Source organism: Halomonas chromatireducens, from assembly GCF_001545155.1.
Lineage (GTDB): Bacteria > Pseudomonadota > Gammaproteobacteria > Pseudomonadales > Halomonadaceae > Halomonas > Halomonas chromatireducens.
The window spans coordinates 1,770,164-2,685,501 of the sequence record NZ_CP014226.1 but is presented as its reverse complement, the minus strand read 5'-3'; the positions used below and the strand labels follow the sequence as shown (position 1 = coordinate 2,685,501).

Sequence of the window (915,338 nt, the reverse complement as noted above, 5' to 3'; positions counted from 1 at the left end):
TATGAATTTGGCCTATGGGAAGTGGGAAGGCCCATCAAATTTTCTGATAGTTTTCATCAGGGCCTTGCAGGCGAGACCAGCGCTATTCAGCGTTGCCGATCACCAGCCAACCGTCGTCATCGACGCTCAGCGGTACCGGGTCCAGGGCGCAGCCCTCGCCGTGGCCGCTAAGCCCCTCACCGGTACGGGCGGAGAAAGTGGCGTCGTGATTGGTGCAGCGAAGTGCTTCACCATCCTGGCTGAGAACGCGCTTGCCTCGTTGGTCCAGGGGCAGGTACTGGTGAGGGCAGGCGTTGACATATGCGAGAGGGATCTCGTCCAGGCGCAAGAGCAGCAGCGGAAAGCTGCCATTCTCGCTCTGAAGGGTCAACGAGCGAGTATCTCCGGGCGGTAGCTCCTCGAATCGCATGAGGCGCGTTCCCGGCTGTGGAGCGCTACGATACTGCTTCCATGCCTGTGACATGCCGATTCTCCTATTGCCATCGGGGGGCCGCATTGTCGCGGATCCCGGCCCGCTTGTCAGCGCTCATACCGTCCCCGGATCAACCAGGCATGGCTGGCCTCGTCAGGTTGAAAGGTGCTGTTTACCACGGCGATGTCGCCGTTGTGGTTCACCGCGAGCTTGCGGGTCAACAGCCCCTGAAGGTTGCCGTTGAAGCCGATGTCCACCACGCTTTCCGGCACGATGCTGGGGGACGAAAATGTCTCGCCGCTATCCCATGAGTGCATGATGCCCAGCCCGCGAGGCCGCTGGCGTGGGTCGGGGAAGCGCTCCCAGGTCAGGTGGACATGACTTCCGGCCACTGCAATCGATGGATACCCATGCCCGGCAGCGTCTTCGCTCTGCTCCTCGACCAATGGCCGAGGGGTGGCAAAACGTTCGCCATGGTCGGCACGGGTATAGTAAAGGCGGGAAGGCTGGCCGGGTCCGTCGGCGGCCTCGGCATAGGCCAGGTGCAAGGTACCGTTTGCATCTACCGCCAGGGAGGGGGCGTCCGAGTGCCCCCGAGAGGTAGCGACGACGGCAGGCTCTGCCAGGATGGCCCCGCTGCTGTCTGACAGTGTGTAGTGAATGTTGGCGGCCGGGTCTTCGCCAACGCTCCAGGCCAGATGTACCCGTCCTTCGTCATCCACGGCAAGGCTAGGAGCTCGGGCGGGGCGGGCGTCGTCCCTGGCGACCGGCTGGGGTTGAGCGAAGGTGTTGCCGCCATCCTGCGAATGGCTGATGTACAGGTCGCCTTCATAGGTCGTCCAGGCGGCCCAGATGGTGCCATCCGGGCCTTCGGCCAGATCCAGGCTGCCATTGTCCCAGCGCTGCTCGGTCAGCCGCCCCTTGCCGGCGCCTTCCCGTGACCGGGAGAGGTTCAGTGGTTCGCTGAACGTCATGCCGCCATCCTGCGAACGGGCGAACAGGATGTCGCCGCCATGGCTTCCGCCGGAAAAGATAATCTCCTGCCAGAGTACGTAGAGGGTGTCGGGATCGTCGCCAGCGATCACCAACCGGGGCAGCCAGGAGAAGGTATCGCCGCTGCGTGATACGTTGGTGGGCTCGTCGTGCTGTGGTTCGCCGTTACGATCGATAGCCTGGAAGAAAACGTCCTGTTGCGCCTGGTCGACCCAGAGTACCGCTGCGGTGCCGTCCTGGTGCAGGGCAACCGTTGGGTCGTCCACGTAGCGAAAGTCCGACTTGTTCATGCGCCAGGGCCCCACATGGGCTTCACCGCTGGCGATCTGCAGGGCCGGCTGCCAGGTAATGGGGCCTTCATCGGCGATACTGGGGGCAGCTAGTGTCAGCAGCAGTGAAGCGGTCGCCAGCAGGGCCGTTTGTCGAAGAGAGGAGCACGACAGGTGCAGGGCCAGGCGGTGTTTCACGACATCGGACATGCTTGTCCCTCGCATGATTGAGGTTGTTACCAACGCAGTGTAGCAGCGAGGTGGAAGCCGCATGAGGCATGGACAGGCGACAGCGAGTGGGCTCAACGACGGGCAGGTGTATGCTGTCGCCTAGCCGCTACGCTGGTAAACGACTGGGGTAAAGGACATGGGGAGGTCGACGTGAAGATTTCGGGAATCCATCTGTATCCGGTCAAGTCGCTGAGTGGAATTACCCTGGAGCGGGCGGAACTCGGTGAACGAGGTATCGCCCATGATCGAAACTGGATGGTGGTGGACGATGTGGGGCGTTTCGTGACCCAGCGGCAGATGCCGGCCATGGCTCGGATCGCAGTCCGCCTGGAAAGCGACCGGCTGCTGCTGGAACATCCCGAGGTGGCGCCGCTGGCCATCGAGCTGGCACGCAGCGGCCAGCCGTCGCTGACGGCCTATGTCTGGGAAGATGCCTGCCGGGCGCTGGACGAAGGCCCCGAGGCGGCGCAGTGGTTGAAAACCGTGCTGGGCGACTGGAAAGGCAGCGGGTTGCGTCTGGTGCGCTTTGCACCGGACGAGCGTCGTGCCGTCGAGCCCTTCTACCAGCAGGGCGAGAACGCCCACACCGCCTTCGCCGATGGCTACCCCTTCCTGATTGCCTCGGAGGCGTCGCTGGCAGCGCTCAACCAGACGCTGCAGCGCAAGGGGCTTTCGCCACTGCCGATGAACCGCTTTCGCCCCAATATCGTGGTGGAGGGAGCCGCCCCCTTTGCCGAGGACGGGTGGAGTGAGCTTGGTTCTCCCGAGGGCTACCGCTTCGGCATACGCAAGCCCTGCCAGCGCTGCAAGATCACCACGGTGGACCAGGCGACCGGAAACATCGCGATCCCCGGCGAGCCGCTCAAGACCCTGATGGAAATGAAGACCCAGCCGTTTCGCCCAGGGGCATACTTCGGCCAGAATGCCACCCTGCTCGAAGGCCGGGGCCAGTTCATCGCCGTCGGTGACAGCCTGCTTGATTGAAACGGTACAGTCCTGAATTCGAAAAAAAGCCCGCAGGGAGCGGGCCTAAATGCAAGGGAACTCACGACTGCTGTGCAGGGGACTGTGAGTCGTGGCTAGTGTAGCTGGCTGTTTGCGGTTCGCCTGTCAGCCTACGGATTCTCTTTCTGTAGGCTATGGCTTACGCCTTGGGAATGCACCGACTGGAAGTCAAGAGCGGTTACCTAGGCTATGATGGTCGCCCAAAATTCAACTCTGCTGGAGGAATCATGAGCTTTTACGTCTATCTTTCGGGTGAAATTCACACCGACTGGCGCGACGAGATTCAGCGCGGCGCCGAGGCGGCCGGCCTGGACATTGTCTTCACCTCGGCGGTGACCGACCATGCGGCCAGCGATGCCGCCGGAGACCACCTCGGAGAGGAGAGCAATCCGTTCTGGCGCGATCACAAATCATCCAAGGTCAATGCCATCCGCACCAAGACGCTGATCGAACAGAGCGACCTGGTGGTGGTTCGTTTCGGTGACAAGTACAAGCAGTGGAATGCCGCTTTCGATGCCGGCTACTGTGCGGCACTGGGCAAGCCCTATGTCACCCTGCATGGCGAGGAGATCATCCATCCGCTCAAGGAAGTCGATGCACAGGCCATGGCATGGGCTACTACTACCGACCAGGTCGTCGAGATTCTGCGCTACGTCACCAAGGCCTGACTCCTGGTCTAGCCTGTCTCAGGCGTGAGCGGGCCATGTCACTTCGTGAGCGAATCGACTAGCACCAGGCCTTCTTCTATCTGCTGGCGGTGCTCGCCTTCAGCCGATACCTGGTCACCAATTGGTAATCAGCCGAAGGCAGGGCTAGGGTGGATGAGAGCCTAAATTTACTGGACTCCATAGAATTCATTCATTGGGGCTGGTTATTGCAGGCTGCTATTTTGCCCTCGTCTTTCATTACCGAGTCTGTTTCCAACGATGTCTACACAGGAACAGGAACGTCTGTACGCGCTTCATCAGCTCAACCTGCTGGATACACCACCCTGCGAGAGTTTCGATCGGCTTACTCGTATGGCAAGTCAGCTGTTCGACCTCCCGATTGCGGCCGTGTCGCTTACCGATGAGAACCGCCAATGGTTCAAGTCGAGGGTGGGTGTCGAACACCGCGAAATCCCGCGTCACAAGGCACCCTGCGCCGAAGTGTCGGACTCTTCGCAGGTTCTCGTCATCCCCGATCTTCTGAAATCCAGCTGCTACCGAGATAGCCCACTGGCTCAGTCGGGGATACGCTTTTACGCTGGTGCACCGCTGTTGACGCGTGATGGCCACACGCTGGGTGCCATGTGCGTGCTGGGTCATGAGCCGCGCGCGGTCACCGAGAAGGAACAGGCCACGCTGCGTGACCTTGCCGCCATGGTCATGGCCCAGATAGAGCTGCAGCATGCCTTTGGGAGAGTCGACCCGCTGACCGGTTTGTCGAACAGGCATCAGCTGGCTGAGGACTTGCTGGACCTTGAGCGGGATGATCCGGGCTCTCTTCGGGCTGTGCTATTTACGGAGGTCGTCGAGGCCGGCGAATTGAGTGCGCTGCACCGTACCATGGGTCCCGCCTTTCTGGATGAGCTGTGTCGGGTTTCTGCTCGCTGCCTGCAGGCCACGCTTGGTATGCAGAGCACCCTCTATCATCTTGGTGGATGCCAATTCGCCCATCTGACCGAGCTTGACGACGGGGCGAAGCTGCTGAAGGAAGCGCTGCGCCTGCGCCGTGCCCTGATAGGGCAGGAGTCGGCAGGGGCCGTGCCGGTTCTGGTGCATCCGGCTATTGGCATCGCTCCCTTTCGTCTGGGTGAGTCGACCATAGATGAAATCCTGCGTAGCGCCCATGGCGCCTGTCTCGATGCACGCCAGGCCGAATCAGGTGTCGGGCTGTTTTCGGAAGCCCTGGACGATAGCTTCCAGCGTCGCTTTACGCTGCTGACCGATATCAGGCAAGCCTTGAGTTCCGATGACCAGCTTCACCTGGTTTTCCAGCCCAGGGTTTCCCAGGCAAACGGTACGTGCCTGGGAGCCGAGGCGCTGCTGCGCTGGCACCATCCGACGCTTGGCGATGTATCGCCTGCTGAATTCATCCCCCTCTAGTAGAAAATACACCCATGGTTCGGCCATTGACCGGTTGGGTCGTACGCCATGCGGTCCACCAGGCGGCTGCCTGGCAGCGGCAAGGGCTGGCCCTGCGTCTCTCGATCAACGTCTCGGCGACCAATCTGGAGGCGGATGACTTTGCCGAGCGTCTGCTCTCGGAGATGGCACATGCCAACCTGACGAGCGATGCCATTGAACTGGAGCTGACCGAAAGTGCATTGATCGGCCAGGGTAGGGCGGCTGCGTCTCAGCTTGAAACACTCATCGCGGCAGGCATCCGAATTGCCATCGATGACTTCGGTACCGGCTACAGCAGCCTCTCGTACCTGCATGAAATCCCGGCCCATGTGGTCAAGATCGACCGCTGTTTCATCAGTGAGCTAGGCGTGAATCCCCGCACCGAAACGTTGGTCAAGTCCATGATTACGATGGCGCACGACCTGGGCTACAGCGTCGTTGCTGAGGGCGTGGAGAATGCGCGTGCTCATCAGCTGCTTGGCTCAATGGCGTGCGATGAGATTCAGGGCTACTACATCGCCAGGCCGATGAGAGCGGATGCCTTCGAGACCTGGCTAAAGAACGATTGTCACTGAGGTAGATGGAACGCGCTCCCGTTTGTTGAACGAGACCAACCCCTCTCTTTCCTGCCATGCAGTCGACCTGACTGGCGGGCAGGCTTTTTTTCGGATTTTTTAGACGATGGCGTGATGTCATGTCGGCTTGCGAGTGGTGGGCTCGGGTTTTACTCGGATTGTCATGGGCGAAGACGGCATGTTCGAACAGCGAAGGCTGCATCAGCGGCTCGGTTATCAATGGCGGAGCTGGGCACCGGTCCTCAAGGTGTTGTCGGTCCTCTGGATGGTCCTGGCCTTGTTCATGGCGTTACCCTGGGTGGTGTTGTTGATCGAGGGGGAGCCCGACGCCACGGCATTCGGCCTATCGATGTTCATCGTGCTGAGTGCGGTGGCGCTGAGCTGGCTCGCCACGCTGAAGGTGGCGATAGAACTCAAGCCCTGGCAGATGTTCGTACTGACGACCTTCAGTTGGGTCAGCATCAGTGGTTTTGCCAGCTTGCCCCTGGTGTTGGGTGCTCCCCAGCTTTCTTTCACCAATGCCGTCTTCGAGTCGGTGTCTGCGATTACCACCACCGGCTCGACGATTCTCGAGGGCATCGAGTTCCTCTCCGATGGCCTCAAGCTGTGGCGGGGGATCATGCAGTGGCTGGGGGGCATCGGTATCATCGTGATGGGAATCGCCATCCTGCCGTTCCTCAAGGTCGGCGGCATGCGACTCTTCCACACCGAGTCCTCGGACTGGTCCGACAAGGTGATGCCTCGCACCGGTGGTATCGCCAAGGCCACCCTGGGCGTCTATTGCGGCTTCACCCTGATCGCCATGCTGACCTACTGGCTGGGTGGCATGGCGCTGCTCGATGCGGTAGTGCATGGCATGACCACGGTGGCTACGGGGGGCTTTGCCAATTCGGATGCCTCGTTCGGGGCGTATGGCGATCGCCCCTTCCTGCTCTGGGCGGCCAGCCTCTTCATGCTGGCAGGTGCGCTACCCTTCGTGCTCTATATCCGTGTGTTGCGCGGTTCCCGGCTGGCACTGTGGCGCGACCAACAGGTGCAGGGGCTGCTGCTGCTTCTGCTGATCGTCATCCTGAGCCTTACCCTATGGAGAGTGTGGCTGGGTACGCCGCCCTTCGAGGCGCTCACCCATGTCGCCTTCAATGTGATATCCGTCGTTACGACCACCGGCTACGCCTCGGATGACTATAGCGTCTGGGGACCGCTGGCCTTCGTCGCGTTCTTCTACCTGACCTTCGTCGGCGGCTGCAGCGGCTCCACCAGTGGCGGCATGAAGATCTTCCGCTTCCAGGTGTCGACCATTCTGCTGCGCAACCAGCTGCGTTACCTGACCCACTCCAGCGGTGTGTTTGCCTCACGCTACAATAATCAACCGCTGACCGATGAAGTCACTCGCGGCGTGGTGGCCTTCTCTTTCTTCTTCTTTCTCACCATTGCCGGGTTGGCCCTGGGGCTCTCCTTGCTGGGCCTCGATTTGGTCACCGCGCTTTCCGGTGCGGCCACCGCCGTGGCCAACGTCGGGCCGGGGCTGGGTGACACCATTGGCCCGTCCGGTAACTTTGCACCGCTACCGGATGCGGCCAAATGGCTGTTATGTGTGGGTATGCTGATGGGACGGCTCGAGATACTCACCGTGCTGGTACTGCTCACGCCAATGTTCTGGCGCAGGTAGTTTGAAGAACTCCCCAACCCCGAGGACGACCGGATCGATGAACGCCACTCCCGATTCACGCCACGCCAGTGATCCGCCGCCGGCAGCGGCGCCAGGCGATGTCGAGCAAGTTCGCCGAGGGGCGGCGAAAAGTGTGCGTCTGCTGGTGGCGCTCAGTGGCGGCAGCGAGGACGCGGCCCTGGTACGCACCGCCCATCGCCTGGCCGAGCGCGATGACGTGCGCTGGCGCGCGATACACGTGGACAACGGCCGTGACGACGCCGAACGTCGGCTGGTGCTGGAAAAGGACTTCGCCATGGTGCACCGGCTGGGCGGCGAGACCCGAGTGCTCCAGGGGCAGGACCGGGCCGCGGAGCTGCACGACTATGCCCGCGAGCATCGCATTGCCACCCTGCTGGTGGGCTGTTCCCGGCCTTCCGGTTGGCGTGTCTGGCGCCGCACCCTCGCCGAGCAGCTGCTGCGCCGCGGTGGGACCTTCGACCTGATGGTGGTGGCGGAGGCCCGGCAGCGCTCACGCTTCCGGCCGCGGCACGTCTGGCAGCCGCTGCGATTGCGCGAGCCGGTGGTGGCTCTGCTCAGTGTCCTGGGTGCCCTGGTGGTGGCCTGGGGGCTGGAGTCCTGGTTGGAGCTGGCCAACCTGTCGCTGGTGTTCCTCGCCGCGGTGCTGGCCAGTGCCACCCTGGCCGGTACCCGGGCGGCGATGCTCAGTGCCGGGCTCGGCTTCCTGGCCTTCAATTTCTTCTTCACCCAGCCGCGCTTCTCCCTCGCCATCGTTGAGCACGGACAGCTGCTCACCGTGGTCTTCTTCCTGCTGGTGGCGGTGGTGGTCGGCCAACTGGCCGGCAGCGGGCGACGCCGGTTGCTGGCGTTGCGCTCCAGCCGTGAACAGACTTATCGGCTGCTGACCTATGCCCGGGCCTTGTCGGCCGCCACCGACCGGGACCAGGTGGGCGATATCGGTGTCACGTCGCTGGAGCGCTGGCTGGGCGTTCCCGTGGTGCTGCTCGACCGGGATGAGAAGGGCGTCGACCTGACGATCCGCCACGCGGCCCCGCCCGGCATGACCCTGGACGCGGGAGCCCTCACGGCGGCGGGCTGGAGCTGGCAGCATCGGCAGCCCAGCGGCCGCGGCACCGAGAACCTGCCCGACCAGCAGTGGCGACTGCTGCCCCTGGTGGAACAAGGGCGAGTGCTGGGTATCGTGGGCCTCAAGCTGGCGGTTCGCGAGACGCCCCCGGGTCCTGATCAGGAGGCGTTGATCGAGGCGCTGTCCAGCCAGCTCACCATGGCCCTGGAGCGGACCCGGCTGGTCAGCGACCTGGGGACTGCACGGCTGTCAGAGGAGAACGAGCGGCTGCGATCGGCGCTGCTTTCGTCGGTTTCCCACGACTTGCGCACTCCTTTGGCATCGATCATCGGATCGGCCAGTACGCTGCGTGAGCTGGAGGCTCAGCTCAGCGACGAGGACAAGCATGAGCTGCTGGATGGCATCCTGTCCGAGAGCGAGCGGCTCAATCGCTATATCCAGAACCTGCTGGACATGACGCGATTGGGGCATGGCAGCCTGAAGATCGAGCGTGACTGGATTTCCCTGGAGGACCTGATCGAATCGGCCATCAAGCGCCTGGGGCCCTCCCTGGAGCACGTGAAAATCGAGCGCAGAGGGATCGGTGAGTTGCCGCTGCTCTTTGTTCACCCTGCACTGATTGAACAGGCACTGGTCAATGTCATCGACAACGCCGCCCGCTTTTCGCCGTCAGGGGGCAGGGTCATCATTGCCGGCCGTCTGGACGAGACCGACCGGCAGTTGGAGGTCCGGGTGACCGACGAGGGGCCGGGCATTCCCCCGGCACAGCGCCAGGCGGTATTCGACATGTTCTTCACGGGGGGCGAAGGCGACCGTAGCCGCTACGGCAGTGGCCTCGGCCTGGCCATTTGCCGTGGCATGCTCGGCGCCCACGGGGGCAGCATTGCGGCAGAGCCGGGGCCGGCGGGCAGCGGCACCAGTATCGTGATGCGCCTGCCGCTCAGCGAGAGAGAAGAGGACGCGCAGGATGATGGCTGAGAATCGGCATGTGCTGATCATCGACGACGAGCCCCAGATTCGTCGTTTCCTGCGTATCAGCCTTGTGTCGCAGGGTTTCAGGGTGAGCGAAGCGGCTACCGGTGGCGAAGGGCTCGCTCGTGCCCTGAACGAAGTGCCCGACCTCGTGTTGCTGGATCTTGGGCTACCCGACATGGACGGCCAAGCGGTACTCGATGAGCTGCGGTCAGGCAGCGCGGTCCCGGTCATCGTGGTGTCGGTGCGCGGGCACGAGGCCGAAAAGGTTCGTGCCCTGGACCGGGGGGCCAATGATTATGTCACCAAGCCCTTCGGTATCCAGGAGCTGCTGGCACGGATACGCTCGCTGTTGCGGCGCCATGGGGAGCCAGGCGAAGGCCCTGGGTTGACGCGTTACCGCCGCGCCGATCTGGTCATCGACCTCGCGGCTCGGCGGGTCACACATGGTGATTCGCCGGTTCACCTCACGCCCAAAGAGTACGCCGTGCTGGATCGCCTGGCACGCCATGCCGGCCGGGTGGTGACCCAGACCCAGTTATTGCGTGATGTCTGGGGGCCGACCCACGCTCACGACACCCACTACCTGCGCATCGTCATCAGCAAATTGCGCCATAAGCTCGGCGATGACCCCCAGTCACCGCATCTTCTCCAGACCGAGGCGGGTATTGGCTATCGGCTGCTGGTAGAGCCCGAAACGGCTAGGGAGCAATAGCAATGAAGATCATCATTCTTGGCGCCGGCCAGGTCGGCGGTACACTGGCCGAGCATCTGGCCCGCGAGGAAAACGACATCACCGTGGTGGACACCGACGGCGAGCGGCTGCGCGAGCTGCATACCCGGCTCGACATCCGCACCGTGGTGGGCCCCGGCTCCTACCCCGTGGTGCTGCGCCAGGCCGGCTGCGAGGACGCNAAATCGTCCAGCTCGGTTTCGATGGCGGCGATGTCGGCATCCACCCCCTCTTCCAGCAGGCTGATCTGCAGGACGTTGAGCTTCTCGCTGCGCTTGCCGAAGGCATGACGTTTGAGCAGCGCCAGTTCATAGGTCAGCTTCTGGTTGACCTGCTCGGTATGACGCAGCGTTTTCTGGCTCTGCTCGAGTGCCTGCCCCTGCTGCTCGACCTGCGACATCAGCGTCGCCGCCAGGTGGCGGAGCTGATCGGGAGAGAGCTGAGACAGGTCGGAAGGCGCGTTCATTCAGCGAGTATGCCAGCCTGCCGAGGGCAGTGGGATTAGCGCATCAGCGAATAGCCTGCCCGTTGTTTCTATGCCGTCCGTGGCAGATCCCTCAGACCACCGAGATCACGCCACCGGCGCCGATTCGCTGCCAGGGCAAGCCCTGCACCAGAGCGCTGACCTGCTCGGGCGACAACTCGACCCGATCCCCGCGCCAGGTCGCCGCCCAGTGAAACTTGCCCTGATTCAGACGCCGGGCGCATAGCCAGATCCCCAGGCCATCGTGAACCAGTACCTTCATCCGGTTGCCGCGCCGGTTGGCGAAGAGATAGGCGCAATGCGGCCGGGCGGCGCCAAACACCTTCACCACCCGGGCCAGTGACGTATCGGGTCCGGCGCGCATATCCAGGGGCTCGGTGGCCAGCCAGATTTCGTCGATGCGAATCATCACAACAGCCCCTTCAGCCACTGCGCGCACTGGGCTGCCTCGGCTACCGGCCAATGCACGCTGATCGTGCCGCGCGCCGTGGGCATCTCGATGCGGATCTCGGCGGTGGCAGGAGGCGTTGGCCGATCAGCTGCTACGGACGGCATCGGGAGTGGCACGAAGTCCGGCACGGCTGGCAACTGGCTCTGACGCTTGGCCTTGCGGATCCAGGTCTGGACGAGGTTAGTGTTGAGCCCGTGCTGCAGCGCGACCTGGGCGATCGAAGCATCGCCTTGCAGGCAGGCCGCCACGATCTTGGCCTTGAAGGCCGACGCGTAGCGACGACGACGGCGAATCTCACCCTGAGTGCTTGGGGTAGTCATGATAGGTGCCCATCTATTAATAAGTGGGCACCTAACGTCACAGAAGGCGAGCCTCTCCGGTAGATGGGTTCACCAGCCGGTTACGGAGGCATCGCAAAATGGCCCTGTATCATTTTCATGTAAATGTCATACAGCGCAGCCAGGGCCGCATGGCGACTGCTGCAGCTGCGTATCGAGCAGGGGAGTGTATCGTCGATGAGCGTACTGGAATTCAGCACGACTACACTCGCAAGTCTGGTGTGCAAAGCACAGCACTCCTCCTACCAGGCGGCAGTACTGAGGCGCGTGCAGCGTTCTGGAATCGCATCGAACATCATCACACGCGGATAAACGCAGTCGTGGCCCGTGAGATTGAGGTGTCGCTGCCTGCTGAGCTGGACGATGATCAGCGTTACGAGTTGGCTGTCACATTTGCCCGTGAGCTTGCCGACAAATACCGCGTTGCGATTGATGTCGCGCTCCATGCCCCGCGAACGATCACCGACCGCGACTTAGATCTGAACCCTGAACAGTTCCACATGACCGATCCGAAAACGGGCCGTCGGCACAACGGTAATTGGCACGCGCACATGCTCATTGCTGCCTGCCATGTCGAGTCCGATGGCACCCTAGGGAAAAAATGCCTCAATCTCGATCCGATTCATTGTCAGCGTCACAAAATTCCCAACGTAGCAGAGCGTGAGAGGGGGAACTGGGCAAGGATGCAGAATTCTGCTCTGCAGCGGGCATACAAAGCTGATCGTGTCGATCACCGCAGCTACGCGGATCGTGACTGCGATCGCGAGCCGACTGCACATCTAGGGGGCTTTGCAGCGCGGATGCTACGCGAGGGGACTCCGCAGCACAGCGAACTGGCGATGCTGAATCGCGAGATAATGGCAGCAAACCATAAAATAGCAAGGCTGCGTGAGCAAGCCCGCCAAGAGCGGATCGAGCAAAGCCTGAAGAAACGCCACCAATTACAGATCTGCTGTGATCTTCAAGATCTGGAGCCTGCCCTATGCCGGCGATGGGAGCGCATCGAAAAGCATGAATGGGAGGCATGGATCAGTCTGCCGGGTGTATGTCCAGCTTCAGGACGGATTGTCTTCGAGTCTAGGATGATGGACAAACTCGAGCGCAGTTATCATCAGTCCAATGCTATCGAGGCAGCAGAATGTGACGCTCGTGGGAAATCCCGAGTCCATTGTAAAGCAGCTGAGGAGCGTGCCCGGGAGCTGCGTGACATAGAATGGCGAACTCTAACGCAGCCCGGGCAGCCATCCCGATATGCTTCTCGTGAATCCCCACAATCGGCTTTTATGCGAGCGGAGCTAGCAGTACGTCGATTGCTCCGCTTGGAGGCGCAGTGTGACAGGGCGGCTGCAATCAAGGACGCGATGATCGATCCAGACGAAGCATTTGCTAACGAGTTCCAAGAGCTCTTGGTTGTGAACGGTATAGGAGCTCATGGTGAGCTATCGCCGACTAATCAACGTGGCTTGGAGGGGGGAACTCAGCCCGACACAGAGCCTTCCGTCCCTGATTTTGTCAGGTCAATGGATCGATAGCTGGCGACCTGCGTGATGCCCGAGAGATGAAAATTCAATGTTGGGTGCGCACGGTGCAGGGCAGGTACAGGCGGCGACAGCCTTTGAAGGTGGATATGCAGGAGCTGGCCCTGTAATCGATGGTGGCCAAAGATGCCAATGTGGTCGTCCCGCTCCCACCCATTGCTGCTTCGACGATGATCGACGCACAGCTGTCTACTGCCGCCCTGATTCTCGTGCTCAATTAGCGCTGCTTCGCAAAAAACATAAGCTCCCCTCCAGTGCATCATCATAGCCTGTGCTGCCCAAGACGGGCGCTTCATCCGATCCTGCACATACCTTTAATGCACCATAACCTAAATTATGTTGCATTTGGGTGTGATTGCACCTTTGCGACAATGCCTCTTTCTTGCAGATAGTGGTCAAGTGTTTTTTGACCATTGAATTTCTAGCATTTCAGTGGTTCTTTTGATACATTCGGCTACACTCTATTGCTTCGATTTTGCGGCCTAAGGGTAAGTGGCCGGCCAGGGCCTTCCGCGTAAGGTGTGTTCACCCGGCGGCTACGCCTAGGGCTGCTGTGGGAACCGAGTTTATAATCAGTGAATGATGGCTTCGCCCGTTGCAACATTGGGTTAGCCAATGCTGGTGGTATCAAGTTCCAAGCGCAACACTATTGAAGGGTGCTCGGTGTACGGTCCAAGTGAGTTGCGATGGCGCGGATCGTGTGAGTGGCTCTGACCTTCCCCCTGTTTTAGGTCCGTCATCAATGTGAGAAACCGCTCTTTCAGGCACATTGCTGGGCATAGGCCACGGGTGGCAAATAGCCTAGCGAGCTGTGCGGTCTAACATGGTTGTAGTGGGTTCTCCATTGGGTGATTTCGTGTCATGCATCCGCCAGGCTAAGGAACCAGTGCTGATTGAGGCAGCTGTCTCGGAACTTGCCGTTGAAGCTCTCGATGAACGCATTCAGCGTCGGCTTGCCTGGTTGAATGAAGGCCAGCGTCACCGTCCGCTCACGCGCAGAAGAACATCGCCTTGCTGGTCAGCTCAGGTCCGTTATCGCAGATAATCGAGGCCGGCAGTGAACGATGGTTCGCGATCTCGTCGAGGAACCGGGCCAAGCGACGTCCCGAGATAGACGTGTCCACCAACTGGCCGACACACTCGCGGCTGAAATCGTCCACGATGTTCAGCACACGAAATCGGCGTCCCGAGGCCAACTGGTCCGACACGAAATCCATCGACCAGTGCTGGTTGGGCCTGTCCGGCAGTGGTATCGCTGTTCTCGGCCGAACCAGCCGCTTACGACGCCGGGTTCGGACCTAAAGACCCTGCTCGCAGTACAGCCGGTAGGTCCGCTTGCGATTGATCACCAAGCCCTCCTGACGCAACAAGGCATGCAGCAGCAAGCAGCCATAGCGGGGAAAGCAAGTCGCCAAGGCTTGTAGGCGGGCCCGAAGCGGCGCATCGTCACACGGCATCGCCTGGTACCGGGCTACCGACCTTGCCAGGCCCAGCAATCGGCAGGCACCTCGCTGGCTGAGCCAGCCGCCTACCACCAGGTGTTTCACCGCACGCCGCTTCGCTTGGGGCGTCACCACTTTCCCGAGACAATCTCCTTGAGCGCAGCATTGTCGAGGGCGTTTTCCGCCAAGAGCTTCTTCAGCCGGGCGTTCTCGGTCTCCAGCTCGCGCAGGCGGTTGGCCTCCGAGACTTCCATGCCGCTGTACTTCGCCTTCCAGCGGTAGATGGTCTGCTCGGTCACACCGTTCTGCCGAGCCAGCTCGGCGATCGAGACGCCGCGCTCGTTGGCTTTGAGGATGCTGATAATCTGCTCTTCGGTATGACGGTTACGCTTCATCGCGAGATCTCCTGCTATCAGGATAAACGTAGCGGAAAACTCACATTGGTGGTGGACCGGCTTCTGGCGGGAAGGTCAACGGTGGCAGCGGATCTGTTGCTTGCGAAAATGCGCGAGGGGCAGCTCTCACCGGTTCAACGCTCCCTGCCGGTCGTGCCGATTCTGAGGGGGAGCGTGCGCCAAATAAGGCTGAACCCTGGCACATAGGAGGTCAGAGATGCCTCATAAATGATCAAATTTCGTATCCAATTTCCCTAACCGACGATAAGCGAGAATCCGAAGGCGCAGTTTCGGACACCTGCTGATGCCATGCCCTGTCCTTGGCTATCCGTCTGTCAGGAGCGCCTGGCGGTGAGGCTCCAATTTATCTCTCTGATTTTAATGTGGTTTAATCAGAAATGAATAGCGCGGCACGAGGGTGCATGATTAGCAATGTCTGCTTGCCGGTGATTAGACAAAAGTAGAGCAACAGCCTTTCTTGACTGATCGTATCCAATAAACTAGTTTGGGATACAAGATAGGAGAAGCTCCCGTCACGGAGAGACTCGCTAGAAACACTCATATTGCCAAGAACAATCCCGATGCACATGGAATGGCACACAGGAAGCCATCGCGAAAAGTGGTATCGCAAAAAACAAGAGAGAGGAGCAAGTATGACCGTCCAGCCGAAGAAGAAAATGACCTCCAAGGCGCTCTTTGCCGGTGCTGTCCTTGTGGCCGCAGTGCCGGGCATGGCTCTTTCAGCCAATGCTGCCGAATGGCCAACGGAAAACGTTCGGCTCATTCTTCCTTTCAGTGCGGGCGGTTCCATCGATCGCTTTGCTCGCGGGTTGACCCAGCACTGGGAGGAATACCACGATTACGCCATGATCGTGGACAATCGTGGTGGAGCCTCAGGCTTGCTGGGATCGAGAACCTTCCTCGGCTCGCCGACCAACGGGCACTACCTGTTCGCTGGCATCCAGCCGACCCTGAGCATGAACATCGTTGCGCAAGGGGCCGACTTCGATCTGGAAGACTTCACCTTCATCAACATCGAGCAGCGCGACTATACATCGATCGTCGTTCGGGCCGATTCCCCCTACGAAAACATCGAAGACCTGGTCGAGAGCATTCGCGAGAACCCAAGCGGCGTTACCATGTCGATGGCGACTGGTTCCGGGACGCATCTCTTTGGCCTGGCTTTCCTCGATACGCTTGAGCTGAACCCCAATATCGTGACGTTTGACGGTGGTGGCGAGCAGCGCACAGATTTGCTGGGCGGTCACTCGGACGCAGCGTTCTCTTCGGCATACGGTGATATGACGCTTGGTGACCAGGTGCGTGTGCTGGCCGTCTCTTCACATGAGACCTTTCCCGGATGGCCGGATGCCCCGCCGGTGAACGAAGCCTTTCCAGAGGCCGACCTTCCCGCTATCGGCGATAACCGGTTTCTCGCCGTACACACTAGCTTTGCTGAAGAGAACCCTGAAATTTTCGATGCCATCGTTGCCAGTTATAGAGAGGTGTTTCACAGCGATGCTTACCAGGCACATATCGAAAATCTCGGTTCGGATCTCATTTCCGGCTTCTATGGACCTGAAGAGTCCAAGGAAATCATTTATGAGATTCATGAGGTCGTAGAAAGATACGGCGACATGCTGTCAGGAAACTGATCGATGGGGAGGGGCGCTGATGTGCCTCTCCTTTTTCTTGGCGGGTGGAATCGCTTGAGGTGAGAGTTATGGGTTTTCTCAGGGAGCTGGGCAAGAAGGGCGGTGAGTTCATCGTGCCTTCGATCATGCTGGCTTACGCGACCTATTATTATCTGGAAGTAAGCGCTTTGCCGAGACGTGAGGTGAATTTACTTCTGATCCAGCCCGTATATTTTGTCATACTTGCGGCGTTCCTGGTTTTGGTGGCTGCTTATGTGTGCAGATCACTGGCTGGCAAGAATAGTCAAGCTTCCAATGGGGAGGCGAGTGAAAGGAAAATCACCAACAAAGCAGCAACGCTGTCTTTTGCGGTACTGACAGTGGCTTATGTTTATGGAATAGAGTGGTTGGGGTTTGTAGCGTCGTCTTGGCTATATATGACTCTGCTGCTCATGGTCTTCTCGGTTAAATCCTGGTTGATCGTTGCTGTATTTCCAGCAGGTACAGCCTTGTTCATTTATTTGACTTTCGATATGTGGTTGAGCATCCCCCTTCCGAAAGGCATTTTGTCTTAACACATGGCCGGAGACATGATTCATGTTCGATGCTGCTCCAATCATGGAGGGTCTTGCTCTTCTAGCCGACTGGAAGGTCATGGCCATTCTTCTTCTTGGTGTTTTCTTCGGTATCATCACCGGTGCAATACCCGGGTTCAGCACCCCACTGGCCATCAGTATCATGCTTCCGCTGACTTACCCGATGAGTCCTGTACTGGGGATAGCTTTTCTTACCGCAATCTATGCGGGCGGTAATTTTGGCAGTTCCATATCCTCGATCTTGCTCAACATACCTGGTTCCCCCCAGGCAATCGTGACAGGTTTCGACGGCAATCCCATGACGAAGCAGGGAAGAGCCAGTGAGGCGTTGGGCATGGCTGTTGCTTCATCTGCCATGGGCAACCTGCTTGGTGCTATCTTTCTGATTCTTGTCATGCCGCTCATCGTCACGGTTGCGTTGATGTTCGGTCCACCCGAGCTGTTTTTGGTCGGTGTGCTTGGGCTGACGGTTATCGCTGCCTTGCATAACAGCTTTCTCAAAGCCATCATCGCAGGTGGTTTCGGGGTGCTGTTGGGGACCGTGGGCATGACATCGACCGGGGCGATTCGCGGTACCCACGGCTACTTTGAGTTGATGGACGGCATTCCAGTCATTCCCGCTTTGATAGGACTGATCGGTTTTTCCGAACTCTTTTATATGCTACAGCAGCGCTATGTTGCAGGAGGAAGCGGGAGCAAAGGCGATAGTCAGAAAAATCTGCATCAGCTGTTGTATGGTTTCGGTCGTGTGTTGAAACACCCCCTGACCGTGCTCAAGTCAAGCACAATCGGGGTCATTATCGGTGCGCTGCCCGGCGCCGGTGCCACAGTGGCAAGTGTGGTGAGCTACAATGAAGCAAAGCGCAGTTCAAGAAAGCCGGAAGAGTTTGGTACAGGAGCGGAAGAGGGTTTGATCAGCGCTGAATCGGCAAACAATGCTTCTGAAGGCGGCGCGTTGGCCACCATGTTGTCCCTGGGCATACCGGGTGGGCTGGCGACCGCGGTTATGGTAGGTGCCTTCATGCTGCAAGGCCTCATCCCCGGGCCGCGGTTGTTCATCGACCATCAGGGACTCGTCTACGGTATCATGTTCGCCCAAATCGTTGCTTCTGTTTTCCTGTTCATGGCGGGCCTGCTGGTCTCCTTGTACGCGGCGAAGGTGATCAACATCCCGACTATCGTACTGATTCCCTTAATAGCCGTATTCTCGGTGGCGGGGACTTATGCGATCAGTCTGCAAATGTTTGATGTGAAGATCATGCTCGTTTTTGCCGCACTCGGCATTTTGATGAGAAAATACGATTATCCTTTGATAGCGGTCATTCTGGGCATCATTCTTGGCCCAATTCTGGACCGCCAGTTGATGAGAACCTTTCAGGGGGCAGGAGAGCTTTCTCTGGGAATTTTCCTGAACAGGCCCGTCAGCCTTATCCTGCTTTGCATGATCCTGTTCTGTTTGGCCCCCATCGCCCTTAAAATATATCGCAATGCAAGAGAAAGCCTGGAGTATCTCAAGCGTACATGAGGTTAATTGTGGTTTGTCAGAAAAATGGTGCAAGGTGAGAATATGGAAGTTTTAGACACAGAGAGTCCAAAATTCACTAACCTTCCCGCCCCTGAAAGGGCATACATCATCATACGAGAGGCGATTCTTGCCGGTGAGTATCAGCCCAATAACAGGTTGCGTGAGGATGAGTTGGCTAATCGGGTGGGAACCAGTAGAACACCCGTTCGTACGGCACTGCATCGCCTTTCGCAGGACGGGTTCGTGGTTTTTCATCCCAATTCCGGTGCCGCAGTAAGAGGTTGGACTAGGAAGGATGCCGTCGAGATTTTCCAGGTAAGGGCATGCCTGGAAAGCTGTGCTGCGGGGCTTGCCGCGCGAAATGCCACTCCCAGGGATATTCGGGATCTTGAGCTCATCTGCGAGGAAATGGAAAGCTATCGACTGGCACCAGAAACCGTCGAGTCCCTATCGGTATTGAATCGGAAATTCCATACGAAAATTCTGAAATTGGCAGGCAACTCCAAGCTCGAAGAAACAGCATTGTCACTGATGGATATAGGGTTTCTTATCAGGTCCTATCGATTCTTTTCAGCCAAGGATGAGCAGCGTAGCTTAATACACCATCGCGATCTCGTAGCCGCTATCGCGGCAGGAGATGGTGACTGGTCCTCATCGATCATGAAGTCTCACATCATGGCGGCGTGCGACCTTGTGAGAACGAGCGAGGAGGAATGATGCTCAGTTTCGAATTCAATACCACACGAAAGCTGATTGTCGAGCAGGGCGCGTCTGCGCGCCTTCATGAGGTGGTGAGCCAATTCTCGGCCAAGCGGATCTTTTTGATCACCGATCCCGGCATTTCCGATTTGGGATTGCATGAGACCTCGGTGTCAGGTCTGGCAGATCATGGGGCTTCGGTAGAGGTCTTCGGTGGCGTGGTGGCAGACCCGCCCGAAACGGTCGTGCTCGAGGCTATCGAGCGAGCCAGGCAAATGCGTGCCGAGCTGGTCATCGGTTTTGGCGGCGGTAGCTCCATGGACGTAGCAAAGTTGGTGGCGTGCTTTGCTCATCCGCACTGCCGCCAGCCGCTGCAGGAGGCCTACGGCATTGGAAATATTCAAGCCGATAGGCTGCCGCTGGTGCAGGTGCCCACGACTGCGGGCACTGGGTCCGAGGTGACGCCGATCTCCATCGTAACGACAGGCGAAACGACGAAGTCGGGCATTGTCTCGCCGGTGTTGCTTCCGGACGTTGCCGTTCTGGATGCCGGCCTAACGGTCGGGCTGCCGCGCCATGTGACGGCGGCCACGGGTATCGATGCAATGGTGCATGCGATAGAGGCTTACACGAGCAAGGTTCGCAAGAATCCGATGTCCGATCTGCTGGCCAAGGAAGCCTTGCGCCTTCTCTTTGGCCATATCGACCGGGTGCTGCAGGACGGGAACGATATCGATGCGCGGCAAGGCATGCTGCTGGGTTCCTGTCTTGCCGGCCAGGCGTTCGCTAATGCGCCGGTAGCGGCAGTGCATGCCTTGGCTTATCCCCTCGGCGGCCATTACCACGTACCCCACGGATTATCCAATGCCCTGGTGCTGCCGGCGGTGCTTCGCTTCAATGCGGTGGCGGCAGCCGAACACTATGCAGAGTTGGCGCCAATTTTGACTAGAGAGCCATGGTCTCCCTCGGTTGCTGACGATTGCGAACGCTTCATCGTGGGCATCGAGGCCCTGTTGAATGGAAGCGGCTTGCCCTTGAGACTACGTGATGTCGGGGTTCACGAGACCGCCCTCGGGGCATTGGCCGCGGACGCAATGCAGCAGCAGCGTTTGCTGGTCAATAATCCTCGGGATGTAACAGAGCAGGATGCTCTCGAGATCTACCGGGCCGTCTATTGATGTCGCTCTCTGACTGCGAGGTCATGAGACTGCGATAGGAGCTTCACTCGTCGGTGACCATTAGTCTAAGCAGCAGAGGGAAGCTGATCGCCATGAACATCAGCCTGGCCAGGTGATGTATGCCGACGAAGCCAGCATCATGACCGACAGCGAGTGCGATCAGTGCCATAACTTCTGCCCCGCCGGGCGCATAGGCCAATAGCAACTGCGTGAAGGGTACGTCGATTGCCATGCTGATGGGGAAGGCGATTGCGCTGGTTGCGAATAGCGTCAGTGCAACGGAGAAGCACGATACGGGAAGCAGTTTGGCCATGCTTCTCAGGCTGCTGCCGCTGAAGCGCGTTCCGACCATCGCGCCGGTCAGGATGAAAATCGACGTCTGCAAGCCCGTTGGCAGCCTGCCAGCCTCGAAGCCGCTGATGGAAACCATAGCTGCTCCCAGGATCGATCCCAGAAGAACGGCAGCGGGAAGCCGATAGCGTTTGCATATGGCTGCCCCCAGAACGGCAGCGAGTATCATCATCGCGAGCGCCGTGTAGTGAGTTTCCTGTGCTTCCAATACCCTATCCCCGCCGGCTCCCTTGGCAAGTAACGGAAAAAGCACGACGAGAAATAGTAGCCGTATGCTTTGAATCATCGTGACCTGCGGTATGTTGCATGGGTACTGCGATGCCGTTTGCAGTATCAACACCATGTGTCCGGGATAGGCCGAGAGAAAGCTGGTGTTTCCGGATAGCCTGGTGAGCCTGGAAAGTGCGTGAGAGACGGTGAAGGTGATCGTTAACATGGCGGCCACCAATCCCGCCAGGCTTGGCAGCCAGGAAGCCGCTTCAGAAAAGAACCGTGGGCTCAAGGAGCTGCCGATACTGATGCCGACAAGCAGCAGGACTAGTGCTTGCATCTCGCTGGGATAATTCAGTCGAAGGCCGACGAGGCTACCTGCCAAGGTTGCGACAATGGCGCCAAGTAGCCAGCCAGCAGGCAGGCCGGCAATATTGCCGACTAGCCCGCCTAAGGCGGCCAACGCCAGGGTTCGGGTCGTACTCGAAATTTGGCTGTACAAACCTTGAATCCTGAGTGGCTATGTCGAGAAATGCTCACCGGGGCATACTCCCGGTGAGCGGTTGCCAGCGCTCAGGCTTTGACAAAGCGCAGGCACTTTTCGGGTGAAGCCTAGCCCATGTAGCGCTTTTCAAACTCCCAAACCTCTGGGAAGCCGATTAGCTCATTGAACTCGCTGAAACTATACAGCAGGGAAGAGTCGGTCACGCCGCCATTCTCTTTTAGATCGGTATAGCTCTTTTCCAGGGCTGCGGCAGTGGCCAGGAAGCCGGCGGCGGGGTGGATGGCCAGTGCAAAGCCCAGCGACTGGAGTTTGTCGGCCGAGAGCAGCGGTGTGCGGCCTCCCGGTACCATGTTGGCTATCAGTGGCTTGTCGATGCGCTTGCCTATGGTTTCCATTTCCTGCTCCGATTCGGGCGATTCGATGAAGATGGCGTCGGCACCCGCTTCGCTGTAGGCCTGTGCGCGTTTCAATGCCTCATCGAGCCCCAAGGCCGTTCGGGAATCCGTGCGTGCGATGATTACGAGATCGTCGCTACGCCGAGCATCGCAGGCGACTTTAATTTTTTGTACCATGTCTTCCAGGGGAATGACTCGGCGATCGGGCGTATGGCCGCACTTCTTCGGGAATTCCTGATCTTCGAGTTGAATGGCGGAAGCTCCTGCTTCTTCATAGCCCTGCACAGTATGATGGACGTTAAGCAATCCGCCGTAACCGGTATCGGCATCAGCGACGATAGGAGTATTAGTCATTTTCGCCATGGTGGCGATTCTGCTGACCATGTCGCTATAGGTGGCAATGCCTGCGTCGGGTAAGCCCAGGTGAGAGGCAACCGTGCCATAGCCGGTCACGTAAAGAGCCTTGAACCCCATGCGGTCGGCGATCAAGGCTGAAATCATGTCATAGATACCGGGTGCAACGACGATCTCCCCGGAGTTCAGCTGTTCTTTAAGTGTCTTGGCTGTCATTGTTCATCTCCTTTATATTCATTTTTAACCGGGTTATTGATGTAGGCTGGACGCGCCAGGTGATAATCAAGATGTTTCTATCCAAGGGTTTCCTGTGATATGTCGTGCTTCGAATTCCTTGATTTCATCAAGTAATCGAAACGTCATTTGGACTTCTGATTCGCCCTTGAGGAGTGCCTCTTTTCGATAGGAATCGATTTCGAATGAGAGGGTTATGCCATCTCGATTGGTGATGCTCTGGTGAGGCAAGTCTACGCTCAGGATCGTGGAGTCGCTTTCCACTTGCATGAGCGATTCGATGCTTTGCTCATCCATGCGAATCGCTAATAGGCCATTCTTGAGGCTGTTATTGAAGAATATGTCGCCAAAATCCGGCGCAATCACTACGCGAAAGCCATAATCCAGCAATGCCCATACGGCATGCTCTCGTGATGAGCCGCATCCGAAGTTTTTTCCTGCCACAAGAATGCTAGACTCGGCCTTGGTTGGGTCATTGAGGGGGAAACCGACTCTGAGCTTGCCATCGGGCGTGAAACGAAGGTCGTGAAATAGTTGGTCCCCATACCCGGCATCACGAGGGCGGTGCAAGTACCGTGCGGGTATGATCTGATCGGTATCGATGTTTTCCCAGGGCAAGCGAAGGACTAGGCCGCGGTGTTCGGTAAAAGCTAGCATTTTGTACCCTCCAGCTCCCTGACGTCGGTAAGGTGGCCGGTGATGGCAGCAGCAGCTGCCATGGCGGGGCTCATGAGGTGCGTTCTGCTGCCCGGGCCCTGGCGGCCGGCGAAGTTGCGATTAGAAGTGGAGGCGCAGCGAGCACCGGCAGGTACCGAGTCTCCGTTCATGGCGACGCACATGGAGCACCCCGGCTCTCGCCACTCGAACCCCGCCTGTAAGAAGATCTCGTGCAGTCCCTCCTGTTCCGCTTGGCGACGAACCTGTTGTGAGCCGGGTACGACAAAGGTGGGGACCTTGGCTTTGCCGAGCTTTGCAATCTTTGCAGCTTCGCGCAGGTCTTCCAGGCGGCTATTGGTGCAGGACCCAATGAATACGCGGTCGACTATGAGGGTGGTGAGTTTTTCGCCCGGCTCGAGCCCCATGTACTCGATGGTGGCATTGTACTGTTCCCGCTTGTTGAGCTCGATCTCTTCGAGGGCGGGAATGTGGCCAGTGATAGGCAGGGCGGTTTCCGGTGAATTGCCCCATGTTACCGTTGGGGCTATTGTGCGGGCCTCTATCGTGACTTCCTTGTCATGCTGCGCATCGGCATCGCTCTTGAGTTCTCGCCACGCTGATACGGCACGCTCGAAGAGCTCTCCTTGCGGCGCAAAGGGCTTGCCATTCAAGTAGGCGAATGTCGTTTCATCGGGTGCAATCATGCCGGCCCGTGCGCCGGCTTCGATCGACATGTTGCACAGTGTCAGGCGGGACTCAATGGACAGTTCATCTATGACCTTGCCTGAGTATTCAATGACATGCCCTGCGCCGCCATTAGCGCCGATGGTGCCGATGATAGTCAGAATCAGGTCTTTTGCCGTGACGTAAGGGCCGAGCTCGCCGTCGATGCGAATGTGCATCGATCTTGGGCGCTTCTGCCAGAGCGTCTGGGTGGCGAGTACATGAGCGACCTCAGAGGCACCGATACCAAAGGCTAGCGCACCTAGCGCACCGTGAGTGGAAGTATGGCTATCGCCACACACGAGTAGGGTGCCCGGCAGGGTGAGTCCTAGTTCGGGGCCTGCTACGTGGACGATGCCTTGGCGCTCGTCACCCGCACCGAAAGACATGATGTTCTGATCGCGGGCATTTTCCGCCAGCGTCGTCACCATGTTGTCATGTACGGGATCGCGATCGGGGTCGTAATGAGTGGCAATGTAGTGGTCGGCCATGCCGAACGTCAGGTCGGGCCTTCGTACCTTTTTTCCCTCGGCCTTGAGCTGATCGAACGCCTGTGCCGTTGCATCGTGCACGAGGTGCCGGTCTATGAAGAGAAGTGCAGTGCCATCATCCCGCTCGGTGATGACATGCGACTCCCATATCTTGTCGAAAAGCGTTTTTCCCATCGCTGCCTGCCTCGCTGTCGTTGGCCTCGCTGTCGTTATTAGCCATGGCTGAGCGTGTGATGCCAGCTATAGTATACATATACCACAGATCGTATCCAATCAAGTGAGGCGCGTGCAATCTGCGCATGGAAGGTCTCTTCTGCGCTGTCATTGTTCTTGTCATATATGAATATGAGCGTGCTGTGCAAACATCCATAAGTCATTGAAACCAATGGGGATTAACTTTTATTTGAGTAGTGTAAAGGAACTTTTTAGGTAGGACAGGCGACTTGGCCGTTCGGGTCGAATCAAGCAGTATTTGACAAACCGTATCCAATGAGCAAGGCTGTAATTCACCAGTATACAGACAATAATCGACACACTGGAGATGAGGCATGGCACAGCACGGTTCAGGTCTTGAAAATGAAAAAAAGAGCTTTGCCGACAATGGCTTGTCGCATTCCGTTCAGTCTGCTTCCTACACAGGCAACTCCGTCGGCGCCATGCCGAAAGCTTGGAAAAGCAAGGAGTTGGTTGACGATCAAGCCTGGGTTAGAGCGCTATCATCCAAAGAGCGGGAAGGTTTGATCGCGGGCCTGGCGGCATTCGAGGATAGCGGCAAGTCCCTTTTGCAAAGCAGCGCTAAGGACTTCCCGTTCGACAACCTCATACAACTGATTGCTGATGTTAGGCAAGCGGTATCGAGCGACCTGGGTTTCGTGGTACTGCGTGGGCTGCCTATCGAGTCGCTGTCGGTCGATCGTATCCGGGCGCTCTACTGGGGGTTGTGCAACCACCTTGGAGTGCTGCGGCCGCAGGGGGTCAAGAGTGACCTAATTGGCGACGTACGTGACGCCGGCGGCAACTATCGATCTGCGAGCGGTCGGGGATACAACACGAATGCCAGGCTCGACTACCACACCGATATGGCGGATCTGGTTGGTCTGCTTTGTATCAACGCGGCAAGAACCGGCGGTGAGAGTCGTATTGCATGCTCCGTATCATTGAAAGACGAGATTGCCTCTACGGCTCCTGAACTGTTTAAGGCGCTGTGCAGGAATATTCATTATTCCCGTAAAGGGGAAGAAAGCCCTGAGGAGGCGCCATATTATGCGGCTCCTATCTTCTCGGAACGTGATGGCTTTTTTTGTTGCCGATACGTTCGCAATCATATTCGCTACGCACATGAGTTTGATGGGGTTCCTCATCCTGATGAATATCAGGTCGAAGCAATGGACATATTGGATCGTCTGGTGGCATCCGATGAATTTACTTTCGAGATGACTCTCCAGCCGGGGGACATGCAAATTCTCAACAATCACGTAATTCTGCATTCACGTACTGATTTTGTCGATTACGAGGAGGAGAGCAAGAAGCGTCATCTATTGAGAGCCTGGATTTCAACGCCATACAGCCAGCCGCTTTCCCCTGCGCTGGAGGCAGCTTACCACGACGTCGGCGCCGGTGCCGTGCGCGGGGGGATCGTTGGCCAGCAATTCGATAAAGTAAAAAGAGGATACACCAAAAAAGCTGCTGAGTTTCACGGTATGCCTTATCGAATATCAGCCTGAAACCCATGAATTGACAATATCTCAGGAGAAAACAATGAAACAACTACCTGTACTTTCCGCACTCGCTGTAGCCGTTGGCTTGAGTGGTATATCAACGGCGCAAGCCAACAACTACCAGATGCTCGTTCCATTTCCCACCAATCACGCTCTGAACGATATTGCCCATTTGTTCGTCGAGATGGTCGATGAGCGTTTCGACGGGCGTTATCAGATCAGCCTGGTGGGTGAGGATGCGATTCCAGGGTTTGAGCAATTCGACCCGGTGAGCTCTGGTGTGTTTCCCATGGCTCTTTCCACGGGCCCTTATCACACCGGTGTTACGGGCGTGGGTCTGGCTGCCGACGCCATAGATGCCGACCCGGAGGCGCGCCGTGAGTCAGGAGTATGGGAGGCCTATCAGGATTACTACCTGACTCATAATGTGCGGATGATCTCGTTTCCCTCCGCCAATCCCGGCTATCATTTCATGCTGACAGACCCCATCGGCGATGACGGTGGATTCGAAGGGCGCATTATCCGTGGCACTCTGACTTATCATGGCCCTATTCGTGCCTTTGGTGGTTCTCCCACCGTGATGCCCGTCTCGGATATTTACACCGCGGCAGAGCGAGGTGTCATCGAAGGCGCGGGCCACAATATTTTTGGTAATTACCAAATCGGCTTGCATGAAGTGCTGCCCTACCTGGTCCGCCCTGGATTCGGGGTAACCAGTTTGATGGTGGTCTTCAACGAAGATTACTGGGCAGAGGTTCCCGAGGAGGACCAGGCAACGTTTCTGGAAATTGGACGTGAGCTGGAGGATGCCTCTCTCGCTCATTACGACCGCCTCATTGCCGAAGAAACAGAGTTAATGGAGGAGGTGGGAGCCGAACTCACGTATCTGGGGGACGAGCAGCAGGAGGTTCTCGATCAAGCTTTTGCCGATGGCCTGTGGGAAGAGGCCATCCGTATTTCAGGGAGTCCTGCCGAGCGGATGCGCGAGCTCGCCCGCGAGGCTGGCCTGACGCCTTGAGAATGTATCCTTGACGGGAGTTCATCGTCACTGGCCGTGCGCGGCCAGTGACGATTTGAATTTGTCGTTAATATTTCTCTAATAATCTGGGGGCTGAGAAATAATGAACAAGCTATGCTCCGGCCTTGGCAAGACACACGATACGTTGACGGATATAGGCTACTGGATAGGGGTGTTGGCCTTGTTTGCAATCTTGGTCATGTTTTGCTATGAAATAACGGCTCGCTATTTTTTTCGCAGTCCTACGCAGTGGATTAATGATTTTACGGGTTATTTTCTCCTCTTTTCGACCTTCCTTTTGGCTCCAAGATTGACTAGGGAGCGAGCCCATATAGAAATAAGCTTCGTCAAAGATGCTTTGTCTGAAAAACCCCGAGGCTATTTTAGTTCCGTGCTTTTCCTGCTTGCAGCCGTGGCTTGTGTGTGGGCGGGGTGGTATGCCTTCGAAGAGGCCGTGCGCCAATACAGCCGTGGCATCAGCACCATGGCCGTTGTATCGGTTCCCAGGTGGTGGATGAGTGCTGTGATTTCTTATGGCTTGATTAACTCGGGTGTATATTTCTTACGGGCAAGCATCATGGAGTTTCAGAGTTCTTTGACGATAGAAGATCGTTGATGCCGCACAACAAAACTAGATGTGGGAGATGAAAATGGAATGGCTTCAGATCTTGCTTGCAGGCTTGGCGGTTCTTCTTTTCTTGTTTGTTATTGGCGTGCCGGTATTTGTGGCATTTCTCTTCACGAACCTGATCGGTGCCATGTACTACTTTGGTGGCCGCGGGTTTAGTATTTTTACCAACAGTATTTACGATACACTTGCCTCTTCTTCACTTGCAACCATCGCGTTATTCATATTGATGGGGGAGGTTTTGTTTCGTTCGGGAGCAACAGACGCCGTCTTTCGTTCGACCGATACATTGATTGGTCGCGTTAAGGGGCGAGACTTCGTGCTCTCAGCTGCGTTGGGAACAATATTTGGAGCGCTTTCAGGTGCTGCTATGGGAGTCGTCGCCATGCTAGGACGCTCCCTTCTCCCACAGATGCTGGCCAGGGGCAGCGATCGTAGGCTCTCCATAGGCGCCATTCTGGGTGGAGCCAACCTAGCCCCCATCATCCCACCCAGCGTACTCATCATCGTTATCGGGATGCTGGCCAATATCTCCATATCTCGATTTCTCATCGCAGGTATAGTGCCTGGTCTCATTATTGCTTCTCTCATTCTCTTATATACGTTTGTTAGAATTGCGATCAACCCCGGTTTGGCTGGCAAGGCTTCCACAAATGAAGTTCCTGTCAGGAGTTTCAGAGATAAAGTGATTGCTGTCCTTCAGCTACTGCCTTTCTCCGTCATCATTTTTTTTGTGATGGGGTTTATCCTGCTGGGGATAGCTACTCCTTCCGAGTCCGCCGCTTCCGGTGTGGTGGGGGCGCTCCTCGCCGCGGCGTATTACAGGAAACTTTCATTTAAGATGGTTCTGGAGTCCGTTCAGTCTGCAGCTGCAGTTTCGGCTGTCATACTGATTATCATGGCCAGTTCGAAACTGTTTAGTCAGCTTCTTTCCCTGAGCGGTGCGACCTCGGCCATCGCACAGCTTTCCGTTGCGACATCTCTGGACCCCCTAGTCATGTTGTTGATTATGATGTTAATACCCTTCATATTCTGCATGTTCATGGATCAGATAGCGATCAGTATAGTGATCATTCCTATATATACTCCTGTCATAGCGGCGCTGGGTTTCGATCCTTTGTGGTTTTGGGTTCTTTTCTTAATCAATGTGACTATAGGTGGGTTTTCGCCACCGTTCGGATATGTCTTATTTGCTTTCAAGGCGGCAGCGCCGGAGCTCAAGATAAGTGATCTTTATGCTGCTGCCTGGCCTTTCGTGGGCGTTTTTATTCTGGCCATGGTAATTATTGCTATGTTTCCCGCAGTGGTTACCTGGCTGCCCGGTATGCTGTGATAAGCACACTATGATAGAGAGGATGTGTAGATGGCTGACGATGATCTTCAGAAGAATTACCGTAATACCTTCAATGGCGCGACTGGGTTCGGAAAATCAACGGCCGTTCTGGCGATAGACTTCATGAAGGCGTATACGCATACTGATAGTGGTCTCTATGCGGAAGGCGTTGTCGAGGCGGTCAAGCATGCAGCGGCGTTATATGACTGTGCGCGTCGATGTGATGTGCCTGTCATTCATACGCGCGTCGTCTATTCTGAGGATGGAGCTGATGGTGGAATTTTTATAAAGAAATTGCCTATTCTCCGTCAGATGACAGAATCCAGCATTTATTCGCAATTCGATGACAACGTGCTGCCTGCCGAAGGCGAGCCTGTCATACGCAAGCAGTACCCAAGCGCCTTTTTCGCTACCCCACTCGTCTCGATGCTCGTCGCCAGGGGGGTAGATACGGTTGTCATGACCGGCTGTTCTACGAGTGGCTGCGTTCGTGCCTCGGTGGTCGATGCCATTTCATACGGATTTCGTGTCGTCGTGCCCCGTGAGTGCGTGGGAGACCGCCATCAAAATCCACATGAAGCGAATCTGTTCGACATCCATGCCAAGTATGGCGATGTGATGAGCATGAGTGAGGTGATGAGGCACTTCGAGGAGCGCGACAAACATGGATTATAGCGATTATGTCGAGCGCAATTTCCTTCTTTTGTCTGGCGTCGAGCCTCGAGAGGGCGATGTTGAACGGACGGCAGAGGTGCTTTCTCGGGTGCTTGGCGCTATCGATTACTCCTTTGGCTTTGTGGTTGATGCCGATCTCGAGGAGTTTGATTTCGAAGATTTGATCTCAAGACACAAGTGAGGGTGGTCGCGATGAGTGATCCGATGGCCTGGACGCTAAAGGAGGCTGCTTCAGCCGTACGCAAAAGGAAAATCGGCTGTGTAGAACTAGTTTCGGCGAGCCTGGAGGCGGCCCGACGCATCAATCGAGTATCGAATTGCTTTATCCGCATCGACGAGGCGTTCGCTCTGGATTCGGCACGTGTAGCCGACCGTCTTGCTGGCCGTGAGCAGATGCTCATGACAGGTATCCCTATGGCCCACAAGGATATGTTCCACCGCAAGGACATGCCCTGTTCCTACGGGTCGTCACCTGAGCTGGCCCAGGTTCCAAAGCGAACTTCCCGCCTGCTGGCCGCCCTGGACCGCTCGGGAGCTGTTCAGCTTGGTAGTTTGAACATGTCTGAGTTTGCTTTCGGCGCAACGGGGCATAACGATCATTTCGGCACTTGTCGCAACCCTTGGAATTCGGCCTATATCTCAGGCGGCTCGTCCAGTGGCTCGGGAGCTGCTGTAGCGTCGGGTGCGGTATTTGCGGCGCTGGGCTCGGACACGGGAGGCTCAGTGCGCATACCGGCGGCAGCTTGTGGGGCCGTTGGCCTGAAACCGACACATGGGCTGTTGCCCAGCGACGGTGTCATGCCCATGTCGCGCTCGCTCGATTGTTTCGGGCCGATTGGCCGCACTGCGGAAGACGTTGCGTTGATGATGGATTGTCTGACATCGGCTAGCAGTGGGGTAGATGCCCGGTTTTCCCGGTCTTTGGAAGATGATGTCAAGGGGCTGCGCGTCGGGATTCCGGAGAATTACTATTATGAGGATATCGATCCCACGGTTGAGTCTTTGATGGAAGAGAGCCTGCAGCATCTAGAACAACTCGGCTGCAAGCTGGTCAAGGTCAAGGTGCCCGGTCACCAGGAGCTAACCAGTTTGTCCTATATCGTTCTGGGTGCTGAATCTGCAGCCTATCATGCTGCGCGGTTCGCCAGGCACGAGGCCAGTTACGGTCACCAGACGCGGGCCCGGTTATTGCACGGCTTCTTCATTCCTGCTTCGGCCTACGTTCAGGCCAGGCAGCTCAGAGGCCTCCATTTCAAACGATTCATGAATGACGTCATGAAGCAGTGCGACGTCCTGCATACCCCTGTCTTTCGACGGCCTACGCCGACGCTCGCAGAGACTGATCTGGGAGACTCGCTAGAGTCGACAAAAATGATCACGAATCTGAGTCATTGCACCCGGCTGACAAACTACCTGGGTCTTCCGGCACTGTCTCTACCATGCGGTTTTTGCCCCAGCGGCCTGCCAGTCGGCTTTCAGCTGGTTGGCAAACCATTCGCTGAGTCGACACTGCTTTGCCTGGCTCACGGTCATGAAAAGGTGTCGGGTATTCGTAATCTTATCGCTGATGGCCCCCATCTTTCTTAAGGATACGGCCCACACCCGGCGCAAGTTCGTCGATCTGCCCAGACCGCCGAGCAGGCCATCGAGCTCATCGGCCAGCTGTACCAGGTGGAGCGCGAGGCGCAGTCGCTGACCGCCGAAGCACGCCAACGACTACGGGATACAGCTGCGAGGCCCGAGTTATTGTCAATTCTGGTGGATGGCGAGGCCGATCGCTGACGCGCTGCACCGCTGGATGTTGGCCCCATCGGGAGAAGGGTACCGAGTGGCTCGGCGACGGGCAAGGCGCTAGACTACAGCCTGAAGCGCTGGGCGGCACTGACGCGCTACCTGCATGACGGCGGGTTGCTGATTGATAACAACCGGGGGGAGAACCTGATTCGCCACTGGGCGCTGGGGCGCTCGAACTGGCTATTTCCCGGCCCGCTGCGCAGCGGTCAGCGTGCCGCCAACATCATTAGTCTGATCCAGACCGCTAAGCTGAATAGCCATGATCCACCGCCTACCTGAAAGATGTTCTAGTTCGCCTGCTAACAAAGAAGGCTAGTCAGATCCACGAACTCCTGGCGCAGCACTGGAAGCCGGTCGACTGATCACTCGCAAAGGGTGATGGCCGACTGCTTACGGAACACCGCCACTGATGTGCAAAACATCTGTACCCATGGGTGCAACTTGAGGGCGCAGGATTGCGCTAGGATTGGGGAATGCGAGACCTATCGGATCCGAATATGGCAGATCACTCAGTGACACACCTCTCTCTCGAGCAGCAGGCCCGATGGATCGTGGAGCGAATAACTCCCTGGTCCGGTTCAGAAGGCGCCGCCTGGGCGTGGTATCACAACTACCCAATCGCCGCGCTTGGCGGTCGCACTCCCCAACAGCTGGTCAAGGACAGGCATGCCGACGATTTGCTGGAGTACCTGTCACATGCTGACAGAGGAGGGTACTCATGACACGGGCCACTCCTGACGTCCCCTTTCGCGCTGGCTGCGCAATGGAGAACGTTCATGGGGGGCATCGGCTACGAGGTGCTTCGCACTGCCGAGCAGATAAGCGGCGACAGGAAGAAGGCATTGGCATGGTATCGCCAGCCGCTGCCTATCCTCGATCACCAGACGCCAGAGCAGTTGGTCAACGCAAGTCGCAAGACAGCCCTTCTTCGCTATCTCAGGTCGCTTGAAGCTGGGCCGGCTGGCTGAGTCGTTCATGAACGAACCGAAGGAGAGGGCAATATGGGCTACCGCATTATCCCCGAGGACTACCCGGAGCTACACCTGACATGCTGGTTCCGCCGCACTGATTGATCAGCCAATCGAGGAACGAGAGGCCTGGGAAATCTATGAGCCGAATTGGCGCTATTTGTATATAAACTGGCTGACCGAAGAAGAAAAGGCGCTCATCGATAGACTCAGGGAAAAATACGGCAACGGTGTCAACGCCAGATCACCCGACTTGCCGGGAGGTATTTGGTAACCAGGAAAAGGACGCCGGGTGGTTGAGCAAGCCGAGTCGGGCACTAGGGGGTATCAGTGCGCTGGAGGCCAACACAACGCCGCAGGGCTACGCTGCTGCGGTGAAGTTGTTGGAACTGCTACGCCATGGCTTCGCATCATGAGAGCCGATACTTGGCAACCCCTAAGGATTTCTCAGTGCTTCGAGATTATGTGTAAACCCCATGCTCGATTCGGCAAATCAGGTCCAGCACCTACTGAGGGTCGTCTTGCATGACATCGATGGGGCGCTTCCACCCAAGTCCCATTGCCTCATGATGTAGCCATCGGTCTGCCGCTGTTCGATCACCCCCGAACAGATCGATTGCTGCCCGCCAAACTGCGATTGCACCATCCTCCTGTGTGGGCTCCAGTGGTTTCTCATCTATCGCTGAGCTGAAGACCGGCAAGAGGAGCGTTCCTTTGCCGGCACTCTCCTCCAACTTTCCCGCCATTAGCATCTCCTCCTGGGAAGGGTAATGGCGCAGCAGGCGCCGGGCTTCCTGGCGGATAGCCTCGGGGAGTGATAGGTCGCGGCCAATCTCAACCAGGAACGCTCGTGCCTGGATCACGGTGCGTGTTAGCTCATCAGGTGTAGTCATGCGGCCCGCCCTCCTGGCCGGCTATGCTCGCATGCCCCGTCGCGCTGTCAGGGCGGCGATGGTGCAGCCAAGCCAGCCAGTCTGTCTCGAACGCTACCGGACCCGCCTCGCCTTCGACGACGGGCACGGCCGCGCCGCGCAGGTAGCGAATAAAAGCGGTGCGGTGCGGCTCGGGTATCTTGGACAGCCGGACATATCGCGTGCCGGTGACATTACAATGCACTTTCACGCTTATAATTTTCGCGGCCAAGTGTCGAACTTAACCTGCCGTCCGTCGCCCAGGTTTGTTTGGATTTCCCAGAGCTCATGCGCGACAGCAAGGGCAGTGTTAGCGGTTTCGGAATCTATATCCAGCAATCGCAGCCCGAGCTTTTGAAGCACCAAAGCGTGTTCGCTAATCTCATCCATGGCATTCTCGAGCAGACTGTCAGGCATAGTGGCCATCAGCTCATCTCTCCTTCAGCTTTGGGGAAGTGCGCTGGAGCGGGGCTCCACCTGGACGCCTTGGTATAGCGTTTTGTCGCCCAGGGTTATTGCATGAATGAGCCTCTTTTTGGCTACTGGTCAGCAATTACTGCACAGTATGCCGCCGCGTACCGTTCGGCGTCTTCCCGTGCCCGGTGTCAAGCGCCAAGGCGAGCGGCTATTCGTCGCTACTTGGTGGCCATCGGCCGGCATCCACTCGCTTTTGAAACCAGCTTATCATAGCAGTGTCATCGACGGCGTACTCCCCACGGCTTGATTTCCAAGCAAGAGGCGGCTTCCGCTCCCGTAGGATTTCCAGAGCCCGCTGGGATCATAACGTTGATTATGTTGCATTTGGATTGGGATCGGAGTGAACAGTTAGAATATTCGCCTGACACATGCCCCGTGTGGCCAGATGGCGCCGCTCGGTGCTGTAGACACGGTTCACACGTCATAAATCCTGGCGCTATCGGTGCCCGTCTAATCGAGAGCGGAATGGAGGAGACGCAATGGCCACTGTCGATATTGAGCACAATGAGCGAGCTTGACGAACACGCGCAGACTTTGCGGGCGCTGAGCGAGCGGTTGTCTAGCTCCGACCTTGAGGCAGCGCATACCACGCAGGTGATCGCGCAGGAGCTATGGGCCGGATAGAGCACGGGATAAGCTGATGACCCCTGTACCCCCATGGTTAGAGCTTAACCCGGCCTTCATCATCAATGATCGCTGGGCGTTCCATGTTCACGCGCAGCCACGTCTCGCGTAGCGTGCCAATGTCGCCGCAAGCGATATCTTGCAGTGGCGACCGGCCATCAAAGCCATCGTTGTCATTGGCCTTCGACATGAAACCATACAAGTTATCAGGATTATCAAAAAGCACACGCAGCGCCGCATGAATGTTCAGCACGTAGCTGATGCGGGCGAGCTGACCATCATCCAGAGTGATCTGCCATTCGGGATCTCGCTGCTTTGCCTGAGCGTAAGTGTTGGTTGCAACGCGCAGGATCGCTGTCCCCTGCTCAGTGGTGGCACCCCACTTTTCCAGGATCGTCACGGCTACCTGTAGCCCCGTGGCTGCCTTATTCTTCATAGCTATCCTTCCATGTCACTTTGTTTGTCATCCAAGGAAGCCGGCTTCCAGCGATTGCAGATAATGGCACAGAACCGCGGTACGGCCGTCAGCCACTAGCTGCTCAGGGGTTCAATAGTCGAACACATCAATCGGCTCGTGGTGGAGCCAGGTGCGAGCCTGCGCCCTGGCGCCGCAGATCTGCGTGGCGACATCCAGCACAGCCTTTGTGTCTCTTTCAATAACGCTGGGTTCTGCCATGGACCTCATCCTGATTGTGATGCTCACGGTCACATGACCAACATGGCACGGCCACCGTATTGACGCCATGCTGTAGAGTAAACGAAAGGTTGCTTTCTCAGAGGAAAGGGCAATGCATCGGTATCAAAACATATTGGCAGCGCTTGGCGGCATGCCGCTTGATGACGCCATCGCGAATACAGAGTACGCCCTCTCAAAGCAGTTGGATGTCTCTGGCTTCGAGATCAGGGGAAAAAACGGAAGCGTCGTACTGACGCTGGAGGAAAAGTACACTATCGCAAAATACGTGAAGGAAATCCTCGGGACACGGCTGGATGTGCTGGTCAATGAAAGTGATGATGGCAAGTGGGAGGCTGGGCTAGCCGGCATGACCGATGAAACCGCCATCAACTGTGGGCAGCCTTTAGAAAGGTTGAAGGGCACTGTTGATCAGTATGATGAGCCTCTCGAGCCCGTGGGTGAAGAGGACTGGGAAGCATCCGAGCATGAGCTTGACAGTCATGTCCAGGATGACATTCCCATTCACCGCACGCCTGCAGGTACGCGCTACGTCAGGATCCGAGACCTGCCCGGTGCGGCCCAAGACGATTTCATGCGCTATCTGCGCGGCTCGGCCATGCCGGTTGTCGATGGTGAGCAGGGTCCGGTAGCGTTCGAGACAGACTGGCTAGATTGGCGAGACAGGCGCCGGCCAGACCGGATGGCTTAGTCTTACGTTGGATACAAAGTATGTGTGGCCGCTTCGCTTCCTACAACGCCTACCCCAAGCTTGCTCGGCGGCTGGGCGTTGTGGTGGCCGAGGAAGGGCCACCGGCTCGCTATAATATCCCGCCGGGTACCTGGATCACTGGGTTCCGGCAGGTTGCCCATAACGTCCCGCCTGAGCAGCTCAAGCTGTGGTGGGGCTATCGACCGAAATGGGCCACGGGCAAGGCCGCACAGCCGATCAACGCCCGGGCCGAGACGGTTGCCACCAGCGGCTACTTCAAGCAGGCCTTCGCGCGACAGCGCTGCCTTATCCCTGCGGATGGCTGGTTCGAGTGGCTGGCCACCGAAACCGGCAAGCAACCGCACTATCTCACCCGCGCCGACCGCGAGCCGATTGCCTTCGCCGGTATCTATGCCGAGCGCGAGGATGGCAGCCTGGGATGTGTCATCTTGACCGAGCCTGCTCGCGGTAGCGCCGCCGAGGTGCATGACCGCATGCCGCTGATCCTCGACGACGCCAGCCTCGAGCCGTGGCTCGACCCCGACCTGACGGACCGGGAGACGATCCGCCAAGTGGTGCGTCACCTGGATGCGGGGTTGATCGAGCATTGGCCGGTGAGCCGGGCCGTGAACCGACCCGGCAACGACGAGGATGCGGGGCTGATCAATCCGGCCTGACTGCTTGTAAGCGATCTCTTACAAATGCGGCGCAAAATACTTACGCGCTGGCTTATCGTGGGTTAAAGCTGTATTTGCTCACAGCTACTATCTTGTAGCTAACGGGCTAGGGAGAGCCCTTCAAGGAAGGCCGAGCGATGGAACGCTCTGAACCAAGGAGGCTTGGGCAGGAAGCCTGAGGTTGGTTGGATAGGGAAGCGTCAATTGTAAGCTCGGCCCCTGTGGCCGGGCTTTTCTTTTTTAGAAATTTTCTGCCATGGGAACGTGCTTTTTACCGTTTTGGTTCTCGCCTGACTTGGTATCATGAAGCGTGAGATGCCCGGGAGTTTGCGTTCCTACGGGTTCGCCAGAATATCGCGTCTCGTCGCAACTGAGCCCCGGCTACGGCCGGGGCGCTTTCACTTCGCAAGAGCCTGCAATAGCTCGTCCCAGCGGGTTGAGTATCGCTGCGTGAGGTGGCGCACCGCAAATGCCATGCCGCCCCGGGGCTCGGGGTACCCAATTTCACTGTGCCTCGACCCATCCTGGCGTTCAGCTCGTCCATCACGTCCATCAGCTTCGCGCTACGTTGCCGCTCGGCGTCGCTCTGGGGCGTATCGAGAAGCGAGAGCTGCTGCCGGTCGGCGTTGATCAGGTCGAGCAGCATCACGCCGCCTTTTTGGTAGAGGTAACCCTTGCGGTAGATTCGCTCCAGGGCATGGCCGGCGGCTTGCAGGATCTCTCGGCTATCGTCAGTGGGGCGGGGGAGTTCAAGCACCAGGCTTGGCGAGTATTGTGGCAGGTCCTGGCGAAACGGATTCGTCTTGAGGAACACCAGCACTGCCTTGGCAAGCCCCTTCTGGCGGCGCAGTTTCTCAGCACCGCGCTGGCCATGCTGTCGAATCGCTTCGCGGATCTCGCCGATATCATTGGTCAATTTACCGAAGCTTCGGCTGGTCATGATGCGCTGTCGGGCTTCGTCGAAGTCGTTCATCTCGATGCAGGGGATGCCGCGCAGCTCCAAGGCGGTGCGTTCAAGGGTGACGCTGAACTGTCGCCTGATCCGCTTGGGGTCGGCCTGGGAAAGGTCCCATGCGCTCTTGATTCCGATGATGGCCAGGTGCTCGACAAGCCGCCGCCCCACGCCCCAAACGTCACCTAGCTCGATCTTCTTCAGCAACACCTGGGTTTCCCGGCTTTCAGGGTGCAGGATGCACACGCCGCGGTAGGCCGGAATTTTCTTCGCTGCTCGATTGGCCAGCTTGGCCAGGGTGCGGGTAGGCGCGACGCCGACGCAGACGGGTATGCCGGTGTACTGTCGCACACGATCATGGAGCTGGCGGGCATGTTCGAGCAGCTGCTCACGCGAGAAGCCGCCGAAGCAGACGAACATCTCATCGATGCTGTAGGGCTCGACGCCGGGTGAGAACTCTTCGAGCACCGACTGCACGCGCTGGCTCATGTCACCGTAGAGTTCGTAGTTGCTCGAGAGGAGATGGATGCGGCCCTGGCGGACCATATGCTGGATCTCGAATGCCGGTGTGCCCATGGTGATACCAATCGCCTTGAGCTCGTTCGAGAGCGCAATGACACAGCCGTCGTTGTTCGACATTACGCCTACTGGCAGGCCGCGCAGCCGCGGCTGGAACACGCGCTCGCAGCTGACGTAGAAGCTGTTGCAGTCGACCAGGCCGATCATGCTCATACCGGGTACTCGTGGATGACCGCGCGCACCACGCCCCATACCTGGCAATCGAGGTCCTCGAGGGGGATCGGAGCATAGCGGGGGTTGCCCGAGCAGAGATAGGGCACGTCGCCGCGCAGCTCATAGCGTTTCACCGTTATCTCGCCGTCGACCATGGCGACAATGATATGCCGGGGGCGAGGATCGATGGAGCGATCGACCAGCAGCAGGTCGCCTTCGTGGATACCCAGGCGTGTCATGCTGTCGCCGGTGACGCTCATGAAGAACGTCGCCGAGGGGCGCTTGACCAGGCGCTCGTTGAGGTCGAGGGTGCGGCCTTCGTAGTCCTGAGCGGGGCTTGGAAAGCCGGAAAGCCCGGCGCGGCCCAGGGCCAGTGGGTAGGGCAGCGCGAGTATTGGAGGCTCGGGATGAGCCGGAATGAGCTTTGCCAATGTCATGGTGAGTCCCTTTGTTAACCTGTAATTCTATACAGAATTCTCGACATCGTCGCTTCCAGGCAACAGGCAATCGCTAATGGAAATTTACCTTGGGTGGCTTGGTGGTAAGAAAAGAGCGGGTGAGGTAGGCGTATGTGCGTGTTCTATCTGGGCCTGCTGAGAGCTGGCATGCTTCCAGCGATGGAGGGTTCACCCCGTTCAAGGCGGGCTGCGACTTGGCAGAGGTGAGCGACGAAGCGGGCGTGGATGGCCCCGCTCCGTCACCTTCTTGACGGCGTCGATCTTGAATTCTTCAGTGTCTCGTTGACGGCTCATGGGAACTCTTGGGTGCCTTCAGGATAAGGCCTGGGGTGTCTACGAAACCCGGCGCTCTTCAGTGCATGCCCCCCAGATCATCAGTTCCTCGCCATCGATCAGGACAGTCGGTTGATACTGAGGGTTTGCGGACTTGAGGGTGGCACAGCTTGGTACCGCCTCACACGAAGCATCAAGCGATACCAGTATCTCGTTTATGACAGGGCAGGGCGACGTTACCAGGCCATAAGCCAACAAAAACGCTGTAAAAGCACCCTTATGGCGTGATAAAAGCGTCAGATGACGTATTTTTTAAAGCAAGGTGGCACATATCAATTGAGCCCACCATGGGCAGGGTGGGAGATAGCAATGGAACTCCTGGAGCGAAATGGCGCGTCCCGCAAGGGCATTATGAATAAGATCGATCTCCCGCGTGAGTTATATAGCGACCCAGCAGTCTACATTCAGGCGGTCAGGGAGGGTATCTCAGGGCAAGTGTTACGCCAGGTAGTGCAGGCGCTAGCTGACGATAGGGAGATCTTCGCCCGTCTCATGGAAACCAATTCGAGCGACCTCCACCGCTATTACACGCGCAAGTCGCTTGGCCGCTCGCAGAGTGAAAATCTGCTCGACACCCTCAAGCTCTATATCGAAGCAGAGGAAGTGTTTGGCGATCGAGAAGTTGCATTGGAATGGTTGCATGTAGAGGTGCCGGCTCTGTCCGGTTCGCGCCCTGTCGACCTCTTCGACACCTTTGCAGGTAGGGGAATCGTGCGTCAGATCCTGCGTAAGATCAGCTACGGCGAGTTCAGCTGATACGATTCCTCGTATGACACTCACACTGCTTCGCATCGTGCCGGTGCGATTTATTGGCAACCTCAACGGTCATGGTGGGAGTTATCACGATGGCGCTCGCTGTAACGATCCCGGTCATCCTGTTATGTATTACGCCACAAGCGCCCCGCTCGCGCCGTTAGAGATGGGCAGCTATATCCCCAGCCCTCGTGTGGTCCCGAGGGACTATATGCTCGGTGTGTTCGAATTGGAAACCGACGACATCGAAAGGATAGAGGCCAGCAGTCTGCCAGAGGGATGGGGCCAGTACCCCCCCCCTACGCGGCGGAAAACCCAGGCGACCGGCACTCATTTTTGCAAGTGACGCGTAACATTATATTGCTGGTGCCAGGTCCGTTTGCGAAGTGAAGGCGGCTTTTTATGCAACTGCTGATTTGACCCCGAAAGCCTTCTTGGCTGACGATAACGACAGGGTCCTGCCCATTCCCCTGCTGTGCCACCACACGCGTCGCTGGGGACCTAGGTCTATTTCTCGTTCCCCGAGCATCGGCGACTAGAATAAGCGTAAGGCCACAAGACGCTCATAAAACGCCTGAGAGAACGCCACATCATGGGCAGCCGCTTCATGGCTGCCCGCTGCCATTGCCACATGTATCGGCTCATCTTGTGCTTGGCCAGCAGCGGAGGGTGCCGAGCTCGATTCACTTACTCCAAAACCAGAGGGGTTACCTGTTTCCTCTCCAGTGGAATATTCGGCGCTGCTATTGCCTCGAGGCGGTGCGGCTGGGGCCGCAAGGGAAACGGTGGCCAGGTCATCAGGCAGGTCATCGCTCAACCGTCGGGCAAAGTGACGAAGACATTTCTCGTTCAGGGCGTAGAAGTAGCACTCGGCGTCATCGTTCCCGATCCGGCGGATGATGCGACCCAGTACCTGTCTAAAATACTGTTCGGTTCGGATATGGCTCAGGTAACAACATACCTGAAGGCGCGGGATATCGACGCCTTCGCTGACCATACCCACCGAGACGATCCACTCTGTGCTGTCTTCCCGAAACCTCTCCAGGTGTGCGTGAGCCCTGGGTGCCTTGCTGGTGACCAGACACACCGATGCTCCCCGTTCTTCCAGGCGCTGTGCTACTTCTTCGGCATGCTCGATGTCCGATGCCACGACGAGCCCTGCAGCGCAAGGATTCCGCTGACGCAGTGCGTCGAGCTGTTCGCATCCCCGATGCAGCACGCGTTGGAGCGGGGCATCGAGCCGCACAAGGCTGCGGTAATCGATGGCAGGATGCTTCAGAAGATGAGGGATGCTGGGGTAATGGCGGGTTTCCCGTCGGCCGGTGCGCGGATGGAAGCGCGTCATTTCGATGGATCGGTTGTCCACCAGTTGCAGCCGAGGGTAGCGGCAGATCCCATCCCGGATCCCTTCTTGAAGCGTGTAGACATAATCCGGTTGAAGTTGACGAGTTTTTGAGTCGCGGGACTCATCCTCCTCCTTGCTTTCATTAGGCGAGCTGACTTCCAAATAACGGAGCAGCGGTAGGCAACTGCCATCGGTGCGCCAAGGCGTTCCCGACAGGGCCAGCGTAAAGCGAACATGTCTCTCCAGGGCAAGTAGCGCCATGCCCCACTGGTTGGCCCCTGCTGATTGTCCCTCCAGGCCAGCGGCGTGGTGGCTTTCGTCCCATATCAACAAAACTTGCGCCCGAGTGCACAGGCGCTTGAGCTCTTCCAGGCGATGCTGAAGGGCATGATAGGTCAGGCCGGCACCTATGGCGCCTAACTGGCCATGCATGGGCTGACCGGTTACCTGGCTTAGGGCCTGGACAGCGCGTTCGACCACTGCTCGGGTCGGACCGAGATAGATGACATATTCAATATCACCCTGGCCAAGCAGCTCATCAGCCAGCACCGCTGCCATCAGCATCTTGCCGGCACCCGGCGTAGCCTGACAGAGAAAGTGAGGCCGGTTATCCGACAAGCTCTTCAATGCCTGCTGAAGGCAGGTGGCTTGCCAGGAGCGTAACGGGGGCAGGTTGTTCCCAGAGAATTGGTGGTTATGTGCCGATCGGCTCATGTGTTTGCCCCCTCGCTGTTCAACATCGACCTCACCGTTGTATTGGCATCCCATTGTCCTTTGAGCCGACTACCGCGCTCGATGGCCGTTTCCAGCAGCGGGGCGATTCGCCCACGTTCTGCCGGAAAATGGTTCAGCAGGCTGCGGTAATGTTCTGCTTCACCCAAGGCTGTCTGCATCTCGGCCCGCAGCCGGTCACGCTCATTGGAGAGGTAATCCGCCAGCGCATCGGAAGATTCAGATGAAGAATGGGTGGAGGACGGAGAGACAGGCGAACACTCAGACTCGTCGTCGGTGTCTTCCAGCGCTACCTGGTAGATGACTCGCCGTTTGCCCAGAAGCCCAACTCGCTCCGCAAGCCCGTCGCGCTCCAGGGTATTCAGCCGATCACGAACTCGATAGCGCAGCTTAACGTGGTTCATCGAGGCGAGCTCGGGAAGCTTTAGCAGGTGATCGCGTATTTCACTGATGGTGAAGGGCTGGTTGTGACGGGAATAGTGCAGCAACTGCTGGTCCAAGGCTTCGGTGACCATACAGTTCACTGACGCGTCAGGCTGAGAAGTGGTGCCGCTTTCTGGGGTGATGGAGGGCGCCGGGCTCATCATGCTTTTACTCCCGCCAGGTCATCCTTGCCTTGAAGGTCGGCGGCAAGCGCTAGAGCTTCTGCCTTGCTCATGTGCAGGTGATAGCGGCGGTAGCGAACGCGAGCGCTGCTGTTGGATGCCAGTGCGGCCATAGCCATGGCACGGTGTGCGGCAGCGCGCGCACGGCGACTGCTGCGGAGTGGGGATACGGTCGGATGGACCATGAACACGCCTCCTAGAGTTGAGGAGCCGTCCCCGCTGTCGCCAAACAGTGATGGGGGCGGCCGTACGCAGGTTGGCGAACCGGCACTCTAGGAACCGGCAGACCCGAAGGTCTCCCACGCACGACCGCCATAGACATGGTTGGCAAGAAAAAAGCGCCAACCATGACAGGGGCGCTTGTGCGCCTAGAGTTATACGAGTCGCCAAACCCGGCCGAGTAATTGGACTCGGCAAAATCAAATTACCAGCGCGGGTTGGCTTTGTAAAGCCCTGATAGAGTTGCCGTAAACGCAGTCCTTAGCTGTATGAATATTTTGTCCATTAAGCGGCAAGCTGTGCTGTGCTCCCAGCAGTATGAGCACACGGCCATATTCTCGGGCTCATTAGCAGACACCCATGCTCTCGAATTTATTGGCAGACTGCCGTGTATTGAGGTTACTTGGCGCATGGCTGATTGTTCACGTTTGTGAGCACACCTTCGATAGTTCACGTTCGTGGGCACACAGCCATGTTCAGATCTCCGAGTACAGCACGCTCTTCATAGGGTCATGAAACTTTTGATCGCTGAAGCCTGGCCTTGGAAGCAGCGCTCGTCATTGCTCTGCATTGCGACATGAGATGTTACATCTCCTCCCTATGCTGGTGCCTTTACGCTGCGCCTTGAAACGAGCAAGCAGCGATCTGAAGCGATCTAGAGCCCTTCCAGCTGATATGAGGGTCATGTTTTTGGAGCCTCGCGTGACAGGATCTCGCGGGCGGTGGCCAGAATGTCGCTTTGCCATGAAAGAGGCTCCAGTACCTCAACGTTGGCTCCGAGTCCTTTGAGCCACCACAATGTCTGTTGATCATCCGGAACCCTACACTTAGGGACGAAACGTGGCGGGTCCGTGGCTTATTCAAAAGGAGCGGGGACTTCCAGTGCCGTCATGAAGGTGCTCACGCCTTTTCGCTGTACAGCCCTACTGAGCCGAGGGGCATCCGACGAATTGATCGATCAAAATGCTGCTGTATCTCCTGTGAGACTGCTCATGCCGGTGATAACCTAAGTTAACTGGGTGGCTACTCAAGGCAACAGATGGGCTTAATGCGACATGCGATGTCGGGCCTGCCTGCCACCCTTTCCGGTACATCACACTCGCATCCGGCAGTTGAGGTGGTTTTGGAGCCAGTTCAGGAGACAAGTATGCAGGCCTTGTACGTCCCGGTGCGCGGGTGGTGATCCGCGATTACGAGTGGACCGTCAGCCGGGCCGACCCCAGCGATGACGGCGGCTATGTGCTCACCGTGGACGGCTTGTCGGAGCTGGTCAGCGGCAATGATCATGTGGATACCGTCTCCGCCTCGAAACCCGAGGGGGCCGTGGCGCTGTACCTCAAGGGGCGGCATGCAGATGAATAGCCATGGAAAGACGTAATACGCAGGGAGTTGGACAACCATGAAGATTTCGACGCTGCTCGACCAGATCGATAACGGCCAGACGGCGCTACCCGAGTTTCAGCGCGGCTATGTGTGGAACCGCGACCAGGTTCGCGGCCTGATGACCTCCCTCTACAAGCGCTATCCCGTGGGTAGCCTGCTCTCCTGGGCGACCGATGCCACGACGGTAGGGCACAGGGGCGAACAGCAGCTCAATGCCGGCACGGTCAACCTGCTCCTGGATGGCCAGCAGCGCATCACGTCGCTCTACGGCATCGTGCGCGGCAGGCCTCCGGCCTTTTTCGATGGCGACGAGCGTGCCTTCACCGACCTCTATTTCAATGTGGAGAACGAGGAGTTCTCCTTCTACATGCTCAGCAAGATGGCCAACGATCCCAAGTGGATCAGCGTGACTCGGCTGATGCAGGACGGCTCTGAAATAATGCTACAGGAGATGCTGGTCCGAGGCGTGGTCGACCACGGTGAAATCGCATCCGTCGTCACACGCTTGACCAGGCTTCGCGATGTCCGTGATATCGAGGTCCATGTGGAGCAGATCTCCGGTCAGGACAAGACCCTGGACGTAGTCGTGGAGATCTTCAACAAGGTCAACAGTGGCGGCACCAAGCTCTCCAAGGGTGATCTTGCACTGGCGCGAATCTGCTCTACTCAGCCGGATGCACGGGCCAGGATGCGCAAGGCCCTGGATGACTGGCGGGCTCAGGGCTTCCAATTCTCCCTTGACTGGCTGCTTCGCTGTATAACCACCTTGACCACCAACGAAGCCAAGTTCTCCTTCATCCACGACCTGGATGGCCAGCAGTTCGTGGTGGGGCTGAACAAGGCGATCAAGCACATCAGCTATCTGCTGGATGTGATCGGCGACCGCCTCGGCCTGGACCATCAACAGGTCCTCACAGGGCACTACAGCTTCCCGGTGCTCGTGCGCTTCGTCGAGGAGCAGGGCGGTAAGATCACCGACAAGGCCACCCTGGATGCGACGCTCTTCTGGTTCATCCATTCGGCCATCTGGGGGCGCTACTCTGGCTCGACCGAGAGCGTGCTCTCGCGTGACCTCGATATCCTGCTCGACAACCAGCCGCATGGGATCCAGGTGCTGATCAAGGAGTTGCATCTCTGGCGTGGCAGCCTAAAGGTTCGCGCCGACCATTTTGCCGGCCATACCCGTGGCAACCGCTTCTACTCGCTGCTCTACCTTCTTACCCGTACCGGTGAGGCGCAGGATTGGGGGCTCGGGATTGCGCTCAAGAAGAACATGCTGGGAAGCAACTCATCCCTGGAGCTGCATCACATCTTCCCCAAGCATCGGCTTCGCGAATACGGCTACGACCACAAGCAGGTCAACTCTCTCGCCAATTTCTGCTTCCTGACCAAGGGCTCGAATCTCAGCATCTCCAATCGCCTCCCCGTGGAGTATTTCGAGGAGGTGCTCAAGAGCTACCCGGATGCGCTACAAAGCCAATGGGTGCCGATGCAGCGTGAGCTCTGGGTGATCGAGCACTACCCCGATTTCCTGAAGGCGCGGCGTGAGCTCCTCGCCGAGGCGACCAATCGACTGCTTGAAGAGCTCTATCATTTCGATGACAGCCAGGACGCCACGGTTATCGCTGAGTCTGTACGTGTCGTCCCGGGCGGTATCGAAAGCGAGGAGGAGGAGCTACAGCTGCGTGAGCTGCAGGAGTGGATGGAAAGCCACAAGCTGCCGCCTGGTGAGCTCGAGTTCGAGCTGGATGATCCCAAGAGTGGAGAGGCCATGGCGATTCTCGACCTGGCCTGGCCCGATGGAATCCAGCCAGGCCTGAGCGCCCCTGCAGTGCTGTTGCTGAACGAGGATGGCGACGTGATCAAGATCGCTAACCGTGCCGGCTACCAGGTCTTTGAGGATGTTGACCAGTTGAAGCGTCATGTGGCGGAGCAGGTCCTCGATGACCCCTTGGCGGTGCTTCCTGCCTGGGCGCAGCACCTGGACGATATGGCAGCCGTGCCCATCGTTGAGTGGATCATCGACCAGGATCTGCCCGAGCCGGTCATCGGGCAGGACGTGGAGGATGCCAAAGGGGAGGTCGTGGGGAACTTCGAGCTTGCCTGGCCGGAGCACCGAGTGGGCATCTGGAACGAACATGGCAAGGCGTCTCCAATCCCGCCAACCCTGGCTGGCTGGCACCTCTACCACCTGGAAGAAGTGCGCCAGGCACCTTACCTGCTGTCACACCAGCTGGTTCAGAAAGCCACTGCATGAAGGAGGGCTCGCCAGTATGAAGATTACCCAACCCTCAGTTCTGATACGGATTTCCCGCAGCTGGCATGAAGGGATCTCCGATCAGGAGCTCTATGAAGTGACGCGTGGGGTGTGGAGGATTGGCGAGCGACGCGAGCGGGTCGAGCTGGCCTTTGCTGTCGCGGGCGGTGTCGTGCGCGAGGTCTACCGGGTGCTGTCATGGCACCCGGCAGGTTCCACTCCCTACCATACGAGGCCTCTAGGCGATGTCTGCATCGACGGTCGCTGGGAGTTCGTGGGGGAGGTCGCGGGTGCACGCGAGAGGCATAGATACAAGGGCATGGATGTGTCAGGGTGGTTCGAGAAAGGCAGCAGTAATCCGATACTGTACTTCAATATTGGGTGATATCTCTTTTAAAGTTATCGGGTAGTGTAAAGAATGATTGAGTCAGTTTCGCATCTTCTTCCCAATTTTCATGCCATGAATATTTCCCGGCATCAGGAGCTTGTGGTGAGCGACTGGTTCTGGCTGGGAATGATGGCGATCATGATTATCGCTATTATCTCACTTTCTCACTATTACATTAAGTATCGTAAAAGTGTCAGGCTGGTTGAAAGTTTGATAAAAGACCAGACGCGAGAAGAGCTGGCTTGGAAGCGCCAGGAAATCCTGGAGAAGGCGCAAAGCTCACGCGTCAAGGCTGGAAAACTGTGGGAAGAGTTTGACGAAAGCCTGGTGTACTCTCCTGACAGGGACAAGCTCTACAATACTCTGGATGCCGACCATTTCTTCAATGGAAGAACATTAGCCTACGGGTTGACGTCAAGCCGTCTGCTGGCAGCCACACCGACCTTTCTGACTGCGATCGGTGTGCTGGGTACCTTTATTGGCCTGACAATTGGTTTGAGAGGCCTTCAGGTCGATGCTGATGATGTCGATACCCTCAGGGTGGGTATTGCGAGCATGATAAACGGCGCCGCTATTGCCTTTTTGACATCAGTATGGGGGATTGGGTTAAGCCTGCTACTTAATGTGATCGAAAAGCTTGTGGAAAGAAGTGCCCTGAGGCGTATCAACAAGCTCCAGCATACTATTGATTTTCTCTATCAAAGAATGCCAGCTGAGCACTCGCTGATCCATATTGCTGAGTCCAGTCAGGCAAGCAAGGAGGCACTTCAGGAACTTCACGAGCGCATTGGAGACAGGCTTCAGGAAACCGTTTCGGGGATGAGCGAGGCCATGCAGGAGGCTATTTCAGACTCGCTTAACAATGTCATGGCCCCAGCCATACAGGCTCTGGTTGATAATGCAAGCAATCAATCAAATGAGGTTCTTGAAAAGCTTGTTTCGAATTTCATGGAGGGTATGAAGACAGCAGGAAGTGAGCAAACCAAGGCGCTTGGAACTGCTGCTGAAGAGGTGAATCAGGCAGTAAGTTCAATGAGTACAAGGATGGACGAACTCTTTACGAAGCTAACTGAGCAGCAACAGAAAAGCGGTGAGCATGTAGAGACCACATCTCGCGAGCTGTCCGAGCACCTTGGGAGGCAACGCGAGACAGCCATGGACCAGCAGTCTGCGCTGGCGGAGAAGTTCGAATCCTTCATGGAACGCATGACAGAGTCGATGGATACACAGTTTCATCAGGCATCTGAGCGGGATGAGCAACGGAAGCGAGCACATGAAGAAAGTCTACAGAAGATATCTGAAGATCAGGCTGCGGCGCTTGAGCGCCAGGTTGCCTCGGCAGAGGAGCGGGATCAGGTGCGCGCAGCTCAGTTTGATGAGCAGCAAAAGGCAATCGAAGAACGGTTCAGTGGTCTGGTAGAAAAGCTTGTCAATGAGCAGCAAGAGCTGATGCGACAAGTTGGAGAGGCATCCAGAAGCGCCAATCAGCACTTGACAGGCATATCGTCCCAATACGAAAAGCTTTCCACTTCGCTAAGTGAGGTGGCAAGTTCTGCCGAACGTAGTAGTCAGAACATGACAAATAGCTCTACCCAGCTAGGCACCTTGTCGGCCAATCTTCACAAGGCCACAGTACTTCTTGATGAAAGGGTCAGTGCCGTCACAGAAAGCCTGGAGCAAGTGTCAACCAGGAATAGTGAAGTGCTTTCTGGTATCTCCGAGCACGCGCGTACACTTGCGAACATGCAGGAAGCCATCAGCGACGCTGCTCGTCAGCTTGATTCTGCTGCTAAATTCGCCAATGAAGGTTTCAGCGAGCTTGGGAGCCGTAATGATGAGTTTATCCGTAAGTTGCGTGAGGAGTTTACGCGGCTGGGTGACTCTCTGAGTGAGCAGGTGGAAAATATTGAGAAGCAAGCCGAGGAGTGGCTTAAGGCATATAGCCAGGAGGTTCGCGAGCAGGTTTCGGAGAGAATGGAAGCTTGGAATACCAATACGATATCGTTTGCCGATCAGATGAAGAGGACAGTCACAGCAATAAGTGGTGTTGTGGATGATCTGGAGCGTCGCTAATGAGTTTTCATAGGCGTGGAAAGTCTCAAGTAGACGAAGAGAATCCATATTGGATGTCTTTTGCAGACATCATGTCGGTGCTGCTGATAATTTTTATTCTGGCGTCAGTCGTGCTTATTGTGCAGCTGATGGAGATCAGGGAGCAGTTGGAGGAGCAGCAGCAAGAGTTTACCGAAGAAATTCAGATGCTGCGTCAGGCTGAAGAAGTGAGGAGAACGATATTGCATGAAGCAGCCGAGGAGCTGCAGCGTAGGGGAATACGTGTTTCAGTCAGCGAGAACGACACAGTTCTGAGTATACCGAATGACATTCTCGGTTTTGAGACAGCTGAATTTGATCTTGGTCCCCAGTATCAGGACACAGCGACTCAAATTGGTAATGTTCTTGCTGGCGTAATACTTCAGGATGACCGGGTAGATTATCTAGATACCGTTTTTGTTGAGGGTCATACCGATAATCGACCGTATCAGGGAATGATGGGCAAGGGAAACTGGGGGCTTTCGGCTTTCCGTGCAATTTCCCTTTGGCAGCACTGGTTAGAGGTCCTTCCTGAGGGGCGGCGGCTGGATAGCTTGATAAACCAGGATGGGCATCCAATATTTTCTGTCAGTGGTTATGCTGAAACTCGGCCTGTTACAGAGTTTCAAGACACGGATGCAGAGCTCAGAGCTAACCGGCGAATTGATATAAGGTTTACCATCCGACGCCCCACGGTGGAAGATTATAGAGCGGTGCAGGATGCATTTGCAGGTGATTCGCAGTGATTTTGCCACCTCTTGAGCTTGTCAAGATAAGCTGGAAATCCTCGTCTCTTGAACCGTGGGTCGAGCTTACTGAATCGACAAAAAAGGTTCAGGCCGATGTAGGCCGAGGTGATGCCTACCTCATGGCTGAAGGGAAGCTGCTAGATGTGGTAAGGAGTCGAAACTTCGGGGTATTGCCAGCTCTGCTCCAGAAAAGGGTAGCCGTTCGGGCCCTGACCCAGCTGTGGCTTGATGACTCAGACGTGCTCAAGAGGCTGATGAGCCCCAGGCTACTTGAAATCATGGTTGACGCTCAGCAACCCAGGCTAGGCAGGGTGCCGCTTCTCAATATGCTCCAGCTATACTTCCAGGAATTTGACAGACTGGATCGCTATTCCTCGGAAAATGATGATTCACTGAGGGAAGTATTTGAGGGTCTCCTTGTTGACCAGATACAAAAGGTTGAGATTCAGGGCGAAGAGCTGACAGCAGATGATCTGATCTCGGTTGTAAAGCAAAAGGGCGACTGGATTCTAAAGATTGACGGGCCGGCACAGCTTGTCAAGCTTGCCATCAAGAATGGTATGACACTGGAGGATGCATTATTTAAGTTTGGCTTGAAGGGGTTTGATAGCGGCCGATATGCTGATGTCTGTCGTGCTCACTACTATATAGAAAAACTTCATGAGATAGATGAGCAAGAATGGTCTCCTGTCTTCGATGAGCTGTTGCATCACGATGTCTCCAAGGCTCCATATGGTAATCATGGAAAAAGAATAGGCCACGCTGCGCTAGAGGTACTGATTGACCGTGTCATGGAGGCCAGTGAAGCCTGGCAGGATTTCATGTTGAGCTTGGCCGGCGATCCGCGTGTCTCTAGCAGGGTCAAGAGCTATCGGGAGTGGTGGGCACCCCTTGGTGAGCAAAGGGTCGAGAAGGTGCGAGGCTGGTTTGCCAAGCAGGACCTGCGCCTCTTTCTGCAGGCGCTTGAACAGTATGGAGAAACTACTGATAACGCTGAGTTGAAGAGAATGTTCCCTGCTAGAAAAACTTTTCTGGAAGGGCTTTTTCGTCTGAAGATGATAAAGAACACCAGGCTGATGCTTGGAAGCAAGGCCGAGTACTCAGTCAGGAAGATTTTGAAAAATGAGTTGAAGGTAAATTATATTAAACTGGATGGTCAGCTTTCCGATAAGGCAGTTATCTATCTGGATTGTGGTGACTTTTACTTGATTGAAGGTTCGCATAGCTTCAAGCTTTGGGTATATCTGGCTCCGCCAAGCCATAAGCATCTTAGCTATGAAGTGGCGAGCCTCTCGCACTTCGACTTAACAAATATGGTGCCTAAGGCCTACAAGAAAGAGAACCCCAGTCTGGAGTATACTTCCATTGTCCATAGTCCTTCGACTTGGCAGAATAAGGTATTTGAATTCCTGGCAGAAAATGGCATTAGTCTGGATGTCGAGGCCCTCCTCAGCAAAGAGGATTATAGAAGGTATGTTGCGAGGTTTGGGCTTCCCGTTGTGAGGCCGGCGAAAAGGCATGTGGTACGGCCATCTCGTGAAGCTTCCAGTGATGCCGGTGCTGATCGAAAAGAAAGCCATTCAAATGATAGTCGCGCTCATAATGTGCTCTCACCTCTGGCTATTCAGATATTGCTTTATCTTCACAGGCACCCCGATAGCAAGGCAAGAGATATTTCCAGGCATTTGGGTCTTCCTTTAAAAGCTATCAACCATGTGCTGTATTTGGACCTGAAGGGGTACTGCATGCAAGTCTCCAACTTCAACTGGATCAACTCGGGCGAAGGCGAGAGGGTACTGAAAAATAGCGGGGTGATGGGTGATGAAGAATAGGCTTGCTGAAATCATCAAGAGGATTCTTCCTGACGCTGCTGATCGTCAAGGCGGTCCGGAAGGCTTTGAGGTTAGGTTTGATGCAGATGGTGTCAAGCTATACCTTGAAAAGTCAGAGTTTGAAAGATTTCTTTCCGGAGGAGGTACGCCAAATATTAATTTACAGGGCGTTGTCCTCCGTATGCTTGAAGAGCAGGGGCTTGCCTCGCGTTTTCCTAATGGATTCAGCCTCGACGCTAGTGTTGCTGCCTCTCTTGATAATGAACAGGCAGAAATCCTTGGGCTTCCTCCGCGTTTTTCTGGTGAGTTCAAGGTTTCCATTCGAGGGCACTCAAACAACAAGGCTTTTTCTGTAAAGATATTTCCAGAGCATGGTGGTGGGCAGGCGCCGTGCAGTATCAAAGGTGCGCTGATGGAGGTAGGTTCTGCTAATCGCTTTCTTCTAGATCAGTCACAGCTGCAAGCCTTTCAGGCCGTGGAGCGGCACTCACAGCTTCCCGAAGCATTGAAGACAAGCAGCGAGAACCTGTTGCTTCTGGCAACATTACAACTGTCCAAGCGCAGTGGCATGAATATTGATCTTAGCCACTTTGAAAGAATCAATGTGGAAACGGCCGAAGATGTCGGTGTTATTGCAAAGCAGTTGCCCGATGGCAGCCTGGAGCTTTTTCCCAGTGTAGGTGACGGTTATGGGCTTGATGAGATAGAGGGTCGATTAGGACAGCTGGACCTGGATGAGCGTGGTGGCGTAATTAGAATTAAAAATAATGTTGTAATACTTGACGAGCAGAAGATGAGTGCCGTCAGGGAGGTCATGAATAATCGGCGAATTCCCGCAGAGGGCGTTGCCGATTTTATCAAATCTCCTTCTGCGTTCCTTGATGCCTCTCTTGTTAATCTGGATCTTGGCTTCTCGGTGCTTCGCTTTTGATAGACGCCCGGAGGCGCGAGGCTGTTACGATATCCTAGAAGACGCATGAGAGATTCGCGCCCGACTGTTATGCCGTTCCAGGCGCTGTCTATTGAGAAGTGGGGTAAGGAGACCGAACGATGACCATGACCGAACAGATCGAGCTGGTATCCGCCAACAAGAGCTTCGGCGGCTGGCACAAGCGCTATCGGCACCGCTCGCGGGCGCTGGACTGCGAGATGGTATTCGCCATTTACCTGCCACCCCAGGCCGAGACCGAGCGGGTGCCGCTGTTCTGGTGGTTGTCGGGGCTGACCTGTACCGACGAGAATTTCATGCAGAAGGCTGGGGCTCAGCGTTTGGCAGCAGAGCTGGGAATCGCCATCGTCTGCCCGGACACCAGCCCCCGCGGAACCGACCTGCCGGGCGAGCATGATAGCTACGACCTTGGCTCCGGTGCCGGATTCTACGTCAATGCCTCCCGGGAGCCCTGGAAGAAGCATTACCGGATGTATGACTACGTCACCGAGGAGCTACCCTCGGTGGTTCGACAACACTTTCCGGTCAACGGTCGTGAAGCCATCAGTGGTCACTCCATGGGCGGCCACGGCGCCTTGATCATGGCGCTGCGCAGGCCCGGTCACTACTGCTCGGTCTCGGCGTTTGCGCCGATCGTCAATCCCAGCCAGTGCCCCTGGGGGCGCAAGGCCTTCCACGAGTACCTGGGCGACGACCCCGGCAGCTGGACCCAGTATGATGCCTGCGAGCTGGTGGCCAAGGGGGCGTCCAGTCAGCCCCTGTTCATCGACCAGGGCGAGGAGGACGATTTTCTTGTGGAGCAGCTCAAGCCCGAGCGACTCGAGGCGGTGTGCAATACACACGATCACCCACTGACGCTGCGGCGTCAGCCGGGGTATGATCACAGCTATTATTTCATCGCCAGCTTCATCGAGGACCACCTGCGCTATCATGCCGAGTATCTATTCAAACGCTGATCAACGAACGCTGTCAGGCGTGGCATGATTCGCGCCCTTCTCTTTCGTGTACTGCGCTGGGCGGCCCTGGTCGGGGCCGCCTTTGTCGTGTTGTCGCTCGTGCTGGTGCTGATGATGCGCTATGTGCCGGCCTATGGTTCGATGGTGATGCTGGAGCGCAAGGCCGAAGCCTGGCTCTCCGGTGAATCGCTGACCATCAGGCATCAGTGGCGCCCGTGGGAGGAACTCTCCGACCACGCCAAGCTGGCGGTGATTGCCGCCGAGGATCAACGCTTTCCCGATCACCGGGGGTTCGATGTTGCCGAGATGCGACGTGCCTGGGAGGCGAGCCGCTCCGGCGCGCGTCTGCGCGGAGCCAGCACCATCAGCCAACAGACTGCCAAGAACCTGTTCCTCTGGACGGGGCGCAGTTGGACCCGCAAGGGGCTCGAGGCCTGGTTTACCCTGCTGATCGAAACGCTTTGGCCCAAGGAGCGAATCCTCGAGGTCTATCTCAATATCGCCGAGTGGGACAATGGCGTGTTCGGCCTTGAGGCAGCCTCACAGCACTATTTCGGCGTATCGGCCAGCCAACTCAATGAAGTGCAGGCGAGCCGGCTTGCCGCCATACTGCCCAATCCCCGGGCTTGGGACGCCGCGCGACCGGGGCCTCAGACGGAGCGCCGCAGTCAGTGGATACGCCAGCAGATGCGCAACCTCGGCGGTCCGAGTTACCTGCAACGACTGGCCGCCGACTGAGTCGATGATGGCGTTATGCCTGGCCTGCTGGCTTGTAGCGGACGGCCAGCACGACACCGATGATGGTAACCACCATGCCGACCAGCCCTATCAGCGGCAGTCGTTCATCGAACAGCCACCAGGCCTGCAGCGCCGTGACCGGTGGTACCAGGTAGAACAGGCTTGCCACCCGCGAGGCCTCGCCGCGACGGATCAGCGCCATCAACAGCAGGATCGCACTGATCGAGAGAACCAGCACCAGCCAGGCCATGGTCAGCACGAAGGTGGGACTCCAGTCGATGCTGCGCTCCTCGAACAGCAAGGCGCCGAGGCCGAGCAGGCAGCCTGCGGCCAGGTACTGCACCACGGTGCCGGAGAGCAAGGGCATGCCGGTGCAGAAGCGCTTCTGGTAGAGGGTGCCCAGGGTAATCCCCGCCAGTGCGGCCAGGATGCTGGCCAGTGCGCCCAGGCCGAAGCCTTGAAACAGGGCAGCCCCGGGGTCGAGTTTGCTGCCCAGCACCATCACGATCCCAGCGAGCCCGAGTAATAGCCCGATCCACTGTATTGCAGTGATTCTTTCGCCAAGCAAGGGGCTGGCCAGGGTGGCCGTCAGCAGTGGCTGCAGGCCCACGAGCAGCGCGGCCAGACCTGCTGGCATGCCCAGGTAGATCCCATAGAAGACGCCTCCAAGGTAGGCGCCATGCACCAACATTCCGGAAACGCCGATGTGCCCCCATAGTCGCAATCCCTGTGGCCAGCCGCCCTTGAATAGCCTGACCAGCGGCACCAGCAGCATAAGGGTCAGCACGAAGCGCACGAAGAGGAAGGTGAAGGGTTCGGCGTGGGGCAGGCCGAACTTGGCGCCGATGAAGCCGGTACTCCAGAGGGCGACGAACAGTACCGGCATGCCTGCCAGTAGCACGGTGTCGAACCGGGAGTGGTTGAGGGTACTCATTGACAGACAGCATCCTTATTCGAATAAAGCAGCAGCGACAGTAGCGACGATACTGTGTCCCGGTGTCAGGGAGAAGCTAGCAGGGTAAGTATTTCTTCCATGAGAAGTGTTACACTCCGTTACATGAAAGTTTTGAACCCAAGGTTCCCTGCCTAGTCACAATTCCACGTAACGCAACACACCCACGCAATACGTTTGGAGGTATTTCATGCAACGGATGACTGCACTGTTCTCGGCCGCCCTGCTCACCGCCGGCCTCATGGCCGTTCAGGCACACGCCCAGGACCCAGCGCAAGATCCGGCGACCGATCCGCAGCAGCCGCAAGCCGCCGCCCCAGCCCAGGATTTCTCTGATGACCAGCTGCAGCAGTTCGCCGATGCGTCTCAGGATATCGCTGTAATCTCCCAGGAGTACACCGAGCGCCTGCACGCTGCTGAGGATGAGCAGACTCAGCAGGAAGTGCGTATGGAAGCCAACGACAAGATGGTGGAAGTGGTCGAGGATAGCGGTCTCGATGTGGATACCTTCAATGCTATTGGTCACGCCATTCAGCAAGATCCCGAGCTGATGCAGCGCGTGCAACAGATGGCCGAGCAGTCATGATGTGATGCCGCCACCGGTAGCGTGAAGACGAAAGGCCACCTTCGGGTGGCCTTTCTGCTGTTTGCGATTCGCATGAGACGCTTTACAGCTGGGCAGTGCCCTTACACACTGGGCTGCAATTCAATCGTGTGCTGACAGTGGGGTGACGCATGGAAGTGGAGCTGCTGGAAATTCGTCAGCACATGAGCCGCTTTCCTCCCTTCGAGAGCCTCTCCGACGACCTGCTCGACGCATTGGCAGGGCAGGTGGAGGTGAGCTATTTCAAGGCGGGTAGCGATATCCTGGTACTCGATCAGGAATTGCATGACCTGTGCTATATCCGCAGCGGTGCGGTGGAGGTCTATCGTCGCAACGGCGATCTCTACAATCGCCTGGGTGAGGGGGACATCTTCGGCCACTTCAGCCTGCTGCGAAATCATCGGGTGCGTTTCCCGGCGCGGGCACTGGAAGACACCCTGATCTATTTCATTCCCGAACCGCTGTTTCATAAGCTCTGTGAGGCCGACGTGCATTTCGCCGACTTCGTGGAGCTTGGCCGACCACGCATGGAAGCGGCTGTGGAACAGCACAAGCAAGCCAACGACATGATGATCACCCGAGTGCGGAAGCTGCTCACGCGCTATCCCGTCATGATCGAGGCTGGCACGACGGTACAGGAGGCGGCACGCCAGATAGGCGAGGCCCAGGCTTCGGCGGCCCTGGTGCTGGATTCACCGGATGACAATCCACGCTTCACCTTCACCGATAGCGAAGACCGGCCCTGGAGGGTGTGTGGCATCCTGACCGACAGCGACTTTCGCACGCGGGTTGTGGCCGAGGGGCTTTCGCCCGAGACTCCCGTTGGCGAGCTGCTCGGCGAACGACTGATCACCATCCAGTCCGATGAATCGGTGCATGAGGCGATGCTGAGCATGTTGCGCAACAACATTCATCATCTGCCGGTGCTGCACCGTCGCCGGCCGGTGGGTATCGTGCATCTCTCGGACATCATCCGCTACGAAACCCATAGCAGTCTTTACCTTGTCAGTAATATCTTCAACCAGTCCAGCGCCGAGGGCTTGGCCAAGCTGGCCCCCGACGTGCGTGCTGCCTTCGTACGCATGGTGGAAGAGGGCGCCAACTCGCAGATGGTAGGTAGTGCCTTGTCGACCATCGGTCGCAGCTTCACCCGTCGCTTGCTGGAGCTGGCCGAAGAGGAGCTGGGCCCGCCGCCGGTTCCCTATTGCTTCATGGTCAACGGCTCCATGGCACGCAACGAGCAGTCCATCGTCACCGACCAGGACCATGCCCTGGTGCTCTCCGACGACTTCGATGCCAAACGACACGATGCCTACTTCCTGGCCTTGGCAGAGCGTGTCAGCGATGGTCTCAATGCCTGCGGCTATACCTACTGCAAGGGGGCGGTAATGGCGACCAATGCCAAGTGGCGCCAGCCCTTATCGGTATGGAAACACTACTTCAGCGACTGGATTGACAATCCCACCCCGGAACGGCTGCTGCACAGCTCGATCTTCTTCGACCTGGACAGCAGTTACGGTGAAGAGGCGTATGTCGAGCAGCTTCAGGACCTGATAGCGGAGAAAGCGCCTGGCAGCCGGTTATTCCTGGCGGCCATGGCACGAAATGCCTTGAACCGCACGCCGCCACTGGGTTTTTTCCGCACCTTCGTGATGGAAAAGGATGGCAAGCACAACAACTCCATCAACCTAAAGCGACGCGGAACGGCACCCATGGTAGACCTGATTCGGTTGCATGCGCTGGCCTGCGGTACTCAGGCGCAGAACAGCTTTGAGCGGCTTGACGCCATCGGCAACACCCAGCTGCTGGCACCGGGGGCTGGCGAGAAGCTGCGATATGCACTGGAGCTCATTGCCATGGCGCGAATACGCCATCAGGTCATCGACATTCAGCAGGACCGAATGCCCGACAACAATATCGAACCGGAGAACGTCGAGGATAGCGAACGGCACAACCTCAAGGATGCCTTTCAGGTACTGAGCAATGCACAGAAGTTCCTGAAGTATCGTTATCCGATGCCTGCCCGCAGCGGCCGGTCTCGCTAGGCCATGCTCTCTCATCGCCTGTCTCTGCAGCGCCCCCCCCCTGGCTGGCCGGAGTTCCTTGCCGCACGTACCGGCGAGGCCGCTCAGCCAGATCTGGCACGCTACTTCGCCGCCGGTTGCCCGGCCCCGGAAACGCCCATCGGCGAGGCGCCGCTAGTGGCGCTGGACCTGGAGACCACCGGGCTTGATGCGCGCCGCCATGATATTGTCAGCATTGGCCTGGTGCCTTTCACCCTCGGACGCATTCACTGGGCCGAGCGCCGCTATTGGGTGGTGCGGCCTACCCGTCCCCTGTCCAGCGAGTCGGTTACCTTCCATCGCATCACTCATTCGGAAATCGCCGAGGCGCCCGATCTCGCAGCGGTACTGCCTGAGCTGCTCGAAGCCATGGCCGGTCGCCTCGCGGTGGTACATTTCCGCCATATCGAGCGGCCGTTTCTGGATGAGGCAGCCAGGTCACGGCTGGGTGAGGGGCTTCGCTTTCCCGTTATCGATACCATGTCCCTGGAAGCGCGACGACACCGGCTCTCGCTGTGGGCACGCTTTCGGCGCTGGATGCGCCGTCCTCCCGTATCCATACGGTTGGGCGATAGTCGGGCCCGCTATGGTCTCCCGTCGTATCAGGGTCATCATGCGCTGCTCGATGCCCTGGCCACCGCCGAGTTGTTCCAGGCCCAGATCGCCACCCACTACTGGCCCCAGGTGCCGGTTGGTGAGCTGTGGAGCTAGCCGGTTCGCTTCCGACTCGAGCGGGCTAGAGCCAGAGATCGGCAAAGGTCTTGCCGTCCACCGGCCTGCCGTAATAGAAGCCCTGAACGCCAGTGCAGCCGAGCTCGCGCAGTGCCTCGGCCTGCTCCGCTTCTTCGACGCCCTCGGCCACGGTCTGCATCCCAAGGGTTTCAGCCATGGCAATGATGGTGGCAACGATGGCGTGATCGTGGCTGCTCTTGAGCATGTCCTGTACGAATGACATGTCGATCTTCAGCGTATCGGCGGCAAAGCGCTTGAGATAGGTCAGCGATGAATAGCCGGTACCGAAGTCGTCGATGGCAAGGCCGAAGCCTGCGTCATGCAGGGCGCGAGTGATGCGCACGGTCTGCTCGGGGTTGCGCATCAGCCCGCTTTCGGTGAGCTCGAGGCCTAGACGCCCGGGAGCTACGCGGGTTGCGAGGCGCTGAACATGCTCGGCCAGGCGTGGGTCATCCATCTGCTGCGCCGAGACATTGACGCACAATCGCCCGGGAAAAGGCTTGTCCAGGGCATCCCAGGCATGCAGTTGATTGCACGCCTCGTCCAGCACCCAATCGCCCAGTTGCCGGATCAGACCCTGCTCCTCAGCCAGGGGGATGAATGTCCCGGGGCTGACATGCCCGAGGATGTCGTCGTACCAGCGGCACAGGGCTTCGGCCCCGCTCAACTTGCCACTCTTGAGGCAGAACTGGGGCTGATAATGCAGTGTGAGGCGGCCCTGGTTCAGGGCCTCGATGAAGCGTAGCTGCAAGAACTCACGCTGATGCAGCTCATCGGCCATGTTGGTATTGAAAAAGCGAGTCCGGCTGTCGTCCCGCTTGGCATGATTGAGCGCGATACTGGCGTGCTGAAACAGTGACTGGGCATTATTGGCATCCCGCGGGAAAAGTGCCGCGCCGACACTGGCCGAGATCGAGAAGCTGCGGTCGGCGATCTGGATCGGTGGTGAGAGGCTATTACGGTAACGTTCAATCGCATGTGCCATGGCAGCGGGACGCGTATTGGTCAGTAATACCATAAATTCGTCGCCCCCCAGGCGAGCGACGAATTCACCGGACTCGGCCTGGGCTCCGAAACGTCCGGCTATCTCGGCCAGCAGCAGGTCGCCTCGTTCGTGGCCCTGGGTATCGTTGATCTGGCGAAAGCGCTGAAGGTCGAGATAGAGCAGCCCCAGGCACTTGCCTTGAAGCTGGGCCTGATCACACGCCTCTTGAAGCCGCTCCATGAAGTGCCGGCGGTTGGGCAAACCCGTTACGCTATCCCAGTAGATCAACTGTTCGATGTGCCGGTCGCTGCTGCGCCGGGTCTCCTCCGCTATGCGGCGCGCCATCTCGGCGCCAGCCTGGGTGGCAGCGATGCGCAGCACTTCCGGTGCATAGGCGGCCAGCGATAACGGACGATTGCTCATCAGCGCCAGCAGGCCGAGCAACTGCCCATTCGGCGCCCGGAGAGGGACGCCCACATAGCCTTCCGCACCGAGTTCCCGAAGCATCTCATCATCGGGAAAATGTTCATGGAGGCTATCGGGGAACTGGCAGATCTCGTCGTTCAACACATGTTCGCATGGGGTGCCGGCCAGTTCGTAGGTTGCAGCCGGCTGTAAGCTTCCCTGCGACCAGAAGGCAACGGTGAGGATGGTCTTGCCATCGGACATCACCTTGCCGATCAGGACATGATCCCCATCGAAAATCGACGCTATGCGTTCGACCAGGTGGTCGAATGCCTGTGGAGTGCCGGCTTTGCCCAAGCCATCGGCGAGCAGACGGAAGGCGTCTTCGGGTGCCATCATGGGCGTAGAACGGCTCCTTTATCGTAATTGTAGTGCGGGCTTACTGAAATATGCCCGATACGTTCACGGGTTACCAGTGGCCTAAGGCCTTATTGCGCTGAGCCTGACGGATCACTCCTCTTGTGCAGCAGCATGCATCGTAGGGAATCGCTCGGGTCCGCCTATGGGGGGCCATCATATCAGGGTCCTGCGCCTTGAGGGATGCCGGGCGGGGAGGTGGCACGCTGAAGGCGGCCCTAGGGCCGCCTTGTTGGCTCGTCATCTAATCTTCAACTTTCCTGCTGCTTACTTCCTGCTTCGTACTGCAGGTTGGTTTCTGTAACCTTGGCACTGAAGAACAGTGTTTTGCTCAGCCTCGGGGCTCGCTCATCAGACCCTTGATGATGGCATAGCAGGCGACCAGAAGTACCAGCGTGAAGGGCAAGCCGGTGGAAATCACCGCGGCTTGAAGGGCCGCCAGGCCGCCACCCAGCAGCAGGGCAATGGCGATGGCGCCCTCGATCATCGCCCAGAAGAGGCGCTGGGGCTTGGGTGCGTCGACCTTGCCCCCGGCGGTGATGGAATCGATCACCAGCGAGCCGGAGTCCGACGACGTGATAAAGAACACGATCACCAAGGTGATGGCAATGAAGGAGGTGATTTCGGTCAGCGGCAAGCCGGCCAGCATCACGAAGAGCGCATCCGCCTCGCCCTCGAAGGTACCGGCGAGCAGTTGTTCGATGCCGGCGCTGCCGAAGGAGGTCATCCACAGAACGGATACCGTGGACGGTACCAGCAGCACGGCGATCAGGAATTCGCGCACGGTGCGCCCGCGGGAAACCCGAGCGATGAACATGCCGACGAACGGTGACCAGGAGATCCACCAGGCCCAGTAGAAGGCGGTCCAGCCCTGGCTGAAGTTGGCATCTTCACGGCCGAATGGATTGGAAAGCGCCGGCAGGTTGACGATGTAGCCCATCAGGTTCTGAAAGAAGCCGGTGGCAATCATCAGCGTCGGGCCGACGATGATCACGAAGGCGAGCAGCAGGAACGCCAGACCCATATTGATCTGAGAGAGGCGCCGCACACCCTTGTCGACCCCCAGGAAGATCGAACCCATGGCCACGATGGTGATGCTCACGACCAGCAACACCATGGTGACGTTGTTGTCGGGAATACTGAACAGTTCGTTGAGTCCGTTGGTGGCCTGTTGGGCGCCGAAACCGAGGGAGGTCGCGAGGCCGAAAAGGGTGGCGAATACCGCCAGGATATCGATCACATGGCCCGGCCAGCCCCATACGCGCTCCCCCAGGATCGGGTAGAAGATCGAGCGCATGGTCAGTGGCAGCCCCTTGTTGAACGAGAAGATCGCCAACGCCAGCGCCACGATGGCGTAGATACCCCAAGGGTGTAGACCCCAGTGGAAAATCGTCGCGGCCATGCCCAGCGCAATCGCCGCTTGTTCGTTACCCTCGGCGCCGCCAAGTGGGGCCCAGTCCGTCCGCACGCCGTTCTCGGTAGCAATCCCTCCCAAGGCGGCTTGGTAGTGGTCCATGGGCTCGGAGACGCCGAAATACATCAGGCCAATGCCCATGCCGGCGGCGAACAGCATCGCGAACCAGCCGATATAGCTGAAGTCCGGTTTGGCGTCCTGACCGCCGATGCGCACCTTCGCCAGGGGTGTGAAGATCAAGATGATCGCGAGAAGAACGAAGATATTGGCGGCCAGGAGGAAGAACCAGGCCATGTTGCTGGTCAGGAAGCTAAAGGTGGCAGAGAAGAGTGGCGCGACCTGATCCTGCAGTGCCAGGGTGATGATCACGAAGAACAGCACCACGATCGACGAGAACACGAAGACCTTGCCGTGCAGGTCCAGGTTAACGCCCATCGGCGAGGCGGTAATGTTGTCCTGTCCGATGACGTAATCGGTATCGATAAGGTTCGCTGGTCCCTCCGGGGCCGGAATGCCTTCGGAACCGCTGTTCGGATCCTTGTCGTTTTCGTCTTTGTGTGGGTTGGCCACGAGACGTCTCCCTTGCAGTTGGTGTCGTCGGGTTTATGGCGGCATGGTAAACGTCAGGTATTCTTCGGCCTGATCAGAAAAACCGATGCCTTGGTATGGATGGCCACCTTGCCCCCATGGGACGGCATGATGACGTCCAAGTGCTTGGGTGGGTGGGTAGGCATGACCACCAGGTCGGCCCCGACATCCTCGATGGCCTGAATCAAGTCATCATCCAGGTCGGCGATCGGGTCGGGACTGATGATGGTGTGGGTGCTGACCGGTTGGCCATGTACCTTGGCTCGCTCCTGGGCGAAAGCTTCCAGCTTGCGAGTGAATTCTTCGGGTGTCCTGGCCACGCTACCCGGTGCATTGCCGGTGACGCCGACGTAACAGACTTCGGCGTCGTAGTGACGAGCCAGGTCGGCGACGGCTGCCAAGGAAGGCTCCAGCACCTCGAGGTGCGCCAAGTCGATTGGCACCATGATCTTGTTGTACATGCCGGTTCTCCTGATGCTCCGGATGATCGAGAGGGTCTCGATGCGGCTGATTGCACGTTAGAGTGTGGTGGCTTTGGCCCACGATTCCAGTCCTGTTACAAAGAGCTGTTGTCGAGCCCCCAGGCCCTGATGGTAACCGTGAACAATTATTGTACAGCCCGGGGACATGTTTATCGAATCAGTGGAAACGCTTGTTCGCCACTGTCGGTCGGGTGATTAGCGCCCAAAGCGGCTGGCATGGCAGTGGCGCAGCCAGTCGGGCGCCTTGCCGGCCAGGCTGGCTGCAACCAGGCGACCCGTAGTAGGGGCGAGGGTTAGCCCCAGGTGACCATGGCCGAAGGCATAGGTGACGTTCGGCATCGCGGCAGGGCCGATTACCGGCAGGGAGTCGGGAAGCGAGGGGCGAAGCCCCAGCCATTCGTGGCTAGCCGGCCCAAGGGGGCCAAACATGGCTTCAGCGTGCCGGCGCAAGTAGGCGAGGCGGGCGGGATTGGCGGGATCGGCCGGGTGGCCAAGCTCCACGGTACCGGCGATACGCAATCTTCCTGCCAGCGGTGTCATGTAGAACGCGTTCTCGGCAGGGCAGCAGGGGCGTCTGAGCAGGGCCTCGGCGCCGGAAAATTCCAGATGATAGCCCCGCTCGACCTCCAATGGGATGCGGTTGCCGGCCGACCTGGCCAATGGCTGCGACCAGGCACCGGCTGCGACGACGACCTGTTCGGCAAGCCAGCTGCCGGCATCGGTGTGGATGCAGGCCCCGCGAGCGTGACGCTTGAGTGAGGCTGCTCGCGCCGGGATGAAAGTGGCGCCACGGCGCTCGAGCTTCCTTGCCAGGCAAGCGGCCAACTGCGAGGGATCACCAAGGTGGCAGGCATCGGGAAACAGGATGGCACCCTTGGCAACGCCCTCCAGGGCGGGTTCCAGTGAGGCGACTTCCTGCGCATCCAGGTACGCCTGGGCCACGCCCAGCCGCTGGCGTTGCTCGAAGTCGCTGCGGGCCGCCTTCCAGTTGCGGGATTGGCGGAAGAAATATAGGGCGCCTCGTTGATGCATAGCGGCTGCCACGCTGTCGTCGGACTGAATCGATGCATGCAGGGCCAGCCAGTCATGACGTGAAGGCGCAAGGAGATGACACAGCACACGGCTGGCATGCTCGGCCTGGGAGCGCCTGGCGGCCCCAACGAAGCGCAGCAGCCATGGTGTCAGGCGAAGCAGGTGTCGCCAGCGCAGGTGAAACGGGGAGTCCGGCGAGAAAAGCAGAGAGGGCAGAGAGGGCAGTAATGAAGGCCGCGCAAGCGGCTCAACCGCATAGTTGGCCAGTGTGGCGGCATTGCCGGAAGAGGCCTCGCCACCGGGAGAACCCGGATCGATCAGTACCACTTCACGTCCCTGATCGAGGAGCGCCCAGGCAGTTGCCAGGCCGACAATGCCTGCGCCAATGATAGCGACATCGGCTTGCTGCGGTGGATGCATGTCTTGCTCCTGGCCTGCTCGGTCAAGAAGGAATCGTAAGGCTCTGTACCCAGGCACGCTACTAGCCGATTTTGCTCACAAATGTTCACAATGACTTCAACGCTGATTGGACTCTCTGGGGTTGCGGCACCTGTCGTTATCGGACTAGTGTCGACCCATTCCAATGAGAACAATACCACTTGGCCAGGCGGCTAGCGGAAGACCTCGACACCAAGCGAACCGCTGGTTGCTGGCTATTAGCGGGAACCATGCATGAACGATAGTCTTGAAGTAGAAGCAGATGTCAGTGAAACGATTGACCCGGGGGAGTGTTTTGCCCGTTTCTTGAATGTTCAGAAGAGCTACGACGGCGTCGAGCTGGTGGTCAAAGGGTTCAATCTGGACATCCAGCAGGGTGAATTCGTCACACTTCTGGGCCCTTCCGGCTCGGGAAAAACGACTTGCCTAATGATGATGGCGGGTTTCGAGACCCCGACTCATGGCGAAATTCTTCTCAAGGGCGAGCCAATCAGCGGCCTTCCGCCTCACAAGCGTGGTATCGGCATGGTGTTTCAGAACTATGCCCTCTTTCCCCATATGACCGTTGCCGAAAACCTCGCCTTTCCGCTGGAAGTGCGGCATCTCTCCAAGGCTGAAACCAAGAAAAAGGTCGACAGAGCGCTGGCAATGGTTCGCCTGGAAGAGTTCGGCGATCGCCGCCCGGCACAGCTCTCAGGTGGGCAGCAGCAGCGTGTCGCATTGGCACGCGCGCTGGTGTTCGAGCCTGAACTGGTACTGATGGACGAGCCTCTGGGTGCGCTTGACAAGAACCTTCGTGAAGAAATGCAGTACGAGATCAAGCGTATCCACGCCAGCCTGGGCGTGACCATGATCTACGTGACCCACGACCAGACCGAAGCCTTGACCATGTCGGACCGGATTGCCGTTTTCAATGATGGCGTCGTCCAACAACTGGCGACGCCCGAAATGCTATACGAAGAGCCCGAGAATGCCTTCGTGGCCTACTTCATTGGTGAGAACAATCGCCTCCAGGGCGAGGTGGTCGAGCATATTGGTGACGAGTGCCAGGTTCGGCTCGACAGCGGGGAGGTCGTGCTGGCCAAGGCGGTGGCAGCAGGTGGTGTAGGGGCGCGTACGACCCTTTCACTGCGGCCAGAGCGGGTCAGCATCCTCCTTGATGACTCCCACTCCTTTGACAATTATTTCGAGGGAGAGGTAAAGGAGGTGATCTATCTTGGAGACCACCTGCGTACCCGGCTAGCCGTTTGCGGCAACGATGAGTTCATTCTTAAGACCCCCAATGCCAAGGGTCATCCGTCCCTCCGACCCGGGCAAACCATCAAGGTTGGCTGGTCGAGCAAGGATTGCCGGGCGCTGGATGCCTGAGTCTTCGGGCAATGGGTCGACCGGGAAATCCGTAAATCGACCCGTGTTAGCGGTAGAGCAGCTTGATATAAGGCTGGCAGTGCAAATAGCGAGTGAGCAACAACAACAAGTGGAGAAGTGACATGAAACAACAGGGAAATCACAAGCGCGCGGTACGCCGCACCTTGACGCTGGCGGTGGCGAGCGCCTCAGTCGTCGGACTGGCAAGCGTGGCCCAGGCCCAGCAGACGCTCAATATCGTCTCCTGGGGCGGGGCCTACAGCATGAGTCAGGACAGGGCCTACCATCAGCCATGGACAGAGAAGACCGGTGACGAGATCGTCAACATCGATCGTAGTGCCAATGCCTTGGCCGGGCTGCGTGCCCAGAGCCAGGCCGGCAACGTGACCTGGGACCTGGTCGACATGCTGCCGGCGGACGCCATGATCGCCTGCGCCGAAGGCCTGATCGAGCCGCTGGACCATGATGAGTTGCTGGCAGACGCACCTGACGGTACGCCGCCCAGTGAAGACTTCGTCGATGGCGCCCTTGGTGAGTGCTTCGTGGCCTCGATCGTCTACTCGAACATCGTGGCGTTCAACAGCGAAATGTTCCCGGAAGACAAACAGCCCAGCACCATTGAGGATGTCTTCGACCTGGAGAACTATCCCGGCCAGCGCGCGCTGATGCGTCGTCCCATCAATAACCTGGAGTGGGCGCTGATCGCCGACGGCGTTGATCGCGACGACGTCTACGACATGCTCGAAACCGAAGAAGGTATCCAGCGCGCTTTTGACAAGCTCGATACCATCAAGGACAACGTGATTTGGTGGGAGGAGGGCGCCCAGCCGCCGCAGCTGCTGGCGGATAAAGAAGTGGCATTCGCTTCTGCCTACAACGGCCGTATCTTCGATGCCATGGTCAGCGAAGATCAGCCGTTCGAGATCATCTGGGATGCTCAGGTATTCGAACTGGATGGCTGGGTAGTGCCGACCGGCAAGCTGGACAAGGTGCGCGACTACCTCTACTTCGCCACTGACACCCAGCGGCTCGCCGATCAGGCGCAGTACATCTCCTACGGCCCGGCGCGCCTCTCTTCCTCGGAGTACGTCTCGACCCATGCTGAAACCGGCATCGAGATGGAGCCGCACATGCCCACCTATGGCCCCAACTTCGAGACCGCCATCCAGAAGGATGATGAATTCTGGGCGGATTACAGCGACGAGCTGAGTCAGCGTTTCGACGCCTGGCTGGCCCAGTAAGACCTGGCCGCCACCCGCTATGCGGGTGGCGGCAACCACCTGAACGACTTTCTCTTGCATCGTCCTGCCGTTTACTGGAGAGGCCTGCGTGTCTGAATCTCCCGCTTCCCCCTTGACGACCGCCGATGGGGTGCCGCTCAAGGTCAGCCTGCGCCGTGCCGTTCGGCGGTCCAAGATCAAGGCGTTTCTGCTGGTATCGCCTTTGTTGCTGTTTCTGGTTGTTGCGTTTGTCATGCCGATCTTCGACATGCTGTGGCGTAGCGTGGACAACCCCGAAGTCTCGGCCGGTCTGACGCGGACCGTCGAGGCGCTGGAAGGCTGGGATCGCCAGTCGCTTCCCGATGAGCACGTCTTTTCTGCCCTGGCAGAGGATCTACAGGAGGGTCAGGAGGCGCGTAATCTTGGCCTATTGTCGAGCCGGCTGAACTACGAGCAGTCGGGCATGCGCTCGGCGATCACTCGAACGGCGCGGGGCCTGCGCACTATGGAGCCCCCCTACAAGGAGGCACTGATCGATGCGCATGCTCGATGGGGGGAGGTGGATACTTGGAAGCTGATCGAGCGTGAAGCCTCGCCTCTGACACTCTCCTATTACCTGATGGCGTTGGACCGACGGCTCACCCCCGATGGCGAAATCGTTCGAGCACCGGAAAACCAGCGAATCCATGTCAACCTGTTCTGGCGTACCTTCTGGATGAGTGCCGTGATCACCGGTTTGACCTTGGTGCTTGGCTACCCCATCGCGTTCCTGCTGTCGAATCTACCTCTGCGTCATTCCAACTTGTTGATGATTCTAGTGTTGTTGCCGTTCTGGACGTCGCTGCTGGTGCGTACTACCACCTGGATCGCCATTTTGCAGTCCCAAGGGGTGCTCAACGATGTGATGGTGGCGGTTGGCGTCATTGCCGATGAGGCGCGATGGCAGATGATTCATAACAAGACCGGCACTATCGTGGCAATGACCCATATACTGCTGCCGTTCATGATTCTACCGCTCTATTCGGTGATGAAGACCATTCCCCCCAGCTACATGAGGGCGGCTCGCTCGCTCGGTGGTCGGCCTTTCCTCTGTTTCCGGCGAGTCTACTTTCCGCTGACCATTCCCGGTATCGCGGCGGGAGGCATCCTGGTTTTCATTCTCTCCATCGGCTACTACATCACACCGGCACTGGTTGGCGGACAGTCGGGACGATTCATCACCAACTACATCGCGTACCATATGCAGACCTCGCTCAACTGGGGGCTGGCAGCGGCAATTGCCTCGATCCTGCTGTTTGTAGTGATCATCTTCTATCTCGTGTTCAACCGCCTGATCGGCGTCGACAAGGTCAAGCTGGGGTAATCCGATGGCCATACCTTCCTATGCCACCCGTGGCGAGCGCATCTGGCATTATGTCTTTCTTGGCATCTGTGCCCTTATCTTCCTGTTCCTGGTGGGACCGCTGCTGATCATCATCCCGCTCTCCTTCAACGCCCAGCCCTATTTTACCTTTTCGCAAAAGATGCTGACTCTGGATCCGGAAGGCTTTTCGTTGCGCTGGTACCAGGACTTCTTTACGTCGCGAGCGTGGCTCAATGCGATCAAGAACAGCTTTATCATCGGCATTGCCTCGACAATCCTGGCGACCGTATTGGGCACCATAGCGGCGTTGGGCCTGTCGAGCCGCAATATGCCGGCTCGCGGAGCAATCATGGCGCTGCTCATCTCCCCGATGATCGTGCCGCTGATCATTTCCGCGGCCGCCATGTTCTTTTTCTTCTCCAAGGTCAACCTGGCCCAGACCTACCTGGGCGTGATCCTCGCACACACCGCGCTGGGCATCCCCTTCGTGGTGATTACCGTCACCGCGACGCTCTCGAGTTTCGATACCACCCTGATCCGTGCCGCCCATAGCCTGGGTGCCAATCCCACTCGCACCTTCTTCAAGGTCGTTTTGCCTCTGGTGACGCCAGGCGTGGTTTCTGGTGCCCTGTTTGCCTTTATTACGTCTTTCGACGAGGTCGTTGTGGTGCTCTTCATTGCAGGCCCCGAGCAACGCACCATGCCGATCCAGATGTGGTCGGGTATTCGTGAGCAGATCAGCCCTACGATCCTGGCCGTTGCCACCATGCTGGTGCTGTTGTCGATGCTGATGCTCACTACCCTCGAGTTGCTGCGTCGTCGAGGAGAGCGAATGCGGGGTCTTTCGCCTGGCTAGGCCCTGTACCCAAGATAACGACAGGGGGAGGTATCGAGAGATACCTCCCCCTGTCGTTTCAGGACACATGCAGAAGAGCCAAGGCGGGGATATCTGGCCCATGTGCCATATTTAACCAGTCAAAGGGGTGCTCACAGCTAGCTTTTGTTTAACGGATTTGTTTTTAATTGACTGATATTAATATTTTTTTTTATCTCATGGGTTTTGTGGCATGCCCTGTGCAGCAGTCAGGGTGAATACGGATCAACAGGGAGTGTTTCGCATGAGCCATGAAAAGCATGAAAGCTGGGCCTCTGCCGGACGCTTGACGGCGTTAGCCTCAGTCATTGCGCTGTCGCTGGGCACGTTAAGCTTGGCAGGTTGTGGCAACGATGATGATATGCCGCCGGTAGAGCAAGAGCCGCCTGCTACAGAGCAGCAAGGTTCTCCCATGCAGGATACCACTGCTGATCCAGGCATTGATCAGACCGATACAGCAGGTGGTGATGGTGCTGAAGAGCCGATGGGTGCTGCGGAACCGATGCCGGAAGATGAGGATGCGCTTCCCGAAGCCGAGCAGGAGCCTGTTCCGAATGGCGCGCAGGATACGATGGCGCCCGACGATGATGACGACATGTTCATGGACGATGATACGGACGATGACATTGAGCGTTGATCGTTAGATATCAGTCCGGATTTACTCCATGACGAGTTCAAGTGCTTGCCAAACACTCTCATTTCGCATGGCAAGCACGGAGGGTGAGAGTCCCTCGACACTGCGTCGCAAGACGACTATCAGGAGGTGGATTATGATGTCCAAGGAATTCCTCAAGAAGATTGGCGTGTTTGGTGTTGCAATTGGTCTTACTGCCAGCCCCTTTGCGCTGGCCCATGCCGTAGACCACGAAGATGCACCTGGCCAAGAGGTAGAGGACGTGCCGAGTCCGGATGGTCCGACGGACGATACGTTCGCGGATGATCCCGATACCGGCGCTGCCATTGGTGATCGTGAGGATTGGGAAGAAACCGATGAGCTTGAGCGCGGCACTGAAACGGAGGACGTGCCGGGAACCGAGGTGCCAAGCGAAGAGGCCTTCCCAGGCGATGAGCCTGCACCGGACGCGGCTCCGGGTGCTGATCCTGCCGCTCCGGGTACCGAGACGGCTCCGGGTACTGACCCTGCCACACAGGGTACCGAGACGGCTCCGGGTACCACCCCGGCCGCACCGGGCACCGAGACAGCACCCGGCGCTGAGGATGATGCCGGCTTCGGCGAAGGCACCGAACCCATGCCGGGCACGGACGCCGATCAGGATGAGTTGGAAGAAGACACTTACTAAGTCTTAGCTAGATGGCTCCGGTGCTTGGCACCGGAGCCTGCCACGGATGGCACCGCAAGATTTCACGATTTTCAAAAGCGCAGAATCCACTGACGGCCCGCCCCCCCTACGCCGTCAGTCGGATTGCATGGCGCATTTGCCCCCAGCCTCCCAGGGGGTTTTTTGTCTTTATCTGCCGTCTTGCCCTCCATGGCTGGCCGGTCTCAGCATTGGTCACTCCTCGTCCAGTCGACGATAGAGCGTACGCCTCGCGATACCGAGAATATCGGCGGTACGTCGCTTGTTTCCGCCGGTGGCTTCCAGCACTTTTTGAATATAGCGTTTCTCCACCTCTTCCAGGCTAGGCCAGTTCTGCTGCTTTTCTGCCGCTATCATGGCGTTGCCTGCCTCGATATGCCGTGCATGGCTGCGCTGATCCAGGCCATGTTGACGAATGCGCTCCGGCAGATCGGCATGGCTCAGCAAGCCGCCTTCAGCCAGCGTCACCGCGCGCATGACAGCATTCTCCAGCTCGCGGACATTGCCCGGATACGGGTACTCGAGCAGTGCTTGCAGCGCAGAGGGTTCGACGCTTGCGATCTGCTTGTCCTGGGCGGTGGAGTGCTTCTCGATCAAGGCCGAGATCAGCCGTTCGATGTCGCCGTTCCTCTCTCGTAGAGGCGGGATGCGCAACGAGAATGTTTCCAGTCGATAAAAGAGATCGCTGCGAAAGTTACCGCTCTCGATCTCCTGTTCCAGTTCGCGGTGGGTTGCGGCGATGATGCGCACATCCACCGACTCCTCTTTCTCGGCCCCCACAGCCTTGACTGTTTTCTCCTGCAGGGCTCGCAGTAGCTTGGCTTGAAGCCCGATGGACATCTCCCCGATTTCGTCGAGAAAGAGGCTCCCGCCGTTGGCAGTCTGGAACAGGCCCTGGCGGGAATCGCTGGCGCCAGTAAAGGCTCCCTTTACATGGCCGAAGAATTCACTCTCCATCAGTTCGGAGGGAATGCTGGCGCAGTTGATGGCGATGAAAGGGCCGTCAGCGCGTGGGCTCTCGGCATGGATGGCGCGGGCAAGGAGTTCCTTGCCGGTGCCGCTCTCGCCTTGCACCAGGATTGGTGCGTCGCTGTTGGCGAGCCGTGCGGCGTCATGGAAGAGTGCCTGCATCGTTTCGCTTTCGCCGACGATGCCATGAAAGTGGCCGAGAGGGTGATCCTGATGAAAACGTTCAGCCAGGCGGCGACTTTCCAGCACGCGATAGACCGCCTCGCGAACGCTTTCCAGATCCAGTGGCTTGGTCAGAAAGTCGTCGGCACCAATCTTCAAGGCTTCCACGGCCTGGTCGATGGTGCCGAAGGCAGTAATCACGATAAACCCCAGCTGGCTGCCTCGACTACGCAACTGCTCGAGCATTTCCATGCCGTTGATGCCAGGAAGGCGGACATCGCTGATGACCAGAGCCACATCGCTGTGGCTCATGGTTGCCAACGCTTCTTCGGCACTGGTTACACCCAGTGTGCGATAGCCAGCTTCCTGGAGTTCCTCTTCCAGCAGTTCCAGAATGGCTGCGTCGTCCTCGACGATCAGGATCGGCAAGCCGTTGGATGTGATGTTCCCTGTCACGTGGAAGTTCCTCCTTCGATGGAATCCGTCTGACTGAGGGGCAAACCGACTTCAAAGCCGGCTCCTCCCATTTCACTGTCGAAAACGCCGACAGTACCGCCGTGGTCATTGATGATCCGATGCACCATGGAAAGCCCAAGGCCACTGCCCTGGCCTACGGGTTTGGTGGTAAAGAAGGGGTCGAAGACCTTCGACTGATTGGCTCGGGTGATCCCGGCCCCGTCATCCTCTATCAGGAGGGTCAGCCAGTCATTCTCTTGCCTGGCACTGAGACGAACCCGTTTTACGCCTTCGGCCTGGGCGGCATTTCGTAAAAGATTCGTAAGCACCTGGATGAGCTGCTGAGTGTTGGCCAGAAACCGGGGGGAGGGATCCGGTAGGTCAGTCTCCAACTGGATGGCTCTCCGATCGAGGTCGTCCTCTACCAGCTCCCGGGTGGCGCCGACCAGACTGTCGAGATCGAGAGGTTCCTTCTCGACATTGTGACGTCGGCCGAGCTCCATCAGCTGTCGCACGATCTCAACGATGCGTTCAACCTCGCTGCGGATACGACCCAGTTTCGCTCGTTCGTCGTCGCCAATCCGGTCCCGACGCGCCAGGCGCTGGGCCTGGCCATTGATCACCGTGAGTGGAGCACCGATCTCGTGGGCAACCCCCGCGGCCAATACCCCAAGCTCCGCCAGCTTTTTGGACTTGCGCAGGCGCTTTTCCAGCTCTATCTCCTTTCGTCGGCGCGCTTCGATATCGGCATCCTTCTCGGCCATGGCATCCAGCATGCCATTCAGCCCCACGGCCAGGCGGGCATATTCCTGGGGGCCGTTAGCTTTGGCGCGTTGGCTGCGGTCACCCTCCTCGACACGCTGCATGACCGCCAGCAGGCGTTCTAGAGGGCGTTCGATATGACGGCGGAACCCCCACCAGATGCCCAGAACGATGCCCCCGGCACCGATGACGAAGGCGATCAGAGCCAGTTGGCTGAGAACGCCGGTGTAGTTCTCGATGCCGGTGTTGAGGCGGTTGACCTGCAATACGCCACGTATTTCACCGGTGGCGGCGGTCAGCGGCTTCAGCGCCGAGTAGTAGTGCCAGCCGTCATGCTCACGATAGGCAGCGCGCATCTCGCCGCTCTCCGCCACGTCGCGTATGGCTTCGGCGCTGAACAAGGCCTGGCCCAGTCCCAGGCCATAGATTTCCTGGCCGTTGGTGTCGAAGACATAGGCACCGTAGATACGGTGAAAGGAGAAGGCCGAGTAGAGCGACTCCTCCAGTGGCTCCGTGGCATCGCGTGTGAGGGCATGGCTCAAGGTGGTGCCGATGACATGGGTAATTACCTGGACTTCCCGCTCCAGCCGGGAGCGTACGTTGTCCTCCAGCGACTTGATCGCCACCAGGCTGAATATGAGTAGTACCAGGAAGAGGGGGGCGATGACCGTAAGAATGATCAGGTTGCGAAGGCGCATGGGGGCTCACGAGCAGCAATCGGATAGGACAGGCGCCAGCTTACCGCTTTCGCTTGGCGCCTGTCGTGGGATTCAATCGGCTGGCGCCAGCCGGTAGAGGCTGCCCTGCGGATCGTCGTTGAGTAGATAAAAAACGTCATCATCGCCCTGGCGTACATCACGGATGCGCCCGATATGGCCGTCGAGGATGATTTCGCTTGCGACAACATCGCTTCCCTCCAGTGTCAGGCGCACCAGCCGTTCACTGCGGAGGCCGCCGGCGAGCAGGTCGCCGTGCCAATCGGGAAAGGCGTCGGAGGTGACCTGGGCCAGGCCGGATGGGGCCAGGGTGCCCTCGAAGACATGGGCCGGATCGCGCATGCCTGGCAGGGAGTCCGCGCCGATGGGCTCGCCAGTAGCGTAGTCCCGCCCCTGGCTCACTTCCGGCCAGCCATAGTTCTCGCCGGCCTCGATGAAATTGATTTCATCCCCACCCCGTGGCCCATGTTCACTGGCCCAGATCTCGCCGCTGTCGGTCACGATCATGCCCTGAATGTTGCGGTTGCCAGCGGTAAAGAGCTCGTCGCGCACCTCGGCATCAGCGACGAATGGGTTGTCATCGGGTACCCCGCCGGTATCGGTCAGGCGCAGCACGCTGCCCGCGTGGTCGCCCTTGTCCTGGGCACGTTCCGGATTGGTGCCGCGATCGCCAATACTCATCAGCAGGGTGCCGTCAGGCAGCCAGGCGAGTCGTGACCCGTAGTGGCGCCCCGGCTCGGAATAGCGGTCCTGCACGAACAGGTCCTCGACATCGACCAGGCGTTCGCCTTCCAGCCGGGCTCGACTCAGAGCAGTGGCGGTGTTGCCGTTGTCGGGCTTGCTCCAGGTGAAATAGATCCAGTCCTGCTCGCCGTCCCCCCAGGAGGGGTGCAGGGCGAGATCCAGCAGGCCGCCCTGGCCACGGGAATTGACATCTGGCACGCCATCCACCCGCGTGGTGGTGCCGTCATCCTTGACCAGCGTCAGGTACCCGGATCGTTCACTGACCAGAAAGCGGCCATCGGGTAGTCTGGCCAGGGACCAGGGGTTTTCCAGGCCGGAAGCGAGTCGCTCCAGGCGCAGGTCCAGGTGCTCGGTGGCTATGTGGTCGATCACCTCGGCACTGGTGTAAGGTGTGATCAGCATGCCGAGTGTCAAGAGGGTTGTCGGTAACGCCTTGCCAGGCTTGTCCATGCCGTTCTCCCTTCGTCATTTTTCGCTGTGGTTAGCCTCCCACTACCCTCATTAATGACTCCCTGAAGTACTCGATGTTCCCCCTGGTCTACCAGGGCCCAATCATGGGGTCAGCTGCGTCAGCTCGCTAAGGTAGCGGTTCTTGCGTTCGACATAATACTGGCTGCTCACGGCGAGATCGGCCACTTCCTGCTCGCTCAGTGTACGCACGACCTTGGCGGGCGAGCCCAGAATCAGTGAGTTGTCGGGAAACTCCTTGTTGGACGTAATAACGGAACCGGCACCGATCAGGCAATTCATCCCAATCCTTGCGCCGTTGAGCACGGTGGAGTGCATGCCGACCAAGGTGCCGTTGCCAATGATGCAGCCGTGAAGCATGACGAGGTGGCCTACGGTGACACCTTCGCCTATCTCCATGGGGAAGCCGGGGTCGGTATGCAGAACGCAATTTTCTTGAACGTTGCTGCCTGCGCCGATGACAATGGGTTCGTTGTCACCACGCAGTACGGCGCCGGGCCAGATGCTGACGTCCGGGGCCAGTCGGGCGTCACCGATGACCGCGGCTTCGCGAGCGATAAAAACGGTGTCGTCATGGGTCGGGGCCAGGTCGCCGAGTGCATAGGTAGCCATGGTGCTACTCCGTCGGGGGTAAAAAAGACGCTGGGTGCCACGAGGGCACCCTATCCTACGTTAGGTAGCGCAACATCATGCGTCAATATGCCTTGTGCAAGCCCACCGGTGGCAAGAGGCTCGCGGCGATGTTGTTCACATGGCCGCCGGGCTACATCAAAATCGCCAGCAGCACCGGCAGGTAGAACAGTGACAGCAGCGTGGAGCAGAACACCAGGCTGGCCGTGTAGGCCGCGCCGCGGCCGGCACGCAGGGCAAAGAGGTAGTTGAAGACGGCGACCGGCATGCTCATCTGCAGGATGAGAATGCTCTGGGCCAAGGGGGGCAGGCCGACCAGGATGCCGATGCCCCAGGCCACCAGCGCGGCGATGGGAATGCGCAGCAGGCTGAAGCCGATTCCCGATTTCAATCCCTTGACCTGGATGCTGGCCAGAGAGACCCCCAGGGTGATCAGCATCAGCGGTACCGTAAAGCCGGAAATCAGGTCGACGCTGTTGTCCAGCCACAGCGGCAGTTCGGTATCGGTCAGCAGCAGGGCCAGGGCGATCAGAATGGCGTAGACGGTCGGCGTCTTGGCCAGGGTGCGCAGCGGATTGCCACGGCTGGCCATCATGGCGCCGATACTGAACTGGAACAGCGAGACCGTGACCATGATCGTGATGCCGAACACGAAGCCGGCGCTGCCGAAGGCATAGAGCACCACCGGTAGCCCCATGTTGCCGGTGTTGGGGTACATGGTGGGGGCCAGCAGGACCCGCCAGTCGCGCCGCAGCAGCTTGGCCAGCACGAAGGCCATGCCCGCCATCGTGATGATCACCAGGGCGGCGGCCAGCATGGTGCGCCCGAAGCTGCCGGCATCGATGTCCGCCCCGGAAAGCGAGGCCAGCACCAGCGCGGGCGTGCCGATATTGAAGACCAGGCGCGTGACGAAATCCACGGGGTAGGGGTGGCCCAGTCGAATCCAGGTGTAGCCGAGCCCGGCGCCGGCCAATACCGGCGCCATGACGGCAAAGAGTTCGGCGACCATGCAGGTGTCCTGTTGAGTGACGGTTCGTGAAAGGGGGGCGTCGGGCCTATTGTCACAGGGCTATTGTCGTGGCTCGGGGCGTGCCACGCAAACCGTTAGGCCGCTAAACGCGCTACACTCTGGCCATCCTCACCGTCGGATGGGTACTCATGTCCTCTTCAGCCAACAGCTTCCAGGCCCTGGTGCGCCTGCTGCGCTATGCGCGTGGCTATCGCCGCCGCATCATCGCCGCCACCACCTGCTCGATCATCAATAAGATCTTCGATATCGCCCCCGAGATCCTCATCGGGGTGGCCATCGATGTGGTGGTCAACCAGGAGCGCAGCTTCGTGGCCCGGCTCGGCTTCACCACGCCCCAGGAGCAGATCCTGATGCTGGCCGTGCTCACCTTCTTCATCTGGGCCGGCGAGTCGATCTTCGAGTACCTCTACAAGATCCTGTGGCGCAACCTGGCCCAGCGGCTGCAGGCCGACATGCGCCTGGACACCTACGAGCACGCACAGCGCCTCGACATGGCCTTCTTCGAGTCGAGAAGTTCCGGCCAGCTGGTGGCGACCATGAACGACGACGTCAACCAGCTGGAGCGCTTCCTCGACGGCGGTGCCAATTCGCTGATCCAGGTTGGCGTTACCGTGGTAGCGGTGGGGGCGGTGTTCTTCGTCATCTCGCCGCTGATCGCCCTGCTGGCCTTCACGCCGATCCCTATGATCATTTGGGGCGCCTTCTTCTTCCAGCGCAAGGCCGGGCCGCTCTATGCCGACGTGCGCGAGAAGGTCGGCGATCTGGCCAGCCGGCTCTCCAACAACCTCTCCGGCATCGCCACCATCAAGAGCTTTACCAGCGAGGATCGCGAGGCGGCGCGGCTGCGTGCCACCAGCGAGGCCTATGTGGAGGCCAATCGGCGTGCGATCCGCGTCAGCTCGGCGTTCATTCCGGTGATCCGCATGGCGATCCTGGCCGGCTTCCTGGCCACCTTTACCGTGGGTGGCATGCTGGCCCTGCGCGGCGATCTGAACGTGGGCGCCTACGGCGTGCTGGTGTTTCTCACCCAGCGCCTGCTGTGGCCGTTGACGGGCCTGGCCGAGGTGATCGACCTGTTCGAGCGCGCCATGGCCAGCACCCGGCGCATCCTCGACCTGCTGGCGGTGCCCATCACCGTGAAGGACAACGAGGGCAAACCGCTGGCGGCACCGGTGCGCGGCGAGGTGAGCTTCGAGTCGGTGAGCTTTCACTATGCCTCGAGCGGTGTGGGCGTCGATGGCGTCAGCCTTAGGGTGCCCGAAGGCAACACCCTGGCGCTGGTTGGTGCCACGGGCTCGGGCAAGTCGACGCTGATCAAGCTACTGCTGCGCTTCTACGACCCCGAGGCCGGCCGGGTCTGTATCGATGGCCAGCCGATCGGCGAAGTCAGCCTCAACTCGCTGCGCCAGTCCATCGGCCTGGTCAGCCAGGACGTCTACCTCTTCGAAGGCTCGATCCGCGACAACATCGCCTATGGCAAGCCCGATGCCGACGAGGCGGAAGTGATCGAAGCCGCCCGCACCGCCGAGGCCTGGGATTTCATCCAGGAGCTGCCCCAGGGGCTCGACACCCCGGTGGGCGAGCGGGGCATTCGCCTCTCGGGCGGCCAGCGTCAGCGCCTGTCGCTGGCCCGGGCGCTGCTCAAGGACCCGCCCATCCTGGTGCTGGACGAGGCCACCAGCGCGGTGGACAACGAAACCGAGGCGGCCATCCAGCGCTCGCTGCTCAAGATCGGGCTCGGCCGCACGGTGATCATGATCGCCCACCGGCTCTCAACCATCGTCCATGCCGACGAGATCGTGGTGATCGATGGCGGCAGGGTGGTCGAGCAGGGCACCCACGGTGCGTTGATCGAACGTGGCGGCCGCTATGCCGCCCAGTGGAAGGTCCAGACCGGGGCCGCCCAGGACGCCATGGCGCTCTCCTGAGCGGATCCGAGCAGAAATTACTAGCTGGCGGGGCGGATCAGCATGGCATCTAGACTCACCGGCACCTCATCGCCGATCTGCTCGTAGCCGAGCAGCAGCATGACCGAGCGCAGCGTGGGGTCGGCCATCAGCGCCTGGCCGTCCAGCGCCACGCGCTCGGCATTGGTGATGCGGATTTCATCGGCGGAAACTCGGGTAAAGCGCACCGCCAGCGGCTCCTGGTCTTTCATGATGAGGACCTCGCCCTTTTTTATATCATGGGTCTTGGCCAGCCGCAGTAAACGACGCATTTTTCTTGGCTTGAGGAAACGCAGTGTGCTTTCATGTAGCCATTGCTCCTGTTCATCAAGCTTGATGGGGCGGCGATGAAGCAGCAGCACAATCAGGTTAAAGGAATTAATAACGATAAAAGCCACCTGCCACCCCATTGCAGAATAGAGCGGTACTGCTTGAAAATAAAAATAAGGCAGCGTACTACACGCTGCAAGAATTGTAATGGCGCGCAAATAGGCCATATCACGAACCATATAAGCAAGACAGAACAATACATTAGCAAAGAAAAACAATGCTACTGTGTGCACATGACCCTCCAAAACATTACGTCACGCGGCTGACTGACCTGAGGCTTCTGCGCAACATCTCCTACGAATAAAAATAGCTCCAGCATATCAATCATCCGTCCTAACGATGCTAACAACTAGTATAAATCCGCGGCATTTTAACCCGACCGACTTAGCAAAGACCTATCCTGACAAAAGAAATTTTATTTACGTCAATCATTTTATGAAAAATTTACAGCATAAGCAGCATGAATATATGAAACGATGCTGCCATAATTGCAATATACGACTTCCTTCGGATAGCTTGCTTCGCCATGCGGTACCTAGTTGTAGTGAGCCACGTTAACGGGGTGTCCACTGCGACTGGGTAGGATCCCTTTTCATCAGCTCCTGGCAATTACCAGTTGATGCAGCTCACGGGGCATTGAAAAAGTGATGGTTTCTTCGCGGCCTTCCAGTTCTTTTGGTGCGGCGGGCGCGCCTGGTATACGATGCCCAGGTCAGCTTTGAGGAAAACGACAAGTCCGCGGAACAGAACGTGGCGATCTATCGCCGCCGCCTGGCCTCGCTGGAAGCGGCGCTGGAGCGGGGCGATATCGACCAGGCACGTTTCGAGGAGGATCGCCTGGAGCTCGATCGCAGCCTGCTGGAGGATACCGAGGACCTTAAGCGTTCTCCGTTGCACTCGCCCGCCTCCGGCCGTCTGGTCGTCCCGCTGGTGGCGGTGGCGGTGGTGATCGGGTCGGTGGCCTGGTACCTGCAGCACGGCGCCGAAGGCGACCTGGCAATCTACGAGGCCTTCCAGGAGAGCGACTCCATGCCGACGCTGGTAGAGCGCCTGGAACAGCAGGCAGAACGCCAGCCGAACAACCCCAATGTCTGGGCCTCTCTTTACCCCATCTACCGCGATTCCGGTCAGGGCACCGCGGCACTGAATGCGCTGGAGAACCTGATCGAACTCGAGGGGCGGCAGGCCTCGCTGCTGGCGCAGAAGGCCCAGTTGAAGTTCTTCATGGCCAACCGCAGTGTCACCGGCGAAGTGCAGGCACTGGTCGACGAGACCCTGGAGCGTGACCCCCGCGAGCCCACCATCCTCGGCATGCTTGGGGTCCAGGCGTTCGACGGCGGTGATTACGAGCTGGCCATCGATCGCTGGCGTCGCGCCATCGCCGGCATGTCCGACTCCAGCTCCTCGGAAGCCCTGCGGGAAGGCATTCGCATCGCCCAGCAGCGCCTCGGCGTTGCCCCGGAAGAGCAGGAGCCCATTGCCCAGGGACCCGGCATCCACGTCAGTGTTCGCCTGGACGAGAGCCTGCAGGGAATGCTCGATGACGATACTCGTGTCTTCATCATTGCCCGCGACATGGCAGGTGAGCTACCCCCGCTGGCCGTGGCCCGTGTCACGCTCGGCGACCTGCCCACGAGCCTGGTGCTCGACGACCGCCATGCCATGTCCGATGAAGCGAGCCTGTCACAGGTGAGCGAGGCCAGGCTGCTGGTACGCGTTACCTCCAGCGGCGACGCCACTCCGGCACCCGGGGACATGTTCGGTGATCTCGATGGGGTCGCCGTGGGCAGCGTCGACGGTGAACCCACGGAGGTTGTCATCGACCGTCTCGTCGAGTAGTCGGGATGCGACTCACCTCGATTCGCCTGAGCGGGTTCAAGTCCTTCGTCGACCCGGTCACGGTGCCCTTCGATGGCAACATGACCGCCATCGTCGGGCCCAACGGCTGCGGCAAGTCGAATATCATCGACGCCGTGCGCTGGGTCATGGGCGAGTCCTCGGCCAAGACCCTGCGCGGCGAATCGATGACCGACGTCATCTTCAACGGCTCCACCGCGCGCAAGCCGGTGGGGCAGGCCGCCATCGAGCTGCGCTTCGACAACAGCGACGGCAGCATGGGCGGCCTCTACGCCCAGTACGCCGAAATCGCGGTCAAGCGTCAGGTCTCCCGCGACGGCCAGTCCGCTTACTTCTTCAACGGCCAGAAGTGTCGTCGCCGTGATATCGCCGATCTCTTCCTGGGCACCGGCCTGGGTCCGCGTTCCTACGCCATCATCGGGCAGGGCATGATCTCGCGCTTGATCGAGGCGCGTCCCGAAGAGCTGCGCGCCACCCTGGAAGAGGCCGCCGGGATCTCCAAGTACAAGGAGCGCCGCCGGGAGACCGAGAACCGAATGCGGCGCACCCGCGAGAACCTCGAGCGGCTGGACGATATTCGCCAAGAGCTCGACAAGCAGCTGGAGCGCCTGCGGCGGCAGGCCGAGGCGGCGCGGCGCTACCAGACCCTCAAGACGCAAGAGCACCGGCTCAAGGGTGAGCTGGCGCTCTTGCGTGGCCGCGCGCTGCGCGCACGGCAGGGCGAGGAGGAGGGCCGTGTCCGCGAACTGGAAACCGCGGTGGAGCGCGAGATCCTCGGCATGCGCCAGTGCGAGACCCGCCTCGAGGAGGCTCGGGCCGGCCATGACCGCCTGGCCGAAGAGCTGGAAGCGTGTCAGGCGCGGTTCTTTGAGACCACCGGCGCCATCGCCCGGCTGGAGCAGAACCTGGAGCACGCGCGCAGCCGGGAAACCCAGCTGGGGCGCGACCTGGAGAGTGCCCATCGCGAGCTGGCCGAGCTGGACCGACTGGGCGAAGAGGACCAGGCGCGGCTGGCGGGGCTTGACGAGCGTCTCGAGCGCCTGGGCCCTGAGCAGGAGGAAGTCGCCGAACAGTTGGCCGAGATGGAGGCGATGCTGGAAGACGCCGAGCCGGCTGCCGAGGAGGCCGAACTCGCCTATGAGGCCTTCAGCGAGGGCTGGCGGGAGGCCAGCCGCGCAGCCGAGCGCGCGCAGGATCGCCTGCGCGAACTGGAAGAACGTCTGGCACGGCTGGACGCCGACGAGCAGCGCCGCCGCCAGCAGCAGCAGGAGCTGCCGGACCTGGCCGAGCTGCAGGCCCGGCGGGGCGAGCACCAGGAGCGACTTGCCGAGTTCCAGCTGGAGCAGGAGAGCGCCGAGGCGCGGCGCGAGCAGCTGCAGGAACAGCGCGACACGGCCCGCGCCGCCGCCGCCGCGCTGGAGCAGGGACGCGAAGGACAGCGTGCCCGGCGCAGCGTGCTCCAGGGTGAGCTCGCCTCGCTGGACGCGCTGATCCAGGCCGCTCTGACCGATCCGGACGAAGCGCTGGCAAGCCACCTGGCCGACCACGGCCTGGGCGATGCCCCCCGGCTGGGGGAGTCCCTGACGGTCGACCCCGGTTGGGAAGCCAGCGTCTCCTGGGTGCTGGCGCCGTGGCTCAAGGCGCGGCTGGCCACACCCGACACCTTTCAGGCCGCAAGCGCTGCGCCGCCCGCCGAACTGGGTGCGCTCTCCCCTGATACCGTTGGAGAGCCGCAGTCCCATAGCCTGGCGGCACGGGTGCGCGGCGCCGGAGCCGCTACGGCCTGGCTGGAGGCGATTCGCTGCGTGGAAAGCGATGCCCAGGCCTGGGGGGAACGCGAAGGCCTGGCCGCAGGCGAGAGCCTGATCACGCCGCAGGGGCTATGGCTGGGCCGTGACTGGATACGCCACCGCGGCCAGGGCGCAGGCCCTGACGCGCTGCTGGTCAGCCGGCGGCGTCGGGATGAGGTCGCCGCGGAGCTGGACGAGGTCGAGACCCGACTGGTCGCCCAGGATGCCGAACTGGCCGTCGAGCGCGAGCGGGTCGAACAGGCCGAAGGCGCCCTGGAAGGCGTACGCCACGATGAGCGCCGCCTGGCCACTGAGCATCAGCAGCTGGCGGTCCAGGACAGCGGCCTGGCCAGCCGGCTCGAGCATCTGCAGGGGCGTGCCGCTGAACTGGTCGAAGAAGTCGAGCGGCTGCGTGAGAGCGGTGAAGAAACGCGGCTAGCCATCGAGGAGGCCCGTGAACAGTGGCAGCAGGCCATGGCGAGCCTCGAAGAGGGCGCCGAGCAGCGCGAGCGGCTGGAGCGCGAGCGCAGCCAGAGCCGAGAGCGGCTTGCCTCGCTGCGTGCCCGCCAGCGCCCGCTCAACGATCGCGCCCAGCAGCTGGCACTGGAACACCAGCGGCTCTCCACCGAGCGGGAGGGCCTGGCGGAACAGCAGGGGCGTGCCGGCGATGTCCGCCAGCGCCTTGCGGACCGCTGTAGCGAACTGAACGATGCGCTGGAACAGCTGCGAGAGCCCGACGAGGAGCAGCGCGAACGCCTCGACGACCTGCTGCACCGGCGTGAAGGCGACGAGCGAGCGCTCAATGAAGTGCGCGGCCGTGCCGCCGAGCTGGCCGAACGGCTGCGCGAAGACGAGCAGGCTCGCCAGGGACACGAACGCAGCCTGGAAGGGATCCGCGAGCGCCTCCAGGAGTCACGCATGCAGGTCCAGGCCCTCGCCCTCAAGGCGGAAACCCAGGACGAGCAGCTCAAGGAGCTGGGTCATGAGGTTGCTGCCCTGCTGGAGGTGCTGGACCCCGAGGCCACCGAATCCGCCTGGCAGGCCCGGCTGGAGGAGGTCGCCGAGCGAGTCCGCCGATTGGGTGCGATCAACCTCGCCGCCATCGAGGAGTACGACCAGCAGGCCGAGCGTCGCGACTACCTGGAGGCCCAGCAGGCTGAATTGAACGAGGCGCTGGAGACGCTGGAGAAGGCGATCCGACGTATTGACCAGGAAACCCGTACCCGTTTTCGCGACACCTTCGAGCGGGTCAACCAGGGACTGCAGACGCTTTTCCCCCGAGTCTTCGGCGGTGGAACCGCATGGTTGACGCTCACCGGGGATGATTTGCTGGACACCGGCGTGGCGATCATGGCACGCCCTCCCGGCAAGAAGAACAGCACCATTCACTTGCTCTCGGGGGGCGAAAAGGCACTGACTGCCCTGTCCCTCGTCTTCGCTATCTTTCAGCTCAATCCTGCCCCTTTCTGCATGCTCGACGAAGTGGATGCACCGCTGGATGATGCCAATGTGGGACGCTATGCCAAGTTGGTGAAGGACATGTCGGATTCGGTGCAGTTTATCTATATCACCCATAATAAGATCGCCATGGAGGCGGCGGAAAGGCTGATGGGTGTTACCATGCAGGAGCCCGGCGTTTCACGTCTGGTTGCGGTAGGTGTCGAGGAGGCCGCCGCGCTGGCCGAGGCCTGACAGGGCTTGCAAGCGTGGAAGAAACGCGATATCAGAATGTATATCATGGTCTGATCACACTATCGAAGTGTGAAATGACAGGGAAAGGCGCAGGGTCGATTGGACTCTCAAGCGATAATGCCGGGGCTTGACAAATAAAAAAAGTGGCCCTTTTTTAGGCAATCGCGCTATGCTGTTGACGGACATCCATCCGGCATGGCGCCCTAGTGATAGGCAAGACGACCCATGGAACTTAGAGAATGGCTGATCATTCTGGGGCTGGCACTGGTGACTCTCATCGTAGTTGATGGGGTACGTCGCCTGAAACGCCAGCGCCGAGTGCCCCGCCTGGACCAGGTAGGGGAACAGAGCAACCACGGTATCGATGACGCAACAGCATCGTCCGAGGCTGACACCAATTGGGAACTGCCCAACGGTGGGGCGCGTGTCATCAGCCCTGCCAGCTATGACCAGGGGCAGAGCAAACCCAAGCCCAAGTTGAAGCGCCAGGAGCACCCCGGCCCTTCTCGGGTGCTGTCTGGCCTGAAGGCTGCGAGGCACACGCCTGAACGGCCCGTGGCAAGCCCGCCGCCGGCAGCGGCGTCGCCACCGCGTGACGACGTCCAGACGCCCGCTCGGGCCGAGCCATCGCTCGATGCGACAAGCACCAGGGGTGCGTCGCCGTTGCCCAGCGAGCCCTCTCGTCGCGACACTGCACTCACACGCGATCAGCACGAACGAACGCCTGCCGCCAGCACCGAGCCCACGCTCGGTGAACCTGCGCGCAAGGAAGTGGAAGCGCCAGCCGAGCCCAGCGTGCAACCGACCATGCAGGCGCGTCAGCCAGATCCTGCTGCCGCTACGTCGCAGCCGTCTGACGGTGCCGAAACGGATGTGCCGCGTCGCGAGCCGACGCTCTCGGCGCTGGACGATGCCGAGCCCCCCGCCGCCATGGCAGCCGAACCGCTGGCAGCCGATCCTCACGATCACGAAGCGTTGCATGATGACGACGAGCGCTACCGCCTTGTCGACCTGGAGGGCATGACGGATTCGCTCAAGAGCCGCTCGCGGCGCATGGGTCATTCAATGCAGCGCTTCGGCGCGTCCATGCAGCAGCGCCTGGCCAAGCGGCGGGAAGAGAAGCAGCTGGAAAAGTCGCGCCGTGAGCAGGCGCGTGCTGAGAAGGCCGCCCAGGATGCCCAGCGTCGCCGTGAGGCCGAGGCCGAGCAGGCCGCCAGGGACGCCGAGCGCCGCCGCCTCGAAGCCCAGGCCATCGAGATGGCCGACGACGACGATCCACTGTTCGCACCCCCGCGGGCGCGGCAACAACAAGTGGCAGAGCGTGACGATCTCACCTTCGAGCTGCAGCCGTCCGCTGCCGAGCAAGGCTCGAACGGCGAGCCGGATGGTGCCATGTTCGACGATGACGTGGTGCGAGCCCACCCGACCCTGGCCAAGGCCCTGCGGCACGACGTCAATGCCGAGCGCGCCCGGGAAACCCTCAGCCATTCCGATGAGGTCATCGTCATCAGCGTGCTTTCCCGTGACGAGCAGGGCTTCTCCGGCGAGGCGCTGCTGGACCTGATGCTGGCCTGCGGCCTGCGCTACAGCAGTGAGATGGGTATCTTCCATCGCTTCGAGACCGAGGACCCGGAGAGCGAGCTGCAATTCTCCATGGTCAACGTGATCAAGCCCGGGACCTTCCCCATCGAGGCCATGGATGCGTTCCGCACGCCTGGCGTCACCCTGCTGATGCCTCTGCCCGGCGCGCTGGACACGGCGGCAGCCTTCGAAGCGATGGTGGAAACCGCCATGGTTATCGTGCGCAACCTGGGTGGCGAGCTGAAGGACGAGAATCACAGCGTCATGACGGCCCAGACCGTGGAGTTTGCCCGCCAGCGCGTGCAGGAGTTCGAGCGCCGCAACCGCCTCAATCGCTACCAGGTGAATTGACGCCTGACCGAGTACCATGCCGCACCCACCGACAACCCCGTGAGCAATCACGGGGTTGTCGTGTTCACGGCGGCAGGAAATCAGCTTCGAGATACAGAGACGCATGAACCAGCCCGAAAAGAAAATCCTCGATGAAGTCGCCACGCTGCGCGCCGAACTCGACGACGCCAACTATCGCTACTACGTGCTCGATGAGCCGCGCATGACCGACGCCGACTACGACCGTCGGCTGCGTCGGCTCCAGGAAATCGAGGCTGAGTATCCCGACCTTGTGACTCCCGACTCGCCGACCCAGCGGGTCGGGGCACCGCCCGATGCCGGCTTCCCCGAGGTCCAGCACGCGGTCCCCATGCTCTCCCTCGACAATGCCTTGAACGAGGATGAGATCACCGCCTTCGTCAAGCGCGTGGCCGACCGGCTGGAAATCGATGGCGAAACCATCGCCTTCTGCTGCGAGCCCAAGCTCGACGGCGCTGCGGTGTCCCTGGTCTACGAGCAGGGCGTGCTGGTGAGCGGTGCGACTCGCGGCGACGGGCGTACCGGCGAGGGCATTACCTCCAACCTGCGTACCCTGCGTTCGGTACCGCTGAAACTGCGTGGCAAGGCGCCGCCCGACCTGCTGGAGGTGCGTGGCGAGGTGATCATGAGCCACGAGGGTTTCGAGGCCCTCAACGCCAGGGCCCGGGAAGGGGACGCCAAGGTGTTCGCCAACCCGCGTAACGCCGCCGCCGGCAGCCTGCGCCAGCTCGACCCCAGGATAACGGCCTCGCGTCCCCTGGAGTTCAGCGCCTACCAGGCGGCCCGCTTCGAGCCCGACCCGGGTGATGCCACCCACAGCCAGCTGATGGCCCGGCTGGCTGATCTGGGGCTGCGCACCAGCGCGGCCCTCGAAGTGGTCACCGGCAGCCAGGGGCTCATCGACTATTGCCGGCGACTGGGCGAGCGCCGCGACCGGCTCGGCTACGATATCGACGGGGTGGTGATCAAGGTCGACGACCTGCGCCTGCAGCGGGAACTCGGGTTCGTTGCCCGGGCGCCGCGTTGGGCCATCGCCTTCAAGTTTCCCGCCCAGGAGGAGACCACGACCCTCAACGACGTGGAGTTCCAGGTCGGCCGCACCGGTGCGATCACCCCTGTGGCCCGGCTCGAGCCGGTCACCGTGGCAGGGGTTACCGTTTCCAACGCCAGCCTGCACAACGCCGATGAGATTGCCCGGCTCGGTGTGATGATCGGCGACACCGTCACGATTCGCCGCGCCGGCGACGTCATTCCCCAGGTGGTGCGGGTAGATGCGTCGAAGCGCCCGAGCGATGCGCGCGAGATCGTCTTCCCCGAGCGCTGCCCGGTGTGCGAATCCGAGGTCGAGCGTCTCGAGGGCGAGGTGGTGGCCCGTTGTTCCGGCGGGCTCTACTGCGCCGCCCAGCGCAAGGAGGCGCTCAAGTACTTCGCCTCGCGTCGGGCAATGGATATCGACGGCCTGGGCGAGAAGCTGATCGATCAATTGGTCGAGCTCGATTGGGTCAAGACACCGGCTGACCTTTTCCGGCTCAAGGCCGAGGATCTGGCAACGCTTCCTCGCATGGCGCAGAAATCCTCCGACAACCTGGTGGCGGCGTTGGAAAAGGCCAAGCAGACCACTCTGCCGCGTTTCATCTTCGCCCTGGGCATTCGCGAGGTAGGCGAGGCCACCGCCGCCAACCTGGCGCGCCACTTCGGCACCCTGGATGCCCTGATGGAGGCCGAGGTTGCCGACCTGGAGGCCGTCGAGGACGTGGGTCCCGTGGTTGCCTCCCACGTGTACACATTCTTCCGGCAGCCCCACAATCGCGAGACCATCGAGGAGCTGCGCTCCCTGGGCCTGACCTGGAAAGAGGAGGTGGTCGGCGATCGTCCCCAGCCCCTGGCCGGCCAGACCTGGGTGCTGACCGGCACACTGGAAAGCATGACCCGCGACGAGGGCAAGGAGCGCCTTCAGGCGCTCGGCGCCAAGGTGGCTGGCAGCGTCTCGAAGAAGACAGCCGCCGTGGTGGCGGGGCCCGGCGCCGGCAGCAAGCTCGCCAAGGCGGAACAGATGGGGGTGTCGGTGCTCGACGAGCAGGGCTTCCTGGAACGCCTCGAAGCCTGGGAGAGCGGCAAGGAGGCAGCGCAATGAACGACGGCCGCTTCATCGAGGTGCCTTACCGCATGCTGCCGCCCGAGACCCTGGAGGCCCTGCTCGAGACCTTCGTCACCCGGCAGGGCTACGACACCACCGACACCGGCGAGGGCATGCGCGGCTGGGTCGGCGAGCTCAGGCAGCAGCTGGAGCGGGGCGAGTTGCTGATCGCCCACGACCTGCAGACCGAAACCACCGAGGTGATGACCCTGGCCCAGTGGCGCGCCTTTGGCCGCGACCTGGCGGATGATGAAGAGGAGGGGTGACGCCTTGCGACCTTTGTTCAGTCTTGGTCGGAGAGAAATGTAACGAAGATTTGATCTATATCATTTGATTAATATTCTCAACACATCGGATGATATTTCTAGTACTTCAGCCGAAATCTCTCAACTAGGGTAGTGGTTTGCTGGCTCCTGTCTCGAAGGATGGGTTTGCAATGCTGACCATGGCTCGATCGCTTTTCACCTGCTTCAGGACCCTCAAGGGGTTCGTGCTGATGGCCATCCTGTCGGCCTCGCTGGCGGTTTTCCTGGGAGTGACCCTGGTGGCCACGCTGCTCTACGAGGATATCCTGGCCCGTCAGGCCGAACAGACTTCCGAGACCCTTGCTCGACAGAGCTTCAATGCCATGCTGCAGGTCATGCGGCAGGGCTGGAACCGGGAGCAGATGGAAGCCTTCGTCGAGGAGACCCGGCGTGCCCACGAAGGCTCCGGCTATCGCTTCGAATTCTATCGTGGCGACCGGGTCGCGGAGCGTTACGGCGAAGTCGAGCAGCCCGACATGGATATCGTCATTCTTTCTGCTCTGGCTTCGGGCGGCGAGCGGGTATGGCGTGAAGATGGTACGGTGCGGCGTATCATGCCGCTGATCGCCCGCTCCGACTGCCTGACATGCCACCAGAACGCGGCCAGCGGCGATGTACTGGGTGTCATCGATATCCAGCACGACATGGCACCAATCAGCCGTGAGATGCGCCAGAACTACGTGGCCATGTTCATCGTCGCCTCACTGCTGATTCTGCTGCTGGCGGCGGCGATCTCGACCCTTTTCGCCGGTCGCATCCGTGACTCTCTGGAAGCCTTCCGCTCACGCCTGGCGGTGGTCAATTCCGTGGAGGATTTCCGGCAGCTGGATGTCAGCGATATCGACGTCCACTTCCGCGAACTCGATAGCGCCTACCAGCACGTCAATGCCCTGGTCGGCCGGCTCAAGGACGTGGCTGTCGACAAGGATATCCTCGAGTTCGAGATTCGCCTGCTCAGCAAGTTCATCATCACCTCTGAAGTCGTGCGCGACTGGCGCGAGTTCATCAAGGAGCTGCTGGCGGAGATCAATACCATCATGCCGGCCCACACTCTGGTGACGATATTCCAGGTGGAGGAGGAGGGCTATGAGCTGGAGGTCTTCTGGTATCACGAAGTCGTGGTGGAAACCCGCGAGACCTTCGAACGGATCCTCACACAGCTGGTGGAAGCCAAGCCCCACGGCGTGGGACCCACCGTACTCAAAGTGTTTCACCATTCCGTTCACCCCTGTGGTGAAGGGGTTCCCTTGGCGGCGGAACTCACTGCCGAGGATATTCGGCTGCAGACCAAGTCGCTGTTACTGGAGGCACCCAAGATCGGCGGCATCGTGGGTATTGGCGTGCAGTCCGACCTGGCACAGGACCCGATCCGCCACATCGTCATCGAAGGCATCCTGTCGACGCTGCTCAACCTGGTTGGCTCAGTCAAGGCGATCTACAAGTACACCAGGGATCTGGAGTTCTACGCTACCCGCGACCCGCTCACCCAGCTGCACAACCAGCGCATCTTCAAGGACATGCTCAACTACGAGGTGGGCCGCTCGACCCGGCACCAGGATCATTTCAGCCTGCTGATGCTCGACCTCGACAACTTCAAGCACGTCAACGATCGTCACGGGCATGCCTTCGGCGACCAGTTCCTGCAGGCTGTTGCCGAGACACTGTCGGCATCGGTGCGCCCCGGCGACTTCCTGGCCCGCTATGGCGGCGACGAGTTCACCATTATCCTGCCCGAGACCGAGCAGCAGCAGGCCTACTCCGTGGGGCTGCGTATCGCCGACAGTCTGACCAGCCAGGTACTGACCGCCCCGGACGGCTCCACGGTCAGGGCGACCACCTCGATCGGCATCGCCAGCTACCCGAACCATGCCAGCAATCCCCATGACCTCTTCCTGATGGCCGACAACATGATGTACAAGGCCAAGCGGAAGGGGAAGAACTGCATCGCACTGCCGGACAGCGAGGAGGTGGCGGCGGTGTTCCGCGAGGTGGGAGAGAAGAACCAGATGGTGCTCAGTGCGCTCGAGGAGCAGCGCATCGTGCCCTATTTCCAGCCCATCGCCGACGTACGCACCGGCGAGGTGAATATCCACGAGCTACTGATGCGAATCCAGGTCGATGATCGCATCGTGCCTGCCGGGGAGTTCATCGATATCGCCGAGAGCATCGGCGTCATCCACAAGATGGACTACCTGCTGATTGAGAAGGCCTTTGCCCAGATCCATGAGCAGGGCTACGAGGGTATGCTGTTTATCAACTTGTCGCCCAAGTCACTGATAATAGGTGAATTCATTAGTCATATTCACCAGTTGGCCATCGACTATGACATCCTGCCAGAGCGCATCGTCTTCGAGCTGACCGAGCGCGAGACCGTCAGCAACCTCAAGCTGCTGGAGAAGTTCGTACTCGACCTCAAGCTCGAGGGCTTCAATTTCGCCATCGACGATTTCGGCTCGGGCTATTCGTCCTTCCGCTACCTGAAGCAGTTCCCCATCGATATGATCAAGATCGAAGGGGAGTTCATTCGCAACATGCTCAATGACGAGAAGTACATGGCCTTCGTCAAGAGTATCGTGACCCTGGCCCAGAGCCTGGGAGTCAGCACCGTCGCCGAGTTTATCGAGGATGAGGAGGTGCTGGCCGCCGTAGCGGCGCTGGGTATCGACTTCGGTCAGGGCTATCACCTGGGGCGCCCCGCACGGGACTTCGCCCGGACCTGCCAGGTCCGGGACAGCACCCACGCTGTGGGAACGCCCGGCAATGCTGTCATGGCCCAGGCTTGCCCTGAATCAGATCGCGAATGACGCGCCGCCCCGGATGCAGGTGATCCACCAGCGGCCACTCCAGCGGCAGCGGCTCGTCGCAGATTCGCGAGGCGATCAGCTCGGCACACAGCGGCGCGCTGGCCAGGCCGCGTGAGCCGTGGGCAGCGCTGACCCACAGCCCCTGGTGGTGGCGCCCGGGAATGTCCGGCACCCGAGTGGCGTCCTTGGCCAGGGTGGCGTAGTCCGCACGCCAGGCGGCGGCATCGGGCACCGGGCCGCAGTAGGGCGACTTGTCGGGGCTTGCCGCCCGCACCCCCACGCGGCCGGCGAGCCGCTGGGGCGACAGGTCGGCACCGGCCTCGCGTAGCGCCGCCACGAAGTGGGGCAGGCCCCGCTCCAGCTCCGCCAGGTTGGCGGCGTGGTCGGCCTCGCGCTCTGCCGGTTCGGTATCGCCGGGCCCGAAGGTGGCGCCGAAATTGAGCACCCCATCCGCCGCCGGTGGCACATAGCCGCTGGCGCACACCACGCGGCCCAGCGCAGGGGCCCCTTCGGGCAGCGCCAGCTGGCTGACCTGGCCGCGTACCGGCTGCAGCGGCAGCGCCGAAGTCTGGGGAAACCTGGCAGCCTCGCTGGCGGTGGCGACCACCACCTGGTCGGCCTCGATGCGCTCGCCGTCGGCCAGGGTCAGCGTCCAGCCCGCATCAGAACCCACCAGCTCCGTCACCTCGCCGCGGCGAAAGCCGATGCCGGGTGTCCTGGCCAGCTTCACACACAGTTCCAGCGGCTTGACCCAGGCGGCACCGGGGTAGTCCAGCGCAGGAGTGTCGATCCTGATGCCTGCGGCGGCGCTGGCCCCCTCGGCATCGAGCCCGCGCACCACGCCCTCCGGCAAGGGGTGGTTGTCCAGGAAGCGTGCCTGGCGGGCCTGCTCCTTCTCGCTCAGCGCCAGCTGCAGCACGCCACTGGGTCGCCACAGCGCCTGCCGCGGGTCGAGATTGGCCAGCCAGCGCCGGCTGTGGAGCAGGCCGGCCAGGTAAGCGCGACTCTGCAGGTTGGTCTCCACGGCCAGCTTGACGTAGAGCGCCCCCTGCAGGTGAGTAATGCCCAGCTCGGCCCGGTCGAAGCGGTCGATCAGCGTGACCGCAATACCACGCCGAGCCAGGGCGGCGGCGGCACTGGCGCCCGCGATACCGGCACCGATCACCGCCACACGGCGCGTCGGGCGTGGCGGCGGGGGAGTGAACCAGGGGGCAGGCTCCCGGCGGGGGTCGACGGGCGGCGAAGCGATCTCGCCGGCCAGCATTTCCCGCTTGCGCCCGATGCCCGGTACCTTGCGCCAGGCGAAGCCGGCATCAACCAGCCCGCGCTTGACGATACCGGCACAGGTGAAGGTGGCGAAGGTCGCCCCGGGCCGGGAGCGTGCCGCCATGGCGGCGAACAGCTCGGGCCGCCACATCTCGGGGTTCTTCGACGGCGCGAAGCCGTCCAGGAACCAGGCGTCTATCCGGCCCTCGAGAAGCGCCAGGCGCTCGGCAGCGTCGCCGAAGTGCAGGTCCAGCGTGACCCGCTCGTCGAGCCATAGCCGATGCACGCCGGCCACCGGCTCGGGCCATTGGCGAATCAAGCGCTCGGCGCGCCCGGCCAGGTCCGGCCAGGCGGCCAGCGCCCGTTCCAGCTCGTCACGGCTCAGCGGATAGCGCTCGGTGGACACCAGATGCAGCCGTGCCTCCGCCGAGGCGTGGGCATCGAAGCAGGCCCAGGCGCAGAGCATGTTGAGCCCGGTACCGAAGCCCGTCTCGCCGATGACGAAGGGTCTGCCGGCGGGCCAGCCGGCGAAGCGGCGGGGCAGGTCGTTGCCGGCGAGGAAGTCGTGCTCGGTTTCCGCACGGCCGTCGTGGCGGGAAAAATAGACGTCGCCAAACCGGGTCGACAGCGGGCTGGCTTCGCCGTCCTCGTTGGTCGTCCAGTCGAGGTGGGCGGTCTCGAGTCCGGCGAGAGGGGGGAGGGTGGACACGGCATCTCCTGACCAAGCGGGCAGCGCGCCAGGCCTGGTCCGCGCTGCTCAATATGTGATCGATTTCAGTTCAGCGGGCTGCCATGGGGGATAGCGGCAGGCATCCGCGGCGTTTCAACAGTGTTATCCACAGGAGCTGTGGGTAATGCGCTGTGGGTAAGCGCTGTGGATAGCACCGCCTCTGTATGTCAGGAGACGTTCATGTCGTTATTGGATGCGGGTCAGGGCATCACCTTCTTGAACGGCTTGACGGTCACCTTGGCGTAGACGCCGGCGATCATGTAGGGGTCGGCGTCGGCCCAGGCCTTGGCCGTCTCCAGGCTGTCGAATTCGGCCACCACCAGGCTGCCGGTGAAACCGGCTTCGCCGGGGTCTTCGGCGTCTACGGCAGGGTGGGGGCCGACCAGTACCAGGCGACCTTCGTCCCGCAGCTTCTCCAGGCGTGCCAGGTGGTCCGGGCGGGCGGCCAGCCGGCGTTCCAGGCTGTTCTTGACGTCTTCACTGATGATTGCGTAGAGCATCGCCGTGTTTCCTCGGTCGTGCGCGGCGTGAGCCGCAGGTCTCCAACGGGGTGCTGACGTTGACCGGCTATCGTCGGGCGCGCACCATGGGACCATTATTCTGACAAAGTCGCCCCTCCTCGTCATGCCCATGCTTTCATTACCTGCCAGTTTCTCGGGCGACCCCACGCCACTCGGGGTCGACCTGCATATGCATTCCACCGCATCCGATGGCGCCCTGGCGCCCGCCGATGTGGCCACCCTGTGCGCCGAGCGCGGCGTTCGGCTGATGGCGCTTACCGATCATGACAGCATGGCCGGCATTGCCGAGGCCCAGGCGACGGCCAGCCGGCTGGCCGTTCGCCTGCTGCCGGGGACCGAACTCTCGACCCTGTGGTCCGGCATCGGTATTCATGTGGTGGGCCTGCTGCCGCGGGGCGCCAGTGGTGCCCTGGCCGAGGGGCTGCTGGCACAGGCTGAGGCCCGGGAGAACCGGGCCGTGGTGATCGGTCAGCGGCTCGAGAAGATCGGCCTGCCCGACGCCCTGGCCCGCGCCCGGGAGCTTGCCGGGCCGCACCGGCCGCTGGGGCGGCCCGATTTCGCTCGCGTACTGGTGGCGGCGGGCGTGGTGCCGGACATGGCGACCGCCTTCAAGAAATACCTGGGCAGCGGCAAGGCCGGCGACGTCAAGGCGCACTGGCCCGCCCTGGCCGAGGTCGTGGACTGGATTCTCGAATCCGGCGGTGTCGCGGTGCTGGCGCATCCGCTGCGCCACGGGCTGACCCGCCGCAAGCGGGGGCTGTTGCTGGACGCCTTCGCCGAGGCCGGCGGCCAGGCGGCGGAGCTGGTCAGCGGCTTCCAGAACGCCGACGTGACCCGCGACCTGGCCCGGCAGCTCGCCGACCGTGGGCTCTTCGCCTCGGTGGGAAGCGACTTCCACTTTCCCGGCGGCCACCTGGCGCCGGGCAGCATGAGCCCGGTACCGCGTACCGTGGTGGCGCCGGTATGGACCCACCCGCGGATCGCGGCCTTCATCGAGGCATCCCCTGGCGACCACGTCCCGCCCGTCGGCAGCGTTGCCGCGCCGTGAGTCGCACAGGCCCCGGTCGCAGGATAAACTGATGGTTTGAGCGATCGGGTGAAGCCCGCTTTGAACGCAGACCAACAGGGAGTGACCATGAGCCAGTATTTCCAGCTGCACCCGGAGAACCCCCAGAAGCGTCTGATCGACCAGGCCATTCAGATCATTCGCGATGGTGGTGTCGTGGCCTATCCCACCGACTCCGGCTACGCCCTGGGCTGCCACCTGGGCGACAAGAAGGCCGTCGAGCGGATCAAGCGACTGCGTTCGCTGGACGATAAGCACAACTTCACCCTGGTGTGCTCCGACCTTTCCGAGATCGGCACCTACGCCAAGGTGGACAACGCCGTCTTCCGCCTGCTCAAGGCGCACACGCCCGGGGCCTATACCTTCATTCTCAACGCCACCAACGAAGTGCCGCGGCTGCTGCTGCATCCCAAGCGGCGCTCCATCGGCGTGCGCGTGCCGGACCATCGCATCACCCATGCGCTGCTCGACGCCCTGGGCGAGCCGCTGATGAGCGTGACGTTGATTCCGGTAGGCGAAGAGCTGCCGATGACCGATGCCGAAGAGATCCGGGACCGTTTCGGTAACCAGCTCGACCTGATCATCGATGGCGGCGCCTGCCACCTGGAGGCCACCAGCGTCGTCGACCTGCGCGAACTCCCGCCGACCATCGTGCGTGAAGGCCGGGGCGACCTGACGCCGTTCAGGACGTGACGGGCGGCGGAATCCGGTTCGCCGCTAGTCATCCGTCTCTGGCGCATTGGGGTACTGCGTTTCTTCGTCCAGCCAGGTGCCGCATTTCATGCAGTACCGGGCACGTTGCTCGTGGCGGTCGTGCCCGCAGCCGGGGCAGGCCTGGTCGGAGTAGCGATCGGAACGGATCGAGCGGATCACTTCGGCCGAGAATACCCCGGTGGGTACGGCGATGATCGAGTAGCCGATCAGCATCACCAGTGTCGAGATCGCCTGACCGAGTGGCGTGACGGGAACAATATCGCCATAGCCCACCGTGGTCAGGGTGACGATGGCCCAGTAGACCGAGATGGGGATGCTGGTGAAACCGGCCTCGGCGGGTTCGATCATGTAGACCAGGGCGGCGAACAGGGTGACCATCAGGAAGACCGTGAACAGGAACAGGAAAATCTGATGCCAGCTGTTCTTCAGTGCCTCAACCAGCAGGCGTCCCTCGCCGACAAACTGCATCAGGCGCAGTACGCGAAAGATCCGCAGCACGCGTAGCAGTCGCACGATTACCAGGGTCTGGGCGCCGGGGATCAGCAGCATCAGCCAGGTCGGCAGGATCGCCACGATGTCGATCACACCGTAGAAGCTGCGGAAGTAGCGCAGTGGCTTATCGAGAATATAGATACGTATCGCAAGCTCGAGGGTGAAGGCGAGGGTAAATCCCCATTCAATCCAGTAGAACCATGTGCCATAAGCCGTGCCGAACTGTTCGACGGTATCGAGCATCACCACCAGTACGCTGGCCAGGATCATCAGGATCAGGACGATATCGAAGCCCTTGGCCAGTGGGGTGTCGGATTCGAAGATGATTTGGAACAGGCGGGTTCGCAGCCCCTCGCCGGCCGGCTGAAACGGTTCGTTCACGGTGAGGCTCCTTCGGTGCTATCGAGTCGACGAGCAAGGCGCAGGGCGGCCTGACCGAAGGCAGGGGTCAGCCAGCAGGGGGCCGCCAGGGCCGCGGCGAGGTCGGCGGCGTCGCCCTTGCCGGTGTCACCGGCGGCCAGCCGCTGCATGGCCTCGGCGGCCACTGGGCGCCAGGCCTCGTCCCGGGTGTCGGCCAGGGCATCCAGCGCCATGATGGCGCGGTTTAACCACTCCGCGGGGGTATTGCCCCGGGGCAGTCGCCAATGGCCGCTCAGCAGGGCACCGCCCCGGGCGGCCTTGCTGGTATCGGCGGGGCGCAGCGGAATCGTCCCGGCCAAGGCCTGCGCCAAGTCCCACAGCGCCGCGGGGGCGCCCGCCTTGAGCTCCAGTTCCAGCTCGCGGATCGGCACGGCATGGCCGGCAGTGCGAATCTCGCCCTGGTCGAGTGCCACCTCGATGGTGGCCCCGGCGTGGTCGAGCAGCCAGAGGCGGCGCTCGAAGTCCGTGGTGAAGCGGGCCTCCAGCCGTTGGAGTACACCGTCGCCCAGTTCGGCCATGGGCGGCAGGTTGGCGAGCCCTTGCCGGTCCAGTGCGTCCTCATCCGGCAAGCCTCCATCCACGACACCCACAGTCACCGGCCACTCCCACTCGCCGCGCCGGCTCAGCCCGCCGCCGCCTTCGCCGCTTGTCTTCAGGGTCTGCACCCAGGTGTCGTCGGATCGGCGCAGCCGAAGTGCCATCCTGGCGGCTTCGAGCTCACCCCGGGGCGTGTCGAAGTAGGTGTTGGCGAGCCGGTGTGTCGCTGCCGGCCGGCCTTTCAGCAGCGGGTGGCGGCAGAGTCGTTCGGGGCCATCCCTGCACAGTGCCAGCTTTAACTCGACCTCTTGGCTCATGTCGCACACTCCTTGTTCACGCCGTCGTCCGGTGGCGGGTGTAATTTTTTCATGACGTAACAGCTTGCCAGTCTTTATACTGGCGCCGCCATTTCACAAGCGCATGATACGCCATGGTAAAGCCCAATCCGTTTTCCGCGATGTTCGGCCGTTCACCGTTCCAGCCGCTGCTGGCCCACATCGTCAAGGCCCACGAGTGTGCCGGGCAGTTGCTGCCCTTCTTCGAAGCCAGCCTCATCGGGGACTGGGAGGACGCCGCCAGGATCCGTGAGGAAGTCACCCGGCTGGAGCATGAGGCCGACAGCCTCAAGACCGAGCTGCGTCTCAACCTGCCCAATACGTTGTTCCTGCCCGTCTCGCGCAGCGACCTGCTTGACCTGATCACCGTCCAGGACAAGATCGCCAACAAGGTGCGCGACATCACCGGCATCATGCTGGGTCGCAAGATGCAGGTACCCAGCGAGCTGGCCCAGCCCATGCGCGACTACATGCGCACCGCCGTGGCCTGTGTCGCCCAGGCCCGCCAGGCCCTGGAAGAGCTCGAAGACCTGTTGGTGTCCGGCTTCGGCCGGCACGTTTCGGACGTGATGCATAACATGATTCGCGAGCTGCACACCCTCGAGCAGCAGGCGGATAACCAGCAGATCGCCATTCGCCGCGAACTCTTCGAACTCGAAGACCAGCTCAAGCCGGTGGACGTGGTCTTTCTCTACAAGATCATCGACTGGGTAGGTGAACTCTCCGATCGTGCCGAGCGCGTCGGCAGCCGCTTGCAGATACTCACTGCCCGGTAAGGCGTCGTCCAGTCCGGTGATCCCGGACTGATGTCTCCTCCCTGACAGCCACATAGGAACCACCCCCTATGTCGATCATTGCGCAGCACGGTGAAATCTTCATCATCCTTGCCTGCCTCTTCGGCTTCTTCATGGCCTGGGGCGTCGGCGCCAACGATGTCGCCAACGCCATGGGTACCTCGGTGGGGTCCAAGGCGATCACCATCAAGCAGGCGATCATCATCGCCGTGATCTTCGAATTCCTCGGCGCCTGGCTGGCCGGCGGCGAGGTGACCGCCACCATTCGCGGCGGGATCGTCGACCCGGACCTGCTGCAGGCCGACCCCCAACTGCTGGTCTACGGCATGCTCTCGGCATTGCTGGCGGCGGCCATCTGGCTGTTGGTCGCCTCGGCCAAGGGCTGGCCGGTCTCCACCACCCATTCCATTGTGGGGGCCATCGTCGGCTTCGGTGCGGTGGGGCTGGGCGTGGAGGCGGTGGCCTGGGGCCGGGTCGGCACCATCGCCTCGAGCTGGGTCATCTCGCCGCTGCTGGCGGGCACCATCGCCTTCGTGCTGTTCAAGTCGGTGCAGTACCTGATCTTCGAGGCCCGCGACCCGCTCCTGGCCGCCAAGCGCACCGTGCCGTTCTACATCTTCCTGGTCGGCTTCATCATCGCCATGGTGACCCTGACCAAGGGCCTGACCCATGTGGGTCTCAACTTCACCTTCGGCCAGAGCCTGCTGTTCTCGGTGCTGCTGGGCATCGGGGTCATGGGGATCGGTATCATCCTGGAGAACCGGATCAAGATCGTGCGTCGCGCCGATGACCAGTTCGGCTACGACAACGTCGAGCGGGTCTTCGGCGTGCTGATGATCTTCACCGCCTGTGCCATGGCCTTCGCCCACGGCTCCAACGACGTGGCCAACGCCGTGGGGCCGCTGGCCGCGGTGATCAGCGTGGTGCGCAGCGACGGCGTCATCGACGCCTCGGCCCTGGTGCCCTGGTGGGTGCTGATGCTGGGCGGCGGCGGCATCGTTGCCGGCCTGGTCACCTATGGCCACAAGGTGATTGCCACCGTGGGGACCGGCATCACCGAGCTGACGCCCAGCCGGGGCTTCGCCGCCACCCTGGCGGCCGCCACCACCGTGGTGCTGGCGTCGGGCACCGGCCTGCCGATCTCCACCACCCACACCCTGGTGGGGGGGGTGCTGGGCGTGGGCCTGGCCCGTGGCATGGCGGCCCTCAACATGCGGGTGATCGGCACCATCGTCATGTCCTGGCTGATCACGCTGCCGGCCGGCGCCGGCCTTGCGATCATGTTCTTCTTCCTGTTCAAGGCGATCTTCGGCGGTTGACCCCGGACAACGGCCCGGCCGGTGACCTTCGTCTGGANTGCCGGTCTGGAGCATCTCCATCATCTGCACGTCGTCGCCCAGTTGGCTGTTGGGGAAGATATTGACGGTGATGCGGCCGTCGGTGCGCTGGGCAAGGATGTCGGCGAAGTAGCGGCTGGAGAGGTACTGCGGCGAGGTCTCGGCCAGGCCGATGCCCATGCGGATGGTATGGCTGCCGTGATCGTCGAGCACGGCGCCGTCGATGGCGGGCGGATCGGATAGGTCGGGCGTCGCGGCATAGGCAATGCTTGTACCAAGGAATGTGATGCCAGCCATTGCCAAGGTGAGCTTCAAGGGGTAGTGCATGATGCGAGCCTCCATGTGCAGCGCCGCTTGGGTGTTGCGCCCTTCCGCCAGCGACCGCACATTGCGTTATTGTTGTCCAACAGAGCGATTAGCGACATGGTGACATGATCACCATGTCTGGTTAGACTTTCGTACTTATTCTCTATTTGTTCAACATATACTTTTGTATGTATCGACTTTCCCGGGGCAGAGGGCGTAAGGTCGACAACATGAAAGATAATCTGAGTCAACCTTATCCTTATACCCGCCCAGGCGTGGAGCTAGACAATGGCCAAGCCACACCGGATTACCCCTGACCTGCTGCGGTCACGCTACTGGTTCGACAACCCCGAGCATCCGGGGACCACGGCACTGTGCATCGAGCGCTATCTCAACTATGGGCTGACCCTGGAGGAGCTGACCAGCGGCAAGCCGATCATCGGCATCAGTCAGTCCGGCTCCGACCTGACACCCTGCAACCGCCACCACATCGAGCTGGTCAAGCGGGTCAAGGACGGCGTCCGTGCCGCGGGCGGCGTGCCGTTCGAGTTCCCCATGCACCCGATCCACGAGAACGTGCGTCGACCCACCGCGGCCCTCGACCGCAATCTGGCTTACCTGGGATTGGTCGAGGTATTGCACGGCTATCCACTGGATGGCGTGGTGCTCACTACCGGTTGCGACAAGACCACCCCCGCGGCGCTGATGGCGGCGGCCACGGTCAATATCCCGGCTATCGTGTTGTCCGGCGGGCCGATGCTCAACGGCTGGCGCGGCGCCGAGCGGGTCGGTTCGGGCACCATCATCTGGGAGCTGCGCAAGCGCCTGGCTGCCGGTGATATCGACTATGCCGAATTCCTCTCGCGGGCCAGTGATTCGGCGCCTTCCATTGGCCACTGCAACACCATGGGCACCGCCTCGACCATGAACGCCATGGCCGAGGTGCTGGGGATGAGCCTGCCCGGCTCGGCAGTGATTCCGGCGCCTTACAAGGAGCGCGCGATGGTCGCTTTCGATACCGGCACGCGCGTCGTCGAGATGGTCTGGGAGGATCTGCGACCGTTGGATGTCCTGACCCGCGAGGCATTCGAGAATGCCGTTGTTACCTGCTCGGGGCTGGGCGGTTCAAGCAATGCCCCGGTGCATATCAATGCCATTGCCCGCCATGCGGGCGTCGAGCTCACCAATGACGACTGGCAGCGCCTCGGCTACGAGGTGCCGCTGCTGGCTAACGTGATGCCCGCCGGGGCCTATCTCTGCGAAGAGTTCTACCGTGCCGGCGGTGTGCCGGCGGTGCTGCATGAGCTACTGCAGGCCGGCAAGCTCCATGGCGACGTGCTGACCGTCAATGGTCAGACGCTTGCGGCCAACCTGGAAGGTCAAGAGACCCGGGATGCCGAGGTGATACGCCGCTACGCCAATCCGCTCGTGGCATATGCCGGTTTCCTCAACCTCAAGGGCAACCTGTTCGACTCGGCGCTGATGAAGACCAGTGTGATCTCGCCCGACTTCCGGGCGCGTTTTCTCAGCGACCCGGACGATCCCGATGCCTTCGAAGGCAAGGTGGCGGTGTTCGACGGTTCCGAGGACTACCATGCGCGCATCGACGACCCGCAGCTCGGCATCGACGAGCGCACCATCCTGGTGATGCGCGGTGCCGGTCCGGTGGGCCATCCCGGCGGCGCCGAGGTGGTCAACATGCAGCCGCCGGCGGCTCTGCTGCAGCGCGGCATCGAGTCACTGCCATGTCTGGGCGATGGACGCCAGTCGGGGACCTCCGGCTCGCCGTCGATTCTCAACGCGGCGCCGGAAGCGGCCACCGGCGGAGGTCTGGCGCTGCTCGAAGATGGTGATCGGCTACGTGTCGATCTGCAGCGCGGTGAAGTACGCCTGTTGGTGGATGACGTCGAACTCGCAGAACGTCGACAGCGGCTCGAGGACCGCGGCGGCTATATCTATCCGGATCACCAGACCCCCTGGCAGGAAATTCAGCGCAGCATGGTGGAGCCGCTTGATCGCGGCATGACGCTGGAGCCGGCGACCAAGTATCGTGACGTCGCCCGCCGACACCCGCCGAGGGATAATCACTGAAATGAGCCGTTTCAGTGCGTTGTCACATCGACAACAGGGGCTGCTGCTGACCGGCGGCGGGGCGCTGATCATGGCGCCCGATGCGCTGCTGATCAAGGTTGCCGACCTGCCCGATGCGGAGATCCTTATGTGGCGCGGCTTTCTCTCGGCATTGGGGTTTCTGCTGATTGCCCTGGTGCGCTATGGTCGCGGCACACTGGCAGCTTATCGCCGCTGCGGCTGGACCGGTATTGCCGTGGCGCTGCTGTTCAGCCTGACCACCTGTGGCTTCGTGCTGGGCAACCAGTACACCAAGGCGGGCAACGTATTGATGATTCTGGCCGGTGCGCCGCTGATCGCCGCGGGGCTATCCTGGGTGATTCTCAAGGAGCGGTTGCCTCGGCGTACCTGGCTGGCGATCTGGCTGTGCATGGCGGGCATCGCCATGATTGCCCTGGATGACGCAGGTGCCGGCTCTTGGGTGGGCAACGCCTTCGCCTTGATGGCGGCCACCACGCTGGCCATCAATTTCACGCTATGTCGAACCCGACCGGGAATCGACATGAGTCCGATGCTGGTCTTCAACGGTCTCATTGTCGGCAGTGTTGCCGGGCTGTTTTGGCTAGCCGGCAGCGAAACGACGCTGCCGGCGACGAACCAGCTCGCCGTGGTGATCCTGCTTTGCCTGGTCATCGTGCCCTGCGGGGTGACCCTGCTGCAGCGCGGGCCGCTCTATCTGCCTGCCGCCGAAGTGGGCCTGCTCCTATTGCTGGAAGTGGTGGTGGGCACCTTGCTGGCCTGGTGGATTCTCGCCGAGCAGCCGGCGCCGATGGCAATGGTCGGCGGCACCCTGGTGCTTGGCACTCTGTTTGCCAAGGGGCTCTATGAGCGCCGGCTGGAGCTGAGGCTGCGAGCGGGTGTCGAGCCGGCACTGCAGGCGCCGGTAGAGCGGTCGGGTGGGTTATGATATTCAGGAACTGAAACAGGAACTCATCGTCGTGACGTCATCCCTACGCAAGCCACCGGCCCGTGCCAGTATCGCCGAATTCCTCGCCGAGGCGATCTTCGCCGGCCGCTACCAGCCGGGCGACTTCGTGCCCCGGGAGCTCGATCTCTGCGAGCGCTTTGCCATTAACCGCTCGGCAGTACGCAGCGACCTGCGTCAGCTGGTCGATGCCGGTATCATCGAGCGCATTTCCGGTCATGGCTCCAAGGTCCGCGAGTATGCCGAGTGGCACATTCTCGACCCCCAGGTCACCGAGTGGATGGCCCGCTATGCAGCACCCAATCCAGAAATCCAGCGCGAGATACTGGCCTTTCGGCTTGATGTCGAACCCTACGTGGCGATGACCGCAGCGCGACGTGCCAACGCACGCGACCTGGTCGCCATCGAGGAGGCCTTCGAGGGCCTGGGGCAGAATTTACGCAATGCCAGCTGCCCAGAAGAGCGGCGCCTGCACAGCGAATGTGACGTGGCCTTCCACGTGGCGATCTTCAAGGCCACCCACAATATCGTCTGGGCGCAGCTATCGCACATTCTCCGGCCGTCGATCCAGCTATTGGTGACCATGTCCAACGACAATGCGAGTGACCCCGAGGACAGCCTCGAACGCCATCGACAGGTGATGGAGAGCATTCGCATGCGACGGCCGCAGGAAGCGTTTCTAGCCGCCCAGGCAGTGCTCGAAGGTACCGCTGATGCCTTGGGACTCGAGCCTGGCGCCAGCTCGCTGGGCCGGAGTTTCTATCTGCCCTGATTGCCTCAGCTATCTCCGCTGCCGCAACTGCTACAGCTGGCCAAGGTCTGCAGGTCGGTGGCATGTAGGGTCATGGCAATGCCGCCGAGGAAGGTCATGTCCCGGTCCCAGGGACTCGCGATCAGGCGGCTCGGGCCGATGAGCTCCTCGACCAGGGCTTCGTCGATAGCCTCTTCCATTGATGGACGCATGGCCTCGAAGCCACGCACCCCGGATCCGGTGATCAAGACCAGGTCGGGGTTGAACAGGGCGAGAACGTTGGCAATCCCATACCCCAGTGCGCGGCCTGCCTTGCTGTAGATCTGGCTGGCGACAGGGTCACCCGCTATCGCCAACTGATTCAGCGCCTGCATCTGTGCGTCCGATGGGTGGGCGCTATCGCCGGGTGGCAAGGTCAGCATGGCGCGGGCTTCACGATACAGGGCGTAGTCACTGGCATAGGCCTCGATACAGCCGCGCCGGCCGCAGGCACAAAGTGCCCCGCCGGGTTCATACTTGGTGTGGCCGAACTCGGCTGCCGAGCCGTTGGTACCCAGAAAGGGCTTGCCGTCGATGAGCACGGACATGCCGATCCCATAGCCCAGCATGATGACGATCAGATTGGGATAGGCGGCATATTCCGGGTGGCTGGTCAGTGCCCTGGCGATGCAGTTGGCGTCGTTCTCGAGCAGCACCGGGCAGCCAAATGCGGTGGCGAGGCGCTCCGAGATGGGGGCATTGCGAAAGCCCAGGGCCGGCGACCAGATGATGAGTCCACTATTGGGAGATACCACCCCCTGTACGGCCAGGCAAATACCTGCAAGATGTTGGAAGGTATGACAAACATCCGCCCGTATCGCTTCGATCTTCTCTTCCAGAACTGCGCACAACTCGTCAAGGGTCAGGGTCAGTGTCGTGAGAGGGTGGTGCATGCTGTGGCGTATCTGGCCGGTGAAGTCCCCCACCACGATCTGAATCTCGTTGATCGACACCTTCACGCAAATGACGAAGGCAGCATCGGGGTTGAGCTGGATCAGGGTCTTGGGTCGCCCCCTGCCGCCGCTGCGGATCGTCTCGGGAGGCAGTTCGCTGATCAGTCCCTGGCCCAGCAATTCCGCGGTAACCGAGGTGACGGTTGCCGAGCTGATACCGTTCATTGGACCCAGATCCACCCGAGCCATAGGCCCCTTCGTCCGCAACGAGTGGATAACGGCTAACGTATTGTCCTGCCTGGTAGTTTCAATAATCTGAGTGGCCATGAAGGCTGCCGGTCTGTTTAATTTAATAGAAAAAGTATATCAACGTCGCAGCCCTGAAGTCACCGTCTTGCCGCCGCACTTTGCCTCTTTCACACCTGTTCTGGCCTTGTGCACGTCGATGAATGTCAGGGAGACCCATTAAAAAAGGCGTTAAAATACGACTTAAGTGGCATGTGCAGATCTTTATTTTATCGCCTAAAGTAAATGCAGATCACGTGCCTTGTGCTCTGAATAACAATAAAAGGTGACCTCCATGCTACTCCCTACTGCCCGCTATCCCAGCCTTGATGGGCGCGTCGTCTTCGTGACCGGAGGCGGTGGCGGGATTGGTGCCGCCTTGACCCGCGCTTTTCATCGCCAGGGCGCTCGGGTTGCCTTCGTCGATATCGATGATGAGGCCAGCCAGAGGCTGTGTCACGAACTCGAAGCGGAAACGGGCAGGGCACTCCTCTATCGCCACTGTGACATCCGCGATATTGCTGCACTTCAGACAGTGATTCATGAGGTAGGCGAGACGCTGGGTCCCATCCGCACGCTGGTGAATAACGCCGCCAACGATGATCGCCATGACTGGCGCGATGTCAGCGTCGAGTATTGGGATGAGCGAATGTCGCTCAACCTGCGCCCCATGTTCTTCTCTACTCAGGCGGTCGCCGATCAGATGGCGGTGGCTGGCGGTGGTTCGATCATCAATTTCGGCTCGATCAGTGTACGCCTTGCATTGGGTGGTCTTGCCGCCTACGTCACGGCCAAGGCGGCCGTTCACGGTCTGACACGCAGCCTGGCACGTGACCTCGGCGAGAAGGACATTCGTGTCAACACGGTGGTGCCAGGCTGCATCCTGACCCGGCGGCAGCTCGACAAGTGGATCAGCCCCGAGGATGAGTTGCGCATTCTGGAGCATCAGAGCCTGAAAGTGCGCCTTGCGCCGGAGCATGTGGCACCAACGGTACTGTTCCTGGCAGCGGATGATAGCGCTCAGCTGACGGGCCAGGAATTTCCGGTCGATGCGGGGTGGGGCTGATGGATACAGATAACGAGGTGCTGCTCGAGGGGCGGCAGATTTCTCGTTCCTTCGGCGGCAATCAGGTGCTGTTCGATGTTGATCTGATGCTGCGGACGGGTGAGGTCCATGCGCTGCTGGGTGAGAACGGCGCCGGCAAGTCGACGCTGGTGCGTATCCTTGCCGGCTATCTGTCTCCGACATCTGGCGAGGTCGAGATGTCAGGCGAGCCGAGGCGTTACCGCTCCAGCGGGGAGGCGGAGGCCGATGGCGTGGTAATGATCCACCAGGAGCTGGCGTTGGCGGAGCTTTTGACGGTCGAGGAGAACATCTTCCTCGGGCGAGAGATTCGGCGCGGTCCTTTCCTGAATCGCAAGGCGATGCGTAGCCACTGCCGTAAAGCGCTGGCGGAACTCGAGACGAAGGTCGAGCCCACTGCACGGGTCAAGGACCTCAGTACCTCGGACCAGCAGATGGTGGAGATCGCCAAGGCGGTAACACGCGACGTGCGCGTGTTGATCATGGACGAGCCCACCGCCACCTTGACCGAGCATGAGGTGCAGGTGTTGTTTGCCCTAGTGTCTCGCCTCCGCAAGCGCGGGGTGGCGATTCTCTATATCTCTCACAAGCTCCGCGAAATCGAGCAGATTGCAGACCGGGTCACGGTGCTGCGCGACGGCCGGTTGATCGACTCTGGACCCATGAAAAGGCGTAGCAAGGAGGAGCTGGCCCGGCTCATGGTGGGCCGTGAAATCACCGAGATGTACCCGGCTCGCACCCCTGTTCCCGACGATGCTCCCTACGTTTTCGAAGCTCGCGACATCGTCGTGCCCGGTGCGGTGCACTGGGCCAGCTTTGCCTTGCGCAAAGGCGAAGTGCTCGGCTTCGGCGGCGTCGTGGGTGCGGGGCGCACGGCGCTGATCGAATCACTGCTGGGATTGCGTCCGCGCAGTGCGGGGCAGGTTCTACGACACGGCGAACCGGTGACGCTGCGCCACCTGCGCGACGCGGTGCGACACCGCATTGCCTATCTCACGGAGGATCGCAAGGCCAAGGGGCTGGTGCTCAACATGGGGCTACGCCCCAATCTGACCCTGCTCAACCTGCGTGCCTACTGTCATCCGCTGATCGACCGCAAGCAGGAAGCCCAGGCCTTCGAGGAGGCGACGAGCCGCTTCGATATCCGTCTGCGCACCCAGGCGCTTACGGCAGCGGAACTGTCCGGTGGCAACCAGCAGAAGCTGCTGCTGGCCAAGGTCATGTCCGTTGACCCCGAGATCGTCATCATCAACGAGCCGACGCGGGGCATCGATGTCGGGACCAAGCACCAGATCTATCACTTCATCCGCGAACTCACCGATGCCGGTCGCTCCGTCATTCTCATCTCCTCGGAGATGGGTGAGCTGATCGGCCTGTCGCATCGTGTGGCAGTGATGTGTGCCGGTGTCCTCACCGGCATCCTCGAGGGCGAGCAGATCAACGAGCAGGAAATCATGCAGTACGCATCCGGAATCAAGGGGGTAGGGGTGGATGAGCATCGTCGTGCCTGATAGCAAACCGATCAAGCGGGGAAGCATCCCCCTGGACCTGAAGACGTGGGGCCCCTTCGTGGCGCTGATCGCGCTCGCATTGCTGGGCGCCCTGATCAATCCCGCCTTTCTGGGGTTGGATAATCTCTCGAACATGCTGACGCGCAGTGCCTTCATCGGCATCATCGCGATCGGTGCCACCTTCGTCATTACCGCCGGGGGGCTCGATCTCTCGGTGGGGTCGATGGCGGCCTTCATCGCCGGGGTGATGATCATCCTGATGAACAGCCTGGTGGAGCAGTTCGGCCCCGGCCTCACCACCGTGCTGCTGGGCGTGGGGGCCTCGCTGATCCTGGGCCTGTGCGCCGGCTTCATCAACGGGATGGTGACCACCAAGGGCAAGATCGAGGCCTTTATCGTCACCCTCGGCACCATGGGCATCTATCGCTCGCTGGTGACCTACCTCGCCGACGGCGGCACCCTGTCGCTGGACTGGGGCGTGCGCGACATCTACCGGCCGGTCTATTACGGCCACCTGATGGGCATCCCGATTCCGGTACTGGTGTTCCTGCTGGTGGCGGTGGCCGGCTATATCCTGCTCAACCATACCCGTTTCGGCCGCTACTGCTTCGCCATCGGCTCCAACGAGAAGGTGGCCGAGTACAGCGCCATCCATGTCGATCGCATCAAGACCATGACCTACATGCTGCAAGGCGTATGCGTGGCGCTGGCGACCATCATCTACGTGCCGCGGTTGGGCTCGGCGTCGGGGGCCACCGGGGTGCTCTGGGAACTCGAGGCGATTGCCGCGGTGATCATCGGCGGCACCATGCTCAAGGGCGGCCATGGACGCATCTGGGGAACGGTGGTGGGAGCGATCATGCTCACCATGATCGGCAACATTCTCAATCTGACGGATGCCATTTCCAATTATCTCAACGGCACGGTGCAGGGGATCATCATTATCGTCGCGGTGTACCTGCAGCGCGCTTCGTGGAGGAAGACGGGGACCTGAACAGGTCTACACATGCATTAACCAATAACGCGTCAAGCACTAACCAATAACAACCAAGGTAGGAAAGGAGCGTCACCATGCGAACCATAAAGACAACATTCGCTGCGTTAGCCACCGCTGCCGTGATGGCAACACCGACCGTCGCCATCGCCGCGGACTACACCATCGGGGTGTCGATACCGGCTGCCACCCACGGCTGGACCGGTGGGGTGAACTTCCACGCCGAACAGGCCAAGCAGCGCCTGGAGGCGGCACATCCCAACATTGCCATTACCATCTCCACCGCCAGCAATCCGGGCGAACAGGCCAACGACCTGGAGGATCTGGTCTCGCAGCGCAATATCGATGCGCTGGTGGTGCTGCCCTTCGAGTCCGGGCCGCTGACCGACCCGGTGCGGCGGGTCAAGGATGCCGGGGTGTTCGTCACCGTGGTCGACCGCGGCCTCGAGCAGGAGGGCATCGAAGACCTCTACGTTGCCGGCAACAACCACGAGATGGGCCGCGTCTCCGGCGAGTACATTCGTGACCGGCTCGACGGCCAGGGCGATATCGTGGTGCTGCGCGGGATTCCCACGGTGATCGACGACGAACGCGTGCAAGGCTTCCAGGAAGCCATCGAAGGCTCCGAGATCAATATCCTCGACATGCAGCACGCCAACTGGAACCGCGACGATGGCTTCGAGGTGATGCAGGACTACCTGGCTCGCTTCGACCGCATTGATGCGGTGTGGGCCCAGGATGACGATATCGCCCTCGGGGTGATCGAGGCGGTGCGTCAGGCCGAGCGCGAGGACGAGCTGTTCATCGTCGGCGGGGCCGGCATGAAGGACATCATCAAGCGCGTCATGGAGGGCGACGAGCTGGTGCCGGTGGACGTGCTCTATCCGCCGGCGATGATCGCCACCGCCATGGACCTCACCGTCCAGCACTTCACCTCCAACGGCCCGGTGACCGGGCAGTACATCCTCGGCTCCCCGCTGATCACCCAGGAGAACGCCGAGCAGTACTACTTCCCCGATTCACCGTTCTGATCGATCCCAGCGGGCGGGCGCCGCAGCGCTCGCCCGCGTCTATCTGCCCGAGAACCCATCGGAGAGCCCACTATGCAAACCATCAAAGGGCCGGCGATCTTCCTCGCTCAGTTTGCCGGTGACGACGCCCCCTTCAATAGCCTGGACAGCATCGCCCGCTGGGCGGCGGGGGTAGGCTACGAAGGCGTGCAGATTCCCAGCTGGGACGCGCGCCTGATCGATCTGAAACGCGCCGCCGAGAGCCAGACCTACTGCGATGAGATCAAGGGCACCCTGGCCGAGCACGGCCTGGCACTGACCGAACTCTCGACCCACCTCCAGGGCCAGCTGGTGGCCGTGCACCCCGCCTACGACGAGATGTTCGACGGCTTCGCCGTACCCGAGGTGAGAGGCAACCCCAAGGCCCGCCAGGCGTGGGCGGTGGAGCAGCTGATGCTGGCCGCCAGGGCCTCGAAGAACCTGGGCCTGACGGATCACGGCACCTTCTCCGGCGCGCTGGCCTGGCCCTATGTCTATCCGTGGCCCCAGCGCCCGGCGGGGCTGATCGACGCCGCCTTCGACGAGCTGGCCAAGCGATGGCGGCCGATCCTCGACGCCTTCGACGAGGCCGGGGTCAACCTCTGCTACGAGATCCATCCCGGCGAGGACCTGCACGACGGTGTTACCTTCGAGATGTTTCTCGAGCGGGTCGGCCATCACCCGCGCTGCCATATTCTCTACGATCCCAGCCACCTGATCCTGCAGCAGCTCGACTACCTGGGCTTCCTGGATGTCTACCGCGACCACATCCAGATGTTTCACGTCAAGGACGCCGAGTTCAATCCCAGCCCCAAGCAGGGCGTCTACTCCGGCTACCAGTCCTGGACCGAGCGCGCCGGGCGCTTCCGCTCGCTGGGCGACGGCCAGGTCGACTTCAAGTCGATGTTCTCGTGGATGGCCGCCAACGACTACCACGGCTGGGCGGTGCTGGAGTGGGAGTGTTGCCTCAAGCATCCGGAGGTCGGCGCCCGCGAAGGAGCCACCTTCATTCGCGACCATATCATCCAGGTAACCGAGCGGGCCTTCGACGACTTCGCTGACGCCGGCGTCGATGAGGCGACCAACCGCCGCCTGCTGGGCCTCGACTGAAGGATACAACGACATGAGCCAACAACAGGATACGTCCCGCCGGCTGCGCCTGGGCATGGTCGGTGGCGGCCAGGGCGCCTTCATTGGCGGCGTACACCGCATGGCGGCAAGGCTCGATGACCACTACGAGCTGGTCGCCGGTGCCTTCGCCTCCGATGCCGATCGCAGCCGCGCCTCTGCAGCGGAACTGCACGTGGCGCCGGATCGCGCCTATCCGGACTACCGCGCCATGGCCGAGGCGGAAAGCCAGCGTGACGATGGCATCGATGTCGTGGCCATCGTCACGCCCAATCACTTGCATTTCGAGGTGGCCAAGACCTTTCTAGAGGCAGGGATACACGTCATCTGTGACAAGCCGATGACCACGACCCTGGAGGAAGCCCGGGCGCTGTCGGAACTGGTCGAACGCAGCGGTCGGTTCTTTGGCCTGACGCACAATTACACCGGCTACTCGCTGGTGCGCCAGGCTCGTGAGATGGTGGCCAATGGCGAGCTGGGCGAGCTGCGCGTGATTCAGGTCGAGTATCCCCAGGACTGGCTCTCCACGCCCCTGGAGGATAGCGGCGTCAAGCAGGCCGAGTGGCGAACGGATCCCAAGCGCAGCGGCCCGGCCGGGTGTCTGGGGGATATCGGAACCCATGCCTATAATCTGGTGCGCTTCGTCACCGGGCTGGAACCCCAGGCCCTGGCCGCGGATCTGCACACCTTCGTGGAGGGGCGCGCGCTGGACGATAACGTCCACATGATGCTGCGCTTCAAGGGCGGCGCCCGCGGCATGCTGTGGTCGAGCCAAGTCTCCCCGGGCAATGAGAACGGTCTGCGGCTGCGCGTCTACGGCAGTCGCGGGGGGCTTGAGTGGTGCCAGGAGGAGCCCAATCGGCTGGTGCATTCGCCGCTGGGCGAGCCGCCTCGAACACTGACCCGAAACGGTCCCGATCTGGGGGCCGCGGCGCTGGGCGCGGCACGCATTCCACCGGGGCATCCCGAGGGCTACCTGGAGGCGTTCGCACAGCTCTACAGTGACTTCGCCGAGCAGATTCGGGCGCGCGCGAGCGGTCGGGAACCGGAGGCGCTGGCAACCGGTACTCCGGGGGTGGCCGACGGTGTCGACGGGCTGGTGTTCATCACCCGTGCGCTGGAGTCTTCCTCGGCAGGGGGTGCCTGGATGGACTTCTAGGATGGCCATTCGGCTCGACAATGGCCAACTGCGGCTGGTAGTGGCGCCTGAGCTGGGAGGGTGCGTGGTGCGTTTCGACGCCCTGACAGCGGCCGGCCCATTGCCGCTGTTCCGCCCCGGGAGCGAGACAGACGATGACCCCAACAAGATGGGCCTCTACCCGCTGCTGCCCTGGTCCAATCGTATCTCCGACGGTGGCTTCGACTGGCGGGGGCGACACTATTCACTCGTAGCCAACCTGGCGGGGGAGCCGTTGCCGATCCACGGTGATGGCTGGCAGCAGGCCTGGCAAGTCGAGCACCAGGGACAGACAGAGCTGAGACTAGGCCTTTGCTCGTCCTGGCAGCCTCCCTTCGACTATCGTGCGGTACTCATGTATCGCCTGGAGGAGGGAAGCCTGACGGTTGAACTGATGCTGACTCATCTTGGTGATATCCCCGCCCCTTATGGCCTGGGCTTGCATCCCTGGTTTCCACGTAGCGCCGACGTGCGCCTCGAGGCGCCGGTCGACGGCGTCTGGGAGGTCGATGCCGAGCAGTTGCCGACGCGCTGGCGCCGCATGGAGGCGGACGATTCCTGGAATTTCGCCGTGGCAGCTTCGCTCCCCGCAGGCCGGATCGACAACCTCTTTACCGGCTGGAACGGGCAAGCGCTGCTCAGCTGGCCCGAGCGCGGCATAGCCCTCGACGTCACTACGCTGCCCAACCTGTCGCGCTACCTCCTCTTCTCGCCGGGGGAGAACGCCGACTTCTTCTGCTTCGAGCCGGTAAGTCACGACGTCGATGCCCATCACTTCCCAGACCCCACGGCCCAGGGGTTGGTGGAGCTGCAGCGAGGCCAGAGCCTGAGGCAGCAGTGGCGCTTCTGGCTGTCTGAAGCGACTCGATGATGGCTCGGTCGATGATACCGCAAATCACACAAGGGATGACGGCATGCAGGATAACGCGATGACGGTAGCGGTGGAGCTCGACATGAGCCTGGGCGAGAGCCCGGTGTGGTCGGTGGCACGCCAGACCCTCTACTGGGTCGACATCAACAACGGCCATGTCTACGCTTGGCGACCCCAGGATGAGGCTGCACCGACTCGCACCGAGCTTGACGATAAAGTGGGCTGCGTGGCGATTGCCGACTCGGGGCTGGTGGCTGCCGCCACGTCGGGCATCCTGCGCCTGGCCGAGGATGGCGAGCCCCAGCGACTGGCCGACAATCCCGAGTGGAAGAAAGGTCCGGCAAAAGGGGGGCAGGCAGGACGGGGCAACCGCTTCAATGACGGCCGCTGCGATGCCGCAGGACGCCTGTGGGTAGGCACCATAGATGTCGATGAGGTGAGCCCCACTGCGGCGCTCTACTGCCTCGAGCGAGGTGAACTGACGCGGCGACTGACGGGTATCGGCATATCCAACGGGCTCGCCTTCAGCCCCGACCGGCGCTGGCTCTACCATACCGACTCGCTGACTCGGCGAATCCTGCGCTACCCCTTCGATGTCGACACCGGCACGCTGGGGGAGGGAGAGACTTGGGTCGACCTGGAGGCGCTGGGGTTGCCCGGTGTGCCCGATGGTGCGGCAGTGGACAGCGACGGGTGCTACTGGAGTGCGCTCTACGGCGGCGGTCGCATCGTGCGCTTCTCGCCCGAAGGCGAACTGCTGGCGGAGCATGAGGTACCTTGTCCGCATCCCACCATGGTGACCTTCGGCGGGCCTGACCTGCGTACGCTCTACATCACCACTGCCACCCAGCACCTGGATGCCGAGGGCAAGGCGCGCTGGCCCCTGGCAGGCAGCCTGTTGCAGATGAAGACTGAGGTCACGGGGCTTGCCGAGCCCAGCTTCGGAGCCTAGCGTACCCGGCGAGCTCTTGCGTTCCTGCCCAGGTCGCTGAAGGCGGTCTCCAGCTCCTCGACGCTGGCGACGCCCCGTATCACCTCCGTACGCTCCCCGTGCCTGTTGAACAGCACGATGGTGACGTGGTCGACCAGTTGCTCACCGGCGAATCGACGTCCCTGTGTCGTGTTGATATCCACGATGCGCCAGGCCGGTGGTCGCTCGGTATTGCTCAGTGCCTGCTCGGCGTTATCGCGTAGGCGGCGGCACTCCGGGCAGCCTCGATCAAAGACCTGCACCGCTACCGGTGAGCCGCTACCGATCACGCTCAGGTCGGCCAGCGCGCGGGCTTCTCGCTCCTCGAGAACGAGCCAGGTCACCGGTACGGCAAGGATGGCCAGAGCGATCAGGATGCCACGCACTATGCGTCGAGGGCGAAAGCGTCTTGGTGCCTTCCCGACGCGGGAGGGCGGTTTCCGTGAGGAGGCTGTTGGCCTGTGACGCTTGTGCTTGCTCTTTGGCATAGTGGTGGCTCTTGGAAGCAAGTGAGACTTGAAATCCATCATGTCTAGCGGGATCGCTCACGCTCAGATCCGCTGGGCCTGCAGTTGCCTGCCCAACGCCCACATGAACTCGCTGCCTGCTTCGAGTTGTTCGCTTTCGATATACTCGTCGGGCTGGTGGGCCTGGGCGATGCTGCCGGGACCGCAGATCACGGTAGGCAGTCCCACGCGCTGGAACTGACCAGCCTCGGTGGCGTAGGCCACGGCGCCGCTGGGCCGTTCCCCGAGCAGTTCGCAGCACAGGGCGAGTACCTCGGCGTTGTTGTCGTCGGCCAGCGCCGGCACCGTGACGTTGAGCGCCTCTGTGACAATGCGCGTCTCGGGAGCCCTGGCCTGCATTTCGGCTTCTAGCTCGGCGGCGTAGTCGTTCACGCGCCCGACCAGTTCCTCGAAGCGGTCCTGCGGCAGGTGGCGGATTTCCCACTCGAAGGTACATTCGCGGGCCATGATGTTGATTGCGGTGCCGCCAGCGATTTTGCCCACGTGCAGGCTGGAGTGTACGACGTTGAAGGCCTCGTCCACGCGCCCCTCTGCACGCAGCTCGGCCATCACGTCCTCTATCTTCGTCACCAGCCGGGCAGCCACATGGATTGCCGAGACACCCTGGTTGACCTGGCTGGAGTGAGAGGCACGGCCGGTCACGGTGGTGCGCAGGTTGGTGGCTCCCTTGTGGGCTACCACCGGCTGCATCAGGGTCGGCTCGCCGACGATTACCGCTGAGGGGCGTGGGTGGTCGGCCATCAGGCGTTCGATCATGCGCGGGGCGCCAATACAACCGACCTCCTCGTCATAGGAGAAGGCCAGGTAGATCGGCTTCGTGAGGTCCTGCCGTACCCAGTTCGGTACCTCGGCCAGTGCGCAGGCAATGAACCCCTTCATGTCGCAGGTGCCACGTCCGTAGAGCCGGCCGTCCCCCTTGTCGACCAGTTCGAACGGATCGGTAGACCACGGTTGCCCGTCCACCGGCACCACGTCGGTATGCCCCGATAGCACCACACCGCCTTCCACTGCCGGACCGATGCGCGCCAGCAGGTTTGCCTTGCTGCCGTCATCGTTAACGATCCGCCAGTGCTCGATACCGTATTCGTCGAGATAGGTTTCAACGAAACCGATCAAGTCGAGATTGGATTCGCGGGAAACGGTGGCAAAGCCCACCAGGCGTTCGAGCAGCTCGGCCGCTGTCATGAGGCTCTCCTCTCCTTGTATTACCGTTAGCCTACCACGCTCGCGATTAGCGGACAGGCTAACGCTCGTGGCTGGGTGCCAATGATGTCTACTCTTCCGAGCCAATCAGGAGGCTCCTCTCAAAAACTATTTAATTTCATGATGTCATTGAAAATGACTATTGTTCGGTTGGTGAAAATCCAATTCCGTACCATCTGATAAAGCTGTTATACCTATCCTTACATTAAGGAAAGGCAAAGTACCTGCCTCGCAGACCGTCATGGAGCGATGGATTTTACAGCGAGACTGTAGCCCTAAAAGACGTTGCGATACGCGGAGAGCAATATGGATCAGAAAGTAGATAGCACCGGGGGCAAGTGCCCCGTTATGCACGGAGCTCGCACGAAGCAGGGGGACTCTGGCAAGTCGATCCATGACTGGTGGCCCAATCAGCTGAACCTGAACATTCTTCACCAGCACTCGTCGAAATCAAACCCATTGGGCGTGGATTTCAACTATGCCGATGCGTTCGAGCAGCTCGACCTCGCCGCGGTGAAGCAGGATCTCGAGGCCTTGATGACCGACTCCCAGGAGTGGTGGCCGGCCGACTACGGGCACTATGGCCCCTTCTTCATTCGCATGGCCTGGCACAGCGCCGGAACTTACCGCGTGGGGGACGGCCGTGGTGGCGCCGGTACCGGCTCCCAGCGCTTTGCCCCGATCAACAGCTGGCCGGACAACGGTAACCTGGACAAGGCGCGCCGGCTGCTGTGGCCGATCAAGCAGAAGTACGGCAACAAGCTCTCCTGGGCCGATCTCTATATCCTTACCGGCAATGTCGCCCTGGAATCCATGGGCTTCAAGACCTTTGGCTTTGCCGGTGGCCGCGAAGACATCTACCAGCCGGAAGAGGACATCTACTGGGGTGCCGAAGAGGAGTGGCTGGCTACCAGTGACAAGGCCAACAGCCGCTACAGCGGTGAGCGTGAACTCGAAAACCCGCTGGCCGCAGTGCAGATGGGCCTGATCTACGTGAACCCGGAAGGCCCGGACGGCAAGCCGGATCCGTTGGCGTCGGCCAGGGACATCCGCGATACCTTCGCGCGCATGGCCATGAACGACTACGAGACGGTGGCATTAACCGCCGGCGGCCATACCTTCGGCAAGGCGCACGGTGCCGGTGATCCCGCCAATGTGGGGGCCGAGCCGGAAGCCGCGCCGATCGAGGAGATGGGCTTCGGCTGGAAGAGCAGCTACAGGAGCGGCAAGGGCCACGATGCCATTACCAGTGGCCTGGAGGGAGCCTGGACGCCGACACCCACCAAGTGGGACATGAGCTATTTCGACGTGCTGTTCGGCTATGAGTGGGAGCTGACCAAGAGCCCGGCCGGTGCTCAGCAGTGGCAGCCGAAGGGCCTGGCCGAGAAGGACATGGCGCCAGATGCCGAAGACGCCTCCCGGCGCGTACCGATCATGATGTCCACCGCCGACATGGCGATGCGAGAGGATCCCGAATACCGCAAGATTTCCGAGCACTTCCACAAGAATCCGGCAGAGTTCGCCGATGCCTTTGCCCGCGCCTGGTTCAAGCTGACCCACCGCGACATGGGACCGAAGTCACGCTATCTCGGCCCGGAAGTGCCGGCGGAGGATCTGATCTGGCAGGACCCGGTGCCCGCCGTCGAGCATGAGCTGATCAATGCCCAGGACATCGCCGACCTGAAGGGCAAGATCCTCGGCTCCGGGCTCTCCGTTGCTGAGCTGGTGTATACCGCCTGGTCGTCGGCTTCCACTTTCCGCGGTTCTGATATGCGTGGTGGGGCCAACGGCGCGCGTATCCGCCTTGCACCGCAGAAGGATTGGGAGGCCAACCAACCCGAGCAGCTGGCCAAGGTATTGAAGACGCTGGAGCGCATAAAGGGCGACTTCGCTGCAAGCCAGTCCGACAAGCGGGTCTCGCTTGCCGACCTGATCGTGCTGGGTGGCTGTGCTGCCATCGAGAAAGCAGCAAAGGATGCCGGCCACACTATCGAAGTGCCGTTCTCGCCGGGGCGCACCGACGCCAGCGAAGAGCAGACCGACGTCGAGTCCTTCGAGTGGCTGCGTCCTGAAGCCGATGGCTTCCGCAACTATCGTCGCACTCGCTTCACCGTCTCCGACGAGGAGATGCTGGTCGACAAGGCGCAGCTGCTGGGGCTCAGCGCGCCGGAGATGAGCGTACTGGTCGGCGGCATGCGTGTGCTGGATGCCAACTACGGCAACGCACGTCACGGCGTGTTCACCGCCCGTCCGGGTATCCTGACCAATGACTTCTTCGTCAATGTGGTCGACATGAACACGCAGTGGCAGCCCACCTCGGTGGATGCCGACGTGTTCGAGGGGCGGGATCGCAGGAGCGGCGAGTTGACGTGGACCGCCACCCGGGTCGACCTGGTATTCGGCTCCAATTCCCAGCTTCGGGCCATTTCCGAGATCTACGCCCAGGACGACGCCAAGGATAAGTTCGTCAAGGACTTCGTCGCCGCCTGGGACAAGGTAATGAACGCAGACCGCTTTGATCTGACCTGATCGTGGACGAATGAGAGGTGACAGAGGCGCCCCGGCAACGGGGCGCTTTTGCGTCTATCGGGTGCCTGCCGCAGTAAGTCCAATCTCGATCAGGCTGTGCTGGGAGCGCCGGCTTACTGGTCCCTAAGTCGATTTGATGGCAGTCTAGGTAAACAGCCAGTAACAAGCTGCCGGTAGAGCAGCCCCTGGCACGGGATCGGGGATATGCATGCAGGGACAGTCCGACCGCAGCAATGGCGGCAATTTTACCTTCCTGGCCGGGCACGATCCGGTCTTCCTCGAGCTCGCCTCGAGTGCTGAACGCGCTTTCAGTCATGATCCCAATACCACCCTGATCAAGCTTCGCCAACTCGGTGAGGCCATGGCGCAGGACATCGCTGTTCGTCTTGGAATCGAGATGGAGGAGCGCGCGAGCCAGCGTGACCTGCTCTATCGAATCGATGGGGCTCTCGGACTCGACCCTACCGTTCGCGAGCTGTTCCACACCCTGCGTATCGAGGGTAACAAGGCGACTCACCAGTTTCGCACCCAGCACCGCGAGGCGATCCAGGGGCTCAAGGTCGCCCGCAGCCTGGCGGTATGGTTCCACCGCGCTTTTGCGGACCCCGATTTCAAGCCCGGCGCATTCACGCCGCCAGCAGATCCCAGCGCGCAGTTACGAGAGCTCCAGGCCGAAATGGAGCGCCTGCGCGGTGAGTTGATCAGTGCCACGGAACAGGCCGAGGCCCAGAGCAAGTTGGCCGAGCTTGAAGCTCGTGAGAAAAGGGAATACGCCGAGCTGGCCGATGCAATGGATCAGGAGGCTCGAGCTCTGGCCGAGCAGTCGCGGGCCCAGCAGGCCGAACTCGAGAGCCGCGAGCAGGAGTTTCAGCGGCGCCTGGCTGATCAGGCACGTGAGGGAGCCGAGAGCGAGCCGCCCAAGTCGATGCGACGTCGTATTGGTCAGGCCGACCGGGCGCTCAACGCCCAACTTGGTCTTGATGAGGAACTCACTCGCCTACTGATCGACCAGCAGCTTCGGGAGGCTGGTTGGGAGGCAGACACTCAAGAGCTTTCCTGGAAAAAGGGAGTGCGTCCCGAAGCGAATCGTTACCTGGCCGTTGCCGAGTGGGAATTACCGAATGGGCAGCGCGCCGATTACGTACTGTTCAACGGCCTTGTCCCCATCGGCGTGGTGGAGGCCAAGCGGCAGAACGTCGATGTGGCGGGCAAGCTTGGTCAAGCCGAGCGCTATTCGCGTGGTTTCACGGGGGCTTTCACGCCGAAGGGTAGGTTTGAGCCGGCTTGGGAGAGGGAAGGGCGCACCATTGCATGGCCCGATGAGGGGGACGGCCACTTTTACGTGCCCTTTGTCTTTTCCTGCAACGGTCGGCCTTACTTGCCGCAGCTCGCCGAGAAATCCGGCATCTGGTTTCGTGACGTGCGTGAGCCCGGCAACTTGGCGCGGGCGCTGCCGCACTTTCACAGTCCCGAGGGCCTGCTTGACCGTCTTAAGCGAAGTCGCGCCCAGGCAGAGCAGCGTTTGCGCGAAGAGGGCTTCGGCTACCTACGCCTGCGTGATTACCAGGAACGTGCCATCCACGCGGTGGAAGGGGCTTTGCAGGAGGGTGCGCAGCGAGCCCTGCTGGCCATGGCCACCGGGACTGGGAAGACTCGCACCATTATCGGGCTGATTTATCGTTTTCTGAAGACCGAGCGCTTTCGCCGAGTGCTTTTCCTGGTGGATCGCAATGCTCTGGGCAAGCAGGCGCAGGACGCCTTCGACGAGGCGCCGCTGGAGCAGAACCACACACTCTCACAGATCTACAACGTTGCCACGCTTGGTGATATGGCCGCCGAGGCCGAGACTCGTGTCCAAGTGGCTACCGTGCAGGCCATGTCACGCCGACTCTTCATGGCCGATGATCCGCCTCCAGTGGACACTTACGACTGCATCATTGTTGACGAGGCTCACCGCGGCTATACCCTGGATCAGGAGATGACCGAGGGCGAGCTGGCCACCCGCGACGCCGGACAGTACCTCTCGCGATACAGACAAGTCCTGGAGCACTTCGATGCCGTGCGTATCGGGCTCACCGCGACCCCGGCGAAGCATACCAGTGAGATATTTGGACGCCCGGTATTCACCTACTCCTATCGGGAGGCGGTGGCGGACGACTGGCTGATCGACCACGAGCCACCCATCCGCTACGAGACGCTGCTCAGTCGCCACGGCATCCACTTTGCCAAGGGCGAAGCGGTAAGCGTCATCGACGCTCGCACCGGCGAGGTGGAAAGTGCCGAACTCGAGGACGAGCTCGATTTCGAGGTAGAAACCTTCAACCGTCGTGTGATCACCCCAGGCTTCAACAAAGTCATCTGCGCGCAGCTAGCCGAGGAGCTCGACCCCTTCGGCGAAGAGAAATCGCTGATCTTCTGCGCTACTGACCTGCATGCCGACATGGTCAAGCGACTGCTGGACGAAGCGTTTCACGCCAAGTACGGAGACGCCTACAAGCAGGCGGCGGTGGCCAAGATCACCGGCAAGGCCGACAAGGTGGATGAGCTGATTCGCCGCTACAAGAACGATAAGTACCCGAACATTGCCATTACCGTGGATCTGCTCACGACCGGAATAGACGTGCCCCCCATTTGTCATCTGGTGTTCCTGCGCCGGGTGAGGTCGCGCATCCTCTACGAGCAGATGATTGGCCGCGCCACGCGCCGCTGCGACGAGATCGGCAAGACCGTGTTTTTCATCTACGACCCAGTGGATATCTACGCCGCGCTTTCAGCCGTCAACACCATGCAGCCGCTGGTAAAGGATCCCGGTATCACACTGGAGCAGCTTTACGACGAGCTCACCGAGCCTAAGCAGCTGGAGCGTGCCTTGGATGTGCCCGGTGAGCGGGAAGGGCACAGCCACGCCGATGATCTGCTCGATCAGTTCAGCCAGAAGCTGATGCGGGTGATGCGCAAGGCCGGCAAGCGTGCCGAGAGCCGTGATGACGTGCGCCAGCTCTTGGGGCAGCTCGAAGAGAGCTGGGGCGTGGCGCCGCAGAAGCTCCATCGGCACCTGCATGAGCTCGGCCCGGGGCCTGCTGCCGACTTCCTGCGCCAGCATGCCGGGCTGCTGGCCCAGGTGGTCGAAGTGAAGAATCTGATCGGCAGCGAGCGCATGCCCTTGGTCTACGAGGGCAAGGATGAACTGCTCGAGCGAAGCCAGAGCTACGGCGTACACGAGAAGCCAGCCGACTATCTGGAGAGCTTTGATGATTTCATCAAGAACCAGTTGAATGAATCCGTGGCGCTGAGTGTCGTGGTCAACCGCCCCCGCGACCTGACTCGCGAAACCCTCAAGGAGGTGCGCCTGCTGCTGGACGGTGCCGGCTATAGTGAAGCCGCCCTCGAAAGCGCATGGCGCAATGCGACCAACCAGGAGATCGCCGCCAGCATCGTTGGCCACATTCGCCGTGCCGCCCTGGGCGAGGCGTTGATTCCCTTCGAGCAGCGGGTGCGCGAGGCCATGCAGCGCATCTATGCCTTGCACTTCTGGACCCCCAGCCAGCGCAAGTGGCTCGACCGCCTGGCCAGACAGCTCACTCATGAGGTGGTGCTCGACCGGACCTTCATCAACCAGCGTTTTTCCGATCATGGCGGCCTGAAGCAGCTCGACGCCGTGCTGGGCCACCACCTCGATGAAGTGCTCGATGCTCTCAACGACGCCCTCTGGGAAGCGAGCTGACGTGTTCGTGGCGTCGACATGTTGCCGTGACATGTTTACGAAATGCGTTTTTTTCGACATGTTCCCGGAACGTGTCGATGGCGTCGACATATCGGCAGGCAAGGAGAGTGCGAAAGTAAAATAGCGCAGGGCCTTATTTTATTTTCAGCTACAAATTAAAATAAGCCGCATCCTTATTTTAATCGAACCCCAGGTGAATCCATGGATCGCGGGCTGACAGGCCACTATGTAGACAGCATTGCTGGTGGGGTGCGCTGCCAGGCGTTCCTGCCCGATCCGCTTCCACCCCAGCCGCCCCTGACGCTGGATGGCAAGCTACAGCAGCGCATCAACCTTGCCATGCTCTCCCTTGGGCGCCTCGATGCCATCAGCACCCTGTTGCCTGAAGCCTCGCTGTTCCTCTACAGCTATGTGCGCAAGGAAGCGGTCATGTCATCGCAGATCGAGGGCACCCAGTCCTCTCTCAGCGACCTGATGCTCTACGAGATGGAGGGCATGCCGGGCGTGCCCATGGATGATGTCCAGGAAGTCTCCTGCTACGTGAATGCGCTGACGCTCGGGGTGCAGCGCATCCGTGAGGGATTTCCCATCAGCCATCGACTGGTCATGGAGATGCATACCGCACTCATGACCTCGGGGCGCGGTATACACCGGGGGCCGGGCGTGTTCCGTAGCAACCAGGTGTGGCTGGGGGGGCATCGGCCCGATGAGGCAGTTTTCGTTCCGCCGCCGCCTCAACATCTCGCTGAATGCTGGGCGGCGCTCGAGCGCTTCATCAACGACATTCCGGAGGCGACAGACCCGCTGATAAAGGCCGCCCTGACCCATGTGCAGTTCGAGACCATCCACCCCTTCATGGATGGCAACGGGCGCCTGGGGCGCCTGCTGATTCCGTTGATCCTGGTAGAGTCAGGCATTCTCAAGGAGCCGCTGCTTTATCTCTCGGTTTTCTTCAAGCAGCATCGGCAGACCTACTACGAGCGGCTACAACAGGTACGGGTAACCGGCGACTGGGAGGCCTGGCTGCTTTTCTTCGTGGATGCCGTTGCTCATACGGCCACTCAGGCAGTGGTCACTGCCCAGCAGCTCAACCAACTGCGTGAACAGGACAAGGCCCGCCTGGCAGGGCTTGGTCGCCAGGCGGGCTCGGCAGGCCTCTTGCTGGATGCGTTATTCCAGCAGCCCATCGCCAACATCAGTCATCTATGTCGGCGTACCCGCCTGACACCCGCGACGGTCGGCAAGCTGCTCACCGCCTTGGAAAAGGAGTTCGGGATCGTCAACGAGCTTACGGGGCAGAAGCGTAATCGAATCTACGCCTACCGTTCCTATATCGACATTCTCAATCAGGACCCCTCATGACTCAGAACGACATCGTCCAGAAGCTGTGGAACCTCTGCGACGTACTGCGTGACGACGGCATCAACTACTCCGACTACGTCACTGAGCTGGTGCTGCTGCTGTTCATCAAGATGGAGTATGAGAACACCCAGGCCGGACTGCTCAACGCCCATGCGCTGCCGAAGTGGGCGCGCTGGCCGGAGCTCACGGAGCGCTCAGGGCTGGAACTGCTCAACTACTACAGGCAGATGCTGCTCGATCTCTCGAAGAGTGAAGACCGACTGATCGCTGCCATTTACACAGACGCTCAGACCCGCATGCGCGAGCCGCGCCACCTGGAGCAGTTGATCCGCGACCTGGACGGCATCGACTGGTTCAGCGCCCAGCGGGATGGCCTGGGAGACCTCTACGAAGGGCTGCTGGAAAAGAATGCCAACGAGACCAAGTCCGGCGCCGGCCAGTACTTCACGCCTCGCGCCCTGATCAATGCCATGGTGTGCTGCATTCGCCCCAGGCCCGGTGAGGTGATCCAGGACCCCGCCGCGGGAACGGCGGGCTTTCTGATCGCCGCCGATGCCTATATCAAGCAGCAGACCGACGAGCACTTTGATCTCGACGCCAAGGCCCAGGCCTTCCAGAAGCTCAAGGCCTTCGTCGGCATCGAGCTGGTGCCCGGCACCCGCCGCCTGGCGTTGATGAACTGCCTGCTGCACGGCATGGAGGGAGACGATGAGGGCGTGGTGCATCTGGGCAACGCCCTGGGCGAGGCCGGCAAGGCACTGCCCCGAGCCGACGTGATACTGGCCAATCCCCCCTTCGGCACCGCCAAGGGCGGTGAGGCAAGCATCACCCGAGACGATCTTACCTTCCGCACCAGCAACAAGCAGCTCGCCTTCCTGCAGCATATCTACCGCGGGCTCAAGCCGGGCGGCCGCGGCGCCGTGGTACTGCCCGACAACGTACTGTTCGAGGCCGGTGTGGGCACCGAGATTCGCCGCGACCTGATGGAGAAGTGTCACCTTCACACACTGCTGCGCCTACCTACCGGTATCTTCTACGCCCAGGGCGTGAAAACCAACGTGCTCTTCTTTACCCGCGGCACCGTAGAGAACCCGCACCAAGACGAAGGCTGCACCGACAGCCTCTGGGTCTACGACCTGCGCACCAACATGCCGAGCTTCGGCAAGCGCACTCCCTTCACCGAGGCGCACCTCAAGCCCTTCGAGCAGTGCTACAACCCCGTGAGCAGCGACGAACTGGCCGAGCAGCTTGCCGCCCGGGAGGAGGGCGACTGGAGCTTCGGTGCCGAGCAGATCGAAACCGACCGTGCCGCTGCTGCCGATGACGCCAATGCAGGAGTAGACGACAAGCTGCAGACCTCCCGCTGGCGCCGCTTCAGCCGCGAGTGGATCCGCGACACCAAGGGCGATTCGCTGGATATCACCTGGCTCAAGGACGCCGACAGTCTTGCCGCCGAGAACCTGCCCGAACCCGACGTGCTCGCCGCCGAGGCCATGAGCGAGCTGACCGAAGCCCTACGCGAACTCGACGGCCTGATGGCCGCCCTCGGCAGCCAGGACGAAGCCGCCGCCCAGAAGAAAATGCTGGCTGAAGCGCTGGGGCTTGCGGATGCTGCCGGTAGCGACGAGGTGAAGGCATGAGCGAGCGGGTATTGCCGAAGGGGTGGGTAGAAACCACGCTTGGTCAGATTGTGGAATATGGCAAGGCGGAAAAGGCGACCCGTGAGCAGGTTGATAATGATACCTGGGTGCTTGAACTTGAGGATATAGAGAAGTCTTCCTCGAAAATTATACGGCGCTTGAGTTTCAGCCAGCGTCAGTTCAAGAGCACCAAGAACCGCTTCAGGAAAGGTGATGTGCTCTACGGTAAGCTGCGTCCCTATCTTGACAAGGTCGTGATGGCTGAGCGGGATGGAGTTTGTACCACCGAAATTGTTCCGCTTGATGCACGCCCGCATCTGGATAACCGTTATCTCTTCTACTGGTTGAAGTCGTCTAATTTCTTATCGTATGTCAATGAAGTGGGCTACGGTGTCAATATGCCTCGCCTTGGCACCAAAGATGGTAAAACCGCTCCACTTGTATTGGCGCCGAGGGAGGAGCAGAAAGCAATCGCCGATAAGCTGGATGAGTTGCTGGCTCAGGTCAATAACCTTAAAGCCAGACTGGATGGCATTCCCGTCATCCTCAAGCGTTTTCGGCAGTCCGTGCTGGTGGCGGCGGTAAGTGGGAGGCTGACAAGTGACTGGCGATCCGCTATGCCTCATGTAAAGAGGCAGTCGCTTGATGAAATTTACTCTTATTGGGAAGAAAAATTATGCTCTGAGGGGAGGCGGTTCAAAAGGCCAAAGCTTTCACCTCCTGGTGAAGGTGGTGGTACGCTGCCCGATTGTTGGGTAAAGACACAGCTTGGATATGTTTTCTCTGTTTATGTCGGTGCAACACCTAGCCGATCGGAGCCTGGCTTTTGGAATGGTAATATTCCTTGGGTTAGTAGCGCAGAGGTGGCTTTTTGTCGAATTTGTGATACCAAGGAGAATATTACCCAGGAAGGCCTTCGTTCAGCTTCCACAGAGCTGCATCCTAAAGGGACTGTTATGTTGGCTATGATAGGTCAAGGGAAAACTCGAGGGCAGCCCGCAATTCTAAATATTGAAGCATGCCATAATCAGAACACAGCTGCACTTGAGGTCCCTGAGGGTTTTTGTGTGTCCGAGTTTTTGTATTATTACCTATGTGAGAAGTACGAAGAAACTAGAATGGTTGGTGGTGGTAACAACCAAATGGCGCTAAATAAGAAGAAGGTGCAGGAACTACCTTTTCCCCTGCCCCCGCTTGAGGAGCAAGCCGAAATCGTCCGCCGCGTCGACCAACTCTTCGCCTTCGCCGACCAGGTCGAACAGCAGGTCAAGAACGCCCAGGCCCGCGTCGACAAATTGACCCAGTCCATCCTCGCCAAGGCCTTCCGTGGCGAGCTGACCGCCGAGTGGCGCGCAGAGAACCCCGAGTTGATAAGCGGCGAGAACTCCGCAGAGGCGTTGCTTGAACGGATCAAGGTGGAGAAGGCCAAGCAGAATCCGGCGAGCAAGTCGCGCAAGAAGAAAACAGCGGAAACGGCAGGCTAAATGCCATCTCCGGAAAAACTGTCGCATTGAGGGGGAGGGAGGTCATGATGAAACGTTCTATCGCAGCGGCCTTGTGCCTGGGAGCTGTCTCGATGGCTCAGGCAGACGAACTCTACACCGGGCGCTATGGCAGTTGCATGGCGGAATCGGGCGGGGTCACCATCAATATGATGAACTGCATCAGCGAGGAAATCAGGACGCAGGACGCTCGCCTGAATGGTGCCTATCAGAAGCTGCGTAGCGAAATTGCGGAAGAGCGCCGTCAGGAGCTTCTCGCAGCCCAGCGTCTGTGGATTCAGTATCGGGATGCCAACTGCCAGTTCTATGCTACCGCTGGCGGGACACTGGCGATGGTCGCCTCGAATGAGTGTGTGTTGCGCGAGACCGCAGAGCGAGCACAAGAGCTCGAAAATCTCCGGGGTTGGTGAGGGAAAACCATGTTGAATCGATCAGCTCTATTACTTCGCCACAAGGCCCCAGCCGTGCAGTGGATCAACGATGCCGATCCCTCGCCGGGTGGCAGCCCAGTCACTGCGGAAGAGGTCAACCGCGACCGCATCGTCTACCTGGTGAGCGATGAGGTCTCCGAATCGCCCGAGGAGGTAAGGCGATGGCTCAAGGCCAATTGGCGCAACCTGTTCGAGTCGGAGCTGGAGGCATGGTACGCCGATCCTTCGCTTTGGCCGAAGCGCACCCTGAAACGCTTCGATGAGTGGTTCGAGGTGGAGTGCCACAGCGTGATGATCGATACGCTGGCTGGGCCCATCTTGGACGATGAAGCACTCTGAGGTCGTCTCGCGGGTCAGTAGTGATAGCGCAGCTGTGCAATCAACAGCGCATCCTCCGTGACCTTGTAAACGATACGGTGCTCGTCGTTGATTCTGCGAGACCAGTAGCCTGCCAGGCCGTGTTTCAACGGTTCCGGCTTGCCGATGCCCTCGAAGGGGGTGCGCTGGATCTCCTTGATGAGCTGATTGATTCTGCGGAGCACCTTCTTGTCGGTCTTCTGCCAGTAGAGATACTCCTCCCAGGCGTGCTCGGAGAATGTCAGCTTCATTCCTCGATGAGCTCCCGCTCCTGACCCTTGTCATCTTCCAGTTGGGCGATGGATTCGAGCAGGCGGCGGGCGTTCTTTGGCGAGCGCAGCAGGTAAGCGGTTTCCTGAAGGGCTTCGTAGTCCTCCAGCGACATCATCACCACGGAGTCGGCTCTGCTGCGAGTGATGATCACCGGCGCATGGTCCTCGCAGACCTGTTGCATGGTCTTGGCCAGATGGGTGCGGGCGGCGGTGTAGCTGATGGCTTCCACTCGCTTTCTCCTGTACATGAATCGGTACGTACAGGATATTGTACCTGTTAGGGGTGGCGCAATGCCATTCTGCCTGCCGTCCAGTTCAGACCTTTCCAGCAATTCAGTTCCAGGCGCCAGATCTTGCCTGCCACCCTCGGCTGTCATGGCGGCGTGCCGATCATCCGCTCCAGCTCACGGTTGAAGGCCTCCGGCCTGGCCATGTGCAGGAAGTGGTCGGTATCTTCCATGATAACGGCATCGAACTCGGGCAGGAGCTGCCGGTTGGCTTCGACGTCGGTCGGCCACATGTCGGCATTGATGGCGACTACCGGTACCGTCAGCTCCGCGAAGTGCTGCGCCGCTTCCCCGTCGATGTGGCGTGTTCCCATGTCCTGGAATGCACTGAGGGCCACTTCTGGTACAGCGGCTGTCATGTCATGCACGACCCAGTCGCGCAGCTCGGGATCGGTGCTCTCGAGAAACATTGATGCCACGAAATGGCGAGCGGCGCCGGTAAAATCTTGTTGCATGGGCGATAGCATGTCCTCGAGATCGGACTGGGTCATTTGCGGTGCGACATGATGGAAAGTGTCGACGCCAACGATCCCGATCACGCGCTCCGGCATCAGGCGTGCCGCTTCCACGCTGACCGGCCCGCCCATGGAGTGTCCGATAAGGATCGCCTGCTCCACTTCCAGGTCATCCAGCACCGCCTTCACGTCCTCGCCGAAGGCCGGCATGGTGTAGGACTCACGCCCCAGGCCAGAATGACCGTGCCCTGCGAGGTCGATCGTTACGACGCGATGCGTCTGAGAGAAGTACGGCAGCTGCCCGCGCCAGTACCGCCCGTCGCAGCTCCAGCCATGAATGAAGACGAGCGTCGGTTCGCCGCGTCCCTGCACCTCGTAGGCAATCGGTACGCCGTCTGCCGAATCGACCATCCGCGGCCAGTTGACTTCGTCTGCCAGCGCCGGACTGGCAAGCGCCAACAGCAGCACCAGGCCCAGGTAACGCACGCCGTGCAATGTAAATCCCCTCATGACGCCTCCCGTAGGTTTTACTTGACTCATCCAGCATAGCCGAGCCAGCCGCGTCGTTTCGCGAAACTTGCGATCTGCTACCCCCCTGATCGAAAACAGGCCGCCGATCATGGATCGGCGGCCTGGGATGTGGCGTCATCGTGGCCCCCGGCGGGGGCAAAGGCTTACTTGGCCTTGGGAGTGGCTTCCTTGACGGCCTTGGTGGCGGTCTCGGAAGTCTCTTTGGCGCTTTCCTTGGCCTGCTCGATGCTGCTTTCGGTCAACTTCTGGCTTTCCTGAGCGAATTCCTGCTGCAGGGTCACTACCTTCTCGGCATCGCCCTTCAGGCGCTCAGTCAGGTCCTGGACCACCTGCTGCTGGCCTTCCAGATAGCTCTTCAGGCCTTCGGCGTCCTTGACCTCTGTCAGGCTGCGCAGCTGCGTCAGGTTGATGTCGGCATAGGCTTTGGTGGCCTCAAGCTGGGTATTGATCAGCTTTTCGGTGAAGTCGACGGAGAGGGCGGCGAAGGCGCGCGCCGGAGCGAAGAAAATGGACTCAAGCTGGGCGGTGTCGAATTGCTTGGCGTCGAATGCGAATGCGTTGGTCATGATGAGAACCTCCGGGGTTCTGAATGCGATGGAACGGGAGATTTCCGTTCTGCTGCATTGCACAATAACAGGAATTTTTGTGCAGTGCAACATAGCCCGGGAATGACGCCCCACTGAATCGTCCGAGGATGGCGCCCCACCCTGGTCCAGCTCATGGGACGAATTCCACAACCAACGACGAAGAAGCCGAAAAATATAGCCGATTACCATGCAAGGCGTTTGCTGCTGACCCCTCATCGCGCTGGTTTCAAGGTATGGTGGTGGCAGCACGAAGACGCACCGAGCCGGCCTTGGCAGGTGTTGTTCTGTTTTCTTTGATATAGGAGAAGCCCATGCAAGATATAAGACGTCTTGAGGTTGGCATGACCACGAAGATTGGTACTGATCAGGTGAAGGAGCCTGAGGTGGGCAGGGAATATGTCCGGGGGCTCGATTCCAATAGCTGGCTCCTGTTTACCGAAGATCCGGCTGAGGATCGCCCAGTTGTTGTTCGCATTGATAGCATCGATGGTGATGTGTGCCACTGCACGGTCACAAGAAAGCTAAGTTGATTGCGATTGCCCTGGTGAACTTGAAAAATGTCTATCGGGATAAGGAGTTGGAGGAAGTGAGTCGGCTGCCGGGTCAACTCCCGGCGCGCTGAGCTATTCTCTTCAAGCACTCACCAGTCTTGCCCGGCTGGCGCCGTTCCCCAGCGGTTCCACCTTGATCTGCACCGGTATGCGTTCATGCATCTCCTGGATATGCGAGATCACGCCGACGCGTCGTCCCTGGGCCTGCAGGCCGTCGAGGGCGTCCATGGCCAGTGCCAGCGACTGCGGGTCGAGGCTGCCGAAGCCTTCGTCGATGAACAGCGACTCGATCACCAGGTTGCCCGAGGCCATCGACGCCAGACCCAGGGCCAGTGCCAGGGAGACGAGGAAGGTTTCGCCGCCGGAGAGGGAGTGCGCGGAGCGCTGCTCGTCGCCCATGTCATGATCGATGACCAGCATTCCCAGCGGGCTGCCGCCCCGGGCCATGCGATAGCGTGGGGCGAGGTTGGCCAGGTGGGCGTTGGCGTGGTCGAGCAGCAGTTCCAGGTTGTAGGCCTGGGCGATGCGGCGGAAGGCCTTGCCGTCGGCGGAACCGATCAGTTCGCTGATGCGCCCCCAGCGGTGATGCTCGGTGCGCGCCGCTTCCAGTTCGGCCTGGCCGGCCTGTTGGCGTGCCCGGCGGCGCTCGTCGTCGCGCAGGGCGTGAACCGCGTCGTCCCGCCTTCGTTGGGCCTCCTGCAGTCCGGGCTCAAGGGCTTCCCGTTCAGCGGCCAGGTCGTCATGGCGCCTGGCGATCCTCGCTTCGCACGCTTCGCCCAGTAGCTCATCGTCGTTTTCGTCATCGGCCAGCCCCTGGGCACGGCGGTGGCGAAGCAGGGCGGAGCGGCGTTCGGCCAGGGTGGCGGCGGCGCGCTGGCTGGCCTCGTCCGCCGCCTGCAGCCGGGCTTCGTCGCGTTCGGCTTCCTCCTGAGGCTGGGCCAGCAGGCGGGCGAGGGTGGCATCGTCCAGCTCGGGGTGCGCCTGGCGCCACTCGCTGAGTGAGCGGACGAGCTGGTCGCTCTCTTGCTGCAAGGTGCCGAGCTGCTGCTCTTGGTGGTCGAGTCGCTGAGACAGGCGTTGCAGCTCTCGTTCAGCAGCATGTTGGCGGCTTAAGGCGGCATCCAGGGCCTGACGGGCCTGGGTCTCGGTGTGGTCGAGTCGTTGCTGCCAGGCCTCCGGCGTGGCGTAGTCGCCGAGCAGGGTGCGCAGGGCGGCGGCGGTCTCGTCATGCTGGCGCTGCAGGGCGGGGCGGCGTGCGTCCAGCTCGGCCAGCCGTGCCTCGGCGTTGGTCTTCTCGGTCGTCAGGCGCGTCAGCGCCAGCTCACCCTGGCGCAGCGACTCCTCCAGCGGTGCCAGTTCGGCCTCGGCGCGGTGGAGCCGTTCTAGGGTGGCCTGGTGGGTATTGCGCTCGTTGCTGCTGCTCTGGCGCTGCCGGCTCAGCCAGGCGTCACGCTCGTCCGCCGCCACGGGGGTCAGTTCCTCCGTCAACGGGTGGGCATCGAGTGCCTGGCGAGCCGCCTGCAGACGCGCCTGGCCTGCCGGCTGCTCGTTCTGGTGCTGCTGCAGGGTATCCCGCACCACCTTGTACTGCGCTTGCAGCTCCTGATGGGCATTCAGTGCCTGCTCGCACTTCTGCCGGGCGTCATCGAGCTCGTGCTCCTCTGCCGCCTGTTGGGCGGCGAGCTGGGCCGCCTCGGGGGTGGCCGGGGGATGCTGGCGCCAGGGATGGTCGCGCCCGCCGCATACCGAACAGGGCTCGCCTTCCTGCAGGCCTTCGCGGAGCATCACCACACTGTCGCTCCGGGCGGCCCGGGCCCGTTCGATAAAGGCGCTCAAGTTGTCGTGGCGTGACTTTCGCTCTTCCAGGCGCTGGCGGGCGGCCTGCCCCTCCCGGGTCAGCGCCTCCAGGCGTTCATGGGCTTCGGCGAGACGCGTTTCGCGCTGCCGATGAGCGCGCTCGGCCTCGTGATACTCGCGCCAGACGCCCTGCAGTTCGCCCAGGGCCAGCTGGCGGCTGGCGGCACTGTCGTGGGCCTGCTGAATGGCCTGGCGGGCGGCAGGCTGGTAGGTGTGACTCCCCATCAATTCGGCCGGGGTGGCCTGCCACTGGCGCTGCTGCTCGAGCCGCTGCTGCTGCCTTTCGTGCTCCTGGCGATGCTGCTCGCGGTACCGAGCAGCCTGCTCCCGAGCACGCTCGCATTCGGCAGTCAGCTCAGCCAGTTCGCGCCGCCGCTGGTTCAGGGCGTGGTGCTGTTCACGAGCCTGGTTCAGGTCGGGTTCGGCCTTGCGGCGCGCTTCGTTGGCCGCCTCCAGGGCCAGGGCGGCCTGGCGGTGGATGCCGCTAGCGTCCTGCGCCTCCTGCTGGGCCCGAGCCAGCGCCTGGCGGGTGGTGTGGCGGGCATGCTCTGCCTCGGCGATCAGCCCGGGCAGGCGGGCCTGACGGGAGAGGTCCTGGCGGCGGGGAGCCATCAGGCGGCGCCAGTGGCGGTCGGCACGCTGCTCAGCCAGCGCTTGCCAATGGGTGTCGGCTACCTGCTGCTGGTCCAATCCCTCGACATGGGCCGCCTTGAGGTGGGCGTCGTCGCTGTGCCAGCGCTGCTGTGCCTTGAGCGACTCCGCCTGCCTTTGCAGGTGAGTGAGGGCTTGCTGGGTGGTCTCGGAGTCGCGTTCCAGCTCGGCTCTTACGTCAGGGGCCGCGGGCAGATCGTCGTTCAGCCTGGCCAGCAGGGCATCGACGACGCCCTTCGCCTCCTTGGCACGACGATAGGCGGCCATGGAGATGGCGGAGTATTCGGTGGTGCCGGTCAGTCGCTCCAGCAGGTCGCTGCGGTCGTTGTCGTCGGCCTTGAGGAAGGCGGAAAACTCGCTCTGGGCCAGCAGCACGGCACGGGTGAACTGCTCGAAGCTGAGCCCCAGCACCTCGGGCAGGAGGCGGTCGAACTCCCGCTTCTGGGCGGTGAGAAGACGCCCGTCCTCAAGGTTAGTGAGTGATTGCTCGGCGGCCTGCAGGCGGCCTTCGGCCTTGTCGCGTGCCCGCCGCACCGCCCAGCGTGCCCGGTAGCGATGCCCGTCGCGGCCGAGGAAATCGACCTCGGCGTGGCCGCCAGCCGCACCGCGGCGCAGCAATGTCCGCGGATCGAAGCTGGTCACGTCGCTGTCGCCGACGTCTGGCAGGCGCGCCTGATCCTGGCGTGCCCCGCGCAGCCGCGGGGTGTTGCCGTAGAGCCCCAGGCAGAGGGCGTCGAGCAGGGTGCTCTTGCCGGCGCCGGTGGGGCCGGTGATGGCGAAGAGGCCGGCGTCGGCCAGCGGCGGCTGGGTAAAATCCAGCTCGTGGTTGCCGGCCAGGGAGGCGAGGTTCTCGAGGCGAATGGCAAGGATCTTCATGGATTGCCTTCCTCACTGGGTGACGCTTGATGCAGCACCTCCTGGCACAGGGCGTCGAAGTCGCGGAGGGTCTCGGCGTCCGGCATCGCGCCGTAACTCTCCTGCCAGGCACGTTCGAACAGGGCGCGGGGGCCCAGGCTCTCCAGCGTTACCCGTGGATCATGGCCGGCGCCGGTGGCGGTGGGAAAGCGGGTGTGAATGCGCAGCAAGCGCACCGGGCAGTCGGCCAGCGCCGTCTCGATACGGTGGCGCAGGTCGGGGCGGGGGGCGTCGAGCTCGACACGCACCTCGAGCCAGGGCCAGCGTTCGCGGGGAAGGGTGCCCCCGGCCGAGGCTTCCTGCTCCGGCGTCGCTTCCTGGGCCTCGCGTGGCAGGGCCTCCAGCTCGGTCAATACCTGGTCCAGTGGAGCGGGGCCGACACGCAGGAGTTCCACCGCCCGGGGAATGGCAATCGACTCGCTGCCGACCAGGGCCTCGCCCTCGAGGGTGACTTCCACCACCTGGTGTGGATAGTTCGCCTCGCTGAAATCCATCGGCAGGGGGCTGCCGCTGTAGCGGATGCGCGGCTCGCCGACCTGCTGCGGACGGTGCAGGTGGCCCAGTGCCACGTAGGCGATGTCGTTGGGAAACAGCGCCGCCGAGATCGACTCCTCGCCGCCGATCACGATGGGCCGCTCGCTGTGCTCGGAGACCTGGGCGCCGCGCAGGTGGGCGTGGCTCATGGCCACCAGTGCCTGCCCGGGCCGGCGCTGCCGGCGGGCGGCGTCGATCAGCTCCCGATGGACGCGCTGGATACCGGCGATGTAGCCGCCTTCGTCTTCGCCGTCGGTCGCGCTCTCGCGCCGGTTGCCGGTGACCTCGGCGGGGCGCAGGAAGGGCAGCGCCAGGCACCAGGCGCGGGTCTCGTCAGCGGCGTCGGTCAGTGGCACCAGCAGGCGCTCGGCCTCGAGGCTGCCGTCGTCGCACCAGCTCACCCGGCCGAGGGCATGGGCATTGAGGCGGCGCATCAGTGGGCCGGGCAGTTCGATGCGGCTGCCGCTGTCGTGGTTGCCGGCGATCATCACGATGTCGAGCCGTGGCAGGCGACGATGCGCCTCGACGATGAAGCCGTAGAGCTGCTCCTGTGCGCGCAGGGAGGGGTTGACCACGTCGAACACATCGCCGGCGATCAGCAGGGCGTCGGGCTGTCGCGCTTCCAGGGTCTGGAGCAGCCAGTCGAGGAAGGCACCATGCTCGACATGGCGCTCCTGGCCGTGGAAGGTCTGGCCCAGGTGCCAGTCGGCGGTGTGGATCAGTTTCATCGAGCCTCTTCCCTGCTATGGTGACCAGCGACATGGAAGCGATAGTCTACGCGAGACACAAGGACGAATCAGGAGGCTCGAGCATGCCCGTCGCAGCGCTGCATGACTGGAACCTGACCCCGGAGGAGGCCATAGCGCTGCAGAAGCGCCTGGCTGGCAGCATCGAACGGCAGGATCGGATCGACCCCGTGCGACATATCGCCGGGGTGGATATCGGCTTCGAAGAGGGTGGGGAGATGACCCGCGCCGCGGTGGTGGTGCTGAGCTGGCCGACCCTTGCGCCATTGGAGCAGGTGGTCCACCGCGAGCCGACCCGCATGCCCTATGTGCCCGGCCTGCTGTCGTTCCGTGAGATCCCGGCGGCGCTGGCGGCCTTCGCCCTGCTCACCACCCGGCCCGAACTGGTCATGGTCGATGGCCAGGGCATCGCCCATCCGCGCCGCCTGGGGGTGGCCTCGCACCTGGGGCTGTGGCTCGACCTGCCGACCATCGGCGTGGCCAAATCACGGCTCTGCGGCAGCTACGGCGAGGTGCCCGAGGCGAAGGGGGAGTGGACGCCGCTGCGTCATCGTGGCGAGACCATCGGCGGGGTGCTGCGCTCCCGGCTGGCAGTGAAACCGCTCTATATTTCGCTCGGCCATCGTATATCGCTTGAGACCTCGCTCGATTGGGTGGTGCGCTGCCTGGGACGCACCAAGCTGCCCGAACCGACGCGGCTGGCCGACCGGTTGGCCTCGCGGCGTGATGAGAAAAGTCGCTGATGGCCGCCTTGGGCTTTGCATTCCTTGCCGCCGCGTTCGAACATGGGGTTCCGTCACCTGCCGAGCCCTGCCATGCCTGCTTCGATTAGCCCTGCCCTTGCCGCGACCCGCACCTGGGTCGAGAGCTTCGTGGTCGCCCACGACGTATGCCCCTTCGCCGGTCGGGAGCTTGCTCGCGACACCATTCGCTATACGGAAGTGGAGGTCAGCGAGTGGGAGCCGGCCCTGCTGACGCTGATCGAGGAGTGCCATCGCCTCGACGAAACTCCTGCGATCGAGACCACCCTGCTGGTGCTGCGCCATGGCCTGGGGGATTTTGACGACTACCTCGATTTCCTGGCCGTCGCCGAGGCGCTGATGGCCGAGCAGGGCTATGAGGGTATCTACCAGTTGGCCAGCTTCCATCCCGACTACTGCTTCGAGGATGCCGAACCGGACGACCCCGCCAACTACACCAATCGCTCCCCCTGGCCGATGTTGCATCTGCTGCGGGAGGCGAGCCTGGAACAGGTCCTGACGCACTATGCCGACCCCGAGGCCATTCCCGAGCGCAACATCGATGTGATGCGTCGCCTGGGCGCAGGGCACCTGGCCGCCAACCTGGCCAAGCTGCGGGACAAGAACGCTTACTGAGCGGTAACCACCCGCCTAGACGATATCCAGCGGCACCTTGCCTCTCGGCGCCGGAAAGGCATCGTCGAGCCTTGCCACGGTTTCGTCATCGAGCTCAATCGTCAGCGCGGCGGCATTCTCTTCGACATGTGACGGCTGCACCGCCTTGGGAATGGCGATGACGTCGCGACGTCCCTCGAACGGGCGGATGACCCAGGCCAGCAGCAGTTGGGCGGGGGTGATGCCCAGCCCGTCGGCAAGTTCACGAACCACAGGGTGCTCGAACAGGTCGTGGCGCAGTTGGCCGGCCTGTGCCAGCGGGCAATACGCCATCAGCGGCAGGTCATGACGGCTTGCCCAAGGCCGCAGCGCTGTCTCGATGCCCCGGGAGCCGAGATGGTAGAGCACCTGATTCATCGCGCAGTCACCGCCGCCTGGCAGGGCATAAAGCGCATCGAGTTCATCGACGTCGAGGTTGGAGACGCCGAAGCGACGAATCTTGCCCTGCTCGCGCAGTCGCTCGAAGGCCTCCAGGGTCTCCTCCAGGGGTATGCTGCCCGGCCAGTGCAGCAGGTAGAGGTCGAGGTGGTCGGTGCCCAGGCGGGAAAGGCTGCGTTCGCAGGCCTCGATGGCGCTTTGGCGACCGGCATTCCAGGGGTAGACCTTGGAGACCAGGAAGGCCCGGTCGCGACGGCCGGCCAAAGCCTCGCCGACGACCTCCTCGGCACCTCCGTCGGCGTACATCTCGGCGGTATCGATCACGGTCATGCCAAGCTCCAGGCCTTGCTGCAGGGCGCGGACCTCGTCGCGGCGCGGGGCCTGCCCTTCGCCCATGTACCAGGTGCCCTGACCGATGGCTGGGAGCGAGAAGATGGGGGCGTTTGATGTGGCGGGAGGCGGGATACGCGGAGTGCGGGAGTGTTTCATGGCGATCAGGCGCTCTTGCGAAAGCGTCTATTGGAAATAATTTCCATATAATTGCGTAAAAGGGATGGCGAAGACAAGCCCATGCGCTATGGTGAGGGATGGGTGGCGGCAAGATCTGCCGTTCTCGCCATTCCTTTTTGACCAGTTCCCATCATCGCAAGGAGTCGACATGAGCATGAAGAAATCCGCTAGCGCTGTCTGGCAGGGTAGTCTGAAAGAGGGGCGCGGTCAGGTTTCGACCGAGAGCGGTGCGCTCAAGGAGGTGGCCTACAATTTCGGCCAGCGCTTCGAGGGCAAGCCGGGGTCCAACCCGGAGGAGCTGGTCGGTGCGGCCCATGCCAGCTGCTACTCCATGGCGCTGTCGATGATCATGGGGGAAGCAGGCCTCGAACCCGAGAAGATCGAGACCGAGGCAACGGTCACGCTGAGCCAGGATGACGGCGGTTTCAGCATCAGCGCCGTGCATCTCAAGACACGGGTGCGTAGCCCGGGCGCCGACCAGGCCGCCTTCCAGGATGCCGCGGACAAGGCCAAGGCGGGCTGTCCGGTCTCCAAGCTGCTGAATGCCGAGATCACGCTGGATGCCACGCTGGAAAATTGATACCTCCCTGACAATGATGCCTGCCAGCGGCCACCTTCGGGTGGCCGCTGTCGTTCGGCTTCCTGGTTACGCATAAGGCTCAGCAGACGCCTTGGCGGAGACGGCAAGGTTGTTGGGTATCGCCAGCGCTGGCAACACCGCCGGGAGGCCTTCGGCCTCCAGTCGTGAGCTAAAGCTTCCTCCAACAACGGGGTAGCACCGTTGGTGGAAAGGGACGCTGTTGGAGCGCTGCTTCGCATCGCGACTGGCGCCGGTAGGCGCCTTGGCGGAGGCCGCCACGTTGGCAGCGATCGCCAACGTTGGCAGCGATCGCCAACGTTGGGCAACACCGCCGGGAGGCTTGCGCCTCCAGTCGTGAGCTGAAGCTTCCTCCAACAACGGGGTAGCACTGTTGGTGGAGAAAACCGCTGTTGGAGCGCTGCTTCGCATCGCGACTGGCGCCGACAGGCGGCCGCTGTCGTTCGGCCTTCACTCAGAGGACATGCCGTGACGGGCCGCTTCGACCAGGGCGTGGATGAGCCGCTGCTGGGGGCGATTGAAGATCAGCCACTCCGGATGCCATTGCACACCGATCAGGAACTCGTGCTCCCGGGATTCGATGCCCTGGACCAGGCCGTCCCGGTCGCGGGCCACGATCTCGATGCCCGGCCCTGTCTGCTGAACGGCCTGATGGTGCAGGCTGTTGATGCGGCACCAGTTGACCTTGAGAATGCGGTGCAGCTGGCTGTCGGCGACGATATCCACCGTCTTGCGTGGCAGCACGGTACGGCGCCGCTTCAGTCCCTCATGGGTGGTGTAGATGTCCGGGTCTAGGGTGCCACCCAGGTGGACATTGAGCAGTTGAGCGCCACGGCAGATCCCCAATACCGGCTTCCCCAGGGGGACGAAGCGTTCGATGAGCTCCAGCTCCAGCTCGTCTCGCTGCGGGTCAACCCGGACATCGAGCTGGACCTCGCCGCCGTAGAGGTGGGCCTGGATATCGTCGCCACCACCGATGACGAGACCGTCGAGGTGATCGGGCTGCGGGCGCGAGGGGGAGAGTCGCATTGGGCGTCCGCCGTGACGCCATACGGCGAACCAGTCGAACCACCAGGCGATACGGCTCTTGTAATCAGAGGTCGTGATTCCGATGAGAGGGCGGGTCATGAGGGGGTACGGGCCTCCCGGATCCAGTCGCGCAGCTTTCCGACCCAGCGAGTCAGGCGCGGCAGAGTGTGATAGCTGATGTAGTCGGCGGAACGTTTGGTGAGCGCTTCGTCATCGGCAGCGAGTCGCTCGACCTCCACCCAGCGGTTCCATTCCACCACGGCACCCCAGCCTAGCTGTGAAAGCTGAGCATTGGGCAGGCGGTAGTGGAAGGTGGGGCGCGCCTTGACCAGTGTGTCGTGGAACAGTTCGTGCGGGTAATCCGGCCGGAGAAAGGCAAACAGGGGGTAGAGGTCCAACTCCCGATTGCGGGTCGGGTTGAACGCGATGTAGTCGGCGATCAGGCCATCGAGATCCGGTGCATAGTCCGGAGCCAGCACCTTGAGGGCGTAGGGTTTGGGAAAGGGATTGGCGTGAGGCAGCACCTCGCGGGTGATGTCGATATCGATCTCCTGTCGCAGCCACTCCGCCATGAGCAGATAGGCTCGCAGCTGTTTGAGAATGTAAGCGACATCCAGGCTGGCGACTTCGGGGTTGAGATGCAGGCCAAAGCCGTAGAGCAGGCTGGCGTCGGTGCCCTTGGCGCCATGGCTGTAGAGCGCCATAAACAGGGCGTCCAGCTCGGTGAGTTCGTCCCAGGGCACGGGGGGACAGACCACTTCAGTTGGCACCAGACCGGTTACCACGTCACCGATCAGTTGACGCGTTCGGTTATGCAACTCCACCCGCATCTGACGTCGCTGGCGCTCCCACTCGCTCTCCTTGCGCGGCACCTCTTGGAGCAGCTTGGCATCGGGATGCGCATACTGTGTGTCGAGCTCGATGACGAAGGTGCCCCAGCGTGTCTCCTCCACCTTGAATCGATGGGGGCTCACCACGCTGATCTCGCCACCGAAGAGGCTATGCACCAGCTCGGCGGTACCCAAGGGGGGCAGGCCGGCAAATTCGATTTCGACACCCACTCTACGAGGTCTACCCTGGTAGCTCAGTGGCGTGGGTGGTGATTGAGGCAACATGGAGGCATCCTGTGCGAGTCGTGCTGTCTTCGCCGCCAGCCTAGCATAGTGCTGAGCAGGCTCGGAGGAATCGATAATTGCTGGCTGCTGTCACAGGGCGAGGCAGCGAACATGTAAAGGAGTAGTCACGTAATGCCAGGTGGTTTCTTTCAGGCGTTGAGGGGCAGCAGGCGATGGCGCAAGGACTGGGCCTGGCTGCCGATCCTGCTTGTTGTCCTGTTGCTGGTTTCCGGTGGTCCACTGAGCGCTCAGTCCCTGCCTATCGGCGGGCTGGGGGGCGGCGAGGACGATGCCGGTCATGACCCCGCGGCGTTCCAGCAGTCGCTGAACGAGGTGATTGGCACCCTGGAGGATACCCAGCAGCGCGAGGCGCTGCTCGAAAGCCTGCGCGAATTGCAGCAGGTGCATGCCGAGCGTGCCGAAGAGGGAATGGGGCAGCGGCAGGGGCTGCTCGGCGCCCTGGCGGAGACGTTCAGCGAGCTGGGTGAGCAGGCCGAAGCGGGTGAGTCGCCGATCGATGACTGGCAGCGCCAGCTGGAGCAGGGATGGGAGGATCTCGGTGACTTGATAGTTGGCACAGACTCCGCCGAGATCGCACGATTCACCATCGAGAGTGCCGTACTGCTGGCGATCTGGGCGGGGCTGCTGGTGATCCTGATTGCCCTGGGCAGGCAGCTGTTCGTGAAGCGAGGGTTGCCCCTTGACTTGCCGCGGGAGCCGCGGGGCTGGCTGCTGGCGCTGCATTTCCTCCGGCGCATGTTGCCCTGGGCCCTGGCCTTCGTCCTTGTCATGGGCCTTGCCCAGGCCTTGCCCGCCAGCCCCGGACGAACCCTGGCGCTGATCATCGCCTATCTGGCGCTGTGCGGGCGCGCCCTGTCGGTGATAGTGGAATGTGTGATTTCGGTCTTTACCCGAGGCCATCGCTTCATAGCAGTGCTCATCCTGCAGCAGCGGGCTCTGCGTAAGCTGTTCGTCATTGGCGCACTGATCGCGCTCGGCGATGCGCTAAATTCGGAACGCTTGTCTCTGATGATAGGGGAAGAACTGGCGGCGCTGGGCTCGGTGCTGGCCAATATGCTTGCAGCCATTCTCAGTATTCGCTTCATTCTCAGGTTCAAGCGGCCAATCAAGCATCTGATCCGCAATCGCTCCTGGCGTGTTCGCTCTGACGGTGGCACCACTATCGAATTGGCGCGTATCGTCGGTGGGCTGTGGCATGTCCCGGCGCTGCTGATCGTGGTGGGTTCACTGCTGGCCATCTTTATCACCGTGGGGGATGTCGGCGCGGCGTTGGCCCGCTCGATCATCTCTGCTGCCTTGCTGGTGCTGACCCTGGTCGTTACCGGCCTGATCCAGCGTCACATCGAGCGGCGCGCCAAGCGCCGTCGGATCAGTGAATACCGGCGCCGTCTCGAGCGCTTCGGCTATGCACTCTCGCATGTGGTTGCCTGGATCGTCTTCGCCGAACTGTCGCTGCAGGTATGGGGCGGCTCGCTGTTCGGCCTGGGTAGGGAGGGCGTGGCCGGCATGCGTATCGGCCAGGCACTGCTGGCGCTGGGCTTCACCGTGCTGCTGGCGTGGCTGGTGTGGATATTTGCCGATACCGCGATTCAGCGGGCGCTGATCACCTCGGGGCGCTCCCGTGGCCGCCGGGTCAACCAGGCACGGGCTCAGACCATTACTCCGATGATCCGTAACGTGATCTTCGCCACCATCGTAATCATCACCGGTATCGTGGGCCTGGCCAACCTGGGGGTTAACGTTACACCCCTGCTGGCCGGTGCCGGGGTCATCGGCCTGGCGGTGGGCTTCGGGGCCCAGACCCTGGTGCAGGACCTCATCACCGGCATCTTCATCATCATCGAGGATTCACTGGCGGTGGACGACTTCGTTCAGATCAATGGCCATATGGGCACCGTCGAGGGCCTGACCCTGCGCACCGTCAGATTGCGCGACCTGGACGGCATCCTGCACATCATCACCTTCAGCGCCATCCAGTCGATCCACAACATGTCACGTCATTTCGGTATTGCGCTGATGCGCATCCGCATACCGCACACCATGAAGATAGACGATGCCATCACCCTGATGCAGGAAACGGCCCAGGAACTGCGCCAGGACCCGATGATGCGCCACCATATCTGGTCGCCCCTGGAAATGCAGGGCGTCGACCGCTTTGATGAAGGGGCTGCGGTGCTACGCATGCGCTTCCGCACTGCACCGGTAATGCAGTGGGATGTGGCCCGTGCCTTCAACCTGCTGCTGAAGCAACGCATGGAAGCCAAGGAGATCGATCTGGGCATGCCGCGGCTCAGCGTCAGCATGGAAGGTCAGCCCGGCGATGATATGTCCACTGGAACGGCGTCAGACGATCATCAGGGACAGTTCCGTGACGCCAAGGGGCGGGAACCGGGTGAAGCGGGTATTGCCGACCCGCAGGGCGACACCAATCCACAGCGGGCCTCCCCCGAATGATGACGGCACTGCGTTGACTGGCAGGCGCATCGTCAGCGCAGGGCGTTGGGTGGGACCGTGGCAAGCTGGCCGCCTTCCGCCGTACCATGGGACTGGATACTACCGACCTTCGGTCCCTGGATCAGGAGCAGCGGCGACGTGATCACCGTCGAACGCAAGGATAGCTTTCATCTCAAGATTTCCCGCGTCCTGCAGGAGGAGACCTCGCACCGGTTGGACGTGTTCCTGTTCGTACCCGGTGAGCTGGGGTTGAACGATCACGTCATCTCCGAGGACGCCTTCTACCACAGCGTCATTCACAGCAAGCGCACCTACTACAGTGACAAACACCATCTGCCGCTGGTGCTGAGCCGGCTGGCCAGCCGCGGCAAGCTGACCAGCGACCAGTACCGGCTGAGCCTCAGCCTCTACGCTTACCAGTATGTGGTTGCACTGGAGCGCTCGACCCAGACCCTGCTGGACACTGCCAGACAGGTGAAAGAGGAGGAGCGGCGCCAGGACGGTCGGGATGAGTCGAACGCCGAAGGCGAGCTGCCTCCTGCGGAGGGTGAGCGTGCCGAGGAGGCGATAACCCCAGCGGTGCGCCTGAGCGAACAGCTCGAGGAATTGTGCGAGCTTGCTCAAGGCATACTGCGACGCCTGCGGCGCAACCAGCCCGGCAGCGAAAAGCTTCACAAGTACTATGCCAATATCGACAACTACCTTTCCTGGTTCACCGAGCAGCAGTTGCTGGCGCTGGTGGCAAACCTGCCGCGAGGCAGGGGGTTCCGTTCGGCGCGGAAACGGTTACTGACGATCTGTACTGCTGAGAGCGATCATCGCGAGCAGGCGGAGTACAACTCCCGTCGAGTCACCCATGACCCCACCCGGATGTCCAACAAGATGCGGCTGCTGCGGCGACTGATCGAACACCCGGTAACACTGAAGCAGCAGAGCCAGGAGTTGGGCAGTGGGGAGCAGAAGGCGGTCAAGGGGCTGGCCACGGCGGTGGTCATGATCTTCGTCTCACTGGGGCTGCTCCAGGCCCGCGACTCCCTTGGTGACATCACGGCTCTTTTCGTGCTCGCGATGGCCGTACTCTATGCCATGCGGGAGGTATTCAAGGATGATCTACGTAATACGCTGTGGCGCTGGTTGCGCAAGGGGCGACCGAAGTGGCGACGCCAGTATCTGGATGCCACCAGCGGCGCGCCGGTGGGTCGCCAGCTGGAGTGGTTCGACTACAAGCGATTCAGCAAGCTCGATGAAGATATCCAAAGGGTGAGGAAGCGCAATGTGGCTCAGCGCGAGGAAGTGGTACTCCACTATCGCTCGAGTTCACGCATGTCGCCTACCCGTTTCCTCAGCGGCTACGAGACGACGCGTGAAACCCTGTCGCTTGACCTCTCGGTACTGGCACGACTGATGGACAAGGGCGAGCACCATGTCTACCGGTTGAAGGATGGCCAGGTATCTCAGGAGTCGGTGGAGAAGCGCCATCTTCTGAATCTGGTCATCCGCGAGGAAGGCATCAATACCCGGCCAGTCATTCAGCGCTGGAAGATCGTCATGAGCCGTTCACGTATCGTCGATGTGGAGCAGGTCTACCAGGAGGGTGGAGAGTCGGAAGAGGGAAATGGGTCCCGGCTGGCGAAGGTTTGAGAGGTAGGCTTGCTTCATGTCAAGCTGTTGAAAATAGTTGTCTGCTAATGTAATGGTGAAGGTGCGGTTTGTGAGACCCCCCATCTGGGACTAGATTCATAGCCATGCCTTCCCGCTTTCATTATCCGGAGATACCACCATGCAAGCTGCAGATGTCATGACGCCCAATGTCATTACTGTTTCGCCCGACGCGGATGTCCAGGAGATCGCTCGCCTGCTGCTCGACAACAACATCAGTGCGCTGCCGGTGGTGGATACGGAGCATAAGGTGTTGGGCATCGTCAGTGAGGGCGACCTGATGCGACGGGTCGAGACTGGCACACAGCGTCGCAAGTCCTGGTGGCTGCAGCTGCTTGAGGGCAATAATCCCAGCGAGTACATCAAGACCCATGCACGCAAGGCGCACGAAATCATGACTCGCGACCCGGTGACCGTCAGCGAGGATGAGTCGCTGCGACGTATCGCCAAGCTGCTTGAGCGCCACCATATCAAGCGGGTGCCGGTGGTGCGCGATGGCCGTCTGGTGGGGATTGTCAGCCGGGCCAATCTGCTGCGCGGCTTTGCCGCCAAGAAGACGGACGTCGAGGCGGTCAGCGTTGATGATCGAGACATTCGCGATGCCATTCTCAAGGAGATCGACGATAACACCGGGGTCTGGGTCGACCGTATCAACGTCATCGTCGCCGATGGTGCTGTTCAGGCCTGGGGCCTGGTGGAGAATCAGGAAGAGTGGCAAGCCGTTCAGGTAGCCATTGAAAACACCCCCGGGGTGAAGTCGGTAGAAAACAACGTAGGGATGTTGCCGCGGGGTATGGGGGGAGCCTGAGGCCCCGGAGCGACAGGGCGCAGGAAAGTATGACTAGTGCATGTCAGTAGGGCGGCCGACCGGCCGCCCTACTGATAGTGCGTCAGCGGATCTGCTGGAGGGCAGCCTCCAGATTATCCAGGCTGCGCTCGAGATGGTGCAGCTTGTCCAGACCGAACAGGCCGATGCGAAAGGCTTGATAGCCCTCGCCCTCGTCGCACATCAGCGGCACCCCGCCCGCTACCTGGACGCCGGCGGTGGCAAACTTGCCGACGACACCCGGATCACGGGTGTAGTAGACCACGACACCGGGCGCTTCGAATCCGGGAGCCGCCACGCTGAGGTAGCCGTACTTGGCCATCAACGAGCGCACACCCTCGCCCAGCGCCCACTGTTCCTCGCGGACCTTGTCGAAGCCGTAGGCAGCCGTCTCCGCCATGATGTCGCGCAGCCGTGCCAGGCCGTCGGTGGGCATGGTGGCGTGGTAGGCGTGGCCGCCGTTTTCGTAGGTCTCCATGATGGTAAGCCACTTGCGCAGGTCACAGGCAAAGCTGGTGCTGGTGGTCTCCTCGATCCGCTCTCGGGCCAGCTCGGAGAGCATGACCATGCCGCAGCAGGGCAGGCCGCTCCATCCCTTCTGCGGCGCGCTTAGCAGCACGTCGACGCCGATCTTGCGCATGTCCACCCAGAGCGTACCGGAGGCGATGCAGTCAAGGACGAAGAGCCCGCCCACCGCATGAACGGCGGCTGCGATGCGCTTGAGGTAATCATCGGGTAGCAGGATACCGGCGGAGGTCTCGACATGGGGCGCGAAGACAACCGCAGGCCGCTCGTCGTGAATGGTGCGTTCCACCTCTTCGATGGGCGCCGGGGCGAAGGCTGACAGCGGGTCGGCCGGGTCCTCGCGGCGCGCCTTGAGCACGGTGATGGAGTCCGGAATGGCCCCCATCTCGAGTATCTGGGACCAGCGAAAGCTGAACTGGCCGTTGCGGATCACCAGGCAGTGTTTGCCGGTGGCGAACTGGCGTGCCGCAGCCTCCATGCCGAAAGTGCCGCTGCCAGGCACGATCACGGCACTATGTGCCTGGTAGACCTGCTTGAGAGTGGTAGAAATGTCCTGCATCACGCCCTGGAAGCGCTGGGACATGTGATTCAATGAACGATCGGTATAGACCACCGAGTATTCCAGCAGGCCATCGGGGTCGACATCGGGCAGCAGGCCGGGCATTTATTTCTCCCTGTATACAGTTCGGGGTAAGCAATGCCTAGAGGATATTCTGATTGGCGGTCATGAACCAGTTTCGGCGCCAAGGGGTGGGTCGTCTTGCAAGGGAGGTGGTGACCTGGCCGGGACACGCATTCGCATGCGGCCCCGGTGGATGGCGGCTCAGGGTCTGCAGAAATAGACTTTTGCCGGGGGGATGTTGATGGGCTCGAAGCCGCATTCCACGGCGGAGAAGACCTGACGCAGGTCGGTCAGGACCTTGGGTGAAAACTGATAGATCAGCATGGAACCCTCCGGCAGCAGCGCTTCCCGGCTGCCTTTGAGGATGCGTTCGCGAATCTCCGCGGGCATGGTGCTGAAGGGAATGCCCGCGACGACATAGTCGGCGGCGGGCAGACCGAGGCGATCGAGTTCGGCCTGGATGGTCTCGGCGGAGCCACTGATGACCTGAAGGCGTGGATCGAGTAAAGAGCGTTGCAGGAAGTCGACGAACTCCTCGTTGGTCTCTATGACCACCAGCGTCGCTTCCGGATGCAGGTGTTTCAGAATCTCTCGTGTGATTGTGCCGACACCGGGGCCATACTCGACGATGACGCGCGCGCGTTCCCAGTCGACCGGCTCGAGCAGCCGACGTACCAGATAGGGTGAACTTGGGATAATGGAACCCAGCATCCGAGGATGCTTGAAGAAATTACGGGCGAAGAGTGACAGTTGGGCGCGTCGCTCGGTTCCTGCCATGACCGAGGGTCGGTCTTGAGCCGTCATGGGCTAGCCTCCTGATTTATAGCGTAACATGACTCCACTCTAGGCTAGCGGGCTCGTGCAGGAAAGGGCACTTTGTTTCATAACCCCTCCGGCAGGTTGCGGCAGCGGGTATTCTGGATTGTTGCATGCCCGGCGCCGCGGGCCAAAAACCCCCTGCGGCTAAAGAGTATGTGAAATATACTTGACGGAGGGCTGGCGGAGGCATAGCTTGGAATGTGGATATTTTATATGAACGTCTGTAATTGTTGACGTCTGAGCACCCTTTCCAGCTGCGGGTGATACCATGCCAAACAACAAGACCAGCGAACCTTCCGACTCGGCGCCACCCTTGGTTCGCTTCGATGCGGTACAGAAGACCTTCGATGGCGAGAACTTGGTGGTGAAGGACCTCAACCTCACCATCCATCAAGGCGAATTCGTGACCCTCTTGGGTCCTTCCGGTTCCGGCAAGACAACCTGCCTGATGATGCTGGCCGGCTTCGAGGTGCCTACCAACGGCGACATCTACCTGGGCACCCAGCGCTTGAACAGCGTGCCTCCTCACAAGCGCAATTTCGGTATGGTCTTCCAGAATTATGCTCTCTTCCCCCATATGACGGTGGAGGAGAACATTCGTTATCCGCTCAAGACGCGCAAGGTGCCGGCGGCTGAAGCTGACCGCAAGGTGGCCGAGATACTGGATATGATCAAGCTGGGTGAGTTCGCTCGGCGTCGCCCTACGCAGCTATCGGGCGGACAGCAGCAGCGTGTCGCCCTGGCCCGCGCCCTGGTCTTCGAGCCGCAGTTGATCCTGATGGATGAGCCCCTCGGTGCGCTCGACAAACAGCTGCGCGAGCACATGCAGCTTGAGATCAAGCAGCTTCATGAGCAGTTGGGATTGACTGTCGTCTTTGTCACCCATGACCAGAGCGAAGCACTGACCATGTCGGATCGCGTGGCGGTCTTTGACGACGGAATCATCCAGCAGATCGACACCCCCAGCAATCTCTACGAGTACCCGGCCAATGCCTTTGTTGCCCAGTTCATTGGCGAAAACAATACCCTGCCCGGCCGCATCGAGTCCGTGGAAGGGCGCCAATGCCGGGTCAGCTTTGGCGATGGCTTGAACACCGGAGCACTGATCGGCCCGAGCCTGGGGGTGGGCGACACCACACGGCTCTCGATTCGCCCAGAGCGTATCAAGCTCAATGGCGCATCACGAGAGTTGCCCAATCGCATGCAGGCGCGTGTGCGGGAGTTCATCTACCTCGGGGATCACATGCGGGTGCGCTGTGAACTCGCCGGCAACGACGACTTCGTCGCCCGCGTCCCCGTGGATGAGTTCACCAGCAGCATGCGGTCGGGCGATGTGGTGGAGCTCGGCTGGCGAGACGAGGACGTTCGCGCACTGGATGCTCCCTGATCGCCTCCATTGACCCATGCACATATCCAGGCGCAGCCCGGATTGGCACGGTGCGCGGTAAGTGCGTTTCATCAACAGCGTTTCATCAAGAACAAGGTTCTGTACCAACAACGTTTCAATAACGTTCCTTATCAACAACAAAGGTCTCAAAGACCGGGAGAAAGATATGACTCACAGCCGTTTCCCACTTTCGCGTCTTGGTCGCAGCGTTGCCATCGGCAGCCTGCTGACGACGGGGCTGGCCGTTTCCGCTGGCGCCCAGGCACTGACCGTCATCTCCTTTGGCGGTGCGTCCGGTGACGCCATGCAGCAGGCCTACTACGGCCCCTTCCTCGCACCTGGGCGAGAGGGCAATGAAACTCGAAGCCCAATAGCTATCCGGAAGGGGCGGCAGTAGATGCGGCGGGTAGATGGGAGGAAGGTCGCGCGTCTTACCCTGGGAGGTCTGGTGGTCTGCCATGGTGCTACCGGCGTCGAGAGGCGGCGGGATGGGCCACCAGGCGTCAGCAGAGGCCATAGTAAGTGCCGATTCACCCCGGCACCAAGGGCCGAACATGGAGAGCCGTGAGTAGGCGATGACGTCTCGAGGATCGATCATGAAGACAGAAACTGGCGCTGATACCGCCACCCACCCAGAGGGGCAGGGGCGGAACCCCGAGTCCCAGCCGGTGGGCGTCGAGACGGTCCCGGCGTCGTCATCGTGGACGAAAGCGGAGCCCGCCCCGCTCATGGAGGTCGTGGTAGAGAAGGTCAACATGGCGCGGGCTTACCGTAGGGTGGTTACCAACAAAGGGGCGCCGGGTGCCGACGGCATGACGGTGGACCAGTTGGCCAACCACCTGAAGCAACACTGGTCGACGCTGCGCGAGCGGCTGCTGGCCGGTGAGTACCACCCCAGCCCAGTTCGAGCCGTCGAGATCCCCAAGCCCAAGGGCGGGACGCGACAGCTCGGCATCCCCACGGTCACCGACCGGCTGATCCAGCAGGCGCTGCTCCAAGTGCTGACGCCGCTCTTCGATCCGGGCTTCTCCGCATCGAGTTACGGCTACCGCCCCGGGCGCAGTGCCCAGCAGGCCGTTTCGGCGATGAAGACCCATGTCGCCGCCGGCCACCGCTGGGCGGTCGACCTCGATCTAGAAGCCTTCTTCGACCGAGTGAACCACGACCTGCTGATGGCACGGGTCGCGCGCCGCGTTCACGACAAGCGGGTGCTGCGCCTGATCCGCCGTTACCTGGAAGCCGGCATGTTCCAGGATGGCTTGACCGCGCCACGCCGGCAGGGCACGCCCCAGGGCGGACCGCTGAGTCCGCTGCTGGCGAATATCCTGCTGGATGACGTGGACAAGGAACTGGAGCGCCGCGGCCACCGCTTCTGCCGCTACGCCGACGACATGCAGGTGTATGTCAGGAGTCGGCGAGCGGGCGAGCGGGTCATGGCCAGTCTGAGTGATTTTCTCGAGAGCTCACTCAGGCTGACGGTCAATCGCGACAAAAGCGCGGTGGGCCGGCCATGGAATCGGGGGTATCTGGGCTACACGCTGACTCGGCACAAGCTGCCGAAGCTGACGCTGGCCAAGGCCAGTGTGCAGCGCCTGATGCAGCGTGTCCGCGAGATCCTCAAGCGCGGCAGGGGGCGCAACATTTGACGCGTCATCGAAGAACTGATCCCGGTCCTGCGGGGCTGGGCCAACTACTTCAGCCTCGTCGACGTGAAACGCCCCCTGGAAGTGCTGGATCAATGGATACGTCGCCGACTGCGCTGCGTAATCTGGCGGCAGTGGAAGCGCCCATGGACCCGACGCCGCAAGCTTCTGGCGCTGGGTCTGGACGAGCAGCGTGCCTGGAAGTCAGCGGGGAATGGGCGAGNGGTGCAGCCCACCGGAGAGCGCCACCCACAGACTAAGCAGCAGCAGCGCCAGCATTGGCGTGGGTAGAACACTCTGCAGCAGCGCCCCGATGCTGGCAAGGATCGCCCCGAGCAGCAATCCGACAAGCGCCACCGCCTCGGTGGTGACGGTGGGCACGCGACCGGCACCCAGCAGCTGGGGAGGTAGATACTGGCCGATACTGACGGCAATGCCAACGGCACAGGCGGTGAGGATCGGCGCCAGCAACAGGGGCAGGCGTACCCGCCAGAAGACGGCATTTGGCGAGCTGCCAAGCGTTCGCCCGAGTTGCGACCAGCGTGTGTCGAGGCGTCGGTAGGATTCCGACAGCGAGAGAAACACATAGGGCAGTACGAAGAGCAGGTGGCCGAAGATGACCAGTCCATGGTTTGGGCGGCTGCCGAGGGATTCCATGACCACCACCAGGCCGAACAGGAAGGCGATCTGCGGTACGATCAGCGGCAGATAGAGCAGCGTCAGTGCCGACAGCAGCCGCCCCTGGGCCGGATGGCGTCCGGTGCGCTGCTCGTTTTCCAGCGCTGCCAGGGTGAGCGCCAGGGCGATCAATGTCGAGGCCGCGGCGATTATCACCGTCGAGGCCACCGGGTCCGTCAGCGAGGGCAGGGCGCGAATCCAGTGCATCGCGGTGAAGCCCTGGGGCAGGGCTTCGGGAAAGCGCCAGAAGCCGGCCACGGAGTTGAGCGCCAGGCTGCCGATACCGACGAAGGCGGTGAGGGTGGCGAACAGGATCAATCCCTTCCCGGCCAGGCGCAGCGGCTGCTCTCCGCGCTGCCGTCCGCCCCGGGCGACCCAGCGACGCCCGAGGCAGGCGACACCCCGCTCCAGGCACCACCAGACCACAAGGGCGGCGGCGGTGATGCCCAGCTGCAACACGGCACCGGCCGAGGCCATGAAACGCCGGGAGAGGTCGGGGTCGTTGAACCAGGCGAGGATCGACACGGAGAGCGTCGGCGGCAGGGTGGGGCCGAGGATCAGTGCCACGTCGACCACCGCGGTGGCATAGGCGATCACTGCGTAGACCGGAAGACGGATCAGCGGGTAGAGGGCCGGCGCCACCACCTTCAGCCAGGCGATGGTCGGACGGTAGCCGAGTGAGCGAGCCATCGCCACGCGTCTTTCGGGGTCCAGCTGCGGCAGGGCGGCAAGGCTCATCAACAGCAGGAAGGGTATTTCCTTGATGACAAGCCCGGCCATCAGCGACAGCCCCCAGGGATCCTGGACGATCAGTGCGTCGGGTGGCCGCTCCCAGCCGGTCAGCCCCGGCGATATCAGTCGCGAGATCAGGCCCGACGGCGCGATCAGAAAGGCCAGCCCGAAGGCGGCGGCGGCATGGGGAATCGACAGCAGCGGCGAGACCATGCGCCGAATCCAGCGATCGAGCCGACTGCCCGACGCGCTTGCCAGAAACAGCAACACGACCGTCAGCGAGACGACGGTGGTGGCAAGGCCGCTGACGAAACTGACCGTCACCGAGCGGGCGAGCCCGGGCTGGGCGAACAGGTCGCGCCAGGGTGCGAGGCTGAACTCGTTACCGCCCAGGGCCGGCAGATAGCCGAAGGCGGGCAGCACCGCCATGGCCACCCCGGCCAGAATGGGCGCGACCAGCAGCGTGACGATCAGTGCCGGCGCGAGACGCAGTATCACGGGATGTCAGTACCGGAAAAAGGCTTCATGGCATCAGTTGCCCACATAGCGTGCTTGCCATGCCTCCTGAAGGGCAGTCATCCAACTGGGGTGGGGTTCAGGCAGCATGGTTTCCAGCGCTTCGGGGGGCAGCAAGGCCGGGTTTTCCTCCACCTGGGGGAACAGGGCGAGAATCTCATCGTCGACGCGGGTCAGGTCGAGGACGGTTGGATCACCCCACACGGTTAGATCATGCTTGTGAGCCTGTGCCTCGGGTGAGAGCAGAAAATTGGCCAGGACCATGGCGCCTGCCTTGTTGGGGGAGTTGAACGGGATGGCAACGAAATGTACGTTGCCAAGGGTGCCTTCATCGAGCACATAGCTGCGAATCGACGTCGGAAGTTCGAAGTCAGCTACTGCTGCGGCGGGTGCCGTCGGGTTGAAGGTGAAGGCCAGCGAGAGTTCTCCGTCGCCCACCAGCCTCTGCATGTCGGGGCCGCTGGCAGGAAACTGCCTTCCGCTTCGCCAAAGATGGGGGTGCAGCGTATCCAGGTAGTCCCACAGCGGTGCGGTGACCGCCTCAAAGTCACTTTCCGACACGGGCGCGTAGAGCGCGTCGGTATCCTCACTCAGCTTGATCAAGGCCTGCTTGAGAAAGGTGCTACCGATGAAATCGGGAATCCTGGGGTAGGTGAAACGCCCTGGATTGGCTTCTGCCCAGTCCAGCACCGCCTCGATGCTTCCGGGAGGGGCTCCCTCGATATCGGCACTGTCATAGTAAAAGGTGATCTGAGCCTTGCCCCAGGGTGCTTCGAAGCCCTCGGTGGGCAGCGTGAAATCCGTTACCACTTCAGGGTTGTGTTCGGGAAAGGTTAGGGGGAAGTGGGGCAGGGAATCTGCAAATGGACCGAACAGAAGGTCGTTGGCCCGCATGGCGGCGAAGTTTTCGCCGTTGATCCAGACCAGGTCGATGCTGCCATCTTCGAGATTGCCACCCTGTTTCTCGGCCAGTACCCGCGACACCGCCGTGCTGGTGTCGTCGAGCTTCACATGCACCACCTCCACTCCATGGATCTCCTGCATCCTCCCGTCGACCCACTCCAGGTAGCGATTGGTGCGCGTGTCACCGGCCCAGGCATTCCAGTAGACGGTTTGCCCATGTGCCTCATCGAGTACGGATTCCCAGTCGCCGGGATCGGGGTCGGCATGCAGTGGGGCGGCGATAAGCAGGGCAAGTGGCGTAGTGACAGCGAGCATACGGTTCAGCATTGGCAGGTTCCTGGTGCGGTGTTCGGTCAGTGGATGGTCGAAGGAAGCCTGGATTCCTTACAGCATTGGCCTGATTTTTCCCTTCTGCTTTACCTTCTTACGCATTCTTGCCGCGCGTCTGTAAGTAATCGCCCTCGGCTCCTACCAAAGGATACCGCTGGCAAGCGGCGGTGTGTCATGGCCCTTTGGGTCCAGACAAAGCAAACAACAACCAACGGCTTGATCGGAATTTCATCATGGAGGTAGAGACCATGTCACAGCATGACGACAAGCGCCGCAGGCTGCTAGGGCGTCTCAGTCAACAGCTCGCCTATACGGCCCCGGTACTGGCGCTGATGGCTGGCGGTGCCGCGCTGCACGCCACGACGATCAATGCATCGACCGACTCAGGCTACGGGCCTGTTTCCGAAGAGACGATGCTGCTGGCCAGCAACCATGCCCAAGGCGAAGCAGAAGCGGAAGGTGAGGCAGAGGCAGAAGCCGAGGGTGAAGGAGAAGCAGAAGCCGAGGGTGAAGCAGAAGCGGAAGGTGAGGCAGAGGCAGAAGCCGAGGGTGAAGCAGAAGCGGAAGCAGAAGCGGAAGCAGAAGCAGAGGCAGAGGCTGGCGATCGCTCGGCGGTAGAGCGCCCCGAGGCTTATACCCCGGGATATAGCGAGGAGGGTGAAAACGACCCGGCGCTGCTGGCACTGGGCGAAGAGCTGTTCAACGATCCCAGCTTGAGTACGACAGGCCTATCGTGCGCCTCCTGTCATGCGGGAGATACAGGCTACCTGGAGACCTTCGAGCAACCCTATCCGCATCGGGTGGCAATGGGAGAGAATCTCTTTGGCATGGAAATGGTGCATGCCGACGAAATGGTCCAGATGTGCATGGTCAGCCCCATGGCCGCCGAGGCACTGGGGTGGGACAGCGAGGAGCTGGCGGCACTCTCGGCCTACGTTGTCGAAGTGCAGCGGCGCTATGCCGGCGAACCCCATAATCTCTGACGCTTCGCAGCGATAAGTGCCACGCTCGCCCGATGCCGTTCAGCGGCATCGGGCCATTGCGTACCGGTAGAGATAATGCTCGACCCTGCGTTAACGTCTCTGCACTGCTAATCTGAATTCAGAAGTACCTGAAGTAGAAAATACCTGCTTCCTGGGGGGAGCCAGCTTTCGCTACGCAAGGACGCCACGCAAGGGATGGTCATCATGCGGACACGTCGGGTTGCCTTCGTTCATCGCTTTCTCCTGCTGACCAGCCTGCTGTGCCTGGTTCTCGGCGGTGGGCTGCTGGCTTGGCAGACGCAGGCACAGGAGAGCGAGCGGGTTGCCCTGGTCATGACCATCGACGGTGCCATCGGCCCGGCTACCGGCGACTATTTCCAGCGAGGCCTGTCGCTTGCTGCCGAGCGTGATGCTGAGCTGGTGATCGTGCAGATGGACACGCCGGGTGGGCTGGATGCCTCCATGCGCAGCATGATCCGCAACATGCTTTCTTCGCCGGTACCGGTGGCTATCTATGTCTCGCCCAGTGGCTCCCGGGCCGCCAGCGCCGGCACCTACCTGCTGTATGCCAGCCACGTTGCCGCCATGGCTCCCGCCACCCACCTCGGCTCGGCGACGCCGGTGCAGATGGGTGGCGGCTTCCCCGGCCTGGATGAGCCGGACGACGAAAATGACCGCAGCGGGGCTGGGGAGGAAGACAACGAGGCCGGCGGCGAGGCCAATGGCAACGGTAACGGCAGCGCCGACGAGGAAGCGGGTGCCAACGGTGAGTCGAATGGAGACGAGGCCGCTCCCGAAGAGGAGGAATACGCCGATACGCGCCGCCGTGGCGAAACCGCCATGGAGCGCAAGGTACTCGAGGATGCCGTCTACTATATTCGCGGGCTGGCCGAACGCCACGGTCGCAACGCCGACTGGGCCGAGGAGGCGGTGCGCGAAGCGGTCAACCTGACCTCCCGCGAGGCATTGGAGAAGAACGTGATCGACGTGGTGGCCGTCGATATCGAGGATCTGCTGGCCCAGATCGATGGTCGCGAGGTGGTGATGGACTACGGCGAGCGGACACTGGATACGGCCGAGCTGACCATCGAACGCTTCGACCCCGACTGGCGCACCCAGCTGCTGCAGGTGATCACCAACCCCAACGTGGCCTACTTCCTGATGATCATCGGCTTCTACGGGCTGATCTTCGAGCTGTCCAATCCCGGCAGCCTGGTGCCTGGCACCATCGGCATCATTTCGCTACTGCTGGCTCTCTTCGCTTTTCAGCTGCTGCCGATCAACTATGCGGGGCTGGCATTGATACTGGTAGGGCTGGCGCTGATCGTGGGCGAGGCTTTGATGCCCAGCTTCGGCATTCTGGGAATGGGCGGCATCGTCGCCTTTGTGATCGGATCGGTGATGCTGATGGATGCAGACAACCTGAGAATCTCGCTGCCGTTGATCGGCGGCATCGCGCTGGTGGCAGCCGTCTTCATGCTTTGGACACTGACGCGCTTCATGGGGCTGCGCCGACGACCGGCCAGGACCGGTCATGAACAACTGCTCGGCAGCCAGGGGCGAGCACTCGAGCGCTTCGAAGGCCGTGGCCATGTTCGTGTGATGGGGGAGCGCTGGAACGCCCGGAGTGCCAGCCCGCTGCACAAGGACCAGGTCGTCAGGGTCGTTGCGGTCGAGGGGTTGACTCTGGTCGTGGAGCCTGTCGATACCTGAACTGTTGCGATACTTGACTGCTGAACATACCGATACAACACAGCCTTAGTGACACCAAGGAGATGGACCATGCTGATTTCCTATCTCGTGCCAGTGGTACTGGTTCTCATGCTGATCGCCGCATCGATCCGCATCCTGCCCGAGTACAAGCGGGGCGTCGTGTTCTTCCTGGGCCGCTTCCAGGCGGTCAAGGGTCCGGGGTTGATCATCGTAATTCCCGGAATCCAGCAGATGACCGTGGTGGACCTGCGCGTGATTACCATGGACGTGCCGGAGCAGGACGTCATTTCCCAGGACAACGTCACCGTCAAGGTCAACGCGGTACTCTATTTCCGGGTGGTCGATCCGGAGAAGGCGATCATTCAGGTCGAGAATTTCACCATCGCCACCAGCCAACTGGCCCAGACCACGCTGCGCTCGGTGCTGGGCAAGCATGACCTGGACGAGATGCTCTCCGAGCGCGACAAGCTCAACGACGACATCCAGGAGATCATAGATACCCAGACCGAGGAGTGGGGTATCAAGGTGGCCAACGTCGAGATCAAGCATGTCGATCTCGATGAGAGCATGATTCGCGCCATCGCCCGTCAGGCCGAGGCTGAGCGTGAGCGCCGCGCCAAGGTCATCCACGCCGAGGGTGAGCTGCAGGCTTCCCGGAAGCTGGTCGAGGCGGCCAACGTCATGGCCGAGAACTCGGCGGCGCTGCAGCTGCGTTACCTGCAGACCATGAGCGACATGAGCAACAAGAATGCCTCCACCATCGTGTTCCCCTTGCCCATGGATATCATGGAGGCATTTCGGCACCTGAAGGCGTCACCGGCCGCTCAGGCGCGGGCCGCCCGGGACGACCAGGAGGGCGGCGATACCACCTGACCTTACTGCCATGGGCACACCTAACATGGCATGCGTGGAGCCTGCCGGACTTAACATTGATCTGCTGCGAGATCCGGTCTTTCGGCCAATTTCATTCGATCTAATGCGTTAAATAGCGGGCTATTCGCCTTATCAGATCGATAAACTTGTCTCGAAATCCAAATCACTCGCGACGATCGGTCAAATCCGACAGACTCCCAGGCGATCCACCGACAGCGAGGTCGCCTTGATTCACACCCTATCGCACCGCCAGCAGGGCCTGTTGCTCACCGGTGGCGGTGCGCTGATCATTTCCCCCGATGCGCTGCTGATCAAGCTGATCGGCTTGCCGGATGCAGACATCCTGGTCTGGCGTGGCCTGCTGACCGCCTTGGGCTTCATCGCCATCGTCGCCGCGCGCCATGGAAGCGGCTTCGTCGAGGCGTATCGGCGCTGCGGCTGGACCGGTATCGGGGTTGCTGTGCTGTTCAGCTTCTCCACCTTCGGTTTCGTGCTGGGCAATCAGTACACCAAAGGCGGCAACGTATTGATGATCCTGGCCGGTGCGCCCTTGATTGCGGCGCTGCTGTCGCGGCTCTTTCTCAAGGAGCACCTCCCGCGGCGGACCTGGCTGGCGATCTGGCTCTGCCTGCTGGGGACTTCACTGATCGTGCTCGACGATGCCGGTGCCGGTTCGTGGATCGGCAACGGCTTCGCGCTACTGGCCGCCACCGCCTTGGCCGCCAACTTTACCCTTTGCCGCACCCGCCCCGGCGTCGACATGAGCCCGATGCTGATGCTGTCGATCGGCCTCAAGGGAGGCATGGCGCTCTACGGCAACCTGCGCTGGTCACTGATACCGGAACTCCTCGCGGTAGCGGCCCTGGGCGCCTTGATCCCGCTGGCATTGATGCCAGTGCTGCGCCGCCTTGTACGCCTGTNGTGCCACTGTCACCGTCTGCCCCAGCCACGATGCCCTTAGCTGCAACAACGGTGACTGGACGGCCCCGCTGATGGTGATACAGGGCCGTGCCGAAGGAGGCAATATCGGCAGCGACGAGGTGCTCCGTATTCTGGACGACAGCCGTGTGGTATCCGTCAGCTATCGTCAGGATGGTCGGCCGGTGCGCTATGGCCCCTTGGGGCGACCGGCCGGGCACAACGGCACTTTCACGATATGCGGTCGACACGATACCGGCGCCAGGGTCGTCGTCAGCAACTTCGGCCGGGTGCGGGTAGAGACCGGAGCGACCTGCTGAGACAGGCCCCTAACCCTTGGGGCCCATCAACAGCCACACGATCAACCCCACCAGCGGGAAGAGCAACAGGACAAGGATCCATAGCAGCTTGGCCACGGGGCCAGCCGGACTCTTCGCCACCTTGACGATGGCCCAGACCAGGATGATCAGCCAGATAAGGCCTAATAAACCACCTACTTCAATTCCCATCGGACATCTCCTTGTCGATTCAGTAACAGAAGGTCCTCTAGGAGTAGCACGGCCAGGTTACCGTCACAAACCAAAGCCGTAGCAAAATGTCAGGCTCTGTAACTCTGGCGCCTGCAGTACCCTCCGCCTGGGCTGGTCAGCCCAGGTCTCACTGCCCCGCTACGATTGCCGCAAGAGAGCAATCGGCGAAAAATGGCGCGCAAATTGCTTGCAGTGAATTGCAAAGGAAAAGATCAATGTCTCTTGTCGGGTAGAATGGTCCCCCCTTGCCCAACCTGAAAGGAGTGACTCTTGGCCAGCGGACTGCTGTTCAATGTGCTGATCTTTCTCGCCGCGGCGGTACTGATCGTGCCGGTGTTCAAGCGCCTGGGGCTCGGCGAGGTGCTCGGCTACCTGGCCGCCGGGGTGGTCATCGGCCCTTCGGTGCTGGCCCTGGTGCCGGACGCTCAGGGCGTACTGCAGTTTTCCCAGGTAGGCATCGTCCTGCTGCTGTTCGTGATCGGCCTCGAGCTCAAGCCCTCCCGCCTCCGGGTGATGCGCAAGGCCGTGTTCGGCTTCGGCAGCCTGCAGGTCAGCGTCACCACCCTGCTGCTCGCCCTGGCTGCCTGGTGGCTGGGGCTGTCGCCCGCCGCCGCCATTGTGGTGGGTTTCAGCCTGGGACTCTGCTCCACGCCGCTGGTCCTGCACCTGCTTGGTGAACGCAAGGAGCTGCAGACCCGCCACGGGCGCCACGCCTTCGCCCTGCTGCTGTTCCAGGATCTGGCCGCGATTCCGGTGCTGGCCATCGTTCCCCTGCTCGCCGCAGATGCCTTGATGACTAACGGCGCGACTCCGCTGCTGCGCGAGGTGATTCTCGCCGCGGGCGCCTTCGCCGGGCTGATCGTCGGTGGACGCTTCCTGCTGCGGCCGCTGTTTCACTATGCTGCCGCCACTCGCAGCCGCGAGGTCTTCGCCGGCACCGCCCTGCTGGTGGTGATCGGTGCCGCACTGCTGATGGAGCTGGCCGGCCTCTCCATGGCCCTGGGCGCCTTCATTGCCGGTGTACTGCTTGCCGATTCGGAGTATCGCCACAATATCGAGGCCGACATCGAGCCCTACCGCGGCCTGCTGCTGGGGCTGTTCTTCATGGCCGTGGGCATGATGGCGGAGATCGGCCTGCTGGCGGAGATCCCTCTGGTGGTGCTCGGCCTGACCCTGGGACTGGTGCTGCTCAAGGCGCTGAGCCTGCTGATCGCCACGCGGCTCTATGGCGGTAGCTGGAAAGAGGCTGCCAACCTCGCCGTGCTGCTCTCACAGGGCGGCGAATTCGGTTTCGTGCTGCTCTCCGCCGCGGCCGCCGCCGCCCTGCTCGACCAGTCGCTGGTCAGCCTGCTGATCCTGGTGATCTCGCTCTCCATGGTGGTCACACCGCTGCTCTTCCAGCTGCATGTCCATGGCTTGCGTCGGCTCTACGCCCCCTCCCGGACGAAGCCGACCTACGATAGCCCCCGGGACGAGTCCCCCCAGATCATCATTGCGGGCTTCGGGCGCTTCGGCCAGATCATGGGGCGCGCCCTGCAGGGGCTGAAGATTCCCTACACCGTGCTCGACATCAACGCCGAGCAGGTCGAGGTGGTACGGCGCTACGGCAACAAGGTCTACTACGGCGACGCCTCGCGCATCGACCTGCTCAAGGCTGCCGGCGCCGACAAGGCCCGGGTACTGGTCGTGGCGGTGGGAGACCCCGAGGCGTCCATGCGTATCGTCGAGCAGGCGAGGCGACAGTTTCCCCACCTCAAGCTCTATGCCCGGGCCCGCAACCGCTACCATGCCCACCTGCTGATGCGGGCCGGCGTCATCCACATCGTGCGCGAACTGCTGCCCGCCAGCCTGGAGCTTACCCGCGACGCCCTGGTCGGCCTTGGCATCCCGCCCGACCAGGCCCAGCACACCATCGACACCTTCCGGCCCCATGACGAAGAGGCGCTGATGCGTCAGCTGGCGGTGTTCGGCAACGAGAAGAAACAGATCCAGACCATCCAGGAGGCGGCCAGGGAACTAGAGGCGCTCTACGAAGCCGACGAGGATATCGCCACACGAGTGGAGGAGATCCCGCCCCGGCCTCACTGACACTGCCCGAGCCGCCACCAGGTCGGCAGCAGGCTGCGAACGTGGCGATGGCCGAAGCGGTCGTCGATCAATACCAGCGTGCCGCGGTCCTCCGGCCCCCGGATGACCCGGCCGGCCGCCTGCACTACCTTGATCAGGCCGGGGATACGGTAGGCATAGTCGTCGCCACGACCGAAGCGGCTCTCCAGCCGGGCCTTGAGCGCCTCGTTGAAGGGGTCGAACGGGGGCAGCCCCAGGGTGGCGATGAAGGCACCGATCAGCCGATCCCCGGGAAGGTCGATGCCTTCGGCGAAGGCGCCACCCAGCACTGCAAAGCCGATTCCCCGGCCACCCGGCCGAAAGCGCGCCAGGAAGGCATCCCGGTCGGCCTCCTGCATGCCGCGGGTCTGGGCCCAGGCGGGTATTTCGGCATGGGCCTCGCGCAGGCGTGCCATTACCGCCTCGAGGTAGGCGAAGCTGCTGAAGAAGGCCAGGTAGTTGCCCGGACGTTGCCGATACTGCCCTGCCAGTTCGGCGACGATCGGCTCGACGGAGGCCGCCCGGTCCCGTAGCCGTGTCGAGATACCGCCCTGGATGCGCACCTCCAGCTGGTCGCTGGTGAAGGGCGAGGATACCGACTGCCAGGCGCTCGCCTCCGGCAGGCCCAGCAGGTCGCGATGGTAATGCGCAGGGCTCAGCGTGGCCGAGAAGAGCACGCAGCTCCGGGCCGCGGCGAAGCGCGGGGCCAGGAAGTCGGCCGGCACCAGGTTGCGCAGCCCGACGACCGAGTGCCCTTTGCCATGGCGCGTCAGGTCGCACAGCGAGTGGTCGCCGAAGGAGTCGGCCAGGCGGCAGAAGGCAAGTGCCTCGAACAGACGCTCCTGCAGTTCCGGGTCAGAGCCGGTCGGGTGCTCGCCCAGATAGTCGGTGATGGCGGCGGCCAGCAGCTGCAATGCTCCCACCAGCCTGTCGGGAAGCCCCTCGAGGACACAGTAGGCCGGGCGCCCCGGCTCCCCCTCCGGCGCCGGCCCCGCCTCGCGAACCAGCGCCTGCCATTGCCGCACCACCCGCCCCAGGGGGCGGACCAGGGCCGGCGGCGCCGAGCGATGCAGCCGGCTGAAGTCTCGCTGGTCGAGCTCGGCGCTGTACATGGCACGGGCCCGTTCGATGAGGTTGTGGGCTTCATCCACCAGCAGCGCCAAGCGCCAGCCGTCTGCCTGGGCCAGTCCGTGCAGCAGGCCGCCGGCATCGAAGTAGTGGTTGACGTCCCCCACCGTCACATCGCACCAGCGGGCCAGCTCCTGCCCCAGGTAGTAGGGACAGACCTCATGGGCTAGCGCCACCTCGCGCAGCGCCTCGCGGTCGAGCCAGCCCCGGGTTACCGCCGCCTGGCGCGCCGCCGGCAGGCGATCGTAGAAACCCGCCGCCAGCGGGCAGGCCTCGCCATGGCACGTCTTGTCGGGATGCTCGCAGGCCTTGCTGCGGGCCACCAGCTCCAGCACCCGCAGCGGTCGGCGCTCTTCGCCATGTTCCGCGCTGCCGGCGGCTCCCAGCCGGGCCAGGGCATCCAGCGCCAGGCGGCGTCCCGGGGTCTTCATGGTCAGGAAGGCGATGCGGTCGAGGCCCTGGCGCGGCATGGCCGTGAGCAGCGGAAAGAGGGTGCCGATGGTCTTGCCGATGCCGGTGGGCGCCTGGGTCAGCAGGCAGCGTGCGGTGGCGGCCGCCTTGTAGACCCCCTCGGCCAGCTCCCGCTGGCCGGGCCGAAACGCGGGGTGGGGGAAGCTGAGCCGGTACAAGTCGTCGTCCCGCGCCTGGCGATGACGGCTCTCCTGCTCGGCCCAGGCCAGGAAGCGCCGGCACTGGGCCTCGAAGAACGCCGCCAGCTCTGCCGCACTCGCCTCCTCGCTCAGCGAGGTCTCGCGGCCGGTAGCGATATCGAGATAGACCAGCGCCAGCGTCACCGCCTCGAGCTTTCGCTCGGCGCACAGCAGGGCCCCGTAGACCCTTACCTGAGCCCAGTGCAGGGCGCGCTGGTTGGCCGCCATGCGCGCCAGGTCGCCGCGATGGGTCTTGACCTCCTCCAGGCGATTGGCCCGGGGGTCGTAGCCATCGGCGCGACCGCTGACCACCAGGCCCCGGTAGCTACCCGACAGCGGCAGTTCGGCTTCATAACCGGTACCACGCCGGCCCGCCACCAGGACATGCCCGGCGATACCTTCCCGGGCGCTGGGCGAGGGGGTGAAGCGATGGTCGAGATCGCCTTCACGGGCGGTAAAGTCGCACAGCGCGCGTACCGCCACGCGATACTGCCCATCCTTCGCGGTCATGATCCTACCGCCTCGTCCTGCCAGGTCACATGGCACACCACGGCGGGAATGCCGTGCGCCCGGAAGTACGCCAACCAGCGGCGCTGGTTGTCCTGCAGCCGGTCGCCGGGGCCCTTCACCTCGATCAGCCGATAGGCGGGTGACGCGACATCGGCTTCCGGCAGGAACTGGATCAGATCGGGAAGGCCCGCCCGGTTGGCTCGGGGGTCGAGCAGCAGCCGCGCGAAGCAGGCGCGCAGGTGGGCGGCGGGGATATTGGCCAAGGCCTGCAGCAGCAGCGCCTCGTCGAGCGCCTCCCAGTGCAGGAAGGGCGAGGCGAGGCCCCGTTTGCACTGCCAGGTCTCGAGAATGGTCTCGTGGTAGCGTCCGTCATCCAGTTGGGCCAGGCAGGCCGCGAACCGCTCGCGACGGCGTGACACGAAGTCAGCTCGATTGAGGTCCGCCGGGCCGCTGTGGAAGGGGTGAAAGAAGGCGCCGGGCAGCGAGGCAAAGATCGCCGGCCAGCAGAGCAGGCCGAATAGCCCGGTGATCAGCGCATTCTCCACATAGTGCACCGGTGCCTGCGGGGTACCTAGGTGGGCGCAGACGGCCCGCTCCACGCCGAGCGGCCACCCCTCGTCGCTGACGGGGCGCCTCAGGCAGAGGTCCCAGCGCTCGGGCGGGGGCGGCGCCTGCTGCGGTTCCGGTGCCAGCCCCAGCCGGCGCCGCAGCCTCGGCAGCAGCCGCTCGAGGGCCTGGCTCTCTCTTTCATCGGGCGCTTGCGCGTCGAGAGTCTCGCCGAGCGCTTCCTTGCGGGACACCATGACAGAGGCCAGCTCGAAGGCGCGCTGATGCTCGCCCAGCCGCTCCAGCAGGCGCAGGCGGCGGATGCGGGCATCGACATGGCCTCCGCCTCCACCCTCACCGCTGTCGGCCTCGCCATAGGCCTGGAGTGCCAGTGCCGGCTGGCCTCCACGCTCCGCGGCCTGCCCCAGCCGATAAAGCAGCCTCGCACGGCGCTCGTCCAGCCAGGCGTTGCCCTTGGGCACCGGCGGCACCTCGGCGTGCAGCGCCTCGGGAAGCTCCCCCTCTTCGAGCCGTTCGCGCAGCCGGTGCAGCGCCAGGTAGGCATCGACTTCATCGCGGCTCGAAAAGGCCCGCGACTCGGGCGAGAAGGCAACCCGCTCAAAGCGCTGCAGGCCCAGTTCGGCCAGCACGAACTCCGACCAGTCCTGGCGCAGATTGCCGAAGAACATCAAGCGCAGGCGGTCGCAGACGGCCATGATGGATAGCCGCACGACCCGCTCCCCCTGCAGCGCTGACACATCCCCCCAGTTGGCCAGCCGGCGCGGCCCTTCCGGCTGCCCCGACAGCGCCTGGTACAGCGTCGACTTGGCCGCCGACGCCGGTAGGCCCGCCGCCGCAATCTCCGTTGCGAGGACGCGGCGCAGCTCGGCCAGGCGCAGCTGGCGAAACAGCTCGCCGAAGCTCAGCACCGGGTCGGCCTCGACCCAGCCGGCATCAATCAGCGCATCGAGCGCCACCGCGGCATCGTCGATCTCGGTATAGACCAGCTTCGTGGTACGGAAGAACTCGCCCTTGCGCATGACCATGCGCACCAGCAGCGCCTGGGAAGCCCGCGGCAACGCATCGAAGTCGGCGATAAAGCGACGCTCGCCGTCACCCAGGAGATCATCGTGACGCTCGCTCACCCAGCCGAGAACGAAACGAAAGTTCGCCAGGTAGTAGAACGGATCATCGAGAGAGGCCGTGACCGGCGCGACAGGCAAAACACTGTTCATGCATCCATGATATCAGCCCTGTCGCCACCGCGTCATTGGAGTATCAGGAAATCTCGCTGGCCAGTTCTTGCAGCAGTTCGGCGGCAGGCACTTCGCGGCAACCGCTGGCATTCTGGCCGGCCCATAGCGGCGAGAAGTCACCGCTTCCCAGCGCCTCGGCGGCGCTGCGCAACGGGCCGATGGCCGACGTGGCCAGCGGGAAGGCCGGCGCCAGGGGGCTGATCGGGCCAAGCTCGCGCATCAGTCGCGTGACGATGCCCCGCGCCGGCCGCCCGCTGTAGAGGTTGGTCAATGCGGTGTGGCGCGCCGCATCACTCTGCAGCGCTTGGCGATGCAGCGACGAGGTGGTCGCTTCAGGGCAGCAGAGGAAGGCGGTTCCGACCTGCACCGCATCCGCTCCCAGTGCGAGCGCCGCCGCCACGCCCCGGGCGTCGGCGATCCCCCCCGCGGCAATCACCGGCACCGTGACGGCCGCCTTCACCTGGGGCAGCAGTGCCAGGGTGCCAACCTGGGTGGTGAGGTCCTCGGTGAGAAACATCCCACGATGCCCACCCGCCTCAAGCCCCTGGACGATCACCGCATCGGCACCATTCGCCTCGAGCCACAGAGCCTCCTCCACCGTGGTGGCCGAGGAGAGCACCGTCGCCCCCCAGGCCTTGACCCTCTCGAGCAGCACCGGAGACGGCAGGCCGAAGTGAAAACTCACCACCTCGGGGCGGAATGTCTCCAGCACATTGCAGGCCTGGTCGTCGAAGGGCCGCCTGCCGGGACCAGCCGGCACGCTGTCGATGTCGAGGCCCATCTCTTCATAGTAGGGCGCCAGCGCCTGATGCCAGCGCGCGTCGCTGGCAGGATCCGGCTCTACCGGCAGGTGGCAGAAGAAATTGACATTGAGCGGCCGTGAAGTCTGCGCTCGAATCCTTTCAAGTTCGTCGCTCATGACCTTGGGGCTCAGCATGGCGCAGGGCAAGGCGCCGAGCCCGCCGCCCTCGGATACCGCGACGGCCAGCGCCGAGCCCTGGACGCCGGCCATGGGCGCCTGAAGGATGGGAAGCTCGATGCCGAGTCGCTGGGTCAGGCTCATGATTCGTCTCCATGCTGGGTTGGCTTGGGCCGTCGCCAGGGGCGCTTGGCGCCCAGGGTGTCGGCGGCATGGGCACCACGCTCGCCCATGGGTCGCGGCTCGCCGATGGTGGTGTCCTTGCGGGTCTGTCGTTCCATTTCAGCGTTGATCTCGGCACCAAGCAATACCACAAAGGCTGAAAGCCAGAACCAGAGCATCATCACCACGACGGTACCCAGCGAACCGTACAGCTCGGCCATGTCGGCCACATGGCGGACATAGAGCGAAAGCCCGCCGGAACCCAGCAGCCACAGCAACGTCGCAATCACGGTGCCGACACTGACCCACTCCCAGCGCGGCGCACTGCGGTAGGGGCCGAAGCGATATAGCGCAGCAATGACCAGCATCATCACCAGCAGCAGTACCGGCCAGCGCAGCCAGCCGATCACCCTGACCGCCGTGCTGTCCAGGCCGAGCATGCCGATCGCCAGGGGAAAGAATGCCACGAAGATGGTGGCGCCCAGGGAAATCAGGATCAGCCCCACGGTAAGAATGGCAACGACCAGGAAACGCTGGAAAAAAGGGCGCCGTTCATCCTCGCCATAGACGGCATTGAGCCCCACCATCAGGCCACGCACGCCCTTGGATGCCACGAACAGTGCTACCAACAGGCTGATGATGGCGGTCAGACTCAGCCCCGTATCGGTGCTTTCGCTGACTTCTTGCGCCTGTTCATTGATCAGGCTCGCCCCACCCGGTGGCATGAAGCGGCTGATTTCACTGATCTGACTGACAATCTCATGAGGATCAAAGGCCAGCGCCCATAGGGAAATGACGGCGGCAAGTGCGGGAAACAGCGACAGCAGAGCATAGAAGGCAATGCCGGCCGCCAGCAGGTTGACCCGGTCGTCAGCCAGCTCCTGCTTGACCCGCCAGACGACATCCAGCCAGCCAGGTCCCGGTATCTGCTTGGGTCTTTCGGCGCGTCGGCCTCTCGGTTGGTCGGTCATGAGCTCCTCAGGGTTGCTGTGCCGGGCGCAGGATCATCCGGGCATCGCGAATCTCGATATCGAAACGGTTGAGAAAGCTCATCCCCAGCAGAGCCACGTCGCCGTCCAGCCCCGGGCTGATGGAGCCTCTCACCTGATCCGCTGTGAACCCTCCCAAACTGACCTCATTGAGCATCGTCAGATCCCCACGCACACGGCCGTTGGCGGTATTGAACCAGGCCGATCCCGTGCGCTCGAGGCCGAGCCGTCCCGCCAGATCCGCAGGTACGGCGACATAGGTGGCGCCTGTGTCGAGCAGAAATTCCACCGGCTCACCATTGATGCGTCCGGTGGCCATGAAATGGCCCGACCGATTGCGCTCGAGGACAACCGGCTCGTCTTGCCCGCTCACTGCATTGACAAGATGGGCGTTGGGGTTGCGCTGCTGCTCGAGAAAACCGTGAAACCACCAGACACCGGCACCGATGAACAGTATCCAGAACAGCAGCATCATACCCAGCCCGGTCCGTCGGACTGACCCGTCACCACGGCTCATAGCACATCTCCCCTGGCCATTGTCGGAGGCAGCCCCTTTGGCATTGACACCTCTGCGCCTGCTGTCTGTACTGAAGAGCGCCTATCGCCCAGGACCATGAAGGTTCTGGCGTGATCAGACGACTATTGCGCGAATGACTACAACAAGGATAGCCACATGCAAGACAGCTTCGAGTATTCGACCCCCGTCTCGGCAAAGCATTCCCCCATTGGGCAACGCCTTGTCGGCGCAACCCTGTGTATCAGCGCTCTGCTGACATGCAGCTCGGCCGCCCTGGCCTGGGATGGCCTGGTGGAGAAGCAGGTCTTCGAGATGGACGAGTACACCACCGTCAGCGGCGAAACCATCGCCCCGGTGAGGATCGGCTGGGAGGCCTACGGCACCCTCAACGAGGCGAAGGACAACGTCATCCTGATCACTCACTTCTTCTCGGGCACCAGCCATGCGGCGGGCCGCTATGCCGAGGACGATGCCGCACCGGGCTATTGGGATGCGATCATCGGGCCCGGCAAGCCGCTGGATACCGACGAGTATTACATCATCTCCTCGGATACCCTGGTCAATCTCAATGCCCATGACCCCAATGTCATCACCACCGGCCCTGCCTCGATCAACCCGGAAACCGACGAACCCTGGGGGCTGGACTTTCCGCTGGTGACCATACGCGACTTCGTCGAGGTGCAGAAGGCGCTGCTGGAGAGCCAGGGCATCGAACAGCTGCACGCGGTCATGGGTCCCTCCATGGGAGCCCTGCAGGCCTATGAGTGGGCCAGCGCCTACCCGGAGCGGGTCGAACGGCTGATCCCGGTCATCGGCGGGGGCCAGAGCGATCCCTGGCTGCTCGCCACCCTGAGCGCCTGGGCGGCCCCCATCCGGATCGATGCCAACTGGAATGACGGCGACTACTACGACGGCGAGGCGCCCCTGGACGGCCTGCGGGAAGCGCTCAAGCTGGTGACCCTGAACGCCAACCACTGGCAGTGGGCCAACGAGACCTTCGACCGCAGCTGGGCTGACGAAGACGCCGATCCGACCCGCGACATCCACGCCCGCTACGCCATCGAGCAGACCCTCGACGACATCGCCGCGGCCCGGGCCGAGATCGCCGACGCCAACCACCTGCTCTATCTGGTCAAGGCTAACCAGGCATTTGTCACCGGTCACGGCGACAGCGTGGAAGAGGGGCTGGCCGACATCGACGCGCCGACGCTCATTCTCTACAGCGAGAACGACCTTGTCTTCGCGCCAGAAGGCGTCCGCGATACCGCCGAGATGATTGGTGCCGACGGCACCTCGGTGGAACTGGTCACTCTCGACGGCAACCGCGGCCATCTCGATGGCGTCGTCGGTATCGACCAGGCCAGCGACAGGATCCGTGCCTTCCTCGCCGATTAGCCGGAGAGTAGTGCGCTCAATAGTAGATAGCTTCCCATGACCAGCAGGCCGGTCAGGAAAACGCGACGAAAGGCAGCCTCCGACAGCCGGTGTCGGAGTCGCTGCCCCAACTGCATGCCGAGCAGTGCGGGCACCACCGCCACCAGCGAAAGCAACGCCAGTTCGACAGTGAGCAGACGCTGCTCCCCCATGGAAAACCCCAGCGCCGCGGTCGTGACCACGAACAGCACGCCCATGGACTGGATCAGCATGTCCCGAGGCAGGCCCAGCGCCTGCAGGTAAGCGACACCCGGAAAGACCGATGAACCGGTCATTCCGGTGATCAATCCGGTCAAGGCACCATTCACCGCCCCGGCATGGCGGCCATGGCGCATGATCGCCCCTCCCCCGAGGCGGAATAGGCCGGACAGCGCATAGTAGATGATCAGCAGTCCGAGCAGGGCAGAGAGCCAGCGCACGTCGACCCTGGCCAGCACCGACACCCCCAGCCAGACGGTAACCGTGGACGCCAACAGGAAAAGCCACAGCCGCCGGAGGATCTGCACCAGATATCCTCCAACCAGTGCCTGCCAGATATTGGTGATGATGGTGGGTGCCAGCAGCAGCGCCATTGCCGAGGGTAGTCCCACGGTGGCCGTCAACAAGGCCAGCGATACGGTCGGCATACCCATGCCGATGACACCCTTGACGGTGCCGGCCACCAGAAAAGTGATGGCCACCAATAGGAGCAGCAGCGGATCTTGCAGCAGCGACACTAGCCTGCTCCTCCCTGAATCGGGTTTCTCGTCTCCCAGTCGCGGGCCGCCTGCTGGCCACGCGCCTGATTGACGGCAAGACAGATCAGGATCGCCGTGATGAACAGCGCAGCGCACAGCAGGATGGAGGCCTGCAGGCCAACCACCGACTGCAGCAGCCCAAGGCCGATGATTCCGATGACACCGGCCAGCTTGTTGGCCAGCCCCCAGAAGCCGAAGAATTCGGCCGCCTTGCGGGTGGGCGAGAAGAGACCCACCAGGGCACGACTGGCCGACTGGCTCGAGCCCAGGCTGAGCCCGGCCAGGCAGCCCACCACCAGGAAGAGATGCTGCGCCTCCCACTCGAGCCCAAGGCTTTCGTTGAGGAAGGCCGTGACTTCCGGCGTGGCCCAGATGGCGAAGATCGCCGCCACCCATAGCGTCAGGGTGAACAGGTAGGTGAGCTTGGTACCGATGCGGTCCTGGATGAAACCGAACCCCAGCGCCCCTGCCGCCGCGGTGATCTGGACGATGATGAACATGATATTGCGGATCGCCTCGTCCCAGCCGATTACCTGGGCACCGTAGATGAAGGCGAAGGCAATGATGATGTAGACCCCCGCCATGGAGAACAGCAGCGAGACCAGGAAAATGCCCAGATCGCGGAAATGCCTGAGCTCATGCAGAGTCGTCGCGACCCGCTCCCAGGCGATCTGCCGGTAAGGCTTGCCTGGCGGCTGCGGTGTGCCCCGCTCCTTGACCCAGAGAAAGGTAGGGATGGCCGTTACCAGGAAAAAGCCGGCAGCGAAGGGCCCCACCCAGCGGATACGCTCGAAGTTGTCGGCGGTGGCCTCGCCCAGTACCAGCAGGGTGAAGCCGGCGGCGAAGAGCCCCCCCACATAGCCCAGCGACCAGCCGAAACCGGATATCTTGCCCATATCCTCTGGCGGACCGAGGTCTGGCAGGAAGGCGGCGATGAAGGACTCGCCCATGGAGTAGGCGTAGTTGGCAACCACGATCAGCAGCAGGCCCAGCACCACATAGCCGGGCTCCACGAAATAGAGCATCGCCGTGGCACCCACCGTTGCCAGGTAGCTGACAAACAGGAAACGTTTCTTGGCCGCATGGTAATCCATGACCGCTCCGCATAGCGGGCCTGTGATCACCACCATGAGGTAGCTCACCGCCAGGGCGAGGCTCCACAGCAGGTTGGCCAGCCGATAGTCGTCTCCCCGGTCACCGACGATCACCGTGGTGAAGAGCTCACCGAAGACCACGGTGATGATCAGCAGGGTAAAGGCCTGGTTGGCGAAGTCGAACATCGCCCAGCCGAAGATCTCCTTTCTCGACGCCCGCTGCCGGGGCGTGTCGCCGGCAGCCACAGGTACCGCGCTCATAGTGTACTTTCCTTGCCGTGGGTGGGCTCTTTCGGCTCATAGCCTACCAGCTAACGACGCAGCGGGAGCATTCACTGACGGCTTGGCATTTCGCTACCGCATGCCGGCAGTATCGGCGACGCTCGCCAGGGGTGCGGCACGGTCCCATGTGGAGGGACGGCGCTTGCGTTGGCGGTGTGAAGATGACTTTACGAAAGGTATCGACTAGGTTAGTTCCGACAGCTGCCGCCAGCAGCCACGTTCTCCATGGAAATTGGCACATAATAATACCCACACAGGAGGCAACGACAGCCGCATGAGAAAATGGCTACTGTTCGCGGTCTGCCTACTCTTGCCTGTCCCGGCCTCTGCCAGCCTGGACGGCCTCACCTTCATTACCGAAGAGTATCCGCCGTACAACTACAAGCGAGAGGAGCGGCTGGAAGGCATCTCCATCGAGATCCTCGAGCGCATCTTCGAAGAGACCGAAACCCCACTGACCCGGGAAGACGTCCTCTTCTACCCCTGGGCTCGCGGCTACGACACCGCCCTGGCCGAGCCCGGCACGGTACTCTTCTTCACCACCCGCACCGAGCAGCGCGAGGCGCTGTTCCAGTGGGTCGGGCCCATCGCCACCGACCGGGTTGTCCTGATCGCCCGGCGCGACAGCGGCATCCAGCTCGACAGTCTCGACGACCTGGTGAATGGCGGCTATCGAGTCGCCGTCATCCGTGGGGACATCGGCGCCCAGCGACTGGAAGAGGCCGGGGTTCCCGCCGATCAGCTGCGCCTGGCGATGTCCAATCTCAGCGCTCTGATGATGCTCGACCGAGGACGGGTCGACCTCTGGGCCTACGGTGAGGATGTGGCGTTCTGGCTGATGCAGGAGCACGACCTTCCCATCACCGATTTCATGTCGGTACTGACGATCAGCGAATCGGATCTCTACTACGCCCTGCATCGCGATACCGACCCGGACCTGGTGGCACGAATGCAGGCGGCTCTGGATGCCCTCAGGCAGCGGGGTGAGCTCGGCGACATCTTTAGCACCGAGGTGATCTTCAATACCGAGGAGTATCCGCCCTACAACTACCTGACGGATGACGGCGACATCGACGGCGAGTCGACCCAGCTGCTGCGGGCCACCCTGGAAGAGGCGGGGCTTTCCGCCAGGTTTCGGCTGCTTCCCTGGGCCCGCGCCTATACCGAGGCCCAGTTGAAGGATAACCACTGTGTCTATTCGACGACACGTACCAGTGATCGTGAGCCCCACTTCACCTGGATCGGTCCATTGGCGACCAACGAGTGGGCGGCCTTTACCCAGGCGGACTCTGGCATAGAAGCCAGCTCGCTGGAGGACCTCCAGGAGCTGCGCGTGGGTAGCTTTCGTGAGGATGCCGTGGGGCAGTTCGTGGCAAGTCAGGGGGCATCGATCGTTCTGGCAACGAGCGAGCGCGAGAATATCAATCGCCTTCAATCGGGTCTCATCGATGTCTGGGTCACGGGTGAGCAGGCAGCCGACTATCTTGCCGCCGAGGCGGAAATTGACCTGAAACGACTTTTCGGCTTCCAGCAAGCCCAGCTCTATCTCGCCTGCCACCCCTCGGTGCCCGAAGCCTATGTGGCCCGCCTGCAGGCTGCCATCGACAGGCTTCGCCCCCCCGAACCACCTGAGGTCGTAGGGCTCGAATCAAGCGATGACGCGGATGCGGAGCGATGACAGCAGCTCCCCCAGAGCGCCAGCAACGCCCACGCCGCAGCAGCCTGACCGCCAAGCAGGCTGTCTTGACGCTCTCCATCGCGCTGCTGCTGAGCATCATTGCCGGAGCCATCGAACTCGCCCTGGACGCCCGCAAGATGCGGCATGAGGTACAGAATCAGACCCAGCACCGGCTGGATCTGGTTCACGGCACCGCCGCGGAAGCCGCCTTCCAGCTCAACCCCGAACTCGCGACGCAGGTGGTGGAGGGCCTGTTCAGCGGCGGCAGGGTAGCCGACGTGGTCATTCGAGACGACTTCGGCCGCAGCATGGCCTCGCGTGAAAGAGACGTGTCGCCCGATAGCAGCTGGCTGGCCCATGCGCTTTTCGGCGACATCCTGCATTACCAGGAGGTACTGATATACGATCTGGGTACCGCTTCGCCGACCGAACCGGTAGGCGATATCGAAATGACGCTGGCACTCGACAGCCTGGCCCGGGACTTCATGGATCGAAGCCTGCTGATCTTCTCACTGGGCGTCTTCAAGGCGCTGGCCATCGCCGCTCTGCTGGTGGTGGTCTTCCATGCCTTCATTACCCGGCCATTGCTGCAAGTTCATGCGGCCATCATAGAGACCAACCCCAGTCAGCCCGGCCAGTGGCGCAAACCCAATCTGGAACACCATGGCGATGACGAGCTGGGCCATCTGGTCGAGAGCCTGGATGAGCTCCTCCATGCCTTCCAGCGAGGCCTCGACCAGCGCGATCAGCTGCACCAGATCTCCACCGTCGACGGACTTACCGGCATCGCCAATCGGCGCCAGTTCGATACCTTCCTCGAGGCCTCGTGGCAGCGGGCTCGGCGCTCCGGCAAGCCCCTCGCAGTCATCTTCATCGACATCGACCGCTTCAAGGACTTCAACGACCACTACGGCCATGTCGCCGGCGACGACACCCTGCGTGCGATCGCCGATGCCCTGGCCGGCGTGGTCACCCGCTCGACCGATCTGGTGGCCCGTTACGGGGGGGAGGAGTTCGTCTGCGTACTGCCCGATACCGATCTCGCGGGTGCCCGCTTGGTCGCCCAACACATACGTGATGCGATTCGAGCGCTGGCAATCCCCCATGCTTATTCGGACCATTCCGACCAGGTCACCGCGAGCCTGGGGGTGGCCAGCACCGTTCCCGCCGCCAGCGGGATCACCTGCGAACAGCTGCTGGAGCAGGCGGACAGCCAGCTCTACCGGGCCAAGCATCAGGGCCGCGACCGGGTGGCGTGGGAGACATGAGCGATTTGGCCACGCTTGTGGGAAGCCGGCTTCTATCTCATGCTCATATCTCATGCTCAAGCGAGAAGAGTCTTGCGATAGCGGGACAGGACGGGGGATGAGACCATGAGCAAACGCGACGAATTCGTCGAGCAGATGAAGGCCCGGCTGGACGAGTGGAACGCCGAGATCGATGAGCTGGCCGCCAGGGCCCGTCAGGCCAGCGACGAGGCACAGGTCAAGTACGAGGAGGATATCGAGCGGCTGAAGCAGCGTCGCGACGAAACACGTCGCCGGCTCGATGAACTGCAGCACGCCAGCGAGGCGGCCTGGGACTCGCTACGCCAGGGCATGGAGGAGTCCTGGGAACTGATGCGCAAGGCGTTCCGGGATGCCTGGCGCAATGAGGGGCCTCCGGGCAGCCCGCCCGATACCACACCCCCCGACACCGCTCCCGAGGACGACCGCGACGAGCGCCCCGGCAGGCGATAGTCTCGCCTGCCGGGTGCCGACTAGCTGTCGCCGCGCCGCTCCGATGGTGACGTCTTCTCTTCGACCGACTCGGGCTGGGCTTCGCTGCCGCGCTGGAGTCGGTCGATCGCCTCCCCTCCCTGGCGCGACAGCTTCGCCAACCGGGTGATCTGCTCGTCCAGGCGAGGCAGGGCCTCCTGGCGGTAGCGGGAAAGATCGTCGATGGCCCCCATGACGTCACCGAACGCCTGCTCCAGGGCCTCCATGTCCAGCTGGGCCGAAGCCGCCCGGGTCTGGATCTCCACCCCCTGGTGGCGCAGCGCCCTGGCGGTACCGGCGATCATGTCCGAGGTGGTGGTATTGAGCGATTCGACGCGATCGAGCACCAGCCGCTGGTTGGCCAGCGCCATGGCCACCGCCACCGCCACGGTCAGCGCCGAGACGGTGACATGGATCGCCCGGTCTACCCCGCGAATCAACTCACGGTTGTTGCGGATGATGACTTCCAGCGCCAGCACCCCCTGCTGGCTGACCGCCATCTGCTGCTGCAGATCGACGATGCGCTGGCGCAGCGGGAAGAGCAGCTCCTCCTCGATGAAGGGGCGCTGGGGATGGTCGGCAACGAGTCCGGACAGCGCCTGCTGCAGGCGCCGGTCGATCAGGCGCCCGAGACCGACCTGACGCTGCAACCGCCCCATCAGCTCGCGCAGGGCTTCCTGGTCGTCATTCAGCGTCAGGTTGTCGCGATGCAGCATGTCGCGTCCCGACTCCAGGTCGGCGATGATCGCATCCAGCGCCTGCTGCGCATTCTCGAACTTGCGGAAGTAGCGCTGTACCCGGCTACCGGCGCCGGGAATTCGCGCCAGCAGTCGGTCGAGCCGATTGGGCGAGAGCCGGTGCTGCTGGGGATCCAGTTCCTCCATCCTGCCGCGCAGGTCGACCAGGGCACGGGCTACCGGCCCGCCGTCATCGCCCTGGTGCGCCAGCTTCTTCAGCGGGGTCTGCAGCATCTCGCTCTTGTGCGCCGCCTGCTGTTGCAGCTCCAGGCCCATCTCGTCCACCGCACGGCGTTGACGCTCCAGTGCCGCACCGTCCTCACCGCTGGCCAGCACCTCCTCCACGAAGGCGTCGGCCATCTCGCTCAGCTCAGGGTCATCTGCACCGGGAGTCGCCTCCTCCTCGACCTCGGGCAGGGATTCAACCAGCTCGCTGGCGATCTCCTCCACCGGTGGCAAGGAGAGGCGGGATCCGCGTCCGGACGATTGATTCATGCTACCTTCCCCTTATCTCAAGGTCCTTGATGCTAGGCTAGCATTCTGACAGGTTCAGCGCTGGCCCCCGCGCCCGTAACGCTCAGCCCTGCCAATGAAGCGCCGCAGTTCCTCCAGGGCCTGGTCGGTGGCCACCGATGCCTGTGGACGCCCCGTCTCGATCCGCGCCAGGGCCACGGCGGCATCATCGAGCAGCGTCAGCGCCGACTCGTTTCGCGCCACCAGGCGGCGCAATCGCAGCTCGGTGTCATCGATCAGTTCCAGGCGGCGCTTCAGCGCAATCCGCTCCTCCACCGACAGCTTGGTGCCGTCCTGCTCAAGGCGGCGACGCACGAAGTCCCCATCGAGCCCCATCACCCCCCGCGCCTGTGCGGCCATGGAGGTGAAGTTGTCCACTGCACCCAGACAGACCTCGGTGACCAGCCCGCGGGAGCGCGCAAAGGCCAGCTCACTGCTATCGAAACGAGCCACCAGCACGTCCATGACGTTGCGATAGCGACTGTAGAATCGGTCCACCTGGATCGCCAGGTCGGGCCGCCTGGTATCGAGAAGAGCTTGCTTGGCGCGGCACAGGGCCATGATCAACTCATCGGCGTCTGACGGGGGATGTGACGGGTCGAGTACCGCCACGCCGGCTTCGCGCGCCTCGCGCTCCTGCTCGGTGCGTCGACGTGCTGCCTCGGCTTCGAGACGCGCCTCCAGCCGGCGGCGATGCCGCCTGGCCCGCCAGCTACGCCAGGCACGTTCGAGGGGCAGCGCCACGGGGACCGCAACCAGCCCGGCCAGCCAGCCGCCCAGGCTAGGGCCGAAACCACCCCACAGCGACGTCAGCCACAGCAGCATGCTGAGGAACGGGATCAACAGGCAGTAGCGAAAGACCACCTGCAGGCGGTTGGGGGAATCGGTAGGAACCGCCAGGCGTGGATTGGCCATGCCGACCAGCAGCCACGGCAGGCAGGTGACGAAGAGGCCATAAGCAAAGCCCTGGAGAAATCCCAGCATCGGTCTCCTTACTCAGCGACCTTGGAGGATACAGTCAGTGTACGGGGGCTTGAGGTCGCATGCGACAGCTAACCGGAAGCCGGTATCAACGACACAGCCGGTAGCCCCGCATGCCGAAGTGGAAGTGGTCCGCATGGGCGGCGTTGTAGTCGGGGCCCAGCACATTACCGAAAAGATCGCAGGCGCCGTCGCGAACCTCACGCAGGAAGTCGCCTCGTTCGCCCTCCTCACCCCAGTGTTCCTGAAGGGCGATCTGCTGGCCGTCCGCCAGCCGGAATGCCGCCACATCCAGCGCCTCGGCAGTGGCATGCTCGCTCATGCGACCTGTTTCCCGACCATAGACCCGCCGACAGGAATAGCTGCCGTAGTGTTCGACGTGGGCCACCCGGCTGCCGAAATGGGTCTCGGCGGCCGGCTACAGGCGCTGCCGCTCGAACATCACCCAGGCAAGAGCCAGTGGGCAGGCGGCAACGAAGCTGGCATTGAAGTCGACGTCGCTGCCATGCATACGCACCACGTTCTCCAGCGGGCAGCCCTCTACCGGCTCATGATCCTCCAGCGGCGTCATCCGCAGTGCCCCTTCGGGTACGGTAGCCAGTGCTGCCAGGCAGTCATCGCGGCTGTCGCCCAGGCGATGGAGCTTCCATTTCGTCACCGGGGTCAGGGGGTCATCCACCGAAATCGGCTTCAAGGGATGCCACTCAGAAGGTATCTGCGCCTCGAACTGCCACCAGGCAATGGCCGCTACCATGCCCAGCAGGGCAAGGGTCAACAGAAAGCGCATACCACCTCACATCACAGCAGAGATCACAGCAACAGGTTCAGCATCAGGGCCACACCGCCGACAATCAGGGCAGTGATCACGGCGACGTCCACTGCGCGATCGAGCCAGCCATCGAAGCCTCTTCGGCGCTGGCGAGGGGTTTTTCGTCGACGGGTAGCGCCACGGCGGGAGTTGCCGCGGTTCGATCCGATGAGAGACATGGCTGAAGTCCGGTTTCACCCTTTTGCTGAGCTTAAGGCCTGCGCTGTCGCCTGACTACTGTATTGCAACAAACAGCGGAGAGAGCGGGCTCTTTCGGCGGCTCCTCAAGGCTGCAGCCAGCGTTTTCTGACAGCAGGGATTGCATATTTCCGGGCTAGGCCCGATGTTGGTGGCAATACACAGCAGGCTACCCAATTAGCGGATGAACCCGATCATGTCCCGACTCGCCGATACCCCGCTCTCCGTGCTCGATCTGGCACCCATCCGCCAGGGCGGCACCATCGCCGACAGCTTTCGTGAAAGCGTGAGCCTGGCACAGCTGACCGAACGCCTCGGCTTTACCCGCTACTGGCTGGCCGAGCACCATAGCCTCGACGGCATCGCCAGCGCCGCCACTGCCGTGCTGATCGGCCATATCGCCGGGGCCACCTCGCATATCCGTGTCGGCAGTGGCGGTATCATGCTGCCCAACCACCCGCCGCTGGTGGTGGCCGAGCAGTTCGGCACCCTAGCAACGCTCTATCCCGGCCGCATCGACCTGGGCCTGGGCCGCGCTCCGGGCTCTGACGCCGCCACCATGCAGGCCATGCGGCGCGACCCCCGCGCCGGTGTGGAGGACTTCCCCCAGCGGCTGGCCGAGCTGCAAGGGTTTCTCGGCGAAACCCAGCCCGGACAGCGGGTCCGAGCGGTACCGGGCCAAGGCACCCACGTGCCACTCTGGCTGCTCGGCTCCAGCGGCTACAGCGCCCAGCTGGCGGCCCGGGAGGGGCTGCCGTTCGCCTTCGCCGCCCAGTTCGCCCCGGGCTACCTGCATGAGGCACTGCGCCTGTATCGGGACAATTTCCGCCCCTCCGACACGCTCGACAGGCCCCATGCCATGGTCGGCCTGCCGGTGATTGCTGCCGAGAGCGATGAGCAAGCCCAATACCTGGCCACCACCGCCCAGCAGAAGTTCCTCAACCTGGTGCGCGGTGGGCGCACGCGCTCGCTGCCACCGGTGGAAGCCCTCGACTGGTCCCCCATGGAGCGAGCCCAGGTCGAGCAGTTCCTGGGCGCCGCGATCATCGGCGGCCCCGAGACGGTGAAGGCCGGTCTCGAGCGTTTCCTCGAAAAGACCGGTGCCGATGAGCTGATGCTCAATACCGACGTCTTCCGGGCCGAGGACCGCCTGAGAAGCTACGAGATCGTCGCCGAGGCGTGGCACGCATGAGCCGGAGTACCCAGGTTGCCCGGCTCGACCTGGCCGGCATCATCGTCGGCATCCGGCGCATGGCCCCCTTGTGCCTGTTCGTGGTCGTCTTCGGCCTGGCCTTCGGCGTAGCCGCCCTCTCCCGCGGCCTATCCGGTCTCGAGGCGATGCTGATGAGCGCCCTGGTCTTCGCCGGCGCCTCGCAGTTTGCCGCCCTGGAGCTGTGGGGCCCAGAGATACCGCTGCTGCCGCTGATCGCCACCACCTTTGCCATCAATGCCCGCCATCTGCTGATGGGCGCCGCCATCCAGCCCTGGCTCGCCCATCTCCCGCCCGCCCAGCGCTACGCCAGCGTGGTCGTCATGAGCGACTCCAACTGGGCAATGGCCGCCGCCGATTACCAGAAGGGCAAGACCAATGTCGGCATGCTGGTGGGCGGCGGCATCGCACTGTGGGTCACCTGGCTGTTCGGCACCCTGCTCGGCGTGCTGTTCGGTAGCGGCATCGAGGAGCCGCAACGCTTCGGCCTGGACGTCATCATGGGCTGCTTCCTGCTTGCCATGCTGGTGGGCGGCCGCCGCGACCTGTCGATACTGCTGCCCTGGGCCGCCGCGGCACTGGCCGCACTGGCGGCCATGACATGGCTGCCCGATCACGCCCATGTCATCGTCGGCGCAGTGGCAGGCGGGCTCGTGGGTGTCCTGCTGCCGGCGCGCAAGGGAGAGAAACCATGACCCTTCCCGCCACGCTGGCCGGAGCCATCGCCGCCATCGTCATCATGGCCCTCGTCACCTACCTGACCCGCGCCGGCGGCGTCTTCATCATGTCGCGGGTACCGATCGGCCCCAGGGTAGAGCGCTTCATCAATGCCATGGCCGGCTCCGTGCTGGTGGCGGTGATCACCCCCATGGCCGTTTACGGCGACTGGGGGGCCCGAATGGCACTGGTCGCCACCCTCCTTGTCATGCTGGCCCTGCAGAAGCCCCTGCCGGCGATCACCGCCGGGATCGTCACCGCCGCCCTATGGCGGATGCTGTAGCACATCTGCGTGATAAGTGCCCTGGCAGAAGCGACCGTGGTAGCGTGTCGCACCCCAGGAACGTTTACCCAGTCGTGGCCTCCAAGGGAGAGCCATTCACCTCGTCGCCCCTCAATGGTGACGCCATGCTCTCGCTGGAGATGTCCATGACCGACCCCAACGACCCGCGCCGCAACGCCGCCTGGCACGCGGCACAGCAGTGGCGTGCCCGTACCCGCCAGACGCCGCGCGGGCCTCTCGGCGGGCTGAAGCTGATCCTGACCTGGCTGCTGTTCGGCATGCTGCTGATCATCGGCACGGTATTGGGCCTCTTCTTCCTGCTGATCGGCTGGGCCATGCTGCCCATCATGCGCTATCGCATGAAGAAGCGCCTCGAGCAGATGCGCGCCGAGCAGGCGAGCGATGTCGGTACCAGCTTTCACTACCGGGAGACGCACTATCGCACCGGGACTGGCGGAGATTCCCACCGCGAACAGCAGGTGCTGGAAGGCGACTACGAGGTCCGTGAAGACGAGCACAAGAACTCGCCCTAGCCAGCTCACAGTATTCTTGTCATGGGCGCACTGAATCACTCCGCAACGCCTGATATCACTCTGATAAATCTGCGACTTCACACGCCCGCCCAGCGCTTCACTCCCAACCCGTCTACCAGCCTGCTCCCAGACCAGTGTCAGTAAGCAGGCTGGGCAAGCACTAAGTACTCAGCTTTCCTGCGCCCTGCCTGATTTCAATGCCAACGGCGGTTGGAAACTGACTGCCGCCATCAAGAATATTTGATATCTGATCAGGCGGCCCATGCACGCCACTATCACTATGTACAGAGTCTCTATAATAAAATCCTTTCATATCATATAAATAAATGACAATACTCAAGAATAGCTGTACATTTTCGAAATACACTACCCTAATGCATAGTTTTTGTGTCATTATTTTGAGGATAATACTTGACATGAAAGGCATGCGCACAGCCAATCTCTGGCATCGCTTGCTAGCCGCTTAATGACCCTGCCAGGAATCCGGGGATGAACCTCACCATCAAAGCTCGACTGACCGTACTGATAACCCTGCTGGTCGCACTGATTGCCATCGTTGGCAGCCTCGGCATACGCGGAATGACCGCACTGAGCAGCGCCATCGACACCATCTACGAGGACCGACTGGTGCCGGTGCAACAGCTGACCCGCATCGATGAACTGATGCGGGACACCATCATTGAGCTCAACCAGATCAGCCTGACCAACGACCATGCCGGCGGCGAGGCAGCCAGTCAGACAAACCGACAACCCTACCTGGATGCCGTGGGCGCCAATATCGCGGCGATGGAGCAGGTCTGGACGACCTACATGGCAACCTTCCTGACCCCACGCGAGGCGGAGCTTGCCGAGCGCTATGCTGATCAGCGCCGTGCCTTCTTACAGCAGGGAGTGGAGCCGGCCATCGCCCTTTATGAGGCCGGCCAGATCGATCAGGCATCTGCCCATATGATCGAGGCGACACGCCCCGCTTTCGTTGCCGCCAACCAGACGCTGCATGAGCTGATCGACCTTCAGGGGGAAGTGGCCCGTGCCGAGTATGCTGCGGCCCAGTCGACCTCCGATTTCATGCGCTTGCTGACCGCAGCCATGATCGTCCTGGCATTGATCATAGCCAGCCTGGGCGGCTGGACCCTGATTCGCGCCATTACCCGGCCCTTGGGACGCATGATCGAGTACTTCCAGGCGATTGCCGCCGGCAGCCTCGACAACCGCATTGAGGTGGAACGCCGTGACGAGATCGGCCTCGCCCTACAGTCCCTGAGTGAAACCCAGTCCCAGCAGCGCGAGCTGGTGGCCCGGATCCAGTTCTCCGCCCAGGCCATCCATGCCGCCTCCAGCGAGATATCCTCGGGCAATCACGATCTCTCCCAGCGCACGGAAGAGCAGGCCGCGAGCCTCCAGGAAACGGCCACCAGCATGGAGCAAGTCGCCTCGACGGTGAAGCAGAACGCCGACAACACCCGCCAGGCCAACGAGCTTGCGCGCAATGCTCGTCTGCTGGCCGATAACGGGGGCGACAAGACGGCGCAGGCCATGGGTAAGATGCAGGAACTCGAAGAGAGTGCGGAGAAGATCGGCAGCATCATCTCAGTGATCGACGGTATCGCCTTTCAGACCAACATCCTGGCACTCAATGCCTCGGTGGAAGCCGCCAGGGCCGGTGAGCAGGGCCGAGGGTTCGCCGTAGTAGCCGGCGAGGTACGCAACCTGGCCCAGCGCTGCGCCACGGCCGCCAAGGAGATCCAGACGCTGGTCACCCTCGATGGCGAGCTGGTCAAGGACGGCAGCGCCCTGGTCAAGCAGGCCGGCGAAGCCATGGAGCAGGTCGTGGGCAGCGTTCGCCAGGTCTCGGAGCTGATGGCCGACATCAACGCCGCCTCGGAGGAACAGTCCCAGGCGGTCGAACAGGTCAGCGTTGCGGTTAGCCAGATGGATCAGGTCACGCAGCAGAATGCTGCACTGGTGGAGCAGTCTGCAGCGGCAGCCTCATCACTGCAGACCCAAGCCGAACTGTTGGCAAATGCAGTCAGCTCATTTCGTATCGGAGAGAAGTCATCCTCCTCAACAACGGGCAACTTGGCACCGGCCATCCCCAGCAGCTTCATTTCATCCAACCAGGTAGAAATGGATCGCGATCCCATGCCGCGATCTCGTCAGCAGCGAAAGACAGCAGAGGAGCCGGAATGGGAAGCCTTTTAGGCTTTCCAGCCCTCTGAGCAAGGAGATGCCGCCCCGTTCGACTGTCGCGATGTCGGAACCTTCAGTCGGCGTTTTTGTATCAAGGCACCTGGCGCTACTGGCCCTGGCCGCTGACGCAAGCAACAGCTTTCTTGATTGGTTTGCTCTACCGTAGCCTGTCACCAAGGACGTGGAGTGAGGCAAGCCAATGCGGTGATGGACCTTTCACAGCCCGCAGGACATCCTGCCGTTCAGCGTGGAATGGTTCGAAAGAGTCAGCTTCGTGGTCGTGCAACGGCCAGGCACGAGGCTCGATTGCCGTGACGCGACAGCACCGTTAACTCTTCCAGCGACAGGCCGGCGGCGTCGAGCTGCGCCTTGAAGGCATCTTCATAGGTCACCCGCCCGAAATCGATGCTGGTGAGCCGCTTGAGCATGGGCTTGAACCACTCCATCCCGCGCGAGGGCCGCTGCTGGATGGTCTGGGTGAAGAAGATGCGTCCGCCCGGGCTGAGCAATGCCGTGCAGTGGCGCAGCGCCCGTTCGGGCTCGGGCAACAGCATGAAGCTGGCCGAGAAATAAACGGCGTCATAGGGGCCGGCGCGGTGGTCGTAGACAGATTCGAGACGTACTTCGGCATGGGCACCGAGCGCTGTCTCCTCGAGCCGGCGCCTTGCTCGGACGATGTAATCGGCATCGATATCAATGCCGGTAATGCGCACCCCCTTGCACCTCACCGTCTCGGCGTTGGCCGCCAGCGCCCCGGCCGTGCCTATCCCGACATCCAGCAATACTGCACCTGCGGGCAGGCGCTTGAGCACCTCGGCATACCAGCGGGCCGTGAGCCTGAGGATGAGGGAGTCATAGACCCAGCTTCGAAACATCGCTTGGTTTCCTGTGCTCTCGGCCCCGGTCGTCAGGCGATAAATGTCACCTTTGCCGCCCCTGCCAAGGCCCAGCATAGGCAATCCTGCCAGCGAGAGCGAACGGCAAGCGGCGTCGGAAACAACATCACGGCGACAACTGCCCCACCACCCGATCGCGCCCCCTTGCCTTGGCGGCATACAGGCGCCTGTCCGCATCTGCGAACATCTCGTTGAACCCCTGGGACCGAGGATCCCCATCGGCGACCCCCGCACTGATCGTCACCATCACACTCTGGCTGTCCACCGCCACCGGCTCAGCACCGACAACCCGACGGAGCTCCTCGGCACGGCGCCAGGCATCGCTGCCCCCGCAGTCGTAGAACAGGACGCAGAACTCCTCTCCACCCAACCGGGCTACCAGATCCTGAGACCGAACGGCCGAGAGAATGCGTCGGGTGACAGCAATAATGACCTGGTCCCCCACGGCATGCCCGTGGGTGTCATTGACCGACTTGAAATTGTCGATATCGATGAGAACCAGGGAATACTGCCCGCCCAGGAGGCACAAGGCTTGGCGATCCCGCTCGAAGCGCTGCAAGAAATGGCGGCGGTTCGAGATGCCGGTCAGGCTGTCCTGGTTGGCCAGGGCTTCGATCCTATCGTGGGCGGCTTCCCGGGACCGTTCCTGATAGTAGGCCGCGGCACCGAAAGCCATCATCCCGCCGAGGATATTGGTCAGTGCGGCTCCCGATGCCAGTGCTGCCCAATCTTCTCGGTATGCAACGGTCATCGAGAGGATGACCGCGAAGAAGACCAAGTAGACTGGCAAGCCCTTGCGCGTGCCGAGCAGGAAGAAATTAATGATAGCGAAGAAAACCGTCCATACCGCCGCCGAGACATCGGCCTTCACGTACCAATAGAAGAACGCCGAGAGGCCGCCACAGGACAACACCGTCACCCAGGCCGATCGCTCGATATTACGGTTGACCCGCATGTCGGCCAGTGCCAGCACGACGATGACGAAGAAGGCCAATTCGACGGCCGCCAGCAGGATGGCCTCGAACAGGAAAAAGTTGACCACGGTATAGACCAGCGAAGTCAGCGCAACGATGATCAAGAAGCAGTTGGCCAGCCAAAACCGCCGCGAATCCGCTCCCGAACCGGCATCGGTATCGCTCGCGCCCCGCCAACTCAGCCACTGCGGTGTCTTCATGGGTACCCGCACTCCCTGCTGTCGCGCACCCATCGAGTAAGCAGGCCTCACGAAAGCAAGACCTCACCCGCCGCTGGCGATCATGTTTGCAAAAGGTGATAAAGGTTTATCGGCTGGGCTGCAGAGGTCTTTAAATTTTTTTCAACACCCACAGTATGGAGTAGGCTTTGCTGCGCCATTGCGCCCGTCGCAAGGGCGAGCTCCCCACACAGGCCATGCGGGAAGCCAATGTGATTCTTGCTGTGCTGGTGGAGAATCGCCGCAGCGTGCGCTATCCGAAATAGTGAAAACTCCCGAAGAAGTGCCATCACCCCCCTTTTACCGGGCGCATAATCCCCACCGGACAGTGCGCCTTGTGCAATATCTCGCGGCTGACACTGCCTGTGGCCACTTGTGAAAAACCACTGCGTCCATGGGTCGTCATGACAACCATGGCATTGGTACAAGGAGTCAGGTAACGGTGGATAGCCTCTGCAGGGCTGTCCCCATGCAGCACTTCCCACTCCACCTCGAAACCGTCCGCCTCGCGAATCCGGCGCGCCAGGCTTTGCACATACCCCGACTCCATGATATCGCCATGCCCCGTACCACCAGGCAGTACTGATGCCGCATCGGTCTCGACCTCTACCACATGCAACAATTGCAGCCTGGCATCGAGTCGCCTGGCCAGATTGACTGCAGGCTCGAGCACCGACTCAGCTGGGCGCGATCCATCGACGCAGACCATCAGGGTATCGATACGCCCATGCCTGCCAGGATCGAACCGGGGGCCGCCAAGCACCACCAGTGCGCCAGCACGGCGCACGGTTTCTGCCGCAACGCTGCCAAGCAATAACTCGGACGCCGGGCGTCGACCATGGGAGGTCATGCACAGCAACCCTTCGCCAGGGTCGGAAGCCAGCCCGGCCAGCACATCGGCGGCATCACCTGTCACTATCTCGAGTGACTCCCGATAAGCCCCCAGCTCTTGCCGGTCTAGCGCATCATGCAGCGCGGCCCGGCGCTTATCCACCTGGTCGGATGACGCCACGACGGAAACCAACGCCATGGTGCCGCCCCACTGACGATGTAACAGCTCGCCCAAGTGGATGCCCTGCAATGAGCGCCTGGACTCGTCCACTGCCACATGAAGTACCTGCATATCGTCCCCTTCTATCGCGGCTGGTCTTGCCTTCATTACAGCAGATCAGCAAGGAGTTGCGAGCAGCTGGCTAGACGCTTATCGCTAGTGGCTCGCTTTCTTGGCAAAGAAAGCGTCAATGGCACTCTGGGCTTCCGCGGAGCGGCACCGCTCCAGCAGCTGCCTTTCTTCCCGGTCGAAGGCATGGCCCACTGCTTCGGCTTCGCTCTCCCGCAGCAGCGCCTTGGTGGCCAACAGCGTATCGGAGGGCTTGGCGACAAGCCGCGTGGCACAGTCGATCGCCTGCTCCAGCGCCTTGCCATCGGGGGTGGTATCAGTCAGCAGGCCCAGGTCACAGGCACGGGACGCGGAAAGGGATTTTCCGAGCATGAGCATTTCACTGGCCAACTTGTTACCGGCCAGCTTGGGCAGCAGATGTGTCGTGGCGCCCAGGGGCGTCAGGGCAAAGTTGATGAAGGGCAGGTAGAACTTCGTGGAATTGCCCGCATAGGCGAAATCGCAGTGCAGAAGAATCGACGAACCAATCCCCAGGGCGAGACCCTCTGCAGCGGCAATGGCAGGCTTGGGAAAGGCATGCAGGCGACGCAGGAAGGTGATGGCCGGCACCTCAGTCGCCTCCGCCAGTGCCTTGTAGTTGGCCAGGTCGTTGCCGGCGGTAAAGCAGTTCTCGCTGCCCGTGATGATCAGGACCTTGACCCCATCGTCCGCCTCGGCCGAAGCCAGCGCATCCATCAGTTGGATGTAACTTGCCTCGTCCAGGATGTTGCGTCGTTCAGGGCAGCTGATCCTCACCAGCGTGATGCCGTCCTCTCTGCGGGAGGTCGTGATTCGAGTCGCCATGAGCTATCTCCGTTGCGGGCAAGGGGCCTTGCCTTCAGCATAAGCACTTTTTAATGAGCATGCTAATGTTTGATCTGCCCGGTCTCTCGCAGCTCGAGAGTCTGCCCCAGCCACCTTCACCTGCCAACTCGTTCGTTTCCTCTCGGCAAGAAGCTTAGCGCAGCAGCCTAAGCAAACGAGCCGCACAGGATCTGCCGGCATCCAAGGCACCTTCCATGTAACTCGGGAACCGCTCAGCGATCTCCGAGCAGGCGAAAAGCACTCGTCCTTCCACCCCGCGCAGCCGTGCCGCAGCATCCGGCATCCCTCCGAAACGGATGTGTGCGTTATACCCGCCGCCACACCAGGGATGTTGGACCCAGACGGTATCCGTCATTTCAATGGGTTGCCTTGCCTTACCGTCATCGAAAGCCTGCCCCAGCAGATCGATGGCGTCGGATTGTCGCTCAGCCTGAGCAAGCTGGGCCAGATCGGGGGCGCGTCCCCCGCCGGTGAACATCGTCAAACGTGCCTCGTCTTCTCCCACCCTCGACGTATCCGTGAGAGTCACACCCATCGGATCGATGCAGACGACCTCTCTGATCGGCTGGCCGCCATGCCAGTCGGCCGGCTGGCGCCAGTAGGCGTCACGATAAACGAAGGTGGTCTTGATCATCGCTCCGGGTATATAGCTCTCAAGGGCGGCGCAAACCTCGTCTGCCAGAGGCGGGGGGAGTTCGATCTCACGGGCGGCGACCGGTGGCACCGCCAGGATGACAGCGCCGGCGCGATAGGCACCATGAGAGGTGGCGACATCGAATGCATCACCACCCGGCCCTGCCACTCTCGACACAGCCATCGCGGCCGTGTGGTAATGAGGCACACGTAACAGGCCATCGACAAGCCGGGCGACGACGGTAGCGAGGGGGCCTGTCACCTGACATTCCCCATCCTCTCGCTGCGAGTCATACCTGGCATAGATTTCCAGCACGCCTTGGGCGCTGATATCGGAGAGTTCATGGCATAACAGCTCACAGAGCGAGCTTTTCATGAGAGCGGCGCCCTTGGCGTCAGAGGTAATCTCCTGAATCAGCTCGGCGACCGAGCGGTCGGGGCGACCACTCTGATAGCCCGCATAGGACACCAGGTCGGGCCATGCCTCATCCATCGCCCCCAACCAATCATCTGTTCCAATGACCCCCGATGCCCCGAGGCCCGCCGTCGCGCCTTCCGAGCTCACCATCAGCTCCATTCCGGCTTCATGCACCAGCTCGACGAGGCCCGTCATGTCCTGATTCAGAAACTGGGCCCCTTCTTCGATCGGGTAGCCGTTTTCACCGGTTGAGGAGCGGACACGCCCGCCAGCACGGCCCTGCGCCTCCGCTACCTGGCAGCTCAGTCCAGCCGCTTCGAGCTCCCGCACCGCTGAAAGGCCGGCCAGGCCGGCACCCACCACGATGACGTCGGCACTTCTCTCGGCTTCATTGCGTTGCATATCGACTCGATCCATGTCGCCCGTGATAACCCTGCGTCCCTTTAATCAGCGTATGCCTCACCAGCCTGCAACGCCAAATCAGCAGCCGTACCTGGTCATCAGCCAGCCGCAAGACCCAATATTTCGCGAGCCTGCTGTCAGGTCAGCCACTGGACGCTCGTACTGCTCGCACAGCGACACGGTGCGTTCCCCCAGGGCCGCATTCGACGAAGCCAGGGTATTGCAATCGAGACGCAGCGCCTTGTTGGGTGGTATCAATATCAGCACCAATGCCGCTCGCGTGGATATCGACACCCTGATGCAGGAGTACCTGCCGCTGCTGCAGGCCGCTGCTGCAGAAAAAAGCCCGGCAGATTCGCACCACGATCAATTGAGCTGCGAATCTGCCGGGCTCTTCGGTTAGGAGGTAGGGGTCAGTTGCTCGAGTGCCCATGCGCCGGAGCATCCCGCTCCAGGTGCGCCACCCAGGATTCGATGTCGGGTAGCCTGGTGGCGGTACCGTGGTAGTCGCTCATGTCCGGTAGCTCGTGGGCGATGCCCTTGTGGCAGGTTATGCAGGTCGCCTCTCCCTCGGCGAGCGTGGTCGAGTGTGCACGAGCCGCCCTGGAACTCTGCATGGTAAAGTCCATCGAGTCGAAGTCGTGACAGTTGCGACACTCCAGTGAGTCGTTGGCTTCGAGCCTGGTCCACTCCCTCTCTGCCAGCTCACGCCGCTTGTCCTCGAACTGCTCTTCGGTGCGAATGGTACCGAAGATCCAGCCCCAGACCTCCTTGGAAGCCTCCATCTTTCGCGCCATCTTGTGGGTCCAGCCGTGTGGGACATGGCAGTCCGCACACTGAGCGCCGACCCCGGAGCGGTTGACGTCGTGGATGGTGCCCTGCATTTCCCGGTAGGGGTTGCGCTCCATCTCGTGACACGAGATGCAGAACTGCTGGGTATTGGTGGCCTCCACCGCGGTATTGAAGCCACCCCAGAAGAAGACCCCGGCAATGAAGCCCCCCAGCGTCAGGAATCCCAGGCTGAAGTGCATGCTGGGGCGAGACAGGATACGCCAGTAACTGGCCAGCCAGCGCTTCATTGTCCACCCCCATCACGCCGCTCCCGGAGCATGTCGCCCAGCACCTCGTCGACGGTGAGGAAGGTGTTGGGGACGATGGGACTGGCATCGGTCTGAGGCACATGACACTGGGTGCAGAAGTAGCGGTCCGGCGATACCGCCGCCAGCACCTGCTGATGACGGTCACGGAAGTGGCTGATGCTGACCATGGGGGCGCCGGCCTGTACCGCCTCGCTGCGGCTGTGGCAGGTCAGGCAGCGATTGGCACGGGCATCGACCTGATAGTCGCGAATGCCGTGGGGAATGACCGGGGGCTGCTCGGGGTAGTTGAGCACTTCACGCCCCGCGTCCCGGGGCTCGCCGGCCAGCGGTGGAGCCGGCAGGGACTGGCTGAGGGTACCACCCGGACGCAGGCCGTCCGGTGCAGAATCGTCGCGGTGCTCTTCGGCGATTACCAGGCCGGCGACGACCAGCGCCAGCGCAAGACTGAGCAGTGTGAGCCATTTCATTGCATTTCTCCTTGCGTCTCGGCCTCAGGCCAGGCTGATCAGTTCCAGACGGACCGCACACTTCTTGAAGTCCGTCTGCTTGGAGATCGGGTCCGTGGCATCCAGCACCACGTTATTGATCAGCCGATTGGCATCGAAGAAGGGCACGTAGACCAGCCCCTGCGGCGGGGTAACCCGGCCCCGTGTCTCGACCCGCAGACGCACCTCGCCGCGCCGGCTGATCACCTTCACCTCGCTGCCGCGCCGCATACCCTCTGCACGGGCATCTTCGGGATGCATGTACAGCAACGCCGCCGGTACCGCTCGATGCAGCTCGGGGACCCGGCGTGTCATCGAACCAGTATGCCAATGCTCCAGCACCCGTCCGGTCGAGAGCCAGTAGGGAAATTCATCGTCCGGCGATTCGGGGGGCGGCTCGTCGGGTACGGCGAAGATCAGCGCCCGGTCATCAGGCTTGGCATAGAACTGCACGCCCCGCCCCTCCTCTACATAGGGGTCGAGTCCTTCGCGATAGCGCCACAGGGTTTCCTCCCCGTCTACTACCGGCCAGCGCTTGCCGCGGTTCTGGTGGTAGTTATCGAAGTCGTCCAGGTCCTTGCCCTTGCCACGACCGAAGCGGGCGTACTCCTCGAACAGCCCCTTCTGGATATAGAAGCCGAACGCTTCCGCTTCCCGGTTGGCGTAGCCCTCCTCCATGTCCGAGAGCGGGTAGCGATCCACCTGCCCGTTGGCGTAGAGCAGATCGAAAAGGGTCTTGTCCCGGAGCTCAGGAGCCTTTTCAAGCTGCTCGGAAGGCCATACCTCATCGACCCGGATGCGCTTGGAGAACTCGACCAGCTGCCAGAGGTCTGAGCGGGCCTCTCCCGGTGCATCGACCAGCTGGTGGAAGAACTGAGTGCGACGCTCGGAGTTGCCGAAGGCACCTTCCTTCTCCACCCAGGAGGCAGCCGGCAGGATCAGGTCGGCGGCCTGTGCCGAGGCGGTGGGATAGATATCGGAGACGATGACGAAGGCCTCTGGATTACGCCAGCCCGGCAGGATCTCCTGCTGGGTATTGGGCCCTGCCTGCATGTTGTTGCACACCTGGGTCCAGTAGACCTTGATCTCGCCATCCTTCAGCTTGCGGCTTTGCTCGACTGCGTGGAAACCCACCTTGCTGGGGATAGTTCCCTCGGGAAGCTTCCAGACCTCCTCGGCAAAGGCGCGGTGCTCAGGGTTGGTGACCACCCGGTCCGCCGGCAGGCGGTGGGCGAAGGTGCCTACCTCACGAGCCGTGCCGCAAGCCGATGGCTGGCCGGTCAGCGAGAAGGGGCTGTTGCCGGGCTCGGAAATCTTGCCGGTCAGCAGGTGCAGGTTATAGATCAGGTTGTTCACCCACACGCCGCGGGTGTGCTGGTTCACACCCATGGTCCAGAAGGTCATCACCTTGATATCGGGGTCGGCATAGAGCTCCGCCATCTGCTCGAGCCGGCTCTCGGAGACGCCGGACTCCCGCGCCGCCCGCTCCAGGGTAAAGTCAGAGACATGGTCGGCAAATTCGTCGAAACTCATCTCTGTCCAGCGGTTGGGGTCATCGGCGTTGGCGGCTGCCTGCTGCAGCGGATGTTCGTCCCGCAGGCCGTAGCCGATGTCGTCCACGGCGCGTACGAAGTTCGTATGGCTATCGACGAAGTCACGATCGACCCGGTCGGTCTGGATGATGTGGTTGGCGATGTAGTTGAGGATCACCACATCGGCATTGGGCTTCATCACCATGGGGATGTCGGCCAGGTCGAAGCTGCGGTGCTCGAAGGTAGAGAGCACGGCTACCCGAGTGTCAGGAAATGAGAGCCGGCGGTCGGTGACCCGGGTCCACAGGATCGGGTGCATCTCCGCCATGTTGGAGCCCCACAGCACGAAGGCATTGGCATGCTCGATGTCGTCGTAGACGCCCATGGGCTCATCAGAGCCGAAAGTGCGCATGAAGGCGAACACCGCCGAGGCCATGCAGTGACGAGCGTTGGGGTCGATGTTGTTGGTGCGCAGCCCTGCCTTGAACAGCTTGCTGGCCGCATAGCCTTCCCAGATGGTCCACTGTCCGGAGCCGAACATGGCGACGCTGTCGGGGCCGTGTTCCCGAATGGCACTCTTGAACTTGTCGGCCATCAGGTCAAGGGCCTCGTCCCAGGAGACCGGTTCGAAGTCGCCCCGCTTGTCGTAGACGCCGTTGCGCTTGCGTAACATCGGCTGCTGCAACCGGTCCTGACCGTAGAGGATCTTGGAAAGGAAGTAGCCCTTCACGCAGTTGAGCCCACGGTTGACCTCCGACTGGGCATCGCCGTGAGTGGCAACGATACGGTTGTTCTGGGTGCCCACCATCACACTGCAACCCACCCCACAGAAGCGACAGGGTGCCTTGTTCCAGTTGAGCTGCGTCAGTTCGGCGTTGGTGATCAGGTTACTGGCACCGGCCGGCAGGACCATTCCGGCGGTGGCAGCCGCAACGGCTGCCGCATTGGCCTTGGCAAATTCACGGCGAGTCAACTTCATGTCGGCATCCCTTCTGCTGGGGCTTGTTGTTCCACGGAGTCGGCGGGTTCATCGGCGGTACCAGGCTCGAGCATCTGGTGATAGACCAGGGCCGCACCCAGCACGCCGGGGCGGGTTTGAACCGCATCGATCAGGTCGAGAATGCGGCCCTCTCGCTCACTCTCCATCACCACCACGAGCTTGCCGGACGGATCCTCGGCACGAATCTCACTGTCGGGCTGGGCAGCCAGCCATTGCGCCACCGTCTTGCACTCCTCCGGTTGGACATGGACCAGAAAACTGGCGATATGCAGGGCATCATTCGGCATGGGCCATCTCCTCGCTTGTCATTGTGATGGCGTGATTGGGACACTGGGCCTGGCAGGCACCGCAGCCGGTACAGGCCTCGAGGTTCAGCCGCGGCTTGGGGGGGCGCCCCAACTGCGGGGGAAAGGCGATCGCATGCCATTCACAGGCATCCTGGCAGCTCTGGCAGTGGATATCGGCCAGTGCCAGGCAGTGGGCTTCGATGCGGGCTCGCCAGGGAAAGGCGTTGCGCCGGATATCGAAGACAGGCTCGTCGCAGGCGTCGACACAGGCGCGACACAGGGTGCAGCCTTCGTGCTTGAAACGGATCTCGGGATAGCCGCCCCCGCCGTGGAACAGCACCTGCTCGGGGCAGGCGTCGATACAGGCTGCACAGCGAACGCAGCGCTCGGTGAAGTCATCGCCGGTCCAGGGAGGCCGCTGGATCGGGCCATGTCCGCCAAGGGAGCGAAAGAATTGCCGACGTCTGTTGTTATTCGTTTTTGTCATGCGGCCCTCAGCCCGGGGGCCCGGGTGGGCCGGTGAAGGTCTGGTAAATCCATACGGAGAAGCCGAAGCTTCCGACCAGGGCTATCGCCAGGATCGGAAACAGCAAAATAGCAATGAAGAGGAACAACTTTAGCTCCTTCTTCTTACGCTCCTCCGGTGCCAAGGTATCCGGGTCTTCCATGCCACTCCCCCTCATTACCCGATAGCAGATTATTGGTCACCCTGACTTTCAGGGTAGCTAATATTCCACCCCTGCCAGGCTTTGTTACATAAAAACAACAAATCGGGCCCGCCAGTTGGCTGGCCCGAACAGAAGAGTAGCTTGCGCAGGGCTGTTATCAGCCCGCTCGGGGCTACCCGGCACCCCTGATCAAAGAATCCAGCGCGGCCAGGTAGCCCTGGCTGCCGAGCCCGGCGATAACGCCGTCGGCACGCAGCGAGACATAGGAGTGATGACGGAAACTCTCACGCTTGTGCACGTTGGAGAGATGCACCTCGATAACCGTGCCGTCGAAGGCGTTGAGCGCATCGAGGATCGCCACCGAGGTGTGGGTATAGGCGGCGGGGTTGATGATGATCGCCGCGGTGCCGTCGACACGGGCGGCATGGATCGCATCGATCAGTTCGCCCTCGTGGTTGCTCTGGCGACAGGTGACGTCCCAGCCGTTCATCGCCGCCTTCTCGTAGAGGGCATTGTTGATGTCGTTGAGGGTCTCGCTGCCGTAGATCTCCGGCTGGCGGGTACCCAGCAGGTTGAGATTGGGGCCGTGCAGTACCAGTACTTTGTTCATCTCGTTGTCTCTTTCGTGTTAGGGAAACACTGCACAAATGCCTGCGAGATAGCGGAAGGAACCGCGCCCCGACAAGGCCGGTTCTGATTTCATGTCGACGGTTCGAGCAACCGCTGCCAGGCATCGATCACGACCTGCCGGTGCGCCTGGAAGTCACTGTCATCACCGCGAGACGCTTCGCGGGTCAGCGAGGTACGGTGAACGGCGCTGCGGTAGGCCAGGTAGGCTTCGCGCAGGCGCCGACAGTCGTCGGCGGGCAGGCGGCCGCTGCTCTCCAGGGTCTCGAGGATGCGCATGTTGTCGCTCCACTGGAGCAGCTCGGGCGTGTCGTGCCCCATGGAGAGCACCGCGAACTGGCAGATGAACTCGATGTCGATCATGCCGCCGGCGTCCTGCTTCAGGTCGAAGGTACCGGATTCGCCCTTGCTGCCCAGGTGGTCGCGCATCTTGCGTCGCATCGCCACCACCTCCTGGCGCAGCGCCTCGACGTCGCGGCTGCGGCCGAGAATCTCCTGGCGCACCGCATGGAAACCCTCTGCCAACTGTGGGTTGCCGGCCACCACCCGGGCTCGAACCAGCGCCTGGTGCTCCCAGGTCCAGGCCTGGTTGCGCTGATAGTCGGCGAAGGCAGTCAGCGAGGTCACCAGCAGGCCAGAATTGCCCGAGGGCCGCAGGCGCATGTCTACTTCATAGAGCGTGCCGGCCGGGGTCACCGCCGTCAGCAGGTGGATGATGCGCTGCCCCAGGGGGGTGAAAAAAACCGCCACGTCGACGGGACGAGGACCATCGGTGCTGGCGTTGGCATCGGCATCATGGACGAACACCAGGTCCAGGTCCGAACCGTAGCCCAGCTCGATGCCTCCCAGCTTGCCGTAGCCGATGATCAGGAACTCCGGCTCGGCACCGGCCCGGGAGCCATCCCCACGCGCCGGGTAGCCGTGCTTGCGCACCAGATGCCGCCAGGCCATGGAAAGCACCGCCTCCAGCAGCACCTCGGCGATATAGGTAAGGTAGTCGCTGACCTTCATCAGGTGGCGAGTGCCGGCGATATCCGAGGCAGCAACCCGCAGCACGTGGGCGTGCTTGAAGACCCGCAGCGCCTCGAGCTGGGCCTCCTCGTCATCCTCCGGAATGCGACCCAGCGCCTGGCGCAGCTCATCGGCCAGCCGCGCCTTGTCGGCGGGGGTATAGAGCGTTTCAGGGGTCAGCAGCTCATCGAGCAGTAGCGGGAAGCGGGCCAGCTGCTCGGCGATCCAGGGGCTGGCACCACACAGTCGCATCAGGTGGCTCAGGGCCTCGGGATTCTCGCGCAGCAGCGCCAGGTAGGCGGTGCGCCGCAGCACCGACTCGACCAGCGGCAGGACACGCTCCAGCGCGGTATCCGGGTTCTCGCTCTCGGCGACGGCGTTGAGCAGCATCGGCATCAGGGCATCCAGGCGCTGGTAGCCGATGCGCTGCATCGCCTGCACCTGGCGCGACTCACGCAGCGACACGAGCCGGCGCAAGGCCGTGTCCGGCGCGGAGAAATCGGTCTGGGTCAGCAGTTCCAGGCTCTCCTCCTGGTTGAGCTCGCCCTGCCACAGCGAACGCCACGCCTCGAGCGAGCCGGCACTGCCATCCTCCGCCTCGTCGCTCTCTTCGTTTTCACCCCCGTTTTCCCCCTCCGGGTCGGCGATCACCGCGTCGAAGTGCTGACGCACCCGCTCACGCACCTCGTCGAGGCGGGCGATCACCCCCGGCCAGTCTTCCATGTCCAGTGCCAGCGCCACCCGCTCGCGGTCCTGGTCGTCGCCGGGCAGGCTCTGGGTCTGACGGTCCTCCAGCGCCTGCAGGGCATGTTCCAGGTCGCGCAGGAAGACATAGTCCGGCAGCAGCTCATCGACCACCTCCTGGGGCAGCAGCCCCACGTCGGGGAGCCGCTCCAGCGCGGTCTTGAGCGAGGTCACCTGGAGCTCCGTGTCGCGCCCGCCGCGAATCAGCTGGAAGGCCTGGACCACGAACTCCACCTCGCGGATGCCGCCGGGGCCGAGCTTGATATTGGCCTGCATGCCCTTGCGCTTCACCTCGCGGTTGATGAGCCCCTTCATCTCGCGCAGCGACTCGATGGCACCGAAGTCGAGGTACTTGCGATAGACGAAGGGCCGCAGGTTGGCCAGCAGCTCGCCGCCCGCCTCCAGATCGCCGGCGACCGGCCGCGCCTTGAGCAGGGCGTAGCGCTCCCATTCGCGCCCCTGGTCCTGGTAGTAGGAGGCCAGCGAGGCGAAGTTGCCCACCAGGGGCCCGCCGTCGCCCAGCGGGCGCAGCCGCATGTCGACGCGAAAAGCGAAGCCATCGGCGGTCACCGCGTCCAGGGCGGTGATCAGCCGCTGCCCCAGCTTGGTGAAATACTCCTGGTGCTCGAGCGCCTTGCGGCCGCCCTGGGTCTCGCCTGTCTCGGCGTAGGCGAAGATCAGGTCGATATCCGAGGAGAGATTCAGCTCGCCGGCGCCGAGCTTGCCCATGCCCAGCACCACCAGGCGCTGCTCCCTGCCGTCGTCACGCGGGGCGGGGCGCCCCCAGCGGGGCTCGAGATGAGCTTCAAGCCAGCCCAGGGCGCCATCCAGGCACACCTCCGCGAGGCGGGAAACCGCCGCGCTGGTATGCCACATGTCCACGCCGGCAGGCCGTGTCAGGTCGCGCCACACGATGCCCAGCATGCGCGCACGCCGAAACCGACGGATGGCCGCATGCAGGGCAGCCTCGTCCTCGGCCGCTTCCAGCCGCTCGCCCAGCGTATCGCGCAGCGTCGCCTCGTCGGGGGCCGCCTCCAGCTCGCCGCCGGCATCCAGATGCAACAGCCAGTCGGGATGGCGCACCAGGGTATCGAGCACGAAGTCGGAGATGACCAGCACCCGGGCCAGCTGGCGGCGGCGCTGTTCATCGAGCGCCTCCCAGCTCTCCGAGGGCCGCTCCTGCCCCGTCATCTCGGCGACATTGTCGGCCTGGGCCAGGCTGTCGCTCAGCCGCTGCCAGGCCTTGCCCAGGGCGGGCCTGAGCGGAGCGGGAACGTCATCGTCGGGGAGGAAGTCGTCGGGAAGGGCCATATGCAGCTCGCCTTGTCGCAGCTCGGATGTCTCCAGCATAACGAAGGCGAGGCCTTACCGGCACCCCGCAGGAGCCCATGGCGCCATTCAGCTCAGGAATTTCTGCCAAGTCAGCAGGCCCCAGGCCAGGCCTGCCAGCAGCAGTGACAGCATCACCGCCGCCGAGCTGATGTCCTTGGCCCGCCCCGAGAGTTCATGGTGCTCGGTGCCGATACGGTCCACCACGCTCTCGATGGCGCTGTTGAGCAGCTCGACAATCAACACCAGCAGGCAGCTGCCCAGCAGCAGAATCCACTCCACCGGCCCCTCGCCGATCCCCCAGGCCAGCGGCAGCAGGATCACGCAAAGGGCCAGCTCCTGGCGAAAAGCCGCTTCATGGCGGAAGGCGAGCTCAAGCCCCTTGAGCGAATAGCCGGTGGAGTCGATCAGATGGCGCCAGCCGGTGTGTCCACGCTTCATGATGCTGTGCTTCCTGTCTCGGGCCCCTGGCGAGCTGAGTTAAGGGCTCTGGGTGAATGGCTCTGGGTGAATGGTTCTGAGTAAAGGGCTGACGGCCAGGTCAGTGGGCCTCGATCATGCGCTCCAGATCCTCGGCCAGGGGGTCGAGCACCTGGGCCCAGTTGAGCCACGGCGTCGTCGCGGTCCCGTTGACCAGTACGGTGAAGACCCCCCAACGCCCGGAGAGGGTTCGGAAGTAGCCGCTCACGGAGCGCACGGCAATGGGCTGGTTGAGGGTCCCGGTCTTGAGCATGACGTGGTTCTGGAAGGTGGACGAGCCCCGCTGGATGAAGCGCGACACACCGTTGGCCGGCGACTGGAAGCTGGCAACGAAGCTAGGGAACAGCGCCGTGCGGTGAAACATGCTCTCCAGCAGGATGTTGGAGCCATGGGCCGAGGTGCGATTCTCGGTGGTCAGCCCGCTGCCGCTCAGCATGATCAAGGGTCCATGGTCGGGCATCCCCGCCACGTAGTGCTCGATGGCGTCGCCGGCCTGCAGCAGACTGCTGCGCGGCGTGTCGACCAGGTTGAGCGCCAGCACATCGGCCATGAAGTTGTTGGAGTAGTTCATGGTTCGCAGCAACAGCTCCTGCAGCGGCTTGCCATCCACTGCCGCCAGGGTGCGGGCTGCGGCGGGGGGCTCCTCCACGCTGGTGGTATAGCCCTGGCGCACCGCGATCCCTGCCTGCTCGAGCATGGCCGTCATGGTCCGCGCCGTCTGCTGTGCCGGGTCGCTGCTGGCCCGGTAGACCTCGCGTGGCGAGGCGTTAAGCGATATCTGGCCACGCAGCACCATGACATCGCCGTCATCACGAGTGACCCGTTCTGCATTGAGCTCGGTGCCGCTGTTGGGGGGCTGGGTCTCGACCTGGTTATCGATGCCGACGATGGTGGTCTGGCTGTCACAGCTGGTGATCTGCGCCGGCTGGCCGGCTGCCGCCCCGGGGGCCACGCTGACGCACCAGCTGCCGTAGTTGACCCCCGCCGACGAGAGCAGCGCACTGTAGGCGTTGGCCGTGCGCGTACGGGCCTGGCAGCGATCGGTGGTGATGCACTCCACGGGGCCGAAGCGCCACTGGCTGACCACCAGGCGCCCTTCCACCTCGCGTACGCCACGCTGATGGAGACGCTGCGCCAGGCGCCACAGGTCCTCGGTGGTCAGCGCCGGGTCGCCGCCTCCCTCGAGGATCAGGTCGCCGGCCACGACACCGGAGCCGTTGAGCTCGGCATCGCTTGCCAGCCGGGTTGTGAAGCGGTGCTGGGGCCCCCAACGATCCAGTGCCGCAGCCGCCAGGTAGGCCTTGGTCACCGAGGCGGGCGAAAGCTGGCGCTGGGGATCGATGGCACCGAGCACTTCGCCGGTGTCGAGCAGCTTGGCCTCGGCACTGACCAGAAAGCCTCTCTCGACCATGCGCTCCAGTTCCGGAAAGCCGGCACCCGCCGCACCCAGTGGCAACAACAACCCCAACAGCAAACCCAACGGCAGGACAAGCCAACGCGACATGAACAGGAACCTCGTATTGTAAGAATGTCGAACCCATGTGGCCGACCCGAAGTACGCCTCAGTGTACGGATACCCGGGAAAACAGCTGGATCACCACGACCCCCGCGATGATCAGCGTAATCCCCAGCATGGCCGGCAGGTCAGGCCGCTGGCCGAACACCAGCGCACCGACGAGTGCCACCAGTACGATCCCCATGCCGGCCCATATCGCGTAGGCGACACCGACAGGGATGGTACGCAGCACCAGCGACAGCATGTAGAAGGCCAGCACGTAACCGACTACCACTATCAGGCTGGGCCAGAGCCGGGTAAAGCCCTCGGTGGCCTTGAGCGCGCTGGTAGCGACCACTTCGGCCACGATAGCCAGGGCCAGATAGACGAACGCCATTTCAACACTCCTCCTTGGCTTCGGTGGGCACCAGGCCAGGCGCATGGGGCAGTGTGACAGCGAGTCGCCATAAAGACTGACCGCTGACATGGTACTTATGTTCAAAGGGCGTCAGATAGTGCGCACCGGGGTCATGGTCTTCCACGGCAGCCTTCAACCCGGTGGCCTGCTCCAGCGCCTGGGCAAACTCCTCGACGTAGAGCCGCCAGTTGGAGCGCAGCTCCAGGCGTCCACCCAGCGCCACGATCACCGGGAAAATGGCATGACCGTGCCAGCGGGCCTTGAGATGGGCCGACTTGGGGTAGGGGTTGGGGTAGAGCAGGTAGTGACGCGCCGGCTGCCAGCCGGCTGCCAGCGCCAGGCGCCAGAAATCCACCAGGTCGGCACGCACCAACAAGGCATTGTCGGGAAGCGCGCCATGATCGCGGGAAAGGCGGTCGGCGCTGCGATCCACACCGATGACCCGATGATCGGGGAAGCGCCTCGCCAGATGACGGGTGGAAAGCCCCACGCCACAGCCGGCATCCAGGATCAGCGGTGCCCCGGCTGCGCCCTGCGCCAGCCAGGCATTCGCCTGCTCGAAGGCCACGCGAGTATGGTCGGCGATGGGCTTGCGCAGGGGATGGCGCAGGGCACGCTCGACGCGGCGGGCCAGGTCCCGATGGGCCCCCGGCTGGTTGGTCACGATGTTACGGGAAGTGGCATGCATGCGGCATCGGCTTTGGCGATTGCGAAACCAAGCATTCTACCAGTCATGGCGACGCACGCGAGGTGCGGTGCATGCTAAGCAGAGAAATGCCCAACGAGCCGGCAGGGACGGCTTAGCATGGCACCTGGAGTGTCGCGAACGTAACGGCATCGACTACTATGGGAACGGTTCCAGCTATTCGGCCCGCCCATGACTCAATCTCACCGCGCTACCATTATCGAGGTTGCCCGTGCAGCCAGCACCTCAAAAACCAGCGTCTCACGCTATGAAGAAGCGCATCCTGGCCTATGGTCGCCTGAACGAGGACCAACTGGCCCAGCTCGCCCACGAATTCGAAGTCCAGACCTTCAGCAACCTGGCTTCCGCCGACGATCCCGACTTTCGCACCGCGCTCGCACATGCCCACGGCCTGATCGGCGCTAGTCTGACCATCACCCCCGAGCTGCTGGATGAGGCCCCTGAACTCGAAGCCATTGCCACCATTTCAGTAGGCTACGACAACTACCCGGTAGAGGAGCTGACCCAGCGCGGCGTCCTGCTATGCAACACGCCGGACGTACTTACCGAGACCACCGCTGACACCGGCTTCCTGTTGATGATGGCCACAGCCAGGCGCGCCATTGAGCTGGCCGAGTGGGTCAAGCGCGGCGATTGGCAGGCCGGCTTGGGGGCCGAACACTTCGGCAGCGACGTGCATGGCAAGACCCTAGGCATGATCGGCTTTGGCCGCATCGGTGCTGCCGTGGCCCGGCGCGGCGCCCTGGGGTTCGACATGCGGGTGCTCTATTCCAATGCCTCCCCCAAGCCAGAGCTGGAGAAAGAGCTCGGCGCAGAGCGCCGTGAGCTGGACGCGTTGTTGGCCGAAGCTGACTTCGTTTGCGTCACCGTGCCGCTCACCCCCGAGACCGAGCACTTGATCGGCGAGCGGGAGTTCGCCTTGATGAAGCCGTCGGCGATCTTCGTCAATATCGCCCGCGGCAAGGTGGTTCACGAGGCGGCGCTCATCGAAGCGCTGGAGATGGGGCGTATCCGCGCTGCCGGCCTTGACGTCTTCGAGCAGGAGCCGCTGTCGCCGGAGTCGCCGCTGCCACATTTTGCCAATGTCGTCGCCCTGCCGCATATCGGCTCGGCCACCCACGAAACGCGCACCGCCATGGCCCAGCGGGCCGTGGATAACCTCATCCTGGCGCTAAAGGGCGAGCGCCCGATCAGCCTGGTCAACGAGGCAGCCTGGAAGCCGGCCTGACGTCGCGTCCTGCCCGGCAGTGCCTACAGCCCTGGCGCACCTCATCGAACTGGAGAGTCTCATGTCACGCTTTGATCTGCATGGCCGAGTGGCCATGATCACCGGCTCCAACAAGGGCCTCGGTCAGGGCCTGGCCGTGGCGCTGGCCGAGGCCGGCGCCGACATCGTCGGGGTCAACCGCAGCGCCGCCGACGAGACCCGCTCACTCATCGAGGCGCTGGGATGCCGCTATATCGACGTCCGGGCCGAACTGAGCCATGACGCCCCGGCCGATATCGTCGCACGCGCCCTTGAGGCAGCCGGCCGGCTCGATATCCTGATCAACAACGCGGGAACCATCCGTCGCGCACCCGCCCTCGAATTCAGCGAGGAGGACTGGGACGCTGTAGTGGACGTCAACCTAAAGGCTTCGTTCTTCCTCGCCCAGTCGGTGGCTCGCCATCTGGTAGAACGCAACGCGCCGGGGCGCATCGTCAACATTGCCTCTGTATTGTCATTCCAGGGCGGCATCCGGGTTCCGTCCTACACCGCCAGCAAGAGCGGCATCCTCGGCTTGACCCGGCTACTGGCCAACGAGTGGGCCACCCACGGCATCACCGTCAACGCCATCGCCCCCGGCTACATGGCTACCGATAACACCCAGGCGCTACGCGAGGACACCACCCGAAGTGCCGAGATCCTGGGTCGCATACCCGCCGGCCGCTGGGGCACCCCCGAGGACCTTGCCGGCGCCGTGATCTTCCTGTGTTCCGACGCCGCTGCCTACGTCAACGGCCATACGCTGGCAGTGGACGGCGGTTGGCTGGCACGTTGACCTGCAAGACATCTGCCGTTTGCTTTGCCCGGTAGGCTTTCAAAGCCTGCCGGCGGGCCTGCTTCCTGCGGCACCCAGGAATGGTATCTCGCTGGGCGAGACCCACCCTGATGGATGGCAAATCACACTTTGGCGGCCCTTGGGCCGCTTTTTTTCGGCACAGGCATCCGCAAGCGATCGAGCAAACCTGCCAGCCATGTTGGCAAGCCTGGGGAAGTGAGCCATAATTTGGCATACCATCACGCTAGCATCCTGTCATACCAAAACGCACTACGGCTCCTTATCCAATAATCCCAAGACACTCTCAGGAAGCCCAACACATGCGATTGAAGGACAAGACGGCCTTGATCACCGCTGCCGGCCAGGGCATAGGTCGCGCTACCGCCCTACGCTTCGCCGCGGAGGGCGCACGGGTCATCGCCACCGATCTCGATAGCGAGAAGCTGCAGGACCTGGACGGTAAAGAACGGATCGAGACCCGCCGCCTGGATGTGCTCGACGCCCAGGCCATGGAGGCACTGGCTGCAGAGTTGCCACCCCTGGACGCACTCTTCAACTGTGCAGGATTTGTGGCCAGCGGCTCACTGCTGACCGGCTCGGACGATGACTGGGAGCTGTCGTTGGCGCTCAACGTCACCGCCATGGTACGCCTGACCCGAACTTTTCTCCCGGCCATGATCGACCACGGAGGTGGCAGCATCATCAACATGGCCTCGGTGGCCTCCAGCCTCAAGGGGGTACCCAACCGCTGCGCCTACGGCACCACCAAGGCGGCAGTGATCGGCTTGACCAAGTCGATCGCCGCCGACTACATCGACAAGGGCATCCGCTGCAACGCCATCTGCCCCGGCACCGTGGATTCCCCCTCGCTGCGCCAGCGTATTCGCGATCAGGCCGATCAACAGGGACGCACCGAGGCCGAGGTGCTAGCCGACTTCCTTGCCCGCCAGCCGCTCGGCCGGCTAGGCACTCCAGAAGAAATTGCCGCCCTGGCCACCTATCTCGCCGCGGACGAATCCGCCTACACCACCGGCACCGCCCAGGTCATCGACGGCGGCTGGCTGATTTGAAGTGAAAGGAGACCCCATGAAATTGCTGCGCTTCGGCCCCAAGGGCCAAGAAAAACCCGGCCTGCTCGACGCCGACGGCGTGATCCGCGACCTATCGGCCCACCTGCCCGACCTTGACGGTCATCACCTGAACCGCGACTTCCTGGCCCGGCTGTCCGCGCTTGACGCGTCAAGCCTGCCAGAGGTCTCGGCCGATCCCCGCCTCGGGCCCTGTGTGGGAAATGTCGGAAAATTCATCTGCATCGGCCTCAACTACTCCGACCATGCCGCCGAAACCGGGGCCAGCGTCCCGCCGGAGCCAGTAGTCTTCAACAAATGGACCAGCGCCATCTGCGGGCCAAACGACGACGTCATCATCCCCCGTGACGCCACCAAGACAGACTGGGAAGTGGAGCTTGGCGTGGTGATCGGCAAGGAAGCGCGCTACGTGAGGGAGGCCGACGCCATGGATCACGTGGCAGGCTTCTGCGTTGTCAACGACGTCTCCGAGCGCGAGTTCCAGCTCGAGCGCAGCGGCACCTGGGACAAGGGCAAGGGCTGTGACACCTTCGGTCCGCTGGGACCTTGGCTGGTGACCCCGGACGAGGTCTCCGACCCCCATGCCCTGGACCTCTGGCTGGAGGTGGACGGCCACCGCTACCAGGACGGCAACACCCGCACCATGGTCTACCAGATTCCTTTCCTGATCAGCTACCTGAGCCGCTTCATGAGCCTGCAGCCGGGCGACGTCATCTCCACCGGCACGCCGCCCGGCGTGGGAATGGGCCAGAAGCCGCCAACCTACCTGAAGCCCGGTCAGCGCATGCGCCTGGGCATCGAGGGGCTCGGCGAGCAGCATCAAACCGTCGTTGCCGAACCCAGCCACTGATCGGGAGTCGCCATGCGAACCGTCGTCTGCCAGGAGCCCGGACGCCTGCCCGCCAGTGCCATGATCACCCACCGCGCCCCACTCGACGAGATGCCAGAGCGCCTGCCCGTCTGGTGCGAACCAGGCAGCGGCATGATCAAGGCGATGATCGAACTCGATTCCCCAGAACACGCTGTAGCGGAGGACGACCATGCCCCAGACCATCGCCAGTGATCGCGGCCAGCTGGCCAGCCTGCGTGTACACGCCGACGACAACGTGCGTGTCGCCCTCAAGGACCTGCCAGCCGGCAGCGAAATCGACGACGGTGGCCGAGTCCTGCATCTCACCGAGGCGATCCGGCACAAGCACAAGTTCGCCATGCACGATCTTGCCGAGGGTGACACCGTGATCATGTACGGAGTCACCGTAGGGCGGGCCACTCGCCCCATCGCCGCGGGCTCGGCCATCACCACCGCCAACACCGAACACAGCACCGCCACCACCCAACCTCAGGCGCGGCGCGGCGAGTGGCGCGCTCCTGACGTCACGGCCTTCCGTAACGCCAGCTTCGATGGCTACCATCGACCCAATGGCCAGGTGGGCACCGAGAACGTCTGGCTGGTGGTTCCCCTGGTGTTCTGCGAAAACCGCAACATCGAGGTACTCCGCCAGTGCGTGGCCGATGCATTGGGCGAAGACCCCTACTACGACTACAAGCGCATGGCCCGGGAGCTTCTCCACGGCATGACGCTGGTACGCGTCCATCAGCTCGCTGAAGCGCCGGGCGACGGCGTCGTCGCGGCAGCGGGCGATCAGCTCGTGCTCCACGCCACACAGCTCGGGGAACTCGCTGAGAATGCCGCTCCCGCCCAGCGCCACCAGGCGGTCCACCACAGCGCCCACCAGAGGATTGGCGGAGAGGCCGGAGAAACCGTCCGAGCCGCCGCACTCCACGCCCAGGGTTAGCGCCGAGAGCGGCGCCGGGGTGCGCTCGACCCGGTTCGCCTCGGCAAGGCCATCGAAGATGGTCGTCAGTGCCTCACGGATCAGCGCCGACTCGCTGAGGCTTGCCTGCTGCTCCAGGTAGTGTACCGGGCGCAGCCCGCCGGGATCGCGATCTGCCACGGCGGCCTTGAGCAGGATCTGCGCATCGACCTGTGCCCAATCCACCTCAATGGTGTCCCGTAGCCCCACCCAGGAGGCGGGTTCCTCTACTGATGGAGCGACAAATATGCGCAAGATAACAACAATTGCCGACGTTCGCCGCCATTTTCTCAGCAACAAGGAGCCGATCTACTTCATTTCCGCCACCAACTTCAATCTGCTTGGCATCGGCGATTGGGTGGGCAGCTTCCGTCACATCAACTACATCGACTGCTTCGATGGCCAGCAGCGCAACGTCTTTGTGCCCAAGGAGAAATTCCCCCGGGACTTCGAGAGCATCGAGGACATCAACAACTACCTGCTCGAGCACAAGGAGGTGATCGACTTCATCGGTTCCCGAGCTGATGGAGAGAGCGCCGGTGTGGCCGCCTTCCTGATGTTCGACGAACATACCGAGGAGGTCTGCAAGCAGCTGGGGCTGCGGGTCGCCTTCCCTCCCGCGGCACTCCGGCAGCGCATGGACAACAAGATCGAGACGGTGCGCATCGGCAACAAGGCCGGCGTGCCCAGCGTTCCCAATGTCCTGGCCAAGGTCGGCAGCTATCAGGAACTGTGCGAGGTAAGCCAGGAGCTGGGCAATGACCTGGTGGTACAGACCGCCTTCGGCGACTCCGGTCACACCACCTTCTTCATCGCCAGCGAAGAGGACTACTACAAGCACGCCGAGGAGATCGAGGCCGAGCCCGAGGTCAAGATCATGAAGCGCATCAACTGCCGCGGCTCGGCGATCGAGGCCTGTGCCACCCGCTGCGGAACCGTGGTAGGCCCGCTGATGACGGAGCTGGTCGGCTTCAAGACGCTGACGCCCTACAAGGGGGGGTGGTGCGGCAACGAGATGTTCGCCGGCGCCTTTACCCAGGAGATCCGCGACAAGGCCCGTGAGTACACCTTTCTGTTCGGCGAGGCCCTGCGCGAGGAGGGCTACCGCGGCTACTTCGAGCTCGACTTCCTGATCGACATGGACAACGGCGAAGTCTACCTGGGCGAGCTCAACCCGCGGGTCACCGGCGCTAGCTCGTTGACCAACGTGGCTGCCTTCGCCCACTCCGATATTCCGCTGTTCCTCTTCCACCTGCTGGAGTTCTCGGATCTCGATTTCGAGCTGGACATCGAGGAGATCAACCACCGCTGGTCGCATCCCGACAGCGTCGATAGCTGGAGCCAACTGGTGATCAAGCACACCGACGAGAGCGTCGACCTGCTCACCCAGGCCCCGCGTACCGGCGTGTGGAAGATGGCCGAGGACGGCAGCATCGGCTACGACCACTACAGCTATCACCCCCACGCCGCCGAGAACGACCAGGAGGGTTTCTTCCTGCGCATCAGCGGCGCCGGCGACTTCCGCTACGAGGGGGCGGATCTCGGTATCCTGATCACCCGCGGCCGGTTGATGGACGATGACTTCCAGCTCACCGAGCGCGCCCGTGCCTGGATCGACGGCATTCGCGGCCAGTATGCCGGCCAGTCGCTGCAGGACCCGGTGGTGGAGGAGGTGGCCGTCAGCCATGCCGTCGGTGGCGGCAACTTCAAGATTCTCTGAGCGGAGTGAAGCGGCGCCACCCTGCGGTGGCGCGGATGCCTGATATGGAGAAGACGCTGATTTTTCGCACCGTCCGCGAGGAGAGCCCGGGCGCCAAGTGGCAGTCGCTGTTCGACTACCACTGGCCGGCCTATGAGCAGTGGTACCTGGCCGAGGGCGAGCGTGAGCGTCCGGCCTATCTGGCCTGCTACAACGCCCTGCGACAGCATATGCCGGAATTGCTGGATACCTACCGGACCCTCTGCGACCTGGCCGGCGGCGGTGACCTGGCCGCGCGGCTGCTGAGTCTCTATCGGCCGCCTCCCTATATCACCGGCTGCTCCCAGGCGGTGCTGGCGCGCAGCGACACCACCGTGCTGGCGCGCAACTACGACTACCCGCCAGAGCTCTGCGAAGGGACCATCCTCTACACCAACTGGAACGGGCGTGGCGTCATTGCCATGTCCGACTGCCTCTGGGGGGTCCTCGATGGCATCAACGACAGAGGCCTTTCGGTATCGCTGGCCTTCGGCGGCCGCAAGGTGGTGGGGGAGGGCTTCGGCGCGCCGATCATCCTGCGCTACATTCTGGAGTTCTGCGATACAGTGCCGGAGGCCGCCGCCGTGCTGGCCCGGGTGCCGACGCATATGGCCTACAACATCACCGTGGCCGATGCCGCCGGTCGCTATGTCACGGCGATGATCGCCCCGGACCAGCGTGCCAGCATTCGCCGCGTACCGGTGGCCACCAACCACCAGAAGAAGATCGAATGGTATGCCCATGCGCTGGCCTCCGAGACCCTGATCCGCGAGCGCCAGCTGTCGATCCTGGTGGACGACGAGGCGACGACCGAGGAGCGCCTGGTCTCGGCCTTCTTTTCGCCGCCGCTGTTTCGCCACGACTACCGGCGCGGGCTGGGGACCGTCTATACCGCGGTCTACCGGCCCCGGGACGGGCATGCTCAGTATCACTGGCCGGGAATGTGGCTGAAACTCTCCTTCGATCACTTTCCGGAGCAACAGCTGACCGTGCGCTACGGCGCGCGCGGCCTCAATGCAGGCTGAGTCTCGCCGGGTACCTGCCCAGGCGGTCGACAACAATCAATAACGAACGGGATGGGGTGTCGTCATGCAAGAGACCAGTCAATCCGAATCGTCCTATACGGTGCCTGAAACGGCCTATACGGCGCTGGGTTTCTACCACAAGATCTCACAGCTGCGAGCCGATACCTGGAACGCCCTCAAGCGGGACCTGGGCATTCTGGTCAAGCTCAACGATGAGAGCCGGGCGAAGAACCTGATAAAGGCCATCGACGTCAAGCTCACCCGGCTGGAGATCATCGAGGACTACCACGCCTTCCCCTCCAAGGAGGACTTTCGTCATCTCTGGTCGCTCTTCGACCGCGACGAATACGTATTGCTGGAGAAGGTGGTCAAGCGCCTGGTTCGTGCGCTGATCAGCGAATCCTACCGTCGTCGCCATGTCGATCTCAGCGACAGCGACGCCAATGCCGAAGACCTGGAAACCCTGGATGCCCTGGCCCAGCTGCGGCGTGGCCATCCGGCCTCCAACAGTGCCGCCCAGCCCTACTTCGAGCTGTTGATCGTCGACAACCTTTCCCCACAGGAAGAGGAAGTCGTGCGCGAGGCTTTCCGCAACATGCGTCGCCCCGAGGACAAGTTCGTCTACGACGTGGTCACCGTGCGCAGCTTCGAGGATGCGCTGATCGCGGTGCTGGTCAACCCCAACATCCAGGCCTGCCTGATCCGCTACGAGTTCCCCTACAAGTCGAAGTACAACCTCAGCGCGCTGCGCAACTACCTGGAGGGGCTGTCGGAGAAGGAGCTGGAGAACCAGACCGAGGCCGAGCGCAGTATTCTGCTCAGCTCGATGATTCACGAACTGCGCCCGGAGATAGACCAGTTCCTGGTCACCAGTGGCGACGTCGAGGCCACGGCCAGCCGCGACATCCGCTACTTCAACCGTATCTTCTATCGCGAGACCGACTACATCGAGCAGCACCACACCATTCTGCGGGCCATCGACAATCGCTACCGCACGCCGTTCTTCGATGCCCTGCGCGAGTACAGCAAGAAGCCCACCGGGGTCTTCCACGCCATGCCCATCTCCCGGGGGAAGTCGGTGACCCGCTCCCATTGGGCCGGCCAGATGATCGACTTCTACGGCATCAACATCTTCCTCGCCGAGACGTCGGCGACCTCCGGCGGGCTCGATTCGCTGCTGCAGCCCTACGGGCCGATCAAGAAGGCCCAGGAGTACGCGGCCCGGGCCTTCGGTGCCCGGCAGAGCTTCTTCGTCACCAACGGCACCTCCACGGCCAACAAGATCGTGGTCCAGGCGCTGGTCAAGCCGCGGGACATCGTGCTGGTCGATCGGGACTGCCACAAGTCGCACCACTACGGCATGGTGCTGGCGGGTGCCCACGTCAGCTATCTCGACTCCTATCCGCTGCACGACTACTCCATGTACGGCGCGGTGCCGCTGCACGAGATCAAGAAGACCCTGCTGGGCTACAAGCGCTCGGGTCAGCTGCACAAGGTGAAGATGCTGCTGCTGACCAACTGCACCTTCGACGGCGTGGTCTACAACGTGCGCCGGGTGATGGAGGAGTGCCTGGCGATCAAGCCGGACCTGGTGTTCCTGTGGGACGAGGCGTGGTTCGCCTTCGCCTCCTTCAACCCCACCTACCGGCCGCGCACCGCCATGAATGCGGCACGCACCCTGAGAGAGCGCTACCGCAGTGACAAGTACCGGGAGGAGTACGCGGCCTGGAAAGCCGAGTTCGACGAACTCGATCCGGACGACGACGCCACCTGGCTGGAGCGTCGGCTGATGCCCGATCCGGATCAGGTGCGTATCCGCGCCTATGCCACCCACTCCACCCACAAGACCCTGACCTCGCTGCGCCAGGGCTCGATGATCCACGTCTTCGACCAGGACTATCGCCAGAAGGTCGAGGCCCCGTTCCACGAGGCCTACATGACCCATACCTCCACCTCGCCCAACTACCAGATCGTGGCGTCGCTGGATGTAGGGCGCATGCAGGCGGAAATGGAAGGCTTCGAGCTGGTCCACGCCCAGGTCGAGGCGGCGCTGTCGCTGCGCGAGCAGCTCTACAGCCACCCGCTGCTGCAGAAATACTTCCGCGTATTGAAAAACAAGGACATGGTGCCGGCGGAATACCGCGAGTCCGGCGTCGAGTCCTACTACGACCCGGTGACGGGCTGGAACAAGATGGAGGAGGCCTGGGCCCGGGACGAATTCGTCGTCGACCCCAGCCGCATCACCATCGCCATCGGTGCGACCGGGGTCGATGGCGATACCTTCAAGAACGAATTCCTGATGAACAAGTACGGTATCCAGATCAACAAGACCTCGCGCAACACCGTGCTGTTCATGACCAACATCGGCACCACCCGTGGCTCCATCGCCTATCTGCTGGATGTGCTGATCAAGCTGGCCAAGGAGTTCGACAATCTCTGGGAGGACAGCAGCCGGCCGGAGCGCAAGATCATCGAGAACCGCGTCCACTCCCTGACCCAGGAGCTGCCGCCGCTGCCAGATTTCAGCCGCTTTCACGATGCTTTTCGCCCCGATGCCGAGAGCGCCACGCCGGAAGGAGACATCCGCCGGGCCTATTTCCTCAGCTACGACGAGGAGAATACCGAGTACCTGCGCTTCGACAACGGCGAGCTGCAGGGCCAGATGCGGTCGGGGCGCGACGTGGTCTCGGCGAGCTTCGTGATTCCCTACCCCCCGGGTTTCCCGGTACTGGTGCCGGGGCAGGTGGTCAGCGAGGGGATTCTTCACTTCCTGCAGGCGCTGGATGTCACCGAGATCCACGGCTATCGGCCGGAGCTGGGGCTGCTGGTGTTTACCGAGGAGGCATTGAGCGCGCCCCCCGACAGCTGAGCAGAAAAAACGGCATTTCCGCCCGTCACGACAAAAAAAACCGTATCGGGAGCCTCGATGATCGGAAAGTCCTGATCCCGCTTAGCCCTTACCCTGTAGACATCGGGCAGCCATCGGCTGCCCGCCATATTTTGTCATCACCGGCCATTCGTCAGGCAGGACCCGCCGGTGTCAGGGGAGGTGCCCATGAAACTGTCCAAGACGCTGTCCGCTCGAATCGAAGATCCACGCCTGTTCCGCCAGTATGCCTATGTGAATGGCAAGTGGACCCACGGCGAGGGGGGCCGTGAGGAGGCCGTGTTCGACCCGGCCACGGGCGAGGCGATCGGCCATATCCCCTGGCTGGAAGCCCACCAGATTCGTGAAGCCGTGGACGCCGCCGAGGCTGCCTTCGTTCACTGGCGGGCGCTGCGTGCCGACGAGCGCTGCGAGCGTCTCCTGGCCTGGTACGACCTGATTCAGGCCAACCGCGAAGACCTGGCCACCATCATGACCCTGGAGCAGGGCAAGCCGCTGCCCGACGCCCGCGGCGAAGTCGAGTACGGCGCCAGCTTCGTGCGCTGGTTCGCCGAGGAGGGCAAGCGTACCTTCGGTGAGACCATTCCCAGCCACATCCCCAACGCGGCGCTCGGCACTCTCAAGGAACCCGTTGGCATCGCGGCGCTGATCACACCCTGGAACTTCCCGCTGGCGATGATCACCCGCAAGGCCGCCGCCGCCATGGCGGCGGGCTGCCCGGTGATCGTCAAGCCGGCCGGCGAGACTCCCTTCTCGGCGCTGGCGCTGGCCGAACTGGCCGAGCGTGCCGGTATCCCGGCGGGTATCTTCAACGTCGTGCTCGGCGATGCCCCCGAGGTGTCGAAGATTCTGTGTGCCGAGGAGCGCGTCAAGGCGCTCTCCTTCACCGGCTCCACCCGGGTCGGTCGGCTGCTGATCGATCAGAGTGCCGGCACCGTCAAGCGGCTCTCCATGGAGCTCGGCGGCAACGCGCCCTTTATCGTCGCGCCGGAAATGGATCCCAAGGAAGCGGCCTTCGCCGCCGTGGCGGCCAAGTTCCAGACCGCCGGCCAGGACTGCCTGGCGGCCAACCGCATCCTGGTGCATGAGTCGATCCACGACGAATTCATCGAGCACTTCGTCGAGCGCATGGCGGCGCTGACCGTGGGCAACGGCCTGGAGAGCGAGATCGACCTGGGGCCGCTGATCCATCGCCAGGCGGTGGACAAGGCCGCCGCCATCGTCGACGATGCCATCTCCCGGGGCGCGAGGCTGGTGGCCGGCGACCAGAACCAGGCGCCGGGGCCCAACTTCTTCATGCCCGTGCTGCTCACTGGGGTGACTCGGGATATGCAGGTATGGCGCGAGGAAAACTTCGCACCGGTGGCCGGCGTTACCGCGTACAGTGACGACGACCAGGTGATCGAAATGGCCAACGACACCGAGTACGGTCTGGCGGCCTACGTCTATACCCACGACATTCGCCGCATCTGGAAGATGCTGCGGGCGCTGGAGTTCGGCATGGTCAGCGTCAACTCGGTGAAGATGACCGGCCCGCCCGTACCCTTCGGCGGCGTCAAGCAGTCCGGCCTCGGCCGCGAGGGCGGCATTACCGGCATCGACGAATACCTGGAGACCAAGTATTACTGCCTCGGCGGCCTGGGGTCGGTCTCCGGGAGTTAGGGGCAGAGGGGCTGCCAGCGCATCCCATCTCGCGATGCCCAAGGGCGAAACCCTGGCGCAGCACTTGCGGCCAGCGCGTCGGGCTGGAACAAGGTCCCTCTTGCCAGCCCTCGATCGACATCCCTGTCGATCGCCGCGCGCCGCTTCGCTTGCACCAGCGCCCTTGGGTAGATATCGCTCGATGGCCCGCCCTGGCATCTGACCATGGGCGTCATCAACGAATTTGAACATCACCCCGCAGCGGCGGGGCTTAGAACTTAGAAGAGAGAACCGCATGAGCCAGCAGCACCAGGATCTGATCGATCGTGACCGCAAGGTGACCTTCCACGCCTCCACTCACCTGCGCGACTTCGCCCACGGCGACGCCCCGGGCCGGGTGATCACCGGCGGCAAGGGTATTCACATCGTCGACAAGGACGGCCGCGAGTTCATCGATGGATTTGCCGGGCTCTACTGCGTCAACATCGGCTACGGTCGCACCGAGGTGGCCGAGGCCATCTACCAGCAGGCGCTGGAACTCTCCTACTACCACACCTACGTGGGCCACTCTAACGAGCCGCAAATCGCTCTCTCCGAGAAGATCCTCGCGCTGGCGGGCCCCGGCATGTCCAAGGTCTACTACGGCATGTCGGGCAGCGACGCCAACGAGACCCAACTGAAGATCGTGCGCTACTACAATAACGTGCGTGGCCTGCCGCAGAAGAAGAAGGTCATCTCGCGCATGCGCGGCTACCACGGCTCCGGCATCGCCTCAGGCTCGCTGACCGGGCTCAAGGCGTTCCACGACCACTTCGATCTGCCCATCGACACCATTCGTCACACCGAGGCGCCGTTCTACTACCAGCGCGCAGCGGAGCTGGAAGGGATGTCCGAGCACGAGTTCTCGAAGCACTGCGCGCGCAAGCTCGAGGAGATGATCCTGGCCGAAGGGCCCGACACCGTGGCCGCCTTCATCGGCGAGCCGGTGCTGGGTACCGGCGGTATCGTGCCGCCGCCGGAAGGTTACTGGACGGAGATCCAGGCAGTGCTGGCCAAGTACGACATCCTGCTGATCGCCGACGAAGTGGTCTGTGGCTTCGGGCGGATCGGCGCCGATTTCGGCAGCCACTACTACGGCATCAAGCCCGACCTCATCACCGTGGCCAAGGGCCTGACCAGCGCCTACCAGCCGCTCTCCGGCGTGATCGTCGGCGACCGCGTGTGGCGCGTACTCGAGCAGGGCACCGGCGAGTATGGCCCCATCGGCCACGGCTGGACCTACTCCGGCCACGCCCTGGGCTGTGCCGCGGGCCTGGCCAACCTGGCGATCATCGAACGCGAAGGGCTTACTGCTAATGCCGCCGAGACCGGCGCCTACCTGCAGCATCAGATGCAGGCCGCCTTCGGCGATCATCCGGTGGTGGGCAACGTGCGTGGCGTGGGCATGCTGGCCGCATTGGAGTTCTCCGTCGACCCGGCCCGCCGCGAGCACTTCGATGCCGCGCACAAGGTCGGTCCGCGTATCGCCGCCGCCGCGCTGGACGAGAACCTGATCGCCCGCGCCATGCCCCAGGGCGATATCCTGGGCTTCGCGCCGCCGCTGACCACCACCCGCGCCGAAGTCGACGAGATCGTCGCCCGTGCCCGTCGCGCCGTGGACAAGGTCACCGATCAACTGGTCCGTGAAGGTGCCATCAAGGCCACCATGTCCGTCGGTTGATACCGGCACCTGCCGTGGGTCTCCGCGGCAGGAATCGCTATATTTCCTATACTCCCAGTCAGTACATCAGCCGGGCCCTTGTGGCCCGGTTCCGCGTTTGTCCCGCGAAGAGTGAAAGGGGTGACCATGCTGCCACGCCATGGGGTGACGCCAGCCCTGATCTACGAGGCGCGCCGACGCATTGCCGGCCAGGTGGTACGCTCGCCGCTGATCCACTCGACGGCGCTCTCCGCGCGCTTCGATGCCGACATCTACCTGAAGCTGGAAACCTGCCAGCCGAGCGGTGCCTTCAAGCTGCGCGGCGCCACCAACATGATCGCGGCGCTGATCGAGCGCCACGGCCAGGATGGTCTGGCTGCGGGTGTGACCACGGCCTCCACCGGCAATCATGGCCGGGCAATGGCCCTTGCCGCGGCGCGGCTCGGCGTGCCGGCGACGATCTGCCTGTCGCACCTGGTGCCGGCCAACAAGGTGGCCGCCATCGAGACGCTGGGCGCCGAGGTTGTCCGGGTGGGCGAGAGCCAGGACGAGGCCTTCGGCGAGGTCGAGCGCCTGGTGCGCGAGCGTGGCATGACCCTGATCCCGCCCTTTGATGACCCGTTGATAGCAGCCGGGCAGGGCACCATCGGCCTGGAACTGATGGAGGATGCACCGGATCTCGACCGGGTGATCGTCGGGCTCTCCGGTGGCGGCCTGCTGGGCGGCATTGGTGCTGCGGTAAAGGCCATACGCCCCGGGACCCGGATCACCGGCGTCAGCCTGGCTCGCGGGGCGGCCATGTGGGAAAGCCTGCAGGCGGGTCGCCCTGTCGAGGTGGAAGAGGTCGAGAGCCTGGGCGACTCCCTGGGCGGCGGCATCGGTCTCGACAATCGCTGCACCCTGGCCCTGGTGGGCGAAGTCATGGATGACCACTACCAGGTCTCGGAGCCGGCCATCGCCCACGCCATGGTCGATATCCTCGAGCACGAGAAGCTGCTGGTGGAAGGAGCCGCCGCGGTCGGCCTGGCGGCCATGGCGGAGTATCGGATCGATGTGCAAGGACAGCGGGTAGCGCTGATCCTCTCCGGTAACGCGGTGTCGCTTGAAACCATTGACCGGGCAAGGAAGCTGACAGGCCGATAGGGTGGTGGATGGTTAACAATTGAATCGCCGCTCGCCAGCCCCCATGCTGAGGGGATCATGGCAACCGAAAGGCGCAGCAGATGACACAGGTACTGGCGTTCGACGTCTATGGCACCTTGATCGACACCCATGGCGTGGTCACCGAACTGGAAGCGAGACTGGGCGCCTCTGACATGGCGGAGCAGGCCGCGGAGTTCTCCCGCCGCTGGCGTGATAAGCAGCTGGAGTACAGCTTCCGCCGCAGCCTGATGGGGGCCTATGTGCCCTTTTCACAGTGTACGCTCGAGGCGCTCGAATTCACCGACCGGGCACTGCAGACCCGTCTCTCCGATGTCGACAAGGACCACCTGATGGCGGTCTACGGCCAGCTCCCCGCCTTCCCCGAAGTGCCCGAGGCGCTGACACGGCTGGTCGAGAGCGGCGTGCGCTGCGTGGCCTTTTCCAATGGCACGGGGGCGGACGTCTCCGGCCTGCTCGACAAGGCTGAGATACTCGATCGTTTCGAAGCCGTGATCAGCGTCGACGAGATCAAGCGCTTCAAGCCCGATCCGGCGGTCTACGCTCACCTGCGCAATCGCCTCGAAGTCGACCCAGGCGATACCTGGCTGATCTCCAGTAACCCCTTCGATGTGATCGGTGCGCGTCATGCCGGGCTGCATGCCGCCTGGGTGCGCCGCAGCCTTGACGCCCCCTTCGACCCCTGGGCCATCGAGCCTGACCTGACCGTGCCCGATCTCGATTCGCTGTGCGAACGGCTGGGCTGACGCGACGGCGGCTCCCTCAGCACTCTTTCAATACTCGTCCGGCACGCTTCCGCCACCCGCTCCATCTCGCTTCGACCACCATCGCCCAGAACACCGCCCGGGGCTCCCCCGGGCAGGAACCCTCCTCCAGCGCCATCGGCAAAAGGAATTTGCCGATGGCGCGTAAGGTTCGGCCCCCGATGTCGACAGAACCCCTACGCGAACAGCAGCCAGGCCAGAGGCCATGGTTCTCATAACAGAAGTTCTCATAACAATGGATTCACTATCCGATGATGGTTCAGGAGGTTGCCGGGATGACGGATCAAACGACTCCTTCACGTCGCTACTGGTTGGGTGGCAAGCGCGCCGCTGAGCAGGATCGGTTCTTTCGTGACGCGCTCGATCCGCTGGGGTGGGACGTCGGCGATGACGAGCAGTGGGATGCCGGCTGGTACACCGGGATGCCGGATCCCGCACAGTTCAAGAAGGTATCCCCCGAGCGCAAGCTCAACCACTACCCCGGCAACAATGCGCTCACGGTCAAGAGTCGCCTCCACGATACGCTCGTGGCGGTGAGGGATCGTGTCGCCCACTCCTTCGGTACGGCGGCCACCTCGCGGCTGGCGTTCTTCCCCCGGGTCTACTCCATGCCGGAGGACTATCATGACCTCCAGCAGACGGCATTGTCTCATCCCGAGAAACGCTGGATTCTGAAGCCCAAGAATGCCTCCAAGGGCAAGGGCATTCGTGTGCTGCGTGATGCGGCGGATACGCCACTGGAGGCCAATTGGATGGTCCAGGAGTATCTTGCCAATCCGCACACCATTCGTGGCCACAAGTATGTCCTGCGCCTCTACGTGCTGGTGGCCTCCATCCAGCCGCTGCGGCTGTACCTCTACCACCAGGGTTTTGCCAAGCTGGCATCGGAGCCCTACGACCCCAACGACATGGACAACCCGTTCAGTCAGCTGACCAATCCCGACATCAATGCGCTCAATACCTCGGCGGAGATTCCCGTCGAGTTCATCGATCTGCACCGCTATCGGCAGTGGCTGCGTGAGCAGGGCCATGACGATGAGCGTCTTTTTGCCCAGATCCACGACCTGGTGACACTGACCGTGATCGGCGCCACGGATGCCATACGCCGGCGCACGGCGCAGGTCGGTGCCGACCCGCAGGGGTGCTATGAGCTGCTGGGGCTTGACTGCATGGTGGATGATGCCCTGAAGCCCTGGATACTCGAATGCAACCTCAGCCCTTCGCTGGGTATCTGTGCCGAGCCAGAGAATGGCGGCCTCGTCGAGGCAGAGGTCAAGGGGGGGCTGGTGAAGGACATGGTCTCGCTGGTGGGGATCGACAACCCGGCCGTGGCGGCCAGGTCGGCGGAGGTGGCACGTAGGGGAGTGGCGGCCGAACTCGCCCGCGACGCACAGGACGAGGAGGCTCGCGCCGGCGGTTTTCTGCGCCTCTTCCCCAATGCCGAGCCGGAACGCTACCTGCCTTTCTTCACCCTGCCTAGCTTCGCCGACATGCATCTGGCCGATGGTCTCGCGGGGCAGCCTCTCCCGCGGCCGGTGCTGACGGCCTGGCAGGTGTCGGAGGTGCTCGATGAGGATCAGCTTGCCCTCTATGGCACGCACACCGGACGCTACTACCGCCTGAACGATAGCGCAGCCCTGATCTGGCTGCTGGCGACCGAGGGATTAGACCCGGACGCCATTGTCGATCAGCTGTCACGGGCCGGCGAGGCTTCAGGAGCCGACGCCGAGCAGCGGCCCGATCGACAGGAACTGCGCCGTCATGTCTGGGACTGTCTGTCGGAGTGGTGCCGCGAAGGGTTGCTCAGGCAGCGTGGCGCCCAGGACGATGGGGCGCCGGCCCCTATCGAGGCGGCCAGCGACGCGAGCGTGGCCCCGTCCTGCCAGCCCATGCGCCTGACTTGTGGCGGGAGGCAGTGGATTCTCCACACCGACAGCGCGCCGGCACTGTCGCGTCTCTCTGCGCTACTCTACACGCAGCTCACGCCGCTTCAGGAGGGTGACGATACTGCCCGGTCTCCCCGGCTGGAAGTGCTGCGAGACGCTCCCGGCTACACCCTGGCGGCCGAAGGGCGGGTGCTGGCCTCACGATTGACCCTGGCCGAATTGGGGCCCCAGGTGCTCGCCTATCTTGCTCGCCAGGCCCCTTCGAATGAACAACTTGTCATCGATGCCGGCCTGCTGACCACGCCTCAAGGCGATGCCGTGATCTGTCTCTTTCCCGATACCGGCGACGCCCATGTCATGCTACGACAGTTTGCCAGGACGTTCAGGGTGACGAGGGGACTGCGGCTGGATGCCCTCACCCTTTCCCATGGCGAGCCGCTGGGATTGCCCATCGCACTGGACGGCCGGAATGGCTATCTGGATGACAGTGAACCAGGGGGCTCGCTGCCTGAGAGTGTCCAGGTGCGTGGGGTGATCCTCATGCGTCATCACCCCGAGGCTCTCGATGGCGCTGACGCTGAGCTGACGGCTCTTGATGCCGCTGACGCTGAGCTGACGGCTCTCGATGCCCTGGGTGCCCTGTTGCCATCCACCTTCACGGTCGGCGGTAAGCCCTTGTCAGGTGCCACCGTCACTGCGATGTCGGAATGGTTGTCCCGGTGCGAGCGGCTCACTCTCCCTGTGGCCAGTGACAGCCAGGCAGACCGGCGGACGGCAGAGACGCAAGGAGAGCCAGCGGACGTGTCGCTGAGCGAATCCCTGGAACGGCGAGTAAGCGCGCTGCTGGGGCAACGTGCAGCCTCTGCAAGAGGAAAGACTGAGCAGGCAGAACTGCCGGGATGAGAACTGTTGGGACGGGCTTACTCCTGCTCATCCCGGGCGGCAGGCTCGAAGCGCTTGCCGGCCTCGTGCAGCACGTCGAACTGCCGATTGCACTGGCTGCAGGCGCCACACATCGCCAGGTGGAAGCGTAGCGAGAGCCGTTCCTGCCACGCCAGGGGGCGATCCAGGCGTTGCGACATCAGCTCGGTGGCGCGTCGGCACATGATCATGGCGTTTCCTCCGTCAGCCAGCCCTGTTCGATGCAGGCCCGCAGCCGCAGGCGGGCCCGGTGCAGGATGACCCAGCAGTTGTTCTCCTTGATGCCAAGCTCGCGGCAGATCTCCTCGGTCGATAGCCCCATCAGTTCACGCAGCGAGAAGACGCGTGCCACGTTGTCCGGCAGGGCGATCATGCAGGCATCGAACACCTGCCAGAATGTCTCGCTCTCGAAGGCTGCCTCCGGCTCCCCCCAACTGGTGGGGCGCGCCTCCTTGAGCCAACGGCCATTCCGGCGGAACTGACGGTCGATGGCCTCGTCATCGGCCTCATCTTCCAGCGGTTGCCAGGTGCCCTGGCGCTTCTGGACCCGCATGGTATCGAGAATCTTGAACTTGAGGATGCCGAAGACCCAGGTTTCATAGCCGGATCGTCCGGAAAAGCTATCCTGCTTCTCGATGGCGGCTTCGAGGGTGTCCTGGACCGCATCTTCGGCCTGGGAGTGATTGCGTAGATGCAGGCGCGCGAAGGAGAGCAGCCGAGGCCGAACGGCAGTCAGGCGCTGCATGCGGTCGTCTAGCGGCGGGGTGCTCACGGGGTGATCCTTTCGGGTTCTTGTTTGTCGTCAGCATGCAGGCCCTATCAGGGCAGGGCAAGCCCTCCACGTTGAACAAACGCAGAATGGCCGTCTCGCATTGCCCCGTCACGATGGCGGCCACGAGCGGCTCAATGGGTGAGTTCGATCACTTCTCCGCCGGCGGCCGCCGCGTCGTCTCTGTCGTGGGTAATCAGCAGGCTCGGCAGTCCGGCCTGGCGGAGCTGGGTAAAAACCAGTTGACGCATCTCCTGGCGCAGGTGGGTATCAAGCTTGGAGAAGGGCTCGTCAAGGAGCACGGCACAGGGCCGGGAGAGCAGCAGGCGCATCAGGGCCACTCGGGCCTTCTGGCCGCCGGAGAGGGTGGCCGGGTCGCGATCGCCGAAACCGGCCAGGCCGATCTGTTCCAGTGCCGTCTCGACTTGCCGGGGTTTGTCGCGGGTGGCGCGCGGCATGCCGAACCGCAGGTTGCCAGCGACCGACAGGTGGGGGAACAGCAGCGGATCCTGAAACAGCAGGCCGATGCCGCGCCGCTCTGCCGGCAGGTGGGTGATATCGCGACCGTCCAGGTGCGCGTGGCCGCAGGCCTCGAAGTCCCCTGCCAGGAAACCGGCGAGCCAGGCCAACAGGGTCGACTTTCCCGAACCGGAAGGCCCCATCACCGTGAGAATCTCACCGGGGCCGATATGGGCATCTAGCTCCAGCAGCACGGTGCCATCCAGGGCGATGCGCAGGCTGTCGATTTCGAGATGATGGTGCGTCATGGTGACCCTCGCATTCCACGGCGTTTGGCCCAGAGCAGCCGCGGCAAACCGACGGCGATGATGAAGCCCACCAGCGGCAGGCTGGCCTGGACCAGTGCCCAGACCCCGNTTCGGCTTGGCCACCGGCAGCCTGTCGCTGCCCCCCGCCGACAGCCTGCTGCTGCTGGTTCTGCTCTGCCTGGTTCTACTGCCGCAGGGTTTCACCCTGATTCAGCGCGGGCCGCTCTACCTGCCTGCCGCCGAAGTGGGCCTGCTGATGCTGCTGGAAGTGGTGGCGGGCACGCTTTGGGTGTGGTGGCTGCTCGCCGAGCGGCCCGCGCCGGTGGCGCTGGTCGGTGGCAGCCTGGTGCTGGGTACCCTGCTGGCCAAGGGGCTATACGAGCGACAGCTCGAGCGGCGGCTTCGTGCCCAAGGTGCAGCGCAGCATCCTTTCTGATAGACTTCGCCGCTCATGTCAGGGCCGTTATTGAGACCAAAGTAATAAAACGAAAGCCGAGGTGCGATCGAAGTCGACGCCCGGCCCGGCAATAAAAGAGCAAGGAACGATATCAACGTGCATACCCTCCTGACAGGGCTGCCCACGCCGCCCTAGCGCAATTCCCCCCCCGGTTTCCGGCTGTGGGCCGTTCCTTTCGGCACACTGCCCGCGACGCCACGGGCGCCCTGCGCCCAATCTGCACGACCCGAAATGCGACGACCCCTTATGCACTGCACCGAACCGGTGTGGCCTTGGCGTGGCGTTCGAGACAAGACCCTGGCGCCTGACGGCACGACTATAACCATCGACTGGGCAATAGCATGTACGAATCCATCAAGCAGACTTGGTTCTCCAATATCAAGGGCGATACCCTCGCCGGTATCGTCGTCGCATTGGCGTTGATTCCCGAGGCCATCGCCTTCTCGATCATCGCCGGTGTCGACCCCAAGGTCGGCCTCTACGCCTCCTTCTGTATCGCCGTTGTCATCGCCTTCACCGGCGGCCGGCCGGGCATGATCTCTGCCGCCACCGGTGCCATGGCGCTGCTGATGGTGACCCTGGTGCGCGACCATGGCCTCGAGTACCTGCTGGCGGCCACGCTGCTCACCGGTGTGCTGCAGATCGTCGCGGGTTATCTCAAGCTGGCCGAGCTGATGCGCTTCGTGTCGCGCTCGGTTGTCACGGGCTTCGTCAACGCCCTGGCGATACTGATCTTCATGGCGCAGCTGCCGGAGCTGACCAATGTCACCTGGCACGTCTACGTCATGACCCTGGCCGGGCTCGGCATCATCTATCTCTTTCCCTATGTGCCGAAGATCGGCAAGTCGATTCCCTCGCCGCTGGTGTGCATCGTGGTGCTGACCGGGGTCTACCTGCTTTCCGGCATGGAGATCCGCACCGTGGGTGACATGGGCGAGCTGCCCGATACCCTGCCGATGTTCCTGTGGCCCGACGTGCCGCTGAACTTCGAGACCCTGATGATCATCCTGCCCTATTCGGCGATGCTGACCGTGGTGGGTCTGCTGGAGTCGATGATGACCGCCACTATCGTCGATGACCTGACCGATACCACCAGCGACAAGAACCGCGAATGCAAGGGCCAGGGCATCGCCAACATCGGCTCCGGCCTGCTCGGCGGCATGGCGGGCTGTGCGATGATCGGCCAGTCGGTGATCAACATCAAGTCAGGCGGCCGTACCCGTCTTTCAACCCTGATTGCCGGTGTGGTGCTGCTGATGATGGTGGTGTTCCTTTCCGACTGGGTGTCGCTGATTCCCATGGCGGCGCTGGTGGCGGTGATGATCATGGTCTCCATCGGTACCTTCAGCTGGGCCTCGATCCGAGACCTCAAGCAGCATCCGATGAGCACCAACATCGTCATGCTGGCCACCGTCGTCGTCACGGTATTGACCCATAACCTGGCGATCGGGGTCTTCGTCGGCGTGCTGCTCGCCGCCATGAACTTCGCCAACAAGGTCGGCAACATCCTCTACATCGGCTCCGACGAGGCTGACGATGGTAGCCGCCGGGTCTACAAGGTGGTAGGGCAGGTATTCTTCGCCTCCTCCGAGCGCTTCGGTAACGCCTTCGACTTCAAGGAAACCGTGCAGAAGGTCACCATCGATCTTTCCCGCGCGCACTTCTGGGACATCACCGCCGTGCAGACGCTGGATCGTGTGGTGATCAAGTTCCGCCGTGAAGGTACCGAGGTGGAGCTCATTGGACTCAACGAGGCGAGTGCCACCATCGTCGACCGCTACGCCGTGCATGACGACCCGGCTGCCGTCGAAAAATTGATGGGCGGACATTGAGCCGGTCTTCGGGCGGCCGTGCTGTGACGTGGTGGCCCGATGGTGGTAGAACGTATGTAACGGCAGGCACGCGAAAAGCCTGCCAACCCACGCCAGCTTGGGAAACGACAAGATGACAGATCAGGTAATGGCCGCCATCGACGGCTCGCAGTTCTCCGAGGGGGTGTGTGACTACGCCGCCTGGGCCAGCCTGGCGCTTGAAGCGCCGCTGACCTTCTTGCACGTGGTGGATAATCACCCCCAGACCGCCGAGGTGGATCTGTCCGGTAATATCGGGCTGGGTTCCCGCGAACACCTGCTCGAAGAGCTATCTCAGTTGGATGAGCGTCGCGCCAAAGTCGCCCAGGAGCAGGGTCGGCTGATGCTAAATGCGGCAAAGGAGCGAGCCCTTGAGGCTGGCGTGACAGAACCCATGACGCGCCAGCGCAACGGCACCCTGGTCGAGACCCTGGTTGAGCTTGAGAACGAGATTCGCCTGCTTGTGGTAGGCAAGCGTGGTGAGACCGCGCATCAAGCCAGTGAGCACCTGGGTTCCAACCTGGAGCGGGTGGTGCGTACCCTGCACCGCCCCATCCTGATGGTACCGGACGGCTTCAAGAAGCCAGAACAGGTAATGATCGCCTTCGACGGCAGCAAGACCACCCGCAAGGGGGTGGAAATGATCGCCAAGAGTCCTCTGTTCCAGGGCACTCCCTGCCATGTGGTGATTGTCGGCGCCGAGACCGGTGACAACCGCTCCCAGCTCGACTGGGCACTGAAGACGCTGCGCGATGCCGGTCACCAGGCCGAAGGGGCGATTCGTGCCGGCGAGGTGGAGGAGACCCTGCGCACCTATAAACAGGAGCATGCCATCGACATGCTGGTGATGGGCGCCTACGGCCACTCGCGTATCCGCCACCTGCTGGTGGGCAGTACCACCACGGCGATGCTGCGACGGGCCAGCGTGCCGGTACTGCTGCTGCGCTGAACCGCTAGCCAAGCGATCCTTTTCACACAACGCCGGCCATGGGCCGGCGTTAATGTGTTAAGCATAAGGCGTCAGACAGCCCGTGTGGCCTGGCTAGCCAACACGCCCTGGGCCAGCCACCACCCACCGACCAGAAACGCCAGCATGCCGGCGAGAATCGACGTGAAATCGGCGCCCAGGTCCAGTGCGAAGCCGAGCACAGCGGGTGCCAGGCCGGTAGCAAATACCATGCAGGCACTCAGCGTTGCCCGAACGGTACCCAGGTGTTCGGCTCCCCAGATCCGCACCAGCAGGCTGGTGGCGATAGACTCCTGCGAGCCAATGGCAAGCCCGCCGCCGACCATCAGCGCCCACACCCCGAGGTGCCCACCGAATATGATCGCAATGAGCAGCGCCACGGCGAAGGGCAGTAGATAGAGCCTGGCCAGGCGAACCGGACCCAGCCTGTCGACCCAGCGGCCGCCGAGCAGGGCGCCGGGCAGCTTGGCCAGCCCCATGCCCGCGAGTGCCAGGGCATAGACTCCAAGGCTGCTGCCTAGCTCGTGTGTCATGACCGCCTGGTAGATGAAGATGCCGGTCATGGTGACCGGCAGTGTCATCAACAGAGGCAACAGCTTCCAGAAGGTAGGGTCGCGAAAGGGTCGGGGTCCACGGCTGGGCTGGCCGGCCACCGGACGTTGGCCCGGCGCCTTCGGCCAGGGGCCGCGAAGCAGCAGAGGTACCCAGAGCCCGGCCAGCACCAGCGCGAAGAGCCACCATAATTCCCGCCAGCCCAGGAAGACCAGCAGTGCCGCCATCAATGGGGGCAGCAGGGTTTCCCCGAGCATCATGCCCATGCCCACCAGTCCCAGGGCGCGACCACGCAGCGTGGTGAATTCCCGCCCGGCCAGGGTGTTGCCGAGGTGGGTCATCATACCCTGGCCGCAAAGTCGGACCAGGCCGAGCCCCAGCACGCCCAGGCCCCACCAGGGCGACAGGGTGAGCAGCAACACGCCGCTGGCCAGGGTAACCAGCACGATCACGGCGAAGCGCCGCGGTGAGACCCAGTCGATACTGGGACCCAGACGCAACATGGCGAAGCCGGCGACCAGGGTCACCAAGGCATAAGCGGTGCCGAACTGGCCCGCTGTAAGCTCCAATTGCTGGCTGATCGGTACCTGGAACAGGCCGATGAAGAAGCTCTGGCCCAGGCTCGAGGTGAACATCGCCAGGAAGGATATGCCGAGCAGGCCGCGATGGTCTCTCAATAGAGTCCGGTAGCCCATGACGCTCTCCGTTAGTGCTGGCATGATGAGGTCAGCAGAACAAGCCGCCGCGTGTTGGCGGGGCGCCGTATGATAGCAGTTTGCCGTTCCTGCTTTTCTATCGACGTGGTCCGACGTGAAGGGAGGAGGCAAGCATGAATCATCCTGAACTCGATATATCAGCCGTCGTCGAGCGACTCGAGGCATTACGCGTGGCGCTGATCGAGGAAAGCCAATCGAGTAGCGGTGCTCGCGACACCGTAATGCTCGACCAGACCGCGGTCGGGCGGTTGACACGCATGGACGCCATGCAGAGTCAGGCCATGGCCAAGGCTGAGGAGGAGCGCCGACAGCTGGCTTTACGGCGCATAACCGGGGCATTGGCTCGAATCGAAAAAGGTGAATACGGCGAATGTATCGAATGTGGAGAGTGGATCAGCAAGAAGCGCCTGGATTGGGATCCATTGGTTCTTAAATGCATCGACTGTGCCGACTGATGCGGTAATATCTATGCTCTGTTTTCTTGATGGCAGTTGTTTGCGCTGCCTCAGCTCACTGGAGGTACCATGACCATCGTTCGCCATGACACCAAGGCTCGCATGAGCCGCGCCGTGATCCACAACGGCATCGCCTACCTCTGCGGTCAGGTCGCGGGGCCCGAGGCGCGCCAGGGGGATATCACCGCCCAGACCGAAAGCATGCTCGCCCGGGTCGATGAGCTCCTCAAGGAGATCAACTCCGACCGGGAGCACCTGCTGACGGCCACCATTTATCTAAAGGATGGCCACGATTTCGCTGCCATGAACGCGGTATGGGATGCCTGGGTGCCCACCGGTCACGCCCCCGCCCGCACCTGCGTCTGTGCTCCCCTGCCTGCCGAGGAGTTGAAGGTAGAGATCACCGTTACCGCCCTGGTCGTTACCGATAGCCCCTGAGCAACGTTTGATTAGCCGACCGGGTAGCGCGTTTCCAGCAGGCTGTCCTTTATCTTCTTCAGGTGTGGCAGGAAGTCTTCGCCGCGTCGCAGGGTGACACCGGTGGCCAGGACATCGATGAGGGTGAGTTGGATCATCCGCGATGTCATCGGCATGTAGACGTCGGTGTCCTCGGGCGTGGCGACCTCAAGTGTTTCGGTGCATTCCCTGGCCAGCGGCGAGCCGGGTGCGGTGATACCCAATACCACGGCGCCACTCTCTCGGGCCAGGCGGGCGATGTCTACCAGTTCGCGGGTGCGGCCGGTCCAGGAAATCACTACGACTACATCGCCGGTATGGCAGGCGGCGGCCACCATGCGCTGCATCAGCACGTCCACGTAGGACGTGACGGGCAGGTTGAAGCGAAAGAACTTGTGCTGGGCATCCTGTGCCACCGCTCCCGACGCGCCTAGGCCGAAGAAGTGGATCTGCTTGGCCTGGATCAGATAATCCACTACCCGCTCGATGCGTGCGGGGTCCAGTTCGCGGCTGGCTTCGTCCAGTGCGGCAATCGTGGCGCCAAATATCTTGCTCGTGTACTCAGTAGCGGCGTCGCCAGGCTCCACCGCCTGACTGACATAGGGCGTGCCCCCTGCCAGGCTCTGGGCTAGCTTGATCTTGAAGTCCGGGTAGCCCTTGGCATCGAAGCTGCGACAGAACCGATTGACGGTGGGTTCGCTGACCGAGGCCGCCTGCGCCAGGCTGGCGATACTCAAGCCGGTAGCCCGGGTCGGGTCCGCTAGAATGACGTCTGCGACCTTGCGCTCGGAGCGATTCAACTCTTCGAGGCGTTGGCGAATACGCTGGAGCAGGTCGTGATTTGCCATGATGAGTAGGGCTCTCCGTGACGACATGGCGCAGTGCGCCAGGCAGTTGTGGTGATGTGGTGATGTGGTGATTTTACAACATGCGAGTTGCTATCCTAGCGCGAACCCTCGTTAGGGCGCGAACGGAGGCTCTGCTGAACTCTTTTTTATAGTAATATTACAGAATAAACTTGCTGAAAGGTGCTTCCATGACGTATTTTTTTAGTAAGTTAACCAGATGGGGGCATGCATGAACTCACATAAGCGGCTGGAAGAAGACAGCCGGGCGGTTATCGACCTGGCGCTCTTCGGTGCCTTGGGCGACCTGTCGCTGCGTAAGCTCTACCCCGCGCTCTACCATCTGGATCGGGAAGGCCTGCTGCACGAGGACACTCGCATTCTCGGGTTGGCACGCCAGCAACTCAAGATCGACGACTTCCGCAAGCGAGTCACCGAGGCCTTGCAGGAGCATGTCAAGAGCAGCGAATTGGATCGCGACGCACTCAAGCGCTTCACGGCGCGACTAGACTATCTACACTTAGATTTCGGGACTGCCGAAGGCTATCAGGCCATCGCCGAGTGGCGAACGGCCGTGCGTCACGAGACCACGATATGTCCACTGGTGGTGTATCTGGCGGTGCCGGCCAGCCTCTATGGAGATATCTGCCAGCATCTTCAGGGCAGTGGTAGCCTCGATGAGCTGTCACGGGTGGTGGTTGAAAAGCCGATTGGCTACGACTACGAGACCTCCTGCGAGATCAACGATGCCATCGGTTCTGTGTTTCCCGAGTCGCGTATCTATCGCATCGATCACTACCTGGGCAAGGAGACGGTTCAGAACCTGATTGCCCTGCGCTTCGCCAATCCCCTGTTCGGCACCCAGTGGAATCAGAATCATGTTTCGCACGTCGAGATAACCGTGGCGGAACAAGTCGGCATCGAAGGCCGCTGGGGCTATTTCGACAAGGCGGGGCAACTGCGCGACATGGTGCAGAACCACCTGTTGCAACTGGTCTGCCTGATTGCCATGGACCCACCGGCCAACCTGGACGCCGATGCTATCCGCGATGAAAAAGTCAAGGTGCTCAAGGCGCTGGAGCCTTTTAGCGAGAATTCCCTGGGGCGCGACGTGGTGCGTGGCCAGTACATCGCGGGTTCCATCGAGGGCCAAAGTTTGCCCGGGTATCTGGAGGAAGAGGGTGCCAACCGCGAGAGCGAGACCGAGACATTCGTGGCAATGAAGACGGGCGTCGCCAACTGGCGCTGGGCCGGCGTGCCCTTCTACCTGCGTACCGGCAAGCGCATGCCGGAGAAGCTGTCCCAGATCGTCATACACTTTCGCCAGCAGCCGCACTATATCTTCGATCCTGACCAGCGCAACCTGGCCGCCAACAAGCTTGTCATCCGGCTGCAGCCCGACGAGGGTATCGCCCTGGAAGTGCTGACCAAAGATAGCGGCCTGGACAAGGGTATGCGGCTGCGTCGGGGGCCGCTGCACCTGGATTTCGGCAGCGCCTTTCCCAAGACGCGCATTCCTGATGCCTATGAGCGACTGCTGCTCGAGGTGATGAAGGGACAACAGTACCTCTTCGTGCGGCGTGATGAAGTCGAGCACGCCTGGCACTGGTGCGATAGCCTGATTGCGGCGTGGAAGGCTCTGGGCGATCCCCCCAGGCGCTACCCTGCAGGCTCCTGGGGGCCGGTGGCTTCCATTGCCATGATCACTCAGGATGGACGCAGCTGGTATGAGGACTACTGACATGCCGATTTCGGATGCCAAACCCCGTGATCAACTCGCCGAGCAGCTTGCCGAAGCAACGGCTGAGGCCTTGAGGCAGGATCTGGCCCAGCAGGAGCGTGTCCTGCTGGTAGTCTCTGGCGGGTCTACGCCGGTGCCTTTCTTCCAGGCCATGGCCTCGCGGGACCTTCCCTGGGCGCGCATTGACGTGACTCTGGCCGATGAACGCTGGGTTCCCGTGGACGCCGAAGCGAGCAATGCTCGTCTGGTAAGGGAATATCTACTGGTAGGGCCAGCCTCCGCGGCCAATTTCATTTCACTGACCACCGATGACGAGACGCCGGAGCAAGGCGTCGAGGCGGTGGCCCGGCGTATCGAAGCGTTGAGCTGGCCGGCGAGCCTGGTAGTGCTAGGCATGGGCGGAGATGGCCATACGGCATCGCTGTTTCCCGATAGCCGTGAGCTGGAGCTGGCACTCTCTACTGCGGAGCCCGTTGTCGCGGTGCGCTCACCGAGCCAGCCCCAGGCGCGCATTACCCTCAGCGCCGATCGGCTGCACCAGGCCCGCCGCCATGTCCTGCACATCACGGGGGGCGACAAGCGCAGCGTTCTGGCCCGTGCGCTGGGCGGCGACGACCTTCGCGAACTTCCCATTCGTGCCTTTCTGTCCTGTCCGCTGGCCGTTTACTGGGCCCCCTGAATGCTTCTGGAGTCTTGCTTATGACCATCGAGAAACAGCTTCCCTCCACCAGAACCACCGAGCTCGACAGCATATGCCTCAAGGCGGAGGTCATTCCGGTGCTCTCTATCGAGAGACTGGAAGATGCTGTTCCCCTCGGGCGTGCCCTGGTGGAGGGCGGCTTGACCGTCTTGGAGGTGACGCTGCGCACCGACTGTGCTCTGGAGGCGATCCGGCGTCTGCGCGAGGCGCTGCCCCAGGCAAGTATCGGTGTTGGTACCGTGCTGACCCCTGCGCAATATCGTCAGGCCGAGCAGGCTGGCGCAGATTTCGTAGTGACCCCGGGGACCACCGAGGCGCTCTACCGCTACGGCGTGACCAGCCCGGTTCCCATGCTGCCCGGCGTTGCCACCGTGTCCGAACTGATGACTGGCTGGCAGTACGGATACCGCCGTTTCAAGTTCTTCCCCGCGGAAGCCAGTGGGGGTGTCAAGGCGCTCAAGTCCTTCGCCGGCCCGATTCCCGAAGCGCGGTTCTGCCCTACGGGAGGGATCGGCGTCAACAACGCCGAGGACTACCTGGCCTTGAAGAACGTGATGTGCGTCGGCGGCTCCTGGCTGACGCCCAAGTCGCTGATCGATGCCGAGGACTGGGATGCCATCCGCTCTCTGGCCCGTGAAGCCGCCGAACGCTTCCACCACTGATCCACCGAAACGGGTTCGTTGTGCTCTCTCAGCAGTGCTCTCTCGACAGCGGTGCTGTCTTTATACCCGGCCCATGAGGGCCGGGTTTTTTTCTCTCAACTTGCCCTGTTCAGAAAGTTTCCCACTCCCTTTCGATAGGTGGGCGACTGGCCACCGCTTTGGGGGGCAGGTGGCTCACGCTGCGTTCATGTACAGGATGGGCTGTCATTTTAGTATTTTGCCGGATATCGCTACCGCTGAAGGCGCCGGCGCTGTGGGCCAGTGCGCTGACTTCTCTCTCGAGGGAAGCCGTTGCAGCCTGATAACTTTGCATGCTGTCGGCGCTGGTCTGGGTTGCCTGGTCTATCTCGCCGATGGCCTGGCTGATCTGCTCACTCGGGTGATGGTTGCGGGAGTGCTTCTGGCAGCGTGCGGTGTCGCCTGGGGCAGCAGCGCGTCCAGCGATGAAAGCGAACCTCATGGCGTGGTCATCGACAAGCGCCAGCAACTCGCCTGGATGCGCTGCAGCCTGGGTCAACAATACCNGCTACACGCCGCTGATCGCCTCGCGCATCCGCTCGGGCCTGCCCATCGTCGGCCTGGCCCACAGCCCGGTGGCCCAGCGGCGCATGGCGCTCTACCGCGGCGTGGTCTCGCTGCCCTTCGACACCAGCGAGATGGCGCCCACCGAACTCAATGAGCGAGCGCTGGCGCTGCTGGTCGAGCAGGGCATTGCGCTGCCCGGGGACCACGTGATCCTGACCCGGGGCGATCACATGAACGCCCATGGTGGCACCAACACGCTGAAGATTCTCGACGTGAACGAACAGCACCAGAGCAGGTGATGGCCCTTAGGCTGATCCTTTGTATACAGAATGATCGTTTTGTGTGGTCAGCCTGAAGGAAACATGCGAAGGTATTCTCATGACGCAGACGGGAGAGAGAGCGCATCATGAGCAGTATCTGGCAGGAGGAGATTGCCGCGGAGACGCGCGCAGGCGGGCGCATCAGCGACCGCTTCATCGTCGACAAGGTGCGCAAGGCGGTGCTGACCCAGCGTCTGCCGCCGGGTACGCGCCTGCCGGAAGTGGCCCTGGGCGACATCTTCGGCGTCAGCCGCTCGGTGGTGCGCAAGGCTCTGACACGGCTGGCCGCCGACTACGTGGTCACCCAGCAGCCCAATCAGGTGGCACGGGTCAGGGCGCCCAGCATCGAGGAGACCCGCGAAACCTTCGCCGCCCGCCGGCTGGTGGAAGGGGAGGTGGCCGCACTGTTGGCGGGTCGGCTCGATGACGAGCAGCTGGCGACCGTTGCTTCCCTGGTCGAGCGCGAGGCCGAAGCCCACGCGTGCGGCGACGAACCGGCTCGAATCGAGCACTCCCTGGCCATTCATCACCTCCTGGCTGAACGCTCCCCCAACCGGGTGCTGGGCGCCATGCTCACCGATCTCATCCTGCGCACTTCCATCGTCATCGCGCTTTACAAGCGTGCCGGCCTGGCCAGCTGCTACCTGGCCGAGGATCACCCGGCACTGCTGACACACTTGCGGACCGGCGACGGCGAGGCGGCCCGGCGCTGCATACACGATCACCTCCAGGCGCTCGAGAACCTGCTCGACCTCAGCACCCGGGAGACACGGATCGACCTCATGGCCATTCTCGGTCAGCGGGAGGGAGTCACCGAATAAGATTCCTCTGGGGTCGGCGTCTGCAGTAACCGGCGCTTGCCGAAGCTTGCGCCGGATCATGCCGACGGCAAGATGACGGCCGGCCGGCTTTACCGGCCATGCCTTCCTGACTGACAATGCCGACACTCCACGGGGCAATCGGTAGCTTGCGATGAACGCACTCCTGCGCTGGGGACTTGCCGCCTGGCTGGTTCTCTCTTTCTCTTCGGCCCAGGCCGGCGTACCCACCGTTGCCGCTGCCTCGGATCTTCAATTTGCCCTTGCCGAAGCTGCCCGGCGCTTCGAGGCCGACACCGGCCAGCGGCTGCGGCTCAACTTCGGCTCTTCGGGTAACTTCCGCCGCCAGATCGCCCAGGGGGCGCCGTTCGAACTCTACCTGTCGGCCGATGAGGCCTACGTGCATGCGCTGCATGCGGAAGGGCATACCGAGGATGCCGGCGTGGTCTACGCCATCGGGCGGCTGGCCTGGCTACAGCGGGCCGGGCGCAATGACCTGCCGAGCAGCGACGAGCCACTGGCCGCGGTACGCGAGGCACTGGCGATGCATGCCCAGGGCGAGGCGCGGCCGCGCATCGCCCTGGCCAACCCCGACCATGCTCCCTACGGTGTAGCGGCCAAGCAGGCGCTGGAGCATGCCGGCCTGTGGTCGGAGAGTGCCTCCCTTAGGATACTCGGCGAGAACGTCTCCCAGGCGGCCCAGTTCGCCCTCTCCGACGACGCCCGTGGTGGCCTGGTGGCCTGGTCCCTGGCGCTGGCTCCCGAGCTCGCCGAGCGCAGCGAGTTCGTTCTGATTCCGGAGGAGTGGCATGAGCCGCTGGTACAGCGCATGGCGCTGGTCAAGGGGGCCGGCGACACCGCCCGTGCCTTCTACCACTGGCTTCAGCAGGATGAAGCGCGTGATATCCTTGCCGACTACGGCTTTCGTCTCCCCGGGGACGATGTCGATACCGAGGCGCCCTGATGGACTGGACGGCCCTCTCGGTCTCCCTGCGACTGGCGGCGATGACCTGTCTGCTGCTGGTCCCGTTGGGGCTCTGGCTGGGACGTGCCCTGGCAAGAGCGCGCTTTCGCGGCAAGTCGCTGTGCGAGGCGCTGGTAGCGCTGCCGCTGGTCATGCCACCCACGGTGCTGGGTTTTTACCTGATGATGAGCTTCGGTCGCGACGCCCCGTTCGGCGCTTTCTGGCATCGGCTGACCGGGGAGGGGCTCAACTTCACCTTTACCGGTATTCTGCTGGCCTCACTGGTGGCCAGCCTGCCCTTTGCCGTGCAGCCGATCCAGCGTGCCTTCGAGGCGATACCCGCCAACCTGAGCGAGGCGGCCTGGTGCAGCGGGCTGTCTCCCTGGCAGACCTTCCTGCGTATCGAGCTCCCGCTGGTGTGGCCCGGCGTGATCTCTGCCCTGGCGCTGACCTTCGCCCATACCCTGGGCGAGTTCGGCGTGATTCTGATGGTGGGCGGCGCTATCGACGGCGAGACCCGCACTCTGTCCATCGCCATCTACGATCGGGTTCAGGCCTTCGACGAGACCGGCGCAGGCATCATGTCGGCCATGCTGCTGCTGGTGTCGTTCCTGACCATCGGTGTGGTCTACGGGCTGGCGGGGCGGCGGAGGTGGCGTCATGCCTGATTGGCCCGGCAGTTCCCCGGCCTCGCCAGGGGGGGGCAGGCTGACGGTATCGCTGCACCAGGCCGGGCCGATTCCCCTGGCCGCCGAATTCGCCTGTGAACCGGGAGAGCTGCTGGCGCTGGTAGGCCCCTCCGGCAGCGGCAAGACGACCCTGCTGCGTGCCATTGCCGGCCTTTACCGGCCGGCAGAAGGGCGCATCGACTGCGGTGGCGAGACCTGGCTGGATACCTCCCCGGGCATTGTCCGCCGGCCCCAGGCGCGTCGGGTGGGTGTCGTCTTTCAGGACTATGCGCTCTTCCCCCACCTGAATGCCCGTGACAACGTCAAGGTGGCGCTGGGCCATCTCGAGCCCGGCCGGCGCAGCGCCTGTGCCGACGAGTGGCTGGGCCGGATGCGCCTGGAGGGGCTGGCCGGGCGCTATCCGTCCCAGCTTTCCGGTGGCCAGCGCCAGCGGGTGGCGTTGGCCCGGGCGTTGGCGCGCGAGCCCCGGGCGCTGTTGCTGGATGAGCCCTTCTCGGCGGTGGACCAGGTGACACGGCGTCGCCTGCAGCGTGAGCTGGCCCTGCTGCGCGAGCAGATCCATATTCCGATCCTGCTGGTGACCCATGACCTGGACGAGGCGGTGGCACTGGCGGACCGGATCTGCGTGCTTCACGGTGGCCGCACGCTACAGACCGATGTTCCCGAGAGACTGTTTCGCCACCCGGCCAGTGCCGAGGTGGCGCGTCTGCTGGATAGGCATAACATCTTCGAAGGCCGAGTCGTGGAAGCCGGTGGCCAGCGGCGGCTGCAGTGGGGGCCATGGCTGCTGCAGGTGGGCAATGGGCTGGAGGATTTCGCTATCAATCAGCGGGTCGCCTGGTACCTGCCAGATTCCGATGTGGTGCTGCACCGTCGCGACCGCCCATCGCGTGGAGACAGGGAGAATCCGGTGACTGGGCATGTTGGTGAAATGGTTGTGCTGGGTGGGGTGACGTCCCTTACGCTGGTATTCGACCACGGCCCCGAGACATTGCGCTTCGATATTGCCACTCATGCGGCCCGGCGCAATGGGCTGGCCCGTGGCGAACGGGTGCGGGTGTCCCTGCTCGCCGGAGGGATTCACCTGCTGCCCCGAAACCCTAATGAGTGAGGAAATGCGATGAGACCACTTCAATGGTCGGCGCTCTCGATTCGCACGAGCCTGCTGTTGCTTCTGCTGGTAGCGGCGGCCATGCTGGCCTGGCGCTGGCCAGCCGTGGCCGAGTCGACGACGCTGGAGCGCCAGCCTGTGCGGATCGTGGCCGACGGCGAGGTCTTTCGGCTCGAGGTGGAGATGGCGCGAACAGCGGACGAGCGCCGCACCGGACTGATGGACCGTGACTCGCTGGCGCCCGACGCGGGCATGCTGTTTCTTTATGACCGGATTCAGCCCCCACAGAGCGGCTTCTGGATGTATCGCACCCGTATACCGCTGGACATCGCCTTCATCGACGCCCGGGGCCGTATTGCAACGATACATACCATGGAACCCTGTTTATCGGATAATCCCCGGGAGTGCCCGGCGACACTGGCCGGTGCCCCCTATCAGGCTGCGCTCGAGGTGAATGCCGGTTATTTCGCCGAGCATGGCATCGAAGCGGGCGCCTGCGTGGTCTGGCCCGGCCTTACGAGTGGCTGCTCAGCGGCCGACTAAGGCGCGAAAGCGAATCACGATCAGCGCCACCCCGGCGATGACCATGGCCCCACCGATGGCGATATGGGCATTGAGCTGCTCCCCCAGCAGCACGATCCCCAGCACCACCGCCCCCGCCGGCACCAGCAGGCTAAGCGGCGCCAGCCGGCTGACCGCGTGGCGGCGTAACAGGCCATACCAGAGACCATAGGCGACGATCGACGACATCACGGCGGTATAGAGCACCGCTCCCCAGCCGAATAGCCCCGCCTGGCTGATGGCCTCCATCTGCCCGCTCTCGAACCACCAGGAACCCAGCCCCACCTGCGGAATGGCGAAAAGCGCGACCCAGCCCGCCAGCGCCATGGGAGCGATGTTGGGACCCTTCTTGATCAACAGCTGCGAGATCGCCCAGCCCAGCGCACTGAGCAGCAGCAGCGCCATGGGCAGCGGCGAGGGCAGGCTGGGGCCGCCGGCGAGTATCATCACGCCGCCGAATGACAGCGCGAGCCCCACTATGCGCTTGGCGCTCAGGCGTTCGCCCAGGAAGATCACGGCCAGCAGGGTGGCGAAGGGCGTTCCCATCTGCACCAGCAGCGCCCCGGTACCCGCTTCGGCCTGGCCCAGCCCGATGAACAGCAGGGCGAAATGGAGCGTGCCGAAGGTCACAGAAAGCAGCAGCAGGAAGGGAAGTTGGTGCCGGGCAACCGGGTGGAAGGGCACCAGCAGGCTGGCAACGAGAATAAAACGCAGGGTGGTCAACAGCAGTGGTGGGAGTTCCGCGACCCCCAGCTTGATGACGATGATGTTCAGGGCCCAGATGGTGACGATCACCAGGCCCAGCAGTAGATCGCGAAGCGGCAAGAGCGGGATTCCTTGAAGAATTCGACCTGGCGAGGTTGGTAGCGACAGGTCCGGTGGTCGCGTTATGCCAATGACGGTCTATCATTCAACGCGGGACTTCGTAGAATATTGAAGCGTAACATGTCCCGGATTGTACCAACCCAGAACGATAATCGCGGCCGGTCTTCTCTGAACCGGCCCTTTGCTGCAAGGACACGTCATGACATCCGCTAGTCGACTCACTCGCTTCGCCGCGGCCCTGGCCGGTGCCGCCGTGCTGGCCACCTCGCTCTCGGCACAGGCCCGCGAACTCTCCGTCTCCACCGTGCTGTCCGATGCCTTCCCCTGGGGGCAGGCTGCCGAAAAATGGGCTGAACTGGTGGAGGAGCGTACCGAGGGTCGCCTGACCCTGCGCGTCTACCCCAACTCCCAGCTGGTGGCCGGTGACCAGACCCGCGAGTTCTCCGCCATGCGCTCGGGGCTGATCGACATGGCCGTGGGTTCGACCATCAACTGGTCGCCACAGGTCCCTGAACTCAATCTCTTCTCCCTGCCTTTCTTCATGCCCGACGAGGCGGCGGTGGATGCCGTGACCGGCGGCAAGGCCGGTGAAATGATCTTCGAGGCCATCGAGTCCCGCGGCGTGGTGCCGCTCGCCTGGGGTGAGAACGGTTTCCGCCAGGTCTCCAACTCCCGCGGTCCGATCAGCGAGCCAGGCGATCTCGACGGCCTGAAGATCCGCGTGGTGGGCTCGCCCCTCTTCCAGGATACCTTCAACGCGCTCGGTGCCGATCCTACCCAGATGAGCTGGACCGACGCTCAGCCGGCGTTGACCACGGGGGCCGTGGATGGTCAGGAGAACCCCCTTTCGGTATTCGACGTGGCTCGGATCGACCAGGTCGGCCAGGAGTACCTGACGCTGTGGAACTACATGAACGACCCGCTGATCTTTGCCGTCAACCAGCGGATCTGGGATTCGCTGGACGAAGAGGACCAGGAAATCCTGCGTGAAACCGCCATCGAGGCCGGTGAGTGGGAGATCGCCATGACCCGTGAGGAGGAGAGCGAGCGTCTTGCCGCCATCCAGGAGCGCGGGGTTGAGGTGACCGAACTGACCGAGGAGCAGCATCGCGCCTTCGTCAATGCCACCGCCAGCGTCCACGACAAGTGGGTACCGCGGATCGGCAAGGAGCTGGTCGAAGCGGCCCGTGCGGCCATCGAGGCGCGCTGATCCCGGCTAGGACCGGCCCCTTCACGGTGCCGGTCCGCTCTTCGCGAGGCTTGCATGAAATTCTCTCCCGATGCCCGGCCGGAACGCTGGCTGGGCTCCCTGGCGCTGGCGGTCATCTCGCTGATCAGCCTGGGTAATGTCATCACGCGCTACGTCACAGGTGGTTCCCTGGCTTTCACCGAGGAGTTCTCGGTGTTTCTGCTGGTGGTGCTGACCTTCGCGGGGGCCTCGGTGGCACTGCGGCGTAACGGCCATATTCGTATCGGTCTGCTGGAGCGTGCCTTGCCGGCAGGTCCGCGCAAGGCGCTGATCCTCTTCCAGTGGCTATGTGGCGCCCTCGTGCTGGGGCTGATCACCTGGTTCGGCGGCAAGCTGACCTGGGAAGAGTATCAGTGGCAGTCGCTGTCGCCAGGTCTCGGCCTGCCGCAGTGGTGGTATCTGGCCTGGCTGCCGCTGCTGTCGGCGGCCATGCTGGTGCGCCTGACGCAGCAGACCCGTGATCGCCTGAGCGGGAGGCTCGCGGATGAGCCCTGACCTGTGGATGATCCTGGCCTTTGCCGGACTGTTGATCGCCGGCGTGCCGGTGGCTTTCTCGCTGGCGCTGGCCGGTGCCGTTGGCATCATGGCCGGGCTTTCCCCCGAGATGCTGGCCACCCTTGGCACCAACACCTACAACAGCATCGCCAAGTATCCGCTGATCGCCATCCCGCTGTTCATCATGACGGGATTGATCTTCGAACGCGCCGGTGTGGCGCTGAGGCTGGTACGCTTCGCCCAGGCGCTGATCGGGCCCCGCCACGGTGGGCTGGCGCTGGTGGCGGTGCTGGTCTGCATGATCATGGGGGGAATGAGCGGCTCTGGTCCGGCGGACGCCGCCGCCGTGGCCATGGTGATGCTCCCCAGCATGACCAAGGCGGGCTATCCCAAGCCCTTTTCGGCAACGCTGATCGCGGCGTCGGCTTCCACGGCCATCCTGATTCCGCCCTCGGTGGCGCTGATTCTCTACTCCATCGTTGTGCCGGGTGTCGACCTGCGTGCACTGTTTGCCGCCGGCCTGTTCCCCGGCATCCTGGCCGGGCTGGCGCTGCTGGTACCGGCGCTGCTGGTATCGAAGCGCTATGGTTGGGAGGGGGGCGCGCCGGTGGAAGGCGCCGAGCCGCCGAAGATCGGGGAGAGCTTCAAGCAGGCACTGCCGGCGCTGTTCGCCCCGGTGCTCATTCTTGGCGGCCTGCGTTCGGGATTGTTCACCCCCACCGAGGCCGCCGTGGTGGCCGTGGCCTACGGCGCCCTGGTTGGGCTGTTCCTCACCCGTGAGCTCCGGCTGCGCGACCTCTGGACGCTGCTCGGCGAGGCAGCGGTGATCTCGGGTGTGGTGATGCTGATCATCGCCCTGGCCGGGATCTTTGCCTGGGCCGGCACCATGCTGGGCACCTTCCGTCATCTGGCGGAGTGGATCATCGGCCTTTCCGACAGCGGCGTACTGCTGCTGATCCTGATCATGCTGGCGGTGCTGGTGGCCGGCATGCTGCTCGATGCCATCTCCATCTATCTCATCATGATGCCGATCCTCATCCCGGTAATGCAGCACTTTGGCTGGAATCCAGTGTGGTTCGGCATCCTGCTGGCGATGAACATCGCCATCGGACAGTTCACACCGCCGGTGGCGGTCAACCTGATGGTGACAACCAATATCGCCAAGATCCGCCTGGAGCAGACGGTGGGCTGGGCGCTGCTGTTCGTGCTGGCCATGGCCAGCGCCCTGGCGCTGGTAGCGATCTTTCCCCAGATCGCCCTCTGGTTGCCCGGTGTGCTGGGCTACAACGTCTAGGAGCCTGTCGGACTTAACGCTGACCTACTGCGAGATCCGGTCTTTCGGCCAATTTCATTCGATCTGATTCGTTAAATAGCGGGCTATTCGCCTCATCAGATCGATAAACTTGTTTCGAAATCCAAATCTCTCGTGACGATCGGTCAAATCCGACAGGCTCCAGGCTGGATTCCGATCGTCATGCATCGCGGAGTAGCTATCTAGGCCTCGTTGAATGAAGCCAGCGTACGCTGATACAGCTCGCTGGTTGCTGTGTCGAACAGCACGAAGCGAACGCGTTCGATCCGGGGGAACTCGGGCAGATGCTGGATCACGGTGGATAGGGCGATGCGAGCGGCTTCGGTGGTCGGATAGCGGAAGGCGCCGGTCGAAATCGATGGAAAGGCGATGGAATCCACCTCCTCCCATTGAGCGAGCCGCAGCGCATTGTAGTAACAGGCGGCAAGCAGCTCATCGGCGGGAGAGTCGACGCCATAGACAGGCCCAAGGCAGTGGATCACATATTGGTTGGGCAGTTCGAAGGCGTCGGTAATCACTGCCTGCCCCGGTGCAATGGGCGCCAGCGGCCGGCACGCCTTGTCCAGCTCTGGGCCGGCGGCACGATGCAGGGCCCCGGCGACACCCCCTCCAGGGCGCAATTCGGCATTGGCGGCGTTCACCACGATGCCAATATCCTCTTGCAGAACGATATTGCCTTGCAGGCATTCCACGCGGGCTGACGAAATCATCATCGCTCTCCTGGCCATAATTCTGTCAGTTTGGAGGCTATGTGCAGGCTGATTCAAGCTTACTGGCTGGAATGGAAGGTCTTGAGGTGATGGCGCTGTGCCTGCAACGACTTGTTGGGCGCTTGGTAGGTGTCCTCATCGGTGCGGGCTTGATAAGAACGGATCGTTGCATTTTATGCCATTTGGCGTGACATTCGTTGCAAATAGAAGCAAAAACTTGCAACTTGCCTGCCTAGACGGTACCAATGTGCTCCCAAAAAAAGCCACGGCTCGCGACCTTGGGTCGGCGATACGGCGTGCTTGCGCCGCAGGGCAGGTTTCGCGGCCATGGCCCACGACAATAGGAGGAGACTATGAACCAGCGAGTCAAGATCAATCTCGGCGACCCGCGTGCAGAAGCGTTCGAGGCCCGTCAGTTCAAGGTTTATACCCATCGACAGCTGGACAAGATCGAGGCGATCCAGAGTCTGCCTGAAAACCTGCGTTTCGACATGCGGGTTGTCAGCCAGGTGCTGCCGTTTCGCGTCAACGAGTACGTCATCGATGAACTGATCGACTGGACCAATGTCCCCGAGGACCCGGTCTTTCAGCTCACCTTCCCCCAGCGTGGGATGCTCAAGCCGGAACACTTCGACGAGGTGGCCGAGCTGGTTCGTCGTGGTGCCGATGCGGCAGAGCTGAAGCCGGTCATCGAGCGAGTGCGTGGCGAACTCAATCCGCACCCGGCGGGGCAGATGGACCTCAACCTGCCGCTGCTCGACGGTGAGCCGCTGCCTGGCATGCAGCACAAGTATCGCGAGACGGTGCTTTTCTTCCCCAGCCAGGGCCAGGTATGTCACAGCTACTGCACCTTCTGCTTCCGCTGGGCGCAGTTCGTCGGCGACAAGGAGCTCAAGTTCGCCTCCAGCGAGGCCGGTTCCCTGCATCGCTACCTGGCCGAGCACACCGAGGTCACCGACCTGCTGATGACCGGCGGCGACCCCATGGTGATGAAGGCCAAGCACCTGCGCCAGTACCTGGAGGGGCTGATGGCGCCGGAGCTGGACCATGTGCAGGACATTCGCATCGGCACCAAGAGCCTGACCTTCTGGCCCTATCGCTTCGTTACCGACCCGGACGCCGAGGATATCCTCGAGCTGTTCCGCGAGTTGACCGCCGCCGGCAAGCATGTCGCCTTCATGGCGCACTTCAACCACTGGAAGGAGATGGATACCCCCATCTGCCGCGAGGCGATCCGGCGTATCCGTGCCACCGGTGCCGAGATTCGCACCCAGGCGCCGCTGCTCAAGCACATCAACGACGATGCCGACCAGTGGGCCAGGATGTGGACCACCCAGGTGCGGCTGGGGATGATTCCCTACTACATGTTCGTCGAGCGCGACACCGGTGCCCGCCACTACTTCGAGGTGCCGCTGGTGCGTGCCTGGGAGATCTATCGCGAGGCGATGAAACAGGTGCCGGGCCTGGCGCGCACTGCCCGCGGGCCGTCGATGTCCGCCGATCCGGGCAAGGTGGAGATCCAGGGGGTCACCGAGATCCACGGCGAGAAGGTCTTCGTGCTGCGTTTCATCCAGGGCCGTGACAGCGACTGGGTGCAGCGGCCGTTCTTCGCCAAGTACGACGAGGAAGCAACCTGGCTCAACCATCTGGAGCCTGCGCTGGGCGAGCGCGAGTTCTTCTACGAGGCCGAGTTTACTGCGATGAAAGACGAGAAGCAGGCGCTGATCATGAAGGCATCTTGATACGCATTGGCTGAGCAGCGCTGCAGGGTGCTCGATAGATTGTGTCTGCATAGAAAATTAACGCACACTAAACGTTTATGAGGGCTAACATTAGGAGTGTGCAAAAAGACCCCATCGAGCTGTTGTTTTTCGCTAAAGTAGAGGGGAGCGGCAGAGACCGCTAGCCAGCCAATCGGCTGCCAGGGACCTTGCTTCAGCAATGTCAGCTTGCCAATAACATCAAGAGGTGTGTTCATGAAACGCCATGCATTTTCTGCGGCTGCCTTCTCCGGGGCTCTACTGGGTGCGGCCCTGTTCTCGTCGCCTGCCGTCGCTCAGGATCGCTTCATCACCATCGGCACCGGTGGACAGACCGGGGTCTACTATGTCGTGGGTCAGTCCGTCTGCCGCATGGTCAACCGTGGCAGTGACGAGCACAACATCCGCTGCAATGCCCCGTCTACCGGTGGTTCCGTGGCCAACGTCAACGGCATGAAGTCCGGCGATCTCGATATGGGTGTCGTGCAGTCCGACGTTCAGTATCGCGCCTATCATGGCGAGGCCAATTTCGAATCCGACGGCGCCTGGGACGACATGCGTGCCGTGTTCACCATGCACGGCGAGCCGCTGACCGTGGTCGCACGGGCCGATTCCGGCATCGAGCATTTCAGCGACTTTCCGGGCAAGCGCGTCAATATCGGCAACCCCGGTTCTGGCCAGCGTAATACCATGAACGTGGTGATGGATGTCATGGGCTGGGATACCGATACCTTCTCGCTGGCCTCACAGCTGGATGCTGCCGAGCAGGCTGCGGCGCTCTCCGATAACAATATCGACGCCATGGTCTATGTAGTGGGCCACCCCAATGGCTCCATTCAGGAAGCCACCACCACGATCGATGCGCGCATCATCCCGGTAACCGGTGACGAGATTGATAGCCTCATCGATGACTATCCCTACTACACCCGCTCCGTGATTCCGGGTGGCCTCTATCGGGGCAATGACGAGGATGTCGAGACCTTCGGTGTGGCAGCCACTTTCGTCAGCTCCACAGCCGTAGACGAAGACGTGATCTATGAGACGGTCAAGGCGGTTTTCGAGAACTTCGACCGCTTCAAGCGCCTGCATCCTGCCTTCGAGAACCTCAATGAGGAGGACATGATCTCCGATGGCCTGACTGCACCGCTGCATGACGGTGCGGCTCGCTACTACCGCGAGCGTGGCTGGATTGAGTAAACGACTGACAGAGGGCCTGGCCCTCCGGTGAATGATGCGCGGACACCCGAGGGGGTCCGCGCATCTGTTTCAAGAACGGCTTGATAGAGTTACAGCACCGTGATGACGGTTCAGAAGCAGCGAGCTGCACGTCAATCGACAGTGGATAGGGCAACATATGACTGACGAAAACAATACCTCCCGAGCGCCTGACGCTGACCTTGAGGATATGGTTGCCTCGAGTGATTCAGGCGCGCGCAAGCCGTTAGGGGTGCCGGGAAAGCTGCTGGTCAGCATTGCGGCCGCCTGGTCGCTGTTTCAGCTTTGGATCGCCTCGCCGTTGCCTTACATGTTCCGCTTCGGCGTCTTCAATGCCACTGAGGCGCGCTCCATTCATCTCTCTTTTGCCATCTTCCTGGCATTCATGGCATACCCGGCATTGAAGCGTTCGCCACGGGATCGTATTCCGATTCAGGATTGGCTGTTCGCTCTGGTGGGTGCATTCTGTGCCGGCTACATCTTCCTCTTCTATGCCGAGCTCTCTGATCGTCCCGGGGCGCCGATTACTCAAGATGTCATTGTTGGCGTGGTGGGGATCCTGATGCTGCTGGAGGCGACACGCCGAGCGCTGGGGCCTCCGCTGATGATCGTGGCCTCGGTCTTTATCCTCTATTCGCTGTTTGGCCCCTATATGCCGGGCATCCTGGCCCACCGTGGCGTTACCTTCCAGAGCCTGGTCAACCACCAGTGGCTGACCACCCAGGGGGTCTTCGGTATCGCTCTTGGGGTATCGACGAGCTTCGTGTTTCTTTTTGTGCTGTTCGGTGCGCTGCTCGACAAGGCCGGTGCCGGCAACTACTTCATCAAGGTGGCATTCTCGCTGCTGGGTCACTACAAGGGCGGCCCGGCCAAGGCGGCGGTAGTGGCATCGGGCATGACCGGGCTGATCTCCGGCTCATCGATTGCTAATGTCGTCACCACCGGCACCTTCACTATTCCGATGATGAAGCGGGTCGGGTTTTCTCCCGAGAAGGCGGGTGCCGTTGAGGTCTCCTCCTCCGTGAATGGCCAGATCATGCCGCCGGTGATGGGGGCTGCGGCTTTCCTGATGGTGGAGTACGTCGGGATTTCCTATGTCGAGGTCATCAAGCATGCCTTCCTGCCGGCCCTGATCTCCTATATCGCGCTGGTCTATATCGTCCATCTCGAGGCGCTCAAGGCCAATATGCAGGGCCTGCCCACCAGTAATCCGGCGCGACCCTTCCTCAACAAGGTGCTCGGCTTTCTGACCGGCCTGCTCCTGCTGATGGCACTCTCCTTTGCGGTCTATTACGGGTTGGGCTGGCTAAAACCGGTACTCGGTGATGCAACGCCCTGGGTGATAGCCGTTGGCCTGACAGTCGTCTATGTCGTTCTGCTGAAGCTAGGTGCCCGGTATCCCGAGCTGGAGCTCGACGATCCCAGCTCCAAGGTGCTTATTCTTCCCCAGACTCGGCCCACGGTGATGGTCGGGCTGCACTATATCCTGCCGGTGATCGTGCTGGTCTGGTGTCTGATGGTCGAGCGCCTGTCGCCTGGGCTGTCGGCTTTCTGGGCCACGGTGTTCATGATATTCATCATCGTTACCCAGCGTCCGATCATTGCGGTATTCCGCCAGCGCAGCAAGCTTGCCGCGGATATCAAGGAAGGCTTCATGGACCTGTGGGACGGCCTGGTGACCGGTGCCCGCAATATGATTGGTATCGGTATCGCCACCGCGGCAGCGGGGATCATCGTGGGGGCCGTCTCCCAGACCGGCGTCGGTCTGGTGCTGGCCGATGTGGTGGAGATTCTCTCCATGGGCAACCTGATGCTGATCCTGTTGCTGACCGCGGTGCTCAGCCTGATTCTTGGCATGGGGCTGCCCACCACGGCCAACTACATCGTGGTGTCGGCGCTGTTGGCGCCGGTGATCGTGACCCTTGGGCAGCAGAGTGGCCTGATCGTGCCGCTGATCGCCGTGCATCTGTTTGTCTTTTACTTCGGGATCATGGCCGATGTGACGCCACCGGTAGGCTTGGCGTCCTTTGCGGCAGCGGCGGTCTCTGGTGGTGATCCCCTGCGTACCGGTTTTCAGGCCTTCTACTATAGCCTGCGCACCGCGGCCCTGCCGTTCCTGTTCATCTTCAATACCGACCTGCTGCTGATCGATGTCGGCTGGCTACAGGGGATCGTGATCTTTATCATCGCCACCATTGCGATGCTGATCTTTGCCGCCGGGACCCAGGGTTTCATGATCGCCCGTAACCGCTGGTACGAGAGCATCCTGTTGTTGCTGGTGGCATTCACCCTGTTCCGCCCAGGGTTCTGGATGGACAGGATCCACGACCCCTACCAGTCCGTGCCGCCGGCACAGTTTGTCGAGGCATTGGGTGAGGTCGACGACGGCAGCAACCTGCGTGTGCAAATCGCCGGTGAAGATGCCTTCGGCGATCCCTTGACCACCTATATTCTGGTGCCGGTGCCGCGCGGTGAAACGGCCGAGGAGCGCATGCAAGAACTTGGCATGGAGCTCTGGGTAGATGGTGATCAGGCCATGGTGGACTTCGTCGAGTTCGGCAGCCTGGCCGCCGACCTGGGCTTCGACTTCGATCAGGAGATCATCGAGGTATCGGCCCCGGTAGATCGTTGGGCGAAAGAGTGGATGTGGATACCGGGCTTCCTGGTATTTGGCCTGGTGGTGCTGCTGCAGCGGCGTCGGCGTAACCAACAGCCGGCTTCGACAGCCACCGCCTGAAGGAGATGATCATGTACAGCAAGATATTGTTGTCGGTGGACCTCAACGAGGAGAGTTCCTGGGTCAAAGCCTTGCCAACGGCGGTCACACTATGTCGGACTTTCGGGGCATCGCTGCATGTAGTGACGGTGCTGCCTGACTACCGCATGCCTCTGGTTGGCTCCTATTTCCCCAAGGACTTCGCCAAGAAAGCGCATGAGGCCATTTCGGATGCGCAGCATACGTTCATCCAGGAGCACGTGCCGGAAGATATCAAGGTGCAGTCGGTGATCATCGATGGTTCTCCCTGGGAGGCCATCGTCAAGACTGCAAAGAAACTCGAGGTGGACCTGATCGTCATGGCGTCCCACAACAAACGCAAGTTTGCCGACTATGTACTCGGTCCCAATGCCGAGCATGTGGTGCATCACTCGAAGGTATCGGTGATGATCGTGCGTTGAGCATCGAGGAATCGGTAAGCAGCAAAAGGGAACGCTCCGGCCGCGAAACATCGGCCGGGGCGTTCTGGATTCTGGAGGCTGGACTCGTTTGTCTCTGGCGGTCAGCCGGCCTGTATAGATGCTTCGTGGGTGGCGGAATTTCCGGTATCGTCCTGCCATTCGAAGAGCGCTTCACCGCTCTCATCGGGGCTGAGATAGAACAGCAGGTAGGGACTGGCGGAAATCGACTGGTGCAGTTCGGCCTCGAAGGCGGTCTCACCATTCAGGCTCACGGTGAAACGTTCGATGATATGCCGTGGCACGACCTCGCCGTCGGCGCCCTCACGCAAGCCGGTCTCCATGGGGTGGTTGATCAGCGTACGCACCGCCTCGGGCTGGCCCGCGGTGAAACTGGAGGGAACGCTCACCCGAGGGTTGGACAGCGGCTCGGGTTGGTCGCCGCCATTGCGCATCAGACAGCCGCTGACGGTGATGCGGACCTCCCGCGCCGTCGCGAAGCGCTCGCCCTGATGGCTGGTGGCGATGGCGATCACCTGCTGGGTTTCGTTGAGTCTGACTCGGGTGGATATCTCGGGTTTGCCGCTCAGGGGCGTGAGATGGAAGGTGGCGATCTCGGGCGAGGGATTGGCCGTCGCGAAGAGGTCGATGCGTGATATGTAGTCATCGTCAGCGAGCTCACCGTCGAAACCGACCGTGAGCGCAACCGAGGCGCCATCTTCCGAGACATGGGGCAGGTCGAGTACCAGCCCCTGGGTGTTTGGCTCGGCATCACCCAGTACGCTGCGAGCGGCGTCCAGGCGCTGCCAAGGGCCCTCTGCCAGGGCGGGCGTGGCCAGGCCGATAGCGGCAATGGCTGCGACCATACCGCGCAACAGTCTACGGCGAGCAGCGTCATGATGAGTGGGGCGGGCAGGGCGCATGACTTTCTCCGATAAGCGATCAATTCTTGGACAGTGCCAGAGGACCGACGATCCCCAGTCGCGCACCGGCAACAATACCTGCCAGGGCGGCAAAGGCGGTCAAAGCCAGCGTCGACAGCCCGGACAGGCCCTGGCCGATGGAGCAGCCCAGTGCCATGACACCACCGATGCCCATCAAGGCGCCGCCCGTCATGCTGCGCAGCATGTGTCCGGGCCCGTCGAAAGCACGCAGCGTAAAGTCGCGCCGCAGCAGTGCCATGGCCAGGGCGCCGACAATCACGCCACCCACAACGCTGACGCCGAAACCGAGCCGGGTGCCAGTGGACAGCATCAGGTACTGCAGCGATTCACCGATGGGGGCGATGAAGGTCAGGCTCGCCAGACGTACGGGTTCGAAGTCGTCATGACCGAGAACGCCGGTTGCGTACCAGCCCGCCGGGACCAGCAGGCCGATGATGAGGCCGCCCAGCCAGTCCCGGGGCGAGGCGCGAAACGTTGCACTGGAGAGCACCCAGGCCAGCAGGATGCCGCCAAGCACCAGTGCCGTGAGCCAGGCCGGGACACCGATGGCTTCTGGCAGGTCACGGGCGGGGAGGGCCAGTGTAGTCATGCTTTCCAGCCAGATCCGCAGCGGTGCCAGGACGCCGGAGAGCGCCATGTAGGCGGCCAGGCCCAGGCATGTCAGGACGACGAAGCTGCGCAGGTTGCCGCTGCCCAGCAGTACCAGTGCCCGGGCCCCGCAGCCGTTGGCCAGGGTCATGCCATAGCCGAACAGGACGCCGCCCAGGGGAATGGCCAGCCAGGAGGGGGCCGGGCTGGCATAGTGGGACGCTCCCAGTGATACCAGGCCGGCAGCAACCAACGCCTGGCTGCCCAGCAGCGCCACCGCCATGGCCAGGACGTAACTGCGCAGCTTGCGAGTGTCGCCGAGAGTCCAGCTATTGGCCAAGCCACGCATCAGGCAGAATCCGGTGGCCTGGCCAGCCGCACCAAAACACAGGCCGATCAGCACAGCTGACCAGACGACCAGTTCGGTATGGCTCATGCAAAGAGTATCCTTGTCCCAATGACGAACAGGTGTCCGGTCACGCTCAGGTAGCCCTGCCTCCGAGGGGAGTGCCCCAGGTGTCCTGGCAGATGGCGTTGTACCATCCCACGGCATACTCTGCTTCCAGGGCGCGGGTGGCGTCGGAAGCATCGGCCGGGCTCAGGCCACCGGCACCCTCCACTTCAGCGATCACCCCATCCTGTACCCGGTAGACACCGGCCACCGAGATGCCGTACTCCGGCCCCACCAGGCTGTAGCAGGTATTGGTCCAGTAGGCCTCAGGTGCCGGGCGCGACTCCAGGGACGCGGCAATGGCAGCTGCCACGACCTTGGCCTGGCCGTTGGCACAGAAACCCGACTTGGGCATCGGCGCCGCCACCGTGGCATCGCCAACCACATAAATGTCAGCGACCTGGCGCGACTCGAAGGTCTCGGCCTTTACCGGCACCCAGCCGGAGTCGTCGGTGACTCCGGCACGCTCGGCGATCCAGCCGGCTTTCTGCGGCGGGATCACATTGAGTACATCGGCGCGATGCACGGTGCCGAACTCGGTCTCGACCTCGAGCCTGTCGGCATCGACCCGGGTTACCCGGCCGTCATTCGATAGCCCCACCCACTCGATGCGGTCGCCGTAGAGTCGCTCCCAGCCGGCGGTGAACAGCCCCTGCTTGGAGAAGTTATCCTTGGCGTCGAGGATCAGTACCTTTGACTTCGGCTTGTACTGTGCCAGATAGTTGGCCACCAGACTGGCACGTTCATAGGGGCCGGGCGGGCAGCGGAAGGGGTTGGCCGGCGCCACCATGACAAAGGTGCCGCCATCGTCCATGGCCTCGAGCTGACTGCGCAGCAGCTCGGTCTGGGTGCCGGCTTTCCAGGCGTGGGGGGCTTTCTCGGCGGCCTCCTCGTCGTAGCCTTCCAGGGCATTCCAGCGCATGTCGATGCCGGGGGAGAGGACGAGGCGATCGTAGTCGAGCTTGCGTCCGGTCGAAAGGGTGACCTGGTGGGCGTCGGCGTCCACGTCCTCGGCCGTGGCATGGATCACGCGCACACCGTAACGGTCTTCCAGCTCCGCGTAGCCATGGGCGATGGCGTCCATCTGCCGCAGCCCGCCCAGATGCAGGTTGCTGAACGGGCAGGTATAGAAGGTTTCGTTCGGTTCTATCAGGATCACTTCGATGGCCGGGTTGGCCCGCTTGAGATACTTGGCGGCCGTGGCGCCGCCGAAGCCCCCGCCGACTACCAGGACGCGCCCGGCGTTCTGCCCGCCGATGGCGAAGGGAGCGCTGCCCATCAGTGGCAGCAGGGATGCGGCACCGATACCCTTGATCAGCTGACGGCGGGTCAGGCCGCTACGGTTGTGGCGATGATTCATGTCGCGCCCCCTCATTCTTCCAGCTCGTTATCGGTTTCCAAATCGATGGCGGCAAAGTGTCGAGCGAGAGCCTCAAGCTCGGCATCCGTGAAACCCTTGGCGATCCGGTCCATTACCGTGACCTCATCGACTTGCTCGTGCTTGAAGTCGAGCAGCCGTGAGGTCAGGACCTCGGCGGGACGTCCGGCAATCGATGGTACGCTGCTCGCCAGTCGGCCATCGGTGCCATGGCAGCTGGCGCAACCGCCGGCCATCACCTCGAGCTGGGCGTCGGAGAATGTCTCTTCGGCCTGGGCGGTCAGGGGGAGGCCTACCAACAGCAGGCTCACCAGTGGCAAGGACGCAATAGAGAAAACCCGTTTCATCGTCAGGCTCCTGATCGGAGTTCTTGTCGGAAGTCGTGCCAAACGAGCATATTACTGTGGGCCGGACGCCATCAGAAGGAACGCTTTGGCATTCCGTTATGCCCCCATGAACGACAGGGCTAGGATCTTATGCCTTTTTGTGATTGCTGTAAAAGTCGGGAGCTTTATTCGACAAAATGGGGCTTTACGTTGATTGTCGCGAGGCGCACTCTTGTGCCAGGTCAACTACATTAATGCTGTAGCAAGACAACAAGACGCCTCCCGGTCACCCAACCGGAACGGCGCGCTCTTTCGTCACATGACTTGGCGACCAGACGGGGTATGACTATGAATGCAACAACAAGATCCACGGGGCAGGCATCGGTGCCCACGGTGAAGATCACCATCAACCCGATTGGCATGGACAGGCCCAGGGCCTGGCTGGCCGCCGGCTTTGAGGATTTTCGCCAGGCCACGGCGGTAAGTCTTGCCTATGGCATGTTCTGGGTCGGGCTGAGTATCGCCGTGACCCTGGGTGCCGTGATGCTCGATCTGTGGCACTGGTTGCTGCCTATGGCCGCCGGCTTCATGTTCCTCGGACCGCTGGTGGCGGTGGGATCCTATGGTATCAGCCGGGCAATCGAGGCCAATCGCACTCCCCATCTGGGTGACGCCTTCAGCGCCTGGCGGCCCCACGCCGGCCAACTGGCGATGATGGGTGTGATGATGATGATCTTCTTTCTCGCCTGGATTCGTCTGGCCACCTTGCTCTTCGCGCTGTTCTATGGCTTCGAGGCGCCCGGACCCGCGGCGCTCTATGCATCGCTGCTGACCACACCGCAAGGGCTGGGCTTGATCCTGGTTGGTACGGGCGTGGGCGCCGTGCTGGCTTTCGGTGCCTTTAGCATCAGCGTGGTCGCTATCCCCACGTTGATGGATCAGGAATTGACCTTCATGGAAGGCATCGAGGCGAGTGTGCGCTCAGTGGCAAGAAACTTTCGCCCTATGCTGCTGTGGGCCGCGATACTGACCGGCTGCGTGCTGGTCGGGGTGCTGACCTTCTATATCGGCTTGGCCCTGATCCTGCCGGTTCTGGGGCACGCCAGCTGGCATGCCTATGAGGACCTGGTACGTTGTGAACCCGTGGAGAAGGTTGCCAGCTGATCAGCACTTGGGCAGGAGGGTGTTACCCTCCTGCCTTGTTCGCTACAGTCGCCGTTCCCCGGCTTATCCTTTCTCACCTGACCTTTCAGTGCATTTCGCGTAATCTTGTTTGTCAAACCGGCCAATTCGGACTGCCGAGATGTTGCTGACGACGCTCCAGTCAGGAGACTGCCATATGGATTGGCTTCAGGTTGCGATACTTGCCCTCGTTCAGGGATTGACCGAGTTCCTGCCGATCTCCAGCTCCGCCCACCTGGTGCTGGTACCCGTGCTGACCCAGTGGGAGGATCAGGGGCTGGCCTTCGATGTGGCCCTGCACATCGGTAGCCTGGCGGCGGTGGTGGGCTATTTCCGCCATGATCTGTTACGTATGGGCCAGAGCCTGATGAGCTACGCTCGCGGCCGTGGCATGGATGCGGATGGGCGCCTGGCAGGCTGGGTGATGCTGGCTACCTTCCCCGTCGGGCTTGCCGCCCTGATTTTCAAGACCCCCATCGAAACCGTGATGCGTTCCCCGCTGGTGATCGGCATGAGCCTGATCGGCTTCGGTCTCCTGTTGGGTTATGCTGACTGGAAGCGCCGTGCGGGGCGAAGTGAGTACCAACTCACACTGAAGGATGCACTCCTGATAGGCGGGGCCCAGGCGCTGGCGCTGATTCCCGGCACCTCGCGCTCGGGTATCACCATTACCGCAGCCCTGCTGCTGGGAATGAGCCGGGAGGGTGCGGCACGTTTCTCCTTTCTGATGTCGATTCCGGTTATCGTGCTGGCCGGTGGTCTCGAGATATTCGGACTGATCCAGGATCCCGAACCCATTGCGGTTTCTGCTTTGCTGGTGGGAGCGGTAATATCCGGTATCAGCGCCTATGTCTGTATTCATTACTTTCTGGCGTTCATCAAACGGATCGGTATGCAGCCCTTTGTGGTCTATCGCGTCATTCTGGGCCTCTGGCTGCTATGGATCTTCTGGTAGCCGCAAGGCGAAACACAGCTGTTCTCGAGGAGAGCTTCATCATCATGAGCCGACTTTCCCCCCTTCTTGCCTCTGCGGTGCTGCTGCTGTTGATGGGCTGCTCGGAAGGTGACCGCCCCCTGGAGTCGCCGGTGCAGCTCGAAGGTGCCATTTTCGGCTCCTTCTATCAGGTTACGATCGCCGACGCCCTGACTCAAGGAGAGGCTCAGCGGCTCGAGGAGGGATTGGTCGAGGTGCTCGAGGATGTGGATGCCGCCATGTCGATCTACCGAGACGATTCGGAGCTGATGGCCTTCAACCAGTCGCCGGTGGGGGAATGGCAACCGCTCTCCGATGAACTGATCGAGGTGCTTGCAATAAGCCAATCGGTGGCCGAAGCCAGCGGCGGTGCCTTCGATGTAACGATCGGCGGGCTGGTCAACCTTTGGAGCTTCGGCTCCGAGGCGCGCCCCCGGCAGGTACCGGATGAAGCAACGCTGAACGAACGCCTGGCCGAGGTCGGGCCTGACAGCATCGAGATTGACGAGAACGGCCTGCAGGCACGGCGACTGCGAGATGTATTGGTGGATCTCGGTGGGGTGGCCAAGGGGCATGGCACCGATCGGGTGGGGGCCTATCTGGATGGCCAGGGCATCGAACATTATCTGGTCAACCTTGGCGGCGACCTGATCGTGCGTGGCTACCGCGATATCGAGAGCCAGCCCTGGCGTATCGGTATCGAGGCGCCGCTGGATGATCGCCAGGAGGCGCAGCATATCCTGCCGCTGGAGACGATCTCGGTGGCCACCTCGGGTGACTATCGCAACTACTTCGAGGAGGAGGGACGGCGCTACTCGCATACTCTCGATCCGCGATCCGGACGGCCCATCGATCATCGCTTGGCATCGGTCACCGTTGCGCATCCTTCCAACGCCTGGGCGGATGCCTGGGCAACCGCGCTGATGGTACTGGGCGACGAAGAGGGCCTGGCGCTGGCTCGGAACCAGGATCTCAAGGTATTGATGCTGATCCGTGAGGAGAACGGATGGGCCAGCGTGGCCACGCCTGCCTTTGCTGACCACTTTGGCCAGTCGAAGATGGATGAATTGGAAATCGAGGTTCGCTGAAAGGCAAACCGGGCGGCACCGAAAGCTGTCGGCGGTTACACTATCGTGACACGCAATAAACCAAGGAAAAGGAGTCAAGATGAGCCTCGACGTGGTGATTCTGGCCGCCGGGCAAGGGACGCGAATGCGCTCGCAGCTGCCCAAGGTACTGCACCGCCTGGCTGGCAAGCCGATGGTGTCTCATGTCCTCGATACCGCCCGTCGACTCGAGGCAGACCGGACGCATGTCGTGGTCGGTCACGGGGCGGACCGGGTGCGTCAGGCACTCGGCGAGTATCCGATACGCTTTGCGCTGCAGGCGGAGCAGAAGGGCACTGGCCATGCGGTGGCCCAAGCGCTCGATGGCCTCGGCCAGGGCAAGGTACTGGTGCTTTATGGCGACGTGCCGCTGATTCGTCGCGACACCCTGTCGGCACTGCTCGATCAGGTCACCGAGTCACGCATGGGCCTGCTTAGCGTGACCCTTGACGATCCCAATGGCTATGGACGCATCCTGCGCAACGATGCTGGTGAGGTCGTGGCAATTGTCGAGCAGAAGGATGCCAGCGAGCGGGAGCTGGCGGTGCGCGAATGCAATACCGGTATCATGGCCATGACCGCCGCCCAGCTGCGCCGCTGGCTGCCGCGGCTCTCTGCCGACAACGCCCAGGGCGAGTATTACCTGACCGATGTCATTGCCATGGCGGCGGCCGACGGTGTGGCGATCGCCACCGCACAGCCCGACGACCCGCTGGAGGTGGAAGGAGTCAACAACCGCCTGCAGATGTCGCGGCTCGAGCGCGCACACCAGGCCCGCATCGCCGAGCAGCTGATGCTCCAGGGCGTGGCCCTGCTCGATCCGGCGCGGCTCGATGTGCGCGGTCGTCTGACCTGCGGCCACGACGTGGAGATCGACGTGGGCTGTGTCTTCGAGGGCGAGGTCGAGCTCGGTGAAGGTGTTCGCATTGGCCCCCACTGCGTGATTCGCGACAGCCATATCGGTGCCGAATCGGTGATCGAGGCCCATAGTGTCATCGATGGGGCCGTGATCGCCGGCCGCAACCGTATCGGGCCCTTCGCCCGGCTGCGCCCCGGTTCGCGTCTGGCGGTGGGTGCCAAGGTGGGAAATTTCGTCGAGACCAAGAACGTCGAGGTGGGCGAGGATAGCAAGATCAACCACCTGAGCTATGTGGGAGACGCTCGACTGGGCCGCAACGTCAACGTCGGTGCCGGTACCATCACCTGCAATTACGACGGCGCCAACAAGCATCGCACCGAGATCGGCGATGGTGCTTTCATCGGCTCCAATACCGCCCTGGTGGCCCCGCTCAGCGTGGGTCGTGGTGCCACCGTGGGGGCGGGGTCGACGATCAGCAAGGACGTGGCCGACCATGCGCTGGCGGTCTCCCGAGGCCGGCAGATCGCCAAGGCGGACTGGCCGCGGCCCACCAAGGCAAAGGATTACTGAGGAGAGCGCGATGTGTGGAATCGTTGGCGCCGTTGCCCAGCGCAATGTGCAGAATATCTTGCTCGAGGGGCTGCGGCGCCTGGAGTATCGCGGCTACGACTCGGCCGGCATGGCAGTGCTTGCCTCGGCGGGGCTGCAGCGCTGCCGGGCGCTGGGCAAGGTAGCCGCACTGGAACAGCGGCTTGTCGCCGAACCGCTGCCCGGTCACTGTGGCATCGCTCACACCCGCTGGGCCACCCACGGCAAGCCCAGTGAGGCCAATGCACACCCGCACGCCTCGGGGGATCGGCTGGCGGTGGTGCATAACGGCATCATCGAGAACCACGAGGTGCTGCGACACGAGCTCCAGGACGCCGGCTATGTCTTCGTGTCGCAGACCGACACCGAAGTGGTGGCCCACCTGCTGGAGCGTGAGTATCGTCTTGGCGACGGCCTGCTGGCATCGGTTCAGCGGGTGCTGAAGCGGCTGGAAGGCGCCTATGCCCTGGCTGTAGTACATGCCGATGAGCCCGACGTCATCGTCGGCGCGCGCAAAGGCAGTCCTCTGGTGGTGGGGGTGGGTATCGACGAGGCCTTCCTGGGGTCCGACCCGCTGGCCCTGCTGCAGGTCACCGACCGCTTCATCTATCTGCAGGAGGGCGATGTCGTTCGCCTTTCCGAGGGTGGCCACGTAGAGGTCGTCGATGAAGCCGGACGGCCGGCCGCGCGGGAGATCCAGACGTTCGAACACGCCGATGGCGCCGCCAGCAAGGGTGACTACCGCCACTTCATGCAGAAGGAGATCTTCGAGCAGCCGTCGGTGATCGCCGCGGCGCTGGAAGGCCGGCTGGGCGACAAGTCGGTACTGGTGGAGAGTTTCGGACCCGGAGCCGAAGCGCTGTTCGCGCGTGTCCGGCAGATCCATATCGTGGCCTGTGGTACCAGCTACCATGCCGGGATGGTGGCGCGCTATTGGCTTGAGCGCTATGCCGGGATTCCCGCCCAGGTCGAGGGGGCCTCCGAGTATCGTTACCGGACGGTGGTCGTGCCCGAAGGCACCCTCTTCGTGACGCTGTCACAGTCCGGCGAGACCGCCGACACCCTGGCCGCGCTGCGCTTTGCCCGCGAGCAGGGCTATCTGGGCAGCCTGGCGATCTGTAACGTGCCGGGCAGTTCGCTGGTGCGTGAATCCGATCTGACTCTGATGACCCAGGCCGGACCGGAGATCGGCGTGGCCTCGACCAAGGCGTTCACCACCCAGCTCACCGGCCTGATGCTGTTGACCCTGGCACTGGGTCGAATCAAGGGGCTTTCCTCCGATCTCCAGGCAGAGCTGGTGGCCGGGCTGCGCGGCCTGCCGCGGCTGGTGTCGCAGGTGTTGAAACTGGATGGCGAGATCGAGACGCTGTCGATGGCCTTTGCCGAGAAGAATCATGCGCTCTTTCTTGGCCGGGGCGTGCATTTCCCCATTGCACTGGAAGGCGCCCTGAAGCTCAAGGAGATCTCCTATATCCATGCCGAGGCCTATCCCGCCGGTGAGCTCAAGCACGGGCCCCTTGCCCTGGTGGATAGCGAGATGCCGGTCATCTCGGTGGCCCCCAACGACGAACTGCTCGACAAGTTGAAGTCCAATCTCCAGGAAGTGCGAGCCCGTGGCGGCGAGCTGTTCGTCTTTGCCGACGAAGCGGTGGGGCTGGAAGAGGAAGAGGGCATGCGCGTGCTCAGGCTGCCCCATGTGCATGATGCCCTGGCACCGATTCTCTATACCATTCCGCTGCAGCTGCTGAGCTACCACGTGGCGGTACTCAAGGGCACCGACGTCGACCAGCCGCGTAACCTGGCCAAGTCGGTTACCGTCGAGTAGCCCGTGAAGTCGCCCCGGGATGGCGCTGAGCCCGCATCGGGCTCAGCGCTGTACCCAGCCCCGGGCTATCAGCGGTGCAAAAAGCAGATGATAGAGTCGTCTCGCCACATGGTGATAGAAGGGCAGTATCAGCCAGTTGCGGCTGGCTCCTACCAGCAGTGCCATGGCCGCGGCCAGCAGGGTGGCGCCCAGCATGTCCTGGGGGAAGTGAACGCCGAGGAAGACTCGCGCCCAGGCCACGGGCAGAGCCAGGAGAAGCAGGTAGCGACCAATACGCCGGGTCTTGGCGTGCAGCATGAGGCTGAAGGCCATGGTCAGCATGATCGTCATATGGTTGCTGGGGAAGGCGGGGGTTGGCGAATGATCGAGAAAATGCTGCCCTAGCGGCACCATGAAAGGTCTGGGCGTCGGCCACAGATAGCCGATCAACCAGCTGGCCGCCAGGGCGAGCATCGTGGCGATAAAGGCTTCGAGGAGGGGCTGCTTGAGCCGGTCGCTGCCGCGCAGCCAGCCAATTACCAAGAGTGCAGGGATGAACCAGATCAGATAGACCGCACAGATCTCGGCCATCATCAGCCATTCTGGTTGGCTATCCGGAGCGGCATTGATGCGCTCGAACAGAACAAGGTTTAGATTCTTTCCCATGATTCACCACTGTTCCCAGACTGACGCCTCCGGTTGATGCTCCCCACGGCGCGGAAGGGCCATGCTGCCACCAGGCGAGCGGCGCTGCCTCTTCTTTTTGTTACAGAAAAAATGCAGATATGTCTGAACTGTATCCGTATTTTGCCCAGCGAGCCATTTGAGTGCCGTCATGGCACCTGTTGATAACTATTGATGGGTAGTCCCACACGGCTCGCTCCTCGTCCGCCGTTCTCATGACTCCTCAACCCCACCTGCTTGTGCCACTAGCGCGGCGGAAGCGCTGAAAGGCCCATTACACGCGTTTTACACGGGGGACAGCTTCCGTATCACACCGCCCGTTGGTGCAATCAGGCGGTTATCGGACACCATTCCACACTCAAAATAGAGCGATGCATCTTGTGGATAAAACGGGGGAAAACTCTATTTTCTCTTGTCCTTTCGGCACCTATTCATGGCGTCTCACCGTGGCGCCTACCCTCCATGCATGACCAGCCTCTCCTACCTTCTCTTCACCACCGGCGTGCCACGCTGGAAATGGCAGGTTCGACTCGCCCCGATCACTGCCGAAGAGCCGCATCGGATTGGTCAATCACTGGCCATCAGGCCATTTATCGGATAAATTTACCGATTAAATGGCAAAAATACCTCATTCAAACTGGTTATTTGTCTTGTTGCATATCAATAACCTCATCCAACGCTCGCATGTACAATAATAGGTGATTCATGTCGAAACTCGTCCACGCACAGTGGTCGTCGAAGATGACCTTCGTGCTAGCCGCTGCCGGCTCTGCAGTGGGGCTGGGCAATATCTGGCGGTTTTCCTACATGGTGGGAGAGAGCGGCGGCGCCGCCTTCGTATTGGTATATCTGGCCTGTGTCGCGGTGATTGGTTTACCGATACTCGTCGCCGAATGGATGATCGGGCGGCGTGGCCAGAACAACCCCGTCAATGCCATGCTGAAACTGGCGTCCAGCAGTGGTCAAACCAGGGCCTGGGCACTGGTCGGCGTCAGCGGTGTCTTGGCCGCCTTCCTGATCCTCTCCTTCTACAGCGTCATTGGTGGCTGGTCTCTCTACTACACCCTCAACTCCGTGACCGGCACTTTCACCGGCCAGGATGCCGACAGTGTCGGTGCTATCTTCGGTGGGCTGCTGGGTAGTCCCGGCGTGCTGCTGCTTTGGCATACCGCCTTCATGGCTCTAGTGATATGGATCGTTGCTCGCGGTGTGACCAAGGGCCTGGAAGGGGCCGTGCGCACGCTGATGCCGGCGCTGGTGGTATTGATGATCGTGCTGGTGGGCTATGGCATGACCACGGGGCACTTCGGTGAGGCGCTGGCCTTCATGTTCCGCCCTGACTGGGGCGCCTTGAGTGGCGATATCGTTTTGGCCGCCATGGGTCAGGCCTTCTTCACCCTGTCGTTGGGGATGGGCATCATGATGGCCTACGGCTCCTACCTGGGTGAGGACGTCAACCTGCTCGGCACGGCGCGTACGGTGATTATTCTCGATACCGTGATCGCACTGCTGGCGGGGCTGGCTATCTTCCCCATCGTCTTTGCCAACGGCCTCAGCGCCGGGGAAGGGCCGGGGCTGATCTTCGTCACCCTGCCCCTGGCCTTCGGCAACATGACCGGTGGCATGATCCTCGGGCTGATGTTCTTCCTGCTGCTGACCTTCGCCGCCCTGACTTCTGCGATTTCACTGCTGGAGCCGGTGGTGGAGTTCGTCGAAGAGCGATCGCCCCTGACCCGGGTGATGGCCACGCTTGCCGGCGGCGCTGCGGTCTGGGCGCTGGGTATCGCGGCATTGATGTCGTTCAACGTCTGGGACGAGTTCCTGATCTTCGGCCTCAATGTCTTCGACCTGCTGGATACCTTCACCAGCACGATCCTGCTGCCGCTGACCGGTCTTGGCGCCATCGTCTTCGTGGCCTGGTGCCTGGATCGAAAGAGCGTTGCCGCGGAGTTGAACCTGAGCGCCGGCAGCGAGACGCTCTGGTTTGTGGTGGCGCGCTATATTGCGCCGCTGGGCGTGATCCTGGTGTTTGTCAACAGCTTGCTGGGGTGACAGGTCCCTGAGCCCCGCCAGACGGGGCTTGAGTGACTGCCTTGGACGGCCGCCGGCAGGCGGCCGTCGTCAATGCTTTTCGTCTTCGGCCAGATCGGCGATATTTCGCTCCAGCTCCTTGAATTCGTTGTGCAGCTCGATGCCGCGGCGCGCCCGCAAATTGCGCTGAGCGGCGGTGCGTGAGCGTTTCTCGTGTTCGGCGACTTTCAAGCTCATGAAGATGTCGAGAAGCTCACTCTTGACGGAAGTTACGCGTTCGATCTTGCTCATGATCGACTCTCCCTCTTCTTCTTTATCGTCTCTTCTTGCCTACGGTTGTCGGCATGCCGTCACCCAGCTAGATGGCGGCCAAGCTTTTCTACTATACCCTACTTGACAGGATGATGACTAAGTGGGTCATTTCACGCAGCAGGGCGAAATTCCATATCGCCTTCGTGATGGGGCATACTGAACCCTGCGACTGCCAACCAAGGAGTTCAGCGTGAGCCGCGCCCTGTTCGATGAAATGAGACGCCGCATGGAGCACTTTCGCCGCTCCGAGCAGAAGGTGGCGCGCTATGTCCTGCGCAACCCAGATGAAGTCATCCACATGCGCATCGTCGATCTGGCTACCGAGGCCAAGGTCAGCGAGCCGACCGTGGTGCGCTTTTGCCGGGCGCTCGGTTGCAATGGCTTTCAGGACTTCAAGCTCAAGCTTGCGCAGATGCTGGCTTCAGGAAGCCAGTTCGCCCAGTTCTCCATGAACGACGACGATTCGGTAGCCGAATTCTCCCAGAGCATCTTCGATTCCACCGTGGGCACCTTGCTCTCTGTGCGTGATCGACTGGATAACGAAGCCTTGAGCCGGGCGATCCAGGCGTTGGCCATGGCCAACCGGGTGGAGTTCTATGGCTTCGGTGCATCCGGTGCGGTTGCCTTCGATGCCCAGCACAAGTTCTTTCGTCTGCAGATATCTACCGCCGCCTACGCCGATCCGCACATGCAGAACATGTCGGCGGTGACCCTCAAGGAGGGAGATGTCGTCGTGGCGATCTCCCAGACCGGCCGGACCCGGGCGTTGGTCGCCAGCGTGCGCCTGGCCCGCGAGGCGGGTGCCACGGTGATTGGCCTTTGCCCCAGCGGTTCGCCGCTCTCCGAGGAGGTGACCCTGCCGCTTTATATCGACGTCCATGAGGACACCGAGATATACACCCCGATGAGTTCGCGCATCGCCCATCTGGTGTTGGTCGACGTGCTGGCTGTCGGGGTGGCCAAGACCCGCGGCCCCCGGCTCGCCGAGCAGCTCAAGGCGGTGAAGAAGAGCCTGACGCCGCTCAGGTTTCCGGAGCAGGAAGGCAAGCCGTAGCCCAGCGTTGGGGATAACACTGCGGCCTCCGCCAAGGCGCCTGACGGCGCCGGTCGCGATGGGAACCAGCGCTCCAACAGTTGCTTTCTCCACGGAAGGAGCTACACCGCTGTAGGAGCAGCTTTAGCTCGCGACTGGAGGCGAAAGCCTCCCGGCGGGGTTGCCAACGTTCGCGGCTATCACCGGCGTTTCAGCCTCCGCCAAGGCGCCTGACGGCGCCAGTCGCGATGGGAACCAGCGCTCCAACAGTTGCTTTCTCCACGGAAGGAGCTACACCGCTGTAGGAGCAGCTTTAGCTCGCGACTGGAGGCGAAAGCCTCCCGGCGGGGTTGCCAACGTTCGCGGCTATCACCGGCGTTTCAGCCTCCGCCAAGGCGCCTGACGGCGCCAGTCGCGATGGGAACCAGCGCTCCAACAGTTGCTTTCTCCACGGAAGGAGCTACACAGCTGTAGGAGCAGCTTTAGCTCGCGACTGGAGGCCGGAGGCCTCCCGGCGGTGTTGCCGGTGCCTGACGATAACCACTGAGGTTGCCGCCTCCTCCAAGGCGCCCGCCGAGTCTTATGCGTAGTCAGGATATGCTAAGCTGAGCGCTCATTTTTCCAGCGGCAGTACCCTTCCCATGGACGACGTCACGGCGATTCTAGATCAGTTGAACCCGGCTCAGCACGAGGCGGTCAGCGCTCCCCAGGGCAACATGCTGGTGCTGGCCGGGGCGGGGTCCGGCAAGACCCGTGTGCTGGTGCATCGCATCGCCTGGCTGATGCAGGTCGAGGGCCTGTCGCCCTACGCCGTGCTTGCCGTGACCTTCACCAACAAGGCCGCGAGGGAGATGCGCACCCGCCTCGAGGCGCTGCTGGGGCTGTCGCTGCGCAACGTCTGGGTCGGCACCTTCCACTCCATCGCCCATCGCCTGCTGCGTACCCACTGGCAGGACGCCCGCCTGCCCCAGCACTTCCAGATCATCGACAGCGACGACCAGCTTCGCCTGGTCAAGCGCCTGCTCAAGGAGAATCACGTCGATGACGAGCGCTACCCGCCTCGCCAGGTGCAGTCCTTCATTTCCGGCTGCAAGGAGGAGGGGCTGCGGTCGCATCAGGTGGATGCCCATGGCGATGCCTACCTGGCACAGATGGTGGATCTCTATGAGCGCTACCAGCTGACCTGTGAGCGGGGCGGGCTGGTCGACTTCGGCGAACTGCTGCTGCGCAGCCTGGAGCTGCTCCGCGACAATCCGGCGCTGCTGGCCCTCTACCAGGAGCGCTTCGGCCACGTGCTGGTCGACGAGTTCCAGGACACCAATACCCTGCAGTACGCCTGGCTCAAGCTGCTCTCCGGCATGAAAACGCCGATGACGGTGGTCGGCGACGACGACCAGTCGATCTACGGCTGGCGCGGCGCCCGGGTGGAGAATATCCGCCGCTTCGAGCAGGAGTTTCGCGATACTCGCACCGTTCGGCTGGAGCAGAACTACCGCTCCACCAGCGCCATTCTCGAAGCCGCCAACGCCTTGATCAGCCACAACGCCGATCGCATGGGCAAGGAGCTGTGGACGGCTGGCAGCCGCGGGGAGCCGATCTCGCTCTATGCCGGCTTCAACGACCTGGATGAGGCGCGCTTCATCGTTGATACCATCAAGGAAAAGGTCGACGAGGGGTACAATCGCCGCGAGATCGCCATTCTCTACCGCTCCAACGCCCAGTCGCGGGTGCTGGAAGAGACCCTGATCCGCCAGGGGATGCCCTATCGCATCTACGGCGGCCATCGCTTCTACGAGCGTCTCGAGATCCGCAATGCCCTGGCCTACCTGCGCCTGCTGCTCAATCGCGACGATGACGCCTCGCTGGAGCGCATCATCAACGTGCCGGCCCGGGGCATCGGCACGCGCACCGTGGAGATCCTGCGCGAACGAGCCCGCCATGCCGACGTCACGCTGTGGCAGGCCCTGCACGACGGGCTTGCCGACGCGTCGCTCAAGGGGCGCGCCGGCAACGCCATCCAGGCGTTCGCCGACCTCATCGAGCGGCTGGACAACGAGACCGCCGGCATGGCGCTGCACGAGATCATCGCCCATGTGATCGAGCATTCGGGCCTGGTCGAGCACCACCGCAGCGAGAAGGGCGAGAAGGGACAGGCGCGGGTCGAGAACCTCGAGGAACTGATCAACGCCGCCCGCGCCTTCACCCAGGGCGAGGCACTCGAGCCGCCGGAGACGGCAGAGGGTGGCGTGGCACTGGAGGCCTTCCTCTCCGAGGCGGCGCTCAATTCTGGCGAGCACGAGGCCGACGAGTTCGAGGACTGCGTGCAGCTGATGACGCTGCACTCCGCCAAGGGGCTGGAGTTCCCTGTGGTGTTCATTGCCGGGGTCGAGGAGGGATTGTTTCCTCACAAGATGTCGCTGGAGGAGCCAGGGCGTCTCGAGGAGGAGCGCCGGCTCTGCTATGTGGGCCTGACCCGAGCCATGCGCAAGCTCTACCTGACCTATGCCGAGATCCGGCGAATGCACGGCAAGGAGACCTTCCAGCGGGCCTCGCGCTTCCTGCGTGAGATTCCCGACGAGTATATGGAAGAGGTACGGCTGCGGGGACAGATCTCCCGGCCGGTGACGGCCATGCGCCCTGCGGTCGGGCTCTCCCGCCAGACCTCGGTCAACGGCGGCGGCGATCTCCCCAGCCTGAGCCTGGGGCAGCGGGTGCTGCATCCGGTGTTCGGCGAAGGGGTGATCCTCAACGCCGAGGGCGAGGGAGAGCGAGCGCGGGTCCAGGTCAGCTTCGAAGGCGAGGGTGACAAGTGGTTGGTGTTGGGGTTTGCCAAGCTCACCCCGCTATAAGGAAACGCCGCGTTGCGGCTGCGCTCCCCTGGTACGTTGACGTCTACGTCAAAAGGCGTGCTTGCTGCCTATTTTTTCCTTACGCATACTCTCAGGCGGACACATCGCGCTGCACAAGACGCGAATCAGAATAATCACCCTTGGAGTCACGAACGCCATGCAACGCCGTAAATTCCTCAAGACCGTCGGCCTCGGGGCCGCCGGCGCCGCCGCTGCTCCTTTCGTTTCCACGGCCAGCGCGCAGGAAACCATCACCTGGGACATGGTTACCTCCTGGCCGACCAATTTCCCCGCTCTGGGCACCGGTGCCAATGACTTTGCCGAGCGTATCGAGAAGCTCTCCAATGGCCGCATGCGTGTTCGCGTTCATGGCGCGGGAGAGCTGGTTCCGGCAATGGAAGTCTTCGATGCGGTCGCCGCCGGTACCGCTGAAATGGGTCACTCCGCCGCCTACTACTGGCGGGGCAAGGTCGCCGCGTCGCAGTTTTTCACGGCGGTTCCCTTCGGCATGAACACCACCGAAACCAACGCCTGGCTCTATCATGGCGGCGGTCAGGAGCTGTGGGACGAGATCTACGCCAAGCACAACCTCAAGCCCTTCGCGGTGGGCAATACCGGCGCGCAGATGGCGGGCTGGTTCAAGAAGGAGATCAACTCACTGGCCGATATGCAGGGCATCCGTCTGCGCCTGCCGGGCCTGGCCGGCGAGGCCATGAACGGCATCGGCGTCACCACCGTCAATATGGCGGGTGGCGAGATCTTCACCTCCATGCAGACCGGCGTGCTCGATGCTGCCGACTGGGTGGGTCCCTACAACGACATGGCTTTCGGTCTGCATCAGGTTGCTGATTACTACTACACCTCGGTGTGGAACGAGCCCACCGCCGTGCTGGAAGGTACCGTCAACCTGGATGCCTGGAATGCGCTGCCGGACGATCTCAAGGATGTGGTGCGCGAAGCCGCCAAGGCGTCGAACATCGGTATGATCAGCGAGTTCGCCTACCGTAACGCCCAGGCGCTGGATACCCTGGTGGACGAACACGGTGTCCAGCTGCGCACCTTCCCCGAGGATGTCATGGAGGCCCTCTACGAGTCCTCGCAGCAGGTCATCCAGAATCAGATCGACAGCGATCCGGATTCTGCGAAGGTCTACGAGTCTTACCAGGCCTTCCAGACGCTGGTGCGACCATTCAGTGATATCGGTGAGTATGCCTATCTGAAGGGACGCGATGCTGTCGGTGCGTGAGCGAGGCAAGACGTTATGACAGGAAGGGCGCCCAGGTGGCGCCCTTCTTGTGCCTGAAGGCAAGAAAAGGCTTCAGCCTTGCTGATGGACGCTGCGGATCCGCCCCTTGTCGTCCAGTGCCACCATCACGAAGCGCGCCTCGGTGACCTTGTGGAGCTCGTCCCCATCGCGCTCGTGGGGTTGGCGGATCCACACTTCCACGTCAATCTTGACGGAGCTATGGCCAATCTCGCGGACGGCAGTGAAGATATTGACGGTTGACCCAACCCGTACCGGGCAGAGGAAATCCATGGTTTCGATGGCCACGGTGGCAGTGCGGCCATGTGCCTCTCGGCCGGCTGCCAACTCGGCGGCCTGGTCCATGTGGCTGACCAGCCAGCCGCCGGGAATATCGCCATACAGATTGGTGTCCTGTCGAGAGGCCATTAGCTTGAGCGTCAGCTGTCCCTGGGGGGCGGGCACATCGTCGAGGTCGGTCATGGGTAGTCTGCTCGGCTTGTTGTTGTCAGTGGTCGGTACAGGTCGGAAAAGCGTTGAACAATATTGCGCTGCAGCGCATCTGTGCGCCATCTTATACGGCAAGGTCCCTCTTGCTCCAGCCTTGCGACAACCTGTCACCTTGGGTCGGCATGCCACTACCACTCTCTTGTCTTGAGGAAAAACGGATGCTGGATGCCCTCACGGCTCTGGTACGCGGTACTCGTCTTGCCTACTCACCGGGCATGCGTCGTTACGTCTTTGTGCCTATTGGCATCAATCTGGTGGTCTACAGTCTGATGCTTTACTACGTGGTCGCCCATTTCGGAGGTTGGCTAGACGGCTGGATGGCCATGGTCCCAAGCTGGCTGGAGTGGCTCTCCTGGCTGATCTGGCCACTGTTCGTGCTCAGTCTGGTCTTGATCGTCTTTTTCACCTTTACGCTGGTGACTCACCTGATAGCCGCCCCCTTCTATGGCTTCCTGGCCGCCAGGGTTGAAGTGGTGGCCACCGGGCGGCCGCCGCTGGACGACCGGGGGTTGGCCAGGACGGCGGTGGATGCGTTGGGGCGCGAACTGGTCAAGCTCGGCTACATCCTCCCCAGGATGGCGTTGCTGTTCGTGGTGAGCTGGATTCCCGCCATCAACCTGATCGCTCCACTGCTCTGGCTCCTGTTTTCCGCCTGGATCATGGCCATCACCTATCTCGACTATCCCATGGACAACAACAAGGTCAGTTTCGCCGACATGCGGCGTCGTCTGTCGTCGCGTCGCTGGCCGACGCTGAGCTACGGGGCCTGGGTTACGCTGATCACCTGGATCCCGCTGGCCAACCTCTTCCTGCTTCCCGGCGCCGTGGCCGGTGCGGTGCTGATGTGGGATAGCCACTATCGGGGGCTGCCAGCCTCTTGAGCCGGGCAAGGTGTGCCAGGGAGCTGCTACCCTCAAGGTGTCTGAGTGTCTTCGCAAGCAGCACAAGGATTTCCAATTATGCGTTCTCTGTTTTTGCTGATGCTGGCTACCGCCCTGTCGATGGCCGCCCCGGCCATGGCACAGGAGTATCGGCTGAACGACCTGTTGATAACCCATCCCTTTGCGACCCCGTCTCCACCCAGCGTTGATCACGCTGCCGTCTACGTGGATATCTCCATCGCCAGCGAGGAGCCAGATGTATTGGTGGAAGCGAGCACGCCCGTCAGCGCTACCGTCGAGCTTCATGACATGGCCATGGAAGGTAGTACCATGCGGATGTTTCCGGTGCCGCAGATCGAAGTGCCTGCCAGCACCTTGCTGACCATGCGCCCGGGCGGCGGATACCACCTGATGCTGCTGGACCTTGTCGCACCATTGCGCGAGGGGGACAGCTTCCCCATGACCCTGACATTTGCCGAGCGTGGGGAGATCGACATCCATGTGCGGGTCATGAGAGCCCAGGATGGCCGTGCCGATGCCGGGGAACTACTGCATCGGCACCACCAACTGCTGGATCGGCATCTCGAATGATGCGCTGGCTAGCGTTCCTTGTCGCTAGGCTTCAAGTCAGGGAATCGAGGGTCGTGGCCACGGCGTCGAAGAGCCGCTCAAGCTCCGCTTCCGTGGAGCCGAATGGCGGGCCGAACTGCAGGGTATCGCCGCCGTAGCGCACATAGAACCCCGCTTGCCAGAGCGCCAGGTGGGCGTCGCGAGGCCTCACGGTGGGATCACCGTCACGGGGGGCCAGCTGGATCGCGCCGGCCAGCCCGTGGTTGCGGATATCCACCACGTGGGGCCGACCCTTGAGGGCGTGGAGCTTCTCCTCGAATACCGGGGCAATGGTGCGAACCTGGCCGGGGAAGTCCTCCCGTTCGAGCAGGTCGAGGGAGGCCAGGGCGGCGGCACAGGCCACCGGGTGGGCGCTGTAGGTGTAGCCGTGGGGAAATTCGATGGCGTGCTCGGGCCCGCCGGCGTGCATGAAGGTATCGAAGATCTCGCCGGAGGCGATAACCGCGCCCATGGGCACCGCACCGTTGGTGAGCTGCTTGGCGATATTCATCATGTCCGGCGTCACGCCGAAGGCCTCGGCACCGGTGGTCGCACCGCTGCGGCCGAAGGCGGTGATCACCTCGTCGAAGATCAGCAGGATGTCATGGGAGCTGCAGATCTCGCGGAGTCGTTCGAGATAGCCCTTCGGCGGCACGATGACGCCGCCGGAGCCCGACATGGGCTCGACGAGGACTGCCGCGATGTTGGAGGCGTCGTGCAGGGCGATCTGGTCGAGCAGGGCATCGGCGAGCTCGGCGCCGCTCTCGGCCTGGCCACGGGTGAAGGCGAGGTGGGGCTGCAGGGTGTGGGGCAGGTGGGTCACGTCGAGCAGCTGCCCGTAGTGCTTGCGATTGCCGCCGATCCCGCCAAGGCTGGTGCCGCCGACGTTGACGCCGTGGTAGCCCTTGGCACGGCCGATCAGGCGGGTCTTCTCCGGGCGCCCCTTGAGCCGCCAGTAGGCCCTGGCCATCTTCACCGCGGTGTCGGCGGCATCGGAGCCGGAGTTGGTGAAGAAGACGTGGTCGAGGCCGGCAGGGGTCAGGCTGGCCACCTTCTCGGCGAGTTCGAAGGCCAGCGGGTGGGCGACCTGGAAACCTGGCGCGAAGTCCAGGCTGCCCAACTGGCGGCTCACCGCCTGCTGGATCTCTACCCGGTTGTGCCCCGCCCCGCTGGTCCAGAGACCCGACAGCGAGTCGAACAGTCGCCGACCACGGTCATCGATGTAGTAGCGGCCTTCGGCGCCGGTGATCAAACGTGGGTTGGCGTGGAAGTCGCGATTGGAGCTGAACGGCATCCACAGGTGCCGGTTGAGCCCCGGATGCCCCGCTGCCGCTTCACGGCCGGCGGATGTGGTTGTGGCTTGTTGGGTATCGACCTCGTACATGGTCCTGTCCTCTGCTGCCTCTCGGGCGTTGTTCACCCGCGTTGTAGCTACAGCATGGACCGGAATAAAGGTTTATAAAATCAAACTATACTGTCGTTAACGTCAGTCGGGTGATACGCGATTGACGGTAGCACCTTGCCTGATTCAACCGTTCAGGGTGGGCCAGAGGCTGAGGGCGATGCCGGCGAAGACCAGCAGGCCCGACCAGTGGTTGTTGAGGAACGCCTGGAAGCAGCGGTCCCGATCCCGGGTACGAATCAGGGTCTGCTGATGCACGAAGGTGGCCGCCATGGCCGCCAGACCCAGCCAGAAGAACAGACCCAGCCCCAGGCGCAGGCCGACCCAGGCCAGCAGTGCCAGGGTGCCCCCCTGCAGCAGGCCGATCATCAGCCGGTCGGCGCGGCCGAACAGCACGGCGGTGGACTTGATGCCGATGCGCAGGTCGTCGTCGCGGTCTACCATGGCGTACTCGGTGTCGTAGGCCACGGTCCAGGCCACATTGGCGCAGAACAGCAGCCAGGCCTCTACCGGCACGTGGCCCAGCACGGCGCCGAAGGCCATGGGAATCGCCCAGGAGAAGGCGGCACCGAGGAACACCTGGGGCAGGTGGGTGTAGCGCTTCATGAACGGATAGATGAAGGCCAGCACCACCCCGACCAGCGACAGCATCACCGTGAACAGGTTGGTGAACAGCACTAGCACGAAGGCCGCCACGACCAGCATCACGAACAGCACCTGGGCCTCGCGCTCGCTGATGCGACCAGTGGCCAGGGGGCGGTTCTTCGTGCGCTTGACGTGCCCATCGAAGTGGCGATCGGCGTAGTCGTTGACCACACAACCGGCCGCACGCATCAGGTAGACGCCGGCGATGAAGATCAGCAGCACGTTTCGCCCGGGGATGCCCTCGGCGGCCACCCACAGCGCCCAGAGAGTGGGCCACATCAACAGCCAGGTGCCGATGGGTCGGTCCAGACGCATCAGGTGCAGGAAGTCGGGCACGCGGGCCAGGCCGGTGGGATGCAGCAGGGATCGGTCCATCGGAGCCTCCTCAATCGATGGCGCTCATCCTAACGTGAAGGCAGCGCCAGTTCATCTGCCATGGCGTCGAGGAAGAACTCTTGCACCAGAACGGCAAAGCGACCGTGGCGAAATACCGAGCGACGGCCCCAGGGGCCGCTCTGGCAATGGAACGGGGGCGGGGAGGCTGTCACTTCAATGGGGCTGCGCTCCAGGCCCGGCTGTCGAAACAGCCAGCTGCCCAGCGAGCGTTCCCCGAGCCGGTCGAGGCGTTGCCCACGCAGCTGCGCAAGCGGCGCCACCGAGCGCGCCACCACCCAGGGGCGTTCGTCCAGGCAGAGTGCCACTTCGCGGAGCCAGGCGAGGCGACCGACGGGCAGGCCCAGGGCCCTGGCCTCGTCGGGGCGTGGCCGGCCCGGGCGCTGGTCGAGCAGGCGCACACGGAAGGTCTTCTCGCCCCCGGCCTCGATCAACCGGGCGGTGAGGGAGTCCCGCGAGGCGACCCAGGCCCACCAGGCCGGGCTCATGGCCGGCTGGCCAGCCGCCAGTGGCCGCCAGCTTACGGCTTTCGGGGTCAAGCGGGTGGGGTCGTGGCGCACCGCATGTCTCCGGGTCACCTTGCTCTCCAGGTCGATCGAGGGGCGCATAGTGTAACATGCAGATCTGACTCGATTCCCTGTAGTGGGCGGCATCGAAGGCATGCCAGCCCCCGCGATACGGCAAGGAGTTTCATGACCGCTCCCCTGATCATTGTCGGTTCCGGCATGGCGGGCCTTGGCCTGGCCCGGCAGGTTCGTGCCCGGGATACGGCGCGCCCTATCGTCCTGATCACCGCCGATAGTGGCGATGACTACGCCAAGCCACTGCTATCCACCGGCTTCGCCAAGGGCCTGCCGCCCGCGCGGCTGGCCACCCGCTCGGCGCTGGAAGCGGCCGACCAGCTGGGCGTGGTGATGCGTACCCATACCCGGGTGGAGGGCATCGACAGGGAGGCGCGTGAGCTGCACATCGGTGACGAGCGCCTGCCCTGGAGCGAGCTGGTGCTGGCCACCGGAGCGGCACCGGCGGTGCCCTTCAAGATTCCCGACACAGTGGCCGGGCGCGCCTTCACCATCAACGACCTCGACGACTACCGTCGATTTCATGCTGCGCTGGAAGCGTTGGGCCGCCGGGCCCGCGTGGCCATCGTCGGTGCGGGCCTGGTCGGCTGCGAATTCGCCAATGACCTGATCGCCGGCGGACACGAAATCACCCTGGTGGCGCCGGAGAGTGCACCGCTGCCGCGACTGCTGCCGGAGCCGCTGGGGCGTGCGCTGGGAGAAGCCTTCGTCGAAGCTGGCATGACGCTGGCGCTGGGACGCAGCCTGGAAGCGCTGGAGAGCGTCGGCAGCGCCATCGGAATCATGCTCAGCGGCGGCAGCCGGCTTGAGGCCGACCTGGTATTGGTGGCCACCGGGCTGCGGCCTAGAGTGGAACTGGCCGCAGCGGCTGGCCTCGAGACCGGTGCGGCGGGCATTCTGGTGAATCGTCGGCTCGAAACGTCGGCGCCCGGGATCTACGCCCTGGGCGACGTGGCCTGTGTCGATGGGGTCAATGCCATGTACGTTCAGCCGCTGCAGGCCAGTGCCAAGGCGCTGGCGCAGACATTGACAGGCGAGCCCTCCGAGGTGGCCTATGGAGCCTGGCCGATACTGGTCAAGACTTCGCTGCTGCCTGTCGTGGCAATGCCGCCGACCCGTTCACCGGCACGCTGGCGAATCGAAGGGGAAGGACGTGATCTGGCAGCATTCGCCGAGACCCAAGACGAACGTTTGATCGGCTTTGCGTTGACAGGGAGCTGCGTGCGGCGGAAAGTTGAGCTGGCGCGAGCGACACCGCCATTGCTAGGCTAGTGGCGTCAACAGCACTACGGGGCTTTGGGCCCGCAGCTGACGACAGCGTCACCTTGCATGGCGCTTCCCGGGTAGCAAGGGTTTCATGCGTGGCACATCAAGGGCTTCATACCCGGAAGCGAGAGGCGGTTCGTATTACATGAGTCGCTCGTGCGGATAACAACACACCGGCGCCCAGCGTCGGGAAATAGCCAATACCAGGAGGGGATTTATGCGGAAGCCAGAACTTGCTGCGGCGATTGCCGAGCGTGCGGAACTTTCGAAGGACAAGGCGAGTCAGGTGCTCAACGTCATTCTCGATGAGATTACTGGAAGCGTCGCTCAGGGTCAGGATGTATCACTGATCGGTTTCGGGACTTTCACCGTGCGCGAGCGAGCCGCCCGCACCGGCAAGAACCCGCAGACAGGCCAGCCTCTGGCCATTCCAGCCAGCAAGACCGTGGCTTTCAAGCCCGGGAAGGGGCTCAAGGATGCTGTCGGCAAGGGCTGACGCCACGCGGAGCGCTTTCGTGGCGCGGCCTGCCGTTGTTGCAGGCCGCGGTTTCATCCCGTTCCTGATCGAAGCGGATTCGACATGAAGCTGAGACTCATGCTGTGGCTGTTGGGCTGGTTGCTCAAGTTTGCACTGCGCCGCAAGCCACGTTTTCGCGAAACCATCACCGAGATGCGTAGCCTCGACTGGGGTATCGCGACCGAGAATCTCTCCATCGCCCGGCATTACCGCATGTCCCCCAAGGGCATCCACGCCGGGGCGGGACTTCCCGTGGATCTCGACCTGGAGCTGCGCTTCGAGGACGAGGCCACCGCCATCAAGGTGCTTCGCAAGCCGACCCAGCAGGCCTTCCTCGACGGCATGATGGCAGGTAACGTGCGCCTGGTCGGTGACTCCAGTGACCTCAACAAGCTGCAGAAGCTGCTCAAGCACCTGTAAGCCTGCATTCATTGTCCTGACGGCTTACCGGCCCTTGCGTTCCCACCGGTATCGGTCGTGTTGATCAGTTTCCATCCAAATCCTGTGTAGCGGGCATTAAACCTGCCCGTAGCGCCCCGCCTGCTCGCCCAGCCAGCGGCGAATCAACGGCTGGCTGGCCTCGGGGTGGCTGGCTAGCAGCGCATCGGCCAGCGGCGAGACCCGCTCCAGCAGGTCGGCGTCACGTTCCAGGTCGGCGATCTTCATCTGGGCGAGTCCGGTCTGGCGGGTGCCCAGCACCTCGCCGGGGCCGCGCAGCTCCAGATCCTTCTCGGCGATACGGAAGCCATCGGTGGTTTCGCGCATGACGCCCAGCCGCTCCCGGGAGTGGGCCGAGAGCGGGCCGCGGTAGAGCAGAACGCAGAAGCTCTCGGTGGAGCCCCGCCCGACCCGGCCGCGCAGCTGATGAAGCTGTGATAGCCCTAGGCGCTCCGGGTTCTCGATGATCATCAGGCTGGCGTTGGGCACATCGACCCCGACCTCGATCACCGTGGTGGCTACCAGCAGGTCGAGCTCGCCGGCCTTGAAGGCGTCCATCACCGCGGCCTTTTCCGTCGCCTTCATGCGCCCGTGGACCAGACCGATGGCAAGCTCCGGCAGCGCCTCGCCGAGCTCTGCGTGGGTCGCCTCGGCGGCCTGGCACTGCAGGGCTTCGGACTCCTCGATCAGGGTGCAGACCCAGTAGGCCTGGCGCCCCTCGGCGCAGGCATGGCGGATGCGTGCCACCACATCGGGCCGGCGCTCGTCCGGGACCACCACCGTCTTGACCGGGGTCCGCCCCGGTGGCAACTCGTCGATGATAGAGACATCCAGGTCGGCATAGGCGCTCATCGCCAGGGTGCGTGGGATCGGCGTGGCGGTCATCACCAGTTGATGGGGGGTCAGGCCGCCGGCCTCGCCCTTCTCGCGCAGCGCCAGGCGCTGGTGTACGCCGAAGCGGTGCTGTTCGTCGACGATGGCCAGGCCCAGGCGCTGGAAATGCACGTCTCCCTGAAACAGGGCGTGGGTTCCTACCACCATGCGCGCACGGCCGTCCTGGATGGCGGCCTTGGTATCCAGCCGTGCCTTGCCCTTGAGCTTGCCGGCCAGCCATGCGACTTCGATGCCGAGCGGCTCGAACCAGGCGCGGAAGGTCCGGTAATGCTGTTCGGCCAGGATCTCGGTGGGCGCCATCATCGCCGCCTGGCAGTCGCCGCCAATGGCCGACAGCGCCGCCATGGCCGCCACCACCGTCTTGCCCGAGCCCACGTCACCCTGGACCAGGCGCAGCATGGGCACCTCGCGGCCCAGGTCGGCGCCGATCTCGTCGAGCACCCGGCGCTGGGCGCCAGTCAGCGAGAAGGGCAGCTGGGTGAGGAAGCGCGTCTGCAGGCTGCGTCCGCCAGGCAGAACCGGGGCGCCGTCCTGCTGGATGCGCAGGCGTACCTCGCGCAGGCTGAGGCGGTGGGCGAGCAATTCTTCCAGGGCCAGCCGCCGGCTGGCGGGATGCAGGCCGCTGGCCAGCTGGTCGGGGTCGGCATCCGGCGGCGGTTGATGCAGCACCTTCAGGCAGTGGTGCAGCTCGGGCAGGCCGAAGCGCTGTCGAAGCGAGTCGGGTAGCCAGTCGGGAAGCGCCTCGGGGGCGGCGTCGAGCTGCCCCAGCGCCTGTTCGATCAGCGCCCTTAGTCGCGTCTGGTGGAGCCCTTCGGTGGTGGGATAGATCGGCGTCAGGTGGTCCTCTACCGGCGGGGCATCGGTGCTCAGCAGCCGGTACTCAGGATGATAGATCTCGAGTCCGGTGGCGCCGGCCCGGGCCTCGCCGAAGGCGCGTATCCTCGCGCCCGGACGAAATTGCTGCTGCTGGACTGGCGAGAAATGGAAGAAGCGCAGGCTCAAAATACCCGATCCGTCGCGCAGCCGCACCAGCAGGCTGCGACGCCGGCCGCGCACCACTTCGCTGGCCATGACCTCTCCCTCCACCACGGCTTCGTGTCCGGCACGCAGGGTGCCGATGGGCGTGATACGGGTACGGTCCTGATAGCGCAGGGGCAGGTGAAAGAGCAGGTCCGCCACGCAGGCCACACGCAGCCGGGCCAGCTTCAACACCAGCGCCTCGCCAACGCCTTTGAGAGAGGTGACCGGCGCGTGGAGCGCATTCATGTCAGCGCTCATGCCGTCTCGGGGAGTGCCTCATGACACTGTGTGATGGCATTGGTCACAGCGTCGATGGCGCGCGGTCGCGGGAAGCTGGCTCGCCAGGCAATGGCCACGGTGCGCGAGGGTGCCGGGGCGCTGAACGGCCGGCTGGTGAGCAGGCCAGTCTCGTAATGGACGGTACCGATAGCGGAGCGGGGCAGTACCGTGATGCCGAGCTTGGAGGCCACCATATGCCGGATGGTCTCCAGGGAGCCCCCTTCGGCCGTCAGGGTGTTGTGGGGGCTGTTGAGCTTGTGGCTGATGGCCGGACACGCCTCGAGTATCTGGTCGCGGAAGCAGTGCCCTTCACCCAGCAGCAGCAGGCGCTCGTTGAGGAGGTCCTCCTTGTCGATATGGTCGCGCTGGGCCCAGGCATGGTCGGCGGGGATCAGCACCTCGAACTCCTCGTCGTAGAGCGGCTTGGTGACGACGTCGGTTTCGTTGAACGGCAGTGCGATGATGATGGCGTCGAGTTCCCCGCTCCTCAGCTTGTGACGCAGGCTGGCGGTGAAGCCTTCCTCGATATACAGCGACATCTGCGATGCGCTGCGTGCCAGTGCCGGCACCAGGTGCGGGAAAAGGTAGGGGCCGATGGTGTAGATGGCACCGATGCGCAGGGGGCTGGCCAGTTGATCCTTGCCGGCGTTGGCCAGCTCCTTGATCACGCTGCTCTGTTCCAGCACACGCTGGGCCTGCTCGACAATCCTCTCACCCATGGGGGTCACCTGAACGGTGGACTTGGAGCGTTCGAAGAGTGCAACCCCAAGCTCCTCCTCGAGTTTCTTGACCGCCACCGACAGGGTCGGCTGGGATACGAAGCAGCGCTCAGCGGCGCGGCCGAAGTGGCGCTCCTGCGCCAAGGTTACGATATAGCGAAGTTCTGTTAGAGTCATGGTTGGTGCCCTTCGGGCATCCTCTCGGACGATAGATGTATGGATATCAATAGGGACTTTTTATCAGGGGGCGAGAGAAAGGTGAAGAAAACGACATTGATTCTAGGTTGTGGCGATATCGGCATGGTACTCGGCGGCGAGCTGATCGCGGCGGGTCATCGGGTCATTGGTGCTCGACGCGGGGTAGCGGCACTGGAGGGCAGCGGCATCGAGCCCCTGGCACTGGACCTCAGCGACGAAGCTGCACTGGCCAAGCTTCCCGACGCCGATTTCGTGGTCTATGTACTCAGCGCCGACCGCTTCGAGGAGGCCGCCTACCGTGCCGCCTATCTCGATGGTCTCCAGTCGGTACTGCGTACCTACGAGGGGCGCGATAGCGCGCCGCAGCGAATTCTGTTCGTCTCTTCAACCAGCGTCTACAGCCAGAAGGAAGGCGAGCTGGTGAACGAAGAGAGCCCTGCCGAGGCACCCGGCTTCTCCGGGGTGCTGATGCGGGAAGCGGAACAGGCTCTTCATGATAGCCCGATACCCGGCACGGCGGTGCGCTTTTCCGGCATCTACGGGCCAGGCCGTGACCGCCTGATCCGACAGGTGCTGGAAGGCCGCATTGCGCCGGCGACCCCGCCCATGTACTCCAACCGCATCCATCGCGACGACTGTGCCGGCGTGCTCAAGCACCTGATCGAACTCAGCGAGTCAGGAAAGCCGCTGGAGGACCTCTATCTGGCCAGCGACTGCGCCCCGGACCCGCTCTACGAAGTCATGGCCTGGATGGCGGGCAAACTCAAGGTGGAGCCCACGGAAGTCATCCAGGCGCCGTTGCGCAAGCGTGCCAGCAAGCGCTGCGACAATACCCGACTGCTTGAGACCGGCTACACCTTCCGCTACCCCAGCTACCGTGACGGCTATGCCCAGGTGATGAAAGAGGGTGGCTTCCTGCCGGAGCCGGTCTAGGCCGGTTCACCGTTGCGAGCGCTCGGCGATAGTCCAGAGTTGATACCTCGAAGCCATCGCCGGGTCGCTTGATGCTGCGTTTGATTCGCTGATCGCTCCGCCAGCCACATGCAGGTCGGCTTCACTGTCGGCGATCGTCTGACAGCCCAGAGCGGGAGCATCGGTATTGTCCGAAGTGCCTTGCTCTCCATTTGTTGGAGCGCCAATAATTGGTAAGCGAATTATTGGTGCGCTTTTTCTAAGGCCTCAGCCCTTCGATACGGCCAGGGTGCGGTAACGCGCACCGTGTTTATCGGTGAGGGATTGGATCAGCTCAACTTCCTTATACGGCCAGCCAAGGTCCAATTCTGGAAAGCAGTCAGTATCGAGTGAGGCAGCGCGCCGCAGCAGAGTGACATGAGGGACGAACCTGCCTGGACGGCCGGTCAAGCCACGGGCCTCCAGGCCTTGCCAGAGCTCGTGCTGCAGCTCTTCCAGCGTCGGGTCGGGTGCCTGGCTCCCGACCCAGACGATACCGGGGCGCTTGAAGCAGCCCCAGCCGTCGAGGCGCCACTCGCCGGGCGCGATGGCAAGGCCCTGCACCCATTCGGCGAGCTCGAGGGCCTGCCCCTCCTCAACCTCGCCGAGAAAGGCGAGCGTCAGGTGCAGGCTCTCGTCCGGCATGCGTCGCCCGCCGCAGCGGGCGTGGGCGAAATCCGCCAGCTCACCGAGCCGCCTGCGCAGCTCGGGCGGCGGGGTTAGGGCCAGGAAGAGTCGCATCGATTAAAGCCGAAAAGGATGGAGTCGCGTCTCGAGCGCAGTAGCGAGTCCGCCTTTCCTAGTCGCCGATGACCATTACAGCTTCCGCCTCGAACTGGGCGCCCTTGGGCAGCGCCTTGACGCCCACCGCGGCGCGGGCAGGGTAGGGCTTGTCGAAGAACTCCTCCATCACCTTGTTGACGATGGCGAAATTGTCCAGATCCACCAGGTAGAGGTTGAGCTTGACGATTTCGCCCAGCGAGCCGGCGGCCTCTTCGCAGACGGCCTTGAGATTGGTGAATACCTGACGGGCCTGGTCCTCGAAATCGTCGGACACCAGCGCCATGGTGGCCGGATCGAGGGGAATCTGGCCGGATAGATAGATGGTATTGCCGGCCTTGATCGCCTGGGAGTAGGGGCCGATGGCAGCGGGTGCCTTGTCGGTGTTGATGACGGCCTTGTTGCTCATGGAGAAGCTCCTTCTGTTCGTAGTGAATGAAAAGTGGGATCGTCGAAGTGACGCTGCTGACCGCACCATGGGCGGCCAGTGGATCGAATGACGTCAGTTGCCGACGCGGGTGATCTTGCCGACCTGTGGCAGGTTGCGGATACGCTTGATGATACGGGCGAGATGCACACGGTTATGCACCGCCAGGGTCAAGTGGACGATGGAGAGGCGTACGTCGCGCTCCTCGATGCCGATGCGCTCGATATTGGCATCGGCATCGGTGACCAGGCTGGCCAGTTCGGCAACCAGGCCACGGCGGCTCTCGATTTCCAGTCGCAGGGCCACGGGGAAGTCCTCGTCGATATCGGCGGACCACTCCAGGGCGAGCAGCTTGTCGGGGTCGCTCTTCAGCTCATCGAGATTACGGCATTCGGTGCGGTGTACCACGATCCCTTTGCCCACCGAGAGGTGCCCGATCACCGGGTCGCCGGGCAGCGGGTGACAGCAGCGGGCAAACTTGATCACCATGCCTTCGGCACCGCTTATCACGATGGGACCGTGGGGCTGTAGGGAGCGCGGGCTGTCGTCGGCTTTGTCGCCGTGGAGGGCATCGACCAGGTGCCTGGCCACCACATAGGCTACCCGTGTCCCCAAGCCGATGGCCTCCAGCAGGCTATCCTCCTGCTTGAGCGACAGGTCGTCCAGCACCTGAGGCAGGACGTGCTCCGGTAGCTCTTCCAGGCTGGTCTCGAATTCGCTCAGAGCCTTGTTGAGCATCCGTCGGCCCAGTTGCACGGCTTCGGTATGCTGCTGGTGCTTTAGCGCATGGCGGATCGCCGAGCGTGCCTTGGCGGTAACCACGAAATTGAGCCAGGCGAGATTGGGTTTGGCGCCGGGAGCAGTGATGATCTCTAGCGTCTGGCCGCTTTCCAGGCGGGTGGAGAGCGGAGCCAGGTGACGATCGATGCGACACGCGATGCAGTTATTGCCGATGTCGGTGTGTACCGCATAGGCGAAGTCGATGACCGTGGCGCCCTGGGGCAGCTCCATGATGTCGCCGCGAGGCGTGAAGACATAGATGTCGTCGGGAAACAGGTCGTTCTTGACGTGCTCGATGAACTCCAGCGAGTCGCCGGCGTGGCGCTGCATTTCGAGCAGGCCCTTGACCCACTCCCGGGCGCGGGCGTGGCTGCCTTCGGCGATGGGGTGATCGGTCTGCCCCGCCTTGTAGAGCCAGTGGGCGGCGATGCCGTTGTTGGCCATGGCCTCCATCTCGCGGGTACGGATCTGTACCTCAATCGGCATGCCACCGCTGCCGAACAGGGTGGTATGCAGGCTCTGGTAGCCGTTCGCCTTGGGTATGGCGATATAGTCCTTGAAGCGCCCGGGAACCGGCTTGTAGAGGTTATGCACCACGCCGAGGATGCGGTAGCAGCTGTCGACGTCCTCGGTGATGATGCGAAAGCCGAACACATCCATGATCTCGGCGAACGGCTTGCGCTGGTCGCGCATCTTCTTGTAGATGGAAAGCAAGTGCTTCTGGCGACCGATCACTGTGCCGGAGAGTTGTTCGTCATCGAGGCTCTGCTGCAATGCGTTCTGGATCTGGCGGATCGCCGAGCGGCGATGACCGCGGGCGCTGGAGACGGCGCGCTTGATGCGCTCGGCACGCATCGGATGCAGTGCCTGAAAGGAGAGGTCCTCGAGCTCCACCCGGATGGTGTTGATGCCCAGCCGGCTGGCGATACGGGCGTAAATTTCAAGGGTCTCGCGGGCGATGCGGCGCTTTTTCTCGGGACGCAGGGCACCCAGGGTGCGCATGTTGTGCAGCCGGTCGGCGAGTTTGACGATAATGACGCGAATGTCCCGCGACATCGCCAGCACCATCTTCTGGAAGTTCTCGGCCTGGGCGACCGCCTTGTCCTCGAAGGTGATCTGGGTCAGCTTGGATACGCCATCGACCAGTTCCGCCACCGGCTTGCCGAACTGTTCGGCAAGCGCTTCCTTGGAGACCCCGGTATCCTCGATTACGTCGTGCAGCATGGCCGACATCAGGCTCTGATGGTCCATATGCATGTTGGCGAGGATATTGGCAACGGCCAGGGGGTGAGTCACGTAGGGCTCGCCTGAACGCCGCCGCTGCCCGTCATGGGCCTGCTCGGCGTAGTAGAAGGCGCGCTTGACCTGCTGGATCTCGTCGGAAGGTAGGTAGCCGCCGAGTCGGTCGGCCAGGTCGTCGATGGTGAACATTAGCGCGCCTTGAGTGCTGGCCTTACTCCTCGATGGCGATGCCCGGTTCGCCTTCATGGCGAATTCGGACCGGTGCCTCGATCGGCTCGTCCAGCACGCTCTTGTCGACCAGGCCGGCGGCAATTTCGCGCAGGGCCATCACGGTGGGCTTGTCGTTTTCCCAGGGCAGCTGGGCGTCGCGGGAGCCGCGAGCGAGTTGGCGAGCGCGCTGGGTGGAGATCATCACCAGCTTGAAACGGTTCTCGACGTTTTCCAGACAATCTTCGACGGTGACACGCGCCATGTAGGTATTCCTGAAAAGCAGTGGATGTCCCCGGCCGCAACCGGAAATTCGAAATGGAACAGGACAGACTAGATTACTCGACGTCCGGCGTCCCTGACAAGCGCCCGTGGCTGGTCAGGACAAGCCACACAGCCGTTATGACAAGCGCCCGGGGCTGGTTATGATAAAAGCGCCGCCAACAGCGGGCCGTGCTCTTTCTGAACCCGGGCAAGGCTCAAGCGTCGGCTGATCACCAGCGACTGCAGTTCGCGCAGGGCGGTGGTGAAATCGTCGTTGACCACCAGGTAGTCGTACTCGTCGTAATGTGACATCTCGCTGACTGCATCGCGCATGCGTCTGGCGATGGTGGCGTGCTCGTCGGTGCCGCGGCTGGCCAGGCGGCGCTCCAGCTCGTCACGGGAGGGCGGCAGGATGAAAATCGATACCGCATCGCGCATCTGCTCGCGTACCTGGCGGGCGCCCTGCCAGTCGATCTCGAGGATCACATCCTGTCCGGCATTGAGCATCACTTCAACCGATGGGCGCGACGAGCCGTAATAGTTGTCGAACACCCGGGCGTATTCGAAGAACTCGCCGCGCTCGATCATTGCCTCGAAGGCCGCCACGTCGACGAAATGGTAGTTCACCCCGTCAACCTCGCCACGGCGTTGTTTCCGGGTAGTATGCGACACCGAGACCTGGATGCCGTCGAGGCTTTCGATCAGCTCTCGCACCAGTGTGGTCTTGCCGGCGCCGGAGGGGGCGGAAATGATGAAGAGCGTACCCTGGGGCATGGTCAGCATCCCTGATTGGCAACTGGGTGGAGCGGCGTGTGCCGTGAGAAAAGTGCGAAGTATCGCATGAATCCGCATCGCGCTGAATCGTGTCGGGTCTTGTGAACTCCTCGAGGCCGATTGATGAAGGCATCTGGAGGGTCCATGAGTCAGCAGCGGAACACCAGCGAATCCTAGAGAGGAGAGGTCCTCTGGTCACGGAGGGGCGTTCCGTCACCAAGAGCGCCACCCCTCAAGCCTGTACCAATGGATATAGCCTAGCTGTAGGGTCCCGGATGAATTGCTGAAGAAGCTCCCTCGCTGCTAGCAGAGGATAACTTCTATAGGCGATCCGATCATCCGGGACCCTACACCTAGATGCAAATAGAGCAGATAGGCTGAATCACCCGGCCTCCGACAAGACTTTGCGGACCTTGGCCGCCAGCTCCTGTCGGCGGTAGGGCTTGCTGAGCAACTGTACTCCCGGGTCCAGCCGGCCATGATGCACGATGGCATTCTCGGTATAGCCGGAAGTGAAGAGTATCTTGAGGCCGGGCCGAAGAACGCTGGCACGGTCCGCCAGCTGACGGCCGTTGATGCCGCCGGGCATGACAACGTCGGTGAACAGCAGGTCGATGTCGGCCTGGGTTTCAATGATCGCCAAGGCGTGTTGTCCCGACTCCGCACTGGTGACCCGATAGCCAAGTCCTTGCAGCAGGGTAGCGACATACCGGCGCACCAGGGCGTCATCTTCCACCACCAGGATATGCTCGTCGCCGCCTTCGACCGGGGACGAGGTCGCTGCGCAGACCGCCATCCCCGCCCCCGTTCGGGAGCGGGGAAAGTAGAGTTTGATGGTGGTCCCTTCGCCAACCTCAGAGTAGATCTTGATATGCCCCGCGGATTGCTTGACGAAGCCGTACACCATGCTTAGACCCAGGCCACTGCCCTGGCCGTCCTTCTTGGTGGTAAAGAAGGGCTCGAATGCCTGCCGGGCGACATCTTTTGGCATCCCCGTTCCCGTGTCGGACAGGGAAATCAGCACGTACTGCCCTGCCTTGACCTCCCGGTGATTGTCCGCGTAGCTGTCGTCCAGCATTGCGTTGGCGGTCTCGATGGTAAGTCGTCCCCCGCCGGGCATGGCGTCACGGGCATTGAGGGCCAGGTTGAGGATCGCCGATTCGAGCTGGCCGGCGTCGACCTCGACGCTCCACAGCCCACCGGCCTGAACACGCTCGATTTCGATGCTTTCGTGAAGGGTCCGTCGCAGGAGATCTTCCATTCCCGCCACCAGGCGGTTGACGTTCAAGACTTGGGGCTCCAATGCCTGGCGACGGGCAAAGGCCAGCAGGCGATTGGTGAGCTCGGCCCCGCGTGTTGCAGCACTTGCCGTCATATCAGCCAAGGCGCGCAGCTGGGCGTTGCCGGCCAGTTCCTCCGTGAGTAACTCGGCGTTCCCCAGGATCACCGTCAAGAGGTTGTTGAAATCGTGGGCCACGCCGCCGGTGAGTTGCCCCACCGCCTCCAGCTTCTGGGCCTGGCGAAGCTCTTCGGCTACCTGTCGCTGCTGAGTGATGTCCTGCATGCTACCCAGCATCCGCACGGCTCTGCCGTTACTATCCCGCAGCACAAAGCCGCGGTCGATCACGGTGCGGGCGCTCCCGTCCGCGTGCAGGAAGCGATATTCGTCGACCCAATTGCTGGCATCGCCATCGACCACCTCGTGGACACCGGCCAGGACGGCTTCCCTGTCCGCCTTGTGGATCCGAAGGGCCCAGGACTCGGGCCCGGGCTCCATCCGGCTTCGATCATGGCCGAACAGGGTCTCGATACTCTCGTTCCACCAGACCTTGCTTTGCACCAGGTCCCAGTCCCAGATGACGTCGTGGGTGGCCCGGGCCACCAGGTGGAAGCGCTCTTCGCTGAGGCGTGTGTTCTCCTCCAGGCGCTTGCGCTCGGTAATATCCCGTTCTACGGCGACATAATGCGTGGGATGGCCTGCTTCGTCGGTCAAGGGCACGATATCCAGTTCAAGCCAGTAAGTGTCGCCCGCCTTGGTGTAGTTGACCAATTCCTCCCGGATCGGCGACGCGCGGCGCAACGCGGCCTTGATCCGGTCCAGGGCCGCGCGGTCTGTCCCGGGCCCCTGCAAGAGGCGGGGCGTGGCGCCGATGATCTCATCCCGGCTAAAACCGGTCAGCCGGGTAAAGGCCTCATTGACATAGACGACCCGGGGCCCCTCGGGACCATCGATGGGCGCCGCTTCGGTGATCAACAGCATGTCGTTCTGCCGGGATACGGCGGCTTCCAGCAGGCGCAACTGTTCCTCCCGCTCGCGCTCCCGACTGATATCCGAGAAGTACACCGCCAGGCCGTTGGGCACGGGATGGGCGTCGACCCGGAAGATCGCATTCAGTGGCTGGAAGTGGGCGGTAAAGTGCTCGCTCTCCTGCCGCGCCAGGGCTCGCAGGTAATGATCCTGGAAATAAGGGGTGTCCTCGAAGGGGAATGCGACGTCCAGGGGTTTGCCGATCATTGATTCTCGAGGTTGTTCCAGCACCTTTTCTGCCGCAGGATTGGCGAAAACGAAGCGCAGTTCTTCGTCCAGCAGGATGAAGGGGTCTCGCATGTTCTCCAGGGTGAGATGCAACCTCTGGGTCAATTCCTCGTAGGCGCGGCGTGCCCCGATCTGGTCGGTAATGTCCTGGAACCCCCCCTGTACCGCGACGATTTCCCCCTCCGGGCTTCGTTCCGCCTCCCCCATTGTCCGCACCCAGCGCCGGTTGCCCCGGGCGGTGATGATCTGCAGAACTTCGTCGAAAGGCGTGCCGGTTTCAACACAACGGGTAAATACCCGAGAAATCGTGTCGCGATACTCGGGGGCATAGAACTTGATCGCCTCTTCGACGGCGTATCGCGGCGGTACCCCGTCGATCTCGTGAATGGTGGCGGTTTCTTCCGACCATTCGACAACGCCCTCCTTCATGTTCACCCGCCAGCCGCCTAGACTTGCGGCCTTTCCGGCGATCCGCGATAGGCTCTGGCCACGGGAAAGGGCAGCGGCGGTCACCTCCTGATCCGTCACGTCCTGGACAACGCCGGTCAGCTGGCGCCGCCCGTCGACCTCCGCCAGCTCCGCCAGCCCTTTGACGTAGATGATGGCTCCATCCGGCCACAGGATGCGATGCCGAAATTCGAAGTGATCGCCGGGATCGGCCAACCACTCCTCCAGGTTGCGCACCAAGGCCTCCCGGTCCGCGGGGTGCACCAGCTTTAGATAGCCTTCCACGTCACCCACCTCGAACAACGTATCGACGCCGTAGATGCGATGGACGTCGTCCAGCCAGGTCAGCCGCCGGGTGTGCAGATCCATTTTCCATACGCCGAGTCCCAGCAGGCGCTGTGCCGCCCTCATGTAACTCGTCTGCTCGGCGAGCCTTTCATAGGCCGTCCGCAGCTCCCGAGAACGCAGGATGATATCCTGGCGCAAGTGGGAGGCCCGGTCCTCCAGCGCGCTCAGGGCTGGCTCTTCGCCCGCCTCCCTGACGAAGTCGGTGACGTCTTCGACCCGGTGAATGATCAACTCGACTTTGCCATTCGGCCCGTTCACGGGGGTGTTGACCGGGCTCCAGAAGCGTTCCTCGAAGCCCCCGCCCTGGCTCGCTGGGCGGGGGATGGGGTATCGCAGAACGGCCATGACATCGGTCAAGCCACTGGCTTCTACCTGGGAAAGGGAGGCGCGAAGATGGCGTGTACCGTCCGCTTCGGGGTCGTTCGGGTCATCCGGAAACACCTTGAACAACGGCTTGCCCAGGATGGCCGCCCTTTCGGTCATGGTGGCCTGCAGGTAAGCATTGGAAACGGCGACGATCCGATAGCTTCCGGGGTTGAGCACAAGAATCCTGCCGGGTGCCGCTTCGAAGAGGGCGCGGAAAAAATTCTCGCTGGTAGTTGTGCTCCATGGTAAGCCTTGCTGCTCTGATACTTGTGGCGCCAGCTTTTCCGCTCCCCCGTACCCGATGTCGCGCATCGACACCACCAGCATCTCGGCGGAATCGGTCCCGTGTAGCCGCCAGTGAACTTGTGCCTCGAGAACCTCACCGCCCCGGCACGTTATGCGCCAGCTATCTTTCGCTTCTCGGGATCGTTGTGGGAAGTCTTTCACCGCCGCCCGCAATCCGGCCAAGTCTTCGCCCGGGACGATGTCCGGAATCATCTTGGTGTCCGGGAGCCCGGGACCGTAGTGGAAGGTCTCAACAGCAGCGCGATTGGCGCCCTGGATCGTCAGGCTCACCGGGTCACAAATCCATACCGGGTCGGAGACGGTATCGAACAGGGCTGCAATCTCTAAAGGTCGCCGGGAAAATGCTTCCATCACTGACTCCTGAGCTGGGACCCGGACAATAGATCGTTGTTTTCTTTACTGTACTGCGTCAGGGACCCGCAATAAGCCGCGCGATATGCAGATGCGGCCTCTGCAAGTCCTGGTGCTCAACCAAGGAGTTGCCAGGCTTCTTCCAGGCGTTGCTCGAAGGGGCCTTTACCGGGGGGAAGCGCCGCCACCCGAATGCTCGGCATGAATCTGGCCTTGTCGGATGCCTGGTTTTCGTTGTGGTGCTCGACGGCCAGATGTAGCTGTTTAGCGATGTCATTTACCCTTGCGAGATCGGCGCCCATCAACAGGGCGGTGATCTCGGTGGCTCGATAGCGGCCCGTGAGGTCGGCATGCTCGGTGTGTTCGCTCATCAGCGCGGCTAGGTCCCGCAACTGGCGGTCGCCGGTGTCCCGGCCGAAATCCTTGTTGACTGAGGGGAGCTCCTCGAGCCTGGCCGACACCAGGGCCATGGGTAGCCCGAGGCGCTGGCACAGCTGGCAGGCCGCTTCGGCCTGCTCGCGAAAGCTCGTGCGATTGAGCAGTCCCGTGCAGGCGTCATAGCCATCCGTCGAGGAGAGCGCCAGCTCATTCTCGACCATGCCGGCTAGGTCATCGAGAAGCACGGCATCCTCTTCCCCGAAGGTCCGGGGCTCGGGGTCGACCAGGCAGAGGGTGCCGACCTTCTCGCCACTGCGCAAATAAAGTGGTCGACCGGCATAGAAGCGGATGAAGGGGGCGCCCACCACACCAGGATAGTCGCGTAAGAAGGGGTGTTCATGGGTGTCGGGTACTGCCAACAATTCGTCGCGCTCCAACGTCTTCCGGCAGAAGGCGATATCGCGCGGGGTCTCCGTGAGGTCGAGTCCCTGCTGGGACTTGAACCATTGTCGGTCACGATCCAGCAGGCTGATGAACGCCGTGGAGACACCGAAGAGGCGGCAGGCCAGCCGCGTGAGGCGATCGAAGCGTGCCTCGGCGGGGGTGTCCAGCAGATCCAGGCCTTCCACCGCCAGGAGTCGGCGCTCCTCACGCTGTGTCTCGCGGGTGGTGAACCAGTCGAGGACCTCCTCCGGCGGCAGGGGGCGCGAGATTAGATAGCCCTGGGCCAGATCGCATTTCAGCTCGTCGAGATAATCGAGCGTTTCCTGGTCCTCGACCCCTTCGGCGGTGGTATTCAGGCACAGGCTACGGCCGAGTTCCACCACCGAGCGGATCACGGCTCGGGACTCCTCCGAATCGGTGGCCGTCATCACGAATTGCTTGTCGACCTTGATCTCCGAGAAGGGCAGGCGGACGAGCTGTACCATCGAGGAGTAGCCGGTGCCGAAGTCGTCGATGGATAGTTGGAAGCCCTGCAGGCGCAAGCGGGTCAGGGTATCCAGGGAGGTGGTGGCATCCTGCATGGCGCTGGTCTCGGTCAGCTCAAGCACGATGCGCTGGGGCGTGATGCCACGCTCGCGACACAGCCGCAGGATGGCATCGAACAGCTCGCTATTCCCCAGGGAGCGCGCGGAGATGTTCATCGATAGCGAGATCGCCTGCAGGACATGCTGACCGACACGCCTCACGGTCTCCTCCGAGGAGAGCTCGGCCAGCCAGTCGAGGGCCTGCTTGGTGACCTGCAGGGTGAGGCGATCGATCAGGCCAGCGGCCTCGGCCAGGGGAATGAAGACATCCGGGGGAATGGCACCCAACTGGGGATGCTGCCAGCGGGCCAGGGCCTCGAAACCCACGAGAGTGCCGGTCCGGCAGCGGATCTTGGGCTGGTAAGCCAGGCGGATCTGGCCCAGCGTCAACGCCTGTTCCAGATCCTCTACGCTGGCTTGCCGAGGCAGAGTTCGCTTGCCAGGCAAGGCCTCGACGAGGTCCCCTTCCATCTCCAAGGCCTTATGCAGAAGCTCGCGAAGGCCCACGGCCGAGAAGGGCTTGGCGATGACGCCGACGATATCTAGGCCGTGCTCTCTCGCCGAACGCCCGGCGGCATCCAGTATCCGACTGCCTCCCCCGCTGGTGATGATCAGCCGGGCCTGACTGCCCCGCCTGGCCAGCTCGGCCATCACCGTCACGCCGTCCATTTCCGGCATGATCAGGTCGATGGCCAGGATATCCGGTTGCCAGCGCGTCACCTCGTCGAAAAAGGTGGCCGAAGACGTGAGGTGGCGCGCCTCGAAGCCGGCGAAATTGGCGATGCGCGCGATGGTCTCGCCGGTCATCGCCTCGTCGTCCAGGATCAGCAGCCGGGGCGGCGTTCCCTTGCCGGGTGCGTCAGTCTTCATCCAGGGCCTCCCTGATGAGTCTCAAGAGGGCGACGGGGCGATAGGGCTTGCCGAGGAATCGCACCCCCTCGTCCAGCCTGCCGTTGTGAATGATGGCATTCTCGGTATAGCCGGAGGTGTAGACCACCTTGAGGTCGGGCCTGAGCCTGAGGGCGGCAGTCGCCAGCTCCCTGCCGGTCATGCCACCCGGCATCATGACGTCGGTGAAGATAAGCTGGATGGTGGTGTCCGCGACCAGCATCGCCAGGGCGCTGGGACCATCCTTCGCCTGCCGCACACCATAGCCAGCGGCCTCGAGCTGTGCCACAACATATTCCCGCACCGTCACATCGTCCTCGACCACCAGCAATATCTCGCAACCCTTGAGACTCGCCGTGTCTCTAGCTGTAAGCTTGGGATCGGAAACGGCTTGCTGGATGCGCGGCAGGTAGAGCTTGATGGTGGTCCCTTCACCCTCCTCGGAATAGAGATTGACATGCCCGGCGGATTGCTTGAGGAAACCGAAGACCATGCTCAGGCCCAACCCCGTGCCCTTGCCCTTCTCCTTGGTAGTGAAGAACGGGTCGAAGACCCGTTCCCGAATGGTTTTCGGGATACCCGTCCCGGTATCGCTGACCGCGATGCAGACATAGTCGCCCGGCACCAGCTCAAGGTGTTCATCGGCGTACTGCGCCGAGAGTGATACATTTTGGGTCTCGAGGGTCAAGTGGCCTCCATGGGGCATGGCATCCCGGGCATTGATGGAGAGGTTGAGAAGAGCGCTCTCGAGCTGGGAAGGATCGATGTTGGCCGCCCAGAGACCTTGCCCCGGATGGAAGCGTAGCTCGATCTGCTCGCCCAGGGTCCGTCGTAGCAGCTCGGTCAGCCCACGGATCAAGCGATTGATATCGGTGGGTTGCGGGGCCAGCGCCTGACGACGAGCGAAGGCGAGGAGGCGTTGGGTCAGGTCGGCACCGCGCTGGGCGCTCTCGGCGACGGCCTGAACCAGCGGCGCCAACTGGGTATCCTCCGCCAGCGCTTCGCCGAGCAGGTCGGCATTGCCCATCATCACGGTCAGCAGGTTGTTGAAGTCGTGGGCCATGCCGCCGGTCAGATGACCGATGGCTTCCATGCGCTGCGCTTCCTGGAGCTGGGCCTCGAGGCGTTTCTGCTCGGTGACGGTACGAAAATAGACCGCCAGGCCCTCTTCGCCCGGATAGGCATTGACCTCGAACCAGTGGGTGAGGGGAGGGAAGTAGAAGGTGAATTGCTGCGCCTCAGCCGTTTCGATGGCGGCGTGATAGCAGGCCCAGAGCTCGCCTTCCCGGGCCTCGGGAAACGCCTCCCAGACGTTGCGCCCCAGGAGCTCGGCCGAGGAGCGTTCAAGCACGCGCTCGGCCTGGTGATTGAGGTAGGAGAAACGCCAGTCCTCGTCAAGGAGGTAGAAGGCGTCGCTCATGTTCTCGAGGCTGCGGGTCAAGCGTTGGGCCAGCGAGTGCTGGCGTGCTTCGGCCTCACGATGGGCGGTGATGTCCTCGATGACCGCCACCAGGCTGACGATGGTGCCGTGCATGTCGCGCTGGGCGGAGACACTGTTCCGGCACCAGACAATCCCACCGCGATAGTCCAGCATGCGCTTCTCGATGACGAAACTATCTTTCTCGCCAGCGAGCAGGCACCTGAGCTCGTCGAGATTGCTCTGTCTATCGTCGGGATGGGTGAGGGAAAGAAAGTCCGTGGCCCTCAGGGCTTCCTCGGTATAGCCGAGCATGTCGCAGAAGGCCTGGTTCGCATACAGGAAGCGGCCCAGGGTGTCGGCCTGCACGATGCCGGTGGCGGCCTCGGCGAAGAGGCGGCGCCAGTGCTCTTCGCTGCTGCGATGGCGCTCGAGCAGGGTCTTGAGCTCCCGGGCACGGGCGATCAGCTCCAGGTTCGAGGGTTCGATGCTAGGCGCGTCGTTGAGATAGTCGGTCACGTCCTCGGTGCGGTGCAGTATCAGCGACAAATGTCGTTGCTCGTCGAAGATCGGGACATTGATGGGGCTCCAGTAACGCTCCTCGAAGCCTCCCGTCGCGGGATCGGGAATTGGATAGCGCAGGACAGGCATGGTGTCGGGTTGGCCATAACGCTTGACCCGTTCCAGAGAAGCGATTATTTCCTCGATGCCTTCGGCATTCGACCGGTCGGGCGTCACCGGGAAGACGTCGAACAGCTGGCGACCGATGATGGCCTCACGGTCGGTATGGGTCGCCTCAAGGTAGGCATCACTGACGCCGACGATTCGGTAGTCGTCGGCGGTCAGGACCAGATAGAGCCCCGGGGCGGATTCGAAGATGGCGCGGAACTGCGACTTCAGCGCTTGTTCACGGGCCAGCAACTCGCGGTTGTACCGTTCGAAGGCATTGCGTTCAGTGACATCTTGCACCACCGAGAGCACCGAGACCACGCGGCCCTGATCATCGATCTGGATGGAGTTGTGCCATTCGCATTCGACCAGGGACCCGTCCCGGGTCAGGTTGCGATTGGTCGAAACGTTCTGCGGAGCGACACCAAGGAGCAGCTGCTGGATGACATCGGCAACTGACTCGGCATCCTCGGCATGAACGAAGGCGAAGTCGAAGGGATGCCTGCCGATGACCGCCTCGGCCGGCCAGCCGAAGAGTGCCTCGGCATGCTTCGACCAACGCAAGATGTGAAACCTGCTATCCCACTCGATCACCGCCAGGGGCAGGTTGTTGAGATGGAAGCTGAGCAGCTCGTGGGCACGATGCACGGATTGGCCGCTTTCACCTGGGTTCTCGGGCATTGTGTCGATCTCCGCGATGAACGAGTCTGGCTTGTTCGCAGGGAAAACATCCCCCGGCATGGTAGCAAGACGCCACTCCAGGGGAGCGGTATCGATGGGATCAGCGTCATGCGTCGTTCATGTGCAAGCGAAGGGCCTTACTCTGACGCATAGTCAGTGCCGTCGCATCCGTGCTCCTTGGCTTGATGGGCATAGAAGGCGTCGTTGGCATACTCCATCCCCATGCCTCATACATACGGGTATGAGGCGCGGCGCTTGATAGTTCTACGCCATTCATCTCTGGATAGTGACCGAGCCTGTCTTGGTGGGCAAGGTACTTAATCCAGGATGACGCCACGCGGCATTTTCTGGATACTGCGCGCAGTGAACCGTAACGGCTTTCTCGGAGACCCACTGGTTTGAGTCAGGCTGCCTTCGATGCCCTCCAGCTTGTGATTCAGGCATCGCTCAGCGACATGCCCAGACATGCCCACATGCCAGTAAGCTGCGGTCAGCTCGGTCTTGCACACCCCAGGACGAGCAGCAGGGCGCAGGTGAGGTAATTGTTGCGGCGACATCACTCGATATTCTGGATCTGTTCGCGCATCTGTTCGATCAATACCTTGAGCTCCACTGCGCAGCGGGTGGTGTTGGCGACCACTGACTTCGATGACAGGGTATTGGCCTCGCGATTGAGCTCCTGCATCAGGAAGTCGAGCCTGCGTCCCATGGGGCCTTTCTGTTTCAGCTGGCGCTCCACTTCGCTGACGTGGGTCGCCAGACGGTCGAGCTCCTCGTCGACGTCGGCTTTTTGGGCCAGTAGTACCAGCTCGGCCTCGAGGCGCTGAGGGTCGAGCTCGGCCTTGACCGTCTCGAGCCGCTCCAGCAGCTGGGTACGCTGACGCTCCAGTATCGTCGGCATCAGGCGGCGCACCGCGATTACCTGCTCGCGCACGCCGACCAGCCGGTCGCGGATCAGGGCGGCAAGTTTCTCGCCCTCCCGTGCCCGTGCCTCGATCAGCTCGTCGAGAGCCGCCTGAAAGAGCGCATTGGCCTCGGCCTTCACCGCGTCCAGGTCCACGCCCTGGGATTCGAGCACGCCGGGATGGTCCAGCAGCGCCAGGGCGTCCGGCATTGGCGACTGGGGAAGGGCTTCGCGTACCTCGCCGAGGGCCTGGGCGAGGGCACTTAGGCGCAAGTGGTTGACCGCCAGCGTCTCACTGACGCTGGTTGGATCGAAGCGAAGGTTGCACTCTACCTTGCCGCGGCCCAGCCGGGCGCGAAGCGTCTCGCGGAAGGCGGGCTCCAGGTCGCGCAGCGCCTCGGGCAGCCGGAAATGGGGCTCCAGGTAGCGTTGATTCACCGAGCGCAGCTCCAGCTGAAGGCTGCCCCACTCGCCTTCCCGGCTCTGCCGCGCGAAAGCGGTCATGCTGTGAACTCTGTTGCTGCTGTCAGCCATAGCGACTCCCCGATACAGCGAGCTGCGGCCATTCAGCCACAGCGGGTGAAATGTCTGGCAAGGAGTGTACCCGATTCGGTGCGCCGACCGTGTAGAATGGCCGCTTTTCCAACCTCACCCCCAACCCAAGTATTGAGAGGTAACATGGCTTCTGACCTCAAGCGCTCCAGTGGACGACGGCCCGACCAGCCTCGCGAGATACGGCTCACCCGTGACTACACGCGACATGCCGAGGGTTCCGTGCTGGTGGAGTTCGGCGACACCAAGGTGCTGTGCAACGCCAGCGTGGAAGCCGGGGTGCCGCGATGGCTGCGCGGCAAGAGCCAGGGGTGGGTAACCGCCGAGTACGGGATGCTGCCGCGCGCCACCCATACTCGCGGCGGTCGTGAGGCGGCCCGGGGCAAGCAGGGTGGCCGGACGCTGGAGATCCAGCGCCTGATCGGACGCTCGCTGCGTGCCTCGGTGAACCTTAAGAAGCTGGGCGAATTCACCATTACCGTGGATTGCGATGTCATTCAGGCCGATGGCGGCACCCGCACCGCCTCGATCACCGGCGGCTGCGTGGCGTTGATCGATGCGATCCGCTACCTGCAGCGCGAGAAGAAGATCAAGGGCGACCCCTTCGAGCAGTTGGTCAGCTCGGTGTCGGTGGGTATCGTCAAGGGCGTGCCGGTGGTGGATCTGGATTACCCCGAAGACAGCGGTGCCGATACCGACATGAACGTGGTAATGGCCCAGAAGGGTGGCTTGATCGAAGTGCAGGGCACCGCCGAGGCGGGCACCTTCTCCCGCGCCGAGCTCAACGCCATGCTCGACCTGGCCGAGAAGGCCGGCGCCGATCTCTTCGCCCACCAGCAGGAAGCGTTGGGTATTCGTCGCTAAGGTTATCCCAATGACAAGGGGAACGCTGATTTATGTCGCGAGCGATGAGAGGCTGGCCGCCGCCGGAGCGCAGCTCCCGGAGTGTAGCCCGCTACATGAGGAGAGCGAGCACCGCCGGCGGTCAGGATATCGAGCGCAGCAATAAATCAGTGTTTTCCTAAAGCATTGCGCCGGCCTTGATAGGCCGGCGCAATGCGTTCCGGGCAGGCCCGGCCGCGACGAAAGGGAAAGCGTCAGAGCGTCAGGTCGTACTCGACGAACAGCGGAGCGAACTCGCTGAAGGTGGCGTCGTAGTCGATCCAGGCGTCGGTCACGTGTCGACGCAGGTTGGGGCCGACGATCTGGTAGTCGATGCGCCAGCCTTCCTGACGCGAGCGCGGCTCGTCCTGGTCGAGCTTGGGCCACCAGGTGTATTCGCCGGCGTCGCGGTTGATCTCGCGGAAGGTATCGATGAAGCCGGTGGGACCGAACACCTGGTCCATCCAGGCGCGCTCCTCGGGCTTGAAGCCCGGGGTCGCCTGGTTATCCGCCCAGTTTTCCAGATCGATGGTCTTGTGGGCGATGTGCCAGGTGCCGCAGATGATGTACTCGCGGCGCTTGCGGGCCATCTTCGACAGGTACTCCTGATACTGCGCCATGAAGGCCTGCTTGGCGGCGTAGTCGCTGCCGTCGGGCATCAGGAAGCTGACGATGCTGAAGCGGTCGTAATCAGCCTGCAGGAAGCGGGCTTCATGGTCGCACTGGGGAAAGCCCAGCCCGTACATGATCGCCTTGGGAATCTTGCGGCAGTAGATACCCACGCCGGAGAAACCGTCCTGCTCGGCATCCAGGAAGTAGCCTTCGTAGCCTTCCGGATAGAGAATACTGTCGTCCAGCTCGAAGCTCTTGGCCTTGAGGTTCTGGACGCAGATGACATCGGCATCCTGTTCGGCCAGCCAGTCGAGGAAGCCTCGACCGACGGCTTCTCGGATTCCGTTGACATTGATGGTGGCAATTTTCATACATGGTCCCTTTGACGTCGCGCGTGTATGATACCCGACGTTTCGACGTTTGGGTAAATGGCCCGCAGCGATAATCGTGATAAGGCGCAGATTCCAGTGAATTTCGGGCCTGTAGAGAGTGAGGGAAGCGCCGTGTCGGCCAGCATGCAAGCCTACCAGCGAAATTTTATCGAATTTGCCATCGAACAGGGCGTCCTGAAGTTCGGTGAATTCACGCTCAAGTCGGGCCGTGTCAGCCCCTATTTCTTCAATGCCGGCCTGTTTCGCAGCGGCCGCGCCCTGGCCCGCCTGGGCCGCTTCTACGCCAGTGCCATCGAGGCGAGCCAGCTGCCGGTGGACGTGCTGTTCGGCCCCGCCTACAAGGGTATTCCCCTTGCGGCCACCACCGCGGTGGCATTGGCCGATCATCATGACCGCGATCTTCCCTTCGCCTTTAATCGCAAGGAGGTCAAGGCGCACGGTGAAGGTGGTAATATCGTCGGTGCCGAGCTGGCAGGACGTATCCTGATCATCGATGACGTCATCACTGCCGGCACCGCCATTCGCGAAGTCATGGCACTGATCGAGGCCGCCGTGATGACGCCAAGCTCGACCGAACAGGCGGCCATGTCATCTTCCTTGATCGCTGAAATGAAGGCCTGGACGCCCGAGTTCAGCTCACGGATGGGCTGGCCGAACATCGAGGCAGAAGTGTCCAGCACCAGCATGCAGGCACAGCGAGGAGAGGGGTTTTCGATCAGGTCGCTGCTGCTGTTGAGTTGGTATGTCGCCATCGGCGGCTCCTCGTATCGTGACGCCTGGCACCGTTCCGGCCAGACGAATCCGAGACTACCACAGCCCATGCCGGGATGCCCCGCCAGCTTGGCCAGATCGCCAACGCCAGGCTGAAACGATTCGCACCCCTGCCCTTGAATCATGGGCCAGTCACCCGCATCTATCGAACAAATTCACCTTCATGAAAGGTCTGTGCCCATGTCCATCGTCGATCCCCGCAGCGGTGCCCCCCTGACGCCCCCGGAGCCCGCCCCATCGCCTGCCGCTGCCCCGAGCGATGAGCAGCTGATCATCGATGTCGATCGCAACAATATCCAGCAAGTGCTGGAGTTCTCCACCCAGGTGCCGGTACTGCTCGACTGCTGGGCCCCCTGGTGCGAGCCCTGCAAGACCCTGATGCCCATCCTGGAAAAGCTCACTCGGGAGTACAATGGCGCCTTCATCCTGGCCAAGCTCAATATCGAAGACAATCAGGACATCGCTGCGCAGCTGGGCGTGCGTTCGGTCCCCGACGTCAAGCTGATCAGCCAGGGCGGCCTGGTCGACCACTTCCAGGGGGCGCTGCCCGAGAAGGAGATCCGCGAGTGGCTGGGGCGCTATTTCCCCGCCCCGGAAGACGCCCCGGCCAGCCCCGAGGAACAGGCCGCCGAGGCCCTGGCCCAGGGCGACGCCGAGACGGCCCGCACTCTCTACGAGGAGCTGGTCCAGCAGCATCCCGAGCATTACGCCTACCAGGTGGAGCTGGCGCGGGCACTGGTGGCCCAGGAGCGCAGCGGGGAGGCCCTGGCACTGCTCGACAACCTGCCACCCGAGGAGCGAGACGCGGCACCGGCAAGAGGGGTGCGTGCCAGCGTCGAATTCAGGGAGGAGGCACCCACCGGTGAGGAGCTGGAAGCCCTGGCCGGGCGCGACGACAGCGAAGCGCAGTTCAAGCGCGCGCTGCGCCAGGTGGCCGACGGCCACTACGAGGCGGGGCTGGAAGCGCTGCTGAAGCTGATGCAGGCGGACCGCGCCTATGGCGACGACGTTGCCCGCAAGACGCTGCTGAGGGTCTTCGATGCCCTGGGGGCCGAGCATCCCTTGACCGTGACCTACCGTCGCCGGCTCTTCACCCTGCTCTACTGAGCCCGACGCTATCGAGCACCATGTGCAGGATGGATCGTTTCAGGAGGCGGCCCCGACAGGGGCCGTCTCTTTTTCGGCTCATCCCTTCAACACACCGTCGAGTCGGGCCAGGGCCTCATCGAGCTGAGCGGCGGTGGTGCCGAAGTTGAGACGCACGAACCCCGGCCAGCCGAAATCGCTGCCATCGGAGAGGGCCACCCCTACCTCCTCCAATAGCACCTGCTGGGGGGAGCCCGTTTTTCCGGCTAGCCCTTCGGCGCCACGCAGGTCCAGCCATGCCAGGTAGGTGGACTGGGGCACACTCAGAGCAACGCCGGGCCAGGCAGCCACCCGATCGACCAGGGTGCGTCGATGACCGCGTAGCACCTCGATCAATGCCCGGCGCCAGGGATCGCCATGGGCATAGGCCGCTTCGGCGGCCACAAGGCCGAGCACGTTGCTGTCAGGCATCAATCCACGAAGGGCGGCTGCAAAGCGGTGGCGCAGCGACTCGTTTTCGATCACGGCACAGGCGGTGGTAAGTCCGGCGAGATTGAAGGTCTTGGAAGGCGCCCAGAGAGTGATCGTGCGGGCAGCCAGCTCGGGGAAGGCAGCCGCCAGCGGGCGATGGCTGGCACCCTCGTCCAGCAACAGGTCACAGTGCAGCTCATCGGAGACCAGCAACAGGTCGTAGCGTTCCACCAGTTCCGCCAGTGCAGCCAGCTCCTCGTGACGCCAGACCCGGCCAGTAGGATTGTGGGGGTGACACCACAGCAACAGTCGGGTCCGTGGGGTAACGGCCGCTTCCAGCGCCTCGATGTCGAGGCGCCACTGCTCGCCCGACACCTGCGGTGGCGCCATCGCCGCTCGCTGGGGCAGCCGCCCTGTGCGCTCGGCCACCTTGAGGAAAGGTGGGTAGATCGGCGTGATCGTCAAAACGCCGTCACCCGGCTCGGTCAGAGCCAGGCTGGCCAGATGCAGTGCCGGCACCACGCCGGGGAGCCAGAGCTGCCATTCGGGCTCGATCGCCCAGCCATACTCCCTGGCGCTCCACTCGCATAGAGTCTTGCGTAGCGAGTCGGGTACCATGCCATAGCCGTAGACGCCGTGTTCGACGCGGGCCCGCAACGCCGCGATGACCGCTGGCGGTGATTGAAAATCCATGTCGGCGACCCACAGTGGCAGCACCCTGTCGTCGTGGCGGTGCCATTTCTGTGAAGGCCACTGTTGTGAAGGCCTCTTTCCCTGTTCGGGGTGGCGACGCTCGACGGGCGTGGCAAAATCGAACTCCATGTTCTTTCCTCGGGAAGCAGCGACGATGAACGAAACCATGCCGCAAAGCGGCTTCTATGCCAAGGTGCGTCGAGGCATGCCTGCCCTGATCGCACAGTGGCGCAAGCTGGGTAGCGGCGACCCCGACAGGCTCGCGCTGATACTGGCCGAGACCGCCCGGGTGGCCAAGCTGGGCCAACCCGACGAGACGCCCGACGGTGACACGCTGGCAGCCTGGAGTCGTCCCGAAGCCGGCGACATCATTCCACTCTGGGCGGCGCGCACCGCCGCGTTCCTGCTGATGCAGATGCCGGCGCGACCTGCACCACATAGCGACGACGAGGCCTGCGCCTGGGCCTACTGCTGGCTGCTCAACCGCAGCTTCGATGACGTGGAGGCCGCCAGGGCCGCCCTGCCAACGCATCTTCATGACAAACTCACCCATGCAGTCGGCGCCGCCTGGGCCGATCGCCAGGGCCTGCGACTCGTCTAGACCATAAGGACTCACCCATGGAAGTTCCCTTGAGCTGGCAGCTGGCCAAGCTGGTGGTGTCGATCGGCATCGTGCTGGGCCTGGCGATGGTCGCCGAGCGCGTCAGTACTCGCATGGCCGGGCTGCTCGCCGGTTACCCGCTGGGTACTGCCATTGCCCTGTTCTTCATTGGGCTTGAGATATCGCCGGGCTTTGCCGCCGAGAGCGCGGTATACAGCCTGGCCGGCTTTACCGCCACCATGGCGCTGGGTGGTGGCTACCTGATCTGCGGCCGTCGCGACGGCCTCAGGGGAGTACTCACCGGCACCGCCGGGGGCCTGACGGCCTGGTTCCTGGTCAGCCTGCTGCTGACCCGTTTCGAATTCACTCGTCTGACCGGCACCCTGACCACCCTGCTGGCCATCTTTGTCTTTACCTGGCTCTATCGTCACATTGCGGAGACCCGGGTCACGGTCAAACCCGGCGGCTCCCGCTGGCCGGCATTGGGGATGCGGGCGACGCTGGCTACCGCTATCGTGTTCCTGGTGACCGGGCTCGCTCATGTGCTGCCCGCCTCCTGGGCGGGGATGCTGGCGGCCTTCCCGATCTCCATGTTCCCGCTGCTGGTGATCCTGCACCTCACCCACGGAGCAGCCCCAGCCGCCACGGTGATCAAGCATTATCCGGCCGGCCTGGGAGCACTACTCTGCTACGCCCTGTGCGTCTCCCTGACCTATGCCACCCTGGGCCTGTTCCTGGGCACCCTGGCCGGATTCGGGGTGGCTACGCTCTGGCTGCTTGGCTGGACTCGGCTCCAGGCCTGGCAAGCCTCTCGGGCCAATAGCGCCACTTGACCTAGCGCTTGCTCGGGGCAATGCTGGCTCTTGACGCCCCGCTTCGACAGGACATCACTGTCAGGACCCACAAGGATCATTGCCATGTTCGTGCGCACCATCGAGCCCGCCTTCTACGACACCGACGCCCTGGGTCATATCAACAACACCCGGTTGCCGGCCTGGTTCGAGATGGCCCGGAACGACCTTTTTCGACTGTTCACACCAGACCTGGACCCGCGCAAGTGGCGGCTGATCATGGCGCGCATGGAGATCGACTACCGGGCCGAGCTGCACTATGGCAGCGACATCGAGCTGCGCACCTATCTCTCGCGACTGGGCAACAGCTCCTTCACCGTGACCCAGGAGGCGTGGCAGAAGGGGGTGCTCACCAACCTGGGGCACACCGTGCTGGTACACTTCGACCATGGCGAGAAGCGGGCCGTACCGATCGAAGGCGAATTGCGCGCTGCGCTGGAGGCTCACCTACGCGCCGTCGAGGAGCCAGCGAAGGCATGACGCCAGCCATCAAGATGCTCGAGCGCCACGGCGCCACCTTCGAGCTGCTCAGCTACGAACATGACCCTCGCGGGGCGGCCTACGGCGAGGAAGCGGCCCGTGCGCTGTCGCTGGAGCCCCGCAGCGTGTTCAAGACCCTGGTGGCTCGGCTCGACGATGGCCGCCTGGTAACAGGCATCGTCCCAGTCACTGCTCAGCTGGATCTCAAGGCACTGGCAAAGTCCGCCGGCGCCCGGCGGGCAAGCATGGCAGATGCCACCGAAGCGGAGCGTGCAACGGGCTATGTACTCGGTGGTATCAGCCCCCTGGGGCAGAAGAAGCGCCTGCTCACCTTCCTGGACGAGAGTGCCGTGAGCTTTACCGTGGTCCATGTCAGTGGCGGCCGGCGCGGCCTGGAAATCCGCCTGGCGCCCTACGATCTGGTTCGCCTGACGAGCGCAAAGCTGGCGCCGCTCGCACGATACTGACATTACCCTGAGCCAAAGCCCGACCCTCGTGGTCACAGAGTCATGGCCCACCTGGTTGGGACCACCTATTTTTGCCTGGAGCTGATCATGGCCATCCGCTATAACCTCTGGCTCGATCCCGACAACGTCGACCAGCACCGTGCGGTGGAAGAGGATCTGGAGCGATACTTCATGGAGCGTTTCGCGGATTACCCCCACATCCGCTTGTTCGGGGCAGACCCCTACGATTATGATGCGCCGTTCAATCGCCTCTACGACGTGTTGATGGCACGGGCCAATGAGTACTGCGAACGACGCTGGAAGGGCTATGTTCCCTCCCCTGAGCAGCTCAACCGAACCTTCTTTCGCGCCGTGGGCCGCTCCAACAAGTTCGTACGGGACCCAATCGATGGTGATCCAGACCGATCAGACACCCGATGAACGCCAACTGGCCATCATTGCCCGCCAGCTGGGCCGCGCTCCCCGGGGCATAGAGGCCGTTGCCGCCACCGATGGCGAAGGCACACCCCTGGTGCTGCGCATGGCGCCCATCGTCGAGGGCAAGCCCTTCCCCACCCTCTACTGGCTCTGCTCCGACCGTCTGAAGATCGAGATCTCGCGCATCGAGGCCCGCGGCGTGATCAAGGAGCTGGAAACCCGGCTTCAGGAGGACGGCGATTTCCTGGCAGCCTATCACGCCAGCCACCGGGACTATGTCGCATCACGCTGGCATCACATGGTGCCGGCCCAGCGCGAAAGGGTCATCCAGCTCGGCTACGAAACGGTCCTTCGCGAACGCGGCATCGGCGGCATCGCCAACTGGGACCAGGTCCGCTGCCTGCATACCCAGTATGCACACCACCTTTGCGGCGACAACGTCATCGGCCAGTGGATGGACCGGGAATATGCCGTTGCCGACTGCCTCCCCTGAGACTCCTTTTCGTATGCCCTGGCTGCTAGGATAACCCCCCTTGCCAAGGAGAAAAGCATGTCGAGATTCTGCGTATACCTGGGCTCCCGCGATGGCCGGGATCCTGCCTTTCTGGAAGCCACTCGGATACTGGGACGTGAACTGGTCGCACGCGGCCATGGCCTGGTCTATGGCGGTGCGCGTATCGGCCTGATGGGGGAGCTGGCCAACAGCATGTTGGCCGAAGGGGGTGAAGTGATCGGGGTGATGCCCGACCACCTGGTGGAGCGGGAGCAGGCCCACGAGGGACTCACTCAGTTGATTCGCGTCAAAAACATGCACGAGCGCAAGGCCAGCATGGCCGCCCATGCCGATGCCTTCATTGCGCTTCCCGGCGGTATCGGCACACTTGAGGAGCTGTTCGAGGCCTGGACCTGGCAGTACCTGGGGCTGCATGACAAGCCCATTGGCGTCCTCGACACGGCGGACTTCTACTCCCCGCTGCTGGCCTTCCTGGACAGCACCGTGGAGCACGGCTTTCTCAATTCACGAACCCGCACCTGCCTGATCGACGCCGAAGAACCCGTCGCACTGCTCGATGCCCTGGAGGCTCGCCTGGCCAACGGCTGATCACGCACGAAACCGCTCCTGCATGCCGCTGACGGCAGCGATCACAAGCTGGCTCGATCACGGAAGCGCAAAGAGGCGTGCTTCAGCTATCGTCTGCCAGCTGCCGTGTTCGCAGGTAGGTGAGCTGCAGCAGTCGTGCATCCTCTCCTGCGCGGTGGCGGTGAATGCCCAGCTCCTGAATCAGCGCCTCTCGTGTGGCATGCCACAGGGCGAGCTGGCGCTCGTCGAGGAGGATACGAAGCGCCTCCAGACGGAATGCCGGCAGCACCCCTGCATGATGGAACAGTAGCGACAGCCAGGTATTGTCGTACCCCCAGCTGTCGCTGTAGGCGATACCGATGCTGCCCAGTTCATCATTCAGCCACCGCGCCACCTGTTGGACCGGCAATCCTTCACGGTGAAGGCGTGCCCGCGAGATGCCGTGCAGCAGCTCGGCCTTGGGGTCCCAGTGGGTCCAGTCGTCGAGAGGTTGAACGAGAAAGGCGCAGTCGCTGCCATCGGCCCTGGCCAGGCCGATCTCGATGGGGTAACTACCGCGCCCGAACCCGGACGCCTCGATATCCAATAGTGTGGGCAGCGTCACGGATGGGCGCTTCCTCGATGATGGGCCGGGCGATGTCATCAGTCGCCAAGGTGGCCGGCAGTCTAGTGTCGTGTCTGAGCACCGTCGATGTCCAGCTCGGCGCCTTCCAACCGTGCTTGACGGTCGGCCAGGGCCTGCCAGTGGGCGGCGTGAGTCGCATCCGCCGTCAACCCGAGTTCGCCATGGCGATAGGCCTTCGCCAGGCGTGCCGCTGCCAGGGGGTGCCCCGCCTCGCCGGCACGCGCGTACCAGGTCACGGCTCTGTCCTCGCGCCGGGGATACTGCAGGCAACCATGCTCATGAATACGGGCCGCCTGATATTGTGCCTTGAGGTTTCCCGCCTGGGCGGCTTCCAGCACGTAGCGGGCGCCCTTCGCCTTGTCCTGGGGGCTGACGCCACGATGGAACAGCACGTGTCCATAAAGCGAGAGCGCACCGGGATGGCCGGCATCGGCGCAACGTTTGAAGAGGCGCATGGTCAGGCGCTGGGTACGCGGAGAGCGCGGCAACCAGCGGGTATGAAACAGCTGCTCCGCTAGACGGTACTCGAGCCGGGTGAACAGTGACGATGCCTGCGTCATGGGCAAACAACCTTGCGTGCGTGTGTCAGTATCATGGCAAGTCAGACCATCCTCTGGTCCTCACCATGGCCTGTCGTAAGCTCGCCGCCCGGACTCCGCCGGGGCCGTTGAGGGTGGCCAGCATACGCCCGCCCCTCCGGCGACTCAACCCCTGCCATTTGCTGCCTTGTTGGGCCTCGGCTAGCATGGCACTCGATACCGGACGAAACCGCGACAGGAGCAGTGATGCAGACGCGACAGCTAGGCAACACGGGCATCGAGGTCAGCCGCCTGTGCCTGGGCACCATGACCTACGGCGAACAGAACAGCGAAAGCGAGGCCCATGAGCAGCTCGACCGCGCCGTCGCCTTCGGTATCAACTTCATCGATACCGCCGAGATGTACCCGGTACCGCCCAAGGCCGAGACCCAGGGGCGCACCGAAGCCTATATCGGTAGCTGGCTCAAGCGACGCGACAGCCGTGACGACGTCATCATTGCCACCAAGGTCAGCGGTCCCGGAATGGCGCACCTTAGGGGCGGCTCACGGCTGACCCGCAAACAGATCCTTCAGGCCATCGATACCAGCCTGTCGCGACTGCAGACCGACTACGTCGACCTCTACCAGTTGCACTGGCCCGACAGGCGCACCAACTTCTTCGGCAAGCTGGGCTATGAGCATGACGAGGAAGAAAACGGCGTTGCCCTGGAGGAGACCCTGGGCACACTGAAAGAGCTGGTGAACGCGGGCAAGATACGCGCCATCGGCCTCTCCAACGAAACCCCCTGGGGCGTGATGCAGGCGTTGAACCTGGCCGAGCGTCTCGACCTGCCCCGGGTCGCTTCGATCCAGAACCCCTACAACCTGCTCAATCGCACCTTCGAGGTCGGCCTCGCCGAAATCGCTCATCGCGAGAACGTCGGCCTGCTGGCCTACTCACCGCTGGGCTTCGGCGTGCTCTCCGGCAAGTATCTCGATGGCGCGCGCCCGGCGAGGGCCCGGCTCACCCTCTACGAACGTTTCCAGCGCTACACCTCACCCCAGGCCGAGGAAGCGACTCGGGCCTATGTGGAGATTGCCCGCGAACATGGCCTGGACCCCGCCCAAATGGCGCTGGCTTTCGTCAATTCGCGCAGCTTCCTGACCAGCAACATCATCGGCGCCACGACCATGGACCAGCTCGAGGACAACCTGGCGAGCGAGTCCCTGAGGCTCGAGCAGAATGTGCTGGATGCCATCGACGAGGTGCATCGGCGCCTGCCCAATCCCTGCCCCTGAACCTGCCCTTGAGAAAGAAAGCCGCCCTTGAGACGACAGGCGCACAGGGGCGCTGCCGAGAGGCCCCGTGTGCAATTGGTAGGCTATCGTCTCGATAGCCCCGCCCTCTCCTCGCCCTTGATATACTCGGTACATTCCGAGACCTAGCCTACCGGTACAGGAGTGCCCCATGCTGAGCGTGATTTCACCCGCCAAGACGCTGGATTTCGAGTCCCCGGCCACCACGTCCCGGTACTCGCAGCCGGATTTCCTCGACCGCAGCCGTGAATTGATCGAGATTCTGCACGACTATTCGCCCCGGCGGCTCAGCGAGCTGATGGGTATCAGCGACAAGCTGGCCGGGCTCAATGCGGCACGCTTCGCCGAGTGGCAGACGCCGTTTACGCCGAGTAACGCCAAGCCTGCCGCCCAGGCCTTCCAGGGCGATGTCTACGTCGGCCTCGAGGCCGATACCTTCAGCGATGACGACAACGCCTTCGCCCAGCAGCACCTGCGCATCCTCTCCGGGCTTTATGGCCTGCTGCGTCCCCTGGACCTGATCCAGCCCTACCGCCTGGAAATGGGCACCCGCCTGCCCAACCACGCTGGAAAGGACCTCTATGCCTTCTGGCAGGAAACCCTGACCCCGGCACTGGATCGGGCGGTGGCAGAAAGCGGCACGCCGGTGCTCGTCAACCTGGCGTCCAACGAGTACTTCAAGGCGATCGATACCCGGCAGCTCAAGGCCCGGGGCATCACCCCGGTGTTCAAGGACGAGAAGAACGGCAACTACAAGATCATCAGCTTCTATGCCAAGAAGGCGCGTGGCCTCATGGCGGCCTGGATGATCCGCCAGCGGCTTGATGATCCCGAGGGGCTCAAGGACTTCGATATGGCGGGATATGGCTACAATGCGGCCATGTCGAAAGACGATACTCTCGTCTTCACGCGTCGGGAGGCGCAAAGCCAGGCGGCTCGCTGACACCGCTAGAAGAAACGCAGTGGCCGGGCAGAGCGAGGCTTCAGAAAGCGACGATGGACGTCCTTGAAGCGCTCATCGTCGCAGCGGTGCAGCCATTCATAGGCCACCATGTCGGCACTGACCGGCACGGCCCCGCAGCGCACCATTCGCTCCCGTGCCAGCTGCGCCTCCGCCGCACGCCGGCTGACCGAGGCCTCACTTAGCCAATACACCTCGTAGCCCGCCTCCAGCAGGCCAAGCCCCGTCTGCATGACGCAGATGTGCGCTTCGGAGCCACAGAGAACGACTTGCCGCCTGCCGCTGTCAGCCAGGGCAGCGGCAAAATCGGGCTCGGCGTGGGCATTGAAATGCACCTTCTGCCACAGCCGGGGCTCCCGTAGCGCCTCGAGCAGACGGGGCTCGCTGCCCCCCAGCCCTTGCGGATACTGCTCGGTGACCCAGACCGGAATCGACAATGTCTCGGCCACACCACCAAGCCAGGCCGCCTCGGCAACCGCCTGCTCACCGCCAGCGACCACCGGCAGCAGCCCCGCTTGAAGGTCAACGATCAACAGCAGACTCTCTTCACTTTTCAGGCGCATGAACGCTCCTCTTGCATCGTTATTTCTCGCACACTTCCCTCAGCATAGCCGCTAGAATAGCGCTTCTTGAACCCTTTCTTTCAGTTCCCATCCAGCGAGGCCAGTTCGATGCGTCACCTTCTTGTCATGCTAGTGGTCGGTATCCTGGGATTCACCCTGGCCGCAGACTACGCCGAAGCTCGCCGCATGGGCGGTGGAGGCAATGTCGGCAATTTTTCCCGTTCGGCCGACCGACCCGCTGCCGCCCCCAATCAGGCAGCGCCTACCCGCCAGGCTCAACCGGGTCAGGCCGCCGGCTCTCGCATGCCCGCCATGATGGGTGGCCTGCTGGCAGGCGGCCTGCTCGCGGCCCTGTTCTTCGGTGGCGCCTTCGATGAACTGCGCCTGATGGATATGCTGCTGATCGCAGGACTCGGCTTCCTGTTATTCCGTCTGCTGGCGCGCCGCCGCACCGTCACCGCGGGCGCATCACCGGCAACCTATCGGACGTCGGAAGCACCGACCCAGGCTTTCCAGCCGGCTCCCGACACCACCCTGGGAGGCTCCGACTTCGGCAGCCTGCCAGCCTGGTTCGACAAGGAACAGTTCCTTAGCGGCGCCAAGGAACACTTCATGACGCTCCAGCGCGCCTGGGACAACAATGACTTCGCCGGCATTCAGGAATACGTCACCCCCGAGCTCTACAACCTGCTGCGTGAGGAGCGGCGCAAGCACCCGGCCAACAATCGGACGGAAATCGCGCGCCTCTTCGCCGAGCTCGGCGACATCCGTGAGCTTGGCCAGCAGGCCGAAGCCACCGTGATATTCCATGGCGTGCTCGAAGAAAACGACGAGCAGGTCGGGTTCAACGAGACCTGGCATCTCACCCGGGAGCTGCGTGAGGGTGAGCCCTGGTACCTTCAGGGCATCGAACAGAACGACGCTGGCCAGGCGTGACCCCAGCCAGCGTCAGGAACCGCCCGTCACTCGTGTGACGGGCGGCGGGCGTCACGCCTACTCGTTCGTCGTGGCCGCGGCTCGATTGTGCTGCAGGTAGCCGGCATGGTTTATCGCCTCGTCACGCAGCTTGAAGCTTGCCACCACTTCTGCAAGCCGATCAGCCTGCCCTCTCAACTGGTCGGCAGCTGAGGTCGACTCTTCCGCCAGGGCCGCATTCTGCTGCGTCATGCGGTCAAGCTCGGACACAGCCACATTGATCTGGCCGATGCCATCGCTCTGCTCGCTCGCCGCATGGCTGATCTCACCCAGCATTGTCGCCACACGATTCACCCCATCGACCAGCTGCTGCATGGCATCGCCGGCTTCACGCACCAGCCTGGTACCGCCCTCCACCTTCTCGCCAGAGGCTTCAATCAGTTGGCGAATGTCCCGCGAGGCCTCCGCACTGCGCGTCGCCAGCTGTCTCACCTCACCGGCAACCACGGCAAATCCGCGTCCATTCTCGCCGGCTCGCGCCGCTTCGACAGAGGCATTCAAAGCCAGCAGGTTGGTCTGGAAAGCGATGCTGTCGATGACCTTGACGATATCGCCAATCTGTTGGGAAGAGCTCTGGATCTCACCCATGGTGGTCACCACCTGGCCCACGGTGTCTCCGGTACGCTGAGCAAGCTGTGCGGCAGACTGCGACAAGCTGCTGGCTTCCCGCGAGGAGGCCGTGGTGTTTTCTACCGTACTGGTGATCTCCTCCATGGAGGCCGAAGTCTGCTGAAGGCTGGCAGCCGCATTATCGGTGCGCTGTGACATGTCGCGCCCGCCACTTGCGATCTCCATGGCCGCAACACGAACCGCTTCACTACTGCCCCGTACGTGAAAGAGCACGTCATGGACCCTGTCCGCGAAGGCGTTGAACTGCGTTGCCAGTTCGGTGCTTTCGTCCCTGCCCCGAACATGTAGCCGCTGCGTCAGGTCCCCCTCCCCCTCGGCAATTTCTCGCATGGCATCCGCGGTTCGCCGGAAGGGGCGAAATAGAGTGCGCAGCAATACGCCTATCACCACGAGGCTGGCGAGCAGAATTGCAGCGACGGCCACTATCACCATTCCCACAGCCCTGTTGAGATCCGCAAAGAGTTCATTTGCAGGAATCTGGGCAAAAGCGATCCAATCGGTGCCCGGTACATCAATGGCGGCTACCAGTTGATCCGAACCGTTGGTGTCCTGAGCCATACCCGAACGATAACCCGTGCCGGCAAGCAGCTCAGCGGCCACGCCGTCCCAGCCGGGGAGCGACAAGACGGACTCCCCGACCATCGATGCGCCATCGGGATGAAGGTTGATAATGCCCTCGCGGCTGGTCAGGAATACCAGGCCACTCTCGCCGAGCCGATAGCTGCGGATCGTCTCGGCCATTCCCGCCAGGGTATAGCCGACCCCAGCGATGCCGACTCGCTCACCCTCCCGCTCAATGACGTAATTGATAAAGACTTGAAGTTCGTCGCCTTCGAAATCGATATTCAGCCGGTAGCTGTCTCCCTCGGTGTCTCCCACAAGGCTATAGAACCACGTGTCCTGCTCTCGACTGAGCGTCCGCTCGAGACCCTCCGAGGTGTAGTAGTTTCCACTGAGAGCCGACACGTAGAAGACGATGCTGGCACCGGTGCGGTGCTGAATATCCTGAAAATAGGCTACGGCTCGCTCAGTTCCTTCGTCGGGTTCACCCTCATCGAGCCAGCCATGCAGGTAAGGGTTGGTCGCCATACTGCGCGACAGGGTGATCGGCTCCGTGAGGGTTGCATTGATGTCATTGCGAATGCTTTCCAAGGTGGCCGGCAGCTCTGCCGTTGTGACACGCTCCGTCACCAGCCCACTGAACAGGCGATACTGTACGGCGGTCGCCCCGCCGACGATCACTATCATCGTGAGGCTGATACACAACATCAGCTTCTGGGAAATCGTCAGGTTTTTCATTCTATTTTACTCCCGAGCCCATTCAGGGAATGGGTCTGTCCGAAATTGACCATATGGTCAAGGACAGTACATCGGCCGCTCGGGACGAAAATGTAGGCTCCGTGCTACCTCATTTCACTTTGCAGCTATGCGAGGGTGAGGAGCAGCGCCTCGTCACGACTCTTGCGCTTGGCCTCAATCACCTTCGGCCTCTTCCTGGATGCTATCGCCCATCTCCTTGATGCTCTCCCCCGCCTCTTCCATGGCATCGTCGATATTCTTGCCTGTCTCCTCGGCAGGGCCCGCATCATTCTCGCAACCCACCAGGCCTCCGGCCGTTATTCCGACAAGCAGCAGCATCGCAAGCTTACGCATCATCATTTTGCTCATGTTGTCTCCTTTCCATAAACATTAATGGTAAGCGAACGGGCATCACCGCTTGTTGATAATCAGGCGGTGTGCTGCCAGTTATGGGGCAGGAGTTCGTGGATCTGGCTGGCCTTGTGGGTCGGCAGCCGTTCCAGCACGTCTCGGAGGTAGGCGTAGGGATCATGGCCGTTCAGCTTGGCGCACTGAATCAGGCTCATGATCGCGGCAGCACGCTGGCCACTGCGCAGCGACCCGGCGAATAGCCAGTTGGAGCGTCCAAGTGCCCAAGGGCGAATCAGGTTCTCGACGCGATTATTGTCAATGGGCAGCCGGCCATCATCGAGGTAGCGCGTCAGCGCCGTCCAACGTTTCAGGCTGTAGTCCAGCGCTTTCGCCGTTGCCGTGCCATTTGGCACTTTCTCGCGCTGAGCCAGCATCCAGCGATGGAGGGCGTCGGCAATCGGCCTCGCCCGGGTGTCGCGTAACTGCTGGCGTTCTTCTTCGGTCAGCGACTGGGCCTCGCGCTCTATCTGGTAAAGCTGGCCGATCAGGTCGATGGCTTGCCCGGCGATCTGGCTCTTGTCGGCCACGTGCAGGTCGACGAACTTGCGTCTGGCGTGGGCCATGCAGCCGATCTCGGTGACGCCCTTGGCGAAGCTCTGCTTGTAGCCGCTGTAGTCGTCGCAGACGAGCTTGCCTTGCCACGTCCCCAGGAAGTCGCGGGCATGCTGACCGCCGCGCCCGTCGGTGAAGTCGTAGACCACCGCCTTCAACCCGGCGTAGGGCGTGGTGGCATAGGCCCAGAGGTAGGCGCGGTGGGTCTTCTTCTTGCCCGGCGCCAACATCGGCACCGGGGTCTCGTCGGCATGCAGTACCGGCTCAGCCAGCAACAGATCACGCAGCGCATCGACCAGCGGCTGGAGCCGCACGCCGCAGATGCCGACCCACTCCGCCAGGGTGGAACGCGGCATCGGCACGCCGGCACGGGCAAAGATCTGCTCCTGGCGATAGAGCGGCAGGGGATCGGCATACTTGGCGATTAACACCTGAGCCAGCAGGCCCGCGGTAGCAATGCCTTTGTCGATGATCTGCGCCGGCATCGGCGCCTGGGTCAGCGTCTCGCACTGGTCGCAGACCCACTTGCCGCGGATATGGCGCTCAACGTGGAACACGCCCGGCGTGTAGTCGAGCTTCTCGCTGATCTCCTCGCCGATGCGCCGAAGCTGGCAACCGCACGTGCAGTGTTCGCTCTCCGGGTCATGGCGGATCTCGGTGCGCGGCAGCTCAGGGGGCAAGGGCGCGCGCTTGGGCGTCTTCTTGGTGGCCGGTGGCGCGTCGAGCGTGATCAGATCTTCCAGCTCGGTTTCGATCGCCGCAATGTCCGCCTCCACCCCCTCTTCCAGCAGGCTGATCTGCAGGAGGTTGAGCTGCTCGCTGCGCTTGCCGAAGGCGTGGCGTTTGAGCACCGCCAGTTCATAGGTCAGCTTCTGGTTGACCTGCTCGGTGTGACGCAGGGTTTTCTGGCTCTGCTCCAGCGCCTGCCCTCGCTCCTGCAGCGCCTGGTCTTGCTGTTCAACCTGCGACATCAGCGTTAGCGCAGCCGGCTCGCCGAAGGCACAGAGCGCATTCTGGCGCTGGTGCGGGGTGCCGAGGGCGCGCGGGATGCGCGGCATACCCTGGGTGAAGGGCTGCCCACGCTGCGGCTGGAAGTGGATCATGACCGGGTGCAGGGGATGTCCGGCGATGGCGGCTCGGCTCTTGATCGAGCGTCTTGTTTGTTCAGCCATAGTCGCGTCCTTTGCGATGGTTTCGTTGCCCTTTTTGGCATTCAACGCCCTGTAAGGCATCGGGTCAACCGCTCATGGCAACGCCCCGTCGGGATCCTGGCGCTGCTGGGACTGCTGACAGGCTGTGTTGGTGAGATGTCGATCCTCGACCCGGCCGGCCCGGCGGCCAGTGCCCAGTTCTGGGTATGGTGGGCCATGCTCGGTGTCAGCGTGGTCGTTGCGCTGGTTCTCTTCGTGCTATGGCTCTATACCTTCCGGCGACGCGAGCCGGTGCAGCGAACACCGCGGGAGGAGCAGCGCATCATGCTGCGCTGGGTGATTGGCGGCGGCATCCTGCTGCCGCTTGTCAGCATTGTTGCCCTGCTGGTATTCGCGGCTCCTACCGGTCGCGGAATGATACCGCTGCCCCTCCCCGAGGGAGAAGCCGAACGCATCGAGGTGGTCGGGCACCAATGGTGGTGGGAAATTCGCTATCCCGGCGAGAACGGCGAGCCTGATGTGGTTACCGCCAACCGGCTTGTGATGCCGGCCGGCGAGCCAGTCGACTTTCGACTTGTGAGTGCCGACGTGATCCATGCCTTCTGGATACCGCGGCTCGGTGGCAAGCGGGACATGGTGCCGGGGCGCTATACCACCATCCGCCTCGAAGCCGATGAGCCCAGCGTCTTCGGCGCCCAGTGCGCGGAATTCTGTGGTACCCAGCACACGGGGATGCTGCTCCACGTCGAGGCGATGGAGCGCGAGGATTACGATGCCTGGCTCTCCGAGCGCCGTGCCCCGCGAGAGCCGCAAGAGGGGTTCGACGAGGCGCGAGAAGCCTTCGGCGAGCACTGCGCAGCCTGCCACACGGTGGAGGGTTTCCCTCAGGAGCTCGTTGACGACGACTTGCCCCATGCCATGGTCGGACCGGATCTGACGGACATCGGCTCTCGGCCTACGCTGGGCGCGGGTGTGTTGCCCATGCAGGAGGGGGCTATCGCCTATTGGCTGGAGCACCACCAGACGCTCAAACCCGGCAACAGGATGCCGCCTCATAACCATATCGACACCGAGACACTGCAGGATATCGGAGCCTGGCTGGAGACGATGGAACCATGAGTGATATCAAGGATGCGACGCTGTCCCCCGAAGTCCGGCGGCTGCAACAGGGAATGGATGAGGTTTGGGGCAATCCCAAGGGGCTGCGCGCACTGACCGTGGTGAACCATACCACCGTCGGCCTGCGCTTCATGGTCACCGGGGCGATCTTCTTTCTGATCGGGGGCCTGCTGGCGATGCTGATTCGCACCCAGCTGGCTTTTCCTGACAACGACTTCATGTCGCCGGAGATCTACAATCAGGTCTTCACCATGCACGGCACGGTGATGATGTTCCTGTTCGCCATTCCCATACTCGAGGGGTTGGCGATCTACATGATTCCCAAGATGATCGGGGCACGGGATCTGGTCTGCCCGCGACTCACCGCCTTCGGTTATTACTGTTATCTGTTCGGCGGCATCATCCTGTTCTCCAGCCTTATCCTGGAGATGGCGCCCGCCAGCGGCTGGTTCATGTATACCCCCCTTAGCAGCGGGGACTTTTCGCCCGGTCCCGGCTCCGATTTCTGGCTGCTGGGGATTACCTTCGTCGAGATATCGGCGCTCTCCGCAGGCGTCGAGCTGGTGGTGTCGATTCTGCGCACGCGGACCCAAGGCATGGCGCTGCACAAGATGCCGCTGTTCGCCTGGTACATCCTGGCGATGGCGCTGATGATAGTGGTCGGTTTTCCACCGCTGATTCTCGGCAGCATCCTGCTGGAGCTGGAACGTGCCGTGGGAATGCCCTTCTTCGAGGTGGCCGGCGGCGGTGACCCGGTGCTGTGGGCGCACCTGTTCTGGCTTTTTGGTCACCCGGAGGTCTACATCATCTTCCTCCCAGGGGCGGGCATCGTCTCGACTCTTATTCCGGTTTTCGCCGGGCGGCCCATTGTCGGCTACGGCTGGGTGGTGGCGGCGATCATCATCATGGGCTTCGTCAGCTTCGGGCTCTGGGTGCATCACATGTTCACCCTGGGCATACCGCAGCTGGCACTGGCCTTCTTCTCGGCGGCAAGCATGCTGGTGGCGATTCCCACCGGCATCCAGATATTCGTCTGGCTCTCGACCCTGTGGCTGGGCAGACCGAAAATGTCACTGCCGATGCTGTGGATCGTCGGCTTCCTGGTGATCTTCGTGCTGGGCGGGCTGACCGGCGTCATGCTGGCCCTGGTGCCATTCAACTGGCAGGTGCATGACACCCACTTTGTGGTTGCCCATATGCACTACGTGCTGGTGGGCGGCATGCTCTTTCCGCTGATGGCCGGCCTCTACTACTGGCTGCCCCAGGTGTCGGGGCGCATGCCTTCGGAGCGGCTGGGCAAGTGGAGCTTCTGGCTGATCTTCCTCGGTTTCAATGTCACCTTCCTGGTCATGCACTGGACCGGACTGCTGGGCATGCGTCGGCGAGTCTTCACCTACGATACGGCCATGGGCTGGGACCTCTACAACCTGATCTCTTCCATCGGCGGGTTCATGATGTCCATCGGCGTGGCACTCCTGATCCTCGATATTGCGCTCCACTTTCGCTTCGGCAAGAAGGCGCCTCAGAATCCTTGGGGCGCCGATACCCTGGAGTGGGCCATGCCCAAGCCGCCCACGGCCTACAACTTCGTCAGCCTGCCGAAGGTCGAGACGCGCCACCCGCTGTGGGAGAATCCCGAGCTTTCACGCACCATCTACGAGGGGCAGCATGGCCTGGCCAACATCCAGCACGGTCGACGCGAGACTTGGGGCAGCGATGCCCTGACCGGCAAGCTGCGTGAGACCATCCACCTGCCAAGCAATTCCTGGTGGCCGTTGTTCGCGGCGCTGGCCATCGCCGTCGTCTGTATCAGCCTGTTGACCCGGATCTACTGGATAGGGGCCATCGCAACCCTGGTAGCTGTCGTGCTGCTGCTGCGCTGGTCATGGGAAAACGGGGCACACCCCGGCAAGGCGCCCGAGGCGTCGATGGCGCCCAGCGACCCACCGTTGCATTACCACACCATGAACGGGCCTGGCGTATGGTGCATGTCGGTCTCCCACTTGGCCAATGGCTCGCTCTTTCTGTCGCTGCTGTTCGGCTGGTTCTACCTGTGGACCGTGGCACCGGAGTGGCAGATGCCTGAAACCTCGCCGCTCTCCCTGCCCATGCTGGTGGCGGGGGGCATTGCGCTGACCCTGGGGACGTTCTGGCTGGCCAAGCTGGTGCGCCGCTTGCGGCGGGGCATCGACGCCGGGCTCGGCGGAGGCATGTATCTCGCGGGCGGGCTCGGCGCTTTGCAATCGGTGCTGCTGATGGTCGTGATCTGGCAGGCTCAGCTGGCACCCACCGAAACCGCCCACGATGCCACTTTGCTGGTGGCGCTGCTCTATGTGCTGATCCATGCGTTGCTGGGGGCAATTCTCTGCCTGCTGCAGGGGCTGCGGGTCGGCTATGGCTTCGTCAGCGCCAAGGTGCCGATAGAGCCGGTAGTCGTCATACGCTTCTGGTATTACCACCTGGTCGTCTACTGGGTCCTGTTCGTGGCCATTTGGGTGCTGCCGACCGTGCTGGGGAGAGCGTCATGAGACGTCTGTTGAGCCTGACCCATCCGATCCACATGGTCAGCGGCTTGACCATCTGGAGTATCTGGTTCGTGGGGATCTACGCCGGGCTTTCGGTGGCCTGCTCGGTTGCGCCGCCCGAGCCTGCGCGCGACATGTTAACCGGCATCAACATCAGCGTCGGGGTGGCCACTCTGGTCACCACGGCGCTACTGCTGTGGCTGGCCTGGGCCAGTGTCGCTGCTGCTCGCAAGGCCGAGTTGAGTCGCGAGTGCTACTTCGCCTATGTGTCGGCCGGTGTCTTCCTGTTCACGGCAGGCGGCACCCTGTTCGTCGGCTATCCCATCGTGTTCCTGCCGCCTTGCCTGTAGGCTCGGCTCGACGATACAGCCGCCGTGGCGAGCCTGCTATACTCGCGCCAGGTCGCGGCAATGCACTTGCCGCAGGACGTTCCAGATCCAGGGGGAGTTCCCGATGCAGAATGCCGTGATCCTGATCAACACCGACAAGGGGCAGGTCAAGGCGGTGGCTGAGCGTCTCGCCGATGTCGAGGGTATCAGCGAAGTCTATTCGACCTGTGGCCGCTATGATCTGGTGGCGATCGCCCGCACGCGGGACTTCGAGAGCCTGGCCGAGCTGGTTACCGAGCGCCTCAATGCCGTTGAGGGCATTCGCGACACCGAGACCCTCAACGCCATGCAAGTCCATTCCCGTCACGATCTGGAAACCATGTTCTCGCTGGGTTGGTAATCAGGGGTTGCTTTCCCATTGCCTTGAACATCTTGGCTACTGACTGAAGTGCCGGTGCCGATGTGTGCCGGCAGTGGCACCATTCGGATCGACTCATGGCTCTAGCACGTTCCCGCCGCCGGCGCTCGCCCTTGTCACGTTGGCGCTCTCGCACCCGGCAGTTCGGTATCACCCTCGTTTTCGTCATTGTCGGCAGCGGGCTGTGGTACACCCAGGAGCAGGCGTATCGCGATCAGTTGAGCTGGATGGGAGTTCCGACCTGGGAAGCCCTGACGCCCTTGACCGTACACCGCGTGCTGCGCAACGACGGCTTTCTTGTCGGCTGGTCCGATATCAGGGTCAATCCGCTGTGGGTCAGCTACCTGCTGCACGAGGTAGACGACCCGAGCGCCGGGCACAGGCCTGGCTTTCGTCGCGACTGGCGCACACTCTGGCCGGTTGCGGCGGACAGTTATTCCGGCAGCGGCTATGACCGGGGTCACCTGGCGCCCAACTATGCGATTGCTGTAGTTCACGGTCGCCAGGCCCAGCAGCAGTCGTTCCTGATGAGCAATATCTCGCCGCAGCGGCCGGACCTCAACCGCCGCCTCTGGCAGCGGCTGGAAGAGGTGGTGATCGATCACTTCGTGCCACGCTTCGGTGTGGTGCAGGTGATCACCGGCCCGGTCTTTCCCGAGCGCTTTTTCGACAACGTGACCAACCGGGTGGGACTGGTCGAGATTCCCGAGGCTTTCTACAAGATCGTTGTGGTACCGGCCGAGGAGCCCATGGCGCTGGCCTTCATCATGCCCCAGGATGTGCGCGGCGACGAGCCGCTGGACGACTATCTGGTGAGCATCAATGAGGTGGAGGCACGTACCGGGCTCAATTTTTTCCCGCGATTGCCGGAGGAAGCTGCTGACGTGTTGGAAGGTGAGATTGTTGCCGAGGGCTGGGCTCTGGAGGAAGTGGCCCGTCAACCTGCTCGCTTTTGACCTGCCATTTTTATTTAAATCTGATATGGATCAGGCATTGTGGGGTGATTCAATATAAAGTCTTAATTACACGGCATGCCATATGGGAGCCGAATCAGGCAGGATAAATGCAACTTATGAGCTAACACGCCCGGGTTATACAAGGAGCTCAACGTGCTCAAGTACGCCGTTAGCCTTTCAGTCATCATGGCCGCCGTCTGGCTGCTGCTCTCCGGTCAGTTAACCCATGCCATTCTTGTCCCGCTGGGCATTGTATCCGTCGCCCTCACGGTGTACCTGGCATATCGTATGCGTATTCTCGACCGAGAAGGGCATCCCATCCATTTGCTGCTCCCTATCCTGACTTACCTGCCCTGGCTGCTCATCGAAGTGGTAAAGGCCAATCTGATAGTGGCCGGTCATATTATCAGGGGTAGCAAGAGCCTCAGTCCTCGTTTCTGTCGTCTGGAGGCCACTCAGAAAACCGATCTGGGCCGGGTTTTTCTCGCCAACTCCATCACGCTGACGCCTGGTACGGTGACTGTCTATGTCCGCGCGCAGGAAGTCTGGTTCTACGCCCTGACCGAGGAGCTCGAGCAGGGCGTGCTGAGTGGGGAAATGGACCGTCGGGTAACCCGGCTGGAGGGAGAGTCTTGATGCTGGTTGCCATCGCACTGGCCGTTCTTTTCAGCATAGGCTGCGCGCTGATCCGCGCCTACCTAGGCCCTACTTTGTTCGACCGCCTCCTCGCGGTGAACGTCGTCGGCAGCCTTACGGTGCTACTCATTGCCCTGCTTGGCTTCATCGTCGGTCGCCCCGAGTTCATCGACATTGCCATCGTCTATGCGCTGCTCAACTACATCGGTGTTGTGGCTGTCCTGCAGTTCTTCGAGTCGGGCCGTTTCGGCGCTTCGCAAAGGCGCAGTGAGGAGGAGAAGCCATGAGCCTGGTCCTGGATCTGCTTAGCGGCCTCCTGTTGGTCAGCGGCGCTATCCTGGTGATAATCAGTGGCATCGGCGTGCTTCGCTTTCCTGATTTCTACTCCCGAATCCAGGCAGCCGGGATGACCGACACCCTTTGCATGATTCTGATTCTGGGCGGCCTTATGCTGCAATCCGACTCCCTGAGCGTGGTCGCCAAGCTGCTGTTTACCTTGGTATTCCTGTTTTTCACGGCGCCTGCTGCAAGCCATGCACTGACCAAGGCGGCTCGTCAGAGAAAGCTGTCCCCTTGGCGTCCCGACAAGGAGAGTGAGTCATCGCAGCCTTAATTGACCTCCTGCTGCTGGCCTTCATGGCCTTGGTGGCGGTTGCCGTGGTGAGAATTCGCAACCTCTTCGCGGTGATCATGCTCACGGGTATTTACAGCCTGCTGGCGGCTTCCCTGTTCGTGATGCTCGACGCCGTTGATGTTGCTTTGACGGAAGCGGCCGTCGGTGCCGGGATCATGATCATTCTCATGCTGGCCACGCTGGCGTTGACCACCAGTGAAGAAAAAGTCCGGATTACGCGCCAGAGCCTGCTGGCTCTGGTGGTGGTCGTGATCACGGGGGGGGCACTCATTTACGGAACACTGGACATGCCCCAGGTTGGTGATCCCCAGGCTCCTGCGCATACCCATCTGGCGCCGCATTTCACCCAGCAGTCGGTGGAGGAAATCGGCATACCCAATATGGTGACCTCAGTACTGGCCAGCTACCGGGGACTGGATACCCTGGGCGAAGCAGTGGTCGTGCTAACCGCAGCCGTGGCGGTAATCCTGGTGATCGGTAGCGGCCGGGCCCGACAGCGGAAGCGACGCCAGAAGAAGCCAGGGAGCAGGGAGAGCCGCTCGTGAAACATCACATCGTTCTGCGGATCGTTACCAAGATCATGATTCCACTCATCGTGATCTATGCGCTGTATATCCAGTTCCATGGAGAGTACAGCCCCGGAGGCGGCTTCCAGGCGGGCATCATCTTCTCAGCGGGCTTCATCATCTTCAGCCTCATCTTCGGATTGGATGTGGCGCAGGATGCCATCCCCCCAGAGGTGGCCCGGTTCCTGGCTGCCTTCGGCGTCCTTCTCTATATCGGCTTCGGCCTGGCTTGCATTCTGCTGGGCGGACAGTTTCTGGAATACAAGGTTCTGCTGGCGAATGATCAGGCAGGCGAAACCCTTGGGATCATCGGCATCGAGCTAGGCGTGGGCATTACCGTTGCTGCTGTTGCCCTCACCCTGTTCTATGCCTTTGCCGGCCGGGAGCGGGAGTAATGGAGTGGATTGGATTTTATAACTATTGGGTCGTTGTGGTGCTCATGATGGTGGGGTTCTACATCGTTATTGCCCAAGGCAACCTGATCAAGAAGATCGTAGGACTGAATATTTTTCAGACCTCCGTATTCATCTTCTTCATCAGCCTGGCCAAGTTGGATGGGGGTACCGCACCGATTTATGTAGAGGGCGTGAGCGATTACTCCAACCCTTTGCCTCATGTGCTCATCTTGACGGCGATCGTGGTCGGTGTGGCCCTGACCGCCGTGGGGCTTGCCCTGGTGGTGCGCATTCATGAGCTCTACGGCACCATCGAGGAGGACGAGATCCACGCTCAGGATGAGGCGCAGTGATGGGGCTGGTTCAGCTTCATTTGCCGGCGCTCCAGGTCATTGTTCCCATGCTGGTGGCACCGCTGGTGATGCTCATGGCCCGCTCGCCACGTGCTGCCTGGGCGACTGCCACCCTGACAAGCTGGCTGACCCTGACCATTACCCTTCTGTTGCTGATCCGTGTCCAGGCTGAAGGCGTCGTCACCTACCACATGGGAGGCTGGTTGCCGCCGGTGGGGATCGAGTACCGGGTGGACGCGGTCAATATCCTGGTTCTGCTGGTGATCAGTTTCATCAGCGCGGTGGTCATGCCTTTCGCACGGCTCAGCGTGGCGAATGAGGTTCGAGAGGACAAGCATTGCTTCTTCTATGCTGCCTTCCTGCTGGCCAATTGTGGGCTACTGGGCATCACCATCACCGGTGATGCCTTCAATATCTTCGTCTTCTTCGAGATTGCCGCCCTGGCGTCTTATTCGCTCATCGCCACGGGTCGCGAGCGTCGGGCCGTGATGGCTTCCTATCAATATCTGATGATGGGAACGATCGGGACTACCTTCCTGCTCATCGGTATCGGCTTTCTCTACATCATGACAGGCACCCTGAACCTGGTGGACCTGTCCGTGAGGCTGCCGGAAGTCAACGACACCAGAACAGTGCGTGCTGCGCTGGCCTTTATCGTGGTTGGGATCTCGCTGAAGCTGGCACTCTTTCCGCTACACCTTTGGCTGCCCAATGCCTATGCCTTTGCCCCGTCAATGGTCACGGTGTTCCTTTCCGCGACGGCAACCAAGGTGGCCATCTATGTGCTGATGCGCTTCATTTTCGGCGTGTTTGGCTATGAGCTGAGTTTCAATGAACTCGAAATGAATCTGTTGCTGATGCCGCTGGCAATGCTCGGCATCCTGATACCCTCCATCGTTGCCATATTCCATACCAATATCAAGCGCATGTTTGCTTACTCCAGCGTGGCTCAAGTGGGCTACATCATTCTGGGCATCAGCTTTGCCAGTACGCTGGGGCTGATGGCCTCGGTACTGCACCTCTTCAACCACGCGATTACCAAGGCAGCTCTGTTCATGGCGCTGGGCTGTATTGCCTATCGTCTTGGCGGCGTTTCACTTGTGCATATGACGGGGGCCGGGCAGCGGATGCCCTGGACCATGACGGCCTTCGTCATTGCAGGGCTATCCCTCATCGGTGTCCCGCTGACAGCAGGCTTCGTCACCAAGTGGCATCTGATTCTCGCGGCTCTGGACGGAGGGCTCTGGCCAATTGCGGTCTTCTTGCTGGGTACGTCCGTGCTGGCCTTGCTCTACGTCTGGCGGGTCGTGGAAGTGGCTTTTTTTCGTGCACCGCTAAGGCGAATCCAGGTGCGTGAGGCGCCCCTGTCGCTGCTCCTTCCCACCTGGTTTCTTACACTCGCTTGCCTCTACTTCGGTATCGAGACTTCCCTGCCGGTGGGCCTGGCCGAGCGTGCCGCCGAGACATTGATGGGAGGTTACCGGTGAGTCCGTTCCCGTTCATGGAAGCCGCTATGGCGATTCCGCTCACCCTGGCTATCCCCGTGGTGGGTGCGGTGGTGATTGCGCTGAGTGGCCGCCGTCCCAATCTTCGTGATGGTCTGATGGTGGCCGTTGCCGTGCTGTTGTTCATCACGGTCCTGCAGATATTGCCTGCTGTTCTGGCGGACGAGCGACCGGCCATCACCCTGATTGAGCTCTTGCCCGGCCTGAGCATGGCCTTCGAGGCCGAGCCGCTCGGCATGATCTTCGCTCTGGTGGCCTCCAGTCTCTGGATCATCACCTCGCTGTACGCCATTGGGTACATGCGCGGGGCCAGGGAGAGCAAGCAGACACGCTTTCACGCCTGTTTCGCCGTGGCACTGTTCTCGGTCATGGGAATTGCCTTTGCCGAGAACATGTTCACGCTTTTCATTTTCTACGAGGTGCTGACGCTTTCCACCTATCCGCTGGTGGCACACAAAGGCAACCGGGCAGCCCAGAAAGGGGCGCGTACCTACCTGGGACTACTACTCGGTACTTCCATCGGGTTCCAACTGGTGGCAATCGTTGCCACCTGGTGGCTGACCGGCTCCTTGAGTTTCACCGAAGGCGGGATCATGGAGGGTAATGTCAGCCATGGCCTGGGAGCGCTGCTCCTGCTGCTCTATGTCTACGGTATCGGCAAGGCTGCCTTAATGCCGTTTCACCGCTGGCTGCCTGCCGCCATGGTGGCCCCGACTCCTGTGTCCGCCCTGTTGCATGCCGTGGCGGTGGTCAAGGCCGGCGTGTTTACCGTACTCAAGGTGAGCACTTACATTTTCGGCCAGGATTATCTCCGCGAGCTCTGGAGTGCGGAACTATTGATGTATATCGCCGCCTTCTCCTTGCTGTCGGCATCGCTCGTGGCGCTGCAAAAGGACAACCTCAAGGCCCGGTTGGCCTACTCCACGGTCAGCCAGCTCTCCTACATCACGCTGGGTGCGATGCTGGCCCATGAGTTGGCGGCCATCGGCGGCGGCATGCATATCGTCATGCACGCCTTTGGCAAGATCACCCTGTTCTTCTGTGCCGGCGCCATCTATGTGGCCAGCAAGAAGGTGAATATCAGCGAGATGGATGGCCTCGGGCGACGCATGCCTTTCACCATGGGCGCCTACCTGCTCGGAGCGCTGGCGGTGATCGGCGTACCTCCCATGGGCGGGCTATGGAGCAAATGGCATCTGGTGCTGGGGGCGGCCGACAGCGGGCAACTTCTGATGGTCCTGGTGATTATGCTGAGTACCCTGCTCAATATCGCCTATCTCCTGAGGCCGGTAGTCAGAGCATTTCTGATGCCGCCAAAGGAGGGGGGAAGTGGTGGGATCAGGGAGGCACCGTTGCTGTGCGTGGTGCCACTGTGCATCACGGCGCTGGGCTGCATCGCGCTGTTTCTGGCGGCGGACCCGCTACGCACCATGCTTGGCGGAATTTTTGGAAATTGATACCCAGGAACCGGGGGTTACATGCTCGTCAAACTGCTCGATCGACTGGTACGCAATGCCACACGGTTGAAACGGACGCTGCTGGCTGCCATGGCGGCATTGGTCATCGCGGACCTGCTGATCCCTTCCGGCTACGATCGCTTTCCCTGGGAAACATGGGGCGGATTCGGCGCCCTGTTTGGGGTGCTGGCATGCCTTATCCTCATCGGCCTGGCCAAGGCGCTGGGCCTGGGGCTGGTCTATCGCCGGGAGTCGTATTATGACAATGAGCTGGCGCCCTACCGGACGCTCGATGAAGCCACCAAGGCACGGGGTAGAGACGACTTGTCTTGAGCCGAGCTGGATTTAGCCAACCATTGAGGGAACAGCCGTCATGCATGAGTGGTTCGTGATCAACTGGCCTTTCATCGAATGGCTCTCACCCTCCGTGGTGCTGATCCTGGGCGGCTTGCTGGTGGCGGTTCTGCGTGGCGGGGCGCAGAAGCTGGTGCTCCTGGCCGCACCCGGGCTGGCTCTTGTCGCGGTGCTGGGCAGTACTCCCGGTACTCATGGCAGCTTTGAATTTCTGAATATGCAGATGACCCTGGGCCGGGTCGATTCGCTGAGTCTGGTGTTCGCCCATGTATTTGCCATCATGGCCCTGGTGGGGGCCATCTATGCGCTGCACGTGCGTGACACCATCCAGCATACGGCCGCTCTGATTTACGCGGGCTCAGCCATGGGCGTGGTGTTTGCCGGAGATCTCGTCACGCTCTATGTCTTCTGGGAGCTGATGATGCTCTCCTCGGTCTGGCTGATCTGGCGTAATCGCCGGGCCGCCTCGCTTGCTGCCGGTTTCCGCTACCTGATGGTACATGCGGTCAGCGGCGTTCTGCTGCTGGCCGGTATCGTGATCTATTACACGCAGACCGGGAGTCTGAGCTTCGATGCCATTGAGGCCGGAAGCCCCGCATTCTGGCTGATCCTGCTTGGTTTCATCATCAATGCTGCGGTGCCGCCCCTGCACGCCTGGCTCACCGATGCCTATCCGGAAACCACGGTGACCGGAGCGGTATTTCTGTGCGCCTTTACCACCAAGACGGCGGTATACACCCTGATCCGCGGGTTTCCCGAAACCGAACTGCTGATCTGGCTGGGTACTCTGATGACACTCTGGGGGGTCACCTATGCGGTGCTGGCCAACAATATTCGCCGGCTGCTCGCCTATCACATCATCAGTCAGGTCGGCTTCATGGTGGCCGGCATCGGCCTGGGTACCGCGATGGCCCTCAATGGCTCCGCAGCCCATGCCTACACCCATATCCTCTACAAAGCCCTGCTGTTCATGAGTGCCGGTGCCATTATCCATATGACCGGCCGCACGAAGCTGACCGAGTTGGGAGGGCTGTACCGCCACATGCCGCTGACGTTCATGTTCTACATGATTGCGGCATTCTCGATTTCAGCGCTGCCGCTGACGAGCGGCTTTGTCAGCAAGACAATGATCCTCGAGGCCTATGCCGACCAGCGAGCGGCACTTGTCTGGCTGGTTCTCTCACTGGCGTCGGCAGGCACCTTCCTCAGCGTGGGGCTCAAGCTGCCCTGGTTCGCCTTCATGGGACGCGATAGCGGACTGCGGCCTCGTGAGGCACCGACCAATATGCTGATTGCCATGGGAATTGCGGCTTTCTTCTGCCTTTTTATCGGCGTTAACCCCCAGTGGTTGTACCAGATGCTTCCGCATCAGCCGGTCGGCTACAACGCCTATACGCTGGCTCATGTCTTCTGGGACCTGCAGTTACTCTCGTTCGTCGGCCTGGTCTTTTTCGTCCTGCTGAGGTTCATGGCGCCCAAGGACAAGATCACCCTCGACACGGATTGGTTCTATCGTGTAGCGGCACCACGCGCCGTCGGCGTCATTCACCGTCACGTCACGGCCGTGTGGCGCAACCTGCTCGATGCCATGCGCTGGCCGTTGCGCAGCATCGTCGCCCAGGCCCTGCGATTTCATGGCCCAAAGGGCATTCTGGCCCGCACCTGGCCTACCGGCAGTATGGTGCTCTGGGTGGCTGTTTTGCTGACGGTTACCCTGCTGCTCTATTACATCTGAGCGCAGTCTGAGTGAGGTCGAAGTAGCGTCTCTTCGCAGGGAGGCAGCCTGGAGCAGCGATTGACTGGCACAAAAAAACCGCGATTGGTCGCGGTTTCTTGGGTCACTTTCTTTTGGTGCTATCGGCATTAACAGCTTGCATGACGCGTACTTGAAAAAAAGCAGTGGTGCCCAGGAGAGGACTTGAACCTCCACATCCATACGGATACTAGCACCTGAAGCTAGCGCGTCTACCAATTCCGCCACCTGGGCGCATCATGCTGTTGCTGTGTTTACCGCTTCGCCAATCCAGTTCTTCATCAAACTACCGGTTCGATTGTCGTCGTGATCGCCGGGCATTGCCTGCTGAAAGGCCATGGTGCCCAGGAGAGGACTTGAACCTCCACATCCATACGGATACTAGCACCTGAAGCTAGCGCGTCTACCAATTCCGCCACCTGGGCGAACACGAACGACTGAACTGATAAAGAGCAGGGGAGCGAACTCCCTGATAGCCGGCCTTTTACGGCAGGTATCGATGGTGCCCAGAAGAGGACTTGAACCTCCACGTCCTTACGGACACTAGCACCTGAAGCTAGCGCGTCTACCAATTCCGCCATCTGGGCAGGCGACGCGTATCTTACCCAATTTCGGGCTCATTGCAAGGCCGGGAAGAGGGCGGCAGGATAATTTTGTCATGCCAAGGGGGCATGTAACCGGCGATGGTTGGGTAGTTTCCCCGCCGGCGCTATACTGCGCCCATGACAATAGAGCCTAATAGCAAGAACCTACGCCCGCGGCGCACTGCCTGCGCCCTCCCGAGAACGCTGTCCCCGACGTTGCCAAGGATGCCCTACGCATGACCCACTGGACGCTCAGCGACGACCCGCACGCCAGCCGCGAGGCCCATAAGTACGACAAGCCCGCCCCCAGCCGCGAATACCTGCTGTCTAGAATGGAAGAGCACGGCAAGCCGGTTTCCCATGAGAACATGAGCCGTATGCTGGGCCTCGACGACGAGGAGCTCCAGGAGGCGGTGCGCCGTCGGCTTGCGGCCATGGAGCGTGACGGCCAGGTGCTGCGCAACCGCGCCGGTGCCTACGCGTTGATCGACAAGCTGGACCTGATCAAGGGCAAGGTGCTTGGCCATCGCGATGGATTCGGCTTCCTGCTTCGTGACGATGGCAAGAAGCCTGACCTGGTCCTGCCGCCACGCCAGATGCGCCGTGTCTTCCATGGCGATGCCGTGCTGGCCAGGGTCAGCGGTCGCGACCGGCGAGGACGCGACGAGGCGACGATAGCCGAGGTGCTGTCCCGTAATACGCAGACCATCGTCGGCGTCTACCGCGCCAATACTTCCGAGTTCGGCGTGCTGATTCCGGAGAATCCGCGCATTACCCAGGAAGTGATCATTCCCCATAGTGCCTGTGGCGGCGCCAAGGATGGACAGGTGATTTCGGCAAAGATCGTCCAGCAGCCGGAGACCCGGGTGCAGCCGGTCGGTGAGGTGGTCGAGGTGCTCGGCGAGCGCATGGATCCGGGGATGGAGATCGATATCGCCATTCGTAGCTACGAGATCCCCTCGGAGTTCCCGCCGGATGTACAGGATGAGATCGCCGGGATGTCGGCCGAGGTGGTGGATGCCGACAAGCAGCATCGCATCGATCTGCGCGATGTTCCTTTCGTCACCATCGACGATGAGTCGGCCAAGGATTTCGACGATGCCGTCTGTGCCTGGAAGACGAAGTCGGGCAGTTGGAAGCTGCTGGTGGCCATTGCCGACGTCTCGCACTATGTGAGACCCGGCAGCGCCCTCGACGAGGAGGCGATCACCCGCGGCAATTCGGTCTATTTCCCCGGCCAGGTCGTGCCCATGCTGCCGGAGCTGCTCTCCAACGGGCTCTGCTCGCTGAACCCCAGCGTCGACCGACTGGCGCTGGTCTGCGAGATGAATATCTCCCAGTCCGGTGCCATCAGTCGCTATCGCTTCTACGAGGCGGTATTCCAGTCGCATGCGCGGCTGACCTATAACAAGGTCGCCGCCATCCTCGACGAGGAGAGCGCGGAGGGGGATGCGCTGCGCGAGGAGTATCGCGCCCTGGTGCCTTCGCTGCAGAACCTGCATTCGCTCTATCGGCTGCTGCGCGAGGCCCGCGTGGCCCGTGGCGCCATCGATTTCGAGACCACCGAGACGGCGATTCTCTTCAACGAGGAGCGCAAGATCGAGAAGATCGTGCCGCGCTCGCGCAACGATGCCCACAAGATCATCGAGGAGTGCATGCTGGCGGCCAACGTGGCCACCGCCCGCTTCCTCGACAAGCACGATCTGCCGGCGTTGTATCGTATCCACGAGAAGCCCTCGCCGGAGCGCCTGGATAAGCTGCGCCTGTTCCTCAACGAGCTGGGGCTGTCGCTGGGCGGTGGTGACGACCCGAGCCCGGAGGATTATCGTGACCTGGCCGAGGTGATCAAGGATCGTCCCGATTCCGACGTGATCCAGACCGTGATGCTGCGCTCCATGAGCCGGGCGGTCTATTCGCCGCACAATGAAGGCCACTTTGGCCTGGCCTATCCGGCCTATGCCCACTTCACATCGCCGATCCGCCGCTATCCCGACCTGCTGGTACACCGGGCCATCCGCTCTGTCATTCGTGGGCCGCGCCAGACCGCCACGGTGCTGCGTGCTGAAGGCGGCAAGGTGGAGCCGCCCAGCAAGTGGTGTCCCTATACCTTCGAGCAGATGCTCGAGCTGGGGGAACACTGCTCCATGACCGAGCGTCGCGCCGATGACGCCACCCGGGACGTCGAGGACTGGCTGAAGTGCGAGTTCATGTCCGACAAGCTCGGCGAGGTCTACGAGGGCACCATCGCCTCGGTAACCCAGTTCGGCATCTTCGTACGCCTCGATGAGGTCTATGTGGAAGGGCTGGTGCATGTCACATCGCTGCCCTCGGACTATTACCACTACGAACCGGAAAAGCACCGCCTCAAGGGCGAGCGTACCGGCATGAGCTACCGTCTGGGCGACGGTGTCACCGTTCAGGTGGCGCGTGTCGACCTTGATGACCGCAAGATCGATTTTGCCCTGGAGGACGAGAAGCCGCGCCCCAAGCGACAGCCTCGCAAACGCCGAGGTGCCGGCGAGTCGAGCAACGCCACGCCGCCGGCGGCCGGCAGTGGTAAAGGTGATGCCAAGGTCGGCAAGGATGATGCCAAGGGCGGCAAGGGCAAGGGCGGCAAGCGTCGTCGCGGCCCGCGCAAGCCCAAGGCACGCAGCTGATGGGAGCCGGACGCAGGGAGCGCCCCGATACCCGGGAGCGGCAGCGGGGTGGCAAGCGCCACGCCCAGAGTGCGGGCGGAGTGCCGGGTGGCCTCGATGCCGTCTTTGGCGTACATGCCGTGCGCGCGCTGCTCGATCGCGGTGAGACGCCCAGAGAACTCTGGATTCAAGAGGGTGACGCCGAGCAGCGTCTGGCCGAGCTGATCGGAGTGGCTCGTCGCGGTGGTGTTCGTGTACTGGTGCGCCCTCGCGACGACCTCGAACGCCTGGCCTCGGGCGCCTCGCACCAAGGGGTCGTGGCGTTCTGTCCTCCGCTGAGCGCCGAGAGCGAGGCTTCGCTCTGGTTCAAGCTGGAAGCCTGGCCACTCGATGTGCCGCCGCTACTGTTGGTGCTGGATGGGGTAACCGATGTACACAACTTCGGCGCCTGTCTGCGCAGCGCCGATGCCGCCGGCGCCCATGGCGTGATCGTGCCCAAGGACAAGTCGGCGCCGCTCAATGCCATGGTGCGCAAGGTGGCCAGCGGGGCGGCGGAGAACGTTCCGGTCTACCAGGTCACCAACCTGGCCCGCGCCCTGGCTCGGCTCAAGACGCTTGGCGTCTGGGTGCTGGGCACGGCCGGAGAGGCCGATACGGCGCTGTTCGATGCCGATTTCACCGGCCCGGTCGCGCTGGTCATGGGCGCTGAGGGCAAGGGCATGCGCCGGCTGACCCGTGAGGCCTGCGACACCTTGATCAAGCTGCCCATGGCCGGCAGCGTTTCGAGCCTGAATGTCTCCGTGGCGGCGGGTATCGGCCTGTTCGAAGCTGTGCGCCAGCGGCGTGGCGTCCAGCACTGAGCGCATACCGCGAGCACTGTCCTTGCAAGTGGCGCTCCAGCTCTCTAGAATGCATGCGCCCGTTCCTGTGTGAGCGGGCGCTTCCATTTGACTATCACTCCTTGCTTCCCCTGATGGCCCGAGCGGCCTCACGCGGAAGCTGACAACCCGCAAGGAGACCCCATGCGTCATTACGAAATCGTATTTATGGTCCATCCGGACCAGAGCGAGCAAGTACCGTCCATGGTCGAGCGTTACTCCAGCATCGTCACCGAAAGTGGTGGCACCGTGCATCGTCTGGAGGACTGGGGCCGTCGTCACCTGGCCTACCCGATCAACAAGATTCACAAGGCTCACTACGTGCTGATGAACGTCGAGTGCAGCGGCGAGACTCTCGATGAGATCGAGAACATCTTCCGTTTCAACGACGCCATCATTCGCAGCCTGGTGGTGCGCTGCAAGGAAGCCATCACTGAAGCTTCGCCAATGATGAAGCCGGCAGACGAAAAGCGTGTGCGTCGTGACGACAGGTCACGTGACACCGAAGAAACTGCCGAAGCCAACTGATCCGCACCGCCTGAAGGAGTCTTTCCATGGCACGTTTTTTCCGCCGTCGCAAGTTTTGCCGTTTCACCGCCGAAGGTGTGAAGCAGATCGATTACAAGGATCTGGACACGCTCAAGGCCTATGTCACCGAGACCGGCAAGATCGTTCCCAGCCGGATCACGGGAACCAAGGCCCGCTATCAGCGCCAGTTGGCGACTGCCATCAAGCGCTCGCGCTTCCTGGCACTGCTGCCCTACACCGATAGCCACCAGTAAGCCACGTAACCGATGTTACCCATTGCCCGCTGGTTGATGCGCGGCACGCCCTATGCCGCTGGCGGGGCTGCCTTGGCCGCCATCATTCCCTGGCTGTTCTGGTTCAGTGCTGCCATCGTGGCGCTGGCGACCCTGCGGCGGGGGCTCGCTCCGGCGCTGCCCGTGCTCGTGGCGGCTGCCGTCCCTGCCGGTTGGTGGTGGACTCAGGGTGATGCCATACCGCTTGCCAGCGTATTGCTGGTTACGCTGATGGCGGTGGTGCTGCGAGAGCGCATGCGATGGGGCGAGGCGCTGATCGTCGGAACCCTTGCCGGGGCGATGATGATCCAGTTGGGAATCTTCGTTCCACCGGGTGGCACCGAGCAACTGCTTGAGCAGCTACGGCAGGGTTCTGCCGAGATCGACCGTATGCTCACCGAGCTGGCCCGCCATGGGTACGACACCCAGCAGCTGGCTACCTTGCTGATCGGTGGTATCACCGGTCTGGTGGTGCTGGTGGCCGCTATCGGCTGTTTGGCACTGGCGCGGGCCTGGCAGGCAGGACTCTACAACCCCGGTGGTTTCCGGGAGGAGTTCCACTCCCTGCGGCTCACGCTGCGAGAGCTGGTCGTACTGGTCGTGCTGGGCGTGGTGGGCATGGTGCTGGGCATTCCATCACTGAGCATGCTGGCCTGGGTGCCACTGCTTGTGGCCGGTATTGCGCTGGTACATGGTTTCATCGGTATTAAAGGCATGAACGGGCTGTGGTTGATCGCATTCTATCTGCTGCTGATCACCACCTGGCCCATGATTCTGATCGTGCTGCTGGCGGCCTTTATCGATGTGCTCGCGGATTTCCGCGGCCGTCTGGCCCCACGTAGCGACTGACAAGAGGTTGACGAGATGGAAGTCATTCTGCTCGATAATATTGGCAAGCTGGGTGGCCTGGGCGACAAGGTCGCCGTCAAGCCTGGCTATGGCCGCAACTACCTGGTTCCCTATGGACTGGCCGTGCCGGCTACCAAGGACAATGTGGAAGCCTTCAATGCGCAGCGCGCCGAGCTCGAGGCCCAGGCCGCCGAGCGCAAGGCCGAAGCCGAAGCCCGTGCCGCCCAGCTCAACGAGATCGAGCTGTCGCTGGTGTCCAAGGCCGGTGACGAGGGCAAGCTGTTCGGTTCCATCGGGCCGCGTGACCTGGCTGAAGCGCTGGGTCAGGCTGGCATCGACGTCGCCAAGAGCGAAGTTCGCATGCCGCAGGGTCCGATCCGCCAGACCGGCGAGTACGACATCGAGCTGCACCTGCACGCCGAGGTCGATGCGACCGTGCGTGTCGTGGTGGTAGCCGAGTAAGGCCCACTTCGTCACGTCGTACGCCAAGGGGCGCGGGGAAAATATCCCCGCGCCCCTTGTTTTTGGTGACATCGAAGGGGCGCCCTTTTCGACTTTGGTAGCAAGTTGGCTTTTTTTCTTTGCGTCGGCGGGCTTAAACGATTAAGTTTTTCGCGACATATCCGACGTCATGCGACACGTCGGGCCTGTATGGCGAGGTTGGTCGGTGTTTTATTGCCCAAAGACTTAAACGATTAAGATGCTTGGACATGGCCTTGCCTGCTTTCTTGTAAAACAACCATAAAAGGACTCATTGCATGAAGACTGCCATGCTCAGAACGCCTCTCGCTGCCGCCGTGGCTGTGGCCAGTATCGGTATCAGTGGCCTTGCCAGCGCCGATAGCCTGGAGCAGCGCCTGCTCGATCTGGAGAATCGTATCGCAGCGGCGGAGCAGCGTGCCTCAGCCGCCGAGCAGCGAGCCGAGCTTACCGAAGCCCAGGCCGAGGGTCGGCTCTCCACGGCAGAGGTCGAGGAGCGGCTCGCCAAGGTAGAGCGGCAGGCCAGCGGCGAGGAGGGTTTTTCTTTCAACGTCTACGCCCGCTCGGGTCTGCTGCTGGGCGAGGATCGCAAGAGCATCGAGGGTGGCCCCTACGTGACCCCGGCCGGCGGGTTGGGCGGCGCCGTAGGGCGGCTAGGCAACGAGCCGGATACCTACGCCGAGGCCATTCTCAATTACCGCATGCAGTTCGACAACGGTGCCCGGGCGCACTACCGCACCATGCTGGCCAGCGGTACAACCACCAGCAATGACTGGGACGGCGATTCCAACCTCAACGTGCGCCAGGTCTACGCCGAGTTCAGCGACCTGCCGAGCTTCACCGGGGCCTTCGAAAACGCCTCGATCTGGGCCGGCAAGCGCTTCGACCGCGACAACTTCGATATCCACTGGCTCGACAGCGACTTCGTGTTCCTGGCCGGTACCGGTGCCGGTATCTACGACATGCAGCTGGCCGACAACTGGCGCTCCAACTTCTCGCTCTATGGGCGCAGCTTCAGCGACTACCCGGTGCGTCCCGAGTTCCCGGGGAACGATGGCAGCACGGACAGCCTGATCCTGACCGCGAACAACTACTTCGGCAACTGGCAGTGGATGGTCAATGCCCTGTCGGCGGCCGATAACGACGAGCGGGATATCGGCCAAGGCCAGACCGCCGCCGACAGCGGTTTCCATACCATGGTGGCCTACCACGGAGACAGCTTCTTCGGCCTGGGTGATGGCAACATCAAGGTTGCCTTGCTGCATGGCCAGGGCCTGGGGGCCGAGGTCAAGGGGCTCGGCAGCGACGGTGACCTGACCGATGATGCCCAGGCCACCCGCCTCGGCATCTACGGCACCACCTATGTGGCGCCCAACTGGCGCTTTGCACCGGTGCTGTTCGGCGAGATGAGCAAGGACCGCTACGCCGATGGCGACGACTACAAGTGGCTGACCCTCAATGCGCGCCTGGTCAACGAGATCACCCAGAACTTCGAGATGCAGTACGAGGCCAGCTACCAGTACATGGACCTCGACCCCAATGGTCGCGGTGACCTCAATTCGGTGAGCGGCGACTTCGGCAAGTTCACCATCGCACCGACCTTCAAGCCCCAGGTGGGCGGCTTCTGGCAGCGGCCCGAAATTCGCCTGTTCGCTTCCTACACCGACTGGGATAGTGAGCTCAACGATTACGATACGACGTCCGCCTTCGGCAGTGACGATTTCAGCGGCGGGCAGTGGAGCTTCGGCGTGCAGACCGAAGTGTGGTTCTGAGCGAGGCTCGGCAAAGCCGGGCGATAGGCTAGCGTGCTGTTTCGATCCTTGCCGCGCCCGGAAACGGTCGCGGTTTTTGTCGTTTCGAGAGGTAGGGCGGGCCACGCCCATCGGGTAGAATGGCAGGGTCCGTTTCCCTGCAGGTTGCCATGCCATGAATGAAACCCTCGAGTTGGATCAGGAAACCGCTGCCCTGAAGATGCCGCCTCACTCGCTTGAGGCGGAACAGTCGGTGCTGGGCGGACTGATGCTCGATAATCAGGCATGGGATACCGTGGCCGAGCGGCTGGTGGCGGACGATTTCTATCGCTACGAGCATCGCCTGATTTTCAATGCGATGACCGGTCTGGCAGAAGCCAGCCAGCCGCTGGATGTGGTGACGCTCTCCGAGGCGTTGGAAGGGCGTGACCAGCTCGGTACCATCGGTGGTCTCGCCTACCTGGCCGAACTGGCGCGCAATACGCCGTCGGCCAGCAATATTCGCGCCTATGCCGATATCGTTCGCGAGCGAGCCACCTTGCGCAAGCTTATCCGGGCGGCCAGCCAGATCGCCGATGGCGCTTTCAGCCCGCAGGGCCGGCCGGCCGATGAGCTGCTCGACGAGGCCGAACGATTGGTTTTCCAGATCAGCGAAGAACGTCCCAAGTCGGGCGGCCCCATCGGCATGAGCGAGCTGTTGGCCAAGGCGGTGGATCGCATCGACGAGCTGTTCAACATGCAGGGTGAGATGACGGGCCTGTCCACCGGCTTTCGTGATCTCGACGAAATGACAACTGGCTTGCAGCCATCCGACCTGGTGATCATTGCCGGACGCCCCTCCATGGGCAAGACCACCTTCGCCATGAATCTGGTCGAGCATGCGGTGATCGCCAGTGACAAGCCGGTCATGGTCTTCTCCATGGAGATGCCTGCCGAATCGTTGATGCTGCGCATGCTGTCGTCGCTGGGTCGCATTGACCAGACGCGCGTGCGTACCGGACAGTTGGAGGACGAGGATTGGCCACGGCTGACCTCGGCGGTGAACTTGCTCAAGGACAAGCAGCTGTTCATCGACGACACGGCAGCGCTGTCACCCAACGAGATGCGCTCGCGTATTCGCCGGTTGGTCCGTGAGCACGGCAATATGGCGCTGGTCATGATCGACTACCTTCAGTTGATGCAGATCCCGGGCTTTTCTGAAAACCGGACCGGCGAGATATCGGAAATCTCCCGCTCCCTGAAAGGCCTGGCGAAAGAGTTCGGCTGCCCGGTAGTGGCTTTGTCGCAGCTCAACCGCTCGCTTGAACAGCGCCCCAACAAGCGGCCGGTGATGTCGGATCTGCGTGAATCCGGCGCCATCGAGCAGGATGCGGATGTCATTGCCTTCGTCTACCGCGACGAAGTCTATAATCCGGATAACCCCGATAATCAGGGGCTAGCAGAGCTGATCATCGGCAAGCAGCGTAACGGCCCCATCGGTACGGTGCATATGGCCTTTATCGGGCGCTATACCCGCTTCGAGGATCTAGCACCTGACACCTATGGCGAGTCGTTTGGAAGTTGATCCTCTTCCGGGGCCTTGAGCCTGCGAGTGGGCACCGTATAATGCCGACCCCCGACAGATCACCAGGAGGTAGCATGGCAAGCGGATTCAGACGCGGCAAACAGCAGCGCGCTCCGAAGCTGGAGGCGCGTGGCGAACTGCAATCGCTGGAGCGGGAAGGCCCTTTCAAGGAGTGGCTGGGGATGCCTGACCTCTACCGCTTCCAGCTGGTTGTGGAGGGCGAGGCATACAGCTATCAGACCGAAGATGCCGAACTCGCGGTGTCCGTTGGTGACCGCGTGGTGTTTCGCTACAAGGAGACCAAGGCGGGTAAGTGGGTGGATCGCCGTTCGCTGGCCAAGGCTATCGATCCCTCAGATTATCAGTAGCCCTTCCGCTGTCGGTCTGACGCAAGATTAACTGCCTCTTGGCGATTCTAGCGTAATACCGGCTGCCTGAGTCCCATATCACGGAACCCTTCCGCTGTCCGGTAGTCTCACTTTCAATATGCTACTGTCATGCTAATGCCATCGGGCGCAGTCATGCTGTGCCCGAGCTGCATCTGATATTGCGCCATTCAATGTCCGTTACATGGAGGGAACCATGGACTTCAATGATCTCAAGGCCTTTGCGGCCAATCACGATAACTACGAAATTCGCGTCATTACTCACGCGGGCAGTCACTGCTATCAGGTTGAACTGGAGGATATGGAAGGCGCCCGGCACCTGCTGACAAGGCGCACCAAGCCAGTCGTGTTTCGCTCGTTGGAGGATGTGTATCTGGAACTCCAGCGGGCCGGAATCCACCGTGCCTTCCTGGTACAGCATGTGCCTCATGACGAAGTCGTCGGTCGTGAGGCTCATTATCAGGATCCCTTGACCTCACGCATGCCTCTGGTTTTCTGATTGATCCGGTTGCCAGCCTGGCAACAGCGCTCTTCGCAAGCTGTACAGTTTTTTGATCGAGTACAGCTTTTTACCCCTTCCGGGCGCCTGGCCTGATAAACTGTCCGCTGTCGTGAGTCACCGACCATTATCCGTCATTGACCAGAAGGAGCAGCGTGCATGACCTCAGCGGGAGTGGAACAGGATCAGCCCGGCAAGGGGCGGCTGGCCCATGCGGCAGAGGACCATCCGCCCGTGGCGAAGCGGAAGGTCGGGGTTCTTGTGGCGAACCTGGGCACGCCGGATGCCACCGACTACTGGTCGATGCGTCGCTACCTCAATGAGTTCCTCTCCGACAAGCGGGTGGTGGACTATCCGGACTGGAAGTGGCAGCCACTGCTGCAACTGATTATCCTCTCCAAGCGACCTTTCAGCTCCGGCCGGGCCTATCGCGGTATCTGGAACACCGAGAGGGATGAAAGTCCGTTACTTTCCATCACCAGGGAACAGACCCGCAAGGTCGCCGAAGAGCTCGAGGCACTGTATGGCGATCAGGTAGTGGTCGATTTCTGCATGCGCTACGGCAACCCCTCCACCGACAGCGTGCTGCGTCGGATGCAGGCGCAGGGCTGCGATCGTATCCTGTTCTTTCCGCTCTATCCCCAGTACGCCTCGCCGACCACCGCCACGGCCAACGACCAGGCATTTCGTACGCTAATGAAGCTCAAATGGCAGCCGGCGTTTCGTACCGTGCCGGCCTATTTCGATGAGCCGGCTTATCTCGATGCGCTGGCAGCCTCGGTGGAGGAGGGCTACGCTGCCGCCGAAACGCCGCCGGAGGTACTGGTGGCATCCTATCATGGTGTTCCGAAACGCTATCTGATGGAAGGTGACCCCTACCATTGCCAGTGCCAGAAGACGACGCGACTGCTCAAGGAGCGCCTGGGCTGGCCCGACGATGCCATCGTCACCGCATTCCAGTCGAAGTTCGGTCCGGAGGAGTGGGTGGGGCCGGCCACGGTAGAGCATGTGGCCGAACTGGCCCGCCGCGGCCACAAGCATATCGCGGTGGTATCGCCTGCCTTTTCAGCCGACTGCGTCGAGACCCTCGAGGAGATCGAAGAGGAGATCAAGGAGAGCTTCCTTGCCGCCGGTGGCGAACGCTTCACCTATATTCCTTGCCTTAACGACCGCGATGATCATATCGCCGCACTGGTCGCTGTCATACAGCGCGAACTGTCTGGATGGTGCTGAGGGCGGCTATCGCCTGTCCCGTCATCGGATAGCGAAACGGGCTGCCTGTTGGCAGCCCGTTTCGTGGAGACTAACGCGGTTGTTTTGGGTAGCAAAGGCTCAGCGACGCATGCGCGTTCGTTTGGCCTTGCGATATTTCCACGGGTGCTTGGCTCGTGCGGGGCGTGCCACTCGGCTCTGGCCAACGTCCTCGTCGCGGAATTCGGGCACCGAGCCGCGGGTGCCGGTGATGAACCGAAGGTGCATATGCAGGCCGGTCTTGGCCAGCATGTGACCGGTCACCGGGGCGGTGATAAAGAGGAACAGGGTGATCAGCAGTTCCTGTACGTGAAGCTCGCGCTGGGTGATGGTGAAGTAGAGCATCGAAGCGATCAGGATGCAGCCGATCCCCAGGGTCGTACCCTTGGTGGGGCCATGCAGGCGCATGAAGAAGTCCTTGAACTGCAGCATGCCCAGCGAGCCGGTAAAGGCGAAGACACCACCTGCAACCAGCAGGAAGGCGATCACGCCTTCGGCGATGACGTAGAAGGTCATGGCATCTTCCTCATTCGATGATATCGCCGCGCAGCAAGTAGCGACAGATAGCCATGGTGCTGACGAAGCCGAGCATGGCGATCAGTATCGCCGCCTCGAAGTAGGTCTTGGTATTGAGCCAAAGCCCCAGCATGACGATCAGTGCGATGGAATTCACATAAAGGGTATCCAGCGCCAGCAGGCGATCCGGGATGTCCGGGCCGATGGCCAGCCGGTAGACATTCATTCCCATGGCCAGCACGATCAGTGCCAGGCCTATCATCAGGGCAGTATCTAGCATTCGAAGATCTCCTTGAGCGGCCGCTCATAGCGTTCGCGGATCTCGCGTACCAGCTCCTGCTCCTCATCCATGTCGAGTACATGAATCAGCAGGGACGAGCCATCCAGGCGGATATTGGTGGATACGGTGCCTGGCGTCATGGTGATGGTATTGGCCAGTAGCATGATGACCAGCCGGTCCTTGACCTCGAGCGGGTATTCGACGAAGCCTGGGTGTGGCTCCCGCCGGGGCAGGAGTATCAGCAGGCTGACGTGGACGTTCGCCTTGACGATATCCCACATGACGACGATGACAAACCAGGCCAGCTTGATCGGGTGCTTCACCCGGGGCAGGGGCTCCCAGAAGCCCTTTGTCAGCAATGGAATTCCCACGGCCAGGAAGGTGCCCAGCAGAAGCTGGCCTGGCTGGATGCTGCGTACCATCAGCAGCCATACCACCAGCAAAACCAGTGAGAGGGTGGGGGTGGGCAGGAAGCGTCCCATTGCTCTCATGGCGATTCTCCGGTGTCTTGAATCAGCACGATCTGTTGTGTGGGGTCGTCTCCCAGCAACTGGCGAATCGGCTCCTGGGGATTGGCCAACTGTTCGGCCGTCGCCTGCGTGTAAGCGCTCACTGGCCCGCCGAAGATGACCAGCAGCGGGGCACTGGCCAGTAGCCACAGCACTCCGATCAGCTGGGGCCGGCTGATCTTGCCAGCGGTGACCTCGCCCTTGTAGCTGGCCCAGAAGAAGACCGACCCCGCTCGGGACATGGCGATAAGCGCGCACAGGCCGGCGAGCAGCAGCAGCGGCCAGAGCCAGAGTCGCTCACTGCCTTCCGCGGCCTGCATCAGTAGCAGCTTGCCCAGTGCGCCGGCAAGAGGCGGTAGGCCGGCAACCGCCACGGCCGCCACCAGGAACAGGCCGCCAAGCAGGTGGCGCTGATGCAGGCGACGGGCACGAACCAGGCGCGTACCTGCCTTACCGCGCTGCTGCCCGATCATTTCGGCGATCAGGAACAGGGCACCGCAGATCAGAGTAGTGTGGGGCAGGTAGTAGAGCAGGGCGGTGGTCGCCGCTGTCGTGCCAAGCGCAGCCCCGGCCAGCAGTGTGCCCACCGAGACGAGTACCAGATAGGCGATCAGGGGGCGCATGTCGCGAGCCGCCAGCACGCCGACCGCCGCCAGCACGATGGTGGCCAGGCCCGACCACCACAGCCAGGCGGTGATGCCGCCAGCTGCCGGGCTGTCGACGAAAATCATCGTCTGGACGCGGAGGATTGCGTATAGCCCTACCTTGGTCATGATGGCAAACAGTGCGGCAACCGGGGCTGGCGCCGCCGAGTAGGTGCGCGGCAACCAGAAGTAGAGCGGCAGCAGCGCCGCCTTGAGGCTGAACACAACCACCAGCATCAGGGCACCGGCAGTGACCAGGGCTGCCTGGTCGCCTGACATGGTGGCTACGCGGCGCGCCATGTCAGCCATGTTCAAAGTCCCCGTGGCACCGTAGAGCACTCCCAGCGCAATGAGGAACAGCGCCGAGCCGGCCACATTGAGAATGACATAGTGAAGGCCGGCACCGACGCGGGCCTTGCCACCGCCATGCATCAGCAGCGCGTAGGAGGCCAGCAGCAAGATCTCGAAGAAGACGAAGAGGTTGAATAGATCGCCGGTGAGAAAGGCGCCGTTCAGGCCCACCAACTGGAGCTGGAAGAGTCCGTGAAAGTTGCTGCCCTTGGTATCGTCACCGGCGCTGGCGAAGAGAATGCAGCCCAGGGCCAGCACGGCGGTGAGCATCAACATCAGGGCCGAGAGCCGGTCGAGCATCAGCACGATGCCGAAGGGCGCCTGCCAGTTGCCCAGGCTGTAGAAGGTCAACTCGCCGCTGGCGGCGTGGCTGAGCAGAAGCAAACTGACCGCGACCAGGGCTGCGGTGAGCGATACGCTGATGCGGCGATGGGTGGCAAAGCTCGCCTTGCCCATCAGCAGGAGAGCCAGGGCGCCCACCATCGGCAGCAGAATGGGCAGAATGATGAGGTGCTGATTCATCGGCCCACATCTCCCTCTTCACCCTGCTGGCCATCCACATGGTCACTGCCCAGCTCACTGCGGGCGCGAATGGCCAGGATCACCACGAAGGCGGTCATGGCAAAGCCGATGACGATGGCGGTCAGTACCAGGGCCTGGGGCAGGGGATCGGTAGGTGAGATCGACTCGCCGATGACGGCTGCTGCATGGGTGTTGAGTCCGCCCATCGAGAACAGGAAGAGGTTGACGGCGTAGCCGAGTAGGGCCAGGCCGACGATGACCGGGAAGGTCCGGCCGCGAAGTAGCAGGTAGAGGCCGCTGGCAGAGAGCACGCCGACTACCAGCGAGAACAGGGCTTCCATCAGCGTTCCTCCAGCGTCGGGCGGTGCATGGTGGTCACTCGGCCCAGGTTGATCAGGATCATCAGGGTGGCGCCGACCACCGCCAGATAGACCCCGAGATCGAAGAGCATGGCCGAGGCCAGCTCGATCTCGCCGATCAGCGGAATATGGAAATGGCCGAACGCCGAGGTCAGGAACGGGTAGCCGAATAGCCAGCTGGCAAGGCCTGTGGCCACGGCGATGGCCAGGCCGGATACCGCCACCACCGGATAGGAGATCGGCAGGCGCTGCCGTGTCCAGTCATGTCCGCGGGCCATGTACTGCAGGATCAGGGCCACGGAAGTGATCAGCCCAGCAATGAAGCCGCCGCCGGGCTGGTTGTGGCCGCGCAGGAAGATGTACACCGACACCAGCAGCGCCAGTGGCAGCAGTATCTGCGCCACTACCGCAAGGATCATGGGATGGCGATGCCTCGACCAGCGGATACCCTCCAGGTTGCCCGAGGGCATGAACAGCCGCATGCGGTTGAGCAGCTTGAAGGTTGCAAGGCCAGCCAGGGTCAGCACGGTGATCTCGCCCAGGGTATCGAAGCCCCGGAAATCCACCAGGATGACGTTGACCACATTGGTACCGCCACCGCCAGGCAGGCTCTCGCGCAGGAAGTAGTCGGCGATGGTCAGCGTCTCGCGGGTGAGAAGGGCATAGTTGAGCATTGCCACGACCACGCCCAGGGAGGCGGCCAGGATCAGGTCACGCAGGATCCGTCTTCCCGAGACGAGCAGGGGTGGGCGCTGGGGCAGGAAGAACAGTGCCAGAATCATCAGGATCATCGAGGCAACTTCCACCGACAGCTGGGTCAGCGCCAGGTCCGGGGCGGAGAAGCGCACGAAGGTGAGCGAGACGGCGAGGCCCACCACCGAAAGCATGAGCAGTGAGACCAGCCGCCAGCGATGGCTCAGGGCACTGCCGATGGCGCCAAAGATCATCAGGCTGGCTCCCACGATCATCATGCCATCCAGCGGCTGCAGCCCCAGTTCGCCGGTGAGGGTCTCTAGCCGGGTCAGGCCGATCGCGGTCATGACCAGGGCGCAGAGAATCAGAAGAGCCTGGTAGCGTTGCAGCGAGCCGTTCTCCAGCCTCAGGGTCAGCCAAAGGGTGATCTTGATGATGCGTTGTATGGCGGCCTCGAAAATGAGCCCGGCATTACGGGAGGGAAAGAGTGCTGCAAGGCTGGCAAAGTAGCGCTGGTGGCGCAGTACCAGGATACCGCCCGCCACTGCGGCAAGACTCATCAGCAGGGGAGCGTTGATGCCATGCCACAGCGCCAGGGTGAACAGCGGTGTGGTCTCGCCCTGGACCGCCAGGCTTGCTGCATTGACCAGCGGGGCGGCCAGCGTCATGGGGAACAGGCCTACCAGCAGGCTCATGGCGGCCAGGAAAAGTCCTGGGGCCAGCATGCCGCGCGACGGGTCGTGGGCCTGAATCGGCGGCTGGGCTTTCTGCTCTCGAGTCAGCTTGGGCTCGGCGAAGAAGAGGCTATAAATCAGTCGTACTGAATAGGCGACCGAGAGCATGGCAGCAACCACCACCAATAGCGGGATAACCACGCTGAGTGCGCCGAGCAGGCTATTTATCAGGCTCTGTTCGAACAGCATCTCCTTGGAGAGGAAGCCGTTGAACGGGGGGAAGCCGGCCATGGCGGAGCCCGCGAGGATCGTCATGGTGCCGGTCAGCGGCATCATCGACCACAATGCGCCCAGGCGATCGATATCCCGGGTGCCGGTTTCATGATCGATGATGCCCACCATCATGAACAGCGCCGCCTTGAAGGTGGCATGATTGAGGATATGGAACACGGCGGCCACGATGGCCAGCGGGCTGCCCAGTCCCAGCAGCAGGGTGATCAGGCCCAGGTGACTGACCGTGGAGAAGGCCAGGATGCCCTTGAGGTCGCGCTCAAGCAGGGCGAACCAGGCGGCATAGAGCATGGTGGCGAGGCCGACCAGGGATAGTGCAATGGCCCAGAGCGCCGTATCACCCAGCGCCGGGTTTAGTCGCGCCAACAGGAATACGCCGGCCTTGACCATGGTGGCCGAATGCAGGAAGGCCGATACCGGAGTCGGTGCCGCCATGGCGTGGGGCAGCCAGAAATGGAACGGGAACTGAGCCGACTTGGTGAAGGCGCCGAAGAGCACCAGCACCAGAATCAGCGGGTAGTGGGCCGATGCGCGTATCGCATCGCCAGCGGCCAGGACGTCACTTAGGGCAAAGCTGCCAACGATCTGGCCGATCAGCAGGATGCCCGCCAGCAGCGCCAGCCCCCCGGCGCCAGTCACGGTGAGCGCCATCCGCGCACCACGCCGGGCGTCGCTGCGATGGCCCCAGAAGCCGATCAAAAGGAACGACGAGATACTGGTCAGCTCCCAGAACAGCCACAGCAGCAGCAGGTTGTCGGCCATGGCAATACCCAGCATGGCGGTCATGAACAGCATCATGTAGGCGAGAAAGCGACCGTCATCCTCTGCAGCGCTCAGGTAATATCCGGCATAGAGCAGGATCAGGCTGCCGATGCCCAGGATCAGCATGGCAAACAGCAGCGTCAGGCCGTCGATTCGCAGCGCCAGGTCGAGCCCCAGCAGGGGCATCCAGGATATCTGTAGACTGACTACCTCACCGGCGAAGACAGCCGGGGCATGCATCAGCACCAGGCCCAGCGCCAGCAAGGGGGCGATCAGGGTGGCGGCGACGCAGGCCTTGCGCCCATGACGGGAGGTCATTACCGGCACCAGGGTGCCAATAATGGTGAGAAGAGGAATCCACAGCAATGACATTGGTGGTTCATCCATTCTGGCGGTGGATCGGGTGAGACTGCGCCACGTTCGGGAGAGCGGGCGTGGCGTGGAATGCGCCTGCTCACCACGAGGCTCATCGGAGCGATCGAGGATCGCCTGACTGGCGCGTTGGGAGTCACGAATGAAGAAACGGAGGGAAATCGCTATACTACCAAGCCGTTTCGCCGAGCGGTCTGTACCAGTTGCTGCCAGCTGCGGCGCTGAGTTTAAAGCTTTTGCGGTGCAATATACAGTCTGTAGAGGTCGTAGGGAGCTTATCAATTGGGCGTAAAACCGCACTCGGAGATGGCGACGGAAAACCTTTTCAGACGGTGTTCATTTGCACGTTCGAAGCGCGCTTGTCAAAGTGGCAGCGGCGCGCCACACACCTGTCGTGCGTGGCACGCCAGCGAGTTCGCCTGCCGTCTATCGAGATAGGCGCCAACAAGGTCTCAAAGACGCCGGTACCCCCTGATGGAAGATCGACCATGAAGAGAGCTGCATGATGCAACTAGCCGTGCTTTCGGGTTTCGTGCTCGCCGCCTTTTCCCCGCTGCTGCATCGCTGGTTCGGGGAGCGTACGAGCTTCGTGCTGGCCGCATTCCCGGCTGCCCTGTCCCTGGGGTTCCTGTCCCTCATGCCTGCGGTGATGAGTGGGGAGACGCTGACTTTCGGCGTAGAGTGGGTGCCTTCATTGGGCATGAGCCTGACTTTCGTTGTCGATGGGCTTTCGCTGCTGTTTTCCCTGTTGATCACGGTGATCGGTACTTTCGTGCTGATCTATGCCGGCGGCTATCTCAAGGGCCATCCCGATCTGGTGCGTTTCCATATCGCCCTTGTGGCTTTCATGGTGTCGATGCTTGGCCTGGTCCTGGCCGATGGCCTGATCACGCTGTTCGTCTTCTGGGAGCTGACCAGTATCACCTCCTACCTGCTGATCGGCTTCAATCATGCTGACCTGGAGGCGCGCAAGTCGGCCCGTCAGGGGTTGTTCGTCACCTTCGGCGGTGGGCTGGCGCTGATGGCGGGGCTGGTGATGCTGGGTATTGCCGGCGGCAGCTGGTCGTTCGCCGAGCTGGGCACCATGGGTGACGTGCTGCGTGAGCATGACCTCTATGCACCGCTGCTGATCTGTCTGCTGCTGGGCGCCTTCACCAAATCGGCCCAGTTTCCGTTTCACTTTTGGTTGCCCAATGCCATGGCGGCACCCACACCGGTGTCGGCCTACCTCCACTCGGCGACCATGGTCAAGGCTGGGATCTACCTCATGGCGCGACTGCAGCCGAGCCTGGGCGGCACCGAGATGTGGGTCGGCATCCTCTCGGTGGTGGGAGCCATCACCATGTTCACCGGCGCCTTCCTGGCCATTCGCCATACCAATATCAAGAAGTTGCTGGCCTACTCAACGATCATGGCACTGGGAACCCTGACCATGCTGCTGGGTATCGGCACAGAGGGTGCGCTCATCGCCTTCGTCACCTTCCTGCTGGCCCACTCCCTCTACAAGGGCGCTTTGTTCATGGTGGCTGGCATTCTCGACCATGAGACCGGTACCAAGGACGTAAGCGCCATGGGAGGGCTGCGTTCGCTGATGCCGGTCACGGCGCTGGTAGCCATGATTGCCGCCCTGTCGCTGGCTGGTGCGCCACCGCTGTTTGGCTTCATTGCCAAGGAACTGATGTTCGAGTCGGTTCTCGAAGCCGGTGCCTTTCGCTGGTTGATCCTGCTGCTGGCCTTCTCGGCGGCGTTCCTGACCATTGCCGTGGCCGCCATCGTGGCATTACGGCCCTTCTTCGGCGAGCGTCGCTCAACCCCGCGGGTGGCTCACGAGGCGCCGGTCTCTATGCTGCTTGGTCCTGCCGTGCTGGCGGTGCTCTCGCTGCTGCTCGGCCTGGTCCCGGTGCTGGCCGGCATGGGGCTGCTCACTGCTGCCGCCTCGGCGGTGATGGGCGAGCCGGTCACCGTCTCGCTGGCGCTGTGGCACGGCATCAACCTGCCCCTGATCATGTCGTTGGTCAGCCTGGTCCTGGGCTACGTGGTGTTTCGCCACTGGGATCGGGTGCGTGCGCGCCTGGCAAGGCTCGACCCGCTTATCGCGCGGGGGCCCGAGGCTGGCTATGAGGCCTTCATGCACTGGATCACCGTGGTCTCCGACTGGCAGACCCGAATCCTGCAAAACGGCTATATGCGCAACTACCTCATGGTGATGGTGCTGACGCTGATCGCGCTGATCGGTAACTCCTTGCTGCTGCGTCACTCCCCGGAGATTGCCTTCCACCTCGACGTCCGTTTCCACGAAGTGGTCGTGGCGGCGATGATGGTGATGGGGGCGCTGTTTGCCGCCATCACCCGATCGCGGCTAAGCGCGGTGGTATCGGTGGGCATCATGGGCTTCTCAATCGCCCTGATCTTCATCCTGTTCAGTGCGCCCGACCTGGGCATTACCCAACTGCTGGTGGAAACCCTGACCGTGATCCTGCTGGTGCTGGTGCTCTTCCGCCTGCCACGCTTCGCCAGCCTGTCGACTCCCCTGGAGCGGGTGCGCGATCTTCTGGTGGCGGGCACTGTCGGTGTGCTGATCACCCTGCTGGTGTTGACGGCCTGGGGAATCGATCAGTTCGTGCCCATCTCGGGCTACATGATCGAAAACAGCGTACCGCTGGCCCATGGGCGCAATATCGTCAACGTGATCCTGGTGGACTACCGGGCGCTGGATACTCTGGGTGAGATCTTCGTGCTGGCTCTGGCGGCGATCGGTGTCATTGCCATGCTCAAGCTGCGTGCGGCAGAGAAACCCAAGCCCGCGACGAAGGAGAAGGAGTCCGCCGATGGTTAAGTCAGGCACCTTGATACTGCACACCGCCGCTCGGATACTGATGCCGCTGCAGCTGCTGTTCTCGGTGTTCCTGCTGTTGCGGGGACACGATGAGCCGGGCGGGGGGTTCATTGCCGGGCTGGTGGCTGCCGGCGCTTTCACCCTCTACTTGTTCGCCTTCGGCGTGAGTGCCACCCGGGAGGTGCTTCGCATGGTCGATGCCCGTGACCTGATCGGCATGGGCCTGTTGTTGGGCATGATCTCGGTTTTTCCAGCCTGGTTCATGGATCAACCCTTCTTGACCGCCCAGTGGTGGGAGATTCCCGGCATCGACTTCAAGGCATCGAGTCCATTGATTTTCGATGTGGGGGTCTACCTGGCGGTGCTGGGGTCGGTGCTGGCCATGGTCATGACACTGATGGAGGTGGACAAGGATGAACCTTGATCGTAACGGCGTTGCCGACGTCGCCCCGTCAATTCGAGCTGGAGGTGCGTTATGGAGCCGGTGATGGCCGTGGCCATTGGCCTGCTGTATGCGTCAGCGATCTTCTTGATGCTGCGTCGCTCGATCGTCAAGCTGGTGATCGGACTGATGCTGCTCTCCAATGCCGCCAACCTGTTGATCTTCACTTCGGCGGGCATGACCCGTGGGGCGCCACCCCTGATCCCCGAGGGGCTGACAGCGCCCCTCGGCCCGGTGGCAGATCCCTTGCCCCAAGCGGTGGTGCTCACCGCTATCGTAATCGCCTTCGGCGTGCTGGCCTTTGCCGTGGTATTGATCCGTCGTGCCTACGAGATCGTCAAAGCCGATGACCTGGACAAGATGAAGGAAACCGATACGTGAGGCCTGAAGTTGCACTGCCCGTTCTCCTGCCCTTGCTGTCGGGTGCCCTGTCGCTGCTGTTCTGGCGCTCGCGACCCACGCAGCGCTTCATCGCCGTGGCCGGCAATGTCGCGCTGCTGGGCGTGTCGCTCTGGCTGCTGGTTTCAGTAAGCCTTGATGACTATGTGGTGATCCAGATGGGCGGCTGGGAGGCCCCCATCGGCATCACCCTGGTCGCGGATATGCTCAGCGCGGTGATGATCGTGCTGACCGGTATCATTGGCCTGGCGCTGGCGGTCTATTCGCTGGCCTCCACTGGCCCCGGCCACGAGAAGTTCGGCTACTATCCCCTGATGCATCTGCTGCTGGCCGGCGTCGCCGGTGCCTTTCTCACCGGTGATATCTTCAACCTCTATGTCTGGTTCGAGGTAATGCTGGTGGCCTCCTTTGCGCTGCTGATTCTTGGCGGCGAAAAGGCGCAGATGGAAGGGGCGATCAAGTACGTGACCCTCAACCTGCTGGCGTCGGTGATCTTTCTTACCGCCATCGGTCTGACCTACGGGATGGTCGGTACGCTCAACATGGCCGATATCGCCCAGCGCCTGGCGGCGGCCGAGAACCAGGGCATGGTCGAGGTGCTGGCGGTCATGTTCATGATCGCCTTCGGCATCAAGGCGGCGGCCTTCCCGCTGTTCTTCTGGCTGCCGGCCTCCTATCACACGCCTCCGGTGGCGGTCTCGGCCCTGTTTGCAGGCTTGCTCACCAAGGTGGGCGTCTACTCCTTGTATCGCGTCTTCACGCTGATGTTCGACCAAACCCTGGGCTACACCCAGGATCTGCTGCTGTGGGGTGCGGCGCTAACCATGGTGACCGGCGTGCTCGGGGCCGCGGCGCAGTTCGAGTTCCGGCGCATTCTCTCTTTCCATATCGTCAGCCAGATCGGCTACATGATTCTCGGGCTTGCGCTGTTCACGCCACTCGCCATTGCCGGCGGGATCTTCGCGGTGATGCACAACATCGTGGTCAAGACCAACCTGTTCCTGATCAGCGGCATCACCCGTCGACTCCAGGGAACCTATGAGCTGAAGAAGATGGGCGGGCTCTATCGTGAGCGCCCCTGGCTGGCCGTGGCCTTCTTCCTGTCGGCCTTTTCCCTGGCCGGCATCCCGCCGCTTTCCGGCTTCTTCGCCAAGTTCGTCCTCATACGCGCCGGTATCGAGGCTGGCGCCTACGTGGTCACCGGTGTTGCCCTGGCGGTCGGTCTGATGACGCTTTACTCCATGGTCAAGATATGGAACGAGGTGTTCTGGAAGACCCTGCCCGAGGATAACCTGGTGCCGGTGGAGCAGGTCGTGGTGGGGGACGATAGCCGCATGGTGCCGGCAAGCCTCTGGCTCATGTACCTTCCGGTGGCGGTGCTGGCGCTCTTTGCCCTGTTGATTGGTCTGTTCGCTGAACCGCTGATGGTTGCCATGAACCAGATCGGCGATCAGTTGATGAACCCTCAGGGCTATATCGAGGCAGTGCTGGGGGGGGATGCCGGAATCGACGATGTGCTTGTCGAGACGCCTGACGAGGAGATGACGCCATGACGGGGGCGATATGGAATCTGCTGCTGGCCCTGGCCTGGGTCATTCTCAGCGGTGACTTCTCGGGCACGAACCTGGTCATCGGTCTGGTGTTCGGCTATGTCACGCTGGTGCTCATCGAGCCCCAGGTGCCGGCTCTCAAGGGCTATCCGGTCCGCATTCCACGTATCCTGCGTTTCCTTGGCTTCTTCATCAAAGAGCTGGTCCAGGCCAACCTGCGTGTCGGTTTCGACATACTGACGCCACCCTGGCACATGAAGCCGGGGGTGATTGCCATGCCGCTGGAGGCGCGTACCGAGCTCGAGATCACCATGGTCGCCAACCTGATATCCCTGACGCCGGGTACCCTGAGCCTGGATGTCTCCGACGATCGCAAGGTGCTCTACATTCATGCCATGTTCCTCGACGATGAGGAGGAGCTGCGCCGTAACCTCAAGGAAATGGAATGTCGTGCCCTGGAGCTGTTCCGCTAAGTTCGATGATGGTGAGGTGGTGATGTGGATACCGTAATCCTGATCAGCCAAGTGCTCATGAGCCTTGCCCTGATCCTGGCCTTCGTGAGGGTGGTTCGCGGCCCCAGCCTGCCCGACCGGGTGGTGGCGCTGGAGCTGTTCGCCAGCATCGTGGTGGGCCTCGTGGGTGTCTATGCCATAAAGGTGGACGTATCAAGCTTTCTGGATGCCGCCATCGTGATCGCGCTGATGGGCTTTCTGGCTGCCATCGGCTTCGCCCGTTTCCTGGAGCGAGGAGGGCCGAGGGATGATTGAGATGATCAAGGGTTTCCTGATTCTCACCGGGGCGGTGTTCATGCTGCTGGCAGCGCTGGGCATTCTGCGTCTGCCCGACCTGCTGACTCGCATGCATGCCACGACCAAGGCGGCCGCCCTGGGAGTGATCCTGATCATGCTCGCCGTTGCCTTGCATTTCGGCGAGGTGGCGGTAGTGGCCCGTGCCTTCGCCATTATCGTCTTCGTGATCATGACAGCGCCGGTGGCGGCACACGTTATCGGCCGGGCCGGCTATTTCGTGGGCTCGAAGCTCTGGTCCGGTACCGTGAAGGATGAGCTGCGGCCCAACTACGACCCGCTGACCCACGAGTTGAAGAGTGGTCTCGAGACAGAGGCCAATGCGGTGCATCAGCCCCGGGACAGAGACCCCACGTGAGCGTGCAGTGATCAGTGGCAGGGGCCAGAAATCGACGATCCAATGGCTGATGAGGCTGGTTTCGCCAGCGCTTCTGAGCCATCATCATGGTCGTTCAATGCCAAGGAATGCCGACATCATGATGCGCCAGATATTACCCGCAACCTTCCTGGTTGCGCTTCTCGCAGGATGCCAGAGCGGCCCGGTTCAGGAGGCGTCAGCCGCCGACCGCTCACCTGAGGTTGCCAGCGGACAGGCTGCCAGCGAGCAGGACGTCGAGACCTCACCGGAGTCGTCGGCCGACGACCGCTCCAATTCCGAAGCGGCGCCTGCCGACTTCAATGCTTGGCTGGCAAACTTTCGCCGCGAGGCCCGCTCTGAAGGCATCAGCGAGAGAACCCTGGCTCGGGCGCTGGATGGAGTCCGTTACCGGCCAAGGGTGATTGAGCTGGATCGTTCCCAGCCAGAGTTCGTGCGCCCCATTTGGCAGTATCTGGATAGCGCCGTCTCTTCAGCTCGTATCCAGCAGGGGCGTGCCAAGCTTGCCGAGCATCGCGATACCGCCCGTCGCATGGAGGAGCGCTATGGCGTGCCGGCGGAGATCATCGTCGCGATCTGGGGTATCGAGAGCAACTACGGCGGTAACTTCGGTGACTTCTCGACCCTGGAGGCGCTGGCGACGCTAGCTTTCGATGGACGTCGGAGCGATTTTGCCCGCGGTGAGCTGATGGCGGCACTGCGTATCATAGAGACCGGGGATATCCCCCCTGAGCGCATGGTCGGTTCCTGGGCCGGGGCCATGGGCCACACCCAGTTCATTCCCTCCAGCTTCGAAGCCTATGCGGTGGATGGCGATGGTGACGGCCGTCGTGACATCTGGGGCAGCATTCCCGATGTCATGGCATCGACTGCCAACTATCTCGCCCGCGCCGGCTGGCAGACGGGTCAGCCCTGGGGTGTGGAGGTCCGGCTGCCGGATGACTTCGACTATGCCCAGACCGAGCTGACCACCCGGCGTGCCAGTCGTGAATGGGCTGCCCAGGGGGTGCGTGGCGTCTCTGACGGTGCGCTTCCCGAGTTCGCCGAGGCCTCGGTCATTGCACCGGCTGGTGCCGACGGGCCTGCCTTCCTGGTGGGTCCCAACTTCCGGGCCATCCTGCGCTATAACAATGCGACCAGCTATGCCTTGGCGGTGGGCACCCTGGCCAACGAGATCGCCGGCCGGAACGGTATCCACGGGAGCTGGCCGCGGGGGGAGGAGCCACTGTCGCGCAGCCAGGTGCGCGAGATGCAGCAGGCGCTCAATGCTCGTGGCTTCGATGTCGGGACGCCGGATGGCATCATGGGGCCCAACACTCGGCGTGGCCTGCGCAGCTACCAGCGATCGATCGGTGTCACTCCCGATGGCTTCGCCACGGTCAGCCTGTTGCAACGCCTACAGCGCTGATTCGGCCGACAATGAAAGCGCAAAGCCCCACCCGAGAGGGGTGGGGCCCAGCAATCAGCTTTCCTGTTGCGCTTTGCATGTGTGGCATTTCATTGTGGTACCCGAGAACAGGCCGCAGCGGCCCTGGCGTCCGGTGGGAGCAGGTCAGTCGTTGTTGGTCCAGTTGTTGAGCAGGTCGCTGACGGCGCGGCCGGCTCTCTCGGCCCCCTCCTGGGTGCGTTCCCAGGCGCTTTCGGCTCCCTCGCCGATGCGGTCGGCGCCTTCACGTGTCTGGTGCCAGGCGCTTTCGGCACCTTCGCCGGCAGTGTGCCAGGCATCTCGCGCACGTTGGCGAGCCATATCCCACCAGTCCTGATCGTAGCGTGGCATCGCACCCAAGGCGTCTTCGTTGGCATCGACCAGCACGTCATGGGTGGTGTCACCATCTTCTTCATGGTTTACCAGCCGGTAGTGGTCATTGGTGATCACAAGGTAGTCGCCATCCTGCCCCACATCCTCATGGGTGCGTATGATCAGAGCATGGACCTGCATGTCGTCACCGAGGAGAATATCGACGATCTCACTTGGCTGGCTGTCCGGGGCGGCTTCGAAGTATACCTCGGCATCGAGAATCGCCCTGTTGGAATACAGCCCCTGAGGATCGAACTGGGCGTGAGCCCCGGCAACGGTCAGCCCGCCGACCAGCAGACCAATCGAGGTGGCAAGTACCGTCCTTGCAAAGCTGCGGTGTGTCATACAGTGTCCTCCTTTTCCATGATGACGCCTTCAGTGTAGTAGATGTCCCTAAAGTGTGTTGTACGGTAACGGCATGCAGGGAAATGAAGCAGCTTGTTCTTATGCTGGCATTCCGGGGAAGCAGCGCTATTCTTGTGGGTTTCGACAGGGAGATGTCATGAAAGGATATGTATTGTCGTACCGGACGGCGTGGCTCCGGAGGCGATTCGTGCAGGCGCTTGGGGGTTGGCTGCTGTTTGTCCTTGCCCCCGCCGCAATGGGGGAGGAGGTCTTCGGCTGGGTCGAGAAGGCGACCCTGGAACCTTGGGGGGTCGAGGTGAAGGCCAAGCTCGACAGCGGCGCGCTTACCTCGTCGCTCGATGCCCGTGATATCGAACGCTTCGAAAAGGAGGGCGAGGAGTGGGTGCGTTTTCGCCTGGAGCTCGTGGACGAGGCCAGCGGGGAGACGTTCTCCGAAACGCTGGAGCGGCCGCTTTACCGCGACATTCGCGTGCGTGGTGCGGGCGGCCGCGACGAACGGCTGGTGGTACTGATGAAAATCTGCCTGGGGCGAGCCGTCTATGAGGAGCAGGTCGGGCTGCGCAACCGGGAGGAGATGCACTATCCGCTGCTGCTGGGGCGGCGCACCATTGGTCATCTGGGGCTGCTCGACGTGACCCGTACCTTCCTCAATGCGGCCGAGTGTGACGAAGATACCGAGGTGAAGCGCTACGACAGCAATGGTGAAGAGAGAGAAGGGGGCGGCGACGAGACGGAATGACGCGCTAGAAAAGCCGGGCCAGCAGCGCGGTCACTGCGGTCTCAACCCGCAGGATCCGCGGCCCCAGGTGTATGCCCTCGCAGCCGGCCTCGAGGAGTCGCTCCACCTCGAAGGGAATGAACCCTCCTTCGGGGCCGACCACTAGCACGACCGGTTCGTCTATGCCCCGAGGGCAGGCCTGCGGCATCCCCGGGTGTGCCAGCAGGCCACGCCGGGTCTCGAGAAGCCCCGGCAGCACATCCTCGACGAAGGGTCGAAACCCCTTGGCGAGATTCACCTTGGGCATTACTGTGTCCCGGGCCTGCTCCAGTCCCAGCACGAGATGGCCGTTTATCTTGTCAGGGGCGAGTTCCGGCGACTGCCAGTAGCTCTTTTCCACTCTTCTCGAGTGCAGCAGCGTGATCGTCTTCACCCCAAGCGCCGTGACGTGCTCGAGGCTCCTGGCCAGCATCCGTGGACGCGGCAGTGCTAGAACGAGGTGTACCGGCAGCGGCGGCGGAGGTGGCGTGTTCAGGGTGGAGAGGGCAAAGCGTGCTTCCTCTTCATCAAGTGCCAGCAGTTCACCACGGCCGATTCCCCCGCCTGCCACACCCAGGGTCATGGAATCTCCGATTCGGGCGCGATGCACTTCCTTGAGATGGCGCAGGCGGCGAGGGTCTCGAATGCACGCCTGTTGGCCATGTTCAATGTCACCGGGGGCTAGCAGGATCAGATTCATCGGGTCTCGTTAATTCGGTTCGATTTGCAAGGACGGTGGCGCGATGCACAATAGCAGCAAAGGGCAAGCCTGCCTTTCAAGAACAAGGAGTGCCATCGTGCGCGTGATTCGCAAGTATGCCAACCGTAGGCTCTATGATACGCAACAGAGTCGCTATGTGACGCTTGAAGATCTGCGTCGTCTGATCCTCGACGAAGAGCCATTCCGAGTCGAGGACGCAAAAAGCGGCGAGGACCTTACCCGCACCATCCTGCTGTCGATCATCATCGAGCAGGAGCAGGCGGATGGGGATTCCGAAGTCTTCTCCAACGACTTGCTGGCCCAGTTCATCCGTGTCTACGACATGGCTCAACCGCTTCCCCTGGCGCGTTATCTTGAGCAGGGGACACAGTTGATGCTCGAGCAGCAGCAGCGCATGCAGGATCAATGGCAGCAGGCCATGCGGCATTCGCCCATGGACCTGATGCGCGAGATGGCAGAGGAGAATATGCGTTTCTGGCAGAAGACCATCGGCCAAGGGCAGGCCAACCATGATGACAAGCCCGATCAGAAGGACGAGGATCCCAAGAAGTCCTGAGCGGCGCGCGTCGACGGTGGCTTTCTGACATAATGCCGCTTTGTTTTCCACGCCCGTTTTTTCACGAGGTCCGGCCTGCCCCCCCGGCCAGGTCTCGTCTGAGCCCGGTTTCACCCAGTCAGCGATAGGTAGTGTAGCGGATGAAGGTATTGATCATCGGCGGCGGTGGCCGCGAACATGCCCTGGCCTGGAAGGTCGCCCAGTCGCCTCGCGTCGAAGATGTTTTCGTGGCCCCCGGCAATGCCGGTACCGCCGGAGAAGCGGGCGTGGCCAATATCGCCATCGATGCGGTCGACCTGGATGGCTTGGTGACGTTCGCTAGGGAAGAAGCCATCGACCTGACCATCGTTGGCCCGGAGGCGCCGCTGGTCGCGGGCATCGTGGATCGCTTTCGCGAGGCGGGCCTGGTCATTTTCGGTCCCACCGCCGGGGCGGCCCAGCTCGAAGGATCGAAGTCCTTCACCAAGGACTTCCTGGCGCGCCATGCCATTCCTACCGCTGCCTACCGCACCTTTACCGAGGTCGAGCCGGCACTGGCCTATCTGGCTGAGCAGGGCGCACCCATCGTGATCAAGGCAGATGGCCTGGCGGCGGGCAAGGGTGTCATCGTTGCCATGTCCCTGGGCGAGGCGGAGGCAGCCGTACGTGACATGCTGGAGGCCAATGCCTTTGGCGACGCCGGGGCCCGGGTGGTGATCGAGGAGTTCCTCGAGGGTGAGGAGGCAAGCTTCATCGTCATGGTCGATGGCAAGAGCGTGCTCCCCATGGCGACCAGCCAGGACCACAAGCGGGCGCTTGATGGCGACGAAGGGCCCAATACCGGTGGCATGGGCGCCTACTCGCCGGCACCGGTGGTGACCGAAGCGGTCCACGAGCGGATCATGCAGGATGTGATCATGCCCACGGTTCACGGCATGGCGGCGGAGGGGCATCCGTACAGCGGTTTTCTCTATGCGGGTTTGATGATCGACGTCGAGGGCAACCCCAGGGTCATCGAATACAACTGTCGCTTTGGCGACCCGGAAACCCAGCCGATCATGCTGCGCCTGCGGTCAGACCTGGCCGAGCTCTGCCTGGCCGGGGCGAACGGGGAGCTGGCGGGACAGACCTGCGACTGGGACAGTCGAGTCGCGGTGGGGGTGGTGCTGGCGGCCGGAGGCTATCCGAGTGAGTACCACAAGGGTGACATCATCGAGGGGCTCGAGGCGGCGGAAAACACGGGTTGCAAGGTATTCCATGCCGGTACGGCCGAAGACGACGGGGGCAATGTGGTCACCGCGGGCGGGCGAGTGCTCTGTGTCACGGCCCTGGGTGATGGCGTATCCCGGGCGCGCGACCTGGCCTATGAAGGGGTTGACGCCATTCGCTGGCCGGATATCCACTATCGCCGCGATATCGCACATCGGGCAATTTCCCGTGAAAAGCAGGCAGGCTGATCATCGCCTGCCTGTACTGACCGACAACAAGAAAACAGGGAGTGAGGATGGACCGCATCAAGCTGGTATTTCCCGAAGCGGCTATCGTACACCGTCAACCATTGTCGGTGCGCATTACCGACATGAACTACGGCCGCCACCTTGGACACGACACCCTGGTTTCGCTGCTCCACGAAGCGCGCATTCAAGCATTTGGTGCTCTCGGGCTCACCGAATGGGACATGGGCGGCTATTCCAGCGTGGTGGCAGACCTTGCCGTGCAATATCAGTCCGAGGCGCGCTGGCCCGATGCCCTGGTGGTAGAGACGGCGATCCCGGCACCGACCGGCAAGGCAATTGTCGTCTATCATCGCGTGTGTCATGCCGAAGGCGGTCGGCCGGTGGCTACCGCGCGTCTTAACGTCGTGCTGGTCGATCCTGCCCAGGGGCGCAGCGTCGCGATACCCGATGCCGTGTACCAGGCCATTACCGGGGCGGAGAGCGCCTGATGTCGCGCGAGTATCCAATCATTGCCGTGACGGGCTCCTCCGGGGCCGGCACCACGACGGTGAAGCGAACCTTCGAGCGGATGTTTGCCAGGGAGGACGTGCATGCCGCCATCGTCGATGGCGATGCCTTCCATCGTTACACGCGGGATGAGCTGGCGCGCATCTTCCGCGAAGAGCCCGAGCGCAAGGACGAGCTGTCCCACTTCGCCGTGGAGGCCAACCTGCTGGACCGGCTCGAGACACTGTTCCTGGAGTATGGCGAGCACGGCACCGGTACCTTTCGTCACTACATCCACGCCGAAGACAAGCAGATGATCGAGGCCGGCTACCGGGTCGGCACCTTCACCGAGTGGCAGCCGCTGCCCTGTGGTACCGATCTGCTCTTCTACGAAGGGCTGCATGGCGGTCTGGTCACCGCCGAGCACGATATTGCCCGGCACGTGGACCTGTTGGTGGGTGTGGCGCCGACCATGAACCTGGAGTGGATCCAGAAGATCGATCGCGACATCAAGATGCGCGGCTACTCCCAGGAAGCGGTCATCGATACGATCCTGGGGCGCATGGGTGACTACGTGCGCTACATCCAGCCGCAGTTCTCCCGCACCCATATCAACTTCCAGCGCGTGCCTACGGTGGACACATCCAATCCCTTCGAGGTGCAGGACATCCCCAATGACGCCGAGTCCTTCGTGGTGATCCGCTTTCGTGACCCCTCCACCGTGGATTTTCCGTGGCTGCTGGCGATGATCCAGGACTCTTTCATGAGTCGCCCGCACACATTGGTCGTACCTGGTGCAAGGATGTCATTGGCCATCGAGCTGATACTGGCGCCGCTGGTGCGTCATCTGCTGGCACAGCGGCGCTTTCGCTGAGCGCCGTTTGGCTCTTATCTTCACGACAACAGGAGCATGAGATCGATGGATTGCCTGTTCTGCAAGATCATCAAACGAGAGATTCCCGCTGATATCGTTTACGAGGACGAGCATGTCCTCGCGTTCAACGACATCAATCCCCAGGCGCCCACCCACATCCTGATCATACCCAAGCAGCACATCGCTACCTTGAACGACATCGAAGAGGCTGACCTTGCCCTGATCGGCCGGCTCCAGTACACCGCGGCCCGGTTGGCGAAGGAGCGTGGCTTCGCGGAAGAAGGGTATCGCGTGGTAATGAACTGCAATGACCAGGGTGGACAAACGGTCTATCATATTCATATGCACCTGATGGGCGGTCGACGCTTTACTTGGCCGGCTGGCTAGCCGGCGCTTTGCGATGAGAGTCGCGCGCGTCGAGGCGTGCGACGCATCAGGTGCATACCGCAAACGCCACCCGTCAGGGTGGCGTTTGCGTAGCCGACAGCCGGCGCTACCGGGATGAGAGTCTCGGCCGGGCCAACTTTGTGATTCGTCTGTGCTGAAACGAGGGTGTCATGAGCCGCAAGCTGACCCATGCCGATACGCTGATTCATCAGTTCGATACCGTACTGCGCACCCTGGTGCCCCACGCTGCTCGCTCGTCGCGACCGTCACCGGTCACAGCGGACATCGACGATGACCCCATGACCTTGGACGAGCGCCGCCACGCCGCTGGGCTGATGCGCGTCAACCATACCGGCGAGGTGTGTGCCCAGGCGCTCTACCAGGGGCAGGGATGCACCGCCAAGCTACCCGAGGTGCGGGAGCAGATGGAGCACTCGGCCCAGGAGGAGATCGATCACCTGGCCTGGTGCGATGAGCGACTGCAGGAGCTGGGTGGCCGTACCAGCCTGCTCAATCCGCTGTTCTATGCGGCTTCCTTCGGGCTAGGCGCCGTGGCCGGCGCGGTGGGCGATCGTGTCAGTCTCGGTTTTGTCGCGGCGACCGAAGAGCAGGTGGGCAAGCATCTGAACGAGCATCTGGAGACTCTGCCGCCGGGCGACCACCGCTCCCGGGCCGTGCTGCGCCAGATGGCCATCGACGAGGCACACCATGCCCAGCTCGCGCTGGAAGCCGGCGGTGCCCGTTTTCCTGCGCCGGTCAAGTTCGGCATGTCATTGATGTCCAAGGTGATGACCAAGAGCGTCTACCGGATCTGAACGTCATCCTTCGACTGGCCCAGAGGCCAGCCTAGGCCAGTCGGCGCCTTCAGGCATCCACGATGGTATAGGAGTGGCTGATGTCAACGCCGCCCTTGGCCAGCATGATGGAGGCGCTGCAGTATTTCTCGGCGGAGAGTTCCACGGCGCGCTTCACCTGGCTCTCCTTCAGGCTGTGGCCTGCCACGGTGAAGTGAATGTGGATCTTGGTGAAGACCGCCGGCACGGCATCGGCGCGCTCGGCCTCCACCTGTGCCACGCAGTCGGTCACCGCGGCACGCGACTTGTCGAGTATCTCCAGTACGTCGAAGGAGGCGCAGGCACCCATCCCCATCAGCAGCATCTCCATGGGGCGAGGGCCGGTGTTGCGGCCGCCATGGTCGGGGGGGCCATCGATGACCACGCTGTGGCCGCTGCCGGATTCGGTCACGAACTGACGACCATCGGTCCATTTGACGCTGGCTTTCATGATGCGGGATTCCTTCTCGGATGTTGGGAAATGGCGGCAGCATAGCAGCCGGCGTCAAGCCCTGCAGCTTCGCTCGAGGCTTCTCCGGCGACAGGCCTGCGAGGGGGCGCTGTAAACCCTTCCCTGGGCGCTACCGACGCCATCCATGGCGTAGGACCCCCTCTCCGACCTATCCCCGGGGCTACTCGCTCTGGATGACCTATCTTGAGCGGAGTTGTTGGTCTAGCCAGGCGAGCCGCTCCGGGGTGCCTACATCGACCCAGGCGCCGCAATGATGGCTGCCTCCTACGCGATTGTTGGCCTTCGCCTGGCGCAGCAGCGGGGCCAGGGCAAAGGCGCCGGGCCCATGGTCGGCCACAAGGGCCGGGTCGAGCAGACTGATCCCGGCGAAGGTCAGCCGGGGTTCACCCTGGTCGTGGACGCGCCCTTGGGGCGTCAGGTGAAAATCGCCTCGCGGATGATGATCCGGATTGTCGACCAACACCAGGTGTGCGAGGTCGTCATTCAGGGCGGGCAGGCTGGCCGGGTCCAGGTCGCACCAGATGTCGCCGTTGACCAGCAGGAAGGGCGAGTCGCCCAGCAGTGGCAGCGCGCGCTGAATGCCGCCGCCGGTCTCGAGCGGGGTCTCCTCCCGGCTCCAGGAGATGGCGACGCCGAAGGCCGAGCCATCGCCCAGGGCCTCGATGATCTGCCCGGCCCGGTAGCTGACGTTGATCACCACCTCGCGGATGCCGGCCGCCGCCAGGCGTTCCAGATGGTGAACGATGAGCGGCTTGCCTGCCACCGGTAGCAGCGGCTTGGGGCAGCGGTCGGTGAGGGGGCGCATGCGCGTACCGAGCCCGGCAGCGAGTATCATCGCCTTCATGGGCGGGCTCCGGGGTCGACGCCATCGGCCATGAGCCGCGCTTCCAGCGCGGGGCGGAAATGGGTAGTGAGCCAATCGCGAAACGCCTGGTGTTCGGGCAGGCCGGCCAGGCTCTCCTCCAGGTGGCCGAGGAAGTGGGGCAGGCGTTGCAGGTAGCCTTCACGCCCGTCGCGCCGCGTCAGGCGGCAGAAGATGCCCAACACCTTGAGCGCCCGCTGGGCCGCCATGGCCTGTGCCTGGTGCAGGAATGTCTCGGTCGTGGTGGCGCTGGAAAGGCGTCCGTCGGCGATGGCCCGTCGGCGGAAGGCCTCGATCCAGGCCTCGAAGCGCTCCGGCGGGAAACGGCAGTAGCGGCCGCGCAGCAGCGAGATCGGGTCATAGCTGATGGGGCCGGCCACTGCGTCCTGGAAGTCGATCAGATAGAGCCGCTCGTCTTGCACCATCAAGTTCATGGCGTCGAAATCCCGATGCACCGTGACCACCGGCTGGGCCAACGCCGAGTCGATCAGCGACTCGCGCAGCGTGTCCCAGCCCGGCGGAAACTCCGGTATGCCGAGCCATTCTCTCAGGCACCACTCAGGGAAAAGCGCCAGCTCCCGCCCCAGCAGGGCGGCATCATAGGGCGGAAGGTCATGGGGTCCGGCGCGGTTCTGCAGCTCGTGGATCAGGTCGAGGGCGTGGTCATGCCAGGCCAGGGTGTCGGGGGCATCGTCGCCATGGAAACGAACCTGAAGCGGCTCATCTCCCAGGTCATCAAGTTCGATGAACCCCTCGTCCAGGTCTAGCGCATGCAGGTTCGGTACCGGCAGGCCAGCGGCTTGCCAGCGTCGGGCGATGGCGGCGAAGGGGCGGCCGTCCTCCTGCGGCGTGGGGGCATCCATCAGCATCCGCGTGGTACCGTCGGGCAGGCGCAGCCGGAAGTAGCGTCGAAAACTGGCGTCGCCTGCGGCCAGCTGCAAATCGCAGGCATCGATGGGAAGATTGTGTTGCTTTGCCGCCCAGCGGCGCAGGGCATCGAATCGCTTCGCGGTGTCGGCCTGGGGCATGCGGGCTCCTTGCTGATGTCGGGCGGTGCCGGTTGACGCCCGTTGGGCACCGCCGCATGCTCGCTCAATCACATACGACAGGCCGGGTAGGGTCTGTATAATACCGATTCTCTCCCGCAAGGACATCGTGGAACATGGGCAAGGGACAAGCAGGGGCAGCGCTCGCTGGCCTGATCACATACGGCCTGACCTATGGCGCGCTGTCGGCGGTGGCACTGGAACCCCTGCCGGGCGTTCAGCTTGACTGGCACCCATGGGGCGAGGCTCGCCCGGCGGGGGCGCTCTGTCGTGGCACCTATGTGATGCCCGAGTACCGCCTGCCGGCAACAGATGATCCCCAACAGGTGCGTACCGAATCCGATAGCGCCTTCTATGGCGAGGAAGGCGAGACGATTCTGGGCGGTGAAGTCATCCTGCGGCGAGGCGACAGTCAGCTGGAATCGCCCCAGGTCAGTGTGCCGGCTTCGCGGGAGCAGGCGTTTGCCGAGGGGCCGCTGGCGTTACGCGACCAGAATCTGCTGGTACGTGGGCAGTCCGCCGAGGTTTCTCTGGTCAGCGATGCCGCCCATATCGACTCGGCGCACTACGTCATCCACGACCAGCGCCTGAGGGGCAATGCGTTGCAGCTTGCGCGCCAGGAGGATGGCCGCTATCGGTTGACCGCGGCGAACTTCACCACCTGCGACCCGGGCGACGAGATGTGGCGCCTGGTGACCGGCGACCTGGTGCTCGACCGCGAGACGGGCTTCGGCACTGCTCGGCATGCCCGCCTGGAGATGGGGCAGGTGCCGGTCTTCTACTGGCCCTGGGTCCGTTTCCCCATCGATGATCGTCGCCATACCGGCTTCCTGTGGCCGGAGATTGGCGCCTCGGGCGGTGCCCTGGACTATGCCCAGCCGTTCTACTGGAATATCGCGCCCAATCACGATGCCACCTTGACCCCGCGTCTGATCACCGACCGGGGCCTGCTCTTGGGGGGCGAGTATCGCTACCTCTTCCCCACCGATGCCGGCCAGGTCGAAGGTGCCTTTCTTTCCAGCGATGGCGGCGGCTCCAGCGACGACCCCAATGCCGCCTCGCGCCGCTTCGAGGGCGAGGATCGCTGGTATATCGACTATCGGCACTCCGGATACTTCGACCGGCGCAATCGCTATGACCTGCGCTACGGTGGTGCCAGCGACGGCCGCTACTTCGACGACTATGGCAGCATCTTCGGCGATGACCCCTCCAACATGCACCGCCTGGCCCGTTTGCAGCACCTTGGCGATGTCTGGCAATTCGATGCCCGGGCCGAAGGGTTTCAGCGGCTGGACGATCCGCTGCGGGAACGAGACAAGCCGTTCTATCGGCTTCCCAGCCTGACGGCGAACGCGCGCTTTACCCAGGAGGGAGGGTTCTATCAGCAGTGGCGCTCCAACCTCACCTATTTCTGGCGTGATGTGGACGAAGTGGCCATTCCGCGGGAGCGGGAGGCAGCAGTGGGCAGCCGACTTCATCTATCTCCGGCAACGGGCTGGCGCTTCGATGAGAGCTGGGGCTATCTCGAGCCCAGGGTCGAGTGGCTCTATACCGCCTATGCCCTCGACTATGGACAGCGCGATATCGATCGGGATACCTCGCTGCAGCGGGCTGTGCCGGTATCGTCAATCGACGGCGGGCTGGTCTTCGAGCGGGAACTGGATCTCGGCGGTCGCGACTACCGTCATACCCTGGAGCCACGGCTCAACTATGCCTACGTACCCGTTCAGGACCAGCGTGACTTCCCCGTCTTCGATACCAGCGAGCGCGCTTTCTCCTGGAATCAGCTCTGGTCGCCTCATCGTTTCTCCGGCTCGGACCGGGTGGGGGACCTCAATCGGCTGTCCGTTGGCCTCGAGTCACGCCTGCTGGAGGACGCAGGAGGGCGTGAACGTCTTTCGTTCGGGGTGGGCCAGGCGTTCTACTTCGATGACCGCAACATCGATCTCGATGGCGACCCCGATACATTGCCACCGGAGTCGGATTTCGAGCGTTACTATAATGCCACGCGGGATCGTTCATCGCTGATCTCGCGGCTCGACTGGCAGATCGACGATCATTGGCGAAGCCGCCTGGAGTGGATCTACGATGACCGGCAGCAGCGCACCGAACGCAGCTCGGCCTATCTACAGTATCGTGCCGATGCCGGACACGTATTGAACCTTGGCTATCGCTGGGAACTCCAAGGGTTCGATCCTTCAGTGGAGCCCGACGATGACGAGTTTCGTGACTTCGATCGTGAAGAGTTCGACCTGTCGTTTGCCTGGAACGCATCGCCGCGGGTGGACCTGATCGGTCGGGCGCTGTACGACTACACCAATGACCGCTTTCTGGACCAGTTGGCGGGTGTGCAGTGGAACGACTGCTGCTATGGTCTGCAGCTCGTCTGGCGCCGCTGGATCGATGACAGTGGTACCGCACGGATCGATAATGACGTCACCGAGCACGGCATTTTCCTGCGCTTCGTGCTGAAGGGGCTGGGTGGCGTCGGCGGCGACGCCGGCGACTATTTCGAACAGGCCGTTCCGGGTTACCGTGCCACCGCGTTTTGAGGTGGCCCAAGCAGGTTTTCTATCAGAGACACCATGAGAGGAAAGAACGTTATGCGCATCCCGCGAATTGCCACCCTGGGCGTGACCCTGGCGCTGGCCCTATGCCTCGGTGCCGTGTCGCTTACCGCCCAGGCACAGAGTTTCCAGCCGGTGGAGCGTCAGTCGCTGGACCGCATCGTGGCAGTGGTCAATCAACACGCCATCATGGAGAGCGAGCTTGCCGAGCGCGTGGAGCTGGTGCGCAGCCAGGTGGCGGGCCAGGATCAGGGGCTGCCCTCTGAATCGATGCTGCGCGAGCAGGTGCTGGAGAACATCATCGTCGAGGAGATCCAGCTGCAGATGGCGCGCCGCGCCGGGCTTAGCGTCGACGACACCGAACTCAACCGCCAGATGCGGGCGATCGCCGAAAGCAATGGCATGACGTTGGAGCAGTTCGCCGATGCCCTGGAAGCCGACGGCCTGACGATGGCTGCAGTGCGGGAGGAGATCCGCCGTGAGATGCTGATGCGCGAACTTCACCAGCGCCAGGTGGGTTCGCGCGTCAATGTCAGCGAGCGTGAAGTGGAGCGTTTTATCGAGCAGCGGGGCGGTGGTGTAGGCCGTGACCAGGCGCGCCAGATGGTATTCCAGCAGAAGGCTGAAGAGACTCTGGATGCCTGGATCCAGGAGATTCGCGCCGAGGCGTTCGTCGACAATCGCCTCTCCAACTCCCGCTGATGGCAGTGGTGGTTCAGGCGCCTGTCCTGGCACTGACTACCGGCGAGCCCGCCGGAATCGGGCCCGAACTGGCTCTGCAACTGGCGGCCGGTCCGGGGTTGCCGGCGCGGGTTGTGGCGGTGGGCGATCCGCAGCTGCTGGCCGAGCGTGCCGCCATGGTAGACGCGCGGGTCGAGCTGGTGACGCTGGCACCAGATGAGCCGGTGCCGGCGCCGAAGGCCGGTGTACTGCCGGTCTGGCCGGTGGCGCTGCGGGAGCCGAGCCTGCCGGGTCGGCTGGCGGTCGCCAATTCCGACTATGTGCTGGAAACCCTGGACCTGGCGGTACGGGCGTGTCTTGCCGGTGACGCTGCCGGCATGGTCACCGCCCCCCTGCACAAGGGGGTGATACTCGATGCCGGCCATGCGGGGTTCAGCGGCCATACCGAATACCTTCGCGATGCCTGCGGCGTCGATGAGGTGGTGATGCTGCTGGCCACTGATCAGGCGCTGCATGCCAGCGAAGCGAGCTGGCAGGGTGGGGCTGCCCTGAGGGTGGCGCTGGCCACCACTCATCTGCCGCTGAAGGACGTGGCTGGGGCCATTACCGACGCGCGCCTGGCGCGAATCCTGCGTATCCTGCAGGCCGACCTCAAGCGCTGGTTCGGCGTTGAGAACCCGCGCATCGCCGTCTGTGGCCTCAACCCCCATGCCGGAGAAGGGGGGCACCTGGGTCGCGAGGAGATCGAGGTCATCGTGCCCTGCCTCGAGCGGCTGCGTGGCGAGGGCCTATGCCTCGATGGGCCGCTGCCGGCCGACACCCTGTTCACGCCGCGACATCTGGCAGGCGTGGATGCCGTATTGGCGATGTATCATGACCAGGGCCTGCCGGTGCTCAAGTATGCCGGCTTCGGCCGTGCCGCCAATATCACCCTGGGGCTGCCGCTGGTACGGACCTCGGTGGACCATGGCACGGCGCTGGACCTGGCAGGCCGCGGCGTTGCCGACCCGGGCAGCCTGCGCGTGGCCATCGCGCTAGCCGCCGACATGGCCCGCCGAGGCGCGGCCGCTTCACTATCCTGACGAACGACAAGACAAGGACTTTTTCATGGCATCGCGCCCGCCGGTCCACCGCGCTCGCAAGCGCTTCGGCCAGAATTTCCTGCGTGACCCCGGCATCATCTCGCGCATCGTGCGGGCCATAGCCCCTCGCCCCGGTGATCGCCTGGTGGAGATCGGCCCCGGTCAGGGCGCCCTGACCGAACCACTGGTAGAGGCAGCCGATGGACGGCTCGAGGTGATCGAGCTGGACCGTGACCTGATACCCGGGCTGCGGGTGCAGTTCTTCAACGTTCCCGATTTCATCATCCATGAGGGCGATGCGCTCAAGTTCGACTTTCGCGCCCTGCGTGGCGAGGGCGAGCCGCTGCGGGTGGTCGGTAACCTGCCCTATAACATCTCCACGCCTCTCATCAGTCACCTGCTCGAGGCGGGAGACGCGATAGCCGACATGCACTTCATGCTGCAGAAGGAAGTGGTCGAACGCCTGGCCGCCGAACCGGGCGGCCCCGACTGGGGGCGGCTGTCGGTCATGGCGCAATACCGCTGTCGGGTCGATGCGCTGTTCACCGTGCCACCGGAAGCCTTCGTCCCACGCCCAAAGGTCGAGTCGGCCATTGTCAGGCTGACGCCCCACTCGCGACTGCCGCATCCGGCAAATGACGAGACGCTGCTATTCCATGTGGTGCGTCAGGCCTTCGGCCAGCGGCGCAAGACGCTGCGCAACAATCTCAAGGGTCGCATCGAAGCCGATGCCCTCGCGGCCTTGGGCATCGAGCCGTCTCGCCGGCCTCAGACACTGACGATCGAAGAGTTCGTCCGCATCGCCAACCATCTGTCCGCTTTGGAGGCGACGTCATGAATCGGGGAACGAATACGCCACAGACAAGTGAAGTGCTGGTTGACGTCGAGCCCGCCTTCCGCGGAGATGAATCCTCCAGCGATGAAGCACGCTATGTCTTCAGCTATACGGTGACTATCCACAATCATTCAGCACGCAGCATGCAGCTGCTGGCTCGTCACTGGAAGATCACCCAGGGCAGTGGCAAGGTGCAGGAGGTGCGTGGCAAGGGAGTGGTCGGTCAACAGCCGATGATTGGCCCAGGGCAGACCTTTCGCTATACCAGTCGCGCTATCCTGGATGGGCCGGTAGGCGTCATGGAGGGGGCCTATACCTGTGTCGATACTGCCAGCCAGCGGCCCTTCGAGGTGGAAATCCCCCCCTTCCGACTGGCCACTCCCAACCAGATACACTGAAGCGACGAGAACGGCAGGGGGGAGCATATGACGACCTACGCCATCGGAGACTTGCAGGGCTGTCACGCCGAATTCGTCGAACTGCTCGAACGGCTCGCTTTCGATCCCAGGCATGATCGCCTTTGGCTTGCCGGTGACCTGGTCAATCGTGGGCCGGGATCGCTGGATTGCCTGCGCGAAGTGCGGGCACTCGGCGAGGCTGCCGTGACGGTACTGGGCAACCACGACCTCCATTTGTTGGCGGTGGCGCGTGGCGGGGCATCGCTTAACCGCAAGGATACCCTCGAGAGCATTCTTGAGGCACCGGATCGTGAGGCGCTGCTCGACTGGCTGCAGTCTCGCCCGTTGCTGGTGCGACAGGCGGTGGCAGGGCAGGGCGATACGGTGATGAGTCATGCGGGAGTGCTGCCGCAGTGGTCACCGGCGCTGGCCGAGGTGCTGGCCGGTGAAGTGGTCGGCGAGCTGCGCAGCGAGCGCAGCGGTGCCTTTCTCGAGCAGATGTACGGCAATGAGCCCGCCTGCTGGCATGATTCGCTCGAAGGAGTCGACCGGCTGCGCGCCATCGTCAATGTGCTGACCCGGATGCGCTTCATCGACGCCGAGGGCTGTCTCGATTTCTCTGCCAAGGAGGGCCTGGACAGCGCGCCAGCCGGCTTTGCCCCCTGGTTCTGCTATCCTCGCCAGGATGAGGCCCGGCTGGTGTTCGGTCACTGGGCGGCCCTGGAGGGGAAGGCCCCCGGTGCGCGCGCCCGGGTCGAGGCGCTTGATACCGGCTGTGTCTGGGGCGGCAGGCTGACGGCATTGAATCTCTCCACCGGCGAGCGTACTGGCGTGCCCAGTCATCAGCGCCGCTGATCTTTTCCTCCGACCCGGGAGCCAGCCATGACGCCCCCTTCGTACCAGCACCTGACGCCCGAGACCCTCGATGCATGGCTGACTGCGGATGATCCCCTTACGCTGGTGGATATTCGTGACCCGGCGAGCTTCGCCAATGGCCGCATACCCGGCAGCCTGCATCTGGACAACGACAGCTTGCCGGCGTTGCTCGAGGCCGCGCCCCGTGGGCAGCCAATGGTGGTCATCTGCTATCACGGTCACTCCAGTCAGCAGGCGGCAGACTGGCTGGCGGGCGTGGGTTTTGCCGAGGTCTATAGCCTCGATGGCGGGTTCACCGAATGGCAGCATCGGCATCCGGGCAGGGTGGAGCGCTGAGGTATGAGAAGAGGGCGAGACCGTTACCTTGAGGGACTCGAGGCCTATCGGGTGGGCGGGGCGGTCCGTGACTCTCGGCTGGGCTGGCCGGTCAAGGACACCGACTGGGTGGTAGTGGGGGCCACGCCGGAGGAGATGCAGCGGCGGGGCTTTCGTCCGGTAGGTCGGGATTTCCCGGTTTTCCTGCACCCCGAAACCCACGAGGAGTATGCCCTGGCCCGTACCGAGCGAAAGTCCGGCCATGGCTATACCGGTTTCGTCGTGCATGCCAGCCCCGAGGTGACGCTGGAGGAGGACCTGGCTCGTCGCGATCTGACAATCAATGCCATGGCCGAGACGCCGGACGGGAGGCTCGTCGACCCCTACGGCGGTCTTGAGGACCTCGAGGCCCGAGTGCTGCGCCACGTGTCGCCGGCCTTCGTCGAGGATCCGCTGCGGGTGCTGCGTACCGCCCGGTTTCTGGCCCGCTATGCCGGGCTTGGCTTCACCATCGCCGATGAAACCCTGGCACTGATGCGGGAACTGGCCGAGAGCGGAGAGTTGACCCACCTGGTGGCCGAGCGGGTCTGGACCGAGACCGAGAAGGCGCTGGGCGAACCTGGCCCGGCGGTCTACTTTCGGGCATTGGATGACTGCGGCGCCCTTGCCGTGTTGCTGCCCGAGCTGGCGCGGGATGCCAAAATGCTGGAAGCGGCGCTGGCGCGACTGGACTGCCTGCCGGAGGGGCTGGCAGGCGATGAATGCTGGCGCTGGGCACGGCTGGTCGAGCATCTGGATCACGAAGCCCGTGATGCCATGGCAGATCGTTTGCGTTTGCCTCGCGCCTATCGCGACCTGGCGCGACAAGCGGCGCTGACGCGATGGCTTCGTGATCAGCCTGGGCCTGGTCCGGCGGCGGTGCATGAGTGGCTGGATGGCATCGATGCCTGGCGACGTGGCGAGCGGGTCGCACCGCTACTGGCGCTGGTCGAACTCGAAGTGCCTAGGCTCGCCGAAACGCTCGGGCGCGCCTGGCGAGCCGTCGCTCAGCTGTCGCCCAGAATCCTGGTCGAAGAGGGCTTCAAGGGGGGCGCGCTGGGCACAGAGCTGGCCCGACGCCGCCGGGCCATTATCGTGCAGGTGCTGGATCAGGATGCCCGCTCGGATGCCTGATGGTTCGCTCGTCTCAGCCGTCGGAACGGATGCGGGCGATGATCTCGTGCAACCGTTCCTCTGCCTCGTCATTGGCGACCTGGCAGGTGCCGGCATTGAAGTGGCCGCCACCACCGTAGGCCAGGCAGAGTTCGCCAACGTTTGTGCGGCTGGAGCGGTCGAGGATTGACTTGCCGATGGCAAACACGGTGTTTTGCTTTCTCAGCCCCCACATCACGTGAATGGAGATATTGCAGTCCGGGTAGAGGGCATAGATGACGAAGCGGTTGGTGGCATAGATGGTCTCTTCGTCGCGCAGGTCGAGAACCACCAGATTGCCGTGAACCGCTGCGCAGCGCTGGATCTGATCCCGGGCCTTGTCGCTGTGTTCCCGATACAGCTCGATGCGCTCCTGCACGTCAGGCAGGTCGAGGATCTCCTCGATACTGTGCTCCCGGCAGTAGTCGATGAGCTTCATCATCAACTGGTAGTTCGAGATGCGGAAGTCGCGGAAGCGCCCGAGCCCGGTGCGCGCATCCATGATGAAGTTGAGCAGCACCCAGCCTTGCGGATTCAGCACCTCTTCGCGGTCGAACTGGGCCGAATCACCCTTGTCCACGGCGTCCATCATGTCGTCCCAGCGAGCGGGGAAGGCGTCATGACCGCCATAGTGGCGCCACACTACTCTCGCTGCCGAAGGGGCGTCGGGATCGATGACATGATTGTCCGCCCGCTGCTCGTTGCGCAGCGTTTCGCTGAGGTGGTGGTCGAAGGCGAGGTGGCAGCCGGGCACATAGGGCAGGTTGGTGGTAATGTCCCGATCGCTAATCTCGATCTTGCCATCCTGCATATCCTTGGGATGCACGAAGAGGATGTCCTCGATCAGGTCGAGGTGCTTGAGCAGGGCACCACATACCAGACCATCGAAGTCGCTGCGCGTCACAAGGCGGAATTTGGCAGGCATCATGATTCCTTTTCTTGTTCATTTTGGGGCTCCTTTACGAAGCATTACCCAAGTTTACCTAACTGCGTGCGGTTGCCAACTAAATCCGACGGGCCACAGTCGCTGGTCGGGGGCATTGAAATTTTCCCAGAGCTCGCCATAGGTGCGTCCATCGCGAGGATGGCGCGCTTCGGGCAACAGTTCGGCCAAGGGCTGTAGCACGAAGGCGTGCTGAAGAATCTCTCCCCGCGGCAGTTCGACCCCATCATGTTCTCCGATCAGGTCGCCCACCGTCAGCAGGTCGATGTCCAGGGTGCGCGGGCTGAACTTGGGACTCTCCTTGCGCCGGCCATTGGCGAACTCCAGGCGCTTGCACCAGGCCTGAAGCTCGCCAACCATCCAGTCGCTCTCGAAGGCGACGACGAGATTGAAGAAGTTGCGACCATCCTCGAACCCTACCGGCTCGCTTTCGAATACACGCGAGACAGCCAGGCTACCGAAGGTGCTCGCCAAGGCATCCAGGCAGGTGCGAACGTGATGCTCTCGGTCGATGTTGCTGCCAATGCTGGCGCTGATCAGGGCCATCACGTCTCCTCTGGCCGGGTGCCCCGCTCGATGCGAACGCCGACTGCGGCGGCGGCGGGCACGGCACCGGGTTTACGCACGGTGAGGCGCAGCCATGGAATGGCGAACTCATCACGCAGTGTCTCCGCGAGTCGCTCACTGAAGGTTTCCACCAGGGCAAAATCGTGATCGCTTGCAAAGCGGGTGACCCGCTCGCTAATGGCGGCATAGTCGAGGGTGAGGGAAATATCATCGCCGGTTGCAGCGGGGCGAATGTCGGTGGCCAGCTCCAGGTCGAGCAGCAATCGCTGGGTGATGGTTCGCTCCCAGTCATAGACGCCGATCACGGTCTCCACTGCGAGCGACTCGATCAGTACACGATCCATGGTGCCTCCCCGTAGGCGGAGGATGCGTTGGCATCCAATTTGGCGCCCGATTGTACGTGAGCCGCCGGGGGGATGACAGGACAATGCCCTGTCTTAACGCCGTCCGGGGTGGCAGAATCCGGAGCAAGGGTGTGGCAGGAGACAAGAACAGGTGACATCGGTCGAGTGGCTGCCACTGCTGCTGGGGGTGGGCTATCTCAGCGGTTCCTGGCTGGGTGCGCTGAGCGTGTGCCGAATGGCAGGCGTGGAGGACCCGCGGCTGGGCGGGTCCCATAACCCGGGGTTCTCCAATGTGCTGCGGCTGCATGGCCGCCGGCTGGCACTGGCGACCCTGCTGCTGGATGCCTTCAAGGGCATGCCTGTGCTCTGGTTGTCCCTGTGGCTTGGGCTGCCGCCCTGGGCCCAGGGGATGGTCGGCCTGGCGGTGCTGCTGGGCCACAGCTACCCTATCTGGCACCGCTTTCGCGGTGGCAAGGCCGTCGCCAGCGCCTTCGGCGTGATGCTTGTCCTGACGCCCTGGGTGGCGTTGTGTTGTGCCCTGCTCTGGGCAATCCTGGCCTGGCGCGTGCGCACTGCCGCGGTGGCCTCCCTGGCCAGTGGCGGGCTGGCGCCGCTGGTCAGCGTCTGGCTGGCGCCGGACTATGTCATCGTGGTGATGGCCTTTACCGCGCTGGTGCTGGCACGGCATATGCTGAATATCCGGCGCCTCAGGCGCGGCGACGAGCAGGGATTCTAGCAGGCTGGTGCCGGGGCAAGCGGCGCGGAGGTGGGCGTCGCCGGCCATCAGTTGCGAGTTGGTGCTCGCAGGGTATCCATCGGCCAGCGTGGTACGGCCTTCATGATGCCGATCTCGTCGCGCTCACCCGCCGACAGCCGCTGAGCGCCCACATAGGCGATCATCGCGCCGTTATCGGTGCAGAAGCGACCACGGGGATAATAGGTGCGGGCGCTGCGCTTGTCGGTCTCCCGTTCCAGCCGTTCCCGCAGGCGCGCATTGGCACTGACGCCGCCCGCCATCACCAGCCGCTTGAGCCCGGTGGCGTCCAGCGCACGGCGACACTTGATCACCAGCGTATCTACCACCGCCTCCTCGAAGGCCCGGGCCACGTCGGCCCGAGCCTGGTCGTCGAGCGCGCCATCCTGCTCCAGCCGTTTCAGGGTGGTCAGGGTATGGGTCTTGAGCCCCGAGAAGCTGAAGTCGAGCCCCGGGCGGTCGGTCATGGGGCGTGGAAAGCGAAAGCGACCGGGGTCGCCCAGTTCGGCGAGTTTCGCTACCTGTGGGCCGCCGGGGTAGGAGAGCCCCAGCATCTTGGCCGCCTTGTCGAAGGCCTCTCCGGCGGCGTCATCCACCGACTCGCCCAGCAGCCGATAGTCGCCCAGTCCCTGGACCTCGACCAGCTGGGTGTGACCACCCGACACCAGCAGCGCCACGAAGGGAAAGGCCGGCGGTGACGTCTCCAGCATCGGTGCCAGCAGGTGCCCCTCCATGTGATGCACCCCCAGCACCGGAATGGCCAGTGCTCGCGCCATGCCATGAGCGGTACTGGCTCCCACCATCAAGGCACCGACCAGCCCCGGCCCAGCGGTATAGGCGATGGCATCCAGCTCGGTGCGGGAGGCACCGGCCTGGTCGAGCACCTGCTGGATCAGTGGCAACAGTCGACGGGTGTGGTCCCGCGAGGCAAGCTCTGGTACCACGCCACCGTATTCGGCGTGCATGGCGACCTGGCTGTAGAGCGCGTCGGCCACCAGGCCGCGTTCGGTGTCATAGAGCGCGACGCCGGTTTCATCGCAGGAGGTTTCGATGCCGAGTACTAGCATGGGGTGGGCTCGTGAGAAGTGATAACCGGGATTCTACCAAACTGACCCCAGCTGGACTGCGGTTTAATGGTCGCTCGAAGGCAAGGACGACATCTTGGGTGGCAAAAGCCCCGAATCAGCCCCGCAGGTCGATGTGTTGGCCTTGACCTCCACGGCCGATGCGGCGCGCGGTGCGACTTTTCGGTGGCATTGTTTCAGGGGTTGATATCGAGAGCAGCGTCTTGGCTCGCTGCGGGGAGGGCGGCGAGTGAGAAGGCCTCCTGTACCTGGGCGAGCAGTGCCTTGCCCTGGCAGTCGCTTGCCAGCCAGCCTTGGACCAGGCCGCTCTTGACGAGCTCGGTGACCCGGGTGGTGTCCTCCGTAGCGGCAAGGGCGAGACAGGTGACTTCGGGATAGAGGGCCCGAATGCGCTTGAAGAACTCCAGGCCCGGCATCTCCGGAAGGTGCAGGCCGCCGACCACCACGCGAATGCCGTTCAGGGCGAGCAGGTCGAAGGCTTCATTGATGTGCGTGGTGGCCAATGGACGGTAGCCGGCCTTCTGCAACGGAGTACACAGCGCGGCAAGTGCATTTGCATCGGTATCCATCAGCAGCAGCGAGCGGCCGTCGTCGGCCGAATTGCTGTCGGGCAACGTCATGCGTCGCCGTTCCCTCAACAGAGCCTCCAGCTCCCTCGCCGGCAGTGGGCGACTGAACAGATAGCCCTGCAGTTGGTCGCAGCAATGGCGGCGCAGGGTGGCGGCCTGGGCTTGGGTTTCCACTCCTTCGGCCACGACCTGAAGGCGAAGCCCGCGCCCCATCGCGATGATGGTCTGGGCGATAGAGGCCTCATCCGGTGAGGTGGTGATGTTGGTAATGAAGCTGCGGTCGATCTTCAGCGTATCGAAGGGGAAGCGGCGCAGGTAGGCCAGGCTGGAATAGCCGGTGCCGAAATCGTCCACGGCCAGGCGCACGCCGAGGGACTTGAGTTCGTTCAGGACTCTGATGGTCTCCTCGGGGCGCTCCATGACCGCACTTTCGGTCAGCTCCAGCTCCAGCAGTGCGGGGGGGAAGCCTGTTTCGGCCAGGATCCTGCCGACCGAGGCGGCCAGGTCTACCTGCTGTAGCTGGCGGGTCGAAAGGTTGACCGCCATATTCAGTGGGCCAAGCCCCTGGAGCTGCCAGGCCTGGCCCTGCAGGCAGGCCTGGCGCAGGGCCCACTCGCCCAAGGGTTGGATCAGACCGGTATCCTCAGCGATCGGGATGAAGGTCATGGGCGAAACGTTGCCTTCGCTGGGGTGGTGCCAGCGGGCCAGTGCCTCCATGCCGACTACCTCGCCAGTGGCCAGCTCCACCTTGGGCTGGTAGTGCAGCTCGAGGGCATTGTCCTCGAGCGCGCGGCGCAAGTCCTGCTCGAGTGCCAGGCGCTGCTGGGCCGCTGCATTAAGGTCTTCGGTGAAGAAGCGATAGGTGTTCTTCCCTTCCCGCGCTGCCAAACGCTGGGCCGTGGTGGCGTTGCCAAGCAGTGATTCGAGATCCTGGCCGTCCTGCGGTAGCACGCTGATGCCGGCATGCATGCTGATGCGCAGATCATGGCCTTCGATGGTCAGCGGGCGAAAGACCGTGTCGATCATTCGCTGGGCAACGGCGGCGATGCCCTGGGCATCGGGCGCGTCGGAGAGGATGACGACGAATTCGTCTCCCGCATAGCGAGCCACCATATCCTGCTGGCGAGCGCACTCTGACAACCGCTGCCCGACAGACTGCAGCACCTTGTCGCCAACGCGATGGCCCAGGCTATCGTTAAGCAGGTGGAAGCGGCTGATATCGAGCGACAGCAGGGCGACCTGCTTGCCTCGCTGTAGGGCTTGGCTTGCCAGCTTGTCGAAGCGCTGGGCCAGCAGAGTGCGATTGGGCAGGTTCGTCAGACTGTCATAAAAGGCCAGATGGTTTATCTGCTCCTCCATCCGCTTGCGTTCGCTGATGTCGTACTGGATGCCGACGAAGTGGGTGATAATGCCGTGCCGGTTGCGAACCGGACTGATGGAGGTCAACTCCCAATAGGGTTCTCCATCCTTGCGCCGGTTCAGCACCTCCCCTTCCCACACCTTGCCTTGCTGAAGCGTCCTGCGCAGGTTGCGGTACTGGCTGCGTGGCAGCCGCCCGGGTTCAAGCAGGGGGATGCGCCTGCCTTTGATCTCTTCGGGTGCGTAGCCGGTGGTGCGTGTGAACTGGGGGTTTACATATTCGGTGATACCATTGGCATCGGTGATGACGATGGAGCTGACGCTTTGATCGATGGCCTGGTTGAGCTTCAGGAGTTCCTGCTCCGCATGAATGCGCTCGGTCACGTCTCGGCCATTGGCAACATAGTGGGTAATTTCGCCAGACGGGTCGAACAGCGGTGAAACGGCAAGCTCCTCATAGTACGAGTCGCCGCTGGCACCCAGGTTGATCAGTGTGGCACGGAAGGTGTCGCCATTTTTCAGGGCGCTGCGGAAATCCTGGTACAGCTCGGGCGGGTTGCGTTCATGACTTTTGAAGATGCGTACATTCATGCCGAGAATGTCTTCTCGCTGGTATCCGCGCATCTGCTCGAACGCCCTGTTGACGTATTCGATTTCCCGGCGGCGATTGGTGATGATGACTGAATCGGCGCTTTGCTCGACGGCGTGAGAGAATTTTCGCAGCTCTGCCTCGGTCGCTTCTCGTTGTTCGATATCTTTGACAAGACTGCTGCGCAGGGACTCGAAGGCCTGCGCGAGACTGCCGATCTCGTCACTGGAAAACGCCGGTAACGGTTGTTTCAAGTCATTGGCGACATGATTCACCGCTGTTTCGAGGCGCAACAGGGGATGAAGAATGCGCCGCCTGATAGACCAGACGGCAAAAACGAAGATGCTCACGGCAGTGAGAATGGAGAAGGCCACCATGGCCACGGAGAGCATGACGCCGTCACGCAGCCTGTCGAGGCTGGTTTCGAAATGATCACTTACGGCTTCCGAAAGAGTCAGCACGGAGCCGATGCCTGCCGTGGCTTGCTGGTACCACTCGGCAGCACTGACCGGGTAGGCGGCTCGATCACTGTCGGCTTCATAGACTGCGAGTCGAAGAGCCTGGTACTCATCGAGAAAGTGGGCGTCCAGCTCGGCTCTCGCCCTTGTCAGGGCAGGGATGTCAGGCAGTTGCTGGATCAGGGTCTCGACTCGGGCAAGCGAGGCTTCGACGATGTCGCGATAGCGCTGTAGTCTTGCTCGTTCATTTTCGCTCAGGGTGCGCTGCTGGGCGATGGCCGAGCCGATGATGGCCCGTTCCCGCCCGGCATACTCGCTGACATTGAACAGGGCATCCTTGATCAGCGGATTGGTGGTGTAAGAGTAGATATTGTCCGGCATGGGGTGAGCGGTGGCATCGCGTAGCTCCGACAGGGCATAGATATAGCGTGTTGCCAGGCCGATCCATTGGCTTTCATCGATCTCTGCGGCCTCGCTGGCGATACGCTGGTCTACCTTCTGGCGCGCGGTTGCCATTGTGTCGTGGTGCTGGGTGAGTTGCTGCAGGCCGCGGCGAAGGGGGTGAGTGTCGTCGATTCGAGCAAGGCTCGGCAGCTCTGAGGCAGAGGCCTGGATGGCATGATAGAGTGCGTTGCCATCGTGTCGTTGGCGGGCCATCTCGTACATCATGTCCGGGCTGGCCTCGGCCGGGTGAGACAGGATGGCAGCGGTGATTCCGCGCTCCATGGCCATGACACCGCTCGCGCGAAGGGACAGGTCTGCCACCCGATTGCTCTGGTGGACCCACTGCGCGGCGTTCAGCTTGGCCCGGATCTCACGAATTTCCCAACTCGAACCCAGCAGAATCAGTAGCCCCATCAGCGTCAGCAGAAAAATCAAGAGATTGCGAATGGTCATCTGTGGCACCACGCAATGGCCCTGCCCCGCGCTCTGTTACACGCCATTGGCCAGCACTCGCGTCAAAAGTGTTAAAATACTTTACGCATCCGTAATGGAACGCTAACCCGGCGGATGGTAGAGGGCAAGCCAAAAAGCCAGCGCAATGGGTGGGGTCAATCTTTCCTTGCCTTTCGCCGCCACGCGTTTGCAAAGACTCGTTCCGGCGACTAGAATACTGTGCGCTGTAGGACTGGGTCGTGCATCCAGCAGGAGATCTTCCGCTTCTTCATGCAGTCCGGGCTTTGGTGGCTTGCTACCGGCCTGGGTTGGTGATGGCGGGAGTCATCCAGAGAGGGTGTGCGTACAAACCGAACTCTAGAAATTTTAAGGTAGGTGAGTGCTTAATGCCTTCTGTAAAAGTACGTGATAATGAGCCGTTTGACGTAGCGCTGCGTCGTTTCAAGCGTTCCTGCGAAAAAGCCGGCATTCTGTCCGAGGTTCGCCGTCGCGAGCACTACGAGAAGCCGACTGCAGAGCGCAAGCGCAAGGCAGCCGCTGCGGTGAAGCGTCACGCCAAGAAGCTCCAGCGTGAGCGGAAGCGTTTCGAAAGGCTCTATTGATCCGTACGATGGGGTAGTCGACGCGCTCTGCATCGGCTGTCCGGAAGGATGACCAAGCGGCCGCCGGCGGGTGGCCGTTTGTTTTTCCGCTGAGCCTGCCAAGCCCCTCATCCGCCTGTCCAGTCTGGAGGAGGCGATACCTGCATGGCCGGTCAGATACCGCAGCGTTTCATTGATGACCTGTTGGCTCGCGTCGACGTTGTCGAGCTGGTGGGCGAGCGGGTGCAGTTGAAGAAGGCCGGGCGCAATCATGCCGGGCTCTGCCCGTTTCATCAGGAAAAGACACCGTCGTTTACCGTCAGTGCCGACAAGCAGTTCTACCACTGCTTCGGCTGTGGCGCGCACGGCAACGCCCTGCGTTTTCTGATGGAGTATGACAACCTGCCCTTCCCCGAGGCGGTCGAGCAGTTGGCTTCGCGGCTTGGCCTGGAAGTCCCGCGTGAAGGGGCTGACGACCCTCGTGCCCAGGCGCGTGAGCGCAAGCGCAAGGAAGGGGTCAACCTGCTTGAGCTTTCGGCAAGCTTTTTTCGGGAGCGCTTGAAGATGCCGGAGGGGCAGGCGGCTCGCCATTATCTGGCCGAGCGCGGCCTTTCGCCCGAGATCCAGGCGGCGTTCGGAATCGGCTATGCGCCGGACGAGTGGGAGTCGCTCAAGCGACACTTGTCGGTGCGGGAGATTCCCGAGGCCCTTCAGATCGAGTATGGACTGCTGGTTCACCGCGAGGAGAGTGGACGTACCTACGACCGCTTCCGTGATCGGGTGATGTTCCCGATTCGCGACGTTCGGGGGAGAACCATCGCCTTTGGCGGGCGTGTGCTGGGCGATGCCAAGCCCAAGTATCTCAACTCGCCCGAAACGCCGGTTTTTCACAAGGGGCGGGAGCTCTACGGGCTATTCGAGGCGCGTCAGGCCAATACGCGCCTAGAGCGGTTGGTGATCGTCGAAGGCTACATGGATGTGGTGGCCCTGGCACAGTTCGGGATTCGCAATGCCGTGGCCACGCTGGGTACTTCCACTAGCGAGGATCACCTGTCGCGGCTGTTTCGCATGGTCGACGAGGTGGTGTTCTGCTTCGACGGCGACCGGGCTGGCCGGCAGGCGGCCAGCAGGGCGCTGGAAGTCGTTCTGCCGCTGATGATCGACGGTCGGCAGGCCCGGTTTCTGTTCCTGCCCGAAGGGGACGATCCGGATACCCTGGTGCGACGAGAAGGTGCCGAGGCCTTCGTTGATCGAATCACCTGCGCCAGCCCGCTGTCGGAATTTCTCTTCGATCTGGCGGCCAGGGGGCGTGACCTGGCGCGTATCGAAGACCGCGAGCGCTATGCCAGTCAGGTACTGGCGGCCACGGGAAAACTGCCCGATGGGTTGTTGAAATCTATGATGCTCAATGAGCTTTCGCGACGCACCGGTGTCGAACGATCACGCTTCGAAGCACTTATGTCGCGATCCGACATTGGTGTGGGGGCGCCCGTTGAGGTCGAAGCGACTTCTGCGCCGCTCAAGCCTTCGTCAGTCACGGGAGCCGGGGCCGGGCCACAGCACGACCGCATGCCCCTGGGACTGGTGGCGCGAATACTTCAGTTGTTGCTGCATGAGCCGATATTGGTAGAGCGGCTGCCCGAGACGGAGGACTGGTATCCCGAGGGGGATCCGGATGTCCCGCTCTGCCGGGAGGTGGTGCGCCTCTTGCGGGCCGGGCGCTATCGCAGCGGACAGGTGCTGCTCGCGCATTTTCATGGCAGCGATCAGGGCCAGCGTCTCGCGGTGCTGGTGAGGCGTGAAATGCTTATCCCGCGTGCCGCCAGGGCGCAGGAACTCGATGGCCTGGTCGAGCATTTTCGTCGGCATCAGAGGCGCCCTTCGTGCCAGGAGCGAGTCGATGCACTGCTGGCAAAGCAGCGCTCGGGCGAACGGCTTTCGCCCGAGGAGCGACAGCGACTCATGACGCTGCTAGCCGAGCTGGGAAGCTGACAGCCAGCCTGGGGGGTCGAGCAGTGGCCCGCGGTGATGAAAAGCATGGGAAGAGGCAGGGGTAAGCGTCACGGATGACGAATGATATTGGCGGTGGGGTTGAATTCTTTTCTACCATCACCACATAGGGTGCATGGATTCGCCCCCGCCACAGCACAACCGGACAAATTAACACACCTGAGTGAACGAGCAAATGGGTCGAACTGGCGGTAAGGGGTGATTAGCCGCTATACTGTTCGGCTTCATGAGTTTTCTCCACCCAGCGCTTCAGGTGCTTCATTCTTCTTCGTCGAGATAGGGTTTCTATGGCTGGAAATGCGCAGCAGCAGTCACGTCTGAAGGAGTTGATCGCGCGCGGCAAGGAACAGGGCTACCTGACCTATGCCGAGGTCAACGACCACCTTCCCGAAGATATCGCCGACCCGGATCAGGTGGAAGATATCATCGGTATGATCAATGACATGGGCATCAGTGTCGTCGAGGAAGCCCCCGATGAAGATACCCTGATGATGTCTGATCACTCCACCGACGAGTCGGCCGCCGAAGAGGCAGTGGCAGCGCTGGCCGCGGTGGAAAGCGACGTAGGGCGGACCACCGACCCGGTGCGCATGTACATGCGCGAAATGGGGACCGTGGAACTGCTGACCCGTGAAGGCGAGATCGAGATCGCCAAGCGCATCGAGGAGGGCACTCGGGAGGTCATGTCGGCCCTGGCATGGTTGCCCGGTGCCGTGGAGTCGATTCTCGACGCCTACGATGCGACCCAGGACGAAGAGGCGCCCGGTCGGCTTTCGGATCTGTTCTCCGGCTTCATTGACCCCGACGAGGGTATCCCAGGCGTTGCCGAGGCCGAGGTGCCCGAGGAGGAGCCGCGGGACGAAGAGGCGAGTGAGGACGACGACGAGGATGAGGAGGCCGAGGAAGAGACCACCGGTGGCCCCGATCCCGAGGAAGCCAAGGCGCGTTTCGAGCAGATTCGCCAGCAGAACGAGCTGGTGCGTGCCGCCATCGAGGCGCACGGCCGCCACTCTCCTGAAGCCCGGGTCGAAATGAATCGGCTGGCCGAGCTGTTTTCGCCGATCAAGCTGGTGCCGAAGCACTTCGAGCGCCTGGTCAATCAGGTGCGGATCAGCGTCGAGCAGGTGAGGGCCCAGGAAAAGGCGGTCATGCAGCTGTTCGTCAAGAAGGCGAGGGTACCACGCAAGACGTTCATCAAGGCCTTTCCGGGCAACGAGTCGCGCCAGAGCTGGCTCGATGACTTCATCGGTAACCATGGCAAGTATGCCGACCGCCTCGAGGCCATGCGCGGTGACATTCAGCGCTCGCAGCGCCGAATCGCCTTCGAGGAGGACATGGTCCAGCTTGCGGTGCCCGAGCTAAAGGAGATCAATCGCCGGCTCTCCATCGGCGAGGCCAAGGCGCGCCGGGCGAAGAAGGAGATGGTCGAGGCCAACCTGCGCCTGGTCATCTCGATCGCCAAGAAGTACACCAACCGCGGGCTGCAGTTCCTGGACCTGATCCAGGAGGGCAACATCGGCCTGATGAAGGCGGTGGACAAGTTCGAATACCGTCGCGGCTACAAGTTTTCCACCTACGCCACCTGGTGGATTCGCCAGGCGATCACTCGCTCCATCGCCGATCAGGCGCGCACCATCCGTATCCCGGTGCACATGATCGAGACCATCAACAAGCTCAACCGTGTGTCGCGGCAGATGCTTCAGGAGATGGGTCGCGAGCCCACCCCCGAGGAGCTCGGCGAGCGTCTCGAGATGCCCGAGGACAAGGTGCGCAAGGTGCTCAAGATCGCCAAGGAGCCTATCTCCATGGAGACGCCCATCGGTGACGACGACGACTCGCACCTCGGCGACTTCATCGAGGACGGCACCATGCTGCTGCCGGTCGACCTGGCCACCGGCGAGGGGTTGATCGAAGCCACTCGCAACGTCCTGGGTGGTCTCACCGCCCGCGAGGCCAAGGTGCTGCGCATGCGTTTCGGTATCGACATGAACACCGACCATACCCTCGAGGAAGTCGGCAAACAGTTCGATGTCACCCGTGAGCGGATCCGCCAGATCGAGGCCAAGGCATTGCGCAAGCTGCGTCACCCGAGCCGCTCGGAGCCCCTGCGTTCGTTCCTCGACGAGTAGCGCTACCGCGGTTCATTAAGGAAAACGCCTGCAGGCTGATCAAGCTGCAGGCGTTTTTTGTTGGTGTATGCTCGCCCTGATCGGGTGCAGTCGCTCATGCCGGCGGCTTGTCGCGCCCCGCTTCCTCGACGATCCAGTCGTGTACCGCCGCCACGCGGCGGTCGTCCAGCGCGCCGCTGGTATGCACGATGCCGTAGCGCTTGCCGGTGGGAACCCTCTGGGGGAAAGGTGCGATAAGTGTGCCTGTGCTGAGTTCGTTGGTGAGCAGCGCCTGGCGGGCGATGGCGACACCCATGCCGGCAACCGCCGCCTCCATGGTCAGGCGATGTCGATTGAAGGTATACCCGCGGCGGGCATTGAGCGGTGGCGCTTCCACTGCCTCGAGATAGTGTTCCCATTCGGCGTAGGGGTGCCCGCCACGCCAGGCTGTGACATCGTGCAGCAGGGGGTACCAGGCCAGTTCCTCGGGGCGAGACAGGGAGGGGCGGTGGCGCAACAGGGCCGGCGCGCAGACCGGGAAGATTACCTCTTCCATCAGTGGTGAGATGGCCAGGCCTGGGTAGTGGCCGTCGTTGAGGTCGATGGCCAGGTCGAACTCGCCCTCGCGCAGCGACAGGCTGCTGTCCTCGGCAATGATCTGCAGCTCGATATCGGGAAAGCGTGCCTGGAGTCGGGGTAGGCGTGGCATGAGCCACTTGCTCAGGAAGGCGGGTACGCTGCGTACCCGGATGATGCCGCTCATCACGCCGCTACGCAGGCGTTTCACTTCCAGGCCAACCGACTGGTAGGCCTCCTCCACCACATCGGCGAGGCGGCGTCCCTCCTCGGTCAGCTCCAGGCGACGCGGCAGGCGGCGGAACAGCTTGAAGCCCAGGCGCTCTTCCAACTGCTTGATCTGCTGGCTGACGGCCCCGGTGGTCACGTGCAGCTCTTCTGCCGCACGGGTGAAGGAGAGGTGGCGCGCGCTGATGGCAAACACCTTGAGCCAGGCGTGAGTCTGGGCGTGGAGTAGGCGGCTCATGCTTTAGTCATTCTATACTCAGTAGGGAGATATTCTCGTTTGCCCGAGGGCGTTTTCAGCACCACCATAGAATTCAACACGGGTGGATAGCAATAGTGTTTAGTCAGGCTTATCCATACTTGGCCACACGGCAACAGATACGATCGGCCACCGCCGACCAGAAAAGGTGATCACATGGCAATCAGCGTCTTCGACCTGTTCAAGATCGGTATCGGTCCCTCCAGCTCCCATACCGTTGGTCCGATGCGCGCTGCCTACGACTTCGTTCAGGCGCTGCGCGAGCAGGATATGCTGGAGCGTGTCGCTCGCATCGAGGTGCGGCTGTTCGGTTCGCTATGCGCCACCGGCAAGGGGCATGGCACCGACAGGGCGATCATTATGGGCCTGATGGGAGAGCGGCCCGACAGGATCGATCCCGCCATCGTTGCCCCCTGTCTCGAGGAGCTCTTCGAATCCAGCACGCTACATCTCGATGGTCGCTTGTCGATTCCCTTCCTCTGGGCTCGCGACATGCAGTGGCATGAGGAGTGCTTGCGCTACCACCCTAATGCCATGACCCTGATCGCCCACGGTCATAGCGATGAGCTGTGGCGCAACACCTACTACTCGGTGGGCGGTGGCTTCGTAGTCGATGAGGCCCAGGCTGCCCAGGGTGAACTGGATACCGACAACACGACGCTCCCCTACGACTTCAATTCCGCCGCCGAGCTCATGGCGCTGTGTCGCATGCATGACCTGCGCATCAGTGAGCTGATGTTGGAAAACGAAAAGGCCTGGCGCAGCGAGGCGGAAGTGCGCGCCGAACTCTGGAGCGTGTGGGAGGCGATGCAGGCCTGCGTCGAGACCGGCCTGCAGAACGAGGGGGTGCTGCCAGGCGGGCTGAACGTTCGCCGTCGCGCAGCGACGCTGCATCGCCACCTGCTGGCGGCGGAAGATGACGACTGCGTAATCGCCTCGACATTCTCGGCCATGGACTGGGTCAATGTCTTTGCCCTGGCGGTCAACGAGGAGAATGCCGCCGGTGGGCGCATGGTGACCGCTCCCACCAACGGTGCGGCGGGCATCATTCCCGCGGTGCTTCACTACTATATGAAGTTCAAGGCCGGTGCCAGCGAGCGGGACGTGGTGGATTTTCTGCTCGCCGCCGGCGCCGTGGGCATGCTGTGCAAGAAGAACGCTTCAATCTCCGGTGCCGAGGTCGGCTGTCAGGGCGAGGTGGGTTCGGCCTGTGCCATGGCCGCTGCCGGTCTTGCCGAGGTCATGGGGGGGAGCGTGGCGCAGGTGGAAAACGCCGCCGAGATCGGTCTGGAGCACAACCTGGGGCTGACCTGCGATCCTGTCGGCGGCCTGGTGCAGGTACCCTGTATCGAGCGCAACGCCATCGCCTCGGTCAAGGCAATCAATGCTGCCCAGATGGCGCTGCGGGGGGATGGGGAGCACTTCATCTCGCTGGACAAGGTGATTCGAACCATGCGCGATACTGGCCGGGACATGCAGGAAAAGTACAAGGAGACGTCCCGCGGTGGGCTGGCAGTCAACGCCATTGAGTGCTGAACGGCAAAGACGCTTTTGTATCAACCGACTATGCTGAATCCACGCGATGCCCTTGCCGGCCTCGCGTTTTTGTTCGCAAGCTATTGNGGCGCAGTTCGGTGGCCAGCGCTTCGGGGAGATGGAGGTCTGGGCGCTGGAAGCCTACGGTGCCGCCTACACCCTGCAGGAGATGCTGACGGGGAAATCCGACGACGTGGAAGGTCGCACCAAGATGTACAAGAGCATTGTGGACGGCGACCACACCATGCATGCCGGCGCGAGCGGAATCCGTTCGGCGCAGGTTGATCGAAAAAGTCATGCTCGCAGCCGGCGACCACACGGTCGATGGCCAGATAGCCTTTCGAATAAGTCTCCCGGTAGTGGCGCATGCCGTGGTCGTCCAGGCAAGTGATGTGCTGAGCCTTCAGGCAAGCAATTGCCTCGTCATCCCAGCTGCCATGTACCACTCGAAGCCCCGGCTCATCGATGAAGAGCGGCTGCAGGCGCAACCACGCAAAGTGCTCCATCAGGCCGGCAAGTCCTGTGCCTACATCGATAAACCCTTCCATCAGTCGCATCCGGTCATGATGGAGCCGCGTGGCCGCCACAAACGCTTGCGGGTCATTCTGCTCAAGGAAGGCATCATTGACCCAGTTGAGCTCATGGTTGCCTACGACCATACGGGCGCTGCCATTCTCTACCATCGCTCTCACTAGCATCAGCGCACGGGCTGGGTCTGGCCCCTTGTCGATGAGGTCGCCAACAAAAATTGCCTCGCGGCTTGGGTGTCGCCATGCACCGCGCTGCTGCTGATAGCCCAGCTTCGCTAAAAGGGCTTCCAAAAGGCTGGCGTGTCCATGAACATCGCCGATGATGTCAAACTGCTGGCAGGCTCGGGCAGGCTGAGGGGGCATGGCAATCTCCTGTGGTGTGCTGGAGAACAGTATCTCTTGTTCATGCGACTGTACGTGTCGCATGGCTAGCCGGCGCAGCGAGCCAGCCAGGCCTGGATCTTCTGCCGTGAGGAGGCAGAGGGCATGAAATTGCATTTCACTCTGGCCTCGCTGAGTACCCAGCCATTTCCCTGGGGGCGGATCGCCACCGTTACGGGCTCAGGTGAACGCAGGTGATAAATCGCGACTCTGCCCGTAGCAACGGCGTGGTGATAGGACCCCACACAGTGCCGCATTCGCTGGCCTTCCAGCAGCAGGTCTTCCCATGAAGTCACTGGGGTCAGGTCGCCATATGCCGGTAAGGGTGGGGGAGGGTAGGCGCCATACTCATTTCGGAGTGCTGTTGCGGTTGTGGCTCGCCCTGCTTGGTTGATCTGCTCGTTGAATCTGTCCACCAGTCGGTCATGGAGGCATTGCAATTCAGCCATGTTCGTTACCTGCGGCAGCGCTTGCCGGTTGTCGCCGAGTATCCGCTCGACATCTGCCAACAGTTGGCGAAGCCAGGCTACCTGCCCAGGCCGTGGGGGCTGGGTGTCGAGAATGCCGTCAACGACACGCAGCAACCCGGGCCAGCAGAAGCCCTCGTGGCGAGCCATAAACACCACATGATCCAGGCACAGAGGCTGATGATGACGCAACAGCGCAGTAGTCCGGGGGCGATTCAAGGTTCGCTTGAGCTCGAACAGCTCGCGGCGGATCATCGGTCGCAAACCACAGCACTTCAGTAGCTTCGCGGTGGCCGGGCCGCCCGGTAGCCCTACTGCATCACAGAGCACTGCCTGCTTCTGAGTCAGGCAATCAGCGAATTCGGCCCGCGTTAGGCGGGTCTCGATGGCCCAGTCAACCAGCATAATCAGCAGCAGTGGAGACGCCTCGGCCAGTTCGCGCGCGGCCGGCAGCTGTCCGCAGGCCTGAGCAAGCTCGACACCCAGGAACGGTGCGTTGGCAATCGCACGTCGAACTGGCTTCGGCATTCCGTGCGTCAGCATTTCTCCCTGCGTGGCATTCAGCATCTCCCAGCCGATACCCGGTGGCTCCAGAAAGTTGCCGCTGGCGATGCGCTCTTGCTCCACGTAGCTTGCCCAGCTGAATGGCGTTTCTGACCGCCATGGCGCCAGGTACAGCTTCAATGGATAGCCCAATGCCGGTGCCAAATCGAATGCCACTGGTGCTGCACCTCTAGGCTGGCATTCCACCTGACAAGGCGATGTGAAGCGTCGAAGAAGCCCAAGAAGCGGCATGAGAATCATCCTTGCAAAGCCCGGCGGCGATTGGCTGCGCTCAGAAAAAAGAGAAGTTTCATCGCCCTGTGCGACATTGGGCGTCGTAGCAAGCGCATAAGCTGTTTCATCCCAGAGCTTGAGGAGCCTGCTATGCCATCCATAACGCCACGATCATCCATGTCCATTCCCGTTAGCGACTTTCAAGAGCGTTATCGCGGGGCGCTGCTGGGGCTGGCGGTAGGCGATGCCTTCGGCACCACCCTGGAATTCTGCACACGCGACCAGCCGCCGCTGCACACGGAAATGCTGGGCGGCGGCGCCTTCGGTGTCGCGCCGGGGGAGTGGACCGATGATACCGCCATGGCGCTATGTCTAGCCGAGAGCCTGATTGCCTGCCAAGGCTTTGAACCTCATGACCAGATGAAACGCTATGTCCGCTGGTGGCAGCAGGGCGAGATGAGCTGCCAGGGTCGCTGCATCGATATCGGTAATGCCACCCTGGCGTCACTGATGCGCTACCAGGCGCGGCCCGAGACACCCTACGCCGGCAGTGAGCATGCTTATCACAGCGGCAACGGCGGCATCATGCGGCTGGCGCCTGCGGTGATGGTGGCAGGCTCGCTGGAGCAGGCTGTGTCGCTGGCCGTTCACAGCAGCTGCACGACCCATGCCAGCCCTGATTGCCTGGATGCGGCCGCCTTGATGGGGAGTGTGCTGTGGCGACTGCTACAAGGCGAACGATTACACGATGTGCTTGCAGAGCCCCTGCGACAGAACTACCAGGGCGCTGCCATCCACCGAATTGTTGAGGGGTGCTTCAAGGAGATGCCCCGTCTTGCGGTATCGTCGAGTGGCTATGTGATCAATACGCTGGAGGCCGCCTTCTGGTGTTGCTGGCAGGCCGGCTCCCTTGAAGAGGCGCTGATTTTGGCGGCGAACCTGGGAGATGATGCCGATACCGTAGCGGCGGTGACAGGACAGTTGGCGGGCGCAGCGTTCGGTGCATCAGGTATTCCGGATCGCTGGCTAGAGTGCTTGGCCTGGCGTGCAGACATACAGACGAAAGCTGACCAGCTTTTGGAATTGTCGGGCTACGTAGAAGTAACGTTAACTCTTTAGCACTTTGGCCTTCTGAACTCATGCGAAATGACCGAACTTTTAGCTGGCATAGGCTCCACCGGATTCGTTACGCTTAGCCCATTACACGCCATTTACATAAGGAATTTGCGTGGCGACCCTGTTCCCCCGCCTGAGCGAAAGAGAGCTCGATGCGCTGCCTTCCCGCGCCGAGGCCAAGGTCTACCGCTGGCTGCGGTCCTTGGAGTATCCGGGGCTTCAGATCATGCACGGACTTGCCACCCAGACCCGCAACGACAAGGGCACCTGGGTGGGAGAGATCGACTTCCTGCTCTTTCATCCGCAGCACGGCATCCAGGTCTGGGAAGTGAAGGGCGGGGGCATCTGGCTGGATGGGGAGGGAAATTGGTGGTCGCAAGGCAACCACGGCACCTTCAAGCTCTCCACCACGCCGCTGGATCAGCTGAAAAAGCAGTCCAACAGCCTACTGCAGGCCATGCAGAAGGTCGTACCCGGTATCCGTCTGCCTATCGCCCCGGTGCTGGTCTTCCCGGATACGCGCAGCTGGGAGGGCCAGTTCCCCGAGCTGACTCTCAACCGCGACCACCTGCTACTCAAGGGAGAACTGGAGCAGCTGGACGCCGATGCCATCACCCGGCGCTTTGGCAATGCGGCCTGGACTGGCCCCAGGGCCGATAACTCGCTGCCGTTGGATAAGCAACAGGCCAACCTGATTCAGCATCATCTGCTGCGTCCAGCCTGCTCGCTGGTGGGTAGCGTGGCCGAGCGCGCGCAGGATATCGACGCCGAGCTGTTTCGATTGAGCGAAGAGCAGCAGTGGGTCCTGCGCCTGCTGGAGCATATCCCGCGCATGGCGATCCATGGCGGTGCCGGCACCGGCAAGAGCGTGCTGGCTCGTGCCCAGGCGGAGCAGCTGGCCCGTGAAGGCCAGAAGGTGCTCATGCTCTGCTACAACATCGCCCTGGCGGAGGCCCACCGGCAGGCTCTGGCCGACAGCGAACTGCCGATTGAAGTGTTCACCTTTCATGAGCTCTGTGAGTCACGCGCGAGCGCCGCTGGGCTCGGCTGGGAACCGCCGAGCGACCCGAAGCAAATGGGGGAGTTCTTCAACGAGACCGCCCCGAACCTGCTGGCCGAGGCGCTGCAGCGTACTCCAGAGCAGTGGGGCGTCATGGTCGTGGACGAGGCCCAGGATTACGAACCCTATTGGTGGTTGGTGCTTCAGGAGATGTTGGAAGAGGGTGCCCGCGTCACGCTGTTTGCCGACCCGGCACAGAACCTCTACGGACGCGACTACCAAATCCCCAGTGAAGTGTTCAGGGGAATGGTTCCTCATCCCTTTTCCCTGCACCGCAACTACCGTAACGCCTACGAGATCGCCGTGTGGCTGAAAGAGCGCCATAGCGCCGCCGCTGAACCATGGGAGCATCTGCCCAGCAGCGAAAATGCCGTGCAGATCCACCAGTGGAAGACCCAAGAAGAGCAGCAGCAAAAGCTTATGAAGGCGATTGATCAGCTGGAGGCTGATGGCTTCAAGCCGGAGGACATCCTGTTGCTAACACCTTTCAAGGTGGCTAAAAGTGCAGCACTTCAGGCTTTGGTAACCGATAGACCAAATTATGCTGGGCGTATGTTTAATGTCTCTGCGGTCAAGGGGTTGGAAGCCCCGGTTGTTATCCTCCTAGATTTAGGGGTTAATAAATGGGCGGAAAGTCCGAAGGTGGGCTGGCAGTCAACGCCATTGAGTGCTGAACGGCAAAGACGCTTTTGTATCAACCGACTATGCTGAATCCACGCGATGCCCTTGCCGGCATCGCGTTTTTGTTCGCAAGCTATTGAAGTCTTGGATCTCTACGCCATTGGTCGAGTTCGACGTTTCAGGAGTTGCCCTGCGGGAGTCTCTCCTCTAGCTTACGTTAACGTAAAGGTTAGAAAGTCCCCGGCTGATACATCGCAGCCACTGCTTTCATGACAAAGACAACAAATCAGCACGTATCGCCAGCGGCGATCCAGAGAGGACGTCACATGACCCAGGAGTTCATACTTGAGACTCGCGGGTTGACCAAGCAGTTTCGCGGTTTCACCGCCGTGGACGATGTCAACCTGCAGGTCCGGGAAGGACACATCCATGCCTTGATCGGGCCCAATGGCGCCGGCAAGACGACCGTCTTCAACCTCCTCACCAAATTCCTGCCGCCAACCCACGGTGAGATTCTCTATCGCGACAAGTCGATCACGAAGATGAAGGCCAACGAGATTGCCCGGTTGGGCCTCGTGCGCTCCTTCCAGATATCGGCCGTATTCGCGCATATGACCGCGCTGGAGAACGTTCGAGTTGCCCTGCAGCGGCCGATCGGTACCTCCTTCCACTTCTGGAAGTCCGAACGCACCCTCGACCATCTCAATGATCGTGCCATGGACTTGCTTGACCAGGTGGGCCTTGCTGAATATGCCGATGTGCTCACTGTGGAGATGCCCTATGGGCGCAAGCGGGCGCTTGAAGTGGCGACCACGCTGGCCATGGAGCCGACTCTGATGCTGCTCGACGAGCCCACCCAGGGCATGGGGGCAGAGGATGTCGACCGCATTGTCGAACTGATTCGACAGGTGGCGAAGGGGCGAACCGTTCTGATGGTGGAACACAATCTCAGTGTGGTGAGCCGGCTCTGTGATCGGATCACCGTTCTGGCCCGCGGGGCGGTCCTGGCCGAAGGTGACTATAAGACGGTCTCAGCCAATCCGCTGGTCAAGGAAGCCTATATGGGCACCGAAGTAGAGGAAGAGGAGGCCAGCGCATGAACCAGCTAGCCGAGCAGCCCGCCGCCACCAAACACCGGGAACATGCCGATGCAGAGATGCTGCGGGTCAGTGACCTGCATGCCTTCTACGGTGAATCTCACATTCTTCATGGCGTCAATTTCGACGTGAAGCGCGGTGAGCTGGTGACCCTTCTCGGGCGCAACGGTGCCGGGCGCAGTACCACGCTCAAGGCCATCATGAACATGGTCGGTCGGCGCACTGGCTCGATCATGATCAACGGTAACGAGACCCTCGACATGAAGCCGCACCGCATTCCTCGGCTGGGGGTGGGCTACTGTCCGGAAGAGCGTGGCATCTTTGCCAGTCTCGACGTCGAGGAGAACCTGCTGTTGCCGCCCACGGTTCGCTCCGGAGGCATGAGTCTCGATGAGATCTACGAGATGTTTCCCAACCTCTACGAGCGCCGCCGCAGCCAGGGCACCCGCCTTTCCGGCGGTGAGCAGCAGATGCTGGCCATGGCGCGTATTTTGCGCACCGGCGCCCGCATGCTGCTTCTCGATGAAATCACTGAAGGCCTGGCGCCAGTCATCGTACAGACGCTGGGTGAGGTGTTGGTCAAGCTCAGGGACAGGGGCATGACCATCGTGCTGGTGGAGCAGAATTTCCGCTTCGCTGCACCGCTTGCCGATCGCCACTACGTGATGGAGCACGGGCGCATCATCGAGGAGATCTCGGCGGCCGAGCTGCCTTCGAAGCGTGATCACCTCCACTCCCTGCTGGGGGTCTGAGCTCCGCGCTCAACCAACAGCTGGCTAAAACTATAATTTGCAACTTGCGTAACCTAAAACCGAAGAAGCGACGCCTGCATCTGCAACGTTCGCTACAACAACAAGCAGTCCCCATGGGACTACGGAGACGTAAATGACCTTCATCAAGAAGACCCTCGCCAGCAGCATCGCCATTGCCGCCGCCGCCGCACTTGCAGCAACCACCGCCCAGGCGGAAATCAGCGATGGTGAAGTCCGCATTGGTTACCTGGCCGACATGTCCGGCACCTATCGCGACCTGGCCGGGCCGGGCGGCCTGGAAGCCCTGCGCATGGCTATTGAGGATTTCGGTGGCAGCGTCAACGGCGCCCCGATTCAGGTCTACAGCGCCGATGACCGCAACAGTGCCGACGTCGGTGCCAACACCGTTCGCGAATGGGTCGATACCCGTAACGTCGACATGGTAGCCGGGATGGTCGCCTCATCGGTCACCATTGCGGTAACCAATGTGCTCAAGGAGAACGACAAGCTCGGCATCATTTCGGGATCGGCAGCGTCCAGCATCACTAACGAGCACTGTTCTCCCAACCATATCCACTGGGTCTATGACACCTATCCGCTGGCCAACGGTACTGCCAAGGCCATCGTCGATCAGGGTGGCGACACCTGGTTCATGCTGACCGCCGACTATGCCTTCGGTCACGCCCTGGAAGGCGATGTGACCCGCGTCGTCGAAGAGAGCGGCGGTGAAGTGGTTGGTGGCGTGCGTCATCCCTTCCCGACCGATGACTTCTCCTCCTATATCCTCCAGGCCCAGGGTTCCGGCGCCAAGATCATCGGCCTGGCCAACGCCGGGGCAGACACCGTCAACGCTATCAGTACTGCCGCTCAGTTCGGTGTCGTGGAAGCAGGCCAACAGCTCGCCGGCCTGCTGGTCTTCCTGAATGACGTCCATGCCATGGGCCTCGAGACCACCCAGGGACTGCTGCTGACCACCGGCTGGTACTGGGACATGGATGAGGAGGCGCGTGAGTGGTCCGAGCGCTACTACGAGCGCATGAACCGCATGCCGACCATGGTCCAGGCGGGCATCTACTCCAGCACCATGCACTACCTGCAGGCGGTTGAGGCAACCGGAACCGACGATACCGCTACCGTACGCGAGTACATGATGGAGCAGCCGATCAACGACTTCTTCGCCCGCAACGGCCGGCTGCGTGAGGATGGCCGTATGATCCACGACATGTACCTGGCAGAGGTGAAGTCGCCGGAGGCCTCTACTGGTGAGTGGGACCTCTACGAGATCCTTGCCACCATTCCTGCCGAAGAAGCCTACCGTCCGCTGTCCGAAAGCCAGTGTGATCTGGTCCAGAACTGAACGTTGCAAGACATGGCGGCGGCCCCAGGCCGCCGCCCCTCTGACGGCGAGGAGAACCTAACATGACGATGATATTCGGGGTGCCGTTGGCGGTGTTCATGGGCCAGCTGCTGCTGGGCCTGATCAACGGTGCCTTCTATGCCCTTCTGAGCCTGGGCCTGGCGGTGATCTTCGGCCTGCTGAAGATCGTCAATTTCGCCCACGGGGCGATGTACATGCTGGGTGCCTTCGCCACCCTGCTGGGCATGCGCTACCTGGGCATCAATTACTGGGCGGCGCTGCTGCTGGCACCGCTGTTGGTAGGGCTGCTCGGGATGGTGATCGAGCGACTGCTGCTGCGGCGAATCGGCCATCTGGACCATCTCTATGGCCTGCTGCTCACCTTCGGCCTGGCACTGATCTTCGAAGGTACGCTGGTCAATTTCTTCGGCGTATCGGGCGCGCGCTATCCCACCCCGGAAGCCTTGCAGGGTGGCTATCAGTTGGGCTTCATGTTCCTGCCCGTCTACCGTGCCTGGGTGCTGCTGGCGGCACTGGTCGTCTGCCTGGGTACCTGGTTCATCATCGAACGCACGCGGCTCGGTGCCTACCTGCGGGCCGGGACCGAAAATCCGGCGCTGATGCAGTCGTTTGGCGTCAACGTACCGCTGCTGATCACTCTCACCTATGGTTTCGGCGTGGCACTGGCCGCCTTTGCCGGCGTGCTGGCGGCACCGCTCTATCCGGTGTCTCCCACCATGGGCTCCAATTTGCTGATCGTGGTCTTTGCCGTGGTGGTCATCGGCGGTATGGGCTCGATACTGGGTGCCATACTGACGGGCCTGGGCATGGGCCTGATCGAGGGCCTGACCAAGGTGTACTATCCCGAGGCAGCCAACACCGTGATCTTCCTGGTCATGATCCTGGTGTTGATGCTCAGACCCGCCGGACTCTTCGGCAAGGAGGCATGACATCATGGCCACGACTCAAACCCTGACTCCCGTCATGGAGCGTCAGCGTCGAGCCAACATGCGACGCAATGCCTTCTACCTGTTGTTGATCGTGGTGGGGCTGCTGGCACCCTTCGTTGCCTATCCGGTCTTCCTCATGAAGGTGCTGACCTTCGCGCTGTTCGCCTGCGCCTTCAACCTGCTGCTCGGCTACGCCGGCCTGCTTTCCTTCGGCCATGCCGCTTTCCTGGCTACCGGCGGGTATGTCACCGGCTACCTGCTCTCGAGCTATCCCGGGCTGACACCGGAGCTGGGCATCCTCGTCGGCACCGGGGCTGCGGTACTGCTGGGCATCGCCTTTGGTGCGCTGGCTATCCGTCGCCAGGGCATCTACTTCGCCATGGTGACACTGGCGCTGGCGCAGCTGATGTTCTTCTTCTACATCCAGGCGCCGTTCACCGGCGGCGAGGATGGCCTGCACGGCGTGCCGCGGGGTAACCTTTTCGGCTTGATCAGCCTGCGCAGCAACCTGGCGATGTACTATTTCGTCTTCGCGATCTTCCTGATTGGCTTCGCCATCGTGCAACGTGCCGTGCATTCGCCCTTCGGGCAGGTGCTCAAGGCGATTCGCGAGAACGAGCCGCGTGCGGTGTCGCTGGGTTACAACGTCGATGCTTACAAGCTGCTGGCGTTCGTCATCTCCGCAGGCCTTGCCGGTCTGGCCGGTTCCACCAAGACCATCGTCTTTCAGCTGGCCTCGCTGACCGATGCCCATTGGCATATGTCGGGAGAAGTCATCCTGATGACGCTGCTCGGCGGCGTGGGCACACTGTTCGGGCCGGTGGTCGGTGCCGGCCTGGTGGTAAGCCTGCAGCACATGCTGGCGCAATCGCCGCTGGGCAACTGGATCAACGTCATCCTGGGTCTGATCTTCGTCATCTGTGTGCTCAGCTTCCGTAGCGGTATCGTCGGTGAGATTACCAAGCTGTATCGCAAGAACTTCAAGTGAAGGCCGTCGGTATGGCCACTTTGGGCGCCCCATGTGGGGCGCCTTTTTTGTGGGTAACCTTGCTTGACGCCCATGGCATTGACAAGGACGCTATCGGGGAGGCGAATGCCCCGCAGGTTGGTATGCTGAGGGAGCTCGGTGCAAGGGGCGGAAATGGTCTTGCATCGAGACAGTGTGCATCGGCGTCAGCCGTCGATTAAGGGAACCGAAGCAAGGAGATCATCATGAAATCACGCGCTGCCATCGCCCTGGCCGCCGGCAAGCCGCTGGAGCTGGTCGAGATCGACGTCGAGGGGCCCAAGGCCGGCGAGGTACTGGTGCGTATCGCTGCCACCAGCGTCTGCCATACCGACGCCTTCACCCTCTCCGGCGCCGACCCCGAAGGCCTCTTCCCCTCGGTGCTGGGCCATGAGGGTGCCGGGGTCGTCGAGGAAGTCGGCCCCGGCGTCACCAGCCTCAAGCCCGGCGATCATGTCATTCCCCTCTATACCGCCGAGTGCGGCAAGTGCAAGTTCTGCCTTTCCGGCAAGACCAACCTGTGCCAGGCGGTGCGCGCCACCCAGGGCCAGGGGCTGATGCCCGACGGCACCTCGCGCTTCTCGCTGGATGGCAAGATGCTGCACCACTACATGGGCTGCTCCACCTTCAGCGAGTACACCGTTCTGCCCGAGGTGTCGCTGGCCAAGGTCTCCCAGGAGGCGCCGCTGGACAAGATCTGCCTGCTCGGCTGCGGCGTGACCACCGGCATCGGCGCGGTGCTCAACACCGCCAAGGTGGAGCCGGGCTCCACCGTTGCCGTGTTCGGCCTCGGTGCCATCGGCCTGGCGGTGATCCAAGGGGCGCAGATGGCCAAGGCCAGCCGCATCATCGCCATCGACGTCAACCCGGACAAGTTCGAGCTGGCGCGCCAGTTCGGTGCCACCGACTTCGTCAATCCCAAGGAACACTCGGACCCCATCCAGCAGGTGATCGTCGACCTGACCGACGGCGGAGTCGACTACTCCTTCGAGTGCATCGGCAACGTCAACGTGATGCGCCAGGCGCTGGAGTGCTGTCACAAGGGCTGGGGCGAGTCGGTGATCATCGGCGTGGCCGGGGCCGGCGAGGAGATCTCGACGCGGCCGTTCCAGCTGGTGACGGGACGGGTATGGCGCGGTTCGGCCTTCGGTGGGGTGAAGGGGCGCAGCGAACTGCCGGGCTACGTGCAGCGCTACATGGACGGCGAGATCAAGATCGACGAGTTCATCACCCACGACTTGCCGTTCGAGCAGATCAACGAGGCCTTCGATCTGCTGCATGCGGGCAAGAGCATCCGTACGGTGCTTCGCTTTTGATAGACGCCCGGAGGCGCGAGGCTGTTACGATATCTCAGAAGACGCATGAGAGATTCGCGCCCGACTGTTATGCCGTTCCAGGCGCTGTCTATTGAGAAGCAAGGTAAGGAGACCGAACGATGACCATGACCGAACAGATCGAGCTGGTATCGGCCAACAAGAGCTTCGGCGGCTGGCACAAGCGCTATCGGCACCGCTCGCGGGCGCTGGACTGCGAGATGGTATTCNCGGGGCGGCGATTCCAGACGTAGGGTGGCGTTTGCGGCCAGCCCGCCGGTGAGTCCTCCCAGTTTTCCTGGCGACCGTAGGGTGTCAGGTCCAGATAGGTCCACAGGCTGCCGAGGTATTCCACGCCGCGTTTGCCGCTGAAGTAGGTCCGATAGATACGCTCGTCGTCGGACAGAAAGACGCTGATGCCATGTCGCTCGCCGCGATCGGTGTCGGGAGCATGACAGTTGCAGCTCGTCACGCCCATGTCCTGATTAAAGTCGCTGCCGAGTGACGAGTACCACGTCGGGTGTTGCCAATCCATGCGTGCCTGATAGCGCAGAAGCTTTTCCCTCGATGCACGGGAGACCAATGCCAGGGTGGTGTCGCGGGCGTGCAGGTGGGCGGGGTGGGTCATGGCGTCCACCACCCAGGAACAGCCGTCGCAGCCGGCCTCCCAGTCGGGGCCGAACATGAAATGGTAGACGATCAGCTGGCGGCGCCCCTCGAACAGGTCGAGCAGGGTAGTTTTACCCTGTGGCCCGTCGAACACGTAGTCAGCGCTCACCTCGACCATTGGCAGGCGGCGGCGGGCGGCATTGAGCCTGTCGCGTTCCCTTGTGTGAGCCTTCTCGCGGGCGATTTGCGCTTCCAGGGCGGCGCGCCATTCGCTTTCGGAGACGATCGGAGGCAGGGGCGAGGTCATGTGGTGCGACTCCTTCCGTTGCATAGCGGGAGGTGTGGCCAAGAACGTTGTCAGCCATATGGTTGAATATTCTAGAAGTGCGTATCGCTTATGGCAGGCATTACTACTTCCTTGACGTAGGAGCTCGGCGACAACGTCAGCAGCGTGCGAACCAAATGCACCACGTCGTGCATGGGAATTAGCTCGCCGTCGCCGCGCAGTGCCGCGCGCTCGAGAGGTACGGCCAGGTCATCTTCGGTATTGAGATGACCGAGCTGCAGGCAAGTGACCGCCAGGCCCGGGTCACGAAAGCCCTCGCCCAGCCCCTCGGCGAAGGCCCGGCCCAGGCCCTGGCTCGCTCCCACGATCATGATGCGCATGCTTCTTTCCTCGCTGTAGTGACGTTGCCAGCACCGTAAGACCTCAAGTGCAGCTTAGGTCAAGTCGCAAGCGTCCAAGCATCGCTGTCAGTGCTACCTCCGTTGTGCGGCCTTGCGACTTGCCCGACGATTCTCCAGCGTCTGCTCGGCGTCTTCCTTCAGCGGCAGGCGCGAGGCCCACAGGATGTCGTCGCGGCGGTGGTTCATGTCTTCGAGCATGTGATCGTCCTTGGCCAGCAGCGGCATGAAACGCTGGCGGAACTGCCTGCGGCGCCGGTATTCCCACCACTTGGTTTCGAGCTTGTGGATCAACCCCAGCGGAGGCATGGCCGGCATGAAGAAATCCGGCTTGGGCGGTGGGATGGGGCGCTTCTCGGCCACCGAGTTGGGCTGGCGAAGTGGTTCGTACTGGCTCATGTCGCACCTCCTGGCAGGCAGCCGCCATAGGGGACGGTTGCCATGCACTCTTTGGATTAAGGGAGGGTCGCGACCTCTGGGGATAGCTTGGCTTGACGGGTTTGATCAGGCAAACGAAAAGGTCTACATTGTGCTATAAGAAAAATTGAAAGGCTTCCTCATGACAGCTGCCACCCTGCCGAACGGTAATAGCGCCCTGCCGCTGCTCGACTCGGATGTACTGCGCACCTTCGTCGCCATTGCCGAATGCGGCAGCTTCACCCGAGCCGCCCGCCAGGTGTTTCGTACGCCCTCGGCGCTCAGCATGCAGATCAAGCGCCTGGAAGAGACGCTGGGCCAGGCGCTATTCGTACGCGAGGCCCGTCAGGTCAGGCTCACGCCGGAAGGGGAGATACTGCTCGGCTACGGGCGGCGTCTGCTCAGGCTCAATGAGGAAGCGGTGACCCAGTTTCTGTCCCCTTCCTTGGAAGGGCGCATCGGTTTCGGCACGACCGATGATGTGGGCACACGAATCCTGCCAGGTGTGCTGGGTCAGTTCGCCCGCTCGCACCCGGCTGTGCAGGTCGATGTGGTCGTGGGCAGCAGTCGGGAGATGCTCGCCCGCCTGGACGCTGGCGACCTTGACCTGGTGTTGGTTACCGCCGGCAATCCGGGGCAGGAAGTGCGCGGTGAGATCGTGCATAGCGAGGCGCTGGTATGGGCGGGGCGGGAAGGCGGTATCGCTGCACAGCGCTCGCCGCTACCGGTAGCCCTGGCCCATCATGGCTGTGCCTGGCGGGGGATGGCTCTCGACGCGCTGGACCATGCCGGTATGAGCTATCGGATCGCTTATACCTGCGAGCATTGTGCCGGCCATGAGGCAGCCATGCTCGCCGACCTGGCCGTGTCGCCTTTTCCACTCAGCTTGATCCGCCCACCGCTGCGACGGATCGATGCAAGTCTGCTTCCGCCGCTGGGAGACTACCAATTGGAACTGGTCAAACGACCCGGTGCCGGCCAGGCCAGTGAGGCTCTGGTGGGGTATGTGATGGACGCCTTCCGCAAGACCTGAGCGTTCTCCCGTGGGTTGCCCTCAGTCGGCGGAGGCGACGTCAGGTCGGTAGAAGAGGAACGCGTCGGTTTCGGCGGTCAGCAGGAACTCGTTGGCCCAATGTGGTTGTACCGTGCGGTCATGGAAATAGAGCGCTCCGTCCGTGTGGTCGGGTAGCTCCTGATTGAGAGCCAGGCGCGCCACTTCCTTGGCCACTTCGTAGGCGTCGTCCTNTTTCGCCTTTTTCGGTGATGTTGGGGTTGATGGTCTTCTTGATCAGGTCGTGGCTGATGGCAGAGGAGATTGCCAGCAACAGACCCGCCGCGGTGGAGAGTGCCGCCGCGATGCCGCCGTCGAGTATGCGCTCTGGCAACGATTCCATGCCCCCGATGACATCCAGCGGCAGGCTGAAGGCGAAGATCGAGCCCTTCGTCGGCTCGCTTTCGACCGTGATTCGCCCCCCCATCTGCTCCACCAACTGCCGGCTGATGGCGAGTCCCAGCCCCGAGCCTCCATACTGCCGGGAGTGGCCTGCCGTCGCCTGGCGAAACGCCTGGAACAGGTCCTGTTGCTCCTGAGGAGTCAGCCCGATACCGGTATCGCTGATGCTGACGCGTAGAAGGACCTGATTCTGGTGGGAGTGATCCTCCACCATGACCCGTACGATGACTTCTCCCTGCTCGGTGAATTTCAGGGCGTTGTGTACCAGGTTGATCAGAACCTGGCGGATGCGTAGCGGGTCGCCGCGAAGCGGTGAGGGGACGTCGTCATAGACCAGGCCCAGCAGGTGGAGCCCCTTCTGGTGGGCCAGCGGCGCCTGAAGCCCCAGGGCCTCGTCCACCAGAGACACCATATCCACCTCTGCGCGGTCGAGCTCGAGGCGTCCTGCCTCGATGCGCGAGAAATCCAGCACGTCATTGACCAGGGCCAGCAGGTTGTCGCAAGCCACCTGGACCTGATCGAGCCATTCTCGTTGTCGCGCCTCGAGGCGCGAGCGCCCCAGCAGGCGACAGAAGCCGACGATACCGTTGAGCGGGGTGCGAATCTCGTGACTCATGCTGGCCAGGAATTCCGACTTGACTCGGTTGGCCTCCAGGGCGCGGCGATGGGCCAGGTCGAGCTCGATGTTCTTGATCTCGATGGTTTCCATCGACTCCTGCAGGTCGGCGGTGGTCTGCTCGATCTGGCGCTGCATATTGTCCCGAGAGTGTTCGAGACTGTCCCCGAGAGCATTGACCTGATGGGCCAGTTGGCGCAGTTCCGGGGGGCCCTCCTCAGCCAGCCGAGTGTGCAGATCGCCATTGCGCAGGCGTCGCAGTGCGTCGGTGGCACGGTTCAGGTTGCTATCCAGACGCCGTCCCAGCGAGGAGGCGAGCAGGAACAGCAGCAGCCCGAGTAAGAGTAGCCCAAGGCCGGCACTGGCCAGGCGGCGGTAGTGGTCCAGGGCCAGTGCCCGTGAATCGATGTCGATTTCTAACCAGGCGAGCCCTTGAACGATGCCATTCTGCTCGGGCAAGTCGAGGGGCACCATGAGTCGCCACATGTCACCCCGGGTGTCGAGCCGGGTTTCCTGAGGCGTTGCACTGGCAACCTGGGCACGGCTGCGTCCCAGCTCCAGTATCGTCATGCCGGCTTCGGTATAGACACCGACGCCACGGGCTTCTTCGATATCGAGCAGGCGATGAGCCAGTTTGTCCAGATGCGCCTCATCATTGGCTATCAGGGCCTGGGCGAGCGTCGGCGCCTGTAGCTCTGCGGCGGTAGTCAGGCGATCACGCAGTGCCGACTTGCGCCACTCGGATTCCTGATGCAGGCCCAGCGTCACGACGATCATCAATACCAGTAGCGGAAGGCAGAGCAACCATAGCGTCAAGCGGTTTCCGAGCGACATCGGTAATCCTTTATCACGGCACTTCTCAAGTCAGTATGCCACAGCTGCCCGGGATGCCTGTCCAGTGAGAGGCGTCACGGATATAATGCTGAAAAGACCTTTCCATAAGGACGGTTACATGCATTTTCCTACCATTGCGGACGTGGTTGGCAATACGCCCCTGGTGCGGCTCAAGCGTATCACGGCTGGCCGTAATAACACGCTGCTTGCCAAGCTCGAAGGTAACAATCCAGCCGGCTCGGTTAAGGACCGCCCTGCGTTGTCGATGCTCGAACAGGCCGAGCAGCGTGGTGAGATCCAGCCGGGGGACACCTTCGTGGAGGCCACTTCGGGCAACACAGGTATCGCACTGGCCATGGCGGCGGCGATCAAGGGCTACAAGATGGTTCTGATCATGCCGGAAAGCGCCTCCAGCGAGCGCAAGCAGGCCATGGCGGCCTTCGGTGCCAAGCTGATCACCGTCAGCAAGGAAGGCGGCATGGAAGAGGCGCGCGACCTGGCCGAGGCGATGATCGCCCGGGGCGAGGGCAAGCCGCTCAACCAGTTCGCCAACGCCGACAATCCGCTGGCACACTATCTCGGCACCGGTCCTGAACTGTGGGACCAGACCGACGGCACGATTACCCATTTTGTCAGCTCCATGGGGACGACGGGAACCATCATGGGGGTGTCGCGCTACCTCAAGGAGCGCAATCCCGCTATTCAGATCATAGGCCTGCAGCCGGAGGACGGTGCCAGTATCGCCGGTATTCGGCGCTGGCCAAAGGAGTACTTGCCGAGCATCTTTGACGCCTCCCGTGTGGATCGGGTGCTCGACATCGGTCAGCATGAGGCCGAGGAACACATGCGCCGGCTGGCCAGGGAGGAGGGCATCCTGGCAGGCGTCTCTTCCGGGGGGGCTCTGGCAGGGGCGCTGCGTATCGCCGCGGAGGTCGAGAATGCGGTGATCGCCTTCATCGTCTGTGATCGTGGCGATCGCTACCTCTCCACCGGCCTGTTTGCCCCGGAAGCCTGACGTGGCGATGCTTGGCAAGCGACGGCCGTCGCGTCAACGCTCGGGTGTCTCCGGCCTCCAGGGGCGGAGCGAGCCCCCCGTACGGACGACCGACCCCGAGGTGACGGCGGTCACGGTTCAGCGCCTGGCCCATGATGGCCGCGGCGTGGCGCGTTCTGCCAGCGGCAAGACACTGTTCATCGATGGTGCCTTGCCCGGAGAGCGTCTCGAGGTAGCGGTTCACCGTTCGCGCAAGCGGTTCGATGAAGCCCATGTTCGCGAACTCCTCGAAACCTCTCCGGAGCGGGTCGATCCTCCCTGTCCCCACTATGCTCAGTGTGGCGGCTGCGATCTCCAGCATCTGGCCGTGTCAGCCCAACGGCAGCACAAGCAGGCCGTGCTGGCCGACCTTCTGGCTCGAGAGGGCGTCACCCTGCCGACTTCACCCGCCCTGCTGGCAGGCACTGCGTCCGGCTATCGACGCCGTGCCCGGCTGGGCGTGAAGGTCGATGCACAGGAGCGGGTCCACCTGGGTTTTCGCGTCCACCATGCCAGTCGCCTCGTGGATGTGGAGCACTGCCTGGTGCTGGTGAGCGTTCTGGAGGCGCTATTGGTACCGTTGCGCGTACTGCTTGCCCAACTGGAGGCGCCGCGTCAGGTTGGACATCTGGAACTGATCGCCGCCGATGGCGTGACCGCAGTGGTGGTGCGTCAGCTGCGAGACAATCATGCCGACCGCCAGCGCTGGCAGGTGTTCGCCCGTGACCATGGGGTGGCAGTGGGGCGCCTGGTGGGGCGCGACGCGCCCGTGTTCGAGTGGTTGGGCAGTGCGCCCGATCTCGCCTATCGCCTGCCCGGCAGCGGTGGTGATCTCAAGCTGTGCTTCGGCCCCGGCGACTTTCTCCAGGTCAACGAGGCGGTCAATGCGCCATGTGATCGGTGAAGTAGCGACCGAAGCCGGGATTCTTGAGGATATCCTCACGGATCGGCGTCGCCGTGGGGGTGGCGTTGGGGTGTAGGTCAAAGCTTGCAGTGGGCACGGCAAAGAGTCTCCGCAGTCCCTGGAACGGCCACCGGCCGTTCTCAAGGGGGCGATACAGGAACATCGAGCCGGCGTGAGCCGACTCGATGCGTTGTCAATGGTTCACATGTAAAGGTTGCCGAGCACGATGGCAACCCTCTTGATGCAGATGGCGTGCCAGTGCGCCATCTGCTTGGCTCAATTGTCGCCGATCTCGACGCTGGTATCAGCCTCCCGGTCCAGCAGGTACTGGGTCAGCAGGCCTACCGGGCGACCGCTGGCCCCCTTCTGCTTGCCCGAAGTCCAGGCGGTGCCGGCGATGTCCAGGTGCGCCCAGGGGAACTTGTCGGCGAACCGCGAGAGGAAGCAGGCGGCAGTGATAGTGCCGGCCGGGCGGCCGCCGATATTGGCCAGGTCGGCGAAGTTGGAGTCGAGCTGCTCCAGGTACTCCTCCCACAGCGGCATGTGCCAGGCGCGGTCCCAGGCGGCTTCGCCGGCGTCCAGCAGGTCCAGCGCCAGGTCGTCGTCGTTGGAGAGCAGCCCCGTGGCGTGGTGGCCCAGGGCGATGATGGCCGCCCCGGTGAGGGTAANCTGCGGATCTGGCTGGAAAGCATGACTACACTGGCCCTCCCCGCCCGTGACCTGCCAGAAGCCATCGGTGTCCCGGCCTGGCTCACGACACTGGTGCTGGGCGGCATCCTGCTGGCCTGGGTGCTCTCCAGTGCAACGTTTCGCGCCTCACCCCGGGACTGGCTGGGCGGCAATCCTAACCCTCAGCTGGTTCTCGAGGCCTGGCTGGTACGCTGGTCGGCCCTGTTGCGTTCCTGATACAGGGGTAAAGGGAGGAGATCGCATGTCACCACAGAAAGCCCTGTCGCTGACCATTCAGGACACGCAGACCCTGCTTTCCGCCTACATGCCGCTGCTTGAGCGGGGCGGTATCTTCGTGCCCACTCGCGAGCGCTACGAGCTGGGCCAGGAGGTCTACCTGCTGTTGACCCTGCCCGGCGACAGTGAGCGTATGCCGGTGACCGGCCAGGTCGTCTGGGTCTCGCCGGATGGCGTGGCTGGACGTCGGGTGCCGGGTATCGGCATTCACTTCAGCCCCGAGGATCAGCCAGTACGGGATCGGATCGAAACCCTGCTGGCCGGCCAGTTGGACAAGGGCGCGCCGACCTATACCCTCTAAGCGCTAGCGCCTAACCATTGAGCGGTAGCGCCTGCCGCTATATCCCCGCCCCTCACCTGATGAGTCGTTCTTCGCATGTTCGTCGATTCCCATTGCCATCTCGACCGCCTAGACCCCCAGACACACAGCGGCGACCTCGCTGCAACCCTGGATGCCGCCCGCGCCCGTGACGTTCGCCAGTTCCTGGCCATTGCGGTGACGCTGGAAGCGGTGCCCGAGCTCGCCAGGATCAGCCGCGAGCACGCCGACGTGGTGATCTCCGCCGGCGTCCATCCGCTGCATCGGGTGGATGACGAGCCCGACGTCGAAGCGATCAAGGCCTGTGCCGACCGGTATGGCGCCGTGGCCATCGGTGAGTGCGGGCTCGATTATCACTATCTCGACAAGGCCCCCGACAGCGTGCCGCCGAGAGAGGTGCAACTGGAGCGCTTTCGTCGCCACCTGATCGCCGCCACCGAACTGGAGCTGCCGGTCATCGTGCATACCCGGGAAGCCCGGGAGGAGACCCTGTCGCTGATTCGCGAGCATACCGACCCGGCTGCCGGTGGCGTCCTGCACTGCTTTACCGAAGACCTGGACATGGCCCGGGAGGCCGTGCGTCACGGCTTTTCGATCTCGCTTTCGGGTATCGTCACCTTCCGCAACGCCGAGTCGATTCGCGACGTGGCTCGTCGGGTGCCGCTGGACCGGCTGCTGATCGAGACGGATAGCCCCTACCTGGCGCCGGTGCCTCACCGGGGCAGGCCCAACGAGCCGGCCTGGGTGGTCGAGGTGGCCGAGTGCATCGCGCGGGAGCGGGGCATCAGTATCGAGGAGGTCGCCATGCAGACCACCGCGAATTTCTACCGGCTGTTTCGAGCGGCCGCGCCGGAGGCGCCCGCAGAGATTCGCGACGCCCTGGCCAATGCCGGCTTGGTATAGACTGGTGTCAGTGACGGAGGTGAAAGATGAACCTGGAGCCGCTACTCGAGCATGTCGAGCCCGTCGGACAGATACCGCCCGTGGACCGTTGGCATCCGCAGCAAGTCGGCGAAATGGACCTGAGGATCGTTGCCGACGGACGCTGGATTCATGAAGGTACGGTGATTGGGCGTCCGCGCCTGGTCAGGCTGCTGTCGACCCTGCTGCGGCGTGAGCAGGATGGCCACCATTACCTGGTGACCCCGGTCGAGAAGCAGCGCATTCAGGTGGAGGACCGCCCCTTCGTGATCGTCGATGCCGAGCGGGAAGGGAAGGACTGGTGGCTGACCACCAACGTCGGCGACCGGCTGTGCCTGGATGAGGCGCACCGCCTGACGGTAAGCGATACCCCCGACGGGGTGGCGGTGCCCGAAGTCGCGGTGCGCTTCGGCCTCTCGGCCAGGCTGGGTCGCAACGTGTTCTATCGCCTGGTGGAGGACGCCGAGCAGCGCACCACCGATACTGGCCGGATCGAGCTGGGGCTTTCCAGCAGCGGTGTCTGGCAACCGCTGGGCGAACTGCCGGACGACCCTTCGTGAGACTCACCGCGGAGCAGCACGCCGTGGTCACCCATGGCGCCGGGCATGCCCGGGTCGCCGCCGTGGCCGGGGCCGGGAAGACCACCACGCTGGTGGCGCGGGTGCTGCATCTGCTGGCCAGTGGCGTGCCTGCCAACCGTATCCTGGTGCTGATGTTCAATCGCTCGGCCCGGGAGGACTTCCAGCAGCGTCTGGCGACCATGGCCCCCCGGGGCCAGCGGCTGCCCGATGTGCGCACCTTTCACGCCCTTGGCCACCGGCTGACCGGTAGTCTGGCTCGCTGGGGTGTGCTGCCTGAGCGTCGCCTGCTTTCCGCCGACTGGCAAGTGGAGCGCCTGCTGCGCCAGGCGACCCTGGAAGTGCTGGAGGACCCGACGCAGCGCGAGACGGCCCTGGAGGCGGATACCCTCGAGGCGCTTGCCCACTTCTGTGGCCTGGTGAAGGCCGAGATGTTGGCGCCGGCGGCCCTCTATGAGCGCCTCGACTTCGGTGACGAGACGCGACACTTCGTGGAAGCCTTCCAGCGCCTCGAGCAACTGCTGGCCGAACACGGATTGATGACCTTTTCCGACCTGCTCTACCGGCCGCTGCGCGCACTGGAGGCCGACCCGCAGCTGGCGAAGCGTGTCCAGGGCTACCTCGACCACGTCATCATCGATGAGTATCAGGACATCAACCAAGCGCAGCTGCGCCTGCTGGCCACCCTGGCCGGAGCTGAAGCCGACGTCATGGCCGTGGGCGATGCGAACCAGTGCATCTACGAGTGGCGTGGCGCCCATCCCGACGCCATGCGCGAACACTTCACCGCCACCTTCGGCGCGGCCATCGACTACCCCCTTTCCACCACCTTCCGCCACGGCCATGCGTTGGCGCTGACGGCCAACCACGCCATCGCCGCCAACCGTCGCAGGCCCGACCAGCTCTGCCTTGCCGCTCCGGAGAACCCACGCACTACCCTGGCCGTCGATCAGGGCAGGGAGGCATTGCCCCAGGCGCTCGCCGCCTGGCAGGGTGAGGGGCGTCGTCTCGACGAGGCTTGCCTGCTGGTGCGCAGCTGGGCGCTGTCGGTGCCTTTCCAGCTGCGGCTGCTCCAGGCGGGCATTCCCTTTCGGCTCTCCCGCGAGGATCGCTTCGTGTTCCGGCTGCCGCTGGTGCAGGCCCTGTCCGGCTACCTGCGGGTGGCGAGGAATGCCGCCTTGCTGCAGGACCCCGAACTGGTGCGCCGGCTATTGGAGCAGCCGACCCCTTTCGTGGCCCGGGAGCGCCTGTCGGCGTTGGCCAGCCGACTGGCGGAGACGCAGACCTTTCCCGACCGACACGATCCGCTGCTGGCCAGTCTCAAGCCGATACAGCGGCGTAACCTCAAGCGGCGCTGGGCCCTGCTCTGCGAACTGCCGCGCCTGGGCCTCTGGTCCCCCGCTCGCCTGCTGGCCCATGTGGTGGAGAGTCTCGACGCCGAGAAGGTGCTCAAGCGCGCCGCCGCACGCCGAGAGAAGGGCGAGGAGGACGTCCGGCTACTCGATGTGCTGGTGGAACAGGCCGGTGAGGTGAAAGAGATCGATGCCTTCATCGAATTGCTGGAGAGGCCGGTGGAGAACCACGCCGACGGCGTCTTGATCACTACGGTACACGGCGCCAAGGGGCTGGAGTGGCCGCTCGTGGTCCTGGCCGGGGCCAATGAGGAGGATTTTCCCCATTACAGCCGCGACAACCCGCTGACCCCGGAGCGGCTGGAAGAGGAGCGGCGGCTCTTCTATGTGGCCATTACCCGCGCCCGGGAGCGGCTGCTCATGCTGCATGATGGGGGAGCGCATCGCCCGAGTCGGTTCCTCGCCGAGATGGCCTGGCAGGATTGTACGCGGGTGGCTGCTCGCCTGGAGGGCGCCGACAGCGACGACGACTCTCCGCTGGCCGTCACCTCGCCAGCGCTGGTGGCCCGCTATCTCGAGACGCTGGGCCATGAGGTGCCGCTTCGGCCGCTGGCCGACTCGGTCCTGGCCGAAGCGCAGGCCGGCTATTGGGCAGGCGAGTTCCAGCCGGGGCAGTGGCTGCGGCATGCGGTCTTTGGTGAAGGCGAGATTGCCGTGGTGGAGGGCGACCCGGCCGACCCGGTCATCGAAGTGCGCTTTGCCCAGGCGGGGCGGCGCCGCTTGCTGGCGCGGCGTGCCCCCATCGAGATGCTGTCCGCGCATCTGGCGGCTTCGCCCCTCTGATATCGTCTCTCGAGATCGAACTACGTGAGATACCCTCAAGAGAGACCCTCAAGACAAGGAGCCGAACATGAGCCGTGTGCTGATATCCGCTGCGGAGCTTGCCGAATCACTTGAGGCGGGGAAGCCGCCACTCGTGCTCGACTGTCGTGCCCGCCTGGGAGAGCCGGGCGCTGGGCGGCGCCTATGGGAGGCCGGGCATATTCCCACTAGTCAACATCTCGATCTGGACCGCGATCTCGCCGGGCCGCCAGGGGAGGGTGGGCGCCACCCCTTGCCGGAGCGGAATGCCTTCACTGCCTTTGTTCAGCGCCTTGGCATCACGCCAGTCACGCCGGTGGTCGTGGTCGATGACATGGGCGGGCAGTTGGCGGCGGCACGGGCCTGGTGGATGCTGTTCTGCTGGGCCGGCCATCCCGATGTTCGGCTCCTGGATGGTGGCTTGAGGGCATGGCAGGAGGCGGGCGGGCCGCTGGTGCTTGGCCAGGAGCCTGCCCCTGAGCCTGCCACGTGGCAGCCTTGCTTCGATGATGAGGCCTGGGTCGATGCTGATGCGGTGCTGGCTGGGGGTGACTTGAAGGTCGATGCGCGCAGCCTGGAGCGCTTTCGCGGTGAGGCTGAGCCCATCGATCCGGTAGCGGGGCATATACCCGGTGCAGTTTGTCGGCCCAGTGCTGCCAATCTGACTGAAGCAGGCCGCTTCAAGGCAGCTGATACGCTCGATGCCGAACTTCCCCGTGCCGATGCCGTTGTCGCCTACTGTGGTTCTGGCGTGACCGCCTGCCACAATATCCTGGCCTATGCGATTGCCGGTCGCCCCTTGCCCCGGCTGTATGGGGGGTCATGGAGCGAGTGGATTCGTGATCCGTCCAGGCCGTTAGTGCGTGGCTAATTGATGCATCTTGTATTGCTCGCCATGCAGGCGGTAGCGTCGGTCGTTGGGCTTCAAGGAATCGACATGCATGGGAATCCGGGGGATATCACATGAATTTTACGCTTATTGGTGCGGCCGGTTATATCGCGCCTCGTCATATGCAGGCCATCAAGGAGACGGGCCATGACCTTGTGGCAGCCTACGACATCAATGACTCGGTGGGCATCATCGATTCTATATCGACAAACTGCTCGTTCTTTACCCAGTTCGAATATTTCCTCGAACATGCCTGGCGGCTGAAGCGGCAAGGTAACAAAGCTATCGATTACTGGGTGGTCTGCTCCCCCAACCACTTTCATAGCGCCCATATCTCGGCTGGGCTGCATCTTGGCTGCGAGGTGATCTGCGAGAAGCCCCTGGTATCGACGCCGGCCCAGCTTGATGAGCTGCGTTGCATCGAAGAAGAGACCGGGCAACGGGTCTACAGCATCATGCAGCTGCGCCACCATCCGGCCATCCATGAATTGCGGGACAAGGTAATGGCAGAGCAGCGCGTTGGTCAGTACGACGTCGAACTGACCTATATCACCGCTCGCGGTCCTTGGTACCTGGCCAGTTGGAAGGGCGATCCGCGCAAGTCTTTCGGCGTGATGGCAGAGATCGGCATCCACTTCTTCGACATGCTGCATGTGATCTTCGGCGAGTTGAAGCGCATGGTGCTGCACTACCATGACGAGCACAAGGCTGCCGGCTATCTCGAATACGAGAAAGCGAAGGTGCGCTGGTTCCTCTCCATCGACGCCGAGGATCTGCCCGAGCGCGTACGTGGCCAGCACTCGACCTATCGCAGCATTACCTGCGACGGCGAAGAGTTCGAGTTTTCCAGCGGTTTTACCGATCTGCACACCGTCAGCTATCGCGAGATTCTCGCCGGGCGCGGCTTTGGGATCGAGACCGTGCGACATTGCCTCGAGACTGTCTATCAACTGGGCCAGGCGAGCCCGGAGGCGCCGCGAGCAGAAGAGGCCCACCCCCAGCTGTCCCGTATCGCCTCGGCTCGTGCTGGCGATGTCCCCACCCAGGATTGAGCGGAGGAGGTCGAGTGAACTTCATTGATCTTGCCGCGCAGCAGGCGCGTATCAAGCCCCGGTTGGACGCCGCCATTCAGGAAGTCCTGGCTCACGGCCGCTATGTGCTGGGGCCAGAAGTGGCCGAGCTGGAGCGCCGCCTGGCCGACTATGTAGGCGTCTCTCACTGCATCGGCTGCGCCAATGGCACCGATGCACTGCAGATCGCGCTGATGGCCCTCGATATCGGCCCGGGCGATGAGGTGATCGTGCCCGGTTTTACCTTCATCGCCAGTGCCGAAAGCGTTGTGCTTGCTGGTGCCAGGCCGGTCTATGTGGACATCGACCCGCATACCTACCTGCTCGATCCCGCTCGGGTCGAGGCGGCCATCACACCGCGAACCCGTGCCATCATGCCGGTCTCGATGTTTGGCCAGTGCGCCGACATGGAGTCGATCGAAGCGCTGGCGCAGCGCCATGGGCTATATGTGGTGGAGGATGCCGCGCAAAGCTTCGGCGCCACCCGCCATGGGCGTCGTTCCTGCGGCCTGTCACGCATCGCATGCACCAGCTTCTTTCCCAGCAAGCCACTCGGTGCCTACGGTGACGGTGGTGCCCTGTTCACCGACGACGATGCCCTGGCAGAGGCAGCTCGCCTCGTGGCCCGACATGGTGAGGCCCGGCGTTACCACCATACCCGAGTGGGCATGAACAGTCGGCTCGATACGCTTCAGGCTGCCATACTGCTGGCAAAGCTCGATATCTTTGACGAAGAGCTGGTGCTGAGGCAGCAGGCAGCCGAGCGCTATGACAGGTTGTTGGGCGAGTCCGGTGTCGTCACGGCGCCGACCTTGGCAGCAGGTAATACCAGCGTGCATGCCCAGTACAGTATCCGCGTACCGCGTCGTGATGAGGTGCAGGCGACGCTGGCCGATGCCGGCGTGCCGACCGCCGTACACTACCCGGTTCCGCTCAATCTCCAGCCTGCCGTTGCTGATCCTGACCGTCGCTTGCCAGTCACCGAGGCGGTATGCCGGGAGATACTTAGCCTGCCGATGCATCCCTATCTTCAGGCCGAGCAGCAGCGGCGGGTAGTCGAGGTGCTGTTAAAGGCGTTGGGCTGAGGCCTATCGGCGCCAACGAAAAGGGCGTGCCACCTGGCACGCCCTTTATCCTTTGATACGACTACATGTTGGGATAGTTGGGGCCGCCGCCGCCCTCCGGTGCCACCCAGGTGATGTTCTGGGCCGGGTCCTTGATGTCGCAGGTCTTGCAGTGCACGCAGTTCTGGAAGTTGATCTGGAACTGCGGCTTGCCGTCGTCGCCTTCGATCACCTCATAGACACCCGCCGGACAGTAGCGCTGAGCCGGCTCGGCGTACTTGGGCAGGTTCTCGCGGATCGGTAGCTCCGGATCGGCGAGTCTCAGGTGACAGGGCTGGTCCTCCTCGTGGTTGGTATTCGACAGGAACACCGAGGAGAGCTTGTCGAAGGAGAGCTTGCCGTCCGGCTTGGGGTAGTCGATCTTCTCGAACTCGCTGGCTGGCTTGAGTGCCGCATGGTCCGGCGTGGTGTCATGGACGTTGGGCAGCTTGCCGCCTAGCAGCTGATTGATGAAGTTGTAGGCGCCACCGCCCACGGTGCCGTACTTGTGGATCGCCGGGCCGAAGCTGGCGCTTTCCTTGAGTTCAGCATAGGCCCAGCTTTGCTCCCATTTTTCGGTAAAGGCGGTAAGTTCCAGGCCACCCTCATCACCTCCCGCTATCGCCTCGAAGACCGCCTCGGCCGCCACCAGGCCCGACTTCATGGCAGTGTGAAGTCCCTTGATCTTGGCGAAGTTGAGAGTGCCGGCGTCACAACCGATCAGCAGGCCACCCGGGAAGGTCATCTTCGGCAGGCAGTTCAGGCCGCCCTTGGTAATGGCGCGAGCACCGTAGGCGATGCGCTTGCCGCCATCCAGGTGCTGCTTGAGTACCGGATGGTGTTTCATCCGCTGGAATTCGTCGAAGGGCGACAGCCAGGGGTTCTGGTAGGAAAGGTCCATTATCAGGCCGACCACCACCTGCTGGTTTTCGGCGTGATAGAGGAACCAGCCGCCGTGGGTATCCTTGGCCAGCGGCCAGCCGGAGCCGTGCAGCACCAGGCCCGGTTCGTGTTTCTCGGCGGGTATGTCCCACAGCTCCTTGAGGCCGATACCGTAGTGCTGCGGGTCACGCCCCTCGTCCAGCTTGAACTGTTCGATCAGCCGCTTGCCCAGATGGCCACGGGAGCCTTCGGCAAACAGGGTGTACTTGGCCAGCAGCTCCATGCCCGGCATATGGCTGTCCTTTGGCGTGCCATCGGCCGCAATGCCCATGTCGCCGATCAGGATGCCCCGGACCGTGCCATCTTCGTCCTGGATCACGTCCTGGGCGGCGAAACCGGGGAAGACCTCCACGCCGAGTCCTTCCGCCTGCTCGGCCAGCCAGCGGCAGAGGTTGCCGGCGCTGATCACGTAGCGGGCTGACCCTCCACCGTGGTTCTGGCCGCCGGTATTGTGCATGCTCTTGGGTACCAGGGCGTTGGGCAGCTTCTGGGCCTTCTCGGCATCCTTGAGCAGGTAGAGCTCGTCGCGAATGGCCGGCGTGGTGAGCGGGGCGCCGCGCTCTTCCCAGTCGGGAAAGAGTTCGGCCAGGGCACGGGGTTCGAAGACGGCGCCCGAGAGGATGTGCGCCCCCACCTCGGAGCCTTTCTCCACGACGCACACCGTCAGTTCCTGCTCTGCTTCATTGGCCTGCTGCATCAGGCGGCAGGCCGCCGCCAGGCCCGAAGGCCCGGCGCCGACGATGACCACATCGAACTCCATCGAATCCCGCTCTACTTGCTCTGACATCCGGTCGCTCCTCACTCATTCGCCGTCGGTTACGGTCTACCACTAACGTCGATAGTCATTAAAACGGTCGTTTGCTTCTCGATATTCTCCATGATAGGCATAATAGACGACTCAGGACACCCCTACGATGGGCAATGTGTCAATTGGCTGACCAAGGTCTGGCCGTGGAAGGGATTGTTGCCATGGGTGCGCCTGTGGCACATTGGGAAGGTTTTTCGGTGCGGTGCCTATCAAACGCTTGCATGAAACGCATGGGCAGCGCATGGACACAGAGGCATGTCAGCCGGTTCGTGGCCCAACGGCTGGCCTAGCTGACATAGGAAGCGCTGGTAGCTTCGGTTCCAACCGGGTAGATCAGCGAGTCCCTAACCAGATGGTTCACAGAGCGAACCAAGCGAGGACACCATGAAAGTACTCGTCGCGGTCAAACGCGTCATCGACTACAACGTCAAGATCCGCGTCAAGGCGGATCACAGTGACGTCGACCTCACCAACGTCAAGATGGCCATGAACCCCTTCTGCGAGATCGCCGTGGAAGAGGCGGTGCGGCTGAAGGAAAAAGGCGTGGCCACTGAGGTCGTGGCCGTGACCATCGGTCCCAAGGCCGCCCAGGAGCAGCTGCGTACCGCCCTGGCACTGGGTGCCGACCGCGCGATCCACATTGAAACCGACGAGCGGGCCGAGTCGCTGGCGGTGGCGAAGCTGCTGGCCAAGGGGGTGGAAGAGGAGCAGCCGGGCCTGACGATTCTCGGCAAGCAGGCGATCGATACCGACAACAACCAGACCGGCCAGATGCTGGCTGCCCTGTCCGGCCTGCCCCAGGGCACCTTCGCCTCGGAAGTGGCGGTCGACGGTGACACGCTGCAGGTGACCCGCGAGATCGACGGCGGCCTGCAGCCCGTCGAGCTGACCCTGCCGGCCATCGTCACCACCGACCTGCGCCTCAACGAGCCACGCTACGCCAAGCTGCCCGACATCATGAAGGCCAAGAAGAAGCCCATGGACGTCAAGACCCCGGCGGACCTCGGCGTCGAGGTGGCCTCGAAGGTCACGCTGCTCAAGGTCGAATCCCCGGCCGAGCGCAAGGGCGGTATCAAGGTGGGCTCCGTCGACGAGCTCGTGGACAAACTCAAGAACGAAGCCAAAGTGCTTTAACAGGAGCTGATTTCATGAGCATTCTGGTACTTGCAGAACATCACGACGGCCAGCTCGCTGGCGCCACCGCCCACGTGGTCGCCGCAGCTCAAGCCATCGGTGGCGACATCGATATCCTGGTCGCCGGCGAGAACGTTGGCGCCGTGGCCGAGGCCGCCGCCAAGCTGGACGGCGTGGCCAAGGTCCGTGTGGCCGACAACGCCGCCTATGCCCACCAGCTGGCCGAGCCGATGGGCGCGCTGCTGGTCGAACTGGCTGACGGTTACAGCCACGTGCTGGCCAGTGCCTCCACCACCGGCAAGAACGTCATGCCGCGTCTCGCCGCGCTCAAGGACGTCAGCCAGATCTCCGAGATCGTCGCGGTGGACTCGGCCGACACCTTCAAGCGTCCGATCTACGCCGGCAACGCCATCGCCACCGTGCAGAGCGCGGACAGCCTCAAGGTCATCACCGTGCGCAGCACCGGCTTCGATGCGGTGGCGGCCGAAGGCGGCAGTGCCGCCATCGAGGCGGTGGACTTCGTGGCCGACAACAGCCAGTCCTCCTTCATCAAGCAGGAACTGGCCGAGAGCGACCGCCCCGAGTTGGCTGGAGCCAAGGTGGTCATCTCCGGCGGTCGCGGCATGGGCAGCGGCGAGAACTTCAAGCTGCTCGACGGCATCGCCGACAAGCTGGGTGCCGCCATCGGCGCCTCACGGGCCGCGGTGGACGCCGGCTTCGTGCCCAACGACATGCAGGTGGGCCAGACCGGCAAGATCGTCGCCCCCGAGCTCTACATCGCCGTGGGCATCTCCGGTGCGATCCAGCACCTGGCCGGGATGAAGGACTCCAAGGTGATCGTGGCGATCAACAAGGACGAAGAGGCGCCGATCTTCCAGGTGGCGGATTACGGCCTCGTTGGCGACCTGTTCGAGATCCTGCCGGAGCTCGAGAGCAAGCTGTAAGGCAGTGCGGCAACTGCGTCGGCTGACCCTGGAAAAGCAAAGGGCCCCGCGAGGGGCCCTTTGTCGTGTCAGGCTGCGCTCAACCGCTCGCTGACGTGTTCGAGGTGGTGATCGCTGTCACCCAGGTAGTGGTCGAACATCACCAGGTGTTTGGCGTAGTGGGAGACCAGACACTCGTCGGTCATGCCCATGGCGCCGTGCAGTTGGATAGCCTGTTCGGCGACGAAGCGGGCGGCTTCCCCGCAGTAGGCCTTGGCCGCTGCAATACGGTAGTCCCGTTCGGTCTCGGGCAGGTCGAGGCTCGTTGCGGCGAGGATCGCCATGGAGCGGGCCTGCTCGAGATGCAGGTGCATGTCGACCATACGGTGCTGCAGCACCTGAAGGCTGGAAAGCGACACGCCGAACTGACGGCGCTCCTTGAGAAAAGCGAGGGTCTGGTCGCAACTCTCCTCCATGGCGCCCACGGCCTGCGCACAGAGGGCAGCCATGCCTCGTGCGAGTGTGGCACCCAGGGCGTTCGCGCCATCCTCGGCAAGACAGTCTGACGCCTCCAGCACCACACCCTCCAGGACCAGGTCGCTGGCCGGCTGGTCGTCAATGGTGTGGTAGTCGCAGCGAGTCAGTCCGGGAGTGCCGGCTGGCAGCAGAAACACACCCAGGCGATCGCCGTCGAGCCGTTCGTGCCTGATTCGGGCGGTTATGAGGATGGCTGCGGCAGACGCTGCGCCCATGACCAAGTGCTTGCTACCTTCGAGACGCCAGCCATCGCCATGGGGATAGGCTGTGGTGGTGATGGCGCCGGGATCGTAGCGTGAGTCCCGTTCCTGCCACGCCAGCGCCAGCTGGTGTTCGCCATCGAGCAGGGGTGTGAGCCAGCGTGAACGCTGGTCGGGGTCGGCAAGCCTGGCCAGGAGGTCGCCGGGGAGAAGCAGCCCGGCCAGGTAGGGTTCCGACACCAGGCCACGCCCCAGCGCCTGCATGATGATCATCAGGTCGGTACCGTCGCCGCCCAGCCCGCCGACTGTCTCGGCGAAGGGCATATGCAGCAGGCCAAGCTCGGCAAACGTCTGCCACAGGGGAGAAGCCTCACAGCCAGCAGGATCCAGGCGGCTGCCGTGTCGTTGCAGTGGGGCCTGGTCGGCGATCAGACGCTCCAGGGTGTCGGCGAGCATGCGCTGCTCGTCACTGTAGGAAAAGTCCATGGGGGCTCCTTACATGCCGAGAATTGTCTTCGCAACGATGCTCTTCTGAATTTCGTTGGCACCGCCGTAGATGGAGAGCTTGCGGCGGTTGAAGTACTGAGCGCTGGCGGCGGCCGCTTCGGCCAGTTCAGGATCGTCGAACTCGGCATCACCGTGCAGAAAATCGGGGAAGAAGGGCAGCGCGGCGGGTCCCAGGGCACGGCGGGTCAGTTCGCTCAGCTCCTGGCGTAGCTCCGATCCACGCACCTTCAGCAGGGAGCTTTCCGCGCCGGGGACGCCGCCGTCACGGGCAGCAGCGATTACCCTCAGGTTAGTGACTTCCAGTGCCATCAGCTCCAGTTCCGCCTTGACCACTCGGTGGCGGAAGCTCGGCAGTTCCAGAAGCGGTTTGCCCCGATGCTGGACATGCATCGCCAGCGTCTTGAGATGGCGAAGTGCCTGCTTGGCGTGGCCCAGGCCGGCGATGCCGGTGCGTTCATGGGTGAGGAGAAACTTGGCACAGGTCCAGCCCTCTCCCTCCTCGCCCACGCGATTCGCCACCGGCACGCGCACCTCATCGAGAAAGACCTCGTTGACCTCATGGGCGCCATCAAGCGTCACGATCGGACGTACACTGATACCGGGGCTTGCCATGTCGATCAGCAGAAAGCTGATGCCGGCCTGCTTCTTGGCCTCGGGGTCGGTGCGCACCAGGCAGAACATCATGTTGGCGTGCTGGCCAAGGGTGGTCCAGGTCTTCTGACCAGTGACGATGTAGTGATCGCCATCCCGCACGGCGCGTGTACGCAGGCCAGCCAGGTCGGAGCCAGCGCCGGGCTCGGAATAGCCTTGACACCACCAGTCACGGTTGCCGAGGATCCGTGGCAGATAGTACTGCTGCTGTTCCTCGCTGCCGAACTTCATCAGCACCGGGGCGACCATGTTGACGCCGAACGGTACCACGGTCGGTGCGTGGGCGGCGGCGCACTCCTCGTCGAAGATGTGACGCTGCACCGGACTCCAGCCGGGGCCGCCATGTGCCTTTGGCCAGTTGGCGCCGAGCCACCCGCGTTCGCTCAACAGGTTTTGCCAGCGAATATGGTCATTGGCGGTGAGACGCCGCCCCAGTCGCACGCGCTCGCGAATGGCGCTGGGCAGGGAGGTTTCGAGGAAAGCTCGCACCTCCTGACGGAATGCCTGTTCCTCGGCGGTGAAGGTCAGGTTCATGAAGCGTTCTCCGAAGTGTCGGAAAGGGTCAGGCTTGCCTGGCGATGGGGGCCGCCAAGGTGTCGGGGATAGCCAAGGGCCTCGATGGCCAGCAGGTCGATATCGCTGTTGCGGTAGGCCCAGCCGCGCTCGGACAGCGTAAGGCTGACGGTTTCCATGGCCGCATGAGGGGTTGCCACAGCATCGTCTGACGCTTGGGTCAGCACCGCCAGCAGGCTTCCCCGGTTGCTGACGACAACCCCTTGGCGCAGAACCTTGAGAAGGTTGGCTACCGCCTGCTGTTCGGTGGTTTCTGCGCCCAGTGAGACCAGCTCCACTAGCGGGCCCCTGTCCGGCACAACCAGGGCCAGCTCGGCCTCTATCCCCTCGAGATCGGTGGCCTCGGTGGCCGTCAGCAGCACGATACGCAGGGCGTCTGCAGGGCATGAGCCGGCATCGGCACCGGGTGCCATCAGGCAGGCCTGGGTCGACGGAACCGGGGAGGCGGTCAGCGTGACGCCGGCACGCTCGGCGTTAGCCTCAAGTTGGCGAAAAAGGGAATGTTCGCCGAGCAGGGCAACCTGGGTTAGGGTCGGCGTGTCATCGGCACCGGGGACCTTGTGGGGCGCGCGGGCGGCAAAGAAGGCGTGAATCAGTCCCGCCCGCTGGGGGGAGTCCATGCAGGCCAGGAACAGCTCGCGTTCGCGGCGAAGGCCTTCATCGAGACTGCCCTCGGTACTGGCGGCAATGGCCTCGACACAGCGAAACGGCGAGAAGAGCTCGGGCACTTCAGCCTCAAGCCGGCTTCGGTAGTCGGCGATGGCCTCGGGGTTGGACTGGGCCGGCGGTAGCTCGCCGGTCACACGGGGCTGGAGCTTGCCCGCGAGCATCTCCCGGGCCACAGCCAGGCCGGCATCGAGGGGGCTGTCCGCGTCGCGGATGGTATCGACGATGCCAAGTGACAGGGCTTCATCGGCGCTGGCGAATCGGCCGCTGGTAATCAGGTCCAGGGCGGCTGCGACGCCGGCAAGGCGCGGCAACCGCTGGGTACCGCCCGCACCCGGCAGCAGCCCGAGCTTGACCTCGGGCAGACCGACCCGTGTGCCAGGCAGGGCGACCCGTAGCTGGCAGCCCAGCGCGACCTCGAGCCCGCCTCCAAGCGCGGTGCCGTGAAGTGCCACGACGATGGGCTTGCTACTGGTCTCGAGATGCCGGATCACATCCGGCAGCAGCGGGGCCTGGGGGGGCTTGCCGAATTCCCGGATATCCGCACCGGCGATAAAGGTGCGGCCCTTGGCGACGAGTAACATGGCACGGACGTCATGGTCCTCGATACCCTTGGCTACCGCTTCGACCAGGCCTTGCCGTACCGCCTGTCCCAAGGCGTTGACGGGCGGGTTGTCGATGGTGATCACACCGATATTGTCATGGCGATGGTAAGTGACCGGTGTCGTCATGGGGCGGGGCTCCCAGTGTCAGCAATGGGTCGAAAGAAATCAGGCATACGGTAGCTCATGTGTCGATGTGGGCTGAACTTGGCCGCGCCTGGCGCTGGCTCCAGCGTGCGAGGAGCACCGCAGGGGCCAAAGCGGCGAGGGCGAAGAAAATCAGCTCGAGCTGGCTGAGCGGCACCATGCCACCGCCGGGCAAGGCGAACAGCAGACCTGCCACCAGAACCAGGCTGCGCACGAGCGCTTCATAGATGGCACCGACGCCGAGCCGGCCTACGCCGATCAGATAGCCTTGCATGGCCGAAGCGAACAGCACGATACCCACCAGTGCCTGGAAGAACACCAGGCCAATCTGCAGTGGTTCACCCTGCATGATGAGCGCCGGATTGAGCACGAACAGGAACGGAATGAAGTAGATCACGCTGCCCAGGCGCATGGCCTGCAGGCCGGTGGCCATGGGGCGCGCCCCCGCTACCGTAGCCGCGGCGAAGGCGCCGAGCGCCACCGGCGGAGTAATGAAACTCAGCATGCCCCAGTAGAGGATGAACATATGCACGGCCATGGGGTCGAGCCCGCCGCCCTGGATGAGTGCCGGCGCCAGTGCCACCGCGAGGAAGATATAGGCGGCGGTAACGGTCATGCCGATCCCCAGGACGAAGCTGGTCAATGCGCCCATGAGCAGCAGCAGGGGGACACTGCCTCCGGCAATATGAATGAAGTCGTTGGCGATGGTGCCGGAGAGTCCGGTCATCGACAACGCACCGACCAGCATCCCGACGCCGGCCAGGATGGCGATGAGTTCGGCGAACAGCTTGGCGGCGGAGGAGAGTGTCTCACCAAGTTCCTTCAAGCCCCAGCGGTTGTGGCGGGAGAATTGGTTGAGCACCAAGAGCAGGGCGGTGGCGTAGAAGGGAGCCACCGCTTCGCGCTGCATCACCAGCAGCATCCACACCAGCAGGGCGAAGACGAAGATGAAGTACCAGCCCTCCTTGAGCGTCTGCCACAGGGAGGGTAGCTCCACGGCGGGTAGCCCCTTGATGTCGTGGCGCGCCGCATAAGCATCGATCTGGATGAACAGGCCGAGGAAGTAGAGAATCGAGGGAATGATGGCGGCCAGGGCAACGGCCGAATAGGGCACGTCGAGAAACATCGCCATGACAAAGGCTGTCGCGCCCATCACCGGGGGCATCAGCACGCCACCGGTGGAGGCACATGCCTCCACGCCGCCGGAGAACGAGCGGCCCATGCCGATACGGCGCATGGCAGGGATCGACAGCACGCCGGTGGTCAGCACATTGCTTATCACGCTGCCGCTCATCGAGCCCATCAGGCCGCTGGAAAAGATCGAAACCTTGGCAGGCCCGCCGCGCACATGGCCGAGCAGGGCAAAGGCAAGGTTGATGAAGAACTTGCCGCCGCCGCTCTTCTGCAGCACCACGCCGAACACCAGGAAGCCGATGACCAGGCCGGCGAAGGCTTGCAGCGGCACACCCATGATGCTCTCGGTGCTCATGGTGTGGTACATGGCGGTCTCCTCCAGGGAGGAGGGGAATGCCTGGATTGGTCCTGGCACGATGTCCGCGACCAGCGGGTAGAGGGAGAACAGGGACACGATGACGGCGATGGGCCAGCCGCCAGCGCGACGGGCGGCCTCAATGATCAGCAGCCACCAGGCGTAGCTTGCCATGATGGCAATATCTGGGGCGGCAAAGGCCCAGCCGCGTTCGAGAATCGACTCTGCGTGATAGACGAAGTAGCCCCCGACGATCAGCGTCGCGATGCTGAGGGCGTAGTCATACCAGGGTATGGGTCGATGCTGCAGTGAGGTCTTGAGCGGCCACAACAGAAAGACCAGAGGCAGCAGCAGGGCCACCACGGCATAGTAAAATTGGGTTTCCAGCCCGGTGACGAATCGCAACAAGCCGACGTTGAACAGGTAATCCAGGGTCATCATCATCAGCACCACCGTCACTGCGCCGGGAATCCATCGCAGTGCGGGGGGGAGCGGACGAACGTGGATGACCTTTTCCTTTAGTTCTTGCGTCGAATCTGCAGGGGGGGTGGGATGGGTCATGGCGGCGTCCGGGAATCGGGGAAGGGGCGGCAGGGCCGCCCCAAGATCAGGCTGGAAGGCGTTGACTTACTCGAAAACCGGATCGAAACCAGCGTTGCTGAGTGCCTCGGTGCGTGCCTGCATCCAGGCTTCTCGGAATGCATCTTCGTCATCGGGGGCTTCGGCCAGGAATGCGTCCCAGGTGGCAACAAGCAGCTCCTGACGCTCCACCAGCGATTCCTGATGTGCCTGCATCTCCTCGGTCCAGACGCCGATCTCCTCGTAGTAATCGACAACCGCATCGTGGAAGGGAATGACCCACTGAAGATCCTGGTATTCGAAGGCGTAGCCCACGGCACCCGGGGCTGCATCCTTGTAGTCATCGTAGTTGTCTTGCAACGCCTTGATCAGGCCGTAGGCCACCTTGTCATCGAGATCTTCGTTGGCGACCACGATCGGGTAGGGATAGCTGGCGCTGGGCACGGGGTTGTCGGCGCTGACGTCTCCCGCGCCGGCTGTCACTTCATGGGGGCGGAAGTACGGAGCCACTGCCATCATGCGCTCCCAGCCTTCGGCATCGTCAGGGTCTAGAACCGGCCAGCTGATGCCGCGTGGGCTGCTGGAGAGCTGCTGAGCCGGCGGGGTTACGGTAGTGGTAAAGGAGGCATCGACGTTGCCGGCAATGATGCCGTCGAAGGAGCGGGCATAGCCGGGAAAGTCAACCCGCTCCACGTCGTCCCAGGTCAAGCCGCCGAAGGCCAGGTAGGCTTCGGTGCCCTTGTTGAGAGCATCGTCACCGCGGATATAGGCGATACGCTTGCCTTTCAGATCGGCCGGGGTTTCCACGCCGAGATCCCCTGCCACCGCCAGCGACAGGCCGAAGGAAGCCGTGGAGGTGGTGATCACCCGAATCGGCTGGGGGCCCCAGTCGCGGTCGGCGAACATCATGACCCCTTCTGCACCGTAGTAGCTGGCGATGCCACAGGCACAGAGGTCGACGCGACCCTGCTTGAGGGGCGTCATGCGGGAAACGTCATTGTCACCCGGCAGGATGCGAACCGAGGTGCCGTACTGATTCTGCAGCATGTTGCCGATGGCGACGGCCTGAGCGTATCCGCTGGAATTGGTGCCGTAAGCGGTCCATGCCATGGTGCGCGGTAGATCCACCTCGGTGGCTTGGGTAACGCCGGCAGCCAGCAGCGAGAGCGGCAAGGCGGCGGTGATGAGTGAGCGGGAGAGCTGGCGCATGAGGCGACTCCATTGGTGAAAAGCGATTGTTGTTTTGCTATGCGGTATTTGATTCCGAAACAGAACTCGATACTAGATAAGGCAGTGACGCGGTGTCAACGCATGCTTGTACTTGCCGCGGAGCCTAGCCGTCCGCTTGGCGGAACGTGCACGTCAACCGGTTGATAAATCAGCGGAAGGCGAGAGAAGCCTGATGCAGAAAGGGTTGCGAAAAATGGGAAGATACGACCAAGGTATAGTCGCCTCCTGTCCCAGGAGGGAGCCGCGGCCGCACAGTCACTGCATGGGGTCGGAGGGGCGCGACAGCTCGCGCCAGGCGGCATAGGTGCTGAGGAATACCCGCCCTGTCATGTCGTCGAGAAAGTCGCTGCGCTTCAACTGGTCCATGACCGGCCCCTTCACTTCGGCCAGATGCAGCGTCACTCTCGAATCGGAGAGGCGCCCGTTGATGGCATCCAGGCTCTCCAGGGCGGAAGCGTCGATCAGGTTGACCGCCGAGCAGATCAATACCACGTGCTCAAGCTCGGGGCGGGTGGCGACCAGGTCGTAGACGGTGTCTTCCAGGTAGCGGGCATTGGCGAAGTAGAGACTTTCGTCGATGCGCAGCAGGGCCAGGTGGCTGACGGTCTCGGTGTCGTGACGCTCGACGTTGCGAAAGTGCTCGGTCTTGGGTATGCGGCCCACCAATGCGCTGTGAGGGCGGCTGGTGCGATAGAGAAACAGCCCGATGGAGAGTGCGACACCGCTGATGATCCCGGCCTCAACCCCTTCCACCAGGGTCAACAGGATGGTCAGCGCCATGGCGGAGAAGTCGCTGCGGGAGTAGCGCCAGGTCTGGCGGATCATGGGAATGTCCACCAGGGTCAGGATGGCCACGGTGATGGTCGCAGCCAGCGTGGCGATGGGCAGGTGGTAGAGGGCCGGGGTGAAGTAAAGCGTGACTGCGCCGATGCCGATGGCGGCAAAAAAACCGGCAAGCGGTGTGCGGGCTCCTGCATCATAGTTGATCACCGTGCGCGAGAGCCCCCCGGTGACGGGCATGCCGGCAGAGAAGGCCGCTGCCAGGTTGGCCCCGCCGAGCCCGATCAGTTCCTGGTTGGGAGAGATGCGTTCACGCCGCCTGGCGGCGAGCATCTGACCCATTGAGATGGACTCCACGAAGCCCACGAGGCTGATGAGAAAGGCAGGAATCAACAGGGCCCGCCATAGTGACCCGTCGAAGCCGGGAATCGTCAGGGGTGGCAACCCACGGGGGATGTCGCCGATGACGGCCACACCCTGCGCCGCAAGGTCGAAACGCCAGGTTATCCAGGTGGTCACCACCACGGCGAGAACGGGACCGGCCCGGGTGATCAGGTCGGCCAGGTTTCCGGGCAGGCCGAGCCCACGCAGTGCCCGCTTGCCGCGCAGGCGCAGCAGGATCAGGAAAAGCAGGCAGCCGCTGCCAATGGCCATCGTCGGCAGGTGGGCTTGCGGCAGTCCGGCGGCAAGCTCCGCTATCCTGGGCAACAGCGCCGTGGAGATGGCCTCGATACCCAGCAGATGGCCGGCCTGGCTGGCCGCGATGAGGATACCGGAAGCAGACAGGAAACCGGCTATCACCGGGTGGCTCAGAAAGTTGGTCAGGAAGCCCATGCGCAGCGCGCCCATGATGACCAGCATCAGCCCGGAGAGCAGCGATAGCACCAGGGCGGCCTGGAGATAAGCCGCGCTGCCTGGTGCGGCGACATCGCTCAGGGCTGCCCCGGTCATCAGCGCGATAATCGCGACGGGGCCCACGGCAAGCGTACGGCTGGTGCCCAGCAGCGTATAGGCCAATAGCGGGAGCAGGCTGGCGTAGAGACCCACCACCGGCGGCAGGCCGGCAAGGATGGCGTAAGCCAAGGATTGTGGTATCACCATCATGGTGACGATGGCACCGGCCAGCAGGTCGGCGCCGCACAGCCGGCGGTTATAGTGGGGCAGCCATGTCAGTATCGGCAGATAGCGCTTGAGCATCCGTTCTCTTCGAGGTTGGGTGTCGGGGCCGGCAGCAGGGCGTAGGGCACCAGACTAAACGATATTGGTGGAAGGGTTGAGACTTGGTTAGCATCAGGTGAAATGCTCAACCGTTTCTTCACTCCATCAGGCCCTGCCATGAAGCCCGAAACTATTGCCCTCCACCACGGCTATTCCCCCGACGATCAGCACGCCGTGGCCGTTCCTATCCACCAGACCACCTCGTTTTCCTTTGACAGCGCGCAGCATGCCGCCGACCTGTTCGACCTCAAGGTCGAGGGAAACATCTATTCTCGCATCATGAACCCCACCTGTGCGGTGCTGGAACAGCGCGTCGCCGCACTGGAAGGCGGTATCGCTGGCCTGGCGGTCGCCTCCGGCATGGCGGCGATCACCTATGCCATCCAGACCATCGCCGAGGCCGGTGACAATATCGTCTCCATCAGCGAGCTGTATGGCGGCACCTACAATCTGTTTGCGCATACCCTGCCGCGACAAGGCATCGAGGTGCGCTTTGCCGACAAGGATGACATCGCCGGCATCGAGTCATTGATCGATGTGCGCACGAAGGCCGTTTTCTGCGAAAGCGTCGGCAACCCCTCGGGTAGCGTGGTCGACATGGTGAAGCTGGCGGAGGCCGCCCACCGCCATGGTGTTCCCGTGATCGTCGACAACACCGTACCCACACCCTTCCTGTGGCGGCCGATCGAGCATGGGGCGGATATCGTCATTCATTCGGCCACCAAGTATATCGGTGGCCATGGCACCACGGTCGGTGGTGTCATCGTCGACTCCGGCAAGTTTCCCTGGGCCGACCACCCGCAGCGTTTTCCGCTGCTCAACGAGCCGGACGTCTCCTATCATGGGGTGAGCTATACCCGCGACGTGGGCGAAGCCGCCTTCATTGCCCGTGCCCGGGTGGTGCCGCTCCGGAACATGGGGGCGGCGCTGTCGGCCCAGGCGGCGTGGAATCTGCTGCAGGGTCTGGAAACGCTGTCGCTACGTATCGAGCGTATCTGTGCCAATGCGCGGAAGGTGGCCGAGTACCTGGAGGGGCATCCGGCGGTAAACTGGGTTCAGTATGCCGGCCTTCCCGGCCACAAGGATCACGCGCTTGCCCAGCGCTACATGAACGGCCAGGCATCGGGCATTCTCAGCTTCGGTATTCAGGGCGGCCGCGAGGCGGGAGCCCGGTTCTACGATGCGCTAGGCATGATCCTGCGTCTGGTCAACATTGGCGACGCCAAGACCTGCTCGTCGATTCCCGCTTCGACCACCCACCGCCAGCTGAATGACGAGGAAATGATCGCCGCCGGCGTGACACCCGACATGGTGCGCCTCTCCATCGGCATCGAGCATATCGATGACATTATTGCCGACCTGGAACAGGCGCTCTCCGCCAGTCAGGCATGACGCCATGGGCCGCCCCATCCTGGGGCGGCTTTGACTGATGTTCTTACCAGACAAACGCGTAAAGCATCGCCCACTCGGGCGGTGATACAAGCGCGCACCGCGCAGCGGTGCCTCACTTGATACTGCCACTACCCCCTGATATTTTTCCAGTATGACAAAACGTGCCTACAAAGAACGTTTTTATCCTACGTCTGAGCAAGCTGTGCTGTTGGCACAGTCGTTCGGCTGTGCGCGTTTTGTATGGAACAACACGCTGACGTATCGCACAGAAGCCTATCAGCAGCACGGCGAGTCGATATCGCCTTCCGCAGTGGAAAAGCGGTTGGTGGCACTGAAAGCTGAGTATCCGTGGCTTGCCGATGTATCCAGCGTGATACTGCAACAAACCCTACGAGACCAGAAAGCCGCTTTCGACAACTTCTTCAACCCAAAGCTCAGGGCGCGCTATCCGCGATTCAAGCGCAAGGATGGCCGACAATCGATCCGGCTGACCAAGGCCGCGTTTCGCTATCGGGATGGCGAGATCACCATCGCGAAAACGAAGACACCGTTGCCGATTCGCTGGAGCCGCCCGCTCCCCAGCGAACCGTCTACCATCACGATTTCAAGGGATCGTGCCGGGCGCTACTTCATCAGCTGCCTGTGCGATTTCACGCCGGATGTGTTGCCGGTGACACCAAAGATGACGGGAATCGATCTGGGCCTGACCGACCTGTTCATCACCAGCGAGGGCATCAAGTCGGGCAATCCGCGCCACCTCAAACGCTATGAAGCAAAGTTGGCGTATCTCCAGCGCCGGCTGGCCAAAAAGCAAAAAGGCTCGAACAACCGAAACAAGCTGCGCCAGAAGGTGGCGCGACGGCATGCCAAGATCGCGGATTGTCGCCGCGATGCCATCCATAAAGCGACCCGCACGCTCGTCAACGAAAACCAAGTGCTGTGTGTCGAGTCGCTCAACATCACCGGGATGATCAAGAACCGCTCCCTGGCCAAGGCCATCAGCGATGCGGGGTGGGGCGAGTTTCTTCGCCAACTCGTCTACAAGGCAGAATGGGCAGGGCGGCAACTGGTGAAAGTGAGCCAGTGGCTGCCAAGCAGTAAAATGTGCCATGGCTGCGGGCACAAGGTTGAGAAGCTGCCACTCTCGCGGCGCCACTGGCACTGTGCAAGCTGCGGGCAAGCCCTCGACCGCGACATCAATGCCGCCAGGAATATCCGAACCGCCGGGCTGGCGGGGTTAGCCTGTGGAGCGACTGGAGCGGGGGCAGCGGCCTAGCCGCTGCCTAGCCGCTGCCTAGTGAAGGCGTGTCGAAGCAGGAAGGTTCTGGGGGTGACCTTAGAACCCTCACCCAAAGCGCGAAGCGCGGCGGGCGAGGAGTGTCAGGCCTGCTGAGATACCCCTGCCTTGTCGGCTGATTTTTCAGCAACTTTAGTTCTGCTTTCGTCTCTCAGGCCAAAGTGGTGATGCTAATACGACCTGCAAGGCGCTAATCTCTTGTTACTTCCAATAACAAAGAGATAAGGCGTCATGCGGATACTGTTGTTTCTGTTAGCCGCGGTCTCTCTTGCCGCGGGCGTTTTCCTATCCAACGACCCTGGCTCAGGGTGGCAAGCCTACCTGGGGCTCGTGCTCGGCGTCCTGGCAGGCGGCTTGCTGGCGCTGACAGGCGTGGCCAGTGTCTATAGTGCCAATGCAGACACCTTGGAAGCTCAGGGGGTCAAGGCCCTGCTGCCAGCTACTCGCGATTACCTGTCGTTGCGGCGCATGGCCCATGGCCTGATACGTCAGGCCAGCAATACGGCCATCGCCTCGGCCGAAGTTTCGCACCATGCTGATCGCATGGATCAGCGCCTGGAACGCCAGGGTCACACGGTGCGCGAGGCTTCCGCAAGCATGGCCTCGATCACCTCCGCCATCGAACAGGTGGCAGCGAGTGCGGCAAACGTGGCGACCCTCGCCAGCCGCTCCCGGGACGCCAGCCACGTCAGCCGTGAAGCGCTAGGCCAGGTCATCGAGGAAATGCAGGCACTGGCCGAGCGTTCGGAAGAGGCGCTTGAGCTGCTTAACTTGTTGAGCCAGAAAGCCGATAGTGTTCGCCATGTCACCTCGTTGATCGAGGAGATTGCGGAACAGACCAACCTGCTGTCACTGAATGCCTCGATCGAAGCGGCCCGCGCCGGCGAACACGGTCGGGGCTTCGCCGTGGTGGCGGGAGAGGTGCGTCAGCTGGCGGGACGCACGGCGGATGCCACACGTAACGTCGAGGCCCTAGTGGGTGATATCGGCGACAGTAGCCATCGCGTGGTCGACACCATCGGTCATCTGATGCAGCGCGTCGGTGACCGAGCCAAGGAGATGAGCAAGGTTGGTGAGCAACTGACTGAGATGACCGGCAACTTCGATCAGGTCGAAAGTGAGATTCGTTCCATTGCCGTGGCCATGGAAGACACCAATCAGCACTCCCAGCGGGTGGCGGGGACGCTGACGACCCTGGAGGGTGAGACCGAGCAGGGCACCCACGATATGCATGGCCTTGCAAGCCAGGCCCGTTCGCTCATGGAGGGGGCGGAAGCCGTCGATGGAGCGCTGGCGCAACAGCGCCTGGAAGGGCGTCACCAGCAGGTATTCGAGGCGGCACGACAGGCCGCGGGCAATCTCGGCTCACTGCTCGATTCGGCCATCAAGCGAGGTGAGCTCGACGAGCAGACGCTATTTCAAGCCACCTATACACCGATACCCGGCACCAACCCACAGCAGCACATGACCGCTTTCGTCAGCTATACGGACGAACACTTTCCGGCCATCCAGGAGCCGCTGTTGGAGCGTCTGGGGGTGGCCTACGCCATCGGCATCGACCGCCGCGGCTACATACCCACACATAATCAAGGCGTCAGCCAGCCGCCAACCGGTGACTACGATCACGACCTCAAGTTCTGCCGCAACCGGCGCATTTATGAGGATCCTACCGGGCAGCGGTGTGGCTCCCATGAAAAGGCGCTGCTGCTGCAGACCTACAAGCGGGACACCGGAGAGATCATGCACGACCTCTCGGTGCCGATCTACGTGGGAGGCAAGCACTGGGGCGGTTTCCGTGTTGGCTACAAGCCCGAGGCGGCCTGATCGTAGCAGGCGGCGCTTCCCTGTCATTTCGACTGGGTGCCGGCCGGAGCCAGCGGTGGTCGGGAACGGGTATGCCACGCCGACCAGGAGTAAAGCGCCAGGCTGACCCAGATCAGCACGAAGGTGACCAGCTGGATCGGGGAGAGTGGCTCGCGAAACACCAGCAGGGCGATGAAGAACTGAATGGTGGGGTTCAGATACATCAGAAAACCAAGCGTTGCCAGACGCAGCCGCCGTGCGGCGCCGGCGAAAGCGAGTAAAGGCAGGGCGGTAATCACTCCGCTGGCTATCAACAGCAGGGTGATTCGAGGTGTGTCGAGAAAATGGGAAAGGTCGGCCATCGACAACCAGGAGAGCGCCATCAGGCCCAAGGGCAGCAGCAGCAGGGTCTCGACGAAGAGGCCGGAAAGGCCGTCAAGAGGGACCTGCTTGCGCAGCAGGCCATAGGTGCCGAAGGATAGTGCCAGGGTCAGGCTGATCCAGGGCAGTTCCCCCAGAAGCAGCAGCTGTATCACGATAGCCGTCGCGGCAAGCAGTACGGCCAGGCTTTGCAAGCCAGCCATGCGTTCGCGAAGCACCAGCATCCCGAGCGCCACATTGACTAGCGGCGTTAGAAAATACCCCAGGCTTGCCTGGAAGACCTGGCGGGTCTCCACGGAATAGATATAAAGCCCCCAATTGATCGCAATCAACACGGCGCAGCCGAGTACACGACCGAGACGCCTGGGTTCGGCCAGCGCCTGCCGTATCGGATGCCAGCGCTTCATCACCGTGACAAGCCCCACCAGGAAGAGACACGACCAGATGACGCGGTGGATCAAAATCTCGTAGGCGGGCACACCCTGGAACAGGGCGAAGAACAGCGGAAAACACCCCCACATCACATAGGCGGTAAGCCCGAAGGCAACACCCTTGGTGGCTTCAGGGTCGGAGAGGGGCTTGGCGACCATTCCATCGTCTCTTGGCGAAAGCAATAACTTAGCAGGCTATTTGTCGCATTTCCATGCTGGCGCGCTGGCTGACGACACAGCCCTGCTGAGTTAGGCTGTACAGATGGCGAGTCACCAAGGGAAGCCGAGATGAGCGAGTTGCGTACGACACTGGTCCAGTGCGACCTGCGTTGGGAAGATCCGGATGCGAACTGCCGCATGCTGGAAGAGGAATTGGGCGAACTCGATGGTTCGCAGACCGACCTGATCGTTTTGCCGGAGATGTTCTCGACTGGCTTCACCATGAACTCCCGTGAAATGGCCGAGCCCATGGATGAGAGCCGTGCCGTGGCCTGGATCCAGCAGCAGGCCATCGACCGTGGTTGCGTGGTGACCGGTAGTGTGGCCGTGGTAGAGCGCGAAAACTATTTCAACCGTCTGATCTGGGCGCGACCGGATGGCAGTCGTGTTCATTATGACAAGCGTCACCTGTTTCGCATGGCCGGCGAGCATGAGCGTTACTCCATGGGGCATGAACGTGTGATCGTCACCCTAAAGGGCTTTCGCATCCTGCTGAGCGTCTGCTATGACCTCCGCTTCCCCGTCTGGCTAAGGCAGCAACCCGCCACTGATGAACATTTCGAATATGATGCCCTGCTCTGCGTGGCCAATTGGCCGGCCCCGCGACGTCATCCCTGGCGCATTCTGCTCCAGGCGCGGGCGATCGAGAACCTGTGCCCGGTGATCGGCGTCAATCGTGTCGGGGAAGACGCCAATGGCATGGCCTACGCCGGCGACTCGATGCTGGTGGATTTCAAGGGTGAGGCAGTGATCGATGAACCCCGAGACCAGCCCTTCATCAAGACCGGAGTGCTTTCCCGCTCCGAGCTCGATGCCTTCCGTGAGAAATTTCCGGCATGGCGGGATGCCGATCATTTCAATGTCGCCGATGGAGTTGGGTTCTGATGCGGCTCGACCGATTTCTTTCCGAGACCACAGACCTGACCCGCAGCCTGGCCAAGAAGGCGCTTCATCGGGGTGAAGTCAGCGTCAACGGCGAAGTGACCAAGCAACCGGCGCTGCAGGTTGGCGAACAGGATCGCGTGTGCTGGGGAGAGGAACCCCTGGTGCTGGTGGGGCTGCGTTATATCATGCTGAACAAGCCAGCCGGCGTGGAGTGCAGCGCCCGCCGTGGGCTATATCCCAGGGCGATCGAACTGATTGACCTGCCCAGGAGCGAGCGCTTGCAGACAGTGGGACGGCTCGATGTCGATACCACCGGCATGGTCCTGCTGACCGACGATGGGCAGTGGTCTCACCGTGTCACGTCCCCACGCAAGCGCTGTGGCAAGGTCTATCGGGTCACCCTGGCTGACCCTCTCGAGGGTGAGGCGTTGGAAAGCGCAGTGGCCGGCTTTGCGGAAGGGGTCCTGCTCGACGGGGAGGAGAAACCAACGCGACCTGCGGAGCTGTCCATGTTGGGCCCGTTCGACGCCGAGTTGACGCTCTACGAGGGCAAGTATCATCAGGTAAAGCGCATGTTCGGCGCCATCGGCAACCGGGTGGAAGCGCTCCACCGAGTCGCCATCGGGCCGTTGAGCCTCGATGCGCTGGCGCCGGGAGAGTGGCGGGAACTGAGCGATGAAGAGGTCGCGGCTTTTACCTGATTCCGGCCGTGGGCTTCACCGCGGCGGGGTGGCGCGAAACGATATTTATACCGTTACCTTCCGCTGCTGCCGCATTCTGTTTCTTGTAATGCCGGCAAAGTCATCAGTGACTGTCCTTATCAGCTGTCTCTACGTAGACCCGCCGCCTTGACCAGCGCCCGCGTGTAGTCACTGGTTGGGCTCTCGAGCACATCATGGCAGTCGCCTTCCTCTATCAGTTCGCCGTCCTTCAGCACCATCACCCGATGGGCCATGGCACGCACGACAGCAAGATCATGGCTGATGAAGAGATAGCTCAACCCTCTGCGAGCCTGCAGGTCGCGAAGCAGTTCCACGAGCTGCTTCTGTACGGTTCGATCAAGCGCCGAAGTTGGCTCGTCAAGTATCACCAGTTCGGGTTCGAGAATGAGCGCCCGGGCTACGGCGATGCGCTGACGCTGGCCTCCTGAAAACTCATGGGGGTAGCGTGCGGCACAATCGGCGGGTAGGCCGACCTCGTGGAGCGTGGCTTGAACCCGTTGCAAGACCTCGCTTTCCGTGAGTTTAGGATAGTGAAAACGCAGTCCCTCACTGACGATTTCCGAGACTGGCAGGCGAGGGGATAGTGAGCCATAGGGGTCCTGGAAGACGACCTGGAAGCGGCGTCGGCGCTTGCGCAGTGCGTTACCGCTCAAGCGGTCGAGACGTTCGCCACCGAAGTCGATCTCGCCGTCACAGGGCGTGAGTCGTAGTAGTGCCATGGCCAGAGTGGTCTTGCCGGAGCCTGATTCCCCGACGATGCCCAGGGTCTCGCCGGGGGCGATGTGCAGGTCCACCGGTTTGACTGCCACGAAGGCTGGCGCACGCTTGGCAAACAGCCGCCTTGGCCGCTGGAAACTGACCGTCACGCCACGCCCGCTGATCAGCGGTTCTCCGGCAGGCACCGGTGACGGGTGCCCGGTGGGTTCGGCTTCCAGCAGGGTACGGGTATAGTCGCTACGGGGGGAGTGGAAGACCTCGGAAACCGGACCGGTCTCTTGCTCCCGTCCATTGTAGAGCACGCAGACCCGATCGGCATGCCGCCGAACCAGGTTGAGGTCATGGGTGATGAAGAGCATGCCCATGCCGTGGCGATCGCGCAGATCGGCGAGCAAGGCAAGAATGTCCTGCTGAACGGTGACGTCGAGCGCGGTAGTGGGCTCGTCGGCGATAAGCAGTTCGGGGTCATTGGCAATGGCCATGGCGATCATCACCCGCTGTCGCTGGCCGCCGGAGAGCTGGTGTGGCCAGGCATCTAGCAGCTCATCCGGGCGTGGCAGCTTCACCTGCTCCAGCAGCTTGCGCGTGCGTTCGCGTGCCGCCCGGCCGGAAAGTCCCTGATGCAGCCGCAGTGTCTCTCCGATCTGCTTGGCAACCGTGTGCAGCGGATTGAGCGACGTCATCGGTTCCTGAAAGATGAATCCGACACGCCCACCACGAAGCCCCTGCCAGTCGCGATTCCTGAGCCGAGTCAGGTCCGTTTCGCCCAGCCACCGGCCACCCTGCACCTGAGCATTGTCGGGTAGCAGGTTCATGGCGCCCAGTGCCGATACCGACTTTCCGGAACCGGATTCCCCCACCAGGGCGACGGTTTCACCACGACGCACCTTGAGGGACAGTTCATGCAGTACAGGCACGCCATCGAAGGCGATGGTCAGCTTGTCGAAACGCAGCAAGTCTCGTGAATGCGATTCAGGCATTGGGCTGAGTCCTGGTCAAGGGGGTGGCACTCGGGGCGTGTTGAATATGGCGCGGATCGAAGGCATCGCGTAGCCCCTCGCCGATGAAGACGAGCAGCGACAGCATTAGCGACAGACTGATGAAGGCGGTTATCCCAAGCCATGGTGCGTGCAGGTTGTTCTTGCCCTGGGCTACCAGTTCCCCCAGTGACGGCGCGCCGGGCGGCAGGCCGAAGCCGAGGAAATCCAGAGCGGTCAATGTGGTGATGGCACCGGTGAACAGGAAGGGAATGAAGGTCAGTGTCGCTACCATGGCGTTGGGCAGGACGTGACGCCACATGATCAGACGCGAGGGTAGGCCCATGGCCTTGGCGGCACGCACATACTCCAGGTTGCGTGCCCGCAGGAATTCGGCGCGTACCACGTCCACCAGTCCCAGCCAGGAGAAGAGCAGCATGATGCCCAGCAGCCACCAGAAGCCGGGCTGCACCAGGCTGGCCAGGATGATCAGGAGAAACAGTACCGGCAGCCCCGACCAGATCTCTGTCAGGCGTTGGCCGACCAGGTCGGTCTTGCCACCAAAATACCCCTGTATGCCGCCGATGAGCACGCCCATCACCAGGGAGCCGGCAGTCAGCACTAGGGCGAAGAACACCGACAAACGAAAGCCATAGATGACCCGGGCCAGGACATCGCGTCCCTGGTCATCGGTACCCAGCCAATGCCGCCTGTCGGGGGGGGATGGCGAGGGGCGCATCATCTGCATGTCCAGGGTCTGGTAGGAGAACGGGATCGGTGGCCAGAGCGCCCAGCCGTGATCCTCGATCTGCGCTTGTATGAACGGGTCGTGGTAGTCGGTGCGTGTCGGCAGGAACCCGCCGAACTCGGTTTCGGGGTAATCCACCAGCAGGGGGGTATACCACTGCCCATCGAACTGCATCACGATGGGCTTGTCGTTGGCGATCAGCTCGGCGAGAAGGCTGAGGCCAAACAGCACCAAAAAGATCCACAGCGACACCCGGGCCCGCCGGTTCTGACGAAAGACGCTGATGCGTCGCCGGGTGATGGGGGAGAGCTTGGAGGTGAACGCAAGGGTCATTGGCTCAGGACTCCCGGGTCTCGAAATCGATACGTGGATCCACCCAGACATAGGTGAGATCGGAAACCAGCTTGAGGACCAGCCCGATCAGGGTATAGAGGAACAGCGTGCCGAAGATCACCGGGTAGTCGCGCTGCATCACCGCCTCGAACCCCAGGAGACCTAACCCTTCCAGAGAGAAGATCACCTCGATCAACAGCGATCCGGTGAAGAAGATCGTGATCAGCGCGCCGGGCATGCCGGCGATGATGATCAGCATGGCGTTGCGGAACACATGGCCATAGAGCGTGCGACGGTCACTGGCGCCCTTGGCTCGGGCGGTCAGCACATACTGCTTGTGGATCTCGTCGAGGAAGCTGTTCTTGGTCAGCATGGTCAGGGTGGCGAAGCTGCCGACCGTCATGGCCACTACCGGCAGGGTGATGTGCCAGAAGTAATCCTTGATCTTGCCCCAGGTTGAGAGCTCATGGAAATCCGGCGAAGTGAGGCCGCGCAGGGGAAAGAAGTCCCAGTAGCTGCCCCCTGCAAACAGTACGATGAGCAGGATGGCAAACAGAAAGCCGGGGATGGCGTAGCCCACGATGACCAGCCCCGAGGTCCAGACGTCGAACCGTGAGCCATGATGCAGTGCCTTGCGAATGCCCAGCGGAATCGATATCAGGTAGACCAGCAGCGTGGTCCAGAGGCCGAGGGAAATCGACACCGGCAATCGCTCTATCATCAGTTCGACGACCGGTCGATCGCGGAAGAAACTGTTGCCGAAGTCGAAGGTGGCATAGTCGCGCATCATCCCCAGGAAGCGGATATGGGCGGGCTGGTCAAAACCGAACTGCTGTTCGAGCTGTTCGATGAAGCGTGGGTCCACGCCGCGAGCGCCGCGTGATTCGTCCCGCACCACGACGTCGCCGCCGCCAGCATCCAGCCGGGTGCTGGCCATCGCGTCCATACCCTCGAACCGCGCCATCATCTGGTCTATGGGCCCGCCCGGGGCGGCCTGCACGATAATGAAATTGAGCAGCATGATCCCGATCAGGGTCGGGATCATCAGCAGCAGTCGGCGCAGGATGTAGCGGCTCACGATGGGGTCATCCTTATGAAAGCAGCAGTGACTCTGAGTATCCGCACGGCTTATCGACGGCGAAGACGTCGGTTGATTTCGTCTTCCCGTTCGCTGTCGACCCACCAGGCCGAGAGGTCGAAGCCGTACTTGGGGAAGGGCTCGGGGTAGCCGAACTTGTCCCAGACGGCAATTCGCGTCTCGCCGGAATGGTAGTGGGGGATGGTAATGAAGTTCCACAGCAGCACCCGGTCCAGGGCGCGGGCGGCGGTGTTGAGTTCGCTCCGGCTGTCGGCCCGTATCAGACGCTCCACCAGCTCATCGACCACGGGGCTCTGCAGCCCCATCAGGTTACGGCTCTGAGGGCTCTCGGCGAAGTCGCTCGTCCAGAATTCGCGCTGTTCGTTGCCGGGGTTGTTGGACTGGGGAAACTGCCCGGTGATGATCTCGAAGTCAAAGCTTCTCAGGCGGTTGAGGTACTGGTTGATATCGACGATGCGCAGGCTGCCCTGTATGCCGAGGCGTGACATGTTGCGCAGCATGGGCTGCACGACCCGCTCCAGGCCGCTGTCGAACAGCATGACCTCGACGGACAGCGGGCGGCCGCTATCGCCATCCACCAGGACCCCACCCCGAAATTCGTAGCCCGCCTCCAGCAGCAGCTCGTAGGCTAGGCGCAGGCGTTCACGTAGCTCGGTGGGATGGTCGATGGGCAGCTCGCTGTCGAAGACCCGCTCGGGCAAGTCGTCACGATGCGGCTCGAGCAGGGCGAGTTCCGCCTCGCTCGGCAGCCCCTCGGCGGCCATCTCGGAGTTCTGGAAGTAGCTCTCTGTCCGGCTGTAGGAGTCGTAGAATAGATTGGCATTAAGCCAGGGGAAGTCGAAGGTGAGATTGAGCGCCTCGCGCACGCGGACGTCCTGGAATTTTTCCTCTCGCAGGTTGAAGACAAAAGCCTGCATGCGTGACGGCTGCCCGTCCGGTACGGTAATCCGTTTCACCAGGCCGTCGTTGTAGGCGGGAAAGTCGTAACCGATGGCCCAGGTGGCGGCACGGGCATCGGTGCGATAGTCCATGACGCCGGCCTTGAAGGCCTCCCAGGCGATATCGCGATCGCGATAATAGTCGTAGATCAGTCGGTCGATATTGTGGCGTCCGCGATTGACGGGCAGCTCGGCGCCCCAGTAATCCGTCACCCTTTGATAGACAATGCGCCGGCCGGGTTCCACCTCGGCGAGGCGATAGGGGCCGGAGCCGGGATGGCGTGCCAGGGTCGGCGCAGTGAAGTCCCGCTCTTCCCAGTAGTGCTTTGGCAGGATCGGCAGCTGGCCCACGATCAAGGGCAGCTCGCGGGAGTGGTTGGTGGCGAACTCGAAGCGGACGGTATGGCGGTTCAACGCTTCGACACTCTCCACATCGGCGTAGTAGCCTCGATAGAACGGGTTGCCTTCCTCCACCAGCAGATTGAAGCTGAAGACCACGTCCTCGGAGGTGACGGGCTCGCCGTCATGGAAGCGTGCCTCGGGACGAAGGTCGAACTCTATCCAGAAACGGTCGGGGTCAAGGCGTATGCCTTCGGCCAGCAGGCCGTAGACACTGAAAGGTTCATCGACGTTTTCCACCAGCAGGGTGTCATAGATCTCGCCGATACCGATGCCGGGTGTGCCGCGGATAATGAACGGATTGGTCGAGTCGAAACTGCTGCCTACGGCCGCACGGATCAGGCTGCCCCCCTTGGGAGCATCCGGATTGACGTAGGGGAAATAGGCAAAGTCAGCATCCAGGGCCGGCTCATCATAGAGCGCAAGGCCGTGCACCGTGGGTATGGTGGCGTGCTCGCCCGCCAGTGTCGACGAAACCCAGCCCGAGGCCAGAGCAGTTAGGAAGAGGCAACGTAAAACGAACCGCATCGATGACATCCTTGCTGAAACATGCCCCGGCAGGAGGGGTGCCGCCTTAAGGTGTCAGTCCTTCCGTTGCTTGTAAACCTATCCCATCGAATTTCATGAGGCCAGGAGTCAACGAGCGGCAAGGCTGCGTCGCGGAATATCCAGGCGTTGACCTTCATGAATCAAGTCGCCGTTGAGTCCGTTATGCTGGCGGATCTCTTCCACGCTGCTGCCATGCAGGGCGGCGATCGACGAAAGGCTGTCGCCTCGTGTGACCACATGCTGCTGCGCCCCGGTACTCGGCGTTGCTGGAGTCGAAAGATGGGCCAGGACGGTTTCTTCATGCTCGACTGGCACCAGAATGACGTCAGCCGTGGCGGGGTGCGCGCTACCATTGGTCAGGCCGGGATTGAGAGCCGAGAGATCGTCTCGGTCCACGCCAGACATGGTGGCCAGTTGGCCGAGGTTGATCGGTGTCTCCACCGTTATCTTGGCAAAGGCCGGCGCGTCGTCGATTTCCGGCAAGTCGATGCCGTGGGCCTCGGGGTCGGCAATGATGGCCGCAATGGCATTGAGCTTTGGCAGATAGTTCATGGTTTCGTTGGGCAGCTGCAGGTGCCAGTAGTCCGTAGGCTCTCCACGGGCGCCGGCAGCGTGTCGTGCCCGGTTCACGGTCCCGGCACCGGCATTGTAGGCAGCGAGGGAGAGCTCGAGGTCACCCTCATACCACTGTTCCGCCTGCAGCTCGATGTAATCCAGGGCAGCCTCGGTCGAGGCCACGACATCGAGACGACCATCGTAGCCATTGCGCCGGCTCAGGCCCAGGGCGTCGCCTGTGCCGGGCATGAATTGCCAAAGCCCGGCGGCGCCGCGATGACTGCGCGCCGTGGGGTCGAAGGAGCTCTCCACGAAGGGGATCAGCGCGATTTCGCCCGGCAGGCCGCGGGTCTCCACTTTCTCGCTGATCCAGGCCATCCAGGGTCGGGCCCGCTCGATGATCGAGACCACGTTGGACGGGTTGGCGCGATAGTATTCGATCCAGTGCTGGACGCGCGCATCATGGCTGCGATCAAGCCATTGAAGGTTGTCGCGCAACCGCTCCCAGGTGTCGCCGGGAAGGAACTCAAGCTGGAGATCGTTCCAGAAATGGACAGTCGTATAGGTATTGCTGGCTCCGGGGTGGGGAGCAGCCTGACTCTGTGCGCCGACAGCCAATGCTCCCAGCAGGGCAAGGCTGCTGGCGAGGCCGATTGCCTTTCGTCGAGCGGTAAGGTATGTCATGCGTTCTCCTTCAGGTCGCTAGGGCGGCATGACGGTAGGCCGCCAGGCTTCCATGGGATGCGTCGAATTCAGAAACTGTCTTTCCAGGCCCGCAGGGTCGCGAAAGTGGCCTGGTCGGTATCGGTATCGCCGTGCTGCGAGGCGGCTGCGCGGACTGCCGGGTCGGCGCAACGCAGGAAAGGGTTGATCCTTCTCTCGCGCCCCAGGTTGCTGGGCAGGGTGGGGCGATCGAGAGCACGCGCTCGCTGGGTTTCCTTGAGTGCCGTAGCGACGTCGGGGTTGTTCGGGTCCGCGGCGCTGGCGAAATCCAGATTGGCTTGAGTATATTCGTGGGCGGCGAAGACCAGGGTGTCGTCGGGCAAGCTGGCGAGAGCTTGCAGGGAGTTGTGCATCTGTTCCGGTGAGCCTTCGAAGAGGCGACCGCACCCTGCCGAGAAAAGGGTGTCGCCACAGAACAGCAGGGGGGGAATACCAGCCGTGAAGAAGGCGATATGATCCAGGGTATGCCCCGGTACTTCCATGGCCTCAAACAGGCGCCCCATGACGCGGCAGGTGTCACCCTGGCCTACCCGTTCGTCAATGCCTGCTATCTGGGGGTTCTGTGGACCGATGACATGGGGAGAGTAGCGCTCGATGAGTTCCGCAAGGCCGCCGACATGGTCATGGTGGTGATGAGTGATGAGAACGCTGGTGAGATTCAGCTTGTCCCGCTCCAGTATCTTAATGACTGGAGCGGCATCGCCGGGGTCCACTATGCAGACATCGGGGCTCGTGTCCTGGCGCATTAGCCATATATAGTTGTCGCCAAAAGCGGGAATCGGTGTCACGCTCAGCATAGGCCTAACGTCCTCGTCGCGTCGTCAACCGGTGGTGTTGCAGGGTACAGGACTACGTTCTTGCAAGCCGCTCTAATCAACGTATACGCATCATTTCGATGCGCAGGGCAGCGATGCAAGCGATAGCCGGAAGCCATTGCATGGCGGCCAAACACTGCCATTTTGCTGTAAATTGCCCGCAAAACCGGTGATAATGGAGGGTGTTGTAGCCAATGTCAAATTCACAGGACCTGCTGGCGCTGGCTCAACTGTTTCGAGAAGGGCGCCGCTATTGGTCGAGTCCCGATGGGGTTGCCCACTGGCGAGCCGAGCGGGCGTGCCTGGGGCCTGTCTGTGAGCGACTGCATGGGCTCCATAGCCTTGAGCTGGGAATGGGGCCCACCCTTACCGATATGTCACCCATTCACCACAGCATGCGCTGGGCGCCGACCGTGGAACTGGCCGAGCAGCCTTCGACCCTGGTCTGCCCCCCTGATGCGCTGGCACTGCCAGACGAAAGTCTGCAGCTGGTTATCATCCACCATCTGCTGGAAATCGTGCCTAACCCCCATCGTCTCTTGCAAGAGACTGCAAGGGTTACCAGCGACGATGGCTGTCTGATCATTTTCGGCTGGGCGCCACTTGGTGTAGCTGGGCTATCGCGACTCTCGCCGGGCCGACGGCGTCGACTACCGTGGCGAGGGCAGTGGCGAACACCGGCCAAGCTGCGCGATTGGCTGGCATTTGTGGATTTCCGAATCGAACGGGTAGACTACTGTGGCTTTCACCTCCCTGGCAGCATGCCGGGTAACGCCGCCCTGGAGACCCTGGGGCGACGTCATAACGTGCCGTTGGGGGACAGCTATATCATTCGCGCCCGTCGCCGCACGAAGCTGGCTCAGGTTCAGCGCCCCCGTCTTCGCCTCGGTGGCGCGTTGGGTGGCAGTTCCCTGGGCCATGCATCCCGAGTCGGGCGTCCCGCAGTAGAAGAACCGAGCAGAAGGACCACCGAGGTTGAGTGATTCCGATCAAGCCAAGCCGTTACCCAGTGTCACCATCTATACCGATGGGGCATGCCGAGGAAATCCGGGGCCGGGCGGCTGGGGAGCGGTGCTGTCCAGTGGCAGGCACGAAAAGACCCTCAATGGTTTCGAAGCCGATACCACCAACAATCGCATGGAGCTGATGGCGGCCATCATGTCGCTGCGTGAGCTCAAGCAGCCATGCCGGGTTGATCTCTGGACTGACTCCGAATACCTGCGAAAGGGGATTACCGAGTGGATCCATGGCTGGATGAAGCGTGGCTGGAAGACAGCCAGCCGACAGCCGGTCAAGAACGCTGAGCTGTGGCGAGAGCTATTGGAGGAGGCCAGCCGGCATCAGGTGCAGTGGCACTGGGTGAAGGGTCATAGCGGTCATCCGGGTAATGAGCGTGCCGATGCGCTGGCCAATGCCGCCATCGATGCCCATCGCGCCAAACCAGGCGTCGTCATCAAATCATCGTGAGTCATGTGTCATGCGTCAGATTGTACTGGATACGGAAACAACCGGTATCGACCCCAAGGAAGGGCACCGGCTGATAGAGATCGGTGCCGTGGAGCTGGTGAACCGCCGCCTTACCGGACAGACCTACCATCAATACATCAATCCGCAGCGCGAAATCGAGGCCGAAGCCATCGCGGTCCATGGCATCACCAACGACGACCTGGACGACAAGCCGGTATTCGCCGAGATAGCCGATGCGTTCTGGGACTTCATCGTCGGTGCCGAACTGGTGATTCATAACGCGGCCTTCGATGTGGGCTTCATCGATCACGAACTGATGATGCTGCACGCCCAGCGCCCTGAGCCACGCCTTGGCCCGGTTGCTGAGCACTGCTCCATTCTGGACACTCTGCGTCTGGCTCGTGACCGTCACCCAGGGCAGCGCAACAACCTCGATGCGCTATGCAAGCGCTACGAGATCGACAACGGCCGCCGTGTACTCCACGGGGCCCTGCTGGATGCCGAGATCCTGGCCGAGGTCTACCTCGCCATGACCGGCGGCCAGACGGCCCTGACACTGGATGCCGAAGAGCGACGTGCCGATGACGCCATGGCCGGGGGGTTGTCGATTCGGCGTTTGTCATCGACGGCCAGCCTGAGCGTTCTGCGCCCTGGCGCGGAGGAGTTGGTCGCCCATCAGGCCAAGCTCGAGCAGATCCGTCAGGCTGCTGGCTCTTGCCACTGGGATGAGCTTGCCTCGGCACGTGATCTCGCAGAAAAGTCGAGCTGATGCTGCGCCGCGACCTTCCCTTCGGTGAGGTTGGTGGTCGGGTCATCCGGATTGGCTCTGGCCGTATCGCGCCGGGACCGGATGGATCTCCCCTGCAGCCGGCACAGGAGTGGACGGCGACCATGCAGCCGCTATGCTACTGGCACGACGACCCAGTGGCCCTGTCAGTGGAAGGACAGGGTGACGAGAGTTGGCCGGATGGCAGGCAGTGGTTGGCCAGGCTGCCCGAGTCCTGGTTCCCGCTGCTCTCCACGGCTCTTCAGGTGTCTTCCTGGCTTCGCGATCATCGGTTCTGCGGCCGCTGCGGAGCCGGAGCGTCACAGCTGGATTCCGAGTTTGCCATGCACTGCCAGTCCTGTGGGCTGCGTAACTATCCCAGAATTTCCCCTTGCATCATTACGCTGGTGACACATGGCGATGCCATGCTACTGGCGAGGAGCCCTCGGTTTCCTGCGGGACGTTTCTCTACGCTGGCTGGCTTCATCGAGCCTGGCGAGTCGGCCGAGGAGGCTGTTCGTCGTGAGATATACGAGGAGGTGGGGCTCACGGTGGGACGAATACGCTACTACCGCAGCCAGGCCTGGCCGTTTCCCCATGCGTTGATGCTGGGTTTCTTCGCAGAAGCCGCTACCAGGCGTATACGAATTGATGGTGTCGAGATAGCCGATGCCGCCTGGTTCATGCCCGAGCGCCTACCTCAGCTGCCGCCACCCTATTCCATCTCACGAGCCCTGATCGAGACGCATCTCGCCGAGGTGAAGGGCAGTCTTCGATAAAAATCGCGCGGGCCGCCATATGGCGGCCCGCGTGGGTGTCTCGTTGCTGCGCCGTATCAGCGTGACGGGAAGAGGCTCGTCAGCTTGGTTGCCAGCATGACATTACCGGTTGCCTTGAGCTTACCTGTCATGAAGGCGGTCATGCCGTTGATCTCGCCATTCATAACACCCTTCAGGGTATCGGTGCTCATGCTTAGGCTGACCGAGGGATCATCGTGCTCGCCCTCTTCAATGGCCAGGCTGCCATCCTTGATGACCAGATAGTGGCTGCCATTGTCGCTGAAGTGAAACTGGAAAATGTCATTCATGCCTTTTGCGGCCTGAGGGTCGAAACGATCTTGTAGTTTATCGAAAGTGTTGCTGGACATGCGAGAGCTTCCTCTGTCGTAGCAGTCAAGGGAGGAGTGAGGTACTACTTGCGAGAGTATTTCAAACGAATGTTTTAATCAAGGCCATTGTACCTTGGGGCAGGCGGCGTCAGTATTAATCGCTCAATCAGTAAGCGGAGAGAGTAACGTGAACGAGTGGCTGCTTGATATCGGGCGCTTCACGGCCCAAGTGACGATTCTGCTGCTATTGGTGGGGGTTGTGGTGGTCATTGTGGCCCGAGCCAGGAGCGAAGGAGGCGACCGCTTGCGTCTGCGTATCGAGGAGCTCAACCGGCGACATGAGTACCGGCGGAGACGGCTGGCTCTCGCTGCCAGTGAGCCGGGCGCTCGCAAGCGACTACTCAAGGGATTTCGACGTGAGGACAAGACGGAAGGCCGGCAAGGACGCAAGGAGCCGGGCAAGCCCCGTCAGACCGTCTGGGTGCTGGATTTTCGTGGCGATATAAAGGCATCTGGAGTGGGAAAGTTCGCCGAAGAGATATCGGCGGTCATGGCAGCCGCAACACAAGGGGATGAAGTGGTGGTTCGCCTTGAATCACCCGGCGGACTGGTGCATGCCTATGGCCTTGCCGCGGCCCAGATGGATCGGCTACGTGAGGCAGGCCTGACAACGACGGTCTGTGTCGACAAGGTGGCTGCCAGCGGGGGATACCTCATGGCCTGTGCTGCCGACCAGCTTCGCGCAGCGCCTTTTGCGGTCCTGGGCTCCATCGGCGTGGTAGCGCAGCTGCCGAACCTCCATCGGCTCCTCAAGCGGCACGATATCGATGTCGAGCTGCTAACCGCCGGCGAGTACAAGCGAACCCTCACGGTCTTCGGTGAGAATACCGAAGAGGGCAGGCAGAAGTTCAAGGCGGACCTGGAAAACATCCATCACCTATTCAAGTCGCATGTTGCCGAGCGTCGCCCAAGGCTGGATATCGAGGCGGTTGCAACCGGCGAGACATGGTATGGCCGGGATGCGCTCGATATGGGGCTAGTCGATGCCTTGGGCACCAGCGAGGCATACTTGCTGTCACGCATGGAAGAGGCGCGAGTCATCAGCATGCGGCTGGAAGCGCGCAATCCCATGGGTGAACGGCTCGGCATGGCCGTATCGAAGGGGATCGAGGGTGGCATCGACCGGGTTATGGAGCGGCTCGATGCTGGCCGCTGGGAGAAACGCTGATCCCCTTATTGCCTGTCATGGCTCCTGCAACCTGACCAGTGTCTCGATCAACCCTTTGGCTTGTTCACCCTGCAGGGAGTAGTAGATAGTCTGTGAGGCTCTGCGTGTCGTCACCAGCCCCTCCCTGCGCAGGATGGCGAGGTGTTGCGACAAGGCTGATTGACTCAGTGCTAGACGCTGATTGAGCTCGGTCACAGACAGTTCCGAGTCATCCAGCAGGCATAGAATGCGTAGTCGATTGTCGTTGGCCAGCGCCTTCAGAAGGGCAGTGGCCTGGTCGATGGCGACATCGCCGGCTTCGAGCAGGCGGGATGCGTTGCTATGCGAGGTGCTCATGTCGATCTCCCCGGTTTGGCTGCCCGGCTGCAATGCAGGCCGAGGCTAGCTGCTTCTGGCGGCTACCTCGGCTGCGACAACAGCCTTACTGCAGGCTGTGGCAGGAGGCAGGGGTGTGACAGTGCCCTTCGTGGTTTATGGCATTGCTCATTTAGTTATCATTGATAGTGGCCCATCAACTGTCAAACGTCGAGTCAACGGAAAATTGATACAGGTCGGGTAAATGCGTCGTTATTGTCAACAATGAGGGCGGTTCGACCGCTGCTTGGGGCTTGATTAGCCGATGGTATGAAGGAAATTCCTGAGAAATTCTCTAGAGTGTCAACAATCCTAGGCAACTTCGTGTCGGACAGGACGCTCATGACCACCTATACCAACGAATTCAACCGCTCCATCGAACAGCCTGAAGCCTTCTGGGCCGAGCAGGCTCGCCGCATTCCCTGGTTTACAACGCCCAAGACCGTTCTCAGCTATGATGACCAGCAGCATGCACGCTGGTTCGTCGACGGTGAGCTGAACATCTGTCATGCCGCGCTGGACCACCATGTGGACCAGGGGCGTGGCGAGCAACCGGCGGTGCTATGGGACTCGCCGGTTACCGAGAGCAAGCGTACGGTGACCTACCGAGAGATGCGTGACCAGGTGGCGCTATTCGCCGGGGCCCTGAGAGCGCTAGGCGTCGAAAAAGGGGACCGGGTGGTCATCTATATGCCCATGGTGCCCGAGGCCCTCATGGCAATGTATGCCTGCGCGCGGCTGGGAGCAGTCCACTCCGTTGTCTTCGGTGGTTTCGCGCCCCATGAGCTGGCGGTACGCATCGACGATGCCCAGCCCAAGGTCGTCGTGGCTGCCTCCTGCGGCATCGAGATAGACCGTGTCATTTCCTACAAGCCGATCATCGATGCTGCCATCGGGCAGAGCCAGCATAAACCGGATGCCTGCGTGATACTTCAGCGCGAGCAGCAGCAAGCCGAGCTTGGCGACAACGATCACGACTGGGCTGAATTGATGGCGAAAGCCGAGCCGGCCGAGTGTGTACCGGTCAAGGGCAGCGACCCGCTATATGTACTGTACACATCCGGCACCACTGGAAAACCCAAGGGTGTGGTGCGCGACACCGGTGGCTATGCCGTTGCACTCCACTACTCCATGGAAGCGATTTACGACGTGGCTCCCGGTGAGGTTTTCTTTTCCGCCTCGGACGTGGGCTGGGTGGTGGGGCACTCTTATATCGTCTACGCCCCGCTGCTGCGAGGCTGTACCACCGTAGTTTACGAAGGCAAGCCGGTTAAGACTCCGGATGCCGGCGCCTTCTGGCGGTTGATCAGCGAGTATGGCGTGAAGAGCTTCTTTACGGCTCCCACTGCCTTTCGTGCTATCAAGAAGGAGGACCCTGATGGCAAGCTCTTGGCTCAGTACGACATTTCCTGCCTGAAGGCGCTGTTTCTGGCCGGGGAACGGCTGGATCCTCCGACGTTCCATTGGCTTGACGACCTACTTGACGTTCCCGTGATCGACCACTGGTGGCAGACAGAGACCGGTTGGCCCATCGCCGCCAACCTGCATGGCCTTGACCCGATGCCGACAAAGGCAGGTAGCGCCACGGTGCCGGTTCCCGGTTTCGATGTGCAGGTTCTCGACCGGGAGGGTGAGCAGGCCAAGCCGATGGAGCAGGGCAGCGTCGTTATCAAGCAGCCCATGCCCCCTGGCTGCCTGGTGGGTGTATGGGGAGATCCTCAGCGGTTTCATAGTGCCTACATGGCCGCATTTCCTGGTTTCTATCTGACTGGTGACGGTGGCTACTTCGATGAAGATGGCTACCTGTTCATCATGGGCCGTACCGATGACGTCATCAATATCGCCGGACATCGCCTGTCCACCGGCGAGATGGAAGAGGTCGTGGGCGCCCATAAGGCCGTCGCCGAATGCGCAGTGATCGGTATCCATGATTCACTCAAGGGGCAGGTGCCAGTGGGGCTTGTAATCCCCAAGGATGGCTTCGAGGGAGATGAGCTGGCGCTGGAAAATGAACTGATTGCCCTGGTGCGCGAGAAGATCGGGCCCATTGCCTGCTTCAAGCAGGTCTTGGTGGTCAACCGCCTGCCCAAGACGCGCTCCGGCAAGATACTGCGCAAGCTGCTGCGCAATATTGCGGATGGAAAAGAGTACGGCGTTCCCTCGACCATTGACGATCCGGCCAGCCTGCAAGACGTCCACGATGCAATGAAGGATCGTTCGGTGGGCGCCGCCCATGAGGCACGCCAGGTCTGAGCCATCCTTCCTGAGCCTTTTTGCCCGGGAGTTGCACGACGCCACCCAGCGGGTGGCGTCGTCGCGTTGGGTGACTGGTTTATTGGCCACTGACCTCCATCCTACGTATAATCCGCGACTTTCCGAGGGTTCCCTCACCCCTCGCTCTGTAACGACACGATTCCGTTTGGCGGGATCGTCAAAAAGGACCAACCGATGTTCGTGTTGAACGAAGTTCAGTACCGCCGCTGCCTATTTCTGCTGGTAACGTTTCATATATTGATCATCGCCGCCAGCAACTACCTGGTTCAGCTTCCGTTCACTCTGTTCGGGTTTCATACCACCTGGGGGGCCTTCAGCTTTCCCTTCATTTTCCTGGCCACAGACCTGACTGTGCGGCTCTTCGGCAAGGAGGCGGCACGTGCCATCGTCATGCGAGTGATGTTGCCGGCACTGTTGATCTCCTATGTGATATCGGTGGTTTTTCCGCGGGGCGGCTTCGCCGGAATGGAGGCCTTGGGCGAGTGGAATCTTTTCGTGGCACGGATAGCACTGGCGAGCTTCCTGGCCTACGTGCTGGGCCAACTGCTCGACGTCCAGGTTTTCGATCGGCTTCGCGGGCTGAAATCCTGGTGGATTGCGCCTGCAATATCGACCGTCTTTGGCAACCTGGCCGATACCGCGGTTTTCTTCGCTTCGGCTTTCTACCGTAGCCCCGACCCCTTCATGGCAGCCAACTGGGTCGAGATCGCTACAGTGGACTATGTGATCAAGCTTGGCATCAGCCTGCTGTTCTTCCTTCCGCTTTACGGGGTGCTGCTGGCCTGGCTTGGTCGACGGCTGGTCACCCTAACTGGCCAGCAGGACCTGGCGCCGCAGCGTGCCTGACTTGAACCTGGCACTGGAGGCCCGATGACTGTCGAAATCAACTACCTGGACACCGGTGGCGAAGGTACGCCGCTGTTCGTTGTGCATGGACTACTGGGAAGCGCCGACAATTGGCGTAGCCACGTCAAGCAGTGGCAAGAGTACCGGCGAGTCGTGTCCGTGGACCTTCGCAACCATGGCCGATCCCCCCATGTCCAGGGGATGAGCTACACAGCGATGGCGCAGGATCTGCTGGCTCTGATGGATCGGCTCAACATCGAGCGTGCCCACCTGCTGGGACACTCCATGGGCGGCAAGGTGGTTATTACGCTCGCACGGCTGGCTCCGCAACGCGTCGCATCCCTGATCGTTGCCGATATCGCTCCTCAGGCCTATAGCCATGGACACAGCGCGGTATTTGCTGGCCTTCGTCGCCTGGAGGAGGGCAAGCCCGGCAACCGTCGTGAGGCCGATGAGTTGTTGGCCGAGCACGTCGAGGAGCGCACCACCCGTCTATTCCTGGCGACTAACCTTCAGCGAGGCAACACCGGCAACCTCGAGCTGCGTATCGGCCTAGACGAGATCATGGCCGGCTACGATGACATCATGCAGGCGCCGGCAGGGCACGGTGCCTTTGATGGGCCGACGCTGGTGATACGCGGGGGGAAATCCGACTACGTGACGGATGCGATGCTGCCGGTGCTGCGAGGCGTCTTGCCCCGAGCCGAGATCAAGACCCTGGATGAAGCGGGGCACTGGCTACATGCCGAGCAGCCCGAGGCTTTTCAGTCGGCGGTGAGCGCCTTCCTCGATGCCCAGGAGGCTTGAATCCTATCGCGGAGTAGGGCTCAAGGATTGGGAGCGCCGAGGTCGATGGCGAGTCGCTCAAGGGGGGTGGTTGTATCGAACACACCCGCATTGAGCAGGTATTGTTCGAAGCGATAGTAGCGCCCCTGGTCAACGGCGGCTGGTTGGAGCGACAGGCGTGGATATATCAGTTCCCAGGCCTCACGGGTAGCCGGGTCGTCCAGCGCCGGCTCTGCCGTTGCCAGCAGTTCCCAGGCTCGCTCCGGATGGTTGAATATCCAGAGGGTGGCCTCTTCTATGGCCGAAATAAGCGAGCGGATGGCCTCACGCTTGTTGCCGTTCAGCTTGTCCCGGTTGGCCATCAGGATCAGTCCGTCATGACTGGGGATACCATGCTCTTCGACGCTCAGGAAATGGGAAGCGACCCCCTCATCCAGAAGTTGTCGAGGCAGCAGGAAGCGGTGGTTGATCATCACACCATCGACAACGCCCTCCCTGATGGTGTCCCGCGCCGAGTAGTGGACGTCCCGTGCGTCCACCAGGTCCAGCCCTTTCTCCAGCGTCAGCACGTTGGCCAATAGCCGTGAGAGCAGGATATCGCGCCCGTCGAGATCGGTATAACCAAGGTGTATACCTTCCAGGCTGAGTTCACCGTTGTCGCCGACCAGGGGGGCACGCAGCAACAGTCCTGCCATTGGGGTTCCGATGAGGGTGGCAACACGAACCAGGGGCTGCCCCTTGTTGGCCAGCAAGTGCAGCTGCGGTTGCCGTCCCAGCGCCAAGTCGGTTCTGCCGGCCGCCAACAGCTTGGCCGGGACATTGGGGTCCGCTGGGCTGACCAGGGTCACATCCAACCCCCTGCGAAGGAACATACCCTTTTCACGTGCTACCAGCAGGGCGGCATGCTGCAGGTTGAGGTACCAATCCAGGGTAATCTCCAGGGAGATCAGTGGTGGTGGTACGATCGGTTCGGCCGGCGTGCTGGTGACGGAGGGTATCTCGGCATCTTCTGCTTCTTCGATAGACGCGGGCGTCTTTGGCAGGAACAACTCTATGAAAGAAGGTCCTTCGATGAGCGGCGGTAGCTGGAGCTGCGGCGGCTGCTGATCCTGGGCCAAGGCTTCAGCCCGGTAGAAAGCCGATGGAGGAATCGTTACCTCGGTTTCCAGTGACAATGGAGGAGCATCCAGGGCGGCAGAGGGCGGCGATGACGAATCGGCAATAAGAGGGAGCGGTGTGAGGCTCAGCGACACGACCAGTGGGGCCAGAACGCGTAATGCGAACCATCGATAGGGTTTAGCCATGAGATGGGTGCGTCTCCAGCGGCGGTAGCGGTCAATCGGTGAAGCGCCAGTTTAGCCTTGCCGAATGGTCGAAGGCCAGCGACGACGTCCGCTGCTCATCCTTCCCTGGCATGTCATAATGATGGGCTCCGCGCCTTGAGACTTGTATGGACACCATCAATACCCTTTTCCTGTTGAGCGGTTTTCTAATCGCTCTCAGCGTGCTGGCCAGCCGCCTCTCCTCCATGGTGGGGCTGCCCCTGTTACTGATCTTTCTGGGGTTGGGGATGCTGGCAGGCGAGGAGGGGGTGCTGGGCATCCGGTTCGATGATTACTCCCTGGCCTTTGTTATCGGTCACCTTGCGCTGGCCATGATCCTGCTGGACGGTGGGCTTCGCACACGCCTCAAGACCTTCCGGGTCGCATTCAAGCCGGCCTTGTCACTGGCGACGCTCGGTGTGTTCGTTACCAGCGCCCTGGTTGGTCTTATTGCCATGTGGGTGTTCGGTCTTACTCTCGTCCAGGGCCTGTTGGTGGGAGCCATCGTGGGCTCCACCGATGCGGCCGCCGTCTTCTCGATGCTCAGCGGGCGGGGCGTCCATCTCAACGAACGTGTCAGTGCTACTCTGGAAATCGAGTCCGGCACCAACGATCCCATGGCGATCTTCTTGACGCTGCTACTGGTTGAAGTGCTGGTCGGTGATATTCGAGGCGTGTCTTCCACTCTGCTGTTCCTTGTCACTCAATTTGGCTTGGCGGTGCTGATTGGCCTTGCCGCCGGTTGGTTGAGTGGCAAGCTGTTGCGCTGGCTGGATCTGGCGCCGGGCCTTTACGCCTTGCTGGCACTGGCGTTGGGCTTTTTCGTCTTTGGCCTGACGAGCATCCTGGGAGGCAGTGGCTTCCTGGCGATTTACCTGACTGGTCTCATGATTGGCAACCAACCGGGACGGCATCTCAATTTCATTCTTCCCGTACATGACGGCCTTGCCTGGCTGAGTCAGATTGGGCTGTTCCTCATTCTTGGCTTGCTGGTCAGTCCCAGCGGTCTTCTGGAGTATGCGTTACCTGCATCACTGGTAGCCCTTGCATTGATTTTCGTGGCTCGGCCTCTGGCGGTGCTGGTTACCATCAAGCCCTTTTTCAAGTTCCGATGGCGAGAAATCGGCTTCATCTCCTGGGTGGGGCTACGAGGAGCCGTACCCATCGTGCTGGCGATTTTTCCGGTAATCGGCGGGGTCGAGAACGCAGGGCTCTACTTCAACGTCGCCTTTGCCGTGGTATTGATGTCACTGCTCATACAGGGGGGAACGCTGCCGTTCATGGCACGCTGGATGCGCGTGGAAATTCCGGTGGGGGTGACGCCCAACCACCGTGGGCCGCTGGGCATCCTGCCTGAGAACGACTACGAAATGTTCGTCTATCAGGTCGACAATCGGGATCTTGACGATGTACCAATACGGCTACTGCGCTTTCCATCAGGCGCCGTCATATCGGCGCTGTTTCGCCAGCATGCCATGCTCCACCCCAAGGGCAGTACCCGGTTGAAGCTGGGCGATGTCATTTGCGTGATCGGACGCAGCGATGATCTGCCTGCGCTGAATCGACTCTTCAGTGGGGATGCCAAGCTCAAGCAGGAGCGTGCCTTCTTCGGCACCTTCACTTTCGACGGTGAGGCGTTGATGCGTGATATCGCAGGCGTCTATGGCTTGACCCTGAGCCCTGGGGAAAGTGACATGACCCTGGGGGAGTTCGTCTCCCTGAGAGTTGGTGGTCACCCGGTCGTAGGGGATGACGTGGACTGGCACGGCATACACTGGGTGGTTGGCGAAATGGAAGGCAACAAGGTTACGCGCGTCGGTCTGCGTCTCTATTGAGCCGTTGGCCATGGATGGAGCCGGCGGGGCGGGCTCCGCTTCATTTCGCTCGCTGGCGTTCGCTGAGTGTCACTTCCACCGACTGCTCGGGGCTGGCCAGCCAGAGCATGCCATCCTGAATGGTGCAGTTCAGCGACATGCTCCTTGCCGCCAATTCAGCCAATGCTTGAACCGATGCGGTGTCGACATCGATCACTGACAGATTGGGAAGGGCGGCGAGCTTGGTGTGATGCTGCTCCCACCAAAGCGCTGCGCCATGCCCACTGTAGGTATAGAGCGTGACCTGGCGAGCACGGCCGCAGGCCTTGCGAATATCTTTTTCATCAGGCTGGCCGAGCTGTATCCAGTGCTCGATGGCCCCGGTCAGGTCCTTCACCCAGAGGTCCGGCTCGTCATCGGTACTGAGGCCCCGGCCGAAAGCCAAGGACTCGGTTGCATGGCGTGAAAACGCCAGCAACCGCACCATCATGCGTTCGTCGGTTTCTGAGGGGTGGCGTGCTACGGTCAGCGAGTGGTCTGCATAGTAATGTCGATCCATGTCAGCAATCTGCAGCTGGGCCTTGTGAATCGTTGCCTTCGAAGCCATTTGTCGGGTTTGCCTTGTTCGGGGGTATTCCCCATGATGCCATATTCCAGCGGCTCGCTCGGTGGGTAGCGTTGTAAAAGGCGAAAAAAAAGATGTACCAGAGCATGGCAAGCTTGCAATAAGGTCGGAGTTGCAACTATGTTTTTCCTTACTGAGTCTTCCTATAGCAAAGCGTGGAGTATCAGGAAGTTAACAAAAACGTTTAAAAGTCATTAATGTGTAAGTCTGAGTTTTGTTACGTAATGGCAGGTAGCAGATAGCAAGAGGAATACGCGCACAGAGGGAAGGCAAGAAAATTTTTCATTTGCAATAAAACCTTAGGAAAAATACCTGTACACGGAGGTAATCATGTTGAAATTCTTGGCTAGTACTGCCGGTATCATCTTTCTCATTGGTCTGGTCGTCGTCATTGGCCTGTTGATGTTGATATTCTAGGAGCGGTTTTCCTGGCAAGTCAGTAGTGTTGCTATTCCTGCGTCGATTCCTGATGCATTGAGTCTCTCTGCATGATCCCTTGTCATACTTCTCCTGTGCGACTGCATTGCGTAACCTTCGGGATAGGTTACTGAAGGAGCAATTGATGTGGTTGACTGGGAAGCAGTGGGCTGCGATAGGCCTTGGTCAGGTGTCAGGTACTTTCTTTTTCATGATCATCCAATGGCCTCCTCATGCCCATCATGATCTTTTCATCGCCTTTGGCGGCATGCTGGTGCCCACCGCCCTGGCCTTGCTCGGGGCGGTGATAGGGAGGATCAAGGGCGTCGCCGGGGCTGCAATTGGAATGATTGTTGGCTACGTCCTCTTCTTTGCTCCCGCCAGCGTGATGATGTTTGCCAACTGAGGCAACAAGGCCATTCGGTTCACCCTGGCCCTTCGTCCTTGGTGCTGGGGTAAAGAAAAGGCGGGAGTCATTGCAGGGGAGGGCAGGGAAAAATAAAAACCGCCCATCGCTACCGTTTCAGCTGCGATGGGCGGTTTGTTGGATAGGTTGGTCGGGACCCAACCCAGCTATCCATGATTCGGGTGAGTTGGCGGAGGGACAGGGATTCGAACCCTGGGTAGGTTTGACCCTACGCCGGTTTTCAAGACCGGTGCATTCAACCGCTCTGCCATCCCTCCGGCTCACGGGGGCGAATATTACCAGTTATGCTCATGAGGTCAAGGGCTTCCGCCATATCGGGACAGGAGAGGGCCATGGAGAAGCCGCAGTCAAGACCGCTCATCACGCCACGCGTGGCGATTTCCGCGGCGTTGCTACACCAAGGCCATGTATTGATGGTCCGGCGCCGACATCCGCCAAATGCCGGCATGCTGGCTCTGCCCGGGGGGCGGGTCGAACCCGGAGAATCTCTCATGGCCGCCGCGATTCGCGAAGTGCGGGAGGAGGCTGCGATTGAAGCCGAGCCACTGGGTGTCATGACTGCGGTGGAGGACAGGCAGTACGATGATGACGGCAGGCTCCTTAGCCATTTCGTCATCGTGGTGGTGCGATGCCGCTGGATTGGTGGCACGGCTGTGGCCGGTGATGATGCCAGTGAAATCCACTGGGTGGATGCAGGTGCGGTGGAGGAGGACACAACGATCTGTCCCAGTGCCCGAAATATTGCGAACCAGCTGCTCGTCGGCGAAAATTCTGCGATGATGGTGCGTTGAGGCTTTCAGAACTAAGGGGTTGCGTTGGGAACCATCCGACGGCATTCTTTGTCCACTGCCAAGATCACTCAGATCAACTACAGGGAGCTCTGGATCAATGGCCTATAATGAAACACATGTGGCACAGCACACGTCACAGGTAGTCAGCACCAACAAGGTGCTGCGCAATACCTACGGCCTGCTGGCCATGACCCTGCTGTTTTCCGCTGTGACGGCTGGCGTCGCCATGACCATGGGCGTCGAGCGGATGAACATTCTGGTTTTCTTCATCGGTGCCTACGGCTTGATGTTCCTGGTGCATAAGACGGCCAATTCAGCTGCCGGTCTGTTAGCCACGTTCGCCTTCACAGGCTTCATGGGCTTCACACTGGGGCCGATCCTCAGCGCTTACCTGGCATTGCCAAATGGCGCTGCGCTGATCATGAATGCACTGGCCATGACTGGCCTGACATTCATCGGCCTCTCTGCCGTAGCGCTGATCACCAAGAAGGACTTCAGCTTCCTCGGCAATTTCCTGATGGCTGGTGCGATCGTGCTGATCCTGGCCATGGTGGCGGGTCTGATCTTCCAGATACCGACCCTGATGCTGATGGTGTCGGCCGGTTTCGTGCTGTTCGCCTCAGCGGCAATCCTCTACCAGACCAGTGAGATCGTGCACCGTGCCGGGGAAACCAACTATATCCTCGCCACCATCACGCTCTACGTCTCGATCTACAACCTCTTCGTCAGCCTGCTGATGCTGCTCGGTATCATGAGCAACGACTGATCTCAGGTTCGAAGTGTAATCCGCAGGCCCCGCTCAGGCGGGGCCTGCTCGTTTGCTAGGGCAGGAGCCTTCCATGCGCTACGCGTTGCTCGTTCAGGGCGCACCCTACAGCAGCCAGGCCTCCCATTCCGCACTGCGCTTTGCCGCGGCCCTCCTGGCCAGGGGGCATCACCTGGCTTGCGTCTTCTTCTATCATGATGGTGTCTATAACGCCGCACGGCTGGCGGCGCCCCCTCAGGATGAGCCCCATCTGTTGGACGCCTGGAGAAGGCTGAGCGAGGAGCACGGTACCCAGCTTCAGGTCTGCATCGCTGCCGCCTTGCGCCGGGGTTTGCTCGATGAGCGTGAGGCCTCCCGCCACGGCAAGTCGGGCCATAGCGTTGAGCCCCCTTTCGAACTGACGGGGCTGGGCCAACTGATCGACCTGGGGCTAGGCGTCGATCGCCTGGTGACCTTTGCGCCCTGAGGAGAATGCGATGCAGGCAGAGACCGTTCTGGACGGAGATGTGCTGGTGATATTGCGTCATCCGCCCCACGGCAGCAGCTGGTTGCGTGAAGGCCTCGATGCCGCCCTGGTAGCGGCGGCCTTCGGACAGGCCGTGAGCCTGCTGTTCCAGGGCGATGGGGTTCTGGCGCTGCTCAAGGGACAGGGGGCCGGACCTCTGGGGCAGAAGGGTACCTCTGCCACGCTGGATATGCTGGCAATGTACGATATCGAGTCGCTGTTCCTGGACGCGACGTCACTCGCCCGCCTGGGCTTGTCTACCGAGACGCTGCAGCTGCCGGCAAGCCCCCTTGAGCCGCCATCGATAGCGGCGCTGATTGCCGGGCACCGGCTGGTACTGACATTCTGACGCCATCGGTGACACGATAACCGCGAGGTCGATCATGATCCTGCACATTCTCAATCGCTCTCCCAGCTCGAGCCTGGTCTACCGTGATGCCCTTGCCGGCATGGGGCCGGAAGATCGCCTGTTGCTGGTCGAAGATGGCGTACATGGCGCGCTGCCGTCCCAGGTTCGTCATTTCGAGGTGATCGGCGGCCGGCTGTTCGCCCTACGTGAGGATCTGGTGGCCCACGGACTGGATGGCCACTGCGATGCCAGTGTCCAGGTAGTGGACGTCGACGGCTTCGTAACGCTTACCGAAGAAGCCGACAAGACAGTGAGCTGGTTCTGATGGCTTCTACGGAAATCGACCGCTATCTGCAGGTGGGAGCCCAGCGCATTGCCCTCGATCCGGAAGGCTACCTGATAGCGCTCGATGACTGGACACCGGCCGTGGCCAGCGCCATGGCGGCCGAGGAGGGGCGTGAGCTGACCGATGAGCACTGGGAGATCATTACGGTACTGCGCGACTTCTATGCCCGCTACGAGGCCTCACCGGCCATGCGGCCGCTGGTCAAGGCCGTGGCGCAGTCGCTGGGAAGCGAGAAGGGGCGTTCGCTTCACCTCATGCGCCTCTTCCCGGAAAGCCCTGCCAAGGTGGCGGCGCGGCTGGCAGGCCTGCCGAAGCCTGCGAATTGCCTCTGATGAAGGGATGTCCATGAGGGCCTTGCCATGAAAGCGCATTCTCGATGAAGCAATCCCCATGAATTTTTTGGCTCATGCCTGGCTGGCCCGCGGCGGCAGCGACGAGTTTCTCTACGGCAACCTGATTGCCGACGGCGTCAAGGGCAGTGACCTCTCGGCCTGGTCCGTCGAGGTCGCCAGCGGTATCCGGCACCATCGCCGGGTCGATGCCTTTGTCGATGGCCATCCGGTGATCCATTCGGCACGGAGCCGGGCGCCGCAGACGCTCCGGCGTTATACCGGTATCGCCCTGGACCTGATGTGGGACCACTTCGTGGCTCGCCAGCTGCAACTCGACGTGGTGGAGTCCCGGCTGGTATTGCGCTGCTACCACCTGCTGGAGCAGCGTCCTGCCCCCGCCCGCCTGGCTCTCATGATGCCGGTACTGGTGGAGCAGGATTGGCTGCATCGCTACGTCGACTTCGATTTCACCTGCCGGGCGGTGCGCGGTATCGGTCAGCGGCTCTCCGGCCCCAACCGCCTGGCGGAACTGGTGCCTTGGCTGGAGGCGGATTATGCTGGCCTGGAGAGGGACTTTCAGCGCCTCTGGCCCGCTGTGAACGACGAACTCGAGGTAACCGATACCGGGAAGGGCTCATCGTTCAACCGACCCTGAGCCACAAGCAGTCGAGGGCATCGCCGCGCGCGATGTGTGACTGCTCGGGTATCACGGCCAGTGCATCGGCGCCGACGCAGGAAGAGAGCACGCCGGAGTTCTGGTCTCGGAACGCGCTTGCCACGATCCCTTGCTCGCTGAACTCGAGGGCCACGCGCATATAGTGACGACGAGGGCCGGTGCTGGTTGCGAAGTCGGCACGGGCGGAGAGCGTCGGCAGCTCGGCGAGGGCCGGGCAGCCAAGCAGCGCGCCCATCAGGGGGCGAAGGAACAACCAGGCACCGACAAAGCACGACACGGGGTTGCCCGGCAGGCCGACAAAGCGCACTGGCCTGCCGCCTTTCCCGGGCAGCCGCCCCAGGGCGAGTGGCTTGCCGGGCCGTATGGCCAGGCGCCAGAGGTCGAGCCGACCGATGGATTCCAGTGCGGCGCGGACGTGGTCCTCTTCTCCCACGCTGACGCCACCGGTGGAGACCACCACATCCGCCCCTTGTGCGGCCCGGCTCAGTGTGGCGCGGGTCCCTTCCGGGTCGTCGGGCACCGAGGCGACGAGCACCACCTCGGCGCCGAAACGTTCCAGCAGCTGCCTGAGCATGGGGCGGTTGGAGTTGTAGATCTGTCCCGGGGCCAGGGGCTGGCCCGGATCGACGATCTCGTCACCGGTGGAGAGCAGGGCGACCCGGGGGCGACGGCGCACAGCCACCTCGGTGATGCCCTGTCCGGCAAGATGACCCAATGCGGCGGCATCAAGGTGTATGCCCGCATCCAGCAGCGGCGCCCCAGCCCGTACGTCACGGCCACGGCGGCGCACGTTATCACCTGCCGGGATATCCGCGGGGATGACCGCCAGGCCATCCTTCTTCTCGACGCGCTCCTGCATCACCACGCAATCGGCCCCTGGCGGGAGCTCGCCGCCAGTGAAGATCCGTGCGCAGCTTGCCGGCGACAGCGGCTGGACGCCACTCCCCGCGGCGACGCGCTGGGTGATCGGCAGTGTCTGCCCCGCATCGCCGTGATGCAGGGCATAGCCGTCCATGGCGCTGTTGTCGAAGGGGGGCACGTCGAGTCGGGCCAGTACCGGTTCGGACAGCACCCGTCCTGCGGCCTGGCTGCAGCTGACGACCTCCGTCGGTAGTGGGGCGACATCCTCGAGTAGCGCGGCGAGTGCTGCCTCGATGGGTTGCAGCTCAGCCATGCTGACCCCGGCCGGGTATGACCAGGTTGGCGAAGTTGCAGGGCTTGTGACGGCTGTCGAGCTGCTCTGCCAGCAGGCCATCCCAGGCGGTGCGGCAGGCGCCGCTGGAGCCGGGCAGGCAGAAAATCACGGTATCATTGGCCAATCCGCCCAGGCAGCGGCTCTGGATCGTCGAGCTGCCGACGTCCAGGAAGGAGAGCTGGCGGAACTGTTCACCGAACCCTTCGATACGCTTGTCCAGCAGCACCGACACGGCTTCGGGGGTCGAATCGCGGCCGGTGAAACCGGTGCCACCGGTTGTCAGGATGACCTGAATGTCCGGGTCGGCAATCCACTCTGAGACTGCCGCACGAATACGATAGATATCGTCGATCACGATCCGCCGCTCGGCAAGCCGATGGCCCGCCAGCTCCAGGCGCTCGCCCAGCATGGCGCCGCTGCGATCGGTGTTCAGGTCCCGGGTGTCGGAGATGGTCAGCACCGCTATTGTCAGCGGTATCATCGATTCGCTCATGAGCCCTGGCTCTCCCTCTTGTAAGCCTGGCGAGCCTCGAAGGCGGCCACCTGTTCCGGCGTGGCTTTTTGCTGGTAGTTGGCCTTCCACTCGTCGTAGGGCATTCCGTAGACATATTCCCGGGCTGTTTCATAGTCGAGATCGGCACCCTGCTTCTCGGCCGCCGACACCAGCCACTTGGAGAGGCAGTTGCGGCAAAAGTCGGCCAGGATCATCAGATCGATGTTCTGCACTTCCTTGTGCTCGTCGAGGTGCTGAAGCAAACGGCGAAAGGCCGCGGCTTCGAGCTCGGTACGGGTATTCTCGTCTAGATTCTGCATGTAGGCGCTCCTCGTCAGGTTCGTCACAGGATAACAAAAGTGCGCGACATGGGGGCTAGCTGTCGTGGCTTCGGGATGTAGCCCCCCGGCTACAGACAGCCTCCGCCAGGGATGCGATCATGTCATTTGCGTAGAGAAATCAGACATGGGGAACAGGGGTAAACGTGATGTCCCTCACCAGTTTCAGTCATGCTCGACTGCCCACCACGCTGGAAGTTGACGTCCTCGATGAGTTTGGCCAGGTGCGTCGCCAGGCCATTGCGGCCGAACGCGCCCTGACGCTCTATCTCAACAAGCGTGAAATCGTCACCTTGATGACCCTGGGAGCCGACCCGGAAGCGTTGGTCGTCGGTTACCTGCGTAACCAGGGGCTGCTCCCGAGCGTAGAGGATCTCGAGGCGGTTCAGGTCGACTGGGAGGTGGAGGCTGCCGCCGTGGTGACCCGACGGCTGCCGGACGACATGGAGACCCGGCTGGGGCAGCGCACCGTGACGACCGGCTGCGGCCAGGGCACGGTTTTTGGCCGGCTGCTGGATACGACCTCGCTGCAGCGGATGCCAGAGACCCGACTGTCACAGTCGGTGCTCTATGCGTTGCTCGAGCGGCTGGGTGATTACAACGAGACCTATCGTAACGCAGGAGCTGTGCATGGCTGTGCGCTCTGCCGCCAGGCAGAAGTGCTCGATTTCGTCGAAGACGTGGGACGACATAATGCAGTGGACACCCTGGCCGGGCGGCAGTGGCTGGAAACCAGCGAGACCCAAGGCTGCGATATTTTCTATACCACCGGAAGATTGACCTCCGAAATGGTGCTCAAGGTCGCCCAAATGGGAATCAGCGTTCTGGTGTCACGTTCGGGCGTCACCCAGAAGGGAGTGGAGCTGGCCGAGCGCTTCGGCGTCTTGTTGATCGCCCGGGCCAAGGGGCGTCACTTCCAGGCGATCAATGCCGGGGAAAGGCTGGAACTGGATGCCATGCCCGCACGGCGACCGGGCGACAGACAGCAGCGCTGAGCTCAGGTAGTGTCCCCGTGGGTACAGACCGACAGGACCACGGCATCCTCTGTGCTGGTCGAGACCAGTGCATGGCCCATGTCGCTATCGAAGTAGATGCTGTCACCATGGGAGAGCTGCAACGGCTCGTAGAACTCGGTATAGAGACAGATCTCGCCTTCCAGGACCATCAGAAACTCTTCCCCGTCATGACGAACCCATTCGCTGAATTCGTCGAAACTGCGTGCCCGAACGATGGTCTTGAAAGGAATCATGCGCTTCTGGGCCAGCTCACAGCTCAGCAGCTCATGCTCGTAGGTGGGGGTGGGGTGGTGTTCGCCCTTTCCCTGCCGTGTCAGATCTCGGCGTCCCATGGTCCGGGGCTGGGCGCGAGGGGGGGTCAGCAGCTGTGGCAGGTCAATGCCGAGACCGTTGATAAGTTTCTGTACGGCGGTAAAGGTGGGCGATATCTGATTATTCTCGATTTTGGACAGGGTCGAACGGGCCAGGCCGGTGCGCTGACTGACGTCCTCCAGCGTCCACTGGTTGGCCAAGCGAAGCTCCTTGAGGCGCTCCCCAAGACGTAGTGGCTCCACGAAGGGTTTGCGGCCGGATGCGATACGCAGCGCGGCCTGCTGGTCGGTGGTGGCTGGCATGGGCAGGTTCACTATAGGAAACAAGTTTCCCCAAAGCGTACCACAAATGGCGTGAAGCGCATTGTCATAGCGACATATGCGCACCCAATCGCGACGGGGTGTTTCCTGACTCAGGTGAATCGGCGTCAGTCACCGAAAGGCAGGCCCAGTAGCGCACGAACGTGCGCTTCAGCGCCACGGCCAAGCGAGGCTGGGTCGTAACCGCCTTCCAGGACAGAAACGAGGCGATTGTCGGCATAGAGTGCAGCGATCTCCATGGCCATGTGGGTTACCCAGTAAAAATCCTCGTCCTCAAGGCAGAGTTCCGCCATGGGATCTTCTCGGTGGCCATCGAAACCTGCCGATACCAGCACCAGCTCCGGCTTGAAGGCGTGCAGGGCTGGAAGCCAGTCGTTCTCGAGCTCACGTCGAAAGGCGGTACTGTCGGTACCGGCTTCCAGGGGTGTGTTGACCACGTTCTGCCATTCGCTGCGCAGGTAGCGCCAGGGGTAGAACGGGTACTGGTAGCTGGTGCAGATCAGGATGTCGGGGTCATCCTTGAAGATATCGATGGTGCCGTTGCACTGATGAACGTCGAAGTCGAGGATGGCAATGCGTCGGGCGCCGTACTTCGCCCGAGCGTGGGCGGCGCCGACGGCGACATTGTTGTAGAAGCAAAAGCCCATGGCGTCGGTGGCTTCGGCGTGGTGTCCCGGTGGGCGTACTGCACAGAAGACATTGTCGGCCTGGCCACGATAGACCTGCTCCACCCCGCGAATCACGGCGCCAGCGGCCATGCGAGCGGCCTGTAGGCTGTCGGGATTCATCATGGTGTCACTGTCCAGCGTGACGATGCCCGTTTGGGGCACGCACTTGTCCAGCGCCCTGAGATGACGTAGCGGGTGAACTCGAGCCAGTTCATCTTCGGTGGCTTCGCGAGCATCCGACTGCATGGTTTGCTGTAGAAGCCCGGAGAGCGAGAGGCGAGCCTTGATGGCTTCAAGCCGAAGCGGGCTTTCCGGATGCTCCGGGCCCATATGGTGAAGATGGCAATCCGGGTGGGTAATGTAAGCCGTGATCATATGGGTGCTCCACAATGACAGGGGTCACCATAATGCCGGTAAGCCCTTGCACAACAGTGTCAATAAGTCGTACACAGGATGACAGGAACTGACTTGGTGGAGGTAACGACTTGGGTACCCGATTCCTACGGCACTTCTTCGAGCCGCGCACCATTGCAGTGATCGGGGCATCGGAAAAGCCTCACTCCATTGGTGGGCTTGTCATCCGCAACCTGCAGGAGGCCGGATTTACGGGCGCCATCTGGGCGGTCAACCTCAAGGGCTACGCATCGGTGTTCGGTCAGCCCTGTGTTTCGCGTATACGTGAGCTGCCCGAAACACCTGACCTGGCGGTCATCTGTACGCCAGCACACAGCCTGCCCAAGGTGATTTCCCGGCTGGGACGATTGGGTGTCAAGGCCGCCCTGGTCCTATCCGGTGGGTCTGACCTCGATGAGGCTAGTGAGGGCAAGGCTTCCATCCGTGAACGAATGCTGGTGGCGGCGCGTGAGTCAGGCATCCGGGTGCTGGGTCCAGAGTGCATGGGGCTGATCGTGCCCGGACGCAAGCTCAACGCCTCTTACGCCAGTCAGCCGGTCAAGGCAGGGCGGGTGGCCTATCTGGGGCAGTCGGGGATGCTCGGCAACGCCATGATCGACTGGGCCGCCGGCCGGGGCATCGGTTTCTCCCACCTCATCACCGTGGGGGACAGTGTCGATGTGATGCTTCCCGATCTGCTCGACTACATCAACCAGTACTCTCCTACTCAGGCGATCCTGCTTCATCTGGAGCGCATCCAGGACTCCCAGCACTTCATGACGGCGCTACGCGATGCTTCGCGCAACCGGCTGGTCCTCGCCATCAAGAGCGGCCGGACGCCGGAGTCCGACCTGTCCAACATGCCGCCGACGCCGGGGATTGCCAACCGTGACGTCGTCTTTGACGCAGCCTTTGCCCGTGCCGGCGTGGTGAGGGTCAACGACTCCGATGAGCTGTTCGACGCATTGATGACGCTGTCCCAGATGAAGCCGCTCAAGGGCGACCGGCTGGCGATCGTCTCAAACGGTCTGGGTCCGGCCATGCTCGCCATCGACAAGCTGATCAGTGCCGGGGGCAAGCTGGCGAATTTTTCCGACGAGACGCGACTGGCGCTGACGAAAAGCGACTTCGATATGAGCAAGCCCGGGGAGAACCCGGTGGACCTTGGTGGCAACGCGACGCCGGATAAACTGGTGGAGGTGCTTGAGATCGTCGCCGCCGACCCTGGCGTGGATGCCGTCCTGGTAGTACATGCGCCGACTCGCCTGGCGCCATCCAGGGTCACGGCCCAGGCGGTAATCGCCAATCGCAAGCGTTTTCGTCGCAACCTATTGACCAGTTGGATGGGGCTAGAGGCCGCACTCGATGCCCGAAATGAGTGCAGTGCAGCGGGCATCCCAACCTACGTTTCACCGGAAAAGGCGGTGAAGGCCTTCATGCACATGGTTGATTATCAGCGGGTCCAGGCGCTGCTGCAGGAGACCCCGCCGACGATTCCCTTTGCCACTACGCCGGATATCCGTGCCCGTTGCCGCACCCTGATCGAGGAAGCCAAGTCCGAGGGGCGCGAGACGCTGTCTCACTCCGAGACCGCCCAGGTACTCGAGGCCTACGGTATTTCCGTCGCGCCCAGCCACTATGTGCAGACACCGGAGGAGGCCTTTGCTGCCGCCGGCAGTATCGATGGCCCCATGGCCCTTAAGGTGGTGCATGAGAGCAATTGCCGGCCCTTCCGCTATCGCCGGCAGCCCCACAGGCTCTCGGCGGGCCTGCTGCAGGACCTCCATTCGCCCCAGCAGGCGGCCGAGGGTGTCACACGCCTCGGTGACAAGCATCGGGAAAGATTCCCGCCGGTGAGGATTCGAGAGTACTGTCTACAGCCCATGCAGCGGGGCAAGCACTCGATGCAGCTCTGCGCGGGGATCACCCGGGACCCGATATTCGGGCCGCTCATCGTATTCGGTATCGGCGGCTACAAGGTCAATGTGCTGGCCGACCGTCAGGTGTCGCTGCCACCACTGAACATGACGCTGGCGGCCGATGTGGTCGTCTGCGACGGCTTCGTCGGCAATGCGGTGCTCAAGGCAAGCGAAGGTCTGGCGCGAATGCTGATCGAGCGTGTGCAGTCGACCTTCGAGGCGCATTGGGGTNACGCCGGCTTCGTGCCCAACGACATGCAGGTGGGCCAGACCGGCAAGATCGTCGCTCCCGAGCTCTACATCGCCGTGGGCATCTCCGGTGCGATCCAGCACTTGGCCGGGATGAAGGACTCCAAGGTGATCGTGGCGATCAACAAGGACGAAGAGGCGCCGATCTTCCAGGTGGCGGATTACGGCCTCGTTGGCGACCTGTTCGAGATCCTGCCGGAGCTCGAGAGCAAGCTGTAAGGGCACTGTTGTCGTGCATTTTATGAAGCCGATCCTCAGGCGAGGGTCGGCTTCTGTCGTTGCAAGTCCTTACCGCTGGTTTCATGAAGCGTGGCTATACAAAACAGTAACAATAGCTATTAGCGTAAGGCGCCAGGGTTTGCCATGCTGGATGGAAGTACCAAGAGGGGGTTGATCCCCGTTATGCTTCATTCAAGGAGGAGTTACCATGCCGCATACACTACCTGAACTTCCCTACGCCTATGATGCGCTGGAACCCTACATTGATGCGATGACCATGGAAATACACCACTCGCGTCACCACAAGACCTATGTGGACAAGCTCAACGCGGCACTGGAAGGCACTGGGCTGGAAGATATGCCAGTGGATGAGCTGATGGCTAGCATCGACCGCGTACCTGAAGCGAAGCGCCAGGAGGTCATTAACAACGGTGGTGGCCACTCCAATCATTCCAAGTTTTGGCAGATGATGTCGCCCAGCGGGGGCGGTCAGCCCCAGGGCAAGGTGGCCCAGGCCATCGACAGCGAACTTGGCGGTTTCGATGCCTTCAAGGAGGCCTTCACCAAGGCGGCCCTTGGGCGCTTCGGCAGCGGCTGGGCCTGGCTAAGCGTGACCCCGGAGAAGAAGCTGGTGGTCGAGAACACCCTGAACCAGGACAGCCCGCACATGCATGGCAACACGCCGGTGTTGGGTCTGGACGTATGGGAGCACGCCTACTACCTGAAGTACCAGAACAAGCGTCCGGATTATGTCGAGGCATTCTTTAACGTGGTCAACTGGGAGGACGTGGAGCGCCGCTACCAGCAAGCCACCTCCTGACCAGCGCACAGGCGCGCTTACAGACAATCGCCGCAGCCTCTGGCTGCGGCGATTGCGTTGTGCCTATCCCCGCACAATTCTACCAACCTGGCCGATGGCGCAGGCGCTGTCCGGTCTAGGTCGTGAAGCTGGCCGTGCCCCGGTTGCTATTGCCAGATAGCTGATCCTTGTGAGATGCAATTATCATTCCGGTCGCAGGCGGTCACTGGGTCAAACGCCTATTGATTGATGTTCGTTCGGTATAGTCTCCGGCAGCGTACCTTCGTCGGGTGTTATTGATAATGCTTATCATTTGTGGCATTGTCATGCGCTGTTGCCGCCTTGGCGGTATGCTTGTTTCGGTCGTCATTTTCTGGGAGTCCGCACGTGAGCACGTTTCGCCAACCATGCCTCTGGTGGGCATTTGTCTGGCTGGGTCTGGCCGTGCCGGCTTTTGCCGGCCCGACGCTGCACAGTGAGGCTGGAGAAGCCCAGCGCAGCCAGGCCGAGCTGCAGTCGCACATCGACGACGCCGATGATGAGGCGAGGGCCATGCTCGAGGAGCTGCGTGAGCTGGAGCGCGCCGAGCTTCGCCTGGTGCGCGAGAATGCCGAGATCGCCCCGCGGCTCGAGCGCCAGGGCGAGACCCTCGACCGCCGCGAGAGGGCGCTGGATACGTTGGAGGAAACCCGGGAGGTCTTGCCGGTACTGCAAGAGCATCTCGTCGAGCGGCTCGATCAATGGGTCGACAACGACATGCCCTTCCTGCGCGAGGAGCGTCAGGCTCGGGTCGCCAGCCTGCGCTCCAATGCCAGCGAGCGTTCCACCGCCGAGCGCTGGGAGCGGGTGGTCGAGGCTTGGCGCACCGAGCTGGAATACGGGCGCGAAATCGATGCCTGGCGCGGCTATCTCGGTGAAGGAGAGTCCCGCCGCGAGGTTGACTACCTGCGCCTGGGGCGCCTGGGTTTCTACTATCTCAGCCCGGACGGTCGCGCCGGTGGGGTGTGGCAGGCCGATGCGGGCAGTTGGGCAGCACTCGACGAGGCACAGCGACGCGAAGTCCGCAATGGCCTGCGCATGGCGCGTGATCGCCGGGCTCCCGAACTCCTCATGCTGCCGATATCGCAGCTGCTGGAGCGGACCGGGGAGGAGGACGCATGAGTCTGTCACGTTTCACGGTCGGGCTGCTGCTGGCGGTGTTGATGAGTGTTTCTCCTGGCCTCCAGGCCCAGACCGAGTCGTTGAGTTCTCTACGTGCCGAGCGCGAGGCCGCCGAGGCTCGTGACCGGGCACGGCTGGCCGAGCTCCTCGAGGATCGCGGCGCCCTGGAAGCCGCCCTCGAGGAGGCTCGCGCCGCCCATGAACTGGCTGAAACCCGCAACGCCGAACTGCAGGCCGAGGCGCAGGCATTGAGCGAGCGGCAGGACGAACTCGAGGCCCGGCAGGTGGAGCAGGGCGACGATCTCGAGGCGATACTGGCCTCGCTCGTCCGGCACAGCGGCGAACTGCGTGACGACCTGGCAGAAAGCTGGCTGACGCTGGGAGGTGCCGGTCTCCCCCCGCGGCTGGAAGATGCCGAGGTGCTCGAACTCGAACATCTCGAGGCCTTTGCCGAGAGCCTGGTGGCATTGACGGTTGATACGGCTCGCGTGGTGCGCTTCGAGTCGCCGGTGGCGGCGGCCAGCGGTGAGATCACCCCGCGGCAGGTCATCCGGCTGGGCGATTTTGCCGCCTTCACCGACGGACATCTGCTGCGCCGTGGCGCCGACGATGGTGTGTTGTCGGTAGTCGAGCGCACGCCGCGGGAAGTGGCTGCCAGCCTGGCGGACTTCCATGCCGGTGAATCGCGCTCGCTGGCGCTGGATCCGACACGCGGCCAGGTGATGGCGGCGTTGGCCCAGCGACCGAGCCTGGTTGAGCGCTTCCATCAGGGAGGCGCGGTGGGCTACGTCGTGGTGGGGCTGGGTGCCATTGGCCTGCTGGTGGCGCTGCTGCAATATGCCTACCTGCTGAAGGTGAGCCTGGCCATGCGCCGCCAGCTGCGCGACTTGACCGCCCTGCGTGGCGACAATCCGCTTGGGCGCGTGCTGCAGCGTTTCCGCAAGCTGCAGGATGACCCAGTTCCGGAGGCGCTGGAAGCGCGGCTCGACGAGGCCGTGCTGGCCGAGCTGCCGAAGCTGGAACGCGGTCAGCCATTGGTCAAGCTGCTGGCGGCGGTGGCGCCGCTGCTGGGCCTGCTGGGCACCGTGACCGGGATGATCGTGACCTTCCAGGCGATTACCGTGTTCGGCACCGGCGATCCGCAGCTGATGGCCGGCGGTATCAGCCAGGCGTTGGTAACCACGGTATTGGGATTGATCACCGCCGTGCCGCTGCTGTTCGCGCATACGGCGCTTGCCGGTCGCAGCCGACACCTGGCCGGGCTGGTGGAAGGGCAGGCGAGTGCCGCCCTGGCCGAGCAGCTCGAGCACCGCCCGCATGGGCCCGATGGCGTCTCCGGGAGCGCGCGTCGCGATGCCGCTCTGGCTTGAGCCGCTGGAGAGGCTGGTCGAGGCGGGCGGCTCGGTCCTGGTCGTCATCGCCCTGGTGGCGATGCTGCTGTTCAGCCTGGCGTTGGAGCGGGTGTGGTATTTCCGTATCACCTACCGCCGGGCGCGGCGGGCCCTGATCTCGCGCTGGACGGCGCGCCGGGATCACCTTAGCTGGAGTTCGCTGACCCTGCGTGACGTCTGGGCACGGGAGCTGATCGGGCGGCTGCGGCGCACGCTGCCGTGGCTCAAGCTGCTGGTGGCGCTGTGCCCGTTGCTGGGGCTGCTGGGTACCGTGACCGGCATGATTGCCGTCTTCGACAGCCTGGCAATGACCGATACCAGCCAGGCGCGGGCCATGGCCGATGGCGTGGCCCGCGCTACACTGCCCACCTTGACCGGCATGGCGGTGGCGGTGGTGGGCTTGATGTTCACCAGCCGTCTTGAGCAGATCATTCGTCGCGAGGATCAGCGGTTGCATGACCGCCTGGCCCGCGCCGTGGAGGATACCGATGCGTAGACGCCGCCTTGGCGCCGACGATGGCGAAGCCAGCGAGGTCAACCTGACGCCGATGCTGGACGTCGTCTTCATCATGCTGATTTTCTTCATTGTCACCACCAGCTTCATCAAGGAGAGCGGGGTGGAGATCGAACGACCCGAGTCCAGCGCCGCCACGCCCCGGCCTGACGCCCAGGTGATGGTCGCGATCACCCCTGAAGGGGCGGTGTGGGTCGATGGCCGCGCGGTGGACCTGCACCGCGTCGGCAGCGAGGTTGCTGGGCTGGTCAGCGAGGATGGCTCGGTGGTGATCCAGGCCGATCGCGAGTCGACCACCGGTCTGCTGATCGAGGTGATGGACCGCATCCGTGAGGCCGGCGTGGAGCAGATGGCGGTGGCCGCCAGCCGGAGTCGGTCATGATCCGGATATCCTTTTCCTTGCTGGGCGGGGTGGCCCTGGCGCTGCTGCTCTTCTGGCTGCTGGCGCTGCTCGTTACGCCGCCGGAGGAGGAGTTCGAGGTACTTGACGCAGCCATGACCATGAACATGGTCGAGGCGCCCGATACGGTGCAGGAGGAACCGGTGGAACCGGTGGAGCCCAGTGTCGAGCCGCCGCCTCCACAGGTCGAAGTCAGCCCACCGCCCCAGCCGGAATCACTGCCGCCGCGGGAGAGTGCAATTGCTATGCCCGAACCGGAACTGCCGCCCGAGCCGATGGAGCCGCTCGAGGTCGACAGTAGCCTGCCGGAGCTTGCCGAGATACAGCCCGAGCCGCCTCCTGAGCGAGCCCCGGAGCCGCCTCCCGAGCCGGCCCCGGAGCCGCCTCCCGAGCCGGCCCCGGAGCCGCCTCCCGAGCCAGCCCCGGAGTCGCCGCCTCAGCCTGAATCGATCGCTGAACCGGTACCGGAGCCGTCGCCGAGGGCCGAGTCGAGCCCGTCACAGCCGCAGCCGAGCGCAGCGCCCACCCCTGGACCGACGCCCGAACAGGCCGCACCCGCCGAACAGGGGCCGGTGGATGTTGGCCAGATCGCGCCCACCAGTCGCGTGCCGCCTGAGTATCCTTCTCGCGCCCAGCGCCGCGGCCTCGAGGGGCACGTGGAATTAGAGTTTCTGATTCGCCCCGACGGCAGCATCGATCGCGCTTCCATTCGCGTGATCGAGTCGCAGCCGCGCAATGTCTTCGATTCGGCCGCCGAGCAGGCCGTGGGGCGCTGGCAGTTCGAGCCGGCCAGCGGCGTGCGCCGAGCTCGCCAGCGCCTCGAGTTCCAATTGAGGTGATGTCATGACACTCCGTGCCATGAATCCTCTGATCGCCTGTGTGGGTTTCAGAGGTCGAGTTCGGTCCAGACCGGTGCGTGATCCGAGGGTCGCTCTATGCCGCGCAGGTCGTAGTCGATGCCAGCATCGCGCACGCGGTCGGCCAACGATGGGGTGACCAGGATATGGTCGATGCGCAGGCCGCGCTTCGGCTCACGTTCGAAGCCGCGTGAGCGGTAGTCGAACCAGCTGAAGCGGTCGTCCACTTCCGGGTAGTGCAGGCGGTAGCTGTCGGTCAGCCCCCATGCCTTGATACCGTCGAGCCACTCCCGCTCTACCGGCTGGAAGCTGGTCTTGCCTTCGCGCAGCCAGCGCTTGCGGTTGGGCTCGCCAATGCCGATATCGATATCGGCGGGGGAGATGTTGAAGTCGCCCATGACCACGAGCCGCTCGTCGGGTCGATGAGCCTCCTTCAGCAATCGGGCCAGGCGTGCATAGAACTGCCGCTTGATGGGAAACTTGGTGGGGTGGTCGACATTCTCTCCCTGGGGAAAGTAGCCGTTCCATACCGTCAGCGTCTCGCCATCGGCGGTGCGAAGCTTCACCCCGATCATGCGCCGCTGGGCCTGCTCGTCGTCATCGTCAAAGCCGTAGTGGACGGCTTCGGGTACGTCGGGGCACTGCTCCCTGTGGCACATAAGGGCCACGCCGTAGTGACCCTTCTGGCCATGAAAGTAGACGCGGTAGCCCATGGCCTCGACTGCCTCGCGGGGAAACTCGTCGTCGTGGACCTTGGTTTCCTGCAGGCCGATCACGGCCGGGGCATGAGAATCGATCAGCGCCTCGAGCTGGTGTAACCTGGCGCGCAATCCATTGATGTTGAAGGATACCAGGCGCATTACTCCGGCGCCTCCCCGCGGTTGTCCGGGTGGATGGCAATGGACTGCCCCGTTTCCTGGCGGGCCTGCTTGCGTGCCGCCTGCAGCTTGCGCTGCTGGCGCTTCTTCTGGGTGAAGCGGCGCGACGAGGTCACCTGATCGGGATTCTCGTGGCGCCACTGCTTGAAATCCTTGCGCTTGCCGGTGCGGATTGTCACCTTGTCGGCCAGCGAGCGGGTCTTCTTGCGGCGTGTCATCGGGCCGGACTCCATTGGGTGTCGAGGGGTGGCATAGACCGTTATTCTATCAGTCCATTGCACCAGGCGCGCCCTCATCGCGATAGGCTGGTACAATATGCGGCTGTACGAAGTTCAGGAAACGCTGAACGAATCGACGAGTGAGTTGAGCGATTCGCTTGCGCTGGCATTCGTGCAGCGTTTCCATCACCCATTGCAACGGACAAGACACAGAGCCTATGAGCGAGTCGGAACAGACCACAGCACCGGCCGAGAACCGCAAGCCCAAACGTCGTCGTCGCAAGCCGCGCCGCCGCCAGTCGAACTGGGATCTTCGCCAGTTCCAGGTGCCTGTCGAGGCGGGCAAGTGGCGCTTTCACGACTTCGATCTGCCGCTACCGCTGATGCGAGCCATTCATGCCCTGGGATTTGAATACTGCACCCCGATCCAGGCAGAAGCGCTCAGCCAGACCCTGTTGGGTGGTGACATCGTGGGCAAGGCTCAGACAGGCACCGGCAAGACCGCTGCCTTCCTGATCTCGATCATGGCCTACTTCCTCGAGGAGGAAGAGCCGAACGCCCAGAAGGTTGGTGCGCCGCGTGCCCTGATCGTGGCGCCGACCCGCGAGCTGGCGCTGCAGATTGAGAAGGACGCCAAGGCCCTGGCACGCTTCACGTCGCTCAACGTGGCCAGTGTGGTCGGCGGGATGGACTACCAGAAGCAGCGTGATGCCCTGGGGCGCAAGGTCGACATCCTGGTGGCGACCCCCGGCCGGCTGCTGGACTTCCACGAGAAGCGCGACGTCGACCTGACTCAGGTCGAGGTGCTGGTGCTCGACGAGGCGCAGACGAAACCTCTTCCTGGAGAGGGGGGTGGTCAGGCTTCAGCGTCATCAGAGGAGAAGATGTCCACCAGATCACGAGAAGCGCGACGTCGACCTGACTCAGGTCGAGGTGCTGGTGCTCGACGAGGCGGACCGCATGCTGTCGATGGGCTTCATTCCCGACGTCAAGCGAATCATCCGGCATACGCCGAAGAAAGAGGAGCGCCAGACCTTCCTGTTCTCGGCGACGTTCTCCCAGGACATCCTCAATCTGGCCAGCCAATGGACCCATGAGCCCGCACACGTCGAGATCGAGGTCACGGTGGAGAACGCCGCCAACATCGATCAGCGGGTCTACATGGTCAGCGACGATGACAAGCAGCGCCTGCTGGTCAACCTGTTGCGTCAGGAGAGCTTCGACCGGGTGATGGTGTTCGGCAATCGTCGTGATCTGGTGCGCAAGCTCGACGAACTGCTCAGGAAGGCGGGCATCAATGCGGCGATGCTCTCCGGTGACGTGCCCCAGAATCAGCGCATCAAGACGCTGGAGAGCTTCCGCGAAGGGGAGATCCAGGTGCTGGTGGCCACCGACGTGGCGGGCCGCGGCATCCATATCGAGGATGTCAGTCACGTGATCAACTACACCCTGCCGGAAGACCCGGAAGACTATGTGCATCGCATCGGCCGTACCGGCCGCGCTGGCGCCAACGGGGTGTCGATCAGTTTCGTCGGCGAAGAGGATGCCTTCTCGCTGCCCGAGATCGAGCGCTACATCAACGGCAAATTGCCCTGCGTGCATCCGCCCGAGGGGCTGCTGTAACGCTTTGTTCCCCAGAGACGGCTGTCTGGGGAACGCCTGCGGTGGTGGCTTTGAGCCGTCGACAGGTTTACGAGGAGGCGCTGTGAACCCTTCCCTGGGCGCTACTTTTGCCATCCCTGGCAAAAGACCTCCTCTTTAACCTGCCCCCGGCTCCCGCGTGGTGCCCGAGTGCCGAGGCGCTTTTGGAATCCCGCAACGCGGCGATTCGCTTGCGCAGGCACTGGTTCAGGGTTTCCTAGCCATTCCCCTCAAAGTTCTCTAGAGAGTGAGGCCATGCTGGACGAGGCCCTCAAGGGCGAGATACAGGCTGCCTATCGACGCGTGCTGGAGGCCCAGGGGCTAACCCCACGCTACGGCCAGCGGCTGATGATTGCCGAGATCGCTCGTACGCTGAGCGGCATCGTGGCCGACGATTCGGGCAAGCGCATCTCCGATGAGCATGTCTGCGTGCTCGAGGCCGGCACCGGCACTGGCAAGACCCTGGCCTACCTGCTGGCAGCTTTACCGGTGGCCAAGGCTCGCGGCAAGCGACTGGTCATCGCCACCGCCACGGTGGCCCTGCAGGAGCAGGTGCTGCATCAGGACCTGCCCGCCCTCAAGGCCCACAGCGGCCTGGACTTCCACTACGCCCTGGCCAAGGGGCGCGGTCGCTACCTGTGCGTGGCGCGCCTCGAGCAGGAGCTGGACGGCGTGACAGGCAACCCCACCCTGTCGATGTTCGAGCAGAGCTTGGTTCAGGAGTCCGGCGACAATTTCCAGGCCCTGGTTCGCGAGATGGCCGATGCCTACGGCAGCGGCAGCTGGGAGGGCGACCGCGAGAGCTGGTCCGAATCGATCGATGACACCGACTGGCGTCGCCTGACCATCGATCACCGGCAGTGTACCAACCGGCGCTGCGGTCACTTCGCCGCCTGCGCCTTCTTCCGCGCGCGCCGCGACCTTGAGACTGCCGATGTGGTCGTGGCCAATCACGACCTGGTGCTGGCCGACCTGTCCCTGGGTGGCGGTGTCGTGCTGCCGCCACCCGGCGACTGCATCTATGTCTTCGACGAAGGCCATCACCTGCCGGACAAGGCGCTCAATCACTTCGCCCACCGGGTCGGTGTGAGCGGTTCGCTACGCTGGCTCGGTAGCCTGAAGAAGTCGCTCACCGAGCTGAACCAGGCGCTGGCCATCCAGCCCACCGTGGCCAGGCTGCTGGGCACGCTCCCCGAAGCCATTGCCGCGCTGGAGCCTCGCCTCGGGGAGGCATTCTCCCTGGGGCACCAGCTTGCCGGCCGCCCACATGGGTTGGCTGATGGCGAGGAGACTCTTCAGCACCGCTTCGAAATGGGGCGGGTGCCGGATGGGTTGCGGGAACATGCCGGCACCTTGTTGACTGCCTTCGCCGAGCTGGCACGGACCCTGGAGACCTTGAGCGATATCCTGCGCGAGAGCCTCGACCCGGACAAGCACACGGGGCTCGCTCGGGAGCAGGCGGAAGCCTGGCTCCCGCTGATGGCACTGTTGCACGGCCGTGCGCTGGAGGCCCATGGGCTATGGCAGGCCTATGCCGAAGTCGATACCGGCGGCGAACCGCCACAGGCCCGTTGGATGACCCTGGAGCGCTTCGGCGGAGACCCCGAACTCACTTTCTCGGCGAGCCCCGTCTCCGCCGCTCCTACCCTGGCCAGAACGCTGTGGGGGAGCTGCTACGGCGCCGTGGTGACCTCGGCGACCCTCACCGCATTGGGCCGTTTCGAGCGACTCCAGGAGCGCGCTGGCCTGGCCAACCGCTATCGCTACCAGCGATTGCCGAGCCCGTTCGACTATTCCCGAGCGGTGCTCAGCGTGCCTCGGGAGGCGGTGGACCCTGCCGACCGTGAGGGGCACGAGCGGGCCATCATCGACTTTATCGGTGGCCTTGGCGCTGACGAAGCGGTGTTGATGCTGTTCTCGTCGCGGGCGCAGCTGCGCGCCGTCGAGAAGGCCTTGCCGTCTGCGCAGCGTGAACGGGTGCTGGCCCAGGACCGGCTGCCCAAGCGTGAATTGATCGAGAGGCACCGGGCCCGGGTGGATGCCGGCAAGGGCAGCATCATCTTCGGTCTGGCGAGCTTTGCCGAAGGGATCGACCTGCCCGGTGACTACCTGACCCACGTGGTGATCACCCGGCTGCCGTTCGCCGTGCCCGACGACCCCGTCGGCGCGACCCTGGCGGAGTGGATCGAGAGCCAGGGCGGCAATCCGTTCATGCGCATCAGCGTTCCCGATGCATCGATCAAGCTGGTACAGGCCTGTGGCCGACTGATTCGCAAGGAGGCCGACCGGGGGCGCATCACGCTGCTCGACCGCCGGGTGCTGACGCGTCGCTACGGACGGGCACTGCTCGATGCGCTACCGCCTTTCGTGCGTGAGATCGATGGTGTAACGGAAGGGGTTTGACAGGGCAGATAAGACAGAAGACGACAGAGGGCAAGTGAGGTCTCTCATGCAGCAGGCCCGCCGTGGGAGGCGGGCCTGCTGGCATTGGTGCGTCACGACTGGGGTCAGGTGTCGCCACGGGATCCAAGGACCGGCAACAGTTTGGTGGCCATGCGGGTCATGGCCTCCTCGGTGGTGTCCCAGTCGATGCAGGCGTCGGTCACCGAGACGCCGTACTGCATCTGGCTGTGATCGTCGAGAATCTTCTGGCTGCCCCAGCCGATATGGGACTCCACCATCAGGCCCATGATCGAACGGTTGCCCTCGAGGATCTGGTTGGTGACGTTCTCCATGACCAGGGGCTGCAGCGCCGGGTCCTTGTTGGAGTTGGCGTGGGAGCAGTCGATCATGATGTTGGGCTTGATGCCGGCCTTGCGCAGCTCCTGCTCGGCCAGCGCGACGCTGACGCTGTCGTAGTTGGGCTTTCCGTTGCCGCCGCGCAGCACCACATGGGCATAGGCGTTGCCACGGGTGCGGATGATTGAAACCTGGCCGCTCTGGTTGATGCCGAGGAAATTATGCGGGTGCGCCACCGACTGCAGGGCGTTGACGGCAACGTCAAGGCTGCCGTCGGTACCGTTCTTGAATCCGACGGGACTGGAAAGCCCGGAGGACATCTCCCGGTGGGTCTGGGATTCTGTGGTGCGTGCGCCGATTGCCGACCAGCTGATACAGTCCTGCAGGTATTGGGGCGAAATCGGGTCGAGGGCCTCGGTGGCCAGGGGCAGCCCGATCTCGGAGAGTTCGACGAGCAGCCGACGGGCGATGTGCAACCCTTCCTCGATCTCGAATGAGCCATTGAGGTGCGGGTCGTTGATCAAGCCTTTCCAGCCGACAGTGGTTCGGGGCTTTTCGAAGTAGACCCTCATCACCACATAGAGGCTGTCCTTCACCTCGTCGGCCAGGCGACGCAGGCGACGTGCGTAATCAAGGGCTGCATCAATGTCATGGATGGAGCAGGGACCGATCACCACCAGTAGCCTGGGGTCGCTGCCATCAAGGATATTCTGAATGGTCCGACGCCCCTCGATGACCGTCTTTTCGGCGATTTCACCAAGCGGTATTTCGTTCTTGAGCGCTTCGGGGGTGATCAGAACGTCCTGGGAAAGAACGTTGAGGTTGCTGACCTGCTGATCTGACATTTCGCTACCTGTATCGAATGCGTTGAAGGCGGGGGGATGATCTACTATACACCCGCGGAGCGATAAAATATCAATTGTGGCCGGAACCCTGAACCGGGTCGCCTGTCTGATTGCCGGCGCATGGCGGCCGGCTTGAAGCGCGGCCAATAAACAGGAACACTTGCCGTCTAGATGGGGCAATGCTCCAGGAACACTCAGCTGCCAACAGGCACCAGGTTTACACCATGCATGTAGAATCCAGCACGATGTTTCGTTTATCCGCCAGTTATCAGGCACTCTCCCGGTCGGGGGGGGCGTGAATGGGCAGCCGAGAGACCGACCAACAGCTCGTGGAACGTGCCCAGCAGGGCGACACTCGTGCGTTCGACCTGCTGGTAAGGAAGTATCAGCACAAGATCATCGGGCTGATCGGGCGCTATGTACAGGATCACAGTGAAGTACAGGATGTGGCACAGGAGGCCTTCATCAAGGCGTACCGGGCGTTGGGCAAGTTTCGCGCCGAGAGCGCCTTTTATACCTGGATGTATCGGATTGCCATCAATACTGCCAAGAATCACCTGGTATCAAAGGGGCGGCGTCCGCCTGGCAGTGACCTGGATATCGTCGATGCCGAGATCCTCGATCATAGCGGGCGGCTTGCCGATATCGAGACGCCGGAGGCCTCGCTGGCGCGGGACCAGCTCGAGTCAGCGGTATTCGAAGCCATCGAGAACCTACCCGACGACCTGCGCACGGCGATTACCCTGCGCGAGCTGGATGGGCTCTCTTACGAAGACATTGCCCATATCATGCAGTGTCCGGTAGGGACGGTGCGTTCGCGCATCTTTCGTGCCCGTGAGGCGGTGGACCAGCATATTCAGCCCTTTGTGACGACGGCACGAACCCGGGAGTCGGTAACGGAGTAGCAGCTGAGTGAGAAAATTCGAAGGATTTTGCATTGGCGCTGAACTGTATGGCGCTGGCGGCGTCAGAAGCAGTGATTGTTACGTTACAACGCTTTCACGGGTACGTGAGCGGGTCGGTATTTCCGGTATTGTGTGACAGCAGCTGTGATAGGAAATACCGGATTTCATTGGATGCAAGGCAGGGCGCCTTGACAGTGTGGGGGTGTGAGAATGAGTCAGAACGCACGGGAATCGCTTTCTGTCCTTATGGACAACGAAGGTGATGATCTCGAGCTGCGTCGGGTGCTGAAGTCCCTGGAGGACGACCCCGATGCGGCTGATGCCTGGCGACGCTATCACTTGATGCGTAGCCTGATGCGTCGGGATCATGACATCGATGTCAGCATGGACCTTTCGGCCGGCATCATGTCCCGCCTTGAGGAGGAGCCGGCACCGGCTCTGGAAACGGTACCCTCGGCCCCGCGTCGTGCTCCCTCCCTGGCTCGCGGTGCCGGTATTGCGGCTGCCGTGTCGCTAATGGTGATCACCGGGGTGCAGTTCTACAACGGCAGTGACTTTGCCAGCACCGGCGATGCGCCGGTCGCCGGGAACGAGTCTCGTACCGCTACTACGGACCAGCCGCAGCGAAGCCTGGCCAGTCAGGGGGCACCCCTCTTTTCGCCGGCAGCCTCAGGTGGCCAGGCAGGTATCATGCCTGTGGGAGCCAGTTTCGACAGTCCGCTTTTCCTGTCCCCGCAATCCCGCCAGCCCGCGAGCTCTGATCAGGAGCAGGCGAGGTTGCTGCAGTCCTACCTCGATCGACATTCAGAGGGTGCCGCCTATCGCAGCGGTGATGTCTGGATGCCGCTATTGCGCGCTTCCGGTAGCGAGGCGCTGGGGCAGCAATGATGAAGGCCGGGCGTACCCTGTGTCGCCTGGCAGTACTCAGCGGCATTGGTGGCTTGCTCGTTTCGCTGCCCCTGGCCGCCGACACGCCACGCGACACCGAGTCAGTAAACGAGCAATTCGACTGTCGCCAGCTAGCTGACTGGGATGCGCCGGAGTCGCCGATCGACTGGTTCGAGCGCAGCCTTTGGGCCAATCATTGCTACATCTTCCAGGCGCGGGCAGTGCGTATCGGCATCGACGGCGTCAGGACACTGGCGCTTTCCCACGATATCCAGGATGGTGTAGAGCGCGAAGTGGCACGCTTTCTCGACGGACCCCAAGTGTTCTTAGAGCGCCGTGGGCGCATCGGCCGGCTGGGCTGGGCCGATGGCCAGGAAGTGGCACCCGCCTCACCGGCCGGGGTTGCCAGGCATCTCGACCAGTTTTATCGACTTGGCCTGGGAAGCGGCGAACGCATCGCCAATCGTTCGGCCGTGCGCCTGGACATCGAACCACTCGACGGGCTGCGTTTCGGCCAGCGAGTCTGGCTCGATGCATCCACAGCACTCCCCTTGAAGCGCGAGCTACTCGATGACCGTGGCCGAGTGGTCGAAACCTTCCAGATTACCGAACTCCAGTCGCCTCAGCTCTATGAGGGTGGCGTCTTTCTCGATGATCTTCGCGTCCCCCCTCAGCAGTCCTGGTATCCCGAATGGCTGCCGGAAGGGTTTGTCGGCCAGCCGGTCGATACTCGCAGCGACCGTCATGGCACGGAAGTGGGGCACCGCATCTACAGCGACGGACTTTCTACGTTGAGCCTGTTTGTCGAACCTATCGAGGAGGGGCGGGAACGTCTCATTCCCGGTCTTCATCGGCTGGGTATCTCGCTTGCCGTGGTGCGCCATGTGAGTGTGGATGACAAGCCCATGCAGGTCGTGGTGATGGGAGAGCTGCCGCCCCGCGTGCTTGCTCAGGTCGCGGATAGTCTGGCCTGGGAGGCGGCGTCCGATGATGGCGAATGACAGGTCAGCAGGTGGAACCTGGTGTGACTGCCGGCAGGTGAACAGTACACAACGACGCAGGAGTTTTTTAATGAAACCAATAACTCGATCCGTTCCGCTGTGGGCGCTTCTATTGGCTCTGTTGCTCCCTTGGCAGGCGGCCCAGGCTCGTGACCTTCCCGATTTCGCCGACCTGGTCGAGCAGGCCGCCCCGGGGGTAGTCAATATATCCACCACGCGTACTTTGGAGCGTGGCCAGGCGTTCGAGGGGTTCGGTGGGCAGGACATACCCGATATCTTCCGTCACTTCTTCGGTGATCGTTTTCCGGGTGGCCCGGGTGGCCCGGGTGGCCCGGGTGGTCCTGGCGGTCCGGGGCCCGGTCAGGGCCAGGAGCGTCAGTCGCTGGGCTCGGGTTTCATCATCAGCGCTGATGGTTACATTCTGACCAATGCCCATGTGGTCGAGGGGGCCGATGAGATACTGGTACGACTCAACGATCGCCGCGAAATGGAGGCCGAACTGATCGGCGCCGACCCGCAGACCGATGTCGCCGTGCTCAAGGTGGATGCCGAGGACCTGCCGACTCTGCCGACCGGCGATTCCGATACGCTCAGGGTTGGCGAATGGGTGGCCGCTATCGGTTCGCCCTTCGGCTTCGACTACTCGGTGACAGCCGGCATCATCAGCGCCATAAACCGCACCTTGCCGCGGGATGCCTATGTACCCTTCATCCAGACCGATGTTGCCATCAATCCGGGCAACTCGGGCGGTCCATTGTTCAACCTTGATGGCGAAGTCATTGGTATCAATGCCCAGATATTCACCCGGAGCGGTGGCTTCATGGGCCTCTCCTTTGCGATACCCATTAACGTGGCCATGGATGTGGCCAACCAGTTGCGTGATGACGGGCGTGTGCGTCGTGGTTGGCTCGGCGTGATGATCCAGCCGGTCTCGCGGGACCTTGCCGAATCGTTCGGCATGGACACTGCCAGCGGCGCGCTGATCGCCGATCTGGACCCGGAAGGGCCGGCGGCCGAAGGGGGCGTTCGCGCCGGTGACATCATTCTCGAGGTGGACGGCGAGGAAGTGGAACGTTCGCGCAATCTGCCGCGTCTGATCGGTCGCGTCTCGCCAGGCAGCGATGCGGAGCTGACCATAATGCGCGATGGCCAGCGTGAGCAGGTCACCGTGACCATTGGCGATTGGCCGGACACAGACGAACCACGTGCCGAGGCCCGTGATGAGCGGAGTGCCCAGGCGCGCCTGGGGATCGCGGTTAGTGAACTCGATGAGGCCGAGCGTGAGCGGCTTGGTGTCGAGGCCGGCGTGATGGTGCGTGAGGTCGAGCCTCAGGGAGCGGCTGCCCTGGCCGGTATTCGCCGTGGGGATGTCATCGTCAGTATCGATCATCACACTGTGGAGAGCGGCTCGCAGCTGCTGGAACTGGTCGAGGAGCTACCGACGGACCGGGCGGTTCCGGTGCGACTCTATCGCGAAGGGCGCTCTCTGTTCGTCGCCCTGAGACTGGGCCAGAACTGACTCGCGACGCGATTTCGTTTTCGCCGTTCCCCTCGAAGCGCCCCTCATCTCCCGGTGAGGGGCGCCTTCATTCCGGGCAGTAGCCCACGGCTGCGCTGTCCAACCCCCCGCCATGCCGGTACAATACTCGCCATTGCATTCATTTGACGTGAGCGGGTCGCGGGCGAACCGGCCACCTCCGCGCACGTGACGAAAACCGGACTGGGCTAGATGAGCAACGACGCAAGCAACGAAAAGCTGAAGTACATTCGGAATTTCTCGATCATTGCCCATATCGACCATGGCAAATCGACCCTGGCAGATCGCCTTATCCAGAGCTGCGGCGGGCTCTCCGAGCGCGAGCTAAAGGAGCAGGTGCTCGACTCGATGGATCTCGAGCGTGAGCGGGGGATCACCATCAAGGCCCAGTCGGTAACGCTGGATTACCAGGCCGATGACGGTCATACCTACCAGCTCAACTTTATCGACACCCCTGGGCACGTGGATTTTTCCTACGAGGTCTCACGCTCACTCTACGCCTGCGAGGGAGCGCTGCTGGTGGTGGATGCGGCCCAGGGCGTCGAGGCCCAGTCGGTTGCCAACTGCTATACCGCCATCGAGCAGGGCCTCGAAGTGTTGCCGGTGCTCAACAAGATGGACCTTCCCCAGGCCGACCCCGACAAGGTGGCCCATGAGATCGAGGAGATCATCGGCCTCGATGCCACCGATGCCTGCCAGGTCTCGGCCAAGAGCGGGCTGGGCATCGACGGGCTGCTCGAGCGCCTGGTGCGCGATATTCCGCCGCCCAAGGGCGATCGGGAAGCACCGCTCCAGGCGCTGATCATCGATTCCTGGTTCGACAACTACCTGGGTGTCGTCTCGCTGGTTCGTGTCTTCGACGGCACCCTCAAGAAGGGCCAGAAGATCCGCATCAAGTCCACCGGTCGTGACTGGCAGGCCAACGAGGTGGGGATCTTCACCCCGTTGCGCAAGGAGACCGGCATCCTGCGTGCCGGTGAGGTCGGCTTCGTGGTGGCCGGGATCAAGGAGATTCAGGGTGCGCCGGTGGGGGATACCATCACCCATGCCAAGACGCCTGACGTGGAGCGCCTTCCGGGCTTCCAGAAGGTCAAGCCACAGGTCTATGCCGGCATGTTCCCGGTCGGCGCCGACGACTACGAGGACTTCCGCGACGCGCTGGAGAAGCTCGCGCTCAACGATGCCTCGCTGGAGTACGAGCCCGAGAACTCCGATGCCCTGGGCTTCGGTTTCCGTGTCGGTTTCCTCGGCACTCTGCACATGGAGATTGTCCAGGAGCGCCTGGAGCGCGAATACAACCTGGACCTGCTCACCACGGCGCCCACCGTGGTCTACGAGCTGGCGATGAAGAATGGCGACGTCAAGTACGTTTCCAACCCCTCCAAGCTGCCGGACATGGCCGATGTCGAGGAGATGCGCGAGCCCATTGTTCGTGCCAGTATCCTGGTGCCCCAGGAGTTCGTCGGCAACGTGATCATGGAGTGCGAGAACCGTCGCGGCACCCAGCGCGACATGCAGTTCCTGGGCAGTCAGATCCAGCTGGTCTATGAGCTGCCCATGAGCGAAGTGGTGATGGACTTCTTCGATCGATTAAAATCCATCTCCAAGGGCTATGCCTCGCTGGATTACGGTTTCGAACGCTTCCAGGCGGCCAAGCTGGTGCGCCTGGACGTACTGATCAATGGCGACAAGGTCGATGCGCTGGCGGTCATCATCCACCGCGATCATGCCCATGGCCGCGGGCGCCTGCTGGTGGAAAAGATGAAGGAGCTGATTCCCCGCCAGATGTTCGACGTGGCGATTCAGGCCGCCATCGGTGGCCAGGTCGTGGCTCGCTCCACCGTCAAGGCTCTGCGCAAGAATGTGACGGCCAAGTGCTATGGTGGCGATGTCTCCCGCAAGAAGAAGCTGCTGGAAAAGCAGAAGGCGGGCAAGAAACGCATGAAACAGGTCGGTCGGGTGGAAATTCCCCAGGATGCTTTCCTGGCCGTACTCAAGGTGAATGACTAGGGACCGACGATACTATGGATTTCTCACTTCTGCTGGTGATTGCTGTGGCAGTCACTGGTCTGATATGGCTGCTCGATCTGATCTTGCTGCGCCCGGCCCGACGGCGGAGCCTGGCCACTGCCGAAGCCGAAACGACCGAAGGGCTTGATGAAGAGACCCGGGCCAAGGTGCTCAAGGAGCCCTGGCCGGTCGATTACGCGCGCTCCTTCTTCCCGGTCCTTCTGGTAGTGTTGCTGCTGCGCAGCTTCCTGGTGGAACCCTTCCAGATTCCATCCGGCTCCATGCGCCCCACCCTGGAGGTCGGTGACTTCATCCTGGTGAACAAGTACGCCTATGGCCTGCGCCTGCCGGTGACCCATACCCGCTTCGTCGAAATGAACGACCCCCAGCGCGGTGACGTCATGGTCTTTCGCTTCCCCAACGAGCCTTCGGTGAACTTCATCAAGCGTGTGGTGGGGCTGCCGGGCGATACCGTGCGTTATGAGGACAAGCAGCTCTACGTCAACGGCGAGCCGGTACCCAAGCGCCTGATCGAAGAGGGGCCGGCCGAAGCACCGCAAGAGTGGCTGCTAGAGGAGCAATTGGGCGAAATCAGCCACCGGATCTACAATAATCCTCGTGATCCGGGGCCGCGCGTGCGTGAACTGGTGGTGCCGGACGGGCACTACTTCACCATGGGTGACAACCGCGACCACTCCAACGACAGCCGTTACTGGGGTTTCGTACCCGAAGAGAACATCGTCGGGCGTGCCTTTGCTGTCTGGATGCAGTGGGATGGTGGTCTGCCCAGTTTCTCCAGCGTTCGCCGTATTCATTGACCTTCGGGGTCTCTCGGCGATGTTGCTTATTCTTGCCGCTAGGCAGTCCGTTTTTTCGTAGATAGCAGGAGCTTCGTGAGCAACTCCCTCAACGCCTTCAGCCGACGCATCGGTCACACCTTCAGGGATGACGCCCTGTTGGAGCTGGCCATGACTCATCGCAGCTTCGGCGGCCAGAATAACGAACGACTCGAGTTTCTCGGTGACTCCATCGTCAATTTCGTGATCGCCGAAGCGCTCTACCAGCGTTTTCCCCAAGCGCGGGAAGGCCAGCTATCACGGCTGCGTGCCAGGCTGGTACGTGGTCAGACGCTGGCTGAACTGGCCCGGGAGATGTCCTTCGGCGAGTGCCTGCGACTCGGCTCCGGTGAAATGAAGAGCGGCGGTCATCGCCGTGACTCCATCCTCGCCGATGCCGTCGAGGCCGTGCTTGGCGCCATCTACCTGGATGCCGGAATGGATGTGGCACGGACCCGGGTGCTGGCCTGGTACGCCGAACGCCTGGAGGCCATCGACCTGCAGGACACCCAGAAGGACCCCAAGACACGGCTCCAGGAGTTTCTGCAGTCGCGCCAGGTACCCTTGCCTCGCTATGAAGTGGTATCGGTGGAAGGGGAGGCGCATGACCAGACTTTTACCGTGGAGTGTCATATCGAACTGCTAAACGAACACACCCTGGGAATTGGAGCCAGCCGGCGTCATGCTGAACAGCAGGCGGCGGAGATGGCGTTGTCTCAGATCGAGACCCTGGGAGGGCGTGGTAAATGAGCCAAACGTGCGGGTTTGTCGCCATCGTGGGGCGCCCCAATGTGGGCAAGTCCACCTTGATGAACCGAATTCTCGGCCAGAAGATCTCGATCACTTCGCGGCGTCCACAGACCACACGCCACCAGGTCATGGGCATCAAGACCGAAGGTGAGGCGCAGTTCATCTACGTCGATACTCCCGGCATCCACATCATGGCGAAGGATCGCAACAAGGCGATCAATCGCTTCATGAACCAGGCGGCGACCCAGGCCCTGCGTGACGTGGACTGTGTGGTCTTCATCATCGACCGCACCCGCTGGAGCGACGAGGATCAGGTCGTGCTTCAGCGGCTCGAGCACGTTCAGGCGCCGGTCATCCTGGCCGTCAACAAGGTCGACCGGCTCGAGGACAAGAGCACGCTGCTGCCATGGCTGGGCGAGGTGGGGGCGCGGCGCGACTTCGCCGCTATCATTCCCATCTCGGCCAAGCACGGCACCAACGTGCCGGAGCTCGAGGCCGAGGTGGCCAAGCACCTTTCCGAAGGCGTTCACCACTTCCCTGAGGACCAGGTTACCAACAAGAGCCAGCGCTTCCTGGCTGCCGAACTGGTGCGGGAAAAGATCATGCGCCAGCTGGGCGACGAACTGCCCTACCAGGTCACGGTGGAGATCGAGGAGTTTCGCGACGAAGGGCGCGTGGTGCATATCAGCGCCCTGATCCTGGTGGAGCGCTCGGGCCAGAAGAAGATCCTGATCGGCGAGAACGGTGAGCGCATCAAGAGCATCGGTCGCGAGGCGCGCCTGGACATGGAGCGTGCCCTGGATGCCAAGGTAATGCTCAATCTCTGGGTCAAGGTGAAGCGAGGCTGGTCCGATGATGAGCGTGCCTTGAAGAGCCTTGGCTACAACCTCGACTGATGGCGATCCATGGTTATGCACGATGAGGCCGGTGTAGCCGCCGGGTGATTGACATGCAGCCGCAGCCGGCCTTCCTGCTTCACAAGCGCCCTTATCGCGAAACCAGCGCCCTGGTCGAACTGCTGACCCTGGAGCACGGCCGCGTGCGGGCGGTGGCCCAGGGGGTGCAGCGCCCGGGGTCGCGTTCGCGTGGACGACTTCAACCCTTCGCCGCGCTGCACGTGACCTGGGTGGGAGAGGGCGAACTCAAGCGGATGAGGTTGATGGAAAGCCGTGGCTCCGCAGCCCTATTGGTAGGCGAGGGCTTGCTCTGCGGGCTCTATGCCAACGAGCTGCTGACTCGGACCCTACCGGTGGAACTTCCGGTAGGCGAGGTATTCGCTTTCTATGGTTCGCTGCTTGAGGCTCTGCCTCGACCCGAGGGGCGTGCCGGGTCGCTGCGCCGGCTGGAAATGGCGCTGCTAGACGCTCTGGATGCGGCGCCGCGTTTCACCGAACCTGATGGGCGCGAACTCGATCTTCACTGTCACTACCGTTTCGATCTCACAACGCGTGCCTTTGTCCCCGGCGAACCCGGGATCGATGGTCGTACCCTTCGGCTGCTTGCCGGCGGCGACTGGACCAAGCCCGGCCTTGCCGGTCCCGCCAAGGCGATTACCCGGGCGGCACTGGCGCCCCTGCTGGGAACTCGGCCACTGCGCTCACGCGAGTTGATGCGCCAGCTTGCCCAGCGGCGCCGTGCCGGCCCACACTGATCCCGTTTTTATCGGCTTAGGAGAGAGACCATGCATCCCCCGCGGATCCTGCTCGGCGTCAATATCGATCATATCGCTACCCTGCGTCAGGCACGGGGCACCCGCTATCCCGATCCGGTTCAGGCGGCGCTGCTGGCCGAGGAAGCCGGTGCCGACGGCATCACCGTGCATCTGCGCGAGGATCGGCGGCATATTCAGCCTCGCGATGTGCGCCTGCTGGCCGAGGTCCTTAACACGCGCATGAATCTGGAGATGGCGGTCACCGAGGAGATGCTCGCCCTGGCCGAAGAGATCCGACCCGCCCATGTGTGCCTGGTGCCGGAGAAGCGCGAAGAGCTGACCACGGAGGGTGGACTCGACGTGGTCGGCGCGCTTCCGGCTATCTCCACGGCCTGCCGACGGCTGGCGGCGGCAGGTTGCGAGGTCTCGCTGTTCATCGATCCCGAGCCCAGCCAGATCGAGGCCGCGGTGAAGGCGGGGGCGCCGGTCATCGAACTGCATACGGGGGCCTATGCCGAGCTGGCCGGTGACGCGGCTCGCCGTGAACATGTCCGGCTGGCGGCGGCGGTGGAAATGGCCCTGGAGCTTGGGCTTACGGTCAATGCCGGTCACGGGCTGAACTACCACAATGTCGAGCCCATTGCCGCGATTCCCGGCCTGCATGAGCTCAATATCGGCCATGCCGTTATTGCGCGAGCCCTCTTCGTGGGTCTGAAGGAAGCCGTGGCCGACATGAAGCGCCTGATCATCGCCGGCCAGGAGGCGGGTTTCCTCGCTTCGCTGGAAGAGCACGATCACCACGATCATGGGGAGGGCGATGAAACCGGCTGATCATCCGGGCGTAACCTCGTTTGACGCGTCCTTGGCTTTATTTGTCCTTTGACGAGAAAGCCTCGCTGGCATTGGCCGTACGGGAAGGCTGGTTCTGCTGTTGGGCATGCCAGGCCCGCAGCCGGTCCATCGCCCGGAAGAGATCGTCGATCAACGGCTCGACATCGGTCATGCCCTTCGAGCGCAGCCGGGTTTCCAGGGTCTCCGCCACCAACGCCAACTCCGGCGCCCCGCAGTAGCGGCAGGCGCCGTTCAATGCATGTACCGTATCCAGCAGGGCCTCAGGATCTTCTGTTGACAGGGCCGCCTGCAGCTCCCTGGCACTGGCTGGAAGTGAAACGGCGAGCTCCTGCAGCAGCTCGAGGGCAAGGGATTCACTACCATTGGCCAGGCGAGTGCCAAGGGCCAGGTCAACTACAGCCAGCTCCTCGCTCTGCTCTTCCCGCTCCGCTTTCTCCGGCTCTACTTGCCTGAACGGCGCTGTAATGCGCAAGTGTCGTTGCAGAAGGACTTCAAGGGCATGGCTATCCACCGGCTTGATCAAGACTTCCTGAAGGCCGCTGTTCAGCAACTGCTGCCGGTCATCCTCCAGGGCGTGGGCGGTAACGGCAACCACCGGACAGTGTGTCCAGGAGCCGCCCAGCCGGCGTAGTGCTCGGGTGGTCTCTACTCCATCCATACCCGGCATGCGAATATCCATCAGAATCAGGTCGAAAGGCTCGCTTTCGGCTAGGGCCAGTGCCTCTTCACCGCTACCCGCCTCCTCGATCCAAAGCCCCGGCCGTTGCAGCATATCCTTCAGCAGACGCCGGTTGCTGGCATTATCGTCCACTACCATAAGTCGATTCAGGTTAGGTGCCACAACTACCTCACCACGCAGCGAACCACAGCGTCGCAGGCCTTCGGCCAGCGCCTGGCGAGAGATGGGCTTGCACAACAGCTCGCCACCGGCGGGAAGGGTGAGCTTTGGTAGTTCCAATGGCGTGGCATTCACCAGCAGCAGAACCGGACAGGGGCAGTTGTCCAGCCAGGTTTGCCACTCCTCCAGCACTTTATCAGTCAGTAGGGTGGGGAGTCCGGCCACCATCAGTGCGGGTGCCGGCGATTGAACCGAGGGTTGGGGCACTTCGACAACCTGTGCTCCCCAGCGGGTTAGAAGATGGCTGAGCGCATGGCGGGTAGGGGCGTGTGGCTCGTGGTAATTGGGAATACGTCCGCCGGCGAGTATCGCGCGCAGGTTGAGCGAACGACACAGCTCCTTGCGTGCCTCGTAGAGGCGGCGCCTCAGCGCCGAGCAGGTTGAGACGCATTTAGTCAACAGCCGCTGGGAAAGCCTCAAGGCCGAAGAGCGCGACCAGCGTGCCTCCGACGGTTCGGCGAATTCGGTATTAGATGACGTGCCGCGAACCCTGCCGGCGCTGTCACGGGCCGTCAAGCTCTCCAAGCGCGCCGCCCGGGTGGGTTTCGACTGGCCCGACGCCCGTGGTGTGATCGCCAAGATCCGCGAGGAGCTCGAGGAAGTCGAGGAGGCGCTGGCCGAGAATGACACCGTCCATGCGGCCGAGGAGGTGGGCGACCTGCTGTTCGCGGTGTCCAACCTGGCGCGCACCCTCAAGGCAGACCCCGAGCGCTGCCTGCGTGAGACCAATGCCAAGTTCGAGCGCCGCTTCCGCTACGTGGAAGCGGCGCTGAACGCACGGGGCTTGACCACGCGAGATGTCGACCTGGCCACCATGGAGCACTACTGGCAGGAGGCCAAACTGCACGACACCCCCATTTCCGAACTGTCTTCAGGAGACCGGCCATGAGTGACGATCTGCACGAATCGCTGCGTGACAACGTACGCATACTGGGCGATAGCCTGGGCCGGACCATCGCGGACGATCTCGGCGAGGGTTTCGTCGATCGGATCGAGGCCATCCGTGGCTATGCCAAGAGCGGCCGGCAGGGCGATGTCCAGAGCAGCCGTGAACTCATCGAGTACCTCCGCAAGCTGCCCGACCGCGACCTGCTGCCGGTGACCCGGGCCTTCAACCAGTTCCTCAACCTGGCCAATATCGCCGAGCAGCACTATCGCGCCCGCTACCGCCGGGTGGAGGACTACCGACCGGGCAGCCAACCGATGCTGGGGGAGCTGCTGACGCGGGCGAGGCAGGCCGGACATGCCCCGCGCAAGCTGGTGGAGAGCCTCGCCAACATGCGCGTCGAACTGGTGCTTACCGCGCACCCCACCGAGGTCATACGTCGCACCCTGATTCAGAAATACGACGCCATCGACGAGTGCCTGTCGACCATCGAATCCTCCAGCGACTATCCCGAGCGGGCGAGCCGTGCCCGGGGACGGCTCGAGGAGCTGATCAGCCAGGCCTGGCACACCGACGAGATCCGCCATGAGCGGCCGACGCCGGTAGACGAGGCCAAGTGGGGCTTTGCCGTCATCGAGAACTCGCTGTGGCAGGCGGTGCCCGCCTTTCATCGTGACCTGGATACCCTACTGCTGGAGACTGCCGGCGAGCGCCTGCCCCTGGATGCCGCCCCCATCGTCTTTGCCTCCTGGATGGGCGGGGATCGCGATGGCAACCCCAACGTCACCTCTCGGGTCACCCGCGAGGTATTGCTGCTGGGCCGCTGGATGGCGGCGGACCTCTACCTGCGGGACCTGGAGCAGCTCAAGGCCGAGCTCTCCATGTGGAAATCCAACAGCGCGCTGCGCGCCGAAGTGGGCGGCGTCGCCGAGCCCTATCGCGAACTGCTCAAGCGACTGGTGCAACGGGTGGAGGCGACCCGCGACTGGGCCAAGGCGGAACTCGATGGCCGCAGCTTCGAGGGAGGCCCCATCATCGAGAACAGCGATCAGCTCTATGCGCCGCTGCTGACCTGTTATCGCTCGCTGTGCGATGTTGGCCTGGATACCATCGCCAACGGCGCGCTGTTGGATACGCTGCGCCGTGTCGCCATATTCGGCGTCACCCTGACCAAGCTGGACATTCGTCAGGAGGCGAGTCGCCACGCTCTGGTGATGGAGGAGCTGACCGGAGCTCTGGAGCTGGGTCACTACCGCGACTGGAGCGAAGAGCAGCGTCAGGCTTTCCTGCTGGCGGAGCTGGAGTCTCGCCGCCCCCTGATTCCGCGGCGCTGGGAGTGTTCGGCCGAGACACGAGAAGTGCTCGACACCTTTCGCGTCATCGCCAGTGAGCAGTCCGAAGCGCTGGGTACCTACATCATTTCCATGGCGGCGCAGCCCTCGGATGTCTTGACCGTGGCGTTGTTGATGAAGGAGGTAGGGGGCCAGGTGTCGCTGCCCATCGCGCCTCTGTTCGAGACGCTCGATGATCTCAACCGCGCCGGCGATGTGATCGACCGCCTGCTGGCGCTGCCAGGCTACCGGGCGCTAGCCGGTATGACTCAAGAGGTGATGATCGGCTACTCCGATTCGGCCAAGGACGCCGGGCAGCTGGCGGCGGCCTGGGCCCAGTATCGGGCGCAGGAGCGGCTGGTCGAGGTATGCCGCGCCCACGGCGTCTCGCTGACGCTCTTCCACGGTCGTGGCGGTGCCGTCGGCCGCGGCGGTGGTCCGGCGCATGCTGCCATCCTCTCCCAGCCGCCGGGTTCGGTGAACGGCAGTCTTCGCGTTACCGAGCAGGGCGAGATGATTCGCTTCAAGTTCGGCCAGCCCGACATCGCACTGCGCTCCATGGAGATCTATGCTTGTGCGGTGCTCGAGGCCACCCTGCTGCCGCCGCCGTCCCCCGAGCCTCACTGGCGCGAGGAGATGGACAGGTTGGCAGCTATCGCCCACCGGGGCTATGTCAGCGTAGTGCGTGAGAACCCCGACTTTGTGCCCTATTTCCGAGCTGTGACGCCGGAAGGCGCGCTGGGCCGGCTGCCTCTAGGCTCGCGTCCCACCAAGCGACGCCAGGATGGGGGCGTGGAAACCCTGCGCGCAATCCCCTGGATCTTCGCCTGGACCCAGATTCGCCTGATGCTACCGGCATGGCTGGGGAGCGGTGAAGCGTTTTGCACCCGCCTCGAGGAAGAGGGTGGCCTGGAGACGTTGCGCGAGATGCGTGACCAGTGGCCCTTCTTTGGCACCTACCTGGACATGCTCGAGATGCTGCTGGCCAAGGCCGATGTGGCTATCGCCAGCTACTACGAGAGGCGCCTGGTGGATGAGCCGGCGCTGAAGGCGCTGGGCGAGGACCTGCGGGAACGCTTCACCCGCCTGAACGAAGTGTTACTGACGATCCTCGACCAGGAAGAGTTGCTGGAGCAGACGCCGCTGATTCGCCAGGCCATTGCCGTGCGCAACCCCTATATCGACCCCCTACATGGCCTGCAGGCAGAGCTGCTGCAGCGAAACCGCGATGCCGATGGCGCCATCAGCGGTGAGCTCACCCGCGCCTTGATGGTGACCATGGCGGGGATCGCTGCGGGTCTGCGCAATACCCGCTGAGTTTCCGCCGGCAAGGCAGAAACGACATCGCCCGGCCAATAGGTCGGGCGATGTCGAGACGAGAAAGTCAGCCATCGGGCAAATCTTGAGCCACACTAAAGTGTTTCGATGGTCAAGAAGTCACCTGATTACGCATAAGACTCAGCGGGCGCCTGGTGGAGGCCGCCGCGTTGGCGTCGGCAACACCGCCGGGAGTCCTTCGGCCTCCAGTCGTAATCTGAAGATACTCCTGGTATGGATTGACCTGTCAAGGGTTCGGTTGTCTCTGGTGCATGCGGTGTCCTCAATGCCTACGGGTCAGGGAGCGAGGGGCTATCAGCGACGGTGGATCTCTCTGGTATTCGTGGGTTGGGTACCGACCTGTCANTGGGACACCTGCAGCCGGGCCAGGCGCAGTCGCGCCAGGCCCTGGATGTAGTCGCGCTTGCTCGCATCGATCACCGACCTGAGGGCGGTCACGGCGGCATCATGGTCGTCCTGCGCGACCGCCAGGCGTGCGTCGATAAGCCGGTGCCGAAATCGTCCATGGCGAAGCTGATGCCAAGGGCCTTCAAGCGCTGCATCTTGTCGATGCCGGCCTCGACGTCTTCGAGCAGGCTGCTCTCCGTCAGCTCCAGCTTCAGGCGCTGGGGGGCGGCGCCGCTGGCAGTAATGACCCGATGAATACGCTCGACGAAATCGGCTTCCTTGAACTGGCGGGCGCTTACATTCACGGCCAGGCTCAGGTATGCCGTGGCGCTGTGCTTCTGCCAGGCCACCAGCTGGCGACATGCCTGTTCGAGAATCCAGTCCCCCAGCGGGACGATCAGGCCGCTCTCTTCGGCCAGGGGAATGAAGTCGGCCGGTGAAATCATCCCTCGCGAGGGATGTTGCCAGCGCACCAGTGTTTCGGCTCCCAGGGCACGACGATCCTTGTCGTACTGGAGCTGGTAGACCAGGTGAAACTCGCCGCGCTGCAGGGCCAGGCGCAGGTCGCGCTTGGTTTCGTTGCGAGCCTGCATCACGGCCTGGATGACATCGTCATGGAAGCGAATCGTATCTCGTCCGGCCAGCTTGGCCTGATGGCAGGCGGCATCGGCCAGCTTGAACAGGGTTTCCACCTCGTCGTCGCCGTGAAACATGGCGACCCCCTGGCTGGCAGAGAGGAAATGCTGAATACCGTCGATGGAGTAGGGCTCGGCGACGGCCAGGCGAATCCGGTCGGCCAGTTCCTCGACGCAACTGGCTGCCGTGTCCGCCTGTGCCGGCAGTGAATCGATGACAAGCAGAAACTCGTCGCCACCCAGGCGCCCCGGGATACAGCCCTGTTGCTGAAAGGCGCCCAATCGCTGGGCGACCTCGCGCAGCAGCCGGTCTCCGGTGCGGTGGCCATAGCTGTCGTTGATCTGCTGAAAGAGGTCGATGTCCAGATAGATCAGCGCGCCGTATTGCCCCGCACGCTGGCACTGCTGGAGAGAGTGGGCGAGATGCTCGCTCATCATGTGCCAATTGGGCAGCTCCGTCAGGCCATCGAAATGGGTCAGCTGGTGCGCCTTGCGCTCGGCGGCGAGGCGGCGCGCCTCGCTATCGCGCAGGCGAAGCACCGTTTGGGCAATCTTTCGCAACTGGCCCCGGCCACGCTCCGCCAGACGCTGTATGCGTGGCAGCTCGGGAACCTCTCGGCGCAGGCGTGAAAGGCTGAGCAACGCTTCGCCGATGGCCAGCAGGTGGCGATTGAGAGCCCGAGCGGAGTAGAAGGCCGCCAGCAGCATCAACAGCAGGGTCACCCCGCCAAACAGCATCACCCTATGCAAGTGCCCAAGGATGGCCTGATAGGAGTTGTCGGTGCGATCGCTGGTCCGTTGTGACAGCTTGGATGACAGATGCCCCGTCAGTATCGCGAAGCGCAGAAATTCCTGCTGCGCTTCGTCCAGATATTGCCGGGCGGTAGAAGGATCGATCGTGGCAATATCGCTGGCCATGATGATAAAGCGACGGTAAGCGTGGAACGCCTCGATCAATTGGTTGGCACTGCCGTGATTCAGGTCGATCATCAGCGGCGTTTCGGTCAGTGCCTGCACCTGTTCACCAAGCGCGGCAAGTACATTGACGAAATCCGAATGCAGGCGGTAGCTGGCAAGCGGTGAGAGCTCGCCACGGTCGGCCTGCTGCAACATCTCCACCACGTTCTTGTGCAGTTCGCCCAGGTTCTGCTCGTAGTTGGCGGTCTGCTGTAGGGCGGCCAGGTCTGCCAGCTGGTTGGTATGATTATGGCCCACACGCTCCTTGAGCAACTGCACCGCACCGAAGCCGAACAGCAGTGCCGGGACCAGCACTACCAGGGTGGGCAGGAGAAAGACCCAGAGCAGCGGCTGGCTTGGCTTCATGCGATTCCCTTACTGCTCGAAAGCGTGGTGTAAGTCCAGCGAGGGCCACAGATCGGGCGGTATGCTGGCACGATAAAGGTAACCCTCTTCGCCGAGCGGGGAGAAAATCACCAGGGTGCCTTCGGGGGGGAAGTAGTTCATCAGGTCGGCCAGGTTGGGCCCGTGGGCCACGATCAAGCGGTTGACGTCGCCTTCTACCGGCAATGCCAACACCTTTCCGGTATTTTCGATCACGGGCCGCTTTTCGTCATTCGTCATGGCTGCGGTGTAGCGCAGCAGGTCGTCGATCACATATTCCTGGGTTGGCAACACGATGCGAGCGGTTTCCCGGGCGCGACAGAAGGGGCTGACCCGAATGGGTGCTTCGAGCGGCCAGTCATGGCGCGCCAGATGCTTGGCCACGCCCTCCATGACCTGCCGCCCCTCATCGCTCAGGGGCCGCTGAGTGGCGCAGTCGTCGAAATTCACCGGTACCTGGTCGGGGATATGGGTATCGGTCGGACCATGACGGAGGTAGAGCACGAAGCCGCCGTGGTGCAATGCCGAGAGCAGTTCCGGGGTAGGCTCGGTCGGGTTGTGCTCGTCGGCTGCCAGCGCATGGCAGGCGGAGCCGAGCAGGAAAGTCATCGTCAATAACAGCGGCAGCAGTCTGGTACGCAGCGCTTCAAGTGGCCCCACGGCAGCCCCTTTCTACATTCATGAAAAAAATGAAATATGCCATGTGGTTGAGTTGAAAAACCAGTCATTCCTTGGCCTAACATACCCAGACTTGACCATTGTCAAATCATGAGACAGCCAATCCAGTCCATGGCACGTGTGTCATCACCGCGGCGTAGCATCGGACTAATTGGCTAGCCTGCAAACGGCGTATGCCTAAAGGCAACGCCGCTCAAATATTTTCCTGATGCTGTCTTGGTAGGCGTTGCCCTGCACGTCTTGCTTGGTTACGGTAGGTAAAAAAGCTACAAAGGTGGCTTACGTACCAAAATGTACTCAGGGATGCCGCATTAGGGATGAGGGAGATTATCATTCGTTCTGCCAGCAGGGCGGTAGCGTCCCTGAAATTCCCGAATCAACCCAGCGGGCTACCCACCCCGGCATTTCCTGCACCGCACGAATTTTCCTGACATGCACTTCTTGTGCAGGACCCTGCAGTGCTTCTCGAGAATGGTCGCCATCACCTTATCCATGAACTGAGGGGCAGGGGGCACCTCCAAGCTTGGCTTCTTTAAATAAGTTGATACGCATACAGTATATTGGTTCCGACAAAACGTGCAGGCACGCGAATTCTGCATAGGTAGCCGAGCTATACTTACATTCGTATGAAATTAACATTTAAACGTATAAAGGCGCACTGGATAAAATTGTAGAACGCGCAGATGTGTTCATCCAATATCAGGACATGCACTGTTAGCTTCCAATTAGAGTGAGTAGCTATGTTCTCGGAATTAGATAAAATATCAACGGTTGACGAAAACACCCTCGTTTTTTACGCCCGCCTTTGGCAGCTTGAAAAGTGGCTGAAGGAAATGGTGTATGTTGAATTAAAATCGAAGAAAGGTAAAGCTGGTTCAAGTTTGATAAAACTAAAAACCTATGAATCAGATAAAGCCTTAACTCATATACCCACAGTCGATGGCAAGCCGCTAAGTTTCACCACGTTTACTGAACTCGTTAAGATAATTCAAAAATAACTGGAATTCATTCTCAGAGTATTTGTCTCCAAAGAATATACGGGAAGTAAAGCTAGATGAGATTGTGCATATAAGGAACAGAGTTGCTCATTTCAGTAGTGGCCACGCGGACGATGTTGAAAGATTATTGCAGCTGATGAGGGGTATTGGTAACGGATTCTGTAGGTTTTGCACTGATTATAATTATTTGCAGCCGATACTACCTCCTTATAGGAATGCAGTTGCAAAGAAACATATTGATCTAGAAGCATTTTCGTTCAAAGAAATTGCTACAAACCAATGGGCGAAAATCGGAACTGCTCCACGAGGGTTGAGATATATTGTATCTATCTATTCACTCAGACGGAGATGGGCAGATAAATCAGAAAAAATCGATGGAGCGACAAGCTGTATATGCGACATTAACGTTCATATAAGAGATAACAAACAACTTGAATGCTCCAAAATTTTAGCGGCAGTGATGTAGTATAAGGTAGAATTAATTCACATCTGTTTGGACACATTTTCAAGTGCGGTTCGCGTAACTATTCCAGCGATACTTAGTAGTGATAAAGTTTGTGAACTAATAGATGGTCTGATAAATGTCTATGTCTAGCATCATCAGGCACAACGATAGATCGTAACGCACGGACCTGCGGAACTCGTTGTCGGCCAGTTCGAGGAGATGGCGTCGATTGTAGGTTTCCGTGAGGCAGTCATGGGTGGCCTGGTAGGTCAGTCGGAGGTTGGCGGCCATCAGCTCGCTCGTGCGCTCCATGACTCGGCGCTCCAGTTCCCCTTCCAGCGCCTGTGAATCGTGCTGTGTGCAGGTATTCGAGGGTGAGTCATGGATGATACCGAGCAGGTGCGTCAAAACACCCAGTGGGTTGGCGATCGGGACCAAGAGGAGCTGTCGGCGGACCTGGCGTTGTTTGCCTTCCTTGTCCAGCAAGCAGCAGGTTGCCTCATAGCGAACCGGCATCGCGTCTTTCATACAACGTATGCAGTGGGCTATCACATCATCGCCGAAGGGTGAAGGGAGCAGGTGGGCCAAATTTTTGCCTACCCAAGTCAGCTTGCTGCCCAACTGGGCTTGCTGTGCGGGATTGACTGCCTCGATGACAAAGGCTTCGCCACCTTCGATTCGCGCTAGAAACATCTGTTCGGGGAAAAACTCCCAAAGGCTCATCACCACTGTGCCAGCATTGCTGCCGAGGCTGGATAGACAATCCGGTGTAAGCCATTTCGACGATAGCATTGTCGTGCCCCCTCCATTCTGGTGCCTTTCATTTCTTTCGTGCCTTCTAGCCCTGGCACGAGCTCCCTGTTGGTAACGCGATGCAGCAATAATGCTAGTTTTGTGTGTCATGCTCTGCTGCATGGTTTTCATCATCCCCCCAGCTAGTTTCACTGCCTACTCGTTACATCGAAGCATGACGGTTTCCACCTTTCACCACCCCCGCCATCTTCTATACTTCTCATGGCAATCCCTTTGAATCCAGCAGGATAGGGGGGTGTCATGACGAGTAAAGGCAAGATCTATAGCCGTGATCCGGATGCACTGAGCTGTCTCTCATGCCGGCTCAATTACCTTTGCCTAATTGCGGACCTTCCCTTGGAAGAGAGGGCCTTGTTCAGTCGCATCGTTCGCCCGGCCGAGACGCTCGAAAAACGCCAGGTCCTGGCGAGCCAGGGAGCGGCATTCGACCGCCTGTTTGCCGTCCTTACGGGTAGCCTCAAGCAGGTCGTCGTGACCGACAGCGACGAATATATCGTCACGGCGCTGTGTCTGCCTGGCGATCTGGTTGGGTTGGACGCCATCGGTGAGGGTGCGTATCCAGGGTCGCTTGTTGCCCTGGAAACCACCGGTGTATGCGAGATCCCGTACGAACAGCTCGACCAGCTTTGCACTCGCTCCGCTGGGATACGTCGACTTTTTCCTCGCTACCTGAGCCAGGCGATGCACGATGAGCGACTGAGACTAACCCTGCTCCTGCGTAGAACGGCTGAAGTTCGGTTGGCCAGCTTTTTGTTGGCCGTTTCCGAGCGGTTCCGGCTCCGGGGCTATTCGCCTCACCACTTCCGCCTGGCCCTGTCGCGAAGCGATATCGCCAGCCACCTGGGGCTGACCCCGGAAACCGTGGGTCGGGTGCTGGTGAGCTACCAGCGGCAGAATCTACTGGATGTGAGCGGCCATGAGTTCCTGATTCTCGATTTCGAGGGGCTGAAGAGCCTCGCGGCAGCCAACGGCCGGCGCCACCGCCAGCGTGAAGCCTAGTGGGGCGCCGGGCGCAGCGGGTTCGGTACCCGCTGCGCAGAGTGTTCCCGCTGCCGCTATATCGCAATCGCACTGGTTGCCTTGACGGGCTGTGGCATGCGGCTGGTCCAGATCGGTCGGCCTGGTTCTCGTAGCTCTTGAATGATGCGGTATTCGTTGTTCTTCTGGGCAACGAAAGCCTGCAAGGGGCGATGCAGCTCCGGCGTCGCATTGGTTTCCAGCAGCCAGGCAAAGAGCCGGCATGTGACCTCGGCGGCATCCTCGGTTGCCATCAGAGCATCCCGGCTCATGGCATCATCCACCACGAAGAAGTGCTGGGGCGAGCGCGGCAGGAACGGTGATTCCCGGGGCGGGTTCAGGGAGACGCAGGCTTCGAGTTCCAGTTGTCTGGCCACGTTGCGCAACGTCTGGATGCGCTCTTCGCACTCTATGCCAAGGGCGGCCATCAGGCGACTGATATGGGGAGCGATCGGCAGGAAGCTGAGTGCCAGCCGCCGGTAACGGTTCAGCTCCCCCGTTTCATGGGTGTAGGCAATACTGAGCTGTTCCTGTGGCAGGAGCGTGAGTGCTGTCAAGTTGTTCATGTATATCATTCCGTTATCGTCTTATTGATCCTGAGCTGAGTGGGCTTCAGTGAGGCAATCCTAGTTTGACTGAGACTTTAGTTTCCACGATAGGTATCAAGAAATGGGACGAATGGAGAAACTTGAATAATGAAACTGAAGAAACTCATCATCGATATTAGTTATGTAATAATTTGATGTTTGGTTCTTCTGTTACTGTTTTGCTTTGTAATAACGGAGCCGAAGGGGCGCTTCAGGTTTGCGTCGTGCTTGGCGCTCCTGCACGGGCGAGGTGCCTGATGCCCTTGCAAGTGGTGTCAGTGGCGACCATGGTAAAAGCCTTGGCCATGAGTCTTGGCCAAGCGTGTTGTTGGCAGGGCAGTACCGACAGGGAGGAGGGGAGATGAGCGACCATCGTATCGAACGTGACAGCATGGGTGAGCTGAAGGTGCCGCAGGACGCCCTGTATGGCCCCCAGACACAGCGGGCGATCAATAACTTTCCGGTCTCCGGGCAAGAGATGCCACTAGCCTTCATCTACGCCATTGCGCGAATCAAGCTGGCGGCGGCCCGGGTTAATCGAGACCTGCAACTGCTGGATGCCGAGCGAGCCGAGGCTATTATCGATGCAGCCGAAGCGATCATCGAAGGCAATCACGACAGCCAGTTTCCGGTGGATGTCTTCCAGACCGGCTCCGGTACCTCGAGTAACATGAACGTCAACGAAGTAATCGCCCATCTGGCAAGTCGCGATGAATTGACGGTTGGCCCCAACGATCATGTCAATATGGGCCAGTCGAGCAATGACGTCATCCCCACGGCCATCCATCTCTCTGCTGCACTGGAGGTGACGACGCGACTGCGACCCGCGCTGGTGCATCTGCGGGCGATCATTGATGAGAGGGCCTTGGAGCTCGATGGGGTCGTGAAGACCGGGCGTACCCACCTGATGGATGCCATGCCGCTGCGCCTGAGCCAGGAGCTGGGCGGTTGGTCGAGCCAGTTGGGCCAGGCCATCGAACGACTCGACAGCGCCATGCTGCGTCTCTGCCGGATCGCCCAGGGCGGTACGGCAGTGGGTACCGGCATCAATGCACACCCCGAGTTTGCCGAGCGCATTGCTCGTGAACTCAGTGAGCAGACGGGGCTCTCCCTGGAACCCAACGACAGTTTCTTCGCCAGCATCGCATCACAGGATAGTGCCGTTGAGCTCTCCGGGCAGCTAAAGGGGCTGGCGTGCGTGGTGATGAAGATTGCCAATGATCTGCGCTGGATGAACTCGGGGCCGCTTGCCGGCCTGGGTGAGATCGAGCTGGAAGCCCTGCAGCCCGGAAGCTCCATCATGCCGGGCAAGGTCAACCCGGTTATCCCCGAGTCGGCTGCTCAGGCAGCGACACAGGTGATCGGCCTGGACGCCGCGGTGACCGTGGCTGGCCAGAGTGGCAACTTCCAGTTGAACGTCATGCTGCCCCTCGTGGCCTACAATCTGCTGACGTCGATTACCTTGATGAGCAACACAGCACGCTTGCTGGCCGACCGCGCCATTGCCACCTTCAAGGTGCGAGAGGAGAGCCTGGCCGCGCCACTGGCGCGCAACCCGATCCTGGTTACCGCGCTCAACGGTGTCCTCGGCTACGATGCCGCGGCGGCCATCGCCAAGCAAGCCTACCAGGCGGGCCGACCCATCATCGATGTGGCTGAGGAGCAGACTGACCTGAGTCGCGAGGAGCTGGAGCGATTGCTGAATCCCGACAGCCTGACCCGTGGGGGGATCCCCGAGTAAGGCGGTATCGTTGCTCAGGCCGCCAGCGCCTGGCAGTGGGCCTCGACATGCTGCAGCAAGGCTTTTTGCTGCCGAGGGGTCAAGCGCAATCCCAGCTTGGTGCGCCGCCACAGGATATCCTCAATACACGTTGCCCACTCATGGTCGATCAGGTAGTCGATTTCAGCGGCTGTCAGCCCGGCACCGAACGCTTCGCCAAGATCGGCTTCCGAAGTGGCCCCGCGCAGGAAGCGCAGGCAGAGGCTGCCGTAGCTACGGGCGAAGCGCCTGGCACGCTCGTCACCTAGCCAGGGGTAGGTATCGAGCAGACGTTGGATGAAGTCCACCTGGTTCGCGATGTCTCCGCCGGGCAGCGCGGCGGTTGCAGTCCAGGGGCGGCCCATGTCAGGAAAACGAGGCGCGAGCATCTCGAGTGCCGACTCGGCCAGCTTGCGATACGTAGTGATCTTGCCGCCGAAAACCGACAGCAGCGGGGCGCCTTGCTCATCGAAAGCCAGCGTATAGTCACGGGTCATTGCCGAAGGGTCGGCCGATTCGTCGTCGCAGAGGGGGCGCACCCCGGAAAAGGAGTGGATGATGTCGCTTCGGCTCAGTTGGCGGCGGAAATTGGCATTGACGACCCCGAGCAGGTAATCCACTTCCTCCTCGAAGATAGCCACCTTGCCGGGGTCGCCCTCGTAGTGGCGATCGGTGGTACCCACCAGACTGAAGTCATCTTCATAGGGTAGTACGAATACGATGCGCCTATCGCTGTTCTGAAGGATATAGGCGCGGTCATCCGCGTTGAGCCTTGGCACGATCAGGTGGCTACCCTGAATCATGCGGATGGCATAGCGTGACCTGCGATGGGTCTGTTCCCGAATCACGCTTTCCACCCAGGGGCCAGCGGCATTGACCAGGGTGCGAGCATAGCGACGCAAGCACTTTCCGGTTCGCATGTCCTCGAGCTCAATGCACCAGTGGCCCTGCTCCTCGTAGGCCGCAGTGCAGCGTGTGCGAACCAGAACCTCGGCTCCGCTTTCGCGGGCTTGTATGGCATTGAGGACTACCAGCCGGGCATCATCCACCCAGCAGTCCGAATATTCGAAACCGCGCATGATTTCGGGTTTCAGCGGCGAATCCGAGTCGAAGCGAACGCCTCGCGAGCCAGGAAGCTGTTCGCGCTTGCCCAGATGGTCGTACAGGAACAGGCCGGCGCGGATCATCCAGGCTGGGCGCAAGTGCGAGCGATGGGGAAGAATGAAGCGTAATGGCCAGATGATGTGAGGCGCTTTCTTAAGCAGCGTTTCCCTCTCCCGCAGTGCTTCACCTACCAGGCGAAACTCGTGGTGCTCCAGGTAGCGAAGCCCGCCGTGGATCAGCTTGCTGCTTGCTGAAGAAGTGGCGCCTGCCAGGTCGCCCTGCTCACAGAGCCCGACGGCAAGACCGCGACCGGCGGCATCGTTGGCGATGCCCGTGCCGTTGATGCCGCCACCGATGATGTACATGTCGAGCAGGTCGCGTGGGGTATCCGCCATGGAATACAAGCTCCGTCAAGCTGGCGTCACACCGCCAGGCATCATGTCGTGTTTGAAAACGAACATAGATGAATCGAAAGCGAACATCAAGGGGAAAAGTGTAGTACGCCGGCTCCAAGGGGGCGCCGGAGAGAAGCGGGTGGGGCAGTCATGCGGTTGGCCGAACGCAGTGCTATCAGGCGAGGTGCAGGGCCACGTCGTGTGCCTTCATCAAATGTACGATTGCTTCGGGTGGCTGGCGATCGGTGAACAGGGCGTCGAGCTGGGCGATATTGCCCTGGCGTACCACCGGATTGCGATGGAACTTGGAATGGTCCGCGGTGAGATAGACCTGGCGTGAGTTCCGAATGATGGCCTGCGCTACCCGGGCTTCCTGGTAGTCGAACTCAAGCAGTGAGCCATCCTCGTCAACACCGCTGATACCGATGATGCCGTAATCGACCTTGAACTGGTTGATGAAGTCGATGGTGGCTTCGCCGATGATGCCGCCGTCGCGGGAGCGCACCTGCCCCCCGGCTATGATGACGTTGAAGTCTTCCTTGTGCTGAAGGATGGCCGCGACATTGAGATTGTTGGTGATCACCTCCAACCCCTGATGATCGAGCAGGGCTTCGGCCACAACTTCATTACTGGTACCGATGTTGATGAAGAGCGAAGCGTGGTCGGGAATGTGGCTGGCCACCAGACTGGCAATGCGTCGCTTGGCCTCGAGATTGAGGTTCTTACGGGTGCTGTAGGCGGTATTGACGGTACTCGACTCCAGGCCAGCTCCACCGTGAACGCGGCGTATCATACCTTCTTCTGCCAGGGCATTGAGGTCGCGTCTCACCGTCTGCGGGGTGACGGCGAAGTGTTCCGTAAGCTGTTCGATGCTGGCATAGCCCTGACGGCGGACCAAATCGACGATGGCATCCTGGCGTTGTTGTTGATTCATGTCGGCTCCCTAGCGATCCCGAGATTGTAAGCCATTCGGCGAGTTAGCGGCAGAGGCGGTGGGGGCTGCGTCGAAAGTCGTAGAGCAATGCGAACACACTGCAGTACCCTTGGTGATCATAAACGAACATACAATGACAGGACATATCATGGCCGACTACCTGCTTGCCATCGACCAGGGGACAACCAGCTCCCGGGCCATCCTCTTCGACCGCACCGGCAATGTGGCTCACGTCGCTCAGCAAGAGTTTCCCCAGCTATTTCCTCACGACGGCTGGATCGAGCACGACCCCGAGGCGATCTGGAATACGGTGTTGGCCACGTGTAGAGAGGTGGTCAAGAAGAGCGATGAGCCATTGTCATGCATTGCTGGCATCGGCATCACTAACCAGCGTGAAACCACCCTGCTATGGGACCGGCACACCGGTGAGCCGATCTACAACGCCATCGTCTGGCAGGACCGCCGCACGGCAGACGCTTGCCAGAGGCTACGGGACCAGGGACATTCGGAGCTGGTGCAGGCGCGTACCGGACTGTTGATCGATCCCTATTTTTCGGCGACCAAGCTTTCCTGGTTGCTGGACAACGTCGAGGGTGCTCGCAAGCGCGCCGAGCAGGGCGAGCTGGCCTTCGGCACCGTGGATACTTTCCTGCTCTGGCGTCTTACCGGCGGCCAGGTGCATGCCACCGACGCCACCAATGCGTCCCGAACCATGCTGTTCAATATCCATACCCAGCAGTGGGATGACGAACTCCTTGCGTTGTTTGATATTCCTGCGGCGCTGTTGCCCGAGGTCCGCGACAGTAGCGCCAACTTCGGTCATACCGAGGCGTGCCTGCTGGGAGAGGCGCTGCCGATCGGTGGTGTCATCGGCGACCAGCAGGCCGCCCTGGTCGGGCAGGCCTGCTTCCAGCCGGGCATGGGCAAGAGCACCTACGGCACCGGCTGCTTCATGATCGTCAATACGGGAGACAAGGCTGCCGTCTCGCGGAATCGGTTGCTGACCACCGTGGCCTATCGTATCGATGGCAAGCCTACCTATGCCATGGAAGGCAGCATCTTCGTGGCCGGGGCCGCCGTTCAGTGGCTGCGCGACGGTCTCAAGCTGTTCGACAATGCCTCCGAGACCGAGGCGCTGGCTCGCGAGACCCGGGATGGTCACAGCGTCTATCTGGTGCCGGCCTTTACCGGCCTTGGGGCGCCGCACTGGGATCCGAAAGCGCGCGGAGCAATCTTCGGTCTGACTCGGGATACCGGCATTGCCGAGATCGTTGCCGCCGGCCTGCAGGCCGTCTGCTACCAGACCCGGGATCTACAGGCCTGCATGCGCGACGACATGGAGGCAACCCCGGGCAAGCTTCGTGTCGATGGCGGGATGGTCAGCAACAGCTGGCTGGTTCAGTTCCTGGCTGACACGCTGGACGTACAGGTCGACCGGCCAACAGTGCTCGAGACCACGGCGCTAGGTGCCGCCTACATGGCAGGCCTGCATCTCGGCTGGTATCGGGACCTGGACGAAATCGCCGACCTCTGGCGCTGTGAGCAGAGTTTCCTGCCGCAGATGCCAGAGGCGGAGCGGGAGCGGCTCTATCAGGGCTGGCTGGCAGCGGTGGAGCGAGTAAAAAGCGCGCCCTGAAGCTTGCAAAATTCAGCGATATCGGTAAGATATGCATCCGTTGCCGAGGCGCTTTTTCGCCCCGCGGGATGAAGGACCATAGCTCAGTTGGTTAGAGCGCCACGTTGACATCGTGGAGGTCGGCGGTTCAAATCCGCCTGGTCCTACCAGATTCCCGAAACGCCTCGCAGCCCTGCTGCGGGGCGTTTCGCTTTCCTGATTACGCATAAGACCCAGCAGGCGCCTGGTGGAGGCCGCTGCGTCGGACCGGATCGAAGATACTCCAACAACGACGTGGCACCGTCGGTGGAGAGATTCGCTGTTGGAGCGCTCGGTTCGGCGCCCCGAGTTTCCATCGCGACTGGCGCCGTCAGGCGCCCGGCGGAGGCTGAAAGATTGGTTGTTGTCGCGAATACCGGCAACACTGCCGGGAGGCCTGCGGCCTCCAGTCGTGAGCTAAAGCTACTCCTACAGCGGCGTGGCACTGTCGGTGGAGAAAGCAGCTGTTGGAGCGCTGCTCCGCATCGCGCCAGGCGCCCGGCGGAGGCTGAAACGCCGGTGATGACCGCGAATGTTGGCAACCCCGCCGGGAGTCCTTCGGCCTTCAGTCGCCGATGCGTCGGATCGGATCGAAGAAACTCCTGCACAGTGATAGCGGCCGACGCTGTCCCAGGGGTCAATCCAGATCAGTGCTCGCCATGAACACCGCAACCAAGTCTTCGATGCCCGCCTGGTCGGTGGTGTCGAAGCGTGCGTGTCGAGGGCTGTCCAGATCAAGAACGCCCCATAGACGGTCCCTGGTCATGATGGGTACGACCAGTTCGGAGCGGGAGGCTACGTCGCAGGCGATATGGTCGGCAACCGCATGAACGTCGTCGATGCGCTGGGTCTGTTGCGTGCGGGCCGCAGCACCGCATACGCCCTTGGTGAACGGAATCGGATTGCAGGCGGGTTTGCCCTGGAAGGGGCCGAGGCTAAGCAGCTCGGGTTCGCGCTGCAGGTAGAAGCCCGCCCAATTGAGTTCGGGTACTTCCTGCATGATGAACGCGCAGGTCTGGGCGCTGTTGGTTAGCCAGTCACGGCTGTCGAAAAGGGCTTCTAGTTGTCGGGCGAGTAGGGCGTAATCGGGCGTCATCTTCGCTCCTGAATGCCATGTCTTGAATGAAGGAGGCCGGCTCAAGGCCGGCCCCGGTGATACTGGCAGTAGATTAGCCCATGGGGGGTACCGATCCATGGCGCTGAGTGTTTTCGTCACTCCCAGCCGGGCACCGCGCCGCCGTCGAACAACTCCAGTGCCTTGGCGGCAACCTCGTCGCTCTGGTAGGCCGAGACCAGCTGCTGGATCTCCTCGCGCTCCTCGTCACCGCTGCGCACGGCAATCAGGTTGACGTAGGGCGAATCGGGTCCTTCCTTGATCAGGGCATCATCCAGGCTCAGGCCGGCAGGTTGGGCGAAGGTGTTATTGATGAAGGCCAGGTCCACGTCGGGCAGGACCCGCGGGAGCTGGGCGGCTTCGATCTCGCGGAAACGGAAGTCGTTCGGGTTGTCGACCACGTTGACCGGCGTCGCCTCCAGGTTTTCCGGGTCATCCAGCTCGATAAGGCCGGCGTTGTGCATCAGGATCATCGCACGGCCACCGTTGGTGGGGTCGTTGGGCAGGGCGATGAGGGCACGCTCCGGCAGGTCTGCGATATCGGTGTGTCTTTCCGAATAGGCGCCGATGGGATAGACGAAGGTGTAGCCGGCAACCGTCAGGTCATAGCCACGATCATCCACCATGCTCTGCAGGTAGGGCTCGTGCTGGAAGGCGTTGGCATCCAGGCTGCCGTCGGCCAGGGCCGCGTTGGGCGATACGTAGTCGGTGAACTCGATGATCTCCACCTGGAGGTCGTAGCGCTCGGGGGCGATCTGGACCGCCACTTCCATCACCTCGGATTCGGGGCCGGACATGGTGCCGACCTTGATCGAGCGTGTCTCGGTGTCGGCGTCGTCTCCGCCGCAGCCGGCGAGCAGGGTGGCGCTGGCTAGTGTGGCGGCGCCGAGCAGGCGGGTCAGGGTTGTTTGCATTGGGTCGTTCTCCTTGGGTGTTGCGTCACTTGCGATCCGACTTGCGTACCAGATAATCCCCCAGGCTTTGAAAGCCCTGGACCATGACCACCAGGATCGCCACAGTGATCAGCATGACGGTGGGGTTGAAGCGGTTGTAGCCGTACCGAATGCCCAGGTCGCCCAGGCCGCCGCCGCCCACGGCGCCGGCCATGGCCGAGTAGCTCACGAGGGTAACGATGGTGATCGTCAGTCCGGTGATGATGCCGCCGCGGGCCTCGGGCAGCAGCACCTTGGTGATGATCTGCCCCGGCGTGGCGCCCATGGACTGGGCGGCTTCGACCAGGCCCGGCGGTATTTCGTTGAGCGCGCCCTCCACCAGCCTGGCCACGAAGGGAATGGCGGCGATGGTCAACGGCACGATGGCGGCATTGGTCCCGATGGAGGTGCCGACCACCATGCGGGTGAAGGGAATGATGGCCACCATCAGGATGATGAAGGGGATGGAGCGGCCGACGTTGGTGACGATGCCCAGCGCCTGGTTCAGGGCAGGGCGGGCGAGTATCTGCCGTGGCCGTGTGACATACAGCATCACCCCCAGCGGTACGCCGAACAGCGCCGCAAGGAAGCCGGAGACACCCACCATGTACAACGTATCCAGGGTGGCCTTGATGATGAGGTCAATCATCGCGCTGGACATGGCCGAGCACCTCCACGTGAAGATCATGGGATTCGAGAAAGTCGATGGCCTGGCGCGTTTTTTCGGCCGGCCCCAGCAACTCGGCGATCATCAGCCCCAGGGTGCGCTCCTGGATTGACTCCACCTTGGCCTGGAGAATGCTGACATCGACCTCGCAATCCCGTGCCAGTCGAGAGATCAGCGGGGTGGAGACGGCATCGCCGGAAAACGCCAGCCGCACGACCGGGTGGGTATGCTCGCCGGGCTCGGCTTCCAGGCGCTCGACCAGCCCCTTCGGCGGCTCCAGCTGCAGGAAATCGTTGAGAAACTCGCGGCCCAGCTGCGTGCCGGGGGCGGTGAAGAAGTCACCGACATCGGCTTCCTCGACCAGTTCGCCGTCGGAAATCAGGCTGACCCGATGGCAAATCGACTTGACCACCTCCATCTCGTGGGTGATCAGCAGGATGGTCAGGCCCAGTTTCTGATTGATATCGCGCAGCAACTCCAGGATCGAGCCCGTGGTCTGGGGGTCGAGGGCGGAGGTCGCTTCGTCACACAGCAATACCCGGGGCTCGCTGGCCAATGCCCTGGCGATGGCGACACGCTGCTTCTGACCGCCGGAGAGCTGGGCGGGATACTGGCTGATCTTGTCCGTCAGCCCGGTGAGCTCGAGCAGCGGCATCACGCGCTCGCGGATGGCGGCGCGCTTCATGCCCATCAGCTCGAGGGGCAGGGCGATGTTGTCGTACACGTTGCGCGTGGTCAGCAGGTTGAAATGCTGAAAGATCATGCCGATGCGGTGTCGAGCCTGGTTCAGGGCCGCGGAGGAGAGGCGCGTCATCTCCTGGCCGTCCACCGTCACGCTGCCGCTGGTGGGGCGCTCAAGCAGGTTGACACAGCGAATCAGGGTCGACTTGCCGGCGCCGGACAGGCCGATCACACCGTGAATGCTGCCCTGGGGCACATGGAGGTTCGCGTTCTTCAGGGCTTCGACGACCTTGACGTGGCCTCGAGCGCCATCCTTGTGGCCGCCCTTGATAGGATAGGTCTTGGAGACGTTGCGTAACGTGATCATCTGGCTTCCACTGACGGGCCGTGTCGTTGCGGGGCGGGCAGTGGGTACCAAAAAAAAGGCCACCCTGACGGGTGGCCATCAACGCTGGACACACCCTTTTAGCTGCACTTCATGTCGATGAATGCTCAACGCACTCGACGGCATGGGCGCCCGCAATCCGGGTACAAATCGGCGCCTTTAAATGTGGCGGCCAATGTTACGACCAAAGACGTAAGCTGTCAATCGGGGTGGTGTATCTTGTGCAGGAGTTGGCCATAAAGCAGCAAGATTCGCTGTGGTGGGTTGGAATTGCCTGCCTTTTTCTGGCCAGAATCCGGTAGGTGGAAAGACGCCGGATAGACGTGCGCCCCGCGACTTCCTACACTGCCAGCCCTGTCTCAACCCCTATTTCAACCTCCCGCCCGGGAGCTGCACGAGGAAACTCCATGTTCACAGGTATCGTCCAGGGCACGGCGGAAATTGTGGCGATCGAGGAGGCCGAGGCCTTCCGCACCCATGTCGTGGTTCTTTCCGATGAGCTGCGCCAGGGGCTGGAGCCCGGCGCCTCCGTCTCTCACAACGGCGTCTGCCTGACCGTGACGGCCATCGAGGGCCAGCAGGTCCGATTCGACCTGATGCGCGAGACACTGAAAGTGACCAACCTGGGCGCGCTCGGGGTGGGGGACCGGGTCAACATCGAGCGAGCGGCGCGCTTCGGAGATGAAATCGGTGGGCATGCCATGTCCGGTCACGTCATGGCCATGGCCGAACTGGTGGAGCTGGACGAGGCACCGAACAACCGCCGGCTCTGGTTCGAGGTTCCCCATGCGCTGGGCCGCTTCCTCTTCGCCAAGGGCTACATCGGTGTCGACGGCATCAGCCTGACCATCGGTGAGGTGAGGGCTGCCAACGTCGATAATGGCCCACGGTTCTGCGTCGATCTGATACCTGAGACGCTGGCACGCACCATTCTGGTGGATCGTGTGCCCGGGGATCGAGTCAATATCGAGGTCGATCCCCAGACGCAGGCGATCGTTGAAACCGTGGAGCGCGTGCTGGCCGCCCGCGGGGCTTGATGACAGCGTTGGATTGACCGTTTCGTCAAGTTTCCGTTGGCGAGCATGCTGGTACATGGCCTGGGGTTTGCTTAAAAAGAGACAAGCGAAATGCGAAAGAAGAGAAGAGCGGGGCGTGCCATCCCATTTTGGAGAGGATCGTCTCGCATCGAAGGCCACCTTTGGGTAACATGTGCCGCTTTTCTCGCCCCCCCTGGACCATAACCAGAACAAGTGCGCAGGAATGCCTCCAATGCTGAATAAACTGATCGAAAACCACTTCAAGCTGACCGAGCACAATACCAGCGTGAAGACCGAGGTCATCGCCGGGATTACCACCTTCCTGACCATGGCCTACATCATCTTCGTCAACCCCAGTATTCTCTCCGAAGCGGGCATGGACTATGGCGCCGTCTTCGTGGCGACCTGCCTGGCGGCCGCCGTCGGCTGTCTCATCATGGGGCTTTGGGCCAACTACCCCATTGCCCAAGCGCCCGGCATGGGCCTCAACGCCTTTTTCACCTACGGCGTGGTGCTGGGCATGGGCTACACCTGGGAGGCGGCACTGGGCGCCGTGTTCTTCTCGGGCTTCTGCTTCTTCCTGCTCAGTATCTTCAAGGTCCGTGAATGGATCATCAACTCCATTCCGCTCTCGCTGCGTCTGGGTATTGCCGCGGGCATCGGCCTGTTCCTGGCGATGATTGCACTGAAGAACGCCGGCATCGTGGTCTCCAATCCGGCCACCTACGTCGCTCTTGGCGATCTCTCCGAGCCGGCGGCCATCTATGCACTGCTGGGGTTCTTCGTGATCACCGCCATGGCTTACCTGAAGATCACCGGTGCCGTGATGATCGGTATCCTGGGCATCACCGTGCTGGCTATCGTATTGGGCCATAACGAGTACGGCGGGATGGTCTCCATGCCGCCTTCCATTGCGCCGACCTTCATGGCCATGGACCTGATGGGTGCGCTGGATATCGCCATGCTCAGCGTGATCTTCGCCTTCCTGTTCGTCGATCTCTTCGACACCTCAGGTACCCTGGTGGGCGTAGCGCATCGCGGTGGCCTGCTGGACAAGGATGGCAAGCTGCCTCGGCTGAACCGTGCCATGATGGCCGACAGTGGCGCCTCCATGGCCGGTGCCGCGCTGGGCACCTCGACCACCACGAGCTACATTGAATCCACGGCAGGCATCGCTTCCGGCGGGCGTACCGGCCTTACCGCCGTGGTCGTGGCGGTGCTGTTCCTGATCAGCCTGTTCTTCGCGCCGCTGGCGGGATCGATTCCGGCCTACGCCACGGCCGGGGCACTGCTCTACGTGGCCGTATTGATGGCCGGCAGCCTGGCACATGCCAACTGGGAAGATCCCACCGATGCCGCGCCGGTGTTGATCGCCGCCTTGGCGATGCCGCTGACGTTTTCCATCGCCGAAGGGATTGCCCTGGGCTTCATCAGCTATGCCGCCATCAAGGCGCTGTCGGGGCGCTTCCGGGATCTCAATCCCGCCGTAGTCATCCTGGCAATCCTGTTTGTGCTGAAATTCCTGTTTCTTGACTGATTTCCCTCCTCACCGAGAGCTGCAATGAGTATCTACGGCGACTATATCAAGTCCGTGATCCGCACCGTCCCCGACTGGCCTCAGCCGGGGATCAACTTCCGCGATATCACCCCGCTGCTGCAGAACAGTTCGGCCTTTCGCAAGCTGATCGACAGCTTCGTGCATCGCTACCAGGACATGGAACTCGATGCCATCGCCGCCATCGACGCGCGGGGCTTCATCATCGGGGCGCCGTTGGCCTACGAGCTCGGCTGCAGCTTCGTACCGGTTCGCAAGAAGGGCAAGCTGCCCTTCAAGACCATCAGCGAGACCTATACCCTGGAATATGGCAAGAGCGAAGTGGAACTGCACTCGGATGCATTCCGCCAGGGGGATCGGATCCTGCTCATGGACGATCTGATCGCGACCGGCGGCACCATGCTGGCCGCCGCCAAGCTGATCACCCGTTCCGGCGGGCAGGTGGTCGAGACTGCCACCATCATCGACCTGCCCGAGATCGGCGGGTCGAGCAGGATTCGCGACGCCGGCTTTGGTGTCTTTGCGGTCTGCACCTTCAATGAAGACGAGTGAGGACGACATGGCCAACCGGTATCACCAGCACTTCACCGTCTCCTGGGATCAGCTCCATCGCGACGTGCGCGAGCTCTGCCATCGGCTGGTCGAGCGTGACTTCAAGGGTATTGTTGCCATCACCCGGGGTGGGCTCATTCCGGCGGCACTGATTGCCCGCGAACTCAATGTCAGGCTGATCGATACCGTTTGCATCAGCAGCTACGACCACATGAACCAGGGTGGCCTCGACGTGCTGAAGGGCGTCGATCATGACGGAGAAGGCTGGCTGCTGGTCGACGACCTGGTCGATACCGGCAAGACGGCGCGCAAGGTGCGCGAGATGCTTCCCAAGGCGCATTTCGTCACCGTCTACGCCAAGCCGGAAGGCCGTCCGCTGGTGGATCAATATCTGACCGAAGTGGCGCAGGACTGCTGGATCCAGTTTCCCTGGGACATGGGCATCGCCTATGTGGAACCCCTCGTTGACCAGGTCAAGCGCTAAGCCATGAGCTGCCCGCTACCCGACAGCTGGTGCCGGTGGCTCGGTGACGAGTTCCAGGCGAGCTACATGCAGTCGCTGCGCGATTTCCTGGCCGCCGAGAAAGCGGCCAGGAAGGTCATCTACCCGCATTCGTCGAACTGGTTTCGCGCCTTCGAGCTGACTCCGCTGGACCGGGTAAAGGTGGTGATCCTGGGCCAGGATCCCTATCACGGCCCTGACCAGGCGCACGGGCTCTGCTTCTCGGTCCGCCCCGGCGTGCCGGTGCCGCCTTCGTTGAAGAACATCTACAAGGAGCTGGCCGACGATGTGGGCTTCCGGCCCGTTGCCCATGGCACGCTCGAGTCCTGGGCCAGGCAGGGAGTGCTCCTGCTCAATACCTCGCTGACGGTGGAGCAGGGCAGTGCCGGCTCTCACCGCGGCCGCGGCTGGGAAACCTTTACCGACCGTGCCATCGCCACGGTCAGCGCCCATGCCGAGCCGAGCGTCTTCCTGCTGTGGGGGAGTCACGCCCGCCAGAAGAAGGCGCTGGTCGATACCGGGCGTCACCTGGTGCTGGAGTCGCCGCATCCTTCACCGCTTTCGGCCCATCGGGGGTTCTTCGGCAACCACCACTTTTCCCGGGCCAACGCCTTCCTCGATCAAAACGGGCGTGAACCGATTCACTGGCAGCTACCCGACTCGCCCGAATCCGCGCCTTAACCTCAACGGCGGATGCAGGTAGAATGCCTCCGCCCGCCCACCCGTCGCCTGAGAGGTCTGCCCATGAGCGTTCATGCCATCAATCATCCGCTGGTCCAGCACAAGCTGGGACTGATGCGCGAAGCGGGCATCAGCACCAAGAGCTTTCGCGAGCTTGCCGGTGAGCTGGCCAAGCTGCTCACCTACGAGGCGACCCAGGATCTCGAGCTCGAGACCCAGGAGATCGATGGATGGAGCGGCAAGCCTATTCCGGTGAAGCTGCTCAAGGGCAAGAAGGTCACCATCGTGCCGATCCTGCGTGCCGGGCTCGGCATGCTCGACGGCGTGACCGACCTGATACCCAGCGCACGCATCAGCGTGGTCGGACTCTACCGCGACGAGGAGACGCTCGAGCCGGTGCCGTACTTCGCCAAGTTCGCCGGCGACCTCGACGAGCGCATGGCATTGGTCATCGACCCGATGCTGGCTACCGGCGGCACCATGGTGGCGACCCTCGACATGCTGCGGGATCGTGGCTGCAAGCACATGAAGGTCATCGTGCTGGTGGCGGCACCCGAGGGCATCAAGCGCGTCCAGGATGCCTACCCGGACATCGAGATCTACACCGCAGGCATCGACGATCATCTCGACGAGAATGGCTATATCGTCCCCGGCCTTGGTGATGCTGGGGACAAGATCTTCGGCACCCGTTAGGCACTGCCCGAAAACTGGCTGCGCTCGGTCATACGTCGTTAAAAAACAGCTCAAAGTACTCATTTACACCCCGTAAACTCCGTCTTTTCGCTGATTTTTGCCTTGTCTGACCATCGCTCGCCAACTTTTCAGACAGTGCCTGGTTTTGTCATTAACCTGGCTGCGCTAGCCGAGGTTACTCGGCAAAAACCTGGATACAAGCCGCCCCTGAGATCGCCATCCGGGGGCGTTTTTCTGGCAGGACGCCTTCGACCAATAGCAACGATATACAAGAAGGAATACACCCCATGAACGAACAAGCGGCAGCCGCGCAGACGCCGGTCGACTCCCTGCCCAAGACCCTGCTGACCGGGGCCCAGATGCTCTTCGTGGCCTTCGGCGCACTGGTGCTGGTGCCGCTGTTGACCGGCCTCGATCCCAGCGTGGCGCTGTTCACCGCGGGTGTCGGTACGCTGATCTTCCATGGCGTGACCCGCATGACGGTTCCGGTCTTCCTGGCGTCTTCGTTTGCCTTCATCGCGCCGATCCAGGGCTCTGTCGCCAGCTTCGGCGTCTCGGCAACCCTGGGTGGCCTGATGGCGGCAGGTGTCGTTTACGTGGCGATCTCCCAGGCGGTACGGCTCAAGGGTACCGGCTGGCTGCATCGCCTGCTGCCGCCGGTCGTGGTGGGGCCGGTGATCATGGTGATTGGCCTGGCCCTGGCTCCGGTCGCGGTGAGCATGGCCACCGGCGAGACCAGTGACAATATCGGCTACGGCCCGGCCATCTTCCTATCCATGGCCAGCCTGTTGGTGACCCTGGTGCTTGCGGTGTTCGGACGCGGCCTGCTGCGGCTGATCCCTATCATGGGTGGTATCGTCAGCGGCTACGTGCTGGCGCTGCTGATGGGTGTAGTCGACTTCTCACCGGTGGGTGATGCCGCCTGGCTGGCGATTCCCAGCTTCACCGCACCCAGCTTTCACTGGGCGGCGATCCTGTTCATGATCCCAGTGGCCATTGCGCCGGCCGTCGAACATATCGGCGACATGGTAGCCATCGGTTCGGTAACGAAGAAGAACTACCTGGAGAAGCCGGGGCTGCACCGCACCCTGCTGGGTGATGGTCTGGCCACATCCACGGCGGCACTCTTCGGCGGCCCGCCCAATACCACCTATTCCGAAGTGACCGGGGCGGTGACACTGACCCGGGCCTTCGATCCCAGGATCATGGTGGTCGCCGCCTTCATCGCCATTCTGCTGGCTTTCGTCGCCAAGCTGGGGGCCTTGCTGCAGACCATTCCCGGCCCGGTGATGGGCGGAATCATGACTCTGCTGTTCGGTTCCATTGCCGTGGTGGGCATGAATACCCTGGTGCGCGCCGGGCACTCGCTGACCGCGCCGCGCAACCTGGTGGTGGTATCGCTGATTCTGGTCTTCGGCATCGGCGGCATGCAGTTCGGCGGCGGGCAGTTCACCCTGCAGGGCGTCAGCCTCGCTGCCCTGGTCGGCATTGTGCTGAACTGGGTGCTGCCTGGTGCCGACGAGGACGAGTAAGGTGACTCGCGGTATGGCCAAGCGCAGCCAGTTTTCAGGCCAAGCTTGGTTTTCTGGCAAAGCTTGGTTTTCTGGTAAAGCTCGGATTTCGGCCAAAGCTTAGGCGTGGTGAATCTCCCTGCCGCCCTCTGCAAAGGTAGGCGGGGAGTTGGCGCTGACGATGACGCACTCCACGTCCCCGGTATTACGGAAGCGATGGGGTAGTCGCGAGTCAAAGTAGTAGGCGTCTCCGGCGCCGAGTACCCGGGCTTCTCCGGCAACGGTGATCTCGATCTCACCCGAGATCACCACGCCACCTTCTTCGCCTTCGTGCTCCAGCATGTCCGTACCGGTATCGGCCCCCGGGGGGTAGCGCTCGTGGATGATCGATATGCTGCGATCCGGACGGCGAGCCGCCACGAGCCGCCAGGAGAGATTGCCGTCGCCGATCTCGGTGAGTTCGTCGGCGGAATAGAAGGCGCGGGGCGGGGCGGGTTCGTCACCGGCGAAGAAGGCGCTGATCGATACCGGCAGGGCGTCGAGAATCTTCTTGAGCGAACTCACCGAGGGGCTGACGCTGTTCTGTTCGATGAGTGAGATAGTGCTGTTGGTGACGCCAGCCCGTTTGGCCAGTTCGCGCTGTGAAAGCTTGCGTGCCTTGCGCAGTTCGCGTAGCCGGGTTCCTACATTCAATGATTCCATCATCAATTTCCGTCGGGTCCGTTCGATTTGCTTGACACATCATACCCCTTGACGGTGCCTTGTATAAGCTCTGCGCGTGATACGCTTCATGGTCAAGCCCCTCCAGGGCGCCTCGCCGTGGCACCGTGGGGCCGGCTAGTGCATCATGGGAATCATTCGATAAAAGCGCAGCAGGAGCGATGATGAACCCTAGGCACGACGTGACCGGACTGATCCTGGCCGGTGGACAAGGGCGGCGCATGGGGGGGCGAGACAAGGGCCTGGAACCTTTCGCCGGCCGCTCGCTGGTGGCCCATGTGCGTGAGCGTCTCCAAGGCAGGCTAGCCAGTGTCTGGATCAATGCCAATCGCCATCACGAGATCTACCGCAGCGAGGCCGACCGGGTGATCGGCGACCTTGAGGGCGACTATCAGGGGCCGCTGATGGGGATCTACACCGGGCTGCGTTCCGTCCAGACGCCTTGGCTACTCGTTGTGCCCTGCGATACCCCCGCGCTGCCCATGGATCTCGTCGAGCGCATGGTGGCAGGCATCGGTGAGGGCGATATCGCCGTGGCCCATGACGGTGAGCGGCTGCATCCGGTCGTGGCACTGCTGCGGGTATCGCTGGCCGATGACCTCGAGGCTGCCCTTGCCGGTGGCGAACGCAAGATCGACCGCTGGTATGCGCGCCATGACTGGTATCGCGTCGATTTCAGCGACTGTCCGGATAGCTTCGCCAACCTGAATACCGAGGATGACAAGCAGCGTCTCGAATTGCGCCTGAACCAGGAGGCCCCGACCGGATGAGTGCCGTGATTCACGCCAGTCTACCGCTCGATGCCAGCTTGCCCCTGCTGGGCATTGCGGCCTGGAGCGGTACCGGCAAGACCACGCTGCTGGAGCAGCTCCTGCCGTCGTTGACCCAGCGTGGCCTGCGTGTCGCCGTGATCAAGCATGCCCATCACGGCTTCGAGGTCGACCAGCCGGGAAAGGACAGCTACCGCCTGCGCATGGCTGGGGCATCACCGATGCTGGTCGCTTCCCGGGCGCGCCTGGCGCTGATGATGGAGACGCCGCAGCAGGAAGAGGCCGATCTTGCGACCCTGATCGAAATGATGCGCCCCCAGCATCCCGACCTGGTGCTGGTGGAGGGGTTCAAGGCCTGGCCGCTGCCCAAGCTGGAACTGTATCGCGAGGAGGTCGGCAAATCCCTGAGGGTTGCCGAGGACCCCTGGGTCAAGGCGGTGGCCAGCGCCACACCGCTTGTACTACCGAAGGGGGTCGAAGCACTGCCCCTCGATGACCTGGATTCGCTGGTCGACTGGGTGGCAGCCTGGCCGGCGCGGTGGCCGTCCGAGCGCTCGCCACGGGAGCTTGCGCCATGAGCCTCTCCTGTTTCGACTTCGGTGAGCGCATGTTGACGGTCGACGAGGCAAGAGCCGCCGTTCTCGACCTGGTGCCGCACCCATTGGCGGAAGAGTGGCAGCCTCTCGCGTGCCTGCATGGCCGTGTGCTAGCCGAGTCCCTTGTCTCGCCCATCGATGTGCCGCAGAACACCAACAGTGCCATGGACGGGATTGCCCTGGGCTGGCCGCAAACCGGCACGGCACTGCCTGACAGCTGGATATTGGCAGGAGAGGTTCTGGCCGGGCATCGACATGAGCCAGCGCTGGCTTCCGGTGAGTGCGTGCGTATCACCACGGGTGCGCCACTGCCGCCGGGGGCCGATACGGTCATCATGCGCGAACAGATCGAGTTTCAGCAGGGGCGAGTTCGGATTGCTTACCCCGATGCAGTGCGCAGGGGGCAGAACGTGCGCCTGGCCGGCGAAGACATTGCCCGAGGCGCTGTCGCCCTTGTCGCGGGCACCCGCCTGGGTGCTGCTGAGCTGGGCTTGTTGGCGTCACTGGGTATGGCGCGGGCCCCTGTCCGCCGCCGGCCCAGGGTCGCTGTCTTCTCTACCGGCGACGAGGTGACGGCACCGGGCAAGCCACTGCCTTCAGCAGGAATTTTCGATGCCAATCGGTTTTCGTTGGCGGGGCTGATTGCCGAGCATGGCGGAGAGGTATGCGATCTCGGCATCCTTCCCGATGATCGAGGTGCCATTATCACCGCGCTTGCCGATGCCGCACGTGATGCCGACCTGGTCATCACCAGCGGAGGGGTGTCGGTAGGCGAGGCCGATCAGGTACGAGCGGCACTGGCGGAGGTGGGAGAGCTGGGGTTCTGGAAGATTGCCATTCGTCCCGGCCGCCCGCTGGCCTGTGGGCGACTCGGGGCGCAAGGCACCCCGTTCTTTGGCCTGCCGGGGAATCCGGTGGCGGCCATGGTCACCTTCCTGCAGTTTGTGGCACCGCTGCTCAGGCGGCTGCAGGGCTGCCCCACACTGGAACCCTGCCGGCTGACTGCCCGGACTGAGCACGACATGCCAAGCCGGGCGGGGCGCGTCGATTTCCTGCGCGGCGTCTTTCACTGCGATGCCTGGGGGCAGCTCCATGTACGCAGCACCGGTCACCAGGGTTCCGGTATTCTCTCTTCCATGGTGGCCGCCAACTGTCTGATCGAGATTCCCGCCGACTGCGAGGCCATTTCGCAAGGCGAGGCCGCCACCATACAACCGTTTGCTGATTTCTGCCGAGGCATGCCTTCATGACACTGACCCATCTCAACCAACGCGGCGAAGCCCATATGGTGGATGTCGCCGACAAGCCGGAAAGCCGCCGGGAGGCGTGTGCATCAGGGTACATCCAGATGAAGCCGGAAACACTGGCGCTACTCAGCGAAGGTGGGCTGCCCAAGGGTGACGTGCTTGCAACGGCAAGAATCGCCGGCATCCAGGCCGCCAAGCGTACCCATGAGCTGATTCCACTGTGCCATGCGCTGGCCCTGTCCAAGGTCAGCATCGAGTTCCGTCTCGACGAGGCGGCGTCCCGGGTGGAGGTGAATGCCACCTGCCGGCTCAATGGCCGCACCGGAGTCGAAATGGAGGCCTTGACGGCGGTTTCCGTTGCCTGCCTGACCCTCTATGACATGTGCAAGGCGGTGGACAAGGACATGGAGATAGGCGGTATCCATCTCGACACCAAGACCGGCGGCAAGTCGGGGGATTATCGCCGAGACTTGACGACGCACCGCGACATGACCGCCGCACCGGCACCAATCGTCACCGGTGAAGGTGTGGTGGGTCAGGTTTCCGTGGGCACGCGCTGCGATATCGAGGATCCCTGTCTGCGGGTCAAGTTCCTGGCCGAGCTGCGTGAGCGACTCGGCGTCAGCGAGCTCTCCCTGCCGTTGGATAGCCTCGCCAGCGCTGATGTGGGTGGCTTGAAGGCAGCCCTGGTTGCACGTGACAAGCGCTTCGCGCGCCTCTCCGAAGGACGGGTGCTGTGTGCGGTCAACCAGGTGATGGCGTTGGATAGCACGCCTATCACCAATGAAGATGAAATCGCCTTCTTCCCACCGGTCACGGGGGGCTGATATGGTGCAGGCAGCCAAGGTTGAGGTGCGGCATGAGCCTTTCGACGCGGGGGTAGAGCAGCGGTTATTGTTGGCAGGGCGCTCCGATGTCGGTGCTGTCGTGAGTTTCACCGGTCTGGTTCGCGACTTCAATGAGCGTCCCGAGGTCACGGCGCTGACCCTGGAACACTACCCGGGCATGACGGAAGCGGCGCTGGGCGAGATCGTCGCCGAGGCCGAGATGCGTTGGCCGCTTCAAGGGGTCCGAGTCATTCATCGCGTGGGACGCATGACCCCTGGAGATCCTATCGTACTGGTAGTCGTGGCCAGCGCGCATCGTCGCGAGGCCTTCGAGGCTTGCGACTTCATCATGGATTATCTCAAGACCCGTGCGCCGTTCTGGAAAAAGGAGCACAGTGCTTCGGGTGAATACTGGGTTGCTGAACGCGACTCCGACCACCAGGATGCCAGCCGCTGGGAGGGCGACAATGACAGCAGCCTCTGAGCTGATCGATGATTTCGGTAGACGGGTTCGCTATGTGCGTATATCCGTGACGGATCGCTGCGATTTTCGCTGCGTCTATTGCATGAGCGAAGAGATGACCTTCCTGCCACGGGCCCAGGTACTCACACTGGAAGAACTCGGGATGGTGGCCCGAGCCTTCGTGGAAATGGGCGTTGAAAAGGTTCGCCTGACGGGCGGCGAACCCCTGGTCAGGCGGGATATTGACCGCCTCGTCGAGGAGATCGGGGGCTTGCCCGGGCTAAAGGATTTCGCCATGACCACCAATGGCGCCGGTCTGGTAAAACATGCCCAACGCCTGCGAGATGCAGGGCTCGAGCGCTTGAATATCAGCCTCGATACCCTTGATGCCGACCGCTTTCGTCAGTTGACACGAACCGGAGATCTGGCTCGTGTGCTGGAGGGCATCCGAGCGGCAAGGGAGGCAGGCTTCGAGCGCATCAAGCTCAATGCGGTGGTGCTCAAGGGCCGCAATGATGACGAAGTGGTAGACCTGGTCGACTTCGCTCGTGCCGAAGGACTCGATATCAGCTTTATCGAGGAAATGCCGCTGGGCGACGTCTCCGATCATTCTCGTGCCGAAACCTTCTGTTCCAGCGATGAAGTGCAAACGCTCATCGAAAACCGCTATCCCCTGATTCCGACCACTGAGTCCACGCTGGGGCCGTCGCGTTACTTCCGCATGGGCGACAGCGATTCGAGAGTGGGTTTCATATCACCGCATAGCCACAACTTCTGCGCGAGCTGCAATCGGGTAAGGGTGACCGTCGAGGGGCGCCTGCTGCTCTGCCTGGGCAATGAACATTCCGTTGATCTACGTGCCGTACTGCGTCGTCATCCCGGCGATATCGACGCCTTGAAGTCGGCTATCGTCGAGGCTCTGCCACTCAAGCCCGAGCGTCACCACTTTACTACTGACGGTGATGTGCAGGTTGTGCGCTTCATGAACATGACGGGTGGATAAGCACCCGCTTGCCTCTCCATTTCTGCTGCTTATTTCAAGAAACATGTCGTAACTCTGTTCGTTCATTTCTTGCCAACTGGTCATCACCACATATACTTTTGACGAGTAAGCCTTTCGGCTTGCTCGTCGATTTCTGTATGGAGGAGGCCCATGTCCAGCGAAACCCTGGAGCGCATCGCCCGCAACAAGAACGTGGCTCGTGCCGCCGCTCGACAGCTGAGCATGGAGCAGCTGAACAAGCTCTCCGATGTCATTGGCGAGGTAATCGAGCAGAAAAAAGAAGAAGACAAACTCCGCGAAAAGGAGGAGGCGGACAAGGAGCGGAAGTTGGCTGAGATCCGCGAGGCCATGAGTGATGCCGGTCTTTCTGTGGAAGATCTCGTGGGTGAGCCGCCGCGCCGTCGTCGTGGGCGTCCACCGAAGAAGAACGCAGGGGGCTCATGATGGCTCAGTGACTGCTGCTTATCAGGATTGATGCCTCAGGTGCGGGGGATTTTCACGGCATAACCCCCGTACCCTTTTCAACCTGAACTGAACTTGCATCCGGCCTGAACACGCGGTCAGTCTTTGTCACCAAAGGCCGGGGCTTCCACCGCCAGTAATTGCAGATGTATGTCAGGCAGCTGGCGAAGATGATCAGCCAGCCAGGCAGTCAGCATGGGCTGTAGTGCCACTCGTAGTTCCGCCAGGCTTTCAGCGTGTAATTCCTCCAGCCGTTCATCCAGCCAGTCGGCAAGGGCATCTTCATCCAGCGCGCTGACACGGTGCGCATCCAGCATCAAGCGACCGATTCGTGTCCACCCCGGGCCGGTGGAGGCGATGGGCAGTGCAAGATGCAGAATGCCATGACGCGACGAGCCCCGCTCGGCGGCCAATCCCGGCAGCGGGGTGACGGCGTTCTGGCTGACGATGCAAGGGCGCTGGGGGTGGCGAGCTTCCAGGGTCAGGCCATCGACGTCCAGTCGAATCAGGTCGCCGTTGACCGGGCTCACCGGTGCCTGGATTCCCAGGGTATCGGCAAGAGCGCGATGGGCGCGCTGATGCTGGGGTTCTCCATGTACCGGCAGCAGATGCTTGGGTTTGATCCAGCCATAGAATATACGCAGCTCTTCCTGGGCCGGGTGTCCGGAGGCGTGTAGTTCCGGATGGTTGAATTCATCCCAGATGGCGACATCGAGGCGTCTCAATCCATGCTTGAGGCGCTCGATCTGTGGTTCGTTACCCGGAATCGCCTTTGCCGAAAAGATGACGGTATCGCCCGGACTCAACTCGAGGCTGTGGTGCCTGCCGTTGGCCAGGCGGCTCAGTGCGGCGCGAGGCTCGCCCTGGCTGCCGGTGGCGATGACCAACACCTCATCCGGTGGCAGATACCCCAGGTCGCTTGCCGGAACCAGCGGCGGCATGTCGTCCAGATAGCCAAGCCCGCGAGCCACCCCCACCATGCGTTCCATGGCCCGTCCCATCAGGCTCACCCGTCGTCCGCAGCGCTCGGCGGCCAGCGCAATCGCCAGCACCCTGGCCAGGTTGCTGGCAAAGCAGGAAACCACCACCCGTCCAGTGCATTGGCTCAGTCGATGCTCCAGCGCGCGCGCCACTTCGCCTTCGCTGCGTGAGTGGCCGGGAAGGGTGGCATTGGTGGAATCTCCCACGACGAGGTCCACCGGTGCCAGGGCCCGGAACAGAGACCCCTTCACCGGCGGGCCGATCAAGGGTTCGGGGTCGAGTTTCCAGTCGCCGGTATGAAGTACCCGATAGCCACCCACGGCGATCAACAGGGCGCAGCTTTCCGGTATGGAATGTGTCAGCGGGAGGTAGCGCAGGGTGAAGGGGCCCGTTTCCAGCGCCTCGCCCGGGTCGATCACCTGAATCGCATCGGTGGCAAGCCCGCGTTCGGTGAACTTCGCGCGGAGCAGGCCAGCCGCCAGTGGGGTGGCATGCACCGGGCACTGCCATTTCGGCCAGAGCCAGGCGGCGGCACCGATATGATCTTCATGGCCGTGAGTAATGATCAGGGCGGAGGGCGCAATGCCCAGGGCCACGGCGGTATCCAGGCTGGGAACCTGAAGCGGGCTGTCGGGGAGGTCCTGGCGGATCATCATGCCGCAATCGACGGCGATCCATTCGCCGTCGTGACCATAGAGCCCCAGGTTCATGCCTATCTCACCACAACCGCCCAGCGGCAAGAAATGAAGCGGTTTTCTACGGCGTGGGCGAATGGTGGCGCTGGATGCAATCATCGGCACATCATGGTCAGGCAATGGAGTCTTCACTATACGGGATCGCCGCGGGCTTCCACAATGCGGCTCCCAAGGCGCCGGCTACCATTTCGACGTGTCTCGCGTCCGCGAGTTCGCTACAATGCGCGCTCTCCGATCCACGCTCAGCAAGTCGATGGTTGCCCATGTCCCATTACTACCGTCTGGTTGTTTCCTGCCCTGATCGCCGCGGCATCGTAGCTCGTGTCTCCGGCTTCATTTCCGGCCATGGTGGGTCCATTACCGAGGCGAGTCAGCACTCCGACTTGGCGTCGGGCCGCTTCTTCATGCGCTATGAAATCCTCTCCGATTCCATTGACATGACCGGTGACGAATTGCGCAAAGCCTTTGAGCCGGTGGCGCGCGAGTTCGAGATGGAGTGGGCACTGCGCGATACGCGGCGACGCCAGCGTGTGGTGGTCATGGTCTCCCGGGAATCACACTGCCTGGTGGATCTGCTCTATCGCTGGACCGCGGGGGAAATGGAGGGTGATATTGTCGGTGTGATCTCTAACCATCCGGACATGCGGGGCATGGTCGAGTGGCATGGGCTGCCCTATTTCCATGTGCCTGTGGATGCCGCCGACAAGGCTGCTGCGTTTGCCGAAATAGAGGCCCAGGTGGAGGCACTGGATGCCGACACAGTAGTGTTGGCGCGCTACATGCAGATCCTGCCACCCGGCCTTTGCCGGCGATACGCCGGGCGGGTTATCAATATCCATCACAGCTTCCTGCCATCCTTTGTCGGTGCGCGCCCTTATCACCAGGCCCACGACAGGGGGGTCAAGCTGATCGGTGCCACCTGCCACTATGTGACTGAGGAACTGGATGCGGGCCCCATCATCGAACAGGATATCCATCGGGTCAGTCACTGTCATACTCCCGGGGATCTGGTTCGATTCGGCCGCGATGTGGAGAAAGCCGTTCTGGCACGGGGGCTGCGCTGGCACCTGGAGGATCGAGTGCTCATCCACGGCAACAAGACGGTCGTTTTTGCCTGAGCTTTAACGCTGGAGGCGGACATGTCGTTTTCCGAGCCCATGCTGGCTCCCTGGCTGCTGATCGCCTGCGGCGTGTTGTCCCTGGGTGTCGTCGGTCTTGCCCTGGCACAGCGGCCCTGGGAAACCCTGATCGCGGACAGGGCGCTACAGCACCGCTGGCTGGCGGCAACCGTCGCCGTAGTGCTGCTGTGGCAGCTGCGCGCCCAGGCCGTGGACTGGCTGACCCTGCACCTGATGTTCACGGCGCTGCTGACGCTGATCTTCAAGGCGCCCCTGGCGCTGATTACCAACCTGCTCGCCAACCTGGCCCTGGTTCTGCTCGGCAAGGCGGCCTGGCCGCTATTGGGTGTCAACGTCCTGATTACCGGTGTGATACCCGTTGGTATCACCGTGCTGGTGTGGCGCCTGGTGGATCGCCGCCTGCCGGACAACCTGATGGTCTTTCTCTTTCTCTGCGGCTTCTTCGGCGCAGCGCTGGCCACGCTCGGCACAGGGCTCACCGGCCTGGGGCTGGTCATGCTGGGCGCGACCGATCCGGAAGCGATCTACCTGGCGCAGGAATACGCGCTCTTTCTACCCCTGCTGATGCCCTCCGAGGCGTTCCTGACCGGCATGCTGCTCAGCATCCTGATGGTCTACCATCCCGGCTGGGTGGCCACTTTCAATGATCATCGCTATATCGACACCAAGTAGGGCAGGGTTTCGCTACCTGACGGCCCTCTGGTGAGAGTGCTGTAGACCGGGGGCATATCTTGTAGGGCAGGTGCCATGGGGTGGGTGCTACAGAGGAAGCGTCAGCTGTCGCCTGGCATCCTCCGGTACCAGCCTTGCCCCGACACCGAGCAGGCGTACCGGCCGCTTCTTGCGCGCCCAGGCCTGTGCCAGCAAGGCGTTGAAGGTTTGGTTGCAGAGCGTGCTGCCGCGCCCCTCAATGGTCGTCAGACTGAAATCGTCGAAGCGCACCTTGACGAACAGCCCCGCCAGCGGCGGGTGGCCATGCCTTGCCAGCCGGGATTCCAACCTGTCGCACAGCGCTGCCAGCTCCCTGTGACAGTCGGGCAAGCCGGGAAGGTCTGTTGCGAAAGTGGTCTCCACGCTGACCGACTTGCGTTCACGCTCCACCCTTACCGGGCGGGTGTCGATACCGCGCGCCAGCTCGAACAAGCGATGACCAAACTTGCCGAACTCGTGGATCAATCGATCCTGGGGCAGGCGTTGTAGATCGTCACAGGTATCGATATCCAGTGATTTCAGCCGCCTGGCGGTAGCCGGACCCACGCCATTCAGCTTGGTCACCGGAAGAGTCTTGATGAAGGTAGCGACCCGGTCCGGGGTAATCACCGTCAGGCCGTCGGGTTTCTCCCAGTCGCTGGCGATCTTTGCCAGGAACTTCGACGGTGCGGCACCCACCGAGACGGTAATGCCCACACGTCGCTGACACTCCTCCTTCAGCCAGCGTGCCATCCAGGTGGCGCTGCCCGAAAAGCGCGTTACCGCGGTGACGTCGAGAAAGGCCTCGTCCAGGGACAGAGGCTCAACCAGCGGCGTCAGCTCATGGAAAATAGCCTGAATCTGGCGCGATGCTTCGCGGTAGCGGTCGAAGTCGCCGTGGAGGAGGGTTAGCTGCGGGCACAGCCGCAAGGCTCGCGCCGTGGGCATGGCGGAGTGGATGCCATAGCGGCGAGCCGGGTAGTTGCATGTGGCAATGACGCCGCGACCTTCGGCGCTGCCGCCGATGGCCAGCGGAATCTCGCGCAGCGCCGGGTTGTCGCGCATTTCCACCGCGGCATAGAAGCAATCGCAGTCGGCATGCAGAATCTTGCGAACGGAATCCATGGGCAACCGTTCGACAGCTAGCCGAGGGTGAGCGAATTCATCAGAGCGCCTGGCCGCTGCCGCCGCGAATCACGCCAACGCCTACGCCCTCTATTTCCAGGGGCTGGTGGCGCAGATCCACCTCGATAGGTGCGAAATCGGCATTTTCGGCCTCGAGGATGACCTGGTGGCCATTGCGATGAAAGCGCTTGACGGTGACTTCATCCTCGAGCCTGGCAACGACGATCTGACCGTCGCGAACGCGATCCGTGCGATGCACAGCCAGCAGGTCGCCCTCGAGGATGCCGGCATCCTTCATGGAGAGGCCGCGGACCTTCAGCAGATAGTCGGCACGGGGAGTGAAGAATTCAGGGGGCAGGGGGCAGTAGCGATCGATGTGCTCCGCGGCAAGGATAGGGCTGCCGGCTGCTACCTCGCCAATGATCGGCAAGCCCTCCACGGCAGGTTCGCCCCCGACCGGCTCGGCGTCCTGCGCCGGCAGGCGAATACCCCGGGACGTACCACGGATGACCCGGATGACGCCCTTGCGCTCCAGGGCCCGCAGGTGCTCCTCGGCCGCGTTGGGGGAACGGAAGCCCAGGGCGCGGGCGATTTCGGCACGGGTCGGCGGGTAGCCGAACTCGTTCATTGTCTTGACAATGAAGTCGTAGACGTTCTGCTGGCGTGAGGTGAGGGGGCGTGACATGCGACCTCCGGGTAGCGGTGCCTTGAGTATTGTTCAAGTATACAGCATGGAAGTCTATCCAGTAAAAAGGCCTGTGGCTAGCGAGTGGTATGGCACGTTTCAAACAGATGCTTGTCAATTAATTTGAGCGAAACGCTGAAATCACGTAGACTTTTGTAATGTTTTAAACACGCGTTTCCAGCGGGATCAAGATAATGGCTCAAACCGACACCGTCACACGCATCCTCGATACTGCCGAAGTCCTGTTCGCAGAACGTGGCTTTGCAGAAACTTCCTTGAGGACCATCACCAGCAAGGCGCGAGTCAACCTGGCCGCTGTGAACTACCATTTCGGCTCGAAGAAATCGCTGATTCAGGCGGTGTTCGCCCGCTATCTGGACCCTTTCACCGTGCGCTTCCACCATGCCCTGGATGAGCTGGAAGCGCAGCATGCCGGTGGCGTCATTCCACTGGAAGTCCTGCTGGAAACCATGGCGCGTACCGTCCTTGAGGTGCCTGGCGAACGCCACAGCCTCAAGGTGTTCATGAAGCTGCTGGGGCTTGCCTATAGCCAGGCCCAGGGGCATCTGCGACGCTACATTCAGGACGAATACGGCAGCGTGTTCTCGCGTTTCACCGACCTGGTCCGGCTGGCAACACCCGACCTGCCCGATTCCGAGCGTTTCTGGCGCCTGCACTTCGTGCTTGGCACCGTGATCTTCACCCTCTCAGGGCTGGATGCGCTGCGTGATATCGCTGAAAAGGATTATCAGGAACATGTTTCCGTGCGCGACCTCATCCGCCGCTTGCGGCCGGTGGTGGTGGCTGCCATGAACGCACCGCTTCCGCCACCCCCCATGCCGAAGGCCGAGGCGAGCTGATATGCGGACACCGCGCCTGACCGAGCTGCCACCGGCAACGGGCACCTGGCTGGAAGTCGATGTCGCGAATCAGTGTCTGGTCCACTGGCAGGGATCAAGGCCTCAGGCAGAGTGGGCCGTCTCTACTGCCCTGGCTGGAACCGGTCAGCAGGAGGGCAGCGGCTGCACTCCGCTGGGGTGGCACTATGTACGAGCTGCCATCGGTGATGGGCTGCCCACGGGCACGGTCTTCAGAGGTCGTCGGCCCACCGGGGAGCGATTTTCCCCGGCACTGGCCGAAGCACACCCCCATCGCGACTGGATTCTCACCCGCATCATCTGGCTCTGCGGGCTGGAGCGGGGGTTCAACCGCGGGGGCGAGGTCGACAGCCAGCGGCGCTATATCTACTTTCACGGCACGCCACCCGACCAGCCAATGGGCGTGCCGCGCTCCCATGGATGCATCCGCCTGAGCGCTTCGTCGCTGCTTCATCTCTTTTCCCTGGCCCCTCCCGGGACGCCCGTGTGGCTGCATGACTGAAGGCTGAGCATCAAGCCCTTGCGCATGGCTGTCACCTCGACCAACTTTGGTCTAGAATCAGCCTCCTTCTAGCCCAAGGAATCCGATCATGACGCAGACCCTCGGCCCGGTGATGCTGGATCTGGAAGGCACGCAGCTGAGCGACGACGAGCGCAGGCTACTGCTGCGTCCCGAGGTGGGCGGGGTGATTCTTTTTTCTCGCAATATCGAGGATGCCCGCCAGGTTCGCTCCCTCTGTAACACCATACGACAGTTGCGCCCTGAGTTGCTGTTGACCGTCGACCAGGAAGGGGGGCGGGTGCAACGTCTGCGTCAAGGCGTTACCCGGATTCCCTCCATGGGACGGATTGGCCGCGACTATGTTGCAGCACCGGAAGTCACCCTGAGACTGTGCCTCGATACCGGTTGGCTCCTGGGCATGGAGATGGCCGCCTGTGGACTCGACCTCAGTTTTGCACCGGTACTCGATGTCGACGGTGGCATCTCCAGTGTGATCGGGGACCGCAGCTTTTCCAGCGATCCGCTCGCGGTTTCCGCCATGGCCGAAGCCTTCGTCGCCGGCCTGCATGAAGCCGGCATGGCGGCCGTCGGCAAGCACTTCCCCGGCCACGGAGGCGTCGCTGCCGATTCGCATCTGGAACTGCCCGTCGACGACAGGCCCATCGATGTCATCCGCGGCCATGACCTGGTGCCCTTCGCCGACCTGGCCTGTCGGCTCGACGGCGTCATGCCTGCCCATGTCATCTACAGCGCCTTCGATGCCCGTCCCGCCGGCTTCTCCAACAGCTGGCTGGGGCTGCTGCGTGAATCGCTCGGCTTCAAGGGCACGATCTTCTCCGATGACCTCGGCATGGCCGGGGCCGGATATGCCGGTGGCCCCTATGAGCGTGCCCAGGCAGCGCTGGACGCCGGCTGCGACATGGTGCTGGTGTGCAACGACCGCGCTGCCGCCCTGGAGGTGCTTGACGCCTGCCAGGGGCGCACCATTCGACCAGCGACCCGGCTACGCTATGGCCGGGCTCGTCCGGAGCCTGAAGCCCTGGAAGCGCTGGGGCGCTGGCGTCGTGTTCACGCCCGCCTCGAAGCCATGGCCCAGGACTGAACGATCACGTCCCGTCCCGATTACCGATTACCCTTCAGCGACATGAGCTCCCAATGCCCAAACTCGATCCCGATTTCCACCAGTCCCTTGCCACCATGCGCGATGTCATGGAGAGCGCCGACTGCCTGATCACACAAGAGGAGGTCGAAGCCGCTCTCGACCATATGGCAGAGCAGATCACCTCGGACCTCGGTGACAAGCTGCCGGTCTTCTACTGCGTGATGAACGGTGGCCTGATCACCACCGGCCACCTGCTGACCCGACTGGGCTTTCCGCTGGAAGTCGACTACCTGCATGCCACGCGCTACCGCGGCGGTATTCGTGGTGGCGACCTGTTCTGGCGCGTCTCGCCGGAAGTGCCCATGGCCGACCGTCACGTCGTGATCGTCGACGACATCCTCGATGAAGGCACCACGCTTGCCGCCATCCTCGACTACTGCCACAAGGCCGGCGCCAAGAGCATCTCGACGGCGGTCCTCGTCGACAAGCGCCACGACCGCAAGGCCGTGCCCGACCTGCGCGCCGACTACTGCGGCCTGGAAGTTGTTGACCGCTACGTCTTCGGCTTCGGCATGGACTACAAGGGATACTGGCGCAACGCCCCGGGAATCTTCGCACCCAAGGGGCTGTAGGGAAGGGCGCCGTTGATAGAGAGAATCGCTGTTGGAGCGCCGCTCCGCGTCGCGACTGGCGCCGTCAGGCGCCTTGGCGGAGGCCGCCGTGGCATGAAAGAACAGCTGTTGGAGCGCCGCTCCGCGTCGCGACTGGCGCCGTCAGGCGCCTCGGCGGAGGCCGCCGTCGCTGGCTATTACCGCGATCATCGGCAACACCGCCGGGAGTCCTTCGGCCTCCAGTCGCCGATGCGTCGGACCGGAGCTGAAGCTTCCTCCTACAGCGTGGTAATCGCTTGCCACGGTAGGAAAAATCCGCTGTTGGAGCGCCGCTCCGCGTCGCGACTGGCGCCGTCAGGCGCCTTGGCGGAGGCCGCCGACGCTGACAACAATAGCCAGCATCGGCACCAAGAGCGATTATCCGATCACGCCAGCCCCAGCTCGTGGGTGGCCTCTTCGCGCATCTTGAACTTCTGGATTTTGCCGGTGACGGTCATCGGGAACTCATCGACGAACTTCACGTAGCGCGGGACCTTATAGTGGGCGATCTTGCCCTTGCAGAATTCCTTCAGCTCGTCGCCGGTCAGCTGCTGGCCTTCGCTCAACTTGACCCAGGCCATTACTTCCTCGCCGTACTTCTCGTCGGGTACGCCGATGACCTGGACGTCGGAGATAGCCGGGTGGGTGTAGAGGAAGTCCTCGATCTCGCGGGGGTAGATGTTCTCGCCGCCGCGTATGATCATGTCCTTGATGCGCCCGACGATGGCCACATAGCCCTCTTCGTCCATTGTGGCCAGATCGCCGGTGTGCATCCAGCCGGCCGCGTCGATGGACTTGTCGGTGGCTTCTTCGTTCTCCCAATAGCCCAGCATCACGCTATAGCCGCGGGTGCAGAGCTCACCGGTCTCACCGCGAGGTACCACGGCGCCGGTTTCGGGACTGACAAGCTTGACCTCAAGATGCGGGTGGATAGTGCCCACGGTGGTCACGCGCTTATCCAGCGGCGCATCGGTCTGGGTCTGGAAGCTGACCGGGCTGGTCTCTGTCATGCCATAGCAGATGGTGACGTCTTCCATGTTCATCTTGTCGATGACCTGGCGCATCACCTCAATGGGACAGATGGACCCGGCCATGATCCCGGTGCGCAGCGTCGAGAGGTCGTACTGGGCAAAGTTGGCGTGCTCCAGCTCGGCGATGAACATGGTGGGCACGCCGTAGAGTGCCGTGGCCTTCTCCTCGGAAACAGCCTTCAGCGTCGCCTCGGGGTCGAAGCCGTCACCCGGGTAGATCATGGTGGCACCATGGGTCACGCAGCCCAGGTTGCCCATCACCATGCCGAAACAGTGGTAAAGCGGCACCGGTATGACCAGGCGGTCCTTCTCGGTAAAGCCCATGGTGCGGGCAACAAAGAAACCGTTATTGAGGATGTTGTGGTGGGAGAGGGTGGCGCCCTTCGGAGCCCCGGTGGTGCCGGAGGTATATTGGATATTGATCGGATCGTCGAACTGCAGGGTGCCTTGTACTTCCGCCAGGCGCTCGGCGGAAACCTGGTCGGCATGACCAAGCATGCCCTGCCAGGTGAGCATGCCGGGCAGGGCGAGGTCCGCGTCGAGGCAGACGACCCGCTTGAGCTCCGGAAGGCTGGCGCAGCTGAAGGTGTCAGGTGCGGCGTCTCGTATCTCAGGCGCCAGCTCAGCCAGCGTTGCCACGTAGTCGGAAGACTTGAATTTTCCCTGCAGTACCAGCGTCGACGCGCCCGACTGCTTGAGGGCATATTCCAGCTCGTGGGTGCGATAGCTGGGGTTGATGTTGACCAGCACCGCGCCGATCTTGGCGGTGGCGAACTGAGTGATGGTCCACTCGGCGCAGTTGGGTGACCAGATTCCCACACGGTCGCCTTTTGCCAAGCCGAGTGCCAGCAGGGCACGGGCCGCCTCATCCACCGCTTGCTGCAGCTCCGTCCAGGTATAGCGCAGGCCCTGGTGCAGGCTGAGCAGGGCGTCGCCATCGGGGAAGCGTGCCACTGTCTCGTCAAAACAGTCGCCGATGGTCTGTCCCTTCAGCGGAGTATCGCTGATACCGCTGACGTAGCTGTTCTGAACGCGAATCTGTGAGTGTTGGCGTGTCATCGTGTTACCCGTCTTGTTGTTGCAAGATTAAATGTAAAACTGGCACAAGAGCTGGCAGCAGCCTGGTGGTGTCGATGCCTGTTTGCAGGGCAACACCGAAAGACCGGCGGGCAGAATCACTGCTGGTCCAGGCGCTTGAGGACGTCGCGGGCCCGCATTTCCACGTCATCGAGTTCTCGTTGCATCAGTCTGATATCCTCGAGCTGTCGCTCCATGTTGGTGCGCTTGTCAGACAGTATCTCCAGGAGGCGCTTGAGCTGGCGTGCGTTTCCATCCGGCATGGCGTCATACATCTCGATGACTTCGCGTATCTCGGCCAGCGAAAATCCAAGCCGCTTGCCTCGCAATGTCAGCTTGAGTCGCACGCGATCCTTTTCATGATAGATCCGTGTCTGCCCCCGGCGCTCAGGGGCCAGCAGGCCTTCCTGCTCGTAGAACCGGATTGTGCGCGGCGTCACCTCGAACATGCGGGCAAGTTCACCGATGGAGTAGGTGCGGCGCTGCTGCGGCAGACTGCCATTGATTACAGTGGTGGCTTCCGGTTCGGCTGTGCTCATTGCTACCTTTCCTGTGACTTGGTGGGCCGTCTAGCGGTTTCCCTCCACTTAACCGCAACACTAGACGACGTTGACGTTAACGTAAAGTGCTTGTAGACCAAGGGATGTATGCGATAAAACCTAGCAAGTGCTAGGTTGGTTGCCATCAGGCTCGCGCAACAGGGTGTTTCTCACCCATGGCAATCCGGCGATCAATCAGCTACCACTACCTGGATCGAACATCTCGGTCGTACCATTCAGTCGATACATGAGGACACCTCGATGGATTTCTCCCTGACCGATGACCAGAAGGCGCTCGTTCAAGCGGCCGCCGACTTCAGCAGGGCCGAACTGGCCGACCACGCCGCCGAATGGGACGCCACTTCGCACTTCCCGGTCGAGGTCATTCGACGCGCCGGTGAGGCGGGTTTCCTCGGTATCTATATCCCCGAAGAGCGGGGCGGATTGGGGTTGTCCCGCCTGGATGCCTCGCTGATCTTCGAGCAGCTCTCCCAGGGCTGCATCTCGACTACCGCCTACCTTACCATCCACAACATGGTTGCCTGGATGGTTGCCAGTTGGGGCAGCGAGGCACTGCGTGAAAGCTGGGTGGACCGACTGGTAAGCGGTGAGTGCCTGGGCTGCTACTGCCTCACTGAACCGGGGTCAGGCTCGGACGCAGCCAGCCTGCGCACGAAAGCCGTACGGGACGGCGATGACTATGTCATCAGCGGCTCCAAGATGTTCATATCAGGGGCCGGGGCCAACGATGTCCTCATCGTCATGGCGCGGACCGGTGGACCCGACAGTGGGGCGGGCGGTGTTTCCGCAATCCTCGTTCCGGCCGATGCGGCGGGCATCGAATATGGCAAGAACGAAGAGAAAATGGGCTGGAAGAGCCAGCCGACACGTCTGGTCAGTTTCGATGGCGTCCGGGTGCCGGTCGGCAATCGCCTGGGAGAGGAAGGCGAAGGCTTCAAGCTGGCCATGAAGGGGCTTGACGGAGGAAGGCTCAATATTGCCAGCTGTTCACTGGGTGCCGCACAGCATGCGTTGACTCTCTCGCGTGACTACATGGCCGATCGCAAGCAGTTCGGTCGTGAGCTGTCGAGTTTCCAGGCGCTGCAGTTCAAGCTTGCCGACATGGCTACCGAATTGATGGCGGCGAGGCTGATGGTGCGTCAGGCGGCATGGCGGCTCGACAACAGCGACCCCGACGCCACCGCCCATTGCGCCATGGCCAAGCGGTTCGCTACCGACATGGGTTTCAATGTCTGCAATGATGCCCTTCAGCTCCATGGCGGTTTCCCGGGGCGAGACCCATCGGGTGGCAGAGCGCTTCGCCCGCAGCCACTCCGCCGACAACCTCGATGACCGGGATGGCCAGGCGGGCGCACGGGCCGAGCCTTTTCGGGCCTGGATCGACCACTGGCAGTTGGCCAGCCGTATAGAAATATCAGACGAAACGACAGGCGATGAGCCAGACACCGACACCTTCGCCGAACTGGAACTGATGGCACATCAGGACGACGAGCACGGCGGCTTCGGCTACGCCCTGACCCTTACCGCCGAGGGGCCGCTGGTGCTGCACGGCGAGGCCGGCTTCAGCCAGAAATCCGCCGACGGCCAGGGCTCGATGTACTACAGCCAGCCGTTCTGGCGCGTCAAAGGGGAGGTCACCCTGGACGGCGAAACCCGCGCGGTAAGCGGGCGCGGCTGGCTCGACCGCGAGTGGAGCAGCCAGTTGCTGGGACCCGAACAGCAGGGCTGGGACTGGTTCTCGCTGCATCTGGCGAGCGGCCACAAGCTGATGGCCTTCCAGCTGCGTGGCGGCGGCGCTGACGGCGGTGACTACCGCTCCGGCACCTGGATCGCCCCCGACGGCGAGCCCACCGCGCTGGCCCCGGACGAGATCGACATGACGCCGCTGGAAACCCGCCGCGTGGCGGGGCGCGACGTGCCGACCCACTGGCGCCTGGCAATCCCCCGCGCCGGGCTGGACCTGGTCGTCGAGGCCCCCCATGCCGAGCGCTGGATGGACACCTCCGTGCCCTACTGGGAAGGGGAGGTCATCGCTTTCGACGCAGAGAGCGGTGAGGCATTGGGCGAGGGATACCTGGAAATGACGGGCTATTGACAGGCGATTATTTCATAAGCCTGCTATCGATATTTTCGACTTGAGCCGCTATCCTGAAGACAACCTATCAGGAGCTTTCCATGCAACCCAGCCTCTTTATTTCCCACGGCTCCCCCATGCTGGCCCTGACCAAGACGCCGGCCCACGACTTTCTCCGCGAGCTCGGCCAAGCGCTGCGTCCCAAGGCGGTGGTGGTAGTCTCGGCCCACTGGGAGAGTGACCGGCTGCTGGTGAGCACCAGCGCCCACCCCGAAACCATCCACGACTTCGGCGGCTTTCCGCGGGCACTCTACGAGTGCCAGTATCCCGCCCCCGGCGAGCCGGAGCTGGCCAGGCGCCTGGCCAGGGAGCTCAACGCCGTGCCCACCGAACGTGGCCTCGATCACGGCGCCTGGGTGCCGCTCTCGCTGATGCTCCCGGAGGCAAACGTGCCGGTGGTCTCGCTGTCGCTGCCGGTGCAGTGGTCAAACGCCGAGCTGGTGGCACTCGGAGGGAAACTTGCCGCGCTGCGGGAGGAGAACATCCTGGTGATCGGCTCCGGCAGCCTGACCCACAATCTGATGGAGCTGCAGGCCCAAGGCTCCGAGATGCCCGCCTGGGTGGGCGAATTCGCTGACTGGGTGCATAAGCGTCTGGATGCCGACGACCGCACGGCGCTGCTTGACTGGGAACAGGCACGCTACGCCCGAGAGAACCACCCCACATCGGAGCACTTCCAGCCGCTGCTGGTAGCCATGGGCGCCGGCGGCCAGGCAGAGCGGCTGCACCACAGCGTGGAGCACGGCGTGCTGGCCATGGACGTCTACGCCTTCGCCTGAGTAGACCCCGGCAACCCCCCGATGCCGCCCCGTGAGGTGGCAGCACCGGAGTCCGTCGACGGCAGGATCAGTCGCCCAGCGCAGCCAGCCGGTCGGCCTGGACCACCTCGATCCAGTAGCCGTCCGTGTCCTTGACGAAGACCACGTCCTTCATCTTGCCCTGATCGGCGCGCTTGATGAACTCGACGTCGTTGGCATCGAACCAGGCCTCGGCGGCGTCGAGGTTGGGCACCGAAAAGCAGATATGCCCGAAGCCCTGGGGTTCTGCATTGCCGTCGTGGTAGGCGAAATCGGCCTGATCCTCGGTGCCCCAGTTATGGGTCAGTTCCAGCAGGCCCTTCTGGCTGAAGGTCCAGACGGTACGCTCGCCTTTCTCCTCCGGCACCTGCTCCTCCTCTTCCAGCCTGGCCAGGAAGTAGAGCGAGAAGCCAAGCTCCTCGAAGTCGAGGCGGCGCAATACGCTCATGCCGAAGACACGCGTATAGAAAGCCAATGCCAGTTCAGGATCCTTGACCCGCAGCATGGTGTGATTGAGACGAAAACCGAGGGTGTCCCCCGTGGGCATCTTTACGCCGGGGTGCTGCTCGCCCTTGAAGTTCATGGCCACTCTCCCTTGTCGCTGCCTGATCACTGGGTTGTAAAGAAGATGATGATGCGCCGCCCGGGATATTTCCAGCCTCTCGCTGCATGGAACCACTGTGTTGCGCTCTCTGACCGGCATTCACCCGGCACTTTCACGGATTCTCGCCAAGCACGTACGGTTCGAGCTAAAGTAGGAAACAGGATTGGCGAAGAGTAGCTGGACGATGGCTCGAGTGGCGTGGTTCGAACCGGTGGCACTACCAGGCAGGTCCCGGCCGCTTCATGGCCAGGGGCGACTTGTCCTTCTTTTGATTGCGCTGATGCTGCTGGCTGGATGCGCCAGCCGCGACATGGCGACCCAGGACCCACGCGCTGGCGAAGGCTTGTCCATCGAGCGGGCACTTATCCTGGCCACGGCCGAAGGTGCCCTGGGGACCCCCTATCGCTTCGGTGGCAACTCTCCGGAAGGGCTCGACTGCTCCGGGCTAGTCGAACTCAGCTATCGTGCCGCCGGGATCCCGGTACCGCGTACCGCAGACGATCAGTACCGCACGCTTCCCGAAGCCCGCCAGGCGCGCCCGGGGGACCTGCTGTTCTTCGGCGATCGCCGCAAGGCCACTCATGTGGGAATCTACCGGGGTAACGGGCAGATGATTCACGCCCCGGGGCGGGGACGCCAGGTTGTCAGCGTGCCGCTGGACGTCGACTATTGGCAGGACCGCTTTCTGGGTGCGGCAAGCCCCGCCCCCTGACTTCGCTTTATCCCAAAAGTGCCTGCGCTTGGCCATACTGCGTTAAAAATCGACTCAATATACTCATTTACCCCGTGTAAACTCCGTCATCTCGCCCATTTTTGCCTTGTCTGGCCTGCGCTCGCCGACTTTTCGGACAAAGCTCTCAATTTTTGAGGTTTCTCATGCGCCTAGACCTGACCCTCTATTTGGTAACCGACCCCCGGCTTTGCGCCCGGCACGGCCTGGTGGAAACCGTCGTGGCGGCGGTACGCGGTGGCGTGACACTGGTGCAACTGCGTGACAAGCAGGCCAGCGACGAGGAGCTGATTGACCAGGCGCGGCGCCTCAAGGCGGCACTCGCCGGTAGCGGCGTACCGCTGATCATCAATGACCGGCTGGATGTGGCGCTAGCCAGCGAAGCGGACGGGCTCCACCTGGGTCAGGATGATGGTGAAGTGGCCGCAGCGCGCCAAGCGCTGGGCGAACACGCCATCCTCGGCCTCTCGGTGCAGAACCTGGATCAGATGTCACGACTGGACCCGGAACCGCTGGACTACCTGGGTCTGGGGCCGGTCTTCGCCACCGCGACGAAGCCGAACCATGCCCGGCCGCTGGGCTTCGATGGCCTGGCCACCCTTGTCGCTGCCAGCCCACTGCCGGCGGTAGCCATCGGCGGTCTGCAGGCCGAGCATGTGGGCCGGGTGCGCACAGCCGGCGCAAAGGGACCGGCGGGGGGGGCGGCTATCTGCGGGCAGCCGGACCCGGAAGCCGCTGCGCAAGCGTTCTTCAACGTTTGAAAACCGTGAATCAGGTGCTGTCAGGCTGAAAAGCTCCCCGCAACGATTCAGGAGCTTCCGCGTTCCTTTTCGCGCGTAAAGCGCTGCATGATATCCAGGGTTTCCTGGCTGACATGGTGCTCCATACCCTCGGCATCAATTCGCGCCGTGTGATCGCTGACGCCCAGGGCACGCAGAAACCTCAGCACGATGGCATGACGCTGATGCGACATGGCTGCCATGGCCTCACCCTTCTCGGTCAGAAACAGCGAGCGATAAGGCTTGCTTGAGACCAGTCCCAGGCTCTTCAACCGGGCCACCGTCTTTGACACCGTGGCCTGACTGACCCCCATTCGCGCCGCGATATCCGTCGAGCGCGCCTCGCCATGATGCTGCAGCAGGTCGGCGATCAGCTCCACGTAGTCTTCGAGCAGCTCGGTTTCATGGGCATTGCGCACGGCAGCGTACTGCTTCGCATGCTGATCGCTGGGCGGCAGGGCATCCGCCTTGCACAGGCGATCCGGTGTTACTTTTTTCGGGGAGTCGGTCATCGCGCCAATATAGCCAATCTGCTCATAGGGCAGCAACAGAAGCCCGATAGAGATTTCCTACTACCCAACAAGTTAACCTTGGCTAAAATAGTAGCCATACGCTCACAAACTCACGGCAATGTAACAACTGGCTATCAACGGCCAGAGGTGGAGGAGAGTACCCGATGTCAGCCCCCAGAAGCTTCATGCCGTGCGATATCCTGGGTGGTGGATATGACTGATCCCGCCCCCGCACTTCAAGCAAGCCGCCTCTACGCGGCCTACCACCAGCAGCCCGTGCTGGAGGATATCTCCCTGTCGCTGCCGCAAGGCCAGTGGACAGCCATCGTCGGACCCAACGGCGCTGGTAAATCGAGCCTGCTGAACCTGGTCATCGGCAGTCTCGCTCCGCTGCGCGGCGAACTTCGGATCCTCGGCAATAGCCCCGCCGCGCAGCGCCGGGCCGGTAATATCGCCTATATGGCCCAGCAGGAGAACATGGAGTGGGACTTTCCCATTTCGGTGCGTGAAACGGTGCTGACCGGCCGCTACGGCATGATGCGCCACGACCCACTATGGCGGCGCCTGCTGCCTCGCTACTGGGCCAATCCCAGCCACCGGCAGGCCGTCGAGGCCGCTCTGGAAGCCGTCGACATGGCCGACCATGCCGCACGCCCCATTGGTGAACTCTCCGGCGGCCAGAAGAAGCGCGTGATGCTGGCTCGCGCCCTGGCTCAACAGGCAAAAATACTGCTGCTCGACGAACCCCTGGCCGGGGTCGACCCTCCCAGCGAAGCATTGATTCTCGAGACGCTCGAGCGCGAGCGCGCCGCCGGGCGCACCGTCATCATGGTGACCCATGACATGCAGGGGGCTCGCCGCCACGCTGATAATGTCATGTTGATCAACCGCACCCTGATCGGCATGGGTCCCCCGGAAGAGATGCTAAGCGATGCCATGCTGGCTCGCCTGGCGGTGGGGACGCCCTCCACCGAGCACGGGAGGGTGCCTGTTGCCGCTTGAAGCCTTCGCCATCAGCGTCATCGACGCCTTGATCGTGCTACTGATGATGGCGGTCAACCTGCTGCCAGAGAGCCTGGCCGCTCCCTTCGAATACCGCTTCATGCAGCGAGCGCTGCTCACCTCGGTGCTGGTGGGCGCCATCTGCGGGCTGCTCTCCTGCTACGTGGTGCTAAAGCGCTGGTCGCTGCTGGGTGATGCCATCTCCCATGCCGTGCTGCCTGGCGTGGCCATCGCTTACCTGCTGGGCTGGCCGTTCTTCATCGGCGCCTTCGTCACCGGCGCGCTGACGTCGCTGGGTATTGGCGCCCTGGAGCGCCATACCCGAATCAAGGCGGACGCCGCCATGGGCCTGATGTTCACCGCCGCCTTTGCGCTGGGCATCGTGATCATCAGCAAGATCGCCACCAGCACTCACCTGATGCATATCCTCTTCGGCAACGTGCTGGGGGTACAGACTTCGGCGCTGATGCTGACACTGGCAGCCAGCCTGGTGGCCGTACTGGCGATCTGGCTGGCCTATCGGCCACTGCTGCTTTACACCTTCGATCCACAGCAGGCCCAGGCGCTGGGCTTCAATACCAGCATCATCCACTACGGACTGATCCTGCTGCTGACATTGACCATCGTAGCCAGCCTGGAAACCGTGGGCATCATCCTGGTCGTGGCGATGCTGATCACCCCCGGCGCCACGGCCCACCTGCTCACCGACCGCTTCCCCACGATGCTGGCCCTCTCGGTCGGCGTCGGCGTGACATCAGCCGTGGTGGGGCTGATGCTCTCGGTAGCTCTGGATGTCGCCTCGGGTGGTGCCATCGTGCTGGTGGCCTCGGGCCTGTTCCTTATCGCCCTGCTGGCAGCTCCCAAGCATGGGCTGGTGGGACGCCACTGGCGGCGCTGGCGGCTGAATCGCGCTTAAGCCGTCGGACGTCTTTTCAAAGTCGTCCGGCGGTCATGATAGGCAATTGCCAGGCCGCTGCCGATGATCAATGTACTGCCCACGAAGACCCAGACATCCGGCATTTCACCCCAGAACCACCAGCCCAGAATCACCGCCCAGAGCATGGCCGTGTAGTCGAAAGGCGCAGCAATGGCCGCCGGGGCGAAACGGAATGCCAACGTAATGAAGGCCGTCGCCCCCACGCCGATGATCCCGGCCCCCAGGAAGCCCAGCCAATGCCAGGGGTGCGGGGTCTGCCATACCCAGGGTAGCGCCACCGCCGTGAGCAGCAGCGGCACCAGGGTCATGTAGAAGACCATCGCCCAGAGGTGCTCGCGGGCACCGTACCGCCGCGCGGTGATCATCATCAGCGCATAGAAGACGGCCGCCGCCAACAGCGCCAGCGCCCCCGGATGAAAGGCGTCGCCGCCGGGGCGCACCACCACCAGAACCCCCACGAAGCCCAACAGGGACGCTGCCAGCACGGGAGGATCGATCTTCTCGCCCAGCAGCGGCACCGAGAGCAGGGTGACGAACAGCGGGGCAACGAAGGCGATGGCGGTCGCCTCGGCCAAGGGCAGCAGCGTCAGGCCGAGCACGAAGAAGAACATGGTGCCGGTATAGATCAGGCCGCGCACCAGATGCACCCCGGGGCGCTGGGTACGCAGCTTGGTGAGCCCGCCACCGAAGTGGGCCAGCACGGCGATCAACGGCAGCGAAACCAGGGTGCGGAAGAAGATGATCTGCAGGGGCGAGTGTACCTCGCCCAGCCACTTGGCGATGGCATCGCCAATGGCCAGGCACAGCACACCCATACACATGCACAGAATGCCCTTCAACGACGGCGTCATGGCGACCTCCCCTCTTGCCGAACCCTGGCGACCCAAAAAACCACCCCGCCGACCGTAAGGGTCGGCGGGGCTTATTGATTAACAACCTAATGGCTGGCGCAGACCACGGCAAGTGCGGCGCCCCAAAATGGCGCATCCGACCATGAAGAGGTCGAGGTGTGACTGGAACGGTGTAACGGGGCAAAACCATGTCGCGGAGAGAGCCGCGGAGAGAATAGTCATGCCCAATACGTTATGTTATAACGAATCATTCTCAGCGTTCAGCCAGCTACCATAACCGTTACTTCAGCCCCATTACTTCAAACCCGTCACTTCAGACATTGCTTCGATCCCCCCTGCGGTTCCACATCAGGGGGGCATTCGCAGCACAAATGATATGTTATATGGTTACAAAAGGAGGCGACATGCTGCCCCGTACCACCGCTGACATCTCCACGCACTGGGCATTCGGCCAGGACATCGAGGTACTGCCCCGCATATTCGAGGATGATATCACCCTGGCGGTGATGGAGCGTCCGCTCGACTCGGCCCTGACCCTGGCCGTGCGGGCTCAGCTCGGCCACCAGCGCGGCCTCGAATGGCACTGGCGCGGCGCCCCAGGCCAGGCAATGCAGGAGGACCTGGCACGGCGACTGCCCGCCCCAGAGGCCGGTGAAGCACTGGTGCAGGATATCGGCACCATCGCCGAAGCCATGGCCTATCTGTTCTCGACCGACACCATCGGCATTCGCCTGCGCACGCTCGACGTCGCCATGTGCCCGCGCTTCCACGTCGACAACCTGCCGGTGCGTCTGGTGAGCACCTATGCCGGCCCGGCCGGCGAGTGGCTACCCGAACATGCCGTTAACCGTGCGGGGCTCGGTGCCCCGCGTCCGGACAAGCCCGATATCGTTGCCGACCCTGGTGCTATTCAACAGATTGGCGTGGGCGACCTGGCCCTGATGAAAGGCTGCGGCTGGGTCGGCAACGAGGAACGCGGCCTGGTGCACCGCAGCCCTCAGCCCGCGTCGGGTGAGCGCCGCCTGCTGCTGGCGCTGGATCCCGGTTGAAGGCCCCTCGTGCGCCACCTTCTCGTTTCGCCACACGCTCGCAAACCAGCACCAATGAATCGGTAGCTAGTAGTGCGCCACCACCATACAGTCCATGCCGGTGGCGCGCAGGCTACGGCAGGCGCTGTGTGCGTCGTTCTCCTGCAGGTCGACCAGCCGGGCACGGAAGACGCGCTTCTCGTCCTGGGACTCGGCCACCGAAACGCGCACGTCGCGCAGTTGGCTGGCCAGTTGGTCGGCTGCCCGTGACGCCAGGCTGCGGGCCTGGTCGGCGTTATTGAACGCACCCACTTGCACGGCCCAGGTACCGCTCGCCTGCGGCGAATCGGCCCGTGCGATCAGGTCACGGATCGGATCGTCGGCGGAGCCCATCTCGGCACCCATCTCGGACTGGAAGGTCGAACGCGTGCCGGATTCGGACCGGCTCGCCTGCAGGCTACCGCTCGACGACGCCGGCTCCACCGAAGCCAGCTGCGTTGCGGGTGCCGCCGAGGCGGGCTGAGCAGCCGGCAGATCCATGTTGTCGCCGAAGACATCGGCCTGGGCGATCCAGTCGCCCCGCTGCAGCATGTTGAGGCGTGCATAGCCGCGGGCGAGCAGGTCCGACATGTGGGCATCACGGGAAGCCGCAGTGAACCCACCCATCACGACCGAGACCACCCGGCGGTTATCACGGATCGCCGATGTCGCCACGTTGAAGCCGGAAGCCCGGATGAAGCCCGTCTTGAGCCCGTCGGCACCGGGATAGTTGCGCACCAGCCGGTTATGGCTGGTGTGGGTCGTACCCCGATATGTAAAACTCTGGGTCGAGAAGTAGTGGTAGTACTGCGGGAAATCCTGCATCACGCGAATCGACAGGGTCGCCATGTCGCGAGCGGTGGTGACCTGCTCGTTGTTGGGCAGCCCCGATGCGTTGCGGAACTGGGTGGCATTCATGCCCAGCTCGCGGGCCCGCTGCGTCATCATGTTGCCAAAATTGCGCTCGCTGCCACCCAGTGCCTCGGCCACCACCACCGCAACATCATTGGCGGAGCGCACCACCAGGGCAAGGATCGCCTCTTCCACTGTGATACTGCTACCGGCGGAGAGCCACAGCTTGGAAGCCGGCATCGCAGCTGCCTGGGCGGATACCGGCAGCGGCTGATGCAGATGCATGCTGCCATCCTCGATGGCCTCGAACAGCATGTAGAGCGTCATCATCTTGGTCAGCGACGCCGGATAGCGGGTCGCATCGGGGTTCGCGGCATGCAGTACGTCTCCGCTTTCGACATCGATCACAATAGCCGCATAGCGGGGGTTGGCCTGAGCCGTTTTCGCCGTTAGCAGCAACAAGCTGGCCAGCAGCACAAAGACGGCTACCCCGAGGTAGTGTCGGTAGGAGGAGGACATGGCAGACACCTCTAGTTCCCTTGGTTATTCCCTGCGGCCGTTTTGTCATCAGGCCTTGCCCCAGTATGGACAGGAATCGTCCGCTTTACAGCCAGAAAAGCGATGTTTCCAGGCGGCATACCGTTTTATGATTCAACGCAAGCAGGTCCGGCCATTACCGCCGCCCCTGCCGAATTCACTCCCAGACAGGAAAAGGGTCCGGCAGGGATGCCCAGGCCTGCTTGCCAGCCAGCAGCTCTGCCTCGCTGACAAGGCACTCATCCAGGGCCTGGCGGATACGCGCTTCGTCGAGATGCTGGCCGATGAAGACCAGCTCCTGGCGCATGTCACCGAAGGGCTCCTGCCACTTTTCCATGATATAACCGCGGTATTCCGGGTCGTCCGGCCAACGTGACTCGGGAACGGCCTTCCAGAACATGCCGGCGTAACCGTAGTGGGCAATGCCCCCCGCCTGGCTCCACTGGCCGGCAAACTGTGGTCGGGTCGCCAGCCAGAAGAAGCCCTTCGAGCGCAGCAGCTTGCCGCCGAACCAGTCGCCATGCAATAGCTCGTGGAACTTCTGCGGGTGAAAGGGCCGCCGGGCATGGTAGGAAAAGCTCGAGATACCATACTCCTCGGTTTCCGGCACATGATCCCCGCGCATCTCCTTGAGCCAGCCCGGAGCAAGCTGCGCCCGCTCGAAGCTGAAGCGGCCGGTGTCGAGCACCTTGTCGAGCGACACCTGGCCATTGGCCATGGCAATCAGCTCCGCATCGGGGTTGAGCGTACGCAGCACCGCCTTCAGCTCACCCATCTGCTCGTCATCGACCAGGTCGGCCTTACTGATCAGCAGCACGTCGCAGAACTCGATCTGGTCGACCAGCAGGTCGGCCACGTTGCGATCGTCCTCCTCGCCCAGGCTTTCGCCGGCTTCGATCAGCGATTTCGCCTCACGGTATTGCGTCAGGAAGTTGGCTCCGTCGACCACCGTCACCAGGGTATCCAGCCGCGCAACGCTGGAAAGGCTCTGCCCTGACTCGTCCTCGAAGGTGAAGGTCTCGGCCACCGGCAGCGGCTCGGAAATGCCCTCCGCGGAGGCGCTGTGAACCCATCCCTGGGCGCTACTTTTGCCTTCCCTGGCAAAAGACCTCCGCTTCGACCTGCCCCCTACCTTCGAGGAACACCTGCGCACCGCCTACGACAAGCTGGCCACCCAGCACCCCAACCTCAAGGCGGCTGTGCGCAGCTCGGCCACCGCGGAGGACCTGCCAGATGCCTCCTTCGCCGGCCAGCAGGAAACCTTCCTCAATATCGAAGGGTTCGACAACATCAAGCGCGCCGTGCACGAGGTTTTCGCCTCCCTCTTCAATGACCGTGCGATTTCCTACCGGGTACATCGGGGCTACGCTCATGAGAACGTGGCGCTGTCGGCGGGTATCCAGAAAATGGTGCGTTCCGAAACCGGCTCCAGCGGCGTGATGTTCACCCTGGACACCGAGTCCGGATACCGCGACGCGGTGTTCGTCACCGCCTCCTGGGGGCTGGGCGAGACAGTGGTGCAGGGCTCGGTCAACCCGGACGAGTTCTACGTACACAAGCCGACCCTGGCGGCCGGTCGCCCGGCCGTGCTGCGCCGCAACCTCGGTTCCAAGCTGATCAAGATGGTCTATGGCGCCGATGCCAGCGCCGGCAAGTCGGTCTCCACCGTGGATGTTCCGCTCAAGGATCGCGCTCGCTTCTGCATCAATGACGATCAGGTCATGGCCCTGGCGCGCCAGGCGATGACCATCGAGGCGCATTACGCTCGGCCCATGGACATCGAATGGGCGCTCGACGGCGACGATGGCGAGCTCTATATCGTCCAGGCGCGCCCCGAAACGGTGGTCTCCCAGCTCGAGGGCGGCAAGCTGGAGCGCTTCCACCTCAAGGAGAAGGGGCGCACCCTGGTCACCGGCCGTGCCATCGGCCAGCGTATCGGGCGTGGTGCGGTGAAGGTCGTTTTCTCGCCGGACGATATGGACAAGGTCAAGGCCGGGGATGTGCTGGTCACTGACATGACCGATCCCGACTGGGAACCGATCATGAAGCGCGCCTCGGCGATTGTCACCAACCGCGGCGGCCGCACCTGCCACGCGGCGATCATCGCCCGTGAGCTGGGCATCCCGGCCGTGGTGGGCTGTGGCGATGCCACCGATACCCTGCAGGATGGCCGCGATGTCACCGTTTCCTGTGCCGAAGGCGATACCGGCCACGTCTACGAGGGGCTGCTCGATTACGACCGTCGCGTCTCCACCGTCGATGCCATGCCCGAGATCCCGTTCAAGATCATGATGAACGTGGGTAACCCGGATCGTGCCTTCGGCTTCGCCGGGCTGCCCCATGCCGGTGTTGGCCTGGCGCGGCTGGAGTTCATCATCAATCGCATGATCGGGGTCCATCCCAAGGCGCTGCTCGAGTACGAGACCCTGCCGCTGGAGCTGCAGCAGACCATCGACATGCGTACCGCCGGCTATACCGACCCGGTGACCTTCTACGTCGACAAGCTGGTCGAGGGCATCTCGACCCTGGCGGCGGCCTTCCACCCGCAGCGCGTCATCGTGCGGCTGTCAGACTTCAAGTCCAACGAGTACGAGAACCTGATCGGCGGCAAGCTCTATGAGCCCGGCGAAGAGAACCCGATGCTGGGCTTCCGCGGTGCTTCACGCTATATCTCCGACGCTTTCCGTCCCTGTTTCGAACTGGAGTGCAAGGCGCTCAAGCGCGTGCGTGACGAGATGGGCCTCGACAACGTCGAGATCATGGTGCCCTTCGTGCGCACCACCGACGAGGCGCGTGAAGTCGTCGAACTGCTGGCGGCCAACGGCCTGAAGCGGGGCGACAACGGCCTTAAGGTGATCATGATGTGCGAGCTGCCGGCCAACGCGCTGCTGGCCGACGAGTTTCTCGAACACTTCGATGGCTTCTCGATTGGCTCCAACGACCTGACCCAGTTGACCCTTGGTCTGGACCGCGACTCCGGTATCGTCGCTCACCTCTTCGATGAGCGAAACCCGGCGGTGCTCAAGCTACTCTCCATGGCGATCCAGGCCTGCAAGGCGCAGGGCAAGTATGTCGGCATCTGCGGCCAGGGCCCCTCCGACCATCCGGATCTGGCCAAGTGGTTGATGGAGCAGGGTATCGACTCCGTTTCCCTGAACCCGGATGCGGTACTTGAAACCTGGTTCATGCTGGCGGGGGAAACAATCGAGTAATACCGATACACCAAGTCACTAAACAGCCCGTTTGATAGTCGTCAAACGGGCCTTTTTTCGCCTATGCTGTATACCTCTTACACGGAGTTACCGAGGGTCTTTATAATGGATTATCAAACAGCTTCCTTGCGTCGCAACTGGTTAGGCATTGTTGTATCTGCCACCATGCTCGGTTTGCCGCTCGTCGCCCTTGCTGACGTTACGTTCGAGTACTCGGCCCCCGCCATCGAGCCGGAACAGGCCTCCGGGTACACTGAAAAGCCCGGCTGGGCAACCGAGCGCTTCGCGGTTGCGGCGGCGAATCCGCTCGCCACCGACGCCGGCTATCAGGTTCTCCGGGCCGGTGGTTCGGCGGTGGATGCCGCCATTGCCGTACAAATGGTGCTGACACTGGTCGAGCCCCAGTCCAGCGGCATCGGGGGTGGCGCTTTCCTGATGCATTACGATGGCAGTGACGTGACGGCCTTTGACGGGCGTGAAACGGCTCCCCGGGCCGCCAGCGAGTCGCTGTTTCTCAATGGGGATGGTGAGCCGCTCGAGTTCATGGATGCCGCCGCAAGCGGGCTTTCGGTGGGTGTGCCCGGCACCGTGCGCATGCTGGAGCTGGCCCACGATGAGCACGGCAAGCTGCCCTGGGCAGAACTGTTCGCCCCCGCCATCACCCTCGCCGAGGAGGGGTTTGCTGTCAGTCATCGGCTGCACACCAGCCTTGCCGGGGAAGAACGGCTGCGTGACGATGCCCGGGGCGGTGCCTTTTACTACACCGAGGATGGTGAGCCGCTCGCGGAAGGACACAAGCTGAAGAATCCTGCACTGGCTGCCATCCTGCGCGAGATTGCCGAACACGGCAGCAAGGCGATGCATACCGGCAGTATTGCCGAGGACCTGGTCCATCGGGTCCAGGGTCACCCGGATCGTCCCGGCGCCATCAGTCTCGAGGACATGGCGACCTATGTCGCCTTGCAGCGAGATCCCCTCTGCACCGACTGGAAAGCCTATCGTGTCTGCGGCTTTCCGCCTCCGTCGTCGGGCCACCTGACCATCATGCAGATACTCGGCACCATGGAGCATCTGCCGGAACTGGAGGCGCCCGTGGAAGAAGGCCAGCCGAGCGTCGAATGGTGGCATCGCTTCCTCGAGGCTTCGCGGCTTGCCTTTGCCGATCGCGGCAAGTATATCGCCGATCCGGATTTCGTCGATCCCCCGGGAGGAAGCTGGAGCACCATGCTCGAACCCGACTATCTCGCCCTTCGCGCCGAAAGCATCGAAGAGCAGAGCATGGGCCCCGATGGCGCCCGGCCGGGCAGGCCTGGCAAGCTTGAAACCTCCTGGGCAGTGCAGCCGAACCAGCCGGAATATGGCACCAGCCACATCAGCATCATCGACGAGGAGGGCAATGGCCTGGCCATGACCACCACCATAGAGGCGGCATTCGGCTCACGCATGCTCGCCGATGGCGGCACTGGCCTGCCGGGTGGCTATCTGCTAAACAACGAGCTGACGGATTTCTCCTTCCGTCCCCTGGATGCCGACGGCACGCCGATTGCCAACCGGGTGGAAGCCGGCAAGCGGCCGCGCTCGAGCATGAGCCCGACCCTGGTCTTCGATCGGGAAAGTGACGAGTTGATTGCGAGCCTGGGGTCACCGGGTGGAGCGGCGATTATCCACTACACCGCCAAGGCGCTGGTGGCAATGCTCGACTGGGGATTGAACGCCCAGGAAGCGCTGGAGCTTCCCCACGCCATTACCCTGGGTGGGCCGGCCTTCTTCGAGGAGGGGCGCTTCGATGCGTCCGTATTGGAGGCGCTGAATGAGCGTGGCCATGAAGCCAGCGAGCGAGAGCTGACAAGCGGCCTGCAGGCGATCATGAAAACCGAGGAAGGCTTCTTCGGCGGTGCCGATCCACGGCGTGAAGGCGTGGTTATGGGAGATTGAGGCATGGGAGATTGAGGCTCATCGCCGCAACCAGTTGCGCAGCTTGACCAGCAGCAGGGCGCCATCACCGAGTTCACGGCGGTCCCGCATCAGTTCAGTAAGGCGGTCCGGGTAGTCCGTGATGATGGCGTCAACGCCGAGGTCAATCAGCTGCGACATGCGGGCCCGGTCATTGACCGTCCAGGCATGTACCTCGTAGCCCAGCTCGCGGGCCAGGCGTATCTCGTTTTCGGTAATGCGGTTATGCCGCAGGCCCAGCGCATCGAAGCCACGCCGCTCCAGAGTGCCCGGCATGACCAGCTGGGCAAGGAGGGTAACGCGCAGCTCGGGTTCTCGCTCCTTGACCATCTGAACGACGCCCGGCGACATTACCGCGACGCGGGTTTCGGCTATCACATCGGGATTCCCGCAGCGGGTCGCAGATTGTGCCGGCGAGAGCATGTCGAGGCACTGCTCTCTAGCCATCGCTTCTCGCCGAATCGATTCCAGTACCGCCTCGACCAGCGCGAGCTCGCCGCCCGGGTCGGGCTTCATGTCGATCATCAGGGCGCTGCGCCCTCTCACTGTCTCCAGCGCCTCATCCAAGGTAGGGATGTGCTCTCCGACGAAAGCGTCACCAAACCAACTGCCCACATCGAAAGCCTGCAGTTCATCCAGCGTCAGATCGCGGACATTGCGGGGATCGCCGGCAAGTCTCTGCAGGCTGCGGTCGTGATAGACCACCACCTCCCCATCGGCCGACAGTCTCACATCGATCTCGACATAGTCGGCACGGTCCACTATCGCCTGCTCGACAGCCGCCAGCGTGTTCTCCGGAGCGGCCATGGAACTCCCGCGGTGAGCGATATTGGTCACGTCATCGCGCAGTTCGAAACTATTCACGATCCACCAGGCCTGGGCCAGGGCGAAGATCACGACCCCAAGCTCAACGCCCCATGCCAGGCGGCCAGGGTGGGCATCCGGCGGCGGTGCGGCAGGCCGGGGCTCGCGGTGAGCCAGTCGCAGATAGAGGCAGGCGGACAGCAGTGCGTTGGCGGCGATACCGATGAAGGTGATAGCCAACGTCACCAGCACATAGCCGGTCAGATAGGCCAGCATGGCTGGAATAAGCACCGCATTTCGCTCAGGCAACCACCAGAGCATGGGGGTGAAGATGCGATCGAAGATCCAGGTGGCGATGAAGGGAAGGGCAATGATCACCAGCAGCAGCCCCAGTACCACCATTGCCACCCGTCCCTTGCTGCCCCGCGTCAGGTCGCGGCTGCGTTTCAGTGCGGCCAGGGGGGTGGCCTGCTCCAGGGTGACGATGGGCAGCGCCAGAATCCAGCGGAAATAGAGAGTCGACGCCACATAGGCCCAGGCCAAGACCAGCGGTGTGGCAGCGGCCAGGTATTGCCAGTAGGCAGGGGGGCGCACCCTGAGTACGTAATAGGGGTCCATCCCGCCGACGATCAGGTCATAGAGCCAGCCGAGCAGCAGTGCTACAGGCAGCATCAACAGCAGGTGAGCCCCGACCTGCACCACCACCAGCCCGATCAGCGCCGGCGCCCGGTGCAGGGTCTGCCACAGGGCAATGAAAGCGAGCTGGTAGTGGTTATCGCGTCGGCGAACCGCTACCAGAATCATCCCCGCCTGCTGCAGGAAAAGCACCACGAACACCATGCCAATCGCCGCCAGTGCCCAGAGCAACCCGGCAGGCGTGAGCAGCAAGCCCATCAGCTCGGCGTTGGTGATCACCGGTTGGCTGATACGGCCCAACAGGCTGGTCAAGGCCCATGCAGCGGACGGCAGCAGCAGGCTCGAAGCGAGCAGGGTGAAGAACAGGTGGTACGCCACCAGAGGGCGCAGATGCTCTCGCAGGCTGCGCAGCACGTCTATTGCCAGCGATGAGGGAGTCAGCACGATTGCGAGTCGTTGGGATTCATGATGTTAGAGTGGCATTGAAGAAGTGGAGAAGGCAAGAGCGATGGTAGCGATAATCGCTGGCGTTGCAGCCTCCGCCAAGGCGCCTACCGGCGCCAGTCGCGATGGGGACTCGGAGCGCCGAACCGAGCGCTCCAACAGAACCCCAAACCCTGCGTTGTAGGTGCAGCCTCACCCCTCCAGCGGCAAACGCGCTTCGGCGACGACGATGCCGTTGTTGTCGGCGTACAGCCACTGGCCGGGCTTGAGGGTGACGCCGGCGAAGGTGACGGGTACGTCCCGCTGCCCTTCGCCGCGCTTGTCGCTCTTGCGCGGATGGGTGCCGAGGGCCTGCACCCCCAGGTCGGTTTCTGCCAGTACGTCGACATCGCGTACGCAGCCGTACATCACCACGCCGGACCAGCCATTGTCGACCGCCTGCTCGGCCAGCATGTCACCCAGCATGGCGCAGCGATGCGAGCCACCGGCATCCACGACCAGCACCGCACCGTTACCGCCTTCGGCAACCGCTTCCTTGACCAGCGAATTGTCTTCAAAGCATTTCACGGTGCGTACCGGTCCGCAGAACGCCTCGCGGCCGCCGAAGTTGACGAAGATCGGGTCGAGTACCTTCACTTCGGGGTGGGCGTCGCAGATGTCTGGCGTGATGATGGCGCTCATGCAGGGCTCCTTGCCTGGAGAAATGGAGTGATCACATGATGATGCCACAGTTCCTGCGATGTCTCCGTCGTCGTTTCGTCGGAGCTATCATCTAGATACAACGACGCCGGGCGAGGCCCGGCGTCATGTGTGGTGAGAGGGAGAGAGTCGCTAGAAGCTGAAACCCACCGAGGCGGTGAAGGTGTCGATAGTGTAGTCGCTATCGAAGTCGTAGCGCTCGTACTCGGCCCGTAGCATGACCGGGTTGAAGTTGAACTGAGCGCCGACCCCGTAGACCGGGTCGAAGCCGTCATTGTCCTGCAGCTCGAGGCTGGCATCGCCAAGATTGCCCTCGACAGTCGTTTCCCAGTTGGCGACTCCAACCTTGGCATAAGGGCTGAACCAGGGCGTCACCGGGAACTGGCCGACCAGGTTGGCACCGTAGGCGGTGGACTCCAGATCGGTACTGGCGCCGTCCTGGCCGCGCAGTCGCACCCTGCCGAGGTCAGCATAGAAGACTTCCGCCGCCAGGAAGCGATTGATCTGATAGCCGGCGAAGCCCTTCCAGACGTTGCCGTCATCGTCGATGCTGAAGTTGCGACCTCCGCTTTCGATGAAGTTGTCGACCTCGTCACGGTCGTTTTCCAGTGAGCTGAAGCCGGTGCCCAGGCCGAGATAGGCATACGGTTGATGCGGGGGGGTGGCGAGTGCGGCGTTGGCGGCAAGCAGAGCGGTAGAGGCGAGCGAAGCAGTCAGGAGTTGTTTTTTCGACATTTGTTTCTCCTTGATGTCCCTTTGCCTTGATATCCTTGGCTTTTTTTCGTTGTGAAGCCATTTGCTCATCAATACGGATGCGTTCAGGCAGTGCAGAACGTTACCCAATCACAGAGCTATGACTTGCTATCACATCTTTAACCTAGTCTCGGAGTCTTGCCGTCACAAGCTGACTTGCGTTACGAAAGTTTGCAGTCGTTGCCTTTGGCATGTCTCGAACGAACACGCATAAAAAAGCGCCCCAATAAGGGGCGCTTTGGTCATCGGCTCCGGCCTTCACCCTTGGGTGGGGCCATCGATGTTGCGAGCATCGGAGTCGAAATAATGCTTCCGGGGTCGTAGTTTATCAGGCTTCCTGAGCTACGGGAATCACATTCGAGGCCGCTTTCTGATACTCCTCGATTTCATGGAAGTTCATGTAACGATAGATCTCGCCGGCCATGGCGTCGAACTCGCCCATGTAACGCTGGTACTCTTCGACGGTCGGCAGGCGGCCTTCCACAGCGGCAACCGCAGCCAGTTCCGCAGACGCCAGATAGACGTTGGCACCATCGCCCAGGCGGTTGGGGAAGTTGCGGGTCGAAGTGGAAACCACGGTGCTCTTGGCGGCAACCCGGGCCTGGTTGCCCATGCACAGCGAACAGCCCGGCATTTCCATGCGCGCACCGGCGCGGCCGTAGATTCCGTAATACCCTTCCTCGGTCAGCTGATGCTGGTCCATCTTGGTCGGCGGTGCCAGCCACAGGCGGGTCTTGAGGCTGCCGGCCGGCTGCTTCTCGAGCAGCTTGCCCGCGGCGCGGAAGTGGCCGATGTTAGTCATGCACGAACCGATGAACACTTCGTCGATCGTCTCGCCGGCCACTTCGGAAAGCAGGCGGGCATCGTCCGGGTCGTTCGGCGCACAGAGGATCGGCTCCTTGATCTCGTCCAGATCGATCTCGATGACCTCGGCGTACTCGGCATCCTTGTCGGCGCGCATCAGGCTCGGGTTGGCCAGCCACTCTTCCATCGCCGCGATGCGGCGGCCGATGGTGCGTTCTTCGCCATAACCGTTGCTGATCATCCACTTCAGCAGGGTGATGTTTGACTTCAGGTACTCGGCGACGCTCTCCTCACTCAGGGTGATGGTGCAGCCGGCGGCAGAGCGCTCTGCGGAGGCATCGGAAAGCTCGAAGGCCTGCTCGACGGTGAGGTCGTCAAGGCCTTCGATTTCCAGCACGCGGCCGGAGAAGGCGTTCTTCTTGCCGGCCTTGGCCACGGTCAGCAGGCCATTCTTGATCCCGTAGTAGGGAATGGCGTGGACCAGGTCACGTAGGGTGACGCCGGGCTGCCGCTTGCCCTTGAAGCGAACCAGCACCGATTCCGGCATGTCCAGCGGCATCACGCCGGTGGCGGCGGCGAAGGCCACCAGGCCGGAGCCCGCCGGGAAGGAGATGCCCATCGGGAAGCGGGTGTGGGAATCGCCGCCGGTGCCCACGGTGTCGGGCAGCAGCATGCGGTTCAGCCAGCTGTGGATGATGCCGTCGCCGGGACGCAGCGAGACGCCGCCACGGTTCATGATGAAGTCAGGCAGGGTGTGGTGGGTATCCACGTCCACCGGCTTGGGATAGGCGGCGGTGTGGCAAAAGGACTGCATCACCAGGTCGGCCTGGAAGCCCAGGCAGGCCAGGTCCTTGAGCTCGTCGCGCGTCATCGGGCCGGTGGTGTCCTGGGAGCCCACGGTGGTCATCTTCGGCTCGCAGTACATACCCGGGCGGACGCCGTCCATGCCGCAGGCCTTGCCGACCATCTTCTGGGCCAGGGTAAACCCCTTGCCGGTGTCGACGGGCTGCTCGGGCAGGCGGAAGACATCGGAGGGAGCCAGGCCCAGCGACTCGCGCGCCTTGCCGGTCAGGCCACGGCCGATGATCAGCGGAATGCGGCCACCGGCACGCACTTCGTCGAGGATCAGCTGGGTCTTGAGTTCGAAGGTGGTGACGAGCTCGTCAGTGCCGTGCTTGCACACCTTGCCTTCATAGGGGTAGACGTCGATGACGTCGCCCATTTCCATGTTGGCAACGTCCATCTCGATGGGCAGGGCGCCGGAATCTTCCATGGTGTTGAAGAAGATCGGGGCGATCTTGCCGCCGAAGCAGAAGCCGCCGGCCCGCTTGTTGGGCACATTGGGAATATCGTCGCCGAAGAACCACAGCACCGAGTTGGTGGCGGACTTGCGCGATGAGCCGGTTCCCACCACGTCGCCCACGTAGGCGACCGGGAAACCCTTGGCCTTCACTTCCTCGATCTGCTGCAGCGGACCGGTAGTGCCGGGCACTTCGGGCTTGATCCCTTCGCGCTCGTTCTTGAGCATGGCATTGGCATGCAGCGGAATGTCGGGGCGCGACCAGGCGTCCGGAGCGGGGGAGAGGTCGTCGGTGTTGGTCTCGCCGGGCACCTTGAACACGGTCAGGGTGATCTTCTCGGCCGGGGCGGGCTTGGAGAGGAACCACTCGGCCTCGGCCCAGGACTGCATGACGTCCTTGGCCACGGCATTGCCGGCGCGGGCACGCTCTTCCACGTCGTGGAAGGCGTCGAACATCAGCAGGGTGTGCTTGAGCTGTTCGCCGGTTTCCTTGGCCAGTTCGGCGTCGTCGAGCAATTCCACGAGGGAGACGATGTTATAGCCACCCTGCATGGTTCCCAGCAGCTTGACGGCATGCACCTTGTCGATCAGCGGAGAGCTGGCCTCGCCCTTGGCGATGGCGGTCAGGAAGCCGGCCTTGACGTAGGCTGCCTCGTCCACGCCCGGGGGAACGCGGTTGGTCAGCAGATCGAGCACGAACTCCTCTTCGCCGGCGGGCGGGCTCTTCAGCAGTTCGACCAGGGCGGCGACTTGCTCGGCGTTGAGAGGCTTCGGTGGGACGCCCTCGGCGGCGCGTTCCTCGACATGTTGGCGATAGGCTTCAAGCACGTTGGGGCCCTCTTCTATAGTGGTGGCCAAAGCAAGCCGATGCACGATCAGCAGCGGCGAAATGACGGCTCTGGCTAGTGAAACAACCGGGTCACTGGGTGCGGCGATTCTACGCCAAACTGTCGACAATGTTAAGGCGACCCCCTTGGCGGCCGCCTTGAACTTTGGTCGGCGCAATGTTCGTGCAGCTACAAATTAGGTAGCATGAAGTGTCGTCGACAGGTGCCTGTCGCACGCGAGCGCGTTACCATGGCAGCGAATAAATACGGGTACAGACCAAGGTGGAAGCGCCATGGCTGGCAGCATCACATCGCCCTGTGTAGGGCTCTGTTCCACCACGCTTGGCGATCCGGTCTGTCGGGGCTGCCAGCGCGGCGATGACGAGATCCTCGAGTGGTTTGGCCTTTCCGGTGACCAGCGTGCAGCACGCATGGCCGAGCTGGATGCCCTGCGAGAGAGCGTGGCCGGTCGCTTCCTGAAGGTGATCGATGCCGATTGCCTCGAAGCGCAGCTGCGGCGATACCGGATCCGCTTCAGGCCCGAGCAGCCGGCGCTCTCGCGAGCGGTGGAACTGCTGCGGGTGGGGCGCACCCGCATCCAGGCACTGCGACGCTATGGGCTGGAGCCGAGTGAAGCGGCCCTCGGCCTGGATGTTGCTGAACTACATGCACGGCTCAGCCAGGCGCTGAATGAGGCCGCCGAACGCCGCACTCTGGAAACTAGCGATGCACCACCGAGCTATCGACTGCGTCACACCCCAGTTCATGCCATGCCCGAGACTCTTGCCGAGACTGTACCCAGGACTATGCCCAGGACTATGCCCGAAACCATGCCCGAGATAGCGGAAGTGCCAAGTGACGAGTCACTGTTGCCACCGGACCTGCTGGATTTCCTCAACTGCGCGACACCCGATGGCTGGATCGCCTGGGCGCTCGAGAATCCCGAGCTGCTGTTGATCGATCATGCACAGTGTGAAAAGAAGGCAGCCTCGACGGCAATGAGTCTTCTCTATCGTTACGTCAACGAACCGTTGCTGCTGACCAAGATGTCGCAGCTTGCCCGGGAGGAGCTGCTGCACTTCGAGCAGGTAGTGAAACTGATGGAGAGTCGGGGTATCGTCTATCGGCATCTCAGCGCTTCCCGCTATGCGGAAGGGCTACGCCAGCACATTGACGCTCAAGAACCAGCGAGGCTGGTCGATATTCTGATTATTGGTGCCTTTATCGAGGCACGCAGCTGTGAACGGTTTGCTCGACTGATTCCGCACCTGGACCTCGAGCTTGCCAAGTTCTACCGCACTCTGGTTAAGTCGGAAGGTCGTCATTACGAGGATTATCTAATGTTGGCGCGGCATCTCGCTCCAGGACCCATCGACGACCGGGTTGCCTTTTTCGCCGAACGCGAAGCAGAGCTGATAGTCACGCCGGACAAGGCGTTTCGTTTTCATAGTGGTGTGCCGGGCTGAGGCCACCGCTTTCGCCATGCAGGGTTCCCAACATGCAGGACGCTCCACAAGACGTTCATAATAACGAATGGGATCAGCTAGCGCTGTTTGGACAGTTTTCACTGACACTGGGCGATGACGTCCTGACTCAGTTCAGTTACGACAAGGTCAAGGCGCTACTGGTCTATCTGCTGCTGCACCAGCAACCCGTCAACCGGGCCAGCCTGGCCGAGTTGCTGTGGCCCGACCAGGGCCTCTCTTCAGGGCGCACCAACCTGCGCCATGCCCTGCATTGCTTGCGACAGTCGCTGGGCGAAGAGGCAGAGCGGGTGCTGGTGGTATCCCGCCAGACCATTGCCTTCCGACTTCCCGAGAGCTGGCATTTCGATCTGCACGAACTTCAGCAGCTCCTCGATGGACCCAAGGATATCGCAACCCTGGAACGGCTGCTTCAACGGTACCGCGGCGACCTGGTCGAGGAACTGCAGCTGCCTTCCTGCACCGAATTCCAGCGTTGGCTGGTTCAGCTACGCAACGAATGGCGCCAGCGGGTGATCCGTTTTGCCGAGGCCATACTCGAGGGCAACGACGAGATTCCCGACCACCTGCTGCAGGCCCTGGTCAGCCGCTTCTCCGGCTATGGCCCCTTCCACGAACGCCTGGTGCGCCAGCTTGCTGAACAGGGCCAGCTGGCGGCCGCCCACGAACAGTACAGCGCCTACCTGCAGCTGCTGGCCCTCTCCGGTCAGCAGCCCGAGCCCGGCTTCCTGCAGCTGGCACGCTACTGGTCCGATGGCAATCCCGACCTTCACGGCCTCTCTTCCCAGGGCGCCTTCTCGCGCACCCTGGCGGCCGGCAGCTCGCCGCTAAGGGAAGACGAAATCGAGCAGCGCCAGCTCTCGGTCATGGCCATTCGCCTGCGTGTGAAAGGTGAATTCTCGGCCCGGGACGAGACCCGGGCCTGCCTGGCGCTGCAGATCGAGCTGATGCGCTGGCTCGAGCAGCAGTGTCATCACCTGGGCGGATTCTGGCTGCCCGGTGCCACCGGTGGCCTGGGCCTGGCCTGCTTCGGCACCCACGGCCCGGCCCACCAGCTGGCCGAACTGGTTGCCCTGTATGAACACTGTCGCCGGGTGCTGCCCGACGAAATCGCGCGTCACTGGAGCGGCGCGGACGATGCGCCGCGTATCGAACTTGCCGCCGGCCTAAACAGCGGCCGCGTGGTCTATCTGCCCGAGCGGCAACTGGTCGACCCGCTGGGGCAGGTAACCCAGAACGCTCTCGAGCTGATGACCGCTGCGGAAGGCAGCGAACTGGTTATCTCCCAGGAGGCCAGCCAGCACATGCCGCCGGCACTGGACCTGCAGCCGCGTCTCTCCTCGCGACTGGTGGCGAGTGACGGCCGCGTACGCCTGCGCGCCCTGGTGCTGGGCCACAACGAAGGCGGGCGCGATGCCATGCCGCCCAGCCTGGTCGGTCGCGAAACGCCGCTGCGCACTCTGCGTGACGCCCTTGCCCGTGCCGGCATTGGCCTGCGCCAGAGTGTGCTGGTACGAGGCGCCTCGGGCATGGGCAAGTCGGCGCTGATGGTGGGTTTCCGTCAGCTGGAGCTGAGCCGCGATGCGGCGATCTGCTGGCAGCCCACCACGCGCCTCTCGGTGCTGGAACCCTACGGCGTGGCAAGAGCCCTGCTGCGCTGGCGCCTTGATGGCGAACTCACCGTCGAGACATTGGCGGAGCTGCTCGAGGAGCACGCCGACCTGGCCCTTGGCAGCCACCAGCTGAGCCTCCTGGAAGAGGCGCTTGGGGTACGCGAAACCCCCGAAGTGGCGCAGCTCGCCAAGAGCGGCGAGGCAGCGGACCTTGTCGTTGCCATACTGTGCCGTGTCATCGAGAAGCATGCCCTCGAGCGCACCCAGGTGCTGATGATCGATGACCTGCAGTGGCTCGACGAACCCTCTTTCCGCGTGCTGGCCGGCCTTCAGGCGCGGCTGCCAATCAACTGCGCCTTCCTGCTCGTGGCCAGCCACCACGGCCGCGAGGCCTTGCCCACACGATTGCACTGGGACCAGCAGGTCACCCTTGGCCACCTCGATGCCATGCAGTCGTCGCGCCTGCTCTCGCAGCTGGCACGACGTTACCGCCTGCACCTCAGTCCGCGCCTGCGCGGACAGATCATCGAGCGCTGCGATGGTGTGCCGCTCTACATGCAGGAGATCTGTCGTCGCCTGGAGATCGACCGCCGGGAAGGGCGCAGCGTCCATCTCGACGAACTGCCGCGTGGCCTGCTGGGGCTGCTGGCAGGGCGCATCGACCAGCTCGACGGCGACCGGGAAGTCGCCCATGTGGCTGCCGTGCTTGGCCGTCGCTTCCGCCTGGACTTCCTGGCCGAATGCAGCGGTTGGGAAATGCCGCAGCTGAATCGTGCCCTGGAGCAGATGCGTCGCCTGGAGATCATTGAATCCGCCGGCGGCGAGGGCGGCTGTCGGGAATACCAGTTCAGCCATCAGCTGCTTCAGGAAGCCGCCTACCTCTCCTGTCCGCGGGACGTTCGCGTGCGTATCCACCGTCAGGTAGTGAGCCTGATCGAAGAGCGCTTCCCCATGTGGATCGGCCGGCACCCGGGCGATTTCGCCACCCACCTGCGCCGCAGCGGCCACTACGCCCGCGGTGCACGTTACTTCGAACTGGCGGCCCGTGAAGCGCTCAAGGTCAGCGCCAACCGCACGGCCCTGAAAATGGCCGACTTCGGCCTTGCCAGCCTGCGCCACGTCGAGGAGCAGGCCGAGCGAGAGGTCAGTCTGCTCACCGTGCGTGGCCAGGCCGCTTTCGCCCTGGAAGGGCACGGTTCGCCCACCGCTCACGAAAGCTTCGTCCGCGCTCGCGAACTGCTGGTTCAGTGTGAAGGTTGCAGTGCCGACGACACCGAAGATCTTGAGCAGGCCTTCCTGGTCAAATGGGGCCTCTGGGTTGGCTGCAGTCAGCGCCACGCGCATGCCGATGCCTTCTCCCTGGCCGCCAGCCTGGCCTCCATTGCCAGCCGGCTGGAAGACCCGCGCTACCACCGCCTGGCCGACTATGCGCGCGCCAACTGCGAATACTGGGCCGGGCGTGTCAGCCAGGCCTACGACCATCTCGATGAAATCGCGCCCCTCGAACAGCCGATGATGATCGAGTGGCTACCGTTCTCGGAACACCCTCAGGTAGCTGCCGCCTGCTTCCAGGGCTGGGCGATCTGCCTGCGCGGCGACTATCGTCGTGCCGAACAGCAGGTCGAATCGGCCATTCGCCTGGCCGAGCGAATCGGCCACCCCGGCTCGCTGGCCATGGCACTGCTGTTTGCCGCCGCGCTCTACCGTCAGCTTGGCCATGTGCATCTGGCCGCTCAACGCGCCGAGCAGGCAGTGACACTGACCGAGACCCCGGATCTTCACCTCTGGCAGGTGTCGGCACAGGGCGTGCTGGGCTGGCGTCGGGCGCTATCCGGCGACCGCGACGGCCTGCGAATCATGGACGGCGCCCAGGAGGAATTTGGTGAAATCACCGGCCGTGACCGCTATCACCGACCCAACCTCTGGTACAGCGATGCCTGCATTGCCCTCGACGAGCTGGCAAGCGCAGAAGACTATCTCGACCAGTGTCTGCTCATCGCCCGCGAGCGAAGCACCCTGTTCGTGCCCGAGCTGGCGGTTCAGCTGGCCCGCGTCCGTCATCTCCTGGCGCGTCCGCAGGCCGAGATTCGCCTGCTGGTGGAGCAAGCGCTGGAATTTGCCCGCCTTCACGACAACCGGCATCAGGAACTCTGCGCCCTGGAAGCCTGGCTGACCCTGGTCGACGCCCGTGACGAAGCAGCCCGCGAACTTTTCCGTGAACTGCTGAACAACGTCACCCACAGTGACGCCCCGGTACTGGTACGCTGGCGCACCCTGCTCGACCGTCGCCTGCCTCAAGCGGAGAACGCCGAATCACAGCTATAGGAGCTCTCGGTTCGGCGCTCCGGCTCCGCATCGCGACTGGCGTCGTCAGGCGCCTGGCGTTTCCAGCGTGGCATGAAGAANGATAGCCCGTTCCACGATTCGCCATGCAGCGGCTTTGTCGATACTCATCGCTAGTGTGCCAAAGTGCGAGCCCCAGGCGCTGCTTAGGTTGGCACAGCGGGTGTCGAGGAAGGTATCGGTTACCTCCTGGCTGCCGTAGCGCATCAATTCCGCTGCCTGCACTACGCGTGCTACGGCCTCGGTCATGGGGCGTGCCAAGAACTCATCCAGCAGTGCTTCGTTGACGAGTTTCCGTGTGTACTGCACCAATCCATCGAAGCGCTCGTCCTGGCCGGCCAGTGGTGCCAGCTCATCAAACAGAGCGTCGATGCTACGAGAGTCCTTGAGCATGGCGCGGCGAACGTCCATGCACATCATATTGGCTGTGCCTTCCCATACGCTGTTGAGCGGCGCCTCGCGATACAGGCGAGCCATGGGATTTTCCTCGATGAAGCCGTTGCCGCCATGGCACTGCAGCGCTTCGTTGGCGATTGCCGGCGCCCGAGAGCAGTTGAAGTACTTCGCTGCCGGCGTAGCGATTCTAGCCAACATCCTCTCGTGCTCGTTGTGCTCCAGCTGGTCGGTAGCCTTGGCTACGCGCAGCGCCATCAGCGTCGCGGCTTCAACTTCAACTGCCATGTCTGCCAGTACATTGGTCATCATGGGTCGAGCTGCGATGCTGGTGCCAAACGCACTACGCGTGGTGGTGTGCTGCAAAGCCAGAGTCAGGGCCTGTCGCATCAACCCCGCAGAGCCCACCGCGAAATCGAGCCGTGTCAGGTGAGCGTGTGAGAGAATTTCGCGGATTCCCTTGCCCTCCTCACCGACTCGAATTGCCAGCGTGCCCGCATACTCCACTTCGCTGGAGGCGTTAGAGCGGTTGCCGGCCTTGTCTTTCAGCCGCTGGATATAGAAGCGGTTATGGCTACCGTCGGGGAGCGTGCGGGGCAGGAAGAAGCAGGTGACCTCGTCGCCCACCTTGCCGAGGGTGAAGAAACCGTCCGACTGCGGTACGGAGCAGAACCATTTGTGCCCGGTCAGCTCGTACCAATGCGCCGTTGCTCCATGGTAATGGGAAGATTCGACAAACCGGGCGGTGGTTTGCGTCTCGCGCAGATCGGATCCACCTTGCTTTTCGGTCATGGCGTAACCGATGACCACCGAGGGCTTCTCGGCCACTTCCCGGCGGCTGAACTCATATTCGGTGCCCTTGGCTTTTTCAGCCCAGATAGCCAGCGCGGGTTCGCTTTGGAAACCGGCAACGGCCGCATAGGCCATGCCGGTAGGGCAGGCAGTTCCGTGTTCCACTTGATTCCACAGGTAGGAGAGTGCCGCTCGGGCGAAGTGGCTGCCGGGTGCATTGCTGCGCCAGGCCAAGTTCGGTACTTCGTGCTTCCAGGCGAGTGCCATCAACTCGTGCCAACTGGGATGAAACTCCACCCAGTCGATGCGGTTTCCGAAGCGGTCGTGGGTTTTGAGCTCCGGGAGGTGACGATTGGCGAGTCGTGCCAGTTCCTGCACGGTGTCGTCTCCGGCCACGGCGCCCAAGGTTTCGCAATGGGTCTGAGCCCAAGGCGCCTCACGGGCAATGGCAGCGCTGAGTACGGTGTCGCCAGTGAAAGCATTGAAGCCGCAGGCGGGTTTGGCCTGGTTGCGTACCACATGGGTGTTATAGCGGCTGGAAGGGGAGCCGGCGGATGCCATATCGAGGAGCTTGTTCATGTTGTTCTCCTGGGGAGTTGTCGTACCGTATTCGGAGCAGGTGCCACGCTTGTACAGGCCAGCGTAGCGATCTGGTCGGCCAGAGCTGCCACTTCGCGCTGATAGCTATCCGTATCCTGATGTTGCTGTTGACTGAATGGAGACAGCGGGCCAATCAGGGCTTCCATGAAGCCACCAACAATCACGGAGGCGGCAATGTCCGATCGAATGTCGCTGCGCATCTCTGCACTGGACTGGCCTGTTGCGATGATCATGCGCACCACTTCACTGATGGCGGCACGGTAGGTCATTCGCTCGGCGTCGATGGCCTTGTCGCATGGCTCTGCGATCAGCGCATACGCAAGGCGGGGGTTGCGCATGGCACGGCATACGAAGGTCGAGATGGCTGAATGCAGCCGAACGGATGCCGAGGCCTCGCTGGCGGCAATCTCACTCATCACATCCACTTCGCGTTGTGAAACCTTCGACAGCACTTCGGTAAAAAGGTCGGCTTTGGAGGGGAAGTAACGATAGACCGTGCCGGTGGCAATGCCTGCTACTGCTGCCACGTTGGCAACCTGAGCTTCTTTCCAGCCGCCTTCGCTGACGAGCGTTCTAGCGGCCCTCAAAATGCGGCTGCGATTGTCCTGCAGGCGAGCCTCCACGGAGGGAGTCTGTCGATAGGCCATAAGGAATGAATCCAGGTTCATGAATGAAATGAACTGTAATTCATCTCTTGCGGAGCTGCAATCTTGTCTCCGGCTGACCTTTGCCGCTCAGTTAAGAAATTCTCCCAATTCCTCGCCGCTCATATTGCCTCCGGTGATCACCACCACGATATCCCCGCGGGGCGGCAGTTCCACTGCGTTCTCAAGCAGGGCGGCGACACCCACCGCGGCACCGGGCTCGGCCAGCAGCTTGGTCTGATAGATCAGGTGTGTCATGGCGCGGCGGATGGCACCTTCCCCTACGCTTGCCAGCTCCTGGGTATTGGCCAGGCACAGCGGGTAGGTGTAATCGCCGACCACTGCGGCGGCCAGGCTCTTGGCGCAGGTGGCCACCTGGGCCAGCGGGGCCGGTGCGCCGCTGGCCCAGGCATGGGCCATGCTGGCAGCCCCGCTCGGCTCGACCCCGACCAGCGCGAGTTCAGGGCGCATTGCCGCCGTGACGACCCCGATGCCCGAAATCAGTCCGCCGCCGCCAACGGGGCAGACGATGACCGATGCCTTGGGCGCCTGTTCGAGAATTTCCAGCCCCACCGTACCCTGGCCGGCGATGATGCGCTCGTTGTCGTAGGGATGCACCAGCGTCAGCCCGCGCTCCTCGACCAGCTGATGCATCAGTGCCCAGGCGTCGTTGATATCGCCATGCAGGATCACCTCGGCCCCCAGCTCGCGGCTGCCCGTTACCTTGAAGCGACTGGCGTTCTCGGGCATCACGATGGTGACCGGTACACCCGCCTTGCGCGCCGCCCAGGCCAGGCCCAGCGCGTGGTTGCCGGCGGAGACGGCACCCAGGCCACCGGCAAGCTCCGCCCGGGAGGCCGTGCGTACCCAGTAGAGCCCGCCACGCGCCTTGAAGGAGCCGGTGCGCTGGAAGAGTTCACACTTGAACAGGACGCGTCGACCAAAGCGGTCGGACAAGGCGTGGTCGAGCAGCAGGGGCGTGGGAGAGAGCATCGGAGCAATGGAGGCTCTTGCCTGCTGGACTTGCTGCAAGTGAATCATATCTAACGACTACCCCTATGCTGGAGAACGAAAGCCGGGCTAGATAATTCAAGTTACGCCAGAAAGAGAGGGTAATGCCACACGGAGGAAGGCCAGTCAGACGGAGAGCGCTATATCAGATAGTGAATGATTCCTGCCAGTATCGTTCCCCAGACCAGAAAGCCAATAATCGCCAACACGCCATCCCTGGCTATCAGGGCGAGCCCGAATAGCGTGAGCGCCACCCCCGCTAAGTTCGCGGAGAAGGGCACGAATTCCATTGGTAGCATGGCCAAGGCGAGCATCAGGCAGGCCACTGCAATCAGCTGCATGCTCGACTTTCCCACCATGAAGGAGAGGCGTCGATACAGCATCCGGTCGACCAGGTGTGCCGGCTTGTGCATCCATTTCAGCCCCTTGCGTACCTTATTACTGTCGACGGTTCGATTTCGTAGCCAGGCGGGTAGCCAGAAGGTGCGCCGTCCGATGAGCATCTGTACGCAGACCAGCAATGTGAAAAGGCCCATCAGCGATGGGACTCCCGGGATGCCACTGATGACGGGTATGAGCGTCACTAGGCCTGCCAGCAGCAGCAGGGGGCCGAAGGAGCGTCGCCCCGCGGCTTCCAGCACTTCGTCGAAGCTGATTCGGCCTGAAGGTGACTCGATCGCCTCGATCACATCGATCAGTTCTGCCAGATTGTGAGGTTCCCTGGGTTCCTCTTCCATAGTGACTCCTGTCAGGGCCGAAGGCAGGTTCAGCATAGCCATTCCAGGACCATGGGCCGAATTCCGAGCCTGGTTGTGTCGGTAGCGCTGAGGCGCGGGGCCAGCCTACGCCCAGCGTGGGTCGGCGGTGAAGGCCACCGTGAACCAGCGCCGTTCCGGTGGAGGGCTCAGCTTCGCGGCAATCTCCTCGCGGATCTCGTCGAGCACCGCAATGCCTCGCCCGGCGGCAAACTCGGGGGTGGTGACGATATGGATCTCGATATAGTGGCCGCGACCCGCCTTGGCCACGTGGCTGAAGTACTCGACCAGCCCCTCGCGCTGCATCACGGGCTTCATGGCGGCATGCACTTCGCGGTCGATCTGGCTGGGGGCAATCAGGAAGACCTCCTTCAGGGCACGCCGCACAATGCCGATGGGCACCGGCATGAAACAGAAGGTCAGTATCATCAGCAACAGCGAATCCACGTAGGGAGTCAGGTAGGCGTAGGCCGTCCGCTCAAGCCCCAGCGCTATGGAAAACGCCACCAGCAGTGAGGTGGTGATCAACGCCGCCATCAACCACCCCTGCATGTCGATACGCACGAATTCCGAATCCGCCCGGCGGTTGAGGCGTCGCTGATAGGCATACATGGTGAAGCAGATGATTGCCACCACCACGGCATAGACAATGGCGATATCGAAGGCGAGTTCTCGCCCTCCCTCCAGCAGCCCCTGAACCGCGTTGAGAAAGGCATAGAAGCACAGCAGCATCAGGATGCTGCCGTTGAGCGCGGCGACCAACGGCTCCAGGTGCCAATAGCCGTGCTGAAAGCGCTGGCTGGCCTCGCGCATGGCAAGCCGGGCGACCACCAGGGCCAATAGCGCCACTTGACCTAGCGCTTGCTCGGGGCAATGCTGGCTCTTGACGCCCCGCTTCGACAGGACATCACTGTCAGGACCCACAAGGATCATTGCCATGTTCGTGCGCACCATCGAGCCCGCCTTCTANGCTGTCCGGGTTGTGGGTTGAGCCTCTGCGCCGCATGGGCGAGGGCATCCGACACGCCGAAGCTGATGTTGTCATAGTGCTGCCCGCCAAGGTCCCAGGTACGGGCCGCGGCCTCATGGTGAGGCCGGACCGCAACCCCGGCGTATTCGTTTGAGGAATGCATCTGTTTCATGGTGGCCTCCTCGTCGTGTCTCGTACGAGATGTGAGATGGCGCTGTCTCGGTGCCGCCGGGCCTTTTGAAGCCGGGACTAGACCGAGTATCATATTATATAGACCGGTCGTCATATTTCGTCAATGCTGCTAAAAACCACCTATGACCAAAACCACCAGAACCCGAATGATCGAAACGACCCTGCGCCTGATCCAGGCGAGGGGCCTCCATGGCGTCAGCCTCAACGATATCCTCAGCGAGAGCGGCGCTCCCCGGGGGTCACTGTATTTCCACTTCCCCGGCGGCAAGGAGACGCTGGTGCTGGAAGCCATGCAAGCAGGCATTGACGAGGCCTCTCAGGCCCTGCGGGAGAGCCTGGCACAAGGCACGACCCCGGCGGAGGGTGTGCGCCTGTTTTTCCGGGCCGCCTCGGCAGAGATGACAGATTCCGAATACCGCTTTGGCTGCCCTGTCGCCCCCATCATTCTGGACGCGCCGGAAGTGTCCAGCGAACTGGCCGCAGCCTGCCGGGCCGCGCTGGAAGATTGGACTCGGATGTACCACGATGTCCTCCTGGCGGCGGGGCTGGCGCCGGCAAGAGCCGAGCGCCTTGCCCGGATGATCGTCGCCTGCCTGGAAGGCGCCCTGATCATGGCGCGCAGTCAACAGGCCAGCAGCATCATCACCGAGGTGGGAGAAGAGGTGTCCGAGCAAGTCGCCGCAGCCCTGGCCAAGAAGTAGCCCTGTCTGCTTCGCTGGCCGCTCGGGCCGGTACGCGAACCAGCTGGTCCATCAGGCCACTGGCCTCGACCAGGGCGAATAGCCGCCGCTTGCTCTGACCTTCCCCCTGATTCAGGTTTGCCACCAATGTGAGAAACCACCGCTGCATGCAGACTCAGGCTGCTGGGCATACGCCACGAGGGTGGCATCGCCACTCGGCTAGACGTTGACGTGCATGCCATCCGCTATCTACATTTGCAGGCCTTCCTCATGAATTTGTCGGGCAAATAAGAAGTTGTTCATGCCGCTACCTGCGACGACAGTAGCAGGAAGCCCGCACCGGCACTTCCGCCCGTGCCATGGCTCGATCGAGCTGGTGCTTGATATGGAGCACCTCTACCGTCTCACCACGCCGGGTAAGACACTCGTACAGGCCGTGTAGGCTCCAGACGTTCTGCGGATGCTGGCAGGCGCGGCTCAGGGTGTCGTCGAGGCCGAGGTCGGCGCGGTAGACCGCTTCCGCCTCGACCAGACGCCCCTGATCCAACAGAAGTGCCCCCAGTGCGTGGCGGGCCGGCTGCATCCAGGCCCAGGGCTCGTCATAGGGGAGGGTGTCGTCGAGCTCCACGGCCCGGTAGAGATGCGCGAAGGCGGCATCCTGGCGGCCGCTGTGGTACTCCAGCTCGCCCAGCATCATCTGCTCGGCCACCTGCAGGATGTCCACGGCCGTGTTGTTGAACAACAGACGGCTTTCGGGAACCGCTCGCTGGGCAGCGAAAAACCGGTTTCGCTCCGCCTCGGCCTCAGTGATCTTACCGCGATTGGCCAACGCTACCGTTCGCGCATAGCGCATCATCGCAAGGGTAGTGGCATAGAGTTCGACATCCTCCGGCAGCGGCTGGGTCAGAATGGCCTCCCACATCCCGAAGCGGATCAGCACATGCTGCTTCATGGGCACGAAGGCCTCGAACCAGTCGGCCATCTGGCGCAGCAGGGATTCCGGCAGTGTCGCCACCAGGTCGTCTGCGGCTTCCAGTGCCGGAGTCGGCTGGGCGAGGAACATCGACCCGTATATCTTGAAGTGATAGTTGTGGCAGCGATAGACCGTGTAGAAGTTATCCGCTCCCTCCCGCTCGAGGAATCGACGGTCTGCCGCGATTGCCACCTCGTTGCGGTCGACCACGTTGTGATAATCGCCGCACAGTACGTCGATATGGGTCGCCATGTGAACCAGGTGGCCCGCATCGGGCACCAGGGCGCTGAGACGGTCGCCGTGGCGCAGCGCAAGCTCGGGATTCGGCGACATCTCCATCAGATGAATGTACATATGCAACAGCCCCGGGTGATCCCAGGCGCCCTCGATTTCGCCAAAGGCCTGCTCGAGGACCGCCTTCGCCTCAAGGGTGTCGGCGCCTGTTGCTGGTTCACCGGTGGGCAGGTCCCAGAGCTGCCAGGGTGTGCGGTTGAGCAGGGCCTCGGCGAAGAGCGCAATGACATCAAGATCGTCGGCGTGGGCGCGATAGGCATCGCGCATGGCGTCGGCATAGCCGTCGAGGCAGGGGCCGAAATCCTCAATCATCTCTTCGGGCGCGCGATGCTGTACGGCCTGGATCAGCGCGCGCTCCACCGGCGAGACGCGCTCGATGAGTAAGGCGGCCGCCTTCGCTGCCGGACGCGCAAGCGCCATCGCCCAGTCTGGGTCGGCCTCGAGGGCCTGGCGAAAGCAGTCGATGGCCGCTTCGTGGTTGAAGCCGTAGAGCCAGATCAGCCCCTGATCGAACCAGCGTTGTGCCTGATCCGAGCGGGTGGTGACGATCCGCGAGTAGTTTCCCAGATTGTAGAAGTGCATGGCGACACTCCTCCTGTCTTTGTCTCCTGTTGCTGTTCGACTTCAGTCCAGGGGACTCCTTGTCATTACCATGTCCCTACAGCTTATCCGTATGCCGCCCGACGAATACACGCGTGTCACGCCGCCGCCCGGATAGCTACTACCTTCAGATACTGTGCCTTGACTCGGGTGCTGCCGTCGGTGGCTTCGTTGTGCCGGTCCCAGTGCGTCTCGAGATCACGACGCAGTGCCTGTCGACCGTCTTCCTCCAGCTTGGCCCAGGCGCGTTCGATGGGGCCGAAGAACATTCTGTGGAACTCCACCACTTCGGGAACCGCAAACGGATACTCAAAGATGACGGTGACCGGTGAAGTGCTTAGGTCACTGAATCCTTCATTCAGGCGCTGGCGTACCGTGTCGGGATCGCCCCAGAGGGCGGGTGAGGGCAGACCTGCCGGGGGCGGTACATGGCGACCAACGATCTTGAACATGTCGCCGATAAAGGTATCCGGCATCCAGTTGGCCATCGCGATGGTGCCGCCAGGGCGGCACACCCGCACCATTTCGGCGGCCGCACGCTCGGGGCGCGGAGCAAACATGGCCCCGTACATGCTCACCACGAAATCGAACGCGGCATCGGGCTGGGCGAGGCTCTCGGCATCGCCGACTTCGAAGTGAATGTCCAAGCTTTCGGCTCGTGCCCGGGTGCGAGCTTGTTCAATCAGGTTGTCAGCGATATCGATGCCCGTCACCGACGCGCCGGCACGGGCTGCCGGAATCGCCAGGTTACCCGTACCACAGGCGACATCGAGCAGTCGTTTCTCGGGCGTGATGTGCAAACTGGAAATGAAGTCATCGGCATGATGCTGGATAAATTTTGCGACTTCACCGAAATCGCCTGCCATCCAGGTCTTGCGCATGCCATCCTTTATGGTCTGGATATCAGAGGTGGTGCCCATATGGCCCCCTCGCATGGTTTGCCCATGCATCGTTGTTGTGGGATCGGGGTGCACTATCCAGTGTAGATGCTGTCGAGGTGTCTGGCGCTTGCTGGCTAAGCCTGAAGGCCCGGTAGCATAACCCTGAGTGTCAGCTGGACTGGAGCAGGAGAAGGGGCAATCGCCCACACGGTGGGTTATGAAGACGTTGCCTAGTTCTGGCGTCTGTTCAAGCGACGGGCTGAGGTAACGCCTGCGAAGCATCGGCGCAAGTTCCAGTTGCCGGACAGTCGATGAGATTGTGGTGGGAATAGCCGATATTTCCCTAGCCCCTGAGCCAGCCATCTGACTCAGGGGCTTGCCGTTTCTGACACCTAATTACTTCGCCGCTAACGCGACCCCCACCTTCGAGCGGTTCGGCCGGCCGATGGTCTGGGTGATCCAGGTGCCGGTGTCGGCGAGTGCCTCGAGGTCGATGCCAGTCTCGATGCCGAGGCCGTTCAGCAGGTAGACGACGTCTTCGCTTGCCACGTTGCCGGAGGCGCCCTTGGCGTAGGGGCAGCCGCCGAGGCCGGCGACGGAGCTGTCCACCACGCTGATGCCTTCTTCCAGCACGGCGTAGAGGTTGGCGAGTGCCTGGCCGTAGGTGTCGTGAAAGTGGGCGGCGAGCTTGTCCATGGGGATGTCGCGGCTCACGGCTTCGATCATACGCTTGGCGGCGAGCGGCGTGCCGGTGCCGATGGTGTCGCCCAGCGACACTTCGTAGCAGCCCATCTCATACAGCGCCTTGGAGACTTCGGCTACCTTGGCCGGGGCGATCTCACCTTCGTAGGGGCAGCCGAGTACGCAGGAAACGTAGCCGCGCACCCGCACGCCGGCCTGCTGGGCACGCTCCAGTACCGGGATGAAGCGCTCCAGGGATTCGGCGACGGAGCAGTTGATGTTCTTCTGTGAGAAGGCCTCGCTGGCTGCGCCGAATACCGCTACTTCTTCCACGCCACATTCCAGCGCCGCTTCCAGTCCCTTGAGGTTGGGGGAGAGGGCGGCGTAGGTCACACCTTGGCGACGCGTGAGGCCGGTCATTACCTCGCGATGGTCGGCCATCTGCGGCACCCACTTGGGGGAGACGAAGCTGGCGGCCTCGATGTAGGCAATGCCGGCGGCGCCCAGGCGGTCGATCAGTTCGAGCTTGGTGGCCGTGTCGATCGGGTTGGGTTCGTTCTGCAGTCCGTCGCGGGGGCCGACCTCGACCAGGCGCACGGATTTGGGGAATGTCATGGCGGTGTCTCCAGCAGTGGCTGTTGATTCGGGAGGCCTTCGGCCTCCTGTCGCGACGGGAACCGGCGCTCCTACAGCTGTCTTAGCTTAGGTTGGCGTCCTCATCGGGAGGCCTTCGGCCTCCAGTCGCGATGCAGAGCAGCGCTCCTACAGCTTCCGTTTCTTCTGTTGCGGTAGGTTCGGGAGGCCTTCGGCCTCCTGTCGCGATGGAAACCAGCGCTCCTACAGCTTCCGTTTCTTCTGTTGCGGTTGGTGCGGGAGGCCTGCGGCCTCCCTTTTTTACTCGTCGGCGGCGAATTCGAGCAGTACATCGCCTTGGCCGACAGTGTCGCCGCCCTGGAAGTGGAAGTTTTCCACGTGGCCGTCGGCGGGGGCGGTCATGGTGTGTTCCATCTTCATGGCTTCCATGACCATCAGCGGCATGCCTTTCTCCACGCGCTGGCCGGGTTCGACGAGCAGTGCCACAACGGTGCCGTGCATGGGCGCGGTGAGGGTCGATTCGGCTTCGTGGTGGCCGTGGTCGATGGCGTCGATGCGGCGCCAGAACAGCCGGGTTTCACCGCGGGGGTCGACCATGACGACGACGTTGCCGTCGCGGCGTGCCTGCAGGCGGCGGCGGTGGCCGTTGAGGGTCACGGCCACGGCGTCGCCAGCAAGCGGTTGCAGGCTGGCGGTGAGGGTCTCGCCACGGATGGTCAGGGTCCAGAGGGCGTCACCGCTGTGGCGGGTGCCGTCGACCACCACAACGGTGTCGGCATCTTCGCTGTCCTGCACGTGGGCCGGGTCGCACAGGGCGATGCGGATGCTGTGCGGGGCGTTGAGGCGGAAGCCGTCGTGGCGGTCCCAGGGGGAGTCGCTTTCGCACTCGCGGGCGAGCTGGTTGAGGCCCACCAGGGCGGCACCGGCGTACTCTTCGATGCTGTACTGCTTGGGGGCGAAGAGGGTGGCTTCATTGCGCTCGATAAAGCGGGTGTCGAGGTCGCAGGCCTTGAACGCCGGGTGTGTCGCCAGGCGCTGCAGGAAGGCGCGGTTGGTCACGACGCCCTGCACGTCCAGCGCGGCCAGCGCACGGTTGAGGGTGGCCAGGGCCTGGTCGCGGTCGTCGCCGTGGACGATCAGCTTGGCCAGCATCGGGTCGTAGTGCATGGACACGGCGTCGCCGGTCTCCACGCCGCTGTCCAGGCGCACGCGCGCAGGATCCAGGCCGGCGCCTTCCAGGTCCATGGCGAACTGGGTGAGCAGGCCGGTGGCGGGTAGGAAGTCCTGGTCCGGGTCTTCGGCGTAGAGCCGCGCCTCGAAGCTGTGGCCGGTGATGGTCAGCTCGTCCTGGGTGCAGGGCAGGGCTTCGCCCATGGCCACGCGCAGCTGCCACTCGACCAGGTCCTGGCCGGTGATCATCTCGGTGACGGGGTGCTCCACCTGCAGGCGGGTGTTCATCTCCATGAAGAAGAAGGAGCCGTCCGCATCCAGCAGGAACTCGACGGTGCCGGCTCCCACGTAGCCGATCTCCTTGGCGGCGCGCACGGCGGCGTCGCCCATCTTGCTACGCAGTTCCGCGGTCATGCCGGGGGCGGGGGCTTCCTCGAGCACCTTCTGGTGGCGGCGCTGCACGGAGCAGTCGCGCTCGAACAGGTAGACGCCGTTGCCGTGTGAATCGCAGAACACCTGGACCTCGACGTGGCGTGGCTGGGTCAGGTACTTCTCGATCAGCATGCGGGTGTCGCCGAAGGCGGCCTGAGACTCGCGGCGGCAGCCGTCCAGTGCGGCCTGGAACTGCTCGGGGGCCTCGACCACGCGCATGCCCTTGCCGCCGCCGCCGGCGCTGGCCTTGAGCAGCACTGGGTAGCCGATCTTGTCGGCCTCGGCCTTGAGCAGGGCGTCGTCCTGGTCATTACCGTGGTAGCCCGGCACCAGCGGCACGCCGGCGTTAGCCATGCGTGCCTTGGCGGCAGACTTGTCACCCATGGCGGCGATCGCCGAGGCGGGCGGGCCGACGAAGACGATGCCGGCCTGGTCCAGCGCTTCGACGAAGCCGCCGTTCTCGGAGAGGAAGCCGTAGCCGGGGTGGATGGCGCCGGCGCCGGTGCGCTTGGCGGCCTCGACCACGGCCTCGACCTTGAGGTAGCTCTCACGGGCGGCGGCCGGTCCAAGGCGCACGGCCTCATCGGCCTCGCGCACGTGGCGGGCGCTGGCGTCGGCCTCGGAATAGACGGCCACGGTGCGCAGGCCCATGGCGCGGGCGGTGCGCATGACGCGGCAGGCAATTTCGCCGCGGTTGGCCACCAGCAGGGTGTCGAACTGGCTAGTACGGGTTTGCGGTGTCTGGCTCATGAGCGTCGCTCCGTGTCGGCTGACGTCTTGGTTGAAGCGGCGGTGTCGTCGACCCAGGCGGGGCGGCGCTTCTCGAAGAAACTGGAAAGGCCTTCCTGACCCTCGGCGCTGACGCGCAGCTCGGCGATCACCTTGCAGGTGTGTTCGCGGGTGGCCTTGCTGTCGGGCTCCCGGGCGACCTCGAAGAGCAGTGCCTTGGTGGCGCGCTGGGCCTGGGGCGAGCCGCCGAGCAGGTTGCCGATCATCGCCTCGACGGCCTCGTCCAGCTCGTCGAGTCCGACGACCTGGTGGCTCAGGCTCAGGGTGAGGCTGGTGGCGGCATCGACCACTTCGGCGGAGAGGGCGAAGCGGCGCATCTGGCGCGGACCGATGGCCCGCTGCACGTAGGGGCTGATCACCGCCGGCGAAAGGCCGATCTTGACCTCGGAGAGGCAGAACTTGGCCTTGTCGGAGGCGATGACGATGTCGCAGCAGGCGGCCAGGCCCACGGCGCCACCGAACGCCGCACCCTGCACCCGACAGATGGTAGGGCAGGGCAGGGTGTCGAGACGGTGCATCAACTGCGAGAGCTTGCGAGAGTCCGCCAGGTTGCCCTCGAAGTCGTACTCGACCATGCGCTTCATCCAACCCAGGTCGGCGCCGGCGGAGAAGTTCTTGCCCTCGGAGCCCAGTACCACCACGCGCACATGGCCATGGTGGGCGTCGTCGTGGAGCTGCTCCAGGTGGGCGTTGAGCTCGGCAATCAGGCTGTCGTCGAAGGCGTTATGCACCTCCGGACGATCGAGTGTCAGCCAGGCGACGCCGCGGTCGTCGATGGTCAGGCGGGAGAAGGTATCGTTTGATGACATGTCAGTACCCTTGATTCGTTTCTGTCGGGGTGCGGCTTGGTATTCCGGCTCTGCTGCACGGCGGCTGTCGTCATGCTTTCGCCTCAAGGCCGCCGTCGCGAGCTAAAGCTACCTCCTACAGAAACACTACATACGGAACACGCCGAACTTGGTTTCCTGCACCTCGGCATTCATCGCTGCGGCCAGGGACAGGCCCAGCACGTCGCGGGTCTGGGCCGGGTCGATGACGCCGTCGTCCCACAGCCGCGCGCTGGCGTAATAGGGGTGGCCCTGGTGCTCGTACTGGTCGCGGGTGGGGGCCTTGAAGGCTTCCTCTTCTTCCGCGGACCACTCGCGGCCCTCGCGCTCGTGCTGGTCGCGCTTGACCTGAGCCAGCACGCCGGCAGCCTGTTCGCCGCCCATGACGGAAATGCGGGCGTTGGGCCACATGAACAGCAGGTTGGGGTCGTAGGCGCGGCCGCACATGCCGTAGTTGCCGGCGCCGAAGCTGCCGCCGATCAGCACGGTGAACTTGGGCACCTTGGCACAGGCCACGGCGGTGACCAGCTTGGCCCCGTGCTTGGCAATGCCTTCGTGCTCGTACTTGGAGCCGACCATGAAGCCGGTGATGTTCTGCAGGAAGATCAGCGGGATCTTGCGCTGGGCGCAGAGCTCGATGAAGTGCGCGCCCTTGACCGCGGACTCCGAGAACAGCACGCCATTGTTGGCGACGATGCCCACCGGGTATCCGTGGATATGGGCGAAGCCGGTGACCAGGGTGTCGCCGTAGTAGCGCTTGAACTCGTCGAAGTCGGAGTCGTCGACGATGCGGGCGATCACTTCACGCACGTCGTAGGGCTTCTTGAGGTCGGTGCCAACGATGCCGTAGATTTCTGCCGGGTCGAGCCGAGGCGGCTTGGGTTCCTGCATCTTCAGCTGGCCGCGCTTCTGCCAGTTGAGCCGTGATACGCAGCCGCGCGCCAGCTGCAGGGCGTGGGCGTCGTTCTCGGCGTAGTGGTCGGCCACGCCGCTCACCTTGCAGTGGACATCGGCGCCGCCAAGGTCCTCGGCGCTGATGCTCTCGCCGGTGGCGGCCTTCACCAGCGGCGGGCCACCCAGGAAGATGGTGCCCTGCTGCTTGACGATGATCGACTCGTCGGCCATGGCCGGCACGTAGGCGCCGCCGGCGGTGCAGGAGCCCATCACCACGGCGATCTGCGGGATGCCTTCGGCAGAGAGGGTGGCCTGGTTGTAGAAGATGCGGCCGAAGTGGTCACGGTCGGGGAACACCTCGTCCTGGCTCGGCAGGTGGGCGCCGCCGGAGTCGACCAGGTAGATGCACGGCAGGCGGTGCTTGCGGGCGATCTCCTGGGCGCGGATGTGCTTCTTCACCGTCATCGGGAAGTAGGTGCCGCCCTTGACCGTGGCGTCGTTGGCGACGATCACACACTCCACGCCAGAGACGCGGCCGATGCCGGTGACCACGCCGGCGGCGGGAATCGGGCTGTCATAGGTGTCGTGGGCCGCCAGCGCCGAGAACTCGAGGAAGGGCGAACCTTCGTCGAGCAGGTGGTCGATGCGGTCGCGCACGAACAGCTTGCCGCGGGACTCGTGTCGGGTACGCGCCTTCTCGCCGCCGCCCTGGCTGATCGCTGCGGTCAGTTCTCGGAGTTTCATGACCTCGTGGCGCATCGACGCCTCGTTGGCCTGGAAGACATCGCTGCGTGGATTGATCTGGGTATTCAGGATGCTCATGGAAAGATCCTTGCTGTTCGTCTTCGAAGCAGGGTAGTGCTTCGCGGGCGGTGCTGTTGTTGGCGGCGGCTTCGACTCGTGGTGGCTGTTGCCGAGGTGCCTAGTGGTGCCAGTCGCGACTCAAAGTCGGGGCGCCGAACCGAGCGCTCCAACAAGGTCGGCGGCCTCTGCACTGTAGGAGCAGCTTTAGCTCGCGACTGGAGGCTGAAAGCCTCCCGGCGGTGTTGGCCAATGCGGGTGATTTCCGCCAAGGTTGGCAGCCTCCGCCAAGGCGCCTTGCGGCGCCAGTCGCGATGCAAAGTCGGGGCGCCGAACCGAGCGCTCCTACAGTGTCGTCGGTCGTCACGTATCATGAGATTCCGTGTCATCCGTCGTCGCTGCCACCCTTACCTAGATTCGTTGAAGATCTCGCGACCGATCAGCATCCGGCGGATCTCGCTGGTGCCCGCGCCGATCTCATATAGCTTGGCGTCGCGCAGTAGGCGTCCGGTCGGGTATTCGTTGATGTAGCCGTTGCCGCCGAGCAGTTGGATCGAGTCCAGCGCCACCTGGGTGGCCTTCTCGGCGCAGTAGAGGATCACGCCGGCGGCGTCCTTCCTCGACGTCTGGCCTCGGTCGCAGCCGGCGGCCACGGCGTAGAGATAGGCGCGGCAGGCGTTCAGCGTGGTGTACATGTCGGCGATCTTGCCCTGCACCAGCTGGAATTCGCCGATGGCCTGGTCGAACTGCTTACGTTCGTGGACGTAGGGCACCACGATATCCATGGCTGCCTGCATGATGCCGATGGGGCCGGCGGCGAGCACGGTACGCTCGTAGTCCAGGCCGCTCATCAGTACCTTGACGCCGCGGTTGAGTTCGCCGAGCACATTCTCGACGGGCACTTCGCAATCCTGGAACACCAGTTCACAGGTGTTGGAGCCGCGCATGCCGAGCTTGTCGAGCTTCTGGGCAGTGGTGAAACCGGGCATGCCCTTCTCGATGATGAAGGCAGTGATGCCCTTGGAGCCGGCGTCCGGGTCGGTCTTGGCGTAGACCACCAGCACGTCGGCGTCGGGGCCGTTGGTGATCCACATCTTGTTGCCGTTGAGGACGAAGTGGTCGCCCTCCTTGCGCGCGCGCAGCTTCATGGAGACCACATCGGAGCCGGCACCTGGCTCGGACATGGCCAGCGCGCCGACATGCTCGCCGCTCATCAGCTTGGGCAGGTACTTCGCCTTCTGCTCGGCGCTGGCATTGATCTTGAGCTGGTTGACGCAGAGGTTTGAGTGCGCGCCGTAGGAGAGACCCACCGAGGCGCTGGCCCGGGAGATCTCTTCCATGGCGATGCAGTGCGCTAGATAGCCCATACCGGTACCACCATCTTCTTCAGAGACGGTGATGCCCAGCAGCCCCATGTCGCCGAACTTCTGCCAAAGGTCGTTGGGGAACTCGTTCTTCTCGTCGATCTCGGCCGCACGGGGAGCGATCTCGTCGCGGGCGAAGGCGTTGACCTGATCGCGCAGCATATTGAGTTCATCGTCTAGGCCGAAATCGAGGGGCTGGTAGGGCGTGAGCATGGGCGGAACTCCCTTTTTCTGTCGCGTAAAACGGCTGTCAGGTAGTGCTTGGTGAACGGGTACGGATTCACCGCGCATCTTGGAATGGCTACAAGACTAGGCCAGGTTGACGTTAACGTAAAGTGCAGGCTGGGCGGCTGCGACGAATGTCGAAGAACGGCGCCACCGGTTCTGGACCGGTGGCGCCTACGCTTGGCTCAGCCCAGCCAGAGCGCCAGTTGATGATAGAGGGGAATGCCCAGGATAACGTTCAGCGGGAAAGTAAAGCCCAGCGCTGCCAGCATGGCCAGGCCAATGTTGGCCTCGGGCACGGCGGTGCGCATGGCGGCCGGTGCCGCGATGTAGGATGCGCTGGCGGCAAGGGCCGTCAGGATAAGCAATGAGCCGCTGGGAAGACCCAGCGCCAGGCCCACCGCCATCCCGGCCATGGCGAGGAAGAATGGTGCCACCAGGGCGAAGGTGAGCAGCCGCCAGTGAAACCAGGGGATGGGGCGCAGGGTTTCGGCTGCGGTCAGGCCCATCTGTAGCAGGAACAGGGCAAGAACGGCGTGGAAGGCACTGGTAAACAGCTCGGTAACGTTGGCACCCTCCATGGGGCCGTACATGGCGCCGATCACCGCGCCGCCAGCCAGCAGGATGACCCCGCGATTGGTCAGCGTCTCGTGCCAGATGCCCTGCATCGCTTCGCCGGAATCGCTGCCCTTATGACGCCGGTAGAGTGCGATGGCCACCATGATTGCTGGCAGCTCCATCATCACCAGATAGAGTGTGACCTCGGCACCGATGGGGAGATTACGCCCCTCGGCGAAGGCCAGCGCCACGGCGAAGGTCCCGGCACTGACAGAACCATAGTGTGCGGCGATGCTGGCGCTATCGGCGGACGACAGGCGTACAAGGCGGCGCAGCACTGGCATCAATGCCAGCGGGATCAAGGCGCCCAGGGCCGCTACCGCGAGGAGTTCCGGTATCAGTGACCAGCGCAGGTTGCCGTAGAGCGCCATGCCTCCCTTGAGGCCGATGGTCAGCATCAGCAGCAGGCTCAAGGTGTCGTAGGCGGCCTTGGGTATGTTCAGGTCGGACTTGACGATGCCGGCGAGCAGGCCGAGCAGAAAGAACATCACGACGATGTCTGGCATGGGTCTCTCTTTTTCTGAGTCGCATTGGCAGGGTAGTCGCGGATTGTGAGGAGTGCGTGATATTGATTCCAATTGAATGTATGGCTTTATAGTATAGATAAAACTCTATATTTGGCCGCCATGGAGTCAGCCATGAACGTACGCCACCTGACATTTCGCCTGCTACAAGTGTACGTTGCCGTGGTTCGCAGCGGCTCGGTGAGCGAGGCGGCTCGTCAACTTCACCTGACCCAGCCGACCGTTTCACAGCAGCTCAAGCGCTTGAGTGAGGCGGTGGGTGAGCCTCTGTTGAGCGTTCGCCAGGGGCGCCTGGTAGCGACGGAAGCGGGACGGGAGCTCTATCGCGCCAGCCGCGAAGTACTTGGCCGTTTCGATGACTTCGAGGACTACCTGGCCGCCTTGAGGGGCGGCGAGCGGGGACGTTTCAGTATTGCTCTGGTCAACACGGCGCAGTACGTGCTGCCGAGACTGCTGGGTCCCTACAGCCAGGCGTTTCCCGAGGTCGACGTGACCCTGCATATCGGCAATCGGCGCCAGATGCTGACCCGCTTCGAGCGCCAGGATGATGACCTCTATGTCTTCAGCCATCCACCGTCGCTGGCTCATGCCCTGGCCGGGCGCTTCCTGCGCAATCCGCTGGTGGTTATCGCCCCGCAAGGCCATCCTTTGGCTGCCAGGAAGCGTGTCGCCATGAGCGAGTTGCTGACCGAACGGTTTTTGCTGCGTGAGCCGGGCTCGGCCACGCGCATGCTGTTCGAGAGCTGGCTGCAGGAGCAGGGACTCTCGCTTGGCTCGAGCCTGCAGATGGCCAGCAACGAGGCCATTCGTGTAGGTGTGGCGTCGGGGATGGGGCTAGCGGTGCTCTCCGAGCATGTACTTCCGCCTGAACACTCCGACTTGGTGATCCTGCCGGTGGAGCGGCTGCCCATCGAGAGCCACTGGCAGTTCATCGTGCGCCGGGACAAGCGGCTGCCCCACGCGGCTCGCGGTTTCCTGACGTTCGCTCAGAGGCACCTGGGTGAGTGCGTCGAGCCGCGTTTCATCTCCAATGAGCTGGAGGCAATGCTGGCAGGCCTCGAGTGAATGGCCGGGAAAGGCATGGGGTTGGAATCACTGGGCTTTACGTGCATGCCCCTTGATAGTCGTGCGGGGCGTCACTGGTTGCCGGGTGACCTGTCGGTGCCTCGTTGGGCGTTGGGCGTGAACACAGCTTGCCCGGCTATCTCGAAGTCGGCGATGGCCCGCTGGCCCTCCTCGGAGAGCAGCCACCGGTGCCACTCCCTTGCCAACTCGTGCTTCAGGTGGGGGTGGCGCTCTTCCAGGAGCAGCAGGCTTGCGTACTGGTTGAACAGTGCCTCATCGCCCTCGAAGAGCAGGACGAGGTCCTGTCTATTGTCGAAGGCGGCCCAGGTGGCGCGGTCGGTGAAAACGTAGGCACCCATGGCCGCGGCTGTATTGAGCGTCGGGCCCATGCCGCTGCCCAGGACCCGGTACCACTCGCCCTGGGGGGCTATGCCGGTCGCCTGCCACAGCTGTCGTTCGGCACGGTGGGTGCCGCTGTCATCGCCGCGTGAGACGAAGGGCGACTCGGCGGCGGCGATCCGAGCGAAGGCCCCGGTCGCCCTTTTGGCCGTGGTAATCCCGGCTGGATCCTGGTTGGGACCGACAATGACGAAGTCGTTGTACATGATCTCTGCCCGCTCGCTGGCATACCCCTCGTCGATGAGCCGGGCTTCGCCCGCGGCATCATGCACCAGCAGAGCATCGGCATCGCCGCGGCGGGAAAGGGCGAAAACCTGCCCGGTACCCACGGCAACGACGCGAACCGAGATACCGGTTGCCTCGGTGAACGGCGGGATAATGGCGCTGAACAGGCCCGAGTTCTCGGTAGAGGTTGTGGAGGCGAGCACGATATAGTGCGCTTCTTTCCGCTCGTCGGCCCCGGCCTGGGGTGCTGCCCAGAGCCATCCGATCAGCAGCACATAGGCGGTATGTTGGTAGCGGAACATGAGCTGGATGCCTCCCATCAGCCGAGCAGATCCCCGGAAAGAAAGCCCCGGGCGAGCTGGGTGCTGGGGGCGTGGAAGAATTCCCGTGCCGGCGTGTGCTCGATGACATGCCCCTCGTAAAGGAAGACGATGTCGTCGGCCAGGCGGCGGGCCTGGTTGAGGTCATGGCTGGTCATCACGATGCGTGAACCCTGGGCGTGGAAGGCGTGTACGGCATCCTCCACCGCTCGCAATGATGCCGGGTCCAGCGCCGAGGTGGGCTCATCGAGAAACAGGACGTCGGGCTCCAGGACCCATGCCCTTGCCAGGGCCAGGCGCTGCTGCTCGCCACCGGACAGTACCCTGGCGGGGCGGTCGGCGAGGCTGGCTAGCCCGAAGCGTGTCAGTGCTGCCTGTGCGAGGCCGCGACGTTGGCGCCAGGGCACGCCACGGGCGGCCAGGGCATAGGTGAGATTGGCCAGTGCAGAGCGTCGCAGCATCACCGGGCGCTGAAAGACCATCGCCTGGCGCAGGGGGCGCCCGCTCTCATGGGTTGCCCAGCGCACATGGCCGCAACTGGGAGTGAGCAGACCATGGGCCAGGCGCATCAGCAGGCTCTTGCCGGCCCCGTTGGGGCCCAGTATCACCGTGCGGCCACGGGCCGCCAGTGAGAGATCGATCGCCTGCAGGAGTGTCTGCCCCTGATGGGAAAAGCCGAGCCCTTCCAGGCGCAGTAGAGGCTGGCTTGCCGGAGAGGCGGTCGGTAGCAAGGTGGTGGGGTGGCAGAAGTCGTTCATCCCAGCTTCCTCCTGGCACGTTCACCGACTAGGTAGGCCGTGGCATTGACAAGAGCCACCAGGCCAAGCAGTACCAGGCCAAGGCCGAGTGCCAACGACAGGTTGCCCTTGCTGGTTTCCAGGGCGATGGCCGTGGTCATCACCCGGGTGACCCCCTCAATGTTACCACCGACGATCAGCACGGCGCCGACCTCGGCGCTGGCCCGCCCGAAACCGGCGAGAATCACCGTCATCAGAGCGAAGCGGGCATCCCAGAGCAGGCTTGGCATGGCACGAAGGCGAGTCACCCCGAAGGAGTGCAGCTGCTCGCGGTACTCGTCCCAAAGGCTCCGCACGTGATCGCGAGTCAGGGCGGCAATGATAGGTAGTACCAGCAGCGACTGGGCGATCACCATGGCGGTAGGTGTGAAAAGCAATCCCAGTTCGCCCAGGGGGCCGGCCCGGGAGAGCAAGAGGTAGACCAGCAGGCCAGCCACGACCGGCGGCAGGCCCATGAAGGCGTTGAGCAGCGTGACTACCAGGCCACGGCCGGGAAAGCGCCACAGGGCCAGCGCAGCACCCAATGGCAGACCGATCAGCGCCCCTACCAACACGGCGCCCAGCGACACCTGAAGCGACAGGGCCACTATCCCGAGCAGGGTCGGGTCCAGGCCCAGGATCAGATCGAGGGCGGCCTGGAAGGCGTTGTCGGTGTCGGGCATTCGCATCTCCGGCAAGCATGGCGAAGGCCCATCTTAAGATAAGGGGAGCCTGACGGCATTCGCGAAACGACGCCTGCATGCCAGTCTGCCCGCCATCATGCGCGGGCATGATTCGTAGCTACACTCGGCCAGGGCACACCTGCCCTCACTCTTCGCGCTCGCCTCGCCCGGTGGGCGCTTCCTCTGGCCTGGCGAAGGGGCGGAACGTGTCCTGGAAGACCGTGTTCAGATCGAAGGACGAACACTTGCCGATGGAATCGAAATGCTGATCGAGCCACAGATCGGCCCAGGCACGGCCTTGGGTATGCAGACGGGAAACGAAGTCCCATTCCGCATTGAGCTTGCTCGAGGCGCTGAGTTTTTCCACTTCCTGTTCGGCATGGATCAGGTGCAGGCGCATCGAGCGATACCGTTCCAGCTCGACATTTTCTGAGTCGATCAGCTGCTGCAATAGCTGAATGCTGCGCAGTTCCTTGATCAGGCTGGTATTGAAAGTGATTTCGTTGATGCGGTTGATGATGTCACGGGCGCTGTCGGGGAGCTGGCTGCGAACCAGAGGGTTGACCTGTACCACCACCAGATCACGGCAGCCCTGGTCATCGACCAGCGGGAAGAGGGCGGGGTTGCCGCTGTAGCCACCATCCCAGTAGGCCTCACCATCGATCTCCACGGCCGGGAACATGAATGGCAGGCAGGCCGAGGCCATGACGGTATCCACGCTCAGCTCGGGCTGGCGGAACACCTTGGCGCGCCCGGTACGTACATTGGTGGCGGTAATGAACACCTTTGCCTTGCGGCAGGCGTTTACCCGCTCGAAGTCCACCAGTTCGCTGACCAGGTCACGCAATGGGTTAATGCCCAGGGGGTTGAGCTTCGCTGGGGGAACCAGTTGGGTGAGGCTTTCGTAGAACAGATAGCTTGGCGATGTGTCCAGGCCGTCATTGCCCATCAGCCGATCCCAGGGCGAGCGCTGGATCGGCGAGAAACGCGCCGCATCGCTGACCCCTTTCCAGAAGGTGTGCAGCGCTTGCCGGGCTCCCTCGCGACCACCCTTGTGCAGACCATCGGCTAGCACTACGGCATTCATGGCACCGGCACTGGTGCCGCTGACCCCGTCGATTTCCAGACGCTCCTCCTCCAGCAGTCTGTCGAGTACGCCCCAGGTCAGGGCGCCGTGGGAACCGCCGCCCTGCAATGCCAGGTCAATGAGCTTCTTGTCGTCCTTCGCCATGCTGTCTCCTTGAAATCGGGATGCTGCGGTGCAGTGTAGGCTTCCTGGCGGCCCATGTCTGCCCTTGACGGACTGGCCTCGCTGCCGCTGGTGCTAAGGGTTGCGATAGACAGTGATGGTGTCAGCTGCCCCACCTGCCGCGTCCACGCTCAGGGACCATGCGGCCGAAGTAGAGGAGGCCGAAGACTAGCCAGGCGATGGTCAGTATTAGCGTGAGCCCCAGTATTGTCGGTGCGCCGAACTGAGCGATGAGCGGGAGCGAAGCCGCCGTGAACAGCCCGCCGCCGACCACTGGTTCGAACATCAGCTGCTTGTAGCCGAAACTTTCAAAAGCGCCGGATCGGTTCTTGGGGTCGGCCATGCGCATCAGCAACAGGCCGGTCACGGTGACGCCCATGGACTGGCCGAAGTCGCCGATGCCGCGCTCGAACCAGTTCTCGGGAATGACCCTTGGCGCGATGACGATCAGCACGAAGAGCGACCAGCCGATCCCGGCCAGCGCCAGCAGCAGGAAAGGCACGAAGTGCTCGCCCAGGGCGGTGAGGGAGAGTGTGGCCAGGGCCGTGACAATGGTGAAGTCGAGAGCTGTGCCGGCGATACGGGACATGGTTCGGCTCGAGACGTGTGGCTCCAGGCCAAAGCGTGTCACACAGAGCTGCACGAGCACGCCGCCGATCATGGCGATGGGAAACAGTGGCACGTGAGCGAGGATCTCCATGCCGTCGTCGCGGGCCCAGGTCTGCTGCTCGATCCACTGCAACCCGTTCAGGATCAGCCAGCCGACGACGATGGCGATGCCGACCAGGCCGATATGCAGGCTCAAGGGATCGGCGGTTTCCTCTTCCTGGGCAAGGTCCTTCTTGAATTCGCTGTACTCTTCGGTGGGTGGGAGGTCATTCTCATCGCCCTGCAGGCGAACCTCATCCAGTGCCTCCGAGGTTTTGCGGGGGTTGTCCAGGGTGATCACCCCGCGTCGTGCCGCGAGGTTGATCATCAGCGTGCCGATCAATACCCCCGAGACGATGCCCACGGTAGCCAGCCCCAGGGCCAGGTCGGCGCCCTCCTCGAAGCCGAGGTCGGCGAAGGTGTCCGCCATGCCGGCCGCGGTGCCATGGCCGCCCTCGAAGCCGATTTCAATGAGGGCACCTGCCATGGGGTTCATGCCGAACATGGGGGCCAGGATGAGTATCGCTAGCGTCAGCCCGACCACATACTGGCCCCAGGCCATGGTCTGGCCCACCACGACCTGAGGACCTGCACGCAGCCATATGGTGCGCAGGCCTGGAATCGGGCGGCCGATGAAGAGTGCTGCAAATACCACATTGATCAGCAGGCCGGGCATGGCGGCCCAACTCTCGTAGACGTACTCGGGGAACAGGCCGGCCGCTTCCTCGAAAGGAGCCGTCACGGCGCGGCCCAGCACCTCGGGGCCCAGCAACAGCAGGATGAATCCGCCGACGACAGAGCTGGGCAGGAACAGGCGTCGCAGCCAGGGTGAGACGTTGCGAATGGCATTGCTGGCGAGCAGAGCCAGTGAGACAAGCACCAGGGCAACGAAAAGTTCGCCCACTGTCATGGTCATATCGATCTCCTTCCCTGGAGCCGCTTTTGTTGCTCCCTTTGGCTTGCTATAGCGTAGCCGAAATAATCTGCGACCAGAGTTACCGGCAGCCAGGCCGCAGTTGCCAGATGGGTGCGCTGGTTCGCCAATTGGCCGGATAAATCGGTCACCTCATGCCACTATATGGGCTTGCCGAATTGCCAGGATCTCTACCATGACCCGACTGTTCAGGAAGCACTACCACCCGGCCGGGACCGCCCCGGGCACCTTGCGCGAGCTGACGATGGAGCAGACGGCCCTGCACGGGCCGGCCAGGTTCTCCCTGGCGCGTCGCGATGCCGGCCGCTGGGGGCAGATGCAGGATGTCCGCTTCGAGGCGATTCCCGAGGCGATTTCCGCGGCGTCGGACGAGGGGGCGCTCTACTGGCTGCACGTGCAGGGCATGCCTACTGCCGAGGAGCTCGAACGGCTCGGCGACCGGGTGGGACTGCACCCGCTGGCCCAGGAGGACATCCTCAACGGCGGGCAACGGCCCAAGGTCGAGCGCTTCGATGCGTCGCTGGTGGTCATTCTCGGCATACCCGAGGTGGATGACGAGGGCAGGCTTCACCTCTACCAGTTGACCCTGTTCATGGGCGGCAACATGGTCGCCAGCGTCATGACGGAGAGCCTGGACCCTTTCGGCGAGGTGCGGCGCCGGCTCAAGGAGCGCGGTGGTCGCGCCCTGGGGGAGCCGGACGACCTTCTCTATGGCTTGCTCGATGCCGCCGTGGACCATGCCTTTCCGGTGCTGGATGGGATAGGCGAGCGCATCGAGGAGCTGGAAATGGAAATCCTCAACCGCCCCGACAGCTCGACGCTGGAACGTCTGCACGGCCTTAAGCGCGAACTGATCATGCTGCGGCGCTATCTCTGGCCCACTCGGGAAGTCATCAACCAACTGCTACGCGACCATAATGACCTTTTCACGCCCGATACGCGCATGTGGATGCGTGATGTCTACGACCATACCGTGCAGATAATGGATCTGGTGGAGAGCTATCGTGACATGACCGCGAGCCTGCTCGACATCTATCTATCAAGCATGAGCCACCGGCTCAACGAGAGCATGCGCACCCTGACCATCATCGCCACCGTCTTCATGCCGTTGACCTTTATTGCCGGCGTATACGGCATGAATTTCGAGCACCAGACCAGCCCCTTCGCCATGCCAGAGCTGGGCTGGTATTGGGGCTATCCGCTGGTGTGGAGTGTGATGATCGCAGTCGCCATCGGCATGGTCGTCTGGTTCAGGCGAGCAGGCCGAGCAGAAAGAACATCACGACGATGTCTGGCATGGGTCTCTCTTTTTCTGAGTCGCATTGGCAGGGTAGTCGCGGATTGTGAGGAGTGCGTGATATTGATTCCAATTGAATGTATGGCTTTATAGTATAGATAAAACTCTATATTNACGCTCATCGTGAATGCGTTGGGCCGGCGCAGCGGGCGGAGCCAGGGCTGCCGGCCCATCAAGCACGGCCTCGACCAACGGTTCGACGTCTTGAAAAAACGGTACGCCATAGATACGCGAGATGGCCTCGGCGGTATCCACCTGATGGTCATTGCGATGCTCCCCCAGCCGCGCAAGCCTCGGCAGCATCAGAAATGGCTTGCCCTGACTCGTCCTCGAAGGTGAAGGTCTCGGCCACCGGCAGCGGCTCGGAAATGCCCGTTGACTCGATCACCAGGTAGTCGAAGCGGCCTTCGGCGGCCAAGCGCCCGACCTCGATCAACAGATCCTCTCGCAGGGTGCAGCAGATGCAGCCGTTGCTCATCTCGACCAGCCGCTCCTCGGAGCGATTGAGCGCCACGTCTCCCTCGCTGCCCGGTGTGCCACGCACCAGGGCGGCATCGATGTTGACCTCGCTCATGTCATTGACGATCACCGCCACCCGACGCCCTTCGCGATTGGCCAGGATATGATTGAGCAGGGTCGTCTTGCCTGCGCCGAGAAAGCCGGAAAGTACGGTGACGGGCAGGGTCGCTGAAGGGGCTTGCATCACGCTTCTCCTCGGGATTTGCTGAAATGGTGCTCGCGTTTCTCCTGTCGCTCCTTGGCCTCGAGACAGAGATCCGCGGTAGGACGCAGCAATAGCCGCCCGAGCCCGATGGGTTGGCCGGTCTCCTCGCAATAGCCGTAGTCGCCCTCCTCGATGCGTCGCAGCGCCTTGGCGATCTTGCGCAGCAGCCGCGTCTCTCGGTCCGCCTGGCGAAGCAGCAGCCGCAGCTCTTCTTCCACCGCGGCACGGTCGAGTTCGTCGCCGCTGCGCTCGTTGTCGGCAATGGCCTTGCGCACTTCTTCCAGGTGCGCCTCCACCTCGGCTCGCTCAGCCAGCAAGCGGCCTTGGAAGAAGGCCAACTGCTCATCGTTCATATATGACGTTTCTGGCATGTCCAGCATTCGCTGCGCCCCTGGGTCGGCCTGCATGAGCACTCTCTCCATCAAAACACATGTTATAACATAACAGTACTGCCGACACACAGCCAGATGGACCCAACCAGCCAACCAGCCAACCAGCCAACCAGCCAACCAGCCAACCAGCCAAGCCAAGGAATAATTAGGCAACTTCTTGCCCGCCGGGCAAGATCTTGCTCGATTCAGGCAACATCTTGCCTAATCTTGATTAGGCAAAGTTGTCGGGCTCATAGCAACCATTTGTTTTTATTTTGTTTATCCAATATCGGCACGCTTTCTGCCCCTACAGTACCGTCCATCGGACATTCATTCACATCGTCAAGGAGCAGACTCATGCCGACACCTTGTTATATCAGCATCGAAGGCCAGACCCAGGGCAACATTACCGCTGGCGCCTTCACCCCGGATTCCGTGGGCAACATCTACGTGGAAGGCCACGAAGACGAAATGCTGGTTCAGGAATTCAAGCACGTCGTAACCGTGCCCACCGACCCGCAGTCCGGCCAGCCTTCCGGCCAGCGCGCACACAAGCCGTTCATCTTCACCGTGGCCCTGAACAAGGCCGTGCCGCTGATGTACAACGCCCTGGCCTCCGGCGAAATGCTGCCCAACGTCGAGCTGAAGTGGTACCGCACCTCGGTGGAAGGCAAGCAGGAGCACTTCTTCACCACCAGCCTGACCGACGCCACCATCGTCGACATCAACCTGCGCATGCCGCACGCCCAGGACATGAACACCGCTGAATTCACTCAGCTGATGGACGTCTCCCTGGCCTACCGCAAGATCGATTGGGAACACACCGTTGCCGGCACCTCCGGTTCCGACGACTGGCGCGCTCCGATCGAAGGCTAAGTCCTTCGATAACGTCCCGCCCGCCTGGGCGGGGCGTTACGCAGCCGGCGTCGTGATGCCAGCGCTTGTTATCGAGCGCTGGCATCACGGCGTGTACGACATCGCTGACACGTCCTGTCAGCCATTGACCTCAGCGGCCGATTCGCCCTTGCCATACCAAGGGCCTCGCGTAATCTGCTGATGCAATGGATTGCCGCGCACTTCGTCTTCCAGGAGGGGAGCCATCACCATGGCCAATCAGACCGGTCTTCAGTTCACACTTGCCCTCGCCGGGGCCGACGATCTCGACCTGGCCGTGGTCGACTTCACGCTGACCGAGGCGCTCTCCCAGCCCTTCCATCTGGCGGTCAACCTCGCCAGCCGCGACCCGGATCTCGCCCCCGAGGCCTTCCTCGACCGCGAGCTGAGCCTGACGGTCTGGCAGGACGGCGAGGTCCTGCGTCGGGTCCATGGCATCGCCACCGCCTTCGGCCGCGGCGACCGCGGGCACCGCCGCACCTTCTATTCGCTGACCATCCAGCCGGCACTGTGGCGCCTCTCGCTGCGCCACAACTCGCGCATCTTCCAGAACGTCTCGCCGCTGACCATCATCAACACCCTGTGCGACGAGCGCGGCATCACCGATGTGGCCTTCGCCGCCACCCGCGAACCCGCGGAGCGCGAATACTGCGTGCAGTACCGCGAGACCGACCTGGCCTTTATCCAGCGCCTGGCCGCCGAAGAGGGGCTATTTTACTTCCACGAGTTCTTCGAGACAGGCGAGGATGAGGTGGGGGGCGCCCACCGCCTGGTGTTCGCCGACGACCTGGAAGGTACGCTGGCCGCCTATGGCGAGCTCTACCACCTGCACCTGGAGGAAGGCTGCCTCCATGAGGCTGCTTTTGCCGCCGTCATGGTCGGCATGTACCTGATGATGGATACGGGCCTGNTCAAGCTGCTCTACCGCTAACACGGGTCGATTTACGGATTTCCCGGTCGACCCATTGCCCGAAGACTCAGGCATCCAGCGCCCGGCAATCCTTGCTCGACCAGCCAACCTTGATGGTTTGCCCGGGTCGGAGGGACGGATGACCCTTGGCATTGGGGGTAGTGGCAGTATCAAGTGAGGCACCGCTGCGCGGTGCGCGCTTGTATCACCGCCCGAGTGGGCGATGCTTTACGCGTTTGTCTGGTAAGTTCTTCAGGTAAGATCTTCGGAAAAGTTCTTCGGAAAAGATCTACTGCTAAGCCGTAGCCAACCGTCGCTGGACGACCTGCGGCTACCAAGCGAAGCGCCCATGCCCTCAGGCATGGGTGCTTCGTTTGGTTCCACGGCCATCGGCAGAGCAGCCAACTCTTGATACTTTTTTATTAACCTTGATCCTTCTCAACCCCTGAGCCACCTTGAAAGAGGTATTTGGTATCAGGGTCTTCCAGAGTCTCGTGCATTCTCTGGCGGGAAGTACAAGGAGAAGAAAATGCCCTTCACATCGACTGGCCCCCTGCCGGGTGGCGGGACGCGCTGTGAATACTGCTGCCATCATTCACGCTGTCTGACCATGGGGCTGGAAGGGGAGCAGCTCGCCGACTTCGATGCATTACTCGAGCGGCCGCGCCCGCTCAAGCGTGGTGAGGTCCTGGTGCACCAGGGAGATCAATTCGGCAATCTCTATGCGGTGCGCACAGGCAGTCTGAAGCAAGTACAGTTCCAAGTAGGCGCGCGTGATCAGGTGACACATTTCTACCTTCCCGGTGAGTTGGTGGGCCTGGATGGCATCGGTAGCGGTGAGTGTGTCGGCAATGTGGTGGCGCTGGAATCGACATACGTTTGCGAGCTGCCGTTCTTGCAGCTCGAAGTGCTGATGAAAGACTCCCACACCCTGCAACACCGCCTCTTTCGCTGCATGGGCGAGGAGTTGCGCGATCATCAGCGCATGATGTGCCTTCTTTCCGGTCGCACTGCTGACCAGCGCATGGCGAGCTTTCTGTTGGGGATGTCGGAGCGCTTCAGGCTTCGTGGTTACTCACCGAGCCGTTTTTTCCTGTCCATGTCGCGGGGTGACATCGGCAGTTATCTGGGGCTGGCTATCGAGACCGTCAGCCGCGCGCTCGGCAGGTTCCAGATGCAGAAACTGATCTCCGTCGAAGGACGATGGGTATCGCTGAAGGACATGGAGAGCCTGACGCGAATGGTGGCAGAAGATGTCGGGCGTCACTCAGGGACCTGACTGTCGAATCACACCTAGCAAAGTCGCATACCGAGCAGCAGCATCGAGGCGTCGGCGCTCTGCCAGCCCCACCAGGCCAGGGCCAGGGCGCCCGTGATTGCTGCCGCGGCCACCAGCTTTAACAATAGCGTTTGGGTCATGCCTGGGCCTCCGTTGGCTGGGGTCGTTTGACCGGCGCCTCGCTGATGAACCAGTGAAGCAGGGCCGCGACGACCGAGAGCAGGATGGCGATCTTCCAGACCACATCATAGTGGCCGGTGAGGTCATAGAGGTAGCCTCCCATCCATACGCCCATGAACGAGCCTAGCTGGTGGAACAGGAAGACGATGCCACCCAGCATGGAGAGGTGACGGACGCCGAACACCGACGCCACGATGCCATTGGTCAGCGGCACGGTGGAGAGCCACAGCAGGCCCATGGTGATGCCGAACAGGTAGGCACTGGTGGGGCTCAGGGGCAGGAATACGAAGGCAGTGATTACGGCGCCCCGGGTCAGATAGAGCCAGCTGAGCAGCCGCGGCTTTGAGTATATGCCCCCCAGCCAGCCGGCGGCATAGGTGCCGAAGATGTTGAATAGCCCCACCAGCGCCAGCACGGTGCTGCCAACCTGCACGGCGAGGCCGTTGTCGAACAGGTAGCCCGGCAGGTGCACACCGATGAATACCACCTGAAAGCCGCAGACGAAGAAGCCCAGGCAGAGCAGCCAGAAACCGCGCTGGCCGGCAGCCTCGTCCAGTGCCGCGCGCAGCGAGAGATCCGAGGCCAGGCGGGCAGAGGGGCGATCCTTCAACATGGCCCCAAGCGGCACCATCATGGCCGCCATCACCCCCATGGCCAAGAGCGCAGTAGACCAGCCGAGCCAGCCCAGCAGCCCCAGGGTGCCGGGCAGCATGGCGAATTGCCCGAACGAGCCGGCGGCGCTGACGATGCCCATGGCCATGCTGCGCTTTTCCGGTGCAACGGCACGGCCCACTGCACCGAGTATCACCGAAAAGGTGGTCCCGGAAAGCCCCAGGCCGATCAACAGACCGGCGGAGAGTGACATGCCCAAAGCCGATTCAGAGAGCCCCATGAATGCCAGCCCCAGCGCGTAGAGCAGCCCGCCGATGACCACCACCCGGGCAGCACCGAAGCGGTCCGCAAGCGCCCCGCTGAAGGGCTGGGCAAATCCCCAGATCAGGTTCTGCAATGCCAGCGCGAAGGCGAATACCCCACGTCCCCAGCCCAGATCGCTGCTCATCGGCTCAAGGAACAGGCCAAAACCGTGGCGCAGCCCCATGGCCAAGGAGATGACCAGGCTGCCAACGACAATGATCAGCAGGGAGTGGCGACGAAGGGCGTCCATGGAGAGGGCCTGTTTGCAGACTAATGAATCCGCACTATCGCCGTTCTGACGCCGCCTTGCCAGTCTCAATTTTGCGACAAGCATGTTGCCTACGTGCCACATGTGGCGTCACGAAAATGCATCGCTAGAATAGCGCCTTCGATTGCGCCCTATACGGAGGCCCCATGTTTCGTACGCTGCTGACACTTTTCATCGTGCTGGTATCGTCCCTTATGTTGGCCGGCTGCAGCTACCAGCCGGCGCGTATCCAGCCCCAGCCCCTGGTGGTGATCGACGACGGTCACGGTGGCTACTCCCACGGCTCGCGCTTCTGTCCTCCCGGGCAGGCCAAGAAGGGTCGCTGCTGAAGTTGGCTTCAGCGTGAGTGGGGGAGTTAGTCATGATGGTTTCACATCGGTTTGCCGGGGAGTAAGGTAATAACGATTCCCGATGAAACGGACCGCAAGAAACCGTCATGGCTATTCTCGACCTGCGTGCCTGCACGCTCGGGCATGAACACGTTGCCCATGCCCATACGCATCACCAGCTGATCCTGGCAACCTGCGGCGTCACCGAGTTGGAAATCGAGGGAGCTGGAGACCGCGTGACCGGCTCCCGTGGCTGCCTCATTCCCTGCTCCTACCATCATGAGTACGAAGGCGATGGCCTGAACCGTACTCTGGTGCTGGACGTTGCCCTGGATGACATAGCATCGCTGCGCGACGCAGATGCCATGCAGCGGCTCTTCGAGCGCCCTCATTTCTTCACCGTGCCGACCCGCCTCAATCAACTGGTGGGAACGTTGATGGTGCAGCTCGAACAGTTCCCGGCGCTGCATAGCGAGATCGCCGCGCTGTTGCTCAGAGCGCTCTATCTTCATCTGGATGTGGGCCTGGAGCAGGGAGCTACGGCCGCCAGTGCCGTAGATTCGCCGATGGGTGCCGGTGGTGAGCGAATTGACCTGCGCCGTCTCAATGCCTGGATCGATCGCCACCTCGCCGACAACATACGGGTGGAGGAACTGGCTGGCCTCTGCGCCCTCAGTCCCGGTCATTTCCACGCCCGTTTCCGCGATATCTTCGGTACCACGCCGCTGGCTCACGTGCAGCAGCGCCGCCTTGAGCATGCCCGCACACTGGTCCGGCACAGCAACCTGAGCCTGGGGCATATTGCCTCGCTGGTGGGCTTCCGCGACCAGGGCAGCTTTAGCCGCGCCTATCGGCGCCATTTTGACGTTACCCCCTCCGCCGTTCGCCGGACTCGAGCTGCCAACTGAGGCCGCCGACCGGCAGCGTCAATTGAAGAGTCTGGGGCAAGTCTTCGGCAGTCTCGGGCAAGCAGTGCTCGGCGTCACGTTCTAATCTCAGAGAGAAAGCATCTATCTTCCCGGTCTTGTCAGGGGAAGCGACACCCGTGCCTGGCATCTGCTTCAGCAAGGATCCAAGATGAAGCTCTTCTATCACCCTGACCAGGAGCGTCATGCACCGAAGACGTTCCTGGTGCGTGGCCAGCCGACCCCATCACCGGAGGGGCCGGTACGTGCGGAACTATTGGCAGGTGGGTTGGCGACGGTAGGGCTATCCCTTACTGCCCCCACCGAAATGGACAGCCCGACGCTGCGTAGCCGCCTGGCCCAGGTGCATACGCCCCGCTACCTGGCATTCCTCGAAACCATACATGAGCGCTGGAGAGAACTGCCCGGCGCCTCGGAGCTGGTCTCGCCCAACGTCCATCCCTGTGGCGGTGGGCATCACTACCCACGTCACCCGGTGGGGCAGGCCGGCTGGCACCTGCATGACATGGCGTGTCCGGTCGGTGCCGACAGCTTTACCGGTATCCTGGCGAGTGCTGCGACGGCACAGGCCGCCGCAGAAGCGCTACTGGGAGGTCATGGCACCACATACGCGCTTTGCCGCCCTCCTGGCCACCATGCCGGCCCGGATCGGGCGGGCGGGTTCTGCTTCCTCAACAATTCGGCACTCGCCGCTACCGTCCTGCGCGAGCACTTTTCCCGGGTCGCCATCCTCGATGTCGATCTCCACCACGGCAACGGTACCCAGGACATCTTCTACTACCGCGGGGATGTCTGGACCGGATCGCTGCATGTGGATCCTGCCGACTTCTATCCATTCTTCTGGGGCGGCGTCAATGAGGAAGGCATGGGAGAAGGGCTGGGAGCCAATGTCAACCTGCCCCTGCCGCTGGGCAGCGATGGCCTGGTCTTTCATGAAGCCCTGGATGCGTTGATCCATCGCATGGAGGCGTTTCGCCCCGAGGCGATGGTCGTGGCGTTGGGCCTCGATGCCCACCGCGACGACCCCCTGGCAGGCATGGCCCTGGAAACCGCGGATTTCAGGGCTATCGGGCGCCGCCTGGCCAAGCTGTCGCTGCCCACCGTGCTGGTGCAGGAGGGTGGTTATCCTACCGAGCACTTGGGTGAGAATCTGGCTGCCTTCCTGACTGGCTATATTGGCGACTGAACATTCGGCGCGCCATGAACGAAAACTCCTGCTTTGCGACCGGAAAGTACCGGCCCTACGAACGAAGGACCGAAGGTCCAGCGACGATACGAACACGCAATGAGAGAGGAATGACATGAGCATCAGCTATCACGACAGCAACACCCGCATGAGCCAGGCCACCATTCACAACGGTACCGTCTACCTGGCCGGCCAGGTGCCCAAGGACGCCAGTGCCGACATGCGCGGCCAGACGGAGCAGGTGCTGGCGCGCATCGACGAACTGCTGGCCCAGGCCGGCACCTCGAAGGAGAACCTGCTGTCGGCCCAGATCTGGGTAACCAGCATGGCGGAATTCGACCAGATGAACGCTGTCTGGGATGCCTGGGTGGTGCCCGGTCGGCCGCCGGTGCGCGCCGCCCTGGAAGCCAAGCTGGCGAAGCCCGAGTGGAAGGTGGAGATCATGGTCGTGGCGGCGCTACCGGAGGCCTGAGATGCGCATCGTATCCGCTGATGAAGTCGCGGCGTCGCTGCCCTGGCCTGCACTGGTGGAGCGCCTGGCGACGACCTTCCGTGCCGGCGTGGAATCGCCGCCGCGCCACCATCACGCCATGCACCGGCCCGATGGTGAAGCCACCATGCTGCTGATGCCTGCCTGGGAGCGTGCCGGCTATATCGGGGTGAAGATGGTCAATGTCTTCCCCCAGAACGCCGACCATGGCCTGCCGGCCATCTCCGGGGTCTATTTCCTCAGCGAAGGCACCCACGGGCGCCCGCTTGCCTGTCTGGACGGCAGTGAGTTGACGCGTCGTCGTACCGCCGCCGCCTCGGCCCTTGCCGCACGGGAGCTGGCCCGGAAGGACGCCTCGACCCTGCTGGTGGTAGGAACCGGCAAGCTGGCCCCCATGGTTATCGAGGCCCATGCCTCGGTACGGCCCATCGCGCGGGTACGCATCTGGGGCCGCAACCCCGGGAAGGCACAGAAGCTGGCAGCGGAGTATGCCGACCGGTTCGAGACCGAGGCGGTAACGGATCTGGAGTCGGGGGTCCGCGAAGCGGACCTGATCAGCTGCGTCACGCTATCCACGGAGCCGTTGGTTCGCGGTGAGTGGCTCGCGGCCGGAACCCATCTGGACCTGATCGGCGCCTTCCGGCCCAGCATGCGGGAAACCGATGGCGAGTGCCTGCGTCGCGGCGAGGTGTTTGTCGACACCTTTGCCGGTGCCAGGGGGGAAGCTGGGGATATCCACCAGGCCATCGACGAAGGGGCCTTCGATTTCGACGAAATTCGTGCCGACCTGGCCGAGCTGCTGCTGGCCAAGCAGCCGGGACGAACTTCTGATGAGGCCATTACCGTGTTCAAGTCAGTGGGAGCCTCGCTGGAGGACCTGGCCGCTGCCATCGAGGTCTGGGAGCAGTTGGAGGCACACGCATGAGCGCAGTCAGGCGTACTGGCTTTTTTTGGCATGAGCGATGCTTCTGGCATGATCCAGGGGCTGTCGGTGTCTTTTCTTCTCGAGGTGAGTACCTTCAGCCCCAGCCGGCCTCGGAGAGCCCCGAGAGCAAGCGGCGACTGAAGAACCTGCTTGAAGTGTCGGGTTTGATCGACGAGCTCGAGGTGCGCAAGCCGCCGGCGGCTTCCCGCGAGGACCTGCTGCGCTTTCATACCGCACGCTACCTTGATGAGCTGGAGGAAAACGACAGTGCACAGGGTGGCGATGCCGGTGAAGCTGCACCCTTCACGCCGGGTAGCCTGGCCGCGGCGAAGCATTCGGCCGGCCTGGCCATTGCCGCGGTGGAGGCGGTGGCGAGCGGTGAGCTAAAGAGCGCCTATGCGCTGTGCCGTCCCCCAGGGCACCATGCCGAGGAGGACCGCGGGCGTGGGTTCTGCATGCTGGGGAATATTCCGGTGGCAGTCATGCGTGCCCGCGCCCTGGGGCAGGTGCAGCGTGTGGCGATACTCGACTGGGACGTACACCATGGCAACGGTCACCAGGCCGCTTTCTACGACGATCCGGACGTGCTCACGATATCGATCCACCAGGCCGGCAGCTACCCGCTCGACTCAGGCTTCTTCGAAGAGCTGGGGGAGGGGGCAGGGCACGGCGCGAATCTCAATCTGCCAATGCCTCCCGGCTCCGGTATCGGCGCTTACCGTTATGCCATGCAGGAACTGGTATTGCCGGCCATCGGTGGTTTTGCCCCGGATATGATCGTGGTGGCCTGCGGCTTTGACGCCTGTGGCAAAGATCCGTTGGGCAAGATGCTGCTCAACAGCTCGGCGTTTGCTGCCATGACGCAGCAGGTTTGCGCACTTGCCTCCCGAATCAGCGAGAACCGCCTGGTGATGATCCATGAGGGAGGTTACTCCGAAGGCTATGTGCCGCTCTGCGGTCATGCCGTGATCCAGGCCCTGTCGGGCAGTCGGATTGCGGTCCCCGATCCGCAGAACGATGAAATTGCCGCCTGGGGCTATCAGTCCCTGCAGCCGCACCAGCGCGCGCTGATCGACAGCTGGCGGGAAGGCTGGATGAAGGCGGCTCCACTTTAATGGAACGGACAATGACGACACCGCCCCCCCTGTATGACCGTGACGGCTGGATCTGGCACGACGGCGAGTGGCTGCCCTGGCGCGACGCCCGCACCCATATGCTGACCCATACCCTGCATTACGGCATGGGTTGCTTCGAAGGCGTGCGGGCCTACCAGGGTCCGGGGGGCACGCACCTGTTCCGTGTCGCCGAACACACAAGGCGGTTGCTGGACAGCGCTCACTCGTTGGACATGGCGATGCCCTTCTCCGAAGCCGACCTGATCGAGGCGCAGCGGCAGTGCCTGACCCGCAACGGCCTGAGCAACGCCTACCTGAAGCCGACGGTCTACTTCGGTGCCGAGGGGCTGGGACTTCGGGCCAAGGGGCTGACGGTTCATGTCATGGTGGCTGCCTGGGACCTGGGCGACTACATCTCGCCGGAAGCCGCCTCCATCGGCCTGCGCGCGCTGACTTCCTCCTGGGCCCGGCACCATGTCAACATCAGCCTCTGTCGTGCCAAGACCAATGGCCACTACGTCAATTCGATGCTCGCACTCAATACGGCGGTGAAGGCGGGGTTCGACGAAGCGGTCATGCTCGACCCGGAGGGCTATGTTGCCGAGGCCTCGGCGGCGAATATCTTTCTGCTGCGCGACGGCGTCCTGCATACGCCCGAGATCACCTCCTGCCTGCAGGGCATCACCCGGGACAGCGTGATACGGCTGGCCCGTGAGGTGCTGGGTATCGAGGTGCGCGAGCGTCGCATCACCCGTGACGAGCTCTATACCGCCGATGAACTGAGCCTGACCCAGAGCGCGGTCAGCAAGCAGGTGGCCCAGCTCGAGTCGGTGCTCGAACATNGAGCAATGGCTACATGAAAGCACACTGCGTTTCCTCAAGCCAAGAAAAATGCGTCGTTTACTGCGGCTGGCCAAGACCCATGATATAAAAAAGGGCGAGGTCCTCATCATGAAAGACCAGGAGCTGAATGCGCTGCTGCTTATACTGTCTGGGAGAGCCAGGGTCGAAGCCAACGGCCAGCAACGCGCTATGCTATATCCTGGTGATTTTGTCGGTGAGATGAGCTTTGTCAGCCGCAAGCCTACCAGTGCAGATGTTATTGCTGAAGAGCCACTACGCTATTTAGTGTGGGAAGCTGAAACCCTTGAGCAATTATATGTGCGTGACCCCGAAATGAAAGATGCCTTGCAAAGCGCTATTGGCATGGATATGGCGAATAAGCTTGCCCGTTGATTGTTGGCCTTGATGTCTGTGTGCCGAACCCAGGAAGATGGCCGAACGAAATGGTTGATTTCCGCTCATCCTGGTACTGGAGATTATTTACGCTGTCGGCCCCACCAGTAGTGACCAGGCTTCTGTTTCAATAAGCTAATCGTGGTAGGGTGAAGAAAACCTTGAGGAATGTTCGGGCATGGCGTCAAAGGCTCCCATCCATACCCGCAAGCGCTATTGGCACTGGCTGCAGTACGCTGGCGGTCTGCTGATCGTGATGCTGTTGCTTGTCGAGAAAACCGGCCTGTTGCCCTTTCCGTTGTTGGAACGCCTGGAGTGGCAGGCATACGACATGAAGGTGCGCAGCACCTTGTCGGAACAAGCGGACCCCTCACTGGCCATCATCGATATTGATGAACGCAGCCTGTACGAGGTGGGCCAATGGCCATGGCCGCGGGCTACGCTTGCGGATTTGGTGAACACGCTGTTCACCGAGTACGAGGCTGGGTTGCTGGGTATCGATGTGGTCTTCGCTGAACCTGAAACCTCGCTATGGCAACAGCACTGGGAGGAGCTCTCCCGCGATTATCCTGCGCTCGGTGAACTCCCGCCGCCTGTCGATGGCGATGAGCACTTGTCGAACGCCTTGGCGGCCCACCCCGTTGTACTTGGGTACTATTTCCAGGCATCACGCCAACCCAGTGATCCGCCATCTGTCGGGCAGTTGCCCCGCCCCGCAATGGTTGAAGAAACCGACCCACTTCCGTTTCCTGCGCCCGAGCGCTATACCGCCAACCTGCCGGTTCTGCAGCAGAGTGCGATGAGTGCGGGGTTTTTCGATAATCCCCGTGTGGACGATGACGGCGTATTTCGTCGTGTCCCCATGCTGCAGCGCTGGGAGGGGGAGCTTTACCCCAACCTTCCGCTTGCGATGTTGCTCTCGCTGCTGGGCGAACCGCCGGTTACACCGGTGCTGGGGGAGGGCGCTGGGGTGACACAGCTGGAAGCCCTCGACGCGGGCGGGTTTGAAATTCCGGTTGATGGCCGTGGCGCCGCGCTGGTGCCCTGGTACGGGCCGCGTGGGCATTTTGACTATATTTCGGCAGTCGATGTGCTGGAGGGGCGCCTGGAGCCAGGGGCGCTGGCGGGTAAGACGCTGATACTGGGGGCCTCCGCCCCGGGATTGATGGATTTGCGCTCCACGCCGGTGGGGGGCGTCTATCCCGGGCCTGAGATCAATCTAAGTCTGCTGGCCGGCATGCTGCACCAGAGCATCCACGCCCAGCCGCCGTGGGTACTCGGGTTCGAGCTTGTGAGCCTGGCGGCCTTGGGCATTCTGATGGTGCTGCTCTATCCACATCTCAATGCGCTGCTGCTGGTCGCAATCAGTAGCGTACTGCTGGCGACGGCGATAGGCGGCAACCTCTGGGCGTGGTACCAGGGTCTTGCATTGCCAATCGCCGGGTTGCTGGTGCTGCTGGTGGCCCAGTTGTTGTGGCACCTGGCGATGAACTTCCTGCGCGAAACCCAGCAGAAGCGCTGGGTGGCCGAGCGCTTCGGGCAGTATATTCCGCCACAGCTGGTGGAGGACATGGTCGATAGCGGCGAAAGCTTCGGGCTGGAAGGAGAGGAGCGTGAACTCACTGTGCTGTTCTCGGATGTGCGCGGCTTTACCGCCTTCTCGGAGGCCATTGCGCCTGCAGAGCTTACTGAGGTGATGAACCGGCTGTTGACGCCGCTGACCGGCGCGATCCATCAGCACCGCGGTACCATCGACAAGTACATGGGCGATGCCATCATGGCGTTCTGGGGCGCACCGCTGCACGACGCTCAACACGCCGAGCATGCGCTCGAGGGCGCCTTTGCCATGCTCGGCGCGCTCGACGCCGTCAACCGCGAATTCATTGCCGAGGGCAAACCCGCACTGGCAATGGGAGTCGGACTCAATACCGGCCCCATGAGCGTGGGTAACATGGGCTCCAGCTTCCGCATGGCATATACGGTGATGGGCGATAACGTCAACCTTGGCTCGCGCCTGGAGGGGTTGACCAAGGCCTATGGCGTGAGTGTGATCGTCAGCGAAACCACAGCCGAGCGGGTGCCCAACTGGTGTTTTCGGCGCTTGGATAAAGTGCGGGTGAAAGGTCGCAGTGCGCCGCTGTGGATTCTCGAACCGCTCGGCCGCCGGGAGGCGCTTGGCGATTCACGGCGCGAGTGGCACGCCGCGTACGAGCAGGCGCTGGAACTCTACCACGCGGCGGAATTCGATTCCTCTGAGCGCGCCTTCAAGGCGCTGACCGACCAGCAAGACGCCCCCACGCAGATGTACCTTGAACGGATCGAGCAGTTCAAGGCAGATCCACCCCCATCCGACTGGGATGGGGTATGGACGCATACGGAGAAGTGATAATTATTGGGGTATTTCCTCGATCGGATTATCACCGTTAAGCTCTTCGACTCGATCAAACAAAAATAAACCGGTACCGCTGTAGTTGCCAAGCTCATCGCCCCAGGCTTCAATCAGGCTCATGATGGCGGCGGCGTCTTCGCCGATATAGCGGCCTGTGAAATTCCCGTCGTCGAAGCAGCCGCTAGCCTCGCAGTTCGCATGCTCAAGCGGGATAGCAGTGAGATTGAAAGACTCCCCGACACCTATTAGCGCGCCAAAGTCATCCAGGAGAATCTCAATCTCAATACCCTCCATGTTGGAAAGCGTAATAGAGCTGTCGCTGAGAATGGGAATGACATCGCCTCCCTCGGTGGGCACCAGGCCAGTGCCACCCACCCAGCTAAAGGTAATTGAAACCATATCATCAATGGCGAGGGGGTATTCTTGATTTATAGATAAATTCGGTGAGGCAGCAATAAAGACCACCGACTCCGGCATTACATCGGTACTGCCATCCAATGTCACTTCCTGGCCGCTTTCCCAATAGCCCCAAACTACCTCACCCGTTCCAATATTGGTTGAGCCTTGATCGGTGGGCGGCGTATTGGACTCATAAAAACTATCTATGAGAGCGAAATTGGTAGTGAGTGTGTTGTCTGTGGTTGGCTCAAAATCTAACCAAGGCTCAGAATCGGCTTCTACAAGCTCCTCGGCATCTCGCTCTATCTCGATCAGCTGCTCACTGGTCTCGGATTCACTCAAGGTGGCCTGCAGATCCGCTGTATCTAAGGGAGTCAGCGCTAACTCGTCGAAAAACGTGCCCTGTGTGGTAGCCGTATCGGTAGGGGCGTCCGGGTCGGTAGGTGTGGTGCTGCCTTGTGACGCCTCCGTTGGCGGTGCGGTGTCATCTTCCTCGCGGCCCTGGGGCATGCTCTCTTCCAACTGCTCGAAAATACTGACTCCACCGGGCACCAGACGCGGCGGTTCACCCCGTTCCGGGGAGAAAAAGACCTGGCCGGGTCGCACCAGGGTTTCACCGGCGTCGGTGGACATGACAAGCAGGCCACTTTCCACATAGAGATAACTGCCGGCTTTGACGCCGGGCAGGGACGGGCTCCCTTCCTCGGGAATATGCAGCATCTGGAAGCTGGTGCCGCGAATGCCCATGGTGGCGACCGGGGTGCTGTTGGTGACATTGTCCGGCGCGTTTCGACCAATGGCGCCAGTGATGGCACGCAAGCCGCCGCGCACAAGCTCGCCACCCTGGGCGGACTCTTCCGGGCTATCGTCATCGAGCTCATAGCGCTCGAGCGTGTAGGTGCTGCCTGGGCGAATGGCCTTGGTGCCGCCATCGCTGTAGCGTAGCTGTAGCGTGCTGGCATCGGCGGTATGGAAGGTGTCACCGGCAAAGAAGTCGGCACCGCGTTCAGCGGGAATGCGCTCGCCATCGCGTTCGATGGTGGCGTCGCCGTGGACGAACATGACATGCCCGGCAGGCGTATCGGCGTGGACGAAAACGGGCAGAAGCGCGAAACCGCCGACACTCAGCGATAGGAAGTATGACAGGGGGGGCTTGGCAAAGAGGCTCATGACCGGTTCCGTCAGAAAAGGTAGCGAATGCCGACTTGTGTCTGGCGGCGGCGTGTATCGAAGAAGTCGACCGACGATCGACGGCGCTCGACGTCGGCACTGGCCTCTATCAGCCAGTCGCTGCTGAGCTGGTATAGCCAGGTGAGACGCGCCTGCCAGATACGGTCGCGGCGCTGTGTGGCGGAAAAATCGTTGTAGAGCGCGAAGCCGTCGTCTTGATAGGTGCGCAGGCGATGGTTGAGGTCGGCGCGTAACAGCTGACGGTCGCCGATGGGGTAGTCCAGGCCGCCGCCCAGGCGAAGCTGGGTCAAGTCGCCCCCCTCGCGGTCGTCTTTGGCCCACTCCTGCTCGACCTGGGCCACCAGGCGTGTGCGCCATGCCGAGTGTCGGCTGTTGAGTTGAATGCCAAGCAGGCCGGTATCGTGGTCGTTTCTCGCTTCACTATAGCGGTTGTGCTGGGCGCCCAACTGCCACCTCAGCTCGCTGTCGAGCCCAATGGGTTGGCTCAGTTCCGCGTGGCTGCCCCAGCGAGGCAGCAGTCGGTCCTGGTTGCGCCCACTCCAGCCCTGCAGCGCAGAGCCCCGCAGCGTAAAGACACGCTGGTGCGCCAGGTCGCGTTGGTAGCCTAACTGGGCCTGCGCCAGGGTCAGGTCGTAATCCTGCGCTGCTTCCTGGGTGTAGCGCTGCGCCTGGCCCACAGCATTGAACAGCCAGCGAGACTGCTCACCCGCCGGAAACGTCCCTTGATAGCTCCCTTGCAGCCGCTGATAGGTGCTGGAATCGGGGCTGAATACCTGCTCATCAAACCGAGACAGGTCGCCATCGGGAACCAGACCCATCTCGGTCAGCGCTTCGATCGCGCTGCGCAAGTTCGGTTGCAGCGGATCAATCGCGACCTCACTGGGAAAGCGCTGAGGGTTGCTATCGTGGCCGATATCGATGCTAAAACGCCCCTGATGTTGCGGGCTGTTTTCCGCCTGCCGGCGCTGCGTGATTGCGGCTTGAAACCGAGTGATCGCTGCCTGTGCCTCAGGGGGCGGTGAGAGTGCCTGCAGGCGCTCGATCTCACGCTCTGCGGCGGCACGCTGGTCGAGTTGCAATAGCGCCGCCACACGCTCCATGCGGGCACCTGCGTGGCTTGGTTGTCGGAGAATCACGCGGTCCAGCGCGATCAGGGCGTGGCTTGGCGACCCTGCACGTAGAGCGGCCACGCCCAGCCAGTAATCGAATTCAGGTTCTCCACCGTGTTCAAGTTCAAGTCGTTGAAGCTGGTCGTAGGCGGCCTGATGTTCGCCTTGTTCGAGGGCCTGGCGGGCTTCATCGAGATCGGCTTGATACGCCAAGGCGTTTGAGCAGAGCAGTACGAAGAGAACACTCGCCCAGGAGGCGATCCGGGCCGGCGAGAACGTGAAAATGCGCCTCATGACGGAAGGCTCCAGGTCAATGTATCGGGTAGCGCATGCTGCAGTTCGGTAAAAATCTGCTCGCGAAGGCCAGGCTTCAGGTGGGTGACCCAGAGCATCTTGGGAGGTGAATCGAGCGTGGCAAGCAGTGCCGCAAGGCGTTGTGGCGTCAAGTGGCACGCGATTTCGGCTAGGTCATCAAGTTGGTTGGCAAAGGCGCACTCGATGACCAGGCAGTCAAGGGCGCCTAACCGATTGAGTGAAGTTGTCACGCTGACATCCAGGCCGGTGTCGCCACTGAAAGCAAATTTCATTGTGTCGTCACTCACCAGGTAGCCGCATGCGGGCACGCTGTGGGAGACGGGAAAGGGGGTGATGGTTAGTGGCTCTCCCTCATCAGTGGGGAGCGTGAGGGATTCCCATGGGCTTAGGGGAGAAAAGCGCAGTACGGCTTTTTCGGAAGAGGGCAGCACGCTGAAGTCCGGCCAGATGGCGTCATTGAAGACATGCTGCTTGAGTATCTCGATCACCTGGGGCAGTGCGTAGACAGTCAGGGCTTTCCCTTGCTCGATCATTCTTTCGTATTGGGTGTCGATGAGGAGAGGCAGGCTTGCAATGTGATCGAGATGGGCATGGGTGAGGAGCACGCTATCGATACGTGCCATCTGGGCCGGGGTGAGTTGCTGGGCGCCGGTGCCAGCATCCAATAGCAGGTTAGGCGCGAGCAGGAAAGCGGTAGTGCCTTCCCGGCTTTCCATTCCGCCGCTGGCCCCGAGTGTTTGAATGTGCATTGTCTCTGTCCGTAAGCGATGGTTGTCAAATCAGCACTATCGAAGGCACCATCGCTGCCTTAAGAGGGAGGCCAATTGAATAAGGCTTTCTTTCCATGTTGTCAGCTGAAGTCAAGCCCTAGGCTATACGGAATGATCGGTGAGTGTCGAGTTATAGGGATGGAACTCTGTGAGATCGTGGGAGAGCGCTCCTTTCGGGCAAGCTCAATGCTCTCCTGGCACCAGTCACCCTCTTGAGTCAAGGCGTATCAGGTGGAGTTCGCGGGGCCATTTATGCAGTGTCTCGATCGTTGCTGCGAGCGTAGTGGCTACCATCGATTGGCGGAGAAGGGCGCTGAGTTCCGTATCACCGACATTCAGCATTAACGGCTTTCATCGCCGTTTTCCGCTTTGCGAAACTTCGGCCCCAACGGTCCGAGCCATAGCCAAACCTGAAGCACGATGAGTATTGGCAGCAGCCACGTGGGTGCGCCGGTGGTTGAGGCGAGGACATAAAAAATCATGTAGGCGGTAATTCCGGCGATCAGACCCACGACCGGAAACATGAACGGACGCTCGTAGCCGGGCCGGCGGGTAAGACGGAACAGCGAGCCGGTAAAGGCACCGAAGGTGGCGGCCATGGCGAAGTGAAGCAGGATCTCTTGCATTGGAATCTCATTGTCTTGTGAGCGATCGACCGTTGTGAGCAGCGTAGCGTGTTCGCCATGGTAAGGGCATTACGACCTTGGACTAGCCACCTGTCGACGCTGACGCGGATCTGATTTCCATCCCCCTGAACCGTGCCTCATCCTGATGTCCCATTTTGACCGTTGTGTAATGGAATGGTGAAAATGACCAATCGTGGTCTAGGCTTTGGGTGATCCGACGCCACCTTGGGGTGATTCTGGCCTTTGCCTTTCATCCTCGATCTTGCATTCCCCTTGGACTGCATGGTCCAGCGCTCGCGCAACACGTGAGCCGACAAGAACCAAGAATCCTGACAAAGGAGCCGACCAAAATGAGCGCAATCATATTATTGGTTCTGGGTCTTGCCGCGATGGCAGCGGGGTACTTCCTGTACTCCAAGTTCATCGCCGAGAAGATCTACCGCCTGGACCCGGACTTCAGGACGCCCGCCCACGAGTACGAAGATGGCGTCGACTTCGTGCCAACCAATCGCTTCATCCTCTGGGGGCATCACTTCACCTCGGTGGCCGGGGCGGCTCCCATCGTGGGGCCCGCTATCGCCGTGATCTGGGGCTGGCTTCCGGCCTTTCTCTGGGTGGTCTTCGGGACCATCTTCTTTGCCGGTGTACATGACTTCGGCGCCATCTGGGCCAGCGTGCGCAACAAGGCGAAGTCCGTCGGGGCCTTGACCGGCGACGTGGTCGGCAAGCGCGCCCGCAGCATCTTCATGATCGTCATCTTCCTCGTGCTGCTGATGGTCAATGCGGTATTCGCCGTGGTGATCGCGGGCCTGATGATGAACTTCTCCAGCGCCGTGGTGCCGGTATGGGGCGCCATCCTGGTGGCGTTGATCATCGGGCAACTGATCTATCGTCGCGTGCTGAGCCTGCCCATGGTTTCGATCATCGGGGTCATTGCGCTCTATGCCCTGATCGGCATCGGACCCTCCGTGCCGTTGCAGATGCCAGCCGAGGTGGGCGGGCTTTCCGGCAATGCGGTATGGATTCTGATCCTTTTTGCCTATGCGGCCATTGCCTCGCTGCTGCCGGTGTGGGTTTTGCTGCAGCCCCGCGACTACATCAACGGGCTACAGCTGTTCATCGGCCTGATCGTGCTGTACGGCGCAATCGTGCTGCTCAACCCGACCCTGGTGGCGATCGGCCTGATGGCACTGATACTCGTAACCCAGTTCAACAGCCTCTACCAGGCTGCGCTGGTACTGTCGGCCATCGTGTTCTCCACAGCTGGCGTGCTGATGGGCCTGCTGATCAACNTCACCGGCGCCCATGTGGGCGAGTTCGGCGGCATGGGGCAGATCGCCCAGGCCAAGGCGGAGATTCTCGCCGGTCTGGGCGACGAGGGCATCGCGGTACTCAACCGTGATGATCGCTACTACCCGCTTTGGTCTCGGCTTGCCGCTCCACGGACGATACTGGACTTCGGCTTCAGCCAATATCGTCGAAGTGGGCAATGCCGTCGAGCGTCACCTCGAGTCGCTGGAAGGGCGCATCCCCCTTGGGGTCGAGCTTCACCCCATCTATGAACAGCACCATGTCGTCGATGATTCGATCAATGACTTCCTGATGAACCTGGCGATCTCGGTCACCATCGTGATTGCCGTCCTCTGCCTGTTCATGGGTTGGCGAGTCGGTATGGTCGTCGGCGCCACGCTGCTGCTCACGGTCTTGGGCACGCTGTTCTTCATGTGGATATTCTCCATCGAAATGGAGCGGGTCTCCCTGGGGGCATTGATCATCGCCATGGGCATGCTGGTGGACAACGCCATCGTCGTGGCAGAAGGCATGCTGATCAACATGCAGCGTGGCAAGTCCGTCAAGGAGGCTGCCAGCGAGGCGGCCCGGCGAACCCAGGTCCCTCTGTTGGGAGCCACCGTCATCGGTATCCTGGCCTTCTCCGGCATTGGCCTCTCCGACGATGTCACCGGGGAATTCCTGTTCTCGTTGTTCGCGGTGATCGCGATCTCGCTGCTGCTGAGCTGGGTGCTGGCCATTACCGTCACCCCCCTGTTCGGGCATTACCTATTCCGCGGCGCCGATATCGAGGATGAGAGTGATCCCTATGATGGCCTGGTCTATCGCCTTTATGCCCGTTTCCTGATCGCCGCGGTGCGCCTGCGCGTCTTGACCGTGGCGCTCCTGGTTGCACTTACCGCAGCCTGCATCTGGGGGTTTACCTTTCTGTCGCAGTCGTTCTTCCCCGACTCGAATACGCCGATATTCTACGTCAATTATCAGCTGCCCCAGGGCAGTGATATTCGTGCCACGCAGCGTGATGCCGAGGAAATCGAATCCTACCTGCTGGACAAGCCTGGCATCGAAGCCGTATCGACGTTCATCGGTCGCGGGGCGACCCGGTTCATGTTGACCTATGTTCCCGAGCAGCCCGACCCTGCCTATGCCCAGTTCGTCGTGAGGGCAGAGAGCCTTGAGCGAATCGCTGAACTCGACCCCGAAATCGACGCCGAGTTGCAGGCGACTTTTCCTGCGGCGAGAGTCAGAACCGAGCGTATCCAGTTCGGTCCCGGGGCAGGGGCGCAGGTCGAGGCGCGCTTCCACGGCAGCGACCCTGCCGTCTTGCGTGGGCTGGCCGATGAAGCCGAGGGCATCATGCGCGCCAACCCCGCTCTGGTCGACGTGCGTCATGACTGGCGCGAGCAGGAGACGGTGGTTGTGCCCACCTTCAACGAGGAGCGCGCACGAATGGCCGGGGTCAGCCGTGATGAACTGGCCCAGACCCTCGAGTTCGCCTCTTCCGGGGTGCGTGCCGGCACCTATCGGGAAGGCGACAACCTTATCCCAATCGTTGCACGCCCGCCCGCTGGCGAACGCCATGATGTCTCGCGGCTGATCGATCGCCTGGTCTGGAGCAATGCCGAACAGCGCTTCATCCCCATTGCCCAGGTGGTCGATGCCTTCGAGACCCAGAGCGAGGAGGCGCAGATACATCGCCGCAACCGGGTGCGGACGCTGACGGTACAGGCTGAGCCGGCACAAGGGCAGACATCGGCGGGCGCGCTGTCGGCGGTTCGCGGCGACATCGAGGCCATGACGCTGCCACCGGGCTATTCGCTCTCCTGGGGCGGTGAGTACGAGAATTCGACCGACGCCCAGGAATCATTGGCCCGTCAGCTGCCACTGAGCTTTGTCGCGATGCTGCTGGTTTCGATACTGCTGTTCGGCAAGTTGCGCCAGCCGCTGATCATCTGGCTGGTGGTGCCGATGTCGATCTGCGGCGTGGTGATCGGGCTGTTGCTGACCGGGCTGCCATTCTCGTTCACGGCCCTGCTGGGCATGCTCAGCCTGTCGGGCATGCTGATGAAGAATGCCATCGTATTGGTGGATGAGATCGATGCCCAGATCCAGTCCGGCAAGGAGCGCCTGGGAGCCCTGATCGATGCCAGCATCAGCCGCCTGCGCCCCGTGGCACTGGCGGCGGGCACCACAAGCCTGGGCATGCTTCCGCTGCTGGCTGATGCCTTCTTCAACAGCATGGCGGTGACGATAATGGCAGGCCTGGCCTTCGCGTCGCTGTTGACGCTGATCGCCGTGCCGGTGCTCTACTCGCTGTTGTTCGGCATTCCCTATCGCCGTGCCAGTTCCCCCGACGAGGAAGGGGAAACGGCCGAATCCGGGGCGTGATATGCCGGCCCGGCGAAATAAAATACATCCGTCTCGTCGGTGGGCACACAGGTGCTTCTGCCGGGTTGGAGGTGGGGGCGCAGAATCGGCTCCATGCCCTTGAGTACCTGTACCGGTAGCGCAGAGGTGAAACGAAAATTGTCCGATTCACTGCCCGCTACATAGGCGGTGAGCGTGCCGAAATGGTTGTCACCGAGATAGAACACGAAGGTGGCGGTGCGGTTGCGTGCCCTGGAGTCGATGACCTGGCCGCCTCGGGCCACGGTCTCGATACGGTTATTACCGGTGCCGGTCTTGCCGCCCAGGGGCAGAGGTGTTCCATCCTCCAGCGTAAAGCTGCCCTGCAGTCGCCGGGCGGTGCCCCCATCCACCACGCTGGAAAGTGTTTCTCGCAGCGTTGCAGCCACCTCCGGCTCCATGACCTGCTGGGCAAGTCGGTCGGAGGGTTGGAAGTGAGTTTCGTAAGGCGTATCCGCCGCGAAATGCAGGTCGTCGATGCGCAGGGTCGGTAGCCGCACACCGTCGTTGAGGATTATTCCCACCAGTTCGGCCAGTGCTGCTGGGCGATCCCCGGACGAGCCCACCGCAGTGGCCAGCGAAGGTACAAGGTGCTCGAAGGGGTAGCCCAGGCGCTGCCAGCGCTGATGGATGTCCAGGAATGCCTCGACTTCCAGCATGGTGCGGATGCGCACATCCCTGGCGCTGCGGTGGCGGGTCCTGAACAGCCAGTCATAGACTTCCTGGCGCTCCTGCTGGCTGGCGGCGGCAATATCAAAGAAGCTCGCCTCGGGGTTGTCCAGCAGATAGCCGAGCAGCCACAGCTCAAGGGGGTGGACCTGTGCAATATAGCCCTGGTCCGATAGCGAGTAGTTTCCTGGTGCGTGGCGCTCATAGAGTGCGTCAATCGGGAGTTCGCTGCGCTTCGTGGTGGCGGGGAGCCACTCGGCGAGAAAGGTGGCAAACACGATGCGGTCGGCCTCGGGGAACAGGTAGCGGTGAACCGCCGCCAGTCGTGGCGCGGTAATCCTCAGGCCGCCGAGGAAGGCCTCCAGGCGCTCCTCGGTATCCAGGTCACGATACTTCAGCCAGAAACGCTGCAGGAATACACGCCCTTCGCGGTCGGCAAAGCGTTGCAGGTATTCCAGTCGGCGAGGGTCCCGGTCATCGTCGAGCAACTGGCTGCGATGTTCATTATGGTGCGTGCTGTAGCGAACCAGATCCCGCAGCAGGCGAATAAAGGGCAGGTTGAGCGACTCGCGCATGGCTTCTTTCAGCGTCGGATTACGGCTGTTGTCTTCACGCCGGAAATTACTGAAGGTGTGGCGTCCGCCGCCGGTGAAGTAGGCCTCGTTGGGGCTAGCGGAATAGCGACGCTCCATGGCGGCATCGAGCAGCTGGGCCAGGGAGAGTTCGGGCTGGCTGGCCAGGCTATCGACTACCCATCGGCTGAGGACGTCCTGGCGATCCAGTTCCACCTGGCGCAGCGATGCTACCGATTCACCGGCGTAGCGCCGGTGGAGCTCGGCAATCACTTCAAGATAGGTGGCGAGAACCCTGAGCTTGGCGGTGGAGCCGAGTTCCAGCTTGCTGCCCTCGTTGATGTCGAAGGGCTGGTTGGTGTTGTCGGTCTGTACCCGAACGCGGAAGCTGTCTTCGCCACGCTCATAGAGTGTGAAACTGTAGCGCACTTCCTGCGTCTTTTCCGGTGCCAGCAGGCGGTCACCGAACAGGCCGATCTCGCTGGCGAACTCTGGGTCGGCCAGGCGATGAAGATAAGCCGTAACCTCGTCCTGTAGCGCACCATGCAGCGTTGTCCGGGCGCTGAGATCGAGCCTGTCCAGGTCGTAGAATGACTGTCCCAGGAGATTGCCTAGCCGACCGCGGGCCGTCTGAAGGCCCTTGTCCTGACCGATCCGCTGGCCTGGCGGATCGCGTCTGAAGTCGCGGAAAGTCAGGCGCTGCTTGAGAGCGGTGTCACGCAGTGCAGGGGAAATAACGCCTTCGTCGGCCAGGATCCTCAGGTAGCTGTCGGTGAGTTGTTCCAGCCCCGAGCGACCTCCGTTGAGGTACCAGGAGGGCCGTCTTTGAGCAATCATCAGAGCCACGATCTGCCGCAGAGCCAGGCCTTGCTGCGCCAGGTCATCACCTGGATTGTCGCCGCCCGACAGCGTTCGATTGAAGGTATCGAACTCTTCGCCGAACCACACCCAGAGCGCATCCCCGATACCGTGAACCTCTCCGTATCCCGGAGCGGCTGCCAGTGGCACCGAATTGATGTAGTCCAGCGCCACGTCCTGGCGCGCAGACAGCGTCTGGGGGCCATGCATATAGCTGCGCACGCTGGCCGATATCATTTGGCGCAGCTTCTCCATGGGGGATCCGGTCAGGCCGCCAGGTGAATGGCGGTACTTCTCCAGCTGGGTGGCAAGAGTGCTGCCGCCGGAAGACTGGCCGGTGACATCCAGTGCCCTGCCGACCTGGGATACGGCGGCCATGGTGAAGCGTGGCCAGTCGACGGCTGGATTGGCATACGGCGTGCTGTCATCGAGCAGGTGGCGATTCTCGATGAACAGCAGGACCTGCAGCATCAGCGGTGGGACGTCATGAAACTGGGGGTAGTGACGCTGTGGATGACGAAACGCATAAAGGGTTTCCCCGCGACATTCCTGCAGGGTCAAGCCTGCCTGTGTCTTCTCGATGTAGGGCGGGAAGAACCCGCGTTTGGCATAGTCCAGCAGCGGGGGGGAGAAGCGTGCCTGCTGGGTTATCTCGTAGCCTCTGCTCAGCAGGCGTGACTCGATAGTTGGCAGCTGTGTATAGCCCAGGCGCTGGTCGAAGGGACCATGGCTGGGAAAGAGTATACGGTCACTCTTTCCCGGGGCCAGGGTGTAGCGCAGCGTGCCGGCATAGCGAGAGAGTTCCTGGGCCTGGAAGTGGGAGGTGCGCGCCTCAGCCACAAGAAGGGTGGCCAGAGTCACGGCAAAAAGGGCCAGCAGTACCGTTAACACGATATAGAGTAGCCGGTGAGACCTGGCCGGCAAGGAGGGTGGCGCCAGCGGTGGCTCCTCGATGAAGAGGGATTTTTTCCGACCTGATGAATCTCGTTCGTCCCAGGACGCAGCGGATGAGTTCCGGCGTGACGAACCCTCTTGCGGTGCCATACGCCCCTCCCTCTACCTTTTATACCCCGCTATCTCTTCTTGTAGCCTAGAACGCTGAGAGAAATACAGTAGTTTTACCAACGGTAAAGGCATGCATTTCCAAGTCAGGGGAGCCACCCCCTCACGGGTTGCCCGAGAGGAGAGTAGCCAGACGACAAGCCATAGGGCTCAGGCGCCGCGATAGATACCGAAGTGGGTCAGGCCTCGGTCAAGCAGGTGCAGGGCTTGCATCCGGCTCATCAAGCCCTGGTCACAGTAGAGAAGGTAGCGGCGGTCGGCGGGGAGTGTCTCGGCCTGTGCTTGCAGGTCGTAGAAGGGAATCTGCAGGCATTCGACACTGGGTAGCGTCAAGGGGGTCGTTTCGCGCTCGATGTCGGGGCGGATGTCGATCACGCTGACATTTTTTTCCTGGGCCAGCGCCTGTGCGCTCTGCACGACGAAGAGTGGCGCTTCCGCCTTGGGAGCCACCTGCTCCAGCAGTCGTTCGGAGCGTGTCAGGGTGACGTGGTCGATGGCAGCATCGAGTACGCTGAAGTCGAAGTGTTGTTCGGCGGCCACGACACGGGGACGTTGGGCCTGGGTATTTGGGCGCTGAGAAATCGCCCCACAGACTTCCGGCATCACCTCAGCGAAACGGGCGGTACCGATTCGGCGGGCAGTGTCTATGATGTCCTGCTTATCCTCGGCGACTAGCGGGCGAAGGATCGGTAGGTCACTTGCCTCGTCGATCAGGGCCAGGTTGGTCAGGCTCTGGCTGGATACCTGGGCGATGGCATCGCCGGTAACCAGCATGGGTATGCGGGCGCGGGCCGCGATGCGACTGGATGCCCGCATCATCATCCGCTTCAGGACCACGCCGATCAGGCCATCGGGAATGCTGCGCTGAAGCTCGGCGACGACGCCCTCGAACGGTACCGAAAAGAAGTGTACCCGGTGCGAGCGGCCATAGGCTTGCCACAGGTGGTGGCAGACCTCGCGTACGGCCTGTTCATGACCGGCCCCACCTAGATCGAAGAAAAGGAAATGGGTCTTGACCCCGCGCCGTATCATCTTCCAGGCGGCGACAGGAGAGTCATAGCCACCAGAGATCAGCGTCATCGCCTGTCCCTGGACACCCAGCGGATACCCGCCGAGACCGGGACGACGGTGACGGACTATCCGCAGGCGGTTGTCGATGACATCCACACGCACCTCCACATCCGGGCGGCCGAGATTCACTCTGGCACTGGGCACGGCGTCCAGCAGGGCTTGCCCCAGGTGCCGCTCCATCTCTTCGGAGGTGAAATCGTGCCGGCCCCGGCGTTTCACGGTGACGCGAAAGCTGCGGTCGACCAGTGACGCCTGCCAGGCTGCCAGCAAATGCTGGGCGGTAGCGTCGAAGGAGAGGAGAGGCAGTTCATCGACGCGCTGCACCTCGTGTATGCCCGGGATACAGGTCAGGGCGTCCTCCACCTGTCGGCCCCACTCCACGGTCGCCAGTTCCGGCAGCCTGACATGCAGCGCGTCCCAGCTGCCTTCCACCCGAATGTCATTACCCAGGGGGCGCAGCACATTGCGGACGTTGCTGACCAGGCAGCGGGTCATCTGTCGTCGAACGGAGCGTGACTTGATGGTGATCTCGGGAAATAGCTTGAGCAAGTAGTACATCGGTGGGTGCTTGTAAAAGAGGTGTCAAATCAATTGTCTGCCCATTATATCAGGACCCGGCCCCAGGTTGCAGAAAGGCTCCTGAGCCGGTGGCGCCTAAGACGATGCCCGGCAAGGGCCGGGCATCAGGCGATGGGAGGGGGCGGGGCTCAGTAAAGGGCCTGCTCCTCACTGACCACTTCCTTCAGCAATTCAAGAAACAGCTTGTCGGCTTCTGAGTGATCGGCGGGGTCTTCGGGAATGTGGACGCTGGTTGTGTCTGAGATTTCGTTGGCGATACGTGACACGACGCCCTCCTGGCTCTCTTCGCCGAGGTGACGCCGCGCAATGGCAAGCGACTGCTCGAGGATTTGCGGCTCCTGGAGCATTTTCTTGATGAATCCGCGTAGCTCGTTGATCACGCGTGTCTTCTGGATTTCCGATGCGGACATGGCGGCCTCCTCAAGATGATAGCCGTGTCGGTGATGGGGTGACGATAGCATGTTTGATGGCAGACGGGAGAGGGCCAAAGCGCCTGCCCTGGGTCAAGGGCGGTAAGTGTTGGGGTAGCGTTTACACGGAATGTGTTGGACAAAACGACATCCTCAGTTACGCTGCCTTACAAAGCATGTGGGTATCACAAAAAAGACTGATCGGCTCTCATCTAGGCGGTTGATATCAGATGATACTGAAGTGATCCACATAGGGCATCCCGGGTGTGCTGAAATCAGTGCCTGGAAAGAAAGAGGCTCATGGCATGATGCGGCGAATGCCTGTGATAGCAGCCATGTATATGGCCGAGTAAACAGCTCGCATGAGTAGGCATGATGTCAGTCATTGGCATGATGTCAGTGATAGAACAGGTTTCGAAAGGGAATCGGGAAAGGATGCGCCACCCGCACTGCCGGATGAGCCCCGAAATAACAAGAATTCACAACATATTTCTAGCCGGACAATGCTCGCACGGCGGGTGTCCGATCTTATGAAAAGGGAACACCATGAAAACGAACACCGACCTCTGCCGCGCCCGCCTGCTGGCCAAGGCCGTCGTGCTGGGCACATCGTTGACACTTCTGCCGGTTACGGCTGCCGTGGCGCAGAGCCTGCCGCCGGGTATGGCAGCCCCGGGTTCGGCCGACCTTCAGCAGGTGATACGTCAGGCCCTCACTACCAACCCTGAAGTTCAGGCAGCCTGGAATGGCCTGAGCGCCGCCGGTCACGATGTTGGTGTGGCTCGCGGCAACTACCTGCCAAGTATCGATGTGGCCGCCGGCATAGGGCGCGAATATACCGAAGGGGATGGCCGCGGTAGCTACGATACGGATTTCGCCGAACTGACACTCAGCCAGATGATCTACGACGGCTTCGCCACGCGTAGCGAAGTCGAGCGCCTGGATCGTGCCAAGCTGGTGCGCTACTACGAGTTGCTGGGAGCGAGCGAGAACGTGGCGCTCGAAGCCGCTCGTGCCTATATCGATGTCAGCCGGTATCGCGACCTGGTGCGTCTGGCCCAGGAAAACTATGCCGAGCATCAGCGGGTCTTTGACCAGATTGAGGAGCGGGTGCGTTCCGGCGCCGGTCGTGGGGTCGATCTCCAGCAGATCTCCGGTCGATTGGCGCTGGCCGAGTCCAACCTGATGACCGAAGCATCCAACCTGCACGATGTGACGTCGCGATATCAGCGGATCGTTGGGGCACTGCCTGCCGAGAATCTGGCGCCGGCGCCGCAGCTCGACGACCGCCTGCCGCCTTCGGTGGCCGACGCGGTCAACATGGCCTTCGAGGGTAATCCCGATTTCCATGCCGCCATCGAGAATATCGAGGCGTCAAGGGCCGAACAGGCTGGCACCCGTGCGGGCTTCCAGCCGCGGCTGGATCTGCGTGGCCGAACCGGCACCAATAATGAAAGCGGCATTGCGGGCCGTCGCGACCAGCACAGCATCGAGCTGGTGGCGAGCATGAACCTCTATCGTGGTGGCAGTGACCTTGCCTCCTTCCGTGCCGCCAGCGATCGTGTCGAGCAGTCGGTAAACCTTCGTGACAAGGCGTGTAACGATGTTAGGCAGACCACCCAGATTGCCTACAACGACACGCAGCGCCTCCGCGAGCAGATGCAGTACCTGAACGAGCACCGCCAGTCCATCGACCGTGTTCGCGGCGCCTACCAGCAGCAGTTCGATATCGGTGAGCGTACGCTACTCGACGTGCTGGACAGCGAGAACGAATACTTCGAGGCCAGCCGTGCCTATGTGAACGCCGAATATGACGTCGTGCTTGCCGATGCCCGCACCCTGGCGGCCATGGGGCAACTGATGCAGGTTCTGGGTGTGGCGCGCGACGACATGCCGAGCCTGGCCGAGATGGGCAGCGACGGCGTCGAGCTCGACCCCAGCGTGATCTGCCCGTTGGAGGGCCCGGCCGGCTTTACCCTGGCCGACCTGACCGGTGGCGTGACTGCCCCTGCGCCCGTCCGGGGGCCGGATGTCACCCTGTCGGCCGACGCCCTGTTTGCCGTAAACAGCGCCGACCTTACCCCCAACGCCAGAAACGAGCTGGATACGCTGGTCACACAGATTCGTGACCGGGAAAATCTTGGTGGCGTCTTTATCGCCGGCCACGCCGACAGCACCGGTACCGACGCCATCAACGATCCACTGTCACAGCGCCGAGCCGATAGCGTTGCCGACTACCTGGTCAGCCAAGGCGTCCCACGCAACCTGATCGAGACGCGGGGGTACGGCTCACGCCAACCCGTGGCCAGCAACGACACCGCGCAGGGTCGTCAGCAGAACCGCCGTGTCGAGGTCACTCTCGAAACACGCCAGGAGAACGCCAGCCGACTGCAACAGCAAGGAGGTCAGGAGGAAGCCGTGTTCGGCAGCGTGCCGAACCCTGCAGTGCAGGCTCCGGAAGCGGTTGAGCAGGCGGTGGAGGCAGTCTCGGGCATATATGCCAGCATTCCGCTGGAAGTGGTAGAGATCGAGCGCGCCGAAATGGCATCTGTCGTGCCTGAAAATGCCGTTTTCCTGCAGGTGGCGGCGCTGTCACACGAGTCGTCAGCGCTTGGCCTGCGCGATGAGCTGAGTCGCGCGCTGGATCGCCCTGCGACTCTCGCCAGCGGCTCTGGCCTGCATCGGGTCCGCCTGGGACCGATCGATTCTCGCGAGCTGGATGAACTCCAGAACCGGCTTGACCGAATGGGTTATCACGGTGCATATGCGGTGCGCGGCTAGGGACAGGCGATACACAACCTGTGAGCCCGGTTCAGGCCGGGCCATTGCCTGATGTCAGGCCGCACGACCTGTGCGGCCTGCATCGTTCCCGTTTTCGCAAGAGGTGGTTGTGACCCTACCGGAAAATATCGAACCTGCGCCGGAGTCGGCGAGGTCCGCAGTGCGTGATGAACTGCTCGCCTGCCTGCAAAGTATCGCCCTTGCCCATGATCATGGTGTTACGGCCGAGTCCCTCACGGCGGGCCTGCCGCTCGAGGATGGCAGGCTGACGCCGGGTGTCTTTCCCCGTGCCGCAAGCCGGGCAGGTATGACGGCAAGAATCGTCAAGAGTCGCCTGGTGCAACTCAACCCGGCCCTCTTTCCTGTCGTTCTGCTGCTCGAGCCGGGACGGGCCTGCGTGCTCGTTGCCCTGGATATCAAGGCGCGGCAGGCAAAGGTGATCTTCCCCGAACTGGGGGATGCCGTCACCGACGTGAAGCTCGATGGCTTGCTTGACAGCTACAGTGGCCAGGCCATCTATGTACGTCCGCGTTTCCGTTTCGACGAGCGTGGCCCGGAAGTGAAGAAGCAGCGGGCGCGCCACTGGTTCTGGGGTGTCATTCGCGAGAATCGCAAGCTCTACCGCGATGTCATTATCGGCTCCTTCCTGATCAATCTCTTTGCGGTGGCGATGCCACTTTTTGTGCTCAATGTCTACGATCGAGTGGTGCCCAACCAGGCGACGGAGACGCTCTGGGTGCTGGCAGCCGGGATCTTCGTCGTGCTCTGCTTCGACCTGGTGCTGCGCTTGATGCGCAACGCCTTCGTTGATCTTGCTGCCAGTCGGGCCGACGTAAAGCTTTCCTCCTCCATCATGGCCCGGGTATTGGGCCTGCGCATGGAGTCCCGGCCGGCTTCCACTGGCTCCTTCGCGGCCACGCTGCAGTCCTTCGAATCGATTCGGGCCTTCATCGGCTCGGCAACGGTGGTCTCCCTGGTCGACCTGCCGTTCGTGCTGCTGTTTGCCGGCATCATTGCACTGATCGGCCCGCCATTGGTGCTGCCCGTGATTGTCGGCATCCTGTTTGTCCTGCTCTATGCCATGGCGGCCCAGGGCAAGCTACATGAACTGTCCGAAACCACATGGCGGATCGGTGCGCAGCGCAATGCCACGCTGGTAGAGTCGATCTCGCACCTGGAAACCGTCAAGACTCTGCGTGCCGAGAGCCGTATCCAGGGATCCTGGGAGAAGGCGAGCGCCTTTCTGTCGCGCACCGCGGCTCAGTTACGCCTGGTCAGCTCTTCGGTCACCAGCGTGGCGCAATGGGCGCAGCATAGCGTTGCCGTCTGCGTGATCATCATCGGCGTCTACCTGATCATCGATGGACAGCTGACCCAGGGGGGGCTGATCGCCGCCTATCTCCTCTCCTCTCGGGCCATGGCGCCGGTCAGCCAGGCAGCGGCGCTGTTGGCGCAGTATCACCAGTCATCCACGGCCTTGCAGTCGCTCAATGGGGTGATGGAGCGACCGGTGGAGCGGCCGGAAGGCAAGCAGTTCATCAGCCGGCCCGTTATTCGCGGTGAAATCCGCTTCGACAAGGTGACGCTGCGCTATCCGGATGAAGAGCGCGATGCGCTGCGCGATATCTCGTTGAAGATCGAGGCCGGCGAAAAGGTGGCCTTGCTGGGGCGGGTAGGGGGTGGCAAGTCGACGCTGAACAAGCTGATGCTGGGCCTCTACCAGCCCACCGGCGGGGCCGTCCTGGTCGATGGGGTGGACATTCGACAGTTCGACCCTATCCAGCTGAGGCGCCATATCGGTTATGTACCCCAGGATGTGAGCCTCTTCTTTGGGTCGCTGCGTGACAACGTGGTGGCGGGCGGCGGTAGCGATGGGGTGGACGATGAAGCGCTGCTGCGTGCGATCGAGCTGGCCGGCCTGCAGGGCCTGGTCAACTCGCACCCCCACGGCGTGGACCTGCAGGTGGGCGAGCGCGGCCAGTCGCTATCCGGCGGCCAGCGCCAGGCCGTTGCCATTGCTCGCGCGCTGGTTCACGACCCCCAGATACTGCTGCTGGATGAGCCGTCCAGTGCCATGGATCATGCCAGCGAGGAGACCTTCAAGGCGAACCTGAAGACCTATGCAAAGGGCAAGACCATGGTCGTCGTCACTCACCGAACGTCGTTGCTGTCGCTGGTCGACCGCATCATCGTCATCGACGCCGGCAAGGTGGTCGCCGATGGTCCTCGCGACAAGGTGGTCGAGGCCTTGCGCAAGGGACAGATCGGGAGGGCAAGCTGATGGCTAAGCAGAAAGGCCCCACGGCTGAACAGCAAGGCTTCGAGGCAATCGGACGGTTTTCCGAGGTGGGCGGCAAGCCGTTTCGGCCGTTCATCGATCGTCTCTTTTCCCGGCGGGTCACATCGGCCCACCTCAATCGCGACTGGGCCAGCGACGCCGACTGGGCGCGCATGCAGCAGGACCCGATTCGAGCGCGGGCCTTCCTCTACACCTTTGCGCTTGCCGTGGCGGCGCTGATCACCTGGTCATACTTCGCCTCCATCGACGAAGTGACGCGTGGCACCGGGCGGGTAATACCCTCAAGCCAGCTGCAAAAGGTGCAGACCTTCGACGGCGGCGTGGTACAGGAGATCCTGGTTCGGGAAGGGCAGCTGGTGGAGGCGGGTGAAGTGCTGATGCGCATCGACCCCACGCGCTTTGTTGCCACTTTTAGAGAGAACCGGGCCCAGGCCCTGACGCTAAAGGCCCGCGCCGAGCGCCTGCGCGCGTTGATCACGGATACCCCGTTCGATCCCGATGAAGAATTGCGTGTCGAAGCACCCCATATCGTGGCTCAGGAGCGGGAGGTCTACGAGAGCCGCCGCGAAGAGCTACGTGAGCAGGAGAGCATACTTCGCGACCGGGTCCGCCAGCGCGAGGAGGAGCTCAACGAAGCGAAAGCACGGCGGGATACCGCGCAGCGGGAGGCGAACATGGCCGGCCAGGAGCTGAACCTGACTCGGCCGCTGCTGCAGTCCGGCGCCGTTTCCGAAGTGGACATCCTGCGGCTGGAACGGGAGGTGTCCCGGGCCACCGGTGAGCGCAACCAGGCGGCTTCGGCGGTGGCACGGCTCGAGGCGGCGGTGGAGGAGTCCAGGACTCAGCTACGTGAACTGGGTATCGAGCGGCGAAGCGACTGGCGTAACGACCTGGCCCAGACCATGGGCGACCTCAATGCGCTGGATGAGTCGAGCGCCGGTCTCGAGGATAGGGTCCGCCTGGCGGAAGTGCGCTCCCCCGTGGCTGGCGTGGTACAGCGCCTGGCGATTAATACCATCGGCGGCGTTGCGCAAGCCGGCCAGGAAATCGTGGATATCGTGCCCAGCGACGACCAGTTGCTGGTCGAGGCGCGAATCGCTCCACAGGACATTGCCTTCCTGCGCCCCGGTCAAGCTGCAACGATCAAGTTGACCGCCTATGACTTCGCCATCTATGGCGGCCTGCAGGCCGAATTGGACCATATCAGTGCCGATACCATCACCGACGATGAGGGAAATACCTTCTACCTGGTTCGCGTGCGGACGGTCGAGGGCGAGGAGCTCGCAGATGAACTGTCGGTGATACCCGGCATGACTGCCCAGGTCGATGTCATGACCGGCAAGCGTACCGTGATGCAGTACCTGCTCAAGCCCGTTCTTCGGGCATGGAGCGATTCTATGGGAGAGCGTTGATGGCACATTTCTTCGTTTGTCACGGGCGCGACGAGATTCCTCGCTGGCGCATGGCATTTCCCGAATCCAGCTGGGTGGGGCCGACCCAGGCCCTGGAGCAGGTCGGGCGGGGGGATCTGGCATGGGTCATGAGTAACCTTGACGGCTGGGACACGCTGGTGCGGGATCTCGGGAGCCGAGGCGCAGTTCTGGTTGTGCTGAGCTACTCCCCGGCCCCCGAGGAAGCCTCACGAGCCCTGAATGCCGGCGCCCGCGGCTATGCCCACGCGCTTTCCCCTGCGGTACTGCTGCAGCAGGTGGCGCTGGTTACCACCAACCAGGGCATCTGGGTATTGCCCGAGTTGTTGAATAGCGTGGTAGCAGGCACCTTCAAGGCACTGGGAGGCCATGCTCGCATGAACGGCGACTCTCTTTCGGCGCTGACCGAACGGGAGCGTACAGTGGCTCTCGCCGTGGCCGAAGGTAAAAGCAACAAGGTCGTCGCACGGGAACTCGATATCACCGAACGTACCGTCAAGGCGCATCTGGGGGCGATTTTCCGCAAGCTGGGGGTCCGGGATCGCATGCAGCTGATTCTGCAGTTAGCCAAGCAAGAGGCTAAAGTGCTTGATATGGATCAATAAGGCTTGGTATTTCTCGCTGAGTTCCGTAGCTCTGGAGGCTGACTGGCGGCATGATGGCTGGTAACACAACGTAACTCATTTTGTGTCACTGGCCACTGCCTTCGGAGGGCCTCGTCATGAGCATTGCAACCATTCACTCTCTGCAAGGACAGGCCTGGGCGAGAAACACTGAGGGACAGCTCCGAGAGTTACGCTTGGGTGATTCTCTCGAGCTGGAGGAGGTATTGGTGACCTCGCCCGGGGGCCAAGTGCTTCTCACCTTTCCTCAGGCAGGCGAGCCGGTTCTGGTAGGAGGCGGTACGGAACTCCTGATGAGCCAGAGCCTGGCAGACGGTGATCAGGACCCTGACAGTGCGACCCTTGATGATGCGGAACTAGATAGCTTTCTCGCCGCTCTCGACGATCCCGCTATTGACCTGCTCGATATCCTGGACCCTGCCGCAGCAGGGCTTGCTGCTGGTGGCGGAGAAGCGGGTGGGCATGGCTTCGTGCGTCTGCCGCGTATTGTCGAGAATCTCGATCCAGCGAACTTCGAATTCGGCCAGCCGGGGGTAGCAGAAAATGCGCCGCCCCCGAGTGAAGGTATTGCTGGCACCGTGCCGGAAGACGCCTCTGAAGCTCCCCCTGTCCCCGATGATGTCGATGATTCGACAGGCCCGGCAGATCCAGTGGATCCTGATGACCCGGACGACCCGGACGACCCGGACGACCCGGACGACCCGGACGACCCGGACGACCCGGACGACCCGGACGACCCAGACGACCCGGACGACCCCGATGTCCCGATGATCCTTTCCTTCTCAGGCCATACTGTTGGTGCGAGTGACGGGCAAGGCACCCTGGGCAATGCTCGAGAGCTCAAGGAGACCGGCTCGCAGAGCGCCGCGGCGGTGCTCTTGCCATCCGGCTTTTACGCCGTCGATCATCAGGGCAACAACGACCCGGATGCCATAGAGGCCGGCGAAGCGCTGTTGTTCGAGCTGAGTGGCCTCGCCATGGCAGCCACCTTTGAGCTGTTCGGTTCTCTCCATGGCGCGACCTATAACCTCTACGACAGCGACGGGGCGTTCTTCTACAAGGGAAGCCTGGAAGATCTGGCGATGCAGGATGGGCTCGTTGTCATCGAGCATTCCCTCCCGTTTGCCTTCATCGCCTTTCTCGGCGGCACGACCGGCCCCGGTCAGTCCGGCTCAGGAAGTGCCTTCTCGGTAAGGCCTGTCGAACTTGATCCAGCTATTGCACCAGACACAGAGTCTCTCGATGAAACCAGTGTCGAGACCTTCGGCTGGGCGTTGGGTGGAGAAGATGAGGAACCTCTCTCTCCAGAGGAGAGCGTGTCCAGTTATCGGTTGGGCGAGGGGGATTCGCTTGACCTGCGAGAATTGCTCACCGAATGGGATGGTGACAATGAAACGCTGGAACACTTCCTACAGGTGACGGCGGCGGAGGATGGCGACACTCATTTACACATCAGCGCCAGTGGCGCCTTTGATGACGGAGAGCTGTATTTCGCCGACCAGCTGATTCTGCTGGAAGGCATCGCCTATCACGGCAACGTTTTACAACAGCTGATTGAAGACAACCAGATCGAAATCGAGTAGCCGATAGCCTGCTTGATCATGGCCAGAGGGCCCGGCACCTGTGAAGTGCCGGGCCCTCTGTGTATTACAAGCTTTCCCAGGGTTGCCACCTGCCTGTCCCCCTGTCCATCAGTCCAATACAAAAGCAACGATACGTAACCTAATGTGACTGCATAAGCCAGTAATGGGCCTGCCCTGGATATTCCCGGTGGACCCTTTCAGGCACCGATAATGATCAAGTCCGCAGGGAGTCACCACATGAGCATTGCTACTGTCGTATCCATTTCCGGTCAGGCCTGGGCGCGCGACGCCGATGGCAACATGCGTGAGCTACGTGTGGGTGACACCCTTGCAGAGGGGGAGTCACTGGTCACGTCCGATAACGGTCGCGTCGAGCTCGATTTTGCCGATAATCTGGACCCGACCGTTATCGAAGGCGGCCAGGTCGTTGCCATGTCGCCGGAACTCGATGCCGACCTGCCTGTAGACGTCGGCGAGTTCAGCGCCCTGGATGAAGACCTGGAGGCCCTGCTCGCCGCCCTGGACGATGACGACATAGACCTGCTCGACGTGCTCGATGCCACCGCGGCCGGTGCTGGCCCGGGCGGTGGCGCCGACGGCGGCCACAGCTTCGTGCAACTGGCCCGTATTGCGGAAGGTGTCGACCCGCTGGCCTTCGAGTTTGGCTTGGGCGATCTTGATGGGCCGCCGGAAACCGAAGGAGCGGACCTGCTGCTTGCCGAGGCGGAAGAAGAACCGGTAGAAGCGGAAGAAGTGGTTATTGCCCCCACTGCCGGTGAATTTGAAATTCTCCTTTCCGACCAGCTGCTTAACACGGAAGAAGGCTCTACCACGTCGGGCGTGCTGCCCTTCAGCTTCGGTTCCGGTGGCGGTGGCAGCGTCACCTTTGCCGGCATGGATGGCGTAGAAAGCCAAGTCGGACAGGAAAACCTGATTTTCAGCTGGGATGCGGACTCCAATACGCTCTCTGCTTTCTCCGGTGATCGGGAAGCACTGATCTTTACCATCGAAGTCAATCCCGCTACCGGCGAGTTCACCGCCACCCAGCACACCAACCTGCTGCATGAAGAGGGCCTGGATGAGGCACTGGCCGGACTGATCTATACCGTGACGAGTGGCAGCGGGACGGCGACGGGTACGCTGAACATTACCATCGTCGACGACGTGCCGACGCTTGCCCTCAGCGACGTCGACCTCAGCGAGGTCAACTTCGAGACCCAGGACAGCGAGCCCGTTGACGGCACCTCGGTGGCCACCGCCAGCGTGGCCGCGGCCTTCAGCNTTGTGGTGGGGCCGGGGCTTGGGCAGGGCGCCTGGGGACAGGGCATGCTCCAGTCATCGCTGATGTCAGGATTGCCTCTGGTGGTGGATGCCGACGGCCTCAATCTGCTTGCCGGCCGCTGGGCCGAAGAGCGGCGAGACGACTGGATACTGACACCGAGACCCAGGCATTCCCCGGAGTGGCGTCCGTTTCGCGGACCGCTGTCACCGGCCAGTCGTCGGCAGAGCCTGGTGATTCTTCAGGGCCTGTTTGCCTGGCTGGTCGAGGCGGGCTGGGTGGCACACAATCCCTTCCGCCTGATGCGTGACAAGCGCCGTCGCCTCGACAACCGCCAGTCCAGGATCGAGCGCTACCTGGAGCGCCCGCTGTGGGAGTGGCTGTGGCAATGGCTGGAACGGCCGCTGGAGGAGGGTGCCGGTGCGAAGGCGCGCTTCAATCGTTCTCGACGTCGCATGATCTTCGGCTTCGCCTACCTTCTGGCGCCGCGGATCAGTGAAATGGCGGCGACACGCATGGATGACTTCGTCATGCGGGAAGGGCGCTGGTGGTGGCGGGTCGTGGGCAAGGGCGACAAGCTAGCGTACATTCCCGTGCCGCAGGACATGCTTGCATTGCTGGGGGAGTGGCGAGCCGGCCTGGGCCTGGCACCCTTGCCGGAGTCCGGCGAGGATACGCCGTTGCTGCGCGGCCTGAATGGGCGCCGCGGCCTGGGCGACAACCAGCTCTATCGCCTGATTCGCGAAGCCTTCAGCGATGCCGCCGAGGCCCTGGAAGCCGAGCAGGGCGGCAAGGCGCAGGTGCAGCGGCTGCGGCAAGCGACACCTCACTGGCTGCGGCATACGGCGTTGACGCACCAGGCCCAGGCCGGCGTGGAGCTTCGCTACCTGGCGAGTACCGCGCGGCACTCCCGACTGGATACCACGGCTCGCTACCTGCACGCCGAGGATGAGGAGTGGCATCGCCAGTCATCGCTGCACGGGTTGCCGGTTGGGGCGGACGAACCCCTGGATGAATCGGTATAATGGGCACATGCCAACCACGGAGTTCCCATGACGACTGAAGCCACCGCCGAACAGGCGCAGCAGGAATTGCTGGATGAGTTCGAGATGTTCGACAACTGGATGGATCGCTACCAGTACATCATCGACATGGGCAAGCAGCTACCGGCGTTCCCCGAGGAGTGGAAGACGCCCGAGCGCAAGATCCAGGGCTGCCAGTCGAATGTCTGGATGCACTATCGGCGCGAGGGGGACATGCTCCACTTCGATGCCATCTCGGATGCGGCCATCGTGTCAGGCTTGATTGCGGTACTGCTGCGCATCTACAGCGGACGCCCCGCTGGGGAGATTTGCGCCACAAGCCCGCACTTCATGCAGGACCTGGGCCTGGACAAGCATCTCTCGCCGACGCGCAGCAACGGGCTGCACGCCATGCTGAAGACGATCTACGAAGTGGCGGCGCGGGAGGCGGCCTCTGCCTGACGCGAGGCCGCGGGGCGCGCCGCGATGTGGCGCACCCGCTCCCGCGCAAGAATACCCTCGGCATCCAGGCTACCGATCGAGACGTCAGTCGCGACCGGTATCTCACCCGCCAGTTGCAGTGCCTGATAGCGCCCGCAGCAGACTCTCAGGAAGGAGGCGAAGTTGGCGGGGTCATGTCCGGCTTCCGTGCATTCCCGTGAGAGCTTCGCCACCAGCTGATTGAGCGTGAGACCGTCGCGCCTGCCGACCTCTTCCAATACCGCCCAGAAGAAGCGTTCCAGGCGAACGCTGGTGGAGACCCCGTCGAGCCGCATGGAGCGGGTCTGAGGCTGCCAGAGACCCGGCTCTGCGCCGATGAATAGTCTGCACATGCCGTTTCCCTCCCTCGCTGGCCCGGCCGACATTTCCATCATGGCGTCGGGCGCGAGCCAGGGCAAGTGGCTGGAAGTGAACCTCGCTTAAGAACCCTTCCTGGGAGCCTTTCGGATTGGCGCCTATAGCTCGATGCGTGTCTCGAGAACGACCAGGAACTGGGCGAGCCACGCTGGGTGAGCAGGCCAGGCCGGGGCGGTGACCAGCTTGCCATCGGTCACGGCATCGTCCACGGCGATGTCGGCGTAGCGCCCGCCGGCCAGCTCCACTTCGGGGCGGCAAGCAGGGTAGGCTGCGCAGGTGCGGCCTTCCAGTACCCTGGCGGCCGCCAGAAGCTGGGCTGCGTGACAGATCGCCGCCACCGGCTTGTCGGTATCGAAGAAATGACGCACAAGCTGAATGACCTTGTCGTTCAGGCGCAGGTATTCCGGGGCGCGACCGCCGGCAATCACCAGGCCGTCGTACTCGGCGGGATCGATATCCGCGAAATCGGCATTGAGGGTGAAGCGGTGTCCCGGCTTCTCGGTGTAGGTCTGGTCGCCCTCGAAGTCATGGATGGCGGTGGCAATGCTGTCGCCGGCCCGCTTGTCGGGACACACGGCATCGACACGATGCCCCACGGCCTGCAGGGCCTGGAAAGGCACCATGGTCTCGTAGTCTTCGGCGAAATCGCCACATAGCAAGAGCAAACGTTTGGCGGACATTGGCGTATCTCCTGATCGGCTCGTTGTGGTTGGGTTGCCGTTGACCAGTCTGGCACGGCCGAGCTGAAGGAGGGTGTTAGCGGGCTACTACAGGGTATCCATGATTCAGAGATGACAGTAGGGCTTCAGCGCTCCGAAGCATGTCCGGTGCAACGGCAGCGGAAGTCCTGGTCGAGCTCAGGGTCGTCGCGGCACAGCTGCTCGCTGGGCCCGCCGGGTACCGGGTCTATCCCACCTTCGCTACCCGGGTGGCAGCGCACGATTCGGCGAGCGGCCAGCCAGCCTCCCTTGAACGCCCCGTGAATCTTGATCGCTTCCGCCGTGTAGTGGGAGCAGCTGGGCCAGAAGCGACAGCGGGGACCCAGCAAGGGGCTCAAGGTGATCTGGTAGAGCTTCACCAGGCCAAGCATGAGCAGGCCGAGCCCGCGAGCCAGCAGACGCCCCAGTCGATGGAGCCAGGCTGCCAGGCAATTCATCGCTCAGCGTCCCTCCTGGGGCTTCTGGTAGAGCGTATCGGGGTCGATCAGTGGCTCGCTATTGATCCGCGCGACGTCATTCTCCAGCGCCACGTAGAAGCAGCTGCGCCGCCCGGTATGACAGGCGGGACCGGTTTGCTCCACCTGCAGCAGCAGGGTATCTCCGTCACAGTCGAGGCGGGCGTCGCGCAGGTGCTGTTGCTGGCCGGAGGACTCTCCCTTGCGCCACAGCTTGTTCCGCGAGCGCGACCAGTAGCAGATCCTGCCGGTATCCAGCGTTTCTTCCAGCGCCTCCCGGTTCATCCACGCCATCATCAGCACCTCGCCGCTGTCATGCTGTTGGGCGATGGCGGGGATCAAGCCGTCGGCGTTGAAGCGGATGGCAGCAAGAATCGCGGTTAGGGGGCGTTGTGCGTTGAGCTCGGCCCGTTCGAGTTCCTTGAAGGTATTGACCATAACGGTTCCACAATACGGTATTGAGCTCGGGCACTGACGTCAGGCGCGAGCAGTGGCCTTTAGACAGACATCACAGCTACCCAGCAGCTCGATGGTCTGGCGTTCGACGCGAAAGCCGAAATGGCGCGCCTGAGTGTTGAGCTGATCGTTGACCTCATCCAGATGCAGTTCCTCGACCCGACCGCAATGGCGACAGATCAGCAGCTGAAAGCCGTGTGCATGTTCGGGGCAGGGGCAGGCCACGTAGGCGTTCAGCGACTCGATGCGATGCACCAGACCTTGCTCGATCAGGAAGTCGAGGGCGCGATAGATCGTCGGGGGGCGAGCGGCGGCATGCTCGACGGCCAGGCGGTCGAGAAGGTCGTAGGCCTTTATGCCACCGGTGGCTCCGGCGATCATTTCCAGGACGCGCCTGCGAATCGGGGTGAAGCGTACTCCGTGGCGCTGACACTGTCTTTCTGCCTGTTGCAGCAGGCTATGTGAATCGGTCATGGGTGACCCGATGCTGGGAAGATTGTCCCATTCTACGCGCTGGACAGAGGGGCGGCCAGCGGCTGGGGGCGAGGAGCCATATTCTTAAGCTCTCCACAGCGAGCAAAGTGCAGTTGGGCAAAGGCTACGCGCTCTGCCACACCGAGGCCGGCAGGCTGCTTTTCGATCAGGTCCAGGCGTGAACGCAGGCCTTCCCCATTGGCCATCTGGATCGCGAGGCCGGGGCGGGCGTTGAGCTCCAGCAGCATGGGTCCGCGGTTGCGGTCAATCACCATATCAGTGCCGAGGTAGCCAAGCCCGGTCATCTCGAAGCAGCCGGCGGCCAGCTCCAATAGATTTTGCCAGTCGGGTATGAGCAGGCTGGCCAGCTCGTGTCCGGTATCGGGGTGCTCGCGCCGCGGGCGATCGAACTGCACGCCCCGCACGGCGGTACCCGAGGCGATGTCGAGCCCCACCCCCACGGCGCCCTGATGAAGGTTTGCCTTGCCGTCGGAGGCGGCAGTGGAAAGGCGCATCATGGCCATCACCGGGTAGCCTTGAAAGATGATGACGCGGATGTCCGGCACACCTTCGTAGGTGTACTCGGAGAGGTGCTCATCGAAGTTGATCAGGGCTTCGATCATCGCTACGTCCGGGGTGCCGCCCAGTGAATAGAGCCCTGACAGGATGTTGGAGACGTGTCGCTCGAGGTCTTTCAATTCCAGGCGTACGCCGCTGGGCTTGATGAAGCCGTCGCCATCGATGCGGTCGATGACGAGGATACCCTTGCCGCCGCTACCCTTGGCGGGCTTGATGACGAAGCCTTCGTGTCCCGCCACCATCTTCTGCAGTTGCTTGATGCCGAACTGAGTCGTCACGGTGCTGATCAGCGCCGGCGTCGTGATGCCGTACCGCTCGGCCAGCAGCTTGGTCTGCAGCTTGTCGTCCACCAGCGGGTAGAGCCGACGGTCGTTGTAGCGACCGATGTAGCGAATGTTGCGGCGGTTCATGCCGATGATACCGCGCTCCAGCAATTGGCTAGGTCTTGCCCACATGGTGTCAGTCCTCGGTAACAGGCTTGAAGCGCCGCAATTCGAGTAGGCGGTACCCTGTATAGTTCCCGAGCAGCAGGATCAGCGACATGATGATGAGCTGAACGCCAAGAAAATTGAAGGTGATGTGGCGGATCCAGGGGTTGTTCATGGCCAGGTAGGCCAATACGGCCGTGACCAGGCTGCCACCACCCTGAATGAGCACCTCCTTGGGACCTTCCTCTTCCCAAAGGATCGACATACGCTCGATGGTCCAGGCAAGGATGATCATCGGGAAGAAAGTGATGGTCAGCCCGGCATTGAGGCCCACGCGGTAAGAGAGCACCGAGAAGATCGAGATGATGGCGATGACCGTGATGATCACCGCCGACACTCGCGCGACCAGCAGGAGGTTGAGATAGGAAAGGTAGTTTCGGATTACCAGGCCGACGGCAACGATCAGGAGAAAGCCGATGAGCCCGGTGGGCAGGGTAGTCTGGATAAAGGCCAGTGCGATCAGCACCGGCATGAAGGTGCCGGAGGTCTTGATTCCCACCATGATCCGCAGGAAAACCACAACCAGCGCGCCGATCGGAATCAGCAGAATGGTCTGGAACAGGGCCTGCTCTTCGAGAGGGAGGCTATGTATAGAAAAATTCAGCAGGGTGTCATCGGCCAGCTGGCTGCGCACGGCGGCGGCGGCAGGCTGATTGCGTGACAGCATCGAGAAGGTCACCCGGGAGTTGGTTCCTCCCTGGACCTCCAGTACGGCACGACCGCCGCTCTCCCACAGCAGCAGGTTCTCGGGTTGTCCCTGTTGCCCGGTTGTCGGGTTGAAGATTGACCAATTGTCTTCGCCCGCAAAGACCTGGATCCAGGGGGTAAGCGTCTGGCGGCGACGTCCGTCTTCAAGGAGCAGCCCGCTGGCTTCGCGCGCGGGGACGCCGGCCTGGTTCAGCAGCCTGACCAGCAGCGTACTGCGATCGAACTGGGTCAACAGGAGTCGGGCGTTTTCACCCTGACGATCCTCGCTGAAGTCATGAATCAGCTCGCGGGCAAAGGTGTAGGGGTCGGCGCTTCGAGTCCAGGCGCGCTCGATTACCTGGGCGGCTGCAGTATCGTAGGGGCGCTCCCAGATCACTTCGCGCAGGGGGGGCACTGGCAACTCACGCTGACGTCGGTCCTCTGTCACCAGCAGGCGCGCCGAGTAGTAGAGTTGCTGGCTGCCGGCCGCTTCACGTATCGACCACTGGGCGCGGCGACCGGTTTCGTCCTGGAGAAACGACAGGCCATAGCCCGGTGAGGCCGTATTCTCGGTCAGGAGGCGATAGCCGCGCTGATGTTGGGGCAGGGCAAGGTCCACGCGTACCGGATCGCCCAGGGCGGTGAAATCGATGATTGCTTCCACTTCCCATATTGTTCGCTGCTCCCCCTGGGTCCAGGGAACCTCGAACTGGACGTGCCGATGCACGCTCATGCCGATGCCCACCACCATCAGCAAGCCTACAATAAGATAGAAGGGCAATCGTGACATGAAGCTTCCTTGTTGGGGCTGGAGGCGCCGCTATTCAGCGTCTTCCTCCTCCTGATCGTTGAGATCGTCCTGCTCCGCCTCTGCAGCAGGTCGACCTCCGGGGAATTCGGGTCTTGGATGCAGGTAAGTCTCGGCGACATCGATCAGCGCGATATCCATCAGGAATCGGCGTCCCAGCAGTACGGGAAAGTTGAGATGGGTGCGGTCATTCAAGGTGAACTCAACCGGCTCGCGAATCGACCCCAGGGTCATCAGCAGGCTGACAACGGGACGCGATTCGCTGCCGGCGGCCTGCACGATGCGTACGCGCCGCTCGACAGGCGCCTCGATCCATTCGTTGCGGACCTTGTCGACCACGATATCGTCATCAGTGATGCCCAATCTGAAACGCACCCAATCTTCGCCATCGCGTTCGAAACGGGTGATGTCCTTGGCTGAAAGAGAGGACGTATTGGCACCGGAATCGACACGAGCCCTAAGATAAGTGCCTATGTCGGGCAAGCCAATCCACTCGGCGCGTCCTACAAGTGCCTTGTCGTCAAGCGATGCATTGGTGTCTTCGTTGCATTCCGCCATGACGATGACGGGTTCATCGCCGCGCTGGTGCTGCCAGACGAAGTTCAGCGAGCAGGGCAGGCGAACCCCTTCGACCACCACCAGGCCACGCTCCTGGCGCTCGGCCATGGCCAGGGCATCGCGGGCGAGACTGAGCCCCACGCCGGCGCGCACCAGGTCCAGCATGCAGGCCTCCTGATCCACCTGGGCCACGCCATTGGGGGCAAGCCCCTGGGGTTGCAGCACACCCTGCAGCAGCCGGTGATGGACGGATTCCTGCGGGGTCACGATCCACGGCAGGGCGGCCAGGCTCGGCCAGTCGGTGCGGGTAAGTCGCCCGCTCCAGCCGGCGGGGGCGATCACGTGGTAGTGAAACTGTGTCAGTTCCCGGTGCGCCACATCCTGCGAATCGTCTCCCGGCCCCTCGCCCGATGGCGCCAGATAGAACCCCACATCCAGCTCGCCGCGCCGGATCCATTTCAATACGCTGCCGCTCATGCCGTGCTGTAGTTCTGTCTCAAGCTGGGGTGCGCGACCCACCAGCCGGTGCAGGAAGGCACCCAGCCGGATGAACTCCGGGTCGACGATAGTGCCGATCTTCAGCCGTCCGCGCAGCGTGCTGTGGAGTGCTTGGGCGCTCTGTTCGAAGGCGGCCATGGCCGCCAGGGTCCTTTCGGCGGCGGGCAGCAGGGCGTAGCCATCGGCGGTCAGCTTCAAGCCCTGGGGGCGGCGTTGGAATAGGGCCAGCCCGAGGCTTTCCTGCAGTTGCTTGAGCTTGAGGCTGACCGCCGGCTGGGTCAGGTGGAGCTTTTCGGCGGCGCGGGACACGCTGCCTTCCCGTGCCACGGTGATGAAGGCGCGGAGGGTTTGCAGGTCCTGCATGGCGCGCTCCAGGGAGAAGAAGGGAGGGGCGGGGGGGAGGGGTCTCCCCTGTATTATAAGAAAAGCTTATATCCTGGTTAGGAATTACTCAATTGATTGCCACGAGTAGCGCGTTACTCTGGTAGCTAGCACAGATTTCCTGGCAGAACGCATCGAACTGAGGCAACCATTATGACAACGACCAATATCGATCACTATATCGACGGCCAGCGTATCGCGGCCGAGGCCCCCCAGCGCCGGGCGGTGACCAACCCCGCCAGCGGCCAGGTGACCGGTCAGGTGGCCCTGGCCGGTTCGGCCGACGTCGACCGCGCCGCGGCAGGGGCGAAGGCCGCCTTCCCGAGCTGGGCCGATACCCCGCCGATTCGCCGCGCCCGGGTGATGTTCCGTTTCCTGGAGCTGCTCAACGCCCACAAGGATGAGCTGGCCCAGGCCATCACCGCCGAGCACGGCAAGGTATTCACCGACGCCCAAGGCGAGGTGGCTCGCGGCATCGATATCGTCGAATTCGCCTGCGGCATCCCGCAGCTGCTCAAGGGCGATTACACCGAGCAGGTCAGCACCGGCATCGACAACTGGACGATGCGCCAGCCGCTGGGCGTGGTGGCGGGCATTACTCCCTTCAACTTCCCGGTGATGGTACCGATGTGGATGTTCCCGCTGGCCATCGCCGCCGGCAACACCTTCATCCTCAAGCCGAGCCCCCTCGACCCCAGCCCCTCGCTGTTGATCGCCGACCTTCTCAAGCAGGCGGGCCTGCCCGATGGCGTGTTCAACGTGGTCCAGGGCGACAAGGCCTCGGTCGAGGCGCTGATCGAACACCCAGACGTCAAGGCGCTCTCCTTCGTCGGTTCCACCCCCATCGCCAACCTGATCTACGAGCGGGGTGCGCATCACGGCAAGCGTGTCCAGGCCCTGGGCGGCGCCAAGAACCACATGGTGGTGATGCCCGATGCCGATCTGGACAAGGCCGTCGACGCCCTGATCGGTGCCGCCTACGGCAGCGCCGGCGAGCGCTGCATGGCGATCAGCGTGGCGGTGCTGGTGGGCGACGTGGCCGATCAGATCGTGCCGCGCCTGGCCGAGCGGGCGAAGTCGCTCAAGGTCAAGAACGGCATGGAGCTCGATGCCGAGATGGGGCCCATCGTCACCGCTCAGGCACACCAGCGCATCACCGGCTATATCGACAAGGGCGTGGAAGAGGGTGCCGAACTGGTGGTCGACGGCCGTGACTTCGATAGCGCCACGACCGGCGAGGGCTGCGCCGAGGGTTTCTGGATGGGCGGCTCGCTGTTCGATCACGTCACCCCGGAGATGACCATCTACCGCGAGGAAATCTTCGGTCCGGTGCTGGCCTGCGTGCGGGTGCCCGATATCGCCACGGCAATCCAGCTGATCAACGACCACGAGTTCGGCAACGGCGTGAGCTGCTTCACCGAAAGCGGCAGCGTGGCGCGCGAATTTGGTCGCCGCATTCAGGTGGGCATGGTGGGCATCAACGTACCGATCCCGGTACCCATGGCCTGGCACGGCTTCGGCGGCTGGAAGCGCTCCATGTTCGGCGATACGCACGCCTACGGCGAAGAGGGCGTGCGCTTCTACACCAAGCAGAAGTCGATCATGCAGCGCTGGTCGGACTCGATCAACGCCGGCGCCGAGTTCGCCATGCCGACCCATAAGTAGTCCCTGCCGACTAGGCTTCAGCATGGGCAAAGACGCTAGTGAGAGGCGCCGAGGGGAGACCGAAGAGGAGGTCATTTGCCAGGGATGGCAAATGTAGCGCCCAGGGATGGGTTCACAGCGCCTCATCGACGGTCCGGCGATCCGGGGTCTTCCCCTCGGAGCAGCCTCGAACGGGCATCAACTGCCGTACTACAAGAGACGCTTTGCTGTTGGCCTAGATTGCCGGCGGCATGTCGAGAGAGAGCACGTCATGGCAGAGCAGGAATTCGACTATATCGTGGTAGGCGCCGGCACCGCCGGCTGCCTGCTGGCCAACCGCCTGAGTGCAGACCCGAATAACCGGGTGCTGCTGATCGAGGCCGGGGGGCGCGACAACTATCACTGGGTGCACATCCCGGTGGGCTACCTCTACTGCATCAACAATCCGCGCACCGACTGGTGCTTTCGCACCGAGCCCGACAAGGGGCTCAACGGCCGTTCGCTTATCTTTCCCCGGGGCAAGACCCTGGGCGGCTGCTCCAGCATCAACGGCATGCTCTACATGCGCGGCCAGGCCCGGGACTACGACGGCTGGGCCGAGCTGGTGGGCGATGACGCCTGGCGCTGGGAGAACTGCCTGCCGGACTTCATGAAGCACGAGCACCACTACCGCCTCGACGAGGGCGGCGATGCGGACGCCGCACACCGCGACTACCACGGCCATGGCGGCGAATGGCGGGTGGAGAAGCAGCGCCTCAAGTGGGAGGTGCTGGATGACTTCGCCGAGGCGGCGGTGCAGGCCGGCATCCCCCGTACCCGCGACTTCAACCGCGGCGACAACGAGGGGGTCGACTACTTCGAGGTCAATCAGCGTAGCGGCTGGCGCTGGAACGCGGCCAAGGCCTTCCTGCGACCGACGTGCGTGAAGCGCGATAACTTCGTCCTCTGGCACTCCACCCAGGTACACCGACTGCTGTTCGAGAGTGGCAGCGAGGGCAAGCCTCGTGCTACCGGCGTCGAGCTCGAGCGCGACGGCGTCATCAGCCAGGTTAGGGCGACCCGTGAAGTGATCCTGGCCGCCGGCGCCATCGGCTCGCCGCAGCTCTTGCAGCTCTCTGGCGTCGGGCCGGCGTCTCTGCTGGCCGAGCACGACATTCCCCTGGTACACGAGCTGCCCGGCGTGGGGGAGAACCTGCAGGACCACCTGCAGATCCGCTCTGTCTACAAGGTCACGGGGGCCAAGACGCTCAATACCCTGGCCGCCTCCTGGATGGGCAAGGCAAAGATCGGCATGGAGTATGTGCTCAAGCGTACCGGCCCCATGAGCATGGCGCCTTCCCAGCTCTGCGCCTTCACCCGCAGCAGCGACGAGTACGAGCACCCCAATATTGAATACCACGTCCAGCCGCTGAGCCTGGAAGCCTTCGGCCAGCCGCTGCACGACTATCCGGCGATCACGGCCAGCGTGTGCAACCTCAATCCCACCAGTCGCGGCAGCGTGCGCATCAAGAGCCGTGACCCGCGCCAGGCGCCGGCCATCGCGCCCAACTACCTGAGCACCGAGGAGGATCGCAAGGTGGCGGCGGACTCGCTGCGGGTCACCCGCCGCATTGCCGAGCAGCCGGCCTTCGCCAAGTATCGTCCCGAGGAGGTCAAGCCCGGGCTCGAGTATCAGACAGACGACGAGCTGGCACGGCTGGCGGGCGATATCGGCACCACCATCTTCCATCCGGTGGGCACGGCGAAGATGGGGCGCGACGACGACCCCACGGCGGTGGTGGACTCGCACCTGCGGGTGCGCGGCGTCGAGGGGCTGCGGGTGGTGGATGCCAGCATCATGCCGACCATCACCAGTGGCAATACCAACTCCCCGACCCTGATGATTGCCGAGAAGGCGGCAGGCTGGATCCTGGCGGAGCGGTCGTAATACGACCGCGCCGTGCCCAGGCCCAGTACGGGCCGGTGCGGTCCGTCAAGGAGGTGTTGTGTTTGGTCGCTTTTGAGGCTTTTCGATGAAATAGTGTTTGACGTGGGCCTGCCAAAGGCGCATTCTTGGCGCCAGTTGGTTAGCAAGTGGAACATCGCAAGTGGTCATCGAAGGCTCATGGCGTCGATCTCCCGGTGAAAGTTTCTTGTCTTACCCAGCATAACTCGGGTATTTCCCGGTAACATCTAACGCTATTCGAGGAATTCGATAATGGCTACTGGTACAGTTAAGTGGTTCAACGACACTAAAGGTTTTGGCTTCATTTCTCCGGACGAAGGCGGTGACGACCTGTTCGCCCACTTCTCCGAGATCCAGGTTGACGGCTTCAAGACCCTGCAAGACGGCCAGAAGGTTTCCTTCGACGTCACCCAGGGCAAGAAAGGCCTTCAGGCTTCCAACATCAAGTCCGTCGACTAATCGATTGACATGATGTGCGCTACCGCGAGGTAGCACAGGTTAGGGCTCGCTCAGGCGAGCCCTTTCTGCATTCGGCATTTGTGAATTAGCATTTGACGTCTGCAGGCGCAGGAGCCAAGCTAGGCTCAGTTGGTAGCAAGACGAACATCGCAAGTGGTCATCGAAGGCTCATGGCATCGATTTCCCGGTGAACAGTTTCTTGTCTTACCCACTGCAACTCGGGTATTTCCCGGTAAATCACAATGCTATTCGAGGACATTCGACAATGGCTACTGGTACTGTCAAGTGGTTCAACGACACCAAGGGCTTCGGCTTCATCTCTCCGGACGACAACGGCGACGATCTGTTCGCCCACTTCTCCGAGATCCAGGCTGACGGCTTCAAGACCCTGCAAGACGGCCAGAAGGTTTCCTTCGACGTCACCCAGGGCAAGAAAGGCCTCCAGGCTTCCAACATCAAGGTCGTCGACTGAGTCTTCACCGACCCGGTTTGATCTGATGTGCGCTGCCTCAGGCAGTGCTGAGCAGGGTCCGCGAAAGCGGACCCTGCTTTTTGAGAGGGTATACCAAATCATTATATTCGATTAACGAATAGATAAATCTCCACAAATATCTTTATGGAATAAGTGTCGTTAGGCACAATGGGGCCTTAATTTCCGACGGAACTACCCCATGCCCTTCGACGCCTGGATCGCACTCAGTGTTGTCATCGCGGTCTTCCCGCTGATGGCCTTGACGCGGATCGGGCCTGACATGGTGCTGCTTGGCGCCCTGGTTCTGCTGCTGACGCTGGGGGTCATCGATAGCGGTGATGCGCTGGCCGGCTTTTCCAACAGCGGCCTGTTCACCGTGGCCTTTCTCTATGTGCTGGTGGCGAGCATTCGCGACACCGGCGGCATCGATCTGATCATTCGCTTCGTGCTGGGGCGCCCGCGAACCCCGGGCGGTGCGCGCGTGCGGCTCCTGATACCTGTCGCGGCGCTCAGCGGCTTTCTCAACAACACGCCGGTGGTGGCCCCCTATACCCCCGCCGTGCTCAGCTGGAGTCGGCGCCTGAGGATACCCGCGCACCGACTGCTGATGCCGCTCAGCTTTGCCTCGATCCTGGGCGGTACCATTACCCTGTTCGGCACCAGTACCAACCTGGTGGTACACGGCCTGCTGGTAGAGCGCTACCCGGACTTGGCCATGGGGCTATTCGATATCGCCCTGGTTGGCATCCCTGTTGCCGCAGTTGGCCTGATCTATCTGCTCTTCATTGGGCACCGCCTGCTGCCCCAGCGCCGTGATGCGACCCAGGCCTTCGAGAACCCCCGGGAATACACCATCGAGATGGAGGTGGAGCCTGGCGGCCCTCTGGTCGAAAAGACGGTGGAGGAGGCTGGCCTGCGGCACCTGCAGGAGCTGTTCCTGGTGGAGATCGAGCGTGGTGGCAATATCGTCAGCGTGGTGGGGCCGGGGGAGCGGCTCAAGGCCGGCGACCGGCTGGTCTTCGCCGGGACCTCGGCGGCGGCAGTAGAGTTGCAGCAGATTCGCGGGCTGGTGCCGTCGCTCCATGGTGATTCCAGCCTGGAGAAGGATTTCAAGGAGCGCAGGCTGGTCGAGGCGGTGGTTTCCGACCAGTGCCAGTTCGTGGGACAACGCATACGCGATGGCCACTTCCGTACGCTATACGGGGCTGCCGTGCTGGCCGTATGCCGCGGCGGTGAGCGGGTCGCCGGCAACCTGGGGCAGGTGCGCCTGCAGCCCTCCGACGTCTTGCTGCTGGAGGCACGCCCTCCGTTCATCGAGCGCCACCGTCAGTCCCGGGACTTCCTGTTGATCAGCCAGCTCAATGGCGCAGCGCGCCCGGTGCATGAGAAGGCCTGGCTGGCCTGGAGCATCCTGCTTGGAGTGGTGGGGCTTGCCACCTTCGGCGTGATGAGCATGATGAACGCCGCCATGCTGGGTGCCCTGCTGGTGCTGGTCACCGGATGCTGCTCGGTGGGAGCGGCCAAGCGGGGCCTGGACACCCAGGTACTGCTGACCATTGCCGCCTCCTTCGGCCTCGGGGCGGCACTGGAGAGTTCCGGTGCCGCCGGCATACTGGCAGGCATGGCACTGGAGCTCGCCGGTGGCAACCCCTGGCTGCTACTGCTCGGTACCTATGTGCTGGTGGCGCTGCTTACGGAACTGGTGACCAACAACGCTGCGGCTGTCATCGTCTTTCCCGTGGTCATGGCCAGCGCCGAAAGCCTGGGGGTGAGTCCCATGCCCTACGTGGTGGCAGTCATGTTCGCCGCCTCGGCGAGCTTCCTCACCCCCATCGGCTACCAGACCAACCTGATGGTTTACGGACCCGGTGGCTACCGTTTCGGCGATTACCTCCGCGTGGGCGGGCTGCTCAACCTGCTGGTGGCGGCCACGGCGCTGACGCTGATCCCCCTGTTCTGGGGCTTTTGAGCGGTGCTTGCTCGCGGTGAACCCGGCTTTACGATAGGGTGTCGCTTTTCGCCCATTCCTTAGATTGGAACCAAGCTCATGAGTAGCCACGATGAACTGATCATCGAGCCGAAGAGCGGCAAGCCCGCCGATGCCTGCGTCTTCATCCTTCACGGCCTGGGCGCCGACGGCCACGACTTCGAACCGCTGGTCCCGGCGTTGCCGCTGCCGGCCGATGCCAACGTTCGCTTCATCCTGCCCCATGCGCCGCGCCTCCCGGTAACCATCAATGGCGGCATGGTCATGCCGGCCTGGTACGACATCCTGGAGATGAGTCTCGATCGCCGCGTCGACGAGAAGCAGCTGGTGGCCTCCGCCGAGCGCATCCAGGAATTGATCAGGGAGCAGATCGGCCACGGCATCGACAGCCGGCGGATCATTCTGGCCGGCTTCTCCCAAGGGGGCGCGGTGGCCTATCACGCGGCGCTCTCGTTCCCCGAGCCATTGGGCGGCCTGCTGGCGCTCTCCACCTATTTCGCCACCGCCGACAGCGTCCCCCTGGCCGAGGCCAACCGTGACCTGCCGGCGGAAGTACACCACGGCTCCTTCGATCCGGTGGTACCCGAGCAGCTGGGCAAGGCGGGCTACGAGAAGCTGCTGTCGCTGGGCCACCCGGCGAACTATCGCAGCTATCCCATGGCCCATGCGGTCTGCCCCCAGCAGATCGGCGATATCGGCAAGTGGCTGAGCCAGCGGCTGGCCCGTTAGGGTCGGCGCGCAGACCCAGGGCGGAAATCACATGAAACGGGTTGCACCAGGGGCGTCCCTGCACGCCTGCCTGCGCAGCAGTCGACCCAACTTCCTGGTGCTGGCTCCCCTGTGCGCCGGCCTGGCGGTTACCGCAGCCTGGTTCGACGGCCATTCGCCGGCGGGGCTCGATATCCTGCTGGTCATGATCGCGGCGCTCCTGGCCCATGCCGCTGTCAATCTGTTCAACGAACATCATGATTACCGTAGCGGGCTGGACAGTCTCACCACCCGGACGCCGTTTTCGGGGGGAAGCGGCTCGCTGCCGGAGAATCCCGCGGCCGCCGGTGCCGTGCGGGTGGCCGCCTGGGCCTGCCTGGCCGGCTTAGTGGCGATCGGTGCAGGCTTCCTGTGGGAGGTGGGAGCGGTGATGCTGCCCTACGGGCTGCTGGGCCTGCTGCTGGTCGTCGCCTATACCGGCTGGCTGACCCGGCGGCCCTGGCTCTGCCTGATGGCGCCGGGAGCAGGCTTCGGCATCCTGATGGTGGCGGGCGCCTACCAGGCGCTCACCGGAACGCTTTCGCTTACGGTGCTGACGGCCTCGCTGGTTCCGACGCTGCTCGTCAGCGCGCTGCTGCTGGTCAACCAGCTTCCCGATATCGAGCCCGACCGGCGCGTGGGACGCGATCACCTGGCCATCCGACTAGGGGCCCTTCGTGCGGCCCGGCTCTCGGCGGCCTTGGTGCTTGCCGCCTTCGCCGTCATTCCGCTGGCCTGGCTCACCGGTGCGCTGCCCGCCGGGGCCTGGCTGATGTGGCTGGTCATTCCAGCTGCCGTCTGGTTGGCCCGTGGGCTCTGGTGTCTGCCGGCCGATGTGGAGCGGGGCGTGCTTGAGCCGCTGCTTCCGTTGATGGGCCTCAAGGTCGGGGTATTGCTGGGAAGCTTGATCCTGCTCAATGCGGGACTATTGCTGGCCGCCTGAGGCCCGTTTCATCCAAGGTCTGCCTCGACAGCCATGGCCGGGCTGGGCAAGATGAGCGGATACTTCGGATGCCGTCAGGATTACGCCATGAGCACTTCCCCCTTTGCCAATCTTCCCGACTCCCAGGGCTACTTCGGCCGTTTCGGCGGCCAGCTCATTCCGCCCGAACTGAAGCGGGTCATGGACGAGATCGATGCCGCCTATGAAGAGATCCGCGTGCGCGAGGATTTTCAGCAGGAGCTTGCCGAGCTCTTCTCTGACTATGTCGGCCGGCCCAGCCCGATCTTCCATGCCCGTCGGCTCTCCGAGAAGCTCGGTGGGGCGCAGATCCACCTCAAGCGCGAAGACCTCAACCATACCGGCGCTCACAAGATCAATCACTGCCTGGGCGAGGCCCTGCTGGCCAAGTTCATGGGCAAGACCAAGGTGATCGCCGAGACCGGTGCCGGCCAGCATGGCGTGGCCCTGGCCACGGCATGCGCCCTGGTGGGGATCCCCTGCGAGATTCACATGGGGCAGGTGGATATCGAGAAGGAGCACCCCAACGTCACCAAGATGAAGATCCTGGGCTGCAAGCTGGTGCCGGTGACCCGCGGCACCGCGACGCTGAAGGATGCCGTCGACAGCGCCTTCGAGGAGTACCTCAAGGATCCCCAGAACTATATCTATGCCATCGGCTCGGTGGTGGGGCCGCACCCGTTTCCCAAGATGGTCCGTGACTTCCAGTCGGTAATCGGCCGCGAGGCGCGCGAGCAGTTCCTGGCGCGCCACGGCCGCCTTCCCGACCACGTCACCGCCTGTGTCGGCGGCGGCTCCAACGCCATCGGCATGTTCCCCGCCTTTCTCGAAGACGAGTCGGTGCATCTGGTGGGTGTTGAGCCCGCCGGCGAGGGACTCGACACCCAGCGCCACTCCGCCACCCTGACCCTGGGCAAGCCCGGCGAGATCCACGGCATGGCCTGCTACGTGCTGGAGGACGAGGCGGGCAACCCGATGCCGGTTCACTCCATTGCATCCGGCCTCGACTATCCTGGCGTCGGTCCGCAGCACAGCCACCTGAAGGAGCTGGGTCGGGTCGACTACGAGACGGCCAGTGACGATGAGTGCCTGGAAGCCTTCCTGACACTGTCGCGCGTGGAGGGGATCATCCCGGCGCTGGAGAGTGCCCATGCGGTGGCCTGGGCGATGCGGGTAGCCCCCACGCTGCCCAAGGGTGAACATATCCTGATCAACCTCTCCGGCCGGGGTGACAAGGACGCCGACTACGTTGCGGAAAAACTGGGTCTGTAAGCGATAGCCGGGTAGGAATTGGCCCTTTGGGGTTGAGTCAGGCAGGATAAACCCCAAGGTTTCTTTATTGAAACCTTGGCTTTGACGCCTTTGCAATCAATCACAAGGAGACTGTGACGATGCCCGATCTTTCCGAGGACTTACGCCTGCCCGAGGCCTGCCCCAATTGCGGCAGCCACCTCTACCGCGTGTCGGGAGCTCATAATCCCGACGACAAGGTGGTCTGTGCTTCCTGCAACCACCATCTCTGTTCCTATGAAGAAGCCGCTAAAATGCTCAAGGAGGGCTCAAGCAGCGAAAGCGAAGCCTTGATCGAGAAGGTCGTCAACCGTAACGATAAATAAGGCGTCGCGCTGCCTATGCCCCCACTTGACGATGTGCTGTTGGTAACGCTGCCTGTATTGCTGGCGGCCTTTGTCCTTCTCGATCGCCATCTGGTTCGCGCCTGTTCGCTGTTCGTGCTGTTTGCCCTCGCCGTGGCGCTGGCCTGGTGGAAGCTGGGTTTCCTCTGGCTGGCGCTGCTGGAAACCCTGTTGGGAGCCGCCTTGACGGGCGGCTTCCTGTTCCACGCCCTTGGCGTTGGCCTCGCCGGGAGAACGCCGACGGCTCGGCTGGCCCATGCCAGGGACCCTGTCCCGCTGATCTGGCGGCGGGGGCTCTTCCACCTGTTACCCGTTCTAGCCATCCTTGGCATGCTCGCGACCGCCCTGGGCAGCTTGCCGGCCAGCGATGGCAGCCTGTTGGCGCGCTGGAGCGGGCTGGTGCTGATCGGCCTGGGGCTATGGGCCTTCGCCCTGCATACCCATCTCCTGCGTCGGCTGCTGGCATTCAATGTCACCGGTACCGGTATCTTCCTGCTGTTGATGTCCCTGGTGGGCGAGACGGCGCCCGCCGCGGGCCAGGGGCTGGTGTTTACCGGCCTGGTCGTGGCCTTGCTCGGCACGGCGCTGGGCGCGCTGCTGGTTCGTCGCCTGGGTGCCCTGGTGCCGAGCCGGGAGCCGGCTTCGGCCAGCGGCGGGCAGGCGTCATGATCGAACGCCTGGGCCTGGTGACGACCCAGCTACCCACGACGGGTAGCAGCGTGATGGCGCTGCTGGTCGTCGTTCTGCCATTGCTGCTGGGTGTGCTCGGCGCTGCCTGTCGGCCCAAGCGCAGCTGGCCTGCGGTTCTGGCGTCGCTGCTGGCCCTGCTGCCGCTCTTGACCCTGACGCCGCTGGTCGTGTCCCAGGGCACCCAGGCCTGGGTGCTTGAGCTCGGCGGCCTGATGCTGCATTGGCGTGCCAATGGCCTGACGCTGCTGTTGCTGCTGCTCACCCAGCTGCTGGTGCTGGCAAGCGCCGCCTATGCCCCGGCCTATCTGCGTGTTGCGGTGCAGGCCCAGGGCAGGGGGCCGGCCTGGCTCTGGCCGCTGATGGGGCTGCTGGCGGCTAGCTTGTCGCTGATCTGGCTGGCCGCCGACCTGTTCACGCTCTACATCGGCCTGGAGCTGATGGGGCTGAGCGCGGTGGGCCTCATGCTGCTGCCAGGGCGGGAGGATGCGCTGGCGGCGGGCATGCGCTATCTGCTGCTCGCCCTGATCGGTTCGCTCGCCTTCCTGCTGGGCGTGGCGCTGCTGCTGGGGGCCTGGGGGCGCCTGGACCTGGCGGGGCTGGCCGAGACGGTCGAGGCGGGTCCGGTGCTGTGGGTGGCCATGGCGCTGCTGAGCGCCGGGCTGCTGTTGAAGGCGGCGGCCTTTCCCCTGCATGCCTGGCTGGCGCCGGTGCATGGCTCGGCCTGGACGCCGGTCAGCGCACTGCATGCCGCCCTGGTGATCAAGGCCTCGTTCTTCATCGCACTGCAGCTGTGGCTGGTATTCGCACCCCAGGCAGCTGTGGCGGCCTGGGTGGTGGGTGGCATGGGGGCGGCGGCCGTGGTGTGGGGCGGCCTGCTGGCCTGGCGGGTCGACAAGCTCAAGGACGTGGTGGCCTGGTCCACGGTGTCGCAGCTGGGCTACCTGCTGATCGCCTTCCCGCTGCTTATCGGCACGGCCCCGGCGGTGGCCAGCATCGCCTGGGACGGCGTCTGGCTGCAGCTGCTGGCCCACAGCCTGGCCAAGGCCGCCATGTTCCTGGCCGTCGGCAACCTGATGCTGGCCACCGGCGAGTCGCGGGTGTCGGGCCTGGCCGGTGCCAGCCGGCGCTTCCCGCTGGCGTTGCTGAGCTTCGGGATCGCCGCCATCAGCCTGGTGGGCCTGCCGCCCAGCGCCGGCTTCACCGCCAAGTGGCTGTTGCTCCATGCGGCACTGGCGGCGGGGCAGTGGCCCTGGCTCCTGGTGCTGGCGGTGGGCACCCTGCTCAGCGCCGCCTATGTGTTCCGCGTGTTCCGCTACTCCTTCGTCGAGGATGTGGAGCTGGAGGACTACCGGCCGGTTCCCCTGAGAATGGACCTGATCGCCCTGATCCTGGCCGTTGCCTCGCTAGTGCTGGGCCTGGCGGCGACGTGGCCCCTGGCGCTGCTGGAGATTACGGGAGGTGGGCCATGAGCCAGGCATGGCTGCCGCTGATCACCCTTGCCACCTCTCTGCTGGTGGCGCCGCTGATCCTGCTGCTGCCGGAACGGGCCTGGCGGGCACGGGCGGCGCTCAACCTCTCGGCGGCACTGCTCAAGCTGCTGCTGGTGGGGCTGATGGTGGTGGGGCTCTATCAGGGACGAGAGTTTGCGTTCGGCTTCACCGTGGTGCCAGGGGTCGAGTTCCTGCTCAGGGTCGATGCGTTGGGGATGATGTTTGCCGGTCTATCGTCGCTGCTGTGGTTGGCCACGACGGTCTACGCCATCGGCTACCTGGAGGACTCCCCCAATCGCAAGCGCTTCTTCGCCTTCTTCAGCCTCTGTGTGGCCAGCACCATTGGCATCTCCCTGGCCGGTAATCTATTCACCTTCCTGCTGTTCTATGAGCTGCTGACGCTCTCCACCTACCCGCTGGTGGTGCATCGGGGGCATCCGGCGGGGCTGGCTGCCGGCACCGTCTATCTGCGCTACACACTGACCGGGGGCCTGGTGCTGCTGCTTGGGGTCGTGGGCATGCATGCACTGGTGGGGGACGTCACCTTCGGTGAGCGCGAGATGCTGCGCGACCTGGCCCCGTCGTATCATCCGCTGCTTATCGGGCTGTTCCTGGTAATGCTGCTGGGGCTGGGGGTCAAGGCCGCCCTGGTGCCGCTGCACGGCTGGCTGCCGCGGGCCATGGTGGCACCGGCACCGGTCAGCGCCTTGCTGCATGCGGTGGCGGTGGTCAAGGCGGGCGCCTTCGGCATCGTGCGCCTGGTGTACGACGTCTACGGCATCCAGCTGACCTTCGAGCTTGGGCTGCTCACTGTGCTGACAGTGCTGTCTGTCTTCACCATTCTCTACGGCTCGATCCGTGCCTTGGCGCAGCAGGAACTGAAGCCGCGTCTGGCCTACTCCACCATCAGCCAGGTCTCCTACATCGTGCTTGGCATCAGCCTGTTCGGCCCCTTCGGCACCATTGCCGGGCTGGCCCATCTGATGCACCAGGGCCTGATGAAGGTGACGCTGTTCTACTGCGCCGGGAACTACGCCGAGGAACTGGGCATTCACCGGATTGACGAACTCGACGGGGCGGGACGGCGCATGCCGTTGACCAGCCTGGCCTTCACCGTCGGCGCGCTGGGGATGATCGGCCTGCCGCCAGTGGCCGGCTTCATCAGCAAGTGGTATCTGGGCCTGGGCGCCGTGCAGGCCGGCATGCCCTGGGTCATCGGCGTGCTGGTGGCCAGCAGCCTGCTCAATGCCGCCTACTTCCTGCCGATCCTGCACCGGCTATGGTTTCGTGCCGGGCCAGCACACGGCAAGGGGCAGTGGCCCGAAGAGCGCTGCCTGGGGCGCTTCGAGACCAGCGGTTGGCTGCTGTGGCCGTCCCTGGCTACGGCGCTGTTCAGTCTGCTGGCGGGTCTGCTGGCCGGGCTGCCCTTCAGCCCGCTGGACCTGGCAACGCTCGTGGCCACGGAGGAGTACCTGCCATGACCGCGACGCTGCTGCTGATACTGGCCGTTCTCTGGCCCCTGGTGCTGATGCTGCGAAGCCCGCTGCGGCTGGTGATGGAGCAGGATGCGCTGTGGCGACCGGGCCCCCGGCCGAAGCTGCTGGATGCCTGGTGGGCCTCGGCACCGCTGCCGGCCCTGGTGCTGGCGCTATGGCCGGGTGAGGCGACCCTGCTGCTGGAGGGGTGGCTGCTTGGCGGCGTGTGGCAGCTCGATGAGGCGCGTCGGCCCTGGCTGCTGTTCAGTGCCCTGCTATGGGGGCTGGCCGGGGTCTATGCCCGGGGGTACCTGATTGCCGAGCAGCAGGCCGGCGAAGCGGGAGATGGCGACACCTTTCGCCGCCTGACGGGCCTGGCCATGCTCTGGCCGCTGACCCTTGCCGGCAATCTGCTGCTGTTGCTGGCCGAGGACATTCCCAGCTTCTACCTGGGCTTCGCGGTGATGACCTTCGCCGCCTATGGCCTGGTGGTCCACGCCGATAACCGCGACGCCCACCTTGGGGGGCGGGCCTATCTGATCATGGCCCTGTTCGGCGAGGCGCTGATCCTCGGCGGTTTGCTCTGGGCGGCGGGCAGTGCGGAAACGCTGACCCTTACCGGCCTGCGTGAGAGCATCGCGGTCGCCGAACAGGGTCCCTGGATGGCGGCCATGCTGTGGCTGGGGTTCGGCGTCAAGGCCGGGGTAGTGGGGCTTCATGTCTGGCTGCCGCTGGCCCATCCGGTGGCCCCGACGCCGGCCAGTGCGATACTCAGCGGGGTGATGATCAAGGCGGGCCTGGTGGGCTGGCTCAGCGTACTGCCGCTGGGTGACCCGGCTGCCGGGCTCGAGCCCCTGGGGCGCCTGGTGACGGTGCTGGGCGTGGCGGGGGCACTGGGCGCGGCCCTGTTCGGCATCACTCAGCGCCATCCCAAGGCGGTGCTGGCCTACTCCAGCGTCAGCCAGATGGGCATGCTCACCGCCCTGGTGGGCATCGGCCTGACCGACCCGGCGCTATGGCCGGCGCTGTCGGTGGCGGTAGTGCTGTTCGCCGCTCACCACGGCATGACCAAGGGGGCGCTGTTCCTGGGCATCGGCATCAGCGAACACCCGCCGAGGCTGCCGACCTGGCTGCTGTGGCCGCTGCTGGCGCTGCCGGCGCTCTCGCTGACAGGCGCGCTGGCTTCCGGCCTGGCCAGCAAGTGGGCGTTCAAGAGCGTGCTGTACGAGGGAGGTCATGGCGCCCTGCTCACCTGGCTGAGCCTCGCTGCCGTGGGCACCACGCTACTGATGGCACGGGCGCTATGGCGGCAGTGGCGCGAGCGGGGTCTCCATGCCATACCCTTGCTCGGAGCCATGCCCTTGGCCTGGCTGTTCGCTATCGTGGCCGCCACCAGTTTGCCGCTCTGGCTACCCGTTGCCGGAGGCGTGGTCGACGCCCCGTGGCCACCGCCCGACGAGCTGCCGGGCCTGCTGTGGCCGGCGGGCGCAGGCCTGGCGCTGGCGGGCCTGGGTTTCTACGGGCTTGCGGATATCACCCGGCGACGGCGCGTCGTCTGGCGGCTGATGCCGGGGGATCTCTGGTGGCTCTATGCTGCCCTGACGAGACGCTTCGGCGTCGGCCTGAAGGCGTTCGGCGATGGCCTCGAAACACGTGGCTCACGCCTGCGAGCCCGGCTGGTGGCGCAGGAAAAAAGGGCGATGGCTTGGATCGACGGCCTGACACGCTACGAGCGGCGCTTTCGGCAGTTGGCCGTGCCGCTGATGATCGGGGTGGCGGTGCTGCTGTTGCTGGGGTTCTGGCTGGAGTAGGGCGGTATGCCCGCTCCAGCCAGAGGGTCATGGTGTCAGAGCAGCTCTTCGCCGGCGAGTGCCAGGCGTGAGCGCTCCACGCTTCTCAGGGTCACATGGCTGGCATGTGCCCAGTTGCTGAAGCGCTGGACCACCGCCGCCATGCCGCAGGTATTGGCAGTGAGGTAGGGCGTGTCGATCTGACCGACGTTGCCCAGGCAGACGATCTTGGTGTTGCGCCCGGCGCGGGTCACCAGGGCCTTGAGCTGTTTGGGAGTGAAGTTCTGCGCTTCGTCGATGATCAGGAAGGTATCGTTGAGGGTGCGGCCGCGCATGAAGCCTGGGGCGCGAATCTGCACCCGGGAGCCGATCAGCGTTCGGGTGGCATCCTGGCTCCAGCTGGTGCTGCCGTCATGCTCGTCGCGCAGCAGGTTGTCCATGTTGTCATGGAAGGCCCCCATCCAGGGTGACATCTTCTCCTCCTCGGTGCCGGGCAGGAAGCCGATGTCCTCGCTCATCGTGATCGGTGCCCGGGTGAAGACGATGCGCTCGAAGCGCTTGGCGTCCAGGGTCTGCTGGAACGCCGCGGCCAGGGTCATGAAGGTCTTGCCGGTGCCGGCGCTGCCGGCGATGGTCACCAGGTCGATGTCATCGTCCATCAGCAGGTTGAGGGCGAAGTTCTGGCGGCTGTCGTGGGCATGGACCCCCCAGACACCCGCCTTGTGGCGATAGTTGGTGAGCAACTGCAGCCGGGCGTGGTTGGGGCCCAGTTCGCGAACGATAGCCTCGAAGCTGGCGCCATTCTCGCTGTCGGATACCAGCATGCCCAGGTGCCAGTCGGCGGGCATGCGTCCTTCCAGGTGGTAGAAGGTGTGATGGTCGACCCGCTCGACGGTGACGTCCACCTCGAGCTGGCCCCAGGGGCCGTTGTCGCCGGCTTCCGAGTCGGGATAGATGCGGACGCCTTCGAGCATGGCATCGCTGTCGCTGAAGACGCGGTCGGTCAGGTAGTCCTCGACCGGTACCCGCAGGGCGGCGGCCTTGACCCGGAGGTTGATATCCTTTGAAACCAGGATGACCGAGGCATCGGGACGTTCGTCACGCAGCCGGCAGGTCTCCGCCAGCAGCCGGTTGTCGGGGCTCTCTTCCAGGTGCTCGAGGGACTTCAGTTCGGGGTAGCAGAGAAACCGCAGCCGACCCATCGGGGTGCCACCGGCGCGGGGAATGGGAATGCCTTGCTGGATTTCGTCGAATGAGACCTGGTTGGTCAGGTCGGAGAGGGTGCGACTGACCTGGCGGGCGGTGCGAGCGATCTCGCGCAGGCCGTTCTTGTGCTTGTCGAGCTCCTCGAGCACGGTCATGGGGATGACCACCTCGTGTTCCTCGAACTGATACAGGGCAGCGGGGTCGTGGATCAGGACATTGGTGTCCAGCACATAGAGCCGCTTGGCTTTCTTGTCGAGTCGGACCATCGGGCAACGCTCCTGAGTAGAGGGCACCTCAGACACTGGCCCGCTTGCCTTTCCATCTACTGACAGTCCGGCACCCTTACTGGCCAGTGTCACTTCGAAAGGCTGGTTCCTCCTCTTCCACCGTCTTCCTGACGTTTGACTCTAGAATGGCTTTTTCATCTCCAGCCTGCCATAGGCAGGCTTCAACGATCAGCGTCGTACTGCCCGGATCGGCGCGACTGACGTATGCCGTTGCGTTGATAGCCCCCATGGCCTGGCAAAGTGTATCGGCATATTATTGAATGTCCGTTGAACCGAATGGACCCCGCTGGACATCGCGCTTTCCGCAAGCCCGTGCTCGCCTTCCCCACATTGATTGTGCTGTATGAGGCAGGTATCGTCCCAGCGATTGGAAACAAGACACAACAAGGCATAACAACAAGGGGAACGGAATGGAACCGGCTTTCGTGGTTCTGCTATTGGCCGGCGGGGCGCTGTTGCTGGCAATGATCTGCATGGTGATGTACTTTTCCGGCCGCGCCAGGCGCAGCGCCACCCCGCCGGCTGCCCAAACTGTGCAACCGGCCGAGCCAGCCGTGCCCGCCGAGCCAGAAGCCCCTGCTCGGAAAGCGGTCGCTGAGCCCGCGGAGCCACCACAGCCCTCCACCCATCGCTTCCAGACGGTATCGGGCACCGATATCAAGCAGTGCCTCTTCGTGGTGCTCGACTGGCCGGGGCTGGATACCAACCGTCGGCTGGCCAAGTTGTTCCGGGAGGTGAATGCTCACTACGATGAGAAGCTCGGCGTCTATGTGCTCCGCGACCCCCAGGCCGGCTACAAGCTCACCATCGCCAACTCCTCGCCCCCCGGCACATTGCCGCCCATTCATGAGGGTGATGACCAGCCGATCGTTCCGGGCGTTTCGATCCTCATCCACTTCATCAACAAGCGCAGCGTAGCACGCAACCCGGAAACGCTGATTCGCATCACCCAGTCCATCGTCGCCATCGGTGGACATATTCTCGACGCCGATCGCAACGAAGTCAGCAAAGAGGAGTTCGAACAGCTACGGAAGCAGGTCATTTGAAACCGACTTTCAGTCCAGTCCGCCCGCTCAGGCCTTCCGGCGCAGCGGATCAAGCAGATCGCTGAGGCCGTTATGGTCGATCTCATGCATCAGGTGCAGCAGCCGGCCGATTTCGCCGGGCGGGAAGCCCTCTCGTGCAAACCAGTTAAGGTAGGAGCCGGGCAGGTCGGCGATCAGCCAGCCCCCGTACCTGCCGAACGGCATCCTGAGTGTCACCAGCGTTTCCAGATCTTCGGGGTTCACGCCTTATCGCTCCTTTGCCGTTGCTAGCCAGGATAGTGTGGCGCCACTCTACGACGTCGCGTCGCCACTCGCCAGCTGTCTCCTTGACGGAAAATACCGCTGTTGGAGCGCTGGTCCCCATCGCGACTGGCGCCGTCAGGCGCCCCGGCGGAGGCTGCCCACGTAAGTGGTAGTCTTGTACCTCGGCAACACCGCCGGGAGCCCTCCGGCCTCCAGTCGTGAGCTGAAGCTTCCTCCAACAAGATGGTAAATGTCTGCGATGGCAAGAAAAAACAGCTGTTGGAGCGCCGCTCTGCTTCGCGACTGGCGCCGCCAGGCGCCTTGGCGAAGGCTGCCAAGGCCCGTGATTATTGCCATCGCAGACAACACCGCCGGGAGCCCTCCGGCCTCCAGTCGTGAGCTGAAGCTTCCTCCAACAAGATGGTAAATGTCTGCAATGGCAAGTAAAAACAGCTGTTGGAGCGCCGCTCCGCGTCGCGACTGGCGCCGCCAGGCGCCTTGGCGGAGGCTGCCCACGTAAGTGGTGGTCGTGTACATCGCTAACACCGCCGGGAGTCCTTCGGCCTCCAGTCGCCGATGCGTCGGACCGGAACTAAAGATTCCTCCTACAGCACGGTGTGGCACTGTCGGTGAAAAAGCAGCTGTAGGAGCGCTGGTTCCCATCGCGACTGGCGCCGTCAGGCGCCCCGGCGGAGGCTGCCCACGTAAGTGGTGGTCGTGTACATCGGCAACACCGCTGGGAGTCCTCCGGCCTCCAGTCGCGAGCTAAAGCTGCTCCGACAGCGGTGTGGCACCGTCGGTGAAAAAGCAGCTGTAGGAGCGCTGGTTCCCATCGCGACTGGCGCCGTCAGGCGCCTTGGCGGAGGCTGCCCACGTAAGTGGTGGTCGTGTACATCGGCAACACCGCCGGGAGTCCTTCGGCCTCCAGTGGTGAGCTGAAGCTTCCTCCAACAAGATGGTAAATGTCTGCAATGGCAAGTAAAAACAGCTGTTGGAGCGCCGCTCTGCGTCGCGACTGGCGCCGCCAGGCGCCTTGGGTTCTCCCCTCCTGGCGGAGGACGGGCCCCATATCGCCGTTTGACGCCCCCATGCGCTGGGCTACTTCCTGGCTCATGTGTGCAACGACATGGGCACGAATCGGCCCACGCGCGAAGACTCGATCGCCGCGGTGCAGACCGAGCCGGCCATTCTGGGCTTCGAGCCCCCGTGGGTGTGCGGCTGGTGGGGTGAAGACGGAGCCGTGCCCGCTGAGCACAACGATCCGCCGGTATCGGATACCCCGGCCCTGGCCATCCATGGCCAGATGGACCCCTGCTGCGGCACACGCTGGAGCGAGCATGTTCGCAAGACCATGCCCAACCTGCAGTACGTCGAGTTTCAAGGACTGGGGCACAATCCCGTCAACGAATGTCGCTCCACCATGATCAATGCCTTTCTCGACGACCCAGACGCACCGGTCGACGACAGCTGCAGGAACGAGGTGGATCTGGAGCCCTGGGTGATCGAGCCGGCACAATAGCGGTCTCCACCAGGCCTCTGTAGTTGCCTGGCAGAGGTTTTTTCCACATACGCCGGCATCCCGGCGAGACAGTCTTGGCAAGCCTTGAACTGTTCTCGCTTGGATGCCGGCCAAGTGAGCTAGAGCGAAAGTGAGGCCATGGGGCCTGGAATTGACAGCGTTACTTGTCATTCTGTTCAGGCAGCCAAATAAGCCCCTACGGTCTGCGCGTTACCAGCCAGTGGGTGATGCCGAGCGCAAGGACGACGGCCGCGATCGCCATGATTTCCATCGCAGTTACGTAGTCGGTGTCCATGATGATCACCTTACGGGCGATTGCCATGAGCGCGGTTGCGATGACCAACTGGATCGGCAACATGTTGGTGCCCAGATAAAGGCGAATGTTGATGAATATCTCGATGGCGATGAGTACCACCATGAAGGCACTAAAGATGGCGAAGATATCGCTCACCTCAAACAGCATGAAGGGGGGCGTCATAAGCCGGGTGTAAAGCATGTAGACCACGTCGATCACACCCCAGATAATGACCAGTACCATCAGGATGGACAGCACCTTGACGGCAAGGCGTATGATGCGATGCAGGTGCCTGATCAGAGGATCTTCGTGCTCCTCCGGCAGTTCATCATGGTAAAGGCGATGCTTCAGCAAGCGCTTGGTGTCTTCTACACGAGACTCTTCCATTGGACCACCCTTCGGGTTCGTCAGGCCTTGTTGCCATCCCGTTGGATCGTGAAGGGTAAACTAAAGTTGCCGAGCACGTTTCCAAGACCATGCCCAATTTGTAGCAAGTCGACTACCGGGGGCTGGGGAAAAGGTCGCCAGCGATTGCTGGATGGCGTACGCGAAATTACCCCCGATGAATGGGAAGGGGCATTCCAGCGGGTCTGCTGCGTGAGTGAGCACTGACTGGGGCGCTTGTCTTACTCTTGCCTATGCTGAGGCAATACAAGTCGGAGGGAATCGACCATGCTGATCGAGATAATCAGAAACACGCCCCTATGGGTATGGCCGTTGCTGCTGTTTCTGCTTTATAGGGGAGTCCAGCAGAGCAAGGCTCGTACCGTCGGCCTCTCCCGGCTGGGCATCATCCCGGCGATTTTTCTCTTCCTTGGATGTTACGGTCTCATCCATGCGTTCGGCGACGATCCAATCAACTTGGCACTCTGGGCGTTTGGCATCGGCCTCGCCGTATTGCTGCATATCAAGCTCGCCATCCCAAGAGGCGTGCGATTCTCCCCGCAGCAGCAGAGTTTTCTGGTGCCGGGAAGCTGGCAGCCGCTTATCCTCATGCTGGCTATCTTCTGTGCCAAGTTCACCGTGGGCGTCATCGTTGGGATGCAACTGCCCATGGCCGATACGGCCACCTTTGCCGCTTCTGTCAGCCTGGTTTACGGCTTGTTTGGCGGCATGTTCCTGGGCCGAGCCGTCGTTATCTGGCGCAGTACGCAGCTTGCCGATATCGATGGGCCTGAACAACAGCAGCTCCAATAAGTTCTTCTTTTTTACCCGCCAACGGGAGATGAACATTTACGGGAAAGATGCTCTTTAGATCGCCGATTTTCACCAGCTGCATGCTGCGGGAATCAAGTGGCCCCAGACTAGGCAGCTAGTACACTCATGACAGGCGGCATGTTCTTTCGTTACCACGCGGCTCACAAGCAGGCTGGCGGGGGCCTTCTACGACCGCTACACGGATGGACCGAGCGATTTCATCATGTATCAGTGGAAGCAGCAGTAGCCTTTGCGCTGAAGCGCCCCGGCACTGGCTGGCCACCTCTGTTCGCAGCAGGGTGTGTCGGGTTCCCCGTTCCCTGAGAACCACGTATCAAGAACGGTGGGATGATGCCAATATAGCAGCATAAGGCAGCGAACAGGGGCAGCGCATGACATTTGGCGATGGCGTGGTGCCGAGTTCCGCCTACCAGGCGCTACTCGACAAGGTGAGTGAACTCGAAAAGGCAGAACGGGTTCAGCGGGCACTTTATGCCATCTCTGAGCTCTCTGGAGCACAGCTGGAGATGAGCGTGATGCTCAGCCGGCTGCACGGCATCATCTCCGAGCTGATGTATGCGGATAATTTCTTCATTGCCCGCTATGACCAGGACTCACAGCACGTTCGATTCCTCTATTTTGCCGATGTCGCGACGCCATTCTCCGATGTGACGGCGGCCGGAATGGAGGCGCCGATCCCGCTGGATGAAATCGAGTACAGCCTCACCTGGTACACGATTCGCCTGGGCAAGCCGCTTCGCGGAACCCTCGACAAGATCGGTGCCGAATTGCCGGGGGAGTTCCGGCCGCTGGGGGTGGCACCGAAGGATTGGCTGGGCGTTCCCATGCTCGAAGGGAGTCAGGTGCATGGGATTCTCGTCGTTCAGCACTATGAAGAGGCCGAAGTATACGGGCCTGAGGACCAGGCGCTTCTGAGCTTTGTGGCCAGCCATATTCTGACGACGCTGCAGCGGCGAGAATATCGGGAGAACCTCGAACGGGCAGTGGCGCTGCGCACCAGGGAGCTGGCCGACGCCAACGCCAAGCTGCTTCAGGAGATCGCTGAGCGCAAGCGTAACGAGCTGATCCAGCGGGCGCTCTATCATATCGCGGAGCAAGCGGGCGACACCGGCCGGGAGAAGGACTTCTACCGCACGATCCACTACCAGTTGGGCAGCTTGCTCTATGCCGACAATTTCTTCATCGCACTGTTGGTTGACGATGGCGAGGCGATCGACTTCGCCTACTATGCCAACGACTATGATCCACCGAGCCCGAAGCGGCGCCTTCGTGATGGATTGACCGAACATGTCTTGCGCCTCGGCGCGGATGTGCTGCTCGACAAACGCCAGATCGCAGCTCTCGAGGCCGAGGGCAGCATTACCATCAAGGGAAGGCGCCCCCACTCCTGGCTCGGCGTGCCGTTACGCTGTGAAGGGCGGGTACTGGGAGTCATGGCCGTGCAGAGCTATCGCGATGACACCCTCTTTCAGCCGAAGGATTCGGAGCTCTTGCGGTTCGTTTCCAGCCAGATCGCCAGCAGTCTCGAACGCAAGCGTGCCCTGGCCTCTCTGCGCGAGGCCAAGGCCACCCTGGAACTCAGAGTGCGGGAACGTACCTGGGAGCTGGAAAAAGAGATCGCCACCCGCAAGACCGTGGAGCAGCAACTCAAGCATGAGGTGATGCACGACCACCTGACGGGCCTGCCCAATCGGGCGCACCTGCTTGAGCGACTGGAGCAGTTACCCAAACGGCATGAGGCCGGCGGGGAGAGGAGCGGGTTTGCCATCATGTTCCTCGATGTCGACAGCTTCAAGGCGATCAATGATGAGCATGGGCACATCATGGGAGACATGGTGCTGCGGGAAATAGCCGAGCGCCTGAAACAGAGCGTCAGGCCGCCCGGCTTGGCTGCTCGCCTCTCCGGCGACGAATTCGCTATCCTGCTGGAGGGGATCGAGCATGCAGAAGAAGCCGTCACGGTTGCCACTCGGTTCCTGCGTGCCCTGGAACATCCCGTTTCGCTGGCGGGAATCAGCCTGAACGTTTCCGTGAGCATAGGGATCGCGATGCTCGATGAGCATGAAATGACCCACTCTGACGTGCTTGGAAGAGCAGACAAGGCGATGTATCAAGCCAAGAGCGAAGGGCGTAGCCTGTATCGCCTGTATTCTTCCAGCAGCGAATCTTCCCCCGGGGAGCGCTGAAGAACCCTTGCGATTCTGTTTGGCCCAACCCCTATGCCGGAGATGGCTATAGGTCACTACCTGGTAGAAGCTAAAGCAGTTGATTTTTACTTTTGTGGCAGCGCTACTGTTGATCTTCATCGGTAAGGCTAGGCAACACCGCGGTCGCGAGCTAAAGCTGCCTCCAACAGCGTTCTTTCTCTTATGCGGTGGCGCGTCATGGCTGGCGAAGCCACCGCTAGATAATCAAAGACGGTTTCGCTTTCCCACTATCGCGGTCCCTTTTATGGGGCCGCTTGTGATTCGACAGCGCTATCTTTGCAGCGTCTCCTCCAGGAGCATGGCAATCCGCTTGTGATGCAGGGCATCGGCGGCGGCGTCAAAGGAGGGGGCGTCCTTGGCGGTGAAGCCGTGGGCAGCGCCTTTGTAGAGCTCGGTGGTGAAATGCACGCCGGCCATGGCCAGCGCCTCGTCCATGCGGGCGATCTGGTCGGGGGGCAGCAGGTCGTCTTTGTCGGCGTGGCCTAGATAAACGCGCCCCTTGATGGTGTCGATCCCATGCACGATGCTGCTCGAGTCGCCGGCGACTGCCAGGTTGGCCGAGTGGAAGCCCGCCGCGGCGGCAACGCGGTCGGGGTGTTTGGCGGCCATGCGCAGGGCGAAGGCGCCGGTCATGCAGTAGCCAATTACGCCTATCTTTCCCTCCTCGAATTCACTCTCGCTGTCGATGCAGTCCAGCAGGGCGGCAAAGTCGCGTGCTTGCGCTCCGGCGGTGAGCTCGCCGGCATACCCGAACAGCGTGGGGCGCACGTCCGGGTCACGGAAGGACTTGCCTTCCGGCACCACGGGGCCGCGCGCATTGCGGTAGTAGACGTTGGGCATCAGCACGGCGTAGCCGTTGTCCGCCACCTGCTGGGCCTTCTCGTGATAGCAGGGGCGCAGGCCGCCGATATCGGTGAACAGCACCACGGCCGGAAGGGGGTGATTGGCGTCAGCGGGCGTAAAGAGAAGGGCGTCGATGGTGCCGTCGGCGGCAGGAATGTCGATAGCACGTGACATGAACGGGCTCCGGGTTGTTGGCAAACGGCTGTTGTCAGGGTCGAATCTGCGTATTGATAGAAACCAATGCCAATCAGGATAGCTTCAGCTCGTGAAATGCCCATGCCAGCCAAGCCGGGCGGACCAAGGCTTGGCCCTTTTGTGCGGATACGGCCCGGCTACCCGGCTATTCGACGACAGCCGTCGCCGGCTCAACTGCGGCCCCCATTGCCGGGCTGCCGCAGACACAGTTACGACCATTCGCCTTGGCCTGGTAAAGCCTTTCATCGGCGACTCGGCTGAGCGTATCCAGGTCCATCCCGTCTGGCCCGTATTCGGCGACGCCGATGCTGACGGTGAGCTTCAGGGTCTTGTCCCGGTACGCGATGGCCAATTGCTCCAGGCTCTGCCTCAACGCCTCGGCAACGGCAATAGCGCCTTTGCCATCGGTGTTGTTCAGCAGCACCAGGAACTCCTCGCCGCCACAGCGTGAGATGAGGTCCGTCTCTCGCAGGCGCTCGCGCAGCATACGGGCGAAGGCGACCAACACTGCGTCGCCGGCCTCATGACCGTGCTCGTCGTTGATCCGCTTGAAGAGATCCAGGTCCAGCATCAGCAGCGAAAGCGGAGTCCCCTTGCGCCGCGCTTGTGCCTGCTCCCACAGGAAGACATCGTTGAGACGCATGCGATTGGCCAGCCCGGTAAGCGGGTCGATTGCCGCCAGGCGCGTCAACTTCAGCTCGGATCGTTCGCGGGTCCGTTCGTAAAAGTGCGACATACCCAGGGTGGTTAGAGCGGCGATGACAGCGTTGGCCAGTACCTCCACCCGAACGAGTTCGGGGCTGCCGCCAAAGCGGTACAAATAGATGGCCCCGCCAACCGACATATAGCCCACCGAGAGCAGCAGACCCAGCCGGGAACCGAGCAGGAGATGGCTGATCAGCGGGATGACCAGCAGCCAGATGAAGGCGTACGCCGAAATTTCCGGGCGGCTGAGCAGCAGGATGGTCGCTGACAGCAACACCAGCATGAAGCGCAGACACCATGCCTGTACTCGTTGGGTGCGACGAACCACGACCAGCAGGGCAGCGGCGAAGGCGGCAAGGGCTACCTGGATCCAGGCGACCAGAATCATGCTGTCGGGGAAGTTGAGGGCCGCAAAGACAAGGGAGCTGGCGATGGTGACCAGTAACATTGCCTGCAGCACCGCCCGGCGATGGTCTTGATTCGCTTGGTAAGGATGCATGCACGGGCCCTTGTCTAAGTGGGGTGTTGCGTGAGAAGGCTCGCGGCGGCAGTGCTTAGCCTCATTCGGGGCTTCGGCATTGCTACCCTACGGTCGTCCCTGGGCGTCGTGTTCCGATGCATCCCGCCGGCATCAGGTGGCCCTTCAAGATCAGGAATCCATGGTCAGGAGGGCTCGTCTAGCAAAGTAGGAAATCATGCGATCAGCGTACGCGCTAAGCCAGAGGCAGGTTATGACTTACATCAAGTTACATTAAGCGAGTGGGTTGTTATCCAGCCGCCTGATGGCGCCAGTCGCGAGCTAAAGCTGCAGTGACCATAAATTTTTCTTATGACGTGGCGCAGCTCATCTTCCAGGTGCCAGAAGCAGCTCATCCTTGTCAGAAAATACCGCTGTTGGAGCGCCGCATTACGAACCCGCCGCTGAAGCTGGTCTCCGTTCGCCAGGTGGGTACGGGCTTCGCGGAGCAGTGCTATCGGGTGCCATGAGCCAGAGGAAACGCTGATTCTCAGGTCATCGACATCCGGCTGTGCTCCAACTGCCGCTGGGCTTCGGCCAATGTGTGGGTTTTGCCACTCCAAGGCAGACGCTCCCCTGCGTGGCGGAGGTGGTACTCGGTCTGGCATCGGTCCTCGTCGTCCAGGATCTCGTAGCGGTGGATCTGGTCGCCGAATTCGTTGCACCACCAGTTGTCAGGGAGTTTGGTCCAGTTCATGGCGTCACCTCCACTGGCGCATCAACGCCAGGATTCTACAGTTCACGACAGCGCGCTTGCGCTCTGCTTTGATCTCGTCTGCTCGGCGGGCTTCATGGCGCCAAGGCGCCTCTGCATCCATTAGCCACTGCCGGTGCCGTCCACTCGGATATACTAATTGCTTATTTGCTAACATTAAGTTGCATTTTGCCTAGTATAAAGTTCATCGGCTTGCCCATATTATTCTTGAGCTTTTTTTGCGAGGCCTTGGAAGTGCTCAGCGACGCTGGCGTCATCTCCCCGCTGGGGTCCCGCATCAGCTTTACAACAAAGGTCTTGAAGAGCTGGAGTTTCTTGTAGTGTCGGCGCCACTAGCCCACGCGATCGAGTGCTGCTGACGGGGCTGCGAGCTAACGTCAGCGTTAAAGGGTAAAGTATGACCACGAAAGAAGTCACAGCAATAGTACTATGGTAGTTCTCACTATGGCTTTTAGTCCAAGTGACCCACAATGTGCCCAGCTTGGTCTTGTATCTCACAAGCATGGACAGTACGAAGAGCAGATTATTCCAGGATATGTCTACATTGCAATGATAGGCACTTTTATCGTTATTGGGCTGATGGCTGTATATTCTTGCAAGGCTGAGAGGTCGCCCGTAATGGCTTTAACAAATCCATTAAATCGCAGCCTGCGGTCGCTGAAGACGACGGCCGAGCGTTGCCGTACAGCCGTGCTTTACACGTGTTGAGCGGCATCGTCATGAAACGCCCGGCCACAGTTCCCCTACTACGTAAGGTTCCAGAAATGCGCTATGTGGCGGGTCGAGGAAATGCCGACTTCCAGCATATACTTGCCTTCCTCCCCGAGGCCCTCGTCTCCCTCGGCCATGATCGGGGTGCCGTGGCCCATTCCTTCGATGATGTATTCCTCGATCACCTCCCGGCCGTCCGCGTTGCACCATACCTGTCGCGGAAAACCGTCAATCTTCTCCACCCGTGTCGGTGGTCCCTCGACCTCGTGAATCTTCTGCCACTGCCGGACGATAGAATCGGCGTTGGCATTGTCGACGGTCGAGTCGCTGCCGCCATGCCAGACCGAGATCGTTGGCCAAGGGCCGTCGAATGTCGAGGCGCCGCGTACTAGCGCGTCGAGCTTGCTATCCGATGGGCCCCCAACTCCCTTCATGCGAACCATTGCTTGCATCAGGGAGTCCGCGCTGCGGTAGGGCAGCCCGGCGATGATCGCGCCCCCCGCGAACACCTCCGGATAGGTAGCCAACATCACAGATGTCATGGCGCCACCCGAGGACAAGCCCGTGATGAAGACGCGCGCCGGGTCGATGCCATGATCTTCAACGACCTGCTCAATCATATGGCGAATAGAGAGAGGTTCACCGCCGCCGCGGTGGGTATCGCCAGACTTGAACCAGTTGAAGCTGCTAAGGGGGTTGTTGGTCTTTCTTTGCTCCGGATATAGGAGCGCTATCCCGCATTCGTCGGCGAGAGCAGACCAGCCTGATCCGTGATCATAGCTTTCGGCAGACTGGGTGCTGCCGTGCAGCACGACGATGAGCGGTCCGTTCGTCGGGAAGTTTTTCGGGATATAGGTATCCGCATGCAATGACCCGGGGTCAGTACCGAATTGTTTTAAATCCGTCAGTCGATTGCCGTTATCTGAAGATGTTGACATATGGCCTCCTTGCCATGAGTAGAGCGCATGAAACTGTCCCATCGAACGTCCGCACAGCGGACGGAAGCGGGCAGTCGAGGCCTTTGGCCTCCGGGCCAGTCTAGCATGGAGTGACCTTTGCGAAGCCGGCGCGCTGCATGAAAGCTGGCGGCTTGCCCTCTCATGCCAACAAAAGTGCTACGCGCTGCGCCAATCGCCTCATTCGCGACGAGAGTACGTACCAGAAAAAGCGCGCCATCACCCAAAGTCCCTGCGCCCGGATAGCTGCGTGCTGGAGTACGGCAGCGGTACGGGGAAGACGGTCAATCCCGGGCCCGCGCCGCTGCGCTTTGTATTCCCCTTTGGCGAGAATTGAAAACCACCCATGTAAGGAATTGCTTACATGGCGTAAGCCATTTCCCATGCTGACGCGACCTAGGTCAAAAATCAGCCGCGTTACGTAGATTTACACGTATGAAACCGTTAGCTTGGGGCTAAGTGGGCTGAAGCAAAGGCCTGAAGCCGGGACCCCACAGCTGAGATGACATCTTGGATTACGCGATCATATTTGAAGCCGCAAGGCCGCTGTGGTGGGTGCTTCCGCTCGTCGTGCTTCTCGGAATCTTCAAGACTCGCTGGTTCAAGGGCCTATTCGGTGAAGCCTTCGTCAAGCTGATCGCCAAGGTGCGGCTGCCGGCGGATGAATACCGAGGCATCCATAACGTTACGCTTGCCACGCCCGACGGCACCACCCAGATCGACCACGTACTCGTCTCCCGCTACGGCATTTTCGTCATCGAAACCAAGCACATGACGGGCTGGATCTTCGGCAGCGAAAGGCAGGCGCAGTGGACCCAGAAGATCTACCGCAAGTCGTTCAAATTCCAGAACCCGCTGCGTCAGAACTACAAGCATGTGAAAGCGCTGGAAGCCCTGCTCGACGTGCCGGCGGACACCATTCACTCGTTGGTGGTCTTCTCCGGCAGCGCCGTCTTCAAGACCAGGATGCCTGGCAACGTCACCATCGGTGGTGGCTATGTGCGGTACATCAGGTCGTTCCGGGAGCCTGTGCTGTCGGATTCCCAGGTCCAGGAAGTATTGGAAAGCATTACAACCGGCCGGTTGGCGCCCAATCGGCAAACGCACCGCCAGCACGTGAAACACCTCAAGGCCCGCTTCGAGTCCAGCGCTGAACGAACCTGCTCGAAGTGTGGCAGTGGCATGGTGCTGCGTACGTCGAAACGGAGTGCAAACGCCGGCAACCGGTTCTGGGGCTGCTCGGCCTATCCTAAGTGTCGGGAGGTGCAGGATGTGGCATAGCGCTGGGTATCAGGCGAGGGAGACTCAATGCGGACCTGCATCGATCGCTTCTTTTTCTCAAGAGGCGGCAACGCAGGCCGATGGTTCATTTGGTTAGCTGCATATAAGCACATGTTTCGAAGCGGGTTCTCAACCCGATGGAGGCATGTCAGCGGACTCTGACCGTCAGGTAGGGGGCTCGAGAGCAGCACTCCTGGCGGTAGCGTGCCTGAATGTTTCGATCATCCCTTATCCCAGAGGGCTACGTACGCCGGCAAAGCCCTTTCCCAGCACATGCGTATATGCTGCAAGAAGGGAATGCAGATCGCAGGGAACAGGGTGGTTCTGTCCTTGTCGCCCTTGCCAGCTCTCACCGTAATAATCTGACGTTCGAAGTCGATATCCCGGACACGTAGGCGGCATGTTTCGATGAGCCGCAGCCCTGAGCCGTACATCAATGTCCCCATCAGATACATGGAGCCAGATAGGTGGCTCAGCACGCCCATCACTTCCTCGTGGGATAGCACCACTGGCAGCCGGCGTGGGCGCCTGGCGCGCGAGAATTCACCGATGTCTCCTAAGGGCTGCTCAAGGACATGGCGATAGAGGAACACGATGGCATTCAGCGCCTGGTTCTGTGTGGCGGCTGCCACATGGCGTTCTACAGCAAGGTGTTCCAGAAAGGCGCGCACCTCGGAGCCTCCCATGCTGGCGGGATGGCGCACGCCATGGAAGCGAATAAAGTAGCGTATCCAGTAGCAGTAGGTTTTCTCGGTACGTGGGCTGTAGCGCTTCACCCGCATGGTAGCCTTCACCCGGTCCATCAGCTTCGGCGGTCTGTTGTGCGTATCCATAGAGTAGCTCCCTCATGATATGGATATACATACAGTATTATTGGTTCCGGCTAAACGCGCAAGCGTGCGAATTCTGCATAGGTGGCCGAGCTATACTTAGGCGCTGGCGAAATCAATGGCAGACCAAACGCCCTGAGTTATTTACTAAGCGGGTGGTCAATCACACGGGACCCGACACATAGCAATGTAAAGTCCTAAGATTTCCAATTAACAGTGATTGGACCGCACGTCCTGATATTGAGTGAACATCTTGCGCGTTCATCAATATTATCTGACGCGCCTCATTTCNCTTACGCTCGGGGCGCGGAGCAAACATGGCCCCGTACATGCTCACCACTGAACATGACGCTGGCGGCCGATGTGGTGGGCCGCACTCACGCTGCCCGCCTGATTCGCGAACACTCCAGCGACCCGGAACGGGACCTGAAGCGTCTCTGCCAGCTGCTGGTCCAGCTGTCGCAGATGGCCTCCGATTTACTGGAGCTGCGCGGCCTGGAGCTCAACCCGCTGCTGCTCAACCGCGACGGCATGGTGGCAGTGGACTTCGCCATGGATCTGGGTGCTCCGGCCCGTTTTTCCATCATGCCTTATCCCGAAGAGCTGCGCGAGTGGACGACGCTCAAGAATGGCATGGCGGTAGAGGTGCGCCCTATTCGTGCCGAGGACGCTCCGCTGATTACCAATTTCCACGGTCAGCTCTCCGAGGAGAGCATCCGCTTTCGCTATTTTCACAACAAGTCCGACCTGAGCCAGCGCGACCTCTCGATCCTGTCGCATATCAACTACGATCGTCAGATGGCCTTCATCGCCGAACATCGTAGAGAAGATGGCGGCAAGGAGATGCTGGGTGTGGTCAGGGTTTGGAACGATCCGGATAATATCCGAACGGAATTCTCGGTGATTGTCCGTGATGACATGGCCGGGCAGGGGCTGGGGAGCCTGCTGATGAAGAAGATGATCGCCTATTGCCAGGGCGTGGGTACACTGGAAATGATTGGCAAGATCATGGTCGATAACCATCCCATGCGGGCATTGATGAAGCACCTGGGCTTCCGATGTCGCTATAACATGGAAGAGCAGGTGGTGGACGCAGTGCTGCGTCTCAACGAGCCCGAGAGCGAGTGGCAGCGCCATCGCCTGGAGAGCATGCCGGACTGAAAATGGTGGTGGCTGGTCGCCCGGGGGCGAGAGGCCTGGTGTGCCACGCTGGCCTCGCGACCCCTTTTATCGAATGGTTCAGGGCGCCATGCGGAAGAAGTGCCATCTGCCGTCGCGCAACTCGTAGCGGATACGGTCATGCAGCCGGCTGGGTTGCCCCTGCCAGAATTCGATCATCTCCGGTATGACCCGGTAGCCTCCCCAATGTACGGGGCGAGGGATTTCCTGGCCTTCGTAGGCCTGCTCGAAGCGATGCTGTCGCTCCTCTATCCATGTCCGACCGGGAATGACAACGCTCTGGGTGGCGATCCAGGCGCCCAGTTGGCTGGCTCGCGGGCGGCTGTTGAAATAGGCATCAGACTCGTCGTTGGCGACCAGCTCGACACGTCCCTCGACGCGTAGCTGACGCCCTAGCGATGGCCACCAGAAGGTCAGTGCGGCATGAGGCACATTGGCCAGCTCGCTGCCCTTGTGGCTGTGATAGTTGGAGTAGAAGACCAGACCGCTTTCGTCGTATCCCTTGAGCAGGACAATCCGCGCATGGGGCAGCCCCTGGCTGTCAACGGTTGCCAGCGTCATGGCGTTGCCATCGTCGCCTTCGGCGTCCAGCGCCAGGGTGATCCACTCGTCCAGAAGTACCATGGGGTCAGCGGGCACCTTGTCCTCTTCCAGCTGGCCGCCCTCGTAGTCGCGCCGTATGTCGGCGATCTTGCGTGTCATGGCGTTCTCCTAGAAATTTTCTTACATGGTCGCTGTTGCGCGGCCGAAGCACAACAGATCGACGCTCCGTCCGGATACAAGAGACAAGAGAGAGGCGGGTAGCGGGGGGACCTCCTTTTGCCGGGGCACACAGCTTGTCTTCTTTACCATTCTATTCCAGCGACTGGGACATTGCTGAGGCTTCCTGCCCCGAGGCAGAGGCTTAGTTGCCGGCGCCCGCTTTCATCTGGCGGCTGCGAAAGCGGGCGTAGAGCATGCAGCCGGTAAACAGCCCCAGCGCGCTGATCGCTTCGAGCCCGCCCACCACACCTTGCCCGGGCAGCGTGGCCAACATGACTCCCTGGGTGAAGTAGAGCAGACTGACGAAAGCCAACCAGGCATGGCCCCGGGGACGGCGGCCAATGATCGAAGGCAGGAACAGGACCAGGGGCAGTACTCGAATCAGAATTGGCGTCAGCGGGTTGTCCCCGGCCTGCATCGACAGACCGCTCCAGATCAACAGCACCATCAGCAGGCCGAAGCTGCCCAGCACCAGTTGCCGCGAGCGATCGGTCAGGTTGTCGAGCCCATGGCGGGCCTCCAGATCCTCCATCCAGCGTCTCATGAGGGCTCCCGCAGGCTCTGCATGGCCAAGGCAAGGCGAGCGATACGCTTGCCCTGGGCGCGCACCAGGCGTCGCTCGCTGTCGGCAAGCGGTTGGTCGCTGCGCTGGCCGGCGACATGGCTGGCGCCGTAGGGCGTACCGCCGGCGGTGGTATCCATCAGGTCAGTCTCGCTGTAGGGGAGGCCGGCATAGACCATGCCATGATGCAGCAGCGGCAACAGCATGGAGATCAGCGTGGTTTCCTGGCCACCATGCAGGCTTGAGGTGGAGGTGAACGCGGTGGCCGGCTTGTCGACCAGGGCCCCGTTGAGCCATAGCGTGCTGGTGGTGTCGATGAAGTGCTTTAGCGGTGCCGCCATGTTGCCGAAGCGGGTCGGGCTGCCGAGCGCCAACGCCGCGCAGTGGCGCAGATCATCGAGGTCAACGTAGATGGCGCCTTGTGCGGGTATTTCGGGGTCGACGGCTTCACAGGTCGGCGAGACGGCCGGAACGGTTCGCAACCGGGCCTCGATGCCAGGGCAGGATTCAACGCCGGCGGCGAGCTGCTCGGCCATGGTGCGGGTCGCACCGTGACGAGAATAGTAGAGGATCAAAACGTAAGGCAGGACGTCGTGCATCTTGGCTCCTGAAGGCTAAGGGAAACTGGGCCGGGTCACTCTTCAGTGTGAAGCAGGGCGAGTACATCTTCCGGCGGGCGGCCCAGCACGGCGCGTTTGCCATCATCCGCGATGGGGCGTTCCAGCAGGCGAGGGTGGTCGACCAGTGCCTGGATCACCTGTTCCTGATCCTGAAGATCAACGTCCAGGGATTCCCATTCGGGTTCCTGGGTCCTTACCAGCGCCTCACCGTCCGCATCCAATCGCGACATCAGGTCGCGAAGCTCCGCTTCGTCGAGCGGCTCGTCCAGATAGCGACGAATGGTCACCTCGGCGCCGTGCTCCTCGAGCAGGGCGAGGGCCTGGCGGGACTTGGAACAGCGGGGATTGTGGTAGAGCGTGATCGTCATGGCGGGTTCCTCGATCCTTGGAAGTGCGGCTATTGTAGAAGGGGGCTCATGCTGACCACAACTACACATCCCCTTCCATCAGTTCCTCGACACCGACGTCCTCGTCGGCCAGCCTGCGGTAGACCCAGACCGAGCGTCCGTCCGTCAGGCGCTTTTCCACGCGGGCATAGCGAATACCCAGTCGTTCGTAGCGATCCAGCCGTTCCAGCTCATCGGCGCTGACCACGATCACTTCCCCCGCCACCCGCTCGCCTGGGGCTTCGACCAGGTCCAGCCCCTCGCGGCGGAAGCCTTCGAGCACAGCGGGCTCGGATTCGCCGGCTCGGCCCATTACGATCCAGCGCACCGGTGAAAGACGCAGGGTGCCATAGACGAAGACCGCATGGGGCCCTTCGTCCACCTCCGGCAGGTGATCGGGGCGATCATAGGTGAAGGGACTGAGCATGGTGAACCAGAGCCAGGCCATGATGGCCAGCGGCAGGGCCACCAGGCCAGCCAATAGATATCGCAATCCCTGCATAGGGGCTTCCTCACTTGATGTGACGCGGCTCATCCTGCCATGACAGGACCCTTGCCGTCCGGCTAGGATATCAGGAGCCTATCGGACTCGACGTTGATCTACTGCGATAATCGGTCAAATCCGACAGGCTCCTAGTCGTCTCGACAATGACGGAGGTGGCCCCCATGAGTCAGTCTGCCCGTGACGATCAGGATTTCCGAACGATGATGGGTGATGTGCGGCCGCTCCCCGCTGCCGCCAACCGGGCCAACCCCGAGCGGCAGGTGCGTCGCCCCACGGAGGCGCAACTGGCCCGTCGCCAGAGTGCCCAGGCCGAGACCGGCGAGGACAGCTTTCTCTCCGACGATTTCGTCGAGCTGCTGCCGCCATTCGATCCGGTCGAGTATCGGCGTGAGGGCATCCAGCAGGGGGTAGTGGACCGGCTCCGCCACGGCGGCTACCCGGCCCAGTCGCGGCTGCATCTGTTGCGCCGTCCGCTGGCAGAGTGTCGCCGGGTGTTGCCGTCCTTCGTTCATGAAGCCTATGCCCATGACCTTCGCTCGGTGCTGATCGTGCATGGCCGCGGCCGCGAGATCGACAGCCGGCCCAATGTGCTGCGCTCCTATCTGGTCAAGTGGCTGGCCCAGTTCGAGGAAGTGCAGGCCTTCGCCTCCGCCCAGCAGGCCGATGGGGGCCTGGGGGCCACCTGGGTGATGCTACGCAAGAGCGAGCGGGCGAGGGCGGACAATAGGGAACGGCAGCAAAAGCGCCGCGGCTAGGAAACACTGCACAAATGCCTGTGCGGCGAAACGCTACGTTGTACGGCCCTTGCGCTTGTAAACCAAGAAACCGGCTCCCAGGAGCCGGTTTCTTGGTTAAACACGGTGTAGTTCGTCAGGCCATCGAGGCCTCGGCCTCGCGGACCGCTTCGCGCAGCCGATGGCGGAACAGCGGCTCCGGTTCGTCGACGGCCGGCTGGTAGGCGCGGCTGAAGGCATTGAGTGCCTGCAGGGCATCTTCCAGCCACTGGTCTTCGCGCAGCGACAGGGCATCGAAGCCGCAGCGGGTCAGGAAGAAGACCTGATCGACCAGCACGTCGCCGACGGCACGGATTTCACCCGCATAGCCAAAGCGTTCCCGCAGCAGGCGCGCCATGCTGTAGCCGCGCCCATCGGTGAACTTGGGGAAGTCGATGGCAATCAGCGGTGCATCGGCCAGTTCGGCGGCGAGTTCGGGTGTCAGCTCGGTATCGCTGCCAAGCAACGGAGCCCGTTGCTGGTTCCCGGCCTGCTCCCGCCACAGGGCCAATGGCACGATGGCAGGTCCATCGGGGAGCGCCGCTTCTGGTTCGCGGATCAGCGTCCAGCGATCCTCGGCCGGGCGGCCCTGAAAGATGAAAGGCCGTGCGTTGGTAGCTTGATCAGGCATAGACCCGCTCCTTGAAGGGTTTGAGGCCGATACGGCGATAGGTTTCGACGAAGGTCTCGCCCTCGATGCGTTCACCGACATAGACCTGCAGCACCTTGTCGATCACTTCGGGTACCTTCTCACGGCTGAAGGAAGGGCCGAGGATCTTGCCCAGTGAGGCTTCGTTGCCCTGGGCGCCGCCAAGCGAGATCTGGTACCACTCCTCGCCTTTCTTGTCGACGCCGAGAATGCCGATGTTGCCGACATGGTGATGGCCGCAGGCGTTCATGCAGCCGGAGATGTTCAGCTCCACCGGGCCCAGGTCGTAGAGGAAGTCGAGATCCTCGAAGCGTTCCTGTATGGCGTGGGCGACGGGAATCGACTTGGCGTTGGCCAGGCCGCAGTAGTCGCCGCCGGGGCAGCAGATCAGGTCGGCAAGGGTGCCTACGGTGGGGTTGGCCAGGCCGAGCTCGCCGAGGCGCTCCCAGAGCGCCTCCATCTGGTCGACGGCCACATCGGAGAGCACCAGGTTCTGCTCGTGGGTCACCCGTAGCTCGCCGTAGCTGTACTCGTCGGCCAGGTCCGCCACCTGGTGCATCTGCTCCCAGGTCAGGTCGCCGGGCGAGTGTCCGCTGCGCTTGAGCGACAGGGTCACGGCCTTGTAGCCGGGCACCTTGTGACCATGCACGTTATTGGTCACGAAGCGGGCGAAGGCGCGATTCTCGCTGCGCAGCCGCTCGTAGTCGGCGATCGCTGCTTCGCTGATCGGGCGACGCTCGGGGTCGACGAAATGGTGCTGCATGTCCTCGACGGTCTGTCGGGTCAGCGTCTGTGGGCCATCCTTGAGGTGGGCCCACTCGGCATCGACGCGGCGCCGGAACTCTTCCACGCCCAGCGCCTTCACCAGTATCTTGATACGCGCCTTGAACTTGTTGTCGCGGCGGCCGAACTGGTTGTAGACCCGGACCAGGGCTTCCAGATAGGTCAGCAGGTGCTGCCAGGGCAGGTCCTCGCGTACCACCTCGCCGATCATCGGCGTACGACCGAGGCCGCCACCGGCCAGCACCTTGACCCGAACCTCGCCGTGCGCATCGCGCCACAGGCGGAGGCCTACGTCATGAACCTGGATGGCAGCGCGATCCTCGGCAGAGCCGGTAACGGCAATCTTGAACTTGCGCGGCAGGTAGGTGAACTCCGGATGGAAGGTCGACCACTGGCGAATCAATTCGCACCAGGGACGTGGATCCACCTCTTCGTCTTCCGCGACGCCGGCGAACTGGTCGCTGGAGGTGTTGCGAATATCGTTGCCGCTGGTCTGGATGGCATGCATCTGCACGCTGGCCAGCTCGGCGAGCATGTCGGGCACCGTTTCCAGCTTGGGCCAGTTCAACTGCAGGTTGGTCCGGGTGGTGAAATGGCCGTAGCCGCGATCGTAATCGCGGGCCAGATCGCCCAGCTTGCGCAGCTGGTAGGAGGCCAACATGCCATAGGGGATGGCGATGCGCAGCATGGGAGCATGGCGCTGGACATAGAGGCCGTTCTGCACGCGCAACGGCAGAAATTCCTCTTCGCTGAGCCTCCCGGCCAGATAACGGTTCATCTGGTCGCGAAACTGGGCGACGCGTTCATTGACCAGGGTCTGATCGTGGGTGTCGTAGCGATACATTCAGCCGGTCCTGCTGCTGTGGGAGTGGCGAAGCGTCAGGGGGCCACCTTAACGCCCCTGCATTATTCTATGAAAGAATAAATATTCATATTTTTTATACGGAAAGTAATATAAGGAGTCAAGTCCGCTGACTTGCGCCTATACCGCCAGCCGCTGCCAGTGGCGTCGCTGCCAGATAAGGCCGAACCAGGCTGAATTCAGACAGCGGTAGACGAGCTGTACCCACCAGATGCCCAGCAGGCCTTGCTCCATAGCCACCCCGACCCACCAGGCCAGTGGCAGGAAGACCAGCCATTGGAGCGTCAGCGTGGTGGTCATCACGGTGCGGTTGGCGCCGGCGCCAAGCAGGGCCTGACCGAGTACCAGCGCCGCGGCATCCAGCACGATCATGGCTGCGGTGAGCTGCAGCGGCAGTCGCCCGAGCTCGATCAGATCGGGGTCGTGAAGGAATAGGCCCAGCACCAGCTCGGGGAACAGCGCCATGGGCAGCGCCAGGGCCGCCAGGCAGAGCCAGGCCAGGCGTACCACGTCCCAGCCCCAGCGATGTGCCTCCTGATGGGCCTGTTGGCCCAGGGAGTGGCCGACCAATGTCATGGCCGCCATGCCGAGCCCCACGCCGGGCAGGATCAGTAGCAGCGAGAGATTGACCAGGACATGGCCCACCGCCACGCTGGCGGAATCGATCTGGCCTAGTATCCAGAACAGCACCGCGTAGCCTGCGGCGAACCACAGTTGCTGGAAGGAGTGGGGCAGGGCCAGGCGCAGAGTGGTGGTGAAGGTCCTGCGCCTTGGCAGCTCGACCAGGAAGCCACGCTTGCCTGCATGCCTCACGCTGACCAGTGCCCAGATGGCAAGCCCGATGAACAGCGACAGGGTCGTGCCCGCGCCCGCACCGGCGGGCCCCATCGCCGGAAGCCCCAGGTAGCCGAAGATGAGCACCAGGCTGGCGGCCACATTGATCACATGGGTGAACAGGATTATCCGCAGGTAGATCCCGGTTTGCTGGATACCGTTCCAGTAGCCGCGGAAACAGAAGATCATCGCCACGGCAATCAGCGAGAGGACGCGCCAGCGGAAGTATTCCACGGCTACTGCGCTCACGGCGGGGTCCTGATTGATCAGGCCGAGCAGAGCGGGCGCCTGCCACAGACAGAGCAGGGCAATGGGCAGCGCAACCGCGAATGCAATCACCAGGCCGGCGTTGAGCGGCATGGCGCAGTTCGGCCAATCCTCCTCACCATGGCGCCTGGCGGTCTGTGCCTGCACCCCCGACGACAGGCCGAACACCACGGCAGTGATCAGGAACATGGCGTAGCCGCCGATGCCGATGCCGGCCAGGGGTACCTGGCCGAGCGAACCGACCAGGGCCGCATCGATCAGGTTGATCAGGCTCTGCGACAGCATGCCGGCGATGATCGGCAGGGCCAGGCGCAGGATTTTCTGGCGTCGGAGCGATTCGGGCAGCATCCGGCTTCCGGTCGAAAGGGTGAGTGGGGAGGAAACCCTCGCGAACGAGGGGTTCCGGAGCCTCTTCAGGCCCCGTTTCCGATCATGCGGGGTCGTAGGAGAGCACTGGCGACAGCCAGCGCTCCAGCTCCTCCAGGCTCATCTGCTTGCGCTCAGCCAGGGCTTCCACCTGGTCCCGGGTGATCTTGCCGGTGGAGAAGTACTTCGACTGCGGGTGCGAGAAATACCAGCCGGAAACCGCTGCCGCCGGCCACATGGCGAAGTTCTCGGTGAGATCGATGCCGGCATTCGCGGAGGCATCGAGCAGACGGAACAGGGTGCTCTTCTCGGTGTGGTCGGGGCAGGCGGGATACCCCGGCGCGGGCCGGATGCCCTGGTACTTCTCGGCGATCAGCTCGACGTTGTCCAGGCGTTCGTCCGGCACATAGCCCCAGAATTCCTTGCGCACCCGCTCGTGCATGCGTTCGGCGAAGGCCTCGGCCATGCGGTCGGTCAAGGCCTGCACCATGATTGCGCTGTAGTCGTCGCCGGCGGCCTTGTAGCGCTCGGCCAGTGCCTCGACACCATGCCCGGTGGTCACGGCGAAACCGCCGATCCAGTCCGGCTTGCCCGACGCCTTGGGCGCCACGAAGTCGGCGAGGCTGTAGCAGACCCCGTCGCGGTTCTTGGTGGTCTGCTGGCGGATGTGGTGCAGCCGCTCGACCACCTGGGTACGCGACTCGTCGGCGTAGACCTCGATGACATCATCGTCGACGCTGTTGGCCGGCCACAGCCCGATCACGCCGCGCGCCTGGATGTGCTTCTCGTCGATCAGCTTGCGCAGCATCTCCTGGGCATCGGCGAAGAGGCTGCGGGCGGCTTCGCCGACCACCTTGTCATCGAGGATCTTCGGATACTTGCCCGCCAGCTCCCAGCTCATGAAGAAGGGGGTCCAGTCGATGCGCTTGATCAGCTCCTCGATATCGTAGCTGTCGAATACCTTCAGCCCGGTGACGGCGGGGCGCGGCGGGGTGTAGCTGGCCCAGTCGATGGGCAACTTGCGTTCGCGGGCCTCAGCATAGCTCAGGTCGGACGCCTTGGGGCGGCGCCGGGCATTGCGTTCGCGCACCTGATCATACTCTGCGCGAATCTCGGCCACATAGCTCGGCTTCAGCGCCGGCGACAGCAGCTTGCCGGCCACGCCCACGGCGCGGGAGGCATCCGCCACGTAGATCACCGGGTGCTCGTAGCCGGGCTCGATCTTCACCGCGGTATGCGCCTTGGAGGTGGTGGCTCCACCGATCAGCAGCGGCAGGTCGAAGCCCTGTCGCTGCATCTCCTTGGCCACATGCACCATCTCGTCGAGGGAAGGGGTGATCAGGCCCGACAGGCCGATGATGTCGGCATTCTCGGCCCTGGCCGTCTGCAGGATCTTCTCCGCCGACACCATGACGCCGAGATCGACCACATCGTAGTTGTTGCACTGCAGGACCACGCCGACGATGTTCTTGCCGATATCGTGGACGTCGCCCTTCACCGTGGCCATGACGATCTTGCCCTTGGCCTTGGTATCCTCGGTCTTCTCCGCTTCGATATAGGGGATCAGATAGGCCACCGCCTGCTTCATGACCCGTGCTGACTTGACCACCTGGGGCAGGAACATCTTGCCGGCCCCGAACAGGTCGCCAACCACGTTCATGCCATCCATCAGCGGCCCTTCGATCACCTCGATGGGGCGGCTGGCCCGCTGGCGCGCCTCCTCTGTGTCCTCCTCGATATAGACGGTGATCCCCTTGACCAGGGCGTGGGAGATGCGTTTCTCGACCTCCCAGCTGCGCCACTCCAGATCCTCCTTCTTGGCGGGGCCGCTGCCATCGCCCTTGTAGCGATCGGCGATATCCAGCAGTCGTTCGGTGCCGTCGGGGCGCCGGTTCAGGACCACGTCCTCCACCGCGTCGCGCAGTTCGGCCGGCAGATCGTCATACACGGCCAACTGGCCGGCATTGACGATGCCCATGCTCAGGCCGGCGCGAATGGCGTGATAGAGGAAGGCCGAATGGATCGCCTCGCGCACCGGATTGTTGCCGCGAAACGAGAACGAGACGTTGGAGACGCCGCCCGAGACCATGGCGTGAGGCAGGTGCTCGCGTATCCAGCGGGTGGCCTCGATGAAATCGACCGCATAGTTGTTGTGCTCTTCGATGCCGGTGGCGATGGCGAAAATGTTGGGATCGAAGATGATGTCTTCCGGCGGGAACCCCACCTCGTCGACCAGGATCTCGTAGGCCCGCTGACAGATCTCCGTCTTGCGGGCGAAGGTATCTGCCTGGCCCTGCTCGTCGAAGGCCATGACCACAACGGCGGCACCGTAGCGCCGACACAGGGTAGCCTGCTCCCGAAAGGCGTCCTCACCCTCCTTCATGGAGATGGAATTGACCACCGCCTTGCCCTGGACGCATTTGAGACCGGCCTCGATGATCTCCCACTTTGAGGAATCGATCATGATCGGCACCCGGGCGATGTCGGGCTCCCCGGCGATCAGGTTGAGAAAGCGCACCATGGCTTCCTCGGACTCCAGCATGCCCTCGTCCATGTTGATGTCGATGACCTGGGCACCGTTCTCCACCTGCTCCAGTGCCACCTCCAGGGCGGTGTTGTAGTCCTCGTCGACGATCAGGCGCTTGAAGCGGGCCGAGCCGGTGACATTGGTACGCTCGCCGACGTTGACGAACAGTGAATCCTTCTCGATGTTGAAGGGCTCGAGGCCGGACAGGCGGCACGCTCGAGGGCGCTCGGGCACCTGCCGCGGGGCCATGCCCTCGATCGCGGCGTGGATGGCGGCAATGTGCTCCGGCGTGGAGCCACAGCAGCCACCGATGATATTGACCAGGCCGCTTTCGGCGAACTCGGCGACGATGGCGGCCATCTCCTCGGGCGTCTGGTCGTATTCACCGAACTCGTTGGGCAGGCCGGCGTTGGGGTGCGCGGAGACGAAGGTATCGGCCTTGGTGGAGAGTTCTTCCAGATAGGGGCGAAGCTCTGCGGCACCCAGGGCGCAGTTCAGCCCGATGGAGAGCGGCTCGGCATGTCGCACCGAATTCCAGAATGCCTCGGTGGTCTGGCCGGAAAGGGTGCGCCCCGAGGCATCGGTGATGGTGCCCGAGATCATGACCGGCAGGCGCTCGCCGCGATCGGCAAACAGTTCCTCCAGAGCGAAGATCGCCGCCTTGGCATTGAGGGTGTCGAAGATGGTTTCGATCATGATCAGATCGGCGCCGCCTTCGATCAGCGCTTCGGCCGCTTGATAGTAATTTTCACGCAGCGCGTCGAAGGTGACGTTGCGCTTGGCCGGGTCATTGACGTCCGGCGACAGCGAGGCGGTGCGGGAGGTTGGCCCCAGCACGCCTGCCACGTAGCGTGGCACGCCGGTTTCGCTGGCCACGGCGTCGCATACCTCACGGGCCAACCGCGCCGACTCCCGGTTGAGCTCGGGGACCAGTTCCTCCATGCCATAGTCGGACTGGGAGAGGCGTGTGCTGTTGAAGGTGTTGGTTTCGATGATGTCGGCGCCTGCCTCCAGGTACTGGCGATGAATCCGCGTTACCAGGTCGGGGCAGGTCAGGGCCAGCAGGTCGTTATTGCCCTTCAGGTCCGAGGGCCAGTCGTGGAAACGGTCACCGCGGAAGTCGGCCTCATCGAGTTCAGCATTCTGCAGCATGGTACCCATGCCACCATCGAGCATCAGGATACGCTGACCGAGTTGTTCGGTGAGGGTGGTGGTCAAGGCAGAGGGAACGGCGGCCATGGGTGGGGTCGGTCTCCAGCGAAGTCACGGGTAGCCGGCCGCACAGGCGCCTCTGGGCGTCTTCTTGGGCGGGCCGAGTCGGCCCGTATGTTACCAAAAGCGGCGCCGCGAGGGCAGGGCTGATCAAAAACCGACCAAAATAGTCGGGATTGTCTCGCCGGCCGGTTTTGCTTACCATGAGGGTATATCAATACGGCCTGCCCGACTGGGCAGCGACCAGAGCAGCGAGAACACCATGAGCGAGACTATCCAGATTACCGACAGTGCCCAGGATTACCTTGCCGAACTGCTGGAGAAGCAGAACGTCGAAGGTATCGCCGTGCGCATCTTCATTACCCAGCCCGGTACGCCCTATGCCGAGACCTGCCTGGCCTATTGCCGGCCGGGTGAGGAGGAGCCCACCGACGAGCGTGTCGAGCTGGAGAAGATCAATGTGTTCCTGGACAAGAACAGCCTTCCCTTCCTCGACGAGGCAGTGGTCGATTTCAATGCCGACCGTATGGGGGGGCAGCTGACCATCAAGGCCCCCAATGCCAAGATGCCCAAGGTCAACGCCGACAGTCCCCTCGAGGACCGGGTCAACTACATTCTCTACAGCGAGATTAACCCCGGCCTGGCTGCCCATGGCGGCGAGATTAAGCTGACCGAGCTGACCGAGGACAAGGTGGCGGTGCTGGCGTTCGGCGGCGGCTGCCAGGGCTGCGCTGCTGTCGACCTGACTCTGAAAGAGGGGGTCGAGAAGACCCTGATGGAGCGTATTCCCGAATTGACGGGCATCCGTGACGTCACCGACCATACCGACACCACGAACGCCTATTATCGCTGATACCTAGGGGGCTGGTGAGTGCCGCGAAGGTTAGCGGCTCTCGCTCTCACTCCTGTCGATTTCGCTTTTGCCGATCGATACCTTTGCAGGCTCCGTATTGGCGGGGCCTTTTTTCGTCGCGGGAGCCCCTCGCACTTCCCTCTGGTGATGCGCTTCGCCCTGCCAGAGCCGACGGCTGATCTCGGACTCCAGCAGGCGCAAGCGACTGGCCTGCTCTTCTAGGTGGCGCTTCTGGTCGTCGATGCGCGCCTGCAGCAGTGACTGTTCGTGGCGCATGGTCTCGGCACGCTCTTCTGCTCGGGTGCGAGCCCACTGGGTTTCCCGGTGCTGTTTCTCTTCCTTGGCCAGTATGGCGCGCATTTCCTGCAGCTCTTGCTTCAGCGCTTCCTGGCGGCTTTCCAGCTGTCGCAGGTTGGCCGCGTAGCGCTTCTCGCCGGACAGGCGCTCTTGGCGCGCCTCATCCAGCAGGCTCATTAGCCGTGCTTCGGCGGCTTCGTGGCGCTGTTCTTCCTGAAGCTGGCGTGCCTGGTGCTGTGCTTCCCGCTCCCCCAGGGCCTGCTGGTGGGTCTGAAGCTGCAGCTCGCTTTCTGCCTGCAGTCGCTCAAGCTGCTGTAGGCTTCGGGCGAGTCGCTCACCCAGCCGGCGGGCCGTTTCAATGGCCTGATCGCGCTCGACTTCCGCGGTGGCCAGGGCAGCACTGCGTGCTTCCAGCCGCTGCTCGATGCTGGCCAGGTGGGCGGAGAGTGCCGCTTCGCGCTGCTCCGCATCCTCTGCCTCGCGTCTGGCATCCTGAACGGCAGCCCTGGCCGCTGTGACCTCGCGGTCCGCTGCTTCACGATACTCGGCGAGGGCAGCTCCGGCAGCATCCTGCGCCTTCTCCCAAAGCCCTTCGGCCAGCTGCTGAACCGGCTCTGGCATGCCTTGAGTGGTCACGGTTTCGGCGCGCACTTCCCGCCGCGCGCGCCATTCGCGAAGGTGGTCGCTGATGGTCGTGAAGCTACCGGTCCCCAGCACGTCCCTGATCTTTTGCACGCTGGGGGCTTCTCCCTTGGCCATCAGGGTATCGATTGCCTGCTTTACATCTTCGTACTGCACTCCGCTGCGTGCCATGCCGCTCTCCTGCCGTCATCCATGTTCATGCCCTGCTGAGAAGCGCAGCTACGCGCCCTAGCTCCCTCGTCGTCCTATCTGCCCAGCTCGACGTCTGTTGGAGATAGTTTAGTGCGAGTCGAGCAGAAGGGGAAGATAATTACATTATATCCGTTACGTAAAATACCTTATGAAATAACAATAAATTCATGATTACCCGTCTTATCTTGATTATTTGACGCTATCCACGCGAAAATGAGCAGTAGAACCCCAGCCGTGGGCGGGAGAGCGCAGCGTGAGCGAGGCAGGGCAAGAGCAAACACCACAGCCACAGCTGACCGTGGGGCAGGACGCTTCGGTCGTGCCGGTGGCCGACCGGGCGGCGGCTCGAATCGCCGCGGGCGACGACCACCATGCCGTGGCGCTGTGGCTGGCCGAGTTTCGCGCCAGCCCGCAGACGCTGCGTGCCTATCGTCGTGAGGCCGAGCGGTTGCTGCTCTGGCTGGGTGAACAGGGCAGTCGCCGGATACCCCCAGCGACGAGATCCTGACGCATATCGACGCCTTCCTGGACGCCTTTGGCGAGCGACTGGGCGCGCTGGAGGACGACGAGCTGGCGGCGCCAAGTTCCCGCCACTCAACCGCTGCCTGACGGGCTATGATCTGGCGCACTTGAGAGATGCGGAAGGTCGCCTCGACATGAACAGCCTGCTGTGCGGCTCGGAAGGTTCGCTGGTCATGGGCAGCGCCGCCTACCTGATCAACAGCCGCTTCCTGGTCCACAGCGCACTCTCCGTGCAGGGCATCTTCGGCAGCCAACCGGTGTGGATGGCCATCGGGCTCGTCGTCCTGCTGCAGCTTGGCTGGACCTACCTGCCCTTCATGCAGACGGTCTTCGGCAGTGCCGGCCTGGCGCCGCTGCATTGGCTCGTCATACTGGCCGGCAGCGTGTCGATATTCCTCATCGTGGAGCTGGAGAAGTGGGTGCTGCGCGTGCGCAAGTCGCCCGACACCCCGGCGGCGGGGCAGCATGACAAGGCCAGCGCCTCAACCCAATGAACTATCGACGTTGGCAGGCATGGGCATGGCGACTGGCGATACTGTCGCTGCTGTGGTGGGCCATCAGCAGCGGCGACCCCGCCTCCTGGGCCTGGGGAGTGCCAGCCATACTTGCCGCGGCGGTGCTGATGCCCGTCTTCAACTGGCAACTGCGCCCCTTGGCGGTTCTCCTGTTCGTGCCCCATGCCCTCTGGCTGGCCCTTCGCGGCGGACTGGAGGTGGCCTGGCTGGCCTGCCGCCCCTCGCTCCGGCTCAACACAAGAGTGATCGAACACCGCTGGCATTATCTGCCCGAAGGCCCGGCCCAACTGTTCATGGCCAGCCTGATCAACCTGATACCCGGCACCCTGGCACTGCGTCTCGCCTCCGGCACCCTGCAGGTCCACGTCCTGAACCTGCACAACGGCACCGCGGCCTCTCTGGTACGGCTCGAACGACGTATTGCCGCTCTCTTCGGAGTAACCCACCGGAAGGAGACCTAGCTCCATGACGACCTACCTGTATGCCGTCGGTGCGGCACTGCTGCTGGCCAATGCCGGCGTCGGCGCCTGGCGGATCCTGCGCGGTCCCACCAGCGCCGACCGCATGCTGGCTGCCGAGATGATCACCACCTCGGCCATCGCCGTACTGCTGCTGCTGAGCATCGTCTCCGACCAGTCGGCACTGGTGGACGTGGCACTGCTCTTCGCCCTGCTGGCCGCCGTGGCCATGGCCAATTTCGTCACGCGCACCTGGACACTGCTGCGCGATGACAAGGACACCCGAGAAGAGGCAGGCCATGACTGAAGCACTGCATTGGCTCGGCTACGGGTTCGTTGCTGCCGGCATCCTGTTCTTCCTGGCCGGCAGCCTTGGCCTGCTGCGCTTCCCGGATGTCTTCACCCGTCTGCACGCCCTGACCAAAGCCGATAACCTCGGCCTCGGCCTGATCTGCCTGGGACTTGCCTTTCAAGCCTCGGGCCTTGCCGAGGCCGTGAAATACCTGCTGATCTGGTTGTTGATGCTGGTTGCCTCCGGTATCGGGGCTACCCTGATCGCCTCGACGGCGCTAGCATGCGGCCTTGCCCCGCAACAGGCTGACATGCCGTCAAACACGACGACAAGCGAAAGGCCCGCCCCGAAGTGAGGGTGCTGGCCTGGGGGTTCGACTTGCTGCTTGCCGCAGGCTTGCTGTGGCTGGCCTGGCAGGCCCTGTTCACCCCGCGCCGCTTTTCCGCCGTGGTCAATTTCATGGCCTTCTACCTGCTGATGGCACTGGTGTGGGTTCGCCTGGACGCACCGGATATCGCCCTGGCGGAGGCCGCCATCGGCGCCGGCGTCACCGGCGCCCTGCTGCTGACGGCCCTGGGACGACTGCCAGCCGGCACCAGTGCCGGGGCCGACCCCCGCCGCTGGCAACGTCCACTCCAGTACCTGGCCATGGGAGGTACCGGCCTGGCGGTGATCTGGCTCGCCTGGGTGGCAGCGCGCAACCGGAAATCAGCAGGGAGGCCAGCAACCAGGGCATAGCGGCGATCAGTGGTCTCGGTCGCATGAATCAAAAACCTCCGTATAGGGCTTCACCCGGGGGGGTGGGTTAGACCTGCAGAGTGGAGTGCGAGTAGTCTTCGCGCGCGGCGCGGGACGAGAGATGATAAGGAGTCTGTGGCCGGGTTGTCCAACCCCATGACAAGCTGGGGAGTGGCGACACCCTCAATTTAACATAATATACATTATGCGAACCGTAAGATGTGCAAAAGGTAGCCAATAATAACCCCCCGGCAACATGGTTGCCGGGGTTGCCTACGCGGTGATGACATCAATCAATCAATTGTCGTCTGCCGGTGCGTAGGAGCCGTCTTCGCGATGCACTTCATTACCGGTGATCGGCGGCGTGAAGACACATGCCAGATGCATGGTCTTGTGGGCTCGCAGCAGGTGCTCGTCATGCTGGTCGAGAATATAGATGTCGCCGGGCTTGATCGGCCAGATCTTGCCATCCGCCAAGGTTTCCACTTCACCTTCACCCTCGATGCAGTACACCGATTCATAGTGATGCTTGTAGTGGATGTGTGTTTCGGTGCCCTCATAGATGCGAGTGATATGGAAGGAAAAATTACCTCCATCGGCGGCCAGTACCAGACGGGTGCTGTCCCAGGTCCCGCTCTCGGACTTGACCAGACGGTCGGTTTGACGCGCTTCCTCAAGATTGCGAACGATCATAACGTGTCACTCCATTAACTATTGACGGGCCGGCGGTGGGGCAACCGGCCGATACACCAGACGCTAGCGCCCTGCTCTCTCAAGCTCCCTCAGGTGATGACCTGTTTGACGCTCTCTTCGAGAATGTCCAGGCCCTGTTGGAGATCCTCGTCGGGAATGGTCAGCGGGCAAAGACACTTGACCACTTCACCATCCTGGCCGCTGGTCTCGATCACTAGACCGTTTTCGAAGGCCTTGCCGGTGATCTTGTCGGCGATATCGCCGCTGCCGACATCGATGCCGCGCATCAGGCCACGCCCCCGCTCGGTCGCCTTGATTCCCCGCTCGGTAAGCCAAGCTGCGATTTTCTGGAAGCGCTCTGCGACGATCTCTCCCTTGCGCTGTACATCCCGCTCGAAGGTGTCATCGGACCAATACTGTCGCATGGCCGCAGCGGCGGTGGCAAAGGCCAGGTTGAAGCCGCGGAAAGTACCGTTGTACTGACCGGGTTTCCACTTGTCGAGTTCGGGACGCATCAGCACGTGGGCAAACGGCAGGCCGAAACCTGACAGCGACTTGGAGTTGGTCACGATATCGGGCGTGATGCCGGCGTGCTCGAAGCTGAAGAACTTGCCGGTACGGCCACAGCCGGCCTGGATGTCGTCGACGATCAGCAGGATGTCATTGGCACGGCAAATCTGCTCAAGGCGCTTCAGCCACTCGAGCCCGGCCACGTTGATACCGCCCTCCCCCTGCACGGTCTCGATGATCACGGCCGCAGGAGTGTCAAGGCCACCGGACTTGTCGGCCAGCAGTTTCTCGAAATAGTCCAGGGTGTCGGTGTTTTCGCCAAGATAGCCATCATAGGGCATGAAGGCCGCGCCCTGGAGCGGGATGCCGCCGGTGGCCTCGCGGAACTTGCGGTTGCCGGTCGTGGCGAGCGATCCCATGGTGACACCATGGAAACCGTTGGTGAAGGTGACGATATTGTGGCGCCCCTTGGCCACGCGTGCCAGGCGAATCGCTGCCTCGACGGCGTTTGTGCCGGTCGGTCCGGGCAACTGGATCTTGTAGTCCAGTCCGCGCGGCTTGAGGATTACCTCTTCCAGCGTTTCCAGATAGTCACGCTTGGCAGCCGTCCAGAAATCCAGGCCATGGACAATGCCGTCGCTGGCCAGGTAGTCGAGCAGTGCCTGCTTCAGGTGGGGATTGTTGTGGCCGTAGTTGAGCGTGCCGGCACCCGCCAGGAAGTCGATGTATTCACGGCCGGTTTCGTCGGTTAGGCGCGCGTTCATGGCCTTGGTGAAGACCACCGGAAAAGAGCGTGAATAGGTCCGAACGTTGGATTCCATGCGTTCAAGTGTCTGGGTCTGCATCGTGCGACCTCCTGGTAAGGGTAGAAAGGGAGAGAGAGTGTGACGGCATAGTGACGTGGCCGCCCGGTATCGAGAGGATAGAATTCTAGAGACGCCCGGTATCGAAGGGACCGATGCGCACCAGGTTCTCGGGGTCATGTTCGCCACCGAGCTGGTCCGTGGAGAAGTATTCACGGCTGTTCAGGGGGGCTTGCCAACGGTTGGCCAGGCGGCGGAAAAGACCCCATGAGGCCTGGTTGTCTGGTGTGATGGTCGTTTCGAGATGATGGACATCGCGAAGCTCGTCGCGGGTCATGACGGCTTCTACCAGGCGCCGGGCAAGTCCCGTGCCGCGGGCCTTTTCACCGACTGCCACCTGCCACAGGAAATAGGTGTCGGGAGCGTTGCTTTTCACATAGCCAGAGACAAAGCCAACGATTTCGCCTTCTTCGTTGGTCGCCACCGCACAGGTATCCCTGAACTGTGTTGCCAGCAGCAGATAGGCGTAGGCGGAGTTGACGTCCAGCGGTGGACAGGACTTGATCAGCTCATAGACCCCCCAACCGTCATCGGGGTTGGGCTTGCGGATAAACAGCGGAGCAGCATCGCTGCCAACTACTGCATCTGCCACGCTGGGCCTAGCGAGATCGGCAGAAGGCGTAAAGGGTTGTGGTGTCACATTCATGTTCAGACTTCGCTGTAGCGATGTTGCGCATAATGATAACAGGGCTTTTGGCGAAATTAAACTCGACATTATGCCCAGCGCCCTCTTCCATAACAGCAGCTTATGCAGCGGCTCGATTCATTCGACGATCATGGCAGTTTTACGCATCACTCCGATAGTCTAGTCCAGGTTTCGCTCGCTTACCCTAGGCAAGCGAGCCGCACGGAGGCGGCTCGCTGGGATGACCATAGTCCCTATGAGTTTATGTACGCGACAGGGAGCGCATGGTGACGAATTCCTCTGCACCGGTCGGGTGAATGCCCACGGTGACATCGAAATCGGCCTTGGTCAGGCCAGCCTTCACCGCAATGGCAATGCCCTGGATCAGTTCCCCGGCTTCCTCGCCAACCATGTGGGCTCCCACCACCACATCGCTTGCATCATCGACGATGAGCTTCATCAGGCAGCGCTCCTGGCTTCCGGAAAGTGTGTGCTTCATGGGACGGAAGTCGGTTCGGTAGACGCGGATCGCCCCATATTTCTCCCGAGCCTGCTCTTCCGAGATACCGACGGTGCCGATGTTCGGATGGCAGAAGACCGCCGTGGCAATATTCTGGTAATCCAGAGGCGCCGGCGGGGTGTCGGAGAAGTGATGCTTGACCAGGTGCATGGCCTCGGCGAGGGCCACCGGTGTCAGCTCCGGGCCGCCGGTGACGTCGCCCAGGGCCAGGATGGATGGTACCGATGTCTCGAACCGCTCATTGACCTTGAGCGTGCCGTCCGAGTTGCGCTCGACACCCAGCTCACCGAGGCCCAGCCCTTCCAGATGCGGCTTGCGGCCGGTAGCTGCGAGCACCGCGTCGACCTCCAGTGTGTTGCCGTTGGTGAGCGTCACCAGCAGACCATTCTCGCCCTGTTCGATCGCTTCGATGTTGGTTTCGAAATGAAGTTTCACGCCCTTGATAGCCATTTGGTCTCGGGTGAATTCCCGCACCTCGCGGTCGAAGCCACGGAGGAACAGTTCGCCCCGGTAGACCAGATGGGCCTCACTACCCAGGCCGTTGAAGATGCTCGCAAACTCCACTGCGATATAGCCACCGCCTAGTACCAGGAAGCGTTCGGGAAAGCGCTCAAGATCGAAGACTTCGTTGGATGTTACCGCATGTTCACTGCCGGGGAAGTCTGGCACCCACGGCCAGCCACCTACCGCAACCAGGATCTTGGCGGCACTGATTCGCTCACCGGCCACGTCGACATGGTGCGTGTCAACCACTTGGGCTCGACCGTTGATCAACCTGACTCCCGCCGTCTCCAGCAGGCGGCCGTAGATATCGTTGAGTCGCTTGATTTCACCGGTCTTGTTTTCTCGCAGTGTGGCCCAGTCAAAAGTGGGCACACCTGGCAGTTGCCAGCCGAAGCCGGCGGCATCCTCGAAGGCATCATGGAAGTGGGCGGCATAGGAGTAGAGTTTCTTGGGTACGCAACCCACGTTGACGCAAGTGCCACCCAGATAGCGGTCCTCGGCCACGGCGACGCGCGCGCCCGTGGCGGCGGCGGTGCGTGCAGCACGTACTCCGCCGGAACCGGCACCGATGACGAAGAGGTCATAATCGAAGTCTGGCACGAAGTTCTCCTTCTCGAACCGGGCTCTCGAACAGGGCCCGTTGGAATGGTGCGATGATACCAGTGCAGACCCTTGCCCGGGAGTGCGGCGGTTGACCACTGTACTGACCGCCTGTAAAAAGATCATCCGATACGGGCTTGCCAATCCAACCACCGGGTATGCTTTGCATGGACAAGGAAATCGCCGCCCTGCTCGAGAATAACCGCTCCTGGGCAGAGCGCATGCGTGATGAAGACCCGGACTATTTCTCCCGCCTCTCAAGCCAGCAACAACCGCATTACCTCTGGATCGGCTGCTCGGATAGTCGCGTGCCGGCGAACCAGATCGTCTCGCTTCCTCCCGGGGAGATATTCGTCCATCGCAACGTCGCCAACCTTCTCTATCACAATGACATGAACGCCCTTTCCGTCGTGCAGTATGCGGTGGATGTACTGAAGGTGAAGCACATCATGATCGTTGGCCACTATGGCTGCGGCGGTGTTCGGGCGGCGGTCGTCGGCGGCGAGTGCGGTATGGTGGACTACTGGCTCCACTCGGTCCGTGAACTCTACAGCCACCATCGCTCGGCGTTGGCAGCGCTGCCGCTGGATTCACAGGTGGACCGTCTGTGTGAGCTTAACATCAGGGCCCAGGTCAACAATCTGTGTCGCACCAAGATCCTCCAGTTGGCCTGGCAACGTGGTCAGGCATTGGCCGTCCACGGCTGGATCTACGGCCTGGGCGATGGGCGTATCAACGATCTGGACTGCACGGTGCAGGGCCTGGATCAGGTGGAAACCCTCTACCGCATTGATCGGTTGGAGCCGACGCCGGGCCAGTAGAGGACCCAGCTATCGTTCACTCTGGGCAGTACGCTAAACTGCCTTCAATCAGACTGCCAGGAAGGCTGACATGACCGACCCGCTCGCTGAACTACAGCGTGGCCATCTTGACTGGCTCGAGCAACGTTATGCCGAGACGCTCTCCCGCCTTGGGTATGATGGTGTCTTGATCTTCAGCGGCCAGCCCGCACTTCATTTCGGCGACGACCAGCACGCGAGTTTCCAAGCCTACGGGCATTTCCAGCACTGGACCGGCCAGGCCTATCTCACCCACAGCTGGCTGTTGGTGTGTCCCGGCAATCTCCCTGTTCTCTATTTGCATTCCCCTGATGATTTCTGGCACCTGCCTGCCAGCCTGCCTCAGGAGGCCTGGACCGAGCGCGTCGAAGTGGTGAAGGGGCGCTTCGATGTGCCTCCTGCGCTGCCTCGTGGCAGGTATGCCGTTATCGGTGACGTGGACGTTGCCACTGCCGGGGCGCTGGGGGCCGATCCCAATCCCGAAGCCCTATTGATGGCGCTGGATGAGGGGCGGGTGCGGAAGAGCGAGTACGAGGTGGCCTGCATCGGCCGGGCCAACCGACAGGCCATGGCCGGCCATATAGCGGCCAGGGATGCCTTCCTGTCAGGTGCCGCAGAGCTGGACGTGCAGCTCGCCTACCTCCAGGCATCGCGTCAACGCGAAAGCCAGGTTCCTTACGGCAATATCGTCGGCATCAATGCCCACGGCGGCGTCCTCCATTACCAGCACTACGACACCCTGCCCCCGAAGAAGCAACGAAGCCTGCTGGTCGATGCCGGGCATCGCTACCATGGCTATTGCGCCGACATCACTCGCACCTGGGCAGGGGGCCAGGCGGATGAGGTGTTCCCACCGCTCATCAAGGGTGTGGCACATATCCAGCAGCAGCTGATTGCCGCCATACGCCCCGGTGTCGACTATGCAGTCCTGCATGAGCAAATGCATGAACTGCTGGCCGCACTGCTTGTGGAGCATCGCATCGTGCTTGGCAGCCCCGAGTCTGCCGTGGCAAACGGTATCACACGGGCTTTCTGCCCCCATGGACTGGGTCACCTGCTGGGCATTCAGGTACACGATGTGGCCGGACGTCGTGCCGCGAACGGTATGGCCCTGCCTCCGCCTGACGAGCACCCTGCCCTGCGCCTTACACGTGAACTGGAAGCGGGAATGGTGGTCACCATTGAACCGGGGCTCTATGTCATACCCATGCTGCTCGACCCACTGCGTCAGGGGCCGGTTGGACGCGAGGTGAATTGGGAACGGGTGGAGCGACTGGCCCCTCACGGCGGCATTCGCATCGAGGATAACGTCCTGGTCACCAGCGACACTGCCAAGAACCTGACGCCCGAAGCCGAGTGATACCATCATGCGCGAGCGGCGACACGAAGCCGACTTCTCACCACCACGCGGGCTGAACAATGCCCACGTGCAGACGTTGCTGCCGCGCCTCCTGCCGCGTCCGCCACTGGCACGCGAAGTGGAGGTGCTCGAATTGCCTGACGGCGACTTCGTCGAGCTGAACTGGGCCAGCCCCCAGCCCGCAGATCCCGAGGCGCCGGTCTTCGTGCTCTTTCATGGACTGGAAGGCTCCTTCGACTCCCCCTATGCGCGGTGGCTGCTCTCGGCGGCGAGCCACCTGGGCTGGCGTGCCGTGCTGATGCACTTCCGTGGCTGCGGCAGCCAACCCAACAGGCTGCCCAGAGCCTATCATAGCGGTGATACCGCCGACGCCTACTGGCTATTCGGACACCTCGCACACCGCTTTCCCAAGGCACTGAAGGTGGCGGCCGGTGTCTCGCTGGGTGGGAATATGCTGCTTAAACTGGTGGCCGAACAGGGGGGTGACGGCCTGGATCTGGCCGGTGCTATCGTGATCAGTGCCCCCTTGGATCTGGCAGCCAGTGCTGACCGTCTCCATCAGGGGTTTTCACGAATCTACGAGCGGCACCTGCTGAGCGCGCTCAAGCGCAAGGTAAAATACAAGCTTGACCGGGACGCGCTGCCGCTGCCGCTCGATGCCCGCGGATTGGCCAACCTGGACAGTCTGCGTGCTTATGATGATGTCGTGACTGCACCGTTGCATGGCTTCGATGGGGCCGAAGACTACTATCAACGGGCTTCCGCCGGCCCCCTGCTGGGAGACGTCGAGCTTCCGACCCTGATCCTGCACGCCGATGACGACCCCTTCATGCCGGCGAGTCTCTATGATCGCCTGCCCGCCCCCTCTCCTGCCGTGCATCTGGAAATCGCACGGTTCGGGGGGCATGTCGGCTTCATGGAGTGGCGTAATCGGCGGCTGGAACCCTGGCTTGCCAGGCGCATAAGTCGTGAGCTGAAGTCCTGGAGCCGCCCGGCGATTCCCTGGCCTGGCCGCGCCGGGCCCCATCTCACCCGATCGGGCAGCTGATGCCGGTGCCCTTCAGGCCACAGTAGCCGCCGGGGTTCTTGTGGAGGTACTGCTGGTGATACTCCTCGGCCATAAAGAAATCGGTGAGCGGAGCGATCTCGGTGGTGATTTTCCCCTGCCCGGCCTGGGACAGTGAAAACTGGTAGACGTCTCGGCTGCGCTGGGCCGCTGATTGCTGCGTGCCACTGGTGGTATAGATCGCCGAACGATACTGACTGCCGATGTCATTACCCTGACGCATGCCCTGGGTCGGGTCATGCGCCTCCCAGAAGGTGCGCAACAGCGTCTCGACATCGAGCTCGTCGGGGTGGAAGACCACCCTCACCACTTCCGCATGGCCGGTCAAGCCACTGCAGGTCTCTTCATAGGTGGGATTGGGGGTGACGCCACCGGCATAGCCAACGGCGGTGACATGAACTCCTGGGAGCTGCCAGAACAGCCGCTCTGCCCCCCAGAAACAGCCCAGACCCAGCACAATGACTTCATGCCCATCGGGAAATGGCGGCAGCATGGAGTGGCCGTTGACCGCATGTATACCCGATACGTGAAGTGGGCTATCGCGCCCGGGCAAGGCGCGTGCAGGGTCGATAATCATTTACTCTCTCCTTGCGCTTAGGTGCGCTTCAGACTTGTGTTGACAGGCTCACGCACGGATCCTTGACTATGGACCGCTATCGAGCTGCGGTGGTTGCCCCGGACGGGAAAAGGTATAGACCAGATCGACCGCTTGCGCCGCACCCGAAACGGCCTGCACATAGAGATTCCTCCATAGGGTATAGCGCAGGGTAAGCTCGGCGATAGGCGAGAAGATACCCACGCCGTAGCTGATACGAAGGTCCTCGGTGAGATAGCCGGTTACCACCACCTGACTCTCGTCTCCCATGCCTGCCGTTTCCAATGCCAGGTCATCAATGCCGAAGGCCTGGCCGATAGCGCCCACCGCACCGCCGGTCTGCCCCAGGGTGAGGCCAACCAGCGCGGCCGTGAGAGCCCCATCGGCGTCACCGTCTCGCGGGGCGCGACCGCGCAGGAGATAGGATAGGGCACTGGCTTCATCCATGGCCGGCTCGGAGAATATCTCCAAGGCCGGTTCGGCGGCAAAGCCGCTGACCCGCAGCCCCGCGATGACACCGTCGTCGGTCAGGTCCGGATTACGGATGGCCTCAAAATCGAGCAGTGGCTGATCCGGTGGTCCACTGAAGAGTAATTGTCCCTGTCTGATCATCAGGTCCTGACCGAAGGCACGGAAGCGCCCGTCGGTTAGAATCACGTCACCGAACAACTGCACCGGGCCATCCTGCTGTCGAACCTGTAACGTGCCACGTAATCCCGTCTCGAGTCCGCGGGCTTCGAACTGCATGTCGGGGCCCAGGTTCAAGTCGATGCGGACGTCCAGGGACATGCCGGCTTGCTGCAAGGCCACTGTAGCCGCCTCATCCGCCCCGGCCTCTTCCTCGAGTTCGGCGGTACGCCTGGCCCGGGCATCATCTCGGCGGGTGATGATGATTTCGTCGGGGCTGGGCGAGACGGCAGCGGGCGGTGTATCGCCTATCTCGAGCCGTGCCCAGGGGACTTGCACGGCACCACGTACCTGGAGCTGTGTCGGATCGATGCGTACACGCAGGTCGGGCGCAATGCGCAAGCGACCGAATTCGGGCATTGTCACCAGCAGTGGTTGCCGCGTGCCGTCCAGGTCGATCCCGATTCGCCAGTCGTCCGGCGAAGGCCAGGCCGCATCGCCATTGATCACCAGCCGCCCTTCGTCGCTCTCCACATAGCCCATGATACGGGCTGTCTCGCCGTCGAATTCCACCCGGATGCGGCCATCCACTATGATCAGCGGGATGTCCATGCCGCTGGCCTCCAGGCCGCTCAATTCCAGAGCGCCATTCAGCTGCGGGGATTGGCCGGTGCCCGATATGTCAACTCGCCCATCGATGACGCCCTCCAGGGTGTCCATCCCGGCGGCCAGGGTACGATAGCGTGAAAGATCGAGTGTATCGAGGGTCAGGGTCCCCTCCAGGGCGCCGTCCCCGGCCGGATCGTCCTGCCCCACGCGCAGTTGAACGCGGCCGGCATCGGCCAGGCTCAGGTCAAGTTCCAGATCGACCCTCTGCTGGCTGGCATCCACATTCACCCTCAATTGCGTGGCCGGCAGCGACCAGGGTTGGCCGTAGATATCCATTCCGTGGAGAGAAAGGTCGCTTTCCAGATCACTCTGCAGGCGCCACTGAGCGCCTCCCCTGCGCCACTGGGCCTGAAGGTTCATGTCGGTCTGGCCCGTCGCACGCCACTCTTCGGGCAGCCACTCATCCAGCAGCTCCATGGGCAGCCCGCGAACCGAGAGAGAGGCATCACCGCTCTCCGCACTGGCTTGCAGCGTCTCGTCGAGACAGATGCTGCCGCCCTGCTCGCGGCTCAGGCAGAACGGCTGCACGCGCGCACTGCCGGTTTCGAGATCGGCGCTGAAGCTCAGTGGTTCGTCCAGGCGGATATCGCCGTACTCGGCTGATACCTCCAGCGGATGGATGCTGCCAGTGTAGCGCTGGCGGTCCTGGGAGAGCCCTCCCTCAAGCACCATTGAGGCCTGTGACAGCGGCATGCCGCGCCCGGCAATGGCGTCCAGCGTTAGTGCATGGTCCGACAGATGGCCGTCGAGAAGGAGAGAGATCTCGCTGAAGCGCTGTCCGCCGGCATTGAGGTTCTCGATATCCAGCCTCAGGTCGAGCGCGGGGTCGTCCAGTCCCCTGACGCTGCCCGACAGCCCCAGGCTTTCCAGGCGATTGTCGGAAAACGCCAGGCTATCGCCAAGGAGCTCGATGTCGATCTGTGGCGCCTCGAGACTTCCCGATGTGGTGAATTGCCCGGCCAGGCTGCCGGTAAGATCGTCGTGCAGGTTGGAGAGGTTGGGCAGGTCGATCTCGCCGTCAAGGCTCATGCTCTGCTCTGTTACCGCGCCGCTGGCGGAGAGACGATTGTCGGCCTGGCGAAATTCGAAGCGATCAATCTCCCAGCGCATTTCGCTGTCACCGCTGAGGCGCGCCTGAAGCGACATCGGCAGCGACTGTAGTTCGCCACTGATATCGAGCCGAGGCACGTCCAGCTGCCAGCCATGGAGCCCCTGGGCAAACGCCACTTCGATATCGCCGCTCAGGCGGCCATCGGTGGCGTCAGTAAAGGTGCCGGGATCGATGTTATCGAGGCGGATGACAGCGCCGACGTCGACGCCATCAGTCCAGTCGACCCGGCCCCTGGTGATCAGCGAGGCATCCCCCAGAGTCAATGACAGGGGCAGCCAGGAAAAGTGTTCGAAATCACCGCTGCCTGAGAGGGCGACACGGGTACGCGGTATCTCGGGCCCTTCCACCTGCATGGAAAGGGCGGCGCTGTAATCGAGCAGGCTGCCCGACAGTCGTAGAGACAGATCCTCGATCAGAAAGGGGTCGACCAACACGTCTTCCTCGTCCTCAGGCACCTCAGTGGCCAGGCGCATCGGCAGTGGCCACTGAATCAGGTCGCTCTCCAGCGAAGCGGTAAAGGGCAGGGTCGGCTCCAGTGCGTCGAATCGAGCCCTCAGCTCAGCTTTGACAGGGCCTGTGGCAGCCAGCTCGGCCTCCAAGTCGCCAAGACTGCCGCTCAACAGTAGCTCGAGGCGCTGGCCGGCGAGCTCAGGCATGATTTCCGGTAGCCACAGGGTGGTCCGTAGTCGGGCTGTGAGAGGATAGTCGCCCCGCAGGGTTACCCTGGCGGAAAGGTGGGCGTCGGCATCCAGGGTGGCGAGATCCAGCGAGGTCACTTCGACCTCCTGCCCACTGGCTTCGAGACCGAGCGTCAGATGTCGGATCGCGTAGTCGACAGGGCCGGTGAACTCGACCTCCTCGAGCCGGAGGTGGGGCATTGAAACCGACAGCGGGAGATGAATTTCCGGAAGTCCGATGCGCTCACGCTGGGTCAGTGCCAAAATCGCGTCGACCTCGGCAACGACAGCGGCCGGCAATGGTGATGCCAGGGCAAGCGTGGCATCGATGGTTTCGGCGGACAGGCGCTGGGCGTCGGTGTCGTTTTCTTCCAGGGCCAGCTGAGCCCCCGGCGAGAGTGGGAGGCGAATGCGCAGGCCGGCAAGCCGAGTCGGCAACAGGTCCAGGTGTGACTCGGCAGCCTCGATGCCGGACGTGAACGTATCAAGCTCGATTCGCGTGCCATCTCCCAGTTCCACGGCCGTATCGACAACCTGAAGGTCGGGGGCCGTGACAGACAGGGGTAGGTGAATCGGCTGCCTGGTGGCTCCGGTGTCCTCCTCCCCGGCCTCCAACGTTCTCGGCGGTGTGTCTGCCAGTTCGATAGCGGCATCGATGGCTGGAGCCGATAGGCGCTGTCTGCCCTCTTCGGTAATGGCTGGAGCCAGCTCGGTCCCCGGCGACGCGGGAAGTGAAACGCGCAGCCCCTCCAGCCGGGTGCTCAGCAGTTCTAACTCAGAGGCGCTGGCCCTGGCAGCCGAACTGAAGTCATCGAAAACAACACGCGTACCGTCCGCCAGCTCCAGCTCCACGTCGATCAGGGATAGCGCACGTATCTCCACCGGAAATGGCAAACGAATGTCTCCTGCAGGCTCCCTCTCCGCCTCACGTTCAGCGGCTGGTCCACCGGCTTTGAGATGAATTCGCGCGCCCTCGACGGCCAGGTGTTCAATACAGAGTTTGCCACGAAGCAGGCAGTCATCGGCCCAGGCCAGATCAAGGCGCCGTAGCGACACCCTCGCCGGTCCGGCCTCCAGTTCCAGCCCGTGCAGGACCAGCCGGTCGAGGGGAGCGCCTTCAGCATCCTCCAACTGGTAGAAACCCCGTTCGGCCCCCTGCTCCAGCAGCAGGCCTGCCCCCCATGGGGACAGCGCCAGGCCCAGCGCAAGGAGGACCAAGCCCAGCAGCCAGAGCGGCAGTAGGATAAACAGGCGTAAAAGAGACCAGAGCAGCAGGCGAGTCCTCAGAATTCCGGGCCGATGGCGAAATGAAGGCGCCACGCATTCTCCTCGTCGTCAAAGGGGTGGGCGACATCGAAGCGTACCGGGCCGACGGGTGAAATCCAGCGAACCCCGAGGCCGGCCCCGGTGTTGAGTGAGTCAGGTCCCCAGTCATCGAAGGCGTCACCGGTATCGATGAAGGCGGCGCCCCACCAGTTACCGGTGATGCGTTGCTGAACCTCGGTACTGGCAGTCAACAGCTGTTGGCCGCCGCGCAGCCGGCCCTCCTCGTTTCGGGGAGCCAGTGTTTCATACCCATAGCCACGTACCGTGCGGTCGCCGCCAGTGAAGAAGCGCAGTGATGGGGGTACCTTGGAAAAATCACTGGTTTCGATGGCACCCAGGCCCAGGCGGTTCACGAAACGCAGATTGCTGCCCAGCATGCGAATCCATTCGGTATCGCCCGTCATGCGCAGAAAATCGGCATCCGAGCCCCACATGCTGTCGGAGTATTCGAAGGCAATTCTCTGGCGGTCGCCCCAGCTGGGAAACCGAGGGTCGCGAGTCCGTGTCCGTGACCAGCTCACCCCGGGGTAGTAGATAAGGACGCTGTCGGCTTCCCCGCCCTGGGTGAAGTCCTCGTAGGTGGCGCGGAGGTAGGCTGTCTGTACCCAGCGGTTGTCGAACTCCCAGCGCCGTGCCAGTTCGATCGTGTTCTCGAGGGTTCGGGTATCGTCCATGTCCCGATGACGCAGGCCGTACTGCAGGCGGAACTGGTCGCGCAGCGGATCGTCCAGGGGTAACAGGTAGGTACCGGTCAGGCGCTGCTCAGGCTGAGAGATAAATAGGTCGTGGTCGAGGCTATGGCCGTAGCGGTTGATCCAGGGCTGTTCCCAGCCAAAACCCAGCCGGGGTCCTACGTCAGTGGCGTAGCCCACAGCGACCTCGAACTGGTGCCGGTCTGCCGGTGCCAGGACGACATCGATCGGCATGACGGGGCGTTCGGGTCGATGCAGCGTGGTCACGGCGGCGAGTGCCTCGGCGGACAGCCGTGGTCCATCGGCAGGCTGCGGCGAGGGGGCTGCCGGAGCGCTGGGCAGTGTCGCTTCACCCTCGGTGCCCACCTCGTTCCACCAACCCAGTTCAGGTGGTGAAAGGGCCAACTGACGGCGGCTGTCCAGCCGAGGGCGTACGCTGACTGAGCTAAACCAGCCTGCCTGACCCAGGCGCTGGGCATAGAGTGCTACATCGCCGGCGAGATAGGGCTCTCCCGGAGTGAAGGGAGTCATCTGGCGAATTCGCTCTTCGAGGATATGACTTCCCCGTATGGTCACGTCACCAAAGGCGTAGCGAGGGCCGCTGTCGAGCGCCAGGTAGAGACGTGCGCTCTCGTCGAAGGGCCGGACTTCCATGCGCCTGTCAGTGAAGCGCCAGTCGAAGTAGCCGCGCTCCAGGGACAGGTTGGCAAGGCGATTGCGCATCCGGTCCCAGGGGGCATGCAATAGCGGGTCTCCGACCTCCAGCGGGAAGGCCTCGACCGTATCGCGAAAAGGATCGTCGCGTCGGGCATCGCCATCCAGGCGAATATCCAATACCTCAATGATGACCTGGGGGCCCGGTTCGATCACCAGCTCGACATGACGAGGCGGGTCACGTGCCTCGAGTCGCTGGTGGACCTGAGGCTCATAATAACCATAGACCCGCATGGCTTCCCGAGTGCGACGCAGGACTTCGCCTTCCAGTCGCACTCGTCCGTACTGAGCGGCATCGAGGCTGCTCAAGTAGTGACGAACATTATCGGCGACATCGCCGTCCAGCCCGTCGATACGGGCATCGAGGGCCTGTGCATCCTGGCTGATGCCAAGGCATAGTACGAACGCCCCCAGGTATGCTGCTACGCGCTTTCCCATATCAACGGTTTCCCGACTGGCTCCAGCCCACCCCGCGACTGGAGGCCCACCTGAGGCATTACTGCAGGGCTTCTAGCCCGGCACTGAGTGCGAGCTGGGTCTGACGCAACTCGATCAATTCGGCTTCCATGGCGGTGAGTCTGTTTTGCAGTCCGCTAACCGTTTCCTGCTGTTCCTGCTGGCCTGACCCAAGGTCATCCAGCTCCTCGTGCAAGGCATCGAGACGTTCGTTCACGCTCTCGAGCTGACTGATCAGCTCTGCTTCCTGGCTCTGGGTGTGCTCATTCAGTGCGGCCAGTTCCTGCTCTATCTGAGCTTGGAGCTGGCCATCTCGTTCAGCAAGCTCTTCCGTCAGTGCGGCATTCATATTCTGCTGGAGGTCGCCCAGCTCATCGAAACGCGCCTGCCATTCCGCGAGCTGCGCGTCGGTACGCTGGGCGGAGTCGGCGGTCAGCAGGAACTCGTTGGCCCAATGTGGTTGTACCGTGCGGTCATGGAAATAGAGCGCTCCGTCCGTGTGGTCGGGTAGCTCCTGATTGAGAGCCAGGCGCGCCACTTCCTTGGCCACTTCGTAGGCGTCGTCCTCCACCACTTCATCGGGTCGGCCGTCACACCACCAGGAAAACTGGCAGGGGGGCTGCTCGGAGCCCTGTTTCACCACGTCGCAGATGGTGTTGGGGAAGGCCTCGCCGGCGAGCCGGTTCATCACCACATTGGCCACCGATTCCATATCGCGACCCGGCACGCCCTTGGCCTCCCAGTAGATGGAGCGTGCTAGGCAGGTCAGCGGCTCCTCCAGCAGGTCGCTGCCCTCCGGATCCACCAGTTGCGCTTCCTGCTCACTGATCGATTCGACTGGCTCGTTCACCTCTACATCGGGAGCCACGACCTGTTCCAGTACCTCGGCCTTGCGTACGGCTTCTTCGGCTTGCTCCACGGGGTCGGCCAGCGCTGCCTCGATGGGCAGTATCATGAGAAGCCAGCCGGCCAGCAGGGGTAGGCGCATGGTCTAACCTTCGTGCGTTATTTCATCAGGACCCGGCACTCCAGCGTCTTTAACGCCAAGATCGGGTAACGAGTATAGTGCCCGGGCTGCCCTGGCCCACCGCGACGGCGTATGGTTTTTATCCTACGGAGGGGAAGAGGCGGCGTGGCACCCACCACAGGAAGAACGCCATACCGATCAGCTCGACCAGTGACTGGAACACGACGGCCACCACCGCCAGCTCATAGGAGGCGGGTAGGGAAAGTGCCAGAGGCAGCACGACGAAGGAGTTGCGCGTCCCCAGGCTGAAGGCAAGCACTCGCCCTTGGGCATTGGGGAGTTCGAATACTCGCGCCAACAGTCGAGCCAGCAGTGCAGCGGTGATCAGAAAACCGACAAAGGCCAGCAGTAAGCCGCCAAGCAGTGACAAGGAGCCTGCAACTACGCTCACCTGAGAGGTAGCAATGCTGAATACCACCAGGGCCAGCAGGGGCACCGGAAGCCAGGCTAGCCGCTCGATGTGCCGTGTCCGGGCGCGGTGGTGCTGCGTCCATTTCTGGGTGGCGAATGCCAGCAGCAAAGGCAGCAGAATCAGCCCCGCAAAGGCCATCAGCAGCTCGCGTTGTACCACGGCGACCAGCAGGCTCTGATCGAGGAACAGCCATAGGTAGAAGGGTAACAGCGCAAGCTGCAGCAGCAGGCTGATCGGCGAGAAGGCGATGGCATACTGTGCCCGGCCGCCGCCCAGGTGGGAAAAGGTGATGAACCAGTCCGTGCATGGGACCAGCAGTACCAGCAGCATGCCCAGACGCACCGCGGGCTCGGCGGCGAACAGGCTCGCCAGCCCCCAGGCGACGAGGGGCAGAAGAACGAAATTGCCGACCACCGCTGCGGCAAGAAAGCGTGTTTCACGCCATGCGGCGCGCAGCTGCGTCAGCGGTACCTGGGTGAAGGTGACGTAGAGCAGTACACCCAACAGCGGCCACAGCAGCGCTTCCAGCATGCCAACATGTCCCGGGAGAACCGTGCCCAGGGCCAGGCCCATGGCGATGGCCGTCAGGTAGACCAGCACTTGATACTTTTCGAGCGACTGGCGTGTCAATCTGATGGGCTCCCTGGCAGTGGCGACTCAGCATTGCGCAGTTGCTTCATGCCTGTAAAGACAACGTGACCAAGGAAAAACCGGAGCTCAGCCATGATCACCCTGCATCACTGCGTCAGCGCCCGCTCGTTTCGCCCTCTGTGGCTGCTCGAGGAGCTCGGAACTCCCTACGAACTGGTGATGCATGCTTTTCCACCCCGGGTTCGCGACGAATCCTTTCTCAAGATCAACCCGCTGGGTACAGTACCGGCGCTGTTCGATGGAGAGGTAGCCATGACCGAGTCGGCGGCCATCTGCCAGTACCTTGCGGGACGCTATCCCGAAGCGGGCCTGGCGGTGGGGCAGGACGATCCCGCCTATGGCGACTACCTCAACTTCCTGCATTTCGGCGAGGCGACGCTGACCTTTCCCCAGACCCTGGTGCTACGCTACGGTCGCTTCGAGCCTGAGCAGCGCCAGTCACCCCAAGTGGTGGAAGACTACTCGCGCTGGTTCCTCTCCCGCCTGCGCACCCTGGAACCGCGCCTGAAGCGTGACGCCTTCATCTGCGCCGGGCGTTTCACCGCGGCTGACGTGTCTGTGGGCTATGCATTACTGCTGGCCAGCCACATCGGTCTGGACGAGCGTTTCAAGCCCGCCGTGGCGGATTACTGGCAGCGACTGCAAGCGCGCGAGGCCTTTGCGCGAGCCAAGTCTGCCGAGCGAGAGGCGGCCTTGGCCCAGGGCGTTTCTCCCAAGGCATCAATGGAGGAGGGCTAGCTAGGCCATTCGCGCCGCCAGGGTCAATACCCGGGCTGTCAGCGTGGTCGTGTCGAGGATCAGCATGGCTTCCTGCTCATCATCCAGGCTGGCGGTTCGCTTGCCGCGGTCGATCCAGGCCGCTGAGCGGCCTCCGCCTGTTTCTCCGTCGCAAGGCCCTACGCAGTTGGCCATCAGGATCGTCATGGTGCGCTCGCGGGCGAAGGCGGCGTAACAGGCATGGGCCTCGTCCATTCCCGGCGCCAACTTGGCCACGCTGGCCAGGTAGACGTCCGCACCCAGGCTTGCCGCCGTGGCGACATGATCGGGCTGCAGCGATTCGTAGCAGACCGCCAGGGCCAGGCGGTGTTCGCGGGTCTCGATCAACAGCGGCTTCTCGCCGGCCGAGAAGTAGGGCAGCTCATCCTCGTGCAGCCGCTGCTTGGCATAGGCGTGGCGCCCCGTGTGGGGCTGAAACACCACCATGCCGATCCGTGGCTTCGTCGAGGAGACCAGCGGCAGCCCCACGCCGATCACGATTCCATGGGTATCGCTCAGGCGCTGGAATACGTCCAGGATCGGGTCCTCTTCGTGTGTGGCCAAGCCCTTGGCCAGCGCGGGCTCGTAGCCGGTCAGCGAGAGCTCGGGAAAGAAGATCAGCTCGGTGTCGTGCGATGCCGCCAGCTCGACGAACTCGGTGTGGCGTGCCACGTTCCCTTCGATATCGCCCGTTGTCGAGGCATACTGCACGGCACACAGCTTCATCGGCCCGCTCCCACTCGCCTGGCTTTCCAGTAAGCGTACGACATTTTTCGTTGGGAGAGTGACGGTTGGCATCATGACGGAACTAGGCGCTGAGCTAGACTTCATTCAGGCACTGACGCGTCAAGGAGGAAGCCCACCATGCACACGCCCGTGCTCTCCGTTACCCGCACGCCGCTGGTGGCCGTGTACGGCACCCTGAAACGCGGGCTGCGCAATCATCACTGGCTGGAGGGAGCCGACTTCCTCGGCAGCGACCGGCTGACCAGCGCTACCCTCTACGATCTCGGACCCTTTCCCGGCGCCAAGCCCGAAACCTCCCGTGGGGTAGAGGTGGAGGTATTTCGTGTCGATGCCACTCTGCTTGCCGAACTGGACAGGCTAGAGGATTTTCGCCCGCGCCAGCCGCAAGCCGGGCTCTACCGTCGGGCCATACACGCCACCGTCTTCGGTCCCGCCTGGCTCTATCTCTACAATCCCGACGTGGTCGGCTGCTTGGCGATCCGACAGGGTGGGTGGTGAGCTGTTATTCGATGCACGCCTGCGCCTTGCTGTTCGCATGGCCATGCTGTTTATCCAACCAACCCTCAACCCACCAACTCTACCTTGCTCCAATCCCCATCCACCGAATCGAGTAGTTGCTGCAATGCTGGGCTCTTGTAGGTGAAGTGCGGGTCGTCCCAGCGCTGGCGCACGCTTTGATGTACGCAGCGTTCCACGGTGCGTTGGTGCGAGCGGCGCATAACGCGGTAGAAACCTTTGTACTCGTTGTGCTGAATGCCGGTATGGCGTGGGTTGAGGGCGCTGTGAAAGTGCGCTTCGAGGGCTAGCCCACAGCTTTCGGCCTCACTGGTCATCCACTGCCCGGCGAAGTCGCCCAGTTCCCGTTTTGCGTATCCGCCGCCGATATCGGTATGCACGCCGGCAAACCACACCTGCTTCATGTCGATGCCGGACTTGGGTGTCCATAGGGTGGGCTCGAAGTCCTGGCGGTTTTTGTCGATGGAAACGGCGTGGCGGGCGTGGCGAATGATGCTGCTGGGTGCGGTGTCGTGGAACAGGTAGCGGGAGGTGCCCAAGGTGCCGAGGAACGGGGCGGGTATGCCCAGCGAGCCGACGGTGTCCCACACGCCGATGAATTCGATCTCGGTCTTGTCCGCTACAGCATGCTTGCGGCGAAAGTCCGTGGCCTTGCGCTCGCCGGGCGCGGAGCTCTTGGGGCGCTGCCGATAGATCTCGTAGGCCTCGTTGACTCTCTCGGCGCACTCGCGCCGGAGTACACCGCAGTTGCGAATCAGCCCCGCCAGGGAGCGAACGGTGTAGGCGCCGCGGCTGAAGCCGAACAGGAAGAGCTGATCGCCAAGTTCATAGTTGTGAATGATGAAGCGATAGCAATCCATGATGTTCTTGTCGATACCGGCGCCGGTGGCGCCGCCGCGAATGCGGTCGCCTTCGGTGCCCACGCCCTGATCGTAGTAGATGATCTGTTTGGTGCCGGCCTGGCAGCCAGGGGCTACGCCGCGTGCCAGTCGCAGCACGTGTGTGGGGTTATCGCTCTCGGGGCATTGCCAGGTACCATCGGCGCAGACGACGATGCGCTTCATCTCGCTCCCTCCCTGCTTGTTTCTTACAAACGTAAACCCGATGTTTCATATTAGCTACGCAAACTGACCAAAAATGGCTTGATCTCACGCATTGAATACTTGGCTTATGTAGGTGTCGCAAAAGGCTTGCAACCCTGAATTCAAACCACAATGTCAGGCAGCGACATGAACCCAAGGAGCTTTCATGAGTGGCACTCTCTATCGCCTGGCGGCTTTTACCGATGACCCGAATGGTGGCAACCCCGCCGGAGTATGGCTGGGTGAGACGCTGCCCGAGACCTTCGAGATGCAGCGTATCGCCGCCGAGGTGGGCTATTCCGAAACCGGCTTCATTGCCCCGGCCAAAGGTGCCCGTCGGACGGTGCGCTACTACAGCCCCGAGGCGGAGGTGAGCTTCTGCGGCCATGCCACGGTGGCCGGCGGCGTGCAGATGGGCCGGCTGAGCGGGGCGGGCAGCTACTTGCTCGATACGGCGGTGGGCGAGGTGAGCGTCACCGTCAACCAGGTGGAAGGGGAGTGGCGGGCTTCGCTGGTATCGGTTGCTCCGGAGTATCGCCCCGCCGAGCCTGAATTGGTCGAGTCGGTGTGCGAACTGCTTGGCTGGCAGGCGGACGAACTCGATCTCGAGATTCCGCCGGCGCGAGCCTACGCCGGGGCCTGGCACCTGGTGCTGGCATGCAAGACGCAGCAACGCCTCGAACGGCTCGAGTACGATTTCGATCGTCTCAAGGCGCTGATGCTGCGTGAAGGGCTGACCACGCTGCAGCTGGTATGGCGCGAGAGCGAAGGGTATTTCCACGCCCGTAACCCGTTCCCGGTGGGCGGTGTGGTGGAAGACCCTGCCACCGGTGCGGCCGCCGCGGCTCTGGGTGGCTACCTGCGCGATGCCGGCCTGCTAGAGGCGCCTGCCCAGCTGACGATCCGGCAGGGCGAGGCCATGGGTCGGCCCAGCCGCCTGCAGGTGGATGTCCCGCTTACTGGCGGCATCGTCGTGACCGGCCAGGCGGTGGGCCTGGAGCATTGAGCCGGGGCCGCAGAGCCAAGCAGGGCCTTGTTGTCGGCGAACGGCTCAAGGCCTGAGCACCCAGTAGTCGTTCTGGATGTCGTGGGGCAACTGGTGCACCTCGATGTTGCCGAAGCCGGCCTTGCCGAAATACTCCCGTGCCTTCTCCCGGCCCCACATCGTTCCGAGCCCCTCGCCGCCCTGCGCGAGGGAGACGCTCATGCAGTGCATGATCGACAGGGTGTAGAGCAACGTGCCCATGGGGTGGTCGCGGTCGCCGTGGTGGTGGCTTGACGAGTGGATGTCCTGGGCCAGGTAGACGCCATCCTTGCGCAGGGTGCGGCGGACACCCTTGAGCAGGTTCAGCGGGTGGGCCTGGTCATGGATGGCATCGAAGGTGGTAACCAGATCGTAGCGCTGCGCCGGCGCCGTGCGGTCGAAATCGCTCAGGTCGCGCTCCTCGAAGCGCAGGTTGTCCAGGCCCAGGCGAGCGGCACGCTCCGCCGCCCAGTCGATGGCCTCCTTGGAGAGGTCATAGCCGGTAAAGCGGCTGCTGGGGAAGCGTTCGGCGAGCTTCATCAGTGCCAGGCCGCGGCCGCAGCCCAGGTCGAGTACGTCGATGCCCTGCGCCAGCCTGTCCGGCAGCTCCGGTGCCAGGGGCAGGATGGCATCCAGCAGCACGGGCAGCACGGTCTGGCCGCTGTCCTGGGCCATGACCTCATGGAAACGGGTATAGCGCGAGTACGGCACGCCGCCACCGTGGCGGAAGCAGGCCAGCACGTCGTCTTCCACCTGGCCCATCAGTGGCAGGTACTGGGAGAACACGGCGAGATTGGCCTCGCCGCCGTCGGTCAGCAGCGTGGTGTGTTCGGGGGGAAGGCGATAGGTCATGGCCTGCGGGTTGTGCTCGACTAGGGCGGCGACCGTCGCGCCGCCCAACCACTCGCGCACGTAGCGCTCATCGAGCTTGGCCTTGGCGGCAAGTTCGCTGCTGGTCACTGGCTCGCCGTCGGCCAGGTGGCCGAGCAGGCCGCTGCGGTGGGCCAATGAGATCAGCTGCAGCATGGCGCCCTCGTTGAGGGCTCGAACAAAGCGGTACTCGAAGTTGGCGGCGCGGGAGGCGTCGAAGGCGTCGTTAACGGAAGGTTTGGCTTGGGCAGTCATGGCGGTTCTCCACAGGTCTTGTTGTGTGCATTGGCGCGTCCATTCTGGCGCTCCCGGCTGGGCTACACTGAAGTCCCTACGGACAAAAACCGGCGGTTTCCGCCATGTCGATGCAGAAACCCACCATCGCATTGCTGGCAATTCCTGAAGTGGCGGCTTCCACCCTGTACGGGGTTTACGATGTCTTCGCCGCGGCGGGACGCGACTGGCCCGCCCTGATCGAGGGCAAGGCCGGTGAGCCGCTGTTCGTGCCGCAGGTGGTCGCTCGCACCGGCAGTCGTGATTTGACCATCGCCAATGGCGTGCGCATCGTTCCCGACGCCGGCCTGGATTGGGTGCCCGACGTGGTGTGCATCCCCGAGATCATGCTGCCTCCCGAGGCGGTGCTCGAGGGCCGCTATGCCGAGGAGGTCGAGTGGCTCAAGCGCTGCCATGTCAACGGCACCATCCTGGCGACCGCCTGTTCCGGCGCCCTGTTGCTGGCCGAGTCGGGCCTGCTGCGGGGCGAGGATGCCACTACGCACTGGGCCTACTGCGATGTGCTGGGTCGCTATCCGGACGTGCGGGTGCATCCGCATCGAGCCCTGGTGATCGGCGGCACCGGTAGTCGCCTGGTCATGGCGGGGGGCGGCACCTCCTGGAGCGACCTGGCGCTCTATCTCGTCGCGCGCCTGGCGAGTGTCGACGAGGCGATGCATCTCGCCAAGCTGTTCCTGATCGATTGGCATGCGGCCGGCCAGCTTCCCTTCGCCATGCTGGCGCGCACCCGCCAGGCAGAGGATGCCGTCATCGCGCGCTGCCAGACGTGGATCGCCGAACACTACGACGAACCTTCGCCCGTGGCGTCCTTGATTGAGGTTTCAGGGCTTAGCGAGCGCAGCTTCCACCGTCGCTTCAGGAAGGCCACCAGGCTGCCGCCGGAGTCCCGATAACCGAGCACGGTGCGCTGCGGATCGTTCGGAGCATCCATGGCCTCCAGGCGATAGTGATTGGTGCCGGCCACCAGCGGCTGCCCGTTGGGCAGGCTGATGTTGTAGGACTTGCCGTCCTGGATGTTGAGCCGGACATCCATGCGCTCGCTCAGCTCGGCAACCAGTTGGTCGCGCTGGTTGAGCAGGCTGTTAGGCGCCTCGCCGCTGCGCGCACGGGCCAAGGCGATCTCCCGATTGAGGGTCGCCAACTGCTCGGTTGTATTGTTGATCTGGGTGACTTCGTCACTGATCTGACCGTTGATGCCCTCCTGCATATCCTGCAGGTAGCCGTCAAAGGACCGAAACTGAGCGGTCAGCGTATTGGTCGTGCCCAATACGCCCTGCCGCGCGGCGGGATCGGACGGAGCGCCGGCCAGGTCCTCCATTGAGGAGAAGAAGTTCTGCATCAGCGGCGCCAGGCCCGCTTCCCTATCGGCCAGCAGGTTGTCGATCTGGCTGATCTGGTTCTCGTAGGTCGCAAGCGCACTCGACGAGCTGGTCGCGGCATTGAGCTGCGAGGCCACGAACTGGTTGAACTGGCGCTGGATGTCGTTGACCTGCACGCCGCCAGCGGTAGCGCCCTGCTGGCCCAGAATCGTCAGTTCACGATTGTAGCCCGGCGTATAGACGTTGCTGATGTTGTTGCTGGTGGTATTCAGCGCATTCTGAGCGGCATTCAGGCCGCTGAGACCGATAGAGAACATGCTCATGGTGTTGTTTCCTTTCGCCAATGTCCGAGATATCGGCCTCTAGAAGAAAAACTTTAGCGCCTTGGTTGCTGATCAAAACCTAGTAACGCAGGAAGACCAGCGAGTCGTTGCCGCGCTGGGCAACCTGCGGCCCCATGGTGTTCATGATCGAAATCAGCTTGTCGGCGTAGGCCGGGTCGGTGGCATAGCCCCCGGCCTGCAGTGCCCTGGCGGCCTGTTCGGCACTGCCCGCCGTGGTCACCGCCGCGTAGCGCGGGTTGTTCCCGATCAGGTTGGCATAGTCGGTGAAGGCCTCCTCGAAGGAGCCGTAGACACGGAAGGAGTCGACGATTCGGGTGCGCTTGCCGTTGATGTATTCGTGAGTCGTTACATCCGTGGTGGGTCCACGCCAACTGCTGCCGGCCTTGATGCCGAAGAGGTTATGGCTGTTGCCACCGTCGGCCCTGGCAATCTCATGACGCCCCCAGCCGGTTTCCAGTGCCGCCTGGGCCAGGATCAACTCCGCCGGTACGCCGGTGCGCCGGCTGGCTGCCTGGGCGGGTGCAGTGAGCTTGTCCATGAAGCGCGCCACATGTTCACCGCTCTGGCCACGGCTGCGTGGTTCAGCTGCACTGGCAGCAGGCACCGTGGCGTTACGCGCAGACTCCGCTCCCGCCGCTGCCGCCGGCAAGGCGTCAACCGCGCTCATGAAGCCTCCGCGGGCGGTTTCAAGCTCCTCCATGAAGCTGGCGGGCGGTGCTTCGGTCATGCTCTCCACACGGCCCTCGCTGTCTTGCTCATCCTCGACCCGATCCTCCTCGGCAGGCTGCAGTGCGTCTTTCAGCACACGCGGCGTACCGCGGGGAATCCCGGCAATCAGCTCGTTGAGTTCGCGATCGACTTCCTGCGCCGGGCGAGCGGCCCCCACCCCCTGGCTCTGCAACTGGGCGACGAGATGATCGGCCAGGCCAATGCCACGGCCGGCCATGGTCTGTGCCCACTGCTGATCGAGCATCGACTGGTAGAACTCGGTCTGCTCGCTGTCGAGCAGGCCGGTGGTCGGGGTGGCATCACGCATGCTTTTGAGCATCATCTGCAGGAAAAGCGCCTCGAACTGCTGGGCGGCGCCCTTCAGGCCGGCGGCTTCATCGTTGCGTGCCGTATGCTTGAGCCGCTCGAGCCCCTGGACGTCGAGGGCGAACTGGCTGCTGTAATCCTGGATGCTCATCAGATGATCTCCAGATCGGCACGCAGCGAGCCGGAAGCCTTGAGGGCTTCGAGAATCGACATCAGGTCACTCGGCGTGGCGCCCAGCGCATTCAGGGCATTGACCACGTCCACCAGGTCCGCTCCCTCGACCACACGCAGGTAGGCATCCTGCTCCTGGACCTCGATCTCGGTGTCAGGCACCACCACGGTCTCGCCGTCGCCAAACGGCGGCGGCTGGCTGACCAGAAAGCGCATATCGATGACGATGGAGAGGTTGCCATGGGCTACGGCGGCCCGGCGCAGGGTCACCGCACTGTTCATGACTACCGACCCGGTGCGGGCGTTGAAGACCACCTTGGCCGGGGCCTCCATGGGCGTGATCCGGATATTCTCGACCTGGGCCATGAAGTTGACCCGGGAGTTCTCGTTCATGGGGCCATCCAGGGCGATGACCCGGGAGTTGCGGGCGGCGGCCACCGGCCGGCCAAACTCGCCGTTGATGGCGTTGACCACTCGCTGGGCGGTGCCGAAGTCGGCCTGCTTGAGTTCCAGCTCCAGCAGCCCCGCCTCGGCGCCCAGGTTCAGCGGTACCTCCCGCTCGACCATGGCTCCCCCAGGGATGCGGCCACCGGCCAACTGGTTGACCTGCACGGCGGCGCCGCCGGCGGCGGCACCCATGCCGCCCACCAGCAGGTTGCCCTGGGCGATGGCGTAGGTATCGCCATCGGCACCCTTGAGCGGGGTCATCAGCAGGGTGCCGCCTCGCAGGCTGCGCGCGTTGCCGATGGAGGAGACATTGATGTCCAGCCGCTGGCCGGGGCGGGAAAACGGCGGCAGGTCGGCGGTTATCATGACCGCGGCCACGTTGCGCAGCTGCATGTTGGTGCCCGGCGGAACAGTGATGCCGAGCTGGGACAGCATATTGGTCAGGCTCTGGCCAGTGAAGGGAGCCTGCATGGTCTGGTCGCCGGTGCCGTCCAGCCCGACCACCAGGCCATAGCCCACCAGCACGTTGTCACGCACGCCGGCGAAGTTGGCGATCTCGCGAATTCGCTCGGCCTGTACCGGTAGTGCCAGCAGGCCGGCCAACAGCAGTAGCGCCAGCTTTGCCACGAGGCGGCGCGCCTGCGCACGGGGGAGCGTCACGGTGAGCGTCTTGAACAGCGTCATGGCTACGCCTCGATATTCGGTCATCGTTAGAAGGGCGATACATTGAGGAAGAACCGCTGCAACCAGCCCATATGCTGCGCCTCATGGATATAGCCACTACCCACGTATTCGATACGGGCATCGGCCACCGCCGTGGAGGGCACGGTATTCTGGCCGGTGATGGTGCGCGGATTCACAACGCCGGAGAAACGGATGAACTCCACTCCCTGATTGATGGCGATCTGCTTCTCGCCACGCACTCGCAGGTTGCCGTTATGCATCACCTCGAGTACCGACACGGTGATGGTACCGGTCATGCTGTTGCTGGCCTGGGAGCCGCCGCCGCCGTTGAAGGCACTGCTGCCGGAAAGGTCGCCGGACAGATCGATGCCTTGCTCGGCCAGGCGCTCGAGCACATCGGGGAGCGCGGAAATATCGAGCCCAGCTGAACCGCTGCGATTCGCGTTGGACTGTGAGTTCTTGTTGGCACTCACCTGCTCATCCAGCACGATGGTAAGGATGTCGCCGATCATGCGCGGACGCCGGTCCTCGAACAGCGGCTGTGAGCCGCGATGCGCCTGGTAGATCGAGCCATTGGCCAGGCGAGGCGGCGGCTCCATGATGGCGATCTGCTCCTGCTCCCCGACCACCGAGGCACGGGGCACCTGTGCACAACCGCCCAGGGCCAGAACCGTCAGGGCGAGGAGAACCAGGAGCAACCTCGATGTTGAAAAAACCGCGCCGTTCATGCTTGCTCGCTTCCCATGGCAGGGAGTGGTAATCGTCATGCCGTCATCTATCAGAGCTGGCTCAAACGGGCCAGCATCTCATCGCTTGTCTGAACGGCGCGGCTATTGATCTCGTAGGCGCGCTGGGTCTGGATCATGCTGACCATCTCCTCCACCACGTTGACGTTGGAGGTTTCCACGTAGCCCTGGAACAAGCGGCCGGCACCGTTCATGCCCGGCATGGTCTCGTTGCGCGGACCGGATGAGGTGGTTTCCCGGTAGAGGTTGCCACCGATGCTCTCGAGACCGGTCGCGTTGACGAAAGTCGAGACGGTGATCTGGCCGATTTCCAACGCCTGGTTCACGCCGGGCTGGGTCACCGAAACGATGCCGTCTTCACCGATGGAAATCGACAGAGCGTTGTCGGGAATGATGATGGCCGGCTCCAGCGGATAGCCGTTGGCGTTGACCATCTGGCCGTTCTCGTTGAGCTGGAAGCTCCCGTCCCGGGTGTAGGCGGTGCCGCCATCCGGCATCAGCACCTGAAAGAAACCGTTGCCGTTGATCGCCAGGTCGCGGGAGTTCTCGGTCTGCTCGAGCCCACCCTGGGTGTGCAGGCGCTCGGTGGCAACCGGTCGTACGCCGGAGCCCACCTGCAGTCCGGAAGGCAGGCGGTTCTGTACGTCGTTCTGGGCACCGGGCTGACGCAGGTTCTGGTATAGCAGATCCTCGAAAACAGCACGCGAGCGCTTGAAGCCATTGGTGCTGACGTTGGCCAGGTTGTTGGAGATGACGTCCAGCTTGACCTGCTGGGATTCCAGGCCGGTCTTGGCTGTCCAAAGTGACTTGATCATATTCGTTTCCTAAACCCGTCGGGCCTTAGCCTTGAATGGAAAGCAGGTTGTTGGCCCGCTGGGCATTTTCATCTGCAGTGCTGATTACCTTCATCTGCATTTCATAGCGCCGCGCCACGTCGATCATCGAGACCATCGCCTCGATGGCGCTGACATTGCTACCTTCAAGGGCGCCACTGGCGACCCTGGCATTCTCGTCGGCGGGAAGCGCGACCACGTCGCCTTCGGCATTGGGCGCCGGACGGAAGAGGCCGTCATCGCCACGCTGCAGGGCCTGTTCCGGGGTGACCAGCTTGATACGCCCCATGTCCACCAGCGCTTCGGGATTCTCCCCTTCGCCAATACCGCTGAGGGTACCGTCGGCACCAACCGACAGGCTGGCACCCAACTGCACGACGATGGGCCCACCGTCGCCAATCACCGGCCGCCCCACCAGGGTAACCAGGCCATCGCCGTCGACCTGAAGATCGCCGCGCCGGGTATAGGCCTCGGTGCCATCATCAGCTTGCACGGCAATCCAGGCGTCGCCTTCCAGCGCCACGTCCATGGGCCGGCCGGTGTGGTTGATGGGACCCGCCGAAAAGTCGCTGCCCGGCGTGGTCGCCGCTACCGACACGCGCGTCGGCAGCGCGCCTTCGCCCTGTACCGGCACGGCGCGCATGGCATGCAGCTGGGCGCGAAACCCGGCAGTCGACACGTTCGACAGGTTGTGGCTGACCACCGCCTGCTGCTCCATGCTCTGCTTGGCCCCGCTCATGGCGGTGTAGAGGATGCGATCCATGGCTCAGGCTCCCGTTCCAGGCTTAGCGCAGGTTGATGGCGGTCTGCAGGAGTTCGTCCTGGGTCTTGATCGTCTGGGAGTTGGCCTGATAGGCCCGCTGCGCCACGATCATGTCCACCAGCTCACGGGCCATGTCCACGTTGGAGGTCTCGATGGCACCGGAGACCACGCTGCCCAGCAGACCGGTACCCGGTGCGCCGATAAGTTCCTGACCGGAGGTGGCACTGGCCGTCCAGACGTTGTCGCCGGCAGGCGTCAGCCCTTCGGGATTGCGGAAACTCACCAGGGCGACCTGGCCGGCCGGGCGCGACTGCTCGTTGGAGTAGTTGCGCATGATGGTGCCGTCATCGTTGATGGTGATGCCCACCAGGGTGCCGGAGGTGTAGCCGTCCTGGTTAAGACTGCTGACCGTGGAGGTATTGCCGAACTGAGTGGTGCCGGCAAGGTTAAGATCAAAAATCAGGTCTTCTGGCTCCCCGGCGAAGAAGTCACCGCTATCGAAAGTCACATCGGTGAACACACCGCCAACAGGCTGTGTCAGTTGACCATTGGCGTTGAACACAACTGGGAATTCGCGGGCAACGTCGTCGTCATCCTCGTCCATCAACGCCTGACCATCGAGGGTCATACGAGCAAGCCATGTATTCTGGGCGGCTACCCCATCCACCTCATCCACTTTCTCATAATACACAGTGATATTTCGCGGATTGCCCAGCGAATCGAAAACGGTAAAGTTATTTGAATAGTGGTATTTGATATCAACACCATTAGAACTTTCCACTGTGCTGAGATCATCTCCTGCTACTTTGCGGGCATCCAGGTTGATCGTGGTACTAACGCGAGTGGTGGCACTCGCGTCCAACTCTTCCGCGGAGACATTCAGCGGCACCGGCTGCCCGCCTGCCTGCACCTGGCCGGCGGCATTGAGCCCGAAGCCCATGATCTGGGCGCCCTGGGCGTTGATCAGGTTGCCCTCGGAGGTCATGGAGAGCTGACCGTTGCGGGAGTAGACCACTTCGCCGCTGGGGTCCTGGAAGCGGAAGAAGCCATCGCCGGCGATCGCCAGGTCCAGGTTACGGTTGGTGGACTCGACGTTACCTTCATTGAAGTTCTGCAGCACGGACGATACCCGCGTGCCCAGGCCGACCTTCGAGCCGGCAAAGACATCAGAGAACTGTACGTTGGATCCCTTGAAACCCACCGTCTGGGAGTTGGCGATGTTGTTGCCGATAGTGCCCAGCTTCTGTGCCTGGGAGTTAAGGCCACTCAGTGCTTGGGAAAAGCTCATGTTTCGTTCCTCTGCCTGCCTAATTTTTTATGCCGCTTTCGCGGTTCTGATCAGGAAACCCATATTCAGCGCTTCCTTTATGCGAAAACCACTGCTGCGAATCAAAGAATCTGCTTGATGTCACCCAGGCCGACCTGGCCATAGATGGCGCCCAGGTCGAGTTTCACACCGCCATTGCCGTCGGGCGGCGTCACCCCACCAACCACGGCATAGTTGAGCGTTGAGGCATTCAGTGTCTTATCGCCGCTAGTGGCTTCGACACGCACGCGATAGGAACCCGGAGCCGCCGCCTCACCTTCGGTGGTTCGGCCATCCCAGGTGAAGGACTCGACCCCGGCCTTGACGGAGCCGATGTTGTAGCGGTTGACCACCTGGCCACTGGCGTTGGTGATCGTCACACGCACATTATCGGCCGCCTGGCCTAGCTCGATACCGAAGGGTGTGGTGTGGGTGTTGCCGTCCGCGTCAGTCTCCATCAGCACGCGGTCGCCCGGTACCAGCACGCCCTTGCCGATCAGCCCGGTCGCCTGCAGGGTCTGGCCGGCGTCCATCTGGCTGGTGATGCCCTTCAAGGTCTTGTTGAGATCCTCGATGCCGCTGACGGTGTTGATCTGCGCCAGCTGCGTGGTCATCTCATGGTTGTCCATGGGATCGAGCGGGTCCTGATTCTGCATCTGGGCAATCAGCAGGGTCATGAAATTGTTGCGCAGTTCGGCGGATTGACTGGCATCGCGGCCGGAAGGGCCACCCTGATTCAGACGCGTGACGACATTGGCATCAATGGTCGTGGACATGGCGGTTACCCTTCACCCAAGGTGAGTGTCTTGAGCATCATCTGCTTGCTCGTATTCATGACTTCGACGTTGGCCTGGTAGGAGCGGGAAGCCGAGATCATGTTGACCATCTCGTGTACCGGCTCGACGTTGGGCATGGTCACGTAGCCATCGTCATTGGCCAGCGGGTGCTCGGGGCGGTACTCCATGCGCATGGGCGAGGTATCTTCCACCACGCTGCGCACACCCACCCCGCCGATGCCATGGGCGCCCTGATTGCGCGCCTCGAAGAGCACCTGCTTGGCGCGATAGGCCTCGCCATCCGGCCCCGCCACGCTGTCGGCGTTGGCCAGGTTGCTGGCCGTGACATTCATGCGTTGCGACTGGGCGCTCATGGCCGAGCCTGCAATATCGAAAACGGAAAACATCGACATGGTGCGGTCTCTCTCTGATTACTCTGGCTCGGATGACTCTGGCTCGGATTACTCAGGCTGCATGGCGTTCTTCAGGCCCTGGATCCGGCTATTGAGGATGGTGAGCGCAGCCTGATAGCGCACCGAATTGTCGGCGAACTGGGTACGCTCGCGATCCATGTCGACCGTGTTCCCGTCCAGGCTCGGCTGGTCAGGTACGCGATACAGCAAGTTCTGGCTGGTCGGTGCGAAGCCCTGCCCGCCCAGATGCCCTGCAGACGTCCTTGCCAGTGACAAACCGCCACCGGATGAGCGACCATGCTCGACCGCCTTCTTGAGCTCGCCGGCAAAATCCATGTCGCGCGCCTTGTAATTCGGCGTATCGGCATTGGCGATATTGCTGGCCAGCACCTTGTGGCGCTCCTGGCGCAAGCCCAGCGCCTGCTGGTGGTAGTTAAAGGCGGCCTCGAGCTTATCGATCATGCCGGCGCTCCCGTGGTCAAAACTCAATATGAACAGTGTGCGGAACTTGTTGAGAGTGAAGAATAGCCAGAGTGGTGTCACATCAATGGCAAGAACAGACCGGTTTTCCGCATTCATTTCCGCTGTTTCATGAAATCGGCGGGCGCTAGAATTCACTGGCACCATCACCAACCTCGGCCAAATGCCATGCAGCGTCTCCCCTTCAAGCTCCTGTTCACTTTGTGGCCGATACTCGCCAGCCTGGCGCTGCTTCCCGGCATCGCCAAGGCCGACGACGACGCCCTGCTCCAGGCCGTACATGGCTTCCTGTACAGCGAGGCACAGCCCCTGGGCGAGGAAATCATCATCGAGCTGCGGCCTCCTTCGGCCCGAATGCCGGAGTGCGTTTCACCCCAGCCCTTCCTGACCCGGGAAGGCGAACTGCCTCTCGGGCGGGTATCGGTAGGTGTGCGCTGCGGCAGCGATGGGCGCCAGGTGCGCTACATGCAGGCTGAAATCGGCGTTCTCGGCGAATACCCGGTCCTGGCAGCCACGCTCAACGCTGGCGATACAGTTCGCCCGGAGCACCTGGAACAGCGACAAGGCAACCTGGCGGAGCTTCCCAACAATGCCCTGCTCGATGCGGAGCAGATCATTGGCCAGTTGGCGACTCGCACGCTGCGTGCGGGGCAGCCGCTGCAGGCCCACCAGTTCCGCTCCCTGCCGCTGGTGGAACGCAATCAGCGCGTCGTGGTCGAGGCCCGGGGCACGGGGTTTCGCGTCTCACGTGAAGGAGAGGCACTGGAGCCAGGAGGGCTGGGTGACCGCATCCGGATACGTTTCGACTCTCGCGAGGTCGTCACTGGACGCGTGGCAGGAGAAGGAATGGTGATCGTCGATTTCTGAACGGTGGCTCGGCATGCCATGCCGACACTCTCGACGCTGGCTTGCTACACTAACCTGCGGATGCGCCTCGCGCGTGTTCGCTATATCATTGCCTAAAGTTTTCTCCGGAGCAGCCGATAGCGTGTAAAAGCACCGGTCACGAGGCCAATATAGTGAAGATCAACAGCCAGAACCCCCTGACTCGCCCGACACCGACGACGCCCCGCGAGGAAGCGCAGCCGGTCAAGAGTACCAGTCAGTCCAGCCAGCAGGATGCCGGCCCCGCGGCCACCACGCACCTGCGGCAGAATGCCGCCGACAGCTCCCGCGACATCGACACCGTCAGGGTCGAGGAGATTCGCGAGGCCATTCGGGAAGGCCGCCTGGAAATTCGCGCCGACCGGATCGCCGACGGGTTGATCGAGTCGCTGCAACCGACTGCAGGTAATGGTGACGAATGAGCCTGACCAAGCTTCTCCGCGAGCAGCAGCAGCGCCTTGATGGCGTGATCGAACTGCTTGAGCAGGAGCGCGAGCTGCTTGCCGCCGCCGATATCGACGGGCGCCAGCTCGCCGAGGTTGCCGAACTCAAGCAGCAGCGACTGCAGCAACTGGAAGCCACAGAGACCTTGCGCCGTAACGTTCAGCAGCGCCTGGGCTATGCCGAGGGCGCCGCTGGTGCCCGACAGGCCGCCGAAGATGCCGGCTGCCTGGAGGCATGGGAAAGCACGATGGAGCGAACGCAGAAGGCCCATCGGCTCAACACGATGAACGGCCAGCTTGTTGGCCTGCGCATGGGCCAGAACAAGCGCCTCCTCGAATTCATTCACGAGGCCGCCGAGAAGACGACCTATGGCGCCAGCGGTCGAGTAAGGGCGCAGCCGGGACGCTTCAACACGTCGGTATGACCCATTACCACCCGCAAGCGTTTACCACAGCAAGTCGGCCTACCCTCTTACCATAGAGAGTCGATAAGGCTGCCGTCGTCGGGATCCGCCATGACCACGGCGTTGCGGCCATTGGCCTTGGCCTTGTAGCTGGCGGCATCGGCTCGGGCCAGCACGGTCTCGACGGCATCATCCCCCTCCTGGAACGCAGTCACCCCCATGCTAAGTGTAATGCTGTAGACCCTGCTCTCATTCACCACAGTAACCTCGGAAACCACTCGCCGCAGGGATTCCGCAATCTCCTGGGCCTGCTTGAGGGTACAGCTGGGCAGCAGCACGGCGAACTCGTCTCCACCCTGGCGAGCAACGTGGTCGCTACGGCGAACCTCCCAAGCCACCACCTGGGCGATACGACGAAGCATTTCGTCGCCCAGGGCATGCCCGCCTTCGTCGTTGATGGGCTTGAAATGGTCCAGATCGAAGAGTATCAGCACCGACGGGGTACCGGTCTTGGCGTATTCCGCCAGCGCCTCCTCCAGACGCCGCTCGAAACCCCGGCGGTTGAGCAGTCCCGTCAGCGGGTCATGCTCCGCCTCCCATCGCTGCAACGCCTCCTGCTGGCGACGCTCGGTAATGTCCTTCACCATACCCACGAACCCGAGGGGCTGATCGCTGCCCTTCACCTGGCTTGCATGCACTTCCACCCACAGGGTGACACCATCCTGATGATGAAAGCGGAGCTGACGCATGAAGTCATTGCCGGTCGACAGGGAGTGACGCCACATATCCTGGGTTCCCTGGCGGTCATCCGGATGAATTCGGCCCCACCACTCCTCGGGAGTACACGACGCATCGAGTCCCAGCAGCTCCAGCAGCGCCGGGTTCATGTAGTTCAGGTGACCCTTGAGGTCAGCCACGAACATGCCTATCGGCGTTGATCCCAGCACGGCATCGAGAAAGGCCTGCCGATCCCGAAGGTGCTCCAGGGCCGAGAGGCGCTCATGCTCCAGACGGTTGAAACTGCCGGCTACCTGCCTCAACTCCTCCATGCTGGTGGAGAGCGCCAGGTAGCGACGCTCCCCCGCCCCTACCTGAGCGATCTGCTGCTCGAGGCGGTGCAGCGGCTTGAGCATGCGCCTGACCAACCAGCGCATGCTGAACATCAATACTACCGCCAATACCAGCCAAGCCCACCAAAGGGTAACGAGATAGTCCCCCAGCGGCGCACGAACCTGTGACCGGGGCAACGATACCTTGACCACCCAGTTCGCCGGCCTGATCTGGCGATAGGACATCAGCGTCGACTCGCCATCGATCCCGCGGGCAATGGTTTCCCCCTCCCAGCCCTCCAGAGCCAGGTCAAGTGACGGCAAACCATTGAACGCCTGCCTGCTCGTCCGCCCAGGATGAAACAAGACCTCGCCCGATGCCGACAACACAGAGACACGCCCCTCTTCGCCCAGCCAGCTTCGCTCGAGCCAACGGAACAACCCACCCCCTGTCAGGTTGACCATCCCTCCGACAACTCCGCTGAAAGCCCCCTGCTCATCGAACCGCGGCACCAGCATCAGCACCAGGTTGTCGCCGCTGGCCCGACCCACGAATGGCTTGCTGACATAGGGCCAAGGGGAGTGACTCATCAAGCGAAAATATTCGGTTTCCGATGTATCAAGACCGACACGCCCCTCCACCACTGGCCAGTCGGCAAGCACGACGCCGTCGGGACCGGTTACCATGATGCCCTCGAACCATTCCAGCAGGGCCTGGTTACGATCGAGGGCAGTACCCAGCTCATCCGGGCTCATTCCCTGCAGATTCGGCGCCAGTCGCCCCAGGGCATTCAGGCGACGATTAACCTTCTCGGTCAGGCCATCGGCAATCAGGCGCGACTCGTCACGCAGGTGATCGAGATTGACCTCATCCACCAGTGCCTTGCCATACTGCCAGGCCAGCACCATGAGAATGCCCACAATCACCAGCCACGTCGCGGCAAGGCCGGCAAGCAGTCGCCCCTGCAGAGAGCAGAGGAATCGAGTCATTGCTTCCATCCGAACCGATATGCGCAACGCGGTCCCCTTCGGCGATAAAATCGGGAGCCAAGCGACCCACTCACTAAGAACGACGCTAAGCCTGAAACCACCCTTGGCGATCCAGCTGCCTCAAGGATCGACATATTTACTCTTGTATCGGCGTCCGGTCTCCGAACTTGAGACCCGCTCAGGCGTCAATACCTAATGATGATTGGTTTTTGAGGGCAGATCCGAATTTAACCTTGCGCAGCGCTAAAGTCTGGACCGTTCATGACGATAATCTCTCATGGCAGCGTCGAATCTCACCTCGACGTTTCAACCGAAAACAGCAGGGGCTAATTCGGCGAATCGATGAGTCATCACGGCAAACGCCCACCCGGCGACAGGGTCAGCTCACTGGCCCAACATCCCGCACGGCTCATCCAGAGCGCGTTCGAGCAGGGACAGACCGGCATGGTCCTGACAGATGCCGCCGGCCTAATCGTCATGGCCAATGAGGCCTTCTGCCGCATTGCCGGCTGTGAGTGCAGCGAGGTCGCAGGCTGGCCAGTCGAACACTTCTTTGCTTCCTTGAGGACACCATCGCCGATTGGAGCCGAGCCAGGCGCGAATGCCGATGAGCTCACTTCCTGGCAACAGGAAGTCCTGTGCCGCCGTGACGACGGTGAATCGATGCCTGTCCTGATGACCGTCGATGCCCTACTCGATGAACAGCAGCGGCCGCATCACTATCTGCGCACCTTCGTCAGCCTCGCCACCCCCAGTGGAAAGCAGCTAGGTGACAGACACTGGGTCCATGTCGACCCGATGACCGGACTCCCCAACTGGCTGCTGCTGCGTGACCGCCTCAATCACGCCCTGGCCCAGGCGGAGCGTGCCGATAACGGGCTTGCCGTACTGTTCATCGATATCGATCGCTTCAAGGCAATCAATGATGCCGTCGGGCACGTGGAAGGGGACCGACTGCTGGGCGAGCTGGCCCAGCGACTGCAGAAAGCCCTGCGCAGCCGGGACACCCTGGCCAGGCTGGGTGGCGACCAGTTCATCGTCTTGCTGGAAAAGGATGGCACGGCGGAAGCCGCCCAGGTGGTGACAGAGCGGCTGCAGGAGGCGCTGGAGCCGCCTTTTCTCTCCGGGAGTCGCTATCTGCTGCTGACGGCCTCCATCGGTATCGCCCTTTACCCGAGCGACGCCCAGGATGAGGAAGCGCTGATCACCGCGGCACGCAGCGCCATGTATACGGCGCGTAAGAAGGGACCGGGGCGCCTGGCCTTCGTCGATCATCGCCTGACGGCCAAGCTGAAGGAAAAACATCGTCTCGAGAGCCGGCTAAGCGAAGCCATTCATCTACCCGAGCGCCATTTTCGCCTTCTCTTCCAGCCCGAAATCGATGTCGATACCGGCTGCTGCACCGGCCTGGAGGCCGTACTGCGCTGGCAACATCCCAAGGAATGGAAACTTCCCCCTGAAGCCTTCGTCGACACCATATCCCGCTTGGGCTTGGGTATTCGCCTTGATCGCTGGGTGATACAGAGCGTCATCGGCCATCATCTGGGTTGGCTGGAAAGCGCTTCATCGCTTGCCCAGTTGCCCGTATCGATTCGTCTCTGCGAGTCACATTTGGTACACGATACCTTCGATAGAAGACCTCTCGACCATTTTCTTCGTCAACAGCAGCTCGACTCACTGGCCTGGATGGTGCTGCAGATACCTAGCCAGGGGTTATCCAGCAACCTGGACGGCACGTCCCATATGCTCAAGCGGCTGGAGAGGCTGGGCGTTCGCCTCACCATCGATGGACTGGGCACCCATTCTTTCGACCTCGCATGGCTCTCTCGCCTACCCTTCGACAGAGCCAAGATCAATGCCGGCCTGACCAGAGCGCCCCATCAGAATGAGCGCAACCTGATGGAAGCGCTGTGCCGTCTACTTCAGGCCCTCCATATCGAGCCGGTAGTCATTGGCATCGATGATCAGGCTATAGCCACCACCGTGAGCCGCCTATCCTGCAAACATGCACAGGGCGATTACTACTGCCCCGCCATATCCGCAGAGGAGCTGGAGCAGTGGCTATCCGAACGTACGTCAGCCCGCCGCTAGCCTGGGCTGCGTTCTATCCGCTCTGATACGGGTTAGGCACAGCAGGATAGCGTGCCGGATAGGCCTCCATGAAAGCATGGGCGACACGCAAAACACGCGCGTCATCATGCTTCCCCCCCGCCAGTTGAAAACCGACGGGTAAGCCGGCGTCGGTAAAGCCACAGGGCACCGATGCCGCAGGCTGCTGGCTGAGGTTGAAAGGGTAGGAAAACGGCGCCCACTCCTCCCAGTCTCGCATGTCCCGTTCAGGTGGCACATTGTGCAAAAGCTCGAATGGCGAGATCGCCACCGAGGGTGTCATCACCAGATGATACTGCTGATTGAAGTACTCCAGCTGCTGGGTCAAGCGGGCCCGGCCACGCAGGGCGCAAAACAGATCCAGCGCACTCCACTGCTCGGCTCGCCTGGCATCCGCAACCATGCCCGGATCGAGCAATTGCCGATTGCGCTCATCCATTCCATCGTAGACAGCCAGCGATGCCGTAAACCAGAGCTTGTTGAAGATATCCAGCGGCGATTCGAACCCGGGGTCGACCTCTTCAACGGTGGCACCAAGCGCCTCCAGCTTATGGGCAGCCGCGCGCACGCGCTCTGCCACGTCGCGGTCGACCCTGGCATAGCCGAGATCCGGCGAATAGGCGATTCGCAGCCCCTGAAGCCCCTGACCAAGCTCTTCGCCCCAATCCTCTGGCTGGCCCCGCGTCGCATAAGGGTCACGATAGTCGTAGCGCCCGATGACGTTGAGCATCTTCACCGCATCGGTGACATTACGGGTCAGGGGACCGATGTGCGACAGGGTTGGTTCCTCCGACGGGGGATTGCCAGGCGCCAGTGGGTCGGCCCGTCGCGCCCCGCCACGCGGCGGGTTTCCAGCGGCGTCATGTCGATCTCGTCCGGGGCCAGCGCGGTGGGCTCGCCGTCGACCGGATGCTCGACGAAATGCTGCGGGTCGCCGACGAGTGCATCATTACCTTCCCCAACTTCGCCTACTGGCGGCACCGTGTACACCTCGGTATTCGCGGCTACATGCCGGTCTCCAAGACGTAGGTCACGAATGATCTCGACCCGCTCCACGGTGTCGATATCGGAGTGCAGGTAGCGCACGCGCACGTCATGCTCGTCGAGGTACTCCGTCAGGTCTTCCGCCATCCGCTTGGTCAGCGTGGTGACCAGCACCCGCTCGCCGACATTTGTGCGCAAGCGTATCTCGGAGAGCAGGTCATCCACCTGGGTCGTCGCCGGGCGAACCTCAAGCTCAGGGTCGAGCAACCCGGTGGGGCGCACCACCTGCTCCACGAGCTGGCCGGCGTGTGCCGCCTCGTAGGGCCCAGGGGTGGCCGAAACAAAGATGGTCTGGGGAGAGATGCGCTCCCACTCCTCGAACTTCATGGGGCGATTGTCCAGCGCCGACGGCAGGCGGAAGCCGTACTCTACCAGCGTCTCCTTGCGTGAGCGGTCACCCTTGTACATGCCGCCGACCTGGGGAACGCTGACGTGGGATTCATCGATGAACAGCAGCGCGTCCGCCGGCAGGTAATCGAAGAAGGTGGGTGGTGGCTCGCCCGGCGCACGTCCGGACAGGTAACGCGAGTAGTTCTCTATGCCGTTGCAGTAACCTAGCTCATTCATCATTTCCAGGTCGTAGAGCGTACGCTGCTCCAATCGCTGTGCTTCAACCAGCTTGTCATGCTTGCGCAGCCATTCCAGCCGCTCGACAAGCTCCTCCTTGATCCGGTCCGCTGCCGCCACAATGGTCTCTCGCGGCGTCACATAGTGGCTCTTGGGGTAGATGGTCATGCGCGGCACTTTCCCACGCACTTCTCCGGTCAGCGGATCGAACAGGCTGATGGAGTCGATCTCGTCGTCGAATAGCTCCACGCGCACTGCTTCTTCGTCGGAGTCGGCCGGGTAGATATCGATGACATCGCCGCGCACGCGGTAGGTGCCACGACGAAAATCCATGTCGTTGCGGGTGTACTGCAGCTCGGCAAGTCGGCGCAGGAAGTCACGCTGGTGAATCAGCTCGCCGCGAGTGAAGTGCAACCGCATTTTTAGGTACTGCTCCGGATCACCCAGACCATAAATTGCGGATACCGAGACTACGATCAAGGCATCGCGCCGCTCCAGCAGCGCCTTGGTGGCAGACAGGCGCATCTGCTCGATATGCTCGTTGATCGAGGCGTCCTTTTCGATGAAGGTATCCGACGACGGTACGTAGGCTTCAGGCTGGTAGTAGTCGTAGTAGGAAACGAAATACTCAATGGCATTGTCGGGAAAGAACGACTTGAACTCGCCATAGAGCTGGGCCGCGAGGGTCTTGTTGGGGGCCATGACAATGGTCGGACGCTGCAGCCGCTGGACCACGTTGGCCATGGTGAAGGTCTTCCCCGATCCGGTCACCCCCAGCAGGGTCTGGTGAGTCAGGCCCGACTCCAGCCCACTGATAAGGCTTTCGATGGCCGCCGGCTGGTCACCGGCCGGCTGGAAATTCGACTGAAGGCGAAAGGGCTTGCTCATGCCGGCTCCGGATTGCATCAGGCGCCAAATCGGCGCCTGGGTGGGACAATGTCAATTTGCCAGAGGCTCACACTTCGCTGGTATCGGCTGTACGCGTGATGACGTCCACCGTTGAACTGGTCATCAGGCGATGGATCGGGCACTTGTGGCTGATCTCTTCCAACCGTGCCCGCTGTTCCGGATCGTCGATACCATGGAATGTCATCACCACTTCGAGTCGATAGGTCCCCTTCGGTTCCTCGCTATCGTCCCGATTGACGGTGACACTGACGCCCTCCAGCGGCCACTTCTTTCGCTTGGCATACATCTGGGCGGTGATCGCCTTGCAGGCACCGAGCGAGAGGTCGAAGTAGTCATGGGGATCGGGTGCGTTGCCCTCGCCACCGAAGGCCTTGGGTACGTCGACGAAGATGTCTTCGAAACCATCAAGCTCAACCCTTTGGCGCAAGAGACTGTTACGTTCACTGACGATTTCAATGGTCTTCTTCATGAAATGACCTCGGCTGGATTACTGGACTTCAATGGGAAGCTTTAGCGACTGGACGGCCTTGATCAGCGCCTCACGAGACACCCTGCCCTCCACATCGGCTCCATGTCGGCCAACCTCGGCCGACTCGACGCCGTCCAGCATCATCAGCGCCGTGGTAATACGGTTGACCTGATCGGCGTTCTCCACGCCATGAAAGCTCAGCGATTGCTGTGCCATAGATGACTCCTGACCCGGCGGATGAGATGGCAGATAGTGAATTGACGAGTTTAGCACGCTACCTACCGACCGACAGCCGGTTGCAATTCCCTCTCTTCGCCCGCATACCCTAGGAATGACAACCAAACTCTTCCTGACATGACGCACCTGGAGCCACCGGTAATGAGCGACTGGATCACCGCCCTGGAGGGGCGGCGCAAGAGTGAGGACCGGGTTGACTTCAACACCCCAGACCCGGCCCGACAGGCGGCCGTGGAAATGGGTCCAGAGCTTGCGAAACAGCGTCTCCTTGACCTGTTCGTTGATATCCAGGACCTGCTCGAGCAGTGCGGAATGACGACCGCTGGCCTCCTGAACATTGGCCAGCCGCATCAAGTCGCGGGAGAAGTTGGGTCCGCCGAAACCGCAGCCTGGATAAAGGTACTCATAGCCGATCCGTGAGTCGGCACCCATGCCCTGGCGGACATGCTCCACGTCCACCCCGAGGCTATCGGCCAACCCCGCAATCTCGTTCATGTAGCTGATACGCGTTGCCAGCATGCCGATGGTGGCCAGCTTGGTCAGCTCGGCGGCACGGCGCGGCATGCGCTGCACCACATCGCGACGGCGATTGAAGGCGCGGAGCAGTTCGCGCACCTGGGCTTCGGCGTGATCGTCATCGCAGCCCAGCAACCAGCGGCCTGGGCGTGTAAAACTTGCCCAGGCGCGCCCCTCCTCCAGCATGTCGACCAGGGCCACGGAGCGTCCCTTGGGCGATCCCAGTCGTGTCTCAAGTCGCTCGGTCTCGCCCACAGGGAAGGTGGAGTTGTTGACCAGCATCATATCGTTGGCGTGACGTGCGGCGGCTTGCTCGACCAGTTCGCCGGCCTCGTCGCGCTGCTCGGGGGAGAGTGCGAGCCAGAGAATATTGATGTCACCCGGCTTTGGGCTGTCAATGCCCTCCACCGTGAGGGTGCCGAGCTCGCGCCCCTCCCGGATACCGGCCATGAGGTCGGGCTCGCGCTTCAGCCAGTCGGCTTCCAGCAGGCGGGGCCAGGGCAGCGAGTCGTGGGGCACCCAATGGACCTGGTGCCCTACCCACGAGAGGGCGGCGGCGGCCGTGGCGGCCGCAAGTTCACTTCCATGAATTTCGAGTCGCATGGCGGTTACTCCGGCTGGCTATAGCGGGAGAGCAATTCGCGAAAGCCCTCGCCGAAGCGCGGATGACGACGGCCATAGACAAGGGTGGCCTCGAGATAACCGAGCTGGTGGCCACAGTCGTAGGTCTTGCCCCTCATTCGCCAGGCATCGACTCCATCGGTCTGGCGCAGCGTCTCGATGGCATCAGTCAATTGAATCTCATTACCGGCACCGGGCGGTGTTTCTGCCAGCAGGGCGAAGATCTTGCCCGGCAGGATATAACGGCCGATGACGGCCAGGTTGGAAGGCGCTTCATCACGTGACGGTTTCTCCACCACCCCATTCAGTTGGCAGGACTTGCCGGGCGACGGCGCCCCACCTTGGGGGTCCACGATGCCGTATTGATGAACATTCTCCCATGGCACCTCCTCCACCATCAGCTGGGAGCGTCCACTGGCCTCGAAGGCATCGATCATGCCGGCGAGGTCGTTGCGCTCGAGTCCATCACCATCCACCAGGACGTCGGGGAGAAGTACGGCAAAGGGCTCATCATCTCCGATCACGGGCCGAGCGCAGAGTACCGCATGGCCCAGGCCCAGAGGCTCGGGCTGGCGAACGCTGATGATATTGACGCCGTCGGGAACGATGGCTCTCAGCTCGTCGAGAAGCTCCTGCTTGCCTTTGGCCTCAAGGCTCGCTTCGAGCTCGAAGTGCTTGTCAAAGTGATTCTCGATGGCACTCTTGCTGGCATGGGTTACCAGGACGATATCACGGATCCCGGCGGCGACCGCTTCATTGACCACGTATTGGATCACGGGACGGTCGACGATGGTGATCATCTCCTTGGGAATCGCCTTGGAAGCCGGCAGGCAGCGTGTTCCGAAACCGGCCACGGGGAGAACAGCCTTGCGAATCATTGTGCCTTCCTTGTCGCTTGAGTCGGTTGATGAAAATCATCCCCCCGGGCCACCGATGATTCCGTCATGGGAAAGCCCGGGTCGCTACGGGTACAATAGTGCATGATACCTAAGGTACTGAATGTTGCCAGGGTGCGGACCAATTCACACGGAGATATACCATGAACGCTAGCCTCCATCACCACAATGTGGACCAGGCCGAGATTGCCAAGTTCGAGGCACTGGCCAGTCGGTGGTGGGATCCGCAGAGCGAATTCAAACCGCTGCACGACATCAATCCGCTGCGTCTTGATTTCATTGATGCACGCTGTGGTCTGGCAGGTCGCCAGGTCCTGGATGTGGGCTGTGGTGGCGGCATTCTTGCCGAAGCCATGGCTCATCGCGGCGCCCGTGTAACCGGGGTGGACATGGGCGAGGCTCCCCTCGGCGTGGCGCGCCTGCATGCACAGGAAAGCGGTGTAGAGGTGACCTATCGCCAAGCCAGCGCGGAGGAGATGGCCGCCGAGCATGCAGGCGAGTTTGACGTGGTGACCTGCATGGAAATGCTGGAGCATGTGCCCGATCCCGGCTCCGTCATTCGCGCCTGTTCCACCCTCGTCAAGCCTGGTGGTCACGTCTTTTTCTCGACGCTCAACCGGAACCCTAAGGCCTACACCCTGGCGATCATCGGCGCTGAATACCTGCTCAGGATGCTCCCCCGCGGCACTCATGACTACCGCAAGTTCATCCGCCCCTCCGAACTCGCCGGCTGGTGTCGGGATGCGGACCTCGAGGTGCGCGAACAAAGCGGCCTGGTCTACAATCCGCTGACCCGCCGCTACCGGCTCTCGGCACAGGATGTTTCGGTCAATTACCTGATGCACTGTCGCCGGGAGACAAGCTGATGCAGTTGCCGGACGCGCTGCTGTTCGACCTGGACGGGACCCTGGTCGATACCGCACCCGACCTGGCACGAGCCACCAATGCCCTGCGTGCCCATCATGGGCTGGTGCCACTGCCCTACCCGGTGATCCGCGCCCAGGTCTCCAATGGGGGCAGCGCCCTGGTCATGCTGGCGCTGGGACTTGAAAAGGCCCACGACGGCCATGATGAGGCTCGGAGCTTCCTGCTCGAAGCCTATGGCCAGGCCGTGGCTGAAGAGAGCCGGGTATTCCCCCCGCTAGATCGTCTGCTGGCGAGCTGGGAGTCCATGCGCCGGCCCTGGGGCATCGTCACCAACAAGCCTCGAGTCTATGCGGCGCCCTTGATCGACGCCCTAGGCCTGATGCCAGGCGCCCTCCTCTGCGCCGACGACCTGCCCGTCAAGAAGCCGTCTCCCGAACCGCTGTGGGCCGCTGCGGAGGCGTTGGGCGTCGCGCCAGAGCGGTGCTGGTATATCGGCGATCATCTGCGCGACATGCAGGCGGCGCGAGCCGCCGGCATGCCGGCCATAGCCGTGGGCTACGGCTACATCGAGGAAGGAGACGACTATCGCGACTGGCCGGCCGACCTATGGTTCGAGACCAGCGCGTCCCTGGCAGAGACTCTGATGCCCGCTCCCGCACTCTGATCCAGGCACAGGGCGCGGGGCATCAGGCCAGGCCATGATGCCGGGGTTATGCCGACTTCGGCGGCTGCGCGTCGAAGCGCTCGCCGTTATGGCCTTGACTGTCGGGTCCCATCAGCCACAGGTAGGTGGGCATGATGGTTTCCGGCGTAGGCAGCGTCCCGGGGTCTTCACCCGGGTAGGCATTGGCCCGCATGGTCGTGCGCGTCGCACCGGGATTCAGGCTATTTACCCGAAGGGTGCCGAGGTGTTCTACCTCGTCAGCGAGCACTTCCATGAAGCCCTCGGTTGCGAATTTGGAAACCGAATAGGCCCCCCAATAAGCGCGTCCCTTGCGTCCCACGCTGGACGAAGTGAAGACTACCGAGGCGTCCTTCGATACCTGCAAAAGCGGCAAGAGCGCCTGGGTCATCCATACCGGTCCGTTGAAATTGACCTGCATGACCTGCTCCCAGAGCTCGGGATTGTACTGCTCGAAGGGGGTTATGCGTCCCAGCAGGCTGGCATTGTGCAGGAGACCGTCTAGGCGGCCGAACTCCTTGTCGAGCATTTCCGCCAGGTCGTGATAGTCCTTGAGCGTGGCGCCTTCGAAGTTCAGCGGTACGATCGCGGGCTGAGGACAGCCTGCCGCTTCGATCTCGTCGTACACCTTTTCCAGCTTGGCAAGCGTGCGGCCCAGCAGTATGACCGTGGCTCCATGGCGGGCGAATTCCAGAGCGGCCACACGACCGATACCATCACCGGCTCCGGTGACCAGAATGACACGTCCTTCAAGTAGATCGGCTGGCGCCTGGTAGTCGATCCTGCAACTCATCGCGGCTCCTCGTCCTGGGGCGGAACCAGTCCTCACAAGGACTGGCGTAGAAAGTCGTTGGCAAGTCCGGCAGCACTGCTGTCGGGATAGTCATCTCGCACCCGTTCTAGCAATGCTCGGCTCTCACCGGGCTCTCCCTGGCGGGCCTTGATCAGGCCAAGCTTGTAGAGGGCATCGGGCAGCTTGCTGCTCTGTGAGTGGTTCTCGATGACCCGCTGGAAGGCGGCTTCGGCTTCGGCCAGATTGCCCTCCGCGGAGTGCAGCTCGCCCAGCCAGTAATGCCCGTTGGCCGTCAGGCTGTTGTCAGGGTGCTCGACCACAAAGACTTCGAAGGCCCTGATGGCATCCTGGAATTCGCGTGCCTGCACCTTGGCGAAGGCAGCCTGATAGGCGGCCTGGGCGTCGGCGCTGATGCCGCTCGGCGAGGGCGTTTCGGCGACCTGGCGGGCGGCCTCTTCATCGACTTCCGGGCGTGCTTCAATACCGGCACTGCCTGCCATCAGCCGCTCGTCAAGATCGAGATACTGCTGGCGCGTCTGGTTACGCAGCTGTTCGAGCTGATGGCGCAGCTCTTCGATCTGGCCGCGTAGCTGCTGAATTTCCCGCTGGTGCTCCTCCACCTGATTGAAAATGACCAGGCTGCCCCGGGACTCTTCCCGCACTTCTGCCTGATCCATGAAGGAGCGCGACGGAGAAGCGGTCAGATCCTCGACCACGGGGCGCTGCTGTGCAACGGCAAGGCTCATCACGGACAGCGGGAGCACCAGGGCTCCCGCGCCGCACAGCCTTTTCAGACTGTGTCTCATGTTGGACTCCATTGGCGCACCATCGCGCCGGCTCGATCAGTAGGCGAAGACCACACGACGATTCTGGGCGTATGCTTCGTCATTGTTGCCACGCACTGCCGGGCGCTCTTCACCATAGCTGACGATCTCCAGCTGGGAGGGAGAGACACCCTGGACTTCGAGGAAGCGCTTCACGGAATTCGCGCGACGCTCACCGAGGGCCATGTTGTATTCACGGGTGCCACGCTCGTCGGTATGGCCCTGCAGTACGACGCGAGCGTTGCCATTGGAGCGCAGGTAGCGGGCATGGGCGACCAGCACTGACTCGAATTCGGAGCGAATGTTGTCGCGATCGAAGTCGAAGTAGATCGTACGGACTTCTGGGATGCGGCCATCGGCCTGCTGACCGGCACGATCGCCATCAGCACCGACTCCAGTGCCGCTGACCTGACCGGTACCCGCTACGCCGGTACCGGCTGCACCATTGCGGGTGCCCTCCATAGACCCGTCCTGAGTCCCACCGGTGCTGGAACAGCCGGCCACGAGCGCCAGAGAAAGGGCGATTGCCAGGCTCCTGGCATGCGACTTGAATTGCATCGTCAAACTCCTTGAAGGATTCGAATGAGACGGATCATTGAGCATTAATTCAGAAACGGCGACCACGCGGGTTCGCGTACGTCACCCTGCGCCGATGGCAACCGGTAGGACGCACGTCCATCGGCCGACACCGCTCCCAACACCCCGCTGTTACCTTGCTGGGTGGCGAAGATTACCATGGTCCCGTTGGGTGCAACACTGGGTGATTCATCCCAACGCGATTCACTGATTACGACCAGCCGACCCGACCCCAGGTCCTGCCTGGCGATCTGGTAGCCATTGTTGCTGCGGTGGACCAGAAAAATGGATTCACCATCGGGAGCAAAGCGCCCGCGGGCGTTATAGTTGCCGGTAAACGTAAGCCGTTCGATATCCCCGCTGCCAATCGTATAGCGATAGAGCTGAGGCCCACCGCTACGATCGGACGTGAACAGGAGGCTACGTCCGTCCGGCGACCAGCTTGGCTCGGTGTCGATATTATTGTTATTGGTGATGCGCTCGAAGTTCCGCGATGCCACGTCCATGATATAGATTTCCGGCTGGCCGTCCTTGGACAGCGCCATGGCCAGCCTACGCCCGTCGGGCGACCAGGCTGGAGCACCGTTGATCCCTTCGAAGGAGGTCGCCCTGACCCGCTGGCCGGTTGCCAGTTCCTGTATATAGATAGCCGGCCGCTCCGTCTCGAAGGAGACATACGCGAGCTTGCGTCCATCCGGGGACCAGGCGGGGGAAAGGATCGGCTCCCGCGAACTCAGGACCTCTTGGCTATTGTGGCCGTCGGCGTCGGCAACATAGAGGGCGAACTGCATGTCATCGCCGGCACCCCGGGCAGTGACATAGGCGATACGCGTGGCGAACGCGCCACGAATGCCGGTAATGGACTCGAAGATCTGATCGCTGATGTAGTGCGCCCCGCCCCGCAGTTCGTTGCTGCTGGCTGTCACACTTTCACCCAGCATGCGGCGGGAGCCACTGACATCCATCAGCTCATAGCGAATACGATAGCCGTCGCCTTCGCGACTGACGCGCCCTACGACCAGGTAGCGAACATCCAGTCCGCGCCACTGGCCGAACTGCACTTCGTCACCACTGCTGGGCCTGTCGTACATGGCTCGACGGTCAAGGGGTTCGAAGTAACCGCTGCGCTGGAGATTGTCGCTGATAATCTGGGCGACATCCTCGGGCAGGCTTTCACCGTCGGCGGCGAAAGGAACCACCGCGATGGGGGTTGCACGGTCGCTACCGCGTGTAATCTCAATGGTCAGGTTGGCCTGTGCCAGCGTGCTGAACAACAAGAGTAAAGCGCTCAGCCAGGTCATCATCAGGGCTTTCATCAGCGTACATCTCCCGGTCGAAACCGCAGATTGAATTGTCGAAAGTCACGCTGCGCCAAAGCGGGCAGTTGGCGCAGTTCACCGAACGGTGCGGCGGCCTCCACCGCCTGAATGGCAGAGCGGTCGAAGCTGCTATCACCACTGGTCTGCATAATAGTAGCGCCAAACAGCTCGCCAGAGGGTCCCAGTTGGACCTGAACAGTGGCCTCCAGGTTTCCTGATGCACCCGGGGGAATTACCCAGGCCTGTTCCACCGCCCTTCGCACCAGATTGATGAAGCTGTTGGCTGCCTCCTGCGCCTGGCGTGCATTGGCCACGGATTCGCTCTCACCCTCTATGGCGCGATCGAGGCCCTGGCTGGCCTGTTCCGCGGCTCGGCGTGCCTCCTCCTCGCGGCGGCGCTGCTCCTCGGCCTCCTGCTGGCGACGGGCTTCTTCCTCCTCGCGACGGCGCTGCTCCTCGGCTTCCTGCTGGCGACGGGCTTCCTCCTCGCGACGGCGCTGCTCCTCGGCCTCCTGCTGGCGACGGGCATCTTCCTCCTCGCGGCGGCGCTGCTCCTCGGCCTCCTGCTGGCGACGGGCCGCTTCCTCCTCGCGGCGGCGCTGCTCCTCGGCCTCCTGCTGGCGACGGGCCTCTTCCTCCTCGCGGCGGCGCTGCTCCTCGGCCTCCTGCTGGCGACGAGCTTCCTCTTCGGCCCGGCGCTGGGCCTCGGCTTCCTGGCGGCGAGCCTCTTCCTCGGCCTGACGCTGCGCCTCGGCGGCTTCCTCCTGCTGGCGCTGGCGCTGGGCTTCCTGCTCTTCTCTCAGCTGTGCCTGGCGCTCGGCCTCTTCAGCACGTCGCTGGGCCTCTGCTTCTGCCGTTTCCCGCGCCTCTTCGCGTTGGCGTGCCTCGGCTTCACGTGCAGCCTCACGCTCAGCCGCCTCCTGCTCGGCCTGGCGTGCGGCTTCCTCGGCAGCCTGCTCTTCCGCAGCGCGTTCGAGTGCTTCGGCCTCTGCCTGCTGGGCTTCTTCCTCTGCCTGGCGAGCCTGTGCCCGAGAGCGCGCTTCCTCGGCACGCTGGGCCTGGTCCGTGGTGGTCTCGGTGCTGACCAGCGTTGCCTGTACGATGGAGCTGGTCAGGGGATCTTCCGGCTGACGCTGCGGCAGGGTGATCACGCTGAGCACCACTACCAGAACGTGCAGGCCAACAGCGAGAACCGTTGGCAGCCCATAGCCAACGGGTCGAACCGGCTGGGTGGGCGCGCGCTGGTCATGTCGAGCCATGGCGTTATCTTTCTCCTCAATCACGCGGCGGTGGTTCGGAGATCAGCCCGACATTGGCCACACCGGCCACTTGCAGGGTACTCATCAGGTTCACGACCTGGCCGTAGGGCACCTGGCGGTCCCCACGCACCATGACCGGGGAGCCCGGCCGACGATCCAGCAGGATCAGCACCCTGTCGGAGAGTTCATCCAGGCCGACCTGGATCTCGTCACCGCCGACCATCAGGAAATACTCACCCTCACGATCCACCGATACCACGATCGGCTCGTTGTCGTCATCGGAGTCGATAGGCTCCGAGGTCACCTGGGGCAGCTCTATCTGCACTCCCTGGGTCAGCATCGGCGCGGTGATCATGAAAATCACCAGCAGCACCAACATGACGTCGATAAACGGCACCACGTTGATCTCGCCCATCGGCTTGCGCCGACCATCACGATTGAAAGGTCCTTGCATGGTGCGGCTCCTTCAGGCAGTGCCGGCTTCGCTGCGTCCCTGCAGGTTGCGATGCAGGATGGAGTGGAACTCCTCGGCGAAGTCCTCGTACTTGCCCAGCAATCTGCTCGATTCAGCAGAAAGGCGGTTATAGAAAATAACCGCAGGAATGGCAGCGAATAGACCCATGGCCGTCGCGATCAAGGCTTCGGCAATCCAGGGGGCCACCGTGGTGAGCGTGGCCTGCTGGGTCAGCGAGAGCGCCTGAAACGACCCCATGATGCCCCAGACCGTGCCGAAGAGGCCGATATAGGGGCTGGCCGAGGCGACGGTGGCAAGGAAGACCAGATGCAGAGACAGCCGCTCCTCTTCCCGTGACCAGGCGACCCGCATGCTGCGCTGCACGCCGTCGAGGATGGCGTCAGGGCTCTTGGTCTTCGGCATCAGCCGGTTGAACTCACGGAAGCCGGCACGAAAGACCTGTTCGGCGCCCTGAGTTTCCTGCTCGGAGGGGGTGTCACGGTACAGTTCATTGAGATCGACACCGGACCAGAAGCGCTCCTCGAACAGCTGATGGGCGTGGCGAGCGCGGCGCATGACAAAAGTGCGCTGGAAAATCACGATCCAGGAGAGGATCGAGCCGATCACCAGGATCAGCATGACCAACTGCACCACGGTGCTGGCGCTCATGATCAGGTGTGGAATTGACATCGAGTCGTTCACAGGCATCCTCGTTGAACTTTCAGTTAACCGTTGAGAACCGCGGCAATTGCTGGCGGCCATGGCGTGGGCTTGAGGCGGGCGGTATCCAGGCAAGCGATGTCGACCCTCGCTTCGCACAAGGGTTCCCCGTCACGGGTTATCCTTTGCAGAAAGCTCGCACGACAATGGCCCGCCGAGTGAATGGCGGCGGTGGCTTCCAGGGCATCGTCCAGTAGTGCTGGCTTGGCATAGCGGCACTCGAGACGATGAACAACCAGCTGAATACCGGTTTCCAACAGATCACTCTGGGTGAGGCCGTGATGGCGTAGCCACTCACTGCGAGCCCGCTCCATATATTTGAGATAATTGACGTAATAGACGATACCACCGGCATCGGTATCCTCGATATAAACCCGTATCGGAAGTCGAAACGGGCTCACGGCCTTACCTCTCCAGTGGCATCCAGCGCCTGGTCGTGAGGCGACAGTCCAAAATGCTGCCATGCCTGGCGGGTGACTACCCTGCCCCTGGCGGTGCGCATCATCAGGCCCTGCTGAATCAAGTAGGGCTCGATGACGTCCTCGATAGTGTCGCGCTCTTCGCCGATGGCGGCCGCCAGCGAATCGACCCCTACCGGGCCGCCGTCGAACTTCTCTATCATTGCCAGCAGCAATCGGCGATCCATGTGGTCGAGGCCATGATGATCCACATGCAGCATGTTCAGAGCCTGGTCGGCAATCTCGGCATTGACGCTGCCGCTTGCTCGGACCTGGGCAAAGTCGCGAACGCGACGCAGCAGGCGATTGGCGATACGTGGTGTGCCCCGGGAGCGGCGCGCCACTTCGGTGGCGCCATCATGGTCGGTCTCCACCCCCAGCAGCCGCGCCGAACGGGTGACGATCTCGGTGAGTTCATGGATATCGTAGAATTCAAGGCGCTGGACGATACCGAAGCGATCTCGTAGTGGTGAGGTCAGAAGGCCGGCGCGGGTGGTCGCACCCACCAGGGTAAAGCGTGGCAGGTCTAGCTTTATGGAACGTGCTGCCGGTCCCTCGCCGATGACGATGTCAAGCTGGAAGTCCTCCATGGCGGGATAGAGTATCTCTTCCACCACCGGTGAGAGGCGGTGTATCTCGTCGATGAAAAGCACGTCACCCGGCTGCAGGTTGGTGAGCATCGCGGCGAGATCGCCGGCTCGTTCCAGTACCGGGCCGGACGTGGACTTCATGCCCACCCCCATTTCGGCCGCAATGATATTGGCCAGCGTCGTCTTGCCCAGTCCCGGCGGTCCGAATACCAGGGTATGGTCTAGGCTTTCATCGCGCCCGCGGGCAGCGGTGATGAAGATCTCAAGCTGTTCGCGCACCCTGGGCTGCCCAATGTACTCGGCCAGCCGCTTGGGGCGGATCGCGTAGTCGACGCGAGCCTCCCCATCATGCTCGTCGGCGGCGATCAGTCGATCGTTATCAATCATGCCAGCCACTCACGCTCATGGGATTCATCCTGCCAGGCGACGGGTGAGCGCCGCCTTGATCATGGCCTCGGTGGAGAGGCCTTCATCCAGGCCCGAAAGCATCTTTGCCGCCTCCGTGGGCTTGTAACCCAGGCTGACCAGGGCCGCTTCGGCATCGACCAGAGGGTCCTGCCGGCGCGGAGTCTCGGCGCCACCCGACCCGGCCGTGGCCATGCCGGCTGGCTGCTCCCAGTGGGGGAAGCGGTCACGCATCTCGATGATCAGTCTTTCGGCAGTCTTCTTGCCCACGCCCGGCAGTCGCGTCAACGACTTAATGTCATCGTCCATGACGCAGCGAATGAATGCCGATTCGTCCATGCCTGAGAGGATCGCCAGGGCCAGCTTGGGGCCGATGCCATTGACCTTGATCAGGGCGCGGAACAGGGCTCTTTCCTGCTCACGGGCGAAGCCGTAGAGCAGGTGGGCATCTTCGCGCACGGTAAGGTGCGTGAACAAAGAAACGGATTCCCCAATGCCTGGCAGTGCCACCAGCGTGGTCATGGAGGCCTCCAGTTCGTAGCCGACTCCGGCTACATCCACTACCAGCCAGGGCGGTTGCTTGTCGAGCAGGTTGCCACGCAGGCGTCCGATCATGGGCTTCGCTATTCCAATCCTGTAAGTAACAAGGCATTTAGGGCCACCATGGCGCCACTATACTGTTCGCTCAAGCGACTGACCAGCCCAGTATCAAACAGCGTTCGAGAATTATTCTGAACCTCGGAGGGAGTCGACGTTCAGGGCTGGTAGTCACGCCACGACCCTCCCCGGCGACGGGTGCGATGACCGCCAAAACTGCCCGTTGTCAGCAATCCAGAACGAGCATGAGCGTGGGTCAGGGCAATGGCCAGCGCATCGGCAGCGTCGGCTTGAGGTGCGCCACCGAGTCCGAGGATGGCGACCACCATGTGCTGCACCTGGGATTTGCTGGCGCTTCCCGTGCCGGTGACCGCCTGCTTGATCTGGCGCGGGCCATATTCGCTGACGGGCAGGCCATGGTTGGCGGCGCAGACGATCGCGGTGCCCCTAGCCTGCCCTAGCTTGAGTGCCGAGTCGGCGTTCTTCGACATGAACACCTGCTCGATGGCGAACTCCCCGGGCCTGTGCAGCGCAATCAGCTCGCTGATGCCGGCATAGGCCTGGGCGAGACGCTGGGCCAGGTCGTCGCCCTGCAGGCGGATACAGCCGCTGGCGACATAGCGTGGTGTCGGGCCGCTGAGGTCGAGCACCCCGTAGCCGGTAATCCGCGAGCCGGGATCGATACCCAGGATCATCATGTGCAACGTCCCGGAGCCGTCTGGCTGCTGCTGGCCCTATTGCTGTACCCGGCCATGCCGTCTCTCCTCGCATGCTCTCGCTGTCGAGATGCCTAGGAGCCTGTCGGATTTGACCGATCGTCGCAGTAGATCAGCGTTAAGTCCGACAGGCTCCTAATATGACACCGGCGCCATCAGGCGCCGGTGAACAGGGTGGCAACGCTGTCGCCTGTTACTCGCTGCCGCTCTCGGCCTTGGCCTTCTGGCGCAGGCGAATGTTGAGGTCCTTGAGCTGGTCGGCTGAGACCTCCCCTGGGGCATCGGTCAACAGACAGCCGGCGCTCTGCGTCTTGGGGAAGGCGATCACTTCACGAATGGTGCGAGCACCGGCCATCAGCATCACCAGGCGGTCGAGACCGAAGGCGAGGCCGCCGTGGGGTGGTGCGCCATAGTGCAGGGCATCGAGCAGGAAGCCGAACTTTTCGCGGGCCTCCTCTTCGCCGATGCCGAGGATCTCGAACACGGTGCTCTGCATTGCCTGATCGTGAATACGGATGGAGCCACCACCGAGCTCGGTGCCATTGAGCACCATGTCGTAGGCCCGCGAGAGCGCCCCGGCGGGGTTCTCCTTGAGCTCTTCAGGGCTGCACGAGGGCGAAGTGAACGGATGGTGCAGCGGGCTCAGGCGGCCGTTGTCGTCGGCCTCGAACATGGGGAAGTCGACCACCCACAGCGGCGCCCAGGGCTGGGTATAGAGATTGAGGTCTTCGCCGAGCTTGACACGCAGCGCCCCGAGAGCCTCGTTGACGACCTTGGCCTTGTCGGCACCGAAGAAGATGATATCGCCATCTTCGGCGCCGACACGGTCCAGCAGCTCCTCGATCACGTTTTCCATGAACTTGACGATGGGCGACTGCAGGCCTTCGATGCCCTTGGCGCGCTCATTGACCTTGATCCAGGCCAGCCCCTTGGCACCGTAGATCCCGACGAACTTGGTGTACTCGTCGATGACCTTGCGCGACATGCCGCCACCACCCGGCACCTTTAGTGCGGCCACGCGGCCGTCCGCGGCACTGGCCGGGCCAGAGAAGACCTGGAAGTCCACCTGCTGCATCAGGTCGTCGACGTCGACCAGCATCAGCGGGATGCGCATGTCCGGCTTGTCGGAGCCGAAGCGGTGCATGGCGTCGGCCCACGTCATGCGAGGGAACTCGGGCAACTCGACGTCCAGCACTTCCTGGAAGAGCTGACGAATCATCGCCTCGGTGATCCCCATGATGTCCTCTTCGCTGACGAAGGACGCCTCGAGGTCGATCTGGGTGAACTCCGGCTGGCGGTCGGCGCGCAGGTCCTCGTCACGGAAGCACTTGGCGATCTGGTAGTAGCGGTCGAAGCCCGCCACCATCAGCAGCTGCTTGAACAGCTGCGGCGACTGCGGCAGCGCAAAGAAGCTGCCGGGATGGGTGCGGCTGGGCACCAGGTAGTCGCGGGCGCCCTCGGGCGTGGCGCGGGTCAGGACCGGGGTTTCGATATCGAGAAAGCCCTGCCCTTCGAGGAAGTCGCGCACGTTATGGGAGATCCGTGAACGCAGGCGCAGCTTCTCGATCATCTCGGGACGGCGCAGGTCGATGTAGCGATGCTTGAGACGCACCTCCTCCCCCACCCGGCCATGCTCGTCGAGCTGGAACGGCGGCGTGGCGGCAGTATTGAGGACCTCGACTTCCTTGGCCAGTACCTCGATCAAGCCGGTAGGCATCTTGGGATTCTGGGTCCCCTCGGGGCGCAGCCGGACACGGCCGGAAATGCGCAGGACGTACTCGCTACGCGCCCGATCGGCAGTGGCGAAGGCCTCGGCGGTATCGGGGTCGACCACAACCTGAGCAATGCCATCGCGATCGCGCAGGTCGAGGAAGATGACACCCCCGTGGTCACGGCGGCGATGTACCCAGCCGCACAGGCTGACCGTCTGGTCCACCAGGGTTTCGTTCAGCTGGCCGCAATAATGGCTGCGCATGTCGTATCCTGTTCTCTAGCGTTATCGAAAAGGGTTGATCGCAATGGGCGCGGGCTCAGGCCGCGGCACCATCCTTGGCCGGCTTGGGCTCCCCGCCCTTGGCGGGTGGCTTGGCCTCGCCGCCGGTGCTGGCGGTGTCACCGGCGATGTTCTTCTTGCTGCCGGACTTGAAGTCGGTTTCGTACCAGCCACCGCCGGCCAGCCGGAAGCCTGCGGCGGAGACCAGGCGATTGAGTTCGGGAGCCTCGCATGCTGGACAATCGGTCAGGGGCGCTGCACTGATCTTCTGCAGTTTTTCCAGACGATGGCCGCAGGCCTTGCACTGATATTCATAGATGGGCATGGTTCAATTCACTCCTGATTCGACAGCGCGCAACCTCCGGCAATATTGGGTCGTGCGAGGGACTTTCCAAGCCTGCCGTGAAAGCCGGACATTATAGCGCGCCTGGCCTGGCCTGTCCCAGCCCTGGCACGCTGGGTACGTAAAAGGTGGAGCACAACGCGGACCAACATAAGGAACCCCGCATGAAAGCCGTGATACTCGATGCTGCCAGCCTTGGCGCCGATATCGACCTGTCACCGATCCGCGAACGGGTCGATGAGCTCGATGTGCATGAACACACCGCCCCCGAGCAAGTTCGGGAGCGCCTCGACGGCGCTGAGGTGGCCATCGTCAACAAGGTGGTGCTGGATGGGGCTACGCTCGACGCCCTGCCCTCGCTGCGATCGATCTGCGTGCTGGCCACCGGCATGAACAATATCGACATGCCGCCCGCCGAGCGCCTGGGTATCGACGTGCGCAATGTCACTGCCTACGGCACCGCCAGCGTTGCGCAGCATACGCTGATGCTGATCCTCGCCCTCGCCAATCGACTGCCGCTCTATCAGCGTGATGTGGCAGCCGGAGGCTGGAATGTCAGTCCCTTCTTCTGCCTCATGGATCACCCCACGCTTCAGCTCGAGGGCAAGCACCTGGTTGTCGTTGGCCAGGGCGAGCTGGGCAGTCGTGTCGCCGACCTGGCGGAGGCCTTCGGCATGCGCGTCAGCTTCGCCGCCAGGCCTGGCAATGAAGCCAATGACCGCCGTACCCCGCTGGCCAACCTTGCACCCGAGGCGGACGTGGTCACCCTGCACTGCCCCCTGAACGATGCCACCCGACACCTGTTCGACGCCTCTCTGCTGGCCACCCTCAAGCCGGGCACGCTGCTGGTCAACTGCGCTTGCCTTTCACCCTGGAGCAGGCGCTGGAGCGGATGGAGCACTGTGCAGAACTGGAGCGCTACATGGGCCACCGCTTCGTGACCGGCTATGTGGCGGTAAAGCGAGTCGAGAACGAGAATTTCAAGCAGGTAATCAGTTCCTGGGAAAGAGAGTTCCTGCTGCTCAGCGTCTGAAGCTGCCGAGCCGCAAGGGCCACCAGCAAGAGAGAGGGGAAGAGCACGTCACCGCGCCGGCTGGTTGCCCTCAGCCTGTTGCCAGGCTCGCAAGGGAAGCGCAGTGGCGTGCTGGACGGTCCCGGCGAAAGGATGCCGGTTATCAACGAAACCATGTGAATAACAACAGCAAAGAGGTGTCATGATGTCCCGACAAAGCAAGCTTTCCCTGGCCGTGGCGGCGGCCTCCCTGGCGCTGCTGAGCGGTGCTGCCCTGGCCAACGAGGTGCGGGTCTACAACTGGTCGGACTATATCGCCCCCGATACCCTCGAGAAGTTCACCGAGCAGACCGGCATTCGGGTGATCTACGATGTCTACGACAGCAACGAGGTGCTCGATGCCGCCATGCTCTCGGGTCGCTCCGGCTATGACGTGGTGGTGCCGTCCAATCATTATCTGACGCGCCAGGTCAGTGCCGGGGTCTACCAGGAGCTGGATCATGACAAGCTGCCCAACATGGCCAACCTCAACCCCGAGCTGATGGACGACCTGGAGTTCATCGACCCGGGCAGCCGACACTCCATACCCTATATGTGGGGTACCAACGGCATCGGCTACAACGTTGAACGTGTTACCGAGATTCTCGGCGAGGACGCCCCGGTGGATTCCTGGGCGCTGATCTTCGATCCGGAGGTCACCACCGCGCTGAAGGAGGGGGGCTGCGGCATTTCCATGCTCGACTCGGGGGACGAGATGCTCTCACCGGCCATGGCCTACCTGGGGCTCTCCCCGCTCTCCGAGGAGACCGCGGACCTCGAGGCGGCGGGCGATCTTATCGCCGCCGTGCGTGACAACATCACCTACTTCCACTCCTCGCGCTATATCTCGGACCTGGCCAACGGCGATATCTGCGTGGCGGCCGGCTACTCCGGCGACATCTTCCAGGCCGCCGATCGCGCCGAGGAAGCCGGCCGGGACTTCACCATCGCCTACTCGATCCCCAAGGAGGGCGCGGCGCTGTGGTTCGACATGATGGCGATTCCCGCCGACGCACCGAACCCCGACAACGCCCACGCCTTCATCAATTTCATCCTCGAGCCCGAGGTGGCGGCGGCGATCACCGAGTACGTCGTCTATGCCAACCCCAACGTGGCCGCCAACGAATTCCTCGATCCGGATATTCTCAACGATGCCTCCATCTATCCCGACCAGGAGGTGATGGATAATCTTTATGTGGCGGAAGAGAAGCCCCTGGCCGTTCAGCGCGTCCGTACCCGTACCTGGAACAGAGTGAAGTCGGGTATCTGATGCCGATACGCCGGCCCGCCCGGGCCGGCTACCTCCGATTGGCTGCCAGGAGACGCTGCAATGTCGCAACCCCAGCCGCGCGCCACGGGCCGGGCTCGACGTGTCGAGCCTGTGTCTTCCGATTCGATGCCTTCCGGCATTGCTGAAGCACGACCCGCCGAACAGCCGCCACCGGCTCCTTCCGTCTCTGGCAAGCCGCGGTCGGCGCATGGGGAGGCGCTGATGGAGATCCGCCGGGTCAGCAAGCGCTTCGATGGCGCCCTGGCGGTGGACGACGTCTCCCTCTCCATTCGACGGGGGGAGATATTCGCCCTGCTGGGTGGCTCGGGCTCGGGCAAGTCGACCCTGCTGCGCATGCTGGCCGGCTTCGAGAAGCCCAGTGAAGGCGAGCCCGAGGGTGGTCAGGTCATGATTGACCCCGACAGTACGGTAGAAGAGCCACCCACCCAGGATTACCGCGGCGATCAGCCCGCGACGAAGCCAGCGCAGCCAGCGATAGAGGTTGGGTTGGGCTTCCGGGGGNTAAAGTGGTTCCAGGCTGCCGGATACTCCGGCTTCGCCGAGGATATTGCTCCAGCCGAAGCTCAGTGATTGAAGCGCTTCGCGGAACGGGTCGATGGTGCGGGAGGCGACCAGAATCACGGCCAGCAGCACATAGGGTACCCAGCCCATGAGGGTAGAGATCGGTGCCTTGCCGGCGATGTCGTCCAGCTTGATTTCCAGCTTGCCGATCCACTCGTCGGGCCAGGACTTGCGCTCGGGAAACTCCCATACATCCTTGGGGATCAGGAAGCCGCGGCGGGCGGCGGGCACGACCACGGCCAGACCCACCATGGCACCGATCATGGACGGGAATTCCGGGCCGAGCAGTACCCCTGCCAGCATGTAAGGCACCACGAAGGCCACGCCGGCGAAAAGCGCAAAAGGCGTGATGGAAAGGCCCTCCTTCCAGGACTTGTTGGCCCCAAAGAAGCGCACCATGATCACCACCATGATCAGCGGCATCAGGATGCCGACGATGCCGTGGATGATGGCTACCTCGGCAGCAATCAAACGGAAGTACTCCAGCCAGGTGTAGCCACCGGCTTCAAGTGCTTCAGTGATGGCGCTCTGGTTGACCCCGCCGGTAACGCCAACCACGATCGGCGTACCCACGGCACCGAAGGAGACCGGGGTGGACTGGATCATCATGCCCACCACCACGGCAGCCAGGGCCGGAAAGCCCAGGGCCACCATCAATGGCGCGGCCACGGCGGCCGGGGTACCGAAGCCGGAGGCGCCCTCGATGAAGCAGCCGAACAGCCAGGCGACGATGATGGCCTGCACCCGGCGGTCCGGACTGATGCCCGAGAAGCCGTTGCGAATGGCGGTGATGCCCCCGGAATGCTTCATGGCATTGAGCAGCAGGATGGCACCGAAGATGATCCACAGGATCGAGACGGTGAGGATCAAACCCTGCAACGAAGAGGCGATGACCCGCGTGAAGGTCATCTCCCAGGCGAATAGAGCGATGAGGGCCGTCACCAGGTAGACGATCGGCATGGCGGTTCTGGCCGCCATTCGAAAGCCGATCAGCAGCACCCCGGCCAGGACCAGGGGTAGAAAGGCAAGTAGCGCTAGCGTGGTATTTGTCATGGGCAAAAATTCCTCGGTTTTATGCTACTTATTCGGGAACCTCCGCCTGGCACCTTAAGGGGATGATGGGGGGATGGCCATGCCGGGTACGAGTGGTAGGACCAGTTTCTTGGCGGCTAGCACCATGAATCGTTACCAGCGCTGTCATCAACCTGGCCAAAACCGAGAAGGCCCTGTCGAATTCGACAGGACCCTTTCGTGGCCTTCCGCTGGCTCCCGGCAGAGGATCAGCCGGCGCGCATCAGCGGGTCCGTGACGCCGATGACGTAGAACGCGATCATGGCGATGATGCCGGTGAAGATCAGGTAGTAGAGGGTCGGCAGGATTGTCTTGCGAATGGTTTCGCCTTCGCGGCCCAGCAGCCCCACGGTGGCAGACGCCGCCACCACGTTATGGATGGCAATCATGTTGCCCGCGGCGGCACCCACCGCCTGCAGTGCCACCATCATTGCGGTGGAAACGCCCAACTGCTGTGCCACGTTGAACTGGAACTCCGCCAGCATCAGGTTGGAGACGGTGTTGGAACCGGCAATGAAGGCACCCAGACCACCGACTGCGGGCGCGAAGAGCGGATAGACGCCGCCCACCCCGTCGGCAACGAACTGTGCCATGGCAACCGGCATGGATACCAGGTCCGCAGCGTTGACGCCGGAGTTGATCAGAATGCGCACCATGGGAATGGTGAAGATCAGCACGAAGCCAGCGCCGAAAATGGTCCGCGAGGACTCACCGAAGGCTGCCTTGAGCTCGCCCAGGCGCATGCGGTGGAGCAGGGCGGTGAGCAGTACCACCATCAGCAGGATCCCACCGGGCAGGTAGAGTGGCTCGATAGCACCCGACACGCCGGCCTCACCGAGGATATTGCTCCAGCCGAAGCTCAGTGATTGAAGCGCTTCGCGGAACGGGTCGATGGTGCGGGAGGCGACCAGAATCACGGCCAGCAGCACATAGGGTACCCAGCCCATGAGGGTAGAGATCGGTGCCTTGCCGGCGATGTCGTCCAGCTTGATTTCCAGCTTGCCGATCCATGCGTCCGGCCAGGACTTGCGCTCGGGGAAGTCCCAGACGTCCTTGGGGATCAGGAAGCCCTTGCGCGCGGCGGGCACAACGATGGCAAGTCCCACCATGGCACCGATCATGGACGGGAATTCCGGGCCGAGCAGCACGCCGGCGAGCATATAGGGCACCACGAAGGCCACGCCGGCGAAGAGCGCGAAGGGGGTGATGGATAGCCCTTCCTTCCAGGACTTGTTGGCACCGAAGAAGCGCACCATGATCACCACCATGATCAGCGGCATCAGGACGCCGACGATACCGTGGATAACGGCCACCTCGGCGGCGATCAGACGGAAGTATTCAAGCCAGGTATAGCCGCCGGCTTCCAGCTGAGATGTGATGCCTTCACGATCAATACCGGCGGTGACGCCCACCACGATCGGCGTGCCCACGGCACCGAAGGAGACCGGGGTGGACTGGATCATCATGCCCACCACCACGGCAGCCAGGGCCGGGAAGCCGAGTGCCACCATCAGCGGCGCGGCCACGGCGGCTGGGGTGCCGAAGCCGGAGGCGCCCTCGATGAAGCAGCCGAACAGCCAGGCGACGATGATCGCCTGCACCCGGCGGTCCGGGCTGATGCCCGAGAAGCCGTTGCGAATGGCGGTGATGCCCCCGGAGTGTTTCAGGGTGTTGAGCAGCAGGATGGCACCGAAGATGATCCAGAGGATCGATATGGTGAGAATCAGGCCCTGGAGAGTCGAGGCCAGAACTCGGTTGAAGCTCATGTCCCAGGCGAGCAGGGCAATGAGGGCGGTGACCACATAGACCGCCGGCATGGCAGTTTTCGCCGGCATGCGCAGGCCGATCAGCAGCACGCCGGCCAGGATCAGCGGCGTGAAGGCAAGTAGGGCAAGTGTCGTGTCCGTCATGAGATGACGTTACCTCGCTGTCTCGTTTTCAGGGATCGAGTGAGGGCTCGGATACGAGGCCCCATGGCTACCACAATGGGGCGACGATACGGCTTGATGGTGCTCATTACCAATCATGGTTAATTGGTATTACCAATTTTTCACTCATGAAATGAAGCCCTCGCAACGCACTTAGTATGTTTATAAACAATGATTTGCCTTGATAATTCTGGCCAAATCCGGTCGTGGCTTTCGCCGGGATGTTAGACCAATGGATAGCAAGGAAGCCGCTGCGAGGGTGCGGGTGATGAATTGGTATCGCTGGGGAAAGGCTGGCACTATCGCTATAGGATCCCTACGTTTGACCCCTACATTATACGACCCCCAGCGAAAGTAAGGAGACGGCATGGCTATGGTTCTCTATGAACTCTGCGGTATTGACGAGGGGCTGCGCTTTTCCCCCTACTGCTGGCGGGTTCGCTACGCCCTGGCACACAAGGGGCTGACGGTGGAGACCCGCCCCTGGTATTTCACCGACAAGGAGGCGCTTGCCTTCTCCGACTCCGACAAGGTGCCGGTATTGGTTGACGGTGACCGCGCCGTTGCCGACAGCTACGAGATCCTGCGCTACCTTGATCATAGTTATCCTGGCGCGCCGCTGCTGGGCGACGGGATGGCAGAGGCCCGTGCCCGGTTCTTCAAGCACTATGCCGAGCGAGCCCTGGCGCCGGCGATGATGCGAACCATCATCATGGACCTGCTCAATGCCATCCATCCCAAGGATCGTGACTATTTTCGCGAGACGCGGGAAAAGCGCTTCGGTCGTGCCCTCGAGGAATTTCACTCCCCCGCCAAGGGACTATCGCAACTGGATGCCGCACTCGAGCCGCTGCGAGGACAGCTCAAGGAAGCCGACTTCATCGACGGGGCTGCCCCTGCCGCTGCCGATTACCTCGTCTTCGGCAGCTTCATGTGGGCACGCGTGGTCTCCAGTGCCGACATGGTTTCCAACGCCGATCCGGTATATGGATGGCTCGAGCGCATGCTCGACCTGCACGGCGGTCTTGGCCGCAGCGCCATGCGAGTGACCGATATCCAGGGTGCCTACCGCTGACGATGTTGCAACGCACAAAAATGCTTGCTATGCTGCATTGCAACAAGGCGGTTTCGGATGGGAACCAGCCTTGGCTACCCCGAACCGTACTGGAGATTTTTCATGAGCAAGACTACCGAGCAAGCAACCGAGCAAGCCACTCAGCAGTTCGAGAGCCTGTTTGTCGCGCCGGCCCGCGCCTATGGTTCGCTGACGCTGGAATATTATGAAAAGCTGATGGCTGCCCAGCTGGACGCCTTCCGCACGTACAGCGAGTTAAGCCTGGCCCAGGCGCGCGCCTGGATCGACGTCAAGGACGCCGAAGGCCTCAAGCAGGTCGTGAGCGATCAGCAGAAGGCCGTGCAGGATCTGGGCGATCGCCTCCAGGGCGACACCCAGAAGGTGGTTACCCTCAGCCAGGAGTTCCTGCAAAAGGGACAGAAGCTGGCGGAAGAGAACGTCAAGAGCGGTCAGAAGCTGGCGGAAGAGAACGTCAAGACTAGCCAGAAGCTGGCCGAAGACGCTGTCAAGAAGGTTCAGACCAGCAAGTAAGGCCGTAAGGCAAGCGCGCCAGACTAGTTCTGCTGCAGCGAGCCGAACCAAGCCTTCAGGCTTTGGTAGAGAGCGCCATCCTTCGGGATGGCGGTCTCTTGCGTGGTGCGTAGTGCGTAGAGAGGGGCGCCTAACGGCCAGTTTCAGCCGGACGAGGGGTTCAGCAGCTCAATGACTTCCTCTTCCTCCACTTGGCTGAAGTCGGCATAGAACTGGCCGACTGCCATGAAGCCCTGGGGTATCTCCAGGCAGGCCACTTCATCCGCCGCAGCTTCCAGGCGTGCCACGGCGCTGGGAGCGCCGACCCCCATGGCGGCGATAAGCCGTTCGGTACGGCCACGCAGCGTCTTCAGGGCGGCCTCCATGGTGGCGCCGGTGGCGCTGCCGTCGTCCACCACCACCACCACCCGGCCCTCGGGCGATATCGGTGGGCGAACCGGGCTGTAGCGCTCCCGGCGCTCCTTCAGCAGCTGGCGCTGGTGATCGACTTCGCGCGCCACCGCTTCGGGGGGGAAATGCGAAGCGGCATCATCGAGCTTCATGCTGCCGTCTTCGCTCACCGCGCCGATGGCGAACTCCGGACTGCCCGGCGCGCGTATCTTGCGCACCAGCACCACATCCAGCTCACCTTCCAGCGCATCGGCCAGATGACGTCCCATGGGCACACCACCTCGGGGGATGGCGAGTATCAGCGGGTTGCGCCCCTTGAGACGCTCGAGGCGCTGTGCAAGTTGCCTGGCGGCATCGAGACGATCACGGAACATGAAAGAACCTCCGGAAAGCGATCCTCTACACAGTGTAGTTTTGAATCCGAGCGCTTCACTCTGCAATGAGAACGCCGCCGGAGATCATCCGGCGGCGTTATCTCGCGAGGCGGTGGGGTAACGCCTCAGAGGTTGGATTTAGCCTCTTCACTCTTGGCAGCGATGGCCTCCTGTGGCTCGATCGGCTCGCGCTTGGGCTTTCCCGGCAGGATTGCATCGAGCAGCAGCGCAGCCAGCGCGGCAGGCACCAGGCCGGACTTGAGCAGCAGGCCGAACTGGCCGGGCATGGTTTCGGCAATCTGCTCCACTGCCGGCAGGCCGATGCCCAGGCTCAGGGCGACGGCAATGATCAGCATGGCGCGCTGATTGAGCTCGCACTCCTGGATGATCTTCATACCGGCTGAGGCGATCATGCCGAACATGACGACCCCGGCGCCGCCCAGCACCGCGTGGGGCATGGCCGCAACCAGGCCGCCCAGTTTCGGGAACAGGCCCATGCAGATCAACAGAATGCCGCCGATGGTCACCACGTGGCGGCTGACCACGCCGGTCAGGGTGATCAAGCCCACATTCTGCGCGTAGGCGGTATTGGGCAGGGTATTGAAGACGGCGGCGAAAGAGGTGGCCACGCCGTCGGCCATCACGCCGCCGGATAGTTCGCGATCCTTGGCCTGGCGGCCGGCGCCACCGATGGTGATGGCGGAGATATTACCGATTGTCTCCAGGCCTACCACAAACATGATCAAGGTCATGCCGATGATGGCGGTCAGATGGAACTCCAGTCCGTACTGGAGGGGCTTGGGGAAGGCGAACCAGGCGGCGTTGCCGACGCTGGAGAAGTCCACCATGCCGAGGGCGATGGCGACCAGGTAGCCGCTGACCAGCCCTACCAGGATGGAGGAGGCCTTGAGGAAGCCGCGGCCGAACTGATGAACGACGATGGTCACCACCAGCACGAACAGTGCCAGGCCCAGGTTGGTGGGGGAGGCGAAGTCATCGGCCCCGACGCCACCGGCGGCGTAGTTGAGGCCCACCGGCATCAGGGTAATACCGATCAGGAGTACTACGATGCCGGTGACCACTGGGGAGAACCAGTGTCGGATTTTCTTGAGGAAAGCGCCTAGGCCCACCTGCAACAGCCCGGCGATCAAGGAGGCGCCCAGCACCGAAGCCAGACCGAAAGTGCCGGCCAGGGGCAGGGCCACCGGCAGGAAGCCGAAGCTGGTGCCCTGAACAATGGGGAGTCGGGCCCCGATGGGACCCATGCCGATGGTCTGGATCAGGGTGGCGATGCCGGCCACGAAGAGCGCCACCTGGATCAGGAAGATCTGCTCACCGGTGGTGGCGCCGATAACGCCGGCGATGATGATAGGTGGGGTCACGTTTCCCGCGAACATCGCCATGATATGCTGGATGCCCAGCGGGATTGCCTTGCCCAGCGGAGGCATGGCATCGGGATTCTGATTGATGGTGCGCGATGGTTTCTTCAGTGAAGAAGACAGATTGTTGTCGGTCATGTCAGGCTCTCACGCTTGTTATTGTATCCAGAAGTTTAGTTTTTGGATGCACAGTCATTAATTAAATGTACACAATCGATGCTGTTTTGAAAGACAGCAGGTGACTATTTTTTTTGAGATAGACGATTTTCTATTTGAAACAGTAAGATATGAGCACAATTCTGACCATTTGGTCATGTTCTGGGGTCTGATTTTTCCCACCCATTCTTTCGATTTCCGCTTGCGTAGCAGCCGTGCAAAGAAGAGCCGTGATGGTCTCAGGCATGAAGGACGGCCGGGGAGCGAGGTGAAGGTAGGCGGGCGATTCCAAGGCAGGTGGAAGCGCTACAGCGCCAGCGTATTGCTGGCGCTGCGTGAGATCATGCTTCGGTGCGGGCTTCTAGGCGGAAGAGAGCGATGCGGTTGATCTGCTCGATGGCGGTGCGGCGCTCCTGCTCCGGCGTGTTCTCCAGACGAGCCACGAAGGCGTCGAGGATAGCGTGGCGGTCGCTACCCTTGACGGCCATCACGAAGGGAAAATCGAAGCGGGCCTTGTAGGCGTCGTTCAGTCGCTGGAAGCGCGCCATCTCTTCCGGGGTGCACTGGTCGAGTCCCGCACCGGCCTGCTCGCGGGTGGAGTCATCGGTCAGCTCGCCGGCAATGGCGGCCTTACCGGCAAGGTCGGGGTGGGCACGAATCACTTCCAACTGCTTTTCGGCCGATGCTTCTCGCAGCGTCCGCCCCATGGCTTCGGCAAGCCCGGACGGCGTGTCCTGTTCGTCGCCTAGGCCCTGTTGCCAGGTCAGGTCGGCGACCCAGGGAGAGTGTTCATAGATATCGCCATACTGTGCCACGAATGCCTGGCGGTCGAGGGTGCTGGGGCGCGGTTCGAGGGTCTTGTCGCTCATCGGGGGACTCCGCAATGGTGGTCGGGGGATCGGCCTGATATAGCCTTACGGAAAGTGTATACAAAAAAATTTTGAAATGTACCATCAAAAGAGCTAAAACTGTCTTCAGCATTGCAGTTACCATGATGCACCGCCTGAGGTGGCATCGCCAGCCAAGCATGGGAGAAACCGATGGGACGACTGACAACGCATGTTCTTGATACTGCGAAGGGCCAGCCCGGCGAGGGGATCGAGATAGCGGTCTATCGGCTGGAAGGCGAGCAGCGCACTCGTCTCAAGCGTGTCGTGACCAATGATGATGGTCGCTGCGATGCGCCGATTCTGGAAGGAGACGACTTCCTGGCCGGTGAGTACGAGCTGGTCTTTCATGCCGGTGCCTATCTGCGACGCCAGGGTGTGGCAGCTGATGAGCCCCGCTTCCTGGACGTGATACCGCTGCGTTTTGGCGTGGCCGATGCGTCACAGCACTATCATGTACCGCTGCTGCTGTCGCCGTATGGTTATTCCACCTACCGAGGCAGCTAGGGAAGCGCTGAGTCTATGGCTGCGCTTCGGTACCAGGCGCTGAACAACAACACTGATAGAGACCCCCTCAATGCAAGCTTACCTGTTGGAGTTCGTCAATTTCATGCTGCGTTGGCTACACGTCATCGCGGCCATCGCGTGGATCGGCGAGTCGATCTACTTCGTCATGCTGGACAATGGCCTGAAGAAGCCCAAGGCCGCTGAAGATCGCGAGAAGGGTGTATTCGGCGAAATGTGGGCCGTCCATGGGGGCGGTTTCTATCACAACCAGAAATATGCCACGGCCCCGGCCAAGCTGCCCGACGACTTGCACTGGTCGTTCTGGAAGTCCTACACCACCTGGCTGTCGGGATTTGCGCTATTCGTCACCCTCTATATGTTCAACCCGGGCTTCTACCTGGTGAACCCCAATGCCAACTGGGAGTGGGCCGCGAACATGAGCGGCTGGCAGGCCAACGTGCTGGCGCTCGTATTCCTGGCCGGCGGCTGGGTCGTCTACAACGAGCTTTGCAAGCGCATCAGTCCCAACATGACCCGTGACGGGGTGCTCAGCATCGCGGTGGCGGTGATGATGGTGGTGGTGGCCTATCTGAGCGTGCAGATGTTCTCCGGCCGAGCGGCTTTCCTGCTGACCGGTGCGGTGATGGCAACCGCCATGTCGGCCAACGTGTTCTTCTGGATCATTCCCGGCCAGCGCCGCATGGTCAACGCCATGAAGGCGGGCGAGACGCCCAATCCGCTCGACGGCAAGCGCGGCAAGCAGCGCTCGGTGCATAACACCTACTTCACCCTGCCGGTGGTGCTGCTGATGATCAGCAACCACTACTCGTTCATCTACAGCCATGAGCACGCCTGGATCTTGATGTCGCTGTTTATCTTTGCCGGTGCGTTGATCCGCCAGTTCTTCGTGCTGATGCATGCAGGAAAGATCCAGCCAGCGTACCCTGCGGCGGGGGTGGCACTGATTCTGGTGGCGTTCTGGCTGGCGGCACCTGCCGGGCAGACCGCGGCGACGGACAGGGATACGGCAGCCGATGGTCCCGAGTTCGACGAGGTTCACGCCCTGATCGATCAGCACTGTGTGGCCTGCCACTCCCGTGAGCCGACGCAGCCAGGCTTTTCTGCTCCGCCGGCCGGTGTCGCCTATGATACCGAGGACCAGATCCTGCGCCAGAAGAGCCAGATTCAGCAGGTGGTGGCCAGCAAGTACATGCCGTTGGGCAACATGACCGGCATGACCGACGAGGAGCGCGAGACCATCGCCGCCTGGTCGGAATGACCCGGTAGTCGCTTCTTTCTGCGATCGACCCACAGCCCGCCTTATGGCGGGCTGTGGGCGTTTCAGCCAGGTTCATTGTCGACCCGCAATGCGTATACAATGATTGCCATTAATGGGCATACAAGGAGGGATACCATGAATCAGCGGCAAAGCCTTGCCGATGGTGAAGCGTCGGGTCAGCCCCCCCCTCGACGTCTGGGCAAGAACGGCGATGGCGCCGAGCGCCACGAGACGATCTATCGCTCTATCAGTGACGCTATCATCGAGCACCGACTCAGGCCCGGGGCACGGCTGCGCGAGGATGCCCTGGCCGAGGTGTTTGGTATCAGCCGTACCGGTATCCGCAAGATTCTTCAGCGCCTGGCCCTGGAGCAACTGGTTACATTGACGCCACGTCGTGGCGCGAGCGTGACTCGCCCCACTGCCGATGAAGCCAGGGAGGTCTTCGATGCCCGCCAGATGGTCGAGTGCGGGCTGATGCCGGAAGTGGCGCGGCGCATCAGCGAAGCGGATATCGAGGAACTGCGTTCCATGGCCAGCCGCGAACGCGAAGCACTGAGCGCCGGGGAGCAGAGTTCGGCAATCAAGCTCTCTGCGGCCTTTCACGAACGCCTGGCGGCGCTTTCCGGCAATGGTACTCTGGCCGCCTTCGTCGGCCGGCTCTGCTCTCGCTCCTCGCTGATCCTGGCGGTCTACGGCAACCCCGGCAACCTGGGCTGCGAATCTCACGATCATGACGACCTGATCCGCTACCTGGAGGCGGGTGACGGCGAGGGGGCCCGCGCCTTCATGAGCCACCATCTCAAGGAAATCGAGGCATCGCTCTCCATCGTCGAGGAAGAGGCCGAAGCGCCGGACCTGCAGAGCATCTTCGGCAGCTGAGCCAATGCGTTGCCTTTTGCTCTTACCAACGCCAGCGCCCCGGATCATGTGTCCGGGGCGCTGGCGTTTGCGCTTGCGTGGCGTTATTGGCGGAAGCGCTGGCAGGGGCCCCAGTGCTGCATCAACAGGTAGTAGGTGATGCCGGCGGGGATCAGGCTGGCGTACCAGGAGACGGCTGAGAAGGTCAGGGCGGACACGATGCCGACGGCGGTGGCGATCAGTGCGGCATAGTTGACGCCCTGGTAGGGACCGGTCTCGTCATACAGCTTGCCGATATCCAGGGTGCGGCGACGAATGATGTAGTAGTCGACGACCAGGATGGCGAAGATCGGGCCGAGGAAGGCGGAGTAGGTCTGCACGAACAGCTGCAGGCCGGCGGCGGATTCCGGCTGCACCAGCTTCCAGGGGAAGGTGGCGAAGGCCAGCAGCCCGACGATCACGGTGGCGATGGGGAATTTCAGCTTGAACACGTCCATCAGCACATAGGTCGGCGGCACCACGTTGTTGAGTACGTTGGTGGTGACCTGGGCGAAGGCGATGAACAGCAGGGTGGTCATCAGCAGCGGGGTGTTGTCCACGGCATTGGCGAAGACCTGGATGGGGTCGGCGGTGCCGGTGGCTTCCGAGACCATGTAGCCGATCAGGCCCATGAACATGGTGCAGGGCAGGATCGACATGGCGTAGATAGTGGTCAGCAGGCCTGGGCCGGTTCCTTTCTTGTGCTCGCGGGAGTAGTCGCTGACGTTGAGCATCATGGTGCTGTAGATACCCAGGAACAGCATGGTGGCGCCCCAGAACGGCATGCCCCAGGAACCTTCCATGGTCAGCAGGTTGGCGGAAAGCTCATCGCCATAGCGTTGTACCGTGGCATAGAACATGTAGGTCAGCGAGGCGAGGATGAAGACGCTGCCGATGTTCTCCAGCCACTTGATGCCCTGGAAGCCCATCACCGAGAGGCCGATCTGCAGGAACTGGAAGGTGATGAAGTAGAATATCAGGTTGTCGAAGCCGAACAGGGTGGCCGACACCATGTTCAGCGCGCCGGCCCCGATCCAGCTCTGGAAGCCGTACCAGACGATGGCGGGTACGGCTCGGACCAGGCCGGGTATGCGCGTGCCGGCAAAGCCGAAGGCGCTGCGCGCCTGGACCATGAAGGGAATGCCATACTTGTAGCCGGCTGCACCATTGATGGCGAGCGCGATGCCGATCACGAAGCAGCCGATGGCAATCGCCAGCGTCGCTTGTATCAGGTTCAGTGTGCCCACCACGCTGGAGCCCATGGCGAAGGTGCCGATCGATACGCATCCGCCGAACCAGGCCAGGAAGTAGGAGGGGCGTCCCATGATACGGGTATGCTGTGGGGCCAGGCTTTCGTCCCCCGGCGCCTTGGTGACGCCAACTGTCGTGCCCATAGAGATGTCCGGGGCGGCGGGCTGCGCCTTTGCTGTCGGATCGCTCATTATTGTGTCCTCGCAAGGATGTTTGCCAAATTTATCGTTGTCGGTCGTCCGTGCCGTACAGGGCCACTATTTCGCAGGCGGCTTTCTGTGGTGATTACTCTTGCTTGGGGAGTGTCCGGCCGATGGGTGTCAGGCCGGAGAAGTGCTCGAACTGGCCGGTAAAGGCCTTGGGTCTGGGAAAGGCCAGGTCGCCATGCTTGCTGGTGCCAAGCCCCAGGCCGACCACCGCCTCGGCCAGCTTCACGGCGGCGGTAACGCCCTCTATGACGGGAAGCCCCACCGCCTGGCCGATCTCCTCGGTCAGGTCGGCCATGCCGCCACAGCCGAGCACGATGGCCCCGATGTTGTCCTCGTCGCGGGCCCGGCGACACTCGTCGATGATGCGGTTCAGTGCCATCTCGCCGTTCTCTTCCAGGTCCAGTACCGGTACCTCGGCGGCGCGGACCCGCCGGCAGTGATGGCGAAAGCCGTACTGCTCCAGCAGGTGCTCGGCGATGATGCCGGTGCGTCCCAGGGTGGTGACGACGGAAAAGCGAGTGCTGATCATGGCGGCCATGTGGAAGGCCGCCTCGGCGATTCCGATCACCGGCGCACGGGTCAGCTCACGGGCGGCCAGCAGCCCCGGGTCGCCGAAGCAGGCGATGACATAGGCGTCCGCCCCCTCGCGCTCTCCGGCCATGACCTCTTCCAGCACGCCGACGGCGCTGATCGCCTCGTCGAAGTGGCTCTCGATGGAAACCGGGCCGCTGGTGGGCTGGGTGGCGACAATCTGTGTGCCTGGCGCGGCAATGCGCTGGGCGGCCTCGCCAATTTTCCTGGTCATGGCCAGGGTAGTGTTGGGGTTGATGACGCGTATCTGCATCGGGAGCTCCACGGTGAAATTTTGTTGTGAACAAAATGAAATGTCTTTGTACACAAGATAGACGGGCGGCGTCGTGTACGCAAGCATTTCGTCGATGTGCTGATCATGGATTTTTATTGTTCAAAAACAAATGTTTATTCTATTAATGCGGGAATTTCAGCGTTTTCTGACCGTTAGACCTAGGTCGTATTTCTGAAAGGACATAGGGCATTGACGACCATGTGGAGAAGGTGTTGTATACACTATTGTCCGGGTGGTGACGCCAGTCGTCAGCCTGCGCTGAGAGGGGACGGGTGCATTCGGCGATATAGGTAGATAGCGAGTACGTTGCCTTGATTTTTTGTATACAAAAGCTAATGCTATGAGGAGTAAGAGCGGCAGCGGTTCCAGATGTCATGGCTCCAATGGCCCTTCAATAGGTTGGTGCCGATGCCTTGCAATAGGAGTGGGTACAGTATACTTTGACATTGTATACATTAATTGTCGCATCATGATGTTGCCAGGCAGCGCCTTGGCCCCGTGAGGCAGGAAGAGCGAGCCAGGAAGGGCTAGAGATAAAGAACAAGCCAGAAAGAACAAGAGGAACGTCCTTGATGAGCGTAAGCAGTGATTATCCCCGCGACTTGATCGGCTATGGCCGTACGCCCCCCCATGCCAACTGGCCCGGCAAGGCGAAGATCGCCGTACAGTTCGTGCTCAACTACGAAGAGGGCGGCGAGAATTGCGTCCTGCATGGCGATTCGGGGTCCGAGCAGTTCCTATCCGAGATCATCGGTGCCCCTTCGTTTCCCGACCGCCACCTGAGCATGGAGTCAATCTACGAATATGGCTCCCGGGCCGGGGTCTGGCGCATCCTGCGCGAATTCGAGCGGCGCGGCCTGCCGCTGACGGTGTTCGGCGTCGCCATGGCGCTGGAGCGTCACCCGGAAGTGGCCCAGGCCTTCAAGGAGCTGGGGCACGAGATCGCCTGCCACGGCTATCGCTGGATCCATTATCAGGACGTGCCTGAGCACGTCGAGCGTGAGCATCTGCAGCAGGCGATGGAGATTTTCCAGCGCCTCTATGGCGAGAAGCCGCTGGGCTGGTACACCGGCCGCGACAGCCCCAACACCCGCCGGCTGGTGCTCGACGAGGGTGGCTTCCTCTATGACAGTGACTACTATGGAGACGACCTGCCGTTCTGGACTCGCCAGGCGGATAGCCAGGGTCGCGAACACGATCACCTGATCGTGCCCTATACCCTGGACAGCAACGACATGCGCTTCGCCGCGCCCCAGGGCTTCAACACTGCCGACCATTTCTTCAGCTACCTGCGCGACGCCTTCGACGTGCTCTATGCGGAAGGGGAGGAGTCGCCGAAAATGCTCTCGGTGGGCATGCACTGCCGGCTGCTGGGCCGCCCCGGCCGATTCCGTGCCCTGCAGCGGTTCCTCGACCATATCGAGGCCCACGACCGGGTCTGGGTCACGCGACGCGTGGATATCGCGCGGCACTGGGCCGAGCACCACCCCGCGCCGGCGCGCTGACGTCGAACCCCGACAGGACAGCCTGGCTGCTTTACGAGGGGCGCCGGGGACAGGCCGTAGAGGAGGTCCTTCGCCATGGATGGCGAAGGTAGCGCCCAGGGAGGGGTTCACAGCGCCTCCTCGAAGGCCTGTCGACGGTTTAGCCCCGAGAGACGCACCCGTCACGATAGCTTGAGCGCTATCTTTGGCAATCTTTCAGGACGCATCATGAGCCAACGCACTTATTACGCCCCCCGAGGTGGACATCCGCCCCAGACCCAGCTGCTTTCGGACCGAGCGGTTTTTACCGAGGCCTACGCCGTGATCCCCAAGGGGGTGTTCGGTGATATCGTCACCAGCAATCTGCCGTTCTGGCACAACACTCGCCTATGGGTGCTGGCACGGCCGCTCTCCGGCTTTGCCGAGACCTTCTGCCAGTACATCATGGAGGTGTCGCCGGGGGGCGGTAGCGACAAGCCCGAACTCGACCCGGCCGCCGAGGGCGTGCTGTTCGTGGTGGAAGGGGAGATGACCCTGACCCTGGCCGGCGAGCGCCACCACATGACCGCAGGTGGCTACGCCTTCCTGCCGCCGGGCAGCCACTGGCAGCTGCACAACGAGTCCGATGCCCCGGTGCGCTTCCACTGGGTGCGCAAGGCCTATGAGTTCGTCGAGGGCATCGAGGTGCCGGAGGCGTTCGTGGTCAACGAGAACGATATCGCGCCGACGCCGATGCCGGACACCGACGAGCGTTGGGCCACCACTCGCTTCGTCGACCCGGCCGACGTACGCCATGACATGCACGTCAACATCGTAACCTTCCAGCCCGGCGCCGTGATCCCCTTCGACGAGACCCATGTCATGGAGCACGGTCTCTACGTACTGGAGGGCAAGGCGGTCTATCACCTCAACCAGGACTGGGTCGAGGTCGAGGCCGGCGATTTCATGTGGCTGCGCGCCTTTTGTCCCCAGGCCTGCTATGCCGGTGGCCCTGGGCCGTTCCGCTATCTGCTTTACAAGGATGTGAATCGCCACCCGGCGCTGCAGATCGGGGCTCGTTGAAAACACTGATCGCTAGGGGCGCCGGGGGCAGGCCGAAGAGGAGGTCATTTGCCAGGGATGGCAAATGTAGCGCCCAGGGAGGGGTTTACAGCGCCTCCTCGTAGGCCTGTCGCCGGAACAGCCCTAGTGATTCAGGTCGACTGCCGAGAAAACCTTTAAGGGGGCAATATGCTGGAACTCAAAGCCGAGCCGCTGACGCCGGAAGCCTTCGCGGCCTTCGGCGACGTCATCGACACGCGCACGGCCGACTATTTTCACATCAACGCCGGGCGCACCCGTCGTTACCACGACCTGGCGAAGGTCGAAACCCTCGGTGAGCAGGCTCGGGCGCTGATCAGTATCTTCGTCAGCGAGCCCATTGAGCTCCCGCTCGAACTCGACTTCCTGGAGCGTCATCCCCAGGGCAGCCAGGCCTTCATGCCGCTGCACGAGGAGCGTTTCGTGATCGTGGTGGCCCCGCCGGGGGAGACCATCGACCCGGACGAGGTGCGCGCCTTCGTCACAGATGGCCGCCAGGGAGTGAACTATCGAGCCGGGACCTGGCATGCGATCCAATCGGTGCTCGAGCGACAGGGGGAGTTCCTGGTCGTCGACCGTGGCGGTGAGGGTAACAACTGCGACGAGTTCCCGCTGGCGCTGCGCATCACCGCCGACTGATTATCGGCGGTTTTTGATAAGGCTATGATGGCCCAAGTAACTGATGTTACTTGGGCTTTTTTGTATTCAGGCAATTTTATGAAAATTGTTTCCACAAAATATTGACGGCAGGCTAGGCGGAGCCTAATCTCGGTATACAGAAATATTTTCCAAAAACAATTTCCACTAAGAACAACGCCCCTCACTGGAGGAATCATCATGGCTCGTATGACCGCCGCAGAAGCCGCCATTCACGTGCTCAGGAAGGAAGGCATCGACGTTGCCTTCGGTGTGCCTGGTGCCGCCATCAATCCCTTCTATGCCGCCATGCGCAAGGTTGGCGGTATCGATCATCTGCTGGCCCGACACGTCGAGGGCGCCTCGCATATGGCCGAGGGCTACACCCGGACCAAGGCCGGCAATATCGGGGTCTGCATCGGTCCCCCCGGCCCTGCCGGCACCGACATGATCACCGGTCTCTATTCGGCCACCGCCGACTCGATTCCGATCCTGTGCATTACCGGCCAGGCGCCGCGGGCCAAGCTGCACAAGGAAGATTTCCAGGCAGTGGACATCCAGGCGATTGCCGGTCCGGTCACCAAGTGGGCCGTCACCGTGCTGGAGCCAGCCCAGGTGCCGCGCGTCTTCCAGCAGGCCTTCCAGTTGATGCGTTCCTCGCGCCCGGGGCCCGTGCTGATCGACCTGCCCATCGACGTGCAGATGACCGAGATCGAGTTCGATCCCGACACCTATGAGCCGCTGCCGGCCTACAAGCCCAGCGCCTCGCGCGCCCAGGTCGAGAAGGCCATCGCCATGCTCAATGAGGCCGAGCGCCCGCTGCTCGTGGCCGGTGGCGGTATCATCAATGCCGATGCCAGCGACCTGCTGACCGAATTTGCCGAGCTGACCGGCGTGCCGGTGATCCCGACGCTGATGGGCTGGGGCACCATCCCGGACGATCATCCGCTGATGGCGGGCATGGTCGGCCTGCAGACCTCGCATCGCTACGGCAATGCCACCCTGCTGGCGTCGGATTTCGTGATGGGTATCGGCAACCGCTGGGCCAACCGCCACACCGGCAACCTCGAGACCTATACGGAAGGGCGGAAGTTCGTCCACGTGGATATCGAGCCGACCCAGATCGGTCGCATCTTCGGCCCCGACTACGGCATCGTTTCCGACGCCAAGGCGGCGCTTGAACTCTTCATCGAGGTGGCGAGCGAGATGAAGGCGGCAGGCAAGCTGAAGGATCGCAGTAGCTGGGCCGAGGAGTGCCAGGAGCGCAAGCGCACCTTGCTGCGCAAGACCCACTTCGACGAGGTGCCGGTCAAGCCGCAGCGGGTCTACGAGGAAATGAACCGTGTATTCGGCAAGAATACCCGCTATGTCAGTACTATTGGTCTGTCACAGATTGCGGGGGCACAGTTCCTCCATACCTACAAGCCGCGGCACTGGATCAACTGCGGCCAGGCGGGCCCGCTGGGCTGGACCATCCCCGCGGCTCTCGGCGTCTGCCGTGCCGACCCGGACGCCCAGGTGGTCGCGCTCTCGGGCGACTACGATTTCCAGTTCATGGTCGAGGAACTGGCGGTGGGGGCGCAGTTCAAGCTGCCCTATATCCATGTGCTGGTGAACAACTCCTACCTGGGGCTGATCCGCCAGGCCCAGCGCGGCTTCGACATGGACTACTGCGTGCAGCTCTCGTTCGAGAACATCAACTGCCCGGAGATCAACGACTACGGCGTGGATCACGTCTCTGTCGTCGAGGGGCTCGGTTGCAAGGCGCTGCGCGTGACCCGGCCCGACGAGATCGCCCCCGCCTTCACCAGGGCCCGCGAGCTGATGGCCGAGCACCGGGTGCCGGTGGTGGTCGAGATCATCCTGGAGCGGGTGACCAACATCGCCATGGGAACCGACCTGGATGGCATCAACGAGTTCGAGGCTCTGGCCGAGAACCAGGCGGATGCGCCGACCTCGATCAGCGCCCTCACTTGATAGATACACAGGACGCGAGGAGGGGCGCCGGGGACAGGTCGTAGAGGAGGTCCGATTCCAGGGAAGGAATCGGTAGCGTACAGGGATGTATTCACAGCGCCTCATCGACGGTCCGGCGCCCCGGGACCTGTCGTCGGATTCGCCCACAAATAAGACTAACGACCCAGAGGAGACCGTTATGCCCAAGTTTGCCGCCAATCTCAGCATGCTGTTCACCGAGGAGGCGTTCCTCGATCGCTTCAAGGCCGCCGCCGATGCGGGCTTCAAGGGCGTCGAGTACCTCTTCCCCTATGACTACACGCCGGCCGAGATCAAGTCTCGATTGGACGCCAACGGCCTGACCCAGGTGCTGCACAACCTGCCGGCCGGCGACTGGGCCGCCGGCGAGCGAGGTATTGCCTGCCATCCGGATCGCGTCGAGGAGTTCCGTGCCGGTGTCGACAAGGCTATCGACTACGCCACTGCCCTTGGCTGCAAGCAGGTCAACTGCCTCGCCGGCATCCAGCCCCGGGGCGTAAGCCTGGAGCAGGCGCGTCGCACCCTGGTGGAAAACCTCCGGTATGCAGCGGGAAAGCTCGAGGCCGCCGGTATCCTGCTGCTGGCCGAGCCGATCAACACCCGCGACATCCCCGGCTTTTTCCTCAACCGCACCGAGCAGGCGCTATCGATCTTCGACGAGGTGGGCAGTGCCAACCTGAAGCTGCAGTACGACATCTATCACATGCAGATCATGGAGGGTGATCTGGCGCCGACCATGGAAAAGCACCTGGATCGCATCGCCCACGTGCAGCTGGCCGATAACCCGGGACGGCACGAGCCGGGCACCGGAGAGATCAACTACCCGTTCCTCTTCTCTCACCTCGACCGGTTGGGCTACGACGGCTGGATCGGCTGGGAATACAAGCCGGCCACTACGACAAAAGAAGGGCTGGGCTGGCTGGATAGCGTCCGCTGACTTGGGCGTGCGTCACCCAGCAGCGATGAGCTGTTCCGGCGGTAAGCCTCCGCGAGGGCGCTGTGAACCCATCCCTGGGCGCTACATTTGCCATCCCTGGCAAATGACCCTCGCTACGACTTGCCCCCGGCGCTCATCTCTTCGGATGAGTCGCAAGTGAAGGCTAACTCAAAGTTCATAATGACAAGCTGACAGGAGAACTATCATGAGCAAGATCGGTTTCATTGGCCTTGGCATCATGGGCCGCCCCATGGCGGGGCATCTGCTGGACGCCGGCCATACGCTGTCCACCGTCAAGCGCGGCACCCTGGACGAGCCCCTGGCCAGCAAGGGCATGCAGGAGCTCGATAATCCCAAGGCGGTGGCCGAGGCCTGCGAGATCATCATCACCATGGTGCCGGATACACCGGACGTGGAGGAGGTGCTGTTCGGAGAGGGCGGCGTCATCGAGGGCCTGAAGCCGGGCACCCTGGTGATCGACATGAGTTCCATCGCCCCCATCGCCACCCAGGGCTTCGCCAAGCGCATTACCGAAGCCGGCGGCGAATACGTGGACGCGCCGGTATCCGGCGGCGAGGGCGGGGCCATCAACGCGGCCCTGACTATCATGGTTGGCGCCACCGAAGAGGGCTTCACCCGCGCCCTGCCGATCCTCGAGGTGATGGGCAAGACGATCACCCATATCGGCGGCCATGGTGCCGGCCAGACCTGCAAGGTGGCCAACCAGATCGTGGTGGCGCTGACCATCGAGGCGGTGGCTGAGGGCCTGCTGTTCGCCTCGAAGGCGGGCGCCGATGTGGCCAAGGTGCGTGAGTCGCTGCTCGGCGGCCTGGCTCAGTCGAAGATCCTCGATCTCCACGGCGAGCGCATGATCAAGCGCACCTTCGATCCGGGCTTCAAGATCAAGCTGCACCAGAAGGACCTCAACCTGGCGCTGGAAGGGGCACGTAGCCTCAACCTGGCGCTCCCGGGCACGGCCAACGCCCAGCAGCTGTTCCAGGCCTGTGCCGCCCAGGGCGGCGCCGACTGGGACCACGCCGGTATCCTGAGAGCGCTCGAGTCGCTGGCCGACCATGAAGTCGGCAGCTGAACGACCGTACCAGGGAAGCATCCACTGGCACGGCAAGCCGTGTGCCCGTCGCGCAGACATGCAGTCGGTGCTTCCCTCCTGATGGGCGTCGGGTCGTCGCCCATCACATGGCCGCCCCTGGTGGCCCTTGACCCGACGGCGGGATCCCCGGCTGGAACCCGCCCGTCGTCGGGCTTTTTTCACTCTGTTTCTGCTGCTACCGTCGAAGCCTATCGCCCGCTGCGAGGTGCCCCATGAATACTGCTCTGCCCCCCTTCGATCCTGCCATGGACGTAGCGGCCTGGTTGCGGCGGCTTGCCGATGTCGCCGTTGCAGCCGTTCACCCGGATACGCTGGTGGCCGACCTGCTGCCCGACCCACCGCCGGGGCGCACCGTGGTGGTCGGTGCCGGCAAGGCCGCCGCTGCCATGGCGGCCGCCCTGGAGCGTGCCTGGCAGGATCGCTGCCCCGAGGCGCCGCTCTCCGGCCTGGTGGTGACCCGCTACGCGCATGGCCTTCAAGGGCTGGACGCCGAGTGCTCGACCATCGAGGTGCTCGAGGCGTCGCACCCGATGCCCGACGACCTGGGCGAGAAAGCGGCCCGGCGCATGCTCGAGGCGGTCGAGGAACTCACCGAGGATGATCGCGTCATCGCACTGATCTCAGGTGGCGGCTCCGCCTTGATGACGCTGCCGGCAGAAGGCATTTCCCTGGCCGAGAAGCAGGCCATCAACCATGCCCTGCTGCGCTGTGGTGCGCCGATCAGCCAGATCAATACCGTGCGACGCCACCTCTCCGCGATCAAGGGTGGTCGCCTGGCGGTGGCCGCGCATCCGGCCCAGGTGGTGAGCTGGCTGATTTCCGACGTGCCGGGGGACGAGGCGTCGCTGATCGCCTCAGGGCCGACCCTGCCCGACAGCTCGACGCCGGCGGATGCCCTGGCGGTGCTCGAGCAGTACGCCATTGCCATTCCCGACAGCGTGCGCCGCCACCTGCAGGAGAGTTGTGACGCCCCCTCACCGCAGGATGACGCTTTCGTCCGCGACGACAGTGTGATGCTGGCTCGAGCCAACGACGCCCTGGATGCAGCCAGACAGGCCGCCGAGGCCGCCGGTGTCACGGTGAGCGTGCTGGGGGACGACCTGGAAGGCGAAGCTCGCGAGCTGGGCCGGGGCCGGGCGCGCCTGGCGCTGGATGCGCCCGCCGAGAGCGGTGGGCCACGGCTGATCCTCTCCGGTGGCGAGACCAGTGTCACGGTCAAGGGAGGCGGCCGGGGAGGGCGTAACGTGGAGTACCTGCTGGGGCTCTTCGAAGCCCTTGAAGGCGCCCGGGGCATCCATGCACTGGCCATCGACACCGATGGCATCGACGGCTCCGAGGACAACGCCGGTGCGCTGTTCGGTCCCGACGACTGGATCCGCGCCAGGGAGCTCGGCCTCGATCCCGCCGAGTACTTGTCGCGCAACGACGCGTATACTTTCTTTCAGGCGCTGGACCGGCTTATCGTTACCGGGCCGACTCGAACCAACGTCAACGACTTCCGTGCCATTCTGGTCTTGCCGAGGACATCATGACGCTTCCCCCCCATGCCCCCATCCATGACCCAATTCGTCGCACCAAGATCGTCGCCACCCTGGGTCCGGCCAGCGACCGCGACGGCGTGCTGGAAGCGATGATCGAGGCCGGCGTCGACGTGGTGCGCCTCAACTTCTCCCACGGTTCGCCCGACGACCAGTTCCCCGGCTTATCCTTTCTCACCTGACCTTTCAGTGCATTTCGCGTAATCTTGTTTGTCAAACCGGCCAATTCGGACTGCCGAGATGTTGCTGACGAGCCGATGTCGTTATCTGTGTGCCCTCTGCCTGCTGCCTTTTTCGGTCCTGACGAAGGCTGAACCCTTCCCGCCCCCGGAAGGGGATGTCCTGTTGCGGCTGACAGGCGACATTGCTCATGTCAATGTCGGCGACGAGTTGCACCTTGACCGTGCCATGCTGATGTCCCTTTCTCCGGTGGTGGTTGAAACGACCACTCCCTGGACCGAAGGGGTGGGGCGTTTCGAGGGGCCGCTGGCCCGTGCCGTTCTCGATGCAGCGGGCGCTGATGCAGAGCATGTACAAGTGCGTGCATTGGATGCTTTCGAGGCCAAGGTGCCGGTATCGGACTTTCATGAATACGATGTGATCCTGGCCATCCAGCGTGACGGAGAACCCATTGCCGTCCGCGACCTCGGTCCGGCTTTCCTCCTCTATCCTTTCGATGACCATCCTGAGCTGCTCAACGAGACCATTCGCTTTCGCTCAGTCTGGCACGTGGGCACGATCCATGTTCCCTGAGCAGCACTGAGGCGGAGGCAAGAGAATGGTGCTGCGACACCCCCTCCGGCTGAAGCTGGGTGCCATGGCCGCCCTGCTCTTCTTCACTGCTGCCCTGGTGGTGGTGGGCCTGGCTGCCTGGCGGCAGGAAGGCCTCTACCAGAACGTGGGTGCGGACGCCTCGTGGCACGCCTACAAGCTCGATCGCGATATGGTTCAGCTGCGCAGTGATCTGGCCAGCGGGACTGGCAGTGGCGAATCGCTGGATGCACTCATGCTGCGCTTTGAGCTGCTCTACAGTCGCTTCAATCAGGTGCGTCGAGCTGATATCTCCTCTCTGTACCATTACAGTCCCACGGCATTTCGACTGCTGCCCGAGCTCGACGAAAAGATGGATCGGTTTGATGACGGGCTCAAGGCGCTGGATCAGCTGGATGAGTCGGCACGCGAGTTACTCGACGTCAGGCTGGGAGCACTCAGTGCCCATACCGAGCAGCTTGTCATCGCCATTAATGGGTTACTTGCCGAAGCGGCGACTCGTGACCGGGAGGTGCTGCAAACGCTCTACGTGCTATTGCTGGCCTTGATCCTGGCCATGAGTCTGGCCGGGCTTCTGGTGATCATCTTTCTGGTGCGGGAGGCCCGCGACAATGCGGTGGCGCGGCGCTCGCTGGAGACATTGAGCCGTGAGCTTCAGGGGACGGCCCGGCAGGCCGAGTCGGCCAGCAGGGCCAAGTCGGAGTTTCTTGCCACGGTAAGCCATGAGATACGCACCCCGCTCAATGGCGTCATCGGCATGAGCGATCTGCTCATGGACCAGCCGCTGGATCCTCGTTCACAGGAGTATGTCAGTACGCTTCATGCCAGTGCCGGACGCTTGCTGGGGTTGATCAACGATATTCTGGACTTTTCCAAGATCGAATCCGGCAAGCTTGAACTGGAGCACCGGCCGGTTCGGCTGGCAGCGTTAATCGACGATGCTTGCCGGCTTTTTGCGCCGCGTGCCGAGGCCAAGGGCCTCAAGCTGGAAAGCCATCTCTCACCGACGCTGCCGGCGCAAGTCATGGGGGATCCCGCTCGGCTGAGGCAGGTGCTACTTAACTTGATCGCCAATGCCATCAAGTTTACCGAGCGCGGCGAAGTGGTCATCGAAGCGAAGGCGGCGGATAACGGTCGACTCTGCCTTGCAGTGTGCGATACGGGACCCGGTATTGCCGAGGACCAGCAAGAGCGTCTCTTCGAGCCGTTTCGCCAGGCGGACGCTTCCACGGCGCGACGCTATGGGGGCACCGGACTGGGTCTGGCCATCTGCCGTCGACTGACCGATGCCATGGGCGGGGAGATCGGTGTTGACAGTCGGCCCGGCGAGGGCAGTCGATTCTGGATCGAGCTGCCTCTCGAGCCGGCTGATGGCGAAAATGAAGTGGAGCGTGAGGAGTCGCGACCATTCACCATGCCCACACTCAGTGGCAACGTGCTGGTGGTGGAGGACAATCCTGTCAATCAGCAGGTGGCGGTAGCGATGCTGGAGCGCTTCGGCTGCCACCTCAAGTTGGCGGGTAGTGGTCAAGAGGCCTTGGAAGCCGCGGAGCGAGAGTCGTTTGATCTCATCTTCATGGACGTGCAAATGCCTGACATGGACGGCTTGGAAACCGTGCAACGCCTGCGGGCGAAAGGGGGGTGGTGCGGCAGGGTGCCCGTCGTGGCAATGACCGCCGGTGGCCCCGGGGCCGAGCGGGCACGCTGCCTGGATGCCGGAATGAACGACTACCTGACCAAGCCGCTGCTGCGCTCGGAGCTGGCGGCGTGCCTGCGCCGCACGCTGCCGGTATCGGCGGAAGATGAGGTCAGTATTTCTGCCACTGCGGAACTTGATGACCAAGCCTTGGCCGAGCTGCTGGACTCACTGGGTGAGGCGATGGTGGCGACCTTGATGAGCGTGCATCGAGACCAGTTGGAAGTGCATCGCCGCAGCATGCAAGACGCCCTTGACCAGGGCGACATGAGACTCCTGGAAGCTTCAGCCCACAGCGTCAAGGGAGAGTCGGCCAGCCTGGGTGCCCGGAAGCTGGCTGCCGTTGCCCAACGCCTGGAAACGCTGGCTCATCATGATCGCCGGGGAGAGGCCGCGGAGCAATTGCAGATACTCCACGCCCTGATCCCCGTGACGCTCGAAGAACTCGAGCGGTGGCTCTCGGAGCAGACCGCATCCGGCGATCTGACCAGGTAAGGGCTGGCGATCGACGGCCTGCGTTGTAGCCGCCCCCTGGGGAAGCCTAAACTGCAGGAAACACCCGCCGAGGTCGCCATGGATCTGCTTGCCGTCGACGCCACCGAGACAGGGGATGACTCTGCTCTTTCACCAGTTGGTACCGCGTACAGTGCCCGGCGCGAGCCTGGCGAGGCCACGCGAGAGCTGGCCAGCCAGTTGCTTCACGCCGAGCTTGGCTTTGTGCTGTTCTTCTGTAGCGCGGAGTACTCGCTCGAGGCGCTGGGGCCGGCAATGGATGCGGCTTTCCAGGGCATACCCGTTTCCGGTTGCACCACGGCTGGGGAGATCACGCCCGCAGGTTATTGCCGTGGCTGCATCGTGGCCATCGGCTTTGATCGTCGTGCCTTCGCCGTTGCACATACTCTGATCGACGACCTGGAGAGCTTCGGGCTGCTGCAGGCACAGCGCCTGACTGGCGAGCTGCTCGAGTCGTGCCGACAGGCATCGTCGGCACTGGAGGGGGGGCAGCGTTTCGTACTCACCTTGCTCGACGGCCTTTCAAGCAGCGAGGAGCAGGTGCTGGCCACGCTGGATACGGCACTGGGTAGTATCCCCAGCTTTGGTGGCTCGGCGGGTGACGACAACCGCCTGGCGTATACCCATGTCTACAGCGATGGCCGTTTTCACAGTGAGTCGGCGGTGGTGGTGATGTTCCAGACTCGCTTGCCCTTCGAGGTGTTTACCACCCATCACCTGCGCCCGCGTCGGGAGAAGCTGGTGGTAACACGAGCTGACTGTGAACGACGCCGGGGGCTGGAGCTCAACGCAGCACCGGCGGCGGCGGAGTACGCTCGTCTGGTGGGGCAGCCGGTCACGTCCCTGAATCCGGCAATCTTTGCCAGCCATCCCCTGGCAGTACGCATAGGTGAACAGCACTATGTGCGCTCGATCCAGGGTGCCAACGAGGATGGCAGCCTCAGTTTCTACTGCGCGGTGGAGAACGGCATCGTGCTGACGGCAATGCAGCCGGCACCGCTGCTCGAAGACCTGCAGCTGACACTCGATGGGCTGCGCGAACGGCTGGGTGAGCCAGCCCTGATCCTGGGCTGCGACTGCTTCCTGAGGCGACTCGAACTCGAGGCGCTGGGCCAGGTTGATGAGGCCTCGAAGCTGCTGGGGCAGGCGGGTGTCGTCGGCTTCAATACCTATGGGGAGCAGCACCACGGCATGCACATCAACCAGACGCTCACCGGAGTCGCCATTGGATCTGTTCCAACCGCCTGAGCTCCCCGATGAGTGGCAGGAAAGGGAACGTGCTCTGCATGAAGAGAACGCTCGGCTGAGGCGCATCTGTGCGTCGTTGATCGAACGGGTCGAGTCCGGCGGGGTGGCCGGTGGCGCCCCCTATGCCTCCTTCGAGCACTCGGTACTGCTGGCCGAGCAGGTGCGGGAGCGCACCGACGCGCTGCAGCAGGCGCTGGTCGAACTCCACCGGGCCAAGGCCGAGGCCGAGGCCGCCAATCTCTCCAAGACCAAGTTTCTGGCAGCCGTCAGCCATGATCTGCTGCAGCCACTCAATGCAGCACGGCTGTTTGCCAGCGCGCTGGATGAGCACGCGCTCCCTGATGATTCGCACCGGCTGGTCGGACACATCGGTCGCTCGCTCAAGGGGGTCGAAGCGCTGCTCGGCACGCTGGTGGATATTTCCCGACTGGACGCAGGCGTGCTGCAGCCCGACATTGCACCTTTCCCCATCGACCAACTGCTCGATGTGCTGGCCGAAGAGTACCGTCAAATGGCTGCGGCGCAAGGGCTTGAGCTGCGCTACGTCCACAGCGATGCCATTATCGAGTCGGACATGGCATTGCTGGCGCGGGTCGTGCGCAACTTCCTGGCCAACGCGATTCGCTACACCCCACAGGGTCGTATCCTGCTGGGCTGCCGGCATCGAGCCGATGGTCTGGAAATCATGGTAGGTGACACGGGGCCCGGCATCGACGAGACTCAGCGCGAGGCAATCTTCCTGGAGTTTCGCCGCTTCGGCGTTGAGTCGAGCGAACAGGATAGGGGACTGGGGCTGGGGCTTGCCATCGTCGATCGTATCAGCGGTATGCTGGGTCACCCGCTGCGACTTGTCTCCCAGATGGGTAAGGGCTCGCTGTTCTCGGTGCGTGTGCCGTATGGACCGACCCGGGAGCGAGCGCCACGAGCATCAGCGCCGTCAGTGGGTGGTCAGGCGCTGGATAGCCTTTCAGGTGCCAAAGCCTGGGTAATTGATAACGATGCTGCCATTCGCGAGGGAATGGCAGCCCTGCTGGGGGGGTGGGGCTGCCGGGTGGTTACGGCCGCATCGCTGGCTCAGCTCGAAGCCCTTGTCGGTGAGGACAGTGCCGATGTGCTTTTGGTGGACTACCATCTTGAGGAGGGTGGGCCAGACGGCCTGGCCGTGGCGGCGAGTCTGCGCCGGCGCCACCCCGGTCTGCCGGTGGTGGTGATTACCGCCAACCACGATGCGGCACTGAAAGCCCGTGCTCGGGAGCTGGGACACGAGTGCTTGCTCAAGCCGCTGAAGCCGCTACGACTGAAAATGATTCTGTTGCACCACCTTAGCTGATTTTCCCGGCCTGCCCGCCCAGGCTCCATGGGCGGGCAGGGTGCTGATCGATGCCATGCAGGTATCAGGTCTCGGGCTCGATGCGATAAAGGCCGCCATCGCTCTCGTCGGTTAGCACGTAGAGCAGGCCATCCGGTCCCTGGCGAACGTCGCGGATGCGCCCCAGTTCGTTCTCGAGCAGGGCCTCTTCGTGGGCTATCTCATCACCCTCCAGCACCAGGCGGTGGAGTCGCTCGGCATAGAGGGCCCCGACGAACAGGTTGCCCTGCCAGGCGGCGAACTCCTCACCGGTATAGAAGGCCAGGCCCGAAGGCGCCAGGGTGTCGTCCCATACGTGCACCGGCGGCTTGACGCCGGGTGCCTCCTCGCCGATGCCGATGAACTCGTCGGTGGCGTATTCGCGACCGAAGGAGACCTGGGGCCAGCCGTGGTTACTTCCGGGCTCAGCGATATAGAGCTGCTCCCCACCGCCGGAGGGGCCGTGGTCTATGGCCCACAGCGCACCGGTTTGGGGGTGCAATGCCAGACCCTGGTTGTTGCGATGGCCGTAGGAGAATATCTCCGGGCGCAGGTTGCCTGGCTCGACGCCGATGAAGGGATTGCCCTCGAAGGCGCCGCCATCCTCATGCAAGCGAATGATCGAGCCACCCGGGTCGGTGAGATCCTGAGACGGGTAGCGAATGCCGCGGTCGCCAATGGAGAACATCACGCTGCCGTCGCCGGGAAAAACGATACGCGAGCCGTAGTGGCGGCCGGGAGCTGTGCGCGGCACCTGGGCGTAGAGCGTCTCCAGGTCGGTCAGCTCGCTGCCGTCGTCGCTTAGCCGGGCGCGAGCCAGGGCCGTGCCGGTACCGTACTCCTCGTCGCCCATGACCGAGTCGTCATCGCCCGGGCTGGAGTAGGTGAAATAGATCCAGCCATTGTTCTCGTAGTCGGGATGCACCGCGACATCCAGCAGGCCACCCTGGTTGCCGCCTTCGGGTGCGGTGCGTTGATCCTCTTCGGCATCGATCTTGGGCAGGTTCCCGACGTCGGTCACTTCATCGCCGTCGACCAGATAGAGTTGGCCGGGACGTGCGGTGACCAGCATGCGCTCATCGGGCAGCCAGGCTACCGCCCAAGGGTGTTCGATGCCGCCGACCACTCGGGTGACCCGCAGATTGAACTCTTCGGTTTCCGTCCCGGTGGTGACTTCCTCTTCAGTTACCTGAACGTCGGCATTGGCCAGGCCGGTTGCAGAAAGGCTGACAGCGATGGCGAGGCTGAGTGACGTGCGAGAAAAGCGAATCCGGGAGTGGGGTCCGTGCAGATGCATATCGCTTGGCTCCTTGCTGGCGAGGAAAAGACTTGTCTGACACAGGAGGGTCAGGACTTTTCCCAGCGTAGGTAAGCCTCATGGGTTCCTCAAGGCGACCTCAGCCGTTGGGAGATGTCCAGTCGCTGGCCGCCACGATGGCCTGGACCCTGCTGGTGACGGAGAGCTTACGAAGGATCGCCGAGACATGGGTCTTGACGGTGGTTTCCGCAATATCGAGCTCCCGGGCGATTCGCTTGTTGGAGTGGCCACGCACCATCAAGGCCAGCACCTCGCGCTGTTTCTCGGTCAGCGAGCTGATATGGGCGGAAATAGCGGCTTCCGGCTGGCGTCGGGCAGGGGTGGTGGGCGGGCGACGCATGATGTCGGGGGGTAGGTAGACCTGTCCTGCCAGCATATGGGTCAAGGCGTCGAGGAGAGCAGCACGGGGAGTGGACTTGGGGATGTAGCCTACCGCTCCCTGGCCGATGGCATCCAGTACGATACGCCTGTCTTGCTCTGCCGATATGATCGCCACCGGTAGTTGGGGATATGTGGCACGTAGGCGGGTCAGACCGGCTAACCCTTCCGAATCGGGCAGCCCCAGGTCAAGCAAAAGCAGGTCCAGATCCTCGCGACCCTCCGCCTGTTGCAGCGCGGCCGAAAGGCTGTCTGCCTGAAGCAGTTGGCAGCCGGGCAGCCCCGCATCGATCACGGCGCAAAGGGCATCTCGGAACAGCGGATGATCATCGGCGACCATCAGGGTATACATGGGTCTCTCCTGTTATCTCCTACCAAGGAACGAGCCCGTCTCCTGCGTCGGGAGTATGTCTTACTTTCCCTTGCTGACCAATACTGGGTGTTGTCACTCAACCATAACGATAACAGTCAGGAGTCACGCCATGATTTACGCCAACCCCGGTCAGTCCGGTTCCGTCATCACCTTCGAGTCTCGCTACGGCAATTTCATCGGCGGCGAGTTCGTGCCCCCGGTGAAGGGCCAGTACTTCGACAACATCAGCCCGGTCAACGGCGAAGTGTTCTGCCAGATTCCGCGTTCCACCGCCGAGGACATCGAGAAGGCACTGGATGCCGCCCATGCCGCCGCGCCGGCCTGGGGCAAGACCTCCGCCGCCGAGCGCAGCAACATTCTGCTCAAGATCGCCGATCGCATCGAGCAGAACCTGGAGATGCTGGCCGTCGCCGAGACCTGGGACAACGGCAAGGCGGTGCGCGAGACCCTCAACGCCGACCTGCCACTGGCTGTCGACCACTTCCGTTACTTCGCCGGCTGCATCCGCGCCCAGGAGGGCACCGCGGCGGACATCGACGCCAATACCGTCTCCTATCACTTCCACGAGCCGCTGGGCGTGGTGGGCCAGATCATCCCCTGGAACTTCCCGCTGCTGATGGCCGTCTGGAAGCTGGCGCCTGCGCTGGCGGCCGGCAACTGTGTGGTGCTCAAGCCCGCCGAACAGACCCCGGCATCGATCCTCAAGCTGATGGAGCTGGTTGGCGACCTGTTGCCGGCGGGTGTGGTCAACGTGGTCAACGGCTATGGCGCCGAGGCCGGCCAGGCACTCGCCACCAGCAAGCGCATCGCCAAGATCGCCTTCACCGGCTCCACCCCGGTGGGTGCTCATATCCTCAAGTGCGCCGCCGAGAACATCATTCCCTCCACCGTGGAGCTGGGTGGCAAGTCGCCGAACATCTACTTCGCCGACATCATGGACGCCGAGCCCGAGTTCATCGACAAGGCGGTGGAAGGCCTGGTGCTGGCCTTCTTCAACCAGGGCGAAGTGTGTACCTGCCCGTCGCGAGCGTTGATCCAGGAGGACATGTACGACGCCTTCATGGCCAAGGTGATCGAGCGCACCGTGGCGATCAAGCGCGGCAACCCGCTGGACACCGACGTGCAGGTCGGCGCCCAGGCCTCCCAGGAGCAGTTCGACAAGATCATGTCCTACATGGACATCGCCCGCGAGGAAGGTGCCGAGTTCCTTACCGGCGGCGACAAGGCTAGCTTCGATCCGGCCTACGACAAGGGCTACTACATTCAGCCGACCCTACTCAAGGGCAACAACCAGATGCGCGTCTTCCAGGAGGAGATCTTCGGCCCGGTGGTGGCGGTGACCACCTTCAAGGACGAGGCCGAGGCGCTGGCCATTGCCAACGACACCGAGTTCGGCCTTGGCGCCGGGGTGTGGAGTCGCGACATCAATGTCGCCTTCCGCATGGGCCGTGGCATCCAGGCCGGCCGCGTCTGGACCAACTGCTACCACCAGTACCCGGCACACGCCGCCTTCGGCGGCTACAAGAAGTCCGGTGTCGGTCGCGAGACTCACAAGGTGGCGCTCGAGCACTACCAGCAGACCAAGAACCTGCTGGTCAGCTACGACATCAACCCGCTCGGCTTCTTCTGAGCCACAGGCCGCCCGGCCTTGCCGGGCGGCTCCCTCGAAATATCGAGAGCGGCTTACCGCTCCTCTTCCCTGGCGATGCTCTAAACCATGGGCGGCGGAATGCCGCCTGTCTACCCAGGAGATAATGACATGGATAAGACGATGAAAGCCGCCGTGGTGCGTCAGTTCGGCGAGCCGCTGGCCATCGAGGAGGTCGACGTTCCGCGGCCGCAGGCTGGTGAAATACTGGTCAAGGTTGCCGCGTCGGGGGTATGTCATACCGACCTGCATGCCGCCCACGGCGACTGGCCGGTCAAGCCCAGCCCGCCCTTCATTCCGGGGCATGAGGGCGTGGGCCATATCGTGGCAGTTGGCCAGGGGGTCAAGCATGTCAAGGAAGGTGACCGGGTCGGCGTGCCCTGGCTCTATTCAGCCTGCGGCTACTGTGAACACTGCCTGGGTGGCTGGGAGACGCTGTGTGAATCCCAGCAGAATACGGGATACTCGGTCAACGGCGGCTTTGCCGACTACACCCTGGCGGATGCCGGCTTCGTCGGGTTATTGCCGGATAACATCGATTTCCTCGAGGTCGCCCCGGTGCTATGTGCGGGAGTCACGGTCTACAAGGGGCTGAAGATGACCGATACCCGTCCGGGGCAGTGGGTGGTGATCTCCGGTATCGGTGGCCTGGGCCACATGGCAGTCCAGTATGCCAAGGCGATGGGGCTCAACGTGGCCGCGGTGGATATCGACGATGGCAAGCTGGCCCTGGCGGAACGCTTGGGAGCGACTGTCACGGTCAATGCGCTCAAGACCGATCCCGCCACCTACCTCAAGCAGGCAATCGGTGGTGCGCATGGAGCCCTGGTGACGGCAGTATCGCCCAAGGCCTTCGATCAGGCCCAGGGCATGTTGCGTCGGGGAGGCACCCTGGTTCTCAATGGCCTGCCACCCGGTGATTTCCCCCTGCCGATCTTCGAAACCGTGCTCAACGGTATCACCATCCGTGGCTCCATCGTCGGTACCCGCCAGGACCTTCAGGAGTCGCTGGATTTCGCTGGAGAAGGCAAGGTCAAGGCCACGGTAAGCACCGACCGCCTGGAGAACATCAACGACGTCTTCCAGCGCATGATCGACGGCAAGATCGAGGGGCGCGTGGTGCTGGACATGGCAAGCTGAGCGTTGCTCTCTCGTCGCCCGTAGCGGCGATTTTCAGGCGCGGCTATTGCCGCGTTTTTTTTTCTTCACTACAACGATACGGCGCTATGCTTCATGCTTCTCGCTTCGAAAGAAGGAGCGTCGACATGGACCTCGAGGATCTGGACCTGCATCAGCAACGCCTGCAGCACGTTGCCGGCCAGTTGCGTGCCAGCGGTGCGCGCCGGGTGCTGGATCTGGGGTGTGGCACCGGCACGCTGCTTCTGTATCTGCTGCACGAACCCCAGTTCGAGACCCTGGTGGGGCTGGAGCAGTCTGGCGAGCTGCTGGCTCAGGCGCAGCTGCGACTGGGTGACTGGCCCGAGGCGGAGCAGGGGCGGCTGAGGCTGGTATGCGGCTCCTACGCTGAACCTCAGGCGTCACTGGTCGGCTTCGATGCCGCCGCGATGGTGGAAACCATCGAGCACGTGCCGCCGGAGACCCTGTCTCAGGTGGAGCGATGCGTTTTCGGGGTACTGCAGCCTGGTCTGCTGGTGCTGACCACACCCAACCACGACTACAATCCGCTGTTCGGGCTGGCTCGTGGCGAGTTTCGCGATCCTGACCACCGTTTCGAATGGACGCGTGACCGCTTTCGTGACTGGGCCTGGGGTGTCGCACATCGCAATGGATACCGCGTGACCTTGTCGGGCATTGGCGAATGGCATCCCGAGCTGGGCCAGCCGACCCAGCTGGCTCATTTCATTCGACCGAGGGCTGATCCAGCCCCAGCACCCTGATTTCCTGTCGTCGTCGCTGGCGGAGATCCCAGAATGCCGCGCCGCCCAGTACCACGAAGCCGAGCAGCTCCACCCACGCCCGGTAATCGATGAACAGGGCGTAGAGAACGGCCGCACTGCCCGCTGCCGCCAGCAGTGTCGGGCTGATGGCGCGGTGGTACCGGTAGCCGCCGGCCAGCGCCACCAGGGTGAGCAGCACGAAGGCGGCGATGGTGCCGGCCCAGGCGCCCTCATGCAGCGCCAGGCCGATGCCCAGCAGTGGCAGCAGGCCAACCAGCGCCATGGTGCCATAGCAACTCAGCAGGGCGAGACCCAGTGCCGACAGCCCCAGCAGGCCGCGGCGGCGAAGTCGCAGCAGCCAGCGCCGCGGATCGAGTCGTCTCAACCATTGGCGGGGCAGGGAGGGCGCCCGCTCGCCGCGGCGCATGCCGAGTTCGATGGAGTGGGCGCCGAAGCTCTCCGCAACCTCCCGGGTCTGGGCGCTGGGGCTCAGGGCGAAATAGTCATGGCTGCCCACCGTCGCCACCTCCTCGAACCCGGCGTCTTCGAACAGCGCGATCAGGTCCTCCCTTATCGTGGCGCCCACCACGCATTCGACCCATAGCCGCGGATCGTCGTGACAGTCCACCGAGACCGGACGATGAATGACCACGTCGGCAAGCTGCAGGCGACCGTTTGAACGCAGGACGCGAAACATCTCGGCGACGGCGCGCCGCTTGTCCGGCACCAGGTTGAGGGCGCCGTTGCTGGTGATGGCGTCGATGCTGGCATCGGGCAGCGGCAGCTGTTCCGCCGAGGCCTGCACCACGTCGAGATTGCCGGTGTCGCTGCGTTCGGCGGATTGCTTGAGCTTGCGGGTCATGGCGGCGGTGAGGTCAAGGGCGATCACCCGACCGGCGGGGCCGACGATGCGACTGGCAATCAGCGAGTCGTTGCCGGCACCGGCGCCGATGTCGAGAACCGTGTCGCCGGGCCGGATGGCATCGGCCCGAAAGGGGTAGCCGACCCCGGCGAAGGAGCCGAGCAACGCTGGTGGCAGCTCGGCCGTGTACTCCGCCGGATAGCCGAGCTGTTCGCTGGCCTTACCGCCGACAGGAAAGTGAAAGGGCGAGGCGGGCGCCTCGGCCACGGCGGGGTACATGTCCTGGACCGCCGAGACGATCTGCTGTCGTGAATACCCCAGTAGGGCCACCATGAGGGACCTCCTTCGGGCTCAGTGGGACCTGTCCGGCTCGTCATCGTCGAACCTGTCCAGCAGGCTGCCGATGCGGCGATATAGCTGAGGCGGTGCCTTGACCGTGCCGGATGCCGCCACCCTGGCCCGTAGTCGTTTTTCGAATTCGGCCCGCGTGAAGCAGTCGCGACAGCGGGACAGGTGCCGCTCGATTTCGGCCGTCTGCTGGTGGTCCAGCTCCCGGTCGAGATAGTCGAAGAGCCGCTCGATGACCTCCTCGCAGCTCAAGTCTCTCGGGCTCATGGCTTCTGCCCTCCCTTGTCGGTATGGCCGGCTGCCATACCGACTTCCTTGGCCTGTTGCCAGAGCCGTTTCTGCAGCAGCGAGCGTGCCCGGTTCAGCCGTGAGCGGACGGTACCCAGCGGAATACCGAGCAGGCCGGACACCTCTTCATACGTATAACCCTGCACCTCAACCAGCACAATCGTGACCCGGTACGGGTCGGGAAGCGCATCCAGCGCCTCCTGCATTTCCTCCTGGAGCAGGCTGTTGAAGAACTGATCCTCCAGGCTGCCCCACCAGAGCAGGAAGGGCTGATGCAGCTGCTGGAACAGGGTGAAGCCGTCGGCATCGAGATCGTCCGGCGCAGCGGTGTCACTATCGGCTGCGGCCCGGGGGCGACTCTGACGTCGGCGCCACTCGCTGATGAAGGTGTTTGTCAGGATATGAAACAGCCAGGCGTCGAAGCGCTCAGGGTCGCGCAGCTTGTCGAGCCGTGTCCAGGCCCTGACCACTGCCTCGGCGACGATATCCTCGGCATCGTCGGGGTTGCGGGTCAGGCGCAGCGCCGTTCCGTAGAGCCGATCCATCAAGGGCTCCAGGCGCTGTTCGAACCACTGCCGCCGATGGGTGGCGTCGCGGAATGTCATGACATCCCCCGGTTCGACCCGCCGAAACGGAGCAAGCCATGCCGTCGAGCGGCGGGTGAGCTGGCTGGTGCGGGTCATTGGGCACCTCTTGAGCATGGAACGTCCCAGGGCAGCGGGCAAATCGCGTTTGTGGCAAGGACGCGGCACGGGCCGCAAGGGTTCCCGCTTCAAGCGGCGGTCATCTCTGGGAACAATGACGGGCGTCGGTGCGTCCTTGGGGCACACGACGACTCGACGTCGTGTCGAATCAGCCAAAGAGGAGAGCGACCATGGCTATCAGCGCACAAGCGACACCCGCCGCGGTGAATCGAAGCGAGCTGGAGGAGCGGGTCAAGGCGATGTATCACGAGGTGGCAGAGACACCGGATCATGACTTTCATTTCGAGATGGGCCGTGGACTGGCCGAACGACTGGGCTATGACCCGGCGGCGCTCGACCGGATTCCGGCCGCGGCCATCGGCTCCTTCGCCGGTGTCGGCCACTTCTTCGATCTGGTGGCGCTGCGTCCCGGCGAGTCGGTGCTGGACCTCGGCAGCGGCTCCGGCATGGACAGCCTGATCGCCGCCCTGGCGGTAGGCGCCGGGGGGCGTGTCGAGGGGCTCGACATGACCGCGGCACAGCGGGAGAAGGCAACCCGCCTGGCCGGGGACGCGGGCTTCTCCAACGTCGAGTTCCACGCCGGCTATATCGAATCGCCGCCCTTCTCCGATGGCAGTATCGATGCGGTCATCAGTAATGGCGTCATCAACCTGTCGGCGGACAAGCCAAGGGTCTTCGCCGAGGCTGCGCGGGTGCTGAAGCCCGGCGGACGCCTGGCGCTGGCCGATATCGTCACCGAAAAACCGCTTCCCGAGAGCGTCTCCTGCAACGCCACCCTGTGGGCCGCCTGCATCGGCGGTGCCCTGCAGCAGGATGCCTATCGTGCGGCCATCGAATCGGCTGGCCTTGTCATCGAGGCCTGGCGCGAGCACCCCGAGTACCGCTTCCTGACCGAGTCGGCCCAGGGGGCTAGCAGTACCTATGGGGTCAAGAGCATCTCGCTGCTGGCGATCAAGCGGTGAGGTGCGACGACAGTGACTGACCGACAATAGCGGTGATTTCCCGACAAGAAAGGATTTACCCGAGGAGCAGTGACATGAACAAGCACAACGTTATGACCAACAAGGCTGGCATCCTGACCGCCGCGGCCCTTGTGCTGGGCTTGGCAGCAGGTGCGCTTCAGGCGGAGACCTACCATGGCGATGGCCACGTGCTGGGCACGCCGGACGACTTGACCTGGGGGCCGGTGGGCTCCATGGGTGAGGGGGCCGAGATCGCCATCATCGAAGGCGACCTCTCGGCCGAGGAGCCCTTCACCTTCCGCCTGCGACTGGAAGACGGCTACGAGATAAAGCCGCACGTTCATCCAGCCTACGAACGGGTCACGGTGCTCGAAGGCACCTTGCACTTCGCCCATGGCGAGACGTTCGATCCCGATGCCACGCAGGAGCTGCCAGTGGGAGGCTACGCCATCATGGCGCCAGGTGATGCCATGTTCGGCTATGCCGAGGGAGAGACAATCATCCAGCTGCACGGTGAAGGCCCCTGGGGCATCGAGTACATCGATCCGGTGGACGACCCTCGCAACTGAGCCCTCGCAATTGCTGACCCTTGCAACTGGCGAGAGCAAGCGCACCGCCTGCACTGGCAGGCGGTGCGCTTGTCATGGCGCTGCAGCAGGTTAGCATGGCGGAGGACACTATCTGATTGGAGAGGGCGCTTTATGTGGCAACAACGGGAGCTTCGACTGGCCCCGCGTTCGCGGGGCTTTCACCTGATCACCGGGGAGGTAGCCGAGGGTGTGTCCGGGCTGGCCGAGGTATCGATCGGGCTGCTGCACCTGCAGCTGCTGCACACCTCGGCCTCGCTGACTCTCAACGAGAACGCTGACCCGGACGTGCGCCATGACCTGGATGCCTTCCTGCGCGAGCGCATCCCCGGGGATCTTCCCTATTTCCGCCACACCCTGGAGGGTCCGGATGACATGCCCGCCCACGTCTGCGCCAGCCTGCTCGGCACCCAGCTCAACTTGGCGGTGCGCGACGGTCGCCTGGCGCTGGGGACCTGGCAGGGCATCTGGCTCGGCGAACATCGCGATCACGGCGGGTCGCGGCGGCTCATTGCCACCCTGCAGGGAGAATAGGCCCAGACAAAAAAGGCGGCGCCCTGGGGCGCCGCCGTAGCAGGTGTTATGTGTCCTCAGGCGGGGTTGGCATCCTGCGGCGGTTCCCCTACCGATCCAGGCATGGCCTGTACATAACCGCCCTGGCCGGCGAGTGCCAGGAAGTGCAGGTGGCGCTCGTATTCCGACAGCACATCGGCAATGACCTGGCCACGGGTAAAGCCGTTGAGATCCTTCTCCAGGCCGCCTTCTGCCAGGTAGACGTCAAGGCGCACGTAATAATCGTCGTCCGCCGGCAGGAAGCTCGGCGTGCGCATGCGGTGCGGACACACCTGGTAGACGAAGCTGGCGGCCTCGCCCAGGTCCACCTGCAGCGTCAGGCACGGCAGGGCTTCGCCCTCGAGATGCTCCTCGGTCACGTTGGCGGTCTGGCCGCGGCTCTCCAGCTCCTGGGTGAACTGGGTCAGCGCCGGGCGAATGGCATGCTCGATGGTGGCGGCGGCACCGGCACGGTTGGAGGTGTCGAGTGCTCTGTCCAGGCGCTCGCGCCAGTCGCCGCCAGGCGCTGTGCCGGTCACCTGTCGACGCGCATCGGCCTTGCTGCCCNTGGCGCCACTTCGCTGGTGATCGCGTGCCAGGACGCGCAGGAAATGCAGCGCGTGGCGGCCCAGCTCGAAGGCCAGCTCACCGCCACCCTGCAGATGGACGACGGCGATCTCGCTGCGGCGAAAGCCCTGCTACCCATTCTCGAGCGCAAGGCGGGGCGGATTCTGGCTAACGGCTGGCCCACTGGCGTGGAGGTGTGCCATGCCATGGTCCACGGCGGCCCCTACCCGGCGACCTCGGACTCCCGCACCACCTCGGTGGGCAGCGCGGCGATCTTCCGCTTCCTGCGCCCGGTGTGCTACCAGGCGCTGCCGGAGGGCCTGTTGCCTGAGCCGCTCAAGGACGGCAACCCCTGGGGCGTGTCCCGGCTGGTTGATGGCAAACGTGAGGCATGAGACGTGAACGACGAAAACAAGACAAGCGAGTATCTCCCCGAGGATCACGATCAGGCCCTGTTGGTGGGTCGCGTCTGGCGTGAAGCCGCGGGATCGAAACCGCCCGGCCCTGCCCTGGTGGTAGTTCGCCAGGGCAAAGTGATCGACATTTCCACCCACTGCAACTGCATGGCCGACCTACTCGACCGCGGCGATGCCGCCGACTTTGCTCAGCGCGTCGAAGGAGACTCACTGGGGAACGTAACCAGCCTGCTGGCAAACTCCCTGGCCGAACCACAGTTGCCCCCTTACCTGCTCGCACCCTGCGATGTGCAGGCCATAAAGGCCTGCGGCGTCACCTTTGCGGTGAGCCTGTTGGAGCGGGTGATCGAGGAGCAGGCCGGTGGCGATGCCACCCGGGCCAGCCAGCTGCGTGCCGAGCTGAATGAGATGATCGGCAAGGACTTGTCGCGCATTGCACCGGGTTCCGATGAAGCCATGGCGCTCAAGGCTGCCCTACAGGCCCGCGGCGCCTGGTCTCAGTACATGGAGGTGGGTCTCGGTCCCGATGCCGAAGTGTTCACCAAGGCCCAGCCCCTCTCGTCAGTCGGCTTTGGGGCTTACGTCGGGCTTCACCCGGCCTCCAAGTGGAATAATCCCGAGCCGGAGATCGTGCTGGCGGTGGATGCTATCGGAACCCCGAAAGGCGCCACTCTCGGCAATGACGTCAACCTGCGCGACATCGAGGGACGCAGCGCCCTGCTGCTGGGCAAGGCCAAGGATAATAATGCCTCCTGCTCAATCGGCCCCTTCATCCGCCTGTTCGACGAACGTTTCACCCTCGACAGTGTGCGCCAGGCGCGGGTCTTGCTACGCATTGAGGGTGAGGACGACGGCTTCCTGCTGGAAGGCGAGAGCGACATGCGCGAAATCAGCCGCGACCCGCTGGATCTGGTCCGTCAGACCATCGGTGCCCACCATCAGTACCCGGACGGCTTCATGCTGTTCCTCGGCACCATGTTCTCGCCGATCCAGGACCGCGACGGCGAAGGCCAGGGCTTTACTCACCATATCGGTGACACCGTCACCATCGCCACGCCGGCGCTGGGCGCACTGATCAACCGTGTCGACCATAGCGACACCCTGCCCCCCTGGACCTTCGGCATTCGCCAGTGGCTGGCGCACCAGCGCTAGCGACTGGCACGGGCACAAAAAAACCCAGGCCGGTTACCCGGCCTGGGTTTTTGCGTCCTCAATCGCCTAGACGATCATGGGGACTTACGCCGTGTTGCGACGCCGAATCGGGGCATCCCCATCCTGGCGGCGACGCGGGGCGCGCTCGGCAGTGGCACCGGCGTCTTCACTGATTTCCAGCGGGCGACCGGCGACACGGGCACGGGCCATCTTCTCGAGGATGCTGGCCGGCAGCGAGCTCGGCAACTCCACCACGGAGAAGGCGTTGCGAATGTCGATGCGACCGATGCGGGCACCTTCGATGCCCCCTTCATTGGCCAGGGCACCGACCAGTTGGCCCGGCTTGACCCCATCCTTGTGACCCACGGCGACACGGTAGCGGGTCATGCCTTCGCTGGGGCCACGCTCGCGGCGCGCCGGCTTGCCGTCACGCGGATCGCGCTCGGTACGCTCCTTGCGCGGCGGCTGCATGCGGCCGATGGGCGCTTCGTCGGCGCGAGCCATCGCGGCGAAGGCACAGGCTAGCTCGACGGGGTCATGCCCTTCAGCGACCAGGCGCTCGATCAGCGCACGCTGCTCCTCGGCACCGGCAGTCAGGGCGCCCTGGGTACGCAGGAAGAAGGCATTATCCCGATGGGCGCGAATGGCGGCTTCGTCGGGAATCGGCATATCAGCCATGTGCTGACCGGTGGCCTGCTCCATCCAGCGCACCTTGCGCATTTCGCGCGATCCGACGAAGGTGATCGCGATGCCGGTACGGCCCGCACGGCCGGTACGACCGATACGGTGGGTATAGGCTTCGCTGTCCTGGGGCAGGTCATAGTTGATGACGTGGGTGATACGCGACACGTCGAGGCCGCGGGCGGCCACGTCGGTGGCGATCAGCACATCGACCTTGCCGCGCTTGAGACGGGTGATGGTGCGCTCGCGCAGGCTCTGGTCCAGGTCACCGGAAAGGCTCGCCACGTTCACGCCGCGGGCAGAGAGTTGCTCCATCAGCGTGGTACAGGCAGCACGGGTCCGCACGAAGACGATGGCGCCATCGACCGGCTCGACTTCGAGGATGCGCGACAGCGCTTCCAGCTTGGCGCCACCTTCGACGCGTACCAGACGCTGGTCGATGCTGGCAGCAGTGCCCACGCTGGCTTCGATCACGACCTTGACCGGATCGACCAGGTAGCGATTGACGATGCGCTCGATCTCGGTCGGAAGCGTTGCCGAGAAGAAGACCCGCTGGGCATCTTTGGGCGTATCGGCGACCACACGCTTGACGTCGTCGATGAAGCCCATGCGCAGCATCTCGTCGGCTTCGTCGAGCACCAGGGCAGAGAGGCCGTCGAGCTTGAGGCTACCGCGATCCAGGTGGTCGATGATGCGGCCGGGGGTGCCGACCACCACTTGGGCGCCACGCTTCAGGGCACCCAGCTGCTCACGGTATTCCTGGCCGCCACACAGGGTGGCGACTTCCAGGCCCTTGAGGTTCTGGCCGTACTTGCTGAACGACACGGCTACCTGCTGAGCCAGCTCGCGGGTCGGCGCCATTACCAGCACCTGAGGCTCACGGCGAGTCAGCTCCAGGCGGGACAGAATCGGCAGTGCAAAGGCAGCGGTCTTGCCGGTGCCGGTCTGGGCCTGGCCCAGCATGTCACGCCCTTCCAGCAGTGCAGGAATGGTCTGCAGCTGGATCGGGGAAGGAGTCTCGTAGCCCAGTGTTTCCACAGCGGAGAGAACGGCAGGCAACAGAGCAAGATCGCCGAAGCTCGGCGAAGCGACAGAAGTCGAGGTCATCAATCACACCTTGGTAGGCCGGCAGCGGCCGGCAAAATCACATTGAGGCATCCCCGACGCAATAGAACGGTCGGGCGCACTGCGCTTGTCGAGGGCCATCATTGGCCGAAGGGCAGAGCGAGTCACGGTATCGGGGACGCCGGTCGCACCTGGCATCCGGTTCGCGCCCTGGGGCTTGCGAACCGCTAAGGCGACCTTTCTGCGCCGATGTCGCCGGTTGGCGGCATCTGGTGGCGCTCCATCTTCACATCTCGGACACTGTCGGTAGATAACCGCAGGTCTCGGTGATTCGGCTCGGGCAACTTCAGCACCGGCGAATCGTCATGATGGCGGGGTCAGCACATGCGAGGAGGGCGCATGCTACCATCGGTGCTTCCCCCTGGCCAGTACTTTCAACGCTAACGGTCATGTCACTCTCATCCAAGGAGCCTGCCAATGCCAACCCTTTGGGTCGATGCCGACGCCTGTCCCAAGGTGGCGCGAGACATCATCGTGCGCGCCGCCGAGCGTACCGACACCCCCACCTGGTTCGTGGCCAACCACACGATTCCGCTGCCGCCCTCGCGCTGCGTCAAGTCCCTTGCGGTGAGCCATGGCTTCGACGCCGCCGACAACGAGATCGTCGCCCGTCTCGCTCCCGGCGACCTGCTGCTCACCTCCGACCTGCCGCTGGCCCTGGAGGCCATCGAAAAAGGGGCGGCGGTCATGACCACCCGTGGCGAGATGCTCGACAAGGGCAATATCAAGGCGCGGGTACAGATGCGGGATTTCATGGAGACCCTGCGCGCCAGCGGCGAACACACCGGCGGCCCCAAGGGCTATTCCGACACCGACCGGCGCGAGTTCGCCAATGCGCTGGACAGGTGGCTGGCGAAGCAGCGGTAAGGGACGGGCAGGCGATTTCCCCTTTTGTTGAGGAAGCTTCAACTCCGGCCCGACAGCGATCCTCTCGGCCAAGGGAAATAAGCATTTGTTGGAGTATCTTCAGATCACGACTGGAGGCGCAGGCCTCCCGGCGGTGTTGCCAATGGGCGCGGTTGTTGCCAACTCCGGCAGCCTCCGCCAAGGCGCCTAGCGGCGCCAGTCGCGCTGGGAACTCGGAGCGCCGAACCGAGCGCTCCAACAGCGATCCTCTCGACCAAAAGAGAGATAAGCGTTTGTTGGAGAACCTTTAGATCACGACTCTTTTTTTCGGATCCCTTTCCCCGCCAGGCGGTCCCGGTCGTGGGGACGGTCGAGCTCGAGCAGCGGGCCTGCCGGCACGATGCGCGTCGGGTTGATGGTGTCGTGGCTGTAGTAGTAGTGGCGCTTGATATGGCCGAAGTCCACCGTGTCGGCGATACCCGGCCACTGGTAGAGCTCGCGCAGGTAGTTCGAGAGATTCGGGTAGTCCTCGATGCGGCGCAGGTTGCACTTGAAGTGGCCGTGATAGACGGCATCGAAGCGTACCAGGGTGGTAAACAGGCGAATATCGGCCTCGGTGAGCCATTCGCCAGCCAGGTAGCGATTCTCGGCAAGTCTCTCCTCCATGCGATCCAGCGACTCGAACAGCGCCAGCACGTGCTTCTCGTACACGGCCTGCTCGGTGGCAAAGCCCGACTTGTAGACACCGTTATTGATATGGTCATAGACATCGTCGTTGACCGCATCGATGGTCTCGCGCAAGTTGGCCGGGTAGAAATCCAGGCGGTTGCCGGTCAAATCATCGAAGGCACCGTTAAACATGCGCAGCAGCTCGGCGGATTCATTTTTGACGATGCGCCCTTCCCGCTTGTCCCAAAGCGCCGGCACCGTCACCCGCCCGGTGTAGCGAGAATCGGTCATTGTATAGAGCTGATGGTGATAGGAGCCGCCGTTGACGGAGTCGCCGCTCGAACCTTCCTGCTCATCATAGGTCCAGCCCTGGTCCAGCATCAGGGGGCTGACATAGGACATGCCGATCAGCGAATCCAGCCCCTTGAGCTTGCGCAGGATCAGGGTACGGTGGGCCCAGGGACAGGCCAGTGACACATAAAGATGATAGCGCCCTGCCTCGGCGGGAAGCCCCGGCTGCCCGTCGGGTCCCGCATCGCCATCCGCCGTGACCCAATCACGAAGCTTGGCGGATTCCCTGACGAACTCGCCGCCATGCTTCTTGGTGTCGTACCACTGGTCTTGCCACTTGCCGTCGATCAACAGCCCCATGATGAGCTCCCGGTCAGATGATGTGTCTGCCATCAGATTAAGCCGATTTCCTCGGCGCTCAAGTGCAGTTTTTGGCCGCATCAATACGACTAAATCGAATGAACCTCTCCGCTACTACCGGGACATTCACTGGCAACCGCCCCATGAAGCACTTCGGCCATGGCATGGGTCGCCGGCCCGGCACGATCCCGGTCGCGAAAAATCAATTGAACGGGAATTTCTCGAACGCCACCGGCGGCCAGGGGCAGCGCCTTCACCTTGCCCGCCGCCATATCGTGCATAATGCGTGTGTCGGGCAACCAGGCGAAACCCAGGCCGCGCCGCACCATGTCGATCGAGGTTTCGAGATGACTAACGGTCCAGCGCTGCTCGGCCTTGAGCCAGCCGGCATCCATCGACTGGCGAAGCGCCGAGTCGCGCACCACCAGTTGGCGGTGGCGCAGCAGGTCACGCAGGTCGAGCTGTCGATCCAGCAAATGCAGTGGATGTTCCGGGTGGGCCACGGCGATGAAGCGCACCGGGGCAAGCAGTTCGCCAAGAAACCCCTGTGCGGCGAGTCCGGAAACAACCAGGTCAGCGCGGCCGTCGTAGAGCATCTCGATACCCCCGTTGAGTACCGTCTCATGCAATTGAACCCGCACATGGGGATAGGCGGCAGAGAAGCGTCGCAGCGCCACAGCCAGGGCCTGGGGAGGAAATATCTGGTCGACTGCCAGTACCACTTCCGCCTCAAGACCTTCCGCCAGCCGCCCTGCCACATCCTCCAGCGCCTCGGCGCTCTCGATCAGCTGTCGCGCTCGGCGCAGCAGCATTTCACCGGCTTCAGTGAGCCTCACTTGGCGCCCTACCGGCTCGAGAACCTGTACACCAAGCTGCTGCTCCAGCTTATGCACCGCATGATTGAGCGTCGACGGGCTCTTGTGTACCACTTCGGCAGCTCGCGCAAACCCACCGTGGTCCACTACCGCCGCCAGCATCTGCCATTGGGCCAGAGTAACGCGGGACATTTCGATATCCTCGAATGAATGCGGCAAAACTATGCGCTTAATTTTCGAAACAAGCGGCTTAAAATGCCAGCTATATACTGACACTGGAGCCACTTCCATGGCCGCTCCCCTCGAGAACCGTACCATCGCCAACCTGATTCACAGCCATCCCAGCCAGGACGGCGATGGGGTCAAGATACAGCGCATCCACGATTTCGGTGGCGGCATCGACCCTTTCCTCATGCTCGATGAATTGGGCTCCGACAGCCCAGACGACTATATTGGCGGCTTCCCCCCTCACCCCCATCGCGGCATCCAGACCCTGACCTATATCCTCCATGGGGGGCTGACCCATGGGGATCATCTCGACCATACGAGCACCATTCGCGCCGGCGATGCCCAGTGGATGCATACCGGGCGGGGTATCGTGCATTCAGAAATGCCACTGACCGACAGCCAGGGCCTGCACGGCTTCCAGCTCTGGCTCAACCTGGCCGCCAGGGACAAGCTCAGTCCGGCCACTTACCGGGACGTTCGTAGTGACGAAATGCCGCATCTCCAGGGCGATCGGGCTGAACTGATTGCGCTGGGAGGCCGCTGGCAAAACGAAGGCGGCAATGCCGTGGAAGGACCGCTTGACTCCCTGGCAGGCAAGGGTGCCGTGGGCCATGCCCGACTCTCTGCCGGAGGCACGCTGAGCCTGATCATGGCCGACGAAACCCTGGCGGTCTATGTCTTCGAGGGTGAGCTCATGATCGACGGAGAGGCCGTAGGGGCAGGACAACTGGCACGCCTCGGCAACGGGCAGCGGCTGGCTCTGCGGAGCGAGGGAGGCGCTCAGTGCCTGATCCTGGCCGGCACGCCCCACCGCGAACCCATCGTCCACTATGGTCCCTTCGTGATGAATCATCCCCACGAGATCGAGCAGGCCCTGGCGGACTACCGCGATGGCACCTTCACCGCATCCTGATGCAGCAGAGCCCTCCAGCTTCATTCGCTCAGCTTGAACGCTAGCCGGACAGGGCTTGTGTTTTCTGCCCCGTTACCGTTCAATGGAAATGTTGAGGAACGGTGTTCGAAAATAGAGACATGACCCGGGAGAACGTCAGAATTCTCCCGGGGTGGTCATAACTGTATATTCTTACAGTCTAGGCATGCCATATATCATGGGTTAAGGTTCCCATGCCTTTTTATATTCATGTCACTTATTTATATGGCCAAACACCATGTTGCGAATCCTTCATTCGCTGCCCCGCACGCATAAGCTATTACTGTTACCCGTTGCCACCATGGTCACAGTGCTGGGCGCACACAAGATTGTCACTCTCGTCGAGAACACACAGCGACAGGGCCAGATACCCGAAACCGTACTCTATCCGATGTCGCCCGAAGCCCAACCCGGCCTCCCCTCGCTCAGCAGCGACCGCTACTCGGTAGCCGATGCCATCGAAGTCGCTACCCAGGCCATCGACGCTACCCGCGGTTACATCCCACTTTCCCAGTTGAAACCCACCGAGATCATCGATCTCAACGGTGATGCACTGGCCGGCATCCCCAAAGCCCAGGGCGCCCCCGAACTTATTGCCTCGCCGCCGAAGGCCGAACTGGACGAGGCGGTCGCCGCCACCACGCAGGAAGCCCCCAGCGTCGAACTGGTCACCGCTCTGGACTCCGGCGCACTGCACATGGCCATGGTCATCGGCACCCTGGCCAGCGGCATGCTGGACGATACCTACACCGATGACGAAGCGCTGGCCGCCGACGCCACCTCTTACGAAGAGTATGACGACGCGGAGCTGGCGTTCTTCGAGGATGGACCCATCGTCTTCGATCACGAAATGGCCGCCGACGAGCCCTTCGTGCCCGAGTGGCGGACCTATACCGTGCAGCAGGGCGACACCTTTGCCGTGCTGGCCCAGAATGAGCTGGGCCTCGGCTACAGCGAAGCAATCCGCCTGCTGGAAAGCCTGCCGGACCAGCGAATCCTGACCCACTGGCGGGCCGGCAACACCTTCGAGTACCAGTTGGATGAGCAGGATCGGCTGATGTCCATGCGGGTCATGAAGAATGCCCGCGAAGGCTTTCTGTTGGAACGCGAAGAGGAAGGCTTCGATGTAGCCACCATCGAGCGGGCCGGCGAGGCCACACAGCGACTGTTCGCCGGCAGCGTCAGCGGCAGCTTTGCCCGCTCCGCCCAGGCCACCGGCCTCTCCAGTACCGAAGTCGCCCAGATCTCACGGTTGCTGGAGAAGAAGCTCGACTTCCGGCGAGACACCCGTCGCGGTGACGAGTTCCAGGTGCTGATGGAGTCCGACATCATCGACGGTGCCAGCTTCGACTCCCGCATACTGGCGATCCAGTATGAGGGCGCGCGCATGGACCTCACCCTGGTGCGTAACAGCGCCGACAACAATTACTATACCCCCGATGGCCAGAGCCTCGACCCCGCCTTCAGCCGCTACCCCTTCGAGGGCAGCTACCGCATGAGCTCCAGCTTCAACCCGCGGCGCACTCACCCGGTCACCGGGCGGGTCAGCCCCCATCGGGGCACAGACTGGGCCATGCCGGTGGGCACGCCGGTCCAGGCGCCGGCCGACGGTCGCGTCGAGAAGGTCGGCAATCACCCGGTGGCAGGTCGCTACCTAGTGGTTCGTCATGACAACGGCTACCGGACCCGCTACCTGCACCTGTCGCGCCCGCTGGTAAGCCGCGGCGACCGGGTGACGATGGGCGAGCGCATCGCACTGTCGGGTAATACCGGCCGCAGCACCGGCCCTCACCTGCACTATGAGGTCATCGTCAACAACACCGCCGTCGACGCCATGAAGGTGGAGCTGCCGGAAAGCCAGAGCCTCGAGGGAGAGCGCCTGATGGCCTTCCAGCAGGAAGCCGAACCGCTGCTGGCCGTCCTGCGCTCCGGGGAAACCGGCACCGTGGTCGCTCAGGCGCAGGACAGCGACGCCGACTGAGGCGAAACGCCTCCGCCCTATCCGACGCCCCGCCGACCGGTGGGGCGTCGGCTCGTTCAGGATAGACCTGACTGACCAGAATGGACGCTGGCGCAGGCCCCTCTTCCGGAGACGCCGCTTGTCCTCGTCATACTCGCGCAACCCAATTCCGGCCCCGCCCCCCGCAGGCAATCGCCTGAGCACCTTCTTTGGCGTGTTCCGCTACAGCCGCCGTGCGCTGGCCCTGGTGTGGCAGACCTCACGGCCGCTCACGGTGGGCCTGGCCGTCTGCACTCTGGTGGCGGGAATATTGCCGGCCGTTGCCGCCTGGATCGGCCAGCTTATCGTCGACTCGGTCGTCGACGCCATGGCCCACCACCGCGACACCGGCGAGGTCGAGTGGTGGCCGGTGCTGCGCTACGTACTGGCGGAAGCCGGCGTCATCGCCGCCATCGCCATGGCCCAGCGCGGGCTCTCGGGTCAGCAGTCGTTGCTGCGTGCCCTGCTTGGCCAAAAGGTCAATGTGATGATCCTGGAGAAGGCGGGCACCCTGTCGCTTGCCCAGTTCGAGGACTCCGAGTTCTACGACAAGCTGACACGGGCCCGGCGCGAGGCCTCCATTCGTCCACTCGGCCTGGTCAACAAGACCTTTTCTTTGATGCAGAACGCCATCTCCCTGGCGAGTTTCGGCGTGCTGCTGGTGCAGTTTTCGCCCTGGGCGATCCTGATCCTGCTTGTCGGCGCCTTGCCGGTCTTCGCCTCGGAGGCAAAGTTTTCCGGCGACGCCTTCCGGCTGTTTCGCTGGCGATCGCCCCAGACCCGAATGCAGATGTACCTCGAGACTGTCCTGGCCCGCGAGGACAGCATCAAGGAGGTCAAGCTCTTCGGGCTGGAGCCACTGCTGCTCGATCGCTACCGCAGGATCTTCGGCACGCTCTACGGCGAGGACCGCCGCCTGACGATACGCCGGGAGACCTGGGGCTTTCTGCTCGGCCTGCTGGGCACGGCCGCCTTCTACGGCGCCTACGCCTGGGTGGTGGTGGAAACGGTCACCGGCCAGCTCACCCTGGGCGAGATGACCATGTACCTGATGGTCTTCAAGCAGGGCCAGGCGGCGCTGTCGGCCAGCCTCACCTCGATCAGCGGCATGTACGAGGACAATCTCTACCTGTCTAACCTCTACGAGTACCTGGAGCAGCCGGTGGCCGCCGAGCAAGGCGCCTTGACCGAGGGAGTGACTCCCGGCGACGGGATCCGCTTCGAGAGCGTCAGCTTCACCTACCCCGGCGCCGACAAGCCGGCGCTGACCCGCATCTCGCTGCACGTCACGCCCGGCGGCAGCCTGGCCCTGGTCGGTGCCAACGGCTCCGGCAAGACGACCCTGATCAAATTGCTGACCCGACTCTACGAACCCAGTGAAGGGCGAATCCTGCTCGACGGCAGCGACCTGCGCGACTGGGACGTCCAGACCCTGCGCCGGCGCATCGGCGTGATCTTCCAGGACTTCGTGCGCTACCAGATGAAGGTGGGCGAGAACCTAGGCGCCGGCGACGTGGCCTCCTTCGAGGACGAGGCCCGCTGGGAACAGGCGGCCCGACGCGGGCTTGCCGAGGGGTTCATCAATGAGATGCCGGCGGGATACCACACCCAGCTCGGGCGCTGGTTCAAGGGTGGCCAGGAGCTCTCCGGCGGCCAGTGGCAGAAGATCGCCCTCTCCAGGGCCTATATGCGCGAGAGCGCCGACATTCTGGTGCTGGACGAGCCCACCGCCGCCATGGATGCCGCCGCCGAGGCCGCCGTCTACGACGACTTCCGCGAACACAGCCGGGACAAGATGACCATTCTCATCTCTCACCGCTTCTCCACCGTGCGCGCCGCCGACCACATCCTGGTCATCGACGGTGGCGAGATCATCGAGCAGGGCAACCACGAGTCGCTGATGGCCGCCAACGGCCGCTATGCCCGGCTGTTCCGCCTTCAGGCCAAGGGCTATCGCTGAGGATGCACTTTCCATCCGCGAGTCGTTTTTACGATAACGGCCGATCCAGCGCCTGCAGCAGCGCAGCGTCGCGCTCGTAGATATCGGGTCGAAAGGCCAGTTGGCCATCCTCGGACGGATGCACGGTCCAGTAGTGCAGGATCACCGGCATGCGCTTCGCAAGCCGCACGTTGCGGGTCTCCCCGCGGTCGATCTGCGCCCGCACATCGTGACCGCTGTCGGTGTCGTCGAACAGCAGCTGAGCGAACTCGCCGATATTCTCCACCCGAATGCAGCCGGAACTGGCGGCGCGCTGCTCCCGCGAAAAGAGGCCTTGGGATGGCGTATCGTGCAGATAGACCATATGGTCATTGGGAAAACGGATCACCACCTGGCCCAACGCATTATGCGGCCCGGGAGCCTGGCGTAGCACCACATTACCCGGACGCGACCAGTCGATCTCCCAGGGATCCAGCGGTTCACCGGACGGGCTCAGTACCTGGATTCGCTCACGCCACAGGTAGCCCAGGTCTTGGCGAACGGCGGGCAGCACGTCTTCACGCAGGATCGTCGGGGGAATCGTCCAGGTCGGGTTGACCGTCATGTGGGTGATTTCGGAACGCAGCGACGGTGTGCGTCGATAGGGTCGCCCCACCACGATGCGCGAACGCCAGATTTCACCATTGGGGCGGATGTAGCTGAGCCGATAGCCGGCGATATCCACCAGCACGAAGGATTCCGGCAGGCCATGCAACAGCCAGCGGGCGCGCTCCATGTTCAGGCGAATCTGATCGATGCGGTCCTCCACCGGCACGTTCAGAGCGGCCAGAGTCTGGGCACCGACGATGCCATCCACCTCCAGCAGATGGCGCCGCTGGAAGCGACGCACGGCCGCCTCGAGCTTGGCGTCATAGCGCCGCGGGTCGGTCCCATCCAGCACGGCCCCCGGGAAGGCCTCGATGGCAGCAGCCATGAGCTCGACCTCGCCCATGATGGCCAGGCGCTCCCGCAGCAGTACGACATCGTCGTCGATATCGCCCGGGCGCAGAGCCCGCTCGCGTGCAGGCAGGCTTTCCCATCCGCCCAGTCGCTCCAGCGTTCGATACCGGGCCAGGCCAGCGCGAAGGCGCTCATAGGGCGCGTAGGCGGGACGCGCCTCGGAAAAGGCCTGCTCGAAGCGCTGGGCATCCACCGCACGGGAGATGGCCGCAGGGTCCAGCTCGGCATCCACGATGGGAATCTCCCAATCGGGATCAATACTGCGTGGATCCACCTTGCCCCGCTGCAGATGCGTGAGTGCCGTCAGCAGCATCTGGCTGGCATGCAGGTCGAATCGCGCCTGTCTCTCGATGCCCCCATCGTTGCCCGCATCGTTCCCCCCATCGCTATCCCCTTCGGCATAGGCCTGGCGATGGGCAGCCACCAGGTTATCAGCCTGATAGTCCTGGGGCGTGAGGCCATCGCTATCCAGCGTATGCAGCGCCGCGGCAAAGGCCGCCACCGTCTCGCCATCCTGCCAGGCCGGGCGATGGCCGCGAGCGTCGTAGAAGGCCTGCAGGGCATCCTCCTCACCATCGACCAGACGGGTGATGGCTTGCGCGACATCACCGGCACCCTCCCTGGCGTTCGTCGGCGCCTCGACCTGGCCGCCTGACGCCATTCCTGACACAAGAGCCAGTACAAACCCGATCGTGACAAATACCCGCATGATGCACCCCTGATCCGTTGATAGACGCCCTGGCCTTCCTGGCCCATGCCTTCATAATAGTGTCTTTATCCGGAGCTCACGGATGCTGGCTCCGTACCCTCTGCCCGGGTCATGTCGCCGATGGCATTGCGCGACAGGACCCGACGAGTTGCATACAGGCTTGCCATGACTCGACACCCCACGCTATCACGACTCTCCTGCACCGCGCTTGCCACCCTGCTTTTCGCCGCGCCTGTCGCTCAGGCCGGCGGTTTCCTGGCCCAGGCCCTGCTCACCGACCCGCAGTACGAGGCTCCCCTTGGGTTTACCCTGACCCGGCTGGCGCCAGACGCCGATCCCCATGTGCTTCGCCTCGCCGCCAGTGCCCTGGCCTGCGCCGAACCGAATGCCGAGCGCCTGGCGGTGATCGATTTTTCCCGCCCTTCGACAGAGCCACGCCTGTGGGTCTTTGACCTTGCTGAGTCGCGGCTGTTGTTCGAAGAACTGGTCTCTCACGGCCAGGGCACGGGGGATGCCATGGCCGAGGTCTTTTCCAATGTCTACGGCAGCCACCAGTCGAGCCTGGGCCTGTTTCGCACCATGAACAGCTACTACGGCCGCAACGGTTATTCGCTGCGCCTTGAAGGCCTTGAGGAAGGCATCAATGACCTCGCCTACCAGCGCGCCATCGTCATCCACGGCGCCGACTACGTCAGCGAGGCCTTCATCGAGAAGACCGGCCGGCTGGGGCGCAGCCAGGGCTGCCCCGCCGTGCGGCAGGAAATCACCTACCCGTTGATCGACAGCATCAAGGAGGACCAGTACCTCTTCGCCTACTACCCCGACTCGGAGTGGCTGGAGAGCTCCGCCTTTTTGGCCTGTCAGAATGATAGCCAGCAGCTGGCCATGAACTGACCGCCATTGCCCCCTACGGCTGCCATCGCTTGCACAGGCCTCCGATGGCACCATTGCGGGGCATTTCCCCTTTCGCACTGCACCACACTTTCTCTTCGACTACCGTTCCCGCCGCTGCCGCAAAGCTATATTTACCCATTAAACAAATGAAATAAAAAGAAAAATAAAACAATGGCAAGCTGATTGCTTGATGCAAATCAAAGAGTGGTAGGCGTGGACCAGGCTCTCCGGGGTACGAGTGCGTCGAACCAGACCTTCAACGATGAAGGGCTCGTTCTCCGTAATCGCTACCCATCAAGCGCGAGGCCTGACCCATGGAAATCCTCAACAAGGCCAACAGGATTCGCCTGTTGAACTTCAGTACCCCGCAGATGCGGGCGTTTCACTTCTCGTGGTTCGCCTTCCATATCTGTTTCTTCGGCTGGTTCGGTATTGCCCCGCTGATGGCGGTGGTCCGTGAAGATCTCTCCCTCACCCAGACCCAGATCGGCAACACCATTATCGCCTCGGTTGCCATCACCGTGATCGTGCGCTTGTTGATCGGCGTGCTATGCGACCGCATCGGGCCGCGCAAGGCCTACTCCGGCCTGCTGATCCTGGGCTCGATTCCGGTGATGGGTATCGGCTTCGCCAACAGTTTCGAGACCTTTCTGCTGGCGCGCCTGGCGATCGGTGCCATCGGCGCCTCCTTCGTCATCACCCAGTACCACACCACCATGATGTTCGCGCCCAACGTGGTCGGCACCGCCAACGCTACCAGCGCCGGCTGGGGCAACCTGGGTGGCGGTACCACCCAGATCCTGATGCCGCTGATCTTCTCGGGCCTGCTGATGCTCGGTGTCAGCGAGACGCTTGGCTGGCGCCTGGCCATGGTGGTGCCCGGCGTGGTGCTGTTCGTCACCGGAATCTGTTATTACCGCTTTACCCAGGATGCGCCCAACGGCAACTTCGAGGACCTGCGCGCCCGGGGCGAGCTTCCCCAGGCCAACGGCGACAGCGGTGCCGGCAAGACCTTCCTGGCGGCCGCCAAGGACATCCGCGTATGGGCACTGTTCGTGGTCTACGCCATCTGCTTCGGCGTCGAGTTGACCATCAACAACATTGCCGCCATCTACTTCTTCGATCACTTCGACCTGACGCTGGCCACCGCCGGCATGATCGCCGGGCTGTTCGGGCTGATGAACGTATTCGCCCGCACCATGGGCGGCATCTTCTCCGATCTGTTCGCCAGGAACGGCGGTCTCAAGGGCAGAGTACGCTGGCTGTTCATCGCCCTGATCTGTGAAGGCCTCGCCCTGGTCGCCTTCTCGCAGATGCATGTCCTCTCCTACGCCATCGGCATCATGCTGGTATTCAGCCTCTTCGTGCAGATGGCCGAGGGTGCGACCTATGGCGTGGTGCCCTTCATCAACAAGAAGGCTCTGGGCGCGGTGGCCGGCATCGTCGGTGCCGGCGGCAACGTGGGCGCCGTGGCGGCTGCCTTCCTGTTCCGTTCGGAAGCGATCACCTATCAACAAGGGTTGTTCTACCTGGGCCTGACCGTGCTGGTGCTGGCCTCCTGCGCCCTTCTGGTGCGCTTCTCCCCGGAGACGGAGGCCGAGGAGGCCAAGGCCTACCAGGATGCCGTGGGCGAAGACACCGGCGCCGGTGCCCTGTCGCTACGCTGAGCCATCGGCACCACACAGCTGGGGACTCGCCCCACCCGGCCGTCGCTTGCGGAGCGGCGCGGCAAACACGCCATCACCGGCACTGCTAGGGCCGAGGCCAGACCTCACCTGCTGCTGGCAACCTTCGACCTACCGTCACCTTCACGTGGCGGTAGGCCTTTTGGCAGCGACTCAGCCTCCTTCAGCATCAGAGATACCCGCCAAGCATCAGAAGTGCGCTCCAGCCAGCATGCTGATCCAGCCGGCCAGACGCTTGTGCCAGGGGCGGCTCTCCCAGCGCTCAAGTTCATAGCGTTCGGCGTGGCGGATATCCGCCTCGATCAGCTCACGGATATCCCGGGCAAAACCCTCATCGAAGACATTCAGGTTGCCCTCGGCATTGATGCGAAAGGAGCGGTTATCGAGGTTGGTGGAACCGATGCTGGCCCAGCGATCGTCAATGCTGACCAACTTGGCATGGTACATCGAGGGTTGGTACTCATAGATTGCTACACCCGACTCGAGCATCGGCCGCCAGCGGTTGACCGAGGCGTGGCGCACGAAGCCCTTATCGATACTGTCACCGGGCACCAGGATATTGACTTCGACGCCACGATCGCGAGCGTCGATCAGCGCCTCGAGAAACTCGGCGTCGGGATAAAAATAGGCCGTGCCAAGAGAGATATGCTGCTCGGCCGTGGCAATCGCCACCATCAGCATCTTGCGCATACGATGGCGACCTTCGCGAGGTGCGCTTGTCACCATCTGCGCCTCCAGTTCGCCCTGCGCCTCCAGTTCAGGAAAGTAGACATCGCCCAGCAGAAGCCGGCCACTGGCATCCAGCCAGGTATCGACGAAGGCGGCTTGCATGTTGCCCACCACCGGTCCCTCGACGCGAAAATGGTGATCGCGATAGGCCTGGCCGTCTTCGTCGGGCAACCAGCGGTCGGTGATATTGGCGCCGCCGATGAAACCGGTCCGACCATCCACCACCAGCAGTTTACGGTGGGTGCGGTGATTGAAACGCGCCAGCTGATACCAGGAAGGTTTACGCCAGCGGATCATCTCGACGCCTGCATCCAGCATGCGCTCGAATTTATCCGCCTCTGCGTCTACGGAGCCGTAATAGTCAATCAGTGCATGTACCGAGACGCCACGCTCGGCTGCCGCCACCAGGGCCTCGACGAAGGGGCCGGCGGCCTTCTCGCCCCAGAACTCGAAGGTCTCGAAGGTAATCGATACCTCGGCGGCATCGATGGACTCGAGCTTGTCGGCGTAGATCGCCTCACCGTCCTCGAGCATCGCGATGCGGTTACCGGCTACCAACGGCTGTTCGAAGATCAGGTTCATGCTGCGCTGGAAGTCCGCATCGCCGGTAGTAAAGTCCACTGCCACGGTTTCGAGCAGCCGCTTGGGCTTGGGCGTGGCGTTGTAGAGCAGTACGCTACCCACGCTGAAGATCACAGCTACCACCACCGCCGTATAGGCGACGATGCGAGTACGACGTTTCACAGACGGGCTCCCTGCCTCATGAGATTGCCTCAATAATTGCAGGCACCCAGGGAGAATGCGAGGGTTTCGGCGCCCCCGGATCAGTCTCTACCGAACAGGTTCTTCTGCACTTCCCTGAGATGCTCCTCGAGCAACGCCCTAGCCGTGTCCTCATCGCGATCACGCAGTGCCGCGACAATGGCACGATGCTGCATCTCGTAGCGCTTGCGCCGCTCCGGGGTCAACGAGACTCGCTTCAGACGGCCCCACTCCCCCTCCTCACGCACCACGTTGGTCAGTTCAAGAATACGCAGGAAGAAGCTGTTGTGAGTAGCTTCGGCAAACGCCTGGTGTAGTGCCCCATCCCAGTGCTCGAACTCCTCGATAGCCGTGGCGGCTTCCGAGCGGACGATGCACTCATCCATCCGCTCAAAGTCGGATGCGGTAGCGTAGCGCACGATTAGTGCCACCATCTGCGGCTCAATCAGCAGCCGCGCCTCCATCAGTTGTGCCGGACTGGTCTGGATAGCCACTGAACGAGCCTCAGTCGGTGGCTCATCGCGTGGCACAACCAGCTCACCGACCCTTTCCGAGACGAAGGTGCCACTGCCCACGACCTGGGTGATCAACCCCAGCTGCTTGAAGTTGCCAAGCACCCGCCTGACCGCGCCACGCGATGCGGCAAAGCGCTCACTGAGCTCACGCTCTGTTGGCAAGCGGTGTCCCGCGGGGAAACTGCCACTCTCGATTTGCTGCTGCAGATAGCGAGCCAGGGATCGCGCACCGTCAGCACGCACCGCCTTGCCCAGGGTCTTGTCACTCACAGGCTGTCCTTCATGTCGCGCCATTCCGATTACCAATGTAGAGAAAACTATACCATTTGGTCTCACTATTCAAAAATTACCCTTGAATTGGTACTTCACAAGTTCTAATCTCGGTAAATGCGGGACCAAAATAAACCTATGGAGAACCAAGCCAGATGAAATTCGCCACACTCCGCTCCGGCCCCGATCAGGCGACATTTGTCGCCCTGATCGATGGGCACACCCAGCGCTACTGGCCGCTGTCCGAGCTGATACCCAACTTCGATGGGGACATGAATCAGCTAGTGCAGGCATGGGACGACCTCAGGGAGAGGATCCAGCTACACGACGACGGCAGGCCGCTCGACGAGGTACGCGTCGAGGCGCCCATACACCCCCACCGCAACATGTTCTGCGTCGGCAAGAACTACTTCGAACATGCGGCCGAGTTCAGCAACTCCGGGTTCGACAGCAGTACCAGCGCCGACGATGTAGTACCAAAACACCCGATCATTTTCACTAAGGCTTACAACACCCTGATCGCCAACGGCGATGAAATCCCGCGCCACGCCGCGGTGACCGAGCAGCTCGACTATGAAGCCGAGTTTGCCATCATCATTGGCAAAGGAGGGCGAGGCATCAGCAAGGCTCAGGCCTTCGATCACGTCTGGGGCTATACCGTCGTCAATGACGTCACCGCCCGGGACCTACAGAAGAATCACAAGCAGTGGCATCTGGCCAAATCGCTGGATGGCTTCTGCCCGATGGGGCCCTGGATCACCACCGCCGATGAGATCGATCCCGCCGATGCCAGCATCAAGTGCTGGGTTAACGGCGAACTACGCCAGAATTCCAATATCGGTCAGTTGATCTTCGACATTCCCACCCTGATCGAAACCATCTCCGCTGGCATCGAACTCAAGCCGGGGGACGTGATCATCACCGGCACCCCGGTGGGGGTCGGCATCGGCTTCAACCCTCCCAGGTTCCTGCAGACTGGCGATGTGGTACGCATTGAGGTCGAGGGAATGGGGATACTCGAGAACCGAGTTGGCCAGTAACCTTCCCTCTGGTATACGCACCGGGTCAACAATATTTCACAACAACACCAGGAGCACACCATGTTCACGCAACCACCCGTACTCAAGACGCTATCAGCCGCCGTGCTGGTCGCCGCCGGCGGCCTTGCCGCAAACCATGTCCTGGCCGAGGACTTCTACGAGGGCAAGACCATCCAGATGGTCGTCCCCTTCGGCGAAGGTGGTGCCACCTATGTCGCCGCCAAATTCCTCGAGCCGTTCCTCGAGAAGCACCTGCCCGGCAACCCTCGCGTTAATGTGCAGACCCGCCCCGGGGGCGGCTCAATCCTCGGCGCCAACTGGTTCGCACAGAACGCCGAGCCGGACGGCGAAACGATCCTGTTCACCACCTCGTCCACGTCCAACCCCTATGTGTTGGGCATGGACGCTGTGGAGTATGACCTCGCCGCCATGCGCCCGGCCTATAGCCTGCCCTTCGGTGCGGTAATCTACGTCTCGCCACGGACCGGGATCGACTCGCCTGCGGGTCTCAAGGAACCCGACATGCCCCTGATCTATGGTGGCATCGCCGCAGCGGCCAGCGACCTCCCCACGCTGCTGGCCTTCGAGTTGCTCGACCTCGATATCCAGACGGTGCTCGGCTTCGATGGCCGCGGCCCGGCCCGCCTGTCTTTCGAGCGCGGCGAAACCAATATCGACTTCCAGTTCACACCGGCCTATATGTCACAGGTGGTCGACATGGTTGAGGCTGGCAGCGCGGTACCCATTATGACCGGCGGCTCGGTCGGAGAAGACGGTGTACTCAGCGCACGGGACGCGGCCTTCCCGGATTACCCCTCGGTCTACGAAGTCTATGAGGAGCTGTACGGTGAAGCCCCCTCCGGCGTGGAGTGGGACGCTTTCCAGTCGATCGGTGCCGTGACTTTCAACTATGGCCTCACTGCCTACCTGCCGGAGGGTACACCGGACGAGATTCTTGAAATTTTCGAACAAACGATTGCCGCCATCAACGGCGACCCCGAGTATCAGGAACGGAGCGTGAACGCCGTGGGCGGCTATTCCCTGCTGCCGGCCTCGGATGTCACCGAGTCGCTCAGCGAGGCGCTTCAACCTTCTGATGAGGTACGCGAGCACCTGCGCACGCTGCTCTCGGAAAAGTACGACGTCGATCTCTGACACCAACCGCCATGCCGCGGCCAGCCACCCGCCCCGCGAGTGGCCCTGGCCGCGTTTTTTTGACCCCCGCATAGGACATGTCTTGTGCTAGAGAACATTACAACGGCTCTGGGGCTACTGTTCGAACCTATACGCCTGCTGGCGCTGTTCGCCGGCATGCTGGCCGGCATGGTGTTCGGAATGCTCCCGGGGCTAGGCGGCGTCGCTGCCGTATCGATCCTGCTGCCGTTTATCTACCTCATGGACAGCTACTCGGGGCTGGCCATGCTGCTGGGTGCCATCTCGGTGATCTATACTGCCGACACCATCACCTCAGTACTGCTGGGTGCTCCGGGCTCACCGGCCTCAGCGCCCACAGCCATCGAGGGGCATGCGCTGGCCAAGCAGGGCAAGGCCTCGCTGGCACTGGGTGTGGGCTTTCTGGCATCGATGGTCGGCGGCCTGTTCGGCGCCCTGATCCTCTCCGTGGCAATCCCGATTGCCGGCCCACTGGTGCTGGCACTAGGTACGCCGGAGCTGTTCATGTTCGCCCTGGTAGGGCTCTGCTTTGCCGCAAGCATGGTCGGCAAGGATATTGTCGTGGGTCTCGCCGCGGCCTGCTTCGGTATCCTGCTGGGCGTGGTAGGCGCAGCTCCTGCCGCGGCCAACTACCGCTTCATCTTCGGCCAATCCTATCTGATGGACGGCCTGTCGCTGCCAATCGTCGCACTGGGGCTGTTTGCAGTGGCTGAGCTGATCGGCATGGTCGCTGCCGGCGGCGGTATCGCCGGCAAACCCATGACCATGGGCAAGTGGGGCGAGAGTTTCAGGGAGTTCTGGCGCAGCCGCTGGCTGATCGTGCGCTCGTCGATCATCGGTATCTTCGGCGGCTTCGTACCGGCCGTTGGCGCCAGCGCCTCAACCTGGATCGCCTACGGACACGCCATGAGTTCGACCAAGGACAAGCGGCGCTTCGGCAAGGGAGAAATACGTGGGGTCGCCGGCGCCGAGGGCGCCAACAACGCCACCGTGATCTCCGATCTGGTGCCGACGATGCTGTTCAGCGTGCCCGGCGGGCCTGCCGCGGCCATCTTCCTCGGCGCACTGTTCTCGTTCGGCTTCTATCCCGGGCCGAGGATGGTCAGCGAAACGCCGGACCTGATGTACATGATCGTGTGGAGCGTGGCGCTCGCCTCGGTGATGGGTGCCGCGCTGTGCTTTGCCGTGACGCCCTATCTGGCCCGACTGACGCGCATCAACTTCGCACTGATCGCCGCACCTTTGCTGTTGATCATGGTAGCCGGCGCCTATCAGGGTACCCAGACCTTCGGTGACATTCTCGCCCTGCTGGTGCTGGGGGTGATCGGCTGGCTTATGAAAAATGCCGGCTGGCCGCGGGCACCGGTCCTAGTGGGCTTCGTGCTGGCCACGCCCATGGAGCAGTACTTCTGGCTAACCACGCAGATTCACGGCTTCACCTGGCTGACCCGGCCAGGCGTGCTGATCATCGCATCGCTGATTGTCGTCCCCATGCTGCTCGGCCTGGTGCGCAAGTGGCGCGCCAGGCAGACAACGGCGCCCGCCGACTCGACCGGCCCAGCGAGTCATACCACGAGCGACGATGAAGCGCCCCGCGATACTGCCGTTCTGCTGCTCGCCTCGTCGCTGCTGCTGGTCACCTTCGCCTATGCCTTCTACGAGATGCTGGGCTTTCGAAGCAATGCCCGGCTGATGCCGGCGCTGGGAATCGTACCGGGGCTGCTGCTGAGCGTGTATATCCTTGGCCGGCAGCTCTATCGGCTGCGTCGGCAAGGGCGGATCATTCATCTTGGCTCGCGTCAGGAGCTGCCGGTCTTGGCGGGCATTCTCGCCTATGGCGTGGCGATATGGCTGGTCGGCTTCAGTCTGGCCACCCCGCTGCTGCTGGCCTGGTTGCTATTGATATGTGCCAGGATGCGCCTGGCCAGCGCGGCACTCTACGGCGCCATCGTGTATGCCACCGCCCAGGGGATGTTCGCACTGATGCGTCTTACCCCTCCATCGGGCATCTGGTTCAGCTTGCCGATGCCATGGTGAGCTCGCGCCACCTCATGCATGCTGGACAAGGCAGCACATTGGCGTAGCCTGGAAGCACCACACACCACATGGAAGGATCTGGTATGACACTGACAGTAGGCGACAAGATTCCCGACGTCACGATCAAGACCAATGGCCCGGATGGCCCCCAGGACATCTCCACCGGTGAGCTGTTTGCCGGCAAGCGGGTGGTGCTGTTCACCGTGCCGGGTGCATTCACGCCCGGATGCTCCAACACTCATATGCCCGGCTTCGTGGTCAAGGCCGACGAGATCCTTGCCAAGGGAATCGACACCATCGCCTGCATGGCGGTCAACGATGCCTTCGTGATGGGGGCCTGGCAGCAGGATCAGAATGCCCAGGCCTTCACCATGCTTGCCGACGGTAACGCCGATTTCACCAAGGCCATTGGCACCGAGCTGGATGCCAGCGGTGGCGGCATGGGCATGCGCAGCAAGCGCTTCGCCCTGATCGCCAATGACGGCGTGGTCGAGTACATCGGCATCGACGCCAAGGGCGTCGAGAAGAGCAGTGCCGAAACGGTGCTGGCCCAGCTGTAACGCCAGCCAGCCATTCCATATATAGGCAAAGAGCCACCTCTGGTAGGTGGCTCTTTCTTAACTGGTTTCACCCTCTACTTCACTTCGATAGTCATGTCCAGTAGCAGGAACGAGAGCGTCTTGCCATGGCCGTCCAGGTTGAGCGCACCGTTGACCCCCCCCTGCAAAACGTCGTCTATCACCAGATTCATCCCGGCCAGACCCGGCATTGGATAGCGCCGTACGCGGCTGGCACCGCGGTGGGCGAACAGCGCGAGCACGCGCTCCTCGGTGACCTGCTCCAGCAACAGGGCGTAGTGGTCCGGATCGTAGGCGAACAGCGCCAGGTTGAGGCGGTCCCCCTTGTCGCCGGCGCGGGCATGGGCCAGGCGGTGGAGCGGCACCGTGACGCTGTCGTCGAGGGGCTGGCCCGGCGACCGCTCGGATGGTGACACCAGGGTCGGTTCAACTGGCGACATGGTAGTGGCTCCTTTTTTCGAACAGCGTGGCAAAGGCTTCCACGTCACTGCGCTTGACCAGGTAGGAGGCCGTGCATACCCGCCGCTGAAAATGACGCCGCACGCCGCCGCCCCCTGCCGGACCGGCGCAGTAGAGCGCCAGCAGCTCCTGGGTTGCTCGCGCCACCCAGCGGCGCTCGGCATGTTCCGCGGCCAGCCGCAGGCGGTAGTCGCCGCTGGCGCTGCCTGGCATCGTGCGCTGAAGGTCGCCGGCATCGCTGTCGAAGACGCTGGCAAGACCGACGATGTCCAGTCGCGTACGCAGCTCCGGCGGCGCACGAAACGTCAGCCGCTCGCGCAGCACCTCGGCAGCGAGCTGCGCCCGGGCCAGGGCGTTGGGTCCGGCATAGGAGATCTCCGCCTCGCCCTGCCAGCCGCCCTCGTAGCAGACCGTGGTCTTGAGCCGCTGCGGTGCCGCCTTGCCGCGAATGCCGCTGACCGCCACCCGATCGGGGCCGACCTGCCTGACCTCGACGGAAGTGAGATCCACCACCACGTCGGGCGTCAGGTAGTTGGCCGGATCGTGGACCTCGTAGAGCAGCTGCTCCTTGACGGTACGTTCGGTCACGCAGCCGCCGGTGCCCGGGGGCTTGGTGACCACCAGGCTGCCATCCTCCTCTACCTCGATGATCGGGTAGCCCACCGTCGCCAGGCTGGGCACATCCTTGCATCCCGGATCGGCAAAATAGCCGCCGCTGACCTGGGCCCCGCACTCGGCGAGATGGCCGGCCATCATGCCGGCGGCCAGGCTATCCCAGTCGTCCCAGGCCCAGCCGAAATGGTGTACCAGAGGGGCCAGAAACAGCGCCGGGTCGGCCACCCGCCCGGTCACCACCACCTCGGCTTCCAGCGCCAGCGCCTCGGTCAGCGGCTCTGCGCCCAGGTAGACGTTGGCGGAGATCAGCGTCTCTTCACCGGGCAGGTCGCGGTTTTCCGCCTCCCAGCGCTGCAGGTCGAGGCTGGAGAGGCGCGCCCGGATATCATCGCCATGAACCCGGCCAATCCGCGCCTGGGGAAAGCCAGCGCGCCCAGCCAGTTCGGCAACCACATGGCAGGCGCCATCCGGATTGGCGGCGCCAAAGTTGCCGAGGATAGTGATGCCATGGCTCAGGCAATCGCCAAGCACCGGCGTTAGCAGCTCGGCCAGCAGGGGCTCGTATCCCGCGTCGGGAGCCTCGCGCATGGCCCGATGCGCGGCGGCCAGGGTGCGCTCACCCAGGGTCTCGAATACCAGGGCCGATGGCAGTCCGCGGCGAATCAGCTCTGCCACGACGGGAATCGCCGCATCGGTACGGTCACCGGAGAAGCCGGCCCCGCTACCCAACAGGAAGGTCATGGGTGCGTCTCCTTGGCATGGACGCCCTGGGGCTTCGGCGTGCCTGAACCCAAAGCGTGGGCCGTCGCTGAAATTCGCTGTCGGTTACGGGCATAGAGTCCCCCCAGCACCAGCAGGGCGCCTATCGTGGTCAACCAGCCGGGCGTCAACGCCAGCCCGACCACCAGCAGCAGTCCGGCCACGTCCAGGATACGACTGCCGGTGATCGCCACCCGCGACATCAGCGTGGCGAAGGCAAGCACGAACACCACGCCCTGGGAGCTGGCCAGCAGGATATCGACCCAGCTGCCGAAGCCGGCCAGGGCCGGGTAGATCAGCAGCAGGAAGGGAATGACGTAGATCGCCGCCGCCAGGCGCACGGCCTCCCCTGCCGCTGGCAGCCAGTTGGTACCGGCGATACCCGCCGCGACGAATACCGCGACACACACCGGCGGGGTGATTACCGACAGCGTGGCGAAGTAGAACACGAAGAGGTGGGCAATCAGCGGCTCGACGCCGATGGTGGTCAGTGCCGGCGCCAGCACCGACGCCACCAGCACGTAGGCAGCGGTGGTGGGAATGCCCATACCCAGGATCAGGCACACGCCGCCGACGATAAAGGCCACCAGGAACAGGGATTCACCACCGACATTGACGATCAGGCTGGCCAGGGTCACGCCGATACCGGTCATGCCGATCATCGCCACCAGGATCTGGGCACCGGCGAGCAACACGCCGATGATCACCATGCCCTTGCCGGCATCCATCAGCCCCGAGAGCAGCTTGCCGACGATCTCACGCAGCGGCCTTCTCGCCAGCAGGGCGAAGGGCACAAAGGTCAAGAACGTCATCAGGATGCCATAGAAGGCCGATAACTGGATCGAGCGTCCGCTGAGCACCCCGTAGAAGAGCCCGCCCAGCGCAGCCAGGATTGGAATGATTCGTTCGGGACGAAGCACTTCCGGCCAGGTGGGCAGCTCGTCGTCGGGCACTACCTGAAGGTTGCGGCGCTTGGCTACCAGGTGGATGGTCAGGAACACGCCGAGGTAGAAGAGGACCGCCGGCAGCAGTGCTGCAAGCGCGATGCGCAGGTAACTCTCGCCGAGGATCTCGGCCATGATGAAGGCCGCCGCCCCCAGGATAGGCGGAGCGATCTGGCCGCCGGTGGAGGCCACCGCCTCCACGCCGGAGGCAAAGGGCCGCGGGTAGTTGAGCCGCTTCATCATCGGGATGGTGAAGTTGCCGGTGGTGGCCACGTTGGCCACCGCACTGCCGCTGACCATGCCGAACAGCCCCGAGGCCACGGTGGCCACCTTGGCGGCCCCGCCCGGCGAGCGGCCACTGATGCGCAGCGCCATGTCCATGAAGGTCTGGCCGCCACCGGTGTGCAGCAGCAGGCAGCCGAACAGCACGAAGGCGGCGATGGTCGTGGCCGCCACGCCCACCAGCATGCCCCAGACGCCCAGGTCTCCCAGGTAGATGGTCTCGGTGATGTAGTAGACATCGAAACCACGGTGCCCCAGCGGCCCGGGAATGGCGGCCCCCAGCCAGGCATAGGCCAGCCCCGCCATCACCAGCAGCGGGAAGATGACCCCGATGGCGCGGCGCGACAGCTCGAGAATGGCCACCAGCAATACGCCGGTGAACAGCATGTCCCGGGCCGATGCCCAGGGCAGCTCCACCAGAATACGGTCATGGTTCATGGCCACGTAGCCGCAGGCCAGCACCACGCCCACCGCCAGGATCAGGTCGACGGCCAACCCCAGCGGGCGCCAGCGCTTGCCGGCCCCCAGTGGGTAGATGACCAACCCCAGCAGGATCACCAGCGCGAGAAAGACGCTGCGCTGGACCAGGCTCTCGAAGGGGCCGGTGGCCGAGGTATAGAGAATCAGCCCGCCCAGCATCAGGGCCAGCACTTTGGTCAGGTTCGCGCGCATGGCAGGCACCTATCGATCGCCGTTACTGGGCAGGCTTCAGGGCATCGGGAATCTCGTGGCCCTGCTCCTCGAAGTAACGGGCAGCACCGGCATGCAGCGGCACGGTGCCCACTTCGAGGGTCATCCCAGCGAGGTCGGCGTCGCGTACCGCGGAGAAGGCGTTGGCCTGGGGCTCGGGGTTCTCCATCACCGCCTTGACGATCTGGTAGGCGGTCTCCTCGTCGAGGTCCGGGTGGGCATGCACAGCCACGCCGAAGGCCCAGGTGGTATAGGCGGCAATGCCCTCGCCGGCGCCTTCCGGGATATCGACGATGGCCACATCCGGCATCTCGGCGCGCAGCGTGTCGGCCTGTTCATCGGAAAGCGACAGCACGCTGATCGGCGTGAAGGTGGCGATATCCATGCTCGAGCCGTCGAGGCGATTGCCGACGCCGGACTTGGCCGAGCCCATGACGCGCCCGTCCTTCATGGCATCGACGATATCGGTGGTGGAGCCACGCACGTAGTCGGGCGAAATGCCAAGAGTGCGCATGACGGCTTCAGTGGTCTTCTCGGTGGCCGAACCGGTAATCCCCGGGTTGAAGCGAACCCCCTCGAGCTCTTCAAGGGTGGCAACCTCGGCATCCTGGCGCATCACCACGTTCTGGGGCGCCACGGTATAGACCCACAGCAGCCGGCTATCCACGGGGCGGCCGTCGAAGTCCTCGAGGCCGGCATAGGCATGGTAGCCGGTGTTGGTGGTCACCAGCCCCATGTCGATCTGGTTGCGACCGAGGCGGCGCAGGTTGTCCACGGTGGCGCCGGTCTCGGCAACCGAGGCACTGACACCCTCGACCTGGCTGTTGATGATCTGGTTGACGGCGACGAAGTAGCCATAGTGGCTGGAGGAACTCGACGTCGAGCCGATCAGCAGGCGTTCGTTGGCCTGTACGGCAGACGCGGCGGCAAGCAGGCCGACGCTGGCGGCCATGGCGGTGAGCGTCGTCTTGAGTGTCGTTTTCATGGTGGCTCCTTGGCCCGGCGGTGGGCTCATTGTTGTGGTGACTTGTTGTGATGACTTGTTGTGGTGACTGGCTGTGATGAACTCGATACCGGAATGGTTGCTTGGCAAACCGGATAGAGAGGATGGAAGTCCCAGTAGCAGAATGGTGGGCGTCGACTATTTTGTATATTGAATAGTTTTTAAAGTGTGTTTTACTTTATAAATGAACCCCAGCATTCAACAGCTCAGGGCCTTCGTTGCCGTCGCCCACTCCCGCAGCCTGGCCGAGGCCAGCGAGCGCATTCACTTGTCCCAGCCGGCCATCTCCATCGCCATTCGCAAGCTGGAAGAGACGGTGGGCGGCCCGCTGTTCTCACGCAGCACTCGCCAGTTGACGCTTACCCCGGAAGGTGACGCCTTCCTGCCGGTAGCCGTGCGCCTGCTCAACGACTGGAACGAAGCCTTCGCCGACCTCGGCGAACGCTTCTCCAAGCAGCGCGGCAAGGTCACCGTGGCGGCATTGCCTACGCTGGCCGCCGGCCTGCTGCCGGGAATCATCGCAGACTTTCACGCCCGCTACCCGCGCATCAACCTGAGCCTTCACGACGTGCTGGCCGAGCAGGTAAACCAGATGGTGCGCGAGGGGCGCGCCGACATGGGGCTGTCGGTGTCGCCCCAGGATGCCGAGGATCTCGTCTTCGAGCCGGTGCTCGTGGACCGTTATGTGGCGGTCTGCCCCCTGGGACACCCGCTGCTTGCGCAGGCAAGCGTCGAGTGGGCGCAGCTGGCAAGACAGCCATTCATCGGCATCAATCGTCTTTCCAGCTCACGCCAGGATATCGATCGCATCATGATGGAAGTGGGCCAGCCACTGGATATCATCTGCGATGCCAGCCAGATCGCCACGGTAGGACGCATGGTGGCCGCCGGCCTGGGAATAAGCGTGCTGCCTTCGCTCAGCTTTCGCCAGATCGCCTCGGAGGGTATCGACCACCGCCCCCTGGTGACGCCGACCATCCGTCGCGAACTGGGGATCGTGATGCGCCGGCGCGATGCCCTCTCGGCGGCCGCCGCGGCGCTCCACGCCATGATCCAGGCAAGCGCAACGCCAGCGGAAGCCGTCTCTTCGCCATAACGTCCCGCCAGAGAACGACATGTCACCACTCCCTCGACTATCCTTGCCCATATGGATGAAGCGCTGCACCACTCAATGCCCGCAGCGCCTGTGCAAGGAGTACTGCCAGTGGCCGATACAAACCAGGTAACCGTCTTCTACGATGAGCGTGTTCTGGCACATAAACCGGATTCCGATGCCCCCTTCCTGCCGGGGCGCATGGACCGGCGTGTACGCGAACTCCTGTCGGCACTCAAGGTTCCCTGGGTCTACCCGGAACATGCCGGACGGCTGACTGCCATTCGACAGCTGCTCGAACTCGAACCGGTACCCGGCCTGCTATTCGAGAGTGGCAAAGCCGCCACTCGCGAGCAGCTGGGGCGAGTCCATACCAGCTCCTATCTGGACCATGTCTTTGAGCTGCGCGGCCACAATGCCTGGCTCGACGTCGATACCACCGCCGTCTCCCCTGGGAGCGTTGAGGCGGCAGAAGTGGCCGCCGGCACCACCATCGCCGCGGTGGAAGCCGTCATCGAGGGGCGAACTCAGAGCGCCTTCGCCCTGGTTCGGCCACCCGGCCATCACGCCGAACCTGTTCGCGCCCGTGGCTTCTGCCTGTTCAACAACGTGGCCGTGGCAGCGGCCCATGCCAGGGCGAAGCTTGGCTGCGAACGCGTCTTGATCGTCGATTGGGACGCCCATCACGCCAACGGTACCCAGGACATCTTCTGGGCCGATCCCGACGTGATGCTCTTCGATATCCACCGCTCCTCCCCTTTCTATCCCGGCACCGGCAACCTCGAGGATGTCGGCGTGGGCCTCGGTGAAGGCACCACCATCAATGTGCCCATGCCGGCAGGATCCGGAGACCGAGCCTACCTGAAGGCCTTCGAGGACATCCTGATCCCCGCCACGGACTCCTTTAAGCCAGACCTGATTCTGGTATCGGTCGGGTTCGACCCTCACCCTTTCGACCTGGCGCTGAATGTCTCCTACGAGGGCTTCGCGTCAATGACACGCATGCTGCAGGACCTTGCCAAAAAGCACTGTGACAGTCGGCTGGTCTTCGTGCTGGAAGGGGGGTATCACCTGCTCTCCCTGTCCCGCGGCGTGAGAACGGTGCTGTCGGTGCTCGCCGGCGCCGAGGCCCCGGAGCCCGGCCTCACCGGCCTCGCCGAGGTGGAAGCAGCAGCCGCCTTTCATCGACCCGCCTTCTCAGCGCAGGAACAGGGTTGAAGAGGGGTCAGACCCGCGTATGGACTAACCGCTACAATGTCGCTATTGAAGCAGCCGATGTTAGAAGCAACCGGAGCCATGTGATGGCTCGCGATCAAAGCCCTGCTCAAACCGGGAGGAAGCAACGATGGAAGGGATGACCGCACGCGGAAGTTGCCTTTGCGGTGCCGTACAGCTTGGCGTAGTTGCCCGCAAGCAAAACCTGGGCGCCTGCCACTGCAGCATGTGCCGAACCTGGAGCGGCGGCCCCATGCTGGCCCTGGAATCGGTCAGCGAAGTCGAGATGGATGGCGAGGAGAACATTACGGTGTATTCCTCCTCGGAGTGGGCCGAGCGTGGCTTCTGTCAGCGCTGCGGGACTCACCTCTTCTATCGCCTGAAGACCGGCGACCACTATGCCATCCCAGTGGGCCTGGTCGACGGCGGCGAGGCCTGGACCTTCGATACTCAGATCTTCATCGACCAGAAGCCGAACTACTATACCTTCGCCAACGAGACTCACGACATGACCGGGCAGGAAGTTTTCGACGCCTATCAGGGAAGTTGAACACAGTACATTGATCGAACGCAGTCCGGCCCTCACCCCTCCCTCAAGCCTGGAGTCAATACATGCCTCTTTCCGTAGGCGACACCATCCCGAACGTCACCCTCAAGACCAACGGGCCAGACGGTCCTGAAGATATCGCCACCGGTGAGCTGTTCGCGGGCAAGCGCGTGGTGCTCTTCGGCGTACCTGGCGCCTTTACTCCGGGCTGCTCCAACACGCACATGCCGGGCTTCGTGGTGAAAGCCGACGAGGTGCTGGCGCGTGGCGTCGATACCCTGGCCTGCCTCTCGGTCAACGATGCCTTCGTCATAGGCGCCTGGCAGAAGGACCAGAATGCCCAGGCTATCCTGATGCTGGCCGACGGCAATGCCGACTTCACACGAGCGGCAGGCCTGGAGAACGACCGGAGTTCCGCCGGCATGGGATTGCGCAGTCTGCGCTACGCCCTGATCGCCGACGATGGCGTGGTGCAGTATATCGGTGTCGATACCGAACGCGGCGTGGTCGACAAGAGCAGCGTCGACGCAGTGCTGGCGAATCTCTAGCTTGGCGCGCAACCTGGAGCCGGGAGGGTGGATGCCGCAAACCGATAGTCACAACGACGGCTTGGACCCCGTGGAAATAGCAACGGTGTCACAGACAGGGGAAATGGCGTCGCAGCCTCCACCGGCCACGCTGCTTCTGGTCGATAGCGATGCCGATACGCTCGCACTTCTTGCCGCTACGCTGGAACAGGAGGGCTGTCGCTTGCTGACAGCCAAGGGCGGCGAAGCCGCTCTGACGGTGTTGGATGAAGAAGAGATCGACCTGGTCATGGCCAACGCACGCATGCCCGACATGGGTGGCATCGACCTCTTGAACCGCATTGAGCAGGGCTGGCCGCATTGCCTGCGTATATTGCTCGACAGCCAGAGCGATATGAACGCCATCGTGCGTGCCATCAACGAGGGGCATATCTACAGCTTCGTCGGCATTCCCTGGAAAGCCGATGAGCTATGCCAGACGCTGCGCCAGGCCCTCGCCCACCAGCAGTCAGAGCGTGAAAGGGATCGGCTAGAGCAGCTCACCCAGGAGCAGAACCAAGAACTGATCGAACTCAATGCCAGTCTGGAAAAACGCGTAGAGACACGCAGCCAGGAGCTGGAGCAGCTTTCCGCCATGCTGGAAGCCGCCTACACAGAACTGGAGCACAGCCATGTCACTACCACACGGGTGTTTTCCTCACTGATCAACCTGAGGCTCCCCAGCCGTTTGCAGACCAATGCCCAGGTCGATGCCCTGGTTCGGGCGTTTTGCGAAGTGCATGAACTGGAAGATGAGCTCAAGCACGACCTGCTGATGGCGGCAGCGCTCTATAACCTGGGCAGATTGAGCTGGAACGACCACATGCTCACCACTCCCTCACAGCGCCTCTTTGCCGAGGACCAGAAAGCCTATCAGCGCTACCCGGAAGTCGGTGAAAGCCTACTGATGGCGCTGGATCACCTTGATGGCACTGCCCGGATCGTGCGTCACCATCGCGAGCGGTGGAATGGTGGGGGCTATCCCGACCAGCTGGAACAGCAAGCCATCCCCTTCGGGGCTCGCCTACTGGGCCTTGCAGTCGACTACATTGAACTGCAGCGCGGGATGATCCTGCCGAACAAGCTGCCACGCCAGCAAGCCCTGGAGCTGCTGCGCAAGTTCTCGGGACGCGTCTACGATCCAGAGCTGTGTGCCTCCTTCCTCAAACTATGCCTTGAACAGGCTCCCGACTTGGGGGTGATAGGGGAGTCAGTGCTATCCCTGGACAGCAGCAAGCTCCAGCCCGGGATGGTGCTAGCCAAGGACCTGTACTCCGAGGCCGGGATGCTCTTGCTGCATGAAGGAAAGCAGTTGACGCGAGCCCTGATCGATAAGCTGCTTCACTTCGAGGAGGTTGAGGAAATCCGCTATTCCCTGCTGATAAAAAAGCCGGGAAGCGACGGCTGACGCCTGCCCTGTGCGCGCTGGCGACGGCAACGCAATCCCCCCGCCCTGAGACGATTTTCAAGCGGCAACAGCCACACGCCGATGGACCTGCCGAGAAGCCATCTCGAAATATCCCTCAAGCCCTGCGTCCACCTGCCGATTGATAGTAAGGAAGATCATTACCATTCGGGATTGATCTACCACGACAGGGAGTCGCTATGCAGTCCAATGATGCAGACCGCATGAGCCAGTTGCTCTGCGACCTGAAGCAGGCCAACCCGCAGTTGCTGCAGTCCGAAAAACTGGCCGCCATCGGCCAGTTGGCTGCAGGAGTGGCACATGAGATCAATAACCCCGTCGGCTACGTGTTCTCCAACCTCAAGACTCTGGCCGAATACGTGCGTGATCTGCTGTGTATCATCGATGCAACTGACCAGGTCGGCTCCCTGGAAGAGCTCCAGGCCCTCAAGCAGAGCCTGGACTACGACTATATCCGCGACGATGCAAAAGCACTGATCGCCGAATCCGAGGAGGGTATCGAGCGCGTCAAGTCCCTGATTACCGCCTTGAAGGACTTCTCTCATATCGAGGAGGACGATTTCGTCTTTGTCGACCTGCATCACGGCCTCGACACCACACTGCACCTGGCGAACAACGAGCTCAAATACAAAGCCGAGGTCATCAAGGAGTATGCCACCCTGCCCCACGTCGAATGTTTGCCGTCCCAGGTCAAGCAGGTAGCGCTCAACCTACTGACCAATGCCTCACAGGCCATCAAAAACCACGGCGTTATCACCTTGCGTACCGGGCACGAAGGAGAGCGCATCTGGTTCGAGGTGTCAGACACCGGTTGCGGTATCCCTCCAGAGCATCGTGACAGACTCTTCGAGCCCTTCTTCACCACCAAGCCGATTGGCGAGGGCACCGGCCTGGGATTGGCCCTCTCCTTCAGCATCGTGCAAAAGCACGGCGGCCAGATAGAGATAGACAGTGAAGTCGGCCAGGGGAGCACGTTCCGTGTATGGCTTCCAATCAAGCAGCCCCGCAGAGTTGAACAGGAGCAGGGTCAACGATGACTGTCGAAGCCGACCAGCCCCTTCCCACTCCTGAGCCGCCTCTGCAGCCTGTGGCAACGCTTCTGCTGGTGGACGATGAGCCCAACGTTCTCTCCGCCCTGAAACGCGTGCTGCGTTCTGAAAACTACCTTGTCCTGACTGCCAACGATGGCGAGGCGGCACTGGCGATTCTGGAGCAGGAAGCGGTCGACGTGGTGATTTCCGATTGCCTGATGCCGGGCATGGATGGTGCGGAGCTGTTGAGCCAGGTACAGCGAATGAGGCCGGAGTGCGTCCGTATACTGCTGACCGGACAAAGCGATATGAATGCCACGGTCCGAGCCATCAACGAAGGGCATATCTATAGCTATATCGCCAAACCCTGGGACGATCACAAGCTGCGCCTTACGCTTCGCCAAGCCGTAGCCCATCAACTGGCCGAGCGCGAACAGAAACGCCTTGAAGCCTTGACCCTGCAACAGAACCAGGAACTCGTTGAACTCAACGCCACGCTGGAGCAGCGTGTCGAGGCACGCACCCAGGAGCTCAAGCAGATTACCGATATGCTCGATGCGGCCTACGACGAACTGAAGCACAGCTATGTCATGGCCACTCGCGTCTTTTCGTCGCTTATCACGCAGCGCATGCCACGCCACCTGCATGCCAACGCCCAGGTCGGTGATCTGATCCAGGCATTCGCCGATACCCATGAGCTGGAAGACTCACTCCGCCGCGACCTGCTCATGGCGGCCGCCTTGTACAACCTTGGCAAGTTGGGGTGGGACGATCGCATGCTGACCACCCCTTCGGAGCGCCTCTTCGCCGAAGACCGCAAGGCCTATCGTCGCTATCCGGAAACCGGCGAAAGCCTGCTGATGTCGTTGGAGCACTTGCAGGGCACGGCCCGATTCATCCGGCATCACCGTGAGCACTGGAACGGCGACGGCTACCCCAACCGTCTGAAAGGCGAGGCGATCCCCTACGGAGCGCGACTTCTGGCACTGGCCGTCGACTTCATCGAGCTTCAGCGGGGAATGATCCTGCCTCGGAAAGTGCCACGACAGCAGGCCCTCGACCTGCTGCGCAAGCTGTCAGGACGTGTCTATGAACCCAGCCTGTGCCAGGCCTTCATCGCACTATGCGTCGAACAGGCACCGGATCTGGGCCAGGCTGGAAAGACCATGCTGTCGCTAGAGACACGCCAGCTCAAGCCCGGAATGATCCTTGGGCAGGATATCCACTCGGCAACCGGCATCCTGCTGCTCAATGAAGGTAAGGAGTTGACCCAGCACCTGATCGACAAGCTATGCAAGCTCGAAGAAGTCGAAGGTGGCAGCTACACGCTGATGGTCTGCAAGCCTGGGGACAGTGACCCCAGTGAGAGTGATGGGAACGATGCCTGATCGCAGCAAGCAGGAGCTGCGCGAAGCCCTGCGGCAGCGCGACCAGTTCTTCACCCTCTCACTGGAACTGTTCTGCCGGGTCGATCTCGATGGGCGGTTACTGCAGGTCAATGCCGCCTTTGAACAGCTGTTCAGCTATTCGGAGAAACAGCTTGTCGGTCACCATTACAGCAAATTGGTATTGGAGGATGACCAACCCTTGATAGATGCCGCCATTGAGCAGATCAAGGGCGGTCAGCGCATCCACGCACTGGAAGCACGGGCTCGCGATGCCCAGGGAGGCATCCACTGGGTAGAGATCAACGCCGGCCTGGGAACGGAAGCGGTCATCTATGTGGTGGCAAGAGACATCACGCAGCGCAAGCGTGACATGCAGCGGCTTCACATTCTGGAGCGCAGCATCGAATCAAGCGTCAATGGGGTCATCATCTCCGAAGCCGATCATCCTGACCTGCCTATCATCTATGTCAACTCCGCCTTCGAGAGCATCACCGGCTACTCTCGACAGGAAGTGCTGGGCCGAAACTGTCGCTTCCTGCAAGGACCCGACACCGACGCCGTGGCACGGACAATCATCAGGCGGGGTATTGCCGAAAAGCGCTATACCCACACTGCGCTTTGCAACTATCGCAAGGACGGCACGCTCTTCTGGAACGATCTTCATATCTCCCCGGTGCTCGACGAGAGCGGCGAGGTCAGTCACTTCATCGGTGTACAGAACGATATCTCTACCCAGCGTGCCTACGAATCGCGCCTGGAACACAATGCCACCCACGATTCCCTCACTGGGCTTCCCAACCGTGCGCTACTGGAGGAGCGACTGCAGCAGTGCTATCACCATGCGCGACACCATGTGGGAAGTGTCGCCCTCCTCTATATCGACCTGGACGACTTCAAGTCGATCAACGACAGCCTCGGCCACGAGCTGGGCGATCAGATACTGGTCGAAGTGGCCTCTCGCCTGGTCAAGCAGGTACGCAGCAACGATACCGTAGCCCGCTGCGGCGGCGATGAGTTCGCCATCCTGCTGGTCGACCCGGGTGATGTCCCCCTCATCGTCGAGCGGTTGCTGGCCAATGTCGCTAGGCCCTACTGGGTCGAACAGAGTGAGATGCACCTGACCGCCAGCATCGGCATCGCCCTGGATTCGAATGGCGTAACGAAACCCTCGCACCTGATTCAACAGGCGGATCAGGCCAAGTCACAGGCCAAGCGTCAGGGTCGCAATACGTTTCAGTGGTACACCGAGGGACTTAACAAGAGGGTGAGCGGGCGAGTCAGGCTGCGCAACGCCCTGCAGCATGCCATCGACCAGCAGCAGTTCGAGTTGCACTACCAGCCGCAAATCCAGGATACCAGCGGCAGAATCCTCGGCTTCGAGGCACTAATCCGATGGCATCATCCCGAGCGCGGCTACATCCTGCCGGCTGAGTTCATTGGACTGGCAGAAGATACCGGGCAGATCATTCCCATGAGTGAGTGGGTGTTACGTACCGCCTGCCGGGACAACGTTCGGCTCAATGCCTTGGGGTTCGAAGAGTACGTCATGGCGGTCAATGTGTCGCCCATGCAGTTCCAAAGGGCCAATTTCGTAACGGGCATAGTGGATACGCTGAAACAAACAGGACTCGCGGCCCCTCTGCTCGAGCTCGAACTCACCGAAAACATTCTGATGGAAAGCACCACGAAAGCCATCGAGATTCTACAGATGCTGCGCCGCCTGGGCATCAGTATCGCCCTCGACGACTTTGGCACCGGTTTCTCCAGTCTCAGCTATCTGAAATACCTGCCCATCGACAAGATCAAAATCGATCGCTCTTTCATACGGGAAGTCATAAGCGATCACCGCGACGCCGCCATTGTCCAGGGCATTATTTCCATGGCCAACCAGCTGCAGTTGAAGGTTCTTGCCGAAGGGGTGGAAACCCAGGCCCACTATGCCTACCTCAGCAAGAAAATGTGCGATATCTATCAGGGCTACTACTTTGCCCGCCCCATGCCCATCGATGAACTGATCACCTTTCTGCACGAAAACGAGGCCGCAAACCAGCTGCAGCAGCAAGACCAGAATGACAGTGCCAGTAGCCAGACCCTGCTGCTGCTCGACGATGAGCCCAATATCCTGCGCTCGCTGAACCGCACGCTTCGGCGTGAGGGCTACCGCATCCTCGCCACCACGAGTCCGCACGAGGCCTTCCAACTGCTGGCCACCCAGGAGGTGCATGTCATCATCAGCGATCAGCGCATGCCAGAGATGAGCGGCACGGAATTCCTCAAACGCGTCAAGCAGCTCCATCCCCAGGCCATCCAGATCGTGCTGTCGGGCTACACCGACCTCAAGACCGTGACCGCTGCCATCAATGAAGGTGCCATCTACAAGTTTCTCACCAAGCCATGGGACGACGAGGAGCTGCGGCTGGTGGTTAAGCAGGCCTTTCGCGAGGCAGCCCTGCTGAAGGTTCGTATGTAAAGCATCAAAGCACCCAAGAGCCGATTGTGCGAGAAGACCCCATCTGAGGCTCACTTCACTCGGCATGGAGACGAAACCGTTGAGAGGCGGCATCCCGCTCAAGAACAAGATTGCTACTGTAAGAGACATCTGAACAGAGAGCCGGCAATGCAAGCATGGACGAAAGCCCCCCGTAGCAAGACATACCGAGGAAAAGCGGTTGGCTTGACCCTCGCACTGTTGCTTGTGGCAGCGCTGGCTGCCGGCTTCAGTGTCGCCGTGGTCCAAATCCAGTCGGCCATAGCCGCATACATTGGTGGTCAAAGCGCCTGGTCCAGAGCGCAACTGGCTGCCGTCTATAACCTCGACACCTACGCGGAAACTGGGCATCCCGATGCGCTGCAGCGCTCCCGGGACTGGCTTGCCGTTCCTCTGGGGGGGCTCGACGCACGTCGCGCCCTGGATGCCACGCCGGTGGATCTCCCTGCCGCAAGGGATGGTATGCTGCGGGGGCTGAATCACCCCGATGATATCGGCCGCATGATCTCGCTGTACCGACTCTTCGCCGAGTACCCCCTTTTCCATGAGGCGGTGCATATCTGGCGGGAAAGCGACACGTACCTTCTCGAGCTTGTCTCCCTCACAGACCAACTGGCGGATGAATGGCAGTCTGGCGCCCCCTCGATGGCGGAAATTTCGCGACTGCGGACACGCCTGCAGGAAGTCAATCGCGGCCTGACTCCCCTCACTGAGGACTTCCGCCGCGCAATGACCGATGCGTCCCGCGAAATGAGGCGGATACTATCCCTCTTGAGCGTCGCATTTCTGCTGGTGATGTGCTTGATCGCCGGCCTGTTGGGATGGCACCTGAGCCGTGTCATCACGGCCGCTGAACACAAGTTCCGGGTCACCTTCGAGCAGGCTGCGGTGGGCATGGCCCAGGTAGATGACAAAGGCTACCTGATCGATGTCAACCAGGCCCTGTGCGGAATTCTGCACTATCCCAAAGAGGCACTCCTGGGCATGCGCTACCGGGATCTCGTCTATCCCGAGGATTGGGATATCGGTCGTCAGCAAAGAGCCGATATGCTCGCAGGAACCATCAACAGCTACACCCTCGAGCAGCGTTTCCTCTGTCGCGCGGGAGACACAGTGTGGGTCAAGCTGACCGCCTCCCGAATGCTCGACGATACTCGCCGCGCTCCTCTTTACGTGGTGATCATCGAGGACGTCTCAGAGTCCCGTCGCCTCTCTGTCGAGCTCGACTATCAAGCGACCCACGACGTTCTCACCGGCCTGCCAAACCGGCGCAGTTTCGAACGCAGCCTTGCCGAAGCGCTGAGGCAAGCACGCACCGAGGACTCGACTCACGCGCTTTGTTTAGTCGACCTCGATCAATTCAAGATCGTCAACGACACTTCGGGGCACGTGGCCGGAGACCAGCTGCTGCGCCAGACCGCCGACCTGCTCCATAGCCACCTGCGAGAAGGAGACCTGCTCGCCCGGCTCGGTGGGGATGAATTTGCCGTCATTCTCGAGAACTGCGATGTCGAGAAAGCCTGTCAGGTCACCGAGAAACTTCGCGCCATCGTGAGCGATACCCCCTTCTCCTGGGAAGGGACTCTCTACACGCCCGGCTGTAGTATCGGTGTGGTCCCGATCACCGCCTCCAGCAGCGATACCGGCAGCCTGCTACGTACGGCTGACATCGCCTGCTATCTGGCCAAGGAGCAGGGACGCAACCGCGTGCATTTGCTGCAGGAGAACGATCGTCAACTGGCAGAGCAGCGTGGAGAGATGGAGTGGCTTGGTCGTATCCGCAGCGCCCTGGCCGAGCAGCGCATCTTCCTCGACGCACAGCGCCTGGTGTGTCTGGCTCGCCCCGACAGCCTGCGCTATGAAGTCCTGGTCAGGCTGATCGACGAAAACGGCGCGGTCATACCGCCCGGGGATTTCCTGCCGGCAGCAGAACGCTTCGGAGCGGCGCACCAGATCGACCGCTGGGTCATCGAGCATGTCTGCCAACAGCTGGCGGCCCACCCACAACACCTGGCCCGCCTCGAGGTCTGCCATATCAACCTTTCCGGGCGCTCTTTCGATCACGCCGATTTCCACGACTTCGTGGTGGAGACCCTGGATCACTATGCACTGCCGCCAAGCAAGCTCTGCTTCGAGATCACCGAGACAGCCGCGGTGAGGAATCTGCACGATGTCACGACTTTCATGGAAAAGCTGAGCAAGCGCGGATGCACCTTTGCACTGGATGATTTCGGAGCCGGCCTCTCTTCCTTCGGCTACCTGAGATGCCTGCCGGTGGACTGTCTCAAGATCGATGGGCTCTTCGTGCGCGACATCGCCAACGACGAAACCGACCTGGCCATGGTGCGGGCCATCAATCAAATCGGCCAGACCCTGAACAAGATCATCGTCGCTGAATTCGTCGAGACCGACGAGGCCCTGGAGCTATTGCGCGAGATGGGAGTGCATTATGCACAGGGCTATGGCGTGCATCGGCCCTGCCGTTTCAAGGCGCTGCTAGCCGAAACGTCATGAGCACCGCACGGCGGCCCACAGCGGCCAATAAGGCTCAGGTCACCGCGCTGCGCTGCTTGTACTGTGGCGCATCCCACTCGCCCGTGGCCATGATGTCCGCCAAGGCCTGAACGGTGTCCCAGATATCCACATGGCGGACATAGAGCGGCGCGAAGCCGAAGCGCAGGATATCCGGAGCCCGGAAGTCGCCGATGATATTGCGGGCGATCAACGCCTGCATGATCGGGTAGGCGTGCTGATGGGTGAACGATACCTGGCTGCCCCGTCGCTCGGCGTCGCGAGGAGAGGCCAGTGCAAAGCCCATGCCCTCGCAGTGGGCCTCGACCAGCTGGATGAACAGCTCACCGAGGCGCCGGGACTTGGCCCGTACCTTCGACATGTCGGCAGATGCCTGCAGTTCGACACCCACCTCCATCACCGCCGTGCCGAGAACGCCAGGCGTGCCGCACAGGCCCCGCTTGATCGAATCGGCTGGCTGGTAGTCGTCACGCATGGCGAAGGGCTCTGCATGTCCAAACCATCCGCTGAGCGGCTGGTGGATATCATTCAGGTGACGACGCGCCACGAACAGGTAGCCGGGCGCTCCCGGGCCACCGTTGAGGTACTTGTAGCCACAGCCCACGGCAAAATCCGCTCCCACGCCATTCAGATCCACAGGCACCGCCCCGGCGCTGTGGCTGAGATCCCATAGCATCAGGGCGCCGACCTCATGGGCCCGGGCGGTGATGGCGGCCATGTCGAACAGCTCGCCGGACTTGTAGTGCACATGGGTGAGCACCACCAGGGCGGTGTCCTCGTCGATGTGGGATGACAGCACCTCCCTGGGCGCCGTTTCCAGCCGCACCTCGCCCTGCAGGAACCCTTCAAGTCCCTGAAGCATGTACAGGTCCGTTGGAAAATTCCCCGGCTCGGATACAATCTTGCATCGTCCCGGGCGCATGCGGATCGCCGCCGCCGCCAACTTGAAGAGATTGACCGAGGTGGAGTCGGCCACCACGACCTCACCGGGCGCGGCACCGATCAGCCCAGCCACCTTGTCGCCAACTCGCGTGGGCAACGACACCCAGTCGTGGCGATTCCAGCTGCGAATCAAGCCCTGGCCCCACTCCTGCTCCACCACCTCGGCCGCCCTGTTCCGGGCCTCCCGGGGCAGGGCACCAAGGGAGTTGCCGTTGAGATAGATCAGACCCTCTTCCAGTACGAAGCGGTCACGATAGTCGGCCAGGGGGTCGTCGCGATCGAGCTGTATCATGTCAGCTCGACTTGTTGGTGTTGCCGGTTCCATGGGCTCGAGGCTCCTCACATGCTGGTCCTCACCGACCACAGTTCGGGGAAGAACTGCAGGTCCAGGGCCTTGACCAGGAAAGAGACACCGCCCGTGCCGCCGGTGCCAGGCTTGTAGCCGATGATGCGCTCCACCGTCTTCATATGGCTGAAGCGCCACTTGTGAAAATTGTACTCGGTATCGACGAGCTTCTCGGCCAGCTCATAGAGATCCCAATGTGCTTCCGGCTCGCGATAGATCCTGGCCCAGGCCTGCTCCACCGCATCACAGGGCTGGTAGGGCTGCGACCAGTCGCGGTCGATGCAGCCGCGGGGAAGTGAGAAACCGCGACGCTCCAACAGCTGCAGGCTGATGTCGTAGAGGCTGGGCGCAGTGAGAACCTCGTTCAGCCGCCGGTAATGCTGAGGATGACCGCGGTGGACTTCGACCAGCCTGGGATTCTTGTTGCCGAGCAGGAACTCCAGTTCCCGGTACTGATAGGACTGAAACCCCGAACTCTGGCCCAGGCTGTCGCGAAAGCTGGCATAGTCCGCCGGCGTCATGGTGACCAGCACCTCCCAGGCATGAATCATCTGTTCCTGGATGCGAGCGACCCGCGATAGCATCTTGAAAGCGGGCGCGAGCTTCTCTTCAGCAATGTGCGCCGCTGCGGCATGGGCTTCATGCAGACACTGCTTGAGCCACAATTCGGAAACCTGATGGATGACGATGAACAACATCTCATCGTGCTGATCGGAACGCCGCTGCTGACAGGCGAGCAGCGGCTCCAACTGCAGGTACTGCCCATAACTGATGTCCTGGTCCCAGTGGACCCCTTCACCGTCCAACTCCACCGTCCGGCCTTCCGGCGAACGGGCATCTCGATTGGCCATACTTCGGGCACTCCCTGCTCACGCTGCGGTATTGGCTGTCCCCCCATGGTATTGCCAGTCCACGCAGACCGCCAGTGCCCAAAAATTCGATGCCGCCTATCACCCTACTCCGCGTCGGCGCCATACTCATGCATCTTGCGAAACCATTTCGCACGCCCCTGTTCACTCATCGACTCAACTCTGCCGATCAGGGTTTCGTGAACCGGGGAGAAGCCAACGAAACCGAGCACATTGCGTTCCAATGACTTGATGCTATGCGCACGGTAGATATGTCGATAGACCAGTGCAGGCATGCCCATGGTGACAACCAGCCGCACCGATCGGCCAGACAACCGTTTCTTTCCCAGCGGATTGCCCTCCACGTACTCGAAGGCGAAGCCAGGGCGCATAACCTGTTCAAGGAAGGCTTTCACAAGCGCAGGCATGTCAGCGAGCCAAAGCGGGAAAAACAGCACCAGATGCCGACACCAGGCAATGGCATCCTGTGCCTCCTGCAAGGCAGCCGGGAGTGGCTCCTCCTTCCATGCCTTCTGGCTACGCAGCAAGGGAAAGTCGAGTTCGCCGATATCGACCACCCGTACCTCATGTCCATGGGATTCCGCACCTGCACGGTAGTGCTCGGCCAGAGAGTGGCAAAGATGAGCTCCACCGGCATCGGGATGCCCCTGGAGAATCAGGATACGCGTTGTCATTGCAGCGGTTGCCCCCCGGTGATTTGCAAGGTCGTGACCATTCCACACTACTTACAAACCGGCCCTTCACGCCGACCGCCGTCAAGCATAAGGCTTTACCTGGGGGGATACCGCATCAAAGCCATCAACACGTTCGATCATTTTCCTAGCACGTCGACTTTATCGCCCAGCACATCCTCGATATAGAGCATCTGGATGGCAACCACCGCTACCACGGCGAGTGGCGTTGCCAGTATAACGCCGGCCAGGCCGGCAACCGCCGCGCCGGCGAGCTGCACGATGACGGTATAGGCCGGCGGCAGCCGTACCACTCCCTTGGCGGCAATGGGCATGACCACGTTCGACTCCAGAGTTTCCACGATGAAATAGAGAATGATGGCATAGAGCGCCAGCTCGGGTGACGTCAGAAAAGCGATCAGCACGGTGGGGATCATGCCCAGTATCGGCCCCAGATAGGGAATGAAGGTGAGCAGGCCGGCAATCAAGCCCAAGGCGCCGGCCATGGGCACGTCCATGAAATACAAGCCAATACTGATAGAGATGCCGACGAAGAGCATGGAGATAAGACGGCTCAGCAGCCACAGGCGCAGGGCCCTGCCCTGGATGGCAAGGACTTCCCGCCAGCGCCCGCGACGGGCCGGTGGAAACAGCAGCAGCATGTTGCCCAGGTACATGGAAGGGCTCAGCACCAGGTAGAAACCGATCAACAGGATCAGGAAGAAGCTGGCGATGGCACCGAAAGTGGAAGTGAAGAGCGCGGTGAACTGCTCCAGCAGCGGATTGATGAGCTGTCCCGGCTCCTCCACTTCCTTGAGCGCCGCTTCGATACCCGGCAGCTCCAATAGCGTGACCGCCAGCTCCTGCAGCGCCTCCGGTAGCTGCTGAATCAGCTGCGGCAGCTGCTCCTTCATGGGGGGCCCAATCACAAAACCTAGCACCACGGACAGAAGCAGGATCAGGACAAAGGCGAGGGAAAGCGTCCAGAAGCGCGACAGCGGCAGGTAGCGAGCCACAAGCTGGGAGACACCATCGATGGAAACCGCCACGAGTATGCCGGCGAACACCAGCAGCAAAACATCGATCAGTTGACCAGCAAAGTAAAGCAGGATCGCCACCAGAGCGACCAGCCCCACCGCGATCAGTACCCTGCGCGTAAACAGTGAGAGATTACCCAGCCCATCATCCATGTCAGCTCCCTGCTGTAGGTGTCAGGCATCCTGCCCTGATGGAAGTATTGCGAAACAGCCACTCAGGCCGCTTGGCGATACTCCCGCCTCTTGCGGGAGTAGCTCCCCTTGCCCTTCTTGGGCTTCTGCTGTTGCGTGCGGAACATCGGCGTACGCATCTGTGCCTTCAGCGCGTTGTCACGAATCCTGACTTTCTTCATCATCATCTCCGGTTGAGTGGCGCGCCCGCCTGACCAGACCAAGCGTGGCCCGATCAAGCATGGCACACCCCTGAGACTAGCAGATCAGGAGGATGTTTCGTTCAGCGACTTTGCCGCCGCGAGGCTGCTGGCGACCAGGCTCACCACGCTGCCCACCACGATCAGGCAGGGCGAAGGCAAGGGCTGCGCCGCCAGTTTCGCCGGCATATCCGCCAAGGTGCCGGTGAGCGCCTGCTGGTCGGCATGGCTGGCGTTGGCGACCAGCATGATCGGCCAGTCATCGGGCAGCCCTGCCAGGCGCAAACCGGAACAGATGGTTTCCACCTTGGAGAGGCCCATATAGAAGATAAGGGTCTCGTCCCGCCGGGCCAGATCGCCCCAGTCGGGCTCGCCACCCTCGCGGCACAGTTGGGCGGTGATGAAGCGCACCTGCTGGGCGTGGCCGCGATCGGTCAGCGGGATACCCATGCCGGCGGCGGCCGCCGACGCCGCCGTGATACCGGGTACGATCTCGGCGGGCACATTGGCCTCGGCCAGGGCGGCAAGCTCTTCACCCATGCGCCCGAAGATGCCGGGATCACCGCCTTTCAGGCGCACCACCGACTTGCCCTGCCCCGCCAGCTTGACCATCAGCTCACCGATCTCGGCCTGAGGTACGCTGTGATGACCCCGCGCCTTGCCCACATAGTAGCGTTCCCGTCCGGGGGGAATCAGCGACAGTACCTCATCGCCGATCAGGCGGTCGTAGACGATGGCGTCGGCCTGCTGCAGCAGACGGGCGGCCTTCAGCGTCAATAGCTCCACGTCGCCGCTCCCGGCACCCACCAGGTAGACACGCCCCGGCTGGCAACCGCCGCGCAGCGCCAGGGAGGGCATGCTGCCACACTCCCTGGCGTCTCCCAGGCAGCGGAAAGAGCGACCGAGGCCAAAGCGTGCCAAACCCGCGTTCAAGGCATCACGCGATAGTAACGTTTTCAGACTTCGGCTCAGCGCTCGCATGGGCCCTCTCCTCGTCGGCACCTTCTTGGGCATTTCCTTCCGCTCTTGCTTCTTCAATCAGGGACTTCAACTCGGGAATGCAGCTGCCACACTGGGTGCCGCAGGCCAATCGGGCACCCAGCGCCTCGACGCTGTCGTCACCACTGCGAATGGCATGGCGAATGGTACTCTGGCCCACCTGATGGCAACTGCACACGACAGGTCCGCTGTCGGCGGCACCATCGTCACAGCCGGCCAGCAGCCGCCGCTGCCGCGCCGCATCCAGGCGTTCACCCCGCGCGGCCTCCTGGAAGCGCTCATCGAGCCAGGCAATGCCGGGCAGCTCGCCGGGGGGGCCTACCATCAACCACCAGCGCAGCTTGCCATCGGCGATGCCCGCAGCACGCAGGCGACCATCGCCCGGGTCCTCGCACCAAAGCGTCGGCGCCACCGGCAGATGCTCGGCCAGCCAGGCCTGCCAGTCGGGCATGTCATTACCTCTCTTGCCGCCTGCCAACTGCCAGCGCTGACAGTCGGATAGCGGTATACGAGCCCAGTAGCGCGAACTGTCGCACCATGCCGCATCCAGCGCCAGGTCGTCGGCTACTATCAGCGTAGCTTGCCAGCTCGGCGCCAGCGGCGCTATCGACACGGCCCCGTGCTTCGATTCCGGCTGACCGGAAACAGGATCGCAATGGGGCGCCAGCAGGCTGCCCATGCGGGCAGCACCGCTGAACCGGCCGGTCCAGTGCATGGGCACGAACACTTCGCCACGCCGCTGCGCCTTGGATACCCGCACGCGCCCCACATAGTCCCCACCCGCTCCCTCCAGCCGCGCCAGCGCCTTGTCATCGATACCGTAGTGGTGCGCATCGTCGGGATGGAGCTCGATGAAGGGTTCGCTGCGGTGATTCATCAGCCGTGGCGCACGGCCGGTGCGGGTCATGGTGTGCCACTGATCACGCACCCTGCCGGTATTGAGCCTTAGCGGACGAACCTCGCTCAGGGCCTGCTCTGGCCCCCGTGGGTGTACCGCAATCAGTCGCGCCTTGCCATCCGGGGTGGCAAAGCGCCCATCCTCGAACAGCCTCGCCGTGCCGCTCGGCGCACCCCGCGTCACCGGCCACTGGATCGGCGCCAGGGCATCATAGGCGTCGCGGTCGAGCCCGGTCAGGCCGGAGATATCGAACAGCCGGCGGCCCTCGCCGGGGCCTTCACCATTCTCGAAGCCGGAGAGCCGGGCATGCTCGTCGAAGATCTCGCTGGGGTGTTCATAGGCAAAGGCTTCGCCGAAACCGAGCCGCCTGGCCACCTCGCCGATGATCCACCAGTCGTGACGGGCCTCCCCCGGGGGCGGCAGCAGCCCGCGCTGGCGGGAGATACGCCGCTCGGAGTTGGTCACGGTGCCATCCTTCTCGGACCAGCTCGAGGCCGGCAGCACGATATCGGCAAAGGGGAGCAAATCGGTGTCGGCCATGCATTCGGAGACGATCACCAGCGGACACTTGGCCAGGGCCGCCCGCACGCGGTTGGCATCCGGCAGGCTCACCACCGGGTTGGTGGCCATGATCCACACCGCCTGAACCTCGCCCCGCTCGATGGCCTCGAACAGCTCCACCGCCTTGTGGCCTGGCGCGTCGGGCAGGGTGGGCTCGAGCGATTCTGTCGTCCAGAAGCGCGTGACCCGTTCGAGGGCGTCCGGCGTATGGTAGTCCATGTGCGCGGCCAGCTGGTTGGCCAACCCGCCCACTTCGCGGCCGCCCATGGCGTTGGGCTGGCCGGTGATCGAGAAGGGCCCCGCCCCCGGCAGGCCGATCTTGCCGCCGGCCAGATGGCAATTGATGATGGCGTTGCACTTGTCGGTGCCGCTGGAGGACTGGTTGACGCCCTGGGAGTAGAGCGTCACCACGTGGAGGTGGCTTGAGAACCAGTAGAAGAAGGTTTCCAGCCGCTCCGGGTCCACATCGCAGTCGGCGGCAATGGCCTCCAGCGAGGTGTCGTCCTCGCGGGCCGCCGCCAGGGCCTCTTCCATGCCCAGGGTGTGCTTCTCCAGGTAGACCCGGTCCAGCTTGGAACGGTCGTCCATCCAGGCCAGCAGGCCATTGAACAGCCGCGCATCGCTGCCGGGCGCGAGGCCGAGATAGAGGTCGGCGATCTCGCAGCTATCGGTGACCCTGGGGTCGATCACCACCACCCGCATCAGCGGATTGATCTGCTTGGCCGCCTTGATGCGCTGATACAGCACCGGATGGTTCCAGGCCAGGTTCGACCCCACCAGCACCACCAGCTCCGCCTCCTCCAGGTCCTCGTAGTTGCAGGGCACGGCGTCGGCGCCGAAGGCGCGCTTGTAGGCCGCCACCGCCGAGGCCATGCAGAGCCGCGAGTTGGTGTCCAGGTGCGGCGTCCCCAGGAAGCCCTTGAACAGCTTGTTGGCAACGTAATAGTCCTCGGTGAGCAGCTGACCCGAGAGGTAGGCCGCCACGGCATGGTTGCCATGGTCGCGGCGTGTGGCCTGAAGCCTGTCGGCCACGGCATCCAGTGCCGTGTCCCAGTCCACCTCCACGCCGTCGACCCGGGGACGCGTCAGCCGGCCATGCTCACCCAGGGTCTCGTGCAGCGCCGAACCCTTGACGCAGAGCCGCCCGAAATTCGCCGGATGCGTGCTGTCACCGCTGACGCCGATGATGCGCTCGCCGTCGACTTCCGCCTGCACGCCGCAGCCAACACCGCAGTAGGGGCAAGTGGTTAGAGCCTGGTGCATGACGATCTCCTGTAACGCATGTTCGCAAAATGCAAACGCCCACCCGCCGACTCTGTAGCAGAGACGGCGGGTGGGCGTCGTTGCCGATGAAGCGCGGTGGGCGCCTCTTGCTGCTTTGCCCAGCGTTGAGCATTTTCTATACAGGATGAAGCAATCTTTGTGCCAGGCGAACGGCATCTGCCAGTATTCCGGCTCCCTGATGGCCTTCTATCGTTCCTGACATCGAGCCACTGCCCCAGGATCTCTCACCCCAACTGCCATGCTGCACCACGGTAGTGCCGAAACGCCGCGCATCGGACCGAATAATCGCCAGACACAGCGCCAGGCCGTCAAGACCCGGCCCGCAGGACTTGGCGTGCCGCGGAGTTGCAATATCTGGAATGTATTTTGCATCGCAGCGTAGAGATGCAAGTGACTAGCGAGACTGCCATGCCCCCACCGCTGAATGTGCTGCTGGTTGATGATGAAGTCGTGCGCGCGGCCATGGTCGAGGAGGCCCTGGTCGCCGATGGACACCGTGTGGTCTGCCGCCTGACGAGCCCGGCGAGCCTCAACGAGATGGTCGCCCGGCACCAGCCCGACGTGGTGATCATCGACATGGAATCCCCCGACCGCGACACCCTGGACAGCATGGCGCTGCTCAACCGCGAGAACCCGCGCCCGGTGGTCTTCTTCGCCGACCAGCACGACCCGGACATCCTCCAGGCCGCCCTCAAGGTCGGCGTCAGCGCCTACGTGGTCGACGGCCTGATTCCCGGCCGGGTCAAGGCGATCATCGAGGTGGCGATTGCCCGCTTCGATGCCTTCCAGTCCATGCGCCGCGAACTGGAGAAGACCCGCAACCAGCTCACCGAGCGCAAGCGCATCGAACGCGCCAAGGGGCTGTTGATGAAGCATCAGGACTGCGACGAGGAGCAGGCCTATCGCATGCTGCGCAAGCTCGCCATGGATCGCAGCCAGCGTATTGCCGAGGTGGCCGACAGCGTCATCGATATCCTGGAACGCCTGAACACGCGCTCGCCTGACTGAACTGAGGTCTATTCATGAATCCGCAGGACATGCACACCACACCCGAGCTGAATCACCTGACCCTGGGCTTCGTGCCGCTGCTGGATGCCGCCCTGCTGGTCATCGCCCGTGAACAGGGCTTCTTTTCCGAACAGGGGGTCGAGGTATCGCTGTCACGGGAGAACGCCTGGTCGACCCTGCGCGACAAGGTGGCCGCCGGGCTGCTCGATGGCGCCCAGATGCTCTCGCCCATGCCGCTGGCCATGAGTCTCGGGCTGGAGCGGGCGCCCTGCGACGCCCTGGCGCCGATCACCCTGAGCCGCAACGGCAATGCCATCGTGCTGTCGGAACCCCTCTGCCAGCAGAGCGGTGCCGCCATGGGCAGCGACCCGGCCGACAGCGCACGCGCCGTCGGCGCCTGGCTCGGTAAGCACAGCGGCCCTCATCGCCCGCGGCTGGCCATGGTCTACCCCTTCTCGTGCCAGCACTACCTGCTGCGGGAGTGGCTCAGCCTGGGCGGCATCGATCCGGACCGCGACGTGGAACTGATCGTCCTGCCGCCCCCGCGCATGGTGGCGGCCCTCAGCGAAGGCCAGATCGACGGCTTCTGCGCCGGCGAACCCTGGGGCAGCCTGGCCGCGCACCAGGGTGTCGGCCAGCTCGTGGCCAGCGGTGCCCAGCTGTGGCCCGATCACCCCGAGAAGGTATTGGGCGTGACCCGCTCCTGGGCTCACCACTACCCCGCCACGCTTGCCGCCCTGATCCGGGCGCTGGTGGCGGCCAGCGACTGGCTCGCCGACTCTCCCGAAAACCGCCACCAGGCGCTGGAGTGGCTCGCCCTGCCGCCCTACCTGGACCGCTCGGTGAGCCATCTCGACACCCTGCCCCTGGACGTCACTCCGATTCACCAGCGGCTGTTCGGCCCCGGGATCCTGCGCCCCGACGTGGACGCCATGGGTCGGATTGCCGAACAGCTGGACCGCTCCCTGCGTCACCTGGATCGTGCCCTGGACATCCCGACGCTCCACGAGTGCTACGCCCCTGTGCATTTCGATGCTGCCATGCACCAGTGACGTGCAGGCGGCCGACCGGAAACGGCTGAGCGCCGGACACCCCCTCTGGAAAGGCATTCCCAAGAATCTGAAATAAAACAATAAAACTGACATCAAGAGAATCTTGGCCAGCTTCTTGATTGGTACTCATCAACTACGCGATCAATGGCGGTCGCTCTCGAACAGTAGCAACGGGCGAAGACGCTCCAGCACACCCCAGGCGGGGTCGTGATGGAGCGTCTTCTTTTTGTGCCGCTGCTTTCTTACCTGCTTCGGAGGTGTCACTACATGCACCCACAGTCCGCACCCCAGTCGGCCACGCTCGAGCATCTCGTGATCATCGGCAACGGGATGGCTGGCCACCGGCTGGTTGAAGCCCTGGCCAAGCGGCCGGCCCTGTCGCTGCGTATCACCGTGATCGGCGAGGAGCCGCAGCCAGCCTACAACCGTATACTGCTCTCGCCGCTACTGGCCGGCGAGATGGAGCGCGACGCGCTGACGCTGCGCGATGCCGGCTGGTATGCCGAACAGCGGATCGACCTGGTTCTCGGTGAGCGGGTCACCAACATCGACCGCCAATCGCGCCGCCTGACCACTGACGCCGGCCGCACCCTCGACTATGACCGCCTGGTGCTGGCCACCGGCTCACGCCCGGCGATGCCGCCCATTCCCGGGCTCACGCTTGCCGGCGTCCACGTCTTTCGCGACCTGAACGATGCCGAGGCCCTGACACGTGCCGCGCAAGCCGGCGGCAGTGCCGTAGTGATCGGCGGCGGCCTGCTGGGCCTGGAAGCCGCCGAAGGCCTGCGGAAACAGGGCCAAGCCAAGCGTGGCATGAACGTGAGCCTGATCCAGCGTGACGACCGGCTGATGAACCGTCAGTTGGACATCACCGCCGCCCGGTTGCTCGAAGCCGAGCTCTGCAGCCGCGGCCTCGACATCCATACCGATGCCGGCCTGGACCACCTGACCGGAGACGACCAGGGCCATGTCACCGGCGCCATGCTGAGCGACGGACACTGGCTCCCGGCCGAGTGCGTGGTGGTGGCCATTGGCATCACGCCCAACAAGGAACTGGGCCAGGTGGCCGGGCTCGAGGTCAACCGCGCCATCGTCGTCGACGAGACCCTTACCACCTCTGAGCCGGCCATCCACGCCCTGGGCGAATGCTGCGAATTCCAGGGCAATACCTTCGGCCTGGTGGAACCCATCTGGAAGCAGGTCGAGGTCCTGGCCGCGCATCTGGCCGGCGAGCCGACGGCAGGCTACGTGGAGACGCCCTGTGCCACCAAGCTCAAGGTGAGCGGCGTATCGCTCTACGCCTTCGGCCCCACCGAGGCGGAACCCGACCACGACGTGCTCACCTACCGCGACCCGCTGCAGGGCGACTATCGCCGCCTGCTGCTGTGCGACGGGCACATCGTCGGTGCCGTTCTCTACGGTGATACCGCCATGGGCCCCTGGTACTTCGAACACTCGCTGGCCGGCACCGACCTCGGCCCCTGCCGTCAGGCCCTGCTGCTGGGCGCCGCCGATGCCGACGCCCTGCTTCACGAACACGCCAATCCAGACTCTCCGGAACGCCCCGTCAAGGAGGCCGCATGAACACGCCTAACGCCACCAAATCCCAGTTGATCGTCATCGGTAACGGCATGGTCGGCCACCACCTGGTCGAGCAACTGGTCGAACAGGGCGCCACCGAGCACTATGAGATCACCGTGTTCGGCGAGGAGCGCCACCTGGCCTACGACCGGGTTCACCTCTCCGAGTACTTCAGCGGCCGCGACGCCGACTCGCTGGCCCTCTCCACCGCCGAGTACTACGCCGAGCACGGCATTGCCCTGCGCCTTTCCGAGGCGGTCACCGCCATCGACCGCGACAAGAGCGAGGTGACGACACCCCAGGGCCGCTACGCCTACGACCGCCTGGTGCTGGCCACCGGCTCCTATCCCTTCGTGCCGCCGATCCCCGGCAACGACCGGGAAGGCTGCCTGGTCTACCGTACCCTGGAGGATCTCGACGCCATTCGCGCCATGGCCGAAACCGCCAATACCGGCGTGGTGGTGGGCGGCGGCCTGCTCGGCCTGGAAGCCGCCAACGCCCTGCGCGGCCTCAACCTGGACACCGCCGTGGTCGAGTTCGCCCCCCGGCTGATGCCGATGCAGGTCGACAGCGAAGGCGGCGAGCTGCTGCGCGAGAAGATCGAGTCGCTGGGCGTGCAGGTGCTGACCGGCCGTGCCACCCAGGAGATCGTCGACGGCGAAGCCAGCCGCCACCGCATGGTGTTCCAGGACGACAAGGTGCTGGAGACCGACCTGATCGTGTTCTCCGCCGGCATTCGCCCCCGCGACGACCTGGCCCGGGACTGCGGCCTGGAGATCGGCGAGCGCGGCGGCGTGGTGATCGACGACCGCTGCCTGACCAACGACCCGGCGATTCTCGCCGTGGGTGAAGTGGCGCTGTGGAACAACAGCATCTTCGGCCTGGTGGCCCCCGGCTACCAAATGGCCAAGGCCGCCGCCGCCACCCTGCTCGCCACGGCCAGCGGCAGCCAGGACGGCAGCTTCAAGGGCGCCGACATGAGTACCAAGCTCAAGCTGATGGGCGTGGACGTGGGCTCCATCGGAGACGCCCACGGCGACCGCACCCCCGGCGCACGCATGTTCCGCTTCCTTGATCCGATCAAGCAGCAGTATCGCAAGCTGGTGGTCTCCAGCGACGGCAAGCGCCTGGTCGGCGCCATGCTGGTCGGCGACAACAGCTACTACGACACCCTGCTGCAGTACTACGCCAACCGCATGGACCTGCCCGAGGACCCCGCCGCGCTGATCCTGCCCTCGAGCGAAGGCGCGCCCACCCTGGGCCCCGACGCCCTGCCGGAAACCGCGATGATCTGCTCCTGTCACAACGTGACCAAGGGCGACATCTGCGCGACGCTGGATGCCGGCGCCGTCGATCTCGGCGCGGTGAAGGGTGAAACCAAGGCCAGCACCGGCTGCGGCGGCTGCGCCGCACTGCTCAAGAGCGTGGTCGACCACGAGCTGGAGGCCCGCGGCGTGGAGGTCGACAAGTCGATCTGCGAACACTTCGCCCACACCCGCCAGGAGCTCTACGACATCGTCCGCGTCGAGGGCATCAAGACCTTCAGCGAGCTAATGGAAAAGCATGGCTCTGCGGAGTCTCATAGGCTCGGCTGCGATATCTGCAAACCGGCGGTAGCCTCGATCCTCGCCTCCTGCTTCAACGAGCCGATCACCGACGCGGCCCACATCCCGCTGCAGGACACCAACGACACCTTCATGGCCAACATGCAGAAGAACGGCACCTACTCCGTCGTTCCCCGCGTGCCGGGCGGCGAGATTACCCCTGACAAGCTGGTGGTGCTGGGCCAGGTGGCGCAGAAGTACGCGCTCTACACCAAGGTGACCGGCGGCCAGCGCATCGACCTGTTCGGCGCCCGCCTGGAAGACCTGCCGGCGATTTGGGGCGAGCTGATCGAAGCCGGCTTCGAGACCGGCCACGCCTACGGCAAGTCGCTGCGTACCGTGAAGTCCTGCGTCGGCAGCACCTGGTGCCGCTACGGCGTGCAGGACAGCGTGGGCATGGCGATCCAGCTGGAGCACCGCTACAAGGGCCTGCGCGCCCCGCACAAGATCAAGTTCGGCGTTTCCGGCTGCACCCGCGAATGCGCCGAGGCCCAGAGCAAGGACATCGGCGTGATCGCCACCGAGAACGGCTGGAACCTGTACGTGTGCGGCAACGGCGGCATGCGCCCGCGCCACGCCGAACTGTTCGCCACCGACCTCGCCGACGAACAGCTCTACCGCATCATCGACCGCTTCCTGATGTTCTACATCCGCACCGCCGACCGCCTGCAGCGCACCTCGGTATGGCGCGAGAACCTGGACGGCGGGCTGGACTACCTCAAGGAGGTGATCCTCGAGGACAGCCTCGGCATCGGCGAAGAGCTCGACCGGCAGATGCAGACCGTCATCGACGCCTACGAATGCGAATGGGCCAACGCCATCAGCGACCCGGAGAAGCTCAAGCGCTTCCGCAGCTTCGTTAACGACGCGCGCCCGGACCCGGACATTATTTACACCACTGAGCGCGGCCAGCTTCGCCCGGCCTAATGGAAATCGCTGCGCGAGCGAATCGCGTTGTTGCGCGGCACCCCGAAGGCTCGCCTAACCCCACGTTATGTCTCGCCTTCGGTCCGCCGCGCGCCTAGCGCTTCATCCCGCTCGCCGATTTCCCGAAACGAATCTGGAGATTAAAAAAATGAGTTCAGCAATTGCGGCCAAGACCATGACCCAGACCTGGCAAACCCTCTGCACCCGCGCCGACCTGGTGCCCTACTCCGGTATTGCCGCCTGGGTGGAAACCCCGGAAGGCCCGGCACAAGCCGCCATATTCTATTTGCCGGGGTACGAGCAGGAGCTATACGCCATCGACCACCACGACCCCTTCTCCCACGCCAACGTCATCGCCCGCGGCATCGTCGGCGATATCAAGGGCCAGCTCGTCGTCGCCTCGCCGATCTACAAGCAGCACTTCCGCCTGGAAGACGGCCAGTGCCTGGAAGACGACAGCGTAGCGCTGCGCACCTGGAAGGTAAGCTTCAAGGGCGATGAGGTGTGGATCGAGGCCTGAGGTTTCAGCCATTGGAAAAGAAAAAGCCGCCTACGCTGGGATAGCGTCGGCGGCTTTGGGTAAGTCGCGAATGTCGGCTAATTGTCGGTAGCCTACCTTCATCTCAGCCGCGAAAGGCGGCCTCGATCTTGGCGATGTCGATTTTCCTCATCGTCATCATGGCATCGAACGCTCGCTTGGCGGCGGCGCGGTCGGGGCTGGTGAAGGCTTTCGTCAGCGCGATCGGCGTAATCTGCCAGGAGATGCCCCACTTGTCCTTGCACCACCCGCATTGGCTCTCCTCCCCGCCATTGCCGACGATGGCGTTCCAGTAGCGATCCGTCTCCTCCTGGTCTTCGGTCGCCACCTGAAACGAGAACGCCTCGCTGTGCTTGAACATAGGCCCACCGTTCAGCCCCAGGCACGCAACGCCCAGCACGGTGAACTCCACCGTCAAGACGCTCCCTTCCTTCCCCGCTGGGTAATCCCCAGGCGCTCGGTGCACCGCGTCGATCGAGGAATCAGGGAATGTCTCGGCATAAAATTGCGCGGCTTCCTCAGCGGCGTCATCGTACCAAAGGCAGATCGTGTTCTTTGTCATGTGCTTCATCATTAGCTCCCTTCAGTGGGTGATTGCTGTGGGTGGCAAGCTAATGTCGAACGGAGCTGATCGAAATCGACAGGGGTGGTGGTTAACGCCCGGCTCACGGGCCGGTTTGGAGTTAGCCGCTCTCGCGCCGGTAGTGCATGGCGACCGCGCCGCTCCGGAGCGGCTTCGCCGAGATCAACTCGAGCCGTCGCGTGCCGGGCAGCCCGCTCTCGTACAGGGTCGGGCCGTGGCCGGCGATCCTGGGGTGGACGAGGAACTTGTACGCGTCGATCAGATCCAGCCGGTCCAGCTCGGTCGCGAGCTTGCCGCTACCGAGGAGCACGCCGGCAGGGGTTGCGTCCTTGAGCTTCTGCACGTTCGTGCACAGGTCACCGGCGATGTGGTGGCTGTTGGTCCACGGGAAGTCCGTTCGCGTCGACGACACCACGTACTTCGGCTTGGCCTCCAGCTTGACCGCCCACTCGCGCATCGCTGGCGGCGCCTCCTCATCGCCGCGAGCGACCGCCGGCCAGTAGCCCTCCATCATCTCGTAGGTGACGCGGCCCCACAGCATCGCCCCACTCTCGTCCATGAGGCGGGTGAAGAAGGCGTGTGTCTCGTCGTCGGCGATGCCTTCCTCGTGGTCGACGCAGCCGTCCAGGGTGACGTTGAGACTGAAGGTTAGAAGTCCCATGCCATTTACTCCGAGTTTGGTGTCCCGCTAAATTGTCGCTTATCGACGAGTTCCTTGCAGCGGCTACCTACATTTCTCTCTAACCATTAGGCTGGTGAAAAATATCTAATAGCTCGGCATTCGTTGGATATTTTTCCAATAATTCAAGTAACTTCTGCGCACCTTCTGCTGGCTTAAGACTTGTCAAAGCTCTACGCAACGCCCTTACTTTTTCAATATCTCTTGCATCAATCAAAATCTCTTCTCGACGGGTGCTGCTTTTGGCAATATCTATCGCAGGAAAAATCCGTTGATTTGCCACTTCCCGTGATAACACGATTTCCATATTGCCCGTGCCTTTGAACTCCTCGAAAATCACCTGATCCATACGGCTTCCCGTATCCACCAGCACGGTGGCCAGAATGGTGAGCGATCCGCCATTTTCAATCTTTCTCGCGGCGCCAAACAGTTTGCGTGGTATTTCCAACGCTCGGGTATCCAGCCCACCCGACATAGTGCGACCATTGCTTCGCTGCTCGGCATTATGAACCCGCGAGAGTCTCGTAAGAGAATCAATCACAATCATCACATTATGACCGTCGCCTGCTTGCTTACGAGCTGTCTCAAGAAGCTTATCCGCCACACTTACATGTTGTGTGTAGCTTTCATCTGAAGACGATGCATGTACTTCTGCCGCAACACTGCGCTTAAAATCTGTCACTTCTTCAGGGCGCTCATCAATAAGCAAGGCATACAGCTTTATGTCAGGATAAGCTTCTGCCACGGCCTGACAGATATGTTTTAACATCGTCGTTTTGCCAGAGCCTGGCGGCGCAACAATCAACCCTCGTTGCCCCATCCCAATTGGTGTAATTAAATCCATCGCTCGCACACTACGCTGATTAGAACCTAGCTCTAAATAAATGCGTGGGGAAGGATGAATAGCGACTCCATTTAAAAAACGTTTTTCGGAATCTTCAGGGAATTGATCTGCAACTTCGTCGGCGGGCTTGGCATCTATCTGCTTTTTCACTTTCAAAGCTAGTATTTTTCTCGCCATAATGTCGATGAATCACCTTGAATAACCTGAATTTATAGAATAACTGCATCATAGACCAGCCGACCTGTCGTGTCGTTGCGATACCTGGGATGGAAAACCGACAAGTCGAGTTTATGCTCGATCAGGTAATGCACTGCGTGCTCAAGGGTACCGGGTTGGAGCTGATTTTGGTAGTGGATTCACCACCATGGCGTTTTGATCATGGTTGTAGAGCTTGAAGCGGGGCATGATGACCACTCCTAGGCTGTTTTTTCCGATCCTACCAAACCGACGGAGGCTATGGGCTTTTTCTACAGCCTGAACGCCCAGCGTAACCGGCTGGTTTTGGAGCGTCAGCGGAAAAGCCAGTCCGCGTTGACGCTATGGTTAGGCTCTTATTCATGAAGCCATGGCGCATAACTCAGACCAACCAACACTCCTTCGGGGCTAATAAACCTTGCGACTGTCTGCCCCCAGGGTTCAGTCCGGGTTTCATGAACGAACTCCTGACCCCTTTCCTTCATTTCTTGTACTGCCGCCTCCACAGCAGCCGCGTCCGCCAACTCAAATTCAATTGTAGCTGTCGGCTCAGGAACATGGCCTGGCCATTCCTCTTGGCCAAAACAAGACTGGGCTGCCATAGAGAGGGGCCATACCCCGAAATGATTCGCTCCGGGGAATTTATCCATAAAACGATAATCGTCCATCTTCTCCAGCGGCAGACCTAGTGCATCCTGATACAGGGACGCACTTGCCGCGGGATCTTTCGTAATTGACGCAAAACCCGCAATACACTTGATTTCCATTCACTCCCTCCGTGACTGATGGAGCCTAACGGCCGCCATTACGCGCTTGTCGCGCGCATGGCATTATTATGCAATGTTTCCCATTGCTCAGACGTTAGCCGGTATAGTCTCACCGGCCGACCATGAAATTCCAGTACATCAAAGCTGGAAAATCCTGCCTTCTCAGCGACCTTTAGCGATGCCAGATGCTCGGGCTCTATGATTACTACCACTGATTTGAGCAGTTTCTCTCCAAAAACATAATTCAGAACTGCTCTAGCCGCCTCAGATGCCAGCCCTTTGTTCCAATAGCGCCTGGCAAGCCGGTAGCCGAGGTTGATTTCCTCGACATCACCAACCATTTCTGGTCCAGCACTGCAAAAGCCTATGAGATCAGAAGATTCTTTATCGATTAGTGCCCACGGCCCCACACCATGTGACTCGTAACAGGATAAACACCACTCAACGAATTTTCGGGTAGCGGCCTCATCACAAACGCCATTAACCGAGTGCTTCATCACCTCAGGATCGCTGAGAATTTCAGTCAATGCGGGAACATCGCTGAGGGATAACTGACGTAAAATCAACCTCTCCGTTTCACAGACCTGCACCATAGCCTCCCTGTGCATAACGCTTGCAGCACGCGCGACCTTGGAATGGAGCCGAAGGCGCAATAGAGAGGGCGTCGCCGTGACTGCACTTGTTATGATTTATCGTCATGTTCAAGCATTGGATTCTGAGTGCCACTTGGTAACTCCTCGGACCGTGCCTGAGTCTTCCAAATTATCTCTGCAATTTCACGAGTTCTGTCTACAATGGGCTTAGCATCCTTGCCTAATTTCCCCAATACTACGCCGGCATCCCCGACAAGCCCCCAAAATCTATCCAAATCTGATACGCGTTTATGGAGCTCTGACTGTAACTTTTCAAGACGTTTTAGCAACCGTTGCTTGTGTTCCTGCTCTAAAGATTCCTGCTCTGATATCTTAGACCTCAGTTCATTTATAAGAACTTGTATACGCTCCAAATCACCTTGCGAGAACTCATAAGCAAAAGACGACTTTAATGATGCTTTATATCGACTAGTATAAGACTGAACTTTTAGAAGAATGGACTGCTCTTTGAAATGACTTTGTACGCTAGAAATATACTCATGCGTATTTTTGCAATTTGTTATAATATCACCAGTTGGTTCAGGAAATTCGACTGGTACCGTAAAGCCTTCTTGTTCTAAGACAGCATTTATAAAAGACGCAGCCTCCCAAAGAATTTCATGTTCATCCTGATTCCAACTTTGCTCGTCTGTCATTACTTCGCTTATGGCTGAAAACGCCATTTCACAGGCTTTAACAACTCCCAGTATGGGCTCATCTTCAACTTTTTTTATAAAATCATCGCTGAAAAGCATGTTGTTTCCTTTGTAGGTTTTTAATCATAACGCCGCGCACAACGGCGCGAGCGAAGCAAGTGTCCGGCGCCGACCGGCGCGAATTGATGCGCTTTGTTATGCATTGATAGCTTCAACATTTGCCTTTCTTCTCTTGCTACTATTTCTTGGCGGCGCTAACCTTTCAATTAGATAATCCTCAAGCGCTGGAGCTAGATAGGAATACTCATTAGGAAAGCCGATAGCTGCTAACGAGCTAACTTCCGACCACTTCCCTTGAGGCACATAATGCCCTCGACCTCTCGTCTTGTCGGTGGTTATTACATGTGCAAGCAACCGTCGCGATATTCCATAGCCTGTACGATCTCCTCCGCCTACCGAGGCGCCAAGACCTACGTATATAACTTTACCTGCTTCGTCAAATAGTGCGTAAACACCGCGCTTATCATGGTGCGGCACGGAGCCTTTCCAGTCCCAGTCGGCTTTCCATTCTGGCGTAGGATGCGCGATGCAAGATGTCCAGTGCCGACGGAAAAATTCGTCTGTGGAGTCAATCAAAGCGTCAATCGAGCTCATTGCTTCTCCTGCATAACGCCCGGCTCACGCGCCGGTTTGAAGCAGCGAAGCGGCGGAAAATCGGTCGCCGTGCAGCCGATTGTTATGTGCGCTTCTCCCTTGGCACTACTAGCATTTAGACATGGCTTTGTAGTGGTCCGAGTAGCCCGTTTTCTCAAAAACCAGCCTCAATCCCTCCTTGAAGACGTCATAGTTGAACTCCTTCATATCTATGATGTTCTGGCCAAGTGAATGTGACTCCCGATTGATATATCGGCAAAACGCTTGGTACTTCGCATCTTGGAGCTCCGGCATCTGGAAAACATTATTCAGGTCTTTCTTGCGAACAAAGTTGAAAAAGTACTCGACTATGTTGCGCATACAGTTTGCGATAAGTGCCGGCGGTTGAGACTGGTCATTAACAACAGACCAGTATGCTTGATAGTCATTTTGAATTTCCTCGTACTTCATCTCCTGGATGACGCTGCCAGAAGAGGGCTTTGAAAGCCTAAACAATTTCTGTGTTTTCTCACGGCGCTCGTGATTCGGATCTGTCATCTCGTAGAAGAAGTACAGACTATGGGTCAGGACAATGACCTGACTGAACCGATCCCCCTTGAAGAACACCGAACGAATGAGTTGCCCGACGCTGAAGATGAATACATGAGAAAGGCTCGAAATTGGATCATCTATCACTGCGATGCGCTGAGCTTGAGTGTCCTCTGCGCTAGCCTTACCCTTACACAGCTCGCAGAAGTACAAGAAGCTGATCATCATCTTCTCTCCCTCGCTTAGCGAGTGAAATGCGTCTTTGGAATCACCTGCGCGCACCACACGATAGAGGTTGTCAGAGTGCTTCTGTACTCTGAAGTCATCTATGCCGAGGTCAATAAGTCCTGCATTGATAGCACTGACCGCGTGGTCAATATTCACGGTCTGTTTTTGTGCCTCCGCAATTTCCCCTTTGACCTTTGCCAGCTCAGCATCAATATTTCCGATCTCTACATCTAAGCCTTGCAGTTGCTGGTTAGCCGCCTGTCGGTCGGCATCAAGCCTCGCCATTGTTTGGTCATACTGCCACCGCATCAGTTGCCAAAACTCGTTGCGTAAGTTTTCGAGAGCAGATTCACGGTTTTTGAGCTTGTCGTTGTACTCATCGACTTCTGAGTTAATCTGGCCGACTGCTGAGTTGAAATTGGCGACCAAGCCAGTCGTGTCGGACAACGTAGTCGGAACCTTTGGACTCTTTAACTTTGCTTCAATCTTGCGAGCATTACTCTGGAGAGCGTCTACAAGCAACTGATATTTATTGGTTATGGAGTCCTTGCGCTTTTCTGCGAATGGATGATCGATAAAGGAACTCAGTCCCGGCAACGAATCAAAAGCGGCTCGGTACGCCTTTAGAAGTTGCGCAAGCTCGTCTAACTGCTTCTCGTAGGTCACATCAAAGTACGACCTTACGCTGTCGATAAATTTCTCCGAAATTGTTGCTTCCTGGCAAAATGGGCATTGCGTGTTTGAATTACCTACACTCTCCGGCAAGTAAGAAAGGCCTTGCTTTACCCAGTCCGAATTCCCCAACTTCTCGATTAGAGCTGCAACCTCACTATCGGTATTCCCAAGGATGGATTTTCCGAACACCGGGTCAGACTCGACACTGTAAGCAGCAAAAGACAGCGTAGCTAGTCGCGGTTGGAACTGAGCATCATCACCTTTGAGCGCTTCTACTTCCTGCCGGATTGTTTGAACGTCTTTTTTTGGCTCACTGGCGGGCTTCTGGATGCCCTGGAGGTGGGCAAAAAGCTTGTCTTTTTGTCCCTTTAGCCCTTCGAGACAGTATTCAAGAACGCGATCACCGCCAGCATAGGTCTGTTTGATGCTCCAAACTTTTTCTATGGCCTGGTTTCTTTGTTTGGAAAGTGCCTGTGTTGCCAACTCCTTTTCACTGCACTTCTCTTGTATATCCTGCTCAAGCTCCCCTTGCTTCTTTATCGCGTCGGCTATCTTTTGTTCAGCTTCTTTGTTCTCTTTTGAAAGGCTGAAGATTCCTTGCAGACTATCCGCAACATAGAAGTTGTCTCGTATGAAATTTTGGTTGTAAACGAGAATTGGAACCGATGCTGCGGGCACCTTTTTGCAGAAAATGAACGCAGGATTGTCGGGCTCATAAAGGAAGTTGGAGATTGTTGATTTACCGGTGCCGTTTAGGCCGTAGATAAGATTTATTTTCTTATCCGTAACGAGCGACGTAGCTTGCTTAAAGCTCGCTACTGCATCCATGTAAATTTCGGCAATCACCCTATCGATACCTCCTACTACTCCAAAGCACATAACGCCAGCCATAAGCGGCCGAATGTAACGAGGTCCGGCGACCGCAGGGAGCGAATTTAATGGCTTGGTTATGTTGCTTTGAGTACAGCTTCAATTTTCGAACCTTCTATTCTTCCTTCGCTACAAAGTATTCCTACAATTTCACGCATCTTACTAAAATGAGAGGCGATTATTGGAGCAACAATCGTGACAGCCAAATTCATGAACTCCCGATCCTCATTCTCGCTAAAGTCATGCTGATCAGAGACGCGATGGTACATTTCTCTATCTATGCTGGCGTTCTTGAAAACTAACTGCGTAAATTCTTTCTCGTCGATTGCAGCTAGAAACCCTTTTCTTGAAAGGACGTATTCAGTCGCGAAACCTGCGCACAGTACGGACGGACGTATATCAGGTGTGGTGTTGCATCTTGCCCGAGCAAAGCCTCTTCCTTCACTTTCCTCACCCATTATTTCTACAAACTCGACCGTCCCGCCTAAATGCAAGCAAACTACAGCATGCCCTATCTCGTGCCAACATTTGTACTCGAGACTATTTACTTCCAAATTCATTGAATACCTCGTTTACAACATAACGCCGCCAACACGCGCAGCTTTGTAGTGAAGGCGCAGCCGCAACGGAAAAGCTGTCGCCGTGATTGGCCTTGTTAATTGGAGAATGCTGCATGCACACCTGCAACGACAAAGAGCATAGATAGAACCATAATCAGCGCGCCAGCGCTGTGCTTACTCCATGAGTAACTACTCATCTCCACCAATTTGTACCACCCGCTAAATGCAACCCAAGCCAACAGTCCAAAAGAGACGAGAAGTAAGCTTAAACCCATGAAGCCAGCGAAACTGGGAGCTTCAGGAAGCACCACTTCTCTATACCTGACTAGAGCACCAGAGCCCGCCATCACCCCAATCACAACAGCCAATCTACTAAAATGTGTGAGAATAGCTTCTAGGCAGTCATCTCGGTGCTTTCCGACCATCTTGTCAATGCGAGACTTCAATTCTTGCATAGCTGTAGGGTCCCGGATGATCGGATCGCCTATAGAAGTTATCCTCTGCTAGCAGCGAGGGAGCTTCTTCAGCAATTCATCCGGGAGCAGGTTCATGGACATCAAGCTGCATAAACAAGCGACGACGACACCGAAGATCCGTGCCGAGATCCAGGCAGCACCCTTCAGCATCACGGATAGTGAGCTAGCCCGCCAGTATCGCGTCTCCACCGCGACCATCCGGCGCTGGCGATACCGTGACGATGTCTATGACCGTCCACACACGCGTCACAACCTGCTCGCCACGCTCACTCCCGAGCAGGAGGAGCTGCTGATCACGGCTCGCGAATTTCTTCGCCTCGGCTTGGATGATCTCCTCGTCGTGGCCCGTGAGTTCCTGAATCCCCGCTTGTCACGCTCTGGCCTGCATCGCATGCTAAAGCGGCGCGAGGTCCCAACACTGGCGGCATTGGCCCGGCAGGACGCCGGCGATGATGAGAAGCCCCGGTACAAGCCCTTCAAGGACTACGAGCCGGGCTTCGTACACGTCGACATCAAGCACCTGCCTCAGATGCCCGACGAGCAGCAAAAGCGCTACCTGTACGTCGCCATCGACCGTGCCACGCGCTGGGTCTATCTGGAGGTCAGGTGCAGCCAGTCCGCGAAGGATGCGCGGGGGTTCATGAAGCGGGTGGAGGAAAAGGCTCCCTTCAAGATCCAGACGGTGCTGACCGACAACGGCAAGTCGTTCACCGATCGCTTCACGCGGGCGGGTGAGCGCAAGCCCAGCGGCCACCACCCCTTCGATCAGGAGTGCCAGGCCCATGGCATCGCACATCGTCTGATCAAGCCGGGAAGGCCGCAGACAAACGGCATGGTGGAACGCTTCAACGGCCGCATCAGCGATGTACTGGCGACTCGCCGCTATACGTCAGGCGAGGACCTGGAGCAGACGTTGAAACGCTACTGCTGGCTGTACAACCACCATATCCCACAGAAGGCGCTGCACCATCAATCACCGATTGCAGCGATGAAGGAATGGCAGACCAAACGCCCTGAGTTATTTACTAAGCGGGTGGTCAATCACACGGGACCCGACACCTAATTGAAAATACGCCAGACTTGTTCAACAACATTTGCCCTTGCGAGCGCCCTCGCCTGATTGGACAGGTGCTGGAAAAAGCCGACTCGTACGGTTTGAAACGCACATCAGATCGCCGAACCTTTGCATACTTAAAGCTCAGCCAAGGGGACATCTTTTGGGAATCGGAGGAGATGCGCCCCCTACTGGCACAAGCCGCTAGAGGCGAAACTTCATTGCTCGAACTGCTTGAAAAAACGTATGGGGAGCCAACCTGATGCTCGCTAATTGGGCTATAAGACGCTTCTTTCGCCTGATTCCTGCATGGCTGCAGGTCGTCATGATAGGAGCTATCGTTATTACCTTGGCTTGGCAAGCGCTTTTTCCCAGCTCAGTCAGCGGGAGCCTCGCCGGATATAACCATACTGATCGTCCCATTTTTAGCTACTGGGTTAATGCCAACTGGGGAGGAAATGGTGGAACTACCTGCTGCTGGTCCTTCAAAGGCGATACGATGGAAGTTATTTGGATCCTTAGCATGACCGGTGAGCAAGAGCGCGCAGGTGTGGAGTCTGAACGTCATAGTGTGACTCTAACAATGCCGGCCCATTCTCGTGGGGACCAGTATCTTCATGTACATTTTTTGCCTGGCAACCGAGTGGAGATGGCCTGGAGCCCTGACCTGCAATCGCCGCTCGCTCAGCAACTCATGAAAAGCAGTACAGATCGACACCAACAAGGATGATAATGATGCTATCACGCTGGGCGATTAGTCGCTTCTTTCGCCTGATCCCGACTTGGCTGCAGGTCATTTTGGTTGGGGCAATAGTGACTGCAGTAGTCTGGCAGTTTTTTTTACGTGAACCCACTGGTGGTTCCTTAACCGGGCATACCCATATTGACCGCCCCATATACAGCTTTTGGGTCAATGACAACTGGGGAGGGAATTTACCTTTCTATTCTGGCGGACCATATACAAGAGGAGGGGTAACCTGCTGCTGGGCATTTAAAGGCAATACTGCAGAAGTGGTTTGGATACTTAGCATGACCGGGGAGCAAGAGCGAGCAGGCGTGGAGTCTGAACGCCATAGCGTCACCTTGCCCATGCCGGAGCGCACCCGCGAAGATCAGTATCTTCATGTACATTTTTTGCCTGGCAACCGTGTGGAAATGGCCTGGAGCCCTGACCTGCAGTCGCCGCTCTCGCAGCGACTTCGTGAGGAGCATACTCATGACTGACCAGCAGACACTAGAGTGCCTAAAGGCATTGAATGCACGAACAGATAACGAAGCGTCCACTAGGTTGGGAGCCAACTGCACACGGATGCTGGAAGTTGGCTTTTTCTTTGATGGCATGGGAAGGAACTTGGAAAGCGATCTGCGAACTGGTCGCGTGAGTAATATTAGCCGCTTATTTTCTGCATACCCTGTACAAGAGGAAAGCACCCTTTCGAGAAGTTTCGATAGATACTATTACTCTGGTTTGGGAACCCCCTTCGAAGCGAGCCTTTCCGAAAACCTGATGGGCGCCGCCCACCGTGCGCCAAGTGAAGCAGGAACTACCCGTGATGGTCAGTTACGGGGCAGCGGCATCGAAGCCGCCAAAGACGTCGCATCCGGCAACCAAAGCGGCCGCTGGTGGGAAGTATTCGGCCGCTCGTTCAAGGGCTCAATCACTCGCCCTTGGAACTGGTTCAAGCAGGCACGAGACTCTGCAATACGCACGGGGGCTGAGGCCTTCGCACCCATCCGGGATAACTCACTCATGGCTAGCGTGCTGATGAGCGGCTCCCATACACGACAGTCGACCGCCATTCGGGACTTTCAACAAAGTGTGAACGACGTGAAGCAGGGAAGCCAATTGCCCCTGACTCAAATCCGCGTTTCCATCTTTGGCTTCGATTTCGGCGCAGCCATGGCCAAAGCCTTCGTACGCGAACTGCTGGACGAGCTATGCGAGAAAGAAGGAAGCAGCCATCGCTATGAGGGCGCCGAGGTCAAGGTAGTGTTCGCCGGATTGTTCGACTGTGTGGATCGTAGTCACCCCGATATGGGTCCACTCGACTGGTTCCATCCGCTCACGCCGGTACTCGACGATGGCGGCCCTCTGCATTCAGGGTGTCAGCATGCTCTGCATCTAATAGCTGCCCATGAACGTCGCTACTATCGCCGCTGCCGTCCCTTGGGTGGACAGAACTCTCGATGGAGAGAGGAGCTTTGCCCTGGCATCAGTGAAGACATCGGCGGCGGCCTGGTATCCGATGAGCAGAAAGCCAGCGCCGAGCTATCGCGCGCTGCACTGCACCGTATGTATCGTCGAGCAACGACTGCGGGCGTTCCATTTCCCTCGTTAGAGAGCCTGCGCGAAAGAGATGTCATTACCGCGCAGCTTTTTGAGCTGAATGATCAGATCGAAGGCTACTCGCTAATTACAATGGCCAGACATTACCAACGGCAGACTTCGAGCCACCGAAACCCGACAGCGGAGAGTTTTCGCTTCCATACGCTGATCTACCTGGCCTGGTTGGCTCAGCGATATCGTGATTACCGAGAGGCGTTGGCAATACTAGAAAATCGGGAGGATGCGCTGCCCAACCGCTACTACAATCGCACTTTGGGGGCAGTAACGGCCTCTCTCACCGAGAGTCGCGAGCAATGGGAGCTGGAAGAATCGGAGCGTGACGACATCAAGGCTGGGCTCGCCGATTTGAATGCGGCATGGGGATGGCTCGAGCAGGTAGATCGCGAAGCCCAGCACATACGCAATCGCTTCACGTCGCCTCACAATGACACGCGGCGTCATGCCCGAGCCGTGCTGCGTGAAAACCTCATTTTGGCTGAAAACTGGCACCGATGGACTCGAGAAGAATCTCCACCCGCACTTCCCGAGCCTATCGAGTTGCTATTCGCGTATGGACTGCACGACAAACAGCCAGAGGAAATGAACTACCGTAATCGTCAACCCAGCCAGATTAGTGGTGGATACCGGTTCATGACGTATCGTGGTATTGACCAGCCGGGGGAGGAATCCATCACTCAGGTAACGGAGCCACACCCCTGCGAGCAGATGCCCGCCTGGACCATGCGGTGAATGGCCCAGGGCCGCGCTAGGCTTTGTCTGAAAAGTCGGCGAGCGAAGGCCAGACAAGGCAAAAATCGGCGTGAAGACGGACCGGGCTCGCGTGCGAGTTTACGGGGTGTAAATGAGTACTTTGAGCCAATTTTTAACGCCGTATGGCCGAGCGCAGCCAGTTTTCGGACAGAGCCTAGCAGGCTTCCTCAAACCGCCCCGCCCTCCTTACATTGCCCAGCAGCAGGCTGCCGGTGGCGGGGTCGGGGTCGGGAATCAGCGTGCAGTCGATATCGTAGAGCCGGCGTACCAGGCCGGTAGTGACGACCTCGCCCGGTGGGCCGGCGGCCACCAGTTGGCCGTTGTGCAGCGCCAGCAGGTGGTCGGCGTAGCGGCAGGCGCTGGCCAGGTCGTGGAGTACCATCACCACGGTACGCCCGCCGGCGGCGAGCCTTCGCACCAGTTCGAAGACTTCGATCTGGTGGCCCAGGTCCAGCGCCGAGGTCGGTTCGTCGAGCAGCAGCAACGGCGTTTGCTGGGCGATGGTCATGGCGATCCAGGCGCGTTGGCGCTGGCCGCCGGAGAGCGTGTCCAGGGTACGTTCTGATAATTCCATCACGTCCGCCGCCACAAGGGCCTCGCGTACTACCTCCTGATCCTCAGCCGACCATTGGCGCAGCCAGCCCTGGTGAGGCTGGCGACCGAAGCGCACCAGTTCGGCAACGATCAGCCCTTCGGGGGCGACCGCCTCCTGTGGCAGCAGGGCCAGGAGGCGCGCCAGTTCGCGTACCGGGAGCTGCTGGATGTCCTTGCCATCGAGCAGCACCGCGCCCTGGCTGGGGGCATGCAGCATGGCCAGGGCGGCCAGTACATCGATGCGCGGCTGGAGGATGGCGCAGCCGGCAATCAGGCCTTCGAACAGCAGAGCTGGGCGCTGTTCGCCGAGGACGAGTGGTGGCTGCGCGATGACCTGGCGCTGACCCTGGGCGGCCGCTATGAGCACCACGACGCCTTCGGCGGCCACTTCAGCCCCCGCGGCTACCTGGTGTGGAACACCAACGACCGCTGGACGCTCAAGGGTGGCGTGAGCCGCGGCTACAAGACGCCAACGCTCAACCAGCTGCATGACGGCATCACCGGCTTCACCAACCAGGGGGAGACAATCACCATCGGCTCGCCCGAGCTCGAACCCGAGAAGAGCACCAACTACGAACTCGGCGCCATCTACGACAACCTGGATGGCTTGAGGGTCAGCGGCACCGCCTTCTACAACCGCTTTACCGATCGCATCGCCGATGGGGCGGAAATTGCCAACTGCCTGCATCCGGACGGCAACGTCCCCGGCTGTATCAGCGTGGGCAACTTCTCCCAGCAGACCGGCTTTTCTCAGTTGATCAATATCGACGAAGCGGAAACCCGGGGCATCGAGCTGGAGGCGCGCTATCGCATCGCTCCCGCCTGGGAAGTGCGCGGCGGCTATACCTACACCGATACCGAGATCACCTCCGGCGAGGAGGAGGGCCTGCTGCTCACCAACACGCCCAGGCACAAGCTCACCGCCAGCCTGGGCTGGGACGTGACCAACAGGCTCAACGCCACCCTCGAAGGCGAGTACTACTCCTCACGGGACCGCTTCACCGACGGCATACCGGAGAGCGGACAGAACCTGGCGATGTACGAGCAGGTGGGCAACACGCTGGATGGCTACGAGCTGTTTCACCTGCGCACCACCTATCGGTTCACCGATCAGGTCCGCCTGACCGGCACGATCTACAACCTGCTCGACAAGGACTTCGGCGCGGCCGACAGCTACGAGTGGCAGGGCGATACCTACCAGGCCTATCGCTTTACCCAGACCGGCCGCGCCACCGATGGCGTCGCCCTGGACGGCCGCAGCTTCTGGCTATCCGCCACCTACGAGTTCTGACAGCAACGACTAGTGCTGCTTACCTCAACCGCTTGCCCCGGCCCGGCCGGGGCTTTTGTTGCCAACACCTTCCTTGCGGGCACTGCATTGCGCTGACGCGTTCAAGTCCCCAGCAGGCGTTCGCCCCCCAGCCAGATCAGCCGCAGGGCGAGCAGGGTCAGGGTCCACTTGAAGAGGACATCGAAGCGATGATCGGTCACGCGATGCAGTAGCCGCAGTCCCGCCCAGGTGCCCACCACACCGGCCGCCACCATGGCCAGGATCAGCCAGAGCCAGTCGCGGAAGACGAAGCCGGCGAAGCCGAAAACGAAGGCCTTGGTGAGGTGCTGCAGCGTCATGCAGGTGGCGAAGGTGGCCACCCGCGGCAGCCGCTCGGCGATGCCCTGCTTGATGAAGGAGGCCACCAGTGGGCCGCTGGCCCCCACCAGGCTGGAGAGCAGCGTCGTCACCGCACCGGCGATCACGGTACCCGTGCGCCCCACCGCCCGCTGGGGCAGGCCCGGCCCCCAGCAGGAGTAGAGCACGAAGGCGGCGATACAGAGTTCCAGCACGCCTGGCGGCAGGCGAACCAGGAGCCAGGCCGCTACCAGCGCACCCACGACCACGCCGGGCAGGAAGGCGGCGATCACGGGCATCCGGATATGACGCCGGGTCATCACCGCCCTGCCACCGTTGGAGCCGAGCTGAACCATGCCGTGTACCGGAATCAGCGCCGTGGCCGGCATCACCTGGGCCATGACGATGATCAACAGCGTACCGCCACCGATGCCGGCCGCGGCGGAGAGCGCCGAGGTCAGTGCCGACAACGCCACCAGCCCCAGGTTGAGCCCGCCCGACAGCGGCGAGAGCAGCTCCAGCATCAGTCGCGGCGTCTCACTCGATACGCCCCTCCTCGACGCCGTGGCAGGCCACTTCGCTGCCGTCGTCGCGGGCGATCAGCAGCGGCACCTCCGCCTTGCAGCGCGCGTTGGCATGGGGGCAGCGCGGATGGAAGGCGCAGCCCGAGGGCGGATGCACCGGGTTGGGCACCTCGCCCTGGATCGTGGTGCGCTCCTTGCCGCCTCCTTCCAGCGACGGCACCGCGGCCAGCAGCATCTTCGAGTAGGGGTGATGCGGGTTGGCGAAGAGCTGGTCGGAGGGAGCGATCTCGGCGATGCGTCCCAGGTACATCACCGCGATACGGTCCGACATGTGCTTGACCACCGCCATGTCGTGGCTGATGAACAGGTAGGTCAGGCCGTACTCGTCCTGCAGGTCGCGCATCAGGTTGAGGATCTGCGCCTGCACCGAGACATCCAGTGCCGAGGTGGGTTCGTCGCAGATCATGAACTCCGGCTCGTTGGAGAGCGCCCGGGCGATGGAGATGCGCTGGCGCTGGCCGCCGGAGAACTCGTGGGGGTAACGCAGCGCATCCATGGGGGACATGCCCACCTGTTCGAGCAGCTCGCCCACGCGGCGGCGGCGGTCGGCACTGCTCATCTCGGGGCGAAAGAAGCGCAGCGGCTCGCCGATGATAGTGCCAACGCGCCAGAGCGGGTTGAGGCTGGCGTAGGGGTCCTGGAAGATCATCTGGAAACGCTTGCGCAGGCTGGCCGCCTGGCGGCCGGTACGGTTCGCCAGGTCGCTAATGTCCTCGCCGTCGAAGACGAGGCTGCCCCGGGTCAGGCCGTACAGCCCCACCACCAGCCGGGCCACCGTTGACTTGCCGCAGCCGGACTCGCCGACCAGGGCCACGGTCTCGCCGCGCCGGATGGAGAAGCTCACGCCATCCACCGCCTTGAGCGACAGCTTCTCGCTGCGCTCCAGCACCCGGTTGAGCCAGGGCTTGGAAACGTCGAAGTGGCGCGCCAGGTCCCGAGCCTCCAGAAGAACGTCGCCGCTCGCCGGTGACGGCGGCTGCTTGATCGCCGTGTCAGCGCACATGGGCATGCTCCTGTGTATCGTTCTCGTCGAGACGGGGAAGCGGATCGACGGGGTCGTGCAGCCAGCAGGCGGCCCGGCCGGCGCCTGCCGGCATCAGGTCGGGCCGTTCGCTGCGGCAGCGCTCCTGGGCGTGGGGACAGCGTGGGTTGAAGGCGCAGCCGGGGGGAATGGCCGCCAGCCGTGGCATGGAACCCTCGATCTGATAGAGCCGATGGAGGCTCTTCTCGATACCCGGGATCGAGGCCATCAAGCCCCTGGTGTAGGGGTGCTGGGGGCTGCGGATCACCTCCTCCACGGGGCCGATCTCGATCAGCCGGCCGGCATACATCACCGCCACGCGATCGGCGGTCTCGGCGATGACCCCCATATCATGGGTGACCAGCATCACTGCGGTGCCGTGGTCGGCGCAGAGCCGCTTGAGCAGGGCGAGTATCTGCGCCTGCACCGAAACGTCCAGCGCCGTGGTGGGTTCGTCGGCAATGATGAACTCGGGCCGCGCCGCCAGCGCCAGGGCGATCACCACCCGCTGACGCATGCCACCGGAGAACTGGTGCGGGTAGCTGTTCAGCCGCTCTTCCGCCGCCGGGATTCCCACCTCCCGCAGCAGCTTCAAGGCCTCCTCGCGGGCCTGCTTCTCGTTCATCGGCAGGTGGGTGCGGATGGTCTCGATCAACTGGTCGCCAATGGAGAACAGCGGATTGAGGCTGGTCAGCGGGTCCTGGAAGATCATGCCGATATGGCGGCCGCGCAACGGCACGAAGTCCTCCTCCGCCCGGGTGTCGATACGCTTGCCGGAGAGGTAGACCTCGCCCTCGGCAATACGGCCCGGGGGTTCCAGCAGCTGGATCACGGCGTTGCCGGTCATCGACTTGCCGGCACCGGATTCACCCACCACGCCCAGCACCTCGCCGGGGGCGATATCGAAGGAGACGTCGTCCAACGCCACCAGGGTGCCGTGGCGGGTGGGAAACTCCACCCGCATATGGCGCACGCTGAGTACCGGTTCTTGCTGAAGCGTCGCATCGTCGAACTTGTGGCTCGGCGACTGGCCGCTCTGTTCACCTGGGCCGGCATGGGTAACGGCGCCTTTCTTATCGGAGCTTGGGGTTGAGGATGTCACGCAACCAATCTCCCAGCAGGTTGACGGAGAGCGCCAGCATCAGCAGCGCCACCCCGGGGAAGAGCAGGATCCACCACTCTCCCGAGAACATGTAATCCTGGCCAACCCGGATCAGGGTCCCCAGGCTCGGCTGAGTGGCCGGCATGCCGACCCCCAGGAAGGACAGCGTGGCCTCGGCGATGATCGCCAGCGCCAGGCCGATGGTGCCGATGACCAGCACCGGTCGCATCACGTTGGGCAGGATGTGCTGGAACAGCAGCTTGCGCGCCGGCAGGCCGATCACCCGGGCCGCCTGAACGTATTCCTTGTTCTTCTCCACCATGGTCGCCCCGCGCACCGCCCTGGCGTACTGCACCCAGTCGGAGAGCCCGATGGCGATGATCAGCACGATGATCGCCACCTCGGCGTGCATCGAACGCGGCAGGAAACCGCGGATCACGCCGAAGATCAGCAATGCCATGAGGATCGAAGGGAAAGTCAGCTGCACATCGGCGATGCGCATGATCAGGGCATCGCGCCAGCCGCCGCGGAAACCCGCCATCAGCCCCAGGGCGGTACCCAGCGCCAGGGCGAAGATCACCGCCGCAAAGCCCACCAGCAATGAGATGCGCGAGCCGTAGAGAATCGCCGAGAAGACGTCCCGCCCCTGGCTGTCGCTGCCCAGCAGGTAGAAGTTGCCTGTGAAGTCCGACGTCGTCAGCGGCGGCGTGAAGGCATCGATCAGCTCCAGCTGGCGCGGATCGAAGGGGTTCTGCGGCGCGATCCAGGGCGCAAACAGGGCCGCGGCGAACATGATCAGCGTCACCAGGGTAGCCACAATGACAACCGGCTGGTTCTTCCAGGAATGGACGATGTCGCTGTCGAGGAAAGTGCGCAGCTTGCCCGGCGGCTTGGGCGCCACCGGGGTCGACTCGGCGCGTTGAAGTTCCTGGCTCATTTGCCACCTCCCTGCGCGCGCAGGCGCGGATCGACGGCGTAGTAGAGCAGGTCCACCACCAGGTTGATGACCACGAACACCAGCGCGATCATCATCAGGTAGGCGGCCATGACCGGCACGTCGACGAAGCGCACGGCGGTGATGAACAGCGCACCGACACCGGGCCACTGGAACACCGTCTCGGTGATGATGGCGAAGGCGATAATGGTGCCGAGCTGCAGGCCGATGATGGTAATCACCGGGATCAGCGTGTTCTTCAGCGCGTGGCGCAGGTTGACCACCCGATCCGACAGCCCCCGGGCCCGGGCGAACTTGATGTAGTCGGTGCTGAGCACCTCGAGCATTTCGGCACGCACCAGACGCATGATCAGGGTCAGCTGGAACAGCCCCAGGGTGATCGCCGGCAGGATCAGCGAACGCAGCCCGCTCGAAGTCAATAACCCGGTGGTCCACCAGTCGCCGATACGCACCGTTTGCCCACGGCCGAAGGCAGGCAGCCAGCCCAGCTCCACGGCGAACAGATAGATCAGCAGCACCCCGATGAGGAAGGTGGGCAGCGATACGCCGATCAGCGAGGCGGTCATGATGAAGCGCGACAGCCAGCTGCGACGGCGCAGGGCCGTGTAGATACCCAGGCCGATGCCCATAACCACGGCGAAGATCGCCGAGATGATGGCCAGCTCCAGGGTCGCCGGCAGGCGCTCAATGATCAGATCGGTGACCGGTCGCGCCGAGCGGTAGGAAATGCCGAACTCGAACTGGGCGGCATTGACGATGAAATGATAGAACTGCACCACTACCGGCTGATCGAGACCCAGGCGTGCCCGCAACGCGGCACGATCGGCCTCGGTGGCCTCCTGCCCCAGCATGTTGAGCACCGGGTCGCCCACGTAGTGGAACAACGAGAACGAGATGAGCGCGACCACAAACATCACGAAGATGGCCTGCAGTACACGCTGTATTAGAAATGCAAGCATGGGATTACCACATTAGTTAGCCCCCCGGGCGCTTGTGGCGGCCGGGGGGCTGGTTTGCATCGTTGACTTAGTTGTTGAAACGCAGGTACTTGAAGTGCGGCGTATTCTCGCTCTGCACCTGGAAGTCGATATCGTCACGCATCGACCAGGTCAGCATCTGGTGGTGGATCGGGATATAGACGATCTCGTCATGCACGATCTGCCACGCTTCCGCGATCATCTCGTTGCGCGCTTCCTCGTCGGTCTCCTGGCCCATGGCCACGGTCAGCTCATCGACACGCTCATCGGAGTAACCGGTGAAGTTCCAGGTGCCGAGGTCGTCCTGCTTGGTGTGGTAGAGATAGTTGAAGACGTATTCCGAATCCATGGTGGGCACACCCCAGCCCAGCATGTAGAAGTCATACTCGCCACGGGCCAGCTCCGCGAAGTGCAGCGAGCGGGTCTGGGCCGCCAGATCCACGGTAATCCCGATGCGCGCCAGCATGCTGACCACTGCTTGGCAGATCTGCTCGTCATTGACGTAGCGGTCGTTGGGGCACTGCAGGGTGACGCGGAAGCCGTCACCATAGCCTGCTTCCGCCATCAGCTCGTTGGCACGGTCGAGGTCGGCGGGCAGCACTTCGTCCATCTCTTCGGTGTAGCCGTTGACGAAGGGCGGGGCGATCATGCCGGCGGGCTCGGAGTTACCGCGCATCACCGCCGTCTGGATGGTGGTGGCGTCCACCGCCAGGTTGATGGCCTCGCGCACACGACGGTCGGCAAAGGGGTTGTCGTCGGTATCGGCGGTTTCCAGGGTTGCCGCCCCCATCTGCATGCCGAGGAAGATCGTGCGGTTTTCCGCGCCCTGCTCGTTCTTGAGACCGTCGGCACTGCCCAGGCGTTCGATGTCCTGAACCGGCGTCTCCTGCAGGAAGTCGACTTCGCCGGAGAGCAGCGCCGCCACACGGGTTGAGGCCGACTCGATGGGCGTGAATACCAGGCGGGAAATTTCCAGCGGGTAGTGGTCGATGCCCCAGTAGTCGTCGTTGCGCACGAATACGGTACGCACATCGGGTTCACGGCTCTCGACACGGAAGGGTCCGGTGCCGTTGGCGTTGCGCACGGCATGGGTCTCTTCCCCTGCCGCATAGTTCTGCGGTTCCTCGACGCCGTGCTCCTCGGCCCATTCACGGCTCATGATGAACAGGTTGGTCAGGTTGTTGGGTAGCAGCGGATTCGGCTCGTGGGTAACCACCTCGACGGTGAAATCGTCGGTTGCACGGACCTCGGAAATGGAGGTCAGCAGGCCACGCATGTCGGCGTGCTCATGGCGGGCGCGGTTGAGCGAGAACACCACGTCATCGGCGGTCAGCGACTGCCCCTCGTGGAAAGTCACGCCTTCACGGATCTTGAACACCCAGACGGTGGGCTCATCTTCCTTGACGTGCCATTCGGTGGCCAGGCCAGGCTGGTACTCCACGTCCATGTCCTGATAGAGCAGGGTGTCGAAAATCTGATGATTGACCGAGTGGGTCGGCCCCTCGTTCTGGGAGTGGGGATCCATGGTCAGACTGTCCGCGGAGCGGGTCCAACGCAGGGTCTCTGCATGGGCGGCAGTCGCCAGCATTGCACCGATCACGGCGCTAGCCAGTAAGGTCTTCTTGAGCAGCATCTTGTTATTCCTCAATCGAGCGTTTGATGGGCGAAAGCCCTGGTAGTGTTCTCCCATACCTTAGCCAATAATGCCAGTCTCGCACGGTGAGAGGCTTTCAGCGTTATTTCGACTATCAATAGTTGCTTTTTTTCCAAAGCGCCCTTTACCTGGGTGGAATGCCTCGATGGGCACAGAAAAAACCGACCATCGTCGATACCGAACAGGGAAATGCCGGAGGAAAAACAATGAAACTACTGGAGGTTCGCGTACCCCCCGAATGGGTCGACTACAACGGCCATATGAACGATGCCGAATATGCCAGGGCCTTCTCTCTGGCAGTGGATACGCTAATGGAGCAGCTCGGCCTCGATGCCGAGGGACGTGAGCGACTGGCGTACACCCTCTACACCCTGGAGACGCATCTCTGCTACCACCGAGAGGTCCTTCAAAATCAAGCCTTGAGCGTAGAAGCCCTGCGTCTCGACCACGATGCCAAGCGGCTGCATGCGTTCTTCTCCATGCGCGATGACCAGGGCGAGCTGCTGGCCACCAGCGAGCAGATGCTGATGGGCATCGATACCCGGAGCCGCCGCCCCGCACCCTTTCCGCCCGAGGTAGCCGAAGCGATCGCCGCCCTGCCGCAGGCCGAAGCCGACGCCTGGCCGTCGGCGGCCGGACGACGCATCGGCATACCGCAAAAGTAAGGGAAACCGCGTCGAAACTCACCGCATAAGCAGTTGCATCCCCAAGATAAACACTCATGAACATTAAATTGACACCAATGTACATTGGTATCTATTGTTGTTGAATAGACAACAAGAAGATGGAGGCCGGGGCATGGCCAACGATCCGCTGCTGCAGCCCTTCCAGCTCAAGCACCTCACGCTTAAGAATCGGCTGATGATGACGTCCCACGAGCCTGCCTATCCCGAGGATGGGATGCCCAAGGCGCTTTATCGTGAATATCATGTCGAGCGAGCCCGGGCCGGGCTGGGCCTGACCATGACTGCAGGATCAGCAGCGGTAGCCAAGGACAGCCCCCCGGTGTTCAACAACATCCTGGCCTACAAGGACGAAGTTGTGCCCTGGATGCGTGAGCTTACCGACGCCTGCCACGAACACGGCACCGCGGTAATGATCCAGTTGACCCACCTGGGCCGGCGCACCCGCTGGGACAAGGGCGACTGGCTGCCGGCGGTATCGGCCTCGCATCGCCGTGAAGCCTCCCACCGCGCCTTTCCCAAGCAGGTGGAGGAGTGGGACATCGAGCGTCTGATCCGCGACTACGCCGATGCCGCCGAGCGCATGTACGCCGCCGGCCTCGACGGCATCGAGCTGCAAGCCTACGGCCACCTGATGGATCAGTTCTGGTCGCCGCTGACCAATACCCTCGAGGGGCCTTACGGGGGCGACCTCGACAACCGGCTGCGCTTCACCTTCGACGTGCTGCGTGCCATTCGTCAGCGGGTCGGCGAAGCGTTCATCGTCGGGGTGCGCTATACCGGCGACGAGATGCTGCCGGGTGGGCTCACGGCAAGCGACGGGATGGCGATCTCGCGGCGCCTGAAGGAGAGCGGCCTGGTCGACTTCCTCAACGTGGTGCGCGGGCATATCGACACCGACGCCGGGCTCACCGACGTGATCCCCATCCAGGGCATGCCGAGCGCCCCGCACCTCGACTTCGCCGGGGAAATCAAACGCCAGGTAGACTTCCCCACCTTTCATGGCGCCAAGATCCAGGACGTCGCCACCGCCCGCCATGCCATCGCCTCGGGCAAGGTCGACATGATCGGCATGACCCGCGCCCACATGGCCGACCCGCACATCGTGCGCAAGATCATGGAAGGCCGCGAGGAAGAGATCCGCCCCTGCGTCGGCGCCAACTACTGTCTCGACCGCATCTACCAGGGCGGCGCCGCCTACTGCATTCACAACGCCGCCACCGGGCGCGAGACCACCATGCCCCACACCATCCCCAAGGCCGCGCAGCAGCGCCGGGTGGTGATCGTCGGCGCCGGCCCCGCGGGGCTGGAGGCCGCCCGGGTCGCCGGCGAACGGGGCCATTCAGTGGTGGTGCTGGAAGCCGCCAGCGATGCCGGCGGACAGGTGCGTCTCACGGCACAGAGCGAGCGTCGCCGCGAGATGATGGGCATCATCGACTGGCGCCTGGCCCGCTGCGAGGCGCTCGGTGTCGAGATCCGCTACAACGTCTGGGCCGAGGTGGAGGACGTGCTCGCCGAGAAGCCGGACGTGGCGATCGTGGCCACCGGCGGCTATCCCATGGAGGACCAGCCTGAGGTCGGCCGCGAGCTGGTGATCAACACCTGGGATATCCTTTCCGGGCACGTGGCGCCGGGAAGCCGGGTATTGCTGTTCGACGATGCCGGCGATCATGCCGCCATGCAGGCGGCGGAGATCATCGCCGCCAGCGGGGCCGAACTCGAGATCATGACGCCGGACCGCACCTTCTCGGCGGAGATCATGGCCATGAACCTGGTGCCCTACATGCGCGCCCTGCAGCGCTCCAACGTCACCTTCACGCCCACCTACCGGCTGAAGTCCGTGCAGCGGGAAGGCGGCGAGCTGCTGGCCAGGATCACCAGCGACTATGCGGTGCAGGATCAGCTGGACCTGGACCAGGAGCGGCGCGTCGACCAGGTGGTGGTCAACTATGGCATCACGCCGATGGCCGACATCTACTTCGAGCTCAAGCCACACTCCAGCAACGGCGGCGAAGTGAACTACGACGATTTGATCGCCGGCCAGCCCCAGGCGGTTGTGCGTAACCCGGACGGCAGCTTCCAGCTGTTTCGCATCGGCGATGCCGTCGAGTCACGCAATACCCATGCGGCGATCTATGATGCCCTGCGGCTGGTGAAGGATATCTAGAGGCGCTTGACGAAAAGTGCCTGCGCTCGAAGACTTTTCGTACAAGGCCTAGTGAACGGAGACATCAGCTGATGCCGAGTGGCACCGACCGCGACACCAAATGGAAAGGCTCCCGCGATGCCTGGCTCGACGCCGCCTTCGAGCTGCTGCTCGACTCCGGCGTGGATAGCGTACGCATCCTGCCGCTGGCCAAGCGGCTCGACGTCTCGCGAACCAGCTTCTACTGGTTCTTCAAGGATCGCGAGGCGCTGCTGGACGCCCTGATCGAGCGCTGGCGGGAGAAAAACACCCAGGGCCTGGTGCAGCAGACCGAGGCCTACGCCGAGAGCATCACCGAAGCGATCCTCAACGTCTTCGACTGCTGGCTGGACCACGCCCTCTTCGACTCCCAGCTGGAGTTCGCGATGCGCAGCTGGGCGCTGCAGTCGGACCAGGTGGCGAGGGCAGTCGATGCCGCGGACGAGGCGCGCATCAACGCGCTGACACATATGTTCGAGCGCTTCGGCTACGCGCCGCTGGCCGCCAACGTGCGCGGCCGCACCATCTACCTGACCCAGATTGGCTATATCTCGATGAATACACAGGAAGCGCTCGAGGTGCGCATGCAGCGCATCCCCGCCTACGTCGAGATCTTCACCGGGCAGGTGCCGCAGACCCGCGAGCTGCAGCGCTTCCAGGCTAGGCATGTTCATGCGTCGGAAGCCATCTCCTAGTTACACCCCCCGCCCATCAATTGCTGCCCAAGAAAGCTGAACGCCAGCGCCTGCATGTGGGCGCGCTGACGGTTGTCCGCCGCACCGCCGTGGCCGCCCTCGATATTCTCGTAATAGAGCACTTGGTGCCCCTGCTCGTGCATGCGCGCCATCATCTTGCGTGCATGGCCCGGGTGGACGCGGTCGTCGCGGGTGCTGGTCAGCAGCAGCAGCGGCGGGTAATCGGCGCCCGAGTCGAGGTTGTGGTAGGGCGAGACATCGCGCAGGAAGGCGTCCCAGTCGTCGCCGTCGGGGTCGCCGTACTCCGCCATCCACGAGGCACCGGCCAGCAACAGGTGATAGCGGCGCATGTCGAGCAGCGGCACCTGGCACACCACGGCGCCCAGCAGCTGCGGGTAGCGCGTCAGCATGTTACCCACCAGCAGGCCGCCATTGGAGCCGCCCTGGATGCCCAGCCGCTGCGGCGAGGTGACGCCGCGCTCGATCAGATCTTCTGCCACGGCAGCGAAGTCCTCGAAGGCCTTGTGGCGCTTCTCGCGCAGCGCCGCCTGGTGCCAGCGCGGGCCGTACTCGCCGCCGCCGCGGATGTTGGCCACCACATAGACGCCGCCCCGGCTGAGCCAGGCGCGCCCCACGCCGGGGCTGTAGCCGGGCAGCAGCGGCACCTCGAAACCGCCGTAGCCGTAGAGCAGGGTCGGATGATCGCCACTCGGCTCGAGATCACGCCGCGCCACCTGGAAATAGGGCACCGGCGTGCCGTCCTGGCTGGTGGCGAAGTGCTGGGTCACCTCGAGGCCCTCGGCATCGAACAGCGCCGGGGCCTGCTTGAGCGTCTCGAGCTCCTCGCCGACCCGGCCGTGCAGCAGCGTGGTCGGGGTCAGGTAGTCGCTGACGATGAGAAAGACATCGTCGCTCTCCTCGTCGTCCACCGCGCTCACGCTGACGCTACCCAGCGCCGGCGCGCCCGTCAGCGGCTCGGGCTGCCACTGCCCCGCTTCCGGTGTCATGACGTAGAGCCGGTGCTTGACGTCGTCGAGCACGTTGAGGATCAGGTGATGGCGGGTCCAGGTGGCGTCGGACAGCGAGGTGCGCTCGGTGGGGGTGAACAGCACGCGGAAGTCGCGCGCGCCTGCCATGAAGGCATCGAAGTTCGTGATCAGCAGGGCACCGGCGGGATGGGTGATGTCGCCGAGCGCCCAGGGCTCGCGGAGCTCCACCAGCAGCCACTCCCGGTGCACCTGCTTGTGGGCCGAGTTGGGCACCTCGATACGGCGCAGGGTGCCGTCGGCCTCGCGCAGGAAGAGCTCGCTGTCGTAGAAGGCCCGGGCGCGGCTGACGAAGTCGCGCTCGAAGCCCGGCGTGGAATCGTGGGCGGCCCCCACCGCCATGTCGTCGAGCTCGGCCTCGAAGACCGTCTCGGCCTCGGCCAGCGGCGTGCCGCGACGCCACTGCTTGACGATGCGCGGGTAGCCGGAGCGGGTCATCGAGCCTTCGCCGAAGTCGGTCTGGGCATAGACCGTATCGCGGTCGATCCAGCCCAGGCTGCCCTTGGCCTCGGGGCGATAAAAGCCATTCTGGACCCAGCGCTTCCCCACCAGGTCGAACTCGCGGGTGACATCGGCGTCGGCGCCGCCGCGGGAGAGCGACACCAGGCAATGCCGCCAGGGTTCGCCGGGCGAAGCAGGGCGCAGACAGTGGGCACCGTGCCACACCCAGTTCTCGCCCTCCTCGGCGTTGAGCGCGTCGAGGTCGATCAGCACCTCCCACTCGGGCCGCGCCTTGCGGTACTCCTCGGGAGTGGTGCGACGCCACAGCCCGCGGGGGTGGTCGCGGTCCTGCCAGAAGTTGTAGAAGTGCTCGCCGCGTTTGACCACGAAGGGGATGCGGTCGTCGGCCTCGAGGATCGCCTGGAGGTCGGCGCGCAGGGCGTCGAAGCCGGGCGAATCGGCAAGCCTTGCCTGGCTCTCGGTGTTGCGTGCCTCCACCCAGGCCAAGGCGCGCTCGCCCTCGACTTCCTCGAGCCACAGGTGGGGATCGTGCTCGTCGTGCGGGTCAGCCATGGGAGTCTCCTGGTGGGCGTGGTTTGCCCACCAAGCTAGCCTGCCCAGGCCGAGGGCTCAATGGCGGAGACGCTCAGCCCCCGGTCATGTTCATGAAGCGAACCACCTGCACGTCACCGTCGGTGGTGAAATGGTGGCGCTCGGGTTTCTTCTGCATGGCCACGACGATGGCGGCCTTGAGGCGTTCGAGGTCGCCGGGGTGACGGCGCATTACCGCGCGCAGATCGACGGAGTGCTCGTTGCCCAGACACAACAGCAGTCGGCCTTCGGCGGTGACTCGCACGCGGTTGCAGGCATCACAGAAGTTATGGCTGTGGGGCGAGATGAAGCCGATGCGCGAGTCGCTGTCGGCCATGCGGAAGTAGCGCGAAGGCCCCAGGGTGTTCTCGGTGGTGGGCACCAACGCATGGCGCGACTCGATACGTGCGCGCACCTCGTCGCTTGAGCAGAAGGTCTCGGCACGGTCGTGGCCGATGCTCTGGCCAAGAGGCATCTCCTCGATGAAGCTGATATCCACGCCTTCGGCACGGGCAAACGCGACCAGATCGAGCACTTCGTCGTCGTTGCGCCCCTTGAGGATCACGGCATTGAGCTTGATGCGTTCGAAACCGACATCGCGGGCGGCACGAATGCCATCGATGACCTTGTCCAGGCTGCCGGTGCGGGTCAGCTCGCGGAAGCGGCCGGAATCCAGGGTGTCGAGGCTGATATTGAGACGCTTAAGGCCGCCAGCGCGCAGCGCCGGAGCGTACTTGACCAGGCCGGCACCGTTGGTGGTCATGGCGAAGTCCCGCAGTCCGTCGAGGGCACCGATCTCGGCCACCAGTCCCTCTATGCCACGACGCACCAGCGGTTCGCCGCCAGTCAGGCGGATCTTCTCCACGCCGAGTTCGACGAAGGCCCTGGACAGGGTAGCCATCTCCTCCAGGGTCAGCACCTGGGCGCGCGGAAGGAAGGTCATCTCCTCGGCCATGCAGTAGACGCAGCGAAAGTCGCAGCGGTCGGTGACCGACAGGCGAACGTAGCGGACGGTGCGGCCGAAGCCGTCGACCAGAGCGTTCATGGGGATTCCTCGGTTTTTTTCTCGGCGCTTGTTTCGATATGGGCTACCGCATCCACCGGCAGCCGGGCAATCAGGCTGCCGACCCGCTCAGCCACCGCTGTGACTTCTTCCTCGCTGTATGTCTGGCCGCGCCGCTTGCGAAAGCCCTGCTCGTAGAGCTTGACGTGCTCGGTGGCGCTGACCCCGGCATTGGCCAGGCAGTGGGTCACACAGTGCATCTGGCAGCCATCGATGGCGATGATGGGGCGACCGGAACGGGCGGTCTTTACCAGTCCGGGCACCCCACCGCCCACGCCGGCGATGCAGGACATCTCCGCCACCCCGGTATGGTCGAGTGCCAGGGCCACGTCGTTGGCCAACTGGGCCACGTCGGAGCAGCCGGAGCAGGAGTAGACCAGGGTGCGGGGTTTATTGGCGGTTCGGGACATAAGGCCTCCCTAGGCTGTGTACGTCATTCAAACTTCCGAACACAACCGGTGTTATAGCGCCGACGCCACCCTGCCAGACGACCAGCTAGTCATTCGCCAGCATGGCGTCGCGCAGCTTCTGTTCATCGAGCACCACAAGGCGCTGACGGTCGATGCTGATGACACCGCTGTCGCGCAGCTTGGCCAGCAGCCGCGACAGAGTCTCCGGTGTCATGGCAAGCTGGGCGGCCAACCATCGCTTGGGTATGGAAAGCCGCACCACCCGAGGCGACTTCGAGCGACCGGAGGGCAACTGGCGCAGGATGTAGCTGACCAGCCGCGACATGGCATCGGCCTGGGTCAACAGGGCCAGGTCCTCGAGGCGTTCGGTCAGCTCCAGCGCCAGACGGCTCATGAATTCGGCGCGGCAGGCGGGCTGGCGATCCATGATGTCGCGACAGCGCTGGGCAGGAATGGCCAGCACATGGGTACGGCGCAGCGCTTCTGCCGAATAGAGGTAGACGCCGGCGCTGGAAACCATGCTCAGCTCGCCCAGGGTGCCGCCGCGCTCCACGCAGCGGATGGTAGCCAGCCGGCCATCCCCGGCAGAGCGCGCCAGACGCACGGCACCGTTGATGACGATGTAGAGCCAATGGGCCGGGGCATCCTGCCGGAACAGCCACTCGCGATTCTTCAGCGCGCGCAGCTCGGAGTCTTCCAGCAGTGAGTTGACCTCGTCATCGTTGAGCTCGCCCAGCCAGGGCACACCATGCACCAGCTCGCGTAGCTGCTTGGGCTTGAACAGCAGGTCAGTCGACGAACTGTCCGGCGGGCAGATAGGGGTATTCATGACCTTCCTCCACGTCGGTATCGGCAGCCATCATCAGATAGCCGTGTGCCTGGCTGGCTGCCCGCAGCATGTGCGACCCCTGCCCACCAGCAAGAAAGGCTACCGGAAGGCCACCTTGCCAGTCGAGCACTACGCGCAACAGCTCACGCCGGCCCAGGTTGCCGCGCCGCGAAAAGCCGGCACGGACATTGAATTGTTGTAATGGTCCGACGGTACGCCCCTGACACCCCTGGACGAAGGGCCTGGCCAGGAGCTGCCATCCCACCAGCGACGCCACCGGATTTCCCGGCAGGCCGATGAGGGGCACCCCTTCCGGCGATCCATCGTCCAGGTAGCCGAAGGCGAAGGGCTTGCCCGGTTTCATCGCCACGCCGTGGAATACCAGCCCGCCCAGCGCATCGAGCACAGGTCGGACATGGTCCTCCTCCCCCACCGATACGCCGCCGGTACAGATCACCAGGTCGGCACTGTCGCGACTGACCACGAAGGCTTCGTGCAGTGCCTCCGCCGTATCGGCGATGATGCCCAGGTCGATCACATTGCAGCCCTGCTGCTCGAGCAACGCCTGGAGCATCACCCGATTGCTGTTGTAAACCTGCCCCGGCGAGGCAGGCTCACCGGGTTCGATCAGTTCGTCACCGGTGGAAATCAAGGCCACCTTCAGCTGTGGCAATACCGGTACCTCAGCAAAACCCTGGCTCGCCAGCATCGCCAGCGCCGCGGCGTTGAGGGTAGCGCCCGCCGGCAGCAGCGCATCGCCGGCACGGTACTCCTCGCCCCGCCGGCGGATATTGGCCCCCGGTTTCGCCTCGCCGCTGATATGCATGCGCCCTTCGCCGTCCAGCGTGACCCGCTCCTGGGGAATCACGCAGTCTGCACCTTCCGGCACCGGCGCACCGGTAAAGATACGCGCGCAGCCCCCTTCGGGCAGTGCCGAGACCGCGGCTCCTGCCGGCACCCGCAGGACGACGGGCAGGCCCTGCTCTCCCAGTTCCGATAGCCGCAGGGCATAGCCATCCATCGCGCTATTGTCGATGCCAGGCATGTCCAGCCGAGCAGCCAGGTCGCACGCCAGCACCCTGCCAAAAGCCTGCTCCAGCGCTACCAGCGCTTCGCCCTGGACTGGCTCGGCGGCGGCGATCATTCGCGCCCTGGCAACGTCCAGGTCGAGCAGACCTTTGGCAAGATTGGCACAGCTCATGCGCGCGCTCCTTGACCATGGTCAGGCACTTTCGGTAACTCCCGAGAGCCACACGCCTGCTGCTCGGGCATGACCATGGCGACGAAATTGCACGGCCGGGTACGCGCATCGAGCTGGCTTTCGAGAATGCCATCCCAGGCGGTGGCACAGGCCTTGGGCGAGCCGGGCATGGCGAAGATCAGTGTCGCATTGGCGACCCCCGCCACGGCACGGGACTGAATCGTGGAGGTACCAATCGTTTCGAAAGAGAGCTGGCGGAACAATTCACCGTAGCCATCCACCGAGCGGTCGAACAACGGCGTGAGCGCTTCGGGCGTGGTATCGCGCACGGTGAAGCCGGTGCCACCATTGACCAGGATGACCTGCACGTCATCGCGTACCACCCACTTGGAAACCACCGCGCGGATGCGATAGATGTCGTCGGGCACGATGCGACGCTCCACCAGCGCATGGCCGGCCTCGGACAGACGCTCGCTGAGCAGGTCTCCGCTGCCGTCCTGGTCGAAGCCGCGAGTATCGGAGACTGTCAGGATGGCGATGCCGAGCGGCACGAAACGGGCGTTGGCGTGAACATGGGCCATGAAAATCTCTCCTATTGCATCAGGCTTCCGGCAGCATCGTCATCGAGCGCAACTCCTTCGACACCGATCTCGGTTTCCAGTGACAGCAGGTAGTGGCGCAGGGCGCGTCGAGTCGCCTGCTCACGCAGGTTGTGACGCACACGGTCGATGACCTGCTCGAAGGCCTGCGGCTGGCCCTCGGCGCGCTCGTCGATCAGGATCACGTGCCACCCATAGCGCGAGGCCAGCGGCCGCTCGTGGAGCCCCTCGGGGAGGTGCTGCAGGGCACGGTCCAGTTCACCGACGGTCTGGCCCGGTGCCAGCCAGCCCAGCTCGCCGCCTTCCTCCTTCGATGGACACGCCGAGTGGCGCATGGCGAACTCGGTGAAACGCTCGGGAATGGTCTCCAGCTCCGCGATCAGCGACTCGCCGAGACGGTACTGGGCATCGCGGGCCGGCGCATCGTCCGGCGCCGCCGCCAGCAGGATGTGGCGAACGGCCAGCCGGGTCGGTTCGCTGAAACGCTCCGGCGCGGCATCGAAGAAGCGCCGACAGTCGGCCTCCGAGGGCTCCGGCACCTCCAGCTCCTGCTCCAGCAGGCTGGCGATGGCGGCGTCGTTATCGCCTTCCTCGGCTTCATCGGCCGCCACCAGGCCCAACTCGATGGCTCGCTGGAGCAGCAGCTCGCGTACCACCAGGGCACGGGCGGCCTGGAGCTGCGCCTCGCCGGCGGTTGCCGCGGGGTGGTACTGCATCTCCCGGGCAATGCTCTCCTCGTCGATGGCCTTGCCGCCGACCCTGATGGGCGGCGGGGTGACGCGGCCCGGCAGCTGTTCGATCTCGATCATTTGCATGTCATTCACCTCAATAATCTTGCCGGAGCAGGCCCGGGGACCAGGTTTCCGAGGAGGCGCTGTGAATCCTTCCCTGGACGCTACTTTTTCCATCCCTGGAAAAAGACCTCCTCGTCCACCTGTCCCCGGCCCTCTCGGTGTTGCCATTACTCGCGAAGCCGAGCGCAGCCAGCTTGTGCTTAACCCCGGCGGCGGACCAGCTGATAGCGCCTGGTGATATAGCCGAACGGCACGCTCCAGACATGCACCAGTCGCGAGAACGGGAACAGCAGGATGATGGTCAGGCCGATGAAGATATGCAGCTTGTAGATCCAGGAGACCTCTTCCAGGTAGTAGGCAGCGCCACCGCCAAAGAAGACGATCGCCTGGGCCCAGCTGGCCAGGGTCACCATCATCTCGCCGTCCATGTGGCCCAGGGAGAAGAGGATGGTGACCATTCCCAGCGCCGCCTGGAACACGATCAGGCCGAGGATGGCGGTGTCCATGGTGCTCGATGAGGCCCGAACCCGGACGTTGGTCAGGCGGCGATGCAGCAGCATGGCGCCGCCCACCACGCACATGGCACCGGCGATGCCGCCCACCACGATGGCGAGAAGCTGCTTGGTGCCGGGGTCCAGGAAGCGGTCGTACATCCAGTGCGGCGTCAGCATGCCGAACAGGTGGCCGAAGAAGATCACGATGATGCCGACATGGAACAGGTTGCTGGCCAGGCGCATGTTCTTCGACGACAGCATCTGGCTTGAACCGGTCTTCCAGGTGAACTGGCCATGGTCGTAGCGCATCAGGCTGCCGATCAGGAAGACGGTGCCGACGAGGTACGGATAGTAGCCGTAGATCAGGTGATTGAAATAAATGGAAATAGCGTCAAACATGACAGTTCTCCTGTTAACGACCGCTCACGCGAGGCGCTTCCGCCCCGGGGGACATGATCCGTACCGGCTGGCTCTGCGTCTCGCGCTTGCGCTCGGCCAGACGGCGCCCTTCGGCGGACTGCAGCGCGCAGTCCTCGTCCGACTTGGCGGAGAAACGCACCGCCTCCTCCTCCCAGACCGCATCCAGCGCCTCGGGGGTGTCATCGCGACTCTCACCCACGACGGTTTCACGCTGGGCTTCCACTTCTGCCTCGGCGCCGATCATCGCCAGCAGGGCGCGCATCACCAGGGCATGGTCGGTGCCACGCTCTTCCAAGCGCGCCGCCAGCAGCGCCAGGATGTGGCGGATCTCGCCCAACCAGCGACCAATCTCCTCCTCGCTGCGGGTGGAGAGATACTCCAGGAACAGCGGCAGGTAGTCCGGCAATTCCCGGGCATCCAGCTCGAAGCCGGCTTCCTGGTACTCGTTCATCAGGTCGACCATGGCCTGGCCGCGGTCGCGGGACTCGCCGTGGACATGCTCGAACAGCAGCAGCGAGTGGGCGCGGCCCTTGTCGAACAGCGCCACGTACTCGGACTGGAGCTCCAGCAGGTCGGCCTCACTGATGCGCTGGCACCAGCTCATCAAGTCCGCCTTGAGCGCCGCCGACAGGCGGCGCTCGACGTAGAGCGCTTCGATCAGTTCATCCACCGCGCCCTGGAGCGCCTCGGTGGGGTAGTCCAGCAGGCGGGCCAGCACGCGCAGGCTGCGCATGCCAGGTTCGGCCTGGGGTAACTGGAGTGCGGCATCAGCCATGGTGCTTCTCCTTGGTAGCCGTCTTCCCGGCCGCAGCCTTGGGATCGAAGACGTCCACCGGCTTGACCAGTGAGGTGGTCTGGGAACGACCGTTGAACAGGCTCGGCTTGCTCTCGCCGTGGCAGCCGTCGCCGAAGCTGAAGCCGCAGCCGCCGCGCTCGGGGAAGGCTTCGGTGGCCATCTCGCGATGGCTGGTGGGGATCACGAAGCGATCCTCGTAGTTGGCGATGGCGAGGTAGCGATACATCTCCTCCACCTGCGCCTCGGAGAGGCCCACGGCGTCGAGCACCTCGGTGTCATGCTTGCCTTCCACGTGCCGGTTGCGCATGAAGACACGCATCGCCATCAGCCGCTTGAGCGCCAGCACCACGGGCTCTTCCTCACCGGCGGTGAGCATGTTGGCCAGGTAGCGCACCGGGATGCGCAGCGACTCGATCTTGGGCAGCACGCCGTCGTACTCGATCTTGCCGGCCTCGGCGGCGGACTGGATCGGCGACAGGGGCGGCACGTACCAGACCATTGGCAGGGTGCGGTATTCCGGGTGCAGCGGCAGCGCCAGCCCCCAGTCCATGGCCATCTTGTAGACCGGCGAGGCCTGGGCGGCCTTGATCACGTTGTCGGTGATGCCGTCCTTTTTGGCCTGGGCAATCACTTCCGGGTCGTTGGGGTCCAGGAAGATCTCGCGCTGGCGGTGGTAGAGGTCGCGCTCGTCCGGCGAGCTCGCCACTTCCTCGATGCGGTCGGCATCATAGAGCAGCACGCCGAGATAGCGGATGCGGCCGACGCAGGTCTCGGAGCAGATGGTCGGCATGCCCGCCTCGATGCGCGGGTAGCAGAAGATGCACTTCTCGGACTTGCCGGTCTTCCAGTTGTAGTAGATCTTCTTGTACGGGCAGCCGGAGATACACATCCGCCAGCCGCGGCACTTATCCTGGTCGATCAGGACGATGCCGTCCTCTTCCCGCTTGTAGATCGCGCCGCTGGGGCAGGAGGCTACGCAGGTCGGGTTCAGGCAGTGCTCGCACAGGCGCGGCAGGTACATCATGAAGGTGTTTTCGAACTGGCCGTAGATGTCGGCCTGGATCTTCTCGAAATTGGTATCCTTGCGCCGCTTGGCGAACTCGGTGCCGAGGATCTCCTCCCAGTTGGGACCCCATTCGATCTTCTTCATGCGCTCGCCGGAGACCAGCGAGCGCGGACGCGCCACGGGCTGATGATCGGCCTGCTTGGCGGTATGCAGGTGCTCGTAGTCGAAGTCGAACGGCTCGTAGTAGTCGTCGAGTTCTGGCAGGTCGGGGTTGGCGAAGATGTTCGCCAGCACCCGCCACTTGCCGCCGATGCGGGGCTCGATCTTGCCATCGCCACGGCGCATCCAGCCGCCCTTCCATTTCTTCTGGTTCTCCCACTCCTTCGGATAGCCGATGCCGGGCTTGGTCTCGACGTTGTTGAACCAGGCGTACTCCATGCCTTCGCGACTGGTCCAGACGTTCTTGCAGGTGATCGAGCAGGTGTGGCAGCCGATGCACTTGTCGAGGTTGAGGACCATGCCTACCTGGGAACGAATCTTCATTTCACGGCCTCCTGAACGCTGTCGTTGCCTTCGCCGTCGAGCCAGTCGATTCTCTTCATCTTGCGTATCAGGACGAATTCATCGCGGTTGGAGCCAACGGTTCCGTAGTAGTTGAAGCTGTAAGAGAGCTGCGCGTAGCCGCCGATCATGTGGGTCGGCTTCGGGCACACCCGGGTCACGGAGTTGTGCATGCCGCCGCGGGTCTTGGTGACCTCGGAGCCCGGCACGTTCACGTTGCGCTCCTGGGCGTGGTACATCATCACCATGCCGGCCTTGACCCGCTGGCTGACGATGGCCCGCGCGGTGATGGCGCCGTTGGCGTTGTAGAGCTCGATCCAGTCGTTGTCCTCGATGCCGATTTCCTTGGCGTCAGGCTCGGACATCCAGACCACCGGGCCGCCGCGGTTCAGCGTCAGCATCAGCAGGTTGTCGCTGTAGGTGGAGTGGATGCCCCACTTCTGGTGCGGCGTGATCCAGTTCAGCGCCTTGGTCGGGTAGCCGTTGTCCTCGGGCAGGTCGAAGCCGGTCACCGTCTTGGTGTTGATCGGCGGACGGTAGACCAGCAGGCTCTCGCCGAAGGCGCGCATCCAGGGGTGATCCTGATAGAACTGCTGGCGGCCACTCACGGTACGCCACGGAATCATCTCGTGGACGTTGGTGTAGCCGGCGTTGTAGGAGACGTGCTCGTCCTCCAGGCCGGACCAGGTCGGGCTCGAGATGATCTTGCGCGGCTGGGCGACCACGTCGCGGAAGCGGATCTTCTCTTCCTGCTTGGGGCGTGCCAGGTGGGTGTGGTCGCGCCCGGTGATCTTGGACAGTGCGTCCCAGGCCTTGACCGCTACGTGGCCGTTGGTCTCCGGCGCCAGGGTCAGGATCATCTCGGCGGCATCGACGGCGGTCTCGATCTGCGGGCGCCCCTTGTGCGGTCCGTCGAGCTTGCAGTGGTTGAGCTTGCCGAGCAGCTCGACCTCGCTCTCGGTGTTCCAGGCGATGCCCTTGCCGCCGTTGCCGATGCTCTCCAGCAGCGGCCCCACGGAGGTGAAGCGCTCATAGGTCTCGGGATAGTTGCGCTTGACCTCGATCAGCGCCGGCATGGTCTTGCCGGGGATCAGATCGCACTCGCCCTTCTTCCAGTCCTTCACCTCGACCTGGGCCAGCTCGGCGGGGGAGTCGTGCTGGTGCGGCAGAGTGACCAGGTCGGTCTCCTCGCCCAGGTGACCCACGCAGACCTTGGAGAAAGCCTTGGCGATGCCCTTGTAGATGTCCCAGTCGCTGCGCGACTCCCACGCCGGGTCGGTGGCCGCGGTCAGCGGGTGGATGAACGGGTGCATGTCCGAGGTATTGAGGTCGTCTTTCTCGTACCAGGTGGCCGTGGGCAGCACGATGTCCGAATAGAGACAGGTGGAGGACATGCGGAAGTCCAGCGTGACCACCAGGTCGAGCTTGCCTTCCGGCGCCTCGTCGTGCCACTTCACTTCCTGCGGTTTCTGGCCGCCGAAGTCGCCCAGGTCCTTGCCCTGGATGCCGTGGCGGGTGCCCAGCAGGTACTTGAGCATGTACTCGTGACCCTTGCCCGAGCTGCCCAGCAGGTTGGAGCGCCAGATGAACATGTTGCGCGGGAAGTTCTGGGCGTTGTCCGGGTCTTCCGCGGCGAAGGCCAGCTCGCCGCTCTTGAGCTGTTGGACAGCGTAGTCCTTGGTGGACATGCCAGCGGCTTCCGCGGCCTTGGCCAGGCGCAACGGGTTGGTGCCGAGCTGCGGCGCGGAGGGCAGCCAGCCCATGCGCTCGGAGCGCACGTTGAAGTCGATCAGGCTGCCGGGGTAGTCCTCGGCCTTGGCCAGCGGCGACAGGATCTCCTTGATCTCGAGCTTCTCGTAGCGCCACTGGGAGGAGTGGTTGTAGAAGAAGGAGGTGGAGTTCATGTGGCGCGGCGGGCGCTGCCAGTCGAGGCCGAAGGCCAGCGGGGTCCAGCCGGTCTGCGGACGCAGCTTCTCCTGTCCCACGTAGTGGGCCCAGCCGCCACCGCTCTGACCGATACAGCCGCACATGACCAGCATGTTGATCAGGCCGCGGTAGTTCATGTCCATGTGGTACCAGTGGTTCATCGCCGCACCGACGATGATCATGGAGCGACCCTGGGTCTTGTTGGCGTTGTCGGCGAACTCGCGGGCGATGCGGGCGACCTGCTCGGCGGGCACGCCGGTGATCTTCTCCTGCCAGGCCGGGGTGTAGGGGCGGATCTGGTCGTAGGAGGTGGCGCCGTCGTCCTCGCCCTCTTTGCCGAAGCCACGGTCGATGCCGTAGTTGGCGCACATCAGGTCGAATACGGTGACGGCCAGGATCTCAGTGCCGTCGGCTTTCTTCAGGCGCTTGGCGGGCAGGCTGTGGAACAGCAGTTCGTTGCCGGCTACGTGGTCGAAGTGCTCGTGGGCAATGCCACCGAAGTAGGGGAAAGCCACCCGAGCCACGTCGTCATGGTGCTCGGCCAGGGACAGCAGCGGCTTAATCTCGGTGCCTTCGGCATCGAGCGATTCGAGGTTCCACTTGCCCACCTCATCGCCGGTCTCGCCCCAGCGGAAGCCGATGGAGCCGCGCGGCACCACCAGCTGGTCGCGGGTCTCGTCCCAGGCGACGGTTTTCCACTCCGGATTGTTGTCCTGGCCCAGGCTCGCCTCGAAGTCGCTGGCGCGCATCTGGCGACCGGGGGCATAGCTGCCATCCTCGCGCGCTTCCAGCTCGACCAGGAAGGGCATGTCGGAATACTTGCGCACGTACTCGGTGAAGTAGGCGCTGGGGTTGTCGAGGTGGAACTCCTTGAGTATCACGTGGCCCATGGCCATGCCCAGCGCGGCATCGGTGCCCTGCTTGACCGACAGCCATTCGTCGGTGAGCTTGGAGACCTCTGCGTAGTCCGGGGTAATGGAGACGGTCTTGGTGCCCTTGTAACGCACTTCGGTGAAGAAGTGGGCGTCCGGGGTACGGGTCTGGGGCACGTTGGAACCCCAGGCGATGATGTAGCCGGAGTTGTACCAGTCGGCCGATTCCGGCACGTCGGTCTGCTCGCCCCAGGTCTGGGGGCTGGCCGGCGGCAGGTCGCAGTACCAGTCGTAGAAGCTCATGCAGACGCCACCGATCAGCGACAGATAGCGGCTGCCCGCGGCGTAGCTGACCATGGACATGGCCGGGATCGGCGAGAAGCCGATGATGCGGTCGGGGCCGTACTGCTTGGCGGTGTAGACGTTGGAGGCGGCGATCAGCTCGTTGAGCTCGTCCCAGTTGGCCCGCACGAAGCCGCCCATGCCGCGAGCGCGCTTGTACTGCTTGGTCTTGGCCGGATCCTCGACGATGGCGGCCCAGGCGTCGACCGGGTCGCCATGCTGCTGCTTGGCTTCGCGCCACAGCTTGAGCAACGGCTTTCTGACCAGCGGATACTTGAGGCGGTTGGCACTGTACATGTACCAGGAGTAGCTGGCGCCACGCGGGCAGCCCCGCGGCTCATGGTTGGGGAGGTCCGGGCGAGTACGCGGGTAATCGGTCTGCTGGGTCTCCCAGGTGACCAGGCCGTTCTTGACGTAGATCTTCCAGCTGCAGGAGCCGGTGCAGTTCACGCCGTGGGTGGAACGCACGACCTTGTCATGCTGCCAGCGCTGCCGATAGCTGTCTTCCCAGCCGCGGGACTCGTCGCGGGACTCGCCATGGTCGTTGGCGAAGGGCTCGCGAGCCTTGCGGAAGAAATTCAGCCGATCTAAGAAGTGACTCATGGTCGATCTCCAGGCTTCTTGAAATGTTGCGTGGCACCCGGGCCACCCCGCCTGCCGTGTCGTGCGCCGTGTTCCACACGACCGCCGGGGCAGGTTCTTGGAGAGGATTCTGGAGGATCGAAACGCGGATTACTGCCCGGTTACCTCCATATACACCTCAACTACCCACAAGGTGATAGACGCGCCGCGCGAAAGGGGATAAGCCCCATCAGGAAGGGGTGCCGGTACGGGCCGTGGAGTCCCAGAGCATGACCAGCATGCAGACCGCAAGCGCGGCGTAGAGGAACATGAAGCCGGCGGTGCGTATGCCGATCCACTCGTTGCCGAGCACGAACATCAGCGGCAGGACCGCGGCAAAGAGCCCACCCAGGGCCAGCGCCAGCCCACCCGAACGGGCCATGTCATCGCCATGATCACGGTGCATCAGGCACATCAGGCTACCCTTGCCGATACCCATGGCCAGCCCCATCACCGCCAGCAGACCGATGAATCCCCACAGGGGCATGGAAAACCTCAGGGCCAGGTCCCCATGCACGCCATGGATCTGCATGGTGAAGTCGGGGTAGGAGAGCAGGAACAGACAGACCATTACGCAGGCACTGACCCACCAGCGCAGGTCACGGAAGTCGCGTCGGTCGGCCAGGGCGCCGCCCAGGATCTGTCCCAGCCCTCCCGGCAGGGTGAACAGCAGCGCCCAGAGCGCCGCACTCTTCAGCGGCAGCTGGTACTGGGCCGCCAGGTAAGCGGGCAACCATAGCGCCAGCGCCACGAAGGCGCCGTAGAAGAAGCTGTAGTAGAGGGCCAGGCGCCAGACGGCCGGCCCGGGCAGCCCACCTCTCCGCTTCCCGGCAGGCGGGGGCGAGTCGTCGTCAAGGCTATCCGGCTCGGGCTCCTCGGTGTACGGCTCGTCCTCGGCGAAGAGCCACAGCAGCACCGCCACCAGCAGTATCGGCAGCAGGAAGAGCTTGGGTGCCATGGGCCAGCCATAGGCCTGGCTGATCAGGGGTAGCAGAAAATAGGTAAGCCCCGCTCCCAGCATGCCGGCACCGTAGAGCCCCAGCGCCAGGCCGGCATGCCGGCGCGGGCAGAGGGCGGAGACGTAGACCAGGCCGGCGGCCAGTGAACCGGCGCCCAGGCCCAACCCGGCCCCTGCCAGAAGGAAGTCGCCGTACTCCCGGGAGTGGGCGATACCCCAAAGAAAGGGGCAGATCAGCAACAGGCAGCCAATCATGACCCGCCGGCCGCCGATGCGATTTGCCAGGATGGCCAGAGGCAGGGCCGACAGCGCACCGGTGAGCATCGGCATGGCCAGCAGCACGGCGAACTGCACCGCGCCGAAGCCCAGGACACGCTTCAGCTCGACGCCCAGTACGGCGAAGATGGTCCAGCTGGCGAAGACCAGCGCGAAGGCAAGCGGTGACAGCAGCACGACCACCAGCGAACGATAGTCGCCCTGCACGCCCGCTGCGGGGGCTTTTCCGGCAGACTTCATGAACGGTGGGTCCGAGGGAGTGGTCCAACGAATTCTCGGCACCCTGGCCCATAGCGTCAAAAGGGCAAGCGAGGTACCTCTTTGTGAGGAGCAGGCGCTACCTAATCGGGTAAGATGCAGCGGCTACCCTCTGGGGTATAGTGGCTATCCATTCCCCCGCAACACACCGGAGTTCCCATCTGGCGATGAAACTGCTGCAACGCTCCCTGGTGGCCCGCATCGTGGCCTCGCTGCTGGCGATCAGTGCCATGGCCTTGATCAGTATCGTGGTAACCATGGCGGTGGCCGGGGGTAGCCGAGGCGACGCCGCGGCCATCAACGTGGCGGGCTCGCTGCGCATGAATACCTATCAGATCGTTGCTGCCCTGCAGCGCTACGAGCGGGTTCCCTCGATGGATCATCAGGCCGCCGTGTACGTGCTCAAGCGTCGCTTCGAGGAGCGGCTGGCCAGCGACGAGCTGACCGGTGCGATCCCCGTCTCCGAGGCTCATGAGCTGCGTCGCCAGTATCGCCTGGTGCTGTCTCGCTGGCACAACGAGCTGGCGCCCGAGGTGAGCGAGGCCGTTGCCAGCCAGTACGTGCGTATCGACCCGCTCAATCGGGCTCTTGACGGCCTGGTGGGCGAAATCGACACCATGGTCAGCCAGCTTGAGCAGAACACCGAAGCAAAGATTCGCCTGCTCAGCGCACTGCAGATCCTGTTCCTGGGCCTGACCGCCGTGGTACTGATCATTGCCCTCTATGATATTCGCCATAACCTGGTGGCGCCCCTGCGCCAGCTGATGGTGCTGGCCCGGGAAGCCGCACGGCGCAATTTTTCCCAGCGCACCCGGCTCAGCGGCAGCGACGAGCTGGCGATGCTCGGTCGCACCTTCAACAACATGTCGGAACAACTGGCTTCCAGCTATGCCGCGCTGGAAGAGCGGGTGGCCCACAAGACCCAGGAGCTTGAGCGCAGCAGTGAGGTGATGCAGGTGCTGCACGATGGCAGCCGCTGGCTCTACGGCGGCGGCAATGACCTCTGCACCAGCGCCGCCCCCATGCTGCGCCAGGTCGAGCAGCTGCTGGAGATCGGTCCCATCCGGCTGTCGCTCAACGACCCCCATGACAACAGCCAGATCCCCATCCTCGCCACTCGCTCCGCCCGGCGCCCCGAATATTGCCGCGACCATGACTGCCACGCCTGCCTGATCGACCCGAACCCCATGCGACTCGCGAATACCGAAGAAGGAGAGTGCCTGCTGCTGCCGGTGAGCGTGGGCGAGGAGATGCTGGGTACCCTGGAGATCTGGTACCCCAAGGGTGAGCGCCTCTCGCACAGCGTGCGCCGCCTGCTCAATGCCCTGGCCGACCAGCTGGCCACGGCGGTGTATCTTCAGCGCCGTATCGAGGAGGAGCAGCAGGTCTCATTGATGAACGAACGCACCATCATCGCCCGTGAGCTGCACGATTCGCTGGCCCAGTCGCTCTCCTACCTCAAGATGCAGGTGGCCCGGCTGGAGCGCATGCAGAGCAAGAACGCCCCCCGGGAAACCCAGGCGGCGGTGTTCGATGAGTTGCGTACCGGACTCAACAGCGCCTATCGTCAACTGCGCGAACTGCTTACCACCTTCCGCCTCAAGCTGGAGGGCCCCGGCCTGCAGTCGGCCCTGCACCAGACAACAGTGGAATTCTCCGATCGGATGGGTGCCATGGTGGAGCTGCACTACGACGTACCGCCCCACCTGCTCAACCCCAATGAGGAGATCCATGTCCTGCAGATCGCCAGGGAAGCCTTGAGCAATATCCACAAGCACGCCCAGGCTCACTGGGCCAGCGTCACGGTGCGCTTTCAGGAAGCCCGTATCGAACTGCGGATCGAGGACGACGGCGTGGGCCTGGCGAACGATGAGTCACCGCCCATGCACTATGGGCTCGTCATCATGCGCGACCGGGCCCACACGCTAGGCGGCGAACTCACGCTGACCAACCGCGCCGAAGGCGGCACGCGGGTCGAGCTGACCTTCACCCCGCAGACCGCGCGCCTGATCACCCGACAGCCAGCCACCATCACTCAAGAGAACGGAAACTGAATCGCTATGGGCCAGCCAATCAACGAGACCCCCGCCAGTATCCTGATCATCGATGACCACCCGCTGTTGCGCCGCGGCGTGGCGCAACTGCTGGAGCTGGAGGATGACCTGCTGCTGATCGGCGACACCGGCGTACCCCAGGAAGGCGTGCGCCTGGCCATCGAACTTGACCCGGACATGGTGCTTCTCGACCTCAACATGCCAGAGATGGACGGCATCCAGACCCTCAAGCGGCTGCGGGACGAGGGGTTCGCCGGACGTGTGGTGATGTTTACCGTTTCCGACCATGAAGAGGACCTGGTCGCCGCGCTGCGCGGTGGCGCCGACGGTTACCTGCTCAAGGACATGGAGCCCGAAGAAATGGTGCGCCAGCTGCGCCAGGTGGCGCTGGGCCGCATGGTGGTGAGTGAAAGCCTCACTGCACTTCTCGCCGAGGCACTGCGCAACCAGCGCTCGGCGCCGGCCACCCCGGATATCCACAGCCTGACCCAGCGCGAGCGCGAGATCCTGCGCGAGCTGGCCGCCGGCCTTTCCAACAAGCTGATCGCACGCAAGCTCGATATCACCGAGGGCACCGTCAAGGTCCACGTCAAGCACCTGCTGAAGAAGCTCAACCTGCGCTCGCGAGTCGAAGCGGCGGTGTGGGCGGTGCAGGAAGGCATCGACCGGTAGGGGGGACAAGACCGGCTCTGTGTGGATACCTCCAAAGACTTCAAGGCGCCGAAACGGCGCCTTTTTCTTTTCTCGATAATTTATTTATTCTTTTAAAACAGCAATTTATTAAAATACCCCCGCTACCCCTCAAGTGGTATTCCCCTGATTTTCCAGCATTTTCAGCCTGTTTCGCCCCCCTTATGCGCGGCGTATCTTTGCGCCATACGAACCTGAATTGATCCCGGTCAGGCCAGAGGTCTCAAGCCGGGTTCAGCAGAGCCACCTAGGGGGAATCAACATGGCCAAGACAGATGCCGATATCGGGGGTCCTGTCGTGAAGTCGGGCAAGACGAACGGCGATATCGAACATTGGGATATCGAGAACGATGAATTCTGGCAACGCAGCGGCAAGAAGATCGCCAACCGCAACCTGTGGATCTCCATCCCCAGCCTGCTGATGGGGTTCGCCGTCTGGATGATGTGGGGCATGATCACCACCCAGATGCAGAACCTCGGCTTCCCCTTCACCGTGGGGGAGCTGTTCACCCTGACCGCCCTGGCCGGCCTCTCCGGTGCAACGCTGCGCATTCCCGCCTCGTTCATGATCCGCATCGCCGGCGGGCGCAACACCGTCTTCCTGACCACCGCGCTGTTGATGATCCCCGCCTTCGGCACCGGGGTCGCGCTGATGAACCCCGACACGCCGCTGTGGGTCTTCCAGGCCCTGGCGCTGCTCTCGGGTATCGGCGGCGGTAACTTCGCCGCCTCGATGAGCAACATCTCGACCTTCTACCCCAAGAAGCAGCAGGGCTACGCCCTGGGCATGAATGCGGGCCTGGGCAACTTCGGCGTCACCACCATGCAGATTCTGATTCCGCTGGTGATGACCGTGGGTATCTTCGGCGCCCTCGCCGGCGGCTCCATGGAGCTGCAGAGTTCCAGCGGCACCCTGATCGGGCGCATCGAGGCGGGTACCGAAACCTGGATCCAGAACGCCGGCTTCGTCTGGCTGCTGTTCCTGATTCCGCTGGCCTTTGCCGGCTGGTTCGGCATGAACAATCTGCGCCCCATTACCCCGAATCCCGGCACGCCGATGCAGGCCTTCGGCAAGATCCTCGGCCTCTACGCCGTGGGCGCCGTCGCAGCTATCATCGGCATGTTTGCCCTCAACCTGCTGGGCATGTGGCTCGCCCTGCCGCTGACCATCGTGCTGACTCTGGTGCTGATGCGCCTGATCCCGGGTGAAATCAAGCCCAATATCCAGAAGCAGTTCGCGATCTTCTCGAACAAGCACACCTGGTCGATGACCGTTCTCTATATCCTGACCTTCGGCTCCTTCATCGGCTTCTCAGCCGCGCTGCCGCTGTCGATCAACGTCATCTTCGGCAACATGATGGAAGTGGCCGCCGACGGCAGCGTGACCCGCGTAGCCAACCCCGACGGCCCCAGCGCCCTGACCTGGGCCTGGATCGGTCCCTTCGTCGGCGCCCTGATTCGCCCCATCGGCGGCTGGGTCTCCGACAAGGTGGGTGGCTCCATTGTCACCCAGGTGATCTCGGTGGTCATGGTCGTGGCTTCCGCCGTCACCGGCTACGTGATGATGCTGGCCTACAACTCCACCGACCCGAACAGCTACTTCGCCGTGTTCATGCTGCTGTTCGTGATCCTGTTCGCCGCCAGCGGCATCGGCAACGGCTCCACCTTCCGCACCATCGGCGTGATCTTCGATCAGCACCAGAAGGGGCCGGTGCTGGGCTGGACCTCCGCCGTGGCCGCCTACGGCGCCTTCATCGCCCCGCGGGTGATGGGCGAGCAGATCCAGGCCGGCACCCCCGAGCTCGCCATGTACGGCTTCGCGATCTTCTACGCGGTGTGCCTGGTGATCAACTGGTGGTTCTACCTACGCCCCAACGCCTACGTGAAGAATCCCTGATTCGAGCATCCGTGCTCCGGTGTCACGCCGGAGCACACCCCCTACCTTGCCTTCTCCGGAGGGATGTCATGAAAGTCATGATCGCCTATGACGGCTCGCGAAACGCCAAGCTGGCCCTGGCCCAGACCGTCAGCCTGTTTCGCTGCAACGCTCCCACCCTGGTGCTGGTGGGCGTGGCGGAGAACCCCCGCGACGCCACCGATGCCAACGAGGACCTGTTCCAGGAGGAGTACGAGGAGCTGAAGGCCGCCCTCAAGGAGGGCGCCGATTTCGCCACCCGCGAGGAATTCGATGTCGACTGGATCCTGGCCGAAGGCGACCCACGCAAGATGATCCTGCGCGCCACCCAGAAGCATCAGCCCGACGTGCTGGTCATCGCCCGTCACAGCAACAAGCCCGACGGCGGCATCATCGCCCAGTCGCTGAGCTACTTCGTGGACGAGCTCGACTACATGACCTTCGGCAGCGTCAGCTCCTTCCTGGCCCGGCGCGTCGAGTGTCCGCTGTTGATACTGCCCAGCCCATGAGCCGGGTATCGCCATCACTCATCACTGCCGTCACTCATCGCTGTCACTTTTACTCTTTCGGGATGATACGACCATGAAAGTATCCGCCGTCTTCAAGGTTCGCAGTCCTGAGATCAGGGCCCTTCACCTGACCTGGATCGCTTTCTTCATCACCTTCTACGTCTGGTTCAACATGGCGCCCCTGGCGTCGAGCATGCTGAAAAGCGTCGACTGGTTGACCCGGGACGATATCCGCCTGTTCGCCATCGCCAACGTGGCCCTGACCATTCCCGCCCGCATCATCGTCGGCATGGCCCTGGACCGCTTCGGCCCGCGCCGAGTGTTCTCGGTACTGATGGTCAGCATGTCGATCCCGGCACTGGTGTTCGCCTTCGGCAACACCATGTCCCAGCTGCTGGTCTCACGCCTGGTACTGAGCTCCATCGGCGCCAGCTTCGTGGTCGGCATCCACATGACCGCCCTTTGGTTCAAACCCAAGGACATCGGCTTCGCCGAGGGCTTCTACGCCGGCTGGGGCAATTTCGGCTCCGCCGCCGCCGCCATGACCCTGCCCACCATCGCCATCACCATGTTCGGCGGCGAGGACGGCTGGCGCTGGGCCATCGCCCAGAGCGCCATCGTGATGGCCGCCTACGGGGTCTACTACTGGTTCGCCATCACCGATGGCCCCGATGCTCGCGCACACCGCAAGCCGCGCAAGGCCATGGCCATGGAAGTCAGCACCTGGGGCGACATGATCAAGTTGATCATCTGGACCATCCCGCTGGTGGGCTGCCTGGGCATCCTGGTATGGCGCATCCAGAACATGGGCTACATGTCGGTGACCGCCGCCGTGATCTGCTACCTGATCATCGTCGCCGTCATCATCTATCAGGTCGTGCAGATCCTGCGGGTCAACGTGCCGATCCTGAAGAAGGGGGTGCCGGAAGACGACAAGTATCCATTCAGCAGCGTGGCCGCCCTCAACAGCACCTACTTCGCCAACTTCGGCGCCGAACTGGCGGTGGTCTCCATGCTGCCGATGTTCTTCGAGGAAACCTGGGGGCTGAATGCCGCCACGGCGGGCATGATCGCCGCCTCCTTCGCCTTCGTGAACCTGGTGGCACGCCCCATGGGCGGACTGGTATCGGATCGCATGGGCAACCGTCGCTTCGTGATGCTCAGTTACATGTTCGGCATCGGTATCGGCTTCGTGATGATGGGCCTGCTCAACTCCAGCTGGCCGCTGGTCATCGCCATCGCCATCACCATTTTCACCTCCTTCTTCGTCCAGGGGGCGGAGGGCGCCACCTTCGGCATCATCCCCTCGATCAAGCGCCGTATCACTGGCCAGATCTCGGGCATGGCCGGTGCCTACGGCAACGTGGGGGCGGTGGTCTATCTGACGATCTTCACCTTCGTCACACCCACCCAGTTCTTCTACATCATCGCCGGCGGCGCCTTCCTCAGCTGGCTGATCTGCCTGATCTGGCTGAAGGAGCCGGAGGGGGCTTTCGATGAGGAGTACTACGTCTCCTCCGTCGACCGCATGATCGAGGAGCAGGAGCTGGCCAAGACACAGGCCAAGCCGCAGCAGGGTTGATCCGACTGCAGCCGGGCAGCGGTCGCCAAGGCGATCGCTGCCCTTTTGGCTTTCCAGCTTCTGGCTGAAGGCAAAAACCGAACCGCCCCTTTCATCGGGAGATTCCATGGCTTCGCCGCGTTTCAAGCAGTACTCGGTACTGACCGCCAACACCTTCGCCTTCACCATGTGCTTCATGGTGTGGACCATGTTCGGCGAGATCGGCGTGCCCATTGCCGAGGAGCTGGGGCTGAGCGACACCCAGTTCGGCATCCTGGCCGCCGTTCCCATCCTGACCGGCTCGCTGGTGCGGCTACCGCTGGGCGCCATGACCGACCGCATGGGCGGCCGCCCCGTCTTCATGGCGCTGATGCTGACCACGGTGCCGGCGATCTGGGCGGTGCAGTTCGCCACCCAGTACTGGCAACTGCTGATGCTGGGCGCCGTGATCGGCCTGGCCGGTGGCGGTTTCTCGGTGGGTATCACCTATACCGCCAAGTGGTTCGAACGCGACCGCCAGGGGCTGGCCATGGGGATCTTCGGCGCCGGCAACGCCGGTGCCGCCGTGACCAAGTTCGTGGCCCCCACGGTGATCATCGTGCTCGGCTGGCAGGCGGTGCCCAACCTGTACGCGGCCATCATGCTGATCACCGCCCTGATCTTCTGGTTCTTCACCTTCTCGGACCCGAGCCACCGTAATGCCAACCGCCCCACCCTGCGCGAGCAGGTCGCCGTGCTGAACGACCCCAAGGTGTGGAAGTACTGCCAGTACTACTCGGTGGTCTTCGGCGGCTATGTGGGCGTCTCGCTGTGGCTCACCCGCTACTACATGAACGAATATGGCATGGGCATACAGCTCGCCGCCCTGATCGCCACCATCTTCGTGCTGCCGTCGGGTGTCATCCGCGCCTTCGGCGGCTGGCTCTCCGATCGCTTCGGCGCCCACTCCGTCACCTGGTCCTGCATGTGGGCCAGCCTGGTCGCCCTGTTCATCATGTCCTACCCCCATACCCAGTACGCCGTGCAACAGGTCGACGGCTCCCGCCTGGAGTTCAGCTTCGGCATTCCCATCTGGCTGTTCACACTTGCCCTGTTCGTGGTGGGCATCGCCTGGGGTATCGGCAAGGCCTCGGTGTTCAAGTACCTGTCGGACGAGTACGACCGCAACCTCGGCCTCGTTTCCGGCATTGTCGGGCTGGCCGGCGGCGTGGGTGGCTTTCTGCTGCCGATCCTGTTCGGTCTGCTGGTGGACTTTACCGGCGTGGCCACCTCGGTGTGGATGCTCTGCTTCGGCGTGACCCTGGTCTCCATCGTCTGGATGTGGTGGACCGAGCGGCGGGCTCCGGTCTTCACCCGCGATGAGCACCACCAGGCCACGGTCATCCGCAAGCCGGCAGCAGAGGCCGATTGATTCGCTCGATACCGGTGCAAGGCGGTGGGAGTTTTGATCCACGACAAGGACGAAGCCGGCACCAGAGGGCATAGTGGTATCCTGCATATTTGTTCAAACACATGGCTTAACCAGGAGGTAGCCGATGTCCTCCACGTCGTCCCTCGATACCCGAACAACCGTCGAACAAGCCCCCACGGCCGACACGCGTGGCAAGGGCGTAGCGGCCACTGTCTACGTGCTCTACCTGGGCAGCGTGATGACCGTGGTGACTGGGCCGATCGGCATGCTGGTCGCACACCTTTTTCGTCGCAACAACGCCGACTGGATCAATAGCCACCTGCTGTTCCAGACCCGCACCTTCTGGCTGGGCGCCCTGGGCGGCGCCGCTGCGCTGGCGGCCTGGAACCTGCTTGGGGTGATCGGCGCGCCCTCCTGGGTCTCCTGGACCCTGGGCTACGGCTTCTTTACCGCCTGCCTGGGCTGGACCATGGGCCGCTGTGGGGTCGGCATCAACAGGCTGATGAACAACCGCGCCATCGATGCGCCCCGTAGTCTGCTGTTCGGTGGCGCCACCGTCTCATTGGACGATTGATTCGTCATGGAGCTGCAAATGCATACGGCTACGTACTATTCTCGCTCGGCGCCCCCTCGCTCCCTCGCCGTTACCGGTATTGCCTTGGGCTTTATCGCCTTCTCGCTGCTGGTACTGGCGCTGATGACCCTGCCCCTGCTGCCCGGTGACGCCATCGTGGCCTCACTTGGCGTCGAGGCCGGTAGCGGCGGGCTGACCGGCGGCGTGGCCTGGCTGATCGAGCGCAGCGGTGGGCTTGCCGTGCTGATGATGATCGGTTCACTGGCCACACTGGTGCTGGCCGTAGCACTGCTGCTACGCCGACCCTGGGCCCGCCCCGCCTTTGTCGGCCTGATGTCGGCCGGCTTCGTCGGCGTGTTCGGCGCCGCCGCATTGACGCCAATGACCTTCGGCTTTCTGCCGGACGCTGCCATCACCGATGCCGTGAATCCCGGCAACCCGGTGGCTGGACTGGTCGGCGCGCTCAGCCTGCTGATCATGGTCGCGACCGTGCTGGTGGCGCTGTTCGCCTGGGCGGGCTGGAAGCTGACCACTCCGGCCGTGCGCGCCGAGTTCGACCGAACGCCCATCGCCCCGGAGGGCTGAGTGGCACAGCAGCACGAGACCACCCAGCAGCGGCCGCTGCCCAATCCGGGCTGGGGGCCGCTTTCGGCACTTCCCGGCAACCCGCTGATGTGGGTGTTGATCCTGAGCGAGATGGTGGTCTTCGCCGCTTTCTTCGGGCTCTTCGCCTGGCTCAGAATCGGCGAACGGGAGGTGTTCGATGCCTCCCAGCAGATGCTCGACCCGGTGGCCGGTGGCATCAACACCCTGGTACTGCTGACCAGCGGGCTGTTCGCCGCCCTGGCCGTTCAGGCCATTGGACAAGGCGACAGGCGCCGCTGCCGTCAGTGGCTGGCCGGGGCCTTCGCCCTCGGCGTGGTGTTCTGCGTGGTCAAGGTGATGGAGTACGCCGACAAGCTCGGCCAGGGCCTGATGCCCGAGACCAACACCTTCTTTACCTTCTACTACCTGCTGACCGGCTTTCACTTCGCCCACGTGCTTTTCGGCCTGGGGCTGATCGCCCTGGTGGCGTGGCGCATCTCCCACGACAACGTGGAGACCGCCGCCGCCTTCTGGCACATGGTCGACCTGATCTGGATCCTGCTCTATCCCATCATCTACCTGCTGAGGTGACCATGCCGACGCGCCTTGCCACCCTGCCCCCCGCTACCCGTAGGCTGCTGATCACCTGGGCGGTATTGATGGGACTGACGCTGATCACCATGTTCTCGGCCCAGCTCGGCGGCGATGCCCGCCTGCAGGCGCTGCCGATGTGGTCCGCAGGCCTGCTGTTGCTCAGCACCGCCTTCAAGGCCCACCAGGTGCTGATGACCTATCTCGGCCTGCGCGATGCCAGTGCCGCCTGGCGGGGCGCCTTTATCGGCCTGGTGCTGTTCACGCTGCTGCTGGTGGCATCAGGCTACCTGCTGGCACAGCTGGGCGACTGAAGCCGGGCAGCCAATTCCCCCGAGCTTCTGCGAGCTCAACTACGCACGACTCCCGATGAACGCAATGACGCCGGCCCTGGGGGCCGGCGTCGGTCTTATGCTGTCTTGAACGACGTTTCACTCATCGTCGGGTGGCGGCGGGGGCGGATCGGCCCACTCCGCCAGCCGGCGACCGGCGTGGATCAGGCCATAGATCACGAAGGGCGCCAGCAACATCAGGAAGATACCCCAGTCCCGGGTGTTGATCAGCCAGACCAGCGGCGTCAGCACGACGAAGGCCGCGATCACGCCGAACAGCGTTGCCATGACGGGACGGCTCATTGTCAGGGTCATGTGGAGTCCTCTCTCAGCTACCGATGATCTGACGATAGATGCCCGGCAGCGCCTGGGCCAGGTGTTCGGGACGGTTGACGATGGCGTAGCTGCCGCGGCCGAAGAGGCGCGAGACATACTGATGGGCCTCGCTGTCGACGGTCACACCGAAGACCCGCACCTCCTGCTGGCGCGCCTCGAGCACCGCCTTGCGGGTGTCCTCGATACCGTAGCGACCCTCGTAGTAGTCGGTGTCGTTGGGCTTGCCGTCAGTGATCACCAGCAGCAGCCGGTGACGGTTGGGACGCTTGGCCAGCTCCTGTGCCACGTGGCGGATCGCCGGCCCCATGCGGGTGTAGTGCCCCGGCTTCAACGCCGAGATTCGCCGCGCCACTCGTTCGCTCATGGTCTCCTCGAAGGTTTTCAGGGTGTTGACCCAGACCTTCTGGCGGCGATGCGAGGTGAAGCAGTGGATGGAATAGTCGTCGCCGCAGCCGGCCAGGCCGTGGCCCAGCACCAGCAGCGCCTCTTTCTCCACATCGAGCACCCGGCGGTCCTCCAGCCAGGCATCGGTGGAAAGCGAGACGTCGACCAGGATCGAGACAGCCAGGTCACGGGCCTGCTGCCGGGTCGCCTGATAGAGTCGGTCGCTGGACTCGCCGGTGGCAGCCAGGTCACAGCGCGAGCGGATCACCGCATCCATGTCCAGTTCGCTGCCGTCGAGCTGCCCGCGAAGCATCTCGCGCCGCGGACGCAGGGCCTCGAACTCACGACGCACCCGGCGGATACGCCGATGGGTGGCGGCATCGGGCTCCCACTGCTCGCCCTCCTCGCTCTGCAGTTCGGTATGCACCAGGCAGTGGTCGGGCAGGTAGATCTGCTTGCGGTAGTTCCACTCGGCGTAGGCGTGCTTGCCGCGCAGCCGATCGCCCAGCACCTCGTCCGGCGGCAGATCGAGGTCGACCTTGATGCGCGTAGCCGCCCGCTGCTTGTGCGGGCTCAGGATGATCTCCTCCATCTGCTCGGCGGCGCGCTTGGCTTCCTCGTCCTCGTTGTCCTCGACCAGTCGATTGAGGTTGACCATCTCGGTCCAGGAGAGCATTTTCTCGAAGCGGTTGGCGACCAGCGGGTCGTCGCGCTCGGTCTGGTCCTGGGTCTTGCGTTCGGCCTTGCGCTTGCCGTCGCTCACCGTCTGGGGGCTGTTGGTGGTGCCCTCCTCGTGGGGGTCGCTCTCCTCGTCGGCGCGGGTTGAACCGGTGCCCAGTTCCACCACCTGGCCCCACAGGGGCACCGGCAGCGGTGGACGGTAGCCCCGCGGCGCGCGGAAGTCTTTCAGGGAAGCGGCTGGATCGCAGACTGCCCGATGCATGGCGGCGGCCCAGCCTTCCAGCTCGAGCTCTTCTCCCAGCAATACGCGCAGGGTCGATTCCAGCGCCTGTTCCATCGGCGGCAACCGCTTGCGCTCCGGGCGCACGATGAGCAGCCCCAGGCAGAGCCGGCGATAGCGTTCGGCAAGCCCCGGGAAGCGGGCCAGTGCCGCATCGCGGGCACGCACGGACTCCCTCAGCCTGGAGAGATCGTCACGCAGCGGGTCGTGCTTGGCCACCGGGCGCTGCGCCACGGCCAGATAGGCGACCAGCCAGAAGTAGAGATCCCGGTTGAGCGCTGCATCCGGGAAGACATCCAGCGTGGGGGGCAGCAGCAGGTTCTCTTCGTCGCGACGCGCCTGGTCGATGGCCTCGTCGTCGAAGCCCAGGCGCTGGCGTAGCGACAGGCGGTGCTGGGAGCTGCGCGCGACGATGGCGGCGACCTCGACACCGGCCTCGCCGCCGCTGGCACGAAAGAAGACGCCCAGTACATGGCGCAGGTCTTCCAGGCTCACGGCCGCTTCCGGATAGCGCTGATAACTGGCCGCACTGGACGCCCAGCGGTGCCAATGGCGGCCGACGAATTCCTCGACTTCGAGAAAGTGCAGCATGGCAAATCTCCATTATAGGAAGCGCTGGGCCAGTCGTCCGGCCCCGGGCCGATGGGCCATCGAGGAGGCGCTGTGAATACATCCCTGTACGCTACCGACGCCAATCCCTGGCGTAGGACCTCCTCTCAGGCCAGCACCCCGGGGCCTCTTGTGCGGAGGGCCTAGCCGAATGTGGCCTGTATTGCTTCCATCAACCCTTCCTGAACGTCCAGGTCGTCGGAAAGCGGCTCGACCAGGGTGGCACGGGTCGCCTCCAGGATCGGCATGCCGGCGTTGATCAGCGTGGCGCAGTAGACCAGCAGACGGGTGGAAACGCCCTCTTCCAGGTCCTGGCCCTTGAGTTCGCGCAGCCGGGCCGCCAGATTCACCAGGGCGGCGCACCGCTCATGGGACAGGCCGCTCTCGCGGGAAACGATGTCACACTCCACCCGGGGGGGCGGGAAGTCGAAGGACATCGCCACGAAGCGCTGGCGGGTACTCGGCTTGAGTGACTTGAGAATGTGCTGATAGCCCGGGTTGTAGGAGACTACCAGCATGAAATCCTTGGGTGCCTCGAGCAGCTCGCCGGTACGCTCCAGCGGCAGCATGCGTCGATCATCGGTCAAGGGGTGAAGCACCACGGTGACATCCTTGCGCGCTTCCACCACCTCGTCGAGATAGCAGATGCCGCCTTCGCGCACGGCCCGGGTCAGGGGGCCGTCGACCCAGCGGGTCTCGCCACCCTGCAGCAGGTAGCGGCCGGTGAGGTCAGCAGCGGTGAGATCATCGTGACAGGAAACGGTGAACAGCGGGCGGCCCAGCTTGGCCGCCATGTGGCTGACGAAGCGGGTCTTGCCACAGCCGGTCGGTCCCTTGAGCAGCAGCGGCAGCCGCTGTTCGTACGCCTGCTCGAAAAGCGCGCATTCGTTGCCGACCGGTTCGTAGTAGGGCAGGTCCCGCTCGAGGTCATGAACGGCTGCCGGGGCGGTAGCGGTATGAGACATGGCGTTAACTCCAGGGGAAGTCTCGGTGGGGCGCGAGGCGCACCCCACCGAGGATCTATCACTCGTTGGCGGTCAGCGGGCGGCTGGTGGCAGGCACCTGCTCACGCGCCGGGGCGAACACAGCGTAGATGAACATCAGGGCAGCGATACCCACGAAGATACCGGTACCGAAGCGCATGATGTAGAACAGCTCGAGCTGCTCCTGGATCTGCATGAAGTTCATGCCGAGCACCCGCTGCAGGTGAGTCTGGACGACGCCTGCGAAGGTCAGGGTGAAGGTCATGAACCACATGGCCGAGGTCATGATCCAGAACGCCCACATGTTCAGCACCTGGTTATAGGGCTGTACACGACGCAGCTGCGGCATGGCGTAGGTGATGACACCCAGTACCAGCATCACGTAGGCGCCGTAGAAGGCCAGGTGGCCGTGGGCCGCGGTGATCTGAGTGCCGTGGGTGTAGTAGTTGATCCACGACAGGGTGTGCATGAAGCCCCACACGCCTGCGCCGAAGAAGGCCACGGCGGCACTGCCCAGGGTCCAGAGCATGGCGGCCTTGTTCGGGTGATTGCGGCTGCCCTTCCAGAACATGTAGAAGGCGAACACCACCATGGCGAAGAACGGAATCACCTCGAGGGTGGAGAAGATGCTGCCGATCGGCTGCCAGTAGGCCGGTGTGCCGATCCAGTAGTAGTGGTGGCCGGTGCCCAGTAGCCCGGAGAACAGCGCCAGGCCGACGATGACGTAGAGCCACTTCTCGATCACTTCGCGGTCGACGCCGGTCATCTTGATCAGCAGATAGCCAAGCAGTGCGGCCATGATCAGTTCCCACACGCCTTCCACCCAGATGTGGACGATCCACCACCACCACAGCTTGTCCAACGCCAGGTTGTCGGGATTGTAGAAGGCAAACAGCCAGAATACCGCCGCCAGCCACAGGCCGAGCATCAGCACCATATTGATGGCGGTTCTGCGCCCCTTGAGCATGGTCAAGCTGGTATTGAACAGGAACATCAGGAAGGAGACCGTTATCACCACCTTCGCCCATAGCGGCTGCTCGAGGTAGTGACGACCTTCATGAATGCCGAACTGATAGCTGATCAGCGCGCCGGCACCGGCGATGGCGAACAGCGCCAGCTGGAAATAGGCCAGGTTGGGGCTGTAGATCTCGTTCTCGGCCTCTTCCGGCATCAAATAGTAGGTACAACCCATGAAGCCGATCAGCAACCAGACGATCAGCAGGTTGGTATGACTCGTACGGGTAATGTGGAACGGCATGGCTTCGGACATGAAGTGCGGCCAGACGTAAGCCGCCGCCGCCGCCAGCCCGAAGACGATCTGTAGCGCGAATAGCGCCATGGCCACCATGAAGAAGGGTAAGGCCACCTTCTGCGTTTCGTATTTCATCGGTTCGACTCTCCTTGGTTCCTGGAATCCGGATCAGCCGGCCGGATGCGGCGGCCAGCCCTGGGTGTCGATGGAATCGGTCCACTCCAGGAAGTCGATCAGGGCCTGCATTTCTTCATCGTTGATGTCGAAGGCGGGCATCTGGCGACGACCAGGTGCGCCGGTCGGCTGGGCGTTCATCCAGGCTTCGAGAGCCATGCGAGCTCCCTCGGGGTTGTCGTGGCCACCGAAGCGCGTCCAGACATTACCCACTTCAGGCGCGAAGTAAGAGCCTTCGCCGAGAATGGTGTGACAGTTGATGCAGTTGTGCTCTTCCCAGACATGCTTCCCCATCCTGACGGAGTCCGTCATGGGCTGGGTCGACGTGTTGACGATATAGAAGTGACTGTGAGCCGTCAGCGCGGCAAACAGCAGGAAGAAGAATAGCGAGCCGCCGTAAAATATATTACGCGCCGCCGCCTTGGTGAGGCCTTCGGTCATGGGCCTTTCCCCCCTCGCTCGTGTGGCTTTTCAAGGGACCTGCGATCATGATCGATCAGTCCCACCCCTTTAAACATGCATTTTTGGTGCATCTTTAGGTTACAGCCCGGTGTCGGGACCGGCATTGACCTTCGTCAAATGCTGAGCAAAGAGGCGAGGAAGAAGCGGTATAACGGGAGGGAAAAGCTTGCGGTCAGATGTCGCATGGCGGGCCGAGAGCCAGAGTATATAGGTAGGGTAGAGAAACGAACGAGCGGAATGAAGGGCTAGGCGCACGGCGCGCAGGAACCGGAGCCTATGGGGTATAGGTGAGGATTCCGAGCACCGTGCAACAACGGTCCTTCGTCCGCGCAGTCGTTTATTCTCTGCCGTCGGTGATGTCCTCGATCCAGGTCAATGCCGCCACGCCACCGGGAAGCCCCAGGGTCGGAATCGCCAGCATCGCGACCTGCTTGAGCGCCTCAGGCTCGATACCCTCATCCATGGCTCGCCGCATGTGGGAATGAACGGCACCTTCGGAACCGCTACCTACCGCCAGTGCCAGCTTCACCAGCCGCCGGGTACGGGCATCCAGCGGGCCAGCTTCGGCACACGCCTTGCCCAACGAGGCAAAGGCCTGCCATACCTCGGGATAGTCATCCGCAACCTTGCCGGCACCGGAGGGAAGATCTTGATTGGCCATGCGGTTTTTCCTCGTCTTGTCGTGTGTGTCAGGCTCATTGTATAGAAGCCTGGCGCGTTGATCATGACCACATCATGACAAACCAGAGGGGATCCTTGAATACGGCCGTACCCAGCATGTAGAGAAAAATCGCTACCGCCGCCACGGCCGCCACGCCCCGAGCCAGCGGCGTGCGCCCGCGCTTGATTGCTACCGTTCCCAGCACGATATAACCCAACAGCGCGAGGATCTTTGCGGCAAGCCAGGGGTGGTGCTGCGGCCACATCGACAGCATCACCATCAGCAGGATGCCTAGCGTGAGCAGCAGGGTGTCGTTGACGTGGGGCACGACCTTCACCCAGCGCCGCTGCAGGATCGGCGCTTCGCGCACCGACCACCAGGCCCGCAGGATGAAGAAGGCGAGACTCAGTCCCGCCGTTGTCATGTGCAGGTGCTTGATCAGGAAATAGTGCTCGATCACTGCCCAGCTCCCTCAGCCATCCTTCCCGTCCACCCTGGCACTCAGCAACGGCAGGGTGTAATGGATCAGGAAGATCAGATAGGCGATACACCAGAACAGGATACTGAGGTTATAGGTCCAGTGGGTGATCTGCGGGAACATCGCCAGTACCGGCGAGCGCAGCAACGCACCGGCGAACATCAGACCCAGACCCACACCGATGCCCGGCAGAGTACGAATCGTGCGCCCGGTGTGACCCAGCGAAACCCGCGACATCATGGCCAGCATCATGGCGGCAATACCGCCAATGGCCAGGGCGTGCAGCGCCAGCTCGACGCGGAAGGCCCCCATCAGCGCCATCGCCCACATCAACAGCCCCACGGAAACGAAGGCATAGCTGATGTGCAGGCCCCAGAGCAGCGGTTCGTGAAGGGTGCGATACCCCTCCCAGCGTGCCAGGCGCACGAGATTGGCCGCCGCCGCCACCAGCATGACCAGCGCCAGCAACTCCGCCGGCATCGGCACACCGAACAGGACCAGCAGCTGCAACAACACCACGCCGAGCGTCGACCCCACGGCAAGCGCCTCCAGCCAGACCATCGCTGTTGCCTTGGGCCGGCCCAGCTTGAGCGAGGTGAAGAAGGGGATGACGCGGCCGCCGAGCAGGACCATCAGCATGGCAATCAGCAGTACGCCCAGGTAGCCGCCCTCGCGAATCAGGTGCAGCTTGCCCTGGGTGACACCGAGATGCATGGCCAGGTTGGCCAGGGCAAGCAGCAGCAAGACCGGCACGAACATCAGGTTGCGCCACAGCCGGGCCGCCACCACCAGCCGCCCCATCACCAATGCCGCCAGCGGCAGGAAGGCGACGTCGAGCAGCATCAGCAGCCAGGCCGGCAAGCCCATCGGGTAGGCCAGCAGCACGCGTGCCGCCAGCCAGAGGCCCACCAGGCCCAGCAACGGAGCGCCCCTCACGCTGGGCCGGCCGGTCCAGTTCTGTACCGCCGTCAGCAGGAAGCCCACCACCACCGCGGCGCCGAAGCCGAAGATCATCTCGTGCTGGTGCCACCACATCAGCCCACCATGGGGCCGCAGCAGGATATCCCCATGCCAGAAGGCGAACCACACGATCAGTGACAGCACGCTGAACAGCGATGCCAACAGGAAGAAGGGGCGAAAGGCGAGACGCGCCACGGGGAGACGCGTCAGGCCGGATGCAGCTTGCGGTGCTGAAGAAGCAGATTTCATGGTGGCATACCCGACTCAAACGCTAGGATAAAGCCATTGTCTGCGCTTGAACCGGGCAGCACCATGACCGGTATCAAGAATGCTTCTTTCTACCTGATTACTCACCTTGATCAGCCATCGGGCCAATCTTTCAGCCTCCGCCGAGGCGCCTATCGGCGCCAGTCGCGATGGGGACTCGGAGCGCCGAACCGAGCGCTCCAACAGCTGCTTTCTCCACCAGGCGCCTGCTGAGCCTTATGCGTAATCAGGTTTTTTTAATGATTCCTAATGGCTCGTGCCTTCCTCGTACTGTGTCTTGTTCCACACATTGTACTTGCCCGAGGGGCGCTTCATCGGCATGCGGCCCAGTTCCTCCAGTGTGTTGGCGTCGAGCCACAGCAGGTAGCCGTCGTCGTCCCAGATGCTCAATAGCAGGGTTTCGCCGCGGCGGTCGAACTCCACGTGGGCGGCGGTCTTGCCCGGCTCGGGGGTCAGTGTCTCGACGATCTCCAGGCTCTGCTTGTCGATCACGTGGATGCGGTCGTGGGTGGGGCCGAAGAATACGTCCACCCAGGCGTAGGGCGAGTTTTCGTGGCTGCGCATGAAGAAGCCGGGGCCGTCGGTCTCGATATGGGTGATCAGCGACCAGTCGGTCATGTCGAAGACCGAGACCTGCCCCTTGTCGATGTGCGGAATCGCCATGACGCGTCGCCCGTCCAGCTCCCAGGTGATGCCGGCGCCCAGGTGCGGCATGCCTTCCAGCGGCAGGTCGGCGACCTTAACCTCCTCGTCCATGTCGAACACCTGGCCGCCCTGGCCACCGCGAGCCGCACCCACGATATAGCGGTACTCCATGTCGAAGAAGAAGTCGTCCAGGTAGTCCGGCGCTTCCATGCGGTGCAGGGCGAAGTCGCCGACGATGGTCTCGTCGCCGTCTGCCCGCTCCTCGGGCCAGCGGATCTCCCACACCTCGGGAATATCGCGCAGGGCGGCGACGAAACTGTTGCGCGGCGGCGCGGTATAGACGGCGCTGACCCGTGACGTGTCGCCGTTGAGGCCCTCCACCGGGATGGTGGCGATCAGGTCGAGGTCACGGGCATCCAGCAGCACCAGCGAGTGCGGCAGGTAGTTGCCGGCCAGCACATAATTGCCGTCGGCGGAGACGGCGATGTTGCGCATATTGATGCCGGCACGCACCTCGGCGGTTACCTCGAGATTGTAGATGTCGTACTTGGTCACCCAGCCATCCCGGGAGCCGAAGTAGACGTAGCGGCCGTCCGGCGTGTACTTGGGTCCGCCGTGCAGCGCATAGCGGCTGGGGAAGCGAGTGATGCGCTCGAACTTGTCGCCGTCGAGCAGGCTGACGTGGTGATCGCCGATCTCCACCACGATGAACAGGTTCTTGAGATCCTCGACCTCGAACACCGGCTCGTCGGGCAGGGTGCCATAGGCGTGGCGAACGTCATGGCTGGCCAGGATGTCTTCCTCTGTCCAACTCGGCTCCACCTCCGGCGCCTCGAAGATCCACTCTGCCAGGGCAGCGATCTCGGCCTCGTCCAGCAGTTCGCCGTAGGCGGGCATCTGGGTGGCAATGCGGCCATCGTGGATCACCTCGAAGGCCTCGTCCTGCTTTAGCCGCGAGAGGTTGTCGGGTAGCAGCGCGGGGCCAATGCCCCCCAACCGGCTGACACCATGACAGATCGCACAGTGGTGGTTGTAGAGCATGCTGGGGTCGGGCTCATCGGCGACGGCTGGCAGGACCGGAATGGCCACGCCCAGCAGGGCACCGAACAGCAGCGAGGGTCGTATCACAGCGCCATCCTCCCCATTTCCGCCGGGGCATCGGCGCTGTCGCTATTCGCGCCGGTGACCGCCTCGGCGTCGCGTCGCGTCATCCGTGTCATGGCCGGCGCCAGGGTGTCGGCCAGGCGCACCACCTCGCCAACGACGATCAGGGTAGGCGGCTGGAAGTTTTCCCGCTCGATGACCTCGACCACGTCACCCAGCGTGGCCAGCACATGGCGCTGCTGGGGCGTGGTGCCGCGCTCGACCAGGGCGACTGGATGCGAAGCCGGCAGGCCATTGCGCTGTAGCTCGCGGCTGATCAATCCGGCATTGGCCAGGCCCATGTAGAAAACAGCGGTGTGGTTGGGCACCGCCAGGGCGGCCCAGTTGAGGTCCAGTGCATTATCCGCCTTGCAGTGGCCGGTGACGAAGGTGACGCTCTGGGCAAAGTCCCGGTGGGTGAGCGGAAAGCCGGAGTAGGTGGAGCAGCCAGACGCCGAGGTGATGCCCGGCACCACGCGAAAGCCGACGCCGTGCTCGATCAGGTACTCGGCCTCCTCGCCGCCACGGCCGAAGATGTAGGGGTCGCCGCCCTTGAGACGCAGGACCCGCTTGCCCTCACCCGCCAGGCGCACGAGCAAGGCGTTGGTCTCATCCTGGGTCAGGGCGTGGCAGCGCGAGGCCTTGCCGACGTAATAGCGACGCGCAGAGGCCGACGCCAGGGCCAGCACTTCCTGGGATACCAGCCGGTCGAAGACCAGGCAGTCGGCCTGCTGCAGCAGCGACAGGGCGCGCAGGGTCAACAGGCCGGGGTCGCCGGGGCCGGCTCCCACGATGGCAACCTCGCCGGACGCCAAGGGCGCCTCATCGAGGTCGAAGCTCAGGTTTCGCGAATGGCGATGTGTGATCATGGTCGGCCTCTCCCCGAAGCGTCAACGGTCATCTTTCTGATTCTGTGTGAAGGCCTACAGCTCGATGCTCTGGATGGCATCGTAGGGTGCTGCGACACGGCGCTGGCGACTGTCCTCGACGCCAATCTCCTCGTTGCTGAGGTAGCAGCCGGGATCCTCTTCCCAGGGGTCGCCGGTAACCTTCCATGCCCGCACACGGGTGTTGCCGTTGCAGATCGGAAGATAGCGGCATTCTGCGCAGCGCCCCTTGAGCGGCCGTGGCCGCTGACGAAAGCCCTGCATCAGGGGGTCCTGCGTGTCACGCCATATCTCGGAGAACGGCCGCTCACGGACGTTGCCGAGGGTGTGATCCCACCAGAAGGTGTCCGGGTGGACATTGCCGAGGTTGTCGATATTGGCGATGTGTTCACCGGAGGCGTTGCCCCCCCAGTTGGTCAGCCGCTGCTCCAGGGCCTCGGCCTGCTCCGGGAAGTGCTCGCGTGCCCACATCAACAGGAAGGGGCCGTCGGCATCGTTGTTGCCGGTGACGTACTCGCGCTCGACGCCGCGCGCCAGCTCCGCCCGGCAGTGGTCGAACAGCTGGGTCATGGCGTCGCGGGTCATCTGGTGCCAGGCATCGTGCTTGCCATGGCGGTGGCCGCGCCCGCCGTAGTTGAGGTGCGAGAGGTAGAACTTGTCGACGTCGTGTTCGTCGATCAGCGCCAGGATGTCACCGAGCTGCTCATAGTTCTGCTGGGTCAGGGTGAAGCGCAGCCCCACCTTGATGCCGCGCTCCTTACACAGCTTCACCGCGTGCATCGACTCGCGGAAGGCGCCCTTGCGCTGGCGGATCACGTCGTGGGTCTCCTCCAGGCCATCGATGCTGATGCCGACGTAGTCGTAGCCGATGTCGGCGATCTCGTCGATGTTGGACTCATCGATCAGGGTGCCGTTGGTGGATAGCCCGGTATAGATGCCCAGCTCCCGCGACCGACGCGACAGCTCGAAGATATCGGGTCGCATCAACGGCTCGCCCCCGGAGAGGATCAGCGCCGGTACCCGGAAGCGCTGCAGGTCATCGAGCACCGCATGCGCCTCGGCGTTGGAGAGCTCACCGGCAAAATCAATGTCCGCCGACGTGGTGTAGCAGTGCTTGCAGGTCAGGTTGCAGCGACGGATCAGGTTCCAGATCACCACCGGCCCCGGCGGCTTGCGCGCCGGCGGCACCGGAGTGGGCTCTACCAGGGACTTGATGTAGCGGGTAACTCTGAACATGGGAAACTCCTCTAGCGGCGCGCCTTGGCTCTACCTAGGCCTGCCTGTCGGACCGGCCGGCCAGTCGCAGGCCGGTCTTCTTGAGAATGCGTGAGCTGTAGAGAATGCGATGATCCCGGCAGGCGTCACCGAGCAGGGAGCGAAGCTCATCGGCCTGGCGCTCGACATCGGCGTGGGTCTGGCCATGCAGCATGGCGAACAGGTTGTAGGGCCATTCCGGCAGGTGGCGAGGCCGACGATAGCAGTGGCTGACTCCCGGCAACGTCCCCACTATGCGGCCCAGGCGGTCGATATGGGCGTCATCCACATCCCATACGGTCATGCCGTTGGCCAGGTAACCCAGCCGGTAGTGGTTGGGCACTGCGGCAATGCGACGGATGATCCCGGATGCCTGCATGTGCTGCATGCGCTGGCGCACTTCCTCTCCTGCAATACCCAGCGGTTTGCCCACGGCGCTCCAGGGATCGGGTACCAGCGGCAGGCCGGCCTGGGTGGCCAGTACGATGGCGCGGTCGACGGCGTCCAGGCCACCCGGCGCTGGCGTGGCGGCATTGGCTTCAGACGGGCAGGTGGAGACGGACATGGAATTCCTCCTGCTTGGGCATGTTGAAGACCGGCAGGCCGGTGGCCGCCTCGATTGCCTCGATCGCCTCGGCGATGCCTTCCGGCGTTTCGGTTGCCAGCACGAACCACATGTTGAGACGGTGCTCGCGACGGTAGTTGTGGGCCACCTCCGGGAAGGCGTTGACCGCCGCGGTGACGCGCTCGAAGTCGGCCTCCGGCACTTCCAGCGCCGCCAGTGTGAGGCCGCCTCCCAGTCGCTCGGCGTGGTACATGGGGCCGAAGCGGCTGAGCACGCCGCTGTCCCGCAGTCGTTCGAGCCGATAGAGCAGTTCACCCTCGCTCAGGTCGATTTCCGCCGCCACGGCGGCAAAGGGCGCCTCGACCAGCGGCAGGCCATCCTGCAGGCGATTGATGATGCGCCGGTCGGCGGCGTCCAGCTCCGCCGGCTCAGGCCGGCTGAGGCGTTCTGCGATCATGACTATCGTCCTCTCGGGTGTAGCGTCCCCCGCGCTGCTTGTAGGCCTTGAGGCTGAACAGCACGCGGTGGGGAATGGCCTGCAACGCCTGGCGCTCGACGATCTCGTCCAGCGCGGCCAGAACCCGGTCGCGACGAGTGCCATGAATCATGCAGAACAGGTTGTAGGGCCAGTCGGGCAACCGGCGCGGACGGCGATAGCAGAGCGTCACCGCGGGCTCGGCTGCCAGGCGCCTTCCCAGCTCACCCACCGCCTCGTCGGGTACGTTCCAGACCACCATGGCATTGGCAGAGATACCCAAGGCATGATGCTTGACCACCAGGCCCATGCGCTTGATCAGCCCCTCTGCCTGCCAGCGGTACACACAGGCCATGACCTCGCTCTCGCTCATCCCGCACTGCTCGCCAAGCGTGAGCCAGGGGCGCGGGTTGATCGGCAGGCCTCGCTCGAGCAGGGCACGCAGGCGACGCTCAGCGTCGGTGCAAGGAACTGGTTCGTGCGATACGTGACTCATGCGCCCTCCAGCTCGGCCCAGGGAATGGGAAACCCCAGGTCGATATGGAAGCCCTCGAGCATCGGCAGGCGCAGCAGCGGCTGGCCCAACTCGGCTTCCAGTGCATCGAGCCGCGCTTCCAGTTGCCCTTCGTCGGCAGCGGTCATCACGAACCAGAGGTTATAGCGATGCTCACGGGCATAGTTGTGATTGACGCCGGCAGAGCGATTGATCACCTCGGCCGCCTCGTCACGCTGCGTTTCCGGCACCGCCACCGCCGCCAGCAGGCTGGCGCCGGCCCGGGCGTGATCGAAGACCGGGCCTACCCGGCTCAGTACCTGCTCGTCCTGCAGGGCCTGCAGTCGCGCAACCACCTCGGCTTCGCTCACACCAAGCTGCTCTGCCATGGCGGCGTAGGGCCGCTCACAGATCGGCAGGCCGCGCTGATAGCTGTCGATGAGGCGACGGTCGAGAAGGTCAAGTGCAGCCATGGGCAGGTACCGAGCCGGTCGATGGGAAGCATGATGTTAAGTCGCATCTTACATGCCTCATCAAGTCTGAAAGCGGTCATTGACGCTGCGGTTGACACAGGTCAAAAGAGGAATTTTTACTCGCCCGACCTTGATATCCGTCAAAGCAGCAAAACCGCAACGAGGGGACACTTCGCTGACGGCCACTCTCTTTCACGGCCCTTCCTGTTCCGTCGTCCTGCGAGGCTTACCCATGTACCAGCCGGCTCTCTTCCTGCTCATCGGCTTACTGTTCTCGGCCACTGCCATGGCGGAGAGCCACGAGGATGCCCTCGATCCACAGCGCCAGGCAGAACTCGAGACCCTGCTCTATCAGGACTGCGGTTCCTGTCACGGCATGACGCTGCGCGGCGGGCTGGGGCCGGCGCTGCCCCGCGACCGCATGGAGGGTTTCACCGTCGAAGCGCTCGCCCATATCATCCTGCACGGCATACCCGGCAGCGCCATGCCGGGCTGGAAGGCACTGATCAGCGAGGAAGACGCGCGCTGGATCGCCGACCACCTGAGAAAAGACAATCCCCTCGAAACACTGAATACGCCAGACTGACCAGGAGTCGCCCATGCCCCTTTTCACCCCGATCAAGACGCTGCTCACCGCCAGCGCCGTTGCCCTGCTGCTGAGCAGCCCGGCAGCTGCCGAGCCCGACGCCACGGCGCATGTCGAGCTACGCGGCACCGGCGACCTTGGCGTAGTCATCGAGCGCGCTACCGGCAGCGTGGCCCTGGTCGACACGACCGAAAAGACGGTGCTGCGCCATATCGAAGGCTTCGGCGATCTGTCTCATGCTTCGGTGAAGTTCACCCGTGACGCCCGCCACGCCTTCGTCTTCGGCCGTGACGGTGGGCTGACCCGACTCGACCTGCTCACCGGCGAGATCGACGGGCGCATCATCCAGGGCGGTAACAGCATCGGCGGCGCCATCTCCCAGGACGGCCGCTTCGTGGCGGTTGGCAACTACGAGCCCGGCGGCGTGAAGGTCTTCGACGTCGAGACCATGGAACTGGTGATCGACGTGCCGGCGACCTACGAAAAGCCGGATGGCACCACCGACCAGGCCAAGGTGGTGGGCGTGGTGGACGTTCCGGGGAATATCTTCGTCTTCAGCCTGTTCGAGGCGGGCGAGATCTGGACCCTGGACATGTCCACGGACGAGCCCGAGCTGACCAAGTACCGTGACGTCGGCAGCATGCCCTACGACGCGCTGATCACGCCCAACGGTCGCTACTATATCGCCGGCCTGTTCGGCGAGGACGGCATGGCCCTGCTCGACCTGTGGCACCCGGAAAACGGCGTGCAGCGTATCCTGCCCGACTACGGCCGCGGCGAGGAGCGCCTGCCGGTGTACAAGATGCCCCATCTGGAGGGCTGGGCCATGGCCGGCGACCAGGCCTTCTTCCCCGCCGTGGGTCGCAACGAGGTGCTGGTAGCCAATACCCGCGACTGGTCGCTGACCGAGCGCATCGAGGTACATGGCCAGCCGATCTTCGTCATGAGCCGCCCCGACGAGCAGCAGGTCTGGGTCACCTTCGCCCATCCCCTCAATGACAAGGTGCAGGTAATCGATACCCGCACGCTAGAGGTGATCGAGACCCTGTCGCCCGGCGAGTCGATCCTGCACAAGGAGTTCACGCCCCGGGGCGAGCATATCTGGATCTCGGCTCGCGACAGCAACCAGATCACCGTCTACGACACCCGTACCTTCGAGGTGCTGGCGACCCTGCCTGCCGAGTCGCCCAGCGGCATTTTCTTTACCCACCGAGCTCATCGCATCGGCCTTTAGGGAAGCACAGCGGAAAAACGAAAGCCGGGGATATCCTTCCCGGCTTTTTTGGTCCTGCCCGCGACATTCGGTCTCACGCCACCGCCTCCTTAAAGATGTATTTTACATACTTCTTTATAAAGTCATCCCTGACGAAGGAGACGCCCCATGCTCACCCACGAGCAAGAAAGGTTGATTGAAGCCACCGCCCCGGTGGTCGCGGAGCACCTCGATGCCATCGCCCAGCGCTTCTACCCGCTGATGTTTGCCCGCTATCCCGGCGTGGCCTCGTTGTTCAATGCCGCTCACCAGCAGAGCGGTGCTCAGCAGCGCGCCTTGGCCGGCGCCGTGCTGGCCTATGTGCATCTGCGCCAGGACCCCGCCATGGCCAGGTCCGTGCTGGGCACCGTGGTCGAGAAACACGTATCCCTGGGCATCCAGCCGGACCAGTACCCCATCGTCGGCGAATGCCTGATGGCGGCCATCGGCGAGGAGCTGGGCGATGCCCTGACACCGGACATTGCGGACGCCTGGGGCGCCCTCTACGAGGAGCTGGCCGGCCTGCTGATCGAGCTCGAGGAGCGGCGCTACCACGCCTTCGCCCAGCAGCCCGGTGGCTGGCGTGGCCTGAGGCGTTTTGGTATCGCGGCCACCCGCCAGGAGAGCGCGGTGATCCGCTCCTTCGTGCTGGAGCCCGAGGATGGCGGCGCCGTCGCCGGACACCTGCCCGGCCAGTACATCGGCGTTCGCGTCAGCATCCAGGGCGAGCCGGTCTATCGCCACTACAGTCTCTCGGCTACAGCCAACGGCCGTGGCTACCGGATCTCCATCAAGCGTGAGCCCGACGGCCGAGTCAGCCGATACTTCCATGATGTGCTGACGGTGGGCGACAGCCTGGACCTGCTCCCTCCCGCCGGTGACCTGACGCTCCATCCAGGCGACGAGCCGGTGGTCCTGGTCAGCGGTGGCGTGGGCCAGACCCCCATGCTGTCGCTGGCACGCCAGGCTCTGGAGCAGCAGCGCCAGGTGGTCTACCTGCACGCCGCCCTGGATGCCGAGCATCACGCCTTCCGCAACGAAATCGCCCTGCTGCAGACGGAACACGCCAACCGGCTCAAGGCGGTGACCATTCACGAGCAAGGCGAGGAGGCCGACCACATCGGGCGCATCGATCGGGCGCTCCTCGAGCACTACCTGCCGACGGGCAAGCCCCGCTGCTACTTCGTCGGCCCGCAGGGCTTCATGAGCGCAGTGAACCAGGCCCTGGCGGACCTTGGCATCGACGAGAGCCGCCGCCATTTCGAGCACTTCGGCCCTTCGCGCCCCCTCGACGCTGCCTGAACGCGAACCGCCAGCAAGCGCGTCCTGGCTCACCAGGGCGCCAAGGCCTTCCTTCCTCGACAATTCCGCCTCGCCATGACCCGTATCAAAAGCGTGACCTCGATAGTCGACTAGCATGGTCGGATTTACCCAGACTGCGAGGAGAGCGACATGGAGCTTGTCTGCCCGGCCGGCAACCTGCCGGCCCTGAAGCGAGCCGTGGATGAAGGAGCCGATGCCGTCTACTTCGGTTTCCAGAATTCCACCAATGCCCGGCAGTTCGCCGGCCTCAACTTCACCGACAAGCGTGCCCGCGAAGGCATCGACTACGCCCACGCCCGCGGCAAGCGGGTATTCTGTGCCATCAACACCTATCCGCAACCCGACGGCTGGGCTCAGTGGACCCGCGCCGTGGACCAGGCTGCAGACCTCGGCGTCGACGCCCTGATCATGGCCGACATGGGCCTGCTCGACTACGCAGCACGGCGCCGCCCCGACCTCGCCCGTCACCTTTCGGTACAGGGCTCGGCCACCAGCCATGAGGCCCTGCGCTTCTACCACGACCATTTCGGCATCAAGCGCGCCGTGCTGCCGCGGGTGCTTTCCATCACCCAGGTGCGCGACCTGGCCAAGCAAAGCCCGGTGGAGCTCGAGGTATTCGCCTTCGGCAGCCTGTGCATCATGGCCGAAGGGCGCTGCTACCTCTCCTCCTACCTCACCGGCGAGTCGCCCAACACCCGCGGCGTCTGCTCTCCGGCGGCCCACGTGCGCTGGGAGGAGACCCCCGAGGGGCTGGAGTCGCGCCTCAACAACGTGCTGATCGACCGCTACGGCGAGGGTGAGCGGGCCGGCTATCCCACCCTGTGCAAGGGGCGCTTCGAGGTGGGCGGCGAGACCTATCACGCCATCGAGGAGCCCACCAGCCTCAACACCCTGGAGCTGCTCCCTGAGCTGCGCGAACTCGGCATCAGCGCGGTGAAGATCGAGGGCCGCCAGCGCAGCCCGGCCTACGTATCCAAGGTGGCCGGTATCTGGCGCCAGGCGCTGGACCGCCTCGAGCGAGCCCCCGAGCGCTTCCACCCCGACCCCGCCTGGATGGCCGGCCTCGGTGAGGTCTCCGAAGGTGCCACCACCACCCTGGGCGCCTACGAACGCCGCTGGAAATAGGAGCAGATACGTCATGTCGACTTCCCCTACCCTGCAGCTGTCGCTGGGCCCGGTGCTGTTCTACTGGACCCGCGAGCACTATGCCGACTTCTACCGCGAGGCCGCCGACTGGCCGGTGGAAATCGTCTATCTCGGCGAGTCCGTCTGTTCGCGCCGCCGCGACATGAAGCTCGACGACTGGCTCGGCATCGGCCGCGAGCTGACCGAAAGCGGCAAGCAGGTAGTGATCGCCAGCCAGACCCTGATCGAGTCCGAGGCCGACCTGCGCGACCTGCGCAAGCTGTGCGACAACGGCGAGTTCACCGTCGAGGCCAATGACCAGAGCGCGCTGCAGCGCCTCTCTGCCGCCGGCCTGCCCTTCGTCGCCGGCGCTGCGCTGAATCTCTACAACCCGGCCTCCATCGGCGTGATGGCCCGTGCCGGCATGCAGCGTTGGCAGGCGCCGGTGGGGATGTCGCGCAGCGATCTCGCCCGACTGCTCACCGATTGCGCCACTGAGGGGCTGGACCAGCCCTGCGAGGTATTCGCCTACGGCCATCTTCCGCTGGCCTGGTCGTCGCGCTGCTTCACCGCCCGGCGTCACCAGAAGCCCAAGGATCGCTGCCAGTTCGTCTGCCAGAAGTACCCCGAAGGCCTGCCGCTGCGCTCCCAGGAGTCCAAGGAGGTGTTTACCCTCAACGGCATCCAGACGCTTTCCGGCGCCTGCCAGGACCTGCGCCACGAGGTGAGCGACATGGCCGCGATGGGCGTGGCCGTAGCGCGCCTGGGCCCCCGTGCAGGGGGCATGGCCGAAGTCGCCGCCGCCTTCGACGCCGCCCGCCGCGGCGAGCTGCCCGCCGCCGACCCGCTGGCCCTGGTCGAAGCGGAGGTCTGCGACGGCTACTGGCACGGCCGCCCGGGCATGGATAACACGCGCCTGCCTGCCGGCTAAGCGGCCCATCATGAGCGCCTTTGCGGTCATGTTCGAGCCCCGCCGACCGGCGGGGCTCGTTGCTTCTCGATACCCCATCTGGCCGTTTTCTGATCTGGGTCATATTCTCCCGCTGCCGAAAGCACTAGCCTTCCCACACCATATGTTGTGTATATAAACACCAATCGGCAGCACATATAGGGAGATTACGGTGAACGCCCCCATCCGCCAGGCTGGCCCGCGCCGCATCGACGTCGCCTCGACCGTCAACGAATACCTCGAACGCGCCGACTGGCGCGTGCACGCCAACGCCAACCAGGGCTACTCCCTGGGCGGGTTGATCCTCAACGTCTCGGGCAAGCTGATCGCCAACTACTGGCTCGACGAGGTCTACCCGGTCGAGGTTGGCGCCGCCCACCGCGAGGGCGACCTGCATATCCACGACCTCGACATGCTGTGCGGCTACTGCGCCGGCTGGTCGCTGCGCCAGCTGCTTATCGAGGGGTTCAACGGCGTGCCCGGGCGCGCCGAGAGCGATCCACCGCGCCATCTCTCCAGCGCCCTGGGGCAGATGGTCAACTTCCTCGGCACCCTGCAGAACGAGTGGGCCGGCGCCCAGGCCTTCAGCTCCTTCGATACGTATCTCGCGCCCTACGTGCGCAAGGATGGGCTGGACTATCAAGCAGTGAAGCAGGCGGTTCAGGAGTTCATCTACAACCTCAACGTGCCGTCGCGCTGGGGCAGCCAGACGCCCTTCACCAACCTCACCTTCGACTGGGTATGCCCGGCGGACCTGCGCGATCAGGTGCCGATCATCGGCGGCGAGGAGCAGCCCTTCACCTACGGCGAGCTGCAGGCGGAGATGGACCTGATCAACCGCGCCTACCTGGAAGTGATGGAGGCCGGCGACCGCCAGGGGCGGGTGTTCACCTTCCCCATCCCCACCTACAACATCACCACCGACTTCGACTGGGAGAGCGACAACGCCGAGCGGCTGTTCGCGCTGACCGCCAAGTACGGCCTGCCCTACTTCCAGAATTTCCTCAACTCGGACCTGGAGCCGCACATGGTGCGCTCCATGTGCTGCCGCCTGCAGCTCGATCTCTCGGAGCTGCTCAAGCGCGGCAACGGCCTGTTCGGCAGCGCCGAGCAGACCGGCTCGCTGGGGGTGGTGACGCTCAACTGCGCACGGCTGGGCTACCGCTTCGCCGGTGACCGGGCGGGCCTGCTCGAAGACCTCGACCGCCTGCTGGCACTGGGCCGCGACAGCCTGGAGCTCAAACGTGGGTGCATCCAGCAGTGGATGGACGAGGGGCTCTATCCCTATACCCAGCGCTACCTGGGCACCCTGCGCAACCACTTCTCCACGCTGGGTGTGAACGGTCTCAACGAGATGGTGCGAAACTTCTCGGAAGACCGCTACGACATCACCACCCCGGAGGGGCGCCAGCTTGCCCTGGAGGTGCTCGACCACGTACGCGGGCGAATGCAGGAGTTCCAGGCCGAGACCGGGCATCTCTACAACCTGGAGGCGACACCGGCGGAGGGCACCACTTACCGCTTCGCCCGCGCCGACGCCGAGCGCTTTCCTGCCATTCTGCAGGCCGGCACGCCCGAGGCGCCCTACTACACCAATTCCAGCCAGCTGCCGGTGGGGCACACCGACGACCCCTTCGAGGCGCTGATTCACCAGGATCCGCTGCAGACGCGCTATACCGGTGGCACCGTGCTGCACCTCTATATGCGCGAGAAGCTCTCCAGTCCCGACGCCTGCCGTAAACTGGTGCGTACCGCCCTGTCGCGCTTCCGCCTGCCCTACATCACCCTGACGCCGACCTTCTCGATCTGCCCGATGCACGGCTACCTGGCCGGCGAACACGAATTCTGCCCGAAGTGCGACGAAGCACTGCTGGCAAGACGCGCCGCGGCCATACCGGCCTGAGCGTTTTTTCACCCCACTATTTTATTCACCACTGGAAGGAGCCAAGAAGATGACGAACATCGACACCCTGCCCACCGAACAACGCCAGCGCTGCGAGGTGTGGACCCGCGTGATGGGCTACCACCGCCCGGTCAGCCAGTTCAACGTCGGCAAGCGTTCCGAGCATCGCGAGCGCCGCCACTTCACCGAACGGGCCGCCGCCCTCACACCCTGATACCGAGCGCTGACGCATCCACTACACTGCCGGGCTTCGTGCCCGGCAAGAGCCTTCAGCTTGGTAAAGGAGCCCTCGATGATCGCCACCGACCTCGACTCATCCTCACCTGTGCCTCTCGATGGCATTCGGCTCCCCATCGCCGGCCTGACCCAGATGACCACGCTGGACTATCCCGATCACCTGGCCTGCGTGGTGTTCCTTCAGGGTTGCCCGCTGCGCTGCGGCTACTGCCACAACGGCCACATGATGGCGCCGCGCCGCGGCGACGAACAGGAGTGGCAGGCGGTGCGAGAGTTTCTAGAGAGCCGCCGGGGGCTGCTCGAGGCGGTGGTGTTCAGCGGCGGGGAACCCACCCTGCACCACGCCCTGCCGGCCGCCGTCAGCGAAGTAAAGGCGATGGGCTTCAAGGTGGGGCTGCATACCGCGGGCCCCTATCCGGGCCGGCTCTCGCGCCTGCTGCCGAATCTCGACTGGGTGGGGCTCGACGTGAAAGGCCGCGGAAGGGACTTCGACCTTATCTGCGGCCGACCCGGCATCTGGCAGCGTCACAGCCAGAGCCTGATGACGCTGCTCGACAGCGGCGTGTCCTTCGAGTGCCGCACCACCGTGCATTGGCGCGACTTCGACCTGGCCGGGGTGGAGCGCCTTGCACTCACCTTGGCCGACTGCGGTGTGCGCCGCTACGCCATTCAGGTGGCGCGCACCAACCAGTGCCTCGACCCGGCCTACTGCCAGCCGGTGGAAAACGCCCCGCCGCGGGCGATGCTCGCCGGGCTGGTCAAGCGCCTCGCCCCCCATTTCGCGCACATCGAGCTGCGTGAGTGAGCCCAACCGACATGGTCTAAGCTGAGTGTGAATCCTTGAGCAACTTGAGGAGAGGGATATGCTGAACAAACTGGGTATTGCCTTGTACTTCCTGTTCTGGGCAGCGGCCATCGTCGTGATATTCGCGCTGGTGGCCGGGCTGTTCTATCTGATCGCTATCGACCAGATGCCCATCAGCTGGAACCTTGTCTCGGGTAGCCTGTTCTTTGTCATCCTTGCCGTTATCTTCTGGGTCTGCGCCCAGGCATCGAGGCACTACCTGACAAATGGTGAAGCATCGACACCTGACAGAAACGCATCATCGGAGACCTAGCTTTGAAGATATAGCTTTGAAGATATAGCTTTGAAGACATAGCTTTGAAGACATAGCTTCAGTGGCTGAGATTCTCCGGCCCGAAGGCGTCTGGCAGTAGTGCCTCGATGGTGTAGCCCTTGAGCAGCCTGCCCTCGGCATCGACCACATAAATGCGGGTCTCGGCGTCGGCGAACTCGCGAATGCGCTGGCGACAGTCGCCGCAGGGGGAGCAGAGGTGCTCGCCGGGGCCGATGACATAGACACTGCGCAGGCGCCGCTCCCCGGCGCTGACCATGGCGGCGATGGCCGAGGCCTCGGCGCACAGCCCCTTGTAGTGAGCCACCTCGACGTTGGCGCCGAAGTAGCGCGCCCCGCTCTCGCTCTCCACCATGGCACCCACCGGGTGCTGCGAGTAGGGTGCGTAGGCATTGCCGCGCGCCACGATCAGCGCGGCGACAGTCGCCGGATCGATGGTCCGATCGATATCGCTCATGCCGCCCCCACCGCATCGTCACGGAGCACCGCTTCCAGCGCCACCTCGACCATCTCGTTGAAGCTGCGCTCGCGGTCTTCGCTGGGCAGCGACTCGCCCTTGAGAATATGGTCCGACACCGTGCAGATGGTCATCGCCCTGGCGCCAAACTCCGCCGCCACACCGTAGAGCCCCGCCGCCTCCATCTCCACACCGACGATGCCGTAGCGCCTCATCAGTTCGAACAGCTCGCCCTGGGGGTTGTAGAACAGGTCCGCCGAGAACAGGTTGCCCACCTTCACCGCCACGCCCTGGGCCGCGGCGGCGTCGACAGCATGGCGGGTCAGCTCGAAATCGGCGATGGCGGCGAAATCGTGGCCCATGAAGCGGGTGCGGTTGACCGCCGAATCGGTGCTCGCGCCGAGCCCGATCACCACGTCGCGTACCGCCACGTCGTCGCGTACCGCACCGCAGGAGCCAACCCGGATCAGCCGCTTCACGCCATAGTCGGTGATCAGCTCCTTGGCGTAGATGGAGACCGAGGGGATGCCCATGCCGTGGCCCATCACCGAAACCTCGCGACCGCGGTAGCGGCCGGTGAAGCCAAGCATGTTGCGCACGCTGTTCACCTCACGCGCGTCCTCGAGAAAGGTTTCGGCGATGTACTTGGCGCGCAGCGGATCGCCGGGCATCAGCACGGTGTCGGCGAAGATGCCGCGTTCGCCCTGGATATGGGGAGTCGCCATGTCGAGGCTCCTATGCAGCGAGTGGGTCGGTAGGGAGTGGCTTGGAAAGAAAGCTTGTGCCGTCGGCCATGGGCGCCAGTCCCAGGTGAGCCGCCAGGCTCTGGCCGATATCGGCGAAGGTGTCGCGCGCACCGAGGGAACCGGCAGGAAGCCCCGCGCCCAGGGCCAGCACCGGCACCCGTTCGCGGGTGTGATCCGTGCCGTGCCAGGTGGGGTCGCAGCCATGGTCAGCGGTAAGGACCAGCAGGTCGTCGTCGCGCAGCTTGGCCAACAGTTCGGGCAGCCTTGCGTCGAAGGCTTCCAGCGCAGCGGCGTAGCCGGTCACGTCGCGGCGGTGGCCGTAGAGGGTGTCGAAGTCGACGAAGTTGGTCATGACAAGCGAGCGGTCGCCGGCCTCATCCAGGGCGGCCAGGGTGGCGTCCATCAGCGCATCATGACCGCTGGCCTTGACCGTGCGGGTGATACCGCAGTGAGCGTATATATCAGCGATCTTGCCGATGGCGATGACTTCGCCGCCGTCGTCAGCGAGCTTCTGCAGCACCGTGGCCGCGGGCGGCTCGACGCTGTAGTCGCGGCGGTTGGCGGGGCGGGCGAAGTCCGCCGCGCTCTGCCCGACGAAGGGTCGCGCGATGACCCGGCCGATGTTGTAGGACTCGAGCAAGCGCCGGGCGGTCTCGCACCGGGAGTAGAGCCGCTCGAGGCCGAAGGCCTCCTCGTGGGCGGCGATCTGGAACACCGAGTCGCCGGAGGTGTAGACGATGGGCTTGCCGCTGGCCATGTGTTCCTCGCCGAGCCGGGCGATGATCTCGGTGCCCGAGGCGTGACAGTTGCCCAGCACGCCGGGCAGATCACCCTCCCGGATCAGCGCCTCGAGCAGCTCGGCCGGAAAGCTCTCCTCGCGGTCGAGAAAGTAGCCCCAGTCAAAGCGCACCGGTACACCCGCGATCTCCCAGTGGCCCGACGGGGTGTCCTTGCCCGAGGAGATCTCCCGAGCGTTGCCGTAGGCGCCGATCACTTCGATTGGCACCTCGACGCCCTTGGCCCAGGCGCCGGTGCTTTCGCGGTGGGCATGGAACAACCCCAACCGCGACAGGTTGGGCAGTGCAAGGGGACCTTGCCGCGCCGCCGGGCCGGCTTCGGGGCCCTGTCGCGGGCCGGGTTCGGGGCCCTGTAAAAAGCCGTCGCACTCCCCGCGAGCACAGGCAGCGGCGATATGGCCCAGGGTGTCGGCACCGGCATCATGGAAGCGGTCGGCATCCGGTGCGCCGCCGATGCCGAAGGAGTCGAGTACCAGTACGATGGCACGAGTCATGGCGCCTCCCGACGGATCACGTGCTGAATGAGTGTAGGCAGTGTGACGTCGCCGAGCCCGACGTCGTTCACATCGATGGCGGCAAGTAGCTGCATGGCGGCACGCTCGGCGTCGGCTTCGCTTCGTGCATGCACCCAGGCCAGGGGGCGCTCGCCGTCGACCGCCTCGCCGAGGGCGGCGATGCCGGTCAGCCCGACGGCATGGTCGATGGCGTCGCCCGGCGCGCGGCGTCCGCCGCCCAGTGCCACCACGGCGAGCCCCACGGCGCGAGTGTCCATGCGCGTGATGCGGCCACAGCGCTCGGCATGCACGGGGCGTACGATGGGCGCCTGGGGCAGGTAGCGGTCGCGGCGTTCGAGCAGGTCCGCGGGGCCGCCCAGGCCCGCTACCATGCGCTCGAAGCGCTCGGCGGCGGCTCCCGAAGCGAGCCGTTCGTCCAGCAGGGCCACTGCCGCTGAGCGACTCTCGGCCAGCCGCCCAGCCAGCAGTAGCTCGGCGGCAAGCGTGCGGGTCAACTCCATCAGTCGACCGTCTGTTTTTTCGCCGCTCTCCTCCCCCCTCTTCTCACCGGTCAGTAGCGCAATCGCCTGGCGCACCTCGACGGCGTTGCCGGCACAGGGCGCCAGCGGCTGGCTCATGTCGGTAAGCAGTGCCGTGGTCGGCGTGCCGGCACGGCTCGCCACCTCAGCGATGGCCTCCGCCAGCTCACGTGATTTTTCAGGCGTTGGCATAAAGGCGCCGCTGCCGCTCTTGACGTCCATTACCAGGGCGTCGAGTCCGCAGGCGAGCTTCTTGCCCAGTATCGAGCTGACGATCAGCGGCAGCGACTCCACCGTGGCGGTGACGTCCCGCACCGCATAGAGCCGCTTGTCGGCGGGTGCCAGCTCGGCAGTCTGGCCGACGATGGCCACACCCGCCTCTCGCACCAGACGGCGAAAACGCGCCCGCGAAGGGGCGATATCGTAGCCGGGGATCGATTCGAGCTGGTCCAGGGTGCCGCCGGTGTGGCCCAGGCCACGCCCGGAAACCATCGGCACGAAGCCGCCACAGGCGGCAACCCACGGCCCCAGCACCAGCGAGACGAGATCGCCCACGCCGCCGGTGGAGTGCTTGTCGAGTACCGGTCCTGGCAGGTCCTGATTCGCACCCAAACCACCCCACGCGAGCAGCTCGCCTGAGTCGCGCACGGCTTCGGTCAGCGCCACCGTCTCGCTGGCGCTCATGCCATTGAGGAAAATCGCCATGGCCAGCGCCCCGACCTGGGCGTCGGAGAGGCTACCGTCGCTGATGCCGCCCACCAGCTCGCGGATCGCCTCGGGCGAAAGCGCCTCGCCGTCGCGCTTGGCGCGGATCAGTTCCTGGGGCAGCGCTTGAGAACGCATCAGTAACCCTCCATCGAGCCCTTGTCTTCCTCGGTACCGAGGGTAGCGAGCAGGCTTCCCAGCAGGCCCGAGGCACCGAAGCGGAAATGCGCCGGGGTGATCCAATCCGCTCCCATGACCCTCTCGGCGAGCTGCAGGTAAGCAGCAGCGTCCTCCGCGGTACGCACGCCGCCGGCGGCCTTGAAGCCCACGTCGCGCCCACTCGCCTTGATGGTGGTGAGCAGGAGATCGGCTGCTTCCAGCGTGGCGTTGACCGCCACCTTTCCGGTGGAGGTCTTGAGGAAGTCGGCGCCGCCGTCGATGGCAAGCATGCCGGCACGGCTGATCAGTCCCGCCTCCTTCAGCTCGCCGGTTTCCAGGATCACTTTCAGCACCGCGTCGCCACACTCGCGCTTGCAGGCGGCGACCAGCTCGCGACCGACCTCGGCATCACCCGCCATCAGCGCACGGTAAGGAAAGACAACGTCGACCTCATCGGCCCCCGCGGCGATGGCCGCGCGGGTCTCGGCCGCGGCGCGCTCGACGTCGGCCTCGCCGTGGGGAAAGTTGGTCACGGTTGCCACCTTCACCTTGCCGGTCAGGCCCTGCTCGGCCAGCGCCTCACGGGCGGTGGCAATGAAACGGGGATAGACGCACACCGCCGCCGGGTGCCCCGCTGGCGTATTGGCGCGGGCGCACAGTTCGCGAATGATCGCGTCGCTGTCGTCGTCGTTGAGACTGGTGAGGTCCATCAGCACCAGGGCCTGGCGCGCGGCCTGTTCGAATTCTGTCATATCGCTACCTGTAGGATCGGGTCATCAAGTACGAGTGAATCGGCAAAGGTATACGCCCGACATCAGGTCATCGCTGCCAGCGAGAGGAAGAAACCGGCAATGGCGGCTGACATCAGATTGGACAGTGTACCCGCCAGCACCGCCTTGAGACCGAAGCGAGCGATGTCATGGCGCCGGCTCGGCGCGATGCTGCCCAGCCCACCCAGCAGGATCGCGATGGAGGAGAGGTTGGCGAAACCACACAGGGCGAAGGAGAGCACCGCCATGGTGTAAGGGGTCATTGCCTGCCCGGTGGCGGCCACCACCTGCTCGCCGTCCAGGTAGGGGGCCAGGTTGATATAGGCCACGAACTCGTTGACCACTAGTTTCTGACCGATGAAGGAGCCGGCCAGGGTGGCTTCCTCCCAGGGCACCCCGAGCAGGAAGGCGAGCGGGGCAAACAGCCAGCCAAGGATCAGTTCCAGGCTCAATCCTTCCATGCCGACCCAACCACCCACACCCCCCAGCATGCCGTTGATCAGTGCAATCAGGCCGATGAAGGCCACCAGCATGGCCCCCACATTGGCGGCAAGCTTGAGGCCCGAGGTGGCGCCGGCGGCCGCTGCGTCGAGCACGTTGGTGGGGTGGTCCTCCTCCTCTTCCAGGCGCGCCTCGGCCTTGGAGATGCTGTCTTCGGGCTCCTCGGTCTCGGGCATGATCAGCTTGGCGAACAGCAGCCCGCCCGGCGCGGCCATGAAGGAGGCCGCCACCAGGTACTCCATGGGAATGCCCAGTGCCGCATAGCCTGCCAGCACGGCACCGGCCACCGAAGCCAGGCCACCGCACATTACCGCGAACAGCTGCGAGGGTGTCATGCGGGCAATGAAAGGGCGCACCACCAGCGGCGCCTCGGTCTGGCCCACGAAGATGTTGGCGGTGGCCGAGAGCGACTCGGTGCGCGAGGTGCCCAGTGCCTTCTGCAGGGCGCCGCCGATAATGCGGATCACCCACTGCATGATGCCGATATAGTAGAGCACGGCGATCAACGACGAGAAGAAGACGATCACCGGCAGCACCTTGATGGCGAAGACGAAGCCGACGTTGTCGGTATCGGCCAGGCCACCGAAGAGAAAATCGATGCCATCGTTGGCGTAGAGCACCACCTGACTGACTCCGGCGGAGATCGTCGCCAGCACCGCCTGACCGAAGGGCACGTAGAGCACGAAGGCGCCAATGCCCGCCTGGATGGCGAAGGCGCCACCCACGGTTCGCAGGCGAATGTGCCGCCGGTTGGTAGAGAAAAGCAGGGCAATGGCAATCAGCGTCACCATACCGACCAGGCTCATGATGGGTGTCATGGGAAGTCCTTCCAGCCACGCTGGGAGTGGGCTCGCCTGAGCAAGTCGAGGGTCGAGGCGTTGTTGTTGGTTTCGGCAATAGGCGATTAGGTCAGCCGATCTGGGAAACTTATAACACCAAATGTTATTTTTCCAACATTTCTTGCATCGACATTGGATCAGCCGGGGCTGACCATGGGCCTGCCCCGGCGCGCTAGAGTGGAAAAACCGCACCGCCTGGCTCAGCATAGGCCCCATCAGGGAAGCGGAGGGTTCGATGAAGAAGGTAATGGCTCGATGAACGGCCGAAGCGCAATGCGCCTGGCCCGACTGCAGGAAACCCTTGCCAGAGGGGGGACGATCCACCTCAGCGAGGCGGCACGCCTCTGCGGTGTCTCCGAGATGACGATCCGCCGCGATGTCGCCGCCAGCGATGGCGCCATGGTTTTCCTGGGTGGTCGCCTGGTGATGGCGGACAACCCTCAGTATGCCCCGGTCTACAGCGTCGATGAGCAGAAGGACAGCCATTTTCAGGCCAAGCACCGCCTATGCGAGCAAGCTGCCGGTTTCATCGAGGAAGGGGATACACTGTTCATCGACTGCGGCACGACCCTTCTGCCGCTGATCGGCCTGCTGTCCGGTCGCAAGCAGCTGACAGTGGTGACCTACGCGCTCAATGTCGCCAATGCGGTGAGCACGCTGCCCGATGTTCGCCTGGTACTGCTCGGCGGAGTCTATTACCCGGCCTCGCAATCCTTCGGCAGCGACGACATGAACCACTCAATCCGTCGCCTGGGGATCAACCGCGCCTTTTTCTCCGCCGCCGGCGTGCATGAGCAGAAGGGCGTGAGCTGCTTCCACTTCCACGAGGTCGCGCCCAAACAGGCCGCCATCGCCTGCGCGGCCCAGCGCCTGCTGGTGGCCGATGAGAGCAAGATCGGCGTGATTCGCCCGGCCTACTTCGCCCGGCTCGACGATTTCGACGTGGTGATCACCGACGGTGACATGGCGCCGTCGCCGGAGAGTGGCGGGCCGAGAATCGTCGCCGCCTGAGGGCGCCAGTTGCGATGGGAACTCGGAGCGCCGAACCGAGCGCTCCAACAGCTGCCCTCTCCTCCAACGGTGCCACGCCGTTGTTGGAGTATCTTTAGATCACGACTGGAGGCCGAAGGCCTCCCGGCGGTGTTGCCAAGGCTGGCGATACCGCCAACGTCCGCGCCTCCGCCAAGGCGCCTGACGGCGCCAGTCGCGATGGAAACCAGCGCTCCAACAAGGTCGGCAACTACCACACTGTTGGAGCAGCTTTAGCTCCGGTCCGACGCATCGGCGACTGGAGGCCTCCCGGCGGTGTTGCCAAGGCTGGCGATACCGCCGACGTCGGAGCCTCCGCCAGTCGCCTGCAGAGTCTTACGCGAATCAGGTGAATTTTAGCCGCACTTGGACCAGCCGCAGCCCGCATAGCAGGTCGGGCAGCCATCCATCATGATCAGCTCACCGCGGCACTCGGGGCAGTGGCCGACCACCGTGGGGCCATCGCCCTTCTCTCCGGCAGCGAGTGCCTTGGCTTGCTGCTCGGCTTTCGCTTCCTCCTCCGGCGTGGGTGGCTGCCAGGGGTGGCCATGGGTCAGGCGATGGGCATAGCGGCTGACCAGTTCCTCCACCGGTACCTGGTTGCCGTCCTGGTCGAGGAAGCCGCGGCGATAGAGGATCTGCTGGATCGACCAGGCGATGGCGGCGACTTCGGAGTCGTGGAACATGGGCTTTCCCCAGCGGTTCATGCCGCAGCGCACCAGGCCCTTGTCCCAGGCCACCTTGCGCAGGTCGGCCACCGCCTGGGTGACGTAGCCGCCGCGGGCAGCCAGCGACAGGCTGCGCATGGTGGCAGTGATCCACTGATGCTCGCTGGAGAGCTGGCCGGAGGGGAAGAAGAACTCCACCGGACGCTCGATCACCACTCGCTTGCCGTCGAGCACGCCTTCCACCGGCATGAAGGAGACCAGCAGGTAGACCTTCTTGCGCCCTTCGGCGCCAACGTAGGAGATCTTCTCCGAAACTGCCTCGAGGGTGCCCTCGGGACGCGACGGAATGCGCACCGTCAGCGGATTCTCATCCGCGAGCGGTACCTCCTCCACGGCCTTCTTGACGCTGTAGGAGACGATCTTGGACTTGATTTCGACGGCCATCAGTGGGCTCCTGCGGAAAAGGATTCAAGGGCGCGCAGCTTCACTCGCTCGGGGCTGCACCGGCGACACGTCTGCAAGGAGGCGCTGTGAATACATCCCTGTACGCTACCTACGCCACCCATGGCGTAGGACCTCCTCTTCGACGTGCCCCCGGCGCACCTCACTACCGGCAGCTGGAAGTACAAGTGCTTACCACTTTCCATAGGTGCCTTCCTTCAACGCGTCATACAGGTTCGCCGCGTTGTGCTCCTCGCCGTCGTAGACAACCTTCTCGTCGCCCGCCAGTTCCACCGTCTCGCCATTTTCCAGCTCGAAGACATAGGTGGTGTTCTTCAGATCATCCTCGCGTACCAGCACGCCCTGGAAAGCTTCCGGGTTGAAGCGGAAGGTGGTACAGCCCTTGAGCTTGCTCTCGTAGGCGTCCAGGTAGAGATCCTGGAACTGCTCGAAGGGGAAGTCGGTGGGCACGTTGACCGTCTTGGAGATCGCCGAGTCGACCCAGGCCTGGGCCGCCGCCTGGACCGCCACGTGCTGCTTCGGAGTCACCGCATCGGCGGTGATGAAGTAGTCGGGCAGGTCGCTCTCCACCGCGTCGGCGGCGATGAAGTGGCGGTAGGCGGCCAGCTCGAAGGAGCACACTTCCACCTGCTCCTTGGTCTTCTTGCCCGACTGGATGACGTTGCGGAAGTAGCGGTGCGAGAACGACGGCTCGATACCGTTGGAGGCATTGTTACCCAGGGAGAGGCTGATGGTGCCGGTGGGCGCGATGGACGAATGGTGGGTGAAACGCGCGCCGTGTTCGGAGAGCGCCGCCACCAGCTCCGGCTCGAGTTCGGCGATCTTCTGCATGTAGCGGCTGTAGCGCGCATGCAGGATGCGGCCGGGCACCTTATCGCCCACTTCGTAGCCGTCCTTGGCCAGTTCCGGCCGCTCGCGCAGCATCTTGGGGGTAATTTCGAAGTCCTCGGCCAGTATCGGCGCCATGCCCTTCTCGCGAGAGAGCTCCAGCGCCTGCTTCCAGCCCTCGAGGGCCAGGTTGCGGCTCACCTCCTCGGTGAAGGCCAGCGACTCCGCCGAACCGTAGGGAATCTTGAGCATGGTCAGTGTCGAGCCCAGGCCGAGGAACCCCATGCCGTGACGGCGCTTGGCCTCGATCTCCTTGCGCTGGCCTTCAAGCGGCAGGCCGCTGATCTCCACCACGTTGTCGAGCATGCGGGTGAAGATCGCCACCACCTTGCGGTAGCGGTCCCAGTCGAATCGCGGCTTCTTGCCGAAGGGGTCGATGACGAAGCGGGTCAGGTTGACCGAGCCCAGCAGGCAGGCACCCTCCGGCGGCAGGGGCTGTTCACCGCAGGGGTTGGTCGCCCGGACCTCCTCGCAGAACCAGTTGTTGTTCATGCGGTTGACCTGGTCGATCAGGATGAAGCCCGGCTCGGCGAAGTCGTAGGTCGACTTCATGATGGTGTCCCACAGCTCGCGGGCTTTGATCACCTCGACGATACGACAGGCCACGCGGCCCTCGTCGTCGGTGGTGTAGGCGTCCTCGACCACCGGCCAGTCGCGATAGATCAGGTCCTCGGGCTTCACATCCTCCTTTTCACCGGAATGCAGCGGGAAGGCCAGCGGCCAGTCGGTATCCTGCTTCACCGCCTCGATGAACTCGTCTGTAATCAGCAGCGAGAGGTTGAACTGACGCAGGCGGCCGGCCTCGCGCTTGGCCTCGATGAACTGGCGCACGTCCGGGTGGCCGACGTCAAAGGTGCCCATCTGGGCGCCGCGGCGCCCACCGGCGGAGGCCACCGTGAAGCACATCTTGTCGTAGATATCCATGAACGCCAGCGGGCCGTTGGTACCGGCACCGGCGCCAAAAACGAAGGCGCCCTTGTGGCGCAGGGTCGAGAACTCGTAGCCGATGCCACAGCCCGCCTTGAGGGTCATGCCGGCATCCACCACGCTGTCGAGGATGTCGTGCATGGAATCGCGGATGGTGCGCGACACGGTGCAGTTGATCAGGCTCACCGCCGGCTTGTAGTCCTCGGCGCCGGCGTTGGACATGATGCGTCCGGCAGGGATGGCGCCGTTTTCCAGGGCCCAGCGAAACTTCGGCAGCCAGACGTCCGCCTGGTCTCCTTCCACCACCGCCAGGGCACGCGCCACGCGATCCCAGGTCTCTGTCACGTCCTTGTCGACCGCCCGGCCATGGCGATCCTTGAGGCGGTACTTGGCGTCCCAGATATCACGGGAGGGTACCTGCAACGGAACCTCATTGGATGTCTTGACGGCCTTGGTGGAAGTGCTCATGTCGGCTTATCTCCGCCTGCGTAGGCTGTTTTCGTTAACAAGAAGAAACTCAATCGTCGCGGCGCGCCACTCGCTCCAGGCGCACCAGCCAGTCACCCAGCCGCCCCTGGGCCAGCCCCTCTTCACGACTGTCCAGCAGGTTCTTGACCATCAGGCCGAGCTCGGTATCGCCCTCGATCAACAGCCTGCGCTGAAAGAACAGGGCGTCGGGATCCTCGCGGCGCGTGGCGAGACAGAGGAACTCGCGCCAGCCGCCCCGGATGGTCGCCTCACCGGCCTCGCGGCTCAGCACCAGCCGCTGATTCTCTAGGGTCAAGGTCAGCAGAACGCCCAGATCATCCACGTGCAGCGTGATACGCCGACCTTCCAGAGCGTCGAACTCACCCTCTTCCAGGGGCTCGGCAAAGGTGCGATTGAGCACCGGCTCAATAACGTGGCGCTTGAATGTCAGGGGCACCCGAGGGTCGATGGCGCGAATCAAGCGGGTCGGGGCGGGAGGGCGCGGCAGAAGTGACAGGGGCAACGGAAGCATTGCTACTCTCCAGTGGGGTCGAACCCGCCAGTGGGATCGAACCGATGAATCGGGCTGCGGCCATGGCGGCCGACGAACCGTCCATCCTAGGCACGATGCCGCACGTCTGCACTGATGTGTGTCAAGCTCGTGCCACTACCCTAACCTAGGGCTTGAGTACCATATATAGCTCACCGGGTGTTATCAAGCACCAGATGTAGCGTTTATTTTCAACGCTACCTCTTGCATTGCACTAACTATTTGATCCCTAAACGGCGCGCAAGTTTATGTAGATTACTGGGATCGACTCCCAGCCGTCGCGCGGCCGTGGCCCAGTTGTTGTCGCTGACCGACAGGGCATGACGGATGACGCGTCGCTGGGTCGCGGCAACCTGAGCTTTCAACGATTCACCTGTCGCCAAGGCTTCCGGTTCGACCTGACGCCCCTGCGATACATCGACGGCCGCACCGCTAGCGAGATCGAGCCACTCCGGCACCAGGGTGATGATCTCGTCGCGTCGCGCACCCTGTCCCAGCGCCTTGATTGCCGCCCGACTGATGACATGCTCGAGTTCCCGTACGTTTCCCGGCCAGGCATAGCTGCACAGCGCCCGCTCGGCCTCCGGCGAGAGGCGCAGGCTGCGCACCCCGAGCCGCGTGCGGTTGATCTCGAGAAAGTGGCCGGCCAGCACCAGCACATCCCCTTCGCGTTCGCGCAGCGGCGGAATGGCCACCGGATAGACCGAGAGGCGATGGTAGAGATCGGCGCGAAAGTGTCCGTCACGCACCCCATCAGCCAGATGCCGATTGGTGGCGGCCAGGATACGCACATCGACCTGACGAGGCGTATCCTCTCCCAGCCGCTGCACCTCGCCATTCTGCAGTGCCCTCAGCAGCTTGGCCTGAACGCTCAGCGGTAGCTCGCCCACCTCATCGAGGAACAGGGTGCCTCCATGGGCCGCCTCGAAGCGCCCCGCCCGGTCGCTGACGGCGCCCGAGAAGGCGCCCTTCACGTGTCCGAACAGCTCGCTCTCGGCCAGCGACTCGGGCAATGCCGCGCAGTTGACCTGCACCAGTGGCTGCTGGCGCCGTGACGAGCGCTGGTGCAGGCGCCGGGCGAACAGTTCCTTGCCTACACCGGTTTCTCCGCTGAGCAAGACCGGCAGTCCCGACTCGGCCACCACGTCGAGTTCCTGCAGCAGGCGCCGAAGCGCGGCACTATGGCCAAGAATCTCCCCACCGACGCTGGGCTCGATCGGAACCGCCCCATCGCCATGATGTGCCATGTGCAGGGCCCGAAGCTCCTGCTCCAGGCGCGTTACGCGCACCGCGGCCTCCGCAAGCAGCGCATAGCGAGCCAGTGCTGCTCGCGCCCTGGCATCGAAGGTGCCGGCCACCAGGGCATCCAGGGTCAACACGCCCCAGGGCTGGCCCTCGACGTGCAGGCTGATGCCCATGCAATCATGCACGTGCAGCGGTTCACCGGGCCGCTGCTCCACCAGGCCATCGTAGGGATCGGGCAGGGTGGAGTCGGGAGGGAAGCAGGTGGTGCTGCGACTGGACAGTATCGTCGCCAGCCGGGGATGACGGGCCACCTCGAAGCGGCGGCCCAGGGCCTCGCGCACCAGTCCATCGACTGCCACGGGGGCGAGGATTCCCTGCTGCAGTTGCAGCAGGCACACCGCGCCGCAGCGAAACTCCTCGCGAAGGGTACGTACCAGGCGCTGCAGCCGCACGGCGCTGGGAAGATCGGCGGCCATATCGGCCAGCAGGCTATCGTCCAACATGGTGAATTTTACCGTGACAGGGTTATTTATACCCTATTCTTTCAGGGTTTTTTTTACCACACAAAATACAGACCCTTGTTATAAAACGAATAATAGTCTGGCACAGGGTTTGCAACGCCAGTACAGGTAAGCAAGACCAGACACCCCCACCCTGCTTGAGGATATGCCATGAGCCTGCTCGAACAACCCATCGGTCGCCTGGCCCTGGACCTGCCCGGTGCCACCCGGGTCTTTCATCAGAATCGCATCGATTTCTGCTGTGGCGGACGCCTGAGCCTGCAATCCGCCGCCGAGCAGGCCGGAGCCAATATCGCCGCCTTGGTCGCGGCGCTGGAAGCCCTGCCGGCCGGCAACCCGGACCAGCGCGACTGGCAATCGGCCAGCAATGATGAGCTGATTGACCACATCCTGACCCGCTATCACGATGTACATCGCCAGCAGCTGCCGGAACTGATCCGCATGGCGCGTCGCGTGGAGCTCGTTCACGGCGAGCGTGACACCTGCCCCAACGGCCTGGCCGACCTGCTGTCGGTGATCTTCCAGGAGATGGAGAGCCACATGCAGAAGGAGGAGCAGATCCTGTTTCCGATGCTGCGAAGCGGCATGGCCGCCCAGGCCAAGGGGCCGATCGCGGTCATGCGCCAGGAACATGACGATCACGGCGAGAATCTCGACGAAGTCATGGCGCTGACCGACAACATCACCCCACCCAAAGGCGCCTGTACCACCTGGCGCGCGCTATACACCGGTCTCAACGAGTTCCGCGAAGACCTGATGCAGCACATCCATCTGGAGAACAACCTGCTGTTCGAACGTACCGCCTGAACCGCTACTGGCTCATGAAAAACGGCGCCCTGCGAGGCGCCGTTGTCATGACATAGAGCGTATTAGACGGTACGCGAGAAGCGTCCCTCATTGGGCTTCAGATAAGCGTCGAAGGCCATGGCCACGTTGCGCATCATCAATCGCCCGGTCGGCAGCACCTCGATCGCCTCATCACGGATGTCGATCAGCTCGTCGCGCTGCATTTCGGCCAGCTCCGCCAGGGCATCGGCGAAGTAGTCGCGGAAGACGATGTCGTGCTTGGCCTCGATATCGGCGAAGTCGATCCGGCCGTGGCACATCAGGGCATTGATCACATCGCGACGCAGCCGGTCGTCGTCGTTGAGACGATAGCCGCGCATCACCGGCAGCCTTCCCGCCTCGAGCCGATGCTGATACTGGGCGGTCTCCTTGACGTTCTGGCTGTAGCTGTCGCCCACCTTGCCGATGGAGGTGATACCCAGGCCGATCATGTCGCAGTCCGCATGGGTGGAGTAGCCCTGGAAGTTACGCTGCAGGGTGCCATTCTCCCTGGCCAGGGAGAGTTCGTCCTCGGGCAGGGCGAAGTGATCCATGCCGATATAGACGTAGCCGGCCCCAGTCAGGCGCCGAATGGTCAATTCCAGCAACTCCATCTTGCGCTCCGGCGGCGGCATGTCCTCGGGGCGGATCAGCCGCTGGGCCTTGAACAGCTCCGGCAGGTGCGCATAGCTGTAGGCGGCGATGCGGTCCGGACGCAGCGCGATGATCTTGTCCAGGGTGGTGTCGAAGCTCGCCACCGTCTGCAGCGGCAGGCCGTAGATCAGGTCGACGCTGATCGATTCGAAGCCGGCATCGCGGGCCGCCTGGACCAGCGACACCACCTGCTCCTCGCTCTGCACGCGATTGACGGCCTGCTGGACATCCGGATCGAAGTCCTGGACGCCGAAGCTGAGACGATTGAAGCCCAGGTCATGGAGCTCATGGATCTGCTCCGGGGTCACCGTGCGCGGGTCCACCTCCAGAGAGAACTCGCGCTCCTCCACCGGCGCGAAGTGGAAAGCCTCGTCCAGCGACCTCATCAGCTCCCCCAGCTGGGTATTGCTCAGGTAGGTGGGTGTGCCGCCGCCAAGATGCAGCTGGGTCATGCGACGTGTCTCGTCGAACAGCGCCCCCTGGGTCTGGACCTCATGCTTCAGCCAGGCCAGGTATTCCGCCGCCCGGTCGGTATTGTGGGTGATGATCTTGTTGCACGCACAGTAGTAGCAGAGGCTCTTGCAGAAGGGGATATGCACATAGACCGAGAGCGGCTTGGGGGCGGCGACCCGGTTGCTACGCTCGGCAGCGGCCCGATAGTCATCCTCGGCGAAGGCCGCATGGAACTGGGGCGCCGTGGGATAGGAGGTATAGCGCGGCCCCGGACGGTCGTACTTCTCCACCAGGGGGCGATTGAATAGCAGATCGTCTTGCATGATCGAAAACAGCCTCTTGAGAAGGGGACATGGGCTGGCCATTGCCTATGGCGCCAGTATGACATTGGCGATACGTGTCGTCTGCGTGCGCCCGCTCAACTCTTGTCCGTGATCAATTACCGGGGAGGAGTTGGCCCTGACCTACCGGAGGGGATCCGTGCCAGCCAGTAACACAGTCGCCAAGCCACCAGCAGCCAGGCCAGGCTCCAGAGCAGTGACGATACCCATAGAATGACCAGCCAGGCGCTACCTGCATCGAGCGCCCAAAGCCGCATGATGGCGGCGGTGGCAAACAGTCCGGCCAGCGGCACCAGCGCCCATTCGCTCTCGGGACGGTATCTGGCACGCAGGATCACATGGCGCAGCATGATGGTGCTGGACAGCGTTCCCAGCGCAGCGATAGTAAAAACGTGCAGCGCCGTGCTGGCATGTACCGGCACCCACCAGGTGCGCGCCAGCAGCAGCAGTCCGATGCCAAGCCAGGTATAGCCCAGCATCAACACCAGCAGGTCGGGGCGCTCATGACAGCGGCCAGGCCCCCAGCGCATCACACGCCACAGCACCAGCAGACCGGCCGCCAGCACCAGTCCCGCCGCCAGCGGTCGCAGGGCCGACCACAGCATCAAGAAGGGCGCGCTTCCCAGCAGCACGATCAGTGCCGACTCGACCTGCGGTTGCACGCCGGCACCCGCCATGCGATAGCGGCTCATCAGGTAGCCATTGACGGCAGGGGAGATGATCCGTCCACCCATGAAAGTCATCAGCAATACCAGCCACAGCACGCTCTGGTGCATCAGCGGTGCAGTGGTCGGCATGTCATCCAGGTAGCGCCAGGTCAGGGTCACCACCGCCAGCAGGCAGATGAGCCCCAGCAACGGCGAGAGCACCCGGTTGCGCCACTTTTTCGCGGCGAGAAACCGGGGCACCAGCAAGCCGGCCAGCCACAGGGCAAAGAGCGCATCGGCCAGGGTTGCCACCGCACCTCCCGGCCAATCGAGAATACCCAGCCGCCCCACCAGCCACAGACCCACCAGCCACCCCTGCAACCGCCGTGGCAGCGGCCCGAGAAGGTAGCCAGCGATGACTGCCAGGGCGAAGCCAAATAGCAGTTCACGTGCATGGGCGGCCGGCGAAGCCAGCTGCGACAAGATGTCCCACCCATGGTAGAGAGCGAGCAACGTCAGCGGCACCATCAGCGCTGCGTGCAGTGCCGCCAAGGGAAAGAACCAGCGCCAGGCCGGTTGTCGCAGCGCTGTCGAGACAGGCTTTTGCCCAGCCGCCACCGCGAAGAATTTTGCATTGCTCTTAAACATGCATATAAAATACTCCTTAGTTTACCCACTGCCAATCCGCGAGGTCGACATGACCAACATGGTTTCGCGTTTTGCCTGGCGTTCCCTGGCCTATGGCTGCATTGGCCTGGGGGCTGCGGGTATCGTGGTGCCGCTGCTGCCCACGACCCCTTTCCTGCTGGTGGCCGCCTGGGCTGCGCCCAAGGGATCGCCGCGCCTGGCACGCTGGCTATGGCAGCACCCGCGTATCGGCCCCACCCTGACAGCCTGGCAGGAGCAGCGTGCCATTCCACGCAGGGCGAAGCGGCTGGCGGTGGTACTGTTGGCATTCAGCTGGCTGGTGCTGTTGCTGGGAAGCGCGCCACCCATGGTCCTGGCGCTGACGGCGCTGATGTTCTGCTGTGTGGCCACCTTCGTGCTGACGCGACCCGATGCCGCACCCTCCCACCCTGCAGGGTTACCCGCGCTCAATACCAGAGTACGATGACGTTAGCGCATTTTATTTGATTCTTATCAAGCCTCTGACAACGGGATAATCCATGCACCTGACCCGGTATACCGATTACGCGCTCCGTGTACTCATCTACCTCGCCGTCAAGGGCGAGGAGAGGGCCACCATTCATGAGATCGCCGAAAGCTTCGGCGTATCGCGCAACCATCTGATGAAAGTGGTTCAGGATCTCAGCCACCGAGGCTACATCATCACCATTCGTGGCAAGAACGGGGGTATGCTGCTTAACCGCGCCCCCGAATCCATTTCGCTGGGCGGCCTGATTCGCGATACCGAGCATGAGCTCGGGCTGGTGGAGTGCTTCCGCGATTCCAATGAGTGTGTCATCACGCCGGCCTGCCGGCTCAAGCCGATACTCAACGAGGCAATGGCCGCCTTCATGGCCGTGCTGGATAGCTACACTCTTGCTGACATACTGGGCAGGCGTCAGCCGCAGCTGGCGCGGCTGATGCAGATACCGACAACACCACCTTAGACTTGCCGATGCTTGCTTTTTGCATAGCATTGGTGGCAATAGCATGGAAGACAGTCAAGAGATAGGCTTGGCTCAACTAACGACTGGCTTCACTGTCAATCCGTACTAACCGTGACCTCGCTATATCAGGAGAACCCATGAAAAAAGTGACTGCCGCCTTGTTGGCCGGCGCTGCCGCCCTCGCCTTCACTGCCTCTGCCCAGGCCGAGCCCGACGGCGAAGCCATCTATAACCAGGCCTGCATGGCCTGCCACATGACCGGCGCTGCCGGCGCACCGATTCGCGGCGACGAGGCCGCGTGGGCGCCCAGGCTGGAAAAGGGCATGGATACGCTGTATGCCAACTCCATTGATGGTTTTCAGGCCATGCCACCCCGTGGTGGGCACATGAACCTGAGCGACGAAGAAGTGAAGGCATCGGTGGATTACCTGCTCGAGCCCGTGCTCTGAGGCCCCCCCTCCTGTAGACCCCGTGGGCTTGCCCACCTGACCGGCGGGGCGCCAGGCCGAATGGCCTTGTGCGCCTCGCCAACCTGCTCCCGCTTCGCCTTCTCTTCTTCCGCGCCCTCTTGCTTCCCGACTGTTTCTTCACCGGATCCGCGACCCCGCCGCGGCCACATGGCTGTGCCCAAAACATCACCTACCTCCTTGTGGTTACTCCCTCAAGGTTGATGGCGCGGCACTGCACACATGATCCATGTCAATTCGAGACCTGAGGTCTACTGGCATGATGAGCAACAACAGATAAGTAACATTTTAGATGCCTGTTCGATTCACCGGCTTCTCACATGCTCCGGACAGGCACACGGTAAGGAATGCATATGTCCATCCGGCGCAGCCCGCTACTATCACTGCTTTCCATCTGGCTCTTCGGCCTGTTGATGCTGCTCGGCCCGACCGTACAGGCCTTCGAGCTTTCCCAGGTAAAGGCAGGCTTTCCCGATGCCACTCGCCTGGCTGATGTCGAAGGCGAGCATCCCGCCAAGGCGGTCTATGCCGGCGATACGCTGCTCGGATACGCCTTCGAGACTGACGACATTGCACCGATCCCTGCCTATTCCGGCCGGCCGATCAGCATGCTGGTGGGCATCGACCTGGAGGCGCACATCACCCAGGCCACCATCCTCGGCCACGAAGAGCCGATCATGCTGGTAGGCATCCCCGAGCAGCGCCTTGTCGACTATGCCGATGCTCACGCACCCCACCACGTCAACGAACGGCTACGCGTCGGCGAAAACCTCGATGCCATTTCCGGCGCCACGGTCACCGTGATTGTTCTCACCGAGACGGTGATGCGCTCCGCCCGCCGAGTGGCTGCCGAGCAGGGTTTAATCGACGATCCCCTGGCCACCCCGCCCGCCGAGGTGCGTTACGACGTCTTCGAATCGGCCGACTGGGAAACCCTGGTGGGCGACGGCACTATTCGCCGTTTGCATCTGACCCACGGCGAGATCGACGAGGCCTTCGTCGGCACCCCTGCCGAAGGCTACGCCAGCGGCCAGGATGCCGACAGCACCTTCATCGATCTCTACGTCACCTACCTCAACGCGCCGACAGCCGGTCGCAACCTGCTCGGCGACATCGTCTACGAGCAGTTGATGGAGCGCCTCGATGAAGGCGAGCACGCCATCGGCGTCATGGCCCAGGGCGACTACTCCTTCAAGGGCTCGGGCTACGTTCGCGGCGGTATCTTCGACCGCATCGAGGCCTCTCAAGGCAACACCAATATCGCCTTTCAGGACAGTGACCACCGCCGCATCGTGCGCATGGCCGTCGACGGCGCCCCCAGGCTGACCGAGCGCGATATCTTCATCATTCGCGACGACGTCGAATTCGACCCCGGCGAGCCTTGGGAACTGGGCCTGCTGGTGCGCCGCGCCGCCGGGCCGCTGGAGACCGAGTTCGTACGCTTCAACGCCCACTACAGCATCCCCGAACGCTTCATCGAGCGCTTCGAGCCCCCGGTGGAAGAGGCGCTGTGGGTGCAGGTGTGGCGTGACCGCACCTTCCAGATTGCCGTGCTCGGTGCGGGCCTGGCCGTACTCACCGCCATCATGCTGTTCCAGGATGTGCTGGTGCGCTATCCCCGCGTGTTCGCCCCGCTGCGCGTCGGGTTCCTCATCTATACCGTGGTGTTCATCGGCTGGTACTCCCTGGCCCAGCTCTCGGTGGTCAATATATTGACCTTCATCCACTCCCTGATGGGCGGCTTCAGTTGGGAGTCGTTCCTCATCGATCCGATGATGTTCATCCTCTGGTCATTCGTGGCGGTGACGCTGCTGATGTGGGGCCGCGGCGTGTTCTGCGGCTGGCTTTGCCCCTTCGGCGCCATGCAGGAACTGATCAACAAGGTCGCCCGCAAGATCCGGGTGCCCCAGTACGAATTGCCATTTGCCGTACACGAGCGTCTCTGGGCCCTCAAGTACATCATCCTGCTGGCGCTGTTCGCGGTCTCGCTGCACTCACTGGGCCAGGCCGAACGCTACGCCGAAGTGGAGCCGTTCAAGACCGCCGTGACCATGCGTTTCCAGCGCGAGTGGGCCTTCCTGCTCTATGCGCTTGGCCTGCTTGCCATCTCGGCATTCACCCACAAGGCCTACTGCCGCTATATCTGTCCGCTGGGGGCCGGGCTCGCCATTCCCGCCCGCCTGCGCCTGTTCGACTGGCTCAAGCGCCATCGCGGCAGTTGCGGTACCCCTTGCCAGATCTGCGCCAAGGAGTGCGAAGTGGCCGCCATCCATCCCGACGGCCGCATCAACGCCAACGAGTGCCACTACTGCCTGGATTGCCAGGTGACCTACCACGACGACCGGCGCTGTCCGCCAATGGTCAAGCGTCGCAAGCGCTACGAGAAGGCTGTCAGGGCCTCTTCTAAGAACGGCGGCGTCGAAACCTTCCCGGCCGATGCTGCACAGGGCAGCCAGGCCAAACTGCAGCGCATTCCCACTCTCCAGGAGGAGTGAATCATGAGTGACAATGAAAACATCAAAGACCTCAGCCGCCGCAAGTTCCTGCGCAACAGTGCAGTAACCGGTGTAGCCGGGGCAGGCCTGGCCGGCGGCTTCGGTGCCGGTACAATGATGAGCAGCCGTCCCGCCGAAGCAGCGCAGAATAATGAGCATCATGTCGAGCCCGGTGAGCTGGACGAGTACTACGGCTTCTGGAGCGGCGGCCATTCCGGCGAAGTGCGTATCCTCGGCGTACCTTCCATGCGCGAACTGCTGCGCATTCCGGTCTTCAACGTCGACAGCGCCACCGGCTGGGGGATCACCAACGAGTCCAAGCGCGTGCTGGGCGAGAACGCGCCGCTCAACGGCGACACCCACCACCCCAAGGTGAGCTACACCGACGCCAGCTATGACGGCCGCTACTGCTTCATCAACGACAAGCTGAACACCCGGGTTGCGCGTATCCGCCTGGATATCATGCGCGCCGACAAGATCATCACCATTCCCAACGTCCAGTCGATTCACGGTCTCACGCTCCAGCGCGTGCCCAGCACCGAGCGGGTCTTCGCGGCGGGTGAAATGATCGTGCCGCTGAACAACAACGGTGACTACCTGGACGACCCGTCCCAGTACTGGACCATGATGTCCTGTCTCGATGCCGAGACCATGGAGATCAAGTGGCAGGCCATCGTCGACGGCAACCTCGACAACTGCGACACCGACTATACCGGCCGCTTCGTCGCTGCTTCCTGTTACAACTCCAGCCGCGGCATGACCCTGCCGGAGATGATGGGACCGGAGCGCGACTGGACGGTGTTCTTCGACGTTCCCGCCATCGAAGCGGCCGTTGCCGCCGGTGACTACACCACCATCGGCGATTCCCAGGTGCCGGTGGTCGACGCCCGCGAGCAGGCCCATGAAGGCCGCAACACCTTCGCTCTCTATGTGCCGACCCCGCGCAGCCCGCACGGCGTCAACACCATGCCTCCGGAAGGCAAGTACTGCGTGGTCAGCGGCAAGCTCTCCCCGACCTGTACCGTGATCGAGTGGTCCCGTGTCGGTGAGTGGTTCGACGGTGGCCTCGACGACCCGCGCGACACCGTGGTGGCAGAGCCGGAAGTGGGCCTGGGGCCGCTGCACACCACCTATGACAACCGCGGCAACGCCTACACCTCGCTGTTCCTGGACAGCCAGGTGGTGAAGTGGAACGTGGAGGACGCGATTCGCTCCTACAACGGCGAGGAAGTGAACTACATCCGCGACCGTATCGACGTGCACTACAACATCGGCCACATCAAGGCATCGCTCGCCTGTAGCCGCGACGTCGACGGCAAGTACCTCACCGCGCTGTGCAAGTTCTCCAAGGACCGCTTCCTGCCGGTGGGCCCGATGCATGCCGAGAACGATCAGCTGATCGACATCACCGGCGAGCAGATGAAGCTGGTGCATGACGGCCCGACCTACGCCGAGCCCCACGATGCGCTGATGATCCGTGCCGACCAGCTCAACCCGTCACAGATCTACACCAGGGACGATCCCTACTTCGCCGAAACCGTGGCCATGGCCGAGGCCGATGGCGTCACGCTGGAGACGGACAACAAGGTCATTCGCGACGGCAACAAGGTGCGCGTCTACATGACCTCCGTGGCGCCGAACTTCGGCACTACAGAGTTCCGCGTGAAGAGGGGCGATGAGGTCACCATCGTGGTCACCAACATGGATACCATCGAGGATGTCAGCCACGGCTTCGCCCTGGTCAACCACGGCATCAACTTCGAGATCCATCCGCAGCAGACCTCTTCGGTGACCTTCGTGGCCGACAAGCCCGGCGTCCACTGGTACTACTGCAGCTGGTTCTGCCATGCCCTGCACATGGAAATGTCAGGTAGGATGCTGGTAGAAGCGTGATGTAACCCGGCCGGCCCTGCGGGGCCGGCCATCGTAATACCCCCGAGGTGACCGTGGTGAAACAGACTCTTTTCTCTCTTCTGGGTGGCTGCGCGCTGCTGCTGACGGCGACCTTCGCCTTCGGCGAGCTGCGTATCGAACCCGACGACGGTCCTCTCCAGTCTCATATTGATGCTGCCTCGCCCGGCAGCGAGCTGACGCTCGCGGAAGGGATTCATATCGGCGGCATCCTGATCGACAAGCCCTTGACCCTGCGCGGCGAACCCGGCGCCGTCCTCGACGGCGAAGGCCGTGGCGACGTCATTCGTGTCATGGCACCCGATGTGCGCATCGAAGGCCTGACCCTGCGCAATTCAGGCTTCAACCTGACCGACATGAACGCGGGCATCCATGCCGAGCGCGACTCACATCGCCTGCATGTTGAAGATACCGTGATGGATAACGTGGCCTTCGGCATCTGGCTGTGGCATGCGGAGGCACCGACCCTGGTCGGCAACCGCATCACCGGCAATACCGAGGTTCGCTCCCAGGATCGTGGCGATGCCATCCGGCTCTACAATATCGATGGCGGCCTGATCGCCGATAACGTCGTGACCGGCTCCCGCGATGCCATCTATGTGGATACCAGCCGCGACCTGGAGTTTCGCGGTAACCGGCTGAGTGACTCCCGTTTCGGTATCCACTACATGTTCACCCACGGCAGCCGCATCATCGACAACCATACCAGCGGTACAAGGGCGGGCTATGCGCTGATGATGTCCCGGGATCTCGAGGTGCTGAACAACCGCTCCGAGAACGACAAGAATTACGGCATCCTGATGAACTACGTCAACTACAGCACCATCGCCGGCAACGACATCCGCGGCATCACCGCCTGGCAGGGTGCCGGCGGCGCCGAGCACGGCGTGACGCTGGGAGCCGAGGGCAAGGCGCTGTTCATCTACAACTCCCAAGCCAACGAGATCCACAACAATCGTGTGGCCGACAGCGAGCTGGGCATCCATCTCACCGCCGGGTCCGAGAACAATCGCCTCTACCACAATGCCTTCATCAATAACCGCCAGCAGGTGATGTACGTCTCCACCCGCACCCAGGAGTGGTCGGTGGACGGCAAGGGCAACTACTGGAGCGACTACCTGGGGTGGGACCTTGCCGGTGACGGCATCGGCGACACCGCCTACGAACCCAACGACGCCGTGGATCGCCTGCTGTGGCGCTACCCCAGCGCACGCCTGCTGATGCACAGCCCCGCAGTGGTGGCACTACGCTGGGTGCAGCGGCAATTCCCGATATTCCGCGCCCAGGGCGTCCGCGACAGCGTCCCCCTGATGCGTGAACCCCAAATTGGAGGCATCCGCCCATGAATCCGGTGATCGAATGCCACGGACTCACCCTGCGACATGGCACCCTGACCCGCCTCGACGCCCTGGACCTGGCAGTCAATGAGGGCGAGGTACTTGCCCTGCTTGGCCATAACGGTGCCGGCAAGACCACGACCATGAAGCTGATCCTGGGGCTGCTCTCTCCCAGTGCCGGCGAATTGAAGGTGCTTGGCGGGGCGCCCGACGGCCCCCATGCCGAGACGCTGCGTCGTCGCCTGGGCTACCTGCCCGAGAATGTCAGCTTCTACGAGCAGCTCAGCGGACGCGAAGTGTTGACCTACTTCGCCCGTCTCAAGCGTGTCGACAGGCGTCAGGTCGATAGCCTGCTAGAGCGTGTCGGCCTCATCGAGGCCAGCAGCCGGCGCGTCAAGACCTACTCCAAGGGCATGCGTCAGCGCCTCGGCCTGGCCCAGGCCCTGCTCGGCGACCCCCAGCTGCTGCTGCTTGACGAACCCACCACCGGACTTGACCCGGCGGCCACTCGCGACTTCTACGAGACAGTCAGGGAGCTTCGCGAGCGGGGCTGTACGGTACTGCTCTCCTCCCACGTGTTGCCCGGGGTGGAACCCTATATCGATCGTGCACTGATCCTCGGCGCCGGCCGCCAGCTGGCACTGGGCAGCCTCGAGGAGCTGCGTGCGGAAGCCGCCCTGCCGCTGACCGTTCGGGCCCGCGGAAGCTGGCCCGGTACCGACTGGTCCAACGGCTGGGACGAGACCCGGGTGACGGCTCGCCACCTCAATGGCCATACCCTGGAGCTCGGCGTTCACCCCTCGGCCAAGATGGCGGTGCTACGCCGCCTGGCCGATTCGCCGGGGGTCGAGGACATCGACGTCATGCCGCCGACGCTGGAACATCTTTACGCCCACTTCTCGGCGCCGGTGGCATCATCGCCGCCGCTCCATGCTTCGCGAGGTGTGTCATGAACACTACCCTGATCGTCGCCCAGAAAGAGTTCCGGGATGGCCTGCGCAACCGCTGGGTGCTGGCTATCGCCCTGATCCTGGCCGCCCTGGCGGTGGGTATTGCCTGGTTCGGCGCTGCCGCCAGCGGTGGCATGGGCTTTACGACCCTTTCCACCACCGTGGTCAGCCTGTCGACCCTGGCGGTGTTCCTGATTCCGTTGATCGCCCTTCTGCTGGCTTACGATGCCGTCGTCGGCGAACAGGAGTCGGGTACCTTGCTGTTGCTGCTCACCTATCCGCTCAGCCGCACGTCACTCCTGCTCGGCAAGTTCCTCGGTCACGGCCTTATTCTTGGCGCCGCCACGGCACTGGGCTTCGGGATTGCCGGCGTGGTAATCGCCTTCGGCGCCGAAGGTGTGGATATTGCACAGCTCGCTGCCAGCATGGGACTGCTGATTCTCAGCAGCGTCCTGCTGGGCTGGGTCTTCATCGCCTTCGCCTACCTGATCAGCGTCTGGGTCACCGAGAAGGCCCGCGCTGCCGGGCTGGCGCTGGGCGTCTGGTTTCTCTTCGTGCTGGTCTTCGACCTGGGGCTGCTGGCGCTGCTGGTCAGCGTACAGGGCGGCGGCGACTGGCTTCCCTGGCTGTTGCTGCTCAACCCCACCGACGGCTTCCGCCTGATCAACATGGTCGGCTTCGACACCTCCCAGGCCTACACCGGTGTGACTGCCATCGCCCAGGACAGTGCCTTCCGCCTCGGCTGGCTGGTCCTGGTCCTGCTTGCCTGGATCATTGCACCGCTGGGCCTCGCGATACTGCGGTTCCGCCGCCACGCGGCCTGACGGCATTGCCTACCCGGAGACACGACATGATTCGCTCCTCCCTGGCCACTCGCACCCTTGCCTTCGCTGCCATCCTGCTACTGGCAGGGTGCGGCAATGACGATGAGCGGCCCTTGGCCCCGGCCCAGCCGATCACCGACGGTGACAGCTGTCACGTCTGCGGTATGCTGATCAACGACCTTCCCGGCCCCAAGGGGCAGGTCTACCTGAACCGGGATGAGGCCGTTCGCAAGTTCTGCTCCACCACCGACATGTTCGCCTTCCTGCTTCAGCCGGAGAACGAGACGCAGCTGAGCCACGCGTGGGTCCACGACGTGGCGGTCACCCCCTGGGGTAGCCCTGCCGACGACGCCTTCATCCTGGCGAGCGAGGCATGGTACGTTGCAGGCCACACTCAACGTGGCGCCATGGGCCATACCCTGGCATCGTTCAAGGAGCGCCACCATGCCGACGCCTTCCGCGACACCCATGGCGGCGAGGTGCTGGCCTTCAGCGACATCGACCTGGAACTGCTGACCGAGCTCGCCCGGGCAGATGCCAGCATGCAGATGAATGGTG

Annotated in this window: 827 protein-coding genes, 5 tRNA genes and 36 pseudogenes (1 of these 868 cut by a window edge); 485 read left to right on the top strand and 383 right to left on the bottom strand. The window is 62.5% G+C overall.

The genetic code is table 11. The features are described 5' to 3' along the window. Positions 1-82: 82 nt before the first annotated feature. Positions 83-463 (bottom strand): Rieske (2Fe-2S) protein, encoded by a 381-nt coding sequence (locus tag LOKO_RS12455; protein ID WP_066449727.1) that lies wholly within the window; start codon positions 461-463, stop codon positions 83-85. Between the two features lie 56 nt (positions 464-519). Beyond that, a complete protein-coding gene (locus LOKO_RS12450) occupies positions 520-1,884 on the bottom strand; it encodes a sialidase family protein (protein ID WP_066449725.1) in 1,365 nt (454 codons plus the stop codon). A gap of 171 nt (positions 1,885-2,055) precedes the next feature. Between LOKO_RS12450 and LOKO_RS12445 the strand changes: the two genes are divergently transcribed. The 8 genes and pseudogenes from LOKO_RS12445 to LOKO_RS18920 form a co-directional block, all read left to right on the top strand. Then, positions 2,056-2,889: an MOSC domain-containing protein gene (locus tag LOKO_RS12445; protein WP_066449723.1), complete on the top strand. Its 834-nt coding sequence runs from the start codon at positions 2,056-2,058 to the stop codon at positions 2,887-2,889. A gap of 248 nt (positions 2,890-3,137) precedes the next feature. Then, positions 3,138-3,578 (top strand): YtoQ family protein, encoded by a 441-nt coding sequence (locus LOKO_RS12440; protein ID WP_066449721.1) that lies wholly within the window; start codon positions 3,138-3,140, stop codon positions 3,576-3,578. A 258-nt stretch (positions 3,579-3,836) separates the two neighbouring features. After that, a complete protein-coding gene (locus tag LOKO_RS12435) occupies positions 3,837-4,997 on the top strand; it encodes a sensor domain-containing diguanylate cyclase (protein ID WP_235588861.1) in 1,161 nt (386 codons plus the stop codon). Positions 4,998-5,011: 14 nt separating this feature from the next. Continuing rightward, positions 5,012-5,593 carry an EAL domain-containing protein gene (locus tag LOKO_RS20255; RefSeq protein WP_235588860.1) on the top strand — a complete coding sequence of 194 codons (582 nt, stop codon included), beginning with the start codon at positions 5,012-5,014 and terminating at the stop codon, positions 5,591-5,593. A gap of 178 nt (positions 5,594-5,771) precedes the next feature. Then, on the top strand, positions 5,772-7,262 hold the full coding sequence (trkI, locus tag LOKO_RS12430; protein WP_066452343.1) for a Trk system potassium transporter TrkI: 1,491 nt from the start codon (positions 5,772-5,774) through the stop codon (positions 7,260-7,262). Positions 7,263-7,299: 37 nt separating this feature from the next. Beyond that, the gene (locus tag LOKO_RS20250) at positions 7,300-9,327 is read left to right on the top strand and encodes a DUF4118 domain-containing protein (RefSeq protein WP_066449719.1); all 2,028 of its coding nucleotides are present in this window, start codon (positions 7,300-7,302) and stop codon (positions 9,325-9,327) included. Further along, a complete protein-coding gene (locus LOKO_RS12420; RefSeq protein ID WP_269465394.1) occupies positions 9,317-10,036 on the top strand; it encodes a response regulator in 720 nt (239 codons plus the stop codon). The genes LOKO_RS20250 and LOKO_RS12420 overlap by 11 nt, the downstream gene beginning before the upstream one ends. A 2-nt stretch (positions 10,037-10,038) precedes the next feature. Beyond that, positions 10,039-10,233: pseudogene (locus LOKO_RS18920) on the top strand (NAD-binding protein); the annotation flags it as partial. Here the strand turns inward: LOKO_RS18920 and LOKO_RS19910 are convergent. From LOKO_RS19910 to tnpA, 3 genes are all read right to left on the bottom strand, one after another. Next, positions 10,197-10,454, bottom strand: a complete 258-nt coding sequence (locus tag LOKO_RS19910; protein ID WP_235589024.1) for a transposase — start codon at positions 10,452-10,454, stop codon at positions 10,197-10,199. The pseudogene LOKO_RS18920 and the gene LOKO_RS19910 overlap by 37 nt on opposite strands. Positions 10,455-10,611: 157 nt before the next feature. Next, entirely contained in the window at positions 10,612-10,947 is a 336-nt protein-coding gene (tnpB, locus tag LOKO_RS12410; RefSeq protein ID WP_066449715.1) for an IS66 family insertion sequence element accessory protein TnpB, read from the bottom strand. Continuing rightward, positions 10,947-11,309 (bottom strand): IS66-like element accessory protein TnpA, encoded by a 363-nt coding sequence (tnpA, locus tag LOKO_RS12405; protein ID WP_066449712.1) that lies wholly within the window; start codon positions 11,307-11,309, stop codon positions 10,947-10,949. The genes tnpB and tnpA overlap by 1 nt, the downstream gene beginning before the upstream one ends. A 98-nt stretch (positions 11,310-11,407) precedes the next feature. Between tnpA and LOKO_RS12400 the strand changes: the two genes are divergently transcribed. Next, the gene (locus tag LOKO_RS12400) at positions 11,408-12,859 is read left to right on the top strand and encodes a MobA/MobL family protein (protein ID WP_066449709.1); all 1,452 of its coding nucleotides are present in this window, start codon (positions 11,408-11,410) and stop codon (positions 12,857-12,859) included. Positions 12,860-13,625: 766 nt separating this feature from the next. Here LOKO_RS12400 and LOKO_RS18915 read toward each other — a convergent pair. After that, a pseudogene (locus tag LOKO_RS18915) lies at positions 13,626-14,702 on the bottom strand (IS3 family transposase). Between the two features lie 653 nt (positions 14,703-15,355). On the opposite strand from LOKO_RS18915, the gene LOKO_RS12380 reads away from it, so the two are divergent. The 5 genes from LOKO_RS12380 (at position 15,356) to LOKO_RS12360 (ending at position 20,334) form a co-directional block, all read left to right on the top strand. After that, positions 15,356-16,357, top strand: a complete 1,002-nt coding sequence (locus tag LOKO_RS12380; protein ID WP_066449704.1) for a Bug family tripartite tricarboxylate transporter substrate binding protein — start codon at positions 15,356-15,358, stop codon at positions 16,355-16,357. Between the two features lie 68 nt (positions 16,358-16,425). Continuing rightward, positions 16,426-16,911, top strand: coding sequence for a tripartite tricarboxylate transporter TctB family protein (locus tag LOKO_RS12375; RefSeq protein WP_066449701.1), 486 nt, complete (start codon positions 16,426-16,428; stop codon positions 16,909-16,911). 22 nt (positions 16,912-16,933) lie between these two features. After that, positions 16,934-18,457, top strand: coding sequence for a tripartite tricarboxylate transporter permease (locus LOKO_RS12370; RefSeq protein ID WP_066449699.1), 1,524 nt, complete (start codon positions 16,934-16,936; stop codon positions 18,455-18,457). Positions 18,458-18,499: 42 nt separating this feature from the next. Then, positions 18,500-19,174 carry a GntR family transcriptional regulator gene (locus tag LOKO_RS12365; protein WP_158509945.1) on the top strand — a complete coding sequence of 225 codons (675 nt, stop codon included), beginning with the start codon at positions 18,500-18,502 and terminating at the stop codon, positions 19,172-19,174. After that, a complete protein-coding gene (locus LOKO_RS12360; protein ID WP_066449692.1) occupies positions 19,174-20,334 on the top strand; it encodes an iron-containing alcohol dehydrogenase in 1,161 nt (386 codons plus the stop codon). Before LOKO_RS12365 ends, LOKO_RS12360 begins: the two co-directional genes overlap by 1 nt. A 43-nt stretch (positions 20,335-20,377) precedes the next feature. Here the strand turns inward: LOKO_RS12360 and LOKO_RS12355 are convergent, their stop codons facing one another. From LOKO_RS12355 to leuC, 4 genes are all read right to left on the bottom strand, one after another. Beyond that, complete coding sequence (locus tag LOKO_RS12355) at positions 20,378-21,397, bottom strand: AbrB family transcriptional regulator (protein WP_066449690.1); 1,020 nt, start codon at positions 21,395-21,397, stop codon at positions 20,378-20,380. A gap of 110 nt (positions 21,398-21,507) precedes the next feature. After that, positions 21,508-22,365, bottom strand: coding sequence for an isocitrate lyase/PEP mutase family protein (locus LOKO_RS12350; protein WP_066449685.1), 858 nt, complete (start codon positions 22,363-22,365; stop codon positions 21,508-21,510). Positions 22,366-22,431: 66 nt separating this feature from the next. Beyond that, positions 22,432-23,040: a 3-isopropylmalate dehydratase small subunit gene (gene leuD, locus LOKO_RS12345; protein WP_066449684.1), complete on the bottom strand. Its 609-nt coding sequence runs from the start codon at positions 23,038-23,040 to the stop codon at positions 22,432-22,434. Next, positions 23,034-24,428, bottom strand: a complete 1,395-nt coding sequence (gene leuC / locus LOKO_RS12340) for a 3-isopropylmalate dehydratase large subunit (protein WP_066449683.1) — start codon at positions 24,426-24,428, stop codon at positions 23,034-23,036. The genes leuD and leuC overlap by 7 nt, the downstream gene beginning before the upstream one ends. Before the next feature lie 374 nt (positions 24,429-24,802). On the opposite strand from leuC, the gene LOKO_RS12335 reads away from it, so the two are divergent. From LOKO_RS12335 to LOKO_RS20665, 10 genes and pseudogenes are all read left to right on the top strand, one after another. Continuing rightward, positions 24,803-25,978 carry a TauD/TfdA family dioxygenase gene (locus tag LOKO_RS12335; RefSeq protein WP_066449680.1) on the top strand — a complete coding sequence of 392 codons (1,176 nt, stop codon included), beginning with the start codon at positions 24,803-24,805 and terminating at the stop codon, positions 25,976-25,978. Positions 25,979-26,012: 34 nt separating this feature from the next. Further along, positions 26,013-26,990 carry a TRAP transporter substrate-binding protein gene (locus LOKO_RS12330; RefSeq protein WP_083517573.1) on the top strand — a complete coding sequence of 326 codons (978 nt, stop codon included), beginning with the start codon at positions 26,013-26,015 and terminating at the stop codon, positions 26,988-26,990. Between the two features lie 103 nt (positions 26,991-27,093). Further along, on the top strand, positions 27,094-27,606 hold the full coding sequence (locus LOKO_RS12325) for a TRAP transporter small permease (RefSeq protein ID WP_066449671.1): 513 nt from the start codon (positions 27,094-27,096) through the stop codon (positions 27,604-27,606). A gap of 34 nt (positions 27,607-27,640) precedes the next feature. Further along, on the top strand, positions 27,641-28,951 hold the full coding sequence (locus LOKO_RS12320) for a TRAP transporter large permease (RefSeq protein ID WP_066452341.1): 1,311 nt from the start codon (positions 27,641-27,643) through the stop codon (positions 28,949-28,951). A 30-nt stretch (positions 28,952-28,981) separates the two neighbouring features. Next, positions 28,982-29,626, top strand: coding sequence for an N-carbamoylsarcosine amidohydrolase (locus LOKO_RS12315; RefSeq protein WP_066449670.1), 645 nt, complete (start codon positions 28,982-28,984; stop codon positions 29,624-29,626). Beyond that, positions 29,616-29,807, top strand: coding sequence for a hypothetical protein (locus LOKO_RS12310; RefSeq protein WP_066449667.1), 192 nt, complete (start codon positions 29,616-29,618; stop codon positions 29,805-29,807). The genes LOKO_RS12315 and LOKO_RS12310 overlap by 11 nt, the downstream gene beginning before the upstream one ends. 11 nt (positions 29,808-29,818) lie before the next feature. Further along, positions 29,819-31,213, top strand: a complete 1,395-nt coding sequence (locus LOKO_RS12305) for an amidase (RefSeq protein WP_144439660.1) — start codon at positions 29,819-29,821, stop codon at positions 31,211-31,213. Positions 31,214-31,444: 231 nt separating this feature from the next. Continuing rightward, positions 31,445-31,782: pseudogene (locus LOKO_RS20745) on the top strand (IS66 family transposase); the annotation flags it as partial. A gap of 414 nt (positions 31,783-32,196) precedes the next feature. Beyond that, positions 32,197-32,388, top strand: coding sequence for an antitoxin Xre/MbcA/ParS toxin-binding domain-containing protein (locus LOKO_RS12295; RefSeq protein WP_066449662.1), 192 nt, complete (start codon positions 32,197-32,199; stop codon positions 32,386-32,388). A gap of 230 nt (positions 32,389-32,618) precedes the next feature. Beyond that, positions 32,619-32,804: an MbcA/ParS/Xre antitoxin family protein gene (locus tag LOKO_RS20665; RefSeq protein WP_417935368.1), complete on the top strand. Its 186-nt coding sequence runs from the start codon at positions 32,619-32,621 to the stop codon at positions 32,802-32,804. A 90-nt stretch (positions 32,805-32,894) separates the two neighbouring features. Here LOKO_RS20665 and LOKO_RS20515 read toward each other — a convergent pair whose 3' ends face one another. From LOKO_RS20515 to LOKO_RS20405, 4 genes are all read right to left on the bottom strand, one after another. After that, positions 32,895-33,281, bottom strand: coding sequence for a BPSL0761 family protein (locus LOKO_RS20515; RefSeq protein WP_201025319.1), 387 nt, complete (start codon positions 33,279-33,281; stop codon positions 32,895-32,897). After that, the gene (locus LOKO_RS19450) at positions 33,268-33,531 is read right to left on the bottom strand and encodes a hypothetical protein (protein WP_144439659.1); all 264 of its coding nucleotides are present in this window, start codon (positions 33,529-33,531) and stop codon (positions 33,268-33,270) included. The genes LOKO_RS20515 and LOKO_RS19450 overlap by 14 nt, the downstream gene beginning before the upstream one ends. A gap of 906 nt (positions 33,532-34,437) precedes the next feature. Continuing rightward, a complete protein-coding gene (locus LOKO_RS12280; protein WP_066449654.1) occupies positions 34,438-34,836 on the bottom strand; it encodes a hypothetical protein in 399 nt (132 codons plus the stop codon). Between the two features lie 111 nt (positions 34,837-34,947). Beyond that, positions 34,948-35,076 carry a hypothetical protein gene (locus LOKO_RS20405; protein ID WP_256379977.1) on the bottom strand — a complete coding sequence of 43 codons (129 nt, stop codon included), beginning with the start codon at positions 35,074-35,076 and terminating at the stop codon, positions 34,948-34,950. A 112-nt stretch (positions 35,077-35,188) separates the two neighbouring features. Here LOKO_RS20405 and LOKO_RS12275 point away from each other — a divergent pair, with 112 nt between their 5' ends. Continuing rightward, entirely contained in the window at positions 35,189-35,785 is a 597-nt protein-coding gene (locus tag LOKO_RS12275) for a hypothetical protein (RefSeq protein WP_066449653.1), read from the top strand. A gap of 20 nt (positions 35,786-35,805) precedes the next feature. Next, on the top strand, positions 35,806-36,462 hold the full coding sequence (locus tag LOKO_RS12270; RefSeq protein WP_066449652.1) for an SOS response-associated peptidase: 657 nt from the start codon (positions 35,806-35,808) through the stop codon (positions 36,460-36,462). A 301-nt stretch (positions 36,463-36,763) separates the two neighbouring features. On the opposite strand, the gene LOKO_RS12265 is transcribed toward LOKO_RS12270, so the two are convergent. Together LOKO_RS12265 and LOKO_RS12260 are read right to left on the bottom strand one after the other, a co-directional pair. After that, entirely contained in the window at positions 36,764-38,146 is a 1,383-nt protein-coding gene (locus LOKO_RS12265; protein ID WP_335339186.1) for a Y-family DNA polymerase, read from the bottom strand. Continuing rightward, complete coding sequence (locus tag LOKO_RS12260) at positions 38,143-38,583, bottom strand: LexA family protein (protein WP_066449651.1); 441 nt, start codon at positions 38,581-38,583, stop codon at positions 38,143-38,145. The genes LOKO_RS12265 and LOKO_RS12260 overlap by 4 nt, the downstream gene beginning before the upstream one ends. A gap of 663 nt (positions 38,584-39,246) precedes the next feature. Between LOKO_RS12260 and LOKO_RS12255 the strand changes: the two genes are divergently transcribed. Then, positions 39,247-39,693: an antitoxin Xre/MbcA/ParS toxin-binding domain-containing protein gene (locus LOKO_RS12255; RefSeq protein WP_083517569.1), complete on the top strand. Its 447-nt coding sequence runs from the start codon at positions 39,247-39,249 to the stop codon at positions 39,691-39,693. 13 nt (positions 39,694-39,706) lie between these two features. After that, positions 39,707-40,036 carry an RES domain-containing protein gene (locus LOKO_RS20660; RefSeq protein WP_144439658.1) on the top strand — a complete coding sequence of 110 codons (330 nt, stop codon included), beginning with the start codon at positions 39,707-39,709 and terminating at the stop codon, positions 40,034-40,036. Positions 40,037-40,225: 189 nt separating this feature from the next. Here LOKO_RS20660 and LOKO_RS18900 read toward each other — a convergent pair whose 3' ends face one another. From LOKO_RS18900 to LOKO_RS20740, 4 genes and pseudogenes are all read right to left on the bottom strand, one after another. Beyond that, positions 40,226-41,749, bottom strand: coding sequence for a DEAD/DEAH box helicase (locus LOKO_RS18900; protein WP_083517568.1), 1,524 nt, complete (start codon positions 41,747-41,749; stop codon positions 40,226-40,228). Then, positions 41,746-42,354 (bottom strand): hypothetical protein, encoded by a 609-nt coding sequence (locus LOKO_RS12240; RefSeq protein WP_066449637.1) that lies wholly within the window; start codon positions 42,352-42,354, stop codon positions 41,746-41,748. The genes LOKO_RS18900 and LOKO_RS12240 overlap by 4 nt, the downstream gene beginning before the upstream one ends. After that, positions 42,351-42,557, bottom strand: a complete 207-nt coding sequence (locus tag LOKO_RS12235) for a hypothetical protein (RefSeq protein WP_066449636.1) — start codon at positions 42,555-42,557, stop codon at positions 42,351-42,353. The genes LOKO_RS12240 and LOKO_RS12235 overlap by 4 nt, the downstream gene beginning before the upstream one ends. Positions 42,558-43,273: 716 nt before the next feature. After that, positions 43,274-43,405: pseudogene (locus LOKO_RS20740) on the bottom strand (WCX domain-containing protein); the annotation flags it as partial. A 362-nt stretch (positions 43,406-43,767) separates the two neighbouring features. Here LOKO_RS20740 and LOKO_RS12230 point away from each other — a divergent pair. The 9 genes from LOKO_RS12230 to mtgA all read left to right on the top strand — a co-directional run bounded on the left by LOKO_RS12230 (position 43,768) and on the right by mtgA (position 53,934). Continuing rightward, positions 43,768-43,953, top strand: a complete 186-nt coding sequence (locus LOKO_RS12230) for a hypothetical protein (protein WP_066449629.1) — start codon at positions 43,768-43,770, stop codon at positions 43,951-43,953. 37 nt (positions 43,954-43,990) lie between these two features. After that, positions 43,991-46,231, top strand: coding sequence for a DUF262 domain-containing protein (locus LOKO_RS12225; RefSeq protein WP_066449628.1), 2,241 nt, complete (start codon positions 43,991-43,993; stop codon positions 46,229-46,231). A gap of 16 nt (positions 46,232-46,247) precedes the next feature. Then, a complete protein-coding gene (locus LOKO_RS12220; RefSeq protein ID WP_066449627.1) occupies positions 46,248-46,616 on the top strand; it encodes a hypothetical protein in 369 nt (122 codons plus the stop codon). 105 nt (positions 46,617-46,721) lie between these two features. Beyond that, complete coding sequence (gene zorA, locus LOKO_RS12215) at positions 46,722-48,692, top strand: anti-phage ZorAB system protein ZorA (protein WP_066449626.1); 1,971 nt, start codon at positions 46,722-46,724, stop codon at positions 48,690-48,692. Then, the gene (locus tag LOKO_RS12210; protein WP_066449624.1) at positions 48,692-49,456 is read left to right on the top strand and encodes an OmpA/MotB family protein; all 765 of its coding nucleotides are present in this window, start codon (positions 48,692-48,694) and stop codon (positions 49,454-49,456) included. The genes zorA and LOKO_RS12210 overlap by 1 nt, the downstream gene beginning before the upstream one ends. Further along, on the top strand, positions 49,453-51,291 hold the full coding sequence (locus tag LOKO_RS12205; protein WP_066449622.1) for an EH signature domain-containing protein: 1,839 nt from the start codon (positions 49,453-49,455) through the stop codon (positions 51,289-51,291). Before LOKO_RS12210 ends, LOKO_RS12205 begins: the two co-directional genes overlap by 4 nt. Continuing rightward, a complete protein-coding gene (locus LOKO_RS19440) occupies positions 51,281-52,222 on the top strand; it encodes a hypothetical protein (RefSeq protein ID WP_144439656.1) in 942 nt (313 codons plus the stop codon). The genes LOKO_RS12205 and LOKO_RS19440 overlap by 11 nt, the downstream gene beginning before the upstream one ends. A 119-nt stretch (positions 52,223-52,341) precedes the next feature. Continuing rightward, positions 52,342-53,196, top strand: coding sequence for an S-formylglutathione hydrolase (fghA, locus tag LOKO_RS12190; RefSeq protein ID WP_066449615.1), 855 nt, complete (start codon positions 52,342-52,344; stop codon positions 53,194-53,196). A 24-nt stretch (positions 53,197-53,220) separates the two neighbouring features. Further along, positions 53,221-53,934, top strand: coding sequence for a monofunctional biosynthetic peptidoglycan transglycosylase (gene mtgA, locus LOKO_RS12185; protein WP_066449613.1), 714 nt, complete (start codon positions 53,221-53,223; stop codon positions 53,932-53,934). Positions 53,935-53,947: 13 nt separating this feature from the next. Here mtgA and LOKO_RS12180 read toward each other — a convergent pair whose 3' ends face one another. Next, positions 53,948-54,868, bottom strand: coding sequence for a DMT family transporter (locus LOKO_RS12180; RefSeq protein ID WP_066449607.1), 921 nt, complete (start codon positions 54,866-54,868; stop codon positions 53,948-53,950). Between the two features lie 208 nt (positions 54,869-55,076). Here LOKO_RS12180 and LOKO_RS12175 point away from each other — a divergent pair, with 208 nt between their 5' ends. The 3 genes from LOKO_RS12175 to LOKO_RS12165 all read left to right on the top strand — a co-directional run bounded on the left by LOKO_RS12175 (position 55,077) and on the right by LOKO_RS12165 (position 58,264). Continuing rightward, positions 55,077-55,472, top strand: coding sequence for a DUF4168 domain-containing protein (locus tag LOKO_RS12175; RefSeq protein ID WP_066449605.1), 396 nt, complete (start codon positions 55,077-55,079; stop codon positions 55,470-55,472). A gap of 149 nt (positions 55,473-55,621) precedes the next feature. Further along, a complete protein-coding gene (locus tag LOKO_RS12170) occupies positions 55,622-57,535 on the top strand; it encodes a DUF294 nucleotidyltransferase-like domain-containing protein (RefSeq protein WP_066449603.1) in 1,914 nt (637 codons plus the stop codon). Between the two features lie 3 nt (positions 57,536-57,538). Beyond that, complete coding sequence (locus LOKO_RS12165) at positions 57,539-58,264, top strand: 3'-5' exonuclease (RefSeq protein WP_066449601.1); 726 nt, start codon at positions 57,539-57,541, stop codon at positions 58,262-58,264. 25 nt (positions 58,265-58,289) lie between these two features. Here LOKO_RS12165 and LOKO_RS12160 read toward each other — a convergent pair whose 3' ends face one another. The 4 genes from LOKO_RS12160 to LOKO_RS12145 form a co-directional block, all read right to left on the bottom strand. Further along, positions 58,290-60,074 (bottom strand): putative bifunctional diguanylate cyclase/phosphodiesterase, encoded by a 1,785-nt coding sequence (locus LOKO_RS12160; RefSeq protein WP_066449596.1) that lies wholly within the window; start codon positions 60,072-60,074, stop codon positions 58,290-58,292. Positions 60,075-60,423: 349 nt separating this feature from the next. Next, positions 60,424-62,076, bottom strand: a complete 1,653-nt coding sequence (locus LOKO_RS12155; protein WP_066449591.1) for a BCCT family transporter — start codon at positions 62,074-62,076, stop codon at positions 60,424-60,426. 53 nt (positions 62,077-62,129) lie between these two features. Then, entirely contained in the window at positions 62,130-62,555 is a 426-nt protein-coding gene (locus LOKO_RS12150; RefSeq protein ID WP_066449587.1) for a universal stress protein, read from the bottom strand. 216 nt (positions 62,556-62,771) lie between these two features. Next, on the bottom strand, positions 62,772-64,028 hold the full coding sequence (locus LOKO_RS12145) for an NAD(P)/FAD-dependent oxidoreductase (RefSeq protein WP_066449583.1): 1,257 nt from the start codon (positions 64,026-64,028) through the stop codon (positions 62,772-62,774). Positions 64,029-64,280: 252 nt separating this feature from the next. Here LOKO_RS12145 and LOKO_RS12140 point away from each other — a divergent pair, with 252 nt between their 5' ends. The 6 genes from LOKO_RS12140 (at position 64,281) to LOKO_RS12115 (ending at position 70,172) form a co-directional block, all read left to right on the top strand. Beyond that, positions 64,281-65,414, top strand: a complete 1,134-nt coding sequence (locus tag LOKO_RS12140) for an ABC transporter ATP-binding protein (RefSeq protein ID WP_066449578.1) — start codon at positions 64,281-64,283, stop codon at positions 65,412-65,414. A 122-nt stretch (positions 65,415-65,536) separates the two neighbouring features. Continuing rightward, entirely contained in the window at positions 65,537-66,655 is a 1,119-nt protein-coding gene (locus LOKO_RS12135; protein ID WP_066449575.1) for an extracellular solute-binding protein, read from the top strand. An 88-nt stretch (positions 66,656-66,743) separates the two neighbouring features. Beyond that, positions 66,744-67,997 (top strand): ABC transporter permease, encoded by a 1,254-nt coding sequence (locus tag LOKO_RS12130; protein WP_066449572.1) that lies wholly within the window; start codon positions 66,744-66,746, stop codon positions 67,995-67,997. A gap of 4 nt (positions 67,998-68,001) precedes the next feature. Beyond that, positions 68,002-68,853 (top strand): ABC transporter permease, encoded by an 852-nt coding sequence (locus tag LOKO_RS12125; RefSeq protein WP_066449569.1) that lies wholly within the window; start codon positions 68,002-68,004, stop codon positions 68,851-68,853. A 262-nt stretch (positions 68,854-69,115) separates the two neighbouring features. After that, positions 69,116-69,508: a hypothetical protein gene (locus LOKO_RS19435; RefSeq protein ID WP_144439655.1), complete on the top strand. Its 393-nt coding sequence runs from the start codon at positions 69,116-69,118 to the stop codon at positions 69,506-69,508. 133 nt (positions 69,509-69,641) lie between these two features. Continuing rightward, on the top strand, positions 69,642-70,172 hold the full coding sequence (locus LOKO_RS12115; protein WP_066449564.1) for a hypothetical protein: 531 nt from the start codon (positions 69,642-69,644) through the stop codon (positions 70,170-70,172). 213 nt (positions 70,173-70,385) lie between these two features. Here the strand turns inward: LOKO_RS12115 and LOKO_RS12110 are convergent, their stop codons facing one another. The 5 genes from LOKO_RS12110 to LOKO_RS12090 form a co-directional block, all read right to left on the bottom strand. Further along, on the bottom strand, positions 70,386-71,777 hold the full coding sequence (locus tag LOKO_RS12110; RefSeq protein ID WP_144439654.1) for a sigma-54-dependent transcriptional regulator: 1,392 nt from the start codon (positions 71,775-71,777) through the stop codon (positions 70,386-70,388). Then, the gene (locus LOKO_RS12105; protein WP_066449561.1) at positions 71,774-73,237 is read right to left on the bottom strand and encodes a sensor histidine kinase; all 1,464 of its coding nucleotides are present in this window, start codon (positions 73,235-73,237) and stop codon (positions 71,774-71,776) included. Before LOKO_RS12105 ends, LOKO_RS12110 begins: the two co-directional genes overlap by 4 nt. 72 nt (positions 73,238-73,309) lie before the next feature. Next, positions 73,310-74,449: a PQQ-dependent sugar dehydrogenase gene (locus LOKO_RS12100; protein WP_066449558.1), complete on the bottom strand. Its 1,140-nt coding sequence runs from the start codon at positions 74,447-74,449 to the stop codon at positions 73,310-73,312. A gap of 102 nt (positions 74,450-74,551) precedes the next feature. Then, positions 74,552-75,079, bottom strand: coding sequence for a gamma carbonic anhydrase family protein (locus tag LOKO_RS12095; RefSeq protein ID WP_066449555.1), 528 nt, complete (start codon positions 75,077-75,079; stop codon positions 74,552-74,554). 151 nt (positions 75,080-75,230) lie between these two features. Next, on the bottom strand, positions 75,231-76,106 hold the full coding sequence (locus LOKO_RS12090; RefSeq protein ID WP_066449552.1) for an AEC family transporter: 876 nt from the start codon (positions 76,104-76,106) through the stop codon (positions 75,231-75,233). A 149-nt stretch (positions 76,107-76,255) separates the two neighbouring features. Between LOKO_RS12090 and LOKO_RS12085 the strand changes: the two genes are divergently transcribed. Then, complete coding sequence (locus tag LOKO_RS12085; RefSeq protein WP_144439653.1) at positions 76,256-78,055, top strand: ABC transporter ATP-binding protein; 1,800 nt, start codon at positions 76,256-76,258, stop codon at positions 78,053-78,055. 20 nt (positions 78,056-78,075) lie between these two features. On the opposite strand, the gene LOKO_RS12080 is transcribed toward LOKO_RS12085, so the two are convergent. Further along, on the bottom strand, positions 78,076-78,636 hold the full coding sequence (locus LOKO_RS12080) for a hypothetical protein (RefSeq protein WP_144439652.1): 561 nt from the start codon (positions 78,634-78,636) through the stop codon (positions 78,076-78,078). 430 nt (positions 78,637-79,066) lie between these two features. On the opposite strand from LOKO_RS12080, the pseudogene ccmI reads away from it, so the two are divergent. From ccmI to LOKO_RS12050, 6 genes and pseudogenes are all read left to right on the top strand, one after another. Next, positions 79,067-80,242: pseudogene (ccmI, locus tag LOKO_RS12075) on the top strand (c-type cytochrome biogenesis protein CcmI); the annotation flags it as partial. A 5-nt stretch (positions 80,243-80,247) separates the two neighbouring features. Continuing rightward, positions 80,248-83,742: a chromosome segregation protein SMC gene (gene smc / locus LOKO_RS12070; protein WP_066449545.1), complete on the top strand. Its 3,495-nt coding sequence runs from the start codon at positions 80,248-80,250 to the stop codon at positions 83,740-83,742. A 225-nt stretch (positions 83,743-83,967) separates the two neighbouring features. Beyond that, complete coding sequence (gene zipA / locus LOKO_RS12065) at positions 83,968-85,674, top strand: cell division protein ZipA (protein WP_066449540.1); 1,707 nt, start codon at positions 83,968-83,970, stop codon at positions 85,672-85,674. Positions 85,675-85,777: 103 nt separating this feature from the next. Then, the gene (gene ligA, locus LOKO_RS12060; RefSeq protein ID WP_066449536.1) at positions 85,778-87,826 is read left to right on the top strand and encodes an NAD-dependent DNA ligase LigA; all 2,049 of its coding nucleotides are present in this window, start codon (positions 85,778-85,780) and stop codon (positions 87,824-87,826) included. Further along, positions 87,823-88,095 (top strand): YheU family protein, encoded by a 273-nt coding sequence (locus LOKO_RS12055; protein WP_066449532.1) that lies wholly within the window; start codon positions 87,823-87,825, stop codon positions 88,093-88,095. The genes ligA and LOKO_RS12055 overlap by 4 nt, the downstream gene beginning before the upstream one ends. A 179-nt stretch (positions 88,096-88,274) precedes the next feature. After that, positions 88,275-90,938, top strand: a complete 2,664-nt coding sequence (locus tag LOKO_RS12050; protein ID WP_235588858.1) for a putative bifunctional diguanylate cyclase/phosphodiesterase — start codon at positions 88,275-88,277, stop codon at positions 90,936-90,938. On the opposite strand, the gene mnmC is transcribed toward LOKO_RS12050, so the two are convergent. Both mnmC and LOKO_RS12040 read right to left on the bottom strand, forming a co-directional pair. Further along, on the bottom strand, positions 90,901-92,913 hold the full coding sequence (gene mnmC / locus LOKO_RS12045; protein ID WP_083517564.1) for a bifunctional tRNA (5-methylaminomethyl-2-thiouridine)(34)-methyltransferase MnmC2/FAD-dependent 5-carboxymethylaminomethyl-2-thiouridine(34) oxidoreductase MnmC1: 2,013 nt from the start codon (positions 92,911-92,913) through the stop codon (positions 90,901-90,903). The two genes, LOKO_RS12050 and mnmC, sit on opposite strands and share 38 nt — an antisense overlap. A gap of 221 nt (positions 92,914-93,134) precedes the next feature. Next, positions 93,135-93,434: a YciI family protein gene (locus tag LOKO_RS12040; protein WP_066449520.1), complete on the bottom strand. Its 300-nt coding sequence runs from the start codon at positions 93,432-93,434 to the stop codon at positions 93,135-93,137. A gap of 124 nt (positions 93,435-93,558) precedes the next feature. Between LOKO_RS12040 and LOKO_RS12035 the strand changes: the two genes are divergently transcribed. Next, on the top strand, positions 93,559-94,503 hold the full coding sequence (locus tag LOKO_RS12035) for a PHP domain-containing protein (protein WP_066449518.1): 945 nt from the start codon (positions 93,559-93,561) through the stop codon (positions 94,501-94,503). 87 nt (positions 94,504-94,590) lie between these two features. Then, complete coding sequence (locus LOKO_RS12030) at positions 94,591-95,214, top strand: L-threonylcarbamoyladenylate synthase (protein ID WP_066449512.1); 624 nt, start codon at positions 94,591-94,593, stop codon at positions 95,212-95,214. Positions 95,215-95,238: 24 nt separating this feature from the next. Here LOKO_RS12030 and LOKO_RS12025 read toward each other — a convergent pair whose 3' ends face one another. Both LOKO_RS12025 and LOKO_RS12020 read right to left on the bottom strand, forming a co-directional pair. Next, complete coding sequence (locus LOKO_RS12025) at positions 95,239-96,108, bottom strand: ion transporter (RefSeq protein WP_066449510.1); 870 nt, start codon at positions 96,106-96,108, stop codon at positions 95,239-95,241. Then, on the bottom strand, positions 96,105-97,001 hold the full coding sequence (locus tag LOKO_RS12020) for a CYTH domain-containing protein (protein WP_066449503.1): 897 nt from the start codon (positions 96,999-97,001) through the stop codon (positions 96,105-96,107). The genes LOKO_RS12025 and LOKO_RS12020 overlap by 4 nt, the downstream gene beginning before the upstream one ends. A gap of 113 nt (positions 97,002-97,114) precedes the next feature. On the opposite strand from LOKO_RS12020, the gene LOKO_RS12015 reads away from it, so the two are divergent. Both LOKO_RS12015 and LOKO_RS12010 read left to right on the top strand, forming a co-directional pair. Then, entirely contained in the window at positions 97,115-97,795 is a 681-nt protein-coding gene (locus LOKO_RS12015; RefSeq protein ID WP_066449500.1) for a TIGR00153 family protein, read from the top strand. Positions 97,796-97,863: 68 nt separating this feature from the next. Further along, positions 97,864-99,132: an inorganic phosphate transporter gene (locus tag LOKO_RS12010; RefSeq protein WP_066449497.1), complete on the top strand. Its 1,269-nt coding sequence runs from the start codon at positions 97,864-97,866 to the stop codon at positions 99,130-99,132. A 30-nt stretch (positions 99,133-99,162) separates the two neighbouring features. Here LOKO_RS12010 and LOKO_RS18895 read toward each other — a convergent pair. Then, positions 99,163-99,477: pseudogene (locus LOKO_RS18895) on the bottom strand (TRAP transporter substrate-binding protein); the annotation flags it as partial. 267 nt (positions 99,478-99,744) lie between these two features. Between LOKO_RS18895 and LOKO_RS12000 the strand changes: the two are divergent. From LOKO_RS12000 to LOKO_RS11990, 3 genes are read left to right on the top strand one after another with little or no spacing between them, the layout of a single operon-like run. Next, complete coding sequence (locus tag LOKO_RS12000; protein ID WP_066449488.1) at positions 99,745-101,547, top strand: IlvD/Edd family dehydratase; 1,803 nt, start codon at positions 99,745-99,747, stop codon at positions 101,545-101,547. Between the two features lies 1 nt (position 101,548). Then, complete coding sequence (locus LOKO_RS11995) at positions 101,549-102,493, top strand: DMT family transporter (protein ID WP_066449486.1); 945 nt, start codon at positions 101,549-101,551, stop codon at positions 102,491-102,493. Positions 102,494-102,524: 31 nt separating this feature from the next. Then, the gene (locus tag LOKO_RS11990; RefSeq protein ID WP_066452338.1) at positions 102,525-103,283 is read left to right on the top strand and encodes a FadR/GntR family transcriptional regulator; all 759 of its coding nucleotides are present in this window, start codon (positions 102,525-102,527) and stop codon (positions 103,281-103,283) included. 5 nt (positions 103,284-103,288) lie between these two features. Here the strand turns inward: LOKO_RS11990 and LOKO_RS11985 are convergent, their stop codons facing one another. Then, complete coding sequence (locus tag LOKO_RS11985) at positions 103,289-104,419, bottom strand: ROK family protein (protein WP_235588857.1); 1,131 nt, start codon at positions 104,417-104,419, stop codon at positions 103,289-103,291. 355 nt (positions 104,420-104,774) lie between these two features. Between LOKO_RS11985 and LOKO_RS11980 the strand changes: the two genes are divergently transcribed. The 8 genes from LOKO_RS11980 to LOKO_RS11945 all read left to right on the top strand — a co-directional run bounded on the left by LOKO_RS11980 (position 104,775) and on the right by LOKO_RS11945 (position 113,245). Then, complete coding sequence (locus tag LOKO_RS11980; protein WP_066449482.1) at positions 104,775-105,545, top strand: SDR family NAD(P)-dependent oxidoreductase; 771 nt, start codon at positions 104,775-104,777, stop codon at positions 105,543-105,545. Beyond that, positions 105,545-107,074 (top strand): sugar ABC transporter ATP-binding protein, encoded by a 1,530-nt coding sequence (locus LOKO_RS11975; RefSeq protein WP_066449479.1) that lies wholly within the window; start codon positions 105,545-105,547, stop codon positions 107,072-107,074. The genes LOKO_RS11980 and LOKO_RS11975 overlap by 1 nt, the downstream gene beginning before the upstream one ends. Further along, positions 107,067-108,068 (top strand): ABC transporter permease, encoded by a 1,002-nt coding sequence (locus LOKO_RS11970; protein WP_235588856.1) that lies wholly within the window; start codon positions 107,067-107,069, stop codon positions 108,066-108,068. The genes LOKO_RS11975 and LOKO_RS11970 overlap by 8 nt, the downstream gene beginning before the upstream one ends. Positions 108,069-108,145: 77 nt before the next feature. Then, positions 108,146-109,099, top strand: a complete 954-nt coding sequence (locus LOKO_RS11965; protein WP_066449473.1) for an ABC transporter substrate-binding protein — start codon at positions 108,146-108,148, stop codon at positions 109,097-109,099. A gap of 72 nt (positions 109,100-109,171) precedes the next feature. After that, complete coding sequence (locus LOKO_RS11960) at positions 109,172-110,227, top strand: sugar phosphate isomerase/epimerase family protein (protein WP_066449470.1); 1,056 nt, start codon at positions 109,172-109,174, stop codon at positions 110,225-110,227. Positions 110,228-110,240: 13 nt separating this feature from the next. Next, positions 110,241-111,404: a Gfo/Idh/MocA family protein gene (locus LOKO_RS11955; RefSeq protein WP_066449467.1), complete on the top strand. Its 1,164-nt coding sequence runs from the start codon at positions 110,241-110,243 to the stop codon at positions 111,402-111,404. A gap of 1 nt (position 111,405) precedes the next feature. Then, positions 111,406-112,293 carry an aldose 1-epimerase gene (locus tag LOKO_RS11950; protein ID WP_066449465.1) on the top strand — a complete coding sequence of 296 codons (888 nt, stop codon included), beginning with the start codon at positions 111,406-111,408 and terminating at the stop codon, positions 112,291-112,293. Between the two features lie 43 nt (positions 112,294-112,336). Beyond that, complete coding sequence (locus tag LOKO_RS11945) at positions 112,337-113,245, top strand: SMP-30/gluconolactonase/LRE family protein (RefSeq protein ID WP_066449463.1); 909 nt, start codon at positions 112,337-112,339, stop codon at positions 113,243-113,245. Here the strand turns inward: LOKO_RS11945 and LOKO_RS11940 are convergent. Then, a complete protein-coding gene (locus LOKO_RS11940; RefSeq protein WP_066449460.1) occupies positions 113,242-113,649 on the bottom strand; it encodes a YbbN family protein in 408 nt (135 codons plus the stop codon). The genes LOKO_RS11945 and LOKO_RS11940 overlap by 4 nt on opposite strands. Positions 113,650-113,814: 165 nt before the next feature. Continuing rightward, entirely contained in the window at positions 113,815-114,975 is a 1,161-nt protein-coding gene (argE, locus tag LOKO_RS11935; RefSeq protein ID WP_066449457.1) for an acetylornithine deacetylase, read from the bottom strand. Positions 114,976-115,299: 324 nt separating this feature from the next. Here argE and katG point away from each other — a divergent pair, with 324 nt between their 5' ends. From katG to LOKO_RS11900, 7 genes are all read left to right on the top strand, one after another. Beyond that, entirely contained in the window at positions 115,300-117,522 is a 2,223-nt protein-coding gene (gene katG, locus LOKO_RS11930; protein WP_201025318.1) for a catalase/peroxidase HPI, read from the top strand. A 208-nt stretch (positions 117,523-117,730) separates the two neighbouring features. Further along, positions 117,731-121,246 (top strand): type I restriction-modification system endonuclease, encoded by a 3,516-nt coding sequence (gene hsdR, locus LOKO_RS11925; protein WP_066449451.1) that lies wholly within the window; start codon positions 117,731-117,733, stop codon positions 121,244-121,246. A 201-nt stretch (positions 121,247-121,447) separates the two neighbouring features. After that, positions 121,448-122,608: a Fic family protein gene (locus LOKO_RS11920; protein ID WP_066449449.1), complete on the top strand. Its 1,161-nt coding sequence runs from the start codon at positions 121,448-121,450 to the stop codon at positions 122,606-122,608. Next, on the top strand, positions 122,605-124,248 hold the full coding sequence (locus tag LOKO_RS11915; RefSeq protein WP_066449447.1) for a class I SAM-dependent DNA methyltransferase: 1,644 nt from the start codon (positions 122,605-122,607) through the stop codon (positions 124,246-124,248). Before LOKO_RS11920 ends, LOKO_RS11915 begins: the two co-directional genes overlap by 4 nt. Then, positions 124,245-125,732 (top strand): restriction endonuclease subunit S, encoded by a 1,488-nt coding sequence (locus LOKO_RS11910; RefSeq protein WP_066449443.1) that lies wholly within the window; start codon positions 124,245-124,247, stop codon positions 125,730-125,732. The genes LOKO_RS11915 and LOKO_RS11910 overlap by 4 nt, the downstream gene beginning before the upstream one ends. A 44-nt stretch (positions 125,733-125,776) precedes the next feature. Beyond that, entirely contained in the window at positions 125,777-126,160 is a 384-nt protein-coding gene (locus LOKO_RS11905; RefSeq protein ID WP_201025317.1) for a lysozyme inhibitor LprI family protein, read from the top strand. A gap of 9 nt (positions 126,161-126,169) precedes the next feature. Continuing rightward, a complete protein-coding gene (locus LOKO_RS11900) occupies positions 126,170-126,520 on the top strand; it encodes a hypothetical protein (RefSeq protein WP_066449439.1) in 351 nt (116 codons plus the stop codon). Positions 126,521-126,534: 14 nt separating this feature from the next. On the opposite strand, the gene LOKO_RS11895 is transcribed toward LOKO_RS11900, so the two are convergent. The 4 genes from LOKO_RS11895 to LOKO_RS11880 form a co-directional block, all read right to left on the bottom strand. Beyond that, positions 126,535-126,789, bottom strand: coding sequence for a Txe/YoeB family addiction module toxin (locus tag LOKO_RS11895; protein WP_066449437.1), 255 nt, complete (start codon positions 126,787-126,789; stop codon positions 126,535-126,537). Next, positions 126,786-127,040: a type II toxin-antitoxin system Phd/YefM family antitoxin gene (locus tag LOKO_RS11890; RefSeq protein WP_066449434.1), complete on the bottom strand. Its 255-nt coding sequence runs from the start codon at positions 127,038-127,040 to the stop codon at positions 126,786-126,788. Before LOKO_RS11890 ends, LOKO_RS11895 begins: the two co-directional genes overlap by 4 nt. 143 nt (positions 127,041-127,183) lie before the next feature. After that, positions 127,184-128,062 (bottom strand): alpha/beta fold hydrolase, encoded by an 879-nt coding sequence (locus LOKO_RS11885; protein ID WP_158509943.1) that lies wholly within the window; start codon positions 128,060-128,062, stop codon positions 127,184-127,186. Between the two features lie 164 nt (positions 128,063-128,226). After that, on the bottom strand, positions 128,227-128,859 hold the full coding sequence (locus tag LOKO_RS11880; protein ID WP_335339185.1) for a phasin family protein: 633 nt from the start codon (positions 128,857-128,859) through the stop codon (positions 128,227-128,229). A gap of 122 nt (positions 128,860-128,981) precedes the next feature. Between LOKO_RS11880 and LOKO_RS11875 the strand changes: the two genes are divergently transcribed. Next, entirely contained in the window at positions 128,982-129,200 is a 219-nt protein-coding gene (locus LOKO_RS11875) for a hypothetical protein (RefSeq protein ID WP_027962492.1), read from the top strand. A gap of 102 nt (positions 129,201-129,302) precedes the next feature. Here the strand turns inward: LOKO_RS11875 and LOKO_RS11870 are convergent, their stop codons facing one another. Then, complete coding sequence (locus LOKO_RS11870) at positions 129,303-132,605, bottom strand: AAA family ATPase (RefSeq protein ID WP_066449426.1); 3,303 nt, start codon at positions 132,603-132,605, stop codon at positions 129,303-129,305. Beyond that, the gene (locus LOKO_RS11865) at positions 132,602-133,906 is read right to left on the bottom strand and encodes an exonuclease SbcCD subunit D (protein ID WP_066449424.1); all 1,305 of its coding nucleotides are present in this window, start codon (positions 133,904-133,906) and stop codon (positions 132,602-132,604) included. The genes LOKO_RS11870 and LOKO_RS11865 overlap by 4 nt, the downstream gene beginning before the upstream one ends. Before the next feature lie 83 nt (positions 133,907-133,989). Here LOKO_RS11865 and nfi point away from each other — a divergent pair, with 83 nt between their 5' ends. Then, positions 133,990-134,667: a deoxyribonuclease V gene (gene nfi / locus LOKO_RS11860; RefSeq protein ID WP_066449421.1), complete on the top strand. Its 678-nt coding sequence runs from the start codon at positions 133,990-133,992 to the stop codon at positions 134,665-134,667. Positions 134,668-134,739: 72 nt separating this feature from the next. After that, entirely contained in the window at positions 134,740-135,300 is a 561-nt protein-coding gene (locus LOKO_RS11855; protein WP_066449418.1) for a DUF1415 domain-containing protein, read from the top strand. A gap of 15 nt (positions 135,301-135,315) precedes the next feature. On the opposite strand, the gene LOKO_RS11850 is transcribed toward LOKO_RS11855, so the two are convergent. Then, positions 135,316-136,206, bottom strand: a complete 891-nt coding sequence (locus LOKO_RS11850) for an aldo/keto reductase (protein ID WP_066449413.1) — start codon at positions 136,204-136,206, stop codon at positions 135,316-135,318. Positions 136,207-136,375: 169 nt separating this feature from the next. On the opposite strand from LOKO_RS11850, the gene LOKO_RS11845 reads away from it, so the two are divergent. Further along, on the top strand, positions 136,376-136,807 hold the full coding sequence (locus LOKO_RS11845; RefSeq protein ID WP_144439651.1) for an OsmC family protein: 432 nt from the start codon (positions 136,376-136,378) through the stop codon (positions 136,805-136,807). Positions 136,808-137,275: 468 nt separating this feature from the next. Here the strand turns inward: LOKO_RS11845 and LOKO_RS11840 are convergent, their stop codons facing one another. Together LOKO_RS11840 and LOKO_RS11835 are read right to left on the bottom strand one after the other, a co-directional pair. Beyond that, positions 137,276-137,953 (bottom strand): gamma-glutamyl-gamma-aminobutyrate hydrolase family protein, encoded by a 678-nt coding sequence (locus LOKO_RS11840; protein ID WP_066449408.1) that lies wholly within the window; start codon positions 137,951-137,953, stop codon positions 137,276-137,278. Beyond that, positions 137,950-138,969 (bottom strand): amidoligase family protein, encoded by a 1,020-nt coding sequence (locus tag LOKO_RS11835; RefSeq protein ID WP_066449407.1) that lies wholly within the window; start codon positions 138,967-138,969, stop codon positions 137,950-137,952. The genes LOKO_RS11840 and LOKO_RS11835 overlap by 4 nt, the downstream gene beginning before the upstream one ends. 132 nt (positions 138,970-139,101) lie before the next feature. Here LOKO_RS11835 and LOKO_RS11830 point away from each other — a divergent pair, with 132 nt between their 5' ends. The 3 genes from LOKO_RS11830 (at position 139,102) to LOKO_RS11820 (ending at position 143,911) form a co-directional block, all read left to right on the top strand. Beyond that, positions 139,102-141,444: a mechanosensitive ion channel domain-containing protein gene (locus tag LOKO_RS11830; RefSeq protein WP_066449404.1), complete on the top strand. Its 2,343-nt coding sequence runs from the start codon at positions 139,102-139,104 to the stop codon at positions 141,442-141,444. A 138-nt stretch (positions 141,445-141,582) separates the two neighbouring features. Then, entirely contained in the window at positions 141,583-143,085 is a 1,503-nt protein-coding gene (locus tag LOKO_RS11825; protein WP_066449401.1) for a hypothetical protein, read from the top strand. A 139-nt stretch (positions 143,086-143,224) separates the two neighbouring features. After that, positions 143,225-143,911 (top strand): CBS domain-containing protein, encoded by a 687-nt coding sequence (locus LOKO_RS11820; RefSeq protein ID WP_066449398.1) that lies wholly within the window; start codon positions 143,225-143,227, stop codon positions 143,909-143,911. Positions 143,912-143,993: 82 nt separating this feature from the next. Here the strand turns inward: LOKO_RS11820 and LOKO_RS11815 are convergent, their stop codons facing one another. Both LOKO_RS11815 and LOKO_RS11810 read right to left on the bottom strand, forming a co-directional pair. Further along, positions 143,994-145,118 (bottom strand): aminotransferase class V-fold PLP-dependent enzyme, encoded by a 1,125-nt coding sequence (locus tag LOKO_RS11815; RefSeq protein WP_066449392.1) that lies wholly within the window; start codon positions 145,116-145,118, stop codon positions 143,994-143,996. A 159-nt stretch (positions 145,119-145,277) separates the two neighbouring features. Continuing rightward, positions 145,278-145,880 carry a class I SAM-dependent methyltransferase gene (locus tag LOKO_RS11810; protein ID WP_066449389.1) on the bottom strand — a complete coding sequence of 201 codons (603 nt, stop codon included), beginning with the start codon at positions 145,878-145,880 and terminating at the stop codon, positions 145,278-145,280. 283 nt (positions 145,881-146,163) lie between these two features. On the opposite strand from LOKO_RS11810, the gene LOKO_RS11805 reads away from it, so the two are divergent. From LOKO_RS11805 to LOKO_RS20245, 4 genes are all read left to right on the top strand, one after another. Continuing rightward, positions 146,164-147,282, top strand: coding sequence for an ABC transporter ATP-binding protein (locus LOKO_RS11805; protein ID WP_066449386.1), 1,119 nt, complete (start codon positions 146,164-146,166; stop codon positions 147,280-147,282). A 166-nt stretch (positions 147,283-147,448) separates the two neighbouring features. Beyond that, entirely contained in the window at positions 147,449-147,679 is a 231-nt protein-coding gene (locus LOKO_RS19425; RefSeq protein ID WP_066449380.1) for a hypothetical protein, read from the top strand. A gap of 199 nt (positions 147,680-147,878) precedes the next feature. Next, entirely contained in the window at positions 147,879-148,928 is a 1,050-nt protein-coding gene (gene ltrA / locus LOKO_RS11795) for a group II intron reverse transcriptase/maturase (RefSeq protein ID WP_235588855.1), read from the top strand. 6 nt (positions 148,929-148,934) lie between these two features. After that, positions 148,935-149,216, top strand: a complete 282-nt coding sequence (locus tag LOKO_RS20245; protein WP_417935401.1) for a group II intron maturase-specific domain-containing protein — start codon at positions 148,935-148,937, stop codon at positions 149,214-149,216. Between the two features lie 1,650 nt (positions 149,217-150,866). On the opposite strand, the gene LOKO_RS11785 is transcribed toward LOKO_RS20245, so the two are convergent. Then, the gene (locus LOKO_RS11785) at positions 150,867-152,081 is read right to left on the bottom strand and encodes an ABC transporter substrate-binding protein (RefSeq protein ID WP_066449372.1); all 1,215 of its coding nucleotides are present in this window, start codon (positions 152,079-152,081) and stop codon (positions 150,867-150,869) included. A 251-nt stretch (positions 152,082-152,332) separates the two neighbouring features. On the opposite strand from LOKO_RS11785, the gene LOKO_RS11780 reads away from it, so the two are divergent. The 5 genes from LOKO_RS11780 (at position 152,333) to LOKO_RS11760 (ending at position 156,891) form a co-directional block, all read left to right on the top strand. Continuing rightward, positions 152,333-153,067 (top strand): cytochrome c peroxidase, encoded by a 735-nt coding sequence (locus LOKO_RS11780; RefSeq protein ID WP_066449371.1) that lies wholly within the window; start codon positions 152,333-152,335, stop codon positions 153,065-153,067. 204 nt (positions 153,068-153,271) lie between these two features. Further along, on the top strand, positions 153,272-154,780 hold the full coding sequence (locus tag LOKO_RS11775) for an NfeD family protein (protein ID WP_066452336.1): 1,509 nt from the start codon (positions 153,272-153,274) through the stop codon (positions 154,778-154,780). 69 nt (positions 154,781-154,849) lie between these two features. After that, positions 154,850-155,653, top strand: a complete 804-nt coding sequence (locus tag LOKO_RS11770; RefSeq protein ID WP_066449369.1) for a slipin family protein — start codon at positions 154,850-154,852, stop codon at positions 155,651-155,653. A gap of 226 nt (positions 155,654-155,879) precedes the next feature. Beyond that, the gene (locus LOKO_RS11765; RefSeq protein WP_083517561.1) at positions 155,880-156,614 is read left to right on the top strand and encodes a DMT family transporter; all 735 of its coding nucleotides are present in this window, start codon (positions 155,880-155,882) and stop codon (positions 156,612-156,614) included. Beyond that, positions 156,562-156,891, top strand: a complete 330-nt coding sequence (locus LOKO_RS11760; protein ID WP_083517560.1) for a GspH/FimT family protein — start codon at positions 156,562-156,564, stop codon at positions 156,889-156,891. The genes LOKO_RS11765 and LOKO_RS11760 overlap by 53 nt, the downstream gene beginning before the upstream one ends. Before the next feature lie 9 nt (positions 156,892-156,900). Here the strand turns inward: LOKO_RS11760 and LOKO_RS11755 are convergent, their stop codons facing one another. Then, the gene (locus tag LOKO_RS11755; RefSeq protein ID WP_066449365.1) at positions 156,901-157,080 is read right to left on the bottom strand and encodes a PLDc N-terminal domain-containing protein; all 180 of its coding nucleotides are present in this window, start codon (positions 157,078-157,080) and stop codon (positions 156,901-156,903) included. A 291-nt stretch (positions 157,081-157,371) separates the two neighbouring features. On the opposite strand from LOKO_RS11755, the gene LOKO_RS11750 reads away from it, so the two are divergent. Beyond that, positions 157,372-159,189: a monovalent cation:proton antiporter-2 (CPA2) family protein gene (locus LOKO_RS11750; RefSeq protein ID WP_066449363.1), complete on the top strand. Its 1,818-nt coding sequence runs from the start codon at positions 157,372-157,374 to the stop codon at positions 159,187-159,189. On the opposite strand, the gene LOKO_RS11745 is transcribed toward LOKO_RS11750, so the two are convergent. The 5 genes from LOKO_RS11745 to LOKO_RS11725 are packed head-to-tail and all read right to left on the bottom strand — an operon-like array spanning position 159,183 to position 165,884. Further along, on the bottom strand, positions 159,183-161,495 hold the full coding sequence (locus LOKO_RS11745) for an ATP-dependent DNA helicase (RefSeq protein WP_066449356.1): 2,313 nt from the start codon (positions 161,493-161,495) through the stop codon (positions 159,183-159,185). The two genes, LOKO_RS11750 and LOKO_RS11745, sit on opposite strands and share 7 nt — an antisense overlap. Further along, positions 161,492-163,276, bottom strand: a complete 1,785-nt coding sequence (locus LOKO_RS11740) for a VRR-NUC domain-containing protein (RefSeq protein ID WP_066449353.1) — start codon at positions 163,274-163,276, stop codon at positions 161,492-161,494. The genes LOKO_RS11745 and LOKO_RS11740 overlap by 4 nt, the downstream gene beginning before the upstream one ends. Positions 163,277-163,319: 43 nt before the next feature. Then, positions 163,320-164,360, bottom strand: a complete 1,041-nt coding sequence (locus LOKO_RS11735; protein ID WP_066449351.1) for an NAD(P)H-dependent flavin oxidoreductase — start codon at positions 164,358-164,360, stop codon at positions 163,320-163,322. Beyond that, positions 164,357-165,349: a YihY/virulence factor BrkB family protein gene (locus tag LOKO_RS11730; protein ID WP_066449348.1), complete on the bottom strand. Its 993-nt coding sequence runs from the start codon at positions 165,347-165,349 to the stop codon at positions 164,357-164,359. The genes LOKO_RS11735 and LOKO_RS11730 overlap by 4 nt, the downstream gene beginning before the upstream one ends. Before the next feature lie 7 nt (positions 165,350-165,356). Continuing rightward, entirely contained in the window at positions 165,357-165,884 is a 528-nt protein-coding gene (locus LOKO_RS11725; RefSeq protein WP_066449346.1) for a retropepsin-like aspartic protease family protein, read from the bottom strand. Between the two features lie 156 nt (positions 165,885-166,040). Between LOKO_RS11725 and LOKO_RS11720 the strand changes: the two genes are divergently transcribed. After that, on the top strand, positions 166,041-167,279 hold the full coding sequence (locus tag LOKO_RS11720) for an E22 family MetX-like putative esterase (protein WP_083517559.1): 1,239 nt from the start codon (positions 166,041-166,043) through the stop codon (positions 167,277-167,279). Here LOKO_RS11720 and LOKO_RS11715 read toward each other — a convergent pair. Both LOKO_RS11715 and LOKO_RS11710 read right to left on the bottom strand, forming a co-directional pair. Continuing rightward, positions 167,276-168,034: a sulfite exporter TauE/SafE family protein gene (locus LOKO_RS11715; protein WP_235588853.1), complete on the bottom strand. Its 759-nt coding sequence runs from the start codon at positions 168,032-168,034 to the stop codon at positions 167,276-167,278. The two genes, LOKO_RS11720 and LOKO_RS11715, sit on opposite strands and share 4 nt — an antisense overlap. Next, positions 168,034-169,410: an MFS transporter gene (locus tag LOKO_RS11710; RefSeq protein WP_066449344.1), complete on the bottom strand. Its 1,377-nt coding sequence runs from the start codon at positions 169,408-169,410 to the stop codon at positions 168,034-168,036. The genes LOKO_RS11715 and LOKO_RS11710 overlap by 1 nt, the downstream gene beginning before the upstream one ends. Before the next feature lie 295 nt (positions 169,411-169,705). Here LOKO_RS11710 and LOKO_RS20240 point away from each other — a divergent pair, with 295 nt between their 5' ends. The 3 genes from LOKO_RS20240 (at position 169,706) to LOKO_RS11690 (ending at position 172,848) form a co-directional block, all read left to right on the top strand. Next, positions 169,706-171,109, top strand: coding sequence for a substrate-binding periplasmic protein (locus LOKO_RS20240; protein ID WP_235588852.1), 1,404 nt, complete (start codon positions 169,706-169,708; stop codon positions 171,107-171,109). Next, a complete protein-coding gene (locus LOKO_RS11695) occupies positions 171,106-172,377 on the top strand; it encodes a GGDEF domain-containing protein (RefSeq protein WP_066449343.1) in 1,272 nt (423 codons plus the stop codon). The genes LOKO_RS20240 and LOKO_RS11695 overlap by 4 nt, the downstream gene beginning before the upstream one ends. A 105-nt stretch (positions 172,378-172,482) precedes the next feature. Next, positions 172,483-172,848: a sll1863 family stress response protein gene (locus LOKO_RS11690; RefSeq protein ID WP_235588851.1), complete on the top strand. Its 366-nt coding sequence runs from the start codon at positions 172,483-172,485 to the stop codon at positions 172,846-172,848. 20 nt (positions 172,849-172,868) lie between these two features. On the opposite strand, the gene LOKO_RS11685 is transcribed toward LOKO_RS11690, so the two are convergent. The 5 genes and pseudogenes from LOKO_RS11685 to LOKO_RS19895 form a co-directional block, all read right to left on the bottom strand. After that, positions 172,869-174,098: a toxic anion resistance protein gene (locus LOKO_RS11685; RefSeq protein ID WP_066449341.1), complete on the bottom strand. Its 1,230-nt coding sequence runs from the start codon at positions 174,096-174,098 to the stop codon at positions 172,869-172,871. 54 nt (positions 174,099-174,152) lie between these two features. Then, entirely contained in the window at positions 174,153-175,100 is a 948-nt protein-coding gene (locus LOKO_RS11680; protein WP_066449335.1) for a cobyrinic acid a,c-diamide synthase, read from the bottom strand. A gap of 85 nt (positions 175,101-175,185) precedes the next feature. Further along, a pseudogene (locus LOKO_RS20235) lies at positions 175,186-175,503 on the bottom strand (extensin-like domain-containing protein); the annotation flags it as partial. 12 nt (positions 175,504-175,515) lie between these two features. Continuing rightward, positions 175,516-175,884 carry a hypothetical protein gene (locus LOKO_RS20230; RefSeq protein ID WP_235588849.1) on the bottom strand — a complete coding sequence of 123 codons (369 nt, stop codon included), beginning with the start codon at positions 175,882-175,884 and terminating at the stop codon, positions 175,516-175,518. Between the two features lie 23 nt (positions 175,885-175,907). Next, positions 175,908-176,084, bottom strand: coding sequence for a hypothetical protein (locus LOKO_RS19895; protein WP_201025316.1), 177 nt, complete (start codon positions 176,082-176,084; stop codon positions 175,908-175,910). 215 nt (positions 176,085-176,299) lie between these two features. On the opposite strand from LOKO_RS19895, the gene LOKO_RS11670 reads away from it, so the two are divergent. The 5 genes from LOKO_RS11670 (at position 176,300) to LOKO_RS11650 (ending at position 181,048) form a co-directional block, all read left to right on the top strand. Next, positions 176,300-177,295 (top strand): LLM class flavin-dependent oxidoreductase, encoded by a 996-nt coding sequence (locus tag LOKO_RS11670; protein WP_066449332.1) that lies wholly within the window; start codon positions 176,300-176,302, stop codon positions 177,293-177,295. Continuing rightward, entirely contained in the window at positions 177,292-178,008 is a 717-nt protein-coding gene (locus tag LOKO_RS11665) for an AzlC family ABC transporter permease (protein WP_066449329.1), read from the top strand. The genes LOKO_RS11670 and LOKO_RS11665 overlap by 4 nt, the downstream gene beginning before the upstream one ends. Then, entirely contained in the window at positions 178,005-178,313 is a 309-nt protein-coding gene (locus tag LOKO_RS11660; protein ID WP_066449326.1) for an AzlD family protein, read from the top strand. Before LOKO_RS11665 ends, LOKO_RS11660 begins: the two co-directional genes overlap by 4 nt. Positions 178,314-178,459: 146 nt before the next feature. After that, positions 178,460-178,846: a hypothetical protein gene (locus tag LOKO_RS11655; protein WP_066452333.1), complete on the top strand. Its 387-nt coding sequence runs from the start codon at positions 178,460-178,462 to the stop codon at positions 178,844-178,846. A 489-nt stretch (positions 178,847-179,335) separates the two neighbouring features. Continuing rightward, entirely contained in the window at positions 179,336-181,048 is a 1,713-nt protein-coding gene (locus LOKO_RS11650; protein WP_066449324.1) for a methyl-accepting chemotaxis protein, read from the top strand. A 254-nt stretch (positions 181,049-181,302) separates the two neighbouring features. Here LOKO_RS11650 and LOKO_RS11645 read toward each other — a convergent pair whose 3' ends face one another. From LOKO_RS11645 to LOKO_RS11625, 5 genes are all read right to left on the bottom strand, one after another. After that, on the bottom strand, positions 181,303-181,911 hold the full coding sequence (locus LOKO_RS11645) for a class I SAM-dependent methyltransferase (protein WP_066452332.1): 609 nt from the start codon (positions 181,909-181,911) through the stop codon (positions 181,303-181,305). Positions 181,912-182,038: 127 nt separating this feature from the next. After that, a complete protein-coding gene (locus LOKO_RS11640; protein WP_066449322.1) occupies positions 182,039-183,106 on the bottom strand; it encodes a GGDEF domain-containing protein in 1,068 nt (355 codons plus the stop codon). 307 nt (positions 183,107-183,413) lie between these two features. Next, positions 183,414-184,247 (bottom strand): universal stress protein, encoded by an 834-nt coding sequence (locus tag LOKO_RS11635; RefSeq protein WP_066449320.1) that lies wholly within the window; start codon positions 184,245-184,247, stop codon positions 183,414-183,416. A gap of 84 nt (positions 184,248-184,331) precedes the next feature. After that, a complete protein-coding gene (locus LOKO_RS11630; protein WP_066449318.1) occupies positions 184,332-185,087 on the bottom strand; it encodes an enoyl-CoA hydratase-related protein in 756 nt (251 codons plus the stop codon). A gap of 154 nt (positions 185,088-185,241) precedes the next feature. After that, positions 185,242-186,561 (bottom strand): flavin monoamine oxidase family protein, encoded by a 1,320-nt coding sequence (locus tag LOKO_RS11625; protein ID WP_066449316.1) that lies wholly within the window; start codon positions 186,559-186,561, stop codon positions 185,242-185,244. A gap of 220 nt (positions 186,562-186,781) precedes the next feature. Here LOKO_RS11625 and LOKO_RS20225 point away from each other — a divergent pair, with 220 nt between their 5' ends. After that, a complete protein-coding gene (locus LOKO_RS20225) occupies positions 186,782-186,964 on the top strand; it encodes a hypothetical protein (RefSeq protein ID WP_235588848.1) in 183 nt (60 codons plus the stop codon). A gap of 10 nt (positions 186,965-186,974) precedes the next feature. Here LOKO_RS20225 and LOKO_RS11620 read toward each other — a convergent pair whose 3' ends face one another. The 12 genes from LOKO_RS11620 to trmB form a co-directional block, all read right to left on the bottom strand. Next, on the bottom strand, positions 186,975-187,640 hold the full coding sequence (locus LOKO_RS11620) for a NapC/NirT family cytochrome c (protein ID WP_066449314.1): 666 nt from the start codon (positions 187,638-187,640) through the stop codon (positions 186,975-186,977). After that, positions 187,637-188,128: a nitrate reductase cytochrome c-type subunit gene (locus LOKO_RS11615; protein ID WP_066449310.1), complete on the bottom strand. Its 492-nt coding sequence runs from the start codon at positions 188,126-188,128 to the stop codon at positions 187,637-187,639. The genes LOKO_RS11620 and LOKO_RS11615 overlap by 4 nt, the downstream gene beginning before the upstream one ends. 24 nt (positions 188,129-188,152) lie before the next feature. Beyond that, positions 188,153-190,657 (bottom strand): nitrate reductase catalytic subunit NapA, encoded by a 2,505-nt coding sequence (gene napA / locus LOKO_RS11610; RefSeq protein WP_066449308.1) that lies wholly within the window; start codon positions 190,655-190,657, stop codon positions 188,153-188,155. Beyond that, positions 190,654-190,965, bottom strand: coding sequence for a chaperone NapD (locus LOKO_RS11605; RefSeq protein WP_066449302.1), 312 nt, complete (start codon positions 190,963-190,965; stop codon positions 190,654-190,656). The genes napA and LOKO_RS11605 overlap by 4 nt, the downstream gene beginning before the upstream one ends. Then, positions 190,955-191,452 carry a ferredoxin-type protein NapF gene (gene napF / locus LOKO_RS11600; RefSeq protein WP_066449300.1) on the bottom strand — a complete coding sequence of 166 codons (498 nt, stop codon included), beginning with the start codon at positions 191,450-191,452 and terminating at the stop codon, positions 190,955-190,957. The genes LOKO_RS11605 and napF overlap by 11 nt, the downstream gene beginning before the upstream one ends. Positions 191,453-191,459: 7 nt before the next feature. Beyond that, positions 191,460-191,633, bottom strand: coding sequence for a periplasmic nitrate reductase, NapE protein (locus tag LOKO_RS11595; protein WP_066449298.1), 174 nt, complete (start codon positions 191,631-191,633; stop codon positions 191,460-191,462). A gap of 172 nt (positions 191,634-191,805) precedes the next feature. Beyond that, complete coding sequence (aroQ, locus tag LOKO_RS11590; protein WP_066449296.1) at positions 191,806-192,243, bottom strand: type II 3-dehydroquinate dehydratase; 438 nt, start codon at positions 192,241-192,243, stop codon at positions 191,806-191,808. An 89-nt stretch (positions 192,244-192,332) separates the two neighbouring features. After that, complete coding sequence (glnE, locus tag LOKO_RS11585) at positions 192,333-195,326, bottom strand: bifunctional [glutamate--ammonia ligase]-adenylyl-L-tyrosine phosphorylase/[glutamate--ammonia-ligase] adenylyltransferase (RefSeq protein ID WP_066452331.1); 2,994 nt, start codon at positions 195,324-195,326, stop codon at positions 192,333-192,335. 87 nt (positions 195,327-195,413) lie between these two features. Continuing rightward, positions 195,414-195,785: a diacylglycerol kinase gene (locus tag LOKO_RS11580; RefSeq protein ID WP_066449293.1), complete on the bottom strand. Its 372-nt coding sequence runs from the start codon at positions 195,783-195,785 to the stop codon at positions 195,414-195,416. A 100-nt stretch (positions 195,786-195,885) separates the two neighbouring features. Continuing rightward, on the bottom strand, positions 195,886-197,328 hold the full coding sequence (gene dacB, locus LOKO_RS11575) for a D-alanyl-D-alanine carboxypeptidase/D-alanyl-D-alanine endopeptidase (protein WP_066449291.1): 1,443 nt from the start codon (positions 197,326-197,328) through the stop codon (positions 195,886-195,888). A gap of 58 nt (positions 197,329-197,386) precedes the next feature. Beyond that, complete coding sequence (locus tag LOKO_RS11570; RefSeq protein ID WP_066449288.1) at positions 197,387-197,716, bottom strand: DMT family transporter; 330 nt, start codon at positions 197,714-197,716, stop codon at positions 197,387-197,389. Position 197,717: 1 nt separating this feature from the next. After that, complete coding sequence (gene trmB / locus LOKO_RS11565) at positions 197,718-198,425, bottom strand: tRNA (guanine(46)-N(7))-methyltransferase TrmB (protein ID WP_066449286.1); 708 nt, start codon at positions 198,423-198,425, stop codon at positions 197,718-197,720. Positions 198,426-198,690: 265 nt separating this feature from the next. Here trmB and LOKO_RS11560 point away from each other — a divergent pair, with 265 nt between their 5' ends. The 6 genes and pseudogenes from LOKO_RS11560 to LOKO_RS20655 all read left to right on the top strand — a co-directional run. Next, positions 198,691-199,671, top strand: coding sequence for a 2-hydroxyacid dehydrogenase (locus tag LOKO_RS11560; protein WP_066449284.1), 981 nt, complete (start codon positions 198,691-198,693; stop codon positions 199,669-199,671). 61 nt (positions 199,672-199,732) lie between these two features. Beyond that, the gene (gene kduD / locus LOKO_RS11555; protein WP_066449283.1) at positions 199,733-200,485 is read left to right on the top strand and encodes a 2-dehydro-3-deoxy-D-gluconate 5-dehydrogenase KduD; all 753 of its coding nucleotides are present in this window, start codon (positions 199,733-199,735) and stop codon (positions 200,483-200,485) included. A 320-nt stretch (positions 200,486-200,805) separates the two neighbouring features. Next, entirely contained in the window at positions 200,806-201,555 is a 750-nt protein-coding gene (locus LOKO_RS11550; RefSeq protein ID WP_066449281.1) for an SDR family oxidoreductase, read from the top strand. 16 nt (positions 201,556-201,571) lie between these two features. Continuing rightward, positions 201,572-202,423: an ureidoglycolate lyase gene (locus LOKO_RS11545; protein WP_066449273.1), complete on the top strand. Its 852-nt coding sequence runs from the start codon at positions 201,572-201,574 to the stop codon at positions 202,421-202,423. A gap of 12 nt (positions 202,424-202,435) precedes the next feature. Continuing rightward, a complete protein-coding gene (locus tag LOKO_RS11540) occupies positions 202,436-202,636 on the top strand; it encodes a hypothetical protein (protein WP_066449272.1) in 201 nt (66 codons plus the stop codon). Continuing rightward, positions 202,614-203,102, top strand: a pseudogene (locus LOKO_RS20655) (UxaA family hydrolase); the annotation flags it as partial. The gene LOKO_RS11540 and the pseudogene LOKO_RS20655, both read left to right, overlap by 23 nt. Before the next feature lie 99 nt (positions 203,103-203,201). Here the strand turns inward: LOKO_RS20655 and LOKO_RS20505 are convergent. Continuing rightward, positions 203,202-203,357 (bottom strand): annotated as a pseudogene (locus LOKO_RS20505) (D-galactarate dehydratase); the annotation flags it as partial. 277 nt (positions 203,358-203,634) lie between these two features. On the opposite strand from LOKO_RS20505, the gene LOKO_RS11530 reads away from it, so the two are divergent. From LOKO_RS11530 to LOKO_RS11495, 8 genes are all read left to right on the top strand, one after another. After that, positions 203,635-205,107, top strand: coding sequence for a biotin carboxylase (locus LOKO_RS11530; RefSeq protein ID WP_066449259.1), 1,473 nt, complete (start codon positions 203,635-203,637; stop codon positions 205,105-205,107). A 44-nt stretch (positions 205,108-205,151) separates the two neighbouring features. Continuing rightward, positions 205,152-206,150 (top strand): C45 family autoproteolytic acyltransferase/hydolase, encoded by a 999-nt coding sequence (locus LOKO_RS11525; RefSeq protein WP_066449256.1) that lies wholly within the window; start codon positions 205,152-205,154, stop codon positions 206,148-206,150. A 64-nt stretch (positions 206,151-206,214) separates the two neighbouring features. Then, entirely contained in the window at positions 206,215-209,019 is a 2,805-nt protein-coding gene (locus tag LOKO_RS11520; protein ID WP_066449253.1) for an aminotransferase class I/II-fold pyridoxal phosphate-dependent enzyme, read from the top strand. A gap of 186 nt (positions 209,020-209,205) precedes the next feature. Continuing rightward, positions 209,206-210,699 (top strand): NAD-dependent succinate-semialdehyde dehydrogenase, encoded by a 1,494-nt coding sequence (locus LOKO_RS11515; RefSeq protein WP_066449250.1) that lies wholly within the window; start codon positions 209,206-209,208, stop codon positions 210,697-210,699. Between the two features lie 274 nt (positions 210,700-210,973). After that, positions 210,974-212,398, top strand: coding sequence for an aminotransferase (locus LOKO_RS11510; RefSeq protein WP_066449248.1), 1,425 nt, complete (start codon positions 210,974-210,976; stop codon positions 212,396-212,398). Positions 212,399-212,524: 126 nt separating this feature from the next. Beyond that, positions 212,525-213,520 (top strand): hydroxyectoine utilization dehydratase EutB, encoded by a 996-nt coding sequence (gene eutB / locus LOKO_RS11505; protein ID WP_066449247.1) that lies wholly within the window; start codon positions 212,525-212,527, stop codon positions 213,518-213,520. An 80-nt stretch (positions 213,521-213,600) separates the two neighbouring features. Continuing rightward, complete coding sequence (locus tag LOKO_RS11500; protein ID WP_066449244.1) at positions 213,601-214,284, top strand: haloacid dehalogenase type II; 684 nt, start codon at positions 213,601-213,603, stop codon at positions 214,282-214,284. A gap of 293 nt (positions 214,285-214,577) precedes the next feature. Next, positions 214,578-217,091 (top strand): PqqD family peptide modification chaperone, encoded by a 2,514-nt coding sequence (locus tag LOKO_RS11495; protein ID WP_158509942.1) that lies wholly within the window; start codon positions 214,578-214,580, stop codon positions 217,089-217,091. A 17-nt stretch (positions 217,092-217,108) separates the two neighbouring features. Here the strand turns inward: LOKO_RS11495 and LOKO_RS11490 are convergent, their stop codons facing one another. From LOKO_RS11490 to LOKO_RS11480, 3 genes are all read right to left on the bottom strand, one after another. Further along, positions 217,109-217,300, bottom strand: a complete 192-nt coding sequence (locus tag LOKO_RS11490) for a zf-HC2 domain-containing protein (RefSeq protein ID WP_066449240.1) — start codon at positions 217,298-217,300, stop codon at positions 217,109-217,111. Then, positions 217,297-217,881, bottom strand: a complete 585-nt coding sequence (locus tag LOKO_RS11485; RefSeq protein ID WP_235588847.1) for a sigma-70 family RNA polymerase sigma factor — start codon at positions 217,879-217,881, stop codon at positions 217,297-217,299. Before LOKO_RS11485 ends, LOKO_RS11490 begins: the two co-directional genes overlap by 4 nt. A 131-nt stretch (positions 217,882-218,012) precedes the next feature. Continuing rightward, positions 218,013-218,645, bottom strand: coding sequence for an ATP-binding cassette domain-containing protein (locus tag LOKO_RS11480; protein WP_066449237.1), 633 nt, complete (start codon positions 218,643-218,645; stop codon positions 218,013-218,015). 798 nt (positions 218,646-219,443) lie between these two features. Here LOKO_RS11480 and LOKO_RS11470 point away from each other — a divergent pair. Beyond that, entirely contained in the window at positions 219,444-220,934 is a 1,491-nt protein-coding gene (locus LOKO_RS11470; RefSeq protein WP_066449231.1) for a SulP family inorganic anion transporter, read from the top strand. A 112-nt stretch (positions 220,935-221,046) separates the two neighbouring features. Next, positions 221,047-221,901 carry a universal stress protein gene (locus LOKO_RS11465; protein ID WP_066449224.1) on the top strand — a complete coding sequence of 285 codons (855 nt, stop codon included), beginning with the start codon at positions 221,047-221,049 and terminating at the stop codon, positions 221,899-221,901. A gap of 71 nt (positions 221,902-221,972) precedes the next feature. Here LOKO_RS11465 and LOKO_RS11460 read toward each other — a convergent pair whose 3' ends face one another. Further along, positions 221,973-223,190 (bottom strand): MFS transporter, encoded by a 1,218-nt coding sequence (locus LOKO_RS11460; protein WP_235588846.1) that lies wholly within the window; start codon positions 223,188-223,190, stop codon positions 221,973-221,975. 110 nt (positions 223,191-223,300) lie between these two features. On the opposite strand from LOKO_RS11460, the gene LOKO_RS11455 reads away from it, so the two are divergent. After that, positions 223,301-223,642 carry a TraR/DksA family transcriptional regulator gene (locus LOKO_RS11455; RefSeq protein WP_066449218.1) on the top strand — a complete coding sequence of 114 codons (342 nt, stop codon included), beginning with the start codon at positions 223,301-223,303 and terminating at the stop codon, positions 223,640-223,642. Between the two features lie 69 nt (positions 223,643-223,711). After that, positions 223,712-224,080 (top strand): RidA family protein, encoded by a 369-nt coding sequence (locus tag LOKO_RS11450; protein WP_066449214.1) that lies wholly within the window; start codon positions 223,712-223,714, stop codon positions 224,078-224,080. An 11-nt stretch (positions 224,081-224,091) separates the two neighbouring features. Here LOKO_RS11450 and LOKO_RS11445 read toward each other — a convergent pair whose 3' ends face one another. Then, positions 224,092-224,946 carry a MurR/RpiR family transcriptional regulator gene (locus LOKO_RS11445; protein ID WP_066449211.1) on the bottom strand — a complete coding sequence of 285 codons (855 nt, stop codon included), beginning with the start codon at positions 224,944-224,946 and terminating at the stop codon, positions 224,092-224,094. 229 nt (positions 224,947-225,175) lie between these two features. Between LOKO_RS11445 and zwf the strand changes: the two genes are divergently transcribed. The 3 genes from zwf to LOKO_RS11430 are packed head-to-tail and all read left to right on the top strand — an operon-like array spanning position 225,176 to position 228,046. Then, on the top strand, positions 225,176-226,684 hold the full coding sequence (gene zwf, locus LOKO_RS11440; protein ID WP_066449207.1) for a glucose-6-phosphate dehydrogenase: 1,509 nt from the start codon (positions 225,176-225,178) through the stop codon (positions 226,682-226,684). A gap of 1 nt (position 226,685) precedes the next feature. Continuing rightward, positions 226,686-227,363, top strand: coding sequence for a 6-phosphogluconolactonase (gene pgl / locus LOKO_RS11435; protein WP_066449203.1), 678 nt, complete (start codon positions 226,686-226,688; stop codon positions 227,361-227,363). 20 nt (positions 227,364-227,383) lie between these two features. Next, positions 227,384-228,046, top strand: a complete 663-nt coding sequence (locus tag LOKO_RS11430) for a bifunctional 4-hydroxy-2-oxoglutarate aldolase/2-dehydro-3-deoxy-phosphogluconate aldolase (RefSeq protein WP_066449200.1) — start codon at positions 227,384-227,386, stop codon at positions 228,044-228,046. A gap of 109 nt (positions 228,047-228,155) precedes the next feature. Here the strand turns inward: LOKO_RS11430 and LOKO_RS11425 are convergent, their stop codons facing one another. Further along, the gene (locus LOKO_RS11425) at positions 228,156-228,506 is read right to left on the bottom strand and encodes a hypothetical protein (protein ID WP_066449197.1); all 351 of its coding nucleotides are present in this window, start codon (positions 228,504-228,506) and stop codon (positions 228,156-228,158) included. A gap of 61 nt (positions 228,507-228,567) precedes the next feature. On the opposite strand from LOKO_RS11425, the pseudogene LOKO_RS11420 reads away from it, so the two are divergent. From LOKO_RS11420 to LOKO_RS11395, 6 genes and pseudogenes are all read left to right on the top strand, one after another. Then, positions 228,568-228,870: pseudogene (locus LOKO_RS11420) on the top strand (pyruvate kinase alpha/beta domain-containing protein); the annotation flags it as partial. Between the two features lie 107 nt (positions 228,871-228,977). Next, a complete protein-coding gene (locus LOKO_RS11415) occupies positions 228,978-229,712 on the top strand; it encodes a GntR family transcriptional regulator (protein ID WP_066449184.1) in 735 nt (244 codons plus the stop codon). Positions 229,713-229,863: 151 nt separating this feature from the next. Next, a complete protein-coding gene (gene modA / locus LOKO_RS11410; RefSeq protein WP_066449182.1) occupies positions 229,864-230,673 on the top strand; it encodes a molybdate ABC transporter substrate-binding protein in 810 nt (269 codons plus the stop codon). Further along, entirely contained in the window at positions 230,673-231,341 is a 669-nt protein-coding gene (modB, locus tag LOKO_RS11405; protein WP_066449178.1) for a molybdate ABC transporter permease subunit, read from the top strand. Before modA ends, modB begins: the two co-directional genes overlap by 1 nt. Continuing rightward, positions 231,334-232,473 carry an ABC transporter ATP-binding protein gene (locus LOKO_RS11400; protein ID WP_066449174.1) on the top strand — a complete coding sequence of 380 codons (1,140 nt, stop codon included), beginning with the start codon at positions 231,334-231,336 and terminating at the stop codon, positions 232,471-232,473. Before modB ends, LOKO_RS11400 begins: the two co-directional genes overlap by 8 nt. A 9-nt stretch (positions 232,474-232,482) precedes the next feature. Next, the gene (locus tag LOKO_RS11395; protein WP_066449172.1) at positions 232,483-233,016 is read left to right on the top strand and encodes a DUF192 domain-containing protein; all 534 of its coding nucleotides are present in this window, start codon (positions 232,483-232,485) and stop codon (positions 233,014-233,016) included. Here LOKO_RS11395 and LOKO_RS11390 read toward each other — a convergent pair. Continuing rightward, on the bottom strand, positions 233,002-233,859 hold the full coding sequence (locus tag LOKO_RS11390; RefSeq protein WP_066449169.1) for a DMT family transporter: 858 nt from the start codon (positions 233,857-233,859) through the stop codon (positions 233,002-233,004). The two genes, LOKO_RS11395 and LOKO_RS11390, sit on opposite strands and share 15 nt — an antisense overlap. Before the next feature lie 199 nt (positions 233,860-234,058). Between LOKO_RS11390 and LOKO_RS11385 the strand changes: the two genes are divergently transcribed. From LOKO_RS11385 to LOKO_RS11375, 3 genes are read left to right on the top strand one after another with little or no spacing between them, the layout of a single operon-like run. Next, complete coding sequence (locus LOKO_RS11385; RefSeq protein ID WP_066449167.1) at positions 234,059-235,069, top strand: DctP family TRAP transporter solute-binding subunit; 1,011 nt, start codon at positions 234,059-234,061, stop codon at positions 235,067-235,069. Positions 235,070-235,123: 54 nt separating this feature from the next. Beyond that, positions 235,124-235,603 carry a TRAP transporter small permease gene (locus tag LOKO_RS11380; protein WP_066449165.1) on the top strand — a complete coding sequence of 160 codons (480 nt, stop codon included), beginning with the start codon at positions 235,124-235,126 and terminating at the stop codon, positions 235,601-235,603. Further along, positions 235,593-236,897 (top strand): TRAP transporter large permease, encoded by a 1,305-nt coding sequence (locus LOKO_RS11375; protein ID WP_066449164.1) that lies wholly within the window; start codon positions 235,593-235,595, stop codon positions 236,895-236,897. Before LOKO_RS11380 ends, LOKO_RS11375 begins: the two co-directional genes overlap by 11 nt. 200 nt (positions 236,898-237,097) lie before the next feature. Here the strand turns inward: LOKO_RS11375 and LOKO_RS11370 are convergent, their stop codons facing one another. Further along, a complete protein-coding gene (locus LOKO_RS11370) occupies positions 237,098-237,628 on the bottom strand; it encodes a macro domain-containing protein (RefSeq protein ID WP_066449153.1) in 531 nt (176 codons plus the stop codon). A gap of 350 nt (positions 237,629-237,978) precedes the next feature. On the opposite strand from LOKO_RS11370, the gene LOKO_RS11365 reads away from it, so the two are divergent. The 4 genes from LOKO_RS11365 to LOKO_RS11350 all read left to right on the top strand — a co-directional run bounded on the left by LOKO_RS11365 (position 237,979) and on the right by LOKO_RS11350 (position 243,777). Next, positions 237,979-239,367, top strand: a complete 1,389-nt coding sequence (locus LOKO_RS11365; RefSeq protein WP_066449150.1) for a KamA family radical SAM protein — start codon at positions 237,979-237,981, stop codon at positions 239,365-239,367. A 234-nt stretch (positions 239,368-239,601) separates the two neighbouring features. Then, positions 239,602-240,582 carry a TAXI family TRAP transporter solute-binding subunit gene (locus LOKO_RS11360; protein ID WP_066449147.1) on the top strand — a complete coding sequence of 327 codons (981 nt, stop codon included), beginning with the start codon at positions 239,602-239,604 and terminating at the stop codon, positions 240,580-240,582. Positions 240,583-240,739: 157 nt separating this feature from the next. Further along, entirely contained in the window at positions 240,740-243,337 is a 2,598-nt protein-coding gene (locus tag LOKO_RS11355) for a TRAP transporter permease (RefSeq protein WP_066449144.1), read from the top strand. 11 nt (positions 243,338-243,348) lie between these two features. Beyond that, positions 243,349-243,777, top strand: coding sequence for a universal stress protein (locus LOKO_RS11350; RefSeq protein ID WP_066449142.1), 429 nt, complete (start codon positions 243,349-243,351; stop codon positions 243,775-243,777). 101 nt (positions 243,778-243,878) lie between these two features. Here the strand turns inward: LOKO_RS11350 and soxZ are convergent, their stop codons facing one another. From soxZ to LOKO_RS11330, 4 genes are read right to left on the bottom strand one after another with little or no spacing between them, the layout of a single operon-like run. Next, entirely contained in the window at positions 243,879-244,697 is an 819-nt protein-coding gene (gene soxZ / locus LOKO_RS11345) for a thiosulfate oxidation carrier complex protein SoxZ (protein WP_066449140.1), read from the bottom strand. A gap of 19 nt (positions 244,698-244,716) precedes the next feature. Then, on the bottom strand, positions 244,717-245,742 hold the full coding sequence (locus tag LOKO_RS11340) for a YeeE/YedE family protein (protein ID WP_066449136.1): 1,026 nt from the start codon (positions 245,740-245,742) through the stop codon (positions 244,717-244,719). Positions 245,743-245,788: 46 nt separating this feature from the next. Next, positions 245,789-247,117, bottom strand: coding sequence for an NAD(P)/FAD-dependent oxidoreductase (locus LOKO_RS11335; protein ID WP_066449133.1), 1,329 nt, complete (start codon positions 247,115-247,117; stop codon positions 245,789-245,791). A gap of 11 nt (positions 247,118-247,128) precedes the next feature. Beyond that, positions 247,129-247,482 (bottom strand): c-type cytochrome, encoded by a 354-nt coding sequence (locus LOKO_RS11330; RefSeq protein ID WP_066449130.1) that lies wholly within the window; start codon positions 247,480-247,482, stop codon positions 247,129-247,131. Between the two features lie 327 nt (positions 247,483-247,809). On the opposite strand from LOKO_RS11330, the gene LOKO_RS11325 reads away from it, so the two are divergent. The 5 genes from LOKO_RS11325 (at position 247,810) to glmS (ending at position 253,994) form a co-directional block, all read left to right on the top strand. Further along, complete coding sequence (locus LOKO_RS11325) at positions 247,810-248,625, top strand: DUF2189 domain-containing protein (RefSeq protein WP_066449125.1); 816 nt, start codon at positions 247,810-247,812, stop codon at positions 248,623-248,625. Between the two features lie 175 nt (positions 248,626-248,800). Next, positions 248,801-249,598, top strand: a complete 798-nt coding sequence (locus tag LOKO_RS11320; RefSeq protein ID WP_066449123.1) for an undecaprenyl-diphosphate phosphatase — start codon at positions 248,801-248,803, stop codon at positions 249,596-249,598. Positions 249,599-249,642: 44 nt separating this feature from the next. Continuing rightward, entirely contained in the window at positions 249,643-250,704 is a 1,062-nt protein-coding gene (locus LOKO_RS11315; protein WP_066449116.1) for an FAD:protein FMN transferase, read from the top strand. 79 nt (positions 250,705-250,783) lie between these two features. Continuing rightward, entirely contained in the window at positions 250,784-252,151 is a 1,368-nt protein-coding gene (glmU, locus tag LOKO_RS11310) for a bifunctional UDP-N-acetylglucosamine diphosphorylase/glucosamine-1-phosphate N-acetyltransferase GlmU (RefSeq protein WP_066449109.1), read from the top strand. 10 nt (positions 252,152-252,161) lie between these two features. Beyond that, the gene (glmS, locus tag LOKO_RS11305) at positions 252,162-253,994 is read left to right on the top strand and encodes a glutamine--fructose-6-phosphate transaminase (isomerizing) (protein ID WP_066449106.1); all 1,833 of its coding nucleotides are present in this window, start codon (positions 252,162-252,164) and stop codon (positions 253,992-253,994) included. Positions 253,995-254,036: 42 nt separating this feature from the next. Here the strand turns inward: glmS and LOKO_RS11300 are convergent, their stop codons facing one another. Further along, positions 254,037-254,639, bottom strand: coding sequence for an undecaprenyl-diphosphatase (locus tag LOKO_RS11300; RefSeq protein ID WP_066449104.1), 603 nt, complete (start codon positions 254,637-254,639; stop codon positions 254,037-254,039). Between the two features lie 723 nt (positions 254,640-255,362). Between LOKO_RS11300 and LOKO_RS11295 the strand changes: the two genes are divergently transcribed. Next, positions 255,363-256,709: a sodium-dependent transporter gene (locus tag LOKO_RS11295; protein ID WP_066449102.1), complete on the top strand. Its 1,347-nt coding sequence runs from the start codon at positions 255,363-255,365 to the stop codon at positions 256,707-256,709. Between the two features lie 69 nt (positions 256,710-256,778). Here the strand turns inward: LOKO_RS11295 and LOKO_RS11290 are convergent, their stop codons facing one another. After that, a complete protein-coding gene (locus LOKO_RS11290) occupies positions 256,779-256,979 on the bottom strand; it encodes a PA3496 family putative envelope integrity protein (protein ID WP_066449100.1) in 201 nt (66 codons plus the stop codon). A gap of 211 nt (positions 256,980-257,190) precedes the next feature. On the opposite strand from LOKO_RS11290, the gene hexR reads away from it, so the two are divergent. The 3 genes from hexR to LOKO_RS11275 all read left to right on the top strand — a co-directional run bounded on the left by hexR (position 257,191) and on the right by LOKO_RS11275 (position 262,128). Next, positions 257,191-258,054: a transcriptional regulator HexR gene (gene hexR, locus LOKO_RS11285; protein ID WP_066449094.1), complete on the top strand. Its 864-nt coding sequence runs from the start codon at positions 257,191-257,193 to the stop codon at positions 258,052-258,054. A gap of 620 nt (positions 258,055-258,674) precedes the next feature. Next, complete coding sequence (uvrD, locus tag LOKO_RS11280) at positions 258,675-260,882, top strand: DNA helicase II (RefSeq protein WP_066449090.1); 2,208 nt, start codon at positions 258,675-258,677, stop codon at positions 260,880-260,882. A gap of 157 nt (positions 260,883-261,039) precedes the next feature. After that, positions 261,040-262,128, top strand: a complete 1,089-nt coding sequence (locus LOKO_RS11275) for a TRAP transporter substrate-binding protein (protein ID WP_066449087.1) — start codon at positions 261,040-261,042, stop codon at positions 262,126-262,128. Positions 262,129-262,200: 72 nt separating this feature from the next. Here LOKO_RS11275 and LOKO_RS11270 read toward each other — a convergent pair whose 3' ends face one another. Beyond that, positions 262,201-262,608, bottom strand: coding sequence for an acyl-CoA thioesterase (locus LOKO_RS11270; RefSeq protein WP_066449084.1), 408 nt, complete (start codon positions 262,606-262,608; stop codon positions 262,201-262,203). 185 nt (positions 262,609-262,793) lie between these two features. On the opposite strand from LOKO_RS11270, the gene cysZ reads away from it, so the two are divergent. Continuing rightward, on the top strand, positions 262,794-263,516 hold the full coding sequence (gene cysZ / locus LOKO_RS11265; RefSeq protein WP_066449081.1) for a sulfate transporter CysZ: 723 nt from the start codon (positions 262,794-262,796) through the stop codon (positions 263,514-263,516). Positions 263,517-263,594: 78 nt separating this feature from the next. Continuing rightward, on the top strand, positions 263,595-264,107 hold the full coding sequence (locus LOKO_RS11260) for a copper chaperone PCu(A)C (protein ID WP_083517553.1): 513 nt from the start codon (positions 263,595-263,597) through the stop codon (positions 264,105-264,107). 31 nt (positions 264,108-264,138) lie between these two features. Here LOKO_RS11260 and aptA read toward each other — a convergent pair whose 3' ends face one another. The 3 genes from aptA to LOKO_RS11245 all read right to left on the bottom strand — a co-directional run bounded on the left by aptA (position 264,139) and on the right by LOKO_RS11245 (position 267,143). Beyond that, a complete protein-coding gene (gene aptA, locus LOKO_RS11255; RefSeq protein WP_066449079.1) occupies positions 264,139-265,509 on the bottom strand; it encodes an omega-aminotransferase AptA in 1,371 nt (456 codons plus the stop codon). A gap of 144 nt (positions 265,510-265,653) precedes the next feature. Then, the gene (gene ubiA / locus LOKO_RS11250; RefSeq protein WP_066449075.1) at positions 265,654-266,547 is read right to left on the bottom strand and encodes a 4-hydroxybenzoate octaprenyltransferase; all 894 of its coding nucleotides are present in this window, start codon (positions 266,545-266,547) and stop codon (positions 265,654-265,656) included. A 29-nt stretch (positions 266,548-266,576) separates the two neighbouring features. Beyond that, entirely contained in the window at positions 266,577-267,143 is a 567-nt protein-coding gene (locus LOKO_RS11245) for a chorismate--pyruvate lyase family protein (protein WP_235588845.1), read from the bottom strand. 114 nt (positions 267,144-267,257) lie between these two features. On the opposite strand from LOKO_RS11245, the gene LOKO_RS11240 reads away from it, so the two are divergent. The 3 genes from LOKO_RS11240 (at position 267,258) to LOKO_RS11230 (ending at position 269,349) form a co-directional block, all read left to right on the top strand. Continuing rightward, positions 267,258-268,418: an FAD-dependent oxidoreductase gene (locus LOKO_RS11240; protein WP_066449073.1), complete on the top strand. Its 1,161-nt coding sequence runs from the start codon at positions 267,258-267,260 to the stop codon at positions 268,416-268,418. Positions 268,419-268,629: 211 nt separating this feature from the next. After that, positions 268,630-268,908: an HU family DNA-binding protein gene (locus LOKO_RS11235; RefSeq protein ID WP_010625919.1), complete on the top strand. Its 279-nt coding sequence runs from the start codon at positions 268,630-268,632 to the stop codon at positions 268,906-268,908. Between the two features lie 84 nt (positions 268,909-268,992). After that, complete coding sequence (locus tag LOKO_RS11230) at positions 268,993-269,349, top strand: hypothetical protein (protein ID WP_066449070.1); 357 nt, start codon at positions 268,993-268,995, stop codon at positions 269,347-269,349. A 96-nt stretch (positions 269,350-269,445) separates the two neighbouring features. On the opposite strand, the gene recG is transcribed toward LOKO_RS11230, so the two are convergent. After that, positions 269,446-271,527: an ATP-dependent DNA helicase RecG gene (gene recG / locus LOKO_RS11225; protein ID WP_066449068.1), complete on the bottom strand. Its 2,082-nt coding sequence runs from the start codon at positions 271,525-271,527 to the stop codon at positions 269,446-269,448. Between the two features lie 8 nt (positions 271,528-271,535). Beyond that, the gene (locus tag LOKO_RS11220) at positions 271,536-272,456 is read right to left on the bottom strand and encodes a hydrogen peroxide-inducible genes activator (protein ID WP_066449066.1); all 921 of its coding nucleotides are present in this window, start codon (positions 272,454-272,456) and stop codon (positions 271,536-271,538) included. Positions 272,457-272,537: 81 nt separating this feature from the next. Between LOKO_RS11220 and LOKO_RS11215 the strand changes: the two genes are divergently transcribed. After that, complete coding sequence (locus LOKO_RS11215) at positions 272,538-273,410, top strand: NAD-dependent epimerase/dehydratase family protein (protein WP_066449064.1); 873 nt, start codon at positions 272,538-272,540, stop codon at positions 273,408-273,410. Positions 273,411-273,656: 246 nt separating this feature from the next. On the opposite strand, the gene thpR is transcribed toward LOKO_RS11215, so the two are convergent. From thpR to LOKO_RS11170, 9 genes are all read right to left on the bottom strand, one after another. Then, positions 273,657-274,169: an RNA 2',3'-cyclic phosphodiesterase gene (gene thpR / locus LOKO_RS11210; protein ID WP_066449062.1), complete on the bottom strand. Its 513-nt coding sequence runs from the start codon at positions 274,167-274,169 to the stop codon at positions 273,657-273,659. A 58-nt stretch (positions 274,170-274,227) separates the two neighbouring features. Beyond that, positions 274,228-274,617, bottom strand: coding sequence for a RidA family protein (locus tag LOKO_RS11205; protein WP_066449054.1), 390 nt, complete (start codon positions 274,615-274,617; stop codon positions 274,228-274,230). A 93-nt stretch (positions 274,618-274,710) separates the two neighbouring features. Then, the gene (locus tag LOKO_RS11200; RefSeq protein WP_066449051.1) at positions 274,711-276,846 is read right to left on the bottom strand and encodes a RelA/SpoT family protein; all 2,136 of its coding nucleotides are present in this window, start codon (positions 276,844-276,846) and stop codon (positions 274,711-274,713) included. A 22-nt stretch (positions 276,847-276,868) separates the two neighbouring features. Next, a complete protein-coding gene (gene rpoZ / locus LOKO_RS11195; RefSeq protein WP_066449048.1) occupies positions 276,869-277,129 on the bottom strand; it encodes a DNA-directed RNA polymerase subunit omega in 261 nt (86 codons plus the stop codon). Positions 277,130-277,287: 158 nt separating this feature from the next. Beyond that, positions 277,288-277,902 (bottom strand): guanylate kinase, encoded by a 615-nt coding sequence (gene gmk / locus LOKO_RS11190; protein WP_066449045.1) that lies wholly within the window; start codon positions 277,900-277,902, stop codon positions 277,288-277,290. Between the two features lie 382 nt (positions 277,903-278,284). Further along, complete coding sequence (locus LOKO_RS11185; RefSeq protein WP_066449040.1) at positions 278,285-282,256, bottom strand: PAS domain S-box protein; 3,972 nt, start codon at positions 282,254-282,256, stop codon at positions 278,285-278,287. Positions 282,257-282,372: 116 nt separating this feature from the next. Further along, positions 282,373-284,532: an EAL domain-containing protein gene (locus LOKO_RS11180; RefSeq protein ID WP_066449038.1), complete on the bottom strand. Its 2,160-nt coding sequence runs from the start codon at positions 284,530-284,532 to the stop codon at positions 282,373-282,375. Beyond that, positions 284,522-287,317, bottom strand: a complete 2,796-nt coding sequence (locus LOKO_RS11175) for a hybrid sensor histidine kinase/response regulator (protein WP_158509941.1) — start codon at positions 287,315-287,317, stop codon at positions 284,522-284,524. Before LOKO_RS11175 ends, LOKO_RS11180 begins: the two co-directional genes overlap by 11 nt. Before the next feature lie 556 nt (positions 287,318-287,873). After that, positions 287,874-288,755, bottom strand: a complete 882-nt coding sequence (locus tag LOKO_RS11170; protein ID WP_066449035.1) for a YicC/YloC family endoribonuclease — start codon at positions 288,753-288,755, stop codon at positions 287,874-287,876. A gap of 144 nt (positions 288,756-288,899) precedes the next feature. Between LOKO_RS11170 and rph the strand changes: the two genes are divergently transcribed. Beyond that, a complete protein-coding gene (gene rph, locus LOKO_RS11165; protein WP_066449028.1) occupies positions 288,900-289,637 on the top strand; it encodes a ribonuclease PH in 738 nt (245 codons plus the stop codon). A gap of 233 nt (positions 289,638-289,870) precedes the next feature. On the opposite strand, the gene LOKO_RS11160 is transcribed toward rph, so the two are convergent. Beyond that, positions 289,871-290,638, bottom strand: coding sequence for an exodeoxyribonuclease III (locus LOKO_RS11160; protein ID WP_066449027.1), 768 nt, complete (start codon positions 290,636-290,638; stop codon positions 289,871-289,873). Positions 290,639-290,782: 144 nt separating this feature from the next. On the opposite strand from LOKO_RS11160, the gene pyrE reads away from it, so the two are divergent. Together pyrE and LOKO_RS11150 are read left to right on the top strand one after the other, a co-directional pair. Further along, the gene (pyrE, locus tag LOKO_RS20735; protein ID WP_470303297.1) at positions 290,783-291,526 is read left to right on the top strand and encodes an orotate phosphoribosyltransferase; all 744 of its coding nucleotides are present in this window, start codon (positions 290,783-290,785) and stop codon (positions 291,524-291,526) included. A gap of 84 nt (positions 291,527-291,610) precedes the next feature. Beyond that, positions 291,611-292,537: a tetratricopeptide repeat protein gene (locus LOKO_RS11150; RefSeq protein ID WP_066449025.1), complete on the top strand. Its 927-nt coding sequence runs from the start codon at positions 291,611-291,613 to the stop codon at positions 292,535-292,537. A gap of 78 nt (positions 292,538-292,615) precedes the next feature. Here LOKO_RS11150 and LOKO_RS11145 read toward each other — a convergent pair whose 3' ends face one another. Continuing rightward, a complete protein-coding gene (locus tag LOKO_RS11145) occupies positions 292,616-293,809 on the bottom strand; it encodes a MalY/PatB family protein (RefSeq protein ID WP_066449022.1) in 1,194 nt (397 codons plus the stop codon). 37 nt (positions 293,810-293,846) lie between these two features. Here LOKO_RS11145 and LOKO_RS11140 point away from each other — a divergent pair, with 37 nt between their 5' ends. The 7 genes from LOKO_RS11140 (at position 293,847) to LOKO_RS11110 (ending at position 297,598) form a co-directional block, all read left to right on the top strand. Next, positions 293,847-294,281, top strand: a complete 435-nt coding sequence (locus LOKO_RS11140; protein ID WP_066452328.1) for a hypothetical protein — start codon at positions 293,847-293,849, stop codon at positions 294,279-294,281. A gap of 17 nt (positions 294,282-294,298) precedes the next feature. After that, the gene (locus LOKO_RS11135) at positions 294,299-295,114 is read left to right on the top strand and encodes a hypothetical protein (RefSeq protein ID WP_066449021.1); all 816 of its coding nucleotides are present in this window, start codon (positions 294,299-294,301) and stop codon (positions 295,112-295,114) included. 84 nt (positions 295,115-295,198) lie between these two features. Continuing rightward, complete coding sequence (locus LOKO_RS11130; RefSeq protein ID WP_066449019.1) at positions 295,199-295,612, top strand: acyl-CoA thioesterase; 414 nt, start codon at positions 295,199-295,201, stop codon at positions 295,610-295,612. Beyond that, a complete protein-coding gene (gene ybaK / locus LOKO_RS11125; RefSeq protein ID WP_066449017.1) occupies positions 295,609-296,079 on the top strand; it encodes a Cys-tRNA(Pro) deacylase in 471 nt (156 codons plus the stop codon). The genes LOKO_RS11130 and ybaK overlap by 4 nt, the downstream gene beginning before the upstream one ends. An 87-nt stretch (positions 296,080-296,166) precedes the next feature. Next, positions 296,167-296,499 carry a hypothetical protein gene (locus tag LOKO_RS11120; protein ID WP_066452327.1) on the top strand — a complete coding sequence of 111 codons (333 nt, stop codon included), beginning with the start codon at positions 296,167-296,169 and terminating at the stop codon, positions 296,497-296,499. Beyond that, positions 296,468-296,989, top strand: coding sequence for a DUF501 domain-containing protein (locus LOKO_RS11115; protein WP_066449014.1), 522 nt, complete (start codon positions 296,468-296,470; stop codon positions 296,987-296,989). Before LOKO_RS11120 ends, LOKO_RS11115 begins: the two co-directional genes overlap by 32 nt. Positions 296,990-297,046: 57 nt before the next feature. After that, a complete protein-coding gene (locus LOKO_RS11110; RefSeq protein ID WP_066449012.1) occupies positions 297,047-297,598 on the top strand; it encodes an LOG family protein in 552 nt (183 codons plus the stop codon). An 82-nt stretch (positions 297,599-297,680) separates the two neighbouring features. Here the strand turns inward: LOKO_RS11110 and LOKO_RS11105 are convergent, their stop codons facing one another. Together LOKO_RS11105 and LOKO_RS11100 are read right to left on the bottom strand one after the other, a co-directional pair. After that, positions 297,681-298,220, bottom strand: a complete 540-nt coding sequence (locus LOKO_RS11105; protein WP_066449010.1) for a 3'-5' exonuclease — start codon at positions 298,218-298,220, stop codon at positions 297,681-297,683. Between the two features lie 23 nt (positions 298,221-298,243). After that, positions 298,244-298,762, bottom strand: coding sequence for a tetratricopeptide repeat protein (locus tag LOKO_RS11100; protein ID WP_066449008.1), 519 nt, complete (start codon positions 298,760-298,762; stop codon positions 298,244-298,246). 225 nt (positions 298,763-298,987) lie between these two features. Here LOKO_RS11100 and LOKO_RS11095 point away from each other — a divergent pair, with 225 nt between their 5' ends. Continuing rightward, positions 298,988-300,019, top strand: a complete 1,032-nt coding sequence (locus tag LOKO_RS11095) for an NADP(H)-dependent aldo-keto reductase (RefSeq protein ID WP_066449006.1) — start codon at positions 298,988-298,990, stop codon at positions 300,017-300,019. Positions 300,020-300,188: 169 nt separating this feature from the next. After that, the gene (gene yaaA, locus LOKO_RS11090; RefSeq protein ID WP_066449001.1) at positions 300,189-300,980 is read left to right on the top strand and encodes a peroxide stress protein YaaA; all 792 of its coding nucleotides are present in this window, start codon (positions 300,189-300,191) and stop codon (positions 300,978-300,980) included. Positions 300,981-300,985: 5 nt separating this feature from the next. On the opposite strand, the gene LOKO_RS11085 is transcribed toward yaaA, so the two are convergent. Continuing rightward, on the bottom strand, positions 300,986-301,561 hold the full coding sequence (locus LOKO_RS11085) for an isochorismatase family protein (protein WP_066448998.1): 576 nt from the start codon (positions 301,559-301,561) through the stop codon (positions 300,986-300,988). Between the two features lie 108 nt (positions 301,562-301,669). Here LOKO_RS11085 and LOKO_RS11080 point away from each other — a divergent pair, with 108 nt between their 5' ends. After that, positions 301,670-302,497 (top strand): Tim44 domain-containing protein, encoded by an 828-nt coding sequence (locus tag LOKO_RS11080; protein ID WP_066448996.1) that lies wholly within the window; start codon positions 301,670-301,672, stop codon positions 302,495-302,497. 57 nt (positions 302,498-302,554) lie between these two features. On the opposite strand, the gene LOKO_RS20220 is transcribed toward LOKO_RS11080, so the two are convergent. The 3 genes from LOKO_RS20220 to tnpC all read right to left on the bottom strand — a co-directional run bounded on the left by LOKO_RS20220 (position 302,555) and on the right by tnpC (position 306,399). Beyond that, positions 302,555-304,465, bottom strand: a complete 1,911-nt coding sequence (locus tag LOKO_RS20220; RefSeq protein ID WP_066448987.1) for a methyl-accepting chemotaxis protein — start codon at positions 304,463-304,465, stop codon at positions 302,555-302,557. 174 nt (positions 304,466-304,639) lie between these two features. Next, on the bottom strand, positions 304,640-304,834 hold the full coding sequence (locus tag LOKO_RS11070) for a hypothetical protein (protein ID WP_066448985.1): 195 nt from the start codon (positions 304,832-304,834) through the stop codon (positions 304,640-304,642). 59 nt (positions 304,835-304,893) lie between these two features. Continuing rightward, positions 304,894-306,399, bottom strand: a complete 1,506-nt coding sequence (gene tnpC / locus LOKO_RS11065) for an IS66 family transposase (protein ID WP_066452326.1) — start codon at positions 306,397-306,399, stop codon at positions 304,894-304,896. A gap of 336 nt (positions 306,400-306,735) precedes the next feature. On the opposite strand from tnpC, the gene coxB reads away from it, so the two are divergent. The 15 genes from coxB to LOKO_RS10990 all read left to right on the top strand — a co-directional run bounded on the left by coxB (position 306,736) and on the right by LOKO_RS10990 (position 319,561). Continuing rightward, a complete protein-coding gene (gene coxB / locus LOKO_RS11060) occupies positions 306,736-307,698 on the top strand; it encodes a cytochrome c oxidase subunit II (RefSeq protein WP_066448983.1) in 963 nt (320 codons plus the stop codon). Then, positions 307,695-310,226: a cytochrome c oxidase subunit I gene (gene ctaD, locus LOKO_RS11055; RefSeq protein WP_066448980.1), complete on the top strand. Its 2,532-nt coding sequence runs from the start codon at positions 307,695-307,697 to the stop codon at positions 310,224-310,226. The genes coxB and ctaD overlap by 4 nt, the downstream gene beginning before the upstream one ends. After that, positions 310,223-310,573 carry a hypothetical protein gene (locus LOKO_RS11050; protein ID WP_066448978.1) on the top strand — a complete coding sequence of 117 codons (351 nt, stop codon included), beginning with the start codon at positions 310,223-310,225 and terminating at the stop codon, positions 310,571-310,573. Before ctaD ends, LOKO_RS11050 begins: the two co-directional genes overlap by 4 nt. Positions 310,574-310,676: 103 nt before the next feature. After that, the gene (locus tag LOKO_RS11045) at positions 310,677-310,952 is read left to right on the top strand and encodes an Lrp/AsnC family transcriptional regulator (protein ID WP_043510462.1); all 276 of its coding nucleotides are present in this window, start codon (positions 310,677-310,679) and stop codon (positions 310,950-310,952) included. Positions 310,953-311,047: 95 nt separating this feature from the next. Further along, a complete protein-coding gene (locus LOKO_RS11040) occupies positions 311,048-311,926 on the top strand; it encodes a DNA/RNA non-specific endonuclease (RefSeq protein WP_066448977.1) in 879 nt (292 codons plus the stop codon). 153 nt (positions 311,927-312,079) lie between these two features. Next, the gene (locus tag LOKO_RS11035) at positions 312,080-312,562 is read left to right on the top strand and encodes a Na+/H+ antiporter subunit E (protein ID WP_066448975.1); all 483 of its coding nucleotides are present in this window, start codon (positions 312,080-312,082) and stop codon (positions 312,560-312,562) included. Continuing rightward, the gene (locus LOKO_RS11030) at positions 312,562-312,849 is read left to right on the top strand and encodes an MrpF/PhaF family protein (RefSeq protein WP_066448967.1); all 288 of its coding nucleotides are present in this window, start codon (positions 312,562-312,564) and stop codon (positions 312,847-312,849) included. Before LOKO_RS11035 ends, LOKO_RS11030 begins: the two co-directional genes overlap by 1 nt. Next, positions 312,846-313,175: a monovalent cation/H(+) antiporter subunit G gene (gene mnhG, locus LOKO_RS11025; protein ID WP_066448964.1), complete on the top strand. Its 330-nt coding sequence runs from the start codon at positions 312,846-312,848 to the stop codon at positions 313,173-313,175. The genes LOKO_RS11030 and mnhG (LOKO_RS11025) overlap by 4 nt, the downstream gene beginning before the upstream one ends. Positions 313,176-313,198: 23 nt before the next feature. After that, positions 313,199-313,741, top strand: a complete 543-nt coding sequence (locus LOKO_RS11020; RefSeq protein WP_066448961.1) for a DUF4040 domain-containing protein — start codon at positions 313,199-313,201, stop codon at positions 313,739-313,741. Then, positions 313,738-314,157: a Na(+)/H(+) antiporter subunit B gene (locus LOKO_RS11015; RefSeq protein ID WP_066448958.1), complete on the top strand. Its 420-nt coding sequence runs from the start codon at positions 313,738-313,740 to the stop codon at positions 314,155-314,157. The genes LOKO_RS11020 and LOKO_RS11015 overlap by 4 nt, the downstream gene beginning before the upstream one ends. Next, complete coding sequence (locus tag LOKO_RS11010; protein ID WP_066448954.1) at positions 314,157-314,510, top strand: cation:proton antiporter subunit C; 354 nt, start codon at positions 314,157-314,159, stop codon at positions 314,508-314,510. The genes LOKO_RS11015 and LOKO_RS11010 overlap by 1 nt, the downstream gene beginning before the upstream one ends. Beyond that, positions 314,510-315,997 carry a monovalent cation/H+ antiporter subunit D family protein gene (locus LOKO_RS11005; RefSeq protein ID WP_066448951.1) on the top strand — a complete coding sequence of 496 codons (1,488 nt, stop codon included), beginning with the start codon at positions 314,510-314,512 and terminating at the stop codon, positions 315,995-315,997. The genes LOKO_RS11010 and LOKO_RS11005 overlap by 1 nt, the downstream gene beginning before the upstream one ends. Further along, on the top strand, positions 315,994-317,472 hold the full coding sequence (locus tag LOKO_RS11000; protein WP_235588843.1) for a monovalent cation/H+ antiporter subunit D family protein: 1,479 nt from the start codon (positions 315,994-315,996) through the stop codon (positions 317,470-317,472). Before LOKO_RS11005 ends, LOKO_RS11000 begins: the two co-directional genes overlap by 4 nt. A 21-nt stretch (positions 317,473-317,493) precedes the next feature. Next, positions 317,494-317,805, top strand: a complete 312-nt coding sequence (locus LOKO_RS10995; RefSeq protein WP_066448945.1) for a hypothetical protein — start codon at positions 317,494-317,496, stop codon at positions 317,803-317,805. Positions 317,806-317,845: 40 nt separating this feature from the next. Continuing rightward, the gene (locus tag LOKO_RS10990) at positions 317,846-319,561 is read left to right on the top strand and encodes a Na(+)/H(+) antiporter subunit D (RefSeq protein WP_066448941.1); all 1,716 of its coding nucleotides are present in this window, start codon (positions 317,846-317,848) and stop codon (positions 319,559-319,561) included. Between the two features lie 165 nt (positions 319,562-319,726). Here the strand turns inward: LOKO_RS10990 and LOKO_RS10985 are convergent. From LOKO_RS10985 to LOKO_RS10975, 3 genes are all read right to left on the bottom strand, one after another. Beyond that, positions 319,727-319,813: transfer RNA gene (locus LOKO_RS10985), tRNA-Leu, on the bottom strand. A 104-nt stretch (positions 319,814-319,917) separates the two neighbouring features. Continuing rightward, a tRNA-Leu gene (locus LOKO_RS10980) sits at positions 319,918-320,004 on the bottom strand. A gap of 75 nt (positions 320,005-320,079) precedes the next feature. After that, positions 320,080-320,166, bottom strand: a tRNA-Leu gene (locus LOKO_RS10975). Between the two features lie 233 nt (positions 320,167-320,399). Between LOKO_RS10975 and rnr the strand changes: the two genes are divergently transcribed. The 11 genes from rnr (at position 320,400) to hemH (ending at position 331,239) form a co-directional block, all read left to right on the top strand. After that, positions 320,400-322,820 carry a ribonuclease R gene (gene rnr, locus LOKO_RS10970; RefSeq protein WP_066448937.1) on the top strand — a complete coding sequence of 807 codons (2,421 nt, stop codon included), beginning with the start codon at positions 320,400-320,402 and terminating at the stop codon, positions 322,818-322,820. Further along, positions 322,820-323,659 carry a 23S rRNA (guanosine(2251)-2'-O)-methyltransferase RlmB gene (gene rlmB, locus LOKO_RS10965; protein WP_066448934.1) on the top strand — a complete coding sequence of 280 codons (840 nt, stop codon included), beginning with the start codon at positions 322,820-322,822 and terminating at the stop codon, positions 323,657-323,659. The genes rnr and rlmB overlap by 1 nt, the downstream gene beginning before the upstream one ends. Positions 323,660-323,821: 162 nt before the next feature. Beyond that, positions 323,822-324,205 (top strand): 30S ribosomal protein S6, encoded by a 384-nt coding sequence (gene rpsF / locus LOKO_RS10960; RefSeq protein ID WP_066448932.1) that lies wholly within the window; start codon positions 323,822-323,824, stop codon positions 324,203-324,205. 26 nt (positions 324,206-324,231) lie between these two features. After that, positions 324,232-324,459 (top strand): 30S ribosomal protein S18, encoded by a 228-nt coding sequence (gene rpsR / locus LOKO_RS10955; RefSeq protein WP_043512856.1) that lies wholly within the window; start codon positions 324,232-324,234, stop codon positions 324,457-324,459. Positions 324,460-324,471: 12 nt separating this feature from the next. Further along, the gene (locus LOKO_RS10950) at positions 324,472-325,326 is read left to right on the top strand and encodes a YybS family protein (RefSeq protein WP_066448926.1); all 855 of its coding nucleotides are present in this window, start codon (positions 324,472-324,474) and stop codon (positions 325,324-325,326) included. A gap of 15 nt (positions 325,327-325,341) precedes the next feature. Continuing rightward, positions 325,342-325,788, top strand: coding sequence for a 50S ribosomal protein L9 (gene rplI / locus LOKO_RS10945; RefSeq protein WP_066448923.1), 447 nt, complete (start codon positions 325,342-325,344; stop codon positions 325,786-325,788). A 296-nt stretch (positions 325,789-326,084) separates the two neighbouring features. After that, a complete protein-coding gene (locus LOKO_RS10940; RefSeq protein ID WP_066448920.1) occupies positions 326,085-327,578 on the top strand; it encodes a carbohydrate porin in 1,494 nt (497 codons plus the stop codon). Between the two features lie 154 nt (positions 327,579-327,732). Beyond that, positions 327,733-329,121, top strand: a complete 1,389-nt coding sequence (gene dnaB, locus LOKO_RS10935; protein ID WP_066448917.1) for a replicative DNA helicase — start codon at positions 327,733-327,735, stop codon at positions 329,119-329,121. Between the two features lie 74 nt (positions 329,122-329,195). Further along, complete coding sequence (locus tag LOKO_RS10930) at positions 329,196-329,489, top strand: hypothetical protein (RefSeq protein ID WP_066448914.1); 294 nt, start codon at positions 329,196-329,198, stop codon at positions 329,487-329,489. 214 nt (positions 329,490-329,703) lie between these two features. Continuing rightward, positions 329,704-330,006, top strand: a complete 303-nt coding sequence (locus LOKO_RS10925) for a DUF6482 family protein (protein WP_066448911.1) — start codon at positions 329,704-329,706, stop codon at positions 330,004-330,006. Between the two features lie 159 nt (positions 330,007-330,165). Then, positions 330,166-331,239: a ferrochelatase gene (gene hemH, locus LOKO_RS10920; protein WP_066448909.1), complete on the top strand. Its 1,074-nt coding sequence runs from the start codon at positions 330,166-330,168 to the stop codon at positions 331,237-331,239. 99 nt (positions 331,240-331,338) lie between these two features. On the opposite strand, the gene LOKO_RS10915 is transcribed toward hemH, so the two are convergent. The 6 genes from LOKO_RS10915 to LOKO_RS10890 are packed head-to-tail and all read right to left on the bottom strand — an operon-like array spanning position 331,339 to position 337,230. Then, positions 331,339-331,773, bottom strand: coding sequence for a Na+/H+ antiporter subunit G (locus tag LOKO_RS10915; protein ID WP_066448900.1), 435 nt, complete (start codon positions 331,771-331,773; stop codon positions 331,339-331,341). Positions 331,774-331,783: 10 nt separating this feature from the next. Next, complete coding sequence (locus LOKO_RS10910) at positions 331,784-332,053, bottom strand: K+/H+ antiporter subunit F (RefSeq protein ID WP_066448897.1); 270 nt, start codon at positions 332,051-332,053, stop codon at positions 331,784-331,786. Beyond that, positions 332,047-332,544, bottom strand: coding sequence for a Na+/H+ antiporter subunit E (locus tag LOKO_RS10905; protein ID WP_066448894.1), 498 nt, complete (start codon positions 332,542-332,544; stop codon positions 332,047-332,049). Before LOKO_RS10905 ends, LOKO_RS10910 begins: the two co-directional genes overlap by 7 nt. Then, positions 332,541-334,079, bottom strand: a complete 1,539-nt coding sequence (locus LOKO_RS10900; protein WP_066448893.1) for a monovalent cation/H+ antiporter subunit D — start codon at positions 334,077-334,079, stop codon at positions 332,541-332,543. The genes LOKO_RS10905 and LOKO_RS10900 overlap by 4 nt, the downstream gene beginning before the upstream one ends. Beyond that, positions 334,076-334,420 carry a Na+/H+ antiporter subunit C gene (locus LOKO_RS10895; protein WP_066448891.1) on the bottom strand — a complete coding sequence of 115 codons (345 nt, stop codon included), beginning with the start codon at positions 334,418-334,420 and terminating at the stop codon, positions 334,076-334,078. Before LOKO_RS10895 ends, LOKO_RS10900 begins: the two co-directional genes overlap by 4 nt. Further along, positions 334,420-337,230 (bottom strand): monovalent cation/H+ antiporter subunit A, encoded by a 2,811-nt coding sequence (locus tag LOKO_RS10890; RefSeq protein ID WP_066448890.1) that lies wholly within the window; start codon positions 337,228-337,230, stop codon positions 334,420-334,422. The genes LOKO_RS10895 and LOKO_RS10890 overlap by 1 nt, the downstream gene beginning before the upstream one ends. 505 nt (positions 337,231-337,735) lie before the next feature. Between LOKO_RS10890 and LOKO_RS10885 the strand changes: the two genes are divergently transcribed. The 8 genes from LOKO_RS10885 (at position 337,736) to LOKO_RS10850 (ending at position 345,047) form a co-directional block, all read left to right on the top strand. Next, the gene (locus LOKO_RS10885; RefSeq protein ID WP_066452325.1) at positions 337,736-340,066 is read left to right on the top strand and encodes a putative monovalent cation/H+ antiporter subunit A; all 2,331 of its coding nucleotides are present in this window, start codon (positions 337,736-337,738) and stop codon (positions 340,064-340,066) included. Beyond that, the gene (locus LOKO_RS10880) at positions 340,059-340,490 is read left to right on the top strand and encodes a Na+/H+ antiporter subunit B (RefSeq protein WP_043512876.1); all 432 of its coding nucleotides are present in this window, start codon (positions 340,059-340,061) and stop codon (positions 340,488-340,490) included. The genes LOKO_RS10885 and LOKO_RS10880 overlap by 8 nt, the downstream gene beginning before the upstream one ends. A gap of 51 nt (positions 340,491-340,541) precedes the next feature. Next, a complete protein-coding gene (locus tag LOKO_RS10875) occupies positions 340,542-340,889 on the top strand; it encodes a Na+/H+ antiporter subunit C (RefSeq protein ID WP_066448887.1) in 348 nt (115 codons plus the stop codon). Further along, positions 340,886-342,460 (top strand): Na+/H+ antiporter subunit D, encoded by a 1,575-nt coding sequence (locus LOKO_RS10870; RefSeq protein ID WP_066448884.1) that lies wholly within the window; start codon positions 340,886-340,888, stop codon positions 342,458-342,460. Before LOKO_RS10875 ends, LOKO_RS10870 begins: the two co-directional genes overlap by 4 nt. Beyond that, entirely contained in the window at positions 342,457-342,930 is a 474-nt protein-coding gene (locus LOKO_RS10865) for a Na+/H+ antiporter subunit E (RefSeq protein ID WP_066448881.1), read from the top strand. Before LOKO_RS10870 ends, LOKO_RS10865 begins: the two co-directional genes overlap by 4 nt. A gap of 24 nt (positions 342,931-342,954) precedes the next feature. Continuing rightward, entirely contained in the window at positions 342,955-343,224 is a 270-nt protein-coding gene (locus tag LOKO_RS10860; RefSeq protein ID WP_066448879.1) for an MrpF/PhaF family protein, read from the top strand. Continuing rightward, positions 343,217-343,621, top strand: a complete 405-nt coding sequence (mnhG, locus tag LOKO_RS10855) for a monovalent cation/H(+) antiporter subunit G (RefSeq protein ID WP_066448877.1) — start codon at positions 343,217-343,219, stop codon at positions 343,619-343,621. Before LOKO_RS10860 ends, mnhG (LOKO_RS10855) begins: the two co-directional genes overlap by 8 nt. Before the next feature lie 118 nt (positions 343,622-343,739). Continuing rightward, a complete protein-coding gene (locus LOKO_RS10850; RefSeq protein WP_083517550.1) occupies positions 343,740-345,047 on the top strand; it encodes a lytic murein transglycosylase in 1,308 nt (435 codons plus the stop codon). A 144-nt stretch (positions 345,048-345,191) separates the two neighbouring features. On the opposite strand, the gene LOKO_RS10845 is transcribed toward LOKO_RS10850, so the two are convergent. Then, entirely contained in the window at positions 345,192-345,782 is a 591-nt protein-coding gene (locus LOKO_RS10845) for a hypothetical protein (protein ID WP_066448875.1), read from the bottom strand. 256 nt (positions 345,783-346,038) lie between these two features. Here LOKO_RS10845 and rloA3 point away from each other — a divergent pair, with 256 nt between their 5' ends. Continuing rightward, a complete protein-coding gene (gene rloA3 / locus LOKO_RS10840) occupies positions 346,039-346,542 on the top strand; it encodes a retropepsin-like aspartic peptidase RloA3 (protein WP_235589021.1) in 504 nt (167 codons plus the stop codon). A gap of 4 nt (positions 346,543-346,546) precedes the next feature. Here rloA3 and LOKO_RS10835 read toward each other — a convergent pair whose 3' ends face one another. Beyond that, positions 346,547-347,260 (bottom strand): 16S rRNA (uracil(1498)-N(3))-methyltransferase, encoded by a 714-nt coding sequence (locus LOKO_RS10835; RefSeq protein WP_066448873.1) that lies wholly within the window; start codon positions 347,258-347,260, stop codon positions 346,547-346,549. A 97-nt stretch (positions 347,261-347,357) separates the two neighbouring features. On the opposite strand from LOKO_RS10835, the gene phaR reads away from it, so the two are divergent. The 6 genes from phaR (at position 347,358) to coq7 (ending at position 351,835) form a co-directional block, all read left to right on the top strand. After that, positions 347,358-347,837 (top strand): polyhydroxyalkanoate synthesis repressor PhaR, encoded by a 480-nt coding sequence (gene phaR, locus LOKO_RS10830; RefSeq protein ID WP_066448871.1) that lies wholly within the window; start codon positions 347,358-347,360, stop codon positions 347,835-347,837. A gap of 140 nt (positions 347,838-347,977) precedes the next feature. Beyond that, entirely contained in the window at positions 347,978-349,273 is a 1,296-nt protein-coding gene (gene purD / locus LOKO_RS10825; RefSeq protein WP_066448869.1) for a phosphoribosylamine--glycine ligase, read from the top strand. Positions 349,274-349,320: 47 nt separating this feature from the next. Further along, entirely contained in the window at positions 349,321-349,761 is a 441-nt protein-coding gene (locus tag LOKO_RS10820) for an acyl-CoA thioesterase (RefSeq protein ID WP_066448867.1), read from the top strand. After that, complete coding sequence (locus tag LOKO_RS10815) at positions 349,761-350,633, top strand: phosphoribulokinase (RefSeq protein WP_066448865.1); 873 nt, start codon at positions 349,761-349,763, stop codon at positions 350,631-350,633. Before LOKO_RS10820 ends, LOKO_RS10815 begins: the two co-directional genes overlap by 1 nt. A 45-nt stretch (positions 350,634-350,678) precedes the next feature. Continuing rightward, positions 350,679-351,020 carry a histidine triad nucleotide-binding protein gene (locus LOKO_RS10810; protein WP_066448862.1) on the top strand — a complete coding sequence of 114 codons (342 nt, stop codon included), beginning with the start codon at positions 350,679-350,681 and terminating at the stop codon, positions 351,018-351,020. 170 nt (positions 351,021-351,190) lie between these two features. After that, positions 351,191-351,835: a 2-polyprenyl-3-methyl-6-methoxy-1,4-benzoquinone monooxygenase gene (gene coq7 / locus LOKO_RS10805; RefSeq protein WP_066448859.1), complete on the top strand. Its 645-nt coding sequence runs from the start codon at positions 351,191-351,193 to the stop codon at positions 351,833-351,835. Between the two features lie 49 nt (positions 351,836-351,884). Here the strand turns inward: coq7 and LOKO_RS10800 are convergent, their stop codons facing one another. The 3 genes from LOKO_RS10800 to LOKO_RS10790 form a co-directional block, all read right to left on the bottom strand. Next, positions 351,885-352,304 carry an OsmC family protein gene (locus LOKO_RS10800; RefSeq protein WP_066448857.1) on the bottom strand — a complete coding sequence of 140 codons (420 nt, stop codon included), beginning with the start codon at positions 352,302-352,304 and terminating at the stop codon, positions 351,885-351,887. A gap of 199 nt (positions 352,305-352,503) precedes the next feature. After that, complete coding sequence (gene murU / locus LOKO_RS10795; RefSeq protein WP_066448854.1) at positions 352,504-353,169, bottom strand: N-acetylmuramate alpha-1-phosphate uridylyltransferase MurU; 666 nt, start codon at positions 353,167-353,169, stop codon at positions 352,504-352,506. Continuing rightward, entirely contained in the window at positions 353,166-354,215 is a 1,050-nt protein-coding gene (locus LOKO_RS10790; RefSeq protein WP_066448852.1) for an aminoglycoside phosphotransferase family protein, read from the bottom strand. The genes murU and LOKO_RS10790 overlap by 4 nt, the downstream gene beginning before the upstream one ends. A gap of 134 nt (positions 354,216-354,349) precedes the next feature. Between LOKO_RS10790 and LOKO_RS10785 the strand changes: the two genes are divergently transcribed. From LOKO_RS10785 to LOKO_RS10750, 8 genes are read left to right on the top strand one after another with little or no spacing between them, the layout of a single operon-like run. Further along, positions 354,350-356,785 (top strand): LPS-assembly protein LptD, encoded by a 2,436-nt coding sequence (locus LOKO_RS10785; protein WP_066448847.1) that lies wholly within the window; start codon positions 354,350-354,352, stop codon positions 356,783-356,785. A 51-nt stretch (positions 356,786-356,836) separates the two neighbouring features. Then, positions 356,837-357,502: a SurA N-terminal domain-containing protein gene (locus tag LOKO_RS10780; RefSeq protein ID WP_066448843.1), complete on the top strand. Its 666-nt coding sequence runs from the start codon at positions 356,837-356,839 to the stop codon at positions 357,500-357,502. Continuing rightward, entirely contained in the window at positions 357,502-358,563 is a 1,062-nt protein-coding gene (gene pdxA, locus LOKO_RS10775; RefSeq protein ID WP_066448841.1) for a 4-hydroxythreonine-4-phosphate dehydrogenase PdxA, read from the top strand. Before LOKO_RS10780 ends, pdxA begins: the two co-directional genes overlap by 1 nt. A 25-nt stretch (positions 358,564-358,588) precedes the next feature. Further along, positions 358,589-359,401, top strand: coding sequence for a 16S rRNA (adenine(1518)-N(6)/adenine(1519)-N(6))-dimethyltransferase RsmA (gene rsmA, locus LOKO_RS10770; protein ID WP_066448840.1), 813 nt, complete (start codon positions 358,589-358,591; stop codon positions 359,399-359,401). Further along, the gene (apaG, locus tag LOKO_RS10765) at positions 359,398-359,796 is read left to right on the top strand and encodes a Co2+/Mg2+ efflux protein ApaG (RefSeq protein ID WP_066448838.1); all 399 of its coding nucleotides are present in this window, start codon (positions 359,398-359,400) and stop codon (positions 359,794-359,796) included. Before rsmA ends, apaG begins: the two co-directional genes overlap by 4 nt. A gap of 27 nt (positions 359,797-359,823) precedes the next feature. Then, positions 359,824-360,651, top strand: a complete 828-nt coding sequence (locus tag LOKO_RS10760; protein ID WP_066448835.1) for a symmetrical bis(5'-nucleosyl)-tetraphosphatase — start codon at positions 359,824-359,826, stop codon at positions 360,649-360,651. 27 nt (positions 360,652-360,678) lie between these two features. Then, positions 360,679-361,008, top strand: a complete 330-nt coding sequence (glpE, locus tag LOKO_RS10755) for a thiosulfate sulfurtransferase GlpE (protein ID WP_066448832.1) — start codon at positions 360,679-360,681, stop codon at positions 361,006-361,008. Between the two features lie 3 nt (positions 361,009-361,011). Then, a complete protein-coding gene (locus tag LOKO_RS10750) occupies positions 361,012-362,160 on the top strand; it encodes a tRNA nucleotidyltransferase/poly(A) polymerase-related protein (RefSeq protein ID WP_066448829.1) in 1,149 nt (382 codons plus the stop codon). Between the two features lie 13 nt (positions 362,161-362,173). Here LOKO_RS10750 and LOKO_RS10745 read toward each other — a convergent pair whose 3' ends face one another. From LOKO_RS10745 to folB, 3 genes are read right to left on the bottom strand one after another with little or no spacing between them, the layout of a single operon-like run. Beyond that, complete coding sequence (locus tag LOKO_RS10745; RefSeq protein WP_201025315.1) at positions 362,174-363,106, bottom strand: DHH family phosphoesterase; 933 nt, start codon at positions 363,104-363,106, stop codon at positions 362,174-362,176. Positions 363,107-363,157: 51 nt separating this feature from the next. After that, positions 363,158-363,667: a 2-amino-4-hydroxy-6-hydroxymethyldihydropteridine diphosphokinase gene (gene folK, locus LOKO_RS10740; protein WP_066448824.1), complete on the bottom strand. Its 510-nt coding sequence runs from the start codon at positions 363,665-363,667 to the stop codon at positions 363,158-363,160. Continuing rightward, positions 363,667-364,032 (bottom strand): dihydroneopterin aldolase, encoded by a 366-nt coding sequence (gene folB / locus LOKO_RS10735; RefSeq protein ID WP_066448819.1) that lies wholly within the window; start codon positions 364,030-364,032, stop codon positions 363,667-363,669. The genes folK and folB overlap by 1 nt, the downstream gene beginning before the upstream one ends. A 151-nt stretch (positions 364,033-364,183) precedes the next feature. On the opposite strand from folB, the gene plsY reads away from it, so the two are divergent. After that, positions 364,184-364,768 (top strand): glycerol-3-phosphate 1-O-acyltransferase PlsY, encoded by a 585-nt coding sequence (gene plsY / locus LOKO_RS10730; RefSeq protein WP_201025314.1) that lies wholly within the window; start codon positions 364,184-364,186, stop codon positions 364,766-364,768. A 47-nt stretch (positions 364,769-364,815) separates the two neighbouring features. On the opposite strand, the gene tsaD is transcribed toward plsY, so the two are convergent. Next, positions 364,816-365,853, bottom strand: a complete 1,038-nt coding sequence (gene tsaD, locus LOKO_RS10725) for a tRNA (adenosine(37)-N6)-threonylcarbamoyltransferase complex transferase subunit TsaD (protein WP_066448816.1) — start codon at positions 365,851-365,853, stop codon at positions 364,816-364,818. Positions 365,854-366,047: 194 nt separating this feature from the next. Further along, positions 366,048-369,743 carry an EAL domain-containing protein gene (locus LOKO_RS10720; protein WP_066448812.1) on the bottom strand — a complete coding sequence of 1,232 codons (3,696 nt, stop codon included), beginning with the start codon at positions 369,741-369,743 and terminating at the stop codon, positions 366,048-366,050. A 386-nt stretch (positions 369,744-370,129) separates the two neighbouring features. Here LOKO_RS10720 and rpsU point away from each other — a divergent pair, with 386 nt between their 5' ends. The 3 genes from rpsU to rpoD all read left to right on the top strand — a co-directional run bounded on the left by rpsU (position 370,130) and on the right by rpoD (position 374,463). After that, positions 370,130-370,345, top strand: a complete 216-nt coding sequence (gene rpsU / locus LOKO_RS10715; protein ID WP_010629611.1) for a 30S ribosomal protein S21 — start codon at positions 370,130-370,132, stop codon at positions 370,343-370,345. A 144-nt stretch (positions 370,346-370,489) separates the two neighbouring features. Next, positions 370,490-372,316, top strand: coding sequence for a DNA primase (gene dnaG, locus LOKO_RS10710; RefSeq protein WP_066448810.1), 1,827 nt, complete (start codon positions 370,490-370,492; stop codon positions 372,314-372,316). A gap of 305 nt (positions 372,317-372,621) precedes the next feature. Next, positions 372,622-374,463, top strand: a complete 1,842-nt coding sequence (gene rpoD, locus LOKO_RS10705) for an RNA polymerase sigma factor RpoD (protein ID WP_066448808.1) — start codon at positions 372,622-372,624, stop codon at positions 374,461-374,463. A gap of 94 nt (positions 374,464-374,557) precedes the next feature. On the opposite strand, the gene LOKO_RS10700 is transcribed toward rpoD, so the two are convergent. Further along, entirely contained in the window at positions 374,558-375,484 is a 927-nt protein-coding gene (locus LOKO_RS10700; protein WP_066448806.1) for a LysR substrate-binding domain-containing protein, read from the bottom strand. A gap of 174 nt (positions 375,485-375,658) precedes the next feature. Between LOKO_RS10700 and LOKO_RS10695 the strand changes: the two genes are divergently transcribed. From LOKO_RS10695 to LOKO_RS20730, 3 genes and pseudogenes are all read left to right on the top strand, one after another. Continuing rightward, positions 375,659-377,038 carry an L-serine ammonia-lyase gene (locus LOKO_RS10695; protein ID WP_066448804.1) on the top strand — a complete coding sequence of 460 codons (1,380 nt, stop codon included), beginning with the start codon at positions 375,659-375,661 and terminating at the stop codon, positions 377,036-377,038. Between the two features lie 88 nt (positions 377,039-377,126). After that, positions 377,127-377,294: pseudogene (locus LOKO_RS20650) on the top strand (DNA-directed RNA polymerase subunit beta); the annotation flags it as partial. A gap of 40 nt (positions 377,295-377,334) precedes the next feature. Continuing rightward, positions 377,335-377,733, top strand: coding sequence for a hypothetical protein (locus LOKO_RS20730; protein ID WP_066448802.1), 399 nt, complete (start codon positions 377,335-377,337; stop codon positions 377,731-377,733). On the opposite strand, the pseudogene LOKO_RS20645 reads toward LOKO_RS20730, so the two are convergent. Both LOKO_RS20645 and LOKO_RS10685 read right to left on the bottom strand, forming a co-directional pair. After that, a pseudogene (locus LOKO_RS20645) lies at positions 377,662-377,931 on the bottom strand (metallophosphoesterase); the annotation flags it as partial. The gene LOKO_RS20730 and the pseudogene LOKO_RS20645 sit on opposite strands and share 72 nt — an antisense overlap. 65 nt (positions 377,932-377,996) lie before the next feature. Further along, positions 377,997-379,211 (bottom strand): PcfJ domain-containing protein, encoded by a 1,215-nt coding sequence (locus LOKO_RS10685; protein ID WP_158509940.1) that lies wholly within the window; start codon positions 379,209-379,211, stop codon positions 377,997-377,999. A gap of 159 nt (positions 379,212-379,370) precedes the next feature. Here LOKO_RS10685 and LOKO_RS10680 point away from each other — a divergent pair, with 159 nt between their 5' ends. The 9 genes and pseudogenes from LOKO_RS10680 to LOKO_RS20210 form a co-directional block, all read left to right on the top strand. After that, positions 379,371-380,312: an ADP-ribosylglycohydrolase family protein gene (locus tag LOKO_RS10680; protein ID WP_066448797.1), complete on the top strand. Its 942-nt coding sequence runs from the start codon at positions 379,371-379,373 to the stop codon at positions 380,310-380,312. A 109-nt stretch (positions 380,313-380,421) separates the two neighbouring features. Further along, positions 380,422-382,080 (top strand): nuclease-related domain-containing DEAD/DEAH box helicase, encoded by a 1,659-nt coding sequence (locus LOKO_RS10675; protein WP_066448794.1) that lies wholly within the window; start codon positions 380,422-380,424, stop codon positions 382,078-382,080. Between the two features lie 236 nt (positions 382,081-382,316). Continuing rightward, the gene (locus tag LOKO_RS10670) at positions 382,317-383,090 is read left to right on the top strand and encodes an ABC transporter ATP-binding protein (RefSeq protein ID WP_066448788.1); all 774 of its coding nucleotides are present in this window, start codon (positions 382,317-382,319) and stop codon (positions 383,088-383,090) included. After that, positions 383,087-383,839: an ABC transporter ATP-binding protein gene (locus LOKO_RS10665; RefSeq protein ID WP_066448786.1), complete on the top strand. Its 753-nt coding sequence runs from the start codon at positions 383,087-383,089 to the stop codon at positions 383,837-383,839. The genes LOKO_RS10670 and LOKO_RS10665 overlap by 4 nt, the downstream gene beginning before the upstream one ends. A 133-nt stretch (positions 383,840-383,972) precedes the next feature. Continuing rightward, positions 383,973-385,196 (top strand): ABC transporter substrate-binding protein, encoded by a 1,224-nt coding sequence (locus tag LOKO_RS10660; protein WP_066448783.1) that lies wholly within the window; start codon positions 383,973-383,975, stop codon positions 385,194-385,196. 62 nt (positions 385,197-385,258) lie between these two features. Then, on the top strand, positions 385,259-386,146 hold the full coding sequence (locus LOKO_RS10655) for a branched-chain amino acid ABC transporter permease (RefSeq protein WP_066448774.1): 888 nt from the start codon (positions 385,259-385,261) through the stop codon (positions 386,144-386,146). 4 nt (positions 386,147-386,150) lie between these two features. Continuing rightward, on the top strand, positions 386,151-387,134 hold the full coding sequence (locus LOKO_RS10650) for a branched-chain amino acid ABC transporter permease (RefSeq protein WP_066448772.1): 984 nt from the start codon (positions 386,151-386,153) through the stop codon (positions 387,132-387,134). A gap of 224 nt (positions 387,135-387,358) precedes the next feature. Continuing rightward, positions 387,359-388,468 (top strand): S-(hydroxymethyl)glutathione dehydrogenase/class III alcohol dehydrogenase, encoded by a 1,110-nt coding sequence (locus LOKO_RS10645; RefSeq protein WP_066448770.1) that lies wholly within the window; start codon positions 387,359-387,361, stop codon positions 388,466-388,468. Positions 388,469-388,587: 119 nt separating this feature from the next. Beyond that, positions 388,588-388,695, top strand: a pseudogene (locus LOKO_RS20210) (S-formylglutathione hydrolase); the annotation flags it as partial. Here the strand turns inward: LOKO_RS20210 and LOKO_RS10640 are convergent. From LOKO_RS10640 to LOKO_RS10630, 3 genes are all read right to left on the bottom strand, one after another. Next, positions 388,653-389,381, bottom strand: a complete 729-nt coding sequence (locus LOKO_RS10640) for a DUF899 domain-containing protein (protein ID WP_066448769.1) — start codon at positions 389,379-389,381, stop codon at positions 388,653-388,655. The pseudogene LOKO_RS20210 and the gene LOKO_RS10640 sit on opposite strands and share 43 nt — an antisense overlap. A 71-nt stretch (positions 389,382-389,452) precedes the next feature. Further along, positions 389,453-389,740, bottom strand: a complete 288-nt coding sequence (locus LOKO_RS10635; protein WP_201025312.1) for a Rossmann-fold NAD(P)-binding domain-containing protein — start codon at positions 389,738-389,740, stop codon at positions 389,453-389,455. Positions 389,741-389,833: 93 nt separating this feature from the next. Further along, positions 389,834-390,157, bottom strand: coding sequence for a hypothetical protein (locus LOKO_RS10630; RefSeq protein WP_066448767.1), 324 nt, complete (start codon positions 390,155-390,157; stop codon positions 389,834-389,836). A gap of 160 nt (positions 390,158-390,317) precedes the next feature. On the opposite strand from LOKO_RS10630, the gene LOKO_RS10625 reads away from it, so the two are divergent. Further along, the gene (locus LOKO_RS10625; protein WP_066448766.1) at positions 390,318-391,208 is read left to right on the top strand and encodes a LysR family transcriptional regulator; all 891 of its coding nucleotides are present in this window, start codon (positions 390,318-390,320) and stop codon (positions 391,206-391,208) included. A 21-nt stretch (positions 391,209-391,229) separates the two neighbouring features. On the opposite strand, the gene LOKO_RS20725 is transcribed toward LOKO_RS10625, so the two are convergent. After that, entirely contained in the window at positions 391,230-391,391 is a 162-nt protein-coding gene (locus LOKO_RS20725; protein WP_235588842.1) for a cell wall hydrolase, read from the bottom strand. Continuing rightward, positions 391,327-392,718 (bottom strand): ATP-binding protein, encoded by a 1,392-nt coding sequence (locus tag LOKO_RS10620; protein WP_470303296.1) that lies wholly within the window; start codon positions 392,716-392,718, stop codon positions 391,327-391,329. Before LOKO_RS10620 ends, LOKO_RS20725 begins: the two co-directional genes overlap by 65 nt. A 478-nt stretch (positions 392,719-393,196) precedes the next feature. On the opposite strand from LOKO_RS10620, the gene cysM reads away from it, so the two are divergent. Together cysM and LOKO_RS10610 are read left to right on the top strand one after the other, a co-directional pair. Next, positions 393,197-394,093, top strand: coding sequence for a cysteine synthase CysM (gene cysM / locus LOKO_RS10615; RefSeq protein WP_066448761.1), 897 nt, complete (start codon positions 393,197-393,199; stop codon positions 394,091-394,093). Positions 394,094-394,100: 7 nt separating this feature from the next. Beyond that, a complete protein-coding gene (locus tag LOKO_RS10610) occupies positions 394,101-395,015 on the top strand; it encodes a TRAM domain-containing protein (RefSeq protein ID WP_083517718.1) in 915 nt (304 codons plus the stop codon). Here LOKO_RS10610 and LOKO_RS20640 read toward each other — a convergent pair. After that, positions 394,996-395,112 (bottom strand): annotated as a pseudogene (locus tag LOKO_RS20640) (branched chain amino acid aminotransferase); the annotation flags it as partial. The gene LOKO_RS10610 and the pseudogene LOKO_RS20640 overlap by 20 nt on opposite strands. 179 nt (positions 395,113-395,291) lie before the next feature. Continuing rightward, positions 395,292-395,681: pseudogene (locus LOKO_RS10605) on the bottom strand (leucyl aminopeptidase); the annotation flags it as partial. A gap of 265 nt (positions 395,682-395,946) precedes the next feature. Between LOKO_RS10605 and LOKO_RS10595 the strand changes: the two are divergent. The 7 genes from LOKO_RS10595 (at position 395,947) to LOKO_RS10565 (ending at position 403,056) form a co-directional block, all read left to right on the top strand. Then, a complete protein-coding gene (locus LOKO_RS10595; protein WP_066448748.1) occupies positions 395,947-396,282 on the top strand; it encodes a PilZ domain-containing protein in 336 nt (111 codons plus the stop codon). A 75-nt stretch (positions 396,283-396,357) separates the two neighbouring features. Beyond that, the gene (locus LOKO_RS10590; RefSeq protein ID WP_066448740.1) at positions 396,358-397,203 is read left to right on the top strand and encodes a TatD family hydrolase; all 846 of its coding nucleotides are present in this window, start codon (positions 396,358-396,360) and stop codon (positions 397,201-397,203) included. Between the two features lie 26 nt (positions 397,204-397,229). After that, positions 397,230-397,781 carry a DUF1285 domain-containing protein gene (locus tag LOKO_RS10585; protein WP_066448739.1) on the top strand — a complete coding sequence of 184 codons (552 nt, stop codon included), beginning with the start codon at positions 397,230-397,232 and terminating at the stop codon, positions 397,779-397,781. Continuing rightward, positions 397,778-399,994 carry an ATP-dependent helicase gene (locus LOKO_RS10580; protein WP_066448738.1) on the top strand — a complete coding sequence of 739 codons (2,217 nt, stop codon included), beginning with the start codon at positions 397,778-397,780 and terminating at the stop codon, positions 399,992-399,994. The genes LOKO_RS10585 and LOKO_RS10580 overlap by 4 nt, the downstream gene beginning before the upstream one ends. Before the next feature lie 67 nt (positions 399,995-400,061). Then, positions 400,062-400,883, top strand: coding sequence for a sulfurtransferase (locus LOKO_RS10575; protein ID WP_066448736.1), 822 nt, complete (start codon positions 400,062-400,064; stop codon positions 400,881-400,883). Between the two features lie 92 nt (positions 400,884-400,975). After that, a complete protein-coding gene (locus LOKO_RS10570; protein WP_066448734.1) occupies positions 400,976-401,953 on the top strand; it encodes a Gfo/Idh/MocA family oxidoreductase in 978 nt (325 codons plus the stop codon). 14 nt (positions 401,954-401,967) lie between these two features. Next, positions 401,968-403,056: a DegT/DnrJ/EryC1/StrS family aminotransferase gene (locus LOKO_RS10565; protein WP_066448731.1), complete on the top strand. Its 1,089-nt coding sequence runs from the start codon at positions 401,968-401,970 to the stop codon at positions 403,054-403,056. 61 nt (positions 403,057-403,117) lie between these two features. Here LOKO_RS10565 and LOKO_RS10560 read toward each other — a convergent pair whose 3' ends face one another. Continuing rightward, positions 403,118-404,803, bottom strand: coding sequence for an electron transfer flavoprotein-ubiquinone oxidoreductase (locus LOKO_RS10560; protein ID WP_066448729.1), 1,686 nt, complete (start codon positions 404,801-404,803; stop codon positions 403,118-403,120). Between the two features lie 405 nt (positions 404,804-405,208). Here LOKO_RS10560 and LOKO_RS10555 point away from each other — a divergent pair, with 405 nt between their 5' ends. Together LOKO_RS10555 and LOKO_RS10550 are read left to right on the top strand one after the other, a co-directional pair. Beyond that, positions 405,209-405,958: an electron transfer flavoprotein subunit beta/FixA family protein gene (locus tag LOKO_RS10555; RefSeq protein ID WP_066448726.1), complete on the top strand. Its 750-nt coding sequence runs from the start codon at positions 405,209-405,211 to the stop codon at positions 405,956-405,958. A gap of 14 nt (positions 405,959-405,972) precedes the next feature. After that, a complete protein-coding gene (locus LOKO_RS10550; RefSeq protein WP_066448724.1) occupies positions 405,973-406,902 on the top strand; it encodes an electron transfer flavoprotein subunit alpha/FixB family protein in 930 nt (309 codons plus the stop codon). Between the two features lie 68 nt (positions 406,903-406,970). Here the strand turns inward: LOKO_RS10550 and LOKO_RS10545 are convergent, their stop codons facing one another. From LOKO_RS10545 to LOKO_RS10520, 6 genes are all read right to left on the bottom strand, one after another. Beyond that, positions 406,971-408,104 (bottom strand): acyl-CoA dehydrogenase family protein, encoded by a 1,134-nt coding sequence (locus LOKO_RS10545; RefSeq protein WP_066448721.1) that lies wholly within the window; start codon positions 408,102-408,104, stop codon positions 406,971-406,973. 9 nt (positions 408,105-408,113) lie between these two features. Continuing rightward, positions 408,114-409,310, bottom strand: coding sequence for an acyl-CoA dehydrogenase family protein (locus LOKO_RS10540; protein WP_066448720.1), 1,197 nt, complete (start codon positions 409,308-409,310; stop codon positions 408,114-408,116). Continuing rightward, positions 409,307-410,746: an enoyl-CoA hydratase/isomerase family protein gene (locus tag LOKO_RS10535; protein ID WP_066448717.1), complete on the bottom strand. Its 1,440-nt coding sequence runs from the start codon at positions 410,744-410,746 to the stop codon at positions 409,307-409,309. The genes LOKO_RS10540 and LOKO_RS10535 overlap by 4 nt, the downstream gene beginning before the upstream one ends. 55 nt (positions 410,747-410,801) lie before the next feature. Further along, the gene (locus LOKO_RS10530; RefSeq protein ID WP_066448715.1) at positions 410,802-412,814 is read right to left on the bottom strand and encodes a TRAP transporter permease; all 2,013 of its coding nucleotides are present in this window, start codon (positions 412,812-412,814) and stop codon (positions 410,802-410,804) included. Between the two features lie 66 nt (positions 412,815-412,880). Next, complete coding sequence (locus LOKO_RS10525; RefSeq protein WP_066448708.1) at positions 412,881-414,041, bottom strand: TAXI family TRAP transporter solute-binding subunit; 1,161 nt, start codon at positions 414,039-414,041, stop codon at positions 412,881-412,883. 276 nt (positions 414,042-414,317) lie between these two features. Beyond that, positions 414,318-416,039 (bottom strand): SulP family inorganic anion transporter, encoded by a 1,722-nt coding sequence (locus tag LOKO_RS10520; protein ID WP_066448705.1) that lies wholly within the window; start codon positions 416,037-416,039, stop codon positions 414,318-414,320. A gap of 138 nt (positions 416,040-416,177) precedes the next feature. On the opposite strand from LOKO_RS10520, the gene LOKO_RS10515 reads away from it, so the two are divergent. The 3 genes from LOKO_RS10515 (at position 416,178) to LOKO_RS10505 (ending at position 420,573) form a co-directional block, all read left to right on the top strand. Further along, entirely contained in the window at positions 416,178-417,452 is a 1,275-nt protein-coding gene (locus LOKO_RS10515; RefSeq protein ID WP_066452321.1) for an O-acetylhomoserine aminocarboxypropyltransferase/cysteine synthase family protein, read from the top strand. A 151-nt stretch (positions 417,453-417,603) separates the two neighbouring features. After that, on the top strand, positions 417,604-418,728 hold the full coding sequence (locus LOKO_RS10510; protein WP_066448702.1) for an RNA-guided endonuclease InsQ/TnpB family protein: 1,125 nt from the start codon (positions 417,604-417,606) through the stop codon (positions 418,726-418,728). Positions 418,729-418,980: 252 nt separating this feature from the next. Further along, positions 418,981-420,573 carry a methyl-accepting chemotaxis protein gene (locus LOKO_RS10505; RefSeq protein WP_235588841.1) on the top strand — a complete coding sequence of 531 codons (1,593 nt, stop codon included), beginning with the start codon at positions 418,981-418,983 and terminating at the stop codon, positions 420,571-420,573. 23 nt (positions 420,574-420,596) lie between these two features. On the opposite strand, the gene rarD is transcribed toward LOKO_RS10505, so the two are convergent. Then, positions 420,597-421,523, bottom strand: coding sequence for an EamA family transporter RarD (gene rarD / locus LOKO_RS10500; protein WP_066448700.1), 927 nt, complete (start codon positions 421,521-421,523; stop codon positions 420,597-420,599). 129 nt (positions 421,524-421,652) lie between these two features. On the opposite strand from rarD, the gene LOKO_RS10495 reads away from it, so the two are divergent. Both LOKO_RS10495 and LOKO_RS10490 read left to right on the top strand, forming a co-directional pair. Next, positions 421,653-422,468: an amidohydrolase gene (locus LOKO_RS10495; RefSeq protein ID WP_066448697.1), complete on the top strand. Its 816-nt coding sequence runs from the start codon at positions 421,653-421,655 to the stop codon at positions 422,466-422,468. Next, entirely contained in the window at positions 422,468-423,169 is a 702-nt protein-coding gene (locus tag LOKO_RS10490; protein ID WP_066448694.1) for a pseudouridine synthase, read from the top strand. Before LOKO_RS10495 ends, LOKO_RS10490 begins: the two co-directional genes overlap by 1 nt. A gap of 119 nt (positions 423,170-423,288) precedes the next feature. Here LOKO_RS10490 and LOKO_RS10485 read toward each other — a convergent pair whose 3' ends face one another. From LOKO_RS10485 to gloB, 6 genes are all read right to left on the bottom strand, one after another. Continuing rightward, on the bottom strand, positions 423,289-424,887 hold the full coding sequence (locus LOKO_RS10485; RefSeq protein ID WP_066448683.1) for an ABC transporter ATP-binding protein: 1,599 nt from the start codon (positions 424,885-424,887) through the stop codon (positions 423,289-423,291). Beyond that, positions 424,880-425,965 (bottom strand): ABC transporter permease, encoded by a 1,086-nt coding sequence (locus tag LOKO_RS10480; RefSeq protein WP_066448682.1) that lies wholly within the window; start codon positions 425,963-425,965, stop codon positions 424,880-424,882. Before LOKO_RS10480 ends, LOKO_RS10485 begins: the two co-directional genes overlap by 8 nt. Positions 425,966-425,969: 4 nt before the next feature. Then, a complete protein-coding gene (locus LOKO_RS10475; RefSeq protein WP_066448678.1) occupies positions 425,970-427,043 on the bottom strand; it encodes a microcin C ABC transporter permease YejB in 1,074 nt (357 codons plus the stop codon). Positions 427,044-427,093: 50 nt separating this feature from the next. Beyond that, positions 427,094-428,929 (bottom strand): extracellular solute-binding protein, encoded by a 1,836-nt coding sequence (locus tag LOKO_RS10470; protein ID WP_066448676.1) that lies wholly within the window; start codon positions 428,927-428,929, stop codon positions 427,094-427,096. Positions 428,930-429,037: 108 nt separating this feature from the next. Then, positions 429,038-430,189 (bottom strand): transglycosylase SLT domain-containing protein, encoded by a 1,152-nt coding sequence (locus LOKO_RS10465; protein WP_066448674.1) that lies wholly within the window; start codon positions 430,187-430,189, stop codon positions 429,038-429,040. Between the two features lie 68 nt (positions 430,190-430,257). After that, a complete protein-coding gene (gene gloB / locus LOKO_RS10460; protein WP_066448672.1) occupies positions 430,258-431,025 on the bottom strand; it encodes a hydroxyacylglutathione hydrolase in 768 nt (255 codons plus the stop codon). Positions 431,026-431,237: 212 nt separating this feature from the next. On the opposite strand from gloB, the gene LOKO_RS10455 reads away from it, so the two are divergent. The 4 genes from LOKO_RS10455 to nudC are packed head-to-tail and all read left to right on the top strand — an operon-like array spanning position 431,238 to position 434,055. Further along, positions 431,238-432,026, top strand: a complete 789-nt coding sequence (locus tag LOKO_RS10455; RefSeq protein ID WP_066448670.1) for a methyltransferase domain-containing protein — start codon at positions 431,238-431,240, stop codon at positions 432,024-432,026. Next, a complete protein-coding gene (rnhA, locus tag LOKO_RS10450) occupies positions 432,019-432,510 on the top strand; it encodes a ribonuclease HI (RefSeq protein WP_066448665.1) in 492 nt (163 codons plus the stop codon). The genes LOKO_RS10455 and rnhA overlap by 8 nt, the downstream gene beginning before the upstream one ends. Before the next feature lie 10 nt (positions 432,511-432,520). Further along, a complete protein-coding gene (gene dnaQ / locus LOKO_RS10445) occupies positions 432,521-433,279 on the top strand; it encodes a DNA polymerase III subunit epsilon (RefSeq protein WP_066448661.1) in 759 nt (252 codons plus the stop codon). Continuing rightward, positions 433,279-434,055, top strand: a complete 777-nt coding sequence (gene nudC, locus LOKO_RS10440; RefSeq protein ID WP_066448658.1) for an NAD(+) diphosphatase — start codon at positions 433,279-433,281, stop codon at positions 434,053-434,055. The genes dnaQ and nudC overlap by 1 nt, the downstream gene beginning before the upstream one ends. Positions 434,056-434,111: 56 nt before the next feature. Here nudC and LOKO_RS10435 read toward each other — a convergent pair whose 3' ends face one another. Continuing rightward, the gene (locus tag LOKO_RS10435) at positions 434,112-434,423 is read right to left on the bottom strand and encodes an SCP2 sterol-binding domain-containing protein (protein ID WP_066448656.1); all 312 of its coding nucleotides are present in this window, start codon (positions 434,421-434,423) and stop codon (positions 434,112-434,114) included. 148 nt (positions 434,424-434,571) lie between these two features. On the opposite strand from LOKO_RS10435, the gene sohB reads away from it, so the two are divergent. Beyond that, positions 434,572-435,612 (top strand): protease SohB, encoded by a 1,041-nt coding sequence (gene sohB, locus LOKO_RS10430; RefSeq protein WP_066448650.1) that lies wholly within the window; start codon positions 434,572-434,574, stop codon positions 435,610-435,612. A gap of 15 nt (positions 435,613-435,627) precedes the next feature. Here sohB and LOKO_RS10425 read toward each other — a convergent pair whose 3' ends face one another. Further along, positions 435,628-435,948 carry an ArsR/SmtB family transcription factor gene (locus LOKO_RS10425; protein ID WP_066448648.1) on the bottom strand — a complete coding sequence of 107 codons (321 nt, stop codon included), beginning with the start codon at positions 435,946-435,948 and terminating at the stop codon, positions 435,628-435,630. A gap of 360 nt (positions 435,949-436,308) precedes the next feature. Between LOKO_RS10425 and LOKO_RS10420 the strand changes: the two genes are divergently transcribed. From LOKO_RS10420 to LOKO_RS10410, 3 genes are all read left to right on the top strand, one after another. After that, positions 436,309-438,219 carry a propionyl-CoA synthetase gene (locus tag LOKO_RS10420; protein ID WP_066448646.1) on the top strand — a complete coding sequence of 637 codons (1,911 nt, stop codon included), beginning with the start codon at positions 436,309-436,311 and terminating at the stop codon, positions 438,217-438,219. A 195-nt stretch (positions 438,220-438,414) separates the two neighbouring features. Then, on the top strand, positions 438,415-439,086 hold the full coding sequence (locus LOKO_RS10415) for a 7-cyano-7-deazaguanine/7-aminomethyl-7-deazaguanine transporter (RefSeq protein WP_066448639.1): 672 nt from the start codon (positions 438,415-438,417) through the stop codon (positions 439,084-439,086). Between the two features lie 24 nt (positions 439,087-439,110). After that, positions 439,111-439,893 carry an alpha/beta fold hydrolase gene (locus tag LOKO_RS10410; RefSeq protein ID WP_066448636.1) on the top strand — a complete coding sequence of 261 codons (783 nt, stop codon included), beginning with the start codon at positions 439,111-439,113 and terminating at the stop codon, positions 439,891-439,893. A gap of 20 nt (positions 439,894-439,913) precedes the next feature. Here the strand turns inward: LOKO_RS10410 and LOKO_RS10405 are convergent, their stop codons facing one another. Beyond that, positions 439,914-441,176 (bottom strand): ABC transporter substrate-binding protein, encoded by a 1,263-nt coding sequence (locus LOKO_RS10405; protein ID WP_083517545.1) that lies wholly within the window; start codon positions 441,174-441,176, stop codon positions 439,914-439,916. Between the two features lie 146 nt (positions 441,177-441,322). On the opposite strand from LOKO_RS10405, the gene LOKO_RS10400 reads away from it, so the two are divergent. Continuing rightward, positions 441,323-443,029, top strand: a complete 1,707-nt coding sequence (locus LOKO_RS10400) for a potassium/proton antiporter (protein ID WP_066448629.1) — start codon at positions 441,323-441,325, stop codon at positions 443,027-443,029. A 40-nt stretch (positions 443,030-443,069) separates the two neighbouring features. On the opposite strand, the gene LOKO_RS10395 is transcribed toward LOKO_RS10400, so the two are convergent. Next, positions 443,070-443,615 (bottom strand): YaeQ family protein, encoded by a 546-nt coding sequence (locus LOKO_RS10395; RefSeq protein ID WP_066448627.1) that lies wholly within the window; start codon positions 443,613-443,615, stop codon positions 443,070-443,072. A 348-nt stretch (positions 443,616-443,963) separates the two neighbouring features. On the opposite strand from LOKO_RS10395, the gene LOKO_RS20720 reads away from it, so the two are divergent. Together LOKO_RS20720 and LOKO_RS10390 are read left to right on the top strand one after the other, a co-directional pair. Next, positions 443,964-444,050 carry a small membrane protein YohP gene (locus LOKO_RS20720; RefSeq protein WP_470303295.1) on the top strand — a complete coding sequence of 29 codons (87 nt, stop codon included), beginning with the start codon at positions 443,964-443,966 and terminating at the stop codon, positions 444,048-444,050. 145 nt (positions 444,051-444,195) lie between these two features. After that, positions 444,196-444,456 carry a hypothetical protein gene (locus LOKO_RS10390; RefSeq protein WP_066448624.1) on the top strand — a complete coding sequence of 87 codons (261 nt, stop codon included), beginning with the start codon at positions 444,196-444,198 and terminating at the stop codon, positions 444,454-444,456. Positions 444,457-444,644: 188 nt separating this feature from the next. Here LOKO_RS10390 and LOKO_RS10385 read toward each other — a convergent pair. Beyond that, a tRNA-Ser gene (locus LOKO_RS10385) sits at positions 444,645-444,734 on the bottom strand. Between the two features lie 75 nt (positions 444,735-444,809). Here LOKO_RS10385 and LOKO_RS10380 point away from each other — a divergent pair. The 7 genes from LOKO_RS10380 (at position 444,810) to LOKO_RS10350 (ending at position 448,221) form a co-directional block, all read left to right on the top strand. After that, a complete protein-coding gene (locus LOKO_RS10380) occupies positions 444,810-445,268 on the top strand; it encodes an NUDIX hydrolase (protein WP_066448622.1) in 459 nt (152 codons plus the stop codon). A gap of 97 nt (positions 445,269-445,365) precedes the next feature. Continuing rightward, positions 445,366-446,034 carry a Bax inhibitor-1/YccA family protein gene (locus tag LOKO_RS10375; protein WP_066448620.1) on the top strand — a complete coding sequence of 223 codons (669 nt, stop codon included), beginning with the start codon at positions 445,366-445,368 and terminating at the stop codon, positions 446,032-446,034. A gap of 73 nt (positions 446,035-446,107) precedes the next feature. Further along, entirely contained in the window at positions 446,108-446,500 is a 393-nt protein-coding gene (gene tusD, locus LOKO_RS10370; RefSeq protein WP_066448619.1) for a sulfurtransferase complex subunit TusD, read from the top strand. Positions 446,501-446,510: 10 nt separating this feature from the next. After that, on the top strand, positions 446,511-446,888 hold the full coding sequence (tusC, locus tag LOKO_RS10365) for a sulfurtransferase complex subunit TusC (protein WP_066448618.1): 378 nt from the start codon (positions 446,511-446,513) through the stop codon (positions 446,886-446,888). 34 nt (positions 446,889-446,922) lie between these two features. Continuing rightward, positions 446,923-447,213 carry a sulfurtransferase complex subunit TusB gene (gene tusB / locus LOKO_RS10360; protein WP_066448615.1) on the top strand — a complete coding sequence of 97 codons (291 nt, stop codon included), beginning with the start codon at positions 446,923-446,925 and terminating at the stop codon, positions 447,211-447,213. Then, complete coding sequence (locus LOKO_RS10355) at positions 447,213-447,566, top strand: TusE/DsrC/DsvC family sulfur relay protein (RefSeq protein ID WP_066448611.1); 354 nt, start codon at positions 447,213-447,215, stop codon at positions 447,564-447,566. The genes tusB and LOKO_RS10355 overlap by 1 nt, the downstream gene beginning before the upstream one ends. Positions 447,567-447,624: 58 nt before the next feature. Beyond that, positions 447,625-448,221, top strand: a complete 597-nt coding sequence (locus LOKO_RS10350; RefSeq protein ID WP_066448608.1) for an acyl carrier protein phosphodiesterase — start codon at positions 447,625-447,627, stop codon at positions 448,219-448,221. On the opposite strand, the gene LOKO_RS10345 is transcribed toward LOKO_RS10350, so the two are convergent. The 3 genes from LOKO_RS10345 to LOKO_RS10335 are packed head-to-tail and all read right to left on the bottom strand — an operon-like array spanning position 448,208 to position 450,250. Next, positions 448,208-449,416 (bottom strand): molybdopterin molybdotransferase MoeA, encoded by a 1,209-nt coding sequence (locus LOKO_RS10345; protein WP_066448606.1) that lies wholly within the window; start codon positions 449,414-449,416, stop codon positions 448,208-448,210. The genes LOKO_RS10350 and LOKO_RS10345 overlap by 14 nt on opposite strands. After that, a complete protein-coding gene (gene moaB, locus LOKO_RS10340; protein WP_066448604.1) occupies positions 449,409-449,930 on the bottom strand; it encodes a molybdenum cofactor biosynthesis protein B in 522 nt (173 codons plus the stop codon). The genes LOKO_RS10345 and moaB (LOKO_RS10340) overlap by 8 nt, the downstream gene beginning before the upstream one ends. Continuing rightward, positions 449,927-450,250: a DUF1244 domain-containing protein gene (locus LOKO_RS10335; RefSeq protein WP_066448602.1), complete on the bottom strand. Its 324-nt coding sequence runs from the start codon at positions 450,248-450,250 to the stop codon at positions 449,927-449,929. The genes moaB (LOKO_RS10340) and LOKO_RS10335 overlap by 4 nt, the downstream gene beginning before the upstream one ends. 167 nt (positions 450,251-450,417) lie before the next feature. Here LOKO_RS10335 and LOKO_RS10330 point away from each other — a divergent pair, with 167 nt between their 5' ends. Then, positions 450,418-451,263 (top strand): formate dehydrogenase accessory sulfurtransferase FdhD, encoded by an 846-nt coding sequence (locus LOKO_RS10330; RefSeq protein ID WP_066448599.1) that lies wholly within the window; start codon positions 450,418-450,420, stop codon positions 451,261-451,263. A gap of 2 nt (positions 451,264-451,265) precedes the next feature. Here the strand turns inward: LOKO_RS10330 and LOKO_RS10325 are convergent, their stop codons facing one another. Next, positions 451,266-451,898 (bottom strand): helix-turn-helix domain-containing protein, encoded by a 633-nt coding sequence (locus LOKO_RS10325; protein WP_066448597.1) that lies wholly within the window; start codon positions 451,896-451,898, stop codon positions 451,266-451,268. A 125-nt stretch (positions 451,899-452,023) separates the two neighbouring features. Then, positions 452,024-452,959: a histone deacetylase family protein gene (locus LOKO_RS10320; RefSeq protein WP_066448595.1), complete on the bottom strand. Its 936-nt coding sequence runs from the start codon at positions 452,957-452,959 to the stop codon at positions 452,024-452,026. A 110-nt stretch (positions 452,960-453,069) separates the two neighbouring features. Here LOKO_RS10320 and LOKO_RS20205 point away from each other — a divergent pair. The 8 genes and pseudogenes from LOKO_RS20205 to LOKO_RS10285 form a co-directional block, all read left to right on the top strand. Then, positions 453,070-453,942: pseudogene (locus LOKO_RS20205) on the top strand (CoA-binding protein); the annotation flags it as partial. Positions 453,943-453,945: 3 nt separating this feature from the next. Then, the gene (locus LOKO_RS20200) at positions 453,946-455,364 is read left to right on the top strand and encodes an acetate--CoA ligase family protein (protein WP_335339227.1); all 1,419 of its coding nucleotides are present in this window, start codon (positions 453,946-453,948) and stop codon (positions 455,362-455,364) included. Between the two features lie 208 nt (positions 455,365-455,572). Further along, positions 455,573-456,184 (top strand): superoxide dismutase, encoded by a 612-nt coding sequence (locus LOKO_RS10310; protein ID WP_066448592.1) that lies wholly within the window; start codon positions 455,573-455,575, stop codon positions 456,182-456,184. A gap of 366 nt (positions 456,185-456,550) precedes the next feature. Further along, positions 456,551-457,324 carry a DUF3450 domain-containing protein gene (locus tag LOKO_RS10305; RefSeq protein WP_235588840.1) on the top strand — a complete coding sequence of 258 codons (774 nt, stop codon included), beginning with the start codon at positions 456,551-456,553 and terminating at the stop codon, positions 457,322-457,324. Next, a complete protein-coding gene (locus tag LOKO_RS10300) occupies positions 457,321-458,694 on the top strand; it encodes a MotA/TolQ/ExbB proton channel family protein (RefSeq protein WP_066448586.1) in 1,374 nt (457 codons plus the stop codon). The genes LOKO_RS10305 and LOKO_RS10300 overlap by 4 nt, the downstream gene beginning before the upstream one ends. Continuing rightward, complete coding sequence (locus LOKO_RS10295; protein WP_066448579.1) at positions 458,678-459,211, top strand: MotA/TolQ/ExbB proton channel family protein; 534 nt, start codon at positions 458,678-458,680, stop codon at positions 459,209-459,211. Before LOKO_RS10300 ends, LOKO_RS10295 begins: the two co-directional genes overlap by 17 nt. Next, positions 459,204-459,611, top strand: a complete 408-nt coding sequence (locus tag LOKO_RS10290; protein WP_066448575.1) for an ExbD/TolR family protein — start codon at positions 459,204-459,206, stop codon at positions 459,609-459,611. Before LOKO_RS10295 ends, LOKO_RS10290 begins: the two co-directional genes overlap by 8 nt. Continuing rightward, positions 459,608-460,468 (top strand): energy transducer TonB, encoded by an 861-nt coding sequence (locus tag LOKO_RS10285; RefSeq protein ID WP_066448572.1) that lies wholly within the window; start codon positions 459,608-459,610, stop codon positions 460,466-460,468. The genes LOKO_RS10290 and LOKO_RS10285 overlap by 4 nt, the downstream gene beginning before the upstream one ends. Positions 460,469-460,515: 47 nt before the next feature. Here the strand turns inward: LOKO_RS10285 and xthA are convergent, their stop codons facing one another. Beyond that, positions 460,516-461,346: an exodeoxyribonuclease III gene (gene xthA / locus LOKO_RS10280; protein ID WP_066448569.1), complete on the bottom strand. Its 831-nt coding sequence runs from the start codon at positions 461,344-461,346 to the stop codon at positions 460,516-460,518. Then, positions 461,346-461,582, bottom strand: coding sequence for a hypothetical protein (locus LOKO_RS10275; protein WP_066448565.1), 237 nt, complete (start codon positions 461,580-461,582; stop codon positions 461,346-461,348). The genes xthA and LOKO_RS10275 overlap by 1 nt, the downstream gene beginning before the upstream one ends. Positions 461,583-461,800: 218 nt before the next feature. On the opposite strand from LOKO_RS10275, the gene LOKO_RS10270 reads away from it, so the two are divergent. The 3 genes from LOKO_RS10270 to dinG all read left to right on the top strand — a co-directional run bounded on the left by LOKO_RS10270 (position 461,801) and on the right by dinG (position 465,626). Further along, the gene (locus tag LOKO_RS10270) at positions 461,801-462,679 is read left to right on the top strand and encodes a DEAD/DEAH box helicase (protein ID WP_417935366.1); all 879 of its coding nucleotides are present in this window, start codon (positions 461,801-461,803) and stop codon (positions 462,677-462,679) included. Then, entirely contained in the window at positions 462,561-463,205 is a 645-nt protein-coding gene (locus LOKO_RS10265; protein WP_417935400.1) for a helicase-related protein, read from the top strand. The genes LOKO_RS10270 and LOKO_RS10265 overlap by 119 nt, the downstream gene beginning before the upstream one ends. A gap of 273 nt (positions 463,206-463,478) precedes the next feature. Then, entirely contained in the window at positions 463,479-465,626 is a 2,148-nt protein-coding gene (gene dinG / locus LOKO_RS10260; protein WP_066448562.1) for an ATP-dependent DNA helicase DinG, read from the top strand. A 104-nt stretch (positions 465,627-465,730) separates the two neighbouring features. Here dinG and LOKO_RS10255 read toward each other — a convergent pair whose 3' ends face one another. Further along, on the bottom strand, positions 465,731-466,807 hold the full coding sequence (locus LOKO_RS10255; RefSeq protein WP_066448560.1) for a 3-deoxy-7-phosphoheptulonate synthase: 1,077 nt from the start codon (positions 466,805-466,807) through the stop codon (positions 465,731-465,733). Positions 466,808-467,106: 299 nt separating this feature from the next. On the opposite strand from LOKO_RS10255, the gene rpoE reads away from it, so the two are divergent. The 10 genes from rpoE (at position 467,107) to pdxJ (ending at position 477,216) form a co-directional block, all read left to right on the top strand. Continuing rightward, positions 467,107-467,712 carry an RNA polymerase sigma factor RpoE gene (rpoE, locus tag LOKO_RS10250; protein WP_066448558.1) on the top strand — a complete coding sequence of 202 codons (606 nt, stop codon included), beginning with the start codon at positions 467,107-467,109 and terminating at the stop codon, positions 467,710-467,712. Between the two features lie 210 nt (positions 467,713-467,922). Continuing rightward, a complete protein-coding gene (locus LOKO_RS10245; protein ID WP_066448556.1) occupies positions 467,923-468,600 on the top strand; it encodes a sigma-E factor negative regulatory protein in 678 nt (225 codons plus the stop codon). Continuing rightward, on the top strand, positions 468,597-469,601 hold the full coding sequence (locus LOKO_RS10240) for a MucB/RseB C-terminal domain-containing protein (protein WP_066448554.1): 1,005 nt from the start codon (positions 468,597-468,599) through the stop codon (positions 469,599-469,601). Before LOKO_RS10245 ends, LOKO_RS10240 begins: the two co-directional genes overlap by 4 nt. A gap of 70 nt (positions 469,602-469,671) precedes the next feature. After that, positions 469,672-471,120 (top strand): DegQ family serine endoprotease, encoded by a 1,449-nt coding sequence (locus LOKO_RS10235; protein WP_066448551.1) that lies wholly within the window; start codon positions 469,672-469,674, stop codon positions 471,118-471,120. A gap of 210 nt (positions 471,121-471,330) precedes the next feature. Further along, complete coding sequence (gene lepA / locus LOKO_RS10230; RefSeq protein ID WP_066448547.1) at positions 471,331-473,148, top strand: translation elongation factor 4; 1,818 nt, start codon at positions 471,331-471,333, stop codon at positions 473,146-473,148. Positions 473,149-473,162: 14 nt separating this feature from the next. Beyond that, complete coding sequence (lepB, locus tag LOKO_RS10225) at positions 473,163-473,966, top strand: signal peptidase I (protein WP_066448545.1); 804 nt, start codon at positions 473,163-473,165, stop codon at positions 473,964-473,966. Positions 473,967-474,041: 75 nt separating this feature from the next. Continuing rightward, positions 474,042-474,734: a ribonuclease III gene (gene rnc, locus LOKO_RS10220; protein WP_066448540.1), complete on the top strand. Its 693-nt coding sequence runs from the start codon at positions 474,042-474,044 to the stop codon at positions 474,732-474,734. Then, positions 474,731-475,630: a GTPase Era gene (era, locus tag LOKO_RS10215; RefSeq protein ID WP_066448536.1), complete on the top strand. Its 900-nt coding sequence runs from the start codon at positions 474,731-474,733 to the stop codon at positions 475,628-475,630. The genes rnc and era overlap by 4 nt, the downstream gene beginning before the upstream one ends. 53 nt (positions 475,631-475,683) lie before the next feature. Then, complete coding sequence (gene recO, locus LOKO_RS10210; protein ID WP_066448533.1) at positions 475,684-476,385, top strand: DNA repair protein RecO; 702 nt, start codon at positions 475,684-475,686, stop codon at positions 476,383-476,385. 30 nt (positions 476,386-476,415) lie between these two features. Next, positions 476,416-477,216, top strand: coding sequence for a pyridoxine 5'-phosphate synthase (pdxJ, locus tag LOKO_RS10205; protein ID WP_066448530.1), 801 nt, complete (start codon positions 476,416-476,418; stop codon positions 477,214-477,216). A 37-nt stretch (positions 477,217-477,253) separates the two neighbouring features. On the opposite strand, the gene LOKO_RS20195 is transcribed toward pdxJ, so the two are convergent. Further along, the gene (locus LOKO_RS20195; protein WP_417935399.1) at positions 477,254-478,054 is read right to left on the bottom strand and encodes a response regulator; all 801 of its coding nucleotides are present in this window, start codon (positions 478,052-478,054) and stop codon (positions 477,254-477,256) included. Positions 478,055-478,499: 445 nt separating this feature from the next. Here LOKO_RS20195 and LOKO_RS10195 point away from each other — a divergent pair. Together LOKO_RS10195 and ppc are read left to right on the top strand one after the other, a co-directional pair. After that, positions 478,500-479,024: pseudogene (locus tag LOKO_RS10195) on the top strand (MazG family protein); the annotation flags it as partial. Continuing rightward, complete coding sequence (gene ppc / locus LOKO_RS10190; RefSeq protein ID WP_066448525.1) at positions 479,021-481,669, top strand: phosphoenolpyruvate carboxylase; 2,649 nt, start codon at positions 479,021-479,023, stop codon at positions 481,667-481,669. The pseudogene LOKO_RS10195 and the gene ppc, both read left to right, overlap by 4 nt. A 363-nt stretch (positions 481,670-482,032) precedes the next feature. Here ppc and LOKO_RS20185 read toward each other — a convergent pair whose 3' ends face one another. From LOKO_RS20185 to LOKO_RS10180, 3 genes are read right to left on the bottom strand one after another with little or no spacing between them, the layout of a single operon-like run. Next, positions 482,033-482,128 carry a tetratricopeptide repeat protein gene (locus LOKO_RS20185; RefSeq protein WP_235588839.1) on the bottom strand — a complete coding sequence of 32 codons (96 nt, stop codon included), beginning with the start codon at positions 482,126-482,128 and terminating at the stop codon, positions 482,033-482,035. Then, positions 482,125-484,035, bottom strand: coding sequence for a putative bifunctional diguanylate cyclase/phosphodiesterase (locus tag LOKO_RS20180; RefSeq protein ID WP_066448520.1), 1,911 nt, complete (start codon positions 484,033-484,035; stop codon positions 482,125-482,127). Before LOKO_RS20180 ends, LOKO_RS20185 begins: the two co-directional genes overlap by 4 nt. A gap of 9 nt (positions 484,036-484,044) precedes the next feature. After that, positions 484,045-484,713 (bottom strand): histidine phosphatase family protein, encoded by a 669-nt coding sequence (locus LOKO_RS10180; RefSeq protein WP_066448519.1) that lies wholly within the window; start codon positions 484,711-484,713, stop codon positions 484,045-484,047. A gap of 758 nt (positions 484,714-485,471) precedes the next feature. Here LOKO_RS10180 and LOKO_RS10175 point away from each other — a divergent pair. Next, complete coding sequence (locus LOKO_RS10175) at positions 485,472-485,729, top strand: hypothetical protein (RefSeq protein ID WP_066448518.1); 258 nt, start codon at positions 485,472-485,474, stop codon at positions 485,727-485,729. 562 nt (positions 485,730-486,291) lie between these two features. Here the strand turns inward: LOKO_RS10175 and LOKO_RS10170 are convergent. Further along, positions 486,292-486,966: a sensor domain-containing diguanylate cyclase gene (locus LOKO_RS10170; RefSeq protein WP_158509939.1), complete on the bottom strand. Its 675-nt coding sequence runs from the start codon at positions 486,964-486,966 to the stop codon at positions 486,292-486,294. Between the two features lie 372 nt (positions 486,967-487,338). Here LOKO_RS10170 and LOKO_RS10165 point away from each other — a divergent pair, with 372 nt between their 5' ends. Continuing rightward, entirely contained in the window at positions 487,339-487,986 is a 648-nt protein-coding gene (locus LOKO_RS10165) for a helix-turn-helix domain-containing protein (RefSeq protein WP_066448514.1), read from the top strand. 56 nt (positions 487,987-488,042) lie between these two features. Here LOKO_RS10165 and LOKO_RS10160 read toward each other — a convergent pair whose 3' ends face one another. Beyond that, positions 488,043-488,570, bottom strand: a complete 528-nt coding sequence (locus LOKO_RS10160; protein ID WP_235588838.1) for a hypothetical protein — start codon at positions 488,568-488,570, stop codon at positions 488,043-488,045. Between the two features lie 382 nt (positions 488,571-488,952). On the opposite strand from LOKO_RS10160, the gene LOKO_RS10155 reads away from it, so the two are divergent. Next, on the top strand, positions 488,953-490,332 hold the full coding sequence (locus LOKO_RS10155; RefSeq protein WP_066448508.1) for a class II fumarate hydratase: 1,380 nt from the start codon (positions 488,953-488,955) through the stop codon (positions 490,330-490,332). Between the two features lie 14 nt (positions 490,333-490,346). On the opposite strand, the gene glpD is transcribed toward LOKO_RS10155, so the two are convergent. Both glpD and LOKO_RS10145 read right to left on the bottom strand, forming a co-directional pair. Then, positions 490,347-491,849: a glycerol-3-phosphate dehydrogenase gene (gene glpD, locus LOKO_RS10150; protein WP_066448505.1), complete on the bottom strand. Its 1,503-nt coding sequence runs from the start codon at positions 491,847-491,849 to the stop codon at positions 490,347-490,349. 175 nt (positions 491,850-492,024) lie between these two features. Further along, on the bottom strand, positions 492,025-492,783 hold the full coding sequence (locus LOKO_RS10145) for a DeoR/GlpR family transcriptional regulator (protein ID WP_066448503.1): 759 nt from the start codon (positions 492,781-492,783) through the stop codon (positions 492,025-492,027). Between the two features lie 148 nt (positions 492,784-492,931). Between LOKO_RS10145 and glpK the strand changes: the two genes are divergently transcribed. Both glpK and LOKO_RS10135 read left to right on the top strand, forming a co-directional pair. After that, positions 492,932-494,419 carry a glycerol kinase GlpK gene (gene glpK / locus LOKO_RS10140; protein WP_066452318.1) on the top strand — a complete coding sequence of 496 codons (1,488 nt, stop codon included), beginning with the start codon at positions 492,932-492,934 and terminating at the stop codon, positions 494,417-494,419. A 72-nt stretch (positions 494,420-494,491) separates the two neighbouring features. Further along, a tRNA-Val gene (locus LOKO_RS10135) sits at positions 494,492-494,568 on the top strand. Between the two features lie 506 nt (positions 494,569-495,074). On the opposite strand, the gene LOKO_RS10130 is transcribed toward LOKO_RS10135, so the two are convergent. From LOKO_RS10130 to LOKO_RS10115, 4 genes are all read right to left on the bottom strand, one after another. Beyond that, positions 495,075-495,533: a GAF domain-containing protein gene (locus LOKO_RS10130; RefSeq protein WP_066448496.1), complete on the bottom strand. Its 459-nt coding sequence runs from the start codon at positions 495,531-495,533 to the stop codon at positions 495,075-495,077. Positions 495,534-495,649: 116 nt separating this feature from the next. Continuing rightward, the gene (locus LOKO_RS10125) at positions 495,650-496,465 is read right to left on the bottom strand and encodes a MetQ/NlpA family ABC transporter substrate-binding protein (RefSeq protein ID WP_066448492.1); all 816 of its coding nucleotides are present in this window, start codon (positions 496,463-496,465) and stop codon (positions 495,650-495,652) included. A 25-nt stretch (positions 496,466-496,490) separates the two neighbouring features. Continuing rightward, positions 496,491-497,144: a methionine ABC transporter permease gene (locus tag LOKO_RS10120; RefSeq protein WP_066448489.1), complete on the bottom strand. Its 654-nt coding sequence runs from the start codon at positions 497,142-497,144 to the stop codon at positions 496,491-496,493. Continuing rightward, positions 497,125-498,198, bottom strand: coding sequence for a methionine ABC transporter ATP-binding protein (locus tag LOKO_RS10115; protein WP_066448487.1), 1,074 nt, complete (start codon positions 498,196-498,198; stop codon positions 497,125-497,127). The genes LOKO_RS10120 and LOKO_RS10115 overlap by 20 nt, the downstream gene beginning before the upstream one ends. A gap of 425 nt (positions 498,199-498,623) precedes the next feature. On the opposite strand from LOKO_RS10115, the gene LOKO_RS10110 reads away from it, so the two are divergent. From LOKO_RS10110 to LOKO_RS10080, 7 genes are all read left to right on the top strand, one after another. Continuing rightward, positions 498,624-499,253: a riboflavin synthase gene (locus LOKO_RS10110; protein ID WP_066448486.1), complete on the top strand. Its 630-nt coding sequence runs from the start codon at positions 498,624-498,626 to the stop codon at positions 499,251-499,253. A gap of 232 nt (positions 499,254-499,485) precedes the next feature. Then, positions 499,486-500,790 (top strand): NCS2 family permease, encoded by a 1,305-nt coding sequence (locus LOKO_RS10105; RefSeq protein ID WP_066448483.1) that lies wholly within the window; start codon positions 499,486-499,488, stop codon positions 500,788-500,790. A 24-nt stretch (positions 500,791-500,814) separates the two neighbouring features. Beyond that, positions 500,815-501,360: an adenine phosphoribosyltransferase gene (locus LOKO_RS10100; RefSeq protein ID WP_066448480.1), complete on the top strand. Its 546-nt coding sequence runs from the start codon at positions 500,815-500,817 to the stop codon at positions 501,358-501,360. Positions 501,361-501,367: 7 nt separating this feature from the next. After that, positions 501,368-501,844 (top strand): xanthine phosphoribosyltransferase, encoded by a 477-nt coding sequence (gene gpt, locus LOKO_RS10095; protein WP_066448477.1) that lies wholly within the window; start codon positions 501,368-501,370, stop codon positions 501,842-501,844. Positions 501,845-501,847: 3 nt separating this feature from the next. Continuing rightward, complete coding sequence (gene ung, locus LOKO_RS10090; RefSeq protein WP_066448474.1) at positions 501,848-502,543, top strand: uracil-DNA glycosylase; 696 nt, start codon at positions 501,848-501,850, stop codon at positions 502,541-502,543. Between the two features lie 63 nt (positions 502,544-502,606). Then, positions 502,607-503,236, top strand: a complete 630-nt coding sequence (upp, locus tag LOKO_RS10085; protein ID WP_066448473.1) for a uracil phosphoribosyltransferase — start codon at positions 502,607-502,609, stop codon at positions 503,234-503,236. Between the two features lie 287 nt (positions 503,237-503,523). Further along, positions 503,524-504,768 carry a uracil-xanthine permease family protein gene (locus tag LOKO_RS10080; RefSeq protein WP_066448470.1) on the top strand — a complete coding sequence of 415 codons (1,245 nt, stop codon included), beginning with the start codon at positions 503,524-503,526 and terminating at the stop codon, positions 504,766-504,768. Positions 504,769-504,867: 99 nt separating this feature from the next. On the opposite strand, the gene LOKO_RS10075 is transcribed toward LOKO_RS10080, so the two are convergent. Next, a complete protein-coding gene (locus LOKO_RS10075; RefSeq protein ID WP_410505383.1) occupies positions 504,868-505,452 on the bottom strand; it encodes a cupin domain-containing protein in 585 nt (194 codons plus the stop codon). A gap of 179 nt (positions 505,453-505,631) precedes the next feature. Here LOKO_RS10075 and mobA point away from each other — a divergent pair, with 179 nt between their 5' ends. The 7 genes from mobA (at position 505,632) to LOKO_RS10040 (ending at position 510,817) form a co-directional block, all read left to right on the top strand. Next, the gene (gene mobA, locus LOKO_RS10070; protein WP_066448468.1) at positions 505,632-506,237 is read left to right on the top strand and encodes a molybdenum cofactor guanylyltransferase MobA; all 606 of its coding nucleotides are present in this window, start codon (positions 505,632-505,634) and stop codon (positions 506,235-506,237) included. Then, a complete protein-coding gene (gene mobB, locus LOKO_RS10065; RefSeq protein WP_066448465.1) occupies positions 506,234-506,815 on the top strand; it encodes a molybdopterin-guanine dinucleotide biosynthesis protein B in 582 nt (193 codons plus the stop codon). The genes mobA and mobB overlap by 4 nt, the downstream gene beginning before the upstream one ends. Beyond that, positions 506,812-508,083 carry a molybdopterin molybdotransferase MoeA gene (moeA, locus tag LOKO_RS10060; RefSeq protein WP_066448462.1) on the top strand — a complete coding sequence of 424 codons (1,272 nt, stop codon included), beginning with the start codon at positions 506,812-506,814 and terminating at the stop codon, positions 508,081-508,083. Before mobB ends, moeA begins: the two co-directional genes overlap by 4 nt. Further along, a complete protein-coding gene (gene moaC, locus LOKO_RS10055) occupies positions 508,080-508,907 on the top strand; it encodes a cyclic pyranopterin monophosphate synthase MoaC (RefSeq protein ID WP_066448457.1) in 828 nt (275 codons plus the stop codon). Before moeA ends, moaC begins: the two co-directional genes overlap by 4 nt. A gap of 1 nt (position 508,908) precedes the next feature. Next, positions 508,909-509,391, top strand: a complete 483-nt coding sequence (gene moaE / locus LOKO_RS10050) for a molybdopterin synthase catalytic subunit MoaE (RefSeq protein WP_083517540.1) — start codon at positions 508,909-508,911, stop codon at positions 509,389-509,391. Next, complete coding sequence (gene moaA, locus LOKO_RS10045) at positions 509,375-510,373, top strand: GTP 3',8-cyclase MoaA (protein WP_066448455.1); 999 nt, start codon at positions 509,375-509,377, stop codon at positions 510,371-510,373. Before moaE ends, moaA (LOKO_RS10045) begins: the two co-directional genes overlap by 17 nt. A 150-nt stretch (positions 510,374-510,523) precedes the next feature. After that, on the top strand, positions 510,524-510,817 hold the full coding sequence (locus LOKO_RS10040) for an H-NS family histone-like protein (RefSeq protein ID WP_066448452.1): 294 nt from the start codon (positions 510,524-510,526) through the stop codon (positions 510,815-510,817). A 116-nt stretch (positions 510,818-510,933) separates the two neighbouring features. Here the strand turns inward: LOKO_RS10040 and LOKO_RS10035 are convergent, their stop codons facing one another. Next, the gene (locus LOKO_RS10035) at positions 510,934-512,526 is read right to left on the bottom strand and encodes a ribonuclease J (RefSeq protein WP_066448450.1); all 1,593 of its coding nucleotides are present in this window, start codon (positions 512,524-512,526) and stop codon (positions 510,934-510,936) included. 248 nt (positions 512,527-512,774) lie between these two features. Here LOKO_RS10035 and purU point away from each other — a divergent pair, with 248 nt between their 5' ends. Beyond that, positions 512,775-513,629, top strand: coding sequence for a formyltetrahydrofolate deformylase (gene purU / locus LOKO_RS10030; RefSeq protein ID WP_066448448.1), 855 nt, complete (start codon positions 512,775-512,777; stop codon positions 513,627-513,629). Between the two features lie 21 nt (positions 513,630-513,650). Next, positions 513,651-514,322 (top strand): energy-coupling factor ABC transporter permease, encoded by a 672-nt coding sequence (locus LOKO_RS10025; protein WP_066448446.1) that lies wholly within the window; start codon positions 513,651-513,653, stop codon positions 514,320-514,322. 87 nt (positions 514,323-514,409) lie between these two features. Here LOKO_RS10025 and dinB read toward each other — a convergent pair whose 3' ends face one another. After that, the gene (gene dinB, locus LOKO_RS10020; protein ID WP_066448445.1) at positions 514,410-515,465 is read right to left on the bottom strand and encodes a DNA polymerase IV; all 1,056 of its coding nucleotides are present in this window, start codon (positions 515,463-515,465) and stop codon (positions 514,410-514,412) included. A gap of 40 nt (positions 515,466-515,505) precedes the next feature. Further along, the gene (gene lexA / locus LOKO_RS10015) at positions 515,506-516,150 is read right to left on the bottom strand and encodes a transcriptional repressor LexA (protein ID WP_066448442.1); all 645 of its coding nucleotides are present in this window, start codon (positions 516,148-516,150) and stop codon (positions 515,506-515,508) included. A gap of 194 nt (positions 516,151-516,344) precedes the next feature. On the opposite strand from lexA, the gene LOKO_RS10010 reads away from it, so the two are divergent. The 4 genes from LOKO_RS10010 to LOKO_RS09995 all read left to right on the top strand — a co-directional run bounded on the left by LOKO_RS10010 (position 516,345) and on the right by LOKO_RS09995 (position 519,264). After that, positions 516,345-517,010 (top strand): TetR/AcrR family transcriptional regulator, encoded by a 666-nt coding sequence (locus LOKO_RS10010; protein ID WP_066448439.1) that lies wholly within the window; start codon positions 516,345-516,347, stop codon positions 517,008-517,010. Between the two features lies 1 nt (position 517,011). Further along, complete coding sequence (locus LOKO_RS10005) at positions 517,012-517,530, top strand: L,D-transpeptidase (protein WP_066448437.1); 519 nt, start codon at positions 517,012-517,014, stop codon at positions 517,528-517,530. 88 nt (positions 517,531-517,618) lie between these two features. Further along, positions 517,619-518,632: a beta-N-acetylhexosaminidase gene (gene nagZ / locus LOKO_RS10000; RefSeq protein WP_066448435.1), complete on the top strand. Its 1,014-nt coding sequence runs from the start codon at positions 517,619-517,621 to the stop codon at positions 518,630-518,632. 53 nt (positions 518,633-518,685) lie between these two features. After that, a complete protein-coding gene (locus LOKO_RS09995) occupies positions 518,686-519,264 on the top strand; it encodes a hypoxanthine-guanine phosphoribosyltransferase (RefSeq protein WP_066448432.1) in 579 nt (192 codons plus the stop codon). Between the two features lie 404 nt (positions 519,265-519,668). Here the strand turns inward: LOKO_RS09995 and LOKO_RS09990 are convergent, their stop codons facing one another. Together LOKO_RS09990 and LOKO_RS09985 are read right to left on the bottom strand one after the other, a co-directional pair. After that, on the bottom strand, positions 519,669-521,372 hold the full coding sequence (locus LOKO_RS09990; RefSeq protein WP_066448430.1) for an AMP-binding protein: 1,704 nt from the start codon (positions 521,370-521,372) through the stop codon (positions 519,669-519,671). 116 nt (positions 521,373-521,488) lie between these two features. After that, entirely contained in the window at positions 521,489-521,929 is a 441-nt protein-coding gene (locus LOKO_RS09985; protein WP_083517539.1) for a MerR family transcriptional regulator, read from the bottom strand. Between the two features lie 261 nt (positions 521,930-522,190). On the opposite strand from LOKO_RS09985, the gene LOKO_RS09980 reads away from it, so the two are divergent. From LOKO_RS09980 to LOKO_RS09970, 3 genes are all read left to right on the top strand, one after another. Further along, entirely contained in the window at positions 522,191-523,282 is a 1,092-nt protein-coding gene (locus LOKO_RS09980; RefSeq protein WP_235588837.1) for an acyl-CoA dehydrogenase family protein, read from the top strand. Then, positions 523,206-524,045 (top strand): lipocalin family protein, encoded by an 840-nt coding sequence (locus tag LOKO_RS09975; protein ID WP_235588835.1) that lies wholly within the window; start codon positions 523,206-523,208, stop codon positions 524,043-524,045. The genes LOKO_RS09980 and LOKO_RS09975 overlap by 77 nt, the downstream gene beginning before the upstream one ends. An 80-nt stretch (positions 524,046-524,125) precedes the next feature. Further along, on the top strand, positions 524,126-524,863 hold the full coding sequence (locus tag LOKO_RS09970) for a DODA-type extradiol aromatic ring-opening family dioxygenase (protein ID WP_066448428.1): 738 nt from the start codon (positions 524,126-524,128) through the stop codon (positions 524,861-524,863). A gap of 67 nt (positions 524,864-524,930) precedes the next feature. On the opposite strand, the gene gloA is transcribed toward LOKO_RS09970, so the two are convergent. Then, on the bottom strand, positions 524,931-525,464 hold the full coding sequence (gene gloA, locus LOKO_RS09965) for a lactoylglutathione lyase (RefSeq protein ID WP_066448425.1): 534 nt from the start codon (positions 525,462-525,464) through the stop codon (positions 524,931-524,933). A 301-nt stretch (positions 525,465-525,765) separates the two neighbouring features. Here gloA and LOKO_RS09960 point away from each other — a divergent pair, with 301 nt between their 5' ends. Together LOKO_RS09960 and thiE are read left to right on the top strand one after the other, a co-directional pair. Further along, complete coding sequence (locus tag LOKO_RS09960; protein ID WP_066448422.1) at positions 525,766-526,197, top strand: C40 family peptidase; 432 nt, start codon at positions 525,766-525,768, stop codon at positions 526,195-526,197. 164 nt (positions 526,198-526,361) lie between these two features. Then, complete coding sequence (thiE, locus tag LOKO_RS09955; protein WP_066448419.1) at positions 526,362-526,976, top strand: thiamine phosphate synthase; 615 nt, start codon at positions 526,362-526,364, stop codon at positions 526,974-526,976. A 47-nt stretch (positions 526,977-527,023) separates the two neighbouring features. Here the strand turns inward: thiE and mntR are convergent, their stop codons facing one another. Further along, positions 527,024-527,506: a manganese-binding transcriptional regulator MntR gene (gene mntR / locus LOKO_RS09950; protein WP_066452314.1), complete on the bottom strand. Its 483-nt coding sequence runs from the start codon at positions 527,504-527,506 to the stop codon at positions 527,024-527,026. A gap of 213 nt (positions 527,507-527,719) precedes the next feature. Here mntR and LOKO_RS09945 point away from each other — a divergent pair, with 213 nt between their 5' ends. Beyond that, positions 527,720-528,508, top strand: coding sequence for a metal ABC transporter ATP-binding protein (locus LOKO_RS09945; protein WP_066448412.1), 789 nt, complete (start codon positions 527,720-527,722; stop codon positions 528,506-528,508). Further along, positions 528,495-529,424 carry a metal ABC transporter permease gene (locus LOKO_RS09940; RefSeq protein ID WP_083517717.1) on the top strand — a complete coding sequence of 310 codons (930 nt, stop codon included), beginning with the start codon at positions 528,495-528,497 and terminating at the stop codon, positions 529,422-529,424. The genes LOKO_RS09945 and LOKO_RS09940 overlap by 14 nt, the downstream gene beginning before the upstream one ends. On the opposite strand, the gene LOKO_RS09935 is transcribed toward LOKO_RS09940, so the two are convergent. Continuing rightward, positions 529,421-530,296: a DMT family transporter gene (locus LOKO_RS09935; protein WP_066448409.1), complete on the bottom strand. Its 876-nt coding sequence runs from the start codon at positions 530,294-530,296 to the stop codon at positions 529,421-529,423. The two genes, LOKO_RS09940 and LOKO_RS09935, sit on opposite strands and share 4 nt — an antisense overlap. 404 nt (positions 530,297-530,700) lie before the next feature. On the opposite strand from LOKO_RS09935, the gene LOKO_RS09930 reads away from it, so the two are divergent. Then, positions 530,701-531,345 (top strand): DUF1826 domain-containing protein, encoded by a 645-nt coding sequence (locus LOKO_RS09930; RefSeq protein ID WP_066448402.1) that lies wholly within the window; start codon positions 530,701-530,703, stop codon positions 531,343-531,345. 66 nt (positions 531,346-531,411) lie between these two features. Here the strand turns inward: LOKO_RS09930 and LOKO_RS09925 are convergent, their stop codons facing one another. After that, a complete protein-coding gene (locus LOKO_RS09925) occupies positions 531,412-532,734 on the bottom strand; it encodes a D-alanyl-D-alanine carboxypeptidase (protein ID WP_066448400.1) in 1,323 nt (440 codons plus the stop codon). Positions 532,735-532,909: 175 nt separating this feature from the next. Beyond that, positions 532,910-533,800 (bottom strand): annotated as a pseudogene (locus LOKO_RS09920) (GTP-binding protein); the annotation flags it as partial. A 40-nt stretch (positions 533,801-533,840) separates the two neighbouring features. Between LOKO_RS09920 and ppsA the strand changes: the two are divergent. Continuing rightward, positions 533,841-535,964, top strand: coding sequence for a phosphoenolpyruvate synthase (gene ppsA / locus LOKO_RS09915; protein WP_235588834.1), 2,124 nt, complete (start codon positions 533,841-533,843; stop codon positions 535,962-535,964). 105 nt (positions 535,965-536,069) lie between these two features. After that, entirely contained in the window at positions 536,070-537,899 is a 1,830-nt protein-coding gene (gene ggt, locus LOKO_RS09910; protein WP_083517537.1) for a gamma-glutamyltransferase, read from the top strand. 18 nt (positions 537,900-537,917) lie between these two features. Here the strand turns inward: ggt and LOKO_RS09905 are convergent, their stop codons facing one another. From LOKO_RS09905 to acnB, 4 genes are all read right to left on the bottom strand, one after another. Then, on the bottom strand, positions 537,918-539,801 hold the full coding sequence (locus LOKO_RS09905) for a glycerophosphodiester phosphodiesterase family protein (RefSeq protein ID WP_201025310.1): 1,884 nt from the start codon (positions 539,799-539,801) through the stop codon (positions 537,918-537,920). Between the two features lie 192 nt (positions 539,802-539,993). After that, entirely contained in the window at positions 539,994-540,482 is a 489-nt protein-coding gene (rraA, locus tag LOKO_RS09900) for a ribonuclease E activity regulator RraA (protein ID WP_066448398.1), read from the bottom strand. A gap of 150 nt (positions 540,483-540,632) precedes the next feature. After that, complete coding sequence (locus LOKO_RS09895; protein WP_066448395.1) at positions 540,633-541,235, bottom strand: porin family protein; 603 nt, start codon at positions 541,233-541,235, stop codon at positions 540,633-540,635. Between the two features lie 346 nt (positions 541,236-541,581). Next, positions 541,582-544,185: a bifunctional aconitate hydratase 2/2-methylisocitrate dehydratase gene (gene acnB, locus LOKO_RS09890; RefSeq protein WP_066448391.1), complete on the bottom strand. Its 2,604-nt coding sequence runs from the start codon at positions 544,183-544,185 to the stop codon at positions 541,582-541,584. A gap of 292 nt (positions 544,186-544,477) precedes the next feature. Between acnB and LOKO_RS20175 the strand changes: the two are divergent. From LOKO_RS20175 to LOKO_RS09880, 3 genes and pseudogenes are all read left to right on the top strand, one after another. After that, positions 544,478-544,621, top strand: a pseudogene (locus LOKO_RS20175) (DUF1289 domain-containing protein); the annotation flags it as partial. 393 nt (positions 544,622-545,014) lie between these two features. Then, entirely contained in the window at positions 545,015-545,650 is a 636-nt protein-coding gene (locus LOKO_RS19880) for a MiaE family protein (RefSeq protein ID WP_066452310.1), read from the top strand. A 32-nt stretch (positions 545,651-545,682) separates the two neighbouring features. After that, a complete protein-coding gene (locus LOKO_RS09880; protein WP_066448390.1) occupies positions 545,683-549,606 on the top strand; it encodes an ATP-binding protein in 3,924 nt (1,307 codons plus the stop codon). A gap of 45 nt (positions 549,607-549,651) precedes the next feature. Here LOKO_RS09880 and LOKO_RS09875 read toward each other — a convergent pair whose 3' ends face one another. The 5 genes from LOKO_RS09875 to LOKO_RS09855 all read right to left on the bottom strand — a co-directional run bounded on the left by LOKO_RS09875 (position 549,652) and on the right by LOKO_RS09855 (position 554,758). After that, positions 549,652-551,370 carry an acyl-CoA dehydrogenase family protein gene (locus LOKO_RS09875; RefSeq protein ID WP_470303294.1) on the bottom strand — a complete coding sequence of 573 codons (1,719 nt, stop codon included), beginning with the start codon at positions 551,368-551,370 and terminating at the stop codon, positions 549,652-549,654. A gap of 14 nt (positions 551,371-551,384) precedes the next feature. After that, positions 551,385-552,056 carry a TetR/AcrR family transcriptional regulator gene (locus LOKO_RS09870; protein WP_066448383.1) on the bottom strand — a complete coding sequence of 224 codons (672 nt, stop codon included), beginning with the start codon at positions 552,054-552,056 and terminating at the stop codon, positions 551,385-551,387. An 87-nt stretch (positions 552,057-552,143) separates the two neighbouring features. Continuing rightward, complete coding sequence (locus tag LOKO_RS09865) at positions 552,144-553,094, bottom strand: threonine ammonia-lyase (RefSeq protein ID WP_066448380.1); 951 nt, start codon at positions 553,092-553,094, stop codon at positions 552,144-552,146. 110 nt (positions 553,095-553,204) lie between these two features. Continuing rightward, complete coding sequence (locus LOKO_RS09860) at positions 553,205-553,801, bottom strand: exopolysaccharide biosynthesis protein (RefSeq protein ID WP_066448377.1); 597 nt, start codon at positions 553,799-553,801, stop codon at positions 553,205-553,207. A gap of 105 nt (positions 553,802-553,906) precedes the next feature. Next, positions 553,907-554,758: a cation diffusion facilitator family transporter gene (locus tag LOKO_RS09855; protein ID WP_235588833.1), complete on the bottom strand. Its 852-nt coding sequence runs from the start codon at positions 554,756-554,758 to the stop codon at positions 553,907-553,909. A gap of 369 nt (positions 554,759-555,127) precedes the next feature. Here LOKO_RS09855 and LOKO_RS09850 point away from each other — a divergent pair, with 369 nt between their 5' ends. Continuing rightward, positions 555,128-555,682, top strand: coding sequence for a TetR/AcrR family transcriptional regulator (locus tag LOKO_RS09850; protein ID WP_201025309.1), 555 nt, complete (start codon positions 555,128-555,130; stop codon positions 555,680-555,682). Positions 555,683-555,968: 286 nt separating this feature from the next. Here LOKO_RS09850 and LOKO_RS09845 read toward each other — a convergent pair whose 3' ends face one another. From LOKO_RS09845 to LOKO_RS09810, 8 genes are all read right to left on the bottom strand, one after another. Then, positions 555,969-557,510 carry a tetratricopeptide repeat protein gene (locus tag LOKO_RS09845; RefSeq protein ID WP_066448371.1) on the bottom strand — a complete coding sequence of 514 codons (1,542 nt, stop codon included), beginning with the start codon at positions 557,508-557,510 and terminating at the stop codon, positions 555,969-555,971. A 116-nt stretch (positions 557,511-557,626) separates the two neighbouring features. Beyond that, positions 557,627-558,409, bottom strand: coding sequence for a class I SAM-dependent methyltransferase (locus LOKO_RS09840; protein WP_201025308.1), 783 nt, complete (start codon positions 558,407-558,409; stop codon positions 557,627-557,629). Positions 558,410-558,805: 396 nt separating this feature from the next. Continuing rightward, positions 558,806-559,705: a hydroxymethylglutaryl-CoA lyase gene (locus LOKO_RS09835; RefSeq protein ID WP_066448366.1), complete on the bottom strand. Its 900-nt coding sequence runs from the start codon at positions 559,703-559,705 to the stop codon at positions 558,806-558,808. A gap of 279 nt (positions 559,706-559,984) precedes the next feature. Continuing rightward, positions 559,985-562,036, bottom strand: a complete 2,052-nt coding sequence (locus LOKO_RS09830) for an acetyl/propionyl/methylcrotonyl-CoA carboxylase subunit alpha (protein ID WP_066448364.1) — start codon at positions 562,034-562,036, stop codon at positions 559,985-559,987. Further along, on the bottom strand, positions 562,033-562,884 hold the full coding sequence (locus tag LOKO_RS09825) for an enoyl-CoA hydratase/isomerase family protein (protein WP_066448362.1): 852 nt from the start codon (positions 562,882-562,884) through the stop codon (positions 562,033-562,035). Before LOKO_RS09825 ends, LOKO_RS09830 begins: the two co-directional genes overlap by 4 nt. Before the next feature lie 126 nt (positions 562,885-563,010). After that, the gene (locus LOKO_RS09820; protein ID WP_066448361.1) at positions 563,011-564,618 is read right to left on the bottom strand and encodes a carboxyl transferase domain-containing protein; all 1,608 of its coding nucleotides are present in this window, start codon (positions 564,616-564,618) and stop codon (positions 563,011-563,013) included. A gap of 386 nt (positions 564,619-565,004) precedes the next feature. Beyond that, on the bottom strand, positions 565,005-566,174 hold the full coding sequence (locus tag LOKO_RS09815; RefSeq protein ID WP_066448358.1) for an isovaleryl-CoA dehydrogenase: 1,170 nt from the start codon (positions 566,172-566,174) through the stop codon (positions 565,005-565,007). A gap of 197 nt (positions 566,175-566,371) precedes the next feature. Continuing rightward, positions 566,372-567,310, bottom strand: coding sequence for a sodium-dependent bicarbonate transport family permease (locus LOKO_RS09810; protein WP_066448355.1), 939 nt, complete (start codon positions 567,308-567,310; stop codon positions 566,372-566,374). A gap of 132 nt (positions 567,311-567,442) precedes the next feature. Between LOKO_RS09810 and LOKO_RS09805 the strand changes: the two genes are divergently transcribed. Next, positions 567,443-568,393, top strand: coding sequence for a LysR family transcriptional regulator (locus LOKO_RS09805; RefSeq protein ID WP_066448348.1), 951 nt, complete (start codon positions 567,443-567,445; stop codon positions 568,391-568,393). A 71-nt stretch (positions 568,394-568,464) separates the two neighbouring features. Here LOKO_RS09805 and LOKO_RS09800 read toward each other — a convergent pair whose 3' ends face one another. The 4 genes from LOKO_RS09800 to LOKO_RS09785 form a co-directional block, all read right to left on the bottom strand. Next, positions 568,465-569,319, bottom strand: a complete 855-nt coding sequence (locus LOKO_RS09800; RefSeq protein WP_066452309.1) for an ABC transporter substrate-binding protein — start codon at positions 569,317-569,319, stop codon at positions 568,465-568,467. Positions 569,320-569,336: 17 nt separating this feature from the next. Beyond that, positions 569,337-570,095 carry an ATP-binding cassette domain-containing protein gene (locus LOKO_RS09795; RefSeq protein ID WP_083517533.1) on the bottom strand — a complete coding sequence of 253 codons (759 nt, stop codon included), beginning with the start codon at positions 570,093-570,095 and terminating at the stop codon, positions 569,337-569,339. Beyond that, the gene (locus LOKO_RS09790) at positions 570,092-570,796 is read right to left on the bottom strand and encodes an ABC transporter permease (RefSeq protein WP_066448341.1); all 705 of its coding nucleotides are present in this window, start codon (positions 570,794-570,796) and stop codon (positions 570,092-570,094) included. The genes LOKO_RS09795 and LOKO_RS09790 overlap by 4 nt, the downstream gene beginning before the upstream one ends. A gap of 145 nt (positions 570,797-570,941) precedes the next feature. Next, a complete protein-coding gene (locus tag LOKO_RS09785; protein WP_066448337.1) occupies positions 570,942-572,027 on the bottom strand; it encodes a patatin-like phospholipase family protein in 1,086 nt (361 codons plus the stop codon). 54 nt (positions 572,028-572,081) lie between these two features. On the opposite strand from LOKO_RS09785, the pseudogene LOKO_RS20715 reads away from it, so the two are divergent. After that, positions 572,082-572,183 (top strand): annotated as a pseudogene (locus LOKO_RS20715) (hypothetical protein); the annotation flags it as partial. On the opposite strand, the gene LOKO_RS09780 reads toward LOKO_RS20715, so the two are convergent. Further along, the gene (locus LOKO_RS09780) at positions 572,149-573,609 is read right to left on the bottom strand and encodes a sodium/glutamate symporter (RefSeq protein WP_066448334.1); all 1,461 of its coding nucleotides are present in this window, start codon (positions 573,607-573,609) and stop codon (positions 572,149-572,151) included. The pseudogene LOKO_RS20715 and the gene LOKO_RS09780 sit on opposite strands and share 35 nt — an antisense overlap. Positions 573,610-573,802: 193 nt before the next feature. Between LOKO_RS09780 and corA the strand changes: the two genes are divergently transcribed. Further along, positions 573,803-575,017 (top strand): magnesium/cobalt transporter CorA, encoded by a 1,215-nt coding sequence (gene corA, locus LOKO_RS09775; protein ID WP_083517532.1) that lies wholly within the window; start codon positions 573,803-573,805, stop codon positions 575,015-575,017. A gap of 202 nt (positions 575,018-575,219) precedes the next feature. Here corA and LOKO_RS09770 read toward each other — a convergent pair. Both LOKO_RS09770 and dksA read right to left on the bottom strand, forming a co-directional pair. Further along, a pseudogene (locus LOKO_RS09770) lies at positions 575,220-575,627 on the bottom strand (GTP-binding protein); the annotation flags it as partial. Further along, the gene (dksA, locus tag LOKO_RS09765) at positions 575,627-576,055 is read right to left on the bottom strand and encodes an RNA polymerase-binding protein DksA (protein WP_066448327.1); all 429 of its coding nucleotides are present in this window, start codon (positions 576,053-576,055) and stop codon (positions 575,627-575,629) included. The gene dksA and the pseudogene LOKO_RS09770, both read right to left, overlap by 1 nt. 321 nt (positions 576,056-576,376) lie before the next feature. On the opposite strand from dksA, the gene LOKO_RS09760 reads away from it, so the two are divergent. The 3 genes and pseudogenes from LOKO_RS09760 (at position 576,377) to LOKO_RS09750 (ending at position 579,102) form a co-directional block, all read left to right on the top strand. Next, complete coding sequence (locus LOKO_RS09760; protein WP_066448323.1) at positions 576,377-576,895, top strand: Hcp family type VI secretion system effector; 519 nt, start codon at positions 576,377-576,379, stop codon at positions 576,893-576,895. 229 nt (positions 576,896-577,124) lie between these two features. After that, positions 577,125-577,739: pseudogene (gene vgrG, locus LOKO_RS09755) on the top strand (type VI secretion system tip protein VgrG); the annotation flags it as partial. A gap of 694 nt (positions 577,740-578,433) precedes the next feature. Further along, the gene (locus tag LOKO_RS09750) at positions 578,434-579,102 is read left to right on the top strand and encodes a helix-turn-helix domain-containing protein (protein WP_235588832.1); all 669 of its coding nucleotides are present in this window, start codon (positions 578,434-578,436) and stop codon (positions 579,100-579,102) included. Between the two features lie 14 nt (positions 579,103-579,116). On the opposite strand, the gene LOKO_RS20400 is transcribed toward LOKO_RS09750, so the two are convergent. Further along, entirely contained in the window at positions 579,117-579,242 is a 126-nt protein-coding gene (locus LOKO_RS20400; protein ID WP_256379976.1) for a hypothetical protein, read from the bottom strand. Continuing rightward, complete coding sequence (locus LOKO_RS09745; RefSeq protein ID WP_066448312.1) at positions 579,239-580,447, bottom strand: MFS transporter; 1,209 nt, start codon at positions 580,445-580,447, stop codon at positions 579,239-579,241. The genes LOKO_RS20400 and LOKO_RS09745 overlap by 4 nt, the downstream gene beginning before the upstream one ends. Before the next feature lie 164 nt (positions 580,448-580,611). Between LOKO_RS09745 and LOKO_RS09740 the strand changes: the two genes are divergently transcribed. From LOKO_RS09740 to LOKO_RS09700, 9 genes and pseudogenes are all read left to right on the top strand, one after another. Continuing rightward, positions 580,612-580,794, top strand: a complete 183-nt coding sequence (locus LOKO_RS09740; RefSeq protein WP_066448310.1) for a hypothetical protein — start codon at positions 580,612-580,614, stop codon at positions 580,792-580,794. 107 nt (positions 580,795-580,901) lie between these two features. Continuing rightward, positions 580,902-581,702 (top strand): helix-turn-helix domain-containing protein, encoded by an 801-nt coding sequence (locus tag LOKO_RS09735; protein WP_066448308.1) that lies wholly within the window; start codon positions 580,902-580,904, stop codon positions 581,700-581,702. 169 nt (positions 581,703-581,871) lie between these two features. Next, on the top strand, positions 581,872-582,906 hold the full coding sequence (locus LOKO_RS09730; protein ID WP_066448305.1) for a histone deacetylase family protein: 1,035 nt from the start codon (positions 581,872-581,874) through the stop codon (positions 582,904-582,906). Between the two features lie 115 nt (positions 582,907-583,021). Next, complete coding sequence (locus LOKO_RS09725) at positions 583,022-583,378, top strand: RidA family protein (RefSeq protein ID WP_066448302.1); 357 nt, start codon at positions 583,022-583,024, stop codon at positions 583,376-583,378. Between the two features lies 1 nt (position 583,379). Continuing rightward, positions 583,380-584,321, top strand: a complete 942-nt coding sequence (gene lhpI, locus LOKO_RS09720) for a bifunctional Delta(1)-pyrroline-2-carboxylate/Delta(1)-piperideine-2-carboxylate reductase (protein ID WP_066448300.1) — start codon at positions 583,380-583,382, stop codon at positions 584,319-584,321. Continuing rightward, positions 584,318-585,436 carry a class II histone deacetylase gene (locus tag LOKO_RS09715; RefSeq protein ID WP_066448297.1) on the top strand — a complete coding sequence of 373 codons (1,119 nt, stop codon included), beginning with the start codon at positions 584,318-584,320 and terminating at the stop codon, positions 585,434-585,436. The genes lhpI and LOKO_RS09715 overlap by 4 nt, the downstream gene beginning before the upstream one ends. Positions 585,437-585,447: 11 nt before the next feature. After that, a pseudogene (locus LOKO_RS09710) lies at positions 585,448-586,236 on the top strand (branched-chain amino acid transaminase); the annotation flags it as partial. 91 nt (positions 586,237-586,327) lie between these two features. Beyond that, positions 586,328-586,672: a Crp/Fnr family transcriptional regulator gene (locus tag LOKO_RS09705; RefSeq protein WP_066448294.1), complete on the top strand. Its 345-nt coding sequence runs from the start codon at positions 586,328-586,330 to the stop codon at positions 586,670-586,672. 178 nt (positions 586,673-586,850) lie between these two features. Next, positions 586,851-589,058, top strand: coding sequence for a CHASE2 domain-containing protein (locus LOKO_RS09700; protein WP_144439646.1), 2,208 nt, complete (start codon positions 586,851-586,853; stop codon positions 589,056-589,058). Positions 589,059-589,061: 3 nt separating this feature from the next. Here LOKO_RS09700 and LOKO_RS09695 read toward each other — a convergent pair whose 3' ends face one another. The 4 genes from LOKO_RS09695 to LOKO_RS09680 form a co-directional block, all read right to left on the bottom strand. After that, the gene (locus LOKO_RS09695) at positions 589,062-590,630 is read right to left on the bottom strand and encodes a FecR family protein (protein WP_066448290.1); all 1,569 of its coding nucleotides are present in this window, start codon (positions 590,628-590,630) and stop codon (positions 589,062-589,064) included. A gap of 11 nt (positions 590,631-590,641) precedes the next feature. Beyond that, the gene (locus LOKO_RS09690; RefSeq protein ID WP_066448288.1) at positions 590,642-592,054 is read right to left on the bottom strand and encodes a tetratricopeptide repeat protein; all 1,413 of its coding nucleotides are present in this window, start codon (positions 592,052-592,054) and stop codon (positions 590,642-590,644) included. Further along, entirely contained in the window at positions 592,051-592,824 is a 774-nt protein-coding gene (locus tag LOKO_RS09685) for a 3',5'-cyclic-nucleotide phosphodiesterase (protein ID WP_066448287.1), read from the bottom strand. Before LOKO_RS09685 ends, LOKO_RS09690 begins: the two co-directional genes overlap by 4 nt. 362 nt (positions 592,825-593,186) lie before the next feature. Beyond that, positions 593,187-593,471 carry a hypothetical protein gene (locus LOKO_RS09680; RefSeq protein ID WP_066448286.1) on the bottom strand — a complete coding sequence of 95 codons (285 nt, stop codon included), beginning with the start codon at positions 593,469-593,471 and terminating at the stop codon, positions 593,187-593,189. A gap of 350 nt (positions 593,472-593,821) precedes the next feature. On the opposite strand from LOKO_RS09680, the pseudogene LOKO_RS09675 reads away from it, so the two are divergent. The 3 genes and pseudogenes from LOKO_RS09675 to LOKO_RS09670 all read left to right on the top strand — a co-directional run. After that, positions 593,822-594,646, top strand: a pseudogene (locus LOKO_RS09675) (carbon starvation CstA family protein); the annotation flags it as partial. Between the two features lie 9 nt (positions 594,647-594,655). Next, positions 594,656-594,883 (top strand): annotated as a pseudogene (locus LOKO_RS20635) (Mur ligase family protein); the annotation flags it as partial. Continuing rightward, positions 594,873-597,149, top strand: a complete 2,277-nt coding sequence (locus LOKO_RS09670) for an efflux RND transporter permease subunit (protein WP_417935398.1) — start codon at positions 594,873-594,875, stop codon at positions 597,147-597,149. The pseudogene LOKO_RS20635 and the gene LOKO_RS09670, both read left to right, overlap by 11 nt. On the opposite strand, the gene LOKO_RS09665 is transcribed toward LOKO_RS09670, so the two are convergent. From LOKO_RS09665 to LOKO_RS09655, 3 genes are all read right to left on the bottom strand, one after another. Beyond that, the gene (locus tag LOKO_RS09665; RefSeq protein WP_083517529.1) at positions 597,092-600,310 is read right to left on the bottom strand and encodes a transglycosylase domain-containing protein; all 3,219 of its coding nucleotides are present in this window, start codon (positions 600,308-600,310) and stop codon (positions 597,092-597,094) included. The two genes, LOKO_RS09670 and LOKO_RS09665, sit on opposite strands and share 58 nt — an antisense overlap. A gap of 168 nt (positions 600,311-600,478) precedes the next feature. Next, positions 600,479-601,957: a tRNA uracil 4-sulfurtransferase ThiI gene (thiI, locus tag LOKO_RS09660; RefSeq protein ID WP_066448284.1), complete on the bottom strand. Its 1,479-nt coding sequence runs from the start codon at positions 601,955-601,957 to the stop codon at positions 600,479-600,481. A 149-nt stretch (positions 601,958-602,106) separates the two neighbouring features. Beyond that, the gene (locus LOKO_RS09655) at positions 602,107-602,388 is read right to left on the bottom strand and encodes a hypothetical protein (RefSeq protein ID WP_066448282.1); all 282 of its coding nucleotides are present in this window, start codon (positions 602,386-602,388) and stop codon (positions 602,107-602,109) included. Between the two features lie 546 nt (positions 602,389-602,934). Here LOKO_RS09655 and LOKO_RS09650 point away from each other — a divergent pair. The 8 genes and pseudogenes from LOKO_RS09650 (at position 602,935) to LOKO_RS09620 (ending at position 613,867) form a co-directional block, all read left to right on the top strand. Then, the gene (locus LOKO_RS09650; RefSeq protein WP_066448280.1) at positions 602,935-605,169 is read left to right on the top strand and encodes a TolC family outer membrane protein; all 2,235 of its coding nucleotides are present in this window, start codon (positions 602,935-602,937) and stop codon (positions 605,167-605,169) included. Positions 605,170-605,278: 109 nt separating this feature from the next. Then, positions 605,279-607,450: a type I secretion system permease/ATPase gene (locus LOKO_RS09645; RefSeq protein WP_066448278.1), complete on the top strand. Its 2,172-nt coding sequence runs from the start codon at positions 605,279-605,281 to the stop codon at positions 607,448-607,450. Further along, positions 607,450-608,880, top strand: coding sequence for an HlyD family type I secretion periplasmic adaptor subunit (locus tag LOKO_RS09640; RefSeq protein ID WP_066448277.1), 1,431 nt, complete (start codon positions 607,450-607,452; stop codon positions 608,878-608,880). Before LOKO_RS09645 ends, LOKO_RS09640 begins: the two co-directional genes overlap by 1 nt. Then, positions 608,880-609,503: a LuxR C-terminal-related transcriptional regulator gene (locus LOKO_RS09635; protein ID WP_066448276.1), complete on the top strand. Its 624-nt coding sequence runs from the start codon at positions 608,880-608,882 to the stop codon at positions 609,501-609,503. Before LOKO_RS09640 ends, LOKO_RS09635 begins: the two co-directional genes overlap by 1 nt. 116 nt (positions 609,504-609,619) lie before the next feature. After that, a complete protein-coding gene (locus LOKO_RS09630; RefSeq protein WP_144439645.1) occupies positions 609,620-611,104 on the top strand; it encodes a retention module-containing protein in 1,485 nt (494 codons plus the stop codon). 210 nt (positions 611,105-611,314) lie between these two features. Next, positions 611,315-611,746 (top strand): annotated as a pseudogene (locus LOKO_RS20630) (retention module-containing protein); the annotation flags it as partial. 252 nt (positions 611,747-611,998) lie between these two features. Further along, positions 611,999-613,408, top strand: coding sequence for a tyrosine-type recombinase/integrase (locus LOKO_RS18850; protein ID WP_083517716.1), 1,410 nt, complete (start codon positions 611,999-612,001; stop codon positions 613,406-613,408). Positions 613,409-613,435: 27 nt separating this feature from the next. Next, positions 613,436-613,867 (top strand): SufE family protein, encoded by a 432-nt coding sequence (locus tag LOKO_RS09620; RefSeq protein WP_066448272.1) that lies wholly within the window; start codon positions 613,436-613,438, stop codon positions 613,865-613,867. On the opposite strand, the gene LOKO_RS09615 is transcribed toward LOKO_RS09620, so the two are convergent. From LOKO_RS09615 to LOKO_RS18845, 8 genes are all read right to left on the bottom strand, one after another. Next, a complete protein-coding gene (locus LOKO_RS09615; protein ID WP_066448269.1) occupies positions 613,831-614,238 on the bottom strand; it encodes a ribbon-helix-helix domain-containing protein in 408 nt (135 codons plus the stop codon). The genes LOKO_RS09620 and LOKO_RS09615 overlap by 37 nt on opposite strands. Positions 614,239-614,361: 123 nt before the next feature. Beyond that, positions 614,362-614,943 carry a DJ-1/PfpI family protein gene (locus LOKO_RS09610; RefSeq protein WP_066448266.1) on the bottom strand — a complete coding sequence of 194 codons (582 nt, stop codon included), beginning with the start codon at positions 614,941-614,943 and terminating at the stop codon, positions 614,362-614,364. A gap of 125 nt (positions 614,944-615,068) precedes the next feature. After that, positions 615,069-615,419, bottom strand: coding sequence for a membrane protein insertion efficiency factor YidD (yidD, locus tag LOKO_RS09605; protein ID WP_066448263.1), 351 nt, complete (start codon positions 615,417-615,419; stop codon positions 615,069-615,071). Between the two features lie 3 nt (positions 615,420-615,422). Further along, positions 615,423-615,875: a phosphoribosyl-AMP cyclohydrolase gene (gene hisI, locus LOKO_RS09600; protein ID WP_066448261.1), complete on the bottom strand. Its 453-nt coding sequence runs from the start codon at positions 615,873-615,875 to the stop codon at positions 615,423-615,425. A 39-nt stretch (positions 615,876-615,914) separates the two neighbouring features. Continuing rightward, complete coding sequence (locus LOKO_RS09595) at positions 615,915-616,367, bottom strand: transcriptional repressor (RefSeq protein ID WP_066448255.1); 453 nt, start codon at positions 616,365-616,367, stop codon at positions 615,915-615,917. Between the two features lie 32 nt (positions 616,368-616,399). Then, positions 616,400-617,401 (bottom strand): alpha-L-glutamate ligase-like protein, encoded by a 1,002-nt coding sequence (locus LOKO_RS09590; RefSeq protein WP_066448252.1) that lies wholly within the window; start codon positions 617,399-617,401, stop codon positions 616,400-616,402. Positions 617,402-617,405: 4 nt separating this feature from the next. Continuing rightward, on the bottom strand, positions 617,406-618,911 hold the full coding sequence (locus tag LOKO_RS09585) for an inactive transglutaminase family protein (protein ID WP_066448248.1): 1,506 nt from the start codon (positions 618,909-618,911) through the stop codon (positions 617,406-617,408). Positions 618,912-618,941: 30 nt separating this feature from the next. Next, positions 618,942-620,348, bottom strand: a complete 1,407-nt coding sequence (locus tag LOKO_RS18845; protein ID WP_083517528.1) for a putative ATP-dependent zinc protease — start codon at positions 620,346-620,348, stop codon at positions 618,942-618,944. Positions 620,349-620,519: 171 nt separating this feature from the next. On the opposite strand from LOKO_RS18845, the gene LOKO_RS09575 reads away from it, so the two are divergent. The 13 genes from LOKO_RS09575 (at position 620,520) to LOKO_RS09515 (ending at position 635,681) form a co-directional block, all read left to right on the top strand. Beyond that, a complete protein-coding gene (locus LOKO_RS09575) occupies positions 620,520-622,031 on the top strand; it encodes a CoA-acylating methylmalonate-semialdehyde dehydrogenase (RefSeq protein ID WP_066448244.1) in 1,512 nt (503 codons plus the stop codon). Positions 622,032-622,281: 250 nt separating this feature from the next. Beyond that, complete coding sequence (locus tag LOKO_RS09570) at positions 622,282-623,937, top strand: GMC family oxidoreductase (protein WP_066448241.1); 1,656 nt, start codon at positions 622,282-622,284, stop codon at positions 623,935-623,937. Between the two features lie 270 nt (positions 623,938-624,207). Further along, positions 624,208-624,414, top strand: coding sequence for a cold-shock protein (locus tag LOKO_RS09565; RefSeq protein ID WP_043517745.1), 207 nt, complete (start codon positions 624,208-624,210; stop codon positions 624,412-624,414). 265 nt (positions 624,415-624,679) lie between these two features. Continuing rightward, positions 624,680-624,886 (top strand): cold-shock protein, encoded by a 207-nt coding sequence (locus LOKO_RS09560; protein ID WP_066448238.1) that lies wholly within the window; start codon positions 624,680-624,682, stop codon positions 624,884-624,886. Between the two features lie 199 nt (positions 624,887-625,085). Next, positions 625,086-626,855 (top strand): SLC13 family permease, encoded by a 1,770-nt coding sequence (locus tag LOKO_RS09555; protein WP_066448235.1) that lies wholly within the window; start codon positions 625,086-625,088, stop codon positions 626,853-626,855. A gap of 78 nt (positions 626,856-626,933) precedes the next feature. After that, the gene (locus tag LOKO_RS09550; protein ID WP_066448234.1) at positions 626,934-627,602 is read left to right on the top strand and encodes an alpha/beta hydrolase; all 669 of its coding nucleotides are present in this window, start codon (positions 626,934-626,936) and stop codon (positions 627,600-627,602) included. A gap of 31 nt (positions 627,603-627,633) precedes the next feature. Next, positions 627,634-628,563 (top strand): prenyltransferase, encoded by a 930-nt coding sequence (locus LOKO_RS09545; protein WP_066448231.1) that lies wholly within the window; start codon positions 627,634-627,636, stop codon positions 628,561-628,563. Positions 628,564-628,650: 87 nt separating this feature from the next. Continuing rightward, positions 628,651-629,853 (top strand): tryptophan synthase subunit beta, encoded by a 1,203-nt coding sequence (trpB, locus tag LOKO_RS09540; RefSeq protein ID WP_066448229.1) that lies wholly within the window; start codon positions 628,651-628,653, stop codon positions 629,851-629,853. 119 nt (positions 629,854-629,972) lie between these two features. Continuing rightward, positions 629,973-630,197, top strand: a complete 225-nt coding sequence (locus LOKO_RS09535) for a hypothetical protein (protein ID WP_066448228.1) — start codon at positions 629,973-629,975, stop codon at positions 630,195-630,197. Between the two features lie 15 nt (positions 630,198-630,212). After that, complete coding sequence (locus tag LOKO_RS19870; protein ID WP_201025307.1) at positions 630,213-630,884, top strand: NADH-quinone oxidoreductase subunit K; 672 nt, start codon at positions 630,213-630,215, stop codon at positions 630,882-630,884. Continuing rightward, complete coding sequence (locus LOKO_RS09525; RefSeq protein WP_201025306.1) at positions 630,881-632,374, top strand: complex I subunit 5 family protein; 1,494 nt, start codon at positions 630,881-630,883, stop codon at positions 632,372-632,374. The genes LOKO_RS19870 and LOKO_RS09525 overlap by 4 nt, the downstream gene beginning before the upstream one ends. Then, positions 632,371-633,876 (top strand): complex I subunit 5 family protein, encoded by a 1,506-nt coding sequence (locus LOKO_RS09520; RefSeq protein WP_066448227.1) that lies wholly within the window; start codon positions 632,371-632,373, stop codon positions 633,874-633,876. Before LOKO_RS09525 ends, LOKO_RS09520 begins: the two co-directional genes overlap by 4 nt. After that, on the top strand, positions 633,873-635,681 hold the full coding sequence (locus LOKO_RS09515; RefSeq protein WP_066448225.1) for a complex I subunit 5 family protein: 1,809 nt from the start codon (positions 633,873-633,875) through the stop codon (positions 635,679-635,681). The genes LOKO_RS09520 and LOKO_RS09515 overlap by 4 nt, the downstream gene beginning before the upstream one ends. Positions 635,682-635,716: 35 nt before the next feature. Here LOKO_RS09515 and LOKO_RS09510 read toward each other — a convergent pair whose 3' ends face one another. Further along, positions 635,717-637,132, bottom strand: a complete 1,416-nt coding sequence (locus LOKO_RS09510; RefSeq protein WP_066448217.1) for a PhoH family protein — start codon at positions 637,130-637,132, stop codon at positions 635,717-635,719. Positions 637,133-637,563: 431 nt separating this feature from the next. On the opposite strand from LOKO_RS09510, the gene LOKO_RS09505 reads away from it, so the two are divergent. After that, on the top strand, positions 637,564-638,199 hold the full coding sequence (locus tag LOKO_RS09505) for a cell division protein ZipA C-terminal FtsZ-binding domain-containing protein (RefSeq protein ID WP_066448214.1): 636 nt from the start codon (positions 637,564-637,566) through the stop codon (positions 638,197-638,199). Positions 638,200-638,226: 27 nt separating this feature from the next. Here LOKO_RS09505 and LOKO_RS09500 read toward each other — a convergent pair whose 3' ends face one another. Beyond that, positions 638,227-638,442: a DUF3820 family protein gene (locus LOKO_RS09500; RefSeq protein ID WP_066448211.1), complete on the bottom strand. Its 216-nt coding sequence runs from the start codon at positions 638,440-638,442 to the stop codon at positions 638,227-638,229. A 1,126-nt stretch (positions 638,443-639,568) separates the two neighbouring features. On the opposite strand from LOKO_RS09500, the gene LOKO_RS09485 reads away from it, so the two are divergent. Next, positions 639,569-639,961, top strand: coding sequence for an alpha/beta hydrolase (locus LOKO_RS09485; protein ID WP_066448202.1), 393 nt, complete (start codon positions 639,569-639,571; stop codon positions 639,959-639,961). A gap of 196 nt (positions 639,962-640,157) precedes the next feature. Here the strand turns inward: LOKO_RS09485 and LOKO_RS09480 are convergent, their stop codons facing one another. Next, positions 640,158-640,643: a phosphate-starvation-inducible PsiE family protein gene (locus LOKO_RS09480; protein WP_066448200.1), complete on the bottom strand. Its 486-nt coding sequence runs from the start codon at positions 640,641-640,643 to the stop codon at positions 640,158-640,160. Between the two features lie 285 nt (positions 640,644-640,928). On the opposite strand from LOKO_RS09480, the gene LOKO_RS09475 reads away from it, so the two are divergent. Both LOKO_RS09475 and LOKO_RS09470 read left to right on the top strand, forming a co-directional pair. Next, entirely contained in the window at positions 640,929-641,453 is a 525-nt protein-coding gene (locus tag LOKO_RS09475) for a DUF6622 family protein (RefSeq protein ID WP_066448197.1), read from the top strand. 392 nt (positions 641,454-641,845) lie between these two features. Beyond that, entirely contained in the window at positions 641,846-643,660 is a 1,815-nt protein-coding gene (locus LOKO_RS09470) for a sensor domain-containing diguanylate cyclase (RefSeq protein WP_066448194.1), read from the top strand. Positions 643,661-643,951: 291 nt separating this feature from the next. Here the strand turns inward: LOKO_RS09470 and LOKO_RS09465 are convergent, their stop codons facing one another. The 4 genes from LOKO_RS09465 to LOKO_RS09450 form a co-directional block, all read right to left on the bottom strand. Next, positions 643,952-644,698, bottom strand: coding sequence for a dienelactone hydrolase family protein (locus tag LOKO_RS09465; protein WP_066448191.1), 747 nt, complete (start codon positions 644,696-644,698; stop codon positions 643,952-643,954). A gap of 166 nt (positions 644,699-644,864) precedes the next feature. Further along, the gene (locus LOKO_RS09460; RefSeq protein WP_083517527.1) at positions 644,865-645,923 is read right to left on the bottom strand and encodes a GGDEF domain-containing protein; all 1,059 of its coding nucleotides are present in this window, start codon (positions 645,921-645,923) and stop codon (positions 644,865-644,867) included. Between the two features lie 508 nt (positions 645,924-646,431). Beyond that, entirely contained in the window at positions 646,432-646,638 is a 207-nt protein-coding gene (locus tag LOKO_RS09455; RefSeq protein WP_066448188.1) for a hypothetical protein, read from the bottom strand. A 764-nt stretch (positions 646,639-647,402) separates the two neighbouring features. Next, positions 647,403-648,305 carry an extracellular catalytic domain type 1 short-chain-length polyhydroxyalkanoate depolymerase gene (locus tag LOKO_RS09450; protein WP_066448186.1) on the bottom strand — a complete coding sequence of 301 codons (903 nt, stop codon included), beginning with the start codon at positions 648,303-648,305 and terminating at the stop codon, positions 647,403-647,405. Positions 648,306-648,833: 528 nt separating this feature from the next. On the opposite strand from LOKO_RS09450, the gene LOKO_RS09445 reads away from it, so the two are divergent. Then, positions 648,834-649,604, top strand: coding sequence for an NERD domain-containing protein (locus LOKO_RS09445; protein ID WP_066448181.1), 771 nt, complete (start codon positions 648,834-648,836; stop codon positions 649,602-649,604). A 221-nt stretch (positions 649,605-649,825) separates the two neighbouring features. Here the strand turns inward: LOKO_RS09445 and LOKO_RS09440 are convergent, their stop codons facing one another. Further along, positions 649,826-650,437 (bottom strand): phage integrase N-terminal SAM-like domain-containing protein, encoded by a 612-nt coding sequence (locus tag LOKO_RS09440; RefSeq protein WP_201025305.1) that lies wholly within the window; start codon positions 650,435-650,437, stop codon positions 649,826-649,828. 333 nt (positions 650,438-650,770) lie between these two features. Here LOKO_RS09440 and LOKO_RS09435 point away from each other — a divergent pair. Then, positions 650,771-651,595, top strand: a pseudogene (locus LOKO_RS09435) (GNAT family N-acetyltransferase); the annotation flags it as partial. A 78-nt stretch (positions 651,596-651,673) separates the two neighbouring features. Here LOKO_RS09435 and pdxH read toward each other — a convergent pair. The 5 genes from pdxH to LOKO_RS09410 form a co-directional block, all read right to left on the bottom strand. Continuing rightward, positions 651,674-652,315, bottom strand: coding sequence for a pyridoxamine 5'-phosphate oxidase (pdxH, locus tag LOKO_RS09430; protein ID WP_066448177.1), 642 nt, complete (start codon positions 652,313-652,315; stop codon positions 651,674-651,676). 202 nt (positions 652,316-652,517) lie between these two features. Continuing rightward, a complete protein-coding gene (locus LOKO_RS09425; RefSeq protein WP_066448174.1) occupies positions 652,518-652,919 on the bottom strand; it encodes a DUF2069 domain-containing protein in 402 nt (133 codons plus the stop codon). Next, on the bottom strand, positions 652,916-653,536 hold the full coding sequence (gene wrbA / locus LOKO_RS09420) for an NAD(P)H:quinone oxidoreductase (RefSeq protein WP_066448170.1): 621 nt from the start codon (positions 653,534-653,536) through the stop codon (positions 652,916-652,918). Before wrbA ends, LOKO_RS09425 begins: the two co-directional genes overlap by 4 nt. Positions 653,537-653,571: 35 nt before the next feature. Beyond that, positions 653,572-653,925, bottom strand: a complete 354-nt coding sequence (gene arsC / locus LOKO_RS09415) for an arsenate reductase (glutaredoxin) (RefSeq protein ID WP_066448167.1) — start codon at positions 653,923-653,925, stop codon at positions 653,572-653,574. A gap of 61 nt (positions 653,926-653,986) precedes the next feature. Further along, positions 653,987-654,445, bottom strand: coding sequence for a gamma-glutamylcyclotransferase family protein (locus LOKO_RS09410; RefSeq protein ID WP_066448163.1), 459 nt, complete (start codon positions 654,443-654,445; stop codon positions 653,987-653,989). A 164-nt stretch (positions 654,446-654,609) separates the two neighbouring features. On the opposite strand from LOKO_RS09410, the gene smrA reads away from it, so the two are divergent. Then, positions 654,610-655,203, top strand: coding sequence for a DNA endonuclease SmrA (gene smrA, locus LOKO_RS09405; protein ID WP_066448161.1), 594 nt, complete (start codon positions 654,610-654,612; stop codon positions 655,201-655,203). Between the two features lie 115 nt (positions 655,204-655,318). Here the strand turns inward: smrA and LOKO_RS09400 are convergent, their stop codons facing one another. From LOKO_RS09400 to metH, 4 genes are all read right to left on the bottom strand, one after another. Then, positions 655,319-655,852, bottom strand: coding sequence for a DUF934 domain-containing protein (locus tag LOKO_RS09400; protein ID WP_066448158.1), 534 nt, complete (start codon positions 655,850-655,852; stop codon positions 655,319-655,321). After that, positions 655,845-657,497, bottom strand: coding sequence for a nitrite/sulfite reductase (locus LOKO_RS09395; protein WP_066448156.1), 1,653 nt, complete (start codon positions 657,495-657,497; stop codon positions 655,845-655,847). Before LOKO_RS09395 ends, LOKO_RS09400 begins: the two co-directional genes overlap by 8 nt. Positions 657,498-657,635: 138 nt before the next feature. After that, positions 657,636-658,964, bottom strand: a complete 1,329-nt coding sequence (locus tag LOKO_RS09390; RefSeq protein WP_066448153.1) for an MATE family efflux transporter — start codon at positions 658,962-658,964, stop codon at positions 657,636-657,638. Positions 658,965-659,046: 82 nt separating this feature from the next. Continuing rightward, positions 659,047-662,748 (bottom strand): methionine synthase, encoded by a 3,702-nt coding sequence (gene metH / locus LOKO_RS09385; RefSeq protein ID WP_066448149.1) that lies wholly within the window; start codon positions 662,746-662,748, stop codon positions 659,047-659,049. Between the two features lie 235 nt (positions 662,749-662,983). Here metH and nfuA point away from each other — a divergent pair, with 235 nt between their 5' ends. After that, positions 662,984-663,574: a Fe-S biogenesis protein NfuA gene (gene nfuA, locus LOKO_RS09380; RefSeq protein ID WP_066448146.1), complete on the top strand. Its 591-nt coding sequence runs from the start codon at positions 662,984-662,986 to the stop codon at positions 663,572-663,574. Positions 663,575-663,604: 30 nt separating this feature from the next. On the opposite strand, the gene LOKO_RS09375 is transcribed toward nfuA, so the two are convergent. Further along, a complete protein-coding gene (locus LOKO_RS09375; RefSeq protein WP_066448143.1) occupies positions 663,605-664,684 on the bottom strand; it encodes a DNA-binding protein in 1,080 nt (359 codons plus the stop codon). Positions 664,685-664,958: 274 nt separating this feature from the next. Here LOKO_RS09375 and LOKO_RS20625 point away from each other — a divergent pair, with 274 nt between their 5' ends. The 6 genes and pseudogenes from LOKO_RS20625 to LOKO_RS20165 all read left to right on the top strand — a co-directional run bounded on the left by LOKO_RS20625 (position 664,959) and on the right by LOKO_RS20165 (position 667,230). Beyond that, positions 664,959-665,213 (top strand): hypothetical protein, encoded by a 255-nt coding sequence (locus LOKO_RS20625; RefSeq protein WP_066448140.1) that lies wholly within the window; start codon positions 664,959-664,961, stop codon positions 665,211-665,213. Between the two features lie 70 nt (positions 665,214-665,283). Beyond that, positions 665,284-665,721 (top strand): annotated as a pseudogene (locus LOKO_RS19380) (cation transporting ATPase C-terminal domain-containing protein); the annotation flags it as partial. After that, positions 665,718-666,203, top strand: coding sequence for a Na+/H+ antiporter subunit E (locus LOKO_RS09360; protein ID WP_066448133.1), 486 nt, complete (start codon positions 665,718-665,720; stop codon positions 666,201-666,203). The pseudogene LOKO_RS19380 and the gene LOKO_RS09360, both read left to right, overlap by 4 nt. Positions 666,204-666,207: 4 nt before the next feature. After that, entirely contained in the window at positions 666,208-666,507 is a 300-nt protein-coding gene (locus LOKO_RS09355) for an MrpF/PhaF family protein (RefSeq protein ID WP_066448130.1), read from the top strand. After that, complete coding sequence (mnhG, locus tag LOKO_RS09350; RefSeq protein WP_066448127.1) at positions 666,500-666,847, top strand: monovalent cation/H(+) antiporter subunit G; 348 nt, start codon at positions 666,500-666,502, stop codon at positions 666,845-666,847. Before LOKO_RS09355 ends, mnhG (LOKO_RS09350) begins: the two co-directional genes overlap by 8 nt. Positions 666,848-666,870: 23 nt before the next feature. After that, a complete protein-coding gene (locus LOKO_RS20165; protein WP_235588831.1) occupies positions 666,871-667,230 on the top strand; it encodes a Na(+)/H(+) antiporter subunit B in 360 nt (119 codons plus the stop codon). A gap of 297 nt (positions 667,231-667,527) precedes the next feature. Here LOKO_RS20165 and LOKO_RS09340 read toward each other — a convergent pair whose 3' ends face one another. The 4 genes from LOKO_RS09340 to gorA form a co-directional block, all read right to left on the bottom strand. After that, positions 667,528-667,923, bottom strand: a complete 396-nt coding sequence (locus tag LOKO_RS09340; RefSeq protein WP_066448122.1) for an ectoine synthase — start codon at positions 667,921-667,923, stop codon at positions 667,528-667,530. Between the two features lie 89 nt (positions 667,924-668,012). Further along, positions 668,013-669,278 (bottom strand): diaminobutyrate--2-oxoglutarate transaminase, encoded by a 1,266-nt coding sequence (gene ectB, locus LOKO_RS09335; protein ID WP_066448120.1) that lies wholly within the window; start codon positions 669,276-669,278, stop codon positions 668,013-668,015. Positions 669,279-669,363: 85 nt separating this feature from the next. Next, positions 669,364-669,942 (bottom strand): diaminobutyrate acetyltransferase, encoded by a 579-nt coding sequence (gene ectA, locus LOKO_RS09330; protein ID WP_066448118.1) that lies wholly within the window; start codon positions 669,940-669,942, stop codon positions 669,364-669,366. Positions 669,943-670,183: 241 nt separating this feature from the next. After that, positions 670,184-671,545 carry a glutathione-disulfide reductase gene (gorA, locus tag LOKO_RS09325; protein ID WP_066448115.1) on the bottom strand — a complete coding sequence of 454 codons (1,362 nt, stop codon included), beginning with the start codon at positions 671,543-671,545 and terminating at the stop codon, positions 670,184-670,186. Between the two features lie 167 nt (positions 671,546-671,712). Here gorA and can point away from each other — a divergent pair, with 167 nt between their 5' ends. The 3 genes from can (at position 671,713) to LOKO_RS09310 (ending at position 674,792) form a co-directional block, all read left to right on the top strand. Next, positions 671,713-672,366, top strand: coding sequence for a carbonate dehydratase (gene can / locus LOKO_RS09320; protein WP_066448108.1), 654 nt, complete (start codon positions 671,713-671,715; stop codon positions 672,364-672,366). 70 nt (positions 672,367-672,436) lie between these two features. After that, complete coding sequence (pepQ, locus tag LOKO_RS09315; protein WP_066448105.1) at positions 672,437-673,744, top strand: Xaa-Pro dipeptidase; 1,308 nt, start codon at positions 672,437-672,439, stop codon at positions 673,742-673,744. 7 nt (positions 673,745-673,751) lie between these two features. Beyond that, the gene (locus tag LOKO_RS09310) at positions 673,752-674,792 is read left to right on the top strand and encodes a hydrolase (RefSeq protein ID WP_066448104.1); all 1,041 of its coding nucleotides are present in this window, start codon (positions 673,752-673,754) and stop codon (positions 674,790-674,792) included. Here LOKO_RS09310 and msrA read toward each other — a convergent pair. The 5 genes from msrA to LOKO_RS09285 all read right to left on the bottom strand — a co-directional run bounded on the left by msrA (position 674,773) and on the right by LOKO_RS09285 (position 683,746). Next, positions 674,773-675,387: a peptide-methionine (S)-S-oxide reductase MsrA gene (gene msrA, locus LOKO_RS09305; RefSeq protein WP_066448102.1), complete on the bottom strand. Its 615-nt coding sequence runs from the start codon at positions 675,385-675,387 to the stop codon at positions 674,773-674,775. The genes LOKO_RS09310 and msrA overlap by 20 nt on opposite strands. Before the next feature lie 66 nt (positions 675,388-675,453). After that, on the bottom strand, positions 675,454-679,809 hold the full coding sequence (tamB, locus tag LOKO_RS09300) for an autotransporter assembly complex protein TamB (protein ID WP_235588830.1): 4,356 nt from the start codon (positions 679,807-679,809) through the stop codon (positions 675,454-675,456). Further along, positions 679,773-681,659 (bottom strand): autotransporter assembly complex protein TamA, encoded by a 1,887-nt coding sequence (gene tamA, locus LOKO_RS09295; RefSeq protein WP_066448099.1) that lies wholly within the window; start codon positions 681,657-681,659, stop codon positions 679,773-679,775. The genes tamB and tamA overlap by 37 nt, the downstream gene beginning before the upstream one ends. A 58-nt stretch (positions 681,660-681,717) precedes the next feature. Next, complete coding sequence (locus LOKO_RS20160) at positions 681,718-682,665, bottom strand: cell wall hydrolase (RefSeq protein ID WP_235588829.1); 948 nt, start codon at positions 682,663-682,665, stop codon at positions 681,718-681,720. A gap of 118 nt (positions 682,666-682,783) precedes the next feature. Next, the gene (locus LOKO_RS09285; protein ID WP_201025304.1) at positions 682,784-683,746 is read right to left on the bottom strand and encodes an arsenic resistance protein; all 963 of its coding nucleotides are present in this window, start codon (positions 683,744-683,746) and stop codon (positions 682,784-682,786) included. A gap of 93 nt (positions 683,747-683,839) precedes the next feature. Between LOKO_RS09285 and LOKO_RS09280 the strand changes: the two genes are divergently transcribed. Further along, positions 683,840-684,505, top strand: a complete 666-nt coding sequence (locus tag LOKO_RS09280; RefSeq protein ID WP_066448097.1) for a glutathione S-transferase family protein — start codon at positions 683,840-683,842, stop codon at positions 684,503-684,505. Here LOKO_RS09280 and LOKO_RS09275 read toward each other — a convergent pair whose 3' ends face one another. Further along, entirely contained in the window at positions 684,506-685,249 is a 744-nt protein-coding gene (locus LOKO_RS09275) for a carbon-nitrogen hydrolase family protein (RefSeq protein ID WP_066448095.1), read from the bottom strand. 138 nt (positions 685,250-685,387) lie between these two features. Between LOKO_RS09275 and LOKO_RS09270 the strand changes: the two genes are divergently transcribed. Next, positions 685,388-685,768, top strand: a complete 381-nt coding sequence (locus LOKO_RS09270; protein WP_066448089.1) for a gamma-glutamylcyclotransferase family protein — start codon at positions 685,388-685,390, stop codon at positions 685,766-685,768. 65 nt (positions 685,769-685,833) lie between these two features. On the opposite strand, the gene LOKO_RS09265 is transcribed toward LOKO_RS09270, so the two are convergent. Then, positions 685,834-686,850 carry a DUF2235 domain-containing protein gene (locus LOKO_RS09265; protein ID WP_235588828.1) on the bottom strand — a complete coding sequence of 339 codons (1,017 nt, stop codon included), beginning with the start codon at positions 686,848-686,850 and terminating at the stop codon, positions 685,834-685,836. Between the two features lie 184 nt (positions 686,851-687,034). Between LOKO_RS09265 and LOKO_RS09260 the strand changes: the two genes are divergently transcribed. Continuing rightward, positions 687,035-687,874: a PhzF family phenazine biosynthesis protein gene (locus LOKO_RS09260; protein WP_066448086.1), complete on the top strand. Its 840-nt coding sequence runs from the start codon at positions 687,035-687,037 to the stop codon at positions 687,872-687,874. A gap of 45 nt (positions 687,875-687,919) precedes the next feature. Here the strand turns inward: LOKO_RS09260 and LOKO_RS09255 are convergent, their stop codons facing one another. Next, positions 687,920-689,017, bottom strand: a complete 1,098-nt coding sequence (locus LOKO_RS09255) for a class I SAM-dependent methyltransferase (protein ID WP_066448084.1) — start codon at positions 689,015-689,017, stop codon at positions 687,920-687,922. Between the two features lie 104 nt (positions 689,018-689,121). Here LOKO_RS09255 and LOKO_RS18830 point away from each other — a divergent pair, with 104 nt between their 5' ends. Continuing rightward, a complete protein-coding gene (locus LOKO_RS18830) occupies positions 689,122-689,949 on the top strand; it encodes a GlxA family transcriptional regulator (protein ID WP_335339184.1) in 828 nt (275 codons plus the stop codon). On the opposite strand, the pseudogene flgK reads toward LOKO_RS18830, so the two are convergent. The 10 genes and pseudogenes from flgK to flgB all read right to left on the bottom strand — a co-directional run. Then, positions 689,922-690,698: pseudogene (flgK, locus tag LOKO_RS09245) on the bottom strand (flagellar hook-associated protein FlgK); the annotation flags it as partial. The gene LOKO_RS18830 and the pseudogene flgK sit on opposite strands and share 28 nt — an antisense overlap. A 79-nt stretch (positions 690,699-690,777) precedes the next feature. Next, complete coding sequence (gene flgJ, locus LOKO_RS09240) at positions 690,778-691,905, bottom strand: flagellar assembly peptidoglycan hydrolase FlgJ (RefSeq protein ID WP_066448080.1); 1,128 nt, start codon at positions 691,903-691,905, stop codon at positions 690,778-690,780. Then, on the bottom strand, positions 691,905-693,056 hold the full coding sequence (locus tag LOKO_RS09235; RefSeq protein ID WP_066448078.1) for a flagellar basal body P-ring protein FlgI: 1,152 nt from the start codon (positions 693,054-693,056) through the stop codon (positions 691,905-691,907). Before LOKO_RS09235 ends, flgJ begins: the two co-directional genes overlap by 1 nt. A 26-nt stretch (positions 693,057-693,082) precedes the next feature. Further along, positions 693,083-693,784 (bottom strand): flagellar basal body L-ring protein FlgH, encoded by a 702-nt coding sequence (locus LOKO_RS09230; protein WP_066448076.1) that lies wholly within the window; start codon positions 693,782-693,784, stop codon positions 693,083-693,085. A 50-nt stretch (positions 693,785-693,834) separates the two neighbouring features. Beyond that, positions 693,835-694,617, bottom strand: a complete 783-nt coding sequence (gene flgG, locus LOKO_RS09225; RefSeq protein ID WP_066448068.1) for a flagellar basal-body rod protein FlgG — start codon at positions 694,615-694,617, stop codon at positions 693,835-693,837. A gap of 25 nt (positions 694,618-694,642) precedes the next feature. Beyond that, on the bottom strand, positions 694,643-695,398 hold the full coding sequence (locus tag LOKO_RS09220) for a flagellar basal body rod protein FlgF (protein WP_066448066.1): 756 nt from the start codon (positions 695,396-695,398) through the stop codon (positions 694,643-694,645). Between the two features lie 22 nt (positions 695,399-695,420). Next, entirely contained in the window at positions 695,421-696,686 is a 1,266-nt protein-coding gene (gene flgE / locus LOKO_RS09215; RefSeq protein ID WP_066448063.1) for a flagellar hook protein FlgE, read from the bottom strand. A 101-nt stretch (positions 696,687-696,787) separates the two neighbouring features. Further along, a complete protein-coding gene (gene flgD, locus LOKO_RS09210; protein WP_066448060.1) occupies positions 696,788-697,480 on the bottom strand; it encodes a flagellar hook assembly protein FlgD in 693 nt (230 codons plus the stop codon). 5 nt (positions 697,481-697,485) lie between these two features. After that, entirely contained in the window at positions 697,486-697,893 is a 408-nt protein-coding gene (gene flgC, locus LOKO_RS09205; RefSeq protein ID WP_066448057.1) for a flagellar basal body rod protein FlgC, read from the bottom strand. Between the two features lie 48 nt (positions 697,894-697,941). Beyond that, positions 697,942-698,355, bottom strand: coding sequence for a flagellar basal body rod protein FlgB (gene flgB / locus LOKO_RS09200; RefSeq protein ID WP_066452302.1), 414 nt, complete (start codon positions 698,353-698,355; stop codon positions 697,942-697,944). A gap of 186 nt (positions 698,356-698,541) precedes the next feature. Between flgB and flgA the strand changes: the two genes are divergently transcribed. The 3 genes from flgA to LOKO_RS09185 all read left to right on the top strand — a co-directional run bounded on the left by flgA (position 698,542) and on the right by LOKO_RS09185 (position 700,126). After that, positions 698,542-699,240, top strand: coding sequence for a flagellar basal body P-ring formation chaperone FlgA (gene flgA, locus LOKO_RS09195; protein WP_066448055.1), 699 nt, complete (start codon positions 698,542-698,544; stop codon positions 699,238-699,240). Between the two features lie 152 nt (positions 699,241-699,392). Further along, the gene (gene flgM, locus LOKO_RS09190) at positions 699,393-699,680 is read left to right on the top strand and encodes a flagellar biosynthesis anti-sigma factor FlgM (RefSeq protein ID WP_066448053.1); all 288 of its coding nucleotides are present in this window, start codon (positions 699,393-699,395) and stop codon (positions 699,678-699,680) included. Beyond that, entirely contained in the window at positions 699,677-700,126 is a 450-nt protein-coding gene (locus tag LOKO_RS09185) for a flagella synthesis protein FlgN (RefSeq protein WP_066448050.1), read from the top strand. Before flgM ends, LOKO_RS09185 begins: the two co-directional genes overlap by 4 nt. A gap of 47 nt (positions 700,127-700,173) precedes the next feature. On the opposite strand, the gene LOKO_RS09180 is transcribed toward LOKO_RS09185, so the two are convergent. Then, positions 700,174-702,144 carry a sensor domain-containing diguanylate cyclase gene (locus tag LOKO_RS09180; RefSeq protein WP_066448048.1) on the bottom strand — a complete coding sequence of 657 codons (1,971 nt, stop codon included), beginning with the start codon at positions 702,142-702,144 and terminating at the stop codon, positions 700,174-700,176. 342 nt (positions 702,145-702,486) lie between these two features. Between LOKO_RS09180 and LOKO_RS09175 the strand changes: the two genes are divergently transcribed. Further along, positions 702,487-704,235, top strand: coding sequence for a putative bifunctional diguanylate cyclase/phosphodiesterase (locus LOKO_RS09175; RefSeq protein ID WP_066448041.1), 1,749 nt, complete (start codon positions 702,487-702,489; stop codon positions 704,233-704,235). A 13-nt stretch (positions 704,236-704,248) separates the two neighbouring features. Here LOKO_RS09175 and LOKO_RS09170 read toward each other — a convergent pair whose 3' ends face one another. Further along, on the bottom strand, positions 704,249-704,983 hold the full coding sequence (locus LOKO_RS09170) for an amidase family protein (protein ID WP_235588990.1): 735 nt from the start codon (positions 704,981-704,983) through the stop codon (positions 704,249-704,251). 173 nt (positions 704,984-705,156) lie between these two features. On the opposite strand from LOKO_RS09170, the pseudogene LOKO_RS18825 reads away from it, so the two are divergent. Continuing rightward, positions 705,157-705,279 (top strand): annotated as a pseudogene (locus LOKO_RS18825) (methionine biosynthesis protein MetW); the annotation flags it as partial. Here LOKO_RS18825 and uvrB read toward each other — a convergent pair. The 4 genes and pseudogenes from uvrB to galU all read right to left on the bottom strand — a co-directional run. Next, positions 705,271-706,752: pseudogene (uvrB, locus tag LOKO_RS09165) on the bottom strand (excinuclease ABC subunit UvrB); the annotation flags it as partial. The pseudogenes LOKO_RS18825 and uvrB overlap by 9 nt on opposite strands. A gap of 67 nt (positions 706,753-706,819) precedes the next feature. Further along, positions 706,820-707,242 carry an OsmC family protein gene (locus LOKO_RS09160; RefSeq protein WP_066448037.1) on the bottom strand — a complete coding sequence of 141 codons (423 nt, stop codon included), beginning with the start codon at positions 707,240-707,242 and terminating at the stop codon, positions 706,820-706,822. 18 nt (positions 707,243-707,260) lie between these two features. After that, on the bottom strand, positions 707,261-708,598 hold the full coding sequence (locus LOKO_RS09155; RefSeq protein WP_235588989.1) for a UDP-glucose/GDP-mannose dehydrogenase family protein: 1,338 nt from the start codon (positions 708,596-708,598) through the stop codon (positions 707,261-707,263). A 5-nt stretch (positions 708,599-708,603) separates the two neighbouring features. Continuing rightward, a complete protein-coding gene (gene galU, locus LOKO_RS09150) occupies positions 708,604-709,494 on the bottom strand; it encodes a UTP--glucose-1-phosphate uridylyltransferase GalU (RefSeq protein WP_066448033.1) in 891 nt (296 codons plus the stop codon). A 161-nt stretch (positions 709,495-709,655) separates the two neighbouring features. Here galU and ubiG point away from each other — a divergent pair, with 161 nt between their 5' ends. Both ubiG and LOKO_RS09140 read left to right on the top strand, forming a co-directional pair. Further along, the gene (ubiG, locus tag LOKO_RS09145) at positions 709,656-710,378 is read left to right on the top strand and encodes a bifunctional 2-polyprenyl-6-hydroxyphenol methylase/3-demethylubiquinol 3-O-methyltransferase UbiG (protein WP_066448031.1); all 723 of its coding nucleotides are present in this window, start codon (positions 709,656-709,658) and stop codon (positions 710,376-710,378) included. Continuing rightward, a complete protein-coding gene (locus LOKO_RS09140) occupies positions 710,378-711,043 on the top strand; it encodes an HAD-IA family hydrolase (protein WP_066448029.1) in 666 nt (221 codons plus the stop codon). The genes ubiG and LOKO_RS09140 overlap by 1 nt, the downstream gene beginning before the upstream one ends. Positions 711,044-711,089: 46 nt before the next feature. Here LOKO_RS09140 and LOKO_RS09135 read toward each other — a convergent pair whose 3' ends face one another. The 13 genes from LOKO_RS09135 to LOKO_RS09075 form a co-directional block, all read right to left on the bottom strand. Next, the gene (locus LOKO_RS09135; protein WP_066448027.1) at positions 711,090-711,854 is read right to left on the bottom strand and encodes a YciK family oxidoreductase; all 765 of its coding nucleotides are present in this window, start codon (positions 711,852-711,854) and stop codon (positions 711,090-711,092) included. A 32-nt stretch (positions 711,855-711,886) separates the two neighbouring features. Continuing rightward, the gene (ybgF, locus tag LOKO_RS09130; protein WP_066448024.1) at positions 711,887-712,660 is read right to left on the bottom strand and encodes a tol-pal system protein YbgF; all 774 of its coding nucleotides are present in this window, start codon (positions 712,658-712,660) and stop codon (positions 711,887-711,889) included. A gap of 36 nt (positions 712,661-712,696) precedes the next feature. Next, positions 712,697-713,236, bottom strand: coding sequence for a peptidoglycan-associated lipoprotein Pal (gene pal, locus LOKO_RS09125; RefSeq protein WP_066448022.1), 540 nt, complete (start codon positions 713,234-713,236; stop codon positions 712,697-712,699). Positions 713,237-713,280: 44 nt separating this feature from the next. After that, positions 713,281-714,570, bottom strand: a complete 1,290-nt coding sequence (gene tolB, locus LOKO_RS09120; protein WP_066448020.1) for a Tol-Pal system beta propeller repeat protein TolB — start codon at positions 714,568-714,570, stop codon at positions 713,281-713,283. Beyond that, positions 714,570-715,832 carry a cell envelope integrity protein TolA gene (tolA, locus tag LOKO_RS09115; RefSeq protein ID WP_066448018.1) on the bottom strand — a complete coding sequence of 421 codons (1,263 nt, stop codon included), beginning with the start codon at positions 715,830-715,832 and terminating at the stop codon, positions 714,570-714,572. Before tolA ends, tolB begins: the two co-directional genes overlap by 1 nt. Before the next feature lie 16 nt (positions 715,833-715,848). After that, a complete protein-coding gene (gene tolR / locus LOKO_RS09110) occupies positions 715,849-716,286 on the bottom strand; it encodes a protein TolR (RefSeq protein ID WP_066448015.1) in 438 nt (145 codons plus the stop codon). 12 nt (positions 716,287-716,298) lie between these two features. Continuing rightward, positions 716,299-716,976 (bottom strand): protein TolQ, encoded by a 678-nt coding sequence (gene tolQ, locus LOKO_RS09105; protein WP_235588988.1) that lies wholly within the window; start codon positions 716,974-716,976, stop codon positions 716,299-716,301. Positions 716,977-717,011: 35 nt separating this feature from the next. Then, positions 717,012-717,407, bottom strand: coding sequence for a tol-pal system-associated acyl-CoA thioesterase (ybgC, locus tag LOKO_RS09100; RefSeq protein WP_066448007.1), 396 nt, complete (start codon positions 717,405-717,407; stop codon positions 717,012-717,014). After that, positions 717,404-718,441 (bottom strand): Holliday junction branch migration DNA helicase RuvB, encoded by a 1,038-nt coding sequence (gene ruvB, locus LOKO_RS09095; RefSeq protein WP_066448003.1) that lies wholly within the window; start codon positions 718,439-718,441, stop codon positions 717,404-717,406. The genes ybgC and ruvB overlap by 4 nt, the downstream gene beginning before the upstream one ends. A gap of 24 nt (positions 718,442-718,465) precedes the next feature. Next, complete coding sequence (gene ruvA / locus LOKO_RS09090) at positions 718,466-719,074, bottom strand: Holliday junction branch migration protein RuvA (RefSeq protein ID WP_066447998.1); 609 nt, start codon at positions 719,072-719,074, stop codon at positions 718,466-718,468. Positions 719,075-719,214: 140 nt separating this feature from the next. Beyond that, complete coding sequence (gene ruvC, locus LOKO_RS09085; RefSeq protein ID WP_066447996.1) at positions 719,215-719,754, bottom strand: crossover junction endodeoxyribonuclease RuvC; 540 nt, start codon at positions 719,752-719,754, stop codon at positions 719,215-719,217. A 211-nt stretch (positions 719,755-719,965) separates the two neighbouring features. Beyond that, a complete protein-coding gene (aspS, locus tag LOKO_RS09080; protein WP_066447993.1) occupies positions 719,966-721,747 on the bottom strand; it encodes an aspartate--tRNA ligase in 1,782 nt (593 codons plus the stop codon). 55 nt (positions 721,748-721,802) lie between these two features. After that, complete coding sequence (locus tag LOKO_RS09075) at positions 721,803-722,090, bottom strand: FmdB family zinc ribbon protein (RefSeq protein ID WP_066447988.1); 288 nt, start codon at positions 722,088-722,090, stop codon at positions 721,803-721,805. 182 nt (positions 722,091-722,272) lie between these two features. On the opposite strand from LOKO_RS09075, the gene LOKO_RS09070 reads away from it, so the two are divergent. The 4 genes and pseudogenes from LOKO_RS09070 to LOKO_RS20620 all read left to right on the top strand — a co-directional run. Then, positions 722,273-723,049, top strand: coding sequence for an NAD(P)-dependent oxidoreductase (locus tag LOKO_RS09070; protein WP_083517520.1), 777 nt, complete (start codon positions 722,273-722,275; stop codon positions 723,047-723,049). Further along, positions 723,001-723,141: a hypothetical protein gene (locus tag LOKO_RS18820; protein ID WP_083517519.1), complete on the top strand. Its 141-nt coding sequence runs from the start codon at positions 723,001-723,003 to the stop codon at positions 723,139-723,141. The genes LOKO_RS09070 and LOKO_RS18820 overlap by 49 nt, the downstream gene beginning before the upstream one ends. Before the next feature lie 184 nt (positions 723,142-723,325). Further along, the gene (locus tag LOKO_RS09065; protein ID WP_066452301.1) at positions 723,326-724,429 is read left to right on the top strand and encodes a polyamine ABC transporter substrate-binding protein; all 1,104 of its coding nucleotides are present in this window, start codon (positions 723,326-723,328) and stop codon (positions 724,427-724,429) included. 60 nt (positions 724,430-724,489) lie between these two features. Further along, positions 724,490-724,762, top strand: a pseudogene (locus LOKO_RS20620) (hypothetical protein); the annotation flags it as partial. Between the two features lie 93 nt (positions 724,763-724,855). Here LOKO_RS20620 and LOKO_RS18815 read toward each other — a convergent pair. Both LOKO_RS18815 and LOKO_RS09045 read right to left on the bottom strand, forming a co-directional pair. Next, positions 724,856-726,064, bottom strand: a pseudogene (locus tag LOKO_RS18815) (L-lactate permease); the annotation flags it as partial. A 227-nt stretch (positions 726,065-726,291) separates the two neighbouring features. Continuing rightward, the gene (locus LOKO_RS09045; protein WP_066447979.1) at positions 726,292-727,992 is read right to left on the bottom strand and encodes an L-lactate permease; all 1,701 of its coding nucleotides are present in this window, start codon (positions 727,990-727,992) and stop codon (positions 726,292-726,294) included. A gap of 385 nt (positions 727,993-728,377) precedes the next feature. Between LOKO_RS09045 and LOKO_RS09040 the strand changes: the two genes are divergently transcribed. Together LOKO_RS09040 and LOKO_RS09035 are read left to right on the top strand one after the other, a co-directional pair. Next, positions 728,378-729,085 (top strand): glutathione S-transferase N-terminal domain-containing protein, encoded by a 708-nt coding sequence (locus LOKO_RS09040; protein WP_066447977.1) that lies wholly within the window; start codon positions 728,378-728,380, stop codon positions 729,083-729,085. 102 nt (positions 729,086-729,187) lie between these two features. Then, positions 729,188-729,616 (top strand): phasin family protein, encoded by a 429-nt coding sequence (locus LOKO_RS09035; RefSeq protein WP_083517518.1) that lies wholly within the window; start codon positions 729,188-729,190, stop codon positions 729,614-729,616. 143 nt (positions 729,617-729,759) lie between these two features. On the opposite strand, the gene LOKO_RS09030 is transcribed toward LOKO_RS09035, so the two are convergent. The 3 genes from LOKO_RS09030 to uraD all read right to left on the bottom strand — a co-directional run bounded on the left by LOKO_RS09030 (position 729,760) and on the right by uraD (position 732,784). Next, positions 729,760-730,380, bottom strand: a complete 621-nt coding sequence (locus LOKO_RS09030; protein WP_066447974.1) for a phosphoribosyltransferase — start codon at positions 730,378-730,380, stop codon at positions 729,760-729,762. 125 nt (positions 730,381-730,505) lie between these two features. Continuing rightward, complete coding sequence (locus LOKO_RS09025) at positions 730,506-731,897, bottom strand: uracil-xanthine permease family protein (RefSeq protein ID WP_066447971.1); 1,392 nt, start codon at positions 731,895-731,897, stop codon at positions 730,506-730,508. A 359-nt stretch (positions 731,898-732,256) separates the two neighbouring features. After that, entirely contained in the window at positions 732,257-732,784 is a 528-nt protein-coding gene (gene uraD / locus LOKO_RS09020) for a 2-oxo-4-hydroxy-4-carboxy-5-ureidoimidazoline decarboxylase (protein WP_066447966.1), read from the bottom strand. A gap of 171 nt (positions 732,785-732,955) precedes the next feature. Here uraD and uraH point away from each other — a divergent pair, with 171 nt between their 5' ends. From uraH to LOKO_RS09005, 3 genes are all read left to right on the top strand, one after another. Continuing rightward, positions 732,956-733,309 (top strand): hydroxyisourate hydrolase, encoded by a 354-nt coding sequence (uraH, locus tag LOKO_RS09015; protein WP_066447962.1) that lies wholly within the window; start codon positions 732,956-732,958, stop codon positions 733,307-733,309. A gap of 70 nt (positions 733,310-733,379) precedes the next feature. Then, a complete protein-coding gene (locus LOKO_RS09010; RefSeq protein WP_066447958.1) occupies positions 733,380-734,588 on the top strand; it encodes a urate hydroxylase PuuD in 1,209 nt (402 codons plus the stop codon). Between the two features lie 135 nt (positions 734,589-734,723). Next, positions 734,724-735,470 carry a GntR family transcriptional regulator gene (locus LOKO_RS09005; RefSeq protein WP_066447955.1) on the top strand — a complete coding sequence of 249 codons (747 nt, stop codon included), beginning with the start codon at positions 734,724-734,726 and terminating at the stop codon, positions 735,468-735,470. Between the two features lie 83 nt (positions 735,471-735,553). On the opposite strand, the gene LOKO_RS09000 is transcribed toward LOKO_RS09005, so the two are convergent. Both LOKO_RS09000 and LOKO_RS08995 read right to left on the bottom strand, forming a co-directional pair. Next, positions 735,554-736,882 (bottom strand): NCS1 family transporter, encoded by a 1,329-nt coding sequence (locus LOKO_RS09000; protein ID WP_066452300.1) that lies wholly within the window; start codon positions 736,880-736,882, stop codon positions 735,554-735,556. A gap of 142 nt (positions 736,883-737,024) precedes the next feature. Beyond that, on the bottom strand, positions 737,025-737,792 hold the full coding sequence (locus tag LOKO_RS08995) for an aspartate/glutamate racemase family protein (protein ID WP_066447952.1): 768 nt from the start codon (positions 737,790-737,792) through the stop codon (positions 737,025-737,027). Between the two features lie 593 nt (positions 737,793-738,385). Between LOKO_RS08995 and puuE the strand changes: the two genes are divergently transcribed. The 12 genes and pseudogenes from puuE (at position 738,386) to LOKO_RS08935 (ending at position 752,152) form a co-directional block, all read left to right on the top strand. After that, a complete protein-coding gene (gene puuE / locus LOKO_RS08990; protein WP_066447949.1) occupies positions 738,386-739,318 on the top strand; it encodes an allantoinase PuuE in 933 nt (310 codons plus the stop codon). Between the two features lie 207 nt (positions 739,319-739,525). Next, positions 739,526-740,359 carry a bifunctional allantoicase/(S)-ureidoglycine aminohydrolase gene (locus tag LOKO_RS08985; protein ID WP_066447947.1) on the top strand — a complete coding sequence of 278 codons (834 nt, stop codon included), beginning with the start codon at positions 739,526-739,528 and terminating at the stop codon, positions 740,357-740,359. Positions 740,360-740,527: 168 nt separating this feature from the next. Beyond that, the gene (locus LOKO_RS08980) at positions 740,528-741,016 is read left to right on the top strand and encodes an ureidoglycolate lyase (protein WP_066447945.1); all 489 of its coding nucleotides are present in this window, start codon (positions 740,528-740,530) and stop codon (positions 741,014-741,016) included. A gap of 198 nt (positions 741,017-741,214) precedes the next feature. Beyond that, positions 741,215-742,990 (top strand): glyoxylate carboligase, encoded by a 1,776-nt coding sequence (gene gcl / locus LOKO_RS08975; RefSeq protein WP_066447943.1) that lies wholly within the window; start codon positions 741,215-741,217, stop codon positions 742,988-742,990. Positions 742,991-743,168: 178 nt separating this feature from the next. Further along, complete coding sequence (hyi, locus tag LOKO_RS08970) at positions 743,169-743,945, top strand: hydroxypyruvate isomerase (protein WP_066447938.1); 777 nt, start codon at positions 743,169-743,171, stop codon at positions 743,943-743,945. Between the two features lie 205 nt (positions 743,946-744,150). Further along, positions 744,151-745,035, top strand: a complete 885-nt coding sequence (locus tag LOKO_RS08965) for a 2-hydroxy-3-oxopropionate reductase (RefSeq protein WP_066447936.1) — start codon at positions 744,151-744,153, stop codon at positions 745,033-745,035. A gap of 233 nt (positions 745,036-745,268) precedes the next feature. Then, positions 745,269-746,588, top strand: coding sequence for a glycerate kinase type-2 family protein (locus LOKO_RS08960; RefSeq protein WP_066447935.1), 1,320 nt, complete (start codon positions 745,269-745,271; stop codon positions 746,586-746,588). Beyond that, positions 746,585-746,746: pseudogene (locus LOKO_RS08955) on the top strand (pyruvate kinase); the annotation flags it as partial. The gene LOKO_RS08960 and the pseudogene LOKO_RS08955, both read left to right, overlap by 4 nt. Positions 746,747-746,939: 193 nt before the next feature. After that, entirely contained in the window at positions 746,940-747,347 is a 408-nt protein-coding gene (locus LOKO_RS08950; RefSeq protein WP_235588986.1) for a putative pterin-binding protein, read from the top strand. Between the two features lie 25 nt (positions 747,348-747,372). After that, complete coding sequence (locus LOKO_RS08945; RefSeq protein WP_235588985.1) at positions 747,373-749,556, top strand: ATP-binding protein; 2,184 nt, start codon at positions 747,373-747,375, stop codon at positions 749,554-749,556. A gap of 78 nt (positions 749,557-749,634) precedes the next feature. Further along, complete coding sequence (gene nosP, locus LOKO_RS08940; RefSeq protein WP_066447923.1) at positions 749,635-750,822, top strand: nitric oxide-sensing protein NosP; 1,188 nt, start codon at positions 749,635-749,637, stop codon at positions 750,820-750,822. Continuing rightward, entirely contained in the window at positions 750,800-752,152 is a 1,353-nt protein-coding gene (locus LOKO_RS08935) for a hybrid sensor histidine kinase/response regulator (RefSeq protein ID WP_066447920.1), read from the top strand. The genes nosP and LOKO_RS08935 overlap by 23 nt, the downstream gene beginning before the upstream one ends. Before the next feature lie 64 nt (positions 752,153-752,216). Here LOKO_RS08935 and LOKO_RS08930 read toward each other — a convergent pair whose 3' ends face one another. Both LOKO_RS08930 and LOKO_RS08925 read right to left on the bottom strand, forming a co-directional pair. Then, a complete protein-coding gene (locus LOKO_RS08930) occupies positions 752,217-753,467 on the bottom strand; it encodes a PQQ-dependent sugar dehydrogenase (protein ID WP_066447914.1) in 1,251 nt (416 codons plus the stop codon). A gap of 100 nt (positions 753,468-753,567) precedes the next feature. Continuing rightward, complete coding sequence (locus LOKO_RS08925; protein ID WP_066447911.1) at positions 753,568-754,218, bottom strand: LuxR C-terminal-related transcriptional regulator; 651 nt, start codon at positions 754,216-754,218, stop codon at positions 753,568-753,570. 130 nt (positions 754,219-754,348) lie between these two features. Between LOKO_RS08925 and exaC the strand changes: the two genes are divergently transcribed. The 3 genes from exaC to LOKO_RS08910 all read left to right on the top strand — a co-directional run bounded on the left by exaC (position 754,349) and on the right by LOKO_RS08910 (position 757,785). After that, complete coding sequence (gene exaC / locus LOKO_RS08920; protein ID WP_066447910.1) at positions 754,349-755,869, top strand: acetaldehyde dehydrogenase ExaC; 1,521 nt, start codon at positions 754,349-754,351, stop codon at positions 755,867-755,869. Positions 755,870-755,998: 129 nt separating this feature from the next. Continuing rightward, positions 755,999-757,027 (top strand): alcohol dehydrogenase AdhP, encoded by a 1,029-nt coding sequence (adhP, locus tag LOKO_RS08915; RefSeq protein ID WP_201025380.1) that lies wholly within the window; start codon positions 755,999-756,001, stop codon positions 757,025-757,027. A 125-nt stretch (positions 757,028-757,152) separates the two neighbouring features. Next, positions 757,153-757,785 (top strand): methyltransferase domain-containing protein, encoded by a 633-nt coding sequence (locus tag LOKO_RS08910; protein WP_066447908.1) that lies wholly within the window; start codon positions 757,153-757,155, stop codon positions 757,783-757,785. Here LOKO_RS08910 and LOKO_RS08905 read toward each other — a convergent pair. Genes LOKO_RS08905 through LOKO_RS08895 form a run of 3 tightly spaced genes read right to left on the bottom strand, consistent with a single transcriptional unit; the run spans position 757,748 to position 759,966 of the window. Continuing rightward, positions 757,748-758,980: a MerC family mercury resistance protein gene (locus LOKO_RS08905; RefSeq protein WP_066447902.1), complete on the bottom strand. Its 1,233-nt coding sequence runs from the start codon at positions 758,978-758,980 to the stop codon at positions 757,748-757,750. The genes LOKO_RS08910 and LOKO_RS08905 overlap by 38 nt on opposite strands. Positions 758,981-758,998: 18 nt before the next feature. Next, a complete protein-coding gene (locus LOKO_RS08900; RefSeq protein WP_066447898.1) occupies positions 758,999-759,262 on the bottom strand; it encodes an anti-sigma factor family protein in 264 nt (87 codons plus the stop codon). Beyond that, a complete protein-coding gene (locus LOKO_RS08895) occupies positions 759,259-759,966 on the bottom strand; it encodes an RNA polymerase sigma factor (protein ID WP_201025379.1) in 708 nt (235 codons plus the stop codon). The genes LOKO_RS08900 and LOKO_RS08895 overlap by 4 nt, the downstream gene beginning before the upstream one ends. Positions 759,967-760,157: 191 nt before the next feature. Here LOKO_RS08895 and LOKO_RS08890 point away from each other — a divergent pair, with 191 nt between their 5' ends. The 3 genes from LOKO_RS08890 (at position 760,158) to LOKO_RS08880 (ending at position 762,070) form a co-directional block, all read left to right on the top strand. Then, entirely contained in the window at positions 760,158-760,949 is a 792-nt protein-coding gene (locus LOKO_RS08890; RefSeq protein WP_066447892.1) for a methyltransferase domain-containing protein, read from the top strand. A 74-nt stretch (positions 760,950-761,023) separates the two neighbouring features. Beyond that, positions 761,024-761,518, top strand: a complete 495-nt coding sequence (locus LOKO_RS08885) for a cupin domain-containing protein (protein WP_201025378.1) — start codon at positions 761,024-761,026, stop codon at positions 761,516-761,518. 132 nt (positions 761,519-761,650) lie between these two features. Then, entirely contained in the window at positions 761,651-762,070 is a 420-nt protein-coding gene (locus LOKO_RS08880; RefSeq protein ID WP_066447891.1) for a secondary thiamine-phosphate synthase enzyme YjbQ, read from the top strand. A 56-nt stretch (positions 762,071-762,126) separates the two neighbouring features. Here LOKO_RS08880 and LOKO_RS19375 read toward each other — a convergent pair. After that, positions 762,127-762,654, bottom strand: a pseudogene (locus LOKO_RS19375) (high-affinity choline transporter BetT); the annotation flags it as partial. A gap of 3 nt (positions 762,655-762,657) precedes the next feature. Between LOKO_RS19375 and LOKO_RS08870 the strand changes: the two are divergent. Both LOKO_RS08870 and LOKO_RS08865 read left to right on the top strand, forming a co-directional pair. After that, positions 762,658-763,050: pseudogene (locus LOKO_RS08870) on the top strand (aldehyde dehydrogenase (NADP(+))); the annotation flags it as partial. A 3-nt stretch (positions 763,051-763,053) separates the two neighbouring features. Continuing rightward, positions 763,054-764,223, top strand: a complete 1,170-nt coding sequence (locus tag LOKO_RS08865) for a fumarylacetoacetate hydrolase family protein (RefSeq protein ID WP_066447879.1) — start codon at positions 763,054-763,056, stop codon at positions 764,221-764,223. Positions 764,224-764,307: 84 nt separating this feature from the next. On the opposite strand, the gene LOKO_RS08860 is transcribed toward LOKO_RS08865, so the two are convergent. Further along, entirely contained in the window at positions 764,308-766,011 is a 1,704-nt protein-coding gene (locus LOKO_RS08860) for a DEAD/DEAH box helicase (protein WP_066447876.1), read from the bottom strand. A 435-nt stretch (positions 766,012-766,446) separates the two neighbouring features. On the opposite strand from LOKO_RS08860, the gene LOKO_RS08855 reads away from it, so the two are divergent. After that, the gene (locus LOKO_RS08855) at positions 766,447-766,896 is read left to right on the top strand and encodes a YaiI/YqxD family protein (protein ID WP_066447874.1); all 450 of its coding nucleotides are present in this window, start codon (positions 766,447-766,449) and stop codon (positions 766,894-766,896) included. Positions 766,897-767,187: 291 nt separating this feature from the next. Here LOKO_RS08855 and LOKO_RS08850 read toward each other — a convergent pair whose 3' ends face one another. Together LOKO_RS08850 and LOKO_RS08845 are read right to left on the bottom strand one after the other, a co-directional pair. Beyond that, a complete protein-coding gene (locus tag LOKO_RS08850) occupies positions 767,188-768,195 on the bottom strand; it encodes a glutathione S-transferase family protein (RefSeq protein WP_066447871.1) in 1,008 nt (335 codons plus the stop codon). Between the two features lie 89 nt (positions 768,196-768,284). Beyond that, positions 768,285-769,202: a LysR family transcriptional regulator gene (locus tag LOKO_RS08845; protein ID WP_066447868.1), complete on the bottom strand. Its 918-nt coding sequence runs from the start codon at positions 769,200-769,202 to the stop codon at positions 768,285-768,287. A 97-nt stretch (positions 769,203-769,299) separates the two neighbouring features. Between LOKO_RS08845 and LOKO_RS08840 the strand changes: the two genes are divergently transcribed. From LOKO_RS08840 to LOKO_RS08830, 3 genes are all read left to right on the top strand, one after another. Continuing rightward, the gene (locus tag LOKO_RS08840) at positions 769,300-770,151 is read left to right on the top strand and encodes a pirin family protein (RefSeq protein WP_066447865.1); all 852 of its coding nucleotides are present in this window, start codon (positions 769,300-769,302) and stop codon (positions 770,149-770,151) included. Between the two features lie 256 nt (positions 770,152-770,407). Next, positions 770,408-772,150 (top strand): peptidoglycan DD-metalloendopeptidase family protein, encoded by a 1,743-nt coding sequence (locus LOKO_RS08835; protein WP_066447862.1) that lies wholly within the window; start codon positions 770,408-770,410, stop codon positions 772,148-772,150. Positions 772,151-772,268: 118 nt separating this feature from the next. Then, a complete protein-coding gene (locus LOKO_RS08830; protein ID WP_083517515.1) occupies positions 772,269-774,128 on the top strand; it encodes an ABC transporter ATP-binding protein in 1,860 nt (619 codons plus the stop codon). 28 nt (positions 774,129-774,156) lie between these two features. On the opposite strand, the gene LOKO_RS08825 is transcribed toward LOKO_RS08830, so the two are convergent. After that, positions 774,157-775,767 (bottom strand): L,D-transpeptidase family protein, encoded by a 1,611-nt coding sequence (locus LOKO_RS08825; RefSeq protein WP_083517514.1) that lies wholly within the window; start codon positions 775,765-775,767, stop codon positions 774,157-774,159. Between the two features lie 213 nt (positions 775,768-775,980). Between LOKO_RS08825 and LOKO_RS08820 the strand changes: the two genes are divergently transcribed. Next, a complete protein-coding gene (locus tag LOKO_RS08820) occupies positions 775,981-776,709 on the top strand; it encodes a murein L,D-transpeptidase catalytic domain family protein (RefSeq protein WP_066447858.1) in 729 nt (242 codons plus the stop codon). Between the two features lie 314 nt (positions 776,710-777,023). Next, entirely contained in the window at positions 777,024-778,376 is a 1,353-nt protein-coding gene (locus tag LOKO_RS08815) for a NarK family nitrate/nitrite MFS transporter (protein ID WP_066447855.1), read from the top strand. A gap of 207 nt (positions 778,377-778,583) precedes the next feature. On the opposite strand, the gene LOKO_RS08810 is transcribed toward LOKO_RS08815, so the two are convergent. Next, a complete protein-coding gene (locus LOKO_RS08810) occupies positions 778,584-779,867 on the bottom strand; it encodes a phospholipase D-like domain-containing protein (RefSeq protein WP_066447853.1) in 1,284 nt (427 codons plus the stop codon). Positions 779,868-779,947: 80 nt separating this feature from the next. Further along, a complete protein-coding gene (locus LOKO_RS08805) occupies positions 779,948-780,670 on the bottom strand; it encodes a FadR/GntR family transcriptional regulator (RefSeq protein ID WP_235588984.1) in 723 nt (240 codons plus the stop codon). Between the two features lie 155 nt (positions 780,671-780,825). On the opposite strand from LOKO_RS08805, the gene LOKO_RS08800 reads away from it, so the two are divergent. From LOKO_RS08800 to LOKO_RS08785, 4 genes are all read left to right on the top strand, one after another. Continuing rightward, positions 780,826-781,710 carry a fumarylacetoacetate hydrolase family protein gene (locus tag LOKO_RS08800; RefSeq protein WP_066447847.1) on the top strand — a complete coding sequence of 295 codons (885 nt, stop codon included), beginning with the start codon at positions 780,826-780,828 and terminating at the stop codon, positions 781,708-781,710. A gap of 60 nt (positions 781,711-781,770) precedes the next feature. Next, positions 781,771-782,865, top strand: a complete 1,095-nt coding sequence (locus LOKO_RS08795; RefSeq protein ID WP_066447844.1) for a Bug family tripartite tricarboxylate transporter substrate binding protein — start codon at positions 781,771-781,773, stop codon at positions 782,863-782,865. A gap of 84 nt (positions 782,866-782,949) precedes the next feature. Further along, positions 782,950-784,920, top strand: coding sequence for a tripartite tricarboxylate transporter permease (locus LOKO_RS08790; RefSeq protein ID WP_066447840.1), 1,971 nt, complete (start codon positions 782,950-782,952; stop codon positions 784,918-784,920). A gap of 83 nt (positions 784,921-785,003) precedes the next feature. Continuing rightward, complete coding sequence (locus LOKO_RS08785; protein ID WP_066447836.1) at positions 785,004-785,480, top strand: peroxiredoxin; 477 nt, start codon at positions 785,004-785,006, stop codon at positions 785,478-785,480. 74 nt (positions 785,481-785,554) lie between these two features. On the opposite strand, the gene LOKO_RS08780 is transcribed toward LOKO_RS08785, so the two are convergent. From LOKO_RS08780 to LOKO_RS08765, 4 genes are read right to left on the bottom strand one after another with little or no spacing between them, the layout of a single operon-like run. Then, positions 785,555-785,938, bottom strand: a complete 384-nt coding sequence (locus LOKO_RS08780; protein WP_066447833.1) for an AtuA-related protein — start codon at positions 785,936-785,938, stop codon at positions 785,555-785,557. After that, the gene (locus LOKO_RS08775; protein ID WP_066447830.1) at positions 785,925-787,313 is read right to left on the bottom strand and encodes an acyclic terpene utilization AtuA family protein; all 1,389 of its coding nucleotides are present in this window, start codon (positions 787,311-787,313) and stop codon (positions 785,925-785,927) included. The genes LOKO_RS08780 and LOKO_RS08775 overlap by 14 nt, the downstream gene beginning before the upstream one ends. Continuing rightward, positions 787,310-789,229, bottom strand: a complete 1,920-nt coding sequence (locus LOKO_RS08770; RefSeq protein WP_066447827.1) for a TRAP transporter permease — start codon at positions 789,227-789,229, stop codon at positions 787,310-787,312. Before LOKO_RS08770 ends, LOKO_RS08775 begins: the two co-directional genes overlap by 4 nt. A gap of 22 nt (positions 789,230-789,251) precedes the next feature. Beyond that, positions 789,252-790,232, bottom strand: a complete 981-nt coding sequence (locus tag LOKO_RS08765) for a TAXI family TRAP transporter solute-binding subunit (RefSeq protein ID WP_066447824.1) — start codon at positions 790,230-790,232, stop codon at positions 789,252-789,254. A 202-nt stretch (positions 790,233-790,434) separates the two neighbouring features. On the opposite strand from LOKO_RS08765, the gene LOKO_RS08760 reads away from it, so the two are divergent. From LOKO_RS08760 to LOKO_RS08720, 9 genes are all read left to right on the top strand, one after another. After that, complete coding sequence (locus tag LOKO_RS08760) at positions 790,435-791,346, top strand: LysR family transcriptional regulator (protein ID WP_066447822.1); 912 nt, start codon at positions 790,435-790,437, stop codon at positions 791,344-791,346. 108 nt (positions 791,347-791,454) lie between these two features. Next, positions 791,455-792,561 carry a histone deacetylase family protein gene (locus tag LOKO_RS08755; protein WP_235588983.1) on the top strand — a complete coding sequence of 369 codons (1,107 nt, stop codon included), beginning with the start codon at positions 791,455-791,457 and terminating at the stop codon, positions 792,559-792,561. 136 nt (positions 792,562-792,697) lie between these two features. Next, entirely contained in the window at positions 792,698-793,108 is a 411-nt protein-coding gene (locus LOKO_RS08750) for a GFA family protein (protein ID WP_201025377.1), read from the top strand. A 62-nt stretch (positions 793,109-793,170) separates the two neighbouring features. Beyond that, entirely contained in the window at positions 793,171-793,653 is a 483-nt protein-coding gene (locus LOKO_RS08745; protein WP_066447817.1) for a peroxiredoxin, read from the top strand. Between the two features lie 31 nt (positions 793,654-793,684). Beyond that, positions 793,685-795,079: a response regulator c-di-GMP phosphodiesterase, NosR family gene (nosR, locus tag LOKO_RS08740; RefSeq protein WP_201025376.1), complete on the top strand. Its 1,395-nt coding sequence runs from the start codon at positions 793,685-793,687 to the stop codon at positions 795,077-795,079. 197 nt (positions 795,080-795,276) lie between these two features. After that, positions 795,277-796,134: an ATP-binding protein gene (locus LOKO_RS08735; protein WP_066447815.1), complete on the top strand. Its 858-nt coding sequence runs from the start codon at positions 795,277-795,279 to the stop codon at positions 796,132-796,134. Continuing rightward, positions 796,131-797,516, top strand: coding sequence for a response regulator c-di-GMP phosphodiesterase, NosR family (gene nosR, locus LOKO_RS08730; protein WP_066447813.1), 1,386 nt, complete (start codon positions 796,131-796,133; stop codon positions 797,514-797,516). Before LOKO_RS08735 ends, nosR (LOKO_RS08730) begins: the two co-directional genes overlap by 4 nt. Further along, positions 797,509-799,986 carry an EAL domain-containing protein gene (locus LOKO_RS08725; RefSeq protein WP_201025375.1) on the top strand — a complete coding sequence of 826 codons (2,478 nt, stop codon included), beginning with the start codon at positions 797,509-797,511 and terminating at the stop codon, positions 799,984-799,986. The genes nosR (LOKO_RS08730) and LOKO_RS08725 overlap by 8 nt, the downstream gene beginning before the upstream one ends. Positions 799,987-800,190: 204 nt before the next feature. Continuing rightward, entirely contained in the window at positions 800,191-802,518 is a 2,328-nt protein-coding gene (locus LOKO_RS08720) for a putative bifunctional diguanylate cyclase/phosphodiesterase (RefSeq protein ID WP_158509936.1), read from the top strand. Between the two features lie 34 nt (positions 802,519-802,552). Here LOKO_RS08720 and kynU read toward each other — a convergent pair whose 3' ends face one another. The 7 genes from kynU to LOKO_RS08690 form a co-directional block, all read right to left on the bottom strand. Next, positions 802,553-803,770, bottom strand: a complete 1,218-nt coding sequence (gene kynU / locus LOKO_RS08715; protein ID WP_066447808.1) for a kynureninase — start codon at positions 803,768-803,770, stop codon at positions 802,553-802,555. Positions 803,771-803,817: 47 nt separating this feature from the next. Next, positions 803,818-804,675: a tryptophan 2,3-dioxygenase gene (kynA, locus tag LOKO_RS08710; protein WP_066447805.1), complete on the bottom strand. Its 858-nt coding sequence runs from the start codon at positions 804,673-804,675 to the stop codon at positions 803,818-803,820. 104 nt (positions 804,676-804,779) lie between these two features. After that, positions 804,780-805,367, bottom strand: a complete 588-nt coding sequence (locus LOKO_RS08705) for an NAD(P)H-dependent oxidoreductase (protein WP_066447802.1) — start codon at positions 805,365-805,367, stop codon at positions 804,780-804,782. A 137-nt stretch (positions 805,368-805,504) separates the two neighbouring features. Then, the gene (locus LOKO_RS08700; RefSeq protein WP_066447800.1) at positions 805,505-806,554 is read right to left on the bottom strand and encodes an AI-2E family transporter; all 1,050 of its coding nucleotides are present in this window, start codon (positions 806,552-806,554) and stop codon (positions 805,505-805,507) included. Between the two features lie 62 nt (positions 806,555-806,616). After that, positions 806,617-806,754, bottom strand: a complete 138-nt coding sequence (gene arfA / locus LOKO_RS18810) for an alternative ribosome rescue factor ArfA (RefSeq protein WP_083517512.1) — start codon at positions 806,752-806,754, stop codon at positions 806,617-806,619. A gap of 84 nt (positions 806,755-806,838) precedes the next feature. Then, positions 806,839-807,630 (bottom strand): uroporphyrinogen-III C-methyltransferase, encoded by a 792-nt coding sequence (gene cobA, locus LOKO_RS08695; protein WP_235588982.1) that lies wholly within the window; start codon positions 807,628-807,630, stop codon positions 806,839-806,841. 79 nt (positions 807,631-807,709) lie between these two features. Next, positions 807,710-810,493: a nitrate reductase gene (locus LOKO_RS08690; RefSeq protein WP_066447787.1), complete on the bottom strand. Its 2,784-nt coding sequence runs from the start codon at positions 810,491-810,493 to the stop codon at positions 807,710-807,712. Positions 810,494-810,922: 429 nt separating this feature from the next. Between LOKO_RS08690 and LOKO_RS08685 the strand changes: the two genes are divergently transcribed. From LOKO_RS08685 to nirD, 5 genes are all read left to right on the top strand, one after another. Next, positions 810,923-811,522, top strand: a complete 600-nt coding sequence (locus tag LOKO_RS08685) for an ANTAR domain-containing response regulator (RefSeq protein ID WP_066447785.1) — start codon at positions 810,923-810,925, stop codon at positions 811,520-811,522. A 14-nt stretch (positions 811,523-811,536) separates the two neighbouring features. Then, positions 811,537-812,574: a CmpA/NrtA family ABC transporter substrate-binding protein gene (locus LOKO_RS08680; RefSeq protein WP_235588981.1), complete on the top strand. Its 1,038-nt coding sequence runs from the start codon at positions 811,537-811,539 to the stop codon at positions 812,572-812,574. Between the two features lie 267 nt (positions 812,575-812,841). Beyond that, on the top strand, positions 812,842-814,158 hold the full coding sequence (locus LOKO_RS08675) for an NAD(P)/FAD-dependent oxidoreductase (protein WP_066447783.1): 1,317 nt from the start codon (positions 812,842-812,844) through the stop codon (positions 814,156-814,158). Then, the gene (gene nirB / locus LOKO_RS08670) at positions 814,155-816,686 is read left to right on the top strand and encodes a nitrite reductase large subunit NirB (RefSeq protein ID WP_066447781.1); all 2,532 of its coding nucleotides are present in this window, start codon (positions 814,155-814,157) and stop codon (positions 816,684-816,686) included. Before LOKO_RS08675 ends, nirB begins: the two co-directional genes overlap by 4 nt. A gap of 148 nt (positions 816,687-816,834) precedes the next feature. Beyond that, the gene (gene nirD / locus LOKO_RS08665; protein WP_066447779.1) at positions 816,835-817,206 is read left to right on the top strand and encodes a nitrite reductase small subunit NirD; all 372 of its coding nucleotides are present in this window, start codon (positions 816,835-816,837) and stop codon (positions 817,204-817,206) included. Between the two features lie 103 nt (positions 817,207-817,309). Here the strand turns inward: nirD and LOKO_RS08660 are convergent, their stop codons facing one another. The 9 genes from LOKO_RS08660 to LOKO_RS19365 all read right to left on the bottom strand — a co-directional run bounded on the left by LOKO_RS08660 (position 817,310) and on the right by LOKO_RS19365 (position 825,095). Continuing rightward, positions 817,310-817,795 (bottom strand): VOC family protein, encoded by a 486-nt coding sequence (locus LOKO_RS08660; RefSeq protein ID WP_066447776.1) that lies wholly within the window; start codon positions 817,793-817,795, stop codon positions 817,310-817,312. Positions 817,796-817,907: 112 nt separating this feature from the next. Beyond that, positions 817,908-818,468 (bottom strand): dihydrofolate reductase family protein, encoded by a 561-nt coding sequence (locus LOKO_RS08655; RefSeq protein ID WP_066447772.1) that lies wholly within the window; start codon positions 818,466-818,468, stop codon positions 817,908-817,910. A gap of 79 nt (positions 818,469-818,547) precedes the next feature. After that, positions 818,548-819,507 carry a transcription termination factor Rho gene (gene rho, locus LOKO_RS18805; RefSeq protein ID WP_083517511.1) on the bottom strand — a complete coding sequence of 320 codons (960 nt, stop codon included), beginning with the start codon at positions 819,505-819,507 and terminating at the stop codon, positions 818,548-818,550. 374 nt (positions 819,508-819,881) lie between these two features. Next, positions 819,882-820,292 carry a VOC family protein gene (locus tag LOKO_RS08645; protein ID WP_066447765.1) on the bottom strand — a complete coding sequence of 137 codons (411 nt, stop codon included), beginning with the start codon at positions 820,290-820,292 and terminating at the stop codon, positions 819,882-819,884. A 38-nt stretch (positions 820,293-820,330) separates the two neighbouring features. Continuing rightward, the gene (locus tag LOKO_RS18795; RefSeq protein ID WP_201025373.1) at positions 820,331-820,885 is read right to left on the bottom strand and encodes a GNAT family N-acetyltransferase; all 555 of its coding nucleotides are present in this window, start codon (positions 820,883-820,885) and stop codon (positions 820,331-820,333) included. A gap of 89 nt (positions 820,886-820,974) precedes the next feature. Continuing rightward, positions 820,975-821,679 carry a hypothetical protein gene (locus LOKO_RS18790; RefSeq protein WP_083517510.1) on the bottom strand — a complete coding sequence of 235 codons (705 nt, stop codon included), beginning with the start codon at positions 821,677-821,679 and terminating at the stop codon, positions 820,975-820,977. A 96-nt stretch (positions 821,680-821,775) separates the two neighbouring features. Then, positions 821,776-822,234: a GIY-YIG nuclease family protein gene (locus tag LOKO_RS19370; RefSeq protein ID WP_144439642.1), complete on the bottom strand. Its 459-nt coding sequence runs from the start codon at positions 822,232-822,234 to the stop codon at positions 821,776-821,778. Between the two features lie 108 nt (positions 822,235-822,342). Continuing rightward, the gene (locus tag LOKO_RS08640) at positions 822,343-824,511 is read right to left on the bottom strand and encodes an AAA family ATPase (RefSeq protein WP_066447760.1); all 2,169 of its coding nucleotides are present in this window, start codon (positions 824,509-824,511) and stop codon (positions 822,343-822,345) included. 101 nt (positions 824,512-824,612) lie between these two features. Beyond that, positions 824,613-825,095, bottom strand: a complete 483-nt coding sequence (locus tag LOKO_RS19365; protein WP_144439641.1) for a hypothetical protein — start codon at positions 825,093-825,095, stop codon at positions 824,613-824,615. Positions 825,096-825,644: 549 nt separating this feature from the next. Here LOKO_RS19365 and LOKO_RS08625 point away from each other — a divergent pair. The 4 genes from LOKO_RS08625 to LOKO_RS08615 all read left to right on the top strand — a co-directional run bounded on the left by LOKO_RS08625 (position 825,645) and on the right by LOKO_RS08615 (position 829,701). After that, the gene (locus LOKO_RS08625) at positions 825,645-826,634 is read left to right on the top strand and encodes an IS481 family transposase (protein ID WP_066447754.1); all 990 of its coding nucleotides are present in this window, start codon (positions 825,645-825,647) and stop codon (positions 826,632-826,634) included. Positions 826,635-826,887: 253 nt separating this feature from the next. After that, entirely contained in the window at positions 826,888-827,355 is a 468-nt protein-coding gene (locus LOKO_RS18785; RefSeq protein WP_083517508.1) for a DUF3304 domain-containing protein, read from the top strand. Positions 827,356-827,357: 2 nt separating this feature from the next. Continuing rightward, the gene (locus LOKO_RS08620; protein ID WP_235588980.1) at positions 827,358-827,849 is read left to right on the top strand and encodes a DUF3304 domain-containing protein; all 492 of its coding nucleotides are present in this window, start codon (positions 827,358-827,360) and stop codon (positions 827,847-827,849) included. Then, positions 827,842-829,701 carry a DUF2235 domain-containing protein gene (locus LOKO_RS08615; protein WP_083517507.1) on the top strand — a complete coding sequence of 620 codons (1,860 nt, stop codon included), beginning with the start codon at positions 827,842-827,844 and terminating at the stop codon, positions 829,699-829,701. Before LOKO_RS08620 ends, LOKO_RS08615 begins: the two co-directional genes overlap by 8 nt. Positions 829,702-829,876: 175 nt before the next feature. Here LOKO_RS08615 and LOKO_RS08610 read toward each other — a convergent pair whose 3' ends face one another. Then, positions 829,877-830,605 carry an ABC transporter ATP-binding protein gene (locus tag LOKO_RS08610; protein ID WP_417935397.1) on the bottom strand — a complete coding sequence of 243 codons (729 nt, stop codon included), beginning with the start codon at positions 830,603-830,605 and terminating at the stop codon, positions 829,877-829,879. Between LOKO_RS08610 and LOKO_RS08605 the strand changes: the two genes are divergently transcribed. Beyond that, positions 830,525-831,607, top strand: coding sequence for a TonB-dependent receptor domain-containing protein (locus LOKO_RS08605; protein ID WP_235588979.1), 1,083 nt, complete (start codon positions 830,525-830,527; stop codon positions 831,605-831,607). The two genes, LOKO_RS08610 and LOKO_RS08605, sit on opposite strands and share 81 nt — an antisense overlap. Before the next feature lie 101 nt (positions 831,608-831,708). On the opposite strand, the gene LOKO_RS08600 is transcribed toward LOKO_RS08605, so the two are convergent. The 6 genes from LOKO_RS08600 to LOKO_RS08575 all read right to left on the bottom strand — a co-directional run bounded on the left by LOKO_RS08600 (position 831,709) and on the right by LOKO_RS08575 (position 838,215). After that, a complete protein-coding gene (locus tag LOKO_RS08600; RefSeq protein ID WP_083517506.1) occupies positions 831,709-832,467 on the bottom strand; it encodes a sulfite exporter TauE/SafE family protein in 759 nt (252 codons plus the stop codon). Positions 832,468-832,480: 13 nt separating this feature from the next. Further along, positions 832,481-833,530: an ABC transporter ATP-binding protein gene (locus LOKO_RS08595; protein ID WP_066447744.1), complete on the bottom strand. Its 1,050-nt coding sequence runs from the start codon at positions 833,528-833,530 to the stop codon at positions 832,481-832,483. Continuing rightward, positions 833,520-834,650, bottom strand: coding sequence for an ABC transporter ATP-binding protein (locus LOKO_RS08590; protein WP_235588978.1), 1,131 nt, complete (start codon positions 834,648-834,650; stop codon positions 833,520-833,522). The genes LOKO_RS08595 and LOKO_RS08590 overlap by 11 nt, the downstream gene beginning before the upstream one ends. Beyond that, positions 834,622-835,587 carry an ABC transporter permease gene (locus tag LOKO_RS08585; protein WP_066447738.1) on the bottom strand — a complete coding sequence of 322 codons (966 nt, stop codon included), beginning with the start codon at positions 835,585-835,587 and terminating at the stop codon, positions 834,622-834,624. The genes LOKO_RS08590 and LOKO_RS08585 overlap by 29 nt, the downstream gene beginning before the upstream one ends. Continuing rightward, positions 835,584-836,564: an ABC transporter permease gene (locus LOKO_RS08580; protein ID WP_066447734.1), complete on the bottom strand. Its 981-nt coding sequence runs from the start codon at positions 836,562-836,564 to the stop codon at positions 835,584-835,586. The genes LOKO_RS08585 and LOKO_RS08580 overlap by 4 nt, the downstream gene beginning before the upstream one ends. A gap of 67 nt (positions 836,565-836,631) precedes the next feature. Next, positions 836,632-838,215, bottom strand: coding sequence for an ABC transporter substrate-binding protein (locus LOKO_RS08575; protein WP_066447728.1), 1,584 nt, complete (start codon positions 838,213-838,215; stop codon positions 836,632-836,634). Between the two features lie 227 nt (positions 838,216-838,442). Between LOKO_RS08575 and LOKO_RS08570 the strand changes: the two genes are divergently transcribed. The 3 genes from LOKO_RS08570 (at position 838,443) to LOKO_RS08560 (ending at position 841,799) form a co-directional block, all read left to right on the top strand. Beyond that, positions 838,443-838,901: a thioesterase family protein gene (locus LOKO_RS08570; protein WP_066447721.1), complete on the top strand. Its 459-nt coding sequence runs from the start codon at positions 838,443-838,445 to the stop codon at positions 838,899-838,901. A 133-nt stretch (positions 838,902-839,034) separates the two neighbouring features. Next, positions 839,035-841,086: an NADH:flavin oxidoreductase gene (locus tag LOKO_RS08565; RefSeq protein ID WP_066447718.1), complete on the top strand. Its 2,052-nt coding sequence runs from the start codon at positions 839,035-839,037 to the stop codon at positions 841,084-841,086. A gap of 71 nt (positions 841,087-841,157) precedes the next feature. Beyond that, the gene (locus LOKO_RS08560) at positions 841,158-841,799 is read left to right on the top strand and encodes a TetR/AcrR family transcriptional regulator (RefSeq protein WP_066447713.1); all 642 of its coding nucleotides are present in this window, start codon (positions 841,158-841,160) and stop codon (positions 841,797-841,799) included. Here LOKO_RS08560 and LOKO_RS08555 read toward each other — a convergent pair. From LOKO_RS08555 to LOKO_RS08500, 12 genes are all read right to left on the bottom strand, one after another. Then, positions 841,796-843,859 carry a prolyl oligopeptidase family serine peptidase gene (locus LOKO_RS08555; protein WP_083517505.1) on the bottom strand — a complete coding sequence of 688 codons (2,064 nt, stop codon included), beginning with the start codon at positions 843,857-843,859 and terminating at the stop codon, positions 841,796-841,798. The genes LOKO_RS08560 and LOKO_RS08555 overlap by 4 nt on opposite strands. A 73-nt stretch (positions 843,860-843,932) precedes the next feature. Next, on the bottom strand, positions 843,933-844,922 hold the full coding sequence (moaA, locus tag LOKO_RS08550) for a GTP 3',8-cyclase MoaA (protein ID WP_066447708.1): 990 nt from the start codon (positions 844,920-844,922) through the stop codon (positions 843,933-843,935). Next, entirely contained in the window at positions 844,919-845,350 is a 432-nt protein-coding gene (locus LOKO_RS08545; RefSeq protein WP_066447705.1) for a putative zinc-binding protein, read from the bottom strand. The genes moaA (LOKO_RS08550) and LOKO_RS08545 overlap by 4 nt, the downstream gene beginning before the upstream one ends. An 85-nt stretch (positions 845,351-845,435) precedes the next feature. Then, the gene (locus LOKO_RS08540; RefSeq protein WP_066447701.1) at positions 845,436-846,179 is read right to left on the bottom strand and encodes a Crp/Fnr family transcriptional regulator; all 744 of its coding nucleotides are present in this window, start codon (positions 846,177-846,179) and stop codon (positions 845,436-845,438) included. Then, positions 846,139-847,380: a molybdopterin molybdotransferase MoeA gene (locus LOKO_RS08535; protein WP_066447699.1), complete on the bottom strand. Its 1,242-nt coding sequence runs from the start codon at positions 847,378-847,380 to the stop codon at positions 846,139-846,141. The genes LOKO_RS08540 and LOKO_RS08535 overlap by 41 nt, the downstream gene beginning before the upstream one ends. Continuing rightward, positions 847,377-847,961 (bottom strand): molybdenum cofactor biosynthesis protein B, encoded by a 585-nt coding sequence (moaB, locus tag LOKO_RS08530; protein ID WP_066447696.1) that lies wholly within the window; start codon positions 847,959-847,961, stop codon positions 847,377-847,379. Before moaB (LOKO_RS08530) ends, LOKO_RS08535 begins: the two co-directional genes overlap by 4 nt. 11 nt (positions 847,962-847,972) lie before the next feature. Next, positions 847,973-848,794 carry a peptidylprolyl isomerase gene (locus LOKO_RS08525; RefSeq protein WP_066447693.1) on the bottom strand — a complete coding sequence of 274 codons (822 nt, stop codon included), beginning with the start codon at positions 848,792-848,794 and terminating at the stop codon, positions 847,973-847,975. Positions 848,795-848,973: 179 nt separating this feature from the next. Further along, positions 848,974-849,666, bottom strand: coding sequence for a respiratory nitrate reductase subunit gamma (gene narI, locus LOKO_RS08520; RefSeq protein WP_066447690.1), 693 nt, complete (start codon positions 849,664-849,666; stop codon positions 848,974-848,976). Between the two features lie 13 nt (positions 849,667-849,679). After that, positions 849,680-850,462: a nitrate reductase molybdenum cofactor assembly chaperone gene (narJ, locus tag LOKO_RS08515; RefSeq protein WP_066447686.1), complete on the bottom strand. Its 783-nt coding sequence runs from the start codon at positions 850,460-850,462 to the stop codon at positions 849,680-849,682. Beyond that, positions 850,455-852,032: a nitrate reductase subunit beta gene (narH, locus tag LOKO_RS08510; protein ID WP_066447677.1), complete on the bottom strand. Its 1,578-nt coding sequence runs from the start codon at positions 852,030-852,032 to the stop codon at positions 850,455-850,457. Before narH ends, narJ begins: the two co-directional genes overlap by 8 nt. Continuing rightward, complete coding sequence (locus tag LOKO_RS08505) at positions 852,029-855,793, bottom strand: nitrate reductase subunit alpha (RefSeq protein ID WP_066447675.1); 3,765 nt, start codon at positions 855,791-855,793, stop codon at positions 852,029-852,031. Before LOKO_RS08505 ends, narH begins: the two co-directional genes overlap by 4 nt. A gap of 208 nt (positions 855,794-856,001) precedes the next feature. After that, positions 856,002-857,285 carry an MFS transporter gene (locus LOKO_RS08500; RefSeq protein ID WP_083517504.1) on the bottom strand — a complete coding sequence of 428 codons (1,284 nt, stop codon included), beginning with the start codon at positions 857,283-857,285 and terminating at the stop codon, positions 856,002-856,004. A gap of 185 nt (positions 857,286-857,470) precedes the next feature. Here LOKO_RS08500 and LOKO_RS08495 point away from each other — a divergent pair, with 185 nt between their 5' ends. From LOKO_RS08495 to LOKO_RS08450, 10 genes are all read left to right on the top strand, one after another. After that, positions 857,471-859,357, top strand: a complete 1,887-nt coding sequence (locus LOKO_RS08495; protein ID WP_066447672.1) for a histidine kinase — start codon at positions 857,471-857,473, stop codon at positions 859,355-859,357. A gap of 6 nt (positions 859,358-859,363) precedes the next feature. Beyond that, the gene (gene narL / locus LOKO_RS08490; protein WP_066447669.1) at positions 859,364-860,029 is read left to right on the top strand and encodes a two-component system response regulator NarL; all 666 of its coding nucleotides are present in this window, start codon (positions 859,364-859,366) and stop codon (positions 860,027-860,029) included. A 280-nt stretch (positions 860,030-860,309) separates the two neighbouring features. Further along, positions 860,310-861,944: an MFS transporter gene (locus LOKO_RS08485; RefSeq protein ID WP_066447666.1), complete on the top strand. Its 1,635-nt coding sequence runs from the start codon at positions 860,310-860,312 to the stop codon at positions 861,942-861,944. Between the two features lie 68 nt (positions 861,945-862,012). Beyond that, a complete protein-coding gene (locus tag LOKO_RS08480) occupies positions 862,013-862,471 on the top strand; it encodes a universal stress protein (RefSeq protein ID WP_066447665.1) in 459 nt (152 codons plus the stop codon). A 73-nt stretch (positions 862,472-862,544) separates the two neighbouring features. Continuing rightward, positions 862,545-864,053, top strand: coding sequence for an MFS transporter (locus tag LOKO_RS08475; RefSeq protein WP_066447663.1), 1,509 nt, complete (start codon positions 862,545-862,547; stop codon positions 864,051-864,053). Between the two features lie 106 nt (positions 864,054-864,159). After that, positions 864,160-865,443 (top strand): MFS transporter, encoded by a 1,284-nt coding sequence (locus LOKO_RS08470; protein WP_066447661.1) that lies wholly within the window; start codon positions 864,160-864,162, stop codon positions 865,441-865,443. 124 nt (positions 865,444-865,567) lie between these two features. Next, a complete protein-coding gene (locus LOKO_RS08465) occupies positions 865,568-866,017 on the top strand; it encodes a hypothetical protein (protein WP_066447659.1) in 450 nt (149 codons plus the stop codon). Between the two features lie 18 nt (positions 866,018-866,035). After that, positions 866,036-866,602, top strand: coding sequence for a hypothetical protein (locus tag LOKO_RS08460; protein WP_066447656.1), 567 nt, complete (start codon positions 866,036-866,038; stop codon positions 866,600-866,602). Beyond that, positions 866,603-867,193: a cytochrome c oxidase subunit 3 family protein gene (locus LOKO_RS08455; RefSeq protein ID WP_066447653.1), complete on the top strand. Its 591-nt coding sequence runs from the start codon at positions 866,603-866,605 to the stop codon at positions 867,191-867,193. It abuts the gene before it with no gap. Positions 867,194-867,195: 2 nt separating this feature from the next. Further along, positions 867,196-867,507, top strand: a complete 312-nt coding sequence (locus LOKO_RS08450; RefSeq protein ID WP_066447651.1) for a cytochrome C oxidase subunit IV family protein — start codon at positions 867,196-867,198, stop codon at positions 867,505-867,507. 117 nt (positions 867,508-867,624) lie between these two features. On the opposite strand, the gene LOKO_RS08445 is transcribed toward LOKO_RS08450, so the two are convergent. The 15 genes from LOKO_RS08445 to LOKO_RS19645 form a co-directional block, all read right to left on the bottom strand. Beyond that, the gene (locus tag LOKO_RS08445; RefSeq protein WP_235588977.1) at positions 867,625-867,840 is read right to left on the bottom strand and encodes a hypothetical protein; all 216 of its coding nucleotides are present in this window, start codon (positions 867,838-867,840) and stop codon (positions 867,625-867,627) included. A 13-nt stretch (positions 867,841-867,853) separates the two neighbouring features. Then, positions 867,854-869,797 (bottom strand): nitric oxide reductase activation protein NorD, encoded by a 1,944-nt coding sequence (locus tag LOKO_RS08440; RefSeq protein WP_066447647.1) that lies wholly within the window; start codon positions 869,795-869,797, stop codon positions 867,854-867,856. A gap of 161 nt (positions 869,798-869,958) precedes the next feature. Further along, positions 869,959-870,780 carry a CbbQ/NirQ/NorQ/GpvN family protein gene (locus LOKO_RS08435; protein ID WP_066447643.1) on the bottom strand — a complete coding sequence of 274 codons (822 nt, stop codon included), beginning with the start codon at positions 870,778-870,780 and terminating at the stop codon, positions 869,959-869,961. A gap of 58 nt (positions 870,781-870,838) precedes the next feature. Next, entirely contained in the window at positions 870,839-872,185 is a 1,347-nt protein-coding gene (locus LOKO_RS08430) for a cbb3-type cytochrome c oxidase subunit I (protein ID WP_066447641.1), read from the bottom strand. A gap of 33 nt (positions 872,186-872,218) precedes the next feature. Further along, positions 872,219-872,665, bottom strand: coding sequence for a c-type cytochrome (locus LOKO_RS08425; RefSeq protein WP_066447638.1), 447 nt, complete (start codon positions 872,663-872,665; stop codon positions 872,219-872,221). Positions 872,666-873,023: 358 nt separating this feature from the next. Next, positions 873,024-873,347 (bottom strand): carboxymuconolactone decarboxylase family protein, encoded by a 324-nt coding sequence (locus LOKO_RS08420; RefSeq protein WP_066447635.1) that lies wholly within the window; start codon positions 873,345-873,347, stop codon positions 873,024-873,026. A 61-nt stretch (positions 873,348-873,408) separates the two neighbouring features. After that, complete coding sequence (locus LOKO_RS08415; RefSeq protein ID WP_066452289.1) at positions 873,409-873,804, bottom strand: SirB2 family protein; 396 nt, start codon at positions 873,802-873,804, stop codon at positions 873,409-873,411. Positions 873,805-873,819: 15 nt separating this feature from the next. Further along, entirely contained in the window at positions 873,820-875,034 is a 1,215-nt protein-coding gene (locus LOKO_RS08410) for an NnrS family protein (protein WP_066447632.1), read from the bottom strand. Between the two features lie 264 nt (positions 875,035-875,298). Continuing rightward, the gene (locus LOKO_RS08405; protein WP_235588976.1) at positions 875,299-876,825 is read right to left on the bottom strand and encodes a nitrite reductase; all 1,527 of its coding nucleotides are present in this window, start codon (positions 876,823-876,825) and stop codon (positions 875,299-875,301) included. Further along, positions 876,822-877,709, bottom strand: a complete 888-nt coding sequence (gene cobA / locus LOKO_RS08400; protein ID WP_066447630.1) for a uroporphyrinogen-III C-methyltransferase — start codon at positions 877,707-877,709, stop codon at positions 876,822-876,824. The genes LOKO_RS08405 and cobA (LOKO_RS08400) overlap by 4 nt, the downstream gene beginning before the upstream one ends. A gap of 54 nt (positions 877,710-877,763) precedes the next feature. Continuing rightward, positions 877,764-878,963: a heme d1 biosynthesis radical SAM protein NirJ gene (nirJ, locus tag LOKO_RS08395; RefSeq protein WP_066447628.1), complete on the bottom strand. Its 1,200-nt coding sequence runs from the start codon at positions 878,961-878,963 to the stop codon at positions 877,764-877,766. 34 nt (positions 878,964-878,997) lie between these two features. Then, positions 878,998-879,546, bottom strand: coding sequence for a siroheme decarboxylase subunit beta (gene ahbB, locus LOKO_RS08390; RefSeq protein WP_066447626.1), 549 nt, complete (start codon positions 879,544-879,546; stop codon positions 878,998-879,000). After that, a complete protein-coding gene (locus LOKO_RS08385; RefSeq protein ID WP_066447624.1) occupies positions 879,521-880,003 on the bottom strand; it encodes an Lrp/AsnC family transcriptional regulator in 483 nt (160 codons plus the stop codon). The genes ahbB (LOKO_RS08390) and LOKO_RS08385 overlap by 26 nt, the downstream gene beginning before the upstream one ends. Further along, positions 879,975-880,517: a siroheme decarboxylase subunit beta gene (gene ahbB / locus LOKO_RS19650; RefSeq protein ID WP_066447622.1), complete on the bottom strand. Its 543-nt coding sequence runs from the start codon at positions 880,515-880,517 to the stop codon at positions 879,975-879,977. The genes LOKO_RS08385 and ahbB (LOKO_RS19650) overlap by 29 nt, the downstream gene beginning before the upstream one ends. Continuing rightward, positions 880,514-880,987: an AsnC family transcriptional regulator gene (locus tag LOKO_RS19645; RefSeq protein WP_066447619.1), complete on the bottom strand. Its 474-nt coding sequence runs from the start codon at positions 880,985-880,987 to the stop codon at positions 880,514-880,516. The genes ahbB (LOKO_RS19650) and LOKO_RS19645 overlap by 4 nt, the downstream gene beginning before the upstream one ends. A 232-nt stretch (positions 880,988-881,219) precedes the next feature. Between LOKO_RS19645 and LOKO_RS08370 the strand changes: the two genes are divergently transcribed. The 9 genes from LOKO_RS08370 to LOKO_RS08330 all read left to right on the top strand — a co-directional run bounded on the left by LOKO_RS08370 (position 881,220) and on the right by LOKO_RS08330 (position 889,480). Further along, the gene (locus LOKO_RS08370; protein ID WP_144439640.1) at positions 881,220-881,573 is read left to right on the top strand and encodes a c-type cytochrome; all 354 of its coding nucleotides are present in this window, start codon (positions 881,220-881,222) and stop codon (positions 881,571-881,573) included. A gap of 13 nt (positions 881,574-881,586) precedes the next feature. After that, complete coding sequence (locus tag LOKO_RS08365) at positions 881,587-882,807, top strand: cytochrome D1 domain-containing protein (protein WP_066447617.1); 1,221 nt, start codon at positions 881,587-881,589, stop codon at positions 882,805-882,807. A 147-nt stretch (positions 882,808-882,954) separates the two neighbouring features. Further along, entirely contained in the window at positions 882,955-884,127 is a 1,173-nt protein-coding gene (gene hmpA / locus LOKO_RS08360; RefSeq protein WP_066447615.1) for an NO-inducible flavohemoprotein, read from the top strand. 150 nt (positions 884,128-884,277) lie between these two features. Then, positions 884,278-885,273 (top strand): ubiquinone anaerobic biosynthesis protein UbiU, encoded by a 996-nt coding sequence (gene ubiU, locus LOKO_RS08355; protein WP_066447613.1) that lies wholly within the window; start codon positions 884,278-884,280, stop codon positions 885,271-885,273. Positions 885,274-885,286: 13 nt separating this feature from the next. Next, positions 885,287-886,204: a U32 family peptidase gene (locus LOKO_RS08350; RefSeq protein WP_066447610.1), complete on the top strand. Its 918-nt coding sequence runs from the start codon at positions 885,287-885,289 to the stop codon at positions 886,202-886,204. 190 nt (positions 886,205-886,394) lie between these two features. After that, on the top strand, positions 886,395-888,125 hold the full coding sequence (locus LOKO_RS08345) for a ribonucleoside triphosphate reductase (RefSeq protein ID WP_066447607.1): 1,731 nt from the start codon (positions 886,395-886,397) through the stop codon (positions 888,123-888,125). 49 nt (positions 888,126-888,174) lie between these two features. Further along, a complete protein-coding gene (gene nrdD, locus LOKO_RS08340) occupies positions 888,175-888,339 on the top strand; it encodes an anaerobic ribonucleoside-triphosphate reductase (RefSeq protein ID WP_066447604.1) in 165 nt (54 codons plus the stop codon). A 78-nt stretch (positions 888,340-888,417) separates the two neighbouring features. Beyond that, on the top strand, positions 888,418-889,167 hold the full coding sequence (locus LOKO_RS08335; protein ID WP_066447600.1) for an anaerobic ribonucleoside-triphosphate reductase activating protein: 750 nt from the start codon (positions 888,418-888,420) through the stop codon (positions 889,165-889,167). Between the two features lie 58 nt (positions 889,168-889,225). Continuing rightward, complete coding sequence (locus LOKO_RS08330) at positions 889,226-889,480, top strand: hypothetical protein (protein WP_066447597.1); 255 nt, start codon at positions 889,226-889,228, stop codon at positions 889,478-889,480. Between the two features lie 58 nt (positions 889,481-889,538). Here the strand turns inward: LOKO_RS08330 and cdd are convergent, their stop codons facing one another. The 6 genes from cdd to LOKO_RS08300 form a co-directional block, all read right to left on the bottom strand. Further along, positions 889,539-889,955, bottom strand: coding sequence for a cytidine deaminase (cdd, locus tag LOKO_RS08325; RefSeq protein WP_066447594.1), 417 nt, complete (start codon positions 889,953-889,955; stop codon positions 889,539-889,541). Beyond that, positions 889,952-890,680, bottom strand: coding sequence for a purine-nucleoside phosphorylase (gene deoD / locus LOKO_RS08320; RefSeq protein WP_066447591.1), 729 nt, complete (start codon positions 890,678-890,680; stop codon positions 889,952-889,954). Before deoD ends, cdd begins: the two co-directional genes overlap by 4 nt. Before the next feature lie 10 nt (positions 890,681-890,690). Next, a complete protein-coding gene (locus LOKO_RS08315; RefSeq protein ID WP_066447585.1) occupies positions 890,691-891,992 on the bottom strand; it encodes a phosphopentomutase in 1,302 nt (433 codons plus the stop codon). Further along, the gene (gene deoA / locus LOKO_RS08310; RefSeq protein WP_066447582.1) at positions 891,989-893,374 is read right to left on the bottom strand and encodes a thymidine phosphorylase; all 1,386 of its coding nucleotides are present in this window, start codon (positions 893,372-893,374) and stop codon (positions 891,989-891,991) included. Before deoA ends, LOKO_RS08315 begins: the two co-directional genes overlap by 4 nt. Next, a complete protein-coding gene (gene deoC / locus LOKO_RS08305; protein WP_066447580.1) occupies positions 893,374-894,147 on the bottom strand; it encodes a deoxyribose-phosphate aldolase in 774 nt (257 codons plus the stop codon). Before deoC ends, deoA begins: the two co-directional genes overlap by 1 nt. A 62-nt stretch (positions 894,148-894,209) precedes the next feature. Next, positions 894,210-895,484: a NupC/NupG family nucleoside CNT transporter gene (locus LOKO_RS08300; RefSeq protein ID WP_066447574.1), complete on the bottom strand. Its 1,275-nt coding sequence runs from the start codon at positions 895,482-895,484 to the stop codon at positions 894,210-894,212. Positions 895,485-895,760: 276 nt separating this feature from the next. Here LOKO_RS08300 and LOKO_RS08295 point away from each other — a divergent pair, with 276 nt between their 5' ends. Beyond that, positions 895,761-896,516 carry a DeoR/GlpR family DNA-binding transcription regulator gene (locus LOKO_RS08295; RefSeq protein ID WP_066447565.1) on the top strand — a complete coding sequence of 252 codons (756 nt, stop codon included), beginning with the start codon at positions 895,761-895,763 and terminating at the stop codon, positions 896,514-896,516. Between the two features lie 374 nt (positions 896,517-896,890). Here the strand turns inward: LOKO_RS08295 and LOKO_RS08290 are convergent, their stop codons facing one another. From LOKO_RS08290 to norR, 4 genes are all read right to left on the bottom strand, one after another. After that, positions 896,891-897,646 carry a ribonucleoside-diphosphate reductase gene (locus LOKO_RS08290; protein ID WP_066447562.1) on the bottom strand — a complete coding sequence of 252 codons (756 nt, stop codon included), beginning with the start codon at positions 897,644-897,646 and terminating at the stop codon, positions 896,891-896,893. A gap of 189 nt (positions 897,647-897,835) precedes the next feature. Continuing rightward, a complete protein-coding gene (locus LOKO_RS08285) occupies positions 897,836-899,947 on the bottom strand; it encodes an adenosylcobalamin-dependent ribonucleoside-diphosphate reductase (protein ID WP_066447560.1) in 2,112 nt (703 codons plus the stop codon). A 49-nt stretch (positions 899,948-899,996) separates the two neighbouring features. Further along, a complete protein-coding gene (gene ubiT, locus LOKO_RS08280) occupies positions 899,997-900,479 on the bottom strand; it encodes a ubiquinone anaerobic biosynthesis accessory factor UbiT (RefSeq protein WP_066447558.1) in 483 nt (160 codons plus the stop codon). A gap of 236 nt (positions 900,480-900,715) precedes the next feature. Next, entirely contained in the window at positions 900,716-902,245 is a 1,530-nt protein-coding gene (norR, locus tag LOKO_RS08275; protein WP_066447555.1) for a nitric oxide reductase transcriptional regulator NorR, read from the bottom strand. A 168-nt stretch (positions 902,246-902,413) separates the two neighbouring features. Between norR and ytfE the strand changes: the two genes are divergently transcribed. Then, positions 902,414-903,070, top strand: coding sequence for an iron-sulfur cluster repair protein YtfE (gene ytfE, locus LOKO_RS08270; RefSeq protein WP_066447550.1), 657 nt, complete (start codon positions 902,414-902,416; stop codon positions 903,068-903,070). A gap of 62 nt (positions 903,071-903,132) precedes the next feature. On the opposite strand, the gene hemN is transcribed toward ytfE, so the two are convergent. Then, complete coding sequence (hemN, locus tag LOKO_RS08265) at positions 903,133-904,518, bottom strand: oxygen-independent coproporphyrinogen III oxidase (protein ID WP_066447548.1); 1,386 nt, start codon at positions 904,516-904,518, stop codon at positions 903,133-903,135. Positions 904,519-904,634: 116 nt separating this feature from the next. Then, positions 904,635-905,831 (bottom strand): NnrS family protein, encoded by a 1,197-nt coding sequence (locus LOKO_RS08260; RefSeq protein ID WP_083517503.1) that lies wholly within the window; start codon positions 905,829-905,831, stop codon positions 904,635-904,637. 49 nt (positions 905,832-905,880) lie between these two features. Between LOKO_RS08260 and LOKO_RS08255 the strand changes: the two genes are divergently transcribed. The 9 genes from LOKO_RS08255 to LOKO_RS08215 all read left to right on the top strand — a co-directional run. Next, positions 905,881-906,297: a YbaN family protein gene (locus LOKO_RS08255; RefSeq protein ID WP_066447547.1), complete on the top strand. Its 417-nt coding sequence runs from the start codon at positions 905,881-905,883 to the stop codon at positions 906,295-906,297. A 52-nt stretch (positions 906,298-906,349) separates the two neighbouring features. Further along, on the top strand, positions 906,350-906,796 hold the full coding sequence (locus tag LOKO_RS08250) for an Rrf2 family transcriptional regulator (RefSeq protein ID WP_066447543.1): 447 nt from the start codon (positions 906,350-906,352) through the stop codon (positions 906,794-906,796). Between the two features lie 137 nt (positions 906,797-906,933). Next, positions 906,934-907,245, top strand: coding sequence for a c-type cytochrome (locus LOKO_RS08245; RefSeq protein ID WP_066447540.1), 312 nt, complete (start codon positions 906,934-906,936; stop codon positions 907,243-907,245). A 371-nt stretch (positions 907,246-907,616) separates the two neighbouring features. Further along, positions 907,617-909,758, top strand: a complete 2,142-nt coding sequence (nosR, locus tag LOKO_RS08240) for a transcriptional regulator NosR (protein ID WP_066447537.1) — start codon at positions 907,617-907,619, stop codon at positions 909,756-909,758. A gap of 3 nt (positions 909,759-909,761) precedes the next feature. Further along, on the top strand, positions 909,762-911,651 hold the full coding sequence (gene nosZ, locus LOKO_RS08235; protein ID WP_066447534.1) for a TAT-dependent nitrous-oxide reductase: 1,890 nt from the start codon (positions 909,762-909,764) through the stop codon (positions 911,649-911,651). 56 nt (positions 911,652-911,707) lie between these two features. Further along, complete coding sequence (locus LOKO_RS08230; protein ID WP_144439639.1) at positions 911,708-913,015, top strand: nitrous oxide reductase family maturation protein NosD; 1,308 nt, start codon at positions 911,708-911,710, stop codon at positions 913,013-913,015. After that, positions 913,012-913,959 carry an ABC transporter ATP-binding protein gene (locus LOKO_RS08225; protein ID WP_066447531.1) on the top strand — a complete coding sequence of 316 codons (948 nt, stop codon included), beginning with the start codon at positions 913,012-913,014 and terminating at the stop codon, positions 913,957-913,959. Before LOKO_RS08230 ends, LOKO_RS08225 begins: the two co-directional genes overlap by 4 nt. Further along, the gene (locus LOKO_RS08220) at positions 913,956-914,780 is read left to right on the top strand and encodes an ABC transporter permease (protein ID WP_066447529.1); all 825 of its coding nucleotides are present in this window, start codon (positions 913,956-913,958) and stop codon (positions 914,778-914,780) included. The genes LOKO_RS08225 and LOKO_RS08220 overlap by 4 nt, the downstream gene beginning before the upstream one ends. A 26-nt stretch (positions 914,781-914,806) precedes the next feature. Beyond that, a protein-coding gene (locus tag LOKO_RS08215) for a nitrous oxide reductase accessory protein NosL (protein ID WP_066447526.1) crosses the window boundary here: on the top strand, positions 914,807-915,338 show its 5' portion. Its footprint extends 53 nt past the window's final position; the window shows 532 of its 585 coding nt (coding positions 1-532); the start codon lies at positions 914,807-914,809; its stop codon lies off the right edge, out of view.

Bases quoted from the DNA above. Each gene is read 5' to 3' on its own strand.
- LOKO_RS10435 (WP_066448656.1), bottom strand. From the start codon at position 434,423: ATGTCCAGCAACACTTTCGATAAACTACAAGATCGTTTCGACCCTCAG.
- LOKO_RS11545 (WP_066449273.1), top strand. From the start codon at position 201,572: ATGAAATTGCTGCGCTTCGGCCCCAAGGGCCAAGAAAAACCCGGCCTG.
- LOKO_RS10520 (WP_066448705.1), bottom strand. From the start codon at position 416,039: ATGCTCAAGCGCTATCTGCCGATACTGACATGGCTGCCCCACTATAAC.
- LOKO_RS08600 (WP_083517506.1), bottom strand. From the start codon at position 832,467: ATGCTGGAGCTGCTCTCGCCGCTGTCGGGCGGGCTCAACCTGGGGCTG.
- LOKO_RS11290 (WP_066449100.1), bottom strand. From the start codon at position 256,979: ATGAGCAAGATCGAACGCGTAACTTCCGTCAAGAGTGAGCTTCTCGAC.
- rph (WP_066449028.1), top strand. From the start codon at position 288,900: ATGGCTTCTGACCTCAAGCGCTCCAGTGGACGACGGCCCGACCAGCCT.
- LOKO_RS08445 (WP_235588977.1), bottom strand. From the start codon at position 867,840: ATGACCCTGACAATGAGCCGTCCCGTCATGGCAACGCTGTTCGGCGTG.
- LOKO_RS11515 (WP_066449250.1), top strand. From the start codon at position 209,206: ATGAAACTGTCCAAGACGCTGTCCGCTCGAATCGAAGATCCACGCCTG.
- LOKO_RS11920 (WP_066449449.1), top strand. From the start codon at position 121,448: ATGGATCGCGGGCTGACAGGCCACTATGTAGACAGCATTGCTGGTGGG.
- LOKO_RS11300 (WP_066449104.1), bottom strand. From the start codon at position 254,639: ATGGGAAAGAATCTAAACCTTGTTCTGTTCGAGCGCATCAATGCCGCT.
- LOKO_RS11745 (WP_066449356.1), bottom strand. From the start codon at position 161,495: ATGACCGCGAAGGATGGGCAGTATCGCGTGGCGGTACGCGCGCTGTGC.
- zwf (WP_066449207.1), top strand. From the start codon at position 225,176: ATGAACTCACATAAGCGGCTGGAAGAAGACAGCCGGGCGGTTATCGAC.
- flgB (WP_066452302.1), bottom strand. From the start codon at position 698,355: ATGATCGATAAGCTCGAGGCCGCCTTTAACTACCACCAGCAGGCGCTG.
- LOKO_RS12335 (WP_066449680.1), top strand. From the start codon at position 24,803: ATGGCACAGCACGGTTCAGGTCTTGAAAATGAAAAAAAGAGCTTTGCC.
- LOKO_RS10025 (WP_066448446.1), top strand. From the start codon at position 513,651: ATGTCGTTTTCCGAGCCCATGCTGGCTCCCTGGCTGCTGATCGCCTGC.
- LOKO_RS11135 (WP_066449021.1), top strand. From the start codon at position 294,299: ATGGAAGTTCCCTTGAGCTGGCAGCTGGCCAAGCTGGTGGTGTCGATC.
- kduD (WP_066449283.1), top strand. From the start codon at position 199,733: ATGTCACGCTTTGATCTGCATGGCCGAGTGGCCATGATCACCGGCTCC.
- LOKO_RS10040 (WP_066448452.1), top strand. From the start codon at position 510,524: ATGTCCAGCGAAACCCTGGAGCGCATCGCCCGCAACAAGAACGTGGCT.
- hmpA (WP_066447615.1), top strand. From the start codon at position 882,955: ATGCTCACCCACGAGCAAGAAAGGTTGATTGAAGCCACCGCCCCGGTG.
- LOKO_RS11845 (WP_144439651.1), top strand. From the start codon at position 136,376: ATGAGCATGAAGAAATCCGCTAGCGCTGTCTGGCAGGGTAGTCTGAAA.
- LOKO_RS11785 (WP_066449372.1), bottom strand. From the start codon at position 152,081: ATGCTGAACCGTATGCTCGCTGTCACTACGCCACTTGCCCTGCTTATC.
- LOKO_RS09800 (WP_066452309.1), bottom strand. From the start codon at position 569,319: ATGTTCCGCTACCAACATACCGCCTATGTGCTGCTGATCGGATGGCTC.
- LOKO_RS08525 (WP_066447693.1), bottom strand. From the start codon at position 848,794: ATGCAAATGATCGAGATCGAACAGCTGCCGGGCCGCGTCACCCCGCCG.
- LOKO_RS20515 (WP_201025319.1), bottom strand. From the start codon at position 33,281: ATGACTACACCTGATGAGCTAACACGCACCGTGATCCAGGCACGAGCG.
- leuC (WP_066449683.1), bottom strand. From the start codon at position 24,428: ATGGGAAAAACGCTTTTCGACAAGATATGGGAGTCGCATGTCATCACC.
- LOKO_RS09070 (WP_083517520.1), top strand. From the start codon at position 722,273: ATGAAAGCCGTGATACTCGATGCTGCCAGCCTTGGCGCCGATATCGAC.
- pdxH (WP_066448177.1), bottom strand. From the start codon at position 652,315: ATGACACGCAAGATCGCCGACATACGGCGCGACTACGAGGGCGGCCAG.
- LOKO_RS19895 (WP_201025316.1), bottom strand. From the start codon at position 176,084: ATGTCTCTCATCGGATCGAACCGCGGCAACTCCCGCCGTGGCGCTACC.
- LOKO_RS11650 (WP_066449324.1), top strand. From the start codon at position 179,336: ATGAACCTCACCATCAAAGCTCGACTGACCGTACTGATAACCCTGCTG.
- LOKO_RS10375 (WP_066448620.1), top strand. From the start codon at position 445,366: ATGGCCTATAATGAAACACATGTGGCACAGCACACGTCACAGGTAGTC.
- LOKO_RS08980 (WP_066447945.1), top strand. From the start codon at position 740,528: ATGCTGGAACTCAAAGCCGAGCCGCTGACGCCGGAAGCCTTCGCGGCC.
- LOKO_RS11830 (WP_066449404.1), top strand. From the start codon at position 139,102: ATGCCAGGTGGTTTCTTTCAGGCGTTGAGGGGCAGCAGGCGATGGCGC.
- LOKO_RS12160 (WP_066449596.1), bottom strand. From the start codon at position 60,074: ATGATGGCACCCGAAGACGCCTTCCGTCTGCTCGCCGATGGCTTGGGC.
- LOKO_RS08370 (WP_144439640.1), top strand. From the start codon at position 881,220: ATGTACCAGCCGGCTCTCTTCCTGCTCATCGGCTTACTGTTCTCGGCC.
- LOKO_RS08625 (WP_066447754.1), top strand. From the start codon at position 825,645: ATGGACATCAAGCTGCATAAACAAGCGACGACGACACCGAAGATCCGT.
- LOKO_RS11330 (WP_066449130.1), bottom strand. From the start codon at position 247,482: ATGAAACGGGTTTTCTCTATTGCGTCCTTGCCACTGGTGAGCCTGCTG.
- LOKO_RS08965 (WP_066447936.1), top strand. From the start codon at position 744,151: ATGAGCAAGATCGGTTTCATTGGCCTTGGCATCATGGGCCGCCCCATG.
- LOKO_RS12365 (WP_158509945.1), top strand. From the start codon at position 18,500: ATGGAAGTTTTAGACACAGAGAGTCCAAAATTCACTAACCTTCCCGCC.
- LOKO_RS11985 (WP_235588857.1), bottom strand. From the start codon at position 104,419: ATGAACGGTATCAGCTCGGCAACCGTCACCTCGGTTACCGCGGAATTG.
- katG (WP_201025318.1), top strand. From the start codon at position 115,300: ATGGATCAGAAAGTAGATAGCACCGGGGGCAAGTGCCCCGTTATGCAC.
- LOKO_RS09510 (WP_066448217.1), bottom strand. From the start codon at position 637,132: ATGGTCCGACTCGACAAGAAAGCCAAGCGGCTCTATGTGCTGGACACC.
- LOKO_RS10415 (WP_066448639.1), top strand. From the start codon at position 438,415: ATGTTCGTGTTGAACGAAGTTCAGTACCGCCGCTGCCTATTTCTGCTG.
- LOKO_RS08815 (WP_066447855.1), top strand. From the start codon at position 777,024: ATGGAAATCCTCAACAAGGCCAACAGGATTCGCCTGTTGAACTTCAGT.
- LOKO_RS08820 (WP_066447858.1), top strand. From the start codon at position 775,981: ATGACTCGACACCCCACGCTATCACGACTCTCCTGCACCGCGCTTGCC.
- cobA (WP_235588982.1), bottom strand. From the start codon at position 807,630: ATGCCCTCCCTGGCGCTGCGCGGCGGTTGCCAGCCGGGGCGTGTCTAC.
- LOKO_RS09135 (WP_066448027.1), bottom strand. From the start codon at position 711,854: ATGAGTTGCAGGATCGACTACCAGGCGCCAGCCGATCTACTTGAAGGA.
- LOKO_RS11950 (WP_066449465.1), top strand. From the start codon at position 111,406: ATGGCCATTCGGCTCGACAATGGCCAACTGCGGCTGGTAGTGGCGCCT.
- nosR (WP_066447813.1), top strand. From the start codon at position 796,131: ATGACTGTCGAAGCCGACCAGCCCCTTCCCACTCCTGAGCCGCCTCTG.
- LOKO_RS10425 (WP_066448648.1), bottom strand. From the start codon at position 435,948: ATGAGCACCTCGCATAGCAACGCATCCCGCCTGCTCGAAGCCGGCGAT.
- LOKO_RS11080 (WP_066448996.1), top strand. From the start codon at position 301,670: ATGCGTCACCTTCTTGTCATGCTAGTGGTCGGTATCCTGGGATTCACC.
- LOKO_RS11185 (WP_066449040.1), bottom strand. From the start codon at position 282,256: ATGGAAGCATTTTCCCGGCGACCTTTAGAGATTGCAGCCCTGTTCGAT.
- LOKO_RS09280 (WP_066448097.1), top strand. From the start codon at position 683,840: ATGATCACCCTGCATCACTGCGTCAGCGCCCGCTCGTTTCGCCCTCTG.
- LOKO_RS10395 (WP_066448627.1), bottom strand. From the start codon at position 443,615: ATGGCTTCGAAGGCAACGATTCACAAGGCCCAGCTGCAGATTGCTGAC.
- LOKO_RS12235 (WP_066449636.1), bottom strand. From the start codon at position 42,557: ATGGTCCATCCGACCGTATCCCCACTCCGCAGCAGTCGCCGTGCGCGC.
- LOKO_RS10685 (WP_158509940.1), bottom strand. From the start codon at position 379,211: ATGCCGCTTCTTGGGCTTCTTCGACGCTTCACATCGCCTTGTCAGGTG.
- LOKO_RS09185 (WP_066448050.1), top strand. From the start codon at position 699,677: ATGAGCCTGACCAAGCTTCTCCGCGAGCAGCAGCAGCGCCTTGATGGC.
- LOKO_RS10390 (WP_066448624.1), top strand. From the start codon at position 444,196: ATGTGGTTGACTGGGAAGCAGTGGGCTGCGATAGGCCTTGGTCAGGTG.
- LOKO_RS09410 (WP_066448163.1), bottom strand. From the start codon at position 654,445: ATGCAGGGATTGCGATATCTATTGGCTGGCCTGGTGGCCCTGCCGCTG.
- LOKO_RS10750 (WP_066448829.1), top strand. From the start codon at position 361,012: ATGAGAAGAGGGCGAGACCGTTACCTTGAGGGACTCGAGGCCTATCGG.
- LOKO_RS11905 (WP_201025317.1), top strand. From the start codon at position 125,777: ATGATGAAACGTTCTATCGCAGCGGCCTTGTGCCTGGGAGCTGTCTCG.
- LOKO_RS09760 (WP_066448323.1), top strand. From the start codon at position 576,377: ATGCCGACACCTTGTTATATCAGCATCGAAGGCCAGACCCAGGGCAAC.
- LOKO_RS08570 (WP_066447721.1), top strand. From the start codon at position 838,443: ATGAAACTACTGGAGGTTCGCGTACCCCCCGAATGGGTCGACTACAAC.
- LOKO_RS08615 (WP_083517507.1), top strand. From the start codon at position 827,842: ATGACTGACCAGCAGACACTAGAGTGCCTAAAGGCATTGAATGCACGA.
- nosR (WP_066447537.1), top strand. From the start codon at position 907,617: ATGTCCATCCGGCGCAGCCCGCTACTATCACTGCTTTCCATCTGGCTC.
- LOKO_RS10035 (WP_066448450.1), bottom strand. From the start codon at position 512,526: ATGAACCTGGGGCTCTATGGTCACGACGGCGAATGGATCGCCGTCGAT.
- LOKO_RS12220 (WP_066449627.1), top strand. From the start codon at position 46,248: ATGAAGATTACCCAACCCTCAGTTCTGATACGGATTTCCCGCAGCTGG.
- ppc (WP_066448525.1), top strand. From the start codon at position 479,021: ATGAGTGACGATCTGCACGAATCGCTGCGTGACAACGTACGCATACTG.
- glpK (WP_066452318.1), top strand. From the start codon at position 492,932: ATGGCCGACTACCTGCTTGCCATCGACCAGGGGACAACCAGCTCCCGG.
- nagZ (WP_066448435.1), top strand. From the start codon at position 517,619: ATGACGCAGACCCTCGGCCCGGTGATGCTGGATCTGGAAGGCACGCAG.
- LOKO_RS10925 (WP_066448911.1), top strand. From the start codon at position 329,704: ATGGACTTCAATGATCTCAAGGCCTTTGCGGCCAATCACGATAACTAC.
- LOKO_RS10255 (WP_066448560.1), bottom strand. From the start codon at position 466,807: ATGTCAGATCAGCAGGTCAGCAACCTCAACGTTCTTTCCCAGGACGTT.
- trkI (WP_066452343.1), top strand. From the start codon at position 5,772: ATGTTCGAACAGCGAAGGCTGCATCAGCGGCTCGGTTATCAATGGCGG.
- LOKO_RS10490 (WP_066448694.1), top strand. From the start codon at position 422,468: ATGCGGCTCGACCGATTTCTTTCCGAGACCACAGACCTGACCCGCAGC.
- LOKO_RS10270 (WP_417935366.1), top strand. From the start codon at position 461,801: ATGAGCGAGTCGGAACAGACCACAGCACCGGCCGAGAACCGCAAGCCC.
- LOKO_RS10235 (WP_066448551.1), top strand. From the start codon at position 469,672: ATGAAACCAATAACTCGATCCGTTCCGCTGTGGGCGCTTCTATTGGCT.
- LOKO_RS10680 (WP_066448797.1), top strand. From the start codon at position 379,371: ATGTCCATTCCCGTTAGCGACTTTCAAGAGCGTTATCGCGGGGCGCTG.
- LOKO_RS11880 (WP_335339185.1), bottom strand. From the start codon at position 128,859: ATGGTAATCGGCTATATTTTTCGGCTTCTTCGTCGTTGGTTGTGGAAT.
- LOKO_RS10275 (WP_066448565.1), bottom strand. From the start codon at position 461,582: ATGACACGCCGCAAGAAGACCCGCTCGCTGGCCGACAAGGTGACAATC.
- LOKO_RS08605 (WP_235588979.1), top strand. From the start codon at position 830,525: ATGCAGCATGGCCAGGGCGGCCAGTACATCGATGCGCGGCTGGAGGAT.
- LOKO_RS10700 (WP_066448806.1), bottom strand. From the start codon at position 375,484: ATGAGCCGCCTACTCCACGCCCAGACTCACGCCTGGCTCAAGGTGTTT.
- LOKO_RS10300 (WP_066448586.1), top strand. From the start codon at position 457,321: ATGAGTCTGTCACGTTTCACGGTCGGGCTGCTGCTGGCGGTGTTGATG.
- LOKO_RS09235 (WP_066448078.1), bottom strand. From the start codon at position 693,056: ATGACGCTGTTCAAGACGCTCACCGTGACGCTCCCCCGTGCGCAGGCG.
- deoD (WP_066447591.1), bottom strand. From the start codon at position 890,680: ATGGCGACTCCCCATATCCAGGGCGAACGCGGCATCTTCGCCGACACC.
- LOKO_RS11070 (WP_066448985.1), bottom strand. From the start codon at position 304,834: ATGAGCAAAATGATGATGCGTAAGCTTGCGATGCTGCTGCTTGTCGGA.
- LOKO_RS10880 (WP_043512876.1), top strand. From the start codon at position 340,059: ATGGTTAAGTCAGGCACCTTGATACTGCACACCGCCGCTCGGATACTG.
- LOKO_RS08770 (WP_066447827.1), bottom strand. From the start codon at position 789,229: ATGCGCGCGAACCTGACCAAAGTGCTGGCCCTGATGCTGGGCGGGCTG.
- LOKO_RS09585 (WP_066448248.1), bottom strand. From the start codon at position 618,911: ATGTCACGATTGCCCTTCTATCTTATTGTAGGCTTGCTGATGGTGGTG.
- aroQ (WP_066449296.1), bottom strand. From the start codon at position 192,243: ATGAACAAAGTACTGGTACTGCACGGCCCCAATCTCAACCTGCTGGGT.
- kynU (WP_066447808.1), bottom strand. From the start codon at position 803,770: ATGATACAGCTCGATCGCGACGACCCCCTGGCCGACTATCGTGACCGC.
- mntR (WP_066452314.1), bottom strand. From the start codon at position 527,506: ATGACCGACTCCCCGAAAAAAGTAACACCGGATCGCCTGTGCAAGGCG.
- tnpC (WP_066452326.1), bottom strand. From the start codon at position 306,399: ATGTCGCAGGTTGAACAGCAAGACCAGGCGCTGCAGGAGCGAGGGCAG.
- LOKO_RS19425 (WP_066449380.1), top strand. From the start codon at position 147,449: ATGACTCACAGCCGTTTCCCACTTTCGCGTCTTGGTCGCAGCGTTGCC.
- LOKO_RS09075 (WP_066447988.1), bottom strand. From the start codon at position 722,090: ATGCCCATCTATGAATATCAGTGCAAGGCCTGCGGCCATCGTCTGGAA.
- LOKO_RS11115 (WP_066449014.1), top strand. From the start codon at position 296,468: ATGGTGATCCAGACCGATCAGACACCCGATGAACGCCAACTGGCCATC.
- LOKO_RS10560 (WP_066448729.1), bottom strand. From the start codon at position 404,803: ATGTCAGAGCAAGTAGAGCGGGATTCGATGGAGTTCGATGTGGTCATC.
- LOKO_RS11625 (WP_066449316.1), bottom strand. From the start codon at position 186,561: ATGCAACGCAATGAAGCCGAGAGAAGTGCCGACGTCATCGTGGTGGGT.
- kynA (WP_066447805.1), bottom strand. From the start codon at position 804,675: ATGGCCAATCGAGATGCCCGTTCGCCGGAAGGCCGGACGGTGGAGTTG.
- LOKO_RS10555 (WP_066448726.1), top strand. From the start codon at position 405,209: ATGAAAGTACTCGTCGCGGTCAAACGCGTCATCGACTACAACGTCAAG.
- LOKO_RS11620 (WP_066449314.1), bottom strand. From the start codon at position 187,640: ATGAAGCGCTGGCTGGCCAGTTACTGGCGTATCCTGTCTCGCCCCAGC.
- LOKO_RS12305 (WP_144439660.1), top strand. From the start codon at position 29,819: ATGAGTGATCCGATGGCCTGGACGCTAAAGGAGGCTGCTTCAGCCGTA.
- LOKO_RS11695 (WP_066449343.1), top strand. From the start codon at position 171,106: ATGACAGCAGCTCCCCCAGAGCGCCAGCAACGCCCACGCCGCAGCAGC.
- LOKO_RS09715 (WP_066448297.1), top strand. From the start codon at position 584,318: ATGAGCGCAGTCAGGCGTACTGGCTTTTTTTGGCATGAGCGATGCTTC.
- LOKO_RS08785 (WP_066447836.1), top strand. From the start codon at position 785,004: ATGACACTGACAGTAGGCGACAAGATTCCCGACGTCACGATCAAGACC.
- LOKO_RS08225 (WP_066447531.1), top strand. From the start codon at position 913,012: ATGAATCCGGTGATCGAATGCCACGGACTCACCCTGCGACATGGCACC.
- modB (WP_066449178.1), top strand. From the start codon at position 230,673: ATGGACTGGACGGCCCTCTCGGTCTCCCTGCGACTGGCGGCGATGACC.
- LOKO_RS10950 (WP_066448926.1), top strand. From the start codon at position 324,472: ATGTTACCCATTGCCCGCTGGTTGATGCGCGGCACGCCCTATGCCGCT.
- LOKO_RS09460 (WP_083517527.1), bottom strand. From the start codon at position 645,923: ATGCATCCTTACCAAGCGAATCAAGACCATCGCCGGGCGGTGCTGCAG.
- thiE (WP_066448419.1), top strand. From the start codon at position 526,362: ATGCGCCTAGACCTGACCCTCTATTTGGTAACCGACCCCCGGCTTTGC.
- LOKO_RS20400 (WP_256379976.1), bottom strand. From the start codon at position 579,242: ATGACCCAAACGCTATTGTTAAAGCTGGTGGCCGCGGCAGCAATCACG.
- LOKO_RS10160 (WP_235588838.1), bottom strand. From the start codon at position 488,570: ATGAACAACTTGACAGCACTCACGCTCCTGCCACAGGAACAGCTCAGT.
- LOKO_RS09170 (WP_235588990.1), bottom strand. From the start codon at position 704,983: ATGCTCAACGTCATCGGGCGCTACGACTATCGTGACCCTTATGCGACG.
- LOKO_RS08475 (WP_066447663.1), top strand. From the start codon at position 862,545: ATGAAAGTATCCGCCGTCTTCAAGGTTCGCAGTCCTGAGATCAGGGCC.
- LOKO_RS08900 (WP_066447898.1), bottom strand. From the start codon at position 759,262: ATGAGCCCGAGAGACTTGAGCTGCGAGGAGGTCATCGAGCGGCTCTTC.
- LOKO_RS11145 (WP_066449022.1), bottom strand. From the start codon at position 293,809: ATGGAGTTCGATTTTGCCACGCCCGTCGAGCGTCGCCACCCCGAACAG.
- LOKO_RS09665 (WP_083517529.1), bottom strand. From the start codon at position 600,310: ATGGCACCGCAAGAGGGTTCGTCACGCCGGAACTCATCCGCTGCGTCC.
- LOKO_RS12090 (WP_066449552.1), bottom strand. From the start codon at position 76,106: ATGGTCGCCGAACTCTTTGCCGTCATGGCGCCGGTATTGGCCGGCGCC.
- LOKO_RS09640 (WP_066448277.1), top strand. From the start codon at position 607,450: ATGGCTAAGCAGAAAGGCCCCACGGCTGAACAGCAAGGCTTCGAGGCA.
- LOKO_RS12315 (WP_066449670.1), top strand. From the start codon at position 28,982: ATGGCTGACGATGATCTTCAGAAGAATTACCGTAATACCTTCAATGGC.
- glmU (WP_066449109.1), top strand. From the start codon at position 250,784: ATGAGCCTCGACGTGGTGATTCTGGCCGCCGGGCAAGGGACGCGAATG.
- LOKO_RS11365 (WP_066449150.1), top strand. From the start codon at position 237,979: ATGAACCAGCGAGTCAAGATCAATCTCGGCGACCCGCGTGCAGAAGCG.
- dnaG (WP_066448810.1), top strand. From the start codon at position 370,490: ATGGCCGGTCAGATACCGCAGCGTTTCATTGATGACCTGTTGGCTCGC.
- LOKO_RS09970 (WP_066448428.1), top strand. From the start codon at position 524,126: ATGCAACCCAGCCTCTTTATTTCCCACGGCTCCCCCATGCTGGCCCTG.
- LOKO_RS18820 (WP_083517519.1), top strand. From the start codon at position 723,001: ATGGAGCACTGTGCAGAACTGGAGCGCTACATGGGCCACCGCTTCGTG.
- LOKO_RS10515 (WP_066452321.1), top strand. From the start codon at position 416,178: ATGAAGCCCGAAACTATTGCCCTCCACCACGGCTATTCCCCCGACGAT.
- LOKO_RS10005 (WP_066448437.1), top strand. From the start codon at position 517,012: ATGCGGACACCGCGCCTGACCGAGCTGCCACCGGCAACGGGCACCTGG.
- LOKO_RS09395 (WP_066448156.1), bottom strand. From the start codon at position 657,497: ATGTATCGCTACGACACCCACGATCAGACCCTGGTCAATGAACGCGTC.
- LOKO_RS09040 (WP_066447977.1), top strand. From the start codon at position 728,378: ATGGCTATGGTTCTCTATGAACTCTGCGGTATTGACGAGGGGCTGCGC.
- LOKO_RS09560 (WP_066448238.1), top strand. From the start codon at position 624,680: ATGGCTACTGGTACTGTCAAGTGGTTCAACGACACCAAGGGCTTCGGC.
- folK (WP_066448824.1), bottom strand. From the start codon at position 363,667: ATGGCCCTGATCAGCGCCAGCATTGGCAGCAACATCGACCGAGAGCAT.
- gmk (WP_066449045.1), bottom strand. From the start codon at position 277,902: ATGCCCCAGGGTACGCTCTTCATCATTTCCGCCCCCTCCGGCGCCGGC.
- argE (WP_066449457.1), bottom strand. From the start codon at position 114,975: ATGACAGCGGCCGAGCTGCTCGAACGCCTGGTGGGCTTTGCCACCGTT.
- LOKO_RS09725 (WP_066448302.1), top strand. From the start codon at position 583,022: ATGAGCATCAGCTATCACGACAGCAACACCCGCATGAGCCAGGCCACC.
- LOKO_RS10570 (WP_066448734.1), top strand. From the start codon at position 400,976: ATGAATTTTACGCTTATTGGTGCGGCCGGTTATATCGCGCCTCGTCAT.
- LOKO_RS09565 (WP_043517745.1), top strand. From the start codon at position 624,208: ATGGCTACTGGTACAGTTAAGTGGTTCAACGACACTAAAGGTTTTGGC.
- LOKO_RS09825 (WP_066448362.1), bottom strand. From the start codon at position 562,884: ATGTCATCAAACGATACCTTCTCCCGCCTGACCATCGACGACCGCGGC.
- LOKO_RS19440 (WP_144439656.1), top strand. From the start codon at position 51,281: ATGAAGAATAGGCTTGCTGAAATCATCAAGAGGATTCTTCCTGACGCT.
- recG (WP_066449068.1), bottom strand. From the start codon at position 271,527: ATGAATGCGCTCCACGCGCCGGTCACCTCTCTCAAAGGCGTTGGCGAG.
- LOKO_RS08565 (WP_066447718.1), top strand. From the start codon at position 839,035: ATGGCCAACGATCCGCTGCTGCAGCCCTTCCAGCTCAAGCACCTCACG.
- LOKO_RS08420 (WP_066447635.1), bottom strand. From the start codon at position 873,347: ATGGCCAATCAAGATCTTCCCTCCGGTGCCGGCAAGGTTGCGGATGAC.
- LOKO_RS10105 (WP_066448483.1), top strand. From the start codon at position 499,486: ATGCTGAATAAACTGATCGAAAACCACTTCAAGCTGACCGAGCACAAT.
- trmB (WP_066449286.1), bottom strand. From the start codon at position 198,425: ATGCATGCCACTTCCCGTAACATCGTGACCAACCAGCCGGGGGCCCAT.
- LOKO_RS08840 (WP_066447865.1), top strand. From the start codon at position 769,300: ATGGCCGCTCCCCTCGAGAACCGTACCATCGCCAACCTGATTCACAGC.
- LOKO_RS12135 (WP_066449575.1), top strand. From the start codon at position 65,537: ATGAAACAACAGGGAAATCACAAGCGCGCGGTACGCCGCACCTTGACG.
- coxB (WP_066448983.1), top strand. From the start codon at position 306,736: ATGTCGATCCTCGACCCGGCCGGCCCGGCGGCCAGTGCCCAGTTCTGG.
- mobA (WP_066448468.1), top strand. From the start codon at position 505,632: ATGAACCCTAGGCACGACGTGACCGGACTGATCCTGGCCGGTGGACAA.
- murU (WP_066448854.1), bottom strand. From the start codon at position 353,169: ATGAAGGCGATGATACTCGCTGCCGGGCTCGGTACGCGCATGCGCCCC.
- LOKO_RS10900 (WP_066448893.1), bottom strand. From the start codon at position 334,079: ATGAATCAGCACCTCATCATTCTGCCCATTCTGCTGCCGATGGTGGGC.
- nosP (WP_066447923.1), top strand. From the start codon at position 749,635: ATGGATCTGCTTGCCGTCGACGCCACCGAGACAGGGGATGACTCTGCT.
- LOKO_RS08645 (WP_066447765.1), bottom strand. From the start codon at position 820,292: ATGGAAATCAAGTGTATTGCGGGTTTTGCGTCAATTACGAAAGATCCC.
- LOKO_RS08535 (WP_066447699.1), bottom strand. From the start codon at position 847,380: ATGAGCTGTGCCAATCTTGCCAAAGGTCTGCTCGACCTGGACGTTGCC.
- narJ (WP_066447686.1), bottom strand. From the start codon at position 850,462: ATGGCTGATGCCGCACTCCAGTTACCCCAGGCCGAACCTGGCATGCGC.
- moaB (WP_066447696.1), bottom strand. From the start codon at position 847,961: ATGGCCCATGTTCACGCCAACGCCCGTTTCGTGCCGCTCGGCATCGCC.
- nosR (WP_201025376.1), top strand. From the start codon at position 793,685: ATGCCGCAAACCGATAGTCACAACGACGGCTTGGACCCCGTGGAAATA.
- LOKO_RS11400 (WP_066449174.1), top strand. From the start codon at position 231,334: ATGCCTGATTGGCCCGGCAGTTCCCCGGCCTCGCCAGGGGGGGGCAGG.
- tolB (WP_066448020.1), bottom strand. From the start codon at position 714,570: ATGAAAGCCCTGATGATGACCTGGCTGAGCGCTTTACTCTTGTTGTTC.
- LOKO_RS12325 (WP_066449671.1), top strand. From the start codon at position 27,094: ATGAACAAGCTATGCTCCGGCCTTGGCAAGACACACGATACGTTGACG.
- LOKO_RS10505 (WP_235588841.1), top strand. From the start codon at position 418,981: ATGCGGATACTGTTGTTTCTGTTAGCCGCGGTCTCTCTTGCCGCGGGC.
- LOKO_RS12270 (WP_066449652.1), top strand. From the start codon at position 35,806: ATGTGTGGCCGCTTCGCTTCCTACAACGCCTACCCCAAGCTTGCTCGG.
- LOKO_RS11560 (WP_066449284.1), top strand. From the start codon at position 198,691: ATGAAGAAGCGCATCCTGGCCTATGGTCGCCTGAACGAGGACCAACTG.
- LOKO_RS12455 (WP_066449727.1), bottom strand. From the start codon at position 463: ATGTCACAGGCATGGAAGCAGTATCGTAGCGCTCCACAGCCGGGAACG.
- ubiU (WP_066447613.1), top strand. From the start codon at position 884,278: ATGGAGCTTGTCTGCCCGGCCGGCAACCTGCCGGCCCTGAAGCGAGCC.
- rnr (WP_066448937.1), top strand. From the start codon at position 320,400: ATGACCCACTGGACGCTCAGCGACGACCCGCACGCCAGCCGCGAGGCC.
- LOKO_RS11110 (WP_066449012.1), top strand. From the start codon at position 297,047: ATGTCGAGATTCTGCGTATACCTGGGCTCCCGCGATGGCCGGGATCCT.
- LOKO_RS08250 (WP_066447543.1), top strand. From the start codon at position 906,350: ATGCACCTGACCCGGTATACCGATTACGCGCTCCGTGTACTCATCTAC.
- LOKO_RS08290 (WP_066447562.1), bottom strand. From the start codon at position 897,646: ATGGCCGTCGAAATCAAGTCCAAGATCGTCTCCTACAGCGTCAAGAAG.
- LOKO_RS09880 (WP_066448390.1), top strand. From the start codon at position 545,683: ATGCAGGACGCTCCACAAGACGTTCATAATAACGAATGGGATCAGCTA.
- LOKO_RS12225 (WP_066449628.1), top strand. From the start codon at position 43,991: ATGAAGATTTCGACGCTGCTCGACCAGATCGATAACGGCCAGACGGCG.
- LOKO_RS11295 (WP_066449102.1), top strand. From the start codon at position 255,363: ATGTCGAAACTCGTCCACGCACAGTGGTCGTCGAAGATGACCTTCGTG.
- LOKO_RS10120 (WP_066448489.1), bottom strand. From the start codon at position 497,144: ATGTCCAGCGCGATGATTGACCTCATCATCAAGGCCACCCTGGATACG.
- LOKO_RS11495 (WP_158509942.1), top strand. From the start codon at position 214,578: ATGACGGATCAAACGACTCCTTCACGTCGCTACTGGTTGGGTGGCAAG.
- LOKO_RS10815 (WP_066448865.1), top strand. From the start codon at position 349,761: ATGTCGCGCGAGTATCCAATCATTGCCGTGACGGGCTCCTCCGGGGCC.
- LOKO_RS08450 (WP_066447651.1), top strand. From the start codon at position 867,196: ATGCCGACGCGCCTTGCCACCCTGCCCCCCGCTACCCGTAGGCTGCTG.
- LOKO_RS10990 (WP_066448941.1), top strand. From the start codon at position 317,846: ATGCATGAGTGGTTCGTGATCAACTGGCCTTTCATCGAATGGCTCTCA.
- LOKO_RS11810 (WP_066449389.1), bottom strand. From the start codon at position 145,880: ATGACGGCTCAAGACCGACCCTCGGTCATGGCAGGAACCGAGCGACGC.
- LOKO_RS10790 (WP_066448852.1), bottom strand. From the start codon at position 354,215: ATGCCCCAGGCCGACACCGCGAAGCGATTCGATGCCCTGCGCCGCTGG.
- LOKO_RS19370 (WP_144439642.1), bottom strand. From the start codon at position 822,234: ATGAGCTCGATTGACGCTTTGATTGACTCCACAGACGAATTTTTCCGT.
- LOKO_RS09830 (WP_066448364.1), bottom strand. From the start codon at position 562,036: ATGAGCCAGACACCGCAAACCCGTACTAGCCAGTTCGACACCCTGCTG.
- tusD (WP_066448619.1), top strand. From the start codon at position 446,108: ATGCGCTACGCGTTGCTCGTTCAGGGCGCACCCTACAGCAGCCAGGCC.
- LOKO_RS09620 (WP_066448272.1), top strand. From the start codon at position 613,436: ATGACGACTGAAGCCACCGCCGAACAGGCGCAGCAGGAATTGCTGGAT.
- LOKO_RS10125 (WP_066448492.1), bottom strand. From the start codon at position 496,465: ATGCAAACAACCCTGACCCGCCTGCTCGGCGCCGCCACACTAGCCAGC.
- LOKO_RS09690 (WP_066448288.1), bottom strand. From the start codon at position 592,054: ATGAGGCGCATTTTCACGTTCTCGCCGGCCCGGATCGCCTCCTGGGCG.
- wrbA (WP_066448170.1), bottom strand. From the start codon at position 653,536: ATGCACGACGTCCTGCCTTACGTTTTGATCCTCTACTATTCTCGTCAC.
- pyrE (WP_470303297.1), top strand. From the start codon at position 290,783: ATGCAAGCCTACCAGCGAAATTTTATCGAATTTGCCATCGAACAGGGC.
- LOKO_RS10355 (WP_066448611.1), top strand. From the start codon at position 447,213: ATGGCTTCTACGGAAATCGACCGCTATCTGCAGGTGGGAGCCCAGCGC.
- tnpB (WP_066449715.1), bottom strand. From the start codon at position 10,947: ATGATTCGCATCGACGAAATCTGGCTGGCCACCGAGCCCCTGGATATG.
- LOKO_RS12050 (WP_235588858.1), top strand. From the start codon at position 88,275: ATGGCTCGATCGCTTTTCACCTGCTTCAGGACCCTCAAGGGGTTCGTG.
- LOKO_RS11870 (WP_066449426.1), bottom strand. From the start codon at position 132,605: ATGAAGATCCTTGCCATTCGCCTCGAGAACCTCGCCTCCCTGGCCGGC.
- ybaK (WP_066449017.1), top strand. From the start codon at position 295,609: ATGACGCCAGCCATCAAGATGCTCGAGCGCCACGGCGCCACCTTCGAG.
- LOKO_RS09220 (WP_066448066.1), bottom strand. From the start codon at position 695,398: ATGGATCGCATCCTCTACACCGCCATGAGCGGGGCCAAGCAGAGCATG.
- norR (WP_066447555.1), bottom strand. From the start codon at position 902,245: ATGTTGGACGATAGCCTGCTGGCCGATATGGCCGCCGATCTTCCCAGC.
- LOKO_RS08905 (WP_066447902.1), bottom strand. From the start codon at position 758,980: ATGGTGGCCCTACTGGGGTATTCACGACAGCAGATCGTCTCGGCGGTC.
- LOKO_RS12055 (WP_066449532.1), top strand. From the start codon at position 87,823: ATGAACGACGGCCGCTTCATCGAGGTGCCTTACCGCATGCTGCCGCCC.
- purD (WP_066448869.1), top strand. From the start codon at position 347,978: ATGAAGGTATTGATCATCGGCGGCGGTGGCCGCGAACATGCCCTGGCC.
- LOKO_RS12125 (WP_066449569.1), top strand. From the start codon at position 68,002: ATGGCCATACCTTCCTATGCCACCCGTGGCGAGCGCATCTGGCATTAT.
- LOKO_RS11445 (WP_066449211.1), bottom strand. From the start codon at position 224,946: ATGGCAAATCACGACCTGCTCCAGCGTATTCGCCAACGCCTCGAAGAG.
- LOKO_RS08260 (WP_083517503.1), bottom strand. From the start codon at position 905,831: ATGTTTAAGAGCAATGCAAAATTCTTCGCGGTGGCGGCTGGGCAAAAG.
- tolA (WP_066448018.1), bottom strand. From the start codon at position 715,832: ATGGCTCGACATGACCAGCGCGCGCCCACCCAGCCGGTTCGACCCGTT.
- LOKO_RS08285 (WP_066447560.1), bottom strand. From the start codon at position 899,947: ATGAGCACTTCCACCAAGGCCGTCAAGACATCCAATGAGGTTCCGTTG.
- LOKO_RS11085 (WP_066448998.1), bottom strand. From the start codon at position 301,561: ATGCGCCTGAAAAGTGAAGAGAGTCTGCTGTTGATCGTTGACCTTCAA.
- nrdD (WP_066447604.1), top strand. From the start codon at position 888,175: ATGACGAACATCGACACCCTGCCCACCGAACAACGCCAGCGCTGCGAG.
- LOKO_RS10545 (WP_066448721.1), bottom strand. From the start codon at position 408,104: ATGGACTTTTCCTACAGTGACGAGCAGCGCATGCTCGCCGACACCCTG.
- LOKO_RS11875 (WP_027962492.1), top strand. From the start codon at position 128,982: ATGCAAGATATAAGACGTCTTGAGGTTGGCATGACCACGAAGATTGGT.
- LOKO_RS08845 (WP_066447868.1), bottom strand. From the start codon at position 769,202: ATGTCCCGCGTTACTCTGGCCCAATGGCAGATGCTGGCGGCGGTAGTG.
- dnaB (WP_066448917.1), top strand. From the start codon at position 327,733: ATGAATGAAACCCTCGAGTTGGATCAGGAAACCGCTGCCCTGAAGATG.
- LOKO_RS08995 (WP_066447952.1), bottom strand. From the start codon at position 737,792: ATGCAGATACGCGTCATCAACCCCAACACTACCCTGGCCATGACCAGG.
- LOKO_RS09180 (WP_066448048.1), bottom strand. From the start codon at position 702,144: ATGACTCGATTCCTCTGCTCTCTGCAGGGGCGACTGCTTGCCGGCCTT.
- LOKO_RS10865 (WP_066448881.1), top strand. From the start codon at position 342,457: ATGACGGGGGCGATATGGAATCTGCTGCTGGCCCTGGCCTGGGTCATT.
- LOKO_RS10850 (WP_083517550.1), top strand. From the start codon at position 343,740: ATGATGCGCCAGATATTACCCGCAACCTTCCTGGTTGCGCTTCTCGCA.
- LOKO_RS08780 (WP_066447833.1), bottom strand. From the start codon at position 785,938: ATGTCGCCAGTTGAACCGACCCTGGTGTCACCATCCGAGCGGTCGCCG.
- corA (WP_083517532.1), top strand. From the start codon at position 573,803: ATGACCCGACTGTTCAGGAAGCACTACCACCCGGCCGGGACCGCCCCG.
- LOKO_RS08930 (WP_066447914.1), bottom strand. From the start codon at position 753,467: ATGCATCTGCACGGACCCCACTCCCGGATTCGCTTTTCTCGCACGTCA.
- LOKO_RS12210 (WP_066449624.1), top strand. From the start codon at position 48,692: ATGAGTTTTCATAGGCGTGGAAAGTCTCAAGTAGACGAAGAGAATCCA.
- lhpI (WP_066448300.1), top strand. From the start codon at position 583,380: ATGCGCATCGTATCCGCTGATGAAGTCGCGGCGTCGCTGCCCTGGCCT.
- can (WP_066448108.1), top strand. From the start codon at position 671,713: ATGGACAAGGAAATCGCCGCCCTGCTCGAGAATAACCGCTCCTGGGCA.
- nudC (WP_066448658.1), top strand. From the start codon at position 433,279: ATGCTGCGCCGCGACCTTCCCTTCGGTGAGGTTGGTGGTCGGGTCATC.
- pepQ (WP_066448105.1), top strand. From the start codon at position 672,437: ATGACCGACCCGCTCGCTGAACTACAGCGTGGCCATCTTGACTGGCTC.
- LOKO_RS08620 (WP_235588980.1), top strand. From the start codon at position 827,358: ATGATGCTATCACGCTGGGCGATTAGTCGCTTCTTTCGCCTGATCCCG.
- LOKO_RS09840 (WP_201025308.1), bottom strand. From the start codon at position 558,409: ATGCGCAAGACCTGGATGGCAGGCGATTTCGGTGAAGTCGCAAAATTT.
- LOKO_RS11470 (WP_066449231.1), top strand. From the start codon at position 219,444: ATGTACGAATCCATCAAGCAGACTTGGTTCTCCAATATCAAGGGCGAT.
- LOKO_RS09610 (WP_066448266.1), bottom strand. From the start codon at position 614,943: ATGTCCGCCAAACGTTTGCTCTTGCTATGTGGCGATTTCGCCGAAGAC.
- LOKO_RS08795 (WP_066447844.1), top strand. From the start codon at position 781,771: ATGTTCACGCAACCACCCGTACTCAAGACGCTATCAGCCGCCGTGCTG.
- LOKO_RS20250 (WP_066449719.1), top strand. From the start codon at position 7,300: ATGAACGCCACTCCCGATTCACGCCACGCCAGTGATCCGCCGCCGGCA.
- LOKO_RS12150 (WP_066449587.1), bottom strand. From the start codon at position 62,555: ATGTACAACAAGATCATGGTGCCAATCGACTTGGCGCACCTCGAGGTG.
- arfA (WP_083517512.1), bottom strand. From the start codon at position 806,754: ATGAAGAAAGTCAGGATTCGTGACAACGCGCTGAAGGCACAGATGCGT.
- LOKO_RS09785 (WP_066448337.1), bottom strand. From the start codon at position 572,027: ATGGCGAAGGACGACAAGAAGCTCATTGACCTGGCATTGCAGGGCGGC.
- LOKO_RS10245 (WP_066448556.1), top strand. From the start codon at position 467,923: ATGAGTCAGAACGCACGGGAATCGCTTTCTGTCCTTATGGACAACGAA.
- LOKO_RS19645 (WP_066447619.1), bottom strand. From the start codon at position 880,987: ATGGCTGCACTTGACCTTCTCGACCGTCGCCTCATCGACAGCTATCAG.
- LOKO_RS09705 (WP_066448294.1), top strand. From the start codon at position 586,328: ATGCGTCGTTTACTGCGGCTGGCCAAGACCCATGATATAAAAAAGGGC.
- LOKO_RS12295 (WP_066449662.1), top strand. From the start codon at position 32,197: ATGGGGGGCATCGGCTACGAGGTGCTTCGCACTGCCGAGCAGATAAGC.
- mtgA (WP_066449613.1), top strand. From the start codon at position 53,221: ATGATTCGCGCCCTTCTCTTTCGTGTACTGCGCTGGGCGGCCCTGGTC.
- LOKO_RS11005 (WP_066448951.1), top strand. From the start codon at position 314,510: ATGGGGCTGGTTCAGCTTCATTTGCCGGCGCTCCAGGTCATTGTTCCC.
- LOKO_RS11360 (WP_066449147.1), top strand. From the start codon at position 239,602: ATGAAACGCCATGCATTTTCTGCGGCTGCCTTCTCCGGGGCTCTACTG.
- flgJ (WP_066448080.1), bottom strand. From the start codon at position 691,905: ATGAGCATCCAGGATTACAGCAGCCAGTTCGCCCTCGACGTCCAGGGG.
- LOKO_RS09515 (WP_066448225.1), top strand. From the start codon at position 633,873: ATGACCGCGACGCTGCTGCTGATACTGGCCGTTCTCTGGCCCCTGGTG.
- LOKO_RS08655 (WP_066447772.1), bottom strand. From the start codon at position 818,468: ATGGGACTTCTAACCTTCAGTCTCAACGTCACCCTGGACGGCTGCGTC.
- LOKO_RS09990 (WP_066448430.1), bottom strand. From the start codon at position 521,372: ATGACACGCCAACACTCACAGATTCGCGTTCAGAACAGCTACGTCAGC.
- LOKO_RS12180 (WP_066449607.1), bottom strand. From the start codon at position 54,868: ATGAGTACCCTCAACCACTCCCGGTTCGACACCGTGCTACTGGCAGGC.
- LOKO_RS08745 (WP_066447817.1), top strand. From the start codon at position 793,171: ATGCCTCTTTCCGTAGGCGACACCATCCCGAACGTCACCCTCAAGACC.
- LOKO_RS10940 (WP_066448920.1), top strand. From the start codon at position 326,085: ATGAAGACTGCCATGCTCAGAACGCCTCTCGCTGCCGCCGTGGCTGTG.
- LOKO_RS11815 (WP_066449392.1), bottom strand. From the start codon at position 145,118: ATGCCCGGCCTGCTGCCCGATGTCGACCCCGATGGCCTGCTGGAATAC.
- LOKO_RS12020 (WP_066449503.1), bottom strand. From the start codon at position 97,001: ATGAGCCAAGAGGTCGAGTTAAAGCTGGCACTGTGCAGGGATGGCCCC.
- LOKO_RS19870 (WP_201025307.1), top strand. From the start codon at position 630,213: ATGCCCCCACTTGACGATGTGCTGTTGGTAACGCTGCCTGTATTGCTG.
- LOKO_RS08925 (WP_066447911.1), bottom strand. From the start codon at position 754,218: ATGTATACCCTGATGGTCGCCGATGATCATCCGCTGTTCCGAGATGCC.
- LOKO_RS09945 (WP_066448412.1), top strand. From the start codon at position 527,720: ATGACTGATCCCGCCCCCGCACTTCAAGCAAGCCGCCTCTACGCGGCC.
- LOKO_RS08860 (WP_066447876.1), bottom strand. From the start codon at position 766,011: ATGACCTCGACTTCTGTCGCTTCGCCGAGCTTCGGCGATCTTGCTCTG.
- LOKO_RS11680 (WP_066449335.1), bottom strand. From the start codon at position 175,100: ATGCTGGGATTTCTCCAGGGCTTTGCTTATGGCCTCTTCGTCACCTGC.
- ligA (WP_066449536.1), top strand. From the start codon at position 85,778: ATGAACCAGCCCGAAAAGAAAATCCTCGATGAAGTCGCCACGCTGCGC.
- LOKO_RS08470 (WP_066447661.1), top strand. From the start codon at position 864,160: ATGGCTTCGCCGCGTTTCAAGCAGTACTCGGTACTGACCGCCAACACC.
- ectA (WP_066448118.1), bottom strand. From the start codon at position 669,942: ATGAATGTGACACCACAACCCTTTACGCCTTCTGCCGATCTCGCTAGG.
- LOKO_RS11350 (WP_066449142.1), top strand. From the start codon at position 243,349: ATGTACAGCAAGATATTGTTGTCGGTGGACCTCAACGAGGAGAGTTCC.
- LOKO_RS09265 (WP_235588828.1), bottom strand. From the start codon at position 686,850: ATGAAGCGCATCGTCGTCTGCGCCGATGGTACCTGGCAATGCCCCGAG.
- LOKO_RS11735 (WP_066449351.1), bottom strand. From the start codon at position 164,360: ATGAGCCTGACCCAGCGACTCGGCATCGAGCTTCCCATCCTTCAGGCG.
- puuE (WP_066447949.1), top strand. From the start codon at position 738,386: ATGAGCGTAAGCAGTGATTATCCCCGCGACTTGATCGGCTATGGCCGT.
- LOKO_RS12360 (WP_066449692.1), top strand. From the start codon at position 19,174: ATGCTCAGTTTCGAATTCAATACCACACGAAAGCTGATTGTCGAGCAG.
- LOKO_RS11480 (WP_066449237.1), bottom strand. From the start codon at position 218,645: ATGACGCACCATCATCTCGAAATCGACAGCCTGCGCATCGCCCTGGAT.
- cysZ (WP_066449081.1), top strand. From the start codon at position 262,794: ATGCTGGATGCCCTCACGGCTCTGGTACGCGGTACTCGTCTTGCCTAC.
- pdxA (WP_066448841.1), top strand. From the start codon at position 357,502: ATGGCAGTGGTGGTTCAGGCGCCTGTCCTGGCACTGACTACCGGCGAG.
- LOKO_RS10845 (WP_066448875.1), bottom strand. From the start codon at position 345,782: ATGACACACCGCAGCTTTGCAAGGACGGTACTTGCCACCTCGATTGGT.
- LOKO_RS10175 (WP_066448518.1), top strand. From the start codon at position 485,472: ATGTTCTCGGAATTAGATAAAATATCAACGGTTGACGAAAACACCCTC.
- aspS (WP_066447993.1), bottom strand. From the start codon at position 721,747: ATGCGCAGCCATTATTGCGGCCAGCTGAACGAAACCCTGGTGGACCAG.
- LOKO_RS09935 (WP_066448409.1), bottom strand. From the start codon at position 530,296: ATGACGCCGTCGTTGAAGGGCATTCTGTGCATGTGTATGGGTGTGCTG.
- LOKO_RS08485 (WP_066447666.1), top strand. From the start codon at position 860,310: ATGGCCAAGACAGATGCCGATATCGGGGGTCCTGTCGTGAAGTCGGGC.
- LOKO_RS10455 (WP_066448670.1), top strand. From the start codon at position 431,238: ATGTCAAATTCACAGGACCTGCTGGCGCTGGCTCAACTGTTTCGAGAA.
- LOKO_RS11320 (WP_066449123.1), top strand. From the start codon at position 248,801: ATGGATTGGCTTCAGGTTGCGATACTTGCCCTCGTTCAGGGATTGACC.
- LOKO_RS10525 (WP_066448708.1), bottom strand. From the start codon at position 414,041: ATGCGCCAGCTCTCCCGCTCACTCATCACCGCCGCCTTGCCGCTCTCG.
- gpt (WP_066448477.1), top strand. From the start codon at position 501,368: ATGGCCAACCGGTATCACCAGCACTTCACCGTCTCCTGGGATCAGCTC.
- LOKO_RS10635 (WP_201025312.1), bottom strand. From the start codon at position 389,740: ATGCGCATCATGATCGTGGGAGCGAGCCAGGGCCTGGGCCGGGCCTTC.
- dnaQ (WP_066448661.1), top strand. From the start codon at position 432,521: ATGCGTCAGATTGTACTGGATACGGAAACAACCGGTATCGACCCCAAG.
- LOKO_RS11955 (WP_066449467.1), top strand. From the start codon at position 110,241: ATGAGCCAACAACAGGATACGTCCCGCCGGCTGCGCCTGGGCATGGTC.
- LOKO_RS08760 (WP_066447822.1), top strand. From the start codon at position 790,435: ATGAACCCCAGCATTCAACAGCTCAGGGCCTTCGTTGCCGTCGCCCAC.
- lepB (WP_066448545.1), top strand. From the start codon at position 473,163: ATGGATTTCTCACTTCTGCTGGTGATTGCTGTGGCAGTCACTGGTCTG.
- LOKO_RS09615 (WP_066448269.1), bottom strand. From the start codon at position 614,238: ATGTGCAGACTATTCATCGGCGCAGAGCCGGGTCTCTGGCAGCCTCAG.
- rpoZ (WP_066449048.1), bottom strand. From the start codon at position 277,129: ATGGCGCGTGTCACCGTCGAAGATTGTCTGGAAAACGTCGAGAACCGT.
- gcl (WP_066447943.1), top strand. From the start codon at position 741,215: ATGGCTCGTATGACCGCCGCAGAAGCCGCCATTCACGTGCTCAGGAAG.
- LOKO_RS09810 (WP_066448355.1), bottom strand. From the start codon at position 567,310: ATGCCAGACATCGTCGTGATGTTCTTTCTGCTCGGCCTGCTCGCCGGC.
- LOKO_RS09340 (WP_066448122.1), bottom strand. From the start codon at position 667,923: ATGATCGTTCGCAATCTTGAGGAAGCGCGTCAAACCGACCGTCTGGTC.
- nirJ (WP_066447628.1), bottom strand. From the start codon at position 878,963: ATGTTCAGAGTTACCCGCTACATCAAGTCCCTGGTAGAGCCCACTCCG.
- LOKO_RS10100 (WP_066448480.1), top strand. From the start codon at position 500,815: ATGAGTATCTACGGCGACTATATCAAGTCCGTGATCCGCACCGTCCCC.
- LOKO_RS11640 (WP_066449322.1), bottom strand. From the start codon at position 183,106: ATGAAGACACCGCAGTGGCTGAGTTGGCGGGGCGCGAGCGATACCGAT.
- LOKO_RS10535 (WP_066448717.1), bottom strand. From the start codon at position 410,746: ATGACGACACCGGTCACTTACCATCGCCATGACAATATCGGTGTGATC.
- LOKO_RS09685 (WP_066448287.1), bottom strand. From the start codon at position 592,824: ATGCACATTCAAACACTCGGGGCCAGCGGCGGAATGGAAAGCCGGGAA.
- LOKO_RS11775 (WP_066452336.1), top strand. From the start codon at position 153,272: ATGCGGACACGTCGGGTTGCCTTCGTTCATCGCTTTCTCCTGCTGACC.
- thpR (WP_066449062.1), bottom strand. From the start codon at position 274,169: ATGCGACTCTTCCTGGCCCTAACCCCGCCGCCCGAGCTGCGCAGGCGG.
- LOKO_RS08725 (WP_201025375.1), top strand. From the start codon at position 797,509: ATGCCTGATCGCAGCAAGCAGGAGCTGCGCGAAGCCCTGCGGCAGCGC.
- tusC (WP_066448618.1), top strand. From the start codon at position 446,511: ATGCAGGCAGAGACCGTTCTGGACGGAGATGTGCTGGTGATATTGCGT.
- LOKO_RS11465 (WP_066449224.1), top strand. From the start codon at position 221,047: ATGACAGATCAGGTAATGGCCGCCATCGACGGCTCGCAGTTCTCCGAG.
- LOKO_RS12400 (WP_066449709.1), top strand. From the start codon at position 11,408: ATGGCCCTGTATCATTTTCATGTAAATGTCATACAGCGCAGCCAGGGC.
- apaG (WP_066448838.1), top strand. From the start codon at position 359,398: ATGAATCGGGGAACGAATACGCCACAGACAAGTGAAGTGCTGGTTGAC.
- tusB (WP_066448615.1), top strand. From the start codon at position 446,923: ATGATCCTGCACATTCTCAATCGCTCTCCCAGCTCGAGCCTGGTCTAC.
- LOKO_RS09140 (WP_066448029.1), top strand. From the start codon at position 710,378: ATGCAGTTGCCGGACGCGCTGCTGTTCGACCTGGACGGGACCCTGGTC.
- recO (WP_066448533.1), top strand. From the start codon at position 475,684: ATGCAGCCGCAGCCGGCCTTCCTGCTTCACAAGCGCCCTTATCGCGAA.
- LOKO_RS10170 (WP_158509939.1), bottom strand. From the start codon at position 486,966: ATGCTATCGTCGAAATGGCTTACACCGGATTGTCTATCCAGCCTCGGC.
- LOKO_RS09230 (WP_066448076.1), bottom strand. From the start codon at position 693,784: ATGAACGGCGCGGTTTTTTCAACATCGAGGTTGCTCCTGGTTCTCCTC.
- LOKO_RS20160 (WP_235588829.1), bottom strand. From the start codon at position 682,665: ATGCGCCTACCCCTGCTGGCCGGCTGGCTTCTCATGATACTGCCCATC.
- LOKO_RS09985 (WP_083517539.1), bottom strand. From the start codon at position 521,929: ATGAGCACAGCCGAACCGGAAGCCACCACTGTAATCAATGGCAGTCTG.
- LOKO_RS10285 (WP_066448572.1), top strand. From the start codon at position 459,608: ATGATCCGGATATCCTTTTCCTTGCTGGGCGGGGTGGCCCTGGCGCTG.
- glmS (WP_066449106.1), top strand. From the start codon at position 252,162: ATGTGTGGAATCGTTGGCGCCGTTGCCCAGCGCAATGTGCAGAATATC.
- nirD (WP_066447779.1), top strand. From the start codon at position 816,835: ATGAGTTCAGCAATTGCGGCCAAGACCATGACCCAGACCTGGCAAACC.
- rloA3 (WP_235589021.1), top strand. From the start codon at position 346,039: ATGGGGGAGGAGGTCTTCGGCTGGGTCGAGAAGGCGACCCTGGAACCT.
- LOKO_RS11855 (WP_066449418.1), top strand. From the start codon at position 134,740: ATGCCTGCTTCGATTAGCCCTGCCCTTGCCGCGACCCGCACCTGGGTC.
- LOKO_RS08945 (WP_235588985.1), top strand. From the start codon at position 747,373: ATGGTGCTGCGACACCCCCTCCGGCTGAAGCTGGGTGCCATGGCCGCC.
- cdd (WP_066447594.1), bottom strand. From the start codon at position 889,955: ATGAGCGATATCGATCGGACCATCGATCCGGCGACTGTCGCCGCGCTG.
- LOKO_RS08540 (WP_066447701.1), bottom strand. From the start codon at position 846,179: ATGAATACCCCTATCTGCCCGCCGGACAGTTCGTCGACTGACCTGCTG.
- LOKO_RS20230 (WP_235588849.1), bottom strand. From the start codon at position 175,884: ATGCGCTTTCTGTTGACCCTTGCCCTGCTGGGCATGGTAGCGGCCATT.
- LOKO_RS11230 (WP_066449070.1), top strand. From the start codon at position 268,993: ATGAAGCTGAGACTCATGCTGTGGCTGTTGGGCTGGTTGCTCAAGTTT.
- mnhG (WP_066448877.1), top strand. From the start codon at position 343,217: ATGATTGAGATGATCAAGGGTTTCCTGATTCTCACCGGGGCGGTGTTC.
- LOKO_RS08705 (WP_066447802.1), bottom strand. From the start codon at position 805,367: ATGACAACGCGTATCCTGATTCTCCAGGGGCATCCCGATGCCGGTGGA.
- LOKO_RS12435 (WP_235588861.1), top strand. From the start codon at position 3,837: ATGTCTACACAGGAACAGGAACGTCTGTACGCGCTTCATCAGCTCAAC.
- LOKO_RS20240 (WP_235588852.1), top strand. From the start codon at position 169,706: ATGAGAAAATGGCTACTGTTCGCGGTCTGCCTACTCTTGCCTGTCCCG.
- LOKO_RS08555 (WP_083517505.1), bottom strand. From the start codon at position 843,859: ATGGCTGACCCGCACGACGAGCACGATCCCCACCTGTGGCTCGAGGAA.
- LOKO_RS08505 (WP_066447675.1), bottom strand. From the start codon at position 855,793: ATGAGTCACTTCTTAGATCGGCTGAATTTCTTCCGCAAGGCTCGCGAG.
- yaaA (WP_066449001.1), top strand. From the start codon at position 300,189: ATGCTGAGCGTGATTTCACCCGCCAAGACGCTGGATTTCGAGTCCCCG.
- LOKO_RS10010 (WP_066448439.1), top strand. From the start codon at position 516,345: ATGGCTCAAACCGACACCGTCACACGCATCCTCGATACTGCCGAAGTC.
- LOKO_RS09525 (WP_201025306.1), top strand. From the start codon at position 630,881: ATGATCGAACGCCTGGGCCTGGTGACGACCCAGCTACCCACGACGGGT.
- LOKO_RS11430 (WP_066449200.1), top strand. From the start codon at position 227,384: ATGACCATCGAGAAACAGCTTCCCTCCACCAGAACCACCGAGCTCGAC.
- LOKO_RS09695 (WP_066448290.1), bottom strand. From the start codon at position 590,630: ATGAGCCTCTTTGCCAAGCCCCCCCTGTCATACTTCCTATCGCTGAGT.
- LOKO_RS11100 (WP_066449008.1), bottom strand. From the start codon at position 298,762: ATGACGCAGGCATCGTCACTGTTCACCCGGCTCGAGTACCGTCTAGCG.
- LOKO_RS10240 (WP_066448554.1), top strand. From the start codon at position 468,597: ATGATGAAGGCCGGGCGTACCCTGTGTCGCCTGGCAGTACTCAGCGGC.
- LOKO_RS09025 (WP_066447971.1), bottom strand. From the start codon at position 731,897: ATGACCGACAACAATCTGTCTTCTTCACTGAAGAAACCATCGCGCACC.
- LOKO_RS09635 (WP_066448276.1), top strand. From the start codon at position 608,880: ATGGCACATTTCTTCGTTTGTCACGGGCGCGACGAGATTCCTCGCTGG.
- LOKO_RS09375 (WP_066448143.1), bottom strand. From the start codon at position 664,684: ATGGCACGCAGCGGAGTGCAGTACGAAGATGTAAAGCAGGCAATCGAT.
- LOKO_RS12255 (WP_083517569.1), top strand. From the start codon at position 39,247: ATGGAACTCCTGGAGCGAAATGGCGCGTCCCGCAAGGGCATTATGAAT.
- LOKO_RS12420 (WP_269465394.1), top strand. From the start codon at position 9,317: ATGATGGCTGAGAATCGGCATGTGCTGATCATCGACGACGAGCCCCAG.
- LOKO_RS10155 (WP_066448508.1), top strand. From the start codon at position 488,953: ATGAGCGACCATCGTATCGAACGTGACAGCATGGGTGAGCTGAAGGTG.
- LOKO_RS08435 (WP_066447643.1), bottom strand. From the start codon at position 870,780: ATGTCTCATACCGCTACCGCCCCGGCAGCCGTTCATGACCTCGAGCGG.
- LOKO_RS11030 (WP_066448967.1), top strand. From the start codon at position 312,562: ATGCTGGTTGCCATCGCACTGGCCGTTCTTTTCAGCATAGGCTGCGCG.
- LOKO_RS11040 (WP_066448977.1), top strand. From the start codon at position 311,048: ATGGCTCTAGCACGTTCCCGCCGCCGGCGCTCGCCCTTGTCACGTTGG.
- LOKO_RS08895 (WP_201025379.1), bottom strand. From the start codon at position 759,966: ATGACCCGCACCAGCCAGCTCACCCGCCGCTCGACGGCATGGCTTGCT.
- LOKO_RS11375 (WP_066449164.1), top strand. From the start codon at position 235,593: ATGAGCCCTGACCTGTGGATGATCCTGGCCTTTGCCGGACTGTTGATC.
- LOKO_RS10660 (WP_066448783.1), top strand. From the start codon at position 383,973: ATGACCTTCATCAAGAAGACCCTCGCCAGCAGCATCGCCATTGCCGCC.
- LOKO_RS09700 (WP_144439646.1), top strand. From the start codon at position 586,851: ATGGCGTCAAAGGCTCCCATCCATACCCGCAAGCGCTATTGGCACTGG.
- LOKO_RS10910 (WP_066448897.1), bottom strand. From the start codon at position 332,053: ATGCTAGATACTGCCCTGATGATAGGCCTGGCACTGATCGTGCTGGCC.
- LOKO_RS09400 (WP_066448158.1), bottom strand. From the start codon at position 655,852: ATGCCTGATCAAGCTACCAACGCACGGCCTTTCATCTTTCAGGGCCGC.
- nfuA (WP_066448146.1), top strand. From the start codon at position 662,984: ATGAGCGAGACTATCCAGATTACCGACAGTGCCCAGGATTACCTTGCC.
- LOKO_RS11885 (WP_158509943.1), bottom strand. From the start codon at position 128,062: ATGAGGGGATTTACATTGCACGGCGTGCGTTACCTGGGCCTGGTGCTG.
- LOKO_RS12085 (WP_144439653.1), top strand. From the start codon at position 76,256: ATGTCCTCTTCAGCCAACAGCTTCCAGGCCCTGGTGCGCCTGCTGCGC.
- pal (WP_066448022.1), bottom strand. From the start codon at position 713,236: ATGCAATTCAAGTCGCATGCCAGGAGCCTGGCAATCGCCCTTTCTCTG.
- rpsF (WP_066448932.1), top strand. From the start codon at position 323,822: ATGCGTCATTACGAAATCGTATTTATGGTCCATCCGGACCAGAGCGAG.
- LOKO_RS10540 (WP_066448720.1), bottom strand. From the start codon at position 409,310: ATGAACCTGACCTTCACCGCCGAGGAACAGGCATTCCGTCAGGAGGTG.
- LOKO_RS09555 (WP_066448235.1), top strand. From the start codon at position 625,086: ATGCCCTTCGACGCCTGGATCGCACTCAGTGTTGTCATCGCGGTCTTC.
- LOKO_RS09790 (WP_066448341.1), bottom strand. From the start codon at position 570,796: ATGCCCGACACCGACAACGCCTTCCAGGCCGCCCTCGATCTGATCCTG.
- LOKO_RS11020 (WP_066448961.1), top strand. From the start codon at position 313,199: ATGGCCTTGGTGGCGGTTGCCGTGGTGAGAATTCGCAACCTCTTCGCG.
- ahbB (WP_066447622.1), bottom strand. From the start codon at position 880,517: ATGAGTCACGTATCGCACGAACCAGTTCCTTGCACCGACGCTGAGCGT.
- LOKO_RS12145 (WP_066449583.1), bottom strand. From the start codon at position 64,028: ATGCATCCACCGCAGCAAGCCGATGTCGCTATCATTGGCGCAGGCATT.
- LOKO_RS11045 (WP_043510462.1), top strand. From the start codon at position 310,677: ATGCAGAATGCCGTGATCCTGATCAACACCGACAAGGGGCAGGTCAAG.
- LOKO_RS09010 (WP_066447958.1), top strand. From the start codon at position 733,380: ATGCAAGCTTACCTGTTGGAGTTCGTCAATTTCATGCTGCGTTGGCTA.
- LOKO_RS10585 (WP_066448739.1), top strand. From the start codon at position 397,230: ATGAACCTGGAGCCGCTACTCGAGCATGTCGAGCCCGTCGGACAGATA.
- LOKO_RS12165 (WP_066449601.1), top strand. From the start codon at position 57,539: ATGCTCTCTCATCGCCTGTCTCTGCAGCGCCCCCCCCCTGGCTGGCCG.
- tamA (WP_066448099.1), bottom strand. From the start codon at position 681,659: ATGGGAAAGCGCGTAGCAGCATACCTGGGGGCGTTCGTACTATGCCTT.
- LOKO_RS09425 (WP_066448174.1), bottom strand. From the start codon at position 652,919: ATGAGACGCTGGATGGAGGATCTGGAGGCCCGCCATGGGCTCGACAAC.
- LOKO_RS11630 (WP_066449318.1), bottom strand. From the start codon at position 185,087: ATGGCGACTCGAATCACGACCTCCCGCAGAGAGGACGGCATCACGCTG.
- LOKO_RS11690 (WP_235588851.1), top strand. From the start codon at position 172,483: ATGAGCAAACGCGACGAATTCGTCGAGCAGATGAAGGCCCGGCTGGAC.
- LOKO_RS11385 (WP_066449167.1), top strand. From the start codon at position 234,059: ATGACATCCGCTAGTCGACTCACTCGCTTCGCCGCGGCCCTGGCCGGT.
- LOKO_RS09925 (WP_066448400.1), bottom strand. From the start codon at position 532,734: ATGTCCTCCTCCTACCGACACTACCTCGGGGTAGCCGTCTTTGTGCTG.
- ctaD (WP_066448980.1), top strand. From the start codon at position 307,695: ATGAGTGATATCAAGGATGCGACGCTGTCCCCCGAAGTCCGGCGGCTG.
- LOKO_RS11270 (WP_066449084.1), bottom strand. From the start codon at position 262,608: ATGACCGACCTCGACGATGTGCCCGCCCCCCAGGGACAGCTGACGCTC.
- flgA (WP_066448055.1), top strand. From the start codon at position 698,542: ATGCAGCGTCTCCCCTTCAAGCTCCTGTTCACTTTGTGGCCGATACTC.
- LOKO_RS09595 (WP_066448255.1), bottom strand. From the start codon at position 616,367: ATGACCGATTCACATAGCCTGCTGCAACAGGCAGAAAGACAGTGTCAG.
- LOKO_RS11335 (WP_066449133.1), bottom strand. From the start codon at position 247,117: ATGAATCATCGCCACAACCGTAGCGGCCTGACCCGCCGTCAGCTGATC.
- LOKO_RS12450 (WP_066449725.1), bottom strand. From the start codon at position 1,884: ATGTCCGATGTCGTGAAACACCGCCTGGCCCTGCACCTGTCGTGCTCC.
- LOKO_RS08825 (WP_083517514.1), bottom strand. From the start codon at position 775,767: ATGGCGTCAGGCGGCCAGGTCGAGGCGCCGACGAACGCCAGGGAGGGT.
- LOKO_RS11120 (WP_066452327.1), top strand. From the start codon at position 296,167: ATGGCCATCCGCTATAACCTCTGGCTCGATCCCGACAACGTCGACCAG.
- LOKO_RS09355 (WP_066448130.1), top strand. From the start codon at position 666,208: ATGACGACCTACCTGTATGCCGTCGGTGCGGCACTGCTGCTGGCCAAT.
- deoA (WP_066447582.1), bottom strand. From the start codon at position 893,374: ATGCGTTCTCAAGCGCTGCCCCAGGAACTGATCCGCGCCAAGCGCGAC.
- LOKO_RS11220 (WP_066449066.1), bottom strand. From the start codon at position 272,456: ATGACTCTAACAGAACTTCGCTATATCGTAACCTTGGCGCAGGAGCGC.
- LOKO_RS09835 (WP_066448366.1), bottom strand. From the start codon at position 559,705: ATGACATTCCCCAAATCCGTGCGCCTGGTCGAGGTCGGCCCCCGCGAC.
- ybgF (WP_066448024.1), bottom strand. From the start codon at position 712,660: ATGAGACACAGTCTGAAAAGGCTGTGCGGCGCGGGAGCCCTGGTGCTC.
- LOKO_RS08660 (WP_066447776.1), bottom strand. From the start codon at position 817,795: ATGAAGCACATGACAAAGAACACGATCTGCCTTTGGTACGATGACGCC.
- LOKO_RS09260 (WP_066448086.1), top strand. From the start codon at position 687,035: ATGAGTGGCACTCTCTATCGCCTGGCGGCTTTTACCGATGACCCGAAT.
- LOKO_RS18845 (WP_083517528.1), bottom strand. From the start codon at position 620,348: ATGCAGGACCTGCAAACCCTCCGCGCCTTCATCACCGTGGCACGGGAA.
- LOKO_RS12115 (WP_066449564.1), top strand. From the start codon at position 69,642: ATGATGTCCAAGGAATTCCTCAAGAAGATTGGCGTGTTTGGTGTTGCA.
- LOKO_RS09455 (WP_066448188.1), bottom strand. From the start codon at position 646,638: ATGAACTGGACCAAACTCCCTGACAACTGGTGGTGCAACGAATTCGGC.
- LOKO_RS10650 (WP_066448772.1), top strand. From the start codon at position 386,151: ATGGCCACGACTCAAACCCTGACTCCCGTCATGGAGCGTCAGCGTCGA.
- LOKO_RS19880 (WP_066452310.1), top strand. From the start codon at position 545,015: ATGCCCGAGATAGCGGAAGTGCCAAGTGACGAGTCACTGTTGCCACCG.
- LOKO_RS10485 (WP_066448683.1), bottom strand. From the start codon at position 424,887: ATGCCTGAATCGCATTCACGAGACTTGCTGCGTTTCGACAAGCTGACC.
- LOKO_RS10575 (WP_066448736.1), top strand. From the start codon at position 400,062: ATGAGCCGTGTGCTGATATCCGCTGCGGAGCTTGCCGAATCACTTGAG.
- LOKO_RS11615 (WP_066449310.1), bottom strand. From the start codon at position 188,128: ATGAAATGGCTCACACTGCTCAGTCTTGCGCTGGCGCTGGTCGTCGCC.
- LOKO_RS11645 (WP_066452332.1), bottom strand. From the start codon at position 181,911: ATGTTTCGAAGCTGGGTCTATGACTCCCTCATCCTCAGGCTCACGGCC.
- rho (WP_083517511.1), bottom strand. From the start codon at position 819,507: ATGGCGAGAAAAATACTAGCTTTGAAAGTGAAAAAGCAGATAGATGCC.
- LOKO_RS20405 (WP_256379977.1), bottom strand. From the start codon at position 35,076: ATGGCAGAACCCAGCGTTATTGAAAGAGACACAAAGGCTGTGCTGGAT.
- LOKO_RS12035 (WP_066449518.1), top strand. From the start codon at position 93,559: ATGCCCATGCTTTCATTACCTGCCAGTTTCTCGGGCGACCCCACGCCA.
- LOKO_RS10890 (WP_066448890.1), bottom strand. From the start codon at position 337,230: ATGTCATTGCTGTGGATTCCTCTTCTCACCATTATTGGCACCCTGGTG.
- LOKO_RS08985 (WP_066447947.1), top strand. From the start codon at position 739,526: ATGAGCCAACGCACTTATTACGCCCCCCGAGGTGGACATCCGCCCCAG.
- LOKO_RS08690 (WP_066447787.1), bottom strand. From the start codon at position 810,493: ATGCACCAGGCTCTAACCACTTGCCCCTACTGCGGTGTTGGCTGCGGC.
- LOKO_RS08425 (WP_066447638.1), bottom strand. From the start codon at position 872,665: ATGACCGAAGGCCTCACCAAGGCGGCGGCGCGTAATATATTTTACGGC.
- eutB (WP_066449247.1), top strand. From the start codon at position 212,525: ATGCTGCCACGCCATGGGGTGACGCCAGCCCTGATCTACGAGGCGCGC.
- LOKO_RS09475 (WP_066448197.1), top strand. From the start codon at position 640,929: ATGCTGATCGAGATAATCAGAAACACGCCCCTATGGGTATGGCCGTTG.
- LOKO_RS12370 (WP_066449699.1), top strand. From the start codon at position 16,934: ATGTTCGATGCTGCTCCAATCATGGAGGGTCTTGCTCTTCTAGCCGAC.
- LOKO_RS11340 (WP_066449136.1), bottom strand. From the start codon at position 245,742: ATGAGCCATACCGAACTGGTCGTCTGGTCAGCTGTGCTGATCGGCCTG.
- LOKO_RS10335 (WP_066448602.1), bottom strand. From the start codon at position 450,250: ATGCAGAATCTAGACGAGAATACCCGTACCGAGCTCGAAGCCGCGGCC.
- moaA (WP_066447708.1), bottom strand. From the start codon at position 844,922: ATGAACGCTCTGGTCGACGGCTTCGGCCGCACCGTCCGCTACGTTCGC.
- cobA (WP_066447630.1), bottom strand. From the start codon at position 877,709: ATGATCACACATCGCCATTCGCGAAACCTGAGCTTCGACCTCGATGAG.
- LOKO_RS10480 (WP_066448682.1), bottom strand. From the start codon at position 425,965: ATGACCCTTGCGTTCACCTCCAAGCTCTCCCCCATCACCCGGCGACGC.
- LOKO_RS12260 (WP_066449651.1), bottom strand. From the start codon at position 38,583: ATGACATTGGCAAAGCTCATTCCGGCTCATCCCGAGCCTCCAATACTC.
- LOKO_RS08675 (WP_066447783.1), top strand. From the start codon at position 812,842: ATGCACCCACAGTCCGCACCCCAGTCGGCCACGCTCGAGCATCTCGTG.
- LOKO_RS12175 (WP_066449605.1), top strand. From the start codon at position 55,077: ATGCAACGGATGACTGCACTGTTCTCGGCCGCCCTGCTCACCGCCGGC.
- LOKO_RS10625 (WP_066448766.1), top strand. From the start codon at position 390,318: ATGACAGCTGCCACCCTGCCGAACGGTAATAGCGCCCTGCCGCTGCTC.
- hsdR (WP_066449451.1), top strand. From the start codon at position 117,731: ATGCAGGGACAGTCCGACCGCAGCAATGGCGGCAATTTTACCTTCCTG.
- LOKO_RS11180 (WP_066449038.1), bottom strand. From the start codon at position 284,532: ATGAAGACTGACGCACCCGGCAAGGGAACGCCGCCCCGGCTGCTGATC.
- LOKO_RS10590 (WP_066448740.1), top strand. From the start codon at position 396,358: ATGTTCGTCGATTCCCATTGCCATCTCGACCGCCTAGACCCCCAGACA.
- LOKO_RS11490 (WP_066449240.1), bottom strand. From the start codon at position 217,300: ATGATCATGTGCCGACGCGCCACCGAGCTGATGTCGCAACGCCTGGAT.
- LOKO_RS11595 (WP_066449298.1), bottom strand. From the start codon at position 191,633: ATGGAAGACCCGGATACCTTGGCACCGGAGGAGCGTAAGAAGAAGGAG.
- LOKO_RS11235 (WP_010625919.1), top strand. From the start codon at position 268,630: ATGCGGAAGCCAGAACTTGCTGCGGCGATTGCCGAGCGTGCGGAACTT.
- LOKO_RS11170 (WP_066449035.1), bottom strand. From the start codon at position 288,755: ATGGCTGACAGCAGCAACAGAGTTCACAGCATGACCGCTTTCGCGCGG.
- era (WP_066448536.1), top strand. From the start codon at position 474,731: ATGAGCCAAACGTGCGGGTTTGTCGCCATCGTGGGGCGCCCCAATGTG.
- ectB (WP_066448120.1), bottom strand. From the start codon at position 669,278: ATGCAGACCCAGACACTTGAACGCATGGAATCCAACGTTCGGACCTAT.
- uraD (WP_066447966.1), bottom strand. From the start codon at position 732,784: ATGAGCGACAAGACCCTCGAACCGCGCCCCAGCACCCTCGACCGCCAG.
- LOKO_RS10080 (WP_066448470.1), top strand. From the start codon at position 503,524: ATGAACGAACAAGCGGCAGCCGCGCAGACGCCGGTCGACTCCCTGCCC.
- LOKO_RS11710 (WP_066449344.1), bottom strand. From the start codon at position 169,410: ATGAGCGCGGTACCTGTGGCTGCCGGCGACACGCCCCGGCAGCGGGCG.
- LOKO_RS11605 (WP_066449302.1), bottom strand. From the start codon at position 190,965: ATGCCGAATGATGCCCTGCATATCGCCAGTTTTCTGGTCCATGTCCAA.
- pdxJ (WP_066448530.1), top strand. From the start codon at position 476,416: ATGCATCCCCCGCGGATCCTGCTCGGCGTCAATATCGATCATATCGCT.
- LOKO_RS11820 (WP_066449398.1), top strand. From the start codon at position 143,225: ATGCAAGCTGCAGATGTCATGACGCCCAATGTCATTACTGTTTCGCCC.
- LOKO_RS09860 (WP_066448377.1), bottom strand. From the start codon at position 553,801: ATGGAAGAGGAACCCAGGGAACCTCACAATCTGGCAGAACTGATCGAT.
- msrA (WP_066448102.1), bottom strand. From the start codon at position 675,387: ATGATTATCGACCCTGCACGCGCCTTGCCCGGGCGCGATAGCCCACTT.
- pgl (WP_066449203.1), top strand. From the start codon at position 226,686: ATGCCGATTTCGGATGCCAAACCCCGTGATCAACTCGCCGAGCAGCTT.
- LOKO_RS08595 (WP_066447744.1), bottom strand. From the start codon at position 833,530: ATGTGCGCTGACACGGCGATCAAGCAGCCGCCGTCACCGGCGAGCGGC.
- LOKO_RS09795 (WP_083517533.1), bottom strand. From the start codon at position 570,095: ATGAACGACTTCTGCCACCCCACCACCTTGCTACCGACCGCCTCTCCG.
- LOKO_RS11975 (WP_066449479.1), top strand. From the start codon at position 105,545: ATGGATACAGATAACGAGGTGCTGCTCGAGGGGCGGCAGATTTCTCGT.
- LOKO_RS09270 (WP_066448089.1), top strand. From the start codon at position 685,388: ATGCACACGCCCGTGCTCTCCGTTACCCGCACGCCGCTGGTGGCCGTG.
- upp (WP_066448473.1), top strand. From the start codon at position 502,607: ATGAGCGTTCATGCCATCAATCATCCGCTGGTCCAGCACAAGCTGGGA.
- LOKO_RS11450 (WP_066449214.1), top strand. From the start codon at position 223,712: ATGACCATCGTTCGCCATGACACCAAGGCTCGCATGAGCCGCGCCGTG.
- LOKO_RS08560 (WP_066447713.1), top strand. From the start codon at position 841,158: ATGCCGAGTGGCACCGACCGCGACACCAAATGGAAAGGCTCCCGCGAT.
- flgC (WP_066448057.1), bottom strand. From the start codon at position 697,893: ATGTCGATGTTTTCCGTTTTCGATATTGCAGGCTCGGCCATGAGCGCC.
- LOKO_RS10420 (WP_066448646.1), top strand. From the start codon at position 436,309: ATGACCACCTATACCAACGAATTCAACCGCTCCATCGAACAGCCTGAA.
- tolR (WP_066448015.1), bottom strand. From the start codon at position 716,286: ATGCAAGGACCTTTCAATCGTGATGGTCGGCGCAAGCCGATGGGCGAG.
- LOKO_RS08410 (WP_066447632.1), bottom strand. From the start codon at position 875,034: ATGAAATCTGCTTCTTCAGCACCGCAAGCTGCATCCGGCCTGACGCGT.
- LOKO_RS11460 (WP_235588846.1), bottom strand. From the start codon at position 223,190: ATGCCAGCACTAACGGAGAGCGTCATGGGCTACCGGACTCTATTGAGA.
- LOKO_RS11900 (WP_066449439.1), top strand. From the start codon at position 126,170: ATGTTGAATCGATCAGCTCTATTACTTCGCCACAAGGCCCCAGCCGTG.
- LOKO_RS09310 (WP_066448104.1), top strand. From the start codon at position 673,752: ATGCGCGAGCGGCGACACGAAGCCGACTTCTCACCACCACGCGGGCTG.
- modA (WP_066449182.1), top strand. From the start codon at position 229,864: ATGAACGCACTCCTGCGCTGGGGACTTGCCGCCTGGCTGGTTCTCTCT.
- LOKO_RS09550 (WP_066448234.1), top strand. From the start codon at position 626,934: ATGAGTAGCCACGATGAACTGATCATCGAGCCGAAGAGCGGCAAGCCC.
- LOKO_RS08500 (WP_083517504.1), bottom strand. From the start codon at position 857,285: ATGAAGTCTGCCGGAAAAGCCCCCGCAGCGGGCGTGCAGGGCGACTAT.
- LOKO_RS09820 (WP_066448361.1), bottom strand. From the start codon at position 564,618: ATGAGCATCCTGAATACCCAGATCAATCCACGCAGCGATGTCTTCCAG.
- LOKO_RS09845 (WP_066448371.1), bottom strand. From the start codon at position 557,510: ATGCACTTCTACAATCTGGGAAACTACTCGCGGATCGTCACCACCCGC.
- LOKO_RS11325 (WP_066449125.1), top strand. From the start codon at position 247,810: ATGAATGCAACAACAAGATCCACGGGGCAGGCATCGGTGCCCACGGTG.
- LOKO_RS12320 (WP_066452341.1), top strand. From the start codon at position 27,641: ATGGAATGGCTTCAGATCTTGCTTGCAGGCTTGGCGGTTCTTCTTTTC.
- LOKO_RS11455 (WP_066449218.1), top strand. From the start codon at position 223,301: ATGAATCATCCTGAACTCGATATATCAGCCGTCGTCGAGCGACTCGAG.
- metH (WP_066448149.1), bottom strand. From the start codon at position 662,748: ATGGCCGCCGTTCCCTCTGCCTTGACCACCACCCTCACCGAACAACTC.
- LOKO_RS09895 (WP_066448395.1), bottom strand. From the start codon at position 541,235: ATGTCGAAAAAACAACTCCTGACTGCTTCGCTCGCCTCTACCGCTCTG.
- gloB (WP_066448672.1), bottom strand. From the start codon at position 431,025: ATGCTGAGCGTGACACCGATTCCCGCTTTTGGCGACAACTATATATGG.
- LOKO_RS09960 (WP_066448422.1), top strand. From the start codon at position 525,766: ATGCTGCTGGCTGGATGCGCCAGCCGCGACATGGCGACCCAGGACCCA.
- LOKO_RS12310 (WP_066449667.1), top strand. From the start codon at position 29,616: ATGGATTATAGCGATTATGTCGAGCGCAATTTCCTTCTTTTGTCTGGC.
- LOKO_RS09045 (WP_066447979.1), bottom strand. From the start codon at position 727,992: ATGACGGACACGACACTTGCCCTACTTGCCTTCACGCCGCTGATCCTG.
- LOKO_RS10290 (WP_066448575.1), top strand. From the start codon at position 459,204: ATGCGTAGACGCCGCCTTGGCGCCGACGATGGCGAAGCCAGCGAGGTC.
- tolQ (WP_235588988.1), bottom strand. From the start codon at position 716,976: ATGTCAATTCCACACCTGATCATGAGCGCCAGCACCGTGGTGCAGTTG.
- LOKO_RS09975 (WP_235588835.1), top strand. From the start codon at position 523,206: ATGGCGGTTTCCCGGGGCGAGACCCATCGGGTGGCAGAGCGCTTCGCC.
- LOKO_RS09575 (WP_066448244.1), top strand. From the start codon at position 620,520: ATGACAACGACCAATATCGATCACTATATCGACGGCCAGCGTATCGCG.
- narI (WP_066447690.1), bottom strand. From the start codon at position 849,666: ATGTTTGACGCTATTTCCATTTATTTCAATCACCTGATCTACGGCTAC.
- LOKO_RS10645 (WP_066448770.1), top strand. From the start codon at position 387,359: ATGAAATCACGCGCTGCCATCGCCCTGGCCGCCGGCAAGCCGCTGGAG.
- LOKO_RS11415 (WP_066449184.1), top strand. From the start codon at position 228,978: ATGAGCAGTATCTGGCAGGAGGAGATTGCCGCGGAGACGCGCGCAGGC.
- LOKO_RS11895 (WP_066449437.1), bottom strand. From the start codon at position 126,789: ATGAAGCTGACATTCTCCGAGCACGCCTGGGAGGAGTATCTCTACTGG.
- LOKO_RS10665 (WP_066448786.1), top strand. From the start codon at position 383,087: ATGAACCAGCTAGCCGAGCAGCCCGCCGCCACCAAACACCGGGAACAT.
- rpsU (WP_010629611.1), top strand. From the start codon at position 370,130: ATGCCTTCTGTAAAAGTACGTGATAATGAGCCGTTTGACGTAGCGCTG.
- flgG (WP_066448068.1), bottom strand. From the start codon at position 694,617: ATGATCAAGTCACTTTGGACAGCCAAGACCGGCCTGGAATCCCAGCAG.
- LOKO_RS09470 (WP_066448194.1), top strand. From the start codon at position 641,846: ATGACATTTGGCGATGGCGTGGTGCCGAGTTCCGCCTACCAGGCGCTA.
- LOKO_RS11635 (WP_066449320.1), bottom strand. From the start codon at position 184,247: ATGCAGGTACTTCATGTGGCAGTGGACGAGTCCAGGCGCTCATTGCAG.
- LOKO_RS11500 (WP_066449244.1), top strand. From the start codon at position 213,601: ATGACACAGGTACTGGCGTTCGACGTCTATGGCACCTTGATCGACACC.
- aptA (WP_066449079.1), bottom strand. From the start codon at position 265,509: ATGTACGAGGTCGATACCCAACAAGCCACAACCACATCCGCCGGCCGT.
- LOKO_RS11960 (WP_066449470.1), top strand. From the start codon at position 109,172: ATGCAAACCATCAAAGGGCCGGCGATCTTCCTCGCTCAGTTTGCCGGT.
- LOKO_RS11580 (WP_066449293.1), bottom strand. From the start codon at position 195,785: ATGAAGCGTGGACACACCGGCTGGCGCCATCTGATCGACTCCACCGGC.
- LOKO_RS20220 (WP_066448987.1), bottom strand. From the start codon at position 304,465: ATGAAAAACCTGACGATTTCCCAGAAGCTGATGTTGTGTATCAGCCTC.
- LOKO_RS11755 (WP_066449365.1), bottom strand. From the start codon at position 157,080: ATGGGAATTGAAGTAGGTGGTTTATTAGGCCTTATCTGGCTGATCATC.
- zipA (WP_066449540.1), top strand. From the start codon at position 83,968: ATGGAACTTAGAGAATGGCTGATCATTCTGGGGCTGGCACTGGTGACT.
- fghA (WP_066449615.1), top strand. From the start codon at position 52,342: ATGACCATGACCGAACAGATCGAGCTGGTATCCGCCAACAAGAGCTTC.
- LOKO_RS12240 (WP_066449637.1), bottom strand. From the start codon at position 42,354: ATGATGAGCCCGGCGCCCTCCATCACCCCAGAAAGCGGCACCACTTCT.
- dksA (WP_066448327.1), bottom strand. From the start codon at position 576,055: ATGCAGGCCGACCCAGGGGCGCAGCGAATGCTGGACATGCCAGAAACG.
- LOKO_RS08350 (WP_066447610.1), top strand. From the start codon at position 885,287: ATGTCGACTTCCCCTACCCTGCAGCTGTCGCTGGGCCCGGTGCTGTTC.
- moaE (WP_083517540.1), top strand. From the start codon at position 508,909: ATGGTGCAGGCAGCCAAGGTTGAGGTGCGGCATGAGCCTTTCGACGCG.
- LOKO_RS10915 (WP_066448900.1), bottom strand. From the start codon at position 331,773: ATGACCTTCTACGTCATCGCCGAAGGCGTGATCGCCTTCCTGCTGGTT.
- LOKO_RS12040 (WP_066449520.1), bottom strand. From the start codon at position 93,434: ATGCTCTACGCAATCATCAGTGAAGACGTCAAGAACAGCCTGGAACGC.
- LOKO_RS09035 (WP_083517518.1), top strand. From the start codon at position 729,188: ATGAGCAAGACTACCGAGCAAGCAACCGAGCAAGCCACTCAGCAGTTC.
- LOKO_RS08685 (WP_066447785.1), top strand. From the start codon at position 810,923: ATGCCCCCACCGCTGAATGTGCTGCTGGTTGATGATGAAGTCGTGCGC.
- LOKO_RS08440 (WP_066447647.1), bottom strand. From the start codon at position 869,797: ATGCTGCACTTTCTCGAAGTCGAGGAATTCGTCGGCCGCCATTGGCAC.
- hyi (WP_066447938.1), top strand. From the start codon at position 743,169: ATGCCCAAGTTTGCCGCCAATCTCAGCATGCTGTTCACCGAGGAGGCG.
- moeA (WP_066448462.1), top strand. From the start codon at position 506,812: ATGAGCCTCTCCTGTTTCGACTTCGGTGAGCGCATGTTGACGGTCGAC.
- dinB (WP_066448445.1), bottom strand. From the start codon at position 515,465: ATGGATTCCGTTCGCAAGATTCTGCATGCCGACTGCGATTGCTTCTAT.
- LOKO_RS09805 (WP_066448348.1), top strand. From the start codon at position 567,443: ATGAACGTACGCCACCTGACATTTCGCCTGCTACAAGTGTACGTTGCC.
- tsaD (WP_066448816.1), bottom strand. From the start codon at position 365,853: ATGCTAGTACTCGGCATCGAAACCTCCTGCGATGAAACCGGCGTCGCG.
- LOKO_RS08855 (WP_066447874.1), top strand. From the start codon at position 766,447: ATGCCAACCCTTTGGGTCGATGCCGACGCCTGTCCCAAGGTGGCGCGA.
- moaA (WP_066448455.1), top strand. From the start codon at position 509,375: ATGACAGCAGCCTCTGAGCTGATCGATGATTTCGGTAGACGGGTTCGC.
- LOKO_RS10995 (WP_066448945.1), top strand. From the start codon at position 317,494: ATGCTCGTCAAACTGCTCGATCGACTGGTACGCAATGCCACACGGTTG.
- rplI (WP_066448923.1), top strand. From the start codon at position 325,342: ATGGAAGTCATTCTGCTCGATAATATTGGCAAGCTGGGTGGCCTGGGC.
- LOKO_RS08430 (WP_066447641.1), bottom strand. From the start codon at position 872,185: ATGAAATACGAAACGCAGAAGGTGGCCTTACCCTTCTTCATGGTGGCC.
- ubiT (WP_066447558.1), bottom strand. From the start codon at position 900,479: ATGCTTCCGTTGCCCCTGTCACTTCTGCCGCGCCCTCCCGCCCCGACC.
- LOKO_RS10630 (WP_066448767.1), bottom strand. From the start codon at position 390,157: ATGAGCCAGTACGAACCACTTCGCCAGCCCAACTCGGTGGCCGAGAAG.
- lexA (WP_066448442.1), bottom strand. From the start codon at position 516,150: ATGTCACGCCCCCTCACCTCACGCCAGCAGAACGTCTACGACTTCATT.
- uraH (WP_066447962.1), top strand. From the start codon at position 732,956: ATGGGACGACTGACAACGCATGTTCTTGATACTGCGAAGGGCCAGCCC.
- ung (WP_066448474.1), top strand. From the start codon at position 501,848: ATGAGCTGCCCGCTACCCGACAGCTGGTGCCGGTGGCTCGGTGACGAG.
- LOKO_RS10470 (WP_066448676.1), bottom strand. From the start codon at position 428,929: ATGCGGTTCGTTTTACGTTGCCTCTTCCTAACTGCTCTGGCCTCGGGC.
- LOKO_RS10720 (WP_066448812.1), bottom strand. From the start codon at position 369,743: ATGACCATTCGCAATCTCTTGATTTTTCTGCTGACGCTGATGGGGCTA.
- LOKO_RS09065 (WP_066452301.1), top strand. From the start codon at position 723,326: ATGTCCCGACAAAGCAAGCTTTCCCTGGCCGTGGCGGCGGCCTCCCTG.
- LOKO_RS10495 (WP_066448697.1), top strand. From the start codon at position 421,653: ATGAGCGAGTTGCGTACGACACTGGTCCAGTGCGACCTGCGTTGGGAA.
- LOKO_RS10345 (WP_066448606.1), bottom strand. From the start codon at position 449,416: ATGGCTGAGCTGCAACCCATCGAGGCAGCACTCGCCGCGCTACTCGAG.
- LOKO_RS11200 (WP_066449051.1), bottom strand. From the start codon at position 276,846: ATGTTCACCATCGACGACCTGGCCGACCGACTCGGCGGCTACCTACCT.
- mobB (WP_066448465.1), top strand. From the start codon at position 506,234: ATGAGTGCCGTGATTCACGCCAGTCTACCGCTCGATGCCAGCTTGCCC.
- LOKO_RS10695 (WP_066448804.1), top strand. From the start codon at position 375,659: ATGGCAATCAGCGTCTTCGACCTGTTCAAGATCGGTATCGGTCCCTCC.
- hemN (WP_066447548.1), bottom strand. From the start codon at position 904,518: ATGCAAGACGATCTGCTATTCAATCGCCCCCTGGTGGAGAAGTACGAC.
- LOKO_RS11725 (WP_066449346.1), bottom strand. From the start codon at position 165,884: ATGAGCCGTGGTGACGGGTCAGTCCGACGGACCGGGCTGGGTATGATG.
- LOKO_RS10905 (WP_066448894.1), bottom strand. From the start codon at position 332,544: ATGAGAGCAATGGGACGCTTCCTGCCCACCCCCACCCTCTCACTGGTT.
- LOKO_RS12105 (WP_066449561.1), bottom strand. From the start codon at position 73,237: ATGCGCCTTCGCAACCTGATCATTCTTACGGTCATCGCCCCCCTCTTC.
- LOKO_RS09465 (WP_066448191.1), bottom strand. From the start codon at position 644,698: ATGTCACGTGCTATCGACATTCCTGCCGCCGACGGCACCATCGACGCC.
- LOKO_RS08480 (WP_066447665.1), top strand. From the start codon at position 862,013: ATGAAAGTCATGATCGCCTATGACGGCTCGCGAAACGCCAAGCTGGCC.
- LOKO_RS11275 (WP_066449087.1), top strand. From the start codon at position 261,040: ATGCAACGCCGTAAATTCCTCAAGACCGTCGGCCTCGGGGCCGCCGGC.
- LOKO_RS10885 (WP_066452325.1), top strand. From the start codon at position 337,736: ATGCAACTAGCCGTGCTTTCGGGTTTCGTGCTCGCCGCCTTTTCCCCG.
- LOKO_RS08365 (WP_066447617.1), top strand. From the start codon at position 881,587: ATGCCCCTTTTCACCCCGATCAAGACGCTGCTCACCGCCAGCGCCGTT.
- ubiA (WP_066449075.1), bottom strand. From the start codon at position 266,547: ATGGACCGATCCCTGCTGCATCCCACCGGCCTGGCCCGCGTGCCCGAC.
- LOKO_RS10745 (WP_201025315.1), bottom strand. From the start codon at position 363,106: ATGATGCCTGCCAAATTCCGCCTTGTGACGCGCAGCGACTTCGATGGT.
- LOKO_RS20195 (WP_417935399.1), bottom strand. From the start codon at position 478,054: ATGGTAGTGGACGATAATGCCAGCAACCGGCGTCTGCTGAAGGATATG.
- LOKO_RS11740 (WP_066449353.1), bottom strand. From the start codon at position 163,276: ATGAACAGTGTTTTGCCTGTCGCGCCGGTCACGGCCTCTCTCGATGAT.
- LOKO_RS08585 (WP_066447738.1), bottom strand. From the start codon at position 835,587: ATGAGCCAGGAACTTCAACGCGCCGAGTCGACCCCGGTGGCGCCCAAG.
- LOKO_RS11370 (WP_066449153.1), bottom strand. From the start codon at position 237,628: ATGATGATTTCGTCAGCCCGCGTGGAATGCCTGCAAGGCAATATCGTT.
- glpD (WP_066448505.1), bottom strand. From the start codon at position 491,849: ATGGCGGATACCCCACGCGACCTGCTCGACATGTACATCATCGGTGGC.
- LOKO_RS09535 (WP_066448228.1), top strand. From the start codon at position 629,973: ATGCCCGATCTTTCCGAGGACTTACGCCTGCCCGAGGCCTGCCCCAAT.
- LOKO_RS08735 (WP_066447815.1), top strand. From the start codon at position 795,277: ATGCAGTCCAATGATGCAGACCGCATGAGCCAGTTGCTCTGCGACCTG.
- folB (WP_066448819.1), bottom strand. From the start codon at position 364,032: ATGGATCGTGTACTGATCGAGTCGCTCGCAGTGGAGACCGTGATCGGC.
- LOKO_RS08910 (WP_066447908.1), top strand. From the start codon at position 757,153: ATGGACCTCGAGGATCTGGACCTGCATCAGCAACGCCTGCAGCACGTT.
- LOKO_RS12330 (WP_083517573.1), top strand. From the start codon at position 26,013: ATGAAACAACTACCTGTACTTTCCGCACTCGCTGTAGCCGTTGGCTTG.
- LOKO_RS11915 (WP_066449447.1), top strand. From the start codon at position 122,605: ATGACTCAGAACGACATCGTCCAGAAGCTGTGGAACCTCTGCGACGTA.
- LOKO_RS10760 (WP_066448835.1), top strand. From the start codon at position 359,824: ATGACGACCTACGCCATCGGAGACTTGCAGGGCTGTCACGCCGAATTC.
- LOKO_RS10405 (WP_083517545.1), bottom strand. From the start codon at position 441,176: ATGGCTAAACCCTATCGATGGTTCGCATTACGCGTTCTGGCCCCACTG.
- LOKO_RS11840 (WP_066449408.1), bottom strand. From the start codon at position 137,953: ATGACCCGCCCTCTCATCGGAATCACGACCTCTGATTACAAGAGCCGT.
- LOKO_RS09390 (WP_066448153.1), bottom strand. From the start codon at position 658,964: ATGCTGCCCGAATCGCTCCGACGCCAGAAAATCCTGCGCCTGGCCCTG.
- LOKO_RS09545 (WP_066448231.1), top strand. From the start codon at position 627,634: ATGAAACGGGTTGCACCAGGGGCGTCCCTGCACGCCTGCCTGCGCAGC.
- coq7 (WP_066448859.1), top strand. From the start codon at position 351,191: ATGAGCCGCAAGCTGACCCATGCCGATACGCTGATTCATCAGTTCGAT.
- LOKO_RS09730 (WP_066448305.1), top strand. From the start codon at position 581,872: ATGAAGCTCTTCTATCACCCTGACCAGGAGCGTCATGCACCGAAGACG.
- LOKO_RS11105 (WP_066449010.1), bottom strand. From the start codon at position 298,220: ATGACATCGCCCGGCCCATCATCGAGGAAGCGCCCATCCGTGACGCTG.
- LOKO_RS10550 (WP_066448724.1), top strand. From the start codon at position 405,973: ATGAGCATTCTGGTACTTGCAGAACATCACGACGGCCAGCTCGCTGGC.
- LOKO_RS09855 (WP_235588833.1), bottom strand. From the start codon at position 554,758: ATGGCAATGATCCTTGTGGGTCCTGACAGTGATGTCCTGTCGAAGCGG.
- LOKO_RS08835 (WP_066447862.1), top strand. From the start codon at position 770,408: ATGTTGCGAATCCTTCATTCGCTGCCCCGCACGCATAAGCTATTACTG.
- narL (WP_066447669.1), top strand. From the start codon at position 859,364: ATGGGCCAGCCAATCAACGAGACCCCCGCCAGTATCCTGATCATCGAT.
- LOKO_RS10130 (WP_066448496.1), bottom strand. From the start codon at position 495,533: ATGACGCCCGATTACGCCCTACTCGCCCGACAACTAGAAGCCCTTTTC.
- LOKO_RS12100 (WP_066449558.1), bottom strand. From the start codon at position 74,449: ATGGACAAGCCTGGCAAGGCGTTACCGACAACCCTCTTGACACTCGGC.
- flgE (WP_066448063.1), bottom strand. From the start codon at position 696,686: ATGAGCTTTTCCCAAGCACTGAGTGGCCTTAACTCCCAGGCACAGAAG.
- LOKO_RS11205 (WP_066449054.1), bottom strand. From the start codon at position 274,617: ATGAGCAACAAGGCCGTCATCAACACCGACAAGGCACCCGCTGCCATC.
- LOKO_RS08890 (WP_066447892.1), top strand. From the start codon at position 760,158: ATGGCTATCAGCGCACAAGCGACACCCGCCGCGGTGAATCGAAGCGAG.
- LOKO_RS10115 (WP_066448487.1), bottom strand. From the start codon at position 498,198: ATGATCACGTTACGCAACGTCTCCAAGACCTATCCTATCAAGGGCGGC.
- LOKO_RS09520 (WP_066448227.1), top strand. From the start codon at position 632,371: ATGAGCCAGGCATGGCTGCCGCTGATCACCCTTGCCACCTCTCTGCTG.
- LOKO_RS09930 (WP_066448402.1), top strand. From the start codon at position 530,701: ATGCTGCCCCGTACCACCGCTGACATCTCCACGCACTGGGCATTCGGC.
- LOKO_RS12010 (WP_066449497.1), top strand. From the start codon at position 97,864: ATGTCGATCATTGCGCAGCACGGTGAAATCTTCATCATCCTTGCCTGC.
- LOKO_RS11980 (WP_066449482.1), top strand. From the start codon at position 104,775: ATGCTACTCCCTACTGCCCGCTATCCCAGCCTTGATGGGCGCGTCGTC.
- LOKO_RS10330 (WP_066448599.1), top strand. From the start codon at position 450,418: ATGTCCCTCACCAGTTTCAGTCATGCTCGACTGCCCACCACGCTGGAA.
- LOKO_RS11720 (WP_083517559.1), top strand. From the start codon at position 166,041: ATGCAAGACAGCTTCGAGTATTCGACCCCCGTCTCGGCAAAGCATTCC.
- hemH (WP_066448909.1), top strand. From the start codon at position 330,166: ATGACCTCAGCGGGAGTGGAACAGGATCAGCCCGGCAAGGGGCGGCTG.
- LOKO_RS12375 (WP_066449701.1), top strand. From the start codon at position 16,426: ATGGGTTTTCTCAGGGAGCTGGGCAAGAAGGGCGGTGAGTTCATCGTG.
- leuD (WP_066449684.1), bottom strand. From the start codon at position 23,040: ATGCTAGCTTTTACCGAACACCGCGGCCTAGTCCTTCGCTTGCCCTGG.
- LOKO_RS11095 (WP_066449006.1), top strand. From the start codon at position 298,988: ATGCAGACGCGACAGCTAGGCAACACGGGCATCGAGGTCAGCCGCCTG.
- LOKO_RS11510 (WP_066449248.1), top strand. From the start codon at position 210,974: ATGAGCCAGCAGCACCAGGATCTGATCGATCGTGACCGCAAGGTGACC.
- LOKO_RS09505 (WP_066448214.1), top strand. From the start codon at position 637,564: ATGGAACCGGCTTTCGTGGTTCTGCTATTGGCCGGCGGGGCGCTGTTG.
- LOKO_RS08245 (WP_066447540.1), top strand. From the start codon at position 906,934: ATGAAAAAAGTGACTGCCGCCTTGTTGGCCGGCGCTGCCGCCCTCGCC.
- napA (WP_066449308.1), bottom strand. From the start codon at position 190,657: ATGAAGTTGACTCGCCGTGAATTTGCCAAGGCCAATGCGGCAGCCGTT.
- LOKO_RS19435 (WP_144439655.1), top strand. From the start codon at position 69,116: ATGAGCCATGAAAAGCATGAAAGCTGGGCCTCTGCCGGACGCTTGACG.
- dinG (WP_066448562.1), top strand. From the start codon at position 463,479: ATGCTGGACGAGGCCCTCAAGGGCGAGATACAGGCTGCCTATCGACGC.
- LOKO_RS08495 (WP_066447672.1), top strand. From the start codon at position 857,471: ATGAAACTGCTGCAACGCTCCCTGGTGGCCCGCATCGTGGCCTCGCTG.
- lepA (WP_066448547.1), top strand. From the start codon at position 471,331: ATGAGCAACGACGCAAGCAACGAAAAGCTGAAGTACATTCGGAATTTC.
- LOKO_RS11965 (WP_066449473.1), top strand. From the start codon at position 108,146: ATGCGAACCATAAAGACAACATTCGCTGCGTTAGCCACCGCTGCCGTG.
- smrA (WP_066448161.1), top strand. From the start codon at position 654,610: ATGAGTCAGTCTGCCCGTGACGATCAGGATTTCCGAACGATGATGGGT.
- rraA (WP_066448398.1), bottom strand. From the start codon at position 540,482: ATGAGCGCCATCATCACGCCAGACATCTGCGACGCCCACCCCGAAGTG.
- yidD (WP_066448263.1), bottom strand. From the start codon at position 615,419: ATGAATTGCCTGGCAGCCTGGCTCCATCGACTGGGGCGTCTGCTGGCT.
- ytfE (WP_066447550.1), top strand. From the start codon at position 902,414: ATGAGCCTGCTCGAACAACCCATCGGTCGCCTGGCCCTGGACCTGCCC.
- LOKO_RS11550 (WP_066449281.1), top strand. From the start codon at position 200,806: ATGCGATTGAAGGACAAGACGGCCTTGATCACCGCTGCCGGCCAGGGC.
- LOKO_RS10670 (WP_066448788.1), top strand. From the start codon at position 382,317: ATGACCCAGGAGTTCATACTTGAGACTCGCGGGTTGACCAAGCAGTTT.
- LOKO_RS11805 (WP_066449386.1), top strand. From the start codon at position 146,164: ATGCCAAACAACAAGACCAGCGAACCTTCCGACTCGGCGCCACCCTTG.
- LOKO_RS11380 (WP_066449165.1), top strand. From the start codon at position 235,124: ATGAAATTCTCTCCCGATGCCCGGCCGGAACGCTGGCTGGGCTCCCTG.
- LOKO_RS11665 (WP_066449329.1), top strand. From the start codon at position 177,292: ATGAGCCGGAGTACCCAGGTTGCCCGGCTCGACCTGGCCGGCATCATC.
- glnE (WP_066452331.1), bottom strand. From the start codon at position 195,326: ATGGCCCTTCCCGACGACTTCCTCCCCGACGATGACGTTCCCGCTCCG.
- LOKO_RS09735 (WP_066448308.1), top strand. From the start codon at position 580,902: ATGGCTATTCTCGACCTGCGTGCCTGCACGCTCGGGCATGAACACGTT.
- LOKO_RS11850 (WP_066449413.1), bottom strand. From the start codon at position 136,206: ATGAAACACTCCCGCACTCCGCGTATCCCGCCTCCCGCCACATCAAAC.
- LOKO_RS08255 (WP_066447547.1), top strand. From the start codon at position 905,881: ATGACCAACATGGTTTCGCGTTTTGCCTGGCGTTCCCTGGCCTATGGC.
- rsmA (WP_066448840.1), top strand. From the start codon at position 358,589: ATGGCATCGCGCCCGCCGGTCCACCGCGCTCGCAAGCGCTTCGGCCAG.
- LOKO_RS10465 (WP_066448674.1), bottom strand. From the start codon at position 430,189: ATGACATACCTTACCGCTCGACGAAAGGCAATCGGCCTCGCCAGCAGC.
- LOKO_RS11730 (WP_066449348.1), bottom strand. From the start codon at position 165,349: ATGACCGACCAACCGAGAGGCCGACGCGCCGAAAGACCCAAGCAGATA.
- deoC (WP_066447580.1), bottom strand. From the start codon at position 894,147: ATGACAGAATTCGAACAGGCCGCGCGCCAGGCCCTGGTGCTGATGGAC.
- LOKO_RS18830 (WP_335339184.1), top strand. From the start codon at position 689,122: ATGTCGATGCAGAAACCCACCATCGCATTGCTGGCAATTCCTGAAGTG.
- ggt (WP_083517537.1), top strand. From the start codon at position 536,070: ATGGATTATCAAACAGCTTCCTTGCGTCGCAACTGGTTAGGCATTGTT.
- narH (WP_066447677.1), bottom strand. From the start codon at position 852,032: ATGAAGATTCGTTCCCAGGTAGGCATGGTCCTCAACCTCGACAAGTGC.
- LOKO_RS11160 (WP_066449027.1), bottom strand. From the start codon at position 290,638: ATGAAAATTGCCACCATCAATGTCAACGGAATCCGAGAAGCCGTCGGT.
- rpoD (WP_066448808.1), top strand. From the start codon at position 372,622: ATGGCTGGAAATGCGCAGCAGCAGTCACGTCTGAAGGAGTTGATCGCG.
- moaC (WP_066448457.1), top strand. From the start codon at position 508,080: ATGACACTGACCCATCTCAACCAACGCGGCGAAGCCCATATGGTGGAT.
- rlmB (WP_066448934.1), top strand. From the start codon at position 322,820: ATGGGAGCCGGACGCAGGGAGCGCCCCGATACCCGGGAGCGGCAGCGG.
- mnhG (WP_066448127.1), top strand. From the start codon at position 666,500: ATGACTGAAGCACTGCATTGGCTCGGCTACGGGTTCGTTGCTGCCGGC.
- LOKO_RS08315 (WP_066447585.1), bottom strand. From the start codon at position 891,992: ATGACTCGTGCCATCGTACTGGTACTCGACTCCTTCGGCATCGGCGGC.
- LOKO_RS20660 (WP_144439658.1), top strand. From the start codon at position 39,707: ATGACACTCACACTGCTTCGCATCGTGCCGGTGCGATTTATTGGCAAC.
- LOKO_RS11175 (WP_158509941.1), bottom strand. From the start codon at position 287,317: ATGCCCGAGAACCCAGGTGAAAGCGGCCAATCCGTGCATCGTGCCCAC.
- exaC (WP_066447910.1), top strand. From the start codon at position 754,349: ATGATTTACGCCAACCCCGGTCAGTCCGGTTCCGTCATCACCTTCGAG.
- LOKO_RS09030 (WP_066447974.1), bottom strand. From the start codon at position 730,380: ATGTTCCGTGATCGTCTCGATGCCGCCAGGCAACTTGCACAGCGCCTC.
- LOKO_RS11835 (WP_066449407.1), bottom strand. From the start codon at position 138,969: ATGTTGCCTCAATCACCACCCACGCCACTGAGCTACCAGGGTAGACCT.
- LOKO_RS09360 (WP_066448133.1), top strand. From the start codon at position 665,718: ATGAACTATCGACGTTGGCAGGCATGGGCATGGCGACTGGCGATACTG.
- LOKO_RS09000 (WP_066452300.1), bottom strand. From the start codon at position 736,882: ATGGGCACGACAGTTGGCGTCACCAAGGCGCCGGGGGACGAAAGCCTG.
- LOKO_RS12380 (WP_066449704.1), top strand. From the start codon at position 15,356: ATGACCGTCCAGCCGAAGAAGAAAATGACCTCCAAGGCGCTCTTTGCC.
- LOKO_RS08220 (WP_066447529.1), top strand. From the start codon at position 913,956: ATGAACACTACCCTGATCGTCGCCCAGAAAGAGTTCCGGGATGGCCTG.
- LOKO_RS10810 (WP_066448862.1), top strand. From the start codon at position 350,679: ATGGATTGCCTGTTCTGCAAGATCATCAAACGAGAGATTCCCGCTGAT.
- LOKO_RS08800 (WP_066447847.1), top strand. From the start codon at position 780,826: ATGAAATTCGCCACACTCCGCTCCGGCCCCGATCAGGCGACATTTGTC.
- ruvC (WP_066447996.1), bottom strand. From the start codon at position 719,754: ATGATGATCCTGGGTATCGATCCCGGCTCGCGGATTACCGGCTACGGG.
- LOKO_RS08460 (WP_066447656.1), top strand. From the start codon at position 866,036: ATGCATACGGCTACGTACTATTCTCGCTCGGCGCCCCCTCGCTCCCTC.
- LOKO_RS08335 (WP_066447600.1), top strand. From the start codon at position 888,418: ATGATCGCCACCGACCTCGACTCATCCTCACCTGTGCCTCTCGATGGC.
- ubiG (WP_066448031.1), top strand. From the start codon at position 709,656: ATGAACGCTAGCCTCCATCACCACAATGTGGACCAGGCCGAGATTGCC.
- LOKO_RS11010 (WP_066448954.1), top strand. From the start codon at position 314,157: ATGGAGTGGATTGGATTTTATAACTATTGGGTCGTTGTGGTGCTCATG.
- LOKO_RS08300 (WP_066447574.1), bottom strand. From the start codon at position 895,484: ATGACACCCATCATGAGCCTGGTCGGTATGGTGACGCTGATTGCCATT.
- LOKO_RS12015 (WP_066449500.1), top strand. From the start codon at position 97,115: ATGGTAAAGCCCAATCCGTTTTCCGCGATGTTCGGCCGTTCACCGTTC.
- LOKO_RS10145 (WP_066448503.1), bottom strand. From the start codon at position 492,783: ATGAATCAACAACAACGCCAGGATGCCATCGTCGATTTGGTCCGCCGT.
- LOKO_RS08700 (WP_066447800.1), bottom strand. From the start codon at position 806,554: ATGGATGATGGGCTGGGTAATCTCTCACTGTTTACGCGCAGGGTACTG.
- LOKO_RS08465 (WP_066447659.1), top strand. From the start codon at position 865,568: ATGTCCTCCACGTCGTCCCTCGATACCCGAACAACCGTCGAACAAGCC.
- LOKO_RS10835 (WP_066448873.1), bottom strand. From the start codon at position 347,260: ATGAATCTGATCCTGCTAGCCCCCGGTGACATTGAACATGGCCAACAG.
- LOKO_RS11910 (WP_066449443.1), top strand. From the start codon at position 124,245: ATGAGCGAGCGGGTATTGCCGAAGGGGTGGGTAGAAACCACGCTTGGT.
- LOKO_RS11995 (WP_066449486.1), top strand. From the start codon at position 101,549: ATGAGCCGTTTCAGTGCGTTGTCACATCGACAACAGGGGCTGCTGCTG.
- LOKO_RS18790 (WP_083517510.1), bottom strand. From the start codon at position 821,679: ATGCTTTTCAGCGATGATTTTATAAAAAAAGTTGAAGATGAGCCCATA.
- mnhG (WP_066448964.1), top strand. From the start codon at position 312,846: ATGAGCCTGGTCCTGGATCTGCTTAGCGGCCTCCTGTTGGTCAGCGGC.
- LOKO_RS08580 (WP_066447734.1), bottom strand. From the start codon at position 836,564: ATGCTTGCATTTCTAATACAGCGTGTACTGCAGGCCATCTTCGTGATG.
- LOKO_RS10610 (WP_083517718.1), top strand. From the start codon at position 394,101: ATGCTTGGCAAGCGACGGCCGTCGCGTCAACGCTCGGGTGTCTCCGGC.
- LOKO_RS09670 (WP_417935398.1), top strand. From the start codon at position 594,873: ATGATCGCTACTACCCGCTTTGGTCTCGGCTTGCCGCTCCACGGACGA.
- LOKO_RS09485 (WP_066448202.1), top strand. From the start codon at position 639,569: ATGGGCACGAATCGGCCCACGCGCGAAGACTCGATCGCCGCGGTGCAG.
- LOKO_RS12350 (WP_066449685.1), bottom strand. From the start codon at position 22,365: ATGACAGCCAAGACACTTAAAGAACAGCTGAACTCCGGGGAGATCGTC.
- LOKO_RS11355 (WP_066449144.1), top strand. From the start codon at position 240,740: ATGACTGACGAAAACAATACCTCCCGAGCGCCTGACGCTGACCTTGAG.
- LOKO_RS08765 (WP_066447824.1), bottom strand. From the start codon at position 790,232: ATGAAAACGACACTCAAGACGACGCTCACCGCCATGGCCGCCAGCGTC.
- LOKO_RS09175 (WP_066448041.1), top strand. From the start codon at position 702,487: ATGAGTCATCACGGCAAACGCCCACCCGGCGACAGGGTCAGCTCACTG.
- LOKO_RS08295 (WP_066447565.1), top strand. From the start codon at position 895,761: ATGAACGGCCGAAGCGCAATGCGCCTGGCCCGACTGCAGGAAACCCTT.
- ahbB (WP_066447626.1), bottom strand. From the start codon at position 879,546: ATGTCCGTCTCCACCTGCCCGTCTGAAGCCAATGCCGCCACGCCAGCG.
- purU (WP_066448448.1), top strand. From the start codon at position 512,775: ATGTCCCATTACTACCGTCTGGTTGTTTCCTGCCCTGATCGCCGCGGC.
- LOKO_RS09995 (WP_066448432.1), top strand. From the start codon at position 518,686: ATGCCCAAACTCGATCCCGATTTCCACCAGTCCCTTGCCACCATGCGC.
- LOKO_RS20255 (WP_235588860.1), top strand. From the start codon at position 5,012: ATGGTTCGGCCATTGACCGGTTGGGTCGTACGCCATGCGGTCCACCAG.
- LOKO_RS10875 (WP_066448887.1), top strand. From the start codon at position 340,542: ATGGAGCCGGTGATGGCCGTGGCCATTGGCCTGCTGTATGCGTCAGCG.
- arsC (WP_066448167.1), bottom strand. From the start codon at position 653,925: ATGACGATCACGCTCTACCACAATCCCCGCTGTTCCAAGTCCCGCCAG.
- nfi (WP_066449421.1), top strand. From the start codon at position 133,990: ATGCCCGTCGCAGCGCTGCATGACTGGAACCTGACCCCGGAGGAGGCC.
- LOKO_RS18785 (WP_083517508.1), top strand. From the start codon at position 826,888: ATGCTCGCTAATTGGGCTATAAGACGCTTCTTTCGCCTGATTCCTGCA.
- LOKO_RS11130 (WP_066449019.1), top strand. From the start codon at position 295,199: ATGTTCGTGCGCACCATCGAGCCCGCCTTCTACGACACCGACGCCCTG.
- LOKO_RS12170 (WP_066449603.1), top strand. From the start codon at position 55,622: ATGGAAGTGGAGCTGCTGGAAATTCGTCAGCACATGAGCCGCTTTCCT.
- LOKO_RS11570 (WP_066449288.1), bottom strand. From the start codon at position 197,716: ATGGCGTTCGTCTATCTGGCCCTGGCTATCGTGGCCGAAGTGGTCGCT.
- LOKO_RS12280 (WP_066449654.1), bottom strand. From the start codon at position 34,836: ATGAAGAATAAGGCAGCCACGGGGCTACAGGTAGCCGTGACGATCCTG.
- nirB (WP_066447781.1), top strand. From the start codon at position 814,155: ATGAACACGCCTAACGCCACCAAATCCCAGTTGATCGTCATCGGTAAC.
- LOKO_RS09590 (WP_066448252.1), bottom strand. From the start codon at position 617,401: ATGTGGGCAAGACCTAGCCAATTGCTGGAGCGCGGTATCATCGGCATG.
- adhP (WP_201025380.1), top strand. From the start codon at position 755,999: ATGGATAAGACGATGAAAGCCGCCGTGGTGCGTCAGTTCGGCGAGCCG.
- LOKO_RS09865 (WP_066448380.1), bottom strand. From the start codon at position 553,094: ATGATTCACTTGCAGCAAGTCCAGCAGGCAAGAGCCTCCATTGCTCCG.
- LOKO_RS09980 (WP_235588837.1), top strand. From the start codon at position 522,191: ATGGATTTCTCCCTGACCGATGACCAGAAGGCGCTCGTTCAAGCGGCC.
- LOKO_RS18900 (WP_083517568.1), bottom strand. From the start codon at position 41,749: ATGAGCCGATCGGCACATAACCACCAATTCTCTGGGAACAACCTGCCC.
- cysM (WP_066448761.1), top strand. From the start codon at position 393,197: ATGCATTTTCCTACCATTGCGGACGTGGTTGGCAATACGCCCCTGGTG.
- LOKO_RS11525 (WP_066449256.1), top strand. From the start codon at position 205,152: ATGGAGAAGACGCTGATTTTTCGCACCGTCCGCGAGGAGAGCCCGGGC.
- LOKO_RS11865 (WP_066449424.1), bottom strand. From the start codon at position 133,906: ATGAAACTGATCCACACCGCCGACTGGCACCTGGGCCAGACCTTCCAC.
- LOKO_RS08880 (WP_066447891.1), top strand. From the start codon at position 761,651: ATGTGGCAACAACGGGAGCTTCGACTGGCCCCGCGTTCGCGGGGCTTT.
- LOKO_RS10320 (WP_066448595.1), bottom strand. From the start codon at position 452,959: ATGATCACGGCTTACATTACCCACCCGGATTGCCATCTTCACCATATG.
- LOKO_RS11050 (WP_066448978.1), top strand. From the start codon at position 310,223: ATGAGACGTCTGTTGAGCCTGACCCATCCGATCCACATGGTCAGCGGC.
- LOKO_RS11780 (WP_066449371.1), top strand. From the start codon at position 152,333: ATGTCACAGCATGACGACAAGCGCCGCAGGCTGCTAGGGCGTCTCAGT.
- LOKO_RS20730 (WP_066448802.1), top strand. From the start codon at position 377,335: ATGCTCGCAGCCGGCGACCACACGGTCGATGGCCAGATAGCCTTTCGA.
- soxZ (WP_066449140.1), bottom strand. From the start codon at position 244,697: ATGCGCCCTGCCCGCCCCACTCATCATGACGCTGCTCGCCGTAGACTG.
- LOKO_RS11520 (WP_066449253.1), top strand. From the start codon at position 206,215: ATGCAAGAGACCAGTCAATCCGAATCGTCCTATACGGTGCCTGAAACG.
- LOKO_RS10295 (WP_066448579.1), top strand. From the start codon at position 458,678: ATGCCGCTCTGGCTTGAGCCGCTGGAGAGGCTGGTCGAGGCGGGCGGC.
- LOKO_RS10110 (WP_066448486.1), top strand. From the start codon at position 498,624: ATGTTCACAGGTATCGTCCAGGGCACGGCGGAAATTGTGGCGATCGAG.
- LOKO_RS08960 (WP_066447935.1), top strand. From the start codon at position 745,269: ATGAATACTGCTCTGCCCCCCTTCGATCCTGCCATGGACGTAGCGGCC.
- LOKO_RS11670 (WP_066449332.1), top strand. From the start codon at position 176,300: ATGTCCCGACTCGCCGATACCCCGCTCTCCGTGCTCGATCTGGCACCC.
- ltrA (WP_235588855.1), top strand. From the start codon at position 147,879: ATGAAGACAGAAACTGGCGCTGATACCGCCACCCACCCAGAGGGGCAG.
- LOKO_RS09870 (WP_066448383.1), bottom strand. From the start codon at position 552,056: ATGGCCTATCGACAGACTCCCTCCGTGGAGGCTCGCCTGCAGGACAAT.
- LOKO_RS08885 (WP_201025378.1), top strand. From the start codon at position 761,024: ATGAACAAGCACAACGTTATGACCAACAAGGCTGGCATCCTGACCGCC.
- LOKO_RS11540 (WP_066449272.1), top strand. From the start codon at position 202,436: ATGCGAACCGTCGTCTGCCAGGAGCCCGGACGCCTGCCCGCCAGTGCC.
- LOKO_RS09740 (WP_066448310.1), top strand. From the start codon at position 580,612: ATGTTTCGTACGCTGCTGACACTTTTCATCGTGCTGGTATCGTCCCTT.
- trpB (WP_066448229.1), top strand. From the start codon at position 628,651: ATGAGCACTTCCCCCTTTGCCAATCTTCCCGACTCCCAGGGCTACTTC.
- nosZ (WP_066447534.1), top strand. From the start codon at position 909,762: ATGAGTGACAATGAAAACATCAAAGACCTCAGCCGCCGCAAGTTCCTG.
- ruvB (WP_066448003.1), bottom strand. From the start codon at position 718,441: ATGATTGATAACGATCGACTGATCGCCGCCGACGAGCATGATGGGGAG.
- dacB (WP_066449291.1), bottom strand. From the start codon at position 197,328: ATGTCGCGTTGGCTTGTCCTGCCGTTGGGTTTGCTGTTGGGGTTGTTG.
- LOKO_RS11425 (WP_066449197.1), bottom strand. From the start codon at position 228,506: ATGAGGTTCGCTTTCATCGCTGGACGCGCTGCTGCCCCAGGCGACACC.
- flgD (WP_066448060.1), bottom strand. From the start codon at position 697,480: ATGTCCACGACCATTGATGCCAATGTCGTCACGCGTCTGAATCAGGGT.
- xthA (WP_066448569.1), bottom strand. From the start codon at position 461,346: ATGCGCCTGGTATCCTTCAACATCAATGGATTGCGCGCCAGGTTACAC.
- rpsR (WP_043512856.1), top strand. From the start codon at position 324,232: ATGGCACGTTTTTTCCGCCGTCGCAAGTTTTGCCGTTTCACCGCCGAA.
- LOKO_RS10350 (WP_066448608.1), top strand. From the start codon at position 447,625: ATGAATTTTTTGGCTCATGCCTGGCTGGCCCGCGGCGGCAGCGACGAG.
- LOKO_RS10930 (WP_066448914.1), top strand. From the start codon at position 329,196: ATGGCAAGCGGATTCAGACGCGGCAAACAGCAGCGCGCTCCGAAGCTG.
- LOKO_RS08680 (WP_235588981.1), top strand. From the start codon at position 811,537: ATGAATCCGCAGGACATGCACACCACACCCGAGCTGAATCACCTGACC.
- LOKO_RS10895 (WP_066448891.1), bottom strand. From the start codon at position 334,420: ATGGAAGCCCTGTTCTCGCTGGTAGTCGGCGTGCTCTCTGCCAGCGGC.
- LOKO_RS10310 (WP_066448592.1), top strand. From the start codon at position 455,573: ATGCCGCATACACTACCTGAACTTCCCTACGCCTATGATGCGCTGGAA.
- LOKO_RS12095 (WP_066449555.1), bottom strand. From the start codon at position 75,079: ATGGCTACCTATGCACTCGGCGACCTGGCCCCGACCCATGACGACACC.
- LOKO_RS11150 (WP_066449025.1), top strand. From the start codon at position 291,611: ATGTCCATCGTCGATCCCCGCAGCGGTGCCCCCCTGACGCCCCCGGAG.
- ruvA (WP_066447998.1), bottom strand. From the start codon at position 719,074: ATGATCGGACGCCTGCGTGGCAACCTGCTCGACAAGCAACCGCCCTGG.
- LOKO_RS11315 (WP_066449116.1), top strand. From the start codon at position 249,643: ATGAGCCGACTTTCCCCCCTTCTTGCCTCTGCGGTGCTGCTGCTGTTG.
- moaB (WP_066448604.1), bottom strand. From the start codon at position 449,930: ATGAGCGAATCGATGATACCGCTGACAATAGCGGTGCTGACCATCTCC.
- glpE (WP_066448832.1), top strand. From the start codon at position 360,679: ATGACGCCCCCTTCGTACCAGCACCTGACGCCCGAGACCCTCGATGCA.
- LOKO_RS09440 (WP_201025305.1), bottom strand. From the start codon at position 650,437: ATGGATACGCACAACAGACCGCCGAAGCTGATGGACCGGGTGAAGGCT.
- LOKO_RS09655 (WP_066448282.1), bottom strand. From the start codon at position 602,388: ATGTCCGCATCGGAAATCCAGAAGACACGCGTGATCAACGAGCTACGC.
- LOKO_RS09630 (WP_144439645.1), top strand. From the start codon at position 609,620: ATGAGCATTGCAACCATTCACTCTCTGCAAGGACAGGCCTGGGCGAGA.
- LOKO_RS09745 (WP_066448312.1), bottom strand. From the start codon at position 580,447: ATGGACGCCCTTCGTCGCCACTCCCTGCTGATCATTGTCGTTGGCAGC.
- LOKO_RS09255 (WP_066448084.1), bottom strand. From the start codon at position 689,017: ATGACTGCCCAAGCCAAACCTTCCGTTAACGACGCCTTCGACGCCTCC.
- LOKO_RS19365 (WP_144439641.1), bottom strand. From the start codon at position 825,095: ATGAATTTGGAAGTAAATAGTCTCGAGTACAAATGTTGGCACGAGATA.
- LOKO_RS09160 (WP_066448037.1), bottom strand. From the start codon at position 707,242: ATGAAGAAGACCATTGAAATCGTCAGTGAACGTAACAGTCTCTTGCGC.
- LOKO_RS08545 (WP_066447705.1), bottom strand. From the start codon at position 845,350: ATGTCCCGAACCGCCAATAAACCCCGCACCCTGGTCTACTCCTGCTCC.
- smc (WP_066449545.1), top strand. From the start codon at position 80,248: ATGCGACTCACCTCGATTCGCCTGAGCGGGTTCAAGTCCTTCGTCGAC.
- LOKO_RS10510 (WP_066448702.1), top strand. From the start codon at position 417,604: ATGACAAAACGTGCCTACAAAGAACGTTTTTATCCTACGTCTGAGCAA.
- LOKO_RS11685 (WP_066449341.1), bottom strand. From the start codon at position 174,098: ATGAATCAATCGTCCGGACGCGGATCCCGCCTCTCCTTGCCACCGGTG.
- LOKO_RS20180 (WP_066448520.1), bottom strand. From the start codon at position 484,035: ATGAAGCCAAGCCAGCCGCTGCTCTGGGTCTTTCTCCTGCCCACCCTG.
- LOKO_RS10075 (WP_410505383.1), bottom strand. From the start codon at position 505,452: ATGATGGAATCATTGAATGTAGGAACCCGGCTACGCGAACTGCGCAAG.
- LOKO_RS11655 (WP_066452333.1), top strand. From the start codon at position 178,460: ATGACCGACCCCAACGACCCGCGCCGCAACGCCGCCTGGCACGCGGCA.
- LOKO_RS09155 (WP_235588989.1), bottom strand. From the start codon at position 708,598: ATGCGACTCGAAATTCATGGAAGTGAACTTGCGGCCGCCACGGCCGCC.
- LOKO_RS10325 (WP_066448597.1), bottom strand. From the start codon at position 451,898: ATGCCAGCCACCACCGACCAGCAGGCCGCGCTGCGTATCGCATCCGGC.
- rarD (WP_066448700.1), bottom strand. From the start codon at position 421,523: ATGGTCGCCAAGCCCCTCTCCGACCCTGAAGCCACCAAGGGTGTTGCC.
- LOKO_RS08750 (WP_201025377.1), top strand. From the start codon at position 792,698: ATGACCGCACGCGGAAGTTGCCTTTGCGGTGCCGTACAGCTTGGCGTA.
- rpoE (WP_066448558.1), top strand. From the start codon at position 467,107: ATGGGCAGCCGAGAGACCGACCAACAGCTCGTGGAACGTGCCCAGCAG.
- hisI (WP_066448261.1), bottom strand. From the start codon at position 615,875: ATGGTCAATACCTTCAAGGAACTCGAACGGGCCGAGCTCAACGCACAA.
- LOKO_RS09005 (WP_066447955.1), top strand. From the start codon at position 734,724: ATGAATCAGCGGCAAAGCCTTGCCGATGGTGAAGCGTCGGGTCAGCCC.
- LOKO_RS12140 (WP_066449578.1), top strand. From the start codon at position 64,281: ATGAACGATAGTCTTGAAGTAGAAGCAGATGTCAGTGAAACGATTGAC.
- LOKO_RS12030 (WP_066449512.1), top strand. From the start codon at position 94,591: ATGAGCCAGTATTTCCAGCTGCACCCGGAGAACCCCCAGAAGCGTCTG.
- LOKO_RS10780 (WP_066448843.1), top strand. From the start codon at position 356,837: ATGCGCATCCCGCGAATTGCCACCCTGGGCGTGACCCTGGCGCTGGCC.
- uvrD (WP_066449090.1), top strand. From the start codon at position 258,675: ATGGACGACGTCACGGCGATTCTAGATCAGTTGAACCCGGCTCAGCAC.
- LOKO_RS10400 (WP_066448629.1), top strand. From the start codon at position 441,323: ATGGACACCATCAATACCCTTTTCCTGTTGAGCGGTTTTCTAATCGCT.
- LOKO_RS09450 (WP_066448186.1), bottom strand. From the start codon at position 648,305: ATGTCAACATCTTCAGATAACGGCAATCGACTGACGGATTTAAAACAA.
- LOKO_RS08385 (WP_066447624.1), bottom strand. From the start codon at position 880,003: ATGATCGCAGAACGCCTCAGCCGGCCTGAGCCGGCGGAGCTGGACGCC.
- LOKO_RS12440 (WP_066449721.1), top strand. From the start codon at position 3,138: ATGAGCTTTTACGTCTATCTTTCGGGTGAAATTCACACCGACTGGCGC.
- LOKO_RS09850 (WP_201025309.1), top strand. From the start codon at position 555,128: ATGATCGAAACGACCCTGCGCCTGATCCAGGCGAGGGGCCTCCATGGC.
- LOKO_RS08575 (WP_066447728.1), bottom strand. From the start codon at position 838,215: ATGCTGCTCAAGAAGACCTTACTGGCTAGCGCCGTGATCGGTGCAATG.
- LOKO_RS08850 (WP_066447871.1), bottom strand. From the start codon at position 768,195: ATGGGGCTGTTGATCGACGGCAAGTGGCAAGACCAGTGGTACGACACC.
- LOKO_RS11140 (WP_066452328.1), top strand. From the start codon at position 293,847: ATGCCGCAAAGCGGCTTCTATGCCAAGGTGCGTCGAGGCATGCCTGCC.
- LOKO_RS10785 (WP_066448847.1), top strand. From the start codon at position 354,350: ATGGGCAAGGGACAAGCAGGGGCAGCGCTCGCTGGCCTGATCACATAC.
- LOKO_RS12265 (WP_335339186.1), bottom strand. From the start codon at position 38,146: ATGAGCATGATCGGCCTGGTCGACTGCAACAGCTTCTACGTCAGCTGC.
- LOKO_RS20720 (WP_470303295.1), top strand. From the start codon at position 443,964: ATGTTGAAATTCTTGGCTAGTACTGCCGGTATCATCTTTCTCATTGGT.
- LOKO_RS12000 (WP_066449488.1), top strand. From the start codon at position 99,745: ATGGCCAAGCCACACCGGATTACCCCTGACCTGCTGCGGTCACGCTAC.
- LOKO_RS09815 (WP_066448358.1), bottom strand. From the start codon at position 566,174: ATGCTCACGCCCTACCAGCCCCTCGATTTCGGCCTAGACGATGAACTC.
- LOKO_RS10410 (WP_066448636.1), top strand. From the start codon at position 439,111: ATGACTGTCGAAATCAACTACCTGGACACCGGTGGCGAAGGTACGCCG.
- LOKO_RS11260 (WP_083517553.1), top strand. From the start codon at position 263,595: ATGCGTTCTCTGTTTTTGCTGATGCTGGCTACCGCCCTGTCGATGGCC.
- gloA (WP_066448425.1), bottom strand. From the start codon at position 525,464: ATGAACTTCAAGGGCGAGCAGCACCCCGGCGTAAAGATGCCCACGGGG.
- LOKO_RS11530 (WP_066449259.1), top strand. From the start codon at position 203,635: ATGCGCAAGATAACAACAATTGCCGACGTTCGCCGCCATTTTCTCAGC.
- LOKO_RS09750 (WP_235588832.1), top strand. From the start codon at position 578,434: ATGGGGCTGGAAGGGGAGCAGCTCGCCGACTTCGATGCATTACTCGAG.
- tnpA (WP_066449712.1), bottom strand. From the start codon at position 11,309: ATGACTACCCCAAGCACTCAGGGTGAGATTCGCCGTCGTCGTCGCTAC.
- LOKO_RS09275 (WP_066448095.1), bottom strand. From the start codon at position 685,249: ATGAAGCTGTGTGCCGTGCAGTATGCCTCGACAACGGGCGATATCGAA.
- LOKO_RS09480 (WP_066448200.1), bottom strand. From the start codon at position 640,643: ATGGAAGAGTCTCGTGTAGAAGACACCAAGCGCTTGCTGAAGCATCGC.
- LOKO_RS10530 (WP_066448715.1), bottom strand. From the start codon at position 412,814: ATGACCCATCCCACCCCCCCTGCAGATTCGACGCAAGAACTAAAGGAA.
- galU (WP_066448033.1), bottom strand. From the start codon at position 709,494: ATGATTCGCAAGGCTGTTCTCCCCGTGGCCGGTTTCGGAACACGCTGC.
- LOKO_RS10380 (WP_066448622.1), top strand. From the start codon at position 444,810: ATGGAGAAGCCGCAGTCAAGACCGCTCATCACGCCACGCGTGGCGATT.
- LOKO_RS08330 (WP_066447597.1), top strand. From the start codon at position 889,226: ATGCTGAACAAACTGGGTATTGCCTTGTACTTCCTGTTCTGGGCAGCG.
- LOKO_RS09650 (WP_066448280.1), top strand. From the start codon at position 602,935: ATGAAAACGAACACCGACCTCTGCCGCGCCCGCCTGCTGGCCAAGGCC.
- napF (WP_066449300.1), bottom strand. From the start codon at position 191,452: ATGACAAAAACGAATAACAACAGACGTCGGCAATTCTTTCGCTCCCTT.
- LOKO_RS10820 (WP_066448867.1), top strand. From the start codon at position 349,321: ATGGACCGCATCAAGCTGGTATTTCCCGAAGCGGCTATCGTACACCGT.
- LOKO_RS10595 (WP_066448748.1), top strand. From the start codon at position 395,947: ATGTCACCACAGAAAGCCCTGTCGCTGACCATTCAGGACACGCAGACC.
- LOKO_RS11945 (WP_066449463.1), top strand. From the start codon at position 112,337: ATGCAGGATAACGCGATGACGGTAGCGGTGGAGCTCGACATGAGCCTG.
- LOKO_RS09680 (WP_066448286.1), bottom strand. From the start codon at position 593,471: ATGCAAGAGATCCTGCTTCACTTCGCCATGGCCGCCACCTTCGGTGCC.
- LOKO_RS11395 (WP_066449172.1), top strand. From the start codon at position 232,483: ATGAGACCACTTCAATGGTCGGCGCTCTCGATTCGCACGAGCCTGCTG.
- LOKO_RS09780 (WP_066448334.1), bottom strand. From the start codon at position 573,609: ATGACCATGACAGTGGGCGAACTTTTCGTTGCCCTGGTGCTTGTCTCA.
- LOKO_RS08775 (WP_066447830.1), bottom strand. From the start codon at position 787,313: ATGACCTTCCTGTTGGGTAGCGGGGCCGGCTTCTCCGGTGACCGTACC.
- LOKO_RS09570 (WP_066448241.1), top strand. From the start codon at position 622,282: ATGGCAGAGCAGGAATTCGACTATATCGTGGTAGGCGCCGGCACCGCC.
- thiI (WP_066448284.1), bottom strand. From the start codon at position 601,957: ATGTACTACTTGCTCAAGCTATTTCCCGAGATCACCATCAAGTCACGC.
- LOKO_RS10800 (WP_066448857.1), bottom strand. From the start codon at position 352,304: ATGAAAGCCAGCGTCAAATGGACCGATGGTCGTCAGTTCGTGACCGAA.
- LOKO_RS11240 (WP_066449073.1), top strand. From the start codon at position 267,258: ATGACCGCTCCCCTGATCATTGTCGGTTCCGGCATGGCGGGCCTTGGC.
- LOKO_RS18795 (WP_201025373.1), bottom strand. From the start codon at position 820,885: ATGGTGCAGGTCTGTGAAACGGAGAGGTTGATTTTACGTCAGTTATCC.
- LOKO_RS11660 (WP_066449326.1), top strand. From the start codon at position 178,005: ATGACCCTTCCCGCCACGCTGGCCGGAGCCATCGCCGCCATCGTCATC.
- LOKO_RS11770 (WP_066449369.1), top strand. From the start codon at position 154,850: ATGCTGATTTCCTATCTCGTGCCAGTGGTACTGGTTCTCATGCTGATC.
- LOKO_RS12275 (WP_066449653.1), top strand. From the start codon at position 35,189: ATGCATCGGTATCAAAACATATTGGCAGCGCTTGGCGGCATGCCGCTT.
- LOKO_RS10655 (WP_066448774.1), top strand. From the start codon at position 385,259: ATGACGATGATATTCGGGGTGCCGTTGGCGGTGTTCATGGGCCAGCTG.